At 67.7% G+C, this 891,984-nt stretch carries 880 protein-coding genes, 8 tRNA genes, 2 pseudogenes and 1 riboswitch (2 of these 891 only partly in view); of the genes and pseudogenes, 511 read left to right on the forward strand and 379 right to left on the reverse strand.

Translation table 11 applies throughout. The features are described from left to right. The 11 genes from HMH01_RS00560 to HMH01_RS00610 all read right to left on the reverse strand — a co-directional run. Positions 1 to 104: the start of a hypothetical protein gene (locus HMH01_RS00560; protein ID WP_171321451.1), read on the reverse strand. The gene continues 634 nt to the left of window position 1, outside the view; only the first 104 of its 738 coding nucleotides appear in the window; the start codon lies at positions 102 to 104; its stop codon lies off the left edge, out of view. Positions 105 to 214: 110 nt separating this feature from the next. After that, positions 215 to 994: a succinate dehydrogenase iron-sulfur subunit gene (locus HMH01_RS00565; RefSeq protein ID WP_171321453.1), complete on the reverse strand. Its 780-nt coding sequence runs from the start codon at positions 992 to 994 to the stop codon at positions 215 to 217. Between the two features lie 46 nt (positions 995 to 1,040). Further along, a complete protein-coding gene (locus tag HMH01_RS00570; RefSeq protein WP_171321455.1) occupies positions 1,041 to 1,442 on the reverse strand; it encodes a hypothetical protein in 402 nt (133 codons plus the stop codon). Positions 1,443 to 1,467: 25 nt separating this feature from the next. Further along, positions 1,468 to 1,734: a hypothetical protein gene (locus HMH01_RS00575; RefSeq protein ID WP_171321457.1), complete on the reverse strand. Its 267-nt coding sequence runs from the start codon at positions 1,732 to 1,734 to the stop codon at positions 1,468 to 1,470. Positions 1,735 to 1,787: 53 nt separating this feature from the next. Further along, positions 1,788 to 3,596 carry a succinate dehydrogenase flavoprotein subunit gene (sdhA, locus tag HMH01_RS00580; protein ID WP_171321458.1) on the reverse strand — a complete coding sequence of 603 codons (1,809 nt, stop codon included), beginning with the start codon at positions 3,594 to 3,596 and terminating at the stop codon, positions 1,788 to 1,790. A gap of 12 nt (positions 3,597 to 3,608) precedes the next feature. Continuing rightward, on the reverse strand, positions 3,609 to 3,989 hold the full coding sequence (sdhD, locus tag HMH01_RS00585; protein WP_171321460.1) for a succinate dehydrogenase, hydrophobic membrane anchor protein: 381 nt from the start codon (positions 3,987 to 3,989) through the stop codon (positions 3,609 to 3,611). Positions 3,990 to 4,000: 11 nt separating this feature from the next. After that, entirely contained in the window at positions 4,001 to 4,390 is a 390-nt protein-coding gene (gene sdhC / locus HMH01_RS00590; protein WP_171321462.1) for a succinate dehydrogenase, cytochrome b556 subunit, read from the reverse strand. A 194-nt stretch (positions 4,391 to 4,584) separates the two neighbouring features. Next, positions 4,585 to 5,625, reverse strand: a complete 1,041-nt coding sequence (locus HMH01_RS00595) for a MaoC family dehydratase (RefSeq protein ID WP_171321464.1) — start codon at positions 5,623 to 5,625, stop codon at positions 4,585 to 4,587. A gap of 2 nt (positions 5,626 to 5,627) precedes the next feature. After that, complete coding sequence (locus HMH01_RS00600) at positions 5,628 to 5,831, reverse strand: DUF1737 domain-containing protein (protein WP_171321466.1); 204 nt, start codon at positions 5,829 to 5,831, stop codon at positions 5,628 to 5,630. Between the two features lie 4 nt (positions 5,832 to 5,835). After that, complete coding sequence (locus tag HMH01_RS00605) at positions 5,836 to 6,396, reverse strand: NnrU family protein (RefSeq protein WP_171321468.1); 561 nt, start codon at positions 6,394 to 6,396, stop codon at positions 5,836 to 5,838. A 24-nt stretch (positions 6,397 to 6,420) separates the two neighbouring features. After that, the gene (locus HMH01_RS00610; RefSeq protein ID WP_216366787.1) at positions 6,421 to 7,308 is read right to left on the reverse strand and encodes an HpcH/HpaI aldolase/citrate lyase family protein; all 888 of its coding nucleotides are present in this window, start codon (positions 7,306 to 7,308) and stop codon (positions 6,421 to 6,423) included. 227 nt (positions 7,309 to 7,535) lie between these two features. On the opposite strand from HMH01_RS00610, the gene HMH01_RS00615 reads away from it, so the two are divergent. The 9 genes from HMH01_RS00615 (at position 7,536) to lpdA (ending at position 18,389) form a co-directional block, all read left to right on the forward strand. Beyond that, positions 7,536 to 7,844: a hypothetical protein gene (locus HMH01_RS00615; RefSeq protein WP_171321472.1), complete on the forward strand. Its 309-nt coding sequence runs from the start codon at positions 7,536 to 7,538 to the stop codon at positions 7,842 to 7,844. Between the two features lie 148 nt (positions 7,845 to 7,992). Next, positions 7,993 to 8,955 carry a malate dehydrogenase gene (gene mdh / locus HMH01_RS00620; RefSeq protein ID WP_171321474.1) on the forward strand — a complete coding sequence of 321 codons (963 nt, stop codon included), beginning with the start codon at positions 7,993 to 7,995 and terminating at the stop codon, positions 8,953 to 8,955. Between the two features lie 232 nt (positions 8,956 to 9,187). Beyond that, positions 9,188 to 10,381: an ADP-forming succinate--CoA ligase subunit beta gene (sucC, locus tag HMH01_RS00625; RefSeq protein WP_171321476.1), complete on the forward strand. Its 1,194-nt coding sequence runs from the start codon at positions 9,188 to 9,190 to the stop codon at positions 10,379 to 10,381. Positions 10,382 to 10,445: 64 nt separating this feature from the next. Beyond that, positions 10,446 to 11,330 carry a succinate--CoA ligase subunit alpha gene (sucD, locus tag HMH01_RS00630; protein ID WP_171321478.1) on the forward strand — a complete coding sequence of 295 codons (885 nt, stop codon included), beginning with the start codon at positions 10,446 to 10,448 and terminating at the stop codon, positions 11,328 to 11,330. 131 nt (positions 11,331 to 11,461) lie between these two features. Then, complete coding sequence (locus tag HMH01_RS00635; RefSeq protein ID WP_171321480.1) at positions 11,462 to 12,160, forward strand: hypothetical protein; 699 nt, start codon at positions 11,462 to 11,464, stop codon at positions 12,158 to 12,160. Next, on the forward strand, positions 12,160 to 15,111 hold the full coding sequence (locus HMH01_RS00640) for a 2-oxoglutarate dehydrogenase E1 component (protein ID WP_171321482.1): 2,952 nt from the start codon (positions 12,160 to 12,162) through the stop codon (positions 15,109 to 15,111). The genes HMH01_RS00635 and HMH01_RS00640 overlap by 1 nt, the downstream gene beginning before the upstream one ends. Positions 15,112 to 15,118: 7 nt before the next feature. Next, the gene (gene odhB, locus HMH01_RS00645) at positions 15,119 to 16,624 is read left to right on the forward strand and encodes a 2-oxoglutarate dehydrogenase complex dihydrolipoyllysine-residue succinyltransferase (RefSeq protein WP_171321484.1); all 1,506 of its coding nucleotides are present in this window, start codon (positions 15,119 to 15,121) and stop codon (positions 16,622 to 16,624) included. Between the two features lie 4 nt (positions 16,625 to 16,628). After that, on the forward strand, positions 16,629 to 16,901 hold the full coding sequence (locus HMH01_RS00650) for a hypothetical protein (RefSeq protein WP_171321486.1): 273 nt from the start codon (positions 16,629 to 16,631) through the stop codon (positions 16,899 to 16,901). Between the two features lie 99 nt (positions 16,902 to 17,000). After that, positions 17,001 to 18,389: a dihydrolipoyl dehydrogenase gene (gene lpdA, locus HMH01_RS00655; protein WP_171321488.1), complete on the forward strand. Its 1,389-nt coding sequence runs from the start codon at positions 17,001 to 17,003 to the stop codon at positions 18,387 to 18,389. 97 nt (positions 18,390 to 18,486) lie between these two features. Here the strand turns inward: lpdA and HMH01_RS00660 are convergent, their stop codons facing one another. Continuing rightward, positions 18,487 to 19,149, reverse strand: a complete 663-nt coding sequence (locus HMH01_RS00660; protein WP_246237249.1) for a GntR family transcriptional regulator — start codon at positions 19,147 to 19,149, stop codon at positions 18,487 to 18,489. A gap of 92 nt (positions 19,150 to 19,241) precedes the next feature. Between HMH01_RS00660 and HMH01_RS00665 the strand changes: the two genes are divergently transcribed. Then, positions 19,242 to 19,736 carry an SH3 domain-containing protein gene (locus tag HMH01_RS00665; RefSeq protein ID WP_171321492.1) on the forward strand — a complete coding sequence of 165 codons (495 nt, stop codon included), beginning with the start codon at positions 19,242 to 19,244 and terminating at the stop codon, positions 19,734 to 19,736. Positions 19,737 to 19,742: 6 nt separating this feature from the next. Here the strand turns inward: HMH01_RS00665 and HMH01_RS00670 are convergent, their stop codons facing one another. Together HMH01_RS00670 and HMH01_RS00675 are read right to left on the reverse strand one after the other, a co-directional pair. Continuing rightward, positions 19,743 to 20,447, reverse strand: coding sequence for a M48 family metallopeptidase (locus HMH01_RS00670; RefSeq protein WP_343035112.1), 705 nt, complete (start codon positions 20,445 to 20,447; stop codon positions 19,743 to 19,745). Further along, complete coding sequence (locus tag HMH01_RS00675; RefSeq protein WP_171321494.1) at positions 20,444 to 21,736, reverse strand: polyhydroxyalkanoate depolymerase; 1,293 nt, start codon at positions 21,734 to 21,736, stop codon at positions 20,444 to 20,446. Before HMH01_RS00675 ends, HMH01_RS00670 begins: the two co-directional genes overlap by 4 nt. 176 nt (positions 21,737 to 21,912) lie before the next feature. On the opposite strand from HMH01_RS00675, the gene HMH01_RS00680 reads away from it, so the two are divergent. Next, a complete protein-coding gene (locus HMH01_RS00680; RefSeq protein WP_171321496.1) occupies positions 21,913 to 22,248 on the forward strand; it encodes a TIGR02300 family protein in 336 nt (111 codons plus the stop codon). 91 nt (positions 22,249 to 22,339) lie between these two features. Further along, a tRNA-Ala gene (locus HMH01_RS00685) sits at positions 22,340 to 22,415 on the forward strand. A gap of 212 nt (positions 22,416 to 22,627) precedes the next feature. Here the strand turns inward: HMH01_RS00685 and HMH01_RS00690 are convergent. Beyond that, positions 22,628 to 23,542 carry an ROK family protein gene (locus tag HMH01_RS00690; RefSeq protein WP_171321498.1) on the reverse strand — a complete coding sequence of 305 codons (915 nt, stop codon included), beginning with the start codon at positions 23,540 to 23,542 and terminating at the stop codon, positions 22,628 to 22,630. 260 nt (positions 23,543 to 23,802) lie between these two features. On the opposite strand from HMH01_RS00690, the gene HMH01_RS00695 reads away from it, so the two are divergent. Continuing rightward, a complete protein-coding gene (locus HMH01_RS00695) occupies positions 23,803 to 24,501 on the forward strand; it encodes a glycosyl transferase (RefSeq protein ID WP_171321500.1) in 699 nt (232 codons plus the stop codon). Between the two features lie 53 nt (positions 24,502 to 24,554). Beyond that, entirely contained in the window at positions 24,555 to 25,508 is a 954-nt protein-coding gene (locus tag HMH01_RS00700; protein WP_171321502.1) for a polysaccharide pyruvyl transferase family protein, read from the forward strand. Between the two features lie 59 nt (positions 25,509 to 25,567). Here HMH01_RS00700 and pnp read toward each other — a convergent pair whose 3' ends face one another. Beyond that, the gene (pnp, locus tag HMH01_RS00705) at positions 25,568 to 27,694 is read right to left on the reverse strand and encodes a polyribonucleotide nucleotidyltransferase (protein WP_171321504.1); all 2,127 of its coding nucleotides are present in this window, start codon (positions 27,692 to 27,694) and stop codon (positions 25,568 to 25,570) included. Between the two features lie 194 nt (positions 27,695 to 27,888). Continuing rightward, positions 27,889 to 28,158, reverse strand: a complete 270-nt coding sequence (gene rpsO, locus HMH01_RS00710) for a 30S ribosomal protein S15 (RefSeq protein ID WP_171321506.1) — start codon at positions 28,156 to 28,158, stop codon at positions 27,889 to 27,891. Between the two features lie 237 nt (positions 28,159 to 28,395). Here rpsO and HMH01_RS00715 point away from each other — a divergent pair, with 237 nt between their 5' ends. Then, positions 28,396 to 29,382, forward strand: a complete 987-nt coding sequence (locus HMH01_RS00715) for a serine hydrolase domain-containing protein (protein WP_171321508.1) — start codon at positions 28,396 to 28,398, stop codon at positions 29,380 to 29,382. A 3-nt stretch (positions 29,383 to 29,385) separates the two neighbouring features. Beyond that, positions 29,386 to 29,856 carry a GNAT family N-acetyltransferase gene (locus tag HMH01_RS00720; protein WP_171321510.1) on the forward strand — a complete coding sequence of 157 codons (471 nt, stop codon included), beginning with the start codon at positions 29,386 to 29,388 and terminating at the stop codon, positions 29,854 to 29,856. A gap of 6 nt (positions 29,857 to 29,862) precedes the next feature. Here the strand turns inward: HMH01_RS00720 and HMH01_RS00725 are convergent, their stop codons facing one another. The 4 genes from HMH01_RS00725 to fnrL all read right to left on the reverse strand — a co-directional run bounded on the left by HMH01_RS00725 (position 29,863) and on the right by fnrL (position 33,184). After that, entirely contained in the window at positions 29,863 to 30,525 is a 663-nt protein-coding gene (locus tag HMH01_RS00725; RefSeq protein WP_171321512.1) for a hypothetical protein, read from the reverse strand. 194 nt (positions 30,526 to 30,719) lie between these two features. Beyond that, the gene (locus HMH01_RS00730) at positions 30,720 to 30,884 is read right to left on the reverse strand and encodes a hypothetical protein (RefSeq protein ID WP_171321514.1); all 165 of its coding nucleotides are present in this window, start codon (positions 30,882 to 30,884) and stop codon (positions 30,720 to 30,722) included. A gap of 152 nt (positions 30,885 to 31,036) precedes the next feature. Further along, positions 31,037 to 32,356, reverse strand: coding sequence for an aspartate aminotransferase family protein (locus tag HMH01_RS00735; protein WP_171321516.1), 1,320 nt, complete (start codon positions 32,354 to 32,356; stop codon positions 31,037 to 31,039). Between the two features lie 78 nt (positions 32,357 to 32,434). Beyond that, entirely contained in the window at positions 32,435 to 33,184 is a 750-nt protein-coding gene (gene fnrL, locus HMH01_RS00740; RefSeq protein WP_171325118.1) for a transcriptional regulator FnrL, read from the reverse strand. Positions 33,185 to 33,246: 62 nt separating this feature from the next. On the opposite strand from fnrL, the gene hemN reads away from it, so the two are divergent. From hemN to HMH01_RS00785, 9 genes are all read left to right on the forward strand, one after another. Next, complete coding sequence (gene hemN, locus HMH01_RS00745) at positions 33,247 to 34,605, forward strand: oxygen-independent coproporphyrinogen III oxidase (protein WP_171321518.1); 1,359 nt, start codon at positions 33,247 to 33,249, stop codon at positions 34,603 to 34,605. A 57-nt stretch (positions 34,606 to 34,662) separates the two neighbouring features. Next, entirely contained in the window at positions 34,663 to 35,856 is a 1,194-nt protein-coding gene (locus HMH01_RS00750) for a glycine C-acetyltransferase (protein WP_171321520.1), read from the forward strand. A gap of 32 nt (positions 35,857 to 35,888) precedes the next feature. After that, positions 35,889 to 36,911 carry an L-threonine 3-dehydrogenase gene (gene tdh / locus HMH01_RS00755; protein WP_216366788.1) on the forward strand — a complete coding sequence of 341 codons (1,023 nt, stop codon included), beginning with the start codon at positions 35,889 to 35,891 and terminating at the stop codon, positions 36,909 to 36,911. A 156-nt stretch (positions 36,912 to 37,067) separates the two neighbouring features. Then, positions 37,068 to 38,672, forward strand: coding sequence for a cytochrome-c oxidase, cbb3-type subunit I (ccoN, locus tag HMH01_RS00760; protein ID WP_171321523.1), 1,605 nt, complete (start codon positions 37,068 to 37,070; stop codon positions 38,670 to 38,672). 10 nt (positions 38,673 to 38,682) lie between these two features. Then, positions 38,683 to 39,411, forward strand: a complete 729-nt coding sequence (gene ccoO / locus HMH01_RS00765; protein ID WP_171321526.1) for a cytochrome-c oxidase, cbb3-type subunit II — start codon at positions 38,683 to 38,685, stop codon at positions 39,409 to 39,411. 10 nt (positions 39,412 to 39,421) lie between these two features. After that, the gene (locus HMH01_RS00770) at positions 39,422 to 39,625 is read left to right on the forward strand and encodes a cbb3-type cytochrome c oxidase subunit 3 (RefSeq protein WP_171321527.1); all 204 of its coding nucleotides are present in this window, start codon (positions 39,422 to 39,424) and stop codon (positions 39,623 to 39,625) included. Continuing rightward, positions 39,625 to 40,488 carry a cytochrome-c oxidase, cbb3-type subunit III gene (ccoP, locus tag HMH01_RS00775; RefSeq protein WP_171321529.1) on the forward strand — a complete coding sequence of 288 codons (864 nt, stop codon included), beginning with the start codon at positions 39,625 to 39,627 and terminating at the stop codon, positions 40,486 to 40,488. Before HMH01_RS00770 ends, ccoP begins: the two co-directional genes overlap by 1 nt. 277 nt (positions 40,489 to 40,765) lie before the next feature. After that, positions 40,766 to 41,293, forward strand: a complete 528-nt coding sequence (locus HMH01_RS00780) for a 2'-5' RNA ligase family protein (protein ID WP_171321531.1) — start codon at positions 40,766 to 40,768, stop codon at positions 41,291 to 41,293. Positions 41,294 to 41,474: 181 nt separating this feature from the next. After that, on the forward strand, positions 41,475 to 42,227 hold the full coding sequence (locus tag HMH01_RS00785; RefSeq protein ID WP_171321533.1) for an SDR family NAD(P)-dependent oxidoreductase: 753 nt from the start codon (positions 41,475 to 41,477) through the stop codon (positions 42,225 to 42,227). Here the strand turns inward: HMH01_RS00785 and HMH01_RS17905 are convergent. After that, the gene (locus HMH01_RS17905) at positions 42,215 to 42,343 is read right to left on the reverse strand and encodes a hypothetical protein (protein ID WP_281365932.1); all 129 of its coding nucleotides are present in this window, start codon (positions 42,341 to 42,343) and stop codon (positions 42,215 to 42,217) included. The genes HMH01_RS00785 and HMH01_RS17905 overlap by 13 nt on opposite strands. Positions 42,344 to 42,466: 123 nt before the next feature. Here HMH01_RS17905 and HMH01_RS00790 point away from each other — a divergent pair, with 123 nt between their 5' ends. The 5 genes from HMH01_RS00790 (at position 42,467) to ccoS (ending at position 47,625) form a co-directional block, all read left to right on the forward strand. Then, the gene (locus HMH01_RS00790; RefSeq protein ID WP_281365958.1) at positions 42,467 to 43,324 is read left to right on the forward strand and encodes a LysR family transcriptional regulator; all 858 of its coding nucleotides are present in this window, start codon (positions 42,467 to 42,469) and stop codon (positions 43,322 to 43,324) included. Between the two features lie 75 nt (positions 43,325 to 43,399). Then, positions 43,400 to 44,836 carry a cytochrome c oxidase accessory protein CcoG gene (ccoG, locus tag HMH01_RS00795; RefSeq protein ID WP_171321535.1) on the forward strand — a complete coding sequence of 479 codons (1,437 nt, stop codon included), beginning with the start codon at positions 43,400 to 43,402 and terminating at the stop codon, positions 44,834 to 44,836. Next, positions 44,829 to 45,305, forward strand: a complete 477-nt coding sequence (locus HMH01_RS00800; protein ID WP_171321538.1) for a FixH family protein — start codon at positions 44,829 to 44,831, stop codon at positions 45,303 to 45,305. Before ccoG ends, HMH01_RS00800 begins: the two co-directional genes overlap by 8 nt. Beyond that, positions 45,302 to 47,479, forward strand: coding sequence for a heavy metal translocating P-type ATPase (locus HMH01_RS00805; RefSeq protein ID WP_171321540.1), 2,178 nt, complete (start codon positions 45,302 to 45,304; stop codon positions 47,477 to 47,479). Before HMH01_RS00800 ends, HMH01_RS00805 begins: the two co-directional genes overlap by 4 nt. Beyond that, positions 47,479 to 47,625: a cbb3-type cytochrome oxidase assembly protein CcoS gene (ccoS, locus tag HMH01_RS00810; protein ID WP_171321542.1), complete on the forward strand. Its 147-nt coding sequence runs from the start codon at positions 47,479 to 47,481 to the stop codon at positions 47,623 to 47,625. Before HMH01_RS00805 ends, ccoS begins: the two co-directional genes overlap by 1 nt. Before the next feature lie 4 nt (positions 47,626 to 47,629). On the opposite strand, the gene HMH01_RS00815 is transcribed toward ccoS, so the two are convergent. The 7 genes from HMH01_RS00815 to HMH01_RS00845 form a co-directional block, all read right to left on the reverse strand. Next, a complete protein-coding gene (locus HMH01_RS00815; RefSeq protein WP_171321544.1) occupies positions 47,630 to 48,295 on the reverse strand; it encodes a pseudouridine synthase in 666 nt (221 codons plus the stop codon). Positions 48,296 to 48,334: 39 nt separating this feature from the next. Continuing rightward, positions 48,335 to 49,024: a 6-phosphogluconolactonase gene (gene pgl, locus HMH01_RS00820; RefSeq protein ID WP_171321546.1), complete on the reverse strand. Its 690-nt coding sequence runs from the start codon at positions 49,022 to 49,024 to the stop codon at positions 48,335 to 48,337. 7 nt (positions 49,025 to 49,031) lie between these two features. Further along, positions 49,032 to 50,123 (reverse strand): ABC transporter ATP-binding protein, encoded by a 1,092-nt coding sequence (locus HMH01_RS00825; protein ID WP_171321547.1) that lies wholly within the window; start codon positions 50,121 to 50,123, stop codon positions 49,032 to 49,034. A gap of 16 nt (positions 50,124 to 50,139) precedes the next feature. After that, positions 50,140 to 51,792 (reverse strand): alpha-amylase family glycosyl hydrolase, encoded by a 1,653-nt coding sequence (locus HMH01_RS00830; RefSeq protein ID WP_171321549.1) that lies wholly within the window; start codon positions 51,790 to 51,792, stop codon positions 50,140 to 50,142. A gap of 13 nt (positions 51,793 to 51,805) precedes the next feature. After that, complete coding sequence (locus tag HMH01_RS00835; RefSeq protein ID WP_171321552.1) at positions 51,806 to 52,960, reverse strand: carbohydrate ABC transporter permease; 1,155 nt, start codon at positions 52,958 to 52,960, stop codon at positions 51,806 to 51,808. Positions 52,961 to 52,972: 12 nt separating this feature from the next. Next, on the reverse strand, positions 52,973 to 53,980 hold the full coding sequence (locus HMH01_RS00840) for a carbohydrate ABC transporter permease (RefSeq protein WP_171321554.1): 1,008 nt from the start codon (positions 53,978 to 53,980) through the stop codon (positions 52,973 to 52,975). 86 nt (positions 53,981 to 54,066) lie between these two features. Further along, on the reverse strand, positions 54,067 to 55,428 hold the full coding sequence (locus tag HMH01_RS00845) for an ABC transporter substrate-binding protein (protein ID WP_171321556.1): 1,362 nt from the start codon (positions 55,426 to 55,428) through the stop codon (positions 54,067 to 54,069). 220 nt (positions 55,429 to 55,648) lie between these two features. On the opposite strand from HMH01_RS00845, the gene HMH01_RS00850 reads away from it, so the two are divergent. Together HMH01_RS00850 and HMH01_RS00855 are read left to right on the forward strand one after the other, a co-directional pair. Continuing rightward, positions 55,649 to 56,671, forward strand: coding sequence for a substrate-binding domain-containing protein (locus HMH01_RS00850; RefSeq protein ID WP_171321558.1), 1,023 nt, complete (start codon positions 55,649 to 55,651; stop codon positions 56,669 to 56,671). Positions 56,672 to 56,744: 73 nt separating this feature from the next. Continuing rightward, positions 56,745 to 58,079, forward strand: coding sequence for a GH1 family beta-glucosidase (locus HMH01_RS00855; protein WP_171321560.1), 1,335 nt, complete (start codon positions 56,745 to 56,747; stop codon positions 58,077 to 58,079). Positions 58,080 to 58,081: 2 nt separating this feature from the next. Here HMH01_RS00855 and HMH01_RS00860 read toward each other — a convergent pair whose 3' ends face one another. The 8 genes from HMH01_RS00860 to cysQ form a co-directional block, all read right to left on the reverse strand. After that, positions 58,082 to 59,770, reverse strand: coding sequence for a DUF5927 domain-containing protein (locus HMH01_RS00860; protein ID WP_171321562.1), 1,689 nt, complete (start codon positions 59,768 to 59,770; stop codon positions 58,082 to 58,084). Continuing rightward, a complete protein-coding gene (locus HMH01_RS00865; RefSeq protein WP_171321564.1) occupies positions 59,767 to 60,786 on the reverse strand; it encodes a glycosyltransferase family 2 protein in 1,020 nt (339 codons plus the stop codon). The genes HMH01_RS00860 and HMH01_RS00865 overlap by 4 nt, the downstream gene beginning before the upstream one ends. Then, on the reverse strand, positions 60,764 to 62,029 hold the full coding sequence (locus HMH01_RS00870) for a glycosyltransferase family 4 protein (RefSeq protein ID WP_171321566.1): 1,266 nt from the start codon (positions 62,027 to 62,029) through the stop codon (positions 60,764 to 60,766). Before HMH01_RS00870 ends, HMH01_RS00865 begins: the two co-directional genes overlap by 23 nt. A gap of 7 nt (positions 62,030 to 62,036) precedes the next feature. Further along, complete coding sequence (gene galE / locus HMH01_RS00875; protein ID WP_171321568.1) at positions 62,037 to 63,020, reverse strand: UDP-glucose 4-epimerase GalE; 984 nt, start codon at positions 63,018 to 63,020, stop codon at positions 62,037 to 62,039. Between the two features lie 27 nt (positions 63,021 to 63,047). Then, positions 63,048 to 63,941, reverse strand: coding sequence for a UTP--glucose-1-phosphate uridylyltransferase GalU (gene galU / locus HMH01_RS00880; RefSeq protein ID WP_171321570.1), 894 nt, complete (start codon positions 63,939 to 63,941; stop codon positions 63,048 to 63,050). A 177-nt stretch (positions 63,942 to 64,118) separates the two neighbouring features. After that, positions 64,119 to 65,357 (reverse strand): glycosyltransferase, encoded by a 1,239-nt coding sequence (locus HMH01_RS00885; protein WP_171321572.1) that lies wholly within the window; start codon positions 65,355 to 65,357, stop codon positions 64,119 to 64,121. Then, entirely contained in the window at positions 65,354 to 66,151 is a 798-nt protein-coding gene (kdsB, locus tag HMH01_RS00890; RefSeq protein WP_171321574.1) for a 3-deoxy-manno-octulosonate cytidylyltransferase, read from the reverse strand. The genes HMH01_RS00885 and kdsB overlap by 4 nt, the downstream gene beginning before the upstream one ends. Next, positions 66,148 to 66,948, reverse strand: coding sequence for a 3'(2'),5'-bisphosphate nucleotidase CysQ (gene cysQ, locus HMH01_RS00895; protein ID WP_171321576.1), 801 nt, complete (start codon positions 66,946 to 66,948; stop codon positions 66,148 to 66,150). Before cysQ ends, kdsB begins: the two co-directional genes overlap by 4 nt. Positions 66,949 to 67,109: 161 nt before the next feature. Here cysQ and HMH01_RS00900 point away from each other — a divergent pair, with 161 nt between their 5' ends. Beyond that, the gene (locus HMH01_RS00900) at positions 67,110 to 67,889 is read left to right on the forward strand and encodes an ABC transporter permease (protein ID WP_171321578.1); all 780 of its coding nucleotides are present in this window, start codon (positions 67,110 to 67,112) and stop codon (positions 67,887 to 67,889) included. 3 nt (positions 67,890 to 67,892) lie between these two features. Here HMH01_RS00900 and HMH01_RS00905 read toward each other — a convergent pair whose 3' ends face one another. From HMH01_RS00905 to HMH01_RS00915, 3 genes are read right to left on the reverse strand one after another with little or no spacing between them, the layout of a single operon-like run. Continuing rightward, positions 67,893 to 69,845 carry a S8/S53 family peptidase gene (locus tag HMH01_RS00905; protein WP_171321580.1) on the reverse strand — a complete coding sequence of 651 codons (1,953 nt, stop codon included), beginning with the start codon at positions 69,843 to 69,845 and terminating at the stop codon, positions 67,893 to 67,895. A gap of 16 nt (positions 69,846 to 69,861) precedes the next feature. Next, entirely contained in the window at positions 69,862 to 71,037 is a 1,176-nt protein-coding gene (locus HMH01_RS00910; protein ID WP_171321582.1) for a phosphatase PAP2 family protein, read from the reverse strand. Positions 71,038 to 71,056: 19 nt separating this feature from the next. Further along, positions 71,057 to 72,820, reverse strand: a complete 1,764-nt coding sequence (locus tag HMH01_RS00915) for a tetratricopeptide repeat protein (RefSeq protein ID WP_171321584.1) — start codon at positions 72,818 to 72,820, stop codon at positions 71,057 to 71,059. 195 nt (positions 72,821 to 73,015) lie between these two features. Between HMH01_RS00915 and HMH01_RS00920 the strand changes: the two genes are divergently transcribed. From HMH01_RS00920 to HMH01_RS00935, 4 genes are all read left to right on the forward strand, one after another. Next, complete coding sequence (locus HMH01_RS00920) at positions 73,016 to 73,993, forward strand: helix-turn-helix transcriptional regulator (protein ID WP_171321586.1); 978 nt, start codon at positions 73,016 to 73,018, stop codon at positions 73,991 to 73,993. Between the two features lie 148 nt (positions 73,994 to 74,141). Then, positions 74,142 to 75,275, forward strand: coding sequence for a metallophosphoesterase family protein (locus tag HMH01_RS00925; protein ID WP_171321588.1), 1,134 nt, complete (start codon positions 74,142 to 74,144; stop codon positions 75,273 to 75,275). Further along, positions 75,272 to 77,890 (forward strand): AAA family ATPase, encoded by a 2,619-nt coding sequence (locus HMH01_RS00930; RefSeq protein WP_171321590.1) that lies wholly within the window; start codon positions 75,272 to 75,274, stop codon positions 77,888 to 77,890. Before HMH01_RS00925 ends, HMH01_RS00930 begins: the two co-directional genes overlap by 4 nt. Beyond that, positions 77,887 to 78,567, forward strand: coding sequence for a HEPN domain-containing protein (locus HMH01_RS00935; RefSeq protein ID WP_216366738.1), 681 nt, complete (start codon positions 77,887 to 77,889; stop codon positions 78,565 to 78,567). Before HMH01_RS00930 ends, HMH01_RS00935 begins: the two co-directional genes overlap by 4 nt. Here HMH01_RS00935 and HMH01_RS00940 read toward each other — a convergent pair. Then, a complete protein-coding gene (locus tag HMH01_RS00940; protein WP_171321592.1) occupies positions 78,546 to 79,265 on the reverse strand; it encodes a hypothetical protein in 720 nt (239 codons plus the stop codon). The two genes, HMH01_RS00935 and HMH01_RS00940, sit on opposite strands and share 22 nt — an antisense overlap. Continuing rightward, complete coding sequence (locus HMH01_RS00945; protein ID WP_171321594.1) at positions 79,262 to 81,700, reverse strand: Lon protease family protein; 2,439 nt, start codon at positions 81,698 to 81,700, stop codon at positions 79,262 to 79,264. Before HMH01_RS00945 ends, HMH01_RS00940 begins: the two co-directional genes overlap by 4 nt. Positions 81,701 to 81,830: 130 nt before the next feature. On the opposite strand from HMH01_RS00945, the gene HMH01_RS00950 reads away from it, so the two are divergent. Then, complete coding sequence (locus HMH01_RS00950; RefSeq protein ID WP_171321596.1) at positions 81,831 to 83,060, forward strand: APC family permease; 1,230 nt, start codon at positions 81,831 to 81,833, stop codon at positions 83,058 to 83,060. A gap of 19 nt (positions 83,061 to 83,079) precedes the next feature. Here the strand turns inward: HMH01_RS00950 and HMH01_RS00955 are convergent. The 3 genes from HMH01_RS00955 to HMH01_RS00965 all read right to left on the reverse strand — a co-directional run bounded on the left by HMH01_RS00955 (position 83,080) and on the right by HMH01_RS00965 (position 85,290). Continuing rightward, positions 83,080 to 83,155: transfer RNA gene (locus HMH01_RS00955), tRNA-Lys, on the reverse strand. A gap of 82 nt (positions 83,156 to 83,237) precedes the next feature. Beyond that, positions 83,238 to 84,524, reverse strand: coding sequence for a surface lipoprotein assembly modifier (locus HMH01_RS00960; RefSeq protein WP_171321598.1), 1,287 nt, complete (start codon positions 84,522 to 84,524; stop codon positions 83,238 to 83,240). 118 nt (positions 84,525 to 84,642) lie between these two features. After that, positions 84,643 to 85,290, reverse strand: a complete 648-nt coding sequence (locus HMH01_RS00965) for a hypothetical protein (protein WP_171321601.1) — start codon at positions 85,288 to 85,290, stop codon at positions 84,643 to 84,645. Positions 85,291 to 85,583: 293 nt separating this feature from the next. Here HMH01_RS00965 and dapF point away from each other — a divergent pair, with 293 nt between their 5' ends. The 16 genes from dapF to HMH01_RS01045 all read left to right on the forward strand — a co-directional run bounded on the left by dapF (position 85,584) and on the right by HMH01_RS01045 (position 105,056). After that, the gene (gene dapF, locus HMH01_RS00970) at positions 85,584 to 86,372 is read left to right on the forward strand and encodes a diaminopimelate epimerase (RefSeq protein ID WP_246237251.1); all 789 of its coding nucleotides are present in this window, start codon (positions 85,584 to 85,586) and stop codon (positions 86,370 to 86,372) included. Continuing rightward, positions 86,369 to 87,640 (forward strand): tRNA (N(6)-L-threonylcarbamoyladenosine(37)-C(2))-methylthiotransferase MtaB, encoded by a 1,272-nt coding sequence (gene mtaB / locus HMH01_RS00975; RefSeq protein ID WP_171321605.1) that lies wholly within the window; start codon positions 86,369 to 86,371, stop codon positions 87,638 to 87,640. The genes dapF and mtaB overlap by 4 nt, the downstream gene beginning before the upstream one ends. Before the next feature lie 63 nt (positions 87,641 to 87,703). Further along, complete coding sequence (locus HMH01_RS00980) at positions 87,704 to 88,330, forward strand: FMN-binding negative transcriptional regulator (RefSeq protein WP_171321607.1); 627 nt, start codon at positions 87,704 to 87,706, stop codon at positions 88,328 to 88,330. Between the two features lie 60 nt (positions 88,331 to 88,390). After that, positions 88,391 to 88,681, forward strand: coding sequence for a hypothetical protein (locus HMH01_RS00985; protein WP_171321609.1), 291 nt, complete (start codon positions 88,391 to 88,393; stop codon positions 88,679 to 88,681). 31 nt (positions 88,682 to 88,712) lie between these two features. Continuing rightward, entirely contained in the window at positions 88,713 to 89,321 is a 609-nt protein-coding gene (locus HMH01_RS00990; RefSeq protein ID WP_171321611.1) for a glutathione S-transferase, read from the forward strand. A gap of 58 nt (positions 89,322 to 89,379) precedes the next feature. Next, complete coding sequence (locus HMH01_RS00995; protein ID WP_171321613.1) at positions 89,380 to 89,619, forward strand: hypothetical protein; 240 nt, start codon at positions 89,380 to 89,382, stop codon at positions 89,617 to 89,619. A 150-nt stretch (positions 89,620 to 89,769) separates the two neighbouring features. Further along, the gene (gene fdhF / locus HMH01_RS01000; protein ID WP_171321615.1) at positions 89,770 to 92,562 is read left to right on the forward strand and encodes a formate dehydrogenase subunit alpha; all 2,793 of its coding nucleotides are present in this window, start codon (positions 89,770 to 89,772) and stop codon (positions 92,560 to 92,562) included. Between the two features lie 38 nt (positions 92,563 to 92,600). Next, positions 92,601 to 93,497: an HNH endonuclease gene (locus HMH01_RS01005; protein ID WP_171321617.1), complete on the forward strand. Its 897-nt coding sequence runs from the start codon at positions 92,601 to 92,603 to the stop codon at positions 93,495 to 93,497. Between the two features lie 153 nt (positions 93,498 to 93,650). Further along, positions 93,651 to 95,225, forward strand: a complete 1,575-nt coding sequence (locus tag HMH01_RS01010) for a Re/Si-specific NAD(P)(+) transhydrogenase subunit alpha (RefSeq protein ID WP_171321619.1) — start codon at positions 93,651 to 93,653, stop codon at positions 95,223 to 95,225. 17 nt (positions 95,226 to 95,242) lie between these two features. Continuing rightward, positions 95,243 to 96,688, forward strand: coding sequence for an NAD(P)(+) transhydrogenase (Re/Si-specific) subunit beta (locus tag HMH01_RS01015; protein ID WP_171321621.1), 1,446 nt, complete (start codon positions 95,243 to 95,245; stop codon positions 96,686 to 96,688). A 122-nt stretch (positions 96,689 to 96,810) separates the two neighbouring features. After that, a complete protein-coding gene (gene metK, locus HMH01_RS01020) occupies positions 96,811 to 97,995 on the forward strand; it encodes a methionine adenosyltransferase (RefSeq protein ID WP_171321623.1) in 1,185 nt (394 codons plus the stop codon). A gap of 198 nt (positions 97,996 to 98,193) precedes the next feature. Then, entirely contained in the window at positions 98,194 to 99,651 is a 1,458-nt protein-coding gene (zwf, locus tag HMH01_RS01025; RefSeq protein ID WP_171321625.1) for a glucose-6-phosphate dehydrogenase, read from the forward strand. A 53-nt stretch (positions 99,652 to 99,704) separates the two neighbouring features. Beyond that, complete coding sequence (gene edd / locus HMH01_RS01030; protein ID WP_171321627.1) at positions 99,705 to 101,516, forward strand: phosphogluconate dehydratase; 1,812 nt, start codon at positions 99,705 to 99,707, stop codon at positions 101,514 to 101,516. 16 nt (positions 101,517 to 101,532) lie between these two features. After that, complete coding sequence (gene eda, locus HMH01_RS01035; protein WP_171321629.1) at positions 101,533 to 102,189, forward strand: bifunctional 4-hydroxy-2-oxoglutarate aldolase/2-dehydro-3-deoxy-phosphogluconate aldolase; 657 nt, start codon at positions 101,533 to 101,535, stop codon at positions 102,187 to 102,189. Next, entirely contained in the window at positions 102,186 to 103,751 is a 1,566-nt protein-coding gene (gene pgi / locus HMH01_RS01040) for a glucose-6-phosphate isomerase (RefSeq protein ID WP_171321631.1), read from the forward strand. The genes eda and pgi overlap by 4 nt, the downstream gene beginning before the upstream one ends. A gap of 93 nt (positions 103,752 to 103,844) precedes the next feature. Continuing rightward, positions 103,845 to 105,056: a pyridoxal phosphate-dependent aminotransferase gene (locus HMH01_RS01045; protein ID WP_171321633.1), complete on the forward strand. Its 1,212-nt coding sequence runs from the start codon at positions 103,845 to 103,847 to the stop codon at positions 105,054 to 105,056. Here HMH01_RS01045 and HMH01_RS01050 read toward each other — a convergent pair. From HMH01_RS01050 to HMH01_RS01060, 3 genes are all read right to left on the reverse strand, one after another. Further along, on the reverse strand, positions 105,053 to 107,713 hold the full coding sequence (locus HMH01_RS01050; protein WP_171321635.1) for a glycosyltransferase: 2,661 nt from the start codon (positions 107,711 to 107,713) through the stop codon (positions 105,053 to 105,055). The genes HMH01_RS01045 and HMH01_RS01050 overlap by 4 nt on opposite strands. After that, positions 107,710 to 109,140: a DUF6212 domain-containing protein gene (locus HMH01_RS01055; RefSeq protein WP_171321637.1), complete on the reverse strand. Its 1,431-nt coding sequence runs from the start codon at positions 109,138 to 109,140 to the stop codon at positions 107,710 to 107,712. Before HMH01_RS01055 ends, HMH01_RS01050 begins: the two co-directional genes overlap by 4 nt. 113 nt (positions 109,141 to 109,253) lie before the next feature. Next, the gene (locus tag HMH01_RS01060; RefSeq protein ID WP_171321639.1) at positions 109,254 to 110,276 is read right to left on the reverse strand and encodes an AbrB family transcriptional regulator; all 1,023 of its coding nucleotides are present in this window, start codon (positions 110,274 to 110,276) and stop codon (positions 109,254 to 109,256) included. 142 nt (positions 110,277 to 110,418) lie between these two features. Between HMH01_RS01060 and HMH01_RS01065 the strand changes: the two genes are divergently transcribed. After that, complete coding sequence (locus tag HMH01_RS01065) at positions 110,419 to 111,255, forward strand: 3-oxoadipate:acetyl-CoA acetyltransferase (protein ID WP_171321641.1); 837 nt, start codon at positions 110,419 to 110,421, stop codon at positions 111,253 to 111,255. A 13-nt stretch (positions 111,256 to 111,268) separates the two neighbouring features. Here HMH01_RS01065 and HMH01_RS01070 read toward each other — a convergent pair whose 3' ends face one another. The 5 genes from HMH01_RS01070 to HMH01_RS01090 form a co-directional block, all read right to left on the reverse strand. Beyond that, positions 111,269 to 112,102 (reverse strand): sulfotransferase domain-containing protein, encoded by an 834-nt coding sequence (locus HMH01_RS01070; RefSeq protein WP_171321643.1) that lies wholly within the window; start codon positions 112,100 to 112,102, stop codon positions 111,269 to 111,271. A gap of 82 nt (positions 112,103 to 112,184) precedes the next feature. Next, positions 112,185 to 116,381 carry a rhamnosyltransferase WsaF family glycosyltransferase gene (locus tag HMH01_RS01075; RefSeq protein WP_171321645.1) on the reverse strand — a complete coding sequence of 1,399 codons (4,197 nt, stop codon included), beginning with the start codon at positions 116,379 to 116,381 and terminating at the stop codon, positions 112,185 to 112,187. Positions 116,382 to 116,593: 212 nt separating this feature from the next. After that, complete coding sequence (locus tag HMH01_RS01080; RefSeq protein ID WP_171321647.1) at positions 116,594 to 117,367, reverse strand: 3'(2'),5'-bisphosphate nucleotidase CysQ; 774 nt, start codon at positions 117,365 to 117,367, stop codon at positions 116,594 to 116,596. After that, positions 117,360 to 118,709, reverse strand: coding sequence for a TldD/PmbA family protein (locus HMH01_RS01085; protein WP_171321649.1), 1,350 nt, complete (start codon positions 118,707 to 118,709; stop codon positions 117,360 to 117,362). The genes HMH01_RS01080 and HMH01_RS01085 overlap by 8 nt, the downstream gene beginning before the upstream one ends. Then, complete coding sequence (locus HMH01_RS01090; RefSeq protein WP_171321650.1) at positions 118,706 to 119,122, reverse strand: MAPEG family protein; 417 nt, start codon at positions 119,120 to 119,122, stop codon at positions 118,706 to 118,708. Before HMH01_RS01090 ends, HMH01_RS01085 begins: the two co-directional genes overlap by 4 nt. A 155-nt stretch (positions 119,123 to 119,277) precedes the next feature. Between HMH01_RS01090 and HMH01_RS01095 the strand changes: the two genes are divergently transcribed. Together HMH01_RS01095 and HMH01_RS01100 are read left to right on the forward strand one after the other, a co-directional pair. Next, the gene (locus tag HMH01_RS01095) at positions 119,278 to 119,682 is read left to right on the forward strand and encodes an acyl-CoA thioesterase (protein WP_171321651.1); all 405 of its coding nucleotides are present in this window, start codon (positions 119,278 to 119,280) and stop codon (positions 119,680 to 119,682) included. Beyond that, complete coding sequence (locus HMH01_RS01100; protein ID WP_171321653.1) at positions 119,679 to 120,311, forward strand: SH3 domain-containing protein; 633 nt, start codon at positions 119,679 to 119,681, stop codon at positions 120,309 to 120,311. Before HMH01_RS01095 ends, HMH01_RS01100 begins: the two co-directional genes overlap by 4 nt. Positions 120,312 to 120,316: 5 nt before the next feature. Here the strand turns inward: HMH01_RS01100 and HMH01_RS01105 are convergent, their stop codons facing one another. Next, positions 120,317 to 120,910 carry an alpha-ketoglutarate-dependent dioxygenase AlkB gene (locus tag HMH01_RS01105; RefSeq protein WP_171325124.1) on the reverse strand — a complete coding sequence of 198 codons (594 nt, stop codon included), beginning with the start codon at positions 120,908 to 120,910 and terminating at the stop codon, positions 120,317 to 120,319. 230 nt (positions 120,911 to 121,140) lie between these two features. On the opposite strand from HMH01_RS01105, the gene dnaK reads away from it, so the two are divergent. Next, the gene (dnaK, locus tag HMH01_RS01110; RefSeq protein WP_171321655.1) at positions 121,141 to 123,057 is read left to right on the forward strand and encodes a molecular chaperone DnaK; all 1,917 of its coding nucleotides are present in this window, start codon (positions 121,141 to 121,143) and stop codon (positions 123,055 to 123,057) included. Between the two features lie 70 nt (positions 123,058 to 123,127). After that, positions 123,128 to 124,276: a molecular chaperone DnaJ gene (gene dnaJ / locus HMH01_RS01115; protein WP_171321657.1), complete on the forward strand. Its 1,149-nt coding sequence runs from the start codon at positions 123,128 to 123,130 to the stop codon at positions 124,274 to 124,276. 29 nt (positions 124,277 to 124,305) lie between these two features. Here the strand turns inward: dnaJ and HMH01_RS01120 are convergent, their stop codons facing one another. Then, the gene (locus HMH01_RS01120) at positions 124,306 to 124,860 is read right to left on the reverse strand and encodes an ActR/PrrA/RegA family redox response regulator transcription factor (RefSeq protein ID WP_171321659.1); all 555 of its coding nucleotides are present in this window, start codon (positions 124,858 to 124,860) and stop codon (positions 124,306 to 124,308) included. A gap of 57 nt (positions 124,861 to 124,917) precedes the next feature. Beyond that, on the reverse strand, positions 124,918 to 125,232 hold the full coding sequence (locus HMH01_RS01125) for an HNH endonuclease family protein (protein WP_171321661.1): 315 nt from the start codon (positions 125,230 to 125,232) through the stop codon (positions 124,918 to 124,920). Between the two features lie 21 nt (positions 125,233 to 125,253). On the opposite strand from HMH01_RS01125, the gene HMH01_RS01130 reads away from it, so the two are divergent. From HMH01_RS01130 to HMH01_RS01140, 3 genes are all read left to right on the forward strand, one after another. Beyond that, positions 125,254 to 126,483, forward strand: a complete 1,230-nt coding sequence (locus HMH01_RS01130) for a TIGR03862 family flavoprotein (protein WP_171321663.1) — start codon at positions 125,254 to 125,256, stop codon at positions 126,481 to 126,483. Between the two features lie 30 nt (positions 126,484 to 126,513). Then, positions 126,514 to 128,769 carry an NADP-dependent malic enzyme gene (locus tag HMH01_RS01135; protein WP_171321665.1) on the forward strand — a complete coding sequence of 752 codons (2,256 nt, stop codon included), beginning with the start codon at positions 126,514 to 126,516 and terminating at the stop codon, positions 128,767 to 128,769. A gap of 69 nt (positions 128,770 to 128,838) precedes the next feature. Then, complete coding sequence (locus HMH01_RS01140; protein WP_171321667.1) at positions 128,839 to 129,024, forward strand: hypothetical protein; 186 nt, start codon at positions 128,839 to 128,841, stop codon at positions 129,022 to 129,024. Positions 129,025 to 129,053: 29 nt separating this feature from the next. On the opposite strand, the gene rimK is transcribed toward HMH01_RS01140, so the two are convergent. Both rimK and HMH01_RS01150 read right to left on the reverse strand, forming a co-directional pair. After that, positions 129,054 to 129,959 carry a 30S ribosomal protein S6--L-glutamate ligase gene (gene rimK / locus HMH01_RS01145; RefSeq protein WP_171321669.1) on the reverse strand — a complete coding sequence of 302 codons (906 nt, stop codon included), beginning with the start codon at positions 129,957 to 129,959 and terminating at the stop codon, positions 129,054 to 129,056. Further along, the gene (locus tag HMH01_RS01150) at positions 129,956 to 130,369 is read right to left on the reverse strand and encodes an ATP-dependent zinc protease family protein (protein WP_171321671.1); all 414 of its coding nucleotides are present in this window, start codon (positions 130,367 to 130,369) and stop codon (positions 129,956 to 129,958) included. Before HMH01_RS01150 ends, rimK begins: the two co-directional genes overlap by 4 nt. A 241-nt stretch (positions 130,370 to 130,610) precedes the next feature. On the opposite strand from HMH01_RS01150, the gene rimP reads away from it, so the two are divergent. The 13 genes from rimP (at position 130,611) to HMH01_RS01215 (ending at position 144,328) form a co-directional block, all read left to right on the forward strand. Next, positions 130,611 to 131,186, forward strand: coding sequence for a ribosome maturation factor RimP (gene rimP, locus HMH01_RS01155; protein WP_171321673.1), 576 nt, complete (start codon positions 130,611 to 130,613; stop codon positions 131,184 to 131,186). After that, the gene (gene nusA, locus HMH01_RS01160; RefSeq protein ID WP_171321675.1) at positions 131,183 to 132,814 is read left to right on the forward strand and encodes a transcription termination factor NusA; all 1,632 of its coding nucleotides are present in this window, start codon (positions 131,183 to 131,185) and stop codon (positions 132,812 to 132,814) included. The genes rimP and nusA overlap by 4 nt, the downstream gene beginning before the upstream one ends. A gap of 7 nt (positions 132,815 to 132,821) precedes the next feature. Continuing rightward, positions 132,822 to 133,469: an RNA-binding protein gene (locus tag HMH01_RS01165; protein WP_171321677.1), complete on the forward strand. Its 648-nt coding sequence runs from the start codon at positions 132,822 to 132,824 to the stop codon at positions 133,467 to 133,469. 8 nt (positions 133,470 to 133,477) lie between these two features. Further along, positions 133,478 to 135,994 carry a translation initiation factor IF-2 gene (infB, locus tag HMH01_RS01170; RefSeq protein WP_171321679.1) on the forward strand — a complete coding sequence of 839 codons (2,517 nt, stop codon included), beginning with the start codon at positions 133,478 to 133,480 and terminating at the stop codon, positions 135,992 to 135,994. Positions 135,995 to 136,120: 126 nt separating this feature from the next. Next, positions 136,121 to 136,678, forward strand: a complete 558-nt coding sequence (gene hslV / locus HMH01_RS01175; RefSeq protein WP_171321681.1) for an ATP-dependent protease subunit HslV — start codon at positions 136,121 to 136,123, stop codon at positions 136,676 to 136,678. After that, positions 136,671 to 137,195: a GNAT family N-acetyltransferase gene (locus HMH01_RS01180; protein ID WP_171321683.1), complete on the forward strand. Its 525-nt coding sequence runs from the start codon at positions 136,671 to 136,673 to the stop codon at positions 137,193 to 137,195. The genes hslV and HMH01_RS01180 overlap by 8 nt, the downstream gene beginning before the upstream one ends. Then, positions 137,192 to 138,502, forward strand: coding sequence for an ATP-dependent protease ATPase subunit HslU (gene hslU, locus HMH01_RS01185; protein WP_171321685.1), 1,311 nt, complete (start codon positions 137,192 to 137,194; stop codon positions 138,500 to 138,502). Before HMH01_RS01180 ends, hslU begins: the two co-directional genes overlap by 4 nt. Before the next feature lie 114 nt (positions 138,503 to 138,616). Then, positions 138,617 to 140,086, forward strand: coding sequence for a DUF2125 domain-containing protein (locus HMH01_RS01190; RefSeq protein WP_171321687.1), 1,470 nt, complete (start codon positions 138,617 to 138,619; stop codon positions 140,084 to 140,086). A gap of 135 nt (positions 140,087 to 140,221) precedes the next feature. Continuing rightward, positions 140,222 to 140,515, forward strand: a complete 294-nt coding sequence (locus HMH01_RS01195) for a ribbon-helix-helix domain-containing protein (protein ID WP_171321689.1) — start codon at positions 140,222 to 140,224, stop codon at positions 140,513 to 140,515. Between the two features lie 93 nt (positions 140,516 to 140,608). Then, positions 140,609 to 141,004 (forward strand): VOC family protein, encoded by a 396-nt coding sequence (locus HMH01_RS01200; RefSeq protein WP_171321691.1) that lies wholly within the window; start codon positions 140,609 to 140,611, stop codon positions 141,002 to 141,004. A gap of 53 nt (positions 141,005 to 141,057) precedes the next feature. Beyond that, entirely contained in the window at positions 141,058 to 141,582 is a 525-nt protein-coding gene (locus HMH01_RS01205) for a Twin-arginine translocation pathway signal (protein WP_171321693.1), read from the forward strand. A gap of 21 nt (positions 141,583 to 141,603) precedes the next feature. Next, positions 141,604 to 143,175 (forward strand): GMC family oxidoreductase, encoded by a 1,572-nt coding sequence (locus HMH01_RS01210; protein WP_171321695.1) that lies wholly within the window; start codon positions 141,604 to 141,606, stop codon positions 143,173 to 143,175. Positions 143,176 to 143,395: 220 nt separating this feature from the next. Continuing rightward, on the forward strand, positions 143,396 to 144,328 hold the full coding sequence (locus HMH01_RS01215; protein WP_171321697.1) for a LysR family transcriptional regulator: 933 nt from the start codon (positions 143,396 to 143,398) through the stop codon (positions 144,326 to 144,328). Here HMH01_RS01215 and HMH01_RS01220 read toward each other — a convergent pair. The 6 genes from HMH01_RS01220 to HMH01_RS01245 form a co-directional block, all read right to left on the reverse strand. Next, positions 144,320 to 145,651, reverse strand: coding sequence for a lyase family protein (locus HMH01_RS01220; protein ID WP_171321699.1), 1,332 nt, complete (start codon positions 145,649 to 145,651; stop codon positions 144,320 to 144,322). The genes HMH01_RS01215 and HMH01_RS01220 overlap by 9 nt on opposite strands. Positions 145,652 to 145,662: 11 nt before the next feature. Beyond that, positions 145,663 to 147,483 (reverse strand): ABC transporter ATP-binding protein, encoded by a 1,821-nt coding sequence (locus tag HMH01_RS01225; RefSeq protein WP_171321701.1) that lies wholly within the window; start codon positions 147,481 to 147,483, stop codon positions 145,663 to 145,665. Beyond that, the gene (locus HMH01_RS01230; protein ID WP_171325126.1) at positions 147,483 to 148,358 is read right to left on the reverse strand and encodes an ABC transporter permease; all 876 of its coding nucleotides are present in this window, start codon (positions 148,356 to 148,358) and stop codon (positions 147,483 to 147,485) included. Before HMH01_RS01230 ends, HMH01_RS01225 begins: the two co-directional genes overlap by 1 nt. A 29-nt stretch (positions 148,359 to 148,387) precedes the next feature. Next, entirely contained in the window at positions 148,388 to 149,311 is a 924-nt protein-coding gene (locus tag HMH01_RS01235) for an ABC transporter permease (RefSeq protein ID WP_171321703.1), read from the reverse strand. A gap of 82 nt (positions 149,312 to 149,393) precedes the next feature. Beyond that, the gene (locus tag HMH01_RS01240) at positions 149,394 to 150,926 is read right to left on the reverse strand and encodes an ABC transporter substrate-binding protein (protein ID WP_171321705.1); all 1,533 of its coding nucleotides are present in this window, start codon (positions 150,924 to 150,926) and stop codon (positions 149,394 to 149,396) included. A 216-nt stretch (positions 150,927 to 151,142) separates the two neighbouring features. Further along, positions 151,143 to 152,486 (reverse strand): amidase family protein, encoded by a 1,344-nt coding sequence (locus tag HMH01_RS01245; RefSeq protein WP_171321707.1) that lies wholly within the window; start codon positions 152,484 to 152,486, stop codon positions 151,143 to 151,145. 380 nt (positions 152,487 to 152,866) lie between these two features. On the opposite strand from HMH01_RS01245, the gene HMH01_RS01250 reads away from it, so the two are divergent. From HMH01_RS01250 to HMH01_RS01260, 3 genes are read left to right on the forward strand one after another with little or no spacing between them, the layout of a single operon-like run. Further along, positions 152,867 to 153,769: a tripartite tricarboxylate transporter substrate-binding protein gene (locus tag HMH01_RS01250; RefSeq protein ID WP_171321709.1), complete on the forward strand. Its 903-nt coding sequence runs from the start codon at positions 152,867 to 152,869 to the stop codon at positions 153,767 to 153,769. Positions 153,770 to 153,827: 58 nt separating this feature from the next. Then, positions 153,828 to 154,271 carry a tripartite tricarboxylate transporter TctB family protein gene (locus HMH01_RS01255; RefSeq protein WP_171321711.1) on the forward strand — a complete coding sequence of 148 codons (444 nt, stop codon included), beginning with the start codon at positions 153,828 to 153,830 and terminating at the stop codon, positions 154,269 to 154,271. A 40-nt stretch (positions 154,272 to 154,311) separates the two neighbouring features. Further along, positions 154,312 to 155,781, forward strand: a complete 1,470-nt coding sequence (locus HMH01_RS01260; RefSeq protein ID WP_171321713.1) for a tripartite tricarboxylate transporter permease — start codon at positions 154,312 to 154,314, stop codon at positions 155,779 to 155,781. Here HMH01_RS01260 and HMH01_RS01265 read toward each other — a convergent pair. Further along, positions 155,761 to 156,636: a polysaccharide deacetylase family protein gene (locus HMH01_RS01265; RefSeq protein WP_171321715.1), complete on the reverse strand. Its 876-nt coding sequence runs from the start codon at positions 156,634 to 156,636 to the stop codon at positions 155,761 to 155,763. The genes HMH01_RS01260 and HMH01_RS01265 overlap by 21 nt on opposite strands. Positions 156,637 to 156,911: 275 nt before the next feature. Here HMH01_RS01265 and HMH01_RS01270 point away from each other — a divergent pair, with 275 nt between their 5' ends. From HMH01_RS01270 to HMH01_RS01285, 4 genes are read left to right on the forward strand one after another with little or no spacing between them, the layout of a single operon-like run. After that, positions 156,912 to 157,910 (forward strand): TRAP transporter substrate-binding protein, encoded by a 999-nt coding sequence (locus HMH01_RS01270; protein ID WP_171321717.1) that lies wholly within the window; start codon positions 156,912 to 156,914, stop codon positions 157,908 to 157,910. Positions 157,911 to 157,924: 14 nt separating this feature from the next. Continuing rightward, positions 157,925 to 158,440, forward strand: coding sequence for a TRAP transporter small permease (locus HMH01_RS01275; protein ID WP_171321719.1), 516 nt, complete (start codon positions 157,925 to 157,927; stop codon positions 158,438 to 158,440). Beyond that, on the forward strand, positions 158,437 to 159,717 hold the full coding sequence (locus HMH01_RS01280) for a TRAP transporter large permease (protein WP_171321721.1): 1,281 nt from the start codon (positions 158,437 to 158,439) through the stop codon (positions 159,715 to 159,717). The genes HMH01_RS01275 and HMH01_RS01280 overlap by 4 nt, the downstream gene beginning before the upstream one ends. 10 nt (positions 159,718 to 159,727) lie before the next feature. After that, positions 159,728 to 160,642, forward strand: coding sequence for a LysR family transcriptional regulator (locus HMH01_RS01285; protein WP_171321723.1), 915 nt, complete (start codon positions 159,728 to 159,730; stop codon positions 160,640 to 160,642). Between the two features lie 213 nt (positions 160,643 to 160,855). On the opposite strand, the gene HMH01_RS01290 is transcribed toward HMH01_RS01285, so the two are convergent. Both HMH01_RS01290 and HMH01_RS01295 read right to left on the reverse strand, forming a co-directional pair. Then, positions 160,856 to 160,932 (reverse strand) — tRNA-Arg (locus HMH01_RS01290). A 53-nt stretch (positions 160,933 to 160,985) separates the two neighbouring features. Next, complete coding sequence (locus HMH01_RS01295) at positions 160,986 to 161,636, reverse strand: sugar transferase (protein ID WP_171321725.1); 651 nt, start codon at positions 161,634 to 161,636, stop codon at positions 160,986 to 160,988. A gap of 195 nt (positions 161,637 to 161,831) precedes the next feature. On the opposite strand from HMH01_RS01295, the gene HMH01_RS01300 reads away from it, so the two are divergent. Then, complete coding sequence (locus HMH01_RS01300; RefSeq protein WP_171321727.1) at positions 161,832 to 163,745, forward strand: polysaccharide biosynthesis tyrosine autokinase; 1,914 nt, start codon at positions 161,832 to 161,834, stop codon at positions 163,743 to 163,745. Further along, positions 163,732 to 165,027, forward strand: a complete 1,296-nt coding sequence (locus HMH01_RS01305; protein ID WP_171321729.1) for a hypothetical protein — start codon at positions 163,732 to 163,734, stop codon at positions 165,025 to 165,027. Before HMH01_RS01300 ends, HMH01_RS01305 begins: the two co-directional genes overlap by 14 nt. Here HMH01_RS01305 and HMH01_RS01310 read toward each other — a convergent pair. Together HMH01_RS01310 and HMH01_RS01315 are read right to left on the reverse strand one after the other, a co-directional pair. After that, positions 164,984 to 166,153 (reverse strand): glycosyltransferase, encoded by a 1,170-nt coding sequence (locus HMH01_RS01310; protein ID WP_171321731.1) that lies wholly within the window; start codon positions 166,151 to 166,153, stop codon positions 164,984 to 164,986. The two genes, HMH01_RS01305 and HMH01_RS01310, sit on opposite strands and share 44 nt — an antisense overlap. Next, positions 166,153 to 167,262 carry a glycosyltransferase gene (locus tag HMH01_RS01315; RefSeq protein WP_171321733.1) on the reverse strand — a complete coding sequence of 370 codons (1,110 nt, stop codon included), beginning with the start codon at positions 167,260 to 167,262 and terminating at the stop codon, positions 166,153 to 166,155. Before HMH01_RS01315 ends, HMH01_RS01310 begins: the two co-directional genes overlap by 1 nt. An 88-nt stretch (positions 167,263 to 167,350) precedes the next feature. Here HMH01_RS01315 and HMH01_RS01320 point away from each other — a divergent pair, with 88 nt between their 5' ends. Beyond that, entirely contained in the window at positions 167,351 to 168,295 is a 945-nt protein-coding gene (locus HMH01_RS01320) for a glycosyltransferase (protein ID WP_171321735.1), read from the forward strand. Here HMH01_RS01320 and HMH01_RS01325 read toward each other — a convergent pair. After that, the gene (locus HMH01_RS01325; protein ID WP_171321737.1) at positions 168,268 to 169,497 is read right to left on the reverse strand and encodes an O-antigen ligase family protein; all 1,230 of its coding nucleotides are present in this window, start codon (positions 169,495 to 169,497) and stop codon (positions 168,268 to 168,270) included. The two genes, HMH01_RS01320 and HMH01_RS01325, sit on opposite strands and share 28 nt — an antisense overlap. 62 nt (positions 169,498 to 169,559) lie before the next feature. On the opposite strand from HMH01_RS01325, the gene HMH01_RS01330 reads away from it, so the two are divergent. Then, entirely contained in the window at positions 169,560 to 170,537 is a 978-nt protein-coding gene (locus HMH01_RS01330; RefSeq protein WP_171321739.1) for a sulfotransferase family protein, read from the forward strand. On the opposite strand, the gene HMH01_RS01335 is transcribed toward HMH01_RS01330, so the two are convergent. The 7 genes from HMH01_RS01335 to HMH01_RS01365 form a co-directional block, all read right to left on the reverse strand. Next, on the reverse strand, positions 170,420 to 171,640 hold the full coding sequence (locus tag HMH01_RS01335; protein WP_171321740.1) for a sialate O-acetylesterase: 1,221 nt from the start codon (positions 171,638 to 171,640) through the stop codon (positions 170,420 to 170,422). The genes HMH01_RS01330 and HMH01_RS01335 overlap by 118 nt on opposite strands. Further along, positions 171,637 to 171,903: a spike base protein, RCAP_Rcc01079 family gene (locus HMH01_RS01340; RefSeq protein WP_171321742.1), complete on the reverse strand. Its 267-nt coding sequence runs from the start codon at positions 171,901 to 171,903 to the stop codon at positions 171,637 to 171,639. The genes HMH01_RS01335 and HMH01_RS01340 overlap by 4 nt, the downstream gene beginning before the upstream one ends. Before the next feature lie 145 nt (positions 171,904 to 172,048). Further along, the gene (locus HMH01_RS01345) at positions 172,049 to 172,759 is read right to left on the reverse strand and encodes a Crp/Fnr family transcriptional regulator (RefSeq protein WP_171321744.1); all 711 of its coding nucleotides are present in this window, start codon (positions 172,757 to 172,759) and stop codon (positions 172,049 to 172,051) included. 97 nt (positions 172,760 to 172,856) lie between these two features. Beyond that, on the reverse strand, positions 172,857 to 173,798 hold the full coding sequence (locus HMH01_RS01350; protein ID WP_171321746.1) for a YihY/virulence factor BrkB family protein: 942 nt from the start codon (positions 173,796 to 173,798) through the stop codon (positions 172,857 to 172,859). Positions 173,799 to 173,841: 43 nt separating this feature from the next. After that, positions 173,842 to 178,479: a translocation/assembly module TamB domain-containing protein gene (locus HMH01_RS01355; protein ID WP_171321748.1), complete on the reverse strand. Its 4,638-nt coding sequence runs from the start codon at positions 178,477 to 178,479 to the stop codon at positions 173,842 to 173,844. Then, entirely contained in the window at positions 178,479 to 180,380 is a 1,902-nt protein-coding gene (locus HMH01_RS01360; RefSeq protein ID WP_171321750.1) for an autotransporter assembly complex protein TamA, read from the reverse strand. Before HMH01_RS01360 ends, HMH01_RS01355 begins: the two co-directional genes overlap by 1 nt. 119 nt (positions 180,381 to 180,499) lie before the next feature. After that, complete coding sequence (locus HMH01_RS01365) at positions 180,500 to 182,206, reverse strand: bifunctional sulfate adenylyltransferase/adenylylsulfate kinase (RefSeq protein ID WP_171321752.1); 1,707 nt, start codon at positions 182,204 to 182,206, stop codon at positions 180,500 to 180,502. A gap of 215 nt (positions 182,207 to 182,421) precedes the next feature. Here HMH01_RS01365 and HMH01_RS01370 point away from each other — a divergent pair, with 215 nt between their 5' ends. Continuing rightward, the gene (locus HMH01_RS01370; RefSeq protein ID WP_171321755.1) at positions 182,422 to 184,293 is read left to right on the forward strand and encodes a polysaccharide biosynthesis protein; all 1,872 of its coding nucleotides are present in this window, start codon (positions 182,422 to 182,424) and stop codon (positions 184,291 to 184,293) included. A gap of 126 nt (positions 184,294 to 184,419) precedes the next feature. Here HMH01_RS01370 and HMH01_RS01375 read toward each other — a convergent pair whose 3' ends face one another. Further along, on the reverse strand, positions 184,420 to 185,433 hold the full coding sequence (locus HMH01_RS01375; RefSeq protein ID WP_171321757.1) for a porin: 1,014 nt from the start codon (positions 185,431 to 185,433) through the stop codon (positions 184,420 to 184,422). A gap of 271 nt (positions 185,434 to 185,704) precedes the next feature. Here HMH01_RS01375 and HMH01_RS01380 point away from each other — a divergent pair, with 271 nt between their 5' ends. From HMH01_RS01380 to mutS, 6 genes are all read left to right on the forward strand, one after another. Continuing rightward, the gene (locus HMH01_RS01380) at positions 185,705 to 186,199 is read left to right on the forward strand and encodes a DUF3576 domain-containing protein (protein ID WP_171321759.1); all 495 of its coding nucleotides are present in this window, start codon (positions 185,705 to 185,707) and stop codon (positions 186,197 to 186,199) included. A gap of 82 nt (positions 186,200 to 186,281) precedes the next feature. Further along, the gene (leuS, locus tag HMH01_RS01385) at positions 186,282 to 188,858 is read left to right on the forward strand and encodes a leucine--tRNA ligase (protein ID WP_171321761.1); all 2,577 of its coding nucleotides are present in this window, start codon (positions 186,282 to 186,284) and stop codon (positions 188,856 to 188,858) included. Then, positions 188,845 to 189,345 carry an LPS assembly lipoprotein LptE gene (gene lptE, locus HMH01_RS01390; protein WP_171321763.1) on the forward strand — a complete coding sequence of 167 codons (501 nt, stop codon included), beginning with the start codon at positions 188,845 to 188,847 and terminating at the stop codon, positions 189,343 to 189,345. The genes leuS and lptE overlap by 14 nt, the downstream gene beginning before the upstream one ends. After that, positions 189,342 to 190,364: a DNA polymerase III subunit delta gene (holA, locus tag HMH01_RS01395; protein WP_171321765.1), complete on the forward strand. Its 1,023-nt coding sequence runs from the start codon at positions 189,342 to 189,344 to the stop codon at positions 190,362 to 190,364. The genes lptE and holA overlap by 4 nt, the downstream gene beginning before the upstream one ends. 14 nt (positions 190,365 to 190,378) lie before the next feature. Then, on the forward strand, positions 190,379 to 190,981 hold the full coding sequence (locus HMH01_RS01400; RefSeq protein WP_171321767.1) for a glutathione S-transferase family protein: 603 nt from the start codon (positions 190,379 to 190,381) through the stop codon (positions 190,979 to 190,981). A 94-nt stretch (positions 190,982 to 191,075) separates the two neighbouring features. Beyond that, positions 191,076 to 193,700 carry a DNA mismatch repair protein MutS gene (mutS, locus tag HMH01_RS01405; protein WP_171325128.1) on the forward strand — a complete coding sequence of 875 codons (2,625 nt, stop codon included), beginning with the start codon at positions 191,076 to 191,078 and terminating at the stop codon, positions 193,698 to 193,700. An 18-nt stretch (positions 193,701 to 193,718) separates the two neighbouring features. On the opposite strand, the gene grpE is transcribed toward mutS, so the two are convergent. Both grpE and hrcA read right to left on the reverse strand, forming a co-directional pair. Then, complete coding sequence (gene grpE / locus HMH01_RS01410) at positions 193,719 to 194,288, reverse strand: nucleotide exchange factor GrpE (protein ID WP_171321769.1); 570 nt, start codon at positions 194,286 to 194,288, stop codon at positions 193,719 to 193,721. A 24-nt stretch (positions 194,289 to 194,312) separates the two neighbouring features. After that, positions 194,313 to 195,386 (reverse strand): heat-inducible transcriptional repressor HrcA, encoded by a 1,074-nt coding sequence (gene hrcA / locus HMH01_RS01415; protein WP_171321771.1) that lies wholly within the window; start codon positions 195,384 to 195,386, stop codon positions 194,313 to 194,315. A 148-nt stretch (positions 195,387 to 195,534) separates the two neighbouring features. Between hrcA and rph the strand changes: the two genes are divergently transcribed. Genes rph through hemW form a run of 3 tightly spaced genes read left to right on the forward strand, consistent with a single transcriptional unit; the run spans position 195,535 to position 198,014 of the window. Further along, positions 195,535 to 196,248 (forward strand): ribonuclease PH, encoded by a 714-nt coding sequence (gene rph, locus HMH01_RS01420; protein ID WP_171321773.1) that lies wholly within the window; start codon positions 195,535 to 195,537, stop codon positions 196,246 to 196,248. 1 nt (position 196,249) lies between these two features. Beyond that, complete coding sequence (locus HMH01_RS01425) at positions 196,250 to 196,861, forward strand: non-canonical purine NTP pyrophosphatase (RefSeq protein ID WP_171321775.1); 612 nt, start codon at positions 196,250 to 196,252, stop codon at positions 196,859 to 196,861. Then, entirely contained in the window at positions 196,851 to 198,014 is a 1,164-nt protein-coding gene (gene hemW, locus HMH01_RS01430; RefSeq protein WP_216366741.1) for a radical SAM family heme chaperone HemW, read from the forward strand. Before HMH01_RS01425 ends, hemW begins: the two co-directional genes overlap by 11 nt. Positions 198,015 to 198,017: 3 nt before the next feature. Here hemW and HMH01_RS01435 read toward each other — a convergent pair whose 3' ends face one another. The 7 genes from HMH01_RS01435 to hemJ all read right to left on the reverse strand — a co-directional run bounded on the left by HMH01_RS01435 (position 198,018) and on the right by hemJ (position 205,457). Continuing rightward, the gene (locus HMH01_RS01435; protein WP_171321777.1) at positions 198,018 to 198,905 is read right to left on the reverse strand and encodes a ParB/RepB/Spo0J family partition protein; all 888 of its coding nucleotides are present in this window, start codon (positions 198,903 to 198,905) and stop codon (positions 198,018 to 198,020) included. After that, positions 198,902 to 199,714 carry a ParA family protein gene (locus HMH01_RS01440; RefSeq protein ID WP_171321779.1) on the reverse strand — a complete coding sequence of 271 codons (813 nt, stop codon included), beginning with the start codon at positions 199,712 to 199,714 and terminating at the stop codon, positions 198,902 to 198,904. The genes HMH01_RS01435 and HMH01_RS01440 overlap by 4 nt, the downstream gene beginning before the upstream one ends. Further along, positions 199,707 to 200,342: a 16S rRNA (guanine(527)-N(7))-methyltransferase RsmG gene (gene rsmG / locus HMH01_RS01445; protein ID WP_246237252.1), complete on the reverse strand. Its 636-nt coding sequence runs from the start codon at positions 200,340 to 200,342 to the stop codon at positions 199,707 to 199,709. Before rsmG ends, HMH01_RS01440 begins: the two co-directional genes overlap by 8 nt. After that, positions 200,339 to 202,207, reverse strand: a complete 1,869-nt coding sequence (gene mnmG, locus HMH01_RS01450) for a tRNA uridine-5-carboxymethylaminomethyl(34) synthesis enzyme MnmG (protein WP_171321781.1) — start codon at positions 202,205 to 202,207, stop codon at positions 200,339 to 200,341. Before mnmG ends, rsmG begins: the two co-directional genes overlap by 4 nt. A gap of 12 nt (positions 202,208 to 202,219) precedes the next feature. Continuing rightward, entirely contained in the window at positions 202,220 to 203,524 is a 1,305-nt protein-coding gene (mnmE, locus tag HMH01_RS01455) for a tRNA uridine-5-carboxymethylaminomethyl(34) synthesis GTPase MnmE (protein ID WP_171321783.1), read from the reverse strand. A gap of 73 nt (positions 203,525 to 203,597) precedes the next feature. Then, complete coding sequence (gene rho / locus HMH01_RS01460) at positions 203,598 to 204,869, reverse strand: transcription termination factor Rho (RefSeq protein WP_171321785.1); 1,272 nt, start codon at positions 204,867 to 204,869, stop codon at positions 203,598 to 203,600. Positions 204,870 to 205,010: 141 nt separating this feature from the next. Further along, the gene (hemJ, locus tag HMH01_RS01465) at positions 205,011 to 205,457 is read right to left on the reverse strand and encodes a protoporphyrinogen oxidase HemJ (RefSeq protein WP_171321787.1); all 447 of its coding nucleotides are present in this window, start codon (positions 205,455 to 205,457) and stop codon (positions 205,011 to 205,013) included. A gap of 445 nt (positions 205,458 to 205,902) precedes the next feature. On the opposite strand from hemJ, the gene HMH01_RS01470 reads away from it, so the two are divergent. Genes HMH01_RS01470 through dnaQ form a run of 5 tightly spaced genes read left to right on the forward strand, consistent with a single transcriptional unit; the run spans position 205,903 to position 209,443 of the window. Next, positions 205,903 to 206,727 carry a pyruvate, water dikinase regulatory protein gene (locus HMH01_RS01470; RefSeq protein ID WP_171321789.1) on the forward strand — a complete coding sequence of 275 codons (825 nt, stop codon included), beginning with the start codon at positions 205,903 to 205,905 and terminating at the stop codon, positions 206,725 to 206,727. Then, positions 206,724 to 207,326 carry a Maf family protein gene (locus tag HMH01_RS01475; protein WP_171321791.1) on the forward strand — a complete coding sequence of 201 codons (603 nt, stop codon included), beginning with the start codon at positions 206,724 to 206,726 and terminating at the stop codon, positions 207,324 to 207,326. Before HMH01_RS01470 ends, HMH01_RS01475 begins: the two co-directional genes overlap by 4 nt. Continuing rightward, a complete protein-coding gene (locus HMH01_RS01480; protein WP_171321793.1) occupies positions 207,323 to 208,162 on the forward strand; it encodes a shikimate dehydrogenase in 840 nt (279 codons plus the stop codon). Before HMH01_RS01475 ends, HMH01_RS01480 begins: the two co-directional genes overlap by 4 nt. Continuing rightward, entirely contained in the window at positions 208,159 to 208,764 is a 606-nt protein-coding gene (coaE, locus tag HMH01_RS01485) for a dephospho-CoA kinase (RefSeq protein ID WP_171321795.1), read from the forward strand. The genes HMH01_RS01480 and coaE overlap by 4 nt, the downstream gene beginning before the upstream one ends. After that, a complete protein-coding gene (gene dnaQ / locus HMH01_RS01490) occupies positions 208,757 to 209,443 on the forward strand; it encodes a DNA polymerase III subunit epsilon (protein ID WP_171321797.1) in 687 nt (228 codons plus the stop codon). The genes coaE and dnaQ overlap by 8 nt, the downstream gene beginning before the upstream one ends. A gap of 19 nt (positions 209,444 to 209,462) precedes the next feature. On the opposite strand, the gene secB is transcribed toward dnaQ, so the two are convergent. Beyond that, positions 209,463 to 209,972 (reverse strand): protein-export chaperone SecB, encoded by a 510-nt coding sequence (gene secB, locus HMH01_RS01495; protein WP_171321799.1) that lies wholly within the window; start codon positions 209,970 to 209,972, stop codon positions 209,463 to 209,465. A gap of 40 nt (positions 209,973 to 210,012) precedes the next feature. Beyond that, entirely contained in the window at positions 210,013 to 210,507 is a 495-nt protein-coding gene (locus HMH01_RS01500; protein ID WP_171321801.1) for an FxsA family protein, read from the reverse strand. A 124-nt stretch (positions 210,508 to 210,631) separates the two neighbouring features. Between HMH01_RS01500 and HMH01_RS01505 the strand changes: the two genes are divergently transcribed. The 5 genes from HMH01_RS01505 to lpxK all read left to right on the forward strand — a co-directional run bounded on the left by HMH01_RS01505 (position 210,632) and on the right by lpxK (position 214,594). Beyond that, entirely contained in the window at positions 210,632 to 211,297 is a 666-nt protein-coding gene (locus HMH01_RS01505) for a Tim44/TimA family putative adaptor protein (RefSeq protein ID WP_171321803.1), read from the forward strand. Between the two features lie 54 nt (positions 211,298 to 211,351). Continuing rightward, complete coding sequence (locus tag HMH01_RS01510; protein ID WP_171321805.1) at positions 211,352 to 211,963, forward strand: Smr/MutS family protein; 612 nt, start codon at positions 211,352 to 211,354, stop codon at positions 211,961 to 211,963. Positions 211,964 to 212,044: 81 nt separating this feature from the next. After that, complete coding sequence (locus HMH01_RS01515) at positions 212,045 to 212,287, forward strand: DUF4170 domain-containing protein (RefSeq protein WP_171321807.1); 243 nt, start codon at positions 212,045 to 212,047, stop codon at positions 212,285 to 212,287. A gap of 16 nt (positions 212,288 to 212,303) precedes the next feature. Beyond that, positions 212,304 to 213,593, forward strand: coding sequence for a 3-deoxy-D-manno-octulosonic acid transferase (locus HMH01_RS01520; RefSeq protein WP_171321809.1), 1,290 nt, complete (start codon positions 212,304 to 212,306; stop codon positions 213,591 to 213,593). Beyond that, entirely contained in the window at positions 213,593 to 214,594 is a 1,002-nt protein-coding gene (lpxK, locus tag HMH01_RS01525) for a tetraacyldisaccharide 4'-kinase (RefSeq protein WP_171321811.1), read from the forward strand. Before HMH01_RS01520 ends, lpxK begins: the two co-directional genes overlap by 1 nt. Positions 214,595 to 214,616: 22 nt before the next feature. Here the strand turns inward: lpxK and HMH01_RS01530 are convergent, their stop codons facing one another. Together HMH01_RS01530 and HMH01_RS01535 are read right to left on the reverse strand one after the other, a co-directional pair. Beyond that, positions 214,617 to 215,246 (reverse strand): DsbA family protein, encoded by a 630-nt coding sequence (locus HMH01_RS01530; protein ID WP_171321813.1) that lies wholly within the window; start codon positions 215,244 to 215,246, stop codon positions 214,617 to 214,619. Further along, the gene (locus HMH01_RS01535) at positions 215,243 to 215,809 is read right to left on the reverse strand and encodes a DUF721 domain-containing protein (RefSeq protein ID WP_246237254.1); all 567 of its coding nucleotides are present in this window, start codon (positions 215,807 to 215,809) and stop codon (positions 215,243 to 215,245) included. The genes HMH01_RS01530 and HMH01_RS01535 overlap by 4 nt, the downstream gene beginning before the upstream one ends. A gap of 68 nt (positions 215,810 to 215,877) precedes the next feature. Here HMH01_RS01535 and mutY point away from each other — a divergent pair, with 68 nt between their 5' ends. The 3 genes from mutY (at position 215,878) to HMH01_RS01550 (ending at position 218,653) form a co-directional block, all read left to right on the forward strand. Further along, positions 215,878 to 216,948 (forward strand): A/G-specific adenine glycosylase, encoded by a 1,071-nt coding sequence (gene mutY, locus HMH01_RS01540; protein WP_246237255.1) that lies wholly within the window; start codon positions 215,878 to 215,880, stop codon positions 216,946 to 216,948. Continuing rightward, a complete protein-coding gene (locus HMH01_RS01545; protein ID WP_171321815.1) occupies positions 216,941 to 217,858 on the forward strand; it encodes a hypothetical protein in 918 nt (305 codons plus the stop codon). Before mutY ends, HMH01_RS01545 begins: the two co-directional genes overlap by 8 nt. A gap of 78 nt (positions 217,859 to 217,936) precedes the next feature. Then, entirely contained in the window at positions 217,937 to 218,653 is a 717-nt protein-coding gene (locus tag HMH01_RS01550) for an aspartate/glutamate racemase family protein (RefSeq protein WP_171321817.1), read from the forward strand. On the opposite strand, the gene HMH01_RS01555 is transcribed toward HMH01_RS01550, so the two are convergent. The 5 genes from HMH01_RS01555 to ubiE all read right to left on the reverse strand — a co-directional run bounded on the left by HMH01_RS01555 (position 218,640) and on the right by ubiE (position 223,150). Next, positions 218,640 to 218,984, reverse strand: coding sequence for a cupin domain-containing protein (locus HMH01_RS01555; protein WP_171321819.1), 345 nt, complete (start codon positions 218,982 to 218,984; stop codon positions 218,640 to 218,642). The two genes, HMH01_RS01550 and HMH01_RS01555, sit on opposite strands and share 14 nt — an antisense overlap. Before the next feature lie 83 nt (positions 218,985 to 219,067). After that, the gene (locus tag HMH01_RS01560; protein WP_171321821.1) at positions 219,068 to 220,168 is read right to left on the reverse strand and encodes a site-specific DNA-methyltransferase; all 1,101 of its coding nucleotides are present in this window, start codon (positions 220,166 to 220,168) and stop codon (positions 219,068 to 219,070) included. A gap of 93 nt (positions 220,169 to 220,261) precedes the next feature. Continuing rightward, positions 220,262 to 220,873: a ribonuclease HII gene (locus HMH01_RS01565; protein ID WP_343035119.1), complete on the reverse strand. Its 612-nt coding sequence runs from the start codon at positions 220,871 to 220,873 to the stop codon at positions 220,262 to 220,264. After that, on the reverse strand, positions 220,870 to 222,396 hold the full coding sequence (gene ubiB, locus HMH01_RS01570) for a 2-polyprenylphenol 6-hydroxylase (protein ID WP_171321825.1): 1,527 nt from the start codon (positions 222,394 to 222,396) through the stop codon (positions 220,870 to 220,872). The genes HMH01_RS01565 and ubiB overlap by 4 nt, the downstream gene beginning before the upstream one ends. A 1-nt stretch (position 222,397) precedes the next feature. After that, entirely contained in the window at positions 222,398 to 223,150 is a 753-nt protein-coding gene (ubiE, locus tag HMH01_RS01575; protein ID WP_171321827.1) for a bifunctional demethylmenaquinone methyltransferase/2-methoxy-6-polyprenyl-1,4-benzoquinol methylase UbiE, read from the reverse strand. Between the two features lie 331 nt (positions 223,151 to 223,481). Between ubiE and mutM the strand changes: the two genes are divergently transcribed. The 14 genes from mutM to gyrB all read left to right on the forward strand — a co-directional run bounded on the left by mutM (position 223,482) and on the right by gyrB (position 238,499). Further along, a complete protein-coding gene (mutM, locus tag HMH01_RS01580; RefSeq protein WP_171321829.1) occupies positions 223,482 to 224,345 on the forward strand; it encodes a bifunctional DNA-formamidopyrimidine glycosylase/DNA-(apurinic or apyrimidinic site) lyase in 864 nt (287 codons plus the stop codon). A gap of 60 nt (positions 224,346 to 224,405) precedes the next feature. Next, the gene (locus tag HMH01_RS01585) at positions 224,406 to 225,182 is read left to right on the forward strand and encodes an enoyl-CoA hydratase (protein ID WP_171321831.1); all 777 of its coding nucleotides are present in this window, start codon (positions 224,406 to 224,408) and stop codon (positions 225,180 to 225,182) included. Positions 225,183 to 225,267: 85 nt separating this feature from the next. Next, positions 225,268 to 225,534, forward strand: a complete 267-nt coding sequence (gene rpsT, locus HMH01_RS01590) for a 30S ribosomal protein S20 (protein WP_171321833.1) — start codon at positions 225,268 to 225,270, stop codon at positions 225,532 to 225,534. Positions 225,535 to 225,895: 361 nt separating this feature from the next. Then, the gene (locus HMH01_RS01595) at positions 225,896 to 226,345 is read left to right on the forward strand and encodes a rhodanese-like domain-containing protein (protein WP_171321835.1); all 450 of its coding nucleotides are present in this window, start codon (positions 225,896 to 225,898) and stop codon (positions 226,343 to 226,345) included. A gap of 89 nt (positions 226,346 to 226,434) precedes the next feature. Beyond that, positions 226,435 to 227,826 (forward strand): chromosomal replication initiator protein DnaA, encoded by a 1,392-nt coding sequence (gene dnaA, locus HMH01_RS01600; RefSeq protein ID WP_216366742.1) that lies wholly within the window; start codon positions 226,435 to 226,437, stop codon positions 227,824 to 227,826. A 206-nt stretch (positions 227,827 to 228,032) separates the two neighbouring features. After that, positions 228,033 to 228,488, forward strand: a complete 456-nt coding sequence (locus HMH01_RS01605; protein ID WP_171321838.1) for a TadE/TadG family type IV pilus assembly protein — start codon at positions 228,033 to 228,035, stop codon at positions 228,486 to 228,488. Positions 228,489 to 228,574: 86 nt separating this feature from the next. Continuing rightward, a complete protein-coding gene (locus HMH01_RS01610) occupies positions 228,575 to 230,224 on the forward strand; it encodes a TadE/TadG family type IV pilus assembly protein (RefSeq protein WP_171321839.1) in 1,650 nt (549 codons plus the stop codon). A 320-nt stretch (positions 230,225 to 230,544) separates the two neighbouring features. Then, positions 230,545 to 230,982: a TadE/TadG family type IV pilus assembly protein gene (locus HMH01_RS01615; protein ID WP_171321840.1), complete on the forward strand. Its 438-nt coding sequence runs from the start codon at positions 230,545 to 230,547 to the stop codon at positions 230,980 to 230,982. A 1-nt stretch (position 230,983) separates the two neighbouring features. Continuing rightward, on the forward strand, positions 230,984 to 232,519 hold the full coding sequence (locus tag HMH01_RS01620; protein WP_171321841.1) for a Tad domain-containing protein: 1,536 nt from the start codon (positions 230,984 to 230,986) through the stop codon (positions 232,517 to 232,519). Positions 232,520 to 232,644: 125 nt separating this feature from the next. After that, positions 232,645 to 233,763, forward strand: a complete 1,119-nt coding sequence (gene dnaN, locus HMH01_RS01625) for a DNA polymerase III subunit beta (protein WP_171321842.1) — start codon at positions 232,645 to 232,647, stop codon at positions 233,761 to 233,763. A 17-nt stretch (positions 233,764 to 233,780) separates the two neighbouring features. Then, on the forward strand, positions 233,781 to 234,893 hold the full coding sequence (gene recF, locus HMH01_RS01630; RefSeq protein WP_171321844.1) for a DNA replication/repair protein RecF: 1,113 nt from the start codon (positions 233,781 to 233,783) through the stop codon (positions 234,891 to 234,893). Then, on the forward strand, positions 234,890 to 235,330 hold the full coding sequence (locus HMH01_RS01635) for a VOC family protein (RefSeq protein ID WP_171321846.1): 441 nt from the start codon (positions 234,890 to 234,892) through the stop codon (positions 235,328 to 235,330). Before recF ends, HMH01_RS01635 begins: the two co-directional genes overlap by 4 nt. Next, positions 235,327 to 235,947, forward strand: coding sequence for a LysE family translocator (locus HMH01_RS01640; RefSeq protein WP_171321848.1), 621 nt, complete (start codon positions 235,327 to 235,329; stop codon positions 235,945 to 235,947). The genes HMH01_RS01635 and HMH01_RS01640 overlap by 4 nt, the downstream gene beginning before the upstream one ends. A gap of 125 nt (positions 235,948 to 236,072) precedes the next feature. After that, the gene (gyrB, locus tag HMH01_RS01645; protein ID WP_171321850.1) at positions 236,073 to 238,499 is read left to right on the forward strand and encodes a DNA topoisomerase (ATP-hydrolyzing) subunit B; all 2,427 of its coding nucleotides are present in this window, start codon (positions 236,073 to 236,075) and stop codon (positions 238,497 to 238,499) included. A 14-nt stretch (positions 238,500 to 238,513) separates the two neighbouring features. Here the strand turns inward: gyrB and HMH01_RS01650 are convergent, their stop codons facing one another. The 10 genes from HMH01_RS01650 to HMH01_RS01695 all read right to left on the reverse strand — a co-directional run bounded on the left by HMH01_RS01650 (position 238,514) and on the right by HMH01_RS01695 (position 246,412). Continuing rightward, on the reverse strand, positions 238,514 to 238,702 hold the full coding sequence (locus HMH01_RS01650; RefSeq protein WP_171321853.1) for a hypothetical protein: 189 nt from the start codon (positions 238,700 to 238,702) through the stop codon (positions 238,514 to 238,516). A 117-nt stretch (positions 238,703 to 238,819) separates the two neighbouring features. Next, the gene (locus HMH01_RS01655; RefSeq protein WP_171321854.1) at positions 238,820 to 239,680 is read right to left on the reverse strand and encodes a DMT family transporter; all 861 of its coding nucleotides are present in this window, start codon (positions 239,678 to 239,680) and stop codon (positions 238,820 to 238,822) included. A gap of 64 nt (positions 239,681 to 239,744) precedes the next feature. Next, entirely contained in the window at positions 239,745 to 240,035 is a 291-nt protein-coding gene (locus HMH01_RS01660) for an HU family DNA-binding protein (RefSeq protein ID WP_171321856.1), read from the reverse strand. A 149-nt stretch (positions 240,036 to 240,184) separates the two neighbouring features. Next, positions 240,185 to 241,675, reverse strand: a complete 1,491-nt coding sequence (locus tag HMH01_RS01665; RefSeq protein WP_171321858.1) for an AMP nucleosidase — start codon at positions 241,673 to 241,675, stop codon at positions 240,185 to 240,187. Then, entirely contained in the window at positions 241,672 to 243,486 is a 1,815-nt protein-coding gene (gene ade, locus HMH01_RS01670; RefSeq protein WP_171321859.1) for an adenine deaminase, read from the reverse strand. Before ade ends, HMH01_RS01665 begins: the two co-directional genes overlap by 4 nt. Positions 243,487 to 243,582: 96 nt before the next feature. After that, positions 243,583 to 244,059, reverse strand: a complete 477-nt coding sequence (locus HMH01_RS01675) for a hypothetical protein (protein ID WP_171321860.1) — start codon at positions 244,057 to 244,059, stop codon at positions 243,583 to 243,585. A 10-nt stretch (positions 244,060 to 244,069) separates the two neighbouring features. Continuing rightward, positions 244,070 to 244,237 carry a hemin uptake protein HemP gene (gene hemP, locus HMH01_RS01680; protein ID WP_171321861.1) on the reverse strand — a complete coding sequence of 56 codons (168 nt, stop codon included), beginning with the start codon at positions 244,235 to 244,237 and terminating at the stop codon, positions 244,070 to 244,072. Continuing rightward, the gene (locus tag HMH01_RS01685; RefSeq protein ID WP_171321862.1) at positions 244,234 to 244,410 is read right to left on the reverse strand and encodes a hypothetical protein; all 177 of its coding nucleotides are present in this window, start codon (positions 244,408 to 244,410) and stop codon (positions 244,234 to 244,236) included. The genes hemP and HMH01_RS01685 overlap by 4 nt, the downstream gene beginning before the upstream one ends. 196 nt (positions 244,411 to 244,606) lie before the next feature. Beyond that, positions 244,607 to 245,782 (reverse strand): dual-specificity RNA methyltransferase RlmN, encoded by a 1,176-nt coding sequence (gene rlmN, locus HMH01_RS01690; RefSeq protein ID WP_171321863.1) that lies wholly within the window; start codon positions 245,780 to 245,782, stop codon positions 244,607 to 244,609. A 90-nt stretch (positions 245,783 to 245,872) separates the two neighbouring features. Then, positions 245,873 to 246,412, reverse strand: coding sequence for an invasion associated locus B family protein (locus tag HMH01_RS01695; protein WP_171321864.1), 540 nt, complete (start codon positions 246,410 to 246,412; stop codon positions 245,873 to 245,875). Between the two features lie 201 nt (positions 246,413 to 246,613). On the opposite strand from HMH01_RS01695, the gene HMH01_RS01700 reads away from it, so the two are divergent. Beyond that, positions 246,614 to 247,189 carry a sigma-70 family RNA polymerase sigma factor gene (locus HMH01_RS01700; RefSeq protein ID WP_171321865.1) on the forward strand — a complete coding sequence of 192 codons (576 nt, stop codon included), beginning with the start codon at positions 246,614 to 246,616 and terminating at the stop codon, positions 247,187 to 247,189. A 15-nt stretch (positions 247,190 to 247,204) separates the two neighbouring features. Beyond that, a complete protein-coding gene (locus HMH01_RS01705; protein WP_171321866.1) occupies positions 247,205 to 248,200 on the forward strand; it encodes an asparaginase in 996 nt (331 codons plus the stop codon). Between the two features lie 19 nt (positions 248,201 to 248,219). On the opposite strand, the gene HMH01_RS01710 is transcribed toward HMH01_RS01705, so the two are convergent. After that, the gene (locus HMH01_RS01710; RefSeq protein ID WP_171321867.1) at positions 248,220 to 250,487 is read right to left on the reverse strand and encodes a mechanosensitive ion channel domain-containing protein; all 2,268 of its coding nucleotides are present in this window, start codon (positions 250,485 to 250,487) and stop codon (positions 248,220 to 248,222) included. Positions 250,488 to 250,779: 292 nt separating this feature from the next. On the opposite strand from HMH01_RS01710, the gene leuC reads away from it, so the two are divergent. From leuC to HMH01_RS01750, 8 genes are all read left to right on the forward strand, one after another. Continuing rightward, complete coding sequence (gene leuC, locus HMH01_RS01715; RefSeq protein ID WP_171321869.1) at positions 250,780 to 252,186, forward strand: 3-isopropylmalate dehydratase large subunit; 1,407 nt, start codon at positions 250,780 to 250,782, stop codon at positions 252,184 to 252,186. After that, positions 252,186 to 252,791, forward strand: coding sequence for a 3-isopropylmalate dehydratase small subunit (gene leuD / locus HMH01_RS01720; protein ID WP_171321871.1), 606 nt, complete (start codon positions 252,186 to 252,188; stop codon positions 252,789 to 252,791). Before leuC ends, leuD begins: the two co-directional genes overlap by 1 nt. Positions 252,792 to 252,825: 34 nt before the next feature. Beyond that, a complete protein-coding gene (locus HMH01_RS01725) occupies positions 252,826 to 253,623 on the forward strand; it encodes a hypothetical protein (RefSeq protein ID WP_171321873.1) in 798 nt (265 codons plus the stop codon). Continuing rightward, positions 253,524 to 254,720, forward strand: coding sequence for an endonuclease/exonuclease/phosphatase family protein (locus HMH01_RS01730; RefSeq protein WP_343035120.1), 1,197 nt, complete (start codon positions 253,524 to 253,526; stop codon positions 254,718 to 254,720). Before HMH01_RS01725 ends, HMH01_RS01730 begins: the two co-directional genes overlap by 100 nt. A 58-nt stretch (positions 254,721 to 254,778) precedes the next feature. Beyond that, positions 254,779 to 255,882: a 3-isopropylmalate dehydrogenase gene (gene leuB, locus HMH01_RS01735; protein ID WP_171321876.1), complete on the forward strand. Its 1,104-nt coding sequence runs from the start codon at positions 254,779 to 254,781 to the stop codon at positions 255,880 to 255,882. Between the two features lie 15 nt (positions 255,883 to 255,897). Further along, positions 255,898 to 256,857 (forward strand): DMT family transporter, encoded by a 960-nt coding sequence (locus tag HMH01_RS01740; RefSeq protein WP_171321878.1) that lies wholly within the window; start codon positions 255,898 to 255,900, stop codon positions 256,855 to 256,857. Positions 256,858 to 256,915: 58 nt separating this feature from the next. After that, positions 256,916 to 256,992 (forward strand) — tRNA-Pro (locus HMH01_RS01745). Positions 256,993 to 257,077: 85 nt separating this feature from the next. Continuing rightward, positions 257,078 to 257,551, forward strand: coding sequence for a CAP domain-containing protein (locus HMH01_RS01750; protein ID WP_171321880.1), 474 nt, complete (start codon positions 257,078 to 257,080; stop codon positions 257,549 to 257,551). Here the strand turns inward: HMH01_RS01750 and HMH01_RS01755 are convergent. From HMH01_RS01755 to xylF, 6 genes are all read right to left on the reverse strand, one after another. Beyond that, positions 257,548 to 257,931, reverse strand: a complete 384-nt coding sequence (locus HMH01_RS01755; RefSeq protein ID WP_171321882.1) for a carboxymuconolactone decarboxylase family protein — start codon at positions 257,929 to 257,931, stop codon at positions 257,548 to 257,550. The two genes, HMH01_RS01750 and HMH01_RS01755, sit on opposite strands and share 4 nt — an antisense overlap. Before the next feature lie 139 nt (positions 257,932 to 258,070). Further along, entirely contained in the window at positions 258,071 to 259,375 is a 1,305-nt protein-coding gene (gene xylA / locus HMH01_RS01760) for a xylose isomerase (protein WP_171321884.1), read from the reverse strand. Then, positions 259,372 to 260,811 carry a xylulokinase gene (gene xylB, locus HMH01_RS01765; RefSeq protein ID WP_171321886.1) on the reverse strand — a complete coding sequence of 480 codons (1,440 nt, stop codon included), beginning with the start codon at positions 260,809 to 260,811 and terminating at the stop codon, positions 259,372 to 259,374. The genes xylA and xylB overlap by 4 nt, the downstream gene beginning before the upstream one ends. 1 nt (position 260,812) lies before the next feature. Beyond that, entirely contained in the window at positions 260,813 to 261,568 is a 756-nt protein-coding gene (locus HMH01_RS01770; protein ID WP_171321888.1) for an ATP-binding cassette domain-containing protein, read from the reverse strand. Further along, positions 261,568 to 262,866, reverse strand: coding sequence for a sugar ABC transporter permease (locus tag HMH01_RS01775; RefSeq protein ID WP_171321889.1), 1,299 nt, complete (start codon positions 262,864 to 262,866; stop codon positions 261,568 to 261,570). The genes HMH01_RS01770 and HMH01_RS01775 overlap by 1 nt, the downstream gene beginning before the upstream one ends. A gap of 96 nt (positions 262,867 to 262,962) precedes the next feature. Further along, positions 262,963 to 263,985 carry a D-xylose ABC transporter substrate-binding protein gene (gene xylF / locus HMH01_RS01780; protein WP_171321891.1) on the reverse strand — a complete coding sequence of 341 codons (1,023 nt, stop codon included), beginning with the start codon at positions 263,983 to 263,985 and terminating at the stop codon, positions 262,963 to 262,965. Between the two features lie 196 nt (positions 263,986 to 264,181). On the opposite strand from xylF, the gene HMH01_RS01785 reads away from it, so the two are divergent. After that, on the forward strand, positions 264,182 to 265,459 hold the full coding sequence (locus HMH01_RS01785; RefSeq protein WP_246237256.1) for an ROK family transcriptional regulator: 1,278 nt from the start codon (positions 264,182 to 264,184) through the stop codon (positions 265,457 to 265,459). Further along, positions 265,459 to 266,979: a CRTAC1 family protein gene (locus tag HMH01_RS01790; RefSeq protein ID WP_425483570.1), complete on the forward strand. Its 1,521-nt coding sequence runs from the start codon at positions 265,459 to 265,461 to the stop codon at positions 266,977 to 266,979. Before HMH01_RS01785 ends, HMH01_RS01790 begins: the two co-directional genes overlap by 1 nt. On the opposite strand, the gene HMH01_RS01795 is transcribed toward HMH01_RS01790, so the two are convergent. The 6 genes from HMH01_RS01795 to HMH01_RS01820 form a co-directional block, all read right to left on the reverse strand. After that, on the reverse strand, positions 266,976 to 268,295 hold the full coding sequence (locus HMH01_RS01795) for a cytochrome-c peroxidase (protein ID WP_171321894.1): 1,320 nt from the start codon (positions 268,293 to 268,295) through the stop codon (positions 266,976 to 266,978). The two genes, HMH01_RS01790 and HMH01_RS01795, sit on opposite strands and share 4 nt — an antisense overlap. Before the next feature lie 48 nt (positions 268,296 to 268,343). Beyond that, positions 268,344 to 268,904, reverse strand: coding sequence for a hemerythrin domain-containing protein (locus tag HMH01_RS01800; RefSeq protein WP_171321896.1), 561 nt, complete (start codon positions 268,902 to 268,904; stop codon positions 268,344 to 268,346). A gap of 17 nt (positions 268,905 to 268,921) precedes the next feature. Continuing rightward, on the reverse strand, positions 268,922 to 269,686 hold the full coding sequence (locus HMH01_RS01805; RefSeq protein ID WP_171321898.1) for an ABC transporter permease: 765 nt from the start codon (positions 269,684 to 269,686) through the stop codon (positions 268,922 to 268,924). Further along, positions 269,683 to 270,474, reverse strand: a complete 792-nt coding sequence (locus tag HMH01_RS01810; protein WP_171325144.1) for an ABC transporter ATP-binding protein — start codon at positions 270,472 to 270,474, stop codon at positions 269,683 to 269,685. Before HMH01_RS01810 ends, HMH01_RS01805 begins: the two co-directional genes overlap by 4 nt. Before the next feature lie 51 nt (positions 270,475 to 270,525). After that, the gene (locus HMH01_RS01815; protein WP_171321900.1) at positions 270,526 to 271,533 is read right to left on the reverse strand and encodes an ABC transporter substrate-binding protein; all 1,008 of its coding nucleotides are present in this window, start codon (positions 271,531 to 271,533) and stop codon (positions 270,526 to 270,528) included. Between the two features lie 128 nt (positions 271,534 to 271,661). Continuing rightward, entirely contained in the window at positions 271,662 to 272,012 is a 351-nt protein-coding gene (locus HMH01_RS01820) for a hypothetical protein (RefSeq protein ID WP_171321902.1), read from the reverse strand. Between the two features lie 130 nt (positions 272,013 to 272,142). On the opposite strand from HMH01_RS01820, the gene HMH01_RS01825 reads away from it, so the two are divergent. Then, positions 272,143 to 273,165, forward strand: coding sequence for an aspartate-semialdehyde dehydrogenase (locus HMH01_RS01825; protein WP_171321904.1), 1,023 nt, complete (start codon positions 272,143 to 272,145; stop codon positions 273,163 to 273,165). 75 nt (positions 273,166 to 273,240) lie between these two features. Here the strand turns inward: HMH01_RS01825 and HMH01_RS01830 are convergent, their stop codons facing one another. From HMH01_RS01830 to HMH01_RS01840, 3 genes are read right to left on the reverse strand one after another with little or no spacing between them, the layout of a single operon-like run. Then, complete coding sequence (locus HMH01_RS01830) at positions 273,241 to 273,552, reverse strand: P-II family nitrogen regulator (RefSeq protein WP_171321906.1); 312 nt, start codon at positions 273,550 to 273,552, stop codon at positions 273,241 to 273,243. Positions 273,553 to 273,567: 15 nt separating this feature from the next. Further along, positions 273,568 to 274,542 carry a sodium-dependent bicarbonate transport family permease gene (locus tag HMH01_RS01835; RefSeq protein WP_171321908.1) on the reverse strand — a complete coding sequence of 325 codons (975 nt, stop codon included), beginning with the start codon at positions 274,540 to 274,542 and terminating at the stop codon, positions 273,568 to 273,570. 42 nt (positions 274,543 to 274,584) lie between these two features. Further along, positions 274,585 to 275,238, reverse strand: a complete 654-nt coding sequence (locus HMH01_RS01840) for a carbonic anhydrase (RefSeq protein ID WP_171321910.1) — start codon at positions 275,236 to 275,238, stop codon at positions 274,585 to 274,587. Positions 275,239 to 275,363: 125 nt separating this feature from the next. On the opposite strand from HMH01_RS01840, the gene HMH01_RS01845 reads away from it, so the two are divergent. The 3 genes from HMH01_RS01845 (at position 275,364) to HMH01_RS01855 (ending at position 278,034) form a co-directional block, all read left to right on the forward strand. Then, on the forward strand, positions 275,364 to 275,732 hold the full coding sequence (locus HMH01_RS01845; RefSeq protein WP_171321912.1) for a hypothetical protein: 369 nt from the start codon (positions 275,364 to 275,366) through the stop codon (positions 275,730 to 275,732). An 83-nt stretch (positions 275,733 to 275,815) separates the two neighbouring features. Next, positions 275,816 to 277,204 (forward strand): leucyl aminopeptidase family protein, encoded by a 1,389-nt coding sequence (locus HMH01_RS01850; RefSeq protein WP_171321914.1) that lies wholly within the window; start codon positions 275,816 to 275,818, stop codon positions 277,202 to 277,204. After that, positions 277,201 to 278,034 (forward strand): C40 family peptidase, encoded by an 834-nt coding sequence (locus HMH01_RS01855; protein ID WP_171321916.1) that lies wholly within the window; start codon positions 277,201 to 277,203, stop codon positions 278,032 to 278,034. The genes HMH01_RS01850 and HMH01_RS01855 overlap by 4 nt, the downstream gene beginning before the upstream one ends. On the opposite strand, the gene HMH01_RS01860 is transcribed toward HMH01_RS01855, so the two are convergent. After that, positions 278,031 to 278,381 (reverse strand): DUF2794 domain-containing protein, encoded by a 351-nt coding sequence (locus tag HMH01_RS01860; RefSeq protein ID WP_171321918.1) that lies wholly within the window; start codon positions 278,379 to 278,381, stop codon positions 278,031 to 278,033. The two genes, HMH01_RS01855 and HMH01_RS01860, sit on opposite strands and share 4 nt — an antisense overlap. Before the next feature lie 279 nt (positions 278,382 to 278,660). On the opposite strand from HMH01_RS01860, the gene HMH01_RS01865 reads away from it, so the two are divergent. Further along, the gene (locus HMH01_RS01865) at positions 278,661 to 280,244 is read left to right on the forward strand and encodes a gamma-glutamyltransferase family protein (RefSeq protein ID WP_171321920.1); all 1,584 of its coding nucleotides are present in this window, start codon (positions 278,661 to 278,663) and stop codon (positions 280,242 to 280,244) included. On the opposite strand, the gene HMH01_RS01870 is transcribed toward HMH01_RS01865, so the two are convergent. The 3 genes from HMH01_RS01870 to hspQ form a co-directional block, all read right to left on the reverse strand. Continuing rightward, the gene (locus HMH01_RS01870) at positions 280,238 to 282,004 is read right to left on the reverse strand and encodes an ABC transporter ATP-binding protein (protein ID WP_171321922.1); all 1,767 of its coding nucleotides are present in this window, start codon (positions 282,002 to 282,004) and stop codon (positions 280,238 to 280,240) included. The two genes, HMH01_RS01865 and HMH01_RS01870, sit on opposite strands and share 7 nt — an antisense overlap. Then, positions 282,001 to 282,720 (reverse strand): fused DSP-PTPase phosphatase/NAD kinase-like protein, encoded by a 720-nt coding sequence (locus HMH01_RS01875; RefSeq protein ID WP_171321924.1) that lies wholly within the window; start codon positions 282,718 to 282,720, stop codon positions 282,001 to 282,003. Before HMH01_RS01875 ends, HMH01_RS01870 begins: the two co-directional genes overlap by 4 nt. A 73-nt stretch (positions 282,721 to 282,793) precedes the next feature. Beyond that, positions 282,794 to 283,120 carry a heat shock protein HspQ gene (hspQ, locus tag HMH01_RS01880; RefSeq protein WP_171325146.1) on the reverse strand — a complete coding sequence of 109 codons (327 nt, stop codon included), beginning with the start codon at positions 283,118 to 283,120 and terminating at the stop codon, positions 282,794 to 282,796. 224 nt (positions 283,121 to 283,344) lie between these two features. Here hspQ and HMH01_RS01885 point away from each other — a divergent pair, with 224 nt between their 5' ends. The 3 genes from HMH01_RS01885 to HMH01_RS01895 all read left to right on the forward strand — a co-directional run bounded on the left by HMH01_RS01885 (position 283,345) and on the right by HMH01_RS01895 (position 285,962). Then, positions 283,345 to 283,941, forward strand: a complete 597-nt coding sequence (locus HMH01_RS01885) for a transglycosylase SLT domain-containing protein (protein WP_425483571.1) — start codon at positions 283,345 to 283,347, stop codon at positions 283,939 to 283,941. Between the two features lie 76 nt (positions 283,942 to 284,017). Continuing rightward, positions 284,018 to 284,929, forward strand: coding sequence for a LysR family transcriptional regulator (locus HMH01_RS01890; protein ID WP_171321926.1), 912 nt, complete (start codon positions 284,018 to 284,020; stop codon positions 284,927 to 284,929). Between the two features lie 115 nt (positions 284,930 to 285,044). Continuing rightward, a complete protein-coding gene (locus HMH01_RS01895) occupies positions 285,045 to 285,962 on the forward strand; it encodes a LysR family transcriptional regulator (RefSeq protein WP_171321928.1) in 918 nt (305 codons plus the stop codon). Positions 285,963 to 286,112: 150 nt separating this feature from the next. On the opposite strand, the gene HMH01_RS01900 is transcribed toward HMH01_RS01895, so the two are convergent. From HMH01_RS01900 to HMH01_RS01910, 3 genes are read right to left on the reverse strand one after another with little or no spacing between them, the layout of a single operon-like run. Then, a complete protein-coding gene (locus HMH01_RS01900; RefSeq protein ID WP_171321930.1) occupies positions 286,113 to 287,045 on the reverse strand; it encodes an OmpA family protein in 933 nt (310 codons plus the stop codon). Further along, positions 287,042 to 287,617 carry a peroxidase-related enzyme gene (locus tag HMH01_RS01905; RefSeq protein WP_171321932.1) on the reverse strand — a complete coding sequence of 192 codons (576 nt, stop codon included), beginning with the start codon at positions 287,615 to 287,617 and terminating at the stop codon, positions 287,042 to 287,044. Before HMH01_RS01905 ends, HMH01_RS01900 begins: the two co-directional genes overlap by 4 nt. 11 nt (positions 287,618 to 287,628) lie before the next feature. Further along, positions 287,629 to 288,354, reverse strand: coding sequence for a GNAT family N-acetyltransferase (locus HMH01_RS01910; protein ID WP_171321934.1), 726 nt, complete (start codon positions 288,352 to 288,354; stop codon positions 287,629 to 287,631). A 377-nt stretch (positions 288,355 to 288,731) separates the two neighbouring features. Here HMH01_RS01910 and gap point away from each other — a divergent pair, with 377 nt between their 5' ends. From gap to HMH01_RS01960, 10 genes are all read left to right on the forward strand, one after another. Continuing rightward, complete coding sequence (gap, locus tag HMH01_RS01915) at positions 288,732 to 289,733, forward strand: type I glyceraldehyde-3-phosphate dehydrogenase (RefSeq protein WP_171321936.1); 1,002 nt, start codon at positions 288,732 to 288,734, stop codon at positions 289,731 to 289,733. A gap of 181 nt (positions 289,734 to 289,914) precedes the next feature. Further along, complete coding sequence (locus tag HMH01_RS01920) at positions 289,915 to 290,190, forward strand: hypothetical protein (RefSeq protein WP_171321938.1); 276 nt, start codon at positions 289,915 to 289,917, stop codon at positions 290,188 to 290,190. Next, the gene (locus HMH01_RS01925) at positions 290,187 to 290,546 is read left to right on the forward strand and encodes a response regulator (protein WP_171321940.1); all 360 of its coding nucleotides are present in this window, start codon (positions 290,187 to 290,189) and stop codon (positions 290,544 to 290,546) included. The genes HMH01_RS01920 and HMH01_RS01925 overlap by 4 nt, the downstream gene beginning before the upstream one ends. A gap of 9 nt (positions 290,547 to 290,555) precedes the next feature. Then, positions 290,556 to 292,592, forward strand: a complete 2,037-nt coding sequence (locus tag HMH01_RS01930; protein ID WP_171321942.1) for a chemotaxis protein CheA — start codon at positions 290,556 to 290,558, stop codon at positions 292,590 to 292,592. Beyond that, positions 292,589 to 293,089 (forward strand): chemotaxis protein CheW, encoded by a 501-nt coding sequence (locus HMH01_RS01935; RefSeq protein ID WP_216366743.1) that lies wholly within the window; start codon positions 292,589 to 292,591, stop codon positions 293,087 to 293,089. Before HMH01_RS01930 ends, HMH01_RS01935 begins: the two co-directional genes overlap by 4 nt. A 48-nt stretch (positions 293,090 to 293,137) precedes the next feature. Beyond that, the gene (locus tag HMH01_RS01940; RefSeq protein ID WP_171321944.1) at positions 293,138 to 293,938 is read left to right on the forward strand and encodes a CheR family methyltransferase; all 801 of its coding nucleotides are present in this window, start codon (positions 293,138 to 293,140) and stop codon (positions 293,936 to 293,938) included. Next, positions 293,935 to 294,531 (forward strand): chemoreceptor glutamine deamidase CheD, encoded by a 597-nt coding sequence (locus HMH01_RS01945; protein ID WP_171321946.1) that lies wholly within the window; start codon positions 293,935 to 293,937, stop codon positions 294,529 to 294,531. Before HMH01_RS01940 ends, HMH01_RS01945 begins: the two co-directional genes overlap by 4 nt. Continuing rightward, positions 294,528 to 295,610 (forward strand): protein-glutamate methylesterase/protein-glutamine glutaminase, encoded by a 1,083-nt coding sequence (locus HMH01_RS01950; RefSeq protein WP_171321948.1) that lies wholly within the window; start codon positions 294,528 to 294,530, stop codon positions 295,608 to 295,610. Before HMH01_RS01945 ends, HMH01_RS01950 begins: the two co-directional genes overlap by 4 nt. Before the next feature lie 19 nt (positions 295,611 to 295,629). Continuing rightward, positions 295,630 to 296,010 (forward strand): response regulator, encoded by a 381-nt coding sequence (locus HMH01_RS01955; protein ID WP_171321950.1) that lies wholly within the window; start codon positions 295,630 to 295,632, stop codon positions 296,008 to 296,010. A 266-nt stretch (positions 296,011 to 296,276) separates the two neighbouring features. Beyond that, positions 296,277 to 297,752, forward strand: coding sequence for an NAD-dependent succinate-semialdehyde dehydrogenase (locus HMH01_RS01960; protein ID WP_171321952.1), 1,476 nt, complete (start codon positions 296,277 to 296,279; stop codon positions 297,750 to 297,752). A gap of 111 nt (positions 297,753 to 297,863) precedes the next feature. On the opposite strand, the gene HMH01_RS01965 is transcribed toward HMH01_RS01960, so the two are convergent. From HMH01_RS01965 to cysG, 6 genes are read right to left on the reverse strand one after another with little or no spacing between them, the layout of a single operon-like run. Beyond that, a complete protein-coding gene (locus HMH01_RS01965; protein WP_171321954.1) occupies positions 297,864 to 298,670 on the reverse strand; it encodes a ferredoxin--NADP reductase in 807 nt (268 codons plus the stop codon). Positions 298,671 to 298,697: 27 nt separating this feature from the next. Further along, positions 298,698 to 299,129, reverse strand: coding sequence for a DUF934 domain-containing protein (locus HMH01_RS01970; RefSeq protein ID WP_171321956.1), 432 nt, complete (start codon positions 299,127 to 299,129; stop codon positions 298,698 to 298,700). Further along, positions 299,126 to 299,875: a phosphoadenylyl-sulfate reductase gene (locus HMH01_RS01975; RefSeq protein ID WP_171321958.1), complete on the reverse strand. Its 750-nt coding sequence runs from the start codon at positions 299,873 to 299,875 to the stop codon at positions 299,126 to 299,128. The genes HMH01_RS01970 and HMH01_RS01975 overlap by 4 nt, the downstream gene beginning before the upstream one ends. After that, positions 299,865 to 301,526 carry a nitrite/sulfite reductase gene (locus tag HMH01_RS01980; protein ID WP_171321959.1) on the reverse strand — a complete coding sequence of 554 codons (1,662 nt, stop codon included), beginning with the start codon at positions 301,524 to 301,526 and terminating at the stop codon, positions 299,865 to 299,867. The genes HMH01_RS01975 and HMH01_RS01980 overlap by 11 nt, the downstream gene beginning before the upstream one ends. 27 nt (positions 301,527 to 301,553) lie before the next feature. Then, a complete protein-coding gene (locus tag HMH01_RS01985) occupies positions 301,554 to 301,856 on the reverse strand; it encodes a DUF2849 domain-containing protein (protein ID WP_171321961.1) in 303 nt (100 codons plus the stop codon). Further along, the gene (cysG, locus tag HMH01_RS01990) at positions 301,856 to 303,250 is read right to left on the reverse strand and encodes a siroheme synthase CysG (RefSeq protein WP_171321963.1); all 1,395 of its coding nucleotides are present in this window, start codon (positions 303,248 to 303,250) and stop codon (positions 301,856 to 301,858) included. The genes HMH01_RS01985 and cysG overlap by 1 nt, the downstream gene beginning before the upstream one ends. A gap of 138 nt (positions 303,251 to 303,388) precedes the next feature. Between cysG and HMH01_RS01995 the strand changes: the two genes are divergently transcribed. The 7 genes from HMH01_RS01995 to HMH01_RS02025 are packed head-to-tail and all read left to right on the forward strand — an operon-like array spanning position 303,389 to position 308,312. Then, positions 303,389 to 303,865, forward strand: coding sequence for an Lrp/AsnC family transcriptional regulator (locus HMH01_RS01995; RefSeq protein WP_171321965.1), 477 nt, complete (start codon positions 303,389 to 303,391; stop codon positions 303,863 to 303,865). A gap of 48 nt (positions 303,866 to 303,913) precedes the next feature. Further along, complete coding sequence (locus HMH01_RS02000) at positions 303,914 to 304,501, forward strand: hypothetical protein (RefSeq protein WP_171321967.1); 588 nt, start codon at positions 303,914 to 303,916, stop codon at positions 304,499 to 304,501. Then, positions 304,498 to 305,163 (forward strand): ABC transporter ATP-binding protein, encoded by a 666-nt coding sequence (locus HMH01_RS02005; RefSeq protein ID WP_171321969.1) that lies wholly within the window; start codon positions 304,498 to 304,500, stop codon positions 305,161 to 305,163. Before HMH01_RS02000 ends, HMH01_RS02005 begins: the two co-directional genes overlap by 4 nt. Next, positions 305,163 to 306,338, forward strand: coding sequence for an ABC transporter permease (locus tag HMH01_RS02010; protein WP_171321971.1), 1,176 nt, complete (start codon positions 305,163 to 305,165; stop codon positions 306,336 to 306,338). The genes HMH01_RS02005 and HMH01_RS02010 overlap by 1 nt, the downstream gene beginning before the upstream one ends. Before the next feature lie 9 nt (positions 306,339 to 306,347). Beyond that, entirely contained in the window at positions 306,348 to 307,106 is a 759-nt protein-coding gene (locus tag HMH01_RS02015) for a DUF4198 domain-containing protein (protein ID WP_171321973.1), read from the forward strand. A 1-nt stretch (position 307,107) separates the two neighbouring features. Further along, positions 307,108 to 307,437, forward strand: coding sequence for a hypothetical protein (locus tag HMH01_RS02020; RefSeq protein ID WP_171321975.1), 330 nt, complete (start codon positions 307,108 to 307,110; stop codon positions 307,435 to 307,437). Beyond that, entirely contained in the window at positions 307,434 to 308,312 is an 879-nt protein-coding gene (locus HMH01_RS02025) for a metal ABC transporter substrate-binding protein (protein ID WP_171321977.1), read from the forward strand. The genes HMH01_RS02020 and HMH01_RS02025 overlap by 4 nt, the downstream gene beginning before the upstream one ends. Positions 308,313 to 308,327: 15 nt before the next feature. Here the strand turns inward: HMH01_RS02025 and HMH01_RS02030 are convergent, their stop codons facing one another. Continuing rightward, positions 308,328 to 309,122 carry a DUF4198 domain-containing protein gene (locus tag HMH01_RS02030; protein WP_171321979.1) on the reverse strand — a complete coding sequence of 265 codons (795 nt, stop codon included), beginning with the start codon at positions 309,120 to 309,122 and terminating at the stop codon, positions 308,328 to 308,330. Between the two features lie 143 nt (positions 309,123 to 309,265). Between HMH01_RS02030 and HMH01_RS02035 the strand changes: the two genes are divergently transcribed. Next, positions 309,266 to 310,027, forward strand: a complete 762-nt coding sequence (locus HMH01_RS02035) for an SDR family oxidoreductase (RefSeq protein ID WP_171321981.1) — start codon at positions 309,266 to 309,268, stop codon at positions 310,025 to 310,027. 9 nt (positions 310,028 to 310,036) lie between these two features. On the opposite strand, the gene HMH01_RS02040 is transcribed toward HMH01_RS02035, so the two are convergent. Then, complete coding sequence (locus HMH01_RS02040; protein WP_171321983.1) at positions 310,037 to 310,654, reverse strand: SCO family protein; 618 nt, start codon at positions 310,652 to 310,654, stop codon at positions 310,037 to 310,039. A 93-nt stretch (positions 310,655 to 310,747) separates the two neighbouring features. Between HMH01_RS02040 and regB the strand changes: the two genes are divergently transcribed. The 8 genes from regB to trxA all read left to right on the forward strand — a co-directional run bounded on the left by regB (position 310,748) and on the right by trxA (position 322,614). Then, a complete protein-coding gene (gene regB / locus HMH01_RS02045; RefSeq protein WP_171321985.1) occupies positions 310,748 to 312,166 on the forward strand; it encodes a sensor histidine kinase RegB in 1,419 nt (472 codons plus the stop codon). Between the two features lie 84 nt (positions 312,167 to 312,250). Next, complete coding sequence (locus HMH01_RS02050) at positions 312,251 to 313,666, forward strand: PAS domain-containing protein (RefSeq protein WP_171321987.1); 1,416 nt, start codon at positions 312,251 to 312,253, stop codon at positions 313,664 to 313,666. Between the two features lie 75 nt (positions 313,667 to 313,741). Continuing rightward, positions 313,742 to 314,224, forward strand: coding sequence for a tRNA (adenosine(37)-N6)-threonylcarbamoyltransferase complex ATPase subunit type 1 TsaE (tsaE, locus tag HMH01_RS02055; protein ID WP_171321989.1), 483 nt, complete (start codon positions 313,742 to 313,744; stop codon positions 314,222 to 314,224). Beyond that, complete coding sequence (locus HMH01_RS02060) at positions 314,221 to 315,237, forward strand: aminoglycoside phosphotransferase family protein (RefSeq protein ID WP_171321991.1); 1,017 nt, start codon at positions 314,221 to 314,223, stop codon at positions 315,235 to 315,237. Before tsaE ends, HMH01_RS02060 begins: the two co-directional genes overlap by 4 nt. After that, positions 315,234 to 315,935, forward strand: a complete 702-nt coding sequence (locus HMH01_RS02065) for a nucleotidyltransferase family protein (protein ID WP_171321993.1) — start codon at positions 315,234 to 315,236, stop codon at positions 315,933 to 315,935. Before HMH01_RS02060 ends, HMH01_RS02065 begins: the two co-directional genes overlap by 4 nt. Continuing rightward, positions 315,928 to 318,882 carry a double-strand break repair protein AddB gene (gene addB, locus HMH01_RS02070; RefSeq protein ID WP_171321995.1) on the forward strand — a complete coding sequence of 985 codons (2,955 nt, stop codon included), beginning with the start codon at positions 315,928 to 315,930 and terminating at the stop codon, positions 318,880 to 318,882. Before HMH01_RS02065 ends, addB begins: the two co-directional genes overlap by 8 nt. Next, on the forward strand, positions 318,879 to 322,226 hold the full coding sequence (gene addA / locus HMH01_RS02075; RefSeq protein WP_171321997.1) for a double-strand break repair helicase AddA: 3,348 nt from the start codon (positions 318,879 to 318,881) through the stop codon (positions 322,224 to 322,226). The genes addB and addA overlap by 4 nt, the downstream gene beginning before the upstream one ends. A gap of 67 nt (positions 322,227 to 322,293) precedes the next feature. Continuing rightward, on the forward strand, positions 322,294 to 322,614 hold the full coding sequence (gene trxA, locus HMH01_RS02080; protein ID WP_171321999.1) for a thioredoxin: 321 nt from the start codon (positions 322,294 to 322,296) through the stop codon (positions 322,612 to 322,614). A 70-nt stretch (positions 322,615 to 322,684) separates the two neighbouring features. Here the strand turns inward: trxA and HMH01_RS02085 are convergent, their stop codons facing one another. Genes HMH01_RS02085 through HMH01_RS02095 form a run of 3 tightly spaced genes read right to left on the reverse strand, consistent with a single transcriptional unit; the run spans position 322,685 to position 325,872 of the window. Continuing rightward, on the reverse strand, positions 322,685 to 323,953 hold the full coding sequence (locus HMH01_RS02085; RefSeq protein WP_171322001.1) for a glutamate ligase domain-containing protein: 1,269 nt from the start codon (positions 323,951 to 323,953) through the stop codon (positions 322,685 to 322,687). Continuing rightward, entirely contained in the window at positions 323,950 to 324,897 is a 948-nt protein-coding gene (accD, locus tag HMH01_RS02090; RefSeq protein WP_171322003.1) for an acetyl-CoA carboxylase, carboxyltransferase subunit beta, read from the reverse strand. The genes HMH01_RS02085 and accD overlap by 4 nt, the downstream gene beginning before the upstream one ends. Before the next feature lie 45 nt (positions 324,898 to 324,942). Next, the gene (locus HMH01_RS02095; protein WP_171322004.1) at positions 324,943 to 325,872 is read right to left on the reverse strand and encodes a CPBP family intramembrane glutamic endopeptidase; all 930 of its coding nucleotides are present in this window, start codon (positions 325,870 to 325,872) and stop codon (positions 324,943 to 324,945) included. A 128-nt stretch (positions 325,873 to 326,000) separates the two neighbouring features. Here HMH01_RS02095 and ilvD point away from each other — a divergent pair, with 128 nt between their 5' ends. From ilvD to HMH01_RS02110, 3 genes are read left to right on the forward strand one after another with little or no spacing between them, the layout of a single operon-like run. Beyond that, positions 326,001 to 327,734, forward strand: a complete 1,734-nt coding sequence (ilvD, locus tag HMH01_RS02100) for a dihydroxy-acid dehydratase (protein WP_171322006.1) — start codon at positions 326,001 to 326,003, stop codon at positions 327,732 to 327,734. Next, positions 327,715 to 328,365 (forward strand): hypothetical protein, encoded by a 651-nt coding sequence (locus tag HMH01_RS02105; protein ID WP_171322008.1) that lies wholly within the window; start codon positions 327,715 to 327,717, stop codon positions 328,363 to 328,365. The genes ilvD and HMH01_RS02105 overlap by 20 nt, the downstream gene beginning before the upstream one ends. Beyond that, positions 328,355 to 330,373, forward strand: coding sequence for an FAD-dependent oxidoreductase (locus HMH01_RS02110; protein ID WP_171322010.1), 2,019 nt, complete (start codon positions 328,355 to 328,357; stop codon positions 330,371 to 330,373). The genes HMH01_RS02105 and HMH01_RS02110 overlap by 11 nt, the downstream gene beginning before the upstream one ends. Before the next feature lie 9 nt (positions 330,374 to 330,382). On the opposite strand, the gene HMH01_RS02115 is transcribed toward HMH01_RS02110, so the two are convergent. After that, positions 330,383 to 331,042: a thermonuclease family protein gene (locus HMH01_RS02115; protein ID WP_171322012.1), complete on the reverse strand. Its 660-nt coding sequence runs from the start codon at positions 331,040 to 331,042 to the stop codon at positions 330,383 to 330,385. 8 nt (positions 331,043 to 331,050) lie between these two features. Beyond that, positions 331,051 to 332,061, reverse strand: coding sequence for a prolyl aminopeptidase (pip, locus tag HMH01_RS02120; protein WP_171322013.1), 1,011 nt, complete (start codon positions 332,059 to 332,061; stop codon positions 331,051 to 331,053). Positions 332,062 to 332,109: 48 nt separating this feature from the next. Here pip and ubiG point away from each other — a divergent pair, with 48 nt between their 5' ends. After that, positions 332,110 to 332,871: a bifunctional 2-polyprenyl-6-hydroxyphenol methylase/3-demethylubiquinol 3-O-methyltransferase UbiG gene (ubiG, locus tag HMH01_RS02125; protein WP_171322015.1), complete on the forward strand. Its 762-nt coding sequence runs from the start codon at positions 332,110 to 332,112 to the stop codon at positions 332,869 to 332,871. On the opposite strand, the gene HMH01_RS02130 is transcribed toward ubiG, so the two are convergent. From HMH01_RS02130 to HMH01_RS02145, 4 genes are read right to left on the reverse strand one after another with little or no spacing between them, the layout of a single operon-like run. Beyond that, complete coding sequence (locus HMH01_RS02130) at positions 332,857 to 333,306, reverse strand: MarR family winged helix-turn-helix transcriptional regulator (protein WP_171322017.1); 450 nt, start codon at positions 333,304 to 333,306, stop codon at positions 332,857 to 332,859. The two genes, ubiG and HMH01_RS02130, sit on opposite strands and share 15 nt — an antisense overlap. Next, positions 333,303 to 334,136 carry a carbon-nitrogen hydrolase family protein gene (locus tag HMH01_RS02135; protein WP_171322018.1) on the reverse strand — a complete coding sequence of 278 codons (834 nt, stop codon included), beginning with the start codon at positions 334,134 to 334,136 and terminating at the stop codon, positions 333,303 to 333,305. Before HMH01_RS02135 ends, HMH01_RS02130 begins: the two co-directional genes overlap by 4 nt. 7 nt (positions 334,137 to 334,143) lie before the next feature. Then, positions 334,144 to 334,401 carry a glutaredoxin 3 gene (grxC, locus tag HMH01_RS02140; protein WP_171322020.1) on the reverse strand — a complete coding sequence of 86 codons (258 nt, stop codon included), beginning with the start codon at positions 334,399 to 334,401 and terminating at the stop codon, positions 334,144 to 334,146. Positions 334,402 to 334,436: 35 nt separating this feature from the next. Continuing rightward, the gene (locus tag HMH01_RS02145) at positions 334,437 to 335,177 is read right to left on the reverse strand and encodes a ComF family protein (RefSeq protein WP_171322022.1); all 741 of its coding nucleotides are present in this window, start codon (positions 335,175 to 335,177) and stop codon (positions 334,437 to 334,439) included. 55 nt (positions 335,178 to 335,232) lie between these two features. Here HMH01_RS02145 and HMH01_RS02150 point away from each other — a divergent pair, with 55 nt between their 5' ends. Further along, a complete protein-coding gene (locus HMH01_RS02150; protein WP_171322024.1) occupies positions 335,233 to 336,126 on the forward strand; it encodes a methyltransferase domain-containing protein in 894 nt (297 codons plus the stop codon). A 71-nt stretch (positions 336,127 to 336,197) separates the two neighbouring features. Further along, the gene (gene hemH / locus HMH01_RS02155) at positions 336,198 to 337,277 is read left to right on the forward strand and encodes a ferrochelatase (RefSeq protein ID WP_171322026.1); all 1,080 of its coding nucleotides are present in this window, start codon (positions 336,198 to 336,200) and stop codon (positions 337,275 to 337,277) included. Between the two features lie 18 nt (positions 337,278 to 337,295). On the opposite strand, the gene HMH01_RS02160 is transcribed toward hemH, so the two are convergent. The 4 genes from HMH01_RS02160 to HMH01_RS02175 form a co-directional block, all read right to left on the reverse strand. Next, positions 337,296 to 337,472, reverse strand: coding sequence for a hypothetical protein (locus HMH01_RS02160; protein ID WP_171322028.1), 177 nt, complete (start codon positions 337,470 to 337,472; stop codon positions 337,296 to 337,298). A gap of 125 nt (positions 337,473 to 337,597) precedes the next feature. Further along, a complete protein-coding gene (locus HMH01_RS02165) occupies positions 337,598 to 337,996 on the reverse strand; it encodes a (deoxy)nucleoside triphosphate pyrophosphohydrolase (protein WP_171322029.1) in 399 nt (132 codons plus the stop codon). Next, positions 337,993 to 339,246 carry a bifunctional glutamate N-acetyltransferase/amino-acid acetyltransferase ArgJ gene (argJ, locus tag HMH01_RS02170; RefSeq protein ID WP_171322031.1) on the reverse strand — a complete coding sequence of 418 codons (1,254 nt, stop codon included), beginning with the start codon at positions 339,244 to 339,246 and terminating at the stop codon, positions 337,993 to 337,995. The genes HMH01_RS02165 and argJ overlap by 4 nt, the downstream gene beginning before the upstream one ends. Positions 339,247 to 339,251: 5 nt before the next feature. Continuing rightward, positions 339,252 to 340,148, reverse strand: a complete 897-nt coding sequence (locus tag HMH01_RS02175; protein ID WP_171322033.1) for a peptidylprolyl isomerase — start codon at positions 340,146 to 340,148, stop codon at positions 339,252 to 339,254. Positions 340,149 to 340,377: 229 nt separating this feature from the next. Between HMH01_RS02175 and secA the strand changes: the two genes are divergently transcribed. Together secA and HMH01_RS02185 are read left to right on the forward strand one after the other, a co-directional pair. After that, a complete protein-coding gene (gene secA / locus HMH01_RS02180) occupies positions 340,378 to 343,095 on the forward strand; it encodes a preprotein translocase subunit SecA (protein ID WP_171322035.1) in 2,718 nt (905 codons plus the stop codon). A gap of 371 nt (positions 343,096 to 343,466) precedes the next feature. Next, entirely contained in the window at positions 343,467 to 345,590 is a 2,124-nt protein-coding gene (locus HMH01_RS02185) for a hypothetical protein (protein WP_171322037.1), read from the forward strand. A 17-nt stretch (positions 345,591 to 345,607) separates the two neighbouring features. Here HMH01_RS02185 and radC read toward each other — a convergent pair whose 3' ends face one another. After that, positions 345,608 to 346,351: a RadC family protein gene (gene radC / locus HMH01_RS02190; protein WP_171322038.1), complete on the reverse strand. Its 744-nt coding sequence runs from the start codon at positions 346,349 to 346,351 to the stop codon at positions 345,608 to 345,610. A gap of 101 nt (positions 346,352 to 346,452) precedes the next feature. Here radC and HMH01_RS02195 point away from each other — a divergent pair, with 101 nt between their 5' ends. After that, on the forward strand, positions 346,453 to 347,232 hold the full coding sequence (locus HMH01_RS02195; protein WP_171322040.1) for a hypothetical protein: 780 nt from the start codon (positions 346,453 to 346,455) through the stop codon (positions 347,230 to 347,232). Here HMH01_RS02195 and map read toward each other — a convergent pair. Together map and sfsA are read right to left on the reverse strand one after the other, a co-directional pair. Then, the gene (gene map, locus HMH01_RS02200) at positions 347,198 to 348,031 is read right to left on the reverse strand and encodes a type I methionyl aminopeptidase (protein ID WP_246237257.1); all 834 of its coding nucleotides are present in this window, start codon (positions 348,029 to 348,031) and stop codon (positions 347,198 to 347,200) included. The genes HMH01_RS02195 and map overlap by 35 nt on opposite strands. A 76-nt stretch (positions 348,032 to 348,107) precedes the next feature. Beyond that, the gene (gene sfsA, locus HMH01_RS02205; RefSeq protein ID WP_171322043.1) at positions 348,108 to 348,818 is read right to left on the reverse strand and encodes a DNA/RNA nuclease SfsA; all 711 of its coding nucleotides are present in this window, start codon (positions 348,816 to 348,818) and stop codon (positions 348,108 to 348,110) included. Positions 348,819 to 348,871: 53 nt separating this feature from the next. Here sfsA and HMH01_RS02210 point away from each other — a divergent pair, with 53 nt between their 5' ends. Next, positions 348,872 to 349,591: a competence/damage-inducible protein A gene (locus HMH01_RS02210; protein ID WP_171322045.1), complete on the forward strand. Its 720-nt coding sequence runs from the start codon at positions 348,872 to 348,874 to the stop codon at positions 349,589 to 349,591. 49 nt (positions 349,592 to 349,640) lie between these two features. Further along, positions 349,641 to 349,727, forward strand: a tRNA-Leu gene (locus tag HMH01_RS02215). A gap of 55 nt (positions 349,728 to 349,782) precedes the next feature. Here HMH01_RS02215 and HMH01_RS02220 read toward each other — a convergent pair. From HMH01_RS02220 to HMH01_RS02235, 4 genes are read right to left on the reverse strand one after another with little or no spacing between them, the layout of a single operon-like run. Next, the gene (locus tag HMH01_RS02220; RefSeq protein ID WP_425483572.1) at positions 349,783 to 350,841 is read right to left on the reverse strand and encodes a YeeE/YedE family protein; all 1,059 of its coding nucleotides are present in this window, start codon (positions 350,839 to 350,841) and stop codon (positions 349,783 to 349,785) included. 30 nt (positions 350,842 to 350,871) lie between these two features. Beyond that, positions 350,872 to 351,228, reverse strand: coding sequence for an ArsR/SmtB family transcription factor (locus HMH01_RS02225; protein WP_171322048.1), 357 nt, complete (start codon positions 351,226 to 351,228; stop codon positions 350,872 to 350,874). A gap of 2 nt (positions 351,229 to 351,230) precedes the next feature. Then, positions 351,231 to 351,737: a GlcG/HbpS family heme-binding protein gene (locus HMH01_RS02230; RefSeq protein WP_171322050.1), complete on the reverse strand. Its 507-nt coding sequence runs from the start codon at positions 351,735 to 351,737 to the stop codon at positions 351,231 to 351,233. Continuing rightward, the gene (locus tag HMH01_RS02235) at positions 351,737 to 352,120 is read right to left on the reverse strand and encodes a hypothetical protein (RefSeq protein WP_343035122.1); all 384 of its coding nucleotides are present in this window, start codon (positions 352,118 to 352,120) and stop codon (positions 351,737 to 351,739) included. Before HMH01_RS02235 ends, HMH01_RS02230 begins: the two co-directional genes overlap by 1 nt. A 77-nt stretch (positions 352,121 to 352,197) precedes the next feature. Here HMH01_RS02235 and HMH01_RS02240 point away from each other — a divergent pair, with 77 nt between their 5' ends. The 11 genes from HMH01_RS02240 (at position 352,198) to HMH01_RS02290 (ending at position 361,987) form a co-directional block, all read left to right on the forward strand. After that, the gene (locus HMH01_RS02240) at positions 352,198 to 352,938 is read left to right on the forward strand and encodes a cytochrome c biogenesis CcdA family protein (protein WP_171322052.1); all 741 of its coding nucleotides are present in this window, start codon (positions 352,198 to 352,200) and stop codon (positions 352,936 to 352,938) included. 20 nt (positions 352,939 to 352,958) lie between these two features. Continuing rightward, positions 352,959 to 353,528: a thioredoxin family protein gene (locus HMH01_RS02245; RefSeq protein ID WP_171322054.1), complete on the forward strand. Its 570-nt coding sequence runs from the start codon at positions 352,959 to 352,961 to the stop codon at positions 353,526 to 353,528. Positions 353,529 to 353,639: 111 nt separating this feature from the next. Beyond that, a complete protein-coding gene (soxX, locus tag HMH01_RS02250; protein WP_171322056.1) occupies positions 353,640 to 354,107 on the forward strand; it encodes a sulfur oxidation c-type cytochrome SoxX in 468 nt (155 codons plus the stop codon). A gap of 25 nt (positions 354,108 to 354,132) precedes the next feature. Then, a complete protein-coding gene (gene soxY, locus HMH01_RS02255) occupies positions 354,133 to 354,555 on the forward strand; it encodes a thiosulfate oxidation carrier protein SoxY (RefSeq protein ID WP_171322058.1) in 423 nt (140 codons plus the stop codon). A gap of 25 nt (positions 354,556 to 354,580) precedes the next feature. Beyond that, entirely contained in the window at positions 354,581 to 354,910 is a 330-nt protein-coding gene (gene soxZ, locus HMH01_RS02260; RefSeq protein WP_171322059.1) for a thiosulfate oxidation carrier complex protein SoxZ, read from the forward strand. A gap of 43 nt (positions 354,911 to 354,953) precedes the next feature. Further along, positions 354,954 to 355,811: a sulfur oxidation c-type cytochrome SoxA gene (gene soxA / locus HMH01_RS02265; protein WP_425483573.1), complete on the forward strand. Its 858-nt coding sequence runs from the start codon at positions 354,954 to 354,956 to the stop codon at positions 355,809 to 355,811. Between the two features lie 89 nt (positions 355,812 to 355,900). Further along, a complete protein-coding gene (gene soxB, locus HMH01_RS02270) occupies positions 355,901 to 357,595 on the forward strand; it encodes a thiosulfohydrolase SoxB (RefSeq protein ID WP_171322061.1) in 1,695 nt (564 codons plus the stop codon). Positions 357,596 to 357,638: 43 nt separating this feature from the next. Then, positions 357,639 to 358,907, forward strand: coding sequence for a sulfite dehydrogenase (soxC, locus tag HMH01_RS02275; protein WP_171322063.1), 1,269 nt, complete (start codon positions 357,639 to 357,641; stop codon positions 358,905 to 358,907). Next, complete coding sequence (locus HMH01_RS02280) at positions 358,891 to 359,931, forward strand: c-type cytochrome (protein WP_171322065.1); 1,041 nt, start codon at positions 358,891 to 358,893, stop codon at positions 359,929 to 359,931. The genes soxC and HMH01_RS02280 overlap by 17 nt, the downstream gene beginning before the upstream one ends. Before the next feature lie 4 nt (positions 359,932 to 359,935). Then, positions 359,936 to 360,640: a c-type cytochrome gene (locus tag HMH01_RS02285; protein ID WP_171322067.1), complete on the forward strand. Its 705-nt coding sequence runs from the start codon at positions 359,936 to 359,938 to the stop codon at positions 360,638 to 360,640. An 84-nt stretch (positions 360,641 to 360,724) separates the two neighbouring features. Further along, positions 360,725 to 361,987, forward strand: a complete 1,263-nt coding sequence (locus HMH01_RS02290; RefSeq protein WP_171322069.1) for an NAD(P)/FAD-dependent oxidoreductase — start codon at positions 360,725 to 360,727, stop codon at positions 361,985 to 361,987. Between the two features lie 311 nt (positions 361,988 to 362,298). Here the strand turns inward: HMH01_RS02290 and HMH01_RS02295 are convergent, their stop codons facing one another. From HMH01_RS02295 to HMH01_RS02315, 5 genes are all read right to left on the reverse strand, one after another. Then, on the reverse strand, positions 362,299 to 363,255 hold the full coding sequence (locus HMH01_RS02295) for a hypothetical protein (RefSeq protein WP_171322071.1): 957 nt from the start codon (positions 363,253 to 363,255) through the stop codon (positions 362,299 to 362,301). A gap of 416 nt (positions 363,256 to 363,671) precedes the next feature. Continuing rightward, a tRNA-Thr gene (locus HMH01_RS02300) sits at positions 363,672 to 363,747 on the reverse strand. 70 nt (positions 363,748 to 363,817) lie between these two features. After that, positions 363,818 to 365,437: a heme biosynthesis protein HemY gene (locus HMH01_RS02305; RefSeq protein ID WP_171322073.1), complete on the reverse strand. Its 1,620-nt coding sequence runs from the start codon at positions 365,435 to 365,437 to the stop codon at positions 363,818 to 363,820. A gap of 19 nt (positions 365,438 to 365,456) precedes the next feature. Further along, positions 365,457 to 366,935 carry a COG4223 family protein gene (locus HMH01_RS02310; RefSeq protein WP_171322075.1) on the reverse strand — a complete coding sequence of 493 codons (1,479 nt, stop codon included), beginning with the start codon at positions 366,933 to 366,935 and terminating at the stop codon, positions 365,457 to 365,459. 137 nt (positions 366,936 to 367,072) lie between these two features. Then, positions 367,073 to 367,792 carry a uroporphyrinogen-III synthase gene (locus HMH01_RS02315; RefSeq protein ID WP_171322077.1) on the reverse strand — a complete coding sequence of 240 codons (720 nt, stop codon included), beginning with the start codon at positions 367,790 to 367,792 and terminating at the stop codon, positions 367,073 to 367,075. 48 nt (positions 367,793 to 367,840) lie between these two features. Between HMH01_RS02315 and tsaD the strand changes: the two genes are divergently transcribed. From tsaD to HMH01_RS02335, 4 genes are read left to right on the forward strand one after another with little or no spacing between them, the layout of a single operon-like run. Further along, positions 367,841 to 368,929 (forward strand): tRNA (adenosine(37)-N6)-threonylcarbamoyltransferase complex transferase subunit TsaD, encoded by a 1,089-nt coding sequence (gene tsaD, locus HMH01_RS02320; RefSeq protein ID WP_171322079.1) that lies wholly within the window; start codon positions 367,841 to 367,843, stop codon positions 368,927 to 368,929. Then, on the forward strand, positions 368,926 to 369,897 hold the full coding sequence (locus tag HMH01_RS02325) for an NAD(P)H-dependent glycerol-3-phosphate dehydrogenase (protein WP_171322080.1): 972 nt from the start codon (positions 368,926 to 368,928) through the stop codon (positions 369,895 to 369,897). The genes tsaD and HMH01_RS02325 overlap by 4 nt, the downstream gene beginning before the upstream one ends. Positions 369,898 to 369,899: 2 nt before the next feature. Further along, positions 369,900 to 370,169: a YciI family protein gene (locus tag HMH01_RS02330; RefSeq protein ID WP_171322081.1), complete on the forward strand. Its 270-nt coding sequence runs from the start codon at positions 369,900 to 369,902 to the stop codon at positions 370,167 to 370,169. Positions 370,170 to 370,177: 8 nt separating this feature from the next. Next, positions 370,178 to 370,600, forward strand: a complete 423-nt coding sequence (locus tag HMH01_RS02335; RefSeq protein ID WP_171322083.1) for an EVE domain-containing protein — start codon at positions 370,178 to 370,180, stop codon at positions 370,598 to 370,600. A 48-nt stretch (positions 370,601 to 370,648) separates the two neighbouring features. Here HMH01_RS02335 and ahcY read toward each other — a convergent pair whose 3' ends face one another. Then, positions 370,649 to 372,043, reverse strand: a complete 1,395-nt coding sequence (gene ahcY / locus HMH01_RS02340) for an adenosylhomocysteinase (RefSeq protein ID WP_171322085.1) — start codon at positions 372,041 to 372,043, stop codon at positions 370,649 to 370,651. A gap of 149 nt (positions 372,044 to 372,192) precedes the next feature. On the opposite strand from ahcY, the gene HMH01_RS02345 reads away from it, so the two are divergent. The 4 genes from HMH01_RS02345 to HMH01_RS02360 all read left to right on the forward strand — a co-directional run bounded on the left by HMH01_RS02345 (position 372,193) and on the right by HMH01_RS02360 (position 376,109). Continuing rightward, positions 372,193 to 372,804, forward strand: coding sequence for an HD domain-containing protein (locus tag HMH01_RS02345; RefSeq protein ID WP_171322087.1), 612 nt, complete (start codon positions 372,193 to 372,195; stop codon positions 372,802 to 372,804). Between the two features lie 63 nt (positions 372,805 to 372,867). Then, entirely contained in the window at positions 372,868 to 374,325 is a 1,458-nt protein-coding gene (locus tag HMH01_RS02350) for an aldehyde dehydrogenase family protein (protein ID WP_171322089.1), read from the forward strand. A 57-nt stretch (positions 374,326 to 374,382) separates the two neighbouring features. Beyond that, the gene (locus tag HMH01_RS02355; protein ID WP_171322091.1) at positions 374,383 to 375,123 is read left to right on the forward strand and encodes a glucose 1-dehydrogenase; all 741 of its coding nucleotides are present in this window, start codon (positions 374,383 to 374,385) and stop codon (positions 375,121 to 375,123) included. Next, entirely contained in the window at positions 375,123 to 376,109 is a 987-nt protein-coding gene (locus HMH01_RS02360) for a P1 family peptidase (RefSeq protein WP_171322093.1), read from the forward strand. Before HMH01_RS02355 ends, HMH01_RS02360 begins: the two co-directional genes overlap by 1 nt. Positions 376,110 to 376,136: 27 nt before the next feature. Here the strand turns inward: HMH01_RS02360 and HMH01_RS02365 are convergent, their stop codons facing one another. Continuing rightward, entirely contained in the window at positions 376,137 to 377,129 is a 993-nt protein-coding gene (locus tag HMH01_RS02365; RefSeq protein ID WP_171322095.1) for a flagellar motor switch protein FliM, read from the reverse strand. 185 nt (positions 377,130 to 377,314) lie between these two features. Between HMH01_RS02365 and HMH01_RS02370 the strand changes: the two genes are divergently transcribed. The 11 genes from HMH01_RS02370 to HMH01_RS02420 all read left to right on the forward strand — a co-directional run bounded on the left by HMH01_RS02370 (position 377,315) and on the right by HMH01_RS02420 (position 389,394). Further along, complete coding sequence (locus HMH01_RS02370; protein WP_171322097.1) at positions 377,315 to 378,169, forward strand: flagellar motor protein MotB; 855 nt, start codon at positions 377,315 to 377,317, stop codon at positions 378,167 to 378,169. Positions 378,170 to 378,271: 102 nt separating this feature from the next. Continuing rightward, the gene (locus HMH01_RS02375; RefSeq protein ID WP_171322099.1) at positions 378,272 to 379,570 is read left to right on the forward strand and encodes a flagellar hook protein FlgE; all 1,299 of its coding nucleotides are present in this window, start codon (positions 378,272 to 378,274) and stop codon (positions 379,568 to 379,570) included. Between the two features lie 28 nt (positions 379,571 to 379,598). Continuing rightward, positions 379,599 to 381,065: a flagellar hook-associated protein FlgK gene (flgK, locus tag HMH01_RS02380; protein ID WP_171322101.1), complete on the forward strand. Its 1,467-nt coding sequence runs from the start codon at positions 379,599 to 379,601 to the stop codon at positions 381,063 to 381,065. Between the two features lie 3 nt (positions 381,066 to 381,068). Continuing rightward, positions 381,069 to 382,079, forward strand: coding sequence for a flagellin N-terminal helical domain-containing protein (locus tag HMH01_RS02385; protein WP_171322103.1), 1,011 nt, complete (start codon positions 381,069 to 381,071; stop codon positions 382,077 to 382,079). Next, the gene (locus tag HMH01_RS02390) at positions 382,076 to 383,185 is read left to right on the forward strand and encodes a flagellar basal body P-ring protein FlgI (RefSeq protein WP_171322105.1); all 1,110 of its coding nucleotides are present in this window, start codon (positions 382,076 to 382,078) and stop codon (positions 383,183 to 383,185) included. Before HMH01_RS02385 ends, HMH01_RS02390 begins: the two co-directional genes overlap by 4 nt. Before the next feature lie 549 nt (positions 383,186 to 383,734). After that, complete coding sequence (locus tag HMH01_RS02395) at positions 383,735 to 384,895, forward strand: MFS transporter (RefSeq protein WP_171322107.1); 1,161 nt, start codon at positions 383,735 to 383,737, stop codon at positions 384,893 to 384,895. 3 nt (positions 384,896 to 384,898) lie between these two features. Further along, the gene (locus HMH01_RS02400) at positions 384,899 to 385,513 is read left to right on the forward strand and encodes an HAD family hydrolase (RefSeq protein ID WP_171322109.1); all 615 of its coding nucleotides are present in this window, start codon (positions 384,899 to 384,901) and stop codon (positions 385,511 to 385,513) included. Between the two features lie 102 nt (positions 385,514 to 385,615). Next, positions 385,616 to 386,242 carry a queuosine precursor transporter gene (locus HMH01_RS02405; protein WP_171322111.1) on the forward strand — a complete coding sequence of 209 codons (627 nt, stop codon included), beginning with the start codon at positions 385,616 to 385,618 and terminating at the stop codon, positions 386,240 to 386,242. 334 nt (positions 386,243 to 386,576) lie between these two features. Further along, the gene (hslO, locus tag HMH01_RS02410) at positions 386,577 to 387,560 is read left to right on the forward strand and encodes an Hsp33 family molecular chaperone HslO (RefSeq protein ID WP_171322113.1); all 984 of its coding nucleotides are present in this window, start codon (positions 386,577 to 386,579) and stop codon (positions 387,558 to 387,560) included. A gap of 44 nt (positions 387,561 to 387,604) precedes the next feature. Next, complete coding sequence (locus tag HMH01_RS02415) at positions 387,605 to 388,222, forward strand: CoA pyrophosphatase (protein WP_171322115.1); 618 nt, start codon at positions 387,605 to 387,607, stop codon at positions 388,220 to 388,222. Then, positions 388,219 to 389,394: a CCA tRNA nucleotidyltransferase gene (locus HMH01_RS02420; protein ID WP_171322117.1), complete on the forward strand. Its 1,176-nt coding sequence runs from the start codon at positions 388,219 to 388,221 to the stop codon at positions 389,392 to 389,394. The genes HMH01_RS02415 and HMH01_RS02420 overlap by 4 nt, the downstream gene beginning before the upstream one ends. On the opposite strand, the gene HMH01_RS02425 is transcribed toward HMH01_RS02420, so the two are convergent. Together HMH01_RS02425 and hemF are read right to left on the reverse strand one after the other, a co-directional pair. After that, the gene (locus tag HMH01_RS02425) at positions 389,395 to 389,559 is read right to left on the reverse strand and encodes a hypothetical protein (RefSeq protein WP_171322119.1); all 165 of its coding nucleotides are present in this window, start codon (positions 389,557 to 389,559) and stop codon (positions 389,395 to 389,397) included. It lies immediately after the preceding gene. Between the two features lie 96 nt (positions 389,560 to 389,655). Beyond that, positions 389,656 to 390,552: an oxygen-dependent coproporphyrinogen oxidase gene (gene hemF / locus HMH01_RS02430; protein ID WP_171322121.1), complete on the reverse strand. Its 897-nt coding sequence runs from the start codon at positions 390,550 to 390,552 to the stop codon at positions 389,656 to 389,658. A 233-nt stretch (positions 390,553 to 390,785) separates the two neighbouring features. Here hemF and HMH01_RS02435 point away from each other — a divergent pair, with 233 nt between their 5' ends. From HMH01_RS02435 to HMH01_RS02445, 3 genes are read left to right on the forward strand one after another with little or no spacing between them, the layout of a single operon-like run. After that, positions 390,786 to 392,624, forward strand: coding sequence for an ABC transporter ATP-binding protein (locus tag HMH01_RS02435; protein ID WP_171322123.1), 1,839 nt, complete (start codon positions 390,786 to 390,788; stop codon positions 392,622 to 392,624). Further along, positions 392,621 to 394,468 carry an ABC transporter ATP-binding protein gene (locus HMH01_RS02440; RefSeq protein ID WP_171322125.1) on the forward strand — a complete coding sequence of 616 codons (1,848 nt, stop codon included), beginning with the start codon at positions 392,621 to 392,623 and terminating at the stop codon, positions 394,466 to 394,468. Before HMH01_RS02435 ends, HMH01_RS02440 begins: the two co-directional genes overlap by 4 nt. Positions 394,469 to 394,470: 2 nt before the next feature. Then, entirely contained in the window at positions 394,471 to 395,199 is a 729-nt protein-coding gene (locus HMH01_RS02445) for a TlyA family RNA methyltransferase (protein WP_171322127.1), read from the forward strand. 74 nt (positions 395,200 to 395,273) lie between these two features. On the opposite strand, the gene HMH01_RS02450 is transcribed toward HMH01_RS02445, so the two are convergent. Beyond that, positions 395,274 to 395,774, reverse strand: a complete 501-nt coding sequence (locus tag HMH01_RS02450) for a VOC family protein (RefSeq protein WP_171322129.1) — start codon at positions 395,772 to 395,774, stop codon at positions 395,274 to 395,276. 119 nt (positions 395,775 to 395,893) lie between these two features. Here HMH01_RS02450 and HMH01_RS02455 point away from each other — a divergent pair, with 119 nt between their 5' ends. Further along, on the forward strand, positions 395,894 to 397,099 hold the full coding sequence (locus HMH01_RS02455; RefSeq protein WP_171322131.1) for a class I SAM-dependent RNA methyltransferase: 1,206 nt from the start codon (positions 395,894 to 395,896) through the stop codon (positions 397,097 to 397,099). On the opposite strand, the gene HMH01_RS02460 is transcribed toward HMH01_RS02455, so the two are convergent. Both HMH01_RS02460 and aroC read right to left on the reverse strand, forming a co-directional pair. Further along, entirely contained in the window at positions 397,077 to 397,760 is a 684-nt protein-coding gene (locus HMH01_RS02460) for a haloacid dehalogenase type II (protein ID WP_171322133.1), read from the reverse strand. The genes HMH01_RS02455 and HMH01_RS02460 overlap by 23 nt on opposite strands. A 6-nt stretch (positions 397,761 to 397,766) precedes the next feature. Continuing rightward, a complete protein-coding gene (gene aroC, locus HMH01_RS02465; RefSeq protein WP_171322135.1) occupies positions 397,767 to 398,879 on the reverse strand; it encodes a chorismate synthase in 1,113 nt (370 codons plus the stop codon). A 149-nt stretch (positions 398,880 to 399,028) separates the two neighbouring features. On the opposite strand from aroC, the gene HMH01_RS02470 reads away from it, so the two are divergent. The 5 genes from HMH01_RS02470 (at position 399,029) to HMH01_RS02490 (ending at position 404,960) form a co-directional block, all read left to right on the forward strand. Next, entirely contained in the window at positions 399,029 to 400,213 is a 1,185-nt protein-coding gene (locus HMH01_RS02470) for an MFS transporter (protein WP_171322137.1), read from the forward strand. Positions 400,214 to 400,243: 30 nt separating this feature from the next. Beyond that, positions 400,244 to 400,349, forward strand: a riboswitch (TPP riboswitch). 41 nt (positions 400,350 to 400,390) lie between these two features. Further along, a complete protein-coding gene (thiB, locus tag HMH01_RS02475; RefSeq protein WP_171322139.1) occupies positions 400,391 to 401,380 on the forward strand; it encodes a thiamine ABC transporter substrate binding subunit in 990 nt (329 codons plus the stop codon). Further along, positions 401,356 to 402,936, forward strand: coding sequence for a thiamine/thiamine pyrophosphate ABC transporter permease ThiP (locus tag HMH01_RS02480; RefSeq protein ID WP_171322140.1), 1,581 nt, complete (start codon positions 401,356 to 401,358; stop codon positions 402,934 to 402,936). Before thiB ends, HMH01_RS02480 begins: the two co-directional genes overlap by 25 nt. Then, positions 402,920 to 403,621 (forward strand): thiamine ABC transporter ATP-binding protein, encoded by a 702-nt coding sequence (locus HMH01_RS02485; RefSeq protein ID WP_171322142.1) that lies wholly within the window; start codon positions 402,920 to 402,922, stop codon positions 403,619 to 403,621. Before HMH01_RS02480 ends, HMH01_RS02485 begins: the two co-directional genes overlap by 17 nt. Positions 403,622 to 403,685: 64 nt before the next feature. After that, the gene (locus HMH01_RS02490; RefSeq protein ID WP_171322144.1) at positions 403,686 to 404,960 is read left to right on the forward strand and encodes a SulP family inorganic anion transporter; all 1,275 of its coding nucleotides are present in this window, start codon (positions 403,686 to 403,688) and stop codon (positions 404,958 to 404,960) included. A 50-nt stretch (positions 404,961 to 405,010) separates the two neighbouring features. Here HMH01_RS02490 and HMH01_RS02495 read toward each other — a convergent pair whose 3' ends face one another. The 3 genes from HMH01_RS02495 to petA are packed head-to-tail and all read right to left on the reverse strand — an operon-like array spanning position 405,011 to position 407,727. Continuing rightward, on the reverse strand, positions 405,011 to 405,811 hold the full coding sequence (locus HMH01_RS02495; RefSeq protein ID WP_171322146.1) for a cytochrome c1: 801 nt from the start codon (positions 405,809 to 405,811) through the stop codon (positions 405,011 to 405,013). Between the two features lie 23 nt (positions 405,812 to 405,834). After that, a complete protein-coding gene (locus HMH01_RS02500; protein WP_171322148.1) occupies positions 405,835 to 407,151 on the reverse strand; it encodes a cytochrome b in 1,317 nt (438 codons plus the stop codon). 15 nt (positions 407,152 to 407,166) lie between these two features. Next, positions 407,167 to 407,727 (reverse strand): ubiquinol-cytochrome c reductase iron-sulfur subunit, encoded by a 561-nt coding sequence (gene petA / locus HMH01_RS02505; RefSeq protein WP_171322150.1) that lies wholly within the window; start codon positions 407,725 to 407,727, stop codon positions 407,167 to 407,169. A gap of 175 nt (positions 407,728 to 407,902) precedes the next feature. On the opposite strand from petA, the gene HMH01_RS02510 reads away from it, so the two are divergent. Beyond that, positions 407,903 to 408,364: a TrmH family RNA methyltransferase gene (locus tag HMH01_RS02510; protein WP_216366745.1), complete on the forward strand. Its 462-nt coding sequence runs from the start codon at positions 407,903 to 407,905 to the stop codon at positions 408,362 to 408,364. Positions 408,365 to 408,380: 16 nt separating this feature from the next. On the opposite strand, the gene dxs is transcribed toward HMH01_RS02510, so the two are convergent. From dxs to irrA, 5 genes are all read right to left on the reverse strand, one after another. Continuing rightward, the gene (gene dxs / locus HMH01_RS02515) at positions 408,381 to 410,309 is read right to left on the reverse strand and encodes a 1-deoxy-D-xylulose-5-phosphate synthase (protein ID WP_171322152.1); all 1,929 of its coding nucleotides are present in this window, start codon (positions 410,307 to 410,309) and stop codon (positions 408,381 to 408,383) included. A 62-nt stretch (positions 410,310 to 410,371) separates the two neighbouring features. After that, positions 410,372 to 411,262, reverse strand: a complete 891-nt coding sequence (locus HMH01_RS02520) for a polyprenyl synthetase family protein (RefSeq protein WP_171322154.1) — start codon at positions 411,260 to 411,262, stop codon at positions 410,372 to 410,374. 4 nt (positions 411,263 to 411,266) lie between these two features. Beyond that, positions 411,267 to 411,509 carry an exodeoxyribonuclease VII small subunit gene (locus tag HMH01_RS02525; protein WP_171322156.1) on the reverse strand — a complete coding sequence of 81 codons (243 nt, stop codon included), beginning with the start codon at positions 411,507 to 411,509 and terminating at the stop codon, positions 411,267 to 411,269. Further along, entirely contained in the window at positions 411,506 to 412,438 is a 933-nt protein-coding gene (locus HMH01_RS02530; protein WP_171322158.1) for a histone deacetylase family protein, read from the reverse strand. Before HMH01_RS02530 ends, HMH01_RS02525 begins: the two co-directional genes overlap by 4 nt. 100 nt (positions 412,439 to 412,538) lie before the next feature. After that, complete coding sequence (irrA, locus tag HMH01_RS02535; RefSeq protein ID WP_171322160.1) at positions 412,539 to 412,970, reverse strand: iron response transcriptional regulator IrrA; 432 nt, start codon at positions 412,968 to 412,970, stop codon at positions 412,539 to 412,541. A gap of 159 nt (positions 412,971 to 413,129) precedes the next feature. On the opposite strand from irrA, the gene fabA reads away from it, so the two are divergent. From fabA to HMH01_RS02565, 6 genes are read left to right on the forward strand one after another with little or no spacing between them, the layout of a single operon-like run. Then, complete coding sequence (gene fabA / locus HMH01_RS02540) at positions 413,130 to 413,636, forward strand: 3-hydroxyacyl-[acyl-carrier-protein] dehydratase FabA (protein WP_171322162.1); 507 nt, start codon at positions 413,130 to 413,132, stop codon at positions 413,634 to 413,636. A 59-nt stretch (positions 413,637 to 413,695) separates the two neighbouring features. Beyond that, the gene (fabB, locus tag HMH01_RS02545; RefSeq protein WP_171322164.1) at positions 413,696 to 414,922 is read left to right on the forward strand and encodes a beta-ketoacyl-ACP synthase I; all 1,227 of its coding nucleotides are present in this window, start codon (positions 413,696 to 413,698) and stop codon (positions 414,920 to 414,922) included. 5 nt (positions 414,923 to 414,927) lie between these two features. Next, positions 414,928 to 415,716: an enoyl-ACP reductase FabI gene (locus tag HMH01_RS02550; protein WP_171322165.1), complete on the forward strand. Its 789-nt coding sequence runs from the start codon at positions 414,928 to 414,930 to the stop codon at positions 415,714 to 415,716. Between the two features lie 35 nt (positions 415,717 to 415,751). Beyond that, on the forward strand, positions 415,752 to 416,441 hold the full coding sequence (locus HMH01_RS02555; RefSeq protein ID WP_171322167.1) for a haloacid dehalogenase type II: 690 nt from the start codon (positions 415,752 to 415,754) through the stop codon (positions 416,439 to 416,441). Next, a complete protein-coding gene (locus HMH01_RS02560) occupies positions 416,441 to 417,268 on the forward strand; it encodes an alpha/beta fold hydrolase (protein WP_171322169.1) in 828 nt (275 codons plus the stop codon). The genes HMH01_RS02555 and HMH01_RS02560 overlap by 1 nt, the downstream gene beginning before the upstream one ends. After that, on the forward strand, positions 417,265 to 418,239 hold the full coding sequence (locus HMH01_RS02565) for a threonine ammonia-lyase (RefSeq protein WP_171322170.1): 975 nt from the start codon (positions 417,265 to 417,267) through the stop codon (positions 418,237 to 418,239). The genes HMH01_RS02560 and HMH01_RS02565 overlap by 4 nt, the downstream gene beginning before the upstream one ends. Positions 418,240 to 418,315: 76 nt before the next feature. Here HMH01_RS02565 and HMH01_RS02570 read toward each other — a convergent pair whose 3' ends face one another. Then, positions 418,316 to 418,579: a hypothetical protein gene (locus tag HMH01_RS02570; RefSeq protein ID WP_171322173.1), complete on the reverse strand. Its 264-nt coding sequence runs from the start codon at positions 418,577 to 418,579 to the stop codon at positions 418,316 to 418,318. Between the two features lie 389 nt (positions 418,580 to 418,968). Beyond that, entirely contained in the window at positions 418,969 to 420,609 is a 1,641-nt protein-coding gene (locus HMH01_RS02575) for an acyl-CoA synthetase (protein WP_171322174.1), read from the reverse strand. Between the two features lie 177 nt (positions 420,610 to 420,786). On the opposite strand from HMH01_RS02575, the gene HMH01_RS02580 reads away from it, so the two are divergent. From HMH01_RS02580 to HMH01_RS02605, 6 genes are all read left to right on the forward strand, one after another. Beyond that, the gene (locus HMH01_RS02580) at positions 420,787 to 421,425 is read left to right on the forward strand and encodes a DUF3047 domain-containing protein (RefSeq protein ID WP_171322176.1); all 639 of its coding nucleotides are present in this window, start codon (positions 420,787 to 420,789) and stop codon (positions 421,423 to 421,425) included. A gap of 76 nt (positions 421,426 to 421,501) precedes the next feature. After that, on the forward strand, positions 421,502 to 422,290 hold the full coding sequence (locus HMH01_RS02585) for a transporter substrate-binding domain-containing protein (RefSeq protein ID WP_171322177.1): 789 nt from the start codon (positions 421,502 to 421,504) through the stop codon (positions 422,288 to 422,290). A gap of 10 nt (positions 422,291 to 422,300) precedes the next feature. Continuing rightward, a complete protein-coding gene (locus tag HMH01_RS02590) occupies positions 422,301 to 423,098 on the forward strand; it encodes an ABC transporter permease subunit (protein ID WP_171322179.1) in 798 nt (265 codons plus the stop codon). 127 nt (positions 423,099 to 423,225) lie between these two features. After that, positions 423,226 to 424,077 carry a 3-mercaptopyruvate sulfurtransferase gene (gene sseA / locus HMH01_RS02595; RefSeq protein WP_171322181.1) on the forward strand — a complete coding sequence of 284 codons (852 nt, stop codon included), beginning with the start codon at positions 423,226 to 423,228 and terminating at the stop codon, positions 424,075 to 424,077. Further along, the gene (locus HMH01_RS02600; protein ID WP_171322183.1) at positions 424,074 to 424,658 is read left to right on the forward strand and encodes a GNAT family N-acetyltransferase; all 585 of its coding nucleotides are present in this window, start codon (positions 424,074 to 424,076) and stop codon (positions 424,656 to 424,658) included. Before sseA ends, HMH01_RS02600 begins: the two co-directional genes overlap by 4 nt. Next, positions 424,651 to 425,835 carry an amino acid aminotransferase gene (locus HMH01_RS02605; RefSeq protein ID WP_171322185.1) on the forward strand — a complete coding sequence of 395 codons (1,185 nt, stop codon included), beginning with the start codon at positions 424,651 to 424,653 and terminating at the stop codon, positions 425,833 to 425,835. Before HMH01_RS02600 ends, HMH01_RS02605 begins: the two co-directional genes overlap by 8 nt. Before the next feature lie 42 nt (positions 425,836 to 425,877). On the opposite strand, the gene HMH01_RS02610 is transcribed toward HMH01_RS02605, so the two are convergent. The 4 genes from HMH01_RS02610 to HMH01_RS02625 all read right to left on the reverse strand — a co-directional run bounded on the left by HMH01_RS02610 (position 425,878) and on the right by HMH01_RS02625 (position 430,644). Beyond that, complete coding sequence (locus tag HMH01_RS02610; RefSeq protein WP_171322187.1) at positions 425,878 to 428,550, reverse strand: ATP-binding protein; 2,673 nt, start codon at positions 428,548 to 428,550, stop codon at positions 425,878 to 425,880. An 18-nt stretch (positions 428,551 to 428,568) separates the two neighbouring features. After that, entirely contained in the window at positions 428,569 to 428,823 is a 255-nt protein-coding gene (locus HMH01_RS02615; protein ID WP_171322189.1) for a hypothetical protein, read from the reverse strand. Continuing rightward, a complete protein-coding gene (locus tag HMH01_RS02620) occupies positions 428,820 to 429,194 on the reverse strand; it encodes a response regulator transcription factor (protein ID WP_171322191.1) in 375 nt (124 codons plus the stop codon). The genes HMH01_RS02615 and HMH01_RS02620 overlap by 4 nt, the downstream gene beginning before the upstream one ends. Before the next feature lie 112 nt (positions 429,195 to 429,306). After that, positions 429,307 to 430,644, reverse strand: coding sequence for a helix-turn-helix domain-containing protein (locus HMH01_RS02625; RefSeq protein ID WP_171322193.1), 1,338 nt, complete (start codon positions 430,642 to 430,644; stop codon positions 429,307 to 429,309). A gap of 208 nt (positions 430,645 to 430,852) precedes the next feature. On the opposite strand from HMH01_RS02625, the gene HMH01_RS02630 reads away from it, so the two are divergent. The 7 genes from HMH01_RS02630 to HMH01_RS02660 all read left to right on the forward strand — a co-directional run bounded on the left by HMH01_RS02630 (position 430,853) and on the right by HMH01_RS02660 (position 438,426). Next, positions 430,853 to 432,196, forward strand: a complete 1,344-nt coding sequence (locus HMH01_RS02630; RefSeq protein WP_171322195.1) for a substrate-binding protein — start codon at positions 430,853 to 430,855, stop codon at positions 432,194 to 432,196. Positions 432,197 to 432,283: 87 nt separating this feature from the next. Further along, positions 432,284 to 433,309, forward strand: coding sequence for a branched-chain amino acid ABC transporter permease (locus HMH01_RS02635; protein ID WP_171322197.1), 1,026 nt, complete (start codon positions 432,284 to 432,286; stop codon positions 433,307 to 433,309). Positions 433,310 to 433,315: 6 nt separating this feature from the next. Beyond that, complete coding sequence (locus HMH01_RS02640) at positions 433,316 to 434,488, forward strand: branched-chain amino acid ABC transporter permease (RefSeq protein ID WP_171322199.1); 1,173 nt, start codon at positions 433,316 to 433,318, stop codon at positions 434,486 to 434,488. Positions 434,489 to 434,500: 12 nt separating this feature from the next. Next, the gene (locus HMH01_RS02645; RefSeq protein WP_171322201.1) at positions 434,501 to 435,259 is read left to right on the forward strand and encodes an ABC transporter ATP-binding protein; all 759 of its coding nucleotides are present in this window, start codon (positions 434,501 to 434,503) and stop codon (positions 435,257 to 435,259) included. After that, the gene (locus tag HMH01_RS02650; RefSeq protein WP_171322203.1) at positions 435,256 to 436,020 is read left to right on the forward strand and encodes an ABC transporter ATP-binding protein; all 765 of its coding nucleotides are present in this window, start codon (positions 435,256 to 435,258) and stop codon (positions 436,018 to 436,020) included. Before HMH01_RS02645 ends, HMH01_RS02650 begins: the two co-directional genes overlap by 4 nt. A gap of 62 nt (positions 436,021 to 436,082) precedes the next feature. After that, on the forward strand, positions 436,083 to 438,032 hold the full coding sequence (acs, locus tag HMH01_RS02655) for an acetate--CoA ligase (RefSeq protein ID WP_171322205.1): 1,950 nt from the start codon (positions 436,083 to 436,085) through the stop codon (positions 438,030 to 438,032). 109 nt (positions 438,033 to 438,141) lie between these two features. Then, positions 438,142 to 438,426, forward strand: coding sequence for an I78 family peptidase inhibitor (locus HMH01_RS02660; protein WP_246237258.1), 285 nt, complete (start codon positions 438,142 to 438,144; stop codon positions 438,424 to 438,426). A gap of 2 nt (positions 438,427 to 438,428) precedes the next feature. Here the strand turns inward: HMH01_RS02660 and HMH01_RS02665 are convergent, their stop codons facing one another. From HMH01_RS02665 to HMH01_RS02675, 3 genes and pseudogenes are all read right to left on the reverse strand, one after another. Next, positions 438,429 to 439,556 carry a flagellar motor switch protein FliG gene (locus HMH01_RS02665; protein WP_171322207.1) on the reverse strand — a complete coding sequence of 376 codons (1,128 nt, stop codon included), beginning with the start codon at positions 439,554 to 439,556 and terminating at the stop codon, positions 438,429 to 438,431. After that, a pseudogene (locus HMH01_RS02670) lies at positions 439,553 to 439,999 on the reverse strand (flagellar type III secretion system pore protein FliP); the annotation flags it as partial. The gene HMH01_RS02665 and the pseudogene HMH01_RS02670, both read right to left, overlap by 4 nt. A 406-nt stretch (positions 440,000 to 440,405) precedes the next feature. After that, positions 440,406 to 440,777 carry a thiol-disulfide oxidoreductase DCC family protein gene (locus HMH01_RS02675; protein ID WP_171322211.1) on the reverse strand — a complete coding sequence of 124 codons (372 nt, stop codon included), beginning with the start codon at positions 440,775 to 440,777 and terminating at the stop codon, positions 440,406 to 440,408. Between the two features lie 93 nt (positions 440,778 to 440,870). Here HMH01_RS02675 and HMH01_RS02680 point away from each other — a divergent pair, with 93 nt between their 5' ends. Further along, the gene (locus HMH01_RS02680; protein ID WP_216366746.1) at positions 440,871 to 442,121 is read left to right on the forward strand and encodes an FAD-binding domain-containing protein; all 1,251 of its coding nucleotides are present in this window, start codon (positions 440,871 to 440,873) and stop codon (positions 442,119 to 442,121) included. Here HMH01_RS02680 and bchO read toward each other — a convergent pair. From bchO to crtA, 4 genes are read right to left on the reverse strand one after another with little or no spacing between them, the layout of a single operon-like run. Next, positions 442,065 to 442,955: an alpha/beta fold hydrolase BchO gene (gene bchO / locus HMH01_RS02685; RefSeq protein ID WP_171322213.1), complete on the reverse strand. Its 891-nt coding sequence runs from the start codon at positions 442,953 to 442,955 to the stop codon at positions 442,065 to 442,067. The two genes, HMH01_RS02680 and bchO, sit on opposite strands and share 57 nt — an antisense overlap. A 4-nt stretch (positions 442,956 to 442,959) precedes the next feature. Then, positions 442,960 to 444,678 carry a magnesium chelatase subunit D gene (locus HMH01_RS02690; protein WP_171322215.1) on the reverse strand — a complete coding sequence of 573 codons (1,719 nt, stop codon included), beginning with the start codon at positions 444,676 to 444,678 and terminating at the stop codon, positions 442,960 to 442,962. Next, positions 444,675 to 445,694 carry a magnesium chelatase ATPase subunit I gene (gene bchI, locus HMH01_RS02695; protein WP_171322218.1) on the reverse strand — a complete coding sequence of 340 codons (1,020 nt, stop codon included), beginning with the start codon at positions 445,692 to 445,694 and terminating at the stop codon, positions 444,675 to 444,677. Before bchI ends, HMH01_RS02690 begins: the two co-directional genes overlap by 4 nt. A gap of 16 nt (positions 445,695 to 445,710) precedes the next feature. Continuing rightward, on the reverse strand, positions 445,711 to 446,412 hold the full coding sequence (gene crtA / locus HMH01_RS02700; RefSeq protein WP_246237259.1) for a spheroidene monooxygenase: 702 nt from the start codon (positions 446,410 to 446,412) through the stop codon (positions 445,711 to 445,713). Between the two features lie 143 nt (positions 446,413 to 446,555). Here crtA and HMH01_RS02705 point away from each other — a divergent pair, with 143 nt between their 5' ends. The 3 genes from HMH01_RS02705 (at position 446,556) to tspO (ending at position 449,663) form a co-directional block, all read left to right on the forward strand. After that, positions 446,556 to 448,100, forward strand: a complete 1,545-nt coding sequence (locus HMH01_RS02705; protein ID WP_171322222.1) for a phytoene desaturase — start codon at positions 446,556 to 446,558, stop codon at positions 448,098 to 448,100. Continuing rightward, entirely contained in the window at positions 448,097 to 449,125 is a 1,029-nt protein-coding gene (gene crtB, locus HMH01_RS02710; protein ID WP_171322224.1) for a 15-cis-phytoene synthase, read from the forward strand. Before HMH01_RS02705 ends, crtB begins: the two co-directional genes overlap by 4 nt. A 67-nt stretch (positions 449,126 to 449,192) precedes the next feature. Further along, positions 449,193 to 449,663 (forward strand): tryptophan-rich sensory protein TspO, encoded by a 471-nt coding sequence (gene tspO / locus HMH01_RS02715; protein ID WP_343035123.1) that lies wholly within the window; start codon positions 449,193 to 449,195, stop codon positions 449,661 to 449,663. Here tspO and crtC read toward each other — a convergent pair. Together crtC and crtD are read right to left on the reverse strand one after the other, a co-directional pair. After that, positions 449,660 to 450,496, reverse strand: coding sequence for a carotenoid 1,2-hydratase (crtC, locus tag HMH01_RS02720; RefSeq protein WP_171325164.1), 837 nt, complete (start codon positions 450,494 to 450,496; stop codon positions 449,660 to 449,662). The two genes, tspO and crtC, sit on opposite strands and share 4 nt — an antisense overlap. Next, positions 450,481 to 452,064, reverse strand: coding sequence for a 1-hydroxycarotenoid 3,4-desaturase CrtD (crtD, locus tag HMH01_RS02725; RefSeq protein WP_171322226.1), 1,584 nt, complete (start codon positions 452,062 to 452,064; stop codon positions 450,481 to 450,483). Before crtD ends, crtC begins: the two co-directional genes overlap by 16 nt. 136 nt (positions 452,065 to 452,200) lie before the next feature. On the opposite strand from crtD, the gene HMH01_RS02730 reads away from it, so the two are divergent. The 11 genes from HMH01_RS02730 (at position 452,201) to pufM (ending at position 462,165) form a co-directional block, all read left to right on the forward strand. Then, positions 452,201 to 453,064, forward strand: coding sequence for a polyprenyl synthetase family protein (locus tag HMH01_RS02730; protein ID WP_171322228.1), 864 nt, complete (start codon positions 452,201 to 452,203; stop codon positions 453,062 to 453,064). After that, a complete protein-coding gene (locus tag HMH01_RS02735) occupies positions 453,051 to 454,220 on the forward strand; it encodes a methyltransferase (protein ID WP_343035124.1) in 1,170 nt (389 codons plus the stop codon). Before HMH01_RS02730 ends, HMH01_RS02735 begins: the two co-directional genes overlap by 14 nt. A 129-nt stretch (positions 454,221 to 454,349) precedes the next feature. Then, entirely contained in the window at positions 454,350 to 455,291 is a 942-nt protein-coding gene (gene bchC, locus HMH01_RS02740; protein WP_171322230.1) for a chlorophyll synthesis pathway protein BchC, read from the forward strand. Then, positions 455,288 to 456,313, forward strand: coding sequence for a chlorophyllide a reductase iron protein subunit X (locus HMH01_RS02745; RefSeq protein WP_171322232.1), 1,026 nt, complete (start codon positions 455,288 to 455,290; stop codon positions 456,311 to 456,313). Before bchC ends, HMH01_RS02745 begins: the two co-directional genes overlap by 4 nt. Before the next feature lie 153 nt (positions 456,314 to 456,466). Continuing rightward, positions 456,467 to 458,035, forward strand: a complete 1,569-nt coding sequence (bchY, locus tag HMH01_RS02750) for a chlorophyllide a reductase subunit Y (protein ID WP_171322233.1) — start codon at positions 456,467 to 456,469, stop codon at positions 458,033 to 458,035. 37 nt (positions 458,036 to 458,072) lie between these two features. Then, positions 458,073 to 459,548 (forward strand): chlorophyllide a reductase subunit Z, encoded by a 1,476-nt coding sequence (bchZ, locus tag HMH01_RS02755; RefSeq protein ID WP_171322235.1) that lies wholly within the window; start codon positions 458,073 to 458,075, stop codon positions 459,546 to 459,548. Positions 459,549 to 459,550: 2 nt separating this feature from the next. Beyond that, positions 459,551 to 459,763, forward strand: a complete 213-nt coding sequence (gene pufQ, locus HMH01_RS02760) for a cytochrome PufQ (protein ID WP_171322237.1) — start codon at positions 459,551 to 459,553, stop codon at positions 459,761 to 459,763. A gap of 124 nt (positions 459,764 to 459,887) precedes the next feature. After that, positions 459,888 to 460,037, forward strand: a complete 150-nt coding sequence (gene pufB, locus HMH01_RS02765; RefSeq protein ID WP_171322239.1) for a light-harvesting antenna LH1, beta subunit — start codon at positions 459,888 to 459,890, stop codon at positions 460,035 to 460,037. Between the two features lie 10 nt (positions 460,038 to 460,047). Further along, on the forward strand, positions 460,048 to 460,212 hold the full coding sequence (gene pufA / locus HMH01_RS02770) for a light-harvesting antenna LH1, alpha subunit (RefSeq protein ID WP_171322241.1): 165 nt from the start codon (positions 460,048 to 460,050) through the stop codon (positions 460,210 to 460,212). A 149-nt stretch (positions 460,213 to 460,361) separates the two neighbouring features. Further along, entirely contained in the window at positions 460,362 to 461,189 is an 828-nt protein-coding gene (gene pufL / locus HMH01_RS02775; RefSeq protein ID WP_171322243.1) for a photosynthetic reaction center subunit L, read from the forward strand. 13 nt (positions 461,190 to 461,202) lie between these two features. Continuing rightward, complete coding sequence (gene pufM / locus HMH01_RS02780; RefSeq protein ID WP_171322245.1) at positions 461,203 to 462,165, forward strand: photosynthetic reaction center subunit M; 963 nt, start codon at positions 461,203 to 461,205, stop codon at positions 462,163 to 462,165. A 180-nt stretch (positions 462,166 to 462,345) separates the two neighbouring features. On the opposite strand, the gene hemE is transcribed toward pufM, so the two are convergent. Continuing rightward, a complete protein-coding gene (gene hemE / locus HMH01_RS02785; protein ID WP_171322247.1) occupies positions 462,346 to 463,380 on the reverse strand; it encodes a uroporphyrinogen decarboxylase in 1,035 nt (344 codons plus the stop codon). Between the two features lie 105 nt (positions 463,381 to 463,485). Between hemE and hemC the strand changes: the two genes are divergently transcribed. Both hemC and HMH01_RS02795 read left to right on the forward strand, forming a co-directional pair. Then, positions 463,486 to 464,433, forward strand: a complete 948-nt coding sequence (gene hemC, locus HMH01_RS02790; RefSeq protein WP_171322249.1) for a hydroxymethylbilane synthase — start codon at positions 463,486 to 463,488, stop codon at positions 464,431 to 464,433. Positions 464,434 to 464,504: 71 nt separating this feature from the next. Continuing rightward, on the forward strand, positions 464,505 to 464,819 hold the full coding sequence (locus HMH01_RS02795) for a 7(1) septoil knot domain-containing protein (RefSeq protein WP_171322251.1): 315 nt from the start codon (positions 464,505 to 464,507) through the stop codon (positions 464,817 to 464,819). Between the two features lie 3 nt (positions 464,820 to 464,822). Here HMH01_RS02795 and idi read toward each other — a convergent pair whose 3' ends face one another. The 6 genes from idi to HMH01_RS02825 all read right to left on the reverse strand — a co-directional run bounded on the left by idi (position 464,823) and on the right by HMH01_RS02825 (position 471,089). Further along, complete coding sequence (gene idi, locus HMH01_RS02800) at positions 464,823 to 465,341, reverse strand: isopentenyl-diphosphate Delta-isomerase (RefSeq protein ID WP_171322253.1); 519 nt, start codon at positions 465,339 to 465,341, stop codon at positions 464,823 to 464,825. Continuing rightward, on the reverse strand, positions 465,338 to 466,516 hold the full coding sequence (locus HMH01_RS02805; RefSeq protein WP_171322255.1) for a geranylgeranyl diphosphate reductase: 1,179 nt from the start codon (positions 466,514 to 466,516) through the stop codon (positions 465,338 to 465,340). Before HMH01_RS02805 ends, idi begins: the two co-directional genes overlap by 4 nt. Before the next feature lie 2 nt (positions 466,517 to 466,518). Beyond that, entirely contained in the window at positions 466,519 to 467,823 is a 1,305-nt protein-coding gene (locus HMH01_RS02810; RefSeq protein WP_171322257.1) for a BCD family MFS transporter, read from the reverse strand. After that, positions 467,820 to 468,719: a chlorophyll synthase ChlG gene (gene chlG, locus HMH01_RS02815; protein ID WP_171322259.1), complete on the reverse strand. Its 900-nt coding sequence runs from the start codon at positions 468,717 to 468,719 to the stop codon at positions 467,820 to 467,822. The genes HMH01_RS02810 and chlG overlap by 4 nt, the downstream gene beginning before the upstream one ends. Positions 468,720 to 468,776: 57 nt before the next feature. Further along, the gene (gene ppsR / locus HMH01_RS02820; RefSeq protein WP_171322261.1) at positions 468,777 to 470,144 is read right to left on the reverse strand and encodes a transcriptional regulator PpsR; all 1,368 of its coding nucleotides are present in this window, start codon (positions 470,142 to 470,144) and stop codon (positions 468,777 to 468,779) included. A 99-nt stretch (positions 470,145 to 470,243) separates the two neighbouring features. After that, complete coding sequence (locus HMH01_RS02825; protein ID WP_171322263.1) at positions 470,244 to 471,089, reverse strand: cobalamin B12-binding domain-containing protein; 846 nt, start codon at positions 471,087 to 471,089, stop codon at positions 470,244 to 470,246. 238 nt (positions 471,090 to 471,327) lie between these two features. On the opposite strand from HMH01_RS02825, the gene bchF reads away from it, so the two are divergent. The 16 genes from bchF (at position 471,328) to HMH01_RS02905 (ending at position 488,988) form a co-directional block, all read left to right on the forward strand. Continuing rightward, a complete protein-coding gene (gene bchF, locus HMH01_RS02830) occupies positions 471,328 to 471,798 on the forward strand; it encodes a 2-vinyl bacteriochlorophyllide hydratase (protein WP_171322265.1) in 471 nt (156 codons plus the stop codon). Beyond that, positions 471,795 to 473,087 (forward strand): ferredoxin:protochlorophyllide reductase (ATP-dependent) subunit N, encoded by a 1,293-nt coding sequence (locus HMH01_RS02835; RefSeq protein WP_171322267.1) that lies wholly within the window; start codon positions 471,795 to 471,797, stop codon positions 473,085 to 473,087. Before bchF ends, HMH01_RS02835 begins: the two co-directional genes overlap by 4 nt. Next, positions 473,084 to 474,646, forward strand: a complete 1,563-nt coding sequence (gene bchB / locus HMH01_RS02840; RefSeq protein ID WP_171322269.1) for a ferredoxin:protochlorophyllide reductase (ATP-dependent) subunit B — start codon at positions 473,084 to 473,086, stop codon at positions 474,644 to 474,646. Before HMH01_RS02835 ends, bchB begins: the two co-directional genes overlap by 4 nt. Then, entirely contained in the window at positions 474,636 to 478,277 is a 3,642-nt protein-coding gene (locus HMH01_RS02845) for a magnesium chelatase subunit H (RefSeq protein ID WP_171322271.1), read from the forward strand. Before bchB ends, HMH01_RS02845 begins: the two co-directional genes overlap by 11 nt. Positions 478,278 to 478,382: 105 nt before the next feature. Next, positions 478,383 to 479,279: a ferredoxin:protochlorophyllide reductase (ATP-dependent) iron-sulfur ATP-binding protein gene (bchL, locus tag HMH01_RS02850; protein ID WP_171322273.1), complete on the forward strand. Its 897-nt coding sequence runs from the start codon at positions 478,383 to 478,385 to the stop codon at positions 479,277 to 479,279. After that, positions 479,279 to 479,974 (forward strand): magnesium protoporphyrin IX methyltransferase, encoded by a 696-nt coding sequence (bchM, locus tag HMH01_RS02855; protein ID WP_171322274.1) that lies wholly within the window; start codon positions 479,279 to 479,281, stop codon positions 479,972 to 479,974. The genes bchL and bchM overlap by 1 nt, the downstream gene beginning before the upstream one ends. Further along, on the forward strand, positions 479,971 to 481,407 hold the full coding sequence (locus HMH01_RS02860) for a PucC family protein (protein ID WP_171322277.1): 1,437 nt from the start codon (positions 479,971 to 479,973) through the stop codon (positions 481,405 to 481,407). Before bchM ends, HMH01_RS02860 begins: the two co-directional genes overlap by 4 nt. A 21-nt stretch (positions 481,408 to 481,428) precedes the next feature. After that, on the forward strand, positions 481,429 to 482,166 hold the full coding sequence (gene puhA / locus HMH01_RS02865) for a photosynthetic reaction center subunit H (protein WP_171322279.1): 738 nt from the start codon (positions 481,429 to 481,431) through the stop codon (positions 482,164 to 482,166). A 36-nt stretch (positions 482,167 to 482,202) separates the two neighbouring features. Continuing rightward, positions 482,203 to 482,856: a photosynthetic complex putative assembly protein PuhB gene (gene puhB / locus HMH01_RS02870; RefSeq protein WP_171322281.1), complete on the forward strand. Its 654-nt coding sequence runs from the start codon at positions 482,203 to 482,205 to the stop codon at positions 482,854 to 482,856. A gap of 12 nt (positions 482,857 to 482,868) precedes the next feature. Continuing rightward, complete coding sequence (puhC, locus tag HMH01_RS02875) at positions 482,869 to 483,336, forward strand: photosynthetic complex assembly protein PuhC (RefSeq protein ID WP_171322283.1); 468 nt, start codon at positions 482,869 to 482,871, stop codon at positions 483,334 to 483,336. 33 nt (positions 483,337 to 483,369) lie between these two features. Further along, the gene (locus HMH01_RS02880) at positions 483,370 to 483,666 is read left to right on the forward strand and encodes a hypothetical protein (protein ID WP_171322285.1); all 297 of its coding nucleotides are present in this window, start codon (positions 483,370 to 483,372) and stop codon (positions 483,664 to 483,666) included. Continuing rightward, positions 483,663 to 484,727, forward strand: a complete 1,065-nt coding sequence (acsF, locus tag HMH01_RS02885) for a magnesium-protoporphyrin IX monomethyl ester (oxidative) cyclase (RefSeq protein ID WP_171322287.1) — start codon at positions 483,663 to 483,665, stop codon at positions 484,725 to 484,727. Before HMH01_RS02880 ends, acsF begins: the two co-directional genes overlap by 4 nt. Before the next feature lie 103 nt (positions 484,728 to 484,830). After that, positions 484,831 to 485,646, forward strand: coding sequence for a putative photosynthetic complex assembly protein PuhE (gene puhE, locus HMH01_RS02890; protein WP_171322289.1), 816 nt, complete (start codon positions 484,831 to 484,833; stop codon positions 485,644 to 485,646). A gap of 4 nt (positions 485,647 to 485,650) precedes the next feature. Next, a complete protein-coding gene (gene hemA, locus HMH01_RS02895; protein ID WP_171322291.1) occupies positions 485,651 to 486,865 on the forward strand; it encodes a 5-aminolevulinate synthase in 1,215 nt (404 codons plus the stop codon). 100 nt (positions 486,866 to 486,965) lie between these two features. After that, positions 486,966 to 487,406 carry a c-type cytochrome gene (locus HMH01_RS02900; protein WP_171322292.1) on the forward strand — a complete coding sequence of 147 codons (441 nt, stop codon included), beginning with the start codon at positions 486,966 to 486,968 and terminating at the stop codon, positions 487,404 to 487,406. A gap of 187 nt (positions 487,407 to 487,593) precedes the next feature. Next, positions 487,594 to 488,988 (forward strand): MATE family efflux transporter, encoded by a 1,395-nt coding sequence (locus HMH01_RS02905; RefSeq protein ID WP_171322294.1) that lies wholly within the window; start codon positions 487,594 to 487,596, stop codon positions 488,986 to 488,988. On the opposite strand, the gene ptsN is transcribed toward HMH01_RS02905, so the two are convergent. The 8 genes from ptsN to HMH01_RS02945 all read right to left on the reverse strand — a co-directional run bounded on the left by ptsN (position 488,985) and on the right by HMH01_RS02945 (position 493,935). Continuing rightward, positions 488,985 to 489,449: a PTS IIA-like nitrogen regulatory protein PtsN gene (gene ptsN / locus HMH01_RS02910; RefSeq protein ID WP_171322296.1), complete on the reverse strand. Its 465-nt coding sequence runs from the start codon at positions 489,447 to 489,449 to the stop codon at positions 488,985 to 488,987. The two genes, HMH01_RS02905 and ptsN, sit on opposite strands and share 4 nt — an antisense overlap. A 30-nt stretch (positions 489,450 to 489,479) precedes the next feature. Next, the gene (hpf, locus tag HMH01_RS02915) at positions 489,480 to 490,067 is read right to left on the reverse strand and encodes a ribosome hibernation-promoting factor, HPF/YfiA family (protein ID WP_171322298.1); all 588 of its coding nucleotides are present in this window, start codon (positions 490,065 to 490,067) and stop codon (positions 489,480 to 489,482) included. A 221-nt stretch (positions 490,068 to 490,288) separates the two neighbouring features. Then, a complete protein-coding gene (lptB, locus tag HMH01_RS02920; RefSeq protein ID WP_343035127.1) occupies positions 490,289 to 491,041 on the reverse strand; it encodes an LPS export ABC transporter ATP-binding protein in 753 nt (250 codons plus the stop codon). 2 nt (positions 491,042 to 491,043) lie between these two features. After that, the gene (gene lptA / locus HMH01_RS02925; RefSeq protein WP_246237260.1) at positions 491,044 to 491,550 is read right to left on the reverse strand and encodes a lipopolysaccharide transport periplasmic protein LptA; all 507 of its coding nucleotides are present in this window, start codon (positions 491,548 to 491,550) and stop codon (positions 491,044 to 491,046) included. Beyond that, complete coding sequence (locus HMH01_RS02930) at positions 491,547 to 492,197, reverse strand: hypothetical protein (RefSeq protein WP_171322302.1); 651 nt, start codon at positions 492,195 to 492,197, stop codon at positions 491,547 to 491,549. The genes lptA and HMH01_RS02930 overlap by 4 nt, the downstream gene beginning before the upstream one ends. Then, positions 492,190 to 493,137: a KpsF/GutQ family sugar-phosphate isomerase gene (locus HMH01_RS02935; protein WP_246237261.1), complete on the reverse strand. Its 948-nt coding sequence runs from the start codon at positions 493,135 to 493,137 to the stop codon at positions 492,190 to 492,192. Before HMH01_RS02935 ends, HMH01_RS02930 begins: the two co-directional genes overlap by 8 nt. A gap of 39 nt (positions 493,138 to 493,176) precedes the next feature. Beyond that, positions 493,177 to 493,788: a ribonuclease D gene (locus HMH01_RS02940; RefSeq protein ID WP_171322306.1), complete on the reverse strand. Its 612-nt coding sequence runs from the start codon at positions 493,786 to 493,788 to the stop codon at positions 493,177 to 493,179. Positions 493,789 to 493,848: 60 nt separating this feature from the next. Further along, positions 493,849 to 493,935: transfer RNA gene (locus tag HMH01_RS02945), tRNA-Leu, on the reverse strand. A 239-nt stretch (positions 493,936 to 494,174) separates the two neighbouring features. On the opposite strand from HMH01_RS02945, the gene HMH01_RS02950 reads away from it, so the two are divergent. Continuing rightward, positions 494,175 to 495,164 carry a complex I NDUFA9 subunit family protein gene (locus HMH01_RS02950; RefSeq protein WP_171322308.1) on the forward strand — a complete coding sequence of 330 codons (990 nt, stop codon included), beginning with the start codon at positions 494,175 to 494,177 and terminating at the stop codon, positions 495,162 to 495,164. 3 nt (positions 495,165 to 495,167) lie between these two features. Here HMH01_RS02950 and HMH01_RS02955 read toward each other — a convergent pair whose 3' ends face one another. Beyond that, the gene (locus HMH01_RS02955) at positions 495,168 to 495,971 is read right to left on the reverse strand and encodes an undecaprenyl-diphosphate phosphatase (RefSeq protein WP_171322310.1); all 804 of its coding nucleotides are present in this window, start codon (positions 495,969 to 495,971) and stop codon (positions 495,168 to 495,170) included. A 239-nt stretch (positions 495,972 to 496,210) separates the two neighbouring features. Between HMH01_RS02955 and HMH01_RS02960 the strand changes: the two genes are divergently transcribed. The 7 genes from HMH01_RS02960 to queG all read left to right on the forward strand — a co-directional run bounded on the left by HMH01_RS02960 (position 496,211) and on the right by queG (position 506,436). Then, positions 496,211 to 497,656, forward strand: coding sequence for an NAD(P)-dependent oxidoreductase (locus HMH01_RS02960; RefSeq protein WP_171322312.1), 1,446 nt, complete (start codon positions 496,211 to 496,213; stop codon positions 497,654 to 497,656). A 129-nt stretch (positions 497,657 to 497,785) separates the two neighbouring features. After that, complete coding sequence (locus HMH01_RS02965; protein WP_171322314.1) at positions 497,786 to 498,226, forward strand: GFA family protein; 441 nt, start codon at positions 497,786 to 497,788, stop codon at positions 498,224 to 498,226. A 52-nt stretch (positions 498,227 to 498,278) separates the two neighbouring features. Continuing rightward, on the forward strand, positions 498,279 to 502,814 hold the full coding sequence (gene gltB, locus HMH01_RS02970; RefSeq protein WP_171322316.1) for a glutamate synthase large subunit: 4,536 nt from the start codon (positions 498,279 to 498,281) through the stop codon (positions 502,812 to 502,814). A 189-nt stretch (positions 502,815 to 503,003) separates the two neighbouring features. Continuing rightward, complete coding sequence (locus HMH01_RS02975) at positions 503,004 to 503,774, forward strand: class I SAM-dependent methyltransferase (RefSeq protein ID WP_171322317.1); 771 nt, start codon at positions 503,004 to 503,006, stop codon at positions 503,772 to 503,774. Positions 503,775 to 504,007: 233 nt separating this feature from the next. Further along, on the forward strand, positions 504,008 to 504,655 hold the full coding sequence (gene mtgA, locus HMH01_RS02980) for a monofunctional biosynthetic peptidoglycan transglycosylase (protein ID WP_246237262.1): 648 nt from the start codon (positions 504,008 to 504,010) through the stop codon (positions 504,653 to 504,655). 70 nt (positions 504,656 to 504,725) lie between these two features. Next, positions 504,726 to 505,391, forward strand: coding sequence for an FtsZ-binding protein FzlA (fzlA, locus tag HMH01_RS02985; protein WP_171322321.1), 666 nt, complete (start codon positions 504,726 to 504,728; stop codon positions 505,389 to 505,391). A gap of 1 nt (position 505,392) precedes the next feature. Next, on the forward strand, positions 505,393 to 506,436 hold the full coding sequence (queG, locus tag HMH01_RS02990) for a tRNA epoxyqueuosine(34) reductase QueG (protein WP_171322323.1): 1,044 nt from the start codon (positions 505,393 to 505,395) through the stop codon (positions 506,434 to 506,436). Here the strand turns inward: queG and HMH01_RS02995 are convergent. Continuing rightward, positions 506,433 to 507,161, reverse strand: coding sequence for a hypothetical protein (locus HMH01_RS02995; RefSeq protein WP_171322325.1), 729 nt, complete (start codon positions 507,159 to 507,161; stop codon positions 506,433 to 506,435). The two genes, queG and HMH01_RS02995, sit on opposite strands and share 4 nt — an antisense overlap. 63 nt (positions 507,162 to 507,224) lie before the next feature. On the opposite strand from HMH01_RS02995, the gene HMH01_RS03000 reads away from it, so the two are divergent. Genes HMH01_RS03000 through HMH01_RS03010 form a run of 3 tightly spaced genes read left to right on the forward strand, consistent with a single transcriptional unit; the run spans position 507,225 to position 510,946 of the window. Next, positions 507,225 to 508,103 carry an SDR family oxidoreductase gene (locus tag HMH01_RS03000; protein ID WP_171322327.1) on the forward strand — a complete coding sequence of 293 codons (879 nt, stop codon included), beginning with the start codon at positions 507,225 to 507,227 and terminating at the stop codon, positions 508,101 to 508,103. Between the two features lie 57 nt (positions 508,104 to 508,160). Then, the gene (locus HMH01_RS03005; RefSeq protein WP_171322329.1) at positions 508,161 to 510,251 is read left to right on the forward strand and encodes a YjbH domain-containing protein; all 2,091 of its coding nucleotides are present in this window, start codon (positions 508,161 to 508,163) and stop codon (positions 510,249 to 510,251) included. Continuing rightward, entirely contained in the window at positions 510,242 to 510,946 is a 705-nt protein-coding gene (locus HMH01_RS03010; protein WP_171322331.1) for a YjbF family lipoprotein, read from the forward strand. The genes HMH01_RS03005 and HMH01_RS03010 overlap by 10 nt, the downstream gene beginning before the upstream one ends. Before the next feature lie 62 nt (positions 510,947 to 511,008). On the opposite strand, the gene HMH01_RS03015 is transcribed toward HMH01_RS03010, so the two are convergent. From HMH01_RS03015 to HMH01_RS03030, 4 genes are all read right to left on the reverse strand, one after another. Beyond that, a complete protein-coding gene (locus HMH01_RS03015) occupies positions 511,009 to 511,266 on the reverse strand; it encodes a hypothetical protein (protein WP_171322333.1) in 258 nt (85 codons plus the stop codon). Positions 511,267 to 511,382: 116 nt separating this feature from the next. Beyond that, the gene (locus tag HMH01_RS03020; RefSeq protein WP_246237263.1) at positions 511,383 to 511,640 is read right to left on the reverse strand and encodes a hypothetical protein; all 258 of its coding nucleotides are present in this window, start codon (positions 511,638 to 511,640) and stop codon (positions 511,383 to 511,385) included. Positions 511,641 to 511,784: 144 nt separating this feature from the next. Further along, on the reverse strand, positions 511,785 to 511,976 hold the full coding sequence (locus HMH01_RS03025; RefSeq protein ID WP_171322335.1) for a hypothetical protein: 192 nt from the start codon (positions 511,974 to 511,976) through the stop codon (positions 511,785 to 511,787). 162 nt (positions 511,977 to 512,138) lie between these two features. Further along, positions 512,139 to 512,771, reverse strand: a complete 633-nt coding sequence (locus tag HMH01_RS03030) for a L,D-transpeptidase (RefSeq protein WP_246237264.1) — start codon at positions 512,769 to 512,771, stop codon at positions 512,139 to 512,141. A gap of 256 nt (positions 512,772 to 513,027) precedes the next feature. Here HMH01_RS03030 and dalA point away from each other — a divergent pair, with 256 nt between their 5' ends. Next, positions 513,028 to 513,579, forward strand: coding sequence for a divisome-associated lipoprotein DalA (dalA, locus tag HMH01_RS03035; protein ID WP_171322337.1), 552 nt, complete (start codon positions 513,028 to 513,030; stop codon positions 513,577 to 513,579). A gap of 6 nt (positions 513,580 to 513,585) precedes the next feature. On the opposite strand, the gene HMH01_RS03040 is transcribed toward dalA, so the two are convergent. Beyond that, positions 513,586 to 514,092: a L,D-transpeptidase family protein gene (locus HMH01_RS03040; protein ID WP_171322339.1), complete on the reverse strand. Its 507-nt coding sequence runs from the start codon at positions 514,090 to 514,092 to the stop codon at positions 513,586 to 513,588. Positions 514,093 to 514,296: 204 nt separating this feature from the next. Here HMH01_RS03040 and HMH01_RS03045 point away from each other — a divergent pair, with 204 nt between their 5' ends. From HMH01_RS03045 to trmB, 9 genes are all read left to right on the forward strand, one after another. Further along, positions 514,297 to 515,073, forward strand: coding sequence for a DUF2189 domain-containing protein (locus HMH01_RS03045; protein WP_216366747.1), 777 nt, complete (start codon positions 514,297 to 514,299; stop codon positions 515,071 to 515,073). Between the two features lie 125 nt (positions 515,074 to 515,198). Continuing rightward, on the forward strand, positions 515,199 to 517,220 hold the full coding sequence (locus HMH01_RS03050; RefSeq protein ID WP_171322343.1) for a M3 family metallopeptidase: 2,022 nt from the start codon (positions 515,199 to 515,201) through the stop codon (positions 517,218 to 517,220). Positions 517,221 to 517,432: 212 nt separating this feature from the next. Beyond that, entirely contained in the window at positions 517,433 to 517,846 is a 414-nt protein-coding gene (locus tag HMH01_RS03055) for a Ros/MucR family transcriptional regulator (protein ID WP_171322345.1), read from the forward strand. Positions 517,847 to 517,949: 103 nt separating this feature from the next. Next, positions 517,950 to 519,275: a tRNA (N6-isopentenyl adenosine(37)-C2)-methylthiotransferase MiaB gene (gene miaB / locus HMH01_RS03060; protein ID WP_171322347.1), complete on the forward strand. Its 1,326-nt coding sequence runs from the start codon at positions 517,950 to 517,952 to the stop codon at positions 519,273 to 519,275. A 118-nt stretch (positions 519,276 to 519,393) separates the two neighbouring features. Next, positions 519,394 to 520,410, forward strand: coding sequence for a PhoH family protein (locus HMH01_RS03065; protein ID WP_246237265.1), 1,017 nt, complete (start codon positions 519,394 to 519,396; stop codon positions 520,408 to 520,410). Then, entirely contained in the window at positions 520,403 to 520,921 is a 519-nt protein-coding gene (ybeY, locus tag HMH01_RS03070; protein WP_171322351.1) for an rRNA maturation RNase YbeY, read from the forward strand. Before HMH01_RS03065 ends, ybeY begins: the two co-directional genes overlap by 8 nt. Before the next feature lie 54 nt (positions 520,922 to 520,975). Beyond that, positions 520,976 to 521,905, forward strand: a complete 930-nt coding sequence (locus HMH01_RS03075) for a hemolysin family protein (RefSeq protein WP_171322353.1) — start codon at positions 520,976 to 520,978, stop codon at positions 521,903 to 521,905. A gap of 3 nt (positions 521,906 to 521,908) precedes the next feature. Beyond that, positions 521,909 to 523,429, forward strand: coding sequence for an apolipoprotein N-acyltransferase (lnt, locus tag HMH01_RS03080; protein ID WP_343035128.1), 1,521 nt, complete (start codon positions 521,909 to 521,911; stop codon positions 523,427 to 523,429). Between the two features lie 703 nt (positions 523,430 to 524,132). Next, entirely contained in the window at positions 524,133 to 524,879 is a 747-nt protein-coding gene (gene trmB / locus HMH01_RS03085; RefSeq protein ID WP_171322355.1) for a tRNA (guanosine(46)-N7)-methyltransferase TrmB, read from the forward strand. A 12-nt stretch (positions 524,880 to 524,891) separates the two neighbouring features. Here trmB and HMH01_RS03090 read toward each other — a convergent pair whose 3' ends face one another. Next, complete coding sequence (locus HMH01_RS03090; RefSeq protein ID WP_171322357.1) at positions 524,892 to 527,411, reverse strand: methyl-accepting chemotaxis protein; 2,520 nt, start codon at positions 527,409 to 527,411, stop codon at positions 524,892 to 524,894. Positions 527,412 to 527,579: 168 nt separating this feature from the next. Here HMH01_RS03090 and cmk point away from each other — a divergent pair, with 168 nt between their 5' ends. From cmk to HMH01_RS03150, 12 genes are all read left to right on the forward strand, one after another. Next, positions 527,580 to 528,221 (forward strand): (d)CMP kinase, encoded by a 642-nt coding sequence (gene cmk / locus HMH01_RS03095; protein WP_171322392.1) that lies wholly within the window; start codon positions 527,580 to 527,582, stop codon positions 528,219 to 528,221. A gap of 109 nt (positions 528,222 to 528,330) precedes the next feature. Then, on the forward strand, positions 528,331 to 530,019 hold the full coding sequence (gene rpsA / locus HMH01_RS03100; RefSeq protein ID WP_171322394.1) for a 30S ribosomal protein S1: 1,689 nt from the start codon (positions 528,331 to 528,333) through the stop codon (positions 530,017 to 530,019). A gap of 4 nt (positions 530,020 to 530,023) precedes the next feature. After that, entirely contained in the window at positions 530,024 to 530,947 is a 924-nt protein-coding gene (sppA, locus tag HMH01_RS03105; protein ID WP_171322396.1) for a signal peptide peptidase SppA, read from the forward strand. Between the two features lie 85 nt (positions 530,948 to 531,032). Continuing rightward, positions 531,033 to 531,317, forward strand: coding sequence for an integration host factor subunit beta (ihfB, locus tag HMH01_RS03110; protein ID WP_171322398.1), 285 nt, complete (start codon positions 531,033 to 531,035; stop codon positions 531,315 to 531,317). A gap of 26 nt (positions 531,318 to 531,343) precedes the next feature. Beyond that, positions 531,344 to 531,700, forward strand: coding sequence for a lipopolysaccharide assembly protein LapA domain-containing protein (locus HMH01_RS03115; RefSeq protein ID WP_343035129.1), 357 nt, complete (start codon positions 531,344 to 531,346; stop codon positions 531,698 to 531,700). Then, positions 531,693 to 532,367 (forward strand): phosphoribosylanthranilate isomerase, encoded by a 675-nt coding sequence (locus tag HMH01_RS03120; RefSeq protein WP_171322400.1) that lies wholly within the window; start codon positions 531,693 to 531,695, stop codon positions 532,365 to 532,367. The genes HMH01_RS03115 and HMH01_RS03120 overlap by 8 nt, the downstream gene beginning before the upstream one ends. 173 nt (positions 532,368 to 532,540) lie before the next feature. After that, positions 532,541 to 533,761 carry a tryptophan synthase subunit beta gene (trpB, locus tag HMH01_RS03125; RefSeq protein WP_171322402.1) on the forward strand — a complete coding sequence of 407 codons (1,221 nt, stop codon included), beginning with the start codon at positions 532,541 to 532,543 and terminating at the stop codon, positions 533,759 to 533,761. Positions 533,762 to 533,865: 104 nt separating this feature from the next. Then, on the forward strand, positions 533,866 to 534,207 hold the full coding sequence (locus HMH01_RS03130) for a hypothetical protein (protein WP_171322403.1): 342 nt from the start codon (positions 533,866 to 533,868) through the stop codon (positions 534,205 to 534,207). A gap of 268 nt (positions 534,208 to 534,475) precedes the next feature. Next, on the forward strand, positions 534,476 to 534,916 hold the full coding sequence (locus HMH01_RS03135) for a PepSY domain-containing protein (RefSeq protein ID WP_171322405.1): 441 nt from the start codon (positions 534,476 to 534,478) through the stop codon (positions 534,914 to 534,916). A gap of 77 nt (positions 534,917 to 534,993) precedes the next feature. After that, on the forward strand, positions 534,994 to 535,449 hold the full coding sequence (locus tag HMH01_RS03140) for a PepSY domain-containing protein (protein ID WP_171322407.1): 456 nt from the start codon (positions 534,994 to 534,996) through the stop codon (positions 535,447 to 535,449). 14 nt (positions 535,450 to 535,463) lie between these two features. Beyond that, a complete protein-coding gene (locus tag HMH01_RS03145; RefSeq protein WP_171322409.1) occupies positions 535,464 to 535,988 on the forward strand; it encodes a helix-turn-helix transcriptional regulator in 525 nt (174 codons plus the stop codon). 127 nt (positions 535,989 to 536,115) lie between these two features. After that, on the forward strand, positions 536,116 to 536,673 hold the full coding sequence (locus HMH01_RS03150; protein WP_171322411.1) for a fasciclin domain-containing protein: 558 nt from the start codon (positions 536,116 to 536,118) through the stop codon (positions 536,671 to 536,673). A gap of 42 nt (positions 536,674 to 536,715) precedes the next feature. Here HMH01_RS03150 and pth read toward each other — a convergent pair whose 3' ends face one another. Beyond that, entirely contained in the window at positions 536,716 to 537,387 is a 672-nt protein-coding gene (gene pth / locus HMH01_RS03155; protein WP_171322413.1) for an aminoacyl-tRNA hydrolase, read from the reverse strand. An 81-nt stretch (positions 537,388 to 537,468) separates the two neighbouring features. After that, positions 537,469 to 538,089 carry a 50S ribosomal protein L25/general stress protein Ctc gene (locus tag HMH01_RS03160; protein ID WP_171322415.1) on the reverse strand — a complete coding sequence of 207 codons (621 nt, stop codon included), beginning with the start codon at positions 538,087 to 538,089 and terminating at the stop codon, positions 537,469 to 537,471. A gap of 186 nt (positions 538,090 to 538,275) precedes the next feature. Here HMH01_RS03160 and HMH01_RS03165 point away from each other — a divergent pair, with 186 nt between their 5' ends. Beyond that, positions 538,276 to 539,472, forward strand: a complete 1,197-nt coding sequence (locus HMH01_RS03165; protein ID WP_171322417.1) for an alpha-hydroxy acid oxidase — start codon at positions 538,276 to 538,278, stop codon at positions 539,470 to 539,472. A gap of 16 nt (positions 539,473 to 539,488) precedes the next feature. Here HMH01_RS03165 and trpA read toward each other — a convergent pair whose 3' ends face one another. From trpA to HMH01_RS03180, 3 genes are all read right to left on the reverse strand, one after another. Then, positions 539,489 to 540,280: a tryptophan synthase subunit alpha gene (gene trpA / locus HMH01_RS03170; protein ID WP_171322420.1), complete on the reverse strand. Its 792-nt coding sequence runs from the start codon at positions 540,278 to 540,280 to the stop codon at positions 539,489 to 539,491. An 87-nt stretch (positions 540,281 to 540,367) separates the two neighbouring features. Next, positions 540,368 to 540,598, reverse strand: a complete 231-nt coding sequence (locus HMH01_RS03175; RefSeq protein WP_171322421.1) for a hypothetical protein — start codon at positions 540,596 to 540,598, stop codon at positions 540,368 to 540,370. A 20-nt stretch (positions 540,599 to 540,618) separates the two neighbouring features. Further along, entirely contained in the window at positions 540,619 to 541,392 is a 774-nt protein-coding gene (locus HMH01_RS03180; protein ID WP_171322423.1) for a BON domain-containing protein, read from the reverse strand. A 164-nt stretch (positions 541,393 to 541,556) separates the two neighbouring features. Here HMH01_RS03180 and modA point away from each other — a divergent pair, with 164 nt between their 5' ends. The 5 genes from modA (at position 541,557) to HMH01_RS03205 (ending at position 545,586) form a co-directional block, all read left to right on the forward strand. Continuing rightward, on the forward strand, positions 541,557 to 542,315 hold the full coding sequence (modA, locus tag HMH01_RS03185; RefSeq protein WP_171322425.1) for a molybdate ABC transporter substrate-binding protein: 759 nt from the start codon (positions 541,557 to 541,559) through the stop codon (positions 542,313 to 542,315). A gap of 9 nt (positions 542,316 to 542,324) precedes the next feature. Further along, entirely contained in the window at positions 542,325 to 543,020 is a 696-nt protein-coding gene (gene modB / locus HMH01_RS03190; protein ID WP_171322426.1) for a molybdate ABC transporter permease subunit, read from the forward strand. Beyond that, positions 543,017 to 544,120 carry a molybdenum ABC transporter ATP-binding protein gene (modC, locus tag HMH01_RS03195; RefSeq protein ID WP_171322428.1) on the forward strand — a complete coding sequence of 368 codons (1,104 nt, stop codon included), beginning with the start codon at positions 543,017 to 543,019 and terminating at the stop codon, positions 544,118 to 544,120. Before modB ends, modC begins: the two co-directional genes overlap by 4 nt. Before the next feature lie 82 nt (positions 544,121 to 544,202). Further along, positions 544,203 to 544,781: a hypothetical protein gene (locus tag HMH01_RS03200; protein ID WP_171322430.1), complete on the forward strand. Its 579-nt coding sequence runs from the start codon at positions 544,203 to 544,205 to the stop codon at positions 544,779 to 544,781. Positions 544,782 to 544,803: 22 nt separating this feature from the next. Next, on the forward strand, positions 544,804 to 545,586 hold the full coding sequence (locus HMH01_RS03205) for a ZIP family metal transporter (protein WP_171322432.1): 783 nt from the start codon (positions 544,804 to 544,806) through the stop codon (positions 545,584 to 545,586). Positions 545,587 to 545,807: 221 nt separating this feature from the next. Here the strand turns inward: HMH01_RS03205 and HMH01_RS03210 are convergent, their stop codons facing one another. After that, on the reverse strand, positions 545,808 to 548,114 hold the full coding sequence (locus tag HMH01_RS03210) for a YbcC family protein (protein ID WP_171322434.1): 2,307 nt from the start codon (positions 548,112 to 548,114) through the stop codon (positions 545,808 to 545,810). 9 nt (positions 548,115 to 548,123) lie between these two features. Next, positions 548,124 to 549,614, reverse strand: a complete 1,491-nt coding sequence (locus tag HMH01_RS03215; protein WP_171322436.1) for a proton-conducting transporter transmembrane domain-containing protein — start codon at positions 549,612 to 549,614, stop codon at positions 548,124 to 548,126. A 94-nt stretch (positions 549,615 to 549,708) separates the two neighbouring features. Here HMH01_RS03215 and HMH01_RS03220 point away from each other — a divergent pair, with 94 nt between their 5' ends. Beyond that, a complete protein-coding gene (locus HMH01_RS03220; RefSeq protein ID WP_171325178.1) occupies positions 549,709 to 550,608 on the forward strand; it encodes a LysR family transcriptional regulator in 900 nt (299 codons plus the stop codon). Here the strand turns inward: HMH01_RS03220 and arsB are convergent. Then, a complete protein-coding gene (gene arsB, locus HMH01_RS03225; RefSeq protein ID WP_171322438.1) occupies positions 550,598 to 551,620 on the reverse strand; it encodes an ACR3 family arsenite efflux transporter in 1,023 nt (340 codons plus the stop codon). The two genes, HMH01_RS03220 and arsB, sit on opposite strands and share 11 nt — an antisense overlap. A 147-nt stretch (positions 551,621 to 551,767) precedes the next feature. Further along, positions 551,768 to 553,396, reverse strand: coding sequence for an alpha-amylase family glycosyl hydrolase (locus HMH01_RS03230; RefSeq protein ID WP_171325180.1), 1,629 nt, complete (start codon positions 553,394 to 553,396; stop codon positions 551,768 to 551,770). Between the two features lie 221 nt (positions 553,397 to 553,617). On the opposite strand from HMH01_RS03230, the gene HMH01_RS03235 reads away from it, so the two are divergent. The 3 genes from HMH01_RS03235 to HMH01_RS03245 all read left to right on the forward strand — a co-directional run bounded on the left by HMH01_RS03235 (position 553,618) and on the right by HMH01_RS03245 (position 555,722). Further along, positions 553,618 to 554,013, forward strand: coding sequence for a 6-pyruvoyl trahydropterin synthase family protein (locus HMH01_RS03235; RefSeq protein WP_171322440.1), 396 nt, complete (start codon positions 553,618 to 553,620; stop codon positions 554,011 to 554,013). Beyond that, positions 554,014 to 554,775, forward strand: coding sequence for a class I SAM-dependent methyltransferase (locus HMH01_RS03240; protein WP_171322442.1), 762 nt, complete (start codon positions 554,014 to 554,016; stop codon positions 554,773 to 554,775). A gap of 86 nt (positions 554,776 to 554,861) precedes the next feature. Then, positions 554,862 to 555,722, forward strand: a complete 861-nt coding sequence (locus HMH01_RS03245; RefSeq protein WP_171322444.1) for a RibD family protein — start codon at positions 554,862 to 554,864, stop codon at positions 555,720 to 555,722. On the opposite strand, the gene HMH01_RS03250 is transcribed toward HMH01_RS03245, so the two are convergent. The 3 genes from HMH01_RS03250 to HMH01_RS03260 all read right to left on the reverse strand — a co-directional run bounded on the left by HMH01_RS03250 (position 555,672) and on the right by HMH01_RS03260 (position 559,567). Next, entirely contained in the window at positions 555,672 to 557,222 is a 1,551-nt protein-coding gene (locus HMH01_RS03250; RefSeq protein ID WP_171322446.1) for an OpgD/OpgG family glucan biosynthesis protein, read from the reverse strand. The two genes, HMH01_RS03245 and HMH01_RS03250, sit on opposite strands and share 51 nt — an antisense overlap. Next, positions 557,219 to 558,931, reverse strand: coding sequence for a glucans biosynthesis glucosyltransferase MdoH (gene mdoH, locus HMH01_RS03255; protein WP_246237336.1), 1,713 nt, complete (start codon positions 558,929 to 558,931; stop codon positions 557,219 to 557,221). The genes HMH01_RS03250 and mdoH overlap by 4 nt, the downstream gene beginning before the upstream one ends. 93 nt (positions 558,932 to 559,024) lie before the next feature. Next, entirely contained in the window at positions 559,025 to 559,567 is a 543-nt protein-coding gene (locus HMH01_RS03260; RefSeq protein ID WP_171322450.1) for a cytochrome b, read from the reverse strand. A 116-nt stretch (positions 559,568 to 559,683) separates the two neighbouring features. Between HMH01_RS03260 and HMH01_RS03265 the strand changes: the two genes are divergently transcribed. Genes HMH01_RS03265 through HMH01_RS03275 form a run of 3 tightly spaced genes read left to right on the forward strand, consistent with a single transcriptional unit; the run spans position 559,684 to position 562,870 of the window. Beyond that, a complete protein-coding gene (locus tag HMH01_RS03265; RefSeq protein WP_216366748.1) occupies positions 559,684 to 560,421 on the forward strand; it encodes a CDP-alcohol phosphatidyltransferase family protein in 738 nt (245 codons plus the stop codon). After that, positions 560,418 to 562,031: an alkaline phosphatase family protein gene (locus HMH01_RS03270; RefSeq protein ID WP_171322452.1), complete on the forward strand. Its 1,614-nt coding sequence runs from the start codon at positions 560,418 to 560,420 to the stop codon at positions 562,029 to 562,031. Before HMH01_RS03265 ends, HMH01_RS03270 begins: the two co-directional genes overlap by 4 nt. Beyond that, positions 562,028 to 562,870, forward strand: a complete 843-nt coding sequence (locus HMH01_RS03275; RefSeq protein ID WP_171322454.1) for a lysylphosphatidylglycerol synthase transmembrane domain-containing protein — start codon at positions 562,028 to 562,030, stop codon at positions 562,868 to 562,870. The genes HMH01_RS03270 and HMH01_RS03275 overlap by 4 nt, the downstream gene beginning before the upstream one ends. Here the strand turns inward: HMH01_RS03275 and HMH01_RS03280 are convergent. The 6 genes from HMH01_RS03280 to HMH01_RS17910 form a co-directional block, all read right to left on the reverse strand. Further along, positions 562,867 to 563,907: a glycosyltransferase family 4 protein gene (locus HMH01_RS03280; protein ID WP_171322456.1), complete on the reverse strand. Its 1,041-nt coding sequence runs from the start codon at positions 563,905 to 563,907 to the stop codon at positions 562,867 to 562,869. The genes HMH01_RS03275 and HMH01_RS03280 overlap by 4 nt on opposite strands. Before the next feature lies 1 nt (position 563,908). Further along, positions 563,909 to 564,661: an FkbM family methyltransferase gene (locus HMH01_RS03285; RefSeq protein ID WP_246237266.1), complete on the reverse strand. Its 753-nt coding sequence runs from the start codon at positions 564,659 to 564,661 to the stop codon at positions 563,909 to 563,911. Further along, complete coding sequence (locus HMH01_RS03290; RefSeq protein WP_171322458.1) at positions 564,658 to 565,629, reverse strand: zinc-dependent alcohol dehydrogenase; 972 nt, start codon at positions 565,627 to 565,629, stop codon at positions 564,658 to 564,660. Before HMH01_RS03290 ends, HMH01_RS03285 begins: the two co-directional genes overlap by 4 nt. A gap of 5 nt (positions 565,630 to 565,634) precedes the next feature. Further along, positions 565,635 to 566,735, reverse strand: a complete 1,101-nt coding sequence (ribA, locus tag HMH01_RS03295) for a GTP cyclohydrolase II (protein ID WP_246237267.1) — start codon at positions 566,733 to 566,735, stop codon at positions 565,635 to 565,637. 119 nt (positions 566,736 to 566,854) lie between these two features. Beyond that, positions 566,855 to 567,220: a diacylglycerol kinase gene (locus tag HMH01_RS03300; protein ID WP_171322462.1), complete on the reverse strand. Its 366-nt coding sequence runs from the start codon at positions 567,218 to 567,220 to the stop codon at positions 566,855 to 566,857. Positions 567,221 to 567,286: 66 nt separating this feature from the next. Beyond that, positions 567,287 to 567,739 (reverse strand): MarR family winged helix-turn-helix transcriptional regulator, encoded by a 453-nt coding sequence (locus HMH01_RS17910; protein WP_171322464.1) that lies wholly within the window; start codon positions 567,737 to 567,739, stop codon positions 567,287 to 567,289. Positions 567,740 to 567,895: 156 nt separating this feature from the next. On the opposite strand from HMH01_RS17910, the gene HMH01_RS03310 reads away from it, so the two are divergent. Then, entirely contained in the window at positions 567,896 to 568,324 is a 429-nt protein-coding gene (locus tag HMH01_RS03310) for an organic hydroperoxide resistance protein (protein WP_171322466.1), read from the forward strand. A gap of 11 nt (positions 568,325 to 568,335) precedes the next feature. Continuing rightward, positions 568,336 to 569,292 carry an MBL fold metallo-hydrolase gene (locus HMH01_RS03315; RefSeq protein ID WP_171322468.1) on the forward strand — a complete coding sequence of 319 codons (957 nt, stop codon included), beginning with the start codon at positions 568,336 to 568,338 and terminating at the stop codon, positions 569,290 to 569,292. 38 nt (positions 569,293 to 569,330) lie between these two features. On the opposite strand, the gene HMH01_RS03320 is transcribed toward HMH01_RS03315, so the two are convergent. The 4 genes from HMH01_RS03320 to HMH01_RS03335 all read right to left on the reverse strand — a co-directional run bounded on the left by HMH01_RS03320 (position 569,331) and on the right by HMH01_RS03335 (position 573,017). Then, the gene (locus tag HMH01_RS03320) at positions 569,331 to 570,104 is read right to left on the reverse strand and encodes an SDR family NAD(P)-dependent oxidoreductase (protein WP_171322470.1); all 774 of its coding nucleotides are present in this window, start codon (positions 570,102 to 570,104) and stop codon (positions 569,331 to 569,333) included. A gap of 31 nt (positions 570,105 to 570,135) precedes the next feature. After that, a complete protein-coding gene (locus HMH01_RS03325) occupies positions 570,136 to 571,470 on the reverse strand; it encodes a TRAP transporter large permease (protein ID WP_171322472.1) in 1,335 nt (444 codons plus the stop codon). Further along, positions 571,463 to 571,948 carry a TRAP transporter small permease gene (locus tag HMH01_RS03330; protein ID WP_171322474.1) on the reverse strand — a complete coding sequence of 162 codons (486 nt, stop codon included), beginning with the start codon at positions 571,946 to 571,948 and terminating at the stop codon, positions 571,463 to 571,465. Before HMH01_RS03330 ends, HMH01_RS03325 begins: the two co-directional genes overlap by 8 nt. A gap of 64 nt (positions 571,949 to 572,012) precedes the next feature. After that, positions 572,013 to 573,017 carry a DctP family TRAP transporter solute-binding subunit gene (locus HMH01_RS03335; RefSeq protein ID WP_171322476.1) on the reverse strand — a complete coding sequence of 335 codons (1,005 nt, stop codon included), beginning with the start codon at positions 573,015 to 573,017 and terminating at the stop codon, positions 572,013 to 572,015. A 193-nt stretch (positions 573,018 to 573,210) separates the two neighbouring features. Here HMH01_RS03335 and HMH01_RS03340 point away from each other — a divergent pair, with 193 nt between their 5' ends. Genes HMH01_RS03340 through HMH01_RS03355 form a run of 4 tightly spaced genes read left to right on the forward strand, consistent with a single transcriptional unit; the run spans position 573,211 to position 577,656 of the window. Beyond that, positions 573,211 to 574,035: an IclR family transcriptional regulator domain-containing protein gene (locus HMH01_RS03340; RefSeq protein WP_171322478.1), complete on the forward strand. Its 825-nt coding sequence runs from the start codon at positions 573,211 to 573,213 to the stop codon at positions 574,033 to 574,035. Beyond that, positions 574,032 to 575,201, forward strand: coding sequence for an acetyl-CoA acetyltransferase (locus HMH01_RS03345; protein ID WP_171322480.1), 1,170 nt, complete (start codon positions 574,032 to 574,034; stop codon positions 575,199 to 575,201). The genes HMH01_RS03340 and HMH01_RS03345 overlap by 4 nt, the downstream gene beginning before the upstream one ends. Further along, positions 575,198 to 576,802: an acyl-CoA synthetase gene (locus HMH01_RS03350; protein WP_171322482.1), complete on the forward strand. Its 1,605-nt coding sequence runs from the start codon at positions 575,198 to 575,200 to the stop codon at positions 576,800 to 576,802. Before HMH01_RS03345 ends, HMH01_RS03350 begins: the two co-directional genes overlap by 4 nt. Continuing rightward, positions 576,799 to 577,656 (forward strand): PPC domain-containing DNA-binding protein, encoded by an 858-nt coding sequence (locus HMH01_RS03355; RefSeq protein WP_216366749.1) that lies wholly within the window; start codon positions 576,799 to 576,801, stop codon positions 577,654 to 577,656. Before HMH01_RS03350 ends, HMH01_RS03355 begins: the two co-directional genes overlap by 4 nt. Positions 577,657 to 577,669: 13 nt before the next feature. On the opposite strand, the gene HMH01_RS03360 is transcribed toward HMH01_RS03355, so the two are convergent. Together HMH01_RS03360 and HMH01_RS03365 are read right to left on the reverse strand one after the other, a co-directional pair. After that, the gene (locus tag HMH01_RS03360; protein ID WP_171322484.1) at positions 577,670 to 578,014 is read right to left on the reverse strand and encodes a hypothetical protein; all 345 of its coding nucleotides are present in this window, start codon (positions 578,012 to 578,014) and stop codon (positions 577,670 to 577,672) included. After that, positions 578,011 to 578,598 (reverse strand): sigma-70 family RNA polymerase sigma factor, encoded by a 588-nt coding sequence (locus HMH01_RS03365; protein WP_171322486.1) that lies wholly within the window; start codon positions 578,596 to 578,598, stop codon positions 578,011 to 578,013. The genes HMH01_RS03360 and HMH01_RS03365 overlap by 4 nt, the downstream gene beginning before the upstream one ends. Positions 578,599 to 578,710: 112 nt before the next feature. Between HMH01_RS03365 and HMH01_RS03370 the strand changes: the two genes are divergently transcribed. Then, positions 578,711 to 578,926, forward strand: coding sequence for a hypothetical protein (locus tag HMH01_RS03370; RefSeq protein ID WP_171322488.1), 216 nt, complete (start codon positions 578,711 to 578,713; stop codon positions 578,924 to 578,926). 100 nt (positions 578,927 to 579,026) lie between these two features. Here the strand turns inward: HMH01_RS03370 and HMH01_RS03375 are convergent, their stop codons facing one another. From HMH01_RS03375 to HMH01_RS03415, 9 genes are all read right to left on the reverse strand, one after another. Continuing rightward, positions 579,027 to 580,691 (reverse strand): Tad domain-containing protein, encoded by a 1,665-nt coding sequence (locus HMH01_RS03375; RefSeq protein ID WP_171322490.1) that lies wholly within the window; start codon positions 580,689 to 580,691, stop codon positions 579,027 to 579,029. Between the two features lie 2 nt (positions 580,692 to 580,693). Further along, positions 580,694 to 581,083, reverse strand: coding sequence for a TadE family protein (locus tag HMH01_RS03380; protein WP_171322492.1), 390 nt, complete (start codon positions 581,081 to 581,083; stop codon positions 580,694 to 580,696). Between the two features lie 264 nt (positions 581,084 to 581,347). Beyond that, positions 581,348 to 582,619 carry an organoarsenical effux MFS transporter ArsJ gene (gene arsJ, locus HMH01_RS03385; protein ID WP_343035130.1) on the reverse strand — a complete coding sequence of 424 codons (1,272 nt, stop codon included), beginning with the start codon at positions 582,617 to 582,619 and terminating at the stop codon, positions 581,348 to 581,350. After that, positions 582,616 to 583,614: an ArsJ-associated glyceraldehyde-3-phosphate dehydrogenase gene (locus tag HMH01_RS03390; protein WP_171322494.1), complete on the reverse strand. Its 999-nt coding sequence runs from the start codon at positions 583,612 to 583,614 to the stop codon at positions 582,616 to 582,618. The genes arsJ and HMH01_RS03390 overlap by 4 nt, the downstream gene beginning before the upstream one ends. Then, positions 583,611 to 584,456, reverse strand: coding sequence for an arsenate reductase/protein-tyrosine-phosphatase family protein (locus HMH01_RS03395; RefSeq protein ID WP_171322496.1), 846 nt, complete (start codon positions 584,454 to 584,456; stop codon positions 583,611 to 583,613). The genes HMH01_RS03390 and HMH01_RS03395 overlap by 4 nt, the downstream gene beginning before the upstream one ends. Before the next feature lie 82 nt (positions 584,457 to 584,538). Next, the gene (locus tag HMH01_RS03400; protein WP_171322498.1) at positions 584,539 to 586,314 is read right to left on the reverse strand and encodes an SLC13 family permease; all 1,776 of its coding nucleotides are present in this window, start codon (positions 586,312 to 586,314) and stop codon (positions 584,539 to 584,541) included. Between the two features lie 175 nt (positions 586,315 to 586,489). After that, complete coding sequence (locus tag HMH01_RS03405) at positions 586,490 to 588,367, reverse strand: heavy metal translocating P-type ATPase (RefSeq protein WP_171322500.1); 1,878 nt, start codon at positions 588,365 to 588,367, stop codon at positions 586,490 to 586,492. Positions 588,368 to 588,526: 159 nt separating this feature from the next. Beyond that, a complete protein-coding gene (gene gghA / locus HMH01_RS03410; protein ID WP_171322501.1) occupies positions 588,527 to 590,905 on the reverse strand; it encodes a glucosylglycerol hydrolase in 2,379 nt (792 codons plus the stop codon). Between the two features lie 95 nt (positions 590,906 to 591,000). Continuing rightward, positions 591,001 to 591,897, reverse strand: a complete 897-nt coding sequence (locus HMH01_RS03415) for a UTP--glucose-1-phosphate uridylyltransferase (RefSeq protein WP_171322503.1) — start codon at positions 591,895 to 591,897, stop codon at positions 591,001 to 591,003. A gap of 562 nt (positions 591,898 to 592,459) precedes the next feature. Here HMH01_RS03415 and HMH01_RS03420 point away from each other — a divergent pair. The 3 genes from HMH01_RS03420 to ggpS are packed head-to-tail and all read left to right on the forward strand — an operon-like array spanning position 592,460 to position 595,883. Beyond that, on the forward strand, positions 592,460 to 593,602 hold the full coding sequence (locus HMH01_RS03420) for an NAD(P)H-dependent glycerol-3-phosphate dehydrogenase (protein WP_171322504.1): 1,143 nt from the start codon (positions 592,460 to 592,462) through the stop codon (positions 593,600 to 593,602). Then, positions 593,599 to 594,381 carry an HAD family hydrolase gene (locus HMH01_RS03425; protein ID WP_171322506.1) on the forward strand — a complete coding sequence of 261 codons (783 nt, stop codon included), beginning with the start codon at positions 593,599 to 593,601 and terminating at the stop codon, positions 594,379 to 594,381. Before HMH01_RS03420 ends, HMH01_RS03425 begins: the two co-directional genes overlap by 4 nt. A gap of 5 nt (positions 594,382 to 594,386) precedes the next feature. Then, on the forward strand, positions 594,387 to 595,883 hold the full coding sequence (ggpS, locus tag HMH01_RS03430; protein ID WP_171322508.1) for a glucosylglycerol-phosphate synthase: 1,497 nt from the start codon (positions 594,387 to 594,389) through the stop codon (positions 595,881 to 595,883). Between the two features lie 6 nt (positions 595,884 to 595,889). Here the strand turns inward: ggpS and HMH01_RS03435 are convergent, their stop codons facing one another. The 4 genes from HMH01_RS03435 to HMH01_RS03450 are packed head-to-tail and all read right to left on the reverse strand — an operon-like array spanning position 595,890 to position 600,082. Beyond that, positions 595,890 to 596,381: an ureidoglycolate lyase gene (locus HMH01_RS03435; RefSeq protein ID WP_171322510.1), complete on the reverse strand. Its 492-nt coding sequence runs from the start codon at positions 596,379 to 596,381 to the stop codon at positions 595,890 to 595,892. Continuing rightward, positions 596,378 to 597,202 (reverse strand): bifunctional allantoicase/(S)-ureidoglycine aminohydrolase, encoded by an 825-nt coding sequence (locus tag HMH01_RS03440; protein WP_171322512.1) that lies wholly within the window; start codon positions 597,200 to 597,202, stop codon positions 596,378 to 596,380. The genes HMH01_RS03435 and HMH01_RS03440 overlap by 4 nt, the downstream gene beginning before the upstream one ends. Continuing rightward, entirely contained in the window at positions 597,199 to 598,614 is a 1,416-nt protein-coding gene (puuE, locus tag HMH01_RS03445) for an allantoinase PuuE (protein WP_171322514.1), read from the reverse strand. The genes HMH01_RS03440 and puuE overlap by 4 nt, the downstream gene beginning before the upstream one ends. Positions 598,615 to 598,663: 49 nt before the next feature. Continuing rightward, positions 598,664 to 600,082, reverse strand: coding sequence for a uracil-xanthine permease family protein (locus HMH01_RS03450; RefSeq protein ID WP_171322516.1), 1,419 nt, complete (start codon positions 600,080 to 600,082; stop codon positions 598,664 to 598,666). Positions 600,083 to 600,267: 185 nt separating this feature from the next. On the opposite strand from HMH01_RS03450, the gene uraH reads away from it, so the two are divergent. Then, positions 600,268 to 600,621 carry a hydroxyisourate hydrolase gene (gene uraH, locus HMH01_RS03455; protein WP_171322518.1) on the forward strand — a complete coding sequence of 118 codons (354 nt, stop codon included), beginning with the start codon at positions 600,268 to 600,270 and terminating at the stop codon, positions 600,619 to 600,621. Here uraH and HMH01_RS03460 read toward each other — a convergent pair. Next, positions 600,606 to 601,538 carry a LysR family transcriptional regulator gene (locus HMH01_RS03460; protein ID WP_171322520.1) on the reverse strand — a complete coding sequence of 311 codons (933 nt, stop codon included), beginning with the start codon at positions 601,536 to 601,538 and terminating at the stop codon, positions 600,606 to 600,608. The two genes, uraH and HMH01_RS03460, sit on opposite strands and share 16 nt — an antisense overlap. Positions 601,539 to 601,638: 100 nt before the next feature. Between HMH01_RS03460 and HMH01_RS03465 the strand changes: the two genes are divergently transcribed. Further along, positions 601,639 to 602,874 (forward strand): urate hydroxylase PuuD, encoded by a 1,236-nt coding sequence (locus HMH01_RS03465; RefSeq protein WP_171322522.1) that lies wholly within the window; start codon positions 601,639 to 601,641, stop codon positions 602,872 to 602,874. Positions 602,875 to 602,937: 63 nt separating this feature from the next. Here HMH01_RS03465 and HMH01_RS03470 read toward each other — a convergent pair whose 3' ends face one another. The 8 genes from HMH01_RS03470 to aptA all read right to left on the reverse strand — a co-directional run bounded on the left by HMH01_RS03470 (position 602,938) and on the right by aptA (position 611,328). Beyond that, complete coding sequence (locus HMH01_RS03470) at positions 602,938 to 603,936, reverse strand: ABC transporter substrate-binding protein (protein ID WP_171322524.1); 999 nt, start codon at positions 603,934 to 603,936, stop codon at positions 602,938 to 602,940. Positions 603,937 to 603,956: 20 nt separating this feature from the next. Next, positions 603,957 to 604,754, reverse strand: a complete 798-nt coding sequence (locus HMH01_RS03475) for an ABC transporter permease (protein ID WP_246237338.1) — start codon at positions 604,752 to 604,754, stop codon at positions 603,957 to 603,959. A gap of 128 nt (positions 604,755 to 604,882) precedes the next feature. Then, positions 604,883 to 605,797 carry an ABC transporter permease gene (locus HMH01_RS03480; protein WP_171322525.1) on the reverse strand — a complete coding sequence of 305 codons (915 nt, stop codon included), beginning with the start codon at positions 605,795 to 605,797 and terminating at the stop codon, positions 604,883 to 604,885. A gap of 21 nt (positions 605,798 to 605,818) precedes the next feature. After that, positions 605,819 to 606,616 carry an ABC transporter ATP-binding protein gene (locus HMH01_RS03485; RefSeq protein WP_171322527.1) on the reverse strand — a complete coding sequence of 266 codons (798 nt, stop codon included), beginning with the start codon at positions 606,614 to 606,616 and terminating at the stop codon, positions 605,819 to 605,821. A 189-nt stretch (positions 606,617 to 606,805) separates the two neighbouring features. Next, positions 606,806 to 608,257, reverse strand: coding sequence for a dihydropyrimidinase (gene hydA / locus HMH01_RS03490; protein WP_171322530.1), 1,452 nt, complete (start codon positions 608,255 to 608,257; stop codon positions 606,806 to 606,808). Between the two features lie 76 nt (positions 608,258 to 608,333). Next, complete coding sequence (locus HMH01_RS03495; protein WP_171322532.1) at positions 608,334 to 608,618, reverse strand: GIY-YIG nuclease family protein; 285 nt, start codon at positions 608,616 to 608,618, stop codon at positions 608,334 to 608,336. 117 nt (positions 608,619 to 608,735) lie between these two features. Further along, positions 608,736 to 609,986 (reverse strand): Zn-dependent hydrolase, encoded by a 1,251-nt coding sequence (locus HMH01_RS03500; protein WP_171322534.1) that lies wholly within the window; start codon positions 609,984 to 609,986, stop codon positions 608,736 to 608,738. Between the two features lie 13 nt (positions 609,987 to 609,999). Beyond that, a complete protein-coding gene (gene aptA, locus HMH01_RS03505) occupies positions 610,000 to 611,328 on the reverse strand; it encodes an omega-aminotransferase AptA (RefSeq protein WP_484496820.1) in 1,329 nt (442 codons plus the stop codon). Between the two features lie 147 nt (positions 611,329 to 611,475). Between aptA and HMH01_RS03510 the strand changes: the two genes are divergently transcribed. Further along, the gene (locus tag HMH01_RS03510; protein WP_171322536.1) at positions 611,476 to 612,102 is read left to right on the forward strand and encodes a TetR family transcriptional regulator C-terminal domain-containing protein; all 627 of its coding nucleotides are present in this window, start codon (positions 611,476 to 611,478) and stop codon (positions 612,100 to 612,102) included. A 4-nt stretch (positions 612,103 to 612,106) separates the two neighbouring features. Here the strand turns inward: HMH01_RS03510 and HMH01_RS03515 are convergent, their stop codons facing one another. The 7 genes from HMH01_RS03515 to HMH01_RS03545 form a co-directional block, all read right to left on the reverse strand. Next, the gene (locus HMH01_RS03515) at positions 612,107 to 612,502 is read right to left on the reverse strand and encodes a VOC family protein (RefSeq protein WP_171322538.1); all 396 of its coding nucleotides are present in this window, start codon (positions 612,500 to 612,502) and stop codon (positions 612,107 to 612,109) included. A 20-nt stretch (positions 612,503 to 612,522) separates the two neighbouring features. After that, the gene (preA, locus tag HMH01_RS03520) at positions 612,523 to 613,824 is read right to left on the reverse strand and encodes an NAD-dependent dihydropyrimidine dehydrogenase subunit PreA (RefSeq protein WP_171322540.1); all 1,302 of its coding nucleotides are present in this window, start codon (positions 613,822 to 613,824) and stop codon (positions 612,523 to 612,525) included. Positions 613,825 to 613,841: 17 nt separating this feature from the next. Next, positions 613,842 to 614,702 (reverse strand): class I SAM-dependent methyltransferase, encoded by an 861-nt coding sequence (locus HMH01_RS03525; RefSeq protein ID WP_171322542.1) that lies wholly within the window; start codon positions 614,700 to 614,702, stop codon positions 613,842 to 613,844. Positions 614,703 to 614,705: 3 nt separating this feature from the next. After that, positions 614,706 to 616,043, reverse strand: a complete 1,338-nt coding sequence (locus tag HMH01_RS03530; protein WP_171322544.1) for an NAD(P)-dependent oxidoreductase — start codon at positions 616,041 to 616,043, stop codon at positions 614,706 to 614,708. A gap of 107 nt (positions 616,044 to 616,150) precedes the next feature. Beyond that, positions 616,151 to 617,254, reverse strand: a complete 1,104-nt coding sequence (locus tag HMH01_RS03535; RefSeq protein ID WP_171322546.1) for a hypothetical protein — start codon at positions 617,252 to 617,254, stop codon at positions 616,151 to 616,153. Positions 617,255 to 617,329: 75 nt separating this feature from the next. Continuing rightward, positions 617,330 to 617,779, reverse strand: coding sequence for an NfeD family protein (locus HMH01_RS03540; RefSeq protein WP_171322548.1), 450 nt, complete (start codon positions 617,777 to 617,779; stop codon positions 617,330 to 617,332). 4 nt (positions 617,780 to 617,783) lie between these two features. After that, positions 617,784 to 618,701, reverse strand: coding sequence for an SPFH domain-containing protein (locus HMH01_RS03545; RefSeq protein WP_171322550.1), 918 nt, complete (start codon positions 618,699 to 618,701; stop codon positions 617,784 to 617,786). Positions 618,702 to 618,882: 181 nt separating this feature from the next. Here HMH01_RS03545 and HMH01_RS03550 point away from each other — a divergent pair, with 181 nt between their 5' ends. Continuing rightward, a complete protein-coding gene (locus tag HMH01_RS03550) occupies positions 618,883 to 620,043 on the forward strand; it encodes a biopolymer transporter ExbB (protein WP_171322552.1) in 1,161 nt (386 codons plus the stop codon). A 4-nt stretch (positions 620,044 to 620,047) separates the two neighbouring features. Further along, the gene (locus tag HMH01_RS03555) at positions 620,048 to 621,649 is read left to right on the forward strand and encodes a peptidoglycan -binding protein (RefSeq protein WP_171322553.1); all 1,602 of its coding nucleotides are present in this window, start codon (positions 620,048 to 620,050) and stop codon (positions 621,647 to 621,649) included. Here the strand turns inward: HMH01_RS03555 and HMH01_RS03560 are convergent. The 3 genes from HMH01_RS03560 to gloB all read right to left on the reverse strand — a co-directional run bounded on the left by HMH01_RS03560 (position 621,636) and on the right by gloB (position 625,612). Beyond that, entirely contained in the window at positions 621,636 to 622,106 is a 471-nt protein-coding gene (locus tag HMH01_RS03560) for a hypothetical protein (RefSeq protein WP_171322555.1), read from the reverse strand. The genes HMH01_RS03555 and HMH01_RS03560 overlap by 14 nt on opposite strands. 150 nt (positions 622,107 to 622,256) lie before the next feature. Further along, on the reverse strand, positions 622,257 to 624,581 hold the full coding sequence (clpA, locus tag HMH01_RS03565) for an ATP-dependent Clp protease ATP-binding subunit ClpA (RefSeq protein WP_171322557.1): 2,325 nt from the start codon (positions 624,579 to 624,581) through the stop codon (positions 622,257 to 622,259). 263 nt (positions 624,582 to 624,844) lie between these two features. Next, positions 624,845 to 625,612, reverse strand: coding sequence for a hydroxyacylglutathione hydrolase (gene gloB / locus HMH01_RS03570; protein ID WP_171322559.1), 768 nt, complete (start codon positions 625,610 to 625,612; stop codon positions 624,845 to 624,847). Positions 625,613 to 625,635: 23 nt separating this feature from the next. Here gloB and HMH01_RS03575 point away from each other — a divergent pair, with 23 nt between their 5' ends. The 6 genes from HMH01_RS03575 to atpC all read left to right on the forward strand — a co-directional run bounded on the left by HMH01_RS03575 (position 625,636) and on the right by atpC (position 631,596). Continuing rightward, positions 625,636 to 626,412, forward strand: a complete 777-nt coding sequence (locus tag HMH01_RS03575; RefSeq protein WP_171322561.1) for a class I SAM-dependent methyltransferase — start codon at positions 625,636 to 625,638, stop codon at positions 626,410 to 626,412. Between the two features lie 246 nt (positions 626,413 to 626,658). After that, positions 626,659 to 627,219: a F0F1 ATP synthase subunit delta gene (locus HMH01_RS03580; RefSeq protein ID WP_171325194.1), complete on the forward strand. Its 561-nt coding sequence runs from the start codon at positions 626,659 to 626,661 to the stop codon at positions 627,217 to 627,219. Further along, positions 627,220 to 628,752 carry a F0F1 ATP synthase subunit alpha gene (atpA, locus tag HMH01_RS03585; protein ID WP_171322563.1) on the forward strand — a complete coding sequence of 511 codons (1,533 nt, stop codon included), beginning with the start codon at positions 627,220 to 627,222 and terminating at the stop codon, positions 628,750 to 628,752. Positions 628,753 to 628,786: 34 nt separating this feature from the next. Beyond that, positions 628,787 to 629,659: a F0F1 ATP synthase subunit gamma gene (locus HMH01_RS03590; RefSeq protein ID WP_171322565.1), complete on the forward strand. Its 873-nt coding sequence runs from the start codon at positions 628,787 to 628,789 to the stop codon at positions 629,657 to 629,659. 18 nt (positions 629,660 to 629,677) lie between these two features. Then, positions 629,678 to 631,102 carry a F0F1 ATP synthase subunit beta gene (gene atpD, locus HMH01_RS03595; RefSeq protein WP_171322567.1) on the forward strand — a complete coding sequence of 475 codons (1,425 nt, stop codon included), beginning with the start codon at positions 629,678 to 629,680 and terminating at the stop codon, positions 631,100 to 631,102. Positions 631,103 to 631,212: 110 nt separating this feature from the next. Beyond that, on the forward strand, positions 631,213 to 631,596 hold the full coding sequence (atpC, locus tag HMH01_RS03600) for an ATP synthase F1 subunit epsilon (RefSeq protein WP_171322569.1): 384 nt from the start codon (positions 631,213 to 631,215) through the stop codon (positions 631,594 to 631,596). A 123-nt stretch (positions 631,597 to 631,719) separates the two neighbouring features. On the opposite strand, the gene HMH01_RS03605 is transcribed toward atpC, so the two are convergent. Beyond that, positions 631,720 to 632,733 (reverse strand): ribose-phosphate pyrophosphokinase, encoded by a 1,014-nt coding sequence (locus HMH01_RS03605; RefSeq protein ID WP_171322571.1) that lies wholly within the window; start codon positions 632,731 to 632,733, stop codon positions 631,720 to 631,722. Between the two features lie 110 nt (positions 632,734 to 632,843). Here HMH01_RS03605 and HMH01_RS03610 point away from each other — a divergent pair, with 110 nt between their 5' ends. Next, positions 632,844 to 633,440: a 2-hydroxychromene-2-carboxylate isomerase gene (locus HMH01_RS03610; RefSeq protein ID WP_171322573.1), complete on the forward strand. Its 597-nt coding sequence runs from the start codon at positions 632,844 to 632,846 to the stop codon at positions 633,438 to 633,440. On the opposite strand, the gene HMH01_RS03615 is transcribed toward HMH01_RS03610, so the two are convergent. The 5 genes from HMH01_RS03615 to HMH01_RS03635 form a co-directional block, all read right to left on the reverse strand. Beyond that, complete coding sequence (locus HMH01_RS03615) at positions 633,437 to 634,495, reverse strand: threonine aldolase family protein (RefSeq protein WP_171322575.1); 1,059 nt, start codon at positions 634,493 to 634,495, stop codon at positions 633,437 to 633,439. The genes HMH01_RS03610 and HMH01_RS03615 overlap by 4 nt on opposite strands. Next, on the reverse strand, positions 634,495 to 634,968 hold the full coding sequence (locus tag HMH01_RS03620; protein ID WP_171322577.1) for a YcgN family cysteine cluster protein: 474 nt from the start codon (positions 634,966 to 634,968) through the stop codon (positions 634,495 to 634,497). Before HMH01_RS03620 ends, HMH01_RS03615 begins: the two co-directional genes overlap by 1 nt. After that, positions 634,965 to 635,909 (reverse strand): bifunctional riboflavin kinase/FAD synthetase, encoded by a 945-nt coding sequence (locus HMH01_RS03625; RefSeq protein ID WP_171322579.1) that lies wholly within the window; start codon positions 635,907 to 635,909, stop codon positions 634,965 to 634,967. Before HMH01_RS03625 ends, HMH01_RS03620 begins: the two co-directional genes overlap by 4 nt. A 36-nt stretch (positions 635,910 to 635,945) precedes the next feature. Continuing rightward, positions 635,946 to 636,401, reverse strand: a complete 456-nt coding sequence (locus tag HMH01_RS03630; protein ID WP_171322581.1) for a MaoC family dehydratase — start codon at positions 636,399 to 636,401, stop codon at positions 635,946 to 635,948. Between the two features lie 122 nt (positions 636,402 to 636,523). Beyond that, positions 636,524 to 637,399 (reverse strand): TIGR01459 family HAD-type hydrolase, encoded by an 876-nt coding sequence (locus HMH01_RS03635; RefSeq protein ID WP_171322583.1) that lies wholly within the window; start codon positions 637,397 to 637,399, stop codon positions 636,524 to 636,526. Positions 637,400 to 637,619: 220 nt separating this feature from the next. Between HMH01_RS03635 and groES the strand changes: the two genes are divergently transcribed. The 4 genes from groES to HMH01_RS03655 all read left to right on the forward strand — a co-directional run bounded on the left by groES (position 637,620) and on the right by HMH01_RS03655 (position 641,909). After that, positions 637,620 to 637,907, forward strand: coding sequence for a co-chaperone GroES (gene groES, locus HMH01_RS03640; protein WP_171322585.1), 288 nt, complete (start codon positions 637,620 to 637,622; stop codon positions 637,905 to 637,907). Between the two features lie 51 nt (positions 637,908 to 637,958). Further along, entirely contained in the window at positions 637,959 to 639,599 is a 1,641-nt protein-coding gene (groL, locus tag HMH01_RS03645) for a chaperonin GroEL (RefSeq protein ID WP_171322587.1), read from the forward strand. A gap of 139 nt (positions 639,600 to 639,738) precedes the next feature. After that, positions 639,739 to 640,650 carry a GGDEF domain-containing protein gene (locus tag HMH01_RS03650; protein ID WP_171322589.1) on the forward strand — a complete coding sequence of 304 codons (912 nt, stop codon included), beginning with the start codon at positions 639,739 to 639,741 and terminating at the stop codon, positions 640,648 to 640,650. Positions 640,651 to 640,781: 131 nt separating this feature from the next. After that, positions 640,782 to 641,909, forward strand: coding sequence for a DUF8173 domain-containing protein (locus HMH01_RS03655; RefSeq protein WP_171322591.1), 1,128 nt, complete (start codon positions 640,782 to 640,784; stop codon positions 641,907 to 641,909). Positions 641,910 to 641,932: 23 nt separating this feature from the next. Here HMH01_RS03655 and HMH01_RS03660 read toward each other — a convergent pair whose 3' ends face one another. Then, positions 641,933 to 642,274: a hypothetical protein gene (locus HMH01_RS03660; RefSeq protein ID WP_171322593.1), complete on the reverse strand. Its 342-nt coding sequence runs from the start codon at positions 642,272 to 642,274 to the stop codon at positions 641,933 to 641,935. A gap of 69 nt (positions 642,275 to 642,343) precedes the next feature. After that, the gene (locus HMH01_RS03665) at positions 642,344 to 642,799 is read right to left on the reverse strand and encodes an NUDIX domain-containing protein (RefSeq protein WP_171322595.1); all 456 of its coding nucleotides are present in this window, start codon (positions 642,797 to 642,799) and stop codon (positions 642,344 to 642,346) included. A gap of 79 nt (positions 642,800 to 642,878) precedes the next feature. Between HMH01_RS03665 and HMH01_RS03670 the strand changes: the two genes are divergently transcribed. Both HMH01_RS03670 and HMH01_RS03675 read left to right on the forward strand, forming a co-directional pair. Beyond that, positions 642,879 to 643,721, forward strand: coding sequence for a DMT family transporter (locus tag HMH01_RS03670; RefSeq protein ID WP_171322597.1), 843 nt, complete (start codon positions 642,879 to 642,881; stop codon positions 643,719 to 643,721). Between the two features lie 85 nt (positions 643,722 to 643,806). Continuing rightward, on the forward strand, positions 643,807 to 644,115 hold the full coding sequence (locus tag HMH01_RS03675) for a YegP family protein (RefSeq protein ID WP_171322599.1): 309 nt from the start codon (positions 643,807 to 643,809) through the stop codon (positions 644,113 to 644,115). Positions 644,116 to 644,156: 41 nt separating this feature from the next. On the opposite strand, the gene HMH01_RS03680 is transcribed toward HMH01_RS03675, so the two are convergent. The 3 genes from HMH01_RS03680 to HMH01_RS03690 are packed head-to-tail and all read right to left on the reverse strand — an operon-like array spanning position 644,157 to position 645,959. Beyond that, positions 644,157 to 645,230: a 5-(carboxyamino)imidazole ribonucleotide synthase gene (locus HMH01_RS03680; RefSeq protein WP_171322601.1), complete on the reverse strand. Its 1,074-nt coding sequence runs from the start codon at positions 645,228 to 645,230 to the stop codon at positions 644,157 to 644,159. Continuing rightward, a complete protein-coding gene (gene purE / locus HMH01_RS03685; RefSeq protein ID WP_171322603.1) occupies positions 645,223 to 645,711 on the reverse strand; it encodes a 5-(carboxyamino)imidazole ribonucleotide mutase in 489 nt (162 codons plus the stop codon). The genes HMH01_RS03680 and purE overlap by 8 nt, the downstream gene beginning before the upstream one ends. Positions 645,712 to 645,740: 29 nt before the next feature. Next, on the reverse strand, positions 645,741 to 645,959 hold the full coding sequence (locus HMH01_RS03690; RefSeq protein WP_171322605.1) for a YdcH family protein: 219 nt from the start codon (positions 645,957 to 645,959) through the stop codon (positions 645,741 to 645,743). A 123-nt stretch (positions 645,960 to 646,082) separates the two neighbouring features. On the opposite strand from HMH01_RS03690, the gene HMH01_RS03695 reads away from it, so the two are divergent. The 7 genes from HMH01_RS03695 to HMH01_RS03725 all read left to right on the forward strand — a co-directional run bounded on the left by HMH01_RS03695 (position 646,083) and on the right by HMH01_RS03725 (position 652,161). Continuing rightward, positions 646,083 to 646,496, forward strand: coding sequence for an Hsp20 family protein (locus HMH01_RS03695; RefSeq protein ID WP_171322607.1), 414 nt, complete (start codon positions 646,083 to 646,085; stop codon positions 646,494 to 646,496). Positions 646,497 to 646,501: 5 nt separating this feature from the next. After that, positions 646,502 to 646,729 carry a DUF1150 family protein gene (locus tag HMH01_RS03700; protein WP_171322609.1) on the forward strand — a complete coding sequence of 76 codons (228 nt, stop codon included), beginning with the start codon at positions 646,502 to 646,504 and terminating at the stop codon, positions 646,727 to 646,729. An 81-nt stretch (positions 646,730 to 646,810) separates the two neighbouring features. Then, a complete protein-coding gene (locus tag HMH01_RS03705) occupies positions 646,811 to 648,082 on the forward strand; it encodes a 3-phosphoshikimate 1-carboxyvinyltransferase (protein ID WP_216366751.1) in 1,272 nt (423 codons plus the stop codon). A gap of 156 nt (positions 648,083 to 648,238) precedes the next feature. Further along, positions 648,239 to 649,630, forward strand: a complete 1,392-nt coding sequence (locus HMH01_RS03710) for a circularly permuted type 2 ATP-grasp protein (protein WP_171325198.1) — start codon at positions 648,239 to 648,241, stop codon at positions 649,628 to 649,630. A gap of 4 nt (positions 649,631 to 649,634) precedes the next feature. Beyond that, positions 649,635 to 650,585: an alpha-E domain-containing protein gene (locus HMH01_RS03715; RefSeq protein ID WP_171322611.1), complete on the forward strand. Its 951-nt coding sequence runs from the start codon at positions 649,635 to 649,637 to the stop codon at positions 650,583 to 650,585. 1 nt (position 650,586) lies between these two features. Further along, positions 650,587 to 651,396 (forward strand): transglutaminase family protein, encoded by an 810-nt coding sequence (locus tag HMH01_RS03720; RefSeq protein ID WP_171322613.1) that lies wholly within the window; start codon positions 650,587 to 650,589, stop codon positions 651,394 to 651,396. Between the two features lie 24 nt (positions 651,397 to 651,420). After that, positions 651,421 to 652,161, forward strand: a complete 741-nt coding sequence (locus HMH01_RS03725) for a proteasome-type protease (RefSeq protein ID WP_171322615.1) — start codon at positions 651,421 to 651,423, stop codon at positions 652,159 to 652,161. A 7-nt stretch (positions 652,162 to 652,168) separates the two neighbouring features. Here the strand turns inward: HMH01_RS03725 and HMH01_RS03730 are convergent, their stop codons facing one another. The 4 genes from HMH01_RS03730 to smpB are packed head-to-tail and all read right to left on the reverse strand — an operon-like array spanning position 652,169 to position 655,646. After that, complete coding sequence (locus HMH01_RS03730; RefSeq protein ID WP_171322617.1) at positions 652,169 to 653,020, reverse strand: HTD2 family dehydratase; 852 nt, start codon at positions 653,018 to 653,020, stop codon at positions 652,169 to 652,171. Continuing rightward, positions 653,017 to 654,141: a CaiB/BaiF CoA transferase family protein gene (locus HMH01_RS03735; RefSeq protein ID WP_171322619.1), complete on the reverse strand. Its 1,125-nt coding sequence runs from the start codon at positions 654,139 to 654,141 to the stop codon at positions 653,017 to 653,019. Before HMH01_RS03735 ends, HMH01_RS03730 begins: the two co-directional genes overlap by 4 nt. After that, complete coding sequence (gene gntR, locus HMH01_RS03740) at positions 654,138 to 655,169, reverse strand: HTH-type transcriptional regulator GntR (RefSeq protein WP_171322621.1); 1,032 nt, start codon at positions 655,167 to 655,169, stop codon at positions 654,138 to 654,140. The genes HMH01_RS03735 and gntR overlap by 4 nt, the downstream gene beginning before the upstream one ends. A gap of 3 nt (positions 655,170 to 655,172) precedes the next feature. Further along, positions 655,173 to 655,646: an SsrA-binding protein SmpB gene (gene smpB, locus HMH01_RS03745; RefSeq protein ID WP_171322623.1), complete on the reverse strand. Its 474-nt coding sequence runs from the start codon at positions 655,644 to 655,646 to the stop codon at positions 655,173 to 655,175. A 147-nt stretch (positions 655,647 to 655,793) separates the two neighbouring features. On the opposite strand from smpB, the gene sbmA reads away from it, so the two are divergent. Continuing rightward, positions 655,794 to 657,074 (forward strand): peptide antibiotic transporter SbmA, encoded by a 1,281-nt coding sequence (gene sbmA, locus HMH01_RS03750; RefSeq protein ID WP_171322625.1) that lies wholly within the window; start codon positions 655,794 to 655,796, stop codon positions 657,072 to 657,074. Positions 657,075 to 657,093: 19 nt separating this feature from the next. Here the strand turns inward: sbmA and dapA are convergent, their stop codons facing one another. After that, entirely contained in the window at positions 657,094 to 657,966 is an 873-nt protein-coding gene (gene dapA, locus HMH01_RS03755) for a 4-hydroxy-tetrahydrodipicolinate synthase (RefSeq protein WP_171322627.1), read from the reverse strand. Positions 657,967 to 658,188: 222 nt separating this feature from the next. Between dapA and HMH01_RS03760 the strand changes: the two genes are divergently transcribed. Continuing rightward, the gene (locus HMH01_RS03760) at positions 658,189 to 660,129 is read left to right on the forward strand and encodes a lytic transglycosylase domain-containing protein (protein WP_171322629.1); all 1,941 of its coding nucleotides are present in this window, start codon (positions 658,189 to 658,191) and stop codon (positions 660,127 to 660,129) included. On the opposite strand, the gene HMH01_RS03765 is transcribed toward HMH01_RS03760, so the two are convergent. Both HMH01_RS03765 and mnmC2 read right to left on the reverse strand, forming a co-directional pair. Continuing rightward, positions 660,126 to 661,016: a DMT family transporter gene (locus HMH01_RS03765; protein ID WP_171322631.1), complete on the reverse strand. Its 891-nt coding sequence runs from the start codon at positions 661,014 to 661,016 to the stop codon at positions 660,126 to 660,128. The two genes, HMH01_RS03760 and HMH01_RS03765, sit on opposite strands and share 4 nt — an antisense overlap. Further along, positions 661,013 to 661,687, reverse strand: coding sequence for a tRNA (5-methylaminomethyl-2-thiouridine)(34)-methyltransferase MnmC2 (gene mnmC2, locus HMH01_RS03770; RefSeq protein ID WP_171322633.1), 675 nt, complete (start codon positions 661,685 to 661,687; stop codon positions 661,013 to 661,015). Before mnmC2 ends, HMH01_RS03765 begins: the two co-directional genes overlap by 4 nt. 54 nt (positions 661,688 to 661,741) lie before the next feature. Between mnmC2 and HMH01_RS03775 the strand changes: the two genes are divergently transcribed. Further along, complete coding sequence (locus HMH01_RS03775; protein WP_246237268.1) at positions 661,742 to 662,893, forward strand: NAD(P)/FAD-dependent oxidoreductase; 1,152 nt, start codon at positions 661,742 to 661,744, stop codon at positions 662,891 to 662,893. On the opposite strand, the gene HMH01_RS03780 is transcribed toward HMH01_RS03775, so the two are convergent. Further along, on the reverse strand, positions 662,883 to 663,443 hold the full coding sequence (locus HMH01_RS03780; RefSeq protein ID WP_171322637.1) for an NADPH-dependent FMN reductase: 561 nt from the start codon (positions 663,441 to 663,443) through the stop codon (positions 662,883 to 662,885). The two genes, HMH01_RS03775 and HMH01_RS03780, sit on opposite strands and share 11 nt — an antisense overlap. Positions 663,444 to 663,650: 207 nt before the next feature. Here HMH01_RS03780 and smc point away from each other — a divergent pair, with 207 nt between their 5' ends. Together smc and ggt are read left to right on the forward strand one after the other, a co-directional pair. Then, entirely contained in the window at positions 663,651 to 667,112 is a 3,462-nt protein-coding gene (smc, locus tag HMH01_RS03785) for a chromosome segregation protein SMC (protein WP_171322639.1), read from the forward strand. Between the two features lie 79 nt (positions 667,113 to 667,191). Beyond that, entirely contained in the window at positions 667,192 to 668,931 is a 1,740-nt protein-coding gene (gene ggt, locus HMH01_RS03790; protein WP_171322641.1) for a gamma-glutamyltransferase, read from the forward strand. A 3-nt stretch (positions 668,932 to 668,934) separates the two neighbouring features. On the opposite strand, the gene HMH01_RS03795 is transcribed toward ggt, so the two are convergent. Then, positions 668,935 to 669,279 carry an ArsR/SmtB family transcription factor gene (locus HMH01_RS03795; protein WP_171322643.1) on the reverse strand — a complete coding sequence of 115 codons (345 nt, stop codon included), beginning with the start codon at positions 669,277 to 669,279 and terminating at the stop codon, positions 668,935 to 668,937. 259 nt (positions 669,280 to 669,538) lie between these two features. On the opposite strand from HMH01_RS03795, the gene HMH01_RS03800 reads away from it, so the two are divergent. The 5 genes from HMH01_RS03800 (at position 669,539) to HMH01_RS03820 (ending at position 672,026) form a co-directional block, all read left to right on the forward strand. Continuing rightward, complete coding sequence (locus HMH01_RS03800) at positions 669,539 to 669,859, forward strand: AtpZ/AtpI family protein (RefSeq protein WP_171322645.1); 321 nt, start codon at positions 669,539 to 669,541, stop codon at positions 669,857 to 669,859. Positions 669,860 to 669,862: 3 nt separating this feature from the next. After that, the gene (locus tag HMH01_RS03805) at positions 669,863 to 670,618 is read left to right on the forward strand and encodes a F0F1 ATP synthase subunit A (RefSeq protein WP_171322647.1); all 756 of its coding nucleotides are present in this window, start codon (positions 669,863 to 669,865) and stop codon (positions 670,616 to 670,618) included. A gap of 36 nt (positions 670,619 to 670,654) precedes the next feature. Then, positions 670,655 to 670,891 carry a F0F1 ATP synthase subunit C gene (locus tag HMH01_RS03810; protein WP_112322316.1) on the forward strand — a complete coding sequence of 79 codons (237 nt, stop codon included), beginning with the start codon at positions 670,655 to 670,657 and terminating at the stop codon, positions 670,889 to 670,891. A 93-nt stretch (positions 670,892 to 670,984) separates the two neighbouring features. Beyond that, positions 670,985 to 671,497 carry a F0F1 ATP synthase subunit B' gene (locus HMH01_RS03815; protein WP_171322649.1) on the forward strand — a complete coding sequence of 171 codons (513 nt, stop codon included), beginning with the start codon at positions 670,985 to 670,987 and terminating at the stop codon, positions 671,495 to 671,497. A gap of 4 nt (positions 671,498 to 671,501) precedes the next feature. Continuing rightward, complete coding sequence (locus HMH01_RS03820; protein WP_246237269.1) at positions 671,502 to 672,026, forward strand: F0F1 ATP synthase subunit B family protein; 525 nt, start codon at positions 671,502 to 671,504, stop codon at positions 672,024 to 672,026. Positions 672,027 to 672,080: 54 nt separating this feature from the next. Here HMH01_RS03820 and HMH01_RS03825 read toward each other — a convergent pair whose 3' ends face one another. From HMH01_RS03825 to HMH01_RS03835, 3 genes are all read right to left on the reverse strand, one after another. Next, a complete protein-coding gene (locus tag HMH01_RS03825; protein WP_171322651.1) occupies positions 672,081 to 672,848 on the reverse strand; it encodes an FCD domain-containing protein in 768 nt (255 codons plus the stop codon). Between the two features lie 118 nt (positions 672,849 to 672,966). Beyond that, positions 672,967 to 673,605, reverse strand: coding sequence for a YiaD family glycine zipper/OmpA-like lipoprotein (locus tag HMH01_RS03830; RefSeq protein WP_171322653.1), 639 nt, complete (start codon positions 673,603 to 673,605; stop codon positions 672,967 to 672,969). 146 nt (positions 673,606 to 673,751) lie between these two features. Further along, positions 673,752 to 674,588 carry a methylated-DNA--[protein]-cysteine S-methyltransferase gene (locus HMH01_RS03835; protein ID WP_171322655.1) on the reverse strand — a complete coding sequence of 279 codons (837 nt, stop codon included), beginning with the start codon at positions 674,586 to 674,588 and terminating at the stop codon, positions 673,752 to 673,754. Positions 674,589 to 674,841: 253 nt separating this feature from the next. Between HMH01_RS03835 and HMH01_RS03840 the strand changes: the two genes are divergently transcribed. The 4 genes from HMH01_RS03840 to HMH01_RS03855 all read left to right on the forward strand — a co-directional run bounded on the left by HMH01_RS03840 (position 674,842) and on the right by HMH01_RS03855 (position 678,186). Beyond that, positions 674,842 to 676,047, forward strand: a complete 1,206-nt coding sequence (locus HMH01_RS03840; protein WP_246237270.1) for a type III PLP-dependent enzyme — start codon at positions 674,842 to 674,844, stop codon at positions 676,045 to 676,047. Between the two features lie 107 nt (positions 676,048 to 676,154). Continuing rightward, entirely contained in the window at positions 676,155 to 676,799 is a 645-nt protein-coding gene (gene nth, locus HMH01_RS03845; protein WP_171322657.1) for an endonuclease III, read from the forward strand. Further along, positions 676,796 to 677,791: an adenosine kinase gene (locus HMH01_RS03850; protein ID WP_171322659.1), complete on the forward strand. Its 996-nt coding sequence runs from the start codon at positions 676,796 to 676,798 to the stop codon at positions 677,789 to 677,791. Before nth ends, HMH01_RS03850 begins: the two co-directional genes overlap by 4 nt. Positions 677,792 to 677,808: 17 nt before the next feature. Beyond that, positions 677,809 to 678,186, forward strand: coding sequence for an HIT domain-containing protein (locus HMH01_RS03855; RefSeq protein ID WP_171322661.1), 378 nt, complete (start codon positions 677,809 to 677,811; stop codon positions 678,184 to 678,186). A 6-nt stretch (positions 678,187 to 678,192) separates the two neighbouring features. On the opposite strand, the gene HMH01_RS03860 is transcribed toward HMH01_RS03855, so the two are convergent. Next, positions 678,193 to 679,128 (reverse strand): ABC transporter ATP-binding protein, encoded by a 936-nt coding sequence (locus HMH01_RS03860; RefSeq protein ID WP_171322663.1) that lies wholly within the window; start codon positions 679,126 to 679,128, stop codon positions 678,193 to 678,195. A 123-nt stretch (positions 679,129 to 679,251) separates the two neighbouring features. Between HMH01_RS03860 and HMH01_RS03865 the strand changes: the two genes are divergently transcribed. From HMH01_RS03865 to HMH01_RS03875, 3 genes are read left to right on the forward strand one after another with little or no spacing between them, the layout of a single operon-like run. Then, positions 679,252 to 679,428, forward strand: a complete 177-nt coding sequence (locus HMH01_RS03865; RefSeq protein ID WP_171322665.1) for a zinc-finger domain-containing protein — start codon at positions 679,252 to 679,254, stop codon at positions 679,426 to 679,428. Then, complete coding sequence (polA, locus tag HMH01_RS03870) at positions 679,425 to 682,244, forward strand: DNA polymerase I (protein WP_171322667.1); 2,820 nt, start codon at positions 679,425 to 679,427, stop codon at positions 682,242 to 682,244. Before HMH01_RS03865 ends, polA begins: the two co-directional genes overlap by 4 nt. Continuing rightward, on the forward strand, positions 682,241 to 682,381 hold the full coding sequence (locus HMH01_RS03875) for a hypothetical protein (protein ID WP_171322669.1): 141 nt from the start codon (positions 682,241 to 682,243) through the stop codon (positions 682,379 to 682,381). Before polA ends, HMH01_RS03875 begins: the two co-directional genes overlap by 4 nt. Before the next feature lie 12 nt (positions 682,382 to 682,393). Here the strand turns inward: HMH01_RS03875 and HMH01_RS03880 are convergent, their stop codons facing one another. The 3 genes from HMH01_RS03880 to HMH01_RS03890 form a co-directional block, all read right to left on the reverse strand. After that, the gene (locus tag HMH01_RS03880; RefSeq protein WP_171322671.1) at positions 682,394 to 682,741 is read right to left on the reverse strand and encodes a hypothetical protein; all 348 of its coding nucleotides are present in this window, start codon (positions 682,739 to 682,741) and stop codon (positions 682,394 to 682,396) included. Positions 682,742 to 682,862: 121 nt separating this feature from the next. Then, on the reverse strand, positions 682,863 to 683,522 hold the full coding sequence (locus HMH01_RS03885; protein ID WP_171322673.1) for a TetR/AcrR family transcriptional regulator: 660 nt from the start codon (positions 683,520 to 683,522) through the stop codon (positions 682,863 to 682,865). Between the two features lie 56 nt (positions 683,523 to 683,578). Beyond that, positions 683,579 to 683,764 carry a DUF1674 domain-containing protein gene (locus HMH01_RS03890; protein ID WP_171322675.1) on the reverse strand — a complete coding sequence of 62 codons (186 nt, stop codon included), beginning with the start codon at positions 683,762 to 683,764 and terminating at the stop codon, positions 683,579 to 683,581. Positions 683,765 to 683,835: 71 nt separating this feature from the next. Here HMH01_RS03890 and htpX point away from each other — a divergent pair, with 71 nt between their 5' ends. From htpX to HMH01_RS03945, 11 genes are all read left to right on the forward strand, one after another. Then, on the forward strand, positions 683,836 to 684,747 hold the full coding sequence (gene htpX / locus HMH01_RS03895; protein WP_171322677.1) for a zinc metalloprotease HtpX: 912 nt from the start codon (positions 683,836 to 683,838) through the stop codon (positions 684,745 to 684,747). Next, complete coding sequence (locus HMH01_RS03900) at positions 684,744 to 686,036, forward strand: transcription antitermination factor NusB (protein ID WP_171322679.1); 1,293 nt, start codon at positions 684,744 to 684,746, stop codon at positions 686,034 to 686,036. The genes htpX and HMH01_RS03900 overlap by 4 nt, the downstream gene beginning before the upstream one ends. Before the next feature lie 67 nt (positions 686,037 to 686,103). Next, entirely contained in the window at positions 686,104 to 687,882 is a 1,779-nt protein-coding gene (locus tag HMH01_RS03905; RefSeq protein WP_171322680.1) for a heparinase II/III family protein, read from the forward strand. Between the two features lie 30 nt (positions 687,883 to 687,912). Then, positions 687,913 to 689,511 (forward strand): bifunctional phosphoribosylaminoimidazolecarboxamide formyltransferase/IMP cyclohydrolase, encoded by a 1,599-nt coding sequence (gene purH / locus HMH01_RS03910; protein ID WP_171322682.1) that lies wholly within the window; start codon positions 687,913 to 687,915, stop codon positions 689,509 to 689,511. A 4-nt stretch (positions 689,512 to 689,515) separates the two neighbouring features. Beyond that, positions 689,516 to 690,001: a signal peptidase II gene (gene lspA, locus HMH01_RS03915; protein ID WP_171322684.1), complete on the forward strand. Its 486-nt coding sequence runs from the start codon at positions 689,516 to 689,518 to the stop codon at positions 689,999 to 690,001. Positions 690,002 to 690,066: 65 nt separating this feature from the next. Next, the gene (locus tag HMH01_RS03920; protein ID WP_171322686.1) at positions 690,067 to 690,594 is read left to right on the forward strand and encodes a DUF3035 domain-containing protein; all 528 of its coding nucleotides are present in this window, start codon (positions 690,067 to 690,069) and stop codon (positions 690,592 to 690,594) included. A 73-nt stretch (positions 690,595 to 690,667) separates the two neighbouring features. Then, complete coding sequence (locus HMH01_RS03925; RefSeq protein WP_171322687.1) at positions 690,668 to 691,996, forward strand: M16 family metallopeptidase; 1,329 nt, start codon at positions 690,668 to 690,670, stop codon at positions 691,994 to 691,996. 5 nt (positions 691,997 to 692,001) lie between these two features. Then, entirely contained in the window at positions 692,002 to 693,315 is a 1,314-nt protein-coding gene (locus HMH01_RS03930) for a M16 family metallopeptidase (RefSeq protein WP_171322689.1), read from the forward strand. Between the two features lie 52 nt (positions 693,316 to 693,367). Continuing rightward, positions 693,368 to 695,239, forward strand: coding sequence for a DNA mismatch repair endonuclease MutL (gene mutL / locus HMH01_RS03935; protein ID WP_171322692.1), 1,872 nt, complete (start codon positions 693,368 to 693,370; stop codon positions 695,237 to 695,239). Continuing rightward, complete coding sequence (locus HMH01_RS03940) at positions 695,239 to 696,393, forward strand: DNA recombination protein RmuC (RefSeq protein WP_171322694.1); 1,155 nt, start codon at positions 695,239 to 695,241, stop codon at positions 696,391 to 696,393. The genes mutL and HMH01_RS03940 overlap by 1 nt, the downstream gene beginning before the upstream one ends. A gap of 85 nt (positions 696,394 to 696,478) precedes the next feature. Further along, positions 696,479 to 697,810, forward strand: a complete 1,332-nt coding sequence (locus HMH01_RS03945) for a DUF3422 family protein (protein ID WP_171322696.1) — start codon at positions 696,479 to 696,481, stop codon at positions 697,808 to 697,810. 7 nt (positions 697,811 to 697,817) lie between these two features. On the opposite strand, the gene HMH01_RS03950 is transcribed toward HMH01_RS03945, so the two are convergent. From HMH01_RS03950 to fsa, 4 genes are all read right to left on the reverse strand, one after another. Beyond that, complete coding sequence (locus HMH01_RS03950; protein ID WP_171322698.1) at positions 697,818 to 698,513, reverse strand: CDP-alcohol phosphatidyltransferase family protein; 696 nt, start codon at positions 698,511 to 698,513, stop codon at positions 697,818 to 697,820. A gap of 85 nt (positions 698,514 to 698,598) precedes the next feature. Next, positions 698,599 to 699,495, reverse strand: coding sequence for a tyrosine recombinase XerC (locus tag HMH01_RS03955; RefSeq protein WP_171325204.1), 897 nt, complete (start codon positions 699,493 to 699,495; stop codon positions 698,599 to 698,601). Between the two features lie 44 nt (positions 699,496 to 699,539). Beyond that, complete coding sequence (locus HMH01_RS03960) at positions 699,540 to 700,259, reverse strand: DUF484 family protein (RefSeq protein ID WP_171322700.1); 720 nt, start codon at positions 700,257 to 700,259, stop codon at positions 699,540 to 699,542. 16 nt (positions 700,260 to 700,275) lie between these two features. Further along, positions 700,276 to 700,929: a fructose-6-phosphate aldolase gene (gene fsa / locus HMH01_RS03965; RefSeq protein WP_171322702.1), complete on the reverse strand. Its 654-nt coding sequence runs from the start codon at positions 700,927 to 700,929 to the stop codon at positions 700,276 to 700,278. Positions 700,930 to 701,025: 96 nt separating this feature from the next. Between fsa and HMH01_RS03970 the strand changes: the two genes are divergently transcribed. Then, positions 701,026 to 703,218 (forward strand): primosomal protein N', encoded by a 2,193-nt coding sequence (locus HMH01_RS03970; protein WP_171322704.1) that lies wholly within the window; start codon positions 701,026 to 701,028, stop codon positions 703,216 to 703,218. 5 nt (positions 703,219 to 703,223) lie between these two features. On the opposite strand, the gene thpR is transcribed toward HMH01_RS03970, so the two are convergent. Beyond that, a complete protein-coding gene (thpR, locus tag HMH01_RS03975) occupies positions 703,224 to 703,766 on the reverse strand; it encodes an RNA 2',3'-cyclic phosphodiesterase (RefSeq protein WP_171322706.1) in 543 nt (180 codons plus the stop codon). 125 nt (positions 703,767 to 703,891) lie between these two features. Here thpR and hisC point away from each other — a divergent pair, with 125 nt between their 5' ends. Together hisC and HMH01_RS03985 are read left to right on the forward strand one after the other, a co-directional pair. After that, complete coding sequence (gene hisC / locus HMH01_RS03980; RefSeq protein WP_171322708.1) at positions 703,892 to 704,983, forward strand: histidinol-phosphate transaminase; 1,092 nt, start codon at positions 703,892 to 703,894, stop codon at positions 704,981 to 704,983. After that, a complete protein-coding gene (locus tag HMH01_RS03985) occupies positions 704,980 to 705,936 on the forward strand; it encodes a prephenate/arogenate dehydrogenase family protein (RefSeq protein WP_171322710.1) in 957 nt (318 codons plus the stop codon). Before hisC ends, HMH01_RS03985 begins: the two co-directional genes overlap by 4 nt. A gap of 2 nt (positions 705,937 to 705,938) precedes the next feature. Here HMH01_RS03985 and HMH01_RS03990 read toward each other — a convergent pair whose 3' ends face one another. Further along, positions 705,939 to 706,955 (reverse strand): DUF2125 domain-containing protein, encoded by a 1,017-nt coding sequence (locus tag HMH01_RS03990; protein ID WP_171322712.1) that lies wholly within the window; start codon positions 706,953 to 706,955, stop codon positions 705,939 to 705,941. A gap of 77 nt (positions 706,956 to 707,032) precedes the next feature. On the opposite strand from HMH01_RS03990, the gene HMH01_RS03995 reads away from it, so the two are divergent. After that, positions 707,033 to 707,611 (forward strand): gamma-glutamylcyclotransferase, encoded by a 579-nt coding sequence (locus HMH01_RS03995; RefSeq protein WP_246237271.1) that lies wholly within the window; start codon positions 707,033 to 707,035, stop codon positions 707,609 to 707,611. Between the two features lie 11 nt (positions 707,612 to 707,622). On the opposite strand, the gene pcaB is transcribed toward HMH01_RS03995, so the two are convergent. Together pcaB and pcaD are read right to left on the reverse strand one after the other, a co-directional pair. Continuing rightward, positions 707,623 to 708,951: a 3-carboxy-cis,cis-muconate cycloisomerase gene (pcaB, locus tag HMH01_RS04000; RefSeq protein WP_171322714.1), complete on the reverse strand. Its 1,329-nt coding sequence runs from the start codon at positions 708,949 to 708,951 to the stop codon at positions 707,623 to 707,625. A gap of 3 nt (positions 708,952 to 708,954) precedes the next feature. Continuing rightward, positions 708,955 to 709,749 carry a 3-oxoadipate enol-lactonase gene (gene pcaD / locus HMH01_RS04005; RefSeq protein ID WP_171322715.1) on the reverse strand — a complete coding sequence of 265 codons (795 nt, stop codon included), beginning with the start codon at positions 709,747 to 709,749 and terminating at the stop codon, positions 708,955 to 708,957. A 44-nt stretch (positions 709,750 to 709,793) separates the two neighbouring features. On the opposite strand from pcaD, the gene HMH01_RS04010 reads away from it, so the two are divergent. Then, a complete protein-coding gene (locus HMH01_RS04010) occupies positions 709,794 to 710,723 on the forward strand; it encodes a DMT family transporter (RefSeq protein WP_171322717.1) in 930 nt (309 codons plus the stop codon). Positions 710,724 to 710,728: 5 nt separating this feature from the next. Here the strand turns inward: HMH01_RS04010 and bktB are convergent, their stop codons facing one another. Beyond that, positions 710,729 to 711,910: a beta-ketothiolase BktB gene (gene bktB, locus HMH01_RS04015; RefSeq protein ID WP_171322719.1), complete on the reverse strand. Its 1,182-nt coding sequence runs from the start codon at positions 711,908 to 711,910 to the stop codon at positions 710,729 to 710,731. A 160-nt stretch (positions 711,911 to 712,070) separates the two neighbouring features. Here bktB and HMH01_RS04020 point away from each other — a divergent pair, with 160 nt between their 5' ends. Further along, positions 712,071 to 712,472 carry a response regulator gene (locus tag HMH01_RS04020; RefSeq protein ID WP_171322721.1) on the forward strand — a complete coding sequence of 134 codons (402 nt, stop codon included), beginning with the start codon at positions 712,071 to 712,073 and terminating at the stop codon, positions 712,470 to 712,472. Between the two features lie 6 nt (positions 712,473 to 712,478). On the opposite strand, the gene HMH01_RS04025 is transcribed toward HMH01_RS04020, so the two are convergent. Then, entirely contained in the window at positions 712,479 to 713,471 is a 993-nt protein-coding gene (locus HMH01_RS04025; protein ID WP_171322723.1) for a glutathione S-transferase family protein, read from the reverse strand. A 201-nt stretch (positions 713,472 to 713,672) separates the two neighbouring features. On the opposite strand from HMH01_RS04025, the gene dgcN reads away from it, so the two are divergent. From dgcN to HMH01_RS04040, 3 genes are read left to right on the forward strand one after another with little or no spacing between them, the layout of a single operon-like run. After that, positions 713,673 to 714,674, forward strand: coding sequence for an N-acetyltransferase DgcN (gene dgcN / locus HMH01_RS04030; protein ID WP_171322725.1), 1,002 nt, complete (start codon positions 713,673 to 713,675; stop codon positions 714,672 to 714,674). Beyond that, complete coding sequence (gene dgcA, locus HMH01_RS04035) at positions 714,664 to 715,632, forward strand: N-acetyl-D-Glu racemase DgcA (RefSeq protein ID WP_171322727.1); 969 nt, start codon at positions 714,664 to 714,666, stop codon at positions 715,630 to 715,632. The genes dgcN and dgcA overlap by 11 nt, the downstream gene beginning before the upstream one ends. A gap of 18 nt (positions 715,633 to 715,650) precedes the next feature. After that, complete coding sequence (locus tag HMH01_RS04040) at positions 715,651 to 716,508, forward strand: D-amino-acid transaminase (RefSeq protein WP_171322729.1); 858 nt, start codon at positions 715,651 to 715,653, stop codon at positions 716,506 to 716,508. A gap of 39 nt (positions 716,509 to 716,547) precedes the next feature. On the opposite strand, the gene HMH01_RS04045 is transcribed toward HMH01_RS04040, so the two are convergent. Both HMH01_RS04045 and HMH01_RS04050 read right to left on the reverse strand, forming a co-directional pair. Beyond that, complete coding sequence (locus HMH01_RS04045; protein WP_171322731.1) at positions 716,548 to 716,856, reverse strand: DUF1244 domain-containing protein; 309 nt, start codon at positions 716,854 to 716,856, stop codon at positions 716,548 to 716,550. A 27-nt stretch (positions 716,857 to 716,883) separates the two neighbouring features. Beyond that, positions 716,884 to 717,696 (reverse strand): N-formylglutamate amidohydrolase, encoded by an 813-nt coding sequence (locus HMH01_RS04050; RefSeq protein ID WP_171322733.1) that lies wholly within the window; start codon positions 717,694 to 717,696, stop codon positions 716,884 to 716,886. A 166-nt stretch (positions 717,697 to 717,862) separates the two neighbouring features. Here HMH01_RS04050 and pyk point away from each other — a divergent pair, with 166 nt between their 5' ends. The 3 genes from pyk to rplT all read left to right on the forward strand — a co-directional run bounded on the left by pyk (position 717,863) and on the right by rplT (position 720,022). Then, positions 717,863 to 719,311: a pyruvate kinase gene (gene pyk / locus HMH01_RS04055; RefSeq protein WP_171322735.1), complete on the forward strand. Its 1,449-nt coding sequence runs from the start codon at positions 717,863 to 717,865 to the stop codon at positions 719,309 to 719,311. A gap of 137 nt (positions 719,312 to 719,448) precedes the next feature. Then, on the forward strand, positions 719,449 to 719,649 hold the full coding sequence (gene rpmI, locus HMH01_RS04060; protein ID WP_171322737.1) for a 50S ribosomal protein L35: 201 nt from the start codon (positions 719,449 to 719,451) through the stop codon (positions 719,647 to 719,649). A gap of 13 nt (positions 719,650 to 719,662) precedes the next feature. Continuing rightward, complete coding sequence (gene rplT / locus HMH01_RS04065; RefSeq protein ID WP_171322739.1) at positions 719,663 to 720,022, forward strand: 50S ribosomal protein L20; 360 nt, start codon at positions 719,663 to 719,665, stop codon at positions 720,020 to 720,022. A 66-nt stretch (positions 720,023 to 720,088) separates the two neighbouring features. Here the strand turns inward: rplT and HMH01_RS04070 are convergent, their stop codons facing one another. Beyond that, the gene (locus tag HMH01_RS04070) at positions 720,089 to 720,736 is read right to left on the reverse strand and encodes a calcium-binding protein (protein WP_171322741.1); all 648 of its coding nucleotides are present in this window, start codon (positions 720,734 to 720,736) and stop codon (positions 720,089 to 720,091) included. A 141-nt stretch (positions 720,737 to 720,877) separates the two neighbouring features. Between HMH01_RS04070 and pheS the strand changes: the two genes are divergently transcribed. After that, entirely contained in the window at positions 720,878 to 721,948 is a 1,071-nt protein-coding gene (pheS, locus tag HMH01_RS04075; protein WP_171322744.1) for a phenylalanine--tRNA ligase subunit alpha, read from the forward strand. A gap of 22 nt (positions 721,949 to 721,970) precedes the next feature. On the opposite strand, the gene HMH01_RS04080 is transcribed toward pheS, so the two are convergent. Next, positions 721,971 to 722,159 (reverse strand): hypothetical protein, encoded by a 189-nt coding sequence (locus tag HMH01_RS04080; RefSeq protein WP_171322746.1) that lies wholly within the window; start codon positions 722,157 to 722,159, stop codon positions 721,971 to 721,973. A gap of 187 nt (positions 722,160 to 722,346) precedes the next feature. On the opposite strand from HMH01_RS04080, the gene pheT reads away from it, so the two are divergent. The 4 genes from pheT (at position 722,347) to mscL (ending at position 726,197) form a co-directional block, all read left to right on the forward strand. After that, the gene (gene pheT, locus HMH01_RS04085) at positions 722,347 to 724,755 is read left to right on the forward strand and encodes a phenylalanine--tRNA ligase subunit beta (RefSeq protein ID WP_171322748.1); all 2,409 of its coding nucleotides are present in this window, start codon (positions 722,347 to 722,349) and stop codon (positions 724,753 to 724,755) included. 66 nt (positions 724,756 to 724,821) lie between these two features. After that, on the forward strand, positions 724,822 to 725,277 hold the full coding sequence (locus HMH01_RS04090; RefSeq protein WP_171322750.1) for a YtoQ family protein: 456 nt from the start codon (positions 724,822 to 724,824) through the stop codon (positions 725,275 to 725,277). A 128-nt stretch (positions 725,278 to 725,405) separates the two neighbouring features. Continuing rightward, positions 725,406 to 725,678, forward strand: a complete 273-nt coding sequence (locus HMH01_RS04095) for an usg protein (RefSeq protein WP_171322751.1) — start codon at positions 725,406 to 725,408, stop codon at positions 725,676 to 725,678. A gap of 84 nt (positions 725,679 to 725,762) precedes the next feature. Next, the gene (gene mscL, locus HMH01_RS04100) at positions 725,763 to 726,197 is read left to right on the forward strand and encodes a large conductance mechanosensitive channel protein MscL (RefSeq protein ID WP_171322753.1); all 435 of its coding nucleotides are present in this window, start codon (positions 725,763 to 725,765) and stop codon (positions 726,195 to 726,197) included. 38 nt (positions 726,198 to 726,235) lie between these two features. On the opposite strand, the gene ald is transcribed toward mscL, so the two are convergent. The 3 genes from ald to HMH01_RS04115 form a co-directional block, all read right to left on the reverse strand. Further along, positions 726,236 to 727,354 carry an alanine dehydrogenase gene (ald, locus tag HMH01_RS04105; RefSeq protein WP_171322755.1) on the reverse strand — a complete coding sequence of 373 codons (1,119 nt, stop codon included), beginning with the start codon at positions 727,352 to 727,354 and terminating at the stop codon, positions 726,236 to 726,238. A 131-nt stretch (positions 727,355 to 727,485) separates the two neighbouring features. Continuing rightward, on the reverse strand, positions 727,486 to 727,818 hold the full coding sequence (locus HMH01_RS04110) for an AzlD domain-containing protein (RefSeq protein ID WP_171322758.1): 333 nt from the start codon (positions 727,816 to 727,818) through the stop codon (positions 727,486 to 727,488). Further along, the gene (locus HMH01_RS04115) at positions 727,815 to 728,519 is read right to left on the reverse strand and encodes an AzlC family ABC transporter permease (protein WP_171322760.1); all 705 of its coding nucleotides are present in this window, start codon (positions 728,517 to 728,519) and stop codon (positions 727,815 to 727,817) included. The genes HMH01_RS04110 and HMH01_RS04115 overlap by 4 nt, the downstream gene beginning before the upstream one ends. Before the next feature lie 93 nt (positions 728,520 to 728,612). Between HMH01_RS04115 and HMH01_RS04120 the strand changes: the two genes are divergently transcribed. The 5 genes from HMH01_RS04120 to HMH01_RS04140 are packed head-to-tail and all read left to right on the forward strand — an operon-like array spanning position 728,613 to position 733,061. Next, a complete protein-coding gene (locus tag HMH01_RS04120) occupies positions 728,613 to 729,482 on the forward strand; it encodes a formate dehydrogenase accessory sulfurtransferase FdhD (RefSeq protein WP_171322762.1) in 870 nt (289 codons plus the stop codon). After that, a complete protein-coding gene (gene mobA, locus HMH01_RS04125; RefSeq protein ID WP_171322764.1) occupies positions 729,475 to 730,107 on the forward strand; it encodes a molybdenum cofactor guanylyltransferase MobA in 633 nt (210 codons plus the stop codon). The genes HMH01_RS04120 and mobA overlap by 8 nt, the downstream gene beginning before the upstream one ends. A gap of 13 nt (positions 730,108 to 730,120) precedes the next feature. Continuing rightward, positions 730,121 to 730,627, forward strand: a complete 507-nt coding sequence (gene mobB / locus HMH01_RS04130) for a molybdopterin-guanine dinucleotide biosynthesis protein B (protein WP_171322766.1) — start codon at positions 730,121 to 730,123, stop codon at positions 730,625 to 730,627. Beyond that, positions 730,624 to 731,892 (forward strand): molybdopterin-binding protein, encoded by a 1,269-nt coding sequence (locus tag HMH01_RS04135; RefSeq protein ID WP_171321224.1) that lies wholly within the window; start codon positions 730,624 to 730,626, stop codon positions 731,890 to 731,892. The genes mobB and HMH01_RS04135 overlap by 4 nt, the downstream gene beginning before the upstream one ends. Beyond that, a complete protein-coding gene (locus tag HMH01_RS04140; RefSeq protein ID WP_171322768.1) occupies positions 731,889 to 733,061 on the forward strand; it encodes an MFS transporter in 1,173 nt (390 codons plus the stop codon). The genes HMH01_RS04135 and HMH01_RS04140 overlap by 4 nt, the downstream gene beginning before the upstream one ends. Positions 733,062 to 733,067: 6 nt before the next feature. Here HMH01_RS04140 and HMH01_RS04145 read toward each other — a convergent pair whose 3' ends face one another. Both HMH01_RS04145 and greA read right to left on the reverse strand, forming a co-directional pair. Continuing rightward, entirely contained in the window at positions 733,068 to 734,018 is a 951-nt protein-coding gene (locus HMH01_RS04145) for a hypothetical protein (RefSeq protein WP_171322770.1), read from the reverse strand. A gap of 14 nt (positions 734,019 to 734,032) precedes the next feature. Then, the gene (greA, locus tag HMH01_RS04150) at positions 734,033 to 734,503 is read right to left on the reverse strand and encodes a transcription elongation factor GreA (RefSeq protein WP_171322772.1); all 471 of its coding nucleotides are present in this window, start codon (positions 734,501 to 734,503) and stop codon (positions 734,033 to 734,035) included. 226 nt (positions 734,504 to 734,729) lie between these two features. Here greA and HMH01_RS04155 point away from each other — a divergent pair, with 226 nt between their 5' ends. From HMH01_RS04155 to HMH01_RS04165, 3 genes are all read left to right on the forward strand, one after another. Further along, entirely contained in the window at positions 734,730 to 736,382 is a 1,653-nt protein-coding gene (locus tag HMH01_RS04155) for an electron transfer flavoprotein-ubiquinone oxidoreductase (RefSeq protein WP_171322773.1), read from the forward strand. A 90-nt stretch (positions 736,383 to 736,472) separates the two neighbouring features. Next, a complete protein-coding gene (locus HMH01_RS04160) occupies positions 736,473 to 738,173 on the forward strand; it encodes a tetratricopeptide repeat protein (RefSeq protein WP_171322774.1) in 1,701 nt (566 codons plus the stop codon). Between the two features lie 13 nt (positions 738,174 to 738,186). Beyond that, positions 738,187 to 739,032, forward strand: coding sequence for a 4-(cytidine 5'-diphospho)-2-C-methyl-D-erythritol kinase (locus HMH01_RS04165; protein ID WP_171322775.1), 846 nt, complete (start codon positions 738,187 to 738,189; stop codon positions 739,030 to 739,032). 27 nt (positions 739,033 to 739,059) lie between these two features. Here HMH01_RS04165 and HMH01_RS04170 read toward each other — a convergent pair whose 3' ends face one another. Further along, positions 739,060 to 739,998, reverse strand: coding sequence for a polyprenyl synthetase family protein (locus tag HMH01_RS04170; RefSeq protein ID WP_171325208.1), 939 nt, complete (start codon positions 739,996 to 739,998; stop codon positions 739,060 to 739,062). A gap of 106 nt (positions 739,999 to 740,104) precedes the next feature. On the opposite strand from HMH01_RS04170, the gene HMH01_RS04175 reads away from it, so the two are divergent. The 3 genes from HMH01_RS04175 to HMH01_RS04185 all read left to right on the forward strand — a co-directional run bounded on the left by HMH01_RS04175 (position 740,105) and on the right by HMH01_RS04185 (position 741,364). Further along, a complete protein-coding gene (locus HMH01_RS04175) occupies positions 740,105 to 740,320 on the forward strand; it encodes a putative signal transducing protein (protein WP_171322776.1) in 216 nt (71 codons plus the stop codon). Continuing rightward, positions 740,317 to 741,081 (forward strand): tRNA1(Val) (adenine(37)-N6)-methyltransferase, encoded by a 765-nt coding sequence (locus HMH01_RS04180; protein ID WP_171322777.1) that lies wholly within the window; start codon positions 740,317 to 740,319, stop codon positions 741,079 to 741,081. Before HMH01_RS04175 ends, HMH01_RS04180 begins: the two co-directional genes overlap by 4 nt. A gap of 109 nt (positions 741,082 to 741,190) precedes the next feature. After that, the gene (locus tag HMH01_RS04185) at positions 741,191 to 741,364 is read left to right on the forward strand and encodes a YdcH family protein (RefSeq protein WP_171322778.1); all 174 of its coding nucleotides are present in this window, start codon (positions 741,191 to 741,193) and stop codon (positions 741,362 to 741,364) included. 3 nt (positions 741,365 to 741,367) lie between these two features. Here the strand turns inward: HMH01_RS04185 and HMH01_RS04190 are convergent, their stop codons facing one another. The 5 genes from HMH01_RS04190 to HMH01_RS04210 form a co-directional block, all read right to left on the reverse strand. Continuing rightward, positions 741,368 to 742,126, reverse strand: a complete 759-nt coding sequence (locus HMH01_RS04190; protein ID WP_171322779.1) for a glutamine amidotransferase-related protein — start codon at positions 742,124 to 742,126, stop codon at positions 741,368 to 741,370. 130 nt (positions 742,127 to 742,256) lie between these two features. Beyond that, positions 742,257 to 742,982, reverse strand: coding sequence for an acetoacetyl-CoA reductase (phbB, locus tag HMH01_RS04195; protein ID WP_171322780.1), 726 nt, complete (start codon positions 742,980 to 742,982; stop codon positions 742,257 to 742,259). Between the two features lie 63 nt (positions 742,983 to 743,045). Continuing rightward, positions 743,046 to 744,221 (reverse strand): acetyl-CoA C-acetyltransferase, encoded by a 1,176-nt coding sequence (locus HMH01_RS04200; RefSeq protein WP_171322781.1) that lies wholly within the window; start codon positions 744,219 to 744,221, stop codon positions 743,046 to 743,048. Positions 744,222 to 744,346: 125 nt separating this feature from the next. Continuing rightward, on the reverse strand, positions 744,347 to 745,549 hold the full coding sequence (locus tag HMH01_RS04205; protein ID WP_171322782.1) for an alpha/beta fold hydrolase: 1,203 nt from the start codon (positions 745,547 to 745,549) through the stop codon (positions 744,347 to 744,349). Beyond that, entirely contained in the window at positions 745,546 to 745,698 is a 153-nt protein-coding gene (locus HMH01_RS04210; RefSeq protein WP_171322783.1) for a hypothetical protein, read from the reverse strand. Before HMH01_RS04210 ends, HMH01_RS04205 begins: the two co-directional genes overlap by 4 nt. A gap of 107 nt (positions 745,699 to 745,805) precedes the next feature. On the opposite strand from HMH01_RS04210, the gene phaR reads away from it, so the two are divergent. Continuing rightward, on the forward strand, positions 745,806 to 746,408 hold the full coding sequence (phaR, locus tag HMH01_RS04215; protein WP_171322784.1) for a polyhydroxyalkanoate synthesis repressor PhaR: 603 nt from the start codon (positions 745,806 to 745,808) through the stop codon (positions 746,406 to 746,408). Position 746,409: 1 nt separating this feature from the next. On the opposite strand, the gene HMH01_RS04220 is transcribed toward phaR, so the two are convergent. Beyond that, positions 746,410 to 747,192 carry an EAL domain-containing protein gene (locus HMH01_RS04220; protein ID WP_171322785.1) on the reverse strand — a complete coding sequence of 261 codons (783 nt, stop codon included), beginning with the start codon at positions 747,190 to 747,192 and terminating at the stop codon, positions 746,410 to 746,412. A gap of 156 nt (positions 747,193 to 747,348) precedes the next feature. Between HMH01_RS04220 and HMH01_RS04225 the strand changes: the two genes are divergently transcribed. Further along, on the forward strand, positions 747,349 to 747,909 hold the full coding sequence (locus tag HMH01_RS04225) for a DNA-3-methyladenine glycosylase I (protein ID WP_171322786.1): 561 nt from the start codon (positions 747,349 to 747,351) through the stop codon (positions 747,907 to 747,909). Between the two features lie 9 nt (positions 747,910 to 747,918). Here HMH01_RS04225 and HMH01_RS04230 read toward each other — a convergent pair whose 3' ends face one another. Next, entirely contained in the window at positions 747,919 to 748,494 is a 576-nt protein-coding gene (locus tag HMH01_RS04230) for a TlpA family protein disulfide reductase (protein WP_171322787.1), read from the reverse strand. Between the two features lie 34 nt (positions 748,495 to 748,528). Here HMH01_RS04230 and argH point away from each other — a divergent pair, with 34 nt between their 5' ends. The 5 genes from argH (at position 748,529) to HMH01_RS04250 (ending at position 754,284) form a co-directional block, all read left to right on the forward strand. Further along, positions 748,529 to 749,920, forward strand: a complete 1,392-nt coding sequence (gene argH / locus HMH01_RS04235) for an argininosuccinate lyase (protein WP_171322788.1) — start codon at positions 748,529 to 748,531, stop codon at positions 749,918 to 749,920. Continuing rightward, a complete protein-coding gene (locus HMH01_RS17915; RefSeq protein WP_343035137.1) occupies positions 749,917 to 750,009 on the forward strand; it encodes a lipoprotein in 93 nt (30 codons plus the stop codon). The genes argH and HMH01_RS17915 overlap by 4 nt, the downstream gene beginning before the upstream one ends. A gap of 64 nt (positions 750,010 to 750,073) precedes the next feature. Next, complete coding sequence (locus tag HMH01_RS04240) at positions 750,074 to 750,391, forward strand: DUF2834 domain-containing protein (RefSeq protein WP_171322789.1); 318 nt, start codon at positions 750,074 to 750,076, stop codon at positions 750,389 to 750,391. Beyond that, positions 750,391 to 751,659, forward strand: a complete 1,269-nt coding sequence (gene lysA / locus HMH01_RS04245) for a diaminopimelate decarboxylase (RefSeq protein WP_171322791.1) — start codon at positions 750,391 to 750,393, stop codon at positions 751,657 to 751,659. Before HMH01_RS04240 ends, lysA begins: the two co-directional genes overlap by 1 nt. Before the next feature lie 51 nt (positions 751,660 to 751,710). Further along, positions 751,711 to 754,284 carry a TIGR02302 family protein gene (locus HMH01_RS04250; protein WP_171322793.1) on the forward strand — a complete coding sequence of 858 codons (2,574 nt, stop codon included), beginning with the start codon at positions 751,711 to 751,713 and terminating at the stop codon, positions 754,282 to 754,284. Positions 754,285 to 754,343: 59 nt separating this feature from the next. Here the strand turns inward: HMH01_RS04250 and HMH01_RS04255 are convergent, their stop codons facing one another. After that, positions 754,344 to 755,159 (reverse strand): zinc-ribbon domain-containing protein, encoded by an 816-nt coding sequence (locus HMH01_RS04255; protein WP_171322795.1) that lies wholly within the window; start codon positions 755,157 to 755,159, stop codon positions 754,344 to 754,346. 130 nt (positions 755,160 to 755,289) lie between these two features. Here HMH01_RS04255 and HMH01_RS04260 point away from each other — a divergent pair, with 130 nt between their 5' ends. The 3 genes from HMH01_RS04260 to HMH01_RS04270 are packed head-to-tail and all read left to right on the forward strand — an operon-like array spanning position 755,290 to position 757,591. Continuing rightward, positions 755,290 to 755,967 (forward strand): cell division ATP-binding protein FtsE, encoded by a 678-nt coding sequence (locus tag HMH01_RS04260; RefSeq protein WP_343035138.1) that lies wholly within the window; start codon positions 755,290 to 755,292, stop codon positions 755,965 to 755,967. Between the two features lie 11 nt (positions 755,968 to 755,978). Next, on the forward strand, positions 755,979 to 756,851 hold the full coding sequence (locus tag HMH01_RS04265; RefSeq protein ID WP_171322798.1) for a cell division protein FtsX: 873 nt from the start codon (positions 755,979 to 755,981) through the stop codon (positions 756,849 to 756,851). Between the two features lie 8 nt (positions 756,852 to 756,859). Then, complete coding sequence (locus HMH01_RS04270) at positions 756,860 to 757,591, forward strand: lysophospholipid acyltransferase family protein (RefSeq protein ID WP_171322801.1); 732 nt, start codon at positions 756,860 to 756,862, stop codon at positions 757,589 to 757,591. Positions 757,592 to 757,594: 3 nt separating this feature from the next. On the opposite strand, the gene HMH01_RS04275 is transcribed toward HMH01_RS04270, so the two are convergent. From HMH01_RS04275 to HMH01_RS04290, 4 genes are all read right to left on the reverse strand, one after another. Further along, a complete protein-coding gene (locus tag HMH01_RS04275; RefSeq protein ID WP_171325210.1) occupies positions 757,595 to 758,557 on the reverse strand; it encodes an acetyl-CoA carboxylase carboxyltransferase subunit alpha in 963 nt (320 codons plus the stop codon). Positions 758,558 to 758,661: 104 nt separating this feature from the next. After that, complete coding sequence (locus tag HMH01_RS04280; RefSeq protein WP_171322803.1) at positions 758,662 to 759,621, reverse strand: HpcH/HpaI aldolase/citrate lyase family protein; 960 nt, start codon at positions 759,619 to 759,621, stop codon at positions 758,662 to 758,664. Positions 759,622 to 759,721: 100 nt separating this feature from the next. After that, positions 759,722 to 760,957, reverse strand: coding sequence for a multidrug effflux MFS transporter (locus HMH01_RS04285; protein WP_216366754.1), 1,236 nt, complete (start codon positions 760,955 to 760,957; stop codon positions 759,722 to 759,724). Between the two features lie 127 nt (positions 760,958 to 761,084). After that, positions 761,085 to 762,260 (reverse strand): MalY/PatB family protein, encoded by a 1,176-nt coding sequence (locus tag HMH01_RS04290; protein WP_171322804.1) that lies wholly within the window; start codon positions 762,258 to 762,260, stop codon positions 761,085 to 761,087. A gap of 149 nt (positions 762,261 to 762,409) precedes the next feature. Here HMH01_RS04290 and def (HMH01_RS04295) point away from each other — a divergent pair, with 149 nt between their 5' ends. From def (HMH01_RS04295) to HMH01_RS04310, 4 genes are read left to right on the forward strand one after another with little or no spacing between them, the layout of a single operon-like run. Beyond that, positions 762,410 to 762,928 carry a peptide deformylase gene (gene def, locus HMH01_RS04295; RefSeq protein ID WP_171322806.1) on the forward strand — a complete coding sequence of 173 codons (519 nt, stop codon included), beginning with the start codon at positions 762,410 to 762,412 and terminating at the stop codon, positions 762,926 to 762,928. 27 nt (positions 762,929 to 762,955) lie between these two features. Further along, positions 762,956 to 763,468 (forward strand): peptide deformylase, encoded by a 513-nt coding sequence (gene def / locus HMH01_RS04300; protein ID WP_171322808.1) that lies wholly within the window; start codon positions 762,956 to 762,958, stop codon positions 763,466 to 763,468. Then, on the forward strand, positions 763,468 to 764,370 hold the full coding sequence (fmt, locus tag HMH01_RS04305) for a methionyl-tRNA formyltransferase (RefSeq protein ID WP_171322810.1): 903 nt from the start codon (positions 763,468 to 763,470) through the stop codon (positions 764,368 to 764,370). Before def (HMH01_RS04300) ends, fmt begins: the two co-directional genes overlap by 1 nt. A gap of 59 nt (positions 764,371 to 764,429) precedes the next feature. Further along, positions 764,430 to 764,672 carry a GlsB/YeaQ/YmgE family stress response membrane protein gene (locus HMH01_RS04310; RefSeq protein ID WP_171322811.1) on the forward strand — a complete coding sequence of 81 codons (243 nt, stop codon included), beginning with the start codon at positions 764,430 to 764,432 and terminating at the stop codon, positions 764,670 to 764,672. Positions 764,673 to 764,728: 56 nt separating this feature from the next. Here HMH01_RS04310 and HMH01_RS04315 read toward each other — a convergent pair whose 3' ends face one another. The 4 genes from HMH01_RS04315 to HMH01_RS04330 form a co-directional block, all read right to left on the reverse strand. Then, positions 764,729 to 765,739: a cytochrome d ubiquinol oxidase subunit II gene (locus HMH01_RS04315; protein WP_171322813.1), complete on the reverse strand. Its 1,011-nt coding sequence runs from the start codon at positions 765,737 to 765,739 to the stop codon at positions 764,729 to 764,731. Positions 765,740 to 765,744: 5 nt separating this feature from the next. After that, complete coding sequence (locus HMH01_RS04320; protein WP_171322814.1) at positions 765,745 to 767,106, reverse strand: cytochrome ubiquinol oxidase subunit I; 1,362 nt, start codon at positions 767,104 to 767,106, stop codon at positions 765,745 to 765,747. 111 nt (positions 767,107 to 767,217) lie between these two features. Next, entirely contained in the window at positions 767,218 to 768,156 is a 939-nt protein-coding gene (locus tag HMH01_RS04325; protein WP_171322817.1) for a pirin family protein, read from the reverse strand. 98 nt (positions 768,157 to 768,254) lie between these two features. Next, complete coding sequence (locus tag HMH01_RS04330; protein ID WP_216366755.1) at positions 768,255 to 769,508, reverse strand: Coenzyme F420 hydrogenase/dehydrogenase, beta subunit C-terminal domain; 1,254 nt, start codon at positions 769,506 to 769,508, stop codon at positions 768,255 to 768,257. A gap of 95 nt (positions 769,509 to 769,603) precedes the next feature. Between HMH01_RS04330 and HMH01_RS04335 the strand changes: the two genes are divergently transcribed. The 8 genes from HMH01_RS04335 to moaE all read left to right on the forward strand — a co-directional run bounded on the left by HMH01_RS04335 (position 769,604) and on the right by moaE (position 775,100). Further along, positions 769,604 to 770,395 (forward strand): S49 family peptidase, encoded by a 792-nt coding sequence (locus HMH01_RS04335; RefSeq protein ID WP_171325216.1) that lies wholly within the window; start codon positions 769,604 to 769,606, stop codon positions 770,393 to 770,395. A gap of 1 nt (position 770,396) precedes the next feature. After that, positions 770,397 to 770,579 carry a hypothetical protein gene (locus tag HMH01_RS04340; RefSeq protein ID WP_171322818.1) on the forward strand — a complete coding sequence of 61 codons (183 nt, stop codon included), beginning with the start codon at positions 770,397 to 770,399 and terminating at the stop codon, positions 770,577 to 770,579. Between the two features lie 60 nt (positions 770,580 to 770,639). After that, a complete protein-coding gene (locus HMH01_RS04345) occupies positions 770,640 to 771,422 on the forward strand; it encodes an SDR family oxidoreductase (protein ID WP_171322820.1) in 783 nt (260 codons plus the stop codon). Then, a complete protein-coding gene (locus HMH01_RS04350) occupies positions 771,409 to 771,753 on the forward strand; it encodes a hypothetical protein (RefSeq protein ID WP_171322822.1) in 345 nt (114 codons plus the stop codon). The genes HMH01_RS04345 and HMH01_RS04350 overlap by 14 nt, the downstream gene beginning before the upstream one ends. Then, complete coding sequence (uvrC, locus tag HMH01_RS04355; protein WP_171322824.1) at positions 771,750 to 773,648, forward strand: excinuclease ABC subunit UvrC; 1,899 nt, start codon at positions 771,750 to 771,752, stop codon at positions 773,646 to 773,648. The genes HMH01_RS04350 and uvrC overlap by 4 nt, the downstream gene beginning before the upstream one ends. A gap of 79 nt (positions 773,649 to 773,727) precedes the next feature. Beyond that, complete coding sequence (gene pgsA / locus HMH01_RS04360) at positions 773,728 to 774,396, forward strand: CDP-diacylglycerol--glycerol-3-phosphate 3-phosphatidyltransferase (RefSeq protein WP_171322826.1); 669 nt, start codon at positions 773,728 to 773,730, stop codon at positions 774,394 to 774,396. 2 nt (positions 774,397 to 774,398) lie between these two features. Then, entirely contained in the window at positions 774,399 to 774,644 is a 246-nt protein-coding gene (moaD, locus tag HMH01_RS04365) for a molybdopterin converting factor subunit 1 (protein ID WP_171325218.1), read from the forward strand. Between the two features lie 3 nt (positions 774,645 to 774,647). Continuing rightward, positions 774,648 to 775,100, forward strand: coding sequence for a molybdopterin synthase catalytic subunit MoaE (gene moaE, locus HMH01_RS04370; protein ID WP_171322828.1), 453 nt, complete (start codon positions 774,648 to 774,650; stop codon positions 775,098 to 775,100). A gap of 3 nt (positions 775,101 to 775,103) precedes the next feature. Here moaE and HMH01_RS04375 read toward each other — a convergent pair whose 3' ends face one another. The 3 genes from HMH01_RS04375 to ubiA are packed head-to-tail and all read right to left on the reverse strand — an operon-like array spanning position 775,104 to position 778,745. Further along, complete coding sequence (locus tag HMH01_RS04375; protein ID WP_171322830.1) at positions 775,104 to 775,439, reverse strand: hypothetical protein; 336 nt, start codon at positions 775,437 to 775,439, stop codon at positions 775,104 to 775,106. Between the two features lie 2 nt (positions 775,440 to 775,441). Then, a complete protein-coding gene (locus HMH01_RS17985; protein ID WP_171322832.1) occupies positions 775,442 to 777,694 on the reverse strand; it encodes an OmpA family protein in 2,253 nt (750 codons plus the stop codon). Between the two features lie 58 nt (positions 777,695 to 777,752). After that, on the reverse strand, positions 777,753 to 778,745 hold the full coding sequence (ubiA, locus tag HMH01_RS04385; RefSeq protein WP_171322834.1) for a 4-hydroxybenzoate octaprenyltransferase: 993 nt from the start codon (positions 778,743 to 778,745) through the stop codon (positions 777,753 to 777,755). Positions 778,746 to 778,758: 13 nt separating this feature from the next. On the opposite strand from ubiA, the gene HMH01_RS04390 reads away from it, so the two are divergent. The 3 genes from HMH01_RS04390 to HMH01_RS04400 all read left to right on the forward strand — a co-directional run bounded on the left by HMH01_RS04390 (position 778,759) and on the right by HMH01_RS04400 (position 781,643). Continuing rightward, on the forward strand, positions 778,759 to 779,496 hold the full coding sequence (locus HMH01_RS04390; RefSeq protein ID WP_171322836.1) for a 16S rRNA (uracil(1498)-N(3))-methyltransferase: 738 nt from the start codon (positions 778,759 to 778,761) through the stop codon (positions 779,494 to 779,496). A 181-nt stretch (positions 779,497 to 779,677) separates the two neighbouring features. Beyond that, positions 779,678 to 780,193 (forward strand): hypothetical protein, encoded by a 516-nt coding sequence (locus HMH01_RS04395; protein ID WP_171322838.1) that lies wholly within the window; start codon positions 779,678 to 779,680, stop codon positions 780,191 to 780,193. A 79-nt stretch (positions 780,194 to 780,272) separates the two neighbouring features. Continuing rightward, positions 780,273 to 781,643, forward strand: a complete 1,371-nt coding sequence (locus HMH01_RS04400) for a glutamate--cysteine ligase (RefSeq protein WP_171322840.1) — start codon at positions 780,273 to 780,275, stop codon at positions 781,641 to 781,643. 3 nt (positions 781,644 to 781,646) lie between these two features. Here HMH01_RS04400 and HMH01_RS04405 read toward each other — a convergent pair whose 3' ends face one another. From HMH01_RS04405 to HMH01_RS04420, 4 genes are all read right to left on the reverse strand, one after another. Then, on the reverse strand, positions 781,647 to 782,060 hold the full coding sequence (locus HMH01_RS04405; protein ID WP_171322842.1) for a DUF805 domain-containing protein: 414 nt from the start codon (positions 782,058 to 782,060) through the stop codon (positions 781,647 to 781,649). Between the two features lie 90 nt (positions 782,061 to 782,150). Next, on the reverse strand, positions 782,151 to 782,744 hold the full coding sequence (plsY, locus tag HMH01_RS04410; RefSeq protein ID WP_171322844.1) for a glycerol-3-phosphate 1-O-acyltransferase PlsY: 594 nt from the start codon (positions 782,742 to 782,744) through the stop codon (positions 782,151 to 782,153). Further along, positions 782,741 to 784,006 carry a dihydroorotase gene (gene pyrC, locus HMH01_RS04415; protein ID WP_171322846.1) on the reverse strand — a complete coding sequence of 422 codons (1,266 nt, stop codon included), beginning with the start codon at positions 784,004 to 784,006 and terminating at the stop codon, positions 782,741 to 782,743. The genes plsY and pyrC overlap by 4 nt, the downstream gene beginning before the upstream one ends. Beyond that, positions 784,003 to 784,944, reverse strand: a complete 942-nt coding sequence (locus tag HMH01_RS04420) for an aspartate carbamoyltransferase catalytic subunit (RefSeq protein ID WP_171322848.1) — start codon at positions 784,942 to 784,944, stop codon at positions 784,003 to 784,005. Before HMH01_RS04420 ends, pyrC begins: the two co-directional genes overlap by 4 nt. 107 nt (positions 784,945 to 785,051) lie before the next feature. Here HMH01_RS04420 and HMH01_RS04425 point away from each other — a divergent pair, with 107 nt between their 5' ends. From HMH01_RS04425 to moaB, 3 genes are read left to right on the forward strand one after another with little or no spacing between them, the layout of a single operon-like run. Next, the gene (locus tag HMH01_RS04425) at positions 785,052 to 785,843 is read left to right on the forward strand and encodes a uracil-DNA glycosylase (RefSeq protein WP_246237272.1); all 792 of its coding nucleotides are present in this window, start codon (positions 785,052 to 785,054) and stop codon (positions 785,841 to 785,843) included. Beyond that, positions 785,840 to 786,436 carry a metallophosphoesterase family protein gene (locus HMH01_RS04430; protein ID WP_171322850.1) on the forward strand — a complete coding sequence of 199 codons (597 nt, stop codon included), beginning with the start codon at positions 785,840 to 785,842 and terminating at the stop codon, positions 786,434 to 786,436. Before HMH01_RS04425 ends, HMH01_RS04430 begins: the two co-directional genes overlap by 4 nt. A 4-nt stretch (positions 786,437 to 786,440) precedes the next feature. Further along, on the forward strand, positions 786,441 to 786,983 hold the full coding sequence (gene moaB, locus HMH01_RS04435) for a molybdenum cofactor biosynthesis protein B (protein ID WP_171322852.1): 543 nt from the start codon (positions 786,441 to 786,443) through the stop codon (positions 786,981 to 786,983). Positions 786,984 to 786,997: 14 nt separating this feature from the next. Here moaB and HMH01_RS04440 read toward each other — a convergent pair whose 3' ends face one another. Then, positions 786,998 to 787,813, reverse strand: coding sequence for a protein-disulfide reductase DsbD domain-containing protein (locus HMH01_RS04440; protein ID WP_171322853.1), 816 nt, complete (start codon positions 787,811 to 787,813; stop codon positions 786,998 to 787,000). Between the two features lie 93 nt (positions 787,814 to 787,906). On the opposite strand from HMH01_RS04440, the gene HMH01_RS04445 reads away from it, so the two are divergent. Continuing rightward, the gene (locus tag HMH01_RS04445; RefSeq protein ID WP_171322855.1) at positions 787,907 to 788,500 is read left to right on the forward strand and encodes a YqgE/AlgH family protein; all 594 of its coding nucleotides are present in this window, start codon (positions 787,907 to 787,909) and stop codon (positions 788,498 to 788,500) included. Here HMH01_RS04445 and HMH01_RS04450 read toward each other — a convergent pair. Next, positions 788,497 to 789,477, reverse strand: a complete 981-nt coding sequence (locus HMH01_RS04450; RefSeq protein WP_171322858.1) for an L-threonylcarbamoyladenylate synthase — start codon at positions 789,475 to 789,477, stop codon at positions 788,497 to 788,499. The two genes, HMH01_RS04445 and HMH01_RS04450, sit on opposite strands and share 4 nt — an antisense overlap. 104 nt (positions 789,478 to 789,581) lie before the next feature. On the opposite strand from HMH01_RS04450, the gene HMH01_RS04455 reads away from it, so the two are divergent. From HMH01_RS04455 to HMH01_RS04475, 5 genes are all read left to right on the forward strand, one after another. After that, the gene (locus HMH01_RS04455; protein WP_171322860.1) at positions 789,582 to 791,300 is read left to right on the forward strand and encodes an acyl-CoA dehydrogenase; all 1,719 of its coding nucleotides are present in this window, start codon (positions 789,582 to 789,584) and stop codon (positions 791,298 to 791,300) included. A gap of 2 nt (positions 791,301 to 791,302) precedes the next feature. Beyond that, the gene (locus HMH01_RS04460; protein ID WP_171322862.1) at positions 791,303 to 792,343 is read left to right on the forward strand and encodes an MBL fold metallo-hydrolase; all 1,041 of its coding nucleotides are present in this window, start codon (positions 791,303 to 791,305) and stop codon (positions 792,341 to 792,343) included. Positions 792,344 to 792,463: 120 nt separating this feature from the next. Then, positions 792,464 to 792,598 carry an aa3-type cytochrome c oxidase subunit IV gene (locus tag HMH01_RS04465; protein WP_171322864.1) on the forward strand — a complete coding sequence of 45 codons (135 nt, stop codon included), beginning with the start codon at positions 792,464 to 792,466 and terminating at the stop codon, positions 792,596 to 792,598. Positions 792,599 to 792,609: 11 nt separating this feature from the next. Then, the gene (locus HMH01_RS04470; protein ID WP_171322866.1) at positions 792,610 to 792,972 is read left to right on the forward strand and encodes a hypothetical protein; all 363 of its coding nucleotides are present in this window, start codon (positions 792,610 to 792,612) and stop codon (positions 792,970 to 792,972) included. Between the two features lie 27 nt (positions 792,973 to 792,999). After that, positions 793,000 to 793,590 (forward strand): hypothetical protein, encoded by a 591-nt coding sequence (locus tag HMH01_RS04475; protein WP_171322868.1) that lies wholly within the window; start codon positions 793,000 to 793,002, stop codon positions 793,588 to 793,590. Positions 793,591 to 793,692: 102 nt separating this feature from the next. On the opposite strand, the gene rpsU is transcribed toward HMH01_RS04475, so the two are convergent. Continuing rightward, the gene (gene rpsU, locus HMH01_RS04480; RefSeq protein ID WP_161860351.1) at positions 793,693 to 793,899 is read right to left on the reverse strand and encodes a 30S ribosomal protein S21; all 207 of its coding nucleotides are present in this window, start codon (positions 793,897 to 793,899) and stop codon (positions 793,693 to 793,695) included. 116 nt (positions 793,900 to 794,015) lie between these two features. Between rpsU and HMH01_RS04485 the strand changes: the two genes are divergently transcribed. The 3 genes from HMH01_RS04485 to HMH01_RS04495 all read left to right on the forward strand — a co-directional run bounded on the left by HMH01_RS04485 (position 794,016) and on the right by HMH01_RS04495 (position 796,657). After that, positions 794,016 to 794,726 (forward strand): COQ9 family protein, encoded by a 711-nt coding sequence (locus HMH01_RS04485; RefSeq protein WP_171322870.1) that lies wholly within the window; start codon positions 794,016 to 794,018, stop codon positions 794,724 to 794,726. Positions 794,727 to 794,792: 66 nt separating this feature from the next. Next, entirely contained in the window at positions 794,793 to 795,665 is an 873-nt protein-coding gene (locus HMH01_RS04490) for a branched-chain amino acid aminotransferase (RefSeq protein ID WP_171322872.1), read from the forward strand. Continuing rightward, complete coding sequence (locus tag HMH01_RS04495) at positions 795,662 to 796,657, forward strand: NAD(P)H-quinone oxidoreductase (RefSeq protein ID WP_171322874.1); 996 nt, start codon at positions 795,662 to 795,664, stop codon at positions 796,655 to 796,657. The genes HMH01_RS04490 and HMH01_RS04495 overlap by 4 nt, the downstream gene beginning before the upstream one ends. A 7-nt stretch (positions 796,658 to 796,664) precedes the next feature. Here the strand turns inward: HMH01_RS04495 and HMH01_RS04500 are convergent, their stop codons facing one another. Further along, positions 796,665 to 797,300 carry a ribonuclease T2 family protein gene (locus tag HMH01_RS04500; RefSeq protein WP_171322876.1) on the reverse strand — a complete coding sequence of 212 codons (636 nt, stop codon included), beginning with the start codon at positions 797,298 to 797,300 and terminating at the stop codon, positions 796,665 to 796,667. A 136-nt stretch (positions 797,301 to 797,436) separates the two neighbouring features. Between HMH01_RS04500 and HMH01_RS04505 the strand changes: the two genes are divergently transcribed. Next, on the forward strand, positions 797,437 to 798,177 hold the full coding sequence (locus HMH01_RS04505; protein ID WP_171322878.1) for a DUF1013 domain-containing protein: 741 nt from the start codon (positions 797,437 to 797,439) through the stop codon (positions 798,175 to 798,177). Positions 798,178 to 798,240: 63 nt separating this feature from the next. On the opposite strand, the gene HMH01_RS04510 is transcribed toward HMH01_RS04505, so the two are convergent. From HMH01_RS04510 to HMH01_RS04525, 4 genes are all read right to left on the reverse strand, one after another. Beyond that, entirely contained in the window at positions 798,241 to 799,059 is an 819-nt protein-coding gene (locus HMH01_RS04510) for an SDR family oxidoreductase (protein ID WP_171322879.1), read from the reverse strand. A gap of 16 nt (positions 799,060 to 799,075) precedes the next feature. Then, positions 799,076 to 800,002: a class I SAM-dependent methyltransferase gene (locus HMH01_RS04515; RefSeq protein ID WP_171322881.1), complete on the reverse strand. Its 927-nt coding sequence runs from the start codon at positions 800,000 to 800,002 to the stop codon at positions 799,076 to 799,078. 97 nt (positions 800,003 to 800,099) lie between these two features. After that, positions 800,100 to 800,429 carry an ATP-dependent Clp protease adapter ClpS gene (clpS, locus tag HMH01_RS04520; protein WP_171322883.1) on the reverse strand — a complete coding sequence of 110 codons (330 nt, stop codon included), beginning with the start codon at positions 800,427 to 800,429 and terminating at the stop codon, positions 800,100 to 800,102. 133 nt (positions 800,430 to 800,562) lie between these two features. Beyond that, positions 800,563 to 801,006 carry a phasin family protein gene (locus HMH01_RS04525; RefSeq protein WP_171322885.1) on the reverse strand — a complete coding sequence of 148 codons (444 nt, stop codon included), beginning with the start codon at positions 801,004 to 801,006 and terminating at the stop codon, positions 800,563 to 800,565. Positions 801,007 to 801,306: 300 nt separating this feature from the next. Here HMH01_RS04525 and HMH01_RS04530 point away from each other — a divergent pair, with 300 nt between their 5' ends. After that, positions 801,307 to 802,719: a D-alanyl-D-alanine carboxypeptidase family protein gene (locus tag HMH01_RS04530; protein ID WP_246237273.1), complete on the forward strand. Its 1,413-nt coding sequence runs from the start codon at positions 801,307 to 801,309 to the stop codon at positions 802,717 to 802,719. A gap of 17 nt (positions 802,720 to 802,736) precedes the next feature. On the opposite strand, the gene HMH01_RS04535 is transcribed toward HMH01_RS04530, so the two are convergent. The 10 genes from HMH01_RS04535 to ffh all read right to left on the reverse strand — a co-directional run bounded on the left by HMH01_RS04535 (position 802,737) and on the right by ffh (position 809,895). Continuing rightward, positions 802,737 to 803,546, reverse strand: coding sequence for a division plane positioning ATPase MipZ (locus tag HMH01_RS04535; RefSeq protein WP_171322888.1), 810 nt, complete (start codon positions 803,544 to 803,546; stop codon positions 802,737 to 802,739). Positions 803,547 to 803,646: 100 nt separating this feature from the next. Further along, on the reverse strand, positions 803,647 to 803,868 hold the full coding sequence (gene rpmE, locus HMH01_RS04540; RefSeq protein ID WP_171322889.1) for a 50S ribosomal protein L31: 222 nt from the start codon (positions 803,866 to 803,868) through the stop codon (positions 803,647 to 803,649). A 138-nt stretch (positions 803,869 to 804,006) separates the two neighbouring features. Further along, positions 804,007 to 804,975, reverse strand: coding sequence for a hypothetical protein (locus HMH01_RS04545; protein ID WP_171322891.1), 969 nt, complete (start codon positions 804,973 to 804,975; stop codon positions 804,007 to 804,009). Positions 804,976 to 805,086: 111 nt separating this feature from the next. Then, positions 805,087 to 805,473, reverse strand: a complete 387-nt coding sequence (gene rplS, locus HMH01_RS04550) for a 50S ribosomal protein L19 (RefSeq protein ID WP_171322893.1) — start codon at positions 805,471 to 805,473, stop codon at positions 805,087 to 805,089. A 4-nt stretch (positions 805,474 to 805,477) separates the two neighbouring features. After that, positions 805,478 to 806,341 carry a tRNA (guanosine(37)-N1)-methyltransferase TrmD gene (gene trmD / locus HMH01_RS04555; protein WP_171322895.1) on the reverse strand — a complete coding sequence of 288 codons (864 nt, stop codon included), beginning with the start codon at positions 806,339 to 806,341 and terminating at the stop codon, positions 805,478 to 805,480. Continuing rightward, the gene (locus HMH01_RS04560) at positions 806,338 to 807,072 is read right to left on the reverse strand and encodes a hypothetical protein (RefSeq protein WP_171322897.1); all 735 of its coding nucleotides are present in this window, start codon (positions 807,070 to 807,072) and stop codon (positions 806,338 to 806,340) included. The genes trmD and HMH01_RS04560 overlap by 4 nt, the downstream gene beginning before the upstream one ends. Then, positions 807,069 to 807,596 carry a ribosome maturation factor RimM gene (gene rimM, locus HMH01_RS04565; RefSeq protein WP_171322899.1) on the reverse strand — a complete coding sequence of 176 codons (528 nt, stop codon included), beginning with the start codon at positions 807,594 to 807,596 and terminating at the stop codon, positions 807,069 to 807,071. The genes HMH01_RS04560 and rimM overlap by 4 nt, the downstream gene beginning before the upstream one ends. Before the next feature lie 65 nt (positions 807,597 to 807,661). Further along, the gene (rpsP, locus tag HMH01_RS04570) at positions 807,662 to 808,048 is read right to left on the reverse strand and encodes a 30S ribosomal protein S16 (protein ID WP_171322901.1); all 387 of its coding nucleotides are present in this window, start codon (positions 808,046 to 808,048) and stop codon (positions 807,662 to 807,664) included. Positions 808,049 to 808,087: 39 nt separating this feature from the next. Then, on the reverse strand, positions 808,088 to 808,405 hold the full coding sequence (locus HMH01_RS04575) for a chorismate mutase (protein WP_171322903.1): 318 nt from the start codon (positions 808,403 to 808,405) through the stop codon (positions 808,088 to 808,090). Next, the gene (ffh, locus tag HMH01_RS04580) at positions 808,402 to 809,895 is read right to left on the reverse strand and encodes a signal recognition particle protein (protein WP_171322905.1); all 1,494 of its coding nucleotides are present in this window, start codon (positions 809,893 to 809,895) and stop codon (positions 808,402 to 808,404) included. Before ffh ends, HMH01_RS04575 begins: the two co-directional genes overlap by 4 nt. Positions 809,896 to 810,187: 292 nt before the next feature. Between ffh and trhO the strand changes: the two genes are divergently transcribed. Further along, positions 810,188 to 811,090, forward strand: coding sequence for an oxygen-dependent tRNA uridine(34) hydroxylase TrhO (gene trhO / locus HMH01_RS04585; RefSeq protein ID WP_246237274.1), 903 nt, complete (start codon positions 810,188 to 810,190; stop codon positions 811,088 to 811,090). Positions 811,091 to 811,176: 86 nt separating this feature from the next. Beyond that, positions 811,177 to 811,428, forward strand: coding sequence for a hypothetical protein (locus tag HMH01_RS04590; RefSeq protein ID WP_171322909.1), 252 nt, complete (start codon positions 811,177 to 811,179; stop codon positions 811,426 to 811,428). Here HMH01_RS04590 and HMH01_RS04595 read toward each other — a convergent pair. Continuing rightward, a complete protein-coding gene (locus HMH01_RS04595) occupies positions 811,425 to 812,669 on the reverse strand; it encodes an MFS transporter (RefSeq protein ID WP_171322911.1) in 1,245 nt (414 codons plus the stop codon). The genes HMH01_RS04590 and HMH01_RS04595 overlap by 4 nt on opposite strands. A gap of 122 nt (positions 812,670 to 812,791) precedes the next feature. Between HMH01_RS04595 and zapE the strand changes: the two genes are divergently transcribed. Then, the gene (zapE, locus tag HMH01_RS04600; protein ID WP_171322913.1) at positions 812,792 to 813,889 is read left to right on the forward strand and encodes a cell division protein ZapE; all 1,098 of its coding nucleotides are present in this window, start codon (positions 812,792 to 812,794) and stop codon (positions 813,887 to 813,889) included. A gap of 83 nt (positions 813,890 to 813,972) precedes the next feature. Here the strand turns inward: zapE and HMH01_RS04605 are convergent, their stop codons facing one another. From HMH01_RS04605 to tldD, 7 genes are all read right to left on the reverse strand, one after another. Continuing rightward, positions 813,973 to 815,241, reverse strand: a complete 1,269-nt coding sequence (locus HMH01_RS04605; protein ID WP_171322915.1) for a lytic murein transglycosylase — start codon at positions 815,239 to 815,241, stop codon at positions 813,973 to 813,975. 109 nt (positions 815,242 to 815,350) lie between these two features. Further along, positions 815,351 to 817,618 carry a ribonuclease R gene (gene rnr, locus HMH01_RS04610; protein ID WP_171322917.1) on the reverse strand — a complete coding sequence of 756 codons (2,268 nt, stop codon included), beginning with the start codon at positions 817,616 to 817,618 and terminating at the stop codon, positions 815,351 to 815,353. Positions 817,619 to 817,682: 64 nt separating this feature from the next. Continuing rightward, on the reverse strand, positions 817,683 to 820,325 hold the full coding sequence (gene topA, locus HMH01_RS04615) for a type I DNA topoisomerase (protein WP_171322919.1): 2,643 nt from the start codon (positions 820,323 to 820,325) through the stop codon (positions 817,683 to 817,685). An 83-nt stretch (positions 820,326 to 820,408) separates the two neighbouring features. After that, positions 820,409 to 821,857, reverse strand: coding sequence for a hypothetical protein (locus tag HMH01_RS04620; protein ID WP_171322921.1), 1,449 nt, complete (start codon positions 821,855 to 821,857; stop codon positions 820,409 to 820,411). Between the two features lie 42 nt (positions 821,858 to 821,899). Then, positions 821,900 to 823,039 carry a DNA-processing protein DprA gene (gene dprA, locus HMH01_RS04625; RefSeq protein ID WP_171322923.1) on the reverse strand — a complete coding sequence of 380 codons (1,140 nt, stop codon included), beginning with the start codon at positions 823,037 to 823,039 and terminating at the stop codon, positions 821,900 to 821,902. A 35-nt stretch (positions 823,040 to 823,074) separates the two neighbouring features. Then, positions 823,075 to 823,590, reverse strand: coding sequence for a hypothetical protein (locus HMH01_RS04630; RefSeq protein ID WP_171322925.1), 516 nt, complete (start codon positions 823,588 to 823,590; stop codon positions 823,075 to 823,077). A 4-nt stretch (positions 823,591 to 823,594) separates the two neighbouring features. Further along, positions 823,595 to 825,013: a metalloprotease TldD gene (tldD, locus tag HMH01_RS04635; protein ID WP_171322928.1), complete on the reverse strand. Its 1,419-nt coding sequence runs from the start codon at positions 825,011 to 825,013 to the stop codon at positions 823,595 to 823,597. A 244-nt stretch (positions 825,014 to 825,257) separates the two neighbouring features. On the opposite strand from tldD, the gene coxB reads away from it, so the two are divergent. From coxB to HMH01_RS04680, 9 genes are all read left to right on the forward strand, one after another. Continuing rightward, a complete protein-coding gene (gene coxB, locus HMH01_RS04640; RefSeq protein WP_171322930.1) occupies positions 825,258 to 826,157 on the forward strand; it encodes a cytochrome c oxidase subunit II in 900 nt (299 codons plus the stop codon). Between the two features lie 20 nt (positions 826,158 to 826,177). Beyond that, complete coding sequence (gene cyoE / locus HMH01_RS04645; RefSeq protein ID WP_171322932.1) at positions 826,178 to 827,137, forward strand: heme o synthase; 960 nt, start codon at positions 826,178 to 826,180, stop codon at positions 827,135 to 827,137. A 2-nt stretch (positions 827,138 to 827,139) separates the two neighbouring features. Further along, positions 827,140 to 827,343 (forward strand): hypothetical protein, encoded by a 204-nt coding sequence (locus tag HMH01_RS04650; RefSeq protein ID WP_171322934.1) that lies wholly within the window; start codon positions 827,140 to 827,142, stop codon positions 827,341 to 827,343. Further along, complete coding sequence (locus HMH01_RS04655; protein WP_171322936.1) at positions 827,343 to 827,915, forward strand: cytochrome c oxidase assembly protein; 573 nt, start codon at positions 827,343 to 827,345, stop codon at positions 827,913 to 827,915. Before HMH01_RS04650 ends, HMH01_RS04655 begins: the two co-directional genes overlap by 1 nt. Before the next feature lie 32 nt (positions 827,916 to 827,947). Continuing rightward, complete coding sequence (locus tag HMH01_RS04660; protein ID WP_171322938.1) at positions 827,948 to 828,739, forward strand: cytochrome c oxidase subunit 3; 792 nt, start codon at positions 827,948 to 827,950, stop codon at positions 828,737 to 828,739. 86 nt (positions 828,740 to 828,825) lie between these two features. Beyond that, the gene (locus tag HMH01_RS04665) at positions 828,826 to 829,488 is read left to right on the forward strand and encodes an SURF1 family protein (protein ID WP_171322940.1); all 663 of its coding nucleotides are present in this window, start codon (positions 828,826 to 828,828) and stop codon (positions 829,486 to 829,488) included. Between the two features lie 10 nt (positions 829,489 to 829,498). After that, positions 829,499 to 830,887, forward strand: coding sequence for a threonine synthase (gene thrC, locus HMH01_RS04670; RefSeq protein WP_171322942.1), 1,389 nt, complete (start codon positions 829,499 to 829,501; stop codon positions 830,885 to 830,887). Beyond that, positions 830,884 to 832,146 carry a M16 family metallopeptidase gene (locus HMH01_RS04675; RefSeq protein ID WP_171322944.1) on the forward strand — a complete coding sequence of 421 codons (1,263 nt, stop codon included), beginning with the start codon at positions 830,884 to 830,886 and terminating at the stop codon, positions 832,144 to 832,146. The genes thrC and HMH01_RS04675 overlap by 4 nt, the downstream gene beginning before the upstream one ends. A 15-nt stretch (positions 832,147 to 832,161) precedes the next feature. Then, positions 832,162 to 832,821 (forward strand): GNAT family N-acetyltransferase, encoded by a 660-nt coding sequence (locus HMH01_RS04680; RefSeq protein WP_171322946.1) that lies wholly within the window; start codon positions 832,162 to 832,164, stop codon positions 832,819 to 832,821. On the opposite strand, the gene HMH01_RS04685 is transcribed toward HMH01_RS04680, so the two are convergent. Beyond that, positions 832,745 to 833,944: an MFS transporter gene (locus tag HMH01_RS04685; protein WP_171322948.1), complete on the reverse strand. Its 1,200-nt coding sequence runs from the start codon at positions 833,942 to 833,944 to the stop codon at positions 832,745 to 832,747. The two genes, HMH01_RS04680 and HMH01_RS04685, sit on opposite strands and share 77 nt — an antisense overlap. A gap of 103 nt (positions 833,945 to 834,047) precedes the next feature. On the opposite strand from HMH01_RS04685, the gene HMH01_RS04690 reads away from it, so the two are divergent. Together HMH01_RS04690 and HMH01_RS04695 are read left to right on the forward strand one after the other, a co-directional pair. Then, the gene (locus HMH01_RS04690; RefSeq protein WP_171322950.1) at positions 834,048 to 834,860 is read left to right on the forward strand and encodes an MBL fold metallo-hydrolase; all 813 of its coding nucleotides are present in this window, start codon (positions 834,048 to 834,050) and stop codon (positions 834,858 to 834,860) included. Between the two features lie 15 nt (positions 834,861 to 834,875). Then, positions 834,876 to 836,291, forward strand: a complete 1,416-nt coding sequence (locus tag HMH01_RS04695) for an FAD-binding oxidoreductase (RefSeq protein WP_171322952.1) — start codon at positions 834,876 to 834,878, stop codon at positions 836,289 to 836,291. A 145-nt stretch (positions 836,292 to 836,436) separates the two neighbouring features. On the opposite strand, the gene HMH01_RS04700 is transcribed toward HMH01_RS04695, so the two are convergent. The 3 genes from HMH01_RS04700 to HMH01_RS04710 all read right to left on the reverse strand — a co-directional run bounded on the left by HMH01_RS04700 (position 836,437) and on the right by HMH01_RS04710 (position 838,769). Then, positions 836,437 to 836,976 (reverse strand): adenine phosphoribosyltransferase, encoded by a 540-nt coding sequence (locus HMH01_RS04700; RefSeq protein WP_171322953.1) that lies wholly within the window; start codon positions 836,974 to 836,976, stop codon positions 836,437 to 836,439. Between the two features lie 60 nt (positions 836,977 to 837,036). After that, positions 837,037 to 837,909 (reverse strand): S-methyl-5'-thioadenosine phosphorylase, encoded by an 873-nt coding sequence (locus HMH01_RS04705; protein ID WP_171322955.1) that lies wholly within the window; start codon positions 837,907 to 837,909, stop codon positions 837,037 to 837,039. 248 nt (positions 837,910 to 838,157) lie between these two features. Continuing rightward, entirely contained in the window at positions 838,158 to 838,769 is a 612-nt protein-coding gene (locus HMH01_RS04710) for a flavin reductase family protein (RefSeq protein ID WP_171322957.1), read from the reverse strand. 168 nt (positions 838,770 to 838,937) lie between these two features. Here HMH01_RS04710 and HMH01_RS04715 point away from each other — a divergent pair, with 168 nt between their 5' ends. Beyond that, the gene (locus HMH01_RS04715) at positions 838,938 to 839,432 is read left to right on the forward strand and encodes a GNAT family N-acetyltransferase (protein WP_171322959.1); all 495 of its coding nucleotides are present in this window, start codon (positions 838,938 to 838,940) and stop codon (positions 839,430 to 839,432) included. Positions 839,433 to 839,500: 68 nt separating this feature from the next. On the opposite strand, the gene ptsP is transcribed toward HMH01_RS04715, so the two are convergent. From ptsP to HMH01_RS04730, 3 genes are all read right to left on the reverse strand, one after another. Continuing rightward, the gene (ptsP, locus tag HMH01_RS04720) at positions 839,501 to 841,762 is read right to left on the reverse strand and encodes a phosphoenolpyruvate--protein phosphotransferase (protein ID WP_171322961.1); all 2,262 of its coding nucleotides are present in this window, start codon (positions 841,760 to 841,762) and stop codon (positions 839,501 to 839,503) included. 11 nt (positions 841,763 to 841,773) lie between these two features. Continuing rightward, positions 841,774 to 843,003 (reverse strand): aspartate kinase, encoded by a 1,230-nt coding sequence (locus HMH01_RS04725; protein WP_171322963.1) that lies wholly within the window; start codon positions 843,001 to 843,003, stop codon positions 841,774 to 841,776. Positions 843,004 to 843,097: 94 nt separating this feature from the next. Continuing rightward, positions 843,098 to 843,517, reverse strand: coding sequence for a DUF1178 family protein (locus HMH01_RS04730; protein ID WP_171322965.1), 420 nt, complete (start codon positions 843,515 to 843,517; stop codon positions 843,098 to 843,100). 124 nt (positions 843,518 to 843,641) lie between these two features. On the opposite strand from HMH01_RS04730, the gene HMH01_RS17990 reads away from it, so the two are divergent. From HMH01_RS17990 to phoB, 7 genes are all read left to right on the forward strand, one after another. Next, complete coding sequence (locus tag HMH01_RS17990; RefSeq protein WP_171322967.1) at positions 843,642 to 844,964, forward strand: ATP-binding protein; 1,323 nt, start codon at positions 843,642 to 843,644, stop codon at positions 844,962 to 844,964. A 107-nt stretch (positions 844,965 to 845,071) separates the two neighbouring features. Then, entirely contained in the window at positions 845,072 to 846,109 is a 1,038-nt protein-coding gene (locus HMH01_RS04740) for a substrate-binding domain-containing protein (RefSeq protein WP_171322969.1), read from the forward strand. Positions 846,110 to 846,178: 69 nt separating this feature from the next. Beyond that, the gene (pstC, locus tag HMH01_RS04745; protein WP_171322971.1) at positions 846,179 to 847,555 is read left to right on the forward strand and encodes a phosphate ABC transporter permease subunit PstC; all 1,377 of its coding nucleotides are present in this window, start codon (positions 846,179 to 846,181) and stop codon (positions 847,553 to 847,555) included. Positions 847,556 to 847,565: 10 nt separating this feature from the next. Then, complete coding sequence (pstA, locus tag HMH01_RS04750; RefSeq protein ID WP_171322973.1) at positions 847,566 to 848,849, forward strand: phosphate ABC transporter permease PstA; 1,284 nt, start codon at positions 847,566 to 847,568, stop codon at positions 848,847 to 848,849. Between the two features lie 36 nt (positions 848,850 to 848,885). Beyond that, positions 848,886 to 849,668 carry a phosphate ABC transporter ATP-binding protein PstB gene (gene pstB / locus HMH01_RS04755; RefSeq protein ID WP_425483598.1) on the forward strand — a complete coding sequence of 261 codons (783 nt, stop codon included), beginning with the start codon at positions 848,886 to 848,888 and terminating at the stop codon, positions 849,666 to 849,668. 11 nt (positions 849,669 to 849,679) lie between these two features. Continuing rightward, a complete protein-coding gene (gene phoU / locus HMH01_RS04760) occupies positions 849,680 to 850,396 on the forward strand; it encodes a phosphate signaling complex protein PhoU (protein WP_171322977.1) in 717 nt (238 codons plus the stop codon). Between the two features lie 14 nt (positions 850,397 to 850,410). Then, complete coding sequence (gene phoB / locus HMH01_RS04765) at positions 850,411 to 851,109, forward strand: phosphate regulon transcriptional regulator PhoB (protein WP_171322979.1); 699 nt, start codon at positions 850,411 to 850,413, stop codon at positions 851,107 to 851,109. Positions 851,110 to 851,114: 5 nt separating this feature from the next. Here the strand turns inward: phoB and HMH01_RS04770 are convergent, their stop codons facing one another. Then, positions 851,115 to 852,545, reverse strand: a complete 1,431-nt coding sequence (locus HMH01_RS04770; RefSeq protein ID WP_171322981.1) for a protein adenylyltransferase SelO — start codon at positions 852,543 to 852,545, stop codon at positions 851,115 to 851,117. 39 nt (positions 852,546 to 852,584) lie between these two features. After that, complete coding sequence (locus HMH01_RS04775) at positions 852,585 to 853,196, reverse strand: GcrA family cell cycle regulator (protein WP_171322983.1); 612 nt, start codon at positions 853,194 to 853,196, stop codon at positions 852,585 to 852,587. 155 nt (positions 853,197 to 853,351) lie between these two features. Here HMH01_RS04775 and HMH01_RS04780 point away from each other — a divergent pair, with 155 nt between their 5' ends. Continuing rightward, positions 853,352 to 854,164: an ABC transporter permease gene (locus tag HMH01_RS04780; RefSeq protein WP_246237275.1), complete on the forward strand. Its 813-nt coding sequence runs from the start codon at positions 853,352 to 853,354 to the stop codon at positions 854,162 to 854,164. 4 nt (positions 854,165 to 854,168) lie between these two features. Here HMH01_RS04780 and HMH01_RS04785 read toward each other — a convergent pair whose 3' ends face one another. After that, positions 854,169 to 854,648 (reverse strand): hypothetical protein, encoded by a 480-nt coding sequence (locus HMH01_RS04785; RefSeq protein ID WP_171322985.1) that lies wholly within the window; start codon positions 854,646 to 854,648, stop codon positions 854,169 to 854,171. Between the two features lie 231 nt (positions 854,649 to 854,879). Between HMH01_RS04785 and HMH01_RS04790 the strand changes: the two genes are divergently transcribed. The 4 genes from HMH01_RS04790 (at position 854,880) to HMH01_RS04805 (ending at position 858,626) form a co-directional block, all read left to right on the forward strand. Then, positions 854,880 to 856,058, forward strand: coding sequence for an acetylornithine transaminase (locus HMH01_RS04790; RefSeq protein ID WP_171322987.1), 1,179 nt, complete (start codon positions 854,880 to 854,882; stop codon positions 856,056 to 856,058). Beyond that, a complete protein-coding gene (gene argF, locus HMH01_RS04795) occupies positions 856,055 to 856,981 on the forward strand; it encodes an ornithine carbamoyltransferase (protein WP_171322989.1) in 927 nt (308 codons plus the stop codon). Before HMH01_RS04790 ends, argF begins: the two co-directional genes overlap by 4 nt. Positions 856,982 to 857,098: 117 nt before the next feature. Next, positions 857,099 to 858,151 carry a GGDEF domain-containing protein gene (locus HMH01_RS04800; RefSeq protein ID WP_171322991.1) on the forward strand — a complete coding sequence of 351 codons (1,053 nt, stop codon included), beginning with the start codon at positions 857,099 to 857,101 and terminating at the stop codon, positions 858,149 to 858,151. Between the two features lie 61 nt (positions 858,152 to 858,212). After that, positions 858,213 to 858,626 (forward strand): DUF2177 family protein, encoded by a 414-nt coding sequence (locus HMH01_RS04805; RefSeq protein WP_171322993.1) that lies wholly within the window; start codon positions 858,213 to 858,215, stop codon positions 858,624 to 858,626. Between the two features lie 346 nt (positions 858,627 to 858,972). Here the strand turns inward: HMH01_RS04805 and HMH01_RS04810 are convergent, their stop codons facing one another. Together HMH01_RS04810 and metG are read right to left on the reverse strand one after the other, a co-directional pair. Beyond that, entirely contained in the window at positions 858,973 to 859,515 is a 543-nt protein-coding gene (locus tag HMH01_RS04810; RefSeq protein WP_171322995.1) for a tetratricopeptide repeat protein, read from the reverse strand. Between the two features lie 43 nt (positions 859,516 to 859,558). Then, on the reverse strand, positions 859,559 to 861,274 hold the full coding sequence (gene metG / locus HMH01_RS04815; RefSeq protein ID WP_171322997.1) for a methionine--tRNA ligase: 1,716 nt from the start codon (positions 861,272 to 861,274) through the stop codon (positions 859,559 to 859,561). 407 nt (positions 861,275 to 861,681) lie between these two features. On the opposite strand from metG, the gene tuf (HMH01_RS04820) reads away from it, so the two are divergent. From tuf (HMH01_RS04820) to rplR, 36 genes and pseudogenes are all read left to right on the forward strand, one after another. Beyond that, complete coding sequence (tuf, locus tag HMH01_RS04820; protein WP_171322999.1) at positions 861,682 to 862,857, forward strand: elongation factor Tu; 1,176 nt, start codon at positions 861,682 to 861,684, stop codon at positions 862,855 to 862,857. Between the two features lie 187 nt (positions 862,858 to 863,044). After that, positions 863,045 to 864,208, forward strand: a complete 1,164-nt coding sequence (locus HMH01_RS04825; RefSeq protein ID WP_171323001.1) for a hypothetical protein — start codon at positions 863,045 to 863,047, stop codon at positions 864,206 to 864,208. 104 nt (positions 864,209 to 864,312) lie between these two features. After that, the gene (locus HMH01_RS04830) at positions 864,313 to 864,717 is read left to right on the forward strand and encodes a c-type cytochrome (RefSeq protein ID WP_171323003.1); all 405 of its coding nucleotides are present in this window, start codon (positions 864,313 to 864,315) and stop codon (positions 864,715 to 864,717) included. A 411-nt stretch (positions 864,718 to 865,128) separates the two neighbouring features. Beyond that, a complete protein-coding gene (locus HMH01_RS04835; protein ID WP_171323005.1) occupies positions 865,129 to 866,049 on the forward strand; it encodes a hypothetical protein in 921 nt (306 codons plus the stop codon). A 423-nt stretch (positions 866,050 to 866,472) separates the two neighbouring features. After that, positions 866,473 to 866,548: transfer RNA gene (locus HMH01_RS04840), tRNA-Trp, on the forward strand. A 158-nt stretch (positions 866,549 to 866,706) separates the two neighbouring features. Next, complete coding sequence (locus HMH01_RS04845) at positions 866,707 to 867,135, forward strand: lytic transglycosylase domain-containing protein (RefSeq protein ID WP_171323007.1); 429 nt, start codon at positions 866,707 to 866,709, stop codon at positions 867,133 to 867,135. 71 nt (positions 867,136 to 867,206) lie between these two features. Further along, positions 867,207 to 867,404, forward strand: a complete 198-nt coding sequence (gene secE, locus HMH01_RS04850; protein WP_171323009.1) for a preprotein translocase subunit SecE — start codon at positions 867,207 to 867,209, stop codon at positions 867,402 to 867,404. Positions 867,405 to 867,591: 187 nt separating this feature from the next. Then, positions 867,592 to 868,125, forward strand: coding sequence for a transcription termination/antitermination protein NusG (gene nusG / locus HMH01_RS04855; RefSeq protein WP_171323011.1), 534 nt, complete (start codon positions 867,592 to 867,594; stop codon positions 868,123 to 868,125). A 104-nt stretch (positions 868,126 to 868,229) separates the two neighbouring features. Then, complete coding sequence (gene rplK / locus HMH01_RS04860; RefSeq protein ID WP_171323013.1) at positions 868,230 to 868,658, forward strand: 50S ribosomal protein L11; 429 nt, start codon at positions 868,230 to 868,232, stop codon at positions 868,656 to 868,658. A 4-nt stretch (positions 868,659 to 868,662) separates the two neighbouring features. Beyond that, complete coding sequence (rplA, locus tag HMH01_RS04865; protein ID WP_171323015.1) at positions 868,663 to 869,361, forward strand: 50S ribosomal protein L1; 699 nt, start codon at positions 868,663 to 868,665, stop codon at positions 869,359 to 869,361. A gap of 274 nt (positions 869,362 to 869,635) precedes the next feature. Further along, complete coding sequence (gene rplJ, locus HMH01_RS04870; protein WP_171323017.1) at positions 869,636 to 870,148, forward strand: 50S ribosomal protein L10; 513 nt, start codon at positions 869,636 to 869,638, stop codon at positions 870,146 to 870,148. 79 nt (positions 870,149 to 870,227) lie between these two features. After that, on the forward strand, positions 870,228 to 870,605 hold the full coding sequence (gene rplL, locus HMH01_RS04875) for a 50S ribosomal protein L7/L12 (protein WP_171323019.1): 378 nt from the start codon (positions 870,228 to 870,230) through the stop codon (positions 870,603 to 870,605). A 241-nt stretch (positions 870,606 to 870,846) separates the two neighbouring features. Beyond that, a complete protein-coding gene (gene rpoB, locus HMH01_RS04880) occupies positions 870,847 to 874,977 on the forward strand; it encodes a DNA-directed RNA polymerase subunit beta (RefSeq protein WP_171325224.1) in 4,131 nt (1,376 codons plus the stop codon). Positions 874,978 to 875,026: 49 nt separating this feature from the next. Continuing rightward, a pseudogene (rpoC, locus tag HMH01_RS04885) lies at positions 875,027 to 879,190 on the forward strand (DNA-directed RNA polymerase subunit beta'); the annotation flags it as partial. 388 nt (positions 879,191 to 879,578) lie between these two features. Beyond that, positions 879,579 to 879,950, forward strand: a complete 372-nt coding sequence (rpsL, locus tag HMH01_RS04890; protein ID WP_171323023.1) for a 30S ribosomal protein S12 — start codon at positions 879,579 to 879,581, stop codon at positions 879,948 to 879,950. A 12-nt stretch (positions 879,951 to 879,962) separates the two neighbouring features. After that, complete coding sequence (gene rpsG, locus HMH01_RS04895) at positions 879,963 to 880,433, forward strand: 30S ribosomal protein S7 (RefSeq protein WP_171323025.1); 471 nt, start codon at positions 879,963 to 879,965, stop codon at positions 880,431 to 880,433. Positions 880,434 to 880,462: 29 nt separating this feature from the next. Then, entirely contained in the window at positions 880,463 to 882,586 is a 2,124-nt protein-coding gene (gene fusA / locus HMH01_RS04900; protein ID WP_171323027.1) for an elongation factor G, read from the forward strand. Positions 882,587 to 882,630: 44 nt separating this feature from the next. Beyond that, the gene (gene tuf / locus HMH01_RS04905) at positions 882,631 to 883,806 is read left to right on the forward strand and encodes an elongation factor Tu (protein ID WP_171322999.1); all 1,176 of its coding nucleotides are present in this window, start codon (positions 882,631 to 882,633) and stop codon (positions 883,804 to 883,806) included. Positions 883,807 to 883,871: 65 nt separating this feature from the next. Further along, positions 883,872 to 884,180: a 30S ribosomal protein S10 gene (rpsJ, locus tag HMH01_RS04910; RefSeq protein ID WP_171323029.1), complete on the forward strand. Its 309-nt coding sequence runs from the start codon at positions 883,872 to 883,874 to the stop codon at positions 884,178 to 884,180. A 15-nt stretch (positions 884,181 to 884,195) separates the two neighbouring features. Continuing rightward, a complete protein-coding gene (gene rplC / locus HMH01_RS04915; protein WP_171323031.1) occupies positions 884,196 to 885,017 on the forward strand; it encodes a 50S ribosomal protein L3 in 822 nt (273 codons plus the stop codon). Then, entirely contained in the window at positions 885,014 to 885,634 is a 621-nt protein-coding gene (rplD, locus tag HMH01_RS04920; RefSeq protein ID WP_171323033.1) for a 50S ribosomal protein L4, read from the forward strand. The genes rplC and rplD overlap by 4 nt, the downstream gene beginning before the upstream one ends. Then, entirely contained in the window at positions 885,631 to 885,927 is a 297-nt protein-coding gene (locus HMH01_RS04925) for a 50S ribosomal protein L23 (protein WP_171323034.1), read from the forward strand. Before rplD ends, HMH01_RS04925 begins: the two co-directional genes overlap by 4 nt. A 24-nt stretch (positions 885,928 to 885,951) precedes the next feature. Then, positions 885,952 to 886,791: a 50S ribosomal protein L2 gene (gene rplB, locus HMH01_RS04930; RefSeq protein ID WP_171323036.1), complete on the forward strand. Its 840-nt coding sequence runs from the start codon at positions 885,952 to 885,954 to the stop codon at positions 886,789 to 886,791. Positions 886,792 to 886,794: 3 nt separating this feature from the next. Further along, entirely contained in the window at positions 886,795 to 887,073 is a 279-nt protein-coding gene (gene rpsS / locus HMH01_RS04935) for a 30S ribosomal protein S19 (RefSeq protein ID WP_171323038.1), read from the forward strand. A gap of 3 nt (positions 887,074 to 887,076) precedes the next feature. Next, entirely contained in the window at positions 887,077 to 887,457 is a 381-nt protein-coding gene (gene rplV / locus HMH01_RS04940) for a 50S ribosomal protein L22 (protein ID WP_171323040.1), read from the forward strand. Then, positions 887,457 to 888,155, forward strand: coding sequence for a 30S ribosomal protein S3 (rpsC, locus tag HMH01_RS04945; RefSeq protein ID WP_171323042.1), 699 nt, complete (start codon positions 887,457 to 887,459; stop codon positions 888,153 to 888,155). Before rplV ends, rpsC begins: the two co-directional genes overlap by 1 nt. A gap of 12 nt (positions 888,156 to 888,167) precedes the next feature. Further along, positions 888,168 to 888,581: a 50S ribosomal protein L16 gene (gene rplP, locus HMH01_RS04950; protein WP_171323044.1), complete on the forward strand. Its 414-nt coding sequence runs from the start codon at positions 888,168 to 888,170 to the stop codon at positions 888,579 to 888,581. Positions 888,582 to 888,833: 252 nt separating this feature from the next. Then, positions 888,834 to 889,040: a 50S ribosomal protein L29 gene (gene rpmC / locus HMH01_RS04955; RefSeq protein ID WP_171323046.1), complete on the forward strand. Its 207-nt coding sequence runs from the start codon at positions 888,834 to 888,836 to the stop codon at positions 889,038 to 889,040. 3 nt (positions 889,041 to 889,043) lie between these two features. Further along, the gene (gene rpsQ, locus HMH01_RS04960; protein ID WP_171323048.1) at positions 889,044 to 889,274 is read left to right on the forward strand and encodes a 30S ribosomal protein S17; all 231 of its coding nucleotides are present in this window, start codon (positions 889,044 to 889,046) and stop codon (positions 889,272 to 889,274) included. 60 nt (positions 889,275 to 889,334) lie between these two features. Beyond that, complete coding sequence (rplN, locus tag HMH01_RS04965) at positions 889,335 to 889,703, forward strand: 50S ribosomal protein L14 (RefSeq protein WP_171323050.1); 369 nt, start codon at positions 889,335 to 889,337, stop codon at positions 889,701 to 889,703. After that, entirely contained in the window at positions 889,703 to 890,017 is a 315-nt protein-coding gene (rplX, locus tag HMH01_RS04970) for a 50S ribosomal protein L24 (protein ID WP_171323052.1), read from the forward strand. Before rplN ends, rplX begins: the two co-directional genes overlap by 1 nt. Then, entirely contained in the window at positions 890,010 to 890,570 is a 561-nt protein-coding gene (rplE, locus tag HMH01_RS04975; RefSeq protein ID WP_171323054.1) for a 50S ribosomal protein L5, read from the forward strand. Before rplX ends, rplE begins: the two co-directional genes overlap by 8 nt. 19 nt (positions 890,571 to 890,589) lie before the next feature. Beyond that, positions 890,590 to 890,895: a 30S ribosomal protein S14 gene (rpsN, locus tag HMH01_RS04980; protein ID WP_171323056.1), complete on the forward strand. Its 306-nt coding sequence runs from the start codon at positions 890,590 to 890,592 to the stop codon at positions 890,893 to 890,895. A 12-nt stretch (positions 890,896 to 890,907) separates the two neighbouring features. After that, positions 890,908 to 891,306 carry a 30S ribosomal protein S8 gene (gene rpsH, locus HMH01_RS04985; protein ID WP_171323058.1) on the forward strand — a complete coding sequence of 133 codons (399 nt, stop codon included), beginning with the start codon at positions 890,908 to 890,910 and terminating at the stop codon, positions 891,304 to 891,306. Positions 891,307 to 891,316: 10 nt separating this feature from the next. Beyond that, the gene (gene rplF, locus HMH01_RS04990) at positions 891,317 to 891,850 is read left to right on the forward strand and encodes a 50S ribosomal protein L6 (RefSeq protein WP_171323060.1); all 534 of its coding nucleotides are present in this window, start codon (positions 891,317 to 891,319) and stop codon (positions 891,848 to 891,850) included. A 12-nt stretch (positions 891,851 to 891,862) separates the two neighbouring features. Then, positions 891,863 to 891,984, forward strand: the 5' end (the start) of a protein-coding gene (rplR, locus tag HMH01_RS04995; protein WP_171323062.1) for a 50S ribosomal protein L18. Its footprint extends 238 nt past the window's final position; the window shows 122 of its 360 coding nt (coding positions 1–122); it begins with the start codon at positions 891,863 to 891,865; its stop codon lies off the right edge, out of view.

Genomic DNA, 891,984 nt, shown 5'->3' on the forward strand with positions numbered 1-891,984 from the left:
TCGTCGCGCGGCGCGGTCTTCGCGTGGCTGACCAGGAAGGCGCGGATGAAGGTGGATCCGGTCTTCTCGACATCGAGATAGCAGAAGCCGGGAAAATCCAGCATGCGATCGATCCCCTGATCCCCGGGATCAGACTTGCGCGCCGCGGATCACGCGGTCAACCGGAAGCAGAAGCGGCCCGCCCGGAAGCCGGGCCGCCCCGCCGGATTGCGCGTCAGAGCCGCCGCTCGACCATCATCTTCTTGATCTCGGCGATGGCCTTGGCCGGGTTCAGCCCCTTCGGACAGGTCCGGGTGCAGTTCATGATCGTGTGGCAACGATACAGCTTGAACGGATCCTCGAGCTGGTCCAGCCGCTCGCCCGTCGCCTCGTCGCGGCTGTCGATGATCCAGCGATAGGCATGCAGCAGCGCGGCCGGGCCAAGATAGCGGTCGCCGTTCCACCAGTAGCTGGGGCAGGCGGTGGAACAGGACGCGCACATGACGCATTCGTAAAGCCCGTCCAGCTTCTTGCGGTCCTCGATCGACTGGCGCCACTCGGCCGCGGGACGGTTGGTCTTGGTCTCCAGCCACGGCATGATGCTGGCGTGCTGGGCGTAGAAATGCGTCAGGTCCGGGACAAGGTCCTTGATGACGGGCATGTGCGGCAAGGGATAGATCTTCACCTCGCCCTTGATCTCGTCCATGCCGTAGATGCAGGCCAGCGTGTTGATCCCGTCGATGTTCATGGCGCAGGACCCGCAGATCCCCTCGCGGCAGGACCGCCGGAAGGTCAGGGTCGGGTCGATCTCGTTCTTGATCTTGATCAGCGCGTCCAGGACCATCGGCCCGCAGCTGTCCATGTCGACGAAATAGGTATCGACGCGCGGGTTGTCGCCCTGATCCGGATCGTAGCGGTAGATCTTGAAGGTCCGCAGGTTGGTCGCGCCCTCGGGCTTCGGCCAGGTCTTGCCCACGGTGATGCGGGAGTTCTTCGGAAGGGTCAGTTCTACCATTTTGCCTTCGTGCCTTCGGTTGGTGCGTGGTCGCGTGCGTGCGGGCTCAGCCCTGCGCCACGAACTCGCGGAGCGTGCCGCCGTTTCGGATGAATTCGAGCGCCTGCGCCCGCGCCGTATCGGTCAGGCTGCGCCAGATCGTCAGTTCCTCGCCGGTGAAGGTGACGGGCGCCATGTCGCCGGTGCTGCCCGCAGGCCGGGTCGCGGTCATGCAGGCGTCGAATGCCTCCGAGCGTTCCACGTCGCGCATGAAGTCGTTGACCACTGTCACCTCGACGAAGGTGCCATCCGGCCCCCGCCGCAACTCCCGCCCCGGCGCCAGCGCGGCGCTCGTGCGCTCGTAGCAGACCTGCTCCTGCCGCGAACTGAAGCTCTGCGTTGCCTCGGGCGCGGCACAGGCCGCCAGCAGCGCGGCGGTGGCCAGGGAGGAAAGGGCGATGACCTTCATGGCGCGTCTCCTTCTCATCGGGCCGTCACAGGGCCATGAACTGCGTCAGCGTCCCGCCGCTGCGGATATACGCCGCCGCCTGCGCCTGCGCCTCGGGCGTCATGGTCCCCCAGAGAAACCGCTCTTCCGAGGAGAGGCCAGCGGGCATGGCAACCTCACTCGATGAGGCGGCCCCGGTGATGGACCCGGACGTCGAACCAGCCGGGGCGTCGTCGACCACGGTCGTGGTCGTGCTGCATGCCGCTACGGCAAGCAGCAGCACGACGCCGGTCAGTCTGCATGTTCCAGTCATTGGCACTCCTGTCCTGCCTGCGGCTGCCACGCCACCCATCAACTGCACTCCGTTCAATACACCCGTGCCTTCGGCGCGATGCGCTTCAGGTCGATGCCGCCTTCGTTGTGGCTGGTCAGCGGGTCGGTGTGCACGTTGCGGTAGCTCAGCTTCACCTTCGTCTCGCCATCCATGTGCGCCAGCGTATGCACGCGCCACTTCTCGTCGTCGCGATCGGGGAAATCCTCGTGCGCGTGGGCGCCTCGGCTTTCCTTGCGGGCCTCTGCCGATACCACCGTGGTCAGGGCGTTCGGCATCAGGTTCGCAAGCTCCAGCGTTTCCATCAGGTCGGTGTTCCAGATCAGCGAGCGGTCGTGGACCTTCAGGTCGTCCATGCCCTCGGCAACCTTGCTCATCTTCTCGGCGCCTTCCTTCAGCGTCTTCGAGGTGCGGAACACCGCCGCGTCGTTCTGCATCGTCTTCTGCATCTCGAGACGCAGCTCCGCGGTGCCGGTGCTGCCGGCCGCGTGGCGCAGCCGGTCGAAGCGGGCCATCGCCATCTCGACCGACTTCTCGTTCAGCGGCCGGTTCGGGCTGTTGCGGTCGATGACCTGGCCGGCGCGGATCGCGGCCGCGCGGCCGAACACCACAAGGTCGATCAGCGAGTTGGACCCAAGCCGGTTCGCGCCGTGCACGCTGGCGCAGCCCGCCTCGCCCACGGCCATCAGGCCGGGCTGGATCCGGTCATGGTCTGTGGCGGTCGGGTTCAGCACCTCGCCCCAGTAGTTGGTAGGGATGCCGCCCATGTTGTAATGCACGGTCGGCAGCACAGGGATCGGCTCTTTCGTGACATCGACGCCGGCAAAGATCTTGGCCGATTCCGAAATCCCAGGAAGCCGCTCGGCGAGCGCCTCTTTCGGCAGGTGGTCGAGATGCAGGTGGATATGGTCCTTGCCTGCGCCGACACCGCGGCCCTCGCGGATCTCGATGGTCATGCAGCGGCTGACGACGTCGCGCGAGGCCAGATCCTTGTAGGTCGGCGCATAGCGCTCCATGAAGCGCTCCCCTTCCGAGTTCGTCAGGTAGCCGCCCTCGCCGCGCGCGCCCTCGGTGATCAGGCAGCCGGCGCCATAGATGCCGGTCGGGTGGAACTGCACGAACTCCATGTCCTGAAGCGGCAGGTTCTGGCGTGCGACCATGCCGCCACCGTCGCCGGTGCAGGTATGCGCCGAGGTGGCCGAGAAATAGGCGCGGCCGTAGCCGCCCGTGGCCAGCACCACCATCTTGGCGTTGAAGCGGTGGATCGTGCCGTCATCCAGCTTCCACGCCACCACGCCCTGGCATTCGCCGTCATCGGTCATGATCAGGTCGATGGCGAAATACTCGATGAAGAACTCTGCGTTGTTCTTCAGCGACTGGCCGTAAAGCGTGTGCAGGATCGCGTGGCCGGTCCGGTCGGCCGCGGCGCAGGTGCGCTGCACGGGCGGGCCTTCGCCGAATTCGGTGGTGTGCCCGCCGAAGGGCCGCTGATAGATCTTGCCCTCTTCGGTGCGGGAAAACGGCACGCCGTAATGTTCCAGCTCGTAGACCGCCTTGGGCGCCTCGCGCGCTAGGTATTCCATCGCGTCGGCATCGCCCAGCCAGTCAGACCCCTTGACGGTGTCGTACATGTGCCACTGCCAGCTGTCCGGGCCCATGTTGCCAAGGCTGGCGGCGATCCCGCCCTGGGCCGCCACGGTGTGGCTGCGGGTCGGGAACACCTTGGTGATGCAGGCGGTCTTGAGCCCCTGCTCCGCCATGCCGAGCGTGGCCCGCAGGCCCGAGCCGCCCGCGCCGACCACCACGACGTCGTAGACGTGATCGATGAATTCGTAAGCTGCCATGACAGTCTCCGGTTAGCCGGCGAAGGCGATCTTGGCGACGGCGAACACGCCGCTCAGGCCAAGCGCCCAGCAGATCAGGGTGTTGGCGACCAGCGCCGCGGTGCGGGCGGCCTTGCCGTGGATGTAATCCTCGATCACCACCTGCAAGCCCTGCATGTGGTGATACAGCGTCACCCCGATGAACAGGATGGCGACGATCGCGTTGAACGGGTTCTGGTAGACCGCGCGCACCTCGTCGAAGCCGCCGCCCAGCGCACCCGCGAAGGGGAACACGAACAGCAGCGTCAGCGGCACCAGCGCGATCGAGGTCATGCGCTGGCTCCACCAGTGGCCGACGCCTTCCTTCGCGGCGCCAAGTCCGGATACGCGGGCACGGTCGGTTCTGTAATCCATCTCCGCTCTCCTCAGCTGAAGGCCGCGATCAGCGTCAGCACGGTCAGCACGCCCGACCCGCCAAGCACGATCATGCCGGACTTGCGCACCTCCTCCAGGCCGAAACCACGGCCGGTGTCCCACCACAGGTGCCGGATGCCGGTGCAGAAGTGATACCACAACGCCCAGAGCGAGACGATCATCACCAGCCCGCCCAGCCACGACGTGATCAGCCCGTCCACGAAGGCGAAATACGCGGCGTCGGTCGCCGCGGCGAGAAACCACCAGACCACCAGGATCGTCGCAAGGCTCAGGCCGATACCGGTGATCCGGTGCAGGATCGACAGCGTGCCGGTGTAGGACTGGTCGAAGACGGTCAGGTGCGGGGATAGCGGGCGGTTGCCGCGGTTCACGTCGGCCATTGGCGGTCCCTTTCTTGTCTCTCTGCCCCCGGGCGAACCGGGGGGTGCGGGGCGCAAAATAGTCCAATTCGAAGGGAAGCACACCCCCAACACGCGCCCCGACTGCGACAGGAAAGCCTTTTTTCAGCCCTTTTCCGCCTTCTGTGATCACAAGAATAATTCCAGTGATCACAAATTTCGCGCCCGCCCGTGAATCAGCCCCGCATCGGGATCAGCGCCCAGAAGTCGAAATCCAGAAGCACCGTGTCGCGGTATTTTCCCACCTCGTCCCGCAACTCCCCGGGGGTCTGCGGCCCCCGTGTCGCGACCAGTCGCAGGCGCAGGGCGCCCACCCCCGGACGGTCCGTCAGGGCACGGTCCAGCACCTCGGACCAGGCATGCACCGTATCGCCCGCAAAGCAGGGATTGGCATGGGCGCCGGCATTGATCGCGGCGATCAACTGCGCATTCGCAAGCCCGTTGAAGCTGAGCGCGCGCGCAAGGCTGATGACATGCCCGCCATAGATCAGCCGCCGCCCGTCGGGCCGCGCGCCGCTGTCGAAATGCACCCGCGCCGTGTTCTGCCACAGCCGGGTGGCCATCATGTGCTCGGCGTCCTCGACGGTCACGCCGTCCACATGGTCGATGATCTCGCCCGGGGCGTAATCCTCCCAAAGATGCCCGGACCCGGCGAGCGCAGGATCGTAGCGCTCGAAATCCAGCCCCTCCGGCACGACCAGCGCCTCGGGCGCGACCGCCACGGCCAGTTCCGGCAGCACCGCCTCGGGCGCCGGCGCCTCCGGGTCGCGCTTGCGGACCATGACCCAGCGCGCATAGGACAGCACCGCCTCGCCGCGCTGGTTGCGCCCCGTCGTGCGCACCCAGACGATGCCCGATTTCCCGTTCGAGGTCTGCTTGAGCCCGATCACCTCCGACTCCGACACCAGCGTATCGCCCGGATAGACGGGGCGCAGGAACCGCCCCTCGGCATAGCCCAGATTGGCGATCGCGTTCAGCGAGATGTCCGGCACCGTCTTGCCGAACACGACGTGAAACGCGGCCAGATCCTCCAGCGGGCTTTGCGGCAGGCCGCAGGCGCGCGCAAATTCGTCCGACGATGTCAGCGCGAAGCGGCTGGGATAAAGCGCGTGATAAAGCGCGCGGTCGCCGGTCGTCACCGTGCGCGGCGTCGCGTGGCGAAAGACCTGCCCGATCCGGTAGTCCTCGAAGAAGTGGCCGGGGCTGGTCTTGGCCATCCTCACAGCTCGCCCAGCCGCCGCTCCGGGTCATAGGGGCCGTCGACCTCCTTCGTCACCGCCTGCGCGCAGCGCATCCTTCCGGTGGAATGGTCAAAGGCGTATTGCGGGTCGCCATGCAGCACCCAGCCCTTGGCAAGCGCGGCCGTCACCTTGTGGCAGAAGGCCGATGTATCCTCTTCGGTCAGCAGTCGATAGGCGATCATGGTCTCATCCCGGAAACGGCCAGGGGCCCAGCAGCGAATGGATGCCGCCAAGAACGGCAAAGACGACAACCGAGATCAGCACCAGCCGCACATCCCCCTTCACCGGCCCCGGCGCGGGCGGCGTCCAGGCCGGGTTGCCCCGGTTGATCGCGACCATCGCCACCGGCGCCCACAGGCCCAGCCCGCCGAACAGGATGATCGAGGCCAGATCCCCGTTCACCAGCAGATGCGCCACCGCCCAGGCCAGGAACCCGGTCAGCATCGGGTGCCGCAGCCAGCTGCGCATCCGCCCCTTGGACGACGCCATGCCGAAGAAGATCACCGCCAGCAGCATCAGCAGGTTGTTCACATGAAGCATGGCGGCCGGTGGCGTCCATACCGCCACGAAGTCGGCGCCCCGGTAGCCCAGCACCATCAGCACGACCGACAGCAGAAGCAGCGTCGCGAAGATCGCCTTGGACTTGTCGCCCATCCGCGCCGAGAGCGCCGCGCGCTGCGCGGGCGCAAGCCGCTTGAACAGATGCGCGCCCCACCACAAGGCCACGCCGATTACCAGAAGCGTCATCACCGCCCTCCGCCCGTGTTTCGCTCAGGACATTCGCGCAATCGCGTCGGCCTTGGCAAGCGTGCGCCGCGCCGTCTCGACATGCAGGTTCTCGACGATGCGCCCGTCCAGCACCGCAACGCCCAACCCCTTCGCCTGCGCCTCCTCGAAGGCCGCCACCTGCGCGCGCGCCAGCGCCAGTTCCTCCTCGGACGGGGCGAAGATGCGGTTGGCGATCTCAAGCTGCACGGGATGGATCAGCGTCTTGCCGTCGAAACCCATGTCGCGGCCCTGCGCGCATTCGGCCTCCAGCCCCGCCTCGTCGCGAAACGCGTTGTAGACCCCGTCAAGGCACACCAGCCCCGCTGCCCGCGCCGCCAGCAGGCATTGCGACAGCGCATGCAGCAGCGGCAGCCGGTCGGGCCGGTGCCGCGTGCCCAGGTCCTTGGCCAGGTCGTTCGTGCCCAGCACGAACCCCTCCATCCGCGGCGCCCCGGCAATGGCGGCTGCGTTCAGCACGCCCTCGGGCGTTTCCATCATCGCCCAGACCCGCGACGGGTGCCCCTCGGGAAGCCCTGCGGCCACCGTCTCGATCAGTTCCGGCCGGGACACCTTGGGCAGCAGGATGCCATGCGGCCGCGCGGCGATCGCGGCTTCCAGATCCGCACGCCCCCATTCGGTGTCGAGCGCGTTGATCCGCACCAGCAGGCGGCGCTTGCCAAAGCCGCCCTCGCGCACCGCCGCCGTCACCAGATCGCGCGCAGTCCCCTTGGCGTCCGGCGCGACCGCATCCTCCAGGTCCAGGATCAGCGCGTCCGCGGGCAGGCTGCGCGCCTTTTCCAACGCGCGGGGATTCGATCCCGGCATGTAGAGAACGGAACGGTATGGATGCATGCGGCCAGCCCCCGGGGTTCGTGTTGCACCGCAGCGCATACCGCGCCGGACGGGGTGGCGCAAGGGCAGGGCGGAATATTGCATCAACCGAAACCCCTTCCATGCAACTTTATTACCGGTGTTGCGCAAGCACCCTGCCCGGCGCGCGCTGCGTTAACCGAATTTTCGCCAACGCCCGAGATGATTTCCCTGCGCGGTCCCGCACCGCGTGCCGAGACCGCGCTCTGCCGGGATCGGCGGCAAGCGCGCCAGCGAAAGGGACTTCCATGAAACTCAAGTTCATCGCCGCCTGCCTCACCCTCGCCTGCACAGCCCCGCTTCCCGCCTTCGCGCAAGGCAGGCCCTGCGGCGACCGCGACGCCATCGTGGACCACCTGCGCGACCGCTTCGGCGAGGAACGGGTCAGCGCCGGGCTCAGCGCCAGCAACGGCATTCTCGAGGTCTTCGTCTCGGCCACGACGGGAAGCTGGACCATCCTGGTGACCACCCCGGCCGGCCAGACCTGCCTGGTCGCCGCCGGCGAGGCGTGGGAGAATGCCCCCCTGCCCGCCGGGATCACCGGTCAGCCGGCCTGACCGGCCCCTGGAATCGCACGACAATGCGGGCCGGCCCGGGACTCCATCCCGGCCGGCCCTTTCGCAGGCGCAAAGCAGAACTCTTGCGGCCCCTTCGTTTTGGCTTTACCCCAAGCCCCCGACAGTAACGTCAAGGGGAGAGACATCCATGGCACGAGCGAAGATCGCACTGATCGGGGCGGGCCAGATCGGGGGAACGCTGGCGCATCTCGCCGCGTTGAAGGAACTGGGCGACGTCGTCCTGTTCGACATCGCCGAGGGCATCCCGCAGGGCAAGGCGCTCGACATCGCCGAAAGCGGCCCGGTGGACAAGTTCGACGCCACGCTGAAAGGCACCAACGACTATGCCGACATCGCGGGTGCGGATGTCTGCATCGTCACCGCCGGCGTCGCGCGCAAGCCCGGGATGAGCCGCGACGACCTGCTCGGCATCAACCTCAAGGTGATGAAATCCGTGGGCGAGGGCATTGCCCAGCACGCGCCCGACGCCTTTGTCATCTGCATCACCAACCCGCTCGACGCGATGGTCTGGGCGCTCCGCGAGTTTTCGGGCCTGCCCGTCGAAAAGGTCTGCGGCATGGCCGGCGTGCTGGACAGCGCGCGCTTCCGCCACTTCCTCGCCGAGGAGTTCGAAGTGTCGGTAAAGGATGTGACCGCCTTCGTCCTGGGCGGCCACGGCGACACCATGGTGCCGCTGACCCGCTACTCCACCGTCGCCGGCGTCCCGCTGCCCGACCTGGTGAAGATGGGCTGGACCAGCCAGGAAAAGCTCGACGCGATCGTGCAGCGCACCCGTGACGGCGGCGCCGAGATCGTGGGCCTGCTCAAGACCGGCTCGGCCTTCTACGCCCCGGCCGCCTCGGCGATCGAGATGGCGGAAGCCTATCTCAAGGACCAGAAGCGGGTGCTGCCCTGCGCCGCGAACCTGACCGGCCAGTACGGCGTCAAGGACATGTATGTCGGCGTGCCGACCGTGATCGGCGCCGGCGGCATCGAGCGGGTGGTCGAGATCGAACTCAACAAGGACGAGAAGGCCATGTTCGACAAGTCCGTCGACGCTGTTAAGGGCCTTGTCGAGGCCTGCAAGGGAATCGATCCGACCCTCGCCTGACGGGTTCGGCGCTTGTTCGCCGACCACACGCCAATATGTGATCACATAATTTTTTAGTGTGATCACAAAACGCAGGAACCGCCCGGATTCCCCGTGAATCCGGGCGATTTCCTTTGCACAGTCCATTTTCAGCGCCTATGGGGGTCAAAAAGGAACGCCCGGGGCGCTCTGTCCGGCCACACCGGCCGCGCAAGGGCCCGTCCCGGGACAGGACGAAAGGGACCGGCGAGACATGAACATCCACGAGTACCAGGCCAAGCAGCTGCTGCGCGACTACGGCGCGCCGGTATCGGATGGCCGCGTCGTCACGCGCGCCGAGGAAGCCAAGACCATGGCCAGCGAACTCGACGGCCCGCTCTGGGTGGTCAAGGCGCAGATCCATGCCGGCGGCCGCGGCAAGGGCCACTTCAAGGAAGCCTCCGCCGGCGAAAAGGGCGGCGTGCGGCTGACGAAGTCGGTCGAGGAAGCGGCCGAGCAGACCCAGAAGATGCTGGGCCGCACCCTTGTCACCCACCAGACCGGCCCGGCCGGCAAGCAGGTCAACCGCATCTACATCGAGGACGGATCGGGCATCGACACCGAACTGTACCTCGCGCTGCTGGTGGACCGCAAAACCTCGCGCATCTCCTTCGTCTGCTCGACCGAGGGCGGCATGGACATCGAGGAGGTGGCCGCCAACACCCCCGAAAAGATCCTCAGCTTCTCCGTCGACCCCGCTTCCGGCATCTCGGCATTTCACGGCCGCCGCGTCGCCTTTGCCCTGGGGCTCCAGGGCCAGCAGGTCAAGCAGTGCGTGCAGCTGGTGAACACCCTCTACCGCATGTTCGTCGAGCGCGACATGGAGATGCTGGAAATCAACCCCCTGATCGTCACCGACAAGGGCGACCTGAAGTGCCTCGACGCCAAGATGGGCTTCGATTCGAACGCGCTCTACCGCCAGCCGCAGATCCTGTCGCTGCGCGACGAGACCGAAGAGGATCCCAAGGAACTGGCCGCGTCGAAGTTCGATCTGAACTACATCGCCCTCGACGGCGAGATCGGCTGCATGGTGAACGGCGCGGGCCTTGCGATGGCCACCATGGACATCATCAAGCTCTACGGCGCGGAACCCGCCAACTTCCTTGACGTGGGCGGCGGCGCGACCCGCGAAAAGGTCACCGAGGCGTTCAAGATCATCACCAGCGATCCCAACGTGAAGGGCATCCTCGTCAACATCTTCGGCGGCATCATGCGCTGCGACGTCATCGCCGAGGGCGTGATCGCCGCGGTCCGCGAAGTCGGCCTCAAGGTGCCGCTGGTGGTCCGCCTCGAGGGCACCAATGTCGAGAAGGGCAAGGAGATCATCGGCGCATCCGGCCTCGACGTGATCGCGGCCGACGACCTCGCCGACGCCGCTGCCAAGATCGTGAAGGCCGTGAAGGGCTGATCCCCGCCCAAGCGCCCGGGCGGGTCTTGCACCCGCCGACCGACAACACCAGATGGAGGCCCCGATGGCCGTACTCGTCAACGAAAACACCAAGGTGATCTGCCAGGGCCTGACCGGCGCCCAGGGCACCTTCCACTCCGAGCAGGCGATCGCCTACGGCACGAAGATGGTCGGCGGCGTGACCCCCGGAAAGGGCGGCTCGACCCATATCGGCCTGCCCGTCTTCGACACCGTGGCCCAGGCGCGCGAGGCGACCGGCGCCAACGCGACCGCGATCTACGTCCCGCCCCCCTTCGCCGCCGACGCCATCCTCGAGGCGATCGACGCCGAGATGGACCTGATCGTCTGCATCACCGAAGGCATCCCCGTGCTCGACATGATGAAGGTGAAGCGCACGCTCCAGGGCTCACGCTCGATCCTGATCGGGCCGAACTGCCCCGGCATCATCACGCCCGACGCGTGCAAGATCGGCATCATGCCCGGCCATATCCACAAGCGCGGCTCGGTCGGCGTCGTGTCCCGCTCGGGCACGCTGACCTACGAGGCCGTGAAGCAGACCACCGACGCGGGCCTCGGCCAGTCCACCTGCATCGGCATCGGCGGCGACCCGATCAAGGGCATGGAGCATATCGACGCGCTCGAACTGCTGCTGGGCGACCCCGAGACCGAGTCGATCATCATGATCGGCGAGATCGGCGGCTCGGCCGAGGAAGACGCCGCGCAGTTCATCAAGGACGAACGCAAGGCCGGCCGCTCCAAGCCCATCGCCGGCTTCATCGCGGGCCGCACGGCGCCTCCGGGCCGCCGCATGGGCCATGCCGGCGCCATCGTCGCCGGTGGCAAGGGCGGTGCCGATGACAAGATCGAAGCCATGAAATCCGCCGGCATCGTGGTCGCCGACAGCCCCGCCGGGCTGGGCGCGGCGATGCTCAAGGCCCTTGGCCGCTAGACGGACGAAAGGACGCGGGCTGACGTCATGAGGATGGCCTGCCATGAACCCGGCGCATCGCGCCCGGCCCCCGAACGGTCCGCCCCCTGTCACGGGGGGCGACCCTGATGGTCCTTGTAAGCCACGACCGCATGTTCGTTTTCATCAAGACGGGAAAGACCGCCTCCACCTCGGTCGAGATGTATCTCGAACGCTGGTGCCGGCCGCCGGGGGCCCGCATCACGGAACGCACGCGCCAGCACCGCAGCCGTCACGGCATCGTCGGCGCCCGGATGACCGGGAAGCCCTCGCGCCTCGGTCGCTGGCTGCATCCCTGGCGCAACCACATGAGCGCGACCGAGATCCGCGACCGGCTGGGCCGCGACCGCTGGGGCGCCTATGCAAAGATCACCTCGATCCGGAACCCCTTCGACAAGGCGCTGTCGCAATACCTGTGGCACACCCGCCTGCCAGAGCCCCGCGACCTGCACGAGGCGGCAGCCTTCCGCCCTGCCTTCACGGCGCATCTGCGCGCTTATCCGGGGCTGACGGATCACCACACGCTGCATGTCGACGGCGCCTACGCGCCGGACCTGACCATCCGATACGAGCATCTCGCGCAGGATCTGTCCGATGTCTGCGCCCGGCTCCACCTCCAGTGGGAGCCGGACCGACTTGCCGTGACCAAGCGCACCCGCGACGGGCGGTTGCCGCTGGACGCCTTCTACGACGACGAGGCCGCGGCGATCGTGCGCGACCGCTACGCCTGGATCTTCGACCGTTTCGGCTATGCCGCCGACCCAGCGACGCCGCTTCCGGCGCCGCATCATGACATCACAGGAGCCGCGTGATGACAGACCAGTCCCCGAACGACGCCTTCCATTCCTCGTCCTTCCTGCAGGGCCACAACGCGGCCTTCATGGAACAGCTATACGCCCGCTACGCCGATGACCCGCAGGCCGTCGACGAAAGCTGGCGGCGCTTCTTCGCCGGTCTCGCCGATGCCGAACTCGACGTGAAGCGAGAGGCGCAGGGCCCCTCCTGGGCGCGCCGCGACTGGCCGCCGGTGCCCTCGGACGAACTGACCGCCGCGCTGGACGGCCAGTGGGCCGAACCGCAGAAGCAGGGCGAGAAGATCGCCGCCAAGGCCGCCGAGAAGGGCGTCACCCTCAGCGCCGACCAGATCCGCAAGGCGGTCACCGACAGCCTGCGCGCGCTCATGCTGATCCGCGCCTACCGCATCCGCGGCCACTTGGCCGCCGATCTCGACCCGCTGAAGCTGACGGACCCCACCGACCATCCCGAGCTGGACCCGAAATCCTACGGCTTCACCGATGCCGACATGGACCGGCCCATCTTCATCGACATGGTGCTGGGGCTGGAAACCGCGTCCCTGCGCGAGATCCTGGCGATCCTCAAGCGCACCTATTGCGGCACCTTCGCGCTGCAATACATGCACATCTCGGACCCCGAGCAGGCAGCCTGGCTGAAGGAACGCATCGAGGGTTACGGCAAGGAGATCGCCTTCACCCGCGAGGGCCGGAAGGCGATCCTGAACAAGCTGGTGGAGGCCGAGGGCTTCGAGAAGTTCCTCCACGTCAAGTACACCGGCACCAAGCGCTTCGGCCTCGATGGCGGCGAGGCGCTGATCCCCGCGATGGAACAGATCATCAAGCGCGGCGGCAGCCTGGGCGTGACCGAAATCGTCATCGGCATGCCGCACCGCGGCCGCCTCTCGGTGCTCGCCAACGTGATGGGCAAGCCCTATCGCGCCATCTTCAACGAATTCCAGGGCGGCAGCTTCAAGCCGGACGAGGTCGAGGGCTCCGGCGACGTGAAGTACCACCTGGGCGCCAGTTCGGACCGCGAGTTCGACGGCAACAAGGTGCACCTGTCGCTGACCGCCAACCCCTCCCATCTCGAGGCGGTGAACCCCGTGGTGCTGGGCAAGGCCCGCGCCAAGCAGGAACAGCTGCACGACACCGACCGCCGCGCCGTGCTGCCCGTGCTTCTGCATGGCGACGCGGCCTTCGCGGGCCAGGGCGTGGTGGCGGAATGCTTCGGCCTGTCTGGGCTGAAGGGCCACCGCACCGGGGGCACCATCCATATCGTGGTGAACAACCAGATCGGCTTCACCACCGCGCCGATGTACTCGCGTTCATCGCCCTATCCCACCGACATCGCCCTGATGGTCGAGGCGCCGATCTTCCACGTCAACGGCGACGACCCAGAGGCCGTGGTCCATGCCGCCAAGGTGGCGACCGAGTTCCGCCAGAAGTTCGGCCGCGACGTCGTCATCGACATCTTCTGCTATCGCCGCTTCGGCCATAACGAGGGTGACGAGCCGATGTTCACCCAGCCCCTGATGTACAAGGCGATCAAGGGCCACAAGACCACGCTCCAGCTTTATACCGAGCGGCTGGTGCGCGACGGGCTGATCCCCGAGGGCGAGATCGAGGACATGAAGGCCGCCTTCCAGGCCCGGCTGAACGAGGAGTTCGAGATCGGCAAGGACTTCCGCCCGAACAAGGCGGACTGGCTGGACGGCCGCTGGTCGCACCTGAACAAGCAGGGCGAGAAATACCAGCGCGGCAAGACCGCCGTGCCGATGGAGACGCTCAAGGAAGTCGGCACCGCCCTGACCCGCCTGCCCGACGGCTACAAGCCGCACAAGACGGTCGAGCGCATCCTCGAGGCCAAGCGCCAGATGATCGAGACCGGAGAGGGCATCGACTGGGCCACCGCCGAGGCGCTGGCATTCGGCACGCTGCTGACCGAGGGCTACCCGGTCCGCCTGTCGGGCCAGGATTCGACGCGCGGCACCTTCTCGCAGCGCCATTCCGGCATCATCGACCAGGAAACCGAGGAACGCTACCTGCCGCTCAACCACATCAAGCCGGGCCAGGCCACCTACGAGGTGGTCGACTCGATGCTGTCGGAATACGCGGTGCTGGGCTTCGAGTACGGCTATTCCCTGGCCGAGCCCAACGCGCTGACCCTGTGGGAGGCGCAGTTCGGCGACTTCGCCAACGGCGCCCAGATCATGATCGACCAGTTCATCTCCTCGGGAGAGAAGAAGTGGCTGCGCATGTCGGGCCTGGTGATGCTGCTGCCCCACGGCTACGAAGGCCAGGGCCCCGAGCATTCGTCGGCCCGGCTGGAGCGCTATCTCCAGGCCTGCGCCGAGGACAACTGGATCGTCGCGAACTGCACGACGCCGGCCAACTACTTCCACATCCTGCGCCGCCAGCTGCACCGCAGCTACCGCAAGCCGCTGGTCCTGATGACGCCGAAATCGCTGCTGCGCCACAAGCTGGCGGTGTCCAGGCTCGACGAGATGTCGAACGGCTCCAGCTTCCACCGCGTGCTGTGGGATGACGCGCAATACGGCAATTCCGGCCTCCAGCTGAAGGATGACGAACAGATCCGCCGCGTCGTGATCTGCTCGGGCAAGGTCTATTACGACCTGCTGGAAGCCCGCGACGCGCAGGGGCTGGACGATGTCTACCTGCTGCGGCTTGAACAGTTCTACCCCTTCCCGGCGCAGAGCCTGGTGAAGGAGCTGAAGCGCTTCAAGGCGGCGGAAATCGTGTGGTGCCAGGAAGAGCCCAAGAACCAGGGCGCCTGGACCTTCGTGGAGCCGAACCTCGAATGGGTTCTCACCCGGATCAAGGCGAAGTGGAAGCGCCCGGCCTATGCGGGCCGCTCCGCCGCCGCCTCTCCGGCGACCGGCCTCGCGAAAAGCCACAAGGCACAACAGGACGCGTTGGTGAACGACGCGCTGACCGGACAGAAGGACTGAGAACGACATGGCCGAGATTCGCGTGCCCACCCTGGGCGAAAGCGTCACCGAAGCGACGGTGGCGACCTGGTTCAAGAAGCCCGGCGACGCCGTCGCGGTGGACGAGATGCTGTGCGAGCTGGAAACCGACAAGGTGACCGTCGAGGTGCCCTCCTCGGTCGCCGGCGTGCTGGACGAGATCGTGGCCAAGGAAGGGGAAACCGTCAGCGTGGACGCCCTTCTCGCCACCGTGCGCGAGGGCGCCGAGGCCGCGGCACCCAAGCCCGAGGCGAAGCCCGCCGCCGGGGAAGCGCCCGCAAAGGGGGGTGAAACCGTCGATGTCATGGTTCCCGCGCTGGGCGAAAGCGTCAGCGAGGCGACCGTTTCCACCTGGTTCAAGAAGCCCGGCGATACCGTGGCCGCCGACGAGATGCTGTGCGAACTGGAAACCGACAAGGTCTCGGTCGAGGTGCCCTCGCCCGCCGCGGGCGTCCTGTCGGAAATCCTCGCGGATGCCGGCGCGACGGTGCAGGCCGGCGGCAAGCTGGCCGTGATCGCCTCGGGCGAAGGCGCAGCCGCCGCCCCCGCGCCGAAAGCCGCCCCGGCCGAGGCGCCCGCCGCCGGCACGAGTGCGTCGCGCGACATCGAACACGCCCCCTCCGCCCGCAAGCTGATGGAAGAGAAGGGCCTCAAGCCGGGCCAGGTCGAGGGCACCGGAAAGGACGGACGGATCATGAAGGAAGACGTGCTGCGCGGCCCGGCCGCCAAACCCGCCGCAGCCCCCGCGCCCGAACCGGCGTCGGTCCCGCGCGCCCCGGTCCCGGCCGAGGACGCCTCGCGCGAGGAACGCGTCAAGATGACCCGCCTGCGCCAGACCATCGCCCGGCGCCTGAAGGACAGCCAGAACACCGCCGCCATGCTGACCACCTACAACGAGGTGGACATGTCCGGCGTCATGGGCCTGCGCAGCGAGTACAAGGACCTGTTCGAGAAGAAGCACGGCGTCAAGCTGGGCTTCATGTCCTTCTTCGTGAAGGCCTGCTGCCACGCGCTCTTCGAGGTGCCGGAAGTCAACGCCGAGATCGACGGCACCGACATCGTCTACAAGAACTACGTCCACATGGGCGTGGCCGTGGGCACGCCCTCGGGCCTGGTGGTGCCGGTGCTGCGCGACGCGCACCAGATGGGGTTTGCCGCGATCGAGAAGAAGATCGCCGAACTGGGCGTGCGCGCCCGCGACGGCAAGCTGTCGATGGCGGAAATGCAGGGCGGCAGCTTCACCATCTCGAATGGCGGCGTCTACGGCTCGCTGATGTCCTCGCCGATCCTGAACCCCCCGCAGTCGGGTATCCTCGGCATGCACAAGATCCAGGATCGTCCCGTGGCGGAAAAGGGCCAGGTCGTCATCCGCCCGATGATGTATCTCGCGCTCAGCTACGATCACCGCATCGTGGACGGCAAGGGCGCCGTGACCTTCCTCGTGCGCGTGAAGGAGGCGCTCGAGGATCCGCGCCGCCTGCTGATGGATCTGTGATCCGATGGCGGACGACCGGCTTTCCCGCATCCGGGAGGACGAGGCGAAACTGGCGGAACATACCCGCAAGAGCCTTGTCTTCTGGGCCGTCCGCTGGGCCATCGCAGGCACCGGCGCCGTGGCGATCGTCGTGTTCACCGGCGATCACCACTGGCTGCTGCCGGCTGCGGCGGCCATCGCCGGCGTGTCGCTGGGCGTGATCCTTGTCGGCGCCTCGGGCAACCGCAAGCGGCTGGCCCGTGCCCGCGCCGAAGCCGAGGGCCGCGCGCACGACTGACCCCGCCCACCGAATATCCAATCCGAGAAACCCTTGGCTTTTCCACGGGCCGCCCATGGCATAGGCTGGCCCGAACCGTCAGAACCGGAGGTAACACCCATGGCCAGCTATGATGTCATCGTGATCGGCGGGGGCCCCGGCGGCTATGTCTGCGCGATCCGATGCGCGCAACTCGGGCTCAAGACCGCCTGCATCGAGGGGCGCGGCAGCCTGGGCGGCACCTGCCTGAACGTGGGCTGCATCCCCTCGAAGGCGATGCTGCACGCCTCTGAACTATACCACGAGGCGCACACCCATTTCGAGGAAATGGGCATCAAGGGCGCCAAGCCCACCGTCGATCTGCCGCAGATGCTGACCTACAAGCAGTCCACCGTGGACAACAACACCAAGGGCATCGAGTTCCTGTTCAAGAAGAACAAGGTCGACTGGCTCAAGGGCTGGGGCAAGCTTGCCGGCAAGGGCCGGGTCGAGGTGGACGGCGAGGTGCACGAGGCGAGGCACATCGTGATCGCCACCGGCTCCGAGGCGGCCACGCTGCCGGGCGTCGAGGTGGACGAGAAGCGGATCGTCACCTCCACCGGCGCGCTGGAGCTGAAATCCGTGCCGAAGCGGCTGGCGGTGATCGGCGCCGGCGTGATCGGGCTGGAACTGGGCTCGGTCTATGCCCGGCTCGGGTCGGAGGTGACGGTGATCGAGTATCTCGACGTCATCACCCCGGGCATGGACGGCGAAGTGCAGAAGACCTTCCAGCGGATGCTGAAGAAGCAGGGCCTGAACTTCGTGATGGGCGCGGCCGTGCAGGGCGTGAAGACGGCCAAGGACAGCCTGACCGTCACCTACAAGGCCCGCAAGACCGACACGGAGTCCACGCTCGAGGCCGATGTCGTGCTGGTCGCCACCGGCCGCCGCCCCTTCACGAAAGGACTGGGTCTGGAAGAGGTGGGCGTCGAGATGACGGAACGCGGCCAGATCCGCACCGACGGGCATCTCGCCACCAGCGTTCAGGGCATCTGGGCGCTGGGCGACGTGGTCGCGGGCCCGATGCTCGCCCACAAGGCCGAGGACGAGGGCATGGCCGTGGCAGAGCGCATCGCCGGACAGGCGGGCCATGTGAACTACGAGGTGATCCCCAGCGTGATCTACACCGCCCCCGAGGTCGCCGCCGTCGGCAAGACCGAGGAACAGCTCAAGGAAGAGGGCCGCGCCTACAAGGTGGGCAAGTTCCCCTTCATGGGCAACGCGCGCGCCAAGTCGCATTTCCAGGCCGACGGCTTCGTCAAGATCCTGGCCGACAAGGACACCGACCGGGTGCTGGGCGCCCATATCATCGGCCCGATGGCAGGCGACCTGATCCACGAGATCTGCGTGGGCATGGAATTCGGCGCCGCCGCCGAGGACATCGCCCGCACCTGCCACGCGCATCCCACCTTTTCGGAAGCGGTGCGCGAGGCGGCGCTGGCCTGTGGCGACGGGGCGATCCACGCCTGAGGCCCGGTCCCGTGGCAGGCCTCGGATGCCTCCGGCGGGGATATTTGAAGAAAGTGGAAGACTGGGGCCCGCGGCATGTCCGTGGGCCTTTTTCGTTTCAGCTGAGCAGCATCCTGAGCCCTGAGGTCACGTCGGCCCGGACCGCCAGCCGCAGCCCCGGCTCGTCGCCGGCGCGCAGCGCGCCCAGGATCTTGCGGTGGCTTTCGGTCACCGCGCGGCGCCGGTCGGCCGAGTAGAGCGCCCGCATCGAGGGGCCGAGTTGCAGCCACACCGTCTCGACCAGGGCCAGCATCGCGGGGGCCTGCGCCCGCAGATACAGGTTGCGGTGGAACTCCTGGTTCAGCCGCACATAGGCGACCGCGTCACCGCTGCCCAGCACGCCATCGATCTGGTCGTTGATATCCGCCATCCGGTCGATCAGCGCGCCATGCGCGCGCGGCAGGGCGCGGGCCGACAGCTCCGGTTCCAGAAGCGCGCGCAGGGCGGCGAGTTCCTCGATCCGGTCGTTGCCCAGCACCGGCGTCGTGATCCGCCCCGAGCTTGAGAGTTTCAGCGCCCCTTCCGCGGCAAGCCGGCGCACCGCCTCGCGCGCGGGCGTCATCGACACGCCGAAATCGGCCGCGATGCCCCGGATCGTCATGGCCTGGCCGGGCAGCAGGATGCCATGCAGGATGCGGGTGCGCAGCCGGCGGTAGACCTGCTCGTGGGCAGGGGTGCGGCTGTCGCCGCGCTCCACCTCTCCGCCATCGGGGGCGGGCATATTTCGGACCGAATTCGCGGGCATGATGCGTGTCAAGAATCACCGAGGCATTTGAGCGTATCGAGTATCATGTTGGCTTTCCGGGGTGCATTATGTCTCAATTCTACTCCGATCTCCTGTCATGGGCGACCGTGGGCCTTGCCGCCGGCGCGATTTCCCTCGACGGCCTCAGCCTGTCGCCGGCCGGGCGCGGCGACGCGCCGATCCTGGTGGCCGCCGCTGGCGACACCACCACCCGCGCCATCCTGCGCGAGGCCGCCGCCCGCGCCGCAGCCCCGACGGCCCCCGCGCCCATCCCCCGGGCCCGGCTCGAACGGGTCACATTCACCGTCCTCGACGGCCCGGACCTGGGCAGCCTGACCAGCGGACTCGACCGTCCCCGCCCCGCCGAGGGGCGTGTGACCGGCGCATCGGTCAACCTGCGCAGCGGACCCGGCACCGGCTTTCCCGTGATCGGCCGCGCCGCGGGCGGCGACACGCTGCGCATGCGCGGGGCCCGCGACGGCGACTGGATCGGCGTCCTGCTGCCCGAAACCGGGGAAGATGCCTGGATCCATGCGGGCCTGTTCCAGCCGCAGGCCGAATGAACCGCCTCAGAACCGCCAGGCATGCAGGCTGGCGCCATTGGCGCGCAGCCAGTCGCGCGGGCGCTCATAGCCGGGAAACAGGCCCTCCACCACCCGCCAGTAGGCCGGCGAATGGTTCATCTCGGCCAGGTGGGCCACCTCGTGGGCGACGACGTAGTCCATCACCTCTGCCGGGGCCAGGATCAGCCGCCAGGACAGCATGATCGCGCCCTCGGCCGTGCAGGAGCCCCAGCGCGAGCGGGGATCGCGCAGCGTCAGCCCCCTGTGCGGGCGACCCAGCCGCGCGCTGTGGTGGTCGAGCCGTGCGACCATCCGCGCCCGCGCCTCCTCGCGCAGCCAGACCAGCGTGCGGCGCGCGAACACCGCGCCTTCGCCGGGCACCTCCAGCGCGTCGCCCACCCGCCGGGCGCTGCGCCCGCGCCCCCGGAGCAATGTCAGCTCTTCACCCGCGACCGGAAGCAGGGTGCCGGGGGCGACATTCGGCTGCACGGGACGCTCGGCGCGGCGTTCCTCGATCCACCACAGGTGCTGGTCCAGGAAGCGCCGGATATCCGCGGCCGGCGTGCGCTGCGGCACGGTCAGGGTAAAGCCGCCGGTGGCATGGGACATGCGCAGCGTAAGCCGCCGCGCCCGGGCAGAGCGGCGGATCTCCACCTCGCGCAGCAGATCGGCCGGGGCCGCAGGGGACAGCGCCTGCGCCCCGTCGCTCACGCGGTCCCGACGCTGGCCAGCACCGGGCGCCGGCGTTCGCCGCCCGCGGCATGGGCCCGGATGAAATCGCGCACCCGCGGCTGGATCTCTCCGCGCCAGCGCGAGCCGTTGAAGACGCCGTAATGCCCGACCCGCGCCTGGACGTAATGCGCCCGCATCGCATCGGGCAGGCCGGTCACCAGGCGGTGCGCCGCCTCGGTCTGGCCAAGGCCGGTGATGTCGTCCTTTTCCCCCTCGATGGTGAGAAGCGCGATATCGCGGATCGCGGCCGGCTCCACAGCCAGGTCGCGGTGCCGGTAGCGCCCGGTGGCCAGCAGCCGCTTCTGGAACACCCGCTCGATGGTCTGAAGGTAGAATTCCGCCGTCAGGTCCATCACCGCCATGTACTCGTCGTAAAAGCGCCGATGGCTGGCGGTGCTTTCCCCGTCTCCGCGCACCAGGTTCGTGAAATGCTGCACATGGGCGTCCGTGTGCCGGTCGAGGTTCATCGCCATGAAGCCCGACAGTTGCAGGAAACCCGGATAGACCCGCCGCAGGAAGCCCTTGTTGGGCCAGGGCACGGTCAGGACGACATTTCGCTCGAACCAGCTGAGCGGGTTCTGCATCGCCAGCTCGTTCGGCTTCTTGGGGTTGCAGGCGGTGTCGATGGGCGAACCCATCAGCGTCACCGAAGAGGGCCGCGCCGGATCCTCGTCCATCGCCATCAGGCTGGCCGCCACCAGCATCGGCACGCCGGGCTGGCAGACCGCCATCACCGCGGGCCGCGCGCCGTCGCCCTCGGCCGCCAGGAACTGGCAGAACTCGATCAGGTATTCGGTATAATCCTCCAGGTCGAAATGCCCCTCGGTCACCGGCACCTCGCGCGCGTCGATCCAGTCGGTGACATAGACGTCATGCTCGGGCAGCATCGCCTTGACCGTGCCGCGCAGCAGCGTCGCGTAATGCCCCGACATGGGTGCTATGACCAGCACCTTGGGATCGCGGCGCGCTTCGACCGCCTCGCCCTCGCGGACGAAACGGATCAGGTCGCAGAAGGGCAGCTGCAGGACCACTTCCTGCCGGACCGGCACCGTCTCGCCGCCCACCACCGTCTCGTCCAGGCCCCAGTCCGGCTTGCCGTAGCGCCGCGTGGCCGAGATGAACATCTCGCACATCGCGGCCGAGGTCCGCGCCCCGTAGGTTTCGGCGAAGGGGTTGAACGGGCTCAACAACATCTCGCGGCTCATGCGGGCCGCACTTCGCATCGGAGAAATCGCCGCGTGCGTCATTTCATACGCATGATACAGCATGTCTGCTCGTCCCGGTTGTTATTTTCTTTCGCGGAACCTAGTCCCGTTCCCGCACTGCATCAAGGCAATTCGCAAATGCAACGGGGATTGCCCGCGGCTGTGTGGATAAGGCTTTGACAAGCGGATTTCCTTGTGGCACGGGACGATTTTCCGAAAGCCCAAGGCAGGAGAGCCCGATGCCCAAGGACGAGTGGGGCGTAAAACGCCTGTGCCCACAGTGCGACACCAGGTTCTACGACCTGCAGCGCGATCCGATGACCTGTCCCAGCTGTGGCGCGGTCTTCGATCTCGAAAGCCTGATGTCGCGCAAATCCTCCAGCGCCCGCGCCGAGCGCCGGGAAGAAAGCCGCGCCGCCGCCGCGACCGAGACCGACGACGCCGTCGTGCTGGATGACGAGGAAGAGGGCGCGGATGTCGACATCGACGACGAACTGCTCGAAGCCGATGACGACGACGACAATGTCGATCTCGATGACCTGGCCGACGTTCCGGACAACGACGACGAAGCCTGATGCGAAAGCGCGCGGGCAGTTCATTTTTCCTCTTGAACTGCCCAAGGCCCGCCCATAGAAGGGCGGTGCTTCGCGGCCGGGCCGCGACTCTGGGGCCATAGCTCAGTTGGGAGAGCGCTTGCATGGCATGCAAGAGGTCAGGGGTTCGACTCCCCTTGGCTCCACCAGACCCCTCCTTTCGACAGGCGAGGACTTGACGGGCCCCGCGCGCGGGCGCGGGTTCGGCCTATGCTGTCGCCGTGATCGGACCCCGTCCGGCACCCTGGCGTGACGGCCGGCACTCCCGCATCCTTGCGGTGGCGCGGCTTCCGGTTGCGGGCAAGGTGCCAGACGCTTGCCATACGCGTGCCATACACTTTCCAGACGCCGTTTTCGGCCCTCAGCGCGGCGGCGTCAGCCAGGCGGCCCCCCGCACGCCGGAACTGTCGCCATGCATGTTGGGCACCAGCCGCGTGTTGAACTTGTCGCCAAAGACATGCGGCCGGATCAGCGGCGGCACCGTCTCGTAGAAGCGATCGACATTGGACAACCCGCCGCCCAGCACGATCACGTCGGGGTCGAGCACGTTGATGATCACAGCCAGCGACCGGCCCAGCCGGTCCTCGAACCGCTGCAGCGTCTCCTCGGCCGCCGAATCGCCCTGCCTGGCCAGTGCGATCACCTCAGGCGCCGATGGCCCGTCCTTGGGGTCGATCCCCAGCCTGCGCGCATGGTCCGCGGCCAGGCTCGGCCCGGACAGCCAGGCCTCGGTGTGACCGGGACGGCCGCAGGAACACAGGGGGCCCGGGCGCTCGTCGTCGCATGGATCGGGCAACGGAATATGGCCCCACTCGCCGCCGATGGCGTTGATCCCCTCGATCAGCCGGCCCTCGACCGCGATGCCGCCGCCGACCCCGGTGCCGAGGATCGCGCCGAACACCACTTTCGCCCCCGCCCCCGCGCCGTCCACCGCCTCGGACAGCGCAAAGCAGTTGGCGTCGTTCGCAACCGCCACGGGACGGTCCAGCGCCGCCCGCAGATCGCCCCTCAGGTCGCGTCCGTGAAGCCAGACCGAATTGCCCATCGAGACATGCCCCGTGTCGCGATCGACAGATCCGGGAACGCCTATTCCCACGGTCTCGGCACGCTGGCCCGCCTCTGTCTCCAGCCGCTGCATCAACTCCCGGATCGCCGAGATCCCGCCCTCGTAATCGAACCGCGGCGTCGGCACCCGCCCCTGGGCCAGCGTCCGCCCGGCCTCATCCAGCGCGATACCGGCAATCTTGGTGCCGCCGTAATCGAAGCCTATGCGCATGAATGTCCCTCTGCCGTTTGCCGTCGTGGACGCGGCATATATAAGAACCCGATCTCTCCGACCGATAAAGAGTTGCCCGTGCCCCGCAACCGCCCCCTGACGAGAACGATGGTCAGCCTTGGTACCCGGCTCATCAATGGCTCACGTCTGGCACATGCGCAAGACTGGTGGCCCGGACTGGCGATCTCCGAGGACCGGACGCACCTTGTCTATCGCGCAGGTCCGTCTGCGACCTGCTGCCGGCGGATGTCCTGGGGCAGGTGATCGAAAGTGCCGTGACGATCATAGGCTCGGGTCCGTCGCTACGCGACCAGCGGATCGAGGCCCTCGGGCCGGAACCTGCGGTCTGCCTTAACGGCGCAATAAGCCTGCGCGACAGGCTGGCCGGCCCCGTCATGCTGGCGGTGGAGGATGAGCGCTTCGTGTGGGCGCACCTCGACATGATGCGTGACTGCCTGAACCAAGACGATATTTGCCTGTTCTCCACCTCGGTGCTGCGCGCCCTGTGCGAGCAGGACATCAGCTGGCTGTCGCAGCGACGGGTCGTGCATGTGGACAACCTGCGGAAACCCTACCGGCAGCCCCGGCGGAGCATTGCGGATATCGCCAAGAACGCCTTCATCCTGAGCGATGGACAGGCAGCGCTGTCACGCTCACCCGGCATGGGCGTCGTCCCGGCGGGAAGCGTTGCGGTGACCGCACTCCAATTCGCCATGGCGTCCGCCCGGAGGATCGGGGTGGCCGGCGTCGATCTGCGCAACGCGGATGCGCCGCGCTTCTACGAAAAGCCGGGCGCCACCGCCTGGTCGGGGATCGCCGACGCCGCCGACCGCGTTACCGCGCATTTCGCGCTGGCGGCTACTGTGGTAGAAATCGAATGCTATTCCCCCGTCTCCGCGCTGATCGACGCCGGAATTCCTTACGTCGCGCGACTGGAAAGGGGGGCGCCGCCGTGCTGAACGCTGTTCTTCTGAACGATACAACGCCGGACAATCACCACGGCTGCCTGCGGGTGATCGAAGTGATCCGGCGAAAGTCCGAGCGCAGCGGGATCCGCCTGATCGCAACCGCAAAGGTCCGCGAGGACTGGACCCGCTCCGCTCCCTTCCTCGAGGCGATGCGTCAGGCGGATCTTGTCTTGATCAACGGCGAGGGCACGCTTCATCACGGCACGCCGCATGGCGAAAGGCTGCTGTCGGTCGTCCAGCATCCGGCGCGTGGCGGAAAACCCGTGCATCTTCTGAACGCCATGTACCAGGAGAACCCCGACGCCTGGGGTGCCAACCTTGCCCTGATGAGCAGCGTCACCGCACGGGACAGCCGGAGTGCCGCGGCACTCTCGCGCCTGCTTGGCCGCCAGATCGACTGGATGCCCGACCTTACACTCTGCGACGGAAGCCTCGCGACTGACGCGCCCCGCGAAGGCATTATTCTTGGCGACAGCGTGCTCAAGCCGGTGTCCCGCGCATTGGCGGAAATGAGCCTCGAAGCCGAGGGGCGCAGGCTTGTCCCGATCCTGAAAAGCCTGAAGGCGCAGAAAGGACGGACCGCCCCTGGCCGGCTGTTGCGCCGGCTGCACGTGGCCGTGCACGCAAGGGCCTATCACCGGCGCTACCCGTCGCTTCAGATTCCACAAACGCCGGAAGCCTATGCCGCGGCTCTATCAGCCGCGCGGCTTCATGTAACCGGAAGGTTCCACGGCGTATGCTTCTCGCTTCTGACGGAAACGCCCTTCCTCGCGATAGGCTCGAACTCCTGGAAGATGGAGGCGCTGGTGAGCGATCTCGGGCTTGACCGCACACGCATCATGAGTTTGGACGCCACGCGTGCGGCTCTGGTATCAGACCGGGGTTTCGATTTCACCGAAAACGAGCGGAGCGCGATCCGCAGCCAACTCGCCGCTGCCAGCAGCAACGCCGACATACTGTTCAACGCAATCGCCGCGTCAGCGCAAGGCAGAGTCTGAACGCAGAACGCCGCGGGAGGGCCCGCGGCGTCCATGTTTTCAAAAGGGTCAGGAAAGGCTCACGCCTCTTCCTTGATCTCCTCGCCGGTCTCCTGGTTGACGTGCTTCATCGACAGGCGGACCTTGCCGCGGTCGTCGAAGCCCATCAGCTTGACCTTCACGTCCTGGCCTTCCTGGACGATGTCCTTGGGATGGGCCACGCGCTCGTTCGACATCTGGCTGACATGCACCAGCCCGTCGCGCTTGCCGAAGAAGTTCACGAAGGCGCCGAAATCCATGATCTTGACCACCTTGCCGGTGTAGATCTGGCCCACTTCCGGCTCTGCCACGATCGCGTAGATCAGGTCATGCGCCTTCTTGATGGCCTCGGCATTGGCAGAGGCGATCTTGATCACGCCGTCGTCGTTGATGTCGACCTTGGCGCCCGAGAGTTCGACGATCTCGCGGATGACCTTGCCGCCCGAACCGATCACTTCGCGGATCTTGTCGGTGGGGATGGTCATCGTCTCGATGCGCGGGGCATGGGCCGAGAATTCGGTCCGGCCTTCGGTCAGCGCGTTGGCCATCTCGCTCAGGATGTGCATGCGCCCGTCCTTTGCCTGGGCCAGCGCCTGCTCCATGATCGCGGGGGTGATGCCCGCCACCTTGATGTCCATCTGCAACGAGGTGATGCCCTTGTCGGTGCCCGCAACCTTGAAGTCCATGTCGCCGAGGTGATCCTCGTCGCCCAGGATGTCGGTCAGCACGGCGAACTTGCCGTCCTGCTCAAGGATCAGGCCCATCGCGACGCCGGCGACCGGCGCCTTCAGCGGCACGCCCGCATCCATCATCGACAGCGACGATCCGCAGACCGTGGCCATGGACGAGGAACCGTTCGACTCGGTGATCTCGGACACCAGGCGGATGGTGTAGGGGAAGTCCGTCGCCGCCGGCAGCACCGCCTGAAGCGCGCGCCACGCCAGCTTGCCATGGCCGATCTCGCGGCGGCCGGGGCCGGCCATGCGGCCCGCCTCGCCCACCGAGTAGGGCGGGAAGTTGTAGTGCAGCAGGAAGTTCGAGCGGCTCTCGCCGTGCAGCGCGTCGATGATCTGCTCGTCATCGCCGGTGCCCAGCGTGGTCACGACCAGCGCCTGCGTCTCGCCGCGGGTGAACAGCGCCGAGCCGTGGGTGCGGGGCAGCAGGCCCACCTCGGACACGATCGGGCGCACCGTGGTCAGGTCGCGGCCGTCGATCCGCTTGCCGGTGGCGATGATGTCGCCGCGCACCACGGCGCTTTCCAGCTTCTTGATCGCCGAACCAAGGTTCTTGTCGGCCAGTTCTTCCTCGGACAGGCCGTCCTTGATGGTCTGCCGGGCGGCCGAAATGGCGGCCTGGCGCTGCTGCTTGTCGGTGATGGCAAAGGCGGCACGCATCGCGTCCTCGCCCAGCGCCTTCACGCGGGCGTACAGTGCCGAGTAGTCGGGCGCCTGGTAGTCGAAGGGCTCCTTCGCCGCCTCGCCGGCCAGGTCCAGGATCAGGTCGATCACCGGCTGCATCTGGTCATGGCCGAACTTCACGGCGCCCAGCATCTCGGCCTCGGACAGCTCGTAGGCTTCCGATTCGACCATCATCACCGCCTCGCGGGTGCCCGCGACGATCAGGTCGAGCCGCTGCTCGGTGTTGGAGCGCAGCTTGTCCATGTCATCGACGGCCGGGTTCAGCACATAGTCGCCATCGACGAAACCGACGCGCGCAGCGCCGATCGGGCCAAGGAACGGCGCACCCGAAATGGTCAGCGCCGCCGAGGCCGCGATCATCGCGACGATGTCGGGGTCATTTTCCAGGTCGTGGCTCAGCACGGTGCAGATCACCTGCACCTCGTTCTTGAAGCCGTCGACGAAAAGCGGGCGGATCGGACGGTCGATCAGGCGGGAGGTCAGCGTCTCCTTCTCGGTCGGCCGCGCCTCGCGCTTGAAGAAGCCGCCGGGGATCTTGCCGGCCGCGTAGTATTTTTCCTGGTAGTGGACGGTCAGGGGGAAGAAATCCAACCCTTCCTTCGGCGCCTTTTCATAGACCACCGTGGCCAGCACCGAGGTTTCGCCATAGGTCGCCACAACGGCGCCATCGGCCTGGCGGGCGATCTTGCCCGTTTCGAGCGTGAGCGTGTCATGGCCCCACTCGATGGATTTCCGTACGATATTGAACATGAAGTATCCTCTCGGCGGACCCCGCCCCTTGGCGGGCCGCCCGTGTCCCCCGGTTTCATCTCATCCTTGGCATCCGGCCCGGGGACGGGGGCCGGCAGCCTGACGAACATGTGCCGCGTTCCATTGGGTGCGCGGCACCGCACCCCTGATGCAGAAGCGGCGCGCCCCCTGTGGAACGCGCCGCGCTGCAGCTCTTACCGGCGGATGCCGAGCTTGCCGATGAGGTCCTGGTAGCGGGCCTCATCCTTGCGCTTCACATAATCCAGAAGCTTGCGGCGCTGGGCGACCAGCTTCAGCAGACCGCGGCGCGAATGGTTGTCCTTCGCGTGGGTCTTGAAGTGCTCGGTCAGCGTGGTGATACGGCTGGTCAGGATCGCGATCTGCACGTCCGCCGAACCGGTATCCCCGTCCTTGTTTCCGTATTCCTTGATGAGCTGGCTTTTCAGCTCGGGCGTGATCGACATCGGGTTGCTCCTTCTGTCCGGGCGTTTCTGGTGCCGACGTCGGGCGGCCTCAGCCGGGATGTCGTCCAGCCGGGTCTATTCCAACGCCGCGCAGCGCAGAGCCAGAAGGGTCCACGCCACGCGGCGCTTATGCATCAAAACCGCGCCGAAGGGAAGCCCGGATCGGCGGCCCCTCGTCGCGCCCATGTGAGCGGTCCGGGGATGATCGCCGCCGGGCGCCGGGCTATAACGCAGGACATGGAACGACGCATTTTCATCGCCGGGTCCGCCGCGGCCCTTGCCCTTGCCCATCCGCTGCGCGCCGCGGGCCCGGGCCCCGCGCTGGACGCGGCCGCCGGCTTCGACGAGCTGCGCGCCATCGTCATGCTGAAGAACGGCATCGAGACGGCGGCGCGGGGCTACAACGGCTTCACGCCCGACCGCGCCACCAACATCAAGTCCGCCTCGAAGTCGATCATCTCCGGCCTTGTCGGCATGGCGATCGACCGCGGCCTGCTGGAGGGGCCGGACCAGCCCATCGCGCCGCTGTTGCGCGACCAGCTGCCACGCGATCCCGACCCGCGGATCGAGCGCGTCACCATCGGGCACCTGCTGTCCATGCAGGCGGGGCTGGAACGCACCTCGGGCCGGAATTACGGCCGCTGGGTGTCCAGCGGCAACTGGGTGCGCGCAGCCCTTTCGGTGCCCTTCGTGGACGAGCCTGGCGGCGGAATGCTCTATTCCACCGGCTCCAGCCATATCCTTGCGGCGATCCTGACGCGGGTGGGTGGGCGCAGCCTGCTGGCGCTGGCGCGCGACTGGCTGGCCCCTCTGGACGGGTTCGAGATCACCGGCTGGGACCGCGACCCGCAGGGCATCTACATGGGCGGCAACCAGATGGCGATGAGCACCCGCTCGCTGGCCGCCTGGGGCGCGCTCTATGAACGCGGCGGGGTCACGGCGGATGGCACGCGGCTTCTGTCGCAGGCCTGGATCGACGCCACATGGACCCGGCGCACACGCTCGGTCTTTCACCGCGACGGCTACGGCTACGGCTGGTTCTCGCGCCAGATGGGCGGGGCGGAAACGTGGTACGGCTGGGGCTATGGCGGGCAGATGCTCTATGTCACGCCGGCGCGCGGCACGGTCATTGCGATCACGTCCGACCCGGACCGCCCATCGGCGCGCACGGGCTACCGCGACGCGCTTCACGGCCTGGCCGAGCAGCTTCTGACCGAGGCCTGAGCCATGTCCGCCGCGATCCGCCCCTTCCGGCCCGAGGATGCGGCCGCGCTGGCGGCGCTGTTCCACCGCGCGGTGACGCAAGGCGCGGCCGCCTTCTACGACGACGCGCAGCGCGCCGCCTGGTCGCCCGCACCGCCCGACGCCGAAAGCTTCGCCGCACGGCTTGCGCCGCAGACGGTGTTCGTCGCCGCGGAAGAGGGCGCGGCCCTTGGCTTCATGTCGCTGACCGGCGCGGGACATCTCGACATGGCCTTCGTCGCGCCCGAACGGATGGGAACCGGGTTGGCCGGCCAGCTTTACGACCATGTCGAACGGGCGGCGCTGAAGGCGGGGCATGCCCGCCTGACCACCGATGCCAGCCACCCGGCGCGACGCTTCTTCGCGCGGCGGGGCTGGCGCGTCCTGCGCCGGCAGGCCCCGGTGCGCAACGGCGTCGCGCTGACCAACTTCGCGATGGAAAAGCGGCTGAGCTGAGCCCGGTCAGGCGCCAAGCGCCCAGATCAGGATTGGCACCGGCGAGACGGCGACAGCCACCGCGGCCAGAAAGCCGGGGATATTGAACAGCCGGCTCATGCCGGCGGCCAGCGCGATCCCGCCGCCACCGCCCAGGATGGCGTTGCCCGGCATGTTGAGCGCCAGCGCCAGCGCAAGATAGCGCCGCCGCAGCAGCATCGCCCCCCAGCCCTGTGGCGCGGACCGCAGCAGCAGCTCGAGCCGCGCCGCGCTGTCGAGCGGATCGAGCCGCAGAAGATGCGTCTCCAGCCGGGCCAGCCCCAGACGCCGGGCCAGCCGCGCAAGCACCTGCGCGGGGATCAGCCGGCCGCACAGGAACGACAGGCTCAGCCCCGCCACCGTGGCAAGATAGACGAAGGGCGCCGCCATCGCGCCGAACATCGTCAGTAGCCCGAGCCCGATCTCCACGCCCGGCACGAAGGGCAGGGCCAGCAGCACCGCGTAAAGCGCGCAGGCAAGCGCGATCCCCAGTGCCAGCCGGTCCGATGCGGCGGGCGCAAGATCGGCCACCAGCCGCGCCAGGACCGGCCCGAGGATCATGTTCAGCGCAAGGACGCACCCCACGAGCGCGACCAGCCCAAGTGCTACGGCGCGCCACGAGGACGCGCCCTGGGAAATATGCCGGATCATGCCACCCACCTGCGATCGGACCCGCAGCCTACTCCGCTTCCGCGCCGCGCGATAGTGCACCCGCGGCAGGGTTCCGCCCCCCGCATGCGAAAACGGGCCCGCATCCGCAGGCCCGTCAGGGAATTCCGGTCGATCTGGTGTCTCAGGCGCCGTAGACGGCGTTTCGGCTCAGGCGCCGTAGACGGCGTTTCGTCTCAGGCGCCGTAGACGGCGCGGTGCGCGATGGCGCGGACATCGCCCTGATAGATGTCGAGGTCGAGCTTCACGTCCAGCGGCAGGCGCGACAGCGCGGCGACGGTGTGCTCATAGGCGGCGCGCTTGCGGATCGCGGTGACGATGCGGTTCAGAAAGGCTTTCATGTCGGTGCCCTTTCGGTTCGGTCGTGTCCGGGCCCATCCCGTTCACGCCCCCGATATGGCCCTGACGCAGCAGGGCGACAACGCCCCCGACACGAAAGCCGCCTTGCGTCCTGCGCATGGCTATCACCGTACCGCCATGCGCCGGCGACGGGTCACAGGCAGGCGGCCAGCGCCGTCTCCAGCTTGTCGACCACTTCCGTCACCTGCTCGTCGCGCATGATGAAGGGCGGCGCCAGCAGGATGTGATCGCCATGCCGCCCGTCGATCGTGCCCGACATCGGATAGCAGACCAGCCCCGCCTCGAAGGCGGCCTTCTTCAGCCGCGCGGCCAGCTTGTCCTTCGGATCGAAGGGATGCTTCGTCTCGCGGTCGGCGACCAGCTCGATGCCGCGGAACAGGCCCCGGCCGCGGATATCGCCCACATGCGGATGCTGGCCCAGCCGCGCGCGCAGCTCTCCGTCCAGCCGCTCGCCCAGCTCGCGCACCCGCGGGATCAGCCCCCGCCCGAGGATCGCGTTCACCACCGCAAGCCCCGCCGCGGTCGCGACCGGGTGGCCGATATAGGTGTGGCCGTGCTGGAAGAAGCCGGTCCCACCGGCGATCGCGTCATAAATCTGCCCCGAGCACAGCATCGCGCCGATCGGCTGGTAGCCCGCGCCCAGCCCTTTGGCGATGCACAGGATATCGGGGCGCACGCCGTCATGCTCGCAGGCGAAAAGATGCCCGGTGCGGCCCATGCCGCACATCACCTCGTCCAGGATCAGCAGCACGCCGTAGCGGTCGCAGATCTCGCGGATGCGGCGGAAATAGCCCTCCACCGCCGGAACCGCCCCGGCGGTCGCCCCCACCACCGGCTCGGCCATGAAGGCCATCACCCGTTCGGGGCCGACGCGCAGGATCTCGTCCTCCAGCTCCTGGGCGGCGCGCTGGCCATAGGCCTCCACGCTCTCGCCGTCCTCGCGGCCGCGGTATTCGTAGCAGGGCGCGATATGGCTCACGTCGATCAGCAGCGGCCCGAACTGCGCCCGGCGCCATTCGTTCCCGCCGGCCGCCAGCGCGCCCAGCGTGTTGCCGTGATAGCTTTGCCGCCGCGCGATCAGGTGGTGCCGTTCCGGCTGGCCGATCTCGACGAAGTACTGCCGCGCCAGCTTGATCGCGGCTTCCGTCGCCTCGGACCCGCCAGAGACGAAATACACCCGCTCGATCCCCTCGGGCGCGTGGTCTATCAGCAGGTCCGCCAGCGCCTCGGCCGGTTCCGAGGTGAAGAAGCCGGTATGCGCAAAGGCCAGCTTGTCCAGCTGCGCCTTGATCGCCTCGGTTATCTCGGGATCGCCATGGCCAAGACAGGACACCGCCGCGCCGCCCGAACCGTCGAAATAGCGCTTGCCTTTGCTGTCGATCAGGTAGCAGCCCTCGCCGCCGACGGCTGTGGGGGGCTGGACGTGGCAATGGCGGGGAAAGACATGGGACATGGCGGCGCTCCTTTCGGCTGGGATCGACGCTAGCGCCGCCGAAAGCAGGGATAAACCCCGGATCGCGGGCGGCCGGGCTCAGGCGATGTGATCGCCATCGGAATCGTCGCCGGCCTCGTCCATCAGGCGCGAGAAGTCGGGAACGGTGATCTGGCGCTTGGTGCCCAGCTCGATCACGCCGTCCTTGCGCAGCGCCGTGATCTGCCGGCTGACCGTCTCGATCGTCAGGCCCAGGTAGTCGGCCATCGCCTCGCGGGTGATCATCAGATCGAAGCTCAGCCGTCCCGGAACGACCCCGGGGCGCAGGCTGATCTCGCGCCGGGCCAGGATCACCAGCAGGCTCGCGATCTTTTCCCGCGCCGTCTTGCGGCCCAGAAGCACCATCCATTCGCGCGCGGCATCCAGCTCGTCCAGCGTCATCTCGAGCAGCCGGCGCGAGATCGAGGGCGTGGTCTCCAGCAGCTTCTCGAAGGGCTTGCGCTCGAATCGGCAGACCGTCAGCTCGGTCGCGGCGGTCACGTCGAAAGCCGCCTGCGACCGCCCCGGCCGGCCCAGGAAATCCGAAGGCAGCAGCAGACCCACCATCTGCCGGCGCCCATCCTCCATGGTGCGGCTGATCGAGGCGACGCCGTTCACCACCGACGCGACGTGGGGCATGGGATCCCCGGCCCAGACCACGGGCTCACCCGGGGCATAGGTCTTGTAGGATTTCATGCCCTCCAGCACCTCGAGTTCGTCCGACTCGCAGTGCGCGCAGACAGCTCTGTGGCGGATAGGACAATTTTCGCAGGCCTGCGGGTCGCCAGCCGGCCTGCCACTAATTGGCATGCGCAATTTCATCTTGATCCAGATCAACGATTTTGAGTTCCCCTGCAAATTAGCGTACAGGAATGGATCGTATTGAACAACTTGAACCCACCGGACTATTTGGCGCCAACGTCCCGCGCTACACCAGCTATCCGACCGCGCCGCATTTCAGCGACGCCTTCGGCGCGGCAGAGGCGGGGCGCTGGCTGGCCGAGCTTCCGGGGCGTGAACCGCTTTCGCTCTATCTTCATATCCCCTTCTGCGAAAGGCTGTGCTGGTTCTGCGCCTGCCGCACCCAGGGCGTCCGCAATCCCGAGCCGGTGGCCCGCTACCTCGAGGTGCTCAAGGCCGAGATCGGATTGCTTGCCGCGGCCCTGGGCGAACGGCGGAAAGTCGCCCGCATCCACTGGGGCGGCGGCACCCCCACCATCCTGAGCCCGACCCAGATCATCGACCTGACCGGCACCCTGCGCCGCAACTTCGACATCGCGCCCGACGCCGAATTCTCGGTCGAGATCGACCCCACGGCGGTGGACGAGGCCAAGATCGACGCGCTCGCGCTGGGCGGCATGACCCGCGCCAGCATCGGCATCCAGGATTTCGACCCCGCGATCCAGCGGGCGATCGGCCGCGCGCAAAGCTTCGACCTGACAGCGCGGGTGGTGCGCCAGCTGCGCGCCGCCGGCATCGTCTCGCTCAACACCGACATCGTCTATGGCCTGCCGGGGCAGACGCTGGACGGGATCCGCGCCTCGACCGAGGCCGTGCTGTCACTCGACCCGGACCGGGTGGCGCTGTTCGGCTACGCCCATGTCCCCTGGATCGCCAAGCGCCAGCGCATGATCGACGCCGACACCCTGCCCGGCCCGCAGGCACGGCTGGCGCTGGTCGAACAGACCGAGACGCAGTTCGTCCGCGCAGGCTATCAGGCGCTGGGGATCGACCATTTCGCGCGGCCCGGCGACAGCATGGCGCTGGCCGCCCGGCAGGGCCGGCTGCGGCGCAACTTCCAGGGCTACACCGACGACAACTGCGAAGCGCTGATCGGCCTCGGCGCATCCTCGATCTGGAAACTGCCCGGCGGCTACCTGCAGAACGCGCCCGCCACCGCCCATTATGCCGGGCGCGTGCAGGCGGGCCATCTGGCGGTGACCAAGGGCTATGCCTTGTCGCTGGAGGATCGGGTCCGCGCCGCCTTCATCGAGCGGTTCCTCTGCGACATGTCGGTGGAGCTGGGCGCGCTGGAGAAGGAATTCGGCAGCTTCGTCGAACTGATCCGCCCCGACATCAACCGCGCGCTCGACCGCTTCGGCCACTGGCTGTACTGGCACCGCGGCCAGCTCAGGCTGTCGCCCGACGGCAAGCCGCTGGCCCGGCTGATCGCGTCCGAGTTCGACGCCTTCCTGCGCGGCGGCACCGCGCGCCACTCGCAGGCGATCTGATCACAGGACTTGAACACCGCCGGGCGCGGGCGCAGGCTTGCGGCAGGAGGAAACCCCATGCCGCGCCATCCCTTTCTCGACGACCTGGCCAGCCGCCTTCAGGGGCTTCAGGCGGACGGGCTCTACCGACGGGAACGGGTGATCGCCTCGCCGCAGGGGGCCACGGTGCGGCTGGCGGACGGGCACGAGATGATCAATCTCTGCGCCAACAACTATCTCGGCCTGTCGGACCATCCCGCCCTGGTCAGGGCCGGCAAGGAAGCGCTGGGCCGCTACGGCTACGGCATGTCGTCGGTCCGCTTCATCTGCGGCACCCAGACCGATCACGCGGTGCTGGAATCCCGGCTTTCCGCCTTTCTCGAAACCGAGGACACGATCCTCTATTCCTCGTGCTTCGATGCCAATACCGGCCTGTTCGAGACCCTGCTCGACGAGAACGACGCCATCATCTCGGACGCGCTGAACCATGCCTCGATCATCGACGGGATCCGCCTGTGCAAGGCGCGGCGCCTGCGCTATGCCCATGCCGACATGGCCGAGCTAGAGGCGCGGCTGATCGAGGCGGCGGACGCCCGCATCCGCCTGATCGCCACCGACGGGGTGTTCTCGATGGACGGGGCGCTGGCGAAGCTGCCCGAGATCTGCGACCTGGCCGAACGCCACGACGCGCTGGTGATGGTGGACGACAGCCACGCCGTGGGCTTCATCGGCCCCGGCGGGCGCGGCACGCCCGCGCATTTCGGGGTGGCCGACCGGGTCCACATCCTGACCGGCACGCTGGGCAAGGCGCTGGGCGGCGCCTCGGGCGGCTATACCTCGGGCCCGAAAGAGGTGATCGCCTGGCTCAGGCAACGCTCCCGCCCCTACCTGTTTTCCAACGCGCTCGCCCCGGTCATCACCGCCGCCTCGCTGCGCGCGCTCGACCTGATCGCGCAGGGCGACGGGCTGCGCGCCCGGCTCGAGGAAAACACCCGCCATTTCCGCGCCCGCATGAACACGCTCGGCTTCGAGCTGCTGCCGGGCAGCCATCCGATCATCCCCGTCATGCTGCGCGACCCCAAGCTCGCGCAGGCCATGGCCGCGGAACTGGGCGCGCGGGGCGTGTTCGTGGCGGCGTTTTCCTTTCCGGTCGTGCCGCGCGGGCAGGACCGGATCCGCACCCAGATGTCCGCCGCCCATGACCGCGCCACGCTCGACCGGGCGATCGACGCCTTCGGGGCGGCGGGGCGCAAGCTGGGCGTCGTTTCCTGAAGCCGAAAGGGCCAGACAGAATGCAGAACGAGATGCGCGCACTGGTGAAATCCCGCCCCGAGCCGGGCCTGTGGATGGAGCATGTGCCCGTGCCCGAACCCGGCCCGAACGAGGTGCTCATCAAGGTCAGGAAAACCGCCATCTGCGGGACCGACGTGCATATCTGGAACTGGGACGAATGGTCGGCCAAGACGGTCCCGGTGGGCCTTGTCACGGGGCATGAATTCGTGGGCGAGATCGCGGACCTGGGCAGCGCCGCCACCCGCTATCCGCGCGGCCTGCGCGTCACCGGAGAGGGGCATATCGTCTGCGGCACCTGCCGCAACTGCCGCGCAGGAAGGGGCCATCTGTGCCGCAACACCAAAGGCGTGGGCGTGCAGCGCGCGGGCGCCTTCGCGGAATACCTGGTGCTGCCGGAATCGAACGTGGTGCCGGTGCCCGAAGACATCCCCGACGAGGTGGCTGCGATCTTCGATCCCTTCGGCAACGCGGTGCACACGGCGCTCAGCTTCGACCTGGTGGGCGAGGATGTGCTCGTGACCGGCGCCGGGCCCATCGGGATCATGGGCGCGCTGGTGGCCAGACGCGCCGGCGCGCGCAAGGTGGTCATCACCGACCTGAACGACCGCCGCCTGACGCTCGCGCGGGAAATGGGGATCGAGCACACGCTCAACCCCGCGCGCGACAGCCTGCGCGACCTGATGCCCCGCATCGGCATGACCGAGGGCTTCGACGTGGGCCTGGAAATGTCGGGCGCCGCCCCCGCCTTCCGCGACATGGTGGCCGCCATGAACAACGGCGGCAAGATCGCGCTTCTGGGCATCGCGCCCACCGCCTTCGAGATCGACTGGAACCAGGTCATCTTCAAGATGCTGACCATAAAGGGCATCTATGGCCGCGAGATGTACGAGACCTGGTACAAGATGATCGGGCTGGTGCAATCCGGGCTGGACCTGACCCCGCTCATCACCCACCGCCTGCCCGCCGCCGGCTTCGAGGCGGGCTTTTCCGCCATGCGCGACGGCTCTGCCTGCAAGGTGGTGATGGACTGGTGACGCGGCAGGGCTTCCGCAGCGTCATCGCGCCCGGTTTCCCGAAAGGGTTGATCTGAATCAAGGCCGCTCACCGCCCCGTGAGGAAATGTTGCACGGCACAATGACCGGCCGTGCGGGCGATGCCTGCCGCATGGCCAAAGACAAGAGGGGCAAGAGATGACCGACACGCTGAAGCTGGTCGCGCTTGCGGTGATCACGGTTTTCGCCGCGATCGCCGCGAATTTCGCGCGCGACCTGGCCTATCAGGTGCATGCCATCCTGATCATGCTGATCGCGGCGGGCCTGTTCCTGTGGATCCTGCGCAGAGTGGGAGAGCCGCAGCGCGCGGTTGCCGCCGAACCATCGGGGTATGTTGACGACGTGATCCGCTGGGGCGTGATCGCCACCGCCTTCTGGGGCGTGGTGGGCTTCCTGGCCGGCACCTACATCGCCTTCCAGCTGGCGTTTCCGGCGCTGAACCTCGGGGTTGAATACACCGCCTTCGGCCGGCTGCGGCCGCTGCACACCTCGGCGGTGATCTTCGCCTTCGGGGGCAACGCGCTGATCGCGACATCCTTCTACGTCGTCCAGCGCACCTCGGCCGCGCGGCTCTTCGCGCCCGGCCTCGCCCGCTTCGTGTTCTGGGGCTACCAGATCTTCATCGTGCTGGCCGCCACCGGCTACCTGCTGGGCGCCACCCAGTCCAAGGAATACGCCGAGCCGGAATGGTATGTGGACATCTGGCTGACGCTGGTCTGGGTCGCCTATCTCGCCGTCTTCATGGGCACGATCCTGAGGCGCAAGGAACCGCACATCTACGTCGCCAACTGGTTCTTCCTGAGCTTCATCGTCACCGTGGCGATGCTGCACATCGTCAACAACCTGTCGATCCCGGTGTCGATCTGGGGATCGAAGTCGGTGCAGGTCTTCTCGGGCGTGCAGGACGCGCTGACGCAATGGTGGTACGGCCACAACGCGGTGGGCTTCTTCCTGACCGCGGGCTTCCTGGGCATGATGTACTACTTCGTGCCCAAGCAGGCCGACCGCCCGGTCTATTCCTACAAGCTCAGCATCATCCACTTCTGGTCGCTGATCTTCCTCTACATCTGGGCCGGCCCGCACCACCTGCACTACACCGCCCTGCCCGACTGGGCGCAGACGCTGGGCATGGTGTTCTCGATCATGCTCTGGATGCCCAGCTGGGGCGGCATGATCAACGGCCTGATGACGCTTTCCGGCGCCTGGGACAAGCTGCGCACCGACCCGGTGCTGCGGATGATGGTGGTCAGCGTGGGCTTCTACGGCATGGCCACCTTCGAGGGGCCGATGATGTCGATCAAGGCCGTCAACTCGCTGTCGCACTACACCGACTGGACCATCGGCCACGTCCATTCCGGCGCGCTGGGCTGGAACGGCATGATCACCTTCGGCGCGCTCTACTTCCTGGTGCCGAAGCTGTGGAACCGCGAACGGCTCTACTCGCTTCCGGCGGTCAGCTGGCACTTCTGGCTCGCCACCATCGGCATCGTTCTCTACGCGGCGTCCATGTGGGTGACCGGGATCATGGAAGGGCTGATGTGGCGCGAGGTGGATTCGCAGGGCTTCCTCGTGAACTCCTTCGCGGACACGGTCAGCGCGAAATTCCCGATGTATGTGGTCCGCGGCCTGGGCGGGGTGCTCTATCTCGCCGGTGCGATGATCATGGTCTGGAACCTCTGGATGACGGCGCGTGGCGCGGGGCAGGAAGCCCCGAGCCGCACCGCTGCCGTCGCCGCGGAATAAGGAGGGGACGATGGGCGTTCTCGACAATCACAAGGTCATCGAGAAGAACGCGACGCTTCTGCTCGCGCTCAGCTTCGCGGTGGTGACCGTCGGCGGCATCGTTGAAATCGTGCCGCTGTTCTACCTGGAAAACACCATCGAGGAGGTGGAGGGCGTGCGCCCCTACACCCCCCTCGAACTGGCGGGCCGCGACATCTATGTCCGCGAGGGCTGCTATGTCTGCCACTCCCAGATGATCCGCCCGATGCGCGACGAGGTGGAACGCTACGGCCATTACAGCCTGGCGGCGGAATCGATGTACGACCATCCGTTCCAGTGGGGCTCGAAACGCACCGGCCCCGACCTGGCGCGGGTCGGCGGGCGCTATTCCGACGCCTGGCATGTGGACCACTTCGAGAACCCGCAGGCGCTGGTGCCCGAAAGCGTGATGCCCTCCTACGCGCATCTGGGCGCCACCCGGATCGAGGCGCGCTTCATGCCCGACCTGCTGGAAACCCACCGCATGGTCGGCGTGCCCTACAGCGACGAGATGATCGAGAACGCGGTCGCCGACTTCCGCGCCCAGGCCAACCCGGACGCGGATACCGACGGGCTGCTGGAGCGTTATGGCGAGACGGTCAACGTGCGCGACTTCGACGGCAATCCCGCGCTCACCGAACTCGACGCGATGATCGCCTATCTTCAGGTGCTGGGCACGATGGTGGACTTCTCCACCTTCGAGCCGGCGGCAAGCCGGTAAGGAGGGGGCGATGGATCTCTACACCCTTCTTCGCCAGTTCGCCGACAGCTGGGCGCTGCTGGCGCTGACCCTGTTCTTCATCGGCGTGGTGATCTTCGCCTTCCGTCCCGGCAGCGCCCGGATGCATCGCGACATCGCCAATATCCCGCTGCGCAACGACACGCTTCCCGCGACCGGCCGCAAGGCGGCGCGGACCAAGGCGGAGGACAACTGATGGTCCGCAAACTGGACAAGACCGACGAGATGCCCACCACCGGCCACGAATGGGACGGCATCCGCGAATACGACACGCCGATGCCGCGCTGGTGGGTGCTGACCTTCTACGGCACGATCGTCTTCTCGGTGATCTACATGATCCTGTTCCCGGCGATCCCGCTCATCAACGGGGCGACGCCGGGGGTGCTGGGCTATTCCACCCGCGCCGCGGTGCAGGAGGATATCGAGACGTTCCGCCAGGCGAATGCCGACCTCGACACCCGCCTGGTCGAGACGGAGCTGACCGAGATCTCGGCCGATGCGGACCTGAACCGCTACGCGGTGGCGGGTGGGGCCGCGGTGTTCCGCACCTACTGCGCGCAGTGCCACGGCGCGGGCGCGGGCGGGGGCGTGGGCTATCCCAACCTGGTCGACGACGCCTGGCTCTGGGGCGGCGACATCGAGGCGATCCACCAGACCATCGCGCACGGCATCCGCGCCGAGAGCGATCCCGACACCCGCTTCAGCCAGATGCCCGCCTTCGGCGACGACTACCTGAGCGACGAGGAAATCGCCCAGGTGGTCGAGCATGTGCTGGCCATCTCGGGGCAGGACCATGACGCAGACCTGGCGACACCCGGCGCCACGGTCTTCGCCGACAACTGCGCCGCCTGCCACGGCGATCAGGGCGAGGGGATGCGCGATCTGGGCGCGCCGAACCTGACCGACGCGATCTGGCTCTATGGCGGCGACCGCGACACGCTGATCCAGACGGTGACGTATTCCCGCGCCGGCATGATGCCGCCCTGGACCGGCCGCCTGACCGAGGCGCAGATCCGGCAGGTCTCGGTCTATGTCCACCAGCTGGGTGGCGGCGAATGACACGGAATCCCCCTGCCGGGGGATAGGCGGGCGAGGGCGGCTTTCCTGTTCACCAAACCGCGGCCCTTGCCCGCCGCCTCGATCTGCAAGGGGCCGTCCCGCCGGGGCGGCCCTTACCAGTTGTGTTCAAGCGTCATGCACGTCACCGAGTGCGCCATTGCCCTCATGGTGCCAATGCCCTCGCAGACTCCCGCGGGGGCGGTTCCATGGTCTGGAAGTCACCTGTTCGGACGAAGCGGTCATTGACCCATGACGCCGATCTTTCCACCATGTCGTGGTGATCTACGTCCTGGCATATCCACAGTTCGAGCCGAGTGTCGCCGAACGCATTCATCGGTTCCGGATCGCGAACGAGCCGGCCAGGGCCATGCTCGTCCCCCCACACGTCACTCTCGTGTTCGGGCTGGCAAATATCGGCCAGAAGGAGTTCCTGGCGCACTGCGAGGCGGCAGCCAGCCTGTCATCGCAGTTTGACGTATCTTTCGTTTCGGGTGAGGTAACTTACGACTTCTTCGAAAAGGCACACAAATTATTACTTGTCAGCTCGGCTGGAAGTTCCCAGCTCGCCGCATTGCATCAACGGCTCTACGAAGGCGCTCAAGAAGCGGAACTGAAAGCCGATATCCCTTACCGTCCACACATGACGGTCGCGACGAACCCTGATCGAACGGTCATCGAGCGCTTGGACGTTTGTGCCCTCGGGGGTTTTCCACTCTCCGGAACAATCGGGGCTCTGGAGGTTGTGGAGCTTGAGAACGGGAGACTACGCCACCTAGAAACTGTCCCCTTCGCGAAGTTGAGTTAGCCATCAAGGCGGACGACAGTCCCGTCGATGCGCGCCGTCGCGTTGGGCGCGATCATCAACATATCCAGCAGGGACAGTCCCGCCGGGGCGGCCCTTCGGCTTTCCGCCGCTTCGGGGTGGCGCATCGCGCCCGCGCCGGGGATACTGGCCTGGACGACAGGCATAGGACGGAGGGACGCAGATGGCCGAGAAACGGATCGCACTGGTGACCGGGGGCGCGCGCGGGATCGGCCGCGCCTGCGCCGAGGCGCTGGCCGCCGATGGCTGCCGCGTGGTGCTGGCCGACATCGACGCCGACGCCGCCGCGGCGACGGCCGGGGAACTCGGTAACGGGGCGCTGGGGCTGGGATGCGACATCGGCCAGCCCGACCAGGTCGCGGCCCTTTTCGACCGGGTGGAGGCCGATGCCGGCCCCGTCTCCGTCCTCGTCAACAACGCCGGCATCGCAATGCCCGCGCCCTTTCTGGAAACCCCCGTCGAGGATTTCCGGAAAGTCATCGACGTGAACCTGACGGGCAGTTTCGTCGCCACCCAGCGCGCCGCCCGCGCCATGGTCGCCCACGGCATCAAGGGCGCCGTGGTCAACATGTCCTCGGTCAACGCGCAGCTGGCGATCCCGACGATCGCGTCCTACTGCGCGTCCAAGGGGGGCGTCATGCAGCTGACCAGGGCGGCTGCGCTCGCGCTCGCGCCGCACGGCATCAGGGTGAACGCCGTCGGCCCCGGCTCGATCGACACGGCGATGCTGGCCGGGGTCAACGCCAACCCCGACGCGATGAAGATGGTGCTCTCGCGCACGCCGCTGGGCCGCATCGGCACCCCGCGGGAAATCGGCGACGTGGTGGCCTTTCTCGCCAGCGAGAAGGCCAGCTACATCACCGGCGAGACCATCTACATCGACGGCGGGCGGCTTGGCCTGAATTACACGATGTGACGCAGGCGCCAGCGCAGCCAGCCCCGGCGGCGGGCCGGAGCCTCGGGCGCGGCGGGGACCTTGGGCAGATCGGTGCGGGTCGCGATGTTCATCACATCCGAAAATATCGCTAACATGGCAGGGCCTCCGGAAAAGCTGTTCTGCCGCATCCATAGCGCCGCACCGGCCTGCGCCGCGAGTCAGGAATTTTTCAGACCTGAAAGAGGGGCTTTCACATCAACTGGACCGACCTTCCCCCGCTGAGCGCGCTTCGCGCCCTCGCCGCCCTCGCCGAAGAGGGCAGCATGACCGGCGCCGGGCGCGCGCTGAACGTGACCCATGCGGCCATCGGCCAGCAGATCCGCGCGCTCGAGGATCGGCTCGGCCTCGCGCTGATCGCCCGGACCGGGCGCAGCGTCGAACTGACGCCCGATGGCCGGATGCTGGCCGAGACGCTGCGCGCCGCCTTCGGCTCCATCGCCGAGGCGGTGGAGGCCGTGTCGGGCCAGGGCGCGGCCCGCCCGCTCCAGATCACCACCACGCCGATGTTCGCCGGCCAGTGGCTGGTGCCGCGCCTGGGCGATTTCAGCGAGCTGTATCCCGATATCGGCCTGATGGTGAATCCCAGCCCGGAACTGGTCCGGCCGGAACCCGGCGGCATCGACATCGCCATTCGCTTCGGCAGCGGCGGCTGGCCGGGGGTGGAATCGGAACTGCTGCTGCCCTCTAGCTATGTCATCGTCGCCGCCCGCCGGCTGGTGGGCGACACCCCGCCGCGCACCGCCGCCGAGATGCTGTCCTTCCCCTGGCTCCAGCAGCTTGGCACCAGCGAGGTGGCGGACTGGCTGTTGCGGCAGGGGCTGATCGCCTCGCGGATGCGCCGGATCACCGAAATGCCGGGCAACCTCGTGCTCGACGGGGTGCGCCGCGGCCACGGCATCGCCGCCTCCACCCGCGCCTTCGTCGAGGCCGAGATCGCCGCCGGCGAACTGGTGCTGCTGGCCGAGGACGACAGCCCCGGGCAGGGCTACCACATCGTCACCCGGGCGGGCGTCCTGCGCCCCGCGGCGCGCGCCTTCGTCGCATGGCTTCGTGAGCAGGTGCAGCAAGGCGATTGATCTGGGTCAAGGCCCCGAAATCCCCACCCGGCGATGAAGGGGCGTGAACAGGACCCAAGCAAGGGAGGCTCGCCCATGAGCGCGCCCGCCAGCCCGCCGAAACTCTACGAAGCGCAGGAACCCGTCTTTCCGCGCCGCGTCGCGGGCTATTACCGCACGCTGAAGTGGTGGATCATGGCGATCACCCTCGGCATCTACTACATCACCCCCTGGATCCGCTGGGACCGCGGCCCGAACCTGCCCGACCAGGCGGTGCTGGTGGACATGGCCGGGCGGCGCTTCTTCTTCTTCTGGATCGAGATCTGGCCCCACGAATTCTACTTCGTCGCGGGCCTTCTGATCATGGCGGGGCTCGGCCTGTTTCTCTTCACCTCGGCGCTGGGGCGGGTCTGGTGCGGCTATTCCTGCCCGCAGACCGTCTGGACCGACCTGTTCATCCTGGTCGAGCGCTGGATCGAGGGCGACCGCAACGCCCGGGTCAAGCTGTGGAACGCGCCCTGGTCCCCGCGCAAGGCACGCCTGCGCCTGACCAAATGGACCGTCTGGCTGCTGATCGCCGTCGCCACCGGGGGCGCCTGGGTGTTCTACTTCGCCGACGCGCCGACGCTGCTGCGCCAGCTCTTCACCCTTGACGCGCCCGTCGTCGCCTATGCCTCCGTCGCGCTGCTGACCGCCACCACCTTCGTCTTCGGCGGCTTCCTGCGCGAACAGGTCTGTATCTACATGTGCCCCTGGCCCCGCATCCAGGCCGCCATGATGGACGAGGATACCCTGACCGTCGCCTATCGCGACTGGCGCGGGGAACCGCGCGGCAAGCACCGCAAGGCCGAGGGCGCCGAGTCGCTTGGCGACTGCATCGACTGCATGGCCTGCGTGAACGTCTGCCCCATGGGCATCGACATCCGCGACGGCCAGCAGCTTGAATGCATCACCTGCGCGCTGTGCATCGACGCCTGCGACGACGTGATGGCCAGGATCGGCAAGCCGCGCGGCCTGATCGACTACATCGCCCTGTCCGACGAACCCCGCGAACGCGAGGGGCAGGCCCCGCGCCCCGCCTGGCGCCATGTCCTGCGCCCGCGCGTGATGCTTTACACCGCGCTCTGGGCGCTGGTGGGGCTGGGCCTGCTGGTGGCGCTGTTCATCCGCGCCGACATGACCATCTCGGTAGCCCCCGTGCGCAACCCGGTCTTCGTCACCCTGTCCGACGGGTCGATCCGCAACGCCTACGAGGTGCGGCTGCGCAACCAGGGCGGCGCCGACCGTGAGTTCCTGCTCTCGATCACCGCCGAGGATCCGCTGCGCCTGTCGCTCGAGGGGACCGAGACGCTCTCCGTTACCGTGCCCGCCGACCAGACGCTGAACCAGCGGGTCTACCTGACCGCCGACCGCGACAGCGAGGCGGCCGAGGAAAACTCCACCCAGGTCCGCTTCTGGATCGAGGATGTGGCCAGCGGCACCCGCGCCTACGCCGACAGCGTGTTCCAGGGAAGGAATGACGACGATGACTGACACCACGGGACCGCGCCCGCTGACCGGGCGCAAGGTGCTGGCGATCACCCTGACGGCTTTCGGCGTGATCCTTGCCGCGAACCTCTCGCTGCTCTGGGCCGCGCTGGGCAGCTTTCCCGGCCTCGAAGTGGCCAACAGCTACGTCGCAAGCCAAAGCTTCGATGCCGACCGCCGCGCGCAGGCCGCGCTGGGCTGGACCGCGCAACTCGACCACCGGGGCGACATGATCCGGCTCGAACTCGCCGGCCCGGACGGGACGCCGGTCACGCCGGTTGCCCTGACCGGCAAGCTGGGCCGCGCCACCTTTGCCGGCCAGGACCAGGCCCTCGCCTTCGCCCGCGAGGGTGCCGCCTTCGAGGCGCCCGCCCGGCTTGCGCCCGGCGCCTGGCTCGTCTGGATCGAGGCCGAGGCCGAGGACGGCACCGCCTTCCGCCAGCGGCTCGAACTCTTCGTGAGGGACCCGAGATGAGCGTCGCCGCCTGCCCCGCCTGCGTGTCCCTTCCCGACGACGCGGCCACCCCCGCGCAGGTCGCGGCAAGCCTGACGCGCAGCCTCGACTACTCGGTGCCATCGGTCCATTGCGCGGCCTGCATCGGCACCGTGGAACGCGGCCTTGCCCGCCTGCCCGGCGTCGTCGCGGCGCGGGTCAACCTGACGCTGAAGCGCGTGACCGTGCGTGTCCGCGACGTCGGGGGCATCGAACAGGCGGTCCAGGACCGGCTGGCAGCCCTCGGCCATCCCGGCGACCTGCTGGATGCCGACACGCTGGGCCGCGCCGCGGGCGACCCGGTGGGCCGCGCGCTCATGCTGCGGCTGGGCGTTTCCGGCTTCGCCGCGATGAACGTCATGCTGCTGTCGGTCTCGGTCTGGTCCGGGGCCGAGGGGGCGACCCGCGATTTCCTGCACTGGATCTCGGCCGCGATCGCGCTGCCGACCGTGCTCTACGCGGGCCAGCCCTTCTTCGCCAATGCCTGGGCCGCGATAAGACGCGGGCGCATGGTGATGGACACGCCGATTTCGGTGGCGATGATCCTGGCCCTGTCCATCTCGCTCTACGAGACCGCACATGGCGGGCGGCACGCCTATTTCGACGCCGCGCTCTCGCTGACCTTCTTCCTGCTGCTGGGCCGGGTGCTCGACCATCGCAGCCGCGCCGCGGCGAAATCGGCGGCGGTGGAACTGGCGGCGCTGGAAGTGCCCAAGGCCGAGCTTCTGACGAACGGCACCCCGCGCACCGTCTCGCTTTCGGAACTGAAGGCCGGCGACACCATCCTCGTGCGCCCCGGCATGCGGGTGCCGGTGGACGGCACCGTCGCGCGCGGCGCGACCGAGCTTGACCGCAGCCTGCTGACCGGGGAAACCGCGCCGGCCAAGGCGGCCCCCGGCGATCCGGTCCATGCCGGCGAGACGAACCTGACCGGGCGGCTGGAAGTGACCGTGACCGCCATCGGCGCCGACACGCGGCTGCGCCAGATCGCCGAACTGGTCCGCGCGGCCGAGGCGACGAAGAACCGCTATGTCTCGCTCGCGGACCGCGCGGCGCGCTTCTATTCGCCGGTGGTGCATATCCTCGCCTTCGCCGCCGGCAGCGCCTGGTATGCCACGACGGGCGACCTGCGCCTTGCGGTCAACATCGCGACCGCCACGCTGATCATCACCTGCCCCTGCGCGCTTGGCCTGGCCGTGCCCTCGGTCATGGTCACGGCCTCGGGCGCGCTGTTCCGGCGCGGCGTCCTGCTCAAGGATGGAACCGCGCTCGAACGGCTGGCGCGGGTGGATACCGTCATCCTCGACAAGACCGGCACCCTGACCGCCGGGCGGCCGGCGCTTGACAGCGAGACCGACCCGCAGGCGCTGTCGGTGGCGGCGGCGCTGGGCGCTTCCAGCGCGCATCCGCTGGCACAGGCGCTGGCGGCCGCGGCACGGGCGCAGGGCATCGCCCCCGCCGAGGTGTGTGATATAGTGGAAACCCCCGGCGCAGGAGTCGAGGGACGATGGGGCGGCGCGGTTGTGCGGCTTGGCCGCGCCGCCTGGGTGGGCGCGGGCGAAAGCCCCGACACGACCTCGTGGCTGCGGATCGGCGACGACCTGCTCGTGCCCTTCCGCTTCACCGACCACCCCCGCGCGGGCGTGGGCGCCATGCTCGACGGGCTGCGCGGGCAGGTGCGCGACATCCGGCTTCTGTCCGGCGATGCCCCCGGCCCGGTCGAACGCCTGGCCGACCGGTTCGGCATCGAGACGGCCGAGGCCCGGCTCGGCCCCGACGAAAAGCACGACCGCGTGGCGCGGTTGCAGCAGGACGGCCACCATGTGCTGATGCTGGGCGACGGCATGAACGACACCGCCGCCCTTGCCGCGGCCGAGGTGTCGATCTCTCCGGCCAGCGGCATGGACGTGGCGCGCAACGCCGCCGACATCGTGCTTCTGAATCCCGACCTGTCGGTGGTGCCGGGCATCCTGCGCACCGCGCGCCGCGCCCGCGCGCGCATCATCGAGAATTTCGCGCTGGCGGCGCTTTACAACGCGATCGCCATTCCCATCGCCGTGGCGGGCTACGCCACGCCCCTTGCGGCGGCGCTCGCGATGTCGGCAAGCTCGATCTGCGTGTCGCTCAACGCGCTGCGCGTCCGCGGAGGCATCTGATGACCATTCTTCTTCTGCTCATCCCGATCTCGCTGTTCCTGGGCGGCCTTGGGCTGCTGGCCTTCTGGCTGGCGCTTCGGGGCGGGCAATTCGATGACCCCGAAGGCAACGCCGCCCGCATCCTCGAGGATCGCGACCCCGACTGACGCCTCAGAACGGCACCGGGGCGGTGTAGCTGACCCAGGCGCCGCCCTCGGGATGGCGCAGCGTCAGGCTTTCGGCGTGAAGCTGCAACCGATCCGCCGCCGCCAGCGCATCGCCCGTCGCATAGAAGCGGTCGCCCAATATCGGATGGCCGATCTCGCGCAGATGCACCCGGATCTGGTGCGAGCGGCCCGTCAGGGGACTGACCGCCAGCCTGCTTGCGGCCCCCTCGACCGCCAGCAGCGCCCAGTCGGTGACCGACGGCTTTCCGCGCGCGTGGCAGACCATCTGCAAGGGCCGGTTGGGCCAGTCGCAGATCAGCGGCAGATCCACCCGCCCCCGATCCCCCGCGGGCCTGCCCCAGACCCGCGCGACATAGCGCTTTTCCAGGCTGCGCTTCTCGAACTGCCAGGCGATGTGGCGCTGCGCCAGCCGCGTCCGGGCAAAGACCATGACGCCCGAGGTGTCCATGTCCAGACGGTGCAAGAGCAGCGCATCGGGAAAGGCGGCGCGCACCCGCGCCTCCAGGCAATCCTCCAGCCCCGGATCCTTGCCCGGCACCGACAACAGCCCCGACGGCTTGTCCACCACCAGGATCTGCGCATCCGCATGCAGCACCGACAGCCCCGCGGGCGGGGCATAGGGCTGGCCGGAGGGAAGGCGCGCGATCATGCCCCGCGCTCTAGCCCCCGCGCGCCGCCCGCCGCAAGCTCAATCGGCGTAATGCACCGTCACCGGGGTCGGCGCGCTCAGGATCGCGCGCACCGGCGCATCCTCCACGGGACCGTCCTGAAGCGCCCGTTCAAGCGCCGCCTTCTTGCCCGCCCCCGCGATCAGCAGGTGCAGGCTTCCCGCCGCCCGCAGCACCGGCGCACTCAAGGTCAGCCGCGGCTCGGGCGCGCCCGGCGCGCGCATCGGCACCAGCACCGGGGCCAGCGGCGCCAGCGCCTCGGCCAGCCGGTCGGCGCCCGGAAAGATCGAGGCGGTGTGCATGTCCTCGCCCATCCCCAGCACGCAGACATCGATGGGCAGCACCGCCTGCACCGCGGCGCTCAGGTCCGGGATCACGTCCTCGGGCGTCTCGCCGGGCGCGTAGAACGGCACCAGCACCGCCTCGGCCGCGCGCCCCCTCAGCAGCGTCTGCCGCAGAAGCCGCGTGTTCGACCGGTCCGAGCTTTCGGGCACGAACCGCTCGTCGGTCAGCATCACCCGCACCCGGGCCCAGTCGATATCCGCCTGCGACAGCGCCTCCAGGAACGGCCCCGGCGTGGTGCCGCCCGGAACCGCCAGCGTCGCGCGCCCATGGGCCTCCAGCGCGTCGGACAATTCGCGCGCCACCATCTCGGCCAGGTCCGCGGCCAGCGACTGCCTGGATGCGTAGTGCAGGATCGCGGGGATCATGCGCGCCTCACCGGTACAGGAACGACTGCGCGTTCCGGTCGAACAGATGCAGCTTTTCCGGCGCCGCGGTCAGGCTGACCCGGTCGCCACGCCGGAAGCTGCGGATGCCCTGCAACTTGGCGATCACAGCCTCGTCCTTGCCCTGCGCGTCGAAATACAGGTTGGTCGTCTCGCCCAGCGCCTCGATCACGTTGACGCTGCCCTGGTAGACCGCCGCGTCGCCATCCGTCTCGACCAGGTCCTCGGGCCGCACGCCCACCTTGACCTGCTGGCCCTGATCCTCGGCCCGGCTGGGGATCGGCACCTGGATCGTGCCGCCCTCGGTCATCTGCACCGTGGTCGTCTCGCCGGTCGCCGTGACCACCCCGTCGAGGATGTTCATGGCCGGAGAGCCGATGAACCGCGCGACGAAGATGTTGGCGGGCCGCTCGTACAGATCGAGCGGCCCGCCGACCTGCTCGATCCCGCCGCCATGCAGCACCACGATGCGCGTGGCCAGCGTCATCGCCTCCACCTGGTCGTGGGTGACATAGACCATCGTCGATTCCGGCATCGACTCCTTGAGCTGCGCGATCTCGATCCGGGTCGCCACCCGCAGCGCCGCATCCAGGTTGGACAAGGGCTCGTCGAACAGGAACACCTTGGGGTCGCGCACGATCGACCGCCCGATCGCCACGCGCTGGCGCTGCCCGCCCGACAGCGCCTTGGGCAGGCGGTCGAGATAGGGCTCCAGTTGCAGGATGCGGGCGGCGTTGGCGATGGCGGCGTCGATCTCGGCCTTGGACTTCTTGGCGATCTTCAGGCCAAAGGCCATGTTGTCGCGCACCGTCATGTGCGGGTAAAGCGCATAGGTCTGGAACACCATCGCGATGCCGCGCTGGGCGGGGGGCGTGTCGTTCACCCGCATGCCGTCGATCTTCAGCTCGCCCGAGGTGATCGTCTCAAGCCCCGCGATCATCCGCAAGAGCGTGGACTTGCCGCAACCCGAAGGCCCGACAAAGACGATCAGCTCGCCCTGCTCGATCGACAGGTTGATGTTGCGCAGGACCTCGACCTCGCCATAGGCCTTGCCGACATCGGTCAACTCCAGAGATGCCATTCTTCCCCTCCCGTTCTTATCCTTCGGCCAGATACGCGTGCCAGCCCGGCAGCGTGACCGTTTCGTTGTCGACTTTCGGCATGTAACCCAGCCCCTCGATCCAGGCCCAGGCCCCCTCGGGCAGGCGGAACTGCCGCGCCGCCCGCCCCATGTTGAAGGCGCACAGCATCGGCGCCCGCCCGTCCGCGCGGCGGATGAAGACCAGCAGATCCTCGGACGCCTCGACCACCTCCATCGTGCCCTTGGCCAGCACGGGGCGCATCCGGCGGAACGCCACCAGGTCGCGGTAGAAGTTCAGCATGCTGCCCGGCCGGCGATCCTGCTCGGCCACCGCCAGGGACAGATGCTCCATCGCCATCGGCAGCCAGGGCTTCTGGTCCGAGAACCCCCCATGCGGCCCGTCCGCCGACCAGGGGATCGGCGTGCGGCAACCGTCGCGGCCCTTGAACTTGGGCCAGAACTCCTTGCCATAGGGATCCTGCAATTCCTCGAAGGGAACATAGGCCTCGGTCAGGCCCAGCTCCTCGCCCTGGTAGATGCAGACCGATCCGCGCAGGCACATCAGCAGCGTCGCGTAAAGCCGCTGGCCCGCCTCGTCCAGGTTCCAGCGGCTGGCGTGGCGCACCACGTCATGGTTCGACAGCGCGTAGCAGGCCCAGCCATCGGGGGCCATTTCCTCGAAATCCTTCAGCACCTGCGCCGAGCGGGTGCCGCTCATCCGCTCCGGCCCCAGGAAATCGAAGGCGTAGCACATGTGGACCCGGTTATCGCCCCGGGTGTAGTCCGACACGATCTTCAGCCCGATCTGCGCGTCGCCCACCTCGCCCACGCAGGCGATGTCGGGATATTCGTTCATCAGCGCGCGGAACCGTTCCAGGAAGACCAGGTTCTCGGGCTGGTTCTTGTCGTACAGGTGTTCCTGAAAATTGTAGGGGTTCACGTCCGGCGCGATCGAGGCGTTGCGCCGGCTTTCCTCCAGCGCCGGGTTGTCCCGAAGCTGGCGGTCGTGGACATAGAAGTTGATCGTGTCCAGCCGGAACCCGTCCACCCCCCGCTCCAGCCAGAAGCGGGCGACATCCAGCAGCGCATCCTGCACCGCAGGCTCGTGGAAGTTCAGGTCGGGCTGCTTGGACAGGAAGTTGTGCAGGTAGTACTGCCGCCGCTCGCCGTCCCACTGCCAGGCGGACCCGCCGAACACCGACAGCCAGTTGTTGGGCGGCGTGCCGTCGGGCCTGGGGTCGGCCCAGACATACCAGTTGGCGCGCGGGTTGTCCCGGCTCGACCGGCTTTCCTTGAACCAGGCATGTTCCGAAGAGGTGTGGCTCAGCACCAGGTCGATCATCACCCGCAGGCCCAGCTCGTGCGCGCGCGCCACCAGCGCGTCGAAATCGCCCAGCGTGCCGAACATCGGATCGACGTCGCGGTAGTTCGACACGTCATAGCCGAAATCCAGCATCGGAGAGGTGAAGAACGGCGAGATCCAGACCGCATCCACCCCCAGGCTCGCGATATGCGACAGGCGGTGGATGATGCCGGACAGGTCGCCGATGCCGTCGCCGTTGCTGTCCTGGTAAGAGCGCGGATAGATCTGATAGATCACCGCGCCCCGCCACCAGTCCGGGTCGGGCTTCACGTTGTTCTGGGGCCCGACGGGCAGGACCAGATTCATGCGGCAGTCTCCATTACTTGACGGAACCGGCCAGCAGGCCGCGCACCAGGTATTTCTGCATCGCGAAGAACACGACCAGCGGCACCGCGATCGACACGAAGGCCGATGTCGCAAGGATCTCCCAGTTGCCGCCCCGAGTGCCCAGCAGCTCGACGATCTGGCGGGTCATCACCGTCGTCTCGCCGCTCGCGTCGATCAGGAACACCAGCGCCACCAGCAGGTCGTTCCAGGTCCACAGGAACTGGAAGATCGCGAACGAGGCCAGCGCCGGGAAGGACAGCGGCAGGATGATCTTCACGAAGATCTGGAAATCGGTCGCCCCGTCCACCCGCGCATTCTCGATGATGTCGCGCGGCAGGCCGACCATGTAGTTTCTAAGCAGGTATATCGCCAGCGGCAGGCCGAAGCCGGTATGCGCCAGCCACACGCCCAGGTAGCCCTTGCCGATGCCGATGCCGTTGTGGAACTTCAGCAGCGGGATCAGCGCCAGCTGCAAGGGCACCACCAGCAGCGCCACCACCGCCGCGATCAAGAGCGCCCGGCCCGGAAACTCCATCCAGGCCAGCGCATAGGCGGCGAACGCCGCGACCAGGATCGGGATGATCGTGGCCGGGATCGTCACCGTCATCGTGTTGAAGAACGCCTTGGCCATGCCTTCCGCGTTGTCGGGATCCAGCAGCACGTTCCGGTAGTTCTGCAAGGTGAACTCGGGCGGCGTGGTGGCCACCGCGAAGACCCGCGCGCCCCGTCCCTCGTCGAACTGCGCATCGCTCTCAAGCCGGTAGTCGCCATTCGCCTCCACCGTCAGCACGTCGCCGTTGCGCAGCGCGCCCGTCTCGCCGGCGGCGAACTCGTCCGTGGCCCGCGGGGTGGAACCGAAGCTCACGATCTCGGCCGCGCTCTCGCCCGACACCTCGAACAGGTTGCCCTCGATCACCCACAGGTCGCCCTCCTGCACCGCGGCCTCGCCGCCGGCGGTGCGCAGGGCGATGTTCTGCTCGGACGGGAACAGCGCCTTCCACCACCCGCTCGACGCGATCTGGTCGGCGGTCCGGAAGGACGACACGAACAGCCCCAGCGTGGGGAACAGCCACAGCAGCACCAGCCCCACCACGGAAATGTGGACCGCCCAGGTGAGGCCCGATTTCTTTCCGACGATATTGTCCATCGTCCCCTCCCCTCAGCGCATTTCCTTGCGCGCGTTATAGACGTTCCAGACCAGGATCGGCGTCACCAGCAGCATGATGACCATGGCGGCGGCCGACCCGACGCCCCAGTCGTTCGCACGGAAAAGCTTGTCGTACATGTAGTTGGCCAGCACCTGCGTCTCCCACTGGCCGTTGGTCATGGCGAAGACGATGTCGAAGATCTTCAGCACCACGATGGTGATGGTCGTCCACACCACCACGATGGTGCCCATGATCTGCGGCACCTTGATCTTGAAGAAGATCTGGAACGGGTTGGCGCCGTCGATGATCGCCGCCTCGATCGTCTCCTCGGGGATGCCGCGCAGGGCGGCGGACAGGATGACCATGGCGAAACCGGTCTGGATCCAGACCAGCACCGCCATCAGGAAGAAGTTGTTCCAGAACGGGATCGTCAGCCAGGATTGCGGCTGCTCGCCCCCCACCCACAGGTAGAGCGCGTTCAGGACACCGATCTGCTCCTGCCCCAGCGGGCGCTGGTCATAGACCAGCTTCCAGATCACCGCGGCGCCGACGAAGGAAATCGCCATCGGCATGAAGATGATCGACTTCGCCAGGTTCCCCCAGGAAATCCGGTCCGTCAGCTGCGCCGCCAGAAGCCCGAACGCCGTCGAGAAGGCGGGCACCACGATCAGCCACAGCATGTTGTTGCGCAGGGCTTCCCAGAACTTCGGCTCGTCCATCATCTGGCTGTAGTTGTCCAGCCCGACAAAGGCGTAGCCGCCGCCCGGCACCCGCTCGGTCAGGGACAGGCGCAGCGTCTCCCAGACCGGATAGGCCAGGTACAGGCCCAGCGCCGCCAGCGCCGGAAACAGGAACAGCCAGGGGCGGATCATGTTCGCCCGGTTGATGTTGCGGCTGATGTTCGGCCCCTTCGCCGGGAACAGCACCCTGTCCAGGAACTGGTTGGCGAAATAGAAATAGCCGACGCATCCGCCGACACCCACGATGATCGTGATGACACCCTGAAGCGCTGGATGCATGGTCCCCTCCCAAGGTCAGCCCTGTTTTTCCGGGAAGAACCCGGCGCGCGGGCCGGGTTCCTCCCAGGCGTGGCGTCTTGCGCGCCTTACTTCAGCGAATCCCAGGAGGCCTGGATCTCGTCGGCCACCTGCTGGGCGGGCTTGCCGCCGGTATAGTCCACCATGCCGGTCCAGAAGCTGCCGGCGCCCACGCCGCCCGGCATCAGGTCCGACCCGTCGAAACGGAAGGTGGTCGCGCTGGTCAGGATCTCGCCCTGGCCGCGCTGCGCGTCGTTGGCGTAGTTCACCGGGTCCGCGCCCAGGTGCGGCGTGAGGAACCCGTCCTTCGACATCATGTACTCATGCGCGAAGGGGGTCTTGAGGAACTCGATGAACTCGTCAGAGGCCGTGCTGTCGTTGGTGATCGAGAACAGCGTCCCCGCGCCCAGCACGGGCGTGCCCAGGTCCTTTTCCGCATAGGCCGGGAAGTAGAAGAAATCCGCGTCCTGACCCAGCACCGTCCCTTCCGGGAAATAGGCCGGGATGAAGCTGGCCTGACGATGCATCATGCACTGCGGCGGCACGCTGAACAGGCCCTTGGGGCTGTCGCGGAAATCGGTCGCGGCCAGCGCGCCGGGCTCGCCCGCGATGTAGTCCGGGTTCAGCGCGAAGGCGCCGAATTCCTCGATCGCGGCCACCACGGCCGGGTCGTTGAACGGCATCTCGTTCGACACCCACTGGTCATAGACCTCGGGCGGCTGGGTGCGCAGCATCAGGTCCTCGACCCAGTCGGTCGCGGGCCAGCCGGTCGCCCCTCCGGAACCCAGGCCGATGCAGAACGGCGTCTCGCCATCCGCGACCATCTGGTCCATCAGCGCCTTCAGCTCTTCCATGGTCTGCGGCACTTCATAGCCGTAGATCTCGAAATTCTCGGGAACGTACCAGACCAGCGACTTGACGTTCACGTTGAAGAAAAAGCCGTAATACTCGTTCTCGCCTTCCGCGTTGGCATAGGTGCCCAGGTCCACCCAGGACTGCCCGGCGGCGAAGTTCTCGCGCACCCAGTCTTCGGTGCCCTCGGGCAGCGGCGTCAGGAACCCGCGCTGCGCCATGGTGCGCGCCAGGCCCGGCTGCGGGAACACCGTGATGTCCGGGGCGGAACCCGCCTCGGCGTCGATCACGATCTGCTGCTCGAGGCTGTCCGAGCCGACATAATTCGCCTGCGCCCCGGTGGCGGCGTTGAAATAGGCCACCAGTTCCGAGAACGACTCGGCCTCGCCCGCCAGCCATGGCCCGAAGATGGTCAGCTCCTCGCCCGCCAGGTCGGTCGCGTCGGCAAAGGCGTTGTAGCTGTCCCAGTCGAACGTGCCCTCGCCCGGCGCGACCGGCAGGTCTACATGGCCGTCGGCATGGGCGACGCCCGTGGTTAGCGCTATCATGGCAGCGCAGGTCAAAAGTCCGGATTTCATTCCAATCCCTCCCGTTATCGTTGCGGACGCACGCCCGTTGCCCTTGCGGCACTCGGATTCGGCGTCTCAAACCGCTTTGGACACTCGCAAAATGTCTGGCGCCCCATTAGGTGTCAACCCGTTTCACCGGGACGCCCGCCATGATGTCCCATGGCCAAACTTGATTTCCCGTTTCCCCTCTGTCTACATTCAAACCGCTTTGGGGAGGGACACAAGAACAATGAACCTGAAACAGCTGTCCGACATGCTCGGGCTGTCGCCGACGACTGTCAGCCGCGCCCTGAATGGCTACCCGGAGGTGAACGCCCGCACCCGCGCCCGCGTGATCGAAGCGGCCCGCCATCATGGCTACGTTCCCAACAGCATGGCCAAGCGGCTGGCCACCGGGCGCGCCATGGCGATCGGCCATGTGGTGCCGCTGTCCGATCACGACATGATCAACCCCATCTTCGCCGACTTCATCGCCGGCGCCGGCCGCGCCTATTCCGAGGCCGGCTACAACATGATCCTGTCCGTCGTTCCCGCCGAAGAGGAAGAAGCCTCCTACCGGGCGCTTTCCGCCGCGCACAGCGTGGACGGCATCATCGTCCACGGCCCCAAGCGCAACGACTACCGCATCCCGCTCCTGAACGAACTGGGCATCCGCTTCATGGTGCATGGCCGCTGCGACAGCACCCATCCCCATGCCTGGCTCGACATGAACAACCGCGCCGCCTTCCTGCGCGCGACCGAGTACCTGATCGGGCTGGGGCACCGGCGCATCGCCCTTCTGAACGGGATCGAGACGCTGTTCTTCGCCATCCGCCGCCGCGCCGGATACGAGGATGCGCTGCGCGCAGCCGGCATCGCGCCCGACCCCGCGCTGGTCTTCAACTCCGACATGACCGAACCCTATGGCTACCGGACCGCGCGCGCGCTGCTGGCCGGGCCGAACCCGCCCACCGCGTTTCTGTCCTCCAGCCTCATCACCGCGCTTGGCATCAGCCGCGCCATCGCCGATGCGGGGCTCAGGCTGGGCGCGGACGTGTCCGTCATCACCCATGACGACGCGCTCCTGTTCCTGCCCAACCAGGGAGAGCGGCCGATGTTCACCTCGACCAAGTCCTCGATCCGCGACGCGGGCTACCGGATGGGGCAGTTGCTCATCGACATCATCGAGGGCCGGGCCGATCCCCACGTCACCGAACTGTGGGAGGCAGAGCTCGTGATCGGCAGTTCGACCGGCCCCGCCCCCTCCGGCTGAGCGGTCGGGTGCCATACAATGTGCCATACGCGTGCCATACGCTTTCCAGACGCATAGCATACGGAGAAAATCCATGGATTTCAAACGCCTGGACTTCCCTGACGGCTTCACCTTCGGCGCCGCCACCTCCAGCTACCAGATCGAGGGACACGCCTTCGGCGGGGCCGGTCCGACCCATTGGGACAGCTTCGCCGCCACCCCCGGAAACGTCGTCCGCGGCGAACATGGCGCACGGGCCTGCGACCATTACCACCGCTGGCCCGAGGATCTCGACCTGATGCGGGAAGCCGGCTTCGACGCCTACCGCTTCTCGACATCCTGGGCCCGGGTCATGCCCGGGGGGCGCGGCGCGCCCAACCCCGAAGGGCTTGATTTCTATGACAGACTGGTGGACGGCATGCTTGAGAGGGGGCTCAAGCCCTATGCCACGCTCTACCATTGGGAACTGCCGCAGCCCCTGGCCGACCTGGGCGGCTGGCGCAACCGCGACATCGCCTCGTGGTTCGCGGATTTCACCACCGTCATCATGTCGCGCATCGGCGACCGGGTCCACGCGACCGCCCCCATCAACGAGCCGTGGTGCGTCGCCTGGCTCAGCCATTTCCTCGGCGCCCAGGCCCCCGGCATGCGCGACATCCGCGCCGCCGCCCGCGCCATGCACCACGTCCTCCTGGCCCACGGCAAATCCACCCAGGCCATGCGCGCCCTCGGCCTGAAGAACCTGGGCGCGGTGATGAACCTCGAGTATTCGGCCCCCGCCGACAGCACCCCCGAAGCGGCCGCAAGTGCCCGACTTTACGACGGAATCTACAACCGCTGGTTCCTGTCCGCGGTGTGCCGCAAGGAATATCCGGCGGATGTCCTGGAGGGGCTGGCCCCCCACATGCCCGAGAACTGGCAGGACGATCTGGACCTGATCGGCGCCCCGATCGACTGGCTCGGGATCAACTACTACACCCGCAAGCTGATCGGCCCCGACGACAGCGGCCTCTGGCCTCACCTGACCGATGTCGAGGGCCCGTTACCCAAGACCGCGATGGGCTGGGAGATCTACCCCGAGGGGCTTTACCACTTCCTCACATGGGTCCACCGGGAGTTCGGCGACGGCCTGCCGATCTTCGTCACCGAGAACGGCATGGCCTCCTACGACCGGCTCGAGGCCGGCAAGGTGAACGACCAGCCCCGGATCGACTATCTGAACGCGCATCTTGACGCCGTCCGCCGCGCCATCGCCGAAGGCGTGCCGGTCGCGGGCTATTTCGTCTGGTCGCTGCTCGACAATTACGAATGGGCACTCGGCTACGACAAGCGGTTCGGGCTGGTCCATGTCGATTTCGACACGCTGGAACGTACGCCGAAGGCGTCTTTCCTTGCGTTGAAACAGGCACTTGAGCGGCGCGAAGCCTGACCTCAGGCCTTGCGGCGCAGCACCCGGGTCATGGCGTCGTAGCGGCGCACCTCATGCGCCAGGACCCGCGTATCCACGATGTTGCGCGGCAGGCTGTCGAGGAACTCGGCAAAGCCCACGGGCAGGATCGGCCCGGAAAACACCGCCAGCCGCGACAGCCCGTCCGGCAGTTTCCGCGCCGCCCGTTCCATCGCGGCAACGCCGTCGCGCAGCACCTCGTCCAGCCCGAGCCGGATCACCTGCGCCCGCGTGTCCGGTCCGGTCATCCGCGCGACGACCCCTGCTTCCTGCGCCGCACGCTCGGTCAGGGCGGGTTCGCCCGCGGCGGGATCGGCCTGCCAGAGCCGGCAGAGATCGAGCAGCCACGCCTCGGACAGGCGAAGGACATGCGCATTGGGATCCCGCAGAAGAAAATCGTCGATCACCCTTTGCTGCCTGAAATCATGGACGAAAAGCTGGTCGCTTCCACGCTCTGTCCAGATCAGCCTGGACAGGAAATGCACCGGCTTGTGGTCGCGGATCGGGACCGAAGCCGACAGGTTCCCGGTGAAGATCGGCGCGCCACCGGCGAATTCCACCCGCTCGGGATGATAGAGTTCGCCATGCGCGATGGCGCCGGGCAGCTGGTTCACCTCGGCCGGCAGGTTCGGGAACAGCTTCTGAAGCCCGTCGATCACCAGGTAGGGCCGCGCGGTCTGAAGCCGCTCCTCGAGCTTCTGGCCGGGATGGCAGCCATGGTTGACCAGCCCCGGCCGCGCCATCCGGTACCGCTCGGTCGCGCGCCGCAGCACGGCATGGGGCCGCTCTCCGGGCTTGCGGGCCGCGGCCGCGAGATGCTCGGCCACATCGCCCCCGAGAAAGACGTCATACAGCGTATCGGCCCCGCGCCAGATCTTGCGCGCGAAGAAGCCGTCGGCCCGCAACAGCATGTCCAGATGGTCGTCATAGAACACGAACGGCTTGCCCTGCGGGTCGAACCGCACAAGCGTCAGCGGCGCGTTGCAGATGCGACGGCCATGCTTTGCCGCCAGCGTCTGGAAGAAGGATTCGTCGGGGATCCAGCAGGTGCGGAAATATCGCCGATAGGCGGGCAGCCGCGGGTCGGCAAGGATCGCGTCAAGCGTGGCGCGGCTGAGGCACCACCATTGCGAGCCGATGCGGGGCGACAGCCCCTCGGGCATCCGGCGCTTCACGCCAAGGCGGCGCTGAAGCTTGACGCTCCAGTCGAAAAGCCGCCGGAAGCGCCGCCAGGGCAGCGGGTGATACAGGCTGAATCGCTCCTCGGCCAGGCCATCGACGACCCAGCGGTCCCGCAACACGTCGACCGATTCGATGAAATCCGTGTCCGGATGCGCCGCCAGGTGCGCCCGCAGCGCGGCGATCGGCTTGATCGGCAGGCAGGAACCAGAGAGCTGGCAGACATGGGTCACGCCCGGCCAGCGACGGAACATCAGCTCAAGCGAGGCGATGCAGGCATCCACCAGGCTGAAGGTTCCCCATTCGCAGCGCCGGCGCGGCGTCAGCGCGATGTCGGGGCTGTCGCCCATGATCTTCATCATGCGCTCGACCCCCGGTTCCTTCAGCCGGCTGTCGATATGCACCACCACCTTGCAGCCGTTGTCGGCCATGAAACGGGCCAGCTGGGCCGTGCGGCGCAGCTGGTCGTGGGCGAGGATGACGACGCCGATCATGCCCAGCTCCCCGACGACAGAAGGCCCAGATCCTCAAGCTGCCGCCAGTCGCGGTAGCGGGTGGAGGCGGGGGTCCACATGCTGAGCCCCTGGGTCAGCTTGTCCTCGTAGACGCGGTATTCCCGGCTGGCGGCGTAGTGCTGGCCGCGGGCGATCTCTTCCCGGGCCTTGGCGCCGAAGAGATCGAGGAACTTGGCGTGCAGCAGCACCCCGCAGGCACGTTCGCCGCCACGGTCGTCATAGACCTGGTTCAGGCCGCGCGGCAGCAGGTTGTGGGTAGAGCTGCGATAGACCATGCCGAACCGCCAGTTCACCAGCGGCACCTTGTTCAGCGCCGGCCCCAGTTCCGGCCGGTCGGCGAAGAAGACGCGCTGGCGCGGGCCGCCCTGGATCCACAGGTCGCGGTACTTGCCGTTGCGGTCGACGGAGTAGTTGGCGGCATCGAACCAGGACAGGATCTCGAACGGATCCTGCCCTTCCTGGTAGCGCGTTTCGGCGATGGGGCGGTCGGCATACATGTCCAGAAGCATCGTGCCGAAGCTGCGCCGGTGGCAGCCGTCCAGCCATTCGGTCAGCGCCTGCAGCGGTCGTGTGTGCATGTGCGGATAGACGAAGAACTCGTCGGCATCGACCGTGAGGCACCAGTGCCCGCGCCCGTGCCGGTTCAGAAGCCCGTTCATCCAGTCCATGCCATAGCGCGCGCGCTTGTAGCTGGCAGAGGTACGCCAGACCGACACGTCGGCCTGCCCGGCCAGGTAGTCCCCCGTGCCGTCGGACGAGCCGTTGTCCACGAACAGGAAATGCTGGACGCCGAGTTTGCGGTAATAGTCGAGGAAATGCGGCAGGCGGATCCGCTCGTTTCGCAGGGTGCAGAACAGAAGCGTGTCGCGGGGCCGGATGCGGCCTGTGCGGTCGCGCACGGGGGCGAGATCGCGAAGGCTGTTCAGACCAAGTAGAAAAAGTGCCACACGCTCGGCACAGAGACGGAGCCGATTAACTCGCCGGACCACACCCATCTAACTTCCCCACACTCGGGTCACCACTTACGCACAACACCTCACAAACAATACTGAAGTGTTGATCCCAAAAAGGAATTTTCAGACTGGAGATGGAATTTGGCTGAATTAGGGCAGAAAAGTCACTGATCGCCGCAAGCCACGCGGGGGCGTCCAGGGGATCAAGATAGGTTGCGGCATCGCCCACGATCTCGCGGTAGACGGGCAGGTCGGCGCAGATCGCGGGCACGCCCATCTGCAGCGCCTCGGCCAGCGGATATCCGAACCCCTCGGCAAAGGACGGGAACAGCAGCGCGCGGGCCCCACCCAGAAGCCGGTTCATGTCGGGATCTGGCAGGTAGCCATGCTCGAACACCGTCCGGCCCATGAAGGGGGCGCGGTCCAGCATGTCGAGGATGTTCTCGTTTTCCCAGCCGCGGCGGCCCACGATATGCAGATGAGGGATATCCGCTTCCGGCATCGTGTCGTGCATCCGCCGCCAGATGTTGAGCAGAAGAAGGTGATTCTTGCGCGGCTCGATGGTGCCGAGCACGACGAAATGCGGATGCGCGGCGGGCGCGGTCGGGGTCGGGTCTGCCGGATCGACGCCCAGAAGGGCGGTCACGGTCGCAGGCGACATGCCCCATCGGTCGAACCAGCGCCCGGCGCGGGTGGCGGTGTCAGCGGAGTTGAAGATCACGATATCCGCGTTCGCGGCCACGCCACGCAGCAGACGCTCGAACTTCGCGGGCGTGCCGGGCCGGGAGAATTCAGGGTAGTCGAGCGGGATCACGTCATGGACCATCACGGCGATCCGGCCCGCCCCGGCGGCGCGCAGGCGGATCAGGTGATCCGGCTCAAGATGGGTGTGGCCGACATTGATATAGGCGAACCCCTTCGAGAGGTGGCGCGCCAGAAGCCCCGGCAGTCGCTGCGTCGTGGCCCAGCCCAGCGCAAGGCGCCGGGCAGCCGATTCGGCCCGGCGGCGCGCGGGGTTCTGCCGGCGGGCAAGATGACCCAGCAGGTCGGGCGCGGGCAGGTGCGTGGGATCGGCGGCAAGCTCCAGCAGGCGGGCCATCCCGATCCGGTCCAGAAGCGCCGCGCCACGCAGCACGCGGGTGAGGAAGAAGACCCGCCCGTCCAGTCCCATAAGGTGGCGGATATAGGCGCGTTCCACCCGGTCCACACCGCTGTCGCCGCCGGCCCCGATCCGGGACAGGCTGCGCGTGACGTCCAGCACGATGTCCTGCGGGCCGGTCCTCATGCGCGTATCAGGCCGTGTAGCCGGGCATCTGGTGCCACCCCCAGGCATCGGCGATCATCTGCGGCAGGGTAGAGCGGCGGGGGGTCCAGCCCAGCACCTGTTCGGCGCGGCGGCTGCCCGAGACCAGCGCCGTGCAGTCGCCGGGACGGCGGGCGCCTTCCACCGCCGGGACGGTGGTCTCGGTCACGGCGGATACGGCGTCGATCACCTCGCGCACCGAAAAGCCGCGCCCGGTGCCAAGGTTGAACACCTCGGACCCGCCGCCCGCGATCAGGTATTCCAGCCCCTTCAGATGCGCGTCCACCAGGTCGAGGACATGGACATAGTCGCGGATGCAGGTGCCGTCGGGGGTGGCGTAGTCGGTGCCATAGATGGTCAGCGCGTCGCGCCTTCCGCGCACGGCATCCAGCGCCAGCGGGATCAGGTGCGTCTCGGGGCGGTGGAACTCGCCCACCTGGCGGTCGGGATCGGCGCCGGCGACGTTGAAGTAGCGAAAGGTGACATGGGTCAGCCTGCCATCGCGGCCATAGTCGCGCAGCATGTCCTCGACCGCGCGTTTCGATCCGCCATAGGCGTTGATCGGCTGCTGCACGCAGGTCTCGTCCAGCATCACGCCGTCCTGTTCGCCATAGGTGGCGCAGGTCGAGGAAAAGACGAAATGCGGCGTGCCGGCGGCGGTCGCGGCATCGAGCAGGGTCATCGAGCCCACGACGTTGTTGCGCCAGTAGAGCGCGGGCGCGCGCATCGACTGGCCCACATCGGAAAGCGCCGCGAAATGCATCACCGCCTGCGGCTTGTGGCGCGCGAACACTTCGTCGAGGCGCGGCCGGTCGAGCAGGTCACCCTGCTCGAAGGGACCGAATTTCACCGCGTCGGACCAGCCGGTGGACAGGTTGTCATAGGTGACGGGCACATGCCCCGCCTCTGCCAGGCGCTTGCAGGCATGGCTGCCGATATAGCCGGCGCCACCGGTGACCAGAACCGTGCTCATCCATGCTCTCCTGCGGCGGTGTCAGGCTTATTCGGCGGCCTGCTTGCGGGCCACGACCCCGGAAAGATAGGCGTGGAACTCGTCCCTCAGCGCGGGGTGCTGAAGACCGAAAGAGACCGTAGCCTGAAGGAAGCCGGACTGCGACCCGCAGTCGTAGCGTTCGCCCGAGAAGCGGAAGCCGGTGACGTTGCCGTTCGCCTCGACCTCCTGGGCGATGGCGTCGGTCAACTGGATCTCTCCGCCAGAGCCGCGGCCCATGCGGTTGAGGTTGCGCAGCACCTGCGGCGTCAGGATATAGCGCCCGATCACCGCCAGGTTCGACGGCGCCGTACCGGGCGCGGGCTTTTCCACCATGCCGCGCACGCGCAGGACGCGCCCGGAATCGCCCTCGACATCCAGCACGCCATAGCTCGATGCCTTTTCGGGCGGCACTTCCATCGCGGCGACCATGTTGCCGCCGATGTCGTCATAGGCGTCCGCCATCTGCTTGAGGCAGGGCACGCTGGACTGGATCACGTCGTCGGGCAGCAGCACGGCGAAGGGCTCGTTCCCGATCAGCCGCCGCGCGCACCAGACGGCGTGGCCAAGGCCCAGCGCCTCGTGCTGGCGGACATAGGCGATGGCGCCGCTGTCCATGTTCGTGGGCGCAAGACGCTCCAGCAGGTCGGTCTTGTTCTTGTCGCGCAGCGCCTTTTCCAGTTCAGGCGCACGGTCGAAGTAATCCTCGAGCGCGGATTTCCCGCGCGAGGTGACGAAGATGAACTCCTCGATCCCGGCGGCGCGCGCCTCGTCGATCGCGTACTGGATCAGGGGACGATCCACGAGGGTCAGGATTTCCTTGGGGATAGATTTCGTCGCCGGCAGAAACCGGGTGCCAAGCCCCGCGACCGGAAACACTGCCTTCCTGACCTTGCGGGCCATAGCCATTCTCCATTCAACTCGGACCCTTCTGGGTCCGTTTTCGGCAATGCTGCTGGTGCAGCACACTGCAGAAGACCGCGCACAGAAAATACGTTGGATTTCAAAACACTTTGTTGACGGGCATCAACCGCCGAGCCGTGCTTTAACATACCGCAACGCGGAACGCGCGCTTAATTGTTACGCTTCGAGTGGCGTTTCAATAGCCAAGGGACCGCGAAGCGACTGGATCCGGCAGATCTCCGCCGTATTGCGCGCTGCAACCGTGCCGAACGGACGGGGGCGGTCGCGCTCGGCCTTGCCCAGAAGTCCGAAGCGATGCTCGAAATAGCCGTCCCGGGTGAAGCATACCCGAAGCGGGCGCGGTGAAACTTCCGGCAGCAGCAGCGTCACCTCGTGCCCCGCAGCCGCGGCGGCCCTTGCGGCGGCCCTTGCCGCAGCGTGATCGCGAAGCCCGGCCCGGATCGCCAGCCGCGCGCCGCCATCGCGCCGTTGCAGGGGCGCGAACCCGGGCGCCTCGGCACATGCCGGAAGCCCGGTGCGGGGCGCGCGCGACGCCCCTTCGGCAAGGCCCGCCTCCAGCCCGGCCATGAGCCGCGCGACATCGCGACCCGACAGCGCGCCCAGCGAGAAGTGATGCAGCAGGCGGCGGTGCTGCTCGGTGCGGAACCCGGCAAGCCGCGCGGCGATATCGGGCTTCGGGGCGTGAAGCTTCAGGAAATGCGCCATGCTCGCGCCGATCTCGTACAGGGAGCGGGGCACCCGGTGGCGCGTCCGCAGGCGGCTTTCGGCAAAGCCGTGCAGCACTTCTGCATCCGGGACGATGGCGGTGGACCAGCCGGCCCGGGACAGGCGCAGGTTCACGTCCGTTTCGTCGAGAAAGAAGCGGTACGCCGCGTCGAAGCCGCCGATGCCCACAAGGGCCGCCCGGCGAAAGGCGCTGTTGGTGCCCACCGTCTTGACGAAGCGATCGGGCGCGGGCGCGAAGACCTGCGTCTGCGCCACGTCCAGCGGGTGATCCCGGCCCAGCCGGTCGAAGCCCACGCCGCGCCACTGGAAGCTGACGCCGTTGCGGCCCCGGACGAACCCGCCGGCCGCGCCCACGGAAGGATCGGCGAAGGGCGCGCAGAGCCGTTCGAGCCACGAGAATTCCGGCACCGCATCGTCATCGCAGAAGGCCACGATCTCGCCGCCTGCCGCGGCGATCCCCAGGTTGCGGGCGGTGGAGATGTTGGCCTCGGGGAAATGGATCCAGCGCGTGCCCCCGGGCGCCTCGGGGCGATCCGGGGGCGCAAGGTCGCTGACGACGATCACCTCGAAGTTGGGGTGACGCTGGAAGGGAAGGCTTTTCAGGACCAGCGCGAGTTCCGCGCGCCGGCTGTGGTTCACGATGACAAGGCTTGTGGCCGGCAGGCTCACGCCACGCCCTGCGCCTTCAGTATGGTTTCGATCCGGGCGACATCGACGGGGTTGTTCAACTCCCAGAAGGCGCGGCCGCGGGCCTCCACCTCGACGCAGGTGACGGGGATGCCGCGTTCCATGAAGCGCAGCTGCTCCAGCCCCTCCCATTTTTCAAGCCGGCCCTCGGGCCAGCCGGCATAGGCCCTGAGCGCGGCCGGGCGGTAGGCGTAGACGCCCACATGGTGAAATACGGGGATCTCTTCGCCCTCGGCGAAACGGCGGCCGGTATAGGGGATCACTTCCTTCGAGAAATAAAGCGCGCGGCCGGCCGTGTCGAATACGGCGGTGGTGCCGCCAACGCGGCCCACGGCGCGATCCTCCTGGAACGAGTTCAGCGCCGCCGCATCCAGCCGCAGCACCGGTGTCGCCACCTCGGCGCCCCCTGCCATCGCGGCGATCAGCGCCTCGACGAACCAGGGCGGGGTCAGCGGCGCGTCGCCCTGAAGATTGACGACCACGTCGGTATCCTGAAGCCCCAGCGCCTGCGCTGCCGCCGCACAGCGTTCGGTGCCGTTCCGGCAGCTTTCGGGGGTCATCACCACCTCGGCGCCGAAGCCCGCGGCGTGATCCGCGATGCGCCCATCGTCGGTGGCGACGACGACCCGTGCCACGCCCGAGGCGGCGCAGGCGGCATCCCAGCTGCGCCGCACGAGGCTGCGCTTCTGGCCGGTGGCGCCGGTCAGTTCCACGAGCGGCTTGCCGGGATAACGGGTAGAGGCGTAGCGGGCGGGAATGACGACGACGACGTTCATGCGGGATCCATCAGGGTGACGCCCGGGGCGTAGGCGATGAAGAAAGGGTTCTCGTATCCGGGCTTGCCATAGCGCAACGGGGCATGATCGTCGAAGCGCACCACGCGCCCGCCGGCCCCGGCCAGCACGGCATGCCCGGCGGCCGTGTCCCATTCCATCGTGCGCCCCAGCCGGGGATAGAGATCCGCCTCGCCCGCGGCGACCAGGCAGAACTTGAGCGACGACCCGGCAGAGGTGAAGTCCGCTACCGCGTAGCGCGCGATATAGGCGTCTGTCGCGGCATCCCGGTGCGACTTGGAGGCGACGACGATCAGCGCGGCATTGTCGGGCTTGCGCACGGCAAGCGGCCGCAGGGCACCGGGTGTGGCGGGATCGAAGGGGCCGTCCTCCTCGACCGCGCGGCCATCGGCATCGGTGTAGAACAGCCGCCCCCGGGCGGGTGCATAGACCACGCCGCGCACCGGCACGCCGTTCTCGACCAGCGCGATGTTCACCGTGAAGTCGCCGCGGCGCTGGACGAATTCCTTGGTGCCGTCCAGCGGATCCACGATCAGGAACCGCGCCGCATCGAGGCTGTGGCTGTCGGCCTGCTCTTCGGTCACGACGGGGATATCGGGAAAGGCCGCCCGCAAGCCCGCGAAGATCAGCGCGTCGGCGGCCTCGTCGGCGGCGGTCACGGGGCTGTCGTCGGATTTCGCGCGCACTTCGAAATCCTCGGCGCCGTAGATCTCCATGATACGGTCCCCGGCCTCGAGCGCGAGGCGGCGCAGCGTTGCGGTGAGCGTGGCAGGATCCATGCGGCGTTCATCCCTTTGCGATAGTCCTGCGGCAGCATTAGCGGCATTCGTGAAGGATTTGCAGGCCAAATCGCGCTGCGCTAGGGTGAAGCGCCTGTAAGGAAGGACCTTGGCCCGTGCAGAGCCCCCCGCAAAGCCAGCGATCGCTGCTTGTCGAAGCCATGAACTTCGTGGCCCTTCTCTACCACACGGTGGTGCGCGAGGTGCGGGAGGAAAGCGGCAACGCCACGCTCGGGCTGCTGACCGCGATCGGGCGGGTGCTGATCCTGGTGGCGCTGTTCTACGCCATGTTCGAGCTGCTCGGCCTGCGCGGCGCGATGATTCGAGGCGACGTGATCCTGTTCCTGGTCGGCGGGGTGCTGCTGTTCCTGATGCACAACCAGGCCATCGGGGCGGTGATCAAGGCAGGCTCGGCCACGTCGCCGATCATGCAGCACGCGCCGGTCACGCCGACCTTGATGATCCTGTCCTCGGCGCTGGCCACGCTCTACCTGCACATCCTTGCCACCGTGATCATCCTCGCGGCGCTGATCCTGTTCCGCGGCGATCTGGAGATCCATTCCCCGCGGGGGATCCTGCTGCCGTTCTTCCTGGCCTGGGCCAGCGGTGTCGTGATCGGGCTGCTGTTCCTGGCGATGAAGCCCTTCGCGCCGAAGCTGATGCAGATGCTCTCGACCATCTACCGGCGCGCCAACATGATCACGAGCGGCAAGTTCTTCGTGGCCAACATGCTGCCGAACGCGATCCTGCCCTTCTTCGACTGGAACCCGCTGTTCCACACCATCGACCAGATGCGCGGCGCGCTGTTCGTCAACTATTTCCCGCACAAGACATCGATCGAGTATCCGGTCTATTTCGTGCTCGTCGGACTGCTGGTGGGCATGATGGCCGAATTCTGGCTGCGCCGGACCGTCAGCCGGTCTACCGGCGCAGCCAGGTAACGCTCAGAGCGGCCAGTAGCGGCGCCGGTCCTGTGGAGCGGGCTGGATCCGCCCGGCGCCTCCGCGGTGCGCGTCGGGGCGGGCCGCGCGACCTGCGAAATCGGCCTGCTCGCAAGCTGCGGCCCAGGCGGCGACCCAGGCGCGATCCGGCTGCTCGCCCTTGGCGAAGGCGTCGGCGACGGCGCGGGTGATCTGCGGCACCGCGACGGACGAGCCAGAGACCGGCATCCGCGATCCGCTGAGCACCCCGGCCGATATCACGCCCGGATGGACACGGCTGGCATCCGACACGGTCAGCGCGTCGGGACCGGGCCGGTCGTCGGTGTTCGTCGCGCCCCCGGCCGAATAGCGCGCGACATGCCCGCTGCGATCGACGAAGCCGCCCACCACGATCGTGCGCCGCCCCGTGGCGATGGCGCTTTGCAGCCCCTGCGCGATGACGGGACAGTGCGCCTTGCCATGCCGGGGATCGACGAAGCGCGATTGCCGCGCGTCGTTGTCATGGCCCGGCACCTCGTCGTCGCGCAGGATCCAGGCGTCCACATGGCTGCCTGCGGGCAGGCCGGTGTCGCGCAGGGTGACGGTCCAGACCCCGGCAGGGGCGCGCGGACCGGGCCGGCCGGGATTGTCGGTCGGGGCGACGGCGATGGTGAAGCAACCCCGGCGCGTCGGCCCGCCCACATAGCGGTATGAAATGCGCGCGACCGGGCCGTCGGGTCCGGGCAGCGTGACCGCCTGCCCGGCGATTGCGGGCAGGAACGGGCCGGGCGCCCCGCCGGGCGTGGTCAGCGCCACCTCCAGCCGGTTTCCCGGCGCCTCTCTCGGGGTCCAGATCTCGATGAAGCTGTCGCTGTGATCCGAGGGCTGGATCTTCCACGACAGGGTTTCGGTCCGTCCGGGCCCGGTGAAATGCGTGTCGGTCCCGATCCGCGCATGGCCTTGCGACAGATGCGCATTGCCCGCCGGCAGCAGGATGGCGGTGCAGGTGCCGCGGCGGTTGCGGCGTTCGAGAAAGGCGTCCATCCGCCGCTCGAGAAAGCCGGTCCCGTCGAGCGGACCGCCGGTGCCGCCATAGCTGAGATTGATCACCAGGGGCAGCCGCCCGCAGCCGAGCGCCGCCGCGATCCGGTCGGCGCGATCCTCGATGTAGTCCAGCGCCGAGATGACGTGCGGCGCAAGGCTTGCGCCCGACGTGTCGCCGGTGACGACATGGGGCAGCTGCACGAAGATGAGCGGGCGGTCGGTGCGGTCATCCTCGGGCGGATAGCCGCCCGCCAGCGCCGCCACATGGGCCCCATGCGTCGAGGCGCGGCCAAGGATGTGCCCGCGCGGGCGCGCGAAATCGGCAAGCCCGGCAGCGCGGTAGGCGGCCAGTTCGTCCGGGTAGGGGCCGTTCCGGCTGGCATCAGCGAGAAGCGTCTCGATCTCGGCCGCGGTGAACTCGCGCCCGTGGGAAACGTGGCTGGGCCCGTCGTGCCGGAAACGGCCATCCTGCACCCAGGCGTACCGGACGCGGGTGGTGCCGCCGGCAGCCTGGAACGCACGGTTGAGAAAGGGAAGGCCGCCGTCGATCACCGCGGTGACGACCACGCCGGGCGCGGGCGGCAGATCGGGCAGCACGACGGGAGCGGGCGCCGCCTGTCTGCCCAGCGCATCATTTGGCAACGGCGGGCCGAACGCTTCGAGGTGGAGTGCGTCGGCATCCGGCTCCGCCTGCCCAAGGCGCGCGATCCCGGCCCCATCCGTCAGGCGGGTGACCACCTGGCGCGGCGGCGATGCCGCCTCCTCCTGTGTTTCTTCCGCCTCGTCGGCGGAAAGCGCCACGGCGCGGACGGCGGCGCGCAGGCGCGCCGACTTTGCGCCCATCTCGTCGCCAAAGGCCCAGTCCGCCAGGGCGGTGGCAGTGCGGGAGGCGGGCCCAAGTCTCCAGTCGGCGGGGGTCACGGGATCGGCCATGGCTACCTCTCCCGGTTCAGACCGCTTGCCATTCGGCGATGGCCCGGTCCCACAGCCAGCCGAGTATGGGCGAGCGCCCTTCCGCGCCCGGCGCCTGCGGGCCAAGGTCGGCGGTCGCGGCCACGGCGGTCTGCTGGCCGGTCGCGACGTCGAACATCTGTTCCGGCTGGAAATCGCCCTCGAAGTCCTGCCCGTCGAAGGACCAGGCATCATAGGCCTGCCCAGTGGCCCGGGCCGTGAAATAGGCCCCCAGCGTCATGCCCAGCGACGCGCCCGCCGCGCTGTCCACCGGGAAATGCACCCCCGCGACGGTCCGGTTTATGGCGATGCGCGCCGCCTGCCGGAAGGCCTGCGCCCGCCAGCCCGGATCGGCATAGGTCGGATTGCCCGAGGCGGCCCAGATCCGGTCCAGTACCGTGGCCGCGACATGCGCCTCGGTCGCATGGCCCGAGGGCAGCGTGCCGTGCAGCGGCGTCGGGATGATCGGCTGGACCTGCGGCGAGTATTCCACCGGGCGCTTGCACGCCAGCGCGTGCTTGAGCCGCATCTCGACGAAATGCGCAAGGTTCAGCGCCGCCAGCACCAGCTCATAGGTGTATTTCGTGCGCGACGGGTCGAGAAAGCCGATGGACCCGAAGAACGCCGTGGGAAGGTCGATCTGCGCCTCGATCTCGATCCAGCGGTCCTGCCGCAGGTCGGCATAGGTTTCGAGATAGACGAGCTGTTCGAGGAACTGATCCGGCGTCGGGCGGCGCATCCGCATCAGCGGCAGATAGCTGGCCGTGGGCGCCGCGCCGGGCTGGGCGGTGGTGTCCAGATGCCAGACATCGGCCTGCCCCCCATCCATCGAGAAACCGATCCGCGAGACCAGCTCGAAGCTGCACAGGCTCTCGCGCACGGCCGCGCTCCAGCGGTCGAGATTGCCGGGGTCGTTCTCGGGCAGTGGCGCGGGCGGGGTTCCGGGCGGGGTCCAGGGCCCGACGATGCCGTCGCGGTTGGTGATGAGCGCGGGGGCGACAAAAGGCGCCACCGGCAGGCCGGGGCCGCCGCCATATGCACTGTAGGCGGAATAGGCGCTGTAGGCCGAATAGGCCGAATACGCGCTGTACGCCGAATAGGCGCTGTAGGCGGACTGCGGTTTCAGGTTCGTCATCGAATGCCCCTCGTTCTGCATGCACTCTTCAAGCTTCATTCTTCACGACACGCCACGGTCATTCGGGCATGCCGGCCTCGCGCAGGATCTCGGCGATGCGCCGGCCCATGACGTATTTCGCCGCCGGGTTCTGACGCGTCCATTTGGACACCGTGAGCCCCGGCTCCAGCGCCATCATCCGGCCCAGCGTCGCGCGCGCGGCTTCGTGGTCGCCGGTCTGCCACTGGGCGATCGCCAGCGTGCGCAGGGTCGAGGTGTGGGTGGAATTGGCCTTGAGCGACCGCTCGGCATAGGGCAGCGCCTCGGCCGGGCGGCCGGCGGCGATATAGGCGGCGGCGGTCAGGCAATCGAAGTAGTATTGCTGCGGATCGAAGGGCGATTTCGCCTGCGCCATCTCGGACAGGCGCACCGCCTCGTCGCCCTCGTCGCGGAAGGCGTGCATCACGCCCTTCAGCAGGTTCGCGAGCGCATTGTTGGGGTTGAAGCCCAGCGCCATCCGGTAGCGGGTGTCGGCCCCCTCGAAATCCTTGGAAAGGTTGGTCTGCACCAGCCCGTCGATGGTCAGCGCATGCTCGCAATCGGGGTTCAGGTCCAAGGCCCGCGCGGTCCGGTCCGAGGCGATGCGCTGCTCGCGCGCGGGATCGTCGGTCCAGCCCTGCTGCACCTTCAGCACATGCCAGTTGCCCATCCAGGCCAGCGGCACCGAATGGCGGGGGTTCCGCTCCATCGTGGCGGTCAGCATCTGTTCGGCATGGTTGAAGTCGCTCTGCGAGAGCCGGTACATCGCGTTCACCGCCGCCAGCATCAGCGTATAGCTTTCCAGCGTGCGCACCGGCAGGTTCCTGGCGCGTTGCAGTTCGCGGCTCAGGATCGCCTTGCCCACCGCCTCGGCGATGCGGGCGAACATCTCCTGCTCGCCGATCAGGATGTTGGCGGCGCGGTCGCGAAAGCGGTCGGACCACATCACCTGCCGGCTGCGCAGCTCTGTCAGTTCGAGCGTCACCTCCAGGATCCCCGCATCCTCGGTCACGCGCCCGGTCAGCACATGGCTTGCGCCCAGAAGCCTGCCGATCTCTTCCAGCGGGCGGTCGAGCCGGGCGAAGGGCGCGGTGGACAGGCGCGAGATGACGTTCAGATGCGGCGACTGGCCAAAGGCGCGGATCATCTCCTCGGCCATGACCTGGCCCAGCGCGCCGGTGGCGCCGGCAAGCGGGATCACGGCGATGGTGGGCAAAAGCGTCTCGGTCGCGCCGCGCACGCGCGGACGCGCGACCCCCTGACCCGGCGGCGACAGGCGGTAGGCGCGCACCGGCTCGCGCACATGCTTGAGGAAGCACTCGCCCAGATCCTCGATATCGGCGTGGATGCCGTGCACGATCTCGTCGCGGACCAGCGCCGAGACGACGACATCGCCCGGGTCGCCCAGCGCGGCCAGGCGGGCGGCCACGTTGACATCGTGGCCATAGACATCGTGGCGGTCCACCATCAGGTCGCCGGTCTGCAACCCGATGCGCAGGTGCATCTGCCGCTGGGGGGGCAGGTCGCGGTTAAGTTGCGCGGTCTTGTCGAGCAGCGCAAAGGCCACCGCCAGTGCAGGCTCCACCCCCTCCAGGTCGAGCAGCATCCCGTCGCCAAGGCTTTTCACCATGCGCCCGGCGCCGGTCGCGGCCAGCGCGGCCTCGGCATGGGCGACGACCTCGCGCCAGCGGGTGATCGTCCCGATCTGGTCGGCCTCGATCAGGCGGACGGATTCCACCAGGTCGACGACCATCACGGATCGGCGCAGGCTGAGAAACCAACCCTGGGATGGGGCCTCGATCATCGGAACAAATCCGCAAAACACATATCGGAATACATCTGGTATGCACGGGACTACACCGAGAGGCGTTGATTCACAAAGAAGTTTCCGCCGGGTCAGCCCCCGAAGGCTGGCAGGCCGGCATCGGTGATGCGGGGTTTTCTCGTGCCCCGCGGGATGCCAATGTCCGGGGGATACCCCGCAACCCCGGATCGCCCGATGTCCTTTGCCAAAGCCCTAGACCTGCTGCGCCTGGCCGACATGGCGATGGGGCGGCATTCCGGCGTGACGCTGGAGGAAATCGCAGAGGCGTTCCGCGTCAGCCACCGCACCGCGCAACGCATGGCCGGCGCGCTGGCCGAGGCGTTCCCCCACGCGGTGGAGCGGCGGGAGGACGCGGACCGACGCCTGCGCATCCGCCTGCGGGACGTGCCGCTGGCCCGGCTGCGCCTGTCGGGCGATGCGGAACTGGAGGCGCTGGAGCTTGCCATCGCGCGGCTCAGGGACGAGGGGGACCGGCGGCAGGCCGACCGGCTGGAAGGGCTGCGCGACCGGCTTCTTGCCGCCCTGCCCCCCGCCGAGGCGCGGCGGGCCGAAGCCGACGCCGAGGCGCTGCTCGAGTCCCATGGCGTCGCCGCCCGGCCAGGCCCGGTGCCGAAGGACGATCCCATCCTGGCCGAGGCGGTGGCGCAGGCGCTGCGCGGCCCCTACCGGATGCGGTTTTCCTACAACGGCACCCTGCGCGAGGTGGAACCCTACGGCGTGCTGCTGGGCGCGCGGCGCTACCTGGTGGCGAAGCAACCCAACCAGGGCGAGGGGTTGCGGCATTTCCGCTTTGACCGGATCGTGGGTCCGGAAGTGACCGACATCTGGTTCGGCCGCGATCCCGGCTTCGACCTTGCAGCCCATTCGGCGCGCGCCTTCGGGTCGTTCCAGGACGAGTCGCAACATGCCGAGGTGGTCTGGCACTTCACCCCCGCGGCGGCGGCGCGGGCGGCGGACTGGCGCTTCCATCCGCGGCAGCAGACGCGCCCCCTGCCCGACGGGGGCCTCGAGGTGCGCTTTCACGCCTCGGGCTGGCTGGAGATGGCCTGGCATCTCTACCAGTGGGGCGACCAGGTCGAGGTGGTGGCGCCGGAAGCGTTACGCGCGCTGGTCCACCCGTACCGGCGCGACGATTTCGACGCACTTCCCTGAGCATGTTCTCTTTTCGTTTTCATCGTCAAGGGGCGACCGCCGGCAGGCATGACGGCAAACGACAGGTTCTGTCACCCCGCCATGCCAGATCGGGATCACTCCCCGGCCCCGGCCGATTCCCGCCCTGTCATACTGCGGAGCATTCGACATGACTGAATTTCGCTTCATCCACAGCTCGGACCTTCATCTGGGCAAGCGGTTCTCGAACATTCCCGACGAGACCTTCCGCGGCCGCCTGCAGGAGGCCCGCCATGGCGTACTGTCGCGGCTGCACCGCGCCGCCCATGACCACCGCGCCCGGCACGTCCTGCTGGCCGGCGACATCTTCGACACCGAAACCCCGTCGGATGCCGTCTGGCGCCAGGCGCTGGGCGTGATGGGGACCGATCCCGACATCCACTGGTGGCTGCTGCCGGGCAACCATGACAGCCTTGCGGCCGAGGCGCTGTGGGACCGGGTGCTGGACCACGCGCCGCCCAACGTGCATCCGCTGCTGGAGCCGCGGGCGATCTCGCTCGCGCCGGGCGTCACGCTGCTGCCCGCGCCCACGACACGACGTTATCCGGGGCGCAACCTGACCGACTGGTTCGAGGGCCACGACACCGACCCGCGCGACATCCGCATCGGGCTGGCGCATGGCGGGACGGTCGATTTCTCGGAGGATGGCGACCAGCCGGCGATCGCCCCCGACCTGGCGCTGACCGCGCGGCTGGACTACCTGGCGCTGGGCGACTGGCACGGGCGGGTCAATCCGGGTCCCCGCGCCTGGTATTCCGGCACGCCCGAGCGCGACGGCTTCAAGCATGACGGAAGGGGCGGTTGCCTTGCCGTCACGCTGGCGGGCGGTGGGGCTGCCCCGCGGGTCAGCCCGGTCGAGACCGGCGTCTTCCACTGGTCGGACGAGGTGCTGCCGCTGCTGCCCGGCCAGGACGCCGCCGCGGCCCTGTACGAGATGCTGCCCGCCGGGGCGGCGACCCGGCGCGACAGCCTGGTCCGGGTCCGCGCCGAAGGGCGGGCGACCCTTCAGCAGCATGCCGCGCTGGATGCGGCGGCGCGGCAGGTGGCGCCGGAATTCGGGCATTTCGTGCTGAACACGGACCGGCTTGCCACCGAGGTGGAGGCCGAGGACCTGGACGAGATCGACCGCGGCGGCGCGCTGCGTCTTGCCGCCGAAAGCCTGCGCAACGGCGCAAGGGATCCCGACAGCGACGCGGCCAGCCGGGCCGTCGCGGCGGCGGCGCTGAACCGGCTCTATGCCTATCTGAAGGAGGGCGGCAAATGAGACTCGTCTCGATCCGGCTGGAAAATGTCCGCCGCTTTCACGCGCCGGTCCAGATCACCGGCATCGGTCCGGGGCTGAACGTGCTGAGCGCGCCGAACGAACACGGCAAGTCCACCGTGTTCGACGCGTTGCAGGCGGTGTTCTTCGTGCCCCATCGATCTCAGGCGAAGGAGGCCAAGGCGCTGCGGCCCCATGCGGGGGGCGCGCCCGCGGTCGGCGTCGAGATCGACACCGCAGAGGGCCGCTTCCGCATCGAGAAGCGCTGGCTGTCCGGCGCCTTTGCCAAGGTATGGCAGGGCGAGCGGCTGATCGCCCAGGCCGACGAGGCCGAGGCGTGGATCGCCCGCGCCGTCGGCCCGGATGCGGGCGGCGGGCCGGTGGGGCTTTTGTGGGTGCGGCAGGGGGCGACCGGGCTCGACCAGGGCTCCACCGCCGAGCGGCAGCAATCCCGCAGCGCGCGGCGCGACCTGCTTTCGTCGGTCACGGGCGAGGTGGAGGCGATGACCGGGGGGCGCCGGATGGAAATGGCGCGGACCCGCTGCCAGGAGGATCTTGACCGCTACCTGACCGCGATGGGGCGGCCCAGGACGGGCGGTCCGCTAAAGGCGGCGATGGACCTGGTCGAGGCGCTGGAGGCTGAGAAGGCCGCGCAGGCGGAGAAGGCACAGGATCTGAAACAGGATCTGGACCGTCGCCGCGCGGTGATCCGCGAGCTTTCCGGTCTGGACGACCCGGCAGAGGCCGCCCAGCGCGAGGAACGGCTGGCGGCGGCGCGCGCGGGTTTCGACAAGGCCACGCGCCACGCCGAGGCCCGCGACCGCGCGCGCGACGCGGCCGATCATGCGCGGCTGAAGGTCAGCGGCACGCAGGCGCGACTGGCCACGATGGACGGGCAACTGGCCGAACTGGCCGAGGCCGAAGGCGCCCACGGGGAGGCGGAGGCCCTGCGCGAGACGACGGCAGCGGCGCGGGACACGGCCGAGGCATCGTTGCGCAAGGCGGCGGCAGAGGCGGAAGCGGCACGCGAGACCGCCTCGGCGGCCGAGTCGCTGCTGCGCCGCGCGCTTCGCGCGGAAAGCGCCGCTGCCGACCGCGATCGGCGTGAACGCCTTTCCGAACAGATCGCCCGGGCCGAGACGCTGCGAAGCCGGATCGAGACCTGCCGCGCCGAGGCCGGGATCGGTCCCGACGCCGAGACGCTTGCGCGGCTGGAAGGTCTGGCCGCCGACGTCGCGACCCAGACCGCGCTGCTTCAGGCAGGCGCGCCGGGCGTGACCATCGACTACCTGGCCGGAGCCGAGGGCGCGATCACGCTGGACGGCGCGCCAGTGCCCGGCGCCCGGCGCGTGGCGCTGCCCGAGGGCGGCACGCTGGTCCTTCGCGGCCTTGGACAGCTGACCATCCATCCCGGGCAGGGCAGCGGCGCGGCCGAGGCGGCGCGCGCGGCGGAAGCCCGTCTTCGGGAAGCTCTGGAACGGTTGGGCCTGCCGGACCTGCCTGCGGCCCGCGCGGCCGCGCGCAAGCGGGCCGAGGCCGGGGAAGCCCTGCGCGCCGCCGAAGGGCAGCTTGCGCTTCTCGCCCCCTCGGGGATCGACGCCTTGCGGACGGCGCTTGCCGCCCTGCCGGAGCCCGAGGCCGCAGACCCGGAGTTGCCCGACGCGACCGAGGCCCAGAACCGGGCAGAGGCTGCGGCGACCGCACAGCGGCAGGCGCTGGCCGCGCTGGAAACCGCCCGCGGCAAGGCGGAAGGGGCGCGCACCGGCGCCGAGCGGGCCATTGCCGCGGCGGAAGCGGCCGGCGCAAGGCTGGACCGCGCCCGCGCAGCCCTGGCGACGACCGACGACCCACGGGCCGCGCGCGCCGCGCTGGCCGCGACGCTCGAGGCAGAGCAGGTGGCGCTTTCCGGGGCAGAGGCGAAGCTGGAGGCCCTCGAGGCGGATGCCCCCGATCTTGCGGCGGCGGAAGCCGCGCTGAAACGCGCGGAAGAAGTGATCGCGCGGATCGCCTCGGACCGGGCGCGCCTGACGGAAGAGCGGGTCCGGCTCGACGCGCTGATCGACCACCTGTCCGGCCAGGCCGTGGAAGAGGAACTGGCCGACACGACCAGCCGGCTGGAGGCGGCCGCGGCGGAACTGGCGCGCATCCGCTTCGAGGTGGAGGTGCTTCAGACCCTTGCGGCGGCGCTCGACGCGGCCCGCGCCACCGCGCGCGACCGCTATTTCGAGCCGGTGATGCGCGAGCTGTCGCCGTTGCTGCGCCTGTTCTGGCCCGAGGCGACGATCCGGTTGGACGAAGAGGCGGTGCTGCCCACGGCGCTTGTGCGCGCGGGCGCTGAAGAGGAGTTCGACACCCTGTCCGGCGGCACGCAGGAACAGATCGCGCTTCTGGTGCGGCTGGCCTTCGCGCGGCTGCTGGCGGCGGATGGGCGACACGCGCCGGTGATCCTGGACGATGCGCTGGTCTATACCGACGACGACCGGATCGAACGGATGTTCGACGCCCTGCACCGGCAGGCGGCCGACTTGCAGATACTCGTGTTCTCGTGCCGGCAGCGCGCCTTCCGGGAGTTGGGCGGCACCATGATCGCGCTGTCGCGGGTGGAAGACGCGGCATGAGCGGGTCGGCGCCGGATCACGCGACGCTGAAGGCGCGGCAGCGGGCGCTGCGCGCGGACTTTCCCGAGACGATGGGGCTGCGGGTGCATCGCGCGCTCAGCTGGATGGGCCGGGCCGAGGCGCTGGCCGGGCAGGATGCGGATACCGCCTTCATCCTCTACTGGATCGCCTTCAACGCCGCCTATGCGGATGCGGCGGATTTCGAGCCGGGCACGGCCGGACTGACCGAACGCGGGCGGATGGAGGGCTATTTCGCGCGCCTTGTCCGGCTGGACGCAGACAAGCGGATCTACGACGCGATCTGGTCCCGGTATTCCGGGCCGGTGCGGGTACTTCTGGACAATCGCTTCGTGTTCGAGCCGTTCTGGCGCCACCAGAACGACCCCGAAGGCGCGCCCGGATGGCAGGAGCGGTTCGAGGCGGCACGGCGCACCGTCGGAACGGCGCTTGCGCGGCATGAAACCACGAAGGTGCTGACCATCCTGTTCGACCGGCTGTACGTCCTGCGCAACCAGCTGGTGCATGGCGGGGCGACCTGGAACAGCGGGGTCAACCGCCAGCAGGTGCGCGATGGCGCGGCGATCCTGGGCTTCCTGGTGCCGGTCTTCATCGACCTGATGATGGACAATCCGGCCGAGGACTGGGGCCACCCCTTCTACCCGGTGGTCCCCGGCTGAGCGGCGCGCAGCAGCCGGGTGCAGCGCGCGGCCAGCAGCGCCACCCGAACGGGGCCGGAAAGTGCGCCGCGATCCGCGACCAGCACCGCCCCCGTCCCCAGTCGGGCGATCTGCGCACCAAGGGCTGCCTCGGTCTCGGCCTGCTCGACCCGCGCGCCGGGCGGCAGCGCGGTCAGGTCGGATCCGCGCAGGGCCAGCACCCGCACGGGCCGCCCCGCCGCAAGGATCCGGGCCGCCTCCGCGGTCAGGCCCGCAAGCCCGGGATCCGAGCCGTCGCGGACCAGCAGGACCACCTGTGCCGGGCGGCTGCGGGATGCCTCGCCGCTGAGGATCAGCAGGTCGTCGGGGCCGCCCTGGGCCGTGGCCAGCGCGGCAAGCCGCCCACGCTCCTGCGCGAAGGACCAGTCGAGCCCGCGCTGCCCGGCCATCTGTTCGATCAGGCGGCGAAAGCGCGCGGCGTCGGCGCGAAAGGCGGCGCGCATCCGCTCCGCCGTCACCTCCGGCACCGGCTGTCCGCCGGGGCCAAGGGCGCGCGCGCCGCTGCGGGCCGCGAAGGCGAGGATGCCCTCTTCCTCGATCAGCAGACCGCGCAGCATCGCCCGCGCCTCGGCCGCCAGCCCCAGCGCCAGGTCGAGGCTGGCGCGGGCATCATCGAAGCGCGTGGCGCCAAGGGTGATGCGCCGTGGCTGGCCGCTCATCGCCGGTCCTCGCCGCCGGGCCGTCTGCGCAGGTCGCGCGCGCGCAACTCGGCGAAGCGGCGCAGCTTCGCCTCGACCGCGGCGTTCAGGCTGCCGGGGGGAAACGCCCCGTCCGCGCCCCGGTCCCCCGCCGGGCGCCCGGTCAGCAGTTGCAGCCCCTCGTCGATGCTGGCGAAGGGGATCACGCGGAACCGCCCCTCGCGCACGGCGTCCACGACACGGGACCGCAGCACCAGATGCGCGACGTTGGAGGCGGGGATCAACACCCCCTGCCGCCCGGTCAGGCCCCGCCCGGCACAGACGTCGAAAAACCCCTCGATCTTTTCGTTGACCCCGCCGATGGCCTGCACGTCGCCGAACTGGTTCACGGACCCGGTCACGGCCAGGGACTGGTCGATCGGCGCCTCGGCCAGGGCCGAAAGAAGCGCCATCAGCTCGGCCGCGGACGCGCTGTCGCCGTCGATGCCGCCATAGCTCTGCTCGAACACGATGCTGGCCCAGAGCGACATGGGCAGGTCGGGCGCGTAAGTCCCGGCCAGGTAGCCCGACAGGATCAACACCCCCTTGGAATGGATCGGCCCGCCGAGTTCCGTCTCTCGTTCGATGTCCACCAGCTTGCCGCTGCCGGCGCGCACCCGGACGCTGACGCGCGACGGGCGGCCGAAGCGGGTGGTGCCGATCTCGGCGACCGAGAGCGCGTTGATCTGGCCGACACGGGCGCCGTCGGTGTCGATCAGAACGGCGCCGCGGGCGATGCTTTCCTGCGTCAGGTCGCGGATGCGCCCCGCGCGCCGGTCGGCGGCGGCGATGGCGGCCTCGACATCCTCGGGGCGCACGCTGTCCGCACCGGCCGCGGCAGCCCAGTAATCCGCCTCGTGGATCGTGTCGGACATCTGGCCAAGATCCAGCGCGAAGCGTTCGGCGTCCTCGGCCGCGCGCATCGCCTCGGTCAGAAGCCGCGCCACACCGCCAGCGGTGATCGGCCTGAGTCCCGCACGCTGCGCCATGGTGCCGGCTAGCCGCGCGTAAAGCGCCGTGCTTTCGGCCGAACGCGGCATCCGATCCTCGAAATCGGCTTCCAGCTTGAACAGCCGCGGGAACTCGGGATCGAGCGCGACCAGCATGTAATAGAGCAGGCGGTCGCCCACCAGCACGACCCGGGCCTTCAGCGGGATCGGATCCGGCGTCAGCGACACCGTGGAGATCAGGCTCAGCCTTTCCCCGGCGGAATAGATCTGCACCTCGCCGGTGCTCAGGCAGCGCTTCAGAGCGTCCCAGGCAAAGGGCTCGGTCAGCACCTCGCGCGCGTCGAGCAGCAGGTAGCCGCCATTCGCGCGGTGCAGGGCGCCGGGGCGGATCATGGTGAAATTGGTGACCAGCGCCCCCTGCTGGGCGGCGTATTCGATCCGCCCGATCAGGTTCGACAGTGTCGGCAGCGACTCTTCGATCACCGGCGCACCGCCGCTGTCCGCCGGGTTCGTGACCAGCACGTTGACGGTGAACGGCTCGAATTGCGGGCGCATGTAGTGGCGGGTGGCGGAAACCGGGAAGGGCCCGGCCTGGGCGCCCTCGGGGCGCATGAGGAACACCTCGGCATTCGCGACCAGCTGCTTGCGCAGGTCGTCCAGGAACCCTGTGGCGTTGGGCTCGTCCGGGACGCGCGAGCGTGCCTCGGCGATGGCGTTGTCGACGGCGGCCTCGACCATGGCGGCGTTCAGTTCCTCGACCTTGCGGCGCTGCGCCTTCAGTCGGCGCGGCATCTGCTTGAGGATAGCACCCAGCGCCTCCTCGATCCCGGCGACGGCGGCGTCGATGCGGTCGCGCTCTTCGCGGGGCAGGGCGTCGTATTGCGCGGGGGTCAGGATCTCTCCGTCGCGGCGCGCGGCGACGCCGAAGCCCATCGGCGTCCGCAGGATGGCGATGTCCTTCTCGCGCGCCTTTTCCGAAAGCGCCTCCATCTCGTCATCGGACTCGGCGGAAAACCTGTCCTCGATGCTGCGGCGGCGGGCCTGGTAGTCCTCGGACTCGAACACCGCCGGCAGGTCGTTGGCGAGATCGTCGATCAGGTTCTCGACCGCAAGGCGCAGCAACTCCGCATTGCCCGGTGCCAGGTCAATCGCGATGGGGCGCTGCGGGTCGGTGAAGTTGTTGACATAGATCCAGTCGCGCGGCACCGGGCGCGCCGCGGCCGCCCCGGACAGAACCGCGCGGGCGGCGCTGTGGCGGCCCGTTCCCTGCCGGCCCAGCACGAACAGGTTGAAATCGGCATGCTCCATCCCGGCCGCCATTCGCACCGCCTCGAGCGCGCGGTCCTGGCCGGGCCAGGCGTCCAGCGGTTCCAGATCGGCCGTGGTCGCGAAACCGAGCGTGCGGGGATCGACCGCGCCGTCCATCCGTTCCGCCCCGAGCGGCTTGCCCGTCGTGAAATCCGCCATGGCACGGCCCTTTCCTGTTCCCCGGACAACAGGAACCCGGCAAAAGCCCGCGCACATTGACCCGTGTCAAGGCGACGGCATCGCAACGGCTGCACGCAGAAGCGTCGGGCGCGGCGCAGGGAACAGGGCCATGACCAGAAACGCCGAAGAGCCCGGGCTGCGACGCGCGATCGGCCTGCCGCTTCTCGTGCTCTACGGGCTGGGTGTTACGATCGGCGCGGGCATCTACGTCCTGGTCGGCACCACCGCGGCCCGGGCCGGGATCCACGCGCCCGCAGCCTTTCTGCTGGCGGCGGTGGTCATGGGTTTCAGCGCCGGCAGCTTCGCGGAATTCTCGGGCCGCATCCCCCAGGCGGCGGGCGAGGCCGTCTTCGTCGATGCCGGCTTCCGGCGCAACTGGCTCACGCTCTGGACGGGGCTGTTCGTGGTGATGTCGGCCATCGTCGCCTCGGCCGCGATCGCGCTGGGGGCGGCGGGTTACATGGAGCTTCTGGTGCCGCTGCCGCACGGGGTTCTGGTTGCGGGGATCATCCTTGCGATGACGGCAATCGCCGCGCGCGGCGTCCGGGAATCGCTGGGCTTCGCCGCCGTGATGACGCTGATAGAGGTGGCGGGCCTTGCGGTCGTGGTCGGCGCCGGGCTCTGGCAGGATCCCGGCATGCTGGCGCGCCTGCCATCGGCGCTGCCGCCGCTGGGCGACGGGGCCGCGATGACGGGCGTGATATCGGCCAGCCTGATCGCGTTCTTCGCGTTTCTCGGTTTCGACGACACCATCAACATGGTCGAGGAGGTGCACGACCCGCGCCGGGTGGTCCCGCTGGCGCTGTTCATCTCGCTGGCCGCCGTCACGGTGATCTATGTGCTCGTGACCTTTGTCGCGGTCCAGTCGCTGCCGCCGGAGGAACTGGGCGCATCCGCCGCGCCGATCGCGCTGCTCTACGAGCGGCTGACGGGGGTCTCTCCCGTCGTGGTGACGCTGATCGGGATTGTCGCCACGATGAACGGCATCGTGATCCAGATCATCATGGCCGCGCGGGTGCTTTACGGCCTGGCCCGAAAGGGTCGGCTGCCGGCGGCGCTGGGGCGGGTACACCCGGCAAGCCGCACGCCGGTGATCGCGACGCTGGCGGTCGGCGGCCTTGTGCTGGCGCTTGCGCTGACCCTTCCGCTGGAGGCGCTGGCGGAATGGTCCTCGGTGGTGATCCTGGCGGTGTTCCTGCTGGTGAACCTGGCACTCGTGCGCATCAAGCGCCGCGGCGACCCGGCACCCGATGGGATCGTGACGGTGCCGCTGATCGTCCCCAGCCTGGGCGCGCTGTTCTGCGCTGCCCTGCTGGCGGGCGCGGTGGTGACGTTCTAGCGCTTTGGCGGAAAGGTGATGGTGAGCCCGACAGGATTCGAACCTGTGACCCACTGATTAAAAGTCAGTTGCTCTACCAACTGAGCTACGGGCCCACTCGAGGGGGGTCGATAGACGCCGCGGGTTCGGAGGTCAAGAGGGCAAAGCACGGGGAACGGGCGAAAACCCCCGCTTTCGTCAGAAGCGTCGCGTCAGCGAAAGGTTGCACTCCTCGACGTCGATGTTGTCGTAGAAGACGACGTTGGATCCGGTGCGTGCGAAGTTGCAGGAAAGCCGCGGGGTAAAGCCCCGGATGACGACTGAATTGTTGCCGACGATCAGCCCCAGGCCGACGGTCCGGTCGATGCGTTTCTCGGTGTCGAAGGCAAAGAACGGCGCGTCGAACCATTCCTGTTCGTAGTAGACATTGCCGAGCACCGTCCAGCCTGATGGCCAGCTGCGCTCCATCCCGATGCTGGGGCGGATCGCGTCATAGCTGAAGCGCGGATCCCGGGCGTTGGTCCGGTTCACGGCAAGCCCGGCGCGCAGCGCAAGCCGCGGGGTGATGATGCGGCGCAGATCCCCGGTCAGCGTGACGCTGGTGTTGTCATAGATGCTGGCACGCCCCGGGTCGTCATACCATTGCCGCGCGACCCGCGCGCCCAGCCGGTAAAGCGTGCGCTCGCCGAAGAATTCGCGATCCACCGACAGGCCGACCAGGGTGAAGTCCCGGATCTCGTCATCGTAGAAGGTCGTCAGGCCGTCCGCCCGAAGGGTCAGCCGGCCCCGATCCAGCGGGCGGATCCAGGCCGCCGCCGCGCCAAGCTGCCACCGGTCGAGCCCGTCGACGGTGGCGCGTGTCGCGGCAAGCGATCCGGACAGGGTCAGCGCGCCCGCACCCAGATCGAAGCGGCGGAAGGCGCCCGCCTGCAATGTGGCGCTGAAGCCCTCTTCGGCGGTGGTGTCGATGGTGCCGACAAGCCCGCCGAATATCGGCGCCTCGGTGTTCAGCGTGGCGCGGTTCAGGTTGCTGCTGGGCTGTAGGTTCATCCCGAAGGTCAGCCCCCAGGGGCGCTGCGCCACCAGGCGCGACCGCGCCGAAAGCAGGGTCCGCCGCTCGTCCGCGCCGCGGGCCTCGGGCAGAAGTTCGTCGATCTGGAACAGCGCCGCTTCCACCTGGCCGTCGCGCGCCAGCGCCTGCGCCAGGTACCAGCGTGCCAGCCGCGCCTCGGGGTTCAGGCGAAGCGCCCGGCGAAACGCTGCAATCGCGTCGGGCAGGCGATTGTCGGCAAGGGCGGCGCGCCCCTCGACATAGGCCAGATCGGCGGGGGAAAGGTCCGATGTCCGCGCCAGTTCCAGCGCCTCGGCGGGGCGGCCGCCGGACAGGAGTGCGTTCAGGTCGGCGCCGGTCTGCGCCGGGGCAGGGCATGCAATCGACACAAGAACAAGAAGCGCAGCAAGGATGCTTTGCCTGAATTCGGGCATGCGGAATTCCTGAAGGACGGGATGGTCGGCTTTCATCGCGTGAACACGCGAGGATGCAAACAGCCAGATCATGAATCGCGGCGCGTGCGGTGTCCACACGCGCCGCAACGTCGTTGGATCAGGGCTGCTGGTCAGCCAGGAAGATGCCGTCGATCTGGTCCACGACAGGACCCTCCGTCACGGTACCGGTGAGAACACCGAGTGTCTGTGTGCCGGCAAATGCACCCTCGAGATCACCGGCGACGCTGAAAGTCTCGACGTCGCCATTGTCGTCGAGCGTCAGGTCACCGCCGAAATCGGCCGTGTAGCGGCTGTCGGTGATGGCCCCGTTGGACAGATCAAGCTGCCCCCCGAGGGCGGCTCCTTCGGGCGGCGTTTCCGAGTCGAACGCGCTCAGGTTGGTCATCGAACCGGTGATGATGTCACCCGTGAAATCCGCAGCGAGCGAGATGTCGCCGAACACAAGGGTGTTGTCCTCGGCTGTTCCGCTCTCGACCGCGAAGCCGACAGACCCGGCATAGGTCGCATCCGCATTGGGCCGCTCCTCGGTACCGTTCTGGTTGAGGTCATCCCACGCGGCGACGAAATCCTGCGCCTCCTGCGGCAGTCCGGCGAGTTCTTCGGCGGTCGGAAGCTCCTGTTCGAAGATCCCCTGCGAGATTTCGCCGCCGCCACCACCACCGCCGCCGCTGCCGCCGTCACTGCTGCTGCACGCGGCAAGAGCAAAAAGGGACACTGTGAGAAGCACAGTCGAATTGACTTTCATGTACTCTTTTCCTTTTCAAGCCTGGGTCGTCCTAGGTGATCGGACGGTTACGATCAAATGTGGCCAGACTGTGAATAGATAGACAAAATGTTTAACATATAAAAATCTATATATTTCTATTTTTGGACTGTATTTTTTTTATCTCTACTTGTTCTTGAAGTCCCGACCAGAGCAGCGGGATATGGGCCAATGCCCTTGCCTTGCAGGCGCTCTGGCGAGTCGCCCGGCAATCGCCTATATCCGCGCGGATGGAGCAGAGCCTTTCCCAGACGCCTCCCCTGCGCTTTCTCAAGATGCACGGGCTGGGCAACGATTTCGTGATCATCGACGCGCGCGGCGCGGCCGATCCGGTCACGCCTGCGCTGGCGCGCGCGCTGGGCGACCGGCACATGGGCGTGGGCTTCGACCAGCTGGCGGTGATCCACGACGATGCCGACGCGGATGCGCGGCTGACGTTCTGGAACGCGGACGGCTCGACCTCGGGCGCCTGTGGCAACGCCACCCGCTGCATCGCGCGGCTTCTGATGGACGAGACGGGCGCCACGCGCCTGCGGTTGCGCACAGAGTTCGACGTGCTGATCGCCGAGGATGCGGGCGACCGTCTGACCCGCGTGAACATGGGCCAGCCGGCGCTGGACTGGGACCGGATCCCGCTGGCGCGCGACGTGGACACGGTGTCCCTGCCGCTGCCCGGCAATCCCGGCGCGGTCAGCATGGGTAACCCCCATTGCGTGTTCGTGGTGGACGACGCCGAGGGCGCCGACATCGCCTCGCAGGGCGCGCGCTTCGAGCACGATCCCCTTTATCCGCAACGCACCAATGTCGAGATGGTGCAGGTGCTGGCCCCCGACCGGCTGCGGCTGCGGATCTGGGAACGCGGCGTGGGGATCACGCTGGCCTCGGGTTCCTGCGCCTGCGCGGCGCTGGTCGCCTGCCACCGCAAGGAGCTGATCGGCCGCCGCGCCGAGATCGTCGTGGATGGCGGAACGCTGCATGGCGAGTGGCGCGAGGATGGCGTCTGGCTGACCGGACCGACCGCGCTGGTCTTCGAGGGCGTGCTGTCACCGGAGATGCTGCGATGAACCCGCCCGTCTTCGAGACCTTCGGCTGCCGGCTGAACGCCTACGAGACCGAGGCGATGCGTGAACTTGCGCAAGGCGCCGGGCTCGACAACGCGGTGATCGTGAACACCTGCGCGGTCACGGCGGAAGCCGTGCGCCAGTCGCGCCAGCGCATCCGCAAGCTGCGCCGCGAGAACCCTGCCGCGCGGATCATCGTCACCGGCTGCGCCGCCCAGACCGAGCCCGAGACCTATGCCGCGATGGCCGAGGTGGACCTGGTCGTCGGCAACCTGGAAAAGATGCGGGCCGAAACCTGGGCAGGGCTTGCCAAGGGCCCCGACTTCATCGGCGAGACCGAGAAGGTACGCGTCAACGACATCATGTCCGCGACAGAGACGGCCGGCCACCTGATCGACGGCTTCGGCAGCCGCGCAAGGGCCTATGTGCAGGTCCAGAACGGCTGCGACCACCGCTGCACCTTCTGCATCATTCCCTTCGGGCGGGGCAATTCCCGCAGCGTCCCGGCGGGCGTCGTGGTCGAGCAGATCGCGCGGCTGGTCGATGCCGGCTACAACGAGGTGGTGCTGACCGGCGTGGACCTGACCAGCTGGGGCGCCGACCTGCCGGCGCACCCACGCCTGGGCGACCTGGTGCAGCGCATCCTGAAGCTGGTGCCGGGCCTGCCGCGGCTGCGCATCAGCTCGATCGACTCGATCGAGGCGGACCCGGCGCTGATCGAGGCGATCGCGTCCGAGCCGCGGCTGATGCCGCATCTGCACCTGAGCCTTCAGGCGGGCGACAACATGATCCTCAAGCGCATGAAGCGCCGCCACCTGCGCGATGACGCCATCCGCTTCTGCGAGGAGACGCGGGCCGCGCGCCCCGACATCGTGTTCGGCGCCGATATCATCGCGGGCTTTCCGACCGAGACAGAGGCGATGTTCGAGAACTCGCTAAGGCTGGTCGAGGAATGCGGCCTGACCTGGCTGCATGTCTTCCCCTACTCGCCGCGCAAGGGCACCCCCGCCGCGCGCATGCCGCAGGTGGACAAGGCCGCGATCAAGGACCGTGCGGCGCGCCTTCGGGCGCTGGGGGATGCGCGGGTGGCCGAGCATCTGGCGGCACAGGTCGGCAGCACCCAGCCCGTGCTGATCGAAAAGGACCGCATGGGCCGCACCCCCGGATTTGCCGAGGTGGACGTCACGGGCGGCACCCCCATCGAGGGCGGCATCCTGCCCGTGCGCATCACGTCGGCAGCGGCCGGGCGCCTGGTGGCCGAAGCCGCCTGAGCGGCAGGCCTTGCCGCCTCGGGCGCAACGTGGAAACTGGCCCCGACTGGTCAGGAGAGCCCGATGCACCCCAACCCCGCCTTCCGCAGGACAGCCGGCGCACGCAACATCGCCTTTGTCCGCGCCCGGAGCTTCGGCATCCTGACGCTTGCGGGGCCGGACGGGCCGCTGGCCGCGCATATCCCATTCGTGCTGAACCCGGAGGGCACCGCGCTCGAGGCGCATCTGGTGCGGTCAAACCCGATCTGGGCGGCGATTGCAGAGCCGGTTCCTGCGCTGATGATCGTCTCTGGGCCGGATGGCTACGTCTCGCCCGACTGGTACGGGATGGAGAACCAGGTGCCGACCTGGAACTACGTCGCCGTCCACCTGCGCGGCACGCTGCACCGGCAGGACGTCGAGGCGCTGGCGCCGCATGCGGCAGAGCTGTCGGCGCAGTTCGAGGGGCGGCTTCTGCCCAAGAAGCCCTGGACCGAGGACAAGATGGACCCAGAGGCGCTGGCGCGGATGCGGCGGATGATCGTGCCGTTGCGGATGGAGATTGCGGCCATCGACGGCACCTGGAAGCTGAACCAGAACAAGCCCGAGGCGGCGCGGCTGGCCGCGGCCGACGCCATCGCGGGCAGCGGGATCGGGTCGGAGCTGGAAACGCTGGCAGCCCTGATGCGCGATCCGCCCGCGACGGAGTGAATTGCGCAGGGCCGCGCCTGGCCCTAGATTGAAGCCCGACACCCCTTGCGGAGGAAGCCCATGCCTGCCCCGATCGCCCCCATCGCCATGACCGCCCTGCGTCTCGGCGCGGTCGCTGCCGCAGCCTGGTATGTGCGCAGCCGCACGCAAGCAAAGCCCAAGCATGTCTGGCGCGAGCAGGCGCTGGACGATCTGCCGGAGGGGGTCGACCTGACCTCCGACAAGTCCGAGGCAGAGCGCAACGCCCATGCGGCGGCGCGGGTCAGGCGGGTGATCCGGCTGGGCGACGGGCCGGGGCTCGAGATCGACATCGCCACGCTTGGCCGCATCCGGCTGCGCCGGGTGGACTGAGCGCGGCCCCTTCACCGAAGCAGGAAGAAGAATGAAGCTTTACTATTCCCCGACCTCGCCCTTCGTGCGCAAGGTCAGCGTCGTGCTGCGCGAGACCGGGCTGATCGACAAGGTGACGCTGGTGCCCGGATCCGGGCTGCCCGCGGCCCCGGGCAACGCGCCCATCGCGCTGAACCCGCTGGGCAAGATCCCCACGCTGGAGCGGGAGGATGGCCCGGCGCTGTACGACAGCCGGGTGATCTGCCGCTATCTCGACCACATCTCGGGCGGCAAGCTATACCCCCAGCCCCCGCGCCTGTGGGAGACGCTGACCCTGGAAGCGACCGCCGATGGCATGATGGAGGCGGCGGTCCTGATGATCTACGAGACCCGCGCCCGTGCACAGGGCACGCAGGATCCCACCTGGGTGGAGGCGCAGTGGTCCAAGGTGGCCCGCGCGCTCGACACGCTGGAGGGGCGCTGGATCGCCTATCTGGAAGGGCCCCTCGACATGGGTCAGATCGCGGTTGGCTGTGCGCTGGGGTATCTCGACTTCCGGCAGGACGCGCGCAACTGGCGCGGCGGGCACCCTGCCCTGGCCGAGTGGTACGCCGGCTTTGCCGAGCGCGACAGCATGAAGGCGACGGTTCCCGTGGGCTGATCCCTTGTCGCGCGCCCGTCCGGTGCCATGTTCCACCGGCATTGCAGGGAGGCGCGCGATGAACCGGCATTTCGATCCGACCAAGGCCGCCGCGGTGGAAACCGTGGCGGAGTATCTGAAATCCGCGCGCGCCGCCATCGACGCCGAACTGGGCGAGGGCTATGCCGCGGCCAATCCCGAACTGGTGGCGGCCTTCCTTCAGGCCAGCGCGATCGAGGCGGCGGTGAATGCCGGCCGCATCGCCAGCCGCGAGACGAACGAGACGTTGCTCAAGCTGAAACCGCGCCTCTTCGGCTGAGTGCCGCGCGCCCCGGTCGCGGGCGCAGGTTTCCCATCCGCCACCAGGGTCCGCGGAAATTCCGCGTGAGGCCGCTCTTTCGCGGATTTTCACAACGTCCGGCCCGTGGTGTAGTCTGTCCCGAAAAGACGACTGCCCGAGGGAGTGACCATGTCCGCCGATCCGATCGCCTTCCTGCTGGATGGCAGCCTGGTGCTTGCCCGCCCGGACGAGACGATCTGGGACGTGGCCCGCCGCGAGGGGACCGAGATCCCCCATCTCTGCCACAGCGGCGCGAAGGGCTACCGCCCGGACGGCAACTGCCGGGCCTGCATGGTCTCGATCGAGGGGGAGCGGACGCTCGCCGCCTCCTGCATCCGCAGGCCCGCGCAGGGCATGGTCGTGACCACGCAGGGCGCGAGGGAGACGCAGGCCCGCCGCATGGTGATGGAACTGCTGCTGGCCGATCAGCCGGCACGGGAGGTGTCGCACGACGCCGGCGCCCGCTTCTGGGACATGGCCGAGGCGACAGGCGTGACCCGGAGCCGCTTTCCGGCCCGCGCCCCGGCGCATGTGCCGCTGCTCGACGACAGCCATGTCGCGATGCGGGTGAACCTCGATGCCTGCATCCATTGCAACCTGTGTGTCCGCGCCTGCCGCGAAGTGCAGGTGAACGACGTGATCGGCATGGCGGGGCGCGGCCACGAGGCGGCGATCGTCTTCGACATGGGCGACCCGATGGGCGAAAGTTCCTGCGTCGCCTGCGGCGAATGCGTGCAGGCCTGCCCCACCGGCGCACTGATGCCCGCGACGGCGCTGGACGACGCGCAGCAGGGTGACCGGCGGGAGGTCGACCGCGAGGTGCGCTCTGTCTGTCCCTATTGCGGCGTCGGCTGCCAGCTGACCTACAAGATAAAGGACGACCGCATCGCCTGGGTCGAGGGCGCGCCAGGGCCGGCGAACGAGAACCGGCTCTGCGTGAAGGGGCGTTTCGGCTTCGACTATGTCGCCCACCCGCACCGTCTGACAAAGCCGCTGATCCGGCGCGAGGACGCCCCGGAAAAGGGGCTCAACGTCGATCCCGCGAACCCCTGGACCCATTTCCGCGAGGCCGAATGGGACGAGGCGCTGGAGGTGGCGGCCCGCGGGCTGGCGGACCTGCGCAGCTATTACGGCGGCCGGGCCGTGGCGGGCTTCGGTTCGGCCAAGTGCTCGAACGAGGAAGCCTACCTGTTCCAGAAACTGATCCGGCAGGGCTTCGGCCACAACAACGTGGACCATTGCACGCGGCTCTGCCACGCCTCTTCGGTGGCGGCGCTGATGGAGAATGTCGGCTCGGGCGCGGTGACCGCCAGCTTCAACGAGATCGAGAACGCGGACGTCGCCATCATGATCGGCGCGAACCCGGTCGAGAACCACCCGGTCGCCGCGACCTATTTCAAGCAGTTCGCGAAACGCGGCGGCAGGCTGATCGTGATGGACCCGCGCGGGCAGGCGCTCAAGCGCCACGCGGACCACATGCTCCAGTTCCGCCCCGGCACCGATGTGGCGCTGCTGAATGCGATCATGCACGTCATCGTCGAGGAAAAGCTCTACGACCGGCAATACGTCCAGGGCTTCACCGAAGGCTTCTTCGAGTTCCGCGACCATATCCGCGCCTTTCCCCCTGAACGGATGGCGGCGCTTTGCGGGATCGACGCGGACACGATCCGGCAGGTGGCGCGGGATTTCGCGCGGGCACGCGCCGGTATGATCTTCTGGGGCATGGGGGTCAGCCAGCATATCCACGGCACCGACAACGCCCGCTGCCTGATCAGCCTTGCGCTGCTGTGCGGGCATGTCGGGCGGCCCGGGACCGGGCTGCACCCGCTGAGGGGGCAGAACAACGTGCAGGGCGCATCCGATGCGGGGCTGATCCCGCAGGTGATGCCCGACTACCAGTCGGTCGAGGATCCGGCCGTGCGCGACCTGTTCCGCCACATCTGGCAGGGCACCCGGATCGACCCCAAACCGGGGCTGACCGTGGTCGAGATCATGGACGCCATCTACCGCGGAGAGATCCGCGGCATGTATGTCATGGGCGAGAACCCGGCGATGTCGGACCCGGACGTGGACCACGCCCGCACCGCGCTGTCGCGGCTGGATCACCTGGTGGTGCAGGACATCTTCCTGACCGAGACGGCGATGTTCGCCGACGTGATCCTGCCCGCCTCGGCCTGGCCGGAAAAGACCGGCACCGTGACCAACACCAACCGGCAGGTGCAGATGGGCCGAAAGGCCATCGACGCGCCGGGCGAGGCGCGGGAGGATTGGCGGATCATCGTGGGCCTTGCCCAGCGGCTGGGGCTCGACTGGGATTATGACGGGCCGCGCAGCGTCTTCGACGAGATGAAGATGTCGATGCGCAGCCTGCACCACATCACCTGGAACCGGCTCGAGTCCGAGAATGCCGTGACCTATCCCTGCCTGTCGATGGAGGATCCGGGTCAGTCGGTCGTCTTCGGCGACGGCTTTCCCCGCCGCGCGGGAAGGGCGAAGTTCACGCCGGCGCGCGTGACCCCACCGGCCGAGACGCCGGACGAGCGGTTTCCGATGATCCTGATCACCGGCCGGGTGCTGGAGCACTGGCACACCGGATCGATGACGCGGCGCGCCAGCGTCCTGGACAGCATGGAGCCGGAGGCCTTCGTGCAGGTCCATCCCCGCACGCTGCGGCGGCTGGGCGTGGCGCCGGGCGGCATGCTCAAGCTGACCACGCGGCGGGGCAGCGTGACGGTCGCTGCGCGCGCCGACCGGGCCGTGGCCGAGGATACGGTGTTCCTGCCCTTCGCCTTCGTCGAAAGCGCCGCCAACGTGCTGACCAACCCGCAGCTCGACCCGTTCGGCAAGATCCCGGAATTCAAGTACGCCGCCGTCAGGGTCGAGGCGGCAGAGGCGGGACAGGCGGGCATGGCCGCCGAATAGGCTTGCCAGGTCGTGTCGGCGCCGGCTTTTCTGGGCGCATGGCGAAGGCTGTCTTCATCCAGAACCCGCATTCCATCTACAAGGATGCGCCGGGCGTTCACTACCACTTCCCGCGCCGCTACCTGCGGATGGTGCAGGAAACCGTGGGCGACTGGGTGATCTTCTACGAGGGGCGCCAGGGCATTCCGGGCTATCACTCGGTGCAAAGGGTCACAAAGGTCGTGCGGGACCCCGAGGATGCCGGCCATTTCTACGCGCTTCTCGACCGCGGCAGCCAGTGGCAGTTCGAGCGCCCCGTGGGCCGCGCCGATCCGCGTGGCATCGCCTGGGAGAAATCCCTGCGCGGCACGGATGGCCGTCCGACATCCGGCGGCGCCAATGTCTCTGCGGTCAGGCGGCTGTCGGATGCCGAGTTCGCCGCCATCGTGAACGAAGGGCTGCGCCCGATCGAGGGTGCCGAGGCGATCCCGCGTCTTGACGCGTTGGCCGAGGATGCTGCCCATTTCGATCCCGCGCCCCTGATGGAGGGGCGGGCCGACATCCTGACCAGCCGCAAGTTCCGCGATGCCTCGTTCCAGCGCATGGTCAAGGCGGCCTATGGCGCGCGCTGCGCCATATCGGGGCTGTCCCTGCGCAATGGCGGCGGGCGGCCCGAGGTGCAGGCGGCGCATATCCGCCCCGTTAAGGACGGCGGCCCGGATATCGTCGCGAACGGCATCGCGTTGTCGGGAACCCTGCACTGGATGTTCGACCGGGGCCTGATATCGGTGGCGGAGGACTGGCGGATCCTGGTCTCGCACAACAAGGTGCCAGCCGACACCGCGAACCGGCTTTTCCTGCCTGAACAGACGCTGCAACTGCCAGCGAACCGCCGCGACTGGCCGCACCAGGACTATCTGCGCTGGCACCGCGAAGAGGTTTTCGGCCACGCATGAGGCGGAAAACCCCGGCTTTTGCCGCGAAATGCGCAGCAATATTGCGCATCCCCCTCGACAACAGTTTCCGTTAGGACACATAACGTCACGCATCGCTGCGGCCCCTCGGTCCGCGGCCCAATGCCATTATTTCGCGGGAGGATCGAAAGCCCCATGAAGATCGGAGCCCCAAGGGAGCGTATTGATGGCGAGGCGCGGGTCGCGCTGACGCCGGCAAGCGCGTTGCAGCTTCAGAAACTCGGCTACGAGGTCTGCGTGGAAGCCGGCGCCGGCGAAGCGGCACGGTTCTCGGACGACGCCTATCGCGAGGCCGGCGTCGAGGTGGTGGACGGGCCGGAGGCGTTCTACGCCGCCGCCGACATCGTGCTGCGGGTGCGCGCACCCGAGGGCACGGACCTCGATCTGCTGCGCAAGGGGCAGATCCTGATTTCCTTCATCTGGCCGGGCCAGAACGAGGCGCTGCTGAACGCGCTGAAGGACAAGGGCGTGACCGCGCTTGCCGTGGACATGGTGCCGCGCATCAGCCGGGCGCAGAAGATGGACGCGCTGTCCTCGATGGCGAACATCGCCGGCTACCGCGCCGTGATCGAGGCGGGCAACAATTTCGGGCGCTTCTTCACCGGCCAGATCACCGCCGCGGGCAAGGTGCCGCCGGCCAAGGTGCTGGTGGTGGGCGCGGGCGTGGCGGGTCTGGCCGCGATCGGCACATCGACCTCGCTGGGCGCGATCACCTACGCCTTCGACGTGCGCCCCGAGGTGGCAGAGCAGATCGAATCGATGGGCGCGGAGTTCGTCTATCTCGACTTCGAGGATACGCAGGACAGCTCGTCCACGGGTGGCTACGCGGCCCCCTCGTCGCCCGAGTTCCGGGAAAAGCAGCTCGAGAAGTTCCGCGAACTGGCCCCCGAGGTGGACATCGTCATCACCACCGCCCTGATCCCGGGCCGGCCGGCGCCGAAGCTGTGGACCGAGGACATGGTCCAGGCGATGAAGCCCGGCTCGGTCATCGTGGACCTTGCGGCCGAGCGTGGCGGCAACTGCGACCTGACCGTGCCGAACGAGAAGGTGGTCAGCGACAATGGCGTGACCATCGTCGGCTACACCGACTTCCCCAGCCGCATGGCGACCCAGTCCTCGACGCTGTACGCGACGAACCTGCGGCACATGATGGACGATCTGACGCCGGAAAAGAACGGCACCCCGGTCGTGAACATGGACGACGACGTGATCCGTTCGGCGACCGTGGTCAACGCGGGCGAGATCACCTTCCCGCCGCCGCCGCCCAAGGTGTCCGCCATCGCCGCGGCCCCGAAGAAGGAAAAGGCGAAGGAGCTGACGCCCGAGGAGAAGCGCGCGCAGGAGCTTGCCGCCTTCAAGGAGCAGACGAAGTTCCAGGCCGGGCTGCTGGGCGGTGCGACGGTGCTTCTGCTGCTGGTCGGTGCGGTGGCGCCCGCCAGCTTCATGGCGCATTTCATCGTCTTCGTGCTGGCCTGTTTCGTGGGCTTCCAGGTGATCTGGAACGTCTCCCACTCGCTGCACACGCCGCTGATGGCGGTCACAAACGCAATTTCGGGAATCGTCATCCTGGGCGCGCTGCTCCAGATCGGATCGAACAGCGGCGCGATCGTCGTGATCCTTGCGGCGGTGTCCGTCCTCATCTCCACGATCAACATCGTGGGTGGCTTCCTCGTGACGCGTCGCATGCTTGCGATGTTCCAGAAATCCTGAGCCGGAGGGGATAGAACATGTCTGTCGGACTCGTCTCGGCTGCCTATATCTCGGCCGCTGTCCTCTTCATCCTGTCGCTGGGTGGCCTGTCGGGCCAGGAAAGCGCCAAGCGCGCCGTGTGGTACGGCATCGTCGGCATGGCGCTGGCGGTGGTGGCCACCGTCTTCGGCCCCGGCATCGGCAACTGGTTCCTGCTGATCGTCTGCATGGCCGCGGGCTCGGTGATCGGCTACTACGTCGCCAACCGCGTGCAGATGACCGAAATGCCCCAGCTTGTGGCGGCGCTGCACAGCTTCGTGGGTCTGGCCGCCGTGTTCATCGGCTTCAACGCCGAGATGGAGATGAACGCCGTCGCGGCGCTTCAGGCGGCGGGCGACACGCAGGCGCTGGCCGCGCTCGAGGGCTTTGCCCAGAAGGTCGCCGGCAAGGACCAGGCCGAAATCACCGTGCTGATGATCGAGGTGTTCCTCGGCGTCTTCATCGGCGCCGTGACCTTCACCGGCTCGGTGATCGCCTTCGGCAAGCTGGCCGGCAAGGTGACATCGTCCGCGAAGAAGCTACCGGGCGGCCACATGCTGAACGCGGGCGCCGCGGCGCTCAGCCTGATCCTGCTGATCGTCTACATGCAGACCGGCGCCGGCTGGACGCTGCTGCTGATGTCGGTGCTGGCGCTGTTCATCGGCTATCACCTGATCATGGGGATCGGCGGCGCGGACATGCCCGTCGTGGTGTCGATGCTGAACAGCTATTCGGGCTGGGCCGCGGCGGCGATCGGCTTCAGCCTGGAAAACGACCTGCTGATCGTGACCGGTGCGCTGGTCGGCTCCTCGGGTGCGATCCTCAGCTACATCATGTGCAAGGCGATGAACCGCAGCTTCATCAGCGTCATCCTGGGCGGCTTCGGCGGCCCGTCGGGCGCGCAGCAGGAGATCGAGGGCGAGCAGATCGCCATCGATGCCGACGGCGTCGCCTCGGCGCTGGAGGATGCGGACAGCGTCATCATCGTGCCGGGCTACGGCATGGCGGTGGCGCAGGCGCAGGGCTCGATCAGCGAGCTGACGCGGCGGCTGCGCGGCAAGGGCAAGGAAGTGCGCTTTGCCATCCACCCCGTCGCCGGTCGCCTGCCGGGCCACATGAACGTGCTCTTGGCCGAGGCCAAGGTGCCCTACGACATCGTTCTCGAGATGGACGAGATCAACGAGGACTTCCCGACCACGGACGTGGTGATCGTCGTCGGCTCGAACGACATCGTGAACCCCGCCGCGCAGGAGGATCCGAACTCGCCCATCGCCGGGATGCCGGTGCTGGAAGTATGGAAGGCCAAGCAGGTCTTCGTGTCCAAGCGCGGCCAGGGCACCGGCTATTCCGGCATCGAGAACCCGCTGTTCTACAAGGAGAACACGCGCATGTTCTACGGCGATGCCAAGGCGAGCGTGGACGCCCTGCTGCAGAAACTCTCGTGATCGCAGCGGCACCCCCGGCCGGGCCGGGGGTGCGACATTCCGGACAGCCGCGCTTGCAGTCAGGACAGGCCGCCTATATCCCGATTTCCACATCCTGAGAGAAGCCCGGAAGGCACGAAGGAATGACTGAGCGCAAGAACTACCTGTTCACCTCGGAATCCGTTTCCGAAGGTCACCCCGACAAGGTCTGCGACCAGATCTCGGACGCGGTGGTGGACATGCTGCTGGCCCGCGAGCCCGAGGCCCGCGTCGCCGTCGAGACGGCGGCCACGACCAACAAGGTCGTGCTTCTGGGCGAGATCAAGGTCTCGGAAGAGAACGCCGCCACCCCCGAAGAGATCAGCGCCACCGCGCGCGAGGTGATCCGGCGGATCGGCTACCAGCAGAAGGGCTTTCACTTCAGGACCTGCTCGATCGACTGCTATGTCCACGAGCAGAGCCAGGACATCGCGCGCGGCGTGAACGCGTCCGACAACAAGGACGAGGGCGCGGGCGACCAGGGCATCATGTTCGGCTTCGCCACCGACGAGACGCCGGAACTGATGCCGGCGCCGATCCTCTATTCCCACAAGATCCTCAAGCGGCTGGCCGAGGCGCGGCACTCCGGCGCCGAGCCCACGCTCGGGCCGGATGCGAAATCGCAGCTGACGATCGAGTACCGCGACGGGCGGCCGGCGCGGGCGCACACCATCGTGCTGTCCTCGCAGCATCTGAACCCGGACATGACCTCCGAGGATGTGCGCGCCGTCGTGGAGCCGCATATCCACAAGGCGCTGCCAGAGGGCTGGATCGACGCCGATACGGTCTGGCACGTCAACCCCACCGGCCGCTTCGTGATCGGCGGGCCCGACGGGGATGCCGGCCTGACCGGGCGCAAGATCATCGTGGACACCTATGGCGGTGCCGCGCCCCATGGCGGCGGCGCTTTCTCGGGCAAGGATCCGACCAAGGTGGACCGCTCGGCGGCCTATGCCGCGCGATACCTTGCGAAGAACGTGGTCGCCGCGGGGCTGGCGCGGAAATGCTCTATCCAGATCGCCTATGCGATCGGCGTGGCAGAGCCGCTTTCGGTCTATGTCGATGGCTACGGAACCGAGACGGTGGACCCGGCCCGTATCGAATCGGCAATCCGCGAGGTGATGTCGCTCACCCCGCGCGGCATCCGCACCCATCTGGGTCTGAACAAGCCGATCTACCAGCGGACCGCCGCCTATGGACATTTCGGCCGGGACCCCGATGACGACGGCGGTTTCTCGTGGGAGCGCACCGACCTGGTGGATGCCCTGCTGAGCGCCACCGGCAACTGATCGGGCGATCCCGACCGGCACCCTTGCCACACTTCCGCCCGGCCGTGCCCGGGCGGGAGTTGACAGCCCCAGCCCAATCTGTAGTTTCGCGCTCGCATCACCAAGGCGTGGCCCTGCCCGGTGATGCCGGGTCATGCTGACCCGAAGAGTTGCGGATGGCGTGTCATTGACGCGCCCAGACGGAAGGGGCCCATATCCATGGTTGCCAGAACGATACCGGTCGACGCCTTCGACCTCGTGATCTTTGGCGGTACCGGCGATCTTGCCCGGCGCAAGATCCTGCCCAGTCTGTTTCGCCGCATGCGCGCGGGCCAGATGCCGGCGACGGCCCGCGTCATCGCCTGTGCCCGGGGCAAGATGACCCGCAAGGCGTTCCAGCAGATGATCCGCGAGGCGCTGCTGGAGTTCATCCCCCGCCCCGAAGACCGCCCCGACGACCTGCTGGCGCAGTTCCTCGAGGTGCTGGATTTCGTCGCCCTCGACGCCACCGGAGAGGCGGGCTGGGCCGAGTTGGGCGAAAAGCTGCGGCCCGACACGGTGCGCGCCTTCTATCTTTCGGTGGGGCCTGCGCTGTTCGGCCCGATTGCCCACCGCCTGCACGAGACCGGGCTCGCCACCGCTGACAGCCGGATCGTCGTCGAAAAGCCGCTGGGCCACGACCTGCCGTCCGCGCGGGAACTGAACCGGCAACTGTCCGAAAGCTTCTCCGAGCACCAGATCTACCGGATCGACCATTATCTCGGGAAGGAGACGGTGCAGAACCTGATGGCGCTGCGCTTCGCCAATGCGCTGTTCGAGCCGCTGTGGAACGCCCAGCACATCGACCATGTCCAGATCACCGTCTCGGAAAAGATCGGGGTCGAAGGGCGCGGCGGCTATTACGACAAGTCGGGTGCGATGCGCGACATGGTGCAGAACCACATCATGCAGCTTCTGTGCCTGACCGCGATGGAACCCCCCGCCCGGTTCGAGCCGGACGCCGTGCGCGACGAGAAGCTGAAGGTGATCCGCGCGCTCGACCCGGTGCCCATCGGGGACACGGTGCGTGGCCAGTACCGCGCCAATGGCACCACCGGCAGCTATCTCGACCATGTCGAGAACCCCGACAGCCGCACCGAAAGCTATGTCGCGCTGAAAGTGCAGATCTCGAACTGGCGCTGGGCGGGAACGCCCTTCTACCTGCGCACCGGCAAGAAGCTGCGCGCGCGGCTGTCGGAAATCGCGGTGATGTTCAAGGAAGTGCCGCACTCGATCTTTCCCGAGGTGTCGCAGAGGCGCGGCAACGCCCTGATCATCCGGCTTCAGCCCGACGAGGGGATCACCCTGCGCATGACGATCAAGGATCCCGGCCCGGGCGGAATGCGCCTGCGCGAGGTGCCGCTGGACATGACCTTTGCCGATGCGCTGGGCGACATGGCCGAGGAGGTGCCCGACGCCTATGAGCGGCTGGTGATGGACGTGATCCGCGGCAACCAGACGCTCTTCATGCGCGGCGACGAGGTGGAGGCCGCCTGGGCCTGGACCGATGCGATCATCGCCAGCTGGGAAGATGACCGCGCCCGGCCCGAACCGTATGATACCGGCGGCTCGGGTCCGGAAGAGGCGCTGGCGCTGATGCATCGCGACGGCCGCCGCTGGCGCGAGATCGAAGGCTGACCACCGGGCGGGCCGGCCCCGCCGGTCCCCCGTCCCCTCAAGGAGGACAGAGAATGAGCAGCAGGCTGAACGACACGGTGGCCCGCGTCACCCGCCGGATCGAGGAACGCTCGAAGCCCGCGCGCAGCGCCTATCTGGACCGCATGGCCCGCGCCCGCGACGAGGGCCCGCGCCGCGCGCATCTGAGTTGCGGCAACCAGGCCCATGCCTATGCCGCGATGGGCGACGACAAGGACGCGCTGGCCACGGGCAGCGCCGGCAACATCGGCATCGTCACCGCCTATAACGACATGCTCTCGGCGCACCAGCCGTTCGAAACCTACCCGGCGCTGATCAAGCGCGCCGCGCGCGAGGTGGGCGGCACCGCACAGGTGGCGGGCGGGGTGCCCGCGATGTGCGACGGGGTCACCCAGGGCCAGGTCGGGATGGAGCTGAGCCTGTTCTCGCGCGACGTGATCGCGATGGCGGCGGGGGTGGCGCTGTCGCACAACACCTTCGACGCCGCCGTCTACCTGGGCGTCTGCGACAAGATCGTGCCGGGGCTGGTGATCGCGGCAGCCACCTTCGGGCATATCCCTTCGGTGTTCCTGCCCGCGGGGCCGATGACCAGCGGCCTGCCCAACGACCAGAAGGCCAAGGTCCGCCAGCAATATGCCGCCGGCGAAGTGGGGCGCGACGCGCTGATGAAGGCCGAGATGGAAAGCTATCACGGCCCCGGCACCTGCACCTTCTACGGCACCGCGAACACCAACCAGATGCTGATGGAGTTCATGGGCCTGCACCTGCCCGGCGCCAGCTTCGTCAATCCGGGCACGCCGCTGCGCGAGGCGCTGACGCTCGAGGGGGCGAAGCGCGCGCTGGCGATCAGCGACCTGGGCAACGAATACACCCCCGTCTCGGACATCCTGGACGAGCGCGCCTGGGTGAACGGCATCGTCGGCCTGATGGCGACGGGCGGGTCCACCAACCTGCTGATCCACCTGATCGCGATGGCGCGCGCCGCCGGCGTGGTGCTCGACTGGGAGGACTTCGCCCAGCTGTCGGACGCGACGCCGCTTATGGCGCGGGTCTATCCCAACGGGCTTGCCGACGTGAACCATTTCCACGCCGCCGGCGGCTTGCAGTACATGATCGGCGAGCTGCTGGACGCGGGCCTGCTGCATCCCGACACCCGCACCGTCGTGGGCGAGGGGCTGGCGCGCTACACCCAGGAGCCGAAGCTGATCGACGGCACCCTGCGCTGGGAGGATGGCGCGAAGCGGTCGCTGAATGACAAGATCCTGCGCCCGGCCACGGACCCGTTCCAGCCCACCGGGGGCATGAAGCGGCTGGCCGGGAACCTTGGCACCGGGGTGATGAAGGTCTCTGCCGTGGCACCCGAGCGCCATGTGATCGAGGCGCCCGCGCGGGTGTTCCACGACCAGGAAGAGGTCAAGGTCGCCTTCCGCGCGGGGCAGCTGACGACCGACACCGTCGTCGTGGTGCGCTACCAGGGCCCCCGGGCCAACGGCATGCCCGAGCTGCATTCGCTGACCCCGATCCTTGCGGTGCTTCAGGACCGCGGGCTGAAGGTGGCGCTGGTGACAGACGGGCGCATGTCGGGCGCTTCCGGAAAGGTGCCCTCGGCCATCCATGTCAGCCCCGAGGCGCTGGACGGCGGGCCCTTGGCGAAGCTGCGCGACGGCGACGTCGTGCGGGTCGATGCGGTTGCCGGCACGCTTCAGGTGCTGGACCCCACCGTGCTCGACCGCGAGATCACCCACCCCGATCTGACGGCCAACCGCCACGGCCTGGGGCGCGAGATGTTCCAGCTCTTCCGCGACGCCGCAAGCCCCGCCGAAACCGGCGCCTGCGCCCTGCTCTGAGGAAAGGAAGCCCCCCATGCCCATCACTCCGCACGAGGCCAGCCGCGCGACGCGCGAGATCGCGGCGCTTGCACCCATCATCCCGGTGATCGTGGTAAAGGATGCGTCCCATGCCCGCCCGATGGCCGAGGCGCTGGTCGCGGGCGGTCTGCCCGCGCTCGAGGTGACGCTGCGCACGCCGGCCGCGCTCGATGCCATCCGGGCCATGGCGGATGTGCCGGGCGGCGTGGTCGGCGCCGGCACGCTGGTCACCGCGCAGGACGTGCGCAACGCGGTCGCCGCTGGCGCGAAGTTCGGCGTCTCGCCCGGCGTCACGGACGAGCTGCTCGCCGCCTGCGAGGAAGAGGGGCTGCCGCTGCTGGCCGGGGCAGCGACCGCGACGGAAGCGATGCGGATGCTGGCGCGCGGCTACGACTTCCTGAAGTTCTTCCCGGCCGAAGCCTCGGGCGGGGCGCCCGCGCTCAAGGCGATCGGCGCGCCGCTGCCGCAGATCGCCTTCTGTCCGACGGGGGGCGTCACGCCGGCCAACGCGGGGGAATACCTTGCCCTGTCGAACGTGCTCTGCGCCGGCGGCTCCTGGGTCGCGCCGCAGCAGATGGTCGACGAAGGCCGCTGGGACGAGATCGAGCTGCTGGCGCGAGAGGCGTCGAAACTGGAAAGGGTGCGCAAATGACCCTGTTCGACGACCTGCGCGCCCATCGCGCCGCCACCGCCGACCGGCATATCCTGGATCTGTTTCGCGCCGATCCCGACCGCTTCGCGCGGTTCTCGGCGCGGCTGGACGACATGGTGCTGGATTTCTCCAAGACCTCCATCGACGAAGCCGCGCTGGACCTGCTCCTGCGGCTGGCGCGGGAACGCGGGGTCGAGGCCCGGCGCGACGCGATGTTCGCGGGCGAGAGGATCAACCAGACCGAGGGGCGCGCGGTCCTGCACACCGCGCTGCGCAACCGCTCGGACCGGGCGGTGACGGTGGACGGGCAGGACGTGACGCCGGGCATTCGCGCCACGCTCGAACGGATGGCGGCCTTTGCGACCGGGATCCGCAGCGGGGCGATCACCGCGCCGTCGGGGGCGCGTTTCACCGATGTGGTGAATATCGGCATCGGCGGCTCGGATCTTGGCCCGGTCATGGCCGCACTGGCGCTGGCGCCCTGGCATGACGGGCCGCGCACGCATTTCGTCTCGAACGTGGACGGGGCGCATGTGCATGACGTGCTGAAGGGGCTCGACCCGCGCACCACGCTGGTGATCGTCGCCTCCAAGACCTTTACCACGATCGAGACGATGACCAATGCCCGCACCGCGCGGCACTGGGTGGAAGCCGCTGTCGGCGCGGCGGCCGGCGGCCATTTCGCGGCGCTGTCCTCGGCACTCGACAGGACGGCAGAGTTCGGGATCGAGCCGGACCGCGTGTTCGGCTTCGAGGACTGGGTCGGCGGGCGCTATTCCATGTGGGGGCCGATCGGGCTGAGCGTGATGATCGCCGTCGGCCCCGAGGTGTTCGGCCGCTTCCTTGATGGCGGCTTCGAGATGGACGAGCATTTCCGCACCGCGCCGCTGGCGGAAAACCTGCCGGTCCTGCTGGGCCTGGTGGGGATCTGGCACAACAACGCCTGTGGCTACCCGACCCGCGCGGTGCTGCCCTATGACCAGCGCCTGCTGCGCCTGCCCGCCTATCTTCAGCAGCTTGACATGGAGAGCAACGGCAAGCGCGTGGCGCTGGACGGCAGCCCGCTGACCGAGGCGTCGGGCCCGGTGGTCTGGGGCGAGCCGGGCACCAACGGGCAGCACGCCTTCTACCAGCTGATCCACCAGGGCACCGCGGTGATCCCCTGCGAGTTCCTGGTCGCCGCCGAGGGGCACGAGCCGGACCTGCGCCACCAGCACGACCTGCTTGTCGCCAACTGCCTTGCCCAGTCCGAGGCGCTGCTGGTCGGCCGCCCGACCGCCGACAACCCGCACCGGGTGTTCCCGGGCAACCGTCCGTCGACCACGCTGATGTACCGCCAGCTGACGCCCGAGACCTTTGGCCGGATCGTCGCGCTCTACGAGCATCGCGTCTTCGTCGAGGGGGCGATCTGGGGCATCAACTCCTTCGACCAGTGGGGGGTGGAACTGGGCAAGGAACTTGCCACGCAGATGCTGCCGCTGATCGAGGGCAAGGGCGATGCGGCGGGCAAGGACGGCTCTACCGCGGGGCTGCTGGGAACCCTGTCGGACCTTCGGGGCTGAGGCCACCGAACCGGGTTCCGTTTCGCCCCGGACAGGGATATCCACGGACCGGAGAACGGGGGCAGCGCCCCCAGAAACGGAGTGACCGGCCCCATGACCCTGACCCTGTCCCCGCGCATGTCGCGCATCCAGGCATCCCCCACCATCGTCGCCATGGCCCGCGCCAACGCGGCCAAGGCGGCGGGGCGGCCGGTGATCTCGCTGACCACGGGCGAGCCCGATTTCGACACCCCCGCCCATATCCAGGAGGCCGCCATCGCCGCCATGCGCGCGGGGCAGACGCGCTACACCGCCGTAGATGGCACGGTCGAGCTGAAGCGCGCGGTGATCGACAAGTTCAGGCGCGAGAACGGGATCGAGTACCGGCTGGACGAGGTGATCGTCTCGACCGGGGCGAAGCAGGTCATCTTCAACGCCATCCTGGCCCTGATCGACGACGGCGACGAGGTGATCGTACCGACGCCCGCCTGGGTCAGCTATCCCGACATCGTCAAACTGGCCGGCGGCACACCGGTCGAGGTGCCGACCACCGCCGAGACCGGCTTCAAGCCCACCGCCGAGGCGCTTGCGGCGGCGATCACGCCGCGGACCCGCGCGATCATGCTGAACTCGCCGTGCAACCCCACGGGTGCGGTGCTGTCGGCCGAGGATTACCGCGCCATCGCCGAACTGGTGCGCGGGCGTCCGGACATCCTGGTGATCTGCGACGACATCTACGAGCACATCACCTTCGGCACGACCGAGTTCGCGACGCTGGCGGGTGTCTGCCCGGACCTGAAGGAACAGGTGCTGACGGTGAACGGCGTCTCGAAGTCCTACGCCATGACCGGCTGGCGCCTGGGTTATGGCGGCGGTCCCGCCCCCCTGATCGCGGCGATGAAGGTGTTGCAGTCGCAATCCACCACCAACGCCTCGTCGATCAGCCAGGCGGCCGCGGTGGCCGCGCTGAATGGCGGGCTGCAATGCGTCGAGGAACAGCGCCAGGCCTTTGCCCGCCGGCGCGACATGCTGCTTTCGCGGCTGGCGGCGATGCCGGGCTTGCAGGTGCTGCCGCCCGAGGGCGCGTTCTACCTGTTCATCGGCGTGGCCGAGTGGCTGGGCGCGACCCTGCCCGACGGGACCGTGGTGGCGACCGAGGCGGATTTCGTGGACCAGTTGCTGGAGCGCGAGAACCTGGCCGTGGTGGGTGGCGAGGGCTTCGGCTGCTCGCCCTATATCCGGCTCAGCTTCGCCGCCTCGGACGCGGATCTTTCGGCGGCGATGGACCGGCTGGAGCGTTTCGTCGGCAGCCTGACCCGAGCCTAGGCCGCGCGGCGGCGGGCGAGGATCGGCTCCAGCGCCGCCATCAGCGCCGCAGCATTCGCATCCCACTGGCGGTCCGTCACCGGGCCGCCCACGCTCAGCCGGTGGCGCAGGTCGGGTTCTGCCAGAAGGCGGGCCAGCACCGACTCCATGCCCTCCACCACGTCGCCCTCACGGATCAGGAAGCCGTTCACCCCATCCGCGATGCCCTCGGACACGGCACCGACATCGGTGGCGACGGGGATCACCCCGGCGCGCTGCGCCTCCATGATGGTCAGCGGCAGCCCCTCGTCGCGCGACGGCATCAGCAGCACGTCAAGCCGGGCGAAAGCCTGGGTCAGGTCCGCGATATCATAGGCGGCGGGATAGCGGCGGACGTGATCCGGCACGGCGATGTCTCCGCCGCCAAGGATCGCACCTCCGGTGATCGAGAACTCGACCGGCCAGTCCTTCAGCCGGTTGGCAAGGGCAACGAAGCGGTCGGCCCCCTTCTGGCCATCCAGCCGGCCAAGAAAGCCCACGCGCAGCGGCGCCCGCGGATCGCGGCTGGCGCGGGCGTTGCGGACCGCCCGCACCTCGGCTTCGGTCATCGGGAAGCCGGGACCGTTCGGGATCGCCAGCAGCTTCGCGCGCGGAATGCCCTGCCCATGCAGCCAGTCGGCCAGCCGGTTGGAACAGGTCAGGACCAGGTCGAGCCCCCCCTCGTAGGCGGTGGCAAGATACGGGGTGCCATAGGTCCGGCCATAGCCGCCGGTTTCCGTCAGATGTTCGTAGCTGACGGTCACGATCCCCTTGCCACGCAACGCCGACAGTCCATGGAACAGCGCCGCCGTCCCGGTGGCGACCACCGCATCCATCCCGGTCAGAGGGGCAAGCACCGCCGACAGCAGATCGGGGTCGAGCGGCGTCGCCAGGTTGGTGCCAAGATATTGCCGCCCCTTCCAGGATCGCAGCAGCGGATCGCTCAGCATGTGGATCGTCTCGAACGGTGCGGTCAGCCAGTCGGTGCCGACCATCGACCCGTCGCCATGGACGAACAGATGGCAGCGCGCCCCCTGCGCCCCAAGCGCAGAGGCCAGCGCCACCACGCATTTCTCGACCCCGCCGAACTGGAAGATCGGCATGACGAAGCCGATGTCGCGGCCATGCCCCTGCGCGTTGCGCGGCAGGGGAACGCCGCCCAGCGTGTGGTTGCGCAGCACCCAGTCGATGTCGCGGGGCGACGATACGGCCGGATCGGTGCGCCACGGCGCCAGCTGTGCCAGGTAGGCCCGATCCTCCTGGGGGTGGTCGCGGATCGTCGTTGCAAGGTCGCGCAGGCCATCGAGCGGCGCAGCGCCCTCGCGGCTGGCCGGAGCCCGGTCGAGGGCGATCGTCAGGCGGGCGACCCGCATCTCCGACAGCGCGTCCGCCGCCTGCCGCACGGCGCGCGGCGCTTTCCTCGCCTTGGGGAAGGCAAGCGCGTCCAGCCCCTCCGCCCCGATCATCAGCAGGTCCGCATCCTCCAGCGCCTCGCGCTCGGCCTCGCGGGCGACGCGAAACTCGGCCTCGGCCAGCGCGCGGGTGCGCGGCGTCGCTGCGGTGCCCGCCAGTGCCGTGTCGGGCGTCTGCGCCGGGGGAAGCATGTCGATCTGCCATTGTTCCCCGGGGTGGCGGATCAGCCGGGCGGCGGCAAGATCCGCGGCCCCCAGCGCCCGGTGCAGGTGCCACACGGCCGAGCGCGCGAGCCTTCGATCCGCCAGCATGGCCAGAAGACCGGGCCGTGCAAGGATCCAGGCCATCGGCCGCCAGTTCTGCGTGGGCCGCGCCCGGGCCGCCCGCAATTCGCGGATCGCGTCATCCAGGCCCTGCGTGACCGGGGCCTCGGGATCGGTGAAGGCCAGCAGCCGTCCCGGCGCATCCGTCTCGATCAGCCGGTAGCGGGGCGTGTGCCCTGCCGCGCGTTGCGCCACGGCATCGCCATCGTAAAGCCAGCGGTGCCGCGCGCGGATGTCGGCCCGCAGGACCGTATCCTGGTCGTGCGACCCGCTCAGCATCGACTCGGGCCGCTTGCGATACCGGAAGAATGCCTGCCGCACCGGCGCGCCGCGGAACCCCGCACGGGCGGCGGACAGGAAGAATTCCCAGTCCTCGTACCCCTTGCGCATACTCTCGTCGAAACGGATACCCGCGTCGAACACGCGGCGACGGATCAGGCTGCCGGCCTCCGAGAAATTGGATTCCGCCAGCAGCGCGACCGAGAAGTCGCCCCCGTTATGGGCATGTTCGGCCAGCCCGATCATGTCGAAATTCGGGTAGAACCAGTCCGCGTCGGGCCGGGTGCCCAGAAGGTGCTCGAACAGCGCCGCCGCATGCGGATCGAGCCGGTTGTCCGCATCCAGCAGAAACACCGCCTCGAGGCCCGGATAGCGGTCGAGCGCCAGGTCGATCCCGGTGTTTCGCGCCCCCGACAGACCGCGATTGACCTGGGTGACGCGGTGAAACCGCCCCGGATGGGTCAGCGCCCAGCCCTCGAGCGTGGCGCGGGTCTCTGCCAGCGGGCAGCCGTCATCGACCGCGATGACCACCGTGCCGTCCAACGCCAGTGCGCTGGCGATGGATTCGCTGGCAAGCGCCGCGTGACCATGCACCGGGATGACGATGGCGATGCGCGGCGTCATTCGCTGCGCCTGCGTCCCGTGACGCGGAACCCGTGGAACAGCGCCTCGGCATTGCGGTTGAAGGGCATGTTCGGCATCGCCGTCGCCAGCAGCAGATCGACAGGACCGGACAGGGGCTGCGCGGGATCGAACCAGACCTCGCCCCATTCTGCGGGCAACAGATGCACCCATTGGCCCAGATATGGCAGCGCCTGCTCGACGCTCTGCACCAGACCTGCGGGCGCGGCGCCGATGGCAAAGGCCACCTCCATCGTATCGTGGCGTGACAGCTGGACGATGCCGCTGAGCTGGGTCAGCGCCTCGACGTCCAGGCCGGGCACCCGCGCGACGACGGGCCGGTGGGCCGACGGATGGACGAGAATCGCGTCCCTGGCATCCCAGCGCTCCACCGGCGTCCTGTCGGGATAGCGGCGGATCGCCCGGCGCACGCGCCCCGTGGCATAGGGCAGCTGCAAAGGCAGGTCGAGATCGAGCGGGCGGACCAGCCGCGTGACCCCGTCCGCGGGCATCGCATGGCGCGGGTCATGAAGCGCCGGGGCAGGCATCCGGGGCAGGGTTCGCCAGACACGCAGCGCAAGCGGGCGCGTCAGCGCCGCCCCGGCGCTGCGGACGCAGACATCCTCCACCGGGCTTTCGGGCGCCAGCGACAACGGCAGGGATACATCCTTTGGCCCGTCCGGATGGAAGGAGAGTTGCAGCACCGCATCCTCTGGCTCGCCGCCGCCAGCATGGGGCAGCGTCAGGCGAAACCAGCCCGAAAGCCCTTCGGCTACGGGGATGCTGGCCGTCATGCCTTCGAAGGGGGGGCCTGCGGGGCGCAGCAGGTCCAGCCGCACCGTCCCCGCCGGCGCGGCCTGAGCGATGTGCACATCAACGGAAATGAAGCCGCGGCTTGGCGCCGGCAGCGGCTGGAGCACCGGATCAGGGCCCAGCGCCAGCACCTCGGCTGTCGCGGGCCAGGACCGGACCAGCATGTGCTTCGGCGCCAGCTGATCCCAGACCCAGGCCTCCAGCTCGGCGTGATCGGTCTGCATCTGCATGTGGGCGCGGCGCAACTCGGCCAGCGCGGCACGCTCGGATGCGGCGTCGCGCAGGGCGTTCTGCATCCGCGCCAGCACCAGCCCGAGCGCGATGCGCGCCACCGCATCGGCACCCGGCGCGGGGCCAAGATCATGGACCGGTATTCCGGCAGCCGAAACCAGATCCGACAGGGGATGATCCTCGGCCAGGGCCCGGGCATCGGCGGTCGTCAGAAGAAGACCCATGACGCTCATGTCGGCCAGCGCCAGCCGCCCGCTCGACATGGTCAGTTCCGAGCGCCACGCGCCAAGGTCCATGACCTGCACCCCTGCGGCGGTGAATGCGGGGCACGCCGCGCTGACGACGAGAACGGGCTCGCTCGGTTGCGTCCTGTTGCGGTCTTTCATCCTGCCCGAGCCCTGCCTTCCCCGAGAAACTGCCGCCAAACCTGCGCCGGCCGCACGAGGATTTTCTTAACAGGTCCGGTTTCCCCGGGCCAGCAGGGGGTTGCGCTGTCGGGCTAGCCCTTGCCCAGCCATCGGTTCGCGATGGGGGCCAGCGTGATCACAAGGATCACCCGCATCAGGTGGTGCATGATGACGAAGGCCAGGTCGGCACCGGCAATGATCGCGATGATCGCCATTTCGCTCTGCCCGCCGGGGGCAAAGGCGAGGAAGGCGTTCAGCGGGTCGGTGATGCCGGCCAGCGCCACGGCCTCGGCGAAACCGAAGGCGATCAGCGCCAGCAGCAGGCAGTAGCCGACCCCCGCGGTCACATCCACCCGCAACTCGCGCGTGGTGATGCCGACGTATTTCGTGCCCACCGCAAGCCCGATGAAGAACTGCGCGGCCAGGATCGCCTCGGCCGGCGGGCGGTGGGTGATCAACCCTGCAAGCGACAGGGCGCCGGTCGCGATCATCGGCCCGATGATCGAGGCGCCGAAAAGCTTGACCTTGACCCCGCCCCACCAGCCGCCCAGCGCCGCGGCCACCATCAGCGCCAGTTCGTGCGGCGGCACCGCCTCGGCATCGGTTCCGGGCGGGACGCTCAGGTCCAGCTGCCACACGGTCGTCATCAGGATCGGGATGAGCGACACGATGACCAGCACGCGGGTCGCGTGGATCAGCGACATCGTGCGGACATTGCCGCCCGCCTCCTCTCCGAAGACGAGCATGTCCTGAAGCCCCCCCGGCATGGCCGAATAGAAGGCGGTGGGATGGTCGTAGCCGCACACCTTGCGGAAGAACGGGTAGCCGACCGCGCCGATGATCAGCACGAAGATCGGCACCAGCATCACCGACATCGCCATTTCCGGCAGGCGTCCGACGGTTTCCGGCGTGACGGCGGTGCCGATGGTCACGCCGAGAATGGTGCGCATCAGCGGCTGGACCCGGCCCATGCCGCCCAGCCTGGCGCCGCCAAGCGCCGCGATCAGGCATGCCGCCATCGGCCCCAGAAGGAACGGCAGCGGCAGCGAAAGCCACACGAACGCGACAACGCCCAGGGCGGATACGGCAAGGGTCAGCAGGCGCGCGCGGGACATGATCGCTCGTGTGTGGTGGTTGCAATTTATTGTATACTACTGGATGCAATTCAGGGCAAAGGTCAACCACAGGTCTTGCATTGCTGCCATGAACAGGCAGACTTGCTGCCACCCGAACATGTTCCCGACGGAGCCACGCGCAATGACCACCCCCTGTATCATATGTGTCGCGATCACCGGCTCTGTTCCGCGCAAGGAAAACAACCCGAACGTCCCGATCACCGTTGCCGAGCAGATCGAAAGCACACACGCCGCCTTCGAGGCAGGCGCGAGCATCGCCCATTGCCATGTCCGCAACGACGATGGCAGCCCCACCTCGGACCCGGATCGCTTCGCACGGCTGAAAGAGGGGATCGAGACGCATTGCCCGGGCATGATCGTCCAGCTTTCCACCGGCGGGCGCTCCGGCGCCGGGCATGCCCGCGGGGGGATGCTGCCGCTTGGCCCGGACATGGCCTCGCTGTCGGTGGGGTCCAACAACTTCCCCACCCGCGTCTACGAGAACCCGCCCGACCTGGTGGACTGGCTGGCCGCGGAGATGCTGAAATACGACATCAAGCCCGAGATCGAGGCATTCGACCTGAGCCACATCTTCCAGGCGGTCAAGATGCAGCATGACGGGCGCCTGCGCCGGCCGCTCTATATCCAGTTCGTGATGGGTGTGAAGAACGCAATGCCCGCCGACCGCGAGGTCTTCGACTTCTACATCCAGACCGTCAAGCGCCTCGCCCCTGACGCGCAGTGGTGCGGTGCCGGGATCGGGGCAAGGCAGATCGAGGTCAACGAATGGTCGATCGCGGCCGGCGGCCACACGCGCACGGGACTCGAGGATAACATCCGCCTGGACCGCGACACGCTCGCGCCGTCGAACGCGGCGCTGGTCCGGCGCGCGGTGGAGCTGTGCGAGAAATACGAGCGCCCCGTCGCCACCTGGCAACAGGCGCGGGAAATCCTGAAGCTGCGACCGGTGGCGGGGTGAACCGGAAGCCCGATCAGGCGGAATAGATCTCCTTAAGTATCTGCAATTCTGTCGGGGTCAGGCTTTTCTCCAGAAAATCCTGCTCAGGCTTTGGAAGTGGCAGCCTTCTAAGCTTGTTCTTGATTGGCGCTATTTCTTCATCAGAAATATCTGATCGGTTCAGCGCAAGACAATACTCGACCGTATCATATGAAGCCCCGATATTGGATCGGTACTCGATATAATTGTCCTCAACAGACTTGTTGAAAACGCTTTCGATAAAATCCGCAAATATGCTTTTCTTAGCGAACCGATCCATATCGTATTTCAGGATTTGAACGTTGTCGCTTCCGAAGATGCTTCCCCAAGTGTCAGCATGTATGAAGCGGGTTGCGAAGGACAGGTTGCGCGCCTGAAACACATATTCACGGAAACTGCGCTTCTCCCGACCGGCCATGACCCCGTGGACGAAATTCGAGACATGATAGTCCAGCGGCGATCTGTGATAGAAGACCACCCTCGGATTGTAGTCGTGGAAAACCCGCCACAGATCCCGAAGTGCGGCGGCATTCAGGGAAAGCAGCGACAGGTCCTCGCTTGAGACAAGTGTCTGCACATCTCGTGCGATATTCTTCTCGATGATCGTCCGGTAATGTTCGACAATCTCAGCACGGGTCTTCCCGGCTTCCTTCATCCAGTCGTTCCGGTAGAACATCCAGGCAAGTTCCTGATGCGCGGGAAAGCCGCACAGCGTCTCCGGGTAGTCGATCCCCAGTCCGGCAAGATCTTTGCGGCTCTTTGCAAAGATCTCCTGAAGCGCGGAACTGCCTGTCTTTCGCAGACCGATGTGAATGACGAGTTTGTTCACTGTGACACCTGACCTACCCGGATCCGCTCAGATAATTGCAAGCATCTGTCATATCACGCGTGCGTCGGTCCACAAGAAGCCGCTACGCGCTTCCCATCCGCGCCTGCGCCGCGCAATACGCTCTTGCGGCTGTGGTATCGTCCGCCTCGGCGATGACCGGCGCCCCGGTGTAGAGCGGGCGCGCCACCGGCAGTTCCTCGGCCTGGCCGGCCTGCATCGCCCAGGACACCGCGTTGACGGCCACGTCGACCTCCCATTCCAGGGTCCGGGGACGCATGTAGTCGATGCCATGCGCACGGCGGCTTTCCGTCTCGTCGGGGTCCTTGAACAGCGACAGAAGTGCCTCCGCGACCGATGCCGGCGACTGGTAGGCAAGCTTGGCGGCACCGTCGGGATAGTCGAACAGGTTGTTGTAACGGAAGATGTCGACCGGGACGCAACCGGCAGCCATCATCTCCATCGGGATGCGCGACGGGTTCGTAAGGCTGACGCAGAGCCCTGCCGTGCAGCGGTTGTAGATCCGGTTCAACTCGTGCAGGTCAAGCACGATACCGTGGTTCTTCGCCTCGAAGGGCAGGTCGATCTTGCGGTTGGACCCGTAGAGTTCGATCCGGATGTCGGGGCGCCGCTGCTTCACGAGGCCCAGCGCCTCGATCGCGAGCCGCGTCATCCGCCGCGGCTTTTCAGGCTGATAGAGAAAGGCGATGGCCGGCTCTCGGGCGATCGTCCCGAGCGGGTGGTAGATGGCGTCATCCACGCCCAGCCCGGTGGAAATCGCACCCGCCCCATAGGTCGTCCGCAGGAAATGGTTCAGCCAGTTGCCGATGGTGACATGCGTATGGCCCATCGTGTAGCTGTTCTCGGCCTCTACATAGGTGTCGCCGACAGGATTGAACGCCGCCTCGAAATCCTGGACCAGGTAGAAACTGCGGTGCACGCGGTCGTAGAAATGGTCGCGAACGTATTTCGACGAATAATGCACGGTCGCCATCGCGGCATCGGCCGACGCCCCGGCGTCCCAGTGCGCGCTGAGCGGGATGTTGGCGTCTCCGATGATCTCTTCCGCGACTTCCAGACCGTCGCCCGGAGCGTCGAAATAGATGTGGCACTTGAAGCCGACGCTCTGCAGGCCCTTGGCGACGTTGTAGATCGTCCGGTGGCCGCCCGATCCGCGGATCGGCGCGGGGCAGAAGATGGCCATGCGGTCCGTGCCGACGCGGGTCAGGGTCGATGGCGCGGGAAAAAGCGTGCCCCGCGGAAAGGCGAGGCGCTTCTCGATCGGAAGGACCGCGACCTCCGACTGGACCTGTGACTGGTTGAGATAGGCGCTCGGCCAGCGAAGTGCGCCCAGACCCCGGGCGACAAGCTCGTGGACGCCGGCGGCCGGCGCCTGCTTCAGCTTTTCCAGGTCGACGACCTGGGTGGCCATGTCCTGCACATGGCCCGCGCCGAAGGTCTCGTTATGCTCGAGCTGCATGAAGGCCTCGGCAACGGCGCGCGGCGGATGCGCGATAAGCCCGGCGATCATCTCGTTCGCCATGTCCCGCAGGTCGGCCGATGTCAGGCCGTGCCGCCGCACATGATCCGCGACGATCGCGTTGCCCGCGCGCATGCCTTCCTGGATGCGCGCGACCGCCCCGGCGACCACCCGTTCCTCGCCATCGACGATCAGGGTATCGGGCGTGCCGTCGCGATAGCCGATGACCGAGCCGCCCGGCGCGTTGAACAGGAACTCCACCGGCGCGTAATCCCGCAGGCCGCTGTCCACCTGCTGGTTGCGGTCGAACAGGTACCCGGCCTTGGTGGCGTTGGCCGGCTGCGGGTTGATGAACCGGTCCAGCCCCAGATAGACGCCGTGCACCCGCGCGCCCGACAGGTAGCACAGGTTGTCCTGGATGGTCCCGCGCCAGCCGATATCGACGATCGTGTACCGGGCCTGCGCGTCGCCGCGGAAGCCGGACGCATCGAGGTAGCGGACAAGCTCGCGGCGCTGGGTGGAAAAGGCTTCGGCGATATGCGCGCGAACGCCCGGTTTGGCGAGAAGCGCCGCCAGTTCCGCGCTGTCCCAGGGCGCCTCGATCTCCTCTTCGGGGTCGAGGCCGACCTCGGCCGCTGCCTCGGCCATGAGCGTCGCATCGAGGTTGAGCGAGCGCGCGAACGCGCCCAGCGACTGGCGGCTGTATTGCCCCCACATGCGCAGCAACTCGTCCGCGCCGATACCGCGCAGGGACGCGGCAAAGGTCGCCCGACGGCTGACATGCAGCTGCGACGCCTCCGGATAGGATCCGATGTCGTAGACGTCGGAAGCGGCCAGATCCTCGTAGAGGGTCCGGAAGAACACGCCTTCGCGGGTGAAGAAGAAGACCTTGTCGGCCCGGTTGCGCAGTGCCTCTTCCATGGCGAACAGCGCATAGGCCGTCGCCACCGGGGCAAAGGTCATCCCGAAATCGAACAGCTCGTCCGTCTCTTCGCGCGTGTTCGCCGCGTCGGCCAGCGCCGCGCGGATGCGCGCGACATGATCGCCGGGATCTCCCTCCAGCAGACCGCGGAAGGCGCGGTCGTACCACTCGCGCGCGCGCTCCTCGGGGGTATTGCGATAATGGAACGCATCGATCCCGATGGTCGTCGGCACCTCGTAATCCGCCCGCTGGTTGTCGCCCACATGCAGCCAGCGAAGACCGTTGCCCACCGCGTGCTCGCGCACCACCGAAAACAGGCCGCCGCCGCGCTTGGTCTGCATGTGGTCGCAGGACACGAACAGCGCAGACAGCGCCGCGCGCGCGTCCCGCGCCTCGAGCAGCCGCTCGAGAAACGCCTTGCCGAAATAGAAATCCGATATGGCGATCAGCTTGCGCCCCGCGGCCCGGTCGAGGAAGACGGCCAGCGTCTCGTCCAGCCGCGTGCTGTGGATCTCGGCGCGCAGCTCTGCCTCGACCAGCGCGGAAACGATGGCGTCGCGCGCCGCGGGGTCGGCCAGCCCGATGGTTCCCAGCCAATGGGCAAAGGCATCCTCGGCGCGATACTCGTATTCGGCGTTGGCGACTGCCGCTTCGGCCGCGCGCCGCAGCGCCAGAAGCGCCCCAGGGCCCATATGGTCCGCCGAAAGCCCATGTGCCGCGCCCAGAAGCCAGAGCGCGCGCGCGGTCCTGAGCTTGATCTCGTCCGGATGGCAGTTCCGGCGCAGGATCGTGTCCCATATGTCCAGCGATATGACATCGGCCGCCTGCCCCCGCTCGGCCAGGAAGTCCGCCGACACATGATCGAGCGTCGATCCCTGCAGCGGATGCACGTCGCCCGCGCCGATCGGGCGCAGGACACCGCCCCGGTTTCCGGGGGCGTCGAAATAGTTCGGCAGCGCCAGCAGCGCGGATTTCCAGTCGAAGGCCGGGTTCTTCGCCCGCAGGTTCGGCAGTTCCGCCCGCTCGAACGCCGGGGCGCGACCCTCGCGCGCCCCGTGCGCGACGAAATGAAGGAAGGGTTCCATCCCCGATTTCGCGATGTCCTCGTTCTGCTTGAGATAGCGGACCGGGTCGAAGGCGGGCGACGGAGGCTTGCGCAGGGCGGCGCCGGTCACGACCCAGTGCAGCAACGGGTCGGCGTCAAGCTCGGCCACCTCCGGATGATGGGCCAGGTACCAGGCGGGAGAGAAGAACGGGTTGGGCTGGCGCCCCAGCCGCCATCCGGTGCGCACATAATCGTCATACGCGGTTTCACCGGGGGCGACATTGGCGCGGTAGCGTTCGCGATACCATGCTTCGTCGACATAGGCCTTGGGTGTCACGAAATGGGGCAGCGCGTGGGACAGGTCGAAACGCGGCGCCTCTGCCGCGCGCTTGCCGATATCGGTGATCGGAAAGCCGGGGGTTCGTCCTTCGGGCAACCCGTGTTGAAGGTAATGCAGGAACGGCTCCAGACCCGCCTCGGCGATGTCGGCATAGGTCCTGAGATAGCCCACCGCATCGAAGATCGGCGACACCGCGTATCCGGCGGGCCGCCCGCTTTCGAACCAGTGCGTGAGCGGATCCGACCCTGTTCCGGCCGCGTCGGGATGCCGTTCCAGATACCATTCCGGAGAGAAGAACGGGTTCGGGTAGAAGCCACGCGTCCAACCTTCCTTCAGGTAGTGCTGGAACGGACCCTCGCCTTCCCTGAGATGCTCACCGTACCGGGAGACATACCAATCCTTCCAGAAATACTCCCTGACCTGCTTGCGGCTCGAGTTCTCCTTGCCGGAATTCCGGCTGCCCCTGGACCCGATATTCTGAATGATCTTCAGCAAAGCCCCACTCCGAAATTCACGCAAAAAACACGGCCGGAAATCGGCCCGGGTGTACTTGAACTATCGCGACAACTGTAGAATGCGCCACGCCCCTCGACCGGGCTGCACGCCTCGGCTTCCGCATAGCGGTAGCTACCAATGAACGCGTTTTCCTTCAACCGGACAGAGGCGCGATCCGCAGACATGTCCCGCATCTCCCGCCCCTCTTCCTTTCAGGCCGCGCGCCGGGCCATCAGCAGCGGATGCAGGCCGGGCGCGGCCGCGATGCATCCGGGGTGCTGGCGGCGGATGGAATTGAAAGGCGGCATCGCACCGCCGGCATCGGTGACGATGGCGCCGGCCTCGCGCGCGATCAGGGTACCGGCGGCGATGTCCCACTCCCATGCGTCGCGCAGCGTCACCATCGCATCGAACCGGCCCTCGGCGACCAGACACAGCCTGTAGGCCAGCGAGGGGCGGTAGGCACGCGCCGCTTCCGGCACGCCCCCCGGCCAGTTGCCGGGATCGAAGGTGACGCGGTTCGCAAGCACCTGCGCCCCGTCCAGCATCGTCGCCCGGGAGGCGGTGATCGGCGCCCCGTTCACCCGCGCACCCTGCCCGGCCGCAGCGGCATAGGTCAGGCCCAGCGCCGGCATGTGCACCACGGCCGCCGTCACCTCGCCGTCGCGGACCACGGCCAGCGCATGGGCAAAGGCCTCCTGCCCGTCGATGAAGGCGCGCGTGCCGTCGATCGGGTCGATCACGAACAATGTCCCCGCCGACATCCGGGCGGGATCGTCGGGGGTTTCCTCGGACATCCAGCCATAGCCCGGCCGCGCTGTCCGCAGCCGCGCCTCGAGCATGGCGTTCACTTCCAGATCGGCCTCTGTCACCGGGCCCTGCCCGTCCGGCTTGTGCCAGACCTGCGGCGCGGCGCGAAAATGGCGCAGGGCGATGTCGCCCGCGGCGCGGGCGGCCTCCTCCAGAAGCGGCAGGTCGTCAGCCACCTGCAACCGTCAGCCCCTCGACCAGCAGGCTGGGCACGACGCGGCTCAGATGCGGGCGCGCATCGTCGGCCATCCGCAGGGTCATCAGCATGTCCCGCAGGTTGCCCGCGATGGTACACTCGTTCACCGGCTCGGCGATCTGGCCGCCACGCACCCAGAAGCCCGATGCCCCGCGCGAATAATCCCCGGTGTTCGGGTTGATCGAACTCCCCATCAGCGACGTGACGAGCAGCCCCTCGCCCATGTCTGCCAGCAGCTGCGCCCTGGACACCTGCGGCCCGGTCAGGCGGATGTTGCCCACCGAGGGCAAGGGCGGCGCACCGGTCCCGCGACTGGCGTTCGCGGTGCTTTCCAGCCCCAGCTTGCGCGCGGACGCCAGATCCAGCACCCAGCGCCGCAGCACGCCGTCGGTCACGATGTCGGCGTCGCGGGTCGCCAGCCCCTCGGCATCGAAGGGGCGCGAGCCGCCGACGCGGGGGCGATGCGGTTCTTCCAGGACCGACATGCCCGCCGGCAGCACCGCCTCTCCCATGGCGTGTTTCAGCCAGCTTGTTCCGCGCGCGATCGCCTGCCCGTTCACCGCCGACAGCAGGTGCCCGATCAGGCCAGAGGCGATGCGTTCGTCGAACAGCACCGGATAGGCCCCGGTGCGCGGCTTTGTGGCACCCGCACGCGCCAGCGTCCGCTCGGCGGCAAGGCGCCCGATCTCCTCGGGGGTGGGCATGTCCGAAAGATGCGTGCGCCCCTCGAAGGCGTAGTCCCGCTCCATCGCCAGGCCCTCGCCGGTGATCGCGACGCAGGCGACGTTGTGGCCGGTGCGGGCGTAGCCGCCGGAAAAGCCGTTCGTCGCCATCAGGTGGATATCGGTGCGGCTGTAGTCGGCACCCGCGGTCGAGACCTGGGTGATCCCCTTCATCGCCAGCGCCGCCGCCTCGGCCGCCCGCGCGGCCTCGGCCAGCGCGGCGGCATCGGGGGCGGTTGCGGGGTCCACCAGGTCGAGCGCGGCAAGATCCCACCGGGTCGCCAGCTGCGACGGATCGGCCAGGCCGGCGGTGGGATCCTCGGGCGCCTCGCGCGCCATGGCCACGGCGCGCTCCGCCATCATCCGGATCGCGTCCGGCCGCATGTCCGAGATGGACACGCAGGCCTGCTTCTGCCCGATCAGAACCCGAAGCCCCAGGTCGGTGCCCTCGGCCCGCTCGGCCTGTTCCAGCGCGCCGTTCCGGATTTCCATCGAGATGCCGTCGGCGCGCACAGCGACCACGTCGGCCGCCTCGGCCCCGGCCTTCTTCGCCGCCTCCAGCGCCCGGGCGGCCAGTGTCTCGAGCTGCGGCGCGCTCATGCCGCCACCATCAGGAACACCGCGTGGGCCGCAAGACCCAGCATCGCCAGGGCCTGCACCAGCAGGGTCAGGCCCGCGCCGGCCATCCGCTGCCAGCCCGGCGCGTCCTCGGCCAGGAAATGCATGCCGTGCAGCACGCGGGCGACGATGAGGGTGACGCCGAACAGCGCAAGCACCCAGGCCGGCGTGCCGATCAGCGCCATGACCAGGAACAGCACCAGCGCCAGCGGCACGTTCTCGGTGAAATTCGACTGCCCCCGCATGGCCCGGATCATCCAGGGATGTCCGCCATCGCCGACCATGATCTTCAGCTTCCCCCGAAGCATGCCGATGCGTGCGCTGAGCCACAGGTTCACGGCGGCGGCCGCTGCGGCGGTCAGCGCCACGACAAGGATTGCGGGTGTCGGTTCCATGGGGTGTCTGCCTTCGATCTATGCGGAGAGTCTATGCCGCGCGGGACACGCGGCACAACCATGGCCAAGAGATAAGGCCGCCCCGGCAGACTGCAACGCTTGAGATTGCGCACGGGCTTGCCTAGCCTGCGGAAAAACAAGGCAGAGGATGCAGGATGCCCGCAATCCAGCCCCGCGGAGAGCTGACGCTTCAGACCATCGCCATGCCGGCGGACACGAATGCCAATGGCGACATCTTCGGCGGCTGGCTCATGGCCCAGATGGATCTCGGCTCGTCGGTGCTGGCGCGGTCGCGCGCGCGGGGCCGGGTCGCCACGGTGGCGGTCGAGGCGATGACCTTCCACCAGCCGGTCCATGTCGGCGACACGGTGTCGATCTTTGCCGAACTCAAGCGCGAGGGAACCACATCCATGCAGATCGGCGTGGAAGTGTGGGTCACCCGCCAGCCCAGCGCCGAGCGGCTGAAGATGACCGAGGCGACCTTTGTCTTCGTCGCCGTGGACGAACAGGGCCGCAAGCGCCCCCTGCCCCAGATCCGACAGACAGGAGTGATGGCATGATCAGACTTCTCATCCAGGCGGCTGCCCTTTGCCTGGCCCTGCCGGCAGCGGCGCAGACCGTGCCCTGGCTGCACGACGTGTCCGGCGTTGCGGCGGACGATGTCCTGCACGTCCGCGAAAACCCCCGCGCGACCGCCGGGCTGGTCGGCAGCCTGCCCCCCGACGCGACCGGCGTCGAGGTGGTCGCCCTCAGCGAAAGCGGCGACTGGGCGCAGGTCAACATCGGCGAGGCATCCGGCTGGGTGTCCATGAGCTACCTTGCGGCGCAGCCGGGCGCGAACGCGGACGGCACCTATTTCGACAGGCCGTTGCGCTGTGTCGGAACCGAACCGTTCTGGACCCTGAACGTGACCGGCGGGGACGGGCCGGTGGATCTGACCCAGCTTTCGGGCGCATCCCTGACGCTGTCGCCCGAACTCCGGCTTCGCTTGGCCAACATGGCCGGCGCGGCGCAACTCCTCGAGGCGGCCACCCCCGAGGGCGGCCGGACAACCGCGACGCTTCGGCGCCAGCAGTGCAGCGACGGCATGTCGGACCGCGCCTATGGCCTGTCGCTCGACATGCTGATCCGCGGGCCGGGCGGCGACGCGGCCTTCGTCTCGGGGTGCTGCACGCTGGCGGCACGCTGAGCCGCTCAGGTCACGACCCGCAGCGTCAGGTTGATCCGCCCGCCGCCCTTCAGCAGGGATGAGCGGCCGAAGCGGATGCGGTCCACCCCGTGAAACACCCGCCGGGCCGCGCCGCTCATCACCAGCACGTCACCCGACTCCAGGTCGAAGCTGGTCGTGGGCGCACCCCGCTCCAGCCCGCCGACGCGGAACAGCGCCGGATCGCCCAGCGACAGCGACACCACCGGCTGGCTCATGTCCGCCTCGTCCCGGTCCTGGTGCAGACCCATGGCCGCCTTCTCTGCATAGTAGTTCACAAGGCAGCATTCCGGGGCGCGCGCCCCGGGTGCGGCCTGGTCCCATATGGCAAGGACGGCGGGCGGAATCGGCGGCCAGGCAACGCCCGAGGGATGCCGCTCGACATAGCGATAGCCCTTGCGGTCCGAATACCAGCCGAACCGCCCGAGCGAGGTCATGCGCACGCGCATCGGTTTTCCCCAGGGCGTCAGCGGCGCGAACAGGGGGGCCAGCGCGACCGCCTCGCGCAGGTCCGAGACCAGCGCCGCCTGCGCATCGGGCGCAAGCAAACCCTTGTAAAGAAACAGCCCCTCTGGCTGCATCGCGATCCGGTTCAACCCCACCGATCCCCCTGCAAAAGCACGCCGGCGACCCTCACGCCGCCGTGAAATTTCTGCGATCCGGTCCCCGGCCCCATGGTTGCAGGCCCCCGAACCCAACCCTATATACCCCCCGAACCGGGTGCCGGCCATGTGCCCCGCCCGGAGATCCATGGGATGGGAACGGGGGCCGCGCCGCGGACCCGGCCCGCAATCGCCGGAAGAGGAAAGTCATGTCGAAAGTCATCGGTATCGACCTTGGAACCACGAACTCCTGCGTCGCCATCATGGATGGCAGCCAGGCCAAGGTGATCGAGAACTCCGAAGGGGCGCGCACCACCCCCTCGATCGTCGCCTTCACCGAGGAAGAGCGTCTTGTCGGCCAGGCCGCGAAGCGCCAGGCGGTGACCAACCCGACCAACACGCTTTTCGCCATCAAGCGCCTGATCGGGCGCCGCACCAGCGATCCGGTCGTGGCCAAGGACCGGAACATGGTCCCCTATTCCATCGTGGACGGCCCGAACGGCGACGCCTGGGTCGAGGTGAAGGGCGAGAAGTATTCCCCCAGCCAGATTTCCGCCTTCATCCTGCAGAAGATGAAGGAAACCGCCGAAAGCTATCTCGGCGAAAAGGTGGACAAGGCGGTCATCACCGTTCCCGCCTATTTCAACGACGCCCAGCGCCAGGCGACCAAGGACGCCGGCAAGATCGCCGGGCTCGAGGTGCTGCGCATCATCAACGAGCCGACCGCTGCCGCGCTGGCCTATGGTCTCGACAAGAAAGAGACCAAGACGATCGCGGTCTATGACCTTGGCGGCGGCACCTTCGACATCACGATCCTGGAAATCGACGACGGCCTGTTCGAGGTGAAGTCCACGAACGGCGACACCTTCCTCGGCGGCGAGGATTTCGACATGCGCATCGTCGAGTATCTTGCCGAGCAGTTCAAGAAAGAGCACGGCGTCGACCTGACCAAGGACAAGATGGCGCTCCAGCGGCTGAAGGAAGCCGCCGAAAAGGCCAAGATCGAGCTGTCGTCCACCAGCCAGACCGAGATCAACCAGCCGTTCATCTCGATGGACCCGGAAACCCGGCAGCCGCTGCACCTGGTGCTCAAGCTGACCCGCGCCAAGCTGGAAAGCCTGGTGTCCGACCTGATCGCCCGTTCGATGAAGCCGTGCAAGGACGCGCTCAAGGATGCGGGCCTGTCCACCTCGGACATCGACGAGGTGGTGCTGGTCGGCGGCATGACCCGCATGCCCAAGGTCTTCGAGGAAGTGACCAAGTTCTTCGGGAAAGAGCCGCACAAGGGCGTGAACCCCGACGAGGTGGTCGCGCTTGGCGCCGCCATCCAGGCCGGCGTGCTGCAAGGTGACGTCAAGGACGTGGTCCTGCTGGACGTGACGCCCCTGAGCCTGGGCATCGAGACGCTGGGCGGCGTGTTCACCCGGCTGATCGACCGCAACACCACGATCCCGACCAAGAAATCCCAGGTCTTCTCGACCGCCGAGGACAACCAGAACGCGGTGACGATCCGCGTGTTCCAGGGCGAGCGCGAGATGGCGGCGGACAACAAGCTCCTGGGCCAGTTCAACCTGGAACAGATCCCGCCCGCACCGCGCGGCGTGCCGCAGATCGAGGTGACCTTCGACATCGACGCGAACGGCATCGTGTCCGTCAGCGCCAAGGACAAGGGCACCAACAAGGAACAGAAGATCACGATCCAGGCGTCGGGCGGCCTGTCGGACGAGGACATCGACAAGATGGTCCGCGAAGCCGAGGAGAACGCCGAGGCCGACAAGGCCCGCCGCGAACTGGTCGAGGCGAAGAACCAGGCCGAAAGCCTGATCCACAACACCGAGAAGTCGGTGGCCGAGCATGGCGACAAGGTGGACCCGACCACGGTCGAGGCGATCGAGATGGCCGTGCGGAACCTCAAGGAAGCGGTCGAGGCCGACGACGCCGAGAAGATCAAGGCGCGCAGCCAGGACGTGATGGAAGCGTCGATGAAGCTGGGCGAGGCGATCTACAAGGCGCAGCAGGCCGAGGCCGAGAAGGCCGATGCCGACGAGCCGCGCCCGGTCGACGAGACCGACGACGTGGTCGACGCCGACTTCGAGGATCTGGACGACGACCAGAAGCGGGCCTGACAGGGCAGCCGGAACCTCCGGCCCGTCCGAAAGGGCGGGCCGGATTTCCTTATGACGCAGGGGCTTGCGGATGGCGAAGGCAGATTATTACGACATTCTCGGCGTAAGCCGGAGCGCCAGCGCCGAAGAGCTGAAGAAGGCCTATCGCCAGAAGGCGAAGGAACTTCATCCGGATCGCAACAAGGACAACCCGACCGCGGAAGAGCAGTTCAAGGCCGTGAACGAGGCCTATGACGTTCTGAAGGACGCCGAGAAGAAGGCGGCCTATGACCGCTTCGGGCATGCCGCCTTCGAGGGGGGCAATGGCGCGAGCGCGGGGCGCGGCGGGTTCCATGGCGGGGCGGATTTCGCCTCGGCCTTTTCGGACGTGTTCGACGACCTGTTCGGCGGCTTTGCCGCGGGCGGGCGCGGACCGGGCGGCGGCCAGCGTGCGCGGCGCGGGTCGGACTTGCGCTACAACCTGCGCGTGACGCTTCAGGACGCCTATCGCGGCAAGCAGACCGCGATCCGCGTGCCCAGTTCGGTCAGCTGCGACGGCTGTCACGGAACGGGGGCCGCGACCGGCACCGAACCCTCGACCTGCCCGACCTGTTCGGGCATGGGCAAGGTCCGCGCGCAGCAGGGCTTCTTCACGGTGGAACGCACCTGCCCGACCTGTTCGGGCCGGGGGCAGATCATCAAGGATCCCTGCAAGGTCTGCGGCGGCGCGGGCCGGGTCGAGAAGGAGCGCTCGCTTTCCGTGAACATCCCCGCCGGGGTCGAAACCGGCACCCGCATCCGCCTGGCCGGCGAGGGCGAGGCCGGGATGCGCGGCGGTCCTCCGGGCGATCTCTACATCTTCATCGAGGTGGCCCCGCACCAGATCTTCGAACGGGACGGCGCAAATCTCTATTGCCGGATCCCGGTGAGCCTGGCCACCGCCGCGCTGGGCGGCGAGATCGAGGCCCCGACCATCGACGGCGGCCGCTCGCGCGTGAAGGTGCCGGCGGGCGTCCAGTCGGGCAAGCAACTGCGCCTGCGGGCCAAGGGCATGCCGATGCTGCGCGGCGCCGGCTTCGGCGATCTCTATATCGAGCTTGCGGTCGAAACCCCGGTCAACCTGACCGCGCGCCAGAAGGAGCTTCTGCGCGAGTTCGAGGAAGCCGGCAGCAACAACAGCCCCGAAAGCCAGGACTTCTTTTCCAGGGTCAAGGGCTTCTGGGACGGGATGAAGGGCTGAGGGCGGGGATCACCCCGCCCTTTCCCTTTTCAGCGCGGCGAACGCTTGGCCAGGATGCGTTGCAGCGTCCGGCGGTGCATGTTCAGCCGCCGCGCGGTTTCCGACACGTTGCGGTCGCACAACTCGAACACGCGCTGGATATGCTCCCACCGCACGCGATCCGCGGACATCGGGTTCTCGGGCGGCGGCGGCTTGTCGTCGGTCCGCGACAGAAGCGCGTTGGTGATGTCGTTGGCATCCGCGGGCTTCGACATGTAGTCCGTTGCGCCGATCTTGACCGCGGCGACCGCCGTGGCGATGGCCCCATAGCCGGTCAGCACCACGATCCGGCTGTCGGGGCGCTTCTCGCGCAGGGCCTCGACCACGTCGAGCCCGTTGCCATCCTCGAGCCGCAGGTCGATCACGGCATAGGCGGGGGGCTTCGTCGCCGCGACCGCCTTGCCCTCGGCCACGGTCAGCACGGCCGTCGGCTCGAAGCCGCGCTTTTCCATCGCCCGCGCCAGCCGGCGCAGGAAGGGCTCGTCATCATCGACAAGCAGCAGCGAGCGGTCCTCTCCCAGATCGTCGATCGCGTCTTCGGCCATTGCCTGTTTCCCCTCATGTTTGTGGATAAGTAGACCGCGCCTCACCCCGGGTAAAGTCTAACCGCGCTTGCGCCTTGGTCCGGCGGTCGGGACATGGAACGCCGGGTCCTTGCCCGCCAGCCAGTCGACCAGTTTCGCCAGCCGCGGATGCGCACGCAGCGCCTCGGGCGTGTTGTAGCTGCGGGCGAGTTCCGTCTCGGTCAGGGCGGCGTGGATCTCGTTGTGGCAGATCTGGTGCAAGAGCACCGTCGGCCCGCCCTTCCCACCCCGCAACTTCGGCACAAGGTGATGCCGGCTCTGCCGCGCATGGGGCGGCACCGGGCGCTGGCAAAGCGCACAGATGGGATCACTGGCGGGCTGGTCTTCGATCATGGGGCTGATATTAGCCGGATCATGGAAAATGCCACGGATATCGACGTTCTCGTGATCGGCGGCGGCCCGGCGGGCCTCGCGGCGGCCGAGGCGGCGGCGCGGGCGGGCGCGCGGGTGCTGGTGGCCGAGCAGAAGCCGAGCCTGGGCCGCAAGTTCCTGATGGCGGGAAAGTCGGGGCTGAACCTGACCAAACACGAGCCGGCCGCGGCGTTCCGGGCGCGGATCATGCGCAGCGGCCCCACGCTCGAGTCGGCGCTGGCGTCCTTCGGCCCGGCCGAGGCGATGGCCTGGGCCGAGGGGCTGGGGCAGCGCGTCTTCACCGGATCGTCCGGCCGGGTGTTTCCCGTCGCGATGAAGGCGTCGCCGCTGCTGCGGGCATGGCTGGCCCGGCTGTCGGACCTGGGCGTCAGCCTCCGCACCCGCTGGCGGTGGCTGGGGTTCGGCCCCGATGGCACGCAGCTTTTCACCACGCCGCAGGGGGACGTGACGCTGCGCCCGGGTGCCACCGTCCTTGCTTTGGGTGGGGCAAGCTGGGCGCGGCTCGGCTCGGACGGGGCCTGGGCGCAAAAGATCAAGGGGATCGCCCCCCTGGCCCCCTTCGCGCCGTCGAACATGGGGTTCGAGGTGGCTTGGTCCCCGCACATGCCGCGCTGGTTCGGCGCGCCGGTCAAGCCCGTGCGCCTGTCCGTGGGCGACGCGTGGGTGACCGGGGAATTCGTGATCTCGGAAAAGGGGATCGAGGGCAGCGCCGTCTACGCCCTGTCGGCCGCGCTGCGGGACGCCATGCGCCCCGACGGCGTGGTGCTGACCGTCGATCTTGCCCCCGACCTGTCCGAGCATCGGCTTGCCGAACGGCTGGCGGCGCGCCCCCCGAAGGAAAGCCTTGCGAACCGCCTGCGCAAGGGCTGCGGCATCGAGGGCGTGAAGGCCGCCCTGCTGCGCGAGGCAGGCCCCCTCCCCACTGACCCCACAAAACTCGCCGCCCGGATCAAGGCGCTGCCCCTGCACCTGGCGGCGCCACGCCCGATGGACGAGGCGATCTCGACCGCCGGCGGGCTGATGCTTTCCGCGCTGGACGACAGCCTCATGCTGCGGGACATGCCGGGCCTTTTCTGCGCCGGAGAGATGCTGGACTGGGACGCGCCCACCGGCGGCTACCTGATCACCACGTGCCTTGCCACCGGCTTCCGGGCCGGATCGGCCGCCGCCCGCCACGCCGCCAAGGTTGATGCCGCCGAATCGAAGCTGTAACGATTTCGCCGCGGTGGGGAGGCCGCCAACATGAGCAATACCAAGATCACGCGCGAGGACGCACTCGCCTTTCACCTCGAACCGATGCCGGGGAAACTGGGGATCGCTGCGACAGTGCCGATGGCCACGCAGAGGGACCTTAGCCTTGCCTACAGCCCGGGCGTGGCGGTGCCGGTCGAGGAAATCGCGAAGAACCCGGCGCTTGCCTTCGACTACACCACCAAGGGCAACATGGTGGCCGTGATCTCGAACGGGACGGCGATCCTGGGTCTGGGCAATCTCGGCGCGCTGGCCTCCAAGCCGGTGATGGAGGGCAAGGCGGTGCTGTTCAAGCGCTTCGCCGACATCAACGCCATCGACATCGAACTCGATACCGAGGATCCGGACGAATTCATCCGCGCGGTCCGGCTGATGGGCCCCAGCTTCGGCGGCATCAACCTCGAGGATATCAAGGCCCCCGAATGTTTCATCATCGAGCAGACGCTCAAGGAACAGATGGACATTCCCGTCTTTCACGACGACCAGCACGGCACCGCGGTGATCTGCGCCGCGGGCCTGATCAACGCGCTGGAAATGACCGGCAAGCGGATCGAGGACGTGAAGATCGTGCTGAACGGCGCGGGCGCCGCCGGGATCGCCTGTCTCGAACTGCTGAAGTCGATGGGCGCGCGGCATGAGAACTGCATCATGTGCGACACCAAGGGCGTGATCTGGCAGGGCCGCACCGAAGGCATGAACCAGTGGAAGTCGGCCCACGCGGTCAAGACCGACCTGCGCACGCTGGAAGAGGCGATGCAGGACGCGGACGTGTTCCTGGGCGTATCGGCCAAGGGGGCGGTCACGGCGAAGATGGTGGCGTCGATGGCGCCGAACCCGGTGATCTTCGCGATGGCGAACCCGGACCCGGAAATCACCCCCGAAGAGGCGCGCGCCGTGCGCGACGACGTGATCATCGCGACCGGGCGCTCGGACTATCCCAACCAGGTGAACAACGTCCTGGGTTTCCCCTATCTCTTCCGTGGCGCGCTTGACGTTCATGCCCGCGCGATCAACGACGAGATGAAGATCGCCTGCGCCGAGGCGCTTGCCCGGCTTGCGCGCGAGGATGTGCCGGACGAGGTGGCGATGGCCTATGGCCGCAAGCTGACCTTTGGCCCGGACTACATCATTCCCACCCCCTTCGATCCGCGGCTGATCCATGTCGTCCCGCCCGCGGTCGCAAAGGCCGGGATGGCCACCGGCGTCGCGCGGCGCCCGATCATCGACATGGACGCCTATGTGCAGGACCTGAAGGAGCGGCTGGACCCGACTGCCGCCATCCTGCAGGCGCTTTACGCCCGCGCCCGTCGCGAGCAGGCGCGCATCGTGTTCGCCGAGGGCGACGACGAGCGCGTGGTGCGCGCCGCGGTCGCCTTCCGCCGGGCGGGGCTGGGCGAGTCGGTGGTCGTCGGCCGCCCCGAGCAGGTGCAGGGCTTTCTCAACGCCGCCGGCATGCCCGAGGCGATGCAGGAAATCGAGGTGGTCAACGCCGCCACGATCCCGAACCTTCAGGACTACACCGACACGCTCTACGAGCGGCTTCAGCGCAGGGGCTTCGACGAGCGGGACTGCCACCGGCTGGCGGCCCGCGATCGGCATGTCTTTTCCGCGCTGATGCTGCGGCACGGACAGGCCGACGGCATGGTGACAGGCGCCACGCGCAAATCGGCGCATGTGCTCTCGCTCATCAACCATGTCTTCGATGCCGGGCCGGGCGATGGCGCGGTGGGGATCAGCGCGGTGCTGTTCGGCGGCCGGCTTGTCCTGATGGCGGACACGCTGGTGCATGAATGGCCCGAGGCGGGCGACCTGGCCGACATCGCGGAACGGGCGGCCATGGTGGCGCGCAGCCTGGGGCTGGAGCCGCGGGTCGCCTTCACCAGCTTCTCGAATTTCGGCTACCCGGTGTCCGAGCGCGCCGGCAAGATGGCCGAGGCGAACCGCATCCTGGAAGCCCGCGGCGTCGATTTCGAGCATGACGGCGAGATGACGGTGGACGTGGCGCTGAACAGCGACGTGATGGCGCAATACCCCTTCTGCCGGCTGTCGGGCCCGGCCAACATCCTCGTCGTGCCGGCGCGGCACTCGGCATCGATCTCGATCAAGCTGATGCAGGAACTGGGCGGCGCCACGGTGATCGGCCCGATCCTGTCGGGGATCGACCAGCCGGTAAAGCTGTGCTCGGTCACCTCGACGGTGAACGACATCCTGAACATGGCGGTGCTGGCCGCCGCACGGGTCGGATAAGCGCGGGAATCATGCTATGGTCCGGTCCCGGCGATCCTGCCGGGACAGTGACAGACAGGAGGACTTGCGATGAACCCGATCGAAACGCGGAAGATCCGCAAATCCGAAGATGGCGCGCACATCGCCCCGATGTTCCGCCATGTGAGCGGCGCGCCCGGAAAAGAGGATCGCGCCCGGCTGTACCGTCGGCTCAAGCGCCAGACGCATGCCATACGCTTTTCAGACATGAAGCTGCGCACCCCGCGGGTGCGCTGAGCGACCCGGGGCCGGCCACGCGCCGGCCCCTATCCCTTGCCCTTTGTCCGGGTGCGGTTCGGCTTCGCCTCCTTCTCCAGATGGGCGACGATCAGGCTGGCCACATCGATTCCGGTAGCCTTTTCAAGCCCCTCGATCCCCGGCGAGGAATTGACCTCCATCACGGCGGGCCCCTCGGCTGCGCGCAGCATGTCCACGCCGCAGACGTTCAGGCCCATCGCCTTGGCCGCCTTGATCGCGGTGGCGCGTTCCTTCGGCGTGATCCGCACCAGTTCCGCACTACCCCCCTGGTGCAGGTTGGACCGGAAATCCCCCTCGGCCCCGCGCCGCTTCATCGAGGCGACGACACGATCCCCGATGACAAGGCAGCGGATATCCTCGCCATTCGCCTCCTTGACGAAGCTCTGCACGATGAACTGCGCGTTCAGGGCCGAAAAGGCCTGGATGATGCTCTCGGCCGCCTTGCGCGTCTCGCCCAGCACGACGCCCTTGCCCTGCGTGCCCTCGAGCAGCTTGATGATCGCGGGCGCGCCGCCCATCAGTTCCAGCAGGTAGCCCGGGTCCGAGGAGCGGTGCGCGAACACCGTCGCGGGCATGCCGACCTGCTTGCGCGACAGAAGCTGCATCGAGCGCAGCTTGTCCCGCGAACGCGAGATGGCGACGCTTTCGTTCAGTGCATAGACGCCCATCATCTCGAACTGGCGCAGCACGGCGGTCCCGAAGAATGTGGCCGAGGCGCCGATCCGCGGGATCACCGCGTCGAAGCCCTCCAGCCGCTCGCCCTCGTAATGCAGTGCCGGGCGGGCCGAGGCGATGTCGATGTAACAGCGCATGTGATTGATGACGCGGATCTCGTGGCCGCGCGCTTCGGCCGCCTCGATCAGGCGTCGATGGGAATAAAGGCCGGAGTTCCGGCACATGAGCGCGATCTTCATCGCTTGATCTTCCTTCCCAGCATCCAGGAGCGCGAGGGATCGATCAGCACCCGCCCCGACAGCGCCGCGCGGCCCACCAGCATGCCGTATTTCATTCGTGTCCGGTCCGTCAGCGTCACTTCAGCCGGCCAGCCGAGCGGCCCCAGAACCAGGTCGAGACGGATCACCGGCCGATCCTCTGCCTTTCCGTTCGAGCTGCGCACGGTGCGGGTCGCCAGCACCGGAAAGCGATGCTCCGGCTCGTCCTTGCGGTCGGACAGGCGGAACACTGCCGTGCCATCCTCGACCCTCAGGCCGTGGGCGTGCAACGCCGAGGTCTGCGCCCCGGTGTCGATCTTGGCGCGAAACGTGGCGTCAAGCGCCGGCAGCCGCACGAGTTCGCGCCAGCCGATCAGCAACCTTTCGGTCATGGCGGTCCCTTTCCAGCGCCTGATTCCGTCCCGCTTCATATACCACCGCCGAGCCTGCGTAAGGGGGCACCCGACGGCAACCGGAATGGCGCCGGAGTTCCCGCTTGCAAATGGGCGCGCATGCGCCTATATCGCCCAGCAATAGCGGCGTGTCTGGCACGGTACAGGCACCCACCGGAGAAATTCGCGACGGGCCGCTGGCCCGTTTTTTTGTTTCTGGCCCGATGGGGCCGAGGACCGCATGACAGACCTGATCGCCAAGTCCACGATGGACCGCCGCCTTGCCTCGATCGTCTCGCCCACGATCGAGTCCATGGGCTACGAGCTGGTGCGCCTGCGCTTCATGGGCGGGCGGCGGCCGATCCTGCAGATCATGGCGGATACCCCCGAAAACACCATCGAAGTGGACGACTGCGCAAAGATCAGCCGCGCCGTGTCGGCATTGCTGGACGTGGAGGACCCGATCGAGGGAGAATACAGCCTCGAGGTGTCTTCGCCGGGAATCGACCGCCCACTGACCCGGTTGAAGGATTTCGAGACCTATGCGGGGCACGACGTCAAGCTGACCACGGCAGAGCTCATCTCGGGCCGCAAGAACTTCCGGGGTATCCTGCGCGGCGTGGAAGAAAACGAAGTGCTGGTCGATATCGAGGAGGGTACCATCGGCCTGCCCTTCGACTGGCTGACCGACGCCAAGCTGGTGCTGACGGATGCGCTGATCGCGGAAAGCCTGAAGGCCAAGAAGGATGCCGGCTTCGACCCCGCGCAGTTCGACGAGATAGACGAGACAGAAGACAGCGAAGAGGACGAGAAATGAGCGTGACATCCGCCAACCGGCTGGAGCTTCTCCAGATCGCCGACGCCGTCGCCCGCGAAAAGCTTATCGACCCGTCCCTCGTCATCGAGGCGATGGAGGAGAGCCTCGCCAAGGCGGCCCGCTCGCGCTACGGGGCCGAATACGACATCCGGGCCAAGATCCACCCCAAGACCGGCGATCTGACCATGACCCGTGTCCGCACCGTCGTCGAGGAAGTGGAGAACACCTTCACCGAGATGTCGGTCGAGGATGCCAGGGCGTATCTGGACGACCCGCAGCCGGGCGACGAGATCGTGGACCAGCTGCCGCCGCTGGAGATGGGGCGCATCGCCGCCCAGTCCGCCAAGCAGGTCATCATGCAGAAGGTCCGCGAGGCCGAGCGCGACCGCCAGTACGAAGAGTTCAAGGACCGCGTCGGCACGATCATCAACGGCCTGGTCAAGCGGGTGGAATACGGCAACGTCATCGTCGATGTGGGCCGGGGCGAGGCGATCCTGCGCCGCGACCAGCTGATCAACCGCGAAAGCTATCGCCCCGGCGACCGGATCCGCGCCTATGTGCGCGATGTCCGTCGCGAGGTACGCGGCCCGCAGATCTTCCTTTCCCGCACCGCGCCCGAATTCATGGCCGAGCTGTTCAAGATGGAAGTGCCCGAGATCTACGACGGCATCATCGAGATCAAGGCCGTGGCCCGCGACCCCGGTTCGCGCGCGAAGATCGGCGTCATCTCGTATGACAGCTCGATCGACCCGGTGGGTGCCTGCGTCGGCATGCGCGGCAGCCGCGTGCAGGCGGTGGTGAACGAGCTTCAGGGCGAGAAGATCGACATCATTCCGTGGAACGAGGACGCGCCGACCTTCCTGGTGAACGCGCTCCAGCCGGCCGAGGTGTCGAAGGTCGTCTTCGACGAGGATGCAGAGCGGATCGAGGTCGTCGTTCCCGAGGATCAGCTGTCGCTGGCCATCGGCCGCCGCGGCCAGAACGTGCGCCTCGCCAGCCAGCTGACCGGCTTCGACATCGACATCATGACCGACGCCGAGGAGAGCGAGCGCCGCCAGCGCGAGTTCGCCGAGCGCAGCACCCTGTTCATGGAAACGATGAACGTGGACGAGATGGTCGCCCAGCTTCTGGTCTCCGAAGGGTTCGAGTCGCTGGAAGAAGTCGCCTATGTCGATATCGACGAACTCATGACCATCGAGGGCTTCGACGAGGCGACGGCCGAGGAACTTCAGGCCCGCGCCCGCGAAAGCCTGGAAGAGATCAACCAGAAGGCCATCGAACGCGCCAAATCGCTGGGCGTCCAGCAGGACCTGTTTGACTACGAGGGCCTGACCCCCCAGATGATAGAGAAACTTGCGGAGGATGGTATCCTGACGCTCGAGGAGTTCGCGCGCTGCGCCGACTGGGAGCTGGCGGGCGGATACACCACCGTCGACGGCAAGCGCGTCAAGGACGAGGGCCTGCTGGAACAGTTCGACGTGAGCCTTGAAGAGGCACAGCAGCTTGTCATGGGCGCACGGCTTCAGCTTGGCTGGGTCTCGGAGGAGCAGCTCGGTTCGGACGACGAGGACGAAGGCGAGGAAGAGGTCACCGACGAGGAGACCGCGGACGACGAGGATCGGACCTGAGGCGGAGGTGAGCCGGGGAGGCCGGAAAATCGAGCGTGACGCGCCCGAGCGGCGCTGCATCGCGACCGGCGAGACCGGACCCAAGGCCGGGCTTGTCCGCTTCGTGGTGGGGCCGGACGACAGCGTCGTTCCGGACCTTGCCGAAAAGCTGCCGGGCCGGGGGATCTGGGTGTCGGCCGACAGGGCGGCGCTTGAGAAGGCGGCAAGGAAGGGCCTGTTCTCGCGCGCGGCACGCCGCGCCGTGACGGCGGCGCCGGACCTTGCCGACCGGGTCGAGGCGTTGCTGGCCGCACGGGTGGTCGAGCTTCTGTCCCTGGCCCGAAAGGCCGGGCTGGCGCTGTCGGGGCTGGAAAAGGTCCGGGAGGCGCTGGTTTCCGGAGAGGCCTGCTGCCTGCTTCAGGCCTCGGACGGTTCTGCCCGCGAAAAGGCGCGTCTGCGCCCGCCGGCAGGGGAAAACACCTATTTTGCCGAATTGAGCGCGGCGGAAATGGGTTTGGCATTCGGGCGCGATCGTGTGATACATGCCGCGCTGATTTCCGGTGGACTCGCGGAGCGGGTCCGGTATGAGTCGGCCCGCCTTGCCGGGCTGAGACGAGATCAGGGCCAGCAGGACGCCGGCCAGGACGTTCCGGGGACGGCCCCGGTGGAAAGGTAATACGACGCATGAGCGATACGAAAGACACGACCGACAAGGGCAAGACCCTGGGGCTGCGGGGCGGCGGAACCGAGACATCTCATGTCCGGCAGAGCTTCTCGCACGGCCGGACGAAGTCGGTAACGGTTGAGCGGAAGCGCAAGCGTGTCGTGGTCCCCAAGAAGCCCGGCGCAGCCGGGTCTGCCGGCGGTGCCGCGGGTGGCCGGAACCTGTCGGACAGCGAGCTTGAGCGGCGCATGAAGGCGGTCCAGGCCGCCAAGGCCGTCGAGGCCGAGCGGTCCGAGCGGATGCGCGCCGAGGAAAAGGCGCACGAAGAGGAAATGGCGCGCCTGCGCGCCGAGAAGGAAGCCGCCGAGCGCGAGGAGCGCGAGCGCGAGATCGCCCGCCAGCGCAAGGAAGCCGAGGAAGCCGAGCGCGCGCAGGCGGAACAGGCCGAGAAGGCCCGATCCGCAGAGCGCCCGAAGGCCGCGGCAAAGGCCAAGACCGAGGCGATCGACCCCGCCACCGCGCAGGCCGCCGCAGCGCGGCTGGAGGCTGGCAAGACGATCACGCCCGCAGGCGCGAAGACGAAGGCGCCCGAGCGCACCGACGACGATCGCCGTGGCAAGGCCGGCAAGGCCGGCGACGACCGCCGCCGTTCGGGCAAGCTGACCATCAGCCAGGCCACCGGCGAGGATGGCCGGCAGCGGTCGGTCGCCGCGATGCGCCGCCGCCAGGAGCGCGAGAAGCGCAAGATGATGGGCTCGAACGAGCCGCGCGAAAAGGTCGTGCGCGAGGTCAGGGTGCCCGAGGCGATCATCGTCTCGGAACTGGCGAACCGCATGGCCGAACGTGTGGCCGCCGTGGTCAAGGCGCTGATGCAGATGGGCATCATGGCGACCCAGAACCAGACCATCGACGCCGACACCGCCGAGTTGATCGTCGAGGAATTCGGCCACAAGTCGGTCCGCGTGTCCGATGCCGACGTGGAGGACGTGATCGAGACCGCCAAGGATTCCGCCGAGGACATGAAGCCGCGCGCGCCGATCATCACGATCATGGGCCATGTGGACCACGGCAAGACGTCGCTTCTGGACGCGATCCGCAAGACCAACGTCGTCTCGGGAGAGGCGGGCGGGATCACCCAGCATATCGGCGCCTATCAGATCACCACCGACAGCGGCGCAAAGCTGACCTTCCTGGATACGCCGGGCCATGCGGCGTTTACCTCGATGCGCGCGCGCGGCGCACAGGTGACGGATATCGTCATCCTGGTGGTCGCGGCCGACGACAGCGTGATGCCGCAGACCATCGAGGCGATCAACCACGCCAAGGCGGCGGGCGTCCCGATGATCGTGGCGATCAACAAGATCGACAAGCCCGGCGCCGATTCGAACCGCGTGCGGACGGCGCTGCTGCAGCACGAGGTCGTGGTCGAAGCGATGGGCGGCGACGTGCTCGACGTGGAAGTCTCTGCGCTGACCGGCAAGGGGCTCGACACGCTGCTCGAGAACATCGCGCTTCAGGCCGAAGTCCTGGAGCTGAAGGCGAACCCGGACCGGCCCGCCGAAGGCGCCGTGATCGAGGCGCAGCTCGACGTGGGCCGCGGCCCCGTCGCGACGGTGCTGGTGCAGAAGGGCACGCTGAAGCGCGGCGACATCTTCGTCGTGGGCGAGCAGTGGGGCAAGGTGCGGGCGCTGATCAACGACCAGGGCGCGCGCGTGGACGAGGCCGGACCGTCGGTCCCGGTCGAGGTGCTGGGCCTGAACGGTACGCCCGAAGCGGGCGACGTGCTGAACGTGGTCCCCGACGAGGGCCGCGCCCGCGAGATCGCCGACTACCGTGCCCAGCTTGCCAAGGACAAGCGCGCGGCGGCCGGCGCCGCCACCACGCTCGACCAGCTTCTGGCCAAGAAGAAGGCCGACGAGAATGTGGTCGAGCTGCCGATCCTGGTGAAGGCCGACGTGCAGGGTTCTGCCGAGGCGATCGTCCAGGCGATGGAAAAGGTCGGCAACGACGAGGTGCGCGTGCGCGTGCTGCATTCGGGCGTCGGCGCCATCACCGAAAGCGACGTGACCCTGGCCGAGGCGTCCAAGGCGCCGATCATCGGCTTCAACGTGCGCGCCAATGCGCCGGCACGCGAATCCGCGAACCAGAAGGGCGTGGAGATCCGCTACTACTCGATCATCTACGACCTGGTGGATGACGTGAAGGCGGCTGCCTCGGGCCTGCTGTCGAACGAGATCCGCGAGAAGTTCATCGGCTATGCCGAGATCCGGCAGGTCTTCAAGGTGTCCGGCGTCGGCAAGGTCGCCGGCTGCGTGGTCACCGAGGGCGTCGCCCGCCGCTCGGCCGGCGTGCGCCTGCTGCGCGACAACGTGGTGATCCATCAGGGCAAGCTGAAAACGCTCAAGCGCTTCAAGGACGAGGTCAAGGAAGTTCAGGGCGGCCAGGAATGCGGCATGGCCTTCGAGAACTACGAGGACATCCGCGAGGGCGACGTGATCGAGATCTTCGAGACCGAGGAAATCGTGCGCACGCTCTGATTTCGGACAGATCCGAGACCCCGGAAGCCGGCGCCGCAAGCGCCGGCTTTCCTGCATCCGGGGGCCTGGGGTCTGGCACAGCCCGGACCGGCTGCATATATCGGGGCGGAACCGAAAGGATATGGCATGAGCGAGACGAAGTTCCCCGGCTGGCACGGCACCACGATCGTCGCCGTGCGCAAGGGCGGCAAGGTCGCGGTGGCGGGTGACGGGCAGGTCAGCCTGGGCCAGACCGTGATCAAGGGCTCTGCGCGCAAGGTGCGGCGCATCTCTCCGGGCGGGCGCGACGTCGTCTGCGGTTTCGCCGGATCCACCGCCGACGCCTTCACCCTGCTGGAACGGCTGGAGAAGAAGCTCGAGGCAAGTCCCGGCCAGTTGCAGCGCGCGGCGGTGGAGCTTGCCAAGGACTGGCGCACCGACAAGTTCCTGCGCAACCTGGAAGCCATGCTGATCGTGACCGACGGTAGCGACCTGTTCGTGATCACCGGCGCGGGCGACGTGCTGGAACCCGAGCATGACGTGACCGCCATCGGATCCGGCGGCAATTACGCGCTGGCGGCCGCCCGTGCGCTGGAGGACAGCGAACACGACGCCGAGGAAATCGCCCGCCGCGCCCTGCGCATCGCCGCCGAGATCTGCGTCTACACCAACGGCAACATGACCGTGGAAGTCATCGGTGCCTGACATCCGTTTCCGGCCGGTCACGGCCACGGACCTGCCGCTGCTTGCGGAGTGGATGGCCGCGCCGCACTGGCGCGAATGGTGGGGCGAGCCCGAAACGGAACTGGGCTACATCCGTGACATGATCGAGGGGCGCGATACCACCCGGCCCTTCCTGTTCGATATCGACGGCGTGCCCACGGGCTATATCCAGGTGTGGCGACCCGCGGACAACCGCATAGAGCCGTGGCTGTCGGACGCGCCCTGGATCGCCTGGCTGCCCGACGACGCCGTCGGCGTGGACCTGTCCATCGGCCCCGCGGAAAGCCTTTCCCGCGGCATAGGCAGCGCAGTGCTGCGCGCCTTCGTCGCCCGACTGCGCGCGGAAGGGCACCGTTTCATCGTGATCGACCCCGACCCGACCAACACCCGCGCCCTGCGCGCCTACGAGAAGGCAGGGTTTCGCCCGATCCCCGAATACCTGGGACGCACGGGCGACTGCCTTCTGATGCAGCATCACCCGGAGGACATGACCCCATGACCGACCTGACCCCCCGCGAGATCGTATCCGAGCTGGACCGTTTCATCATCGGCCAGGCCGAAGCCAAGCGCGCCGTGGCCGTGGCGCTGCGCAACCGCTGGCGGCGGCGGCAACTGGGCCCGGAACTGCGCGACGAGGTGTACCCGAAGAACATCCTGATGATCGGCCCCACCGGCGTCGGCAAGACCGAGATCAGCCGGCGGCTGGCGAAGCTTGCGCGCGCACCCTTTCTCAAGGTCGAGGCGACCAAGTTCACGGAAGTCGGCTATGTCGGCCGCGACGTGGAACAGATCGTCCGCGACCTGGCTGACAGCGCGGTCGCCATGGTGCGCGAGCACATGCGCGAAGAGATGAAGACCCGCGCCCACGCCGCCGCCGAGGAACGCGTGATCGAGGCGCTGGCCGGCAAGGATGCGCGCGAGCAGACCCGCGACATGTTCCGCAAGAAGCTGCGCGAGGGGCTGCTGGACGACAAGGAGATCGAGGTAGAGCTGGCCGAGACAGGCGGCAATCCCTTCCCGATGATGGAAATCCCGGGCCAGCCCGGCGGCGGCATGGGGATGATGAACCTGTCCGAGATCTTCGGGAAAGCGTTCGGCGGGCGCACCACGCGGCGGCGGATGCGCGTTGCCGACAGCTACGAAGTGCTGATCGCCGAGGAAGCCGACAAGCTGGTGGACCAGGAGGCAGTGACCAAGGAGGCGCTTCGCGCGGTCGAGGAGGACGGGATCGTGTTCCTCGACGAGATCGACAAGGTATGTGCCCGCTCGGACGCGCGCGGCGCCGATGTCAGCCGCGAGGGGGTGCAGCGCGACCTGCTGCCGCTGATCGAGGGCACGACCGTGTCCACCAAGTACGGCCCGGTCAAGACCGACCATATCCTCTTCATCGCTTCGGGTGCCTTCCACATCGCCAAGCCGTCCGACCTGCTGCCGGAACTCCAGGGCCGGCTGCCGATCCGGGTGGAGCTTCGGGCGCTGACGGAAGAGGATTTCGTCCGCATCCTGACAGAGACGGACAACGCCCTGACCCGCCAGTACACCGCGCTGATGGCCACCGAGGAGGTGGCGGTCGAGTTCACCGAAGATGGCATCGCCGCGCTTGCCCGGATCGCCGCCGAGGTCAATACCAGCGTCGAGAATATCGGCGCGCGGCGGCTTTATACCGTGCTCGAACGCGTCTTCGAAGAGCTCAGCTTCACCGCGCCCGACCGCTCTGGCGACACGGTCGTGGTGGATGGTCCCTTCGTGGACCGGCATCTGGGCGCGCTGGCGAAATCCGTCGATCTGAGTCGGTACGTGCTGTAGGGTTCAGCCACAGCCCTTCGCGGTCGCGATGGGACATTATCCTGCCATGATGCTTTCACGTTTCGTGAATAGGCTCGTGCCGGTGATTATGGTGTATCTTTGAAAGCAAGAACGATGACGAAACTCCTTGGAACTACCGCCCTGTGTCTCGCCTTGCCGGGCCTTGTCCTCGCCCAGAGCGCGGCCGAGATCCAGAGCGCCGTCGAAGCCGGTATCGAAAGGCTGAACGCCGAGGGCGCGAATATCAGCGTCGGCGGGACCACGGTCGAGGGAGAAGCCGTTCTCCTTTCCGATGTGGTGATGTCGCCTGATGACGGCAGCCTTGTCCTGAGCGCGGATTTCCTTCGCTTTGCCCCGTCGTCGGACCAGCCCGGCCATGTGGTGGTGACGGTGCCGCCCACGGTGGAGATCACGGCTACGCCGAACGACGGCACCCCGCCGATGGATATGACCTTTGCCTCCGAAGGGCTGGCGCTGACGACCAACACCCTGCTCGGCCCCGTGGAGGAGGCAAGCGCCCGGCTCGAGGCGGACAGCATCACCCTGACCGGTGGCGATCCGTCCCATCCGGTGCTGAAGGCGATGAACTTCGCGCCCACCGGCATATCGGGCAGCCTGACATTCAACGAGACCAGCCGCGATGCGACCGGCGCGCTGTCGATAGAGACGATGGACCTGTCCTACCTGATCGGCAATCCCGAGTATGGCTCGACGGTCGAGACTTCCGTCCAGAGCGCGGCGCAGTCCATCGCCTTTGCCGGGACGGCACTTCCCGGGTCCGAGGCCGATTTCCAGACGTTCCTGCAGAATGGCGGGGCGATGTCGCTGATCGTCGAGGGTGGGGCATCGACCACGCGCTTCGCATCGAACGATCCGGAAATGCCGGTCACGATCGAGGGGTCGGGCGATGGCGGCGTGCTGGAGATGTCGCTCGTTGACGGGGCCTTCAGCTACCTGGCGAATTTCGAGAACGTGGTCTACGCGGTGACGCCCGACCCGATGATGGGGCTTCCGCCGGTCGATCTGAGCATGGCGGGTGGCGAGACGTCGCTTTCCATGCCGCTCGCGCCGTCCGAAGAGGCGCAGGAAGCCGCCATAGGCCTGTCGCTGCGCGAGCTTGAAATCGGCGAGAGCCTGTGGGCCATGATCGACCCCGGAACGACCATCCCACGGGATCCCGCGACGCTGGAACTGGCGCTCAGCGCCGCCGTGCGGCTGACCGAGCCACTTTCCTCCGCCGCCGAGGGCGGGAACCCGATGGAACTTGGCGAGATCGTGAACGCCAGCATCGACAGGCTGTTCCTGTCGCTGGGCGGCGCCACGCTCGAGGCGGGCGGGGCTGTCGTCATGGACAACACCGGGCCAGCCCCGGTTCCGAACGGCAGCATCGACGTGGCCGTTTCGGGGGCGCAGGGGCTGGCGGAAAGCCTGTCGGCGCTGGGTCTGGTCGATCCGATGCAGGTCGGGATGATGATGGGCATGCTGATGGCCATGGGCCAGCCGGGGGCAGAGCCGGACACCTACACCTCGACCATCGAATTCCGCGATGGCGGGGTCTTTGCTAACGGCCAGCCGCTTCAGTAACGGTTGCGCGAGACGTGGCATCAAAGGCCGGGGGCACTGCTTCCGGCCTTTCGTGTTTCTTTACACCGCGTGCAATTGGCTCATTATCGATCCGATGACCGCGAGCCAACCGCGGCCTTCGGGAGGAGAAAGATCATGTGCCATGTCTTCGCCGGACAGGCCCCACACCGATATGCGACCACGACACGACGTCTGCGGCTCAACGGCCAGAGCACGAGCATACGGCTGGAGAACTCGTTCTGGACGATCCTTGACCAGATTGCCGCCAGCGAGGGAACATCGACCCCCGCCTTCGTGTCGAAGCTGCATGCCGAGGTGCTGGAGCTTCGGGGGGAACCCACGAATTTCACATCGCTGCTGCGCTGCGCCTGCCTTGTCTTCCTGGAGCGTCAGATTCCCGAGGCAGAGAAGCTGATCGCCGCCGAATGAATCCACCCGGGTAGTAATCCCATACTACCCGCCTCTGTTCCGCACGGGTCTAATTGGTCAACTGATCAGACCGCAGCGGTAACGGAGGACAAGGTGGCAAAAACCATTCACAGCATGATCCGCGTGCTCGACGAGGCACGCTCTCTCGCATTCTACAGGCAGGCATTCGGGTTGGAGATCGCCGACAGGCTCGATTTCCCCGAGTTCACGCTTGTTTACCTGACCACCCCCGAAAGCCCGTTCGAGCTTGAGCTGACGATCAACAAGGGCCGCACCGAGCCCTATGATCTGGGCGACGGCTATGGGCACCTTGCCGTTTCCGTCGATGACCTGGACGCCGAACATGCCCGGCTGACCGAGGCTGGGCTTTCACCGCGCAAGATAGTCGAATTCGCCCCCGAGGGCGAACTGGTCGGGCGCTTCTTCTTCATCGCCGATCCCGACGGCTACCAGATCGAAGTCCTGCAGCGGGCGGGACGGTTCAAGTAACCGCGCGCCCCTGCCAACAAACAAGAAACAAGATCAACATGGAGGAAATCCCGATGAACCAAGCAGAAGCCAGGCAGGGGCTTACCCGCCGCCAGCTTCTGTCGCGCAGCGTCGCGGCAGGAGCTACCTTCGTCGTCGGATCCGGCTGGGTTGCCGGGTCCAGCGGCGCATGGGCCATGGAAGTCACCGCGCTCAAGCCCGAGACGATGGCGACCCTGATCCAGATGGCGCGCGACATCTATCCGCACGACCATGTCGCGGACGAGTACTATGCCGTGGCCGTGAAGGGCTATGACACCGCCGACGCAGCACCGGGCGTCGAGGCGGGCATCGCCGCGCTGGACGCCGCCGCCCAGGGCAAGGGCTTTGCCAGCTATCTCGATGCCGGCTGGGAACGGGACCGCGTCGACATCCTGCGCGGAATGGAAGCCAGTCCCTTCTTCCAGCAGATCCGCGGCGGTCTGGTGACAGGGCTCTACAACCAGAAGGCGGTCTGGCCGCTGTTCGGCTACGAGGGCGAAAGCTACTCGCTGGGCGGCTACATCGACCGCGGCTTCGACGACATCAACTGGCTCTGAGCCATAGGGAGGGAAATAGCTATGGCTGCACCATTTGATCTGAACGACGACAGCGTCGTCGTCATCATCGGAACCGGCGCCGGCGGCGGTGTGCTGGCGAACGAACTCGCCCAGAAGGGCGTCAGCGTCGTCGCGCTGGAGGCTGGCGGGCGCTACCTGCCCGAGGACTACGTCAACGACGAGTGGGAAAGCTTCGGCCAGCTGGCCTGGACCGACCCGCGCACGACCTCGGGCGACTGGCGCGTGGCAAAGGACTTCTCGGGTCTGCCGGCCTGGATCGTCAAGGCGGTCGGCGGCACCACGACGCACTGGGCCGGCGCGTCGATCCGCTTCCAGGAACATGAGTGGAAGGCCAGGACCAACTATGGCGACGTGCAGGGCGCAAGCCTTCTGGACTGGCCGATCGACGCCGCCGAGATGGACCCGTGGTACGACCTGGCCGAGAAGAAGCTGGGTGTGACCCGCACCAACGGCCATGCCGGTCTGCCGGGCAACAACAACTACAAGGTGTTCGAGAAGGGCGCCCTGGCGCTGGGCTACAAGGAAGTTCACACCGGCCGGATGGCGATCAACTCCGACTGGAACGACGACCGCTCTCCGTGCCAGCAGACCGGGTTCTGCTTTCAGGGCTGCAAATGGGGCGCCAAGTGGTCGGCCGCCTACACCGACATCCCCAGGGGCGAGGCGACCGGAAACCTGGAAGTGCGCGAGCGCGCCCATGTGGCCCGGATCCTGCACGACGACGCGGGCAGGGTGACGGGCGTCGAGTATTTCGACCGCGACGGCAATCTCCAGTTCCAGCGCGCACGCATCGTCTGCGTGGCCGGCAACTCCTTCGAAAGCCCGCGCCTGCTGCTGAATTCGGCGTCGTCGATGTTCCCCGACGGGCTGGCGAATTCCTCTGGCCAGGTCGGTCGCAACTACATGCGGCACCTGACCGGGTCGGTCTACGGCGTCTTCGACAAGCCGGTGCGCATGTGGCGCGGCACGACGATGGCCGGGATCGTGCAGGACGAGTCGCGCCACGATCCGTCGCGCGGCTTCGTCGGCGGATACGAGCTGGAGACGCTGGCGCTTGGCCTGCCCTTCATGGCCGCCTTCCTCGATCCGGGATCGTGGGGCCGCGAGTTCACCACCGCGCTCGACAGCTACGAGCGGATGGCCGGCATGTGGATCGTGGGCGAGGACATGCCGCAGGAGACGAACCGCGTCACCCTGAACCACGGCGTCAAGGACCAGTTCGGCCTGCCGGTGGCGAACGTGCATTACGACGATCACCCCAACGACGTCGCGATGCGAAAGCATGCCTACGCGCGGGGTCAGGCGATCTATGACGCGGTGGGTGCGACCCGCACGATGCCGACCCCGCCCTACCCGTCGACGCACAACCTGGGCACCAACCGGATGTCCGAGAACCCGCGCGACGGCGTCGTGAACCGCTGGGGCCAGACCCATGACATCGCGAACCTGTTCGTCTCGGACGGCTCGCAGTTCACGACCGGTGCAGCAGAGAACCCGACGCTGACAATCGTGGCGCTGGCGATCCGCCAGGCGGATCACATCGCCCGCGAGATGTCGGCCGGGAACCTCTGATCTGTTCCTCCCCCAACCGGTCGGAACAGGGACGGCGCCTTCGGGCGCCGTCCTTCCATTTCGGGGGTGCGCGGAAACCACCCGGGCCGGCCAGGTCCGATCGACCCGATGATGCGCGCAGACTGGTTTCCCGAACGGTCAACCGATAGTCTTTCGCAGGACCGGGGTTTCGAGAGCGACCGGCCCCGGCCCCATCGAGACACCCACGGATGACCCGCCCATGAACCTGCGCGCGCTGCAACTCTTCCGCGAGATCGTGCACTCGGGCGCGCTGAACGAGGCGGCGCGGCGGATGAACACCTCGACCTCGGCCGCCAGTCGCCTGATCGTCAACCTCGAGGAGGAGCTGGGCCTGCGGCTCTTTTCGCGCACGCATCGGCGGCTGGAACTGACGGATGACGGCGAGCTGTTCTTCCGCGCCATCATGCACACACTGGACGGGCTGGACGAGATCCCCGTGCTTGCCGCCGATATCGGCAGGCGCACGCGGGAATGGCTGTCGATCGTCACGGCAGCGCCGCTGGCCAACGGGCTGGTGAGCCCTGCGCTTGCCCGGCTTGCGGACGAGGGATGCGAGTTCCAGTGCAGCGTGAGCGTGGAGACCCGCTTCGACATAGAAAGCAAGGTCGCGGCGCGCAGCTACAATCTGGGCCTTATCTCCCTGCCGGTGGAGAATGCGAGCATTGCGCTCGACACGGTGCCGATCCTGAAGGCGCGCACCGGCGTGATGCTGCCGCGCGGCCATCGCCTTGCCGGGAAGGACAGCATTTCGCTGGCCGATCTTGCCAGCGAGCCGCTGATCGGCCTGCGTCCCGGCCAGCGCTGGCGCGACCGGGCAGACGACCTGCTGGGCGATGCAGGTCTGCGCCCGAAATACTGGATCGAGACGAACGCAACCCCCATCGTGCTGAGCATGGTGCGCAACGGGCTGGGGATGTCGGTGATCGACCGGGTCTGCGCCGGCATCCTGCCAGAGAACGACCCGGCCGTGTTCCGCCCGCTGGAGGAGGCGCACTGGATCACATATGTCAGCCTGCACCCCAAGGGGATGCGGCTACAGCTGTCCGAGCGGTTTCTCGACGCGCTCGCCGCCTCGGTCGAGGATCGCTGCGCCGCCGATCCCGCGCTCGCCCGCGACCTCGTGCTACTCTGAGCCGCGCAGCCGGTCCGCCAGCGCGCGCCCCAGCTCGGCCCCCTGCCGTGCGATGCGGGCGCTTTCCCCAAGATAGGTAACCGGGTCGAGCGCGTCGCGCGCCTCGTCGAGGGTGAGCCGCCCCTTCAGTTGTGGAAGCGCCACGACACGCTGCGCGATGGTCTCGCGGCTGATATCGGGCTCGGCCACGATGTCGTGCAGGGTGTCGTGGGCGGCCAGATGGCCCAGCTCGGGCGCGATCTTCATCATCAGCCGCTCCGAGGCGGCGTGCGCCTTCGAGGCGACCAGGTTGGCCGCCATCCGCTCGGGGCTGGGTGCGATGTTGGCGCAAAGATGCTCGAACCGGCGGGAAAGCGTCCAGGCCAGCGGGCAGGCCCGGTCGAGGGTGCGCGCGACAAGGTGGTTGGCCGCCGCATCGCCCTCGTTCACCGACAGCGCCCCCTCCATCGCAGGCGCCGCCGCCGCGCGAAGGTCGGCCGCCATGGCGATGACATGCACGACCAGCTTGGGGTTCACCTTGTGCGGCATGGTCGAGGATCCGACCACACCCGCATCGAGTGTTTCGGCCACCTCTTCGATTTCCTCGCCCATCAGGACGTAAAGCTCGCCCGCGATCCGTTCCAGCGTAGTGGCCCAGAGCGCCAGCTGCACGACGTAGTCGGCGAAGATGTCGTTGACGGCCCGGCCGGGGACAAGCAGTTCGCGCATGCCCAGCCGCGCGGCCATCAGCCGATTGATCTCCTCCCCGCGCCCCTCGAAGGCGTGCATCGCCCCGACGGCGCCACCGAAGGGCAGCACGAAGACCCGCCGCTCCATCCCGAGCAGGCGATCGACGGCGCGGTCCAGTTCCTCGATCCAGCCGGCCACCTTGAAGCCGAAGCTGATCGGCAGCGCGTGGCGCCGGTTTGTCCGTCCGATCATCGGCGTTTCGGCATGGCTGTCGGCCAGGTCGGAAAGGCGGGCCACCGCGCCAGCTACATGGGCGCAGATTTCCCGGTGCGCGCGCCGCATCAGCAGAAGGCGCCCGGCCTGCATCACGTTCTGCGTGGTGGCGCCCCAGTGGAACCATGCCCCCGCAGGCCCCGCACGATCCGCGACGACCCGCGTCAGCGCATGGATCGGGGCGCGGGTGCGCGCGGCCTCGTGCTCCAGCGCGGCAAGACCCAGCGTGTCCACATCGGCCACGGCGGCGATTCCTTCCGCCGCCCAGGCGGGGATCATGCCCAGCTCGGCCTGCACCTCTGCCAGCGCGATTTCCACGTCGAGCCAGGATTGCCACAGCATCCGGGGCGAAAACAGCGTCTCCGGCGTGATGTCGTTCATCCGATCGCCCCTCATGCCGACACCATGCCCGGCGCGGGCCGCGTCTCGAAACGCGGCGCCGCATCCAGCAGCGCGCGTGTATAGGGGGCCTCCGGCTGGGTCAGGACCCGCGCGGCCGGCCCCTCCTCGACCAGGCGGCCCTGAAGTAGAACCGCGACCCGGTTGGCAAGCTGGTGCACCACCGCCATGTCATGGGTGATGATCAGCGTGGTCAGCCCGAAATCGGCCTGCAGATCCACCAGAAGGTTCAGGATCTGCGCCTGCACCGACACGTCCAGCGCCGATGTCGGCTCGTCGCAGATCAGCACCTCGGGGTTGTTGATCATGGCCCGGGCGATCGCCACGCGCTGGCGCTGGCCACCCGACAGGTGCAGCGGATAGCTGTGCAGAAGCCGCGCGGGCATCCGGACCAGGTCCATCATCTCTCGCGCGCGCCTGAGCGCCTCGGAAGCATCCTCGCCGCGCAGGCGCAGGGGTCGCGCGATGATCTCGGCCACGGTACGACGCGGATTGAGCGAGGAATAGGGATCCTGAAAGATCGGCTGCACCAGGCGCGCCCGCGCGGTGTCGCTCAGCCCTTCGATCGGTTGGCCCTGCAACCGCACCTCGCCCGCGGTGGCAGGGATCAGGCCCAGCAGGATGCGTGCGAGCGTCGATTTGCCCGACCCGCTTTCCCCCACCAGGGCGAGGGTCTCGCCGCGCCGAACGGTCAGTGACACGTCATCGACCGCGCGGATTTCCTTCTTCGTTCCGAAAATCCCGGATCTGAGCTGGTAGAGCTTGGTCACGCCCCGCGCCTCTATCATCAGATCGGCATGGCTGGTGTCGGCGGCCGCAGGCAGGGGTTCTGCGGGCGCAGCGGCCAGCTTTCCCGGCCCAGGCAGGACGCAGCGCGCCCAGTGATCGCCATCGGCCTGCACGGGCGGTCGCGCCTGCGTGCAGTCCGGGCGCACCTCGGCGCAGCGGGGGGCAAAGACGCAGGCGGTTGGCGGGGCCATCTGCGAGGCGACGGTTCCCGGGATCGCCGCCAGCCGCTGGCGCGGGCCGTCGATGGTCGGAATCGCCCGCAGGAGCGCCGCGCTGTAGGGGTGGCGGGCGTTTCGCAGCACGTCCGAGGCGCGCCCGGCCTCGAGGATCTCGCCGCCATACATCACCGCCACGCGGTCGGTGGCGTGCGACACCACCGCCAGGTCATGCGAGATCAGGATCATCGCCATGCCCGTTTCGCGCCGAAGATCGGCGAGCAGATCCATGATCTGCGCCTGCACCGTGACATCCAGCGCCGTTGTCGGCTCGTCCGCGATCAGCAGATCCGGCTCCAGCATCAGCGCCATCGCGATCATCACGCGCTGGCGCTGGCCGCCCGACATCTGGTGCGGATACTGGCCCATGCGTGCTGCGGGATCCGGGATGCCCACCCGGTCAAGCAGCCGGATGGCCCGGTCGCGCGCGGCCTGCGCGTCCATCCGGCCCAGCCGGATCGCCGCCTCGGTCATCTGCCGGCCGATCGTGTAGACCGGGTTGAGCGAGGTCATCGGCTCCTGGAAGATCATGCCGATGCGGTTGCCCTGGATGGTGTCGGCGAACTGCCGGTCGGACATGGACATCAGGTCGCGCCCGTCCATGCGCATCGCATCGGCCTCCACCCGGGCCCCGCGTGGCAGAAGGCGCATCAGCGCAAGCGCGGTCATCGACTTGCCGGACCCGCTTTCGCCCACGATGCCCAGCGCCTCGCCCCGGTCGAGCGTGAAGGAAAGCCCGTGCACCGCGTGCAGCCAGCCCGTGGGGACCGGAAGACGGACGCTCAGTTTCTCGATCTCGATCAACGGCATCAGCCCCTCTCCTCCGGCGATGTGATGTCGCGCAGGCCGTCGCCCATCAGGTTCGCGCCGATGACGAGCACGAACAGCAGGATGCCGGGCAGCACGACCAGCCAGGGGCGATAGAAGATCGCCTCCTTGCCCTCGGCGATCATCAGACCCCAGCTGGGTGTCGGCGCCTGGATGCCGACCCCGAGAAAGCTGAGCGAGGCTTCCGCCAGGATCGCGATGCCAAGCTCGAAGGTGAAGATGACGATGATCTTGGAACTCAGGTTCGGAAGGATCTCGTGCCAGATGATCTGACGCGCGGTCGCCCCCGAGGCCCGCGAGGCGGCGATGAAGTCGAGGCTGCGGATATGCTGCGTCGCCGAGCGCGTGACGACCAGGTAATAGGTCCAGTGCAGCGCACCGATGATGCAGACCACGACGATGACCGACGGGCCGATGAAGAACACAAGCGCCATCGCCAGCAGCAGGCCCGGAAGCGCAAGCTGCGCGGTCAGGACGAAGCTGACGGCGTGGTCCACCCAGCCGCCGAAATAGCCGGCCAGCACGCCCAGTGTGACCCCGATGATCAACCCGATGGTCGCCGCGCCAAGCCCGATGGTGATCGAGACCCGGGTGCCATAGATCAGGCGGCTGAGATAATCGCGCCCGACCTGGTCGGTGCCAAGCGGATAGGTCCAGTTCCCGCCCTCGACCCAGACCGGCGGCAGCAGACGCGCCGACAGCGACTGCTGGTAGGGGTCATGCGGCGCAAGGAGGGGCGCGAATATCGCAACCAGCACAAGCAGCAGCAGGATGCCCGCGCCGATCTGGAAGCCGCGATGCCTGAGCGCCCGTGCGCGGGCAAGCTGGCCGGGGCTGGGCGGCAGCGGCTCTTCCATCGAGGCGGTTATTTCGGGTGACGAGGTGCTCACGGTTTTCCGATCCTTATTCTCGGGTCGAGGGCCGCGTTCAGCAGGTCGGCCAGCAGGTTCATGCCGACGAAAACCAGGGCGAAGAGAAAGATCAGCATCTGCACGGTGGGAATGTCCGCCCCGAGGATGGACTGGAGCGCCAGGCGTCCGAGCCCGTTTATCGCGAATATGCTTTCGGTGATGACAGAGCCGCCGACCTTCTGGCCAAGCTGGACCGCCAGCACCGATACCACCGGCAGAAGCGCGTTGCGCAGCGCGTGGCGCATGAGAAGCGCGCCGCCGTTGTAGCCCTTGGATCGCGCGGTACGGATGTAGTCCGAGCCCATCACCTCGATCAGGCCGGTGCGCATGAGCCGCATCACCGGCGGCACCGACGATGCGCCAAGCACGAAGGCCGGCAGCACGAAATGGCGCCATGTCGTGTCGCCAGAGACGGGAAAGATCGGAAGCATCACCGCGAAGAGGATGATCAGGATCAGGCCCAGCCAGAAGTTCGGCACCGCCTGGGCCGACACCGCCAGCCACAGCGCGAAGCGGTCGATCCAGGTGTTCCGGTTGAGCGCGGCAAGCGCCCCCAGCGGAATGGCGATGAAGATGGTGACGAACAGCGCCGAGAAGGCCAGCGTCAGGGTCGTGCCGACGCGTTCCGCCACGAGTTCCGCCACCGGCTTGTTCCAGTAATAGCTGACGCCGAAATCGCCGCGCAGCACACCTGTCAGCCATTCGACGTAACGGACCCAGAGCGGCCGGTCCAGGCCGTAGCGGATGCGGATCTGCTCCACCACCTCCGGGTCGGCCTCTTCGCCGGCGATGGCATAGGCCGGGTCGGTCGCGATGTTGAGCAGCAGGAAGGCGGCAAGCGAAACGGTGAAGGCCACCGCCAGCGCCAGCGCAGCCCGTTGCAGGGCATAGTTCAGCATGGGTCAGCCTTCCGTCATCGAGAAGAGGCGCGAACCGGGTCGAAGACGGGGCGGATGGCCGCCCCGTCCGGATCCGGGGACATCACTTCCAGCGGGCGTTCTGCAGACGCGGGACGCCGTCATTGTCGAGCGGGAAATCCAGCTCGGTCCGCACCAGGTAATCGGCCGAGTAGCTGACCAGCGGCACCCAGTAGGCCTGTTCGGCGATGCGGGTGATGGCCTGCTTGTAAAGCTCGAACCGGGCATCCTGGTCGGCGGTCTGCTCGGCCGCGAGCACCCATTCCACCACCTCTTCGTCGCCCGAGAGATGCCGGTCGCTCGTGTCCGAGAAATGCACCCGCGCGATCAGGGCGGTATCGGCCACCCCGCTTGAGCCCCAGGTGCCGATATAGGCGGGGATCTCGCGGTTGGCCCGCGCCTGGTTCAGCGTCTCGAGCTGGACATAGCGCAGGTTGATGTCGATGCCCACGGCCTCCAGGTCGGCCATCACCGCCTCGGAGACGGGGCGCTCGCGATAGGCCCAGAGATCCAGTTCGAAACCGTCGGGATAGCCTGCCTCGGCCAGCAGGGCGCGCGCCCGCTCCGGGTCGTACTCGTAGCGCGGCACGTCCTGCACGCAGCCGAACTGGACCGGGTGGCAGGCGCTGTAGATCGGCTCGGACGCACCGCCGCCCATCAGGAACTCGGCGATCTCGGGCTTGTTCACCGCATGGTTCATCGCCTGGCGGACCCGCAGGTCGGTCAGTGGCCCGTCGGGCTGCGCAAGGCCGGCCGCGTCGAGCACGATGAAGGACACCCGCAGGTCGGGCCCGGCCAGATGCTCGATGTCGGGATGCGCGTCAAGACTGCGCGCCACGTCGAGGGGCACGTTGAACATCCAGTCGATGCCGCCCGACATCAGCTCGGCCTGCTGGGTGCCCATGTCCGGCAGGTTCCGCACGACGATGTTGCCGATATCCGGCGCATCGCCGTAATAGTCGTCGAAACGTTCGAGCACGACTTCCACGCCCGGCTGGAAGCTTGCGACCCGGTAGGGCCCGGCGCCGACGAGTTGCGTCGCCATGGCGTTGCGGTCCACCTCGGTGCCCTGGTGGTAGGCGCCATCCTTGCGCAGCATCACGCGCTGCGCCATGTCGCGGATGATCAGCGGGTTGATCGCGCGCAGATGGAAGCGCACGCTATGGTCGCCGGTGACCTCGGCCCGCTCCAGCCAGCGGCTGATCAGCGCCTGGGCATGGGACTCGGAGTTCTCGTCGATCACCCAGTTGTAGGTGTAGGCGACATCGGCCGCGGTCAGCGGCGTGCCGTCATGGAAGCGCACGTCGTCGCGCAGCTGCACGTCGATCGTCATGTCGTCCACGAATTCGTAGGACGTCGCCACGCCCGGTTCGATCGCCTGCGTCTCCGGGTTCATGGTGAACAGGGTCGCGTCGGTCATCTGGGCGAGGATTATGTATTCCCGCCGCGTGGTGTAGAGATAGTCGAGATTGAGGATCTCGCCCGCAAGGGCGGCCCGCAGGGTGTCGTCCTGGGGTCCGGCCGCAGCGGGCGCCGCATAGGCCAGGCCCGCCGCCAGCATGATCGGACCGAGGGACCGGCAGAATGTGTTTCGCATGATCGTCCTCCCATTTTTTTCTCAGGGGATGCTACACGCGACCGTCCACGTCAAATATCGCAATTAATCGTATATCTGTTGTCCAAATCGGGACGGACAGGCGCCACTCTGCCAGAGCGGCGTCCGTCGGCTTCGTTCCTTCTGCTGATTGCGCGCGCGCCGCCCCCTGTTTCCGGAGGGCGGCGCGCATCGGGAAGTCGGGGCGGCTGACCTGCGCTACGCGTCGGGCGCGAGGCTCTTTTCGAGCCATGCAGCCTTTTGCCCAAGCGCGTGGTCCTGGCCCTGGAAGCCGGCGAGTTGCAGGCCGAACGGCATGCCGTCCACCTTCATCAGCGGAAGGTTGAAGGCCGGGAACCCGATGAACGACCAGTAGAGCAGGAATGTCCGCGCGCCCGTGTATTCAAACCCCTCCGGAGCAGGCCCCGAGGCGGACGGCAGGATGACCGCATCATAGTTGCGCGACAATTCCATCACGCGGTTCCGAAGGTCTTCACGCTCGGCCCGCATGGCGCGGTACTCGTCGAGGCTGACCTCTTTCCCCAGCGCGACCAGTTCGTGGATCCTCGGGCCCATGGCCTCTGGCGCCACATCCACATAGCTGCGATAGGGCCAGCGCATGTCGAAGGCCACCATCCGGATCGAAATCTCGACGATGCGGTCAAGACGGCGCACGAGTTCCGCGAGGTAGGGGTCGCCGTCAGGCTCGCAGACGGCAATTCCCAGTCCACGCAGATCGCCGAGCAGTGTGTCGAAGGCCTGAGCGCTTTGCCGATCCAGGTCGCTGAAGGCCGTGGTCCGGGCAACCGCAAGACGAACGGGCTTGACCGGCATAAGGGTGCAAGCGGCGTCACCGCCAAGACCGTTGGTATCCTGGCCAGGGGCGATTTCGCCGACCCATCGCGACAGGGCCCAGACGCTTTGCACCGACTGCCCGATCACGCCGAGATGGTCGTGGGATCTCGAAAGCGGGTGGACACCGTCGGTGCTGAGGGCGCCGAGCGTCGGCTTGAAACCGACCACGCCGTTGAAGGAGGACGGCCGGATGATGGAGCCCTGCGTCTGGGTTCCGAATGCCGCGACGAACATCCCCGCCGCGGTGCCGGCGGCAGACCCGGAAGAAGAGCCGCCCGGCGTGTGACCCGTATTGTGCGGATTGACCGTGGGACCGGACCGTCCGATCGCGAACTCGGTCGTCACCGTCTTTCCGAGGATGACACCGCCACCCTCGCGGACTGCGCGGACACAGGCGGCATCGGACCGGCTCTGATGGCCGCTGAACATGTCGTTGTTCATCTGGGTGGGCATGTCGATGGTGTCGATGATGTCCTTCACCCCGACCGGCATGCCATCGATCGGAGAGAGGGCCTTGCCAGAGGCGTATCGGGCGGTCGACAGATCGGCGGCCTTTCTTGCGCCCTCGACGTCGAGATGCGCGAAAGCCTTCACGGTCGCCTCTGATCGCTGGATATTCTCGAGGCACTGCTCGAGCAGGTTGCGTGGTGTATCGGTGCCCTCGAGGAACGCCTGACGCATGGTCGCGAAATCCGGCAGCGCCGCCACATGTGATGATGCAGACATCATTCCTCCAGCAAAATTGGTCAAACCCGCACAAACGTTGTGCATGCATCTCTGAGTTGTTGATGAATTATTGTCAACACTTGACAATCATACAATCAGGAATCCACAGTGATTCCGTGAACACCGGGTTCACATGCCTGTAAAATCGGCAGCTTACGCCAGCATTGCTGGTGTTGACGGCAGCGCTGTAACGGTACGGCTGTCGACAGTTCTGTTATGGCCAACAAGGGAGCCGCATGATGAAGATCCAGCACAGGGGAAGAAGAGAGTTTCTCCGCAACTCAATGGCCGCAGGTGTGGCGGCGACCGGGCTGACGTCGCTGAGCACGCGGGCTTTTGCCAACACCTTCCCCAGCCGGCAGATGACTGCCGTCATTCCCTTCGCACCCGGCGGCGGCACGGACCGGTCGGTTCGTCTGGTAACCCCGACATGGGGTCGTCTGCTCGGGGCGAGCGAGGATTTCCTTCTCGATCACAAGCCGGGTGCGGGTAGCCTGATCGCCCAGAACCTCATGGCGAACGCCCCGCATGACGCCCATACAGTGGTGTTCACGCCGGCCCCCCACACCGCCTGGCTGGCCGAGCTGGAGCAGGCGTCCTTCAGCGTCGACCAGGTGGCCTGGGTCGGCTCCTATTTCGTCGATCCCAACGTGCTGCTGGTGCCCAAGGATTCGCCCTACGACACGATCGAGCAGTTCCTCGATGCCGCCGCAAGCTCGGACCGGCCGTTCACCGCATCGGTGTCGAGCCCGCTTTCGGCGGCGCACGCCGCGACCGTCGCACTGCGCGAGCGTGCCGGCGTGCCGCTCGAAGTCGTGCCCTTCGATGGCGGCGGGCCGGCCCGGAACGCGGTGGCCGGCGGCCATGTCGATTGCTGCATGGCGCCCTACTGGTCGGCCACGAACGTGCTCGAACTGACCAAGGCGCTTGCCATCTTCTGGCCCGAGGATCCGACCCAGGGGCTTTGGGATGCGCCGCCGGCAAACGAGGTGCTTCCGTTCGACATGCCCTACCTGTCCGAGCCCTATTGCGCCCAGATCTCGGCACAGAGCGCCGCGGATCACCCCGACCGGCACGCCCGTCTCGTGGAAACGCTCGAGGCCACCCTCAGCGATCCGGAATTCCTGGCGGGGGCCGATGCGCAGAACCTGACGCCGTTCGTGCAATTCATGGACCCGGGTGAATGCAACCAGTTCATCACCGAGTACCTGGCGCTTCTGGCCGAGTTCCGCGCCTCGATGGAACGCGACCTCGAGAACATGTGACAGCCGGCTGCGGGGCCTTCGGGCCCCGCATTCGTCCCAAGGGAGTGGAGTGATCCTGATGCAGGCAAGACTGGGCGAAATGATCGTGCCGCTTCTGGTGCTGATCGGCTGTGTTCTCTTCTGGTGGCACATCCAGGAAGCACGTTCGGTCGCGCAGCGGGTTCCCAACCTGGTTCTCGTCTTTACCCTGGCCTTGACGTTGCTCGTTGGCGTCAGGATCTTCGTTCTCGGCAAGGGGGGTAAGGACGGCGCCGCCATCGACCTGAAGGATGGTACCCTTCACAAGCGGGTCGCGTTCCTCGGGTTGTGCCTGGTCTACTACCTTACATTCCAGCCCCTCGGCTTCACCTTGTCCAACCTGCTGTTCCTGCTGCTGGCCTACCGCCTTGCAGGGCTCGGCTGGCGCCAGACCGGCTTTGCCGCGCTGGTCTCGACCATCGTGTTCCACGGGTTGGCGCTTCTCATGGATTTCAACGTGCCCAAGGGCGTGTTCGGGATCTGATCGGAATATTCGGGGCACCAAGATGTATGACGTTTCGGCAATGATCGAAGGTCTGGCGGCGCTGTTTGCCGCGCAGACCCTGCTTTTCCTGATGCTGGGCTTCGCCCTAGGTTTCATCGTCGGAGCGATACCGGGCTTCAACGATGCGAACGTCATGGCGATCCTGCTGCCGTTCACGCTGCTTCTGGAACCGACCGTGGCCATCGTTTCCATGGCGGCGATCTATGCCGGCGCCCAGGCCGCCGGGTCCATCCCGGCCATCCTGATGAACATTCCCGGGACGCCCGGAAACGCCGCATCGACCCTGGAGGGCTACCCGATGTCGAGGGCCGGTCGCTCGGGCTATGCGCTCGGCCTCTCGTTCGGCGCCTCCACGGTCGGCGCGCTTGTCGGCGCGCTTCTCGCCCTTCTGCTTGCGCCCATCCTCGGGATGTTCGCGCTGAGCTTCGGGCCGGCCGAGATGTTCATGATCGCCGTCCTCGGCCTGACGGTGGTAAGCACGCTCTCGTCGGAAAGCTTCGACAAGGGCCTGATGATCGCGGGCTTCGGCATCCTCGTCTCCTTCATCGGCGCGGATTCCATGTCCGGCTTTCCGCGCGCCACCTACGGCATCGCGGAACTCTATGACGGAATGCCGATCATCCCGGTCCTGCTGGGTCTCTTCGGCCTGTCCGAGCTCATTCTCCTGATCGGCAGGGCCCAGATCTCCGACCAGACCGAAAACCAGTCCCGCGGGATGTCCGAGATCTTCGAGGGACTCCGCGACTCGATGCGGCAGAAGCTCAACCTGATCCGCTCCAGCGGCCTCGGATATTTGGTGGGCGTCGTTCCTGGGGCCGGGGCCACGATCGGATCCTTCCTGGCCTATGGGCAGGCCAAGCAATGGTCCCGGACGCCCGAGCTGTTCGGAAAGGGCAGCCCCGAGGGGCTGGTTGCGACCGACTCGGCCAACAATGCGACGGCCGCCGGGGCGATAGTCCCGATGCTGACACTGGGCCTGCCGGGCAGCGCATCGACCCTGGTGATGCTTGCGGCCCTCGTGCTGCATGGCGTGCGTCCCGGCCCCGAGTTCTTCACGACCTTCCAGGTCGATGCCTACACGATCCTTTTCTCGTTGTTCCTGTCGGGGTTGCTGATCGGGACGCTGGGCGTGTTCCTTGCGCGCTATGCGCAGCGGGTCGTGTTCATACCCAACGCGATCCTGATCCCCACGGTCGCGGTGCTGATCTTCATCGGGGCCTTTGCCTGGCGCTTCATGGCCTTCGACATCCTCTTGATGGTCATTTTCGGCATCATCGGCGTTGCGCTGAAGACCTACCGCTACCCCGCGCCGGCCTTCATGCTGGCGATCATCCTCGGACCGCTGCTCGAGAGCAATTTCCTGCGGGCGACACGGATCGGCGGCGTCGAGTCGCTACTCGCAAGCCCGATCTCCAAAGTGATCTTCGCGATGATCGTGATCTCGGTCCTCGCTCCGACACTGATCCGGCTACTCGGCAAGAAGCGGTAAAGCGGCCCGGCAGTGATCCGCGATTTCCGACCGGGTCGTGATCCAGAGGGCATCGTCTGAGGCGCAGGCGCGGGCGATATCGTCGATGGCCCAGGCGGCGGCGGGGCGGCCATAGCAGTGTCCGTGGGCGAATATGTCGAGGATGATGGTTTCCGCCGGCTGGCGCTTGATCGCGTCCAGCGCCTCGGTCACCAGCGTGACGAACTGGCCGGGCGTCCGGCCGAAACGCATCGCATGCGGCAGGTCGTTGAACTCGACCGACATGGGGATCGCCAGGATCTCGGCATCGCCGAAACGCTGGATATAGGGCAGGTCATCGTCGATCACGTCACCATGCCAGAGATAGCCGGCCCGTGCGAAGTTGCGCTGGTTCCCGGCTGCAGAGGTGACGCGCGGACTGATCCAGCCCTTCGGCGTCTTGCCGGTCGCCGCCTCGATCAGCTCCGTCGTGCGCTGGATCGAGTGCTGTGCCTGGTCGGGCGAGAGCGTCGGGAACACGAGGTTCTGCCCAAGGCCATGGGCCACGATATCGTGCCCGGACTCTGCACTGGCCCTGACCGCGTCCGGAAACCGCCCGGCCACAAGCCCGGAGGTAAGCAGGCTGGCCGCGATCCCGTGACGCTCCATTATCCGGGTCAAGCGACGGATACCGGCGGTGGCGTTGTAGTGGCCGTAGCTGTCGGCATTCGGATCGAAGCATCCGTTGGCCAGCACGTTGCCCATCGGCCCGACGCCAGAAGTGGCGCCCGGCATCCACATTTCCCATGCCAGGTTGAAGACGACGGCGATACGCCTGCCGCCCGGCCACACCAGATCCCCGTAGAGCGGGACTCTCTCGACCTGTGTCTCGGGCATGTCGGTTCCTCTCTGGACTGCATTCCGGCCCGGGACCGGATGTCTTCGGTTGGGATCTGCCTTGGGGTCGTCAGTATCGCGTCGCGAAGCCTGAGGGAATTTCAATAACTTCAAAGCCACCTGCACCGGGTTCACGCTAAAAATGCAGCGCGTTCATTTGGTGCTGCGAGTTATGCACTAACTGCAGTTATGCTTCCCGCGCTAGGGTCATCCCGTATCAGCGCCCCCAGCCGGCCGGACCGGAGACGGGGCGATCAACAAAGGGAGGATATCACATGACAATCAGACGCGCGCAGGGCCTGGTCGGGGCGCTCACCGCCGCCACACTGCTTGCCGGCACCGCCGGCGCCGCAGAGTTCGAGTTCCGGCTTGCCTGGCTGACCGCCGACAGCCCGACCGACCCCTATGCCCTGACGGCCCACGCCTTCAAGGAAGAGATCGAGTCGGCACTTCCCGGCCGGGTCGAGGTCACGCTGTTCCCCAACCGCCAGCTTGGCGACGACAAGGAAATCCTTGAGGGGCTTCAGTTCGGCACCATCGACCTTGGCATCATCACCAATGCCGTGGTCGCGAACATCGAGCCGACCTACCAGCTTCTCGACCTGCCCTTCCTGTTCGGGAACGCCGACCAGGCGCATGACGTGCTCGACGGCCCGATCGGCGCGCAACTGGCCACGAACCTGCGCGACGACGGCATCGTGTCGCTGGGCGCGGCGGAAGGTGGCTTTCGCAACATGATCAACAACACGCGGCCCGTGCGCACACCCGAGGATGTCACTGGCGTCAAGTACCGGACCATGCAGAACCCCGTCTTCATCGAGATGTTCTCCTCGCTCGGCGGCAGCCCGATCCCGATGGCCTGGGGCGAGGTGTTCACCGCCATGCAGCAGGGCACCGTGGACGGGCTGGAGATCCCCACCTCGGTCGTGGAGGCGAACAATTTCGACGAGGTCACGAAGTATCTCAGCTTCACCCGCCACACCTATTCCGCCATCCACCTGCTGATGGCCGAACGCAGCTTCACCAACCTGCCCGAGGACGTGCAGCAGGCGGTGCTCGATGCGGGCGAGGCCGCCATCGCGCGCCAGCGCGAGGCGATCGCGGCGGTCGAGCAGGATGTCGTCGATGCCCTGACCGGGGCCGGCATGGAGGTCAACGAGATCGAGGACGTCACCGCCTTCCGCGCCCGTGTCGCCCCGGTCTACGAACAGTTCGAATCCTCGATCGGCAGCGACCTGATGAACGCCGCGCTCGACGCCGTCTCGACGAACTGAGCGGCAGGCGCGTGATGCTCCTTTCGAGGATCGCGGCCCTGATCGAGGCCACAAGCCGCATCGTCTCGCGGCTTGTGGCCGCCATCTGCGTGGCGCTGGTCTATGTCATGCTCGGGTTTCTGGCGGCCCAGGTGCTGATGCGGTACTTCCTGGGCGCCCCGCCCAGCTGGACCGAGGAACTCGCCATCATCCTCTTCGCCTGGCTCGTCCTGCTTTACGCGTCGGTGGGCCTGCGCGAAGGATTTCACGTCGCGATCCAGTCCATCCCCGCCGGCTGGACCATGCTGAACCGGCTGGCCGACCGGCTGGTTGCGTTGCTGGCGATGGTGTTCGGGGTCGTGTCCCTTACGGCGGGCATCGCCTATGTCGACCGCACGTCGGGGCAGAAGACAGCCGCCCTCCAGATACCGATCGAGGCGCTTTATCTCGCCGTTCCCGTCTGCGGCGCGCTGTTCATCCTCCATGCCCTCGCGCTGCTGATAGCGCCACCGCGCCCGCAGGAAACCCTGGAAGTGACCCTGGTACCATGAACATCACCATGCTCGTCCTGACGCTGGGCCTGCCGCTTCTGCTGCTTCTGCGCGTGCCGCTGGCGCTTGCCATCGGGCTTGCAACCATCGCGGCGCTGTGGACGGCCGATATCGACATGATGATCTTTGCCCAACGCATGGTGTCGGGCACGCAATCCTTCAGCCTGTTGGCGATCCCGTTCTTCATCCTGGCGGGCGACCTGATGACCGCGGGCGGGATCTCCCGCCGTCTCGTGGGCTTTGCCGATGTGCTGGTGCGGCATCGCACCGGCGGGCTTGGAATGGTCGCCGTTCTGGCAGCCGCCTTCTTCGCCGCGCTTTCGGGCTCGGCTCCGGCCACGACCGCGGCCATCGGCACCATCATGATCCCCGAAATGGAACGGCGCGGCTATTCCCGCGCCTTCGCTACCGCCCTTGCCGTCGCTGGCGGCATCATCGGTCCCATGCTGCCGCCCTCCATCCCCATGGTGGTCTGGGGGGTCATGTCGGAAACATCGATCAGCCAGCTCTTTCTCGCGGGCATCGTCCCCGGCCTGCTGCTGGCACTGGGCCTGATGGGGATCTGCTGGCTTCATGCGCGCCGCAACGGCATCGCGCCGCAACCGAAGGCCAGCCGCGCCGAGGTCTGGCAAGCCTTCAACGCAGCCAAATGGGCGCTTTGCGGCCCGATCGTCGTGCTGGGCGGCATATATGGCGGCATCGTCACGCCGACCGAAGCCGCGATCGTCGCCACGATCTTCGCCCTCGTGCTGGGCTTCGGGGTCTATCGCGAACTGACCCTGTCCAATATCGGCCCGGTCACGCGCACCGCGCTCAAGACCATGACCATCGTCATGTTCATCATCGCGCTCGCCAACGGCTTCGGCTGGATCATCGCCTTCGAGCGGATCCCCGGCCAGCTGACCGAGGCCATGTCGGGGCTTGCCGATACGCCGATCCTGTACCTGCTGATGATCAACCTCGTGCTGCTCGCCATCGGCTGCGTGATGGACAACCTGGCTGCCATGATCATCCTGGCGTCGTTCCTGGTGCCGATCGGCCAGCAACTGGGCATGGACCCGGTCCATTTCGGGGCGATGGTCGCGATCAACTTCACCATCGGCATGGCGACCCCGCCCTTCGGCTACACGATCTTCGTGGGGGCGGCGATCAGCGGGCTGCGCATCGGCCAGATCGCGCGGCCCCTGATGCCGATGCTGGGCGTGATGATCGGCGTGCTGCTGCTCGTGGCCTTTGTCCCGCAGGTCACGCTGACTGTCGTGGGCTGGCTGCGATGAGCGCCGCGCCATGGTGAACCTGCGAAACTTCGACCTGAACCTGCTGGTGATCTTTCGCGCGATCATGAGCCGCGGCTCCATCGCCGGGGCCGCCGAAGAGGTGGGGCTGTCGCCCTCGGCGGTCAGTCACGCGCTTGCGCGCCTGCGGGTCATGCTGAACGACGAGCTGTTCTTCCGCACGGCCGACGGCGTCTGCCCGACCGACCGCGCGCGCGAGCTGAACGCCGACATCGAAAGCGGCCTGGGCTTCATATCGACCGCCATCTCGCGCCAGCACCAGTTCGTCCCCGCCGAGGCCGAACGGGTCTTCACCATGCAGGTTGCGGATTACGTCTCGGGTTTCCTGCTGCCGCGCCTTGCACAACGTCTTCAGTCCGAGGCGCCGCGCGTCTCCATCGACATCCTGCCCTTCTCGGTCTCGTCCGAAAGCGTCTGGGACCGGGTGGACATGCAGGTTCGGCTGACCCCTGGGCGGCTGAAGCCCGAGGTCGTGCGCAGCCGGCGCCTGCTTGCGGACGAGATCGTGGTCCTGATGCGCCCCGGGCATCCCTGCGCCAACGAGCCGATGACCGCCGAACTTTACGCGGCACTGTCGCATGTGAAGCTGTCGCAGTCCGCAACCGGGACCACGGTGATCGACGACGTCCTCGCCGCGCGCGGCCTGAAGCGGCACATGGCGATGACGGTGGCGAACTGGTTCGAGATCCCGGACATCGTCGCGAACAGCGACCTCATCGCGATCGCCCCGCGGCGGCTGCTGTCGCTCGATGCGCGCGTCGCCGGACTGACCGCAGCCCCCCTGCCGCTCGAGGAAGTCGTCTTCTCCTTCGACCTGTGCTGGGATCTGCGGACCGAACGCGAGCCCGGCCAGAAATGGCTGCGCAAGGTCGTATCGGAAATCTTCCAGGAGGCCGGCGAGCCGTGACCTGCACCGCCCGGTCGCGAATTGCCACGGCCATTCTTGTCGTGAGAAGGCCCACGCGAACGCAAGGTGCGTGAACGCGAAGCCGCCGGGCCAGCCGCCCACCCGTGCCGTTCAGGGAACGAGGGGGCGACGCCCGGCAATTCGACATGTGGGGCATCATCGGTCACGGAAGATCCGGGATCGGCGGCGATATCGCTGGCCCAGGCGGGTGAGTGGCGACCCCGACAGGATTCGAACCTGTAACCTGTCCCTTAGGAGGGGACTGCTCTATCCAATTGAGCCACGGGGTCGGCGCGTCCCGTGGATACCGCGTGCGGACGTACTTGAAAAGCCTCGACCTCGTTCAACCTCCGCCGCCCAGAACGGCACGACCGGTGCGGACAAGGATCGCAAGGTCGGTGCGAAAACTGATGCGGCGCGCATAATCGGCGTCATGGGCTATCCGCTGGGTCAGCGTCAGCGCGTTGCGGCCTGCGACCTGCCAGGCGCCGGTGATCCCGGGCAACAGGGCCAGATACGCCTCGGCGTCGCGACCGTAGCGCGCCAGTTCGGCCCCTGTCACCGGACGCGGGCCGACCAGCGACATCTCGCCCCGCAGCACGTTCAGAAGCTGGGGCAACTCGTCGATGCTGGTCACGCGGAACAGGTGTCCCAACGGCGTCACGCGCGGGTCGTGGCGCAGCTTTCGGGTGGACTGCCATTCCGCCCGCGCCGCCGGGTCCGCAGCCAGGTGACGCGCGAGAATCGCATCGCCATCGACCCGCATGGTCCGCAGCTTCCAGCAGCGAAAGGCGCGGCCGCCGCGGCCGATCCGGACATGCCCGTAGAACGGAGCGCCCCCGCCCGCCGCGATGCAGGCCGCGGCAAGCGCGACCAGCGGCAATGCGAGCGGCAGAAGCGCCAGCGCAATGCAAAGATCGAGCAGACGCTTCAGACGCGTGGCGTAAAGCGGCGCCGGGGCGAGGGCGAGAACGGGATCCCAGGAAAGGGACATGGCACGACTCCGATCACTGGCACCAGAAAAAACGGTGCGGATCGGGAAAGGTTCGACTCAAATTCTAAACGAGTTGTAAGTTAGCGAAATTTTTAGAAACAAACCCGCAAGTAATACTTCCTTTACCATCGGGTGAGACGTTCGGATCGCCGCCATCGGAGCGCCCCCAATGCCTTGCCGAGTTCATCCTTTTCCATGCCCCGGCCGCCCGTCACGAAGCGCACGGCCATGACGCGGCTTGCCTCCTTCCCGGCGATCGACCAGACCGCGCTCCCCCCGCAAGAGCCGCGGCTCGGCGATCTCCTGCGCGGGTGGTGGCGCATCCTTGGCTGCGCGCTGCTGGGCGCGGGGCTGGGGCTGGCCTATCTGGCATGGCTCGCGACACCGCTCTACCGGGCGCAGGCGACGTTGCTGCTCGAGCCGCAGGAACCGCAGATGATCGACCTGGGCCAGGTGCTGCCCGCGCTGGGCCGCGACCCGCAGGCGCTGAACACCCAGCTCGAGGTGCTGCGCGCGCGGCTGCTGCTGGCCGGCGTCGTGGATGCGCTGGCCCTGACGACGGACCCGGAGTTCAACCGCGCCATCGGACCGGAGCCGCTGTTGTTCAGATTGCAGCGGATGGCGGCGGACAAGGGGATCGTCCCTGCACCCGAACCCGCGACCCCCGGCCCTGACGCCCAGCGCGAGGCGACCATAACCCGGCTCGCCGACCGGCTGGAACTGGCGGTCCAGCCTGAAAGCCTGGTGTTCACCCTGGCGATCCGGACCCGGGACGCCGCGAAAAGCGCGCGGATCGTCAACCTGCTGGCGGAAAGCTACATCGCCGAACAGGTCCGCACGAAACTGTCGGCGACCGACCAGGCGACCGGCTGGCTTGCGGCCCGCGTCACGGAACTGAAATCCCAGCTCGAGGCGGCCGAGTCGCTCGCACAATCCGCCCGATCCGCAAGCGGCATCCTCGGGCCCGAGCAGATCGCCGAGATGGAGCGGCGGCTGACCGCGCTGCGGGCCCGGCTTTCGAACGCCACGCTGCCGCCCGGCCAGCGCGAGGCGATCGCGACCGAAGCCGCCGATCTGGCAGAGCGCATCCGCGCAGCGACCGACGGGATGGCGGCCCTGGCACAGCTCGACCGCGAGGCCGATGCGACCGGGCTTCTGTACGAGAGTTTCCTCACCCGCCTGAAAGAGACCGCGATCCAGACCGGCGCCCATCAGCCCGATGCCCGGATCCTGTCGCCGGCCGTCGCCCCGCCCAGCCCGCACAGCCCGCGCCCGGCGCTGATCCTGCTTCTGGGCCTGATCCTTGGCGCCGGCGCCGGCGCGATCTGGGTGCTCGCCCGCGAGGAATGGAGCGCGCGCCTGCGCACCGCCGAAGAAGCCGAGCGGGTGACCGGGCTTCCGGTGCTTGCCAGCCTTCCCGAACTTGGAGAGCGCCATCGCGACCCCCTTCACCACGCGATCCAGCGCCCCGATGCGCCGCTGGCCGCCGCCGTCCGGTCGCTGCGCGGATCGATCCTGCTGTCAAATCTCGACCGGCCCCCGCGGGTGATCCTCGTCACCTCCTCGGTCGCCGGCGAGGGCAAGACCACCCATGCGCTGCTTCTGGCACAGATGCTGGCCGCCTGGGGCAAGTCGGTGCTGCTGATCGAGGCGGACACCCGCCGCGCCGGGATACTCGGCCGGCTGGGCCTGCCGCGGCAGCGCGGGCTTCTGTCGGTGCTGGCCGGGCTCTGCCCCCTCGATGAGGCGCTTGTCGCTCCCGCGGGACTGTCCTTCAGCATCCTTCCCGGCGAGGCCACGTCGGCCAATGCCGCGGACATCCTCGCCACCGGGCGATTCCGCGACTTCCTCAAGAAGATGCGCGATACCTATGACCACGTCGTCATCGACACCCCGCCAGTGCTCGATACGGCGGATGCGCGGGTGCTGGCGCCCGCCGCGGACGCGGTCATCTACGCCGCCCGCTGGAACCGCACCACCCGCGCCCAGCTGCGCCGGGGGCTGGCGCAGTTCCGCAACTACGGCCTGCCCGTCACCGGCATCGCCCTGACCCGCATCGCGCCCCGCCATGCCCGCGCCCTGCACGGCGGCTATCATGCGCGGCCCTAGTCGCGCCGGCTGGGCGCTGCCAGCGGCCCTGCTGGGCGCACAGGCTTTCGCGGCCCTGGGCGGGGCGCTGGCGACGCTGGTTCTTGCGGGGATGATGACACCGGACGCCTTTGGCCGCGGCAACGCCCTTGTCGGCATCGCGATGCTGGGATCGCTCGCGCTCAGCGGCAATCTCGAGGCGGGGGCGTTCCGCTTTCTCTGTACCGGCACCGACGCGGACCGCGCGCGGTTCCTGCGCGCCAGCGACCTGCTGATCCTTGCAGGCGCAATCCTGGCGATCCCGCTCTGCCTGGTCATCGCCCTGCCATCCGGGGCAAGCATGGCAGAGGTGGCGCTGCTTCTGGCACTGTTTCCCGCCCTTGCCCTGTTCCGCGCACGCGCGCGGCAGGGGGCCGCGCTGGGCACGCCGGGCCGGGCGGCGCTGCCGCGGCTTGTGGCGCGCCCGGCGGCCTTTCTCGTCCTCGCGGCGGGCGTCTGGATCACCGGCGCGCAACCGCTCGCCTGGGCCCTGCCCACCGCGCTTCTGACGGCGACACTGGCGGGGCTTTCAATTCAGCATCGGCTGCTGCGGACCCGGTTTCACCCCCTGAAGCGACATGGCGGCAAGCCTGGCTGGAACATCGACTGGCTTCGCACCGGCATCGCCTTCCTGCCTTCGCTCCTGCTGACCGAATATCATCGTGCACTCGTCCTGGTGGTGGCCGGGATGACGCTGTCGGCGGCCATGCTCGGCCATCTGGCCCTCGCCCTTTCGCTGGCTGCCCTGCCCGGGCTTGCGCTCATTGCCATGGAAATGGCGACCACCCAGCGCCTGACCCAGGCCGCGCTGTCAGGCGATACCGCGCGCAGCGCCGCCATTCTGGCCCGTATCGCCCGGGCTCGCTGCCTTGTGCTTCTGGCGGTGCTGGTGCCCTTCGTTGCCCTTCTCGAACCAGCCTGCGCGCGGCTTTTCCCCGGCTATCCCGGGCTTGCGGCGACGGCCTGGCCGCTGCTGGCCATGCCGGTGGGCCGCGCGCTCCTGGGTAACCCGCTCCATGTCCTGGCGCTCAAGGGCGAGAATGGCGCGGCCTTCATCGTCTGCGGGGCCGGGGTCGGCCTGACGGTTCCGGCGATCCTTGCAGGCGCCATGCTTGCCGGCGCGCCGGGGGCGGCGCTGGGGGCGGCGCTGGCCCAGACCGCGACCGGCATCGCGCTCTGGGCGTTGTGCCGACGGCGCTGCGGTATCGACCTCTCGGTGCTCAGCCTGCGCCGCGCCGAGTCCGCAACCCTGCCCGTGACCTGACGGCCGGGCGCGGATCCGATAGCGCGACCGAGGCCCGAACCTCGGCATCCTGCAACGCGAAATCCGACACGGGGCGCGCCAGCAACCCGGCCGAGATCGCAGCCAGCGACGGCCCCGCCTCCAGCAGGGCGGCGGCGATCGCTACGGGATCGGGCGCATCGAAGACGATCCCCGCGCCCTCTGCCACGATCCGCTGCCCGGTGGCGGTGTCCGCCAGGGCAAGGCAGGGGCAGCCGAAGAACCCGGCCTCGTAGATCCGGTTGGGCCACAGCCAGTCCGAGTTTCCGCCCCGCTGCCACATGTCCTGCGCCCAGACGCAGTCTAGCGCGGCATAGGCCTCCGCCAGTCCATGGGGATAGGCGTAGCCCCCCTCGAAGGTGACGTTGGGCCGGCCGGCCAGCACCGTGTCGAAATCCGGCAGCTGGTGGCGATGCACGATCCCTCGCATCACGATCCGCACACGCGGTCCCATCAGATCGGCCAGCGCCGTCAGAAGCCGCAGGCTTTCGGGGCACCTCAGCGTGCCGACCCAGCCCAGGCGCAGCGGATCCGCCACGGATGCGCGCGGCTCGGGCCGGGCCGGCGGTCCCGCCGGCCAGTGGATCCGGTTCTCGACCAGCATCGCCCGGCCGCGATAGCCCTGCATCGGTTCGAAGTACCCGGACAGGAAGCGCGGTGCACTGACCAGAAGGCGCATGCAGCGCGCAAGCACCCGCCGCTCCGCCCAGCGCGCAAGCCGGCCCTTCGCACCCCGCGCCAGCATAAGCCCGTGGATGTCGAGACATTGGTAGACCAGCGGAACGGCCCGCCCGGCCATGACCCGCGCCACCAGCGCCAGAAGGGCCATGTCCAGGTTCCGCGCGACGATGACCTCGGCCCGGCGCATTGTCCCGCGCGCCGCCCAGAGCCGCGGGAACGCGCCCAGCAGCGCCAGAACCCTGCCCATCCCGACCCCGTGGCCGACAGGTCCAAGCGTGGTTTCCGACCACTCCGGCACAGCCGGGCAACCGCCCTCCGGCTTGCGGAAGCCGATCACCTCGACCTCCATGCCGGCCCCCCGCAGCGCGCGTATCCAGCGGATCTCGGCCGGCTCGCCCAGGTCATGGGCCAGAAGCACGACCCGCATCAGCGCGCGCGCACAGGTGTCCAGCGGTGCAGCGCCCGGCCGCGCATGGCATGAAGGACACCCAGCGTGGTGCCCAGCATCTGCACCCCGATCCCCCACGGGGCCGAGAAGGGGAACACGCCGGCAGCGCCCAGCACCGCCGCAACCCCGAGTACCCCCGCCGCCATCGCGCCCCAGCCGGCCACCACCGCAAGCCCCAGCGCCGCAGCCAGCGCCAGGACCAGCCACAGCCCGGCGAACCAGCGCACCAGCTTGTGCGAGACGTACTTGAACCGATCCAGCCGTGACAGCCGCCCGATCCGCGGCCAGATGCTGCGATGCGCATGCCAGGCCCCGCAGCCGATACGGAAGGCGCGGGCAAAGCCGCGGCGATCCGGCGGCGCCAATTCGCGCACATGGACATCCTCGGCCATGACGACGCGGCGGCCCGCCAGCAGCGCCTCCATCGAGGGGCGGAAATCATCCGCCTCCGCCAGCGCGAAGCGCGGATAAAGCGCCCTGCGAATCGCCCACAACGCCCCGTCACAGCCCATGGTCGACCCCGTGGCCGTCTCCAGCAGGCGGATGCGATCCTCCAGCCCGCGATAGAACCGCCCGATCCGCGAGTTGCCGGCGCCGTCCTGCACCAGCCGCGCGGCCGCGGCGCCGATGCCGGGATCGTCAAGGTAGCGGCGCAGCGCCAGCAGGTCGCCCGGACAGAACCGGATGTTGGCATCCATCAGGAACAGAAGATCGGCCTCCTCGCCATCAATCATCGCCCGCAGCGCCGCCGCCTTTCCGACCGGCTGCCGCGCGTGGCGCACCGCGATGCCCCCGCCCGCGGTATCCAGAAGTCGGCCGGTATGGTCCGTGCTTGCGTCATTCCAGATCGTGATCCGAAGCTCGGGCCAGGCCCGCCTCAGCGACCGCAACCTGCGCAGAAGCTCCGGCAGTTCCGCCGCCTCGTTGCGCGCGGCGATCAGCAGCGCGCAGCGCGGCGTGTCGGGCCGCAGACGCGCCGCCGGCGGATCGTGGCGCGGCAGGCAGGCAAGCAGCAGGGGATACAGGACAAAGGGATAGACCAGCAGCAGCGTCGAGCCCGCAAGCAGCAGGCCGAGAAGGATTTCCATGGCGCGTTCACTCCCATTCGGTCGGTAAGCACGCGTTAACGCTGCGATGAAACGCTTAAGGAAGGATTAGCCACAGACGGGGATGGACATGGCAATGACGACAGGCACCTCGGTGATGCTTGCGATAGCGACGTGCCGCCGCCCCGAGGGACTTGCGCGCTTGCTGGCGGCGGTGGCTGGGTTCGACGTTCCCCCTGGTGTCGCCTTCGCCGTCCATGTGGTCGACAACAGCCCCGAGGGATCGGCCCTGACCTTTCTGCGCCAGCGCGCCGTCACCTACCCCTTTCCGCTGACCTGCGGCCACGAACCCCGGCGCGGCCTCAGCCGGGCACGCAACGCGGCGCTGCGCAGGGCGCTTGCCGCGGACGCAAACCTGATGGGCTTCATAGATGATGACGAGATGCCAGAGCAGAACTGGCTCTCCGCGCATCTGGCCACCCTGTCCCGCAGCGGCGCGGATGCAAGCCTCGGCCCCGTCACGCCCCGCTTCGACCGCACCCCGCCTCGATGGATCGCGCGCGGCGGCTTCCTTGCCATGGCGGGCCATCCCGACGGCGCCCCGCTGCGCTTCGGCGCGACGTCGAACATCCTGTTCCGCACCGCACCTGTCCGCACCGCAGACCTGTCCTTCGATCCGGCGCTCGACCTGACCGGGGGCGAGGATACGGCATTCTTCGATGCCTACCTCCGAACCGGCGCGCGCATCGTGTTCTGCGCCGCCGCCGGCGTGGAAGAGGACATCCCCCCCTCCCGCGCCAGCCTGCCTTGGCTCTGGCGACGCTGGCGGCGCAGCGGGCAGACAAACGCCCGGCTGATGCTCGGCCGGCATCCCGTCGCGGGCCGGCCGGCCTGCCTGCTGGGCGGGGCGCTTCGCCTTGCCGCCGGAAGCGCCCTGCTTCTTGCGCTGCTCCCGCTTGGCGTCACCGGCCATCCCGGCTGGGCCCGCGGGCTGAAGATCGCGGCGCGCGGCGCTGGCTTCGTCGATATCGCGGCAGGCCGCAGCATTCACGAATACGCGACGCTGGTGCGCTGAACGGGCCGGGCAGCCGCCAGCAAGGCCGCGATCAGCACCATCGTGATCTCGTGCGGGCGATGCAGCGAAGAGCCCAGCGCCGACAGCACGAGCAGCGTCAGAAGCAGCACAAGCGCCCAGACCCGCACCGGGCCGGGATCCAGCCGCCAAAGACCCGACAGCGTGCGCCACAGCAGGATGCCCATGGCCGCCAACCCGGCCGGGCCAAGACCGACCAGGATCTCCAGCGCGAAATTGTGGAAGACGGCGACGGTTTCGCCGTAAAGCCGGGTCAGGATCCAGGTCTCCTGCGCGAAACGGGGCGCGGACCAGTACGCCATGTAGCCATGCCCCAGCAGCGGCCGGTCAGAGATCCGGTCCAGCGCCACCTCCCACAGAAGGGTGCGGCCAGTCATCGTGGCGTTCTTGCCAAGCGCCTGCAGAAGCGTCGCGACCGGATCGGCGCCCAACTGCCAGACCAGCGTCAACCCTCCCAGCGCCGCGGCGCCCGCCGTCACAAGCGCCATCGCCCGCAGGGTGCCGCCGCGGCCCGCGACCAGCCACCACAACATCAGCCCGCCCATCGCCGCGGCCATCACCAGCGATGTGGCCGACCGCGACGCAGCGATCATCGCGACCGCCAGCATGACACAGGCCATCGCGACCACGCGCCCGCGCCAGTCCCGCGCGGTCAGCACAACGAGAAGCCCCGCCAGCAGCACCAGAAGCGCCCGCTGGCCAAGCGCATTCTTCTGGGCATAGATCCCCAGAAAGCCGCCGCCCGGCGCATGCGAAAGTCCAAGCCAGCCACCAAGATTCAGCGTCGATGCGACAAGCGTCGCGGACAGCGCCAGCAGCAGGGCGCGCGCCAGCCCCTCCAGCCCCAGCCTGTGCCCGATCCAGGCCCCGGCAACACAGGTGAAGCACAATTGCAACGCCGCTGTCAGCGTCACCCCCGGCGCCTCGGACCATAGCGTTGAGCACAGGCAGACCAGCGGGAACGGCACCAGCGCCGGGCATCGCCGCACAAGCCCCGCCAGGGCCCCCGGATCGATACAGAAACGCAGGCAGAATGCGCCGTAGACCAACGCCGTCAGGGCGCTACCCGTCGGAAACCGCGCCAGCGCCTCGGCCGTCCAGGCCAGCAGCAGCACCGCAAGGGCCATGTCCAGCCACTGGGGCGCAAGCGGTACGGGGTGGGCAGGGGACAGGGCCTGGGTCATGCCCCGCACCCTGCCCATCCACGATAAACAAGCCGTTAACCCTGCTGTGCCAGCCTCGCGCCATGAACCGACGCCCGCCCCCCGCACATGCCATCGCCATCGGCGCGCAGAAATGCGCCTCGAGCTGGCTTCACGACATGCTCGCGGCCCATCCCGGCATTGCCCGCGCAGGCCGGAAAGAGCTGGATTTCTTCAGCTACCACCACGACCGGGGCCACGCATGGTACCGCGCACAATTCCCCCGGACCGGCCTCCGGTTCGAGAATTCGCCATCCTACCTGCACGACCCGCGCGCGCCCGGGCGCGCCCACGCCTTCGATCCCGACGCGCGGATCCTCGTCACCCTGCGGGATCCCGTCGCGCGCGCCTGGTCCCACCACCTGCACGAGATCGCCACCGGCCACATCGCGCCCCAGCCCTTCGAGACCGCGCTCCGCGACAATCCCGACTATCTGGAACAGGGGTTCTACGCCCGCCATCTCGCCCCCTGGGTCGCGCGCTTCGGGGCAGGGCGTGTCCTTGTGGTTCTGACCGAGGATATCGCCGCCGATCCCGAAGCCCAGCGCCGCCGGATGCTCGACTTCCTCGGCCTCGATCCCGGCCCGCCGCCAGCCCGCCTGGCCGAGCGGCGGAACGTCTCCAGCCTGCCCCGAAGCGCGGCCCTCCGGCACGCCCTGCGCCACTGCGGCGCGGCCATGCGCGGCCTGGGGCTGGACGGGGCGCTCGCACGCCTCAAGCGCACGCCACCCCTATCGACACTGCGGCACTGGAACGAGCCGCACCTTGCCACCCGGATCCCCCCCCTGGCAGAGGAAACCCGCCACGCGCTCGGGCTGCATTTCGCGGACGACATGCGCGCCCTGGCGGATCTTCTCGGGACCGACACGCTGCCCTGGGACAGCTGGCGCCGCATCGCTGACCCTCAGACATGCCCCTCGGCCATGAACCGTGCCGCCGCCAGCCGCCCGGCGATGCGATTGCCCTCTGCCACCGGATGGGTGCCGTCCGCCGACATCCAGCCGGCGGGCCGCGCAACGTAATGCACATGCGGGATCGCGGTCGCATGGCCGCTGTCCTGGTCCAGCCGCGCCTGCGTCTGCAGGAACAGCGCCTGGTCGGGCGCCGCATCGTCTGGCATCGGCCCAAGGATCATCGCGGGCAACTCCGGCTCGGCCAGGTCCGCGCGCAGCCGCGCCAGCATCGCCGCAAAGGCGGGCGGATAGCTCTGGTCCATGGTGGCCGAGCGGTCGCTCTCGCCCTGCGCCCACAGGAGTCCGCGCACCCGGCTGTCGGGGTTCAGCGCCAGCGCCGCCTGCGTGCGCGCCACCATCCCGGCATAAAGCGTGCCACCCACGGCCCCCGTGCCATCGGGGTTCCATCCAGCCTCCGACCCGACAAGCTGGCTGCCGCCCCTGGCGCAGGCCACGATCAGCACCGTCCGCCCCGGCGGCGTGCGCTTCTCGATCGCCAGCGCAAAGGCATGGGCCGGGCTCACCCCCTGCGAGGCGACGGTCATCTGAAGCGGCGCCGCACAGGCGGCGACCTGCCCCGCCACGGTGCCGAAGGTGGTGTTGGTGAAACCCGGCACATACAGGCAGCGTGGCACCCAGTAGTCGCGCGCCGGATCGACCGGCCCCGACTGCGCCTCGGCCGCCATCAGCGACTGGCCTGCGGCGATGTAGATGTCCGAGGGCTGGGCCAGCAGCGCCCCCATCGGCACCGCCTGCACATCCTCGATGCGGCCATCGAATTCGGCATTTCCGCTCAGCCGAAGCCCACCATGTCCGACGCTCTGGAACCGCGCGACATGCTGGGCCGTGATCCGGTTGGCGAAAGGGTTGTTCACGAAGGGATCGGTCAGCTGCACGCCCACCGCACCCGCGCTTGAGCCGCTTACGGTAAAGGCGACCCAGACGGGGCCCACCGGCAGGGCCGCGCCGACACTTGCATATCGCTTGACCGTGCCAGGCACCTTGGCAAAGGCACCATCCCCATGGCTCCACTCCGCATCCAGCGTCCAGGCCTGCGCCTGGTCCAGCCGCGCGACCGGCTGTGGCAGCACGCCATCGGGCACCGGGCGACCGGCCCGCGGGCGGCCCAGAACCGGTGCCGCCATCGGCGAAAGCGCGGGGCCGAGCCTCATGAAACCACCACGGCATGGATCCCGGTGGCCGTGGTCCCGGTCGCCAGCACCCGCGTCGCGCCGCAGACGATCCAGCCGTGATCCGGCACGACCACCACGCGCGAGGGCCCCTTCACGGTGACGAAGGCGACCGCGCCGCCACCCTCGACATAGATCGAGGCGGCGACATCCCCCAGGTCCGTGGCATCGTCGGGCGTGACCGGCACATAATCGATGCCCGGCCCGGACAGGGACGAGGCACGGCGGCTGAACGGATTGGTCATGGCGAACGGACTCCTTCGCTGACCCCTGTGCGCGCGGCACCGGGGCGATTGTCGGCTTTTGTCTCTCGGGAAATCGCGGGCACCAGACCCGCACAGGCGGCGAGTTATGCCAGCACAGGGTTAAGATCGCCTTAACGGAAGGGGGTCAATCGTCGCCCAGGGCCTGACAATAGGCCTCGATCGCGTCCACCGACGGGGCGTAAAGCGCCCGGCCCCGGCGCTCGATCAGCTTCTTGCGCTTCATCCGCCCGATCTCCCGCGCCACCGCCTCGCGGTTGGTGAACACGAACGAGGCCAGCGCCGCCTGGGTCGGCGGGTTCTGCAACAGCGCGCTGCCATCCTCGGCCTCGGCGTTGCGGAACAGCCGCAGCACCTCCAGCCGGATGCGGTCATCGGCGCGCAGCGCGGTAAACTCGCTGACCCGCCGGGTCAGGTCGCGCAGCTTCTCGACCAGCCGCCGCATCAGCGCCATCGACATGTCGGGATGCGCCTGCAAAAGGCCCCGAAACGCCGTGTCCGGGACCGTCGCAACCCGGCATGGACCCAGCGCCATCACGCTGGCCGACCGAGGCGCGCCATCGATGCAGGAAAACTCGCCGAAACACTCCCCTTCAGAGATCTCGGAGAACGAGACCTCCCGCCCCTTGGCCGAGAAATTCGCGACGCGGGCAGAACCCTGAAGCAGGAACAGGACCTCGCCGGCGGGATCTTCCGCATCCAGGATCACCTGCCCCGGGTTGAACGAACGCTCGGACCACCGGGCACGCAGGGCAGCCTTCGCGCTGTCCCCGATCTGCCCGAGCATCGTGTGCTCCGGGTACTGGACCTCCAGATTGGCGTTGTACCGCAGCGCCATGCTCTCCCGCCCCACTCGTGCGCAGGCGGTCGCTCAATACTGCCCCTGACGCAAAAATACCTTTACCGCTACGGACTTGGAAAGCAAGACGCATGGCTCAGTCGGCAAAGGCGTCGGGCGGCTCCCTTCGGGTGATCGGCAGGCTCTCGGGGTCCAGCGCAGGCTGCCGCGCACGGATCCGGGCTATCGCGTGCTCCTCCAGCTCCTCGTTCAGTTCTGCCCCCAGCAGCACGACGAAGGCGCTGACATAGAACCACATCAGCAGCGCGATCACCGCCCCCAGCGAACCGTAGACCTGGTTGTAGTTCGCGAAATTCCCCAGGTAGAACGAGAACGCCATCGACACCGCGACCCACAACACCGTGGCGAACAGGCTGCCCAGCGTAAGCATCGGCAGCCGCCGCCCCTTGCGCGCCGGGCCGAAACGGTAGAGCGCGCCGATCCCGAAGGCCACCGTCGCCACCGCCGCGGCCCAGCGCAGCAGGTCGATGATCATTCCCGCATAAGGGCCAAGCGGCACATAGGCCAGAACCGCGGGCAGCACCACGACCGCGGCCACCGCGACCAGCGTGACGCAGATCAGCAGGATCGTCAGCGAATAGGCGACGATCAGGTTGCCCAGGATGTTTCGGCTGGCATCCGAGCGGTGGATCGCGTTCAGCCCCATCACCATGGCGCCCACGCCCGCGCGTGCGCTCCATGTGGCCAGCACGATGCTCAGCGCCGACGCCGCCCCCAACGCCTGCCGCGGCGCCAGCACGACGCTGCTCACCTGCTGGTGGATCAGCGCATACACCTGCTCGGGGACCACCGGGGCGACCAGTTCCAGGCTCTGCTGCACGGCGATCGGGTCCGACACCACCCCGAAAAGCGAGATCACCGCCGCGATCCCCGGGAACAGCGCCAGCATGGCGAAGAATGCGACGCCCGCGGAAAGCAGCGCCAGCTGCTTCTGCCCGGTCCCCGCGATGACCCGCCGAAGCACGTTCCACCAGTCCGCCAGCCCGAACCTTTCGCGCTTGTAGACCAGCGTCCGCATCCTGATGATCCTGTTGAGCACTCCGCCCCCGCTTTCGCGCGCCTCAGTAATCCCTCTCGAAGAAAATGCCGATCGTGCTTTCCCCGCGCGAGTCGACGCTCGTGCGCGCCCGGACCGAGTCGGTGATGTCCAGGTTGATCGTCGCCTTCGTCTCTCCGCCGCTGTCGGCTTCCAGGTCGAGATAGATGTTCTCGGTGACATAGGTGCCGGCGCGCACGCCGACCTCCCCGTCATCGCCGCTGGTCACGTCAAGGTTGGCCAGCCCGATCGCGGACCTGAGGCCACCCAGCGCCCCCTCGCCACCGCCGCCGACCCCCGCCAGCGACGCCGCCGCCGCGGCAAGCTGCGCGATCTGCAAGGGCGACAGCTCGGCCACGTTGCGGTCGAAGATCAGCAGCGCCAGCACCTCGTCCTGCGGCAGCACGGGCGAGGAAGAGAACGTCACCGCCGGATCGGTCGCCGGCCCCTCGACGGTCAGGAACACCACCGTCCCGTCCCGCGCGGCGGTCTCCGCCACCAGCCGGATGCGCGGGTTCAGGTCGCCGATCAGCGTGACGCTGCCCTCGTCGAACTCGATCCTCTGGCCCAAGATGTTCAGCCGCCCGCGGATCAGGTTGATCTGGCCCACCGGCACCACGTCCGAGGCGGTCCCCGTGACCCGCACCTGCCCGCCCATCTCGGCATCGAGCCCCCGGCCCCTGATGAAGATCTGGTTCGGCGCGTTCACCAGCACGTCCAGCACCAGCGGCAGCCCGCCGCCCTGGCTTTCCTCGAGCGGCCGGTTGAGCCCCGCCCGATCCAGCGTCAGCTGCACGTCGCGCGGCGGGTTCAGGTGGCTGATGTCCAGCAGCACCCCGGCATTGATCCCGAAACTGCTGGGGATCACCACCTCGGTCCGGCCCACGTCCAGCCGCCCCGCCAGGCGCCCGGCACCCAGGATCGGCCCTTCCAGCGTCAGGTCGCCCGACAGCCGCGTGGTCACGATCCGCCCGTCGGAATAGATCACGTCGCGCAGCGCGATATCCAGATCCGCCGGGAACCCGCTGCCCGCGGCGATCCCCACGGCGCCGCCTATGCTCAGCGTGCCGCGTTCCGCGAAATTCGCCCGCGCCTCGGTGATCGTCACCCGCTCGCCCGCAAGCCCCAGGTTCAGCGCCACGTTCTCCAGCCGCAGGTTGGCATGTGGATAGAGGATCGTGCCCCCCGTCATCCGCGCCGATCCAGACAGCGCCGGCGCGGTCAACGCCCCCCGCGCCGCCGCGTCCAGGCTCAGATCGCCCGCCACCTGCACGCCGCTGCGCGCCAGCGCGATATTGGCCAGCGCCAGCGGCAGACGGCCCTGCGCCGTGATCTCCAGCCCCGAGCCCTGCAACGGCACCCGCCCCGAGGCCTGGAACTGCAACCCCTGCGGCCCCTGCGCCTGCAACGCATCCAGGTCCAGCACCCCGCGCCGATAGCCGCCTTCCAGCGTGACGCCCGCCGCCGGCAACCCGTTCTGCCGCGTCAGAAGCGTCGAAAGCTGCTCTCCCGCCAGGCTGAACCGCGCCTCCGGGTCCAGCACGCTGCCCGACGCCTCGACCCGGCCCGTGACCCGCCCCTGAAGCCCCAGATTGCCGGCCGCCCGGTCGAACGCCGCGACCGCCAGCCGCTCCAGCGTGGCCGTTGCGGCAAAGCCCTGCGCATCCGGGTCCAGCGGGATCCGCCCCTCGAAGCCCAGCAAAAGCGCATCCGCCGCCTCGATCCGCCCGGTCAGGTTCACCGCCTGCGCCGCGATCTCGCCCTGCGTGCCGACCGACAGCGCCGGCAGGCCCAGCGCCTCGGTCTGCGCCGCCCGCAGCCCGGCCAGGTCCAGCCGGAACGACCCCTCCGGCGCCTCTGCCGTGCCGCCGACCCGGGCCGAACCCGAAACCGTGCCGCCCAGCCCCAGCCCGGGGGCGAAATCATTGGCGATGGACAGCGGCAACGCCTCCATCTCGAACAGCAGGTCCAGCGCCTCCGCGACCGTCCCGCGCGCGACCAGCCGCCCGTCGCCGATCCGCAGGCTGAGCGGCGTCAGCCGCGTCGCCCCGCCCGCGATTTCCAGCCGCGCGGGCGCCGTCAGCGTCGCCAACGTCGCGCCCGTATCCAGGTCCAGCCGCGCCAGATCCACCCGAAGGCCGGGCTGCAGGTTCTCGACCTGCGCCCCCAGCGTCGCCGTCGCGCCATTGTCGAATGCCGCGTCGGCCCGCACCCGCATCCGCGCGTCCTCGACGCTGGACACGAGCCGCGCCTCGCTGATCCCGAACCCACCAAAGCGCGCCGCCCGCAGATCGACCTCGCCCGAGGCAAGCGGGATGCCGAACAGGTCGCGCACCGCCAGGTCCAGGTCCGCGCCCGATACCGTGCTGCCCGCCACCGCCAGGTCGCGGATCGCCCCGGTGATCGCCGCGCTCTGGGTGCCGGCGCTCCGCGACAGCACCAGCCGCGTCCGCACCGCGCCGGACGCCTCCTGAAGCGCCAGCGCCGCCACGTCCGAGATGTCGGGCGACGCCACGTCCAGCGTCCCCGACAGAAGCCCATCCGCGCCCCGCGCGACGCTTCCCGTCACCCGCGTGGGCCCCGCGTCAAAGCGGAAACCCTGCAACCGCTGGAAACCGTCGCCCAGCTCGAACCCGCCATCCAGACCGATCCGCGTCTCGTCCAGACGCCCGCCGCCGCCGATCCGGCCGCGCAGGTCCACGGCGCCCGTGCCCTCGCCGCGCAGGGTCAGGTTCAGCCCGCTGACCGCCCGGCCCTGCAACTCGCCCGCATCCATCGCCAGCCGCAGATCGACGCCCAGCGCCTCCACACCGCCCTCGGCCTGTGCCGTCAGGCGCACCGCGCCGCTGCCGGCATCGGTCACGAGCCCGATGTCGCTGACCGACGCGCTCAGGCGGAAATCGGTGCCCTCGGCCGCATAGATGCCGTCGGCGGCCAGCTCCAGCTGATCGTTCGACAGCCTGAACCCCTCGGCCTCGATGCCCTGCGCATCGCGCCGCAGACGCCCCGCCAGCACCGTCTCGCCCTCCAGCAGCGGATCGACCTGCGCCAGGCCAAGCCGCAGACCCTGCGCGCTGCCGTCCAGCGTCAGGTCGAACGACCCGGCCAGCGGATCGACCAGCCCCGCCGCGGAAGTCGACACCGACCCCGCAAGATCGCGCCCCGCAAGCGCACCGAATACCGACAGGTCCGCAATCTCGACCGCCGCGCCGCCCGACAGGCGCGTGCCGTCAAGCGCCCCTCCGAAACCGATCTGCACGCCATTGCCGGAAAGCTGCGCCTCCTCGATCGCCACCGCCCGGCCCGCGGCCCAGTCGAGCACGATCAGCAGCTCGACCCCGTTGCCCAGCGCGATTTCAAGCTTCGGGTCGCGCGCGCTGAAGTCCCGCGCCGCGCCCTCGACCCGCGCCGTGACGCGCCGCGCCTCGGGATCGTCCAGGTTCTCGGCCAGCCCGCCCATGGCGATGGTGGTCTCGCCCACCGTGACCTCGCCGGTGCTCAAGCCTTCCAGCGCCAGAACACCGTCCCAGGCCGACCCCTCGCCATAGGTCAGATCCAGTCGCCCGCTCTGGATCGTGGTCTGTCCACCGCCGCCGGGCAGGGCCAGCGGCGTTCCATCCTCGCGGCCCAGCGCCATCCGCAGATCCAGCGCCTGCGGAAACCCGTCTGGCGCCGTGCGCAGCGTGCCCGCCAGGTCAAGCCCGCCTGCATCCACCTCCAGCCGATCCAGCGCGATCCCGCCCTCGGCCAGCTGGCGCCCCTCGACCGCGATGGTGCTTTCCTCGGCAAAGAAGGGATGCAGCTCCAGCGGCACCAGCGGCTGAAGCCGCCCGGCGATGTCGGCCACGAAATCCAGCCCCTCCGGCCCCTCGGTCAGGCGCAGCTGCCCGTCCAGCAGATCCTCGTCCCCGGCGCGGAAATCCATCGTGGCGGTCAGATCGGCCACCGGCCCGCTGGCGGTGATGCTGCCCTCGACCGCCGGCCGCCCCTCGACATTCAGCAGGTTCGCGATCAACCCGTCCTCGGGCTCGCTCAGTTGCAGGTCCAGCGCCACCTCCTGCGAGTCGGCATCGAACGCCGCGCTCAGCAGGAACGACCCGCCCGGCGCGTCGAGGCGGTTCAGCTCCAGCCGGCTGTCCAGGTTGCCGCCCGCCAGCGCCAGGTTGCCGGTCGCGCCGATTTCCGCCGCGACCCCGATCACCGGCTCGCCCAGGAAGACGCGCCCGATCTCCAGGTTGGCCAGGTTGATCGCCACCGGCAGGTCCGGCACGCTGAAACCGCCGCCGCTAGCCTCCGGCTGCGGCAGGCCCGGCTCGGGCAACGGGCGGCGCGGGATGCGGATGCTCTCGGCTGCCAGCCGCTGCACCTCCACGCGGCCGCGCAGCAGCGCGCTCCGGCTCCAGTTGATCGTCGCGTTGTCGATCTGAAGCCAGATCCCCTCGCGGTCCGAAATCGTTATCCGCCGCACGCTCGCCTGTGACGACAGCGCCCCCTGCACCCCCGACAGCCGGATCTTGCGGCTCTCGGTGGAAAGCTGGTTCTGCAACAGGTTTATGATGAAGCCGTTATCGTCCTCGCCCTCGGCGATCTCGTCCTGGGCAAGCCCCAGGAACGGCCACAGCACAAGCGGCAGAAGCAGGATCAGGAACCGGAAATGCCGCATCAGAACGCCTGCCCTATGCCGATGTAGAAGGCGATGTCGGGATCGCCGCTGCGCGGATCCAGGGGCGTCGCCAGGTCGAAACGCAGCGGCCCGAGGCCGGTGTAGTAGCGCACCCCAAGCCCCGCGCCGAACCGCGCGTCGCCGAATTCGCCGGGAAACACCTCGTCGCTGACCAGCCCCGCATCGACGAAGGCGGTCACGCCGAAGGACTCGCCGATGCGCTGGCGCAACTCGACCGAGCCCTCGACCAGCGACCGCCCGCCCACCGTGCCCAGCGCCGTCTCCAGCCCGATGGACCGGAAGGCATAGCCGCGGATCGACCCGCCGCCGCCCGCGAAGAAGGACAGGTCCGGCGGAATATCGGTCAGCGCCCCATCGAGCAGCGCGCCATACTTGCCGCGCAAGGCCACCACCGTCCGCCCCTCGGCGAAGGACAGATAGGTCCGCCCCTCCAGCTCCGCCCGCAGCCCGGTCGAAGAGAACTCCGTCTCCACGAAAGGCCGCAGCTCCCCGGTCAGGTAATAGCCCTCGGTCGCGTCGAACTCGTTGTTCCGCTTGTCCAGCGTCGCCCCCACCGGCAGGCTGATCAGCAGGAACTCCCGCGTGCCAAGATCGTCCTCCACCTCCGACAGGCCGACGGCCAGCGCGACACTTCCCTCCAGGTCCGGGTTGAACCGCCGCGACAGGCCCAGGCTCGTGCGCACCGCCCGCTCGCGATAGGTGTCGAACACCTCCTGCACGATCTCGCCATTGGCGATCAGCGTGTTTTCCTGGTCCAGAAAGCCCGGCTTCTCGAAACTCAGCCCGATCCTGTAGTCGTAATCCTCCGGATCGTCCTCGGCCCCGATGCCCGAGATGCTGGCATCGAAGCGCAACCGCTCGGCGCTGCCCAGAAGATTGCGGTGCAGCCAGAACCCTTCCAGCCCCAGCCCCTCGATCGACGAAAACGTCGCCCCCACCCCGAACCGCCGGGGCGGGCGGCGCAGCGTCTCGATATCCAATGGCAGCGTGCCGTCGGCCAGCACCTGCTCGCCCTCGACCACCCGGACCGCCCGGAACACGCGCAGGTCGTTCAGCCGCTCGGCCGCCGCCGCGATCCGCTCCGGATCGTAGCGCGCGCCCTCGGGAATGTCGGCCATGTAGCGCACGAAATCGGCGTTCACCCCGCCGGTTCCGGTCACCGTCACCGGGCCGAACCGCGCCTCCGGGCCGGGATCCATCCGGATCGTGACATCCAGCCGCCCGGTCCCGTGATCGGCGATCACCTCGCGTTCCGCGACCCGCGCCTTGGGCCGCCCGACCCGGCGCCATTCCTTGACCTCCTGGTCGCCGGCGGCATTCACGATCCCCGCCCGCGCCGGCAGGCCGGGCCGGAACATCTCCTGCGGCTGATCTGCCCCGGTATCGGGAAGCGCACCGGCCGCCGGGGCCGGGTTCACGAACCCCGTGCGGCCAAAGACGAAGGGCGGCCCCGGATCCACGCTGACCACCACCTGTGCCGGCGCGGGCAGATCCGCCGCCAGCGACAGGTCCGCCGCCTCGCGCCCGTTCACGCTGATCGAGATGGCCCCCGCGTAATACCCCTCGGCGTAAAGCGCGGCCAGCAGGGCCCGGTAGTCCGCCTGCGCGGTCGAAATCAGCCCCGCGGCGCCGGACGCGGGATCCTCGCGCCCGGTCCACAGCGCCGAGGCCCCCTGCACCCGGTCGCGCAGATCGTCGTCGGCCATCTCGAAGCGCACCGTATAGGCCAGCGGATCGACGATCGCGACGCCATCCTCCGCCGCCTCGTCCTCACCGCCGAAATTGATCCCGAGGAAACGGAACGCCTGCGCCGGCTCCGCCGCCACCAGCATCGCCCCGAGCAGCACCACACCGCTCACGCTCAGGGTCAATCGTCTCATGGTCGCACTCCCGCCGGATCACACAAGCCTGCATGAGTCTAGGGCATGAGCCGGAAAGTGAAACCGCAAACCTTGCGGAAGGCCCCACCCCGCGGGCGGCGGGATGGGGCGTCGGGGCATCAGGCCCCGATCAGGCCCAGGCTTTCCAGCTTCAGCAGCACCTGGTGGGCGCAGTTGTCCACGTCCGCCTTTTCGGTGTCGATCACCAGCTCGGCGTTGGTCGGGGCCTCGTAGGGGTCGGAAATGCCGGTGAACTCCTTGATCTTGCCCGCCCGCGCCAGGGCATAAAGCCCCTTGCGGTCGCGCGCCTCGCAGGCCTCGAGCGACGTTGCGACATGCACCTCGACAAAGGTGCCATAGGCTTCGATCATCTCGCGCACCGCCCGCCGCGTGGCGGTATAGGGCGCGATCGGCGCGCACAGCGCGATGCCGCCATTCTTGGTGATCTCGGACGCGACATAGCCGATCCGGCGGATGTTGATGTCGCGATGCTCCTTGGAAAAGCCCAGCTCCGAGGACAGGTGCTTGCGCACCACGTCGCCATCCAGCAGCGTCACGGGACGGCCGCCCAGTTCCATCAGCTTGACCATCAGCGCATTCGCGATGGTGGACTTGCCCGACCCCGACAGCCCGGTGAAGAACACCGTGAAACCCTGCTTCGACCGCGCGGGCCGGGTTCGGCGCAGCTCTTCCACCACCTCGGGGAAAGAGAACCAGTCGGGGATCTCCAGCCCCTCGGACAGCCGCCGCCGCAGTTCCGTGCCCGAGATGTTCAGCACGGTCATCCCCGGCTCCACCTCGTCGGCGGGCTCGTACTGCGCCCGCTCCTGCACATAGACCATCTGCTTGAAATCGACCATTTCCAGGCCGATCTCGCCCTCGTGCTCGCGGAACAGCTCCTGCGCCTCGTAGGGGCCGTAGAAATCCTCGCCCGCGCTGTTCTTGCCCGGCCCGGCATGGTCGCGGCCCACGATCATGTGGGTGCAGCCATGGTTGCGCCGGATGATGCCGTGCCACACCGCCTCGCGCGGGCCGGCCATGCGCATCGCCAGGTTCAGCAGGCTCAGCGACGTGGTGGACGAGGGATACTTGTCCAGCACCGCCTCGTAGCAGCGCACGCGGGTGAAATGATCGATGTCGCCCGGCTTGGTCATGCCCACGACCGGATGGATCAGCAGGTTCGCCTGCGCTTCCTTCGCAGCGCGGAAGGTCAGTTCCTGGTGGGCGCGGTGCAGCGGGTTGCGGGTCTGGAACGCCACCACGCGCCGCCAGCCCATCTTGCGGAAATAGGCGCGCAGCTCGTTGGGCGTGTTGCGCAGGCCGCGGTAGTCGTAATGCACCGGCGCCTGGATGCCCGTCACCGGCCCGCCCAGATAGACCGGCCCCGCCTGGTTGTGCAGGTAGTTCACCGCCGGATGCGCCAGGTCATCGGCGCCGAACACCTTTTCCGCCTCGCGCGACTTGTCCGGCGACCACTTGTCCGACACCGACAGGATCGCCAGGATCACGCCCTCCTGGTCGCGCAGCGCGATGTCCTGCCCCGGCTCGACCTTCGCCGCAAAGACCTCCGACACGTCCAGCGTGATCGGCATGGGCCACAGCGTGCCGTCCGCCAGCCGCATGTTCTCGACGACGCTGTCGTAATCCGCCTGGCCGAGGAAACCCTTCAGCGGGAAGAACCCGCCATTCATCAGCAGCTCCAGATCGCAGATCTGCCGCGGCGTCAGATCCCAGGACAACAGGTCGCCGGCTTCCTTCTTCAGCTTCTCGGCGCTGTCGTAGGACACGAAAAGCTCGGGGATCGGCATGGTACTGGCGGGGGTCATCTCATTTCCTTGCGTGAAATCGGCCTTGTCCGCTGGCGCTTTAGCAGCGCCCCCGGTGCAGGTCAAAACCGCAAGTTGCGAAACCGGCGGCACAGGCGAAAAGAAGAAGAGTTTCACCACTTCCGCCTCCGATCCGGGCAGGTTTTCCGTTACTTCCCCGCCATAATACGGGACAATTTCCGTGCCAGCGGTGGGCGAACCGGAACGAGGACCAGATGGAACAGCTCCACGACACCATGACCCGCACGCAGAAGGCGATCTTCCTTCTGTCGCTGGACGGTCTGGCGATGCTCGTGGCGCTGCTCGTGGCCCTCCAGCTCCGGCTTGGGGAAGTCTGGCCGGATCGCTATTTCGAACAGGGCTTCGGCCTCTTCGTGCTGGTGCCGGTGATCGGCATGCTGGTCAGCTGGATCATGGGCGTGCCGCGCATCGTGCTGCGCAGCTTCGAGCAGCGCGCGCTTCTGCGCCTGGTGCAGTTCGCCTTCGTCATGTCGCTGGTGACCGCCGCGCTGAACACCGGGCTGGGTTTCGGCCTGCCGCGTTCGGTGCCCGGCATCTGGGCCGGGGTGTTCCTGCTGTTCGCGGTGTTCTCCCGGCTGGTGCTCCTGTCGCTGATCGACCGCCTGCGTGCGCGGGCCAGCACCGCCAAGCCCGTGCTCGTCTATGGTGCGGGCAGCGCCGGCCAGCAGCTCGTTGCCGCCCTGCGCTCGTCGCGCGAACTGGTGCCGGTGGGCTTTCTCGACGACAACCCCGCGCTCCGCCGGGTCGAGGTGGCGGGCCTGCGCGTGCACCTGCCCGCCGACCTGCCCCGTCTGCGCGCCGCGCTGGGCATCGAGCAGGTGATCCTCGCCATGCCGTCGCTTTCCGCGACCGAGCGGCGGCGCAAGCTGCGCGCCCTTGCCGAGACGGGGATCGAGGTGCAGGCGCTTCCCCCCATCATCGAACTGCTCGACGGCCGCTCGCTGCGGGACCAGATCCGCCCCGTCTCGCCCGACGAATTGCTGGGCCGCGAGGCGGTGGACCTCGCCAGTCCCGAAGTCACCGCCGCATACGCGGGCAGGACCATCCTCGTTTCCGGCGCCGGCGGCTCCATCGGCTCGGAACTCGCGCGCCAGATCCTCGCCGCCCGCCCGGCGCGGCTGATCCTCTACGAACTGGGCGAATTCGCGCTCTACAACATCGAACTGGAACTCCGCGCCCTGGGCCCCGCCCTGCCGGAAATCGTGCCCGTCCTCGGCTCCGTCACCGACCCCCGCCGCGTGGCCGACACCATCCGCCGCTACGGCGTGGACATCATCCTCCACGCCGCCGCCTACAAGCACGTCCCCCTGGTCGAGGCGAACCCGCTCGAAGGCGCGCGCAACAACATCCTGGGCACCCGCACCCTGGCCGAGGCCGCAGCCGCCGCCGGGGTGGAACGCTTCATCCTCGTCTCCACCGACAAGGCGGTGCGCCCGACCAGCGTCATGGGCGCGACCAAGCGCATGGCCGAACTGGTGATCCAGGATCTCCAGACCCGCCACCCCGGCACCCGCTTCGCCATGGTCCGCTTCGGCAACGTGCTCGGCTCCTCCGGCTCGGTGATCCCGCTCTTCCGCAGCCAGATCGCCTCGGGCGGCCCGGTCACGCTGACCCACCCCGAGGTGACGCGCTTCTTCATGACCATCCCCGAGGCGGCGCAGCTCGTCCTCCTCGCCGGCTCCTACGCCGAGGGCGGCGACGTCTTCGTGCTCGACATGGGCCGTCCGGTCCGCATCGCCGACCTTGCCCGCAGCCTGATCGAGCTGTCGGGCCTGACGGTCCGCGACGCGGCCAACCCCGATGGCGACATCGAGATCCGCGTCACCGGCCTGCGTCCCGGCGAAAAGCTCTACGAGGAACTGCTGATCGACGAGACGACGATCCCCACGCCGCACCCCCGTATCCTGCGCGCCAGCGAAAGGCGGCTGGAGGCGGAACCGATGCGGCAACTCCTGACCCGGATCGAAAGCGCCATCGCCGAGGACGATGCGGCCGCGCTTCAGAATGCGCTGGCCGACGCGGTGGACGGCTTCGCCACCGGGCCCGCCCCGCGCAAGCGCGCCTGACAGGCCACCCCCCGAAACGGAAAAGACCGCGGCGCGTTCCCGCGCCACGGCCGTTCCAGGCGATCCGCCCAAAAGAAAAGAGCGGGCCGAAGCCCGCTCTTCCCTGAAGTCAACCGATCCGTCGGATCAGAACGACAGGCCCAGGCCGAAGCCGGCGCGCAGCACGTCGTCAGGCGCGTTGTCGTCGCTGACATTCGAGACCGCCGCAACCAGCTCGGCACCGCCGGTCAGGTCGTAGGTCATGTAGCCCTGGATCACTTCTTCGTTGGAACCGTCGGTGTTGTCAGTCATCTGGTAGGCAACGCCCACACCGATCGCGCCCTGCGAGTAGGTCGCGCCGATGCCATAGACGTCTTCAGCCAGAATACCAGCATCGGCCGGACGGTCGATGTTCTGGTACGACAGGTTCACGCCGAAGGCACCAAAGCCCAGAGCGGTCGACAGACCGATCGCGGTGTGGTCCCCGGTGCCGAGGCCGCCAGCGTCAGCGGTTTCAACGGTCGACAGGCCCAGACCGGCCGAAACCGAGGTGCCGCCGAAGTCGCCACGGTAGGACAGACCCAGTTCGTACACGTCGCTGGTGATCAGCGCGTTCGACACGCCGCCAGCCGAGTCGCCGGTCACGGCATAGGCGCCCGCACGCTGATCTTCCAGACCGATCGACGCGGACACGCCGAAGGCGCCGAACGAGTAGTCGTAGCGCAGGATTTCCGGCGCCAGACCGTCGAGCGGGTTGCCACCGCTGGCCTGGTCGGCTTCGTCCGACAGACCGCCGGCGGGCAGTTCGATGTGCACGCGGTCATAGGCGCCGTCAACGTCGCCCATCGACAGGGTGCCGAACGAACCGGACAAGAAGACCGAGTTCGAGGTCTCGAGGGCCGAGCCACCATCGGTTTCGTCCAGGTCGATGGTCGCGCCGAAGGTCAGGCCGTTGTCGGTCTGGCCGGACAGCGTGAAGGTCACGTCCAGGTCGTTGTGGAAGATCGCGACGCCGTCGGCACCGCCGCCAGCAATGCCGTCGTCGACATAGGTGACGCCCATCTCGGCCGAGCCGGACAGCGCAACGCCAGCGTGGCCGTCGGCATAGGCAACACCAGCCAGGCTGACGATCGCCGAGGTCGCGAAGAGAACGTTTTTCATCGTTTTCCCTCTGTGTTTACTAGGTTCAAGGTGCACCACTATCCAGGCCCACCCGGAAGAGCACGATTGGTAATTGATCCGAAAGCCCCGAACGGTCAAGAACGCCCCAAACCGCCGGGGGCAAACCGCCGAACGTGATGCAAGCATGTCACATATGGTTCAGGCACCGGCGGGCCGCGCCAGGACGGCTCAAAGGGAAAAACCTTGTCCCTGCCCAAGCCAGCCGATAAACGACGAATGGCGTTTTCCAGTACTTCCGGGGAGTGGCGTGATGCATCAGCGACTGAGAACGGCCGGCTTCGCGATCCTGTGCGCGGCGCTTGCCGGCTGCGGCGGCGGTGACGATGCCGCGCGCGACATGAATATCGAACGCCAGCGCGAGAACCTGCCGACCGCCGGCATGGCCGAGCGCGAGTCGTTCCTCAGCCTGTTCACCCCGGTGGACGAAAGCCGCGAGATCAACGTCAACCGCAACCTCTGGCGGGCCTCGCTCGACGTGCTGTCGATGTTCCCGCTCGAGGCGGCCGATCCCTTCTCGGGCGTCATCTCCACCGGCTGGGGCCGCGTCAACGGCGCCTCCGCACCCTACCGCGCGACGGTCTATGTGACGGGCCCCGCGCTCGACGCCCGCTCGCTGCGCGTGGCAGTCTTCCGCCAGTCGGGCGGCAGCGCCGTCGCGGTCAGCGACCAGGTCGCCGCCCAGATCGAGGACGCCATCCTCACCCGCGCCCGCCAGTTCACCGTGGCGGCGCAGGGCCCGCGCTGAACCCGGCGCAGGCCCTCCACGACAGTTTCCGCGCCACGGGCCCGGCCCGGCTGCGCGCCCGCATGACGGAACCCAAGAACAGATGAGCCGATACAACGCCCGGACGGTCGAACCCAAATGGCAGAAACGCTGGGAAGAGGCGGACATCTTCGCCGCCCGGCGCGATCCGGAAAAGCCGAAATACTATGTGCTGGAAATGTTCCCCTATCCCTCGGGGCGCATCCATATCGGCCATGTGCGCAACTACACGATGGGCGACGTGGTCGCGCGCTACAAGTCCGCCAACGGCTTTTCCGTGCTGCACCCGATGGGCTGGGACGCCTTCGGCATGCCGGCCGAGAATGCCGCCATGGCGCAGAATACCCATCCCGGCACCTGGACCTACAAGAACATCGCGGACATGCGCGGCCAGATGAAGCCGCTCGGCTTTTCCATCGACTGGAGCCGCGAGTTCGCCACCTGCGACCCGGAATACTACGGCCAGCAGCAGGCGCTGTTCCTCGACATGCTGGAAGCGGGCCTCGTCACCCGGAAAAGCGCCGTGGTGAACTGGGATCCGGTGGACATGACCGTGCTCGCCAACGAGCAGGTGGAAAACGGGCGCGGCTGGCGCTCGGGCGCGCTGGTGGAACGGCGTGAACTGACGCAGTGGTTCTTCCGCATCTCCGACTATTCCGAGGAACTTCTGGCGGCCATCGACACGCTGACCGGCTGGCCCGAAAAGGTGCGGCTGATGCAGTCGAACTGGATCGGCAAGAGCCGCGGCCTGCAATTCGCCTTCACCCTCAAGGACGCGCCGCAGGGTTTCGACCGGCTGGAAGTCTACACCACCCGGCCCGACACGCTGATGGGCGCAAGCTTCGCCGCCATTTCGCCCGACCACCCGCTGGCCAGGGCGCTGGAAGGCGACCCCGCGATCCGCGCCTTCAACGAGGAATGCCGCCGCGTCGGCACCTCCGAAGAGGCGCTGGAAACGGCGGAAAAGCGCGGCATGGACACCGGGCTGAAGGTGGTCCACCCGCTCGACCCGAACTGGGAACTGCCGGTCTGGATCGCCAACTTCATCCTGATGGACTACGGCACCGGCGCCATCTTCGGCTGCCCGGCCCATGACCAGCGCGACCTCGATTTCGCGCGGAAATACGGCCTGCCGGTGACCGACGTGTTCCGCGCCCGCGGCTCCGACGCCTCCGTGGCCGACGAGGCATTCGTGCCGCAGAAGTCGGAACCGGTGGTCTATCTCCGCCCCATCGCCGGCGAGGAGGAAATGACCGGCGAACGCGCGGTCGAGGCCGCCATCGCCCATTGCGAGGCGATTGGCATCGGCCAGGGCGTGACCAAGTTCCGCCTCCGCGACTGGGGCATCTCGCGCCAGCGCTACTGGGGCTGCCCGATTCCGGTCGTCCATTGCGATAGCTGCGGGGTCGTGCCCGAGAAGAAGGAAAACCTCCCCGTGCGCCTGCCCGAGGACGTGAGCTTCGACCGCCCCGGCAATCCGCTCGACCGCCACCCCAGCTGGCGCGACGTGCCATGCCCCGCCTGCGGCAGGCCCGCCCGGCGCGAGACGGACACGATGGACACCTTCGTGGACAGCTCGTGGTACTACGCCCGCTTCACCGCGCCCCGCGCGACGACGCCCACCGACCCGGCCGAGGTCGAATACTGGATGAACGTGGACCAGTATATCGGCGGCGTGGAACACGCGATCCTGCACCTGCTCTACTCGCGCTTCTTCGCCCGCGCGATGCAGAAGACCGGCCACCTACCGCCCAAGGCGGCCGAACCCTTCACCGCGCTCTTCACGCAAGGAATGGTCACGCACGAGACGTATTCCACCCCCGGCCCGCACGGCTCGCGCATCTGGCACGCGCCGTCCGACGTGATCCGCACCGAGAAGGGCGCCACGCTGAAGGACGGCACCCTGGTCGAGATCGGGCCGGTGACCAAGATGTCCAAGTCCAAGAAGAACGTCGTGGACCCCATGGACATCATCGAACAGTACGGCGCCGACACCGCGCGCTGGTTCGTCATGTCCGACAGCCCGCCCGAACGCGACGTCGAATGGACCGCCGCCGGCGCCGACGCCGCCTGGAAACACCTTCAGCGCGTCTGGCGGCTGGCCGATGAAATCGGCCAAAGCGCCGACGATCCCTCCACTCCGGAGGGTGAGGAGGCGCTCGCCCTCCGCCGCCTGACCCACCGCACCATCCGCGACGTGACCGACGGCATCGAGACATTTGCCTTCAACAAGTCGGTGGCCAGGCTCTACGAACTGACCAACGCCATCGCCAAGGCCGACGCCGCCCTGCCCGGCATGGCCGCCGCCCGGCGCGAGGCGATGCTGGCCCTGACCCGCATGATGATGCCCATGACCCCCCACCTGGCCGAGGAAGTCTGGGAACGCCTGGGCCAGCCCGGCCTCGTCTCGCAATCCGCCTGGCCGCAGGCCGACCCCGCCCTGCTGGTCGAGGACAGCGTCACCCTGCCGATCCAGATCAACGGCAAGCGCCGGGCCGAGATCACCATCCCCGCCGACGCCGACCCGAAATCGGTCGAGGCGACGGTGCTGTCGGATCCCAAGGTGCAATCCTACCTTCAGGGCAAGACGCCGCGAAAGCTGATCGTCGTGCCCGGACGTATCGTCAATGTGGTGGTCTGAGCGCCGCCGCCTGATCCTTGCGGCCGCGGCCCTGCCGGTCCTGGCGGGCTGCGGCTTCACCCCCCTCTACGGCGAAGGCACGGACGCCCGCGACCTGATGGGGCGCATCGCCGTGGACCCCATCGGCACCGACGCCTTCGGCTTCGCGCTGCGCCAGGCGCTGATCGACCGGCTTGGCCCCCCTTCCGCCGCCCCCTACCGGCTGAGCGTCGACACCAGCTTCGAGGAGGACGAGCGCGCCATCCGCTCCGACCGCTCTGTCACCCGCTTCAACCTGACCGCCACCGCGCGCTTCGCCGTCACCGACAGCCGCACCGGCACCCGGGCGACCGAGGGCATCGAACGCGCCGCCGCCGCCTATTCCGCCACCGCATCGCCTTTTGCCACCCGCGCCGCCGAGGAAGACGCCCGCGCCCGCATCGCGGCCAGCCTTGCCACCCAGATCGCGCGAAGGCTGCTTGCCACCGCCGGAACCTGGGCGGAATGAAACTTCCCCCCCGCGACCTGCTCGCCTTCATCCGCAAGCCGGACGCCAGCCGCGCCGGCATCCTGATCTTCGGCCAGGACCCCATGCGCATCGCGCTGCGCCGCCAGGATCTTGCCGCCAACCTGGGCGGCCCCCAGGCCGAGTCGGACATGCGCCTCACCCGCCTTTCGCCCTCGGACCTGCGCGGCGAACCCTCGCGCCTGTCGGATGCGCTGAAGGAACAGGGCTTCTTCCCCGGCCAGCGGGTCGTCACCCTCGAGGATGCGACCGACGCGCTGGCGAAACCCGTCACCGCCGCCCTGGAGGACTGGCGCCCCGGCGATGCCTTCCTGATCGTGACCGCCGGCAACCTCACCCCGCGCTCGGCGCTCCGCAAGCTGTTCGAGAACGCGCCCAACGCCTATGCCGCCGCCGTCTACGCCGACCCGCCCGGCCGGGACGAGATCGAGGCGACGCTCAACGCCGCCGGCCTCAAGGGCGTCTCGGGCGACGCCATGCGCGACCTGACCGCACTCGCCCAGGCGCTCGATCCGGGCGATTTCCGCCAGACCGTCGAACGCCTCGCGCTCTACAAGCACGGCGACCCCGAACCGCTGTCGCCCGCCGACATCGCCGCCATCGCCCCCGCCGTGACCGAGGCGGCCGTCGATGACGTCATTGCCGCCGCGGCCGACGGCGAACTGCCGCTGCTCTGCGCCACGCTGCCCCGGCTGGCCGCGCAGGGCGTGAACCCCACGACGCTGTGCATCGCGCTGCAACGCCATTTCCGCCAGCTTCACGCCGCCGCCAGCCACCCCGCGGGGGCCGAACAGGCGCTTGCCCGCGCCCGGCCGCCGGTTTTCGGACCGCGCCGGGACCGGATGCTGCGGCAGGCCCGCCACTGGGGCCCGGCCAAGCTGGAACAGATCCTGCACGAGATCATGGACACCGATCTCTCGCTCCGCTCCTCCCGCCCGGTGCCCGGACAGGCGCTGGTGGAACGGCTGATGATGCGCATTGCCATGATCCATTCCCGCTGAAAGGACACGCGCCCATGTTGAAGCTGATCGGCCACCCCCGTTCCCGCGCGCTGCGCGTCCTCTGGGCGCTCGAGGAAATGGGCCTGCCCTATGACTACGACCCCGCCCGCCCCGGCGCGCCCGAGGTGGTGGCGCTCAACGGCACCGGCAAGATCCCCGTCCTGCTCACCGACGAAGGCCCGATCAGCGATTCGCTGGCGATCCTGACCTTCCTCGCCGACCGCCACGGGCAGCTGACCCATCCCGCCGGCAGCTATGCCCGCGCCCGGCAGGACAGCATCGCGAACTACATCGTCACGGAACTCGACGCCGCGCTCTGGCTTTACGCCAAGCACAGCTTCGCCCTGCCCGAGGATTGGCGCGTGCCGGACGTGAAGCCCACCGCGCAGAAGGAATTCGCCCGCGCGATGGACCACATCGTCGCCTTCAAGGGCGACGCCCCCTTCGTCGCGGGCGAGATCTTCACCATCGCCGACATCCTGCTCAGCCAGTGCGCGGGCTGGGGCCTTGCCATCCGCATGCAGCTGCCCGGCGGCGATTTCGGCGACTACCTGAAATCCCTGCGCGAGCGTCCCGCGATGCGCAAGGCCATGCAGATCGTCGCGGACAACGCCTGAAACCGGCCTTTTCCCCCGTTGGCCCCCCCGGTAATGTGCCCCGGCACAAGGCAGGGGGCAGACGGGCGTGACGCAGGCAGCCGAAGCGACGCCGATGATGGCGCAATATCTGGAGATCAAGCAGCGCTATCCCGACGCGCTCCTGTTCTACCGGATGGGCGACTTCTACGAGCTGTTCTTTCAGGATGCCGAGGCAGCGGCCGCCGCCCTCGACATAGCACTCACCAAGCGCGGCAAGCATCTCGGGCAGGATATCGCCATGTGCGGCGTGCCCCACCATTCGGCCGAGGGCTATCTGCTGACCCTGATCCGCAAGGGGTTCCGCGTCGCGATCTGCGAACAGCTCGAAAGCCCGGCCGAGGCGAAGAAGCGCGGCTCGAAATCGGTGGTGAAGCGCGATGTCGTGCGCCTCGTGACCCCCGGCACCCTGACCGAGGACAGCCTGCTTCAGGCCCGCGCGCACAACTACCTTGCCGCCTGGTGCACCGTCCGGGACGAGGCGGCGCTGGCCTGGGCCGACGTGTCCACCGGCGACGTGACCGTGACGCCCGCCAGCGCCGTGACGCTGGCGCCGCTTCTGGCCCGTGTCGCCCCCAGCGAACTGCTTGTGGCCGACACGGCGGAACCGGACCTGCGCGAGACGGGCACCCAGATGGGCGTGACCCTGACCGCGCGCCCCGCGTCCGCCTTCGACAGCGCCGCCAGCGCCGAACGCATTGCCAGCCTCTACCGGGTGGACAGCCCCGACGCCTTCGGCAGCTTCACCCGCGCCCAGCTGGGCGCGCTGGGCGCGCTGATCGACTACCTGGACCTGACCCAGCGCGGAAAGCTGCCGCTGTTGCGCCCGCCGGTGCTGGAACGCGCCGGCGGCATCATGCAGATCGACGCCGCGACGCGGGCCAACCTGGAACTGACCCGCTCGCTGTCGGGCAAGCGCGAGGGGGCGCTCCTGTCCGCGATCGACCGCACCGTGACCGGACCCGGCGCGCGGCTGCTCGAGGCGCGGCTCACCAGCCCCTCGACCGACCTTGCCCAGATCGGCGCGCGGCTGGATGCCGTGACCGCCTTCGTCGAGGATCCGGGTCTGGCGTCGGACCTGCGCGAGATGCTGCGCAAGACGCCCGACATGGAACGCGCGCTCAGCCGGATCGGGCTGGGCCGGGGCGGGCCCCGCGATCTTGCCGCGCTGCGCACCGGCCTCGCCCGGGCCGAGGATATCGCGGCCCGGATGCCCGACACTTGCCATACAGTTGCCATACGCGAAGCATACGCCGATCTGACGGGTCACGAGGCGCTTCTGGCCCATCTCGAGGCGGCCCTCGTGGCGGAACCCCCGCTGCTGGCCCGCGACGGCGGAATGATCGCCCCCGGCTATGATCCCGAGCTGGACGACACCCGCAGACTCAGGGACGAAGGGCGCGGCGTGATCGCCGGGTTGCAGGCCGAGTATGCCCGCCGCGCCGATGTCAACTCCTTGAAGATAAAGCACAATAATGTGCTGGGCTATTTCATCGAAACGCCCGCGACCCATGCCGCGAAGATGATGGCCCCGCCCTTGTCCGAGGTGTTCATCCACCGCCAGACCACCGCGAACCAGGTCCGCTTCACCACGCTGGAGCTTTCGGAACTCGAAACCCGCATCCTGAACGCGGGCGGCCACGCACTGGAACTGGAAAAGCGCATCTTCGACCGCCTCTGCGCCGAAGTTCTTGATAACGCACCACGAATCGCCACCACCGCCCGGGCCCTCGCGGCGCTGGACCTGTTCACGTCGCTTTCCGACCTCGCCATCCAGGAAAACTGGACCCGCCCCCGCATCGACGATACCCGCGCCTTCCACATCACCGGCGGCCGCCACCCCGTCGTGGAACAGGCGCTCCGCCGCAGCGGCGCCGCCTTCGTCGCCAACGACTGCGACCTGACCGCCGACGGCACCGATGCCCGGCCGGTCTGGCTGCTGACCGGCCCCAACATGGCGGGGAAATCGACCTTCCTGCGCCAGAATGCCCTGATCGCACTTCTCGCGCAGGCCGGCTGCTACGTCCCGGCCGACGAGGCGCATATCGGCATCGTGGACCAGCTGTTCAGCCGCGTCGGCGCGGCGGACGACCTGGCGCGGGGGCGGTCCACCTTCATGGTCGAGATGGTCGAGACCGCGGCGATCCTGAACCAGGCCGGGCGCAACGCGCTGGTGATCCTGGACGAGATCGGTCGCGGCACGGCGACCTATGACGGGCTGTCCATCGCCTGGGCGACGCTGGAGCATCTGCATGATGTGAACCGCTGCCGGACGCTTTTTGCCACGCATTACCATGAGCTTACCGCGCTTGCGGAGAAGCTGGCGGGGCTGCGCAACGCGACCGTCGCCGTGCGCGAATGGGAGGGCGAGGTGGTCTTTCTGCACGAGGTGCGGGAAGGCGCGGCCGACCGGTCCTACGGGGTGCAGGTGGCACGGCTGGCGGGCCTGCCCGATGCGGTCATCGCCCGCGCCCGCACCGTGCTGGAGGCGCTGGAGGAAGGCGACCGCGGCCAGGGCGGCAAGGCGAAGGCGCTGGTGGACGACCTGCCGCTGTTCAGCGCCGCACCCGCGCCGATGCCGGTCAGGGAGAAGCCGTCGCCGGCGCTGGAGCGGCTGCGGGCGGTCTTGCCCGACGAGCTGACCCCGCGGGAGGCGCTGGAACTGATCTACGAGTTGAAGGCGATGGACGGGGGCGGCTGAGCGCCCCCGGGGACCGGTTCAGCCGCCGGAGGAGACACCGACCTGCGCGGGACGCAGAAGCCGCTCGCCGATGGTGAAACCGGGCACCATGACCTGGATGATCGCGCCGGCGGGCTGACCCGGCACGGGGGCCTCGAACATGGCCTGGTGCAGCTTGGGGTCGAACCGGTCGCCGACCTGCGGCTCGATCTTTTCGATCTTGTGCTTGTGGAACGCGCCCAGCAGGTCGCGCTGGGTCAGCTCGATCCCCTCGACCAGGCCGGCGGCCTGTTCGCGCAACGTCTCGTCGATGGCATCGAGCGCACGGTTCAGGTTGTCGTGCACCGACAGAAGATCGCGGGCGAGACGCACACCGCCATAGAGTTCCGCATCGCGGCGGTCGCGATCGGCGCGCTTGCGCAGGTTCTCGGTCTCGGCCAGCGCACGCAGGAGCCGGTCCTTCAGCTCGTCACGCTCGCTTGCGAGGGCAGCGATCTCGGCCTGGAGGTCGTCATCCTCGGGGGCGGCGTCCGACTCGGCCTGATCTTCGGCGAGTTGCGACGAAATATCTTCGGGATCGTCCAGCGCGATGTCTTTGTCCTTGGCCATTTCCGGTCTTCCAGTTTGTTTCGTTCAGCCGTTGCGACGCGATATGAGCCGCCCGACAAGCTGCGCCGTGTAGTCCACGATCGGCACGATGCGCCCGTAATTCTGCCGGGTCGGACCGATCACGCCGACGGCGCCAACGATTCTGCGTTCCGCGTTCATATAGGGAGAGACGACCAAAGATGAACCCGAAAGCGAGAAAAGCTTGTTTTCGGACCCGATGAAGACACGCACCCCGTCGCCCTGCTCGGTCAGGTCGAGAAGCTGCGCCAGGTCGCGCTTGCGCTCGAGATCGTCGAAAAGGCGGCGAATGCGATCGATCTGGGCAGGATCGCCGCTTTCGCCCAGCAGGTTGGACCGCCCGCGCACGATCAGGCGGGCCTCGTCCATCTCTGTCTCTTCGGTCCAGACGGCGGTGCCGGTTTCGATCAGCGCGGCGGCCAGCGCGTCAAGTTCGCGCCGGTGCGCCTCGATCTGTTTTTCCACCACGCCACGGATATCGGACAGCGTACGCCCCTCGAGGACGGCGTTCAGGAAATTGGCCGCCTCGCGCATGGCCGACGGTGTCAGCCCCATGGGCGGCGTGAAGAGGCGGTTCTCGACATTTCCATCGGCGAAGACGAGCACCACCAGCACCCGCTCGGCCGACAGCGAGACGAATTCCACATGGCGGATCGGCGCTTCGGACTTCGGCGCCAGCACCAGGCTTGCGCCATGGGTCAGGCCCGAAAGCAGCGAGCCGGCACGGTCGAGCATGGCGCCGAGATCGGGTTCGTTCCCGTCGAGATAGCGCTCTATCTCGGTCCGCTCGTCCATCGAGATCTCGCCCACCTGGAGGAAGCCGTCGAGAAACAGGCGCAGGCCACGCTGGGTGGGCACGCGCCCGGCGGAGACATGGGGGCTGTCCAGCAGGCCCAGATGTTCGAGATCCTGCATGGTGTTGCGGATCGTGGCGGGCGACAGCGTTTCGCCAAGACTGCGCGACAGGGTGCGAGAGCCTACCGGCTCTCCGGTATCGAGATAACTCTCCACGAGGGTCTTGAAGATATCGCGGCTGCGCGCATCGAGCACGAAGCCGTTTTCGTTCCCCTGTCCTTTCATGGCCGGTCTGTACCCCGTGTAACCCTTGCAATGATGTATGAGCCGGGACCCCCGCGGTCAATCGGCGCCGGGAACGCGGACCCCGCGCCGGGTGGACGCAAGCGGGGAAAGCCGCTATGCGATCCGGCGAATGACAAGGAGAGATCACATGCGCCCATCGGGCAGGAACCCGGCCGACCTGCGACCGGTCACGATCGAGACGGGGATCATCAAGCATGCGGCGGGGTCGTGCATGATCCGCTGCGGCGACACGCATGTGCTCTGCACTGCCTCGATCGAGCCGCGGGTGCCGCCATTCCTGAAGGGCTCCGGGCTGGGCTGGGTGACGGCGGAATACGGCATGCTGCCCGCAGCGACCAACACCCGCAACCGGCGCGAGGCGCAGGCGGGCAAGCAGTCGGGCCGCACCCAGGAGATCCAGCGCCTGATCGGCCGCGCGCTGCGTGCCTGTGTCGACCGGGTGGCGTTGGGCGAACGGCAGATCACCGTCGATTGCGACGTGATCCAGGCCGATGGCGGCACGCGCTGCGCCTCGATCACCGGGGGCTGGGTGGCGCTGCGGCTGGCGGTCGATGCGCTGCTGAAGACCGGGGATATCCGTACCGATCCGCTGGTCGATCACGTTGCGGCGGTAAGCTGCGGCATCTATGGCGGTGTGCCGGTGCTGGACCTGGACTATGCCGAGGACAGCGAAGCCGGGACGGATGCGAATTTCGTGATGACAGGCCGCGGCGGGCTGGTGGAAGTGCAGGGCTCTGCAGAGGGGGCGCCGTTCAGCCGGGACGAGCTGAACACGCTGATCGACCTTGCCGAGGGTGGTATCCGGGAGCTGGTCGCAGCGCAGAAGGGCTGCCTTGCCTGAGATGCTGACGCTCGGTTCGGATACGCTGGTACTGGCGTCGCACAACGCGGGCAAGCTGCGCGAGATCGCCGATCTGCTGGCACCCTTCGGACTGACCGTGCGTTCGGCTGCGTCCTTCGGGCTGGAGGAACCGGCCGAGACCGAGGACAGTTTCGAGGGCAACGCGCGGATCAAGGCGCATGTGGCGGCGAAGGGAATCGGCCTGCCCGCGTTGAGCGACGACAGCGGGCTGGAGGTCGAGGCGCTGGATGGTGCGCCGGGCGTCTATACCGCCGACTGGGCGGAAACGCCCACGGGCCGCGACTTCGACATGGCGATGGAGAAGCTGTGGCAGCGCGTGCAGGAGACGGGCGCGGCGGACCCGCTTCGGGCGCGGTTTGTCTGTGTGCTGTGCCTGGCCTGGCCCGACGGCAGCGACAGGATCTACCGTGGCGCGGTCGAGGGGGTGCTGGTCTGGCCCAAACGCGGCGCGCGCGGCTTCGGCTTCGATCCGATGTTCCAGCCGGTGGGCGAGACCGAGACCTTTGGCGAGATGGACCCGAGCCGAAAGCACGAGATGAGCCACCGGGCGGTGGCCTTCGGCAAGCTGGTGGCGGATATCCTTGGGCGCTGAGCCGGTAGCGATCGAGGGTGGCTTCGGGGTCTATGTGCACTGGCCCTTCTGCGCCGCCAAGTGCCCCTATTGCGACTTCAATTCCCATGTGCGGCAGGGCGTGGACCAGCGCCGCTGGGCGGATGCGCTGTGCCGCGAGATCAGGCATCACGCAGACCTGCTGCCGGGGCGACGGGTGGACAGCGTTTTCTTCGGGGGCGGCACGCCCAGCCTGATGGAGCCGGCGACCGTGGCGGCGGTGATCGACCAGATCGCCGCAGGCTGGGATCTGGCGCCCGAGGCGGAGATCACGCTGGAGGCGAACCCGACATCGGTCGAGGCGGAGCGGTTCCGAGGCTATGCTTCGGCGGGTGTGAACCGGGTCTCGATGGGGATCCAGGCACTGCACGACGCGGATCTGCGCCGGCTGGGACGGCTGCACAGCGTGGCAGAGGCGCGGGCGGCGTTCGATATCGCGCGCGCAAGCTTCGCTCGGGTGAGCTTCGATCTGATCTATGCGCGGCAGGACCAGACGCTGTCGTCATGGGAGGCGGAACTGACCACGGCGCTGGGAATGGCGGTGGACCACCTGTCGCTCTACCAGCTGACGATCGAGGCTGGGACGGCGTTTGGCGCGCTCCACGCGCGTGGGCGGCTGCGTGGCCTGCCGGCGGACGACCTGGCGGCGGACATGTATGCGCTGACACAGGAAATCTGTGCCGCCGGGGGCATGCCTGGCTACGAGATATCCAACCATGCGCGGCCAGGGGCGGAGAGCCGGCACAACCTGGTCTACTGGCGCTATGGCGAGTATGCGGGTGTCGGACCCGGCGCGCATGGGCGGATCATGCTGGACGGTACGCGGCACGCCACAGAGACGCTGAGGATGCCGGAGCGCTGGCTGGAAGCGGTGGAGACGACCGGGACGGGCATGTCGCTGCGCGAGGCCATTCCCGCCGCCGAACAGGCCGAGGAATACCTGATGATGGCCCTGCGGCTGGCGGAGGGGGTCGATCTGGATCGGTATCGGCGTCTGGGCGGGCCGGACATCGACAGGAGCGCGGTCGAGGATCTGACGGCACTGGGGCTGCTGCGCGCGGACGAAGTGCGGCTGCGCGCAACGGACAGCGGTCGCCCGGTCCTGAATGCCCTTCTGCGGCGGTTGCTCGCCTAGGCTTCAGCTGCCTGACAGGATCTGCAAGAGCCGGTCGAGATCATCGAGGCTGCGGTAGCCTATGCGCAATGTGCCGCCATCCCCGGCGGAGGCGTGCTCGATACGGACGGGCATCTTGAGGTGGGCGGACAGATCGCCCTCGATCGCGCGGGTGTCCGCGTCTTTCTCTGGCTTAAGTGATTGTTTTTTATTGTTTTTACTTTCCGAAGTCTTCTTGGTGAGCGCTTCTGTCTGACGCACCGACAACTGCTGGGAAATGACGATCTGCGCCAGTGCTGCGGGATCCTCTGCTGTTATCAGGGCACGCGCATGCCCTGCGGACAGCCGCCCCGCCCGAAGATGCGCGAGCACGGACTCGGGCAGGCCAAGCAGGCGCAGCATGTTCGCGATATGGCTGCGGCTCTTGCCCAGCGCTTCGGCCAGCGCCTCCTGGGTATGGCCGAAACTTTCCATGAGCTGGCGATAGCCCTGCGCCTCTTCGACGGCGTTGAGGTCGACACGCTGGATATTCTCGACGATGGCGACCTCGAGCACTTCCTCGTCGGAGAAGTCTCGGATGACGGCGGGCACCTCGTGGATGCGGGCGCGCTGGGCGGCGCGCCAGCGACGCTCGCCTGCAACGATCTGAAAAAGGTTCGGATCGCCCGGATCACGACGCAGGATCAGGGGCTGGATGATGCCGCTACGCGCGATGGAGCGCGCAAGCTCGTCAAGCTCGGCATCGCCGAAGCTTCTGCGGGGCTGGTCGGGGTTGGCGCGGATCCGTTCGATGGGGATCATCTGCTGGCCCGTGCTGCCGCGAGGTGAAGCTGCTTCCTCGAGCGGCCCGGTGTCGGCAAGAAGCGCCGACAGGCCGCGGCCAAGACCTTTGCGTTCCGTCTTTCGTGTCATGCGCGATCACCCTTTGCCGAACCGCCACGCCCGAGACGTTGGCGCAGTTCGCGCGCCAGCTCTATATAGGCGAGGCTTCCGCTGCTGCGCGGATCATAAATCAATACGGGAACACCATGCGATGGCGCCTCGCTGAGGCGCACATTGCGGGGAATCACGGTCCTGAAGACCAGGTCTCCCAGCGTCTCGCGCACATCATTCTCGACATCTGCGGTCAAGTTGTTGCGTTGGTCATACATGGTCAACACAATTCCTTGGGTCACAAGGCGTGGATTGGAACTGGCCCTGACCTCTCCGACGCTGCGTAGAAGCTGGCTTATCCCCTCGAGCGCGAAGAACTCGCATTGCAGAGGGACAAGAACCCCATCGGCGGCGACAAGCCCATTTACCGTAAGCAGGTTGAGCGAGGGGGGGCAGTCCAGCAGGACAATATCGAAGCCGCGTATCGCATCATCGTGAAGCGCCGCCTGCAGGCGCCCGATCCGATCCCTTTCGCCTGCCAGTTCTATGTCGACCGAGCTGAGATCCGACGTCGCCGGCACGATGGACAACCGGTCGAACCGGGTCGGGCGAATGGCAGACGGCAGATCATCCTGGCGCATCAGAAGGTCGTAGCTGGACACATCCCTCTGCGAGCGGTCGATCCCAAGCCCGGTGGAGGCGTTGCCCTGCGGGTCCATGTCTATCAACAGAACCCGCTCGCCCAGGGCAGCCAGGGCGGCACCAAGATTGATGGTCGTGGTTGTCTTGCCAACGCCCCCCTTCTGGTTCGCGATAGCCAGAATCCGGGGTGAGCGGGTGTCAGACACGCCTGAAATCTCCGATCCGCAGAATAACGCCGGACGGGTCGGACCGGCTTTGAATGACCTCTGGTTCTACATGCCAGAGGGCGCGGGCCTCAGTCAATTCATCCTGGTAGCGACGGCCTTTCAAGAGCAGGGCCGTGCCGTTCTGCGCGCGGTGGCGTTCGGTCCAGGCGAGAAGCGTTCCGAGTGGTGCGAGGGCGCGGGCGCTCACTACGTCGGCTTTCACAGGAGCAGCATTCTCGATTCGCTCGGTCACGACGCGGTAGGCGAGGCCCAGCTCACGCGCAACGGTCTGAAGGAAAACGCTCTTGCGAAGATCGGACTCCATCAGTGTAAGATCAAGGTCGCGGGCTTGTTCAGCCGCGAGAATCGCGATGACGACGCCGGGAAGGCCGCCTCCGGAACCCATGTCGAGCCAGATCCGGGCGTGCGGCGGGCGCAACGGCCAGAGCTGTGTCGAATCCAGGATGTGCCGATCCCAGATCTCTGCTGTTGTTCCCTTGCCGATCAGGTTGATCCGCTTCGTCCATTTCAGCAAAAGATCGACGTAAGCCTTTAGCCTTTCGGTTGTTTCACGTGAAACATCCATCTCGGCCAGGATCCGCTGCAGCGCATCTGCATCGCCCATCATGCGCTTTGCCGGCGCTGGATTCGTTGGATTTCTGCAAGGACCAGCGTAAGCGCCGTGGGTGTCATCCCCTCGATCCGTCCCGCCTGGGCAAGCGTCTCGGGGCGAATGCGCGCAAGCTTCTGTTGCAGTTCCGTGGACAAACCATGGACGGACGCATAGTCGAGACTGTCAGGGATCCCCCGCGCCTCTTCTTGCCGCAGAAGCGCAACATCCTGCTCTTGCCGTTTGACGTAGTGCATGTACCGCGCGTCGGTCGTTATCTGTTCGCGAATTTCGGGGTCTACGGCGGCGAGACTGGGCCAGATCGCAGCCAGCTGGTCCCACTCAACCGTCGCCTGCGACAGCAGCGCAAGGGCCGATCGCCGTTGCCCATCCTGGTTGACGGCCAGCCCATGCCGCGCCGCCTCTGTAGGTGTAAGCGAAAGCCCTTCGGCAAGCGACCGGGCCTGGGAAAGGGACTCCATCTTGCGCTCGAACCTGTCACGCCGCGCTGCCGAGGCTATGCCCAGTTCGATTGCCTTTGGGGTAAGTCGCTGATCCGCATTGTCAGCCCGGAGAAGAAGCCGGTATTCGGCACGCGACGTGAACATCCGATAGGGTTCAGTCACACCGCGCGTCACCAGATCATCCACCAGCACACCGATATAAGCATCGGCACGATCGAAGACGACAGGCGCCTTTCCCAGAGCATTCAGACCGGCGTTCAGACCTGCGACAAGCCCTTGGGCGGCAGCCTCTTCGTACCCCGTGGTGCCGTTGATCTGGCCAGCAAGGAACAGTCCGGGATGATCCGCCAACTCAAGCGTGTGTTTCAGCGCCCGAGGATCGACGTAGTCATATTCGATGGCATAGCCCGGCTGCACGATGCGCGCATTCTCGAGGCCAGGAATGCTGTGGACATAGGCTTCCTGCACATCGGCCGGCAACGAGGTCGAGATCCCGTTGGGATAGATCACCGCACCGGACAACGTTTCAGGCTCCAGAAAGACCTGGTGCGACTCCTTGTCGGAAAAGCGCATGACCTTGTCTTCGATGGACGGGCAGTAGCGCGGCCCAACACCGGCGATATGGCCCCCATACATGGCCGACCGGCCGATATTCTGGCGGATCAGGTCATGGGTTCGCGGTGTCGTATAGGTTATTCCACAGGAAATCTGCGGTTGTGCGGCACGGGTGGAGAGAAAGGAGAAAAGCGACGGGTCGTCATCCGCCGGCTGCATCTCGAGGCTCGACCAGTCGATGGATTTACCATCCAGCCGCGGTGGTGTTCCCGTCTTGAGTCGCCCAAGCGGCAGACCATAGGCGTCAATCCGGTCAGCAAGCGCAATCGCGGGCTTGTCGCCCATCCGGCCACCTGGCCGGGACACATCCCCTATATGGATGACACCGCGCAGAAATGTCCCTGTCGTCAGGATCACGGCATGTGCGGCAATCTGTGATCCATCCGCCAGGATTACACCTGCAATCCGGCCGTGTCGCTCGATAAGATCGCTGACCTCGGCTTCGATGACGGCAAGATCGGGTCGCTCCCGAAAGCATTCCTGCATCCCGAGACGATACAATTCGCGGTCTGCCTGTGTGCGCGGGCCGCGCACCGCCGGCCCCTTGCGGCGGTTCAAGAGGCGGAACTGGATACCGGCAAAATCCGCTACCCGGCCCATCACACCGTCCATGGCATCAATTTCACGCACGAGATGGCCCTTGCCAAGGCCACCGATCGCAGGGTTGCACGACATTTCCCCAATACGATCGAAACGGTGTGTCACCAGCGCGGTCCGCGCGCCCGTGCGATATGCGGCATGTGCAGCCTCTGATCCGGCATGACCGCCACCAATCACGATGACATCGAACGCTTCATGTTTCACGTGAAACACTCCTTATTTCCCGAGGCAGAAGCTGGTGAAAATCTCGTCCAGCAGCGACTCGACATCGATACGACCGACCAGAGCATCAAGATAACGCACGCCAAGGCGTACGTCCTCTGCCGCAAGTTCACTTGCTTCCTGCCCCTGCGACAGATGGGCAAGCGCCGTACACAGATGCCCGCGCGCCGTCTCCATCGCCACCTTGTGGCGCAACCGGATCGCATCGCTAGCCCCGGATACCCGCCCTTGCAGCGCTACGCTGATTGCCTGCGTTAGCAGATCCAGCCCCTGCCCGGTCTTTCCCGACAGAACGGGATGAATGAAGGGACCATTTGCCAGATCCCCCTTCGCGTGGAATGCAAGATCCTGGCCCTGATGGAGGTCACGAAACTCCGTCGGCAGTTCCGGCCCATCGACCAGAAATACGCGAAGATCAGCCTGCGCCGCGCGCTTTCGCGCACGCTCGATCCCAAGCGTCTCGACCGGATCATCCGAATCCCGGATGCCAGCCGTATCGAGCAGCGTCACCGGAAGCCCGGATATGTCCATTCGGACCTCGATGACGTCGCGGGTCGTCCCCGCAATCTCTGACGTTATGGCTGCCTCTCGCCCGGCCAGCGCGTTGAGCAGCGTGGACTTTCCGACATTGGGGCGTCCGACGATGGCAACCTCGAAGCCCTCTCGCATCCGCTCGGCTGCCTGCGCCCCCTTGAGCTGCCGGTCGAGATCATCGACCACACCGTGAAGGTGTCCTTGCACTTCTGTCAGAAGATCGCCCGGCAGTTCCTCGTCTGCAAAATCGATCGTCGCCTCTAGAAGGGCCAGCGCCCTCAGCAACGCACCGCGCCAGCCTGCGCAGCGGTCCCCCAGCGAACCTTGCATGACCCGAAGCGCCTGCCGGCGTTGAAAGGCCGTTTCAGCGTCCAGCAGATCTGCCAGGCCTTCGACCTGCGTAAGATCGAGACGCCCGTTTTCCAACGCCCGCCGGGTGAATTCGCCTGGATCAGCCAGTCTCAATCCCGGCTGGCGGGCAAGGACATCCAGCAGCGCATCCTGGACGGCGATGCTTCCATGAACTTGAAATTCAACGATCTTTTCGCCGGTAAAGCTGCGCTCCGAACCGAAGACCAGCACCAGCGCTTCGTCAAGCACCTCGTCACGGTCGCAATCGCGCAGCAGGCGCAGGCCCGCGCGTCGCTCATCGGGCAAGGTTCCGCAAATCCGCGCCGCAGCCACATGCGCCTGCGGGCCGGAAACCCTTATCACCGCTACACCAGCGCGGCCGCGGACCGTCGAAAGTGCAAAGATCGTATCCATCATACTCTCCGTACCGAATAGAAAATGCCCGGGAAAGACCCGGGCATCGCACTCGGCATCAGGTATCGGATCCCTAGCTGTTCATCGAATCGAAGAATTCAGCGTTGGATTTCGTCTGCTTGAGTTTTGTCAGCAGGAACTCGATCGCATCCGTCGTGCCCATCGGATTGAGAATCCGCCGCAGGACAAACATCTTCGTCAGTTCGGACTTCTCGACCAGAAGATCTTCCTTGCGGGTGCCGGATTTCAGGATGTCTATCGCCGGGAAGACGCGCTTGTCCGCGATCTTGCGATCGAGCACGATCTCCGAGTTGCCGGTTCCCTTGAATTCCTCGAAAATCACCTCGTCCATGCGGCTGCCGGTGTCGATCAGCGCTGTCGCGATGATGGTCAGCGAACCGCCTTCCTCGATGTTCCGTGCAGCCCCGAAGAACCGCTTCGGACGCTGCAGCGCATTGGCATCGACGCCCCCGGTCAATACCTTGCCAGAGCTTGGGACCACGGTATTGAAGGCGCGGCCCAGGCGGGTGATCGAGTCGAGAAGGATCACGACGTCACGCTTGTGTTCGACCAGGCGCTTGGCCTTCTCGATCACCATTTCAGCCACGGCCACGTGCCGCGTTGCCGGCTCGTCAAAGGTAGAGGACACCACCTCCCCCTTCACGGAACGCTGCATGTCCGTGACTTCTTCCGGCCGCTCGTCGACCAGAAGGACGATCAGGAAGCACTCCGGATGGTTCTTTTCGATGGATGCGGCGATGTTCTGCAAGAGAACTGTCTTCCCCGTGCGAGGTGGCGCAACGATCAGCGAACGCTGACCTTTCCCGATGGGTGCCACCAGATCGATGATACGGGCGGAGCGATCCTTGATCGTCGGATCCTCTACCTCCATTTTCAGCCGCTCGTCGGGGTAAAGCGGCGTCAGGTTGTCGAAATGAACCTTGTGACGCGCCTTTTCAGGATCCTCGAAATTGATCCGCGACACCTTTACCAGGCCGAAATAACGCTCGTTGTCCTTCGGCGCCCGGATCACCCCGTCGACGGTGTCACCGGTGCGAAGGGCGTATTTCCGGATCTGGTTCGGACTGACATAGATATCGTCAGGGCCCGGCAAGTAGTTCGCCTCGGGCGAGCGCAGGAAACCGAAACCGTCCTGCAGCACTTCCAGCACGCCGTCGCCAGAGATTTCGACGCCTTCCTCAGCCAGTTCCTTGAGGATGGCGAACATCATGTCGCCCTTGCGCATGCTGGAGGCGTTCTCGATCTCCAGCTCCTCGGCCATTTCGAGAAGGTCAGCCGGGCTTTTCGCCTTCAGATCGGCGAGGGAAAGTCGTTCGAAATCCATCAGGCTCTTTCAACGTAACGATCGGGGAAGTCTGGATGCCGTGCCGGATGGGCAGCGCTCATATGTTCACGGGGAATCCACCGGGCGAATGCCGGATCGAATGCAGATTAGGGGACGCGCCGGCCCAATGTCAATCCGTCGCTAGAACGGCTTCACCACGACCATGATCACGATGACGATCATCAGCAAGGTCGGAACCTCGTTCATGATGCGATATCGGCGCCCCGAGAGTGTCGCCCCGCCTTCGGCAAAAAGCCGTCGATGTCTGGCACACCACATGTGGAACACCGTCATCGCGATCACGGCCGTAAGCTTCACATGGAACCAGCCTTCGGACATGACCGTACCAAGGCCGAGCGACAGGATGAGCAATACCCCAAGAACCCAGGATGCGATCATCGAGGGGTTCATGATCAGCCGAAGTAGCTTTTGCTCCATCATGACGAAAGTCTCGGCCATCTCGGATCCCGGGGCCGCTCGTTCTGCATGATGGACGAACAGCCGCGGCAGATAGAATAGCCCGGCCATCCAGGCAATCACCGCCATGATGTGGAACGCCTTGAGCCAGGGATAGAGCGATACCAGCATTCCGACGACCTTTTCCCTGCTTCTGCTTGGCCCCTCCATATCTCAAAAGAAATATGAAAAGAAGATTGTAAGGGTTGTTGTCCCTGTGGATGCTGTGGATCCCCGTCATTCACGAAACGATCCACATTTCCCGTACTCTGGATAACTCTGTGGAAAACCGACCGCAATCCTTGGCAGCGATCCCGAAAATCTGAAAATTATATAGCAATGACAAATGTTTATATAAATAACAACCGGTGCGTTACATGTGGATGTCCATCGCACATGACAGGTTGCCTGCGCGCGTTTCCCATAATTCACACATGATGGCGCATTCTCCTCCACAACCGGGAACTTCGCCTGTGCACCGCGAACGGAATGTGGATGCATCGGAAAACCGCGATCAGCGGTGGAAAAGATGCGGGTTGTCCGGTGCTTGCCAACAGTGTCTGTGGATAATCGTTCCATGATCACCGCACCAAGGATCCTTCGGGTACTTCTGCTGTCCGATTCCACCGGCGAGACTGTCGGCTCGGCAGCCCGTGCCGCCATCAGCCAGTTTTCGGATGTCGAGGCGCAGTTCACGGTCCTGCCCTTCCTGCGCAGCGTCGACGATATCGAGGCGATCCCCCACGCCACGTTCGAGGCGACCGACATCATCGTCTTTACCCTTGTCGATCCACGGGTCGTCGCGCGGGCAAACCATCGTGCAGAACGTTTCGGGATACCGGTGATCTCGCTTCTCGATCCCCTTCTCTCGGGGATCGCCGGTGTCCTTCGGCAAGAGCCGGCGCGTCTGCCGGGTCAGCAGTATCTGATGAACAGCCGGTATCTGGACCGGGTCGCGGCCATCGACTTCGCCATTGCCCATGATGATGGCCTGTCCGAAAGGCACCTTCTTGCAGCAGACGTCATCCTGGTCGGAGTAAGCCGCACGTCGAAGACGCCGACCTGTATCTATCTCGGCTATCAGGGGATCCGTGCCGCCAATGTTCCCCTGGTCCCGGGACAGGCGCCGCCGCCGGGGCTTCTGGCGGCGATCGAGGCGGGTATCCCCGTCATCGGTCTTACCGCAAGTGCCGCACGCATCGGGCAGGTTCGCGAAAGCAGGCTCAGCGCTCTTGGCAATCCCGGGATTCCCGCCTACTCGGATCCGTCCCGCATCGAGGACGAACTGGTCTTTGCCCGGCTCTTCTTCGACCGTTACAAGCTACCTGTGATCGACGTCACCCGACGTTCCATCGAAGAGACGGCCGCCTCGATCCGCCATATCCTGACAGGACACACATGACCGAATCCCGCCTCGTCCTTGCCTCCAGATCCGCTGCGCGCGCCGCCTTGCTGCGCGCCAACCATGTCGATTTCGAAGTCGTTCCCGCCCGTGTGGACGAAGCGGCGGTGAAGGAAGCGATGCTGGCCGATGGCGCCCCGGGTCGCGATATTGCCGATGCGCTGGCAGAACTGAAGGCACAGCGCGTCGCGTCGCGACATCCGCATCGGCTGGTACTCGGATCCGATCAGGTGCTTGTCAGCAATGGCAGGCTGTTCGACAAGCCGGCCACGCTTGAAGAGGCGCGTGAGCAGCTTCTTGCGTTGCGCGGCACCACTCACGAGCTTCTGTCCGCAGCCGTTGTCTTCGAGGACGGTCACCCGGTCTGGCGGCATGTCGGGCGCGCGCAGATGATCATGCGCCCGTTCAGCGACGACTTTCTCGAACGCTACATCTTGCGTCATGGGGATGGCCTACTTGCCACAGTTGGCTGTTATCGACTGGAAGAGGATGGCGCCTCGCTTTTCTCGCGCGTGCAGGGTGACTATTTCTCGGTCCTGGGTTTGCCGCTTCTGGAAGTGCTGCATTTCCTGAGAACGAGGGGGATCTTGACGGAATGACCGACATTCCACCGCCGCCACTTGCCGGAGTGGTGGGCTGGCCGATCGGCCATTCGCGTTCACCCGTGCTGCATGGCCACTGGCTGTCGCGTTACCGGATAAAGGGGTATTACATCCCCATCGGTCTGAGGCCGCAGGATTTCGAGGACGGGATCCGTTCCCTGCCACGCCTGGGGTTCCGGGGTGTGAACCTGACCATTCCGTTCAAGGAAACCATCCTGTCGATGGCGGATTCCATCTCGGATCGCGCAGCGCTGATCGGTGCGGCGAACACCCTGGTGTTCCGCGAGGACGGCTCGATCTATGCCGACAACACCGACGGGATCGGATTCCTCGAAAGCGTGCGGTCGAGCGCCCCCTACTGGTCCCCGAAATCCGGTCCGGCACTCGTGATCGGCGCGGGCGGCGCCGCGCGGGCGATCGTCTCGGCGCTACTGACCGCCGGCGTGCCCGAGGTCCGTCTGGCCAACCGCACCCGCACCAAGGCCGAGATGCTGAAGGAACATTTCGGCGCACGGGTTACACAGATCGACTGGGAGCGGGCGTCCGAGGCTGCCGCCGGTGCTGCAATCATCGTGAACACGACAGCGCTGGGCATGGTCGGAAAGCCGCCGCTCAACTTCGGGTTCGAGCACGCGGCACCGAATGCGGTCGTGGTCGATATCGTCTACACCCCGCTCGAGACGGAATTCCTCAAGCGCGCGGCAGAATGCGGGCTTCATGTCGTGGATGGCGTCGGGATGCTTCTGCATCAGGCCGTGCCCGGGTTCGAGAGCTGGTTCGGCGTGCGGCCCGAGGTGGACGAGGAGTTGCGCAACGCCGTCCTTTCGGCATGACCCCGCGACGGCCATTTCGGCTGGGCCTGACCGGCTCCATCGCAATGGGGAAATCGACGACTGCCGCAATGTTCCGGGATGCCGGCGTCCCGGTCTGGGACGCGGACGCGGCGGTGCACAAGCTTTATGCGCAGGGTGGCGCGGCCGTTGCACCGGTCGCGGGGCTGGTGCCCTCGGCACTTCGGGACGGCGGCATCGACCGTGCCGCACTCTCGCGGGCGATCCGCGACGATGCCCGACTACTTCCGAAGATCGAGGCGATCGTCCATCCGCTGGTGCGCGCGGAGCGCGAAGCCTTCGTCGCGTCGACCGAGAGCGCCCTGGTCGTTTTCGACATCCCGCTTCTGTTCGAAACCGGCGGTGATGCCGATTGTGATGCGATCGTCGTCGTGACCGCACCGGCGGACGTCCAGCGCGCCCGCGCCCTGTCACGCCCCGGTGCCGATCCCGCCCGGTTCGAGGGTCTGCTTGCCCGCCAGCTGCCGGATGCGGAAAAACGCGCGCGTGCCGACTACATCATCGACACGTCGCGCGGGCTTGAGGATGCCCGCGCCCAGGTCCAGTCTGTGCTGGAAAGCGTGAAGGAGCGGATCAATGCGTGAAATCGTGCTCGATACGGAAACCACCGGCCTCGACCCCCATGACGGGCATCGTATCGTCGAAATCGGGGCGGTGGAGTTGCGCAACCACATGCCCACGGGGCGCACCTATCACCAATACATCAACCCCCAGCGCGACATGCCCGCCGAGGCGCTGGCAGTCCACGGGATCACGGAGGAATTCCTGGCCGACAAGCCCGTGTTCAGCGACATCGCGCAGGCTTTTCTGGATTTCGTGGACGATGCCAGGCTGGTGATCCACAACGCCGCCTTCGACATGAAGTTCCTGAACGCCGAGTTGAAATGGACCAACAAGCCGGTCCTGCCCTGGGAACGGGCGATCGACACGCTTGATATCGCACGCAAGAGATTTCCGGGCGCGCAGAACTCGCTGGATGCGCTGTGCCGCCGGTTCAATGTGGACAACTCGGCGCGCGAGAAGCATGGCGCCCTGCTGGACAGCGAGATCCTGGCCGAGGTCTATCTGGAGCTTATCGGCGGCCGACAGCCGGATTTCGCGCTGAGCGTGGTGTCGACGACGCAGGTGCTCACGGGAAGCGCCGGCGATTACACGCCGCCCGCCCGCCCGCGCCCCCTGGGTGCGCGGCTTACCGAGGCCGAGGCCGAGGCGCATCGGGCGTTCGTCGCCGGGCTGAAGGATGGGGGGTTGTGGCCGGCGTGACCGGCCACGACAAAGACACTCAGGCCTGTGCGCTACCGTTGCCGCCCTGCGCCTGCTGGGCTGCCTGCCGGCGGGCAAGATCCTGCTGGTAAAGGGCAAGGAAATCGATGTTGTCCAGGTTGAGCGGCGGGAAGCCGCCGTCGCGGGTCACATCGCCGATCACCCGCCGGACATAGGGAAAGGTCATGCGCGGGCATTCGATCAGCAGATAGGGATGCAGCTGAGCGTCTGGGATGTTCTCGACCTTGAACTGGCCGGCGTAGTCCAGTTCCAGCAGGAACACGACGACATCGCCGGCCTTGCTTTCCACCTTTACCTTGGTGATCACCTCGTACAGGTTCTCGCCCCGCTTGTTGGCGTCGAGCGCCACCTGCACCTGCATCTGCGGGGTGCCCTCGATCCGCGCCCCCTTCATCAGGGCGACGTTCTCGAAGGACAGGTCACGCACATATTGCGCAACGACCTGCATCCGCGGGCGCTGCGGCTGCGTCGTCCCCGCTTCCGGGGTGGCGGTATCGTTCTCGGCCATCGTCATTCCTCACAGATCAGCTTGGCTCGGGTCTAACCCCTCAATGCGGCTTCGTCCAGCCGGAGGACCCCTTGGAGCGGTCATCCCCATCGTCGTCGAGGGGGCGGTACTCGCCTTCGATGATGTCGGCGCGCGTCTCGTACCGGGTGGTGCCGTGCGAATGGTGCGCGCCCGCAACGTGGATCCGGCTTGCCAGCCGGGCCGCGCCCCAGCGGATCAGCGCGGCGCGCAGCTGCGGGACCAGCAGGGCAAAGCCGCAGCCGTCGGTGAAGAAGCCCGGGGTCAGCAGCAGAAGCCCCGCCACCAGGATCAGCACGCCATTGGCCAGTGGCCCGGTCGGGTCGCCGCCCCGGTCCATGCTGGCCTGTAGCTGGGCGAGCGTCGCCAGGCCCTGGCCGCGTACCAGAAAGGTGCCCGCCGCCGCGGTCGCGATCACGATGGCCAGCGTCGGCCAGAGGCCGATGAAGCCGCCGACCTGGATGAACAGGGCGATCTCTATGATCGGCACGAGGACGAAAAGGACAAAAAGCCACATCAGCAGGCATGCTCCGTCAAGGACATCCATCTACCCTGCCAATGGACTTGGCAGCGTACAGACCCTACATATGAAGCCTGATGGCACGATGCCAGCGGACAGCAATGACCGAGAAGGAACGCACATGGGCTCGCAACTGATCCAGATACTGGTTTTGGCCGGGGTTGCGCTGTTCCTTGTCCTGCGCCTGCGCGATGTTCTGGGCACCCGGGACGGGTTCGAAGGCCCGGTCGGCCCCAAGAAGCAGCCTCCGGTCGAAAGTTCGTCGCGCAGCTTCGAGGTGATCGATGGCGGCACCAAGGACCGGGATATCGCCGATCATGTCGATCCCGAAAGCCCTGTGGCCGAAGCGCTGCTGAAGATGAAGCGCGCCGAGCCGGGCTTTTCCGTGTCGGAATTCGCCCATGGCGCGCGGCAGGCTTATGAAATGATCGTGATGGCCTACGAGAACGGCGAGCTGGACACGCTGCAGCAGTTCCTCGCGCCCGAGGTCTATGACGGCTTTTCCGCTGCGGTCTTCGCGCGTGCCGACAAGGGCTACACGGTGGATGCGAATTTCGTCGGTGTACGCGAGGTGAAGATCGTGGATGCGTCCTTCGACGAGGAAACCCGCGAGGGCGACATCACCCTGCGCTTCGTGGGCGAGCTGACGTCGGTCGTGCGCAATCCCGACGGCGAGATCGTCGAGGGCAACCCGCAGGAGATCAAGCGCCAGAAGGATGTCTGGACCTTCAGCCGCGTGATGGGCAGCGAGAACCCCAACTGGCTTCTGGTCGCCACTGGCGGCTGAACGCCCGGCCGGGCGGTGGCGATGTTCGCCGCCCGCCAAGCGACAGGTCCGCAGATGCGCCGCAAGCCCCGCAAGCTGACATCGGAAGAGCGTCGCCTCTGGAGCCAGATCGCCCAGACGGCAACGCCGCTGCGCGAGGCGAAGCCTTTGGAACCCCCCGCGCAGGCACCGGACGATCATCCCCTTTCCCCATCCGGGACTGAGACGACTTCCTCCTTTCCCTTCGGTCTGCCCCGAAGACGCGCCCGTCCCGAGCCCGCGGTGCGGCTCGACCTGGCGCCGGACCCGATGAAGGCGCCGGACATGCTGGGCCCGCCCAGGATGGATGCACGCGCCTATGGGCGGATGACGCGCGGCAAGCTTGCCCCCGAGGCGCGGATCGACCTGCATGGAATGACCATGGACCGCGCGCATGACGCGCTGCGGTCCTTCATCCTGTCCAGCCACGCGCGGGGTCTGCGTCTTGTTCTGGTCATTACCGGAAAGGGCCGCGACCGACCCGATGAGGACTGGGCGAACCCGGCGCGCCGTGGCGTGCTGCGCAATGCCGTGCCGCAATGGCTGCAACTGGCGCCACTGTCGATGCTGGTCCTTCAGATCGCGCCCGCCCATATCCGCCATGGCGGTGGCGGCGCCTATTACGTCTATCTGCGCAAACAGGGCTGAGGCTTCCGCCGCTTGACCCGCCGGGTTCAATGGCTAGGGTGCGGCCAGGTCGATCCGCGGCCTGTCAAACGGAGCACACGCATGACGCAGCGCCTGCATCTGGTCTTTGGTGGGGAGCTTGTCGATCCCTCCGGTACCGAGTTCCGCGACGTGGATGCGATCGATATCGTGGGCATCTTTCCCGACTACGCATCCGCCTACGACGCCTGGAAGGCGAAGGCGCAGGCGACCGTGGACAATGCCCATACGCGCTATTTCATCGCGCATATCCACAGGCTCATGGACGAGGGCAGCGCTGGCTCCGGCACCCGGAAACTGGGCTGAGCGCGGCCAACCGGGCATGGGACAATCGCTGGCCCTGGCGCTGTATCTGGGACTGTCCGACCTGGCCGAGGGCCCGGTCCGACGACGCCTGCGACGGCGGCAGGATGCCGGGAAGGAAGACCCGGCGCGGTCCGGGGAACGCTTCGGTCACGCATCGCTGCCCAGGCCCGATGGTCGGCTTGTATGGTTTCACGCGGCATCCGTGGGCGAGTCGCTGTCGCTTCTGGGACTGATCGACACGCTGCTGGCGGAACACCTGGATCTGCATGTCCTGATGACGACGGGCACGGTGACATCGGCCGGGTTGATGGGCCAGCGGCTTCCCGGGCGCGCCTTTCACCAGTTCGCCCCGGTGGATACTGGCCCCGCGATACGCCGCTTCCTTGCCCATTGGCGGCCCGACCTAGCAATCTGGACCGAAAGCGAGCTGTGGCCGCGGATGATCGTCAGCACCCATGCAACGGGATGCCCGCTGCTGTTGATAAATGCGCGCATCTCTCCGGCATCGGCGCGGCGCCTGCGATTGCTGCGCGGCTTCACCCGGTCGCTGCTGGGCCGGTTCGAGCGTGTCCTCGCGCAGGATGATGCCGTAGCCGAGCGTTTTCACCGGCTGGGCGCGGACCCGGCGCGGCTCGAGACGACGGGCAGCCTGAAAGATACTGCGGAACCGCTGCCGCACGACCCGATGGCGCTGAGCGATCTGATGAAGCGGCTTGCGGGGCGCAGTTGCTGGCTGGCCGCGTCCACCCACGAGGGCGAGGAAGAGCTTGTCGCCATCGCCCACCGCGAGGCGCGGCGTTCGGTGCACGGGCTGGTGCTGATACTCGCCCCGCGTCACCCCGAGCGTGGGCCCGAGATTGCGCGCAAGCTGCGCGCCGCGGGCTGGCGGGTATCTCTGCGCTCGGCCGGTGAACTGATCGACCGCAATACGGAGATCTATGTCGCCGATACGCTGGGCGAAATGGGGCTGTGGTATCGGGCTGCTTCGGTCAGCTTCATCGGCGGCTCGCTGGTTCCCATCGGTGGCCACAACCCGTTCGAGCCGGCGCTTCTGGGATCGGCCATTCTTTACGGCCCGCATGTCGCGAATTTCGAGACCGCCTACGAGCGTTTCCGCCGCGCCGCCGCCGCTGTGAAGGTGGCAAAGGCCGAAGATCTGGGCCAGCGGCTGGTCGAGACCCTGCCGCCCGATCGCGCTGCGGCGCTGGCGACAGCCGCGTGGACCGTCTCTTCCGAAGGGGCGGATGTGACGCGGCGGGTGCTCGATGTGATCAAGGCCTATCTGCCGGCACGGGCCCAGCGCTGATGCAGGCGCCGGTTTTCTGGTCGAACCCGCCTGACGCACCCGGGCTTGCCGCGCGCCTGCTGGCGCCGGCTGCGGCACTCTGGCGCTGGCAGGCTGCCCGGCGCATCGCCCGCCCGCCCCGGCATCGCCCGCAGGTCCCGGTGATCTGTGTCGGCAACCTGACCGTTGGCGGCACGGGCAAGACCCCCGTGGTTTCCGCGTTGCTGCAACGCCTTGGAGAGAAGGGCATCGCCGCCCATGCGCTGTCGCGCGGCTACGGGGGAACAGAGCAGGGCCCGCTCAGGGTGGATCCGCGCCTGCATGGCGCGGCCGGGGTCGGGGACGAGCCGCTGCTTCTGTCGGGTTTCGGGCCGGCCTGGATATCCCGCGACCGCGCCGCTGGCGCCAGGGCTGCCGAGGCAGCGGGTGCGGCGGCGGTGGTTCTGGATGACGGCTTCCAGAACCCGGACCTGCCGAAGGATCTGGCGATCCTGGTTGTCGATGCGGTGGCAGGGTTCGGCAATGGCCGTGTCGTCCCGGCCGGTCCGTTGCGCGAACCGGTCGAGCGGGGCATCGCCCGCGCCGATCTGGTGATCGCGCTGGGACCCGAGAAGGCCCGCGAACGGTTGCTTTCGGACTGGCCCGCGCTGGGGCGGCTGCCGGTGCTGGGCGGGACGCTGGCGCCGCTGCCGACCGGGATGCCGTGGCAGGGCCTGCGCTGTCTTGCCTTCGCCGGGATCGGGCGGCCGGGCAAGTTCTTTGCGACGCTTGAGGCGCTGGGCGCAGATATCGTCGCGACGCGTGCCTTTCCGGATCACGCCAGCTATCCGCGCGCGATCCTGCAAAGACTGGCGGCCGAGGCCGATCGTCTGGGCGCCCAGCTTGTGACCACCGAGAAGGACGCGGTGCGCCTGCCCGAGGATTTCCGACATCGCGTCCTGACGCTACCCGTTCGCCTGTCGCTCGGGGATTGGGGCCCGCTCGATGACGCGCTGGACCGGGTGCTGGCGCCGCGCAAGTGATCCCACACGGCGCCGCTGCGGATCAGCTGCCGATCGCCTCGTCCAGCTTGGCCGCGAATTCGGCGTAGGGCATGTTCGCCTCTTTCCGGCCGTTGATGAAGAAGGTCGGCGTGCCTTCGACGCCGTCGGCTTCCATGTTCTTCTGGAACTCGGCGACCAGCGCTTCGGCCCAGGCCTGATCCTGGGTGCACTCGGTCATCTGCTCGTCCGTCAGACCGGCCTGCCGGCCGATGGCAAAGATCGCGGCGATGGCGTCGTTCGGGTTCTCGTGCCGGGACCATTCCGCCTGCTTGCGGTACAGCTGGTCGGTGATCCCAAAATAACGCTCTGCCCCGCCGCAGCGGGCGACCATCGCGGCCCAGAGCCCGTAGCGGTCGAAATAGACGTCGCGCACGACGAAGCGGACCTTGCCCGTCTCGATGTAGTTGGTCTTGATCTGGCCGAATACGTCGGTGTGGAACCGCGCGCAATGCGGGCAGGTCAGCGAGGCGTATTCCACGACCGTCACCGGCGCGTCGGGGCTGCCCAGAACGAGTTCCTCGACGGCACGAGCCTCTGCCTCCTGCGCGGCCAGCGGGCCTGCGGCAAGGATGGCGGTCCCGGCAAGGCCGGTGGCGATCGCGCTGCGGCGGGTCAGTCTCAGGTCGGTCATCGTGTATCTCCTTGTTCTCTCTCCGCCCGCGAACGGGTCAGGACATGGGTTCCCAGCGTCTCGAGCGCTTGCCGCAGTCCGTCACTCTGGACCTGGGCGACACTTTCGGATGCGGTCCGGCGAATGGCGGGGTCGGGCGCAGGCTCGGGTTCGGTGTCGGCGGCGCCGACGAAGGCTTTCTGCGCTTCGGCGAAGCCTGCGGCGTCCTCGTGCTGGAGGCGGACGCGCGAGATGGCGTTGTAGCCGTAGCAGGCGTTCACGCGCTCGCGGATCGTGTCGATCTGCATTTGCAGTTCCGGCGCTCGCGCACCGACACAGGCCAGCACCAGCGTCGCGCCGAACCCCTCACGCGCGTAGCTGACCTTTACCGGGCGGGCGATGGCGGCAAGGTCCGGGCCGCAGATTTCCGCCCAGCGGGTCAGAAGCCGCGTCTCGACAAAGCCCCGTTTGGCGCCGACGCCCCGCAGGCGGGAGGACAGAAGCGCGCCAGCCTGCGTGAACCGCATCATGCGCCGCGTCTCTTTCTTGCCACCCTCGTTGCGCATGGACCCTCGCCGCTGCATGGTTACGCGCCACATTAACGCTTGGGCAAGACACTGCCAGCCCTTGAAGGAAACCGGAAGACTAACAGTTGCGTGACCTCGATCCTGCCCCGGAAACCGCCGGCATGCTGCTGGAATGGTATGACCGCAATGCCCGCGACCTACCCTGGCGCGTGCCGCCGCACCGGTCCCGCGCGGGCTTTCGTGCGGATCCCTACCATGTCTGGCTGTCAGAGGTGATGCTTCAGCAGACCACCGTCGCGGCAGTCGGTCCCTATTTTCACAAGTTCACGACCCTCTGGCCAAGCGTCAGTCACCTTGCCGCTGCCGAAGATGCCGATGTGATGGCGGCCTGGGCAGGACTTGGCTACTACGCGCGGGCGCGCAACCTGCTGAAATGCGCGCGTCAGGTGGCGGGTGAATTGGACGGCTGTTTCCCCGATACCGAGGCGGGCCTTGCGACACTTCCCGGGATCGGTCCCTACACCGCCGCCGCCATTGCCGCGATCGCCTTTGACCGGCCCGCCGTGGTCGTGGACGGAAATGTCGAGCGGGTGATGGCCCGGCTTTTCGACATCCGCACGCCGCTGCCGGCGGCGAAGCCCGAGATAAAGGCCGCCGCCGCGGCCCTGACCCCAGCGGAGCGGCCGGGCGATCATGCGCAGGCGGTGATGGACCTGGGTGCCACGATCTGCACCCCGCGCAATCCGGCCTGCGGGATCTGTCCGCTGATGGCGGGATGCCTGGCCCGGCGCAACGGCAGTGCCGCGGACCTGCCGGCGAAGACGCCCAAGGCTGCAAAGCCTGTGCGCCGCGGCGTCGCCTATCTGGCGCGTCGTGCCGATGGCGCGATCCTGCTGGAGCGGCGGCCGGACAAGGGTCTGCTTGGCGGCATGCTCGGGCTGCCGGGTCCCGACTGGGGGGAAACGGTGCCCGCACATCGGCCGCCGGTGGACGCCGAATGGCGGATCTCGCCTTTGGTGGTGCGGCACACCTTCACGCATTTCCACCTGGAACTGGAGGTGCGTGTCACCGAACTGCCCGAAGGCGCGCAAGCCCGGTCGGGGCGGTTCCATCCGGGTGCGGAGTTGCGCGCAGGCGACCTGCCGACGGTGTTCCGCAAGGCATTGAAGGCGGGGCTTGCCGGGCTGGATGACTGAAAGGCGGGTTTTCGACACCGTGCTGATCGTCGACTGGTCGGCCCGTTCGTCGGCAAGTCCCAAGCGTGGGGCAGCCGATGCCATCTGGTGGGCCGTCGCGAGGGGCGGCGCGGTCGAGAAGCCCGTCTACGTCCGGACACGGGCCGAGGCGGTGGAGCAGCTTGGCGGATTTCTGGCGGCAGAGGCGGACGCCGGGAGACGGGTGCTGGCCGGTTTCGATTTCGCCTTTGGCTATCCCGCAGGGCTGGCGGCCCTTCTGACCGGCCGGGATCATGCGCTTGCTCTTTGGGAATGGCTTGCGCGTGAAGTCCGGGATGGGCCAGACAACGCCAACAACCGCTACGCCGTAGCCGAGGCTATGAACGCCGCCTTCGACGGGCTGGGCCCGTTCTGGGGGCGGCCGCAGGGCTGGAATCATCCAGGCATTCCGGTCCGGGCCAGCGCCCGGCACGGCGCGCATCCGCCCGAGCGGCGGATCACCGAAGGCCGGGTTCCGGGGGCGAAATCCGTCTGGCAGCTTGCCTATGCGGGGGCGGTCGGCTCTCAGGTGTTGCTGGGCCTTCCGGCACTGGAAAGACTTCGCAACGATCCGCGACTTGCCGGGCGCATCGGTGTCTGGCCCTTCGACAATGGCTTCGACCTGCCCGAGGCCGGGATCGTGCTGGCAGAGATATATCCGTCTTTGCTTCAGCGCGAGGTGCGGGCGCGGATGGCGCCGGGGCAGGTTCTGGATGCCGCGCAGGTCGCCACGCTGTCGCTGGCCCTGCATCGCTTCGATATCGCGGAAGGGCTTTCGCCCCTTTTCAGCCCCCCGCCCGGGTTGTCCGATGCCGAGTTTCGTGCCGTGACACGGGAGGAAGGCTGGATCCTTGGCGCCGGGGCGGCAGATGTCCTTTCTTCCGCGCTCTGACATCGCACTGTGACCGGTCAGGGCTTGAACCCGGGCGGGACTTGTCCCCATGTGCCAGCCAAGCGAAAGGAGGGTCCAATGGTCACCATCGGCATTCTCGGCGGGATGTCCGCAGCCTCGACCGCGCTGTATTACGCGCGGTTGAACCAGCGGGCGCAGGACGTGATGGGCGGGTTGCATTCGGCTGAACTGCTGGTCCGCAGCCTGGATTTCGCAAAGGTAGAGGTGTTGCAAGCGGAGGGCGACTGGGAGGCGGCGGGCGCGCTGCTGAACCGCGAGGCGCTGGCGCTGGAGGCGGGCGGCGCGGGGCTTCTGATCCTGGCCACCAACACCATGCACAAGGTGGCGGACCGGATGACGCGCGATCTGCGGATCCCTTTCCTGCACATCGGGGACGCGACCGCTGCCGCGATCATCGAGTCAGGGCTGAAACGCCCGGGATTGATCGCGACGGCCTACACGATGGAACAGGCGTTCTACACCGACCGGCTGCGGGCGGCCGGGCTCGATCCGATCATACCCGGTCCCGAGGATCGCGCGACCGTGCACCGGATCATCTATGACGAACTTTGCCGGGGGGTTGTGCGCGAGGAAAGCCGCGGCCTCTTCGAGGGGGTGGCCCGGGGACTGGCCGATGCGGGGGCGGACAGTCTTATCCTGGGCTGCACCGAGGTGGGCATGCTGCTGGAAGCGGGCAACGTGCCGGTGCCTGTGTTCGACACGGTGCAGATCCACTGCGACCGCGCCTTCGACCTGTCGCGGCAGCTGGCCGAAGAGGCGCCTACAGTCGGATGACGTATTCCTTGCGGGTCGTCTCCAGCACCTCCCAGATGCCCTTGAAGCCTGGGCGCAGGATGAAGCTGTCGCCGGGCCCGACCTGGTGCCGGGTGCCGTCGCCGGCGGTGATGATCGAGCGGCCCTTCAGGATGCGGCAATATTCCCATTCGTCGTAGGAGATGCGCCATGCGCCCGGGGTGCATTCCCAGATGCCGGCGTAAAGACCGTCGCGTTCCTCCAGGTTCCAGGTCGTGAAGCGCGGATCGCCCGAGATCACCCGGTCGGGTGGCGGGGCATCGTGTTCGGGTGTCACGGCCCCGGGATCGACGGTCAGGAACAGCGTGCTCATGGGGACATCCTCCATAAAAAAACGGGCGCCAGCGAACCGCCAGCGCCCGAGGTGATGCCATCAGGCACCGGCGGGAAAACCCCTCAGTTGTTCATCTCGGCCCGAATCTGCTGGCGCAGGACATCGATCGGGATGGGTTGCCCGTCGCGCAGGAAGGACCAGTAGGTCCAGCCATTGCAGGAGGGCAGCCCCTCGAGCTCGGCGCCGACCTGGTGAATCGATCCGCGGGTCGATGCGGAAACCAGCGATCCGTCGGCGCGCACCTTGGCGGTGTGGCGGCCGTTCATCGAAACCAGCACGTCGCCCGGCGCAAGCATTCCGCGTTCGACCAGCTGGCCGAAGGGCACGCGCGGCTCTGCGCGCTTGGATTCCGTTACGGCATGCGCTTCGGCGCCCGCCGGCTGGACCTTGGCGATCCGTGCCGCGGCCACTTTCCGGTAGCTGTCCTCGCGCTCGATCCCGATCCAGTGTCGGCCCAGCCGCTTTGCAACCGCGCCAGAGGTGCCAGTACCGAAGAACGGGTCGAGGATCACGTCACCCGGCTTGGTCGAGGCGACCAGAACCCGGTGCAGCAGTGCCTCGGGCTTCTGTGTCGGATGCGCCTTGTCGCCGTTCGCATCCTTCAGCCGCTCTCCGCCGTTGCAGATCGGCAGCAGCCAGTCCGAGCGCATCTGCACGCCATCGTTCAGGCTTTTCAGCGCCTCGTAGTTGAAGGTGTATTTCGACGCGTCGGACTTGCCCGCCCAGATCAGTGTCTCGTGTGCGTTGGTCAGGCGCTTGCCGCGGAAATTCGGCATCGGGTTCGTCTTGCGCCACACCACGTCGTTGAGGATCCAGAAACCGGCATCCTGGAGCGCTGCGCCCACGCGGAAGATGTTGTGATAGGAGCCGATCACCCAGATCGCGCCATCGGGCTTGAGCACCCGGCGCGCCTCGGTCAGCCAGGCGCGCGTGAAGGCATCATAGGCGGCAAAGGACGAAAACTGGTCCCAGGCGTCGTCCACCGCATCCACGCGGGAATTGTCGGGGCGGTGCAGTTCACCTTTCAGTTGAAGATTGTAGGGCGGGTCCGCAAAAACGAGATCCACCGAATTGTCCGGCAGGCCGCGCATCGCCTCGATGCAATCGCCCGCAATGATCTGATCGAGCGGCAGGGCCGCCCGCGCCTTGGTTTTCTGGGTCATTATCGTTGTGTCCGTTGTTCGCCTGCCTGCGATGGACATGAAGATGATTCAAAACCGATTCGGCGTCAATTTGTAATCGAATCAATGGCTTATTTAATTTTCTTGGCACAATATCTTGTGCACTGGTTTGAAGGACCGTCTATGATGTGGGGTGATCCCATAGGTCTTGAGCGCCTCGGCATGCACCCTTACCCCATAGCCGGCATTGCGTTCCCATCCATAGGCCGGGAAGTCCTGGGCCAGTTGCGCCATCAGCCTGTCGCGTGCCACCTTGGCCACGATCGACGCCGCCGCGATGGAAGCAGAGCGCGCGTCGCCCCCGATCACGGCCCGTGCCGGACAGGACAGGCCGGGCGCGATGCGGTTGCCGTCGATCAGCGCAAAGGCCGGGGTGCGCGGCAGGGCCGCGACGGCACGGCTCATCGCGAGATATGTCGCCTGAAGGATGTTGAGGCGGTCGATCTCCTCGACGCTTGCCTCGCCGATGCCGACAAGGGCGCAGGCGGCGATTTCTTCGGCCAGCGCCTCGCGTCGGCGGGCGGTCAGTTTCTTCGAGTCGTTCAGCCCGTCCGGCAATCGAGCGGGGTCGAGGATCACGGCCGCGGCCATCACCGGGCCGGCCCATGGGCCGCGCCCCACCTCGTCGATGCCGCAGACCGGGGCCGCGCCGCAGGCCTTTTCCAGCGACAGGTCCGGCCCGCTCACAGCAACGAGGCGAGCGTGGCCAGGCCCCCTGCCAGACCGGCACCCGTGAGAAGCCAGACCCACCATGGAAGTGACGGCTCTGGCGGCGTGTGCTTGCGGTTGTTGGCGTCGCGCAGGGCAGCTTCGGCCATGCCGGGCAGAAGCGGGCCGAACCGCGCCAGGATGCGCGCGGTGTGGGACAGGTCGCGCAGGACGGCGTGCGGCCCGAGATTGTCGCGGATGTAATCCTCGACCACGGGTTTCGCGGCTTCCCACATGTTCATTGCCGGGTTCAGCGATCGGGCGACGCCCTCGACCACGACCATGGTGCGTTGGAGAAGGATCAGCTCGGTCCGCGTCTCCATCCCGAAGCGTTCGGTCACGTCAAAGAGATGCGCCAGAAGCCGCGCCATCGAGATGCGGCGCGCATCCTGCCCGAAGATCGGCTCGCCCACGGAACGCAGAGCCTGCGCAAAGGCTTCTACGTCGCGGTCGGCCGGAACGTACCCCGCCTCGAAATGGACTTCTGCCACGCGGCGGTAATCCTTGCGCAGGAAACCGATCAGGATCTCGGCATAGACGCGGCGGGTATAGGCGTCTATCCGGCCCATGATGCCGAAATCCAGCGCCACGATATCGCCATTGGGGGCAAGCTTCAGGTTGCCCTGGTGCATGTCGCCGTGAAAGAAGCCGTCGCGCAGCGCCACCTTCAGGAAAACCTGGATCACCCTCAGGGACAGCTCGTCCAGATCCGCACCCTGGGCGGCCAGCGCCGGTACGTCGCCGAACTTGGTTCCCTCGGCCCAGGACAGTGTCATCACCCGGCGCTGGGACAACTCCCAGATCACTTCGGGCACGGTGAAGCCCTGGTCCTTTTCGGTGTTGGCGCGGAACTCGTCGGCGGCCGATGCCTCCATCCGCAGGTCAAGCTCGCCCAGAACGACGCTCTGGAAATGGTCGATAACGTCCACCGGCCGCAGCCTGCGCGCCTTGGGGGCGAGCGTCTGGATCACACGGGCGGCCAGGTAGAAGGCATCCACGTCGCGCAGGAAGGCGCGTTCGATCCCCGGGCGCAGCACCTTGACCGCCACGTCGCGGCCCGTGGCGCGCACCGTGGCCCGGTGCACCTGCGCCAGCGAGGCGGCGGCGATGGGGTCGGAAAAGTCCGAGAATATCTCGTCCACCGGGCGGCCCAGCTCGCGCTCTACGGTTTCGCGGGCGATCCGGGTGGAAAACGCAGGCAGGTCGTCCTGCAGCTTCTTCAGCTCGTCCGCGAGCGCGTCGCCCACCACGTCGGGACGGGTGGACATGATCTGGCCGAACTTGATGTAGGCCGGTCCCAGCGCGGTAAGCGCCCGGCTGATCGGCGGCAGCGTCGGGTCGCCCTTGTGGCCAAGCCATGAAAACGGCAGGCCCAGCACCCGCGCGGCAATGCGCAGCGGGCGCGGCGCGTCCATCGCCTCGAGTGCAAGGCGCATCGCACCGGTCCGTTCGAAGGTGGCGCCCGTGCGGATCAGCCGCCAGAGATTGTGCGGTCCGCGCATGTCAGATCTTCCAGCCGGAATGCAGCGCGGCGATGCCCATGGACAGGTTGCGATACTTCACGTTGGCAAAGCCCGCCCTGCGGATCATCTCGGCAAAGGGTTCCTGCGCCGGGAAGCGGCGGATCGACTCGACCAGGTACTGGTAGCTTTCCCGGTCCCCCGCGATCGCCGCGCCCATCGGCGGGATCACGTTGAACGAGTAGCGGTCGTAGAGCCATTGCATGCCGGGATTGGGCAGCTGGCTGAATTCCAGCACCATCAGCCGCCCGCCGGGCCGCAGGACGCGGAAGGCTTCCGACAGGGCATCCTCGATCCGGGTCACGTTCCGGATACCGAAGCTGATGGTATATACGTCGAAGCGGTTGTCCTCGAAGGGCAGCGCCATCGCGTCGCCCACCACCCAGTCCAGCCGGTCGGCCAGTTCGCTGGCGTCGGCGCGCTTGCGGCCCTCGACCAGCATCGACTCGGTCATGTCCAGCACCGTCGCCCGGGCCTGCCCCTTCGCCCGCCGCAGGTAGCGGAAGGCGATGTCGCCGGTGCCGCCGGCCACGTCCAGCAGGTGTGTGTCCGGCCGCGGGGCGAGCCAGTCCATCATCGCATCCTTCCAGACGCGGTGGATGCCCAGGCTCATGGCGTCGTTCATGACGTCGTATTTCGACGCCACCGAACTGAACACGCCATGCACGCGCCCTGCCTTTTCCGACTCGGGGATGGTCTGGAATCCGAAATGCGTCGTCTTGTCGTCAGCCGCCATGCCTGCCCGTCCTGTTGGTCCCGGCGGATAATAGGGGCGCCGACGCAAGTTACAATTCATCCTCGGTGTCGCGGCTGTCTAGAAAAATTGACACATGCCCGAGGGCGAGCTACCTTCCACCCCGAGAGACAGTCGCCGAGTAACGCATCCCTGGCGCATGGACGCCGGAAAGGAAAGATCATGGTTCTTGGCATCACGCTTACCGCGGCGACGATTGCGGTTATCGGTTTGTATGTGGTAGGCGCCACGATGATCGTGGAAAAATACGAAGGCATGGTGCGCAAGAACCGCAAGTAGGTCCTGCCCGCCATCCTTTGGCGGATGGTGAGAGATGCCCGAACTGCCCGAGGTGGAAACCGTTCGCCGCGGGCTTGAACCGGTCATGACGGGCCATCGCATCGTCCGCGTCGAAACAAGGCGCCCGGATCTGCGATGGCCCTTCCCCCCCCGAATGGCAGAACGCCTGACCGGCGCCAGCGTGATCACGCTGCGCCGCCGGTCGAAATACATCCTTGCCGACCTGGACACCCGCGAGACGCTGATCATCCACCTGGGCATGTCCGGGCGCATGCTGATTTCAGATGGCGGTCCGGCGCGCGCCCTGGGCGAGTATGTCCATGAGCGCGAGACGCCCGGAAAGCACGATCATGTCGTGCTGGAGATGTCTGGCGGTGCGCGCATCACCTTCAACGACGCAAGACGATTCGGCGCGATGGATCTGTGTCCCACGGCAGCCGTCGACGGGCACAAGCTGCTGGCGGCGCTGGGGCCGGAACCGCTGGGCAACGAATTCTCTGCCGGGCATCTGGTGGCCCGCCTGGCGGGGCGGCGCACGCCGATCAAGGCCGCGCTTCTGGACCAGACGATCGTGGCCGGTCTTGGCAACATCTATGTCTGCGAGGCCCTCTGGCGCACCGGCATCCACCCGAAGCGGCTGGCCGGCAAGCTGTCGCGCGCCCGGATCGAGGCGCTGGTACCAGCCATCCGCGACGTGCTGGTCGAGGCGATCGAGGCCGGGGGCTCGTCCCTGCGCGACTACCGCCAGACCGACGGCGAGCTTGGCTATTTCCAGCACAGCTTCGCCGCCTATGGCCGCGAAGGTGAGCCCTGCCGTCGCGACGGCTGCACCGGGACCATCCGCCGCATCGTCCAGTCGGGGCGTTCCTCCTTCTACTGCGGCGGCTGCCAGCGATAGGCTTGCGCTGCGGGACTTGCATGGTAACTCTGGCCGCCAAACCAGCGAGGAGGCCCCGTCATGGGCTATGAGACGATCATCGTCGAGACGGACGAGCATGTGGGCACGGTGCGGCTCAACCGTCCCGAGGCGCTCAACGCGCTGAATTCCCAACTGCTCGAGGAGCTGGCGAAGGCACTTGCTGCCTTCGATCGCAACGACAAGATCAGGGTCATCGTGCTGACCGGATCGGAAAAGGCCTTTGCCGCCGGGGCGGATGTGAAGGAGATGGCCGAGAAGAACTTCGTCGACATGTTCTCCGAGGACTTCTTCACCGCCCAGACAGAGTCGATGCTTCGCGTCCGCAAGCCGATCATCGCGGCCGTATCCGGCTACGCGCTGGGCGGTGGATGCGAGCTGGCCATGATGTGCGACTTCATCATTTGCTCGGACACGGCGAAATTCGGCCAGCCCGAAATCAACCTCGGCGTTATCGCGGGGATCGGCGGCACCCAGCGCCTGACCCGTCTGGTCGGCAAGTCCAAGTCGATGGAGATGCACCTGACCGGCCGCATGATGGACGCCGAGGAGGCAGAGCGCGCGGGTCTCGTGAGTCGCATCGTCCCGGCCAAGGACCTGATGTCCGAAGTCATGAAGACCGCCGAGAAGATCTCGGAAAAATCGCCGCTGGCCGTCATGGCGGTGAAGGAGGCGGTCAACCGTTCCTACGAGACCACCCTGCGCGAGGGTATCCTGTTCGAGCGGCGGCTGTTCAACGCGCTTTTCGCGACCGAGGACCAGACCGAGGGCATGGCCGCCTTCGTTGAAAAGCGCACACCGCAGTTCCGCGGCAAATAAGGGGGACTGCAGGCGTTGACTCGGGTCGCGACTGGGTCTATGCACGCGCTTCAAACGGAAACCCAGACGATTTTGGAACGTACACATGGCCAACTCGCCAGGCTCTAAGAAACGCGCACGCCAGGCGCTCCGCCGGACCGATGTCAACAAGGCGCGCCGTTCGCGGGTCCGGACCTTCATCCGCCGCGTCGAGGAAGCCATCACCGGCGGCGATGCGCAGCAGGCTCGCGAAGCCCTGCAGCAGGCGCAGCCCGAGATCATGCGCTCTGTGACCAAGGGCATCCTGCACAAGAACACCGCGTCGCGTAAGATTTCGCGGCTGGCTGCACGGGTCAAGGCGCTCAACGCCTGATTCATCAGCCGGACAAAGGAATGACGCGTCCGTCAAGCGGGCGCGTTGTTTTTTTGTGCGCTGTTGTAATGTTACCGTAACGTCATGTTCAGCTTTTGGTCCCGTTGCCCGAATCCGCGGCCGGGACTAGCGTTTCCCCCGGCGGCCGCTCTTGATCGCCAGCACCTAAAAATTTGAAAATATTACACAACAATACAGCCATAAATTGGCTGTATTGTTGTGCGTATTTATTTGAATAACTCCTCAAACCACTCCGAATCCGCAGCGTGACATGAAATGAGCGTCAAGCTCTACTTCATGTTGAAAGCCTGTTTGAGCGCGGACTACATTCCCACCGTCAGATCAGAGGGGCAGAGATTCCATGACCGTCCAGGCCAGCCTGAGCATCGATGAGTGTGATCCCGAGGAAACCTGGAACGCCCTGAAAGACGACCCCCGGGCGCAGCTGGTCGACGTTCGCACCCGCCCCGAATGGAGCTTTGTGGGCATCGCCGACCTGACGGCGCTTGGCCGGGAAACGATCTTGTCGGAGTGGCGGATGTATCCCGACATGCGGGTGAATGCCCGTTTCGCGGACGATCTGTTCGCCGCCTTCGATGCGCAGATCCCCTCGCAGATCTTCTTCATCTGCCGCTCGGGCGCCCGGTCGCTCGATGCTGCCCGGGCCGTTGCCGAGGTGGCGGCCCAGCGCGGCCTGCACCTGCGGTGCGTGAACGTGGCCGAGGGATTCGAGGGTGATCTCGATCCCCACCGCCACCGCGGCAGCATGAACGGCTGGAAGGCCCGCGGCCTCGCCTGGATCCAGAGCTAGACGAATAATGGGGCGGTCCGGCCCCCATAGCCGGGCACATGCGGGCAGCGTCCTTGCCCGGTCGACACCTGAACAAGAAGAACGGAACGATGACAGATCAGATTTGGGAAAACGTCCGCAGCGGGTTGAACGATTCGCTTGGCGATTCGGCTTTTTCGACCTGGATCGAGCCACTCGAGTTCAGGGGGCTGGAAAACGGGGTCGTCTATCTTGCCGCCCCAACCAGCTTCATAGGGAACTGGGTGTCCCAGCATTATGGCGACCGGATCCGCAACCTGATGAGCACGGCCGGGGTCAAGGTCGCCCGGCTTGATTTCGCGGTGGCGCCCAAGTCTGCCGGCCGCAAGCCGGTGCCGGCGAATGCGCAGCCCGTCGAGACGGCAGAGCCGCGCACGCCGCGCGCGACGCCGGCCGCGCGCACGCCCGATGGTGGTACCGATCTGCCGGGATCGCCTCTGGATGCGCGCTACACCTTCGACAGCTTCGTGGTCGGCAAGCCGAACGAGCTGGCGCATGCCGCGTCGCGCCGGGTGGCCGAAGGGGGGCCGGTCACGTTCAATCCCCTCTTCCTTTATGGCGGGGTCGGGCTGGGCAAGACCCACCTGATGCACGCCATCGCCTGGGAGTTGCAGGCGACCGATCCGTCGCGGCGGGTGCTCTATCTTTCCGCGGAACAGTTCATGTACCGCTTCGTGCAGGCGCTGCGCTACAAGGACACGCTCGGCTTCAAGGAGCTGTTCCGCTCGGTCGATGTGCTGATGGTCGATGACGTGCAGTTCATCGCCGGCAAGGAAAGCACGCAGGAAGAATTCTTCCATACCTTCAATGCGTTGGTCGATCAGAACAAGCAGATCGTGATTTCCGCCGACCGCGCCCCGGGGGAGATTTCCGGGCTTGAGGACCGGATCAAGTCGCGCCTGCAATGCGGCCTGGTGGTGGACCTGCACCCCACCGATTACGAGTTGCGCCTGGGCATCCTTCAGACCAAGGCCGAGGCGCAGTCGCAACTGCACAACGGCATCGAGATCGAGACGCGGGTGCTGGAGTTTCTCGCGCACCGGATCAGTTCCAACGTCCGGGTGCTTGAGGGCGCGCTGACCCGGCTCTACGCCTTCGCCTCGCTGGTGGGGCGCAAGATCGATCTGGACATGACGCAGGAATGTCTCGCCGATGTGCTGCGCGCCTCGGAACGCAAGGTCACGGTGGACGAGATCATCCGCAAGGTGGCCGACCACTACAACGTGCGCATGGCCGACCTGCTGGGTCCGCGCCGGTCGCGCGCGGTGTCGCGGCCGCGCCAGGTGGCCATGTTCCTGTCGAAGACGCTGACCACCAAATCCCTGCCCGAGATTGGCCGTCGCTTCGGCGGGCGCGACCATACCACGGTGATTCACGCAGTGCGGAAGATCGAGGAATTGCGCGCCGTCGACAGCCAGATCGCCGAGGAGGTGGAACTGTTGCGCCGCATGCTGGAGGCCTGACAACTTACGGTAGAGTGATTTTGATCATATTGCCGCCATAAAGCTATTGTTATACATTTCATGGATTGGATGCTGGTCAATTAACACAAGAGCAGGATCGGTATCCGCGGTCGCCCGTGTTTGAGGTTGGGGCGGGAGTTTAAGTGGTAGTGCCGAACACATCTCCGTGGGGGAAGATGGGCTTGGTGGTTTTGGGAACTGCTCAGATGAGTCTTCGATCTATGAACGCGCTGCACCGCCGGGCTTCCGGATTCCTGAGACGTGACGAGAACGGCGGAACCAACACGATCGAATTCGTGCTGTGGCTGCCGATCTTCATCTTTGTCGTGTGCCTTGTCGTGGACGTGTGCTTCCTCTTCCTGTCGCAGGCAATCATGTTCGACGTTGCGTCCGATACGGCGCGCCGCGCCGCGCTGGGGTTGTTCAACGGGATCGATGAGGCTGCAAGGAACGCCGCCGCAGAGGACTTCGCCGCCGATGCTGCGACATTCCTGGGTGTGCGTCCGGCAGTCGATGCAAGCGTCGACACGAACCCGGTTTCCATCGTCATAACGCATGATCCGAGTGCGATCGACCTGACCGGCGTGTTCGGCTTCATCTCGGGCACCGAGATGACGGCGTCGGTCACACAGCTTCGTGAGGGCCTCGCCGCGGCCGAGTGATCGGAGGCGGGGTTCGTGAATTTCCGGGCGGCTTTCGTTTCCGAAGTCGCCGCGTTTTCGTAGATGGTAGCGGAGTGGAGGCGGATATGAGCCCTCTCGGTTTGAAATACAGTGGCTTTCGCAGGAACGAAGACGGCTCGGCCACGGCTTGGTCGATCTTCTGGCTGGTGGTCTTCCTGGTGCTCGGGGGGCTGGTGATCGACGTGTCGAACGCCTACCGCTACAAGTCGGCCCTGCGGGCAACGGCGGATGCCTCGGCGCTGGCCGCGATCATCAGCTATACCGAAGAGACGAAGTTCAACGAGGCCTTCGACTTCCCGGACCCTGCGCCTGCCAGCCCGACAGAGCGGGGCCAGCGTGGCGGCCACCTGCTGGCCAACATCAACATGGATCCCACCGCCAACGTGAACGCCGTCGTTCCCGAAAGCGAGGTGGCGATGGGCTACTGGGATGGGACGACGTTCACGCCCGAGTCGGACTTTGTCACCGGCCAGATAGTGAACGCAGCGCGGGTGACGGCCTTGCGGACTGCTGCCAATTCGAACCCGCTTCAACTGCTTCTGGGTGACAAGCTCGCCCAGCTTGGCGCATGGGACGTCGGGGCGTCTGCGGTGGCAAGCGTGTATGTGCCGCTCGATTGTGCCACGAAAGAAGGCATCATGGTCGGGGGTTTTCTGAATTTCGCGTCCAACAACCTGTTCCAGGGCGATGTCTGCCTGCACGGTGAAGAAGGTATCGACTTCAACACGAACAGCGCATGGCGGGCGAACTCGGACGGGGAGTATCCGCTTGTCAGCTATGGCGTGCCTGGATCGCTTTGCAAGGGTCTTGGCAACTGCGAGGTGAACCCGCCCTATGACAACGTGATCCCGTTTCAGGACGCCACAAACCCCCTGACCCTCGAGATGATCGCCGGAGCACAGAGCTACCTGCCTGATATCGGGCAGATCTACAGCTACTACCAAGAAGTAATCAATAATCCAGCGAACTTCACGACGGCCGGAACAGAACAGAACCGCTATATCCCGGATGCACTGGTCGCGAACCCTGACAGGGATCCGGCGACAGAGGATGCGCAGCTGGTCTCGCCGCCGAGTCTGACCGATTTCGTGTTTCCGAACGGCACCACGACAAGTGTCGTGAACGGTGTTCTGCGCATCACGATTTCGGCCGCAGACTTCGAGGACGTGGTCGAAGGAACGATCGGGAAAGGGGCGAATGCAATCACCCTTACCGGCCCGGCGTTTCCCGCCGGCTCTGTGATCGATATCGACGGTGGCAGCGCGGGGACCTGCGGCAACAACAACGGCAGGCTGGCAGTGACCGGTTCCCGCCCCCTGGATGGCGTCATTCTGAACACCGCCTGCAAGGTGTCATTCAACGGGACCAACAGCTTCGCCGGGTCTGCTCTTTTCACTTCTGCGATCGGAAGCCAGGTGGTGAACGGTAACGCCGGCGCGACGGTGGGTGGCGGAACCTGTGCCGATCCGTCGGGTGGATCGGTGATCGTCGCATTCGGCGACGTGCATTTTGCATCCGGGTTCACCGCGAACAACTCGCGCGTTGTCACCATGTCCGATATCCACATCGCTGCCCAGTCCGATGGGATGCGCGGCGGACAGGTGCTTGCAGCCGGTGACGGTCACTTCTCGTCTCAGGCCGCGTGGCAGGGCTGCCCCAACGGGATATCGGGCGACGATCTGGAACTGGACTACTACTACCGTCTCGTTCTCTGATATAACCGCGCCAGAAAAGTGCAGGGCCGCCACAGGGCGGCCCTTATCTTTTGTGACTACGCATCAACATCTCCTTTTTCTTGAATACTTGCCAGAATGCCGTATCTTCAGGCCTCTGTGAGGGGATGGACCCGGGCCTGTTGCAACCTGTCCCGGTACAGATACGGGCGGGTTACCTGCGTGCGCCCGCGCTGCGTCCTGCGGCAATCCTCACATGGTAGAGTACCTCGTTCCCACGCCAGTTGTGCGTTTACCAGGAACCGGCACGAATCGGGCCTTCGGGCAGGGTCGTCAGGCCGGCGGATGTGAGGACTGATCGGATGAAACCGACTTTCTTGGATATCTACCGGCTTCAGCGGCGGCAGGTCCGCCGTTTCCTGCGCATGGACGAAGACGGCGGGACCAACACGATAGAGTTCGTGCTCTGGCTGCCTATCTTCATTCTCATTCTCGCGCTGGTCGTCGATGTGTGCTTCCTGTTCCTTGCGCAGGCGGTGACCTTCGACGTTGCCTCGGATACCGCGCGGCGACGAGCGGTCAACTTCTTCACGACCGATGCAGCCGCAAGCAACTTCCTTGCCACCGAAGCGACCTTCAACAACACCGCGCCGGTGGTTGCCACCGTGACGACCAGCGGGGTCGAGGTGACGGCCCGTGTGGAATTCGCGCCGGGCGACCTGGATCTTATCGGTGTTCTGGGGTTCATCAGCTCGGACCGCATGTCGGTCCAGGTGCTCCAGCTGAAAGAGGGGATCTGACATGACCACCCTGACCCGCTTCCGCCGCGACGAGAGTGGCGCCGCCACCGCCTGGTCGATCTTCTGGACGGTCATCTTCCTGCTGCTCGCGGGTCTGGTGATCGACGTGGCCAACGCCTACCGCTACCGCGCCGCGCTGCAGGCGACGGCGGACGCTTCGGCCCTTGGCACGCTCATGGCCTACAAGGACGTCGAGAAGTTCAGCGCCTACATGGGCACCGGCCATGTCGATACCAACGATCCCGAGGCGCGCGGCAAGACCGCCGGGTTCACGATGGCCAACACCAACATGGACCCGGTTAAGAACAAGACCAATGTCGCGACCAGATCCAACATCGAGATCGGCCGCTGGGAAAGCGGCACCTTTACCCCCAGCCTGACCAACCCCAACGCCGCCCGCGTGACGGCCCTGCGCAGCGATGACAACGGCAACGGGCTCGACATGCTGCTGCTGAACGCCTTCACCGCACTTGGCTACTGGAACGTCGGGGCGGTCGCCATCGCCGAAGCCTACAAGGCCGGGTGCCCCGCGCGCGAGGGGATCATGGCCGGTGGCACCCTGAACATGTCGTCCAACAACGAGTTCAGGGGCGACCTGTGCCTTCATGGCGAGATCTTCGTGGACCTGCAGAACAACAACTTCTTCTACGACGAGACCGGGGTTTCCTACGGCCAGCAGGGCCAGATCTGCTCGGGTTTCTCGACCTGTGGCGAGGATGTGGCCTTGCGCGTTGCGCCAACGCTGGAGAACCGGATCACGCAGGAAGTCGACGTGATGCCGGACGTCGCGCGACTCTACAGCGATATCTACAACACCATCCTGAACCCGGATTCGGCGCTGACCGACCCCCGCCTCAAGGAGTTCATCCCCTCCGCGCTTATCGCCACGCGTGATGCGGACGGGTTTGCAGAGACGCTGCATCACACCAGCGGGGCCGGTCTCGTGGAGCAGCACACGATAACCGCGTCCGCCTTCAACGACTTGATCGAGGATGCCGCCGCCCCCGTCTACACCAACGGGGAGCTGGTCGGTCCCGATCTGCTGTCGGCCTACAAGAACGACGTCCTGATCGTGAACAGCTGCACCGGGAACAACAAGACCCTGAAGATCGACAAACCGATCGTGATCAGCGACGTGGTGATCCTGACCGAGTGCGACGTCAGCTTCGATTCGGAAATGGTCATGAGCAACACGACGCTTTTCACCACCAGTGGCGAAAAGGGTTCCGGTCGTGCCGCGGTCAGCGGAAGTGCCGCAGTCCGCATCGGTACGGGCACCTGCGAGGATCCGGATGGCGCCTCGCAGATCTTTGCCGCCGGTGACATCAAGTTCGCCGGTCAGTCGATCGTGGAACACTCGCAGCTGCTCAGCTTGAACGACGTGGAGTACGCCGCCCAACCCGACGCATCCGAGGGCACGTTGATCTGGGCGGGGCGCGATGTGAAGATCACCTCGCTGGGTCTGTGGAACGGCTGCATCGACCGCCCCGGAGAGCCGCGCGCCTTCATCCCGGACAAGTACCGCCTCGTCTACTGACGCGGGCCGCACAACCACCCGGCAGGGCCGCCACAGGGCGGCCCTTTCTGCTTGGAAACGCTTGATCGCGCCCCGGATTTCGCTACCTTCGGCGTCCCGGACGGGCAAGGAAAAGGACGAGAACGATGAAGGTCAGCATCGAGCGGTCGGCGCTTCTCAAGGCGATGAGCCGGGCCCAGTCCGTGGTGGAGCGCCGCAATACCATCCCGATCCTGGCCAACGTCCTGATCGAGGCCGAGGGGGACACCCTGGCCTTCCGGGCAACCGACCTGGACATCGAGGTGGTGGACCGTGCGCCAGCCATGGTGATCCGCGCAGGCGCCACGACCGTCGGCGCCCATACATTGCACGAGATCGTTCGCAAGCTGCCCGAGGGCGCCATGGTAGAGCTTGAGGCCGACAGCGCCGCCGGCCGGCTTTCGGTGCGCGCCGGGCGGTCGAGCTTTTCGCTTGCCACTCTCCCGCGCGAGGATTTCCCCGTGATGGCTTCGGCCGAATACGAGTGCAATTTCGCCTGCGCTGCCCCGATCCTGCGGCGGCTGTTCGACAAGGCGAAGTTCGCCATCTCGACCGAAGAGACGCGCTATTACCTCAATGGCGTCTACATGCATTCCGCTGACGGCCCCGACGGCCGCGTGCTGCGCTGCGTGGCGACTGACGGCCATCGCCTGGCCCGGATCGACGCCGACCTGCCGCAGGGGGCCGACAACCTGCCCGGCGTGATCGTTCCGCGAAAGACGGTGGGCGAACTGCGCAAGCTGCTGGACGACGACGATCTGCAGATCGCGGTGTCGGTGTCTGAGACGAAGGTCCGCTTCGCGACGCCCGAGGTGACGTTGACCTCGAAGGTGATCGACGGATCCTTCCCCGACTACAGCCGGGTGATCCCCGTCCACAACTCGAAGCGGCTGGAAGTGGACGCGACCGAGTTCTCGCGCGCGGTGGATCGCGTGGCGACCGTGTCTTCCGAACGCTCGCGCGCGGTGAAGTTGACGCTGGAAGACGATCGTCTGATCCTGTCGGTGAACGCCCCCGACAGCGGCGCGGCCGAGGAAGAGCTGGCCGTCGCCTATGCCGACGAGCCGCTGGAGATCGGTTTCAACGCCAAGTACCTGCAGGAGATCGCCGACCAGGTGGATCGCGAGAACGCGGTTTTCCTGTTCAACTCTCCGGGCGATCCGACCCTGATGCGCGAGGGCAATGACGAGACCGCGGTCTATGTCGTGATGCCCATGCGCGTCTGACCGCCCGGTCAGGCCCCGTGCGCCGTCTGGCTGTCACGCGGCTGCAGCTGTCGCATTTCCGGTCCCACCGCGCCGCGCTGATCGAGGGCGATGGCCGTCCCCTGGCCATTGTCGGCCCGAACGGGGCCGGCAAGACCAACATCCTGGAAGCGCTGTCGCTGCTTTCCCCGGGCAAGGGATTGCGCCGCGCCTCTACCGAGGAGCTGGCGCGCAGCCCCGAGGATCTGGGCTGGAAGATCCGCGCCGTGCTGACCGCACCTGACAGGTCGCACGAGATCGACACCTGGGCGGAGCCCGGCAACGCCAGCCGCACGGTTGAGATCGACGGCAAGTCTGCGCCGCAGACGGCGCTTGGCCGGATCGCCCGGGTCCTTTGGCTGGTGCCGGCGATGGACCGGCTGTGGCTTGAGGGCGCGTCCGAGCGGCGGCGCTTTCTGGACCGGATCACGCTGAGCCTGGAGCCGTATCACGCGGATGCCGCCGTCGCCTATGAGAAGGCGATGCGCGAGCGCAACCGTCTGCTGAAAGACAATGTGCGTGATCCCGCCTGGTATGCCGGGCTCGAGGCGCAGATGGCCCGGCACGGTGCTGCGCTCTGGGCGAACCGGGAAATGGCGCTCGACCGTCTGCGGGCGGCGCAGGACGGGGCCGAGACGGCCTTTCCCCGTGCCGAGCTGAGCCTGACCCTGCCCGAGGACGGCCCCGAAGGCCCGGACGAGGCGGAACTTCGCGACGCGCTCGCTGCATCGCGTCCGCGCGATCTCGCGGCCGGGCGCAGCCTGATCGGTCCGCATCGCGCCGACCTGACCGCCCTATATGCCGCCAAGGGAATGGAGGCGCGGCTTTGCTCTACCGGCGAGCAGAAGGCGCTGCTCGTCTCGCTGATCCTGGCCAATGCCCGCGCCCTGGCCGAGGATTTCGGCGCCGCGCCGATCCTGCTGCTGGACGAGGTGGCGGCCCATCTTGACGCCGGTCGCCGGGCTGCCCTTTATGACGAGATCTGCGCCATGGGGGCGCAGGCCTGGATGACCGGAACCGACGCCAACCTGTTCGACGCGCTTGGCGACCGCGCCCGGCATCTGCGCGTGACCGAGGAGGGCGGCCTCTCCCGGATCGAGGAACTGCGATGAGCCATACCCCGCAGCGTGTGTCGCTGATAACGCTTGGCGTGCGCGATCTCGCCCGCGCGCGGTCTTTCTACGCCGCGCTGGGCTGGCGAGGGTCCCCCCACGGCACGGCCGAGGTCGCGTTCTACCAGATGCAGGGATCCGTTCTGGCGCTGTTCGGGCTTGGCGACCTGGCGCAGGATCAGGGCCGCCCTGTGAAGGCGCTGGGGACTGGCGCCGCTGCGCTGGCGCAGAATTTCGAAACCGAGCGCGAAGTTGACGCGGCACATGCGCTTGCCCTGTCGGCCGGCGCGACATCCCTCAAGGCCCCGGCCAAAACCCCGTGGGGTGGGTACTCGGGTTACTACGCCGACCCGGATGGCCATGTCTGGGAACTGGCCTGCAATCCCTTCTGGCCACTAGGCGCGGACGGCAGCCTGACGCTACCGGACACGCCATGACCCTGGGCCTGTCCGACCTCGCGCTCTATGCAGGGGCGCTTTTCGTGCTGTTCCTGACCCCCGGCCCGGTCTGGGTCGCCATCGTCGCACGCTCGCTATCGGCGGGTTTCGCGGGTGCCTGGCCACTGGCCATGGGCGTCGTCGTGGGCGATGTGCTCTGGCCGCTGCTGGCGATCCTTGGCGTCAGCTGGGTGCTTTCGGTCTATGGCGGATTTCTGGAAGCGTTGCGCTATGCTGCCGCGGTCATCTTTCTGCTGATGGGCGCGGGCCTGATCCGTCACCGCCACCGCCTGCTGGGCGAGAACTCCGCCCTGACCGCCCCCGGCGCCTGGGCCGGCTTTACTGCGGGGCTGCTGGCGATCCTGGGCAATCCCAAGGCGATCCTGTTCTACATGGGCGTGCTGCCCGGCTTCTTCGATCTTAGCCGCGTGACGACCGCCGACATCGTTGCGATCTGTGCGATTTCGGCGTTGGTTCCCTTCATCGGCAACCTTGCGCTGGGCCTGTCTCTTGACCGGGTTCGGGCGATCATCGCCTCGCCCGAGGCGCGGGCGCGGATCAATTTCTGGGCCGGTGTCGTGCTGATCCTGGTGGGCTTTGCGATCGTCCTGATCTAGGCGCGGGCGCTTTCACGCAACCCGTTGATATTGCTTGGAACTATCCCGGCAAAAACCGGCCGGTGCGCGTGACATTCCCGTGCGGACCCACTAGAATTGCGCCAAACGAAAAAGGGGCACGCAACATGTCGGAAACCGGGCAGGGTTCGGCCGAAAACGATAGCGACTACGGCGCCGGATCGATCAAGGTCCTCAAGGGGCTGGAGGCGGTGCGCAAGCGTCCCGGTATGTATATCGGGGATACCGATGACGGGTCGGGCCTGCACCACATGGTCTATGAGGTGGTGGACAACGGCATCGACGAGGCGCTCGCCGGTCATGCCGATACCGTGACCGTGACGATCCATGCCGACGAGTCCGTTTCCGTCACCGACAACGGTCGCGGCATCCCCACGGACATCCACCAGGAAGAGGGCGTCTCCGCGGCCGAGGTCATCATGACCCAGCTGCATGCCGGCGGGAAGTTCGACAGCAACTCCTACAAGGTATCCGGCGGCCTGCATGGCGTGGGCGTATCGGTTGTGAACGCCCTGTCGGAATGGCTGGAGCTTCGCATCTGGCGCGGGGGCAAGGAGCACTACGCCCGCTTCGAGGGGGGCTTCACTGTCGAATCCCTGCGCGTCGTGGGCGATGCCGAGGGCCGACGCGGCACTCAGGTCCGCTTTCTTGCCTCGACCGGGACCTTCTCGAACCGCGAATACGTCTTCAAGACGCTTGAGCACCGGTTGCGGGAACTGGCGTTCCTCAATTCCGGGGTTCGCATCACGCTGCGGGACGAGCGCCCGGCCGAGGCGTTGCAGGTCGAGATGATCTACGAAGGCGGGGTGCGCGAATTCGTGCGCTACCTGGACCGTTCCAAGCATCCGCTGATCCCGACGCCGATCTTCGTCGAAGGCACCCGCGACGATATCGGGGTCGAGGTGGCGATGTGGTGGAACGACAGCTACCACGAGACGGTGCTGCCCTTTACCAACAACATCCCGCAACGCGATGGCGGCACGCATCTCGCGGGATTCCGTGGGGCCCTGACCCGGACGATCAACAACTACGTCGCAACATCCGGGATTGCGCGGAAGGAAAAGGTCACGCTGACCGGTGACGACGCCCGCGAGGGGCTGACCTGTGTCCTGTCGGTCAAGGTGCCCGATCCGAAATTCAGCTCCCAGACCAAGGACAAGCTGGTCTCGTCCGAGGTGCGCCCGGCGGTCGAGAGCCTGATGAACGAGAAACTGGCCGAGTGGTTCGAAGAAAACCCGAACGAGGCCCGGACCATCGTGTCCAAGATCGTGGAAGCGGCCCTCGCGCGGGAAGCGGCGCGCAAGGCGCGCGAGATGACGCGCAAGTCGGCGATGTCGGTTGCCTCGCTGCCCGGCAAGCTGGCCGACTGCCAGGAAAAGGATCCGTCCAAGTCCGAGCTGTTCCTGGTCGAGGGCGACAGCGCCGGCGGCTCGGCCAAGCAGGGCCGGTCGCGCCAGAACCAGGCAGTGCTGCCGCTGCGTGGCAAGATCCTGAACGTGGAGCGCGCCCGCTTCGACAGGATGCTGGCCAGCCAGGAAATCGGCACGCTCATCACCGCGCTTGGGACGGGCATCGGCCGGGACGAGTTCGACATCCGGAAGCTGCGATACCACAAGATCATCATCATGACCGATGCCGATGTGGATGGTGCCCATATCCGCACGCTCTTGCTGACCTTCTTCTTCCGGCAGATGCCCGAACTGATCGAGGGGGGGTATCTCTACATCGCGCAGCCGCCACTCTACAAGGTCGCCCGCGGGCGGTCCGAGGTCTATCTGAAGGACCATGCCGCACTCGAGGATTACCTGATCCAGCAGGGCTTGGCGGACGCCGCCCTGCGCCTGGGCGACGGCAGCGTGATCGGGGGGGCGGATCTGGCCCGGGTCGTGACCGAGGCGCGCCAGACGCGGACCATCCTGAACGCCTTTCCCACTCATTACCCGCGCCCGATCCTGGAACAGGCAACCATCGCCGGGGCGCTGAAGCCCGGCGCGCTTGATGCCGATCTGCAGGTTGTAGCCGATGCGGTCGCGACGCGACTCGACCTGATCGCGAAGGAATACGAACGTGGCTGGCAGGGGCGGCCAACCCAGGACCACGGCCTGCGCCTGTTCCGCGTGCTGCGCGGGGTCGAGGAAGTGCGTGTCCTCGACGGGCCCGTCCTGCGATCGGGCGAGTCGCGAAAGCTTGGCAGCCTGACCGGCGCCCTCCAGGAGGTATACGCGAAGCCGGCCGTGCTGCTGCGCAAGGATCGCGAACTGGCAATCTATGGTCCGCTCGACCTGCTCGATGCCGTGATGACGGAAGGCGAGCGCGGGCTGACATTGCAGCGCTACAAGGGTCTGGGAGAGATGAACCCTGACCAGCTGTGGGAAACCACCCTGGATCCTGAGGCGCGGACGCTGTTGCAGGTCCGCATCGACGAAGTGACCGAGGCCGACGAGGTCTTTACCCGGCTGATGGGCGACGAGGTGGAACCTCGTCGCGCCTTCATCCAGGCGAACGCCCTGAGCGTGGAGAATCTGGATTTCTGATGGTCGTGCGGGCCCTACCGGCCCGTCGCCACGATCCGGGCAAGCCTGCGGCGCGCGAGCATGACGAGCGCGCTGCAGGGCCACGCCAACATGGCGAACATGGTGATTTCGGTCTGTGACAGGCCGCTTCCGGCAAGAACGATCGTAATGGCGACGATCAGTGCGATGGCGATCAGGTAGAATTCTCCGAGCTTGCGCAGCATTTGAACCTCCGTCGATGTGCCACCGCCGCACGCCCATCGTGCAGCCACATCGATGAAGGTAAGCCTATGCCTGCCACATTAAAGCCATATTTAAATCACAATCGCGCCATGATCGGCTCAGGCGCGGGCCCGTTGCACCATATAGATGCCGGCCATGATGACCACGACGCCGATCACGTCGCGCAGGGACAGTCCCTCGCCCAGAATGAGCGCGGCGATGGCAACCCCGAAGAACGGATTGAGGAAGTGGAAGCTTGCCGCCCGTGTCGCGCCGATCTGACCCACCAGCACGAACCACACCAGCGTCGCCGCCAGGCCCGGGACCAGCGTGGTGTAGGTGAATGCGATCCCCAGCGACCAGGTCCAGTTCACGACCCAATCCTCAAGCAGAAGCGACACCGGCAGGAGTGCGGCACTGCCCACCAGCATCTGCAAGCCCACCACCATCAGCAGGTTGCCCCGCGCCGACGCCCCCGAGACGAGCAGGGTGGCAGCCGTCAGGGATAGAAGCCCGATGATGCACAACAGGACCCCCAGCGGATCCGCCCCCCCGCTGATGCGCGCCGACATGATCAGCAGAACGCCTGACAGGCCCGCCGCCAATCCGGCGACCCCAAGCAATGGCAGACGCTGGCCGCCGAAGATCAGCTGCGCCGCAGCCACCGACAGGGGCAGCGCACTCGCGATGATCGAGGCGAGCCCGGCCTCGATCCACTGCACGGCGACGAAGTTCAGCCCAAGGTACAGCGCGTTCTGGAACAGCCCGAACAGCACCACCGCCCGCCATCCGGCCCGGTCCAGCGAGATCTTCTGACCAAGCGCCGTTGCGATCAGGATGGCAAGCCCGCCAGACACCGCGAAGCGGGCGGTCAGGATCAGGAAGGGGGGCGCGTCGGCCACCGCCACCCGCGCCGAGGTGAAGGCGCTCGACCACATGAAGACGAAGGCAAGCCCCAGAAGCGCGGTGCGAAGCGTCATTTGTCTTTCCAAAAGAAACAGGCCGCCAAGGGCGGCCCGTTGCAGGATCGGCAGTCCGGTGGGATCAGCCGTTGATCACGTCCTTGAGCGCCTTTGCGATCGTCACCTTCGCGACCCGGTCCGCCGGCTTCTGCATCTGCTCGCCGGTGGCGGGGTTGCGCACCATGCGGGCGGGACGCTCGCGGCAGGCGAACTTGCCAAGACCGGGCAGCGTTACCGCGCCGCCAGCCGCCATTTCAGCCGAGACCACCTCGGACAGGGCGTCCAGCATGCGGTTCACCGACGCCTTGTCGCTGTCGGTCTTTTCGGCCAGCGCAGCGACAAGCTGGGTCTTGGTCATGGGTTTCTGGGCCATCTTCGTGCTCCCGGTTGATGTCTGTCTTTTGCGTTCACGAGCGTGTGTCCGCTGACTTAAGCCAATACGAATCCAAAAAACAATGCCGGAAATTCCCGGCTACCCCTTTTTTTGTTGGGTTTGAGGGTTATCCACAGGTGGATGTGGCGTCACAGGAACGCCGTCTCCTCGAAGCTGCGCAACTTGCGCGAGTGCAACCGCTCGAGCGGCATGTCCCGCAGCTTCTCCATTGCGCGAAGCCCGATCAGAAGATGCTGCGCAACCTGTCGCTTGTAGAAACTGGTCGCCATGCCAGGCAATTTCAGCTCGCCGTGCAGCGGCTTGTCGCTGACACACAGAAGCGTTCCGTACGGAACCCTGAAACGGAAGCCGTTCGCCGCGATCGTCGCGGATTCCATGTCGAGCGCGATGGCGCGCGACTGGCTGAGCCGCTGAACCGGCCCTGACTGGTCGCGCAGTTCCCAGTTGCGGTTGTCGATCGTGGCCACGGTCCCGGTGCGCATGATCTTCTTCAGATCGAATCCATCCAGCTGGGTCACTTCGGCCACCGCCTGCTGTAGCGCGATCTGCACTTCGGCCAGCGCCGGAATTGGCACCCAGGTCGGCAGGTCGTCATCCAGAACGTGATCCTCGCGCACATAGGCATGGGCGAGGACATAATCGCCCAGGCTCTGCGAATTTCTCAGTCCGGCGCAATGGCCCAGCATCAGCCAGACATGCGGCCGCAGCACGGCGATGTGGTCGGTGATCGTCTTGGCGTTGGATGGCCCCACGCCGATATTGACCATCGTGATGCCCTGCCCCTTTTCCCGCACAAGGTGATAGGTCGGCATCTGTGGCAGCTTCGCCGGGGGCGTGCCGCGCTTGCCGTCCCGCGTGGTGATCACGTTGCCCGGTTCTACCAGCGCGACGTAGCCGCTGTCCGGGTCAGCCAGTTGCGCCTGGGCATAGGCGACGAACTCTTCCATGTAGAACTGGTAGTTCGTGAACAGGACATGGTTCTGGAAATGCTCGGCCTCGGTCGCGGTGTAATGGGCCAGCCGGGCCAGCGAGTAGTCGATACGCTGCGCGCTGAAGGGCGCCAGCGCCCTTGTCCCGTCGGCACCGATCAGCACATCGCCATTCACGATCCGGTCGTCCGTCGTTTCCAGCGAAGGGACGTCGAACAGGTCGCGCAGCGGGCGGTCCAGGTGTTCCTCGATGGAGCCTTCGACATGGGTGCCGTTCGCCATGGCGAAATGCAGCGGGATCGGCGTGGTCGATGGGCCGACGGTCACCGGCACGCCGTGATTGGCGACCAGAAGGCCGATCTGTTGCAGCAGATAGCCGCGGAACAGGTCGGGACGGGTGATCGTGGTCGCATAGCGCCCCGGCTCGGCCACATGGCCGAAGGACAGCCGGCTGTCCACCCGCGCATAGCTGGAGGTGACCAGCGTTATCTCGGGGTAAAAGGCGCGGTAGCGTCCGGCGGGTGCTTCTCCTGCCATGACGGCGGTGAAGCGATCGCGCAGGAATCGGGTGCCCGCGTCATATAGCGCGACAAGCGCATCCACGGCCTGCTCGGCATCGCTGCAGACCCGGTCGGCGGGCAGGTCGGGCGTGAGAACGGGAAGTTCGGAAGCTGTACGAAAGGATTTCAAGGCGAATTGCCCTCGGTGATGAAAAGATCCGTGCGCGCGAAGCGCGTCACGTCTATGAGGCCGAGATCCGATATCCGCAAGGCGGGGATCACCACCAGCGCCAGCAGCGAATGCTGCATGAAGGCGTTGTTCAGGGTGCATCCGCAATCCGCCATCGCGGCGACCATCGCAGCCGCGTCGCGCGCCACATCTTCGGCGGGGGCGTCGGACATGAGGCCCGCGATCGGCAGGCGCACGAGCGCGACTTCGCGCCCGTCGCGGAAGACGGCCACGCCGCCGCCCACCTCGGCCAGCCGGTTCGCGGCCAGTGCCATGTCGGATTTTGAAGTACCCACCACGATCATGTGGTGGCTGTCATGCGCCACCGTAGAGGCAACGGCGCAATCCACCCCGTAGCCGAAGCCCGAGACGAAGCCGTTGGTCACGCCCCCCGTGGCGCGGTGGCGCTCGACCAGCGCGATCTGGCAGATATCGGCCTGCCGGTCCATGGCGACGATGCCGCCCTCGACGGAAAGCTCCGCCTCGAGCGCGCGGGTCGGGGCCTGATTCTCGACCACCCCGATCACCCGGGCGCGGACATGGTTCGCCCCATCCGGCGCTGCGATGTCGAAGTCGGACGCCGTGAGTGCCCGCGCCACCCGGACGGTCTGCCTGGCATGCGTCGGCCATGCGAAATCTGGCTGCGGTGAAAGCAGCTGGCCGCCCTCGGCCACGATCTGTCCGCGTGCGATCACCGCCTCGATCGGCAGGGTCCGCAGGTCCGAGGACAGGATGATGTCCGCCCGCCGTCCCGGCGTGATCGAGCCAAGCTCGCGCTCCAGCCCGAAATGGGTCGCGGTGTTGATCGTGGCCATCTGGATCGCCACCAGCGGGTCGAGCCCGCAATCGATCGCGTGGCGCACCACGCGGTTCATGTGACCATCATGGACCAGCGTGCCGGAATGGCAGTCGTCGGTGCAGAGGATGAAGTTGCGCGGATCGAGCCCCTTCTCCGTGATTGCCGTGACCTGCGCCTTCACGTCGTACCACGCGGAACCCAGCCGCAACATGGCCCGCATGCCAAGGCGAACGCGCGCGATGGCGTCCGCTTCACAGGTTCCCTCGTGATCGTCGGCGGGGCCGCCCGCGGCATAGGCCGGCAGCCCGGACAGGTCGGGGTTCGCGTAGTGGCCGCCCACCGTCTTGCCCGCCGCCTGCGTCGCGGCGATCTCGGCCAGCATCTTCGGATCGGCGTTGATCACGCCGGGGAAGTTCATCATCTCGCCCAGGCCGATGATGCCTGGCCAGTGCATCGCCTCGGCCACGTCGTCGGGCGTGATCTCCTGCCCGGTGGTTTCCAGCCCCGGGGCCGATGGCGCGCAGGAGGGCATCTGCACGAAGACGTTGACCGGCTGCGCCAGCGCCTCGTCATGCATCAGCCGCACGCCTTCCAGCCCCATGACATTCGCCACTTCGTGCGGATCGACGAACATGGTCGTGGTGCCGTGGGGGATCACCGCGCGGGCGAACTGGGTGACGGTCAGCATGCCCGACTCGACGTGCATGTGCCCGTCGCACAGGCCCGGAAGGATGTAGCGCCCGCGCGCCTCGATCACCTGCGTCTCTGGCCCGATCATGCGCGAGGCGTCCGGCACGCAGCAGGCGATGCGGCCGCCCGCGATGGCGATGTCGGTATCCGGGATCAGCTCGCGCGAGTGCACGTTCACCCAGGTGCCCTTGCGGATCACCATGTCGGCGGGTGCGTCGCCTCGGGCGACGGCGATCAGGCGGGGGGCGCACTCGGCCCAGCTGGGGATCTGGTTCTGCTGCATGGGCAAGTCGTGCCACCGGCCTTGCAGCCGATCAAGCGCGAAAAGCCGGCTGGACGCAGGTGCCTGCCGAACCTGGGCGCCAGCCGGGCCCTTGCCTCAGTGCAGAACCTGTGCGGAAACGTGGCCAGGCGCGGGTTGCGGGGTTCCCATGCCGAGCCGCTTGAGCGCCAGTCCGAACACCTGCGCCGGCTCTGCCACGAAGAGCGCCATGTCGGCCCGCACGAGGGTGGAGGCGATCATCGCTGCCTCTTCCCTGTCCCCGTCGGCGGCGGTGGCGATCAGTGTCGCGAAGAACGCCTCGTCGGCGCCAAGGCACTTGCAGGCCACGTCGTGCCGCATCAGGGGACGCCGGCCGTGACGGACAAGGATCTCGAACAGCTGCTCGAGCGCCTGAAGCGCGGTGCGCCCGGCCTTCGGGCCCAGCGTGCTTGCGAAGCTGTTCCACACTTCTGCCTGGGCTTCCGGTCCGTCGAACCAGAGCCGCAGGGCGTAGACGGCGCCGGTCTCTACCGCGTCGAGTTGCGAGACCTGCCCCACCGGGGCACCGCCGCGTATTCGGGATCGATCGGTCACGCCGCGGCCCTCACTTGGTCAGGATAAGCTTGCCGGCGCGGGTGATGCGCAGGGTGTAGACCTGATCGCGCAGGACGATCCGCGCCTGCGTGCCGCCGTCGGTCAGATGCTCGGCCCTGTGGATGGGCGGTGCGCTGCTGCGCGCCTCCTCCTCCAGCCTGGTCGGGAGCGCGGTCATCGCCGTGGTTCCGTGCTTCGGTCGGCCCGGTCGAGCAGCCATTCCAGCCCCTCGGCCGGCGCAAATCGAAGATCCGAGAGTATCTCCCAGAACTGCTGCATGCCGGTCTCTGCGCGGTAATCGTCCCTGTGCCGAAGGATCTGCTTTCCCTGTCGCATCTGTCTGTCGGACATCCTGTTGCTCCATCCGGTTGCGGCCCCGGGCTTTCCCGCGCGGTGTCGCGAGAGATGGCTGGGAGGATGCCTTATTTCTGAGTGAATCACTCGGAAAAGTCAATCCGAGTGTTTTTATCGGAAATATGTGCCGCGCCCACGGTCGTCCGACGCCCCCGCGGGCCCGGCCGTGATGCCGCTTGCAAGGAAAATGGGCTCAGGCCGCGCCGGTCTCTGCCGCGATCTGCGCGCGGGACTTGCGGGCACGTTCGGTGGCGGACTTCAGCTGGCCGCAGGCTGCCATGATGTCCTCTCCCCTTGGCGTACGGATCGGGCTGGCATAACCGGCACGGTTCACGATCTCGGCAAAGGCCTCGATCCGGTCCCAGTCCGACCGCTCGTAGGGCGCGCCGGGCCACGGGTTGAAGGGGATCAGGTTGATCTTGGCCGGGATACCCGCGATCAGCTTCACCAGCCGCTTCGCGTCGGCATCGCTGTCGTTCACGCCCTTCAGCATGACGTATTCAAAGGTGATGCGTTCGGCATTCGAAAGCCGCGGATAGGCGCGGCAGGCGTCGATCAGCGCCTCGATGTTCCATTTCCTGTTGATCGGCACCAGCCCGTCGCGCACCTCGTCGGTGGTGGCGTGGAAGCTGATGGCCAGCATGCAGCCGATCTCGTCCCCGGCGCGCGCGATCTCCGGCACGACGCCCGAGGTCGAGAGCGTGATGCGGCGGCGCGACAGCGAGATGCCTTCGCCATCCATGGCGATCTTCATGGCGTCGCGGACATTCTCGAAATTGTAGAGCGGTTCGCCCATCCCCATCAGCACGATGTTGGAAATGCGGCGGCGCTCCAGCGCGTCCTTGTGGCCCCAGTCGTCCAGGTCGTCGCGGGCGACCAGGATCTGGCCCACGATTTCGCCGGCGGTCAGGTTGCGCACCAGCTTCTGGGTGCCGGTGTGGCAGAAGGAACAGGTCAGCGTGCAGCCCACCTGCGAGGAGATGCACAGCGTGCCGCGATCCTCCTCGGGGATGTATACCGTCTCGATCTCGTGGCCGCCGGCGATGCGCAGCAGGTATTTGCGGGTGCCGTCCTCGGAAATCTGCCGTGTCACGATCTCGGGGCGGCGGATCTCGAAGGCGTCCGCCAGCAACGCGCGATAACCCTTCGACAGGTTGGTCATCGCGTCGAAGTCACGCACGCCCTTCTGGTAGAGCCAGGCCCATAGCTGGCCCGTGCGCATGTTCGCCTGGCTTTCCGGCGTTCCCGCATCGACCAGCGCGGCACGCAGCGCCCCGCGGGTGAGCCCGATCAGGTTCGGACGCGCGCCTTCCGCATCCCGGCGCGGGATGGTCAGAAGATCCTGTGTGATCGGGGCGCTGGCAGTCATCTCAAGGCTCCTCAACCGGCGAAAGCCGGGGAAATAGCACAGTTCAGACCGCCATATAAGCCCCAAGGGGCTGCGATGGAAGGCGCGCGCCTACTGGCAGAGACGCTCTGCCTCTTCCAGCGCGGCGGTGAAGCCCAGCAGCGAGAACTCGTCGATGGTGGTCGTGCCCCGGCTCGAAACGGCGGTGATCGTCGCACTTGCACCTGCACGCATCGCGTCCACCAAGGCGCGGTCGCGCTCGGGCGACGAGGGCCATGCCCATTCCTGCGCCGCATCGGTGCCCGGCGCCAGCGCGTAGTTGGTGCCGCCGATGTTCACCTGGATATCCCGGCCGGGCTGGAACGGGTAACCGCCGGTAAAGCTGACTTCCTTGTCCACGCCCTGGGCCGGACGGATCGTCACGAACAGCAGGATGTCGCCACGCTGCACCGACACGACCTGACCGTCGCGGCGCGCCTCTGACCGGATCGGCGGCGAGACGATGTAGCACTCGCGCGGATCGCTGGGGTTGAAGACGCTCCAGTCCCGGAATGCCGCGACCGAGGCATTGCTCTGGGCCTGCGCGACGCTTGCCGCGCCGGACCCGATCACCAGCGCCAGTACGGCTGCGGTCGTCAGGGTTCGGATCATTTGCCGATGCCTCCTACTCGATAATTGGGACGCCACGCAGCCGATGCGCAGCTTTTTGCCTGTGACGGGAATTTACTCAAAGCGGACGCATCGTTTCCAGCCCCTAACGCGTATTTTACCCGCGTCGGCGGAAGTTTTCGGTTTATCTGCCCGCCACGGCATTGCTGACTGCGGGGGGACATCAGTGTAGACATGCAAGCCATGGGCGATCTGTCGAATCAGAATGACACGCAGCTCCTCGCTGCGGTCGCGCGGGGAGACAAGTCCGCCTTTGCCGAACTGTTCGGCCGGTATGCCGTGCGGGTCAAGGCATTCATCATGCGGGCCGGTACCTCGCAGGAGGATGCGGACGAGATCGCGCAGGAGGTTCTGGTCACGGTCTGGCGCAAGGCGCACCAGTTCGATCCGGCAAAGGCCGCCGCCTCGACCTGGATCTTCGCGATTGCCCGGAACCGCCGCATCGACCTGATCCGCAGACGTACCCGCCCAGAGCCCGACCCCGAGGACCCGCTTTTCCAGCCCGACCCGGAACCGACCGGCGCCGAGGTCCTGACCGCGCAGCAGGTGGCTACCCGGGTGCGCGCCGGAATGGAGCGGTTGACGTCCGACCAGCGCGAGGTGCTGAAAGCCGCCTTCTACGACGGGCTCAGCCACGGCGAAATCGCCGCGCTGTTCGATCTGCCGCTCGGAACGGTGAAGTCACGGATAAGGCTTGCCTTTCGCCACCTGAGGGCGGAACTTGGCGAAGACATGGCGGATGCCTTTCTCGACGACTGAAAAAGACCGGAGCAGATGACCGAACCTGTTGTGCTGGCCGAATTGTGGCGTGGCGATTTTCTCGAAGGCGTCCATCGTGGCCATGCGGTGATCGTCGATGAAACCGGCGGCATCGTTGCCGCCTGGGGCGATCCGAAGGCGCTGATCTATCCCCGCTCCTCTTCCAAGATGCTTCAGGCGCTTCCGCTTGTGGAAAGCGGCGCGGCGGACCGGGCCGGCCTTGGATCCGAAGAACTGGCGCTTGCCTGCGCGTCTCACAAGGGGGCGCATGTGCATACGGAACGGGTCGCGCGCTGGCTTGGGTCCCTGGGCCTGTCGGAGGCCGATCTGCGCTGCGGCCCCCAGGTGCCCGACGATGCAGAGGCGCGGCACGCGTTGCGCGATGCCGGACGGGTACCCTGCCAGATCCACAACAACTGCTCGGGAAAGCATGCCGGTTTCCTGACGCTCGCGCGCGAACTGGGCGGGGGTACCGAGTATATCGACGCAGACCACCCGGTGCAGCGCGCCGCCCGCGCCGCGACCGAGGAGATGGCCGGCGAAGAAAGCCCCGGCTTCGGGATCGATGGCTGTTCCGCGCCGAATTTCGTGCTCAGCCTGCACGGCTTCGGCCGGGCGATGGCGCGCATGGCCGCGACCGACACCCTGGCGCCGCGCCGCGCGGATGCCGCAAGGCGGCTGGTCGCGGCAATGGCCGCGCACCCGGTGCTGATCGGCGGCACGGGAAGCGCCAGCACGGAAATCACCGCCGCGGCCGAGGGACGCGCGGTCATCAAGACCGGCGCCGAGGGCGTGTTCGGTGCGATCCTGCCCGAGGCGCGGCTGGGCATCGCGCTGAAGGTCGAGGATGGCGCGACCCGCGCATCCGACGCAGCCATAGCCGCGCTGCTGGTGCGGCTGGGCATCCTGCCGCGCGAACACCCCGCCATCGCCAGCAGGATCGAGGCGATCCAGCACAACCGCCGTGGCGTGGCGGCGGCAAGGATCGTCGCCGCCGAAGCCCTGTTCTGAAAGCGATCCCGCGCCGGTCCTACTCTGTCGAGGAAGGCTTGTGCTTGATCTGCTCTGCCGTGCCCGGCTCGCTCGGCTCCTGCCGGATATGCAGAGCGGGGGCACGACCGGTCCGGTCCTCGCCGAAATAGATGGTCTGGTGCGGGAACGGGATCTCGATGCTGCGCTCGTCGAAGATGCGCTTGATGATCAGGTTGTAGGCGCGGCCCACACCCCACTGCTTGCCCGGAAGTGTCTTGATCCGCGCCCGCAGCACGATGGCGCTGTCGCCGAAGCTGTTGAGCCCGAACCATTCCAGGTCGCCCAGCAGGTACTGGGACTGTTCCGGATCGGCGCGCAATTCCTCGAATGCGTCCATCATCGCGGCCTTGGCCATCTCGATGTCCTCGCGGTAGGCGACGCCGATGTCGGCCACGAAGTAGCTGAAGTCGCGCATGAAGTTCGACACCAGGTCCACAGACGAGAAGGGGATGATGTGGAACGTGCCCGACACGTCGCGCAGGCTGACCGAGCGGACCGTCAGCTTCTCGACCGTCCCGGTGATGCCACCGACGGTCACGACATCGCCCACGTTCATCGCGTTCTCGAACTGGATGAAGATGCCGGTGATGATGTCCTGCACCATCTTCTGTGCACCGAAACCGATGGCCAGGCCCAGGACCCCGGCGGACGCAAGAAGCGGCGCGATGTCGAGCCCGAGCTCGCTGAGCGTGAACATCAGCGTGAGCACAAGGATTGCGATGGTCGCGGCGTTGCGCAGCAAGGCGAGCAGCGTCGTCTCGCGCGAACTGGGCGGGCGCCCGTAATAGGGGTTGAGCCGGAACTCCACCCAGGACGCCAGCGCCAGCCAGACGAGAAAGGCCACGAATACGATAAGGAATACCGAGACAAGGGCGCTTACAAGGCCGCTTCCCGCGTCGCTGGAAAGCCAGCGGTCGAAGTCCCAGAGCCCCGCGAAGTTGAGCGACATGGCGATCACCAGCGCGATCACGATGAGTCGGATCACCAGCAGGAACTGCGGCACCAGCCCGTTGACCCGCTTTTCAAGCAGCGGCAGCCGTGCCGACAGGTATCCCGGCAGCCGAACGCCATGCGCGGCGGTCCGGCGCAGGAAGTCCACCGCCATCATCCCGATGACCACTGTCGCGACGATCAGGGATGTCGCCTTCAGCATCGGCAGCAGCACGTCACCGGGCCGCGCCAGCACGATGGCCAGCAGGACCAGCAGATAGACCAGCACCGGCCAGTGCCAGAGATCCGCCATTTGCGCCAGGATCGGTTGCCGTTGGCCGCTCTCCGGGGTATCGCCGTCGGCGTCCTTGTGAAGCCACTGCGCGACCGGGCGGCGGGCCCGCACGACCCGGAAGGTCGTGTAAAGGACCACCGCCGCCGAGATCGCCATGTTGAGCGAGGCACCCGCGAAATAGCCCGCGGAGGAATTGACGATCGGCACCGCCAGCAGAAGGCCGTAGCCCAGGATCGTGGTGCTCTTGCTCAGCCAGCGCCAAAGCGACTGGGCCCCGGCGTCCGGGATCGAGATCAGCCGCAGGGACGAATAGCGCGGCGCAAGAAGCGCGCGGCCGATCACCTTGGCCATCTCGACGGTAAGAAATGCGTTCAGATACAGGCTTTGCCGGATCTGGATGACGCCGAACTCGTTGTAGAACAGCAGCGTCAACAGGTAGCCCGCGCCATAGGCCAGCAGCACGACCACCACCTCGGTCAGGGTCGAGAGCAAGTTCAGACCCGCCGTGGGCAACCAGCCACGCGTTTCCGCGGGCCGGGCCAGCCGCCGCGACATGCGCCACGAGATGACCCGGAAAGCGAGAAACGCCGCATAGGTGACCGCGATCACGAAGGCCAGGTCCACCAGCGCGTCGGTGACAACACCCGGATCGACCGCATCCCCCAATGCCGACAGCGTGCGCGGCAGGTTCTGCAGCCGGTCGAGCAGAAGCGCGATCTGGTCCGCCACGCCCTGCGCCACCCCGGTGGTGAATTCCGCGATCTGCCGGCCGACGCTGGTCGGTCTCTCCGGCTCCGACGGTGGGGCGGCTTCGGCCTCGCCTGCGGCCGCACCTGTTGCGGCGGCACCGGCCTCGAGCTGTGAGATCAGCGCCTCGCGTGCCGCGTCGTCCCGCAGCAGCTGGATCAACGCTTCGGTGGATGGGGTGCCGGGGGCAGACTGCTCGGCGGCGGCGTCCTCGGCGGGCGCGGAAGGCACGAATTGCGCCTGGGCCGCCACGCCCCAGAACATCAGGCAGAGGATCGCGAGAATGCGCAGCATGATCGAAATTCCTTCGTTCTTTCTTGTCGCCACCAAGCGAAATCCCGCGAATGGCTACTAAGCGCGGCCTCGAATGTCAAAAAACGCGCTCGCGTCCCCGCTTGCTCCTCGTCGCGCACGGGATTATGTAGCGCAAGATGCAAAGGTATTTCGACATGGCCGATCGTGCCCGCCTGCCCTGGCGCTTTCATGCGCTGGGCCTGACTGTCTTCGCGCACCTTTGACGGTTTCGCCGGACGCGCCGCGTCCAGGCCTGCCGACTGCAACCGCAAACGCACCCGTGAGAGAACCCATGTCCGCACCCAAGACGCTCTATGACAAGATCTGGGACGCCCATCTGGTCAGCGAAGAACCCGATGGCACCGGCCTTCTGTATATCGACCGACACCTGGTCCATGAAGTGACCAGCCCGCAGGCCTTCGAAGGGCTGCGCATGACGGGCCGCAAGGTCCGCCATCCCGAAAAGACCATCGCCGTGCCTGACCACAACGTGCCCACCGATCCGACCCGGATCCAGGGCATCAAGGACGAGGACAGCCGCATCCAGGTCGAGGCCCTGCGCAAGAACGCCAGGGATTTCGGCGTCGAGATGTATGACGTGGACGACATCCGCCAGGGCATCGTGCACATCATCGGCCCGGAACAGGGCTGGACCCTGCCCGGCATGACCATCGTCTGCGGCGACAGCCACACCGCCACCCACGGCGCGTTCGGCGCGCTGGCGCATGGCATCGGCACGTCCGAGGTCGAGCATGTGCTCGCCACCCAGACGCTGATCCAGAAGAAGTCCAAGAACATGAAGGTCGAGGTCCGCGGCTCCCTCCCGCCGGGCGTGACCGCCAAGGACATCACGCTGTCGATCATCGGCAGGACCGGGACCGCCGGCGGCAACGGCCACGTCATCGAATACATGGGCGAGGCGATCCGCGCCTTGTCCATCGAAGGCCGCATGACCGTCTGCAACATGGCGATCGAGGGCGGTGCCCGTGCCGGCCTGATCGCGCCGGACCAGAAGACCTTCGACTACGTCAAGGGCCGGCCCCATGCGCCGAAAGGCGGTCAGTGGGAACTGGCGCTGGAATACTGGAAGACGCTCTTTACCGACGAGGGTGCGCATTTCGACAAGGAAGTGATCATGGAAGCATCCGAGATCGCGCCCGTCGTGACCTGGGGCACATCGCCCGAGGATGTGCTGCCGATCACAGGCATCGTGCCGCACCCCGAGGATTTCAAGGGCGGCAAGGTGGAAGCGGCGCGCCGGTCGCTGGAATACATGGGGCTGACCCCCGGCCAGCGCCTGCAGGACGTGACCATCGACACCGTCTTCATCGGGTCCTGCACCAACGGCCGCATCGAGGACCTGCGCGAAGTCGCGCGGATCATGGAGGGCAAGAAGGTCAAGGACGGGCTGCGCGCGATGATCGTGCCGGGGTCGGGCCTTGTCCGCGCCCAGGCCGAGCAGGAAGGCATCGCCCAGAAGCTGATCGAGGCGGGCTTCGAATGGCGGATGGCCGGCTGCTCGATGTGCCTTGGCATGAACCCGGACCAGCTGGCGCCGGGTGAGCGCTGCGCTTCCACCTCCAACCGCAACTTCGAGGGGCGTCAGGGCTACAAGGGCCGCACCCACCTGATGAGCCCGGCCATGGCCGCCGCTGCCGCGATCACCGGCCGGCTGACCGACGTGAGGGAGATCGCCTGATGGAAAAGTTCACCAAGATCGAAGGTGTCGCCGCGCCCCTGCCGCTGGTCAACATCGACACCGACATGATCATCCCCAAGCAGTTCCTGAAGACGATCAAGCGCACCGGCCTGGGCGTGAACCTGTTCGACGAGATGCGCTATGACCGCGAAGGCAACGAGATCGCCGATTTCGTGCTGAACAAGCCGGCCTATCGCAACGCGAAGATCCTGGTCGCGGGCGACAATTTCGGCTGCGGTTCTTCGCGTGAACATGCGCCCTGGGCGTTGTTGGATTTCGGCATCCGGGTGGTTATTTCCACATCTTTCGCCGACATCTTCTTCAACAACTGTTTCAAGAACGGTATCCTTCCGATCGTTCTGCCGCAGGAAGACGTCGACAAGCTGATGGACGACGCCCAGCGCGGTGCGAATGCGGTGCTGACGGTCGATCTGGAAAGCCAGACGATCACCGGGCCGGATGGCGGGTCGATCTCGTTCGAGGTGGATCCGTTCAAGAAGGAATGCCTGCTGAACGGCCTCGACGATATCGGGCTGACGCTGAAACATGAAGGCGAGATTGGCGAATTCGAGCGGCGCTACGCAGCAGCAATGCCCTGGGCCTGAGGCCCGGGCGCTTGGGGGCGGGTAGATGCCAGGCATGTTCTGGCGTCTGCTTGGCGGGTTCGGAAGGGCGGCCGTCGTCATCATCATCCTGGTGATGCCGGCCTTCCTCCTGCCGAATGTCAGCGTCGCAAGTCTCGAGGTGAGCCTTGTCGTGGCCGTAATCGCGGCGGCCCTCACGGTGTTCGAGTACGCCTCGACCCATCCCAGCCTGATCGATTTCCGCTTCGCGCCCCCCTACAACCGAGTACGGTTCCTGTGCTTTGCGGCACAGGTCATCTTGCTTTCCTTCCTGTGCCGGGCCAGCGCCGGGCTCGACAGTTTCGGCCCGGATGTCCTTGCGTTTGCGGACTGGGCCATCGCGATGACCGACTGGCCCCTCAGCCCGGTGCGCATCGTGATCGAGGCGGCGGCGACGATCCCCGATCGCGCCCAGGCGCTTCTGACCGTGCGCGCGGCGGCGGTAAGCTTTCTTTCGTCTTTCGTGCTTCTGATGGGTTTCGCCGCGATCCTCTGGATCGCGCGTTGGCCCGTGGCAAGACGCGACTTCAACCTTTGGATCAACCTGCCCACCTTCACCCCCGGCTATGCCGAAGACACCGAACGGCGCCTGTTCCGCGACGGCTGGTTCAACCTGCTGAGCGGGCTGGCCTTTCTGTATCTTGCACCGATCCTGGTCTTTCGGTTCGGGGGTGGGGCGGCGAACGGCGTCCTGGCGGAATACCAGGGTCTGCTGTGGGCTGCGACCGCCTGGGGTCTGATCGCAAGCTCGCTTGCCATTCGCGGGCTCGCGGTGCTCAAGGTCGCCTGGCTCGTGCGGCGCGCGCGGCGCTAGGGGCGGCACTGCTTCTTGCGGCCCCTGCGGCACAGCTTGCGGCTGAAACCCTGCGGATCGCCACCTACAACGCGTCCCTGACCCGCGCTGGCCCCGGTGTCCTGCTGAAGGATCTGGGCCGGGACGATCCGCAGATCGATGCCGTTGCAGCCGTGATCGCCTATGTCCGCCCCGACATCCTGCTGCTGACATCCATGGACTATGATGCCGGGGGCGAGGCGCTGGCAGTGCTTGCCGACCGGCTGGCGCTGGCGGGCGTATCCTATCCGCACCTGTTCTCCGATGCGGTCAACGCTGGCTGGCCGTCGGGTCTGGACCTGGACGGCGACGGACGTGTCTTCGGCCCCGGGGATGGCTGGGGTTTTGGCCACTTCCCGGGCAGGGCCGGGATGGCCCTTCTTTCAGTGCACCCCGTCGCCGACCTGCACGACTTCCGACTGCTGCCCTGGCAGGATCTGCCGAACGCGCGCCTGCCGCGTCTCGCCGATGGCAGTCCGTTCCCCTCGGCCGAGGCGCAGGCGGCGATGCGCCTTTCGACCACCGCCCATTGGGATATCGCGCTGGCCACCCCCGGGGGACAGCTTCGCCTGCTTGCATCCCATGTCTCTCCGCCGGTCTTCGACGGGCCCGAGCGCGCGAACCTGTTGCGCAATGCCGACGAGATCCGCTTCTGGCACCTTTATCTCGATGGGACGGCCTTTCCAGACGCGGCGGGGACCGCGCGCAGCCTTGAGCCGGGTCCGCTGGTGGTACTGGGCGATCTGAACGCCGACCCCGCGGATGGTGACGGGGATCGGAGCGTCGTCGCGGCACTTCTTGCCCATCCCCGGCTTCAGGATCCGCGCCCCCGCAGCATAGGTGGCGCGTCCGCCGCCGATCCGTCCCATCGCGGCGACCCTTCGACCGACACCGCGGCGTGGTCGCGGCCCGGCGCCCTGCGCGTCGATTATGTCCTTCCCTCCGCCGATCTGCGGGTCACGGCATCGGGTGTATTCTGGCCCGAACCGGGGGCCCCCCTGGCCGACATCGCGGCCCGAGCTTCCGCCCATCGCCTGGTCTGGGTGGATATCGAATGGCCCCCCGTGCCGCTTCCTTGACCGCGCAGGGCAAACTCGCTAGCGAGGCGGCAAAGCAATCCAGAAAGGAAGCCCGGACATGTCGAAACCCTCCCTCCTCATCCTGCCCGGCGACGGCATCGGCCCCGAGGTGATGGCCGAGGTCCGCAAGATCATCGACTGGTTCGGTGCGAAGGGCGGCATCGAGTTCGACGTGTCCGAGGATCTGGTCGGCGGCTGCGCCTATGACAAGCACGGCACACCCCTGACCGACGCCACCATGGCCAGGGCGCAGGAAGTGGACGCGGTGCTGCTGGGCGCCGTGGGCGGACCCAAGTACGACAACCTTGATTTCTCGGTGAAGCCCGAGCGTGGCCTTCTGCGCCTGCGCAAGGAGATGGATCTTTACGCCAACCTGCGCCCCGCGCAGTGCTTCGACGCGCTGGCCGACTTTTCCTCGCTGAAGAAGGACGTGGTCGCGGGCCTCGACATCATGATCATCCGCGAGCTGACGAGCGGCGTCTATTTCGGCGAGCCGCGCGGCATCTTCAAGGAAGGCAACGAGCGTGTGGGCATCAACACCCAGCGCTACACCGAATCCGAGATCGCGCGCGTCGCCCGCTCGGCCTTCGAGCTTGCGCGCAAGCGGTCCAACAAGGTCTGCTCGATGGAGAAGGCCAACGTCATGGAATCGGGCGTGCTGTGGCGCGAGGTGGTCCAGGAGGTGCGCGACGCCGAATACCCGGACGTAGAGCTGTCGCATATGTATGCCGATGCCGGCGCCATGCAGCTGACGCGCTGGCCCAAGCAGTTCGACGTTATCGTGACCGACAACCTGTTCGGCGACCTGCTGTCCGACCTTGCGGCGATGCTGACGGGTTCCCTGGGCATGCTGCCCTCGGCCTCGCTTGGCGCGCCGATGGCCAATGGCCGGCCCAAGGCGCTTTACGAGCCGGTCCATGGCTCGGCCCCGGACATCGCCGGCCAGGGCAAGGCGAACCCGATCGCCTGCGTCCTCAGCTTCGCCATGGCCCTGCGCTACTCCTTCAATGAAGGTGCGGCCGCCGACAAGCTCGAGGCCGCTGTCCAGAAGGTGCTTGCCGACGGTGTCCGCACCGCAGACCTGCTGGGCGCAGAGGGCCGCAGCCCGGTCAGCACCTCCGAGATGGGCGATGCGATCGTCGCCGCGCTCGACGCGATGTGACCATGAGGTGACGTGATGCAGACGGGCGCGCGCGGCGGCGGGCTTCTGGCGCTGGGCGCGTTCGGCATCTATGCCACCCATGACGTGCTGGTGAAGGCGCTGGGCGCCACCTATTCGCCGGTTCAGATCATCTTCTTCTCCGTGGTGTTCGGCTTCCCGCTGGTCACCATGGTGCTGCTCCGGGACCGCACCGACGGCACGCTTCGGCCGCGCCATCCGTGGTGGACGGTGATCCGCACTACATCCGCCGTCATAACCGGGCTCTGCGCCTTCTATGCCTTCTCGGTTCTGCCGCTCGCCCAGACCTACGCCATCCTCTTTGCCACGCCGCTGGTGATCACGCTGCTGGCCGTGCCATTGCTCGGCGAAACGGTGCGCCTGCGCCGCGGGCTTGCCTGCGTCGTCGGTTTCGGGGGTGTGCTGGTCGTGCTGCAGCCCGGGGCCGAACCGCTGGAACTTGGGCATCTGGCGGCCCTGGGGGCGGCGCTCGGCAGCGCGATCTCGGCCATAGCGATGCGCAAGGTGGGCGCGGCCGAGCGGGGCATCGTCATGATCCTCTATCCCATGGCCGCGAATTTCTTGGTCATGGGTGCGCTCATGCCCTTCGTCTACAAACCGATGCCGGGCATCGACCTCGCGATGAGTTTCGGCATCGCTGCCCTGGGCGCAATCGCCACGGTGCTCATCATCCAGGCCTATCGCCATGCCGAAGCCGGGATCGTCGCGCCCATGCAGTATTCCCAGATCCTCTGGGCGTCGGCCTATGGTCTGATCTTCTTCGACGAGACGCCGGGCCCGGCCGTCATCCTTGGCGCTGCCATCATCATCGCCAGCGGCATCTACATCCTCTGGCGCGAAGGCCGGCCCGAGACGCGAAGCCGCCAGAAACCGGTGCTGGGCGCGCTGCATCTGCGGCAGGACACCGGCATTCTTCCGCGCATCGGCCTGTTGCTGGGCCGGGGCCGACGCGACTGACGGGCCGCAATCGACCCCTTGCAAATCACCGGGGGGCGGTATATCGGCTTTCCACGGTCGGAGTGTAGCTCAGCCTGGTAGAGCACTGTCTTCGGGAGGCAGGGGCCGGAGGTTCGAATCCTCTCACTCCGACCAGTTCCCTGGAAATCGAAATTGCGGATCGGCCTTTGACCCGCGCCGGCTCATTCTGCATTCTGGGGCCGAAACAGCGGATTCAGCCATGATCGACAGACGCAGGATGATGATCGCCGGCACGGCGCTGCTTGCCTTCGGGCCGGGGCCCGCCGGTGCAGGGGTTCCGGCGGGCATCCTCGATCATGGCAATCGCGCCCGGGCGGCGGCGGGGCTTGCGCCGCTGCGCGCCTCGGACCGGTTGAACCGCGCCGCCCAGTCCCATGCAGAGGCCATGGCGCGCGCCGGACGTCTTTCGCATACCCTGGGTAGCTCCAGCCCCGTCAGCCGGGCGCGCGGCGTCGGTTACGCCTATCGCAGCCTGGCCGAGAACATCGCCTATCGGACAAGTCCGGGACGCGCCGATGCCAACGCGCTGGCGCAGGTCTTCGTGGAACAGTGGATGGCCTCGCCACCCCATCGCCGGAACCTGCTGAACCCGGCCCTGACAGAGGCCGGGATCGGCGTGGCTGCGGCAGGCGGTCTGGTCTACGCGGTGCAGATGCTCGCGACCCCGCGCTAGGCCTTTTCGGCGTCCATCTCGTCCAGCACCTTGCGGGCGACGCGGAAGCACTCGACTCCCTGCGGCACGCCGCAATAGATCGCCACGACATGGATGATCGCGCGGACCTCGTCCTTCGTCACGCCGTTGCGAAAGGCGCCCCGGAGGTGAACCTCCCATTCGTGCATCTTGCCGAGCGCCCCGATCATGGCCAGGTTCATCATCGAGCGGGTCCTTGCGTCGATCGTGTCGTCGCCCCAGCCGAAGCCCCAGCACCAGGCGGTCATCGCCTCCTGGAACGGGCGGTTGAATTCATCCGCCGCGTCCAGGTTCTTCTGGACATACTCCGCCCCGAGCGTGGCCTTGCGCCGCTCGAGCCCCTTTTCGAACAGATCGTCCATCGCGCGTCTCCTCCCGCTTCGCTGACTGGCGGCAGATGAATCGCGCCGCGCCCCCGCGTCAAGCGCGGAGGCCCACGTCTTCCACTTTCTTCAAATATCCCCGCCGGAGGCATCCGCCGCCCTAGGGCGGCGGAACGCGTCACACGAAGCGCGAGACCAGGTTTTCCAGCCGCTCCTGCTGACCGGAGCGCGGCTGCGGGTCCAGCCCTTCCTCGAGGACGCGGCGGCTGATGCTCTCGAGCGTCCCGTTCGCCAGCATCTCCTGCGCCGCGGCGGTATCCCACCCGGCATAGCGGGCCTGCCGCCGCGCCTCCAGCGTGCCGTCTTCCAGCATCGCCGCCGCCGCCTTCAGTCCGCGCGCGCAGATGTCCATGGCGCCGGCATGGGCGGCCATCAGGTCTTTCGGATCCAGGCTCTGGCGGCGCAGCTTGGCGTCGAAATTGGTCCCGCCCGTTGTGAAGCCCCCGGCCTTCAGGATCTCGTAATAGGCCAGCGCCACCTCGGGCACATTGTTGGGGAACTGGTCGGTATCCCAGCCTGACTGGTAGTCGTTCCGGTTCATGTCGATCGACCCGAAGATCCCCAGCGCGGCGGCCAGCGCGATCTCGTGCTCGAAACTGTGCCCGGCAAGGATCGCGTGGCCCTGCTCGATGTTGACCTTGACCTCGTCCTCCAGCCCGAAATCCTTCAGGAAGCCATGGACCGTCGCGACGTCGTAATCGTACTGGTGCTTGGTCGGTTCCTGCGGCTTCGGCTCGATCAGGATGGTGCCCTTGAACCCGGTGCGATGCTTGTAGTCCACGACCATCTGCAGGAAGCGGCCCGCCTGCTGGCGCTCGCGTTTCAGGTCGGTGTTGAGCAGCGTCTCGTAGCCCTCGCGCCCGCCCCAGAGCACATAGTTCTCGCCGCCCAGCCTGCGGGTCGCGTCCATGCAGGTCTTCACCGTTGCCGCGGCATAGGCGAACACGTCCGGGTCGGGGTTGGTCGCCGCGCCCGCCATGAACCGGCGGTTCGAGAACAGGTTCGCGGTACCCCATAGAAGGCGCGGGCCGCCCGCAGCCATCTTCTCGCCGATGTAGTCGACGATCTCCTCGAGGTTGCGCGTGCTTTCGGCAAGGCTCCCTCCCTCGGGGCGGATATCGGCGTCATGAAAGCAGAAGAAGGGCTGACGCAGGATGGCGAACAGATCGAAGGCCGCGTCGGCCTTGGCCCTTGCCGCGGCCATCGTGTCGCCGAACCAGGGGCGCTCGAAGGTCTGGCCGCCGAACGGGTCGCCGCCTGGCCAGGCGAAGCTGTGCCACCAGGCGACGGCAAAGCGCAGATGATCCTCCATTCGCTTGCCCATCACCACCTCGTCTGGATTGTAATGGCGATAGCAAAGCTCCGCGTTGCTGTCGGGGCCTTCGAAATTGAGCGGGGCGATGCCCTCGAAATAGCTTGTCATGACAGGCCTTTCAGCGATCTGTAGGTTTCCGTGTAGCGGGCATGCGCATCGGCAAAGGCCGCGCGCAGCCCATCTTCGGGGACGATGCGGCGGGCGATCGGGGGCGTGGTGGCAAGTTCCGCGCCTGCCCCCGTCGCCGCCATCATCCCCAGACGCGCGGCACCGAAGGCTGCGCCGTAATCTCCGGCCGCCGGCAACTCGACGGTGACATCCAGCGCCGTCGCGATGGCGGATAGCCAGTAGTCCGACCTGCTGCCACCGCCGACCGCGATCAGCCGTTCGATGCGCGTGCCGGTCGCCGCGAGCGCCTGTCTGCAATCCGTCAGGGCGTGGGTCACTCCTTCCAGCACCGCGCGCGTCAGGGCGGCCGTGTCGGCAGCGTGCTCCAGCCCGACAAAGGCACCGCGGATGGCGGCATCGTTGTGCGGAGTCCGCTCTCCGCCCAGATAGGGCAGGAACAGCGTGCGTCCGGGTGCGCGAAGCGGTCCCAGCCCGCCGGTCAGGCTGGCTGCGTCAGAACCAACCACCCGCGCATACCATTCCAGCGCATCAGTTGCCGACAGGATCACCCCCATCTGATGCCAGGTTCCCGGCAGCGCATGGCAGAAGCTGTGCACCGCCGTCTCGGGCGCCGGGCGATAGGCGTCGTCCGCGGCGAAAAGCACGCCAGAGGTGCCCAGCGACACGAAGGCGGTTCCGGGCTTGACCACCCCCACGCCCACGGCCGAGGCCGCGTTGTCCCCGCCGCCACCCGCGACGATGACCGAGGCGGTCATGCCCCACCGCTCGCCGAGTGCCGCGCGCAGCTTGCCCGAAGGGGTCGAGCCCTCGACAAGGCGGGGCATCTGAGCGCGATCTAGTCCCGAGGCCGCCAGCAGCCCGTCCGACCAGTCCCGCGCGCCGGTATCCAGCCACGAGGTTCCTGCCGCGTCCGACATCTCCGATACGGCCTCGCCGGTCAGCCACAGCCGCAGGTAGTCCTTGGGCAACAGCACCAGCGCCGTGCGCTCGAACAGGTCCTGCTCGTTGCGGCGCACCCATTCCAGCTTGGGTGCGGTGAAGCCCGGAAAGACGATGTTGCCGCTGATCCGCCGCCAGTCGGGGGCGGCGTCCATCTCGGCCGCCTCGACATGGGCGCGGGTGTCGTTCCAGAGGATGCAGGGGCGCAGCACCTCGCCGCTGGCATCGACCAGCACGGCCCCGTGCATCTGTCCCGAAAGCCCGATCCCGCGGACCTTCGACAGGGGTTGCGCCGCCGCCAGCTCGTCCAGCGCGCGGGCGGTCGCGGCAATCCAGTCCGCGGGCGATTGTTCCGACCAGCCGGGATGCGGCCGACTGACCGAGAGCGGGGCCTGCGCCTCGCCCCGGACGGTCTGGGCGTCGTCCATCAGCAGGACCTTGACGCCCGAGGTGCCCAGATCGATGCCAAGGTACATGTCAGGCCGCCTTTTCCGGCGCCTTGCCCAGAATGATCATGCCCAGCAGATCGTCTTCGGTGACATCGGCGATGTTGACGGTGCCGACAAGCTGGCCGTTCTTCATCACGCTGGCCCGGTCGCAGAGGTTCATCACCTGGTGGACATCGTGGTCGATCAGGAAGATCCCGAGGCCCTGGCGCTTCAGTTCCTGGATCAGTTCTGCGACCATCTGCGTTTCCTGCACGCCAAGCGCCGCGGTGGGCTCGTCCATGATCAGGACGCGCGCATTGAAATAGACCGCGCGCGCGATCGCCACGGACTGCCGCTGGCCGCCCGAAAGTGCCGAGACGGGCGACGAATAGCGGCGGAAATTGGGGTTCAGCCGACCCATGATCTTGCGGGTCTCCGCCTCCATCCGGGCATCGTCCACCAGGCCGAGCGGAGAAACCAGTTCCCGCCCCAGGAACAGGTTGGAGGCGGCATCGAGATTGTCCGCCAGCGCGAGGGTCTGGTAGATCGTCTCGATGTTGTGGTTCCGCGCGTCGCGGGGGTTGTTGATCACGACCTTTTCGCCGTTGACCCTGATTTCCCCGCTGTCGGCCTTGTACGCGCCCGACAGGCACTTGATCAGGGTCGATTTCCCGGCGCCGTTGTGACCCAGAAGGCCAACCACCTCGCCGGGGTAGAGATCGACGGTGACATCGTCCACCGCCTTGATGCCGCCGAAAGACAGCGACATGTTGCGCATTTCCACGAGGGGCGTGCCACGGTTCATCACTTGGCTCCCAGACGCTTGCGGTAGATGATGTCGATGAGAACGGCGGCGACCAGCACGCTGCCGACGACGATGTTCTGGAACGGCGCGTCAACGCCGACCATGGCCATGCCGGACTGTAGCGACTGCATGATCAGCGCACCGAGGATGGCGCCATAGATCGTGCCCATCCCGCCAGACAGCGCGGTGCCGCCGATGACCGCCGCGGCGATCACGCGCAACTCGTCCAGCGTGCCGATGTCGTTCGAGTGAAAGGTCAGGCGCGCCGAGGCGACCACCGCCGAGATGGCGCAGAGTGCGCCCATGATGGCGAATACCTTGACGGTCAGCAGCCTTGTGTTGATGCCCGAAAGGGCCGCTGCGTCCGGGTTGCCGCCGGTGGCGAAGATGTAGCGCCCAAGCCGCGTGCGGGTGGCGACGACCGTCATCACGATGGCCACGATCACCAGCAGAACGACCGAATAGGGTACGCCGTAGCCGGTGGTGTAGCCCTCGGGCATCACCTCTCCATTCGCGGCGAACATGCGCTCCAGGCGGGCCTGGGGGATCTCGTAGGCGTTCAGCACCGCGACGAAGCCCAGGATTGCGGCCGAGATGAGAAGTGCCAGCACGGCCTCGGCCCAGAGCGGCTTCACCGGGAAGTCGTGCGCGATCTTGTTGCGCCGCGCGGCCCAGAGCCCCCAGAGCGCGCCCGCGGTGGCGATCAGTCCGAGGATCCAGCTTGCGGTCACGCCCAGCGTGCCCTCTATCCCGCCCAGTTCCAGGAAATTGCTGTCCAGCGGGCCGATCGTCTGACCGTTGGTCAGGTACCAGGCCACGTTGCGCCAGACCAGCAGACCGCCCAGGGTCACGATGAAGGCCGGTATGCCCAGGTAGCCGACCAGCCAGCCGTGAAAGACCCCGATCAGCGCTCCCGCAGCGACGCCCACAAGGATGGTCAGCGGTGCCGTCAGGGGATGGTCCAGCCCCAGGCCCAGCCATTGCGGTGTGATGACCGTCTGCGTCATCGCCATGACCGCCGAACAGGTTGCCAGCAACGAGCCGACGGACAGATCGATGTGCCGGGTAACGATGATGAAGACCATGCCTGTCGCCATGATCGCGACGGAAACGGTCTGGATCGTCAGGTTGAATATGTTGCGCGGGGTCAGGAACCGGCCGTCCGTCAGCAGGTGGAAGCCGATGCAAAGCAGGATGAACGCGCCGATCATGCCCATCAGGCGCATGTCTATTTCAAGCGCCTCGACGAAAGTGCGGCGTTTGGCGCGCGCCGGGTTGGCGGCGGACGTGTCGGTCATGGCCTCTGTCTCCGGGGTGCAGGTGCGCCCCGCCGCGCAGCTGCGGCGGGGCCTGTGTCGCTGCGGGCGCCCGGTCTCGGGCTGCCCGCGCGATCCTCAGTTGCAGGGGGCGGGGCCGCCCGTCACGCCCTGGCAAAGGGCTTCCTGCGTGATCCACCCGGCATCCACGACGACCGAGAGATTGTCCGCTGTGATCGGCACCGGGGCCAGGAACAGCGAGGTCATGGTGGTCCCGCCGGGCGAAGTCCACTCCGCCGCTCCCTCGATGTCGGCCATGGCGGTGCCGCCCGCCAGAGCAAGGGCGATCTCGCCCGCGGCGCGGCCCAGTTCGCGTGCGTCCTTCCACACCGAAACGGTCTGCGTGCCCTGCGCGATGCGGTTCAGCGCGGCATGGTCGCCGTCCTGACCCGACACCGGAACCACCAGGCCCTGTGCCTGAAGCGCCGCAACCGCGCCACCGGCGGTGCCGTCGTTCGAGGCGACGACCGCGTCCACGTCGTTGTTGTTGGCGGTCAGGATCTGTTCCATGTTGCGCTGCGCGTTGGCGGGCAGCCACTGGTCGGTATAGGCTTCGCCGACGATGGTGATGCGCCCGGCGTCGATCGCCTCCTGCAACACCTCCTGCTGACCGCCGCGCAGGAAGTCTGCGTTCGGGTCGGTGGGCGAGCCCTTGATCATGACGTAGTTGCCTTCGGGCGCCGCTTCGAGCACGGCGCGGGCCTGCATGCGGCCGACCTCGACGTTGTCGAAGGTCAGGTAGAAGGCGCGCGGATCCTCGATCAGGCGGTCATAGGCGATCACCGGGATGCCTTCGTCCGCCGCGGCCTGGACCGCCGGGATGATGGCCTGGGTGTCCTGGGCCAGAACGATCAGCGCGTCCACGCCCTGCGCCATGAGGCTTTCGATGTCGGACAGCTGCTTGGCCGAGGACGACTGCGCGTCGGCCGAGACGTATTCGGCACCGGCTGCCTCGAGCGCGGCGACGATGGCCGCCTCGTCGGTCTTCCAGCGCTCTTCCTGGAAGTTGGACCAGCTCACACCGACGGTGATGTCCTGCGCGAAGGCGGACGGAGCGAAGGAAGCGGAGGCAAGGGCCGCCGCCATGAAAAGCTTACGCATATGTTCCTCCCATAAGGCGACACCCGGAATCTCGGGTGCGTGCGGTTTTCCCGCAACGATCGCGAGAATGCCCAAAATAATTCAGTTGTCAAAATTAATTTGACGCGGATCGCAAAATATCTGCTGATACCGCGAGCAGCCCGCAGGAGATGGGCTGATGATGGGCGGAAACGGCTGCTGCACGGAAGGCTTAAATTTGGCTGTCGAAAAAATTGAACCCGAGCGGCAGCTTGCGGACATGCTGGATGCGCAGCCCACGGATGGTTGTGGTCCGATCCGCAAGGGGCCCGGTGCGCCGCCGCTCAAGCAGCAGATCTTCGAGTGCATCCGCTCGGCCGGACGGATCGCGCGGGTCGATGTGGCAAAGGAACTGGGCGTCAGCGCCGGATCCGTCACCACCCTGTCTTCGGAACTGATTCGCGATGGCTTCCTGATCGAGGCCGAGGGACCGCCACGCGACACCGGCCGTGGCCGCCCCCCTGTGGCGCTTGGTGTGCGTCCCGAAGCAGGCCACGTCGTCGGCATCAAGCTGAGCGACGAGATGCACACCGCCGTGGTGGTCGATTTCGCTGGCCGCCCCGTTGCCGAGGCCAGCCTGCCCGCGGCGGTTACCGGCCGAAGCCTGGCGACCACGCTTGACGAGGCCGAGACCATCTTCCGGATGGCGCTGGACCAGGCGAACCTGCCCGAGGGCGCGGTGCAGGCGGCAGGCGTCGGGCTGCCCGGGCTGGTCGATCATGTAGAGGGCATGCTGCTCTGGTCGCCGATCTTCCGCGACCGGCGAGTGCCGCTCAGGTCCATGCTGGCCGACCGCCTGGGCCTGCGGGTACAGATCGACAACGATGTGAACCTGCTGACGCTGGCCGAGCTATGGTACGGCTCCGGCCGTGCGCTGTCGAATTTTGCCGTGGTCACGATCGAGCAGGGCGTCGGCATGGGGCTGGTGCTGGGTGACAAGCTCTATCGCGGCGCGCATGGCTATGGCACCGAGTTGGGCCATACCAAGGTGCAACTCGACGGGGCGCTGTGCCGATGCGGCCAGCGCGGCTGCCTCGAGGCCTATGTCTCGGATTACGCGCTGGTGCGCGAGGCGACCGCGGCGCTGGGGCTTTGGGGGCGCGCCCCCGGTTCAACGCGGGTGCTGCTGGAGGCGCTGTTCGACGAGGCCAAGGCCGGCAACGAGGCGGCGCGCAGCATCTTCCGCCGGGCCGGCCGGTTCCTGTCGGTGGGACTTGCCAATGTCGTGACGCTGTTCGATCCGCCGCTGGTGATCCTGTCCGGGGCACGGATGCGCTACGACTATCTTTATGCCTCGGAGATGCTGGAAGAGGCGCGGCGCCTGACGCTGGACCAGGGTCGCCCGGCAGCCAGGGTCGAGATCCACGCCTGGGGCGACTGGGTCTGGGCGCGGGGCGCCGCCACCCTTGCGCTGGCGGACCTGACCGACGTGCTGATCTCCGGGGAGGCCGCATGATGCGTGCGGCGCTTTTCCTGCTGTTGTGGCCTGCCGTCCTTCAGGCCGGGCCGCGTTTCCAGGATGTGTCGGCGGATCTTCCGGTTGCCCATGTCTATGACGGCGGGTGGGAGCATTTCGTCGGCGGCGGCGTCGCCGTGTTCGACTGCAACGGCGATGCCTTGCCCGAATTCCTGGCCGCGGGCGGCGAGAACCCGGCGCGGTTGTTCGTGAACCGGGGCGGGATGGCGTTTGTCCTTGGAAACGGTATCCCGCAGCTTGATGGAGTGACCGGGGCCTATCCGCTGGACATCGACTCCGACGGGCTGCTCGACCTGGCGGTGCTTCGCGTGGGGCCGAACCTGCTGCTGAAGGGCATGGGCGACTGCCGCTTCGAGGATCGCACCACTGAGTGGGGCTTCGATCCGGGCGACCGCTGGTCGACCGCCTTCTCCGCGACCTGGGAGCCGGGGCAGGACTGGCCGACGCTCGCCGTTGGAAACTACGTCGACCGCAGCGATCCTGCGGGGCCGTTCGAGGCCTGCGACGCAAACACCCTGCACCGGCCGGACGGGACGGGATACGCCACCCCCATCCTGCTGGAGCCCGGGTTCTGTGCGCTGTCGATCCTGTTTTCGGACCGGATGCTGACGGGCCGCGCGGATCTGCGTGTGTCGAATGACCGCCACTACTATGTCCGTGGCGGGTCCGAGCAGATGTGGCGGATGGAGCCGCTTGCCCTGATGGGCCCCGAGGAGGGTTGGCAGCCCATCTCCATCTGGGGCATGGGGATCGCCAGCCGCGACCTGAACGGCGACCGCCTGCCGGAAGTGGTACTGACATCCATGGGCGACCAGCTGATGCTGATCGCCCAGCCCGACGGCAGCTATCGCGGCGCGCCCTATGACATTGGCACCTATGCCCAACGCCCGCATGTTGGCGATGATGGGCGGCCCGCGACGGGCTGGCATGCCGAGTTCGCCGATGTGGACAATGACGGGCGCGACGACCTGTTCATTGCCAAGGGCAATGTGGACCAGATGCCGACCAACGCGATGCGGGACCCGAACAACCTGCTGATGCAAGGGCCGGATGGCCGTTTCACCGAGGCGTCGGTCGAGGCGGGCGTCGCCACGGTCGAGCGTGCGCGCGGCGCGTCGCTGGCGGATTTCGACGGCGACGGGCGGCTCGACCTGGTCGTCGTCAACCGCCGGGCGCCGCTTGAGCTGTACCGGAACGTCACCTCCGACACCGGCAACTGGCTGGCGCTGGAGCCGCGGCAGGCCGGGCCGAACGGCTTTGCGGTCGGCGCCTTCCTCGAGGTCGAGACGCCCGGTGGCGTCACGCACCTGCGCGAGATCACGGTGGGCGGCGGCCATGTCGGCGGGCAGGCCGGGCCGCAGCATTTCGGGCTTGGGCCAGACACTGCGGCAAAGGTCCGGGTGCGCTGGCCCGATGGCGGCGTGTCGGACTGGGTGGGGGTTGAGGCGAACCGCCGCCTCTCGCTGTGGCGCGACGGTGCCGGGCTGGACCTGCGCTAGCGGGTGACAGGCAGGCCGCTCGGCACCGCATCGGGGATGCCAAGAACGCCCGTCTCGGCATTCGGATCCGTCAGCGTGTCGAGAAAGGCCAGGATCGCTGCAAGTTCCGCATCCGACAGCGGCTCTTGCGTGCGGGTGCCGGCGGCGTCCGTAATGGCCTGCATCTCCTCGGGGGAATTCAGGATCGCGAGGTCCTCGACCCCTGCAAGGTCCGGCAGCAGGGCGTTTTCCGGATTGTAGCGCGACAGCGCCGCGGCACCCTCGGCGTGATCCCTTACAAAGGCGCCAAGCTGGCTGTGGCCCCCGGCATGCCCGTATGGCGCGGTCAGCGCGATATTGCGCAGGCTGGGCGTGCGGAAGGCGAAGGCATCCTCGGGGCGGCCGGTCACTTCCATGCGGCCCATGTCCCGATGGTCGCTTTCGAAGCGCGCCACCTTGCCCGGCCCGATCTGTGGCGCAGCCATCGCGTGAAAGCGGTGGTCGGTCAGGAAGGGGCCGGAATGGCAGGTACCGCAACCCGCATCGCCGTAGAACAGAGCCATGCCCTCCCGCGCCAGCGGCGGAAGGTCACCCTCGCCGCGCAGATAGGCGTCGAAGGGGCTGGCGTCCGAGCGCCATTCCAGTTCCATGAAGGCGGCGATCGCGTTCGAGATATCGGTAAAGCCGAGGGGGCGACCGGCGGCGATGTCGGGATAGACGGCGGCGAAGCGCGCCTCGTAGTCCGGGATCGCCCGCACCCGGGCCGAGATCAGGTCCCAGGCACCACCCTCGCCAGTCAGGCGGCCCTGGCGCACGGCCTGCGCGATCTCGTTCTCGCTGTAATGGCCCGCCATCTCGTCGGGGCTGAGGACCGGGAACATGGTCTGCGCGGAAAGGATGCCGTCGAAGCCGACGGTCATGTCGTCCTCCAGCGGGGTGCGGATGCCGGACTTGCGGGCCGGGTCCGCCTCGATCCGCCCGTCATGGAACAGGACGGTGAATTCGTGGGCGCCCAGGTTGAACAGCGCCGGCGCATTCCGGGGGATGCGTTCCTCTGGCAGGTTGTCGGGGTCGGCGACGCGATCGGGCCCCAGCCCCTTGCCGCCATCCCCGATGCCCAGCGACAGCCCGTCCGAGGTGCCGAACCGCGGATGATGGCAGGTGGCGCAGGAAACCTCGCGGTTGCCGGACAGGATCGGGTCGTAGAAGAGCAGCTGGCCCAGCTCCGCCTCGCGGCGGTCCACGGGACGGAACATGTCGTCGGTCACCGGGCCGGGAGGACCGGCAAGCGCGGGTAAGGCCAGAACGAGCAGGGCAACGAGCAAAGCGTATCTCATGGCGAGAGAATACTCTCGCCGTGCAACCGCGCAACGCCTCTTGCGGGCCTAGTCGCGGATGGCGTGTTCAAGGATCACCGGGACGACGATTTCCTCCTCGTCGGCCAGGTGGCGGTCGAGAAAGCCCGCGAAGGCATCGACGGATCGGTGGAAGACGCCCGCCTCGTTCCGGGCCGGCTTGCCGGCGGCAAGCGCCTGTAGCAGCGCGTTCGTGTGCCCGGTCAGGTCCGCCAGCAGTCCATCCATCGCGTGATGGTCCGCGTCCAGCAGCTCGAACGCCTCTTTCAGGCGCTTTTCGCGGTCACAGAGCATCGGGAAGTAATGCGCGTCCTCGATGTTGTGGTGGCCGTGCAGCTCGTTGATGAAGAACCCGGCCAGCCGATAGATGTTCTGCCCGAACTGGCGCGCATCTGCGTTGCGGTCCAGGTAGAGCTTCGTCTCCTGCTGCATGCGCTCCTGCACGTTGCGGAACATCAGGTGGCGGTCCAGCCAGAAGCTGGTCAGCCCGTTGAAGTTGGGATGGCCGGTCCACATCTCGCGCGGGTACTTGTCGGCAAGATAGCGAAGATGTTCGGGCAGGCCCGCCCGGCTGCGCAGGTCGAAGTCCATCGGGGATCGTCCAGGGTTCAGGTTTCCGCGCGCTCCGCCCATCCGGCGAAAATACGCTCGAGCATGACCACGATGTAGTAGAGAACGATGCCGAGAAAAGCCAGCGCGATCAGGACAGCGAACATCAGCGGATAGTCGGCGCTGATCTTGCCCGAGTCGAACAGGTGGCCCAGCCCGCGACCGTGCGGTTCGACGATCTCCATCAGGTTGGTGCCGATGAAAGCCAGCGTCACCGCCACCTTGAGCGCGCCGAAGAATTCCGGCAGCGTCTTGGGCAGGGCGATCTTCCAGAAGATCTGCATTCGCGTGGCCCCGAGTGCCCGCAGGATGTCGCGGTATTCCGGTTCCAGCGTGGAAAGCCCGATCGAGATCGACACCGCGATCGGAAAGAACGAGATCATGAAGGCGATGAGCACCGTGTTCAGGTCGTGCTGGCCGATGAAGATCAACGCGATCACCGGCACCACGGTTGCCTTGGGAACCGCGTTGAAGCCGACCAGCAGCGGGTAGAGCGCGTCCCGCATGGTGCGGGAAAAGCCCATCACCACGCCGAGTGCCACACCCACCACCACCGCCAGCAGCAGGCCCACCACCGTGCGCCAGAGCGTGTCCCAGCCATATTCGAGGAACAGCCAGCGGAATTTCCAGAAGGCAGGGCCAAGGTCCGAGGGCGACGCCATCTTGTAGTTTGGCCACTGGTTGACCCAGACCAGCCATTCCCACAGCAGCACGAAGACCAGCATCGCCGTCAACGGCACGAGGATCTTGCGCAGGTTTGTCATGCTGCCACCCGCCCCTGGGCGATCTTGATCTGGTCGCGCAGGATGTGAAGGTTCTCGGCCGACTCGGCGGTATAGAGATCGTCAAGCGTGCGGTCCGGGCCGAGCGGTACCTCCATCACGTATTGCGTGGTCGCGGGGCGGCCCGACAGCACGACCACCTGGTCGCCCAGGAACAGCGACTCGCGCAGGTCATGCGTTATCAGCACGCAGGTGAAGCTTTCCGCCTTTCGCAGGTCGTGCATGGTCTGCCACAGATCCTCGCGCGTGAAATTGTCCAGCGCGCCGAAGGGCTCGTCCAGGATCAGCACCTCGGGCTTGTGCACGATCGATCGGCAGAGCGAGGCGCGCTGGCGCATGCCGCCCGACAGTTCCGAGGGGCGCTTGTTCTCGAACCCCTCCAACCCGACCAGCCGCAGGAGCGACATGGCCCGCTCGCGCTGTTCGGTCCGCGACATGCTGGTGCCGACGATTTCCAGCGGAAGAAGCACGTTGTCGATGATCGTGCGCCATTCCAGGAGTACCGGGTTCTGGAACGCCATCCCCACCGTCTTGCGCGGGCCGCTCACTTTCTGCCCGTGCAGGCGCACCTCGCCCTGGTCGGGGGTCATCAGGCCGGCGATCAGGCGGGTGAGGGTGGACTTGCCACAACCCGAGGGGCCGACCACGGCGGTGAATGTGCCCGCCTGCGCCCGTATGTTCAGGTCGTTCAGAACGGGAAGCGGACCCGACGCCGTCTTGTAGGCGTGGGTGACGTGCGAAATCTCGATCAGTGGGTTGGGGTCTGGCATGGTCATGCAAGCTGACCCCGGCACGGACGGGCCGCGCCGGGGATCACAAGGTCACTGAAGCATCAGGCTGCCATCATCGGGCAGGAAGGCATCGGTGAAGTAAAGCGACGCGTCGGGCGCATTCTGGAACTCGTAGGTCTCGGCGATCTGTTCCAGTGCACGGGCCATCCGGTCCGGATCGACCTTGCCCATGCCGTTTTCCTTTACCCAGTCGGTCAGCACGGTGTCGCGGATCGCAAGTTCCAGCCGGCGCTGTTCCAGCGCCACGTCTGCGGCGGGGTTGCGTTCCGCCACCATCTGCGCGCCGGCGGCGGGGTCGGCGATCACGTCCTTCCAGCCCTGGGCGACCGCGCGCAGGAAGCCGGTCACCACTTCCGGGTTGGCTTCGGCGAATTCGGTGTTCGCGATGATGACGTTGCCGTAAAGCTCCAGGCCGTGGTCGGCCATCAGGATCACGGCGATATCCTCTTCGGGCACGCCCAGCCGCACCAGGTTGAGGAAGGACGAGAACGAGAAGCCGGTGATCGCGTCGACCTGGCCCTCGGCCAGCATCGGCTCGCGCGTCGGGAAGCCGACCGGCTCTACCGTGATCTGCGACATGTCCAGATCGTTGGCCGAGGCGAAGGCCGGGAACTGCGCCCAGGCCCCGTCGGGCGGCGGTGCGCCCAGCACCTTGCCTTCAAGATCCTTGGGCTCGGTCACGCCCCGGCTGACGCGGCCGACGACGGAAAAGGCGGGCTTGTCATAGACCATCATCACCCCGGTCACCGGTGCGCCGGGGTTCTGGTCGAGAAAGCGGACAAGGCTGTTGATGTCGGCAAAGCCCACCGGGAAGGCGCCTGTCGCCACCTTGGGGATCGCGTCGAGCGAGCCGGAACCGGCCGAGACTTCGACCTCGAGCCCCTCGGCGGCGAAATGGCCGTTGTCGATGGCCGCGAAATACGCGGCGCTGGGCCCTTCGAACACCCAGTCGAGCGCGAAGGGCACCTTGGTCTGCGCCGACGCGACGCCAGCCGCAAGGGCGGCGCCAAGCGTGGCGATGGCGATTGATCTGAACATGAAAGACCCCCTGTTGAACTGGTCCGGGCAAACGTCAGAGCATTGGATGCGGGCCTGCCGCACGGTCAAGGGCAAACGCCCAGCCCGACGGCAAACCGACCCGCCTGCCCGTTAATTGTGCAGTATTGTCAGGACCCGGGCAGCCTGTAAACGAATTCCGCACTCTGGCCGTGAAGGTTGTCGTTGGCGCGCAGGATGACTTCGGTCGTGCCCTCGGGAATGACCACGTCGAACAGGCTGCGGGTAAAGGGCTGTTCCGCGACATGCGGGTGCAGCAGATCCCTCGCCCCGAGCATGGTGCCGTCCGGAAGGTGGACCGTCCAGCCGTCGACGTAATGCTCCCAGCCGGTGTCCGCGTGCTCGACCGTCACATCGAAGCGCCAGCCGAAGCGGCCCTCGCGAGCCTCGACAGCAAGGATCTGCGGCACGTCGGCAAACGCCACCGCGGGAAACATCAGGACAGGGACCAGCCACCTCATCATCATTCCTGTTACCGCGACTGGCGCCCGGCCGCGCATAACCATCGCGTGAGCGGAAAATCCGCAATCCGCTTTCCTTTCGGGGGCCAAGACGGTAAGACACGCCCGCATTTTCCGAAAGGAGTCTCTTGTGGGCTATCGAGTTGTCGTTGTCGGCGCCACGGGTAACGTGGGCCGCGAAATGCTGAACATCCTGGCCGAGCGCCAGTTCCCGGTGGACGAGCTTGCCGCTCTGGCGAGCCGCCGTTCGCTGGGCACCGAGTGCAGCTTCGGCGACAAGACCGTCAAGACCCAGGACCTTGACACCTTCGACTTCACCGGCTGGGACATGGCGCTTTTCGCGATCGGCTCGGACGCGACGAAGATCTATGCGCCAAAGGCCGCCAAGGCCGGCTGCGTGGTGATCGACAACTCGTCGCTCTATCGCTACGACGCCGATGTTCCGCTGATCGTGCCGGAAGTGAACCCCGACGCGATCGAGGGCTATTCCAAGCGCAACATCATCGCCAATCCCAACTGCTCGACCGCGCAGATGGTGGTGGCGCTGAAGCCGCTGCACGATCGCGCGAAGATCAAGCGCGTGGTCGTCTCGACCTACCAGTCGGTTTCGGGGGCGGGCAAGGAAGCCATGGACGAGCTGTGGAACCAGACCAAGGGCATGTATGTCCCCGGTCAGGAGGTCGAGCCGTCCAAGTTCACCAAGCAGATCGCCTTCAACGTCATTCCCCATATCGACAAGTTCATGGAGGACGGGTCGACCAAGGAAGAGTGGAAGATGGTCGCCGAGACCAAGAAGATCGTGGATCCCGCAATCAAGCTTACCGCGACCTGCGTCCGCGTTCCCGTCTTTGTGGGCCACTCCGAGGCGCTGAACATCGAGTTCGAGGATTTCCTCGACGAAGAGGAAGCCCGCGAGATCCTGCGCGAAAGCCCGGGCATCATGGTCGTAGACAAGCGCGAGGATGGCGGCTACGTCACCCCGGTCGAATGCGTGGGCGATTTTGCGACCTATATCAGCCGCATCCGGCAGGATCCCACCATTGAGAACGGCCTGAACCTGTGGTGCGTCAGCGACAACCTGCGCAAGGGCGCCGCGCTGAACGCCGTGCAGATCGCAGAGCTGTTGGGCCGGCGCGTCCTGAAGAAGGGCTGAGCGCAGCCATATCGAAAAAACGGGCCGTCGCCTCCTGCATGGGCGGCGGCCCGTTTCGTCTTGCTGCGCGCGTTGTCAGAAACGCTCGGCCCTGAGCACCTGGCAGTCGGTGATCGACACCACGCCGACATGACGCTCGACCACGGCGAAGGCCGCGTCGAGTAGGGTGTCCACCCGCTCGGGCCGCACGATGCAGACCACGGCAACCATGCCGCCCGCCCGGCTGACCTGCCCTTCGCGGGACCAACGGCCGGACCTGCCGGAGCCGCCCAGCACCGGCAGCACGGTGAAGCCGGTGACCCCCGCCTTCGCCAGCGCCCGGGTCAGGCGTTCCTCCATCGGGGCTTCGATGATGATCTCCACCCGCTTCGCGGCATGGGTCTGCATGCCTCTCTCTCCTTGTCAGGCCACCAGCCCGCCGGCGGCAATGTAGATCGGTATCCCCACCGTCAGGTTGAAGGGAAAGGTCACGCCAAGCGACAGCGTCAGATAGATCGACGGGTTCGCCTCGGGCAGCGCCACGCGCATCGCGGCGGGCACGGCGATATACGAGGACGACGCCGCCAGCGTGACCAGCAGGGCCGCGCCGCCCGCCGACAGGCCCAGCAGCGCCGCGCAGCCAAGCGCCAGCGTGCCACCGATCAGCGGCATTGCAAGCCCGAACAGGATCACCGGCGGGCGCAGTTCGTTGCTGGCGTTGCGGAAACCGCGACCCGCGACCAATCCCATGTCCAGCAGGAACAGGCAGAGCACCCCCTTGAACGGCGCCACGATGAAGCTGGAGATTTCCTCAAGCCCGGCCGGGCCGGTGATCCAGCCGATCGCGAAGGAGCCGACCAGCAGCACGATGGAGCCGTTCAGCAGGATCTCGCGCAGAAGCCCGTCCTCGTTGGGGTGCGTCTCCTTGCGCCCGCGGCTGACCAGCCACAACGCCGACAGGATCGCCGGCGCCTCCATCGCGGCGGCCACGGCGACCATGTAGCCCTCGTACAGGATCCCGGCGCTGCCCAGCGCCGATGTCGCCGCCACGAAGGTGACGACCGAGATCGACCCGTAATGCGCCGCCACCGCGGCGGCATCGACCACCGACAGGCCCGAGACGGTTCGCAGGATGCCGAAGGCGATCAGCGGGATGGCGAAGGACAGTGCCACGCCCGCCAGAAGCGTCGCCACGAGATCTGCTCCGACGCCGCTTTCGGCGACGCTGACACCGCCCTTGAAGCCGATGGCGAACAGCAGGTAGAGCGACAGCGCCTTCGCCGCCGCCTCGGGCACGGTCAGGTCCGAGCGCGCGAGCGCCGCCGCGAAGCCGAGCGCGAAGCTGAGCACCATGGGCGACAGGACGTTGGCGGCGGCGAGTGAGAGCAGGCTATCCATGTCCGTTCCCGAGGTTGACCGGCATCGTTCCGGCGCGATCCATCAGACGTGAAGGAATTTGTCCAGATACGCGTCGTAATGTTCCAGCGCGCCGGTGCCGATATCGTTCCAGAGCCCGTGAAGCGCAAGATCCCCGCTATCCACCCCGTCGCTGACATAGGGAAAGGTCAGCACGTTGCGCAGGCTGACCAGCACCGCCGCCTTTTCCAACGCCTGAAGCCGCGCCGGCTTGTCGTTCATGCCGGCCACCGCCGCGTGCTCTCCTCGCAGAAGATCCAGCCAGCGGCCGACGAAGCTGGTAGGCTCCTCGAGTTCCGCGGCTTCGCCCCGGCACATGCCGTCGCAGGCGTCCACGCCGCCGCAATTGGAATGACCGAGCACAAGAAGATGCGAGACCCGCAGCACCCGCACCGCGTATTCGATCGCGGCGGAAGTGCCGTGCAGGTCGCCGTCAGGGTTGTAGGGCGGGATCAGGCTGGCGATGTTGCGGTGGATGAAGAACTCGCCCATGTCCGCCCCGAAGATCGAGGTGACATGGACCCGGCTGTCGCAGCACGACACGACCATCGCCCTGGGCCGCTGGCCTTCGTCGGCAAGCCGCTTGTACCAGCTGTGGTTTTCCTCGAAATCCGTGGCCTTCCATCCCTTGTAGCGCTGGACAAGGAATTTCGGCAGGGGGCGCGCCGGAAGGGGCATGGCAGGCTATCCTATCGTTTGTGGCCCGAGACTATCGCCTGCCGCCAGACGTGACCAGCCGAAGCTAACCCATTCTTCAATCTTGCGGCCTAGTTGTGGGGTGGGGAAACAAAAGGGGTACGGGCATGGCACAGGTCGTGCGCATCCGAAGGCGTGAGGCCGTGGTTCTGGATCACGGGGTTCTCGCGGCGCTGCGGGCCGATCATGGCCCTCACGGCGGGGCAGAGATCGTCCATGACGCCTGTTTCGGCATTGTCGAGGCGTTGACCCGCTTCGAGATCGCCACCGCCTGCGGGCTGAGGGACGAGGCGAAGGCGCTTGCCGGACGGGTGGCGGGGCTTGCCGGCGGTGTCGGGCTGAGCGGGTTGGCGGCGGCAGCCCGCGCTGCCGAGGACGGGCAGGCGTCGGTCGATACGGTGACGCGCATCGCCACGGCCCAGCGCATGATCAGGGTGGCCGAAGCGGCGCTTTCGGAGGTGCTCGACAGGTCCTGACGGGCCTGCGGGAACCGCTTGGCATTTCCGGTGGCGGGATTAGGCTGTGGCGCGAGCCGAACCAGCCCGAAGGAGTCCCCCCGATGTCCGAACGTTTCGCCGCCCCCGCGCAGGATACCATTCCGCTGCGCGTCCTCTCGCCCGGCGAGGTCGAGGGCTGGCGCGCGACCCTGTCCGGCTTTGAACTTGCCCAGATCGACGCGCATGGATTTTCCGGCAAGCTGGGCGAGGTGCGCATCCTGTTCGATGCCAAGGGTCGCGTCGCTTCCGGTGTGGTCGGCTTCGGCACCCCGAAGGATCGCGCCCGCCAGCAGTACCCGCTGGGCGGCGTTGCCGCCAGACTGCCCGCCGGCACCTATGCGCTGTCGGAAGGGATCGCCGGTGCGGATCTTGAGAATGCGGCGCTTGCCTGGCTGCTGTCGGCCTATCGTTTCACCCGCTACAAGGACGCAAGCGCGCAGGGCGCCCGGCTGGTCGCGCCCGAGGGTCTGGATGCCGCGCGGCTCGAGGCAGAGGCCGCCGCCGTCGCGCTGACCTCCGATCTTGTCAATACTCCTGCGAACGAGATGGGACCGGAGGCGCTGGAATACGCCGCGCTGGACCTGGCCGAGCGTTTCGCCGCGCCGGTTTCGGTGATCCGTGGCGCCGATCTTCTGGCGCGCGACCTGCCGATGATCCACACCGTCGGCCGCGCCGCAGCGCAAGAGCCGCGGCTGATCGATTTCAGCTGGGGCGATCCCTCGCACCCCAGGGTGACGCTGGTGGGCAAGGGGGTCTGCTTCGACACCGGCGGCCTGAACCTGAAACCGGGTTCGTCCATGGGCCTGATGAAAAAGGACATGGGCGGTGCCGCGACAGTGCTGGGGCTGGCGCAGCTGATCATGGGCCTGAAGCTGCCGGTGCGGCTGCGCGTCCTGATCCCCGCTGTGGAGAATTCCGTTTCGGGCCCTTCCTTTCGCCCCGGCGACGTGCTGCGCGCCCGCAACGGTCTGACGGTCGAGATCAACAACACCGATGCCGAGGGCCGGCTGATCCTGGCCGATGCGCTGGCGCTCGCCTGCGAGGAAAAGCCCGAGATCCTCGTCTCGATGGCCACGCTGACGGGCGCAGCCCGCGTCGCGCTGGGCCCCGATGTGCCGCCCTTCTTCACCGATGACGAGGCGGTCGCCACGGATCTTGCCGGCGCCTCTGTCCGCCGCTGGGATCCGCTATGGCGACTGCCTTTCTGGAACCCCTACGAGGAGATGATCGAGCCAGACATCGCCGATCTGGACAACGCGCCGAAGGGCGGCTTCGCGGGGGCGATCACGGCGGCCCTGTTCCTGCGCCGCTTCACCGAAGGCGCGGGCGCCTATGTCCATGTCGACTGCTACGCCTGGACGCCGACGGCCAAGCCCGGCCGACCGAAGGGCGGCGCCAGCCAGGGCGCGCGGGCCCTGTTCGACATGCTGTCCCGTCGCTACGCGGCATGAGCGACCCGCGTCTCACACCGGCCCGGGCGGACCTTGCGGCGGCGCATCTTCGCGGCGTGATCGACGCGCCGCGCTACGCCGAGGGGCGGCCGATGCGGGTGTGCGTGCCGGTGCTGGGAATGACGGCCGACCCGGCGGGACAAGGCGCCTTTGTGACCGAACTGGTCTTCGGCGAGGAAGTGACCGTCTATGACGAGGATCGCGAGACGGGCCTCGCCTGGGCGCAGGTCGTGGCCGACGGCTATGTCGGCTATGTCCGGGCCGAAGGGCTTGAACCGGCCGCCGCTGCCACGCATCTGATCGCCACCCGCAGCGCGCAACTTTATACCGCCCCGCGGCTGAAGCTGCCGCCCGTGCTGACCCTGCCCCACTTGGCGCGGGTGACGGTGGTCCGAACCACGGAGGGATATGCGCAACTCGATGGCGGGTTGTGGTGTCCGCTGCCCTGTCTGACTGGGGCCGCCACGACAGGTCCCGATTTTGTCGCCATCGCCGAACGGTTCCTTGGCGCGCCCTATCTCTGGGGCGGGCGCAGCATCTTCGGGCTGGACTGTTCGGCGCTGGTGCAACTTTCGCTGTCCGCAGCCGGGACTGCCGCGCCGCGCGACTCCGACCAGCAGGAGGCGGCGCTCGGCAATCCGGTCACAGGCCAGTGGCGGCGTGGGGACCTGGTGTTCTGGAGGGGCCATGTCGGGATCATGCTTGACGAAGGCCGGCTGATCCATGCCAATGCGCACCACATGGCTGTCGTGATCGAACCCGTCGCCGACACGATCGCCCGTGTCGCGGGCACCCCGACGGGACAGGTGACTTCGGTCCGGCGACTCTAGTCGCCGACGGCGCGGATCAGCTTCTTCTCAAGTACCCGCAATACGGTGCGCAGGTCGTTGCCGCGCTTCAGCACGCGGCCGTCCATGCCGATCACCGAATACTGCCCCTGCCGCTGGGCGAGCGCGGGGCGCTTCTCGATCCGGTAAAGCGGGTGTTCCGTGGCGCGGCGGAAGACCGAGAACACGGCCACCTCGCGCAGCATCGAGATGCCGTAGTCACGCCATTCCCCTATCGCCACCATCCGCCCGTAGAGCGGCATGATGATCGACAGCTCGTTGCGGTGAAAGCTCACCTGGTCCGGTGTTGTCTGGATCGGGGTGACCGTCGCTAGGGGGGGCTGTACCATACGCAAAACTGTCGGTCATACGACAGGCTTTGGCAAGCCGCATCGCGGCTTCACAAATCCTAATCTGACCACAATTAGAGCAACGCTTTGCCCTGATGGCACGGCATCCAAAGGTTGTGGCTCTTGTGTGAGCTTCGCTCTGGTGCTGCCAGATCCCAGCCCCCACACGGTCTGGCGGCACCAGAGGCAAAAACCCCAACGGTTTCCTCGAATTGCATGACGCGAGCGGTTCTGGTGCTATACCGGCCATAATGTTGTCCCTTGCAACCGAGCCGATCGATGCGTGACTTCCATGCCCCTGAGCGTTCCCTTGTTCTTGCCGTGAACGGCATGGCGGCCACGTCGCACCCGCTTGCCTCGCAGGTGGCGATTGAGCTGCTGCGACAGGGTGGAAACGCCGTCGATGCCGCCATCGGTGCCGCCGTTCTTCTGGGGATATGCGAGCCGCACATGACCGGGCTGGGCGGCGATTGCTTCGTGCTGCTGAAGCGCCCCGGCAGTGACGAGGTGATCGGGCTGAACGGATCCGGCCCCGCGCCGCGTGGCTTCGATGCAGAGCGGCTGCGCGCGGCTGGCCATACCGCGATCCCGCTGCACAGCGCCGATGCGGTGACGGTACCGGGCGCGGTCGATGCCTTCGTGCGGATGGCGCGCGATCACGGGCGGCTGGGGCTTGATGCGGTACTGGCGCCCGCGATTCGATATGCCGAGGAAGGGGTGCCGGTCGCACCGCGGGTGGCCTTCGACTGGGCGGCGGAACAGGGCGCGCTGCAGGGCGCCGCGCGGGATCTGTTCCTGAGCGATGGCCAAGCGCCGCGCCAGGGCCAGATCTTTCGGGCGCCGCGGCAGGCGGCGCTCTTGCGGCGCATCGCGAAGGAAGGGCGCGCGGGATTCTATGAGGGGCCGGCGGCCGAGGACATGGTCGCCGCCCTCCGGGCTGCTGGCGGCAGTCACACGCTCGAGGATTTCGCGGCGGCCGAGACGGAGTATGTCACCCCCATCCGCGGCCCTTATCGCGGAACCGAACTGATCGAACTGCCACCCAACGGCCAGGGGGCCACGGCGCTTCTGATGGCGCGGATTCTGGAGCGGTTCGAGATAGCGACGCTCGACCCGACGGGTGCCGCAAGGATCCATCTTGAGGCCGAGGCCGCGAAGCTTGCCTATGATGCGCGCGACCGCTTCATCGGGGATCCGGCGCTGTCCATGCGGTATCTCGACCATATGCTGAGCGATGACACCGCCGAGGGGCTTGCGGCGCTGATCGATCCCGGGCGGGCGATGCAAGGCCCTGCCGCACTGACCGAGTCGGTGCATCGCGACACGGTCTACCTGACGGTCGTGGACCGCGACCGGATGGCGGTGTCGCTGATCTATTCGCTGTTCCACGCCTTCGGGTCTGGTATCGCCGCGCCCGGGGCCGGGATCCTGTTCCAGAACCGTGGCGCCGGCTTTACCCTTGCGGCGGGCCATCCGAACGAGGCGGGTCCGGGCAAGCGGCCGATGCACACGATCATCCCCGCCATGCTCGCACGCGAGGGGCGCGTTCTCATGCCGTTCGGTGTGATGGGCGGCCAGTACCAGGCGGCGGGGCATGTGCGGTTCCTGTCGAACATGCTGGATTTCGGAATGGACCCGCAGCAGGCGATCAACCATCCGCGCAGCTTCCCGCAGGACGGTGCCTTGCGGCTGGAGCGGGGGTATCCGGCAGCACTTCACGCCGAACTGGCGGCACTTGGCCATCGGATCGAGGTGCCGGATGGACCGATGGGCGGCGCGCAGGCCATCGCGATCGACGATGAACTCGGCATCCTTGTCGGCGCATCCGATCCGCGCAAGGACGGCTGCGCGCTGGGTTACTGAGCGGCGGCTTCCGTGTCGCGGAACTGGAGCGCGTAGAGCTGGGCATAAAGCCCGCCGCGCGACAGCAACTCTTCGTGGCGGCCCTCATCCACCAGCTGGCCGCGGTCCATCACGAGGATGCGGTCCGCATCGCGGATCGTGGCCAGCCGGTGTGCGATCACCAGCGTGGTGCGGCCGTGTGCCAGCCGGTCGAGCGCCGTCTGGATCACCTGTTCGGACCGCGCGTCCAGCGCCGATGTCGGCTCGTCCAGCAGCAGAACGGGCGCGTCCCGCAGCATCGCGCGGGCGATGGCCACGCGCTGGCGTTGCCCGCCCGAAAGGTTGGACCCGCGCGGCCCCGCCGGGCTTTCCAGCCCCTTCGCAAGGTCGCGGGCGAAGTCCGTGACCATGGCGCGCTCGGCCGCGGCCTCGACTTCGCTGTCGGTCGCGTCGAGGCGGCCGAGAAGGATGTTCTGGCGGATCGTCTCGTCGAAAAGCGCCGCGTCCTGGCTGACCTGCGCGAAATGGGACCGCAGGGCGGCGACGTCGAAATCCTGGACACTGGTTCCACCGATGGTCACCCGTCCCGATTGCGGTTCGATCAGGCGGGTCAGCAGGTTGAACACCGTGCTCTTGCCCGCGCCGGAAGCCCCCACGAGCGCGGTCGTCTGACCGGCCCGCGCGGTGAAGCTCAGGCCGCGCAGGACGGGTTGCCCGTCATAGGCGAATTCCACGTTCTCGAAGACCAGATCCCCGTCGCGCGCCGGACGGACGGCAGGCGCGACCGGCCGGTTGATGATCGTCGGGCGCTCGTCGAACAGGGTGTAGAGCCGTTCAAGACTGGCCATGGCCGCCTGGATGAGGCCGCTGACGCCGGACAGCCTGCGCATCGGGTCGAGCAAGAGCGCCATGGCGGTGAAGAAGGACATGAATTCGCCGACGGTCTTGTCCCCGGCGATGATCTGCTGGCCGCCGAAATAGAGCACGCCCAGAAAGCCGATCGCTGCCAGAAGGTCGATCATGGCAGGCATCGCCGCCTGCCGCGCCTGGTTCGACCGTTCGGACTTGAAATAGCGGTCGACGGATTCGGTAAAGCGGGCGCGCTCGTGTTCCTCGAGCGTGTTCACCTTGATCGCGAGGATGCCGTGAAAGATCTCGTCCAGCCGGTTGGATATCCCGGCCGAGCGTTCGCGCGCGGCCCGTGCCGTGCGCCGGATGCCCTTTTGCAGGCGCAGCAGCGGAAGCGCGATCAGCGGCAGGCCCACGAAGACCAGGAGCGCCCAGCGCCAGTCGATCCAGAACACGACCGCCGCAAGGGAGATCATGCTGACCGTGTCGCGGCCGAGTGTGATGAGCACCCCGCTTGCCGCGCCCTGAAGGGCCTGCGCATCGCCGCGCACCCTTTCGATCAGGGCGCCGGGCGGGTTGCGCTGGAAGAACAGCGTATCGAGTTGCAGCAGGTGCGCGGTCAGATCCTTCTGGATCGAGGTGACGATCCGCAGGCCCGTCCGCACCACCAGGTAGCGATGCACGAAGCCGGAAACGGCGCGCAGCGTGAAGAGCACGAAGATTGATCCGGCGATCAGCCCGACCGCGGCCTGGTCCCCGCCCAGGAACACCCGGTCGAACATCGGCTGGATCATGTAGCTGAGCAGGCCCAGCATGCCCCCCTCGATCGTCATGAGAACGAGCGCGACAAGCAGAACGGCCTTGTGACGCGAGATGTATTCCTGCCACACCCGTCCGAGCAGGGCGCGCGGGGGTGTAGGGGCTGGTGTCATTCTCGCAGCAGGATCCTTGTGGCTATGCGTTCCGAGTGCCGGCATTCCTTGAATGCCGCTTCGATACGGTCAGGGGCATACTCTGTTCTGATCCACTCCACAAATCCGATCTGCCGCGCGGCATTGGCTGCTCTGTAGCATTCGAAGAAGGCGTCGAGCACGCCTGCCCGGCTGCGGCGAAAATGGAGGTAGCGCGGCGAAAGCTGGCGGGCGGCTGCCTCGGGCGTCGCGCCCTCGATTGCGAGCATCCAGATCCCGGCGGCAAAGCCGGCGCGATCCGCACCAGACTTGCAATGGATCATCACTGGGCGCTGAAGGGATTTCAGCATGTCGATGAAGTCGAGCAGGGTCTGCGGATCGGGCAGCTTGCGCGAGCTCATGGGAAAGTTTATCAGCCCGACGCCTTCGGCGGTGCAGGCTTCCCTCTCGTAGAAATAGGGGCCGCCCTTGCTCTCGCCACGCAGGTTCACGATCGTTTTCAGGCCCCGCCGTGCCATCCGGCGAACGGTCAGCGGTCCTGGCTGGCTGCCGCATGTCACGCCCTGTGCGATTTCCCGCCGGTTCGGGTTGATCGCCCGCAGGACCCCGTGATCGACGAACATCATGTCGATCCAGGCATGCCAGCGTGCCGAGGGATCATCTAGACGGTCGCACCAACCTTGACGCCACGCGGTCTTGAGTGACCGTCGCGGCGTAGTGCCCGCGATTTCAACCATCTGCAGTGTTCCCCCTAATAATCGTTATTCTCGTCAATCCCTGCACAAGGGGCAACGCCAACAGACTTCCGCTTCAATGAAGCGGGCCACCAAGATCATACTTGCCGTCATTCAGATGGCCGAAGAGTTCGCCGACTTCCGGATGGTCGACAGGTTCTCCGCTGTCGTCCCTGACAAGGTTCTGCTCTGAGACGTAGGCCGTGTAGTAGGACGTCTCGTTCTCGGCCAGGAGATGATAGAAGGGCTGGTTCTTTGCCGGCCGGTTTTCCGCCGGAATCGAGTTGTACCATTCCTCTGTATTGTTGAAGACCGGGTCGACATCGAAGATTACACCGCGAAACGGGTGAAACCGATGGCGGACGACCTGCCCGATAGCGAATTTGGCCTGGGTCTTCAGCATTCCGTCACCTGCACTCATCTCGGGCCCTTGGTAATGGCCAAAGCCGCGTGTGTCCATATCGACGCCATGAAGCAGAGCCGTCAGGTTCTGCCAGACACAACCCTGCCTTGCCGCTTTGCCGGTCGTCATGACGATTCCGGGAAGCCGGATGATCAGTACTTCAAGAATTTGGCAAAATCAGGCATACTGCCCGTCAAAAGTGCAAAAGCACGGATCGAGCAGACATGGCACATTCCTTCAGGCGGGCGCTGACCCGTTTCGCTGTAATTTCCCTTGTGGTCCTCACAGCCTGCTCCGGCGGCAGCGAAGGGCCGCCCAGCAACGCCGAAAATGCGTGCATGATCAAGCGCGAGCGGCCGTCGTGGTTCCGCGCCATGGCGGCCACGGAAAAGCGCTGGGGCGTTCCGGTGAACGTGCAGCTTGCGACCTTCTATCAGGAAAGCTCGTTCCGACCCAAGGCGCGGACGCCACGCCGGTACTTTCTGGGCTTCATCCCTGCGGGCCGCGTCTCGACGGCCTATGGATACGCGCAAGCGATCGACGGCACCTGGGAATGGTATCAGCGCGATACCGGAAAACGCCGGGCAAAGCGGGACCGCTTTGCGGATGCAAGCGACTTCATGGGCTGGTACATGGCCCGCACGACCCAGACGGCCGGCGTGCACCCGCACGATGCCTATAACCAGTACCTCGCCTATCACGAGGGGCACAGCGGGTTTCAGCGCGGCAGCTACAACCGCAAGCCCTGGCTGCAGAATACCGCCGCGCGGGTGCAGTCGCGGGCCAACACTTACGCCGCGCAGCTGGCCAGCTGTTCCTGAGATAAACGGCGAAGCTTCTTGAATTGTTGCGCCTGTCGCCAATATACCGGCGACAGTCGTTTATTGGAGTTCCTGCATGGACAGACTCAGCGAGATGGAGGCTTTTGTCGCCGTCGTGGATCAGGGGGGGTTCACCGACGCCGCGAAAAAGCTGGGAATGTCCAAGTCGGCGATCTCCAAGCATGTCTCATCGCTCGAGGCGCGGCTGGGTGCGCGGCTGCTCAATCGCACCACGCGGCGGGTCAACCCGACCGAGATCGGTCTTGCCTATTACGACCGTGCGACCACGGTCCTGACCGGCGCGCTTGAGGCGGACGAGATGGTCAATGCCATGCAGACCGCCCCGCGCGGGGCGCTGCGCGTGTCCGTCCCGGTCAGCTTCGGCATCAGCCAGGTGTCCGGCCTGGTGGGCGAATTCCTGAACGAGTACCCGGAAGTGTCGGTGAACATGGTGCTCGATGACCGTTTCGTGGAACTGGTCGCCGAGGGCTTCGATGTCGCCATCCGCATCGGCCGGCTGGAGGACAGCACGCTGCGCGCACGCAAGCTGGCCGAAAGCCGGGCGCTGATCGTGGCAAGCCCGGGCTACCTGGCAATGCATGGCACGCCCGAGACCATCGACGATCTGGCCGATCACACGCTGCTTCACTATTCCAACCTGTCCACAGGCAACTTCTGGCGCCTGCGGACGAAATCCGGCGAAGAGCGTCACGTCCGCGTGGGCGGGCGGCTGACCGCGAACAATGGCGAAAGCCTGCGGCGTGCTGCCGAAAGCGGGCTGGGAATCGGGCTGGTGCCGTCCTTCATCCTGGGCCGTGCGGTCGAAGAGGGGCGGCTGGTGGCGCTTCTGCCGGATGTCGAACAGGACATGCTGGGGATCTATGCCGTCTACCCGCCGGGTCGGTTCACCCAGCCAAAGGTCCGTGCCTTCATCGACTTCCTTGCGGACCGTCTGAAGGGCCGTGGCCCGGACGTCTGGCCCGAGTAACGCATCTGCCAGTCAGAATCGTTGCATCGCAGCAGAATTGTTGCAACGCACAAGTACCGGTCCGCCGGCGCAGACGGCCTGCGCCCTTCTCCGGACCGAAGCCACAGGTGGGCATATGGAACTTTCATCGCAGATGATCCTTTTTGCCCGGGTGGCAGAGCAGGGCAGCTTTTCCGCCGCCGCCCGCGACCTGAGCCTGACGCCCTCGGCGGTCAGCAAGCAGATCAGCGCGCTCGAGGACAGTCTGGGGATCCGGCTGTTGACCCGCACCCAGCAGGGCATCTGCCTGACCGAAGAGGGGCGCGTGTTCTACGACCGTTGCCATTCCGTCGCGGCAATGGTCGCAGAGACGCGCGACCTGTTCGAATCGATGTCCGACCATCCGCGGGGCGTGCTGCGGGTGCATTGCACGGTCGCCTTCGGCAAGGCGCAGATCCTGCCGATCCTGCCCGCCTATCTGGAAACCGTGCCGGAGGTGACCGTCGATCTGGAACTGACCGACCGGCAGGTGGATATCGTCAGCGAAGAGGTTGACGTCAGCATCCGGTTTTCCGAGCAGATCGACAATTCGACGCTAATCGCGCGAAAGCTGGCGCCGAACAGGCGGGTGATCTGTGCCGCGCCCTCGTACATAGAGCGTCGTGGCCTGCCGGAACGGCCATCCGACCTGGCGGGACACAATTGCCTGCGCCTGTCCACGGTCGAGAAATGGAACGACTGGCGCTTCGTCGAGGGCGGCGACCCGATCAGCGTCCAGGTGACGGGTAATTTCGAGGCGAACAGCGCCGATGCCGTCTATCACGCGGCGCTGGCAGGCATGGGGATCGCACGGCTTTCCACCTATCTGGTCGGCGACGACATCGCCGAGGGCCGGCTGTTGCGGCTTCTGCCCGACTATGTCCAGACCGGGTCGTCCATCTACGCGATATACCCCGAGCGGCGGAACCTTGCGCCCAAGCTGCGCAGTTTTCTCGATTATCTGACGGGCCATTTCGGCAAGGTGCCACCGTGGGAGCGGCGGGCCGGGCTTTGACCGCAGGGCAAAGCGGCTTTGCCGATTCCGGGGCTGTCGTCCATGGGCTGATCGGTTATTTATCAATCATCGCTTCGGCGATTGCCCGTTCCGGGCATTTCCTCCCTAGACTTGGGCCGCAGTTTTGCGGCCCATTTTTTTTGCCCGTTCCTACCGCGGGATTACCTCGACCCGCCGGTTCAGCGCGCGACCCTCGGGGGTCGTGTTGCTGGCGCGGGGGGCAAGAAAGCCCGCGCCTTCCGCGGACAGGCGTTCGGCGGGGATGCCGTGACTTTCGATCAGCGCACGGCGCACCGCCTCTGCCCTGATGCGGGAAACCTCGATGTTGGCGGCAAGCCCGCCTTCGTTGTCCGTGTGTCCCACGAGGATCACCGAAAGCGCCGGATCCGCGCGCAAGAGGGCCGCCAGCGGCTCGAGAGCCGCGATCGCCTCGGCTTCCAGGCGGCGGGCGCCTGGCGCGAAGGCGACCCTTTCCAGCACGGCCCGCCCCTCCTGTCGCAGCCTGGCCCCCAGGTCGTCCGTCGATGACGGGTTCGCAGCGCCCGTTAGGCCCGACGCTTCCGGTACGCGCAGGACTGGCAGCGCCTCGGCCGCTTCCGTCACCTCTATCGCCTGCACGAAACCGCCGCGTGGCGAGCGTGACAGGATCAGCCCGATATGCGCGCCATCCCGCCGGGCGGTCAGAGCCCGAAAATCGGTCAGATCGAACTCCATCGCGGGGGCCGGGAGCACGCGGTTTGCAAAGCGGAAATCGAAGCCGCCGCAGCCCTCGGACTCGCACTCGAAGACCGGGCGGTATCCGGCACTCTCCAGTTGCGGCCGAAGCCCCCGAAGGACGCTCAGGGGCTCGCCGCTCCCGGCGGGGATGCGCCAGGTCCGGATCAGGACCCGGCCCTCCAGCGTGATGCCGGGGGTGTCGTCTGCGCCGTGCCGCCCGGTCGGCAGGCGCACCGAACCCGGATCCTCGACAAGGCGCGCGGTCTCGACCGTACCCTCGGGCAGCGCCAGCGGCGTTTCCTGCGCCGTTGCCGGGGGCACGAACAGCAGGGCCGCCACGATACAGGCGATGGCTGCGCGGTTCATCTGCCGCGGGCGTGATATTCCGGGTTGGGCTGCATGCCCACCGCCGAGGCAAGCCGGTTCGACATGTTGAAGAATGCGGCGACTGCGGCGATGTCCCAGATGTCTCGGTCCGAGAAGCCGGCATCGCGCAGCTTCCGGCGATCCGCCTCCTCGATGCTGGCGCTGTCCGTGGTGATCCTGACCGCGAAATCCAGCATGGCGCGCTGGCGCGGGCTCAGGTCGGCCACGCGGTAGTTCATCACCAGTGCCTCGCCCAGTTCCGGGTTGCCCGACAACTCGCGTACCGCTGCGCCATGCGCGACCTGGCAATACCAGCAGCGGTTGGCCGAAGAGACCGCCACCGCGATCATCTCCCGCTCGAGCTTGGAAAGCCCGCTCTGCCCCAGCATCAGGTCGTTGTAGACGGCGGTGAAGGCGTTGAGCTTCTCCACGTCGAAGGCATGCGCCTTCAGGACGTTGGGGACTAGGCCCAGCTTCTCCTCGCAGATCCTGAAGTATTTCGCCGTCGCGTCCGGCAACGGATCGACCATCGGCAGGTCCAGCGCGGTCGGACTGTCGGTATCCATATGCATCGCCGTGTTCCTCACTCGGGTGCCTGACGGTAATGATAGTGGCCGACCGGGACCATGCCCAGCCCGACATAAAGCGCGTTCGCCCCCGTATTCGCATCCGTGACCGCCAGCGCAAGTCTGGTGCAACCGTTCTCTGCCGCCCATTCCGCCGCCGCAGCCAGCAGAAGCCGTGCCAGCCCCTGGCGGCGCAACTCGGGCCGCACCTCGATCGCGTGGATCATCGCGATGCCCCGGTCCGCCGCGACGAACGCAACCCCGCCGGGGGCGTCGGATGTCCGGGTAAGCAGATAGGCCTTGGGCACGGCCACCCGGTCCATCACCGCGAGCCGGCCGGGCCCGATGCCGCCCCCGGCCCAGATCTCCGCCATCACCGGCATCAGCAGATCGCCGATCACAGCACGAAAGCCGGGGCCACCTGTCGCCAGAAGTGTCGCGACGGGCGCCATGTAGAGCGTGACCGGATCGACGATCCGGTAGCCCCGCGCAGCCAGCGCGGTATCGAGCGCGCCGCCCTGTTCCCCGAGCATGAAAAGCGGCGTCTGACCCATCTTGCGCATCCGGGTTTCGGCGAAGGCCGGATCTGGATGCGCGGCAACCGCCGTCGCGGCCGATACCCGCTTGCCGCCGCCTGCCCCTTCGCGAAAGGTCCAGCCGCCCTCGGTGAACATCCGCAGTGGCGCCCATGTCGCATCCATGGCGGCCAGCAGATCCGGCAGGTCGGGCGTGTTCGCGGTCATGCGCTCTCCCTCTGGGTTGGGCTCGCGCTGACCGTGCACAAGGCCCCCGGGCTTTTCCAGTCCGTTTTCGGCCAGCCTTTGTCGCATGTCCGAAATTAGTATTTGACCTCGGCGGCTGCCTGGGTATGTTACCGCTAACACACCGGGGCAACCCGGCAGGAATGGGGTTCAGCCTTATTAGGGCCTTGGCTGATACCTCTCCTCTGCAAGGGGTGTTTGCGTGGCTCTCCCCACACGCATCCCTTGCAGATACCCTTTTCGCGGGTCTCGCGCCCCTTGCAGGACGCGCCGCAGCGTGTAGACAGTCGGGCGCACCTTCGACGGGTGCGCCCGATTGGGTTTCACGGGACCGGTTTCGCATCGAAAGGAAAGCCGTCATGACGATCAAAGTCGCAATCAACGGGTTTGGCCGCATTGGCCGCAACGTGCTTCGCGCACTCGTCGAGAGCGGGAGGACGGACATCGAGGTGGTTGCGATCAACGATCTGGGTCCGGTCGAGACCAACGCACACCTGCTGCGCTACGACAGCGTGCATGGCCGTTTCCCGGGCAAGGTCACCGTGACCGGCGACACCATCGACCTGGGCCGCGGCCCGATTCGCGTCACTGCCGAGCGTGACCCCAAGGCGCTGCCCTGGGGCGATGTGGACATCGCCTTCGAATGCACCGGCTTCTTCACCGACCGGGAAAAGGCTGCGATGCACCTGGAGAACGGCTCCAAGCGGGTGCTGATCTCGGCGCCCGGCGCGAATGCAGACAAGACCATCGTCTATGGTGTGAACCATGACAGCCTGAGCGCCGATGACGTGGTGGTGTCGAACGCGTCCTGCACCACCAACTGCCTGACCCCGGTCGCAAAGATCCTGCACGACAATTTCGGGATCGTGTCGGGATTCATGACGACGATCCATTCCTACACCGGCGACCAGCCGACGCTGGACACGATGCACAAGGATCTTTACCGTGCGCGCGCCGCGGCGCTGTCGATGATCCCGACCTCGACCGGCGCGGCCAAGGCCGTGGGCCTGGTGATGCCGGACCTCAAGGGCAAGCTCGACGGCTCGTCGATCCGCGTGCCGACGCCGAACGTGTCGGTGGTGGACCTCAAGGTCATTCTCGAAAAGCCTGCCACCGCAGAGGCGATCAACGCCGCGATGAAGGCTGCCTCCGAGGGGCCGCTTGCCGGCGTGCTGGGCTACGAGGAGGCACCGCTGGTGTCCGCCGACTACAATCACGACTCGCATTCCTCGATCTTTGCCGCGCCGCAGACCAAGGTTGTCGATGGTGGCATGGTTCGGGTGCTGACGTGGTATGACAACGAGTGGGGCTTCTCGAACCGCATGCTCGACACCGCCACCGTGATGGCGAAGTTCATCTGAGGCATCGCCCAAAGTTAAAACTCTAACGATCCGGCCCCACGGGGCCGGATTTTTTTCATCCTGTGTTCAGACTCTCCGGGCGATACCTGCCCGACGCCCGAACGGCATTCCGGCCCGGGCCGGCTGGGAGACTGACGATGACCGATACCGCCCCCCTCCATTCCAAGCCCGGACCCGCGTGATGAGCGCCGGTCTCCGGATCGACGTGCCCGAAAGCGCGGGGCTCGACGCGGCGCTCGCGCTTCAGTCGGCATTGGCGGGCGCTGCCGGCCCGGTCACCCTTGTGGCAGGCGGGGCGCGAAGCCTGTCCACGCCTTACGTCCTGACGATCTGTGCGGCACTTCGCGACGCCAACGGCCCCGCGATCGCGGTCGAGGGCGCGGGCCCCGGCTTCATGGATGCGTTCTCGGATCTTGGCCTTTTTGGCGACCTGATGAAGATGGAGTTCCCTGGATGAGCCGCGTACTTGCCGTGGACGACACCCGCGCCCTGCGCGCGATGCTTGCCGATTGTCTGACCCGCGCCGGACACGAGGTCATTCTCGCCGCCGACGGGATCGAGGCGCTGGACCAGCTGCGCCGCCACAAGCCCGATATCGTCATCACGGATCTGAACATGCCGCGGATGAACGGGCTCGACTTCATCGAGGCGGCCCGCCAGGAGCCGGAGGGGCAGAGCCTGCCGATGCTGTTGCTGACGACGGAAACCGCGCAGGCGCTGAAGGATCGCGCCCGCGCCGTGCGGGCGACGGGCTGGATCACCAAGCCCTTCGATCCCAAGCAGATCCTCTCCCTTGTCGATCAGCTCGCCTGAGGTACCCAGATGGACGAGGACGAGGATTTCGAGGCGCTGTTCTTCTCAGAAGCAAAGGAGTTGCTGGAAGCGCTGATCGAGCATCTGAACCTGCTGGCAGCGGATGCGGGCGATCCCGACACGGTCCACGCCGCGTTTCGCGCCGTGCATTCCGTGAAAGGCGGGGCCGCCGCCTTCGGGTTCGAGCAGCTGATCGGTTTTGCCCACCAGTTCGAAACGGTCATGGACCTGGTTCGTTCCGGCAGCCTTCCCCTCGATGCGGAGCTTTGTGCGCTTCTTCTGCGCTCGGGCGACATGATGCAGACGCTGGTCGAGATGGCCGAGGCAGGCGATACCGGCCCAGCCCCGGGGATGCAGCGGCTTCAGTCCGACCTGGCCGCACGGGCCGGCCTATCGGACGCCCCGAAGCCCGCGCCGGAGATCCCCGACGCCTGCGCCCTTCCCCCGCCCACCCTGCGGGAGGTGGAAATCCGCTTCACTCCCGATGCCGGTTTCTTCGAATCCGGCCACGATATGCTTCGCCTCGTGCGGGCGGCGCGCGAGCACGGGCTTGCCGAGGTGCATGCAACCGGAACGCTGCCCCCGATCGCCACCTTCGATCCGCGCCTGTGCCCGCTTGGCTGGGATCTCATGTTTCGAACGGACCGCCCGGACGATGCCCTGACGGCCTTTTTCGCGATCTACGAACACACCGCCCGGGTCGAGTTTGCCGGGCTTGCGGACGAGCCCGAGCAGGTTGCGCCGGAAGCCCCACCACCACTCGCGTCGGCCGAGGAGGCAGCCCCCTCATCCGGCCCCGCGGGTGCCGTCGGAACCGAGGCCGCGACGCCGGGCAGCCCGACGCGCGGCGATTCGGGCAAGTCGTTGCGGGTGGATATCGTGCGGATCGACCGGCTGGTGAACCTGGTGGGTGAAATGCTCATTACCCAGGCCGCGCTCGCACAGAACCTGTTCGAGGGTGGCGAAGGGCGCAGCCTGGCTGACATCGCCCATACCGTCGATGCCATGTCGCGGCAGCTGCGGGAATTGCAGGAAAGCGTCATGGCGATCCGCGCCCAGCCGGTGCGGTCGGTCTTCCGCCGGATGCCGCGGGTGGTTCGCGATCTTGCCGACAAGCTGGGAAAGAACGCGCGGCTCGACCTCGAGGGCGAGGCCACCGAGGTGGACGCAACGGTGATCGAGGAACTGGCAGAGCCCCTGACCCACATGATCCGGAACGCGATGGATCACGGGCTGGAGGCCGCGGAGGAGCGACTGGCGCTCGGCAAGTCCGGCACTGGCCGGATCCGGCTTGCCGCCGAGCACCGTGGCGAGCGTGTCATCATCACCGTCGAGGATGACGGGCGTGGGGTGAACCGCGAAAGGGTCCTGGCCAAGGCGCTGGAACGCGGCCTTGTCGGACCCGACGACCGCCTGAGCCCCGAGGAGATCGACATGCTGATATTCCACCCGGGGTTCTCCACTGCCGAGGAAATTTCTTCGGTTTCGGGGCGCGGCGTCGGCATGGATGTGGTGAAGAAGAAGATCCTGTCGCTTGGCGGGCGCTTCAGCATGGTCAGCACGCCGGGCCGGGGCACCCGCTTCGACATCACGTTGCCGCTGACGCTTGCCGTCATGGACGGCATGACCATCAGCGTCGGGGATCAGAAGTTCATCCTCCCGCTGTCCGAGGTGATCGAGGCGCTGCATGTCACCGCCGGCAGCGGCAAGCGGCTACCCGACGGATCCAGCCTGCTCGAGCGGCGCGGCGAATATCTTCGCCTCGTCAGCCTGCGCGACGCGCTGTCCATGCCGCCCTCGGACACCGACGGGCAGATGGCCATCGTCGTCGATACCGAAACGTCCGGGCCAGTCGCGCTGATCGTCGACGAGTTGATCGGCCAGCGTCAGATCGTGCTGAAGTCCCTCGAGGCGAATTTCCGCAAGGTCGAGGGCGTCTCGGGCGCAACCATTCTGGGTGATGGTCAGGTGGCGCTTATCCTGGACATCGCCCGACTTCTGCAACTTCAGGGGCCCGGCTCGGGTCCGCGGGAGGTATTCCATTGACCCAAGTACAAGAAACCCTGCCACATCTGCTTGGTCAGGGGCCGGAATCGCATGGTCCGAAGCTGCGCCAGTACGTGACCTTCCTCGTCGGTGACAGCATCTACGGCGTGGACATCAATCTCGTTCGCGAGATCAAGCAGTGGTCGCCCACGACGGTGCTGCCGAACCAGCCGCATTTCACCCGAGGCGTCCTGAACCTGCGCGGCACCATCGTGCCGGTCCATGACCTGCGCGCGCGCTTCGGCGGTGCCATGACCGCCCCGACCGAGACACATGTGGTCGTCATAGTCTGGATCGGGTCCAAGACGGTCGGCATCCTGGTTGACGCGGTGTCCGACATCCTGGGCGTCCCATCCGAGGAAATCCGGCCCGTGCCCATGGGGCAGTCCATGGGCGACATGTCCGCCATCGGGGGGCTTGTCAGCACCCAGGCCGGAATGGTCGCGCTGCTCGATCTGAACACGCTTTTTCCCGGGGGCGACGAGGATGCGTTCTGAGGCGTGCCGGTCATGAACCAGACCGCACCGGTTTCCCCTCCGTCGTTGATGACCGACCGCGATTTCGCGCGCATCGCCGAGCGCATCGCGCGGATGGCGGGGATCGTTCTGGAAGAGCACAAGCGACAGATGATCCATTCGCGCCTGTCGCGCCGGCTTCGTGCCCTGGGGATGGGCAGCTTCACCGCCTATCTCGACCATCTGGACGCAGGAAGGGATCCGGCCGAGCTGCAGGAATTCGTCAACAGCCTGACGACCAACCTGACCTCTCTCTATCGCGAGGCGCATCATTTCGCCCATCTCGAAAAACACGTTCTCGCCCCGCTCAGCCAGCAGACCGCGCCCCGGCTTCGGATCTGGTCGGCCGGTTGCTCGAGCGGGGAGGAGCCAGCCTCCATCGCGCTGACCGCACTGGAGGCGATGGGGAATGCGCCGGCCGATATCCGGATCCTTGCGACCGATCTCGACACGGGGATGCTTGCGCGTGCGGCGGCGGGCCAGTATCCGGCCGACCGCGCGGCGGATATCCCGCAGCGCTTTGCCCGCCACCTTGTCCGGTCGGAATGCCGCCGGTTCGTCTCCCTGCCTCCAGCGGCGCAGGGCATGATCGCCTATCGCTGCCTGAACCTGCTCGAGCCGTGGCCGATGACCGGGCGCTTCGACGCGGTCTTCTGCCGGAACGTCATGATCTATTTCAGCCAGCCGACCAAGGCAGCGCTGATCGACCGGTTCGCCGCGCTTCTGACCCCGGGCGGCTACCTCTATCTTGGCCATTCGGAGTCCATTCTCGGCCAGCACGGCGATCTCGAAGCCTGCGGCGAGACGGTCTACCGGCGGAGAACGCCATGATGCAGGCGATTGGCACCGGCGGGCAACCCGGCCATTTCGACTACCGGGTCGATGCACGGGTATTCCCCGTCCTTCCGGGCGCGCACCGGGTGATTGCCGAGCCAGGGGCGGCGGTCGGAACGCTGCTCGGTTCCTGCGTGTCCGCCTGCATCCGCAACCGCGAGACGGGGCGCGGCGGGCTCAACCATTTCCTGCTTCCCGGCAGCGATGGCAGCCATTCCGCCCGGTATGGGGCCTATGCGATGGAATTGCTGGTCAACGACATCCTCTCGGCGGGTGGCCTGCGCCGCGACCTCGAGGCCAAGGTTTTCGGCGGCGCAGAGGTCATCGGGACCACGACGCGGACCCGGAGCGTCGGCGCCTCCAATGCGCGGTTCGTGCGCGATTACCTGAAGGGCGAGGGCATCGCGATCCTTGCCGAGGACTTGGGCGGCAAGCTGGCCCGAAGAGTCTACTATTTCCCTGACAACGGGCAGGTCCGTGTCCAGTACCTTGCCCAGACCGAAACGCGGCAAGCCGCGCGCAGCGAGGAGGCCTATCGCAACCGTCTCTCCGCCACGCCGCAGACCGGAAGCGTGGAGCTTTTCCAATGATTTCTCCGAGCGGTCCGGTTCGTGTGCTGGTCGTCGACGACAGCGCCCTCATGCGGCGCATGATCCGCGCGGGACTCGAGGCCGGGGCAGACATAGAGGTGATAGCCGAGGCCGCAAACACGGCCGAGGCGCGGCAGATGATCCGCCAGCACGATCCCGATGTCGTGACCCTCGATGTCGAGATGCCGGGCATGAACGGCATCGAGTTCCTGAAGAAGATCATGGAATTGCGGCCCACGCCCGTGATCATGGTCTCGACCCTGACCGCTGCCGGCACCGAGGTCAGCCTCGCCGCGCTTCAGATCGGCGCGATCGATGCGATCCCGAAGCCCTCGGGCCGAGAGGAGGTGGCGAGGTTCGGGCGCGCGTTGCGCGAGAGTGTGCTGCTGGCACGAATGGCGTGGCCGCGCGGGCAGGGTGCGGCAACGAAGTCTGCCCCTGCGGATTCCAATCCGCCGCTGGCGGCGCTGCGGTCAAGACGCATCGCGCGGCCGGAACTGATTGCCATCGGCGCCTCGACCGGCGGTGTGGCGGCTCTGAGCGAGTTGCTTGCGATGCTGCCGCCGACGCTTCCTCCCGTCGTGGTGACGCAGCACATGCCGCCCATGTTCACGGAGCGGTTCGCGGGCCGGCTGGACGCATTGCTGCCGCATGCGGTGTCTCAGGCGGTTCCCGGAGAGGTGCTTGCCCCCGGGCAGATCCGGATCGCGCCCGGCGACATGCATCTGACGGTCGCGCGGGCAGGCGGGCGTCTTGTGACGCGGCTCGATGGGTCCGGCCCGATTTCGGGACACCGGCCATCGGTGGATGTGCTCTTCAATTCCGTGGCGACCGCCGTCGGGGGACGGGCGCTGGGCGTGATCCTGACCGGAATGGGCCGTGATGGCGCAGCGGGAATGCGGGCGCTGCACAATACGGGCGCGTGGTGCATCGGGCAGTCGCAGGAAAGTTGCGTCGTCTATGGCATGCCACGGGCCGCACGGGAGTTGCAGGCCGTCGACGAGGAGGCGGATCTTCCGGGGATTGCGCGGCGCATGAGTGAAATTCTTAACACGCGGTCCGCTATCAGGACCGCATGAGGCAGGAGGGACGGGTGCGATGCCAGCGGCAAAGTCACTGAAGATACTGGTCGTGGACGATCAGCAAAGCATGCGGGGCCTGGCCCGCCAGTGCCTCAAGAAACTGGGGGTGCTGGACGTGGCGCTCGCCGCCTCGGGCGATCAGGCGCTGGAGGTGATGGCACAGCAGAAATTCGATGCCGTGATCTCGGACCTGAACATGCCGGGGTTGAGCGGGGTGGAACTTGCGCAACGGATCAAGAGCCACCCTGTGCTGCGGTCGACGCCGGTGTTTCTGGCCACATCGGAGTCCTATCGCGACCGGGCCAGCGATCAGACGGTCGACCATTTCGTGGCCAAGCCCTTCAGCGTCGCCGACATGCGCGAGGCGATCGAGCAGCACCTGGGGGTCCTGACCTGATCGCCGAGGCATTCGTGGCCAGGCTGGGGGCCCGTGCTCCGGGTGCCCTTTGGCGCGACAAGTGACGCCAGCCGATGGAATCTTGTCCGGTATCGCCCCTGCATGCGCCGGCGCCCGCGCGGCCCCGGCGCATGGATGTCACCCGCGACCCGGCGGCGATGCCGGGGGTGCCGCTTGCCGCCGCGCCGCCTTGAACCCGGCGCGCGACTGTGATCCTGTATCGGCGTCTGCGGCACGACCGCAAAACCGCATCCAGGGGGGAACCCATGCTCGATCAGACCAATCTCGCCGATCTGCTGAAGGATCCGTCGCTGCTGGTGACCAAGGGGTATATCGGCGGCGAATGGGTCGATGCCGCCTCGGGCAAGACATTCGAGGTGACCAACCCGGCCCGTGGGGACGTGATCTGTGCCATCGCCGACATGGACGAGACCGATGCGCGCCGCGCCATCGACGCGGCCCATGCGGCGCAGAAGGACTGGGCGGCGCGCACCGGCAAGGAACGTGCCGCCGTTCTGCGCAAGTGGTACGAGCTGATGGTCGAGAATGCGGACGACCTTGCCGCGATCCTGACCGCCGAGATGGGCAAGCCGCTGGCCGAGGCCAAGGGCGAGATCATGTACGGCGCCAGCTTCATCGAATGGTTCTCGGAAGAGGCCAAGCGCGCCTATGGCGAGACGATCCCCGGCCACCAGCGCGACAAGCGTATCGTGGTGATCAAGCAGCCGGTGGGTGTCGTTGCCTCGATCACGCCCTGGAACTTTCCCAATGCGATGATCGCCCGCAAGGTGGGGCCCGCGCTTGCGGTCGGCTGCGCCTTCGTCGCCAAGCCCGCGGCCGAGACGCCGCTCTCGGCGCTGGCGATGGCCGTGCTGGCCGAGCGCGCTGGCGTGCCCGCGGGCATCCTGAACGTTGTCACCTCGAAGCGCAGCTCGGTCATCGGGCAGGAATTCTGCGCCAACCCCAAGGTGCGCAAGCTGACCTTTACCGGATCGACAGAGGTGGGCCGCATCCTGCTGCGCCAGGGCGCCGATCAGATCATGAAGATGTCGATGGAACTGGGCGGGAACGCGCCCTTCATCGTGTTCGACGACGCGGATCTGGACGCCGCCGTCGAGGGGGCGATGATCTCCAAGTATCGCAACAATGGCCAGACCTGTGTCTGCGCGAACCGCATCTATGTGCAGGCGGGTGTCTATGACGCCTTTGCCGAGAAGCTTTCGGCGGCGGTCGCGAAAATGAAGCTGGGCGACGGGTTCGAGGCGGGCGTCAGCACCGGCCCGCTGATAAACACGGCCGCGCTGGAAAAGGTGGAGGAGCATATCTCCGACGCCGTGTCCAAGGGCGCGAAGGTGGTCACGGGCGGCAAGCGCTCGGCGCTGGGCGGTACCTTTTTCGAGCCGACGGTCCTGACCGGTGTGACCAGCGACATGATGGTCACACATGACGAAACCTTTGGCCCGGTAGCGCCGCTCTTCCGCTTCGAGGACGAGGCCGACGTGATCGCCCAGGCCAACGACACGATCTATGGCCTTGCGTCCTATTTCTATGCCCGCGACCTGAGCCGCGTCTGGCGCGTGGCCGAGGCGCTGGAATACGGGATGGTCGGTGTCAACACGGGCCTGATCTCGACCGAGGTTGCGCCCTTCGGGGGCGTGAAGCAGTCGGGACTTGGCCGCGAGGGATCGAGCCACGGGATCGAGGACTATCTGGAGATGAAATACATCTGCATGTCGGTCTGAACCGGGCGGACGCCGTACCCCGTTGAGGGGGCAGATGCCTCCGGCGGGGATATTTGAAGAAAGTGGAAGGCGGGGTCATGCCGCGCCTTCCACTTCTCGTTTTGGCCTGGCCTAGCCGACGAAGGCCTTCTCCAGCACGAATTCGCCCGGGTTGGCGTTCGAGCCTTCGCGCAGGCCTGCAGTCTCGAGCAGCGCCTTCACGTCGGTGTTCAGGCCCATGGAGCCGCAGATCATCACGCGGTCCGTCTCTGGGTCCAAGGGCGGTGTGCCGAGGTGGTCGAACAGGCGCCCCGAGGCGATCCAGTCGGTGATCCGGCCCGTGTTTGGGCTGTCTTCCTGGGTGGTGGTGGGCAGGTATTTCACCTTGCCGGCGACAAGCTCTCCGATCAGCGGGTCGTCCGGAAGGGCCGCGACAATGCGGCGGCCGTATTCCAGTTCCGCGACCTGCCGGCAGGTATGCGTCAGGATCACCTCGTCGAACTTCTCATGCACCTCGGGGTCGCGCAGGAGCGAGGCGAAGGGCGCGATGCCGGTCCCAGTCGCGACCATGTAGAGCCGCCGGCCCGGCAGCAGCGCGTCCACGACAAGCGTGCCGACGGGTTTCGGGCGCAGGATCACCTGGTCGCCGGGCCGGATCCGCTGAAGCCGGGACGTGAGCGGCCCGTCGGGCACCTTGATCGAATAGAATTCCAGCGTCTCGTCCCAGGAGGGCGAGGCGATGGAATAGGCGCGCAGGATCGGTTTGCCGTTCTCGCCGGGCAGGCCGATCATCACGAACTCGCCCGAGCGGAACCGCAGCGAACGCGGGCGGGTCAGCCGGAACGAGAACAGCCGGTCGGTCCAGTGGATCACCTCGGTCACGTCCTGTGCATCGGGCAGGACGGGGGTGGCGGCGGCGGCCGGGGCGTGCTGGTTCATCGGGGTAATCCTGTCTTTAGGGGGTCTTCAGGCGGCGAAGAGACGGTTCTGGTAGCCCTCGACATGGCGGACGGCCAGCCACTGGGCCTCGGGATTGCGCAGAGCCTGCGCATCCGAAATCGCGATCTCGTCCACGCCGACCCGCAGGGCGGCGCGGAACTGGTCCACCAGAACATGGCCTTCGGCACGGATGCGGCCCCGATAGCCGAGCTGGCGCAGGCGCCGCGCAAGGCTGAAGCCGCGCCCATCCGCGCTGCTGGCGAAAGGAATGATGGCGAGGCTGATCTTGCCGAACCACGGCCTCAGCCGCTCCGGGTCCGCGTCCACCGGCAGGCGCACGCCAAGCGGCACGTCGATGGGCAGGTCCTGCCCCGTCCAGTAGGCATCGAGGTCGAGGATCACGCCGTGGCGTGGGAAGCTGTCGGCGACGAACCCGTCGCGGGTGACGATCTGGGTCATGGATGTCTCCTCTCTTTCCGTTCGGCCCGGCCGTCGGGGCCGAAATGGATGCCGCACTCTGTCTTGTCCCGGCCGCGCCAGCGCCCGGCGCGGGTGTCCTCTCCGGGGGCCACCCGCGTGGTGCAGGGGGCGCATCCGATCGAGGCGTAGCCACGCGCGACCAGCGGGTGGCGCGGAAGGGCATGGCGATCCATGTAGGCCGCGAGTTCCCGTGGCCCCCAGTCGGCCAGCGGGTTCACCTTGATCGCACCCCCGGCATCCTGCTCGAAGGGCCGAAGCCGTGCCCGCGTGCCGGACTGGTACCGCTTGCGCCCGTTCACATGCGCCTCGAACGGGGCAAGCGCGCGGGACAGCGGCGCCACCTTGCGCAGCCGGCAGCAAGCATCGGGGTCGGACAGGTGCAGTGCGTCCCAGGGGTCGCCGGCGGAAAGCGCGCCGGCATCCGGGGTGATGCGGTGCACGTCGGTAAGGCCAAGCGCCGCGCCGAGCCTGCGCTGGTAGTCCAGCGTCTCGGGGAACAGCATGAGCGTGTCGATCATCAGCACCGGCGCATGCGGATTGATCTGCGCCAGCATGTGCAGAAGCACGGCGGACTCCGCCCCGAAGGACGAGACGACCGCGATGCGCCCGGCATAGAGCCTGAGCGCCGCGTGCAGCACCTCGTCCGCGGGGGCGCCTTCGTAGCGCGTGTTCAGGGCCGCGACGGCAAGGTCCGGGGTGAAGCGGATGGAGGGTTCAAGCAGCATCGGCCCGCCGCTCCTGCGCGTAGAGCGCGTCTTTGAAGGGGGCCATGCCCAGCCGGCGATAGGCCTGGAGGAAGGTCTCCGACCGGTCCTCGCGCAGCCGCAGATAGGTCTCGATCAGACGGGTGATCGCCGGCACGATCTCGTCATAGGCGAAGCCGGGGCCGGTCCGTTCCCCAAGGGTCGCTGTCTCGGTTCCGTCGCCGCCCAGGGTGATCTGGTAGTTCTCCACACCCGCCCGGTCGAGACCGAGGACCCCGATATGGCCGACATGGTGATGCCCGCAGGCGTTGATGCAGCCCGAGATCTTGATCTTGAGCGGCCCGATATCGGCCTGCGCATCGAGATCGGCAAAGGTCGTGCCGATCTGCTGGGCGATCGGGATCGAGCGCGCGGTGGCCAGCGCGCAATAATCCATGCCGGGGCAGGCGATGATGTCAGACACAAGCCCGATATTGGCCGTGGCAAGCCCGGCCGCGCGCAGGGCGTCATAGACCGCCGGCAGGTCCGCGCGGTGGACATGGGGCAGGATCACGTTCTGCTCGTGGCTGATGCGCAGCTCGTCATGGGAATACCGCTCGGCGATATCCGCAAGCGCGCGCATCTGGTCCGAGGTGGCGTCGCCCGGCGTCCCGCCCACGGGTTTCATCGAGACGCTGACGATGGCATGGTCCGGATCCCGGTGCGCCATGACATTGGTGTCGATGAAGCTGCGCAGCCCCGCATCCGCACGGGAAAGATCCGGAACCGGTCGCCGGGCAAGTGCCGGCGGCGCGAAGGCGGCCTCGATGCTGGACAGAAGCGCCGGATCGACCGGGGGCAGTTCCGCGCGTGTGCGCTGGAATTCCGCCTCGATCAGGTCTCGGATTTCCTCGAGCCCGGTCTCGTGCACAAGGATCTTGATCCGCGCCTTGTACTTGTTGTCCCGCCGCCCGGACAGGTTGTAGACGCGCAGGATCGCTTCGAGATAGGGCAAGAGGTCGGCCTTGGGCAGGAAGTCCCGGACCACCTTGCCGATCATCGGCGTGCGGCCCAGGCCGCCGCCCACGATCACCTCGTAGCCGGGCGCGCCGGTCTCGTCGCGCAGCATCCGCAGCCCGATATCATGCGCCTTCGTCACCGCGCGGTCGTTGGGGCTGCCGGTGACCGCCACCTTGAACTTGCGCGGCAGGTAGGCGAATTCGGGATGGTCGGTGGACCATTGCCGGATCAGCTCGGCCGTGGGGCGCGGATCCTCGATCTCGTCGGCGGCCGCGCCCGCGAAATGGTCGGCGGTCACGTTCCGGATGCAGTTTCCGCTTGTCTGGATCGCGTGCAGGCCCACATCGGCCAGCGCGTCCAGTATGTCGGGCACGTCGCGCAGCTTCGGCCAGTTGAACTGGATGTTCTGTCGCGTGGTGAAATGGCCGTAGCCCTTGTCCCAGGTGTCGGCGATATGGGCCAGCTGGCGCATCTTGCGCGCGTTCAGCGTGCCGTAGGGGATCGCCACCCGCAGCATGTAGGCGTGCAGTTGCAGGTATAGCCCGTTCATCAGCCGCAGCGGCTTGAACTCGTCCTCGGTCAGGCTGCCATCCAGCCTGCGGGCCACCTGGTCGCGGAACTCGGCCACCCGGTTGCGGACGAAGGCGGCATCGAAATCGGTGTAGTCGTACATCTCGCTCTCCGGTCTTCGGGGCGCGTGTCAGGCGCGGGCCTGTCGGCCATGATGGGGGTAGTTGGAGGGGCCGCGGGTGCGGAAAACCTCGCGGAAATGGACCGGGGCGGGACGGCCGTTCACGATCCTGGCCTCGGCGAGGTAGACACCCACGACCTGCTGTGGAAACCCGCTCGCGCGGGACAGCAGCGCCTGCGCCTGTTCTTCCGTTCCGGCAACGGCGGCGTCGCCATGGTCGCGGGTCCAGTCGCCGCTTTCGGTGAAGTAGACGACATCGCCTTCCAGCAGGTCGTTGCCGGTCGCGATCTTCGGTATGAAGTCCCGGGCCATCAGAGCGCCTCCGCCTGGGGACGAAGCTGTCGCGCCGAAAGTTCCGCCGCGCGCGGGGACAGGCCCAGGAACAGCATCACCGGGCCATGCGGTGCGGCCTCGTCCAGCGCCTGAGGCAGGTCTATCAGCCGGGTCGCGATCACCCGTTGGTCGGGGCGCGAGGCGTTCTCCACCGCTGTCACCGGTGTATCCTCGGGGCAGCCGGCGATCATCAGGCGGCCGCGGATGAAGGTCGAGGCGCGGACCCCCATGTAGATCGCGGCGACCGTGCCGGGCCTTGCCAGTGCGCGCCAGTCGTGATCGGCAAAGCCTTTCACGTCATGCCCGGTCAGGATGCGCAGGCTGCCATTGCGCCCGCGCCGGGTCAGGCTGGTCTTGATCGACGCCGCCGCGGCCGAGGCGGATGTGACACCGGGCACCACCTCGAAGGGGATGCCGGCCGCGTCCAGCGCGTCCATTTCCTCGTCCAGCCGACCGAAGATGCCCGGATCGCCGGATTTCAGCCGGACCACCTTGGATCCGCGGCCATGTTCGACGATCAGCGCGTTGATGTCGTCCTGGCTCCAGGATCGGCCATAGGGGGTCTTTCCGACCTCGATCACCGTGGCTTCGCGGCGGGCCAGTTCCAGGATGGGCTGCGGGACCAGCCGGTCATGGATCACCACGTCCGCCTCGTGCAGCAGGCGGCGCGCCTTGAGCGTCATCAGTTCCGGATCGCCCGGCCCGGTGCCGACCAGCCAGACATGGCCCGTCTCGGGGCCGGCATCGAGTTCTTCGGCCAGAAGCGTCTCCAGCGCGTTGCGCACGGCCGCGTCACCGGATTTCACCGCCTCGGGGCCGCGCTCGAAATAGAAGCGCGACCAGAAGCGGCGGCGCGGCAGGCCATGGCGCAGCGCCTCGGCCTGCGGGCGAAAGGACTGGCCGATCCGGGCAAGGATCCCAAGCGAGGCGGGCAGCCGTTCCTCCAGATCGGCCTTGATCCGGCGTGCCAGCACCGGGGCAGCCCCCTCGGTGCCGATGGCGACGGTGACGGGGTCACGGTCCACGATGGCGGGGGTGATGAACTGGCTATCCTCGAGGTTGTCGACGATGTTGGTCAGCGCGCCCGCGCGCCGGCCGATGGCGACCGCGCGGGCGTCCAGCGCCGCATCCTCGTTCGCGCCGTAGACCAGCGCGGCGCAGACCGCATCGCCTTCTTCGAGGGGGCGCTCGATCAGCGTCAGGCGGCCGTCGGCGGCCCAGTCGCGGACCTGTTCCGCGGGTTCGGTGCCGAACACGCTGATCCGCGCCTCGGTCTTGAGCAGCAGCCGCAGCTTTGCCACGGCGCATTCCCCCGCACCCGAGACGATGACGCGCCGGCCGGACAGGTTCAGAAAGATCGGGAAGTGCCGCATGGGTGAAATCCTTTCTTCGATAAGCTCGAATCTAGTCGAAAGTTCCTGAATTTGGCGAGTATGCCTTGCAAATAAGGAATATGTCCCGGATACTGGGTGCCGCTTGAACACGCGTTCGCCTTTCGGGAGAAGTCTGGAATGTCCATCGCACTCGACCCGCTCGACCGGAAAATCCTCGACGTGCTGCAACGGGACTCTTCCCGTTCTCTCGACGACATCGCGCGCGAGGTGGGGGCGTCCAAGACCCCGGTCTGGAACCGGATTCGCAAGCTGAAGGATGCGGGCGTCATCCGCGGAGAGGTGGCGCTGCTCGACCCCGAGAAGATCGGGCTCGACGCCTGCTTCTTCGTGCTGATCCGGACATCCCAGCACGACAAGGACTGGCTGGAGCGCTTCCTTGGCGCGATCCGCCGCCGCCCCGAGGTTCTGGAGGCGCACCGCCTTGCCGGGGATATCGACTACATCCTCAAGGTCCGGGTGCCCAACCCCAAAGCCTATGACGATTTCTACCGCGCGCTCATCTCCGAGGTGAGCATCTTCAACGTCACCTCCACCCTATCGATGGAAGAGATGAAGAGTACCACCGCGCTGCCGCTGCCGGCCGACGCGGAGTGACGCGCAAGGCCATTGCCGCCCATGACGCTGCGCGCTAGGTCTGCGGGCATGATCGACTTCCGCAGGACAGAGCGCATCCTTGGACGTACGGCGCTCGCGGCGCTTGCGGTGCTTGCGGCTGTGGTGATCTGGACCGTGCGTCCGTGGTCCGGGGATCCGGTGGCCCTGCGGCCCGATACCGGGGCTGCGGCGCGCGACTTGTCCGAGCCCGAGATGGCGGAGGTCCTGATCGCCCTTCTGACCCGCGTCTACGCCGCCTTCGGGCAGGAGGAAGAGGGCGCGATCTATGACGGCCTTGTCGCCGCCGTCGCGCCCGGTCTGGTAACGGATCTCTATCTCCAGCGCCGCGCGGCGCAGGTGAACGAGCCGCCCGAAATGGCCGGCAGCGCCGAAATCCTGGACGTGACGCTGGACGAGATGACCCTGCTTGGACGCACCGCGGACGGCTACCGTCTCGATGCGACCTGGACGGTCATCGGCATCCTGGGCCACGAGGATCACCGGCATGAACGGGTGAACCGCTATTCCGCGACCATGACGCTGGGCCCTGCCGCGGGCGAGTGGCGGCTGACGGCCTTCGATCTGAACCAGGTGCGCCGGCAGGACGTGCCGCTTTTCCTGGACATGCTGCAATGATCCGCGCCGAGCATCTGCACTTCGCCCATCCCGGCGGCGGCTTCCGGCTGGAAATCCCGCATCTCAACGTCGAGGCCGGAGAGCGTGTCGCCGTGGTCGGCCCGTCCGGCACCGGCAAGACGACGCTCCTGAACCTCGTCGCCGGCATCCTTCTGCCCGGGCGGGGGCGGCTGGTGGTCCATGACACGGAACTGGCACGCCTGTCGGATGCACGGCGACGCGCGTTCCGTATCAACACCATCGGCTTCATCTTCCAGAATTTCGAACTGGTCGACTACCTGACCGCCGCCGAGAACATCCTCTACCCCTATCGCATCACGGACAGCCTGCAGCTGGATCGTGCCGTGCGCAGCCGGGCCGAGGAACTGGCCGCCGCGGTGGGCCTGTCGGACAAGCTGGGGCGCAAGCCCTCGGCGCTCAGCCAGGGCGAGAAGCAGCGCGTGGCGATCTGCCGGGCGCTGGTCACGCGGCCCGCGCTTCTGCTGGCGGACGAGGCGACGGGCAATCTCGACCCGGACAACAAGGAACTGATTCTCGACCTGCTGTTCGCTCAGGCCGCAGCCGAGGGGGCGACGCTTCTGGCGGTGACGCATGACCACGCGCTGCTGCCGCGCTTCGACCGGGTGGTCGATTTCGCCGCCTTCCGGACAAGGGCTGCCTGATGCGGGGGGCGTTCTTCCTTGCGCTGGCCTATCTGCGCCACAACGCGGGCCGCAGCCTGGTGCTGGTGCTGGCGCTTGCCCTGATCCTGTTCGTGCCGGTGGCCACGCGGCTGGTGCTGAACGCCGCCGAAGACCAGCTGACCGCCCGGGCCGAGGCGACGCCGCTGATGATCGGCGCGCGGGGGTCGGCGCTGGACCTGATGATGAACGGGCTCTATTTCAGTGCCGACCGGCCCGAGCCGGTGTCGATGGCCGCCGTGGACAGGGTTTGGGACAGTGGCCTTGCCGTCGCGATCCCGCTCTATGTCCGCTACAGCGCGGGCGGCGCCCCGGTGGTGGGCACGACGCTGGACTACTTCGACTTTCGCGGGCTGGAATTCGCCGAAGGTCGCGGCCTTGCGGTGCTGGGCGAGGCGGTTCTTGGCGCCCGGGCCGCGCAACGTCTGGGCCTGCGGACCGGCGATCCGCTGATTTCCGACCCCGAGAACCTGTTCGACCTTGCGGGCAGCTACCCGCTAGAGATGCTGGTCGTGGGCGTGCTTGCACCGACCGGCACCGCTGACGACGATGCGGTTTTCGTCGACATGAACACCGCCTGGGTGATCGAGGGCCTGGGCCATGGACATGACGACGTGATCGAGCAGGGCATGGCCGTCTCGGTTCAGGACGGCAACGTGCTGGCCAATGCCGCGCTCACGCAGTTCACGCGCATCACGGCCGACAACATAGACAGTTTCCACTTCCACGGCGCGCCGGAAACCTATCCCGTTTCGTCGGTGATCGCGGTGCCCTGGGATGACCGCGCCGGCACCATCCTGCGCGGCCGCTATCTCGGCCCCGAAGAGCAGACGCGCATCGTTGTCCCCGCGCAGGTGGTCGAGGGGTTGTTGCAGACCATCTTCCGCATCGGACGGGTGCTGGACGCGGTGTTCGTGATTGTCGGCGCCGCTGCGCTGATCGCGCTGGGCCTTGCGGTGTTCCTGTCGCTGCGCCTGCGGGCGGACGAGATGGCGACCGCCACGCGGCTAGGCTGTCACCGCCTTGCGATTGCCCGGATGCTGTCGGCGGAAATCATCCTGATCGTCGTCGCGGCACTGTCAGTTGCAACCATATCCGTGCTGGTTACGTTGCCTTACATGAATGACGTTGCCGTCTGGCTGGTCACCAATGCGTAAGGATTACTCATGACAAAACGCCTTCTCCTGCTGACTGCCGCCCTTCTGCCCGCGCCGGCGCTTGCCCATTTCGGCTTGATCCTGCCGCCTGCGTCCATGGTCGAGCAGGAGGATGGCCGTAGCATCGACGTGACCTTCGCCTTCCTGCACCCGTTCGAGCAGTACGGCATGGAACTGGCGCGACCCGAAAGCGTCGTGGTCCACAGCGGGGGCGAGACCACCGACATCACCGCCAGCCTTTCGCCGACCCAGGTCTTCGGCGAGGCGGCCTATACCGCCACGATCGAGTTGGGCCGCCCCGGCGCCTATGCCATCGCGATGAGCCCGCAGCCCTACTGGGAACCGGCCGAGGACTCCTACATCATCCACTACACCAAGACCTATGTCGCGGCCTTCGGCGATGACGAGGGCTGGGATGCGGAACTGGGTCTTCCGACAGAGATCATTCCGCTGAGCAAGCCCCTGGGCCTGTGGGAGGGCAACGTCTTCCAGGGGATCGTCCACCGCGACGGCCAGCCGGTGCCCTATGCCGAGGTCGAGATCGAGAAGTGGAACACCGACAACGTGCCTGCCCCGTCCGACCTGATGATCACCCAGACCATAAAGGCCGATGCGAACGGGGTCTTTACTTACGCGGTGCCGGATGACGGCTGGTGGGGCTTTGCCGCGCTCAGCGAGGCGGATTACACGCTGGCGCGGGATGGCGTGGAAAAGCCCGTCGAGCTGGGCGCCGTCATCTGGGTCAAGTTCGAGGAATGGGACGACTGACATGCGCCGCCTGCTGCTCTCGCTGCCGCTGATGCTTGCCCTCGCCCTGCCTGCGACCGCTCATCGGCTGGTCGTCTATGCCCATGTCGAGGGCGGGGAGATCGTGGTGGAGGCGAAGTTCTCCAACGGAAACCCCGCGAAGCTGGGCGAGATCCGGGTGATCGACGCCGCCGCGGCCGAGCTGGCGGTACTGCCGCTCGATGATGATGGCGAGACGCGTTTCGCCATACCGGCGGGGGCCGGGCAGGGCGTCACCGTCGAGGTGCGAACCGACGAGGGGCACGACGACTACTGGATCCTGTCGCCCGCCGACCTGGGAGTCCGTCAATGAAACGCATCGCGCTGACCATCGCCCTTCTTGCCCTGTCGGGGCCGGCGCAGGCCGACGGACCGCGTATCGCCGCGGTCAGCGGCCCGCTTGCCGACTGGGCGGCGACGCTTGCCGGGGATGCCGCCGAAGTGGTGTATCCGGTGCCCGAGGGCGTCGATCCGATGTTCTGGCGGCCCGCGATCGCTGACATCAGCACGATCCAGTCCGCCGACCTGATCCTTCTGAATGGCGCGGGCTTTGCGCAATGGACGGCGAAGGTGTCTCTGCCGCGCGCGCGCACCATCGTCACATCCGCCGCGTTCGAGGGCGCGCTGATCGAGATCCAGACCGGCGTCACCCATTCCCACGGCGCCGAGGGCGAGCATTCCCACACCGGGACCGCGCCGCAGACCTGGCTCGATTTCGGCCAGGCGAAGGCGCAGGTCGAGGCAACCGCGCAGGGCCTGAACCGCGTGCTGCCCGGTGAGGCCGACGCGATCGCCGCGAATGCGGCTGCGCTGATCGCGGAACTCGACGCGCTCGACCAGCGCGCGGCGTCGCTGGGCGCGCAGCTCGAGGGGCGGACCGTGTTCGCCGCCGTGCCGGGGCTCGAGTATTTCGACCGGGCCTATGGCATCGGGCTGGTGACGCTTGGCTGGGACGCTGGCAATGCCGCGACAGACGCGGAATGGGCCGCGCTGGATGCGCAATTGGCCACCGCGACGGCGCCGCTGTTTCTGTGGCAGGAAGCCCCATCCGACGCCGCGGCCGTCGCGCTGTCAGGGCGCGGCGTGCCTTTCGCGGTGATCGACCCGGGCACTGCAGCGACCCAGGGCTTCATCGCCCGGATGCAAGGCAATCTCGACAGTCTGGAGTCGGCGCTGGCCGGGCAGTGACCCGGCCCGACCGGCTTAGCCGCCGATTTCGTAGGTCAGCGCCGCCCACAGCGTCTGCCAGTGGGCACGGGTAACTTCACGGATGCGCGTGTCGGGTTCGGAGATGTGGACCGCGTTGACCATGAAGGCGCCGGGCTGACGGGGAACGCTCACTTCTCCGTTCGCGTCTGTGCGCAGCTTCAGCTCCTCCACCTCGGTACCGACCTTGTGGAAGACGAAAACCGGCGCGCCGGCTTCCGGCGCGCCGCGGAACAGCAGCCGGAAGCGCATGTCGCCATTGTCGGTGTAGGGATTGGTCAGCGCCACCAGCTCGTAGGACATGCCCACCGCCCTGTCCGATCCCGCGCCGGAGCCGACGCCGACCAGCGTCTTGACGAAGCGGAAATAGACCTCGCGGATATCCTCCTTGGGAAAACCCTTGGCGGCATGCTCTTCCAGCGTCGCCTCCAGACGCTTGCCTTCGAGAAAGATCTTGAACTTCGCCAGGGTAGGGTAGCTGAGCGTCGCAGCGCCCGACGCGTGATAGACCACGTTCAGCCCTTCGGCCAAAGGCGCCGCCTGGATCGCGGGCTTCATGCCCAGCGTGCCAGTCACGGCGGCACGGGTGTCGCCCGCAAAGATCCCGGACTGGCGGTAGCCCTGCTCGGAATAGCCGTACTCGATCCCGAAGAAGTTCTCGCCGTTGATGGCCCGGGCGCGGATCTGCCCGTCCGGCGCGATGGTGTAGTCCTCGGGCTCGAACCAGAACTCATGTGCCGCCACCGGCAGCGTGGGCAGCACAAGGGCAAGGGCGAGAATGGCAAGGCGCATGGGGGATCCTTCCTGCGGTCGTGTCTTCACATTCTTTCAGCTTGGTCCGCGTGCTGCAATCGCCGGTTGCCCGCGGCCATGTCGGGCATGTATCCCTGAGCCCGAAGCCGTCCACCACAACAGGCAAACGGGACCACAGGCGCATGGAACACATTACCGGCAAATCCGTCATCGTAACCGGCGCCAGCCGCGGAATCGGCGCCGCAACGGCCCGCGCCTTCGCGCGGGCGGGCGCGCGGGTGGTCCTGTCGGCCCGCAGCGCCGAGGCGATCGACACCATTGCCGGGGAAATCCGCAAGGCGGGCGGCGTGGCCGTCGCACAGTCGGCCGATGTCGCGAAATGGGACGACGTGGCCGCGCTCGTCGCGCGGGCTCGGTCCGAGTTCGGCGCACTGGACGTTCTGGTCAACAACGCCGGCGTGATCGAGCCGATCGGTCCGCTGGCGAAATCCGATCCCGCTGCCTGGGGCCATGCCGCGGACATCAACTTCAAGGGCACCTATCACGGGCTGCGCGCGGCGCTGCCCGTGATGCAGCGCCAGGGCGGGGGCGTGATCGTCAACCTTTCCTCGGGCGCGGCCACCAGCCCGCTGGAAGGCTGGAGCCATTATTGCGCCGCCAAGGCCGCCGCCGCGATGCTGACCCGCTGCGCCGACCGCGAAAGCCCGGCAAGCATCCGGGTCGTGGGCCTTTCGCCCGGCACCGTGGCGACCGAGATGCAGGTCCGGATCCGCGCCTCGGGCATCAATCCGGTCAGCCAGCTCGACCCTTCGGTGCACATTCCCGCCGAGTGGCCCGCCAAGGCGATCCTGTGGCTTTGTGGCCCCGACGCGGCCGAGTACGCCGGTACCGATGTCAGCCTGCGCGATCCCGAGATCCGCAAGCGTGTCGGGCTGGTGGGCTGACGCGCCAGCCTACAGCCGTTCGGCGAAGCACTGCACGCTGTCGGCCAGCTGCGCGGCCGGCAGGTCGCCGCGGAAGAAGCCCAGGAAGCCTTCCTCGGGGTGCATCAGGTAACTCAGGTTCGTGTGGTCGACGAGGTAGTTGTCCCCCTCGCCCGGCCCTGAAGCATAGACGCGATAGGCGGACTTTGCGGCCTCGACCTGTTCGCGCGTCCCGCTCAGGCCGACCATGCGCGGATGCAGGTAGTCGGTGAAGCTTGCCATGACCTCGGGCGTGTCGCGTTCGGGATCCACGGTGATGAATACCGGGTCGATCATCACGCCGCGCTGTTCCAGCAGGTCAACCGCCTCGGCGTTGCGGGTCAGGTCCAGCGGGCAGACATCAGGGCAGAAGGTGTAGCCGAAATAGACCAGCGTCAGGTCGTCGATCACCTCTGCCTCGGATACCTCGACGCCGTCCTCGCGCATCAGGGTGAACGGGCCGCCGATCAGGTCGCCGCCGCCGGCAACCTGCCCGCCGCCGCAGCCCGCGAACCGGTCGGCGCGGTCGCTCAGCAGGATGAAGCCGGCCGTTCCCCCCAGAAGGGCTGCGACGGCTCCGGCGGCGATCAGGGCATAGGTTCGGGTCATGGTGCAATCTCCTCGGCGCCGATATGGTCCTTCGGTGCCCGCGTCGCAAATGCCCATATCGTCGCGCCGCCCTGATGGAGTAGCTTTCCGCCCATGACGCTTACCCCCGCCTTTCTCGCGAACCCCAGGCCAAGGGCCAGCTCGGTCCGGCTGCGCACGCTGATCTACCTGCGATGGCTGGCGGTCCTGGGGCAGAGCGTGGCGGTCATCATCGCGTCCCAGTACCTGGACATCCGGCTGCGGCTGGATCTGATCGCGGTCCTGATCGGCGCATCGGCGGCGTTCAACATCGGGGCGACGCTGATCCACCCGGAAAACAAGCGCCTGACCCAGCGCGACGCGATGCTGACCATGCTGTTCGACCTGGGCCAGCTGGCGGCGCTGCTGTACCTGACGGGCGGGCTCAACAACCCCTTCGCCGCGCTGATACTTGCGCAGACGATCATCTCGGCAACGGTGCTGACGCTGAACGCGACGCTGTTCCTGGGGCTGGTCAGCCTTGGTGTGATCGGCGTGCTGTCGGTGTTCTACATGCCGCTTGTCCAGTCCGACGGACAGGCGCTGGAAACCCCGCGCCTGCTGATCACCGGCAGCTGGGCCGCGCTGTCGATCGCGGTGGTGTTCCTTGGCGTCTATGCGCGCCTCGTCTCGACCGAGACCTACAACATGTCCGAGGCGCTGACCGCCACGCAGCTCGCGCTCGAGCGGGAGCAGAAGCTCACGGCGCTGGGCGGCGTGGTGGCGGCGGCGGCGCACGAGCTTGGAACGCCGCTTGCCACGATCATGCTGGTATCGTCCGAGTTGGCCGACGAGCTGGAGGACCGGCCCGAGCTGCGCGAGGATATCGAGCTGATCCGCGAGCAGGCGAGGCGGTGTCGGTCGATCCTCTCCTCGATGGGCCGGACCGGAAAGGACGATCTTCTGCTGCGGCACGCGCCCGTAGCCGCCGTCGTCGAAGAGGCGGCAGAGCCGCACATGGCGCGCGGCAAGCGGGTGATCCTGCGTGTGCGCGGTGCCATCGGCGCCGAGGCCGCGCAGGACCAGCCAGAGATCCCGCGCCGGTCGGAGGTCATCCACGGCGTCCGCAACCTTGTCCAGAACGCGGTCGATTTCGCGACCAGCACGGTCTGGATCGACATCGACTGGACCGACGAGCGGCTGATGCTGTGGGTGGGCGATGACGGTCTGGGCTATCCGCAGGATCTGCTTGGCCGGATCGGCGATCCCTTTCTGCGCCGGCGCGGTGCCGGGCGAATGCTGGACGAGGCGCAGCGCCCCGACTATGCCGGCATGGGGCTGGGGCTTTTCATCGCCAAGACCCTGCTGGAGCGGACCGGCGCGAAGCTGACCTTTGCCAACGGAATCCCGGCATCGGGCGCACAGCCCGACCCCGAAGAACGCCGCGCCTCGGGCGCCATTGTCGAGGTGGTCTGGGAGCGCAAGGACATCGAGGTCCGGCGCGAGGACGTGCGCGGCGCCCTGGGCGAGAACCGCCCGGTCGCGACGGGTTGAGGGGAACGGCGGTTAACCGCTGATTAACCTGCTGCGGCGCATCCTTCCTGCGATCTTTTGGGACGTGGTAAGGACATGACTGCCATGACGAGCCTTGTCGGTCTGCTGTGGCGCCGGGCGCGCCCGCGCGATGGTGCAGCCTGCGTGCTGACCTTTCGCGGCGAGACGTTGCGTGGCGTCCGCGGCCGGCCACCCGAAGGGATCGAGCTGTCGGTGGGATGTCACTGGACCGCGCTGGCCACCCTGTTCGGGCCCGAGGTGAAGCCGCTTCTCGGTGCGCTGATGGAACGGGGCGAAGGGTTTCACGCCCACGTCCGGATGGCCGCCGGCGATCTGCTTGCGCTCGAGGGGCAGGTCTCGGGGCTATGCGCGCTTCTCAGCCTGCGGCACGCCACCCCCGGAGAAGGCGTGCTCCATGCCCGTCTGGAGGAACTTGCCTCTTTCGCGACGGTCAGGCTGCGTGCGGAGCGTTGCCCCGTCGCGATGATCGAACTCGACGCGGGCGGCAACGTGCGCTGGTCCAACGCCGCGGCGGCGCCGCTTCTGGGTGCTGCCTTCCCCGGCTCCGACGGGCAATTGCTGCTGCGCAATCCTGACGGTGCGGCGCTGGGCTGGCATGCGATCACCTCGGTGCCCCTGCCGGGTGGCGCGCGGTTGCTTTATCTCGAGAACATCCAGGCCCGCGTCGCCAGCGAACAGGCCCTGCAAGGGCTTCTGGCCACGCTGGCCGATACCTTCGCCCATCTGGGCGAGGGACTTGCCATCTTCGACCGGGAGCGGCGGCTGAGCCTGTTCAACCCCGCCCTTGCCGAGATTTTCGGGCTGGATGCCGCGGGGCTCGCCGCCCGGCCCAGCCTTCGCGAGTTTCTTGCCGCGCTGCGCGACCGGCGCATGATCCCCGAGCCAGCCAGTTTCACCGAGTGGCGCGACAAGCTGATCGCCGCCACCTCCAGCGTGACCGGCACCCCCCACACCGAGGACTGGAGCCTGCCGTCGGGTCATACCCTGCGCCTGACCGTTCGGCCGCATCCCGACGGCGCGGCGGCCTTCGTGTTCGAGGACATCTCGCGCGATGTCGCGCTCGAGCGGCGCTACCGCCGAGAGATGGAGCAGGGCCAGACAACGCTCGACAGGCTGTCCGAGGCGGTGGCGATCTTCGGCCCGTCGGGGCGGCTGGTGCTGGCCAATCCCGCCTTCTGCGACCTGACGGGTCACGGCGGGCTGGCCGACCTTGCCGGCAGTCCGATCGGGGCAGTTCTCGAACGCGCCGAGGCGCATCTGGGTCCGGCTCCCGCATGGGAGGAATGCCGCTCCTTCGCCCTCGATCCCGGTCGCCCGGATCGCTGGGACAGTGTCCTGCCCACCCGCACCGGCGGCTACCTGATGCGCGCCAGCGCCTTGCCAGACGGATCCACCCTGCTCTGCCTGTCGTCCGTTTCCGCCGCCGAGAGCGCCGCCAGCCCGGTCACTGCGCGCGCCACCCTGTCGCGCGCCTCCTGAGGGCGCGCGCCCGGGCTTGCAACGGCGCCTGTGCCCCGCCAGAAAGGGCGGGAGGGCAGGAAAGAGGCGCATCCATTGGGCAAGTCCCTGACACTGGGATCCGAGGCGGAAACCGCCGCGCTGGCCACCCGGCTGGCGCCCGTGCTGCGTCGTGGCGACACGGTGCTGCTGTCCGGGCCCGTCGGTGCCGGCAAGACCGCGTTCGCGCGCGCGACGATCCGGGCCATGCAGGCGGCAGCCGGCCAGACGCCCGAGGAGGTGCCCTCGCCCAGCTACACGCTGGTGCAGGAATATGCGGTCGGCGACGTTCCGGTCTGGCACGCCGATCTCTACCGGCTGTCCGATCCGGACGAGGTGATCGAACTGGGGCTCGAGCAGGCCTTCGCCGAGGCGGTGGTGCTTGTGGAATGGCCTGACCTTCTGGGCCCGGCAACCCCCGAGCGGCACCTTTCGCTGGCGTTCGCGCCGCTGGCCGAGGGGCCCGACCTGCGGCGCCTGACCGTCACCGCGCACGGCCCCGGATGGGAGGCGGCGCTGGACGCCCTGCGGGCAGCATGAGCATGCGCGACGAAGCCATCGCCGACTTCCTGGCCGCCGGTCCGTTCAAGGGGGCGAGCCGCGCGCCGCTGGCGGGCGACGCCTCGAACCGCCGCTACGAGCGGATCAGCCATCCCCGCCTGGGCCGCGCGGTGCTGATGGACGCGCCCCCGGAAAAGGGAGAGGATGTGCGCCCCTTTCTCGACGTGACCGCGCGGCTGCGCGCCCTGGGACTATCCGCACCCGAGGTGCTGGACGCAGACGAGACGCGGGGCTTTCTTCTGCTCGAGGATCTGGGCGACGCTCTTTTTGCCCGCGTGCTCGCCCGCGCCGAGGCGGAAGAGACCGAACTCTATGCCGCCGCCATCGACCTGCTGGTGGCCCTGCATGCAAGCCACGAGGCGGCGGATGGGCTGGCGCCCTATGACCTTGCCACCTGCCGGCGCGAAGCCGCGCTGCTGACGGACTGGTATCTTCCGGCCGCGACCGGCCACACGGTCACGCCGGGGTTGACCGAGGACTATCTGGGGCGGCTGACCCGGGCGCTGTCGGACCTGCCACCGGCCCCGACCGTCTGCGTGCTGCGCGACTACCATGCCGAGAACCTGATCTGGCTGCCCGACCGCAAGGGCCATGCGCGGATCGGCCTGCTCGACTACCAGGATGCGCTGGCGGGGCATCCGGCCTATGACATCGTCTCGCTGCTCGAGGATGCGCGCCGCGACACTTCCGCGGACCTGCGGGCCGCCATGCTCAGCGGCTACGCGGCCGCCACCGGCATGGACCAGGCGGTCCTGGCCCAGGCGTATGCGGTTCATGGCGCGCAGCGGAACCTGAAGATCATGGGCATCTTTGCCCGGCTCTGGCTGCGCGACGGAAAGCCCGCCTATCTGGCGCTCATGCCGCGTGTCTGGGCGCATCTGGAACGTGACCTGTCGCATCCGTCCCTTGCCGCGCTGCGCGACTGGGTGGGCGCCCATGTGCCACCGCCCGAATCCGACCTGATCGCCCGTCTGCGCGGGGCGCGGCCATGACCCCGGACACGGTGATGATATTCGCCGCGGGGCGCGGCACCCGGATGCGGACGCTGACGCAGGACCGGCCGAAGCCGATGATCCCGGTGGCGGGAAGGCCGTTGATCGAGCACGCGCTCGACATGGCGGTGGCGGCCGGGCTGCGCCGGGCGGTCGTCAACACCCATTACCTGCCCGCCCCGCTTGAGGCGCATCTGTCCCGCGAAACCCGGCTTTCCATAACGCTCTCGCCCGAGACGGAGTTGCTGGAAACCGGCGGCGGGCTGAAACGGGCGGCGCCGCTTCTGGGCCTGGGTCCGGTGTTCACGATGAACGCCGATGTGGTATGGCAGGGGCCGGACCCCTTCGGCGCGCTCGTCTCGGGCGGGGTGCCCGGGCCGGGCGGCGCGCGGCTGCTGCTGGTGCCCCGGGCCAACGCGGTGGGGCATCCCGGCGCGGGGGATTTCGCGCTGGACCAATCTGGCCGCCCGGTTCGGCGCGGTGACGCGCCGGAAGCGCCTTTCGTCTATACCGGGCTGCAACTGATCGATCCTGCCGCGGCGCTGGCGGTGCCGGAGCCGGTGTTCTCGCTGAACCGGCTGTGGGATGCGATGCTGGCGCAGGGACGCCTGCGGGCGACGGTCTGGACCGGGCGCTGGTGTGATGTGGGCCAGCCCGGCTCGATCCCGCTTGCCGAGGCGATGCTGGCCGATGGCTGAGCGGCTTTTCCCCGCCGCCGACGGCCCCCGCGTCTTCGGCCTGCCGCCCGGCGTCGATTTCGGGGCCGAGCTTCTGGCGGGCCTGGATGCCCGTATCGCGGATTGGTCGCCCGAGGCCGTCGCGCGGATCGAGGTGGTGGTGAACACCGCCCGCGCCCGCCGACGGCTTCTGGCGCTGGCCGAGGATCGCGGCGTCTGGTTCCCGCCCCGGATCCGCGTGCTGTCGGACATGGTGCGCGACGACCCCGCCCTGCCGCCGCTGCTGCCGCCCATCCGGCGCCGGCTTGAACTGGCCCGGTTGGTCCGCGCCCTGCTGGCCGAGGTGCCCGAGGCAGGGGCCCGCGCCTCTGCCTATGCGATGGCGGACGGGCTGGCCACGATCCTGGCCGAGATGCAGATCGAGGGCGTCTCGTTCCAGCGTCTCGCCACGCTCGATGCGCCGGAGGATGCCGGTCACTGGCAGCGCAGCCTGCGCTTCCTGACCCTGATCCGCCCGGTGCTGGAGGCACCCGAGGGCGATGCCGCCGATCCGGACCGGCGGCTGGCGCTGGCGATGGCGCGGCGTGCCGCGGCCTGGATCGACGCGCCGCCCGTGCATCCGGTGATCGTGGCGGGCTCTACCGGTTCGCGCGGCGCGACGGCGCGTTTCATGGCTGCGGTGGCGGCGCTGCCGCAGGGCGCCGTGGTGCTGCCGGGTCTGGATGCGGAATTGCCTGCCGAAGTCTGGGCGGAACTGGCCGAGGGCGACGCCGCTGCCGACCACCCGCAGGCCGGGCTTGCGCGGTTCTCCGCGGGCCTTGGCATCGCGCCAGGTGCGGTCGAGAACTGGAGCGGGGGCGCCCCACCAAGCACGGCGCGCAACGCTCTCGTCTCGCTGGCGATGCGGCCTGCGCCGGTCACCGACCAGTGGCTGCGCGACGGGCCTGCGCTGGTGCCGTCGCTTGACGCGGCGACCGAGGGCCTGACCCTGATGGAGGCGCGCGACCCGCGCGAAGAGGCCGGGGCGATCGCGCTTGCGCTGCGCCGCGTGCTGGCGCAGGGGCAGCGCGCGGCGCTTGTCACCCCGGACCGTACGCTGGCGCGGCAGGTGCGCGCCATGCTCGACCGTTGGGGGATCGAACCCGATGACAGCGCAGGCCGGCCGCTGGACCTTACCCCGCCCGGCGGGTTCCTGCGGCTGAGCGCGGCCCTGCTGTCCGGACCCGTGGACCCGGTCACGCTGATCGCCCTACTCAAGCACCCGCTGACTGCCAGCACCGAAGGCGCGCGCGGGCGGCACATGCACTGCACCGGCTTTCTAGAACGGCGGTTCCGGTCCGACGGGGGGCCGGTGGCGCATCCGGGTCGGATCGCGGAATGGGCCGGGCATGCGGGCGCACCCCCGGGCTTCGCCGACTGGGCGGCATGGCTGGCCGCCTGCCACCCCGCGCCGCTGAAGGGCGCCCAGCCGCTGGGCGCGTTCCTGACGGCGCATCTGGCGCTGGCCGAGAAACTGGCCGCGGGGCCGGGGCAGATGGGCAGCGGTACGCTCTGGGAGGAAAGGCCGGGACAGGCGGCGCGGCTGCTGGCCGACCAGCTGACCGCCCATGCCGAGGCGGCCGGCGAGATGCCCGTCGCCGAATACCGCGCGCTTCTGCGGTCCGCCATGGCGGGGGTGGACGTGCCCGAACCCGCCTATCTGCCGGATCCCCGCGTGGCGATCTGGGGAACGCTCGAGGCGCGGACGCAAAGCGCCGACCTGATCATCCTGGGTGGCCTGAACGAAGGCACCTGGCCGCGTCTGCCGCGCCCGGATCCGTGGCTGTCGCGGACCATGCGCGCCGCGGCGGGCATGCCCCAGCCGGAACGGCAGATCGGCCTTTCGGCGCATGACTTCCAGCAGGCGATAGGCGGCCCGCAGGTGATCCTGTCGCGCGCGATCCGTGATGGCGAGGCGCCGACCGTGCCCGCCCGCTGGCTGTTGCGGCTGACGAACCTGATGACCGGGCTCGGGCCCGAGGGGGCGGCGGCGTTGCAGGCAATGCGCAGGCGGGGCGATGACCTGCTTGCCGTCGCCAGGCGGCTGGACGACGGCGATCCGTCGATCCGCGCGCGCAGGCCGGCGCCCGTGGTGCCCGCTTCGATGTTCCCGGCGCAGCTTCCCGTCACCACGATCGAACGGCTGGTGCGCGATCCCTATGCCGTCTATGCGCGCCACATCCTGCGGCTGCGCAAGCTGGACCCGCTGGCGCGGGTGCCCGACCACATGGAACGCGGCATCCGCATCCATGCCGTGCTGGAGAAATTCGTCACCCGCACCGCGCAGGGCCTGCCCGCCGATGCCGAAGCGCTGTTCCGCCAGACCGTCGAGGAGGTGCTGGAGGCGACCGTGCCCTGGCCCGCCGCCCGCCGCATCTGGATCGCGCGGTTGCAGGCGCTGGCGGCCTGGTTCGTTCAGACCGAAGCCGACCGCCGCAGGATCGCCCTGCCCCACAGCATGGAGGCGCAGGGCAGCCTGACCCTCGACGGGGTGCCGTGTGACTTCACGCTGACCGCGCGGGCCGACCGGATCGACACGGATGGCGCGGGGGCCGTCGCCATCTATGACTACAAGGGCGGCCTGCCCGGCAAGGAAGAGGCGCGGCTGTTCCACAAGCAGCTGCCGCTTGAGGGGTGGATGGCGCTGAACGGCGGCTTTCCGGACGTGCAGGCCAGCCACGTCGCCGCGCTGACGCTGATCGGCACCTCCTCCGGGGGCAAGCTGCTGGAACTCGATTGCGATGCGGACAGCCTTGCGCAGACCTGGGACGGGTTGCGCCGCCTGATCGCCGCCTATCAGGCGGGCGGCCAGCCCTTCCGTGCGCGGGCGCGGATCAGGAAGCGCACCGACGCGGGCGATTACGACCAGCTTGCGCGGCTGGGCGAATGGCAGGACGGCGATCCGGTGGAACCGGAGGTGCTGGAATGACCCAGCCCCGCGATGCCGCCACCGAGGCGCAGGTCCGCGCCGCCCGTCCCGATGCGACCACCTGGGTTGCGGCCAATGCCGGGTCCGGCAAGACCCGCGTGCTGACCGACCGCGTGGCGCGGCTGCTGCTGCGCGGCACCGATCCCCAGCGCATCCTGTGCCTGACCTTCACCAAGGCCGCCGCCGGAGAGATGCAGAACCGCCTGTTCCGCCGGCTGGGCGAATGGGCGATGCTGGAGGATGGCGCGCTGCGCACGGAGCTTGGCAAGCTCGACGAGGGGGCGCAGGCGATATCCGCCGCGCATCTGGCGCGCGCCCGCACCCTGTTCGCCCGCGCGCTCGAAACGCCCGGCGGGCTGAAGATCCAGACCATCCATTCCTTCTGCGAGGCGCTCTTGCGCCGCTTCCCGCTGGAGGCGGGCGTCTCGCCGCAATTCGAGGTGCTGGAGGAACGGCAGGGCGCGCAGTTGCGCGCGGGCATCCTCGAACGGCTGGCCGACGATCCGGCCAGCGGTTTCGCCGACCTGGCCCCGCATGTGCTGGCCGCCGACGTAGAGCCGGACGGGCTGCTGACCGATATCCTGTCCTTGCGCGACCGCTTCGGCCTCGATCCCGATGGGGCCGAACTGGGCCGTGTCTTCGGGTTGGACCGGCCCGCGCCAGACCCGTTGGCGGTGCTGGACGCAGCGACGCTCGCCACGTTGATCTCCGTGCTCGACGAAAAGGGCGGCAAGGTGGAAAAGACCTGCTGCCTGGCACTGATTGCGCAGCGCGATGGGCTGCCGGGCGCCATCGAGCAGATGCAGGCGGCGTTCCTGACCGCGACCGGGGCGCCGCGCAAGCTGAAGGCCACGAAGGCCGTGGAGGCGGCCCTGCCGCAGACGGGCGATCTGCTTGCCGCCCTCGCCGAGGGGCTGCTTGCGCATCTCGATCACGGCAAGGCGGTGGCTGCCCATGCCAAGGCGCGGGCGCTGATCCGCTTCGGGCGGGTTTTCCTTGATGCCTACGAGGCCGCAAAGCTTGAGCTTGGCGTGCTGGAATTCGATGACCTGATCCGGGGCGCCGACGCGCTGCTGTCGCGGGCCGAGGCGGCGGAATGGGTCAAGTACAAGCTCGACGGCGGGATCGACCATGTGCTGGTGGACGAGGCGCAGGACACCAGCCCCGAGCAATGGCGGGTGATCGACGCGCTGGTGGCCGAGTTCTTCGCCGGGCTGTCGGCCAGGAACGAGGCGCGCACCCTGTTCGTCGTCGGCGACGAGAAGCAGTCGATCTATTCCTTCCAGGGGGCCGATCCCCGCGCCTTCGGCGCACAGGCGACGCGTTACCGCGGCCAGCTTGCGGACGTGGCGCAGGCGCTCGAGGAATGCGACCTGCTGCACAGTTTCCGCTCTGCCCCGCCGGTGCTGGCGCTGGTGGACAAGGTGTTCGAAAGCCGCAGCCAGGCCGAGGGTGGCGGCGGCACGCGGCACATCCCGTTCCACGGCGACATGCCGGGCCGGGTGGAACTCTGGCCCTTCGTGACCCGCGACGATGCCCCGGACGACGCCGAGTGGTGGCAGCCCATCGACCGGCCGCTGCCGTCCGATCCGCCGCAGGTGCTGGCGGCCCGGATCGCCGCGCGGCTGCGCGACATGCTGGACCGCGGCGCGATGCTGCCGCTGAAGGGCGGGGCCGCGCGCCCGGTCTCGGCCGGCGACGTGCTGATCCTGGTGCGCAGTCGTGGCACGCTGTTCCATGCGATCCTGAAGGCGCTGAAGGACGCCCGGATCCCCGTGGCGGGCGCCGATCGGCTGAAGGTGATGGCACATCTGGCGGTGCGGGACCTGTTGTCGCTGCTCAAGGCGGTGGCGACCGAGGGCGACGACCTGTCGCTGGCCGAGGCGCTGCGCTCGCCACTGATGGGCGTGTCCGAGGCCGGGCTCTACCGGCTTGCGAAGGACCGCCGCGGAACGCTGGCCGAGGCGCTGGAACAGGCGGGCGAGGATCATCCGCTTGCCGTCGCGGTCTGGCGGGATCTGCGCCGGCAGGCCGATTTCCTGCGCCCCTACGAGATGCTCGAGCGGGTCCTGATCCGTCACGGCGCCGCCGCCCGCATCCGTGCCCGGATGGGCGCCGAGGGAGAGGAGGCGGTGGCGGCCTTCCTTCAGCTGGCGCTGGATTACGAGCGGGTCGAGCCGCCCAGCCTGACCGGCTTCATCGACTGGCTGTCCTCGGCCGATCCCGAGATCAAGCGCCAGCTCGATCCGGCCTCGGGCGAGGTGCGGGTCATGACCATTCACGGCGCCAAGGGGCTCGAGGCGCCCATCGTCATCCTGCCCGACACCGCGCCGCCGCGTGGCAACCGGGGCCGGTCGATGCTGCGGCCGCTTGGGGCAAGGGCCGTGGCGCTGGCCGGCACCGCCGCCGACCGGCCGCGCGCGCTGGCGCAGGTCGAGGAACAGGCGGCGGCCCTTGCGCAGGAGGAACGCTGGCGTCTGCTTTACGTTGCCCTGACCCGCGCCGAAAGCTGGCTGATCGTGGCCGGTGCGGGCGACAAGGAGGGCGATCCGGAAACCAGCTGGTACGCCGCGATCCGCGATGCCATGGCGGCGCTGGGCCCGGTGGAAGCGGCGGACGGTGTGCAGGTACTGTCGAGCGACTGGCCCGAACTTCCGGCGCAGCGGCCGCGCGACGCGGCCCCGGCAGCGCGGCAGCCCTTGCCGGACTGGGTGCTGGAAAGGCCCGAAGCCCCGCCAGCCCCCGAACTGGCGCTTGCGCCATCGCGCGAGGGTGCGGCGGCCAAGGATGCCGCGGTGCGGGCTGCGTCCGAGGCGACGCAGGAGGCGGCGATGCTGCGCGGCACGCGGCTGCACCTGCTGCTGGAACACCTGCCGGGGCGGGATCCGGCCACGCGCGACGCCCTGGCACGGCGACTGCTCTGCGAGGGGGACGAGCCTGCGACCCCCGAAGAGGCGGCGGCGCTTCTGGCAGAGGCGGCGGCGCTGGTGGACGATCCCGCGCTGGCCTGGATCTTTGCGGATCACGGGCTGGGCGAGGTCGCGCTGGCAGGGCGGGTCGATGCGTTGGGCGGGCGTATCGTGCGCGGCCAGATCGACCGGCTGCTGCCTGGGGCAGAGGAGGTCTGGGCCATCGACTTCAAGTCCGACGCCTTCGTGCCCACGACTGCGGATGAAATCCCCGAGGCCTATGCCGTGCAGATGGCGCTTTACCGGGCGGCGCTGGGCCAGATCTATCCGGGCAGGCCCGTGCGCATCGCGCTGCTCTGGACCCGTGCGCGCCGCCTGATCGAGGTGCCTCTGGCCCGGATGGATGCGGCACTGGCAACGCTCGGGGGGCATTGACCCGCCTCTCCGCGCTACTTACGTTGTGGCCAACGCGAATGATCGCCGCAAGATATGGAGGCCAGCAATGGCAACAGTGAAAGTGACCGACGGCACCTTCGAGGCCGAGGTCGTGAATTCCGACATCCCCGTCGTGGTGGATTTCTGGGCCGAATGGTGCGGCCCCTGCAAGCAGATCGGCCCGGCGCTGGAAGAGCTGTCCGTGCTCTACGAGGGCAAGGTCAAGATCGCCAAGGTGAACGTGGACGAGAACCCCGGCGCGCCGAGCCAGCTGGGCGTGCGCGGCATTCCGGCGCTGTTCCTGTTCAAGGATGGCAAGGTCGTGTCGAACAAGGTCGGCGCCGCGCCCAAGGCGGCCCTGCAAAGCTGGATCGACGGCGCTGTCTGATCCGCGCCGTCAGTGCTGGAACACACGAACCCCGGCGGTCCTTCGCCGGGGTTTTTCGTTTATGGACGCCTCAGCCGTTCTCGCGCAGGACGCCGCCCGCAAGGTAGAGCGAGCCACAGATCAGGATGCGCGCATCCGGGGCGCTTGCGGTGATGGCGCGGATCGCGCTAGCCACGTCCTCGGCCCGTACGACCTCGGAAAATCCTGCGCGCGCGGCGGCCGCGGCCGTGGCGGCGGCGGGCAGGGTGGCGGTCTCGCCCGGGATGCTGACGGCATGCAGGCTTTGCGCCACGCCGGCCAGCGGCCGGAGATAGCCCTCGACATCCTTGGTGGAAAGCATGCCACAGATCAGGTGCAGCGGGCGCGGGGACAGCCGCGTCACCGCCTCGGCCAGGGCGATCCCGGCGGCCGGGTTGTGCCCGCCATCGAGCCACAGTTCCGCCCGCCCCGCCAGGTCCACCAGCGGCCCGCGCCGCAGATGCTGCAACCGCGCGGGCCAGACCGCATCGGTCAGCGCCCGCTCGGGATTGCCGCGGCCAAGCAGCTTCAGCGCGGTGATCGCCGTGCCCGCATTGACCACCTGGTGCGCCCCGATCAGCCGCGGCAGCGGCAGGTCGATCAGCCCGTCCCCGTCCTGATAAGCGGCGCGGCCATGTTCTTCCCAGATCTGCCAGTCGCGGTTGCCGACGCGCAGCGGCGTGCCCAGCCGGTCGGCGGTGGCAAGGATCACCTCCTCGGCCTCGGCCACCTGGGGGGCTATCGCCGCCGGCACGCCGGGGCGCAGGATGCCTGCCTTTTCGCCGGCGATGGCGGCGATGGTGTTGCCCAGGTATTGCTCGTGATCGCGCGAGACGGGCGTGATCACGCAGACATCCGGAGAAATGACGTTGGTCGCATCAAGCCGGCCGCCAAGGCCCACTTCGATCACGGCGAAATCCGCGGGAACGCGGGAATAGGCCAGAAAGGCCGCCGCGGTCGTGATCTCGAAATAGGTGATCGGCGCACCGCCATTCGCGGCCTCGCATTCGGCCAGCATCTCGGCCAGGAAATCCTCGCCGATGGTCTCGCTCGCGACGGTGATCCGCTCGTGAAACCGCGCCAGGTGCGGCGAGGTGTAGGCGTGGACCTTCAGCCCCTCCGCCTCCAGCCCGGCGCGGATCATGGCCTGGGTGGAACCCTTGCCGTTTGTCCCCGCGATCAGCACCGAGGGCGGCAGCTTGCGCTCCGGGTTGCCCAGCGCGGTGAGGATGCGTTCCATCCGGCCAAGGGACAGGTCGATCACCTTGGGATGCAGCGTCATCAGCCGCGACAGCAGGCTGTCGCTGGGCTCGAGCGTCACTTGGTCTTTTCCTTGTCCGCGGCCTTTGCCGGCTCCGGCTTCGGCGCAGGAAGTTCCGCCGCGGCAGGGGCGGGCAGGTCGCCATGCACCATCGGCGGCTGCTTCATCAGCATGTGCGTGATGCGGCCCAATTCGTAGCGCATGTCCTTGCGGCTTACCACGCGGTCGATCATGCCGTGCTCCAGCAGGTACTCGGACCGCTGGAACCCCTCGGGCAGGGTTTCGCGTATGGTCTGCTCGATCACCCGCGGCCCGGCAAAGCAGATCAGGGCGTTCGGTTCGGCGATCTGCACGTCGCCAAGCATCGCGTAGCTGGCGGTCACCCCGCCGGTGGTCGCGTTGGTCAGGACGACAACATAGGGCAGCCCCGCCTCCTTGAGCATCTGCACCGCCACTGTCGAGCGCGGCATCTGCATCAGCGACAGGATCCCCTCCTGCATGCGGGCGCCGCCGGCGGCCGAGAACAGGATGAGGGGGCATTTCAGCTTCACCGCGCGTTCGGCCGCGGCGATGATCGCGTTGCCGACATACATGCCCATCGAGCCGGACATGAAACGGAAGTCCTGCACCGCGATCACGGTCTTCATCCGACCCAGTTCGCCCTCGGCCACCAGCATGGCGTCATGGCCCTCGCTGTCCTTGCGGGCATCGCGCAGCCGGTCGGTGTATTTCTTCTTGTCGCGGAAATGCAGCGGATCGGCCAGCGGCTCGGGCACCGGGACGTCCACATAGATCCCGCCGTCGAACAGGTTCGCGAACCGCTGCCGCGGCGAGATGTACATGTGGTTGTTGCAGTTCGGGCAGACGTTCAGCGCGTCCGACAGTTCCCGGTGGAACAGCATCTGCCCGCACTCGTCGCATTTCGTCCACAGGTTCTCCGGCACCTCGCGGCGCGAGAAGAGAGAGTTTATCTTCGGGCGGACGTAGTTCGAGATCCAGTTCATGGCCGGCTGCCCCTTGCTGCTGGTCGGCGTCTGTTTACTGCCCTCTCACCGGGGTTGCAATCGCGCATCCCGGCGGCGGATCAGCAGCAGATAGACGCCGTAGGCCGCCAATATAAGCCCGATGTTCAGCAGGATCATCGGCCGCACCGTCGCGATGTCGCTCAGGTCGATCGGGTGCAGCCACAGGCTCAGCGCGCCGAAGGGCCCCGGCACCGCCACGATCAGCAGGCCGAGGCAGTTGTTGGCGAAGTGGATGCCCGTCGCCGCTGCGATCCCACCGGTGCGGGCGGTGACATGGCCCGCGATCACCCCGATCAGCATGGGGGCAAGCAGCACCAGCCAGCCATTCGCGCCAAAGGCGGCGGCGTTGGGCAGGTGCAGTGCGCCGAAGATCACCGCCGGCCCCCCGATCCAGATCAGCGGGCTGCGGAACCGCGCTGCAAGCTGGCTTTGCAGGTAGCCGCGGAACACGAGTTCCTCGGCGAAGACCTGGACAAAGGTCGCGACCAGCGCCGGGGCGAGCCAGAACAGCCAGACCCCGAGAGAGAGGTTGCGGTTGTAGTCCTGGAAGACATGCGAAATCCCGACCGCCCCGATCCCGAGGGCGAGAAAAAGCGCCGAGACGTGGAAGAACTCCCGCCAGGCGAAGCCGCCCTTGCGCGACAGGATCGGCCCGAGGCGGCTGCGATGCAGCAGCCGAAGCCCGAGCATGATCCCCAGGATGAAACCCGAGAAGGTCAGCAGGATCGCCACCAGCGACAGCGGGCTGCCCATGCCCGCTATCTGCGCAAGGGATTGGCCGAGGGGGGCGCCGGTCGCCAGGCTCGATGCCTGCGCGAAGATGTAGAAGATCGCCACCGTGGCGGCGGTCTGCCCCGCAACAACGAAAGCCCCCGTCAGCAGCCAGCGCCAGAGGGTGGCGCGGCCTGCCAGCGGGGCGGTCTGGTCGAGATAGGCTTGGATCGCGGGGCTCATGGCCCGACGCTTAGCAGCAAGCCCGTGGGACGGCACGAAAATTCGCCGTGAACCGGCCGCCGCTTGAGATTTGTTGCCGCCCCCCTTATGGCTGGCGCAGGTTCATTCTCGCAGGGGAGGCGCGGATCATGACCGCCAGCCGTTTCGACAAGTCCAGACTGCCCAGCCGCCATGTCACCGAGGGCCCCTCGCGCGCCCCGCAGCGGTCCTATTTCTACTCCATGGGGATCTCCGAGGAAGAGATCCATCAGCCCTGGGTGGGCGTGGCGACCTGCTGGAACGAGGCAGCCCCCTGCAACATCGCGCTGAACCGCCAGGCCCAGGCCGTCAAGATGGGCGTGAAGAAGGGCGGTGGCACGCCGCGCGAGTTCACCACCATCACCGTGACCGACGGCATCGCGATGGGGCACGAGGGGATGCGCTCGTCGCTGGCCTCGCGCGATGCGATCGCGGACACGGTCGAGCTGACCATGCGCGGGCACTGCTATGACGCGATCGTGGGCCTTGCGGGCTGCGACAAGTCGCTGCCGGGGATGATGATGGCGATGGTGCGGCTGAACGTGCCGTCGGTGTTCATCTATGGCGGCTCGATCCTGCCGGGCCGGCTGAACGGCAAGGATGTCGTGGTGCAGGACGTGTTCGAGGCGGTGGGCCAGTTCGCCGCCGGCAACATCACCGCGGCCGAGCTCGATATCCTCGAGCGTGTGGCCTGCCCCAGCGCCGGCGCCTGCGGCGGGCAGTACACCGCCAACACCATGGCCTGCGTGTCCGAGGCGATCGGTCTTGCGCTGATGAACTCGTCTGGCGCGCCCGCCCCCTACGAAAGCCGCGACCAGTATGGCGAGGCGTCGGGCGTGTCGGTGATGACGCTGATCGAGAAGAACATCCGCGCCCGCGACATCGTTACCCGCAAGAGCCTGGAAAACGCGGCGCGTGTCGTGGCCTGTACCGGCGGCTCGACCAATGCCGGCCTGCACCTGCCGGCCATCGCGCACGAGGCGGGGATCGACTTCGACCTGTTTGATGTCTGCGACATCTTCCGCGACACGCCCTATTTCGTGAACCTGCGCCCGGGCGGCGATTACGTCGCCAAGGATCTTTACGAGTCGGGCGGCGTGCCGGTCGTCCTGAAGGAGCTGCGCAAGGCAGGGCTGATCCACGAGGACTGCATCACCGCGTCGGGCCGGACCATGGGCGAGGAGCTGGACCTTATCACCCGCGAGGCTGACGGCCGCGTGATCTATCCGATCGAGACGCCGATCACCAAGACCGGCGGCGTGGTGGGCCTGAAGGGCAATCTTGCGCCCAACGGCGCCATCGTGAAGGTGGCGGGCATGGCGGCCGAGAACCAGGTCTTCACCGGTCCGGCGCGCGTCTTCGAATGCGAGGAAGACGCCTTCGAGGCGGTGCAGAACCGCGAGTACGAGGAAGGCGAGGTCATCGTGATCCGCAACGAGGGACCCGCCGGCGGCCCCGGCATGCGCGAGATGCTGGCCACCACCGCCGCCCTGTCCGGCCAGGGCATGGGCAAGAAGGTGGCGCTGATCACCGATGGCCGCTTCTCGGGCGCGACGCGGGGCTTCTGCGTCGGCCATGTCGGCCCCGAGGCTGCCCATTGCGGCCCCATCGCGCTGCTGAAGAACGGCGACATGATCACCATCGACGCGATCAAGGGCGAGCTGTCCGTGGCGCTGTCCGATGCGGAACTCGAGGCGCGCAAGGCCGACTGGAAAGGCCCGCGCGACACGATCTATGCTTCGGGGGCGCTGTGGAAATACGCCCAGCTCGTGGGCGAGACGCACCTGGGCGCTGTCACCCATCCGGGCGGCAAGGCCGACAAGCATGACTACTTCAAGCTGTAGGAAACTTACCGGGGCCGCGGTTTTCGCCGCGGCCCTGCTTTCGGGCTGCGCGGCCAGCGTTACGGGGCCCGACCGGGCCTCGCTGCGGGTCGAGGGCGCGCGCGTGACCGTGGTCGCGCCCGAGGGGCTCTGCATCGATCCCGAAAGCCCCGATGTGGCCCGCGCCGGGGGCTACCTGCTGATCGGCGAATGCAGCCTGTTCGACACCTCTGCCGAGGCGGGCCGCGCCCTGCCCGGCGTGATCACCGTCAGCATATCGTCCGGCGGGTTGCCCGGCGATCTGGACCAGCTTGAGGCGTTCCTGACCGGGCCCGGGCTTGCCGGGCTCAGCCGCACGGCGGATGCAGGCACGGTGCGGGTGCTGGACCGGCGGCGCACCGACAACGCGCTGTTCCTGAAGCTGGCCGACAGCAGCCCGGCGCGCGCAGGCGGGGCGGACGAGGATTACTGGCGGGTGTTCTTCCCGGCCGGACCGCGGCTGGTGACAGGCGCGCTGGTGCCGTTCTCGGATGCACGGATTTCCGATGGCACGGCGCTCAGCCTGCTCAGCGCGCTGGAGGTGAACACCGCCGCTGCGAACCCCAGACCGCCTGCCCCCGCCGCTGAACCGGCGGCGCCAGATGCCGGCTGACGGCGCCCACCCGCTTTACCCGCATCTCTTCACCCCGATCATGCTGGGGCCGCTGACCCTGCCCAACCGCGTGGTGATGGGGTCGATGCACACCAATCTGGAAGAAGGCGGCGACTGGGCGCGGCTGGCCGCCTTTTACGAGGAGCGCGCCCTTGGCGGTGTCGGGCTGATCGTGACGGGCGGGATCGCGCCCAACCCCGAGGGGGCGGTGTTTCCCGGTGCGGCGGGGCTTTTCACGCCGCACGACATCGCGCGCCATCGGCAGGTGACCGGCCGGGTGCACGACGCCGGCGGGCGCATCGCCATGCAGATCCTGCATGCGGGGCGCTATGCCTATGGCGCGGATTGCGTCGCGCCCTCGGCCATCCGCGCGCCGATCGCGCCGCACACGCCGCGGGCGCTGGATGCCGCGGGGATCGAGAAGCAGATCGCCGATTTCGCCACCACCGCCGCCCGGGCCCGCGAGGCGGGCTACGACGGGGTGGAGGTCATGGGCTCCGAGGGCTACCTGCTGAACCAGTTCCTTGCCCCCCGCACCAATCGCCGCGACGATGACTGGGGCGGCGACGCCCTGCGCCGGATGCGGTTCCCGCTGGCGGTGCTGGACCGGGTTCGGCGGGCGGTGGGTCCGGATTTCCTGGTCATCTTCCGCCTGTCGCTGGCGGATCTTGTCCCGGACGGATCGGACTGGGCGTCGGTCGTGGCACTGGCCCGGGCGGTGGGCGCGGGCGGCGCCGACGTGATCAATTCCGGCATCGGCTGGCACGAATCCCGCGTGCCGACCATCGCCACCTCCGTCCCGCGCCGCGCCTTTGCGGATCTCTCGGGGCGGCTAAGGGCCGAGACGGGGCTGAAGGTGATCGCCTCGAACCGCATCAACACGCCCGAGGTGGCCGAGGCGGTTCTGGCCGAGGGCTGCGCGGACCTCGTGTCGATGGCGCGGCCCTTCCTGGCCGACGCCGAGTTTGTCGCCAAGGCCAGGGACGGGCGCGCGGACGAGATCGCGCCTTGCATCGCCTGCAACCAGGCCTGCCTCGACCATACCTTCGCCTTGAGGCCCGCCTCCTGCCTGGTGAACCCCCGCGCCTGCCACGAGACAGAGCTGGTTTACACGCCGGCCGAACATCCCCTTTCGCTGGCGGTGGTGGGTGCCGGGCCCGCCGGGCTGTCGGCGGCGCTGACAGCGGCCGGGCGTGGCCATCGCGTGACCCTGTTCGAGGCGTCGGACCGGATCGGCGGGCAGCTTCAGCTTGCGCGCCTCGTGCCCGGCAAGGAAGAATTCGACGGGCTGATCGCCTGGTACGAGCGGCAGCTTGCGCTGTCCGGCGTGACGCTGCGCCTGGGCCACAGGGCCGATGCGGCGGCGCTGCATGGGTTCGACCGGGTGATCCTTGCCACCGGCGTGCGGCCGCGCGATCCGGGCATTCCGGTGGAGGATGGGGCGCAGGTCCTTCTCTACGCGCAGGCGCTGGCCGCCCCGGACCAGGTCGGCGCCCGTGTCGCCATCATCGGCGCGGGTGGGATCGGCTTCGACGTCGCGACACGCCTTGCCCATGCCGAGGGCACGCATCCGGCGCTGGACCTGCCGCGCTGGCGGGCGGAATGGGGCGTGGCCCCGCCTTGGCAGGCGGCGGCGGGCCTGATCCCCGCGGCGCCGCGGTCAGCGGCACGCCAGATCACCCTGATGAGCCGCAGCCCCGGCCGTCCCGGGCGAGGCCTTGGCCGGACCACCGGATGGATCCACCGTGCGGAACTTGCAGCCCGTGGCGTGCGGATGCTGGGCGGTGTCAGCTACGAGCGCATCACGCCCGAGGGTGTCTGGATCCGGCGCGATGAACGGTCGGAGCTGATCGCGGCCGATACCGTCGTCATCTGCGCAGGCCAGGAACCCGAGCGGGGTCTGGCGGATGCGGTGCAGGCCGATCTGATCGGTGGCGCGGACCGCGCGGAGGAGCTTGACGCCAAGCGCGCCATCGACCAGGCGGCGCGGCTGGCTGCCCGGCTCTGACCTGCGGCCTCAGTTGCGCGGGGCGCGCCAGCCTGCCGAAAGCGCCTCTGCCTCGTCGCAGAACCAGCGCTCTCCCCTGCCGGTGTCGATCCGGGTGCGGGAATAGTCCCGCGACCAGGGCGTGTGGTAGATGCGGTCGCCCCTGGAATTGATGTTGCCCTTGATCGGGCAATCGGTGTCGGGGGCCGCGGCATCAGCCACGGCCCATTTCTCGGCCCGGAACTCCCAGGGATAGACGAACTGACCGGACCACAGGCCCCGGCCTTCCTTCTCGGCCTCGATCTGGTCGGCGGCGTAGTCGTCGCCATAGCGGGTGAAGGCGAATCCGTAGCCGGCCCGCACCAGTTCCGCCGCGATGTCGCGGCCCTGCGCATGGCAGCGGGCAAGGATGCGCCCGTAATCGTCGCGCCCGTCGGCATCGCAGGTGACGGCCCCGTTGCCGACGATCTTTTCCAGCGCGGCCCGCGCCTCGGCCCCGCAGTTGAACGCGCGGCCCGTGCGCGACAGGCAGTCCTGCCCCATCTCGGGCGCGTCCATGTTCATCAGCCGGATCTTTTCGTCGCCCAGTTCCAGCGTGTCGCCGTCGATGATGCGTGGCTTGGCCGGCCCCATCGCAGAGAGCAGCAGGATCGCAACCACGGCCAGCGCCAGGCGACCCGGTCCCGGCATCCCAGCCCTCATCCGACTTCCACGCGCCGGCGGCGCAGCCGGGTTTCGTCGCGGATGCGGTCCATGATGCCGACCAGTTCCTGCGAGATGCCCGGCTCGGACAGCGCGTGACCCGCGTCGGGGATCATGGTCAGGCGCGAGCCGGGCCAGCTGTCATGCAGGCGCTGTGCAGTCACCGGCGGGCAGACCATGTCGTAGCGGCCCTGCACGATGTAGCCGGGAATGTGGCGGATGCGGTGCATGTCGCGGTGGATCTGGCCGTCGCTTTCCAGAAAGCCGCCATTGATGAAGTAATGGTTCTCCAGCCGCGCGAAGGCCCGCGCGTAGCTGGCCGAGGGCACGCCGCGCGCGCCGTTCGAGGACAGGACCGCCAGCGCGCTTTCCCACCCGGCCCAGGCGCGGGCAAAGCGGATCTGCTCGGACTCGTCGGGGCCGAACAGCCGTCTGTTATAGGCCGCGATCAGGTCGCCGCGTTCCTCCGCCGGGACCATGTGCGCGAAGGCGCGCCACTGGTCGGGCCAGAATGCGCCCGCCCCGCCGCCGTAGAACCAGTCAAGCTCGGACCGGGTCATGGTAAAGACGCCGCGCAGGACCAGCGCCTCGACCCGCTCGGGGTGGGCCTGGGCATAGATCAGCGCAAGCGTCGCCCCCCACGAGCCGCCGAACACCACCCATTTGTCGATGCCCAGCGCGGTGCGGATCCGCTCGATATCGGCGACCAGGTCCCAGGTGGTGTTGTTCTCGACGCTGGCATTGGGGCTGGACCGGCCGCAGCCGCGCTGGTCGAACAGCACCGCGCGGTAATGCGAGGGGTCGAAGAAGCGGCGCATCCCCGGCGAACAGCCGCCTCCCGGCCCGCCATGCAGAACGACGACCGGCTGCCCGTTGCGGATGCCGCATTCCTCGAGATAGATGCGATGGCCGCCCGGCATGTCCATGACCTGCGCGCGGTAGGGTTCCCGCGGCGGATACAGGTTGCGCCTTGGTGCCGCGTCTTCTGTGCTATGGGTTTCCGGCATGGTCCGACGTGCTAGAAAGAGTTGAACAAACAATCGCAGGTCGGGCCCATGAGTGCAACGCAAGAGACCACCGTCGACGACAGTGAAATCGCGAAGTTCGAGGCGATGGCCGCCGAATGGTGGGATCCTCACGGGAAGTTCAAGCCGCTTCACATGCTCAACCCGACGCGGCTCGACTACATCATCGACCAGATCTGCGCCGAGTTCGGGCGCGACCCCAAGGCGCGGGCGCCCTTTGCCGGGTTGCGGATTCTCGATATCGGCTGCGGCGGCGGACTTCTGTCCGAGCCGATGGCGCGGCTGGGCGCCGAGGTGGTGGGGGCGGACGCGGCCGCGCGCAACATCCCCGTCGCCCGCATCCACGCCGAGCAGTCGGGCCTGAACATCGACTACCGCCACACCACCGCCGAGGCGCTGGCCGAGGCGGGAGAGCGGTTCGATGTCGTCCTCAACATGGAGGTGGTCGAGCATGTGGCCGATCCGCTGGTCTATCTTGCCGCCTGCCAGCAGCTTCTGAAACCCGGCGGGCTGATGGTCTGCTCGACCCTCAACCGCAATCCGAAAAGCTACATGATGGCGATCATCGGGGCCGAGCATGTCATGCGCTGGCTGCCCAAGGGCACCCATGACTGGAAGAAGTTCATCACCCCGGACGAGCTGTTCGACCTGCTGCGCAAGGCCGGGCTCGACCCGGTGGACCGCAAGGGCTTCGTGTTCAACCCGGTTGCCTGGTCCTGGCGCATCTCGGATCGCGACCTGAGCGTGAACTACGTCACCGCCAGCATCAAGCCCGGCTCAGTCGGCGGCTGACAGCAGCGTCCGCAGCCTGCGCAGGAAGGGCAGGGCCGCGCGCACATTGGCCGGTCCCAGTTCCTGCATGGCCTTTTCCAGCAGGGGCGCCACGTTGGAAATCGCGTGATCGCGGGCGCGCAGCCCGGCCGGGCTGATCGCCACGAACTTGCGCCGCGCATCGTCCCAGTCCGGGCGGATATGGACGTAGCCTGCCCGCTCCATCTTGCCCAGCGTGTTGGTCATGGCGGCCTTGGTGACGTGAAAGACCCGCGCCAGCTGCGCCGGCGTGCGTTCTGCCTGGATACCGGCAAGATAGTTGAGCAGCGTGAAATGCGACAGCTCCATGCCGCGCGGCAAGGCCCGCGACAGGCGCGCGCGCATCAGCTGGTCCACCGTCGCTATCTCGGAAAACAGCCCGATGGCCAGCGGGTCGGTTTCCTTGCGGTCGTTCATTGCGCCCCGGGGCCCTCGTATTCGCGGTCGTGCCGCAGGCTGGGAACACGCTGCCGCGCCGCCGCGACCGCGTCGAGGTCCAGATCGACGCAGGCGAAACCCGCTTCGCGGCCCATATCCAGCAGGATCCTGCCCCAGGGATCGACCACCAGCGAATGGCCATGCGTCTGGCGCTGCCGGTCGCCCGGCCGGGCGGCATGGGTGCCGGTCTGGGCGGGCGCGATGACGAAGCAGCCGGTCTCGATCGCGCGGGCGCGCAGCAGCGGCTCCCAATGCGCCTCGCCGGTGGGGCGGGTAAAGGCCGAGGGGATCGAGATGATGCTGGCCCCCGCCTGCGCGAGCTGCCGGTAGAGCGCGGGAAAGCGCAGGTCGTAGCAGATCGTCATGCCCAGTCGCGCGTCGCCCAGCGGGGCCAGGGTGGCCCGGGTGCCGGGGCGGTAGCCGTCGGATTCGCGGTAGGATTCGCTGCCCAGGTCCACGTCGAACATGTGGATCTTGTCATAGCGCGCCGCGATCCGGCCCTCGGGGGTCAGCAGGATAGAGCGGTTGGCAAAGCGCGGCTCCTCGGTGCGCAGCGCGAGCGAGCCGATCAGGACATGGACGCCCAGTTCCGCCGCCAGTGCCGAAAGCGCGGCCAGCGTCGGGTCGTCGGCCTCCTGGCGCAGGACTTCCTCCTGCCGGGCGCGCGAAAGCGAGATGCAGTTCGTCACCTCCGGCGTCGCGATCAGCGTCGCGCCATCGGCCGCGGCCTGCCGGATCAGCCCTTCGGTCACGGAAAGGTTGGCGGCCGGATCGTCCGACGAGGTCAGCTGGATCAGGCCCGCGCGCATCCTGCGCTCAGCCGGCCAGAAGCGGGTCGAGCTTGCCGGCGCGATCCAGCGCCGCCATGTCGTCGAAGCCGCCAACATGGGTTTCGCCGACGAAGATCTGCGGCACGGTGCGGCGCCCATGCGCGCGCTGCATCATCGCGGCGCGCAGGTCGGGATCACGCGAGACATCGATTTCGGTGTAGCTGATGCCCTTCCGGGCCAGCAGGGATTTCGCCGCCGCGCAATAGCCGCAAAGCGGGGTGGTATAGATTTCGACGGGTTTCATCGACGGGCCGCTCGCCTCCGGTTGTGCAAGGGCATCTATATATGGGCAAAGCCCTCCCTTGCAACGCGGGCCACCACCAGCACGTCCACCCGGGCCGCGCCGGCCGCCCGTGCGGCGGCGGCGCAGGCCGCAAGGGTGGCGCCGGTGGTCATCACGTCGTCGATCAGCAGGACGCGGGCCCCGGGGATCAGGTCGGCCCGCGCGGGGTTCGGGGCCATGACGGCGGCCAGCCGCGCGAAACGCTCTTCCCGCGTGGCGCCCTTCAGCGGCAGCGTGGCGCGCTGGCGCAGCAGCAGGTCCGGCACGACCTGTCCGCGCGCGCCGAGTTCCGGGCGGCGCACCAGTTCCGCCGCCTGGTTGCAGCGCCTGCGCAGCAGCCTGGACCAGTGCAGCGGCACCGGGGCCACGACATCCGCCTCGGCCAGCAGGTCCGCCCCGGCCCGCGCCAGCCAGCGCGCCAGCACCGGTGCCAGGTCCAGCCGGTCGCGGTGTTTCAGGCGCAACAGGATTTCCCGCGCCGGTCCCTCGTACAGGACGGCAGCCCGGCCGTGATCCCAGCCGGGCGGGCGGGTGGTGCAATCCTCGCAGCGGGGGCGCTCTCCGGGTGCGGCGGTGGGCACGGGGGTGCCGCAACAGTCGCAGGCGGGTCCGGTGATGAAGCGCGTCGCCGCCCAGCAGTCCGGGCAGAGGCCATGCGCCGCGTCGGTCGGTTTCCGGCAGCCGGCGCATTCGGGCGGGAAGATCAGGTCCAGCAGTCGGGCGGCGGTGCCTGGCATGGGCTTTCCAATCGGGTTCCGGCTCTTTACATCCCCGGCCAGAGAGGAGCCCGAAATGCCCCCGACCGAGACGCCCCGCCTGACCGACAGAGCAGCACTTGCGCGCCAGCGCGACCGCGCGCGGCGTGAAGGCCCTGCCGATTTCCTTCAGCGTGCCGCGGCGGAGCAGGTCTCAGAAAGACTGGCCGAGGTTAACAGGCAGTTTCGCGATGTGGCCGTGATCGGGCCGATGGCGGAACTCTGGGCCGGGGTGCTTGCGGAAGCCGCCGGCATCGCCGCGCCGCGCTGCCTGCCGGATACCGAGGTGCTGGATCTTGCCCCCGCCAGTCTGGATCTCTGCATCCATGCGCTCTCGCTGCATTGGGCCGATGATCCGGTGGGCCAACTGGTGCAGATGCGCCGTGCGCTGCGTCCCGACGGGCTGATGATCGCGGCGCTGTTCGGCGGCCAGAGCCTGTCGGAGCTGCGCGCCGTCCTGGCCGAGTCGGAAGTGGAGACAAGCGGCGGGCTGAGCCCGCGCATAGCCCCGATGGCCGAGATCCGCGACCTGGGCGCGCTGCTGCAACGGGCGGGCTTTGCCTTGCCGGTCGCGGACAGTACCCGGCTGACCGTGACCTATGCCGATGCGCTGGCGCTGATGCGCGACCTGCGCGCGATGGGGGAAGGCAACGCGCTTGCCGCCCGGAACCGCCGCATGCCGCCGCGCAGCCTGTTCGCCCGCGCCGCGGCCCGCTATGCCGCAGCCTTTCCGGCCGACGATGACCCCTCCCGCATCCGGGCCACCGCAGAGATCGTGGTGCTTACCGGCTGGGCCCCTGACGACAGCCAGCAGAAGCCGCTGCGCCCCGGTTCGGCACGGGCGCGGCTGGCCGATGCGCTGGGCACGGTCGAGAAACCTGCCGGCGAGACGGCGCCTGCGACAGGGGGGCGCGGCAACCGGACCGATTGACGCCGCCGGGTGGCGTCTTATTTCGCGTCAAACCAATGGAAGGACGGGCAAGCATCATGTATGACGCTCAAATGTCGTCGGAAAAGAAAATCCTCGTTCATCCCGGAGAGGGCCGCCTGGCCCATGCCGGTTCGGATCACCCCGCAGTCGCGCGAGCAAAGATCGGCGTCATTCTTGCAAATCTGGGCACGCCGGACGCGACCGATTACTGGTCGATGCGGCGCTACCTGAACGAATTTCTCTCGGACCGCCGGGTGATCGACTATTCGCCGTGGCTGTGGCAACCGCTTCTTCAGGCGATCATCCTGACCAAGCGCCCCTTCTCCTCGGGCGAGGCCTATCGCGGGATCTGGAACACCGAGCAGGACGAAAGCCCGCTGCTGACGATCACCAAGAACCAGACCGCCAAGGTCGCGGCCGAGGTGCAGGCGCGGTTCGGCGAGGATGTGATCGTCGATTTCTGCATGCGATACGGCAACCCCTCGACGAAGTCGGTGATCGAGAAGATGAAGGACCAGGGCTGCGAGAAGATCGTCTTCTTCCCGCTCTATCCGCAGTATTCCGCGCCGACCACCGCGACCGCCTGCGACCAGGCCTTCCGGGTGCTGATGAAGATGAACTGGCAGCCCTCGATCCGGACGGTGCCGGCCTATTACGACCACCCCCTCTACATCGAGGCGCTGGCCCAGTCGGTGGAGCGGACCTATGCCGGGCTGGAACGGCGGCCGGATATCCTTGTCACGTCCTACCACGGGGTGCCCAAGCGCTACCTGATGGAGGGCGACCCCTATCACTGCCAGTGCCGCAAGACCTCGCGCCTGCTGGGCGAGCGGCTGGGCTGGGAAAAGGAGCAGATCCGCGTCACCTTCCAGTCGAAATTCGGTCCCGAGGAATGGCTTCAGCCCTATACCGTCGAGGAAGTCGCGCGGCTGGCCGAGGCGGGGATGAAGAACATCGCCATCATGGCGCCCGCCTTCTCGTCGGACTGCGTCGAGACGCTGGAAGAGATCAACGAGGAGATCAAGGAAAGCTTCGAGGAAGCCGGTGGCGAAAGCTTTACCTACATCCCCTGCCTGAACGACGACGATGCGCATGTCGCCATGATGATGGCGATCATCGAGCGCGAGACGGCGGGCTGGATCGGCCGCTGACGCGGCCGGTCTGCCAGTTCAGGCCGCCGAGGTCGCACCAGCCTGGAAGGCCACCACCTTGCGCGGCAAGGGCGATACCGGCATGCCGACATATTCCGCGTCACCCACCCGCACCACTTCCCGTCCGTCCGGCAGGCGTTTCACGAACTCGCCCTGAACCGAGATGTGGCTGGAAGTCACGATCGTCCTGTACATCGGCGCTCTCCCTTTGGGCGGATCTGCTCATCGATTGGGCAGATTGTTAACGCCTATGTGACGCAACGCACAAGCTGCGTTCGGCCGGTCCGCGACAATACCGCGCAGCTGTGGCCGCGCTGCCGCTACAGCCAGTCGCGCAGGATCGGGATCAGGGGAATGTCCGCCGGCGGCATCGGGTAGTCGCGCAGCGCGTTGGGGCGGACCCATTTCAGCACCTGCCCTTCCCTCGCCACCGGGGTGCCGTTCCACTTCCGGCAGGCGAAAAGCGGCATGAGCAGGTGGAAATCCTCGTAGCCATGCGAGGCGAAGGTCAGCGGCGCCAGGCAGCTTTGCCAGGTGTCGATGCCCAGTTCCTCGTGCAGTTCGCGGATCAGCGCCGACTCTGGCGTCTCTCCCGGCTCGACCTTGCCGCCGGGGAACTCCCAAAGCCCCCCCATAGGCTTGTGCTCCGGGCGCTGCGCCAGCAGCACCCGGCCGTCAGGGTCGATCAGCGCGACGGCAGAGACGAGGACCGTCTTCAAGAACGGTAATCCGCGTTGATCGAGATGTAGCCATGCGTCAGGTCGCAGGTCCAGACCGTGGCCTTGCCCTCGCCCAGGCCGAGACCCACCCGGATCACCAGCTCGGCCCGCTTCATGTAGGCCGCGCCATCCGCCTCGCGGTAGCCCGGCGCGACCCAGCCATCGGTCGCCACCAGGATATCGCCGAAATGGATCGTGATGCGGTCGCGGTCCGCGGGCTCGCCCGCCTTGCCGATCGCCATGACGATGCGGCCCCAGTTGGGATCCTCGCCGGCGATGGCGGTCTTGATCAGCGGCGAGTTGGCGATGGACATGCCGATCCGCTTGGCCGAGGCGTCGGAAACCGCGCCCTCGACCTGCACCTCGACGAATTTCGTGGCCCCCTCGCCGTCGCGCACCAGCTGCTGCGCCAGGTCCAGAAGCACCTCGTGCAGCGCCGCGCGGAAGGCCGTCGCATCCGCGCTGTCCGCCCGGTCGATCGCGGGCGCGCCCGCGCGGCCCGTCGCCGCCAGCAGCAGGCTGTCCGAGGTCGATGTGTCGCTGTCCACCGTGATCGCGTTGAAGGTCACGTCGGTCAGCTCGCGCAGCATCTGCTGCAACACGGGTTGCGCCACCGTCGCGTCGGTGAAGACATACGCCAGCATCGTGGCCATGTCCGGCGCGATCATGCCCGAGCCCTTGGCGATGCCGGCGATCTGCACGGTGGTGCCGCCGATCCCGACGCTGCGCGCGCAGCCCTTGGGGAAGGTGTCGGTCGTCATGATCGCCTGCGCGGCGTCCCCGATGCCATCCCCGGACAGATGCGCCACCAGCTCGTCCAGCTTCGCGGTAATGCGCTCGGCCGGCAGCGGCTCTCCGATCACGCCGGTCGAGGACAGGAAGACGTGCCGCTCGGGGATGCCCAGCGCGGCCGCAGCCGCGGTGGCGGTGCGCTGCGCCGCTTCCATCCCGTTGCGCCCGGTAAAGGCGTTGGCGTTGCCAGAGTTCACGACGATGGCATAGCCCGCCTCGCCCTGCGGCCCGGCGGCAAGGTTCTCTTCGCACCACAGGACCGGGGCCGAGCGGGTGGCCGATCGTGTGAACACCCCGGCGATGGTGCTGCCGGCCGCGATCTCGGCCAGCATCACGTCGCGCCGGCCCTTGTAGCGGACCCCCGCCTCGACGGCGGCGAAGCGCACGCCCGCGATCGCGGGCATCTGCGGAAAGCCGCCCGCGGGCGCGAGCGGCGAGACCGGCAGCGACTTGGCCATCTGGCTTACTCCGGCAGGATGCTGTCGTCGCGCACGACCGAGGGGTCGATGCCCTCGATCAGCAGTTCGGGCGATGCGGTTTCGCGCAGCGCCGCGATGCGGTCGGTGATGGCCTGCTGCTGGACCTGCTGCGCAAGCTGCGGGCGCACTTCCTCCAGCGTCGGGGGCGGCACCTCGCGGGTTTCGTTCAGGCGCACGACATGCCAGCCGAACTGGGTCTCGACCGGCTCGGAGATGGTCTCCGGCTCCAGCGCGGTGACCGCGGCCTCGAATTCGGGCACCATCATGCCGGTGCCGAACCAGCCCAGGCTGCCCCCGCGGCCCTGCGCCGACGGATCGGTGGAGCGTTCCTCGGCCAGCGTGGTGAAATCGGCGCCGCCCTCGATCTCGGCGATGATCGCGCGCGCCTCTTCCTCGGTCGCCACCAGGATGTGCGAGGCGTTGTATTCCGTGGTGGGCTGCGCGTCGCCATAGGCCGCGTCATAGGCGGCCTGAACATCGGCGTCCTCGACCTCCTGGGCCAGCAGCGCCTGCAGCACGGCCGATGCGTTCAGCGCACGACGCTCGTTCTCGAGCGACAGGCGCACCGCGTCGGGCACGTCCAGCCCGTCCAGTTCCTGCGCCAGCAGGTGCTGGTCGATCAGCTGGTCGATGATGCCCTGGAACAGGATGTCGTCGGGCAGCTGGCCCACCTGTGCGGGCAGGTCGCGGCGTACGACCAGCACATGACCCATGGTGAACTCGACATCGCCCACGCGCGCGACGACCGTGTCCGCGGTGACGGTGGGGGCGGCTTCGGTGGCGGCTTCCGGCGCCGCCGCGTCCTGCGCGGCAAGCGGTGCCGCCAGCCCGAGTGCCAGCGCGGTCATCAGGGCGGTGCGGGAGACAAGGGGTCTGCTCATGAACTCTCTCTTCTGTCTGAGCCGCATCTGGCGGCGCGGATGGGCCCCGGGCGGGCGGCGTTGACAGGCCAGTACGCGCCGCTTACATGGCTTTCGACCCCTATCGGGGCGCGCGTCCGACCGTTCCGTTCCATGTATCCCCTGGGCACTGGACGAGCAAGGCCGCTCGCCGCGCCCGCCACGGATGATCGGCCCGCCGCCGGGCCGCAGCAACGGAAACGGACAGTTCATGCTCGGTCTCGGGACGCTCCAGAAGAAGGTCTTCGGCACGCCGAACGATCGCAAGGTGAAATCCATCCGGGGGATTGTCCAGCGCATCAACGCGCTGGAGCCCGAGTTCCAGAAGCTGACCGACGAGCAGATCCGCGGCAAGACCGACGAATTCCGCGCCCGCCTCGCCAAGGGCGAGACGCTTGACGACCTGCTGCCCGAGGCCTTTGCCAATGCCCGCGAGGCGGCGTTCCGCACGCTGGGCCTGCGCCCCTACGACGTGCAGCTGATGGGCGGCATCTTTCTCCACCAGGGCAACATCTCGGAGATGAAGACCGGCGAGGGCAAGACGCTCATGGCGACCCTGCCCGTGTATCTGAACGCGCTGACCGGGCGCGGCGTGCATGTTGTCACCGTGAACGACTACCTTGCGCGGCGCGACGCGCAGTGGATGGGGCAGGTCTACCAGGCGCTGGGCATGACCACCGGCGTGGTGGTGCCGCAGATGGCGCCGGACGCGAAGATGGCGGCCTATCGCTGCGACGTGATGTACGGGACCAACAGCGAATTCGGTTTCGACTACCTGCGCGACAACATGAAGACGGACCTGAAGGACGTCTTCCAGCGCGACCACTATTTCGCGATCGTGGACGAGGTGGACTCGATCCTGATCGACGAGGCGCGCACGCCGCTGATCATCTCGGGCCCGACCGAGGACCGCACCGATCTTTATGTCAAGATCGACGCCATCATTCCCGAGCTTCAGCCCGAGCATTACGAGATCGACGAGAAGGCGCGCCAGGCGACGCTGACCGAAGAGGGCAACGAATTCGTCGAGCAGCGGCTCCGCGCGGCGGGTCTTCTGGACGACGACGCATCGCTTTATGATCCGGAAAGCGCCTCGCTCGTGCACCACGTCAACCAGGGCCTGCGGGCGCACAAGCTGTTCCAGCGCGAAAAAGACTACATCGTGCGTGGCCAGGACGTGATGCTCATCGACGAGTTCACCGGCCGCATGATGGAGGGCCGCCGCCTGAGCCAGGGCCTGCACCAGGCGCTGGAGGCCAAGGAAGGCGTGCCGATCCAGCCCGAGAACGTGACGATGGCAAGCGTCACCTACCAGAACTATTTCCGGCTTTACGAAAAGCTGGCGGGCATGACCGGCACCGCGCAGACCGAGGCCGAGGAATTCCTGACCATCTATGGCCTTGGCGTGGTCGAGATCCCGACCAACCGGCCCATCGCCCGCGAGGATCTTGACGACCGCGTCTATCGTACGCAGCGCGAGAAATACGCCGCCGTGGTCGAGCGTATCAAGCAGGCCCATGAAAAGGGTCAGCCGATGCTGGTCGGCACCATCTCGATCGAGAAATCCGAGATGATCTCCGCCATGCTCAAGCAGGAAGGCATCCCGCACCAGGTGCTCAACGCCCGCTTCCACGAACAGGAGGCAGAGATCATCGCCAAGGCGGGGCTGCCGGGCGCCGTGACCATCGCGACCAACATGGCCGGCCGCGGTACCGACATCCAGCTGGGCGGCAACATGGACGCCGAGATCCAGCGCCGCATCGCCGAGGCCGGCGAGGATGGCGATCCGGTTGCCATCCGCGCCGAGGTCGAGCAGCAGATCGCCGAGGCCAAGAAGAAGGCGATCGATGCGGGCGGCCTGTTCGTGCTGGCCACCGAACGCCACGAAAGCCGCCGGATCGACAACCAGCTGCGGGGCCGTTCCGGCCGGCAGGGCGATCCGGGCAAGACGCTTTTCTATGTCAGCCTCGAGGATGACCTGATGCGCATCTTCGGGTCCGACCGGCTCGACGGCATGCTGAAGCGGCTGGGCATGGAGGAAGGCGAGGCCATCATCCATCCCTGGATCAACAAGGCGCTGGAAAAGGCGCAGAAAAAGGTCGAGGCGCGCAACTTCGACATCCGCAAGAACCTGCTGAAGTTCGATGACGTGATGAACGATCAGCGCAAGACCATCTTCGAGCAGCGCCGCGAGATCATGGAGGATGACGACGTCTCCGAAACGATCAAGGACATGCGCGACCAGGTGATCGACGACCTTGTCCACGAGCATATCCCGCCCAAGGCCTACCCCGACCAGTGGAACATGGAAGGGCTCTATGCCGAGGTGATGCGCGTCCTGAACCTCGATCTGCCGATCATCGCCTGGGGCGAGGAAGAAGGCGTGGACGACGAGGTGGTGCGCGAGCGCCTGGTTGCCGAGGCCGACAAGGCCGCCGCCGACAGGGTCGAGCGCTACGGTGCCGACACGATGCGGCGGGTGGAAAAGCAGCTGCTGCTGCAAACGATCGACACCAACTGGCGCGAGCACCTGGTGACGCTGGAGCATCTGCGCCAGGTCGTCAGCTTCCGCGGTTATGCCCAGCGCGATCCGCTGAACGAATACAAGACCGAGGCCTTCACCCTGTTCGAGCATCTGCTCAACCGCCTTCGGGTCGAGGTGACGCGCCAGCTGTCGCATGTGAAGCTGCTGACCCCCGAAGAGCAGCAGGCGCTTCTGGCCCAGATCCAGGAAAACCAGCGCCGCGCCGCCGCGCAGGCCGCGGGCACGGCGACGACAGCCGGTTCGGCCGCGGCCACCGAGCCAGCAGCCGAGGGCGAGACCGCGACCGACGAGCTGCCCGCCGAATGGGCCACGACCGGCCGCAACGAACCCTGCCCCTGCGGCTCGGGCAAGAAGTTCAAGCACTGCCACGGCAGTCTGCTCTGATGCCGGTTGGCGGTCGGCGACCGCCACCGCTGCATCGCCCAGGCATGCTGGACGGGCGGAACCCGGGCCGCTCGGCTGACCGCCAGGCTGCGACGGCGCGAATCTCCGGCACGCGCCTGCATCTCGGCGCTTGCCGATATCGCCGGGATTTGCGTCAAACTGGCCGGATTATCCCGCGCAAGCGGTCGAATCCACTTATTCCCGCCGCAGTTCTGCGCTACATATAGATATGTGACGAGTACGCGGTTCCACGTCTGGTGGCCTGTTGTGCGAAAGGCGCACAACGTTAACACCTGTGGATAACCACCTTACCTGTAAAGCGTTTTTCGCTATTCTGGCGTGGCTGGAATGTGTGTGGGAAGGAGGCATGCGTGAAACTCGACGATCGTGCCATGACGATTCTCACGGCGCTGCTGCTCCTTGTCGGGGTCGGCGCTGTCATGCAGGGCGGTGGCGGCCTTCTGGGCGGCGGCGCCTATCAGGCCAATTCCGACAACTTCACCCTGCGGGCCGGCCGGGTCCAGACGCTTGACGTCCTGCTGAACGACCTCGGCACCGACCGGATCGACCCCGCCAACCTGCGCGTGGCGCAGCAGCCTTCCTGCGGATCCGCGATCGTGATCGACGGCGCGATCCAGTATTCGGGCAGCGACGTCTGCTCGGGCAAGGCCAATTTCACCTATTGCGTGGCCGATGGCGAAGAGTGCCTGCCCACCATGGTCAACCTAACGCTGCTGCGGGTGGAAAACGACGCGGTCGCGACCGGGGGGGCGGGCGGCGCGCCGGTGTTCATCGACACCATCGCCCAGGCCGCCGCGCCACAGGATGCGGAACAGACGGCGCTGAAGCAGCCGATGCGTCTGACACTGCCCGCCAATGCCGAAGTCATCACGCCCTCGGCCGCGACCGAGGCCGTGCGCCGCATCGCGGGCGAGTCCTCGGGCACGGCGATCGAGGCCTCCGACGCCGCCGAAACCACCGTCATCGTTGCCAACACGGCCGCCCGTTCGGGGCGTGTCGCGTTCGAGACAGCGACGCTCGATGCCCCCGACATGGCGGCCGAAGGTGCGGGTGTGGTGATTGCCGCGCCGCGCACCGCCGAAAGCCCCCGCCCCTCTGCCGCTGCGCCGTCCGGCCTGGCCCTTGCCGCGCCGGGGCTGGCCCCGCAGGGCGGTGCCGGTTTCACCCCGCCGACGCCGGCCTCCCGCGCCGAGGAACCCGCCATCGCCACGGCGACCCCGCCCCTGTCGGCCCCTGAACCCGATACGACCGAGATCGCGCGCCTGCCGCAGCCGGAAGCCGCCGACGCCCCTGCGCCGGTCCTGTCCGATGCGATCGCCGCGCCCGGGAAACCGGCCCCGCAGGAGGAAGTCCTGGCAAGCGCCCCGGAAGCCCAGGTCGCCGAGCCCCAGGGCTTTGCCGCGCCGGCCGAACCGGCGGATGATGCGGGCGTGCTTGCAAGCCTGGCCCGGTCGAACACGGTCATCGGCGCCACGGTGTCGGCGGCCAAGGCGCTTTTTGCCCCCTCGACCCCGACCCCCCGCGAGACGGCCGTCGTGGATGGCCGGACCGCGCCGCGGCCGGACGGCATGGCCGCGGTCGCGACGCTCGGAACGCCGGGCGGATCGGCCGGTGCCCCCGTCGAAGCCCCGGCATTGCCGCAGGCAGGCGAGGCGCCGCGCCCGAGCAGCCTGCCGCAGAAGGTGGAATTCGCGGCGCTCGACAGCAGCGACGCCCCGTTCGAGCCGCGTATCCTGCGGCGCGAACAGGCAGCGCCGGCGCTTGACCTGCCACGCTACACCGCGGACCCGGCCGCCACGGCCGCCTGTGCCGTCGATCTGGCGCTTCAGGTGCAGATCGGGGCAGAGATCGTCGGTTCGGTATCCTCTCCCTGCCGTCCGGACAGCCCCTTCATCGTCGAGCATGAGGGCCTTGCCTTCACCGCGTTCACCGATGGCGACGGGGTCGCCAATTTCGTGGTTCCGGCGCTCGTGACCAACGCGACCGTGCGGGTCAGCTTTCCCGACGGTGCCGCAAGCGATGCCCGCGCCGTGGTCGAGGGGATGACCCGCATGACCCGTGTCGCGGTGGTCTGGGCCGATCCGGTGGATGTCGATCTGCACGCCAGCGAGTATGGCGCGGCCCGGGGCGCGGACGGCCATGTCTGGGCCGGAAACGCGCGGAACTACCGCCTGGCGCGGCGCAGCGGCGGCGGCTATCTGACCGCGCTCGGCCCGCTGGACGGCGACGGTATCCGCGCCGAGGTCTACACCCTGTTCGAGACGCTGCGCACCGAGGCCGGGGAAATCACCCTCGATCTGGTGCCTGTGGCCGACGCCTGCGCCGCCGAACCGGTCATCCGGGTCCAGCGCTCCGAAGGGGCAGAGATCGTGGCGACCACCGACATGTTCCTCGACGCCGTGACCTGCGGCACGCAGCAGCTTGCGGGGCCCGGCGCCGGCCTGTCCGCGATACGACTGGCGGGGCAGCGGTAGTTCCGGCCGCCCTGCCGCTAGAGCAGCCCCATCGCACGGAAGCTTGCGTGCCGCGCCTTGCCCACGACGATGTGGTCATGCAGCACGATGCCCAGCGCGTCGGCGGCATCGGCCACGCGCTGGGTCATCGTGATGTCGGCGGAACTCGGTTCCGGGTCGCCCGAGGGGTGATTGTGCACCAGGATCAGCGCCGAGGCGCCAAGTTCGAGCGCGCGCTTGACCACCTCCCGCGGATAGACCGGCACATGATCGACAGTGCCCTGGGCCTGCGCCTCGTCGGCGATCAGCACGTTCTTGCGGTCGAGGAACAGCACCCGGAACTGTTCCGTCTCGCGGTGGGCCATGGCGGTCTTGCAATAGGCCAGCAGCGCATCCCAGGACGACAGCACGTCGCGGCCAAGCACGCGCGCCTGCGCCAGCCGATGCGCCGCCGCCTCGACGATCTTCAGCTCCTGGATCACGGCCGCGCCGACGCCCTGCACCTCTGCCAGGCGGACGGCGGGGGCGGATATCGCATGGTTGAAATCCCCGAACCGCGCCAGCAGCGCCTTGGCCAGCGGTTTCACGTCGCGGCGCGGGATGGCCCGGAACAGCACCAGCTCCAGCAATTCGTAATCCGCCAGCGCCGCCGGGCCCCCGCGGTGGAACCGCTCGCGCAGCCGCGCGCGGTGCTGCGCGCCCTCTGCCTGTTCCGAGGCCGGGCCTGCCAGCGGCAGCAACGGTGCTTCGCCAAGATCGCGGGGGGGATGGGGCTTTCTCATGTGCGCAGTCTGCACATGGCCGCAGTTAACAGCCGATTAAGCCACTGGCATTCCAGCATCTGATCGGGGAAAACTCGGATCGAAGCAGCGACAGGGCAGGCATGGACTGGAGACCACCGCGACTGGTGCGCAACCTCGAGGACCGGATCACCGGTTTTCAGGTATTGGGAGAGCGCAGCTCCGGCACCAACTTCGTGACCCAGCTTCTGTCCCGCAACTTCGACGGCGTTCCCCGAAATCCCGCCTATGGCTGGAAGCACGGTTTCATCGACCGCCGGGTCGCCGCCACGGACGGGCTTCTGACCGTGCTGGTCTATCGCCACCCGCTGCGCTGGCTGCAATCGATCCACGCCCGCCCGCTGGATCTGAGCCGGTCCATGCACGGGCTCGGCTTCGCCGCCTTCATCCGCCACGAATGGCAGGGCGCCTTTCAGCGCGAGGATGGCACCGAAGAGCCCTCGACCGCCGACATGGAACCGAAGGCCCGGGTCAATTTCGCAAACGCCATGCGCCTGCGCGCGGCCAAGATCGGCTATTTCGAGGAAATGGCGGAAATGCCCGCCCGGATCGCCTATCTCCGCTACGAGGACGCCAACCGCGACCCGCGCCGCACGCTGAACGCGCTGGCCGAGGGGTTCGGCATCCCGCTCGGGCCCTACGCCCCGGTCGAGACGTTCAAGGGCATCACCCGCAGCCCCTATGTGCCCAAGCAGATGCCGCGCATCGCGCCGGGCGACCTTGCCTTCATCCGGCAGGAGCTGGACCTGGGCCTCGAACGGCGCATCGGCTACGACCTTGCCGACGTGCCGCGATTCGACGGCTTGCCCGGCTGGGATCCGCGCAGCCTCAGATCGCTTCTGCGGGCTGTGCGTCCCAGGTAGGGTGGAAACGGCCGGCGGGCGACAGGGTAAAGATTTCCACCCCGTCCTCGGTCACGCCCACCGAATGCTCGAACTGCGCCGAAAGCGACTTGTCCTTGGTCACCGCGGTCCAGTCGTCGGCCAGCACCTTGGTCTCGGGCCGGCCCAGGTTGATCATCGGCTCGATGGTGAAGAACATCCCCGGCTCAAGCCGCGGACCGGTCCCCGGGCGACCGTAATGCAGCACGTTGGGCGCGGCGTGGAAAACATGGCCCAGCCCGTGACCGCAGAAATCCCGCACCACCGAGGTGCGCTCTCCTTCCGCATAGCTCTGGATGGCGAAGCCGATATCGCCAAAGGTATTCCCCGGCTTCACCGCGGCGATCCCGCGCATCAGCGCCTCGTGGGTGATCTCGATCAGCCGCTCGGCCTTGCGGCTCAGCTTGCCCGCGACATACATCCGGCTCGTGTCGCCGTACCAGCCGTCCAGCACCACGGTCACGTCGATGTTCAGGATATCGCCGTCCTTGAGCCGCTTTTCCGACGGGATGCCGTGGCAGACGACGTGGTTGATCGAGATGCAGCTCGCGTGGCGATACCCCTTGTAGCCCACCGTCGCCGACACCGCGTCGCCATCCTTGACCATCTGGTGGATGATCGCGTCCAACTCCTGCGTCTCGACGCCCGGCACCACATGCGGGGCGATGCGGTCGAGGATATCCGCCGCAAGGCGACCCGCCTTGCGCATCCCCTCGAAATGCGCGGGTTCATAGATCCGGATGCCGTCCCGGTTCAGGCGGCCGGGGTTCACGATGTCCAAGGGCGCTCCATGCTGTTCGGGGCCATGAGGGCCGCCTATCGTCTGGCCTGCAATTTGGGAGAAACCGGCCCCGAGTTCAACCCGCCACCGCAACCGGCAGCGCCCGGTCCAGCCAGATGCCCTGCGTGGTGATCCGGGTCGCATGGCAGAGCATCTCGACGCCTGCCGCTCGCGCCCGGGCTGCCGCGGCCGCATAGAAGGGGTCGATGTCGCCTGCCAGCGCCAGCCGGTCGCAATCGGTGCGCTGCACGACGTACAGCATCACCGCCCGGTGGCCGGCTGCGACCATCGCCGCCAGGTCGTCCAGGTGCTTTGCCCCCCGCGCGGTCACGCTGTCGGGAAACTCGGCCAGCGTCCCGTCCCGGCGCAGATGGACGTTCTTCACCTCCAGGTAGCAGTCCGGCAGGCCCGGCGAACTCAGCAGGAAATCCACCCGGCTTCGTTCCCGGTAGCGGACCTCGGGGCGGAAGGCGGCATAGCCGGCGACCGCCGGGATGCGCCCGGCCGCCAGCGCCTCGGCCACCACGCGGTTCGGCACGCCGGTGTCGATCCCGGCCATGTGCCCGCCCGGCAGTTCCACCAGCTTCCAGGAATAGCGCAACTTGCGCGCCGGGTTCGTGGCCGGTTCCAGCCACACCGTCGCGCCGGGATCGGCCACGCCCAGCATCGCGCCGGGATTGGCGCAATGGGCCGTCGCCTCGCGCCCATCCTCCAGCGTGACGTCGGCCAGAAAGCGTTTATATCTGCGCAGCAGCCGGGCGCGGATCAGGGGGATGTCGAACTCCATGCCGATCGCGTAGCGTCATGGCGCGCAGGACACAAGAAACGGAGCGCATCGAAATGCCCAATCCCACCGCCGCCATGCTCGTCATCGGGGACGAGATCCTGTCGGGCCGTACCCGCGATTCGAACATGTACCACCTGGCCGGGCGGCTGACCGAAAAGGGGATCGACCTGAAGGAAGTGCGCGTCGTCTCGGACGACCGCGCCGCCATCGTGGCGGCAGTCAAGGCGCTGAGCGCGGCCCATGACCATGTCTTCACCTCGGGCGGGATCGGGCCGACCCATGACGACATCACCGCCGACTGCATCGCCGAGGCGTTCGGCGTCGGCATCGACGTGCGCGAGGATGCCCGCCGCATCCTTGCCAGCCACTACCCCGAGGGAGAGGCGGCGCTGACCCCCGCCCGCCTGCGCATGGCCCGGATCCCCGATGGCGCCGTGCTGATCGACAACCCGGTGTCAAAGGCGCCGGGTTTCGCCATCGGCAACGTGCATGTCATGGCGGGCGTGCCCAGCGTGTTCGAGGCGATGGTCGAAAGCGTGCTGCCGTTGCTGACCGGGGGGGCGCCGCTGATTTCGGAAAGCGTGCGCATCGACCGGGGCGAAAGCACCGTGGCGACCGAACTGGGCGACATCGCCGCCCGCTTCCCGCAGGTGTCCATCGGCTCCTACCCGTTTCAGCGCGACGGGCGCTACGGCACCAACATCGTTCTGCGCAGCGCCGACCGCGCGGCCCTCGATGCCGCCACCAACGACGTGCGGGCGCTGGTGGACTGACGCACCCGCGTTGTCACGCCCGCCCCGGGACGCTAGGAAGAGGCACCGGGCGGGCGTGATGGAACCGGTAGACATATCAGACTTAAAATCTGTGGGCCTTTTGGCCGTGTGGGTTCGAGTCCCACCGCCCGCACCAGCCGCCAGGCGCCTTGTGCGCCGATGATCGGGACGCTGTCGGTCCCGTCCGCCGCTCAGGCCGACAACTCGTTGCCGTGCGCGCCCCAGATCAGCTGCCGCAGCCCCAGCGCCGCGCCCGCGATGATCGCGGCAAACGTCACCGGCGCGCTGTAGGCCAGCAGCGAGAAGGCCGACAGCCCCTGCCCGATGCTGCACCCGACCGCCGTCACGCCGCCGGTGCCCATCAGGAACGCGCCGATCATCTGGCGGCGCAATTCGCGCGGATCCTCGCAGGCCTCCCAGCGGAACTGGCGCTTCATCAGCGACCCGAGAAACGCCCCCGTCGCGACCCCCACGACCGATCCGATGCCGAAATTCAGCGCCGCCCCCGAGGTGGTCATGGCGTAGATCAGCGTCTCGCCCAGGGGCCCGGAAAAGCTGTGGGTGGTCACGCGCACCGGCTCGAACCCGGTGCTGGAAATCCATTGCGTCCCGGCCCAGCCCGACACGATGGCAAGCCCGACCGCCACCGCCCAGGCCAGCTTGCGCCAATCCGCCCGGAACCGGGCCGAGGACAGCGCCAGCGCCAGCAGCAGCGCGCCTGCCACCACGCCGAACAGCGTCGGCGAAAGCCCCGTCGCCCGGCTTGCCAGATGGGCAAGGCCCGGAACCTCTGCGGCCAGTTCCTGCGGGAACAGCCAGACCCGCAGCATGCCCGTCGGGCCCGCGATCGCCATGTAGGCCGACACCGCCATCACCAGCAGGATCACGAAACTGCGCATGTCCCCGCCACCCGCGCGCGCCAGCGCGCCGTAGCCGCAATTGCCCGCCAGCGCCATTCCATAGCCGAACATCGCCCCGCCCACGATGCTGGCGATGGGGTTCCATGCCGGCATCAGGAAGATCGCCTCGCGCGGATCGAGCCGGCCCAGCCCCATCAGGGCGAAGCTGCCGATCATGGCCACGCCGATGGCAACCAGCCACATGCGCATCCGCCGGTCGTCGCTGCCGTAAAGCCAGTCCTCTATGGCGCCAAGGGTGCAGAACCGTCCCAGGCGGGCGGCAAGCCCCAGGACGACGCCGCCGGCCAGACCGATGAGCGCGGTCAGCTGACCGTCGGTGATCAGGTCCATCATTCCCTCCCGCCGGCCGCCCGGACCCTTCTAGCGGGGGTCCTTGTCGCGGCAGAACATGTCGTAGACGACCTCGATGATCCGCCTCGGCCGATCATCGGTCAAGCTGTAGTAGATCGCCTTTCCGTCGCGACGCGCCTTGACCAGGCCCTGAAGCCTGAGCCGCGCCAGCTGCTGCGAGACGGCCGCCTGCCGCGCGCCCAGGAACTGCTCCAGCTCGGTGACGGACTTCTCGCCGGTCAGCAGGTAGCACAGGATCAGCAGGCGGCTTTCCTGCCCCAGCGCCTTGAGGAATTCCGACGCGTCGGTCGCGGCAGAGACGATCTTCTCGATCTCGGCCTCGGACAGGTCGTCCGAAAGCACGGGAAGTGGCGCCAGCCCCTCCATCGTCAGAACGCGATCAGGTCGGCGATGGCCTCGATCCCGGCGCGGGCGCAGGCGTCGTCGGCCTCGGGGGTCGGCGCGCCGGAAATGCCGATCGCCGCGACGATCGACCCTTCGGCCGATTCGACCGGCACCCCGCCACCCAGCGGCAGCGCCTGGCTGATGTGGCGGATCCCGCCCGACACCGTCTCGGGCCGGGTGTTCTGGTCCAGCGTCACGGTATCGGTGCGGAAGCTGGCCGCCGTCCAGGCCTTGCGCATCGCCGTCTCGTGGACATGGGCGCCGGCAAAGCGATCCCTTAGAAAGATCTGCGGCACGCCCATCCGGTCCACCACGGCGACGCCGACCTGGAAACCCTCGGCGCGGCAATGCTCAAGTGCGGCCTGCGCCATCTCCAGCGCGACCTCGGGCTTCAGCATCTGGAAATCGACATAGGGGCTGTCGTCCTGTGCGAGTGCCGGGCCCCCTGCCGCCAGCATCAGCACCGCCGCAAGCATCGACGAACGGATCATCATCCTTCTCCCTCGTTGTTGTTGGGGGTCCGTGGCAGCTCGTCCACCAGCCGCGTCAGCAGACCCCAGAAGAAATCCTCGCCCGGATAGCCCTCGATCCGGCCGATCTCGGCGCCGTCATGCACCAGCACGAAGGTCGGCGTATAGACGATCCGCCCGATCTCGGGCAGGTCCGCGGGCATCGGGGCCGCGATCGACACCCGGCGCAGCGGCGCGCGCTCACCCTCCGCCGTCTTCGGATAGATCGGCCCGATCTCCTCGGTCCATTTCGCGCACCAATAGCAGCCCGGCGCGTCGAACATGACCAGCTCCTGCGCGCCCGCGAAAGCGGGGCCCAGGGCCAGGGCCGCCGCCAGGGCGGCGCGGGTCGTCAAGCGGCGCACGAACAATTCCTTTGACCTTTCACTTACGCAATATTTAATACGAATATGTTGTTCGATCAATCGAAGGATCAAGGTGCATGTTCGACATCTCCTATGCCGGGGCAGGATTCGCCGGCCTGCTGTCGTTCCTGTCGCCCTGCATCCTGCCCATCGTGCCGTTCTACCTCAGCTACATGGCGGGTGTCTCGATCAATCAGGCCAATGCCGACGGCACCCTGACGCCGGCCGTCCGCCGCAAGGCGATCCTCGGCGCGGTGTTCTTCGCCGCGGGCGTCATCACCATCTTCATGGGGCTCGGCGCCACCGCCAGCCTGTTCGGGCAGATGGTCCGCGAGTGGTTCACCGTGCTGAAATACGCCGCCGCCGCGATCATCTTCGCGATGGGGCTGCATTTCCTGGGCGTCATCCGCATCGGCATCCTCTATCGCCAGCTGCGCGCCGACAGCGCCGGATCGACCAGCTGGGGGCTTGTCGGCTCCTTCGTGATCGGCATGGCCTTCGCCTTCGGCTGGACACCCTGCGTGGGTCCGGTGCTGGCCGCGATCCTGTTCACCGCCGCGGCCGAGGAAAGCGCCCGGCAGGGGGCGATGCTGCTCTTCGTCTATGGCGCGGGCATGACGTTTCCCTTCATCCTGGCGGCGGCCTTCATCGGGCCCTTCATCCGGTTTTCCCAGCGCTTCCGCCGCCATCTCGGCTTGATCGAAAAGGGGATGGGGGTTTTCCTGATCCTGTTCGCGGTGCTGATCGCGACGGACAGCATCAACTACATCGCGCAATGGATGCTTTCCATCGCGCCCGACATCGGCGTCCTGCGTTAAGGACCAAGAGGGAGGAACTCATGCGAAAGATGCTTCTGGCGATCCCGCTTCTGCTGGCCTGGGCCGCGACCGCGCTTGCGGTCGAACTGGGCGATGACGGCCTGCACAAGACGCCCTGGATGCGCGACACCTTCAAGGATCTGCGCGAGGACCTGGCCGAGGCCAATGCCGAGGGCAAGCGCCTTGCGGTCATCATCGAACAGCGTGGCTGCATCTACTGCACCCGCATGCACGAGGAAGTGTTCCCCGTGCCCGAGATAGACGCCCTGCTGAACGAGAAGTTCTTCTTCGTCCAGATCAACATGTTCGGCGACATCGAGGTGACGGACTTCGACGGCGAGAGCCTGCCCGAGCGCGAGATCACCCGCAAATGGGGCGCGCTGTTCACGCCCACGCTGATGTTCTTCCCGGAATCGGTCGTGGACGGCGTGACCGCCCAGCAGGCCTCCGTCGCCACCATGCCGGGGGCCTTCGGCAAGGGCACGACCTACAACCTGCTCAACTGGGTGCTGGAGCATGGCTACGAGGGCGAGGAGAGCTTTCAGAAGTATCATGCCCGCAAACTTGCGGATTCCCCGGTCGGTGAATGAGGGCGCCGGCCGGCATATCATTAAATTCGTCGATGCGAATTTAATGATGGACAAATCTGCCGCACCGGCGGTACGCTCTCGCATACAAACAAGAGTCTGGGGAGGGATGGGATGAAGATCTGGCTCAGCGCCGCAATAGCCCTGGCAGGCGTCTCGGTGGCCGCCGCCGAGGTGATCGAGCCCACGGATGTAAGGTTCGAGAACGGGGCCATCATGGAATCGTTGACCGGCGTGCCCGGCGATCCGGCCGAGGGGCGCAAGGTGATGAACCGCGGCGCCGGCAACTGCATCGCCTGCCACGAGGTGTCCGCCCTGTCCGACCTGCCCTTCCATGGCGAGGTCGGCCCGCTGCTCGACGGTGTCGGCTCCCGCTGGACCGAGGCGGAACTGCGCGGGTTGGTGGCCAACCCCAAGATGATGTTCGAGGGAACGATCATGCCCGCCTTCTACAAGACCGAGGGGTTCATCCGTCCCGGCGAAGGCTATACTGCGAAGGCACCCGAGGGGCCGCTCAAGCCGATCCTCTCGGCGCAACAGATCGAAGACGTGGTCGCGTTCCTGATGACGCTGACCGACTGACACCGGAACCCGCAAGGAGACCCCAATGATCCTGACCAGACGTGCAATCATGCAGATCGGGGCGGGCGCGGCCGTGGCCGCCGGCCTGACCCCGTTCATGGCCTCGGCCAAGAAATATGACGATGCGCTCGCCGAATTCACCGGCGGCGCCGAGGTGATCGACGGCGAGATCGAGCTGACCACGCCCGAGATCGCCGAGAACGGCAACACCGTGCCCGTGTCGGTCGCGGCGCCCGGCGCGGCGATGATCGCCATCTTCGCCGACGGCAACCCCGAGGCCGAGGTCGCGGTGTTCACCTTCGGCCCGCTTGCCGGCTCGCAGGCCGCCTCGACCCGCATCCGGCTAGCGCAGACGCAGAACGTCATCGCGGTCGCGCAGATGGGCGATGGCAGCTTCCGCCGTGTCGCCCGCGAAGTGAAGGTCACCATCGGCGGCTGCGGCGGCTGATCCCAGGGACGTAAGGAGAAACATCATGGCAACCGGAGTTAAACCCCGCGTCCGCGCACCCAAGACCGCCACCCCAGGCGAGGTCGTGGTCCTCAAGACGCTGATCAGCCACCCGATGGAAAGCGGCCAGCGCCGCGATTCCGATGGCAACATCATCCCCCGCTCGATCATCAACCGCTTCACCTGCACCTATGGTGGCGAGACCGTGATCGAGATGGAACTGCACGGCGCGATCTCGACCAACCCCTACATCGAGTTCGAGGCGAAGGTGCCCGCCTCCGGCGAGTTCGTCTTCACCTGGTACGACGATGACGGCGACGTCTACGAAGAGCGCGCAGAGGTGACCGTCGCCTGACGGTCGCCACCACAACACAAGAACAATACCGGGAGGGACTGGCGTGAAACAGGGAACGAGGCTGCTGCTGGCCACTGCATCCATCGCGATCATGGCCACGGGCGCGGCGATGGCCGACGAGGATGCCGAGCTGGTGATCAACGGCGAGATCGAGATGATCGAGCGCACCACGCCGCCCGCCCATCTGGATGGCGCGCTGGGCGACACCATCATGTCGGGCTGGATCTTCCGCGAGGACGAGACCCAGGCCTTCCAGATGGACGACTTCGAGAACCCGGCGATGATCTACGTCGACAAGGCGATGGACATGTTCGAGACGGTGGACGGCGCCGCCGGCCAGGCCTGTTCTTCCTGCCACACGGACGTGGCCGAGTTCGAGGGGCTGCGCACCCAGCTGCCCCGCGTGAACGAGGCGACCGGCAAGCTCGAGACGATGGAGGATATCATCAACGGCTGCCGGACCGGGCGGATGCAGGCCGACGCCTGGAAATGGTCCAGCGAGGAAATGCAGTCCATGGTCTCGCTGATCGGTCTCCAATCCCGCGGCATGCCGATGGACGTGGCGATCGACGGCCCCGCCCAGAGCTTCTGGGAAGAGGGCAAGGAGATGTACTACACCCGCTACGGCCAGCTGGAACTGTCCTGCGCCAACTGCCACGAGGACAACTGGGGCAACATGATCCGGGCCGACCACCTGAGCCAGGGCATGACCAACGGTTTCCCGACCTATCGCCTCAGCGCGACGCGGCTGATCTCCCAGCACAACCGCTTCCGCGGCTGTATCCGCGACACGATGGCGGAAAGCTTTGCCGAAGGCTCGGACGAGTTCCGCGCCCTCGAGCTGTATGTCGCCTCGCGCGGCAACGGTCTGTCGGTGGAAACCCCGGCCGTCCGTCAGTAACGACAACCGGACCCCAGCCGGCCCCACCCTGCCCGGAGCGATCGCCGGGCAGGGCACGGGGAAGCTGTGTCCATCAGAAAGGTGCGACGATGATTTCGCGCAGGGATTTCCTTCAGGCCGGCATGGCCACCGCCGCACTTTATGGGGCGTCGGGCTACGGCAACTGGTCGCGGCTGGCGGCCCAGCAGGCCCTGACCCAGGACGAGCTTCTGCGGTTCGACACCACGGGCAACGTCTCGCTCATCCACATCACGGACATCCACGCCCATCTGCGCCCCGTGCATTTCCGCGAGCCCAGCATCAATCTCGGGGTGGGCGAGGCGCGCGGCCTGCCGCCCCACATCACCGGCGCCGACTACCGCCGCATGTACGGCCTGGATGACGGCAGCCCGCTTGCCTACGCGCTGACCCATGACGATTTCGCCGCGCTCGCCCGGACCTATGGCCGCATCGGCGGGCTCGACCGCGCCGCGACCGTGGTCAAGGCGATCCGCGCCGACCGCCCCGATGCGCTGCTTCTGGACGGCGGCGACACCTGGCAGGGCAGCTACACCGCGCTCAGGACCGATGGCCGCGACGTGATCCGCGCGATGAACCTGCTCGGCGTCGAGGCGATGACCAGCCACTGGGAATTCACCCTCGGCATCGACCGCGTGACCGAGATCGTCGAGAACGAGCTCGACTTCCCCTTCCTCGGGGCCAACATCTTCGACACCGAATGGGACGAACGCGCCTACGAGCCCTACCGCTTCTTCGAGCGGGGCGGCGTGAAGATCGCCGTCATCGGCCAGGCCTTTCCCTACTTGCCCATCGCCAACCCCAGCTGGATGTTCCCGGGCCTCTCCTTCGGCGTGCGCGAGGAAAACATCGCCGAACTGGTGCAGGAAGTGCGCGACCAGGGCGCGGGGCTGGTGGTGCTGCTCTCGCACAACGGCTTCGACGTGGACCGCAAGCTGGCCGGCAACGTGCCCGGCATCGACGTGATCCTGACGGGCCACACCCATGACGCGCTGCCCGAGCCGGTGATCGTCGGCAAGACGCTGCTGATCGCGTCGGGCTCCCACGGCAAGTTCCTGACCCGCCTCGATCTGGACGTGCAGGACGGCGCGGTGAAGGGCTTTGCCCACAAGCTGATCCCGCTCTTCTCCGACGTGATCGCGCCCGACCCCGAGATGGCCGCCCTGATCGCTGAAGAGCGCGCACCCTACGAGTCGGAACTGACGGAGGTGCTGGGCCAGACCGACTCGCTTCTCTACCGGCGCGGCAATTTCAACGGCACCTGGGACGACCTGATCTGCCAGGCCCTGCTCGAGGAACGCGAGGCCGACATCGCGCTTTCGCCCGGCTTCCGCTGGGGCGCATCCGTCCTGCCCGGCGCCGACATCACGCGCGAGGATCTCTTTTCCGTCACCTCCATGAGCTATCCCAGCGCCTACCGTTCCGAAATGACCGGAGAGATGCTGCACGCCATCCTCGAGGACGTGGCCGACAACCTGTTCAACCCCGACCCCTATTACCAGCAGGGCGGCGACATGGTCCGTGTGGGCGGCATGGGCTACCGCATCGACGTCACTCAGCCGATGGGCAGCCGCATCACCGAAATGACCCTGCTCAAGACCGGCGAAAAGCTGGATCCGGCGAAATCCTACGTCGTGTCCGGCTGGGCCAGCGTGAACGAGGAAACCGAGGGCCCGGCGATCTGGGACGTGGTGGAATCGCATATCCGCCGCCTCGGCACGGTGACACTCGAACCCAATACCAGCGTGGACGTCATCGGGGGCTGAGGCCGGCCCCCGGCGCGAGATTCATTTGAGAAAGGTGCAATCCATGTCGGAAAGATCTGGAAAGACCGGTTCGACGCGGCGGGAGTTTCTCTCGAAATCCCTCGTCGCGGGCGGGGCGGCGATGGTGGCCGGAAAGGCCGCGGCGGCGGGCGATCCCGCCATCACCCAGGTGCAGCCCTGGGCGCAGATGCTGGGCGAGGGGGTGGATGCCCGCCCCTACGGCACGCCCAGCCCGTTCGAGGCGCATGTCGTGCGCCGCAACGTGCCCTGGCTGACCGCCGATCCGGTCAGTTCGGTCAGCTTCACCCCCCTGCACGAGCTTGACGGGATCATCACCCCCAACGGCCTCTGCTTCGAGCGCCACCACGCCGGCATCGCCGAGGTGGATCCGGGCGAATACCGCCTGATGATCAACGGCCTGGTGGACCGCCCGCTGGTGTTCACCCTTCAGGACCTGCTGCGCTTCCCGCGCGAGAACCGCGTCTATTTCCTCGAATGCGCCGCCAACTCGGGCATGGAATGGCGCGGCTCGCAGCTGAACGGCTGCCAGTTCACCCACGGCATGATCCACAACGTCATGTACACGGGCATCCCCCTGCGGCTGTTGCTGGAAGAGGCGGGCGTGAAGACCTCCGCCGCCTGGATCATGCCCGAAGGCGCCGACGCCGCGGCCATGACCCGCTCCATCCCGCTGGAAAAGGCGATGGACGACTGCCTCGTGGCCTTCAGGATGAACGGCGAGGCGCTGCGCCCCGAACAGGGCTATCCCGTCCGCCTCGTCGTGCCCGGCTGGGAAGGCAACATGTGGGTCAAGTGGCTCCGCCGGATCGAGGTGGGCGACCAGCCCTGGCACCACCGCGAGGAAACCTCCGCCTATACCGACCTGATGCCCGACGGCCGCGCCCGGCGCTTCACCTGGGTGATGGATGCGAAATCCGTCATCACCAGCCCCAGCCCGCAGGCCCCGATCACCCACGGCCCCGGCCACACCGTCATCACCGGCGTCGCATGGTCCGGCCGCGGCGCCATCCTGCGGGTGGACGTGACGCTCGATGGTGGCATCACCTGGCACCAGGCGCGCATGTCCGGCCCGTCCTTCGACAAGTCGATGCACCGTTTCTATTACGAATTCGACTGGGATGGCCGCCCGCTTCTGCTGCAAAGCCGCGCCATGGACTCCACCGGCTATGTCCAGCCGACAAAGGAAAAGCTGCGCGAGTTGCGCGGCCTGTCTTCGATCTACCACAACAACGGCATCCAGACCTGGGCCGTGAACGAGCAGGGAGTGGCCGAGAATGTCGAGATTTCTTGAGCTGACGCTGGCCGCGACGCTTGCGGCAACCCCCGTGCTGGCCGACGGCTTCGGCCTCGGGCGTGACGCGACCCCGGACGAGGTGGCCGCCTGGGACATCGACGTGCGCCCCGACGGCCAGGGCCTGCCCGAGGGCCGCGGCACCGTGGCCGAAGGCGAGGAAATCTTCACCGCCCAATGCGCCGTCTGCCACGGCGATTTCGGCGAAGGCGTGGGCCGCTGGCCCAACATCGCCGGCGGCCAGGGCAGCCTTGCGGACGAGGATCCGGTCAAGACCGTGGGCTCCTACTGGCCCTATCTCTCGACCGTCTGGGATTATGTCCACCGCGCCATGCCCTTCGGCAACGCCCAGTCGCTGACCGATGACGAGGTCTATGCGCTGACCGCCTACATCCTCTATCTCAACGACGTGGTCCTCGAAGAGGATTTCGAGTTGAGCCACGAGAACTTCACCGAGATCCGGCTGGAGAACGAGGACGGCTTCTACATGGACGATCGGGACACGCTGGAAGTGCCCCAGCTGACCGGCGAGCCCTGCATGGAGGCCTGCAAGCCCTCGGTCGAGATCACCATGCGGGCCCGCGTGCTCGATGTGACCCCCGACACCGCGGACGACGACGCGGCAGCCGCACCCGCCGCCGAAACGGCCGCCGCCGAACCCGCGCCCGAAGCCCCGGCCGAGGAATCCGTTGCCGCCCTCGACCCCGAACTGGTCGCCGCCGGCGAACGCGCCTTCCGCCAGTGCTCGGCCTGCCACCAGATCGGCGAGGGGGCCACCAACCGCGTCGGCCCGCATCTGAACGACCTGTTCGGCCGCACCGCCGGGGAAATCGACGGCTTCAACTACTCTCGCCCCTTCCAAGAAGCCGGCGAAGCTGGTTTAGTGTGGAACGACGAGACGATAGCGGCGTTCCTCGCGGACCCGCGCAACTATGTGAAAGGCACGCGCATGTCCTTCCGGGGCCTGAAAAGCGAAGACGACGCAGCGGCGATCCTTGCCTACCTGAAGTCCTTCGACGAGTGACCGGATGAAGGCATACGGACTGCTCGCGATCATGGCCACGGTCTGGGGATCCCAGGCCGTGGCCGCCGACGTTCTGGGCGACGCCGCCAGGGGCGAGACGCTGTTCCGCCAATGCGCCACCTGCCACCAGATCGGCGAGGGGGCGGCCAACCGCGTCGGCCCGCATCTGAACGACCTCTACGGCCGCAAGGCCGGCAGCCTCGACGACTTCCGCTATTCCGACGGCATGGTCCGCGCCGGCACCAACGGCCTGGTCTGGGACGCCGAAAGCCTCGACGCCTTCATCGAGAAGCCCCGCGCGCTGGTCTCCGGCACCCGGATGAGCTATTCCGGCATGAGGGATCCGCAGGACCGCGCCGACCTGCTGGCCTGGCTGCGCGGCCATTCGGCCAGCCCCGCCGACATCCCCGAAGCCGAACCCACCGCCCGCGCCTCGGATCACGACCTCGACCCCGCGATCCTCGCCATCGCGGGCGACCCGGCCTACGGCGAATACCTTGCCGGGGAATGCACCACCTGCCACCAGCGCGACGGCAGCAACCAGGGCATCCCCTCGATCACCGGCTGGCCGGTCGAGGATTTCGTCGTCGCCATGCACGCCTACAAATCGAAGAAACGCATGAACCCCGTCATGCAGACTGTCGCCGGAAGTCTTGGCGACCAGGAAATTGCGTCCCTCGCAGCGTATTTTGCGAATCTGGACCAATAAGATCGGAATACCGCACAGTGTTCTGAAATCGTTCTTGTCTCCGTAGCGTTCTTACGGAAACCAGAGTTGCAACAGGAGGATTCAATGAAACTTACCAGACGCTTGTTCGTCGGCGCATCCGCTGCCAGCGCCGCCTCGCTGTCGGCCCCGATGGTGATGGGCCAGGCCCGGCCGCGCGTCGTGGTGGTCGGTGGCGGCTCCGGCGGGGCCACCGCCGCGCGCTACATCGCCAAGGACAGCCAGGGCGCGATCGACGTGACCCTCGTGGAACCCAGCCGCGAATACTACACCTGCTACTTCTCCAACCTCTATCTCGGCGGCTTCCGCGAGCTCGACTCGCTGGCCCATGGCTACGGCACGCTGGCGTCCGAATACGGCATCAACGTCGTGCACGACTGGGCCGTCGGCGTCGACCGCGAGGCGCGGACCGTCAGCCTCGCCGGTGGCGCGACCCTGCCCTATGACCGCCTCATCCTCAGCCCCGGCATCGACTTCGTGGATGGCGCCGTGCCCGGCTGGGATCTCTCGGCGCAGGACGTCATGCCCCATGCCTACAAGGCCGGCACCCAGACCGCCCTGCTGAAGGCCCAGGTCCAGGCGATGCCCGAAGGCGGCGTCTTCGCCATGGTCGCGCCCCCGAACCCCTACCGCTGCCCGCCCGGACCCTACGAGCGGGTCTCGATGGTCGCGCACATGCTGAAGGCCAACAACCCGACCGCAAAGATCCTGATCGTCGATCCCAAGGAAAGCTTCTCCAAGCAGGGCCTCTTCGAAGAGGGCTGGCAGAAGCACTACACCGGCATGATCGACCGCATCGGCCCCGATTTCGGCGCCACCAACGTCGAGGTGCGCCCCGACACCATGGAAGTGCTGATCGACGGCGTGGCGGAAAAGGTCGATGTCTGCAACGTGATCCCGGCGCAGAAGGCCGGGCGCATCTGCGAACTGGCGGGCATCACCGACGGCAACTGGGCCCCGGTCATCCCGCACACCATGCAGAGCCGCATCGACGAGAACATCCATGTGCTGGGCGACGCCTCGGCGCAGGGCGACATGCCGAAATCCGGCTTCTCGGCCAACAGCCAGGCCAAGGTCGCGGCGATGGCGGTGCGCGGCGCGCTGACCGGCTCGCAGGTCTTCCCGGCCCGCTTCTCCAACACCTGCTGGTCGCTGATCGCCACCGACGACGGCGTCAAGGTCGGCGCCAGCTACGAGGCCACCGACGAGAAGATCGCCTCGGTCGAGGGCTTCGTCAGCCAGACCGGCGAGGACGCGGCGCTGCGCAAGCAGACCTACGAGGAGTCCATCGGCTGGTACAACGGCATCGTCGCCGACATGTTCGGCTGACCGGATCCGGTTCTCCGGGACACGAAAGCCGCCCCTGCGAGGGGGCGGCTTTTTCTTTGGGAGGTGACGTTTGGGGAACAAGCGGGGATTGCGTCTTGATGGAGCTACGTGCTTGCGTTCCGGGTGTGGAGGGTTACCAGGGCTGCGGACCATTGCGGCCCTTAGCCGCCGGTCAGCCAGTCGGTCGGCAACCTCCAATGCGGTCGCTCAGGCGTGGCGAAGCAATGGACATTTGCAGCCCAAAGCGGACACGTAGTTTCAGATGCGTACGAGATTCGCGTGCTGCAAAATAAAGTTATTGAATTGTTTTCCTAATTTGGAAGGACCGTAACCTTCTTTACGATGGTTCGGACTCCTGCATGTGCATACGCGGCCTGTGCTAATTTTATGGCGCCAGCATCTTGCGAAAGGAACAAGTCACAGCCAGCAGCCTCTTCGATGTGTCGACAATCACGGAATTGCGCTCGTAGGCGTTTTCTTCGGTCTGACTGGCTGCCCTTCTTTACAGCGGGATCTCTACCAACACCCTGACAAAAAAGTAAAAATAATAGACCAGTCAGCGCGCCATGTTCCTGATAAGCACCGGTCGGCCAAGTTCCTTTTGGAAACATTTCGCTTAAGTACTGCGCTGCTTCATCCCCAGCTTCTGAGAAGATGAAATCTACAACTTTGTCGGGATCGAGTTTGTCAATCTTACCATACCTAATGTTCCATTCGTGCGCGGTTTGAGGTTGTTGTTCCATGCCTTCGCGTTTCAACTTTTTCAAATCTATGGATATCAAGGGCTCCAAAAGCTGCTGACGGGCGGATGCCGCCGTAAGAAGCCCAAGAGTTTCACGCTCGGCCTCCTCTGCCCAGAGGGCGATGTCTTCTTCTAGTTCTCGCATCAACTCTTCAGCTTCAAACTCGCCGAGCCAGCCCAAGACATACTGTAACAGCACCATTTGACCGTGGAGCAAGCCAAGGCATTTTGTCGCAAAGTCGATTTCTCCTAATATCAACTCTTCCGCCATGTTTGGTTTTGCTTCGCGGTGCTGCGCTAAGCGCCCCTTTGGCTGAAGGTGATACCCGTTCAAATCATTGAGAATGCGAACGTATTGCGCAGGCTCATAGAATGCACGGCATTCTTCAACGTGAACATCTGAATAGACAAATGCGGCCCCAAACTCTCGAAATCGTTCTAGCGCTCTTTCAAGCTCTTCTTTCTCAGGCTGCCCTTGTCGAAGAGAGCCGAGAATATTTTGGTCTAAATATATGGTGAGTTTCAATATTTCATCCAAAATACATCTCAAATGACATGATGCGAAATTTATATACAAAATCAGGATACAAGATAATGACGACCGGTAACATAAGCAAATCGCACAGTTTGCCTGTATTCAACCGTTGACGTGTGCCAGACTGTGCAAAGCCCGCTCCCTGCGCACTGCCGCCGGGTGAAGAAGGCTGGCGACCGGCAGTTTATTCCATATGCTTCGGATGCTTCGGATGCGTCGCTGCACGGTCACAGTCAGCTCCCAGCCCTTCACGACCGGACCACCGCATCAAGCTTAACCAATAAACGAGGTCCAGCTTTTGCCGCAAAGGGTCTGTCAAGAGCTTAGGATGCCTCTCGCCACTGTAACACTGACACGCCGACCAAATGGATGCCGGGCTAGTAGTTCCAATGTTAGTCTTAGAAGGCTGGTGCCGCTGAAGGGACTCGAACCCCCGACCCCATCATTACGAATGACGTGCTCTACCAGCTGAGCTACAGCGGCGCCGAGGCGGGTTCTAGCGGCAAGGGGCGGGGCCTGCAAGCGTCTTTCGCGGGCCCCGCCGCTGCCCTTTTCACAACTCGCCCAGGTTCTCCGAGGTGCGCACCGGTTCCCGCCGCGGTGTCGCCGTGTCGTTTTCCGCGTCGCTGTCCTGCGGCGCGGGCTTGGTCTCGGGCCTCGCCGGTTTCGCGGTCTCGGCCTTCTGCGCGGGGGGCGCGTCGGCGATCTCGGCGTCCTCGGCCTTGGGGGTCGGGCGCCGCGGCGCCTCCGCCTTCGGCTCGGGGGCAGGGGCAGGCTCGGGCTCGGGTTCGGGCCGCTGCAGCGCGCCCACGATCAGCGGCAGCATCGCGGTGCCGCTGCCGGCCTCCTCGGCGGCCGGGGGCAGTTTCCAGCTCAGCGTGTCGAAGGACTGGCACTGCTCGCACACCGGCGCCCAGCTGCCATGGGCGGTGTTGCAGGCTTCGCAGACCCAGGCCTCGCCGCGCGGGGCCTCCAGCGCCTTGGCCAGCCAGCCGCGCACCACGCTGTCGGGCGCGCCCTCGCCCCGCTCGATCGCGGCCATCAGCGCCAGGCTGCGCGTCGTGGGCTGCGTTTCCGCCAGGTCGCCCAGCGCGCGGCGCGCCCCCGGGAAATCCTCGGCCGCAAGCGCCAGTTCGGCCGCGACCATCCGTGCCTCGGGGTGGTCGGCGCGCAGCTTCAGGAACGGATCGAAGCGCTTGGCGCGTGCGGAAGGCGTCTCTCCGGGCTCGATCGCGGCAAAGGCGGCCGCCAGGTCGGGGTGCGGCGCGTCGGTCCAGGCCTTCTTCAGGATGCGCGCCGCCTGCCGCCCCTCGCCCGCCCTGGCGTGCAGCTCCGCCGCCAGCGCCGCGGCCGGGGTAAAGCCCGGCGACAGCTTGTTGGCGGCATAGGCCGCCTCGCGCGCCTTGGCCTCGTCGCCACGCGCAAGTGCCGCGCGGGCATCGGCCAGCGACAGCACCGCCTCGCGCCTGCGGCCGACATCCCTGGTCAGCGCCGCGGTCCGCACCTTGGCCGCCAGCGTCTTGCGCGCGCCGGCCCAATCCTCCTTCTGCGCCTGCAGCCGGAACAGCGTGTCGATCGTCCCGCCATGGCGCGGCTGCAACGCGAACGCCTTCTCGGCCAGCCTCAGCGCGGTGTCGGTGTCGCCCTCGTCCAGCTTCTGGCGCAACAGCCCCTGCACGCCCAGGAACCGCGTCCGGTCGTCGCCCAGCATCTCCTTGTAATAGGCCAGCGCCCGGTCCTTGTTGCCGCCCAGCTCCGCCGACTGCGCGTTCACCAGCCGCGTGAGTTCCGGCCGGTCCAGCAGCCGCTCCGCCTTTTGCGCGGTGATCTGCGCCTTGCGCGCGTCCCCCGTCGCCAGCGCGATCAGGCTCTCGCCCAGCGCGTCGAAGCCGCGCCTTTCCCGGTTGCGGTCGAAATACCTGGATATCGCCGTCTGGTCCCCGGTCAGGAACCGCAGCACCGCGACCAGCAGCCCGACGATCCGCAGGATCGCCCAGGCCAGCAGCATCACCACCACGAAGCCGATCAGGAAGCCCAGCGGCGAAAGCGCGATCTCCCGCCCGGCGAAGGCGATGCGCACCTCGCCCGGGGTTTCCAGGACCAGGCTCGCCCCCCAGGTCAGCGCGGCGGCCACCCCGATGAACACGAGGATCTTGATGATGGACCAGATCATGGCTGGCGTCCTTTCCCGATCAGTTCACGGCGCCGGCGGCGGACAATTCCGCCAGCCCGGCTTGTGCGGCCAGCCGCGCCTCGGCGCGGGCGATCCAGCCCTCCATCGCGGCAAGCGCCGGCTCTGGCAGGGCGCCCAACTCGTCCAGCGCCGCCGTCAGGTTGTCCCGGCGCAGCGCATCCTCGGCCCGGCTGAGGATCGCGTCGGCGTCAGATCCCTCCTGCGGCGTCAGCGACCGCGTCGCCACCTGCGCCTCGAGGAAGGCGCCGAAACGCCCGGCCAGCCCCGAGCCGCCCTCGGCCCGGATCACGGCCCGGATCGCCTGGTGCGCCGCATCGGCAAAAGCCGTGCGCAGCGTGCCCAGCGTCGCGACCCCGCCCTCGGCGCTGGCACGCAGCCCCTCGGGCACCGCCGCGCCGCTGTTTTCCTCGAACGAGGCCAGCGCCTCGGCATAGGGCTCGCCCGAGCCCAGCGCCGCCCGCATCGCGGTCAGCGCCGCCTCGCTCAATGCCGCCGAGCGCACCGTCGTCGCCGCTTCCTCGGCGGCGGCCACCTCGGCCTCGGCTTCGGACAGGCGGCGCGCGACCGCCGCCTCCACATCGTCGATCCGCTGGGAAATCGCGCCCTGCCGATCGGCCAGCGCGCCAAGCTCCGCGCGCAGCCCCTCGATCACCGCCAGGTCCGCCTCGCCCAGCGCGGCGGGCGCCGCGGCCCCCGTCTCGACAGAGGCCAGCTCCGCCGCCAGCCCCTCCAGCCGCCCCTCGACAGTCGCAAGCCGGCTTTCGATGCTGGCGCTGTCGGCGGCCGCGACCTGGTCGGCCAGCGCCGCCAGCCGCTCTTCAAGCCGCGCCTCCACCGCCGCCGCGGCGGCCTCGGCCTGCGCCGCCGCGGTGTCCGCGTCGATCCCGGCCGCGATCCCGTCGATCCGCGCGGAAAGCGCCGCCTCGACTTCCGCGATGCGCTGAACGCTCATCGCCTCGCCGGGCATCAGCCACGCCTTCACCGCCCCCAGCCCCGAGGGCAGGTGCGGCGCCACGCGCGGCCCGGCCCACAGCGCCAGCGCCCCGCCCACCAGCAGCAGGATAAGCCCGGTCAGCGCCTTCGACGCCAGCGAGCGGTGGCTTTCCTCGTCATGGTCATGCGCGTCCTGGTCCCGCGCGCCGCCGCCCGCGGGGGCCGGTTCCGCCGACGCAGGCGCGGCCCCGCTTGCGACCAGGGGCGACGCGGCAAGCGCCGCGTCCAGCGCCGCCCGACGCTCTTCGGCCGCGTCCGCGTCATCATCCCCGGCACGCCGGGGCGCATCGCCATCCGACGCGTCCCCGGCCACCGCATCCCCGCCGGTATCCGCGTCGTCCTTCGGCGTTTCGGGCAGGCCAGTCCCGGAAAGGCCAATCCCGGAAAGGCCAGTCTCCGGAAGGCCAGTCTCCGGAAGTCCGGTCGCTGCGTCCTTCTCCTCGGGATCGGTGGGCTTTTCGCTGTCTTGGGGTGATTTCGCCATGAACGCGCGGTTCCATTCCATGATGCCGGGGCCCCGGCGGGCTAGGTGACGCCAGAATCCTTACCGGCCATCTATACCCGCCAAAGTCTAGTGCTGGCTTTGCGATGTCTCAACCCAAAGGCGCTGATTGCGCGCATTCAGTCCCGTGCCTCGGCCAGCAACGCCAGCATCGCCGCGGCATCCGGCCGGGCGGCCACCGCGCAGGCGTGACCCGGAAACACCCGCGCCACCGCGTCGCTGATGCACAGAAGCCGGGTCGCCCGCGGAATGCCCGCCGCGCCCGCCGCCTCGGCCAGAAGCCGGGCACTGCGCGGCGAGAACAGCATCACCGTATCGAACAGCCCGTCGCGCAGCCCGTGCACCACCTCGTCGGCCAGCGGCACCGCGACCTGGTCGTAGATCACCGCCTCGGCCGCGTCATGGCCCGCGGCGCGCAACGCCCCGGCCAGGTCCGCCGCCGCATGGGCGCCGCGCAGGTGCAGGAACCGCCGCCCCGGATCGGCTGGCAGCGCCGACAGCCGCGCCGTCAGTTCCGCCGCCGACGCCCCCGCCATCGCGGCCCGGAACCCCGCCTCCAGCGCCGCCCCGGTCGTGGCAGGCCCGACGCAATGCGCGCGCAGGCCCCGGATGGCGCTCAGGCGCAGAAACCCCGCAACCCCGTTGGCCGACGAAAACACCAGGTCCGTCACCCCCGCCATGTCGGGCGGCGCATCGCGGAAACGGATCTCCATCAGGGGCACGGCGACGATCTCGAAGCGCCCCGGAAACTCCGCCTCGACCGTCTCGGCGAACGCCTCGGCCTGCCCCGCGGGGCGCGGGATCAGCAGCCGGGGCCGAGGGGCATGTTGCGCGCTCATCCGTCGGGTGTTACCCGGCGCATGGATCTTTCGCAACGGGAGCGAGGAATGCCCGGCCCCAACCCCACCCCCGGTCTCTGCCTCGGCATCGAGAGCAGCTGCGACGAGACCGCCGCCGCGGTCGTGGGCGCGGACCGGCGCATCCTGTCCTCGATCATCTTCGACCAGACACTGCTTCATGCCGATTTCGGTGGCGTGGTGCCGGAAATCGCCGCCCGCGCGCATGCGGAACGCGTGGACATCTGCGTGGCCCAGGCGCTGTCGCGGGCCGGCGTCACCCTCGACGACATCGACCTGATTTCCGTGACCGCCGGGCCGGGGCTGATCGGCGGCGTGCTGTCGGGCGTGATGTGCGCCCGCGCGATATCCGCCGCACGCGGCATCCCGCATCTCGGCGTGAACCACCTTGCGGGCCACGCGCTTACCCCGCGCCTGACCGACGGGATCGCCTTTCCCTACCTGATGCTGCTCGTCTCGGGCGGGCATTGCCAGTTCCTCGCCGTCGATGGACCCCGCGCCTTCCGCAGGCTTGGCGGCACCATCGACGATGCCCCCGGCGAGGCGTTCGACAAGACCGCCAAGCTGCTCGGCCTCGGCTATCCCGGCGGCCCGCTGGTCGAGAAAGAGGCAGCCCAGGGCGATCCCGCCCGCTTCGACTTCCCGCGCCCGCTGCTGGACCGCCCCGGCTGCGACATGAGCTTTTCGGGGCTCAAGACCGCGCTGCGCCGCGCCCGCGACCTGATCGTGGCGGAAAAGGGCGGGCTGACCCGTCAGGACCGCGCCGATCTCTGCGCCGGCTTCCAGGCCGCCGTGGCCGAGGTGCTGGCCGAAAAGACCGCCCGCGCGCTGGCCGAATTCGGCCGCCCCGGCGGCGTGCTCGCGGTGGCGGGCGGCGTTGCCGCCAACACCGCGATCCGCACCGCGCTGACCGGGGTCTGCGACCGCGCCGGCGCCCGCTTCCTCGCGCCGCCGCTCGCGCTGTGCACCGACAACGCCGCGATGATCGCCTGGGCCGGTCTGGAACAATGGGCCGACGGCGCGCGCCCCGACGCCGCCATGGTCGCCCGCCCGCGCTGGCCGCTCGATGCCGGGGCAGAGCCGCTGCTGGGGTCCGGCAAGAAGGGGGCCAAGGCATGAGGCCCGTCGCGGTGCTGGGCGCGGGCGCCTTCGGCACCGCGCTTGCCATCGTCTGGGCGCGCGCGGGGCTCGACGTGCGGCTGGTCGCACGGCCCGAAACCGCGCCGCTGTTGCAGGCCGCGCGCGAGAACCAGCGCGCGCTGCCTGCCATACGCTTTCCATACACTTTGCAGACGCTTTCCAGCCCCGAAAACCTGCCCTCCGACAGCATCCTCGTGCTCGCCGTTCCGGCCCAGGCGACGGGCGCCTATCTGGCGCAGCACGCCGCCACCCTGCCCCCCGGCGCACCGCTGGTGCTGGCCGCCAAGGGCATCGACCTGGACAGCGGCGCGCTGCTGACCGACGTGGCCGCAAGGCATTGGCCCGACAGCGAAATCGCCGTTCTCAGCGGCCCCGGCTTCGCCGCCGAACTGGCCGCCGGACTGCCCACCGCCCTGACGCTGGCCGCCCGCGATACGGGCCTGGCAGGGACCCTGCAAACCGCCCTCTCCACCCCCGAACTGCGCCTCTACCGCTCCACCGACCGCATCGGCGTCCAGCTCGGAGGCGCCCTGAAGAACGTCATAGCCATAGCCTGCGGCATCTGCATCGGCGCCGGCCTCGGCGACAGCGCGCGCGCCGCGCTGATGACCCGTGGCTACGCCGAAATGTTGAGGCTGGGCCTTGCTTTAGGCGGCGATGCGCGCAGTTTCCAGGGCCTGTCGGGCCTTGGCGATCTGGCGCTGACAGCCACCTCCGGCAAAAGCCGCAACTTCGCCGCGGGCCTTGCCATCGGCGCGGGGCACCAGCCGGAACGGGGCCGCACCATCGAGGGGTTGGCGACCGCCCGCGCCGTGGTGAGCATGGCCCGCAAGCTGGGGCTGGAACTGCCCGTGGCCGAGGCGACGGTCGCCGTTCTCGATGGCCGGCTTGGCATCGACGCGGCGATGGAAGGACTGCTGACCCGACCCCTGAAAGAGGAAACCTGAGCATGGAATTCGCCCTGATCTGCATCGACAAGCCCGACCACCAGGACCTGCGCGCCCGCACCCGCGAGGCGCACCTGGCCTATGTCCGCGAGACCGGCGTCGTCCGCATCGCCGGCCCCTTCCTGTCGGATGCGGGGGCGATGATCGGCTCGCTCGTCATCCTGTCGGTGCCGGACCGCGCCGCGGCCGAGGACTGGTCGGTCAACGACCCCTATGCCAAGGCGGGCCTTTTCTCCGATGTCACCGTCCACGCCTGGAAGCAGACCGTCTGAGGAACCCCATGCAGTACTGGCTTTTCAAATCCGAACCCAACACCTGGAGCTGGGACGACCAGGTCGCCAGGGGCGACGCCGGCGAGGAATGGGACGGTGTCCGCAACTACCAGGCGCGCAACAACATGCGGGCGATGCAGATCGGCGACCTGGGCTTCTTCTACCACTCGATGAGCGAGAAGGCCGTCGTCGGCGTGGTCGAGGTGGTCGCGCTGGCGCATCCCGACAGCACCACCGACGATGCGCGTTGGGAATGCGTGGACATCAAGGCGGTGGCACCCTTTCCGACGCCCGTCACGCTGGAAATGTGCAAGTCCGAGCCGGCGCTGGAAAACATGGTGCTGGTGAACAACTCGCGCCTGTCGGTCCAGCCGGTCACGGCCGAGGAATGGGCGCATGTCTGCCGGATGGGCGGCTATCAGGACCGCTGAACCAGCGGGCCCGCGCGCCCCATGATCGAGGGGCGCGCGGATCGCATCTCAGTAGCGGTACTGCTCGGGCTTGAACGGGCCTTCGGTGGTCACGCCGATGTACTCGGCCTGTTCGCTGCTCATCTTGGTCAGCTTGGCGCCGATCTTCTCCAGATGCAGGCGGGCCACCTTTTCATCCAGGTGCTTGGGCAGGACATAGACCTTGTTCTCGTACTGCTCGCCCTTGGCCCACAGCTCGATCTGCGCCAGCACCTGGTTGGTGAACGACGCGCTCATCACGAAGGACGGGTGGCCGGTCGCGTTGCCCAGGTTCAGCAGGCGGCCTTCGGACAGAAGGATGATGCGGTTGCCCGAGGGCATCTCGATCATGTCCACCTGGTCCTTGATGTTGGTCCACTTGTGGTTCTTGAGCGCCGCGACCTGGATCTCGTTGTCGAAATGGCCGATGTTGCCGACGATGGCCATGTCCTTCATCTCGCGCATGTGCTCGAGGCGGATCACGTCGCGATTGCCGGTGGCGGTGATGAAGATGTCTGCGGTAGAAACCGCTTCTTCCAGGGTCACCACCTCGTAGCCGTCCATCGCGGCCTGAAGCGCGCAGATCGGATCGACTTCCGTGACCTTCACGCGGGCACCCGCGCCGCGCAGCGAGGCGGCGGAACCCTTGCCCACGTCGCCATAGCCGCAGACCACGGCGGTCTTGCCGGCCATCATCACGTCGGTGGCGCGGCGGATGCCGTCGACCAGGCTTTCGCGGCAGCCGTACTTGTTGTCGAATTTCGACTTGGTGACGCTGTCGTTCACGTTGATCGCCGGGAAGGGCAGGCGCCCCTGCTCCATCAGCTGGTAGAGGCGGTGCACGCCGGTGGTGGTTTCCTCCGACACACCCTTGATCGCGTCGCGCTGTTTCGCGAACCAGCCGGGGCTTTTCGCCATGCGCTTGCGGATCTGGGCGAAGAGCGCGACCTCCTCGTCGGATTGCGGGACGGCGATCAGGTCATCCTCGCCTGCCTCGACCCGTGCGCCGAGCAGGATGTAGAGCGTGGCGTCGCCGCCATCGTCGAGGATCATGTTCGCCGTTCCCCCGGGGAAGTCGAAGATCCGGTCGGCATAGTCCCAGTATTCTTCCAGCGTCTCGCCCTTGATGGCGAAGACCGGCGTGCCGCCCGCTGCGATCGCGGCGGCGGCGTGGTCCTGGGTCGAGAAGATGTTGCACGAGGCCCAGCGCACGTCCGCGCCAAGGGCTGTCAGCGTCTCGATCAGCACGGCGGTCTGGATCGTCATGTGCAGCGAGCCCGCGATCCGCGCGCCCTTGAGTGGCTGGGCCGCGCCATACTCCTCGCGCAGGGCCATCAGGCCCGGCATCTCGGTTTCGGCGATGGTTATTTCCTTGCGGCCGTAATCGGCGAGCGCAATGTCCTTGACGATATAATCCTGGGCCATGTGTCGGCGTCCTGTCTGTAATCCGGGCGGTTCCCGGCCCATCTAGCACCGCTACCCCCGCCCGACAACGGCGGGCGCTTGCCGCAGGGCTTGCATGGCCCTGTCTGCGCTGACATATCGCGCATCTGACCCGCAGAACGGACCGATCCATGACCCCGACCCGCGCCTGGCAGAGGATGCTTTCCGGCCGACGGCTGGACCTGCTGAACCCCGCCCCCCTGGACATCGAGATCGAGGACATCGCCCACGGGCTGTCCTTCGTGGCGCGCTGGAACGGGCAGACGCGGGGCGAGTTTCCCTATTCGGTGGCCGAGCATTCGCTGCTGGTCGAGGAACTGATGGAACTGGTCGCGCCCAAGCTGTCGCTGCGCTGGCGGCTGGCGGCGCTGCTGCACGACGCGCCGGAATATGTGATCGGGGACATGATATCGCCGGTCAAGGCAGCGGTGGGACCGGACTACAAGGCGATGGATGCGCGGCTGGCGGCGGCCGTCCATCTGCGATTCGGCCTGCCGGCCGAGGTGCCCGCCAGCATCAAGGCAAGGATCAAGCGGGCCGACCGTGTCAGCGCCTGGCTGGAGGCGACGCAGATCGCGGGCTTTTCCGAGGCCGAGGCGAACCGCTTCTTCTCGCGCCTGCCGCCGGGCTTCGATCCCACCACCTACCGGCTGAACCCGCGCCCGCCGATGGAGGTGAAGCGCGATTTCCTGGCCCGGTTCCATGCGCTTTCCGCGGCGCTTGGCGGGACCGGCGCGCGATAGGGGCTGGTCAGCCGCAGCGCGCCTCTCCTAGTCTGGGACGGGCTTTCGGCTGATGGGGGCGGCATGACGGAAATTCGCGAGGGGGCGCTGGCGTTCGACGCGTCCCGCATGCTGATCGGGGGGGCGTGGTCCGCGGCGTCCGCCACGCTTGGGCTCGAGGATCCCTCGACCGGGCAGGAGATCGCCCGCATCGCGCGCGGGACGCCGGCGGATATCGATGCCGCGGTCCGGGCCGCGCGCACGGCCTTTGCGGGCGACTGGGGCGCGCTTTCCGCTGCCGGGCGGGGGCGGCTCCTGTCGCGGCTGGGCCAGCTGGTCGCGGCGCGGGCCGAGGATCTGGCCCGGCTCGAGTCACGCGATGTCGGCAAGCCCCTGGCACAGGCCCGCGCCGATGCGCTGGCGCTGGCGCGCTACATGGAGTTCTACGGCGGCGCGGCCGACAAGCTGCTGGGCGAGACGATCCCGTTCCAGCCCGGCTACACCGTCTTTACCCTGCGCGAGCCGCATGGCGTCACCGGGCATATCGTGCCCTGGAACTACCCCATGCAGATCATCGGCCGTTCGGTCGGCGCCGCGCTGGCCGCCGGGAACGCCTGCGTGCTGAAACCGGCGGAAGAGGCGTGCCTGACCGCGCTTGCCTTCGCGCAGCTTGCCTGCGAGGCGGGGTTTCCGCCGGGCGCGCTGAACGTCGTGCCGGGGCTGGGCAAAGAGGCGGGTGCCGCGCTGGCCGCGCATGGCGGCGTCGATCACATCTCCTTCACCGGGTCGGTCGGGGTGGGGGCACGCATCCAGGCGGCGGCCGCGGCCAATATAGTGCCGGTCACGCTGGAGCTGGGTGGGAAAAGTCCGCAGCTGGTCTTTGCCGACGCCGATCTGGACGCGGCGCTGCCGTTCCTGGTGCGGCCGGGCATCCAGAACGCGGGCCAGACCTGTTCCGCCGCCAGCCGCATCCTGATCGAGCGGCGCATCTTCGACGATGTGGCCGGGCGCATGGCCGAGGCCTATCGCGGGCTGCGGATCGGGCCGGCGCTGTCGGATCCGGATGTAGGCCCGCTGGTCTCGGCGCGGCAGAAGCGCATCGTCGAGGGGTTTCTCGCGGGCCTGCCTGAGGGGGCGGTGCTGGCACGCGCGCCGCTTCCCGCAGACCTGCCGCCGGGCGGGCATTACATCGCCCCCGCGCTGGTCGCGGGGGTGGATCCCGCCGACCGGATCGCGCAGGACGAGGTGTTCGGCCCGGTGCAGGTGTTGCTGCCTTTCGAGGACGAGACCGAGGCGCTTTCCATCGCGAACGGCACCGAATACGGGCTGGTCGCGGGCATCTGGACCCGCGACGGCGCGCGCCAGTTCCGGCTGGCACGGAAGCTGCGGGCGGGGCAGGTCTTCGTGAACAATTACGGGGCCGGCGGTGGGGTCGAACTGCCCTTCGGCGGGGTCGGGAAGTCGGGTCACGGGCGCGAAAAGGGCTTCGAGGCGCTTTACGGCTTCACCACGCTCAAGACCGTTGCGGTGAACCACGGCTGAGGCTTGCCAGCCGCCCCGCAGGCGGTCAGGCTGGGGCAAACCGCACAGGGGGATGCGATGCGACTGAAGGGCAAGACCGCCATTGTCACAGGCGGCGCCTCGGGCTTCGGGGCGGGGATCGTGCGTCGCTTCGTCGAGGAAGGCGCCGACGTGATGATCGCCGACATCAATGCTGCCGCCGCCGCGGACCTGGCCGAGGATCTGGGCGCGCGCCACCAGCAGGTCGACGTGGCGCGGTCCGAAAGCGTGGCCGCAATGGCCGTGGCCGCGCGCGACATGTGGGAGCGGGTGGACATCCTGGTCAACAATGCCGGGATCACCCATCTGCCGACGCCGCTGGAAGAGGTGACCGAGGCCGAGTTCGATCACGTCCTGGCGGTCAACGCGAAGTCGGTGTTCCTGACCGCGAAGCATTTCGTGCCGGCGATGAAGGCTGCGGGAACGGGCGCGATCCTGAACGTCGCCTCTACCGCCGGGCTGAGCCCGCGGCCGCGACTGAACTGGTACAACGCCTCCAAGGGCTGGATGATCACCGCGACCAAGGCGATGGCGGTGGAGCTTGCGCCCTTCGGGCTGCGGGTGAACGCGCTCGCCCCCGTGGCCGGGGAAACGCCGCTTCTGAAATCCTTCATGGGCGAGGACACGCCCGAGATGCGGGCGAAGTTCCTGGCCACGATCCCGCTGGGCCGCTTCTCGCAGCCCGAGGACATGGGGGCGGCGGCGGCATTCCTGTGCTCGGATGATGCCTCGATGATTACCGGCGTCGCGCTCGAGGTGGACGGGGGGCGCTGCATCTGATGCGGCCGGGTCCGCTGAACCTGATCACCGACGTGGCGGGACTGAGGGTCGGGAACGCCTCGGATGCGCGGGTCAAGACGGGGGTCACGGTGCTGACCGCCGACGCGCCCTTCACCGCCGGGGTGGATATCCGGGGCGGCGCGCCCGGCACCCGTGAGACGGACCTGCTGGCCCCCGACAAGACCGTTGCCGCGGTGGATGCGCTGGTGCTGTCCGGCGGCTCTGCCTACGGTTTGGATGCGGCGTCGGGCGTGATGGAGGGGCTTGCGGCGATGGGGCGCGGCTTTGCCGTCGGGCCCGCGCGGGTTCCGATCGTGCCGGCGGCGATCCTGTTCGACCTGCTGAACGGCGGCGACAAGGACTGGCCGGAAAACCCGTATCGCGCCCTGGGCCGCGCCGCGCTGGAGGCGGCCGGCACGAATTTCGCCCTTGGCACCCAGGGGGCGGGCACCGGCGCGCTGACCGCGCGGCTGAAGGGGGGGCTCGGCTCTGCCTCGGCGGTGCTGCCCTCGGGGGCGGTGGTGGGCGCGCTGGTTGCGGCCAATCCGGTGGGCTGTGCGAGCATGCCCGACAGTCGCCATTTCTGGGCCTGGCCCTGGGAGGAGGACGCCGAATTCGGCGGCCTCGGCGCGCCGTCGCATCGCCCGCGGTCGCTGGGCCTGCGGGACACCAAGCTGGCCCGCGACCGAAGCGCCACGACAATCGCGATCGTGGCGACCGATGCCACGCTGGACAAGGCGGGTTGCGCGCGGCTGGCCGTGGCGGCCCATGATGGGTTGGCCCGCGCGATAGCGCCCTCGCACACCCAGATGGACGGCGACCTGGTCTTCGCCCTGTCGACCGGGGCCCGCCCCATGCCAGACCCGACCGAAACGCTGCTGCTGGGCCATGCCGCGGCGATCACGCTGGCCCGGGCGGTGGCCCGCGCGATCCATGGCGCGACGCCCGCACCGGGCGATGTGCTGCCCGCCTGGTGCGAGCTTTGAGGGCAACGCGATGCCCTCGGCCCGCCGCTAACCCGTGTCGGCGCTGAACGCGTCCGTGCCGGTGCCAAGCTGAAGGATGCGGGCCAGCCCCTCCCGGACCGCCGGGGGGGGTGGCGCGGTAAGTTTCAGCACCCGGTCGTTGTCATAGCGACCCAGCCGGCCCGTCGCGATGGTCGCCTCGTATTCCGTGCCGAGCGCCTGCACCAGCCGCACCTGGTCCAGCGCCGAGCGCGGCAGCGGCAGGATCTGCCCGATCTCGAGCGCCTCCACCTCGGAAAGCGGCAGTTCCAGCCTGTGCAGCATGCCATGAAGCGGCACGATCGCCTCGGCCGCGCAGCGCCGCATCTGACCCAGCCACAGATCGTTGGGTGGAACGTGATCGGTCACCTCCTGGCGCATCACCGCGGCCCGAAGCACGTCGAGGATCGACAGTGGCATGATCAGGTCGAACTCGCCCGAGCGCGCCGCCTCGCCGATATCGAGGCTCACGCGGATCAGCATGACATCGGCCGAGGCCGGGGCGATCCGGACCGTGTTGATGTCCTGCTTGTGGCCGAGAATGCGGAACCCGGCCTCCAGCGGGACGCCGACGCTTTCCTCGACCGCGCGGGCAAAGGCGCGCAGCACGGCGTCGAACACGTCCATGCAGAGCTGCGCGTCGATGGCCGAGAAGCTGCGCGTGGTGGGCTGCGGCGCCATCGCAGCATTGCCGCCCATGCGCATGTCGACCACGTGATAGACCAGGTCCGAGCCAAGGTTGATCAGCGCCATGCGGTCGCTCGCCTCGGCCTCGACCACGCCCAGCATCGAGGGAACGGGGATCCGCTCCAGCACCTCGGCCAGCTTGGTGACCTCGCAATCGAGGATCAGCGCGCCCACGATCGTCTTCAGGATCGGGCGGAGATTATCCTCCAGCACGCGGCCGAAATTCTCTCCGACCAGTTCCAGGTCGGGCAGGGGAGAGCGTCCGACCCTTCGGCTTCCCAGCTTGCGGGCAAGCGCGCCCATGTCGCCGTCCATGCTTGTCCTCTTGTGCCGATTCCCGTTCAGCATCGGGCAGCGGTATTTCCGCGGGGTTAATCCGGCGTCGGGCCGAATGGTTCGAATTCTCTGCATTTTGCCTGACGCGGCGGGCGTCGCGGTAAGGATCCGGAAACCTCGCGCCGCGAGGCTCGGGCCAAGCTCTTGCAGGGAAGGGATGGCATATGGCCGAGGAAGGGGCGCGTCCGATCATCGTTCGGCGCAAGAAGGCGGCCGAGGCTTCGCATCATGGCGGCGCATGGAAGGTGGCCTATGCCGATTTCGTGACCGCTATGATGGCATTCTTCCTGCTGATGTGGCTTCTGAACGCCACGACCGAGGATCAGCGCAAGGGGCTTGCGGACTATTTCAACCCCTCGATCCCGGTGCATCGCACATCCGGCGGCGGCGACGGCCCCTTCGGCGGCTCTTCGGCGCTGTCAGAGGATGTGATGGCGCAAGCGGGCAAGGGGGCCACGCGCGACCGGCCCGCGGCAGAACGGCAGGCCAGCGGCCAGACGGGCGTCGAAGCCGACCCCACCAGTGAGAATAGGGTCGAGGATGCCGGCCTTGACGGCATTGCCGAGGCGCTGCTGGCCCGTGGCGGCGAAAGCGAGATCGCCGACCGTCTTCTTGAACATGTGCGCATGCGGCGCACCGACGAGGGGCTGGTGATCGAGCTTGCGGAATTGCCCGTCGCGCCGCTTTTCGAGGGGGACAGCGCGCTGCCTACCTCGCGCATGCTGGATCTCGTGCAGCTGATCGTGCCGGTGCTCGGGCTGGTCACCAACGCGGTGGCGCTCGATGCGCATCTGGAACAGGGACCGATCATCCGGCCCGAGCTTCCCGGCTGGGAGCTGACCGCCGCCCGCGCCATCGCCATGCGCGGGCTCTTGTCCGAGGCCGGGGTAGACCCGGTGCGCTTTGCCCGCGTCACCGGCGAGGCGGATCGCGCGCCGGCCCGCGCCGACCCGCGCGACATTCGCAATCGGCGGGTAGAGATCATCCTGCTGACCGACCGCGGGACCCCCGCGCCATGAGCCCGCCCCCGTTAGGCGCGCGTTAATCGCCCCCTGCGCAGAGTGGGCCTATCGGCGCAAGTGACCCGTTGGGTCGTGTACGCCTCCCGGAAAGGACATTGCATGAGCATCTCTTCCTCCCTGAACGCCGGCGTCAGCGGTCTCTCCGCGAATTCCAGCCGCCTTGCGACAATCTCGGACAACATCGCGAATTCGGGGACCTACGGATACAAGCGCGCCGATGTGGATTTCTCCTCGGTCGTGATCAGCCAACGCGCGGGCACCTATTCGGCGGGCGGGGTCCGGGTGGACACCTTCCGCGATGTCGAGGCGCAGGGGCCGCTCGTCTCCACCGACAATCCGACCGACCTTGCCGTGGGCGGGCGGGGCATGCTGCCCGTCACGCTTCTGACCGAGGTGGACGCGGCCGATGGCACCTATCCGTTCCTGCTGACCTCCACCGGGTCGTTCCGCCCCAATGCCGATGGGTATCTCGTGTCCGAAAGCGGCCTCGTGCTGATGGGCTGGCCAGCGGACGCCGATGGCAACATCCCGGTGCAGCCGCGTGACAGTGCCTCCGGCCTCGATCCGGTGATCGTGAACCGCAACCAGTTCTCGGCCTCGCCCACGACCGAGATGACGCTGGGCGTAAACCTGCCGGCCGAGGCGACGCAGGCCGGTGCGGCCGGCATCCCACTGGAAGTCTCGACCCAGTATTTCGACAATGTCGGTGCTTCGCAGACGCTGGTGACGACCTTTACCCCGGCCGTCCCTGCGGTCGGCCAGTCCAACAACTGGACGATCACCATGACAGACATGGCACAGGGCGGCGCGGTGGTGGGCACCTTCTCCGTCGCATTCGATGCGACCGCCGGAACCGGCGGCACGATCCTGTCGGTGACCCCCGCGCTGGGCAGCTTCGACCCCGCGACCGGAATCGCCTCCGTCACCACCGCAAGTGGGCCGCTTTCGATCGATCTTGGCATCCCCGGAACGGGGTCGGGGCTGACGCAGCTGTCGGCCGATTTCTCGCCTGCTGGCGTCACCCGCAACGGCGCGGCCGTCGGCACGCTGACCGGTGTGAACATCGACCCCGAAGGCATGGTCATCGCCACCTACGATTCGGGCTTCACGCGCGTCATCTACCAGGTGCCGATCGTGAACCTCGCCAATTTCAACGGACTCCGGGCCGAGGACAACCAGGCCTTTTCGGTCACCCGCGAAAGCGGCCCCTTCTACCTGTGGAACGCCGGCGAGGGGCCGACCGGGCAGATGATCGCCTATGCGCGCGAGGAATCGACCGCCGATATCGCGGCCGAACTGACGCACCTGATCGAGACGCAGCGCGCCTATTCCTCCAACGCCAAGATCATCCAGACCGTAGACGAGATGCTGCAAGAGACGACCAACCTGAAGCGCTAGGACGCGAGACCCGCCGGAGGCCTGTGCCATGAGCCTTTCCACCGCCCTGAACAACGCCCTGAGCGGGCTGAATGTCAGCACCCGCGAGGCGGAGCTGGTGGCGACCAACATCGCCAATGCACAGACCCCCGGCTACACCACCCGAACCGCCGAACTTTCGGCCGTCATCGTCGGGGACACCGGCGCCGGTGTCAGGGTGACGGGTGTTACGCTTGTCGAGAATGCGGCCGCCATCGCCGAACGGCGCAGGGCCGATGCCGCCCTCGCGCTTGGCAGCACCGAGGCCGGGGGGCTTGCCATGATCACCGATCTCATGGGCCTGCCCGGCAGCGGCACGGCGCTGGCCGACCGCGCCGCCGCATTCGAGACCGCGCTCATGGCCGCCGCGAACGATCCCGCCTCGGATCATCGCCTGGCCGAGGCGGTGGCGGACGGCGCACACTACGCCGAGGCGATCGCCGCCCTCTCGACCGAGACGCAGAGCGCGCGCCTTGCTGCCGACACCGAGATTGCGGGCCAGGTCGCGCTGGTGAACCAGAACCTCCAGTCGATCGAGATGCTCAACCGCGAGATCCAGATGCGCAGCTTCGCAGGGGGCGACGCCAGCGCTCTGGTCGACGCGCGCAAGGCGCTGATCGACGAGGTCTCGGCGATCCTGCCGATCCGCAGCGCGACCCGCCCACATGGCGCGGTCGCCCTGTTCACAGAGAATGGCGCGACGCTGATAGATGGCCAGGCGGCGACTCTGGGCTTCAGCCCCACGGCCACGATCACGCAGGACATGACGCTTGCCTCTGGTGCACTGTCCGGACTGACGCTGGACGGGCGCCCCTTTGGCATCGGCGCGAGCGATCGCAGCGGCGCGGGCGACGGCGGCTCGCTGGGTGCGCTGTTCGTGTTGCGCGATACGACCATGCCCGCGATCGCCGACCAGCTCGACAGACTGGCCGAAGATCTTGTCCAGAGGTTCCAGGCGGCCGGGCTCGACCCGTCGCGCGCGCCGGGGGACCCCGGGCTTTTCACGGATGGAGGCGCGTTCTACGATCCGGCAAACCGGTCCGGGCTTGCGGGCCGGATCGAGCTCAATGCGGCGGTTGTCCCCTCTGCGGGAGGAATGCCCAGCCGCCTGCGCGACGGTCTTGGCGCCACCGGACCCGGTGAGATCGGCGACGCGCGGCTACTTTCCGAGTTGTACAGTGCCGCGCGCGCCCCGCGTCTTGCCGATCCTGCGCTGGGCATTTCCGGCAGCCGCGGTCTGTCGGAAATGGCGGCCGGGCTGACCAGCCTCATGTCCTCCCGCCAGCAACGGGCCGAGCAGGCCATGGGCCATGCCGCCGCGCTTCATTCCACGCTGCGCGATGCGGAACTCTCGGTCTCGGGCGTGAACACCGACACCCAGATGCAGAAGCTGCTGCTGGTCGAGCAGAGTTACGCTGCCAACGCCTTTGTCCTGTCCACGATCGACGACATGATCCGCCGCCTGATGGAGATCTGAGCCATGCTGTCTGCGCCCCTTCCCGATCTGTTGTCGTCCCTGCGCCTGCAGGACCAGTCCGGTCGCCTGCGCGCCGCGCTGGATGCGGCCGGGCAGGAGCTGACCACCGGCATGCGCACCGATCTTGCCGCCCATACCGCGGGAGAGCTGTCCCCGGTCTTCGGCATCGACGCGGCGCTGAACCGGATCGAGGCGCGCCAGCGTGATCTGGGACTCGCCGGTGCGCGGGCCGGCGCGGCGCAATCCGCTCTTGGGGTGGTGCAGACCACTGCCGGGGACTACGGTATCGGCCTTCTGGGTGCCATCGACCGGGGTGACGCCGTGTCGGGGTCAGCCTATGTGGCGGAGGCGCGCGCAGCGCTCGAGACCGTGATCCAGGCGCTGAACGCGCAATTCGGCGGCCGGGCTCTCTTTTCCGGTGCCGCCCCCGACCGTGCGCCCCTCGCAGGAGCCGAGGCATTGATCGCGTCGCTTGCCCCTGCCCTTGCCACGGCCGGGACACCCGCTGCCGCGCAGGCCATGCTCGACGATTTCTTCGACAGCCCCGGTGGTGGGTTCGAGACGGCCATCTATGGGGGCGCCACGCAGGATGCGGCCGGCGTCGCGCTTTCCGACACGCGGGTCGAGCATTTTCTGCCACGGGCGGATGCGGAACCGTTGCGTGCCACGCTGAAGGCGCTGGCAGCGATCGCCACGGTCGATGTGACCGGCTTTGCCGCCGATCCCGATGCTCGCCAGGCCCATCTTTCGCAGGCGGCGGGGGCGCTGATCGCCGCGCGTGACGGCGTGACCGGGATGCGCGCAAGTCTGGGCACCTCGGAGCAGGCCATTGCCGAGGCAGCGGAACACGGCATTGCAGAGCGAGCGAGCCTGGGCCTTGCCCGAAACGCGCTTGCCGGGGTCGACCAGTTCGACGCGGCCGCGCGCTTCACCGCGCTGGAGGGCCAACTCGAGACGCTGCACCTTGTCACCAGCCGGTTGTCGCGCCTAAGCCTTGCGAGTTTCCTGAGATGATCCTGCGCTTGCTCGTGCTGCTCGCACCATTGTGTCTGTTGCCGGTCCTCGCGTCGGGAAGCGAGGCACGGATCAAGGACCTGGTAGAGTTCGACGGCGTGCGCGGCAACGACCTGGTCGGCTATGGCCTGGTGGTGGGCCTGAACGGCACCGGCGACGGGTTGCGCAACGCCCCATTTACCGAAGAAGCGCTGGTCAACCTGCTCGAGCGGCTGGGCGTGAACGTGAGTGGCGAACAACTCCGCGCACGCAACGTCGCGGCAGTGCTGGTGACCGGCGTGCTGCCGCCGTTTGCCCGCACCGGATCGCGGATCGACGTGACGATTTCCACGGTGGGCGACGCGTCGTCCCTGATGGGGGGCACGCTGGTGATGACCCCGCTCAGTGCCGCCGACGGGCAGATCTATGCGGTGGCCCAGGGTTCGGTCCTGTCCGGCGGGCTGGTGGCGCAGGGACAGGCCGCGACCCTGACCGAGGGGGTGCCCACCTCGGGCGTGATTCCCTCGGGGGCCCGGGTAGAGCGCGAGATCGACTTCGCGCTGAACGAGCTGCAGGAGATGCGGCTTGCCCTGCGCGACCCGGATTTCACCACCGCTGCCCGGATCGAGGAAGCGATCAACGCGGCGATGCCGGGTCGGCTTGCACAGATGATCGACAGCGGAACCGTGCGGCTGGACCTGAGCGTGGGCAAGGCGCCGGACGTGGCAGGGCTGATCGCGGCGATCGAGAACATCGAGGTGAGACCCGACCAGAAGGCGCGGGTGGTCGTCGACCAGCGCTCGGGCACCATCGTGCTGGGTGACGACGTGCGCATATCGCGTGTAGCGGTGACGCAGGGAAACCTGACGCTGCGGGTGCAGGAATACCCTATCGCGGTGCAGCCCAATCCCTTTTCGCCGCGCGGCGAGTCGATCGTTCTGCCCCGAACCGAGATTGAGCTTGGAGAACAGGGCGCTCCGGGTCTTGCGCTGGTCGAGGACAGCGTATCGCTTCCCGAGGTGATCGCCGGGCTGAACGCCCTGGGCGTATCCCCGCGCGAGATGATCGATATCCTCAAGGCGATAAAGGCTGCCGGCGCGCTGCATGCGGATTTCGTCGTGCAGTAGTGGCCTGGCCCGCCCATGGCTGCCAGCCCCGTGTCGGGGCGCGGGGATCGCCGGGCAGATCCGGAAGCGGTGCGCTCGGGTTTCGTGCGAGTGCCGGAACGCAGAAAGCCCGCGGCCGCGCAGGAAGCGGCGCCCTGGTCATGTGGGGTGAACTCCGCGACCACCGGGTTTGCCGGATGATAGCCCCGTGCCGCGCGGCTGCGCCCCCTGCGGCCCGAGGCTGCTGGCTGCGGCAGGAGGCGAGCGATGGCATGCTGCGTCGCGCCGCTTGGGGAATGCGTTGCTGTGACGATACCCCGGAGCAGGATTGTTCAGACTCGTCGGCCTTTGGTCGAATGAACCTGCCTTTCGGATTGCCCGGCGTCACCCCCTTCCGGGTCCTCCGGGTCCTCCGGGTCCTCCGGGTCCTCCGGGTCGTCAGTCCCAGGTTCTGCGGGTGCGGTCCTGACGCAAGGTCATTGTCCGGTGCCGGCCGGACCCATCATCCTCCTGCTTGTCTTTGTTTGGCGCTTTGCTAGGGAGAAACGTCCCTTTCCGGAAAGCCCCAGAATGCCGCGCCTGAACCCCCTTGCCGCCCTCAGGGTCGTCTTCGCGATGAACGCGCTGGGCATCGCGGTCTGGTTTCCGCGCATCCCGGACGTAAAGGCCGATCTGGGCGTCGACCTGCTGACGCTTTCGATCTGCTTCTTCATGCTGCCACTCGGAACCATGGCGGGTTTTTTCGTGGCGCCCCGCGTGCTTGCACGGCTGGGGGTGAAACGGGTCTGCAGCCTGGGCGGACCGGCCTTCATCCTGCTGTTCGTGCTGCCAGCGCTTGCCCCCTCGGCGCTGGCGCTTGGGCTTGCCCTGTTCGTGGTCGGACTGGTCGTGGCCCCGGTCGAGGTGGCGATGAACGCCAAGGCGGCCGAGATCGAGCGCGTGCGCGGCCGCCGCATCATGGCCGGTTGTCACGGCGCCTGGAGCGTCGGGTCCATGTCGGGGGCGCTGATCGGCGGTGGCGCGGCTGCGCTCGGGCTGAGCTTCCTGGCCCAGCAGATGCTTCTCGCGCCACTTTTCGCGCTGATCGCCTGGCGCGCGGCGCTGGCCCTGCCGGATGACCTGCCGGGGGATCCTGCCGCCGTCGCGGGTCGGCCCCGGTTGTCGCTGCCGCAAGGCGCGCTGCTGGCGGTCTGCGCCCTGCCGCTGGGCGCGCTGATGATCGAGGGCGCGATGATGGAATGGTCGGCGCTGTTCCTGCGCGGCGATGTGGGGTTGGGCCCCTTTGCCGCCGGTGCGGTCTTTTCCTGCTTTGCGCTGGCCATGGCCACGGGGCGCTTTCTGGGCGACGGGCTGGCCGAGCGTCTGGGCGCCGGCCGGGTGCTGGTCGGATCCGCCGCTCTGGGCACGCTGGGCATGTTCGGCTTTGCCATGGCCGGCGGGCTGGTCCCGGCGCTAGTCTGCGCGCTTGTTCTCGGGCTGGGCGTGGCCAACATCTACCCGCTGGCCATGTCGATGGCCGCGGAAGTGCCCGGCCGCGCGCCGGGGGACGCGATCGCGACCGTGGCCTTCATCGGCTTCACCAGCTTCCTGGTCGGCCCGCCGCTGATCGGCACCGTCGGCAGCCTGCTGGGCCTGCCGGTCGCGCTGGCGCTTCTGACGCCGCTCGCGCTTTATCCGTTGTTCATGGCGCGGGGGGTATTGCCCGTCCTCGCCCGGCCAAGACAGGCCTGAGCCATGGCCCGCCGCCCCGAAGCCATCGTCTTCGACATCGGCAACGTCCTGATCGAGTGGAACCCCGAGCGGGTGTTCGACGAGATCATGGGCAGCCGGGCCGCGCGCGAGGAATTGTTCGCCACCGTCGATCTGCACGGCATGAACGACCGCATCGACCGTGGCGCACCGTTCCGCGAGACGGTCCATGCCGAGGCGGCGAGGCATCCGAGGTTCCGCGCGCAGATCGAACAGTGGCATACGCGCTGGCTGGACATGGCCTCGCCCGCGATCGAGGGGTCGTGGCGGATCCTGCGCACGCTGCGCTCGCAGGGCGTGCCGGTCTTCGCGCTGTCGAATTTCGGTATCCAGACCTTTGCGCTGGCCGAGGGGGTCTATCCGATCCTGAACGAGTTCGACCGCCGCTACCTGTCGGGGCAGATGAAGGTGATCAAGCCCGATCCCCGCATCTACGAGATGGTCGAGCAGGACTGCGGCCTGTCGGGGGCGCAACTGTTCTTCACCGATGATCGCGCCGACAACATCGCCGCCGCCGATGCGCGCGGATGGCAGACCCACCGGTTCACGAACCCCGAGGCGCTGGCCGGGGCACTGCGCGCGCGGGGCTTCCCGCTCTGAGCCGAGGTTCTTGCCGCGGCGGCATCCTTCCGCTAAGGAACCGCGTCCGCCTTTCGGGGCGGAATGAAGTCTCCGCAACCTTCTAAAAAACGGAAAACGCACATGTCCCGTGGAATTCTAGCCGCCGTGGCCGCCATGGCCGCGGTGGTCGTCGCGTCCAACATCCTTGTCCAGCACCTGTTCGGCCAGTGGCTGACCTGGGGTGCGTTCACCTATCCGCTGGCCTTCCTGGTCACCGATCTGACGAACCGGCTTCACGGTCCGGCCGCCGCACGCCGCGTGGTGCTGGCCGGCTTCGCGACCGGGGTGGTCTGTTCGCTGATCGGCAGCCAGATCGAGGGCGAGTACGGCCCGCTGGTCAGCCAGCGCGTCGCCATCGCCTCGGGCACCGCCTTTCTGGTCGCCCAGTTGCTGGATGTCGGCATCTTCCAGGCACTGCGCAAGCAGGCATGGTGGAAGGCGCCGCTGGCAAGTTCCGTCCTGGGAGGCGCGGTCGATACGGCGCTGTTCTTCTCGATGGCCTTCGCCGCCAGCCTGTCGGCGCTGAACCCGGTCGAGGACGTGTCCTGGGCGGGCGAGGTTCTGCCGCTGCTGGGCATGGGCCCCGAGGCGCCGCTCTGGGTGTCGCTTGCGGTTGCCGATTACGGCGTCAAGCTGGGCATCGCGATCCTCGCTCTGATCCCTTTCCGCCTGCTGGTCCGGCGCCTGCGCCCGGTGGAAAATCTTTGACTTTCGCCCCTGCCGTGGCACCATCGACAGCAACGGCAACCAGCGAAAGGAGGTGATCCGATGTCTATGGGGATTTTCGGAACAAAGGTCGGGTTCGTGCAGGAGGTTGCGCGCTGACGGACAGCTCCGGCGGCGACGCGGCCCCCTGACAGGGGCCTTCCTGCCCGGCAATTCCGAAAAATCGCTGAAACGGGGCAGGCCGCGGCATCCGCGGCCTGTTCCATTTGCGGACCTGGATGCGCCCGACTTGGCATTCGTGCCCCGGATGCCTATGTGGTCCCACCCAAGGGCGCCATGGCCGCAGCGGCCGACGCCCGAAGTTCGGAGACATGCCATGACCATTGCAGGCCAGATTGCCTGGGACGATACCGTTCTGCCCTTCCAGCTCGACCGTGCGGACACCCGCGGTCGCGTCGCACGTCTGGACAAGACGCTGGAGCAGGTGCTGGATCAGCATGCCTATCCGGCACCGGTCGCGGCCCTTGTCGCCGAGGCGACGCTTCTGACCGCGCTGATCGGCCAGACGGTGAAGCTGCGGTGGAAACTGAGCCTTCAGATACGCGGCGACGGGCCCATCCGGCTGATCGCCACCGACTACTTCGCCCCCGCATCGGAGGGCGAGGTCGGGCGCCTGCGCGCCTATGCCAGCTATGATGCGGACCGGCTCGAGGGGCTTTCTGGCAATCCCTTTGCCGGGCTGGGCAAGGGCATGTTCGCCATCCTGATCGACCAGGGGCCGGGAACGGTCCCCTACCAGGGGATCACGCCGCTGGCGGGCGGCTCGCTCGCGTCCTGCGCCGAAACCTATTTCGCGCAGTCCGAACAGCTGCCGACACGCTTTGCCCTGGGCATGGCCGAAAGCTTCACGCCCGGCCATCCCGGCGCGTGGCGCTCGGGCGGGGTGATGATCCAGCACATGCCCAAGGCGTCGCCCTTCGCGCAGGGCGGGGCGACCGGCGAGGGCGGGCTTCTGACCGCCGACGACATCCTGACGGGTGACGAGGCCGAGGACTGGAACCGTGTGACCACGCTGCTCGAGACGGTGGAACTGACCGAGCTGGTGGGGCCTCATGTGACGCCCGACCAGCTGCTGGTGCGGCTCTTCCATGAAGAAACGCCGCGCGTGTTCGAGGCGCAGCCGGTGGCCTTCGGCTGTACCTGCTCGCAGGAAAAGGTGCAGCAGTCGCTGTCGATCTATTCCGCCAAGGACATCGCCCACATGACCACGGACCAGGGCACGGTGACTGCCGACTGCCAGTTCTGCGGCGCGCATTACGTGCTCGACCCCGAGACGCTGGGTTTCGAGGCGAAGCGCTGAGCGCGGGCTTGCGCCGGATGCGGCGCGGGCCCATCTTGCCAGCGATGACGCTGCATGACCTGACCCTTGACCGGCTTTCGCGCGCGCTGGATGCGCCACGACCGGGCGCGTCCTCGGATTACGACCTGAACCCCGAAATCCGCGCGCATCTGCCCGAGGGGCGCAGCCTGCGCCCCGCCGCGGTGCTGGTCCCGGTGGTCGAGCGTCCCGCGGGGCTTTCGGTGCTGCTGACCCGCCGCTCGGTGCGGCTGCGCCACCATCCCGGCCAGATCGCGTTTCCCGGCGGGCGGATGGACCCGGGCGATGCCAGCCGCTGGCATGCCGCCCTGCGCGAGGCCCGCGAAGAGATCGGCCTTGCCCCGGAACTGGTCGCGCCGCTGGGCCGGCTGGACCGGCACGAGACGGTGACCGCCTTCGATGTCGAGCCGCATGTCGGGCTTGTCCGCGGCGATTTCGTCGTAACCCCCTGCGAGGACGAGGTAGCCGAGGTCTTCGAGGTCCCGCTGGCCTTCGTGCTGAACCCCGCGCATTTCCAGACCCACAGCCGGATCTGGCAGGGGACGCCGCGGCAATACTGGGCGGTGCCGTACGGGCCCTACTACATTTGGGGCGCCACCGCCCGCATGCTGAAAGGCTTGTCCGAGCGGGTGCTCACGGCATGAGCGGTCCCCTTGCCGCCGAGGACTGGCTGCGCAACCCCGGCACCCAGGGCGTGCTGGCCATGCTGGAGGCGGGCGGCCACCAGGCCTATTTCGTGGGGGGCTGCGTGCGCAACGCGCTGCTGGGCTGGCCCGTGGCCGATATCGACATCGCGACCGATGCGGAACCGGCACGGGTGACGGAACTTGCGCGGGCCGCGGGCCTGCGCTGCGTGCCCACGGGGGCCGAACATGGGACGGTCACGGTGCTGAGCCATGGCCCGCACGAGGTCACCACCTTCCGCCGCGATCTGGAAACCGATGGCCGCCACGCCGTCGTGGCGTTTTCCGACAGCCTGGAGGAGGATGCGGCACGGCGGGATTTCACCATGAACGCGCTTTACGCCGACCGGCAGGGCGCGGTGCTCGACCCGATGGGCGGGGGGCTTGCCGATCTGCGGGCGCGGCGCCTGCGCTTCATCGGCGATCCCGCCGAACGGATCCGCGAGGACGGCCTGCGCGTTCTGCGTTTCTTCCGCTTCAGCGCGATCTATGCCGCGCCGGGCGCCCCGCTCGACCCCGAAGGGATGGCCGCGGTGACCGCCGCCCATGCCGCGCTGCGCCCCGTGAGCCGCGAACGGATCGGGGCAGAGATGCGCAAGCTGCTGGGGGCGGCAGATCCGGTGATCGCCCTGGAGGGCATGGCCGCAAGCGAGGTGCTGGAAGAGGCGCTGCCCGGCGCGAGGGCGGAACTGATCCGTCCGCTGGTCGAGGCCGAGCGAAAGGCGGGAAAAGCGCCGCGCTGGATCCGGCGTCTGGCGGCGCTGGGCAAGGGCGACTGGGCCGCTGCGCTGCGCCTGTCACGCGACGAGGCGCGGGCGCTCGCTGCGATCCGCGCCTGCCGTGCGGCCGATCTGCCCCCCCATGCGGCTGCGGCCGAACATGGGGGAGAGGCTGCGACCGACGCGGTTCTGATGACCGCGGCAGAAGGTGCGGAAACCCCCGCGAATTGGCAGTCCGACATCGCCCTTGGTGCGGCTGCGCAGTTCCCGCTGCGTGCCGCGGACCTCATGCCGCCGCTGGAGCCGGGGCCGCAACTGGGCGCGACCCTTGCGCGCTTGCGGCAGGCCTGGATCGACAGCCGCTTCACGCTTGACCGCGATGCGCTTCTGCAACATTGGCGTCAGGGGTGCTGATCAGCCCCGGCGGTTGTCCTGCCGCTCGGCCCAGATCTTGCGCAGGGGCACCACGACACGCACCGCACCTTCATAGATGAAGGGCAGGTAGAGCAGGCCAAAGGCAACAAGGTGAAAGAACACCAGCCACCGCCAGCCAAGGAAATCGATCAACTCGAAAAACATCGCGCGCTCCTGTCAACTTCGCGTGACACTTTAGTGCAATATCGCCCGAGGGCAATGGATTCGCCGTTCACTTCGTGGTGGGGTTGTGGCTGCCGCTCAGGGCCACTTCGCGATCGGTGGCAGGCTCATCAGCACGGCTTCGGGGTTGTGGCCGGTCTGCAGGCCGAACTGGGTGCCGCGGTCGTAAACCAGGTTGAACTCGGCGTAGCGGCCGCGCTTGACCAGTTGCCATTCGCGGTCGGCTTCGGTCCAGGGTTCCTTCAGGTGCTTTTCGGTCAGCGGCACGAAAGCGTCGATGAACGCGCGGCCCACGTCCCGGGTGAAGGCGAAATCCGCCTCCCAGTCGCCGGTGCAGTGATCGTCGTAGAAGATGCCGCCGACGCCGCGCGCCTCGTTCCAGTGGCGGATCATGAAATAGTCGTCCGCCCAGGCCTTGTAGCGCGGGTAATAGTCCGGGTCGTGGCGGTCGCAGGCGCCTTTCAGCACCTCGTGGAAGAAGGCGGTATCCTCGGCCACCTCGACCATCGGGTTCAGGTCCGAGCCGCCGCCGAACCACCAGGCGCCGGGGGTCCAGAACATGCGGGTGTTCATGTGCACCGCCGGCGTCTTGGGCGAGCGCATGTGCGCGACAAGGCTGATGCCGCTGGCCCAGAAGCGCGGATCCTCGATCAGGCCGGGGATCTCCTTGCGGGCGGAAAGGCTTCGGCTGGCCTGCGCCCCGAGCGTGCCGTAGACGGTCGAGATGTTGACGCCCACCTTCTCGAACACGCGGCCGCCGCGCATCACGGACATCACGCCGCCGCCGGCGTCTTCCTCGCCCTCGCCGGCGCGCCGGGTTTCCTTGCGCTCGAAACGGCCGGCAGGCAGGTCGGCGTAGGGGCCCCAGTCCTGTTCGTCCTCGAGCCGTTCGAAGGCGGCGCAGATCATGTCGCGCAATTCGGCGAACCAGGCGGAAGCCCGTGCCTTTCGTTCGTCGAAATCGTTCTGCGTCATTCCCTGCCTCCGGCCATTCGTCACCGGCTCACCAAACGCCGCCCGTCGGGCGGTGTCAACTCGATGCCGGCTGACAAGTCGGGGGGAATCGTGTAAGTCGCGCACCGAAGCTGATGGAGGGTGCTGAATGACGTTTGACCGGACCGCAGAACTGGTGTGACCACCGGTCCGGAGGGGCCGCGTGTCCCGCACCGTCATTCGAACTATCCTTTTCCGCGCGAGGAGCGCCCATCATGTTTCGCCGTTTCGAGAACCTTGTCGATCCCTTTGCCGAGCCGCCCGCGGGCACGCCGCCTGCGACCTTGTGGGCCTATCTGCGGACCCAGCTCGTCCCGTTCCGCCGCCACCTGATCTGGATGGCCGTGGTCGGCGCCGTCGTTGCGCTGATCGAGATGGGGCTGATCTTCTACTCGGGCCGCGTCGTGAACCTGATCACCGATGCCGAGCCCGCCGCCTTCTGGGCCGAGCACGGGCTGGAGCTGACCCTGGCCGCCCTGTTCATCCTGTTCCTGCGGCCGCTGATCATGGGGCTGAACCACCTGCTGCTGGAGCAGACGCTGGCCGGCAACATGCAGGAGCAGGTCCGCTGGCGGGCGCACCGGCATCTGCTGGGCCAGTCGGCGGGGTTCTTCCAGAACGATTTCGCCGGGCGGCTGACCAACCGGGTGATGCAGATGGGCCCGGCGGTCGAGGATTCCGTGCACATGTTCTTCGACGGGATCTGGTACGCGCTGACCTATGTCGCGGGCGCGCTGATCATCCTTTACGGCATGGACTGGCGCATCGCGCTGCCGCTGGGCCTGTGGCTGGTCGCCTATGTCGCCTACAGCCGCAACATCGCGCGGCGCGTCGGCGCTGCCTCCGAACGGTGGTCGGATGCCCGCAGCCTGGTCACCGGGCGGGTGGTGGACGCCTATACCAACATCGAGTCGGTCAAGCTGTTTGCCTCCAGCGGCCGCGAGGAGGCCTATGTCCTGTCGGCCATGCGCCGTCTGCGCCTGCGCTTCCAGCGCTTCCTGCGGCTGATGACCGAGATGACCTTCGTGCTGAACGTGATGAACGGCTTCCTCATCGTCGGTGTCACGGGGGCGGCGGTGCTGCTGTGGACGCGCGGCGCCGTCACCGTGGGCGAGGTAGCCGCGGCCGCCGCCCTGACCATCCGGCTGAACGGCATGTCGGGCTGGATCATGTGGGTGACCATCCGCCTGTTCGAACATGCCGGCGTCATCCGCGAGGGGCTGCGCTCGATCGCCCGGCCGCAGACGGTGGTGGATGTCCCCGGCGCACCGGCGCTGGCGCTGTCGCGCGGCACCATCGAGTTCCGCGACGTGCATCACCATTATGGCCGCGGCCATGGGGGGTTGTCGGGCGTCAACCTCCGGATCGCGCCGGGGCAGAAGGTGGGCCTTGTCGGGCGCTCCGGCGCGGGCAAGTCGAGCCTCGTGAACCTGCTGCTGCGGTTCCGTGACGCCGAGCAGGGGCAGATCCTGATCGACGGGCAGGATATCGCCCGCGTGACGCAGGAAAGCCTGCGCCGGCAGATCGGGATGGTCACGCAGGACAGCAGCCTGCTGCACCGCTCGGTGCGGGCGAATATCCTCTATGGCAATCCCGACGCGACCGAGGATCAGATGATCGCCGCCGCAAGGCGGGCCGAGGCGCATGACTTCATCCAGACGCTTCAGGATCGGCATGGCCGCACCGGCTATGACGCGCAGGTGGGCGAGCGGGGGGTGAAGCTGTCGGGCGGCCAGCGCCAGCGCATCGCCATCGCGCGGGTCATCCTGAAGGACGCGCCGATCCTGGTGCTGGACGAGGCGACCTCGGCGCTCGACTCGGAAGTCGAGGCGGCGATCCAGGACACGCTTTACGGCGTGATGGAGGGAAAGACCGTCATTGCCATCGCGCATCGGCTCTCTACCATTGCGCGCATGGACCGGATCGTCGTTCTGGACAATGGCCGCGTCGTAGAGGACGGCACCCATGACGCGCTGCTGGCGCGCCGCGGCATCTATGCCGGGCTCTGGGCCCGGCAGTCGGGCGGGTTCCTCGGCATGGATGCGGCCGAATGATGCGAAGCCCCTTCCGCCTGCTGACCCGCCTGATCGACCCCTTCGCCCCTGCCGAAGGCCCGCCGCCACGGCGCATCCTGCCCTTCACCCGCTGGGCCCTGCGCGGCGCGGGCCCCGCGCTGCTGCTGGCAGCCTGCGTCAGCGTGCTGGCCGGCACCTCGGAACTGGTGGCCGCGTGGTTCACCGGCTGGGCCATCGACACCGCGCTGGCGGCGGGGCCGGGGTCTTTTCCCGGTGCGCTCTGGGGGGTTCTGATCGGGGGCGTGGTGTTCTTCGCGCTGGTCCGCCCGGCGGTCTTCGCGATCGATGCCTCGATGTCATCGGTGCTGGTGCAGCCGCATCTCTTCCCGCTGGTCCTGAGCCGGATCAACCGGCATGCGCTGGGCCATTCCATGCGCTACTACGAAAACGACTTCGCCGGCCGCATCAGCCAGAAGGCGATGCAACTCTCGCGCGCGCTGACCGACGTGGTCAGCGAGTCGATCGACGTGGTCATCTACACCATGGCGATCTTTGCCGGCTCCATCGTGCTTCTGGGCGGGATCGACCCGCGCATCCTGCTGATCTTCGCGGTCTGGTTCGCGCTCTATGCCGGCTTCCTGCGGTTCTTCATCCCGATGGTGCGCAGTCGCGCCGCCGCCCGCGCCTCGGCCCGTGCCGTGGTGACGGGGCAGATCGTGGACACGTTGTCCAACATCGCCACGGTCAAGCTCTTCGCCCATGACGATGTCGAGGATCGCGCCGCGCTTGACGCGATGGAGCGGTTCCGCGCCCGCGGCGTCGATTTCGGCGTGATGTCCGCAAGCTTCCGTTTCGTGCTGATGACGCTGGGCGGGCTGCTGCCGCTCTCGACCATCACCGCGGCGCTGTATCTCTGGTCGGTCGGCATCGCCACTCCGGGGGACATCGCCATGACGGCGATGGTCTCGACCCGGCTTGCCCAGATCACCAACCGCGTCAGCATGGCCGGGGTCAGCATCTTCGCCAATATCGGCGAGATCGAGGACGGGATCGAGACGCTCGCCCAGCCGCACGAGATCACCGACCGCCCCGGCGCGGTGGCAAGTGTCGCGGGCCGCGGTGCCGTCGCCTTCGACCATGTGACCTTTGCCTATGGGGGCAAGGTCGCGGCGCTGAGGGATTTCAGCCTGAACATCGCGCCGGGCGAAAAGGTGGCGCTGGTGGGTGCATCGGGTGCTGGCAAGAGCACCGTCACCTCGCTGCTGCTGCGGCTCTACGACACCGAGAAGGGGCGGATCCTGCTCGACGGGGTGGACGTGCGCGACATGACCCAGCACGCGCTGCGCGACCGGATCTCGGTCGTCCGCCAGGAAACCACCATGTTCAACCGCTCGGCGCTGGACAACATCCGCTATGGCCGCCCCGAGGCCACCGACGAAGAGGTGTTCGAGGCCGCCCGCCGTGCCGAAGCGCATGACTTCATCCTTGCCCTGAGCGATCACAAGGGCCGCCAGGGCTATGCCGCCCGGCTGGGCGAGCGCGGGGTCAAGCTGTCGGGCGGCCAGCGCCAGCGCATCGCTCTGGCTCGCGCCATCCTCAAGGACGCGCCGGTGCTGGTGCTGGACGAGGCGACATCGGCGCTCGACAGCGAAGTGGAAGCCAGGATCCAGCACTCCCTCGATGCCGTGATGACGGGCAAGACCGTCATCGCCATCGCCCACCGGCTCAGCACGATCGCCGCGATGGACCGCATCGTGGTGATGGACGCAGGCCGGATCGTCGAACAGGGCACCCATGACGAGCTGCTCGCGCGCGGCGGGCTCTATGCCGGGTTCTGGAACCGCCAGTCGGGCGGCTTCCTGGGCCGCACCGCCGCCGAATAGCGATGGCGCAGCGTCTGGATCAGGCCATGGTGGCGCGGGGCCTCGCCGACAGCCGCGCCCGCGCGCAGGCGCTGATCGCGGCCGGCGCGGTCACGGTGGACGGGGCGGTCGTCACGAAACCCGCCGCCCGGATCGCGGAGCAGGCGATCGCCCTTGCCGCCGATCCGCTGCCCTGGGTGTCGCGGGCCGCGCTGAAGCTGGTCCATGCCCTCGACCATTTCGCCCTTTCGCCCGAAGGCGCCGTCTGCGCCGATATCGGCGCCTCCACGGGCGGCTTTACAGAGGTGCTGCTCGCGCGCGGGGCCGCGCGCGTGATTGCGGTCGATGTCGGGCATGGGCAGCTGCACCCGCGCCTTGCCGCAGATCCGCGCATCGAGAACCGCGAGGGGGTGAACGCCCGCGCCCTGGCGCCCGGCGACCTGCCGCCGCTCGATTGGGTGGTGAGCGATCTCTCCTTCATCTCAACCACCAAGGCGCTGGCCCCCGCGCTTGCGGCGGCCCGGTCCGGGGCCAGGCTTGTCACGCTGGTGAAGCCGCAATTCGAGCTTTCGCCCGGCGACATCGGCAAGGGCGGCATCGTGCGTGATCCCGCCCTTCACGCCCGCGCGGTCGAGACGGTGCTCGGCTGGGTGAAAGCGCGGGGCTGGCAGGTAACGGGCGTCACCGACAGCCCGATCGCCGGGGGCGACGGCAACCGCGAATTCCTGCTCGCCGCCCGAAAGCCGGGCTGACCGCCCGAATTCCACTTTCTTCAAATATCCCCGCCGGAGGCATCCGGCGCCGGCCACAGGCCCAGGGCCGCGGGTCAGGCCAGCGCCATCAGTCCCTCCATGTCGAGCGGCGCGTTCACCATCCTCAGATGACCGTTCGCACCGACGGGCCAGGCGTCGCGCGGCCTGTCCCAATACAGCTCGACACCGTTCTCGTCCGGATCGCGCAGGTAAAGCGCCTCGCTCACCCCGTGATCGGCGGCCCCGTCCAGGTCGATTCCGGCCGCGGCGACACGGCGCACCGCCTGCGCGAGGTCCCGGCGCGTGGGATAAAGAAAGGCCGTGTGGTACAGCCCGGTATGCCCGCGCGGCGGCGGCGTGCCGCCCAGGCTGTCCCAGGTATTCAGCCCGATATGGTGGTGGTAGCCGCCCGCCGACAGGAAAGCGGCGCCGGGGCCGTAGCGCTGCACCAGGTCAAGGCCCAGCACGTCGCGGTAGAAGGCGATCGCGCGGTCAAGGTCCGCGACGCGCAGATGGACATGGCCGATCCGCAGCCCCTCGGGGGCGGGCGGCAGGGCGGGGCGTTCGGGGGTCATGTGGCTCTCCTTTGTTTCTTCAGGGAATATAAGGAACAAGCCTGATCTGCATAAGAACTGAAATTCGACACAATCGGTTGCGTCTTTCGCCGCGCCCCGCGCGCGGATAAAAGGCGCCCATGGACGGGATCGCGATCGAACGGCTGGGACATGAGGGCGACGGCGTGGGCGGCGGGGGTTATCACCCCTTCACCCTGCCGGGAGAGACCATCCTGTCCGGCGATCCGCCCAAGATCCTGACCCCGTCGCCGGATCGCGTCGCGCCGGTCTGCCCCCATTTCGGCCGCTGCGGCGGCTGCGCGCTGCAACACGCCTCGGATGATTTCCTCGCCCGCTGGAAGCAGGCGGTGGTCGAACGCGCGCTGGCCGCACGCGGCCTGTCCGCGCCGTTCCGCCCCATCGCCGTGTCGCCGCCCAACAGCCGCCGGCGGGCGACATTCGCCGGGCGGCGCACGAAGAAGGGCGTGCAGATCGGCTTTCATGGCCGTGGCAGCGACCGGATCGAGGATGTGACCACCTGCGCCCTGGTGCGCCCCGGCATGCTGGCCCTGCGCCCGGTGCTGGAGGAGATCACCCGCCTTGGCGCCTCGCGCAAGGGCGGGTTGCGGCTGCTCGTGACCGAATGCGACGGCGGCTGGGATATCGACGTCTCGGGCGGCAAGCCGCTCGAGGGGCCGCTTGCCGCAAGTCTTGCAGCCCTTGCCGGGCGCGCCGATCTGGCCCGGCTGTCCTGGGAGGGCGAGGTCGTGGCCTTGATCCGCCCGCCCGCGCAGGTCATGGGCCGTGCGCGCGTCGTGCCGCCCCCCGGCGCGTTCCTTCAGGCCACGCCCCAAGGCGAGGCGGCACTGGTCGCCGCCGTGCGCGACGCGGTGGGCGATGCCGGGCGGATCGCCGATCTGTTCGCGGGCTGCGGCACCTTCGCGCTGCCGCTGGCCGAGCGGGCAGAGGTGCTGGCGGTCGAGGGCGATGGCGGAATGCTGGCGGCGCTGGAAAAGGGCTGGCGCGAGGCCGAAGGGCTGAAGGCGGTCCGGATCGAGACGCGCGACCTGTTCCGCCGTCCGCTGGAGCCGCTGGAGTTGCGCGGCTTCGATGCCGTGGTGATCGACCCGCCGCGCGCGGGATGCGAGGCGCAGGCGGCGCGGCTGGCGGCATCGCGCGTGCCGGTGATCGCCGCCGTGTCCTGCAACCCGGTCACATTTGCGCGCGACGCGCAGGCGCTGGTGGCGGCGGGCTACAGTCTTGACTGGGTGCAGGTGGTCGACCAGTTCCGCTGGTCGGGCCATGCGGAACTGGTGGCGCGGCTCAGCCGAACAGTTGCCGGCTGAGCGCCGGGAAGTCTGACGCCACCACATCCCAGTCCTGCGCGGGCCCGAGGTCGGACTGCCGATCCGGGCCGTATTCCATGGGGCGCGGCACGAAGGCAGTGGCAAGCCCGGCTGCCCGCGCTGCCTCCAGGTCGTCGTTGTGCGCGGCGACCATCATCACACTCTCGGGCGCCAGCCGCAGCGCCGCGCAGCTGGCAAGATAAACCCCCGGCCTGGGCTTGTAGTCGCGCGCGATCTCAGCCCCGAGGATGCAGTCCCACGGCAGCCCGGCATGGCGCGCGAGGCGCGTCATCAGCGCGATCGAGCCGTTCGAGCAGGGGGCGATGATGGCATGACCGCGCAGGTCGTGAAGTCCCGGCACCACGTCGGGCCACGGATCCAGCCGTTCCCACGCACGGTTCAGCCCGTCGCGGTCCGGCACCGCCAGCCCGAAGCGGCCCAGCACGAGGTTCAGGTTCTCGCGGTGCAGGTCGTCCAGCGCGACATAGTCGCGGTTGCCAGCCCGGATCCGCTCCATCGCCGGCTGGTATTCGCCCCGCCAGGCATCGGCCAGCGCCAGCGCGTCGGCACCCGGCAGCACGGCGGCTAGTTCCCGCGCGATGCAGGTGCGCCAGTCCACGCAGGTGCCGAAGACATCGAAGATCAGCGCCTCGGGCCGCATCAGGCGTCAGTCGCCGACGCCGATCACGCCCTGGTTCACGCCGACATGCCCGCGATGCAGCAGGATGTGGTCGAGCAGCACACAGGCCATCATCGCCTCGCCCACCGGCACAGCGCGGATGCCCACGCAGGGGTCGTGGCGGCCCTTGGTGACGATCTCGGCGGGCTCGCCTGCCTTGGTGATGGTCTTGCGCGGGTTCAGGATCGACGATGTCGGCTTGACCGCGAAGCGCAGAACCACGTCCTGCCCGGTGGAAATCCCGCCCAGGATACCGCCCGCGTGGTTCGAGCTGTATTGTGGCTGGCCGTCGTTGCCCATGTAGATCTCGTCGGCATTCTCGATGCCGGTCAGGCCAGCGGCGTTCATGCCCTCGCCGATCTCGACGCCCTTCACGGCGTTGATCGACATGGCGGCGGCGGCAAGGTCGGTGTCGAGCTTGGCATAGATCGGGGCGCCCAGCCCCGCGGGGACGCCCTGTGCCACCACCTCGATCACGGCACCGACGGAGTTCCCGGACTTGCGCAGCGCATCGAGGCTTTCGGCCCAGCGCGCGGCGGCGTCGGCGTCGGGGCACCAGAAGGGGTTCTGCTCGATCTGCTGGAAGTCGAAGAGGCTGCGGTCGATCCCGTCGCGGCCCATCCGGACCATGTAGCCGGCGATCTTCAGCCCCGGCACAAGCTGCGCCAGCGCCGCGCGGGCAAGCCCGCCGGCGGCAACCCGTGCGGCCGTCTCGCGCGCCGAGGAGCGGCCGCCGCCCCGGTAATCCCGGATGCCGTATTTCTGGAAATAGGTGATGTCCGCATGGCCCGGGCGGAACTTCTCCATGATCTCGGAATAGTCCTTGGACCGCTGGTCGGTGTTCCGGATCATCAGCTGCACCGGCGTGCCGGTGGTGACCCCTTCGAACACGCCGGACAGGATCTCGACCTCGTCGGCCTCGCGCCGCTGGGTCGTGTACTTGTTCTGCCCCGGCTTGCGCCGGTCCAGCCAGTGCTGGATCTGCGCCGCGGTGATCGGCACCCCCGGCGGCACCCCGTCCACCGTCGCGCCGAGCGCGGGCCCATGGCTTTCGCCCCAGGTGGTGACGCGGAAGATGTGGCCGAAGGTGTTGAAACTCATTGCATGGCTCCGGGCGGGTGGTTGCGCTTGGGTGTAGCGCAGAGGCCGACGTCAGGAAAGCCTTGGCTGTCCCGGACGGCGGGACTAGATCAGATCCAGGCGCCCATTCCGGCGCACAGGCATGGCCCGCGGGGCCGGAGACAATCGTTATGGCATTTCAGGATCACGCAACGCCCGGGCAGATCCCGGCCTTCGTTCTGCCGCTTCTGCTGGCCTGCGCGACGCTGACGGTGATGGCCGGGGCCACCATCGCCCCGTCGCTGCCCGGGCTTCTGGAGCATTTCCGCAGCGTCCCGGATGCCGCCACGCTGGTGCCGCTGATCCTTACGGTGCCGGGGCTGGCGATCGCGATATCCGCGCCGCTGTGCGGCGTGCTGGTGGACCGGATGGACCCGCGCAAGGTGCTGCTGGGGTCCATCCTGCTTTATGTCGGGGCCGGAAGTTCGGGCCTGTGGCTTGACGGGCTCATGCCGATCCTTGCCGGAAGGGTGCTGCTGGGGCTTGCGGTCGGTGGGGTGATGACCGCCTCGACCACGCTGATCGCCAACATCTTCACCGGGCCCGAGAGGGGCCGGGTGCTGGGCTACCAGGCCTCGGCCATGGGGTTCGGCGGCGTGATCTTCATCCTGGGCGGCGGGCTTCTGGCGGATGTCAGCTGGCGCGGGCCCTTCGCGATGTATCTTGTTCCGCTGGTGCTGCTGCCGCTGGTGTTCACCACGCTTCCAGCCCCCACGCAAGGAGGCGAAGGCGGCACCGGCGACGGCGGGCGCTTTCCGGTGGCTCTGGCGCTGCCGATCTATGCCAGCGCCTTCGCGGCGTTCCTGATCTTCTACATGATCCCGACGCAGTTGCCCTTCCTGATCGAGGATCTGGGCGCGGCCCGCGCCTCGACCGCCGGCTATGCCATCGCGGCGATCACGCTGGTATCCGCCACCGTATCGGCATTCTTCGGGCGCATCCGCGCGCGGCTGTCGCCGCTGGCGATCGGCGCGCTGGGCTTCGGCCTGCTGGCGCTGGGCTATGCGCTTCTGGCAGGGGCCGGCACGCTGGGCGTCGTGTTCCTGCTGGCGCCGCTGGTGGGCGCGGCGCTGGGCGTCGTGATGCCCAACCACATGACCTGGCTGATGGGGCGCGTCCCGCCGCAGATGCGCGGACGCGCCAGCGGGTTCATGACGATGTCTATCTTCCTGGCGCAGTTCCTGTCGGCCTTTGCGGGCGCCGCGCTGGTCGGCGCAGGGGGGCTGGGCGGCGCGTTTCTCGGCATGGGGGCCGTGTCGGGGCTGGTCGCGCTGGTCTATGTTGCGGCGATCGCCCTGTCCCGACGCGCCGCTTGACGCGGGCGGGGGCCGGGACATACACAGGCACGCACGACCTCGGGGTGCCCTGTCAGGGCTGAGATGCGGGTGAACCCGCGAACCCGTCGAACCTGAACCGGATCGTACCGGCGTAGGGAAGGTGAGACAGGGATGAAACCTCCACCTGCCTTTCGCCGCAGCAACTGGAGGATGCCGATGCTTCGCCTTTCCCTCTCGGCTGTGGCCCTGCTGACCGCAAGCGCGGCGGCGGCGCAACAGCCTGTCCTGACCGTCTATGCCTATGACAGCTTCACCTCGGAATGGGGGCCCGGCCCGCAGGTCGAGGCTGCGTTCGAGGCGGAATGCGGCTGCGACCTGCAACTGATCGGCGCGGGCGATGGCGCGGCGCTTCTGTCGCGGCTTCGGCTGGAAGGGCCGAACACCCAGGCCGACGTTGTGCTGGGGCTCGACACCACGCTGACCGCGATGGCGCGCGAGACGGGTCTTTTCGCGCCCCATGGCATCACGCCCGAGGGGCTGACCCTGCCCGTGGACTGGGACGACGCCGACTTCCTGCCCTTCGACTGGGGCTATTTCGCCTTTGTCCACGACACCACCACCCTGCCCAACCCGCCCGAAAGCCTGGCGGAACTGGCGGCGTCCGACATCAGCGTGGTGATCCAGGATCCGCGCAGCTCTACCCCGGGGCTGGGCCTGCTGATGTGGGTGAAGTCGGTCTATGGTGACGAGGCGCCCGCCTTCTGGGAGGCGCTGGCGCCGCAGATCGTGACCGTGACCGCCGGCTGGTCCGAGGCCTATGGCATGTTCCTCGAGGGCGAGGCGGACATGGTGCTGAGCTACACCACCTCGCCCGCCTATCACCTGATCGCCGAGGAGGACGACAGCAAGGCCGCCGCCGCCTTCGACGAGGGGCATTACATGCAGATCGAGGTGGCCGGGAAACTTGCTTCGACCGACCAGCCGGAGCTGGCCGACCGCTTTCTCGCCTTCATGCTGAGCCCCGCCTTCCAGGAGATCATTCCCACGACCAACTGGATGTACCCGGCGGCCCTGCCGGCGGGTGCGTTGCCCGAGGGGTTCGAGCGCATGATCACGCCCGCGACGGCGCTGCACCTGCCGTCCGAGGAGGTGCCCGCGCTGCGTGACGAGGCGCTGGCCGAATGGCTCGCCGCGCTGGCGCGCTGAGCGCCTCGACGCTGCTGACCGGGGGTCCGGTGCTGGCACTCGTGCTGGCGCTGGGCCTCGTGCCGGTGATCGTTCTCGCAGGTCTTGATGGGGCCGGCACCCAGGCGCTGGGGCCTGCCGACTGGGCGGCGATCCGCTTCACCCTGGTGCAGGCGACGCTGTCGGCGGCGATCAGCTGCGCGCTGGCGGTGCCCTTTGCCCGCGCACTGGCGCGGCGCAGCTTTCCGGGCCGAAGGGCGATCGTGGCGCTTCTGGGCGCGCCCTTCCTGCTGCCGGTGATCGTTGCGATCCTCGGCCTGCTTGCCGTCTGGGGGCGCGCCGGGGCCGCAAGCGACCTGAGCCGCGCATTCGGAGGCCCGGTCCTGTCGATCTATGGCCTGCCGGGCGTTCTGCTGGCGCATGTCTTCTTCAACGTGCCGCTGGTGACGCGGCTGCTGCTTCAGGGCTGGCAGGCGATCCCGGCCGAGCGGTTCCGGCTGGCGGCCCAGCTTGGCATGGGGCCGGGTGCCGTGTTCCGCCTGCTGGAGGTGCCGCTTCTGCGCGCCGTTCTGCCCGGCGCTTTCCTGCTGGTGTTCCTGCTGTGCATGACCAGCTTTGCCGTCGCGCTCGCGCTGGGGGGCGGGCCGCGCGCCACGACGATCGAGCTGGCGATCTATCAGGCGCTGCGCTTCGATTTCGACCTGGGCCGGGCGGCGCGGCTGGCGCTGGTGCAGTTCGCCCTGTGCGGTGCCGTCGCGGGGCTGGCCCTGTGGCTGGGCCGGCCCGGCGCCTTTGGCCGTGGCATGGGCCGCTTCCGCCGCCGCTGGGATGCCCCGGGGGGCGCGGTGCGGGTCTGGGACGGTACGGTGATCCTGCTGCTTCTCGGCTTCCTGTTGCCCCCGATGGGGTTCGTTCTGGGCCGTGGTGCTGCGGCGCTGGTTTCCGGTCCGCCGTCTGGCCTGTGGGAGGCGACGGGCACCAGCCTTGCCCTTGCGATCTGCTCTGCCATTGGGGCGACGCTTGCGGTGCTGGCGCTCGCCGGGCTGATCACCGCGCTGCCACGGGGTCGTGGCGCGGTGGTGGAGGGCATCGGCCTTCTGATGCTGGCGGCATCCCCCTTCGTGATCGGGACCGGGCTGTTCGTGCTGCTGCGCCCTGTCATCGATCCCTTTGCCTGGGCGCTGGTCATCACCGGCGTGATCAACGCGGCGATGAGCCTGCCTTTCGGCCTGCGCGCGCTGGTCCCCGCCATGGCCGCCGCCCGGGGAGAATATGGCCGGCTGGCGGACAACCTGGGGATCACCGGGCTTGCCCGGCTGCGGCTGGTGACACTGCCCCTGATCCGTGGGCCGCTCGGCTTTTCCGCCGGGCTGGCGGCGGCGTTGTCGATGGGGGATCTGGGTGTGATCACCCTGTTCGCGCCCCCCGGGGTCGAGACGCTGCCGCTTTACATGTACCGGCTGATGGGGGCCTATCGCATGGATGACGCGGCAGGGGCGGCGCTGTTGCTGCTGGTGCTCAGCCTGGCGGTATTCTGGGTCTTCGACCAGGGAGGGCGCGATGGATCTGCGGCTTGAGGGGCTGCGCCTGACATGGAGCGGCTTTTCGCTCGAGGCCGATCTTGCCGTGCCGGAAGGCGACTCCGTGGCCGTGATCGGGCCATCGGGTGCGGGGAAATCCACGCTGCTGGCGCTGATCGCGGGGTTCGAGGCGCCGGACACCGGCCGCATCCTGTTCGGGGGCGACGACCTGACCGCGACCGGCCCGGCCGCAAGGCCCGTGACGATGGTGTTCCAGGACAACAACCTGTTCCCGCATCTCAGCCTGTCTCGGAACGTGGGACTTGGCCTCGATCCGTCGCTCAGGCTTGACCGGGCGGGTTGGGCGCGGGTCGAGGCGGCATTGGCGGAGGTGGGGCTTGCGGGACTGGGGGATCGCAAGCCGGGGCAGCTTTCGGGCGGTCAGCAAAGCCGCGCGGCGCTGGCCCGCGCCTTGTTGCGCAACCGGCCCATCCTGCTGCTCGACGAACCCTTCGCGGCGCTTGGACCGGCGCTCAGGCGCGAGATGCTGGACCTGGTGGCCCGGATCCGGGCCGAGCGGGGCATGACGCTTCTGATGGTCACGCACGACCCGGAGGATGCGGCCCGGATCGCGGCGCACACGATCTTCCTTGCCCATGGACGTGCGGCGCCGCCCGCGCCGACGCGGGCCCTGCTGGCCGATCCGCCCCCTGCGCTGGCTGCATACCTGGGTTCCGATTAGCCTGCTTGCCGGCTTGCCCGTCGATCTGCGATGCTTTCCCCCGGCGCTGTCTTGGGGAGGGCGCATGCTCAGACCGAAGATCCTGACGACCCTGCGCGACTACAGCCTGCCGCTGTTCCTGTCGGACCTTGGCGCGGGCATCACGGTCGCCATGGTGGCGATTCCGCTCAGCATCGCCATCGCCATCGCCTCGGGGGCAGAGCCGGCGCAGGGGCTGGTCACTGCCATCGTGGGCGGTTTTCTCATCTCGCTTCTCGGCGGCAGCCGGGTCCAGATCGGGGGACCGACGGGCGCGTTCATCGTGGTGGTCGCGGCGGTCATCGCCGAACATGGCTATGCCGGGCTCGTGACCGCGACGCTGATGGCCGGGGCGATCCTGCTGCTAGCGGGGCTGTTCCGGCTGGGAAGCCTGGTGCGTTTCGTGCCCGAGGCGGTGATCAACGGCTTCACCATCGGTATCGCCGTCATCATCGCCGCGGCCCAGATCCGGGATCTGTTCGGGCTTTCGGTAGAGACAGTTCCCGCCGCATTCCTTGAAAAGCTGCCCGTGCTCTGGGCCGCGCGGGACAGTGTCGACCCCGTGGCGCTTGGCATCGGGCTGGCGGCGCTTGTCTCCATCGTGATCCTGCGCCGCGCGATGCCGCGCTTTCCCGGGCTTCTGCTGGCGGTCGCCGGTGTCTCGGCCATCGTCGCGCTGGCCGATCTGCCGGTGGCAACGATCGGGTCCAGCTTCGGTGCCCTGCCCGACCGGCTGCCGATGCCGGGGCTGCCCGATCTCTCGCCCGCCCGGCTGGTGGAGCTGTTGCCGTCGGCGCTGGTGATCGCCTTTCTGGCCGGGGTCGAATCGCTGCTGTCGGCGATGGTGGCGGACCGGATGATCGGTGGCGCGCATCGGCCCAATGCCGAGATGATGGCACAAGGCGCGGCCAATATCGGCTCTGCCCTGTTCGGGGGCCTGCCCGCGACCGGGGCCATTGCCCGGACGGCGACCAATGTGCGCGCAGGCGGCAAGACGCCGGTCGCAGGGCTGGTGCATGCGCTGGTCATCCTGGCGGTGATGATGCTGGCGGCGCCGCTTGCCGCCTATCTTGCGATGCCGGCGCTGGCCGCGGTGCTTGTGCTGACGGCCTGGAACATGAGCGAGCCGCACAAGTGGCGCGGCTACATGGCGGCCCGACCGGGCGATCGCGGGCTGCTTGTGGTCACGCTGCTGCTGACCGTTCTGGTCGACCTGACGGTCGCCATCGGCGTGGGCGTCGCCGCGGGCCTTGCACTGCGGCTCAGGCGTCGTGGTGTGCCGGAAGCGGACTGGAGCGAGCGGGACATCCGCGACAAATAGAAAAGGGCGGGATCGATGTCCCGCCCTTTCCCGGTTGCCGCGTGGCCGGATCACTCTGCCGGGGCGTTTTCCTTACGGTGCTTGACCGGGGCCCAGAGCTTCTTGTTGGACAGGTACAGAAGCACGGTCAGAAGGCCGAGGAACAGCACGGCCGTGATCCCGGCGGTCTTGCGCGCCTCGAGCTTCGGTTCCGCGGCCCACATCAGGAAGGCGGCGACGTCCTGCGCCTGCTGTTCCAGCGTTGCCTCGGTTCCGTCGGCATAGACCACGTCATCGCCCCAGAGCGGCTGGGACATGGCGAAGTAGCCGCCATAGGCCTCGTTCTCGTAGAGAATGACGCCCGCCTGCTCCTGCTCCTCGCCGGTGTAGCCTGCCAGGACCGATGCGATGTATTCCGCGCCACCCATGCCGTTGACCAGCTGGCTGATGCCGGTGCCCGCGGGGCCATGGAAGCCCGCGCGCGCCTTTGCCATCAGGCTGAGGTCGGGCGCGTTCGACAGGGCCGAGCCGGGGAAGTAGTCGGTCGGTATCGCCGGCCGCTCGTCACCGGGAAGCGCCTCGGGCCCGGTATCGGGCACGAAGAAGTTCTCGGCATAGGCGCGGACCTCGGCGTCGGTGTAGCCCAGATCCTCGAGCGCGCGGAACGGCACGTATTGCAGGCCGTGGCAGCCCGAGCAGATCTCGGTATAGACCTGAAGGCCGCGCTGCAGCTGGTCCTGGTCGTAGGAGCCGAACGGCCCCTCGAAGGAGAAGGCGTAGTCGGTGACGTGGCCCCCGGTCCCCGCCGCGAAGGCAGAGCCCGCGGCGAGGGTGACGGCGGTGGCCGCCGAAAGGATGAAGGTCTTCTTCATGGCTCTAGTCCTCTCTCGCCAGCTCATTCCGCCGGTTCCGGCTTGTAGTGGCGGTTGAAGTCCTGCTCGATCGTCTCGGGCTGCTCCAGCGGCTTCTCGATGACGCCCAGCACCGGCAGGATCACCAGGAAGTAGGCGAACCAGTAGGTCGAGGCGATCAGCGAGATCGTGGCATAGGGCTCTTCCGCCGGCATCGCGCCACACCACATCAGCAGCATGAAGTCGGCCACGAGGATCCAGAACCAGATCTTGAACTGCGGGCGGTAGCGCCCCGAACGCACGCTCGACGTGTCGAGCCACGGGGCCGCAGCCATCACCGCGATCGCGCCGAACATCGCCACCACGCCGAAGAACTTGGCGTCGATGATGCCGCCGGTGATGAAGCTGGTGAACTGGACCAGCCACACGTCGGCGGTGAAGGCGCGCAGGATCGCGTAGAAGGGCAGGAAGTACCATTCCGGCACGATATGCGCGGGGGTCGCCAGCGGGTTCGCCTCGATGTAGTTGTCCGGGTGGCCCAGGTAGTTCGGCATGAACGCCACGATCGCCGCGAAGACCGCCAGGATGAGGGCCAGCGCGAACAGGTCCTTGATCACGAAATACGGCCAGAAGGGCAGCGTGTCCTTCTTCGCCTCTTCCTTGGAACCGCGACGCACTTCCACGCCGGTCGGGTTGTTGTTGCCCGTCGAATGGAACGCCCAGACGTGCACGATCACCAGGCCCAGGATCAGGAAGGGCATCAGGTAGTGCAGCGAGAAGAAGCGGGTCAGCGTGTAGTTGTCCACGGCAGGTCCGCCCAGCAGCCAGGTCTGGAGCGCCGGGCCGACGCCCGGGATCGCGCCGAACAGGCCGGTGATCACGGTCGCACCCCAGAAGGACATCTGCCCCCAGGGCAGCACATAGCCCATGAAGGCGGTGCCCATCATCAGCAGGTAGATCAGCATGCCAATGATCCAGGTGATCTCGCGCGGGGCCTTGTACGAGCCGTAGTAGAGACCGCGGAAGATGTGCAGGTACACGGCTATGAAGAACAGCGATGCGCCGTTCATGTGAATGTAGCGCAGCGCCCAGCCGCCGTTCACGTCGCGCATGATGTGCTCGACCGAGGCGAAGGCCAGATCGACATCCGGCGTGTAGTGCATCACCAGGACGATGCCGGTGACGATCTGCAACACAAGGCAGAACACCAGCACGATGCCCCAGATCCACATCCAGTTGAGGTTCTTGGGCGTCGGGATGGTCAGCGTCGAATGCAGAAGGCCGAGGATCGGCAGGCGGGTTTCGACCCACTTCTCGGCGTTCGTCTTCGGCTCGTAATGATCGTGCGGAATACCACTCATCTCTCTCGCTCTCCCTTAGCCGAGACGGATGACCGTGTCGGAAATGAATTCCGCCTGCGGCACCGGAAGGTTCGTGGGTGCCGGGCCACGGCGGATGCGGCCCGAGGTGTCGTAATGCGACCCGTGGCAGGGGCAGAACCAGCCGCCGAAATCGCCGGCCTCGCCAAGCGGCACACAGCCGAGATGGGTGCAGACGCCGATCATCACGAGCCACTCGCCCGCCTCGTCCAGGCTGCGGTTCTCGTCCGCGGCAGAGGCTTCTGCGGGCAGGTTGGCGTTCGCTGCCAGCGGGTCGGGCAGGTCGCCCAGATTGACGTCGCGCGCGGCGGCGATCTCTTCTTCCGTGCGACGGCGGATGAACACGGGCTTGCCCTGCCACAGCGCGGTGATCTGCTGGCCCGGCGCTACCGCGCCGACATCGACCTGGATAGAGGCCATGGCCTGCACATCCGCGCTGGGGTTCATCTGGTTGATGAGCGGCCAGACGGCGGCGCCGACCGTGACCGCGCCGGCCGCCCCGGTGGCGACGTAAAGAAAGTCGCGGCGGGTACCGGTATCTTCTTCGACGTGGGACACGCGATATCTCCATTGGTGTCAATTCTTCGGCTTGCCGCCGGGCACCCAAGCACATAGATGCGCAAAGCCGGGGGCCTGGCAGGTCACCCGGCTACCTAATCCAACACCCCGCGCGGGTCCAGCGGACTTTGCGCCGCAGTTTCGGGCCGGTCGCGCGCCCGTGACCCGGAAGGACATGCAGAACCCCCCGCCCATCCGCCTTGCGGCCTATCAGCCGGACATCGCGCAGAACCTGGGCGCGATGATCCGGATTGCCGCCTGCTTCGGCCTGCCGCTCGACGTGATCGGGCCCTGCGGCTTTCCGTTCTCGCTGCGCGCGCTGCGCCGCACTGCCATGGATTACGCCCGGATCGCGGATGTGACGGACCATGACGACTGGGCAGCGTTTCGGTCCGCGCAAGAGACGCGCCGCCTGGTGCTGCTCAGCACGAGGGGCGCGGTGCCGCTGTGGGATTTCGCGTTCAGACCGGGCGACACCCTGCTGGTGGGACGCGAGAGCGCGGGCGTCCCGGCCGAGGTCCACGCAGCCGCGGATGCCGCGGTGGCGATTCCCATGCCGGGCGGCGGCCGGTCGCTGAACGTCGCGGTAAGCTGCGGCATCGCCGCGGCAGAGGCCTTGCGCCAGCTGCGCGGCTGAAGCCGATTCGCCCGCCTCAGGCCCGGCGCGCGCCGATCCGGGCGACGCCCATCACTTCCAGAACCTTCGCCTCGATATCGGGGGCGTTGAGCTTCGCGATGGCATACATCGATGCCGGGCTGTCATGGTCGATGAAGGTGTCGGGCAACACCATCGAGCGGAATTTCAGCCCGTGGTCGAAGATGCCTTCCTCGGCCAGAAGCTGGGCGACATGGCTGCCGAAGCCGCCGATGGCGCCTTCCTCGATGGTGATGAGCGCCTCGTGGTGGCGGGCAAGCTGAAGGATCAGCTCGCGGTCCAGCGGTTTGGCGAAACGCGCATCCGCGATGGTCGGGCGGATGCCACGCGCCTCCAGCGACTCGGCGGCGACGAAGATCTCCTGCAGGCGGGCGCCGAAGTTCAGCAGCGCAACGCCATTCCCCTCGCGCATCAGGCGGCCCTTGCCGATTTCCAGTGGTGTGCCGGTTTCCGGCATCTCGACACCGACCCCCTCGCCCCGCGGGAAGCGGAAGGCGGACGGCCGGTCGTCGATCGCGGCGGCGGTGGCGACCATGTGCACAAGTTCCGCCTCGTCCGCTGCGGCCATCACCACGAAATCGGGCAGGTTTGCCAGGTAGGCGGTGTCGAAGCTGCCCGCATGGGTCGGCCCGTCGGCGCCCACAAGCCCGGCGCGGTCGATCGCGAAGCGCACCGGCAGGCGTTGCAGCGCCACGTCATGCACGACCTGGTCATAACCGCGCTGGAGGAAGGTGGAATAGAGCGCGCAGAAGGGTTTTAGGCCGCCCGCCGCCATGCCCGCGCAGAAGGTGACCGCGTGCTGTTCCGCGATGCCCACGTCGAAGCAGCGGTTCGGGAAGCGTTCCGCGAACAGGTTGAGCCCGGTGCCGTCCGGCATCGCGGCCGTGACCGCGGTGATCAGCGGATCGCGTTCGGCCATCCTGATGAGGGACTGGGCGAAGACCTTGGTGTAGCTCGGCGCGTTCGACGGCGCCTTCTTCTGCTCGCCCGTGATGACGTCGAACTTGGCCGTCGCATGCCCCTTGTCCGAGGCGCGTTCGGCCGGGGCATAGCCCTTGCCCTTCTTGGTCAGCGCGTGGATCAGAACGGGGCCGTCGGCCCGCATCTTGACCGTGCGCAGAACCGACAGAAGCTGGCCCATGTCGTGCCCGTCGATGGGGCCGACATAGGAAAAGCCCAGCTCTTCGAACAGGGTGCCGCCCACGGTGACGGATTTCACCAGTTCCTTCGCCCGGCGCGCGCCTTCCTGGAAAGGCGGCGGCAGCAGGCTGATCGCGCCCTTGGCGGCGGACTTGAATTCCTGGAACGGCGCGCCCGCGTAGAGCCGCGAGAGATAGGTGGACATCGCGCCCGTGGGCGGGGCGATCGACATCTCGTTGTCGTTCAGGATGACGATGAGCCGCTTTTTCAGGTGGCCGGCATTGTTCATCGCCTCGTAGGCCATGCCGGCGGACATCGACCCGTCGCCGATCACGCAGATGACGTCGCCGATGCCGTAATCGGGCGATCCGCCCAGGTCGCGCGCCACGGCGAAGCCAAGCCCGGCCGAGATCGAGGTCGAGGAATGGGCCGCCCCGAACGGATCAAAGGGGCTTTCGGTGCGCTTGGTGAACCCCGACAGCCCACCTCCCTTGCGCAGGGTGCGGATGCGCTCGCGCCGGCCGGTCAGCACCTTGTGCGGGTAGCACTGGTGGCTCACGTCCCAGATCAGCTTGTCCTTGGGAGTGTTGAACACGGCGTGGATCGCGACGGTCAGCTCGACCACGCCCAGCCCGGCGCCCAGGTGGCCACCGGTCTCGGACACGGCAGAGATGGTTTCCGCTCGAAGTTCATGCGCCAGCTGCGACAGCTGCGCGTCGCTCAAGCCCCGCATGTCGGCGGGTGTCTGAACCTTGTCGAGGAGCGGAGTGTCAGGGCGGATTGTCATTCTCTCTCTCCGGGCATCGTGTCCTTCCCCGGCTTCGCGGGCGGTAACGCCCGGAAATGCCTTCAGTTATTCCGGCTGATCGCGAATTCCGCCGCAAGGCGAAGGTTCTCAGCCGCAGAGCCGTAGGGACTCAGAGTGTCACATGCAGTTGACACCAAGTCACGCGCTTTCTTGCGCGCCCCCTCCAGTCCCAGAAGCGAGACGAAGGTGGCCTTGCCGGCGGCCCCGTCCTTGTGGGTCGCCTTGCCCATGTCGGACGCTTCCGCCGTGACGTCCAGGATGTCGTCCTGGATCTGGAAGGCGAGGCCGAGTTCCGCGGCAAATTTGACCAGGTTCGAGACGTCCGACTTGCCGAGAATCGCCCCCGCCTCGCAGGACCAGCCGATCAGCGCGCCGGTCTTGAGCGCCTGCAGCTGCGCCACCTGCTCGAAGTCGAGCGGGGCTGCGGCGGTTTCGGCTGCAATGTCCAGCGCCTGTCCCGCCACCATGCCGCCCGCCCCCGCCGCCTGCGCGAGGCGCAGCATCAGCCGGGTGCGGATCAGCGGGTCGGGGGCCGTCTGTGGCGCGGCCAGTATCTCGAAGGCCAGCGATTGCAGCGCATCGCCGGCCAGGATCGCGGTTGCCTCGTCCCACAGCTTGTGCACGGTGGGTTGGCCGCGGCGCATGTCGTCATCGTCCATCGCGGGCAGATCGTCGTGGATCAGCGAATAGGCGTGGATGCACTCGACGGCCGCGGCAGCGCGGATTGCCTGCGGCTTTGGAACCCGGAACAGCCCGGCGCTTTCCAGCACCAGAAAGGCGCGCAGGCGCTTGCCACCCGACAGGGTGCCGTGGCGCATCGCGTCGGCAAGCGGTGTGCCGACCGGTGGCAGCAGCTTGTCCAGCGCCTCCTCGACCGCGGTGGCGGCCTGGCTCAGCGCCGCGTGGAACTGGAGATCGCGGGCCGTGGCCATCCGCTCAGTCCGGATCAACCGGGGTCAGCCCGGTCGCGGCGCCATCGGGGCCACGGGTGATCTGGGCGACCTTTTCCTCTGCGGCGGCCAGCTTTCTCTCGCAATGCGCCTTGAGCTTCGCGCCGCGTTCGTAAAGCAGGATCGACTGTTCCAGAGGGATGTTCCCGCCTTCCAGGTCAGAGACGACGGTTTCCAGTTCGGCCAGCGCCTGCTCGAAGCTCATCTTTTCGATCGGCGTGTCGTTCATTCCCCGCGCTCCATCAGTGTCTCGACATGGGTGGCGGCCGAAGCCGCCAGGGCGTGAAGATCATATCCGCCTTCCAATGTCGAGACGACCCGCCCGGCGGCATGGCGGTCGGCGACATCGCAGATGGCGTTGGTGACCCAGGCAAAATCCCGTTCCGTCAGCCGCAGGTTGGCAAGCGGATCGTCGCGGTGGGCGTCGAAGCCGGCGGATACGAGAATCATCTCGGGCGCCGCCGCTTCGAGTGCGGGCAGAACGAAAGTCTCCCAAGCCTGGCGGAAACCGGCGCCATCGGTGCCGGGCAGCAGCGGCACGTTCAGCACGTTGTCATGGGCGCCCCGTTCATGCGCGAGTCCGGTGCCGGGATAAAGCGGGCTCTGGTGCGACGAGGCGAAGAAGATCCGTGCGTCGTTCCAGACCAGGTCTTGCGTGCCGTTGCCGTGATGAACGTCGAAATCGACGATCGCCACCCGCGACAGTCCCCGTTCCAGCGCGTGCCGCGCGCCGATCACGACGGTGCCGAACAGGCAGAAGCCCATCGCCGTTTCGCGTTCGGCGTGGTGTCCCGGCGGGCGCGTGGCGCAGAAGGCGTTGCGCGCCTCGCCGTCGAGCACCGCATCCACGGCCCGCACGATGCCGCCGGCCGCCCTGAGCGCCGCCTGCAAGGAGCCGGGCGACAGATGCGTGTCCGCATCGAGCTGGGCAAAGCCGTGCGACGGCACGGCGGCGCGGATGCGGTCGAGATGGGATTGCGGATGTGCCAGCCGGATCTGCGCGTCGGTGGCAAGCGGCGCCTCTTCGCGCAGGAGCGCGTCGAAGGCCGGATCGGCAAGCGCCGTGCGCACCGCCTCGAGTCGCGCCACCTGCTCGGGATGCCCCGGCGGCGTCACATGGTGCAGGCAGTCGTCATGGGTCACAAGCAGCGTCGTCATCGAGGCACGGCCTTTCGGTCTGGGGCCGCCATACTGTTGCGAAGCGATGCGGCGTTCAAGCCGAAGCACGCACCGAAGACCCTGGCGCTGCCGACCGGGTTCAGGTCTTGCGGCGGAGCCGGATCACGACGTCCACCTTGCAGATCTCGGCCCCTTCGGGCGCGTCCGGCAGCGCCTCGATCCGGACGCTGTCGGCAGGGGCGTCGGTCAGGTGGCCGTCATCCTCCCAGAAGAAGTGGGGATGATCGTCGGTGCGGGTGTCGAAATAGGAGCGGCTGCCGTCAACCGTCACCTCGGTCATCAGCCCCGCCTGACAGAAGGCGCGCAGCGTGTTGTAAACGGTCGCCAGCGACACCCGGTCGCGGCCCCGTGCGGCGGCTTCGTGCAGGCCTTCGGCGGTGACATGCCGGTTGCGTCCGTCGCCGACAAGCAGCCGGGCGAGCGTCAGGCGCTGTCGCGTGGGCCGCAGCCCCGCGGTCTGCAGCCATTCCGACGCGCGGCGGCGTTCGATGTCGTCTTCGCGCAATGCCATGCGGTCCTTGCTCCTGTGCGCGGGCGGGTCCAGTCCCGGTCTGGCGCGCACGTTTCCAGAGTATGTGCGACCCGCCCCCGGTGCTGTCAAGCTTGCACCCCGCGCGACACGGGTGATAGAGCGTTTCAGAAAGTTACAGAACCACGGAGCACTGCCTTAATGACCGGACTGCCGACCAGCTTCGACTTCGACGGTCTCATGCGTTGCGCACGCGGAGAGATGTTTGGGCCCGGCAATCCGCAGCTTCCCGCGCCGCCCATGCTGATGATGGACCGCATCACCGACATTTCGGCGGATGGCGGAACACACGGCAAGGGCCATGTGGTGGCCGAATTCGACATCCGCCCGGACCTGTGGTTCTTCGAGTGTCATTTCATCGGCGACCCGGTGATGCCTGGCTGCCTGGGCCTCGATGCCCTGTGGCAGCTGACCGGCTTCAACCTGGGCTGGCGCGGCATGACCGGCAAGGGCCGGGCGCTGGGCGTCGGAGAGGTTAAGTTCACCGGCATGGTGACGCCGGAGACGAAGCTCGTCACATACGAGGTGGATTTCACCCGCGTCATCGACCGCAAGCTGAAGCTGGGCTTGGCCGACGGCGTGATGAAGGCCGATGGCGAAACGATCTACACCACCAAGGACATGAAGGTCGGCCTGTTCACCGAATGAGTCCGCGCCCGGTCCGCCGATGAACTTCCGGCGAGGAATTTGAAGAAGGGGAGCCGCACATGCGCCGCGTCGTCATAACCGGGATCGGGATCGTCTCCTCGATCGGCAACAACGCCGACGAGGTGAAGCTCTCGCTGAAGGAGGGCCGGTCGGGGATCGAATTCGCGCCCGACTATGCCGAACACGGCTTCCGCAGCCAGGTGCACGGCCGCCCGAAGATCGACATCGCGGAGCATGTCGACAAGCGCGACCTGCGCTTCATGGGTGACGGGGCCGCCTTCAACTTCATCGCCATGCAGCAGGCGGTCGCCGACAGCGGGCTCGAGCCGAACGAAGTCTCGAACGAGCGCACCGGCCTGGTGATGGGCTCGGGCGGGCCGTCCACAAGGAACTTCTTCCAGGCGCATCAGATCGTCATCGAGAAGGGCAGCCCAAAGCGGATGGGACCCTTCATGGTCACCCGCTGCATGTCCTCGACCAATTCGGCCTGTCTTGCCACGCCGTTCAGGATCAAGGGCGTGAACTACTCGATCACTTCGGCCTGCTCGACCTCGGCCCATTGCATCGGCAACGGAGTCGAGCAGATCCAGTTCGGCAAGCAGGACATCGTCTTTGCGGGCGGTGGCGAAGAACTGGACTGGACGCTGTCCTGCCTGTTCGACGCCATGGGCGCCATGTCCTCGAAATACAACGACACCCCCGAGACGGCCAGCCGCGCCTATGACGAGACGCGCGACGGCTTCGTGATCGCCGGCGGCGGCGGGGTCGTGGTGCTCGAGGAATACGAGCGCGCCAAGGCCCGCGGTGCGAAGATCTACGCCGAGGTGACAGGATACGGGGCCACATCGGACGGCTACGACATGGTTGCCCCCTCGGGCGAGGGCGGCGAGCGGGCGATGCGGCTTGCCATGTCCACGCTGGGCGAGCGCAAGGTCAGCTACATCAACTCGCACGGCACCTCGACCCCGGTCGGTGACATCTCTGAGGTGGAGGCGATCCGCCGCATCTTCGGAAAGGGGACGACCCCGCCGGTCAGCTCGACCAAGTCGCTGACCGGGCATTCCCTGGGCGCGACCGGCGTGCAGGAGGCGATTTATTCGCTGCTGATGTTGCAGGACGATTTCATCACAGCCAGCGCGAACATCACAAAGCTCGACCCGGCGCTGGAACCGGGCGAGGTCGTGACAGAGCGCATCGACAACGCCGGTCTCGATACGGTCCTGTCCAACAGCTTCGGCTTCGGTGGCACCAACGCGACGCTGGCGCTGTCCCGAGTACAGGACTGACCCGGATGCCTGAACTCATGAAGGGCAAGCGCGGACTGGTGATGGGCGTTGCCAACGAGAAGTCCATTGCCTGGGGCATTGCCAAGGCGCTGCATGCCGAGGGGGCGGAACTGGCCTTCACCTACCAGGGCGATGCCTTTGGCCAGCGGGTGCAGCCGCTGGCGGCAAGCCTGGGGGCGGAACTGGTGCTGCCCGCGGATGTGCAGGACGGAGCATCGCTCGATGCGGTGTTCTCGACGCTGGCCGAGAAATGGGGCCGGGTGGACTTCCTCGTCCATGCCATCGCGTTTTCCGACAAGACCGAGCTTTCCGGCCGCTTCGTCAACACGAGCCGGAAGAACTTCCTGAACTCGCTCGACATTTCCTGCTATTCGCTGGTGGACCTGACGCGCCGGGTGGCGCCGCTGATGAAGAATGGCGGGTCGGTCGTGACGCTGACATACCTGGGTGCGCAGCGGGTGACGCCCAACTACAACGTGATGGGCGTGGCCAAGGCGGCGCTGGAATGCGCGGTGCGCTACCTGGCGAACGACCTCGGCCCGGACGGTATCCGCGTGAACGCGATCAGCCCGGGCCCGATGCGCACGCTCGCGGGCGCGGCGATCGGTGGCGCGCGCAAGGTGTTCCGCAATTCCGAGATGAACGCGCCCCTGCGCGGCAATGCCACGCTCGAGGCGGTGGGCGGAACGGCTGTCTATCTTTTGTCGGATCACGGAGCCTGCACCACGGGCGAGGTGATCTTCGTCGATGGCGGTTTCCACGTCACCGGCATGCCGCAGGTCGAGAACCTGTAGGACTTGGGGTAGCTGCCCGGATCGGAGGAAAGCGCATGACCATCCGTGCCTGCGTGTTCGATGCCTATGGAACGCTGTTCGACGTGACCGCAGCCGCGAGGCGGGCCGCCGGAGAGCCGGGACAGGAGCGTCTGGCCGAAGCCTGGCCGCGGCTGGCCGAGATCTGGCGCGCGAAACAGCTTGGCTACACCTGGCTGCGGGCCGTGACCGGCGCGCATGCCGATTTCTGGCAGGTCACGGGCGAGGCACTTGATTTCGCCCTGGAAGCGGTTGGGCTGCACGGGGATGCAGTGCTGCGCGACCGGCTGATGATGCTCTACCGCACGCTCGACCCCTATCCCGAGGTGCCGGCCATGCTGGCCGCGTTGAAGCGGGCGGGCTTCGCGACCGCGATCCTGTCGAACGGGGCACCTGAAATGCTGGCGGCCGCGGTCGAGAGCGCCGGGATCGGCGACCGGCTGGACGATGTGCTGAGCGTGGAAAGCGTCGGTGTGTTCAAGCCGCATCGCTCTGTCTACGAGCTGGTCGGCGCCCGCTTCGGAACCACGCCGCGCGATGTGCTGTTCGTCTCCTCGAACGGGTGGGATGCGGCGGCGGGGGCGGGCTACGGCTTTCGCACCGCCTGGGTGAACCGCGCGGGCGACCCGATGGACCGGTTGCCCTGGCGACCCGAGACGGTGCTTCCCGACCTTTCCGGCATACCCGACCTGGCGGCCAGGCTCTGATGCAGCGCTTCACCACCTCGGACGGGCTGTCGCTTGCCTTTCAGGTGTCGGGCGAGGGCCTGCCGCTTCTGTGCCTGCCGGGGCTGACGCGCAACCACCACGATTTCGACGATCTGCGCGCAGTGCTGCCCGAGGGGCTGCGCATGATCGCGCTGACCAGCCGCGGACGGGAGCCTTCGGATTTCGCGCCGGACCCGATGAGCTATGACATCCCGACCGAGGCGCGGGACGCGTTGGAACTGCTGGACCATCTGGGCATCGCTCGGGCGGTGATCCTGGGTACCTCGCGCGGGGGGCTGATCGCCATGGTGATTGCGGCGCTGGCCCCGCAGCGGCTGTCGGGCGTGCTGCTGAACGACATCGGCCCCGAGATCGACGCGGACGGGCTTTCGCGGATCATGGACTATCTGGGCCGCCGGCCGGCCGCGCGCGACATGGACGCGCTGGCCGTGAAACTGGCCGAGACGATGGGCGCGGGCTTTCCCGATTTCGATGCTGCCATGTGGGACAGGCTTGCCCGCCGCTGGTACCGCGAGGATGCGGAAGGCATTGCGCTTCGCTACGACCCGCGCCTGCGCGACGCGGTTCTTGCCAAGGGGGCCGCGCCCGATCTGTGGCCGCTTTTCGATGCGCTGGCGGGCATCCCGCTGGCCGTGCTGCGGGGACAGCATTCCGACCTGCTGCGCGCGGACACGCTAAGGCAGATGCAGGCGCGCCGCCCCGATCTGATTGCCGCCACGGTGCCCGGCCGTGGGCATGTCCCCCTGCTGGACGAGGCGGAAAGCCTGGCCGTCCTTAACACCTTGGTCGAAAGGGTCCGCACATGAGCGACTTCACCATGATCCTCGAAGCCGACCGCCGGCTTGGCCCGGTGGTCCGGCGCACGCCGCTTCTGTCCTCGCCTTTCCTCGACGAGATCGCGGGCAAGCGCGTGCTGGTCAAGGCGGAGTGCCTTCAGCACACCGGATCCTTCAAGTTCCGCGGCGGCTATTCGGCCGTCAGCGCGCTGGACCCCGAGATCCGGTCGCGGGGCGTGCTGGCCTATTCCTCGGGCAACCACGCGCAGGGGGTCGCACGCGCGGCGCAGATGCACGGGGTGCCCGCGGTCATCATCATGCCCTCGGACGCGCCGGCGCTGAAGATCGCGAATACCCGCGCCATGGGGGCGGAGGTCGTGCTCTACGACCGCGCCGGCGAAAGCCGCGAGGAGATCGGCAACACGCTTGCGCGGGATCGCGGGCTGACGCTGATCAAGCCTTACGACGAGCCGCAAGTCATCGCCGGACAGGGCACCTGCGGGCTGGAAATCGCGGCCCAGGCCATCGAGGAAGGCGTGCGGGATGCCGATGTGCTGGTCTGCTGCGGTGGCGGCGGGCTCAGTTCCGGCATTGCACTGGCGCTGGAAGCCGATGCGCCGGGCCTGCGCGTGCGCACCTGCGAGCCCGAGGGCTTCGACGACACCGCGCGCAGCCTGGCGAGCGGCAGCCGGCAGTCCAACGCGGCCGCGACCGGGTCGATCTGCGACGCGATCCTGACGCCTTCGCCCGGAGAGATCACCTTTCCGATCCTCAAGCGGCTGGCCGGGCCGGGGCTGGCGGTCAGCGATGCGGAGTGCCGCCGCGCGATGGCGCTGGCCTTCCTGCGGCTGAAGATCGTGGTCGAGCCTGGCGGCGCGGCGGCGCTGGCCGCGGCGCTGTTCCGGCCCGATCAGATCCCGGGGGACACCGTGATCGCGGTGGCCACGGGGGGCAACGTGGATCCCGCCCTGTTCGCCGACGTGCTGGCGAACGATCTCTGAAACGTTTCAGGGCGGCAGCCTGTGATGGCCGCCGCCCCGTTCATCCCTTGCGGGACGGGTGTTCCGCTTGCGCGGATCAGTCTTCGTTGGCCTCGAAGAAAGCCTGCGCCGCGCGCGAGGTCTCGGTGCCGGCATTGGTGTCGACCGACAGGATCGCCTCGATCTGGCGCTGCTGCACGCTGGTCGCCTCGTCGCTGTTGATGACGGCGAAGATCTGCGCCTTCTGGGTCGCGGTCAGCGCGTCGGCATCGTAGGTGGCCAGCGGCGTCGAGAAGGTGTTCGCAAAGGCGGCACCAGCGGTCAGGGTCAGGGCGGCGGCAGTGATAAGAGCGCGTTTCATGTTGAAACTCCTTTGAGTGATTGTTTCGCGTTTTTTCCGTTTTTCGCCAGTTGCGGCGACACGGCTGATATCTACCCGGAGCCAGCTAACTTCAACTCACGAACCGGGACACGGCCAATCACACAGCCTTGAAACAGGTTGCCCCTTGACAGAACTGGGCAACGGATTGTTTCGCAGTAAACATTAAGTATCTGAAATCGTTGCGTCAACTTCGGCGCGCATGTCGCCGTTCCGTGATCCCCGGCGGTCCGGATCTCACGCGGCCGCGACTGCCGGGCCGGGTTTCCGAAACTTGGCGCTTTGATGACGGATCGTTTCCGAAACGGAAAACGGTGATTTTTGCGCCTCCGGGGGCCGCGGGGGCCGTGAAAGCCCCCGCGTTTCGGGCGTCAGCCCTGCGACTCGCCTGCCGCCATCGCCCTGGCGCGGTCGCGAAGCGGGCCTTTCTGGATCTTTCCGGTAGAGGTCCGGGGCACATCGCCGAAAACGACGTGGCGTGGGCACTTGTAATGTGCCAGCCGGTCGCGGACGAAGGCGATCAGCGTCTCGGCCGTCGCCTCGCGCCCCGGCTTCAACTCGACGAAGGCGCAGGGCGTCTCACCCCATTTCGGATCGGGCATCGCGACCACGGCGGCGGTCTGCACCGCCGGATGGGCGAAGAGGGCGTCCTCCACCTCGATCGAGGAGATATTCTCGCCGCCCGAGATGATGATGTCCTTCGCGCGGTCACGGATCTGGATGTAGCCGTCGGGCTGCACCACCGCCAGATCGCCGGAATGGAACCAGCCGCCGTTGAGGGCGGCATCGGTCGCGTCCGGATCCGCAAGGTAGCCCTTCATCACGATGTTGCCGCGAAACAGGATCTCGCCCATCGTCTCGCCGTCATGGGGGACTTCCTCCAGCGTGTCGGGGTCGGCCACGATCACCGCTTCCTCCATCAGGTAGGCGACACCCTGCCGCGCCTTCAGCCGCGCCTGTTCGGCGATGGGCAGGCGGTCCCATTCCTCGTGCCAGGCGCAGGCCACGGCGGGGCCGTAGACTTCGGTCAGGCCGTAGACATGGGTCACCTCGAAGCCCTGCTCGGCCATGGATTGCAGCACCGCGGCGGGTGGCGGGGCGGCCGCGGTCATCACCTTGCAGCGATGCGAGAACTCGCGCCGTTCCTCGTCGGTTGCGTTGATCATGAAGGACAGGACGATCGGCGCGCCGCAAAGATGGTCCGCACCATGCACGGCGATCCCCTCGTAGATGCTGGCGGCGCTCACCTGCCTTACGCAGACATTGGTGCCCGCGCGCGCCGCGATGGTCCAGGGAAAGCACCAGCCGTTGCAGTGGAACATCGGCAATGTCCACAGATAGGTCGGGTGCATCGGCATCGACCATTCGAGCGCGTTGTTCACCGCGTTCAGATAGGCGCCGCGGTGGTGATAGACGACGCCCTTGGGTCGCCCGGTCGTGCCTGATGTGTAGTTGATGGAAATGGCGTCCCATTCATCCGCCGGCCCCTCCCAGGCGAAATCGGGATCACCGCCGGCAAGGAAGGACTCGTAGTCCTGCGCGCCCAGCAACTCGCCCCCTCCGGCGGCGGGATCATCGATATCGATCACCATGGGCGCCGCCTTGCACAGCGACAGCGCCTCGCGGATCACCGCAGAGAAGGCGCGATCGGTGATCAGCAGCTTCGCCTCGGCATGGTCGAGGATATAGGCCACCGTTCCGGCATCGAGCCGCGTGTTGACGGCGTTCAGCACGCAGCCGGCCATCGGCACGCCGAAATGGCACTCGTACAACTCGGGCGTGTTCACCGCCATGACCGCCACGACGTCGCCCTTCTGGAGCCCCTCGCGGCGAAGTGCCGAGGCAAGCCGCCGGCAGCGCTGATAGGTTTCGGCCCAGCTGCGGCGCAGATCGCCATAGACGATGGCGGTGCGGTCCGGAAACACCTGCGCGCTGCGCCGCAGGAAGGAAAGCGGCGAAAGCGCGACATGGTTCGCCGCGCGGCGCGGCAGGGCATCGTGGGCACGGGGCATCTGGCAATTCCTCCCTTGGCGGTTGCCAGCCATGACAGGCGGAAACGGCGGCCCGCGCAAGCCCCGACTTCCAGGTCTAAGGCATCGTCGCCGAGTCACGCGATATTGAGACGCGGGGCGCGCCCCCGCCGCGGGTTTCGCCGTATCTTATACCCCGGAAACGACGGAGTCCGTGCCATGAAGCGACGTGCCTTTCTCACCATCGGTCTTGTCACCGCGGCCACACAGGCGACGGCGCTTCCCTTCGACCGGCAATGGTTCACCCAGGGCTTTCCATTCCGTCGGCAGACCCGCTTCGGATTGCAGGGAGAGCGGCTGACCGTCGAAAGCGATGCGGGCGTCGCGCTGGTGCTTCGCAAGCTGGATCCGTCGCTCTGGGGCGCGCGCAGTGCTTCGTGGCGCTGGGACGTTGCGCGCAGCGTTCCACCCACGGACCTTGCCCGGAAGGGTGGGGATGACCGAAACCTGGCGCTCTATTTCGCCTTCCTGCCCCGCGCCCGGGCAGAGGCGCTGATCGACGCGCCGCCGCGCCGGGTATTGACCGACGAGGCGGCGACGACGCTGGTCTATGTCTGGGGCGGGATGCGGGACCGTGGCACCTTCATCCAGAGCCCCTACCTGGGTGCGCGCGGCATGACGGTCGTGCTGCGCCCGGCGGCACCCGGCAGCCATTCGGAGGAGGTGGATCTGGCCGCGGATCACCAGCGCGCCTTTGGCACGGCGCCAGAGGCGTTGTTCGGCATCGCCGTCTCGGCAGATGCGGACGACACCGGCAGCGCCATCGCCGGCAACGTGTCCGACCTGCGACTGGGTTGAGCAAGGGGCCGCCCTTGCCAGCCGGAATGGGCCCCGGCATAGTCTGCCCGCCAATCCACACAGGGATGATTGCACCATGAAAGCCTTTGCCATTCTTGCCGCGGGCCTTGCCGCGCTCGCCAGTGTCGCGCCTGCGCAGGACCTGCCCGATCTTCAGGGACGCGAGGTCGTGATCGCGACCGAGGACGCCTATCCGCCGCTGCAATTCGTGGACCCCGCGACCGGGGCTGCGATCGGCTGGGAATACGATGCCATCGCCGCCCTGGCCGAGCGGCTCAACTTCGTGCCGGTCTATGAAAAGGTGTCCTGGGACGCGATGATCGCCGCCGTCTCGCAGGAACAGTTCGACATGGGCATGACGGGCATCACGATCCGCGAGGATCGGGCCGAGCAGGTGGATTTCTCGGATCCCTACATGCGGTCCGAGATGTTCATGCTGGTGCGCGCCGACGAGGACCGTTTCGCGGATGCCGCTTCCTTCGCCGCGGACGCGGATCTGCTGATCGGGGCGCAGGCCGGCACGACGCCCTTCTATGTCGCGGTCTACGAGGTGCTGGACGGCAACGAGTCGAACCCGCGCATCCGCCTGTTCGAGACGTTCGGCGCCAGCGTGCAGGCGCTGAGGGCCGGGGACGTGGACCTGGTGCTGACCGATGGCACCGCCGGGCAGGGCTATGTCCGGGCCAATCCGGACAGCTTCAAGCTGGTGGGTGATCCGCTGGGGTCCGAGGATTTCGGCTTCATCTATCCCAAGGGCTCGGACCTGGTGCCGGTCTTCAACGCCGGGATCGCCGCGCTTGAGGCCGACGGGACGCTGGATGCGCTGAACACCAAGTGGTTCCTCGACTACAGCTTCGGCCAGTGAGCGGCCGCGCGTGAGCGCGCCTTCGCGACAGGACCGGCCCGACTTCCCATGGTGGCTTGTCATCCTGGGGGCGGCCGGGCTGTGGCTGGGCTGGCGCGTTCATGCCGACGACCTGCATGCACAGATCTTCGCGACGCTCTGGCGCGGGGTGGGGGTCACGCTGTTCGTGACGGCCGTGGCCTTTTCCGCGGCCTGCGCGATGGGGCTGGTGCTGGCCGTGGCCAGCCTGTCGCGGCTGGCCCTGCTGCGGCAGGGGGCGCGGCTTTACATCGAGGTGGTGCGCGGCATCCCGATCCTGGTGCTGTTGCTCTATGTCGCCTTCGTCTTTGCCCCGGCGCTGGTTGCGGCGGCCAATGCGGTGCTGGAGCCGCTGGGCTTCGAGCCGCTGAGAACGCGCGACCTGAGTTTCCTGTGGCGGGCGATCATCGCGCTGGCGATCGGGTATTCGGCCTTCATCGCCGAGGTGTTCCGCGCCGGCATCCAGTCGGTGGACCGCGGCCAGATCGAGGCGGCCGAGGCGCTGGGCCTGAACCGCTGGCAGCGGTTCCGGCTGGTCGTTCTGCCGCAGGCGCTGCGCACCATCCTGCCCCCCTTGGGCAACGACTTCATCGCCATGGTCAAGGACAGCTCGCTCGTTTCCGTGCTGGGGGTGGCGGACGTGACCCAGCTGGGCAAGGTCTATGCCGCGGGTTCCTTCCGGTATTTCGAGACCTACAACATCGTCGCCTATATCTACCTGCTGATGACCATCGGGCTCAGCCTGGCGTTGCGGCGGATCGAGCGTCGGCTGCGGGCGCGTCACTCCTGAGCCGCGCGCGGGGCGGTCGCCGGATGCCTCCGGCGGGGATATTTGAGGAAAGTGGAAGGCGGGCGGCTTGCCTTGACGCCTTTGCGGCAGTATCCGGGGCAAGATTGTTGCGTGAAGGGAGGCGGCCTTGGCCCAGGACGATCCGCAGCTTCTTGTATCGACCGAATGGCTGGACCGCCATCTGGGCGCGCCGGACCTGAAGGTTCTGGATGCCAGCTGGTATCTGCCGGCCGAGGGGCGCGACCCGAAGGCGGAATATGACGCGGGCCATATCCCGAGTGCACGCTTCTTCGACATCGACGAGATCTCGGATGCGAAATCGGACCTGCCGCACATGGCGCCGCCGGTGGAGAAATTCGTCAGCCGCATGCGGGCCATGGGCATCGGCGACGGGCATCGCGTCGTCGTCTATGACGGTGCGGGGCTGTTCTCGGCCGCGCGGGTGTGGTGGCTGTTCCGCCTGTTCGGCAAGCGCGACTGCGCCGTGCTGGACGGTGGCCTGCCGAAATGGAAGGCCGAAGGCCGGGTGCTGGAGACCGAGCCTCCGCAGCTGCGCGATCGTCATTTCACCGCGCGGCGCGACGCGAGCCTGGTCAAGGACGTGACCCAGGTCGCCGCCGCCTCGAAGCTGGGGGACTGGCAGATCGTCGACGCCCGCTCGCCTGGGCGGTTCCGCGGAGCGGAGGCGGAGGTGCGCCCCGGCCTGCGCTCGGGCCATATCCCGGGGGCGAAGAACGTGCATTATCGCCAGTTGCTGAACGACGACGGCACCATGAAGTCCGAGGAAGGCCTGCGGCTGGCTTTCCTCGCGGCGGGCGTCGATCTGGCGCGGCCCGTGATCACCAGCTGCGGGTCGGGTGTCACGGCGGCGATCCTGAGCCTGGCGCTCGAACGGCTGGGCCATCCGCAGCACGCGCTTTACGACGGTTCCTGGAGCGAGTGGGGCATGTATGGCGACCTGAAGGTCGAGACGGGATGACGGAGCTGCCGGCCGGGTCGGAGGTGGAGGTCATCATCACCTGTCTGGAGATGACCACGCGCCCTGAGGGGCCGCGGCCCGACATGCCGATGGGCCCGCCCATGGCGCTGCTTTCGGCCGAGGCGCCGCCGGCATGGTACTTCCTGGATCTCTATCGCGCGGTGGGACAGGACTACGAGTGGACCGACCGCTTCGAGGACGATCCCGAGGATCTGCGCCGTTGGCTGGCCGACCCGCAGGTCACGCTCTGGACACTGATGCGGTCCGGCTGGCCGGCCGGCTTCTTCGTGCTCGACGGTCGGGCCGAGGGCGAAGTGGAACTGAGCTATTTCGGGCTGGTGCCCGAGGCCGTGGGGATGGGCCTGGGCCTGTGGCTGCTGCGGACGGCGGTGCATCTGGGCTGGGACCGGCCCGGCATCCGCCGGCTGATGGTGGAAACCTGCACGCTGGACCATCCGCGGGCGCTTGGCCTATATCAACGCGCCGGATTCGAACCCGTATCACAGGCGCGCAAGACCCGGATCCTGTCGCGACCGCGCCAAATGACGCCCCCAGGGAGGAGCACCGAGGACCATGCTTGAAAAGCTGACCCCGCAGCCGCCGGACAAGATCATCGAACTGATCGGCATGTACCGCGCCGATCCGCGCACCGAGAAGGTCGATCTTGGCGTCGGCGTCTACAAGGACGAGAAGGGCGCAACCCCGGTCATGCGGGCGGTCAAGGCGGCCGAGAAGCGGCTGCTGGAGAGCCAGACCTCGAAGTCCTATGTGGGCCTTCTGGGCGACCTCGATTTCAACGCCGCGATGCGCGGGCTGGTCCTGGGCGATGCGGTGCCGGCCGGGCGCGTGGCCGCCGCGCAGGCGCCAGGCGGCACCGGGGCGATCCGTCAGCTGCTGGAACTGGTGAAGCTGGCGAACCCGGGCGCCAAGGTGTGGTATTCCGATCCGACCTGGCCGAACCACCCCGCCATGGTGCGTCATGTCGGGCTTGCGTCCGCGACCTACCGCTATTTCGACAGCGCGACCTGCACCGTCGATTTCGCGGCGATGATGGCGGACCTGGACGGGCTTTCGGCCGGCGACGTGGTGATCCTGCATGGCTGCTGCCACAACCCGACGGGTGCGAACCTGGATGCGGCGCAGTGGGATCAGGTCACCGACCTGCTAAACGCGAAAGGCGCGATCCCGTTCATCGATTTCGCCTACCAGGGTTTTGGTGACGGGCTGGATGCGGATGCGGCGGCGGTGCGCCGGATGGTGACGCGGGTGCCGCAGATGCTGATCGCGGCCAGCTGCTCGAAGAATTTCGGGCTTTACCGTGACCGGGTCGGCATCGCCATGGCGGTGGCGCAGGACGCGGCGACGGCCGACCTGGCCAAGGGCGCGCTGTCCTCGCTCAATCGTCTGAACTTCTCTTTCCCGCCGGACCATGGCGCGAAGGTGGTCGAGATCATCCTGAACGATCCCGAGCTGCGCGCCGACTGGCAGGCGGAGCTTGAGGAGATGCGGACGCGGATGCTGGAACTGCGCGCAGGGCTGGCCGAGGCGCTGCGGCGCGAGACCAATTCCGACTCCTTCGATTTCGTGGCGCATCACCGCGGCATGTTCTCGCGCCTGGGCCTGAGCCAGGAGCAGGTGATGAAGCTGCGCGAGGAAAGCGGCATCTACATGGTCGGTGACAGCCGCGTGAACATCGCGGGCCTGCCCGCCGACAAGCTGGATGCGCTGGCCAAGGCGATCGTGCGGGTCGCCGGGTGACATGCCCTCCCGCGCGCATGCCGCAGGGTATGCGCGCGGGCCTCAGGCCGCGCTGCGGGCCGCCGGGCGCAGCAGGATGCGGAACCGTGCGCCGCGCGTTGATGGCATGATCCGCAGGTCGCCGCCCAGGTTGCGCATGATCTCGCGGCTGATGGGCAGGCCGAGGCCGGCGCTGCCGGCAAGGGTCACTTCGCCCAGTCGGGTGAATTTCTCGAACACGCGTTCCCAGTCGCCGGGCGCGATGCCGGGGCCGTCATCCTCGATGTCGAGCGCCACCTGATCGGGCGCCACGATCGCGCGGATGCGGATTTCGCCGCCCTCGCGGGCGCCGTATTTCACCGCGTTGGTCACCAGGTTGATGATGACCTGCGCGAGGCGGTCGAAATCGGCGCGCACCGGCGTCTCCATGCCGTCGGGCTCGACGACCAGGCGGGCGCCCGAGGCCGCGCGCAGGCCTTCGGTGCTGATCGCGGCGCTTTCGACGGCGGCGCCGAGCGCCACGTCCGTTACCTTGAGCCGGGCCTTGCCGCTTTCGAGGAAGCTTAGGTCGAGGATCTCGTCCAGCAGCCGGGTCAGGCGCTGGCTTTCCTCGTGGATGATGCCCACGAAACGCTGCACGTCGCCGCTGTCGAGGTCCGGTCGCTCGCGCAGGATCTCGGCGAAGGAACGGATCGAGGTCATGGGCGTGCGTAACTCGTGGCTGACCTGGCTGAGGAAGGCGTCCTTCTGCGCGCCGACCTCGGTCAGACGGGCATTGGCGCGGCGCAATTCGCCGGCTGTCTTTGCCAGTTCCTTCGACTGGCGTTCCAGCTGCTGGCTGTATTCCACGATCTGCGCCGTCTCGTCCGCCATGCGGATCAGCTCGTCCACCGATATCTGCCCGCCGCGCGTGATCTGGCTGACCATCGCATGGGCCGATGCGGCGCCGACGGAGCCGGCCAGTTCCCGCTCTATCCGGGCGATCAGCGCATCGTCGGCCTCGGGCAGGCCGGCCGGCTTCGATTGCGCCCGTGCCGCCTCGGCGAACAGGCGGTGGGCGGTTTCGGTGCCGAGGATCCGCTGGGCAAGGGTGAACAGATCCTCGGAGGTGGCCGAGCGCGGCAGGACCATGGCGCCCGTGCCGCCCTGCCGGTGTGCATCCACGAATTGCGCCCCCTGCACCCGCTCCAGAAGCCGGGGGCGCGTCAGAAGCGAAACGGTGACGAAGCCGATCACGTTCAGCGACAGGCTCCAGAAGGTGGCATGGACCAGGGGATCGCCGAAATCCTCGCCGAACAGGGCCTGCGGCCTGAGGCTTGCGATGCCGAACGGCCCTGAGGCGATGGCGGACGAGGACAGGAGGAACCCGCCCTCGAAGCTGGGCAGAAGAAGCGTATAGGCCCAGAGCGCGAAACCGAGGCCGATGCCGGTCATCGCCCCGGCCCGGTTCGCGCCCCGCCAGTAGATGCCGCCGATGAGGCTGGGCAGGATCTGGGCCACGCCGGCAAACGAGATCAGGCCGATGGATGCCAGGGCCGCCGATCCCCCGGTGATCAGGAAATAGAGATATCCAAGCGCGAGTATCGCGCCGATCGAGACCCGCCGCGCCATCAGCACGACAGAGCGGACATCGCCGCTGGTCTGGGTGCGGGACTTGTCCATTGCCAGCCAGACGGGCACCACGACATGGTTCGAGATCATGGTGGATAGCGCGATGGCCGAGACGATGACCATCGAGGTCGCGGCCGAGAAACCGCCAAGGAAGGACAGAAGTGCGATCCCCTCGGAACCCTGCGACAGGGGCAGCGTCAGCACATACAGGTCGGGGTTCGCCCCTTCCGGCATCAGCGCGCGCCCGGTCACCGCGATGGGCAGCACGAAGAGCGAGATCATCAGCAGATAGGCGGGAAAGGCCCATGCCGCCGTGGCAAGGTGGCGCTCGTCGGCGTTCTCGACCACCATGACCTGGAACATGCGTGGCAGGCAGATCACGGCGGTGGCCGAAAGAAAGATCAGCGTGACCCAGCGCGGGCCGAATACGCCCTCGTGCGGGCCGCTTTCGGGCAGCACGGCAAAGGTGGGGCCCGGCCCCGCGTTCAGTCCCCAGACCACGAACACGCCGACCGTCACGAGGGCGACCAGCTTGACCACCGCCTCGACCGCGATGGCCGAGACGACGCCGAAATGCTTTTCGTTGGCATCGATGGTCCGGGTTCCGAACAGGATCGCGAACAGGGCCAGTCCGGTGGCGAACCAGAAGCCGGTCACGGCGGGGCCCGCCGCCGTCTCGCCGCCGATCGCCGCGATGCTCAGGGTGAGGGACTGAAGCTGGAGCGCGATGTAGGGCGTCGTGGCGATCACGGCGAGCAGCGTCACGATGACGCCCAGCGACGCGCTCTTGCCGTAGCGCGACGAGATCAGGTCGGCGATCGACGTGATCCGCTGCGCCTTGCCGATCCGCACCAGCTTGCGCAGAAGGAACCACCAGCAGAACATCACGAGCGACGGGCCGACATAGATGGTGACGTATTCGAGCCCGTTGCGTGCCGCCGATCCGACCGCGCCATAGAATGTCCAGCCCGTGCAATAGACCGACAGGGACAGCGTGTAGACGATGGGAGAGCGCAGCCAGAAATGGCGGCCCCGCGCGGCGCGGCGTTCGGCCCAGAAGGCGATTAGGAACAGCGCGAGGCTGTAGAGCAGGCAGACCGTGACGAGGATGTCGAGCGTCAGCATGGGACGGTTCCTCGCGGGCTATTCCGGCTCGCCCGTCCCGTATAGGCGCCTGGCAAGATACAGCGTGCACAGGATCAGCCCGGCCCAGACGCTGAACACATAGAGATAGACCGCCGGGATCCCGAGGATGCGCGGAAATCCCGCTACGATGTTGAGCACGGGCGACACCAGAAGAAGCACGCCCAGGATGGGAAGGAACGCCGCCGCATCCTCGCGCTTGTGACGCTCTAGCGCCCGTTCGGCCAGATCGGCGTTTTCGCCGCGCCGGGTCATTGGCCCGCCAGCCGCTTCACGGTCGCCACGACCTCGGCGTTGGAGAAGGGCTTGGTCATGAACTCCGTCACGCCCAGCTCGGCTGCGGTGCGCCGGTCCTGGGCCTGCCCCTTGGCCGTCAGCATCAGGACCGGGGGACGCGGGGTCTGATCCGGGCCGAGCGCGCGCAGATCGCGCAGGATGTCGAAGCCTGATCTGTTGGGCAGCATCACGTCCAGGATCACGACGTCCGCCCTGCTGTCGGCCACACGTTCCATCGCCAATGCGCCATCGCTTTCGACCACCACCTCGAACCCTTCATGGGTCAGCAGGAAGCGAAGCGCGTCGGCGATGTTCGGTTCGTCCTCGACGATCAGGACCCTCTGGGCCAAGTCACATTCCTCCCCTCCGGCTTTGCCGGGCCGCGGATTTTTCCGCTGTTATCCAAATGTTTTACGAACTCGCCTGCGCGCTGTCACGGAAAACATCCCCCGGGTGCGCAACTCACCCGATCAGGGGCCGTTCCACTCTGGCGGTGCAGTCCTGCCGCGTGCAGATCCTGCAGGCGGTGCCTACTTCTCGCAGGGGCATCGGGGGCAGGTCGGGCAGGTCGCGCTCGCCCGCGATCAGCATGGAGGCGGCGATGTCCGCAGACTGGCCGAAGCGGGGCGGGGTACGGGGCGCTGCATGGGTGCAGGTCACGAAGGTTGCGCCATTATCGTGCCGGATACGTTCGAGGATCGGCTGGCCGGGGCGGGCAAAGCCCTGGAAAAGTGGCCACAACGGGCAGGCATTGCCGTGCCGTGGCAGCGCGAAGTCTGCCAGCGGGCGGCGCAGCAGCGGATAGCCGGATGCGCTGACGACGATCAGCCCGAAGTCGGGGGCGTCGATCTTCGGCCGGCGCAACACCGACAGGCGGCGGAACACGGCGGGGATATCCACGCCGAATGCCTGCGCCAGCGTCGTCGGATCGAAGCGGTGCGCGCTTGCGGCTTCGGCAAAACGGTGCAGCGGCATCGCCCGCGCATCCGCTGCATATGCCAGCAGATGCGCGCGGATCAGGTGCTGTCCGCTACCCCCCGGAACGTCCGTGGCCAGATGGGCGTCGATCGCCGACTCCATGGTGCCTGTAAAATCGGTGTCGGACCGGGCTGCCGCGTCCTCTGCCGCCTCGTCGAGCCAGTGGAAAACATAGGCGTTGCGCGCGAGATACTGGTCGCGCGTCTCTTCGGCGGTGGCGGCCAGGTCCGTGCGCGCCGCCGCCGCGCCCAGGTAGTCGGCCAGCGCCTGCGCCGCCTCTGACAGGCGCTCGCTTTCCGCGTGCATGCTTTCGAGAAAGCGGCGCCCCTGTGCCGGGTCGATATTGGCGACCTGCGTCATGATCCCGGCGGCCGAGCGGATCGCGGTGATATTCGAGAGCATCGCGTGCACGGTGTCCGACAGGAACGGGTCGTGGGTCAGGCGGTCGGACAGCGCCGCGATCACGCCGCGCTGGTCCCGGTCCCGGGTCTTGAGCGTCACCAGAAGCTGGGCCCAGTCCTCGAAGCGCCCGGCAAGCGCCTCGGCGGTCTGCGGGTCCGCCCCTGCCTCGGGGTGTTCGGCGGCTGCCGCCTTCAGGTCCGGTACCAGCCCCGGGGCGCGCCCCTCTGACAGGTCGGCGGGCCGGAGGCCCAGCGTTTCGGCGATGGCGTTCAGGGTCGCGCCGCCGATTCCGCGGCGATTGTGCTCGATCAGGTTCAGGTAGGATGGCGATATCCCCACGGCCTGCGCCAGCGCCACCTGGGTCATGCCGATGCGGATGCGAGCCTCGCGGATTCGACTTCCGGCAAGCGATGCGGCCATGGCGAGCGCCTTTCCAATCAAGTGCTTGCTGCGACGCAAGGTAAAGTAATTTACAATGTTGCAGTGCAGCTATGCAAAAATTTTACAAAAAAACTGTTCATGCGCAATGATTTATTGCGTGATTGACAGGTCCGGCGCGATACTGCGGCGTGCAGGAAAGCACCGGCCCGCCTGTGGTCGATAGAAGATATCCTTGGGAGGATCGCGAATGTCTGGAAACAAACTCAATCGCCGTGGGCTGCTGAAATCGGGCGCCGTGCTTGGTGCAGGGCTTGCGATGCCCACCATCTTCACCAGCTCTGCCCGCGCGTTCACGAACGAGCCGACGGGCTCGAACGTCGTGCTGGGCTTCAACGTGCCCCAGACGGGCGCCTATGCCGATGAGGGTGCCGACCAGCTGCGCGCCTACCAGCTGGCGGTCGAGCACCTCAATGGCGAAGGTGACGGTGGCATGCTGAATACCTTCACCTCGAAGGTGCTGGACGGGACCGGGATCCTTGGAAAGCGTGTCGATTATGTGACCGGCGACACGCAGACCAAGTCCGATGCGGCCCGCGCGAGCGCGCAGTCGATGATCCAGAAGGACGGCGCAGTCATGATCTCCGGCGGCTCGTCGTCGGGTGTGGCGATCGCCGTGCAGGGTCTTTGCCAGGAGGCCGGCGTCATCTTCATGGCCGGTCTGACCCACTCGAACGACACCACCGGCAAGGACCGCAAGCGCAACGGCTTCCGTCATTTCTTCAACACAGAGATGTCGGGCCGCTCGATGGCCCCGATCCTCGAGGCGAACTACGGCACCGACCGCAAGGCCTATCACCTGACTGCCGACTACACCTGGGGCTGGAGCCAGGAAGGGTCGATGAAGACCTACACCGAGGCGATGGGCTGGGAGACCGTGGCCGCCGTGCGGACCCCCCTGGGCGCGACCGACTACTCGCAGTATCTGACGCCGGTGCTGAATTCCGGCGCTGACGTGCTGATCCTGAACCATTACGGCCGCGACATGGTCAACTCGCTGACCCAGGCGGTGCAGTTCGGCATGCGGGGCCGCGAGGTGAACGGCAAGCCGCTCGAGATCGTGGTGCCGCTCTACTCGGAACTGATGGCGCAGGGTGCGGGCGAGAACGTGCGCGGCATCTTCGGTTCGGCCAACTGGGACTGGAAGCTGCAGGATGACGGCACCAAGGCCTTCGTGAAATCCTTCGGCGAGAAGTATGGCACCCCGCCGAGCCAGGCGGCCCATACAGGCTATGTGCAGGCGCTGCTTTACGCGGACGCCGTGCAGCGCGCCGGTTCGTTCAACCCCTGTGCCGTGGTCGAGGCGCTGGAGGGCTACGAGTTCGACGGCCTGGGCGACGGTCCGACGCTGTACCGGGCCGAGGATCACCAGTGCATCAAGCAGTGTCTGGTGGTGCGCGGCAAAGAAAACCCCACCGACCAGTACGACCTGCTGGAGATCGTCGAGATCGTCCCGGCCGAGCGTGCCGGCTACCCGGTGGACCACCCCGACTTCCAGGGTGGCGATCTCGGCGCCTGCAACCCCGGCGCCTGATCCGGATCGCGTGACCGGCCGGCCGTCCCGTCGGGGCGGCCGGTCCTGCCGTCCTGTCGGACGGCCCATCCAAGCGGGAAACACTCCATGGACGCCATTCTCCTTCAGATCGTGAACGGCCTCGACAAGGGCAGCGCTTATGCGATGATCGCACTGGGCCTGACGCTGATCTTCGGCACGCTCGGGGTCGTCAACTTCGCCCATGGGGCGCTCTTCATGGTCGGCGCCTTCTGCGCCGTGGTCATGGACCGGATCCTTCGGCTGTCCACCGTCAGCGTCGATCCGACCAGAACCGACTTCCTGGGCAACCCGCTCAAGGTCGAGACGCCCTACGTCCAGACATGGTTTGGCGATTTCGGCGCCACGCTGATCAATTATTCGGTGCCCCTGTCCATCCTGCTTGCGATCCCGGTGATGATCGTGGTCGGCCTTGCGATGGAGCGTGGCCTGATCAAGCATTTCTACAAGCGCCCGCACGCGGACCAGATCCTGGTGACATTCGGCCTTGCGATCGTGATGCAGGAGATCATCAAGGCGATCTTCGGCGCCAACCCGATCCCGCAGCCAGCACCCGATGCGCTGCGCGGGGCGCTCGATATCGGCCTGTGGCTGGGCTTCGAGGCGAACCAGGTCATCTATCCCATCTGGCGCTTCGTCTATTTCATCTTCGCGGTCGTGCTGATCGGCGGCGTGATCCTTCTGCTCAACTACACCACCTTCGGCATGGTGGTGCGCGCCGGCATGGCCGACCGCGAGACGGTCGGACTTCTTGGCATCGACATCGACAAGCGTTTCACGGCCATGTTCGGACTTGCGGCCATCGTGACCGGGCTTGCCGGCGTGATGTATGCGCCGATCGTCAGCCCGGACTATCACATGGGGATGGACTTCCTCGTGTTGTGCTTCGTGGTCGTCGTGGTCGGGGGCATGGGCTCGATCCCCGGCGCCGTCGCCGCGGGCTTCGTGCTGGGCATCCTGCAAAGCTTTTCGGCCATGAACGAAGTCAAGGCCATCATCCCCGGCATCGACCAGATCATCATCTACCTTGTCGCCGTCGTCATCCTGCTCACCCGGCCCCGTGGCCTGATGGGCCGCAAAGGCGTGATGGAGTAACCGGCCATGACCAGCACAAAGACCAACGACGCGCTGCTGTTTGTTGCAGTGGCCATCGCGGCCCTGGCCGCGCCCCTGATCCTTGCACCGTTCGGGGCAGGCTATCCCGACCTGATGCAGCGCTTCGCGATCTACGGGATCTTCGCGATCGGCTTCAACATCCTGTTCGGGCTTACCGGCTATCTGTCTTTCGGGCACGCTGCGTTCCTGGGTGTCGGTTCCTACTCGGCGGTCTGGATGTTCAAGCTACTCAGCATGAACATCGTTCCGGCCATCGTGCTCGGGGTGGTGATCTCGGGGCTCTTCGCCCTCTTGATCGGCTTCATCTCGCTGCGGCGGTCGGGGATCTACTTCTCGATCCTCACGCTGGCCTTCGCCCAGATGAGCTACAACCTTGCCTATTCGGTGCTGACCCCGATCACCAACGGCGAGACGGGATTGCAGATCCTGCTGTCCGACCCGCGTGTGCTGGACGGGCCGTCCAACGGATCGCTGCCGGTGACGATGCTGTTCGGGCTGGAAATGCGTGATGTGTTCTGGAATCCGACCGTCTTCGGCTATGAGCTGCAATTCAGCTACGGCTACTATGTCTGCGCGCTCATCATGCTTCTGTCGTTTTACATCTCGATGCGGATCTTCCGTTCGCCCTTCGGCATGATGCTGCGCGCGGTGAAGACCAACCAGAACCGGCTCAGCTACACCGGGATCAACACCCGGCCCTACACGCTGGCCGCCTTTGTGATTTCCGGCATGTACGCGGGTCTTGCGGGCGCGCTTCTGGCCTCGATGGATCCGCTGGCAGGGGCCGAGCGGATGCAGTGGACCGCCAGCGGCGAGGTGGTGCTGATGGTGATCCTGGGTGGTGCCGGAACCCTGCTCGGGCCGGTCCTGGGCGCGGGCTTCATCAAGTATTTCGAGAACATCCTGTCGAAGATCAACAGCAACACGCTGGACGGCTGGTTCGCCTTCATGCCGCAGGGCATGGGCGATGCGGCGGCATGGCTGGTCAGCCCCTTCGTCGGTTCGGGCTGGCACCTGACGCTGGGGGTTCTGTTCATGATGGTCGTCATCTTCCTGCCCGGCGGGCTGATGGAGGGGGCGCAGCGCATCATGAACCTGGTATCCGGAAAATCCCGCAAGCGGGCTGGCGAGGCGACCGCCTCGACCCCGGCGGAATAAGGAGCGGGGCGAATGGGTATCCTCGAGGTCCAGAACGTGAACAAACGCTTCGGCGGCCTGCAGGCGTTGAACAACGTGAACCTCAACGTTCAGAAGGGCACGGTCCACGCGATCATCGGCCCGAACGGTGCGGGCAAGTCCACCCTGCTGAACTGTTTCGTCGGGCGGCTGACGCCCGATACCGGGTCGGTGATGTTCGATGGGCAAAGCCTGCTGGGGCTGACACCGCACCAGATCAACCAGACCGGCGTGAGCCGTGTGTTCCAGACGCCCGAGATCTTTACCGACCTGAGCGTGCTCGAGAACGTGATGATCCCCGCCTTTGCCAAGCGTGACGGGTCGTTCCGGCTGAACCCCTTCGGCAAGGTGCAGTCCGAGGCCGAGATCCGCGACCATGCCGAGGAGACGCTGCGCGACATGGGACTTGCCGACAAGCGCAACATGCTGGCCAGCGAGATGTCGCGCGGTGACAAGCGACGGCTGGAAATGGCGATGTGCCTGGTCCAGGATCCGAAGCTGCTTCTGCTGGACGAACCGACCGCCGGCATGGCGCGAGCCGACACGAACAGGACCATCGACCTGCTCAAGCATATCGGCGAGACGCGCGGCATCACCAAGGTGGTCATCGAGCACGACATGCACGTCGTCTTTTCGTTGGCCGACACGATAACGGTTATGGCGCAAGGCGCCGTGATCGTCGAGGACAAGCCCGAAAACATCAAGGGTCACCCGAAGGTGCGGGAAGCCTATCTTGGGGAGGCGCAGGTATGACGCTGCTCGATACAGATTACGACAAGATCCGCACCGGGCATAAGGACCGCCAGGAGCCGGCCTATTTCCAGGTTCATGCGGTCGAGGCCTATTACGGTGAAAGCTACATCGTGCAGGGGGTCAGCTTCAACGTGCACGAGGGCGAGATCCTCGCGCTTCTGGGCCGCAATGGCGCGGGCAAGACCTCCACGCTGCGGGCCATCGCGCGGGTGGACAATCCCGCCCTGCGACATGGCGAGATCTGGCTCGACCATCAGCCGCTGCACAAGATGAAGGCGCATCAGGCATCGGCTTGCGGTGTGGCGCTGGTCCCCGAGGATCGGCGCATCATTCCGGGACTGACCGTGGAAGAGAACCTGCAACTTGCGCAGATCGCCCCGCCGGTGGGCTGGTCGATCCAGCGCATCTACGAGCTGTTCCCGCGCCTTGGCGAGCGGCGCAAGCAGGAGGGCGTGACCCTTTCCGGGGGCGAGCAGCAGATGCTGGCGATCGGCCGGGCGCTGGCGCGCGACGTGAAGCTGCTGCTGCTGGACGAGCCCTATGAGGGGCTGGCGCCGGTGATCGTGCAGGAGATCGAGCGCACCCTGAAAGAGATCAAGAGCCTTGGCATGACGACGGTCATCGTCGAACAGAACGCCATCGCGGCACTCAAACTGGCCGACCGGGCGGTGATCCTCGACATGGGGCAGGTGGTCTTCGACGGCGCCGCGCAGGAGGTTCTGGACAACACCAAGCTGCGTGAAGAGTATCTCGCCATCTGAGCTTGGCCCCGTGCTTCCGGCGCGGGGACGGATCGAAAAGACGAACCAGGGACGGAAACGCCATGGCTGACAAGACCTATCCCCCCTCCGCCGAGATGGCGGCGGCGGCGCATGTGAATGCCGAGACCTATGCCGAGATGTATCGCCGGTCGATCGCGGACCCGGAGGGGTTCTGGGCCGACGAGGGCAAGCGCATCGACTGGATCAAGCCCTTCACCAGGGTGAAGAACGTCTCCTTCGCTTATCCCGACGTGTCGATCCGCTGGTACGAGGATGGCACGCTGAACGTGGCGGCGAATTGCGTGGACCGGCATCTGGCGACGCGGGGCGACCAGACCGCGATCATCTGGGAACCCGACGACCCCAAGGATGCCGCCCGGCACATCAGCTATGCCGAGTTGCACGAGCATGTGTGCAGGTTCGCCAATGTGCTGAAGTCGATGGGCGTCGAAAAGGGTGACAGGGTGGTGATCTACCTGCCCATGATCCCCGAGGCAGCCTATGCCATGCTGGCCTGCGCGCGGCTCGGGGCGGTGCATTCGGTGGTTTTCGCCGGCTTTTCGCCCGACGCTCTGGCCAACCGCATCGACGATTGCAAGGCGAAGGTCGTCATCACCGCCGACGGCGCGCCGCGCGGCGGGCGGGTCACGAACCTGAAGGACAACGTCAACCAGGCGCTGGTGAACTCGAACACCGATCCGCTCTGCCTGGTGGTGCGGCGGACCGGGCAGCAGGTCGCCTGGGTGTCGGACCGCGATCGCTGGCTCCACGAGATGGAGGCCGAGGTTTCCGCCGACTGCCCGCCGGCCGAGGTGGGCGCCGAGGATCCGCTCTTCATCCTTTACACCTCCGGCTCGACCGGCAAGCCGAAGGGGGTGGTGCACTCTTCGGGCGGCTACCTGGTCTATGCCGCGATGACCCAGCAGATCACCTTCGACTACCATGATGGCGATATCTACTGGTGCACGGCGGATGTGGGCTGGGTCACGGGGCACAGCTACATCGTCTATGGCCCGCTCGCGAACGGCGCGACCACCCTGATGTTCGAGGGGGTGCCGACCTACCCGGATGCCAGCCGGTTCTGGCAGGTCTGCGAGAAGCACAAGGTCAACCAGTTCTACACCGCACCGACGGCGATCCGCGCGCTGATGGGGCAGGGCAACGCCTTTGTCGAGAAATGCGACCTGAGCTCGATCAAGGTTCTCGGCACCGTGGGCGAGCCGATCAACCCCGAGGCCTGGAACTGGTACAACGACGTCGTCGGCAATGGCCGCGTCCCCATCGTCGATACCTGGTGGCAGACAGAGACCGGCGGCCACCTGCTGACCCCGCTGCCCGGCGCGATCGCGACCAAGCCCGGCTCGGCCACGCTGCCCTTCTTCGGCATCGAGCCCGCTGTGCTGGAGGCCGAAAGCGGCAAGGAAATCGCCGAGACCGAGGCGACCGGCGTCCTGTGCATAAAGGACAGCTGGCCGGGCCAGATGCGCACCGTCTGGGGTGATCACGAGCGCTTCGTTTCGACCTATTTCGAGCAGTACAAGGGATACTACTTCTCGGGTGACGGTTGCCGACGCGATGCCGACGGCTACTACTGGATCACCGGGCGCGTGGACGACGTCATCAACGTGTCCGGCCACCGGATGGGTACCGCCGAGGTCGAGTCGGCGCTGGTCGCCCATGAAAAGGTCGCCGAGGCAGCCGTGGTGGGCTATCCGCACAAGATCAAGGGCCAGGGCATCTATGCCTATGTCACGCTGATGAACGGGGTGGCCCCCACTGACGATCTGCGCAAGGAACTCGAGGCATGGGTCCGGCGCGAGATCGGGCCGATCGCCAAGCCCGACCTGATCCAGTGGGCGCCCGGCCTGCCCAAGACCCGCTCGGGCAAGATCATGCGCCGCATCCTGCGCAAGATCGCCGAGAACGATTACGGAGCGCTGGGCGACACATCCACCCTTGCGGATCCCGGCGTGGTCGAGGACCTGGTCGAGAACCGGATGAACCGGGACTGAGAACGGCCTCTTGCGGCGGTCGGCACGTTCCGGCCGCTGGCGCCCCGTCCGGGTTGCGCTCGGGCGGGCAGCGTGCTTGATTTCCCTCGAGCAGCGAGAGGAAATTTCAATGCGTGGATTTGCAGCCTTGATCTGTGTGGGGGTGCTCGCGGCCTGTGGCGCTGGCGGTCCCGTCGGCATCGGTGGCTCGGTCGAGATGTCCGACACCTGCGATGCGCGAAGCCAGCGTGGGCTGGTGGGCGATGTGATCACGGATCGTGCCGCCATCGCCGTCGCCGCCCCGAAGGTTCGCTTCATCGGGCCGGGTGATTCCGTGACGATGGACAACCAGCCCGACCGACTGAACATAGAGCTTGATGCGCAGGGTGTGGTCACGCGGGTCTACTGCGGCTGATCTCAGTCTTCGGGCCCATCCTCGGCGATCATCTGCGTCTGGCCCTGGCGCGTCATTTCGCGGATCAGACGCACCACTTCCTGCTGGGCGCTTTCCCCTTCGCGGGGCGTCACCTCGGGCATCGCGGACAGTTCTTCCGCCAGCCGCTCTGCCAGCCGGCGCGACAGGTTCTGCAGGATGAACTCCGCCGAGGGGTTGTTCTGTGCCTGCCCCCATTTGAGCGCGGTGAGCAGGGTCTGCTCCTCGATTTCCTTGGCGATGACCGGGATCGAGCGCGGATCGACGCGGTTGCGGATATCCGCGAAGGTGAACATCGTGCGCAGCACTTCCTTGTGTAGTGCCGGCCGCTCTCCTTCGATGAAGTCGAGGAACTTTTCCCGCCCCTCCGAGGACATGTTGTTCATCATTCCGGCGATGATGTCTGCCGGCTTGCGCGAACGCTGGGTGCGCTGCAGGGCGGACAGGAAATCGCTGGCGATCACCCGCTCTACCATTTCGGCGACCAGCGGGTCCGGGGTCGGCACCGGGGACAGGCGCAGCACGGTCAGCTGGGCGAACTCCCGGTCCAGCCGCTCGAGCACCGCCGCTGCCTTGTCGGGGCGCAGTTCCGACAGGATCACGGCGGCTGTCTGCGGATGCTCGGCACCGACGAAACTGGCCAGAGCCGCGGTCGAGACGTCGTTCAGCTGCTTCCAGGCGCGGCGAGTGTCGCCCCCTTCGACATCCAGCATGATCTTCTCGATGGTGTTGTCGTCGAGCACCTCGGACAGAAGCCTTCGGGCGGTGTGACTGCCGCCCGAGACCTCTTCCTCGGTGCCGATGGACAGCAGGAACTCGGCGATGACGCTGTCGAGCATTTCCTTCGGAATATGCTCCAGCCGGCTGATGGCGATGGCGGTGCGGGTCAGCGCTGCCTCGCTCATGTTCTTCAGGAACTCCGAGGCCACCTCGGGACCGATCGCGGCCAGGATGATCGCCGCCTTCCGGATCGGGGTAAGGTCGCGGTACTTCTGGCTTGCGGAATCGCGCATCGCCTCCCAGGGCTGCGGCAGGCCTTCGCCGGTCTGCGGCACCATCAGCCGCGTGCCGGTCGGATCCGGCTGAGCCATGTCGCGGCCTGAGTTGCTCATGGCGCATAGCTCCGTACCATCGCGCCGGCCAGCAGCGACCAGCCGTCGGCAAGCACGAAGAAGGCCAGCTTGAACGGCAGCGACACGACGGCCGGTGGCACCATCATCATGCCCATCGACATCAGGATCGCGGCGATCACAAGGTCGATGACGAGAAAGGGCAGGAAGACCAGGAAGCCGACCTCGAAGCCGCGCTGGATCTCTGACAGAAGAAAGCCCGGCACCAGAAGCGACAGGTCTGGCGAGACGCCTGCCTCGGGCAGCGCGCGGCCCGAGGACTGCGCCAGCAGGCGCAGGGTTTCGGGATCGGTCCGCCCTTCCATGAAGGTGCGGAACGGGGCGATCCCCTGCCGGAACGCGGTTTCCGCGTCGATCGTGCCGTCAAGCGCCGGGCGCACTGCCGTGGTCCAGGCCTCGGTGAATACCGGCTCCATGACGAACCAGCCTGAAAGCAGCCCAGATCATAGCTGCGGGCGCCGGCAGCGTGACGGGTGCGGACATAGTCCAGCGCCTGCTCCGGACTGTCGAACCACTTGCCCTCCCCCTCCATGTTGACGGTCCAGGGCCAGGGCAGGTGCCGCCCGTCCAGGGTGCGCCCCGTCTCGGTCAGGGCGATCGCGCGCAGCACAGCGAACGGCACGCCGATTGCCTGTGAGGCATGAAGCGCCGCCTCTTCGCAGATGGCCGCGATCCGAGCGTCCGCAAACGAGGCGCGGGGAACCAGCGCCATCAGCAGGACAAGCAGGCAGGACAACAGGCGGGGCAAGCGGGGATTCTCCTCCGGGGCGGGCCGTGTACAGGCCTAGCCTCCAACCGCTTGCGAAAGCGTAAAGAAGAGGTGGTCTTCCGTCAGGCGCCGCGCCGCCAGAGCGGGCGCACCCGAAGAAACGCGCGGTAGCCCAGTTCCAGCAGATCCACCAACGGGCGGCGGTCCAGGATCACCGCGATCCGGCGCAGCCTGGGGCTGGCCCGCCAGACTGCCAGGAACGCCCGTGCGCCGCTGGTCACCGATCCGTCCGTGCGCCGCACATGGAAGCGGGCAAGGGCCTCTTCCCGGGCGATGCCGGGCAGTACCGCATCCGGGGCCGTCACATCGGTGAACAGGGTCGACTCCAGTCCCCTCATCTGGCGATAGACCGCAATTTCACGGCGGCAGATCGGGCAGCCGCCATCGAAATAGATCTCTTCCGCTGCTTGCGGATCGTTGGGTCTGTTGCTCATGAACCCGCAAATAGCCCTGCGTCCGCAGCGCGCAAGGCGTTGCGCCCGCGGCACCGCGTCCTATCTGGCGGCGCGACCCAAGGGAGAGCCGCCATGTCCGACGCCTTCGATTTCCTGCCCATCACCCGCGCCCATGCCCTGGCGCGGCTCGAGGCGTTCCGCCCCCGCATGGGGCGCGCCTATGCCGATGGGCGCAATCACGACCTGGGCCCGCGCGACCGGTCCAACATCTCGTGCCTGTCGCCCTATGTCCGCCGGCGTCTGGTGACGGAGGAAGAGGTGGTCGCTGCCGCGTTGGGCGCGCACAGCCCCTCGGCGGCCGAAAAATTCGTGCAGGAGGTCGTCTGGCGCGCCTATTTCAAGGGCTGGCTGGAACAGCGGCCATCGGTCTGGACAGGCTACCGCACGGGCCTTGCGCAGGATCTGGCGCAGGCGAGGGGCAATGCCGGTCTGCGCCGCGCCCTGGCGCAAGCCGAGGAGGGCGGCACCGGCATCGGCTGTTTCGATGCATGGAGCGCGGAGTTGCGCGCGACGGGCTATCTGCACAACCACGCGCGGATGTGGTTCGCCTCGATCTGGATCTTCACCCTGAAGCTGCCCTGGCGGCTGGGGGCGGATTTCTTCCTGAGGCATCTGCTGGACGGCGATCCGGCGTCGAACACGCTGTCCTGGCGCTGGGTGGCAGGGCTGCACACGCCGGGCAAGAACTATGTCGCGCGGTCCTCGAACATCGCGAAACATACCGAGGGGCGCTTTGGCGGGATCCACGGCCTTGCGCAGGATCCGCCGCCGCTGTCGGGCGACGACAACCCGCCGCGCGGGGCGCTGAGGGATTTCGCCACACCCAAGCCGGGTGCGGTGCGGGTGCGCCTCCTCACCGAAGAGGACGGCCATGTCGAAAGCCTGCCGCCACTCGCGACGGCGGCCACCGCCACGCTGCGGCTGACCGACCGGCGCAGCCCGCGCGACGTGGCCCGGATGGTTGCCGATGCCGATGCCGCGGGACTTGCAGATGCCGCCATGCGGGCCGGAGGCGCGGCCGCGGCGTTCGAGATGCCCGGACCCGATCAGGTCATCGCCTTCGCGAAGCATCACGGCGCGACCGAGATCGTGACCGCCTACCTGCCGGTGGGCTGGGTGCGGGACTGGTTCGACCAGGCGCGCCCGGCCTTCGAGGCTGCGAACCTGCGGCTGGTCGAACAGCGGCGCGACTGGGACGCCGCCTTCTGGCCGCATGCGACCGCCGGTTTCTTCAAGGTGAAGGAAAGGATCCCCGCGGTGCTGCGCTCACTCGGACGCGGCCCCGGCGACCTCCCCCTCTTCGCGGCCGCCGAGAAACGATAGGATAATTGCGGCGAACAGTTCCGGCGCCTCCTCGTGCATCAGGTGGCCCAGGTCGGGATACCGGATCAGGCGGGCTGCCGGCATGCGCCTTGCCTGCGCGATGGTGGTCTCGGGCGGCACTGCCCGGTCGCGCAGCCCGATGCCAAAGAGCGTCTGCGTCGCGATCGAGGGCAATGCCGCGATCAAGGGCGCTAGGTCCCAGCGCGCCATCATGCGCAGCGTGCCCTCGACATGGCGGCTGTCCGAGATGAGCCGCTGGTAAAGCGCAAGTCCGCGCGCGTCGATCCGGCTGCCAGTTCCCTCGATCAGGCTGCGCACCGCGCCGGGGCGGGATGCGGTTCGGGCAAAGACTGGGGCGGTCAGCGGGTTCAGCACCAGGAGTTTCGCCAGCGGCGGGAACAGCAGGCCCGCCAGCCCCTGGAACGGCATCAGCGCCGCGTTCAGGCCAAGGATCCGGGGCACCTTCAGCCCATCGGCGGCCAGCCGCAACGCGATGGCAGCCCCTGCCGAATGACCCACGATCAGATCTGGGGCGAAATCCTCCTGGCGCAGCAGCTGGGCGACATCCTCGGCCATCTGCGGCAGACCGCTGCGCCCGGATGGCGACAGCTTGCTGAAGCCGTGGCCGGGCAGGTCGGGCGCAAGGATCTCTGCATGGGGCAGCAGCAGTGGGATCAGGTCGCGCCAGCTGTGGCTCGAGGCGCCGGCGCCATGGAGCAGCAGCAGACGCGGCCCCGACCCGCCGCGCTGCACATGCCAGCGCAGGCCCGGCGCCGGGACCATCCGGCTGAGCTGGCGGTTCGGCCAGTCGCCCCCGTCTTTCGCCCAGTCCATCCGCTCAGGCCGCCCCTGGAACGGGTGTCAGCGCCGCGCGCAACGTCGCGTCGAGCGTGCGCGCGTCCGCCCGTGGCATCGGCAGGTACAACGCCCCCATCGCTGCCGCGAGCGCCTTCGCCGCGTCCTGCGGGCGGGGCGAGGTATCGAGCAGCAGCGCCGGCGTGCCGGCCGCGCGCAACATCCGCGCCGCCGCCAGCGCGTCGTTGCGCGCCGTCTCGCGGCCGGGCGTGCCATCGCGGGCGATGTTCGCGCGCCCGTCGGTCAGCAGCGCCACATGCGGCATCTGCCCGCGCCGCCGCAGTCGGTCGGCCAGCAACGCCGCTGCCTCGATCCCTGCGGCAAGGGGCGTGCCGCCGCCGCCGGGCAGCGCCGAAAGCCGACGCTTGGCCTGCACCAGGCTGCGGGTCGGCGGAAGAAGCAGCTCGGCCGTCTCGCCGCGAAAGGCGATCAGCGCCACCTGCTCGCGGCGGACATAGGCCTCGGCCAGCATCAGTTCGATCGCGCCCTTGGTTTCTGCCAGCCGCGTCATCGCCGCGGAGCCCGATGCGTCGACGGCGAAGATCACCACCTTCTCGCGTTTCTCGTTGAACTGGCGGATGCGGAAGTCGTCGGGCGTGACGATCACCCGACCCGGAGCAGTGCCGGCCATGCCCCGCCGCAGCGGCTGCCACGGCGCGGCCGCGCGAAGCGTCGCGACCAGGTCAAGCCGCCCGCCGCTTCGCGGGTCGCCGCGCCTGGTGCCGGCGGGCCTGCCGCGCGTCTTGCTGCGCTGGTCATCACCGGCGCCGGCGCCCTGTGCGTTCGACCCCCGGCTGAGTGCGCCGGCGGCGGCGAGGCGGCTCAGCAGGTCCGGGGGGATCGCCGCCTTGACAGCCTCGAGCAGCAGTTCCTCGGGAATCTCGAGCGGTTGCGAGCGGCCTTCGCTTTCGTCCTGATCCTGCTGGCTGGGCTCGGGCGGCGGGGGCGTCTCTGCCGGGGGCTCTTCCGTTTCGGCCTCGGGCAGGCGCCGGGCGCGCGGGGCGAGCACGAGTGCCGCCGCCAGTTCCGCCTCGGCCACGCCGGCCTCGGCCTTGCCGCGCAGCGCCGCCGCGGCGCGGGCGCAGCGCAGGGCCAGAAGCGGGGCGCGCAGCGATCCGATCCCGAATGCAGCGGCGGCGCCGGTCAGCGCCTCGGACAGATCGTCGGGCACCTGCACGCGGGCCAGCGCGTCCCTGGCAAGGGCACATTCCGCAGCGTCGAAGCCTGAAAGCGGCACAGCCCGGTCGCGCAGGGGGCTAGGGGCCAGCGCCACGGCGAATGCCAGCCGGTCGGCAATGGCTGGCGGAACCTGATCCTCCTCGCCCTCATCGAGTGCGACAAGCGCGAAGCGCGCGCCGGCGTCCATCGCCTGGCCGAGACGCGCGGCCAGGCCGACGGTCATCCGCTCGGCCATCGGAACCACAAGCGTGCCACGGCCCATGTCGGCCAGCAAGCCGGCCGCATGGACGGGCCGTCCCGCCGCCAGCGTCGCGGCAAGGTCGAGCCCGCCGAAGATGCGGTCCTCTCCCGCATCCACGGGGAGTCGGCGGGACGCATGCCCGGAAAGCGCCAGCGCCGCGGCGATCCACGCCTCTCGCGCCAGACAGGCGCGGGCGCGCAGCAGGATGCCGCCCAGCCCGGGATCCACCGCCAGCAACGCCGCGGCCCAGTCGGCGGGCGGGATGGCGGGGGTGTCGGTCACGCGGGCAGAACCTCGTCGATGATGCGCTGGACGCGGGTGGTGGACCCGGCCTCGTCCAGCGGATCGCGCCGCAGACGGTGACGCAGGGCAGAGGGCGCGACGCTGCGCAGATGCGCGCCGGTCACTGCATCGGCGCCGTCAAAGGCAGCCAGCGCACGGGCGGCGCGCATCAGGGTCAACTCTCCACGCAGGCCATCAGCGCCAAGGGCGATGCACAGTTCGGCCGTCTTTTCCAGGATGGCATCCGAGACCGCGACCGCGCCCAGCCGTTCGCGCGCGGCCATGATCTTCTTGCGATGCCGCGTATCGGCCGTTCGCCATTTCTTCAGGAACGGCGCGGGGTCACGCTCATAGGCGTCGCGGCGGCGGATGACCTCTACCCGTTCCCTGATGTCGCGGGGCGAGGCGACCTCGACCGAAAGGCCGAAACGATCCAGAAGCTGCGGCCGCAACTCGCCTTCCTCCGGGTTGCCGGAACCGACGATCACGAATTTCGCCGGGTGGCGCAGGGAAAGCCCCTCGCGCTCGACCACGTTCTCGCCGCTGGCGGCCACGTCCAGCAGCAGGTCGACAAGATGATCCTCCAGCAGGTTCACCTCGTCGATATACAGATAGCCGCGATGGGCGCGCGCCAAGAGACCCGGCTCGAACGCCTTTTCGCCGCGGGTCAGGGCGCGTTCCAGGTCGAGCGCGCCCACGACCCGGTCCTCGGTCGCGCCAAGCGGCAGGTCCACCACCGGCGCGGGCCGCGTCTGCGCGGTCTTCTTCGGATGCGCGCCGCAATGGGGGCAGGCCGGATCGGGGGCGGCAAAGGCGCAGTTGTAGGGGCAGCCCGCCACCGCTTCGATCGGGGGCAGCAGTGCTGCAAGCGAGCGGACGGCGGTGGACTTGCCGGTGCCGCGGTCGCCGAAGACCAGGACTCCGCCGATGGACGGGTCGATCGCGGTCAGGGTCAGCGCCTGCTTCATCTCGTCCTGTCCGACAATGGCGGAGAAGGGGAAAGGCTGGATGGTCATGTTCGGGATCGTCTTTCTATTCCGCCGCCTGCAGCGCCGAAAGGCGTTCGAGCGGGTCACGCCCGCCCCAGCTGCCCTCGGACTTGAGTATGGAGAACCTTGCATAAAGCTCTTCGGCAAACCAGTTGCCGGCGCGCACCGCGGCAATGGCGCGCGCATGCGGCCCGTCCGCGCGGGCGAACGCCGCCATGGCACGCGTGTCGGGCCAGATCGAAAAGGTCATCTGGTGCAGCCATGGCACCTCGCCGACGCCCTGCTTGAAGATGACGTTGGCATCGCCGCCTATCGCGCGCTGGATGTCGGGCACCCGGCGCCAGAACTTCAGCAGCACCGGCAGGCGCACCGTGGCGCGGGTCAGGGCCACCACCGCCGTATCGCCAACCGGTCCGCGTGGCTGGAACGGCATCTGGCGCGACCAGGCCCCCCAGGCAGAGCGCGGGGTCAGGTGGATGGTCCAGACCTCGTCGGCGCGGGCGCGATAGCGGCGAAACACCGGCGCGTCGCGCGTCTGCCGTTCGGCCGTGGCCAGGTCCGGCCAGGTGGTCAGGATCACCACGGCGCCGGTATCCGGCTTCGGCGTGAATCCCTCTCCGGTTCCCGCGCCCATAAGCTTGAAGAACCCGATTCCCTCGGTCCGCGCAAGCGGCCGCCGTGCCAGCGCCATCTGGGCAAAGGCCCAGAGCCGGTGACGCAACGGGCGAAACCGGAAAAAGCACATCGTGACAACCTGACCTGACAGATTCGGTGCCGATGTTGCGGGTGAGTTCCTCGTCATGTGGCTAGTGTTGCACTGAAATTAAGGCCTGGGAAGGGGTGGCGAGGGAGATTGTCAATTTAAGTGGACACTGCTACCGTGACTTCATGCAAAAGCGCCTCGATCCCGAGAGTCTCGTCCTTGCCACCGACCCGCGCCCGCTGGCGCTGGTGATCGGGGCAGGTTTTGGTGGCCTTGCCGCCGCGATCCGGCTGGGGGCGCGCGGCTACCGCGTCCAGGTGCTGGACCGGTTGGACATGCCGGGGGGCCGCGCCTCGGCACGGCACCAGGGCGGGTTCCGGTTCGACCTGGGCCCGACCATCGTCACGGTCCCTCAGGTCTTCGAGGATTTGTGGCGCATCGCCGGGCGCCGGATGGCGGACGATATCGAGCTGAAGCCGCTCGATCCCTTCTACACGATCCATTTCCCTGACGGAGAGACCTTCACCGCGCGGCAGGACACCGAGGCCATGCGCGCCGAGGTGGGGCGCCTCTCTCCGAACGATGTCGCGGGCTACGAAAGGTTCCTGGCCGACGCCGAAAAGCGCTACTGGTTCGGGTTCGAGAACCTGGGCCGCCGGCCGATGCACAAGCTGGCCGATCTGATAAAGGTGCTGCCGACCTTCGGGATGCTTCGCGCAGACAGATCCACCTATGGGCATGCCGCCGCGCGGGTGCAGGACGAACGGCTGCGCATGGCGCTCAGCTTCCATCCGCTCTTCATCGGGGGCGATCCGTTCCACGTCACGTCAATGTATGTGCTGGTCGCCCACCTGGAAAAGGCGTTCGGCGTGCATTACGCGATGGGCGGCGCGGGCGCGCTGGCCGAGGCGATGGCGGGACTGGTGCGGCATCTGGGCGGCGAGCTGCGCCTGGGCGTCACCGTGGACGAGATCCTGACCCGCGACGGGCGGGTGCGCGGCGTGCGGCTGGGCGATGGCGAGGAAATCCTTGCCGACACCGTCGTCAGCAACGCCGATGCGGGCCACACCTATACTCATCTGCTGCGCAGGATGCCCAAGCGGCGCTGGTCGCCGGCGCGGCTCACGCGCACGCGCTGGTCCAACGGGCTGTTCGTCTGGTATTTCGGCACCAAGGGCACGCGCGAGCTCTGGCCCGATGTCGGGCACCACACGATCCTGAACGGCCCGCGTTACCGGGGCCTGGTCAAGGACATCTTCATCGAGGGCAAGCTTGCGGACGACATGAGCGTCTATCTGCACCGCCCGACCGTCACCGACCCGAGTGCCGCGCCGAAGGGCGGCGATGCCTTCTACGCGCTGGTGCCGGTCCCGCATCTGGGCTTCGACAACCCGGTGGACTGGGCCGCCATGGCCGAGCCCTACCGACTGCGGCTTCAGGACATGCTGGAACAGAGCGTGCTGCCGGGTCTGGGCGCGCATGTTGCCGAAAGCCATGTGATGACGCCCGAGGATTTCCGCACGCGCTACCTTTCGCCCCATGGCGCCGGCTTCTCGATCGAGCCGCGGATCCTGCAAAGCGCCTGGTTCCGTCCGCACAACGTCTCGGAAGAGGTGCGGGGGCTTTATCTGGTGGGTGCGGGCTCGCATCCCGGCGCGGGCCTGCCGGGCGTCATTTCCTCGGCCGAGGTGCTGGACAAGCTGGTCCCCGATCCGGTGCCGGTCGCATGATCGCCCCCGCCGACATGGAAGCGTGCCGCGTCGCGATCCGTCACGGATCGAAGTCCTTCCATGCCGCATCGCGCCTGCTGCCGGCCCGGGTGGCAGAGCCGGCGCTTGCGCTTTACGCCTTCTGCCGGCTGGCGGACGACGCGGTGGACCTGGTCGACGAGAAGTCCGCCGCCGTCCTGCGGCTGAAGCGCCGGCTGGACCTGGCCTATGCCGGGACGCCGGCCGACACCGCCGCCGACCGCGCCTTTTCCCAGATGGTCGCCGCGACCGAGATGCCCCGTGCCCTGCCCGAGGCGCTGATCGAGGGGTTTGCCTGGGACGCGATGGGCCGCCGCTATGACACCCTGTCCGAGGTGCGGGCCTACTCCGCGCGCGTCGCCTCGACCGTGGGGGCGATGATGACGGTGCTGATGGGGGTGCGCGACGCCGATGCGCTGGCGCGGGCCTGCGACCTGGGTGTCGCGATGCAACTGACCAACATCGCGCGCGATGTGGGCGAGGATGCGCGCGAGGGACGGCTCTACCTGCCGATGGACTGGATGCGCGAGGCGGGGCTCGATCCCGACGGGTTTCTGGCCGATCCGCGCCCCAGCCGCCCGCTGGCACTGGTCGTCCACCGGCTTCTGGCCGAGGCGCAGCGGCTCTATTACCGGGCCGAGGCGGGAATCGCCGCGTTGCCTGCGGGCTGCCGCCCGGCGATCTTTGCCGCGCGGCACATCTATGCCGCCATCGGGGCCGAGGTGCGCCGAAACGATTACGACAGCGTCACCTGCCGCGCCCATACCGGCAAGGCCCGCAAGCTGGCGCTGGTGGCGAAGTCCTACGCCTCCACGGGGGTGACGCTGACCATGCCGCGCTCGGCTGTCCTGCATGCGCCGCCCCTGCCCGAGACCGCGTTTCTCGTGACCGCGGCCCACCGGCCCGCCCAGCGGCGCGGTGTCTTCGACATAGGAGAGCGGCTGACCGGGCTTGCCGACATCCTGCTGGAACTCGAACGGGTCGAACGGGCCCGCAAGCGCGCCTGACGCGTTGACTTCCCCCTGCCGAAAGGCAGATGTGGGACAGTGGCAGTGGTTGCCAGGGGGATTGCGCGTGGATTGGCTGACCTTGGGGGGGTATGTCCTGGCGGCGATGGCTGCCGGATCGACCGGTGCGATGTTCAAGCCGGGTGAATGGTACAAGCGGCTGACCAAACCATCCTGGACCCCGCCCGACTGGCTTTTTCCCGTTGCCTGGACAGTGCTCTACGCCGCAATGGTCGCGGCGGCGTACCGGATGGCGAAGTCCGGCGACCCGCTGGCGCAGCCTGCGCTTGCCTTCTGGGCGGCGCAGATCGCCTTGAACGCGGTCTGGTCGCCCGTCTTCTTCGGCGCCCGCCGTGTCGGCGCCGCCCTGGTCGTCCTGTCGGGGCTCTGGCTGGCGGTGGCCGCGACGGTGGTGCTGTCCTTCCGGGTGGACCTGCTGTCGGGGTTCCTGTTGCTGCCCTACCTGGTATGGGCCAGCTATGCAGGGGCGTTGAATGCGTGGATCTGGCGCAACAACCCCGGCGCGAAGGATCTCTAGACCGGGAAGCGCGCCCTGCGCGGAACCCGCACCGCAAGCATCGGCTTCAGGAACGGGCTCGCAAAACGGTCCAGGTCAAGCGCCTCGTGGACGCCCGTCACGTCTTCGCCATTGATGCGGCTGCGCACGACCGAGCGGGTGTAGAAGGGCGCGTCCAGCATGGGGGCCACCTGCCGCGGCTGGTAGCCCGGATCGGCCCGCATCTCGCGCCGAACGGTCCACCGGCTGCGCGCCATCCGGGTCAGCGGCGGTGCCTCGATCGGGGTCACGCTGCCGTCCCTGCCGAAATGCAGCGCCACCTGAAGCGTGCCGCCATCGCGGCGTTTCGCGTCGTAGAATGCGACGGTGCCGTCGCTGACCGGCATCCGCGCCCAGGTCCAGTAGCTGAAATCCGCCTCCAGCGCGCGGGTACCGAAATTCGCGTCGAAGTAGCCGTGCCCCTCCCAGCGCCAGCCGGGCCGCTCGATATCCACCGAAATCGAGGCGCCGGGGGCGAAGGGCCGCCACAGATGCGCGCCCTGCGCGTCAAGCCGCACCTCGGCCGGGGTGATCGCATCGGGCGTCAGGCGCACCTGGCCGCGGATCCGGTTCATGTGGGGCGTCGACATCTCGTCGATATCGACGACCAGCACGCCGTCTTCCCAGTGGATCCGGCTCGGCCCGACCTGGAACATGTCCGCCGTCTGCCGCACCGCGCTGGCCCCGCGCTCGGTCATGGTCCAGCGCCCGCCGGGGCCGTAAAGCGCCACGTTGATGCAGGAGTGATCGAGCGGGTTCTTCCGGCCGGCCCAGGCATACCAGGGCGAAAAGACCGAGCCTATGAAGCCGATGATCGAGATGCCGCGGAGGCCGTCGTCGGAGAGCCCGTCGACATACCACCACGCGTAGCCGTCCGGCGCGACGGTGATGTCGAAACGCGGTCGCAGAGTATCGCCGCGGCCGCCTGCCGACCCGAAAGCGCCGCCATCGGCACCCCCGGCCCCGGATGTACCGCGCCCCCCGCCAGGTAAAGCCCGGGCAGCATCGTGCGCGCCTTCGGCCTGCGGAAGGTCGCCATCATCCCGTGCGGCGCCGCCCCGTAGATCGCCCCGGCCGTTCCCGGGAACAACTGGGCGAAATCCCATGGCGTCGTCAGCGCGTTCTCTGCCCGAGGCGGGGAGATCGCGATCCCGGCCTCGTTCAGCCGGTGAAAGACCCTCGTCTGGCATTGTTGCATCTCCTGCTCGGTGGGGGTGACGACATCGCCTTCGGCGGGGGCGTTCATGATGATCTGGAAGCGTTCGGGCCCGGCGGGCGCGCCGCCGTTGCCGCGGTCCTGCGCACAGATATAAAGCGTGGGATCCTGCGGCAGGCGGCGCAGGCGGAAGAGATCGGCGAACTCGCGGCGGTAGTCGTCGCTGAAGAGCACGTTGTGATGCGCAAGTGGCGTATCGCCCGCCTCGGCGGCAAAGGTCCAGACCCAGGCCGAGAGCGAGCGCCGGTTGCGGGGACGCGGCGTTCCCGCGCGGCGGGCGGCCGAGCCCAGCAACCCCGCGTCCAGGGCAACGGGATCGCCATTGAACAGCACGGCGCCCGTGGGAAGCCTTGTGCCGTCGGCCAGCATCACCGCTGCGGCGCGGCCGTCCTGCACCTCGATCCGTTGTGCGTCCGATCCGTAGCGGAAGCCGACGCCGCGATCGCGGCACAGGGTTTCCAGGCTGCGCGCCAGCGCGTGCATGCCCCCCTCGACCGCCCAGACGCCCTGCGCCTCGGACTCCCAGACCAGCGCGAGGATCGCCGGGCTGAGATAGGGCGAGCCACCAACATAGGTGGCGTAGCGCCCGAATAGCTGCCGCAAGCGCGGATCGCCGAACGCCCCCGCCAGAAGTCCCGCATAGCTGCGTGTCGGCGCCATGTCCGACAGGATCCCCGGCAGGTGCTTCATGCTTGCCGCGCCCACCGACAGCGGGGTCGGGTCGGGATGCGTCATCACCGGGTCGCGAAAGGCCTCGAAAAGGCGCGCCGCCCGGTCGGAGAAGGCGTCGAATTCCCGCGCTGCCCCCGCACCGGCGAAATCCGCGATCGCGTCGCGCGAGCGGGCGCGCTCGGCAAACAGGTCCAGCGCCGGGCTTCCCCGCCAGTGATGCCGCGCCAGCACCTCGAGCCGGGTCAGCGCCACATGCGCCTCGAGCGATTCGCCCACGGCGTCGAAAAGCGCCTCGAAAACCCATTTCATGGTAAAGACCGTCGGTCCGGCGTCGACCGGGCCGGCCATCGTGTCGATGGTGCGCATCTTGCCACCCGGCCCTGCCGCCCGCTCCACAACCGTTACGGGCAGCCCTGCGTGGGACAACTCAAGCGCGGCGACCAGCCCGCCGATCCCGGCGCCGATCACGACGATGTTGTCCCGGTGGCTGTGCACACGGCGCTCCTGTTGCAGGAATTGACAGACCGGCACAAACTGTCCAGACTGAGTTACACTATGCTGTCATAACAAGTGGACAGTTTCAACGCCACTTCTGACGCCTTGGCAGAGTTGGCCCCAGACGGAGACGCGCATGCCGGACCGCATAGAAACCGCCCTCATGGCTGCGCTGACCCATGCGTCGGGTCCATCGGCGCCGCCGCTTCTGGCTGGGGCGCTACAGCACGCCGTCTTTCCGGGAGGCGCACGCGTCCGCCCTCAGCTGTGTCTTGCGGTGGCAGCCGCCTGCGGCGACGACCGGCCCACGCTCAGCGATGCCGCCGCCGCCTCGATCGAACTGATCCACTGCGCAAGCCTTGTCCATGACGACATGCCCTGCTTCGACGATGCCGACTTGCGGCGCGGCAAGCCCACGGTGCATGCCGCCTATTCCGAGCCGCTGGCGCTGCTGGCCGGTGATGCCCTGATCGTGCTGGCCTTCGAGATACTGGCCCGCGCCGCCATCAGAACCCCCGCGCGTCTGCCGGGGATGGTGGTAGCTCTTGCCTCGCATACCGGAATGCCGGGCGGCATCTGTGCCGGGCAGGGCTGGGAAAGCGAGGCGTCGGTGGATCTGTCGCTCTATCACCGGGCCAAGACCGGGTCGCTGTTCGTGGCCGCGACCACGATGGGTGCGCAGGCCGCCGGGGCCGAACCCGAGCCCTGGGTTGAACTGGGCGCCCGCATCGGCGAGGCATTCCAGGTTGCCGACGATCTGCGCGACGCGCTGCTGACCCAGGATGAGCTGGGCAAGCCCGCAGGCCAGGACGTGGCGCATCACCGCCCGAACGCGGTATCGGAACTGGGCGTGAAGGGCGCCGTGCAGAAGCTGCACGATATTCTTGGCGGGGCTATCGCCTCGATTCCCTCCTGCCCCGGCGAGGCGCGATTGTGCGAGATCGTCTCGGCCCAGGCCAAGCGCCTGACGCCTGTCGAATTCGCCCGTGCGCTGGCCTGAGGTGACGCTGCCGGCCGATCCGCCGATGCGGCAGCCGGGGGTTCTGTCGCGGCTGGCCGACCGGCTGCGGCGCTGGCGGGACGGGCTGATCGCCGACCCCGGCTTCCAGGCCCGCGCAACCGCCTTTCCGCTGACCCGTGGCATCGCCAACCGGCAGGGCGCCGCGCTGTACGACCTGGTGGCGGGGTTCGTCTATTCGCAGGTTCTGCTTGCCTGTGTGGAGCTGGACCTGTTCCGCCGTCTTCGCGCAGGCCCTCTCGACGCCCAGACGCTGGCGCGCGGAACGCCACTCGATGCCGAGCGTATGGCCCGGCTGGCGCAGGCCGCTGCCGCGCTGGACCTGATGCGGGTGCGGCCGGGCGGGCGATATGGTCTCGGCCCGCTGGGCGCGGCGCTTCTCGGCGCCCCCGGGGTCGAGGAAATGGTCCGCCACCATCCGATGTTCTACCGCGATCTCGCCGACCCGCTGGCGCTTTTCACCGCGCCCCGGGACAGCACCGAGATCGCCCGCTTCTGGTCCTATGTCGGAGAGCGTGGCGTCGGCCATGAGGATGCCGCCGCCTATTCGCGGCTCATGGCTGCAAGCCAGGCGATGGTCGCGGCCGAGACGCTGGCCGTGCATCCGATGCGCGATGTGTCGGTCCTGATGGACGTGGGCGGCGGCGAGGGGGCGTTTCTTTCGGCCGCGCTTCGGGCGACGCCGGGTCTGCGCGGCATTGTCTTCGACCTGCCGCCAGTGGTCGCGCGTGCACGCGCAGCCATGGATCTGGCCGGATTGTCCGACCGCACACGGGTAGCCGGCGGCAGTTTCCTCGAAGACCCGTTGCCGGATGGCGCGGATGCCGTCTCGCTCGTGCGGGTGCTTTACGACCACGACACGCCAAGCGTGCGCCGAATCCTCGCGGCCTGTCTCGCTGCGCTTCCGCCGGGTGGGCGCCTGATTCTCTCGGAGCCGATGTCGGGTGGCGATCATCCGACCAGGGCGGGAGACGCGTATTTCGGGCTTTACACCGCGGCCATGACCAGCGGGCAGCCCCGATCGGCCGAGACGCATATTGCCTTGCTGCGCGAGGCCGGGTTCAGCGAGGCGAGGCTGCTGTCCGCGCGCCAGCCGTTCATCACGCGCGTGATCGTCGCCCGTCGCCCTGCACGCTGACAATGACACCTTGTGTAAATTGCACGGAACGTAATCATTGTTTGACAAAGCAAAGTGTCAGGCTAAACTGACAACAAGCGATGCTGGCTGTGCCACGCGGCCGCAGTGTTCCGGAAAAGGAGGGAGGCGATGGATACCCAAGCCGTTTTGATGCGCGCCCCGCGATCCCTCTCTCTGGAATCGCTGCGGCTTCGCCAGCCCAAGGTCGACGAGGTCGTGGTGGAAGTCCTGCATTCGGGCATCTCCACCGGAACCGAAAAGCTATTCTGGACCGGGCGCATGCCCGACTTTCCCGGCATGGGCTATCCGCTGGTCCCCGGCTACGAGTCGGTCGGAGAGGTGGTCGAGGCCGGGGCGCTTGCCGCGCTCAGACCCGGAACCCGTGTCTTCGTTCCCGGCGCGGATTGCTACGAAGGCGCACGCGGCCTTTTCGGCGGCGCGTCCGCCAGCATCATCACGGCGGCCGACCGGCTGGTGCCCGTCGATCCGGCCCTGGGCGAAGCGAGCGCACTGATCGCACTCGCGGCAACCGCACGCCATGCCATCGCGGGTATGACCACCGCGCTGCCCGAGCTGATCGTCGGCCACGGCGTGATGGGGCGCCTGCTGGCGCGGCTGACGATTGCCGCAGGCGGGCGTGCCCCGACGGTGTGGGAACTCGATCCTGCCCGGCGGCTGGGCGAATTCGCCTATCCGGTCCTGCATCCGGACGATGACTGCCGGATGGACTACGCCACGATCTATGACGCTTCCGGTGACGCGGGCGGGCTGAACGGCCTGATCCGTCGACTGGCCAAGGGGGGCGAGATCGTCCTCGCCGGATTCTACGCCGAACCGCTGAGCTTTGCTTTCCCGCCCGCCTTCATGAAGGAGGCGCGGTTGCGCATCGCCGCGGAATGGAATCGCCAGGACATGCTGGCCACGAAGATGCTGATCGAGGAGGGGCACCTCAGTCTCGACGGGCTGGTGACGCATCGCGCCGCCGCCGGGGACGCCGCCCAGGCCTATGTCACCGCCTTCGAGGATCCGGCCTGTCTGAAGATGATCCTGAACTGGAAGGCTTCCGCATGACCGCCCTCGACGACCGTATCCCCGTGTTGACCGACGACGCGATCGCTACCAACGACCAGCGCCTGCGCGACGAAGCCAGCGCGCCGCTTCCCGAGATCCCCCAGGCGGAACCCACCAAGAAGACGCAGATCATCGCGATCTACGGCAAGGGTGGCATCGGCAAGAGCTTCACGCTGGCCAATCTCAGCCACATGATGGCAGAGCGCGGCAAGCGCGTGCTGCTGATCGGCTGCGATCCGAAATCCGACACCACGTCGCTTCTGTTCGGCGGCAAGGCCTGCCCGACCATCATCGAGACCTCGACGAAGAAGAACCTTGCGGGTGAGCCGGTCAAGATCGGCGATGTCTGCTTCAAGTCTGGCGGCGTCTTCGCGATGGAGCTGGGCGGCCCCGAAGTGGGGCGCGGCTGCGGCGGGCGCGGCATCATCCACGGCTTCGAGCTGCTGGAAAAGCTGGGCTTCCACGACTGGGATTTCGACTACGTCCTGCTTGACTTCCTGGGCGACGTTGTCTGCGGCGGCTTCGGCCTGCCGATCGCGCGCGACATGGCGCAGAAGGTGATCGTGGTCGCGTCCAACGACCTGCAATCGCTTTACGTCGCCAACAACGTCTGCTCGGCCGTGCAGTATTTCCGCAAGCTGGGCGGCAATGTCGGCGTCGCCGGCATGGTCATCAACAAGGATGACGGCACCGGAGAGGCGGCCGCCTTTGCAAAGTCGGTCAACATCCCCGTGCTGGCCGCGATCCCTGCCGATGACGACCTGCGCCGGAAATCCGCGAATTACCAGATCGTCGGCACCGATGCCGGACCTTGGGGCGCGCTGTTCGGCGAACTGGCCGACAGCGTCGCGGAAGCGCCGCCCACCCATCCCTCGCCGCTCGATCAGGACGGACTCCTGGCGCTGTTCTCGGCCTCGCAGACCGGTGCCGACGTGGTGCTGGAGCCTGCGACGGATGCTGACATGCGCGGCAAGTACGCGGCTCCGCGCGAAAGCCTGGAGGTCGTTTACGACGATGTTTGACCTCGACGCCCTGACCGCCGCCGATCGCCTCTTCGCAGCGCTGCCCGACCAGGCGCAGCCCGCGACAGACACGCGAACCGCAATGCCCCAGACACGGGAAGATCCCCGGCGCTGTCCGCATCTGCGGCTGGTGGCAGGGTCCGAGGTGGCGTCATGACGGACGAGATCCGCTACGACGCCGCGAACGAAGCGCCGGTCCTGACCGGCAGCACGACCGCCCCGGCCGATCCGCAGCCGGGAACCGCCGATGGCCTTGGCTGCCACGCGGGTGCGGACGAGATGCGGAAGGCTGCAGAGATGTCAGGCAAGTCCGACATCCTGGAGCAATACGCGAAGGACTACCCGACGGGGCCGCACGACAAGCCGCAAAGCATGTGTCCTGCATTTGGTTCCCTTCGGGTAGGGCTGAGGACGCGGCGGGTGGCGACTGTTCTCTCTGGTTCAGCCTGCTGCGTCTTCGGCCTGACATTCGTGTCCCACTTCTACGGGGCGCGCAGGTCGGTGGGATATGTCCCCTTCAACTCGGAATCCCTGGTGACCGGCAAGCTGTTCGAGGATATCCGCGACGCCGTGCACGAGATGGCCGATCCCGAGCATTTCGATGCGATCATCGTGACGAACCTGTGCGTGCCGACTGCCAGCGGCGTTCCGCTGCGCCTGCTTCCCAAACAGATCAACGGCGTGCGCATCGTGGGCATCGACGTGCCGGGTTTCGGCATCCCGACCCATGCCGAAGCCAAGGACGTGCTGGCCGGCGCCATGCTCGCCTATGCCCGCGCCGAGGTGAAGGCCGGCCCGGTACCCGCCCCGCGCGGTGCGCGTTCCGACCGTCCGACCATCACGCTTCTGGGCGAGATGTTCCCCGCCGATCCCATGAGCATCGGTCGCATGCTGGAGCCGCTAGGCCTTGCAGCGGGGCAGACCGTGCCGGTGCGCGACTGGCGCGAACTTTACGCGGCGCTCGACTGCTCGGCCGTGGCCGCGATCCATCCTTTCTATACCGCCGCCGTGCGCGAGTTCGAGGCGGCGGGCCGCCCGATCCTCGGCTCTGCCCCCGTGGGGGTGGACGGAACCGAGGCCTGGCTCAAGGCGGTGGGCGACATTCATGGCGTGGCAGCCTCCCGTGTGGATGCGGCGCTCAACACCCTGCTGCCCGAGATCCGGTCGGCACTCCTGGGTGCGCCGATCGACGGAACCATCACGCTTTCCGGCTACGAGGGGTCCGAGTTGCTGGTTGCCCGCCTGCTGATCGAAAGCGGTGCGCGGGTTCCTTACGTCGGTACCGCCTGCGCGAAGTCGCCCTGGTCGGCCGATGATGCAGCCTGGCTGCGCGCCCGCGGCGTGACCGTTAAGTTCCGCGCCTCGCTCGAGGATGACTGCGCCGCGATGGAGGGGCTGCGCCCCGACCTTGCCATCGGGACCACCCCCGTCGTGCAGAAGGCCAAGGAGCTGGGGATCCCCGGGCTCTACTTCACCAACCTGATCTCTGCCCGCCCGCTGATGGGCGCCGCCGGCGCCGGGTCGCTTGCGACCGTGGTGAACGCGGCCATGGCCAACAAGGGCCGCATGGACCGCATGCGGGAATTCTTCGAAGGCGTCGGCCATGCCGACACCGCCGGCGTCTGGGAAGGCGCGCCGAACCTGCAACCGGATTTCCGGGCTCGCCAGCAGAAGAAGCTGGAAAAGCAGGCCCGCGCCGCCAAGGCCGAGGAGATGATCTGATGGCCCGCACCCAACCATGTTTCGCGGGGGGCCGGTCATGCTGATCCAGGATCACGACCGCGCGGGCGGCTATTGGGGCGCAGTCTATGCCTTCACCGCGGTGAAGGGGCTCCAGGTCGTCATCGACGGGCCCGTGGGCTGCGAGAACCTGCCGGTCACCTCCGTCCTGCACTACACCGACGGCCTGCCGCCGCATGAATTGCCCATCGTCGTCACCGGCCTGGGCGAGGAAGAGCTGGGCCGCGCCGGAACCGAAGGCGCGATGAAGCGCGCCTGGGGCACCCTCGACCCGGCGCTTCCCGCGGTGGTCGTCACCGGCTCCATCGCCGAGATGATCGGCGGCGGCGTCACCCCGCAGGGAACCAACATCCAGCGCTTCCTGCCGCGTACCATCGACGAGGATCAGTGGCAGGCCGCCGACCGGGCGATGACCTGGCTCTTCACCGAGTTCGGGATGACCAAGGGCCGGATGCCGCGCATCCCCGTCCGTCCCGAGGGGGCGAAGCCGCGGGTCAACATCCTGGGCCCGATGTACGGCACCTTCAACATGCCGTCCGACCTGGCCGAGATCCGGCGCCTGGTCGAAGGGATCGGCGCCGAGATCAACATGGTCATGCCGCTTGGCTCCCATCTGGCCGACATGGCGAAGCTGGTCGATGCCGACGTGAACGTGGTCATGTACCGCGAATTCGGTCGCGGCCTGGCCGAGGTGCTGGGCAAGCCCTATCTCCAGGCGCCCGTGGGCATCGAGTCGACCACGGCCTTCCTTCGCAAGCTGGGCGACCTGCTCGACCTTGATCCCGAGCCGTTCATCCAGACCGAGAAGCATTCCACGATCAAGCCGGTCTGGGATCTGTGGCGCTCGGTCACGCAGGATTTCTTTGCGACGGCCAGCTTCGCGATCGTCGCCAACGAGACCTATGCAAGGGGCATCCGGAATTACCTGGAAAACGATCTGGGCCTGCCCTGCGCCTTTGCCGTCGCCCGCGTCGCCGGTCGCAAGACCGACAATGACGCGGTGCGCGACCTGATGCACGAGACGCGGCCGCTGATCGTGCTCGGGTCGATCAACGAAAAGATCTACATGGCCGAGATGGGCGCTGGCTTCGGGCCGCGACCGGCCTTCATCGCGGCGTCCTTCCCCGGCGCTGCGATCCGCCGGCACACCGGGACGCCCTTCATGGGCTATGCCGGGGCGACCTGGCTGCTTCAGGAAATCTGCAACGGGCTGTTCGACGCGCTGTTCCACATCCTGCCCCTGGGCAGCGAGATGGATGCCGGCGCCGCCACCCCCACGACGCTGCGCCGCGACCTGCCATGGGACGCCGAGGCGCAGCGGCTTCTCGACGAGATCGTCGCCCGCCATCCGATCCTGACCCGGATCTCGGCGGCGAAAAACCTGCGCGATGCGGCCGAGAAGGCCGCGCTCGATGCAGGGGCGGACCGGGTCGCCGCCGAACAGGTGGCCGCACTCGCACCCGCCAAACGGGTTCCCGACAGGAAGGAGAACTGACAATGCATGCCAGATCCCAACATCTCGCCCATGCGAGACCGCGATCGCAGGGCTTCGAGTACGCGCTCTACTTCGCGCTGGTCTTCGCCATTTCGCTGATCCCCGCCGCAGCCCGCATGGTGCTGCCCCGGCGCGGTCAGCCCCGTCGCTTCTTCGTTACCGATGCCTGGTCTCGTGCCGGCGAGGTGACGCCGAAGATCTTCTCGGCCCTGTAACAGGGGCCGGGAACCGTCATCCGAAGGGTGGAGACACCTGCCGGATAGCCCAGTCCCGCATGGGGCAGGGCACCCTGGCCGCGAGGGTTCCGCGGCTCGGTCTGACCATCCAGGAGGATAGTTTATGGCTGACAATACTGGCCTGTCGTTTACGGGCCTGACCGATGACCAGGCGCAGGAACTGCACAGTGTCTACATGAGCGGTCTGACGCTTTTCAGCGTCGTCGCGATTGTTGCTCACCTTGCGGTCTTCATCTGGCGGCCCTGGTTCTAAGGAGATGGACATGAGCAAGTTCTACAAGATCTGGCTGGTGTTCGATCCCCGCCGCGTTTTCGTGGCGCAAGGGGTCTTCCTCTTCCTGCTGGCAGCGATGATTCACCTCGTCCTGCTGAGCACGGATCGCTACAACTGGTTCGAAGTCGCCGACGCCAAGTACGCGGCGGAATGATCCGCCCCGACTGAAGCCTCTGGCGGCTCTCTTCCAGTTGAAGTGGGCTCAGAAATTGCCGCGGGCGGGGAACCTCCCGGCCGCGGCAGACATGAACCAATGACGGCATGGGCCCCCTAGGCACCGGCCGCCCAAGCGGAGACAGAAGTATGGCTTTGCTCAGCTTCGAAAGAAAATATCGCGTCCGCGGGGGGACGCTCGTCGGCGGTAACCTGTTCGACTTCTGGGTCGGCCCCTTCTATGTCGGCTTCTTCGGCGTAACGGGGTTCTTCTTTGCCGCCCTCGGCACGATCCTGATCTTCTACGGCGCGGCCCTCGGGCCCACCTGGAACCCCTGGCTCATCTCGATCTACCCGCCCAAGGTCGAGGACGGCCTTGCCTTCATGCCTCTGATGGAGGGCGGCCTCTGGCAGATCATCACCATCTGCGCGATCGGCGCCTTCGTGTGCTGGGCACTCAGGGAAGTCGAGATCTGCAACAAGCTCGGCATGGGCTATCATGTGCCCTTCGCCTTCGGCGTCGCCATCCTTGCCTTCGTGACGCTGAACGTCATCCGGCCGATCCTGATGGGCGGCTGGGGTTATGCCTTCCCCTACGGCATCTGGACCCATCTCGACTGGGTTTCGAACGTGGGATACGCCTATGGCAACTTCCACTACAATCCGGCGCACATGCTGGCGGTGTCGCTGTTCTTCACGACGACCCTGGCGCTTGCGCTGCACGGCTCGCTGATCCTGTCGGCCACGAACCCCACCGAAAGGGAAGTCCGGTCCCCCGACCATGAGGACACCTATTTCCGGGATTTCATCGGCTATTCGATCGGCCCGCTCGGCATCCACCGCTTGGGCCTTCTGCTCGCGCTGAATGCCGGTCTGTGGTCGGCCATCTGCATCGTCATCTCTGGCCCGCTCTGGGAAGATCAGTGGATCTACTGGTGGGACTGGTACCTGAACCTGCCCTTCTGGGCGGACCTGTAAGGAGGGTGTGAAAATGGCGCTCGAATATCAAAACATCTTCACGCAGGTCCAGGTACAGGGTCCACCCGAATTGGGCATGGGCGTGGAGAAGGGGTGGAATACCGACCGCGTCGGAACGCCCGCCTTCTCCAAGCTGGCCGGCTGGTTCGGCAACGCCCAGCTTGGCCCGGTGCATCTTGGCTTCTTCGGGGTCATCGCCCTGGTGGCGGGCGCGCTCTGGTTCTTCATCGTGGGCCTGAACTTCTGGATCCAGGTGGACTTCAACCCGGCGCGCTTCCTCAAGGAGCTGTTCTACCTCTCGCTCGATCCGCCCACCGAGAACTACGGCCTTGGCATGGCCCCGCTGAACGAAGGCGGATGGTGGCTCATCTCCTCCTTCTTCCTTCTCGTGTCGGTCCTGGCCTGGTGGGTGCGCAGCTACTCGCGGGCACGCGCTCTGGGCATGGGCTACCATGTCTGCTGGGCCTTCGCCTCGGCGATCTGGCTGTTCCTCGTCCTCGGCCTGATCCGGCCGCTGATGATGGGAAGCTGGGCAGAGGCGGTTCCTTACGGGATCTTCCCGCATCTCGACTGGACCAACAACTTCTCGCTGACCTACGGGAACCTGTTCTACAACCCGTTCCACGCGCTTTCGATCGTCTTCCTCTACGGCTCGACCCTGCTCTTCGCGATGCACGGCGCCACCATCCTCGCGGTGACGCGGGTCGGCGGCGACCGCGAGATCGAGCAGATCGTCGACCGCGGCACGGCGTCGGAACGTGCGGGCCTGTTCTGGCGCTGGACCATGGGCTTCAACGCCACGATGGAAGGCATCCATCGCTGGGCCTGGTGGTTCGCGGTGCTGACCACCCTGACGGGCGGTATCGGCATCCTGCTCACCGGGACGGTCGTGGACAACTGGTACGACTGGGCGGTGGAACGTGGCTACGGCCCGGTCTATGGCCCCGAGATCGAGATCCCCGGCACAGGCGGATAAGCTTTCGCGGCGCGCGGGGGGCGACCCCGGCGCGCCGCAGCAAGACCCCTCCCCCGTGTCACCAAATATGCGCGGGATACCTGGCCGCATCGGCAACGATGCGGCCTTTTTGCATTCTCAATACGCGAAATCAGGGTCGGGATACGGGAATGGCGGGGCGCGCTGCGCCCCGTCCGGCTGTCAGCCGCGCAGGGCTTTCAGCATCACGTCCACATTGGCCGGGTCCGCCTCGGGCGTGATCCCGTGGCCAAGGTTGAAGATATGCGGCCCATCGGCAAAGGCCTCGACGGTTTCCCGCACGGACCGCACAAGCGCATCGCCCCCGGTGACCAGCAGCATCGGATCGAGGTTGCCCTGGACGCAGGTCAGCGGCTGGAGGTTCTCGGCCGCCCACCGGGGATCGACATTGGTGTCGATCGCACAGGCCGCAACACCGGTCGCCTTGACGAAGGGGATCACCTTTTCACCCGCCTGTCGCGGGAAGCCGATCACTGGCACGCCGGGCGCCACCGAATGGATGCGGTCGATGATCCGCCGGGCCGGTTCCGTGGCGTATTTCTCGAAAAGCCCGCCGGGCAGGGCGCCGGCCCAGCTGTCGAACAGCTTCACCGCCTCGGCCCCGGCCTCGATCTGGGCGATCAGGTATTCCGCCGTCGCCTCTGTCAGCAGGTCCATCAGCCGGTCGAAACCCTCGGGGTCGGCATACATCATCCGCCGCGCGGGGCCCTGTTCCTTGGTGCCCCGACCGGCGATCATGTAGGTGGCGACGGTCCATGGCGCGCCGGCAAAGCCGATGAGCGTCGTCTCTTGCGGCAGTGCGCGCGAAAGGATGCGCACCGTTTCATAGACCGGGGCAAGCGTCTCGTGGATGTCCTCGATCGGCTTCAGCCGGTCCAGCTCGGCCCCCGAGGTGATGGTGGACAGCCGCGGCCCCTCGCCATCGACGAACCACAGGTCGGCGCCGAGCGCCTGCGGCAGAAGCAGGATGTCGGCGAACAGGATCGCGGCATCGAAGCCGTAGCGCCGGATCGGCTGGAGCGTCACCTCGGCTGCCAGCTCGGGCGTGTAGCACAGATCGAGAAAGCTGCCCGCCTGCGTCCGCGTCGCGCGGTATTCGGGCAGGTAACGCCCCGCCTGTCGCATCATCCACACGGGCGGCACGGGCAGCGTTTCGCCCGCAAGCGCACGCATGATCGACTTTTCGTTTCGCTGCATCAGACCCTCTCTCGATGTCACGCGAACCTTACAGGTCACTGTGCCCGAGGGAAAGACCGGATATCCCGATTGCGCCTTCCAGAGCAGCGGGTTAGGGTCATTGTCATGCAAGGATTACACCCCTCTGAAAAGCACCCCCTGCGCATCGGAACCCGCGGCTCGCCGCTGGCGCTGGCGCAGGCACGCGAGACCCGTGCGCGGCTGATGGCGGCGCATGACCTGCCCGAGGCCGCGTTCGAGATCGTGGTCATCAAGACCACCGGCGATCGTGTGCTCGACCGCCCCCTGGGCGAGATCGGCGGCAAGGGGCTGTTCACCCGGGAAATCGAGGATGCGATGCTGGATGGAAGCATCGATATCGCCGTCCATTCCATGAAGGACATGCCGGTGGACCAGCCGGACGGGCTGGTGCTGGACTGCTACCTTCCGCGGGAGGATGTGCGCGATGCGTTCGTCTCGCTCGCCTGGGGCGGGATCGACGCGCTTCCGCAAGGCGCGGTCGTCGGCACATCCAGCCTGCGGCGCCGGGCGCAGCTGAAGCACCGCCGTCCGGATCTTCAGGTGGTCGAATTCCGGGGCAACGTGCAGACCCGGTTGCGCAAGCTTGGCGATGGGGTGGCGGTCGCGACCTTCCTTGCCATGGCGGGGCTGACCCGGCTTGGCATGCTTCGGGACGTGCCTCACAACCCGATCGCCACGGACGACATGCTGCCAGCGGTCGCCCAGGGCGCAATCGGGATCGAGCGCCGCGCCGATGACGCGGCGGTGGCGGCGCTGTTGTCGCCCATTCACGATACCGACACCGGCCATCGCATGGCGGCTGAGCGGGCGTTTCTCCGGGGCCTCGACGGGTCGTGCCAGACCCCGATCGGCGGGCTGGCGGAGTTCGATGGCAAGGGCGGCATCCGCCTGCGGGGAGAGATCATCCGCCCCGACGGATCGGAAAGCCTGACGCACGAAATCAGCGGCCCGATCGCGGATGCGGCCGCCATGGGCGCCGCCGCGGCCGAGGCCCTGCGCAGCCGTGCAAGCGCGGATTTCTTCGCCTCCTGACCTGATTCGTGGTATCGTTACGGTTGTAGTAACGATCACGCGGGGCTGTTTGCCCCGATCAGGAGTGCGCCATGACGCGTGTCTTCGCCGTACCCAATCCCAACTATGCCAACATCACGGTCGAAGTCATCCAGTCGCGCGCGCTGGCGGACCTGCTGGTCTATCGCAACGACAAGGCGGTGTCCGAGGCGCATGACGAGTCGATCTGGACCTTTGTCGAACAGCGCCAGAACGCGCATATCGCCGTGTATTTCACCCATGAGGGGCGGGGCATGGCGCATCTGCGCATCGCCTATGTTCCGAACGCGACGCTTGCCGGCTGGATGAAGCATCATCGCCTGCGTGGCAGGCTGAACCGGCGCCACCCGGAGCTGGCGCTGGGCTGACCCTCAGGCCAGCGCGCCGAAGATCTGGTCGGCGTGGCGGTCCAGGTAGATGCGCAACCAGGGCGTGAACAGTTCGGGCGTGGCTGCGATCCGCTCGCGCAGCGCATCCAGCGTGATCCAGGCGGTATCCATCACCTCCGACGGGTCGGGGTCGAGCGGGGGCCTGCCCTCGACCACGAAGATGCTGACCACCTCGTGCTCGGTCAGGCCGTTGCCGACGTCGGCGCGGTATTCGACCGTGTCGCGGGGCAGGGGTGTCAGCCCCTCGATCCCCAGTTCCTCGCGCAGGCGGCGCAGCGCGCAGGCGGCCATGTCCTCGCCCCAGGCGGGATGCGTGCAGCAGGCATTCGCCCAGAGTCCGGGCGTGTGGTACTTGCCCAGCGCGCGGCGCTGGATCAGCGTCTGCTCGCCATCCATGACAAAGACCGATATCGCCGGGTGGCGCAGCCCGCGGCGGTGCACCTCCAGCTTGTCGACGGGTTCGAGCTTTCCCTCGATCCAGGCGGGGATCAGGTCCGTCATGAGGCGGGGATCAGCCGCGTCAGGTGGCCGATATTCTTCGCCATGATCCGCAGATGCGCCATCGGGCGGGCGCGGACGAGTTTCTTGTTCATGTAGGCCTCGAATGTCAGGCGCTGCACGTCGATGTCGCGGCACAAGGTCACGAAACGCTCGCGCCGATCGTCCGACCTGTACCATGTGTCCTGCATGACGCGCAGCACCCGAAACACCATCTTGTGTTCCTTCATGAAGAAGCGTCGCGCGAGTTTCAGATCCGCCGCCCGGCCCGAGGCAAGGCAGGCGCTGGCCGCCATCGCGGCGAAGCGTCCGCCGATCATGGCGTAATAGATCCCCTCGCCCGAGGAGGGGGCGACGACACCGGCAGCATCTCCCGCCAGCACCACGTCGCGCCCGTTGTCCCAGCGCTTGAGCGGCTGAAGCGGGATCGGTGCGCCCTCGCGACGGATCGTCTCGCACTCCGTCAGGCCCGACGACTCGCGCAGGGCTGCGGTCGCCTGTTTCAGATCGACGCCCTTGACGCCGGATCCCATGCCCACGCTGGCCTGTGCCCCATGCGGAAAGACCCAGCCGTAGAAATCGGGCGAGATGCGCCCGTCATAGATCACGTCGCACCGCATCGGATCATAGCCCACGGTCCCGCCCTCGGGGGCCGCGATGATCTCGTGATAGGCGATCACATAGGGGATCGTATCGCCGCCCGGCACCTCGGCGCGGGCCACGTCTGACCGGGCACCGTCGGCGCCGATGATCAGCTTCGTTGCGATCGGTTCCGCCGCCTCGGACCCGCGCGGGCGGTACCATAGCCTTGTGCCGTGTTCGTCGCGGCTGATCCGCATGAAGGTGCCGGTCAGCCTTGTCGCGCCCGCATCGGCCGCACGCTGGCGCAGGAACTCGTCGAAATGCTCGCGATCCACCATGCCCACATAGCCGTTCTCGATCGGGATATCGACCTGCTGCCCGGTCGGAGAGATCATTCGCGCGGTACTGATACGCGCCACGATCTGTTCGTCGGGAATGTCGAAATCCTTGATCAGCCGTGGCGGCACCGCACCGCCACAGGGCTTGATCCGCCCGGCCCGGTCCAGAAGGGCCACGCGGTGCCCCGAACGGGCAAGATCCTCGGCCGCGGTGGCGCCGGCCGGACCGCCGCCCACCACGATCACATCGAAATCCATGCTCATTCTCCCGGCATCAGGGCCGCATCTGCGCTTGGCGCGTCGCGGACGGTTATCTTGAGGGCTAGCAGGGCGGATATCAGGAATACCCCGCCCTCGAGGATGAACACCGTGCCATAGGCGGCGGCGTCGTTGCCGATCAGCGCCCGGGCGATATCGACGGCGACGGTGCCGAGAAACGCGCCGATGCCGAAGGCGATGGCTTGCGCTGCGCCGAAGACGCCCATGCGCAGCCCCTCCTGCGGGCGGCTTCCCTCCGAGGCGATGCCCATCATCGCAGCGATGGCGGCGACCGCGAAGGCGCCGTTCGCAAGGCCGAGGATGAAGATGTTCGCCCCCAACGGCCAGCCGGAACCGACCTGTCCGCCGAAGCCCAGCGCGATCAGCGCGACGCCCGAGGCGATGCAGCCGCCGACGATCCAGCCCCGCGTCGGCACTGGAAGGATGCGCCGCGCCCAGGTGGCGGAGGCAAGGACCAGGATCATGCCAAGAAGGGCGCCCTGATGCAGCTTGGAACCCAGGGCCGTGCTTTCCCCCGGCGTCATCCCGAAGACATGGCCGGCAAAGGGTTCCAGGATCAGATCCTGCGCATTGTAGGCGAACATGGCCGCGAAGACGAAGATCGCGAAGCGGCGGGCGCGGCTGTCGGCCCAGATTTCGGCCAGCGCCTCGGAAAAGCTGCCGCCACGCGCCTGTTGGGCTGCTGGCGGGGCACCGCGCTCGATCCCGACGATGCCCAGAAGCGCGAGGGTGACGGCGACCGCGCAGACGATGCCGGTGATGGCAAGCAACCGCTCCGGGCTGTACGGGTCGAGCTTCAGCCCCACAGTCGCCCCGGTCAGGGCCAGTCCCGCGATCATCATGATCCACACCGCGGACCCGGCGGCGGCCTTGCGCTCGGGGGCTACCCGCGCGGCCAGAAGCGCCAGCAGGTTCGTGCCGGCGGCGCCGATGCCCACGCCGATCGCCAGGAAGGCAGGCACGGCCGCGGCGATGCCCAGTGCCGCATGCGACGCCATCAGCCAGACCGACAGCGTGGCCCCCATCCCGCCCATCGCCAGAACCACGACGCCGCCCACGATCCACGGCGTACGGCGGCGCCCCAGGTCGGCGCCATGGCCGAAATGCGGGCGCAGGAACTGCGTGGCGTAGTAGATCGCGAACAGGAGTCCCGCCAGCGTCGCGGGAAAGGCAAGCTCGACCACCATCACCCGGTTGAGCGTGGTGGTCGTCAGCACCAGGACCGCCCCAAGCGCCATCTGCACAAGGCCGAGACGCAGGATCTGGAACCAGCTCAGGTAGTTCATGCCATGCCCCCCAGCGCAAAGGCCGCGACCAGCATGCCCAGGACATAGAGCATCACGCCGGTTGCGTTGTACCAGGGCGCCAGCCCCTTCGGATCGCGCAGCAGACGCGCCATCGCCGCGCCCTGCGCCAGCAGCAGCGCGGTCACGATCGCCGCGTGTATCGGGCGGTCCCAGGCGAACAGCAGGCCGATCACCATGACCTGTGGCACCGCCATCACCCAGCAGGCGACACGCGCGGCGCGTTCGGGGCCCAGCGTGACGGGCAGCGATCGCAGGCCGGTGCGGGCGTCACCCTCCAGCGCCTTGAAATCGTTGAGCGTCATGATCCCATGCGCCCCAAGCGCGTAAAGCGCCGCTATCGCCACCACCTCCCAGCGGGGGGCGCCTGCGGCCATGACGGCGGCGCCGGTGAACCAGGGCAGCCCTTCGTAGCAGAGCCCGACGACGCCTGGCCCCCACCAGCCCGACCGCTTCAGCCGCACCGGTTCGGCGGAATAGGCCCAGGCGCAGGCAACGGCGACCAGTGTCGCGCCGAAACCCCAGGGGCCCAGCGGTATGGCGATGAACAGGGCGAGCAGGCTCATGGAAAGCGCGATCCACAGGCCCCAGCGGCCGGGCATGCGGCCCGAGGGGATCGGGCGGTCGGGCTCGTTGATGGCGTCCACATGGCGGTCGCACCAGTCGTTGGCGGCCTGGCTCATGCCGCAGACAACGGGACCCGCCAGCACCACGCCCAGGGCGACAATCCCCCAGCGGTCCGCAAGCGGCTGCCCCGAGGCGACGACCCCGCACATGTAGGCCCACATCGGCGGGAACCACGTCACCGGCTTGAGCAGTTCGAGAACCACCCGCGGATGCGGTCTTGCGCCGAGTCGTATTTCTGAACTGACACTCATGTGTCAATTAAACACGACACTTGCCGTCTTGGGAAGTGCGGCGTTGCGCGCCCGGCCCTAATCTTCCTGATCGATCAGCCCGAAGCGGCGCAGCTTGACGTAAAGGCTCTGTCGCGACAGGCCGAGCATCTCGGCGGCGGCGGCGCGGTTGTTGTTGGTCAGCCGGATCGCCGTCTCGATGCACAGTTTCTCGACCACGTCGGTGGTGGAGCGGACGAGTTCCTTGAGCGGGGTCGAGCCGACCAGTTCGATCACATGCTCCACCGCTTCTGTCGAGACGGCGGATCCCGCGTGGCGCGAGGCCTCGAGCCGCGTCACGTCGCGGATCAGAAAGGCGAATCCGGGGGGCTGCTGGTCGGGCAGATAGGTGGTCGAGATCTCGACCGGCACCTGCGCGCCGAATTCGGTGCGGATCGTCGTGCCATAGACCGAAAGCCGCCCCGTGCGTTCCGCATTGGCGGTCATCACGTCCAGGTCGACGCTGGGCCGCCCCAGGAAATTCCCGAGGCTCACGCCCCGCAGACGTTCGGGCACCGCGACATTGGCCAGCGACTGAAAGGCGGCGTTGCTGCGCAGGATCGCGCCTTCCTTGTCGGTGAAGACGATGGCATCGCCCGAGCGCTGGTAGAAATCGACCATGGCGCCCGCAAAGGGCTGGGGCGTGTCCGAGGCGGATTCGCTTGCACGCAGGCGGCACAGGATCAGCGTGTCCGATACCGACCGGAACAGAAGCCCGTCCAGCCAGATCTGCCGGCCATCCGCCTTCAGCGTGACCGAGGTGGATTTCTGCCCGCCCTTGCTGCGCACCGCATCCAGCAACTGCTCCAGCGCGGGTTGCGAGGCGGCGGTGATCTTGTTGCTCAGGCTCCGGTTCACCAGGTCCGGCGGCTCGCGGTCCAGAAGCCTTCCGGCGGCGCTGTTGGCATCCACGATCCGGCCGCTGTCGGCCGACAGGATCACAAGCGCGTCGGTCCCGGTCTCGAACAGGACACGGTAGCGGCTTTCCACCTGGCGGATCCGCTCGTAATCCTGCTCGATGGTCAGCTGCGCCTGGACCAGCTGCTGTTGCAGCAGTGCCAGATCGCGCTTGTCCCGTCCCAGAAGCAGGTAGCCGCCATCATTGGCGCGTTGGGCGGCATAGCTGACCGCAAGATTGCTGTCGGCCAGGAAGCTGTGGTTCACCTGCCGCCAGCGCACCGGCTTGTCGGTCGTCGCCGCGTCGATCAGGGCGTGGAACTTCGGAATGCTTTCAGGGGTGAGAGACGCCTCGAACAAGGTGCCCCGCAGGTCCCTCATTTCGCCCGCGGCGAACGCTTCGGCGCCAAGATGGACATGCGTGATATGCAGGTCCGCGCTGAGGACTACCACGAAGTCGCTGGAGGCCGCGACCATCGCGAGGATCGCCTCCGCGTCAACGGCCAGCATCCCTTCGGACGAAGGTTGGTGGAATCCCGACTTGTTCACAACATGTTCCATTCTGGCGCGCAGCGGATGTGTAAACCCTGATGAACCTTGTCCATATATCTAGACAGGCACAAGTGCAAAGCGCTCTAGCAATATCGGCAGCGGGGCGCTTTGCCGCCCCAGCACGATGTCGGCACCAAGGCGCTGCGCCATCTGTTCCGGGTCGTCATGGCCCAGCCAGCCGCCCACGACCACGCTGGCATGGTCCTGCATCCGGCGGCACAGCTTTATGGCATGGATCAGCGCCGGAATGCGCGCCCAGGTGCAGGCGCTGAAGCCGACAAGATCGAATCTCTGCGCATGAAGCGCCGCGGCCAGTGATGCCTCGTCCCCGCTCAGATCGAGTCGCACCAGCCATCCGGCGCGGCGCATCTCCTGTGCGGTCAGCATCAGACCGAGCGTATGATCCTCGCCCGGGGCGCGGGCCATCAGGATTCTCGGAAGAGCCGGGCCGCTCGCGACTCGCGCAGGCGGCGGTGACATCATCTCGCGCGCGATCCGGGTCAGGTTGCCCATGGCATGGGTGACCTGCGCAAAGCTGAGCGTGTCTTCCTCCCAGGCGCGGCCCAGCACTTCCGCCGCCCCGGCGATATATCCATTCAGCAAACGCTGCTCGGTCACACCGTGATCCATCAGAAGTTCCGCATAGCGCCGCGCGCCATCGGACGTGTCGCGCAAGGTTTCTGCCGCGAAATGCTGCGATATGAGCGATGAGACTTGCGGCGACGACGTGTCCGAGACCCGCGCCAGCGCCTGGCCGGCCAGAAGCTCAGGAAGAGAAAAGGTGGCAGCGTCAGTTCTCGATCGTTTCGCTATGATTTCTAGCAACGACATTTCGCCGGACCCCTTGGTTCGGGCGGACGGGCAGCGCATCATGTTTGGCGCACGGTCCATCGGCGTCTGCAAAAGATCATGTGCGCCGCATCATGTCAAGCAGATATGACATGCCTGATCGGTCGACCGTCTGGACAGGCCGGCGCGGCCCGGTTTTCCGGGGAAACCCTTGGAATCGGCCGGACTGTCAATCTGCACATATGTAAGTTTAAGTTGACAATGTACCTGCCTGGCTTACCCTGATCCAGGCACGGTCCCGAATAAAGCGTCACTTGGCGCGGGGGCTGTGGCTTAAAAGGATGCGTCAACAATGCTTTACACTGCGGAACAGCGCCAGCGACGGGATGCCACGCCCTGGACCCTTGTCCAGGGGATTCTCGCGCCGGTCCAGTTCCTTGTCTTTCTCGCCAGCCTCGGCCTCGTGCTGCGCTATCTCGCGACCGGTGCGGGCTACGAGCTGGCCACCGCCTCGATCCTGCTCAAGACCGCGCTGCTCTACACGATCATGGTCACCGGCGCGATCTGGGAAAAGGTCGTCTTCGGCCGGTATCTCTTCGCGCCCGCCTTCTTCTGGGAGGATGTGGTTTCCATGGCGGTGATCGCGCTTCACACCGCCTATCTCTGGGCGCTTCTCTCCGGTGCCGTCCCGGCCGCGCAGATGGCGCTCGCGCTGGCCGCCTATGCCGTCTACGTCCTGAACGCGACACAGTTCCTGCTGAAACTGCGGGCCGCCCGGCTTGAACAGGCGGCCGACCCCGGCCGGCAGGGGGTGGCGGCATGACGCTCGCGACCGCACAAAGCATCGGCTGCGGCGACGCCCCCGTCCTGAAGGAGCGGGGCCAGCGCGAGGTATTCTGCGGCCTGACCGGGATCGTCTGGCTCCACCGCAAGATGCAGGACGCCTTCTTTCTGGTGGTTGGCAGCCGCACCTGCGCGCATCTGCTGCAATCCGCCGCCGGCGTCATGATCTTTGCAGAGCCCCGCTTCGGCACCGCCATCATGGAGGAAAAGGACCTCGCCGGTCTTGCCGACGCGAACGAGGAACTCGACCGCGAGGTGGCGCGCCTCCTGGCCCGTCGGCCCGACATTCGCCAGCTCTTCCTCGTCGGCTCCTGCCCGTCCGAGGTGATCAAGCTGGATCTTTCCCGTGCCGCCGAACGGCTCAGCGCGAAACACGCGCCGGCCGTCCAGGTCGTCAACTTCTCCGGCTCCGGGATCGAGACGACCTTCACCCAGGGCGAGGATGCCTGCCTCGCCGCGCTTGCGCCCACCATGCCCGCAACGGACGAAGAGCAGCTTCTGATCGTCGGCGCGCTGCCGGACGTGGTCGAGGATCAGTTCAACCGCCTGTTTGCCCAGATGGGCCTGCGCAATGTCCGCAGTTTCCCCGCCCGCCGCGCCGCCGACATGCCGGCGGTGGGGCCGAACACCCGCTTTCTTCTGGCGCAGCCCTTCTTGGGCGACACGGCCGAGGCGCTGGCCCGGCGCGGCGCGACACATCTGCCGGCGCCCTTCCCCTTCGGCGCCGAGGGCACCGCGCTCTGGCTCGAGGCCGGGGCCCGGGCGATGGGCGCCGACCCCGCCACGATCGAGGCCGCCATCGCCGCGCCGCAGGCCCGCGCCCGCGCGGCGCTGGCCCGGGTGGCCGCCGACCTTCGCGGGCGCTCGATCTTCTTCTTCCCCGACAGCCAGCTGGAAATTCCGCTCGCCCGCTTCCTGGCCCGCGAATGCGGCATGGTCCCGCTCGAGGTGGGCACCCCCTTCCTTCATCGCGGCGTCGTCGGCCCGGATCTCGACCTGCTGCCCGCAGGCCCCACCCTGTCCGAGGGGCAGGACGTCGACCTGCAACTCGACCGCGCCCGCAAGGCCCGGGCGGATCTGACCGTCTGCGGCCTCGGCCTCGCCAATCCGCTCGAGGCGCAGGGCCTGACCACCAAATGGGCGATCGAGCTGGTCTTCTCGCCCATCCACGGCTTCGAGCAGGCCGCCGACCTGGCCGAGCTTTTCGCCCGGCCCCTGCGCCGCCGCGGCCTGATCGAGGCAATGCACCCGGCGAGGGCCCTGTCATGAAGCTGTCGGTCTGGACATACGAAGGCCCGCCGCATGTCGGCGCGATGCGCGTCGCCACCGCCATGAAGGGGCTGCACTACGTTCTGCACGCGCCCCAGGGCGACACCTATGCCGACCTTCTGTTCACCATGATCGAGCGGCGCAACCACCGTCCGCCGGTGACCTATACCACCTTCCAGGCGCGCGATCTGGGCTCGGACACCGCCGACCTGTTCCGCACCACCTGCCTAGATGCCTATGAGCGCTTTCGCCCCGAGGCGCTGATCGTCGGGGCCTCCTGCACGGCCGAGCTGATCCAGGACGATCCTGGCGGCCTGGCCGAGGGGATGGGTCTGCCGATCCCGGTGATCCCGCTGGAACTGCCCAGCTACCAGCGCAAGGAAAGCTGGGGCGCGGCAGAGACCTTCTACAGCATCGTCCGCGGGCTGGCCCAGCCACGCGCCCGGACCGAGTCCGTCAGCTGCAACATCCTCGGTGCGACCGCGCTTGGCTTCCGCCACCGCGACGACGTGGCCGAGGTGGCGAAGCTGCTGACCGGCCTTGGCATCGCGGTGAACGTGGCTGCCCCGCTCGGCGCCAGCCCGTCCGACATCGCCCGCCTGGGCGCCGCGCATTTCAACGTGATGCTCTACCCCGAAACCGGGGAAACCGCCTGCCGCTGGCTGGAGCGGGAGTTCGACCAGCCCTACACCCGCACCATCCCCATCGGCGTCGGGGCCACCCGCGATTTCGTGGCCGAGGTGGTCCGCCTCGCCGGGCTGCCCGAAGGGACGCAAGCCGATGAAAGCGGCCTGCGGCTGCCCTGGTGGTCGGCCTCGGTCGATTCGACCTACCTGACCGGCAAGCGCGTCTTTGTCTTCGGCGACGCGACCCATGCGCTGGCCGCCGCCCGCGTCGCCCGCGACGAGATGGGCTTCGAGGTGGTCGGCCTTGGCTGCTACAACCGCGAGTTCGCCCGCGATGTCCGCGCCGCTGCAAAGGATTACGGGCTCGAGCCGCTGATCTCTGACGACTACCTGGAAGTAGAGGCCGCCATCGCCGAGGCACAGCCGGAGCTGATCCTGGGCACCCAGATGGAGCGTCACATCGGCAAGCGGCTCGGCATCCCCTGCGCGGTGATCTCGGCCCCCGTCCATGTGCAGGACTTCCCTGCCCGCTACGGGCCCCAGATGGGTCATGAGGGCGCGAATGTCCTCTTCGACACCTGGGTGCACCCGCTGGTCATGGGGCTGGAGGAGCATCTTCTCCACATGTTCCGCGACGATTTCGAGTTCCACGACGCAGCCGGCCCCTCGCATCTCGGTGGCCATGCGGTCGCGGCGCCCCCGGCGCCGGCGGGCGAGGAGGGGTCGATCCCCGACGAGCCCGCGGCCCCGTCACCCGCAGTCGAGCCCGGCGCCACCATCTGGGCGCTCGAGGCCGAACGAGAGCTGCGCAAGATCCCCTTCTTCGTACGAGGCAAGGCCCGCCGCAACACCGAGGCTTATGCCGAGGCGCGCGGCATCCGGGCGATCACCCTCGATACGCTTTACGAGGCCAAGGCGCATTATGCTCGATAACGGATCCCATTTCCGCGCCCAACGCCCGCTCAACGTGGTCATCGTGACCCTCGACAGCCATCTCGCGGGCCCGGCCGAGCGGGCAGAGGCACAGCTTGCGCGCAGCATTCCGGGCCTGTCGCTCAGCGTGCACGCCGCCGCCGAATGGGCCGAGAACCCGGCCGCGCTCGATGCCGCCCTGGAGGCGATAGCGACCGGCGACATCATCCTCGTGACGCTGATCTTCCTGGACGAACATATCCAGGCGATCCTTCCGGCCCTGACCGCCCGCCGCGATCATTGCGACGCCATGATCGGCTGCATCTCGGGCGCGGACATCGTTCGCCTGACCCGCCTCGGCGGCCTCGACATGAGTCAGCCCGCCTCGGGTGCCATGGCGCTGCTGAAGAAGCTGCGTGGCAGCCGCAAGCCATCGGGCGAGTCGGGCGCCAAGCAGATGAAGATGCTGCGCCGTCTGCCGCGCATCCTGCGCTTCATCCCCGGCAAGGCGCAGGACCTGCGCGGTTATTTCCTGACCATGCAGTACTGGCTGGGTGGCTCCGACGAGAACATCGTCGCGATGGTCGGCTATCTTGTCAGCCGCTACGCCACGGGGAAATCCGCCGATGCCGCGCGCGGGCTGAAGGTCGCCGCGCCGGTCGAGTATCCCGACACCGGGGTCTATCACCCGCGCATGGACGGGCGTATCGGTACCGATCCCGCCCGCCTGCCGAAGCCGGCGGTCGAGCCCAGCGCCACCGTCGGGCTTCTGCTGCTGCGCTCCTATGTGCTGGCCGGCGATACCGCGCATTACGACGCTGTCATCGAGGGACTCGAGGCGCGCGGCCTTGCCGTCATTCCCGCCTTTGCAGCCGGTCTGGACGGCCGCCCCGCGATGGACGACTACTTTGCCGCGCCCACCGGGGCAAAGGTGGATGCGCTTCTGTCGCTCACCGGGTTCAGCCTGGTTGGCGGCCCTGCGTATAACGACAGCACCGCCGCCGAAGCGGCGCTCGCGCGGCTCGACGTGCCCTATGTCGCGGCCCACGCCCTCGAGTTCCAGACGCTCGGCCAGTGGCAGGCCAGTGCCGGCGGACTCGGCCCGGTCGAGACGACGATGCTGGTCGCGCTGCCGGAAATCGACGGCGCCACCAATCCGCAGGTCTTCGGCGGCCGGCTTGGCCTGGATGGCTGCGAGGGGTGCGACCGCCGCTGCCGCCCGGGTGCCGAGGCGCGCGCCATGTCGCCCTGCCATGAACGTATCGGCGCCCTGTCGGCGCGCGTCGCGAAACTCGCCGCGCTGCGCCGTTCGCGGCCCGCCGCCCGCAAGGTGGCCGTGGTGCTCTACGGCTTTCCGCCCAATGCGGGCGCGGTCGGCACCGCCGCCTATCTCTCGGTATTCGAAAGCCTCTACAACACGCTGCACGCCATGGCGGCAGAGGGATACGACCTTGAGCCGCCCGCCAGCGTGGACGCGCTGCGCGAGACCGTGCTCAAGGGCAATGCCGCCACCCACGGACAGGAGGCGAATGTCCTCCACCGCATCCCCGCAGACGACCTGGTGGCGCGCGAGCCCCACCTGCGGGAGATCGAGGCCCAGTGGGGCCCCGCCCCGGGCCGCGCCCAGTCCGACGGCAGCGGCGTCTTCGTCCTTGGCGCGCGCTTCGGCAAGGTCATGGTCGGCATCCAGCCCGCCTTCGGCTACGAGGGCGACCCGATGCGCCTTCTGTTCGAGCGCGGCTTCGCCCCGACCCATGCGTTTTCCGCCTTCTACCGCTACCTGCGCGAGGATTTCGGCGCCGATGTCGTGCTGCATTTCGGCATGCACGGCGCGCTGGAATTCATGCCCGGAAAGCAGGTCGGCCTGGGCTCGGCCTGCTGGCCCGACCGCCTGATCGGCGATCTGCCCAACGTCTATCTCTATGCCGCCAACAACCCCTCCGAGGCCTCGCTCGCCAAGCGGCGTTCCGGCGCCATCGTGGTCAGCCACCTGACCCCGCCGCTGGGCCAGGCCGGGCTCTACAAGGGACTCGTGGAACTCAAGGCCAGTCTCGATCACTGGCGCCGTGCGGCCCCCGACGCGCCCGAGCGCGGCGATCTGGCCGACATCATCCGCGCCCAGGCGCAGGCGCTCGACCTGGTCGGTCCCGACCGCGACTGGATCAATGCCGAGCTTGAGATCGGGCAGCTCTGGACCCGCATCCTCGACACCGAACAGGCGCTGATCCCGCAGGGGCTGCACGTCGTGGGGGGCGTGCCCGATCCGCGCGAACTGGCCGGCATGCTGGCCGCCATGGCCGCGACCGAAGGCGCCGATCCCGCGGTGATCGAACGCGCCGCGACGCTTCTGCCCATCGACCACGAAACCCCCGCGCTGCTGCGCGCCCTTTCGGGCCGCTACATCCGCCCGGTGCCGGGCGGCGATCTTCTGCGCTCGCCCGAGATCCTGCCGACGGGCCGGAACCTCCACGCCTTCGACCCGTTCCGCATGCCGACCGCCTTTGCCGTGCAGGACGGCCGCAAGCAGGCCGAGCGGCTGCTCGCAGCCCATGCGGCCACCGGCGGGATACCGCGCAGCGTGGCGATGGTCCTGTGGGGGTCGGACAACATCAAGTCGGATGGCGGGCCGATCGCCCAGGCGCTGGCGCTGATGGGCGCGGTGCCCCGCTTCGACAGCTACGGCCGGCTCTGCGGCGCGGTCCTTATCCCTCTGGCCGAGCTGGGCCGGCCGCGGATCGATGTGGTGATGACACTTTCGGGGATCTTCCGCGACCTGCTGCCCCTGCAGACCCGCCTCCTGGCCGAGGCTGCCTGGCGCGCCGCCACCGCGGACGAGCCGCTGAGCCAGAACTTCGTGCGTGCCCACAGCCTGCAATATGCCGAGAAGATGGGCGTCGATCTGGAAGTCGCGGCGCTTCGCGTCTTCTCCAATGCCGAGGGCGCCTATGGGGCCAACGTCAACCAGCTGATCGACAGCGGGGCCTGGACCAGCGAAGAGGAACTCGCCGACGCCTACGAGACCCGCAAGGGCTTCGCCTATGGCCGCGACGGCAAGCCCAAGGCGCAGGGCGCGCTGCTCAAGGCGGCGCTGGCGGATGTGGACCTGGCCTACCAGAACCTTGAAAGCGTCGAGCTGGGGGTTACCACTGTCGATCATTATTTCGATACGCTGGGCGGGGTTGGCCGGGCAGTGAAGCGTGCCCGCGGGGCGGCGCCCGCGGTCTATATCGGCGACCAGACCCGGGGCGACGGCAAGGTGCGGACGCTGTCCGAACAGGTCGCGCTGGAAACCCGGACCCGCGCGCTGAACCCGAAATTCTACGAAAGCCTGCTCAAGCACGGCCACGAAGGCGTGCGCCAGATCGAGGCGCATGTGACCAACACCATGGGCTGGTCCGCCACCACCGGACAGGTCGAGCCCTGGGTCTACCAGCGCATCACCGAAACCTTCGTGCTGGACGAGACGATGCGCCGGCGCCTTTCCGAACTGAACCCGGCCGCCTCGACCCGCATGGCGAACCGCCTTCTGGAGGCGCATGAGCGCGCCTACTGGTCGCCCGACGACGCCACGCTGGACGCGCTGCGCCGCGGTGCAGAGGAACTCGAGGACCGGCTCGAAGGCATAAACCTGCCGGAGGTGGCCGCCGAATGAACGATCACAGCGACATCCGCGCCGCGGCACACCCGCAGGCAAATGGAAACGCCCCGGACACGATCCGGGGCAGCGCGGCCGCAGGCTGCAGCGAAGGAGTGACAGATGGCACCGCTTGACAAGGCCCCGCGGCTGCGCGGCGAGGATGGCGATGGTTCGGTGCAGGTGCACCAGGACATGTCGATCAAGATCGACGGGGCCAAGGTGTTCGCGGTCTACGGCAAGGGGGGGATCGGCAAGTCCACCACCTCCTCGAACCTCAGCGTTGCCTTTTCCAAGCTCGGGCACCGGGTGCTCCAGATCGGTTGTGATCCCAAGCACGATTCGACCTTCACCCTGACCAAGAAGCTGATGCCGACGGTGATCGACGTGCTGAAGGACGTCGATTTCCACGCCGAGGAACTGCGCCCCGAGGATTTCGTCTACGAGGGCTACAACGGCGTCAAATGCGTGGAAGCCGGCGGCCCCCCGGCGGGTACCGGCTGCGGCGGCTATGTCGTCGGCCAGACCGTGAAACTCCTGAAGCAGCACCACATGCTGGAAGACACCGACGTGGTGATCTTCGACGTCCTCGGCGACGTGGTGTGCGGCGGCTTCGCGGCGCCCCTTCAGCATGCCGACCGGGCGCTGATCGTGACCGCAAACGACTTCGACTCGATCTACGCCATGAACCGCATCATCGCCGCGGTGCAGGCCAAGTCGAAGAACTACAACGTGCGCCTTGCCGGCTGCGTCGCCAACCGTTCGAAGGACACCGACGAGGTGGACCGCTACTGCGACACGGTGGGCTTCCGCCGGCTGGCCCATCTGCCCGATCTCGACTCGATCCGCCGCTCGCGGCTGAAGAAATGCACCCTGTTCGAGATGGGCGACGACGAGGAAACCGTCGCCGTGCAGAAGGAATACATCCGGCTTGCCGAAATCCTCTGGGCCGGGATCGACCCGTCGGCGCCGGCGCCGTTGGAAGACCGTCACATCTTCGAATTGCTGGGGTTCGACTGATGCCCGAGACCTACGACGCCACCCGCGGCCGGCTGGAGGCCTATTTCGACGGCACCGCCAACGAGGCGTGGAAACGGCTGATGTCCGACGCGCCCGTGAGCCGCATCCGCCAGACGGTGCGCGCGGGCCGCGACCGGATGCGCGCGGCGCTTCTGGCGCAGCTGCCCGCCGACCTGCACGGCGCGCGCGTCCTTGATGCCGGCTGCGGCGCGGGGCAGCTTTCCGTCGAACTGGCCGCCCGCGGTGCCGAGGTGGTCGGCGCCGACATATCGCCGCGGCTGCTGGAACTTGCCGACAGCCGCACGCCCGAGGGGCTGCGCGGGCGCATCACCTATCGCGCCGGCGACATGCTCGACCCGGGCCTGGGGCGGTTCCACTACGTCGTCGCCATGGACAGCCTGATCCACTACGCCGTGGACGACATCGCCGCGGCGCTGGCGCGGCTGGCCCCGCGGGTGGATCACGGCTTCGCCTTCACCGTCGCCCCCCGCACCCCCGCGCTCAGCGCGATGCACCTGGCGGGCAAGCTGTTTCCCCGTTCGGACCGCTCGCCCGCGATCCAGCCCGTCGGCACCCCGGCGCTTGCAAAGGCCGTGGCCGCCCGGGCCCCGCTGTCCGACTGGATGCTCGCACCGGGCGTCCGGGTCTCCTCGGGCTTCTATATCTCCCAGGCGATGGAGCTTCGACCGGCATGAGCAAGGAACGCCATCCCCTCACCCGTTTCACCCTGGAAATGCTGCCCTTCGCGGATGCGGCCAGCGATGGCCTGCCGCTGCGCCGGCTTCTGCGGCTTTCGCTTTTCCAGGTGTCGGTCGGGATGGCGACCGTGCTGCTTCTGGGCACGCTCAACCGCGTGATGATCGTCGAACTTTCGGTCCCCGCGATGCTGGTTGCGCTGATGATCGCGCTGCCCGTCCTGTCGGCGCCCTTCCGCGCGCTGCTCGGCTTTCGATCCGACACCCACCGCTCGGCCATCGGCTGGAGGCGGGTGCCCTATCTCTGGTTCGGCTCGCTCTACCAGTTCGGCGGCCTTGCGATCATGCCGTTTGCGCTGATCCTGCTGTCGGGTGACCAGACCCACGGCCCCGCCTGGGCCGGAGAGGTGATCGCCGCCGTGGCCTTCCTGATGACCGGCCTCGGTCTGCACATGACCCAGACCGCGGGGCTGGCGCTCGCCTCCGACCAGGCCACCGACGAGACGCGGCCGCGGGTGGTGGCGCTGCTCTACGTCATGTTCCTTGCCGGCATGGCGGTTTCCGCCCTGCTGTTCGGCCTGCTGCTGGCGGACTTCTCGAAGCTGCGGCTGATCCAGGTGGTGCAGGGCGCGGCCGTGGTCACGCTTGCGCTGAACCTGGTGGCCCTGTGGAAGCAGGAAAAGATGTCCCCCATGAGCCGGGCCGAGCGCGAGCGGCCGCGCCCGCCCTTCCGTGCCGCCTGGGCCGACCTGATGGCGGGCGGGCAGGCCGGACGGCTTCTCCTGGTGGTCGCACTCGGCACCTGTGCCTTTTCCATGCAGGACGTGCTGCTCGAGCCCTATGGCGGCGAGGTGCTGGGCCTCAGCGTCGCCGCGACAACGGTGCTGACCGCGCTATGGGCACTGGGCGCGCTGGCGGGCTTTGCCCTTGCGGGGCGCTGGCTGTCCACCGGGCGCGACCCGGCCCGGCTGGCCGCCGCCGGCTGCATGGCCGGCGTGGTCGCCTTCTCGGCGGTGGTGTTCTCCGCGCCCATGGCCGCCCCGGCGCTTTACTTCACCGGCGCCTTCGGCATCGGCTTCGGCGCCGGGCTGTTCGGGGTCGCGACACTGATCTACGCCATGGCCATGCCGAAATTCGGCACCGCCGGCGCCGGCCTTGCGCTGGGCGCCTGGGGCGCCGCGCAGGCAACCGCCGCGGGCGTCGGCATCGCGCTTGGCGGCACGCTGCGCGACGGCTTCGCGACGCTTGCCCAGACCGGCAGCCTGGGCCCCGCGTTCAGCGCGCCGCACACCGGCTACACCTTTGTCTACCACCTCGAGATCGGGCTTCTGTTCCTGACCCTCGTCGCCATAGGGCCGCTCGTCCGCACCGGACGCGTGCCCACCCCAGATCCGCGCGGAGCCAAGCTCGGGCTCGCGGAATTCCCGTCCTGACCGCAAAGGAGGACCCAAGACATGAGCGAACCTATCTTCGGCAACTTCGACCTGGCGCTGATTGCGCTGTATCTTTTCTGGGCGTTCTTCGCGGCGCTCATCATCTATCTCCAGCGCGAGAACATGCGCGAGGGCTACCCCCTGGAGATGGAGGATGGCAGCCTCGCCCCGAACCAGGGCCCGTTCCCGGTTCCCGACAGGAAGAAGACCTTTCACCTGCCGCATGGCCGGGGTGACGTGACCGTGCCGGACGACCGGGTGGAAACCCGCGAACTGGCGCTCCACCAGCCGATCCCCGTTTCGGGCTACCCGTTCGAGCCGACGGGCGATCCGATGGCCGATGGCGTGGGTCCCGCCTCCTGGGCGGCGCGGCAGGACTGGCCCGAGCTTGACGGCCACGGCCATGTCAAGATCGTGCCGATGCGGATGGCCGAGGCCTATCACCATGCCGCCGGGCGCGACCCGCGCGGAATGGACGTGCTCGACCGCCACGGCAAGGTGGTGGGCAAGGTCACCGACATGTGGGTCGACAAGCCCGAATTGCTGGTCCGTTACCTGGAAATGGAACTGCCCGATGGCGGCCACCGCCTGATCCCGATCAACTCGGCACGGATCATGCGCAAGGGCGTCAGCGTCCGGAACCTGACCGAACCGTTCTTCGCACGGGTTCCGACCACCAAGTCCGACAGCCAGATCACCCTCCTCGAAGAGGAAAAGATCATGGCCTTCTACGCCGGCGGCCAGCTTTACGCGGGCTGACCCCGGCCAACCGCGCCACGGAAGGAGAGAGAGCCGATGGCACATGACGACTTCGCAACAGAGCCCCATCGCGGGCTGGACCGCCACCTGCCGGAGGGAGAGACCATTCTCTGGCAGGGGCAGCCCCGGGCCTGGGACCTGGCCTGCGCGGCGATGTCGCTGCGCTGGGTCATTGGCTACTTCCTTCTGCTTGCGGCGTGGCGCGGCATTGCGCTGGGCGGAACCGAAGGGCTCGAGGCGGGGCTTCGCGCCGTCTCGTGGTATCTGGTGGCAGGGGCGCTGACCTGCGGGATCATCCTGTTGGGCGCCTGGGTCTTTGCCCGCACCACGGTCTATACCATCACCTCCAGCCGGGTGGTGATGCGGATCGGGGCGGCGCTGACCGTATCGCTGAACCTGCCCTACAAGTGGATCGCCCGCGCGGATCTTGCGCTGGCGAAGAACGGCAGCGGGTCCATCCACCTCGACCTGAAGGGAGAGACGCGCTTTTCCTATCTCGTGCTCTGGCCGCATGTGCGGCCCTGGCAGATGCGCCGGCCCCAGCCCACGCTGCGGGCCATTCCCGACGCGCGCAAGGTTGCGGCCATCCTGGGCGCCGCAGCCGAGGCACGGGTCGGCGAGATCACTTCGGACCTCGGAACCGACGACGCGGCGATGCCCGCGCCCGCCGGTGCCGTGGCCGCCGAATAGACGGAGGCAGCAATGCAGACCCGGACCGACATCCCGATGCGCGTCTCCGACCACGAACAGATGATCCCCAAGGTGCTGCTGCGCGCCATGGCGGGGCTTGTCGTCATCACGCTGGCGCTGGTCAGCTTCGCGGTCCTGACCGACCGCCCGCCCGAGGCGCAGACGCATACCGCGCCCGTGGCGAAATCCCTTCTGATCCAGATCAAGGAAGGGCCGGAGAGTTCCGTGATCGTGACAGACATGAACGGGAACCTTCTCTCCGACAGCAGCCGGCCCGCGGCCGGCTTCCTCTCGGTGGTCCATAGCGCCCTCGCCTTCGAGCGAAAGCGCCATGGCGTCACCGGGGAACCGCCGGTTCACCTCGTCCGCTTTGCCGATGGCCGTCTGGGCCTGAGGGACGATGCGACCGGCTGGAAGATCCATCTGACCGGCTTCGGTCAGGACAACCACCGCGTCTTCGCGGCCATACTGGCCGAGTAGCTCGCGGAACAACGAACAGGACAGGAGAGAGACATGGGACTGTTCAAGCGACTTCAGGAGGAGGCACCCTGCACGGTAGAGGTGTCGCACACCTTCGACAGCCTCCACGCGCATGTGCGTTTCGACAACGGCGCGGTGATCCATCCGGGCGACGAGGTGCTGGTGCATGGCGCGCCCGTCATGGCGCCCTATGGCAGCATCATCACCGAAAACCGGACCGCCACCATCACCCGCGCAACGCCGCTGGAGCGGCTCTGGACCCGCATGACCGGAGATTTCGAGTTCATGGAACTGTGCGAGTTCTCCTTCTCCGAAGAGGTGACGCTATGAACGCCCATACCGAATTCACGTCGCAGACGACGCAGGCGATGGCCGAGGAGACGACGCTTCTCAACCCGCGCTTCTACACCACCGATTTCGAGGAGATGGACGCGATCGACGTCACCCCGGTCCGCGGCGAGTGGGATGCGCTCCTGGCGCAGATGCGTTCGGATCCGAACAAGGCCCACTTCAAGAAGAACGCCGAGTGGGACCAGATCGACTGGGAGGGGATGGAGCCTGAGCTCAAGAAGGAGCTCATCGACTTCCTCGTCTCCTCGCTCACGGCCGAGTTCTCGGGCTGCGTGCTCTACAAGGAAATGAAGCGCCGCGGCTCGAACAAGGACATCTGCGAGTTGTTCACCTACATGAGCCGGGACGAGGCGCGGCATGCGGGCTTCATCAACGACGCGCTCAAGGAGGCGGGGATCGGCGTGAACCTGGGCTTCCTGACAAAGTCCAAGAAATACACCTATTTCCGGCCCAAGTTCATCTACTACGCCACCTATCTGTCCGAAAAGATCGGCTACGCCCGCTACATCACCATCTTCCGCCACCTGGAAAAGCACCCCGACCGGCGCTTTCACCCGATCTTCAAGTGGTTCGAGCAGTGGTGCAACGACGAGTTCAGCCATGGCGAGGCCTTCGCGCTCCTGATGAAGACCGACCCGAAGCTGACCTCCGGCATGAACGCCTACTGGATCCGGTTCTTCCTGGTTGCGGTCTATGCCACCATGTCGGTGCGCGACCACGCCCGCCCCGCCTTCCACAAGGCGCTGGGGGTGGATATCGACCAGTACGACCACGAGGTGTTCCGCAAGACCAACGAGATCGCGCGCCAGATCTTCCCGATAGAGATCGACATCGACCACCCGCGCTGGGCGCGCGGGCTGACCTCGATGCAGCGGATCTTCAAGGCGATGGAAAGGGCGCACGCGCAGGGCGGACTTGCCGGCCGGCTGCGCAAGGCGGCGCTTTCGGCGCGGGCGGCCGCGGTGTTCCTCAACCTCTACACCATCCCGGTGAAGAAGAACGTCGTGCCCGAATCCTCGCGCCTGGTGCCGGCCTACTGATGCGCACCCTGAGCCCATATCGCGCTACGCGCCCCGGCCATCGCGCCGGGGCCCCGGCTCGTGGGCCGGGGCGCGCCGCACCCCGCCAGCCGGGGGCCGCACGATGATCTGGGCCGCCGTCGCCTATGCCGTGTTCCTCTGGTGGTTCGCCACCGGGGCGATCCTGTTCATCGTCAGCCGCGCCGAACGCGAGGGCCGCGACGGCTATGTGAACGCGGTGGTGATGGCGGTGCCCGTGCTCATGCTGGGCTGCATCGGCGTCGCGGTCTCGCTGTCGGAGACCGGCGTCCATGGCGCCTATCTCGGCTTCACCTCGGCGCTGCTGATCTGGGGCTGGTTCGAGATGGCCTTCCTTGCCGGCGTCATCACCGGCCCGAACCTGCACCCGACACCCCTGAACACCGCCGGGTGGGAGCGGTTCATCCGCGCCTGGGGCGCGATCGCCTATTCGGAAATGGCGCTCATCATGGCGGCCATCCTGATCGGCGTGCTGTCGGCCGGGGCCGAGAACCAGATCGCGCTCTGGACCTATCTGGTGCTGTTCTGCGCCCGCATCTTCGCCAAGCTGAACCTGTATTTCGGGGTTCCCAACATCAATGACGAGTTTCTGCCCGGCCCTGTGCGGCACCTGACCACCCATTTCCGCCGGGCGCCGATGAACGCCTTCTTCCCCGTCTCGGTGACCGCGCTCACCTTCGCGCTGGCCTGCTGGATCGAGCGCGCGCACACGATGCCCGCGGGTTCCGGCGCCGAGACCGCCTTCGTTCTTCTCGCGGCACTGACCGCGCTCGCCTTGCTGGAGCACTGGTTCATGGTGCTGCGGCTTCCCGATGCGGCTTTGTGGCGCTGGCTGTTGCCCTCGCCCAAGGACGACAAATATGCAAAAAGGTCCGAACCGGCCCAAGCAGAAGGTCCCTGAGACGATGAATTTCGACGCCCTGTTCAATGCCCAGCTCGACGCCCTCCGCAAGGAAGGCAACTACCGTGTCTTCGCCGACCTGGAACGCTATCGCGGCCAGTTCCCCAAGGCGCGGAACCATGCGGGCGGGGCGGAACGGGACGTGACGGTCTGGTGCTCGAACGACTACCTGTGCATGGGCCAGCACCCCAAGGTACTCGAGGCGATGCACGAGGCGCTGGACAAGTCGGGCGCAGGCGCCGGGGGCACGCGCAACATCTCGGGCACCAACCACCACCATGTCCTGCTGGAACAGGAACTGGCCGACCTGCACGGAAAAGAGGCGGCGCTGCTGTTCACCTCGGGCTACGTCTCGAACTGGGCGACGCTGTCCACCCTGGGGTCGCGGCTGCCCAACGCCGTCATCCTGTCGGACGCGCTCAACCACGCCTCGATGATCGAGGGCATCCGCCACGCGCGCTGCGGCAAGAAGATCTGGAAGCATAACGACGTCGAGGATCTGCGCCGCCAGCTGGCCGACTGCCCGGCGGACGCGACCAAGATCATCGCCTTCGAATCGGTCTACTCGATGGATGGCGACATCGCCCCCATCAAGGAGATCTGCGACGTCGCCGACGAATTCGGCGCCATGACCTATATCGACGAGGTGCACGCGGTCGGCATGTACGGCCCGCGCGGCGGCGGTGTTGCCGAACGCGAGGGGCTGATGGACCGCATCACCCTGATCGAGGGCACGCTGGGCAAGGCCTTTGGCGTGATGGGCGGCTACATCACCGGCTCGACCGCGCTGATCGACTTCATCCGCTCCTTCGCCAGCGGGTTCATCTTCTCGACCGCGCTGCCGCCGGCGGTGGCCGCAGGCGCCCGCGCCTCGATCCGGCATCTGAAGGTGTCCGAGATGGAGCGTGCCCGCCAGCGCCAGCAGGTCGCCAAGCTGCGCGCGCGGCTGGACGAGATCGGCATCCCGCACCTGCCCAACCCCAGCCACATCGTCCCGGTGATGGTCAAGGATCCGGTGAAGTGCAAGATGATCTCGGACGTGCTGCTCGACCGCTATGGCATCTATGTCCAGCCGATCAACTACCCGACCGTGCCCAAGGGGACCGAGCGGCTGCGCTTTACCCCCGGCCCGGGCCACACCGACGCCGATCTCGACCGGCTGATCAAGGCGCTGCACGACCTGTGGTCGCAATGCGCCCTGTCGCGGGCGGTGGCCTGATCCTGCGCGTGAGCGTCGTTTCCCTTGCGTAGCAATATTTTATTTTGACTGCGCCAACCGCCGCATTATGTCCCGCATGGGACAAGTCTGGGAGGCTTATATGAAATATTCCCTCACGATCGCCGCTGCCGCCGTTCTGGCTGCCGGCACCGCCTTTGCCGGCGAACACGCGTCGGGCGACGCCGCCGCGGGTGAATCCGTCTTCAACCAGTGCTCGACCTGCCACCAGATCGCCGATGGCGACAACGTGCTGGCCGGCCGCGGGCGCAACGGCCCGAACCTGTACGGCCTTTTCGGCCGCCAGGCAGGCACCGCCGACTTCAACGGCTATGGCGACAGCCTGGTCGCGCTGGGGGAAGCGGGCCTCGAGTGGAACCAAGAGGACTTCGTCGCCTATGTGCAGGACCCGCGCAGCTTCCTTCAGGAAAAGCTGGATGATCGCGGCGCCCGCACGCGCATGAGCTACCGCCTGCGCGGCGAGGACGACGCTCGGAACGTCTGGGCCTATATCGTCAGCCTCGGCCCGGCACCGGCGAACTGAACCCGATACGGCCCGGTCCGGAACCGGCCCGGAAAGGCCCGCCCGAAATGGCGGGCCTTTTCCGTTTCCCGCGCCGTTCCATCACCGTCGGTGATGGACGGCGCCCGGGGATTTCATCGCCCTGACGCCACGCGTCGATTGATCGGGCATCGTCCCGCGCCTATAGCGTTTGGCGAAAGGCATTTTCATGGCGCAGGCATTCGTATCAGACCCCGGCATTTCGCCGCCGGGCCGGCAGGGCTGGCCCGAGCACATGCGCGCGACGATCCGGCTGGGCCTGCCGCTGATCGGCACCCAGCTGGCGCAGCAGGGCCTGACGATCACCGACACCATCATGCTGGGCTGGCTGGGCGCCGAACCGCTGGCCGCGGGCGTGCTGGCCACCACCCTGTTCTTCATCGGCTTCATCCTCTGCACCGGCTTCGCCCATGCGGTGATGCCGCTTGCCGCCAACGCCGAGGGGGACAACGATACCCGCGGCGTGCGCCGCTCGGTCCGCATGGGGCTCTGGGTGGTGATGCTTGTCGTCACGTTGACCATGCCCGTCCTGTGGCACACCGAGGCGCTTCTGCTTGCCCTCGGGCAGGAGCCGGCGCTTGCCGCGTTGGCGCAGGACTACATGCGCATCGGGCAATGGGCGCTTTACCCGTCCTTGGGCGTCATGGTGCTGCGGTCCTATCTCTCGGCGCTGGAACGCACCGGCATCGTGCTCTGGGCCACGCTGGGCGGGGTGGTGCTGAACGCGGTGCTGAACTGGACCCTGATCTTCGGCAACCTGGGGGCACCCGCACTGGGCATCCGCGGCGCCGCCATCGCCACGCTGGGCACCTACTGCCTGATCCTTGCGATCATGCTGGTCTATTGCACCCGGGTCCGCGCGCTCAGAAAATACGAGTTGTTCGTCCGCTTCTTCCGCCCCGACTGGGCCGCCTTCCGCGAGGTGATGCGCCTCGGCGCCCCGATCAGCGCCTCGCTCATCGCCGAGGTGGGGCTCTTCGGGGCCTCCTCGATCATGATGGGCTGGATCGGGACCGTGCCGCTGGCCGCCCACGGCATCGCGATCCAGGTCATCTCGGCGCTGTTCATGGTGCCGCTGGGGCTGATGATGGCCGGCACCGTCCGCGTCGGTCGCGCCCATGGCGCCCGCGACGCGGTGGCGCTGGACCTTGCCGCGAAAGCCGTGCTGCTTCTGGCGGTGGGCTTTGCCATCCTTTCGGCGCTGGTGCTCTGGCTGCTGCCGGAAACGCTGATCGGCCTGTTCATCGACCGAGAGAACCCCGCCGCGGCCGAGATCCTGCAGGTGGGCGTCGTCCTTCTGGCGGTGGCCGCCGTGTTCCAGATCGTCGATACGCTCCAGGTCGTGTCCGCGGGGCTTCTGCGCGGGCTCAAGGACACGCGCCGGCCCATGGTGATCGCCGTGTTCAGCTACTGGGGCGTGGGCCTGCCTGTGGCCTATGTGCTGGGCTTCCCGCTGGGCCTGGGCGGCGTCGGCATCTGGGCCGGGCTTGCGGCCGGGCTTGCCTGCGCCGCGGTGCTGCTGACGCGCCGCTTCATGCGGCGCAACGCGCTGGGCCTGGTCTAGGCCGCCTTTGACGTCTCTTCGGCGGTCAGGATCGCAAAGATCGCCTGCGCGTCATGGGTCGAGCGGATCTTGGCGCAGGTATCGTCCGAGCGAAGCAGCCGCGACACCCGCGCCAGCGCCTTCAGATGCTCGGCCCCCGCATCCTCGGGGGCGAGCAGCACGAATACCAGGTCGACGGGCTTGCGGTCGATCGAGCCGAAATCGACCGGCGTCTCAAGCCGCAGGAACATGCCCTTGACCCGCGCCAGCCCAGGCACCCGCGCATGGGGAATGGCGATGCCCCGGCCCACGCCCGTGGGACCGAGGCTTTCGCGTTCAAGCAGGGCAGACAGTGTCGCCTGTTCATCCAGCCGGAACCGGACGACCGCACCCTGGGCAATCTCCTGGAACAAACGCTTCTTGCTCTGCACGCGAAGCGGAGAGATGACCGCCTCGGGCAGCAGAATATCGGTTATTTCCATGGGGCGCCGCCCCTCCTGCTCGTTTCCGCGTCAGGTGGCTCCGAAGTTCCTCGGATCGACCCAACCGATGTTTCCGTCCTCGCGCTGGTAGACCACGTTGATGCCGCCATGGGCATCGTTGCGGAACACCAGCAGCGGTGCGCCAGCCAGCTCCATCTGCATGACCGCTTCGCCGACGGAAAGGGACTGAACCTTCGTCTCCATCTCGGCAACGATCATGGGCTGAAGCGACTCCGGTTCGGTGTAACCCTCGTCATCCTCCGAACCGCGGTCGAGGATATACGCCGCCGCGCCGAAGGCTTCAATAGGCTCCGCCCGCTTCACATGGTGGTCCTTCAGCCGCCGCTTGTAGCGCCGCAGCTGCTTTTCCATACGCTCCAGCGCCCCTTCGAAACTGTCGTAGATATCGGTCGCCCGCCCCTTGGCCTGAACCGTCAGGCCGGTGGACAGATGCACCGAGGCGTCGCAGAGGAACTCGTGCCGGTCCTTCGAGAAGGTGACGGTCGCCTCGACGGCGCGGCTTGCATATTTGCCGACGCCCTCGGTCAGGCGATCGTTGACGTGTTCGGTCAACGCATCGCCGACATCGATTTGCTTGCCATGGACCTGGATTTGCATTTTCGCTCCCTATTCCAGCCGATCGATCCGCGTTTTCCTCTATCCCGGTCCGAGTTTAGCCCCGGTTACCGGATCCTCAGCCGACACAGGTCAATTCCGGCGCGGAAAATGGCCCGCTGTCCGGCCGCAAGGCGCGGTTGTCGAAGGGGAAGCTATGGTGCGCAGATCGACCATACATCAAAGTTAGGCAGGGATCGGGCGCCGCGCAACGGTTTTGCGCTTCAGATCCGGAAGCCTTCGCCCAGATAGACCCGGCGCACATTGTCGTCCTGCACCACCTGTTGTGGGCTGCCGCTCATCAGTACCGTGCCGTCATGCAAGATGTAGGCGCGGTCCACGATCTCCAGCGTCTCGCGAACGTTATGATCCGTTATGAGTACCCCGATGCCGCGGGTCTTGAGCTGCCGCACAAGGCTGCGGATCTCGCCCACGGCGATCGGATCGACCCCGGCAAAGGGCTCGTCGAGCAGCACGAAGCTTGGCTGGCTGGCCAGGCAGCGCGCGATCTCCACCCGCCGCCGCTCGCCGCCGGACAGCGACACCGCAGGCGCCCGCCGCAGATGGGTGATCGAGAATTCCGCCAGCAGATCCTCGAGCATCCTGTCGCGCTTGGTCCGGTCATGCTCGTGCAGTTCGAGGATCGCGCGGATGTTGCCCTCGACCGACAGCCCGCGAAAGATCGACGCCTCCTGCGGCAGGTAGCCGATGCCCTTGCGCGCGCGCTGGTACATCGGCAGAAGCGTCACGTCCTCGCCATCCAGCAGCACCGTCCCCGCCTCGGGCGTGACCAGGCCGGCGATGGAATAGAAGCAGGTCGTCTTGCCGGCGCCGTTGGGGCCCAGCAGCGCCACCACTTCGCCGCGGAGCACCTTCAGCGTCACGTCGCGCAACACCGGGCGCTTCCTGTAGCTCTTGCCAAGGTTGAACACCTCGAGCCCGCGCCCGCCCTCCTTCAGCGTCAGGCCCTGTTCCACGCTCACGGCTCCCGGCGCGGGTTCAGCACCGTCTGCACCCGGCCCTCCATCCGTGCGGTCCCGGTGGTCAGGTCGATGCGCAGCGCCTGCCCCGCCAGCACGTTCTCGCCCTGGGTCAGCAGCACGTCGCCCGACATGGCGACCTCGCCTGAGCTCACGTCATAGCGCGCCTCCTGCGCCTCGGCCGCCTCGGCGCCATTGGTCAGCAGCACGTTGCCGCGCGCCTCCATGCGCGCCACCTCGCCGCCCTGCGCGCCGCCCTCGGCATAGAAGACGGCGATCCGGTCGGCCTGCATCCGCAGCGTGCCCTGCGCCACCTCGACCGTGCCCTCGAAGATGGCGCTGCCGTCCGACTGGTCCAGCGTCAGGCTGTCGGCCGCGATCTCGACCGGCAGGCTGGAATCGTGCACGAAGCCGCCGAAGGGCAGGGTGGCCTGCGCCAGCGCGGCACCCGGCAGCGCCAGCACCGTCAGAAACACAGCGGTCGCGATACGGCCCATCAGCGTCATTCGCCCTCTCCCATCTCTCCGGGTGTGTAGCGGAGTGTCACGCCCCCGGTAAAGCGCATCAACGCGTCCCCTCGGGCCGCATCCGGGTCCGAGGGCTCGATCACCATGCCGCCCGCCTCGATCCGGCCCGCGGGTCCGGTCACTTCCACGGGGCCGTCGGCGGTCAGCCGCGCCGCCGCGACATCGACCCGCGCGACCGGCGCGCTGGCGTCGTACCCCTCCGAGGTGGTAACCCGCAGGCCATCGTCGAATCGGATCATCCCCGCGCCCATGTCGATGTCGGCCGATGCCGCCTCCAGCGTCACCACCCGCCCGTCCACATAGATCACGCGGCCGGTCAGCGCGCTGACCCGGGCCCGCGTGATCGACAGGTCCTCGGGCGCCACCTGCGCCGCCCGGAAGTCGTACTGGTCACCGCCCAGGCTGACGCCCGACAGCCGCGGGCCGGTCACGATCAGCCCGCTGCGCATGGCCTCCATGTCGGACTCGGTGAAACGCAGCCCGGGCCCCAGATCATCCTGTTGCCGCCAGAAGATCACCGCGCCCAGAAGCGCCAGCGCCACCAGCGGCAGCACGATCTTCAGCCAGCCCACCACCCGCGTGCGCCGCGACGGACGTGCGCGCCGGTCGGGCCCGCCCTCAGCCAAGGCCCGCCCGCAGGCAATCGTGGATATGGATGATGCCGACCGGCTGGTGGCCGTCCTTGGCCACCACGAACAGCGCCGAGATCTTGTCGCGGTTCATCCGCGCCAGCGCCTCGGTGGCCAGCTCGTCCGGCGCGATGGTCTTTGGCCGCGCGGTCATCACCTCGCCGGCGGTGCACTGCATCAGCCGGTGCATGTTGCGCCGCAGGTCACCATCGGTGATCACGCCCACCAGCGTGCCCGCCGAATCGACGACGCCGGTCAGCCCGAAGCCACGCGCGCTGATCGACAGCAGCGCATCCGACATCGGCGCGTCGGGCGCGACCAGCGGCAGCTCTGCCACGCCATGCATCAGGTCCGACACCGTGGACAGAAGCGCGCCCAGCTTGCCGCCGGGGTGGAACTCGCGGAAATTCTGCGGCGTGAAGGCCCGCTGCTCCATCAGCGCCACCGCCAGCGCGTCGCCCAGCGCCAGCGTCATCGTGGTCGATGTGGTCGGCGCCAGCCCGTTCGGGCAGGCCTCTGGCGCGCGGGGCAGGACGATGCCGTGATCGGCCTTTCGGATCAGCGTGCTTTCCGGGTTCGAGGCAATCCCGATCAGCGGGATACCGCGCGCGCGGGTAAAGGCGATCAGGTCCGCAAGCTCGGGCGTCTCGCCCGAATTGGACAGCAGCAGGACCACGTCGTCGCGCGCGATCATGCCCAGGTCGCCATGGCTTGCCTCGGCCGGGTGCACGAACAGCGCCGGCGTGCCGGTCGAGGCCATGGTCGCCGCGATCTTGCGCGCGACATGACCCGACTTGCCCATCCCGCTGACGATCACCCGCCCGGTCGCGCCAAGGATCACCTCGACCGCCCGCGCGAAGGACGCGTCGAGCGATGCTGCCAGCAGCGCCAGCGCGTCCGATTCGGTCCGCAACACGCGGCGGCCGCGTTCGATCATGGCGTCAGGCGTGTGGGCATCCGGGGACATGGGCCAAGCCTAATGCGAGAATATGTCGATTTCCGGCCAGCCGGACAGGTCCAGCGCCGCCCGGTGCGGCAGGAAGTCGAAACAGGCCTGCGCCAGTTCCATCCGCCCCTCGCGGGCCAGCATCTCGTCCAGCTTTTCCTTCAGGCGGTGCAGGTGCAGAACGTCCGACGCGGCATAGTCCAGCTGCGCCCGGGTCAGCGTCTCCGCACCCCAGTCGGAACTTTGCTGCTGCTTCGAGATGTCCACGTCCAGCAACTCCTGCAAGAGCTGCTTCAGCCCGTGGCGATCGGTGAAGGTGCGCACCAGCTTCGAGGCGATCTTGGTGCAATAGACCGGCTGCGCCAGCACGCCGAATCGGTGCTGAAGCACGGCGATGTCGAAGCGCCCGAAATGGAACAGCTTCAGCACCTCCGGATCGGCCAGCAGCCGCTCCAGGTTTGGCGCCCGCTCCTGGCCCTGCGCGATCTGCACCATGTGCGCGTCGCAGTCGCCTGCCGAAAGCTGCACCACGCACAGCCGGTCGCGGTGGGGATTCAGGCCCATCGTCTCGGTGTCGATGGCGACCACCGGCCCCAGGTCGAGCCCGTCCGGCAGATCATTCGCGTGAAGATGGTTGGCCATGCTCGTCCCCGACCTCTGTCCCCGTCTGGCGTCAGCCACGCTGCGGGGCGTCGGGGGTTATGGTGCCCAGGAGAAGACTCGAACTTCCACTTCCGTTAGGAAACTGGCACCTGAAGCCAGCGCGTCTACCAATTCCGCCACCTGGGCAGGTGCCGTCTGTGAGGCGGGTTACTATCTCTGGCCGCAGGGCGTGTCAACGGGCTGTCACAGCTTTTATGCGGCAATTTCCGCCCATCCCGCGACGGGCCGCCACGGCGATTTGACCACCCCCCTCGGGCAGGGCATCGTAACAATGCAACACCGCCCGCGTTTCGGCGCGTGGCCCCGTTGAGCCCCCCGTCGCCACCCGCTAAGGAACCGGCGCAAGGTTGTAGAGAGAGCGTACCATGATCCCCCAGAGTCCCATCGTGACGATCTTCGGCGGTTCCGGCTTCGTTGGACGCTACATCGCACGACGGATGGCCCGGGCGGGATGGCGGGTGCGCGTCGCCGTGCGCCGCCCGAACGAGGCGCTGTTCGTCCGCACCTATGGCGTCGTGGGCCAGGTCGAGCCGGTTCTCGCCAACATCCGCGACGACGCCTCCGTCGCCGCCGCCATCGCGGGGGCGGACGCGGTCGTCTACAGCGTCGGCATCCTCGCCCCCAGCGGCAAGCAGACCTTCGAGGCGGTCCAGGCCGAAGGCGCTGGCCGCGTCGCGCGGCTTGCCGCCGAGGCGGGCGTCACGCGCTTCGTCCACATCTCCGCCATCGGCGCCGACGCGAACAGCCCCAGCCGCTATGCCCGCACCAAGGCCGAGGGAGAGGCGAACGTCCTTGCCCACCAGCCCGACGCGGTGATCCTGCGCCCCTCGATCGTGTTCGGCACCGAGGACCAGTTCTTCAACCGCTTCGCCGCCATGGCCCGGATCAGCCCGGTCATCCCGGTGATCGGCCCCGACACCCGCTTTCAGCCGGTGTTCGTGGACGACATCGCCGCCGCCGCCGAAAAGGCGCTGGTCGAGGGCGTGGCCCCCGGCGTCTATGAGCTGGGCGGCCCCGAGATCGCGACGTTCCGCGGCCTGATGGACCGCATGCTCGGCGTGATCCGCCGCCGCCGGCTGGTGCTGGCGGTTCCCTTCGGCATCGCGAAATTCCAGGGCCGCGTCTTCGACATCCTGTCCAGGGCCAGCGGCGGGCTGATCCCGGCCCCGGTCACCTATGACCAGGTGCTCCTGCTGGAACGTGACAACGTCGTGTCGCCCGATGCGCGCGGCTTCGGCGATCTGGGCCTTTCGCCCACCGCGATGAACTCGGAACTCGCCGATTACCTGACACCCTACCGGCCTTATGGCCAGTATGCGCGGATCACCGACTCGGCCAAGGATCTGCGCGGCTGAGCCTCAGCCGTAGGCGACCGCCAGCAGCACCACGCCCAGCGCCACGCGGTAGACGACGTAGGGCGTGTAGCTGACGCTTTTCAGAAGCCGCATCATCAGGGCCAGCGCGGCCAGCCCCGCGACGAAGGACAGCCCCGCCGCCAGCGCCACCTCGCGCCCCAGCGCCAGGTCGCCGCTGCGCGCCAGTTCGCCCAGGAGCAGCACGCCGGTCATGGCGATGGTCGGCACCGACATCAGCATCGCGATCCGCGCCGCCGCCCCCCGCTCGTATCCGCAGGCCAACCCGCCGCTGATCGCCGCCCCCGACCGCGAGGTGCCGGGGATCAGCGCCAGCGCCTGCCACAGCCCCATGCGCAGCGCGTCCTTCATGGTCCATTCGCGCGCGCTCTTGCCGCTGCCGCCGCGCCGGTCCAGCCACCACAGAAGGATGCCGAAGACGATCATCGCCCAGCCGATCACCGCGACCGAGCGCAGCATCTCGACCAGCCCGGTCAGGTGCAGCACGATGCCGGCCAGCCCGACGGGGATCGTCGCAACGATCAGGCACAGCGCCAGATGCGCCTCGTAGGTGGCCAGCCGCCCGCGCAGGATCTGACCCAGCCCCGTCAGCGCCTGGCCCATCTCGGCGCGGAAATACAGCACCACCGCCGCCAGCGTGCCCAGATGCACCGCGATGTCCAGTTTCAGCTCGTCCGCGCTGCCGCCCATGTAGTCGTGCACCAGCACCAGATGCGCCGAGGATGACACCGGCAGGAACTCGGTCAGTCCCTGGATAAGCGCGAGCATCGCGATCAGCGAATAGGGCATGGGGGAAGGCACCTGTCGAAAAGCCTGCCGCCCCGTGCTATCAGAGCGGCGTCACAGCGGCAATCGCGGAGGATAGGTCCGCAAAGTTACCTAATTTGCCGCATCCGCGAAGAGACCCGACCAGTCTCACGGCGAAAATATTGATAATAGGTCAGTCATACTGACTTTATCGCTCAGGCAAGCTGATGTATGAGGCATCTTCTCGGAAGCTGGTCCAGTGGGACGCAGGGAGGAAAGTCATGGCTCAACAGCGGATGCTTCGGTTCATCGATGTCGCGCGGGACATGCCGGACAAACGTCCGGCCGATGCGCGCCGTGCCGACTTTCACGAGATCTATGCCGAATACGCCGACGCCAAGGCGAAGGAGCAGGCCAGCCGCTGCTCGCAATGCGGCGTGCCCTATTGCCAGACCCATTGCCCGCTGCACAACAACATCCCCGACTGGCTGCGCCTGACCGCCGAGGGCCGCCTTCAGGAGGCCTATGAAATCAGCCAGGCCACCAACACCTTTCCTGAGATCTGCGGCCGCATCTGCCCCCAGGACCGCCTGTGCGAGGGCAACTGCGTGATCGAGCAGTCGGGCCATGGCACCGTAACCATCGGCGCGGTCGAGAAATACATCACCGACACCGCATGGGAAGAAGGCTGGGTCCAGCCGATCCGCCCCGCGCAGGAACGCCCGGAAAGCGTCGGCATCATCGGCGCCGGCCCCGGCGGTCTTGCCGCCGCCGACATGCTGCGCCGGCGCGGATTCCAGGTCACCGTCTATGACCGCTACGACCGCGCAGGCGGGCTGATGACCTATGGCATCCCCGGCTTCAAGCTGGAAAAGGACGTGGTCATGCGCCGCAACGCGCAGCTTGAGGAGGGCGGGATCGAACTGGTCCTGAACTGCAATGTCGGCGAGGACATCTCTTTCGAGGAGATCCGCGAGAAGCATGACGCCGTGCTGATCGCGACCGGCGTCTACAAGTCGCGCGAGCTGGGCGGGCCGGGCGCGGGCCTCAAGGGCATCGTGCGCGCGCTCGATTTCCTGACCGCCTCCAACCGCCGCGGCTTTGGCGACACCGTGCCCGAATTCGAGAGCGGCGAGCTGAACGCCGAAGGCAAGCGCGTCGTCGTGATCGGCGGCGGCGACACCGCCATGGACTGCGTGCGCACCGCCATCCGCGAGGGCGCGACCAGCGTCAAATGCCTGTATCGCCGCGACCGCGCGAACATGCCGGGCAGCCAGCGCGAGGTCGAGAACGCCGAGGAAGAGGGCGTCGAATTCGTCTGGCTGACCGCCCCCAAGGGATTCACCGGGTCCGATCACGTCACCGGCGTGCGCGTGTCGAAGATGCGCCTGGGCGCCCCCGACGCGACCGGGCGCCAGTCCCCCGAGGAGATCGAGGGCGCGGACTACACCGAGGACGCCGACCTGGTGATCAAGGCGCTGGGCTTCGAGCCCGAGGACCTGCCGAAGCTGTGGGGCCAGCCGGGCCTGGAGGTGACGCGCTGGGGCACGATCAAGGCCGATTTCGCCAGCAAGCAGACGTCCATTCCGGGCGTGTTCGCGGTGGGCGACATCGTGCGCGGCGCATCGCTGGTGGTCTGGGCCATCCGCGACGGCCGCGACGCCGCCGAGGCGATCGCCGCGCATATCGATGCGCAGAAGAAGGGCGCCAGCGTGGCGGCGGAGTGAGGCCGCCGCGGCGCGGTATGTTCGGCGTCGGGAACCCGTCTGGAAAGCGTATTGCGACAGAAACGCTCGGCCGGGTGAACGCAGGATTAACGGGTCAGGACGCCTGACCGGAACTGGAGGGCGCGAGCCATGAGCGAGAAGAGCGGGGGATGCCTGTGCGGCGCCGTGCGCTTCACCGCGCGCGACGTGCCCGCCCGGTTCGGGGTCTGCCATTGCCCGATGTGCCGGCGCTGGACCGGCTCTGCCCTGCTGGCGGTGACGCTGCCCGAGCGGAATGTGCGCTGGACCGGCGCCGAGCACATGGCCGAGCGGCAGACCACGTCCTTCGGGCGCCGGGGCTGGTGCCGCGAATGCGGTAGCGGGCTGTGGTTCAAGGTGACCGCCGACAGCCCCTACAAGGGCGAGATCGACCTGCCCATCGGCCTGTTCGACGACCCCGACGGCTTTAACATGGCCAGCGAGATCTACATCGACCACAAGCCCGACAGCTATGATTTTGCCGGCGCGGGCCGGAAGCAGCTGACGCGGGCCGAGTGCGTCGCGATTTTCCCCCGTCTCGACGGGGAATGATACCGTGTCAAACGACCAGCCATCGCCCCAGCCGGGCGAGAAGGAGCGCGCAATGACCAATTTCGACGAAAGCTGGGCCGCCCGCCACGAGGAAGCGCGGAAGACGCTCGCGGAGACCGGGCTCTACCGCGAGGACGACGAACATTCGTCCTGCGGCGTGGGGCTCGTGGTGACGCTGGACGGCAAGCCGCGCCGCCAGGTGGTCGAGGCCGGGATCACCGCGCTGAAGGCGGTCTGGCACCGCGGCGCCGTGGATGCCGACGGCAAGACCGGCGACGGCGCCGGCATCCTGGTGCAGATCCCCCGCGCGTTCTTCCTGGACCAGGTCCGCCGCACCGGCCACGAGCCCGGCGACGAGCTGCTGGCCGTGGGCCAGGTGTTCCTGCCGCGCACCGATTTCGCCGCGCAGGAGACCTGCCGCACCATCGTGGAAACCGAAGTCCTGCGCATGGGCTACACCATCTACGGCTGGCGCCACGTCCCCGTGAAGGTCGAGGTGCTGGGCGAGAAGGCCAACGCCACCCGCCCCGAGATCGAGCAGATCCTGATCGCCAATTCCAAGGGCCTGTCGGAAGAGGCGTTCGAGCGCGAGCTTTACGTCATCCGCCGCCGCATCGAGAAGGCCGCCGCCGCGGCCCAGGTGCCCCAGCTTTACATCTGTTCGCTGTCCTGCCGTTCGATCATCTACAAGGGCATGATGCTGGCCGAGCAGGTCGCCGTGTTCTACCCCGACCTGATGGACGAGCGGTTCGAAAGCGCCTACGCCATCTATCACCAGCGCTATTCCACCAACACCTTTCCGCAGTGGTGGCTGGCCCAGCCGTTCCGCATGCTTGCCCATAACGGCGAGATCAACACCATCCGCGGCAACACCAACTGGATGAAGAGCCACGAGATCCGCATGGCCTCGGACGCGTTCGGCGAGTACCAGGAGGACATCAAGCCGATCATCGCGTCGGGTTCGTCGGATTCGGCCGCGCTGGACGCGGTGTTCGAGGTGATGGTCCGCGCCGGGCGTTCCGCGCCGATGGCCAAGACCATGCTGATCCCCGAGGCCTGGTCCAAGACCGCGACCGCCATGCCGGACGCCTGGGTGGACATGTACAACTATTCCAACGCCGTGATGGAGCCCTGGGACGGGCCCGCGGCGCTGGCCATGACCGACGGCCGCTGGGTCTGCGGCGGGCTGGACCGCAACGGCCTGCGCCCGATGCGCTATGTCGTCACCGGCGACGGGCTGCTGATCGCCGGTTCCGAGGCGGGGATGGTGCCGGTCGAGGAGTCGAGCGTCCGCGAGAAGGGCGCGCTTGGCCCGGGCCAGATGATCGCCGTCGACATGGCGGAGGGCAAACTCTACCACGACACCGAGATCAAGGACCGGCTGGCCGCCAGCCAGCCCTTCGGCGAGTGGATCGCCAAGGTCGTGAACCTGAACCAGACGCTGTCGACCGTGGCCGAGAAGCCGCTTTTCACCGGCAACGAGCTGCGCAAGCGCCAGATCGCCGCCGGCTACTCCATCGAGGAGCTGGAGCAGGTGCTGGCGCCGATGGCAGAGGACGGCAAGGAAATGATCGCCTCGATGGGCGACGACACGCCGCCGGCGGTGCTGTCGCGGATCTACCGCCCGCTGAGCCACTATTTCCGCCAGAACTTCAGCCAGGTGACCAACCCGCCGATCGACAGCCTGCGGGAAAGCCGGGTGATGAGCCTGAAGACCCGTTTCGGCAACCTCAAGAACGTGCTGGACGAAAGCTCCAGCCAGACCGAAATCCTGGTGCTGGAAAGCCCCTTCATCGCCAACCAGGAATTCGCGGAGCTGATCCGCGTGTTCGGCGACCAGGTGGCGGTGATCGACTGCACCTTCCCCGCCGGTGCCGGGCCCGACGCCCTGCGCGAGGGGCTGGAGCGGATCCGCGCCGAGGCCGAGGATGCCGTGCGGTCCGGGGCCGCCCACCTGGTGCTGACCGACGAGCACCAGGGCCCCGACAAGGTGGCGATGCCGATGATCCTTGCGGCCAGCGCGGTGCATTCGTCGCTGACGCGCAAGGGGCTGCGCACCTTCTGTTCGGTGAATGTCCGGTCCGCCGAGTGCATCGACCCGCATTACTTCGCGGTGCTGATCGGCTGCGGTGCGACCACCGTGAACGCCTATCTCGCGCAGGACAGCATCGCGGACCGCGTCGCCCGCGGGCTGATCGACGCCACCCTCGAGGAAGCGATGCAACGCTACCGCGAGGCGATCGACGCGGGGCTGCTGAAGATCATGTCCAAGATGGGCATTTCGGTGATCTCGTCCTATCGCGGCGGCCTCAACTTCGAGGCGGTGGGCCTGTCGCGCGCGATGGTGGCGGAATACTTCCCCGGCATGCACAGCCGCATTTCCGGCGTGGGCCTGCACGGCGTCCAGATGAAGCTGGAGGAAGTGCACGCCCGCGGCTGGCGCGGCGGCAACGACGTGCTGCCGATCGGCGGCTTCTACAAGGCGCGCCGCTCGGGCGAGAAGCACGCCTGGGAAGCGCAGTCCATGCACATGCTGCAATCGGCCTGCGACCGCGCGTCGTATGACCTGTGGAAGCAGTATTCCGCCGCGATGCGGGCGAGCCCGCCGATCCACCTGCGCGACCTCCTGGACTTCAAGCCGGGGCTGAAGCCGATCCCGGTCGAGGAAGTCGAGTCGATCACCGCGATCCGCAAGCGGTTCGTGACGCCCGGCATGTCCTTGGGCGCGCTGTCGCCCGAGGCGCACAAGACGCTGAACGTCGCGATGAACCGGATCGGCGCCAAGTCCGACTCGGGCGAGGGCGGCGAGGATCCGGCGCATTTCCACCCCGAACCCAACGGCGACAACCCGTCGGCCAAGATCAAGCAGGTCGCATCGGGCCGGTTCGGCGTGACCGCCGAATACCTCAACCAGTGCGAGGAGCTGGAAATCAAGGTGGCCCAGGGCGCCAAGCCCGGCGAGGGCGGCCAGCTTCCCGGCATCAAGGTGACGGAACTGATCGCGCGGCTGCGGCATTCGACGCCGGGCGTGACGCTGATCAGCCCGCCGCCGCACCACGACATCTATTCGATCGAGGACCTGGCGCAGCTGATCTACGACCTCAAGCAGATCAACCCGCGCGCCAAGGTCTGCGTCAAGCTGGTCAGCCAGTCCGGCGTCGGCACCATCGCCGCCGGCGTGGCCAAGGCCAAGGCCGACGTGATCCTGATCTCGGGCCACAATGGCGGCACCGGGGCCAGCCCGGCGACCTCGATCAAGTATGCCGGCCTGCCGTGGGAAATGGGCATCACCGAGGCGCACCAGGTGCTTGCGCTGAACAACCTGCGCGACCGGGTGACGCTGCGCACCGATGGCGGCCTGCGCACGGGCCGCGACATCGTGATCGCCGCCATGATGGGCGCCGAGGAATACGGCATCGGCACCGCGGCCCTGATCGCGATGGGCTGCATCATGGTCCGCCAGTGCCAGTCGAACACCTGCCCGGTGGGCGTCTGCACCCAGAAGGAAGAGCTGCGCGCCAAGTTCACCGGCACCGCGGACAAGGTGGTGAACCTGATCACCTTCTATGCGCAGGAGGTGCGCGAGGTGCTGGCCTCGATCGGGGCCCGCTCGCTGGACGAGGTGATCGGCCGCGCCGACCTGCTGACCCAGGTCAGCCGCGGGGCCGCGCATCTGGACGACCTGGACCTGAACCCGCTGCTCATCTCCATCGATGCGGAACAGGAAGTGGTCTATGACCGCAACAAGCCGCGCCAGGACGTGCCCGACACGCTGGACGCCCAGATCGTCGAGGACGCGCAGCCCTTCTTCAAGGATGGCGAGAAGATGCAGCTGTCCTACTCGGTGCAGAACACCCACCGCACCGTGGGCACGCGCGTGTCGAGCCACATCGTCAAGCGCTTCGGGATGCGCAACGCGCTTCAGCCCGATCACCTGACGATCAAGCTGTCGGGCTCGGCCGGCCAGTCGCTGGGCGCCTTTGGCGCGCCGGGTCTGAAGATCGAGGTCCATGGCGACGCCAACGACTATGTCGGCAAGGGCCTGTCGGGCGCGACCGTGGTGGTCCGTCCGGCCCTGGCAAGCCCGCTGAAGGCAGAGGACAACACCATCATCGGCAACACCGTCCTTTACGGTGCGACCGACGGCTACCTGTTCGCCAACGGCCGCGCGGGCGAACGCTTCTGCGTCCGCAACTCCGGCGCGCAGGTGGTGATCGAGGGCTGCGGCTCCAACGGGTGCGAGTACATGACCGGCGGTGTCGCGGTGATCCTGGGGTCGATCGGCGACAATTTCGGCGCCGGCATGACGGGGGGCATGGCCTTCCTCTACGATCCCGAGGGCGAGGCGATGCCGCGGCTGAACGACGACACGATCCTTGCCCAGCCGGTGCGCGCCGCCCATTGGGAAGGCGTGCTGCGCGGGCTGATCGAGCGGCACCTGGCCGAGACCGGAAGCCAGCGCGCGACCGAGATCCTGCGCCACTGGGACCAGGCGCTGCCCGCCTTCGTCCAGATCTGCCCGAAGGAGATGGTCAACCGGCTGGAGCATCCGCTGTCGGACGAGGCCAGGGCGATCCCCGCCGAATAAGGCGCGGCCGTCACGGGTTCGTCACGGGGCTTTCGGGGCCGGGCGGGGGAAACCCTGCCCGGCCCGTTTCGTCCGGCGGGGGGCAGACGCCTTGCCCACGGGTGCCGGCGGCAGTTTTCGACGCATCGGTTTACCGTTTCTTCAGCCCTTGCGCCCGAAATGGACCCGTCACCAGCACAGGGCCAGGACATGCGCGACCCCTACATCTTCAGCCGGATGCACCGCATTCCCGGCTATCTCGATCCCGGCGACGCGCTGATCCTGCGCGCCCTTCTCGGCCATCAGAACGCCAGCGGCTACCGCGGCGGGGCGGCGGAAATCGGCATCTACTACGGCCGCTCCTTCTTCCTGATCGAGCGCCAGCTGCGCACCGACGAACGCGCGCTCGCCATCGACCTGTTCGATGCGGGCGACCAGAAGTCCGGGCGCAAGCGACTGGAATCCTTTACGGAAAGGGCGCGCGACATGGGCTGTGTGCTGTCCGAGGGCCAGGTGATCCGCGCCGACAGCCGGACGCTTGCGCCCGAGGACATCATCGCCCGGATCGGCCGCGTGCGGATGTTCTCGATCGACGGCGGGCACGGGCTTGCCCATGTCCGCGCCGACGCGGATCTTGCCGCCGCCACCCTGTCGCCCGAGGGGGTGATCGTCTTCGACGATTTCTGCAACCCCGAATGGCCCGAGGTGACGGCCGCCATCCTCGATTTCCTGCGCGCCAACTGGGACCGGCTGCGCCCCTTCGCCGTCAGCCAGAAGAAACTCTATATCGCACATACCGGCATCGGCGCCGAGTATGGCGCCGCGCTCGACCGTGCCGAAGGCCTGCGCCGGCTGCCCCGCGCGCCGGTGAACCTGTTCGGCCATACCGCGCTGCGCGTGAGCCACCGGCTCTGGCAGCGCATCGGCTACGAAATCCTCTGCCGCATGGGATTGGGACGGATGAGCGCGATGCTCTATTGACGAAGGCTTCCCTGGTGCGCGCGCGCCGGGTGCTGGTGGGGCGCCTTTCGGCGACGCCGTGGCCCGGCTGCGCGGCCTGACCGTCACACAAAGCGCCAGCGTCGTCGCGCCGGAGCGCGATGAAACCGTTGCGCCCGGGCTGGCGTGATGCCACATGGGGCCTGTTCCGAAGCCCGAAAGCCCCGCCCGATGCCCCAGACCACCGCCTTGCCGGCATGAAGCCCCTGCGCCTGATGCGCCGGCTGCTTCGACGGTCGGCGAAGCCGGTGGCGATCGGGCTTGCGGCCGTTGTGGCGCTTGTCCTGATCCTGCGTTTCGTGCCCCCGGTAACCAATCTCTACCAGCTTTCGGAAAGCTGGCGGCTGGGCGGGATCGAGCGGGACTGGGTCGCGCTGCGCAGCCTGCCGTCGCATGTGCCGCTCAGCGCGGCGGCGGCGGAGGATGCGAATTTCTGCGTGCACTGGGGCTTTGACCTGGACGCGATCCGCACCGCGGTGGCCGGCGGCGCGCGGCGGGGTGCCTCGACCGTCAGCCAGCAGACGGCGAAGAACGTGTTTCTCTGGCAGGACCGGTCCTGGGTCCGCAAGGGGCTGGAGGTGGGTTTCACCGTCCTGATCGAGGCGCTCTGGTCCAAGCGCCGGATCATGGAGGTCTATCTGAACGTGGCCGAATTCGACGAGGGCGTGTTCGGGATCGAGGCCGCCGCCCGGCATTACTACGGCGTTGCGGCCGCCGATCTGAGCCGGGCGCAGGCCGCGCGGCTGATGGCGGTGCTGCCCGACCCAAAGCGCCGCAGCCCCGCCGCCTCGGGCCGGTCGCGCCAGATCGCGCAGGGGGCCGACACGCTGGCGGTGGACGGGCGCGGCTTCTGCCTGCTCTGAGGCTGGCACAATAGCGCCGGCGGCCGCGCACCCCGTTGCAAGAGCCGCGCGCGCAAGGCATTAGAGTGCGATGCGACGCCTTTATCATCAGCCCCTGTCCCCGTTCTGCCGCAAGATCCGCCTGGTTCTTGCCGAGAAGAAGATCGAGGTCGAACTGGTCGAGGAAAAGCCCTGGGAGCGGCGGCTCGACTTCCTGCGGCTGAACCCCAGCGGCAAGGTGCCGGTGCTGCGGATCGACGGGCTGGTGCTGGCCGAAAGCGGGGCGATCTTCGAATATCTCGAGGAGGTCTACCAGACGGCGCAACTGCTGCCCGACACCCCCGCCGAACGCGCCGAGGCGCGCAGGCTGGCGGCGTGGTTCGACGACAAGTTCCACCACGAGGTGACGGTCAACCTGCTTTACGAGCGGGTGAACAAGCGGCTGGCCCGGTCGGGCTATCCCGAAAGCGCCCGGATCAAGGAGGGCGCGAGGAACATCAAGTACCACCTCGACTACATCGGCTGGCTGATGGAGGGGCGGCGCTGGCTTGCGGGCGACCAGCTGTCGATCGCGGATTTCGCGGCGGCAGCCCAGCTGTCCTGTCTCGATTACATCGGCGACGTGGACTGGTCGCGCAGCCCGGCGCTGAAGGAGTGGTACGCCAAGGTGAAGTCGCGCCCGGCCTTCCGGTCCTTGCTGGCCGACCTGATCCCCGGCTTCACGCCGCCGCAGCACTACGCCGACCTGGATTTCTGAGATGAGCCCGGATCCCGCCCGGCTGCGCGACGCCCTGAAGGCGCGGGCAGAGGCGGAGGGCTTCGCCGCCTGCGGCATCTGCCGGCCCGACGCGATCCCGCAGGCGCCCGAACGCCTGCGCGCCTTTCTTGCGGCGGGGCATCATGGCCAGATGGGCTGGATGGCCGAGCGGGCGCACTGGCGCGGCGATCCCGCGGCGCTGTGGCCCGCGGCGCGGTCGGTCATCATGCTGGCCGAGCCCTATACGCCGCCCGGCGATCCGCTGGCGCTGCTCGACCATCCCGAGCGCGGCAATGTGTCGGTCTATGCGCGGGGGCGGGACTATCACGACCTGGTCAAGAAGCGGCTCAAGCGGCTGGGGCGCTGGCTGGTCGAGGAAAGCGGCGCCGAGATCAAGGTCTTCGTGGACACCGCCCCGGTGATGGAAAAGCCGCTGGCGCAGGCGGCGGGGATCGGCTGGCAGGGCAAGCACACGAACCTTCTGTCGCGCCGGCTGGGCAACTGGTTCTTCCTTGGCGCGATCTTCACCACGCTGGAGCTGCCCGTCGATCCGCCCGAGGTGGACCATTGCGGCAGCTGCACCGCCTGCCTGGATGTCTGCCCGACCAAGGCATTCCCGGCGCCCTTCCGGCTGGATGCGCGGCGCTGCATCTCGTACCTCACGATCGAGCATGACGGCCCGGTGGACGAGGAGCTGCGCGCCGGCATCGGCAACCGGATCTATGGCTGCGACGACTGCCTTGCGGTCTGCCCCTGGAACAAGTTCGCGGTTCAGGCGCGCGAGGCCGGCTACTGGGCGCGGGCGGAATTGCAGGCGCCCCGGCTCGACACGCTGGCGGGGCTGTCGGATGCGGATTTCAGGACCGTGTTCAGCGGCTCTCCGATCAAGCGGATCGGGCGCAACCGCTTCATCCGCAACGTGCTATACGCCATCGGCAATTCCGGCCGGCCGGACCTGGCGCAGGCGGCGCGTCCGCATCTGGGCGACCCGGATGCGACGGTGCGCGATGCCGCCGAATGGGCGCTGGCAAGGCTTGGCGCCTAAAGCGCCATGTCCTGCAACGCGGTCTGCGCGGCCAGCGCCTCGGGCGTGCCGGGGGCCTGGCGGATGACGGCGAAGAAGTGATCCGCCGCCTCGTGCAGGGTGCCGCCCGCCTGGGCGAGAAGCCCGCGCTCCAGAAGAATGGCGGGGCTGTCGGGCAGTTCCGCCAGGTCGGATGCCGCCCCTTCCAGATCGCCGGTCAGCCGCCGGGCCTGCGCGCGCAGCAGAAGGGCCGCGGCATCGCCGCCATGGTCGTGCCCGGCATGGTCGTGGTCGAGCGCCGCATCGAGCAGGGGCAGCGCGGCCTGCGGAGCGCCGAGGGCCAGTTCCATCTCGGCCAGTTTCAGCGCCAGCGCGCCGTCCTCGGGCGTCAGCCGGTGCGCGGCCGACAGGGTGTCGCGCGCGAGCGCGTCCGCGCCCAGCCGCCACCAGAGCGCGCCGGCCTCGGCCAGGACGCCGGCGCGGGCTGCCGCCGCCATCCCGGCATTGGGATCCTGGCCAAGCGCGGTCAGGGCGCGGGCCGCCGCCTCGTTCGCGCCAAGCGCCTGAAGGGCCGCCGCCTCGCACAGCCGGGCCGGGGTGCCGCCGCCCGCGATGCGCCAGGCGGCGGCCTGTTCGCGCGCGGCCGCCGGATCCGCCGAAAGCGCCGCGGCGCAGCTTGCCTCGCTGTCGATCTGTGCCATGGCGGGAGTGGCGAGAAACAATAGCAGCAGCGGCAGGCGTCGCATTCCGGACCCATCCTTGTTAGACACATCGGCAGGAACACTAGGCGGGATGCGGGGCGCTGACAAATGACGAAACGACGACTTCTGTGCCTGGGCTTCGGCTATACCGCGCAGGTGCTGGCGCGCGCCCTGCCGCGGGACGCGTGGGACGTGACCGGCACGACGCGCGACCCCGCGGGGCTGGACCGGATCGCCGCCCAAGGCGTGGAGCCGCTGCTCTGGCCGGGCAGCGACCCGGGCCCCGCGCTTTCGCAGGCGACGCATGTGCTGTCATCCGTGCCGCCACGGGAGGCGGGCGATCCTGCCCATGACCTGCTGAGCGCGCATCCGGGCCAGATGCCGCGGCTGGAATGGGTGGGACTTCTGTCCACCACCGGGGTCTATGGCGATCACGGCGGCGACTGGGTGGACGAGGAAACGCCGCTGGTGCCCGCGACCCATCGCGGCGGCCTGCGGGCGGTGCAGAACGACGCCTGGCTGCGGCTGTGGTCGGAACACGGGCTGCCGGTCCACATCTTCCGGCTGGCGGGGATCTACGGGCCGGGGCGGTCGGCGCTGGACCGGCTGCGCGACGGGACGGCGCAGCGCATCGTCAAGCCGGGGCAGGTGTTCAGCCGCATCCATGTCGAGGACATCGTGCAGGTGCTGCTGGCCTCGATCGCGCGGCCGCATCCGGGGCGGGCCTATAACGTGGCCGATGATGAACCGGGGCCGCCGCAGGACGTGATCGAGCATGCGGCGAAGCTGCTGGGCCTGCCGGTGCCGCCCGACATTCCCTTCGACCAGGCGGATCTGTCGCCCATGGCGCGCAGCTTCTATGCCGACAACAAGCGGGTGCGGAACGACCGCATCAAGGCGGAGCTTGGCGTGCGGCTTGCCTATCCCACCTATCGCGATGGCCTTGCGGCCATACTGGCAGCGGAAAGGCAGAGCGGCGGCAACTAGGTCTTGTGTTGCGGGTAACGGTCGTGGAAAACGATTCCAATGCGGGCAGGGGTGACGATGGTGAACAGGTTTCGCGACAGTGTGGCGGTGGCGGCGCTGGCAGCCGCGGCGGCGGTGCCCGCCTCGGCCCAGACCTACAACCTTTACGGGGCGCCCGGCCTGATCGACATGCCGACGGCCGAAAGCCTGCCGGACGCGCAGGTCGGCCTGAGCCTGGGGTTCCTTGGCGAGACGCAGCGCACCGGCGTCGGCTTCCAGATCACGCCGGGGGTGCATGGCACGCTGCGGGTGGGCACGATCCAGGACGACCCGTCGGGCACCGAGCTGTCCTTCGAGGGGTTCGACCTGCAGTTCCGCCTGATCGAGGAAAACGGGATGCTGCCCGCCATCGCGCTGGGCCTGCGGGACTTCCTGGGCGACGGGCCCTACGGGGCGGAGTACCTGGTCGCGACCAAGACCGTCGCGCCCGGGCTGAAGCTGAGCGGCGGGATCGGCTGGGGCCGGCTGGGCAGCTCTGACGGGTTCGACAACCCGATCGGCGGCAATGTCCGGGGCGGGCCGACCACGCCCAGCGGCCAGCCGCAATGGGACAGCTATTTCACCGGCGAGGCGGCTTTCTTCGGCGGGCTTGAGTGGGCGACGCCGGTGGACGGGCTGACGCTGAAGGCGGAATATTCCTCGGACGCCTACGCGCCCGAGGTGGCCGGCGGGTTCGAGCGGGACTCGTCGTTCAACTTCGGCCTGACCTATGCGCCGAACGAGAACGTGCAGCTTTCGGGCTACTATCTTTATGGCTCGACGCTGGGGGTGCAGCTCAGCCTGACCGGCAACCCGTTCGATCCGCAGGCGCCGCAGGATCTGGGCACCGCGCCCGCCCCGGTGCGCGCCCGTCCCGACGATGCGCCGCGCGGCACGGCCTGGGCCCGGAGCACCGAGAACCGCGACCGGATCATAGCCGCCGCCGCCAAGGTGCTGGAGGCGGACGGCATCCTGATCGACCAGGCGCGCATCGCGGGCGACGAGATCGAGATCCATATCGAGAACACGCTGATCCAGCGCGAGCCAAAGGCCATCGGCCGCACCGCGCGGGTGCTGGCGCTGGTGGCGCCGCCCTCGGTCGAGACGTTCCGCATCACGCCCGTGGTGGGCGATCTGCCGGTCAACACCGTCGTGATCCGCCGCAGCGACCTGGAGGCGCAGGTCGATCAGCCCGATGCCGGGATGCTGAGCTGGCAGACCACGGAACTGGAAAACGCCCGCGCCAGCATCCTGGGCGATGACGTGTTCCTCGCCCCCGAGGGGCCGCGGTTCTCGTGGTCGTTCAACCCATCGCTTCCCGTGAACCTGCTCGATACCGATGACGGGTTGCAGCTGGACCTGCTGTTGTCTGCGCAGGCAAGCTACCGGCTGGCGCCCGGCCTGTCGGTCACCGGCGAGGTCAGCCGCTTCCTGGTCGGGACCGATCAGAAGACGGTGTCCACGTCGACCAGCACGCTGCCGCGGGTGCGCTCGGACAGCGATCTCTACTGGTCTGGGCGTGATTTCGACCTGAACCGTCTGACGCTCGACTGGGTGGCGAAGCCGCACGAGGCGATCTATACGCGGCTTAGCGCCGGCCTGCTGGAGCGGATGTTCGCGGGCGTCAGCGGCGAGGTGCTCTATGCGCCCGCCAACAGCGATTTCGCCTATGGCGCGGAACTGAACTACGCCCGCCAGCGCGATTTCGAGGGGGCGTTCGACCTGATCGACTACGACGTGGTGACGGGCCACGGGTCGGTCTACTGGGACACCGGGTTCCGCGGGATCGAGGCGCAGCTCGATGTCGGGCGCTACCTGGCGGGCGATTACGGCGCGACCGTGTCGCTGGCGCGGCGCTTCGCCAATGGCTGGGACGTGCGCGGCTATGCGACCCTGACCGAGGTCGGTTTCGACGAATATGGCGATGGCAGCTTCACCAAGGGCTTCGAGGTGACGATCCCGCTGGGCTGGACGCTGCCCTTCGAGACGAAGTCCGAATCGCGGGTGGAACTGTTGCAGGTCGACGGTGACGGGGGCGCGCGGCTCGATATCCGCGGGCGGCTCTACGACCGGATCCGCGATCTCGACCGTCGCTCGCTCGAGGATGGGTGGAGCGCGTTTTGGCAATAAGGCCCGCCCTTCTGGCCGCCCTTCTGGCGGTCGCGCTGGCAGGTTGCAGCAGCGGTGGGCGCAGTCCCGTGCTGGGCGCGGTGATGGACCGGTTCCTGCCCTCGGACGAGGAAGAGACGGCCGCGGCCGGTTCGGCCCCCGCGCCGCAGCTGACGCGCGAGGCGATCCGCGCCGCCGGCACACCGATGGTGCGCGGCCGGCTGGTCGACGAGAATGCCCGCTCGGTCCTGTCGGCGGTGGCGCAGAACGGCAGCTACACCACCTATATCTCGCGCTTCGGGCAGACGCTGACGATCCGGGGCGGCTCGCTCATCACGGCCAGCCGCGGGCTGGGTTATGACCTCTTGTCGGTGGCGACCAGCCCCGCCGACCCGGCGGTGCGCCCGCGCCCGGTGGCGCAGTGGCCGGCCAGCATCACCCGCACCTACCGCTTCCCCGCCGAGGGGCCGGACGGCGACGCGCGCACCGTGACCTGCCGGTTCGTGCCGGGCGAGCCGCGCGAGATCGAGATCGTGGAGATCACCTATTCCGGCACCCAGGTCGAAGAGATCTGCGAGGGCGACGGGCTGTCCTTCACCAACTACCACTTCGCGGAAAGCGAGACCGGCTTCATCCGCCGTTCGCTGCAATGGCTGGGCCCCGATCAGGGCTTGATCGACCTGGAGATCCTGGCCGCCGCGGCGGTGCCGGGCTGACCGGGCTGACCGGACAGGCCGGGATCCGGCCTGTCCGAACTTCGCACCGAGCCAGGCAGGGGTCAGTTCACGATGGGGTCGGTGAGCGGGGCGGTCTGCGGGTTGCCGCCATTCCCGCTGTCGCTCGAGGCGATGGCGATGCCGACCACCACGACGGCCAGCAGCGGGACGATCCAGCCGGCGTTCGAGCCGCCCATCGGCTCTTCCACGACAACGGGCTCTTCCGGGGCGACGAAGACTTCGACGTTGCCGGCGAAGGCAGGGGCAGCGGCGAACAGCACGGCTGCGGTAAGGGCAAGGTTCTTCATATCGATCTCCATCAGGGTGCTACCGCGCAAAGCGTTAAGCATTTTGCGCCACCGATCACCAGGAAATGCGTCCGCATGAAAAAAAGGGCAGGCACTGTTGTGCCTGCCCTTCACCCAAGGTGGGTCGTTTACAGCGGCTGCTCAACAGGGGTGGGGCTGCCGCCGCTGTCGCTCGATGCGATGGCGATGCCGACGACGACGAGGGCCAGCAGCGGGACGACCCAGCCGGCGTTCGAGCCGCCCATCGGCTCTTCCACGACGACGGGCTCTTCCGGGGCGACGAAGACTTCGACGTTGCCGGCGAAGGCAGGAGCAGCGGCGAACAGCACGGCTGCGGTAAGGGCAAGGTTCTTCATTTTGCGTTCTCCATGGATCAGGCGAAACATGACAGCGTCCCGCACGGTTCTTGTGCGATGCCACCAAGAGGCAGCCTTAGCCAATTCGACCCGACAATCACGAGAAAAAGCATTCGGAACAAAAAAAGGCAGGCGCTGTTGCGCCTGCCCTACGATTTCCCGAAGGAAATTTGCTTATTCGGAAACGGCGATCGCGACGCCGGCCACGACGACGGCCAGCAGCGGAACGACCCAGCCGGCGTTCGAGCCGCCCATCGGCTCTTCGACGACGACGGGCTCTTCGGGGGCGACGAACACTTCAACGTTGCCAGCAAAAGCGGGCGCAGCGGCGAAAAGGACCGCGGCGGTCAGGGCGAGTTTCTTCATTTTGGTCTCCTATGGCCAAATTCTAAGCGTGCCCTTGGGGCGGGCGATGCGCGTCAACCGGTACAGCGTCTTGTCTTTTCATTCAACGCACTGCCCGGTGGTGTGATCCAAATCGGCCCGATTGTGCTTTTGCTGCAATAGCGAGCCGGTCCGGACGGGTCCTCAGATGATCAGCACCTGCGTGCCGACCTGCGCCATGCCGAAAAGTTCGGCGATGTGTTCGTTGTACAGGCCGATGCAGCCATTCGACGACTTGCGCCCGATCTTGCGCGTGTCGTTGGTGCCGTGGATCCGGTAGTACTGCCAGCCGAGGTACAGCGCGTGCGTCCCGAGCGGGTTTTCCGGGCCGGGGCCGACATAGGCCGGCAGGCTCGGGTTGCGCTTGAGCATGTTCGGCGTGGGCCGCCAGTCGGGGCCCTCGCGCTTCTGCACGACGCTGGTCTTGCCGGTGCGGGTCAGATCCTCGCTCAGCGGGACCGACACAGGGTAGATCTTGTAGGTGCGCTCGTCCTCGGACCAGTAGTGCAGGGCGCGCGCGTTGATATCCACAAGGATCGCGCCGTTGTCGAGCGTCACGAAATGATCCGACCATTCGCGCGACAGGAAGCCCGAGACGCGGCGCTGCAACCCGGCCTCGCGGATGCCCATGAGCTGAGAGTTGTCGAGTGTCAGGCCGGCGACGGGTTCGTTCGCGGCCTGGCTGACGGTCGCGTAATCGTCCATCAGCGCAGAGGCCTCGCGCGAGCAACCCGCGACGGCCAGACCGGTGCCCGCCCCGAGCACCATGCGGGTCATCTCCCGCCGGGTGAGAAGAGGCTGTGATTTGGTCATGCTTCACCTTCCCGTCTTTTAACGGACTGCAAGGAACTTACCGGATAATCGCGAAGCGGTCCGAAAAGTCCACCTTTCCCGCACGCCCCCCCGGTCACTGCATCGTGATGGCAAGGCTCCGCCGAAGCGGAGCGCAGACCGGGCCGGCGGGTAAACAGCGTTTGAACCGGCGGGAAGATGCCGCTAATCAGGTCAGGCATTGCGAAAGGCAGGGAAAGACATGGTTTCACGCGGCATCCGGGCGTTTCTGGTTCTTCTCGCGGTGGCGGCCTGTACCCCGCCCGAACCCGAGTCGGTGAACGGCATCCGGATCATCCAGGACAGCGAGGTGAACGGGATCCTCACCGCGCATGTGGACGGGGTGAACGCGTTTCGCGGAAGCCGCGGCCTGACCCCGGTGCGCCTGTCCTCGCAGCTGACCGCCGCCGCGGCGACCCATGCCCGCGACATGAGCGTGCAGCGGCGCGCCTGGCATTTCGGATCCGACGGCACCTCGCCACGCGACCGCGCGCTGCGCGCCGGCTTCCAGGGCGAAGTGCTGGGAGAGAACATTTCCGAATCCTTCGACGATGACGTGTCGGTGCTGCAATCCTGGCTGAACGACCCCTTCACCCGCCGGGTGATGGAGGCGCCGGAGGCCGACAGCGTCGGCTTTTCCTTCTACCAGGAGCCCAACGGCAAGCTGTGGTGGGTGCAACTGCTGGGCGATTCGTCCAGCCGGCCCGCGGTCGGGGCCGGGCTTGGCGGCGCGATGTCCGTTCCGGGATCGTGACGCGGTCTAGGCCAGGATCGTGACCGGCGTGCCCATCGGCACCCTGGCATAGATTTCCTCGACTTCCGGGTTGCGCACGGCGATGCAGCCCGCCGTCCAGTCCCGCTGCAGCCGGCCGCGAAAGCCGTTCGGCTCTCCGTGGATGAAGATGTCGCCGCCCGGATCGACGTTCAGCGCGCGGGCGATCTCCATGTCCTGCTGGTTGGGGTAGTTGATCCCCAGGCTCAGGTAATAGGCGCTGCGCGGGTTCTTGCGGTCGATGAAGTACTCGCCTTCCGGCGTGCGCCCGTCGCCCGACAGGTTCTTGTGCCCCTGCGGCGCAAAGCCCAGGTCGATCGCGAATTCGCGGATCTGCTTGCCGCTCTGCATCAGGTAGAGCCGCCGCTCTTCCTTCAGCACATAGACATGGTCCGCGCGCGACAGCGTGGAATAATCCCTGCCCGCGCAGGCGCTCAGGCCGAGGGCGCCCAGCCCCAGCACGAGAGAGCGCCGCGTTGCCGATGGTCCTGTCATCGAAACTCTACCTCAGATGGATTGCCTGCCTTGTGCCGCCTCTGACGGGCGCTGTCCGCACAGGGTATCGCAAGCCCGGCGTCTCGGGCAAGCGGGCATGGACTTGATCCAGATCAAGGGCTTGTGCGCCCACTGGCGCAACATCGCCGCAAAACGGGCCAGGAAAAGGGGTGGCCAGCCCCGGCTCAGCCATGGGAGGGAATGATGGAACACACGGCAGACGCGCGCGACGGGATCGAGATCCGGACCATCGGCCTGCCCGATGTCACGGCCGCCCTGGCGCAGGGATGGTCCGATTTTCGGCGCGCGCCGGCCTTCGGCCTGTTTTTCGGGGCCGTGTTCTCGGCCGTCGGCGTGGTGATCTGCCTGCAACTCGTGGTCTGGGGCACCAGCTACTGGGCGCTGCCCATCATGGCGGGCTTTCCGCTGATCGGCCCCTTCGCCGCCGTCGGGCTTTACGATGTCAGCCGCAGGCTGGAGCAGGGCGCGTCCCTCGACTGGGGCGAGGTGCTGGGCGTGATCGCGCGCGAACGCGGGCGGCAGATCCCGTCGATGGCCTTCGTGACGCTGTTCTTCTTCCTTGCCTGGGTCTATTTCGCGCATCTGATCTTTGCCCTCAGCTTCGGGCTGGCGGCCCCCGTGACCGGCGGCCCCGTGGAGATGCTGACCAGCCCGCCGGGGCTGGTGATGCTGGCGGTGGGAACCGTGGTGGGGGGCGGTCTGGCGCTGCTTCTGTTCGCGATCACCGTGGTGTCGGTTCCGATGCTGCTTGACCGCGAGGTGGACGTGATCACCGCGATGATCACCAGCGTGCGCACGGTGGTCGAGAACCGGGGCCCGATGCTGGCCTGGGCCGCCGCGGTGGCCGGGCTGAGCGCGCTGGCGATGATCCCGCTGTTCCTGGGCATGATGGTGATCTTTCCGGTGCTGGGCCATGCGTCCTGGCATCTCTATCGGCGGGTGATCGGCCCGGCCGCCTGAGCGCCGCGCATCCGGCCGGCGCCGGATGCCTCCGGCGGGGATATTTGGGGAAAGTGGAAGGCGCGGGCACTGGACTGTGCGCCGCGGCGCGCCTAGCTGTCCGGAGGACAGACAGGAGCGCCGCCATGACCAACCCCCTGACCCGGACCTGGACCACGCCTTTCGGGCTGCCGCCCTTCGCCGAGATCGCCGACGATCATTTCGCGCCCGCCTTCGAGCAGGGTTTTGCCGAGGCGCGCGCCGCCTACGAGGCGATCGCCACCAACCCGGCGGCGCCCGATTTCGACAACACCATCGCGGCGATGGAGCGGGCCGACGCGCTTCTGGACCGGGTGGGGGCGGTATTCTTCAACCTGTCCTCGACGGATGGGAACGAGGCGCGCCGCGCGCTGCAACGCGACCTGTCGCCGAAATTCGCGGCGTTCCATTCCGACATCATGCTCGACCCGCGCCTGTTCGCGCGCGTCGAGGATCTGTGGCAGCGGCGCGACAGCCTGGGGCTGGACGAGGAACAGGCGCGGGTGCTGCTGCTGACCCGGCGCGGCTTTGTCAGGGCGGGCGCGCAGCTGGGCGCCGAGGACCAGGCGCGGCTGCGCGCGGTCATGCAGCGGCTGGCCAGCCTTGGCACGCAGTTCGCCCAGAACGTCCAGAAGGACGAGGAGGACTGGGTGATGGAACTGGCCGAGGCGGAGCTGGAGGGGCTTCCGGGCTTCCTGCGGTCGGCCGCGCGGGCGGCGGCGGCCGAGCGCGGGCGCGCGGGGCATGTCATCACCCTGTCGCGCAGCCTGATCGTGCCGTTCCTGCAATTCTCGCCCCGCCGCGACCTGCGCGAGCGCGCCTTCCGAGCCTGGGCCGCGCGCGGCGAGATGCGGCCGGAGACCGCGACCCTGCCGATCGTGGCCGAGATGCTGGCCCTGCGCGAGGAGCGCGCGCGGCTGCTGGGTTATCCCGATTTCGCGCATTTCAAGCTGGAAACCGAGATGGCGAAGGCGCCCGCGGCGGTGCGCGACCTGCTGACCGCCGTGTGGGAGCCGGCCCGCGCGCAGGCGTTGCGCGACGCCGCGCGGCTTTCGGAGATGCTGTCGGCCGACGGGATCAACGACGCGCTCGCGCCCTGGGACTGGCGCTACTACGCGACCATCCGCCAGCGCGAGGAGCACGCCATCGACGAGGCGGAGGTGAAGCCTTATTTCCAGCTCGACAACATGATCGCGGCGGCCTTCGACTGCGCCACGCGGCTGTTCGGGCTGAGCTTCGTGCCCCTCGACGTGCCCCTGCATCACCCGGACGCCCGCGCCTGGGAGGTTCGCAAGGGCGCGCGCCACATGGGTGTGTTCATCGGGGATTATTTCGCCCGCGGCCCCAAGCGCTCGGGCGCGTGGTGTTCGCGCTTCCGCGACCAGTCTAAGCTGGATGGCGAGGTGCGGCCCGTCGTGATCAACGTGTGCAACTTCGCCAAGCCGCCCGCGGGGGAGCCGGCGCTGCTGACCTTCGACGATGCGCGCACGCTGTTTCACGAGTTCGGCCACGCCCTGCACGGGCTTCTGTCGGACGTGACCCACGGATCCGTCTCGGGCACGTCCGTCGCGCGCGATTTCGTGGAACTGCCCTCGCAGCTTTACGAGCACTGGCTGGCAACCCCCGAGGTCCTGTCCGCCCACGCCCGCCATGCGGAGACGGGCGCGCCGATCCCCGAGGATCTGCGCGACCGCCTGATCGCGGCCGAGAATTTCGACCAGGGCTTCGCGACCGTCGAATACGTCGCCTCGGCGCTGGTGGACCTGGAGTTCCACACCGGCCGCGCGCCGGCCGATCCGGCCGCGCGCCAGGCAGAGATCCTTGCGGGCCTCGGCATGCCGGGGGCGATCACGATGCGCCACGCCACGCCGCATTTCCAGCATGTCTTTGCCGGGGACGGCTATTCCTCGGGGTATTATTCCTACATGTGGTCCGAGGTGATGGACGCGGACGCCTTCGCCGCCTTCGAGGAGGCCGGCGACATCTTTGACGCGGCGACGGCGACGGCGCTGGAAACGCATATCTATTCGGCCGGTGGATCGCGTGATGCCGAGGCGCTTTATACCGCCTTCCGGGGCCGCCTGCCCGGGGTGGAGGCGCTTCTGCGGCAGCGGGGCCTGGCAGCCTGACGGAATAGTGAGGGGTCGTGTATTGGCGAATACTTGCCGGCTGGGGGGAAAATTTCCTGATGTTTTGATTATTCCGGCATTTCCGGCAATTTCTCCTTGTGCCCGATTTTGTCGGGCAATATATGGCGCGCATTGAATTCATGGGCGACGTGGCCATATTTCTGGCCTGTAGTGCCTGTGCGATTCATCCGGGAGAAAAAGGAAAGACTGGCATGGCCGAACAAGACACCATCGACAAGGCGGAACTACTGGCGCTCAGCGCGGAAGTGGTTTCCTCCTATGTCGGCAACAACACCGTGGCGCCCGAACAGGTGACCGAAATGCTCAAGTCGGTGTATCAGACGATGAGCACGCTGGGCGGTCCCGTCGAGGAAGAGCCCGAGCAGCTGGTGCCCGCGGTTCCGATCAAGAAGTCGGTGACCGACGACTACATCATCTGTCTCGAGGACGGGAAGAAGCTGAAGATGCTGAAGCGCCACCTGATGGCGGCCTACGGCATGACGCCCGAAGAATACCGCGAGAAATGGGGCCTGAAGGCCGACTATCCGATGGTCGCGCCGAACTATGCCGCCAAGCGGCAGGAACTGGCCAAGAAGATCGGTCTGGGGCGCAAGCCCCGGAAGTGACCGGTGCCCCCGGCGATTGCAGGCCGGGGGATCGCGCGATATGTAGCGGCGGCGCGTCGGGGACGGACCCGCGCGCCGCCGATCGCTTTTGAAGGGGCCCGCCATGACCGCGCCGAAGAAGCTGTTCATCAAGACCTATGGCTGCCAGATGAACGTCTATGACAGCGAGCGGATGGCCGGGGCGCTGGCCGCCTCGGGCTACGAGACGGCCGAGCGGCCCGAGGATGCCGACCTGATCCTGCTCAACACCTGCCACATCCGCGAGAAGGCCGCGGAAAAGGTCTATTCGGAACTGGGCCGCCTGAAGCCGCTGAAAGCCGCGAAGCCGGACCTGAAGATCGGCGTCGCCGGCTGCGTCGCCCAGGCCGAGGGCGAGGAGATCATGCGCCGCCAGCCCGCCGTGGACCTGGTCGTGGGCCCGCAGGCCTATCACCGCCTGCCGCAGATGGAGGCGACGTTGCGCGAGGGCGGGCGCGCCATCGACACCGACTTCCCCGAGGAAGACAAGTTCGACCACCTGCCGGCCGCCCGCGGGCCGAAGGCGCGGCGCGCGCCCACCGCTTTCCTGACCGTGCAGGAGGGGTGCGACAAGTTCTGCGCCTTCTGCGTGGTCCCCTACACCCGTGGCGCCGAGGTCTCGCGCCCCGCCAGCCGCATCCTGTCCGAGGCGCGCGACCTGGTCGAGCGCGGCGTGGTCGAGATCACGCTGCTGGGCCAGAACGTGAACGCCTATCACGGGCAGGGGCAGGGCGGACCATGGAGCCTTGCGCGGCTGATCCGCGAGCTGGCCGGGATCGACGGGCTGAAGCGCATCCGCTTCACCACCTCGCACCCCAACGACATGGGCGACGACCTGATCGCGGCCCATGCCGAGGTGGACAAGCTGATGCCCTACCTGCACCTGCCGGTGCAGTCGGGCTCGGACCGGGTGCTGAAGGCGATGAACCGCAAGCACACCGCGGCGCAGTATCTCGACATTCTCGCCCGGATCCGCGCGGCCCGTCCCGACATCGCGCTGTCGGGCGATTTCATCGTGGGCTTCCCCGGAGAGACGGAAGAGGATTTCCGGGCCACGCTCGATCTGTGCGAGAAGGTGCGCTATGCGCAGGCCTATTCCTTCAAGTATTCCGCCCGCCCCGGCACCCGGGCGGCAGGCCGCGACGACATCCCCGAAGAGGTGAAATCCGAACGCCTCGCCCGGCTTCAGGCGGTTCTTGCCCGCCACCAGGCCGAGTTCCAGCAGGCGATGGTCGGGCGCACCCTGCCCGTGCTGCTGGAAAAGCCGGGCCGGATGCCGGGCCAGATGGTCGGCCGGTCGCCATACCTGCAGGCCGTGCACATGAAGGCGGGGCAGGACCAGGCCGGGCAGATCGTGCAGGCGCGCATCGTTTCGGCCGAACCGAATTCGCTGGCCGCGGAACTGGCCTGAGCGCCCGCTTGCGTGACGCTTCCGTGAAATCCGACGCCCGCCCGGGTGTTTCCCCTTGCCAGCCGCGTCGGCCCTGGGGCAGCATGGGGCAAAGCTGACGCCCATGGATGGAGAGACCTTGGCGACCCAGGCCCTGACGGATACTTCCGGCCCGCAGACGCTCACCGAGCGCCCCCTCAGCTTCCCGGACAACCGGCTCCTGATCGCCTTGTGCGGCGAGTTCGACCGAAACCTCGCGCAACTGGAACAGGCGCTCGGCATCATCATCACCCGCCGCGGCAACCAGCTTGTCCTGCATGGCGAGGGGGATGCCACCGACGCGGCCGAGCGGGTGCTGCGCGGCCTTTACCAGCGGCTCGAACAGGGGCGCACGGTGGAACCGGGCGACGTGACCGCCGCGATCCGCATGGGCGGCCGCAGCGGCGAGGGGACGACCCCCGCCGACCAGCTGGAGATGTTCCAGGGCGACCAGGTCGAGATCCGCACCCGCAAGAAGATCGTGGAACCGCGCACCGCCGCGCAGAAGGACTATGTGCGCAACCTGTTCACCCACGAGCTTGTGTTCGGCATCGGCCCGGCGGGCACCGGCAAGACCTATCTGGCGGTGGCCGCGGCCGTGTCGATGTTCCTCGACGGCCATGTGGACCGGATCATCCTGTCGCGCCCCGCGGTCGAGGCGGGCGAGCGGCTGGGCTTCCTGCCCGGCGACATGAAGGAAAAGGTCGATCCCTACATGCAGCCGCTTTACGACGCGCTGAACGATTTCCTGCCCTCGAAGCAGGTCCAGAAGCTGATCGAGGAAAAGCAGATCGAGATCGCGCCCCTCGCCTTCATGCGCGGCCGGACGCTGGCCAACGCCTTCGTCGTGCTGGACGAGGCGCAGAACGCGACCACCATGCAGATGAAGATGTTCCTGACCCGCCTGGGCGAGGGGTCGCGCATGGCGATCACCGGCGACCGCACCCAGATCGACCTGCCGCGCGGCGTGCCCTCGGGCCTGCTTGAGGCGGAGCGCGTGCTCGACGGCGTCAAGGGCATCGCGATCTCGCGGTTCAAGGCGGTGGACGTCGTGCGCCACCCGCTGGTCGCCCGCATCATCGAGGCCTATGAGGCGGCAAGCCCCACCGATGCCTGATCCCGCCACGGCGCCGGTCGTCGATCTGGAGATCGAGGATCCGCGCTGGAACGACACCGATCTTGCAACGCTGGCGCCGCGCGCCGTGGCCCTTGCGCTCGACGCCGCCGGCATCCGGACCCGCGCGGTCGAGGTGGTGATCCTCGCCTGCGACGATGCCGAGATCGCCACGCTCAACAGCCGGTTCCGCGGCAAGTCCCAGGCCACCAACGTGCTGTCCTGGCCCGCGCTCGATCTCTTTCCCGACACGCCCGGCGGCGCGCCGTCGCGCGTGATCCCGCCCGATCCCTTCGGCGCCACCGGCCTGGGCGACATCGCCATCGCCTTCGAGACCGTGACCCGCGAGGCGCATGAGGGCGGCATTCCTCTGGATCATCACATCCTTCATCTTATTTTACATGCCTGTCTGCATCTTCTCGGCTATGATCACGTCGATGACGCGGATGCGGATGTCATGGAATCCCTCGAGGTGGCGGCCCTTGCCTCGGCGGGAATTGCGTCACCATATTAGGGCCATGTGAAACAAGGGGGCGCGCGGTGCAAGCCGCCGCCCGGAACAGGAGCCATGGGCGACAATAGCGACGGGTCTTCTACTGCGGCGCAGGGCGCGCAGCAGTACTCGGACCAGAATGACGAGCGGGACCAACCTTCCTCCGGTCCCTTCGGGTTCTTCAACAGACTGTTCGGCATCGAACCGGAAAGCCAGGAACCGGAACCGGAAAGGCGGCCAAGCACCGCCCCGGCCCCCGACGGCCACCAGGCGATGATGAGCAATCTCCGCGAGATGCGGAACACGCGGGTCGAAGACGTGGCCGTGCCGCGCGCCGACGTGGTCGCCGTGTCCGACACCGCCACCCTCGACGAGGTGGTGGAGGTGTTCCGGCAAAGCACCTATTCCCGCCTGCCGGTATTCACCGACACGCTCGACAGCCCGATCGGCTTCGTCCACCTCAAGGACATCGCGCTGGCCTATGGCTTCAACGGCCACGGGGCCGAGTTCGATATCCGCGCGCTTCTGCGCCCGCTTCTCTATGTGGCGCCGTCCATGCCCATCGGCACGCTTCTCCAGAAGATGAAGACAGAGCGCATCCACATGGCGCTGGTGATCGACGAATATGGCGGCGTGGACGGGCTTCTGACCATCGAGGACCTGATGGAGCAGATCGTGGGCGAGATCGCCGACGAGCACGACACCGAGGAAGCCGCCCTCTGGATCGAGGAAGCCCCCGGCGTCTATCTCTGCTCGGCCCGCGCGCTGGTCCACGAGTTCGAGACCATCGCCGGCGTCGACCTGCTGACCGACGATCTGGACGAGGAGATCGACACCCTGGGCGGGCTGGTCATCATGCTGGCCGGCCGGCTGCCCCTGCGCGGAGAGATCATCCCGGATCCCGCTGGCCATGAATTCGAGATCGTCGATGCGGATCCGCGCATGGTCAAGCGCGTCCGCGTGCGGCTGCGCCCCGACACCGCGCTCGACCGAGCCGCCGAATAACCCGTGATCGCGGCCGCGTCGCAGGACTGGCTTCGCGCCCGGCCGCGCCTGCAACGCCGGGCCATGGCGCTTGGTGCCGGGGCCGCGATGGGGCTGGGCCACGCCCCCTATGACCTGCCCTTCGCCGCGCTGCTCGCGCTGCCGCTCCTGTTCCACCTGTGGCAGACCGCCCCCGGCTGGCGCGGGGCCGCGATGACCGGCTGGCTTGCCGGCACCGGCTATTTCGGGCTGACGCTGTCCTGGATCGTCGAGCCGTTCCTGATCGACGTTGCGCGCCACGGCTTCATGGCGCCCTTTGCGCTGGTGTTCATGGCCACGGGCCTTGCGCTGTTCTGGGCGCTGGGCTTCGGCGTTGCGCGCCGCGCGGTGCCGCACGGGCGCTGGGCCGCCGCCCTCGGGCTGGCCACGGCCCTCGCCCTGTCCGAGGCGCTGCGCGCCTTCGTGCTGACCGGCTTTCCCTGGGCGCTGCCCGGCTATGCCTGGACCGGAACCCCCGTCGCGCAGGCCGCAGCCCTGGTCGGCCCGCACGGGCTGACCGCGCTGGTGTTGCTGCTATGCCTGCTGCCCGCGCTGCTTCGGCCCGCCCCCGTGCTGCTGGGCCTGGGCGGGCTTGCCGCGCTGTGGGGGGCGGGGGCGATCCGGCTGGCGCAGGCGCCCGCCATCGCCCCGGATGCGCCGGCGATCCGCCTCGTGCAGCCCAACGCCTCCCAGCAGCTGAAATGGCGGGGCGACATGGTGCAGGTCTTCTACGAGCGCCAGATCGCCTTTACCCAGGCCCCGGCCGAGGCGCCGCTGGCCGCCGTGATCTGGTCTGAAACCGCCGTGCCCTTCCTGCTCGACGACCGGCCCGACCTGCAGGCGGACATCGCCGCCGCCGCCGGTCCCGGCACGGCCGCCATCCTCGGCATCCGCCGGCTCGAGGGGGCGGAGAACTGGTACAACACCCTCGCCGTGCTGGACGCGGCCGGCGGCACGCTTGCCAGCTATGACAAGCACCACCTCGTGCCCTTCGGCGAGTACATGCCGCTGCGCGACCGGCTCCGCGCGCTGGGCCTGTCCTTCCTGGCCGACGGGCTTGTCGGCAGCTTTTCCACTGGCCCCGGCCCGCGCCTGCTGAGCGTGCCGGGCCTGCCGCCCTTCCAGCCGCTGATCTGCTACGAGGCGATCTTCCCGCACCAGATCCTGCGCGGCCCCGACCGCCCCGACTGGCTGCTTCAGATCACCAACGACGCCTGGTTTGGCAGCTGGAGCGGGCCCTACCAGCACCTCGCCCAGGCCCGGATGCGCGCGATCGAGCAGGGCCTGCCGCTGGCGCGCGCCGCCAATACCGGCGTCTCGGCGATGATCGACGGGCATGGGCGGATCACCCGGGCGCTGCCGCTGAACGTGGCGGGCTTCATCGACGCGGCCCTGCCGCCGCCCCTGCCGCCCACGCCCTATGCCCGGCTGGGCGATGCCCCGGTGCTGGCGGCGCTGCTGGCGCTTCTTCTCACCGCGGCCCTGACCGCCCGTCGCCGCGGCTGAGCCGCCCCCGTGCCACATGCGGCGGTGGCGCCCTTGCAGGGGCGGGCCGCGCGCTGTCCCGCGGCCTGGCCTCCCGGGCATGGGGTCCGGGCCGCGGACCCTGGGTTGGGGCAAGGCTTCGGTCCGATCGGGAAGGGGGGCGAATGCCGCCCCGCCGCTTCCGTTGGGCGACAGGGGGGCGCCGCTCACGGCCCGTTGTCGCCGGGTCCGCCATCCCGGCCGACCGCCGACAGACATGCCCCGGACCCCGGGGTCCGTGATGCCTGCGGGGCCAGCCCCGCCCGTCGACCGGGGGGTGCATGCATGCGCACCCTGCGCCGCCCGTCCGCGCGGGCGGCAGTGGGGCGCACCGGGTGCGGCGCCACGGCGTGGGCCGCGCCGATCGACTGTCCCCGGCGCCGCCCGCCGATCGCTGCGGCAGGCGGCCAGCCCCTTCCGGAACGCACCGCCCCCGCCGCCCGTGGCCGCGATGGGGCGGCGGGCTTCCTTCCACACCATCCACCCTATGCAAATCCCCACAGACAACGGGGCGCGCCGCATGCGCGCCCTGTCCCGCGCGGTGCGGCTCTCCCCGATCCGGGCAGCCTGCAATGGCCACCGCGCCGCAGGTCCGCAACCCCACCGGCCAGGCCGCACGATCCGCGACCCGCGTGTCCCGCGGCGGCCATTGCAGGCTGTCCGTGCCCCTGCTAGACGCGCGGCCATGAGCACCAGCGACGATCAGACCGGACCGGATGTCCCCCAGCGCGAGGATGGCGCGCCCTGGCGCAACTTCTACGGCCGCCGCCGTGGCAAGCCGTTGCGCAAGGGGCAGGTGGAACACCTGGAACATACGCTGCCGCGCCTGGCCGTGCCGAATGTCGGCTGGGACGAGAACCCCGCGCGTGCGCCGCTCGATCTGCCCGCGCTGTTCGGACGCCGCGCGCCGCTGGTGCTGGAAATCGGCTTCGGCGGCGGCGAGCATCTGCTGGCGCTGGCCGCCCGCCACCCGGAGACGGATTTCATCGGCTGCGAGCCCTTCGTGAACGGCGTCGCGATGCTGGTGCCCCGCATCGACGAGGCCGGGCTCACCAATGTCCGCCTGCATGCCGGCGATGCGCGCGACATGCTCGACGTGCTGCCCGCGGGCTGTCTTGCCGGGTGCTACCTGCTCTATCCCGATCCCTGGCCCAAGAAGCGGCATCATCGCCGCCGCTTCGTCCAGCCCGAAACGCTGGGTCCGCTTTCGCGCGCGCTGGCGCCGGGGGCCGAGTTCCGGGTCGCGACCGACATTCCCGACTATGTCCGCCACACGCTCGAACAGGTGCAGGCAGCCCCCGAATTCGAATGGCTGGCCGAGGGGCCGCAGGACTGGCGCGCGCCATGGGACGGCTGGCACCGCACCCGCTACGAGACCAAGGCCCTGCGCGAGGGCCGCGTGCCCCACTACCTGCGCTTTCGCCGCCGCTGAGGGCGCGCCCGCTCAGAAGCTGGACCAATCCTCGCTGTCCGCGACAGAAAAGGTGCCCCCCTCGCGGCCCGAGGCCGCCGCCTTGCGCGGTGCGCGCGCCGGGCTGCGCGGTGCGTCGGCCCCCGCCACGCGGGCGGGGATCGCCGCGGGCGGGGGGGAAGGCGGCTCGTCCGCGTGTTCGAAATAGTCCCGGACCGCGGTATCCTTCCCGACCGGCGCCAGGCCCAGCCCGTCCAGCCGGAACCGACCCACCACGTTGGCAAGCAGCCCCGCCTGTTCGTTCAGCGCGGCGGAACTCGCCCGGCTGCGGTCGGCCAGTTGCACGTTCTCCTGCGTGCCGGTGTCCATCTGCGCCACCGCGGCCGAGATCTCGGCGATCCCGGTCGCCTGTTCGCGGGTCGCGCGCGTGATCTCGCCCACGCTTTCCGAGGCGGCGGCGATGGCCTGGGTGATTTCGTCAAGGACGCCGCCGGCGCGGTTCACCCCGGCCACCCCTTCCCGCACCTGGCCCGCGCTCAGCGCGACGATGGCCGAGATGTCCTTGGCCGCCTCGGACGTCCTGCGCGCCAGTTCGCGCACCTCCTCGGCCACCACCGAAAAGCCGCGCCCCGCCTCGCCCGCGCGGGCGGCCTCGACCGCGGCGTTCAGCGCCAGCAGGTTGGTCTGCGACGCGATGGTGCCGATCACGGCGATGGTTTCGGCGATGCGGCGCGAGCCATCCTCGATCGCGTCCATCGATGCGACGGCCGCGGTCACCACCTCCTGCCCGCCCTGCGCCCGCGCCCGCGCCTGTTCGGCCAGTTCGGCGGCGCGCGCGGCGTTGGCGGCGTTCGCCTTCACGTTGGCCGACATCTCTTCCATCGTGGCCGAGGTCTGCTCCAGCGAGGCGGCCTGCGATTCGGTTCGTTCCGCCAGCGAACTCGCGCCGTCCGACACCGCCTCGGCGGCGCCGCCCAGCTGGTCCACCGCGCCGCGCAGCTGGAGGATCACTTCGCGCAGCGTGGTTACGGTCGCGTTCACGTCGCCCTGCAATTCCGCGATGACGCCCGAACGGGTGCCGGTCATCGTCCGCGTCAGATCCCCGTCCGACAGCGCGCGCAGCACGGTCTGCAGGTCCGCGATGGCGCTGCCGACCGATTCCATCAGCCGGTTCACGTCGCCGGCCAGGTCCGCCAGCACCGGATCGTCGAATCGCCGTTCGACCCGGCCCGCGAAATCGCCCGCCACCGCGCCGCGCACAACCTCGCCCAGGCCGGCGCGCAACTCCTCCATCATCGCGCGGCGCGCGGCTTCCTGCGCCGCGCGGTCGCGGGCGGCCTGCCCTTCGGCGGCGCGCGCGGCAAGTCCCGTCCTGCGGAACGCCTCCACGCTGCCGGCCATGGAGCCCAGCTCGTCGTGCCGTTCGGCGCCCGGGATCGGTGCGTCGTAATCCCCCGCCGCCATCGTCGTCATCCGCGCCTGCAAGGCCGTCACCGGCCGGCTGAGCGAACGGCCCAGCAGCAGGCTTGCCAGCACCGCGAGCGCCAGAACCGCCAGGCTCGAGCCCAGCATCAGGTCGCGCATCCGCCCGATCGGGGCCAGGATCGCGGCCAGGTCCGCCTCGGCGACCGTCACCCATTCGAGGCCGAAGAAGGGCACCGCCGCGGCCCCCACCAGCGCCGGCGTGCCCGCCAGGCCCGGCCGCTCGGTCACGACCGGACCCTCGACGGTGCCGATCTCGGTTGCCGACAGATCCAGCGCGGGCGACAGCAGATCCCCGGCGCCGGCATGGCCGCCGCCCGTCCGCAGAAGCCCGTCGCGCCCCATGACATAGGCAAGCCCCGCGGTGCTGAGCGCCAGGTGCGGGATCTCGAATTCCAGCACCATCACCCCCGAGGGGCGCAACTCGCCGCTCAGGGGATCGACGCTGTCCACGCGCATCGCGGCGAATGCCTCCGGCGTGCCGCCATTGGCCGCGTAGGGGGTGAAATCCACCGCCACCGCCGTGCCGGGGCCGGCCGCCATGGCCGCGTGATACACCTGCGCAAGCGGGTCGGGAGTGCCCGGCGGCGGCAGGCTCACCGCGAAATCGTCGGCCTTTGCCACGGTATATACCACCCGTCCGGTGGCATCGATCATCAGCACGTCGGCATAGCCGCCCTTTTCGCGAAAGCGCTGGAGGATGGGGTGATCGGCGGCGTGCCGGCGCCCGTAATCGCCCGACTCCCTTGGCGAGAGCAGCGCGGTGCGCCCCTCCCGCGGGACCGACAGAAAGGCCTCGCGCAGCGTGGCCACGTCCTGCTGGCTCATGGCGTAGGAAAACCCGTCGATCATCCGCGTCCGCCCGGCCTGGAGCGCAAGGTAATCCAGGTCCGCGGCCACCCCCTTCTCGAAGGCGCGGATCCGTTCGCCGGCGACCCGCGTCTCCACCTCGATCAGGCGGACGACCTGCCCCCGCAGCGCGTCGCCCGCGTTCACCAGCCCCAGCACGGTGACCGCGGCCGAGGCCAGCGCCACCAGCGCCATGACGGTCAGGCCGATGCGCAGCTTCATGGATCTGAGGGCAGGCAGGCGAAGCGATCGGGTCATCATGTCCTCGGGGCTTACGGTGCGTCCCCCCCGCTCCTAGCGCCATGGTCTTAACCGGCGATTACCGGGATCGCGGCTTGCACTGGGGCCTCCATCGGGTATCAAGATCCCGGTCTGGCAGGGGAGAGGCGGATGCGCTTCACGGTGGCGATCGACGGGCCCGCGGCGGCGGGCAAGGGCACCATCGGCCGCGCGGTGGCGCGGGAATACGGCTTTGCCCATCTCGACACCGGGCTTCTCTACCGCGCCGTGGGACTTGCCGCGCTCGAGGCGTCGGACGGGGTGATCGACCCGGTGCTGGCCGAGAGGATCGCGACGGAACTGACCGAGGACGACCTTGCCCGCCCCGACCTGCGCGGCTCGCGCGCCGCGCGCGCCGCCTCCAAGGTGGCGGCGCTGCCGCGGGTGCGCGCGGCGCTTCTCGATTTCCAGCGCCGCTTCGCCCGGCGCGAGGGGGGCGCGGTGCTCGACGGGCGCGACATCGGCACGGTGATCTGCCCCGAGGCCGAGGTGAAGCTGTTCGTGACCGCCAGCGAGGAGACCCGCGCCGCGCGCCGCCATGCCGAGCTTTCGGCCGCGGACCCCGCGCTGACGGTCGGGCAGGTGCTGGCCGATCTGCGCAGCCGCGACGCCCGCGACAGCCAGCGCGCCGATGCGCCGCTCAGGCGGGCGGACGATGCGGTCTTGCTCGACACCACCGAATTGTCTATAGACGCAGCCGTCGCCGAGGCCACGGCGCTGATAAGAGCAAGAATCGAGCAGGGTCGGGACTAAGCCACCGGCCCTTTGCTTTTATGAATACCGTGGCCCCATGACCCATGGATGAAAGACCGGCGGAACCAACCGCCTGGCCAGAAAACCCCGCAAAGGAAACCAAACCTGCATGTCTGCTAAAAACTCGCTTGATGAATTCGAAGCCCTCCTGAACGAGACCTTCGAACTCAAGACCCCCGACGAGGGTTCCGTCGTCAAGGGCACTGTCCTCGCCATCGAGGCCGGGCAGGCCATCATCGACATCGGCTACAAGATGGAAGGCCGGGTCGACCTCAAGGAATTCGCCAAGCCCGGCCAGGACCCCGAGATCACCGTCGGTGATGTCGTCGAGGTGTATCTGGAGCGCGTCGAGAACGCCGCCGGCGAAGCCGTCATCAGCCGCGAGAAGGCCCGCCGCGAAGAGGCGTGGGACCGCCTCGAAAAGGCCGCCGAGAACGAAGAGCGCGTCAAGGGCGCCATCTTCGGCCGCGTCAAGGGTGGCTTCACCGTGGATCTGGGCGGCGCCGTGGCGTTCCTGCCCGGCTCCCAGGTCGATGTGCGCCCGGTGCGTGACGCCTCGGCGCTGATGCATGTCGAGCAGCCCTTCCAGATCCTCAAGATGGATCGCCGCCGCGGCAACATCGTCGTGTCGCGCCGCGCGATCCTGGAAGAAAGCCGCGCCGAGCAGCGCGCCGAGATCGTGGCCAAGCTTCAGGAAGGCGACGTCGTCGACGGCGTGGTGAAGAACATCACCGAATACGGCGCCTTCGTGGACCTGGGCGGCGTCGATGGCCTGCTGCACGTCACCGACATGGCGTGGCGCCGGGTCAACCACCCCTCCGAGATCCTGTCGATCGGCGAGACCGTGAAGGTCCAGGTCGTCAAGATCAACAAGGACACCCAGCGCATCAGCCTCGGCATGAAGCAGCTGCAATCCGACCCCTGGGACAACGTCGAGGGCCGCTACCCGCTGAACAGCGTGCACACCGGCCGCGTCACCAACATCACCGACTACGGCGCGTTCGTCGAGCTGGAGCCGGGTGTCGAGGGGCTGGTGCACGTCTCCGAGATGAGCTGGACCAAGAAGAACGTCCATCCGGGCAAGATCGTCTCCACCTCGCAGGAAGTGGAAGTGATGGTGCTCGAGATCGACACCGCCAAGCGCCGCGTGAGCCTCGGCCTGAAGCAGACCCAGGGCAACCCGTGGGAAAACTTCGCCCGGACCCATCCGAACGGCACCCAGGTCGAGGGCGAGATCAAGAACATCACCGAATTCGGTCTGTTCGTCGGTCTCGAGGGCGACATCGACGGCATGGTTCACCTGTCCGACCTGGACTGGAGCCGTTCCGGCGAGGAAGCGATCCAGGACTACCACAAGGGCGACGTCGTCAAGGCCGTCGTCACCGAGGTGGACGTGGAGCGCGAGCGCATCTCCCTGTCGATCAAGGCGGTCGAGGGCGACCCCTTCGCCGATGCCGTCGCCGGCGTGAAGCGGGGCCAGGTCGTCACCGTGACCGTCACCAAGATCGAGGATGGCGGGATCGAGGTCGAGTACGACGGCATGAAGTCCTTCATCCGCCGCTCGGATCTCAGCCGCGACCGCGCCGAACAGCGCCCCGAGCGTTTCTCGGTCGGTGACAAGGTGGATGCCCGCGTGACCAACATCGACGCCAAGACCCGCCGTCTGGGCCTGTCGATCAAGGCGCGCGAGATCGCCGAAGAGAAGGAAGCCGTGGAACAGTACGGCTCGTCCGACTCGGGCGCCTCGCTGGGCGACATCCTTGGCGCCGCCCTGAAGAACCAGGGCGAAGACAAGTAAGAACGTGGACGCGATCACACGCGACTTCTACGAGGAGCGGCGCCGCAAGTGGCGCCGCTCCGCCTTCTGGCGGGGGGTGCTGGCCACCGTCCTGCTGATCGCGGGCAGCCTTGCCCTTGCGGGCTGGTTCCTGCGCGACGCCCATCCGGTCGGGCCGCACATCGCCCGGGTGGAAATCTGGGACGTCATCTATTCCGACCCCTGGCGCGACGAGATGCTGGTCGAGATCGCCGAGGATGACGACGCCCGCGCCCTGATCCTGAACATCGACAGCCCCGGCGGCACCGTCGTCGGCTCCGAGGCGCTGTACCTTGCCATCCGCCAGGTGGCCGAGGCCAAGCCGGTCGTCGTCACGATGGACGGGGCCGCCGCCTCCGGCGCCTACATGGCGGCCATCGCGGGGGACCACCTGATCGCGCGCGGCAACACCATCACCGGCTCGATCGGGGTCATCTTCGAATACGTCAACTTCGCCGAACTCATGGACCGCGTCGGCGTCGGGGTAGAGACGATCCGCTCTTCCGACCTCAAGGCCGACGCCTCGCCCCTGCGCGAACTCAGCCCCGAGGGCCGCGCCGCCGAACAGGCGCTGGTGGACGAGACGCAGGCGTGGTTCCGCGGCCTTGTCGCCGAGGCGCGCGGCCTCGAGGGCGCGGCGCTGGACGCGGTGACCGACGGCCGCACCTTCACCGGCCGCATGGCGGTCGAGAACGGCCTGATCGACGCCATCGGCGGCGAGGCCGAGGCGCTCGACTGGCTCGAATCGGTCGAGGAGGGCCTCTCCGAGCTGCCGGTAGAGACCTGGGCCCTGCCGGAAGAAGAGGAAACCCTGCTGCCGCGCTTCCTCGGCGCGGTGCTGGGCCTCGACACCCGCCTTCCCGACCTGTCCATGCCGAACGGGCCGCGGCTTATGGCGATCCTCAAATAAGGACTGCATTTTTCCCGGCCATGCGTTAAATCTGGGGCAGGAACGGGCTGGCCCCCGCCGGAGGGCCTGAAAGGAAACGGGATCCATGATCAAATCCGAACTGATCCAGAAGATCGCCGAGGAAAACCCCCATCTCTATCACCGCGATGTCGAACGCATCGTCGGCACGATCTTCGACCGCATCATCGAGGCCATGGCCGACGGCAACCGGGTCGAGCTGCGCGGCTTCGGCGCCTTCTCGGTCAAGAAGCGCGACGCCCGCATCGGCCGCAACCCGCGCACCGGCGAGTCCGTCCCGGTCGAAGAGAAATACGTCCCCTTCTTCAAGACCGGAAAGCTCTTGCGCGACCGGCTGAACGGCCAGGACTGACCCCGACAGAAGAAAGGGACGCACCCGTGCTGCGCACGATCAAACTCGTCTTTCTCGCCATTCTCATGCTTGCCATCGTCACGCTGGCGCTTGCCAATCGCGGGCCGGTGACGCTGAACCTGCTGCCCGAGGGCGTGGGCGCGATCCTGCCGCTCTCGATCGAGCTGCCGATGTTTCTCGTGATCCTCGCCTCGATCCTGACCGGGCTTCTGATCGGCTACATCCTCGAATGGCTGCGCGAGCACAAGCACCGCCGCCTTGCCGCCGAAAAGCAGCGCGAGGCGCAGCGCCTCTCGCGCGAGGTCGAGACGCTCAAGAAAAAGCACCTCTCGCCTGAAGACGAGGTGCTGGCGATCCTGGACAAGTCCACCCGCAATGCCTGACGGTCCGGGCCCGGTCCGGGTCAAGATCTGCGGACTGACGCGGGCCGGGGACCTGGCCGCAGCGGCGCGGCTGGGCGCGGCCTATGCCGGGTTCGTCTTCTTCCCGCCCTCGCCCCGCAACCTGTCGATGGACGCGGCGGCCGCCCTTGCAGCCGGCGCCCCCCCGGGCATCGCCAAGGTGGGGCTCGTGGTCGATCCCGACGACGCGCTGATCGACGCGCTGGCGGACCGGGTCGCGCTCGACATGCTGCAACTCCACGGCCACGAGACGCCCGAACGGGTCGCCGCCATCCGCGCCCGCAGCGGCCTGCCGGTGATGAAGGCGATCGGCGTGGCCGACGCGGCCGACCTGAAGGCCATCGACCTCTATTCCCGCGTCGCCGACCAGCTTCTGATCGACGCGAAACCGCCAAGGGACGCGGCCCTTCCCGGCGGCAACGCCCTGTCCTTCGACTGGCGCCTGATCCAGAACCGCCGCTGGTCCCTCCCGTGGATGCTCGCGGGCGGCCTGACCCCCGACAACGTGGCAGACGCCATCCGCCTGACCGGCGCCCGCCAGGTCGACGTCTCCTCCGGCGTGGAACGCGCCCGCGGGGTGAAGGACGAGTCCCTGATCGCAAGCTTCATCGCCGCAGCAACGGGGACCGCGGCGCCTGTTTTCAGGTGAGGGGGGGGCATTTGCGGGCGCGCCTGACTTGACGTTCTGCGCCTGATCGTCGGGCAAGGTGCCATACACTCTCCATACACCTGCCATACGCTTTCCAGACGCGGCTTTTTCCCGTCTCGACCCGGGCCCCCATCCCCGCTATGTGTTTCTCCGAATTCCGACAGGAGGGTCCGATGGCGTCCGAAATGCTCAACTCCTACCGCACAGGCCCCGACGAGCGCGGGCGCTTCGGGATCTTCGGCGGGCGCTTCGTGTCCGAGACGCTGATGCCCCTGATCCTCGACCTGGAGGCCGAGTACACCCGGGCCAGGACCGACCCGGACTTCTGGGCCGAGATGGATTTCCTGTGGAAACACTATGTCGGCCGCCCCTCGCCGCTCTACCATGCCGAGCGCCTGACAGAGCGGCTGGGCGGGGCCAGGATCTACTTCAAGCGTGACGAGCTGAACCACACCGGCGCGCACAAGATCAACAACGTGCTGGGCCAGATCCTGCTCGCCCGCCGCATGGGCAAGACCCGGATCATCGCGGAAACCGGGGCCGGCCAGCACGGCGTGGCGACCGCCACCGTCTGCGCCAAGTTCGGCCTGAAATGCGTTGTTTTCATGGGCGCGACCGATGTCGAGCGGCAGAAGCCCAACGTCTTCCGCATGAAGCTTCTGGGGGCCGAGGTGGTGCCCGTCACCTCTGGCCGGGCCACGCTGAAGGACGCCATGAACGAGGCGTTGCGCGACTGGGTGACCAATGTGCGCGACACCTTCTACTGCATCGGCACGGTCGCTGGCCCGCATCCCTATCCGGCGATGGTGCGCGATTTCCAGTCGATCATCGGCAAGGAAACGAAGGAGCAGATGCAGGAGGCCGAGGGCCGTCTGCCCGACAGCCTGGTCGCCTGCATCGGCGGCGGCTCGAACGCGATGGGGCTGTTCCACCCCTTCCTCGACGACACCTCGGTGCGCATCATCGGGGTCGAGGCCGGGGGCCACGGCGTCGACGACCGGATGGAGCATGCGGCCAGCCTGACCGGCGGGCGCCCCGGCGTGCTGCACGGCAACCGCACCTACCTGCTGCAGGACGAGGACGGCCAGATCATCGAGGGGCATTCCATCTCGGCCGGCCTGGACTATCCCGGCATCGGCCCGGAACATGCCTGGCTGCACGATATGGGCCGGGTGGAATACGTCTCGGTCACCGACGAAGAGGCGCTTTCCGCGTTCCGGCTGAGCTGCGAGACGGAGGGAATCATCCCCGCGCTCGAACCCAGCCACGCCCTGGCGCATGTCGCCAAGATTGCGCCGGAGCTGCCGAAGGACCATATCATGGTGATGAACATGTGCGGCCGCGGCGACAAGGACATCTTCACGGTGGCCGAGGCGCTGGGCGTCTCGATGTAAGGCTGGCCTTACGATTCCTCTGGACGCGGGGCCCCGAAAGGCGCATGAGGCGCGCTTGAACGGCCGGTGCGGCTATGCCCCGGCCCGAAACGAGGGATAGAAGAATGTCTGACTTCCAGATCGGCGATATCGTCGTTCTCGCCGCTGGCTCCATGCGTATGGCCGTCGAGGGTGTGGATGACGAGGTGGTGCACACCGTCTGGTGCCACGAGGGCACCATCGGGCGCGACAGCTTTCCGGCCGCGCTGCTGCGCAAGTGGGAAGTGCGCGAGGAAAGCTCCCATGGCGACCGCGGCGGCGACCGGCCCCGCAAGCCCTATGGCGGGGATCGCGGCGGCGACCACCGCGGCGGCGACCGGGGGGGCGATCGCGGTGGCGACAAGCCCCGCGGCAAGCCCGGCTGGGACGGCAAGCCGCGCGAGAAGAAGTTCTTCCGCAAGGATTGAACCCGAACAAAGGCGCCCCCGGGCGCCTTTTTCATGCCTGCCCGCGCAGGCCCGCGCGCCTGCGCCCATGGCGATCCGGACCCCCAAATTTCGCGTCTGCCCGCCATAAACCCCGGTTTATGCGCACTGGCCTAATGTTGGATTGCCCCGGATTAAACCTGAGGTGACTGGCCGGGCGGTGAATTCCGGCTTTCTCTGGAACCAGTCGGACAGGATCCGGCTTGCATTGAACCCGGGCCAGTCCGGAAAACGCAGAAAGGCAACAGCCATGAAGAACATCGCCAAGATCGGAACATTTGCATTCCTTATGGGCGCCACGTCGCTGAGCGCGCAGACCGTGTCGCTGGAAAGCGTCATCGGCATCCTGAACGACCAGGGCTTCACCAGCGTCGAGATCGACCGCGTCAATGGCGAGGTGCGGATCGAGGCCAAGGGCGCCGGGCTCGAGCGCAAGATCGTCTACGGCGCCGACGGCACGATCCTGTCCGACGTCACCGAGAACGACGATGACGATGATGACGATGACGACGATCTGGACGATGACGGTCTGGATGACGACGACGATGATGATGACGATGATGATGACGACGATCGCGACGACGACGACGATGATGATGACCGCGACGATGACGATGATCGCGACGACGACGATGACGACAGCGACGACGACGACGACGACGACGATGATGATGATGGGGATGACGACTGATCCGACCCACATTAAGGTCTGAGCCGCGATGCCAGGCGCCCGCGCCTGGCATTAGCGTGGACAGCCGGGAGCGCAAGATGCACCGAATGCAGCCACCACGAAAGACCCCGCGCCGCGTGCTGGTCGCGGCGGCTGCGGGCATGTTCGTGCTTCTGGTGGCGGGCACCACACCGGCGGCGGCGCAGGACAGGGTGCTGCCGCAGGTCATCAGCCAGCTCGACGAGCAGGGTTTCGAGGTGATCCGCGTCCAGCGCACCTGGCTTGGCCGGGTCCGTGTCGTGTCCCGCTCGGGGGAATACGAGCGCGAGATCGTCTACGTCCCATCGACCGGCGAGGTGTTGCGCGACTACTGGCGGCCGCTACGGCGGCAGGGGGGCGATGGCGCGGACAGGTTCGACGGCGGGCGCGGCGATGACCGCGACGACCGGGATGATGACCGGGACGACGATAACGACGATAATGACGACGACGACGACGACAGCGACGACGACGACAGCGACGACGGTGACGACGACGACGACGACGACGATTGAGCAGGCGGTTGCGGATGCGGGTTTCGGGAGGGCTGAAGACGTTGCCGCGCTGGCTGTTGTGGGTGCTGGTGCCGATGCAGGCGCTGTGCTCGGGGTTCTTCATCTGGGATATCGCCGTCGGCGTCTTCGGCCTGCGCAGCCAGCCGATCAGCTGGCAGTACCGCGAGCTGATCGAGATCGGCGCGGCAATCGGGCTTGTCAGCGGTTTCGGCATCGGCCTTGCGGCGCTGGTGCTGACCCTGCGCCGGAACGAGGCGATGGAAGGGCAGATCCGCGCCGCCTCGGCCGCCTTTGCCGAACTGCTTGACGAGCGTTTCACCGGATGGGGCCTGACCCCGGCCGAGCGCGACGTCGCGTGGTTCACCCTGAAGGGCTGCACCATTGCCGAGATCGCGGCCCTGCGCTCCACCTCGGAAGGAACTGTCAAGGCGCAGAGCAACGCGATCTATCGCAAGGCGGGTGTCGCGGGCCGGGCACAGCTTGTGAGCCTGTTCATCGAGGATCTGATGGAGGCGCGCCCCGGCCCGGATGCCGGCTGAGGGCGATCACGTTCCCTCACCATCGCGTGACGCGGCGGGCTTCGGGGAAACCCCGCGCGCCATCCTGACGTGGCTTTTCCTGACCGCGCAACGGGCGCGGCTGGAAAGACCCGAAGGAGAAGACGACATGACCCTGAAGCACAAGATCGCTGTGGCAGCCCTTGCGGCGCTGGTCGCGGGTGCGGCGCAGGCCCAGATGATGCGGAACCCGGATGTGGGCGGCGCGCCGATGTTCGCGGATCGCAACATCGTCGAGAACGCGGTCAACTCGGCCGATCACACCACGCTGGTGGCCGCGGTTCAGGCGGCCGAACTGGTGGATACGCTGGCCAATGGGGGCCCCTTCACCGTGTTCGCGCCGGTGAACGCGGCCTTTGCGGCGCTGCCCGATGGCACCGTCGAGACCCTGCTCGAGCCCGAGAACCGCGGCCAGCTGACCAAGGTGCTGACCGCCCATGTCGTCGAAGGCACGCTGACGCGCGCCAGCATCGACGAGGCGCTGGCCGCGGGCGGCGGCCGCACCGAGCTGGTGACCGTCTCGGGCGACGCGCTGGCGGTCGAGAAGCGCGGCAACACCTATTACGTCATCGACGAGAACGCGAACGGCGCGCGGGTGACCATCGCCGACGTGATGCAGTCGAACGGTGTGATCCACGTCGTGGACAAGGTGCTTCTGCCCCGCTGAGGGCAATCGCGTGGGGGGCGGCGTTGCCGGTCCCCGCGCCCGCTAGCGGCGGAAGTGGTCCGCCAGCCGTTGCAGCGGGTTGCGGGTGTCGGGCTTCGGCGCCTCTGCCGGTGCCGGGGGCGCTGCCTGGGGCTTCGGCGCGGGCCTGGCCGCAGGCCGGGCGGCCACGGCGGTCTGGAAGCGGCTGGCGTCGCCCGCCACCAGGTGCGGCACGGCGCGGCCGATCCCGTCCAGCAGGTCCGTCAGCCAGTCCTCGTCGGCCTTGGCAAAGGGGCTGAGAACGTAGTGGCTGACCAGCGCCTTGTCGCCGGGATGGCCGATCCCCAGCCGCACGCGCAGGTAATCCGCCCCGATATGCTGGTGAAGCGAGCGCAGGCCGTTGTGGCCGGCGTGCCCGCCGCCGGTCTTGACCCGCATCTTGCCGGGCGCAAGGTCCAGCTCGTCATGGAACACGATCACGTCGGCCGGCGTCAGCTTGTAGAAGCGCATCGCCTCGCCCACGGATTGGCCGGACAGGTTCATGTAGGTTTCGGGCTTCAGGAGCAGCACCTTCTCGGTGCCGATGGTGCCCTCGGCGACCTGGCCCTGGAACTTGGCGCGCCACGGGCCGAAGCCCTGGGCGCCGGCGATGGCGTCCACCGCCATGAAGCCGATATTGTGCCGGGTGCGGTCGTACTTGGCGCCGGGATTGCCGAGGCCGGCCAGGATCTTCATCGCGTGCCCCTCTCGAAATGAAAAGCGCGCCGCCCTTTCGGACGGCGCGCCGGATCTAGCACGGATGTGCCGCGAGGGCTATCAGGCCTCTTCTTCTTCCGCGGTTTCCTCTTCGGCTTCGGCCGAACGCAGGCCCGACGGGGCCGCGATGTTGGCGATCACGAAGTCACGATCGGTGATCATCGGGCGCGTGCCTTCCGGCAGCGCGATCTTGGAGATGGTCAGGACGTCGCCGATGGCCATGCCCGACAGGTCGGCGGTCACATGATCGGGAATGTCGCTGGCGGTCACCTTCAGCTCGACTTCCGGGCGCACCACGGTCAGAACGCCGCCGCGGCGCAGGCCGGGGCAGTTGTCCTGGCCGATGAATTCAACCGGGATGTAAAGGTTGATGCGGCTCTTCGGGCTCAGGCGCAGGAAGTCGATATGGGTCGGCAGATCCTTGACCACATCGCGCTGGACCGAGCGGCAGATGACGCGCTGTTGCTTGCCGTCAACGTTCAGCGTGATCAGCGTCGACAGGAACTTGCCCGCCTTGAGCAGCTTGATCAGCTCGTTGAACTTGACGTTGATGGTGACGGGCTCTTCCCCGCCGCCATAGATGACACCGGGCACAAGGCCCTCACGACGTGCCGAGCGGGCGGCCCCCTTGCCTGTCCCCGCGCGCGTCGTGGCGTTGAGAACCGGGCTCTCTTTAGCCATGACTTATCTCCTGTTTTCCATATTCGCGGGGTCCTCCAAGGGTGGGCCACCCGCGACAGGCGTGTCCCTTACGCGAAAGCGCCCGGCTTGGAAAGCGGAATCGGGCCGGGGCCGCGGTGCCGCATTGCGCGCGGGCGGCGCGCGCCGTAATCACGGGCGCGGAGAATGCAAAGCCGGGGTCACGCCATGCCTGTCATCACCACGATCGAGGATCTGCGCCAAATGGCCGAGCGGCGCGTGCCGCGGGTCTTCTACGACTACGCGGACAGCGGGTCGTGGACCGAGCAGACCTACAGGGCGAACTCGTCGATCTTTCACCAGATCCGCCTGCGCCAGCTGGTCGCCGTGAACATGCAGGGGCGGTCCACCCGCACCACCATGGTGGGCCATGACGTGGCCATGCCGGTGGCCCTTGCGCCCACCGGCTTCACCGGCATGCAGCACGCCGATGGCGAGATCCTGGCCGCCCAGGCGGCCGAAGCGTTCGGCGTGCCCTTCACCCTGTCCACCATGTCGATCTGCTCGATCGAGGATGTGGCGATGGCGACGACCAGGCCGTTCTGGTTCCAGCTTTACGTCATGCGCGACCGCGAGTTCGCGGCCAGCCTGATCGACCGGGCCAAGGCGGCGGGCTGTTCCGCGCTGGTGCTGACGCTGGATCTTCAGCTTCTGGGGCAGCGGCACAAGGATCTGAAGAACGGGCTGGGCGTGCCGCCGCGGCTGTCGGTGGCCAACATGGTCAACATCGCGATGAAGCCGCGCTGGTGCATGGGGATGCTCGGAACCCACCGGCGGACATTCCGCAACATCGTGGGCCACGCGAAGGGCGTGGACAACCTCAAGACCCTGTCGGAGTGGACGGCCGCGCAGTTCGACCAGGCGCTGACCTGGGACGACATCGACTGGATCCGCGACCGCTGGGGCGGCACCTTCATCATCAAGGGGATCATGGACCCCGAGGATGCCCGCCGCGCCGCCGACAAGGGCGCGGACGCGATCATCGTCTCGAACCATGGCGGCCGGCAGCTCGACGGTGCGCTGACCCCGCTCGAGGTGCTGCCGCAGATCGTCGATGCGGTGGGCGACCGGACCGAGGTGCATCTGGACAGCGGCATCCGTTCGGGCCAGGACGTGCTGAAGGCGGTGGCGATGGGCGCGAAGGGCACCTATATCGGCCGCGCCTTCCTGTACGGGCTGGGCGCCATGGGCAAGGCGGGCGTGACCAAGGCGCTGGAGATCATCCACAAGGAACTGGACACCACGCTTGGACTGGTCGGGCGCACCGATATCCACGACCTGAACATGGACAACCTGATCTTTCCCCACCAGGTGCCCGAACCCTTCGGCCCGGCCAAGTGGAAAAAGCGCGCCAGGGCGAAGTGACCCCGGCGCGCCCGGCTCAGGCGGTGTGCGCGCCCTCGGCCAGGCCGCGGACGAAGTCGAGCACTTCGGCCACGCTCTTGCCGGCGGCCAGTTCCGCCACGATGGCCGAGCCCACCACCGCGCCGTCGGCCACGCCGGCGATCTCGCGCGCGGACTGGGCGGTGCGGATGCCGAAGCCCACGCAGACCGGCAGGTCGGTCGAGCGCTTGATCCGCGCCACTTCCGGGGCCACGTCGGCGGCGCTGGCGGCGGCGGCGCCGGTGATCCCGGTGATCGAGACGTAGTAGAGAAAGCCAGAGCTGTTCTCGAGCACCTTCGGAAGCCGCCGGTCGTCGGTTGTCGGCGTGGCGAGGCGGATGAAGTCGAGCCCGGCGTCGCGCGCGGGCAGGCACAGCTCGTCATCCTCCTCGGGCGGCAGGTCCACCACGATCAGGCCGTCGATGCCGGCGGATTTCGCCTCCCGCAGGAAGGTCTCCACCCCCATCGAGTAGATCGGGTTGTAATAGCCCATCAGCACGATCGGCGTGGTGTCGTCGCCCTGCCGGAAGGCGCGGGCCAGATCCAGCGTGCGGCGCAGCGTCATGCCCGCATCCAGCGCGCGGGACGCGGCCAGCTGGATCGCCGGGCCGTCCGCCATCGGATCGGTGAAGGGCAGGCCAAGTTCGATCACGTCCACACCGGCGGCGGGCATGCCGCGCACCAGTTCCAGAGAGGTGTCGTAATCCGGATCGCCGGCCATCACATAGGCCACGAAGGCGCGCTTCCCCTCGGCCTGAAGCCGCTTGAACGTGTTCTCGATCCGCGTCATCGGCGCCCCCGGTCCTGCTGGAATTCCTGAGGCCCTGTCTTTGCCGAGCTTGGCCCGGAAATCAATGGGGCGCGGACGAATCCCCGTCTAGCGGTCCGCGTCGGGGTCGTCGTCCTGCCGTCGCAGCATGTCGTGCACCAGCGCCGCACGGCCCGTCAAAGGGCGTCGCAGGTCGCCCATAACGTCATCGGCGCCGGCCAGGTAGGCTGCGACCTCCTCCAGTTCCGCGACGGTCGCGCCGCTGGCCAGGATCTCTGCGACCAGATGCGCGTCCAGCGGGCCGAGGATGTGCGTCACGTCGCGGGCGCCGGGTTTCATGGGCTTTCCACCTTGCGGGGTCACGGGACCACCGCGATCTCGTTCTCGACCTGGTCGACGCCCAGCACGGCCCAGGCATCGCGTTCCGCAAGCTGGCTGAGGGCGCGGCTGCGCAGGGCCCCGGTCAGTCGCACCACGCGTCCGCGCACGCCGACGCGGATCTGGCCCGCGTCCAGATAGGGGTCGGTTTCCAGCACCACGCGCACCGCTTCCTCCAGCCGGATCGGCGCGTCCTCTTCGGGCGGGTCGGCCTCGAGCCCGTTCACCACGTCGCGCACGCCCGGAACCCACCAGCACATCGCGCCGGCAAGGCGCTTGCCGACAAGGCCGCCGACCGTGCCGTTCAGGATGACCACGCCGCGGCGCACCTCGATGTCGATGCGGTGGCGTGCGGTCAGCGGGTCGCCCGCCACGACGGCGAATTCGGGGGCGTTCGCCATCCGCTCGACCGCCATCTCGCGGATGAGATGGCCGGAAAAGGCGGGGGCCGCCCGGAAGAAGCGTCGCAGATGCGAACGGATCTGGCCGTCGCCCATGCGCACTGCCGGGGTGACGCGCAGCCGGTCCACGATGGCGCCGACCTGTGGCTGGGCGGCGAGGATCGACAGCGCGCGGCGCTTGGCGGCGATGTCCGTCACCTCGGCGGAAATGGTCAGCGTGCCGTCGGGATCAAGGCGCAGGATCTCGGGGTGGAAGCGCGGACCGAGACGCGGCTCTGCCCGAAGCGCGCCGCGCAGACTGTCCAGAACGTGTTCGGACCCTGGCCCGGACTCGGTGGCCCGCATCTCTCCCATCGGCGTGTTCCCGTCGCAGCTACATGCAGGACACTAGGGCCATCCGTTACCCCGCCATTGACGGGGATCAATCGCCCGCGGCGATATATCCCGGCGAAAATATCGCTTGATCGGGGTCGGGATCCGTGCCGAACTCTCCGGGTGAACATATCGAAAGAGACGCCATGCATGCCCGTCTTGCCGCCCTTGCCCTTTGCGCGACCACGGCCATGCCCGCCGCGGCCGGGGATGTCACCGTCTTCGCCGCCGCCAGCCTGCGCACCGCGCTGGACGGGATAGCGGCCGGGTGGAAGGCGGAGACGGGCCACGCGGTCACCCTGTCCTACGCGGGCAGTTCCGCCCTTGCCCGCCAGATCGAGCAGGGGGCGCCGGCCGATATCTTCATCTCGTCCAGCGTCGACTGGATGGATCTGCTGGAGACGGAGGCGTTGCTGGCCCCCGGCACGCGGCGTGACCTGCTCGGCAACACGCTCGTGCTGGTGGCGCATGGGCCGGACGCCGCCCCGGTCGGGATCGGCCCTGCGCTGGACCTGCCCGCCCTGCTGGGGCCGGAGGGCCGGCTTGCCATGGCGCTGGTCGATGCGGTGCCCGCCGGGGTCTATGGCAGGCAGGCGCTGGAAAGCCTGGGCCTGTGGGAACGGGTGGCGCCGCAGGTGGCGCAGTCGGACAATGTGCGCACGGCGCTGGCGCTGGTCGCATCGGGCGAGGCGCCGCTTGGCATCGTCTATGGCTCGGACGCGGTGGCGGAGCCGGGGGTCAGCGTGATCGGCACCTTCCCTGAAGACAGCCACGCCCCGATCGTCTATCCCGTTGCGCAGACGGCGGACAGCGACAGCGCCGCGGCGGCGGAGTTCCTGGCCCATCTGGGCAGCCCCGCGGCTGCGGCGAGTTTCGCCCGTCAGGGGTTCATCGTCCTGGAGTGACGCACGCTGATGGGGTTCCTGGGACCGGAGGAATGGCAGGCGGTCGCGCTGTCGCTGAAAGTGTCGCTCTGGGCGACGCTGGCCAGCCTGCCGCTGGGCATCCTCGTGGCCCATGCGCTGGCGCGCTGGCGCTTTCCGGGCCGGCAGGTGCTGAACGGGCTGGTGCACCTGCCGCTGATCCTGCCCCCGGTGGTCACGGGCTACCTGCTGCTGATCGCCTTCGGGCGGCGCGGGCCGTTCGGCGCCTTTCTGGAAGAGACGTTCGGCATCGTGCTTGCCTTCCGCTGGACCGGGGCGGCGCTGGCGGCGGCGATCATGGCGTTCCCGCTGATGGTGCGCGCGATCCGGCTGTCGATCGAGGCGGTGGATCCGAAGCTTGAACAGGCCGCCGCGACGCTGGGTGCGTCGCGGCCCTGGGTGTTCCTGACGGTGACGCTGCCGCTGATCCTGCCGGGGATCCTGGCCGGGGCGATACTGGCCTTCGCCAAGGCGATGGGCGAGTTCGGCGCGACGATCACCTTCGTGTCGAACATCCCCGGACAGACCCAGACCGTTCCATCCGCGATCTACGCCTTTCTCCAGGTGCCCGGCGGAGAGGGCGCGGCGATGCGGCTGGTGATGGTGTCGATCGCGCTGGCGCTGGGGGCGCTCTTGCTGTCGGAGTGGATCTCTACCCGCGTCGCGCGCAGGATCGCCGGGCGATGAGCCTGTCGATAGCCATCCGCCATGCCTTTGCGGGCTTCAGCCTGGATGTCTCCTTCCAGGCGCCGCCGGGCGTGACGGCGCTGTTCGGCCGCTCGGGCGCGGGCAAGACGACGGTGGTGAACGCGGTGGCGGGGCTGTTCCGCCCCGATGCCGGGCGCGTCGCCGTGAACGGATGGGAGATGTTCGACACCGCCGCCGGGCGCTGGCTGCCGCCGCACCGGCGCCACCTGGGCTATGTCTTTCAGGAGGGGCGGCTCTTCCCGCATCTGACGGTGCGGCAGAACCTGACCTATGGCCGCTGGTTCGCGGGCGGGCCCCGGGACGCGGCCGAGGTGGCGCGCATCGTTGCCATGCTGGGCATCGACAGGCTGCTGGACCGTCGCCCCGCGGCGCTGTCGGGCGGCGAGAAGCAGCGCGTCGCGATCGGCCGGGCGCTTCTGTCCCATCCGCGTCTTCTGCTGATGGACGAGCCGCTTGCGGCGCTGGACGAGGCGCGCAAGGCGGAAATCCTGCCCTACCTGGAGCGGCTTCGGGACCAGACCGATATCCCCATCCTTTATGTCAGCCATTCGGTAACAGAGGTCGCGCGGCTGGCCACCACCGTGATCGCGCTGGAGTCAGGGCGCGTGGTCAAGCAGGGCCCCGCGGCCGAGGTGCTGGCCGACCCGCAGGCGGTGCCGGCGCTGGGCGTGCGCGAGGCGGGCTCGGTGCTGGCCGGGCGCGTGCTGCGCCACGACCCCGACGGGCTGAGCGAGATCGCCGTCTCGGCCGGGCGCTTCTTCCTGCCGCAGGTCGCGGCAGAGCCGGGCGCACAGGTCCGCATCCGCATCGAGGCGCAGGACGTGATCCTGTCGCGCGGCCGGCCCGAGGGCCTGTCGGCGCTGAACATCCTGCCCGCCACCGTCAGCGAGGTGCGCCGCGGCACCGGCCCCGGCGTGATGGTGCAGCTGCGTGCAGGCGACGACCTGATCCTTGCCCGCATCACCCGCCGCTCGGCCGACCTGCTGGGCATCGCGCCCGGCATGACCTGCTTCTGCATCGTCAAGTCCGTGGCCATCGCACGGCGCAACGTGGGCCTGATCCGCGGCGATGCGGTCTGACCGGCCCGCTTGATCCAGCGCAAGGACCGTCCCTTTCCCCGGATTATGGTCCCCCTGAGAGGAAATCACGGAGGGGCATGCCATGAAGCTTCAGCAGGGGCGAAAGCCCGAGCACTACATCGCCGCGCCCGAGGCGGTGGGCGTGTTCGACAGCTACGAGAAATTCCAGGCCGCGATGTACGACCTCCTGATCGCGGGCTTCAGCCGGTACGACATCAGCGTGCTGGCCCGGCAGGAGGTGCTGGAGGAGAAGTTCGGCAACGCCTACTGGCGCGCGCCCGATCTGATGGACGACCCCGACGCGCCGCGCGCGGCCTTCATGTCGGAGGAGGCCGAGGGAGAGCTGGAGGGCGCCATCGTCGGCGGGTTCCTGTTTCTCGGCTCCTACATCGCGATGGCGGCGCTGCTCACGCCGGCCAGCACGCTTGCGGCGTCCGTCGCCGCGGTGGCGATCGGCGGCAGCCCGGCCGCGGTGATCGGCGCGCTGCTGGCGCGCCGGGTGCACGGGCAGCACAAGGACTACTACGCCAACCAGATCGCGCATGGCGGCATCCTGATGTGGGTGCGGGTCCGCGACGACCGGCACCGCGACATGGCGGTCCGGATCCTTCAGGGGCATTCGGGCCGGGACGTGCATGTCCATGACTGGAGCGAGGCGTGATGTCTTTCGGCCATGACGGTTGATGCCGGCTGATCCGGTCCTGCTGGGATTCCTGGCCGCGCTGGCCGCGGGCGCCATGACCGCCGTCGGCGCGCTGCCGGTCCTGACGGGGCGCGGCGTCTCGGCGCGGGGGGCGGATGCCATGCTGGGATTTGCCGCGGGGGTGATGCTGGCCGCGTCCTTCTTCTCGCTGATCCTGCCGGGGCTGGGCCATGCCGCGGACCAGGCGCCGGGCAACAGGTACTGGCCCGCGACCGTCGCGGCGCTGGGCGTTCTTCTCGGCATCGTGCTGTTGCTGGCGCTGGATCGTGTCCTGCCGCACGAGCATTTCCAGAAGGGCCGCGAGGGTCCGGTGGCGCAATCGCTGCAACGGGTCTGGCTGTTCGTGCTGGCGATCACCATCCACAACATCCCCGAGGGGGCGGCAGTGGGCGTTGGCTTTGCCAGCGGCGACATCGCGAAGGGGATGACGCTTGCCGCCGGCATCGGGCTTCAGAATGCACCCGAGGGGATGGCGGTGGCGCTGGCGCTTTCGGGGCTGCATTTCCCGCCGCGGCTGGCCTTTGGCATCGCCGCCGCGACCGGCGCGGTGGAACCCGTCGCGGGGCTTCTGGGGGCCTGGGCGGTCAGCCTTGCCGCGCCGCTTCTGCCCTGGGGCATGATGGTGGCGGCAGGCGCGATGATCGGCGTGATCGTGCAGGAGATCATCCCGGAAACCCAGCGCCGCGGTCACGCGCGACAGGCCATGACGGGCCTTGGCGTCGGCCTGTCGGCGATGATGTTTCTCGACATCGCCTTCGGGTGATGGATGCCGGATTGACCTGGCTCAATGCGGGTTGGCCGCGGTGTGTCATCAAGTGCGGGCGGGCCTGTCCGGCCCGCTTGATCCCGGTGCAGGGGCGCATATGCGCTCCTGTCGTGGCAGGCCCGCTGGCGGCGGCGGACTGGCCCTGCCGGTCACGGCGCGCCGGGGGGCGTCACGAGTAGCGGGTCCGGGGATGCTCTCCCGCCCCGGACCCAGTTCACTCAGGCCGCCAACTGCGCGGGGGCGGTCCCGTTCGCGGTGATGCGCTGCGTCATGCGCCCCTCGGCATCCATCGCGAAGAGCGCGATCCAGCCGTTGCCCACCAGCCTTTGCAGGTCCGGGTGCCGCGCGACGATGGCGGCGATGGCGTCGGCGGGGGCCTCGGCCATGACGGTCAGGCGCAGCGGTTCGTGCACCAGGCGGCTGCCGTCATGCAGCGACTGGATCGGCAGGCCCGGCCTGATATCGCCCTCGGCCCCCTCGCGCACGGCGATGCCGCCCACCACGTCATGCAGCGTCTTGTCGCCCGCTCCGAAGATGCGGTTGTCCACCGCCGAGCCGTAGTATTGCAGCGCGATCCAGCTTGCCACGACCACGGGCGCGGTCAGGATCGTCTCGAGCGTGGCGAAGCCCCGGTCCTGGTGCCAGTCGTAGTCGTGCAGGAAGGCCCGGCCGTCGAGCCGCGCGCCCGCGGTCCGCGACCGTGGCGCGGCGATGAAGGCGGCGCAGCCCGCAAGGCCCCATTCCGGCCGCGTCTCTGCCCAATGAAGCGCCCGCTCGAAGGCGTCGGTGGCATTGCCGCCCCGTTCCGTGCGGCAAAGCGCGCCCGCCGCGTCGAGCCAGGTGCGGATCTCCGACAGCGTCGCCGCGTCCAGCCCCTCGTGGCCCAGCAGGGTGACGCGGTCGGTGGTGGTGTCGTGCAGCGCGGGCGCGAAACGCGTGTCCCCGGGGATCGCGATGCCGCGGGCGGCCAGCCCGTCCCGCGTCCGGGGGTCGTTCAGAAGCCCGCAGAGCACCTGCGCGTTCACGTCCCCCGGCTGACCGCCGCAGGCGCCGCAATCCAGCCCCCGCGCATGGGGGTTGTTGGTGCTGGTCGCGCCGTGGCCTGCGATCAGCACCACGGGCGCGAACCGTTCCGTCAGCGACATCGCCCGCAGGATGCCGGCGGCCAGATCCGCCCGCGCCTCGGGGGCGATATGGGCCAGTTCCGGCGCCGGCTTCGCGGTTGGCTGGGCGGGCCGCGCCAGCGCATCGCGCAGCATCCGCCCGGCATGGGCCAGGCCCAGCGTCTCGACGAAGCCGAAGCAGGACACGCCGCCCGAGCGGAAGCCCTTCAGGATGCCGCCGAAATGGCGTGTATCCCGCGCCCGCGGCCGGGCGGCGGCGTCGGCGTCCACATCCAGCGCCGGGGCAAGCAGCACCGGGCATTGCGCGGTGGGAACGGGATCGCCGGCGGCAAAGCGCGCCAGCGGCAGGCCGAAGAAGCCCGCGACGCCCAACGTCTCGATCCCGCTGGCCTGCGCCTCCAGCGCCCGCCGGAACGGCTCGGACCGGACGTCGATGCAGAAGGCGGCCTGCAACCGGGGCCTTGTGTCGGGCGTCTTGCCGGGGGCTTCCTGAAGCCGCGCGACAAGGTTCCGGCGATAGGCGGCCTCGGCCGCGGCCTGAAGGGTCGCGTCGATGGCGAAGGCGTTGGCGTCAGGGGTCTTGATCGCCTGCACGGCCTGCGCCCATGCGTCGGTGAAGCCGGGCCGGTCCGCGAAGATCCGGTGCAGCGCCAGGTCCTGCGCCAGCCGGATCGCCAGCAGGCCGGTCAGCGCGTCGTCGGTCTTACCCTTCTGCGCGGCCTTCCAGGACAGGTGCCGGGCAAAGCCCGCCCAGCCGGGCAGGCCCATCAGCAGCCGGTGGAAGTACAGCTCCCGCGCCGCGGCGGGCAGGCCCAGCAGGCCGGGGGCCGCGAGGATGATGCCCTCGCCGGTGTCGGGCAGCGCCGCCAGCGCCGGCCGGAAGCCCTTGAGCCCGGCCAGTTCGGGCGTGGCATCCGAAAGCGCGCTTTGCCGCCAGTGGGCAAAGGCGGGCAGGTCCCGCTGCGGGTCGGGCCACTGGGCCTGGCCGGCGTCGAAGCGCTCGGCCGCCCAGACCGACAGCCGCGCGGTCAGGAAGCCCGTCCAGTCGCGGCCGTCGAGCGCACCGGCGGTGTCGGTCACCGTCGCGATGGGGGTTGCCTGCGGCGCAGGCTCCCGCGCTGCCGCAAGCAGTGCCTCGGGGGTTTTCGCGGCCCCGGTCTCCGCCAGCGCCTGCACCAGGTCGGCGGCGGTGATCTCGCCCGCGTCGATCCGGGCCAGGATGTCTGCCCGCGGGCGGGTCAGCCGCGCGCCGGCCACCGCCGCCATGCGGGCGGCGGCATCGGGCAGGGCGTGGTCGCTCAGGCCCAGGAACGGGTTCACCGCGACAAAGGCGTCGAGCGTCCAGAGCGGGGCGATCCGGTTGCAGGCGGCGTGGGCGTCGTCGAGGATGGCGTCGGTCATGGCGGTTCCTCAGGCTTTGGGCGCGGGCAGCGCGCGGGTCAGAAGCGTGTCGAGATAGAGTCCACGGGCCAGGTGCAGCCGCAGCGCGGCCCAGCCGGCGCCGGTTCGGCCCGGCGCAAGGGTCTGCACCAGCCCCGCCGCCGCGAAGGCCGCGGTGCCAAGGGCCAGCGCCGTCAGCGCGGCGGGCGACAGCGCGGGCGGCTGCGGCAGGCCGGCGAAGAACGACCCGGCCGCGGCATGGACGGCAAAGTAGCCCGCCGTCACCAGCGCGGCCGTTCCCAGCCCGCGCGGTGCCAGCCTGGGCGCGGCAAGCGCCGGGGCCAGCAGCGGCAGCAGTCCCGCGCCCAGCACCGCCCCCAGCGCCAGAACCTGCGGGTCGCTGGCCGGGTTCAGCCCGAAGGCGGCCCCGATCGCGGCCACCAGCGCCGTGGACAGCGCGAGTGCCGCAAGGGCTGTGGGCAGGGTCGCCCGCGGCGCGCCCGGACGGATGGCGCGGATCGTCTCGACCGCGCTGCCGGCCCGCAGGAAGGCATGCGCCTTGTAGATCGAGTGGGCGACGATGTGCAGCAGCGCCAGCGCCCACAGGCCCAGTCCGCATTGCATCAGCATGAAGCCCATCTGCGCGATGGTGGACCAGGCCAGCGCCTGCTTGGCCGAGCATTGCGTAAGTGCGACCAGCCCCGCGACGATGGCGCTGGCGGCACCCGTGACGGCCAGCAGCGTCATCGCGGCGGGGGCGGCCGACAGGATGTCCGACAGCCGGATCAGCATGGCGCCACCCGCGTTGACCAGCCCCGCATGCAGCAACGCCGAGACCGGCGTCGGCGCGTCGATCACCCGCGTGAGCCAGCCATGCACCGGCAGCAGCGCCGATTTCAGGATCGCCGCCAGCGCCAGCAGCAGGGGGGCCGCGGTGGGGACATCCGCGCCCTGCCGGATCGCATCGGAGATGGTGGCGACATGGGCGGTGCCGAAATGGGCGGTCAGCAGCGCCACCGCCACGACCAGCGCCGCGTCGCTCAGCCGCGCCAGGATGAACTTGTGCCGCGCGGCAAGCCGGGCCGCGGGGCGTTCCCTGCGGAAGGTGAGCAGCCCGTGCAGCGCAAGGCTCATGCCGATCCAGGCCAGCGCCATGAGCACCAGGTTCCCGGCGATCACCAGCGTGGTGACCATGGCGAGCGTCAGCGCCAGCCGGGCGAGGAAGACGTGCCGCCTCGGGTCTCCGTCAAGGTAGCGGATCGAGAAGGGCAGGATCACCGCGCCGAGCCCCGTCACCAGCGCCAGCAGTGCCGCGCTGACCGGGTCCAGCCGGAAAAGGTAGCCGTCAGCGGCCCCGGTGGCGGCGACGAGCGCAAGCGAGGTCAGCGCCGCCGCGACCGCGGTCAGCGCCGCGGCGCGCAACCCGCGCAGCGCCGCCGGTCCGCGCACGGCGAGGCTTGCAAGGGCGCCGGCCAGCAGCGCCAGCGGGGCAAGAAGCGGGATCAGGGTCAACGTGGGCATCACGGTCCTCCGGAAAATTCCGGCTGGGGGTAGCATGGCGATTTTGATAGTTTAAATTCATTGTTTGTCTCAAATCGTTCGTCATGGGTGAATGATGGCTGCGCTCAACTACAACCATCTGCGCTATTTCTGGGCTGTCGCGCATGAGGGGCACCTGACCCGTGCCGCCGAACGGCTGGCGGTGTCGCAATCGGCGCTGTCGGTGCAGATCCGCAAGCTGGAGGACCAGCTGGGCCACCCGCTGTTCGAACGGCGGGGCAAGGCGTTGCACCTGACCGAGGCGGGGCGCATCGCGCTGGATCACGCCGACCGGATCTTTGCCACCGGCACCGAGCTTCAGGCGACGCTTTCGGCGCGCGAGCGGGCGCGGCAGGTGTTGCGGGTCGGCGCGCTGGCGACGCTGTCGCGCAACTTCCAGATCGGCTTTCTCGCGCCCCTGATCGGCCGGCCGGAGGTCGAGGTGGTGCTGCGCTCGGGCAGCCTGTCGGACCTGCTGGCCGGGCTGGAGGCGCACCGGCTGGACGTGGTGCTGCTGAACCAGGCGCCGCCCCGGGACGCCGCCACGCCCTGGATCGCGACCGCGCTGGCCGCGCAGCCGGTCAGCCTGATCGGCACGCCCGCGCGGATCGCGGGGCGCCGCGACATCGGCGCGCTGTTGGGGGCCGAGCCGGTGCTGCTGCCCACCATCGAGGGCACGATCCGCGCCGGGTTCGACGCGCTGATGGCGCGGCTGGGGATCGCGCCCCGGATCGCGGCAGAGGTGGACGACATGGCGATGATGCGGCTGCTGGCGCGGGCCGATGCCGGGCTGGCGGTGGTGCCGCCCATCGTGGTCCGCGACGAGCTTGCGCAGGGGCTGCTGGTCGAGGCGGCGCCGCTGCCGGGCATCATCGAAAGCTTCTTTGCCGTCACGCTGGAGCGGCGCTTTCCCAATCCCCTGCTGGGGGAGTTGTTGCAGCCCCATGCCGCGCCGGACGAGGCGGTCACGCGGTAGGAAAGCGGTCCCGCGTGCGGTTGGCGAAGGCGACCAGCGACAGCATCACCGGCACCTCGACCAGCACGCCCACGACGGTGACAAGCGCCGCGCCGGACCCCAGTCCGAAAAGCCCGATCGCCACCGCGACCGCCAGTTCGAAGAAGTTCGACGTGCCGATCAGCGCGCAGGGCGCGGCCACCTTGTGCGGCACGCGCCACGCCCAGGCCGCGCCGTAGGCCAGCGCGAAGATGCCGTAGGACTGGATCAGGATGGGCACGGCAAGCAGCGCGATCAGCAGCGGCCCGGCCAGGATCACCGGCCCCTGGAAGCCGAACAGCAGCAGCACGGTGGCCAGCAGCCCCAGCATCGAAAGTGGCTTGATGCGGCGCGAGAAGGCGTCGACCGCCGCAACGCCGCCGCGCGCGATCAGCACCCGCCGCGTCAGCCCCCCGGCCAGCAGCGGGATCACGACATAAAGGGCGACCGACAGAAGCAGCGTCTGCCACGGCACCGCGATGTCGGTGACGCCCAGCAGGAAGGCGACGATGGGGGCAAAGGCAAAGACCATGATGACGTCGTTCAGCGACACCTGGACCAGCGTGTAGGTGGCGTCTCCACGGGTCAGCTGGGACCAGACGAAGACCATCGCCGTGCAGGGCGCTGCGCCCAGCAGGATCAGCCCGGCGATGTATTCCGGCGCATCCTCGGCCGGGATCAGCCCCGCGAAGACATGCCTGAAGAACAGCACGCCAAGCGCCGCCATGGTGAAGGGCTTGATGAGCCAGTTGACGACCACCGTGATGACCAGCCCCTTGGGCCGTTCCGCTACGCCGCGCAGGCTGGAGAAATCGACCGCGACCATCATCGGATAGACCATCGCCCAGATCAGGACGGCGACGATCAGGTTGACCGAGGCGATCTCGGCCCGGGCCAGCGCCGCGAACAGGCCCGGCAGCAATGTGCCGAGTGTCACGCCGACAACGATGCACAGGCCGACCCACAGGCTGAGATAGCGTTCGAACAGGCTCATGGTTGCGTGGCGGCTCCCTTGTTTTGCCGGCCAAGCGTTAGATCGGGCCGCGCCCGCCTGCAAGCGCGCAGGCGCCGGCTTGCGCCCGGACCGGGGGCGCTGGGCAGCCTGACGCTCCGGCGATCTCCTTGCGCTGCCGGCCGTGGCTCAGGGTAGCGGCCGCAGGACGGGCGGTTCCGGATCCGGGGCCAGCCAGGCGTGGCCATTCGGCCCCAGCGTCAGCCGGTCCTCTGCCAGCGTCGCGCCCGCGCAGGGGCCGTGCAGTCGCGCCGCGCCGTCGAGGGTCAGGCGCACCGTCCGGGGCGAGAGGTTGAACAGGCAGGTCAGCGCCCCTGTCTCGTGCCAGCGGCGGAAGCCCAGCACCGGCTCGGGCAGGTCGAGGAACTCTGTCCGGCCCCGCCCCAGCGCCGGCGTCGCGCGGCGAAAGGCCAGAAGCGCGCGGTAGGCGTGCAGGGTCGAATCCGGCGCTGCCTCCATGAGGTCCACGGCGCGGGCGGCCTGGGCCGGCTTGACCGGCAGCCAGGGCGTTTCGGTGCTGAAGCCTGCATTGGGCGCCGCCGCTTCCCAGACCATCGGCGTGCGGCAGCCATCGCGGCCCTTGTAGTCGGGCCAGAAGCGCAGGCCGGGGGGATCGACGATCTCGTGATAGGCCAGCTCTGTTTCGGTCTGGCCCAGTTCTTCCCCCTGGTAGAGGCAGACCGCCCCCTCGAAGCTGAGCAGCATCGCGGCGGTCAGCCGCGCAAGGCTGTCGCGGTCGTGCCCGTGCTCTGCCCAGCGAGAGACGTGGCGGATCACGTCATGGTTGGAAAACGCCCAGCAGGGCCAGCCGTCGGGGGCCTCGGCGAAAAAGCCCTCGATGATGTCGCGGAAATGGGCGGCGCTGAAATCCGGGCCCAGCATCTCGAAGGAATAGGCCATGTTGAGCTTGTCGTTGCCCGAGGTGTAGGCGCCCATGATCCGGGCGGCGCCCTTGCCTTCGCCCACCTCGCCCACGGTCATGCGGCCGGCATACGCGTCGGTCATCGCGCGCACGCGGCGCAGGAAGCCCACCGTCTCGGGGCGGGTCTTGTCGTAGACGTGGCGCTGCGCCTCGTAGGGGTTCGCCCAGGACGCATGCGGCTTGTCGGGATCGGCGGGGTTGTCGCGCAGTTCGGTGTCGTGGAACGGGTAGTTGATGCTGTCCAGCCGGAAGCCGTCCACGCCGCGATCCAGCCAGAAGCGCATCGCGTCGAGGATCGCGTCCTGCACATCCGGGTTGTGGAAGTTCATCTGCGGCTGCGACGACAGGAAGCTGTGCATGTAGTACTGGCGCCGCCGCGGCTCCCATGTCCAGGCGGGGCCGCCGAAGACCGACAGCCAGTTGTTGGGCGGCGTGCCGTCGGGCCGCGCCTCGGCCCAGACATACCAGTCGGCCTTTGGCCCCGTCCGCGACAGCCGGCTTTCGGCGAACCACGGGTGCTGGTCCGAGGTGTGGCTCGGCACCTGGTCGATGATGACCTTCAGCCCCAGCGCATGGGCGCGCGCCAGCAGCGCGTCGAAATCCGCCAGCGTGCCGAACAGCGGGTCCACGCCGCGATGGTCCGAGATGTCGTAGCCCATGTCGGCCATGGGCGATGTGAAGAAGGGCGACAGCCAGATCACGTCCACCCCCAGCGAGGCAACATGGTCGAGCCGCCGGGCGACGCCCCTCAGATCGCCGATGCCGTTGCCGCCATCGTCCTGGAACGAGCGCGGGTAGATCTGGTAGATCACCGCGCTGCGCCACCAGTCCTGCATCTCCGGTGCCATCTTCTGCCCGCCTTTTCCCTTGCCTGTCGCGGCGCACGCTACACCAGCCGTGAAGGGGCCTCAAACCGTTTTGGATCGACAACTGCGGCGGCTTCGCGGGCTTTGTGGGGCCATGGCAGGCGGATCCGCGCCGGGATCGGGTCGGCCTGACTTGAAGCTGCGTCCGGCAGGGATACCTCTGCCCGGACACAAGGCTGGAAGGATTGCCCATGTTTGCCGTTGAAGTCCGCGACCACATCATGATCGCCCACTCGCTGCCCTCGCCCGTGTTCGGGCCCGCACAGGGGATGCATGGGGCCACCTTCGTGGTGGACGCGGCGTTCTTCACCGAGGATCTGGACGAGAATTCGCTGGTGGTGGACATCGGCCTGGCGACCGAGGCGCTGACCGCGGCACTTGGCCCGCTGCGCTACAGGAACCTTGACGAAGTCGAGGCGTTCAAGGGCCGCATCACCACCACCGAGTTCCTGTGCCACCACATCTGGACCGTGGTGCGCGACGCGGTGAAGGCGGGCAAGCTGAACGATGGCGGCCGGGTCAGGCGGCTGCGCATCAGCCTGGAGGAAAGCCACGTCGCCCGCGGCTGGTACGAGGCGGATATCTGAATGGGGTTTTCCCCTGACTGGCTTTCCCTGCGCGAACCGGCGGACCACGCTGCCCGCGACGCCGCCCTGCTGAACGCGGCGGCCGGGGCGGCGGGGCGCGCGCCGGTGGTTCTCGATCTGGGTTGCGGGACAGGCTCGACGATCCGCGCCTTCGGCACGCGGCTGCCCGAAACCACGCGCTGGCGGCTGGTCGACCTGGACCCGACGCTTCTGGAACATGCCGCGCGGCAGGCTCCGCAGGCGCAGACCTTCAGGTTGAACCTGTCGGACCTGGATGCGCTGCCGCTGGAGGGGGTGACGCTTGTCACCGCCTCGGCGCTGCTGGACCTGATGCCGCGCGACTGGGTGGCGCGGCTGGCCGACAGGCTGGCGGGGGCGGGCTGCGCCTTTTACGCGGCGCTGAACTATGATGGGATGATGCGCTGGACCCCCGCGCATCCCGACGATGCGGGCATCACCGACGCCTTCAACCGCCACCAGCGCGGCGACAAGGGGATCGGCCCGGCGCTGGGCCCCGATGCCGGTCCGGTCGCAGCCGAGCTGTTCCGCGCCCGGGGGTTCGAGGTGCGGCTGGCCGACAGCCCATGGGTGCTGGGGCCGTCCGAGGCGCGGCTGCATGCGGAACTGGCGCAGGGGATCGCACGGGCCGCCGAAGAGACGGGGCTTGCCGCCGACGCATGGGCCGCGGCCCGGGCCACCCCCGACTGGGCGGGGAGTGCCGTGATCGGCCACTGCGACCTGCTGGCGATTCCCGGCGCATGACGCTCGCGGCTTCGTGACAGGGTGATGACAAGCGACCCGGCTGCGCTAACTCTCCTCTCGAAAGGCGTTCCCGGAAGGAGACCCTGATGCTGGCGATCGACGCGACCCCGCGCCTGTGGGCACATCTGCTGGACCTGCGCGCCGGCCAGGCCGTGGCGGACAGACCGGAATGGACCGCCGCCGAACGCGCCGCGCTTGAACTTTACGCCCCCATCGCCCGCCGCGATACCGCCCCGCTGGTGCTGGGCCAGATCGGGCAGTCGCTGGACGGGCGCGTGGCGACCGTGACCGGCGATGCGCGGGACGTGTCCGGGCCCGACGGGCTGGTGCACCTGCACCGTATCCGGGCGCTGGTGGATGCCGTGGTCATCGGCATCGGCACCGCGCTGCACGACACGCCGCAACTGACCGTGCGGCTGGTCCCCGGCGACAGCCCGGCGCGCGTGGTGATCGACCCGTCGGGGCGGCTGCCGGACGATGCGCCGATGCTGGCCCCGAACGGCGCGCGGCGCATCGTCGTGCAGGCCGTCGACCGCCCGCGCCCCGCAGGCGTCGAGGTGGTCCGGCTTGCCCGGACCGGCGAGCGCCTGCAGCCTGCGGCGATCCTTTCGGCGCTGCGCGAGCGGGGGCTGCACAGCATCCTGGTCGAGGGCGGCAGCACCACGCTTGCGCATTTCCTGGAGGCGGGCTGCCTCGACCGGCTGCATGTCGCGGTGGCGCCGCTCATCATCGGGGCGGGGCCCGCGGGGCTGACCACCAGCCCGGTGGAGCGTCTGTCGCGCGCGTGCCGCCCGGTGACGCGGGTTTACGGGTTGGGCAGCGACGTGCTTTTCGATTGCCAGATGCCCGAGGCCGAGACGCAAGGCGCCCGGCCCCGGGGGGGCGCGCGGGCAGGCCTAGACGCCGCCGTCGCGAGCCATGGTCCAGCGATGCAGCCAGACAGGTGAGGCAGGCGCGCCATCCGCGCCGCCGATCACCAAGCGCAGTTCGGCCACCGTCTGCCCCTCTGCCGGCGTGAACAGGAAGCTTGCGCGGTAAAGCCCCGGCTCGCCCGGCGCATAGAAGCTCTGACCGGTGATCTGGCCCTCGCCCGACAGGCTTTCGATTTTGAGCGACATGGCCGCGGGATCGGGCTGCACGCCGTCGGCGCGGTAATCCACCACGAACAGCCGCGCGCCGGGGGTCAGCGGATCGCGTCCGCTGCGGCTGGCCGCCACGGCCAGCGGGAAGCCGTGGCCGGGCTCGGCCGCACCGCTCCAGACCAGGCGATAGGCGAAGCGGTATTCGCCGCCCGCCATCAGAGGCTCGGCAGGCCGCCAGAAGGCGACGATGTTATCGTGGTACTCGTCCGCCGTCGGGATCTCGACCAGCGTCACGGCGCCCGGCCCCCAGTCGCCCACCGGTTCCACCCAGGCCGAGGGGCGGCGGTGATAGGCGGCCTCGGGGTCAACGTAATCCTCGTAGTCGCGCAGGGTCTGCAACAACCCGAAGCGCCGCGGCCCGGTGTCCGAGAAGGCCGAGATCTGGAGTTGCGCCGGGTTGGAGAGCGGCCGCACGACCGTCTCGCCGGCGCCGTTCTCGATCCAGAGCACGTCGCTGTCATGCACCGCCGGGCGGAAATCATCCGCGACCGAGCGGCGCAGCGGCCCGAAGAAATACATCGAGGTCAGCGGCGCTATGCCCGCCTCGGCGATGTTGCGGCGCGGGAAGAGCGTCAGCTCGCAATCCATCACCGTGGGCGCGCCCGGGCGGATCGCGAAGATCAGCGCGCCCGTGGCCGACGGGCTTTCGATCAGCGCGCCGATGCGCACGGCGCCCTGTTCGGTCGGGTCCACCTCCAGCCGGGTGAAGACCGGGAATTCCTCGGGCGTGGATCCGCCGGTGCCGAGCGCAAGGCCGCGGGCCGACAGGCCATAGACCGTATCCGCGGGCAGGGCGCGGAAATAGCTTGCGCCCTGCATCACGAGGAACTCGTCCCAGATGTCCGGCCGGTTGAGCGGGCCGCGCAGGCGGATGCCCGAAAAACCCATCTCCTCCATGCCGGGTGCCGGCTGCGGCGGTTCCGGGAAGTAGCGCGGCTCGAAGGTGAAGAGCGAGGGGTCGAAGTCGAGCGGCGTGTCCTGTCCGGGAACGACCACCTCGACGCGGTCGCGGAAGTAGAAGCCGGGCGGCAGCAGGTCCATGCGGACGCCGCCGCCAATCTCCAGCTCGCCCGCGCCGCCGGGGCGGGGGCGGATGCCGCGGAAACTGTCATAGGTCAGGCTGTCGAAGGGCGGCACCAGCGCGATCGTGGTGTCGCGATGCGGCGCTTGCGACAGGCGGCGCGCACGCTCGATCAGCGCCTCGGGCGAGACGTTGGCCATTGCCCGCAGCCTCGGCATGGCCGCGGCGACGGCGGCGATCCCGCCAAGCAGGACCGCACGGCGCGAGGGTCTGAGGATGGTCATGCCCGGCCCTCCGCAGCCACGAGATGGGCAATCCGCGCCCGCGGCGCAGGCCGCTTCGGCGCATCCATGAAGCGCAGGATCAGGGGGGCCGCCACCAGCGGCAGCGCGACCGGCGCCAGCAGCAGGGCCGCCGCCTCCGGCGCATCCGAGAACCAGGCGGCCAGGGCGATCAGGGCAAGGCCGGACAGGCTTTCCCAGCCACCGCGCGGCAGGCTTATCAAGGGGCGGCGCTGCGGGCCCTTCCAGCCGCAGTCGCGGCCCAGCAGCACCTCGGCCACGGCGCGGCTCTGGTTCAGCATCACGATGGGGGCGATCAGGCTCGACAGGGCCAGTTCGGTCAGGCCGGCGCGCACGACCAGCCAGCGGGCACGGCCGCGCCGCCGCGTGACCCACTCGCCGATGCCGGCCAGCTTCGGCACCATCAGAAGGGCCAGCGCCCCGGCCAGCGGCCAGCCGGCATTGCCCCCAAGTTCCACGCCGCCCAGCGCCAGGATCAGCACCATCGCCAGCCAGATCGGCGCCGACAGGTAGGACTGGATCCCGCCCATCAGGTGCAGGCGGCTGATCGGGTGCAGGCCGCGCGCGCCCAGCAGGCGTACATGCTGCAGGTTGCCCTGGCACCAGCGGCGGTCGCGGCGGTGGAACTCGCCCAGCGTCTCGGGCGCTTCCTCGGCACTGCCGAGGGTCGAGGGCTCCACCTCCACCCCCCAGCCTGACCGGCGCAGCCAGGCGGCTTCGATGAAGTCGTGGCTGAGGATCGGGCCGCCGAAGGGCGCCGGGCCCGACAGCGGCGCAAGCCCAGCCGATGCCGCGAAGGCGCGCACGCGGATCAGCGCGTTGTGGCCCCAGAAGTTCCCCTCGGTGCCGGTCCAGCCGGCAAGGCCGCGGGTGAAGCCCGGGCCGCACAGGCGCGAGGACAGGCGCTGCAGCGCGGCGAAACGGCTTTCGCCCGAGACGAGCCGCATGCCGGTCTGGATCAGGCCCAGATGCGGGTTCTGCTCCATCCGCCACTGAAGGGCGCGGATGCGGTCGGCGGTCATCTGGCTGTCGGCGTCCATGACCAGCATCGTCTCGTAGACCGAGCCCTGCCGTGTCACCCAATCCGCGACGTTGCCGGGCTTGCGGCCGACATTCTCGGTCCGGCGGCGGTAGTGGATGCCGTGCTGGGCGGCGAGGGGGGCGAGGATCTGCTCCTCTGCCGCGGCGGCCTCGGGGGTGCGGGTGTCGGACAGGATCCAGATGTCCGTGCTGCCGCCAAGGCCCGACCGGTCAAGGTCGCGCCGCAGCGCCGAAACGCGGCGGGCGATTGCCAGCGGCGCCTCTCCGCAGACGAGCCACAGCACGGCGATGCGGCCCGCAGGTTGGAACGAGGCGGGGACGGGGGCGGCGCGGCGCCGCTGGCCAAGGCCCAGCAGCGCCATGGCGGCACCGGCGGCGATGTAGGCGGCGTTCAGGCCGAACAGGGCGACGAGCAGCGCCACCACCGGCGCGGGCCCATCGATCGCGGCCAGGAACGCGGCGGTCAGGGGCAGGGCAAAGGCCGCGGTCAGGGCGGCAAGCCGCAGCCGGGCGCGACGGACCGGGCGGTCCGCTTCGGGCACGCCGGGTCCGGTCAGGACCCGCTCACCGGGGCTGCGCGGCGGCATCTCCAGAGCCGCGGGCACAGGCCAGCCGGTTCTTTCGATTTCTGTCACTTCGGACAGGGTCATTGCGCGCAAGATGGGTCTCCCTCGGTTGAGTGCGGCGCTTGCAAATAGTGAGTGCCGTGAAACCCACAAGCCCCCCCGCGCCGACTGCGCGGGTTACCGCGCAAATGGCGGCCAAATGCGCGAAAACACGCCATCCTTGCGCAAGATTGCGTGATGAAGTGCCGCTCCGACATGGATGGCGACCAGTCCGATGACCACCAGCCGGGCCGTCGCATGCGCCGCCTTTGCCGTCTCGGCGAGTGAGTCGGACCGGGGAACGAGCGGGGGGATCCCCAGCGCGTCCAGTGCCTCGATCGGGAAGCCCCCGGCGCGGACGCGGACATAGCCGCTGAACGCCATGAACAGCACCGCCGCGTAAAGCGCCCAGTGCGTCAGCCCGGCGATGCGCGCCTGCAGTGGCGGCACGCTTTCGGGCAGGGGCGGGGCAGGGTGCGTCAGACGCCAGCCCAGGCGCGCCAGCATCAGCAGAAGGATCAGCACGCCCACGTTCTTGTGAAAGATGAACAGCGCATCCTGGGTCGGACGCGCAAGCCCCTCGGTCAGCATGTATCCGCCAACCGGCAGCGTCGCGATCACCAGGACCGCAACCGCCCAATGCAACACGCGGGCCGTTCTCGTATATTTCTGCACGACCATGGCGCACCTCCTACCCTATCGGAAATTAGGTCCCGGCGCGCCTGTGTCCATGCTGCCCATGGCTTGAAGCGCGCCGGCCGGCGCTAGATTGACCGCATGAAGGATCGGGAACTGCAATGAGCGACGCGCAGCTGGAAAAATCATTCGCGAGCCCGGCGCCCACCCCGCTGGTGCAGGGCGGCGCCGTGGTCCTGGCCTCGGTGGTGCTTGCGGGCGGTGTCGCGTCGCTGCTGGGCGGCGCCATCTGGGTCGCCGCGGCCGTCGCGGCCGTCGGGGGGGCAATCGCGCTGGCAGGGCTTGCCCGGCATTATCCGCACCGGCGGCTTGGTCTTTGCAATGTCGTGACGCTTGCGCGCGGCGGGCTGGTCGCGGGGCTTGCCGGGCTGCTGGCGGCGCCGCAGGTGCTTGAGGGGTTCGTGGCGTGGGCGGCGCTTGGCGTGGCGCTGCTGGCCCTTGCCATGGACGGGCTCGATGGCTGGGCCGCCCGGCGGGCTGGCCTGTCCTCTGATTTCGGGGCGCGGCTCGACATGGAGGTGGATGTGGCGCTGGGCCTGATCCTGGCGCTTCTTGCCTGGCTGTCGGGCAAGGCGGGGTTCTGGGTTCTGGGTCTGGGGCTGATGCGCCATGTCTTCGTGGCGGCCGGCTGGGTCTTGCCTGCGCTTCAGGGGGCGCTGTTCCCGTCGTTCCGGCGCAAGCTGGTGTGCGTGATCCAGATCGCCGCGCTGATCGCGCTGATGGCGCCGGTGGTGCAGCCGCCCCTGGCCGGCTGGATCGCGGGAGTGGCGCTGGCCATCCTGGGCGCCTCGTTCCTGCGTGACGCGGTCTGGCTTCTGGCACGGGGCCGCCGGGCATGAGCCGGATCGCGGCACTCGCTGCGGCGGCGCTTCTGCTGCACCTGGTGCTGATCCAGCCCAACCATCCCGATGCGATGGCCTGGAATGCGCTGTTCCTGTTCCCGCTGGAACTGCCGGTGATGCTGCTGGCGCTGATCGCGCTGCCCGCGGGGGCGCGGCTGACGCAGGGGCTGCGGCTGCTGCTGGTCGCCGTACTCATGGTGATCGCGCTGGCGAAGCTGGCCGACTACGGCACCTTCATCGCCTTCAACCGGGGTTTCAACGCGGTGGTGGACTACAACCTGATCCACGCAGCCTGGGTGCTGGGCAGTGGCAGCATCGGGACGCCGTTGGCCGCGCTGGCCGTGGCCGGTGCGCTGCTGGCGCTGGCGCTGGTGGCCTGGGCGCTCTGGTGGGCAACCGGACGCTGGGCGCGGTTGCGCCCTCCGCCTGCGCTGGCGCTGGTAGCGGGCCTTGCGCTGGTGCCTGCCACCGGGCTTGCGGTGGGCGAGATCGGGCAGGCCATGCGGGCGTGGTCGATGCCGTTCCAGGCCCCCGGTGCCGCCTTTACCGCGCGCGTCGGGATCGAGCGGGTCGCGCTGTGGCGCGAGACGCTGTCCGATCTGCGGGACTTCCGTCGCGCCGCGACCGAGGATCCCTATGTCGGGCGCCAGGGGCTGCTGTCGGCGCTGGACGGGCGCGACGTGCAGCTGATCTATGTCGAGAGCTACGGCCGCTCCAGCTTCGAGAACCCGCTCTACCGCCCGACCCACGCGGGCACGCTGCGCGCGGCCGAGCCGCAACTTGCGGCGGCGGGGCTTGGGATGCGCTCGGGCTGGCTGACCGCGCCGATGGTGGGCGGGCAGAGCTGGCTTGCCCATGGCAGCGTCGCCTCGGGGCTCTGGACCGACAACCAGGGCCGCTACCGCGCGATGATCGCAAGCCCGCGCCGGACGCTGTTTCATTTCGCGGCGCAGGCCGGCTACCGCACGGCGGCCGTGATGCCCGCGATCACCATGGCCTGGCCCGAGGCCGGGTTCTTCGGCTTCGACGCGATCCATGCGGCGGCGGACCTGGGCTACCGGGGCTTGCCCTTCAACTGGGTGACGATGCCCGACCAGTTCACCCTGTCGGCATTCGACCGGCTGGAGCGGGAGGTGGCGGACCGTCCGCCGCTGTTCGCGCAGATCGCGCTGATCTCGTCCCACGCGCCCTGGGTGCCGGTCCCCGACCTGGTCCCCTGGGATGCGGTGGGCGATGGCACCGTGTTCAACGCGATGGCGCAGGCGGGCGACCCGCCCGACGTGGTCTGGCGCGACCATGACCGGGTGCGCGAACAGTACCGGCTGGCGATCGACTACACGCTTCGGACGGTGACGGACTATGCCGCACGCGTGGCCAACGACGCGCCGCTGATGATCGTGCTGGGCGATCACCAGGCCGCGCGCTTCGTCTCGGGGACGCAGGATTTCGACGTGCCGATCCATGTGATCGGGCCGCCCGAACTGGTCGAGCGTTTCGCCGCCTGGGGCTTTGCCGAGGGGCTGATCCCCGACCCGTCAACGCCCGCGCTGCGGATGGACGCGTTCCGCGACCGTTTCCTCGAGACCTTTACCGACGGCGAGTCATGAGGTTCTGGCGGCTGGCGGTCCCGCCGCTTCTGCTGCTGGCGCTCTGGCAGGTGGTGGACGGGCCGGCCGCGCTGGCCGCGCTGCGCGGCGTGGACCCGCTGCTGTGGCTGGCCGCGCTGGCGCTGCTGAATGTCCAGATCCTTGCCTCGGCCCTGCGCTGGCGGCTGACCGCCGGCTTTCTTGGACAGAGCCTCGGGCGCGGGCAGGCGGTGGCGGAGTACTACCTTGCCACGCTGGGCAACATGGTGCTGCCGGGTGGCGTGCTGGGGGATGCCGGGCGTGCGGTGCGGGCGCAGTCGGGCGTGGGGCTGGCGGTGGCCGCACAGGCGGTGATGATCGAGCGGCTGGCCGGGCAGGTGGCGCTGTTCGCGCTGCTGTTGCCGGCGCTGGCGCTGCTGCCGGGGATCGCTGCGGGGCCGGTGCTGGCGCTGGGCGTGCTGCTGGGGGCGGGGGCCGTGCTGGTGGTGGCGGGACCGGGCTGGGCGCGGCGGTTCGGGGCGCAGATGCGGCGTGCCTGGCTGTCGCCCGGCGCGCTGCCGCGCCAGCTGGCGCTGAGCGCCGTCATTCTTGCCGCAAATATCGGCGCCTTCGCGCTGTGCTCGGCCGCTGTCGGCGCGCCGCTGGGCGCGCTTGCGCTGGTGCTGGTGCCGCTGGCGCTGCTGGCCATGCTGATCCCGCTGTCGGTCGGCGGCTGGGGCCTGCGCGAGGGGGCGGCGGGGCTGCTGTGGCCCCTTGCGGGCGCGACTTCCGAGGCCGGGATCGCCGCCAGCATCGCCTTTGGCCTGGCCGCGCTGGCCTCCGGTCTGCCGGGGCTGCTGGTGCCGCTTCTGCGCCGTTAGCGCGCGGCGGCCAGCCGGTCGGCCACCAGTCGGGCTGTGTCTGCCCAACTCGGCAGCGCCTCGGCCGCGGCGCGGGCGGCGGTGGCGCATTCGTGGCGCAGCGCGTCGTCCACCAGTATCCGGCGCAGGGCCCTCGCAAAGGCGGCCGCGTCGTCCACATCCACCAGGATGCCCGCCCCCGCCGGCACGGTATCTGGCACGGCCCCGCCACGGCAGCTGACGATCGGCAGGCTATGGCCCAGCGCCTCGCCAAAGACCATGCCGTAGCCTTCGTAGCGGGTGGCGAGCGCAAACAGGCTGGCGCTGCGATAGTGCTCTGCCAGCGTCTCGTCGGGTACCTCGCCCAGGATGCGCACGCGGTCGTCCAGACCCAGATCGGCCCGCAACCGGGGCAGGGCCGCGACCACCGCCGCCTCGTGCGGGCGGCCGATGATGGCGGCCTGCCAGTCCAGATCCGCGATGCGGGCAAGCGCGTCCAGCAGCACGTCATGCCCCTTGCGCGCGCAGAGAATGCCCACGGACAGGATCAGCGGCGGCGTGGCCCGTGGCGTGTGACTCGGGGCGGGCAGGGAAAAGCCCGGCAGGGCGATGGTGACCCGGTCGGCCGCCGTGCCGTATTCCGCGCGCAGGACGGCCGCAGTATGCGGGCTTGGCACCAGGACCTGGCGCGCCAGCGCAAGGTTCGCCTTCTCCCGTGCCGCCATCCGGGCAGCCAGGTCAGCGGGCAGCCCCGCCTCCAGCGCCAGCGGGTGGTGGACAAGGGCCGTCATCGGGGCTTTCACCCCGGCCAGGGCCTCGGTCTGGAACGCGCCATAGGCAAGACCGTCCACGATCACGGGCGTTGCATGATCGAGCGCCGCCAGCCGGTCGATGGCGGCCTGCATGGTGCCCGCGTCGGGATGCGGCCAGCCGTCGCCCAGTTCCAGCAGGTGCACGGAATGGCCAAGCGCCTCGAGCGCGCGGATCAGGTGCAGGTCGTAGAGGGTTCCGCCGGTCCGCGTGGTGATGCGGCCGGGCACGGCGAAGGCGAGCTTCATGTCAGGCTTCCGGCGTGTCGAGCCGGGCATAGAGATCGCCGTGCTTCTCATCCGGGCTGCGCGCGGCAAGCCAGGCATCCGCCTGTGCGGCATCGCGCCATTCGGGCCAGAGAAAGCGCCCCTCCTCGCCGCGCACCACGTTGTAGCGGTAGTGGCCAAGCGCGCTCAGCCGTTCGATCACGTCGCGCGCCATCCTGGGCAGGCCGGGCAGGTATTCGACGGCGACCTGCGGCACGGGCTCGCCAAGGCCCTGAAGTACTTCCAGCTCGAACCCCTCGACGTCGATCTTGATGAAGGCGGGCATGCCGTGCGTCGCGATCAGCGCGTCGAGCGTGGTCACCTGCACCTGCTGGACCGCATCCCAGCGCACATGCTCGAAACCCGGTGCGGCGAGGGCCGCGTCGGCAAAGCCCGCCTTGACCGACGAGACCGTGGGATGCAGCCGGGACACGGCCATCTGCGCCACGGTTTCCTGCGGGCCGGCGGCCATTTCCAGCAGCACCACGTCGCGCGGCAGGGTGCGGCGCAGGAAGGTGGAAAAGGGCGCCTGCGGCTCCAGCGCCACGACACGCGCGCCCGCCCGGCGCAGGGCGCGGGTACGGTTGCCGACATGGGCGCCGATGTCGAAAACCAGGTCGCCGGGCTTCAGGATCCCGGCGTAGAACCGGGTCAGCGCCCGCTGGCGCAGCGGGTTGCCGTAATAGATCGCCAGCGACCGGGCCAGCCCGATGGCGGAACGCAGCGTCTCGTTCATGTAGCGGACCCCGGGTAGCGGATACGATGGCAGAGCGTCGCCGGATCGTCGAGGATGCGGGCATATTCCTGCACAAGGTCGTCAAACGCCGTCTCGCCCGAGATCAGCACATCAAGCGCGGGGTCCCCCAGCAGCGACAGCGCCTTTTCCATGCGCCGGCGATAGTCCCAGCGGGGCGCGCGGGCCGGCGGGATGCGCCCGACCTGGCTGCCGACGATCCGAAGCCGCTTGCTGTGAAAGGCGCCACCAAGGGGAACCGGGGTCGTGCCGCTGCCGTGCCAGCTTGCCTCGACCACCGTGGCCTCGAGCCCGGCAAGCGCGATCGAGGTGGCAAGCCCGGACGCGCTGGCGCTGGTGTGGATCACGGCATCGCAGCCCGTTGGGGCTGCATCCGGCGTGGAGTATGCGCAACCCAGGCTTTCGGCGATCTTCGCACGGTCCCGGTTCACGTCGACCAGCGTCACCTCGGTTCCGGGGATACGGGCGGCAAGCCAGCCCGCCAGCGCGCCGACGACGCCGGTACCGATCACGGTGACACGGTCGCCCGGGCCGATGCCGCTGTCCCACAGGATCGTCAGCGCGGTTTCCATGTTCGCGGCCAGGATCGCCCGCGCGGGGGGCACGGTTTCGGGCACGGGCACGGCCGCCTGCTCGGGAATGGCGAAGCGCGCCTGATGGGGATGCAGGACGAACACGGCCTGGCCCGCATGGGCGCCGGACAGCGCGCGGCCCACGGCGCAGTAGCCGTATTTCACCGGATGCGGGAAATCGCCCTCCTGGAAGGGCGCGCGCATCCGGGCCTGTTCTTCGGAGGGCACGCGCCCCTCGAAGACCAGCCGTTCGGTTCCGCGGCTGATCCCGGTATAGAGCGTTTCGACCTCGATCAGGTCACTGCCGGTGGCAAGTCCGGTCTGGCGGATCTCGACCTGGCGCGGGCCGGTGATCCAGAGGGCGGGGGCGCTGTGCATCGCGCTTACAGCATGTGCCCGGACTTGAGCGCCTTGGTCGCCAGGTAGGCGGCATTGTGCGCGGTCTGCCCGACCTTCAGCGGCACACGCTCCACCACCTCGATCCCGTGATCGCCCAGCATCCGCACCTTGGAGGGGTTGTTGGTCAGCAGGCGCACGCCGCTGAAGCCCATCTCGCGGAGAAGTGACGCCCCGATGCGGAAATCGCGCTCGTCATCCTCGAAGCCCAGGCGGTGGTTCGCCTCGACCGTGTCGAAGCCCTGATCCTGAAGCGCATAGGCCCGCATCTTGTTGGCAAGCCCGATGCCCCGCCCTTCCTGGTTGAGGTAGATCAGCACGCCCGCACCCTCGGCGCCCATGCGGTCCAGGGCTGCGGCAAGCTGCGGCCCGCAATCGCATTTCAGGCTGCCCAGCACGTCACCGGTGAAGCAGGCCGAATGCAGCCGCGCCAGCACCGGGCGGTCCCGGGGTGGCGTGCCGATCTCAATGGCGTAGTGCTCGATGCTGCCGTCCCCGGGGCGGAACACATGGACGCGCCCGGCCTCGCTTGCGGTCATCGGCAGGCGGGCGGTGGCCACCGGCGAGAAGGGCAGCGCGCGCGCGAGTTCCGGCGCCAGCAGCGCGATATCCGCCCGGCTAAGCCCGAGAGAGCCCGCGATTGCCGCGCCTTCGGGCAGAGTGACCATGACCACGGCGGGCAGAAGCTGCGCGGATTTCGCCAGCGCGATCCCCACACGGTGCAGGTCCGAGGCGCCATCCCTCAGGCAGTGCAGCGGACCCTGGGCCGGAGAGGAAAGATCGCCCGACGGGTCGCAGACAGCGTGGAACCAGCCGAGCGTCGCGTTGGCAGGCGCCAGAACGCGCGCCAGATCGCCGTCATAGGCCCGCGCCTTCAGGCTTTCGGCGCGGTGGGCGGTGATCGCGAGTTCCAGCGCCCCGCCGATCTGGCGCATCGCCTCCAGCCGCTCGGCGGTCAGCATCTCGGCCGCGACGACCAGTGCCGCGCGTTCGCCTCGGCACAGCACGACCGGCAGACCCATGCGCAGGTCGGCGCGCAGGCGGTTCAGCGTTTCGGCGGCGTTGGGGGCAAGGGCGTTGCGGCTCATCAGCATGGGCGAATTCCTGTTGCAATGACCACGGCACCTAGTCCCGTGACGCCGTTTGGCCAGTCATCCTGCAGGCAGATATGGGGCTCCTGTCGAAAAAGTGTCATCGGTTGGCGGGATCACGCCAACAGCAGGGCGAGCCATGCCGTCGCCAGCGCGACGAAGGTCACGAAAACCATCGCGCTGGCCGCATCCTTTGCCTTTGCGGCAAGCGGGTGGTGGTCCGGGCTGGCCTTGTCCGTGACCGCCTCGATCGCGGTGTTGCCCAGTTCTGCCGCCAGCAGCAGGAAGCCCAGCACAAGCACGAGGGCCAGTGCCGCGCCGTCCATCAGCGCCAGCGCCGCAAGGTCCGATGCCGCCACCAGGGCCGTCCACTGACGGAACGAGGGCTCGCTTTTCCAGGTCTCGCGGAGACCGGCAATCGAGTAGTGCAGCTTGCGCTGCACCAGGCGGGGCAGATCCTCGTCGGCGTCGGTCGGTTTCATGTCCACTTGTCCTGCGCGTGATGGGCCCGAGTGGCAGATGGGGTCGCCCCCGAGGCGCGGCAAGGCTCAGGAAGGCGTTCGCGGCGGCGTCGTCTCGGACAGCTTGAGGCCCAGCCGGCCCAGCGTGTCGATCAGCGTCTGCAGGGCCTGCGGGTCCATGTCGAGGCAGGTCGAGATGCAGTCGGGGATGGCGGCGGCCCGTTCCGCGATGCGCTTGCCCTCTTGCGTCAGGCCCACCACGACCCGGCGCTCGTCCTCGGGCATGCGGCGGCGAGAGACGAGGCCCATCGCCTCGAGCCGCTTGAGCAAGGGGGACAGCGTGTTGGTGTCCAGCATCAGTTCGGCCCCCAGCGCGCCGACGCTGCGCCCATCCTCGCGGATCAGCGCCAGCAGCACGAGGTATTGCGGATAGGTCAGGCCGAGAGGCTCGAGGATCGGCTTGTAGAACCGCGTGAAGGCGTGGCTTGCAGCATAGAGACGGAAGCACAGCAGCGTCTGGGGATCGGGTCGCTCGGACATGGGACTGCCTTTGTCGCTTTGACCAGAGGGTAGGTCGCGCGCGACAGGAGCGCAAGCGATTGACCCGGGCATCGGGCGGCACATATCCCATCGTGCGCGATATAAACGCAAACGATGGAATCGCGTGCATATCAACTGCGAAACAAGGAGAAGCCCATGAGCGTCAACATCCTCTACCGCACCGAAGCCACTGCCACCGGTGGCCGCGACGGCAAGTCGGCCACCACCGACGGCGCGGTGGACGTCCGGCTTGCCACCCCGAAGGAGCTGGGCGGCGCCGGGGGCGAAGGGGTGAACCCCGAGCAGCTTTTCGCGACCGGATATGCCGCCTGCTTCCTGGGCGCGCTGAAGTTCGTGGCCTCGCAGGAAAAGATCGCCGTGCCCGAGGCGGCCAACGTCACCGCGAAAGTGGGCATCGGCCCGCGGGTCGATGGCACGGGCTTCGGGCTGGACGTGGCGCTGACCGTCGAGTTGCCCGGGATCGAGGCGGAAAAGGCGGACGATCTGATCGCCCGCGCGCATGTGGTCTGCCCCTACTCGCACGCCACGCAGAACAACATCGCCGTCACGCTGACCCGCGCCTGAGGATCCATCCCATGCTGACACGACGTTCCTTCGGGCTTTCCGCCCTCGCCGCCGGTGCCTCCGGCATCGCGCTGCCGGCCCTGGGCCTTGCGCCGCAGGCCGGCGTGCAGGTGCCCGGCATCTATCGCCGCCGCATCGGCGATTTCGAGATCACGGCGATCAATGACGGGTACACCGCGCTTACCGCCGACCTGTTCTCGGGCGTTCCGGCCGGGCAGATCGAGGCCGCGCTGGCCGCGGAAGGGCAGGGCACGACGATGCCCACCGCCGTCAACACTTTCGTGGTCAACACCCCCACCGCCACCTGGCTGGTCGATGCGGGCGCCGGCGTCTCGGCCGCCTTCGGGCCGAACCTGGGCCGCACCGTCGAACTTCTGGCGGCGGCGGGCATTTCGCCCGAGCAGATCGACGGCGTGATCCTGACCCATGCCCATATCGACCATGTCGAGGGGCTGGTGGATGCAAGCGGCAATGCCGTGTTCGCCAACGCCGAGATTGTCCTGCGCGAGGTGGAGCGGGCCTTCTGGTTCGATGACGGCATGCTCTCGCAGGCGCCCGAAGCGGCGCGCGGCCTGTTCGAAAGCGCGCGCCGGTCGCTGACGCCCTATGCGGATCGCACCCGGCTTGTCACAGGTGGCGAGGTTGCGCCGGGGCTGGAGCTGATCCACGCGCCCGGCCATACGCCCGGCCATTCGGTGCTGCATGTGTCCAGCGGCGACGACCAGCTGATGATCCTGGCGGACAGTTTCCATAACGCCGCCATCCACACCGCCTATCCCGATGCGGGATTCGGCTTCGACACCGATGCGGCGCTGGCCGCGCAGTCGCGGCGGGCGCAGTTCGACCGGGTCGCGGCCGATGGCCTGCTGGTGGCGGCGACGCATGTGTCCTTTCCCGGCTTCGGCCGGATCGTGGCCGAGGGTGATCGCTACCGATATCTGCCCGCCGAGTGGAGCTTTCCGCTCTGACGGCGGTCGGGGCGGCTCTGGCGGCCGCCCCGTTCCCCTTATCCGTTCCTGTTGGGGGAAAGCGCCCGCAGTGCGGGCAGCCCCACGCCGGTCGCGTCGAACCCGCCATCCGAGGCGATGGTCTGGCCGGTGACATAGCTCGCCCTGTCCGAGCAGAGGAAAACGATCACCTCGGCGATTTCCGCCTCCTGCCCGTAGCGGTTGAGCGGGATGGCGTCGTGATAGGCTGCGCGGATCTGCGGCGTGTGCACCGCCAGTGCCAGCTTGGTATCCACCGGCCCCGGCGCGACGCAATTCGCCCGCACGCCGTGGTCCCCCAGTTCCGCCGCCTGCTGGCGGGTCAGGTGGATCACCGCCGCCTTGGATGTGCCATAGGCGACCCGCAGCGTGCTGGCCCGCAGGCCCGAGATCGAGGCCACGTTCACGATCGCCCCGCGCACGGTCTTCAGATGCGGGATCGCCGCCTGCGACATCAGGAACACCCCGTCGAGATTGGTCGCCATCACCTGCCGCCAGGTGGCGAAGTCGGTTTCTTCCAGAGGGCGGAAATCGGCGACGCCCGCATTGTTCACCAGCGCGTCGATGCGTCCGAATTCGCCCGCGACCTGCCGGGTCATCGCGGCTACCTGATCGGGGTCGGACACGTCGCAGGCGACGGGCAGCGCGCCTTCGAGGCCCTCGGCCGACTGGTGCAGCGCCTCGGCGTCGCGGTCGATCATGGCGACGCGGCGGCCTTCCTTCAGGAACAGTTGCGTGGTGGCAAGCCCGATGCCGCGGGCGGCGCCGGTCACGAGTGCGGTCTTTTCGGTCATCTGGTCCGGTCCCCTGTTCGGCCGCGGGCGGTCAGTTCAGCCACGCGACCAGGAATTGCGACATCGAGGGCACGGCGGCGATCACCGCCAGCCCCACGAGGCTTGCGATCAGGAAGGGCAGCGCGCCCCACGCCACCCGCTCGATCGGGAGCCTGGTGACATTCGCCGCGACATAAAGATTGATGCCCACCGGCGGCGTGATCAGGCCGATGGCCAGGTTCACCATCACCAGGACGCCGAACCAGACCGGATCCCAGCCCAGTTCCCGCACCACCGGCATGAAGATCGGCAACGAGATGAACATGACCGTCACCGCATCCATGAACATGCCCGCCAGCAGCAGGATCAGCATGATCACGAGCAGGATCACCCATTCATTGTCCGACAGGCCGAGCAGGGCGCCCGAATAGCTGCCGACCAGATCCTCGACCGTGACGACCCAGCCGAACAGGCTGGCATAGGCGACCACCAGCATCACCACCGCAGAGGATGCCGCGGCATCGCCCAGCGCGTCATAGAGCCCGCGAAGCGTCAGCGTGCCGTATGCCAGCGCGCCGACGGCCAGCGCGTAGACGGTGGCGACCAGCGCCGCCTCGGTGGGGGTGAAGATCCCCGAATAGATGCCGCCCAGGATCACCACCGGCGTCATCAGCCCCCAGAAGCTTTCGCGGAAGGCCTTGCCCAGGCGGCGACCATAGGGCAGCCCGGGATCCGGCGCGGGGCAGAGCGCGGCAAGGCCGGGGCTGCCCGCTGGCCTGGCGCCGCGCGTGGCAAGGGGCAGGACGGCCAGCATGGCAAGTCCCATGAACAGACCCGGCACGATGGCCGCGATGAAAAGGCGCGAGATCGACGCCTCGGCGATCACACCGTAGATCACCAGCCCGATCGAGGGGGGGATGACGATGGACAGCGCCGCCCCGGCGCATACGAGACCGGCGGCATAGGCGCGGCTGTAGCCGTCCTCTTCCATTCCCTTGATGATCATCGGGCCGATGGCCGCGACGGATGCCGGTCCGGAGCCGCTGACCGCGCCCCAGAACAGGCAGACCACCGTGCCGACCACCCCCATGCCGCCCGGCAGGGTTCCGATCAGCACCCGGAAGAAGCGGATCATACGCTCGGCGATGCCCAGCGTGCCCATCAGGGTCCCGGCAAGGATGAAGAAGGGGATCGCCAGAAGCGAGAACTTGGTGACGCCGGCGGCGATCAGGTCCCCCGCCAGTTCCAGCCCGAAGCCGATCCGCCACATGGCATAGACCGCCGACAGCCCCAGCGCGAAGGCAACCGGCACCCGGAGCGCCATCAGCAGGAAGAACAGGACGATCATCTGCGTCCCGGCAGAGATGTCGGAAAGCGCCTCAAACATCGGGGATCTCGTCCTTCGCGCGGCCTTTCAGCACCTCGAGCGCGTGCTGGATGTAGCGGACGATGATGAGCGCGAAGCCGAAGGGCAACGCCGCCTGATAGTACCAGGCCGGCAGCCCCAGCGCATAGGAGCGCATGCCGTTGCCATAGAGATTGGTCAGCGCCTGCCAGGAGAACCAGGCCGACAGCGCGAGCAGCCCCACCGTCAGCAGCACCGACATGAGGAAGAGCGGCTTCCACAGCGCCCTGGGCAAGGCGTCATGGACCAGCGTCACGGCCAGATGCTCGCCCCGCCGCGCGGCGATGGCGCCGCCAAAAACGGTCAGCAGAAGGAAGCCGTTGGTGAGCAACTCCTCGGTGGCGGCCAGCGACAGGTTGGTGCCGTAGCGGACGACCACGTTGGCAAAGCCCAGCGCCGTCATGCCGAGAAAGATCACCGCGCAGATGATCTTTTCCGCGTCGCGCAGAAGAAATCCCATGTCGAGGCACCCCGGAGAGTTCAGCGCCGGGCCGGCCAGGACGGCCGGCCCGGTTGTGTCCGGCTCAGTTGGCCGCCGAGATGGCGTCCTGGAAGGCGGTGACGAGTTCTTCGCCGACCTTGGCCGCCCAGGTGTCAAAAGCGGGTTTGGTCGCGGCACGGAAGGCTTCCAGCTCTTCCGCCGTGGGCTCGTAGACCTCCATCCCCTTCTCGCGCAGGAACTCGATGCCCGAGGCCGTGCTCTCGCGGGTGATCTGGCGCTGATAGGCCATCGCTTCCTGCGCAGCGTCGCGGATGTGGGCCTGCGTGTCGGCGTCGTAGCTGTCCCACTTCGCCCTGGAGATGCCGAGGAACACCGGATCGTAGGAGTAGTGCCACGCGGTCAGGTACTTCTGCACCTCGTAGACCTGCTGCGGGATGATCACGGCGCCGATCGGGTTCTCCTGCCCGTCAACGACTCCCTGCTGGAGCGCGGTCATCGTCTCGCCCCACTGCATCTGCTGGGGGTTCGCGCCGAGCGCGTTCATCACGTCGATATACATCGGCCCGGCGACCCGCATGTTCAGGCCCTGCATGTCCTCGGGCGTGCGGATCGGGCGGATGTTGTTGGTCACCTCGCGGAAGCCGTTCTCGCCCCAGGCCAGCACGACGATGCCCTTTTCCAGCAGGATGTCGGCCAGCATCTGGCCCGGCGCGCCCTGGGTGGTGGCATCCACCTGCTCGTAGCTGGAGTAGAGATAGGGCAGCGAGAAGACCGCCATCTCGGGCACCAGTGGCGTCACGTTGATGGCCGAGGTCACGACCAGGTCGAGCGCGCCACGTCCGACCATCTCGGCCTGGCGCATCTGGTCGCCGCCCGACAGCTGGGCGTTGGGGAAGACGCGGACATCGATCTCGCCGCCGGTCTTTTCGGCCAGGAGTTCGCCGAATTTCTCGGCGCCCTTGTGCCAGGTGGTGGCGTCGCCGGTGTTGTGGGACAGGCGCAGCGTCTCGGCCGAGGCCGCGCCAACCATCATCGCCCCCGCCAGAAGCGTGGCCAGCGCGCTGCGGCCGAACTTGGCAATACTCATTCTTTCCTCCTCGGTGATGGGCCCGGTGTCGGGCCATATCCGTCTGGCCGCTTCTTCGGGCGGCGTGCGTTCACATGATGGACCGATGAAAATTCCAATGACAACAGGAAAATTGCAAAATACCCTTGTGATCTGTGAATAAGGCGTAACTTCCTGCGTATCGCGAGAAACTGACAGAATACGGGTTCATATAGTGGAACAGGTTGTGGAGAGGCGGCTGAGCGGCGCGCAGAGCGTGGACCGGGCGCTGGCACTGCTCAGCCTGATCGGCCGTCATTCCCGGGAAGGGGTTTCGCTGTCTGAACTTGTCGTGCAGTCCGGGCTGAACAAGGCCACCGTCCGCCGTCTGCTGCTGGCGCTGATACGCGCCGGGCAGGTCGAGCAGGATGGCGACAGCCGCCTCTACCACCTGGGCGAGGAGGCCTATGTGCTGGGGCTGATGGCGGCGGGGCGGCATGGCCTGCTCAAGACGGCCATGCCCAGCCTGATGCGGCTGGCGCGATCCACCGGCGACGCGGCCTTCGTGTCGGTGCGGCGTGGCGCCTTTGCCGTGTGCCTGCACCGCGAGGATGGGCCGCACCCGATCCGGACCTATGCGCTGATGCCGGGCTACCAGCATCCGCTGGGCGTGGGGGCGGGGTCGCTTGCCATGCTGGCCGCGCTGCCCGACGACGAGGTGGAGGCGGTGCTCGACACGAACGCGGCGCTGCTGTCGGAAAGCTATCCCAGGCTGTCGGCGGAGGTGCTGCGCCGCCATGTGGCAGAGACCCGCACAACGGGCATCGCCCTGAACCCCGGCCTCATCTTCGAAGATTCCTGGGGGCTGGGCATTGCCCTTCGCGGCCCTGACGGCGGCCTTGCCGGGGCGCTGTCGCTGGCCGCGGTCGAAAGCCGGATGCGAGAGTCGCGGCGTGCCGAACTCGTCCCGCGGCTCAGGCAGGAAGCGTCAGAGATAGAAAACAGGCTCGCGCAGTCCTACGCTGCGCGTCCGGGCCATCTGGAGAGGAAAGAGAGATGACCAAGGCGCAGATCGTCGGCTGGGGGCATACCGCCTTCGGCAAGTCCGAGCATCCCGACACCGAGGCGCTGATGGCCGAGGCCGTCGCCGCGGCGCTGGATCATGCGGGCATCACGCCCGAAGACGTGGACGGGTTGTTCGTGGGTGTCTTCAACAACGGCTTCTCGAAGCAGGATTTCCAGGGCGCGCTGGTCGCCATGGGGGACGCGCGTTTCGCCCATGTGCCCGCCACCCGCTACGAGAATGCCTGCGCCACCGGCTCTGCGGCCCTGCACGGCGCGCTCGATTTCATCGATGCGGGCCGGGGCCGGATCGCACTGGTCGTCGGCGCCGAGAAGATGACCGCCACCCCCAACCCGGAGGTGGGCGACATCCTTCTGGGCGCGAGCTACCGCAAGGAGGAGGCGGACGCGGAAGGCGGCTTTGCCGGATTGTTCGGGCGGATCGCCGACAGCTATTTCCAGCGCTACGGCGACCGGTCGGAAGAACTGGCGATGATCGCCGCGAAGAACCACGCGAACGGCATGGGCAATCCTTACGCCCATCTGCGCAAGGATTTCGGGGTCGAGTTCTGCAACACCGTCTCGGAAAAGAACCCGCGCGTCGCGGGCCCGCTGCGGCGCACCGACTGCTCGCTCGTGTCGGACGGCGCGGCCGTGCTGGTGCTGGCCGATGCAGAGACGGCGGCCGGCATGGCGCGCGGCATCGGCTTTCGCGCCCGCGCGCAGGCCAACGACATCATGGCGATGTCGCGCCGTGACGTGCTGGAGTTCCGCGGCGCGCGCATGGCGTGGGACAAGGCGCTGGCCGAGGGTGGCGTCGCCATCGACGATCTTTCGCTGGTCGAGACGCATGACTGCTTCACCATCGCCGAGATGCTGGAATACGAGGCGATGGGGCTGGCGGCGCCAGGGCAGGGCCACCGGGTGATCCGCGAGGGCATCACGCGCAAGGATGGACGGCTGCCGGTCAACCCCTCGGGCGGGCTGAAGTCCAAGGGGCATCCGATCGGGGCGACGGGCGTGTCCATGCATGTCATGGCCGCGATGCAGCTGATGGGCGAGGCGGGCGACATGCAGATCCCCGGCGCGCGGCTGGCCGGGGTCTTCAATATGGGCGGCGCGGCGGTCGCCAACTACGTTTCGATCCTGGAGCGGGTGAAATGACCATCGACCTGTCGCAGGGCGTCACCCCGGTTTCCACCCGGGTGATGAACCTGTCGCATTTCCTGACCGAAAGCGCGCGGCGGCTTGGCGAGGATGTCGGCTTCGTCTGGGGCGAACGGACCTGGTCCTGGGCCGAGATGGAGGCCCGGGCCGCCGCTTTTGCCCATGCGCTGACCCACGAGTTCGGCGTCAGAAAGGGCGACCGCATCCTCGTGCAATCGGCCAACTGCAACCAGATGTTCGAGGCGATGTTCGCCTGCTGGCGGGTGGGCGCCGTCTGGGTACCCGCGAATTTCCGCCAGTCGCCCGAGGAAGTGGCCTGGCTTGCGGGTTCGGCGCAGGCGCGCGGGCTGATCTGCGGCGCGCGCTTCGCCGGGCACGCCGCCGCCTGCGCGGGGCAGGTGGAGTTCACCATCGCGCTGGGCGAGGCCGGTTTCGCCGAGGACTACGAGGCCATTGTCGCCCGCAACATCGGCATGCGCCCCGCGCCGGTGGTCGTGCAGCGTGACGATCCGGCGTGGTTCTTCTTCACCTCCGGGACCACCGGCCGGCCCAAGGCTGCGATCCTGACCCACGGGCAGATGGCCTTTGTCGTCACCAACCACCTGTGCGACCTGATGCCGGGGACCGGGCCCGGGGATGCATCCATCGTGGTGGCGCCGCTGTCGCACGGGGCGGGGATCCACCAGCTGGCTCAGGTGGCCCACGGGGTGAAGACGATCCTTCCCGCGGGCGAGAAGTTCGACCCCGAAGAGGTCTGGCGCCTTGTCGAGCACTGGCGCGTCACCAACGCCTTCACCGTGCCGACCATCGTGAAGCTGCTGGTCGAGCATCCGGCCATCGACCGCTTCGACCATTCCAGCCTGCGCTATGTCATCTATGCCGGGGCGCCGATGTACCGGGCCGACCAGGTCCGGGCGCTGGAAAAGCTGGGGCCGGTTCTGGTGCAGTATTTCGGGCTGGGCGAGGTGACGGGCAACATCACCGTGCTGCCGCCCGCGCATCATCACCCGGAGGATGGCGCCATGCGCATCGGCACCTGCGGCTTCGCCCGCACGGGAATGCAGGTGCAGATCCAGAACGACCGCGGCGAGGAGGTGGCCATCGGCGAGACGGGCGAGATCGCGGTGATCGGGCCGGCGGTGTTCGCGGGCTATTTCGACAACCCGGATGCCAACGCCAAGAGCTTTCGCAACGGCTGGTTCCTGACTGGCGACCTGGGCCACATGGATGCCGAGGGCTTCGTCTATCTGACCGGGCGGGCGTCGGACATGTACATATCCGGCGGGTCGAACATCTACCCGCGCGAGATCGAGGAAAAGCTGCTTCTGCACCCCGACATCTCGGAGGTGGCGGTGCTGGGCGTGCCCGATCCGGTCTGGGGGGAGGTCGGGCTGGCCGTGTGCGTCGCGCGTCCGGGCGCGTCGCCCGAGCCGGAGGCGGTGCTTGCCTGGCTCGAGGGGCGTATCGCGCGCTACAAGGTTCCGCGCAGCCTGGTGTTCTGGGACGAGATGCCGAAATCGGCCTATGGCAAGATCACCAAGAAGATGATCCGCGAGGAGTTGCTTGCACGGGGCGAACTGCCGGGCGTGGCCGCGTGAGGGACGCGCCGGGCCTGCAAGCGATCCGCCATCCCGGTCCGGCCAGCGCCGAGCGGGCGTCGGTGGTGGCCTGCCGGGCACACCCCGTGACGGTAACGCTGAGGGCGGGGCAGAGCTTTGGCGATGCCCTGGCCGACGGGTTCGCCGCCCTTGGCTTTTCGGCGGGGTATCTGCGGCTTGAGGCCGTGCCGATGCGGCGGCTTTGCTTCGTGCAGCCTGCGCCTGCGCCGGGCGATGGCCACGCCGCATGGTACAGCGCCACCGTGACGTTGGGCGCGGGGGCCGTGATCCGTACGGGCGGTGTGCATCTGGGCCTGCGCGACGGGCAGCCTTTCACCCATTGCCACGGGATCTGGGCCGGTCCGGACGGTGTCGGAAGGATGGGGCACCTTCTGCCGCAGGACAGCATTGTCGGGGCCGATTGCGCGGTCGCGGGCTGGGGCATTTCCGGCGCACGGCTCGAGGTGGCCGAGGATCCCGAGACGCGCTTTGCCCTGTTCCGGCCGCGCGCTGACGGCGATCCCCGGTCCGGCGGCGGACGCGCCTTGCTCTGTAGCCTGCGGCCGAACCAGGATCTGGGCCAGGCCACCGCGGCGCTGGCCGCGCGCCACGACATGGGCTCGGCCAGGATCGAAGGGATCGGCAGCCTCGTCGGGACGCAATTCGCGGATGGCCCGATGCTCGAGAGCTATGCGACCGAAATGCTGGTGACCGAGGGCCGCGTCACGGGGGCGGGGGCCCGGATATCCGCCGCCTCGGTCGGCTTCGATGGCCGCTTTGCCCAAGGCAGGCTTGCGGCAGGGCGCAATGCCGTCTGCGTCACGGTCGAGCTGCTGCTGATTGGCGACCGATAGCCGCGTCGGAATATCAGAACAGAAGCCGGATGAACTCGAGGATAAGCGCGCCCTTCACCGCAAGCACAAGCGCGGCACCGCCCGCCAGGGCGATCGGCACCCAGAGCGGCACCTTCCTGCGCGGCGCCGGCGCCGGGAAGAGCCGGCTTTCCACCCGGGAAAAGACATTCGGGGCGCGCACGGGCGTGAAGCCGCTGTTCATGGGCGCCAGCATGCGGATCCACTCGTGATAGCTTTCGCGAAGGGCTGGTTCCCGCTCGATCCGCCGCTCGAGGGCGCGGGCCGCGCGTCGCGAACTCAGGCCGAGCACATACTCGGCCATGTCGGCATCGTCTTCGAAATCCGCCAGGCCCATCATTCGGGCGCCTCGCCCTGTCTGCGGCGCATGCAGCTGCGCAAGTTGATCAACGAGCGTCGCAACCAGGTCTTGACCGTGTTGATCGGCATCTTCAGCCGATCGGCCAGTTCCTGGTAACTTGCCCCCTCCAGATACACGGCCTGCACGGCCCCGGCCCGCGCGGCATCCAGTTCCCCAAGGCAGGCGCTGAAAGCCTGCCACATCTGTCGTCCCGAGACGTGCTCTTCGGCCCCGACCTGATCCGCAGGTGGATCGATTTCGGGATCCGCCAACGGCAGAGCGCGCTTATGGGCCCTGAGCCTGTCGATGGCAAGGTTTCTTGCGATGACGACCAGCCAGGCAGCGGCGCCGACCTGGCCCTTTTCGAAGAGATGCGCCTTGTTCCAGACCCGGATATACACGTCCTGAAGCGCGTCCTCGGCCTCGCTCCGGTCGCGCAGCATCTTGATCAGGACCCCGAAGGCGAGATCGGATGTCGCCTCGTAGAAGTGGCGGAATGCGGCCTTGTCCCCGTCACGGATCGCGACGAGCCACCGGTCCAGGTCTGTCGCCGCGCGGTGTTCACTTTCATCCTTCTGCCACATTCCGCAACTATGAGATGCAGATCTCGAATTGCAAACATGGTCAGGTTTTATTTGCGACCTGGGGGTTAGTATGGGTGGCGCTTCATTTTTCGGAACGGTCAAGGGACGGGTCATGCTGACCGCATTTTTCGGGCTGCATGCCCCGCTTGTCGGGCTTGCATTCCTTGCCGCAGTGACCGGTGTCGGCCCGATGCTGCCGGTGCTGCTGACGGCGTTCGTCTCGACGTTGCTGGGTGTCGGCATCACGCTGTTCGTGCTGCACGGCATTCTGCAGCGTGAGTTCCCGTCTGGCGGACGCAGCGGCGCTGCCGCGTTGCGCAAGGCGTGATCGTTGAGTTTGGAATGTGCCCCGTCCACTGGACGGGGCACATCGCCAGCCAGCGCGGCTGAGGGGGAACTTGCCGTCTCCTCTGGCTGGTTTCGCTTGTTCATTTTACCAGTCGTCCCGTGCCGCAGGTCACTTCGAGCAGTTCCAGTTCGGCAACTGCGACGTTCAGATCTACAAGCCCGCCGTAGATCTCGTCCACCAGCGTGCCGGCCGGGCCAAGTCCCGCGAAGACGTCGTCCACGGCGCTTGAAAGCTGGCCGAGCAGGGCGTTCAACGTGCCGGTGACCCCCGTGACCAGGCACAGAAGCCCGTTGCAGCCGTTCTCTGACGCGATCGTCTGAGACACCGCATCGAGCAGACCGGAGGTCGCCTCTCGCAGGGATCGGGTGATGCTGTCATCGTTCAGGAAGCCCTGGGGCCGGATTTCCTGTGCCTCTTCCGCCTGGTATTGCGCATGGGTGAAGGCACGACGTTCGGTGGTGCGGTCGAAGATCAGGCTCAGCCCCTCGGCCAGTTCGCCGGGGTCGGCGATCTGCGGCAGCAGGTTCAGCACATCCACCTCGAGGTAGAAGTCCAGAAGCGATGCGTTCACCGGATCGAAGACCGCCACCTCGTCCCCTGGCACCTTCGAGCAGGCGTTGCCCGCATCGGTCAGCGTCGCGCTGGCTGCGGCAACATCGATCGAGGTCCTCAGCGTGAAGACCCCCGCCACATCGATCACGTCGAGATCGAGCTGGATCTGCGCCGTGCGCGCGACCGCGTTCGGATCGCCCGGTGTGGCGCCGAGCACGATCTGGCGCGGATCGCCCACCGTCAGGGCGGCGTCGACGACCCCCACGCCGCCAAGATCGAGACCGACGCCGACATCTGCCACGCGGGTCGTCAGCAGCTCGGCGGTGGCAAAGGCAAGGTCGGCCACGCTCAACTCGATCGGCGGCAGCGGTGATGCGGCGCGCAGCGCCCGCAATCCCGGGGCGAGATAGATGATGTCCGCCAGCACCATGGTCTCTCCGGTGTCGGGAACCGGGGTGCCGGTGACGGCGCCGAGGACATCGGCGACGGGAAGCTGCGTGTCGAGGATATCGCCATAGGTGACGGCGCTGCCGCTGGGCTTCAGCAATTCGACCTGCGTCGCAAAGCCACCGAGAAATTCCTCGGCCGTGAGCCGTACATCGACCGCGGCGCCCTGGCAGAGCGCGTCGAGTTCGGTGCCGATCAGCGGCCGCAGAACCCCATCCAGCAACGTCGCACTCAGCAGGCAGTTCGACAGGGCAAAGGATACCAGCGGCGGGGCAAGCTGGCCTACGGCCGTGCGCTGCACCCCTTTCAGCCCCGGCGGCATGAAAAGGTCGATGATGAAGAAATCCACTTCCGAGCGGACGCGCACCTCGAAGGCATCGACACCGACCAGGCTGAGCTGGTCGTCGGCCGCGGTGAAGCCGGTGGCGTGGGAATAGGTTCCCAGCACGATGTCGGCGTCGCGCAGCGGCAGGGTGTCGTAGCCATCGTTCGCCTCGACCGTGGTGCGGACCGCGTCGCGCAATTCCTCGGCCGTGGTCGCCGCCCGGAGTCCGGACAACACGCCCAGATCCGCCTGGCCCTGAACATAACGTTCCTGGGCGTTAAGCTTTGTCAGGTCGATGCCAAGGCCGACCGAGAAGAGGATCAGAGGCATGAGCAGCATCACGAAGGCATTCAGCGCCCCCGACTCGTCGTCGGCAAAATCCGACAGCCGCTTCTTCCGGGGCCAGTACAGGGCCAGCATGGCTACACCTGCAGGATCGATCTGCGGGTGACCGACTGAAGCTCAAGCCCGATCAGGCGGCCCATGCGGCTGAGGAAATCATCCTCGAAGTCATAATCGACCGACACCTCGATGAGGGAACTGACGGGATCGATGCTGCAGTTCACATCCGCGATGCGACCAGGCTCGAGCCGGGAAAAGTTGTCGGCGAGCACGTCCAGCCGCTCTGCCAGCAGACCCTGGCAGAAGTCCGGATAGACGTCGGGCTGGTCGAAGAACACCAGCGAGGCGCGCGCAAGCTCGAAGCTGAGTTGCTGAACCTCGGATATCGTGGCGATGAACATGCTGGCGGTGAAGACCAGCAGCAGGAAGCCCATCAACATCGGAAAGATGATAACGAACTCGACGGTCACGGCCCCATCTTCCGCCGTGGCGAAGCGTCGGATGGAGCGGCTGGACCCGCGGGCCCGATATTTGGCCGCGACAGTAACGGTGCGGGCAAAACGCCCAACGCTCTTCGAATGTAACATAATCCACCCATTATGTGCGTCGGAGAAGTCGGTCATGTGTTGCGACGACCCGCGCAGCTGTGTTGTTTCACTCGGGTGGTGATTTTTTCTTTGCGGCTATTGCCGGTTCCGGGGGCGGGCGATCGTCCGGCTGTGTTGGCGCGCCCTTCAGGCGGGCTGCGGGGAAGGGCCCTGCGCACGAAGACGTGCGGCCGCGACGGTGGACAGCCCGAGCATCACGGCCGCGGTGCCCAGCACAAGCGCCAGCCCGCCCAGCTGATAGGTCACGCCGGACAGAAGCGTGCCGGTCAACCGGCCCGCGGCATTCGCCATGTAGTAGAACCCCACATCCATCGTGACCCGCTCGGCCCGCGTGAAGGCGAGGATCAGATAGGAGTGCAGCGCGGAGTTCACGGCGAAGATCGCCCCGAACACCAGCAGCCCCGCGACCAGCGTCGCGGTCAGCCAGGGGGCCGGGCCAGGCGCAAGCCAGACCGCCAGCGCAAGGGTTGCGGGCACCAGCGAAAGGCCGGCCGACCAGCGGCGCGCGGCGTCGATCAACGCGGCCTCGGGGCGGGACGCGGCCCGCAGGATGCGGGGCGCCGCGGCCTGCACCGCCCCATAGAGGATGATCCAGACCGCCATGAAACCGCCGATCACGAAGAAGGCGGTGCGCCGGCTGTCCTCGCTGCCATCGGAAAGGACGGCGTAGAAATAGATCGGGATGCCCACGACGAACCAGACATCGCGGGCGCCGAACAGGAAGACGCGCGCGGCCGAGAGCCAGTTCACGTTGGGAGAGCGGGAAAAGACTTCGGTGAATTTCGCGCCCTTGCGCCCGCGCGGCAGGCCCGCGGGCATCGCGATCAGCACGCCGAGCAGGATCGCCGCCAGGACCGCTGCCATGCCCAGCACCGCGCCCACGAAGCCGACCGTCGCCAGCATCGCCGCGCCCAGAAGGAAGCCAAGCCCTTTCACGGCGTTCTTCGATCCCGTGAGGATCGCGACCCAGAGGAACAGCCCGCCATCGCCCTCGGGCGCCAGGAGCTTCACCGCCGATTTCGAGGACATCTTGGCCAGATCCTTGGCCACGCCGCTGGCCCCCTGCACCGCCATGACATAGGCGACCGAAAGGCCCACCGCCCAGCCCGGATCGAGTTGCGCCAGCGCGATCAGCGCCGCGACCTGAAGTCCGAGACCCGCATAAAGAGTCGTGGTCAGCCCGAAGCGCGCTGCGATCCATCCAGCCGAAAGATTGGTGACGATCCCCGCCACCTCGTAGAGCAGGAACAGATAGGCCAGCTGCACCGGGCTGAAGCCGAGCGTGTGGAAATGCAGCAGGACCAGCATCCTGAGCGCGCCGTCGGTCAGCATGAAGGCCCAGTAGACGGCCGTCACCGCGACATAGGCGGACAGGCCTTCAGGCCGGTGCTTGTTCACAGCGAGGCACCGACCATCAGCGCCACGTCCACCAGCCGGTGCGCATAGCCCATCTCGTTGTCATACCAGGCGTAGATCTTCACCTGCGTGCCGTTCACGACCATGGTCGAGGGCGCGTCGACGATCGCGGAGCGGGTGTCGTTGGTGTAGTCGGCCGACACGAGCGGCCGCTCCTCGTAGCCCAGGATCCCCGCAAGCGGACCGTCCGCCGCCGCCCGGAGCATGGCGTTCACCTCTTCGGCCGTGGTGGGGCGCTCGACCTCGAACACGCAATCGGTGATCGAGGCGTTCAGAAGCGGCACGCGCACCGCATGTCCGTTCAGCCTGCCCTTGAGTTCCGGGTAGATCAGCGTGATCGCGGTGGCGGATCCCGTGGTCGTCGGGATCAGCGAATTCAGGGCGGACCGCGCCCTGCGCAGATCCTTGGCGGGGCGGTCCACGATGGTCTGGGTGTTGGTCACGTCGTGGATCGTCGTGATCGATCCGTGGCGGATGCCGATGCCCTCGTGGACGACCTTGACCACCGGCGCAAGGCAGTTCGTCGTGCAGGAGGCCGCCGTCACGATCCGGTGGCGGGCCGCGTCATAGGTGTCGTGGTTGACCCCGTAGACAAGGTTGGCCGCGTCCCCGTCCCTGACGGGGGCCGAGACCACGACCTTGCGGACCCCTGCCGCGAAATAGGGGGCGAGCTTCGCCTCGGACTTGAACACCCCAGTGCAGTCGATCACCACGTCCACGCCTTCCAGCGGTAGTGCGGACAGATCCCGCGTGCCGATGAAGGGTAGGCGGGTTCCGTCGATCGTCACGCTTTCCGCGTCATGCGCGAACCGCGCCGGCCAGCGGCCGTGCACGGTGTCGAATTCCAGCAGATGCGCATGCAGCGCCGGATCGCCCACCGCGTCGTTGATCCATGCGATCCGCGCGCCACGCTCCAGCAGGGGCCGCAGCGCCAGCTTGCCGATGCGGCCCAGCCCGTTGAGTGCGTAGACGGTCATGCCGAAACCCCGGTCCCGGTGCGGCCGATCTCGTCCACCGCGCGTTGCAGCGAAATGCTGTCGAGCGTGTTCAGCGGCAGGGCGGCAAAGGCCAGGATCCGGTTGCGCAGCGCCGAATAGGCCTGGTGGAAGGCAAGGTTCTTCTCGGCATCGGTCCCGGTCGCCTTGACCGGGTCGGGGACGCCCCAATGCCCGCTGACTGGCTGGCCGGGCCATGCGGGGCAATCCTCGTTCGCGGCCTGGTTGCAGACCGTGAAGACGAAGTCGAACTTCGGCGCATCCTCGAACTGATATTCCCCGACATTCTTGGCCCGCAGGGCCGAGATGTCGTGGCCGTGCTTCTCGAGCACCTTGAGCGCGAAGGGGTTCAGTTCGGATCGTGGCCGGGTGCCGGCCGAAAAGGCCTCGAACCGGTCGCCGGCTTCCTTGCGCAGGATCGCCTCGGCAAAGATCGAACGGGCGGAATTCCCGGTGCAGATGAAGAGCACCCTGTATTTCTGATCCGGCATGGCAGTTGCTCCGGCGGTCATGAGGATTGTGGCGGGGGCGCAGAGGTCGGGTCTGCCGCGGCAGCAGTCGAGCAGCAGGTAGTCGAAGGTGCGTCGCACCTCTGTCATGGCGATCGCGTATCTCAGCGACGTGCCGTGACGTTCCTGGCTGACCAGCCCTGCCTGCATGAGCGCCGACAGATAGGCCGACAGGGTGGATGGCTTCAGGTCCAGCGCCTCGGCAAGCTCACCTGCCGCGACCCGATCGGGATAGCGGCGCATGAGCAGGCGAAAGAGTGCCAGCCGCTGGGGATGGCCGAGAATCGCAAGCCGGGAGGGGACATCTGTTTCCATATTTCACGAATATACGAAATATGAAAAAGTTCAATCGGATTTCCTGCTTCATCCGATGCCGGGCGGGATGCGGGCGGTCGCGTCAGAAGGGGAAGAAAAGCGGGATCACCAGCACCGCGACGACGGCGAAGATCAGGTTCAGCGGCAGGCCCACCTTCAGGAAGTCCGTGAACTTGTAGCCGCCGGCGCTGTAGACGAAGGTATTGGTCTGATAGCCGATGGGCGTCGCGAAGCTGGCCGATGCGGCGAACATCACCGCCATGATGAAGGGGCGCGGGTCGAAACCCAGTTCGACCGCCAGCGCGATGGCGATGGGGCCGACCAGAACGGCGACGGCGTTGTTCGATACCATCTCGGTCAGGGTGCTCGTGATCACATAGACCGCCGCCAGCACGACCAGCGGACCCGCCCCGCCCACGGCATGCACCAGCCCCTCGACGATGATCCGCGCCGCGCCGGTTTCGTCCAGGCCCATGGACAGGCCCAGCATGCCGAAGATCATGAACAGTATCCGCCAGTCGATGGAGTCGAACGCTTCTTCCGGATCGACGCAGCGGGTCATCATCACGATCACCGCCCCGATCAGCGCAAGCCCCGCGATCGGCATGGCATCGACCGCCGCCAGAACCATCACGCCCAGGATCGTTGCTATGGCGATGGGTGCCTTGGTCCGGCGCGTGGCGCGTTCGGACGGGGTGGACAGGTTGATGATGCCGCCATCCTCCATCAGCCGCTGCAAGCCCTCGGGCGGCCCTTCGAGCAGCAGCGTATCCGCGAAGTGCAGGCGCAGTTCTGGCAGATTGCGCGAGATGTTCTGCCCCTCGCGATGCACCGCCATCAGGTAGACGCCGTATTTCCGGCGCAGCTTCAGATCCTTGATCGGCCGGTTGATCAGGTGCGAATTCGGCCCGATGCTGGCCTCCATCGTGACCGTCTGGTCCGCCGTGACGGGCTCCAGCCCGTGATCGTCCATGTCGCGGAACGCCACCTGCCCGTTTTCCTTCAGGCCCAGGATCTCGCCGGTCCCGGTCTTGAGCACAAGCCGGTCCCCTGCCTCCAGCGTCATGTCCTGCATCGTGCGCCGCATCGACACCTCGCCGCGGACCACGTCCAGGATGCGCGTCTCGAGCGTGTTGAAGGGTAGCTCTTTCAGCGTCTTGCCGATGTACTTGGACTCGTGCGGGATCAGCAGCCGCGCGAGGAACTTGCGCTTGCTCTCCTGGCCCAGGATGCTTGAGAGAGAGGCGCGGTCCGGCAGCAGGTAGCGCCCCGCGAAGATCATGTAGAGCGTCCCCACACCCGCCAGGATCAGCCCCGGCAGCGTCATCTCGAACATCGTGATCGGCGCTTGTCCGGCATCGCGCGCGACGCCGCTCATCAGGATGTTGGTCGAGGTGCCGACCAGCGTCAGCATGCCGCCGAAGATTGCCGCGAAGCTGAGCGGGATCAGCAGCCGCGACGGCGCGACCCCCACCGATGCGGCGACCGAGATCATGATCGGCGCCAGAAGGATCACGACAGGCGTGTTGTTCATGAAGGCCGAGGCCACCATCGTTCCCGTCATCATCAGCAGCATCGCCCGCAGGAAGGATCCGCGCGCCTGCCGTTTCAGCACTTCCCCCAGGATGCCCAGCACCCCGGTGCGTTCCAGCGCGGCAGAGATGATGAACATCATCGCGATGGTGATCGGCGCGGAAGAGCCGAAGACGGTCAGGAAATCGCCCGTCTCGATGATCCCCGTTGCCAGAAGCGCGGCCGAAGCGCCCATCGCCGTGACCTCGGGCGGATAGATCTCCCGGAAGAAGCTCAGGAAAACCATGCCCAGAAGGACGAGGACGAAGATCTGGTCAAGGCTCATCAATCGGTCTTTCGCTGTGGCGGCGGGCCTTCCACACTAGGGGAAAGAATATCCGCCTTTGCAATCGGGAACCGCGCGCGGATCTGGCCCCCGGGCAGGCGCTGCCCGGATTGCGGGCAGTCGTGGATGCGGCATGATTGCGGTGAAGTCCACGGGCCGGCCCGGTATGGCGCAGTCATGCCGGCTGGCCCTTGGGGCCGGGGAAGGGGGCTGTCTCGGGGGGCGTGATCCTCAGGGCGCGCAGGGCGTTCAGGATTACCGCCACGTCGATGACCTCTTGCAGCACTGCGCCCTGGACCGGGGTCAGGTGGCCGAACGCCGCGGCAATCATGCCCAGAACCGAAAGGCCGATCCCGGCGACGACGCTTTCCAGCGCGATGCGGCGCGCGCGACGGGCGATCACGATGCCCGAGCGCAGGCGGTCGATCCGATCCACCAGCAGCACCACGTCGGCGGCCTCGGCCGATGCGGCGGCGCCGCGCGCACCCATCGCCACGCCGACATCGGCGGCGGCCAGCGCCGGCGCGTCGTTGACCCCGTCGCCCACCATCATCACCGGGCCGTTCTTGCGCTCGGACAGGACCAGCAGCACCTTCTGATCCGGGGCAAGACCGGCCCGCAGACCATCGAGGCCCAGGCCCTCGGCCACGCGTTCCGCCACCTCCGAACGGTCGCCCGTCGCCAGCATGATGCGGCCGATGCCCTCGCCGCGCAGGCTGGAGATCATTGCGCCCGCCTCCTCGCGCAGGGGATCCGCCATGACCAGGTGCCCGGCCAGGTGCCCGTCAACGGCGACCGCTACCAGCACGGAACCGGCGGCCAGCGCCGGGTCTGACCCGGCGGGCAGTCCGACCCGGCGACCCACGAAATCCTCGCCGCCGACGATGACGCGCCGGCCCTCGACGCTTCCGACGACCCCCTCGCCGGGGATTTCCGCAACCTCCGACGGGACCGGCAGCGAAAGGCCACGCGCCCTGGCGGCGGTGACGATCGCCTGCGCCACCGGATGCTTCGATGCCTGGTCGAGCGCCGCGGCAAGGCGCAGGATGTCTTCCTCGCGCCAGCCGTCGCGACTGTCGATGGCCACGATCCGTGGCCGTCCGTCGGTCAGTGTCCCGGTCTTGTCCAGGATCAGCGTCGCGATCCGCGCCATCTTCTCCAGCGGGCCGGCCCCCTTTATCAGCACCCCGAAATGCGCGGCCCTGGACAGGCCCGCGACCAGCGCCACCGGCACGGCAAGGATCAGGGGGCAGGGCGTGGCGACGACCAGCACCGCCACCGCACGGATCGGATCGCCGCTGAACCACCATGCGGACAGCGCGATCACAACGGTTACGGCCAGAAAGCCCAGGGACCAGCGGTCGGCCAGCCGGGACATCGGCGCCTTGGACCGCTGCGCGGTTTCGACCAGCCGCACGATCCCGGCATATGTGCTGTCCCGTGCGATGCGCGTCGCGGTCAGATCAAAGGCCTCGCCGGCATTGGTGGACCCGCTCATCGCATCCGCCCCGCGCTGAAGCCGCTGGGGCAGGGGTTCCCCTGTAAGGGCGGACGTGTCCAGGAACGCGACCCCGGAAGCGATGGAGCCGTCCACCGGCAGCACGTCGCCCTGCCGGATCAGAAGCCTGTCGCCGGGCGCTATCCGGTCGAGCGGAACATCCTCAAGCCCGCCATTCCGGTGGCGGGTCGCGGTCCGTGGCACGCGCGAAAGCAGGTCGTGCATCTCGCGTCTGGCCCGGCCCTCGGCAAATCCCTCGAGAAAGGTGCCGCCCGAATACATCAGCGCGACCACCGCCGCGGCCAGCGTTTCGCCAAAGGCCAGTGCCGCGCTCATCGACAGGGCCGCCACGATGTCGAGCCCGACCTCTCCGCGGCGCAGGCTGCCGATGATTTCCGCCAGAAGCGCGACCAGGACGGGAACCACGCCGGCAAACCAGGCGATCCCGGCCGCCGCGGATCTGCCGCTTGCGTAAAGTGCCAGCCCCGACAGAAGCCCGGCGAGTGCGGCCAGAAGAAGGAACGTCTTCAGGCGGTCGGTCGCTGCATGTTCCATTCGCCCGGCATCCCTTGCCCGGGGCCGTTGTCCGGCCCGGCTGCCGGAGACGCCCTCATGACTCCAGTGCCAGAGAGCGGCACGATCGCGCAAGCCCGGCTGCGGCGCGTGCATGGCGCGGGTGGGCCTGACCTGTCCGCCGGCGGTCCCCGGCCGCCGTCACCGTCCGGGGCTGCGGGTATAAACCAGCCCCATGCTGTCGCGCAGGACGATCGGCCCGCCGACATACTCCTCGCCGATGGGCGGCGCGCGCAGCGCGACTTCCCAGCCGAAGCCCTGAAGGCCCTCGATGGGCAGGGTCAGGGGGTCGAACTCCCCGGTCTCGCCACCTTCCATGTGGGTTATGGTAAAGACCTGCCGTCCGTCCGGCCCGTGCCGAAGCGAGGTGAACACCGTCCGCCCGGCCACCGGTTGAAGATAGTCGAACCGGTCCCGGGGACCGAAATTGCTGCGCAGCCACGGGTTCTCGCGCCGGAAATTGCGCAGCTTCAGCATGAAGGCGGTCTGGCGCGGCTCCAGCGTGGAGATCGAATGCGCGACGTTGCAGTAGTCGTGCATGTCGTCCATCCAGGCCCGCGCCACCTGCTTCAGGGTCGGCACGTCGAGATGCGCCGGCCCCGCAAGCCGCGGCTCCACCTCGTTGAGAAGTTTCGCGATCTGCTCCAGGTCGTATTCGGTGACCTCGACCAGCGCCGGCAGGAATTCGAAGAAACGCGCCAGTTCCTCGCGGGTCTCGAAGCCCAGTTCCTTCAGGCGTCGGAAATTGGCGGGTATGGAATAGCTGTAGGCGTCCACCTGCCATTTCAGGCTGATCGCCTCCTCGGCCACCACCTTCACGCCGTAACGGTCGTCCTGGTTGCGGATGAAGCCCCATCTGGCCCGTGCGGTGGCGTTGAGGAAATCCATCGGCACGCCCGGAAAGGCGGCATAGGTCAGCATCGACACGGCCGGATTGTCATAGGCCTTGTCGAGGATCTCCATCCGCGTCTCGCCCAGGCGGGTGTTGATGTTGAGCTTTGGGTTGACCTGTGTGCCGCGCCGCAGCGTGTCGTGGTTCGCGGTGCCCGAGATCCAGTTCGCCCCGCATTCCAGCATCTCGCGGATTCGCCAGTATTTCGACAGCCAGAAGCCATAGATGAAGGGCGTGTTATGGGCGAATGTCAGCGGCCCCCACTGAAACACGTCGGGGTCCGTCGCGGCCTGGTTGTCGATCACGGCGCGATAGGTCGAGGACAGCTCCCAGTCTTCCTGCGGCCAGGGGCGGCCATCCTCGAAGATGAACCAGGGCCGGAAGCGGGTCCCGGCCACCTCCTGCACGATGTCGGCCATGGCCTGAAGATAGTCGTCGTCATGGCACAGGGTCTGGGTGGCTGGATCCCACCACTTGAAATCCTGTGCCCCGTCCACCCGCACGCCGTCGGCCCCGAAATCGATCTTGCGGCGCTGCATCTCGAGCAGGATCGCCCGCACGGAGGGGTTCCGGTAGTCGAGGTTCTGGCCGTACATGTTCGGCCCGGCGAAATAATGCGCGTTGAGCGCCCGCAGCCCCTGGTTGTCGGAATGGCCGAAGACCACGTCGAGGATCAGCATCTTCGGCTTGCCGGGGAAATTGTGCAGCGTCGCGGCCAGGTCCACCAGCTCGTCCGGGCGCCCCGTTTCCAGCAGGCAGGGATTGACCGTGCCCATGCCCGCGATCACCACGTCATACCCCCAGTTGGTGGTATTGGGCCGGGTCAGCGATACTGTCAGACCGCCATCCCCGTCGGTTTCCTCCCAGAAATCGGGGCCGGTCTCGTAGACGGTCGTCGGCTCGACGGGAAGCAGCTGCACGGCATCGTAGCCCAGGTAAAGCGTATCGCCCTGTTCCAGCGGCAACCCCTGTTCGATCCGGTCGGCGAGGCGCTGGAAATGCCGGGTCAGGCTGGCCAGCGTGCCGCCCGCGGTGGCGGTGGGCACATGGATCTGGAGGATGTTCACCGGGGGGCCGAACTTGTGCGGGGTGCTGCCCCCCAACGCGGCGTAGTAGTCACCGTCGGTGCGCGCAGCCTGCATCGCGTCCAGGTCGTACAGCTCGGCCGGGGCAAAGGCGCCGAAGGGCAGCGACATGGCCAGCGGGTCGAGGATGCGGTGCCAGTCGCCCTCGGCATCGCGCCAGGTCAGGGCGTAGAAGTCGCCCGTGCGGTCCCGCGTGCCGGCAATGGCGCCGCCGAGGACGACGAAGCTGAAGGCCTCGCAGCGGGCGACGGGGACGAGATGCCGCTCGAAGCGGATGTCCTGGTGCGACCGTGTCAGGTCGAGCGGCTCCAGGGGCGCCAGAAGTTCGAGGAAAACGTCGCCCTCGGGCACGCGGTTGTCGAGAAGCTCGGGACACCAGAACCCGAAGCAGGCCGCATCCCCGTCCGGCCGCGCGCCCAGTCGGCGCGCGATGGCCTGCTCTGCCTCGAACCGGCTGCGGGCGGTCGTCAGCCGATCTCGGCACCAGTCGACCAGCGCCTCGGTTGCGGTGTCGTCGCGGGAGATCCGGTCTGCCAGCGCCACGCGTTTCTCCTTCTGCCACCATCCCGGGCAGCGGTCTGCCCGTTCACCGACCGAGGGTAGCGCTATCGGCAAGCCGGGTTCAACCGGCGGTGGCGTCAGGCCGCGACAGTGGCGGGTGCGGTGCCGAGAAACTCGGCCAGCACCTCGGCGTATTCCTCGTCCTGCGAGGCCAGGTGCAGGGTTGCCGCCAGCATTCCGGCCTTGGACCCGCAATCGAAGCGGCGGCCGCTGAAATGGAACCCGGCAAGGCCCAGCCGCTCGATCCCGCGGGCGATGGCGTCGGTCAGCTGGATCTCTCCTCCGGCGCCGGGTGCCTGGGTCGCGAGGGCTTCGAATATGGCTGCGTCTAGGATGTAGCGCCCCACCACCGCGGTGTTCGAAGGCGCCTTCTCCGGCGCCGGCTTCTCGACCATCCCCCGCGCCTGCGAGATACGGCCCGACCTGGCGGTGACATCGAGCACGCCATAGGCGCCGGTCCGGTCCTGCGGCACGTCCATGACCGCGACCATGTGGCCGGCGCGGGCCTCGCCATAGGCCTCGATCATCTCGGACAGGCACCCCTTCGGCCCCAGGATCAGGTCGTCGGGCAGGATCACCGCCACGGGGCCATCCAGCACATGGTCCCGCGCGCAGTTGACGGCGTGGCCGAGGCCCAGCGGTTCATCCTGCATGACGAAGAGAACCTCTGCCTCGTCATCGTCCAGCGCCGCCGCTTCGAGTTCGGCCGCGATCCGCGCCTTGCCGCGGGCGCGCAGCGTGGCGGCAAGGTCCGCATCCGCCCGCACATGGCGTTCGATCGCGCCCTTGCTGGGATGGCTGACGAAGATCATCCGCTCTACCCCTGCGTCCCGCGCCTCGTCGATCGCGTACTGGATCAGGGGCGTGTCGATCACGGGCAGCAGTTCCTTTGGCGTTGCCTTGGTCGCGGGCAGAAACCGCGTCCCAAGACCGGCGACCGGAAAGATGGCGGTTCTGACTGCGGCGGCTGACATGGGAACTCCTCTTGGTGATTATTGTAGCGAATATCGAAACGCAATTGTTGCGGTGCACCCGAAAGGCGCTCCGGGAAACGTAAGCATTGGGCGCCGTCTGTCAACTTTTCCAGGGATGTGGATATCCCTCTGGCCCGGTTGAGAGGCGAAATGAATGCCGCTGAGGTTGGGTTGACCGCGGCATCGAAGCAGAGGAATCCCAGATAAAACTACATAATTTCAGTTATGAAGCATATTACTTCGCACGAAGCGCGGCCTGTGCAGAATTTCAAAGGCTGTGGATATGATATCGAAAACAACGACTTTCGGCCCAATCTGTACATTTGCGCATCAATCTTGCCCCTTATGCCCATGCAGAGTGCATTCCGCGCCTGCGTTGTCGTATTGTTGCTGGATATGGGAGAGTAGCATTGAATTTTGCGGCAGATTGCGTATATCGGGGCTCGGGCGACGTTCCTTGACGGGCCTTGACGGGCTGGCCATCGCCCCCGCGCCCCGTGCGCCAAGGATACTGGCTGAACCCGAAACGCGGACACGGAAAGAACAGCAAGGGACCGTCTTCATGCGGATTGACAACAGGGGCGTCACGCCGGTGCCCGCAAGGGCCGAGCCCTATCGCACCATCACCGTGATCGGCGCCGGGTCCTGGGGCACGGCGCTGGCAGCGGTCGCGCGCCGCGCCGGACGCGAGGTGCGGCTGTGGGGGCGCGACCCCGATGTGATCGATGCGGTCGCCCGGCAGCGCATGAACCCGCGCCACCTGCCCGATATCGCCTTGCCCGAAGGGATCGTTGCGATCTCCGATCTTGCGACGGCGCTCGACGGGACAGAGGCAGTGCTGCTGGTCACCCCGTCCCGGACCGTTCGCGAGATCTGCGCGCAGCTGGCCCCGCACCTGCCGCAGGGGGTGCCCGTCGCGCTCTGTGCCAAGGGGATCGAGGCGGAAACCGGCCTTCTGCTGGGCGAAGTGGCGGGCAGCCTGCTGCCCGGGCACCCTGTCGGCGCGCTTTCCGGCCCTACATTCGCGGCCGAGACGGCGCGCGGCTACCCGACCGCCGTCACCGTGGCGTTCCCCTTCTCCTATGCCGACCGGCTGTCCCCGGTTCAAAGCCCCGCGGCGCGGCTGGCGATTTCGCTCAGTTCCGAGGCGTTCCGGCCCTACGTCTCGGACGATCCGGTGGGAGTCGAGATCGGCGGCGCGGTCAAGAACGTGATTGCCATTGCCTGCGGCATGATGACCGGGGCGGGCTTCGCCGAGAATACCCGCGCTGCCCTGATCGCCCGTGGCATGGACGAGATGAAGACGCTGGCCGCCGCGCTGGGCGGGCGGCGCGAGACGGTCACGGGCCTGTCCGGGGCAGGCGACCTGACGTTGACCTGTTCGTCCCGGACTTCGCGCAACATGTCGCTGGGCGTGCAGCTTGGACAGGGCATTCCGCGCGACCGCTGCTTCGATGGCAGGGATGTCGTGGTCGAGGGCGAGATCAACGCCCGCTCGGTGAACGACCTGGCCGCCCGCGTGGGCGTGGACATGCCGATCTGCGAGGCGGTGTTCCGCGTCCTGACCCAGGGTGCCGATATCGGAGAGACTTTCGCCCGGCTCTGGGCCCGCCCGATCGAGGGAGAGCCCAACATGCTCGACCTGGTTCTGGACCATCCGGCCGACCCGGCCAGCATCCGCGGCTTCGGAGGACATGCAGAATGAACGAGATGAGCGAATTGCAATCCGACCTTTCCACGCGCGACTTCGTGCTGGCGACCGACCTGGACGGCACCTTTCTCGGCGGTTCGGACATCGACCGCCGCAGGCTTTACGACTGGATCGAGGCGCATCGCGCGACCATCGGCCTTGTCTTCGTGACCGGCCGCGATCCGGATTTCATCGTGGAGCTGTGCGAGACGCAGGGCGTGCCCTGGCCCGAATATGTGATCGGCGATGTCGGCACGACCATCGCCCGTGTCCGCCGCGAAGCGCGACGGCTGGACCCCATCGCAGCGCTGGAGGCGGATATCGCCCGGCGCTGGGGCGACAGCGGGGCGCGGGTTCGCGAAGCGCTTGACGCGCATCCAGGGCTGACGCTTCAGCCGACCGCGTTTCGCTACCGGGTCAGCTACGATCTTGACCCAGATGCCTTTGACGGCAGCGCGGCCGACAAGGTGGCGGCGCTGGGGCTGGATCACCTGATCTCGGACAACCGATACTTCGACGTGTTGCCGAAGGGCGTCAGCAAGGGGCCGTCGCTGCGCCGGCTGGTCGCCCATCTGGGGCTGGACGAGGGGCGGGTGCTGGCCGCGGGCGACACGCTGAACGATCATTCGATGCTGGCCTCGGGCCTCAGGGCCGTCGCCGTGGGCGGGTCCGAGCCCGCGCTGCTGGAACGGCTGGAAGAGGCGGACCACATCCACCGGGCCGAAGCCATTGGTGCTGCCGGCATCCTCGAGGCCGTGGCCGCCTTCGGCCTTCACCCAACACCGAAAGGATGAATGCCATGCCTTCCGATCTGGTCATCGTCTATCACCGCCAGCCCTATGAGGAAGTGGAGGTGGACGGCAAAATCGAGTACCGCGAGAACAAGAGCCCGAACGGCATCGTGCCGACGCTGAAAAGCTTTTTCGGCCGGGTGGACAAGGGTGCCTGGGTCGCCTGGAAGTTGGCCGAGGATACTTCGAACCCGGATTTCGACCGGGTGGTGGAGATCGAGGACAGCTACGGCGAATACACCGTCTCGCGGCTGCCGCTGACTGAGGAGCAGGTCAGGAGCTTCTACCACGTCACCTCGAAAGAGGCGTTCTGGCCGATCCTTCACAGCTTCAAGGACAAGTACAATTACGACCCCGTGGACTGGCCCACCTTCCGCGAGGTGAACTGGGCCTTCGCCGAGGCGGCCGCGGCCGAGGCGGCGCAGGGTGCCGCGGTCTGGGTGCATGACTACAACCTGTGGCTGGTGCCGGGCTATCTGCGCAAGATGCGGCCCGACCTGAAGATCAGCTTCTTCCACCACACGCCCTTCCCGGCGGCGGACATCTTCAACGTGCTGCCCTGGCGGCACGAGATCGTCGAAAGCCTGCTGGCCTGCGACGTGGTGGGCTTTCACATCCCGCGCTATGCCAACAATTTCGTGTCGGTCGCACGCAGCCTGTTCGACGTGGAGGTGACCCGGCGCGAGCGCGTGACCGACGATTTCGTCAGCCCGGGCACCGCGCTGAGCGAGCGCACGACACCGACGGAACTGGCCTATGACGGGCGCAAGGTCGCGGTGAGCGCGTCGCCCGTCGGCGTCGATGTCGATTTCATCCTGGCCCGTGCCGGGACCGAGGCCACGGCGCAGAAGGCCGATGCCGTGCGCACCGAGAAGGGCGACGCGCAGCTGATCCTGTCCGTCTCGCGCACCGACTACACCAAGGGCGGGGTCGAGCAGCTTCTGACCTATGAGCGGCTGCTCCAGCGGCGCCCCGAGTTGCGCGGCAAGGTGCGGCTGATGCATGTGTCGGTCAGCGCGAACCGCAACATGGCCGCCTATGGCGAGGTCCAGTCCGAGATCGAGCAGATCGCCGGGCGGATCAACGGCACCTTCGGTTCGTTCGAATGGCAGCCGGTGGCGCTGATCTCCAGCGCGATCCCGTTCGAGGATCTGATCGGCTACTATCAGGCGGCGGACGTGGCCTGGATCACCCCGCTGGCCGACGGCATGAACCTGGTGGCCAAGGAATTCGTCGCCGCGCGGACCGATGGCGACGGGGTGCTGGTGCTGTCGGAATTCGCCGGCGCGGCGGTCGAGATGTCGGCCTCGGTGCTGGTCAACCCGTTCTCGAACCGCGCCATGGACCGCGCTATCGACACGGCCCTGTCGATGGGGCGCAAGGAACGGCAGGAGCGCATGGCGCTTCTGCGCGACGTGGTGAAGCGCTACGACATCGGCCATTGGGGGGCCGAGCAGATGGCGCTTCTGGGCATCCCCGGCCCGGTTCCCGCCGCGGCGGAGTGAGGCGCTTCAGCCCTCGATCACGGTGAAGGGCCGGTCGAACCAGTGTTCTTCCAGGTTGGGGCCAGGTCCGATCCGGTCGATCACGGCGAACAGCCCCGGCGCATGAAGCGGCGTCAGCACGCCATGCCAGGTGCCACGCAGGAAGTTCACCGCCTGTCCCGGATCGGTCACGAACGCGCGGGGCCTGCCGGGCCTGCCGCCCGCGTCCGGGGCAACGATCACGAGGAACGGTTGCAGGCTCATGGGCACGAAGCATTGCGCGCCGTCGGGGTGCCGTTCCACCATGTCGAGCATGTAGGGCAGGGCGCGGGGCGTCGCATCGAAGATGCTGACCCCGGCACGCCCGTCGGCGCCGAACTCCAGCCGCGCGCGATCGTGGAAGCGACCGCAAAGCCCCTGGTTGATGATCCTGTCGGGGTGGCCTGACGCCTCGAGCACGTCGCCGAAAGGGGCGAAGGCGGCGGCGGTCAGGGGTTCGGTCCGGATCTCGTGGCTCATGCGCGCAACCGCAGCTTGGGGTGGCGGTTCACGTCCTTGTAGAGCAGGTAACGGAACGGCCCCGGCCCGGCTGCGACGCAGGCCTGCGGGCAGAAGGCGCGCAGCCACATGAAATCGCCGGCCTCCACCTCGACCCAGTCGCCGTTCAGGCGATAGACCGCCTTGCCCTGCAGCACATAAAGTCCGTGCTCCATCACATGCGTTTCGGCAAAGGGGATGTTCCCGCCCGGCGCCAGGGTCACGATGTTCACATGCATGTCGTGGCGCAGGTCCGAGGGATCGACGAAGCGCGTCGTGGCCCAGGCGCCGTCGGTGTCGGGCATGGGGATCGGCGCGACCTTCGTCTCGTCCGCGAAAAAGGGCTCGGGCTTCTCGATGCCGGGGGCAGGCTCCCACGCCTTGCGCACCCAGTGAAAGGTGGCGGGCGCGTCGCCGTGGTTCCACACCTCGTAGCCCGTTCCGGCCGGGACATAGGCATAGCCGCCCGGACCCAGGGCCCGCGTCTCGCCGCCAAGGGTCACGGTCAGGGTGCCGCCCACGACGAAGATGACCGCCTGCGCCCCGGGGTCCACCTCCGGATTGCTGCTGCCGCCGCCCGGGGCCACCTCCATGATCGTCTGGGAAAACGTCTCGGCAAAGCCCGACAGGGGGCGCGCGATGATCCAGCCGCGGGTCTTTTCCCAGCCGGGGAAGCAGCTGGTGACGATGTCGCGCAGCACGCCCTTGGGGATCACCGCATAGGCGGTGGTAAGGATGGCGCGGTCGGTCATAACGTCGGTCTGCGGCGGCAGGCCCGCGACGGGCAGGGCATAGGTCGTCATGGCAGCATGTCCTTCAGGCGAAGAAGTGCGATCCGTTCCACCTGTCGGCAGGCCTCGGTGAATTCGGCGTCCCGGTCGTTGGCGATCCGCCGCTCGAATGCGGCAAGGATCGAGGGCTTGTCGTGGTCCTTCACCGCGATGATGAAGGGAAAGCCGAAGCGCGCGGTATAGGCCTCGTTCAACTCGGTGAAGCGCGCGCGCTCCTCGTCGGTCAGCGCATCCAGGCCAGCGGAGGCCTGCTCGGCCGTCGACTCCTTCGTCAACCGCTTCGCCGCCGCCAGTTTCCCGGCCAGATCCGGATGCGCCTTCAGCACCTGAAGCCGCCGGTCATCGGGGGCAGAGCGGAACACCCGGGCAAGCGCGTTGTGCAACCCGACGGCGGTATCATGCGCGGCGCCCAGTTCCAGCCCGTGCGCGCCTTCGGCGATCCAGGGCGAATGTTCGAACACGCCGCCGAACTGCGCGACGAAGGCTTCGGCATCCATTTCCGACGGGCGGGTCAGCGCGCCGGGCGGATGGACCCTCGCCCAGTGCTCGGCGATGTCGATGCGGCGGGCGAACCATACGCCGTCATGCCGGCGGGCATAGTCGAGGAAACGCTTCAGCGCCTGGATGCGTCCGGGCCGGCCGATCAGGCGGCAATGCAGCCCGATCGACAGCATCTTGGCCTGTCCGTGCTGTCCTTCGTCGTAAAGCGCGTCGAAGCTGTCTTTGAGGTACTCGTAGAACTGCGCGCCCGCGTTGAACCCCTGCGGTGTTGCGAAGCGCATGTCGTTCGCATCGAGCGTGTAGGGCACGATCAGCTGGTCCCGCTCGCCATGCCTGTGCCAGTAGGGCAGGTCGTCCGCGTAGCTGTCGGCAACATAGGCGAAGCCGCCTTCCTCGGCGGCCAGATCGACGGTGTTCACCGAACAGCGCCCCGTGTACCAGCCGCGCGGCCGCTCGCCCACCACCTCGGCATGAAGGCGGATCGCCTCGTGCATGTGGGCGCGCTCGTCCTCCGGCGAGTAGTCCTTGTAGTCGATCCATTTCAGCCCGTGGCTGGCGATCTCCCAGCCGGCATCCTTCATCGCGGCCACCTGCTCGGGCGAGCGGGCGAGTGCTGTCGCAACGCCGTAGACGGTGACAGGTATGTTCATGCGGGTGAACAGGCGGTGAAGCCGCCAGAAGCCTGCCCGCGCGCCGTATTCATAGATCGATTCCATGTTCCAGTGGCGCTGGCCCGGCCAGGGGGCCGCCCCCACGATCTCGGACAGGAACGCCTCGGAGGCCGCGTCGCCGTGCAGGACGCAGTTCTCGCCGCCTTCCTCGTAGTTGACGACGATCTGGACCGCGATGCGCGCGCCCCCGGGCCATTTCGGGTCCGGAGGCGTCGCGCCGTGGCCGATCATGTCGCGGGGGTATCTGTCCATCTCTTGCTCCGGTCGCTGTGGCCCGGCGCGGGGCCGGGCCAGGTTTCTCTCAATGTCCGTGCCGCTGGCTGGCGGCGCCCTGGCCCGCAAGCCCGCCGGCGATGTCCTCGGTCGCCTCGGCGCGCAACTCGTGGGGCAGGATCAGGTTCAGCACGATCGCGATGCCCGCGGCCGGCAGCAGGCCGGAGGTCAGCAGCACCTTGATATTGCCCTCCAGGTGCTGCAAGGCCGCCGGTTCCAGTTGCAGCCCCAGCCCGACCGACAGCGCGATGGCGAAGATGACCATGTTGCGGCGGTTCCAGTTCACGTCCGCCAGCATCGACACGCCGGCCGCGCAGACCATCCCGAACATGACGATCACGCCGCCGCCCAGCACCTGGATCGGCACCGTGGAGATCAGCGCCCCGACCTTGGGCATCAGCCCCGCCACGATCAGGAAGATCGCGCCGAAGGTGACGACATGGCGGCTCATCACGCCGGTCATGGCGATCAGGCCGACATTCTGGCTGAAGGATGTATTGGGCAGGGCGCCGAACATGCCCGCTGCGGCCGAGCCCAGGCCGTCTGCGAAGGTGGCGCCGGAGATTTCCTTCTCCGTCGCCTCGCGCCCGGCGCCGCCCTTGGTGATGCCCGACACGTCACCCACCGTCTCGACCGCCGAGACGAAGGCCATGAGGCAGAAGCCAACAACCGCTGCCAGGCTGAACTCGAAGCCGAAATGGAACGGGTCGGGCAGCGCGAAGGTTGCGGCGCGGCCGACATTGTCGAAGCTGACCATGCCCATGGCAAAGGCCACGGCATAGCCTGCCAGAAGCCCGATCAGGACCGCCGCGACCGACGCCATGCCGCGGGCGAAGAACTTGAAGCCCAGCGTCACCACGATCACCACCAGCGCGACGCTCCAGTTCTGCAGGCTGCCATATTCCGGCGTTCCGATCGCGGGAACGCCCCCTGCCGCATACTGGATGCCGGTGCGCACCAGCGCCAGCCCGATCATCAGCACCACGAGCCCGGTGACCAGCGGCGGCAGGGCAAAGCGGATCCGGCCGATGAAGAAGCCCAGACAGGCATGGAACAGCCCGCCAACCATCACGCCCCCCATCAGGATCGGCATGGCCTCGACGCCCTTGCCGGCGACGATCGGGATCATGATCGGGATGAAGGCGAAGCTGGTGCCCTGCACGATGGGCAGGCGCGCGCCCACCGGGCCGAAGCCGATGCACTGAAAAAGCGTGGCGATGCCCGCGAAGAACATCGACATCTGGATCATGTAGACCAGTTCCGGAAAATCCGGCGAGCCCGAGCCGAAACCGAAGCCGGCCGCCCCGGCGACGATGATCGCGGGCGTCACGTTAGAGACGAACATCGCCAGCACATGCTGGATGCCGAGCGGGATCGCCTTTGCGAGCGGTGGCAGATAATTCGGATCGCGCATCTGCGCGGGCGTTCCGATCGAGCTGTCGGTCATCGTTCTCTCCCTGGATGGACCCGGTCTTGGTGCCGGTAGGCTCTTGCAGTTTGATGCAATTCTCTCATACATCAGAAGAATGACCTGCATTATGCGCAAAATATTGAAGGTTTTTCGCCTGTACCCGTGATTTCCCGATGCGCCGGGTGCAGGCATTGTGACAGCGAAGCAGAAGGAAGAGGGAAATGGCCGGATACCTGACGACCCATGTTCTGGACACGGCGCTGGGCTGCCCGGCGGCCGGACTGACGATCGAGCTTTACCGGATCGAGGGAGAGGCGCGCCACGCGATCGCCCGCGCGGTCACAAATGCGGACGGGCGCACGGACCAGCCGATCCTGGGGCAGGCGGATTTCGCGACCGGCACCTACGAGCTGGTGTTCCATGCCGGCGCATATCTCGACCGGACCGGGGCACCCGGCGGCAAGCCCCGGTTCCTCGACGTGGTGCCGATCCGCTTCGGCATGGCCGAGGACGACCACTACCATGTGCCGCTGCTGCTTTCGCCCTTCGGCTTCAGCACCTATCGCGGCAGCTGAGCGGCGGCTTCCGCGCGGCGCACATCCTCGGACAGGCGCTCGGCCATGAAGGCGATGAAAAGCCGGGATTTCGGATCCTGGTAGCGGCGGTGCGTGTAGAGCACGGCCAGCCGCGCGGGCTGGGGCGGCGTGGCGGCGGCAACCGGGACCAGCCGGCCGCTTGCCAGATGTTCCGCGATCTCGAAGACCGGCTTCAGCACGATCCCCTCGCCCGCCAGCGCCCAGCCGGTCAGCACCTCGCCATCATCAGACGCGAAGGGGCCATCCACCGCCATCCGGCGCGGGCCGTCGGTGGTTTCCAGCGTCCACTGGAATTCCGGCGCCCCGGGAAAGCGCAGCAGCAGGCAGTCGTGCCGTTCTGCCACCAGCGCATCGCCATCGGCTGGCATGCCCCGCCGGGCGACATAGGTGGGGCTTGCGGCCAGCACCCTGCGGCAATCGGCGATAACGCGCATCTTCAGGGTCGAGTCCTCGGGCTGGCCCAGCACGAAGGCCAGGTCCAGCGCCTCGGCGGTCACGTCCACCTTGCGGTCCGACAGGCGCATGCGGACGTTGATTTCCGGGTACTGGGCGCGAAAGGCCGGCACCTGCGGCGCGATGAACCGCCTTCCCACGCTGAACGGCGCCGAGACGTATAGCGATCCGCGCGGGTTCTGGGTGACGTCCGTCACCGCCGACTCCGCGTCCTCGATCGCCTCGAGGATGCGCTTGGCGCCCTCGTAGAACAGCCGGCCCTGTTCCGTCGCTGTCAGGCTGCGCGTGGTGCGCTGGAACAGCCGCACGCCCAGATGCGCCTCGAGCGCGCCGACCCGGGCCGAAGCCACCGCCGCCGATACCCGCTGGTCGCGCGCCGCCGCCGACATCGAGCCCAGCTCGTAGACGCGGGCGAACATGCGGACATTGTCGACATAGGCCATGGACGATTGTCTATCGTAATTTGAAGCTCATTCCGATTATCTGCAAATACACGAAAGCCACCCATGCGGCTAGTCTGGCCGCAGCATCAAGGGGAGCGTCATGCTGGAACTAGCCATCATCGAAGCCTGGGCCGAATTCGCCGTGCGCTGGCTGCACGTCATCACGGGCATCGCCTGGATCGGGTCGTCCTTCTATTTCATCGCCCTCGACCTGGGCCTGCGAAAGGCGGCCGACATGCCCAAGGGCGTGCATGGCGAGGAGTGGCAGGTCCATGGTGGCGGCTTCTACCATATCGAGAAGTACCTGGTGGCCCCCGACCGGCTGCCCGAGCACCTGATCTGGTTCAAATGGGAAAGCTACGCGACCTGGCTGTCGGGCTTCGCGACGCTGGTGCTGGTCTACTACCTTGGAGCGGAACTCTACCTGATCGACCCCAACGTGCTCGACATCACGGCGATGCAGGGGGTCGCGATTTCCGTCGCGTCGATCGCCTTCGGCTGGATCGTGTACGATTTCCTCTGCAAGAGCCGTATAGGCGAGGACAGCACCCTGCTGATGATCCTGCTCTTCGGTGTCCTCGTGTTCATGGCCTGGGGCTACACGCAGGTCTTTTCGGGCCGGGCGGCGCTGCTGCATCTGGGGGCGTTCACGGCGACGATCATGTCGGCCAACGTCTTCATGATCATCATTCCCAACCAGAAGATCGTGGTCGCGGACCTCAAGGCCGGGCGCACGCCGGACCCGAAATACGGCAAGATCGCCAAGCAGCGCAGCACGCACAACAACTACCTGACGCTGCCCGTCATCTTCCTGATGCTGTCGAACCACTACCCGCTTGCCTTCGCCACGGAATACAACTGGGCGATCGCGAGCCTCGTGTTCCTGATGGGCGTCACCATCCGGCACTATTTCAACACCCGCCATGCCGGAAAGGGCGACCCGCACTGGACCTGGGCGGTGACGACGGTGATCTTCATCCTGATCATGTGGCTGTCGACCGCGCCGATGCGCGGCACGGACTGGGATGAAACGGTGAAGCTTACCCCGACGCAGGAGCGCTTCGCCGCTGCCGCCGATTTCGCCGAGGTGGAAAGCATCGTGGTCGGGCGCTGTTCCATGTGCCACGCGGCCGAACCCGGCTGGGATGGCATCCACTGGCCGCCCAAGGGCGTCCGGCTTGATACCGCCGGGCATATCGCGGCCCAGGCCGAGGCGATCTATCTTCAATCCGGGGTCAGCCATGCGATGCCGCCCGGCAACCTGTCCTACATGGAACCCGAGGAACGCGCCGCCATCGTGCGCTGGTTCCGCGGCGTGACCGAAGGCAGGGGCTGAGCGCGTCGCCCACGAAAAAAGGCCCCGCTGATGCGGGGCCTTTCTCGTGCCGAACGGTCAGGCTTACTGAAGCGCCTGGTCGGAGATCATGTGGGTCCAAGCGCCCTCGGGCTCCGTCGTGATCGCCGGGTTCTCCTCGGAGACGGCCGACAGCAGCGTCGCCACCGTCTGCTCGTAGTCGGCCGGGTCCAGCGCCCCGTTCGAACCGGCGGTCAGCTTGGCCACCTCGGACATCATGTAGGTCTGGTGCGCCAGCGTCTGCGCCCCGGTGGTGTCGTTGTCCACCACGATCTGCGCGGCTTCCTCGGGGTTCTCCGCGGCGTATTTCCAGCCCTTCATCGAGGCACGGACAAAGCGCACCATCTTGTCGGCAAAGGCCGGATCCTCGAGGCTGTCCTCGAGAACGTAGAGCCCGTCCTCCAGCATCCCGATGCCCTGTTCGAGATAGTTGAAGTTCACCAGATCATCGGCGGTGTAGCCCGCATCCAGCACCTGGCCGTACTCGTTGTAGGTCATGGTCGAGATGCAGTCCGCCTGGCCCTGCAGCAGCGGATCGACGTTGAAGGCCTGCTTGAGCACCGTCACGCCGTTGTCGTCCGCGCCGTCGGTTTCCAGCCCCAGCTTCGCCATCCAGGCGTAGAAGGGATACTCGTTGCCGAAGAACCAGACGCCCAGCGTGCGGCCGGCGAAATCCTCGGGCGTCTCGACGCCGGTCTCCTTCAGGCAGGTCAGCTGCAGGCCGCCGGTCTTGAAGGGCTGGGCGATGTTCACCAGCGGCACGCCCCTCTCGCGCGCGGCAAGGCCCGCGGCCATCCAGGTGGTGATGACATCGGCGCCACCCCCGGCGATCACCTGCTCGGGCGCGATGTCCGGGCCGCCCGGCTTGATCGTCACCTCGAGGTTTTCCTCCTCGTAGAAGCCCTTGTCCTTGGCGACGTAGTAGCCCGCAAACTGGGCCTGCGTGACCCATTTCAGTTGCAGCGTCACGGCGTCCTGCGCCCATGCCGCCCCGCCCGCAAACACCATCGCGCCGGCCAGCGTCGATGCGATAAGTCGTTTCATCTGTCTCTCCATGTTGAACTTCACCCCCGCCTTTGCGACGGGTGCCAGAAGGTGGCCGCTCTCTCGAGGAGCGTTATCACCCCGTAGAACGCGGAGCCCGCAAGGGCTGCCACGACGATCTCGGCCCACACCATGTCGAGGTTCAGGCGCCCCACCTCGGTGGAGATCCGGAACCCCATCCCCCTGATGGGCGAGCCGAAGAATTCCGCCACGATAGCGCCGATCAGCGCCAAGGTGGTGCAGATTTTGAGCCCGTTGAATATGAAGGGCGCTGCGGCCGGAAGGCGCAGCTTGGTCATCGACTGGCCATAGCTGGCGGCATAGGTGCGCATGAGGTCGCGCTGCATGGCGCCGGCCGCCGCCAGTCCCTGCACGGTGTTCACCAGCATCGGGAAGAAGCACATGACCGCCACGACCGCCGCCTTGGACTGCCAGTCGAAGCCGAACCACATCACCAGGATGGGGGCGATGCCGATGATCGGCATGGCGGCAAGGAAGTTGCCCACCTGCAAGAGCCCGCGCTGCAGGAACGGCACCCGGTCAGAGAACAGCGCCAGCAGGAAGCCCGCGCCGCAGCCGATGATGTAGCCCGACAGCGCCCCCTTGAGGAAGGTCTGGGAAAAGTCCTCCCACAGGGTCGCGTGGCTGGCCACCATCCGAACGGCTATCGCGCTGACCGGGGGCAGGATGACGCTCGGCACGCCGAAGCCGCGGGTGCCCACTTCCCACAGCAAGAGGATCGCGGCGCCCAGCACCAGCGGCGGCAGCACGCCCGCGCGGCGACCCGACGAGACGAGCGACACCACCAGCGCCATCATGGCGATGCAGGCCAGGACCGCCACACCGAAGGCCGCGCTGCCGGGCAGGTCCTGGCCCAGCATCAGAAGCGACAGGACGCTCAGCAGCACCGCGCCGATCGCGGTGGGCACGGGGCCGGAATAGCCGGTCATCGCGCGAACCCCATGCGTTTCAGCGCGAACGCCTGGATCAGCCCGACCGCGCCCACAAGGATCGCGGCCAGGATCGCCGCGCCGAACAGTGCCGACCAGATCTGCACGGTCTGCCCGTAGTAGCTGCCGGCCAGCAGCCGCGCGCCCAGCCCTGCGACGGCCCCGGTCGGCAACTCGCCCACGATCGCGCCCACCAGCGACGCTGCAATGCCGATCTTGAGCGACGGAAACAGGAAGGGCGCCGCCGCCGGCAGCCGCAGCTTCCAGAAGGTCTGCGCCGCGCTGGCGTTATAGGTCTTGAGCAGGTCCATCTGCATCGCGTCCGGGCTGCGCAGCCCCTTCACCATGCCCACCACGACCGGGAAGAAGCTGAGATAGGCAGAGATGATCGCCTTGGGCACCAGCCCGGTGATGCCCACCGAGTTCATCACCACGATGATCATGGGCGCGAGTGCCAGGATCGGGATCGTCTGCGAGGCGATCACCCATGGCATGATCGAGGCGTCGATCACCCGCACATGCACGATGGCGACCGCCAGCAGCACGCCAAGCGCCGTGCCGAACAGGAAGCCCGCCACGGTTCCGGTCAGCGTGACGCCCGCATGATAGACAAGGCTGCGGTTCGAGGTGACGGCCTCGCCCGCGGTGGTCGCCCAAAGCTCTGCCACGACCTGCTGCGGTCCGGGAAGGCGGGGCTTTTCCTGCACATAGGTGCCGGGGATCAGGTGCGGGTTGGTGAACACCAGCGCGACGGCGCTTGCGCGGCGCAGCCCGCCTTCGGGGATCGACACCTCGACCCCGGCGCGGCTGGCCATGTTGGCCTCCCACTTGATGTTCATGAAGGGGACGGCGGCCAGCCAGATGGCCATGATGCCGCCGACGACGATCAGGACCGATTGCATCGTGCGCATCAGCGTTGCCCCCCGATCCGCTCAGACATCGTCGCCATGCCCCGCGCGCAGACCCTCGCGGACCCGGTGCGCGATCTCTATGAATTCGGGCGTGTCGCGGATATCGAGCGGGCGCTCGCGCGGCAGGGTGCTTTCGATCACGTCGGTGATCCGGCCCGGGCGGGGGCTCATCACCACGATCCTGGTGGAAAGATACACAGCCTCGGGGATCGAATGGGTGACGAAGCCGATGGTCTTGCCGGTCCGGCCCCACAACTCCAGAAGCTGCTCGTTCAGGTGGTCGCGCACGATCTCGTCCAGCGCGCCGAAGGGCTCGTCCATCAGCAGGATATCGGCATCGAAGGCCAGCGCCCGTGCGATCGAGGCGCGCTGCTGCATGCCCCCCGACAGCTGCCAGGGGAATTTCTTCTCGAAACCCGACAGCTCGACCATTTCCAGGGTGCGGCGCACGCGCTCGGCCTGCTCGGCCTTGGAATAGCCCATGATCTCGAGCGGCAGGCGGATATTGCCGCCTATGGTACGCCATGGGTAAAGCCCCGCCGCCTGGAAGACATAGCCATAGGCGCGGGACCGGCGCGCCTGTTCCGGGCTTACGCCGTTCACGGTGATCGTTCCGGCGGTGGGCTTTTCCAGGTCCGCCATCACCCGCAGGAAGGTGGTCTTGCCGCAGCCCGACGGCCCGATGAAGGACACGAACTCGCCCTTGCCGATGGTCAGGGTCACGTCCTTGAGCGCATGGACCGGGCCATCCGATGTCTGGAAGGTCAGGCTCAGGTTGCGCGCCTCGATGACGCTTGCGCTTGGGGACTGCTCGTTCATTCCCGCCTCATGCTGGGGGTGGACGTCCGCGCGTGCCTGCGAACGCATCATCGACCTGTCTTCTGCCTGCCCACTTTGCTGGCGCCGGCTGGCTTCTGCCCTTTCTTGCCGCAAGACCGCGCGCCGGGCAACTGGCGCCCGGGCACTGATTGTCCCGGCGCGCCAGCTTCAGCTTCTCCCATGCGCGCCTCAGACCCCGCTCGCGGGGATGCCGCTGCGCTCGACCTTGCGCGGCGCGGTCAGCTCCTTCCAGGTGGACAGCGCCTTGTTCACCGCGCCGCTCGGCTCGCGGGCGACGAACTGGCCGTGGCCCTCTTCGGTGCGCACCTCGCCGTCGTGGATCGCGACCTTGCCCCGGGTCAGGGTGAAGCGCGGCAGGCCGGTCACTTCCTTGCCCTCGAAGACGTTGTAGTCGATCGCCGATTGCTGGGTCGCGGCCGTGATCGTCTTCGACTTCTTCGGATCCCAGACAACGATATCGGCATCGGCCCCGACCAGGATCGCGCCCTTTCTCGGATACATGTTCAGGATCTTGGCGCTGTTGGTCGAGGTCGCGGCGACGAACTCGTTCATCGTCAGGCGACCGGTGTTGACGCCGTGCGTCCAGAGCATCGGCATCCGATCCTCGAGCCCGCCGGTGCCGTTGGGGATCCTGGTGAAATCGCCCAGGCCGTAGCGCTTCTGTTCCGTGGTAAAGGCGCAGTGATCGGTGGCCACGACCGACAGGGAGCCCGAGGCGAGCCCGGCCCACAGGCTGTCCTGGTGCTTGCGGTCCCGGAACGGGGGCGACATCACCCGGCGCGCGGCGTGGTCCCAGTCGGGGTGGCGGTATTCGCTGTCATCGAGCGTCAGGTGCTGGATCAGCGGCTCGCCCCAGACGCGGCGGCCAAGGCTGCGCGCCCGGCGGATCGCCTCGTGCGCATCCTCGGAGGAGACGTGCACGACGTAAAGCGGCACGCCCGCCATGTCGGCGATCATGATGGCGCGGTTGGTGGCCTCGCCCTCGACTTCAGCCGGGCGCGAATAGGCATGCGCCTCGGGGCCGTTGTTGCCTTCGGCCAGAAGCTTCGCCTGCAACTCGGCGACCACGTCGCCATTCTCGGCATGGACCAGCGGGATCGCCCCGATCTCGGCGCAGCGGCGGAAGGCGGCGAACATCTCGTCGTCGTTCACCATAAGCGCGCCCTTGTAGGCCATGAAATGCTTGAAGGTGTTGATGCCGCGCGCGACAACCCTGGGCATCTCGTCGAAGACCTGTTCGCCCCACCAGGTGACCGCCATGTGGAAGGAATAGTCGCAATTGGCGCGGGTGGACTTGTTGTCCCACATCTTCAGCGCGTCGAGCAGCCCCTGCCCGGGCGAGGGCAGGGCGAAATCCACAACCATGGTGGTACCCCCCGCCAGCGCCGCGCGGGTGCCGGATTCAAAGTCGTCCGAGGAATAGGTGCCCATGAAGGGCATCTCCAGGTGGGTGTGCGGATCGATGCCGCCCGGCATGACGTAGCAGCCGGTCGCGTCGAGCGTCTCGTCGCCCTTCAGGTCGGGCCCGATCGCGGTGATGCGGCCCCCCTCGACCAGGACATCGGCCTTGTAGGTCAGATCGGCCGTCACGATAGTGCCGTTCTTGATGACTGTGGTCATCTGCGCCTCCTCGCTGGTTTTCTTGTTGTCCACGCGTCCCGGGCCTGACCCGGGACCTCGCGTCGCGTAGCGGTATTCAGGGGATCAGGCCCGAGATGTCGCGCCAGTCGGGATTGAGCCCAAGTATCAGCTGGTCCTTCCAGAGCCTGCGCCAGCGCTTGATGCTGCGCTCTCGCGCCAGCGCCGCCTCGCGCGTCTCGTGGATCTCGAACCAGACCAGCGTGCCGATCCCGTACCTGGCCGTATGACCGGGCACCACGCGGGCCCGATGCTGCTCCACCCTCCGGCGAAGGTCCGAGGTCGCGCCGGTATAAAGTGCGCCGCCGGGCCGTGACGCGAGGATGTAGACGAAATGGGGCATGTTCCCAATGGACGGGAAATGCGTGAATGCGCGGTGAATGCGGCACCGGCCCGGCCGCGCCCCCGGGCTCGGGGTCCCGGGTCAGGCCCGGGACGCGGGGCACGGCGGTGCGGCGGATCACCCCACAACCTCTGCCGTTTCCAGCACCGCGTGCATCAGAACGTCGGTGCCGGCGGTGGCCCAGTCCTTGCTGATCTCCTCGGCCTCGTTGTGGCTGAGCCCGTCAACGCAGGGGCACATCACCATCGTCGTGGGGTAGAGCCGGTTCACCCAGCAGGCGTCGTGGCCGGCGCCCGAGATGATGTCCATGTGGCTGTAGCCCAGCCGATCGGCGGCGTTGCGCACGCGTTCGACCAGCACCGGGTCAAAGGCGGGCGGGTCGAAGAAGCCCACCACCTCGGAGGTGAACTTCACCCCGATATCGGCGCAGATGCCCGGCGCGCGGACGGCGAGTTCCGCGACCATCGCCTCCAGCACATCGAGCTTGTGGCTGCGGAAATCGACGGTGAAGACCACCTTCTCGGGGATGATGTTGCGGCTGTTGGGATGGACGTCGATGTGCCCGATGGCGCCGACGGCGTTGGGCTGGTGCTTCATCGCGATCTCGTGCACCAGTTCGGTGACCCTGGCCAGGCCCCGGCCCGCGTTGCGCCGCATGTACATGGGTGTCGATCCGGTGTGCTGGCCCTTGCCGGTGACCGTGCACTGGATCCAGCGCAGGCCCTGGCCGTGGGTGACGACGCCGATCTGCTTTCCCTCGGCCTCCAGGATGGGGCCCTGTTCGATGTGCAGCTCGAAAAAGGCGTGCATCTTGCGCGCGCCGACCTTTTCCGGGCCCTTCCAGCCGATCCGCTCCAGCTCGTCGCCGAAGCGGAGGCCCCTTGCATCGCGCCGGTCATAGGCCCAGTCGCGGTCGAGCACGCCCGCGAACACGCCCGAGGCCAGCATGGCGGGGGCAAAGCGCGTGCCTTCCTCGTTGGTCCAGTTGGTCACCACGACCGGGTGCTTCGTCTTTATCCCCAGGTCGTTCATCGTGCGCACGATCTCTAGCCCGCCAAGCACGCCGAGCACCCCGTCATACTTGCCGCCCGTGGGCTGGGTGTCGAGATGGCTGCCGACATAGACCGGCAGCGCGTCCGGGTCGGTGCCGGGGCGCATGGCGAACATGGTGCCCATCTCGTCCACGCCCATGGAGAGGCCGGCTTCCTCGCACCAGCGCTGGAACAGGTGCCGGCCCTCGCTGTCCTCGTCGGTCAGGGTCTGGCGGTTGTTGCCGCCCGCCACGCCCGGCCCGATCTGCGCCATTTCCATCAGGCTGTCCCACAGCCGGTCGCCGTTGATCTTCAGGTTCTCTCCGGGGGCGGGCATGGCGCGGGTCCTTTCAGTCCAGGGTCTTGAGAACGTCGCCCAGCGTGCCGATCAGCTGGTCGATATGGTCCTTTTCGATGATGAGCGGCGGGCTCAACGCGATGATGTCGCCCGTGGTGCGGATCAGGATGCCCTTCTCGTAGGCCTTGAGGAAGGCCGAGAAGGCACGCTTCGTCGGCTCGCCCGCGATGGGCTCCAGCTCGACGGCGCCGATCAGCCCCATGTTGCGGATATCGATGACATGCGGCAGCCCGCGCAGCGAGTGCAGCGCATCCTCCCAGTAGCCGGCCAGTTCCGCCCCGCGGGTGAGCAGCCCCTCTTCGGCATAGGTGTCTAGCGTGCCGAGCCCCGCCGCGCAGGCGATCGGGTTGCCGGAATAGGTATAGCCGTGGAACAGCTCGATCAGATGCTCGGGCCCGGTCATGAAGGCGTCGTGGATCTGGGCCGTGGTCAGCACGGCGCCCATCGGGATCACGCCGTTGGTCAGGCCCTTGGCGCAGGTGATCATGTCGGGCATCACGTCGAAATACCCGGCGGCAAAGGGCGCGCCGAGGCGGCCGAAGCCGGTGATCACCTCGTCGAAGATCAGCAGGATGCCGTGCTTCTTCGTGATCGCCCGCAGCCGCTGCAGGTAGTCCTTTGGGGGCAGCAGCACGCCGGTGGAACCCGCCATGGGTTCCACGATCACCGCGGCGATGGTCTCGGGTCCGTGCAGCGCGCAGATCCGCTCCAGCTCGTCGGCCAGTTCGGCGCCGTGCTCGGGCTGCCCGCGGGTGAATGCGTTGCGCTTCAGGTCGTGCGTGTGGGGCAGGTGGTCGACGCCGGTCAGCAGGCTGCCGAACACCTTGCGGTTGTTCACGATGCCGCCGACCGAGATGCCGCCGAAGTTGACCCCGTGATAGCCCCGCTCGCGCCCGATCAGCCGGGTGCGCTGCCCCTCGCCGCGGGCGCGGTGATAGGCGATGGCGATCTTGAGCGCGGTTTCCACCGATTCAGACCCGGAATTGGTGAAGAAGGCATGCTCGAAGGGCTCGGGCGCAAGGTCCACAAGCCGGTTCGCCAGTTCGAACACCTTGGGGTGGCCCATCTGGAACGCGGGGGCGTAGTCCAGTTCCGCCGCCTGTTCCTGGATCGCCTGCACGATCTTCGGGCGCTTGTGGCCCGCATTGCAGCACCACAGCCCCGCGGTGCCGTCGAGGATCTGGCGACCGTCGGCGGTGGTGTAGTGCATCCCCTCGGCCGCGACCAGCATGCGCGGCGCCTTCTTGAACTGGCGGTTCGCGGTGAATGGCATCCAGAACGCCCGGAGGTCGTTCGGCGCGACGGTGCTGCGCGTGGACAAGATCTTTCTCCCCCGAAGGGCGCGGGCGGCGTTGCGCGGACGCCCGGCCTGTGTAAATGTTGTTTTACCAACCGGTCAAAAACCACGCTAGTCAATGCCGTGGGGCAGTCAAGAGTGAAGCCGGGAAACTGCCCATGGAGGGGGCATTTGGCACGGGCAGCGACCACGAAACAGCCAACGCGCATACAGAAGGAAAAGCGCCGCGCGATTCTGGCGGCGGCGCTGGACGTGTTTTCGGCCCATGGCTTTCGCGGCGCGACACTGGACCAGATCGCGGATGCGGCAGGGCTGTCGAAGCCGAACCTGCTTTACTATTTCGACAGCAAGGAGGCGATCCACCAGGCGCTGCTGACGCGGCTTCTGGACACCTGGCTCGACCCGCTGCGCCAGATCGACCCACAGGGCGACCCGCTGAGGGAGTTGACCGGATACATCCGTCGCAAGCTGAAGATGAGCCGGGACTATCCCCGCGAAAGCAGGCTTTTCGCCAACGAGATCCTGCAGGGCGCCCCGCGCATGCAATCCGAGATCGAAGGGGCGCTGAAGGCGCTGGTGGACGAGAAGACAGAGGTAATCCGCGTCTGGATCGCGGCCGGACGGATCGCGCCGGTGGACCCCTATCACCTGATCTTCTCGATCTGGGCGACGACCCAGCATTACGCCGATTTCGAGGTGCAGGTACAGGGGATCCTCGGCGCGGCGCCGGACGGGCATGTCGGCGATGCGGCGACTTTCCTGACCAGGCTCTATACCGACGGGCTGCGTCCGCGCTGAGCGTTCAGATCAGATGCGGCGGCACTTCCGCTTCGTCGAAGTCGATGTGCAGGTGGTTGCCGTCTGGATCCCAGACATTCACCTGCACGACCGGAAAGCCCGGTACCCGTGAAATCCGCATCCGCTCGCCCCGGTTGGTCAGCTTTTCGACAAAGGCGGCGAAGCCGCGGCCGCGAAAGGCGCCATGTTCCAGCCGCAGGCCGCCGGGCGGGGCTGCGGGCGCCTCCTCGGCCACTTCCACCAGGTGGACCAGCGCCCGCTCGCCCGCATAAAGCCAGGCGCCCGCGAAGGGGAAATCCGGGCGCGGCCCGGGCTCCATACCCAGCACCGCGCCGTACCAGTCGATCATTTCCTGCAAACGGACGGTTCGCAGGTTCAGATGGTCCAGATCGACGATCATCCTGCGCCCCCCTCCACTGCCTACTCCGCAGCCTTGGCCGCCGGGTTGTTCGGATGCGTCGTCCAGTTGGCATAGTCGGCCTGCACCACCTTGCCGGTGCGCGGGTCCACCTCTCCGGGTTGCATCGGCACCATGGTGATGCAGTCCTCGACCGGGCAGACATTGACGCACAGGTTGCAGGCGACGCATTCGCCGTCGATCACCTCGAACACGCGGCCGGGATTCATCGCGATGGCCTGGTGGCTGGTATCCTCGCAGGCGGCATAGCAGCGGCCGCACTTGATGCACAGGTCCTGGTCGATCTTCGCCTTGGCGACGTAGTTCAGGTTCAGGTACTGCCAGTCGGTCACGTTCGGTACGGCGCGACCGCGGAAGGCGCCGATATCGGCGTGGCCCTTCTCGTCCATCCACTGCTCGAGCCCGGCGATCATCTCCTGCACGATGCGGAAACCATAGGTCATGGCGGCGGTGCAGACCTGCACGGTGCCCGCGCCCAGGCTGATGAACTCGGCCGCGTCGCGCCAAGTGGTGACGCCGCCGATGCCGCTGATCGGCAGGCCCGCGGTCTGCGCGTCGCGGGCGATTTCGGCCACCATGTTCAGCGCGATGGGCTTCACCGCCGGGCCGCAATAGCCGCCATGGCTGCCCTTGCCATCGATCGACGGCTCGGGGCTGAAGCTGTCCAGGTTCACCGACGTGATCGAGCTGATCGTGTTGATCAGGCTGACAGCGTCGGCGCCCCCGGCATGGGCGGCGCGCGCGGGGTAGCGGATGTCGGTGATGTTGGGCGTCAGCTTCACGATCACCGGCATCCGCGTGTTCGCCTTGCACCAGCGGGTGACCATCTCGATGTATTCGGGCACCTGGCCCACCGCCGAGCCCATGCCGCGTTCGGACATGCCGTGCGGACAGCCGAAATTCAGCTCGATCCCGTCGGCCCCGGTATCCTCGACCTTCTTGAGGATGAACTTCCAGGCGTCCTCCTCGCAGGGGACCATGAGGCTCACGACCATTGCGCGGTCGGGGAAGTCGCGCTTGACCTGCTTGATCTCGCGCAGGTTCACCTCCAGCGGGCGGTCGGTGATGAGCTCGATATTGTTCAGGCCCAGCAGCCGCCGGTCCGCGCCCCAGATCGCGCCATAGCGCGGCCCATTGACGTTGACGATATGCGGGTCGAGCCCGAGCGTCTTCCATACCACGCCGCCCCAGCCGGCCTCGAATGCGCGGCGGACGTTGTATTCCTTGTCCGTGGGCGGGGCCGAGGCCAGCCAGAAGGGGTTGGGGCTCTTGATGCCCACGAAATCGGTCCGAAGATCAGCCATGTGTGGAACTCCTTGGATCAGGGGCGGGCAAAGACCATCTGGACCGGCAGCACGCGCCCGGCATCCAGGTTTGCACGGTGGTTGGCGATCTTGCGCCGGGCATCGGGGCCCATCAGCAGATGCGGGCCAAGCGGCTGGAAGCCGGGTTCCGCCCGGGCGATCGGCGCCGCGGACAGCGTCTCGGTATAGTAATCCAGTTCCGAGATCGGCGCGAAACCGGCATCCACCGCAAGATCGCGATACGCCTCGGGCGTGGCAAGGTGGGACGTCTCCGCCGTCGCCGCCCAGGGCACGGGGTAGGCAAGCGGCTCTGCCAGCGGGCCCAGCATGATGTCGCACAGCGCCAGCTTTCCGCCCGGTCGCAGGATCCGGAACGCTTCTGAGAACATGCGCTCCTTGTCCTCGATGTTCATGCCCACATGCATCAGCACCGCGCAATCGGCAGAGCACTCGGCCAGCGGCAGGCGAAGCGCGCTGCCGACAAGAAAGCCAGTCAACTGGCCAAGGCCTGTGCGACGGCTGAGTTCGGTGGCCAGTTCCACGAAATCGGTTGTCAGGTCTATGCCGGTAACGCGGGCACCGTGACCGCGCGCGGCCGCCCGGGCCACGCCACCGATCCCGCAACCGATATCGACAAGGTGCTGGCCCGGCTCGGGGCGCAGCGCCGAAAGCACGCGCCGCGTGGCATTGATCCCGCCGGTGTGCATATGCTCCAGCGGAACCAGGTCGTCCGGCCCCATCGCGTCGGGGTCGATGCCGGCGGCGCGCAGCGCGTCGAAGACCCGGGCGATCAGGCCTTCGCTGCCATAGTGGCCCATCACCGCCGCCTCTGCGCGCGAGGCCGATTGGTCGAAGATGGAATGCCGTGTCGTGGTCATGGCCTAGCCCATCAATGCGGCGTGGATATCCTCCGCCGCGTCGCGTCCCTCGGCGACGGCGGTGACAGTCAGATCGTCGCCGCCGCTGGCGCAGTCGCCCGCGGCCCACACGCCCGGAAGCGAGGTTCGGCCGGCCCCCTCGACCCGAAGCTTGCCACCCTCGATCGCGAGCGTGTCGGGCGCGCCCTCGAGCGTCTGGCCGATCGCCAGCAGAAGCTGGTCCGCGTGCAGCGTGAAACGTTCTCCGGTGGGGCGGACGCCTTTGCCGGTCCGTTCGGTATATGCGAACACGATCCGGCGCCGGTCCTTCTTGCGGCCCTTGATCTCTATCGGCTGGGCGTTGAACACCAGCCGGACGCCCCTGGACGCGGCGAGATCCTGTTCGTAGCGGCTGGCGGGCATGGCGTCGCGGTCGCGGCGGTAGACGATGGTCACTTCGTCGGCGCCCAGAAGCTTCGACTGCACCGCCGCGTCCACGGCGGTCATGCCGCCGCCGATCACGACGACCCGGCGACCAACCGAAAGTTTAGACAGATCGTCGGTCTGTCGCAGCTCGGCAATGAAATCGACGGCGTTGCGCACCCAGTCGCGGTCGGCACCCTTCAGCCCCAGCGCGTTCACCCCGGCAAGGCCCATGGCAAGCAGGACAGCGTCATGATCCTCGGCCAGCGTTTCGAGGGTGATCTCTCCGCCCAGGGCCGCGCCATGCTGGATCGAGATGCCGCCGATCTTCAGCAGCCATTCGAGTTCCGCCTGCGCGAACCCGTCGACCGTCTTGTAGGCGGCGATGCCGTATTCGTTCAGGCCACCGCCCTTCGGTTTCGCCTCGTAGATGGTGACCGCGTGACCGTGCATCGACAGGCGGTGCGCGGCGGCAAGGCCCGCGGGCCCCGCGCCCACCACGGCGATCGACTTGCCGGTTTCCGCCGCGCGGGCGAAGGGATGCACACCCTTGGCCATCAGGCTGTCGGTGGCGTGGCGCTGAAGCTGACCGATCAGGACCGGCTTGCCCTCGGCCGCCTCGCGGACACAGGCCTCCTCGCACAGGGTTTCGGTCGGGCAGACGCGCGCGCACATGCCACCCAGGATGTTCTGCGACAGGATGGTGCGGGCCGCGGCATCCGGCTGACCGGTCGCGATCTGGCGGATGAAAAGCGGGATGTCGATGCCGGTCGGGCAGGCCGTGACGCAGGGCGCGTCATGGCAGAAATAGCAGCGGTCCGCCGCGACCAGCGCCTCGTGCGCGTCGAGCGGGGGGTGCAGATCGGCGAAATTCGCCTCGAGCGCGGCGGGGTCCAGCCGGCCTGCGACGATCCCGTCCGTTCTTATGTCTGCGGACATGCGGGTCACTCCTGTTGGCTTCTTGTCGAGGCTCACACAGGTCCGTTTTTTTATCAACTGGTAAATAATTAAGGACAGGGCGAAACCCGCGCCACCCTTGGGGTTGCCTAACCTTCGGGCAGAGAGAGGTGCCGCTCGACGATCTCGAACCACGCGCCGCTTTCGGCGATGGCCTTGAGCCCCGCGCCAAGGCGGTCGATCGCAGCCAGGCCGGCGCGGTCGCTGACCAGGGCAAGGGCGCGCATCTGCTCGATTCGCGACAGACGCTCCAGCGCGACGAAGGAAACCTCGGGCCGCATGCCGCGGATGAGGCTTCGTGCCACGGTGGCGTCGAAAGAGGCGATGTCCGCCTCGCCCGCCAGCACCGCGTCCAGGCAGTCGGCAGGGCCGGGGCGACGGATCAGGGTGATCTGCGGGGCCAGCAGCCCCATCTCGGCCAGATCGCGCAGCGGGTGCCCCTCTGGCCGGCAGAGACGCGCGCCGACCAGGTCCGCTGGCGCCTGCGACCCCGCATAGGCGTTGCCGGCCAGCGCGTAGAACTCGGTCACCTGTTCATAAAGGCTGGCAGACCCCGCGAAGCTGCGGCAGAGCGGCGTCTGGCCGGCCTGTGGTTCGGTGCAGTCGGGCATCAGCCAGGGAAAGCTGAAGGCAAACCCCCCGCGTGGCAGCAGGATGTCGAGATGCGCGGGCATGTCGTTGACGAAATAGATCTCAACCGGCGGGCCCTCGGTCGCGGCAAAGGCCGCAAGCACGATCTCGGGGATCATGCCGCCCGACGGGTGGCCCGGGTCCACGAAGGGCAGGAACGGCGCCCCGGTCAGGATGTCGATGCGGGTCACATCGGGCGCTGCGGTGGGGGGCGGTTCCGGCGCGGCAGCGGGTTCGGGGGAAGGCGGCGGATCGGCCGGTGCGGGCCCAGCCGCCATGGTGTCCGCGGCCGGATCTGCCCTGCCCGCCACGCAGGGGATGGAAAGAACGAGCCCCGGCGCGATGACATTGGGGTCCGGGCCGACAATCGTCCGGTTCGCTGCGTATATCTCGCCCGAACGGTCACGGTCGCCTAGGTGAATTTCGGCGATCATGCGCAGCGTCTCGCCCCGCTGGACGACATGGGTGGGACAGGCCGTGCCTTCAGCCTTGGACACAGCGGGCAGATGCACGAGCGCGAACAGCGCCAGTGTCGCGATCCGCACAGCCCGTCCCAGATCCATGCCCGAAGCCTCCTGCGCCACAAGGCGTTGAGTCTGCGGTCCAAGGTTCTGACAAAGAGTAAACGCCGGGCCGGTTCAGGCGCGTTCTACGTTAAGGGTCATGCCCTGGGCGCCTGTGACGCGCACGTCGGTGCCCATCGTCGCCTCGCCCGACAGGATCGCGCGCCAGCGTACGCCATCGATCTCCACGACGGCCTCGCCATGTTCGACCGAGACCAGCGTGCCGCGTCGCCCGACCATCTGGCTTGCGCGGTCGTTCAGAACCGTCGCCGTGTCGCCGCCGTCGCCGAAGCGCCGCGTATAGGCGCGCCCGGCAAAGGTGAGCGCGACGGCGAGTGCGGCATAGACCGCGATCTGCACCGTCCCGGGCATGCCTGGAAGAAAGGCAAGCAGCACGGCCATCAGCACGGCAGCCAGCCCCGGCCATATCAGGAAAAACGACATCGTCGCCATTTCCAGCGCGCCCAGCGTGATCCCGAAGGCGACCCACCACCAGGGCGAAAGCCCTTCCAGCCAGCCGAACATGGCCTCAGCTTCCCTTGGCGCCGCTGGCGAGGGAGCGGATCCCCTCGATCGAGCCGATCAGGCTCGCCGCCTCCAGCGGCACCATGATCGTCTTGGAATTGGGCGATGCCGCCAGGTCGCGCAGCGCCTCGGTGTATTTCTGGGCCACGAAGTAGTTCACGGCCTGGATGTCACCGGCGGCGATCGCCTCGGACACCATGCGGGTCGCCTGCGCCTCGGCCTGGGCCAGGCGCTCGCGCGCCTCGGCGTCCAGAAAGGCTGCCTCGCGGCGGCCCTCCGCCTCGCGGATCTGGCTTTCGCGAAAGCCCTCCGCCTTCAGGATGGCGGACTGCTTCTGGCCCTCGGCGGTCAGGATCTCGGCGCGGCGGTCACGCTCTGCCTTCATCTGGCGGGCCATCGCTTCGGTTATGTCCTTGGGCGGGGCAAGATCCTTGATCTCGACCCGTGTCACCTTGACCCCCCAGGGGTTCGAAGCCAGGTCGATGACGGTCAGAAGCTTCGCGTTGATCACGTCGCGGTTCGACAGGCTTTCGTCCAGATCCATCGCCCCGATCACCGAGCGGATATTGGTCTGGCTGAGATAGGACAGCGCCTGTTCGAGGTTGCGCACCTCGTAGGCGGCGCGCGCGGCATCGACCACCTGGTAGAAGGCCACGGCGTCGGCCACGACCATCGCGTTGTCGCGGGTGATGACCTCCTGCGCCTCTATGTCGAGGACCGTCTCCATCATGTTGATCCGCGCGCCCACCCGGTCCATCAGCGGGATCAGGAAGCGCAGCCCGGGCTTGAGCGTGCGGGTGTAGCGGCCGAAGCGTTCGACGGTCCATTCCTCGCCCTGGGGCACGGATTTGACCATCAGGAAGATCAGGACCGCCGCAAAGACGAGAATGGCGATCGCAGGTGCGCCGAAGGCTTCGAGCATCAGTTCCTCCTGACCAACTCCTCCCACAAGATATGGGGGAATCATGGCGGCCACGCAACAAGACACATCTAAAGCGCGCGTTTTTTGCACCGCGGCCATTGACAGTTGGACACTCCGCCAGTCCCGCTTACACTCCGCCCGAAACCGCAATAAAGGCAGATAGGCAGCAGCCCCCATGCTTATGGACCGCGAACAGGAACCGTCATTCTCGCAGCCGTTCCGGCAGATCGTGGTGATGATCCTGATCCTTGTGCTGGTCGCGATCGGCGGGTTCTTCGCCTATCCGTCGATCTCGCCGATCTTCCTGGCCTCGCCCTATCTGAACGGGCTGATCATGGCGGTGTTCGTGGTGGGGGTTCTGGCCTGCTTCTGGCAGGTTCTGGCGCTGATCTCGGCGGTCAGCTGGATCGAGGGCTTTGCGCTGGACCGCCCAGGGCATGAGTTCACCGCCTCGCCCCGGCTTCTGGCGTCGCTGTCGGCGATGCTGCGGGACAGCAAGGCGCGGCAGTCGCTGAACGCGTCGTCCACGCGCTCGATCCTCGACTCGGTCGCGACCCGCCTGGACGAGGCGCGCGACATCACGCGCTACATCATCAACCTGCTGATCTTTCTCGGTCTTCTGGGGACGTTCTATGGACTTGCCACGACCGTCCCGGCGGTGGTGGATACCATCCGCTCGCTCGCGCCGCAGGAAGGGCAGGACAGTCTGGACGTTTTCGACAACCTGATGAGCGGGCTCGAACAGCAGTTGGGCGGCATGGGCACGGCTTTTGCGTCGTCGCTGCTGGGTCTGGCCGGCTCGCTGGTCGTGGGGCTGCTGGAGCTGTTCGCGGGCCACGGTCAGAACCGCTTCTACTCGGAACTCGAGGAATGGCTGTCCTCGATCACCAAGGTCTCTCTCTTCACCGGCGAGGATGGCGGCACGATGTCCCGGGGGGGCGAGATCCCCGCCAGCCAGATCGCCAAGCTGAACGAACTGGCCATCCGCGGCGAGGCCAGCCGGATCGAGACCGACGCCAAGATCACCCGCCTGACCGATGCCGTCATGGCGCTGGCGCAGCAGCTGAACGACCGCCCCGCGCAGGGCGGGGGGGTCGGCGGCGACGCGGCCGTGTTCGAGCGCATTGCCGCCGGGCAGGATCGGATCGCCCAGTTGCTGGAACATCGCGAGGACGAGGGCGGCGCGCTGGACCCCGACAGCCGCATGCGCCTGCGCAACATCGACGTGCAGCTGCTGCGGATCCTGGAAGAGATGGCCGCCGGCCGCCAGGACAGCGTGGCCGAGTTGCGGCAGGAACTGGCGGCGCTGAACGAGACCATCCGGCGGGCGACCGGGGCCTGATGCCATGGCCCTGACCCGACGCAGCGGCGCGCGCTTCACCACCAACATCTGGCCCGGCTTCGTGGATGCGATGACGGCGCTGCTGCTGGTGCTGATGTTCGTGCTGTCGATCTTCATGATCGTGCAGTCGGTGCTGCGGGGGCAGGTAACCGAGAAGGACCGCGAACTCGAGGAACTGTCCACCCAGATCGGCCAGCTCGCGACCGCGTTGGGTCTGGAACAGCAGCGCACCGACCAGCTCGAGGGACAGGTCAGCGCGCTGAACTCGGACCTGGCCGATGCCGAGGCTGCGGCGACGCAGCAGGCGGCCCTGATCGCGACCCTGACCACCCAGCGCGACGATCAGGCCGCACGCATCGCGAGTTTCGAGGAACAGGTGGCAAGCCTTCTGGCCGAGAACCGCGACCTGTCCGGCTCGCTGTCAGAGACGCGCACCGCGCTTGCGGATCTGGAGGCTGAGAACAGCCGCCAGATATCCGCCAACGAGGCGCTGAACCTTGCGCTCGCGCAGGCCCGGGACGAGATCGACAGCGCGACCGAGGAGGCCCGACTTGCCGCTGCCCGGCGAGAGGCGCTCGAGGCGCTGGTCGCCGATCTGCGGGCCGAGAACGCGGAGGCGGCCGAAGCACTGTCCGACGCCGAGGCCGCGCGCCTGGTCGAGGCGCAGGCCGCCGAGGCGCTGCGCGCCCGACTGCGCGAAAGCGATGCCGAACTGACCGCGATGACCCTGTCGCTTGAACAGGAGCGCCGCCGCGCCGAGGAGACGTTGACGCTTCTGGCCGCGGCCCGGGCCTCTGCCGATGCGCTTGCGCAGGAGCGGGACCGTGCCCTGACGCAGGCGGAGGAACGCGCGGCCCTCCTGGCGCTTGCGCGCGAGGAACTCGCGGACGAGCGTGCGGTCTCAAGCGAAAGCCAGCGTCGGGTCGAGCTTCTGAACCAGCAGACCGCGGCTCTGGGCAGCCAGTTGCAGGAGTTGCAGGGGCTTCTGGACGCGGCGCAGGCGGCGGAAGAGGCGGCGCAGGTGCGGATCGAGACACTGGGCGCGAACCTGAACACCGCGCTGGCGCGTGTCGCGGCCGAACAGCGGCGGCGGGCAGAGCTTGAGGAAGCCGAGCGTCGCCGGCTGGAGGAAGAGGCCCGCAACCTGCAGAACTACCGCTCGGAGTTCTTCGGCCGCGTGCGCGAGATCCTGGGCGACCGTCCGGGCATCGAGATCGTGGGCGATCGTTTCGTTTTTTCTTCCGAAGTGCTGTTCGACCGTGGGTCTGCCGAACTCGGCCCGGCGGGTGAGGAACAGCTGGCGCAGGTTGCCGCCGTGATCCGGGAGATCCGCGACGAGATCCCGCCTGAGATCGACTGGATCCTGCGGGTCGACGGGCATACCGACAACATCCCCATTACCAGCGGCGGTGCCTTTGCCGACAACTGGGAACTGAGCCAGGCGCGGGCCCTTTCGGTGGTGCGCTACCTGATCGCGGAAGAGGATATTCCCGCCCAGCGCCTGTCGGCCAACGGGTTCGGCGAGTTCCAGCCGGTGGACCCCGCCGACACCGACGAGGCGCGGGCGCGCAATCGCCGGATCGAGTTGAAGTTCACCGAGCGGTAGTCGGGCGGGCCCGGTCGCCCATCTGCACCAGGCGGCTGCCCGTATCCTCGCCCTCTGCCGGGCTGCCCGCACCGGCAAGCATCGCCTCGATCCGGGAAAGCGACTTCTGCAGCACCGCGTCGCGGCTTTCTGCGATGGCGCGCAATTCGGCAAGCATCCGACCCTCCCGCTCGGCCTGTGTTTCCAGGATCGCGGCCTGCGCACGCGCGATGACGGCAAGATCGCCCCGAAGCGCCGCGATCCGCGCGGCAAGGGCAGGGTCGGGAAAAGCCTGCGGCGCCGCCGGCGGGGCGACGGCGGGGCCGGGCTTCTCGGCAACGGGTGGCGCGGCCGCCTGTCGCTGGCGCTGGCGAGGGCGGCGCGCGGATGCCGCGTCCAGCAGCAGCCAGACCAGATAGCCAAGCCCCGCACCGCCAAAGGCCAGCGCCAGGATCACGGTGACAGAAAAACCGCTCATGCTGCATCCCCTTCCGAACGGGAGCGTTCGCAGGTCAGTCTGCGGTGGCGACGTTACCCGGGGGTTAACAGGGGCATGAATGGCGCGCCGCAAAGCGGAACCGCCGCCCGGTTTCCCGGGCGGCGGTTCCTGTTTCCTGACCTGCGCGTGCTACTCGGCGGTCAGCAGCGGCGGCTTGCGCGAGGGAAGCTGCGGCTTGCCCGGCTCCTGGATCTGGAGATCGATCTTGTCGTCCTTGGCCGACACCCGGACCAGCCCGCCCTTGGACAGGCGGCCGAACAGCAGTTCCTCGGCCAGCGGCTTCTTGATGTTCTCCTGGATCACACGCGCCAGCGGCCGCGCGCCCATCTTCTCGTCATAGCCACGTTCGCCCAGCCATTCGGCGGCCGCCGGTGTCAGTTCGATCGCGACGTTCCGGTCCATCAGCTGCGCTTCGAGTTGAAGGACGAACTTCTCGACGACCTGCATGATCACCTCTTTCGGCAGCGGACCGAAGCTGATGATCGCATCGAGGCGGTTGCGGAATTCCGGCGTGAACTGCCGCTCGATCACGGCCATGTCCTCACCCTCGCGGCCCGAACGGCCGAAGCCCATGGCGTTCTTGGCCAGCTCGGCCGCGCCCGCGTTCGAGGTCATGATCAGCACCACGTTGCGGAAATCCGTGGTCCGGCCGTTGTGGTCGGTCAGCTTGCCGTGGTCCATCACCTGCAGAAGGATGTTGTAGACATCGGGATGCGCCTTCTCGATCTCGTCCAGCAGCAGGACGCAATGCGGGTTCTGGTCGACCGTGTCGGTCAGCAGGCCGCCCTGGTCGAAGCCGACATATCCCGGCGGGGCGCCGATCAGGCGGCTGACCGAATGCTTCTCCATGTATTCCGACATGTCGAAGCGCACGAAATGGATGCCCATGACGGCGGCAAGCTGCTTGGCCACCTCGGTCTTGCCGACCCCGGTGGGGCCTGCGAACAGGTAGTTGCCGATCGGCTTTTCCGGCTCGCGCAACCCGGCGCGCGCCAGCTTGATCGCCGAGGACAGCGCCTCGATCGCGGCGTCCTGGCCGAAGACCACCCGCTTGAGGTTCTTTTCCAGATCCTTCAGCACTGCCGCATCGTCCTTGGACACGCTCTTGGCCGGGATGCGCGCGATCTTGGCGACGACCGCCTCGATGTCCTTGGCGCCGATGGTGCGCCGCCGCTTGCTTTCAGGCAGCAGCATCTGCGCCGCCCCTGCCTCGTCGATCACGTCGATCGCCTTGTCGGGCAGCTTGCGGTCGTGAATGTAGCGGGCCGACAGGTCCACCGCCGACTTGATGGCGTCGTTGGTGTAGCGAATGTCGTGATGCTCTTCGAAATAGGGCTTCAGGCCGCGCAGGATCTTGATCGCGTCATCCACCGACGGCTCGTTCACGTCGATCTTCTGGAAGCGACGGCTGAGCGCGCGGTCCTTCTCGAAGTGCTGGCGGAACTCCTTGTAGGTGGTCGATCCCATGCAGCGCAGCTTGCCCCCCTGGAGAGCGGGCTTCAGCAGGTTTGAGGCATCCATCGCCCCCCCCGAGGTGGCCCCGGCGCCGATCACGGTGTGGATCTCGTCGATGAAGAGAACCGCGTCCGGATGCTCCTCCAGTTCCTTCATGACGGCCTTGAGCCGCTCCTCGAAGTCGCCTCGGTAGCGGGTGCCCGCCAGAAGCGCGCCCATGTCGAGCGAAAAGATGGTGGTCTTGGCCAGCACCTTCGGCACTTCGCCATGCACGATCTTGTGCGCCAGCCCCTCGGCGATCGCGGTCTTGCCCACGCCGGGATCGCCCACCAGGAGCGGGTTGTTCTTGCGCCGGCGGCACAGCACCTGGATGCAACGCTCGACTTCCTGGTCGCGGCCGATCAGCGGGTCCACGTCGCCCTTGCGCGATTTGGTGTTCAGATCGACGCAGTATTTCTGCAGCGCCGTCTCTTCCTGCTTTTCCTGCGGTCCGGGCTGTTCCGATTGCGCCTGCCCCTCGTCCGCGCCGGTGACCGGGCGGCTTTCGCCATAGCTCGGGTCCTTGGCGACGCCGTGGCTGATGAAGTTGACCGCGTCGTAGCGGGTCATGTCCTGCTCCTGCAGGAAATAGGCGGCGTGGCTTTCGCGCTCGGCAAAGATCGCGACCAGCACGTTTGCGCCCGTCACTTCCTGGCGGCCGGAACTCTGGACGTGGATCGCTGCGCGCTGGATCACCCGCTGGAAGCCGGTGGTCGGCGCCGCCTCGGAGCCGTCGATGTCCGAGACAAGGCTGTCCAGTTCCTCGTCCAGGAACTTCGTCAGCGTCTGGCGCAGCTCGTCCAGGTTGACGCTGCATGCCTTCATGACCCGCGCGGCGTCCGGCTCGTCGATCAGCGCGAGCAGCAGATGCTCGAGGGTCGCAAGCTCGTGCCGTCGCTCGTTGGCCAGGCCAAGAGCGTTATGGATCGCGGTCTCCAGTGTGGTCGAGAATGATGGCATGTCCGCTTCCTTGTCTCCGCGCGTCCGGAGGATGCCGGACCCGCCTGCAGGCCATTGGGCCTGTCCCCATAATTTCGGCTTTCCGGGGGCCGCTTCAAGGAGATTTTCCGTTGCGGTCTTCATTATCCGGTGACGGTGTCGCCTCCTGCGCATCAACCGTCCACTGCGTGCCGTTCCGAAAGGCAAACGCGCAGCCTTCCGGTTCCGAGTCACATATGACACCGGGGCGACTTAACAAGTCCCTCTAAAGGGTGCGGCGGCCCTCAGAAGCGGTCCTTGCGGGCGCGGATCTCGGCAAAGACCTCGTCGTCGGGGGCGCCGGCCATCCCGACAGCGGCCTTCAGCGCAGGATCGTTCGCGCGCAGGAAGGGATTTGTCGCCAGTTCCTCGGCCAGGCGCGAGGGAACCGTCGGCTGGCCCGTCTCGCGCGCCGCCGCGACAGCCTGCGCCCTGGACCTGAGCGCGGCATTCTCCCCGTCGATGCTGAGGGCGAAGCGCGCATTCGACGCCGTGTATTCATGGCCCGAGCAGACCAGCGTCTCGGGCGGCAGGGCGGCAAGCTTGGACAGGCTTTCCCACATCATCGCGGCCGGGCCTTCGAACAGCCGGCCGCATCCCAGCGCCATCAGGCTGTCGGCGGTGAACACGGCTTGTGCCTGCGGAAAGTGAAAGGCGATATGCCCGATCGTGTGGCCCGACACGTCGATGACCGAACCGCTCAGGCCGCCGACGGTCACGCGGTCGCCCTCGGTCACCGCAAGGTCGAGCGCGGGCAGGCGGTGCGCGTCGGCCCTGGCTCCGACGACCTTCGCGCCGGTGGCGCGGCGCAATTCCTCGACACCCTCGATATGGTCGTGGTGGTGATGGGTGATCAGAATCCACCCGGCCTTCCAGCCGCGCGTCGCGAGTTCACGCAGGATCGGCGCCGCCTCGGGCACGTCCACGACCGCCGTCTCTCCGGTGTCCGGATCGTGAAGCAGATAGGCGTAGTTGTCAGTCAGGCAGGCTATGGTAACAATCTCTGGGGGCATGTGGCGCTCCGGAAGGTGGTTTCTTGCATCTGGACGTGGTCGATCTTAGGGCATTCTACTACCGGACCAAGCTTGGCCGTATCGCCCAGCGGGCACTTCAGCAATCCCTGCGCAAACTCTGGCCCGACACCGCGCACATGACCGTGGCGGGGTTCGGCTTCGCGGTCCCGTTCCTGCGCCCCTTCACGTCAGACGCCCGACGTGTGATATCGCTGATGCCCGCGCAGCAGGGGGTGATGGCGTGGCCGCAGGGGCTGCCCAACCATTCCGTCCTGGTCGAGGAAACCGCCTGGCCGGTGGCGACAGGGACCGTGGACCGGCTGATCGTGGCGCACGGGCTTGAAACCTGTGACCGCGCGAACGCCCTGCTTGAGGAAATCCACCGCGTGCTTGCCCCCGGCGGCCATGTCGTGTTCATCGTGCCCAACCGCTCGGGCATGTGGGCGCGGCGCGATGCGACGCCGTTCGGCTTCGGCCGGCCCTACAGCTTCGGGCAGGTGGAGACGCTCCTGCGCGCACATGCCTTCCTGCCCGAGCGGCACGCCGCAGCACTTTATACCCCCCCTTCCCACAAGCGGTTCTGGCTGCGCACGGACCAGGTCTGGGAGGGGCTGGGCCGCAGGCTGGATGCGCAGGTGCTGGCGGGCGCGCTTCTGGTCGAAGCGTCCAAGCAGGTCTACGCGACGCCCCGGCGCGGCAAGTCCATCATGGTGCCGGGACCGCTCGACGTTCTGGAGGGGCTGACATACCCCGCGCCCAAGCCCGCCTCGGGCCGGGCGGCGCTGTCGGAGCCGCGATAGGGAAGAATCGTACCCCCCGCTTTTGCGCAGCACGGTGCGCAAAGCGTCGCAGCCCTTCACAAATCCTTGCGTGCGGCCTTTTTTCGTTGGGCTCCGGACTTTGCTGCACCGCCCCCTGTTCCCTTGCCACATCGGGAACGCTCTGCTATCACCGCGCCGATTTCGCCGGGGTTCCAGCAACCCTGCACGCAGCCGGACGGGACTCGATCGGTCCCGAGCCGGCTCCATGATTTAGACGGGGTGGTCGTGTCTGACACAGCTTCTTTCACTTCGGGCATATCAGGGCGTTACGCGACCGCCCTGTTTGAACTGGCCAGGGAGGCCGGCAGCATCGATGCCGTCGAGGCGGATCTGAACGCACTCGAGGCTGCGCTTGCCGAAAGCGACGACCTGCGGGCGCTGATCTCCTCGCCGATCTACAGCCGGGAACAGCAGGCGCAGGCCATGCGCGCCGTCGCTGCGAAGATGGGTCTTGGCGATCTGGTCGCCAACACCGTGTCGCTGATGGCCGCCAAGCGCCGCCTTTTCGCGCTGCCGCAGACCATTGCCGGCGTGAAGGGGCTCATCGCGCAAGAGCGCGGGGAAGTCACCGCCGAGGTGAAGGCCGCCAAGGCCCTGACCGAGGCGCAGGCGGCCGCGCTTGCCGAGGCCCTGCGCGAGGCGGTGGGCAAGGATGTCGTGATCAAGACGACCGTCGATGAAAGCCTCATCGGCGGTCTTGTCGTCAAATTGGGCTCGCGCATGATCGACACGTCGATCCGGGCGAAGCTGTCGAAACTGCAAAACGCGATGAAAGAGGTCGGATAAATGGCGATCCAAGCTGCAGAGATTTCTGCGATCCTCAAGGAGCAGATCAAGAATTTCGGCCAGGAAGCAGAGGTCGCCGAAGTTGGCCGCGTGCTGAGCGTGGGCGACGGTATCGCCCGCGTCTTCGGCCTGGACAACATCCAGGCCGGCGAGATGGTCGAGTTCCCCGGCGGCATCCGCGGGATGGCGCTGAACCTGGAAGTCGACAACGTCGGCATCGTGATCTTCGGCTCGGACCGCGAGATCGGCGAAGGCGATGTCGTCAAGCGCACGAACTCCATCGTGGACGTGCCCGTCGGCAAGGGGCTGCTGGGCCGTGTCGTGGACGCGCTGGGCAACCCGATCGACGGCAAGGGCCCGATCGAGGCGACCGAGCGCCGCGTCGCTGACGTGAAGGCGCCCGGCATCATCCCCCGCAAGTCGGTGCACGAGCCGATGGCGACCGGCCTGAAGGCGATCGACGCGCTTATCCCGATCGGCCGTGGCCAGCGCGAACTGATCATCGGCGACCGTCAGACCGGCAAGTCGGCCGTTGCTCTCGACGCCGTGCTGAACCAGAAATCGGTGAACGCGTCCGACGACGAAAGCAAGAAGCTCTACTGCGTCTACGTCGCGATTGGCCAGAAGCGCTCGACCGTGGCGCAGCTGGTCAAGAAGCTCGAGGAAACCGGTGCGATGGAATACTCCATCGTCGTGGCCGCCACCGCATCCGAGCCGGCGCCGATGCAGTACCTCGCGCCCTATTCCGCGACCGCGATGGCCGAGTATTTCCGCGACAACGGCATGCACGCGCTGGCGATTTATGACGACCTGTCCAAGCAGGCCGTGGCCTACCGCCAGATGTCGCTGCTGCTGCGCCGTCCGCCGGGCCGCGAAGCCTATCCGGGCGACGTGTTCTACCTTCACTCGCGCCTGCTGGAGCGGTCGGCCAAGCTGAACGAGGACAACGGCTCGGGCTCGCTGACCGCGCTTCCGATCATCGAGACGCAGGCGGGCGACGTGTCCGCCTACATCCCGACCAACGTGATCTCGATCACCGACGGCCAGATCTTCCTGGAAACCGAACTGTTCTACCAGGGCATCCGCCCCGCCGTGAACACCGGTCTGTCGGTTTCGCGCGTGGGCTCCTCGGCGCAGACCAAGGCGATGAAGTCGGTTGCCGGCTCGATCAAGCTGGAACTGGCGCAGTACCGCGAGATGGCGGCCTTCGCGCAGTTCGGCTCGGACCTCGACGCCGCGACCCAGCGCCTGCTGAACCGCGGTGCGCGCCTGACCGAGCTGCTGAAGCAGCCGCAATACGCGCCGCTGACCAACGCCGAGCAGGTCATCGTGATCTATGCGGGGACCAAGGGCTATCTCGACAAGATGCCGGTTAACGCCGTCAGCCGCTTCGAGAAGGGCCTGCTCAACCACCTGCGCACGAACTGCAAGGATCTTCTGGACGACATCACCAACAACGACCGCAAGGTTTCGGGTGATCTCGAAGAGGCGATCAAGGCGGCGCTCGACGCTTTTGCGAAAGATTTCGCCTGATCCGCAAGCCTCTTAGGGAAGGAGAGTCTGGCCGATGCCAAGTCTCAAGGACCTGAAAATCCGGATCGGAAGCGTGAAGTCCACGCGAAAGATCACCAAGGCGATGCAGATGGTCGCCGCGGCAAAGCTGCGCCGGGCGGAGGAATCCGCCCAGGCCGCACGGCCCTATGCCGAGCGGATGAACGCGGTGCTGTCGAACCTGGCGCGAGGGGCGAAGAGCAGCCCCTCCGCACCGAAGCTTCTGGCCGGGACCGGTCAGGACAAGACCTATCTGCTGGTCGTCGCCACCGCCGAGCGCGGCCTGTGCGGCGGCTTCAACTCCTCGATCGTCAAGCTGGCCCGGCAGGAGGCGCGTGCGCTTCTGGCCCAGGGCAAGACGGTCAAGATCCTGACCGTCGGCAAGAAGGGCCGCGAGCAGCTGCGCCGCGACATGGCGCAGCATCTGGTCGGCCATGTCGATCTGTCCGATGTCAAGCAGGTCGGCTACGCGAACGCGCACGCGATCGCGACCGATGTCCTCCAGCGTTTCAACGCGGGCGACTTCGACGTCTGCAAGATCTATTTCAACACCTTCAAGTCGGTCATCGCCCAGATCCCGACCGCGGTGCAGCTGATCCCCGCCACCTTCGACGAGACCGAAGGCACGGGTGGCACCGTCTATGATTACGAGCCGGACGAAGAGGCGATCCTTGCGGATCTGCTGCCGCGTTCGGTCGCGACGCAGATCTTCACCGCGCTGCTCGAGAACGCCGCCTCCGAACAGGGCGCGCGGATGAGCGCGATGGACAACGCGACGCGGAACGCGGGCGACATGATCGACCGCCTGACCATCCAGTACAACCGCTCGCGCCAGGCGGCGATCACCACCGAGCTTATCGAGATCATCGCGGGCGCCGAGGCGCTCTAACGGGACGGAGAACCAATAATGGCAAACGCTGTAGGCAAAATCACCCAGGTGATCGGCGCGGTCGTGGACGTCCAGTTCGACGACCAGCTGCCCGAGATCCTGAACGCTCTGGAAACCGAAAACAACGGCGTCCGCCTCGTGCTCGAGGTTGCCCAGCACCTGGGCGAGAACACCGTCCGCGCCATCGCGATGGATGCGACCGAAGGCCTGGTGCGCGGCTCGAAAGTGACCGATACCGGCGGCCCGATCATGGTCCCCGTCGGTGATGGCACGCTGGGCCGCATCATGAACGTGGTCGGCGAGCCGGTGGACGAGAAGGGCCCGGTCGAGGCGACCGAGCGGCGCCCGATCCACGCATCGGCCCCCGAGTTCGCGGAACAGTCCACCGAGTCCGAAATCCTCGTGACCGGCATCAAGGTCATCGACCTGCTGGCCCCCTACTCGAAGGGCGGCAAGATCGGTCTCTTCGGTGGCGCCGGCGTGGGCAAGACGGTTCTCATCCAGGAACTGATCAACAACATCGCCAAGGTGCACTCGGGCTACTCCGTGTTCGCCGGCGTGGGCGAGCGGACCCGCGAGGGCAACGACCTTTACCACGAGTTCATCGAGTCGGGCGTCATCAACGCCGACGACCTGACGAAGTCGAAAGTGGCGCTGGTCTACGGCCAGATGAACGAGCCGCCGGGGGCCCGCGCCCGCGTCGCGCTGACCGGCCTGACGATGGCCGAGCAGTTCCGCGACCAGTCCGGGACCGACGTGCTGTTCTTCGTCGACAACATCTTCCGCTTTACCCAGGCGGGTTCCGAGGTTTCGGCGCTTCTGGGTCGTATTCCTTCGGCGGTGGGCTACCAGCCGACGCTGGCGACCGACATGGGCGCCCTGCAGGAGCGGATCACCTCGACCAAGTCGGGCTCGATCACCTCGGTGCAGGCGATCTATGTGCCTGCGGACGACCTGACCGACCCGGCGCCGGCGACCTCGTTCGCGCACCTCGACGCCACGACCGTGCTTTCGCGCGCGATCTCGGAACTCGGCATCTACCCGGCCGTGGACCCGCTCGACTCGACCTCGCGCATCCTCGACCCGCAGGTGGTGGGCGAAGAGCATTACCAGGTCGCCCGTGACGTGCAGGGGATCCTGCAGCGCTACAAGTCGCTCCAGGACATCATCGCCATCCTCGGGATGGACGAACTGTCCGAGGACGACAAGCTGACCGTTGCCCGCGCGCGCAAGATCCAGCGCTTCCTGTCGCAGCCCTTCGACGTGGCGCAGGTCTTCACCGGCTCGCCGGGCGTCCAGGTGCCGATCGAGGAAACCATCCGCTCGTTCAAGGCGGTGGTGAACGGCGAATACGATCACCTGCCTGAAGCGGCCTTCTACATGGTTGGCGGCATCGACGACGTGGTGGCCAAGGCCGAGCGTCTGGCGGCTGACGCGGCCTGATCCGACTAGCGCGGCTGTCCCCGCCGGGGGCAGCCGCTCGCAGCCCTGGGGCTGCATACCGATCCCGGAATTCCCCGCGCCCCGATGGGCCGGTTCAGGAGGAGCAGAACATGCGTCTCGACATCGTGACCCCCGAGCGTCAGCTGATCTCGGCCGAGGTCTCCAGCGTTCGCATTCCGGGCGTTGATGGCGACATGACCGTGATGGGCGCCCATGCCCCGACCGTGACCACCCTGCGTCCGGGAATCGTCAGCGTGTCCGGTGGCGATGCTGCCGGCGAGTTCGTCGTGACCGGCGGTTTCGCGGAAATCTCGTCCGACGGCGCGTCGATCCTCGCAGAGCGCGCGGTTCCGAAGTCCGAAGCCACGCGCGAAATGCTCGAGTCGATGCTGGCCGACGCCAAGGCGGCCGCCGACATCGCCGAGGAAAGCGCCAAGGCCGCGGCGCGGATGCGCGTGAATGACGTGACCGAGCTGATGAAGGTCATCGGCTGACGACCCCGGAACGGCGTTCTGTCGGCAAGGCGGCTTTCGAGCCGCCTTTTTCTTTTGCAGGGCCGCAAAAGGAAAAGGCGCATTCGTGGATGCGCCCTTTCGCAACACTTCCTGCTGTTCCGTTCAGGCTGCCGGATAGGCCACCTCGTAGATCGGTGCAAGCGTGTCGTCGTTGAACAGCGACGACACCGAAGTGCCGTTCGCGATGTTCTGGATCGCCTGCGCGAAGATCGGCGCGGTCGGAATGATGCGGATGTTGGGCGCGTTGCGCACCGCTGTTGTCGGCTGGATCGAGTCGGTGATCACCAGCGATTTCATCACCGAGGCGGCCACCCGCTCGACCGCCGGGCCGCTCATCACGCCGTGGCTGATATAGGCGTGCACCTCGCGCGCGCCGGTCGATTTCAGCAGGTCCGCCGCCTTGCAAAGCGTGCCGGCCGTGTCGCAGATGTCGTCCACGATGATGCAGATGCGGTCCTTGACGTCGCCGATGACCGTCATCGAGGCGATCTCTCCCGGTGCCGCGCGCCGCTTGTCCACGATGGCAAGGTCGGCGCCGATCCGTTCGGCCAGGTCACGCGCGCGGGCCACGCCGCCCACATCCGGCGACACGATGGTGATGTCGGACAGGTTGTCGAAATGGTGCTTGATATCCAGCGCGAAGACCGGCGCGGCATAGAGGTTGTCCACGGGGATGTCGAAGAAACCCTGGATCTGGGCCGCGTGCAGGTCCATGGTCAGCACGCGCTCGACCCCGGCTTCGGTGATCAGGTTCGCGACCAGCTTGGCGGAAATGGGCGTCCGCGCCTTGGTGCGGCGGTCCTGCCGGGCGTAGCCGAAATAGGGGATCACCGCGGTGATGCGGTTGGCCGAAGACCGGCGCAGCGCGTCGGCCATGATCAGCAGTTCCATCAGGTTGTCGTTCGCCGGGTTCGACGTGGACTGGATGATGAACATGTCCTCGCCGCGCACATTCTCGAACACCTCGACGAAGATCTCGGCATCGTTGAACCGCTCCACCCGCGCGTCGCAGAGGCGGACCCGCTCGCCGCGGTGAAAGCTCATGCGTCGGGCGATGGCTTCGGCCAGCGGGCGGTTCGCGTTGCCGGAAATGATCTTGGGATGTGCGCTGTTCATGACGGACTCGTGAGGAAGGGCCAGTTGGCGCCCGCCTTAGCATCCTGACCCGGCCTTGCAAAGTGCGCAGGGCAGGGCAAGATGGCTGCAAAAGCGCAAAGGAGGGCCGAATGGCGCGCATCGACTATTATTTCACCGTCCTGTCCCCGTTCACCTACCTTGCCGGGTTGCGGCTTGAGGAAATCGCCGCGCGGCATGGGGTGGATATCGAGTACAAGCCTTTCAATATCGCCGAACTGGGCAAGCACACCGGATTCGTGCCCTTGCCCCAACGCCCGAAGGCCAAGCAGGAATACCGGTTGCAGGAACTCGGGCGTATCGCAGCGCATGTCGGGCTGCCGATCAACCTGCACCCGGCGCATTGGCCGACGAACCCGGTGCCCGCCTCGACCGCGATCATCTCGGCCCAGATGGCCGGGGGGGGCGATGTGGGCAAGCTTGCCTATTCGCTGCTGCGGGCCGAATGGGCCGAGGAAAAGGACATCGCGCAGGATCACGTCATCCGCGAATGCCTGTCGGAGGCCGGTTTCGACCCCGGCCTTGCCGACCGCGACATGCTGAGCGCGGTCGAGATCTACGAGAAGAACACCCAGGACGCGCTGAACGGCAACGTCTTCGGCTCACCGAGCTATGTGGTCGATCACCAGGTCTTCTGGGGCCAGGACCGTCTGGACTACCTCGACCGGCACCTAGAGCGGAACGGCTAGGCCGCGTCGCGCACCACACCCACGAAGGCGTCGATCTCCGCCTCGGTGGTGCTCCAGCCGCAGACCAGCCGGCAGGCGAGCATCTCGTCCGCCGGCCCCTCGGGGGCGGGGTCGCCGGGCCAGAAGTAGTAATGCGCGCCGGCTGCGTGCAACGCGTCATGGATGCGCCGGGGCAGGGCCACGAACAGCATGTTGGCATCCACCGGGTGCAGGAAATCCGCCTCGGGCAGGTCGCGCAGGCCATCGGCCAGCCGCCGGGCCCGCGCATTGGCGTCCCGCGCCATGGTCAGCCAGAGGTCGTCCGCCAGATAGGCCTGCATCTGCGCCGAAAGGTATCGGTGCTTGGAAAAGAGATGCGCACCGCGCTTGCGCCGTCGCTCGAATTCCCAGGCCTTCGAGGGATCGAACAGCACGACCGCCTCCACGCCCATCAGCCCGTTCTTGGTGCCGCCGAAGCTGACCGCGTCCACGCCGGCCTTCAAGGTCATCTCGGCCGGGCTGCAACCCAGGCTCACCAGGGCATTGGCGAAGCGCGCACCGTCAAGGTGAACGGGGATGCCGCCGGATTTCGCTATGGCGCAAAGCGCGCGCAGCTCGTCCAGCGAATAGACGGCGCCGCGCTCTGTCACCTGCGTCAGCGACAGCGCACCGCGCCCGACATGGTGGACGAAATCGGTCGGCGTCGACTCGATCTTCGCGGCCAGCGCGGCGGCGTCGATCTTGCCGTCGAGGCCGGGCAGCAGGGACAGCTTCGCGCCACCGGTGTAGAACTCCGGCGCGCCGCATTCGTCTTCCTCGATATGCGCGACCTCGTGGCAATAGACCGTCGCCCAGGGCGGGCAGAGGCAGGCGAGCGCAAGGACATTGGCGGCCGTCCCGGTCGCGACGAGGAAGATTTCCGCCTCGGGCGCCTCGAAGATCTCGCGCATGCGGGCGCGGACATCCGCCATGATCGGATCGCTGCCATAGGACGACATGTAGCCTGTGCTCGCACGGGTCACGGCGTCCAGCACGCTGGGATGCGCGGGGCCCGCGTTGTCGGATGTAAACCACATCACTGCAATCCTTCCACGATGTAATCGTCCAGGTCGTCCTCGGCCACGCTGTCCTCGGAGACCATGTGCCCGGCAAGCGAGATGCCCGCCTCGTGCACGCTTTCCGCCCGGCCCGAGATCAGCGGGTGCCAGTCCGCCAGCGGCTGCCCCTCGGCCATCAGCCGATAGGCGCAGGTCGACGGCATCCAGTAGAGGATGCGCTCCAGGCTTTCGGGCGTGATCACCACGCAGTCCGGCACGAATTTCCGGCGCTGTGCGTAATTCGTGCAGCGGCAGGTGGTGCGGTCGAGAAGCTTGCAGGCGACATTGGTGTATTCCACCTCGCCCGTGTCCTCGTATTCCAGCTTGCGCAGGCAGCATTTGCCACAGCCGTCGCACAGTGCCTCCCACTCGCGGGAAGTCAGCTCATGAATCGTGAAGCGTTCCCAGAATTGCGGCCGCACGCCGCTTCGGTCGATGGGATCGGCGGTCACAGCCCGGCCCTGTCCAGGGCGGCCCGCGCCTCAGTCACGTCCTGGTGCATCTGGCGCACCAGCGCGTCCACATCGTCGAATTTCAGCTCTGGCCGCAGGAACTCGACAAGCGCGACAGACAGCTCGGCCCCGTAGAGATCACCCTCGAAATCCAGCAGATGGGTTTCGAGGTTGGGCGCATTCACGCCAAAGGTCGGCCGCTCGCCCAGGCTGGACGCGCCGCGATAGTGACCTTTGTGGGGGCCGTCCAGCACTTCGACGGTCACGGCATAGACGCCGAAGCGCGGCAGATGAAGCCCATCGAGGCCCATGTTCGCCGTCGGAAACCCCAGATCGCGCCCGCGCTGGTCGCCCTTGACCACGCGGCCCTCGATCCGGTGCCAATGGCCCAGCATCCGCGCCGCTTCCTCGGGACTTCCATCGGTCAGCGCCTTGCGGATCGCGGTGGAAGAAAAGTCCTGGGTCGCGTTGCCGACCAGCGGGGCGATCGTCACCTCGAAGCGGTGACTGCGGCCAAGCGCCTGCAGAAGATAGGCGTCACCCCGTCGCCCGCGGCCGAAATGGAAATCGGCGCCCACCACGACATGCCGGACGCCCAGTCCCGCGACAAGGATCTCGGCCACGAAATGATCCGCCGTCATCGCCGCCATCCGGCCGTCGAAAGGCAGTTCGTAGAGTTGCTGCACGCCCAGCTTTTCCAGCCTGTGGGCGCGTGCCTCGGCGTTCATCAGCCGAAAGGGCGGTGCGTCGGGGGCAAAATGGTTGCGCGGATGCGGCTCGAAGGTGACCACACCCAGCGGGGCGTTCAACGCGCCGGCCGCCGCCCGCGCAAGCCCTATCACCGACTGGTGGCCCAGATGCACGCCGTCGAAATTGCCGATCGCCACGCAGGCGCCGCGATCCGACGGTTCGAGGTTCAGGTAGTGCGCGTGGCGTCGCATGGGCCCTTGCAGCGGGGCTTCGTGCGGCCCCGTCTATCAGTCGAACTTGCGGCTTGGCGCCAGAACCAGCGCCTCCCCTTTGAGCACCAACGTATCGCCCACAGCACAAAGACAATCAAGCGTCACCCTGCGCCGGGGATAATCGATTTCCCGAACCGAAACGGTCGCCGTCACCCGGTCCCCCGGACGAACGGGGGCAAGGAATTTCAGGCTCTGGCCCAGATAGACCGTTCCGTGGCCGGGCAACTGCTCTCCGATCACCGCCGACAGCAGCGAGGCCGTCAGCATTCCGTGGGCCACGCGCCCCTGGAACACCGTCTCCTGCGCGTACTCCTCGTCCAGGTGCACCGGGTTACGGTCGCAAGACAGATCGGCGAACAGCTCGATTTCCCGGTCGCCGAAAGTCCTGGAGATCGAGCGTGTCATCCCGATCTCCAGATCCTCGATGCAGATCGTTCCTGTCGGCAGGTTGTGCAGATGCAGGTCGAGCATCGTTTCTCCCCAGACTTGGCATGCGGCACTGTCCGCGCCGGTCCCTGATAGCCGAGTCGCCCTGCGCGCGCAACATGATTGCGCAATTAAATTTCGAAAGAGTGCTTCATGCGGTCATTTCGTTACCGCAGAAATCCGATGGTTGCCGTGGGCGAAAGCTTCTCCCGCTCCAGGAAGCGCTTCAGCTTCTCGGGGTCCGGCTGGCCATCCTTAATGCCGGTTTCTTCCGCGGCCAGCCCGCCCGCCACGAATAGCGTGTCGAATCCCTCGCCCATCCCGCCAAGGATGTCGGTGTGGATTCCGTCACCCACGCACAGGATCGACTCCTCGCGCAGCCGCGCGCCGCGGATCGTCTCGGCTCGGGTGCGGGCAAGGTTATAGATCGGGGCATGGGGCTTGCCGAAGTAGTAGGACTTGCCACCAAGCTCTGTGTAGAGCGCCGCCAGCGCGCCGGCGCAGTAGATCCGCTGGTGCCCCAGGTCCACCACGATATCGGGATTGGCGCACAGCAGTTTCAGTCCGCGCGCCTTGGCCCGCATCAGGGTCAGGCGGTAATCCTCGGGCGTCTCTGAGCGATCGTCGAACAGGCCCGTGCAGATCACGCCCTCGGCCTCTTCCAGGGGAACCCGGGTCACGTCGATGGGGCCGCCGTTCTCGTCCTCGAAAAAGACGAGGTCGCGTTCCGGGCCGATATGGAACACCCGCCGCCCGAACTGGCCGGCCGCCATCGCCGCCTGGGCCGCATCGCCCGAGCTGGCGATATCGTCATAGCATTCCTCGGGAGCGCCCAGCTGGCCAAGCTGCGCGCGCACCGCGGGGCGGGGGCGCGGGGAGTTCGTCACCAGGATCACCGTCCCGCCCCCCTGGCGAAACCGGATCAGCGCCCGGGCGGCATCGGGAAAGACATCCCGCCCGTTGTGCAAGCACCCCCAGAGATCGCAGAACAGCACGTCGTATCGGTCGGAGATCGCGTCGAGCGCGGGAATTGTCTGGTTCATCGGGCCTTGATCCTCGGGGCGGCAACCCGTCCTGCGTATCCGCCCGCCACCTTGCGTGCAAATCCTTCCGCGGGCGGGGGTCCCGGATGTTCTTTCGGCGGGCCGGTATTGACACGGGGTGAGCCCCTGCATAAATCCGCATCGTTAGCACTCAAGGGTGGCGAGTGCTAACGGAAGACCGGCCACCCTAAAGTTTGGAACGCCTAGAGGAGCGATATCCATGAACTTCACCCCTCTGCATGACCGCGTGCTGGTCCGCCGCATCGAAGGCGAAGAAAAGACCGCCGGCGGTCTGATCATCCCCGACACCGCCAAGGAAAAGCCCGCCGAGGGCGAGGTGATCGCCGTTGGCGCCGGTGCGCGTGACGAGGACGGTGAGCGCATCGCCATGGACGTGAAAGTCGGCGACCGCATCCTGTTCGGCAAATGGTCCGGCACCGAGATCAAGCTCGACGGCAAGGAACTGCTCATCATGAAGGAAAGCGACATCCTCGGCGTTCTCGCCTGAGCGACGCGCGCATTCCTTCACGCAAACTGACCCCTAGACGGAGTAATCCCAATGGCTGCGAAGGACGTTAAGTTCAAGACGGACGCCCGCGACCGCATGCTGCGCGGCGTCGAGACGCTTGCGAACGCGGTTCGCGTGACCCTCGGCCCGAAAGGCCGCAACGTCGTGCTCGACAAGAGCTTCGGCGCGCCCCGCATCACCAAGGACGGTGTGTCGGTCGCCAAGGAAATCGAGCTTGAGGACAAGTTCGAGAACATGGGCGCCCAGATGGTGCGCGAAGTGGCTTCCCGCACCAACGACACCGCGGGTGACGGCACCACCACCGCGACCGTGCTGGCCCATGCCATCATCAAGGAAGGCATGAAGTCGGTTGCCGCCGGCATGAACCCGATGGACCTGAAGCGCGGCATCGATCTGGCCGTGGACAAGGCCGTCGAGGCGATCAAGGCAGCGTCGCGCCCCGTTACGGGCACCGACGAGGTTGCGCAGGTCGGCACCATCTCTGCGAATGGCGAAGCCGAGATCGGCCGCCAGATCGCCGATGCGATGCAGAAGGTGGGCAACGAGGGCGTCATCACCGTCGAGGAGAACAAGGGCCTCGACACCGAGACCGACGTGGTCGAGGGGATGCAGTTCGACCGCGGCTACCTGTCGCCCTACTTCATCACCAATGCCGACAAGATGACCACCGAGCTGGACGACGCCGTCATCCTGCTGCACGAGAAGAAGCTCTCGTCGCTGCAGCCGATGGTCCCGCTGCTCGAGTCCGTGATCCAGTCGGGCAAGCCGCTGCTGATCATCGCCGAGGACGTGGATGGCGAAGCCCTCGCGACCCTGGTCGTGAACAAGCTGCGCGGTGGCCTGAAGATCGCCGCCGTCAAGGCGCCGGGCTTCGGTGATCGCCGCAAGGCCATGCTGCAGGACATCGCGATCCTGACCGGCGGCCAGGTGATCTCGGAAGACCTGGGCATGAAGCTTGAGAACGTCACGCTCGACATGCTGGGCAAGGCCAAGCGCGTCTCGATCACCAAGGACGAGACCACCATCGTGGACGGTGCCGGCGAGAAGCCCGAGATCGAAGCCCGCGTGGCCCAGATCCGCGCGCAGATCGAAGAGACCACCTCGGACTACGACCGCGAGAAGCTGCAGGAGCGTCTGGCCAAGCTGGCGGGCGGCGTTGCCGTCATCCGCGTCGGCGGCGCGACCGAAGTCGAGGTGAAGGAGCGCAAGGACCGCGTCGACGACGCGCTGAACGCAACCCGCGCCGCGGTGCAGGAAGGCATCGTCGTGGGCGGTGGCGTGGCCCTGGTGCAGGCGGCCAAGAAGCTCGAGGGCCTGACCGGCGCCAACTCCGACCAGACCGCCGGCATCCTGATCGTACGGCGCGCGCTTGAAGCGCCGCTGCGCCAGATCGCCGACAACGCCGGTGTGGACGGTGCGGTTGTCGCGGGCAAGATCCGCGAGTCGGACGACCTGACCTTCGGCTTCAACGCCCAGACCGAGGAATATGGCGACATGTTCAAGTTCGGCGTGATCGACCCGGCCAAGGTCGTGCGCACCGCGCTGGAAGACGCCGCATCCGTTGCCGGCCTGCTGATCACCACCGAGGCGATGGTGGCCGACAAGCCCGAGCCGAAGGGTGCCTCCGGCGGCGGCATGCCCGACATGGGCGGCATGGGCGGCATGATGTAATCGGCCCACAGGCTTCGATTTCCGGAAAGGCCGCCTTCGGGCGGCCTTTTCTTTGTGCGCCTTGGCGGGCGCATGTGTTAACGACTTCTTTACCCGCGGCGTGACAGCATCCCCTGCACTTCGAGAAAGCAGGTACACGATGGACGCCTATCGTTTCATGTCACGGCTCTTCCCGCGATCCTTCACCGCAAAGATCTTCTTCATCGCCTTCATCGGAACCCATGTTCCGCTGCTGGCCATGGTCGCCCTGATCCTTGGACGCGGGGACTCGCTGGTTCCGAACATGGACATCGTGTTGCCGCTGCTGCTGGCGACCCTTGGCGGAACGGTCGGTACGCTGCTTGGCCTTCTGGCCATGCTGCGGCCGCTTTTCCGGATCGAGACATCGCTCCGCGCGCTCGAGGAGCAGGGAGAGATCCGTCCGCTGCCGACCGAGTATCGCGACGTGGTGGGCAAGCTGATGGTACGGGTCAACCGGCTGGCCCTGCGGATCGACGAAAGGCTCGGAGAGGCGGCGCGCCGCGCCGATACCGACGCACTGACAGGGCTTCTGAACCGCTCGGGCCTGCGCCGGCACATGCCGGAACTCGCGCGCGGCGCGGTTCTTTTCATCGATATCGACCATTTCAAGCAGGTGAACGACAGCTATGGCCACGATGTGGGCGACCGCCTGCTCGTCGAATTCGCCATCACGGCCCGCAAGGCCATGCGCAAGAACGATCTGCTGGCCCGCATGGGCGGCGAGGAATTCGTGGCCTTCCTTCCCGGCGCGGACGCCGAAACCTCGGTCGCCGTTGCCGAAAGGCTGCGCATGTCGGTGGCCGACACCCTGCGGGCCGAGGATCGCAAGGTCACCGTTTCGGTCGGCATCGCGGTTGCCGCCGATGCCGCCCAGTCCGTGGCAAGCCTGGTCACCGCCGCCGATCACGCCGCCTACACGGCAAAGCAGCAGGGCCGCAACCGGGTCTGCCTCAACCACGGTGCCGTTGGCGCGATGCAACCTGCCCGCCCTGTACAGGACATGCATCAGCCGCTCGCCATCTCGGCCTGAGGGGGTTGACCGAAATCAAGGATCGCCTGCACCCAACCCCTATCCTGCGCCCTGTCAGACCGTGACAGGAGGCGCAGGTGGTTCTCCGCCAGGCTATCCCAACCGTTTCGAAACTGATCTGCTGCTTCTGTATGCTGATCGCGGCTTCGGTCGCCACGGCCGATGAAGCCGACCGGCCCATGGGCGGGCGCTTCGCGATCGGCGGCGATGTCTATGCCGCAGGGGCCCGTGTCACCCTGACGGCGGGCGACCCGATCGGGGACGCCTTTCTTGCCGCAGAGAACATCCGCCTGGCAGCACCGATCACCGGAACCGCCTATCTTGCAGGCCGCCGGATCAGCGTGGCGGACCGGGTGGCGGGGCATCTTCATGCGCTGGGCTTCGATATCGGCGTTTCAGGCGAGGTCGATGGCGATGCGATGCTTGCGGGCTACCAGATCGATCTTGCCGCGCCCGTCGGCGGCGATCTGCGGGCCGCCGGCTCCACGCTCGATATCGGCGCCGCCGTTGCAGGCTATGCCCTGCTGACGGGGGAGTTCGTCAGCCTCGATGCTGCGATCGGCGGGGATGCGGTCATCGCCGCCCGCGAGGTCGCCTTCGGGCCACGCGCGCGGATCGATGGCAGGCTCGATCTCTATGTGCCGGACCCCGACAGTTTCTCGGTTCCCGGCGCGGTCATCCCCGCAGAGCGCGTTACCCTGCACCGGATCGACGCGTTCGAGCGCGGCGACCACGGCGACTGGCGCAGGCCCGTCCCGTCCACGCCGCAGATTGTCGCCGGGCTGCTGATGGCGGTGCTCGTCACGGGCCTGATCGCCGCGCTGGTCATCGCCGCCGCCCCCGAGCGCGTCGCCGAATGGCGCGGACTCGCGCTTGCGCACCCCTTCCGCGCGCTGCTGTCGGGCTTCCTTGTTACCTCGGCCTTGTCGGGAAGCGTGATCGTGCTGGCCTTCACGCTGCTGGGGATCCTGCTGGTTCCCTTCGTCTTTGTGCTCACCTGGGCCGTTCTCTACGCCGGTCATGTTCTCGGCGCCTATCTGCTGGGGGCGGGCATATGGCAGGCCGCGGGCCGCGAGATGCCACAGGGGTTCCCTGGCAAGTTGGGCATTGCCGCGATGGGCGCGCTTCTGCTGGCGCTTTCCTGGGCGGTGCCGGTGCTGGGCTGGCTCTTCGTGATGGCGATCACGCTGATCGGTGTCGGAACACTCGCGGCCTTTGCCCTGCCGCGGGATACGCTGCTGCACCGCCCGGGTCCGTAAGACCCCGCACGGGCGACAGGGCGTCAGAAAGACAGGCTCAACCCCAAGACCAGCCCCCTCAGGATCCCCGCCGCACCGCCGCGTTCCGCTGGCGCATCGTCGTCCGGGCCAGGATCAAGGTGCCTGTCCCAAAGGCCGGGCGCCGCGATATCGACGGGTGATATCCCGAACTCCAGCCCCAGCGGCAGCATGACGCCCTGCGTCGGTCGGTGGGTGCCGCGCGCCGCAGGGAAATCGAACAGAACCCCGCCCGCGCCGACAAGCACTTGCGCCGCGGGATCCGACAACCGTAGCACCGGATCGCCCCCCTCCTGCGCAAGGGCGGTACCCGCGCAGAGCGCCAGTGCCAGACCGTGCAATCGCATCTCAAGACCCCGCCGACAAACGCCCCTCCGGAGATGTTCGCCGCTTTCGATGAAGCCAGGCTTAACGCGTCAGCCTACGATCGGCTCCATGGGGTCGTAATGGGCCGGCCCCTCGGGGCCGAAGGCTACGGTGGCCAGGCTGTCCGGCTTGAAGCGCAGCGCCGCCATTTCGGCCGGTGAAAAGAAGCGGCGACGGGTCACCACGTTCTCGGGATCGCGCCAGGCCGGGTCGATCCGCCCCGAGACGATCCGGGCGCGAAAGAACAGGTCCACCTGGTGAAAGCCCGACCGGGGGTCGTGAAACTCGTTGACCAGTGCAAGGCCGCCCACCGCGATGCCGAGGCCGGTTTCCTCGCGCACCTCGCGTGCAAGGTTCTCGGGCAGGCTGGTCCCCGGCTCTACACCTCCGCCCGGCGCGCACCAGAGATCGCTCTGCTCGCCCGGATAGGCGTTCACCAGAAGTAGCCGCCCTTCCTCGAGGATGAGGGCGCGGACGGCCAGGCGGGGGGACTTGAAACGGATCATTCGCCCGATCTTGCATGGCCACCCGTCGCCTGCAAGCGCGGCCCTTGCGCCCGTCGGGCGATGGGCGCATCACTCACGCATGCGCCTCGTGATCCTGACCGTCGTGGCCCTTGTGGCCTTTGCCTCCAACTCGGTCCTGAACCGGGGCGCGCTGGCCGGGCAGGGGATGGATCCCGCGCTGTTCACCGGCATCCGGCTGATCTCGGGCGCGGCCACGCTTGCGCTGCTGGCCGGTTCACGGGCCGGTCCGCGCGCCGTCCTTCAGGCGGGAAGCTGGCGCTCTGCCGGGGCGCTGGCGCTCTATGCCGTGGCCTTTTCCTTCGCTTATGTGTCGCTCGACGTTGCGACGGGCGCGCTGCTTCTGTTCGGCGTCGTGCAGATGACAATGTTCGGCGGCGCGGTCCTGCGTGGCCAGCGCCCCGGCTGGCTGGGGTGGACCGGCTCTGGGCTGGGGCTGGTGGGGCTCTGTATCCTGTTCCTGCCGCAGGCGCAGCGCCCCGATCCGCTGGGGGCGGCGCTGATGGTCGTGGCGGCCATGTCCTGGGGCGTCTATTCGCTGCGCGGCAACGCAAATGGCGCACCGCTTCTGACCACCGCGGGGAACTTCCTGCGGACGGTTCCCGTCGGCCTGATCCTGCTTGCGCCGCTTGCCCTGGGCGAGGGGGTGCCCCCTGCCGGGCTTGCGCTGGCGCTTGCCTCGGGGGCCATCGCCTCGGGGCTTGGCTATGCGATCTGGTACGCGGCCCTGCCGCTGCTCGATGCCGGGGTCGCCGCCGTATCGCAACTCGCCGTGCCGCTGATCGTGCTGGCGGGCGGGCTTCTGTTCCTTGGCGAAGCGCCGCCCCCCGCCTTTGGTCCCGCCTGTGTCCTGACGCTGGGCGGTGTGGCGCTGGCCATCCTGGGCCGAAGGCGTCAAGCCTGAGGCTTGCGTCGCAAGAAAAGTTTCCGCAAACTCCCCCTGTCCGGCAGTCAAACGGCCGGTGCCAACAGGGAAGGGCAGGGACGTCATGAGCGAAAACGACAAGTTCGAAGTCTATCAGGACAAGAAGGGCGAGTATCGCTGGCGCCGCCTCGCCACCAATGGAAAGATCGTCGGATCCTCGTCCGAGGGCTACAAGAAGAAGTCGGATTGCGAGGCGAACATGAACCGTGGCCATGTGCCGACCGACAAGTGGGAATTCTATACCGACAAGGCCGGGCATTACCGCTGGCGTCGGTTCGCGCAGAACGGCCAGCAGGTGGGCCGGTCGTCCGAGGGCTATACCAAGAAAGCCGACGCCGAGGCCAATGCAGCCCGGCAGGGCTACAAGGCCTGATCGGAACAGGCGCGCCACAGCCGGCGCGCCAGCTTTCCGTTTCAGCGGCGCGGAGAGATCCGGTTCACATGGCCCATCTTTCGGCCCGGCCGCGCTTCGGCCTTGCCGTAAAGATGCAGGCCGCCTGCGCGCCCCGCCTCCAGCCAGTCATGGGCATCGGCGCCGATCAGGTTCGTCATCACCGCATCCGAATGACGCTGCCCGTCGCCCAGCGGCCAGCCCGCGACGGCGCGGACATGCTGCTCGAACTGGTCGATCGCGCAGGCATCCTGCGTCCAGTGCCCGGAATTGTGGACGCGAGGCGCAAATTCGTTGACCAGAAGCCCCTCGGCGGTGACGAACAGTTCCACCCCGATCACGCCGACATAATCGAGCGCGTTCAGGATCCGCCCCGCCAGCAATACGGCGTCGGTGGCCAATCCATGGGGGATGCTGGCGGGCACGGTGGTCGTGTGCAGGATGCCGTCGCGATGGACGTTCTCGCCCGGATCGAAACAGGCGATCTGCCCGGACACTCCGCGCGCGCCGATCACCGAGATCTCGCGCTCGAAGCGGACGAAACCCTCCAGCACGCAGGGCTCCTCGTTCAGTTCCGCCCAGGCGGCGGCCGCGTCCCCGGGGCTGCGCAGCCGGACCTGCCCCTTGCCGTCATAGCCGAAGCGCCGGGTCTTGAGGATCGACGGGGTGCCTATCCGTGCCACCGCCCCGGCCAGTTCGGCGGCCGTCTCGACGGGGGCGAAGGGGGCGACGCGCAGGCCGATCCCCTCGAGGAAGGTCTTTTCCGACAGCCGGTCCTGGCTGGTGGCCAGCGCGCGCCGGTCAGGACGGATCGGGACATGCGCCTCGACCGCGTCGAGCGCGTCCGTGGGAATGTTCTCGAATTCGTAGGTGACGACATCCACCACGCCTGCGAACCGCTCGAGTGCGGCAATATCGTCGTAGCCGGCGCATTCGTGACCCGCACAGACCTGCGCCGCGGGGGCGTTCGGGTCGGGGTCGAACACCACCACCTTCAGCCCAAGCCGCGCCGCGGCCAGCGCCAGCATGCGGCCCAGCTGGCCGCCACCGAGAATGCCGATGGTGCTGCCGGGCGGCAGGGGGGCTGGGTCAGTCACGCTTCGGCTCCTCGGCCACCGCATCGCTCTGCGCTGCGCGCCAGGCGTCCAGTCGCCCGGCCAGCGCGTTGTCGGTGGTGGCCAGCATCGCCACCGCGAAAAGCGCCGCATTGGCCGCGCCCGCCGGTCCGATGGCCAGCGTGCCGACCGGAATGCCCTTGGGCATCTGCACGATGGACAGAAGCGAATCGAGCCCCGACAGCGCCTTCGACTGCACCGGCACGCCCAGCACCGGCACCCGCGTCTTGGCGGCCAGCATGCCCGGCAGATGCGCAGCCCCCCCCGCGCCCGCGATGATCGCGCGCAAGCCCCGCGGCGCCGCCGTCTCGGCATAGTCGAACAGCCGGTCCGGCGTCCGGTGGGCCGAAACGATCCGCGTCTCGTAGGCGACGCCCAGCGCGTCGAGGATCTTGGCGGCCTCTTCCATCGTGGGCCAGTCGGACTGGCTGCCCATGACAATGCCGATCAGCGGTTTGCTCATGCGTGGATTTTCCTCGGGTCAGGCGCCGGTCAGGCGATGATGTCGGGGGTAAGCTCGTCCTCGATCCGGGCGATCTGATCCTTCAGCGCCAGCTTGCGCTTCTTCAACCGGGACAGGGCCAGCATGTCGATGCTGGTCCGCTCTCCCATGGCGCGGATCGCCTCGTCGAGATCGCGGTGCTCGAGCTTCAGCACCTCCAGCCGGGCGTGCAACACCTCGACCCGTTCCATCATCTTGGCATCAGTCATGGTGGCTTTCCGGGGTTGCGCGACCCTTGTCTTATGCCCGCGCGGGCCCCATGTTTTCAAGTGCCAAGGCTGCCTGACGCAGGGGCCGCGGCACGCATGTCGCTTGATCGAAGGGCACGAGGAATGACCAAGGCAAATTTCGCCGCCCATCCCTATCTTCTGGGCTTCGAGCAGCTCGAACGACTGATGGAGCGGACCGCCAAGAGCGGGAACGAGGGCTATCCGCCCTACAATATCGAAAGCCGGGGCGAAGGCGCCTACCGCATCACGCTGGCCGTGGCGGGCTTTCGGGAACAGGATCTTTCGATTACGCTTGAGAACGCTCAACTCGTGATCCGCGGCCGGCAGGAAGATGACACCGAGGGGCGCGTCTTCCTTCACCGGGGCATCGCCGCCCGCCAGTTCCAGCGCAGCTTCGTGCTGGCCGACGGCGTCGAGGTGTCGGGCGCGCTTCTGGAGAACGGGCTACTCCATATCGATCTGCAACGTCAGCAGCCCGAAACCGTGGTGCAGACCATCAGGATCAGAAAGGGATGAAGGAAATGGGAAATCATCCGTTCTTCAAGCCGGGCGAAGAAAGCCAGATCGTCTATGTCCGCAAGGTGGAACGCGACGCGCTGCCGCCCGAGATCAAGGACCAGACCAGGGGCATGGACGAGATCTACACCATCTCGGACACCGAAGGGCACATGCTGGCGTTGATCGACGACCGCCAGAAGGCCTTTGTCGTGGCGCGGATGCACGAGAAGCATCCGGTCAGCGTGCACTGAGCGACCGTTCGGGCGCAGATTGGCCCTTGGCCCGCAAGCCAATTGCTGCGAGATAAGGCCCCGCTATCGGAAGGGGCAGCCATGACGGATCTGAGCGATATCCTGGCGCGCGGCGCCGTGACCATCACCCCTGTTGACGGGCCGATCCGCGGCAATGCCGCGCCGCCGGGATCGAAGTCGATCACCAACCGCGCCCTTCTGCTCGCTGCCCTGGCCGAGGGCACGAGCCACATCACCGGGGCGCTGAAAAGCCTCGACACCACGCTGATGGCGCGTGCGCTGCGCCAGATGGGCGTGGACGTGACCGAGCCGGACGCCACCACCTTCGTGGTCAAGTCGCTGGGCCGCCTCACCGCGCCGTCCGAGCCGCTGATGCTTGGCAATGCCGGCACCGCGATGCGCTTCCTGACCGCCGCCGTGACATTGTGCGAGGGGAAGGTGGTCGTCGATGGCGATGCACACATGCGCAAGCGCCCCATCGGCCCGCTGGTCGCGGCGCTTCGCAGCGTGGGGATCACGGCGACCGATACCGACGGCTGCCCGCCCGTGACCGTCACCGGTGCCGGCCGCTTCGGCGCCGGCCGGGTTGAGATCGATGGCGGCCTGTCCAGCCAGTATGTCTCGGCCTTGCTGATGGCCGCCGCCTGCGCCGATGGCCCGGTGGAAGTGGCGCTGACCGGGCCCGAAATCGGCGCCCGCGGCTATGTGGACCTGACCCTGGCCGCGATGCGTCGCTTCGGGGCCGATGTCGAACAGACCGGGGCGCAGGCCTGGCGCGTGGCGCCCACCGGCTACCGCGCGGCGGAATTTGCGGTGGAACCGGATGCCTCGGCCGCGACCTATCTCTGGGCCGCGGCCGCGCTGACCGGGGGGGCGATCGACCTCGGCACCCCGGCCTCTGCCTTTACCCAGCCCGACGCCGCCGCCGCCGCGGTGATCGCCAGTTTCCCGCATCTGCCCGCCGAGATCGAGGGCAGCCAGATGCAGGACGCGATCCCCACCATCGCCGTGCTCGCCGCGTTCAACGAAAATCCGGTGCGCTTCACCGGCATCGCCAACCTGCGCGTGAAGGAATGCGACCGCATCCGCGCGCTGGCCACGGAACTGAACCGCATCCGTCCGGGCCTGGCCGAGGAACAGGGCGACGACCTGCTGGTTCATTCCGACCCGACGCTGGCCGGCCAGCGCCTGCCCGCCCGGATCGAGACCTATTCCGACCACCGCATCGCCATGAGTTTCGCGCTGGCCGGGCTCAGGATCGAGGGCATCACCATCCTCGACCCCGCCTGCACCGGAAAGACCTGGCCTGAATACTGGCAGGTGCTGGACGGCCTTGGCGTCCGCCTGAGCTGAACCGCTGCCCTGAATTCTTGCGGAAATGCCCGTTTTGTGGGCAGTCCTGCGTGACTTGGGATGTCGCCCCGTCCAGTCCTTGCACTTCTCTTCGGCATTTGGAAACGTCCGATGCAAAGGCTGGGGTGATGCGTGGACGACAGATTCTTCAACGAGATGTTCGAGAACGGGGCGCCGCGCGCGCCCTATGCCGCGCTTGCCAAATGGCTCGAGGCGCAGACCCCCGAGGAAATCGCCCGCAAGCGGCTGGAGGCAGAGACCATCTTCCGCCGCATCGGCATCACCTTTGCCGTCTATGGCGACGAAAGCGCGTCCGAGCGGCTGATCCCCTTCGACATGGTGCCCCGCATCTTCAACGCGCGCGAATGGGCGCGGCTTGAGCGCGGGGTGAAGCAGCGGGCGCGGGCGCTGAACGCGTTCCTGTGGGACGTCTACCACCGGCGCGAGATCCTGCGCGCGGGCCGCATCCCCGCCGACCTGGTGCTGCGCAACGACGCCTACGAGCCCGCGGTCGCCGGCATATCGCCCGCGCGCAACGTCTATTCCCACGTCGTCGGCGTGGACCTGGTGCGCACCGGCCCTGACGAGTTCTTCGTCCTCGAAGACAACTGCCGCACGCCTTCGGGTGTCAGCTACATGCTGGAAAACCGCGAGATCATGATGCGGCTGTTCCCCGAACTGTTCCGCCAGAACCGCATCGCGCCGGTGGACGACTATCCGGGCGCGCTTCGCCGCACGCTGGCCTCTGTCGCGCCCCCCGGTTGCGACGGCGAGCCGGTGATCGCCGTTCTGACCCCCGGCAGCTTCAACTCGGCCTATTACGAACACTCCTTCCTTGCAGACCAGATGGGCGCGGAACTGGTCGAGGGGCAGGACCTGTTCGTCGAGGGCAACTCCGTCTTCATGCGCACGACCGCGGGGCCGCGGCGGGTCGACGTGATCTACCGCCGGATCGACGATGCCTTCCTCGATCCTCTGTGCTTTCGCCCCGACAGCCTGCTGGGAGTGCCGGGGCTGATGAACGTCTATCGTTCGGGTGGCGTGCAGATCTGTTCGGCCCCCGGCGCGGGTGTGGCAGATGACAAGGCCATCTACACCTATGTCCCCGACATGATCCGCTTCTACCTGGGAGAGGAGCCGATCCTGCACAACGTGCCGACATGGCGCTGCGCAGAACCCGACGCGCTGGCCTATGTGCTTGACCACCTCGGCGAACTGGTGGTCAAGGAGGTGCATGGCTCTGGCGGTTACGGGATGCTGGTCGGCCCCGCCGCGACCCGCGACGAGATCGAGGCCTATGCCTGCCGCATCAGGAACAATCCCGGCGAATTCATCGCCCAGCCGACGCTGGCGCTGTCCACGACGCCAACCTTCGTGGATAGCGGCCTTGCGCCGCGGCATGTGGACCTGCGCCCCTACTGCCTTGTGGGTGAAACGGTGCACCTGACCCCCGGCGGCCTGACCCGCGTGGCCCTGCGCGAGGGGTCGCTGGTGGTGAACTCGTCGCAGGGCGGCGGGGTCAAGGACACCTGGGTGATGGCGGAGTGACGCGATGTTGAGCCGGACCGCCGAGAACCTTTACTGGACCGCCCGCCACATGGAGCGGGCCGACACAACTGCCCGCCTGCTGGAAATGGGCTACCGGATGCAGCTGATCCCGAGCGCGGAGGGCGGACATGCCAGCGAGTGGGGCTCGATCCTGGCGGCGTCTGGCGGCAGCGCCGATTTCGCCGCCCGCTACGGGGAACCGGCCGAACGCAACGTGGTCAGCTTCCTCGTCTTCGACCCGGCGAACCCGTCCTCGATCCGCAGCAGCCTGACCGCCGCCCGCAACAACGCCCGTGCGGTGCGCACAGCCCTGACCACCGAGGTGTGGGAGGCGCTGAACCAGGCCTATCTCCAGTTCGGAGAGCTTGAGCGCACGCCAAGATCCGAGCTGAGCCTTCCGCAGATCTGCGACTGGACCAAGCGCGCCGCCGGGCTGGTGCGGGGCGCTTTCGTGAACACCCAGCTCGAGAACGAGGGCTTCCGCTTCTTCAACCTGGGCTACGCTGTCGAGCGGGCCGACAACACGGCGCGGCTTCTGGACGTGAAGTACTACGTCCTTCTGCCCACGATCGACATGGTGGGCGGCGGCGTGGACAACTACCAGTGGACGACGCTGCTGCGCGCGCTTTCGGCGCATCGGGCCTATCACTGGGCTTATGGCGGCGACTACGCGCCGCGCACCATCGCGCATTTCCTGATCCTGAACCGCAGCTGCCCGCGTTCGCTGGTTCATTGCGTGAACGCGACCGAGTCGCATCTGACGGCGCTGGCGCAGCTCCATGGCCAGCGCTCGGCTGCCACCAGCGCCGCCGCTGCGCTGCTGGAAGAGCTGGCCGAGGCGCAGATCTCCGACATCATCGAGGAAGGGCTGCACGATTTCCTGTCCCGCTTCATCGCGTCTAACGCGGCGCTCAGCGGGGCGATCGCCGACAGCTACCTGTTCGGAAAGGTGTGACATGCGGATCAGCGTTCGGCACGAGACGACCTACCGCTTCGATCCGCCCCGCGCGCGGGTGATCCAGAGCCATCGGCTGACGCCCTCGGCCCATGCCGGCCAGAAGCCGCTGTCCTGGGAGGTCCGCGTCGATGGCGCGCTCTTCGGCTCGGGCTTCACCGACGGGGCGGGGGATCTGGTGAGGACCATGACGCTTGACGGTCCGGTGTCGGAAATGCTGATCGAAGTCACCGGAGAGGTCGACACCACCGACACCGTGGGCGTACTGCGCGGGCACCGCGAGATCGTCTCGCCGCGGGTGTATCTGCGCCGCACGCGGATGACCGCGCCCGGCGTGGCGCTGACGGCGCTCTCGGACCGGCTTGGCGCGCCCGCGACGGCGCTGCAACATGCGCATGACATGGCGGGCCTTGTGGCCGAAAGCGTCATCTATACCCCGGGGGCCACCGACCAGGGGATGACCGCCTCCGAGGTGCTGGAACTGGGCCACGGCGTCTGCCAGGACCATGCGCAGGTGCTGATCGCCCTCGCACGGATGCGCGAAACGCCCGCGCGCTATGTACATGGCTACCTGTTCGCCGATGCCGACGGAAGCGCGCACGAGGCCAGCCACGCCTGGGCCGAGCTTTGGGTCGAGGATCTGGGCTGGGTCGGCTTCGATCCCGCCAACCGCTGTTGCCCGGACGACCGCTACATCCGCGTGGGCTCGGGGCTTGACGCGCTTGACGCCGCGCCGATCCGTGGCATCTCGCTTGGCGGCGGCACCGAAACGATGGATATTGCCGTCAGCGTCGCGGCGTCCCAGCAGTAAGGGGCCGCGGGATCGAGGGACCGGATGACCTATTGCGTGGGCCTTCTGCTGGACGAAGGCATGGTATTTCTGAGCGACACGAGAACCAATGCCGGGGTGGACAACATCTCCACCTATCGCAAGCTCTATACCTTCGAGGAACCGGGCGAGCGGGTCATCGTGATCCAGACGGCCGGCTCGCTGTCGGTCACGCAGACCGTGCTGGCAAAGCTGCGCGAGGCGATCGAGGATCCCGATGCGACGCCCGACACCTCCATCCTCCAGGCGCCGACCATGCTGCGCGTGGCCGAGATCGTGGGCGAGATGCTGTCGCGGGTCACCGCCGAGATCGGCGCCAGGGTGAATCGCGTGGCCCAGGCCGCCACCGCCTCGATGATCGTGGGCGGCCAGCGGCGCGGTGGCGCGCAACGGCTGTTCCTGATCTACCCGGAGGGCAATTTCATCGAGGCGACGGAAGACACGCCCTATCTCCAGATCGGCGAGCACAAATACGGCAAGCCGATCCTCGACCGGGTGGTGCGGCCCGACACCTCGCTGGCCGATGCGCGCAAGGCGGTGCTGCTTTCGATGGATTCGACCCTGCGCTCGAACCTGTCGGTGGGCATGCCGCTCGATCTGGCGATCACCCGCGCGGATGCCTGCCGTATCGAGGAGTTGACCCGGGTCGAGGCGAACGATCCCGACTTCCTTGCCATGTCGGAGGCATGGTCGAACGCCCTGCGCGAAAGCTTCAAGTCGGTGCCGGTCGCGGGCCAGTCGCGCTGAGCGCGGATCAGCCCGTCACCGCCTCGGCCCGCATCGCCTGCCCGCCATCGGGCCGTTCTGCCCAGATCATCAGCCCATCGGCCGTTTCCGCCCCGTGGATATGGAAGGGGGCATCGTGGAACAGCGGCGCCGTCGCCCGGAACGAAAAGGCGGTGACGCCACGCGGGCCGGCCATCTCGCTCGCCAATCCCATCAGCAGCGTGGCGATCAGCGGACCATGCACGATGCAGCCCGGATAGCCCTCGACATCGCGGCAATAGTCCAGGTCGTAATGGATCCGGTGCCCGTTGAAGGTGAGCGCCGAGTAGCGGAACAACAGCGGCATGGACGGCGTGATCGTGCGGCTGACCTGCGGCGCGATCCCGGGCAGCGGCGGCGCCTTTGGCGCGGGCGCGCCGGGCGCGGGCGCCTCGCGGTAGACGATGTCGTGCTCCTCCTCGAAGGCGGGGGTGCCGTCGCCGCTGACCTGGTGACGGACCGTCACGAAGCACAACTGCCCCGACCCGCCCTGCTTGACCGCGACGCTTTCGATGGTCGAGCGCCGCTCGGCCACCTCTCCCAGACGAAGCGGGCGCTGGAAGCGGAAACGCCCGCCGGCCCACATCCGGCGCGGCAGCGGCACGGGGGGCAGGAAGCCGCCCTTTTCCGGGTGGCCATCCTCGCCCAGCGCGGCGGTCGGCGCCTCGGTCGGGAAATAGATCCAGTGCCACAGCGGCGGCAGCGCGCCGCCCGTCTCAAGTGTCACGGGCAGGTCGAGCGTCGCCTGCATCAGCCGCGCGGGCCGTGCGGTGATCAGGTCGCGCGTCGTTTCGCTGCGGCCGATCCAGGATTTCAGATGCGCCTCGTCCAGCGTGCTCATGCCGCGAACTCCTTGCGGATGGCCGCCCCCTGCGCGTCGATCGCCGGGGCGGGGCCGGGGCGGGTGCCCTCGACGCCGCGCACGGCGCGTGCGGGGCCTGACACCACCGCGCCGCCCGAGGTGGTCAGATCGCGCCGCCGCAGCGCCGGGTGGCGCGTCACGTCCTCGGGGGTGTTGACCGCGCCATAGGCGATCGAGGCCGCCGCCAGCCGGGCGCGCAACTCCTCGGCCTTGATCTGTCCGATGCGCGCCGACAGCGCCGCCTCCAGCGCGTCGCGGTTTTCGACCCGCGCGGCGTTGCCCTTGAAGCGGGGATCGCTGGCCAGTTCGGGCAAGTCCAGCGCCTCCTGGGTCAGGCGCAGCCATTCCCGTTCGTTCTGGATCGAGATCAGCGTCAGCGCCCCGTCGGATGACTGGTAGGCGCCGTAGGGCGCGATGGAGGGGTGCCGCAGCCCCTGCCGGGTCGGTGCGCCGGACCCGTATTCGGTATGGATCAGCGGCACCGCCATCCAGTTCGCCGCCACGTCGAACAGCGTCACCTCGATCGTGCGGCCCTTGCCCGTGCGCCCGCGCGCGATCAGCGCCTCAAGCACCTGGGCATGGGCCGTCATCCCGGCGCCGATATCGCAGATCGAGACGCCCACGCGCCCCATTTCCTGCGGCCCGCCGGTGATCGCCGAAAGCCCGCTTTCCGCCTGCACCAGCAGGTCATAGGCCTTCAGCCCGTCCACCCCCGGCCCGCTGCCATAGCCCGAGATCGAGACGCAGGTCAGCCCCGGATTGCGCGCCTGAAGCGCCTCGGGCGACAGGCCGGCCCGGTCGGCGGCACCGGGGGCGAGGTTCTGCACGAACACGTCCGCGCGGTCGAGCATCCGGTTCAGAAGTGCCAGATCGCCCTCCTGCTTGATGTCGAGCGCGATCGATTCCTTGCCCTGGTTCAGCCAGACGAAATAGGACGAGTCGCCCTTTGCCGCCCGGTCGTAGCCGCGGGCGAAATCGCCCTCTGCCCGTTCGATCTTGATGACCCGCGCCCCGGCCGCGGCCAGTTCGGCCGTGCAGTAGGGGGCCGCCACCGCCTGTTCCAGGGCAATCACCAGTATCCCGTCGAGTGCGCCGCTCATGTTGGTCTTCTCCTCGTGCTGTCACGCTGGATCAGCGTGAATCCCAGATCGCGGACCATCGGTCCCGGATCCTCGTCCGCCAGGCGGGCCAGGATCATTGTCATCGCCTGCCGCCCGATCTCTCGCCGCGGGGTGCGGACCGAGGTGATCGACGGATGTGCCACCGCCATCGCCGCGATGTCGTTGAACCCGCAGATCCCGAAGGCCTGCGGCACCTCGATGCCGCGGCGCTGGCACTCGAACAGCACGCCCAGCGCCAGGTCGTCGTTGTTGCACAGCACCGCATCCGCCTGCGGGTCGCGCGACAGAAGCTCGGTGAACTGCGCCGCCCCCAGCGGCACCGAAGACGGCTGCTCGGCGAACAGCACGCGTGCCGCGTTGAACAGCCCGTCCGCCTCAAGCCCTGCGCGAAAGCCCGACAGCCTGCGGGTGGACCGCGCATCGCGCCGCGCGCCAAGAAAGCCGATCCGCCTGTAGCCGGCATCGACCAGGTGGCGGGCGGCGGCGCGGGCGGCCTCGGAATGGGAAAAGCCCACCATCATGTCGAAGGGCGCGGGCCCCATCTCGGTGATCTGCACGATCGGGCAGGGCGCCGCGCGCAACAGCTTTGCCGTTGTGGCGCTCTGGTCGATGCCGGTCACGATCAGCGCCGCGGGCCGCTGGTGCAGGAACAGCCGTACAAGGCGCTCCTCCTCGGCCTGGGAATAGCGGGTGTTGGCGATCTGGACCCGGAAATCAGATGTCTCGGCCACTTCGTAGACGCCGCGCATCGTGTCGAGAAACACCGAGTTTGTGACCGAAGGCACCAGCACCCCGATGATGTCCGAGCGTTGCGACGCCAGCGCCTGTGCCGCCGGGTCCGGGGTATAGCCCAGGTTGCGGATCGCGGCGTTGACCCGCGCCCGCGCATCCGTCGAAACCCGTTCCGGCGTGCGCAGCGCGCGGCTGACCGTGATCGCGCTGACCCCGGCGGCGCGCGCCACGTCCATGATCGTGGGATTGCCCGTCGTGCGGCGCTTGCGGGCCATGTCCTACCCGTGGTCGCGCAGCAGGCGCTGCTTCTGCCGGTTCCAGTCGCGCTGCTTTTCCGTCTCGCGCTTGTCGGCCAGCTTCTTGCCCTTGGCGACGCCGATCTTCACCTTGGCGATCCCGCGCGCGTTGAAATAGAGCGCGAGCGGCACCAGCGTCATGCCTTCGCGCGCGGTTCCCTGCCAGAGCTTCGCGATCTCGCGCCTGGAGGCCAGCAGCTTCCGGCGGCGGCGTTCCTCGTGGCCGAAGGTCTTGGCCTTGTCATAGGACTCGATGTGGGCGTTCACCAGCCACAGCTCGCCATCCTTCACCTCGGCATAGCTTTCGGTGATCTGCGCATGGCCCTGGCGCAGGGATTTGACCTCGGATCCTTCCAGCACGATGCCGCATTCGAGATCGCTCTCGATCGCGTAATTGTAGCGCGCCTTTCGGTTTTCCGCGACCGTGCGCACGTTGCTGGGAGGTTTTTTCGCCATAGGCCCGGACATAAGTGAGCGCCGTGCCACTGTCCAGTGGCCGCCCTCCGCGCGCGATTGTGAGAGCGCGGGGCACCGGCGCCCTTGGCAACGGGCCGGGCTTCGCGCTTAGATCGGCGGCGCATCCATCGAAGGGAGCAGGCGGACGTGTTCGAATCCTTCTTTCCGCGGCCCGGGCGGTTCTTCGGTTCCGCACTCGGCTGGGCTATCCTGTGCGTGGTCCTGTGGTTTGCCAGCGCCAGCGGCTGGGGCGAGGCGCTGTCGCTGGGCGGACTTGCGGGCTATGGCTATCCCGGCACGCTGGTGGATGGCGGCAACGAGTCCGCCGCCGCCGCCCATGCCGCCGCCACGGACGCGGCGCAGACCTTCTGGTTGTGGCAGTACATGATCGCGGCCTATGTCGCCTTCGTCGCCTTCTGGATGATCGCCGTGCCCCACCGATGGGGCCGTTGGTCGGTGGCCGGTTCGGCGCTGATCATCTTCGTGACCTGGTTCCAGGTGCAGCTCGACGTGATGATCAACGAATGGTTCGGCGAGTTCTACGACCTGATCCAGGTGGCTCTGGCCGGCGACAGCGAGCTTTCCGCGGCCGACTACTACGGAACGCTGTTCACTTTCCTCAAGATCGCCATGGTGTTCATCTTCGTGGCGGTGCTGAACAACTTCTTCGTCAGCCATTATGTGTTCCGATGGCGCACCGCGATGAACGACCGCTACATGGCGATGTGGCCGCGCATCCGCACGATCGAAGGCGCCTCCCAGCGGGTGCAGGAGGACACGATGCGCTTCGCCCGCATCATGGAGACGCTCGGCACCCGCTTCATCGACAGCATCATGACGCTGATCGCCTTTACCCCGATCCTGTGGGGGCTGTCGTCCTTCGTGGGCGAGTTGCCCATCATCGGCGCGGTGCCGCAGGCGCTGGTCTTCACCGCCTTCATCTGGGCGGCCACCGGCACCACGATCCTGGCACTGGCCGGCATCCGGCTGCCGGGCCTGGAGTTCCGCAACCAGCGGGTCGAGGCCGCCTACCGCAAGGAGCTGGTCCTGGGCGAGGATGCGCCCGACCGCGCGGCGCCCCCGACCGTGCAGGAGCTTTATGCCAACGTCCGGAAGAACTACTTCCGGCTCTACCTCAACTATCTCTATTTCGACATCGCCCGCTTCGGCTATCTCCAGGCGGGGGTCATGGTGCCCTATATCGCGCTTGGCCCCACGGTGATCGCGGCCGGCTTCACCCTTGGCGTCATGCAGCAGATCATCCGTGCCTTCAGCCGGGTCGAGGACAGCTTCCAGTTCCTCGTGCACAACTGGTCCACGATCGTCGAGCTGATGTCGATCTACAAGCGGCTCAAGGCCTTCGAGCAGACCATCGCCGGGCAGGAGCTGACAGGGATCGAACTGGAACCCGAGACGCGGCCCGCCTGAGGCAGGCCGCGCGTCAGGGTCAGATCAGGCCGGCATGGCGCATGGCGGCCTGCATCTGCGCCTCGGTCTCGGGCGCGATCGGCACCAGCGGCGAGCGCAGTTCGTTCGCGCACTTGCCCAGCAGGCTGAGCGCATACTTGGCCGGGCAGGGGTTCGGTTCGGCAAAGGCGGCGCGGTGCAGCGGCATCAGGCGGTCCTGGTAGTCCAGCGCGCGGCGGTAGTCGCCCGCCAGCATCGCCTCCTGGAACTCGGCCGACAGGCGCGGCGCGATGTTGGCGATGACCGAGATGCAGCCAACCCCGCCATGCGCGTTGAACCCCAGCGCCGAGGCATCCTCGCCCGAAAGCTGGATGAAATCCTTGCCGCAGGTGATCCGCGTGTCCGACACGCGGGTGATGTCGCCGGTCGCGTCCTTGACGCCCACGATGCGCGGCAGCTTCGCCAGCTCGCCCATGGTCTGGGGCGTCATGTCGATCACCGACCGGCCGGGGATGTTGTATATGATGATCGGCAGGCTGCACGCATCGTGCAGCGTGGTGTAATGGAGCTTCAGCCCGCGCTGGTTCGGCTTGTTGTAATAGGGCGTCACCACCAGCGCCGCGTCCGCGCCGACGCGTTCCGCATGCTGGATGAAGCGGATCGACTCGGCGGTGTTGTTGGACCCGGCACCGGCGATCACCGGGATCCGGCCGCGGGCCTGGTTCACGATGATCTCGATGCAGCCCTCGTGCTCCTCATGGGTCAGGGTAGGGCTTTCGGCGGTGGTGCCGACCGCGACGATGCCGTGGCTGCCTTCCTCCACATGCCAGTCCACCAGCTCTTTCAGCGCCTTCACATCCACTTCGCCGTTACGGAAAGGGGTAATGAGGGCGGGGATCGATCCCTTGAACATCTTGGCTGGTCTCCTGAGATCCCGCATCGCGCGGGGGGCGGTAAGTGATCCGTTTCGGCCGGGCGCAGGGCGACCCGCGAAACCGCGCAGACACTAGCGACGAATTGAACGGGCGGCAAGACGCCGGCGGGTTGACCGGGGCAGACCGGGGCCGCGAATCCTGCTAGGCTCGTCGCCAAACAAAAAGACCATCTCCAGATCGGTCCGAGACGAGAGCAGGCCATGTCAGATCCACGTTCCGCGCTCCGGCGCGGCTTTCTTGCCATATGCATACCCCTTCTGGCCGCGGCGCCGGTCGCGGCGTTCCAGCCCGAGCGGCTGTCAGCGGCGCTCGACGCTGCCAGTTCCGGCGACTTCTCACGCGCTGGCGGGCTTGCCGCGCAGGCTGGCGACCCGATCGCGCCCGAGATCGTCGAATGGCACCGCCTGCGGGCGGGTGGTGCGCCCTGGGGCGACTATGTGCGCTTTCTCTCAAGCAGAGCCTACTGGCCGGGGATGGACCTTGTCCGCCGCCGTGCCGAAGAGTCGATGCCGGTCGATCTGTCGCCGGACCAGGTGCGCGCCTTTTTCGCGCAGGGCGCAGCCCAGACCGGGCGCGGCGCGCTTCTGCATGCGGCGGCCACCGGCGGGGCCGGGGCGGCCGAGATCCGGGCCCGCGCCTGGCGCGAACTGGACATGAGCGCCGCCGACCGCGCGCTCTACATGAACACGGTGGCGGCCGAACTTGCACCGCACCACGCCGCCCGGCTGGAGCGGCTGCTCTGGGACGGCAAGACCGCGCTGGCCGAGGAAATGCTGCCGCTGGTCGGCGGCGCGCAGGCCGCGCTGGCGCGGGCCCGCATCGCGCTTCAGGCCCAGGCGCCGGGGGTGGACGGGGCCATCGCCGCCGTGCCCGCGTCGCTTGCCGGCGATCCCGGACTTGCCCATGACCGGATGCGGTGGCGCATCGAAAAGGGGCGCTGGGCCGATGCCGAGGCGCTGATGCGCGAGCGCTCCGTCTCGGCCGCGTCGCTGGGCCGGCCCGAGGCCTGGGCCTTCAGCCGCCGGACCCTGGCGCGCCGTGCCATGCGCGAGGGGCGGGCGACGGATGCCTACATCCTTGCCGCGCAGCATTTCCTGTCGGGCGGCTCGAACTATGCCGACCTGGAATTCGTGGCGGGCTTCGTGGCCCTCACGCGGCTAAGCGATCCGGCCCGCGCGGCGCAGCACTTCCAGCGGCTTCAGGCGGCGGTCGAAACCCCGATCTCGCTGGGGCGCGCGGGCTACTGGCTGGGCCGCGCACACGAGGCTGCGGGCAGCCCGGATGCCGCGCGGGCGGCCTATGCGGTCGGCGCGCAGCACCAGACGACGTTCTACGGCCAATTGGCGGCAGAGCGGCTGGGCCTTCAGCCGGATCGCTCGATCACCGCGCGGGGCACGCTGCCCGACTGGCGCTCGCGGTCCTTTGCCGGATCCAGCGTGGTGCGCGCCGCGGTGCTGCTGAACGCCGCCGGCGACACCAACACGGCGCTGCGCTTCATCCTGCACGCACAGGAGTCGCTATCCGAGGCGGACAGCGCGGCACTGGCGCGCTTCTCTCTGGATATCGGTCAGACCACCGGCGCGCTGCGGATCGCAAAGCGCATCGTGCGGGGGGGCGATGTCTACCCCGATGCCTATTACCCGGTGATCGAGTTGCCGCGCACGTCCGTCGCGCCCGAATTCGCGCTGGCCGTGGCCCGGCAGGAAAGCGAACTGAACCCGCTGGCCGTGTCGCCCGTGGGCGCGCGCGGGTTGATGCAGCTGATGCCGCGCACCGCGCAGAAGGTGGCGGGGGACCTGGGGCTGGAATACAGCCTTGGCCGGCTGACCGCGGATCCGGGCTACAATGCGCGCCTCGGGACGCAATACCTGGCCGAGATGCTGGGCCGCTACAACGGCTCGTACCTGCTGGCGGCGGCGGCCTACAATGCCGGGCCGGGGCGGGTGGACCAGTGGTTGGCCGAGCTGGGTGACCCGCGCCTGCCCGGGGCCGACCCGATCGACTGGATCGAGCGGATCCCCTTTTCCGAGACCCAGAACTACGTCATGCGCGTGCTCGAAAGCATGCATGTCTATCGCGCGCGCCTGACCGGCGAGGCGCGGCAGATCGGCCTGTCGCAGATGCTCGCCCCGCGGGGCTAGACGCGCCTTGCGCTGCGGCGGGCGACCACATGCGCCCGCCACAGCGTGAAAAGCCCCGCGCCCAGGATGATCGCGGCACCCAGGGCGACGGGCCATTCCAGCACCTCGCCGAAGACGGTGATGCCGATCGCCGCCCCGAAGGCCAGCTGGAAATAGGCAAAGGGCTGCACGATGCTGGCCTCGGCCAGGTCATAGGCCTTGATCATGGTGAAGTGCCCCAGTGCCCCGGTCACGCAGAGCGTGGCCATCCAGGCCCAGTCGGCGGCGGTGCGCATCGGTTCCCAGAAGAACGGACCGACAAGGCTGATCGCGACGGCGCCCGCCACGCCGGTCCAGAAAAAGCTGGTCTCGGCGCTGTCGCTGCGGGCGGCATGGCGCGTGAGCAGCGCGTAAAGCGCGAACATCGCCGCCGCCAGCAGCGGCACCAGCGCCTCGGGCGCGAAGACGCGGAAGCCCGGGCGCAGGATGATGAGGACGCCCACGAAGCCCACTCCGATGGCGACCCAGCGCCGCCAGCCGACCCTTTCGCCGAGCACCGGGCCGGACAGGGCCGCCACGATCAGCGGATGCGCGATGAAGACGGCGTGGCTTTCCACCAGCCCCAGCAGGGTGAAGCCCACGACCATCACGCAGATCTCGGCCGCGAGCAGCACGCCGCGCCCGATCTGGAGCAGCGGCTGGCGCGTGCGCGCGACGCGCGCGACGCCGCCGGGCAGGGCCGCGGAGCGGGCGATGACGAAGGCCGCGAAGAACCAGTAGCGGATCATCACCACGGTCAAGACGTTGTATTCGCTTGCAAGATGGCGCGAGATGCCGTCCTGGGCCGCGAAGATGAAGGTGGTGAACAGCATAAGCCCGATCGCTGCCCGGGGGTTCTGTGCGGTCATGCGAGCCTGCCGCGGCTCATGTGGCGTTTCCCGCCGAAGCCCTGCTCGCGGGTGACGGCGAAGCCTGCGTCGGCCAGCGCGCGGCGGACATGGCCGGCGGCCGTGTAGGTGGCGAAGGTGCCGCCCGGCGCGGTGTGGCGGGCGACTTCCGCCAGCAGTGCGGGCTCCCACATCTCGGGGTTGCGGGCGGGGGCGAAGCCGTCGAGGAACCAGGCGTCGGCCCGCCCGTCCCAGCCGGGCAGGGTGCGGCGGGCATCACCCAGTACAAGGTGAAAATCCAATGGTCCCAGGGGGATGTGGGTTTCCCCCCGTTCCCGCGCAGCCACGAGGGGGGCAGCGCGTACCGCAAGGTCGGGCCAGTTCGACAGCGCGCGGGCCATGTCGGGGGCGGCCATGGGGTAGGCCTCGAAGCTGGTGTAGCGGATCGGGCCAGGTATGCCGGCGGCGAGAAGCGCCTGGAGTGTCACGAGAAGGTTGAGGCCGGTGCCGAAACCGAGCTCGGCGATGTGGAAGCCGGGGCGGGCGCGGGCGGGCAGGTCGTTGCCGCGAAGGAAGACGTATCTCGTCTCTTCGGCGCCGTCGCGATGCGAGAAATAGGTGTCAAGAAAGCGTATGGCAAACGGCAGCTTTCCGTCTGGCCATTCGAGGCTTGGCGGCTGGCCCTCATCCATGCTTTACCCCCGGCGCATCCCCTGCGGGATGCGGCATACGGAAGGCGCGGGACGTTGACAATCGCAAACCCATCCGGCCGCGCTGCGCGCGGGCCAGAGCGGGGCTTCGCCCCGGACCTGCTGGTGGTCGGCGCGGGCATCTTCGGCCTGTCGGTGGCCTGGGCGGCGCTGAAGCGCGGCCTGTCCGTCGCGGTGCTGGAGGCGGAGACGCCAGGCGCCGGGGCGTCCGGCGGGATCGTGGGCGCGCTCAGCCCGCATGTGCCGGAGCAGTGGAACCCGAAGAAGCAGTTCCAGCTGGACGCGCTTCTGTCGGCCGGGACACATTGGGCCGAGGTGGCGGCGATCTCGGGCGTGGATCCGGGCTATGCGCGGACGGGGCGGCTGATGCCGCTGAGCGATGCGGAGGCCCGCGAACGGGCCGCGGACCGGGCGCGCGGGGCGGCGGTGCATTGGGGGGGCGCCGCCGAGTGGCGGTTGCGCGACGATGCGGACCCGGGCTGGCTGGCGGGTGCCGCCTGCGGTGCGGTGCACGAGACGCTGTCGGCGCGGATCTTTCCGCGCGCCGCCGTGCGGGCGCTGGCGGCGGCGGTCGAGGCGCGGGGTGGCCGGATCCGGTCGGGGTGTGCGGTCCGGGCGGTCGCGGGCGGTCGGGTCGAGACGGACATGGGGCCCGTGATCGCGGGGCGCATCGTGATCGCCGCCGGGGTGCCGGGGTTCGGCCTGATGGCGCCGGCGCTGGGCCAGGTCGCGGGGCAGGGCGTCAAGGGCCAGGCGGCGCTGCTAAGGGCGGATGTGCCGCCGGATGCGCCGATGCTTTATCACGACGGGCTTTACGTCGTGCCGCACGGGAACGGGCTGGTGGCGGTCGGCTCCACATCCGAGAACCGCTGGGACGAGGCACGGGCCACGGACGGGTTGCTCGACGATGTGCTCGTGCGGGCGAGGGCGCTGTGCCCCGCGCTGGAGGGCGCCGAGGTGGTCGAGCGCTGGGCGGGCCTGCGCCCCAAGGCGCGGCGGCGCGATCCGATGCTGGGCGAGATCCCCGGCCTGGCCGGGGTCTATTCCGCGAACGGCGCCTTCAAGATCGGCTTCGGCATCGCCCATCATGCAGGTGCGCTGGTGGCGCGGATGGTGACGGGCGAGGCGGTGGACCTGCCCGAAAGCTTCACCGTCGCCCATCACCTGAGCCGTGGGCTCAGGGCCTGAGGCGCAGGAGGTCGATCTCGGCCTTGAGGGCGGCCATCAGCTTTTCGACGTTGGCCAGCGCCAGCTTGTTCGTCAGCCTTCCCTGGTCGTCGAAGGCGTTGCGGCTGTCGGGCAGCACCACTTCCGGCCCTTGCAGGATGCGCGGGTTGAAGGGGGTGAGCATGTGGCGCAGCGCGAATTGCGAGCGCATGCCGCCGCCGAAGCCGTCGGCCGCCGAAAGGATCGCCAGCGGCTTTCCGGTCAGCGGCGCCTTTTTCGTGCGGCTCAGCCAGTCGAGCGCGTTCTTCAGCACGCCGGGCGGGTTGCGGTTGTATTCCGGGGTGCAGATCACCAGCGCGTCCGCCGCGACGATCCGGTCGGCCAGCGCGTGGGCCTCCGGGGCGACGCCTTGGGCGATTTCCAGATCCTCGTCGAAGAGCGGCATGCGGATGTCGCCCTGGGTGAAATCGCAGGGGCCGAACGCGCGGATCGCCTCGTGCAGGAGTTTGGTGTTGGTCGACTCGCGGCGAAGCGCGCCTGAAATCCCGACCAGTCGGTAGCTGTCTGCCATGCTCTCCTCGTGGTTCTTTTGCCTGCCTGACATATGGAGGGCGGGGCCCGGCTGTCGAGTCCGGCGGGTATCTTGTGGATAACCGGGGTCGTCCCACCATATGCAGGGGCATTTGCCTTGACTCCGGGGCTGTGACTGCGGGAACGTGGGTGGAAGAGCCGGAATCGGCCATTCCCGACGGATCCCAGGGGCAGGGCTTTTCGCGCGATGCAGTTCACCAGATTGCGGTTGCTTGGTTTCAAGAGCTTCGTGGATCCCACGGAGCTTGTGATCGCGCCCGGGCTGACCGGCGTGGTCGGACCCAACGGCTGCGGCAAGTCGAACCTGCTGGAGGCGCTGCGCTGGGTGATGGGCGAGAACCGCCCCTCGGCCATGCGTGGCGGCGGGATGGAGGACGTGATCTTTGCCGGCGCCGCGACCCGGCCCGCGCGCAACTATGCCGAGGTCACGCTGCACCTGGACAATTCGCAGCGGCTGGCGCCGGCGGGGTTCAACGATGCCGACAACCTGGAGATCGTGCGCCGGATCACCCGTGACGCCGGATCCGCCTACAAGGCCAACGGCAAGGAGGCGCGGGCGCGCGACATCCAGATGCTGTTCGCCGATGCCTCGACGGGTGCGCACAGCCCGGCGCTGGTGCGGCAGGGGCAGATTTCCGAGCTGATCAACGCCAAGCCCAAGGCCCGGCGGCGCATCCTGGAGGAGGCGGCCGGGATTTCCGGGCTGTACCAGCGCCGCCACGAGGCGGAGCTGAAGCTGCGGGCGACCGAAAGCAACCTAGAGCGGGTGGACGACGTGCTGGAGGCGCTGCGCAACCAGCTGGCGCAACTTGAGCGGCAGGCCCGGCAGGCGGCGCGCTACCGCGAGATCGGCACGGCGCTGCGGCAGGCGGAGGGGCTGCTTCTGTTCCTGCGCTGGCAGGAGGCCGAGGCCGAGCGGCTGAGTGCGAGTGCTGCGCTGACCGAGGCGGTGAAGATCGCGGCCGCGGCCCAGGGGGAGGCGGCACGGGCGGCGCGTGCGCGGGAGGCGGCGGCCGAGGCGATGCCGCCGCTGCGCGAGGAAGAGGCGGTGTCGGGCGCGATATTGCAGCGCCAGCTGATCGCCCGCGACGCGCTGGACGAGCGGGAGGCGCGGGCGCGCGAGGAAGTGCGCAGCCTGACCGCCCGGATCGAGCAGCTGACCCGCGATGCCGAGCGCGAGCGCGGGCTGAACCGCGACGCGGGCGAGCGGATCGCCGAGCTGGACTGGGAGGGCAAGGCCATCGCCACCGCCTCCGAAGGGCAGGAAGCGCGGCTGGAAGAGGCGCGGGATGCGGCGCGCGAGGCGGGCGAGCGGCTGAAATCCGAGGAAGCGGCGCTGGACCGGATGACCGAGGACACGGCGCGGCTGTCGGCGCGGCACCAGTCGGCAGAGCGGCGGCTGGCGGATGCGCGCGCGCAGGCCGGGCGGGCGGCGCGCGAGTTGGCCGAGGCGGTGGCCGCCGAGGAGCGGCTGGCCGAGGAGCAGGCCGAGGCGGCGGCGCGGCGCGCGGCGGCGGATGACGCGCTGGAGGATGCGCGCGAGGAAGCCGAGCGGACCGAAGGCGCGCTGGGCGAGGCGGAGGCCGCGCGCGCCGAGGCGCAGGCGGCAGAGGCGGCGGCGCGGGGTCTGCGGGCCGAGGCGGAGGGCGAGGCCTCGGCGCTGGGGGCGGAGCTGGCGGCGCTGCGGCGGCTGATCGAGCGGGAAAGCGGCGAGGGGCCGCAGATCCTGGACCGGGTGCGGGCGGCGCCGGGCTACGAGGCGGCGCTGGGGGCGGCGCTGGGCGACGATCTGAAGGCGCCGGAGCTGGACGGCGACGCGGCGGGCTCGGGTTGGCGGGCGCTCGATGCGGGCATGGTCGCGGCAGGCCTGCCGGAGGGGGCGGCGGCGCTGTCGGCTCATGTTTCCGCGCCCGGGGTGCTGGCGCGGCGGCTGGCGCATGTGGGGCTGGTGGAGCGCGCGGACGGGGCGCGGTTGCAGGCGCGGCTGGCGCCCGGGCAGCGGCTGGTCAGCCGCGAGGGCGATCTGTGGCGCTGGGACGGCTTCGTGTCGGCCGCCGAGGATACGCCGAGTGCCGCGGCGCTGCGGCTTCAGCAGCTGAACCGGCTGGCGGCGCTGGAGGAGGCGGCGGCCGAGGCGGGGGCGCGGCAGGACGCGGCGCGGGCAGAACATGACGCGGCGCGGGGTGCGCTGGAACTGGCCCAGGCGGCGGAGGCGGCGGCCCGGCGGGCGCGCAAGGCGGCGGAGGATGCGGCATCCGCCGCGCTGCGCGAGGCGGGGCGCGCGGAAAGCGCCGAGACGACGCTGACGGGCCGGCTGGAGACGGTGCGCATGGGCAAGGTCCGGCGCGAGGAGGAGCTGGCGGCGGCCGAGGACGAGATCGCCACGGCCGACGCGGCGATGGCGGAGCTGGGCGACCTGGAAGAGGCGCGGGCGGCGCTGGATGCGGCGCGGGCGGCGGTGGAGGCGGCGCGCGGCGAGATGATGGCGCGGCGCGCGAGGATGGACGACCTGAAGCGCGAGGCCGACCAGCGCACCCGCCGGGCGCAGGAGATCGCCAAGGAGATCAGCGGCTGGAAGCACCGTCTGGCCACCGCCGAGGCGCGGATTGCCGAGCTGGAAGAGCGCATCGCCGACGGGCGCGACCGGCTGGAGGAAGCGGCGGCGGTGCCGGATGCGATCCTCGAGGAACGCGCGCGGCTGGTGGAACTGGTGCTCCAGGCCGAGGAGCGCTGCCGCAAGGCCGCCGATGCGCTGGCCGAGGGGGAGACGGCGCTGCGCGCGGCCGAGGCCGCAGAGCGCGCGGCCGAGCGCGCGGCGTCCGAGGCGCGGGAGGTGCGGGCGCGGGCCGAGGGACTGGCCGAGGCTGCGGCGGAACGCGCGGAGGCCGCGGCCGACCGCATCATGGAGGAACGCGAGCAGACGCCCGAGGCTCTTCTGGACGCGCTGGGCACCGATGCGGCGGACATGCCCGAGGCCGAGGCGACCGAGATCGAGGTGCAGCGCCTGCGCCGCCAGCGCGAGGCGCTGGGCGCGGTCAACCTGCGTGCAGAGGAAGACGCGCGCGAGGTGCAGACCGAGTTCGACACCCTTGCGGCCGAAAAGGCGGACCTGGAAGAGGCGGTCGGCAAGCTGCGCCACGGCATCGCCAACCTGAACCGCGAGGGGCGGCAGCGTCTGCTGGCGGCATTCGACGAGGTGAACGCGAATTTCGCGACCCTGTTCCGCACGCTGTTCGGCGGCGGCGACGCGAACCTGGTGCTGGTCGAAAGCGACGATCCGCTGGAGGCGGGGCTGGAGATCATGTGCCAGCCGCCGGGCAAGAAGCTGTCCACCCTGTCGCTGCTGTCGGGGGGCGAGCAGACGCTGACCGCGCTGTCGCTGATCTTTGCCGTGTTCCTTGCGAACCCCGCCCCGATCTGCGTGCTGGACGAGGTGGACGCGCCGCTTGACGATGCGAACGTCACCCGCTTCTGCGACCTGCTGGACGAGATGATCAAGCGCACCGAGACGCGGTTCCTGATCATCACGCACCACGCGGTCACCATGAGCCGGATGGACCGCCTTTTCGGCGTGACCATGGTCGAGCAGGGGGTGAGCCAGCTCGTGTCGGTCGACCTGGCAAGGGCCGAGGCGCTGGTCGAGGCCTGAGCCGCGCGCCATGCATTGCGCGGGTGCATCGTGCCGCCGGCGCTGCTAGTCTTTTCGCCGGGATCGGAAGGAGATTGGCATGAAACGGTTTTCCACCCTCGCCGTTGCGGCGGCATGGCTCGGCGCGGCGGGCGGGGCGCTTGCGCAGGCGGTGCCCGCCCAGCCCGAGCAGACCTTTTCGGTGGTCGCGAACGACAGCATTGCCGCGCGGGACTACCTGGTTGCGGCAGCGCATCCGCTGGCCGTCGAGGTCGGGCGCGATGTGCTGGCGGCCGGAGGATCGGCTGCGGATGCAGCCATCGCCGTGCAGTTCATGCTGAACCTGGTGGAGCCGCAAAGCTCGGGCATCGGCGGCGGGGCGTTTGCGCTTTACTGGGACGCGTCCGAGGGCAGGCTGACCAGTTTCGACGGGCGGGAAAAGGCGCCGATGGCGGCTGGCCCGGATTACTTCCTGAAGGAAGACGGCACGCCGATGGGCTTCTGGGAGGCGGTGATCGGCGGCCGGTCGGTCGGTGTTCCGGGCACGCTGAAGCTGCTGGAAACCCTGCACGCGAAGCACGGCCGCACGCCCTGGGCCGATCTGGTGGAGCCTGCCATCCGGCAGGCCGAGCAAGGCTTTCAGATCTCGCTGCGCATGGCGTCCTCGATCGCCGACGCGCAGGAGCGGGGTCTTGCCGATTTCGCGGAAGCGCGCGGCTATTTCTTCACCGAAACCGGCGCGCCGAAGCCTGCGGGCACGGTGCTGAAGAACCCGGCATTCGCGCGCACCCTGCGGCTGATCGCGGCGCATGGTTCGGCGCCCTTCTACGAGGGGGCGATTGCAGGCGACATCGTGGCCGCCGTGCGCGGCGCGGCCAATCCGGGGATGCTGACGCTGGAGGACATGGCCGCCTACGAGGTGGTGGAGCGGGCGCCGGTCTGCGTGGAATACCGCGCACATGACGTCTGCGGCATGGGGCCGCCCAGTTCGGGCGGGCTGACCGTGGGGCAGATCCTGGGGATGCTCGAGAATTTCGAGATGGGCGACGCGCCGACCGTGGGCGGCTATCACCTGTTCATCGAGGCGTCGCGCCTGGCTTACGCGGATCGCGGGCTTTACATGGCGGACAGCGATTTCGTGCGGATGCCGACCGAGGGGCTGATCGATCCGCTTTACCTGGACAGCCGGGCGGCGCTGATCGAGACCGACCAGGCGATGGAGACGGCGGCGCCCGGCACGCCGCCCTTCAGGGAGGGGATGCTGCTTGCCCCCGACACCCAGGCCGAGCGGCCCGGCACCACCCATTTCGTGATCGTGGACCGTCATGGCGACATGGTGTCGATGACCACCACCATCGAGACCGGCTTCGGCAGCCGGGTGATGACCGGCGGGTTCCTTCTGAACAACGAGCTGACGGATTTCTCCTTCGTGCCGATGGTCGATGGCAAGCCGGTGGCGAACCGGGTGGAGCCGGGCAAGCGGCCGCGCTCGTCCATGGCGCCGACGGTGGTGCTGCGGGACGGGGCGCCGGTGATGCTGACCGGATCGCCCGGGGGCGCGCGGATCATTCCCTATGTCGCGCTGTCCCTGATCGGCGTGATCGACTGGGGGCTCGATCCGCAGGCCGCCATAGACATGGGGCATGTGACGAACCTGAACGGCCCCACGGATCTTGAGGAAGGGACGGGCGCTGCCGAGATGGCGGCGGAGCTGGAGGCGATGGGGCACGAGGTGCGGATATCGAACCTGAACTCGGGGCTGCATGTCGTCACCATCGGCCCCGAGGGGATGCTGGGCGCGGCCGACGGGCGGCGCGAGGGCAGCGTCGCGGGGGAGTGAGGCTCAGTCCTGCTCCTGCTCCTCCTCCAGGGGGAGGAGCAGCGCCTCGATCGCGTCGAGGTCGTCGGGGTCGAAACTGCCGAAGGCCTCCATCCAGACGGCGGCGGGGCGCAGGGCGTCGATCTCCAGCCGGCACCACTTGACCCGGCCCTCGCGGTGCTGGCTGATCAACCCCGCGCGGGTCAGGATGGCGAGGTGCTTGGACACAGCCGCAAGGCTCATCTCGAACGGCCCGGCCAGGTCGCCAACCGTGCAGTCGCCGGCCAGAAGGCGGTTCACGATCGCCCGCCTTGTGGGATCGGCGAGGGCGGCGAAACTGGCGTCGAGGCGGGCATCGGCATCGCTCATGCGGAACGCTTGCCCGGGTCCGGATGAATCGTCAACCGTTCGGTTGAATGAGGCGCGGGGTGCGACGAGGCCGTGAGGGGCTGTGAAATTCGTCCTGCGCCCGCCGGTCGCACCCTGGCAAATCCGTTCAATATCAGTTGCTTGCCGGATTGTTGCGTCGCAACGGCGTTGCTTGACTTGCGCGTTCGCCCCCCCTAGTGTCCGCGCCAAGTTCGCCGGGGTGGCATGTGCTGCCCCGGTCGGCGAAAAGGCTTGGACAATGGCCGACAAACCACACCGGGACCAGCTTCGAAAGCTGGAGGAACGGATCGCCGCAGCGAAGCTTGCACGCGAACCGAAGCCATCCCGACAGAACAAGTACGAGGCCAGTTCGCTGGCCTGGCGCATGGTTCTGGAACTGGTTGTCGGCATGGCGCTGGGCTGCCTCATCGGCTACGGCCTAGACGTGCTGTTCGGCACGCTGCCGCTGTTCCTGATGATCTTCGCCGTGCTGGGATTTGCCGCCGGGATCCGCACGATGATGCGCTCGGCGGAAGAAGTGAAGCGGGGGCGCAAACGCCCCGGGGAAGAAACGGAGTAGGCGATGGCAGAACCGGCGGAAGGCGGCAGCGGCTTCAACATCCACCCGATGGACCAGTTCGTGGTCAAGCCGCTGTTTGGCGATGGGCCGGTGGCCTGGTACACGCTGACCAACGTGACGCTGTGGATGGCGATCACCGTGGCCGCGGTGGCGCTGCTGCTGGTCTATGCCGCGCGCGGTCGCGCGCTGGTGCCGACGCGCGGGCAGAGCATGGCCGAGCTGACCTATGGCTTCACCCGCAAGATGGTCGAGGACGTGGCCGGCAAGGAGGGGCTGAAGTATTTCCCCTACATCCTGACCCTGTTCATGTTCATCCTGTTCGCCAACCTGCTGGCGCTGCTGCCGATGTCGTTCTCGACGACGTCGCATATCGCGGTGACGGCGGTGCTGGCGCTGGCGGTGTTCTTCACCGTGACGGCGATCGGCTTCATCAAGCACGGCACGCACTTCCTCGGCCTGTTCTGGGTGTCGAGCGCGCCGCTGCCGTTGCGTCCGGTGCTGGCGGTGATCGAGGTGATCTCGTATTTCGTGCGGCCTGTCAGCCATTCGATCCGACTTGCGGGCAACCTGATGGCCGGTCACGCCGTTCTGAAGGTGTTCGCGGGCTTTGCCGGTGCGCTGGGCGTCGGCGCGGTGCTGCCGGTGGCGGCCATCGCGGCGATCTATGGTCTGGAACTGCTGGTGGCCTGCATCCAGGCCTATGTGTTCACGATCCTGACCTGCGTCTACCTGAACGACGCCCTGCATCCGTCTCACTAACCAATCCACGTCATTCCATCAGAAGGAGCATCCAAAATGGAAGGCAATATCGCTGAAATGGGTCAGTTCATCGGCGCGGGCCTGGCCTGCATCGGCATGGGCGGCGCGGGCATCGGTGTGGGCCACGTGGCCGGCAACTTCCTGTCCGGCGCGCTGCGCAACCCGGCCGCCGCCGGCGAGCAGACCGCGACGCTGTTCATCGGCATCGCCTTTGCCGAAGCGCTCGGCATCTTCTCGTTCCTGGTCGCCCTGCTGCTGATGTTCGCCGTCTGATCGACGGCGATCTCGGGGCGGGTGCCTGGGGTGCCCGTCCTCCATCGGTAGCCGCGGGCCACCCGGCCCGCGGGGCAACTGCGGAGAGAGAACATGGCTGAGCCAACCGAAGCGGCGGGCATGCCGCAGCTCGATTTCTCGACCTTCCCCAACCAGATCTTCTGGCTGGTGGTCACGCTTGCGGCGATCTACTTCATCGTCTCGCGCGTGGCCATGCCACGGATCGGCGGGGTGATCGAGGATCGTGCGAGCGTTCTTCAGAACGACCTCGACCAGGCCGCGGCGCTGAGCCAGAAGGCGAAGGAGGCCGAGGCCGCCTATCACCAGGCGCTGGCCGATGCCCGTGCCGAGGCGCAGCGCATCGCCGGGGAAACCCGTGCGGCGATCCAGAAGGAACTGGACGCGGCCATCGCCAAGGCCGACGCCGAGATCGCGGCCCGTGCGGCCGAGTCCGAGAAGCGCATCGCCGAAATCCGCGAGTCGGCCACCCGCAGCGTCGAGGAAGTCGCCGGCGAGACCGGGGCCGCCATCGTCGCGGCGCTGATGCCGGATCTGGCCGATGATGCGGCGGTGAAGTCCGCTGTCGCCAACGCGATGAAAGGCTGAGCCGATGAACCTGTTCCTGCCCATGGCCACCGGCCCGTTCTTCTCGCTCGACAATACCGACTTCGTGGTGCTGCTGGGCTTCCTGATCTTCGTCGGCGTGCTGCTGTATTTCGGCGTGCCGAAGCTGATCACATCCAAGCTGGACGCGCGCGCCGAAGAGATCCGCAACGAACTGGACGAGGCGCGCACCATGCGCGAGGACGCCCAGTCCCTGCTGGCGGAGTTCGAGAAGCGCAAGGAAGAAGTATCGGACCAGGCGGCCTCGATCGTGGCCGCCGCGAAGTCCGAGGGCGAGTCGGCGCTGGCCGCCGCAAAGGCCGACCTGGAAGCGACCATGGCGCGCCGTCTGAACGCCGCGACCGAGCAGATCGCCTCGGCCGAGCAGGCTGCTGTGCGCGAGGTGCGTGACCGCGCCGTGGCGGTTGCCGTCAAGGCCGCGGCCGAGGTCATCGCCCAGAAGATGAACGCGACCCAGGCGGACGCGCTGATCGACAAGGCCATCGCCGAGGTGAAGGGCAAGCTGCACTGACGCCTGCCTGACAGACCGCGAAACAGGCCCGCACCGAAAGGTTGCGGGCCTTTTCTATTTGGCCTGTTCCTGCGCGAAGCGCAGCTGGGCGGTATCCTCGTTCCGGGCAATGCGGATCTGCTCGCGCGTGGCGCTTTCGACGAAATCCATATGCGCCTCGACCGCGGCCCTTGCCGCCGCCGGATCGCGCCCGGTGACGGCGTCGTGGATCGCCCGGTGCTGCTGAAGAAGCTCGCTGCGGGTGGTGCGCATCGCGAACATCGTCTGGCGGTTGTAGAACACGCCTTCGCGCAGCATCTCGAACATAGAGCGCATCATGTGCAGCATGACCACGTTGTGCGACGCCTCGACGATGGCCATGTGGAAATCCGCGTCCAGCGCCGCCTCTTCGCGGGCGGCACGGCGGGCATGGGCCGCTTCCATGCGCTGGAAGATCGCGGTGATGATCGACAGGTCGGTGTCGCTGGCTTCACGGGCGGCACGGGCCGCCGCCAGCCCCTCGAGATCGCGTCGGAAGGCGATGTAGTCGAAAAGCGCCTCGGAATGGGTGGAGAAGAGCCGCACAAGGGGCGGTGCGAAGGCCGAGCCGAGGACATCCGCCACATAGGCGCCCGCACCGGGGCGGGTGACGATCAGGCCGGCCTGTTCCAGTTCCGCCAGCGCCTCGCGCAAAGACGGGCGGGAGACGGAGAGCTGCGCCGCCAGGTCCCTTTCGGCGGGCAGGCGCGCGCCGGGGCGCAGCACGCCGCGCAGGATGAGGCTTTCGATCTGCCGTCGGATCGCGCTGGCGATGCGCTCCGGTTCAATCTTGTGGAAGGTCATTCGGGGTCCCTCGATTGGTCAGATCATATGACCGCATCGCGGGAAAGAACAAGAAGCCCCTTCGGATACAGGAACGCCGCCCCGAAGGGCGGCGTCTGGTCTTGCGTCGTGCCAGCCGTCAGCGGGTCGGCGTGATGACGATTTCGACCCGGCGGTTGGCCTGCCGCCCCTCGGCGGTGGCGTTCGTCGCGATGGGCTGGTTTTCGCCCATGCCGAAGGCGCGAATGCGCGAGGACGACACGCCGCCCTGCACCAGGATGCTGCGCACGGCCGCCGCGCGACGCTCGGACAGGTCCTGGTTGTAGGATGCCGAGCCGGTGTCGTCGGTGTGGCCGATGACCTGCACGGTGCTGTTCGGGTACTGTTGCAGGTTCTGCGCGATGGCGAACAGGTCGTCGCGCAGGCTGTCGCGCACGACCGTGCTGTCCACGGCGAAGGTGATCGCCTCGGGCAGGCTGACGATCAGCTGGCTGCCGGTGTTGACGATCCGGGCGCCGGAGCCCGCCAGTTCCTGTTGCAGCGCGCGCTCCTGCCGTTCGAGCAGGACGCCCACGCCGCCGCCCAGGGCGGCGCCGATGCCGGCGCCGATGACGGTGGCTTCGGTGTCGCCCCCGACGATCTGGCCGGCGATGGCGCCAAGGCCAGCGCCGATCAGGGCCGAGTTGCCGGTGTTGTTCGCGGTGCCGTCCGGATCGGTACAGGCAGAGAGCGCCAGGCCCGATGCGGCGATGAGGGTGATCGATTTAGCCGAAAGCATGTTTCGTCCTCGTGTTCCAAATGCGCGAAGCGGTGCCTCGCCGTTACTTGATCCCAACGGGTTTCTAAGCCCAGCGCAATTGAAATGGGCAGTCTTTCACGCGCAATTGTCACTTTGGGCGGTTTCTTACCGATCCTTTCAGGACTTCAACCGGCATCCGCGCGCGCCGATTCGCGGGCAAGCATGGCCCGCTTTACCCCCAGCCCCCAATGATACCCCCCCAGCCCGCCGGATTTGCGCAGGGCGCGGTGGCAGGGAATGAGATAGGCAATGGGGTTGCGGCCCACGGCGGTGCCCACGGCGCGCATCGCGGTCGGGTGGCCGATGGCGCGGGCGATCTCGGAATAGGGGGCGACGGCGCCTTCGGGGATCCGCAGGAGCGCCTCCCAGACCTTGATCTGGAAGGGGGCGCCGATCAGGTGGAGTTGTGCCTCGCCGCGCATCGCGAAGACGGGCTCGGCCAGTCTTGCGATCGCTTCGGCGTCCTCGATGTAGCGCGCTTCGGGCCAGCGGGCGCGCAGGTCGGCCATCGCGGCCGCCCGCCCGGTTTCCGCCGCGAAGGCGATGCCGCAGATGCCGCGCGGCGTCGCCATGACCAGGGCGGGGCCGAAGGGGCTGGCGACCCAGCCCCAGCGGATGTCCAGCCCGGCGCCGCGGCGGGCATATTCGCCGGGGGTCATCGCCTCCCAGCGCAGGAACAGGTCGTGCAGGCGTCCGGTGCCGGAAAGGCCCGCGTCATGCGCCGCGTCGAGAAGGGTTGCCCGCGTCTCGAGCAGGCGTCTTGCGTGATCGAGCGCCAGGTATTGCTGATAACGCTTGGGGCTGACCCCGACCCACTGGCTGAACAGGCGCTGGAAATGGGCGGGGCTCAGGCCCACCCGCTCGGCCAGCGATTCGAGCGAGATCTGCGCGGGTGCGGCGGCGTCGATCTCCGTGATGGCGCGGGCGATCAGGGTGTAGTGATACGGGTCATGCAGGGTCATGGCGGGCTCCTTCGGGCCAAATCTAGGCGCGGGGCGTGTCTGTCGGCCACCCGGATGTTGCGCAAAAAGCTACAGCGTTTTTGTTTTGGCTGGCATGTGAGAAATGCATTTGTAGTAGCGGCCCATCTGCCCCATGTGTGCGGACAGACGCAAATTGCACGCGCCTCTGGCCCATGCTGGTTTACGCAGCGACATCCGCGTCCTTGTAACGTCCGTCCGGGCCTGAAAATCCGGGATATTATGGGGAAGCCCTATGATTGCTGCCGAACCGGCGACCATGGTCGCAGGCGCCGCTGTCGTAACCGACCGCCGCGCGTTTACCGAATCCCGCATCTCCGAGAAGCTGTCCGCGTATCTGGACACGCATGATTTCGACGGTCCGACGATGGTCCTGGACGTCGATCGTGCGCTGGACAACTACCGCGCGCTGGCTGCCGGGCTTGCGCCCGCGCATATCCACTACGCCGTCAAGGCGAACCCCGAGCCGCAGCTGATCCGGCGCCTCGTGGCCGCCGGCTGCCGGTTCGATGCCGCCTCGCGCGGCGAGATCGCGCTCTGCCTCGATGCGGGTGCGGGGGCCGACGACATCTCGTTCGGCAACACCGTGAAGAAGCCGTCGGACATCGTCTGGGCGCGGGCGCGCGGCATCGACCTGTTCGCCGCCGACGCGACCGAGGAGCTGGACAAGCTGGCGCTGCATGCGCCCGGCGCGCGGGTCTATATCCGCCTGCTGGTCGAGCATTCCGAGGCCGACTGGCCGCTCAGCCGCAAGTTCGGCGCGCCCGCGACCGAGATCCTGGGCCTGATGCGTTATGCCCGTGCGCATGGGCTGAACCCGGTGGGGATCAGCTTCCATGTCGGCTCGCAGACCCGCCGCGCGGGCATGTGGAAGCCGGTGCTGTCGGAAGCCGCGTCCGTCTGGGCAGAGGCGAGGGCCGAGGGCTTCGACATGACCGTGCTGAACATCGGTGGCGGTTTCCCGGCCTTCTACGGCGAGGAAGTCGAGGCGCCCGTCGCCTATGGACACGGCGTGATGGACCTGGTGCGCGAATATTTCGGCGAGGTCGAGTACGTCATGGCCGAGCCGGGCCGCGGCCTGGTGGCCGATGCCGGCGTCATCTCGGCCGAAGTGCTGCTGGTGTCGCGCAAGCGGCCCAGCGACATCGCGCGCTGGGTGTATCTGGACATCGGCAAGTTCTCGGGCCTGGCCGAAACCATGGACGAGGCGATCCGCTACCAGTTCGACACCACCGCGGATGGCGGCGAGATGGGCCCCTGCGTGCTGGCCGGCCCCTCGTGCGACAGCGCGGACGTGTTGTACGAAAAGCGTCCGGTGATGCTGCCCGTGGCGCTGCGCGCGGGCGACCGGGTACGGATCCTGTGCACGGGTGCCTACACGACCACCTATTCCTCGGTCGGGTTCAACGGGTTCGAGCCGCTGCACGTCGTCTGCATCTGACCTTTCGACGTCCTTCGGGAAGCATGCGCGAAGCCCCGCCCTGCAAGGTGGGGCTTCGTCTTTTCAGGCGCTTGCGCGGTGTGCCGCCCTGTGCCAAGGGAAACGGCATGGCCGCTCAGCTTCGCTACGCGACGATCCGCGAGATATTCACCCGCTTTCACGCCTCCGAGCCCGAGCCGAAGGGCGAGCTGGAGCATGTGAACGCGTTTACCCTGCTGGTGGCGGTGGCGCTGTCGGCGCAGGCAACCGATGTGGGTGTGAACAAGGCGACGCGCAGGCTGTTCCAGATCGCCGACACGCCGGAAAAGATGCTGGCGCTGGGCGAGGAAGGGCTGATCGAGCATATCAAGACGATCGGGCTATACCGCAACAAGGCGAAGAACGTCATCAAGCTGTGCGCGAAGCTGATCGAGGAATATGGCGGCCAGGTGCCGTCGTCGCGCGCGGCGCTGCAGGCGCTGCCGGGGGTGGGGCGCAAGACCGCCAACGTGGTGCTGAACATGTGGTTCCACTACCCCGCGCAGGCGGTCGACACCCATATCTTCCGCGTGGGCAACCGCACCGGCATCGCGCCCGGCCGCGACGTGATCGCGGTCGAGCGCGCGATCGAGGACAACATCCCGGTCGAATTCCAGCAGCACGCCCATCATTGGCTGATCCTGCACGGGCGCTATGTCTGCAAGGCGCGCAAGCCCGCCTGCGGGGCCTGTATCATCAACGACCTCTGCCCGTTCGAGGACAAGACTGCATGACCAAACGCTTTCAGGTTGTCGGCATCGGCAACGCCATCGTCGATGTGCTGACCCATGCCGATGACAGCTTTCTCGACCATATGGGCATCCGCAAGGGCATCATGCAGCTGGTCGAACGCCAGCGCGCGGAATCGCTTTATGGCGCGATGAAGGACCGGGTGCAGGTCGCTGGCGGTTCGGTCGCGAACACGCTGGCGGGGCTGGGCAACCTGGGCCTTGCAACCGGCTTCATCGGGCGGGTGCGCGACGATGCGCTGGGCCGCTTCTATGCGTCCGAGCTGGAAGAGGGCGGCACGCGCTTCCTGAACCCGCCGGTTGCGGATCAGAACGACCTGCCAACGTCACGCTCGATGATCTTCGTGACGCCGGATGGCGAGCGGTCGATGAACACCTATCTGGGCATCTCGTCCGAGGTGAGCGGCGCGGACGTGCCCGAGGACGCTGTGGCCGACAGCGAGATCCTGTTTCTCGAGGGATATCTCTACGACAAGGACAAGGGAAAGGCCGCCTTCCAGACCGCCGCGCGCGCCTGCCGCAAGGGTGGCGGCAAGGCGGGGATCGCGCTGTCCGACCCCTTCTGCGTGGACCGGCACCGCGCGGATTTCCGGACGCTGGTGCGCGGAGAGCTGGATTTCGTGATCGGCAACCAGTCCGAATGGCTGTCGCTCTACCAGGCGAACACGCTGGAAGAGGCGCTGATCCATGCCGCCGCGGATTGCCCGCTGGTGGTGTGCACCCGCTCGGGCGAAAGCGTGGTGCTGGTGCGCGAGGGCGAGCGGGTGGAAGTCCCGGTCGAGATGGTCACGCCGGTGGACGCGACCGGCGCGGGCGACCAGTTCGCCGCAGGTTTTCTTTATGGCTATGCCACGGGTCGCGGGCTGGAAACCTGCGGCCGGATGGGATGCGTCGCGGCGGCCGAGGTGATAAGCCACCTGGGCGCACGCCCGGTGGCGGATCTGAAACAGCTGTTCCGGGCCGAGGGCCTGATCTGAGCCAGACGGGGGTTCCCATGTACGACTATGACGACCAGAACATTTTCGCGAAGATCCTTCGCGGCGAGATCCCGAACCGCACCGTGCTCGAGACCGAGCACAGCCTTGCCTTCGAGGATATCGCGCCCCAGGCGCCGGTGCATGTGCTGGTGATCCCGAAGGGCGCCTATGTGAACTACGACCACTTCGCGGCCCATGCGAGCGATGCCGAGATCGCCGATTTCACCCGGGCCGTGGGCGAAGTGTGCCGCCAGACCGGCGCCGCGGTCGCGGATGGCGGCATGGGCTACCGGCTGATTTCCAACTCGGGCGAGGCGGGCATCCAGGACGTGCCGCATTTCCACCTGCACGTCCTTGGCGGCAAGGTGCTGGGCAAGATCCTGCCCAACGTCTGAGCGGGCTCAGGCGGCGTTGCTGGTCAGGCTGACGAACACGTCCTCCAGGTCCGCCTCTTCGATGGCGACGTCGCGGATGCGGATGCCTGCGGCGCGGACCGCATCGAGCACGGCCTCGGCCGGGGTCACGCTGCGCCGGTAGTTGAAGGCCAGTGCGCCATCCGCGCGGATGTCGACCCTGACCCCCTCGGGCATGGCGGGGGGCGTGGCGACGGGGTCCTCGGGGGTGATGACCATGGTCTTGCCGTCGAGCCGCGCCAGCAGGTTGCGGGTGTCGTCGCAGGCGACCACCTCGCCGTGGTTGATGATGCCGATGCGGTCGCACATCTCCTGCGCTTCTTCCAGGTAATGCGTGGTCAGGATGATCGTGGTGCCCTGAGCGTTCAGTTCTCGGACGTAGCGCCAGAGCATCTGTCGCAACTCGATATCCACCCCGGCGGTCGGCTCGTCGAGGACCAGGACCGCGGGGCGGTGCATCAGCGCCTTTGCGATCAGCAGGCGGCGGCGCATGCCGCCCGACAGCGTGCGGGCATAGGCCTCGGCCTTGTCCGACAGGCCCACGGCGGCCAGGATCTCGTCGGTGCGGCGCTCGGATTTCGGCACGCCGTAAAGCCCGGCCTGCACCTCGAGGGCGGCGCGGGGCGTGAAGAAGGGGTCGATGTTCAGCTCCTGCGGGACGACCCCGATCGAGGCGCGCGACTGGCGCGGGTTCACGTCCTGGTCGAAGCCCCAGATCCGCACCGTGCCCGAGGTCTTGTTCACCAGGCCGGCCATGATGTTGATGGTGGTGGACTTGCCCGCGCCGTTGGGGCCGAGCAGCCCGAAGATGGACCCCTCGGGAATGTCGAGGTCGATGCCCTTCAGCGCCTCTTTGGGGGCGCTGCGGCCGGATCCGCGATAGACCTTGCGCAGGTTTCTCAGTTCGACGGCATTGGCGGGCATCGGCGTGTCCTCTCTCGTCCTGGCGGCCCGCGACCCTTGCCGCCGGTGGCCGGATCGCTATCATGCGCGCCCGATGCCGGCAACCGCGCGGCCCCAAGCCCTGACAACCCTGAGAGGACTGCCATGACCCCCGACGCGCCCGAGGTCGAGATCGTCACCAAATCCACCGTCGCCTGCGACGGCGGCACGCTGGGCCATCCCCGCGTGTGGCTGACCGTCGACCCTGACAAGGGCTATGTCGAGTGCGGCTACTGCGACAAGCGCTATGTCCTGAAGGGCGGACCGGCGGACAGGTCGTGAGCGGATTCGGCAAGGGCTGTCACCTGCACCTGATCGACGGGTCGGCCTTCATCTTTCGCGCCTTCCACGCGCTGCCGCCGCTGACGCGGAAATCGGACGGCCTGCCCATCGGGGCGGTGTCCGGCTTCTGCAACATGATCTTCAAGATGGTCGAGGACAATCGCGGCCCCGACGCGCCCACCCATGTCGCGGTGATCTTCGACAAGGGCAGCCACACCTTCCGCAACGACCTGTACGACAAGTACAAGGCGAACCGCGACGAGATGCCAGAGGATCTGCGCCCGCAGATCCCGCTGACCCGCGAGGCGACGCGCGCCTTCAACATCGCCTGCATCGAGCTTGAGGGCTTCGAGGCGGACGACATCATCGCCACCTATGCCCGCGAGGCCCGCGAACGCGGCGGGCGGGTCACCATCATCTCGTCGGACAAGGACCTGATGCAGCTGGTGGGCGGCGGGGTCGAGATGTTCGACGCGATGAAGAACACGCGCCTCGGCCCCGAGGAGGTGGAAGCCAAGTTCGGGGTGCCGCCGGATCGGGTGATCGACGTGCAGGCGCTGGCCGGCGACAGCGTGGACAACATCCCCGGCGCGCCCGGCATCGGCATCAAGACCGCCGCGCAGCTGATCAACGAATATGGCGACCTCGACACGCTTCTGGCGCGCGCCGAGGAGATCAGGCAGCCCAAGCGGCGGCAGACCCTGATCGAGTTCGCCGACCAGATCCGGCTGTCGCGGCAGCTGGTCACGCTGGATGACAGCGTCGAGGGGCTGGAGCCGCTGGACGATCTGGACGTGCGCGAGCCGGATGCCGAGGCGCTGATGGCGTTCCTGTCGCAGATGGAGTTCCGCACCCTGACCCGGCGCATCGCCGAGAAGATGGGCGTCGAGGCGCCCGAGATGCCCGAGCCGGGCAGTGCCGCCGCGGCGGCCGCAGCAGGCGACGCGCCCGAGCCCGCGGCGCTGAAGGCAGGCTTCGATGCGCAGGGCTATCAGACCGTGTCGGACCGCGCGGCACTTGACGCCTGGATCACGCTGATCCGCGAGCGGGGCCATGTTGCGGTGGATACCGAGACCACCTCGCTCGACGAGATGCGGGCCGAACTTGTCGGCATCTCGCTGGCGGTGGAGCCGGGCAGCGCCTGCTACATCCCGCTTGGCCATGTCACCGGCGAGGGGGACCTGCTGGGCGCGGCCGAGCGCGCGCCGGGCCAGATGGCGATGGACGAGGCGCTTTCGATGCTGAAGCCGGTGCTGGAGGATGACGCCATCCTCAAGATCGGCCAGAACATGAAATACGACATGAAGATCCTGGCCCGCGTCGGGATCGATGTCGCGCCCATCGCCGACACCATGCTGATGAGCTACGCGCTGCATGCCGGGCTGCACGGGCACGGGATGGACACGCTGGCGGAACGCTACCTGAACCACACGCCCATCCCGATCAAGTCGATACTGGGTTCGGGCAAGGCGCAGGTGACATTCGACCGGGTGCCGATCGCAGAGGCGACGGCCTATGCGGCGGAGGATGCCGACATCACGCTGAGGCTGTGGATGCTGTTCGCGCCGAAGCTGGGCGCCGAGCATGTGGCGACCGTCTACGAGACGCTGGAGCGCCCGCTTGTCCCCGTGCTTGCCCGGATGGAGATGGCGGGCGTCAAGGTGGACCGCGACCATCTGAGCCGGATGTCGAACGCCTTTGCCCAGAAGATGGCCCAGCTCGAGGACGAGATCCAGTCGCTTGCCGGGCGCAAGTTCAACGTAGGATCCCCCAAGCAGCTGGGCGAGATCCTGTTCGACGAGATGAGCCTGGCCGGCGGCAAGAAGGGCAAGACCGGCGCCTATGGCACCGGGGCCGACGTGCTGGAGGAACTGGCCGCGCAGGGCCACGACCTGCCCGCGCGGGTGCTGGACTGGCGCCAGATCTCGAAGCTGAAATCGACCTACACGGATGCGCTTCAGGGCCATATCCACCCGGAAACGGGGCGGGTGCACACGTCCTACGTCATTTCGGGCGCGACGACCGGGCGGCTGGCCTCGACCGATCCGAACCTCCAGAACATCCCGGTGCGGACGGAAGAAGGGCGGCGCATCCGCGAGGCCTTTGTCGCGGAAAAGGGCAACGTGCTGGTCAGCCTCGACTACAGCCAGATCGAGTTGCGCATCCTTGCCCATATCGCCGGGATCGACAGCCTGAAGCAGGCCTTCCAGGACGGGCTCGACATTCACGCGATGACCGCATCGGAAATGTTCGGCGTGCCGATCGAGGGCATGGACCCGATGGTCCGGCGCCAGGCGAAGGCGATCAATTTCGGGGTGATCTACGGGATTTCCGCCTTTGGCCTTGCCAACAACCTGCGCATCCCGCGCGATCAGGCCAGGGACTTCATCGACCGCTATTTCGAGCGTTTCCCCGGGATCCGGGAATACATGGACGAGACCGTGGCCTTCGCGAAGGACACCGGCCATGTGCTGACGCTGTTCGGGCGGCGCATCCATACGCCCGAGATCGGCGCCAAGGGGCCGCGCGCGGGCTTTGCCCAACGGGCCGCGATCAACGCGCCCATCCAGGGCACCGCCGCCGACATCATCCGCCGCGCCATGATCCGCGTTCCGCGCGCTATCGAGGGTCTGCCCGCCCGCATGCTGCTTCAGGTCCATGACGAACTGCTGTTCGAGGTCGAGGAAGGCGCCGCCGAAGAGACGATCGCCAGGGTGCGCGCCGTGATGGAAGCGGCGGCCGAGCCCGCGGTCAGGCTGGACGTGCCCTTGACGGTCGATGCCGGCCGGGGCCCCAACTGGGCGGCGGCGCATTGATCCGCGCGGGTCTGATCGCGGCGGCGCTCGCGCTGGCCGGCTGCGCGCCCCAACCGCCAGCGGCGGGCGGCGCCGGTGTGGGCGTATCCGTCAGCGGCACGGCAGAGATCGGCGTGACCACGGTGATCCGGCGTTGACCGGGGCGCGCCTCAGGCCTTGACCCGGTAGACCTCAAGCAGCGTCCTGAGAGTGACCGGGCGATCGTCGGATGGCTGCCGCGGGGGCAGGGTCCTGCGCGCGGCGACATACCATGCATGCAGTGCCCGGAAGCTGCCGGCAAAGCCGTGCTGCTTAAGCTCTTCGTAGATCGTGGCGCAGAGTTGGTACTCCCGTTCGTCGATCCGCGTGGTCTGCGCGCGCCGTTCACAGGCCAGATACACCGTCTTCAGCGCTGCCACGTCGGGGGGTCTTTCCAGCCGGATCAGGTGGTCGGCTGTTGCGGGACCGGCCAGGGTGATGGCGGCTAGAACTACGGCACTCGTTACTGTGGGATACATGGTCGGGACTCACTGGAAAGACCGCAATTGCGTGCAGCTTGCGCCCCGTTTCCGGGTCCGACAAAGAGAATTGTCACGTTTTCGCGATAATATCTTGATGTTGGAATGTGAGCGCCTTCGTTCAGCGCAGAAGCGCCCTGCCTTCGGTCAGCACCGGCTCGGGGCATCCCATCGCGCGCAGGCTGCGCAGCGTGGTCTGGTCTGCGACTTCCGTCCGGCTGACCACATCGAGCCGGGCACCTGACTGCATCAGGTCCGCCGCGCCGTGGATCGCGCTCCACATGAAGCGGATGTCGTCCATGTCCGGCTGGCCGGGAAGTCCGCCGCGGCGGTGGATGTCGAGGCAGTTCTCGCGCACGCAATCGAGGATGGTGTAGCGCATCGCGTCGGGGTTGCCCATCTTGTCCTCGCGGCAGAGGCAGCCGATCCGGCCGAACATCATCCGCCAGAGCGTCGGGTTCGCCTCGGCGAAATCGACGAAGGCGCGGCCCATGCGGAAGGCGCGGGCGACCGCCTCGACGGCCGAGGGCGCGGTGCCGGCCTCGGGGCGGATCGCCACGAAAAGCGCCCGCATCTCGTCGAAGCCCTGCTGGACCACGGCCTTGAGCAGCTGGTCGCGATCGTCGAAATGCCGGTAGACGGCCCCGGACGACACGCCCAGGTCGCGGGCCGCGGCGCGCAGGCTCATCGTGGCGATCTCGCCCGCATCGGCGGCACGGCGGGCATAGGCCAGCAGCGCGTCGCGCAGGTCACCACGTTTGAGGGGCAAGGTCTGGTTCATGGCGTGCATGTAAGCACTGATTACCGTGGGGTCAAACCCCGAGGGCGTCGCGCGGATCAGAAATCCGAGGCGATGCCCTTCTTTTCCCAGTCGCCGAAGCGGATCGGCTCGGGTCCGTCGCGCCCGCCCAGTTCGGGGGCCAGGTCGAGCGGCTTGGCCGCCTTGCGCCGCGCCTCGGCCTCGGCCAGGGCACGGGCGGCGGCATCGCGCAGGCGGGCGGCTTTCTGGTTCTCGTCCGTCACTGTCTTCTCCTTCGCGGCCTGCCCGCCTATATGGAGGTCAGTTCAAGATCCGGCAAGGGAAAGGGCGGCGCATGAACATGATGCGCACGGCAATGCTTCTCGCGGCGATGACCGCGCTGTTCCTGGGCGTGGGCTACCTGATCGGTGGCACCGGCGGCATGGTGCTGGCGCTTGCCTTCGCGCTGGCGACCAACGCCTTTGCCTACTGGAACTCGGACAAGCTGGCGCTGTCGATGCACAACGCCCAGCCCGTGACGCGGATGTCGCATCCGCAGCTGCACGACATGGTGGCGCGGCTGGCGCGTCAGGCGGACCTGCCGATGCCCCGGCTGTACCTGATCGACCAGCGCCAGCCCAACGCGTTCGCGACCGGGCGCAATCCCGAAAACGGCGCCGTCGCGGTGACGACCGGGCTTCTGCACAGCCTGTCCGCCGAGGAGGTGGAGGGCGTGGTGGCGCATGAACTGGCGCATATCAGGAACCGCGACACGCTGATCATGACGATCGCCGCGACCATCGCGGGCGCGATCTCGATGCTGGCCAACCTGGGCTTCTTCTTCGGCGGCAACCGCGAGCGGGGCAGCTTCGGCGTGGTCGGGCTGCTGATAGCGGTGTTCCTGGCGCCGATGGCGGCGGCGCTGATCCAGATGACCGTCAGCCGGACCCGCGAATACGCCGCCGACCGCGGCGGGGCCGAGATTTCGGGCAACCCGATGGGTCTGGCCAGCGCGCTGCTGCGCATATCGGAACAGGCGAAGCACGTCACCATGGGTAGCGCCGAGACGCATCCGAACTCGGCTCACATGTTTATCGTGAACCCCCTGACGGGCATGCGGCTGGACAAGCTGTTTTCGACCCATCCGCCGGTCGAGCGGCGGATCGCTGCACTCAAGGCGATGGCCTCTGACGGGGAATACCGCCAGCCCGCCGGCCGCCGCACCGCAACCCGGCGCAGCCCGATCCCCGTGGTGAGGCGCAAGTGAGCGCCGCCCCGGGACTTGCCGCGCGCCGAGCGGCGGCGCAGCTTCTGGCAGGCGTGCTGGATCGGCGCCAGACGCTGGCCGAGCTGTCGGCATCGGCGGACGGTCCCCTTGCGGCGCCGAAGCCCGAAGAGCGGGCCCGCGCCTCGGTGATTGCGCTGGGCGTGCTGAGGCAGCTGGAACGGCTGGACGCGGTGCTGTCCCCGATGCTGCGCAAGCCGCCGCCCCCGCCGGTGCACCATGCGCTGCGCATCGCCGCGTGGGAGGTGCTGGTCGATGGCGTGGCGGATTATGCCGCGGTCGATGGCGCGGTGCGGCTGGTGCAGGGCCTGCACAAGCACCGGCACCTGACGGGGTTGACCAACGCGGTGGCCCGCAGGCTTGCCCGCGAGGGGGCCGAGGCATGGGCCGCGTTGCCACCGCCGTCGCGGCCCGTGGGCTGGCTCGGCCCCCGCATCGTCAAGGCCTGGGGCCGGGAAGCCGCCGCCGCGATCGCAGAGGCACATCTGGGCCAGCCCCCGCTCGACCTGACGCCGCGGACGCCGGCCGAGGCGGCAGCCCTTGCCGAGACGCTGGGGGCGGAGCTTCTGCCCACTGGCAGCCTGCGCCTGCGCATGCCCGGTCAGGTCAGCGCACTGCCCGGCTACGCCGAGGGCGCGTGGTGGGTGCAGGACGCCGCCGCCGCGCTGCCGGTGCGGCTGCTCGGGGATGTGCGGGGGCTGCGGATTGTCGATCTTTGCGCCGCGCCGGGCGGCAAGACGATGCAGCTGGCGGCAGCCGGGGCCGAGGTGGAGGCCGTCGATCTGTCCGCGCCGCGGATGGAGCGGGTGCGCGAGAACCTCGGCCGGACGAGGCTGCCCGCGCAGGTGGTGGTCGCGGATGCGCTCGACTGGGCGCCAGATGCGCCGGTCGATGTGGTGGTGCTCGATGCGCCCTGCTCGGCCACCGGCACGCTGCGGCGCCACCCCGACCTGCCACATGCGCGTCCCGACCCGGACATCCGACCGCTGCTCGAGTTGCAGGCGCGGCTGATCGACCGGGCGCTTGGCTGGCTCAAGCCCGGCGGGCGGCTTCTGTACTGCACCTGTTCGCTGCTGCCCGAAGAGGGCGAGCGCCAGATCGAGCATGCGCGCGACCGCCATCCCGGCCTGCGCGTGGCCGGCGCAGTGCCGCCCGAGGGGCTGGAGCCGGGCTGGATCACCGATGCCGGCCACCTGCGGCTGCGGCCCGACTACTGGTCCGGGCGGGGCGGGATGGACGGTTTTTTTGCCACGGTCCTGTCGCGGGACTGACCGGCGCGGATGACAGGGTGCGGGCCCCTTTGTAAGCTGCGCCCCAGCCATGAAACCGGAGCGCCGCTTGTCCCAGCCCCTGTCCGTCCTGCTTGACGCCGCCGCAAGGCTGGCCGCGCGCCGTGCCGAGGCGCGGATCCGCGCGCGGCTCAAGCGGCTGTCGGAAGGGGTGCGCTTCGACGGGCTGGTGCATCTGCCCGCCGCCCGCGACTTCGGCGACTTCAACGCCGCCCGCGCGGTGCTGAAGGGGGAACTTGCCATCGGCGGCTACCGCGCGGCCCTGCGCGACCTGACGCCCTGGGACGTGGCCCTGCCATCGCCACGGCTGAGCTGGGCGTTGCACGGCTTTGCCTGGCTCGACGATTTCGAGGCGCTGGGCGGCAAGCAGGCCCGCGCCCGCGCGCAGGGCTGGACGCTGGGCTGGATCGACCGTTTCGCCGACGGCGCCGGGCCGGGCTGGGCGCCGCATGTGGTGGCCGGGCGGCTGCGCCGGCTGCTGACGCAACTCGATTTCCTGGCCAAGGGGCTGGCCGAGGATCGTCGGGAGCGGATCGAAGGCCTGCTGCCGCTTCACGTCGCCTATCTTGCCGAGACCTGGGAAGAAGAGGCTGACGACGCGCCCCGGCTTGCCGCGCTGTGCGGGCTGTTGACCGGGGCGGTCTGCCTTGCCGGGCAGGGGGCGCATGTTTCCCGCGCGCTCGAGTCGGTGGCCGGGTTCTGCGACGAACGCATCACCGCGCAGGGCGGTCTGGCCTGCCGCAACCCCGAGGCGTTGCTGTCGGTGTTCCGCGATCTTCTGGCGATCCGTGCGGTGCTGGCCGATACCGGCCGCAGACCGCTTCCGCAACTCGAGGACGCGCTCCAGCGGATTGCGCCGACGCTGCGCGCGCTTCGCCATGGCGATGGCCGCCTGGCGCGGTTCCACGGCGCCTCGGGCGGCGGGGATGGCGTGCTCGACCGTGCGCTGGCCGAGGCGCGCATCCGCACCCGGCCGACGGACGCCCCGGCGATGGGGTTCGTGCGGCTGCATGGCGGGCGCGTCACGGTGATCGCCGATTGCGCCCGCCCGCCTGAACGCTCGGACACGGGCCATGCCAGCACGCTTGGCTTCGAGATGTCCTCGGGCCGGCGGCCGGTCATCGTCAACACGGGGCCGGCGGTCGGCCACATGCCCGACTGGGCACGCGCGGCGCGCACGACCGCCGCGCACAACACGCTTGCTCTCGACAAGACGTCGTCCTCGCGGCTGGGGCCGGCGCGCGTTGCCGGGCGGCCGGGGTTCGACGCGCTTCAGACGCGGCCCTCGCTGGTGTCGCTGGCGCGGGCCGAGGACGCCAGCGGCATGTGGATCCAGGTCCGCCATGACGGCTACCTGGAGGATTACGGCCTGGTGCACGAGCGGCGCCTGTTCGTGGGATCCCTCGGGCATCAGGTGCATGGCGAGGATGTGCTGCTGTCGCCGGACGAGAAGTCGCGCCGCCGCTTCGCCAGCCGGATCCGCGGCGCCTCGAAGCTTGGCGTGGGGCTGGCGATCCATTTCCACCTGCACCCGGAGGTCGAGGCAGAGCTGATCCGGCAGACCGACAGCGTCCGCCTGCGGCTGAAAAGCGGCGAGGTCTGGCTGTTCCGTCACGAGGGCGGGCTGATGGACCTGGAGGCGAGCGTCTACCTGGACCCGGCGCTTGCCGCGCCGCTGCCCGCGCGCCAGATCGTGGTGCGCAGCCGCGCCACGACCCATTCGGCGCAGATCAGCTGGTCGTTGTTGCGCGAGAACGTCGCGCCGCGCGCACCGCGCGATGTTGCCGGGGATCTTGGCATTGACACCGGGTCGGAGGGGAGTCACTAGGGCGCGCATCGTCGAGAGCAGGAGTTGCCCATGCCGACCGCCGCCGACCGCGTCACCCCCAAGCGCGCCCTGATCTCGGTTTCCGACAAGACAGGCCTGATCGAACTGGGCCAGGCGCTGGCCGGTCACGGGATCGAACTGGTCTCGACCGGGGGCACCGCGAAGGCGCTGCGCGAGGCGGGCCTGGCGGTCCGCGATGTGGCCGAGCTGACGGGTTTTCCCGAGATGATGGACGGGCGGGTCAAGACGTTGCACCCGATGGTCCATGGCGGCCTGCTGGCGCTGCGCGACGACGCGGCCCATGTCGCGGCGATGAAGGACCACGGCATCCTGCCGATCGATATCCTGGTCGTGAACCTGTACCCGTTCGAGGCGACGGTCGCGCGCGGTGCCGCGGCCGACGAGGTGATCGAGAACATCGACATCGGCGGCCCGGCGATGATCCGCGCGGCGGCCAAGAACCACGCCCATGTCGCGGTGGTGACGGAAGCCGGCGATTATGGCCTTCTGCTCGAGACGCTGGCCGCGAACGGTGGCGCCACGACGCAGGACCTGCGCACGCGGCTTGCCGCCCGCGCCTATGCCCGCACCGCGGCCTATGACGCCGCCGTATCGGCCTGGATGGCCGATCACGCGGGCGAGGATGTGCCCCACCGCCGCGCCATCGCGGGCGAGCTGGCCCAGAGCCTGCGCTACGGCGAGAACCCGCACCAGAAGGCCGCCTTCTACATCGGCGGGCATGCCCGGTCCGGCGTCGCCACCGCGCGGCAGCTTCAGGGCAAGGAACTGTCCTACAACAACATCAACGACACCGACGCCGCCTTCGAACTGGTTGCCGAATTCGCCCCCGACGAGGGTCCGGCGGTTGCCATCATCAAGCACGCCAATCCCTGTGGCGTGGCCCGCGGCGCGTCGCTGGCCGAGGCGTATCGCGCCGCCTTCGACTGCGACCGGACCTCGGCCTTCGGCGGGATCGTTGCCCTGAACCAGCCGCTCGACGCGGAAACCGCGGCCGAGATCGTGAAGATCTTCACCGAGGTGGTGATCGCCCCCAAGGTGACGGCAGAGGCGGCGAAGGTCTTTGCTGCAAAGCCCAACCTGCGCCTGCTGGAAACCGGCGGCCTGCCCGATCCTGCGGCGGCCGGGCTGGTGTGGCGGCAGGTCGCCGGCGGCTACCTGGTGCAGGACCGCGACAACGGGCGGGTGCAGGCCTCGGGGCTGAAGGTGGTGACGGAGCGCGCCCCCACGGCGTCGGAACTGGCCGACATGATGTTCGCCTGGCGCGTCGCCAAGCATGTGAAGTCCAACGCCATCGTCTATGCCCGCGACGGGGCGACGGTGGGCATCGGTGCAGGCCAGATGAGCCGGGTGGACAGCGCCCGCATCGCTGCGCGCAAGGCCGCCGACATGGCCGAGGCGCTGGGCCTGCCGGGCCGCCCGACCGAGGGATCGGCGCTGGCCTCGGATGCGTTCTTCCCCTTTGCCGACGGGCTTCAGGCGGCGATCGACGCAGGCGCGACGGCCGTGATCCAGCCGGGCGGATCGATGCGTGACCAGGAGGTGATCGACGCCGCCAACGCCGCCGGGCTGGCCATGGTCTTTACCGGCATGCGGCATTTCCGGCACTGAACCGATGCGCGGCCTTTCCCTTCTCGGCGTGACCGCGCTTCTGGTCCTGGCCCTCGACCGGCTGACGAAGCTGTGGGTGGTCGAGTGGATGGATCTCAAGACCCGGTTCGCCATCGAGGTGCTGCCGCCGTTCCTGCAATTCCGCATGGCCTGGAACCGCGGCATCAATTTCGGGCTGATGGGCAGCGATGCCGAGGCGATGCGCTGGGGGCTGGCGGCCCTGGCCGTCGCGGTCTCGGTCGGGCTTGCCTGGTGGGCGCGCCGCGCCGGCGGGCTCTATGTGCCCCTTGCAGGCGGCCTGATCGTGGGCGGCGCGCTGGGAAATGCCTGGGACCGCGTCACCTATGGGGCAGTCGCGGATTTCCTGAACATGAGCTGCTGCGGCATCGACAACCCCTTCTCGTTCAACGTGGCCGACGCCGCGATCTTCGTGGGCGCCGTGGCGCTGATCTTCATGCCGGACCCGGGCAAGCGCGCAGACAGGACGTGACGCGGGCGCTGTCCTGCTGTAACACGCCTTGGTGTGACAGGAGTTCTGGTGTGACGGAGGAGCACATGGCGCCTCAATTCTATCGCGTGGCGGCCCTGATCGCGGTGGCCGTGCTTGCGGGCTGCGGCGGTGGCGCGGGCGATGACCGGACGCTGATCGACAGGATTGCCTCCAGCAGCAATGTCGCACCGAACGAGTTCGCGGTGCTCCCGCAAAAGCCGCTTGTGCTTCCGGATGACCTGACGGCCCTGCCGGAACCGGTGCCGGGCGCGACCAGCCGCGCGGATCTGACACCGAACGCCGACGCCTTGCGCGCGCTGAGCGGGCAGGACGGGCGCGCAGCGCCGATCGGATCGGACAACGCGCTGCTTGCGACGGTCGGTGCCGGGCAGGCGCGGCCCGACATCCGCGCCGTACTGGCGGCCGAGGATGCGGCCTATCGCGAGGACAATCGCGGCCTGCCGCTCGACCGGTTGCTGGGCCGGGTGACCGAACGAGACATCTACGAGGACGAATTGCTGGACCCCGAGGCCGAGTTGCGCCGCCTGCGGGCGCAGGGCGTCTGGGTGCCCCAGCTTCCGGCCGAGCAATAAGCCCCGTTCACGGAGTTTTCGGTTGCGCCTGCGGCCCCGTCGTCTAGGTGCGGGACCAGGAGGAACCGAAGCCATGCGTCTTTTCCGTGCTGTCCTGATCCTGTGCCTTGCGCCGCTGGCGGTGCTCGCCTCGACCCGCGACGACGTGACGAGCTTCACGCTCGACAACGGGCTCGAGGTGGTGGTCATCGAGGATCACCGCGCCGCCGTGGTCACGCACATGCTCTGGTATCGCGTTGGCTCTGCCGACGAGCCGCCGGGCAAGTCCGGCATCGCGCATTTCCTCGAACATCTGATGTTCAAGGGCACCGAGAACATGGACTCGGGCGAGTTCAGCCGCGTGGTCGCCGAGAATGGCGGCAGCGGGAACGCCTTCACCTCGTGGGATTACACCGGCTATTTCCAGCGCGTCGCCGCCGACCGGCTGGGCCTGATGATGCAGATGGAGGCCGACCGGATGCGTGGCCTGCGCCTGACCCCCGAAGAGGTGGAAACCGAGCGCGGCGTGATCCTCGAGGAGCGCAACCTGCGGGTGGAGAACGATCCGCTGGGCATCTACAGCGAACAGTCGCGGGCGGCGTTCTACCTGAACCACCCTTACGGGCGGCCGATCATCGGCTGGCGCCACGAGATCGAGGCGCTCACCCGCGAGGATGCGCTGGCGTTCTACCGCACCTATTACGCGCCCAACAACGCCGTGCTGATCGTGGCGGGCGACGTGCAGCCCGACGCGGTTCGGGCGCTGGCCGAGGAGCATTACGGCCCGATCGAGCCCACCCCGGACCTGCCGCCGCGCATCCGTCCGGCCGAGCCGCCGCAACTGGCCGAGCGGCGCATCGTCTATCGCGACGCGCGGGTCAGCCAGCCTTCGGTGTCGCGCAGCTACCTTGCGCCGGTGCGCGAGGCGGGCGACCAGGAACGCGCCGCGGCGCTGGCGGTGCTGGCCGATCTTCTGGGCGGGGGGATCACCTCGCACCTGTCGCGGGTGCTGGAACTGGAGGAGCGGGTCGCCATCCGCACCGGCGCGTCCTATTCCGCGACCGCGCTGGATCCGCAGGGCTTCACCCTGTTCGCGGTGCCGGCCGAGGGGGTCAGCCTGGACGAACTGGAAATGCGGATCGACGCGGCGATAGCCCGTTTTCTGGAAGAGGGGCCCGACCCGGAGGATCTTGAAAGGGTCAAGGCCGGCATCCGCGCAAGCGAGATCTACAGCCTCGACAGCCTGCAGGGGCGGGCCTCGACCTATGGCGCGGCCCTGGCGAGCGGCCTGACCGTGGCGGATGTGCAGGCGTGGCTTCCGCTGCTGGCCGAGGTCGAGGCGGAGGACGTGATGGAAGCCGCACGCGACGTTTTCGACCGCCGCCGTTCGGTGACGGGCCATGTCATGGGGGCCGAAGGATGACGACGATGCTGCGATCCCTTTTCGCGATGGTGCTGGTGGTGCTGGCGGCGGTCCCGCTCAGGGCCGCGACCGATATCGTCGAGGTGGTCTCGCCCGGTGGCATCACCGCCTGGCTGGTCGAAGAGCCCAGCATACCGATGCTGGCCATCGAGGCGCGGTTCGAGGGGGGCGCCGCGCTGGACCCGGATGACCGGCTGGGCGTGGCCCGTCTGATGGCGGGGCTGCTGGACGAGGGGGCGGGCGATCTGGACAACCTGGGATTTGCCGCGGCGACCCAGGCGGCGGCGACGAGTTTCGGGTTCAGCGCGGGGCGGTCCGCGATCTCGGTCTCGGCCACGATGCTGACCGAGAACCGGGCGGAAAGCGTGGATCTTCTGGCGCTGGCGCTGACGCAGCCGGCCTTCGATCCGGTGGCGATCGAGCGGGTGCGCGCGCAGGCGCTGTCCGGGCTGCGTGCCGATGCGACGGACCCGAACGCCATCGCCGGACGGGCGATGGACGCGGCGCTTTACGGCGATCACCCCTTCGCGCGCCCGACGGATGGAACCCTGGAGACCGTGGCCGCCATCACGCGCGACGATCTGCTGGCCGCTCATGGCCGCAGCCTTGCGCGGGACCGGCTGACCGTCGGCGTCGTCGGCGACATCACGCCCGAGGAACTTGGCCCGCTGCTCGACCGCATCTTCGGTGGGCTGCCCGCGACCGGACCCGAGTTGCCGCCGCCGGCCAAGGTCAGCGGTGCGGGGGGCGTCCATGTCGTCCCCTTCGACACGCCACAGGCGGTGATCCGCGTGGCGCAGCCCGGTATCGCCGATGGCGACCCGGATCTGTTTCCGGCGCTGATCGCGGCCGAGGTGCTGGGCGGTGGCGGGTTCCGCTCGCGCCTGACGCAGGAATTGCGGGAAGAGCGGGGCCTGACCTATGGCGTGTTCGCCGGGCTGCGCACGGATGCCGATGCGCCCGCCATCGTGGGCGGGCTTGCGACGGCCAACGCGACGGCGGGGCAGGCGCTGGATCTGCTGCGGGCCGAATGGGCACGCATGGCCGAGACCGGCATAACGGCGCAGGAACTCGAGGAGACCAAGCGCTACCTGACGGGCGCCTATCCGCTGCGCTTTGACGGCAATGGGCGGATCGCGTCGATCCTGGTGGGCATGCAGGTGTCGGGCTGGCCGATCGACTACCCCCAGACCCGCAATGACCGGGTAGAGGCGGTGACGCTGGAGCAGGTGAACCGGGTGGCGGCAAGGCTGTTCGCCCCGGAGGCCCTGACCGTGGTGGTCGTGGGCCAGCCCGAGGGCGTCACACCGACCCAGTAAAGCTTGCCGCGGAACTGGCAGAATCGCAGCGGCTCGTGCTACCCCTTGTGGCATGAACGCAGGCGGCCCCAAGATAAGCATTTTCTCTGATCCGCCGTCCCCGCGACGGCGGATCCGTCAGCTGGACGACGCCGCGGCCAACCGCATCGCCGCGGGCGAGGTGGTCGAGCGCCCGGCATCGGCCATAAAGGAGCTGGTGGAAAACGCGCTCGACGCCGGGGCCGGCCGCATCGAGATCGCCTATGCCGATGGCGGGCGCACGCTGATGCAGGTCAGCGATGACGGGCACGGCATCCCGGCGGACGAGCTGGAGCTGGCGCTGTCGCGGCACGCCACGTCCAAGATCGACGGCAGCGACCTGCTGGATATCCGCAGTTTCGGCTTTCGCGGCGAGGCGCTGCCCTCGCTCGGTGCGGTCGGGCGGCTGACCATTGCAAGCCGCGCGGCGGGGGCGGCAGAGGCGGCGGAGATCACCGTGACCTGTGGCCGGATGGACCCTGTGCGCCCCGCCGCGCTGCGCGCCGGCACGGTGGTTACCCTGCGCGATCTGTTCCGCGCGACGCCCGCGCGGCTGAAGTTCCTGCGCACCGACCGGGCCGAGGCGCAGGCCATCGGCGAGACCGTGCGCCGGCTGGCGCTGGCGGCCCCCGGCGTGGGCTTTGCCCTGATCGACCGCAGCGACGACGCCCCGCGCGAGATGTTTCGCGCCGATCCGGTGCAGGCCGAGGGCGAGGAGGCCCTGCGCCAGCGCGCGCGGCAGGTCATGGGACGCGATTTCGTCGAGAACGCCATCGCCATCGACGCAGAGCGCGAGGGCATCCGCCTGACCGGGCTCGCGGCGCTTCCCACCTATTCGCGGGGCGCCGCCGTGGCGCAGCATTTCTTCGTCAATGCGCGGCCGGTCCGCGACAAGCAGCTGCTGGGGGCGCTGCGGGCGGCTTATGCCGATTTCCTGAGCCGCGACCGTCATCCGGCGGCGGTGCTGTTCCTGTCCTGCGATCCGCAGGCGGTGGACGTGAACGTCCACCCCGCCAAGGCCGAGGTGCGGTTTCGCGATCCCGGCGTGGTGCGCGGGCTGATCGTCTCGGGCCTGCGGCACGCGCTGGCGGGCGCCGGGCACCGTGCCTCGACGACCGTCTCGGATGCTGCGCTGGGGGCGTTCCGGGGGGCGGGCGTTGCAGCGCCCATCTACCAGATGGACCGTGCCGCGCGCCCCGCGCTGGACCTGTCCCGTGCCTGGCAGGCGCCCGATCCCGCGCCGCAGGGCTTTGCTGAATCCGCGGCCTGGACATCGGCCCGGGTCGAGACGCCGGCGCCCGATGCCCAGGCAGAGGATGCCACGACCCTGCCGCTCGGCGCCGCGCGGGCGCAGTTGCACGAGACCTATATCCTGTCGCAGACCGCGACGGGCGTCGTGCTTGTCGATGCCCATGCCGCCCATGAGCGGCTGGTCTATGAAGGGCTCAAGGCGCGGCTGCGGGAGAATGCCGTGCCCCGGCAGGCGCTGCTGATCCCGGAAATCGTGGAGCTTGCCGCCGACGACTGTGCCCGCCTGCTGGCGGTCGCGGACGAACTGGCCGGGGCGGGGCTGGTGATCGAGGCGTTCGGACCCGGTGCGATCTGCGTGCGCGAGACGCCGGCGATCCTGGGCACGGTGGCGGCCGAGCCCCTGCTGCGCGACGTGGCGGACGAGCTGGCCGATCTGGGGGCCACCACGACGCTGGGTGCGCGGATGGATGCGGTGCTGTCGCGGATGGCCTGTCACGGCTCGGTCCGGTCGGGGCGCCGGATGAGCGCCGAAGAGATGAACGCGCTTCTTCGCGAGATGGAGGCGACGCCCCATTCCGGCCAGTGCAATCATGGCCGTCCGACCTGGGTCGCGCTGTCGCTGGCCGATCTCGAACGCCTGTTCGGGCGCCGCTGATGCCGCCGCTCGACTGGTCCGACCCGCTGACGCTGCTTGCCGCCACCACCGCCGTCGCCCTGCCGATCCTTTGTCTTTCCCTGCTGGTTGTCCTTGCGATCCGCGCCTCGGCCCGCGCTGCGCGCGCGACCGAGCCGCTGGCGCAGCATCTCGTGCAGCTCGACCAGGCCCTGCGCAGCCTGTCGGACGCGCAGCAGCGGCTGGCCGGCGGCCTGTCCAGCGTGGCCGAGGCGCAGGCCAAGGCGCAGCTGTCGATGGTGCACACGATGGAGCAGCGCCTTGAAGAGGTGCAGCGCCAGATGGCCGACAGCCTGCATGGCGCCACGGTGCGCACAACACGCTCGCTGACCGAATTGCAGGAGCGGCTGGCCACGATCGACAAGGCGCAGAGCAATATCGAGAAGCTGTCGGGCGACGTGCTGGGGCTTCAGGATATCCTGTCGAACAAGCAGACCCGTGGCGCCTTTGGCGAGATCCAGTTGCAGGACATCGTGTCCAAGGCGCTGCCGCCGGACGCGTATCGCTTCCAGGCGACGCTGTCGAACGGCAAGCGGGCGGACTGCGTGATCGACCTGCCGATGCCGCCCGGCCCCATCGTGATCGACAGCAAGTTCCCGCTCGAACCCTATGAGGCCCTGGTCAGGGTCGGGGCCGGGCCGGCGGCGCAGGGCCCCGCGCGCGAGTTCCGGCAGGCGGTCCGCGCCCATATCCGCGCGATCGCCGAGAAATACATCATCGAGGGCGAGACGGCCGAAGGCGCGCTGATGTTCCTGCCCTCGGAAGCGGTCTATGCCGAGTTGCACGCGCGCTTTCCCGAAGTGGTGCGCGAGGGCTTTGCCGCCCGGGTCTGGATCGTGTCGCCCACCACCTGCATGGCGACGCTGAACACGCTGCGCGCCGTGCTGAAGGATGCCCGCATGCGCGAACAGGCGGGCCATATCCGGCGCGAGCTGGGCCTGCTGTTCAAGGATGTGGAACGTCTGGGCGCGCGGGTCGAGAATCTCGACCGGCATTTCGGGCAGGCGGCGCGCGATCTGGCCGAGATCCGGATTTCCGCCGAAAAGGCCGGCACCCGCGCCCGCCGGCTTGAGGATTTCGAGTTCGACACCCCCGAGGTCGATGTGCCCGAGCCGGCGCTTCGGCTGGGCGAATGATCCGTTGCCGCGGCGACCATGCCACAGATGACGCCCCCCGCGACCCGTGCTAGGTGTGGTGCAGTGCAAAAGGAACTGCGAGACGATGGCGACAAAACCGCTCGACGACTACCCTGACCGCTACAGCCTGTCGAACGAGTTGCATGCCCGCCCGTTCCCGGAACTGTCGGCGCCCTGCCGCGCCGCCTATATCGCGATCAAGCAGCCGCAGAACGCCGCCGAGCGCGACCGCACCCAGGATCTTGAGCATCTGAAGATGCTTCTGGACCGCTACGGCGCGCCACACCCGGCACCGGGCGCGAACCACTATTCCTCGAAGCTCGGGCGCGGGTTCCTGAAGTGGGAACAGCACACCGAGTTCGTGACCTACACGATCTTTGCCGAAGGCGTGGCCGACGTGCCCTTCGATGGCAGCGTCTATACCATGTTCTCGGACGACTGGCTGGCGGCGGCGCCGGGCAAGGTTCTGACCTCGTGCCTGGTTCGGGTCGAACGGGTGGCCGACCAGACCGCTGCCGGCGCGCGCGTCGACGAAGCCTTTTCCAAGTGGTTCGTTCCCGAAAGCCTGGCGGTGTCCAGCGTGATCGACGGCGCGGCCGTCATCGGCAGCGATTTCCGCATCGACGAGAACGGCCATGTGCGGCTTGCGGTGCTTGCGACCGACGGCACAGGGCAGCGGCGGCTGGGAAGGATCGTCCAGCGCCTGCTCGAGATCGAGACCTACAAGTCGATGGCCATGCTGGCGCTGCCGCAGGCGCGGATGGTTGCCGGCCGGGTGGCGACGCTGGACCGCGAGCTTGCCGCGATCGTCGGCCAGATGGCCGCATCCAGCGGCGAGGACCAGGCGACGCTGGACCGGCTGCTGAAGATCTCGGCCGAGGTGGAACTCCTCTCTTCGTCGACCGCGTTCCGGTTCGGTGCGGCAGGCGCCTACGAGGCGATCGTGACCCAGCGGATCGAGGTCCTGCGCGAGATGCGCCTGCGGTCGCGCCAGACATTCGCCGAGTTCATGACGCGCCGCTTCGATCCGGCCATGCGCACCTGCCGCTCTGCCCAGGCGCGGCTGACGGAACTTTCGCAGCGGGCCGAGCGTGCGTCCAACCTGCTGCGCACGCGGGTGGACGTGGCCGCCGGTGCCCAGAATGTCGAGGTGCTGCGCCGCATGGACGAACGGGCGGCCCTGCAGCTTCGGCTGCAGGAAACGGTCGAGGGGCTGTCCGTGGTGGCGATCAGCTACTATGCCGTGAACCTGGCCGCGAACCTGCTGAAGCCGCTGGGCGATGAAATGGGCCTGTCCGAGGGCTGGCTCTATGCCGGGCTGACCGTGCCGGTGGTGGCGCTTGTCTGGCTCATGGTGCGCCGGGTGCGCCAGCGGATCGCCCGGCGCGAGGCTGCTGCGGCCCGCGACGGACACTGACCGTGCTTCAGGCCGCGCGGTCCTGGACCAGCTGCTGGGCGATACCCGCCAGCGACAGGTAGAACGTACTGACGAGCAGAAGCGCCGTCGCGGTGGCGGGTGCATCGAAGGACAGCCACGCCTCCCATGTGGCGGCGGCGGCCCAGAGCATCACCATGGGCAGGTTCAGCGCCCGCCAGCGCCGGGTGCGCACGGGGTGGATGAACTTCAGCGGGAAGAACTGCGCCAGCGCGATCGCCATCATCAGCAGCATCGCGCCCCAGGACCCGATGTCGACCGCGAACAGCACGAGGATCACCATGTTCCAGCAGGCCGGAAAGCCGGAAAACGACTTGTCCTCGGTCTTCATCCGCGTGTCGGCGAAATAGACGGCACCCGTGACACAGATCATGAGCCCCGCGGCAAGGCTCCATCCCGGCCCGATCAGTTCCGCCTCGACCATCGCGTAGGCGGGGATGATCACATAGGTCAGGTAGTCCACGATCAGGTCCAGCAGCACCCCGTCCCATTGCGGGGCGTTGCGCGCGACATCGACCCGCCGCGCGAGCGGTCCGTCGATGCCGTCCACCAGAAAGGCGAAGAGCAGCCACAGGAACATCATCGGCCAGTCGCCGCGCCCAGCCGCGAGCATCGCCATCAGGGCGAGTGCTGCGCCGGTCGCGGTGAGGATGTGGATCGAGAAGGCCTTCACGAACGGGGTCATGCAGTTTGTTACCGTTTTATGATGCACGGGTGAAGGGGGGGCGCGGCACCGGCGCTAGCGGGACCGCAGCCGCGGCGCAGGGGCCTCAGCCGCGGCGCTGGCGCGGATGGGCCGCTTCGTAGATCCGCATCAGGCTTTGTTCGTTGACGGCCGTGTAGGCCTGCGTCGTGGACAGCGAGGCATGGCCGAGCAGTTCCTGTATCGCGCGCAGATCGGCACCATGTTCCAGCAGATGCGTGGCGAAGGAATGGCGCAGCGCGTGCGGGGTCGCCGTTTCGGGCAGGCCCATGGACTGGCGCAGAAGCTGCATCGCCTTTCGCACCTGCCGCTGGTCGAGCGGCTTGCCCCTCAGCCCGCGAAAGATCGGCGTGTCGCGCTGCATCGGGTAGGGGCAGAGCGCGACGTATTGCGCAACGGCGCTGCGGGCCACGGGCAGGACGGGGACGATCCGTTCCTTGTCGCCCTTGCCCCTTATGCGCAGGCTTTCGCCAAGCGGCAGGGCGGCCCCGGTCAGGCCAAGCGCCTCTGAGATGCGCAGCCCGCAGCCATAGAGCAGGGTCAGCACCGCCGTATCGCGGGCGGCGATCCAGGGCTCTTCGGGCAGGCTGCCGGCCAGGTCCAGCAGGTCCGCCGCCGCCGCCTCGGCCACCGGGCGGGGCAGTCGCGGCTTCTGCCGCGGGCTGCGGGTCGCGGTGACGGCGGCGGCGGTGATGCCCTCGGCCTGGTCAAGCCAGCGATAAAAGGTCCGGACCGCGCTGAGCGCCCGCGCCATCGACCGTGCCGACAGGCCGCGCCCGCGTTCATGGGCCATCCAGGCCCGCATGTCGCGGGTGCCGACCCTGGCCAGCGCGGCCTGGCCCGCGGGGCCGCCCCAATGCTGCGAGAGAAAAGCCAGAAACCCCGCCACGTCGCGGCGATAGGCTTCCACCGTCTTCGGGCTTGCGTTGCGGGCGCCGGAAAGCTGCGCCAGCCAGCGGTCCATCAGCGCCAGCGCGCCATCCGATCCGGTGACCGGCCCGCCCCCGCTCACGCCAGCCAGCGGCGGAGTACCCGCTCGAAAGCCCCCGCGAAGAAGGACAGCAGGTCCGTTCCCTGGTCCGGCGTGAAGCGCTGCGGGTCCTCTGCCCCCAGCGCCAGAAGCGCCGCGCCCTTGCCCTGGCCGAGATCCAGCTTCAGCAGCGCCTCGGACTGCACCAGCGCCTCGTTCTGGCCGTAAAGATCGTCGGCCTGCGCGGTCGCGCGGCGCAGCGTCACCCGACGTGCCGGGCGGCCGTCGCCATCGGAGAGATACTCCTCGACCCCGCCGCGCGGCAGGGCGATCACGAGCCCCGACAGCGGCCCCTTCGGTCCCAGATGCGCGCCCGGGATGGCGCTGCCCGATTCGAGCCCCAGCCGGATCGCGTCGATCGACAGGATATGCGCCACCTCTTCCCCGAGTGCCGCGAGAAAGCCGCGGAAGGAGTTGGGTTCGAGAAGCGCCAGGACCGCCCGGTGGATCTGGTTGGTCCCGGCAAGGTTCTCGTAGGCCGCGGCGATGACCGTGCGGTTGGTGGCCTCCAGCCGGTTCAGGCGCTCTTCCAGCCGTTCGACCAGCTTGGCGCGCAGATCGACGATGTTGCGCCCCTCGGAATAGCCGCCATCCGCCTCCAGCAGGGCGGACATGAGTTCCCTGTCGCCAAGGATCATGTCCGGATTCTGCAGGATCTGGCTGCGGATCGCCGAAACCGGCTTCTGCACCTCGTTCATGCGCGCGGCCCCCGGCTCAGAGAATGGTCTGCCCGGTCTTGGCCCAGTCGGCAAGGAAGCCCTCGAGCCCCTTGTCGGTCAGCGGATGGGCGGCCATCTTCTTGATCACCTCGGGCGGGGCGGTGATGACGTCGGCGCCGATCCGGGCGCTTTCCGCGATGTGGTTGACGGTCCGGATCGAGGCAGCAAGGATCTGCGTCCCGAAACCGTAATTGTCATAGATCGTGCGGATGTCCGAAATCAGCTCCATGCCGTCCAGGTTGATGTCGTCCAGCCGCCCGATGAAGGGGCTGACGAAGGTGGCGCCGGCCTTGGCCGCCAGGATCGCCTGGTTCGCGGAGAAGCAGAGCGTGACGTTGACCATGCGGCCCTCGCCGCTCAGCACCTTGCAGGCCTTCAGCCCGTCCCAGGTCAGCGGCACCTTGATGGCGATGTTGTCGGCGATCTGCGCGAGCTTGCGTCCCTCGGCGATCATGCCCTCGGCGTCGAGTGCCACCGTCTCTGCGCTGACCGGGCCATCCACGGCCTCGCAGATCTCCTTGGTGACTTCCCAGATGTCGCGGCCGGATTTCATGATGATGGACGGGTTGGTCGTGACCCCGTCCAGAAGGCCGGTGGCGGCCAGTTCCCGGATCGCGTCGATGTCCGCGGTATCTGCGAAGAATTTCATCTCCACCCCTTTCAACTTGCTGTGTGTCGGGCCTCTGGGCGCGCACCATAGACGAAGCGTCCGGCAAGCGGAACACCCGATCACCCGTGGCGGGCAATGGCGATGAGCGACCTTCCGGCTGGCGCCCTGGCCGCCGTCCTGACGGCAGAGCCGCTCGATCGCCTGCTTGACTACCGGGTGCCCGAGGGCGGTGTCGCCATGGGGGATTTCGTGGTGGTCCCGCTGGGCCCGCGGCGTGTTGCAGGCGTGGTCTGGGGGCCGGGGCAGGGCGGCTTCGATCCCTCGAAGATCCGCACCATCGCCGCCGTGCTGGACGTGCCGCCGATGCGGGCGGAACTGCGCGAGTTCCTGACGCGTGCCGCCGACTACACCCTCACGCCGCTTTCCGCGATGCTGCGGCTGGCGACACGGGTGCCCGATCTTGGCGCCCCCCCCGGGTCGCGGGTGCTTCTTCAACGGGGTGGCGGGACGCCCGACAGGCTGACGCCCGCGCGGGCCCGCGTGCTCGACGTGCTGGACGAACATGGGGGTGCCGGGTTCCCGCCGGGCGAGCTGGCGGCGCTTGCCGGCGTGTCGTCCTCGGTTCTCAAGGGGCTGGAGTCGCAGGGCGTACTGGTCCGCATCGCGGCGCCGCGCGACATGCCCTATCCGCGGCTCGACCCGCGCCACGGGGGGCATGCGCTTTCGGACGGGCAGGCGCAGGTGGCGGCGGAACTGCGGGCGCGGGTGGACGCGCTTGCCTATTCCACAACGCTGCTCAAGGGCGTCACCGGGTCCGGCAAGACCGAGGTCTATCTCGAGGCGGTGGCCCAGGCGCTGGCACGCGGGCGGCAGGCGCTGGTGCTGCTGCCCGAGATCGCGCTGACCGGCGCCTTTCTCGATAGGGTCGAGGCACGGTTCGGCGCCCGGCCCGCGGAATGGCATTCCGGCGTGACCGGGGCAGAGCGGCGCCGGCTCTGGCACGCGGTCGCGAAGGGCGAGGCGCAGTTGGTCGTCGGGGCGCGTTCGGCGCTGTTCCTGCCGTTCCGGGACCTGGGACTGATCGTCGTCGATGAGGAACACGACAGTTCCTACAAGCAGGAGGAGGGCGCGCTTTATCACGCGCGGGACATGGCGGTGTTGCGCGCCTCGCTGTCGGGGGCCGCGGTGGTGCTGGCCTCGGCCACGCCCTCGCTCGAGACCTGGGTGAACGCGCGGGCCGGAAAATACGGGCGGCTCGACCTGGCCGAGCGTTTCGGCACGGCGCTGCTGCCCGAGATGCGCGCGATCGACATGCGAGCCGACGGCCCGGCGCAGGGCGCATGGCTGTCGCCGCCGCTGGTCGAGGAAATCCGCACCCGGATCGCCGCCGGGGAGCAGTCGCTTCTGTTCCTGAACCGGCGCGGCTATGCGCCGCTGACGCTGTGCCGGGCCTGCGGGCACCAGCTTGGGTGCCATCAGTGCGACGCGCGGCTGGTCGAGCATAGGTTCCTGAAGCGGCTGGTCTGCCACCAGTGCGGAGAGAGCGAGCCGATCCCGACCGCCTGTCCGAAATGCGCGGTCGAGGGGCGGCTTGCAGCCCTGGGCCCCGGTGTTGAGCGGGTGGCCGAAGAGGCGGCGGCGCTGTTCCCGGACGCCCGCATCGCGGTCCTGTCCTCGGATCAGACCGAAAGCGCCCGCAGCCTGAAGGCGCGGATCGAGCAGATCGCGTCCGGTGGGGCCGATATCGTGGTCGGCACGCAGATCGTGGCCAAGGGCCACAATTTCCCGCTGCTGACGCTGGTGGGTGTGGTGGACGCCGATCTGGGGCTGATGGGCGGCGATCTGCGCGGGGCAGAGCGGACCTTCCAGCTGATCCGGCAGGTTGCGGGCCGTGCCGGGCGGGCGGAAAAGCCGGGGCTTGCGCTGGTGCAGACCTATCAGCCGCAGCATGCGGTGATCGGCGCGATCCTTCAGGGCGACGAGGATGCCTTCTGGCAGGCCGAGGCGGCCGCGCGCGAAGATGCGGGCGCGCCGCCCTTCGGCCGGATGGCCGGCATCATCCTGACCGGCCCGGACGAGGCGCGGGTCTTCGAAGTGGGCCGCCGCCTTGCGCAGTCGGCAGGCGCTCTGCGCAAGCTCGGGGCCGAGGTCTACGGCCCGGTCGCAGCGCCCATCGCGCGCATCCGCGGCCGCTTTCGCGCAAGGATGCTGGTCAAGGGGCCCAAGGGCGTGCTGCTGCAACCCGCGCTCAGCGCCTGGCGCGCCGGGGTCGAGGTGCCCGCGAATGTGCGCGTGGTGATCGACATCGACCCGCAGAGCTTTTTCTGAACGCCTCAGCCCAGGTCGTAGCGCATGAGTTCGGTATGGATCGCGCCCGCCTTGCCCAGATCCGAGCGGTAGAGCGCGAAGGACGCAGCCTCGAACGCGGGCAGGGCCGCGTCGCCATGCGCCTCGAGGAAGCGGCCGAGCTTCACCGCCTCTTCGGCGGCAAGACGGCGGTTGAAGCGCGCCAGCGTCACATGCGGACGAAAGCGCCGGCGTTCGAGATCCACGCCCGCCGCGCGCAGGCGGGTTGCTACCTGCGCCTGCAACGCCATCAGCGCCGGGGCCCGCTCGGCCATGATCGCCAGCACATGGGGCTCGCGCCCGCCCAGCGTGTCGAGTCCCTTCAGGTGCAGCGCGATGGCCGGGTGGCGCATGGTATCGAGCGAATGGGCGATGTCCTCGGCCACGTCGCCCGGCTGCTCGCCGGCGAAGGCCAGCGTCAGGTGCATCGCATCCGCCGCCATCGCCCGGCCAACCGGCAGGGCGGTGGCAAGGTTTTCCAACGCCTCCGTCACCCCGTCGGGCAACCCGATCGCCACGAACAGCCGCATGATCCCCTCTCCAGCCTTTGCGTGAGCATGCCGCCCCGCAGGACCGTCTGCCACCCCCTTTGCCATCTGGCAAAAGCCGGCCCGGCGCGCTAGGAAGGCGTCCGACCCAAGCCGCGAGCCAGACCATGACCCAGACCCGCCCCATGCCGCAGCCAGGCATTCTCGACATCGCCCCCTACAAGGCGGGCGAGGGGCATGTGGCGGGGGCCAACGCGATCACCAAGCTCAGTTCGAACGAGAACCCGCACGGACCCAGCCCCGCCGCGATGGAAGCGGTGCGCGCGGCGGCCGAGACGCTGGCGGTCTATCCCTCCTCGGATCATGCCGCGCTGCGGACGGCGATCGGCGAGGTCTGGAACCTTGATCCCGCGCGCATCGTCTGTGGCGCCGGGTCGGACGAGATCATCTCGCTTCTGTGCCAGTCCTATGCCGGGCCGGGCGACGAGGTGCTTTACACCGAGCATGGCTTCGCGATGTATCCGATTTCGGCCATGGCCGCGGGGGCGACACCGGTGCAGGTGCGCGAGCGGCATCGCACCGCGGATGTGGATGCGCTGCTCGAGGCGGTGACGGAACGCACCGCGATGGTGTTCATCGCCAACCCCAACAACCCGACCGGCACCATGCTGCCGCCCGAGGAACTGGCGCGCCTTGCGGCCGGCCTGCCCGGGCGCGTGATGCTGGTGCTGGACGGCGCCTATGCCGAATATGTGCCGGGCTATGACGCGGGCGCGGCGCTGGTCGACGCGCACGAGAACGTGGTGATGACGCGCACCTTCTCGAAGATCTACGGCCTTGGCGGGCTGCGGATCGGCTGGGGCTACGCGCCCGCCCATGTGATCGAGGTGCTGAACAGGGTGCGCGGTCCGTTCAACGTGTCGGCCGCGGGTCTTGCGGCAGCCGAAGCGGCGGTGCGCGACACCGCCTATACCGAGCGTTGCCGGGCGGCCAATGCCGAGTGGCGTGGCTTCATGCAGCGGGAGCTGAACGCGCTGGGCCTGCCCACGGACGAAAGCCACGCGAATTTCGTGCTGCCCCGCTTTCCCGGCCCGGAAATGGCGGCTGCCGCCGACCAGCGGCTGCGCGCGCATGGCATCATCGTGCGCCCGGTGGGCGGCTATGGCCTGCCGGATTTCCTGCGCATCACCATCGGCGACGAGGTGGCCTGCCGCCGCGTGATCGCCATTCTCGACGAATTCCTGAAGGAGCGGGCATGACCGCCGCCGACGCCGTCAACGCCTATCGGCATGTCGCCCTGGTCGGGCTTGGCCTGATCGCGTCCTCGATCGCCCATGCCGCCCGGCGTGCGGGGTTCGACGGGCGCATCACCGGCACCGCCCGCAGCGCCGCGACGCGGCAGGCGGCGCTGGACCTGGGCATCTGCGACGCGGTGTTTCCAACGGCGGCCGAGGCCGTCGACGGGGCGGATCTGGTGATCCTGTGCGTGCCGGTGGGCGCGATGGCGCAGGTTGCGACGGAAATCGCCCCGGTGCTGGCGCCGGGCGCAACGCTGACCGATGTGGGTTCGGTCAAGGCACGGGTGATCGAGGATGTCGCCCCGCACCTGCCCGAGGGTGTCCATTTCATCCCCGGCCACCCGATCGCCGGGACAGAGCAGTCGGGGCCGGGCGCGGGCTTTGCGGAGTTGTTCGACAACCGCTGGTGCCTGTTCACGCCACTGCCCGATACCGATGCGGACGCGCTGGCGCGGCTGATCGCCTTCTGGCAGGCGCTGGGCGCGAAAACGGATGTGATGGAGCCCGAGCATCACGACCTGGTCCTTGCGGTCACGAGCCACGCGCCGCACCTGATCGCCTATACCATGGTGGGGGTCGCCGACGACATGGCGCGGGTGACCGAGAACGAGGTCATCAACTACTCGGCTGCGGGTTTCCGCGACTTCACCCGCATCGCCGCTTCGGACCCGACGATGTGGCGCGACGTGTTCCTGACCAACAAGGCCGCCACCCTGGAAATCCTGGGCCGGTTCACCGAGGAACTGTTCGCGCTGCAACGCGCGATCCGCACCGGCGACGGGCAGCTTCTGCACGACTATTTCACGCGCACCCGGGCTATCCGGCGCGGGATCATCGATGCCGGGCAGGACACGGCGGCCCCGGATTTCGGGCGTGTTCCCAAGGGGGCCGCGGTGGACGGTCCGAAACGCTGAGCTCAGAACGTCGCCGCGTTCAGCCGCGGAGCATCGCCCAGGGGGATCGGCCCCAGCCGCATCCGGCCATCCTCGAATGTAAGCGTCACGTCCAGCCGGCTGGTGTCGCCCGTCATGCGCGCGATGAAGCCAAGCCCCTGTTCCAGCGTTCCGCCCATGTCGGCCGAGACCCAGCCCCCCGCCACGGCCAGGTCGATCATCTCGGTCCAGTTCCGCGCGATCACGTTCAGCCGGCCGTCGGCATAGCCCTGCGCGTCGGCATCGAGCCGCCCGGTCACCGCCAGTTCCATCTCGCCCCAGCGGGCGCTGACATTTCCCACGTTCAGGGTGGTCAGCTGCGGCGGGCCGTTCTCGACCGCGTGGCGGTCCCAGGGGGCGTCGAAAACCGGCGTCAGGCGGATTTCGGCCGTGGCGATCGCGGCAGGCAGCAGACCCGCCGGGTCGAGCCGGTCGCGGACAGGCTCGGGCAGGCGCAGGGTGTCGGCGGTCAGGGTCACGTCATAGCCGTAATCGGGGGCCGCCCCCTCGGGCGCGCGGCGCACGGCAAGCTGGCCCCGCGACAACGAGGCGGCCCAGCCCAGCGTGCTGACCATGTTCACCCCGTCGAGCGCGATGATGCTCTGTTCCAGCGCCAGTGCGGTCGAGGGGCGGAAGCGGATGCTGCCCTCCATCTGGCGGCTGTTGACGGTGATGCGCTGAAGCGGGCTGGCCAAAGTCTGCGTCTCGGGCCAGACCGCGATGATGTGGTTGGGCTGGTAGCTGAGCGCGAAGATCTGGAAGGATGGCGCGCTCCAGGACCAGCCGGAGCCGGGGTCGGCCAGTTGCAGATCGGTGAAGAAGCTGTCGAAGCGGTTGGGATAGCCCGTGACGGTCAGATCGCCCACATCCGCCACCCAGCCCTCGGCGCGGCGCTGGTCGAGCCAGCCCTCGATCGCCTGCCGCTTGCCGGACGCGCCGACCCACCAGTAGCCGCTCCAGCCGAGGGCGGCGACGATCACGAGGAAGAACAGGCTGCGCATCATTGGGGTGGGGCTTCCGGCTGTTTTCTCATCGGGCTATACCAAGCCCCGGCACCGGACAACAGGAAGGGGGCCATATGCCACAGGATGCCGCCGGATCGGGAATGACCGTCGCGCTGGACGCCTCGGCGGGGTTCTGGGTGTTCGCCTACGGCTCTCTGATGTGGAACCCGGGCTTCGCGTCGGCCGAATCCTCGCTGGCCCGGCTCGAGGGGTATCGGCGCGGGTTCTGCATGTCCTCGATCGTCTATCGCGGCACGCCCGAGGCGCCGGGGCTGGTGCTGGCGCTGGACGCGCGCGAAAGCGCGTCCTGTACGGGCGTCGCCTATCGCGTGGCGCCCGAGTCGGGGCCCGCCGCACTGCGCTACCTGCGGGACAGGGAGCTTGTTTCCTCTGCCTACCGCGAGGCGGTGGAGCCGGTTGCGCTGACAGACGGACGGCAGGTACAGGCGCTGTGCTATGTCATGGACTGCGCGCACGAGCAGTACCGCGGCAACCTGTGCCTTGAGGAGCAGGCAGAGATCATCGCCCGCGCCGCCGGTCCCGCGGGCACCAACCGCGAATATCTTGCGAACACGGTCCAGAGCCTGATCCGGCTCGGTCTGCACGACCCAGAGTTGTTCGAACTGCACGAGATGGTGCGCCGCCTGCCCTGAGGGCGTTTGGCTCAGGCGCGGGCGGCCCGCACGAAGCGGTCGGCAAAGGCGGGGGCCTCGCCGGCCTGTGCCAGCGGGTCGAACGCATGGGCCCAGTCCACCGGCGCGTCGGTCATGTCGCAAAGCACGGCGCGCAGCGGGCGATTGTCCCGCAGTGCCGTCGCACAGGCCGCCATGACCAGCGCGGCAGCGTCCGTCCGGGGCATGTGGGCGGACAACGCGAAGGTGCAGCTTTCCGCGAACATCACCCCCTGATGCCCGTCGAAGGCCCGGCGCATCGCCGCCACGTCCGCCTGCATCGTTGCGGCCAGATCCGCGCCGACGCTCAGCGCGCGCCCCGCCGCACACAGCATCTGCGGCAGGGTCAGCCATTCCAGCCCCCAGGCGGCGCCGTCGCGTTCCTGCGCGTGCAGCATGGCCGAGTGCATCGCCCCCACCGCATGGGCATTGGCCGTGGCAAGCTGGACCAGTGTTTCCGCCCCGACCGGGTTGCGCTTGTGCGGCATGGTGGACGAGCCGCCGCCCGCCCCGGCGCTGACCTCGGCCAGGTCGGTCGCGCCCAGTTCCAGCAGGTCCGCCCCCATCTTGCCAAGGCTGCCCGTGACAAGGGCCGCCCAGCCGGCAAGTTCCGTGATGCCGTCGCGCGTCGAATGCCAGGGAATTTCCGGCGCGCCCAGGTCGAGCGCCCGGGCCAGCCCCTCGGCGACGGCCTGTCCCTGGCCCTGCATCGCCGACAGCGTGCCCGACGCCCCGCCGAGCGAGACGACCAGCAGGCGCGGACGCAGTTCCGCCAGCCGTGCGCGGTGCCGGATGAGCGGCATGCCCCAGGCGGCGATCTTGGCGCCCAAGGTGGTCGGCGTCGCGTTCTGGTGGCGTGTGCGGGCGGCCATGGGCGTGTTGCGGTGTTCCTCGGCGCGGTCGGCCAGGTGCGCGATCAGCGTTACCAGTCGCGCGTCCATGATCTCGAGCACGCGGCGCAGGCGCAGGACCAGCGCGGTGTCCATGATGTCCTGCGTGGTGGTCCCCCAATGGACCCAGGCGCCAACGGACGGATCGGGCAGCGCCTTTCGGAACGCCTCCACCAGCGCGCCGACGGGGACGCCTGCACGCGCCGTGCCAGCGGACAGCGCGGCGGGGTCGATCGCCACCTCGAGCGCGCCGCGCTGGATCGCCTTGGCGGCGTCTTGCGGGATCAGCCCCAGATCGCCCTGCACGCGCGCAAGCGCGCCCTCGACCATCAGCATGGCGCGGATCTCTGCGCTGTCGCCGAACAGGCGGCCGAGTTCGGGGTCGGCGTAAAGGCCGGACCAGAGCGGGCTGTCGAAGGGCGAGACGGCCATCGCTCAGACGGGCGGCAGGGTGTCGAGGAAAGCCGCGATGTGGCGGGCAAGGATCGCGGGCTGTTCGACGCAGGGCAGGTGGCCTGCGCCCGGTATGACCTCGAACCGGCAGCCGGGGATGAGCCTTGCGGTCTCGCGTACCAGGTCGGGCGGGGTGGACCCGTCTTCGGCGCCCACGACCGCAAGCGCGGGCAGGCGCAGCCGCGCGGTGCTTTCCATCAGGTCGGTGTGTGCGATGGCCGCGGAGCAGCCCATGTAGCCCGCGGCGGGCGTCCGGGTCAGCATGTGGCGCCATCCGGCCAGCTCGGCCGTGTTCTCGCGCCGGAACCGGGCCGAGAACCAGCGTTCGAGGATGGACCCCTCGATCGCCACGATGCCCCCGGTGCGGACGGCGGCGATCCGGTCTTCCCACATCGCCTCGGTCCCGATCTTGGCGGCAGTGTCGCAAAGAACGATGGCCCGCACCAGGTCTGGCCGTTCCGCCGCCAGCCCTTGGGCGATCATTCCACCTATGGAAAGCCCCACGAACACCGCGTCGCGCACGTCGAGCGCATCCAGAAGGGCCGCGGCATCATCCACCAGTTCGCCCATGCCATAGGGGGGCGGGGGGCAGTCGCTCAGCCCGTGCCCGCGCTTGTCGTATCGGATCAGCCGCAGGCCCGCGGGCAGCAGCGGCAGCAGCGCGTCCCAAACCCGCAGATCGGTTCCGAGCGAGTTCGCGAACACGACCGGCAGCCCGTCCGGGTCGCCGCTTTCGTGGATGTGGGTCAGGATGCCGTTGGTCTCGATCAGCCGCATGGCGCCTTATTGACGCGAAAGGCGGCAGCGGTCAAACAATCCCGATGCCGCCAACCGACGCCACTTCCGCGCAACGATCCCCCGCCTCGGTCCTGCCGGGGCCAGAGGCGGCGAAGGGGCATCTGGCGATGCTCGCCTTCTCGGCGATGGTCGCGGGGTCCTTCTCGCTGGGGTCGATGGCGGCGCCCGAGATCGACCCGCTGGCGCTGACCGCCGTGCGATTCCTGCTGGCCGCCCTGGTCATCGGCGGCATCGTGGCCGCCCGCGGTATCGCACGGCGGGCGCATTTCCGGGCCGGGTGGCGCTATCTCGTGCTGGGCGGCCTCTTTGCGACCTATTTCGTCCTGATGTTCGAGGGGCTGAAGACCGCGCCGCCGATCGCGACGTCGGCCATCTTCACCCTGACGCCGATCCTGTCGGCCGGCTTCGGCTGGCTGGTCCTGCGGCAGGTCACGACCCGGCGCATGGCCCTGGCGCTGGCGATCGCGGGGCTGGGCGCTGTCTGGGTGATCTTTGACGCGGACCTGGCCGCACTGGCCCGGCTGGACCTGGGCCGTGGCGAGGTGATCTACTTCCTCGGCTGCATCGCCCATGCGCTCTATGCGCCGATGGTGCCTCGGCTCGGCCGGGGAGAGCCGGTGCTGGTCCTGACGTTCGGCATGCTGATCGGCGGCACGCTGTGCCTTGGGGTCGTGGGCGGCCCGGCGGTGCTTGCCACCGACTGGCTGGCGCTGCCGGCGATCGTGTGGATCACGCTGTTCTACATCTCGTTCATCGCCGGCGCGGCCACCTTCCTGCTGATCCAGTATGCCGCCTTCCGCCTGCCCAGCGCCAAGGTGATGGCCTATACCTACCTGACCCCCAGCTTCGTCATCCTCTGGGAAGGGGCGCTCGGCAATGGCTGGCCGCCGCTGGGCGTGCTTGCCGGGGTGGCGGCGGTCATTGGCGGCCTGTTCCTGCTGCTGAAGGACTGAACTCTTCAGCCCATCCGTTCGAGTGCCAGGGCGATGCCCTGCCCGCCGCCGATGCACATGGTTACAAGCGCGCGGCGCCCGCCGGTCCGGTCCAGTTCGGCCAGCGCCTTGACCGTCAGGATCGCGCCGGTCGCACCGACCGGGTGACCCAGCGCGATGGCGCCCCCGTTGGGGTTCACCCGTGCCGGATCGAGGCCCAGCGTGTTCGACACCGCCAGCGCCTGGGCCGCAAACGCCTCGTTCGACTCGATCACGTCGAAATCGCCCATGCCCAGGCCGGTCCGCTCCAGCAGGCGCTGGACCGCGGGGATCGGCCCCAGTCCCATCACGTCGGGCCTGACGCCTGCAATTGCATAGCCCACCAGCCGCGCGACGGGTTTCAGCCCGGCGCGTTCGGCGGCTTCGGCGCGGGCAAGGACCAGCGCGGCCGCACCGTCATTGATGCCGGACGCGTTCCCGGCGGTCACCGTGCCGTCCTTCTGGAAGGCCGGGCGCAGGCCCGCCAGCGCCTCGGCGGTGGTGGATTTGGGGTGCTCGTCGCGGTCGAAGACATGCGTGCCCTTGCGGGTCTGGATCTCGAACGGGGCGATCTGGTCCGTAAAGCGGCCCGTGTCCTGCGCCCGCGCCGCGCGGGCCTGGCTTTCCAGCGCAAAGGCGTCCTGCGCCTCGCGGGTGATGCCGTGCTCGCGGGCGACGTTCTCGGCCGTCACGCCCATGTGGCCGGTGCCGAAGGGGCAGTTCAGCGCCCCGACCATCATGTCGAGCGCGGCGCTGTCGCCCATCTTGGTGCCCCAGCGCGCCCCGGTCAGCGCGAAGGGCGCCCGCGACATGCCTTCCGCGCCGCCCGCCAGCGCGAAATCCGCATCCCCCATCGCCAGCGATTGCGCGGCCGACACGATGGCCTGTGCGCCCGACCCGCAGAGCCGGTTCACGTTCATGGCAGGCGCGCTGTCGGGGATGCCCGCCTCGATCGCCGCCGCGCGCGAGAGATACATGTCGCGCGGATGGGTGTTGATGACATGGCCGAAGACAACGCTGCCGATCTGTTCCGGTGCGACGCCTGCTCGCCCCATCGCGGCGCGGGCGACATGGGCTGCAAGGGCGATGGGCGACGTGCCCGAAAGGCTTCCGCCAAAGGTGCCGATGGCGGTTCGGGCGCCGCCGAGAATGACGATTTCGGACTCCATGGACCTGTCCTTTCCTTCCGTGCCTGCGGGCCAGAGTGACCCGAGGCACGGCGCGGGGCAAGCGTCCGCGATGGTCGATTAACCCGATGTTAAGGAATTCGGCCGCATTTGAGACAAATGGCGGTCGGTCTCGGGCCGCGCCATTCTAGGGGTGAAAACAGTGCGCGTTCTCGTCGTCCATGAAAATGGGGATCTTTGCGGTATCTGGGCGCGTTTCCTCAAGCGCAGCGGTTTCAGCGTCAAGGTCGCGACATCGCCAGCAGACGCGGAGTATCAGCTTGCATCCGCGGATTTCGACGTGCTCGTGGTGGAACCCGAGCTGGAGGGGCATGGCGGGTTGTCCGTCGCCGACATGGCGACCTTTCGCAACCCCGAGATCCGGATCCTTGCCGTGACCGCATCGAGCTTCTTTTCGGAAGGCACGATCTTCGATCTCATCCCGAATGCCCGCGGTGTGCTGAGGACGCCTGTGCGGCTGGAAGACCTGGGCGCCTATATCGATCATTTCAGTTCCTGGCCGCAGCGCGAGGCGCCTGCGCGCCCGACGCGGCGCAAGGCCTGAAGGGGCTCAGGCCGCGGCCAGCCGGTCCCGCCGGTGCGGCGCCATCCAGTCCTGACGCGGCGCCATGGGCACGATCCGGAACCTGTTGATGCTTTCGTGGCTGTAATGATAGTGCCGCCGGATATGGTCGAAATCGACCGTCTTCGCGATCCCCGGCCATTGGTAGAGTTCCCGCGCATAGGCCCACAGGTTCGGGAAATCGACGATCCGGTTGCGGCTGCACTTGAAATGGCCGTGATAGACCGCGTCGAAGCGGAAGAGCGTCGGCGCGAGTCGCCAATCGGCCTCGGTGATGCGCCCGCCCACAAGGTAGCGGTGGTCGGAGAGGCGGCTTTCCAGCCAGTCGAGCGTGTCGAAGAGTTCCGCCACCGCCGTGTCGTAGGCCGACTGCGACCGGGCGAAGCCGCAGCGATAGACCCCGTTGTTGAGCGTGTCGTAGATGCGCGTGTTGACCGCGTCGATCTCGGGTCCGAGCGCCTTCGGGCAATAGTTCTCGCGGTTGCCGGTAATTCCGTCGAACGCGCTGTTGAACATGCGGATGATGTCGGCGCTTTCGTTCGAGACGATGGTCCCGGTCTTGCGATCCCAGAGTACGGGCACCGTGACGCGCGCGGTTATGCCGGGATCCGCACGGGTGTAGATGTCCTTCAGGGCCTTGCTGCCGAAAAGGCTGTCGCCGGTCGCGCCGGGGAAGTCGGTGGCGAAGCTCCAGCCCTCGTCCAGCATGTCGGGGTGAACAACGTCCACGGAGACATGCTCTTCCAGCCCCTTCAATGCGCGGAAGATCAGGGTGCGGTGTGCCCAGGGACAGGCCAGGCTGACATACAGGTGGTAGCGCCCGCTTTCGGCGCGAAACCCGCCGGTCCCGCTGGGCCCGGGGGCACCGTCTGCGGTTACCCAGTTGCGGAAGGTGACGGGCTGGCGCTGGAAGGAACCATCCTTGCCCAGCGTGGATCCCGTGGTGTCGGTCACCCATTTGCCGTCGATCAGGCTGCCCATCATTCGTTCCTTCCGTTCGGTGGTCGGTCCTCCTTCATATAGGTCGACCACGGAAACTGCAAAAACCCATCCATTGGGGGTAAACCGTTGCGAATATGGAAACGATTTTGCGGAAAATCGGCCTGTTTGGCTTGGACAATCCGGGCGCTTTCCTGTTTGCTCCGGCCGTTCATCAAGGTTCGGGTTTTCAGGAGGCATCCCATGATCGATGTGCCATATCTGCTGTTTCTGGGCGACGCGCCGGATCCGCTGGCCGCAAAGGTGGCGCAGGGGATCCGCGACTGGCGCCCAGCCTATGCGAAGGGGCAGCTTCGGATGCCGGGCTGCAAGGCGGACATGCGGTTGCCCGACATGACGCCGGCCGAGGCCGCCGCCGCGGGCGTCAGGACCATGGTCATCGGCGTCGCCAACCGGGGTGGCAAGATCTCGCGCGAGTGGCTCGAGGTTCTGAAGGAGGCGCTGGAGGCCGGGCTCGACCTGGCGTCCGGATTGCACAACCTGCTGCGGGACGAGCCGGAACTGGTGGCACTGGCCGCGAAGCTGGGCCGGCGGCTGCATGACGTGCGCGTGCCGAGCGTGCCCTATCCGATCGCCAATGGCGAAAGGCGCAGCGGCAAGCGCTGCCTTGCCATCGGCACCGACTGCTCGGTCGGCAAGATGTACACCGCGCTGGCCATGGAACAGGCGATGCGCAAGCGCGGCATGAAGGCCAGTTTCCGCGCCACCGGCCAGACCGGCATCCTGATCACCGGCGAGGGTGTCCCGCTGGACGCGGTGATCGCGGATTTCATGGCCGGGTCGGTCGAGTGGCTGACGCCCGACAACGACCCCGACCACTGGGACCTGATCGAAGGGCAGGGCAGCCTGTTCCACCCGTCCTATTCCGGGGTGACGCTGGCGCTGATCCATGGCGGCCAGCCCGACGCGCTGGTGCTGTGCCACGAACCCACGCGGACCCACATGCGCGGGCTGCCGGGCTACAGCCTGCCCAGCCTGGAGGAACTGCGCGACCTGGGCCTGCAGATGGCGCGCATCGTGAACCCCGATGTGCGGGTGGTGGGCATCTCGGTGAACACGTCCGGCATGAGCCGGGACGAGGCGCAGCGCTACCTGGCCGAGGTGGAGCAGCGGATGGGTCTTCCGGCCGTCGACCCCTTCGCGGACGGGGCCGAGCGGCTGGCGGAGGCGCTCGATGCCCTTTGAGGTCGGCATCGATCGGCTGCGCCTGCGCGAGGTGTTCACCATCTCGCGTGGCTCGCGCACCCATGCCGAGGTGCTGCGCGTGCGGGTGACCCGCGACGGCGTGACCGGGCAGGGCGAGTGCGTGCCCTACGCCCGCTACGGCGAAAGCCTGGACAGCGTGCGCGCCCAGATCGACGGGCTGGCGGACGGGATCGACCGGCAGGCGCTGCAAGCGGCGCTGCCCGCGGGCGCTGCCCGGAACGCCGTCGATTGCGCGCTCTGGGACTGGGAGGCCAAGACGAGTGGCCGCCCGGTCTGGGAACTGGCGGGCCTGCCTGCACCCGAGCCTGTCGTGACCGCCTATACCCTGTCGCTGGGCGCCCCCGAGGCGATGCGCGATCAGGCCGCCCGCAACGCAGAGCGCCCGCTGCTGAAGGTGAAGCTGGGCGGCGGTGCCGAGGATGCCGCCCGCATCCGCGCCGTGCGCGAGGGCGCGCCCAGGGCACGGATCGTCGTCGATGCCAACGAGGGCTGGAGCGTGGACGAATACAACGCGCTTGCCCCCGAGTTCCTTGTGCTGGGCGTCACCATGGTCGAACAGCCCTTTCCGGCCGGCGCCGATGAGGCGCTGCGCGACATGGCGCGGCCCCTGCCGGTCTGCGCCGACGAAAGCTGCCACGACCGCGCCTCGCTGCCGGGGCTTGCGGGCAAGTACGACATGGTGAACATCAAGCTCGACAAGACCGGCGGTCTGACCGAGGCGTTGGCCTTGCGCGACGCGGCGGTGGCGGCCGGGTTCGAGGTGATGGTCGGCTGCATGCTCGGATCGTCGCTGGCGATGGCGCCGGCGGTGCTGGTCGCGCAGGGGGCGGCGGTGGTGGATCTTGACGGGCCGCTCCTGCTGGCAGAGGACCGGGATCCGCCGCTCGCGTTCCGCGATGGCAGGATCTGCCCGCCGGAGCGGGCGCTGTGGGGCTGAATGGGAAGGAATGAGGGCATGAGCCGCATCGTTTACGTCAATGGGGAATACCTGCCGGAGGAAGAGGCGAAGATCTCGGTCTTCGACCGGGGCTTCCTGATGGCAGACGGGGTCTACGAGGTGACGTCCGTGCTGGAAGGCAGGCTGGTCGATTTCGCCGGCCACATGGCGCGGCTGAAGCGGTCGCTCGCCGAACTCGACATGGCCATGCCGGTGACGGATGCGGAACTGGAAGCGATCCACCGCCGGATGGTGGCCGACAACGGTATCGAGGAGGGGCTGGTCTACATGCAGATCACCCGTGGCGCGGCGGACCGGGATTTCGCCTATCCCGAGGGCGCGACGCCCAGCCTGGTGCTGTTCACCCAGAAAAAGGCGCTGATCGACAGCGCCGCCGCGAAGGCGGGGCTGCGGGTCGCGACCCTGCCCGACCTGCGCTGGAAGCGGCGCGACATCAAGACCGTGCAGCTTCTGGCCCCGTCGATGGCGAAGATGGCCGCGAAGGCGCAGGGCAAGGACGATGCCTGGATGGTGGACGAGGACGGCTTCGTGACCGAGGGCAGCTCGAACAACGCCTATATCGTGACGAAGGCCGGCACGATCGTGACCCGGCACCTGTCGAACGACATCCTGCACGGGATCACCCGCAAGGCTGTCCTCAGCTTCGCGCGCGAGGCGCAGATGAAGGTCGAGGAACGTCCCTTCACCGTGGCCGAGGCGCAGGACGCCGCCGAGGCGTTCATCACCTCCGCCTCGTCCTTCGTGACGCCGGTGGTGGAGATAGACGGCACGGCGCTGGGCGATGGCGCGCCGGGGCCGGTCGCCCGGCGGCTGCGCGAGATCTATGTAGCGGAAAGCCGCAAGGCCGCTGTCTGAAGCGGCTGGCGGCCCCGGCACCCTGGGGCCGCCTCGCGATCACTCCTTGCCGACATTCTCGCGGAAGGCGGCCTCGAATTCGGCCTTCTTGGCGTCGCTTGCCTCGGTCTGGTGCTGCGCGACCCATTCGGCATAGGGCATGCCGTAGTAGGCCTCGCGCCCCTCTTCCTTGGTCATCGGGATGCCGCGCTCGTTCGCGGCCTCCTGGTACCAGCGGCTCAGGCAGTTGCGGCAGAATCCCGCCATGTTCATCAGGTCGATGTTCTGCACGTCCGTGCGCCTTGCCAGATGCTCGCGCAGGCGACGGAAGGCGGCAGCCTCGAGTTCGATCCGTGTCTGGTCGTCCATGTCACTCTCCCCTTCAGGCATTGAGATTCAGGTAGGAACCGCGGCGCCCGCTGTCACCCCGCTTGCGGCGATCAGGTCGCGCAGGATCGGCGCGAGCCGCATCGCCCAGGCGGCCTGGTCGGCGGGTTCCGCGATCAGGTCGTTGCGGATCTCGATCAGGACATGCGGCAGACCGCGGCGGGTGCCGTGGACATTCATGCAATCCCCGCGCAGCGCCCCGGTATAGGGCTCGTTGTCGCCTACCACCAGGTCCGGCTCGGCCCGCAGCCGGGCGATCAGCGGTTCGGCCAGCCGTCCGTCGCGGTCCCAGAGTACGCCCACATGCCATGGCCTGGGCGGCTTGCCGCGCAGTTGCGGCGTGAAGGAATGGATCGAGATGATGTGCGGCACCGTCCCCCGCGCCAGCATCGCGTCTATCGTCCGTGTGATGGCGTCGTGGTAAGGGTCGTAGGCCAGCGCCCGCCGCCGGGCGACTTCCGCCTCATCTGCGTGCCGGTTGGCCGGGATGATCGAGCCGTCATACAGCTTCATCACCAGGGTCGGGTCGTCCGCGCCCCGGTTGGGGTCGATCACCAGCCGGGAAAAGCGGCTCAGCACCGCGGGGGCGTCCAGTTCGAGTGCAAGGCGCCGCGCGACGCCGGCGGCCCCGACGTCATGGGCGATGTGGCGGCCCATATCCGCATCGCTCAGCCCCAGCGTGCCGCCGGGGATCCAGTCGGGGACATGGTTCGTCGCATGGTCGCACAGCACCAGCGCGGGCCCGGGCGCATCGGGGGTCAGCCGTTCGAAGGCGGGATCGATCTCGTCTGTCACGGGTGGCTTCGGATCTGTCGTCTGCATGGACGATCCCTAGCGTGCCGCCTCGCAGGGGGAAAGAGGCCTACGCGCGACACGCCGCCCGCGAACGGTTCGAAAAAGACCGATTATTTTCTCTTTTTTTCCAGACAAAGCCCCGGTTGGCCGTTATACACTCGCGCCGAGGCCCCGGAACGATACAGGAACCACCATGCTACGACGCAATCGCAACGTGAAGATCGTCGCCACGTTGGGTCCGGCATCCAGCAGCTACGAGATCATCAGAGAGCTGTTCCTTGCAGGGGCGGACGTCTTTCGTCTGAACATGTCCCATGGCACCCACGAGGACATCCGCCGGCGGCATGAGATGATCCGCGATCTGGAGGTCGAGATGGACCGCCCGATCTCGATCCTTGCCGACCTCCAGGGCCCGAAGCTGCGCTGCGGCGTGTTCGCGAACGGCTCGGAAATGCTGGAGGAAGGCGCGCCCTTCCGCTTTGACCTGGAAAAGGCCGAGGGGGACGCGACCCGCGTGAGCCTGCCGCATCCCGAGATCTTCCAGGCGTTGGAGATCGGCTCCACCCTGCTGGTCAACGACGGCAAGATCCGCCTGCGGGTCCGTGACCTGAGCGAGAGCCATGCCGATTGCGTGGTCGAGGTCGGGGGCGAGATTTCGAACCGCAAGGGGGTGAACGTGCCCGATGTGGTGCTGCCGCTGGCGGCGCTGTCGGAAAAGGACCGCAAGGATCTGGAATTCGTCTGCGCGCTGGGCGTGGACTGGCTTGCGCTGTCCTTCGTGCAGCGCGGCAAGGATGTCGAGGAGGCCCGCGAACTGGCGCGCGGGCGGGCCGCGATCCTGTCCAAGATCGAGAAACCGGCCGCCGTGAAGGCCTTCGACGAGATCCTCGAGGCATCCGACGGGATCATGGTCGCGCGCGGCGATCTGGGCGTGGAACTGCCGGTGCAGGCGCTGCCGCCGATCCAGAAGCGGCTGGTGCGCAAGTGCCGCCGCGTGGGCAAGCCGGTGATCGTCGCGACCCAGATGATGGAGAGCATGATCTCGAGCCCGGTGCCGACCCGCGCCGAGGTGTCGGACGTGGCGCAGGCCATCTACGAGGGTGCCGACGCGGTGATGCTGTCGGCCGAGTCGGCCGCCGGCGAATACCCGGTCGAGGCGGTGGAGACGATGAACAACGTCGCCGAATCGGTCGAGAGCGACGAGACCTATCGCCAGATCATCGAAGCCTCGCGCACGCCGTCCAAGCAGTCGGTGGGCGAGGCGATCACCGCCGCCGCCCGCGAAGTGGCCGAGACGACGGATGTGAAGGCGATCTGCTGCTTCACCCATTCGGGCACCACCGCCAGCCTGATGAGCCGCGAAAAGCCCCGCGTGCCGATCCTGGCCCTGACCCCGAAACCCGCGACGGCGCGGCGGCTGAACCTGACCTGGGGCCTGCACTGCGTGGTCACGCCCGAGGTGGAGCGCTTCAAGATGGCCGTGGTCAGTGCCGCACGCGCAGCCAAGGCGCATGGATTCGGTACTGACAAGGACTTTATCGTGGTAACTGCGGGCGTGCCGTTCAACACGCCGGGATCCACCAACATCCTGCGCGTCGCCCCGGTGGACGAAAAGAAGATCGTGGACGGCGGGCCGGAATAGGGCCTGTCCGCCTTGTGCCCCCGGCGCCACTTGCCAAGACCCGCGCATCTGCCTATACGGTGCGCTCTGTCGATGCGGCCGGCCAATCTGGGCTGCCGAGTCCGCATTTCCGAGCAACCCCTGACCAGGAGTTTGAAATGCCCAAGATGAAGACAAAGTCGAGCGCCAAGAAGCGCTTCAAGATGACGGCCTCCGGGCTCGTCAAGGCCGGCCAGGCGGGCAAGCGCCACGGCATGATCAAGCGGACGACCAAGTTCATCCGGACGGCGCGTGGCACCACCACGCTGAGCGAGCCGGATGCGAAGATCGTCAAGTCCTACATGCCGTACAACCGCTGAGGAGGGCTGAAGCATGTCTCGAGTGAAAGGTGGAACGACCACCCACGCCCGCCACCGCAAGGTAATCAAGGCTGCCAAGGGCTACTACGGCGCGCGCAGCACCAACTTCCGGACCGCGACGCAGGCTGTCGACAAGGCACTGCAGTACGCGACCCGCGACCGCAAGGTGAAGAAGCGGAACTTCCGCGCCCTGTGGATCCAGCGGATCAACGCCGGCGTTCGTGCCTATGACGAAAGCCTGAACTACTCGCAGTTCATGGGCGGTCTGGCCAAGGCCGGGATCGAGGTGGACCGCAAGGTGCTGGCCGATCTGGCCGTGCACGAACCGGCGGCGTTCAACGCCATCGTGGATCAGGCGAAGGCCGCTCTCTGAGCGCAGTTTTCGTGGCGAATGCAAGGCCCCGGTTTCCGGGGCCTTTTTCGTTTCCGGCCCGCTGTCTCAGAAGATGAACATGTCGGCCGTGAAATCCGCTGCCGTGATCTGGCGGTCCAGGTCGATGACCACCAGGTGATCGACGCTGTCGCCGGCCGGGACATGGACCGCCACCCGGCCCGGCTTTCGGTCGGTGAAGTCCAGTGCGGCGAAGCTGGTGCCGTAATTGGCAAGATCGATCAGGTCCTTGCCCGGCTCGAACCGGCGGATCGTGTCGCGAAAGCCGTCATCGTCGAAGACGAAGATATCCGGCCGCGTGGTGCCGACGATGATCTCGCGCGAGTCGTCCACCTGGTCGAGCAACATCTGGGGGGTCGTTTCCGGCAGCCCCTCGCGGAAGATGAAGTCGCTTTCCTCGAGGGGCCGGTGCGGCAGGGGATCTGCGCCCGGCGCGGATGGGGCAAGGCTGATGCGCAGCTTCTCCTCGCCCTGGTAGGTGATCACATATTCGGTCGGGCTGAGGGAACGGATCGACAACTCTTCCCAGACCGCATCCCAGGACGAAAGGTCGATCCGGTCCATCCCGTCCTGAAGGCCGACCACACTGTCAGCGCGCCCGTCATGGGACAGCACGAACGTGTCCGCCCCCTCGCTGCCCAGTAGCGTGTCGCGCCGCCCGCTGTCGTGCAACACGCCGTCCGCCTGAAGTATCATCGGGTCTCTCCCGCCGCTGCCATGTCGACTGCCTAGGCCTGCGTGGTTAAGCCGGGGTTAAGCCGCCATCGCCCTTGCAATCCAGACGGTCCCTCGCTACGCCCTTCGCCGGTGCAACCAGCCCAAGGCGGAGAGTGGATCATGGAAGATCTCGCAGCGCTCAAGGACAAGTATGTCGGCCAGATCGCCGGCGCGGCGGACGAGGCCGCGCTCGAGGCGGTGCGGCTTGCCGCCCTTGGAAAGAAGGGCGAGATCAGCCTGATGATGCGCAGCCTGGGTGGCATGAGCCCGGAAGAGCGGCAGAGCTTCGGGCCCGCGCTGAACGCGCTCAAGACCGAACTGTCGGACGCCATTGCCGCGCGGCGCGACGCCCTGGCAGAGGCGGCGCTGGAAAAGCGGCTGGCGCGGGAATGGGTGGACGTGACCCAGCCGCCCCGTCCGCAGCCCGAGGGCACGATCCATCCGATCAGCCAGGTCATGGAAGAGGTCATCGCGATCTTTGCCGATCTTGGCTACGCGGTCGCCGAGGGCCCGCAGATCGAGACGGACTGGTACAATTTCGACGCGCTGAACATCCCGGCGGAGCATCCTTCGCGCACCGAGATGGACACCTTCTACATGCACCGCGACCCGGGCGACAATCGCCCGCCGCATGTGCTGCGCACCCATACCTCGCCGGTGCAGATCCGGTACATGGAACAGCATGGCGTGCCCTGCCGGATCATTGCGCCGGGCCGCGTCTATCGCGCCGACTATGACCAGACGCACACGCCGATGTTCCACCAGTACGAGGGGCTGTGCATCGACCGGGACGTGTCGATGGCCAACCTGAAATGGACGCTCGAGGAGTTCTGCCGCGCCTTCTTCGAGGTTGACGGGGTCGAACTGCGGTTCCGCGCCTCGCATTTCCCCTTTACCGAGCCGTCGGCCGAGGTGGATATCCGCTGTTCGTGGGAAGGCGGTCAACTCAAGATCGGCGAGGGCGACGACTGGCTTGAAATCCTTGGCTCGGGCATGGTCCATCCCAAGGTGCTGGCCGCTGCCGGTGTCGATCCGGACAAGTGGCAGGGGTTCGCCTTCGGCATGGGGATCGACCGGATCGCGATGCTGAAATACGGAATCCCGGATCTGCGTGCCTTCTTCGACAGCGACCTGCGCTGGCTGCGGCACTACGGCTTCCGCACGCTGGACGTTCCGCGGCTTTACGCCTGACGCCCGCGCCTTGCGGCGGCGGTCAGCGGCCGGCGTCTGCCACGGCCTGCGCCGCGCGGTCGCTGATCCAGCTGGCGTTGGTGCTCATGCCATCCTCGAGCACGTTGATGATGAGGATTATGTTGATCGCCACGATGGAGGCGGTCAGCACCACCCAGTCCACGGTCGTGGCGCCGTCCTGATCGAAAACAAACCTGCGCAGCGCTTTCATGTCGAGCCTCCATCAACTCGGGCTCGTGTATCGCCTGGAGTCATGGCGCGAATAGGGCGGAAATGCGGATCCGTGGCGCGAAATCGTTAAGATGCTAGGTTAACGGCGGGGGGCCAAGCCCTCTTTCCCTTGGCCGGGCTATCCTTTAGAACCCGCTCCGACCCGTTTCCCGCGCAAAGGCAGGCCCATGAAATTCACGCTTTCCTGGCTCAAGGAACATCTGGACACCGAGGCCACGGTCGAGGAGATCGCGGAAGCCCTGACCGATCTCGGACTCGAGGTCGAGGGCGTGTCCGATCCCGCCGAGGTACTGGGCGCCTTTACCGTGGGCGAGGTGCTGGAGGCAGAGAAGCATCCGGATGCCGATCGCCTTCGTGTGTGCCGCGTGCTGACCGCGAAAGGAGAGCAGCAGATCATCTGCGGCGCCCCGAATGCGCGCGCCGGCATAAAGGTCGTGGTCGCACAGCCCGGCGACTACATTCCGGGCATCGACGTCACGATCCAGGTGGGCAAGATCCGCGGCATCGAAAGCCACGGCATGATGCTGTCCGAGCGCGAGATGCAGCTGTCGGATGCCCATGAGGGCATCGTGGAACTGGGCGCCGATGCCGTCGTTGGGCAGCGCTACATCGACTATGCCGGCAAGAACGATCCGATGATCCATGTCGCGATCACCCCGAACCGGCCCGATGCGCTGGGTGTCCGCGGCATCGCGCGCGACCTTGCGGCGCGGGGTCTCGGCACGCTCAAGCCGCAGGTGACGGAACCGGTGCCGGGAAGCTACGTCTCGCCCGTCCGGGTGACGCTGGACGACAGCGTGTCGGAAAAGGCCTGCTCGCTGTTCCTGGGCCGCATGATCCGTGGCGTGAAGAACGGACCGTCGCCCGCATGGTTGCAGGACCGGCTGCGCGCGATCGGGCTTCGGCCGATCTCGGCGCTGGTGGATGTGACCAATTTCCTTACCTATGACCAGAACCGCCCGTTGCACGTCTTCGACGCGGACAAGGTCAGCGGCGATCTGGTGGTGCGGCGTGCCGAGGCGGGCGAAACGCTGCTGGCGCTGGACGAGAAGACCTATACCTTCGAGGGCACCGAGACCGTCATCGCCGACGACAACGGCGTCGAGTCGATCGGCGGGATCATGGGCGGCCACGCGTCCGGCTGCACGACGGACACGGTGAACGTCTTCCTCGAGGCGGCCTATTTCGATCCCGTCCTGACGGCCGAGACCGGCCGCAAGCTCAAGATCAATTCCGACGCGCGCTACCGCTTCGAGCGGGGCATCGACCCGACCTTCACCCCCGAAGGCATCGAGATTGCCACCCGCATGATCCTGGATCTGTGCGGCGGCGAGGCGTCCGAAGTGGTGACCGCGGGGGCGGTTCCCGATGTTGCGCGGTTCTACCGCCTGAACAGCTCGCGCGTGTCCAGCCTTGTCGGCATGGACATTCCCGAGGACGACCAGATCCGCATCCTGACCGCGCTGGGCTTCGGCGTCGCGAAAGAGGCGGGCGGCGTCGAGGTCTGGGTGCCCAGCTGGCGCCCCGACGTGCAAGGCGAGGCCGACCTGGTCGAGGAGATCGCGCGAATCACGTCGCTGACCCGGCTCGAGGGCAGGCCGATGGCGCGGGCGGCAGGCGTGCAGCGCCCGATCCTGACGCTGCGCCAGCTGCGCGAAAGCACCACGCGGCGGCGGATCGCGTCGCTTGGCTACAACGAGTGCGTCACCTATTCCTTCATCGACGAACGCAGCGCCGCTCTGTTCGGCGGGGGCACCGATGCGGTCAAGCTGGGCAACCCGATCTCGTCCGAGATGAGCCACCTGCGGCCCGACCTGCTGCCGGGGCTGCTACAGGCCGCCGCCCGCAACCAGGCGCGCGGTTTCGGTGACCTGATGCTGTTCGAGGTCGGCCCCGCATGGACCGGCGGCGAGCCCGAGGACCAGCTTTTCCTGGCCAGCGGCCTGCGTGTCGGCCACACCGCGCCACGCAACGCTTTTGGCAGTCGCCGCCCGGTCGATGTGTTCGACGCCAAGGCCGATGCCGAGGCGGTGCTGGCCGAACTGGGCGCCCCCGCGAAGCTGATGGTGCTGCGAAACGCGCCCGGCTGGTTCCATCCCGGTCGCTCGGGCGTGCTGAGCCTTGGCCCCAAGACGCCGCTGGCGGTGTTCGGTGAACTGCATCCGCGGGTGCTGGACGCGCTGGACGTGAAGGGGCCGGCGGTCGCCTTCACGCTGTTCCCGATGGCGCTGCCGCAGCCGAAGAAGTCCGGACCGACCCGGCCGGCGCTGGAAATCTCCGATTTCCAGGCGGTCGAGCGCGATTTCGCCTTTGTCGTTGACGCCGAGGTCGCCGCGGAGGCGATCCTCAAGGCGGCACAGGGCGCGGACAAGGCGCTGGTGGACAGCGTCAGCGTCTTCGACGTCTTTGCCGGCGAGCGGGCCGAGGCGCAGATGGGTGCGGGCAAGAAATCCGTCGCCATCGCCGTGCGGCTGCAACCGAGAACAGGCACGCTGACCGACAAGGAAATCGAGGCTGCGGCGGGCAGGATCGTCGCCGCCGTGACCAAGGCGACGGGGGGCACCCTGCGCGGCTGACCGGCCGCGCGGCTTGTCCCGCAGACGTGCCGGGCCACATCAGGACTGAACGGAGGAGGACGCGAAATGCAACTGAAGGTCTATCTGTCCGGAGAGATCCACACCGACTGGCGCGAGGAAATCGCCCATGGCGTGCGCGATGCGGGACTCGATGTCAGCCTGTCCGGTCCGGTGACGGATCATGCCGCGTCCGACGATTGCGGCGTGGCCATTCTGGGCGCCGAGGACAACAAGTTTTGGCATGACCGCAAGGGCGCGCTTCTGAACTCTATCCGGACCCGCAAGGGGATCGAGGATGCCGACGTGGTCGTCGTGCGTTTCGGCGACGAGTACAAGCAGTGGAATGCGGCCTTTGATGCGGGCTATGCGGCCGCGCTTGGCAAGTCGCTGATCATCCTGCACGGGCCGCACCACGCCCATGCGCTGAAGGAAGTGGACGCCGCGGCACAGGCCGTGGCCGAGACGCCGGCGCAGGTCGTCGATCTGTTGCGCTACGTCCTGACCGGGGCGCTGCCGGCCTGAAGACCTTGGCAGCACTCTTCGCAGGGTGCTGCCAATTCTTTGAAAAAATTAGGTTAATCCAGAAATCGCTTGCGTTGCGCGGGAGTGCTGCGTCACCATTATCCCATTGCGGGAAATGGAGGCTTGCAATGCGAACGGGCAGCATAACGGAGAACATGCTTCTGGGGCACGGGCTTACGACGGCGGAAATCCTTTACTGGATGCCGGATCACCAGCAGGTGCTCCAGAGCTTCACTTGGCAGGAGTATGACAAGGCGCCGGAGTTTCCGCGCCTGCACCGCTTCATCGACTTCTGGCGCGAGGAACTGGAGGGGCCGCTTCATTCAGTGCGGTATTCGCACCAGCATCTTGTCCGGCCGGGCGAGTGGCGCAAGGTGGACGGTGTCATACTGCTGAACTGACGTCCCCCTAGGCAGAGGGGCGCGCCCCGACTACTCTTTCGACCCTGTGGGACCATCCCTGGGCACAAAGAGACGGGCAAAAGCATGTTGAATGAATTCAAGGCGTTCATCGCGCGTGGCAACGTGATGGACATGGCGGTCGGCATCATCGTCGGGGCCGCCTTCACCGCGATCGTCAGCTCGGTCGTGGCCGACCTGATCCAGCCGCTCATCGGTCTGATCCTGGGCGGGATCGATTTCACCAACTACTTCATCGCGCTCGACGGGGGCGATTACAGCACCCTTGCCGCGGCGCAGGAGGCTGGGGCCGCCACCTTCAACTACGGCAATTTCATCACGGCGATGATCAATTTCCTGATCATCGCCTTTGTCGTGTTCCTGCTGGTCAAGGCGGTGAACCGGATCCGCGATGCGGCGGCAAAGCCGAAGGAAGCCGCGCCGGAAAGCCCGAAGGGCCCCAGCCAGGAGGAATTGCTGGCCGAGATCCGCGACCTGCTCAAGGCGCAGCGCCAGGGCTGAGGGCTGCGGGCGCGGCGATGGCGCCGCGCCCGCGCCCGTCAGGCGGCAATCGCCTTTTCGGGCGTCACCGTCTCTATGCCCAGCGCCATGCCCGCGGCGGCAAGCGTCAGGCGGCCGCGATGCACGTTCAGGCCGTTCAGCAGATGCGGGTCTTCCTGGCAGGCGCGGCGCCAGCCCTTGTTCGCGATGGCCAGCATGAAGGGCATCGTCGCGTTGCCCAGCGCGATGGTCGAGGTACGCGCCACCGCGCCCGGCATGTTGGCGACGCAGTAATGCATGATCCCGTCCACGTCGTATATCGGGTCGTCATGGGTCGTGGGGCGCGATGTCTCGAAGCAGCCGCCCTGGTCGATCGCCACATCGACCAGCACCGCGCCGGGCTTCATCGTGGACAGATCCGCACGGCTGACCAGCTTGGGCGCTGCGGCCCCGGGGATCAGCACCGCGCCGATCACCATGTCCGATGCGGCGACCAGTTCCTGGACATTGGCCTTCGACGCGTAGCGGGTCCGGAACACATGGCCAAAGGTTTCCTCGAGGTGGCGCAAGCGTGGCAGCGAAAGGTCGAGGACCGTGACCTCTGCCCCCATTCCGGCAGCGATGCGCGCGGCATGGGTGCCGACGACCCCGCCGCCGATCACGGCCACCTGCGCCGGACCCACGCCCGGCACGCCGCCCATCAGGACACCGCGCCCGCCATTTGCCTTCTGTAGCGTCCAGGCGCCCACCTGCGGGGCAAGACGCCCGGCCACCTCGGACATGGGGGCAAGCAGGGGCAGCCCGCCTGCGCGGTCGGTTACCGTCTCGTAGGCGATGGCCGTCACGCCTGCGTCCAGCAGATCCCGGGTCTGGTCGGGGTCGGGTGCAAGGTGCAGATAGGTGAAAAGAACCTGCCCTTCGCGCAGGCGCTTGCGTTCCGCGGGCTGGGGTTCCTTGACCTTGACGATCAGTTCCGCTGTCTCGAAGACCTCATCCGCGGTGTCCGCGATCCGCGCACCTGCCGCGCGGTAGGCGTCGTCGTCAAAGCCCGCGCCGGTTCCGGCCCCGCGCTCGATCAACACCTCGTGGCCGGCATGGACAGCCTCCTGTGCCGCCATTGGCGTCAGGCCGACGCGATATTCCTGGTTCTTGATCTCTTTCGGGCAACCGATGCGCATGTTCTCCTCCGTATTCCTGGCGCGGCGCGGTGCGCGCCGGCCGTCAGTAACATGGTAGTCCTTCGCGGGTCTTGCGAACCCTGTCCCCGGACCCCTGGAAATCCGCGCGCTGCCCGGGGTGCGCCCATGCGTCAGAACAGGACGAAGATGCCCAGGTAGAGCGCGGCCATCCCACCTGCGATCGCGCCCAGAACGGAGCGCGTCCCGATCCCGATCGCTGCCGCGGCTGCCGCGGCCAGGATGCGCGCGGGGTCAAGTTCGCCCCCCGTGGCGGCCGGCCAGGCGACCATGGGGGCCACCAGCGCCGGCAGCACGGCGACGGGCGTGAAGCGCAAGAGTCGCAGCACCAGCGGCGGCAGCCTGCGGTCGCCGATCAGGCCGAGGAACGAGAAACGGATCAGGTAGGTGCCGATCCCCAGAAGGATGATGACGGCCCAGACCTTGGCGTCGGAAATCGCGGTCATCGGCGGCGCTCCATCCAGATTTCCACCGCCGCGCCGGTCGCCATGGCCGCCACAGCCGCGACCAGGACGCCGGTGCTGTAGGGCATCCAGGCGAGTGCCAGCGCCGTCACGACCGATACCAGCGCCGCCGCCAGATGGGCGAGGCTTTTCAACTGCGGTGCGATCAGCGCGATGAAGGTGATCGGCACCGCGAAATCGAGCGCGTATTCCGGCGGGATCGCCGTGCCGACCTCTGCGCCGATCCAGGTGAACAAGTACCAAAGCGGGCAGATCAGCACGATGGTCCCGAAGAAATACGCCATCTTCTGCGGCCGGCCTAGGGGCGGGTCCTCCTCGTAGCGCTTGATCGCGATGCCGTAGCTCTGGTCGACCAGCAGATAGGCCGCAAAGGCCCGCTGCCAGAGCGGGGCCGCCCCAAGATGCGGCACCAGCGCCGCGGAATACATCGCCATGCGCATGTTCACCGCCAGCGCGCTGGCAAGGATGATCAGGGTCGGCGCCTGGTCGGCCAGCAACTGCACCGCCACGAATTGCGAGGCGCCGGCGATCACGAAAAAGCTCATCGACATGGTCTGAAGCAGGTCGAGCCCCGCCTCGGTCGCGACCACGCCGAACAGCATCGCGAAGGGAATGATCACCGTCACGAAGGGAAGGCTGCCGAAAAAGCCGGAAACGAAGGCGGATCTGGTCTGGTCTGTCATGGCAGGCTGGCGGTACCCCCGGCGCGGGGGGAAGTAAAACCAAATCTGGTGATCTTGCCTTTCAATCCCCGTGGTGCTTACGTCCGCTCCACGATGACACGCCTGCCGATCCTGCCCGACCCTGAAAATCCCCGCCTGACCCGCCCGGTCGAGGCGCTGGACCAGCACGGCCAGCGGCAGCAGATCCGCGTCGTGGAAGAGCGGCCGCTCACGATCTATCTCAACAGCCAGGAGATCGTGACCGCCATGACCATCGGGGATTACCCCGAGTACCTGGCGGTCGGCTACCTCGCGAACCAGGGCATGCTGCTTCCGGCGGACAGGATCACCGGCGTCGATTTCGACGAGGAAGTGGAAACCGTCGTCGTGCGCACCGAACGCGCCACCGACTACGAGGACAAGCTCAAGCGCAAGACCCGCACCTCGGGCTGCGCCGTGGGCACGGTCTTTGGCGACATGATGGAGGGGCTCGACGGGCTGGAACTGCCGGCGACGCCGGTGCGGACCTCGGATCTCTATGCGCTGGCGCACCGGATCAACACGATGCCCAGCCTTTATCTCGAGGCGGGGGCGATCCACGGCACGGTGCTGTGCCAGGGTGACCAGGCGCTTGTCTACATGGAAGATGTCGGGCGCCACAACGCGGTGGACAAGATCGCCGGCTGGATGCGGCTGAACGGTGTCGAGGGTGGGGACAAGCTGCTCTACACCACGGGACGGCTGACCTCCGAGATGGTCATAAAGACGGCGCTGATGGGGATACCGGCGCTTGCCTCCCGCTCGGGCTTCACCGCCTGGGGGGTAGAGATCGCGCGGCAGGTGGGCCTGACGCTGGTCGGCCGGATGCGCGGGCAGCGCTTCCTGTGCCTGTCGGGAGAGGAGCGGCTGGTGCGCGACGCCGACCCGGGCCGCGCGCCCGAAGAGCCGCGCGGCAGCCGTAGGAAAGGGGCCGAGGATGCGTGAGGTGCCCGGGCTGACGGTCGGCGTGGTGCTGGCTGGCGGTCTTGCGACCCGCATGGGCGGGGGCGACAAGTGCCTGCTGAACCTTGCCGGCCGCCCGATGCTGAGCCATGTGATCGACCGGCTCGCCCCGCAGGTGGATGCGGTCGTGCTGAATGCGAACGGCGATGCGACCCGCTTTGCCCGCTTCGGCTTGACCGTGGTCGCCGATGGTGTCAGCGGCTTTCCCGGCCCGCTTGCCGGCGTGCTGGCGGGGATGGACGCCGCCGCCGAACTGGGGGCCGAGGCGATCGTCACCGTCGCGGGCGACACGCCGTTCTTTCCGCAGGACCTAACCGCGCGTCTTCGCGCGGCGGCGGCCGAGGCGGCGGTGCCGATCGCGCTGGCGGCGACCCCCGATCCGCGGCGTGGCGTGTCGCGTCATCCGACCTTTGGCCTGTGGCCCGTGGACCTGCGTCACGACCTGCGCCGCGCGCTGGGCGAGGGGGTGCGCAAGGTGGTGCTCTGGACCGACGATCACGGCTGCGCCAGCGCGGTGTTCGACACCGATGCCGGCGATCCCTTCTTCAACGTCAACACGCCTCAGGATCTGGAGGCTGCCCGCAGCTGGCTGGACCGGGCCGGATGAGCCGGGGCGCAGGATGAGGATTTACGGCGTCACCGGCTGGAAGAACATGGGCAAGACCACGCTGGTGGAACGGCTGGTGGCCCATCTGACGGGCGACATGGGTCTGCGCGTGTCCACCGTGAAGCACGCGCATCACATGGTCGATATCGACCAGCCCGGCCGCGACAGCCACCGCCACCGCGAGGCGGGCGCCTCGGAAGTGGTGCTGTCCTCGGCCCGGCGCATCGCCTTCATGCACGAGTTGCGCGACGCGCCCGAATGGCCGTTGCAGGATATCCTGGCGCGGATGCGGCCCTGCGACCTGGTGCTGGTCGAGGGGTACAAGGCGGAAGCCCATCGCAAGATCGAGATCTTTCGCCCCGAGGCGGCCCGCAGCCGAACGCCACTTGCCGCCAGCAACCCCACGATCCGCGCCATTGCAGGGGACCCGGGGGCGACCGGTCTGCCCGGCTTCGCGCCCGATGCGATCGCCGAGATTGCGGCTTTCATCCTGCGCGATGCAGAGGAACCGGTCCGGTGAGCGACGCGCCCGAACTTCGCAACGACTGCTTCGCCCTGCCGCCCGGCGTGCACTGGACCCCCGTGGAGACGGCGCTGTCGGCCCTGCGCGCAGGGCTTGCCCCCGTGGTGGGCGCCGAGGTGGTGCCGCTTGGCGAAGCCGTGGGCAGGATCCTTGCCGCGCCGGTGATCGCGCTGCGGGCGAACCCGCCCTATGCCAATGCCGCGGTCGACGGCTACGGTTTTGCCTTCGACGGCCTGCCCGCGGAAGCCGAAGCAGTCACCCTGCCGCTGGTCGAGGGGCGTGCCGCAGCCGGCGCGCCCTGGCCGCATGCGGTGCCCAGGGGACACGCCATCCGGATCCTGACCGGTGCCATGCTGCCCGACGGGGTCGATACCATCGTCCTGCAGGAGGATGTGACGGCAGAGCATGGCAGCGTCCGGTTTCGCGCAGGCCTCAAGCCCCGTGCGAACACCCGCCGCGCCGGCGAGGATGTCGCCGCGGGCGCGCTGGCCCTGCCCGAAGGGCACCGGATGCGGCCGCAGGATCTGGCGCTGGCGGCGGCGCTTGGGGTGGACCGGCTTTCCGTCCATCGCCGGCTGCGGGTCGCCGTGCTCTCGACCGGGGACGAGCTGGCAACGCCGGGCGAAGGCACGCCCGAGCCGCACCAGATGTATGATGCGAACCGGCCGATGCTGATTGCCCTGATCCGCCAGTGGGGCATGGAGCCTGTCGACCTGGGCCGCGCGCCGGACAAGGCGAGTGCGGTGCGTGCCCGGCTGGAGCAGGGGATCGCGCGGGCCGATGCCGTGCTGACCACCGGCGGCGCGTCGGCCGGGGACGAGGATCACGTCTCGGCGGTTCTGCGGGCGGCGGGCGTGCTGGAGACGTGGCGCATCGCGGTCAAGCCGGGTCGCCCGCTGGCGCTGGCCAACTGGAACGGCACGCCCGTCTTCGGGCTGCCCGGCAATCCCGTCGCGGCGTTCGTCTGCGCGCTGATCTTCGCGCGACCGGCCCTGTCGGTGCTGTCCGGCGCCGGCTGGAAACAGCCGCTGGCCGTGACGCTTCCGGCGGCCTTTTCCAAGCGCAAGAAGCGTGGCCGGCGCGAGTATCTGCGCGCCCGCCCGACGCCCGACGGCGCGGTGGAGGTGTTCGCCTCGGAAGGGTCCGGCCGCATCTCGGGCCTTTCCTGGGCCGAAGGGCTGGTCGAGCTGCCGGACGAGGCGGCGGAAATCGTGCCGGGCACCCCGGTGCGCTACCTGCCCTTCGCCGGGTTCGGCCTGTGAACCCCGAGGCGCGGCGCGCGCAGATCCACACCGCTGCCTTCTACGCCGCGATGTTCGGCGCGATCGGCGTGCACCTGCCGTTCTGGCCGGTCTGGCTGGAGGATTGGGGGCTGAGCACCGGCGAGGTCGGGTTCTACCTGTCGCTCGGCGTGGCGTCGCGTGTGGTGGCGGGGCTTGGCTTTCCCGTGCTCGCCGACCGGCTGGGCCAGCGGCGGCTGACCATGGTCGGGCTGTGCCTGATCTCGGCCGTGCTGTTCCTGCTGCATCTGGGGATTGGCGGAAAGCCCGCGCTGCTGGCGGCCACCGTCGCCACCGGGGCGCTTCTGTCGGGGATCATGCCGCTGGGCGAGGCGCTGGGCGCGGGCGCCGCGCGGCATCACGGGTTTTCCTACGCGCTGCCCCGGGCGGTCGGGTCGGTGGCGTTCCTCGTGACCAATATCGCCGTCGGCTGGCTGATCGAGCGTCATGGCGCGAATGCCGGGCTGTGGTGGCTGGTCGCCTGCCTGCTTCTGGCTGCGGCGCTGGGACGCGGGCATCCCGGCGGCGGGACGCTGGGCGACGCGCGGCCACCGGGCTTTCGCGAGATCGGCGCGCTTCTGATCGAGCCGACCTTTGCCCTGTTCACGCTTGCCAGCGCGCTCGTCCTGTCGAGCCACGCGGTCTATTACGTCTATGGTTCGGTCCATTGGCGCAGCCTCGGCCTTGACGAGGCGACCATCGGCGCGCTCTGGGCGTTTTCGGTGGCGGTCGAGGTGCTGGTGATGACGATCCTCGGCCCGCGGCTCATGACGCGGCTCGGACCCATCCACGCGCTTGCGATCGCCGCGGTCGGCGGCATGATCCGCTGGGGCGCGATGATGTTCGATCCTGGGGTGGGATGGCTCTGGGCCTTGCAGATGCTGCACTCGGCCAGCTTCGTCGCGGGCCATCTGGGGGCCATCGCCTTCATCGCGGCGGCGGTGCCCGAACGTTTCGGCGGCTCGGCCCAGGGCGCGTTCATGGGGCTGGGCGGCGGGGTTCTGACGGCGCTTGCGATGGGCCTGTCGGCGCTGGTCTATCCCGCCCTTGGCGGGCTGACCTATGGCATTGCCCTGGCGATGTCGGCGGCGGGGCTGTGGTTCACGCTGCGCCTTGGCGCGAGATGGGGCGGGCGGGTGCTGGCGGTCTGAGGCCTCTCACGCCTTCGGGGCGCTGTCCCGGATGCCGCCGGCCTGCACCAGAAGCACGAAGGCCCGCCCGGAGCGGGTATCCACGAAGCGCAGCAGCGATCCGTCGTCCGCCTCGGGCGCTATGCGCTGCAACAGATGGTCGAAGCGGCGCTGGAAATAGAGTGCGGTGTCGCGAAAGATCGGATCGGCGCGCATCCTGCCCTTGACCGTTTCCAGCGCCTTGGTGTCGGTGATGCCGTTCAGCGGCATCAGCGCCGCCCGAGCCGCGCCCCCCTTGGCGAACTGACGCCAGTCATCGGCGCTGGCCGGGGCGGGGAACAGGTCGTCCATGTAGAGCCCCTCCTGCGCCATCATGTTCAGGCAATCCTCGGAGGCCTGCAGGAGGCGCGCCAGTTCCTGGTCCGACAGGGCACGCCGCAGCACCGCGAAACCGTCTGTGTCATTCGCGTCACGCGGGAAATTGAGCGCCCGGATCATGTCCGGCAGGGCGACCGGACCGCCGGCATCGGCGCCCCCTTCCAGGGCAAGGCTGCCCTGCGCGGGGATCTCGGGTTCCAAGGGACTTGCGGGGGCCGGCGCGACCGCGGGGGCCGGTTCCGGCCGGGCCGGGGCCGGGGCCGGTTCGGGGCGGCGCAGCGCAGCCTCGGCGGCGGCCAGTCGCTTCTCCTGCGCCTCGACCGTGCGTTCCGCCTTGCGCAGGCGCGTTTCCAGCGCCTCGATCCGCGCTTCGCGGGCAGATACTTCCTCGGCCAGCCGGCTAAGTCCGAAAAGACCGGCCACCGGCACGCCGATCGCTGCGGCGAAACCCAGGATTGCCAGCGCCAGCGCGCCGCCCTCGGGCGCGAGCGTGCCGACGTAGCCCGCCGCATAGGCCAGCACGACGCCGGTCCATACCAGCGCCGTTACCCCCGCGGCGCGGCGCAGGCTTGTCCGCTGGATATCCCTGGCCCCGCTCAACGCACCTGCACCTCTCAGACGTAAGTGACGTCCAGTATCTCGTAGTCGCGCGTTCCGCCCGGGGTCCGCACCTCGACGCTGTCGCCCTTTTCCTTGCCGATAAGCGCACGGGCGAGCGGCGACTTTATGTTCAGCTTGCCGTTCTCGATATCGGCTTCGGCCTCTCCGACAATCTGGTAGGTCTTTTCCTCGTCGGTGTCCTCGTCCACGATCTTGACCGTGGCGCCGAACTTGATCGGGCCCGACATGCGGCTGGTGTCGATCACCTCGGCACGGCCGAGAATGCCCTCGAGTTCGGCGATGCGGCCCTCGATATGGCTCTGCTGCTCGCGCGCGGCATGGTATTCCGCGTTCTCCGACAGGTCGCCGTGCTCACGCGCCTCGGCGATCGCCTTGATGACGCTGGGCCGGGCCACGGATTTCAGCTGCTTCAGTTCGGCGTCGAGTTTCGCGAAACCCTGCTTCGTGAGCGGTATCTTCTCCACCGGAATTCTCCTGTGCCTGTCGGTTCGTGTAAGGCCGCGCATGTATCGGAAAGGCCGCCTCGAAGGGCGGCCACTTGTCCTGACGATAGGAGCGGGGAATTTCGAGTTCAAGCGCCAAGGGCGGGAAGCCGCGCGATGGATGCGCCCGCGCGTCGGTCCGTCGGTCGCATTGACCCTGCATGGGCGTGGCGGTAGCTGTTTGGCCCAACAGCACGGAGGAAGCCCAATGAGCGAAGTCCAGCGCGAAAGCATGGAATACGATGTCGTCATCGTCGGCGCAGGTCCGGCGGGACTGTCGGCCGCGATCCGGCTCAAGCAGCTGGACGCAGACCTGTCGGTCGTCGTGCTGGAAAAGGGGTCCGAGGTGGGCGCGCATATCCTGTCGGGCGCGGTGCTGGATCCGTCGGGCCTGAATGCGCTGATGCCCGACTGGAAAGAGCGGGGCGCACCGCTGAACGTGCCGGTGACAGAGGATCATTTCCTGATGCTCGGTGCCGCGGGCAGTCTGCGCATCCCGAACTGGCCGATGCCGCCGCTGATGTCGAACCATGGCAACTACATCGTCTCGATGGGCAATGTGTGCCGCTGGATGGCCGAACAGGCCGAGGCGATGGGGGTCGAAATCTTCCCCGGCATGTCCTGCTCGGAACTGGTCCTTGGCGAGGACGGGCGTGTCACCGGGGTCGTTGCCGGCGAGTTCGGCATCGAGAAGGACGGCACGAAGGGCGACGGCTACGAGCCGGGGATGGAGCTTCTGGGCAAGTATGTCTTCCTTGCCGAAGGCGTGCGCGGGTCGCTGTCCAAGCAGGCGATCGCGCGCTTCGGCCTCGACAAGGACTGCGAGCCGCAGAAATACGGCCTCGGCATGAAGGAGATCTGGGAGATCGACCCCGCCCTGCACAAGCCGGGCAAGGTCGTGCACACGATGGGCTGGCCGCTTGGTGGCAATGCCGGGGGCGGCGCGTTCCTCTATCACGCCGAGAACAACCAGATCTTCCTCGGCTTCGTGGTGCACCTGAACTACGAGAACCCCTATCTCGCGCCCTACAACGAATTCCAGCGCTTCAAGCATCATCCGGAAATCGCCCCGCTTCTGAAGGGGGCGAAGCGCGTGGCCTATGGCGCGCGGGCGATTTCCGAAGGGGGCTGGCAGTCGATCCCGCAGGTGGCCTTCCCCGGCGGGGCGTTGCTGGGCTGTTCCGCGGGGCTGGTGAACGTGCCGCGGATCAAGGGCAACCATAACGCGATGCATTCGGGCATCGCCGCGGCCGAGGCGGCCCATGCCGCGATCGGTGCGGGCCGGGCGGGCGACACGCTGAGCGAATATGACGCCGCGCTGAAATCCGGTCCCGTGGCGCGCGACCTGAAGCCCGTGCGCAACGTGAAGCCCCTGTGGTCGAAGAAGGGCATGCTCCGCTCGCTGGTCTATGGCGGGATCGACATGTGGCTGGCGCAGCTGACCGGCTGGAACCCCTGGGGTACGCAAGGCCATGGCAAGACCGACGCCGCCGCCACCGGAGAGGCGGAAAAGTTCAGCCCCATCGACTACCCGAAGCCCGATGGCCGGATCAGCTTCGACCGGCTGACCAATGTCAGCTTCTCGGGCACCAACCACGCCGAAAACCAGCCCTCGCATCTGCGGCTGGCCGATCCCGAGATTCCGGTCGCGGTCAACCTGCCGAAATATGCCGAGCCCGCGCAGCGCTACTGCCCGGCCGGTGTCTACGAGGTGGTGGAAAAGCCCGGCGAGCCGCCGCGCTTTCAGGTCAACGCGCAGAATTGCGTGCACTGCAAGACCTGCGACATCAAGGATCCCAGTCAGAACATCACCTGGGTCACCCCTCAGGGCGGTGACGGACCCAACTACCCCAACATGTGACCGGGATCGGTTTGCCTTCGCGCCACGCCCGCCCTAAGATTCGATCTGAAAAAGCGGGAGGACAGGATGCGGCTTCGGCACACTCGGGGAATGGCGGCTGCGGCCGTGGCGCTGATGCTGGGCAGCACTTCCCCCGCGGCCCTTGGGCAGGGCATCGCGGGGCCCTATCTGGCCGCCAACCAGGCCGACAGCCGGGACGATTTCGACGCGGCAGCCATCTATTACGACCGGACGCTCGAGGCATTGCCGGAAAATCCGGTGCTGCTGAACAACGCGCTGATCGCCAACATCGCTGCCGGCCGGATGGACCGGGCGCTGGAACTGGCCGGCCCGCTGCAGGAGGTGGAGCCCGACAGCCAGCTTGCCGCGCTGGTGCAGCTGGCCGAGGCGCTGGCCGCCGAGGACTATTCAACCTCGCTTGCGATCACCCGGGACGAGCGGTTCGGGCTGAACCCGCTTTTCGGCAGTCTGGTGCAGGGCTGGGCGCTGGTGGGGCAGGGCGATTTCAACGGCGGGGCCGAGGTGTTCCGTTCGATGGCCGGCAACGAGACGATGGAAGCCTATGGCCAGATGGCCGAGGCGCTGGCGCTGGCCTTTGCCGGGGATTTCGCGTCCGCCGCGACGATCCTGGACGGCGACGAAAGGGGGCCGCTGCACCTGGACCGGTTGTCCATCGTGACGCATGTCGTGGCGCTTGCCCAGTCCGACCGGCGCGGCGATGCGCTTGCGCTGGTGAACGACCTGATCGCGGGCGGAATGGACGATGCGCAGATCGAGGGGCTGCGCGACCGACTGGAGTCGGGCGAGGATCTGCCCTACGACCAGATCGGATCGGCCGCAGACGGGGCGGCTGGCGTGTTCGGGATCATGGCTGGCGCGCTTGGCCGTGAGCAGGCAGTCCGGCAGGCGCTGGTGTATTCGCGGCTTGCCCTGCGCATCCGGCCGGACTTCGACGAGATGCGGGCGCTGACGGGCGATCTGCTGAGCGGTGCCGGCGAGTACGACCTTGCCGTCGATGCCTACAGCCGGATCCAGCCTGCATCGCCATGGTTCGTGACCGCCGAGATCGGCCGGGCCGAGGCGCTGGCGCGGGCCGAGCGGACCGACGAGGCGACCGAAGTTCTGTCCGCGCTGGCGCGGGGCAATCCCGGCAACCAGATGGTGCAGACCGCGCTTGGCGACATGCTGCGCGTGAACGAGCAGTTCGCCCGCGCCGCCGATGCCTACACCGCGGCAATCGACCTGATCGAGGTCGAGAACCCGGCGCAATGGCGGCTGTTCTATGTGCGGGGCATCGCCTATGAGCGGACCGACCGCTGGCCCGAGGCCGAGGCCGATTTCCGACGGGCGCTGGAATTGAACCCCGAGCAGCCGCAGGTGCTGAACTATCTGGGCTATTCCCTGGTCGAATTGCGCCGCAATCTCGAGGAGGCCGAGGCGATGATCCGCCGCGCGGTGGAGCAGCGTCCCCAGGACGGCTACATAACCGACTCGCTGGGCTGGGTGCTCTACCGCCTTGGCCGCTACGAGGAGGCGGTGGCGCCGATGGAACGGGCGGTGGAACTGCTGCCCGTCGATCCGATCATCAATGACCATCTGGGCGATGTCCTGTGGATGGTGGACCGCAAGCGCGAGGCCGAGTTCCAGTGGCGTCGCGCCCTGTCCTTCGAACCCGAGCCCGAGGACGCGGAACGGATCCGCAGGAAGCTCGATCGCGGACTAGATGCCGTGCTGGCCGAGGAAGAGGCGAGCCTGGGCGGCGGCATGGCGCCGACAGCGCAGGGCAACTGAGGCAGTCGAGCCCATGCGCGATGTCACCCTGCTGGCGCAGGCCAAGGTCAATCTTTGCCTGCATGTCACGGGGAGGCGGCCCGACGGCTACCACATGCTGGACAGTCTGGTCGTGTTTCCCGGGATCGGCGACCGGCTTTCGATCGAGCCGTCGTCGCGCCTGTCGCTGACCATTGGCGGGCCGTTCGGGCTGGACCTGTCGGCCGATGCCGACAACCTGGTGCTGCGGGCCGCGGCGCTGATGCCGGGGGCTGCGGCGGCGATCCTGCTGGAAAAGAACCTGCCCGTGGCAAGCGGGATCGGCGGCGGGTCAGCGGATGCCGCGGCGGCGCTGCTGGGCCTGCACCGGGCGCTCGACCTGCCGCTGCCCGACGCGGGGGCGGTGCTGGCGCTGGGGGCCGACGTGCCGGTCTGCCTGGCCGCGCAGCCCACGCGGATGCGGGGAATTGGCGAGGTGCTTGAGCCGGTGCCCGCCCTTCCCCCGTTCTGGATGGTGCTGGCCAATCCGGGGATTGCCTGCCCCACACCGCTGGTCTTCCGTCGCCTAGAGAAGGTGCACAATCCGGGGTTGGGCACGCTTCCCGATAGCTTTCCGGATACCGCCGCGCTGTTCGACTGGCTGGCTGGCACGCGCAATGACCTCGAGGCGCCGGCGGTGGCGCTGGTGCCGCAGATTGGCGTGGCGCTGAAGGCACTGGCCGGGCAGGCGGGGTGCCGGCTTGCCCGCATGTCCGGATCGGGCGCGACCGTTTTCGGCCTGTTCGAGACGATGGCGCCGGCGCTTGCCGCGGCGGCGGCGCTGCGGTCGGCCCATCCCGGCTGGTGGGTCGCGGCGGCGCCCGTCAAGGACGAGGGCTAGGGCACGGGCGGCTGGAACGCTGCCCGTTCAGGCCACGCGCGAGACGACGAAATCCGCCAGATCCGACAGGGCATCGCCCAGATCCGACGCGGGCATCGCGGCGATGGCATCGCGCGCACGCGCCGCCTCGGCCAGGGCCGCGGCGCGGGTTGCCTCCAGCGCGCCATGGCGCTGCATAAGCGCCTGCGCATGTTCCAGATCGCCGTCGCGCTGGTCCCCCTTCTCGATGACGCGGGTCCAGAAGGCGCGCTCCTCCGCGTCTGCCTGTGCCACTGCCAGGATCACGGGAAGCGACATTTTCCGCTCGCGGAAATCGTCGCCGGTGTTCTTGCCCAGCGTGGCACTCACCCCGCCGTAATCCAGCAGGTCGTCCACGATCTGGAAGGCGATCCCGAGCGCGTCGCCATATTCGCGCAGGGCCGTGACCTGGTCCTCCGGTGCGGCGGCGATGATCCCGCCCACCTCGGTCGCGGCGGCGAACAGGGCGGCGGTCTTGCCGCGGATCACCTTCATGTAGATGTCCTGCCCGGTGGCAAGGCTGCGCGCGGCGGTCAGTTGCAGCACCTCGCCCTCGGCGATCACGGCCGAGGCGTTGGCAAGGATGTCCAGCACCCGCAGGCTGCCGGTCTCGACCATCAGCTGGAACGAGCGCGCGAACAGGTAGTCGCCCACCAGAACCGAGGACTGGTTGTCCCACAGAAGGTTCGCGGTCGGCCGGCCCCGACGCTGGGTGCTTTCGTCCACCACGTCGTCATGCAGCAGTGTGGCCGTGTGGATGAACTCGACCGTGGCGGCCAGCTTGACGTGATCGGCGCCCTCGTAGCCGCACATCCGTGCCGCCGCCAGTGTCAGAAGCGGGCGCAACCGCTTGCCCCCGGCCTCGACCAGATGGGCGGTCACCTCCGGGATGCGGGGGGCATGTTCGGATGCCATCCGCTTGGCGATCAGGGCGTTGACCGCCGCCATGTCCTCGGCCAGAGCTGCCTGCAACCGCTCGAACGCACCCGGTGTCGTCACTGAAAACCCTTCCTTCCCGCTCGACGCGCCCGCGGCGGACGGCTAAGCCAGACCCATGAAAGAGATCCTGCGCACCACGGACCCGACCATCATCGCCTTTGCCACGGCGCTGCTTCGAGGCGAGGGTATAGAGTGCTTCGTGATGGACGTCCACATGAGCGTCCTCGAGGGATCCATCGGCATCTTTCCGCGGCGGCTGATGGTGGCGCAGCGGGACGCGTTTCGCGCCCGGGCGGTACTGCGCGACAACGACCTAGACGTGATCGGATGACCGGCTTCGGCCCGGAGGATCTGACCGAGGATGCGTTTCTCGGCGGGCGCGTGCGCCTGCTTCAGCCGCGCAAGGGATATCGCGCGGCAACCGATCCGGTCCTTCTGGCCGCAGCGGTCCCCGCGTCACCTGGCCAGTCGGTGCTGGAACTGGGCTGCGGGGTGGGGGCGGCGCTTCTGTGCCTTGGCGCGCGCGTGCCCGATCTTGCCCTGACCGGGCTGGAACTGCAGGCCCCCTATGCGGATCTTGCGCGGCGCAATGCCGCGCTCAACGGGATCGCGGCCCGCATCCTCGAGGGCGACATCCTCGATCCGCCGGCGGAACTGCGCGGCCAGGGTTTCGACCAGGTGCTGATGAACCCGCCCTTCTACGATGCCGCCGCCGCGACACCCGCCGGGGACATCGGCCGCGACACCGCCCACCGCGAGGGCGAGGCGGGGCTTGCCGCCTTCGTCGATCTGGGGCTGCGCCGGCTGAAGCCGGGTGGGTGGCTGACGATCATCCACCGGGCCGACCGGCTTGCGGACATCCTGTTCGCGCTGGGGCACCGGGCCGGGGCCGTGGCCATCCTGCCCTTGGTGCCGCGGGTGGGGCGCGACGCCAGGCGGGTCGTCCTTCGGGCGCGCAAGGGCGCGCGCGCGCCGCTGCGGCTGGCCTTTCCGCTGGTCCTGCATGAAGGGCCCGTGCATCTGGCGGATGTGCCCGACTTCACTGCCCCCGCGACCGCGGTGCTGCGCGATGGCGCCCCGTTGGACTTCTGAGCGGCAACGCTTGCCGCTCACGGCTGCTCACGCAGGTAGCAGGTGACAGCGGGGGCCGATTCGTGCTGCACTGAAAGGTGGGGTGAGAAAACAGCAGAAGGAGGACTGAATGAGCCTGAGCGCACATCTGAACGAACTGCGGAAGAAACATCAGGCCCTAGCCAGAAAGATCGAGGAAGAGCAGCGCAGGCCAGCGGCCAACGACCTTCAGATCACCGATCTCAAACGCCAGAAGCTCCATCTCAAGGAAGAGATCGAGCGCATCACCCACCAGGTCCAGTAGACCCTAGACAGAACCCGCGCTGGCCGGGCGCCGCGCCCCGGCCGCGCGGAAATACGACACGATCGCCTTTGCCCATTCGGCATCCCCGGAAACGCCGGTATCCAGGCTTTCCGTGGCGCGGGACAGTATCTCGGGCGGCAGCTTGTCCTTCATACGCAGGTCCATCACCTCGCGCAGGGCATCCGCCGTGTACTCCGGGTGCGGCTGCACCGAAATGGCGTACGGCGCCTCAGGATCGCCATAGGCCAAGGCGGCGTAGGGGCAGAAGTCGGAAGCAGCCAGAACCGTCGCGTGTTCGGGGATTTCCACCACCTGGTCCTGGTGAATGGCGATCGCATTCCAGTCATAGGCCAGCCCCTCGGGCATCCAGGACGGGGTTACGGCCGGCTTGTAGCTGTGCACGCCCAGCCCCCAGCCCCGATCCGACTTGACCGCACGCCCGCCCAGCGCCTCGGCCAGGATCTGATGGCCGAAACAGACCCCGACCACAGGCACCCTTCCCTCGATGGCGGCGCGCAGGAACGCCTTGAGCGGTTCGATCCACGGGTGATCCTCGTAGACGCCGTGCCGCGAGCCGGTTACCAGCCAGCCATCGGCCCTTGCCGGATCGCCCAGCGGTTCGCCATCCACGACATCGACGGTAAAGAATTCCAGTCCGGGATCGACCGCGCCCAGAAGACGCCGGAAGAACGCATCGTATTCGCCGTGGCGCGAGACCATGGCGGGGGGGAGTTTTCCGGTGAGGAGAATGCCGATCTTCATGGGGCGCCTCGTTGTACTGTCGCGCAAGATATGGTCGAGACTTCGGTCCCCCGCAACGGGTCGCGGGCGAACCCACGCATGAAAAAGGGCCGGAACGGTACCGGCCCTTTCGCCTTCGCCTCGGTCGGTGTCAGACGAAGAACTGGCCGCCATTGGCCGAGATGGTCGAGCCGGTGATGAAACCCGCATCGTCCGCGGCAAGGAACACCACGCAGCGCGCGATCTCCTCGGGCTCGCCCAGGCGGCCCACCGGGATCTGCGGGATGATCCGCTCGTTCAGCACCTTCTCGTCGATGGCGCGCACCATCTCGGTGCCGATATAGCCCGGGCAGATCGCGTTCACGGTGATGCCGGCGCGCGCGCCTTCCTGCGCCAGCGCCTTGGTGAAGCCCAGATCCCCCGCCTTGGCCGATGAATAGTTGGCCTGGCCGGCCTGGCCCTTCTGGCCGTTGATCGACGAGATGTTGATGACGCGCCCGAACTTGCGGTCGCGCATGCCCGACCAGATCGGGTGGGTCATGTTGAACAGGCCCGTCAGGTTGGTGTCGATCACCTCTTTCCACTGCTCGGGCGTCATCTTGTGGAACATGGCGTCGCGGGTGATGCCGGCATTGTTCACCAACACCTCGACCGGGCCCAGATCCGCCTCGACCTGCGCGATGCCGGCCTTGCAGGCCTCGTAATCCGCGACCGACCACTTGTAGGTCTTGATGCCCGTCTCGGCGGTGAACTTCGTCGCCGCCTCGTCATTGCCGGCATAATTCGCGGCCACGGTGTAGCCCGCGTTCTTAAGCGCGATCGAAATGGCGGCGCCGATCCCGCGCGAGCCGCCGGTCACAAGTGCAACACGTCCCATGTTCATCCCTTTCCCTGGAAATCCGTGCCGGCGGGCTGGCCCCGCCGGCCTTGTGGTTGAATGTCAGTCACGCTCGACGCAGAGCGCGACGCCCATCCCGCCGCCGATGCAAAGCGTGGCGATGCCCTTCTTCGCGTCGCGGCGCTGCATCTCGAAGAGAAGCGTGTTCAGCACCCGGGCGCCGGACGCGCCGATCGGATGGCCGATGGCGATGGCGCCGCCGTTCACGTTCACCTTCTCGGGATCCCAGCCCATGTCCTTGTTCACGGCACAGGCCTGCGCGGCGAAGGCCTCGTTCGCCTCGATCAGGTCGAGATCCTCGACCTTCCACCCGGCCTTGGCCAGGGCCTTGCGGCTGGCATGGATCGGGCCCACGCCCATGATCGACGGGTCCAGCCCCGCGGTCGCGTAGGACGCGATCCGTGCAAGCGGCTTGATCCCGCGCTTTTCGGCCTCGGCCTCGGTCATCAGCAGCACCGCCGCCGCCCCGTCGTTCAGCCCCGAGGCGTTGCCCGCGGTCACGCTGCCATCCCTGGAGAAGGCCGGGCGCAGCTTGGCCATCGCGTCGATGCTGGCGCCGTGGCGGATATACTCGTCGTTTTCCACCACGATGTCGCCCTTGCGGGTCTTGACGGTGAAGGGGACGATCTCGTCCGTGAAGCGGCCTTCCTTCTGCGCGGCTTCTGCCTTGTTCTGGGAGGCGACGGCAAAGGCGTCCTGCTCGTCCCGGCTGATCTGCCACTGCTGGGCCACGTTCTCGGCGGTGTTGCCCATGTGGTAGTCGTTGAAGGCGTCCCAGAGCCCGTCCTTGATCATCGAATCGACGAACTTCATGTCGCCCATCTTCTGGCCGGCGCGCAGATGCGCGACATGGGGCGACAGGCTCATGTTCTCCTGGCCGCCGGCGACCACGATGTCGGCGTCGCCCAGCAGGATGTGCTGCGCGCCGAGTGCCACCGCCCGCAGGCCCGATCCGCAGACCTGGTTGATGCTCCAGGCGGCGCTTTCCTTGGGCAGGCCCGCGAGGATATGCGCCTGGCGCGCGGGGTTCTGGCCCTGGCCGGCGGTCAGCACCTGCCCGAGGATCGTCTCCGAGACGGCCTCTGCCTCCAGTCCGGCGCGTTCCAGCACGGCGCGGATGGCAGAGGCGCCCAGTTCGTGCGCCGGCGTGTTGGCAAATGCGCCGTTGAAGCTGCCGACAGCGGTACGCGCGGCCGAGGCGATGACGATGTTGGTCATGTCGTTTCCCCCAATTCCCTTGAGTTAGAGACGTTTCTACTGGAATTCCGCGGCGCTTCTAGCATGTTGCACTGCAACATTCCACCGCTTCGGTCGTGATCCCCTGCATCATCCACGCAGGCAGCTTAGGCATTCGCCCGCAGGAATTCCACCACCGGTCGCCAGACCCGTGCCGGAGCGGCGGCCCCGGTTATCATCCCCACATGCCCGAGCGCCGGCGACAGAACGGTCGCTTCGGGAAAGGCGCGGGACAGCGCGGCCGACACGCCCGGTGGCGCGATGCCGTCGCGCAGCCCGCTGACGATCAGTGCCGGCGGCTGTTGGTCGGTGCTGATGCGCTCGGGCCAGCGCCCGGTCCCGGTCGCGTTGTCCAGGTGCCAGTCGATCAGCAGGGTTTCCGCGGCCGGGCCCGCCATCGGGATCCCGTCGGCAAGCCAGTCCTCCAGCGCCACGAACAGGCGTGCCCGGTCGCTGTCGGGATCGAGCGCCGCGAATGCCTGGAACTTGCGGGTGGCCTGGATCGGATCCACCAGCGCGAAGAGATGCTGGAACAGTGTCACCGGCACAAGCCCGAAGGCCTCCACAAGGCTGCGCAGCGTCCTGCGCCAGAAATCGTCGCCCGCCTGTCGCACTGCGGCCCGTATTCCCTGTGTGAAGCCCCGAGCGGCATCGAAGTCCCAGGGCGCGCCGATCGTCACAAGCGCAGAAACCTCGGCCCCTTCGATCACATGGCCGGCCGAAATCGTGCCACCCATGCAATAGCCGAGCAGCGCGGGCGTTCGGCCGGTCAGCCTGCGCGCGGCTTCCAGCGCCGGGGCGAGTCGGCGATGGCGGTAGCAGTCGATGTCGAACCCCGCCTCCGCCGCCCCCGGCGCGCCCCAGTCGAGCAGCAGCGGCCGCAGCCCCGCTGCGCGCAACGCCCCGAGAAACGAACGTTCGGGCAATAGATCCAGCACATAGGGCCGGTTGATGAGCGAAGGCACGACGACCACCACCGGCCCCGAAGCGCCTGCCCCGTGATCGACAAGCCGGGTCGCCCCGTCGGCCCACAGGACGGGGCGCGGGATTTCACCGCGGCGATAGGGATGGCGCTGCCACGCCTCGATGCCGCGCAGCATCCGCGCCATGCGCCGCGCGGCTTCGGCCGTCACGTCCAGTGGTTCCGGTGCGGGGCCGGCATAGCGCGGAAGGGTGGGATGCCAGGGGAAATCGGGCTCTGCCGCGTTCGGGGCGGCCAGGATCGCCTGAAGATAACCGCTGGCCGCCGCGCCAAGATGCACCGCAATCGGCGATGGCTGGCCGATCCTGTGCGGGGCGATGTCTTTCACCGTTTCCGGCCCCCGGCGGGCGGCGCCCCTTCGCGCGCGGTCATGCTGAGATGGCGTTCCCAAAGATCCAGATAGCGCGCCGCGTCGGTGGGCTGGGGCGCGTCCGGCGCAGTATTCCTGAGCGTTGCTTCGGGGTCTTTCTCGTCCATCGGCGCGGGACTTAGCACGGGCCGGGCACTTCGCGTATGCAAAAATCAAGTTGCAGCGCCAAAACGCCGGGTGCTATGCCTTTTCCATGCGGTCAGGGGAGAGAAGCATGGCACGGACCCAAAACGATGCCGGAGAACCGATCGTCATCAAGAAATACGCGAACCGGCGGCTCTACAACACCGAGAAATCCGCCTACGTCACCCTCGAAGACCTTGCGCTGATGGTGCGCGAGGGGACCGATTTCGTCGTGCGCGACGCGAAATCGGGCGAGGATATCACCCGCGCGGTGCTGACCCAGATCATCTTCGAGGAAGAGGCGAAGGGGCAGACCATGCTGCCCGCGAATTTCCTGCGCCAGCTGATCCGGCTTTACGGGGACACGCTGCAAGGCGTGGTTCCCGGCTATCTCGAAGCCTCGATGGAAACATTCCTGCGAAACCAGGAAAAACTGCGCGAGCATGTGGCGCAGGCCTTTGGCACCAACCCTGCGATGGCCAATTTCGAGGCGCTGACCCGCACCAACATGGAAATCTACGAGAACGCGATGCGCATGTTCAGCCCGTTTGGACAGCATGCGCAGCGCCCATCGCAAAAGCCCACGACACAGCCCGAGCCAGCGCCCGCCCGAAAGGACGTCGAACTGGACGAACTGAAGGACCAGCTTCGCGCGATGCAGGAACAACTGTCGCGCCTGGTAAAGGACACCTGAGCTAGGCCCGGCCGACGCTCATGTTCAGCGTTGCGGTGGCGATGTTTTCGGTGGCCCGTCCATAGTGATGACCCTGGAGGCAATCGACGCCGAGGGCGACCGCCATGGCAGCATCCTCCTGGGTCTCGACATGCTCGAGCACGGTCAGCATCTCGAAATGCCGCGCGATGGCGACCATCGCCTGCACCATCACCTGCGAGTCGCTGCTTTCCGAAAGCGCCGCGCCGTAGGTGCCGTCGATCTTGAGCATGTCGAAGCGATGATTGCGCAGGATCTGAAAGCCAGTGGCCCCGGCGCCGAAATCGTCAAGCGCCCGCGTCGGGCCAAGCACGCGCAGCCTTGCGATGAAATCCCCGAAGCACGGATGCGCCAGCAGGGCCGCGTGTTCGGTCATCTCGACGATCAGGCGGTAGCCGATATCTCCACTGCGGTCACAGGCCTCGGTCAGCAGGTCAAGCCAGCAGGCGTCGTCCAGCGTGGTCTGCCCGACATTGACCGATAGCCGTATCGACGGCCGGGCCGAAAGCGTTGCAATGGCGGCGGACAGCGCAAGCCTGTCGAGAGCGGCTGCCAGAGGGCTGCCGGCAACGGCCGGCAGGAAGCGGGTGGGCAGCAGCAGTCGGCCGCCGCGCGTGCGCAACCGCAGCAACACCTCGTGAAAGATAACGCGGCAGGGATCGCGCGCGTCGACCACGGGTTGGAAGAACGGCACGATCCGCCCTTCGGCCAGCGCCCGTTCGACCAGCGCGCACAGCGAGTCGACGTCGGCGTCGCCGGTTGCCAATTCCCTTTTGTCGCTGCGGCTGGTTGTCATGGCGTCGTCATGCCTTGTTCGTGGTCTGTTCATAGGCCACATTCGGACTGCCGGGTTTCGCAAAGGTAAAATGTTTCGCGAATGTTCTGAAAATCTTCGACGGCAGACAAATCAGGAGAAAGCCCGATGCAGGCGCCATGCCCATGGTGCGGGACAGACCCGCTTTACGTTCGCTATCACGACGAGGAATGGGGCGTGCCGGAACTTGAGTCGCGCGCGCTTTGGGAAAAGCTGATGCTGGACGGTTTCCAGGCGGGGCTGTCATGGATCACCATCCTGCGCAAGCGCGATGCGTTTCGCGCGGCGTTCGACGGGTTCGACCCCGTCCGTGTCGCGCGTTACGGCCCCGAGGACGAGGCGCGTCTTCTTTCCGATAGCGGTATCGTGCGACATAAGGGCAAGATCCGTGCAACCATTCGGGCGGCTCAGCTTTACTGTGAAATCGAAGCGCGCGAAGGCTTTGCCACGAGGCTTTGGGACTACGTCGACGGGCAACCCCAAGTCAACCGATGGCGGACCATGTCAGAGGTTCCGGCAAAGACCGACCTGTCGGAACGGATTTCCAAGGATCTGCGCGCGCAGGGATTCGCTTTTTGCGGGCCCACGATCGTCTATGCCTTCATGCAGGCGGTCGGCATGGTCAACGATCACCTCGTGACCTGCCCGCGCCATGCCGCGCTGGCCTGAGCCCCGAGTTCAGCGGGCGATCAGGCGGTCGAGAATCGCGCGCGTGCTGGCGGACGTCCAGTCGGCGCCACCCGCAAGGCGTGCGACCTCGTTCCCCTCGCGGTCGAGTATGATCGAGACCGGCAACCCCAGCACCCCCATGGCCCGTGCCGCGGCGCTGGCCGGATCGACATAGGTGGTCAGGCTCTCGACCCCGACCTCGGCGTTGAAGCGCGCGATCCCCTCCAGCGAGTTGCGCCCGGTGGCAATCGCGATCACCTCGAAATCCGGGCCCGCCATCGCCTTGTTCAACGCGTCGAGCGCAGGCTTCTCTTGCCGGCAGGGGGCGCACCATGTCGCCCAGAAGTTCACGATCCGCACCTTGCCGTCGCTGTCCGACAGCGCCCGCGTCTCACCGGCGGCGGTCTGAAAGGTGATCCCGTCGGTGTCGCGGGCGTCCCCGGTAAAGACCAGCTTGCGCATGTCCCCCTCGCGCAGCGCCTCGAGTTCGGCCTTCAGCGCAGGGTCCAGCCCAGCCGCGGCCAACGGGTTTGCGGTCAGCACCAGGGATGCGTATAGAAGCGCGGTCAGGATGGGGCGGGTCATGGGCCGGTCTCGGAACCTTCACAAGGTCAAATACATGTCAGACTCGACCAGCAACCGGATGTGGGGCGGGCGGTTCGCCGAGGGGCCCGACGCGATCATGGAAGCGATCAACGCCTCGATCGGGTTCGACCAACGCCTCGCTGCGCAGGATATCACCGGCAGCCGCGCCCACGCGGCCATGCTCGCAGCCTGTGGTATCATCAGCGATAGCGATGCGCAGGCGATCCGGGAAGGTCTGCTCACGGTCTTGTCAGAGATCGAGGCCGGGCGTTTCAGCTTTTCCACGGCGCTCGAGGACATCCACATGAATGTCGAGGCGCGGCTGAAGGAGCTTATCGGCGAACCCGCCGGACGCCTTCACACCGCGCGATCGCGCAACGACCAGGTGGCGACCGACTTCCGCCTGTGGGTGCGCGACCAGTGCGACGCGGCGATCACGGGGCTCGAGGCGCTGCAGCGCGCGCTTGTCGCGCAGGCCGAGGCCGGGGCCGACTGGGTGATGCCGGGCTTCACGCATCTTCAGACCGCGCAGCCGGTGACCTGGGGCCACCACATGATGGCCTATGTCGAGATGTTCGGCCGTGATGCCGCGCGGATGCGCGACGCCCGCGCACGCATGAACGAAAGCCCGCTGGGGGCTGCGGCGCTGGCCGGCACCTCCTTTCCCATCGACCGCGAGATGACGGCGCAGGCGCTGGGCTTCGACCGCCCGATGGCGAACTCGCTCGATGCGGTGTCGGATCGCGACTTCGCCCTGGAGTTCCTGTCCTCGGCCACGATCTGCGCGATGCATCTGAGCCGGCTGGCCGAAGAGCTGGTGATCTGGTCCTCGGCGCAGTTCCGCTTCGTGGCCTTGTCCGACCGCTTCTCTACCGGCTCGTCCATCATGCCGCAGAAGAAGAACCCGGACGCGGCCGAGCTGATCCGCGCAAAGGTGGGCCGGATCCTTGGCGCGCAGGTGGGGCTGACCATGGTGATGAAAGGCCTGCCGCTTGCCTATTCCAAGGACATGCAGGAGGACAAGGAACAGGTCTTCGACGCGGCCGACAGCCTGATGCTGGCGCTGGCGGCGATGACCGGCATGGTGTCCGACATGACCGCGAACCGCACCGCGCTCGAGGCGGCGGCGGGGTCCGGCTTTTCGACCGCGACCGACCTGGCCGACTGGCTGGTGCGGGCGCTGGGCCTGCCCTTCCGCGAGGCGCATCACGTCACCGGGGCGCTGGTCCGCATGGCAGAAACGCAGGGCTGCGACCTGCACGAGCTGGAACTGGGTCAGATGCAGTCGGTCCATTCCGGCATCACGGCAGATGTCTATGACGTCCTTGGCGTGCACAATTCCGTCGCCAGCCGCATCTCTTACGGGGGCACAGCGCCTGTCCGCGTGCGCGAACAGGTCGCGCGCTGGAAGGGGCTCCTCGGGTGAGGGCGGTCCTGATCCTGGCCCTGTTCGCCCTGTCGGCCTGCGGGATCAAGGGCGACCCGTTGCCGGTCAGCCGCGCTGCGCAGCCCTGAGCCCTGCTTGACCCTTGTCCGGGCGCGGGCTAGCTGGCGCTCACGCCAGACCGGAGGAAACGCCATGACCGCCACGCGCGTACTGTACCTGATACTGACCATCGTCGGCGCGACCCTGCCGATGTACTATTTCGTGTCGTGGTTCATGGAAAACGGCTGGTCGCTCGCCGCCATGGTCGATGCCTGGCATGTGAACGACGCAACTTCCGGGCTGGTGTGGGATCTGACCATCGCGGCCCTTGCGCTGACCGTCTTCATCATCGCCGAGGCCGTGGTGCGCCGCGACTGGCTGAGCCTGATCGCGATACCGGCCACGTTCTGCATCGGCGTTTCCTGCGGCTTGCCGCTTTATCTTTTCCTGCGATCGAGGCCGCGCGACTGATGGATCACTTCCTTTACCGATCCGGGATCCTCCACGCCGAGGATGTGCCGGTCCCCGAAATCGCGGCCGCCGTCGGCACGCCGTTCTACGTCTATTCGACCGCGACCCTGACCCGGCATTACCGCGTCTTCCAGGAGGCGCTGGCCGGGCTCGATCACCTGATCTGCTATGCGATGAAGGCCAATTCCAACCAGGCGGTGCTGGTCACGCTGGCGCGGCTGGGCGCCGGCATGGACGTCGTGTCGGGGGGCGAATACCTGCGCGCCCGCGCCGCCGGCGTGCCGGGCGAGCGGATCGTCTTTTCCGGCGTCGGCAAGACCGCAGCCGAGATGCGCATGGCGCTGGAAGGCGGCATCCGCCAGTTCAACGTCGAAAGCGAGCCCGAATTGCGCATGCTTTCCGCCGTGGCCGAAAGGCTGGGAAAGCGCGCCCCGATCACCCTGCGGGTGAACCCCGACGTCGACGCGAAGACGCACGCCAAGATCGCGACCGGCAAGTCCGAGAACAAGTTCGGCATCCCGATCGGCAAGGCCCGCGCCGTGTATGCCGAGGCGGCCGCCCTGCCAGGGATCGAGGTGGTTGGTATCGACGTCCATATCGGCTCGCAGCTGACGGATCTGGACCCCTATCGCCACGCCTTTCTCAAGGTGGCCGAACTGACGCGCGCGCTCCGCGCGGACGGGCATGATATCCGGCGGCTCGACCTCGGCGGTGGGCTTGGGATCCCCTACATGTCCACCAACGCGGCCCCGCCGCTGCCCAGCGATTATGGCCAGATCGTCCACGAAACAGTGGGCGACCTGGGTGCCGAGATCGAGATCGAGCCGGGCCGCCTGATCGTGGGCAACGCGGGGATCCTCGTTTCCGAAGTGCTCTACATCAAGCATGGCGAGGGGCGGGATTTCGTGATTCTCGACGCGGCCATGAACGACCTGATCCGCCCCGCCATGTACGAGGCGCATCACGATATCGTGCCCGTGGCCGAGGCCGAGCCGGGGTCGGCGCCCCAGCCCTTCGACGTGGTGGGGCCGGTCTGCGAGACCGGTGACACCTTTGCACGGCAACGGCTTCTGCCGCCGCTTTCGCAGGGGGATCTGGTGGCCTTCCGGTCGGCCGGCGCCTATGGCGCGGTCATGGCCTCGGAATACAATACGCGTCCACTGGTGCCCGAGGTGCTGGTCAACGGCAATCAATTCGCCGTGGTGCGCGCGCGGCCAAGCTTTGACGAAATCATTTCCCGCGATACCATCCCCCCATGGTTGGAGTGAACGGGATATCGAGAGGGGCCGCGCCTGTCTCTGCCCGATCAGGAGACAGCGATGCCCATCGGGACCGAAGCGCCGCGTAATTCAGGCCATGGCGAGGCGCGGCTCCGTCAGCAGATCCGGCGGACGCGACTGGCGATGATGGCCGAGGCGATGACCCGGGCCTACTGGCCGGTCACGACGCTGGGCATGGCCGGGATAGCCTTCTGGGCCTTTGGCGGTCTCGCGTCGCTCGGCCCCGATCTTTCGCTGGTCGCTGTCGGGGTGTTCGGTCTTGGCCTCGTCTTGCTGATCGCGCTGGGCACCCGTCGCCTGGAATGGCCAAGCGAAGCGGATGCCGTCGCGCGGCTGGACGCAGCCCTGCCGGGACGCCCGATATCCTCTCTTTCGGATACCATTGCGGTGGGCCGCGACGATCCCGGCGCTCAGGCGCTCTGGCAACGCCACCTCGAGAGGATGGCCGAACGCGCGGCCGCCGCGCGCGCCAGCCGTCCCGACCTGCGCCTGTCCGGGCGCGATCCCTATGCGCTGCGCCTCGTGGCGCTGGTCGCCGTCGTGGCCGCCGCACTCTTCGCGCGTGGGCCCGCGCCGGTCGAGCTGGCGCTGCCCGGCGGCGGCACAGCCTCCGCTCCGGTTGCCGCAGGCCCGAGTTTCGAGGCCTGGGCGAACCCGCCCGCCTACACAGGGCGCCCCACGCTCTACCTTGCCGCCGACACGCCACCACGCCTGGATCTGCCGCAGGGAACCGAGGTGACAGTGCGTGTCTACGGCGCAGAAGGTGGCCATGCCCTGACGGAGACGGTGTCAGGGGCCGCGGCTGGGCTTCAGGCGATTGCCGAGGGCATCAGCTCTGCCACATTCCCCATCGCATCGAGCGGGCGTATCGCCCTTCTCGAGAACGGATCCGAGATCGCCGGCTGGGACGTGACGCTGATCCCCGACCAGCCGCCCCGCATCGCCCCAGAGGGCGACATGGCGCGCGCCGCCTCCGGCGCGATGGAACTCGGCTTCACCGCAAGCGACGATTACGGCGTCGCCTCGGCGCAGGCGCGGATCACGCTGGACCTGGACGAGGTCGATCGCCGTCATGGCCTGGTCGTCGCGCCCGAAGAGCGTGAGGAAATCGTGCTCGATCTGCCCATGCCCTTCTCCGGGGGCAGCGAGGAAGTGGCCGAGACCCTGGTCGAGGATCTGTCCAGGCACCCGTGGGTCGGCCTGCCGGTACGGGTCGAGTTGCTGGCGCTGGACGATGCGGGGCAGGAAGGCGTGGCCGCGCCCGCGCCGGGTACCCTGCCGGGCCGTCGCTTCTTCGACCCGCTGGCGCGCGCCATCCTCGAACAACGCCGCGACCTGCTCTGGAGCGTCGAGAACGCGGACCGCGTGGACATGATGCTGCGGGTCATCACCCATGCGCCGGACGACGTGTTCACCAACCCCACCGCCTACATGATGGCGCGCATGGCGCTTCGCCGGCTGGGCTATGCCACCGAGGACGGGTTGGACGCGGCCGAGCGGGACGATATCGCCGAACTTCTGTGGCAGACGGCGCTTGTGGTCGAGGACGGGTCCCTTTCCGATGCAAGGGAACGCCTGCGCCGGGCCCAGGACAGGCTGTCGGATGCACTTCGGAACGGCGCGACCGAGGAAGAGATCGCCGAGTTGATGCAGGAACTGCGCGAGGCGATGCAGGACTACATGCAGCAGCTCGCGCAGGAAGCGATGCGCAACCAGGACCAGATGGCCCAGCAGCCGCAGCCGGATCCTTCGATGACGCTGAGCCAGGACCAGCTTCAGCAGATGCTGGACGAGATCCAGCGCCTTGCCGAAAGCGGTCAGCAGGAACAGGCGCAGGCCTTGCTTGAGCAGTTGCAGCAGCTGCTTGAAAACCTGCAGATGCAGATGGCGCAGGGCGGGCAGAACGGCCAGCAGCAGGGCCAGCAGATGATGCAGGAGTTGCAGGACACGCTGCGCCAGCAGCAGGATCTGGCCGATGACAGCTTCCAGGAGTTGCAGCGCCAGTTCAACCAGAACCGCCAGCCCGGACAGCAGGGCCAGCAACAGGGCCAGCCCGGCCAGCCCGGTCAACAGCAAGGGCTAGGGCAGGGTCAGGGGCAGACCCCCGGCATGTCCGCCGAACAGCTGGCTCAGCGGCAGGAAGCGCTGCGGCAGATGCTGGACCAGTTGCGCGGCCAGCTTCCATCCCCCGGGACCGAAGGCGGTGCCGAGGCCCGCGATCAGCTGGACGATGCCGAGCGCCAGATGGGCGGCGCGCGCGACAGCCTGGAGCAGGGCGATCTGGACGGTGCGCTTGACCGGCAGGCCGACGCGATGGAGGCGTTGCGCGAGGGTATCCGCGGCCTTGGCGAGGAAATGCAGCAACAGGCGCAACAGAACCAGGGCGATGCCGGCGATCAGCCGGGCGAAGGCATGGCACGCGACGACCGCGATCCGCTGGGCCGTCCGTCGGGGGCGCGGGGCAACATCCGCTCGGACGAGAACCTTCTTCCAGGGCAGGACATGATGCGCCGCGCGCAAGAGCTGTTCGACGAGATCCGCCGGCGGTCAGGCGAACAGAGCCGCCCCGACGAGGAACTCGACTACCTGCGCCGGCTGCTCGACCGCTTCTGACGAAGACATGAAAAAGCCCGCCGCGCGGCGGGCTCATTTGGCGGCTACCGATCCGAAGACTATTGCGTCGCGGCCGTATCGGTCGTTTCGGTCTGTCCGATCAGCGGCGCGCCGTATTGCACGAAGAGCCGCTCCACCTCGAGTCGCGCGCCGGCGATCACCGCGTTGACCCGCTCGAAGACCGGGCCCGCCGGCGGATAGGCGCTGACGATCATGTTCTGCGACAGGACCAGGGCCGCGGCCAGCACCGCCAGCACCAGTCCGGTCCGGAAACCGCGACCCAGCGCGCCGCGGCGGGGCCGGTTGGACTTCTCCTCCTGCTCATAGGCCCTGAGTGCTTCTGCCAGCCCGTCCCGACGTCCTGACGGCGCGCCGGACGCGGAGTTCTCGTCCAGATCCCACTTGCGCGGCGCATCGCGCGGATCGGGGGCCGCAAGATCCACCCCCGCGGCCTCGGCCGCGACGTTCAGGTTGCGCTTCTGCGACCTGGCCTTGTCGTCGCTTTCGAAATCGCCTCCCTCGGCCGCGATCTGCGCCCGCAGGGCGGCGAGGATGGCTTCATCATCCAGGTCGTCGTCCGGCTCACCCCTGGTCGGCGTGCCGGTATCCGCCGCGTCCCGCACCGCGATCTCGTCCCGCACAGCCGCCGCCAGGGCGCTGCGTTCTTCCTCGGGCAGCCGTTCGGACGGGCGTGCGGGGCGCGGTGCCTCCGGCTCTGTGGCCGCAGGCTCCAGCCGCATGGGCGCATCGGCGCGCACGGGGTATTGCACCCACAGTTCGTCACAGCTCGAGCACTGGACTTCCCTTCCCTCTTCGGGAAAGAGGTTCTCGTCCACCTCGTACTGGGCCCCGCAACTCGGACATACCAGACGCATACCGCTTTTCCCTGTTCTCTCGCCGTCCCGTTGCCGCGATCATTAACGACCTTGCATCACGTTGCAACCCGGCGGTAACACGGTGCCCGCAGGGGGAATGCGATCCCTCGGGGAAAGGCAGGCAGCGCCGGTGATCTCTTTCGAGAAGGCAAGTTTCGCCTATGGCGACCGCCCGGTCCTGACCGGGGTGACACAGACGCTTGAGCCGGGGGGCTTCTACTTCCTGACCGGGCCGTCGGGATCCGGCAAGACCACCTTTCTCAAGCTCTGCACCCTGGCCGAGATTCCGCAATCCGGCAGCGCCCGCTACTTCGGCGAAGAGGCCGGGACGCTCGATCGCGAGGGGATCGCGCGGATGCGGCAGCGGATGGGTGTGGTTCATCAGGATTGCCAGTTTCTCGATCACCTGCCGCTGCGCCGGAACATCGCCCTGCCACTGGAACTGGCGGGACGCCGCAAGCCAGAACACGAAGGCGATATCGATGATCTCATGGCCTGGGTCGGGCTGAGCGACCGGGCAGAGGCCCTGCCGCCGGAACTGTCGGGCGGCGAACGCCAGCGCGCCGCACTGGCACGGGCGGTGATCCTGTCGCCCGATATCCTGATCGCGGACGAGCCCACGGGCAACATCGACAAGGACATGGGCCGCCGTATCCTTGCTCTCCTGATCGAGCTGAACCGCCTTGGCCGCACCGTTCTGATCGCGACCCACGACCTTGAGCTGATCCGCGCGGCCAAGGCCGAGATATCCGCCCGCGTGCTGCGCATCGCGGGCGGATGCATCACCCAGGCGGGGGCCGAACTGTGAAGATCCTGTCCTTGCTTTCCCTGCTGCGCGGCGACCGCAGCGCCGACGATACCGTTCCGCCCAGTGGCGTGACGGGGCACCTGACGATCCTCGCGGCTGCCGCGATGGCGCTGCTGACGGTCTTTGCCCTGTCCGGTGCAATGAGTGCGGGGCGCATCGCCCAGAACTGGGCCGGGGCGATGGGGGCGCAGGCCACGCTGGAATTGCCCGGAACACCCGACGAGCGGGCCGAACAGGCCGAACGGGCCCGGCTGATCCTGGGTCAGACGCCGGGTGTCAGCACCGTGCGCAGCCTGACCCCGGACGAGATCCGCGACCTGCTGTCGCCCTGGATCGGCGATCCGTCGTTGCTGGCGGACGAGGACCTGCCGCTTCTTCTCGCGATAGAAGAGGGGCCGGATCTTGACCGGCAGGCGCTTGCGCTCAGGCTGGAGGGAGAGTTGCCGCAAGCCATTCTTCATCGGCACGACGACTGGGCCGCGCGTATCGCCATGGCCGCGGAGCGGCTGCGCTGGCTGGCTCTGGGCTTCGCCGCGCTGGCACTCGGGGTCACGGCGGTCGTGGTCACGCTGGCCGCGCGCGCATCGCTCGCCATGCATGGCCGGATGATCGAGACGCTGCGCCTGCTGGGCGCGCGCGACAGCTACATCGCCCGCGCCTTCGTACGGCGTTTCACGCTGCGCGCCCTGGCTGGGGCGGCTCTTGGCACGGTGCTGGCGGTGCTGCTGATCTTTGCCCTTGGCAGCGGTGTGGCCCCGCTGGATGTCCTGCGCCCGCAGGGCGCGGGCTGGCTGGCCGTTGCGCTGGTGCCGCTCTTCGCGGCGCTGCTCGCATTCTTCGCCACGCGGCGCGCGGCTTTCCGCGTGCTCCTGCGCATCCGATAGGGGGGGTGATGCAACTCCTGCGCTCGCTGGTCTTCGACCTGTGCTTCTATTCGCTGATGCTGGTCATGGGCATCCTCTATGCGCCGCTGGCGATGCTGCGGCGCGACGGGGCGAATATCGCGATCCGGCATTTCTGCATCGTGACGCTCTGGCTGCTTGAACGCATCTGCGGCCTGCGCTGCGAGGTGCGGGGCACGGTCCCGCAGGGCGACGTGATCATCGCCTCCAAGCACCAGTCGTTCCTGGACATCCTGATCCATTGCCGCCACCTGCCGCGCCCGCGCTTCATCATGAAGAAGGAACTGAAATGGGCGCCGATCCTGGGGCTCTATGCCATGCGCATGGGATCGACCCCGGTGCATCGCGGCCGCAAGGGAGAGACGGTGCAGAAGATGCTCGCCTCCGAGGCGCGGACGAATGGCAACGGGCAGCCCGGACAGCTGGTGATCTATCCGCAGGGGACCCGCGTCCATCCATCGGCGCGCGTGCCCTACAAGGTGGGGGCGGGGGTGCTCTACCAGCGTTTCCGCAAGCCCTGCATCCCGGCCGCCACGAATGTCGGGATCTTCTGGGGCCGCAACAGCATGCTGCGCAAGCCCGGTCTGGCGGTGGTCGAATACCTGCCCGAGATCCCGGCCGGCCTGAGCCTTCAGGATTTCATGGGCAGGATGGAGCGGGAGGTGGAAACCGCCTCGGACGCGCTGATGGCCGAGGCGGGTTTCACGCGCGAAGCCGACTGAGCCTCAGGCGACCAGCGCCTTCGAGCCCATGCTCAGGTATTTCTGCCGCCGCGCGGCGCGCAGCTTGTCGCGCGGCACGCCGTCCACTTCCTTCAGCATCGCCTTCAGCGCCACGCGCACGGCCGACAGGGTCTCGTCACGGTTGCGCTGGGCGCCGCCCAGCGGTTCGCGGATGATGCGGTCCACGACGCCAAGCTGTTCCAGATCCTGCGCGGTCAGCCGCAGCGCTTCGGCCGCCTCGCGCATCTTCTCGGAATCCTTCCACAGGATCGACGCGCATCCCTCGGGAGAGATCACTGAATAGATCGAATGCTCCAGCATCGCCAGCCGGTCGGCGGTGGCAAAGGCCACGGCACCGCCGGACCCCCCCTCGCCGATGATGACAGACAGGAGCGGCACGCCCAGCGACAGGCATTTCTCGGTCGAGCGGGCGATCGCCTCGGCCTGGCCCCGCTCTTCCGCGCCCTTTCCGGGGTACGCACCGGGCGTGTCCACCAGCGTGATGACCGGCAGCCCGAAGCGGTCCGCCATGTCCATCAGCCGGATCGCCTTGCGGTAACCTTCGGGGCGGGCCATGCCGAAATTGCGGTCGATGCGGCTTTTCGTGTCGGACCCCTTCTCGTGCCCGATCACCACCACGGGCCGATCCTCGAACCGGGCGAGCCCGCCCATGATCGAATGGTCGTCCGCGAAGTTCCGGTCGCCGGCAAGCGGCGTGTATTCGGTGAAGAGCGTCTCGATATAGTCGAGGCAGTGCGGCCGGTCCGGATGGCGGGCGACAAGGCATTTGTGCCACGGGCTGAGCGCCTTGTAGAGGTCGGACAGCATCGCCGCTGCCTTCTGGTCCAGCGCCTTCGCCTCGGCCTCGACGTCCATGCCGGTGTTCTTGCGGGCGAGGGCGCGCAGTTCCTCGGCCTTGCCCTCGATCTCCGCCAGCCCCTTCTCGAATTCGAGATAACTGTGCATCCGCTCGCCTCTCAGGGTCCCCATATGGTCCCGCCGATATAGGGCGAGGGCGTGGGGGGATGCAAATTCTTTCGCCCCCCGCACGCCCGCTGGTGCAGTGCCGCTCAGTCGCGGATCATGTCGGCCTGGCGGACGATCACCTGTGCCTGCCGGATCGAGGCAAGATCGACCAGCCGGCCCTTGTAGACCGCGGCCCCCTGGCCCCTGGCCTCGGCTTCGGCCATCGCGGCAAGGATACCGCGTGCATCGGCGACCTGCTCGGTCGAGGGGGTGAAGATCTCGTTCGCGAGCGCCACCTGGCTCGGGTGGATCGCCCATTTTCCGACCATGCCCAGCGTCGCGGCGCGGTATGCCTGCGCGCGAAAGCCCTCGGGGTCCGAGAAGTCGCCGAAGGGGCCGTCAACCGGCAGCACGCCATGGGTGCGGCAGGCTGCGACGATGGCCGCCGTGACCCCGTGCCAGGGATCCGCCCAGTGCTTCTCGCCGTTGGGCGCCAGCATGTAGTAGTTTTCCTGCGTGCCCCCGATGCCGGTCACCGTCATGCCCATGGATGCGGCGAAGTCAGCCGCACCCAGCGCCATCGCCTGCAGCCGGGGCGTTGCGGCGGCGATCTGCTCGACATGGGCGAAACCGGCGGCGGTCTCGATGATGACCTCGAAGCCCAGCTTCTTCTTGCGCGCCACCGCCGCTTCGGCCGCCGTCACGAGCGCGTCCACGGCATAGAGATCCTCGGCGCAGCCCACCTTGGGGATCATGATCAGATCGAGCCGCTCGCCGCCCTTTTCGATCAGGTCGATCACGTCGCGATACCACCACGGCGTATCCAGGCCGTTGATCCGCACCGAAACCGTCTTGCGGCCCCAGTCCACGGACCCAAGCGCCTCGACCGCGTTCGCGCGGCCACGCTCCTTGTCGGCGGGGGCGACGCTGTCCTCCAGGTCGATGTTCACCACATCCGCATGCGAGGCTGCCATCTTGGCAAAGATCTCGGGCCGGGTGGCCGGACCGAACAGCTGGCAGCGGTTGGGGCGGGCCACCGGGGCGGGCTGGACCTTGAAGCTCATGTCACTCCCTTCGTGTAACGATATTGCGTTCCAAGCGCCGCAGGGGGTCGCTTTATTGCGCCGCAATGTCAAGGCCGGATCCTGCCGCGGCTGCGAAGGCTCAGGTCGCGGCCATCTCCCGCGAAACCCGCATGACGTAGATGGTCGTCGCGATCGACATCAGCGCCGAGAGCAGCATCACGCCCAGCAGCGGATAGACCCCGCGCTCGGGCGTCAGCAGCGCCCCGGTGCCCGCCGACAGCGCAGACCCGCCGCCGATCATGATGGCTGCCCCCAGCCCCGAGGCGGACCCCGCCAGATGCGGGCGCACCGACACCATGCCGGCATTGGCGCTGGGCAGGGTCAGCCCGTTGCCCGTGCCGACGAAAAGGATGCAACCGAACAGCGTCATCGGATGCGTGAAACCCGACAGGAACAGCGACAGCGACAGGGCCAGGCCGAATGCGCTGATGATGCAGCCGGTCAGCATCATCCGGTTCACGCCCATGCGTTCCGAGTAGCGGCCCGACAGGAAGTTGCCGAACATGTAGCCCAGCGCGATGAAGCCGAAATAGAGACCCAGCTCGCCCGGGTTCATGCCCAGCACGACGCTTGCGACGAACGGACCGCCGCCGAGAAAGGCGAAGAAAGAGCCGGAGGCGAAGGTCGCGACCAGCGTGTAGCCCCAGAAGCGGCGCGAGCGGAACAATTCGGGGTAGCTGCGGAACTGCGCCCCGAAACTGGCCGAGCGGTGCATGTTCGTCTCGCCCATGTCGAGCCAGACGATGATGCCGACGATCACGCCGAACAGGCCCATAAAGGCAAAGCTCGCCCGCCAGCCGAAGGCCTCGTCCAGCACGCCTCCGACCATCGGGCCCATCATCGGCACCAGAGCCATGCCCATGGTGACATAGCCGATCATCGACGCCGCCTTGTCCGCCGGCACCATGTCGCGCACGATGGCGCGGCTCAGCACGATCCCGGCGGCCACCGCCGCCTGCACCATGCGGAACGCGAGAAAGGTGATGATGTCGGTGGACAGCAGGCAGCCGATGGTGGCGACAAGAAAGATGCCGATGCAGACCAGCATCACGGGCCGGCGCCCGTAGCGGTCCGACAGCGGACCCAGCAGGACCTGCACCGCCGCGGTCATCGCGAGGTAGGCCGACACAGCAAGCTGCACCAGCCCGTAATCCGCTTCGAAATAGGCCGCCATCGACGGCAGCGAGGGCAGGAAGATGTTGAGGCTCAGCGCGCCCAGCCCCGCGATCAGGACAAGCGTAAGGATCCCCGGTGCGCTGCGCCGGTCCATCCACACCGAGGCCAGGCGCGGCTGGGTGTCGTTCGTGTCGACCATTTTCAATATGCCTTAAGTCGGCCCCCCGCCGACGGAGAAGCCGTGACAATGCCCAAGGTTCTTGCCCGATCCCGGCCTTGGGCGCAATCGCCGGGGCCACCCTGTCGTGGCGCCTGTCACGCTCCGCCTATTGCAGGTCGGCGAAGGCATGTTCCAGCCGCTCGATGGCGTCGGCGACCACGGCGCGGCGGGTGGCGATGTTGAAACGCAGGAATCCCTCGCCACCGGTGCCGAAGGTCGTGCCGTGATTGGCGGCTATCTTCGCGGTCTTCTCAACCCGCTCGTGGATTTCCGCCTCGGTCATCCCGGTGCCGCGAAAATCGACCCAGGACAGGTAGGTGGCCTGAAGCGCCATGCTGCGGATACCCGGAAGTCGGTTCATCGCCGCGTCGAACATCCGGCGGTTCTCGTCGAGATAGGCGATCAGCGCGTCCAGCCATTCGGCGCCATGGGCGTAGGCCGCCGTCGTCATCATGGCGCCGATGCGACTGGGCTGCGAGGAGACCGCCTTCAGCACCTTCTGCATGCGTGCCCGCAGCGCCGGATCGCCGATGATCACCTGCCCGGTCTGCGCGCCTGCGATGTTGAACGTCTTCGACGGCGCGGTCAGCGTCACCAGGCGGTCTGCATGGTCAGGGGCCGCCAACGCCGTGACACGATGCGTGTGGCCCGGAAAGACCAGATCCTGGTGCACTTCGTCAGAGACCAGCAGCAGGTCGTGCGCGGCACAGAATTCGGCCAGCGCGCGCAATTCCTCCATGCTCCAGACGCGCCCGCCGGGATTGTGGGGCGAGCAGAGCAGCACGATCTTCTCGCTTCCTTCCAGCTGCGCGGCCAGCGCCCCGAGGTCCATTTCGTAGCGCCCGTCGCGCTCGACCAGGGGGCTTTCCACGATGCGGCGGTCATTCGCGGCCACGATGCGGTGGAAGGCATGATAGACCGGCGTGAACAGGATCACGCCGTCGCCCTTCTCGCTGAAGGCCTGAAGCGTGCAGGCAACCGCCGATACCAGGCCCGGTGTCGTCATGATCCAGTCCGGCTCGATCCGCCATCCGTGGCGGGTCTGCATCCAGTTGGCGATGGAACCCAGATATGCGCGGGGATCGCCGAAATAGCCATGCACCCCGTGATCGGCCAGGTTGCGCAACGTCTGGTTGACGGCGGGGGGCGCCTCGAAGTCCATGTCCGCCACCCACATCGCAAGCCCGCTGTCGCGCGGCACGCCGTACAGCGCCTCCATCCCGTCCCATTTCACGCAGTTGGTCTGGCGCCGGTCGATCGGCTTGTCGAAATCGAAGGTCATGTGCTGGCAGGTCCCGGATCGGAAGGAAGACTGGGGGCGCGGGCGCGCCGACGCCGGTCAAGCTAGCGTCTCTGCCGGAGGGCGCAAGCCCGCATCTGATCAGCGGCGGGCAGTTGCGAAATCCCCGGCCTTCTCCTATGTCACGTCGCATGAGTCTGCGCCCCATCCTGATCCATCCCGATCCCCGCCTGCGCAAGGTGTGCACGTCCATGCGCGGCGTGACGGCCGAGACGCGCAAACTGGCCGACGACATGCTTGCCACGATGTACGACGCGCCGGGCATCGGCCTGGCCGCGCCGCAGATCGGCGTGCTCGAGCGCATCTTCGTCATGGACTGCAACCGCGATGCGCCGGGCGACAGCCCGACCGTCTGCATCAATCCGCAGATCACCTGGACCTCGGACGAGACGGTCACCAGCGAGGAAGGGTGCCTGTCGATCCCCGACTACTACGCCGAGGTAGATCGCGCCGCGAAGATCCGCCTTTCGTTTCTCGATCTCGACGGGAAGCCGCAGGAGCAGGAGTTCGACGGCCAGTGGGCGATCTGCGCCCAGCACGAGCTGGACCATCTCGACGGCAAGTTGTTCATCGACTATCTCGGCGCCGTGCGGCGGCAGATGGTCACGCAGAAGATGAAGAAGCTCAAGCGCGAGCGCGCCCGCGGCTGATCGCCCGCCCGCGCGGGAGGTGCGTGAATGCCCCGTCCTTTCCTGATGTATCCCGACAGGCGCCTGATGGGCGTGGCGGCCCCGGTGATGTCCGTCGATGATACCCTGCGCGCACTCTGGGACGAGATGCTCGAGGCGATGTACGCGATGCCGGGCGTGGGGCTGGCGGCACCGCAGATCGGCGTTGCGTTGCGCGCCATCGTGGTCGATGCGTCCGATGGGGCCAGGACCCCGCTGCGCATGGCCAATCCCGAAATCGTGCACGCCTCGGGGCAGATGCGCACGCATCTCGAGGGCAGCCCGAACATTCCCGGTCTCTGGGCCGAGGTGGACCGTCCGCGCGCCGTGACTGTCGCCTATCTCGACGAGGGAGGGCAGCGGGCCGAACGCGATCTCGTCGGTCTTTGGGCCACGTCCGTCCAGCATCAGATCGACCATCTGGAAGGGCGGCTGTTCATCGACCGTCTGAAGCCCGTCAAACGGCGGATGCTTGTCGAGAAGCACCTCAAGGCCATGAAGAAGCGGGAAAGGATGCGCTGATGCGGCTTGCCTTCATGGGAACGCCAGAATTCTCGGTCCTGGCGCTGGATGCGTTGATTGCGGCCGGTCACGACATCGCGGCGGTCTACACCCAGCCCGCGCGCCCTGCCGGCCGTGGCAAGAAGCCCCGTCCATCCCCCGTGGCAGAGCGGGCAGCCAAATCGGGGCTGGAGGTGCGCACGCCCCGGACCTTGCGCGACGCGCAGGCACAGGCGGAATTCGCGGCGCTCGATCTCGATGCGGCGGTGGTGGTGGCCTATGGGCTGATCCTGCCGCAGCCGGTGCTCGATGCACCGCGGCTGGGCTGCATCAACATCCACGCCTCGCTTCTGCCGCGCTGGCGCGGGGCGGCGCCGATCCACCGCGCGGTCATGGCGGGGGATGCGGAAACCGGCATCGCCATCATGCAGATGGAAGCGGGGCTCGACACAGGGCCTGTCCTGCGGATGGAAGCGACGCCGATCGGCCCGGAAGAGACGACCGGCGCCTTGCATGACCGGTTGGCGCGGATGGGCGCGCGGCTGATCGTCGAGACGCTTGCCGATCTGCCACTCGCGCCCGTGCCCCAGCCCGAGGAGGGCGTGACCTATGCCACCAAGATCGACAAGGCCGAGGCCCGCATCGACTGGACCAGGCCGGCCGAAGAAGTCGCGCGCCTGATCCGCGGTCTGTCGCCCTTTCCGGGGGCGTGGTGCATGACGGGCGAAGAGCGGCTGAAGCTGCTTGGCGCGCGCCCGGTCGCCGGTCTGGGTGCCCCCGGCGAGGTGCTGTCCGGCTTTACCGTCGCCTGCGGCAGCGGCGCGGTGGAGATCACCCGCGCCCAGCGCGCCGGGAAGGGGGCGCAGGACGCAGAGACATTTCTGCGCGGCTTTCCGCTGGAGCAAGGCACGCGACTCGGCTGAAGGGGCTTTCGCCGCGTCCCGGCTGCGGTATGCTTCGTTCAGGCAAGCGGGGAACCACCATGGCGATCATCTGGCTCATCATCATCGGCGCGGCCGCGGGCTTCATCGCGACGCGGATCATGGACATGGAGTTGGGTCTGCCGCAGACCATCGCCGTCGGCGTGATCGGGGCGATCATCGGGGGGGCCTTGCTGCGCCTTGTTCTGGCCGCTCTTGGCTGGGGCGCGGGGCTTGTCGGCGCCATAATCGGCGCACTGCTGCTTCTGTGGGGCTACAAGGTCTTTCTCGAGGGCAGACGCTGAGCCCGGTGTCCGGCGGGTGCTGAAGGCGGGAAAGCGGCCCCGCCTTCAAGCGGTTTCTATTCGTAGCGCAGGGCCGTCGCCTTGCCGCCGAACACGCGGTAGGCAAATATCGTGTAGCCCAGGATCACGGGCAGCGTGATCAGCGCGCCGACAAGGATGATCATCAGCGCATCGCGGGACGACGCCGCCTCCCAGATCGTGATCTGGCTCGGCACGACATATGGGAAGAAGCTGTAGGCCAGCCCGACGAAGCCCAGCACGAAGATCGCCGAGGTGATCGCGAAGGGCGCCCAGGCCAGCCTGTCGCCGCCCATCGGCATCTCGCGCACGAGGTAGACCAGCAGCACGAACAGACCCGCGGTGACCAGCGGGATCGGTGCCAGAAGCAGCATCTCGGGCAGGCGGAACCACTTGTCGAAGATTTCCGGGCTTGCCAGCGGCGATGCGACCGAGATCGACACCATCCCCAGCGCCAGCGGCCAGATCAGCCGCCGTGCCCATGTCGCGGCCTGCTGCTGCAAGCCCCCTTCGGTCTTGGCGATCAGCCAGGCCGACCCGATGAAGGCGTAGCCGGCCGCCAGGCAGACCGCCGTCAGCATCCCGAACAGGATGCCCGACAGGCTTTGGTCCAGCCCGATCACATAGACGCCCAGCATGTAGCCCTGCGTCAGCGCCGCCAGAAGCGACCCCGCGAAGAAGGCCAGGTCCCAGGCGCGCTTGCGTTCCACGGGGGCCTTGGCGCGGAACTCGAAGGCAACGCCGCGCAGGATCAGGCCCATCAGCATCAGCGTGGTGGGCAGGTAAAGCGCGGTCAGGATCTCGCCATGGGCGACCGGAAAGGCCACCAGCAGCAGACCCACCGCCAGCACCAGCCAGGTCTCGTTCGCATCCCAGAAGGGCCCGATCGAGCCGATCATCACATCGCGTTCGTCGGGCAACGCGTCGATCGACAGGATGCCGACGCCAAGGTCGAATCCGTCGAGCACGACATAGATCAGGATCGAGACGCCCATGAGCGCCGCGAAGGCAAGCGGCAGCCAGTCGTCGAGGGGCAGAGTGTCCAGCATGGCCGCTACTCCGCCGGGACCGGCATCGCGCCGGCCGGCTTGAGGCTGACATCGGCGCCCGCGCTCGCCTTGCGCGCCAGGTGCACGATCGCGCCAAGATAGGCGACGATCAGGACACCATAGATGGCAAGGTAAAGCGCAAGGCTCAGGCCAAGGATCGGTGCCGGGTGATCGGCCGCGGCGGTGGCGGTGTCCAGGACGCCGGTCACCAGCCAGGGCTGGCGGCCGATTTCTGTGACATACCATCCCGCAAGCGTCGCGATCCAGCCGGAGAAGGTCATCGCGGCAAGCGCGCGCGCGCCCCAGAGACCCGGATTGCCGGTGCGGTACATGCGGTAACCCACCGCCCAGGAGGTGACGAGCATCAGCATGCCGATGCCGACCATCACCCGGAACGAGAAGAAGACCGGTGCCACGGGCGGGTGAAGCGCCGTTCCGTCCTCTGCCACGAAGTCGTTGAGCCCCGGCACGACGCCGTCGGCCTCGTGCTTCAGGATCAGCGAGGCGCCGTTCGGCACGCCGATCTCGAACCGGTTCTCGCGCGTCTCTTCGTCCGGCAGCGCGAACAGGACAAGCGGCACGTTCGGCCCGGTTTCCCAGTTCGCCTCCATCGCGGCGACCTTGGCCGGTTGATGCTCAAGCGTGTTCAGGCCGTGCAGGTCGCCGATGACGATCTGCGCCGGGATCAGTGCGGCGGCGGTGTAGACACCCATGCGCATCGCCCGCAGCAATCCCTTGGATCGGTCGCCCCAGAGCCAGCGCAGCGCCGAGACGCCGGCGATCAGGAAACTGACGGTCAGGAAACTCGCGACCATCATGTGCGCCAGCCGGTAGGGCAAGGAGGGGTTGAAGATGATCGCCCACCAGTCGGTGGCATGGACGACGCCGTCACGAAGCTCGTAGCCCTGCGGTGTGTGCATCCAGCTGTTCAGGACAAGGATCCAGAAGGCCGAGAGCGTCGTGCCGAAGGCCACGAGAAAGGTGGCCGCGGTATGCACGCGGTTCGATACGCGATCGAAGCCGAATAGCATGATCCCCAGGAAAAGCGCCTCGAGGAAGAAGGCGGTCATCACCTCGTAGGCCAGCAGGGGGCCAGCGATGTTGCCTACCCTTTCCATGAAGCCCGGCCAGTTCGTGCCGAACTGGAAGGACATGGTGATGCCCGAGACAACCCCCAGACCGAAGCTGAGCGCGAAGACCTTCACCCAGAAACGGTAGACCTGCATCCACGCCATATCGCCCGACCGGTTGAAGCGCAGCTTGACGTACAGCAGGAACCAGCCCAGCGCGATCGTGATCGTCGGGAACAGGATATGAAACGAGATATTGGCCGCGAACTGGATGCGGGCCAGAAGCAGGGCGTCCATCTGGACCTCCTCGGGCAAGAACCGTGTGAGCCTTGTCCGAGGATGTAATATGAGAGCCTGCAACACCAACGATTTTCGGCTGTGGCAGGACGTAGCAGGCCTGGGGCCGGTTCAGCGCTCGGGCAGGGGGATGAATTCGGCATCGTCGCCCGGAGGCAGGTGGAACCGGCCGTTCTGCCAGTCGCCCCGACGCCAGGCGGCTTTGGCTTCCTCGATCCGTTCGCGCGAGGATGCCACGAAGTTCCACCAGATGTAGCGCGGCCCGTTGAAGGTCTCGCCACCCAGCAGCAATACGCGCGCGCCCCGCGGCCCGGCATGCAGGGACACCTGGTCGCCCGGGCGAAAGATCATCATGCGCCCCGCCTCGAAGGTCTGGCCGGCGACTTTGACCTCGCCCTCGGTCACATAGACGCCGCGATCCTCGTGTCCGTCGGGCAGCGGGATGCCCGCGCCCGGTTCGAGTGTCGCGTCTGCATAGAACATCTCGGAAAAGGTCTTCACTGGCGCTTCTGCGCCCCAGGCGTTGCCCATGATCAGGCGGACGGACTTCCCCTCTCCCTCCAGCAGCGGAAGACTGTCCTTCGGATGATGGTGAAAGGCCGCATCGGTGTCCTCATGCGCGTCGGGCAGCGCGACCCAGGTCTGGATGCCGAACAGCTGCTGCGGGGCGCGGCGGCGTTCTTCCGCGGTCCGTTCCGAATGGGTGATCCCGCGGCCTGCGACCATCCAGTTGACCGCGCCAGGCTCGATCTCAAGCGAGGTGCCCAGGCTGTCGCGGTGCTGGATCGCGCCCTGGTAGAGATAGGTCACGGTGCCCAGCCCGATATGCGGATGCGGCCGCACGTCTATGCCCTGGTCGGTCAGCAGTTCCGCCGGGCCCATCTGGTCGAAGAAGATGAACGGCCCGACCATCTGCCGCCTCGGTGCGGGCAGGGCGCGGCGCACCTCGAAGCCGCCGATGTCGCGGGCGCGCGGCACGATCACGGTTTCGATCGAGTCCACCTCGTCGCCGGTCGGGCAGTGCGGGTCGAGCGCGGGGTTCCAACTCATGTCAGCCTCCTGTTTCGGGGTGCAAGGAGGATATCAATTTCCTCTTTGTGGATAAATCGCCATGAAGCTATAAGAATGTTTCTCATAAGGAAACCGCGCTAGTGCTTGGGTTCTTCCCCCTCTCCCGGCTTCAGGCCGTAGCGTGCCACCAATGCCCAGACATGCGCAGGGATCATCCACTTCATGCGCGCAGGTGCGGCGCGGCGCAGATGCAGGACGGATTCGGCTGCCTTCATCTCCAGGCGGGTCCGCGCGAATTCCAGCCCGCGCGGCCCGGTCCTTGGCTGAAGCCAGGCGACGATGGGCCGGACCCAACCCGGCATGCGCCGCAACGGCAGGCCGCCGGCAGCGCGCGCCGTGTTGGCGATGAAGCCCTTCACCGCGCCCTCGCGCCGTCCGGCGCTGGTCAGTGGCGACAGGGCGATGCGGTCGCCCATGCCTTTCAGAAGCGCCGCGCCCCGTTCGTTGCGCACGATCAGCCACTGCTCGCCGGTTCCGGCCATGTAGCCCACGGTGATGTCGGCAAGGCTGTTGGTGTAGTCCACGCAGGTGCGGCAGGTCAGCGGAAAGAAATCGCCGGGCAGGTTGGCCAGCGGCAGTTTCAGGAAAGGAATCTCGCGCCGCGTGCCGTCGGTGAAACGCAGTTCGACCCGATAATCGGCACGGAACTCAAGGTAGGTGATCGTCTCGGGCCGGTCGGAAAGAAGCGACAGGAAGTCGTGGAATTTCTCGGTCTCGGTATTGTCCGAGCAGGGCGTGCCGATCACGGTGATCGCATCGAAACCCAGCTCTGCCTCGAGCACCCGCAGGGCGTGGACCTGGCAGGGAATGCCGATCACCGCGATGCGCCGGTGCCCCGCCGCCCGCGCAGGGGCAAGGGCCGAGAGAAGGGGCGCGAACCCCATGCGCATGCCGCGCACCTCTGCCATGGCGGCGGGGTCGGTCACGATCGCGGGCACCGGACGCCACCGGTCCTCGGGGTCGGGGGCGCAGCAGATCACCGCGTCCACGGCGCCGGTTTCCAGCAGATGCGCGGCGAGTGCGGTCGTGATCCCGGTCCATTGCGCACCCGGGGCGGCCGGGACAAGGCGTGCCCGGTGCATCGCCCGCAGCGGCCCGAAGAAGCGCTGGTCCGGGTCGTCGGGGTCGCGTGCGGCCCCGTGCACCTGTGCTTCCAGCGCCGGATAGTCGGGCCGGATGAACTGGCAGGCGCGCGCGCAATCGCCGGGGGTGTCGGTGCGGCTGATGCCGCAATCGGTGCACATCCGGCGCGGGACGGCAGGCGGCGCCGCCACCCGCAGAAGCGGAGGCGCCGTGTTCGTCAGCGAGTCGTGACGCAAGGTGTCATCCATGGTTGACAGTCAGCCGCATGCTGGCCCGGAAATCAACCGGCGATGCGGCGTCGGCGCGCTTGCGTGGCAGCCGGGGTGGCCCTACATCGCGTGTCATGCACATTCGAAACCCCTTGTCGAACCGGCCCCGCGTTTCCGTTCTCCGGCTGGAGGGCGTGATCGGCGCCGGCCTGCGCCGCGGCACCAGCCTCAGCGATGCAGGGCTCGCCCCGATGATCGCCCGGGCTTTTGCGGGCAAGCCGGTGGCCGTGGCGCTGCAGATCAACTCTCCCGGGGGATCGCCGGTGCAGTCGGCGCTGATCGCCGCGCGAATCCGGCGTCTGGCAGACGAGAAGAAGATCCCCGTTCTTGCGTTCTGCGAGGATGTGGCCGCCTCGGGCGGGTACTGGCTGGCGACGGCCGCGGACGAGATCCATGCCGACGCCAATTCGATCCTGGGCTCCATCGGTGTCGTATCGGCAGGGTTTGGTTTTCACGAACTGATCGCGCGCTACGGGATCGAGCGGCGGGTACACACGGCGGGTGAGGACAAGAGCCTTCTCGACCCGTTCCGCCCCGAGCGCGAGCGCGATGTCGCCCGGCTCAAGGAAATCCAGAAAGTCATACATGACAACTTCATCGCGCAGGTGACCGACCGCAGGCCACGGCTGAAGCAGGGGGCGGACCTGTTCACCGGCGATGTGTTCACCGGCGCCCAGGCGGTGGAACTGGGCCTGGCGGATGCCATCGGACACCTAGAGCCTGTGATGAAGGCGCGCTACGGCGACAAGGTGCGGTACTCCGTTCAGCGGCCGCGGCGCGGGTTGCTGTCGCGCTTCGGCATCGGGGCGTCCGAACTCATCGCCGCCGCCGAGGAGCGTACCCTCTGGGCGCGCTACGGGCTGTGACATGATCAAGATCGTCACCATATTCCTGATTGCCATGATGATCCTGGCCATATTCGGCAGGCTTCGCATGCCGCGCCTGCCGGGGGCGCGGAAGCTGACGAAGCTGCCCAGGGTGCGCAAGTGCAAGGCCTGTGGCGCGCCCATTCCCGGCAAGGGCCCCTGCGTGTGTGAAAAGCAGGACTGAACCGGCTTTCAGAACCACATGCCGGCCCTATATGTGCGCCCTGACCCGAGGGAGACAGCGATGACCGAACCCGCACTCGTGACCGGCGCCGCCCGGCGCATCGGCCGCGCCATGACGCTGGAACTTGCCCGCCGCGGGCATGACGTTGCGGTGCATTACGCCTCGAGCCGCGACGAGGCGGAGCAGACGGCGGCCGAGGCGCGCGCGCTGGGGGTACGGGCGGTGACGGTGCAGGGCGATCTTCTGGATCATGACGCCGTATCGACGCTGGTCCCCCGCGCAGCCGAGGCGTTGGGCCGGCCGCTTGGGGTGCTGATCAACAACGCCTCGATCTTCGAGCATGACGACATCACGACCGCCACCGCCGAAAGCTGGGACAGGCATGTCGGATCGAACCTCAAGGCGCCGGTTTTCCTGACCCAGGCCTTCGCCGCGCAATGCCCGAAGGGCAGGGTGGACGCCGCCGGAGAGCCGATCGCCTCCGGGCTGGTGGTGAACATGATCGACCAGCGCGTGCGCAAGCTGACGCCGGAATTCATGACCTACACGCTGGCAAAGATGGGGCTGTGGGCGTTCACCCGGACCGCGGCCCAGGCGCTGGCACCGGATATCCGTGTGAACGGCATCGGTCCGGGGCCCACGATGCAGGGCGCGCGGCAAAGCCCGGGCCATTTTGCCGATCAGCGCGCCGCCACGCCGCTTGGCCGCGGCTCGGATCCGCAGGAGATCTGCCGGGCCCTGGGATTCATCCTGGATGCGCACGGATTGACCGGCCAGCTCCTGTGCCTCGACGGTGGCCAGCACCTCGCCTGGCAGACTCCGGACGTGCTTGGCGTTGAATGAATCAGGTTCAGGCGCAGAAAGCCCTGCCATTCGGAAACGCAAGCCCAAAGCGACTTTGTCCACCGCGACCGTTCCGGCAAAAATAACGTCACGATTTTTTAATGTTTTCATTAATTTGCCCGAACAAAATATTTTTTATAATGAAAACAGCGGCTTGAAAAAGTGCCTAAAAATTAAGCAAGGTGAATCCGGGCCTTGTTTGCTTGGCTCGGTGAAACTCCGCCAAGGTTTTTGCCCAGACTTATCCACAGGAATCGTGGAAAGGTTTTCGCTTGATATCGAGCCGCTTTGGCGGCAGCCAGACGCAGAATCACGGACCCGTGAAGCATGAGCCCAGAAGACAACGTAACAGAAGGTTTCGATGAAGAAGGCCGCGCCGAAAAGCAGCGCGGGCATCGGCTTATCGCGGGCTATGTGAAGCGGCTCGGCAACGGGCCGGGCGTGTACCGGATGCTCGACGCGCAAGGGGCTGTCCTCTACGTCGGCAAGGCGCGCAACCTGAAGAAACGGGTGGCGAACTACGCCAAGCCCGCAGGCCATTCGGCGCGGATCGGCCGGATGATCGCCGCGACCGCCTCGATGATGTTCCTGTCGACCGAGACGGAAACCGAGGCGCTGCTTCTCGAGCAGAACCTGATCAAGCAGCTCAAGCCCCGCTACAATGTCCTTCTGCGCGACGACAAGAGCTTCCCGAACATCCTGATCCCGGATGACCATGCCTATCCGGCGATCCGGAAGCATCGCGGCATGAAGCGGGACCGGGGCAGCTATTTCGGTCCCTTCGCCAGCGCGGGCGCAGTCAACCGGACACTGAACCAGCTGCAAAAGGCGTTCCTGCTGCGCAACTGCACGGATGCGATGTTCGAAAGCCGGACGCGCCCCTGCCTTCAGTACCAGATCAAGCGCTGCTCGGCGCCTTGCGTCGGCTACATCACGGCCGAGGACTATGCCCGCGACCTCGACGATGCGAAGCGCTTCCTTCAGGGCCGTACCACCAAGGTGCAGGCGGAACTGGCCGCGCAGATGCAGCAGGCCTCCGAGGCGATGGAGTTCGAGCGCGCGGCCGCCCTGCGCGACCGGATCCGGGCGCTGACCCATGTGCAGTCCGGCCAGAGCATCAACCCCCAGGGCGTGACCGAGGCCGATGTCATCGCGCTCCACCAGGAGGGGGGGCAGGCCTGCGTCGAGGTGTTCTTCATCCGCGCCAACCAGAACTGGGGCAACCGGGCCTACTTTCCGCGCCTGTCCGCCGGGACCGAGCCGGGCGAGGTGCTGGAAGCGTTCCTCGCCCAGTTCTACGACAACAAGACGCCGCCGGTGCAGATCCTGCTCAGCCATCCGGTGGACAACGAGGATCTGATCACCGAGGCGCTGAGTGCGCGGCTGGGCCGAAAGGTGGCGCTGCATGTGCCGCAGCGTGGTGAGAAGGCGCAGCTCGTGGAAAGTGCGCTGCGCAACGCGCGCGAGGCGCTGGGCCGCCGCATGGCCGAAAGCGCCAGCCAGCAGCGTCTGCTCGAGGGGCTGGCCAATGCCTTTGACCTGGACGGCCCGCCGCAGCGGATCGAGGTCTATGACAACTCCCACATCCAGGGCACCGATGCCGTTGGCGGCATGATCGTCGCGGGGCCCGAGGGTTTCCTCAAGTCGCAGTACCGCAAGTTCAACATCCGCTCAAAGGATCTGACCCCGGGCGACGATTTCGGCATGATGCGCGAGGTGCTGGAGCGCCGTTTCGCGCGGCTGCTGAAAGAGGATCCCGAGCGGCAGGGCGACGCCTGGCCGGACCTGTTGCTGATCGACGGCGGTGCCGGGCAGGTGTCGGCCGTGGCCGAGGTCATGCGCGAGATGGGCGTTTCCGACATTGCCATGGTCGGCGTGGCCAAGGGGCTCGACCGCGATGCCGGCAAGGAAGAGTTCCACCGTCCCGGCCAACGCCCGTTCGCGCTGCCGCATCGCGACCCGGTGCTGTATTTCATCCAGCGCCTGCGCGACGAGGCGCATCGCTGGGCCATCGGGGCACACCGGGCGAAGCGCGCGAAATCCGTCAGCCGCACGCCACTCGATGACATTCCCGGCGTGGGGGCCACCCGCAAGCGTGCGCTCTTGGCCCATTTCGGATCGGCCAAGGCGGTGTCGCGCGCGGGGCTTGCCGATCTGAAGGCTGTCGAGGGCATATCGGATTCGATGGCCGAGACGATCTACGCCCATTTCCATGAGGCTGGATGAAAAGGCACTGCGCGCCCCTGCCTCTTGAACCGGCAGCGCAGTCCCGCGATAAGAGGCCGACCGGCCCCCGGAGAATGACATGCGCTGGACCATTCCGAACATCCTGACCGTCGGCCGGCTGGTCGCAGCCCCGGCCTTTGCGCTGGTGTTCGTCCTGGTGCCCCGGCCGCTGGCGGATCTGGTCGCGCTGCTTCTGTTCATCGGGGCCGCCCTGACAGACTATCTCGACGGCTGGCTGGCCCGCCGCTGGGGGCAGGTGTCGAATTTCGGGCGCATGCTGGACCCGATCGCCGACAAGGCGATGGTGGTGATCGCGCTCGCCGTGGTGATGGGGCTGAGCGGCATGAACACGCTCGTGCTGATCCCCGCGACCGTGATCCTGTTCCGGGAGGTCTTCGTCTCGGGGCTGCGGGAGTTCCTCGGCGCGCAGGCGGGGCTGCTCAAGGTGACGCGGCTGGCGAAGTGGAAGACCACCGTGCAGATGTTCGCGCTGCCCGCGCTTCTCGTCACGCTGATGCTTCAGGCACAGATCGAAGCGATATATTACGCGATGGAGCCGGCCCGTTTCGAGGCCATCCTCGCCGGGCAGGGGACCGACCCCCTTGGGCTGCGCCTGTTGTCGTTCCTATATGATGTGATGCATGTCGCGGGCCTGGTGCTGCTGTGGCTGGCCGCGCTTCTGACGGCGGTGACGGGCCTCGATTATTTCGTGAAATCCCTGCCCTATCTGAGGGAGGCCAAGGAATGACGCTGGACGTTCTCTATTTCGCCTGGGTCCGCGAACGGATCGGTATGCCGCGCGAACGTGTCGAGACCGATGCCGCGACCGTTGCCGATCTGATCGACGAGCTGCGCGGGCGCGAAGAACGATACGCCGTGGCCTTTTCAGACATGGGCGCCATACGCGTGGCGCTGGACCAGGATCTGGCGGAACTGGATGCGCCGCTCGCGGGTGTCCGCGAGGTGGCGTTCTTTCCGCCGATGACGGGCGGCTGAGCCGTGGCGGTACGGGTCCAGGACGCAGATTTCGACCTGGCGGCCGAGCTGCGCGCATTGCGCGACGGACGCCGGGACATCGGCGCGATCGTCACCTTCACCGGGCTGGTGCGCGACATGGCCCACGGTGCCCCCATCGATGCGATGACGCTGGAGCATTACCCCGGCATGACCGAGCGCGCACTGGAGCAGATCGAGGCCGAGGCCCGGACGCGCTGGGAACTTCAGGCTAGCCTGATCGTACACCGCTACGGCCCGCTTGCCCCGGGCGATCAGATCGTACTGGTCGCGACCGCCTCGCCGCACCGGCACGACGCCTTTGCGGCGGCTCAGTTCCTGATGGATTACCTCAAGTCCCGCGCCCCCTTCTGGAAGAAGGAAGGCACGCCCGATGGCGGGCGCTGGGTGGATGCACGGGATTCGGACGAGGAAGCGCTGGCGCGCTGGAAGGCCTGACGCTCAGCCGGCCTGTCCGGCCTTCAGGCTTTCCAGTTCCGCCTCAAGCTCGCGGACGCTGGCGCGCGCGTCGCGCAGCCCGTCCATAGTGGCGCTCAGTTCCGCCTGGGCCTGGGCCAGCTTGCCGCCCAGCTCGCGCTCGATTTCCGACTGCCTCGCGATGGCCTCGTCGCGCTGCGCCTCGCAGCTGCGGGCATACTCGGCCCATTCGCTGTCTGCCTTCGGCTCTGGCGGCGGCGGCGGGTTCAGAAGCTCGTAGACCCAGCGCAGCGTCCAGCCAAGGATCAGTGCGAAAAGCAGCGCCGCTGCGGCGATGAGTGTGAGCTGCGTGCGGTCCATGCTCAGTTTCCTTCGCCTGCCGAGACGCTTTCCGGTCGTGGCATCGGTCGGGGCGGCGCGTCGGGATCCGGCTCCGCAGCGGGCGGTGCATCGGGTTCGCCGCCGGCCTCTTCCGTGGCGTCTGCCGGTGCATCCTCTGATCCCGCGGGTGCGTTTTCCGCAGCGTCCCCGACGGTCGGGGCCGGTTCCTGCGCCGGCTCGTCGGATGCCGCGACGCTTGCCGCCGCATCGTTTCCAGCCGCATCCTGCGCCTCGGGCAGTACCGTCGCGGGATCGGTTCCGGCGGGCACCACGATCACCGTGGGGCTTTCGCCCCGCGACGTCTCGATCCCGGTATCCTCCTGGGTCTCGTCCTCGGCCTGCAGGATTTCGCCTGCTTCGGTATCGGCTTCCACCTCGTCCTCGCCGGGAACGAGCGAAAAGGCGATCCTCCGGTTCATGGCGCGGCCCTCTTCGGTGCCATTGTCGGCGATCGGCTCGCTCTCGCCATACCCGCGGGCGTAGAGGAACACGGTGTCAACGCCGCGTTCAAGCAGCGCCGCGAGCACGGCGTCGGCCCGCGCCTGGCTGAGTGCCATGTTGCCGCTCTCGCTGCCCTGGCTGTCGGTATGGCCGCCGATCTCGAACCGCGCCCCGGGACATTCCTGAAGGATCGTGGCCAGCCGATCGACGATCGGCAGGCTCGTCTCGTCGATCGAGGTCTCTCCCGGCGGGAAGCTGATCTGCGCCGCCTCCAGGACGAGCGTCAGGCGCTCCGCGCAGAGAACGGCGGGCACGGCCAGCACCTGGTCCACGAGCAACTGCTCGTCGGTCCAGACATCCAGCGCCACGGCAGTGTCCGGAAGCCGCTCGGCCAGCACGTCGCGCAGCCTGTCCTGCACCTCGTCGCTGGGTGTCGTCCCGGTCAGCTTCACTTCGGTCGCCGTGATCTCGAGCTGGCCGGTCTGCAAAAGCCCCAGCCCCTCGAGCCCGCCGACGACGCGGGCCGACCAGCCGCCCGGCAGATCGTCGCGGATCACCGTTTCGTTGATCACCGTGTCGAAGCCGAACTTCGCTTCGGCAAGGGTCTCCGCAGTCTGGCCCAGCTGTTCGTCCGGCACGTCGCCGCGCAACCGGACGGCGCCGTCCTCGGTGCGCACCGCGATGAAATGCGGCGGTGCGACTTCCTCGACCACCTCCGGCTCGGGCGGGGGGGGCAGGGCGGCAGACAGCGAGAATACCTTGGGCAGGGTGGCGCGCAGTTCATCGACCGCGCGATCGAACGCTATCGGCTCCATGCCCGCAGGGCCGGTCAGGGCGATGTCCTGATCCACGATGTCGAGCGTGCCCTCGCCCAATGCGCCCAGGGCAGAGATCCCCGCGGCAACGGCCAGGCCCCATTCGGGGCTCGGGGCCCCCAGGCCCAGCGCGCAATCGGGTTCCGAGCCCAGCACGGACGCGGCAGCAAGGATGCGATCGCGCCCGGCCTCCGTCTCGGCGGTGCAGCCGCTGACCTGGAGACCGGTGTCCGATGCGAGTGTCGCGCGGAACACGAAGGGGGCGATGACCGCGCGGGGCACGGAAAGGTCGGTTTCCAGCGTCACCGTCTCGGGGCGTTCCGCGGCCAGCGCCTCCAGCACGGCCTGACGCTCCTCCAGCGACTCGACGCTGCCCGAAAGGCTGACCCGGCCGGGGCTGACGGTGATCCGCGCCTGTTCCAGCCGTTCGAGCGCCAGAAGCGCGAAGGCAAGGCTTTCGTCCCAGCCCGCAGCGGGGCGACCGGGGCCGGGCTCAAGCATGTCGGTGACGCTGTATGCGGCAAGCCGCGCCGCCAGCCCGTCGTCGCCCGTGGCTGCCTCTGGCGCCTCGCCGAACAGGGTCACGAGCGGGCCGTTGCGCAGTATCTCGATCCGGTGCGTACCGGCCGGTGCCGCTTCGGCCGCTTCGGCTGCCGCGGGGCGTGGCATGGGCGAAGCGATCTGGCTTGCCGCCGCGACCGTCGTCGTGTCGGCAATCCGGATACCGGCAGCGGCCCCGCCGATGCGCGCCAGCGTCTCGATCTGGGCCTGCGGGCTCGGGGCCTCGCCGCTCAGGACAAGGATGGCACCGTCGGGTCGAAGCGTGAGCCAGTCGTCCTCGGGTGCCAGGACCGCCTCGACCCGCGCGACGGCCTGCTGTTCCAGCAGGCCCACTGCGACGCTCGCCGACACGAGTGCGCCACCGGTGCCTGCGGCAAGCGCAGCCGCGGCGAAGATCAGGGCTTTTCTGGTGGGCACCGCGTGACTCCCGGGCGGTTGGATACCGACGGCACCCTATTGAGTCGATACCGGCGGATCAAGCCGACATCCCCCCCAGCAGCGCGGCAAGCAGGAAACCCGCCACCGGGATCAGGCCGGCCTCCCGGTTGGCGCGGAACAGCCGCAGGCAGGTCGGGTTGTCGTCGATGTCCAGATGCCGGATCTGCCACGCCAGATGCCACCCGAAGGCCCATGCCGCGCCGATGCCCGCGATCAGCGCAACGCCGCCCGCCTTTGCCAGAAGCGCCTGCGCTGCGGCCCAGGCCATCAGCAGGACGGCGACGACCAGGAACCAGAACAGCCATCGCGCTGTAGCGCCCCCGAACAGCCGTGCGGTGGACTTCACGCCGATCAGCGCGTCATCCTCCTTGTCCTGGTGCGCGTAGATCGTGTCGTAGAACAGGGTCCAGGCGATCCCGGCCAGGTACAACGCCACCGGCGCCGCCGACAGCGACCCGGTATGCGCCGCCCACCCAACCAGCGCGCCCCAGTTGAAGGCAAGGCCGAGGAACACCTGCGGCCACCAGGTGAAGCGCTTGGCGAAGGGATAGATCGCGACGAAGCCCAGCGACGCGCAGGCGAGGAGAATCGCGAATCCGTTGAAGGTGAGAAGGATCCCGAAGGCGATGAGGGCTTGCGCGCACATCCAGACGAAGGCGCCGCGCGGGCTGACCTGCCCCGATGGCAATGGCCTCGAGCGGGTCCGTGCCACGGCGGCGTCGATCTCTCGGTCGGCCAGGTCGTTCCAGGTGCAGCCCGCGCCCCGCATGAGGAACGCGCCCAGCGCGCACGCAAGTGCGATCCAGGCGTCCCCCCAACCCGCCGAGGCGGGGTCGGCCGCGATCGCAAGCGACAACCCCCACCAGCAGGGAAGCAGCAGCAGCCAGGTGCCGATGGGACGGTCGGCGCGGGACAGTCGAAGATAGGGCCGTGTGGCCCGCGGTGCATGGCGGTCCACCCAGTTGCGGTCGGTCGCATCCGCGACCCTTCCGTCGGGCCCGCCGTTCTGTATATGGTCCAGGTCGATCATGGGACCGGAGTATATGACAGAGAATTCCCCGAAGATCAGGCTCTTTCTCGACGCGGCGCTGTCGGTCGGGCAGATGGTGGAACTGACGCCGGCGCAGACGCATTACCTTGGTGGCGTGATGCGCCGGGCGGCGGGACACGAGGTTGCGGTGTTCAACGGGCGCGATGGCGAGTGGCGCGCGGTGATCGAGGTGATGGAGAAGAAGCGCGCGCGGCTCCGCATCCTCGAGCAGACGGCGCCGCAGTTGGGCCCGCCCGACCTGTGGCTGATGTTCGCGCCCATCAAGAAGGCACGCACCGATTTCATCGTGGAGAAGGCGACCGAACTGGGCTGTGCGCGCATCCAGCCCGTGCTGACCCGCTTCACCAATGCCGAAAGGGTCCGCGTTGACCGGCTTCAGGCCCATGCGGTCGAGGCGGCGGAGCAATGCGGCGGCACCTTCGTCCCCGAGGTCGCCGAGCCGGTCCGGCTGGACCGCCTGCTGGGCGACTGGCCGGCCGACCGGCGGCTCATGTTCTGCGACGAGGCCCGCACAGCACTGCCGGTGGCCGAGGCGCTGGCAGGTGCCGGGGGCGGCCCCTGGGCCATTCTGGTCGGCCCCGAAGGCGGTTTCGCTTCGGACGAAGCCGCGCGGCTGCGCGCCATTCCCGGGGTCGTGCCCGTCACGCTGGGGCCGCGCATCCTGCGCGCCGACACCGCTGCCGCCGCGGCCATCACCGCCTGGCAGATGCAGCTTGGGGACTGGACGTGAGCCCCGGACGACAGTCTGGCCCAACGACGCCCATGCTGGCCGGGGGCTGTCGGCATTCCGCGATCCGGGCGTCCCGACGCATCGCTGCTGCGCGGTGCCTGCGCCCATGTGAGCGCAATGCCAGCGGTGCCGACGCGGCGCCGGCCCCAGGGGCAGGAAGGGCCGTTACGGCGACGGTCCGATGATCCGTCCCAAGGCCATCGCCACCCTTTCCCGTTGGTCAGAGCCTGCGATCTATGCGGGCGCAGGCGCGGTGGGGGCGTTGCTTCTGGTGCGCGGCGTCCAGCTTGGCGGCTGGCTGGTCATGGGGTTCGGCGCGGGCATCGTTGCCCTGTCGGCCCTGGCGGGGCTTGCCTGGTACCGGCGCACGCGGTTCCAGGGCGGGGGAACCGGTGCCGGGCTGGTCGAGATAGACGAACGTCGGGTCGGCTATCTTGGCCCGGAGGGCGGCGGCTTCGTCGATCTCGACGCCCTGTCGCGACTGGATCTGCTGACCCCGGGCGATCCGGGCGATGCGGTCTGGGTGCTGACCCATGACGACGGGCTTCCCCTGCGGATCCCGCTGGGCGCGCGCGGCGCGGGGCGGCTGGTCGACGTCTTTTCCGCGCTGCCGGGGATCCGGATGGACGCGGCGCTGGCAGCGCTTGAGGCGCGGCGCGCCCAGCGCGTCGCGGTCTGGCGGCGGTCACTGCCCTGAGGCTCTCGACCGCACCGCTTGCGGGATTATCTCGGAGCGTCTAAGCCCATGCGGGCGTATTGAAGAGGAAGCTGCGCCCATGTCGATACCCCAGTCCGGCGGTGGCCCGATCGAGGATTTCTCCCAGCTTGCGAGCTATCTCGAGTCGGGCTGCAAACCTGTGGAATCGTGGCGTATCGGCACCGAGCACGAGAAATTCGGCTATTGCTACAAGGAGCGGCTGCCGCTGCCCTATGACGGTGCCTGCTCGATCCGGGCGATGCTGGAGGGGCTGCGCGAACGCTTCGGCTGGGAGCCGGTGCTCGAGGGTGGCAACATCATCGGGCTGGTGAAGAACGGCGCGAATGTCAGCCTGGAACCGGGTGGCCAACTGGAACTGTCCGGTGCGCCGCTGGAAACGATCCACGAGACCTGCGACGAGGTGAACCAGCACCTGCGCGAGGTGAAGGAGATCGCCGACCGCATCGGCGCCGGCTTCATCGGACTGGGCGCCGCCCCGGTCTGGACCCATGAACAGATGCCGATGATGCCCAAGGGGCGCTACCGGCTGATGACCGATTACATGCAGCGCGTGGGCACCCACGGGCTTCAGATGATGTACCGGACCTGCACCGTGCAGGTGAACCTCGACTTTTCGTCCGAGGCGGACATGGTGCGGAAATTCCGGGTGGCGTTGGCGCTGCAACCGGTGGCGACTGCGCTTTTCGCCAACTCGCCCTTCTTCGAGGGCAAGCCCAACGGCTGGAAAAGCTGGCGCGCGCGGATCTGGCGGGACCTGGACCCCGCGCGGACCGGGATGCTGCCCTTCGTGTTCGAGGATGGCATGGGCTTCCAGCGTTACGTCGATTACGCGCTCGATGTGCCGATGTACTTCGTCTATCGCGACGGGAAATACATCAACGCGCTGGGCCAGTCGTTCCGCGATTTCCTGAAGGGCGAGTTGCCCGCCCTGCCGGGCGAGAAGCCGACGCTCAGCGACTGGGCCGACCACCTCACCACGATCTTCCCCGAGGCGCGGATCAAGAAATTCATGGAAATGCGCGGCGCCGATGGCGGCCCGTGGCGCAGGCTCTGCGCGCTGCCGGCCTTCTGGGTCGGGCTGCTCTACGACCGCTCGGCGCTCGATGGTGCGTGGGATATCGTGAAGGACTGGACGGCGGAGGAGCGCGACACGCTGCGCCTGGATGCGGCGAAGCTGGGGCTCGAGGCTGAGATCCGCGGCCGGTCGATGCGCGAGCTTGCGCGCGAGGTGCTGGCGGTGTCGCAGGCCGGGCTGGTGGCGCGGGCGCGCAAGGGCGCGGGCGGGCTCATCGCGGACGAGACGCATTTCCTGAATGCCCTGCACGAGACGGTGGAGTCCGGCCAGACCCCCGCGGACGAGATGCTGGCGAAGTATCACGGCGCCTGGGCGGGCGATCTGGACCGCGTCTACGCCGAATACAGCTACTGAGAATTACTCGAACGCGGCGAGGTCCGGCGCGCTCAGCGGGTCGGGCCCGTAGCGATTGGCGCCGATCTGGCCGGGCAGGCACAGGATCAGCACAAGCATCGCCAGGCAGAACAGGAACGCCCCCGCCATCGCCGCCTGACCCAGAAAGTAGAAGGGCAGGCACAGCAGCGGTGCAAGCAGGTATAGCGCCGAGCGCCCGGTATCATGCAGCCGCCGCGAGGCGGCCGAAAGCGTGGGCATGAGGAAGGCGACGCTGACCCCGGTCGAGATCATCTTGGTCTGAAGCGCCAGTTCCAGCGGAACGGTCGCGATCCCGACCAGGACGGTGAACAGGAAAAACCACCAGAATTCCGACCGCCGCGCGCGGCCGCGAAATTCCATGAACCGCTCCAGACAGGCCATGATGGCCCCGCCCATTCCCATTTTCCGCCGCTCCGCCGAAGGCGTACGCTCGCCGTTGGTCACCGCTTACCACTCCCCTCGGCCCGGCCGGCCCACGGGACGGCATCAGGTCTGGCGGCCGCGTCCGATCCGGGGCTCCGTCCCGGCCCGCAGCCGCCCGATGTTGTCGCGATGCCTCCAGAAGATCAACACGGCCATCACCGCCGTGGCCAGGGTTTCGACCAGAGGGCTGCCCGCGAACCACACATAGAGCGGCGCAAGCGCTGCGGCCACAAGCGCCGAGAGTGACGAGATCCGCCCGATCGCGGCCGTCGCGAGCCAGGTCAGGCAGGCACCGATCCCCGCAAGGGGCGCCATGGCCAGCAGGATGCCCAGATAGGTCGCGACCCCCTTGCCGCCGCGAAAGCGCAGCCACACCGGATAGAGATGCCCCGCAAACGCGCCAAGCCCCGCCACCGCCGCCGCCCCGGACCCTGCCAGCCATAGCGCGATCAGCACCGCAGCCGCCCCCTTGCCGCTGTCGAGAACAAGGGTGGCCAGCGCCGCCCGCTTGTTGCCGGTGCGCAGCACGTTGGTCGCACCGATATTGCCCGATCCGATCTGGCGCAGGTCGCCCAGCCCCAGCGCGCGGGTGATCACGATGCCGAAGGGGATCGAGCCCAGCAGGTAGCCGCCCAGCAGCGCCAGCGCCCAACTCATCGCGCAAAGACCTCTTTTCCGCCGACCAGCGTGCGCAGCACCCGGCCCTGCATCCGCCGCCCGTCATAGGGGGTGTTCTTCGACTTCGAGCGGAGGGTGGAGCGGTCCAGCACGAAGGGCGCGTCGGGATCGAACAGCACCAGGTCCGCCGGCGCCCCTTCGGACAGCCGCCCGCAGGGCAGGCCCAGCAGCCGCGCCGGGTTCAGCGACAGGGCACGGAACAGGCGCGGCAGGTCGATATGCCCCGCGTGGTAAAGCTGCAACGCGGCGGGCAGCAGCGTCTCAAGCCCCACGGCGCCGGAAGCCGCCTCCTCGAAGGGCAGGCGCTTGCTTTCCTCGTCCTGTGGCGTGTGCATGGAACAGACGATATCGATGAGGCCGGATGCCAGCGCCTCGACCGTGGCCATCCGGTCATCTTCGGACCGCAGCGGCGGCTTCACCTTGAAGAAGGTGCGGTAGTCGTCCACGTCGAAGGTGTTCAGCGTCAGGTGATGGACCGAAGTGCCCGCCGTCAGCCGCAATCCGCTGGCCTTGGCCCGCTCCAGCACCGCGAGCCCGGCGGCGCAGGTAACCTGGTCGGCGTGGTAGCGCACGCCGGTCATCTCGATCAGGGCGATGTCCCGCTCGAGCTGCATCCGTTCCGCAACCGGGCTGACCGACGGCAGGCCCAGCTTGGCCGCGAAGGGCCCGGATGTCATGCAGGCGCCGGCAGACAGCCCCGGCTCCTGCACATGGCCGACGATCAGCGCGTCCAGCCCTGCGGCGTACTGCATCGCGCGGATCAGCACCCTGGGATCGCGCACCGGTCGGTCGGCATCGGTGAAGGCGACCGCGCCGGCATCGCGCAGGAAGCCGATCTCGGTCATCTCCCGGCCCTCGAAGCCCTTGGTCAGCGCGGCCATCGGCAGCACGTTGACCGGCGCCGCCTCGGCCGCGCGGCGCATGGCGAAGGTCAGCGCCTCGGGCGTGTCCATCACCGGCCTCGTGTCGGGGCGGGTCACGATGGTGGTCACGCCGCCTGCCGCCGCCGCGGCCCCGGCGGTGCGGTAGCTTTCCTTGTGGCGCTCGCCCGGCTCGCCCACCTTGACGCCGATATCGACGATGCCGGGGGCAAGGCACTTGCCGCCGCAGTCGATCACCTCGCCCTTCGGGACAATGTCGCCCAGGGCCGCGATCACGCCGCCCTCGACCAGGATCGAGCCGTCTGCGACGGTCCCCGCCTCGGGGTCGACCAGCCGGGCGTTGGTCAGGGTCAGCGTCATGCCATCCCCCTTTCCGCGCGCAGGTTGCGCGCCAGCAGGTCCATCGCGGCCATGCGCACGGCGACCCCCATTTCCACCTGCTCGCGGATCACGCTGACATTGATGTCGTCCGCCAGCAGACCGTCGATCTCTACCCCGCGGTTCATCGGGCCGGGATGCATCACGATGGCGTCGGGCCTGGCGTAGGACAGCTTCTCGGCATCGAGCCCGAAGCGGTGGTAATACTCCCGCTCCGACGGGATGAAGCCGCCATCCATGCGTTCCTTCTGCAACCGAAGCATCATCACCACGTCCGCATCGCGCAGCCCCTCGCGCATGTCGTCGGTGGTCTCGGCCACCATGTGGTCGACGCCTGACGGCATCAGGGTGCGCGGGCCCACCAGCCGGACCCGGTTCTCCATCAGCCCGAGCAGGATCATGTTCGAGCGCGCGACACGGCTGTGCGCGATGTCGCCGCAGATGGCGACCGTCAGGCGGTGCAGCCGGCCCTTGCGCCGGCGGATCGTCAGGGCATCCAGCAGCGCCTGCGTCGGATGCTCGTGCCGCCCGTCGCCCGCGTTCAGCACCGCGCAGTTCACCTTCGACGCCAGCAGGTTCACCGCGCCCGAATGGGGGTGGCGCACCACGATCAGGTCGGGGTGCATCGCGTTCAACGTCAGTGCCGTGTCGATCAGCGTCTCGCCCTTCGAGATGGAACTGGCCTGCATCGCCATGTTCATCACGTCCGCGCCCAGCCGCTTGCCCGCGATCTCGAAACTGGCCTGGGTCCGGGTGGAGTTCTCGAAGAACATGTTGATCTGGGTCAGCCCTGCCAGCACCCGTTCGGGCGCGCGGCCTGCGCGGTTCGCCTCGGCATAGGTCTCGGCAAGATCGAGCAGCGTGGTGATCTCGGTGGGCCTCAGCCCCTCGATCCCAAGAAGATGGCGGTGCGGAAACAACGGGATGCCCTCTCGAAGCGTCGCGCCGTTATGTCAAATGCGCGGCGGGCGCACAATCCCCGCGGGCGGGGCTGGCTGGCACGGGCCGCGGCGCCTAGATTGGGGGCATGAACGACTCGATGACGGATGCCTTCGACCCATACCCGGACCCGCGCGACGCGCTGGCGGCCCTCGCCTGGCAACTCGAGGCCGGGGTGGACGAATGCATCGAGGAGACGCCGGTCGATCGCTACGCGGCGAAGCCGCAGGCGCCGGTCGCGACAGCCGCGCCCACCGCACGGCCTGTCGCATCGGAAACGGCCCCGTCCGAGGCTGCGGCTGCCATCGCGGCGCGTTGCGGGACGCTCGACGAATTGCGCCTGGCGATGGACGCCTTCGAAGGATGCGCCCTGAAGAAGGGGGCGCGGAACCTCGTGTTCGCCGACGGGCTTCCGGGCGCGCGGGTGATGATCGTGGGCGAGGCCCCCGGCCGCGAGGAGGACATGCAGGGCAAGCCCTTCGTCGGGCAGTCGGGCCAGCTTCTGGACCGGATGTTCGCCTGTATCGGGCTGTCGCGGCAGGCGACCGATCCGGGCGCCGCGCTCTACATCACGAACACCTTGCCCTGGCGCCCGCCGGGCAATCGCGATCCCTCGACCGACGAACTGGCGATGATGCTGCCCTTCCTTCATCGCCATGTGGCGCTGGCCGCGCCCGAGGTGATCGTGGTGATGGGCAACACGGCGGCGAAATCGCTGCTTCAGACGAAAGAGGGTATCACCCGTCTGCGCGGCAACTGGGGCAGCGCGCTCGGCCATCCGGTGCTGCCGATGTTCCATCCCGCGGCGCTGCTGCGCGACCCGCTCAAGAAGCGCGCGGCCTGGGCCGATCTTCTGGCGCTGAAGGCGCGGCTCGGATGACCCGGATCCTGGCCTTTTCCGACCTTCACCTGTCGCGTGGCCGCGCCGAGGCGCTGGTTGCCGCAAGCGCCGACGCGGATCTGGTGATCGGTGCCGGGGATTTCTGTAACCAGCGCGAGGGGCTGGTCGGCGCGATGTCGATGCTGAAGGACATGACCCGCCCCTTCGTGATGGTGCCCGGCAATGCCGAAAGCGCCGGGGAACTGCGCGAGGCGGCGCATCAGGGAATGACGGTCCTGCATGGCGAAGGCGTCGAGATCGCCGGCCTTGCCATATTCGGCCTGGGCTACGGCATTCCCGAGACGCCGTTCGGCGCCTGGTCCTGCGACATGGGCGAGACAGACGCCGCGGCGCTGCTGGAACGCTGTGCGCGCGCCGATATCCTGGTGACCCACTCGCCGCCGAAGGGCGCGGTGGACGTCACCTCGCAGGGCCGCTCGGTCGGCTCAACCGCGATCCGCGACGCGATCCTGCGGCTGCGACCGCGGCTTGCGGTCTGCGGCCATATCCACGACAGCTGGGGCCGCTCCGCCACGATCGGCGCCACGCAAGTCCGCAATCTTGGCCCCACGCCAAACTGGTTCGAGGTCTGATCCCATGTCCCGCATCGACGAAACCCGCGAGTTCATCCCGGTCCGCATCGCCGTTCTCACGGTCTCGGACACCCGCACCCTGACGGAGGACCGCTCCGGCCAGACGCTGGTGGACCGTATCGCCGAGGCGGGGCACCTGCTGGCCGATCGCAGGATCGTGCAGGATGAACGCGCGCTGATCGCGGATACGCTGCGGGAATGGATCGCGGACCCCGCCGTGGACGTGGTCATATCGACCGGCGGCACCGGCCTCACGGGGCGCGACGTGACCGTCGAGGCGCATCGGGACGTCTATGAAAAAGAGATCGATGCCTTCTCGACCGTGTTCACCCATGTCTCGATGGCCAAGATCGGCACCTCGGCGGTGCAGAGCAGGGCGTGCGGCGGCGTTGCTGGCGGCACTTATCTCTTCGCGCTGCCGGGCAGCCCCGGCGGCTGCCGCGACGCCTGGGACGAGATCCTGAAATGGCAGCTCGACTACCGCCACCGCCCCTGCAACTTCGTCGAGATCATGCCCCGGCTGGAAGAACACAAGCGCCGCAAGTGAGTGGGGGGCCTGCGTCAGGGGGCCGTGGGGCAGCCGGCAAGTTCGACCGCGCGGCCGGGTCCGAACAGGGTCATCCGCAGCGCCCCGCGATCCAGCGCGAAAGGCCCCTCGCCGAAATAGGCAAGCCCTGCCGCCACCTCCAGCGTGTCTGCCGCGCCGGATACCTGTTCGGGGTCGATCCACACATCTTCCGACCCGCTTTCGATCACCACCATCTCGGGTGTCCAGCTGCGGCCGGGCCAGTCCATCGCTGCCGTCAGCGCGAAATCGTCCCCGGCAGGGTGGATCGTGCAGCGATGCCCGGTGATGCCCGCCTCGGCCGCGCCCAGCGCCGTGGTGCCCAGCGCCGCGCGGATCGCACCCGCGCCCTGCTGCTCGCCCGGCTGGATGTCCAGCGCCTCGACCGTTTCGGCGGGGATGCAGACGTCGGAGCAGACGCCGTAGAACATCGACAGGTTCAGTTCGAGCTGCGCGTCGGGCCGCTCGGGCGTGATCTCGATCGGCAGGATCACCTCGTTGCTGTAGCCGATGCTGGTCGCGCCGAAGCTTTCGAAGATCTCGGGCCGTGGCCAGTGCACGACGGCCCGGGCGACATTGTCGGACCTGCTCCAGTCGAATACCGGCGGGATGCCGTTACCCTGCGGGGCGCGCCAATACGTCTTCCAGCCGGGCGCAAGCACGATGCGCAGCCCGGCCATGCGGTTCCCGTTCTCCAGTTCCCAGCCGGGCATGAGGTCCACCGCCGACACGTCCTGCTGGGCCCGCGCCGGATGGCCAGGGACTGCAAGTGCCACGAGGGCCACGGAAAGACTCAGGAATCGCGCCACCATGGCACATGCTTAGGCCTCGCGCGCAGCGGGGGGAAGTCACAAGCCGGAGAGTTGCCGCTTGTGTCATCGCCGGGCGAGGGGCATGTTTCGGCCATGATCAAGCCCGGCGAAGATACCCCCTCGGCCGATGCCGAGTTCCTTGAAGGCAAGCTTCTCGTCGCCATGCCGGGCATGGGCGATCCGCGATTCGACCGCTCGGTGATCTTCATGTGCGCCCATTCCTCCGAGGGCGCGATGGGGCTGATGATCAACAAGCGCGCCGAGGAGCTGACCTTCCGCGAACTGCTGGACCAGCTCGACATTCCCGTCGCGCATCCGGTGCAGACGCCAACGGTCTATTTCGGTGGCCCGGTCGAACATGGCCGCGGCTTCGTGCTGCACAGTGCCGATTACAGCACGACCGGCTCTACCATGAGCGTGCGCAACAGCTTCGGCGTGACCGCGACGCTCAGCATCCTGCGCGATATCGCCGAGGGGCGCGGCCCGCGTGCGGCACTTCTGACCCTGGGTTATGCCGGCTGGGCGCCCGGCCAGCTTGAGCAGGAGATCCAGGCGAATGGCTGGCTGACCTGTGACGCGGACGAGGCGATCGTCTTCGATACCGCGCCGGAAAAGCGCTGGGCCGCGGCGCTGAGCCGGATCGGGATCGACCCGCGCCTGCTGTCTGCGGAAGGCGGCCGCGCCTAGCTGTCCCTTGGTGCCGCCGCGCGGCGCAGCCGGTCGTTGATGGCGCGGCCCAGCCCGTGATCGGGCACGGGGTCGACCAGCACGCGGCTCACGCCCATTTCCCGCGCCAGCGCGTCGATGGCGTGAAGATGGGCGAACAGCTTCGCCGCCGCCTCACGCAGGTCGCGCCGTTCGGACAGGCTGAGCCCCCGGCGCCCCGCAAGCGGCCCGAAGGCCAGCCATAGCGCGCCTGCATCGGCCACATCCGCGTTCAGGACAAGATCCACACCGGGAGCATAGTGCGATTTCAGCTGTCCGGGTGCCGTGATGTCCCCGGAGATGTCTGTCGCGACCGCCTCGCCCAGGGCGTCCTCCAGTGCCTCGAGCGGCAGGCCGCCGGGGCGCAGCAGCAAGGGCGCGTCCCCGGTCAGGCCGAGTATGGTCGATTCGACGCCCACGCCCGTCGGCCCTCCGTCCAGCACCGCCGCGATGCGACCCGACAGCCCGTCCAGCACATGATCGGCCGTGGTCGGGCTGATCCGGCCAGAGGGGTTGGCGGACGGTGCCGCGACCGGACCGCCGAATTCCCTCAGCAGCGCCTGCGCCAGCGGATGCTCGGGCACGCGGATGGCCACGCTGGGCAGCCCCGCCGTCACCAGGTCGGCCACGCGCGCCCCCTCGGCCAGCGGCAGGACCAGTGTCAGCGGGCCGGGCCAGAACGCATCGGCCAGTGCAAGCGCGCGGGCGTCGAAGCGGGCGATCTTTCGCGCCGCTTCCAGATCCGGGACATGCACGATCAGCGGATTGAAGCGTGGCCGGCCCTTGGCCTCGAACACGCTGGCGACCGCGCGCGGATTGGTCGCGTCCGCGCCCAGCCCGTAGACCGTCTCTGTCGGAAAGGCGACAAGCTCGCCCGCGCGCAGCAATCCGGCCGCCGCGCGGATCCCGCGCGGGGTTGCGGAAAGCCTGATCGTGTTCTGCGTTTCGCTGGTCGACATGACGCGGGGTTGGCGCTTGTCCGGCGGTTGGCCGGGAATTAGGGTTCCCCGCAGCGATATGGGAACGCAGGCCGCGCCTCAAGCGGCAATCGGGAGGACGGTCGATGACCTATCACGCGCCAGTGGCCGACATGCGCTTCTATCTGGACCGGGTGCTGGGGGCGGACCGGCTGGCCGCGACGGCACTTTTCGCCGAGGCGACCGCAGACACCGCCGAGGCCATCCTGGCCGAAGCGTCGCGGCTGGCGCAGGACGTGCTGGCGCCGCTGAACCGGGCCGGCGACCTCCATCCGGCACGGCTGGAAAATGGCGTGGTGCGCACCTCGCCGGGCTTTGCCAGCGGCTACCGCGCGATCGCCGAAGGGGGCTGGGTGGGCATGTCCGGCGCGCCCGACTGGGGCGGCATGGGCCTGCCGATGACCCTGGCCACCTGCGTGAACGAGATGATGGCCAGCGCCTGCCTGTCGCTGTCGCTGAACCCGCTGATGACCCAGGGCCAGATCGAGGCGCTGGAGCATCACGCCGCGGACGATATCCGCGACCTGTATCTGCCGAAGCTGAACTCCGGCGAGTGGACCGGCACGATGAACCTGACCGAGCCGCAGGCCGGTTCGGATGTGGGCGCCCTTCGCACCAAGGCGGAACCGAACGTCGACGGCACCTACGCGATCACCGGGCAGAAGATCTACATCTCCTGGGGCGATCACGACATGGCCGGGAATGTCTGCCACCTGGTGCTGGCGCGGCTGCCCGATGGTGCCCCGGGCACGAGGGGGATCAGCCTGTTCCTGGTGCCGAAATTCATCCCCGATGCGCAGGGGCGGCCCGGGGTGGCCAACAGCCTTCGCCCGATCAGCCTGGAGCACAAGATGGGCCTGCATGGCTCGCCCACGGCGGTGATGGAATACGACCGCGCCACCGGCTGGCTGGTCGGCCCGCCGCAGGGCGGCATGGCGGCGATGTTCACCATGATGAACAACGCCCGCCTCGGCGTTGGCGTCCAGGGGCTGAGCCAGGCCGAGGCGGCGTTCCAGAAGGCGCTCGCCTATGCGCGGGACCGGCGCCAGGGCCGCTCGCCGCTGGCCGAGGGGACCGGCACCATCCTCGATCATGCGGATGTGCGGCGGATGCTGATGACGATGAAGGCGTTGACCGTGATGGTGCGGGCGATCTGCCTCGACTGCGCCTTTTCGCTCGACATGGCGCGGGCGGCGGAAACCGGGCAGGAGGCCTGGGCCGCACGCGGCGCGGTGCTGACCCCGATCGCCAAGGCCTTCGGCACCGATACCGGCTGCCGCGTGGCCGAGCTTGGCGTGCAGGTGCATGGAGGCATGGGCTATGTCGAGGAGACGGGCGCCGCGCAGTTCTACCGCGACGTCCGCGTGACCGCGATCTACGAGGGGACGAACGGTATCCAGGCGATGGACCTGGTGGCACGCAAGCTGGCCGATGGCGGTGCCGCGCAGCGCGCCCTGCTGGACGAGGTTGGCGCCACCGTCAGAGCCGCCAGTGCCGCGCATCCCGACCTGGCCGATACGCTGGACGCGGCGCGCCAGGCCCTGGAGGAGACGGTCACTGCCTTTGTCGCCGCGCCTGACCTGAACGAGCGGTTCGCCGGGGCGACCCCCTATCTGCGCGCCTTCGGGCTGACCCTTGGCGGGCACTACCTGCTGAAGGCGGCGCTCGCGGGGGATGCGGACCGGCTGGCGCTGGCGCGTTTCGGGATCCGCCACCTTCTGCCCGAAGTGCCTGCGCTTTGCGCCTCGGCCCGGGCAGGGGCGGAGGATCTCTATGCGCTCTCGCCCGAGGCGTTGGCGTCCTGATCATGGATGGCGGCTCCCAGGCGCTGGAATTTCCCCATGCCGACGCGCCCGCAGAGGGCGCGGGGCTGGAGATCGCGCCGGGCATTCTGTGGTTCCGCCTGCCACTGCCGAACCGGCTGAACCACGTCAACATCTATGCGCTCGATGATGGCGACGGGTGGAGCGTGGTGGACACCGGCTATCACTCCCGCCGGAGCGTCGCCCTCTGGGAGGCGATCCTTGCCGGACCGCTGGCGGGACGGCCCCTGCGGCGGGTGATCCTGACCCATCACCATCCCGACCATATCGGCATGGCGGGCTGGCTTGCCCGGCACCGGGACGCGCAGATATGGGCGACCCGGACGGCGTGGCTGATGGCGCGGATGATGACGCTCGACATTCAGGATACGACCCCGCAGGAGGTGCTGGCCTTCTACCTTCGCGCGGGGATGGATCCCGTTCTGCTGGAAAAGCGAAAGCGCGACCGGCCGTGGAACTTCGCCGATGTCGTGCATCCGATCCCGACCGGATATGTTCGCCTGTCCGAGGGGGACAAGGTCACGACGGGCGGCCGGGACTGGCGCGTGGTGATCGGCCATGGGCACGCGCCGGGGCACGCGACCCTCTGGTCCGAAGATGGCGCGCTGGTGCTGGCCGGCGACCAGGTGCTGCCGGGGATATCCTCCAATCTCGGCGTCTGGCCGACCGAGCCCGAGGCCGACCCGGTCGGCGACTGGCTGGAAAGCTGCGCGCGGCTGGCGACGCTCGCCACGCCGGATCAACTGGTGCTGCCGGGACACAAACTGCCCTTTCGCGGCCTGCCGATCCGGCTGGAGCAGTTGATCGCCAACCATCACGGCGCGCTGGCGAGGCTGCTTGACCACCTTGCGACGCCTCGGACCGCGCATGACTGCTTTGCGCCGCTCTACAAGCGCAGCATCGGCGAAGGGGAATACGGTCTCGCCCTTGCCGAGGCGATCGGCCATCTCAACCACCTGTACCGGGGCGGACAGGTGCGCCGGGACGTGTCGGAAAGCGGCGCCTGGCTTTGGCAACGGGTGTGAAACCGGCTTCGGTATCCTTCTGCATACTTTTTGCGGGGCCGCTTCGCATTCGACGTGACTTTCTGCTAATCTCTCTGTAAGGCGACCGCAAAAGGGTCGGAGAGACTGGAGACTCGGGACATGAGCGAACACGATCACGGCAAGATGGACATCACCGAACAGGAGCGTACCTTCGAGGGGTTCATCAAGTTCTGGATATGGCTTTTCGGAATAAGCGCGGGCATCCTCGTCTTCCTCGCCATCTTCAATTCCTGATCCCCGTGCGCTTGGCTGTGCGGCTTGGCGCAGCCATCGTCGCCTGCGGGCTGGCGGTGACGCCGGTTTCCGCGGCTGATCCCGCGATGGTCGAACGCTTCGCGGCGCTTGCCGATGCATTTTCGGCAAGACTTCCACGCTCGCCGCTGGAGGGGCTCGCGCCGGCATCGCGTCGGGACCGCGCCGATTGCATCCTTACGAATTTCGAAACGGCGCATGGCGCATCGGGACTGAGCGCTCTGATGTCCATGATGAGCGTGCTCGCCTCAGGTGCGCAGTTCGACGACCAGACGATCGTTGATTTCAACGCCCGATTCGGGCCCGATTACGACCGTATCGAAATGGAGTGCACGCGCGCCCAGCGCGGTTCCTGACCAGACCCACGCGGAGTTCCCCCACCAATGCGCGCCGTCCGCCTTGCCCTGTCCCTGTGCTTCATCGCCCTGACTGCCGCCTGTGCCGTAGAGACGGGCGCGCCCCCGGACGAGATCGCGCGCGCCCGGCACGTCTCGGGCGAGGCGCCCTATATCGCCGTGGTGTCGATGGTCGACAACACCGACGGGCGCGCCGCGCATTCCGCACTGGTGATCAACGCATCCGAGCGGGTGATCTACGACCCCGCGGGAACCTTTGATCATCCCGACATGCCCGAGCGGGGCGATATCCACTACGGCGCGGACGACCGGATGATCAGCTATTACGAGCGTTACCACGCCCGCTTTTCCCATCATGTCCATGTCCAGAAGATCCCCGTCAGTCCCGCGGTGGCCGAAATGGCGCTGCGCCGCGCACAGGCGCAAGGGCCGTCGCCCAAGATGTTCTGCACCGTGCACACCACCGAAGTGCTGCGCGACGTGCCGGGCTTCGAAGGGTTGAGGGTCAGTTTCTTTCCCGAGGTGCTGCGCGAACAGATCGCGGCCTTTCCGGGGGTGGAGAATCGCTACCGCTACGAACAGGACATCGGGCAGAACGTGCCAACCGGCGAAAGCTGAACTCGATCCGGCGATCCGCCAGAAATGACAAAGCCCCGCGGCTTTCGCCCGGGGCCCGTCTGCCACGGACCCCGAAGGGCCCGCAGGTCACGCCATGTCGTCTTAGAGAAGACCTTCGCGCTGCGCCTTCTTGCGCGCGAGTTTGCGTGCGCGGCGGACCGCTTCGGCTTTCTCGCGGGCTTTCTTGACGGAGGGCTTCTCGAAATGCTGCCGAAGCTTCATCTCGCGGAACACACCCTCGCGCTGCAATTTCTTCTTCAGGGCACGAAGCGCCTGATCGACATTGTTGTCGCGAACCTGGACCTGCACTGGCTTTCACCACCTTTCTGATGTGAATGTTTCGAAATCTCGCAGGAGGCCGCTATATATCAACCTCATGCCGGACTGTCCACACCCGGACGGACCGGAGCAAGAGAGAGAGACTGATGACCGAAACACAGGAAACCGGGATCGATCCGGTCGAGGACACGAAGGCGCGCGTGCTCGCCGCGGCGCTTCCGAACGTGGTGTTCGACGGCTGGACGGACCGCGCCATAGCGGATGCGGTACGCGACTGCGGCGTGGATCCCGGCCTTGCGCGGCTGGCCTTTCCGCGCGGCGGCATAGACCTTGCGCTGGCCTTTCACTGGGCGAACGATGCGGCGCTTGCCCGGCGCATGGCCGAGGCGGACCTGGGCGCGCTGCGCTATTCCGAGCGGGTCGCCCGCGCGATCGAGATGCGGCTGGAACTGGTCGCGCCCCACCGCGAGGCGGTGCGGCGCGCGGCCGCCCTGTTCGCCCTGCCCATCCATGCCGCGGATGGCGCGCGGGCGATCTGGCACACGGCCGACACGATCTGGACTGCGTTGGGCGACACGTCGGAAGACGTGAACTGGTATACCAAGCGTGCCACCCTGTCGGGGGTCTATTCGGCGACGGTTCTCTACTGGCTGGGCGATGACAGCCCCGACATGGAGGCGACGCGCGCCTTCATCGACCGGCGCATCGGGGATGTCATGCAGATCGAAAAGGTGAAGGCCCGCTTCCGCGAGCACCCGATCGGCAAGGCGGTCATGGCCGGCCCGGGCCGGATCCTGAGCCATGTGCGCGCGCCGGGGCAGGGCGCCGACGACCTGCCGGGGCGCTGGCGGCGCTGAACCGTCGCCTTGTGCAGGCGTCGGGCTCTGGCTAACGTGGCCGCCGATCATTGAGAGGCGGCTGCGATGGCAATTGGCAAGACGATACACACCTGGTTCGACGGACACTGGCAGGAGGGGAACACCCCCGTCATGGGCGCCGCCGATCACGGCACCTGGCAGGGTACGCTGGTCTTCGACGGCGCCCGCGCCTTCGAGGGCGTGATGCCCGATCTGGACCTGCATTGCGCCCGCATCGTCCGCTCTGCCCGGGCGATGGGGATGGACCCGGTAATGCAGGGCCCCGAGATCGCTGCCCTGATAGCCGAGGGCGTGCAGCGCTTCGCGCCCGGCGCGGCCCTTTATCTGCGCCCGATGATGTGGTCCACCGAAGCCTCGCCCGCGCTGATCGACGCAGAGCCCGGCTCCACCCGCATGGCCATCTGCATCGAGGATCTGCCGCTTCCCGATTTCGCCGGCCTGTCGCTGACAGTGTCGCCCTTCCGCCGCCCGCGGCAGGACACCGCCCTCACCGAGGCCAAGGCCGCCTGTCTTTATCCCAACAACGCGCGGATCGTGCGCGACGCCCGCGCGCGCGGCTTTCACAATGCGCTGTCGCTGGATCTGGACGGGCATGTCGCGGAAACCGCCTCGACCAACGTGTTCATGGTCCGCGATGGCGTCGTCCTCACGCCGGTGCCGAACGGAACCTTCCTTGCGGGCATCACGCGGGCGCGTGTCATCGGCCTGCTGCGCGACGCGGGGCTGGTCGTGGAAGAGACATCCCTGACGGTCGGGGATTTCCACGCCGCCGAGGAGATCTTCCTGACCGGCAACGCCAGCAAGGTCATGCCGGTGACCCGTTTCGAGGATCGCGACCTGCCCATCGGGCCCGTCGCGCGCAAGGCGCGGGCGCTCTACTGGGACTTCGCCCACTCTTCCCGGATCGCCGCGGAATGAGCCTGCCCTCGGACATGCTGGCGATAGAGATCGCGGCCCCCGGCGGCCCCGAGGTGCTGACCCCGGTACGCCGCCCGGTCCCGCGCCCCGGCGCGGGCGAAATCCTGATCCGCCTGACGGCCGCCGGGGTGAACCGGCCCGACGCGCTGCAACGGGCCGGGAACTATGCCCCGCCGCCCGATGCCTCGGACCTGCCGGGGCTGGAATGTGCGGGCCATGTCGCCGCTGTCGGTCCCGGCGCCAGCCGCTGGAAGGAGGGCGACGCCGTCTGCGCCCTGCTGCCCGGCGGGGGCTATGCAGAATATGCGGTCACGCCCGCGGCGCACGCGCTGCCGGTGCCGGCCGGACTTTCGCTGTTGCAGGCGGCGGCCCTGCCCGAGACGTTCTTCACCGTCTGGAGCAACGTCTTCATGCGCGCCGGCCTGAAGGCCGGAGAGCGGTTTCTCGTTCATGGCGGGTCGTCAGGCATCGGGACGACGGCCATCCAGCTGGCCCGGCTCTTCGGTGCGCGGGTCTTCGCCACTGCCGGCACGCCGGACAAATGCATTGCCTGCGAGGACCTGGGCGCCGAGCGCGCGGTCAACTACCGCAAGGAAGATTATGTCGCCGTCCTGCGCGAGGCGACGGGCGGACAGGGGATCGATGTATCGCTCAACATGGTTGGCGGCGACTACATCGCGCGTGACCTGCGGCTTCTGGCCGAGGACGGTCGGCTGGTGATGATCGCCTTCCTGCAGGGGGCGAAAATGGAATTGAACCTTGCCTCTGCCATGATGCGGCGGCTGACGATCACAGGCTCTACCCTGCGCCCGCAATCGGTCGCCGCAAAGGCCGCCATCGCGGCAGAGCTTGAGGAAAAGGTCTGGCCGCTGATCGCCGCGGGCCGTCTTGGCCCGGTGATGGACGAGACGTTCCCCCTGTCTGAGGCGGCCCGTGCCCATGCCCGGATGGAAAGCTCGGCCCATATCGGCAAGATCGTCCTGGCGGTCTGAGGCCGGCTCAGCGGATCGGCGGCACCGCGACGCGGGGCGCGCTGCAATCACGCCTGACATCGGCCGCACAGTCGCGGGGGCCCAGATCCCGGGTCAGGCAGATCCGCACCTCGCGCAGCAGGCCGTCGCGGCAGGTGACGGTCACGCCATCGGGCGACAGCTGCGGGTTCGCCTCCAGAAACGCCTCCTCCACCACTTCGGGCGGGGCCGTGATCCTTCGGGGCAGTCGCTCGAACACCTCGGGCAGCGCCACAGCCTCGTATGCGGTGCGCGAGGCGTCGAAATAGGCTCGTGCGTCCAGCCCCGTGCAGCGCCCATGTTTCTGCCACTGGTACCAGGCCAACCCGCCCGATCCCATGATGTCCGCCATCGCGCCCGTCTCGGCCCGCGAGGGATTGCGCGCAGCGCTGCGGCAGAACTCGGGCCAGCCCCGCTCATGCTGCGGCCAGAGCCCGTGCAGGGTGAATCCGTGCCCCCGGCCCGGGTCGCATTGCGCGGCGTCGCGGCCGTCACCTTCTGCCGCGCACCAGGCGGGCGACCAGCTGAGCGCCAGCACATAGTAGGCGAAATCGCCGGCCCGGTCCTGCGCCGTGGTGCCCGTGGCCCCGAACAGCAGAGCCAGCGCAATAAAGGTCGCGCGCATCAAGCCCTCTTTTCCTTTGGCGGTCCGGGGTATATATACACCGGCAGCTTTCCCCGAAAACTGCTGATCTGGCCCACGGGCCCCGCGGTTTCCACCCGGGGAGGACTTGTGCGCAATTGACGATGGAGGTGCTGTGATGGCCCTGCCCCTGATGCAGAAAGCGACCGCTGTCTGGCTGGTCGACAACACGACCCTGAGCTTCCGCCAGATCGCCGAATTCTGCGGCCTGCACGAACTGGAAGTGAACGGCATTGCGGACGGCGAGGTGGCGGTGGGCATCAAGGGTTTCGACCCGATCGCCAACAACCAGCTCACCGCCGAGGAAATTGCCCGCTGCGAGAAAGACCCGAAGGCCAATCTCCGCCTGATGCATAACCCGGCCGCCGATGGCGAAAGCAAGCGCCGAGGCCCGCGCTACACGCCGCTGTCCAAGCGGCAGGACCGTCCCGCCGCGATCGCCTGGCTGGTAAAGTTCCACCCCGAGCTGGCCGACAGCCAGATCGGCAAGCTGGTCGGCACGACGAAGCCCACCATCCAGTCGATCCGCGACAGGACCCACTGGAACATCGCCAACATCCAGCCGATCGACCCGGTCGCCCTGGGCCTGTGCCGCCAGAGCGAGCTGGACGCCGCCGTCGCCAAGGCCGCGAAGAAGGCCGCTGCCACAGGGCAGGGGATGAGCGACGAGGCGCGGATGAAGCTGGTCTCGACCGAGCAGTCGCTTCAGATGGAAGACGAGCCGCGACTGCCCTCGAACATCGCGGGCCTCGAGACGTTTACCCTTGGCGGCAACGACAAGGATGACGACAATCTCGATCCGGACAGCCTGTTCAACCTGCCCAAGGGCGGACGCCACGACGACGAGGACGACGACTGAGCGTTCCCGCAGCTTACCTGTGAAAAAGGGCGCCCGATCGGGCGCCCTTTTTCATGTGTCGCTTCAGTGCGCTGGCGTGTCCATCGGGTCGAGCATCGTTCGCCCGCCATCCACGGCCAGGATCTGACCGGTCACGAAGCTTGCATTGTCGGAAGCTAGGAACAGCGCCGCCTCGGCGGCCTCTTCCGCCTCGCCGATGCGCCCCAGCGGCGTCACGGCGGCCAGATCCTCTTGCAGCCCCTCGCGGTCCTTGAGCGCATTGCGAAGCGAGGTGGACATGACGGAGCCGAGCGCGATCGCGTTCACCCTTATGCCATGCCCCGCGAAAGCCACCGCAAGCGACCGGGTCAGCTGGTCCACCGCCGCCGAGGCGACGGAATAGGCCATCAACTCCGGCAGCGTGCGCCGCGCGGCGATCGAGGTGACGTTCACGATCGCCCCGATCCCGCTGCGCCGCCCCTCGGTGTCGCCATTGTCGCCCGCCAGCTGGATCATGCGCCGGGCGACCGCCTGGCTCAGCCGCAGCGTGGACAGCACGTTCTGGTGGAACAGCTGCTCCAACGTCTTGTCGTCGGGGTCGAGCGGGTCCGAGGTGGCGACCTGCCGGCTGGCGTTGACCAGCACGTCGATCCGGTCATAGGCATCCACGGTCGAGGCGATCAGGTTCGTGACCGACAGCTTCTCGCGGATGTCGCAGACATGATAGCTGGCCGAAAGCCCGGCTTTCTGAAGCGTCTCTGCCTCTTCCTCCAGCTTCGCCTCGTCGGTACCGGCCATCATGACGCTGGCGCCCAGATTGGCGAAGCGGCGCGCTATGGCCAGTCCGACGCCCTGTCCGGCGCCGGTGACGATCACCGATTTTCCATCAAGTGCGTATGGCACGATGCTCTCCCTTGGCTCAGGCTTTGCGGCCGCGCTGGCCACGCGGCTGGCTCGCGCTCAGGATCTTGAAGCGTCCGTCGACATGCAGCTGGTCGCGGTTGTGGAAATGCGCGTCGATGGTGGCCTCGTAGGGCAGTTGACGGTTGGCCACCATAAGGAAGCGGCCGCGGGGAGTCAGCAGCCTGGCGGCAGCGGCGATGAAGGCGCGACCAAGATCCGGGTCCGCGTTCCGCGAGACGTGGAAGGGCGGGTTCGACACGACCAGGTCGTAGGGGCCGCCCTCCCACCGCGCGACATCCGCCCAGCGGAACCGCGCGCGCGGGTCGGTGACGTTGCGCTTCGCTGCCTCGAGCGCCGCGTGCTCGGCCTCGACCAGGTCGCAGCTTTCCAGCCCTGGCGCGGTTGCCAGCAGTGCGGACGACAGCGCCCCCCAGCCTGCACCCAGATCGCAGGCGGCGCCCTTGGCCTTTTCGGGCAGGAAGCGCGTCAGAAGTGCGGTGGCAGGATCGATGCCCTCGGCGCTGAACATGCCGGGGGCTGTCCAGAAGCCGTCTTCGTTCCGTGCAGGCTCGGCCGCCACGGTCCAATTCGCAAGCTCTGCCGGAAGCACGGGCGGGCGCTGTGCCCAGGCGATCTTGCCATGAGCCTTGGAGGCGACCCCCTCTACCGTCAGGACGGCGCGCAGCGCCTTGAGCACCGGCTCGATGCCGTCGGTCTTCTGCCCGTCGACCAGCAGCCAGCCACCTTCGGGCAGCAGGCGAAGCGCCTCGGCGATTCGCGCCATGGCCTGCATGCGGTTCCGCGGCAGGCATGCCACGACCATCGCGGGCGTCTCGCTGCCTGCCACGATCGCCACCTTTCCGCCGGCGGCGGCGATGGCATCATGATCGGGGCGAAACCCGGTGACATGCAGCACGGGCGCGGGCAGGGGGCTGTCCGCCATGTATTCGGCGGCGCCAAGGATGACACTGCCCGTTCCGCCCGCGGGGGCGATTGCGCCCTGCTCGAACGGGAGATGGATGCGTTGGGAGAGGATGGGGTTACTCTTTTTCCATGGTGCACTGAAGCGGGTGCTGGTTGCGCCTGGCGTAATCCATCACCTGAGTCACCTTGGTCTCTGCGATCTCGAACGAGAACACGCCCACCACGGCAACGCCCTTCTTGTGCACGGTCAGCATGATGTCCACCGCCTGCGCATGGTTGATGCCGAAGAATCGCTCCAGCACATGCACGACGAATTCCATCGGCGTGTAGTCGTCGTTCAGCAGCAGCACCTTGTAGAGCGGCGGGCGCTGGGTCTTGGATCGGGTCTTGGTCGCAATGCCGACATCGCCCGACCCGCCGTCTTCGGGGCCGCCTGGTCCTGTCATCTCGGGATCGCGCATACCTGTCACGTCGGTGGCCACACTCTTTGACTCGGTGGCCGACAATATATGAAGGCGCTTCAAATAGAAAAGGGGGCAGATGCCCCCTTTCCGTTCGTCCGGTCCGCCCGAGGGAGGATCAGGCGCCGAACGACTTCATCGCGTCGGCCGCAGCGGTGAAACGCTGGTTGATCGGCGCGGTGATGTCCTTGGCGGCGGCGGCGTAGATCTCGTTCATCTTGGTCGCCTGGGCCACGAAGCCCTCGAAGGCAGCCTGCGCAAAGGCGGTCTGCTTTTCCATCAGCTCGGTCATGTTCTTGGCCGAGGCCAGATCCTGGGCAGCGGCAACGCTGTCCTCGAAGGATTTCTTGGAGTAGGCGCTCATCTCGGCGCCGATGCCTTCGGCGGTCTTGGCGGCGATTTCGGCCGACTTGACGACGGCGTCCACGTTCTCCTGGGTAAAGGCGCTCATGTCCTCGAAGCCCTTGGTGAATTTTTCCATGTTCTCGGTCATCGCCTTCTGTGCGTCAGCGGCGATTTCCTCGACTTTCGCGGTCGCCGCTTTGGTGGTGGCTTTGGTCATAGGATATCTCCTGACAGCGTGGGTTTCGGTTTATTCTGCACTGCAACATAGTGTTTATGCTGCACTGCGTCAAGATCCCTGCCGCACTGCGGCAATGCCCGTGAAAGTGCTTCAAGAACGCCCGCTCAGCTGTTGATAACAAGAGGGTTTTCGCAACGTCCGACTCGTGCTACGGTGAAACCAATAACAAGGAGACCGAAAAATCGGCTCCAGAGGCAGGTTCCGTCGGCGGAGAAACCGATGTCAGTACAGGCAGGACGCGGGCTGCTGCTCGTGGCATTTCTATTTCTCGGAAGCGCGATGGCTTTCGCCGCGCCCTATGCGGCGCTGGTGATGGATGCACGGGACGGGCGGGTGATCCACTCGGAAAACGCCGACACCCGGCTGCACCCCGCGTCGCTTACCAAGATGATGACCCTTTACCTGGTGTTCGACGCGGTCCAGCGGGGACAACTCTCGCTGGATCAGAAGATCACCATTTCGGCAAACGCGGCCGCAGAGCCGCCCTCGAAGCTGGGGCTCAGACGGGGCCAGCAGATCGAGCTGCAATACCTTATCCGTGCCGCCGCGGTCAAATCGGCCAACGATGCCGCCACCGCGCTTGGCGAGGCGGTCTCCGGCTCGGAAGAAGCCTTTGCGCGCAAGATGACCGCGACCGCCCGCGCGATGGGGATGAAGAACACCACCTTCAAGAACGCGCATGGCCTGACTGCGGCGGGACACCTCTCCACCGCGCGCGACATGGCACTTCTTGGTCGGCAGCTGTTCTATGATTTCCCGCAGTACTACAACCTGTTCAGCCGCCGCTCGACCAGCGCCAAGATCGCGACCGTCTACAACACCAACCGGCGCTTTCTGGACGCCTATCAGGGCGCCGACGGGATCAAGACCGGCTACACCCGTGCTGCCGGTTTCAACCTCGTGGCCTCGGCCCAGCGTGGCGGCAAGCGAGTGATCGTCTCGCTTTTCGGCGGCAACAGCACCGCCAGCCGCAATGCCAAGGTGGCCGAGCTGATGGATCTTGGCCTGCGCCAGGCGCCAACGCAGGTCGCCGTCGTGCGGCCCGCCCGCGTGAATGTCGCGTCGGGTGGCGCGACCGTGATCGCCCGGGCCGACACGACGCTAAAGACCGCGCCCCGCCCCGTGGTGCGCGCGCGTGAGGATCAGCAGCCTGTCGCCGTTGCCGCCGTCGACACGCTGGCCGTGCAGATCGCGACCGAGGTCAGCCGCGCGCTCACCGACGAGGAGTTGCCGCAGATCGCCGCCAGTTCGAAGGAACTGGCCGATGCGCCGCCCACACCCGATGCGCAGCCGCTGCTGCCCAACGCGATCAGGCCATTGCTGCGCCCCGACAGCATCGACATCGCGCGCCGTTCGCCCGATGAAAAGCCCGAAGCGCCCGAGGTGGAGGTCGCCTCGATCGCGCCGCCCCCGCCCGCCCCCGAGGTCCGCAGCGTCCGGCAGGGCAATGCCGGCACCTATATCGTGCAGCTGGGCGGCAAGCATAACCGCACGAACGCCGAGCGGCTTCTGCTGACGACCGCGCTTCAGGAGATGGAGGCGCTCGAAGGAAGCAAGCGTGACCTGCTGCCCACCGGAGAGCCCGGCTGGTATCGCGCGCGCTTCGTGGGCCTGAGCGCCGAGGCGGCAGAAACCGCATGCGCGCGCCTTGCCGCGCGTCAGACCCCCTGCGAGGTGGTGGCCGGCGGCTGAGCCGCCCGCCTCCGGCGTCAGAAGGCCAGCTTGACCCCCGGCAGGTTCAGCGCGCGGATCAGTTCACGCAGCTCCTGTCGGGCGGCGATGTTCGATATGGTCAGCCGCCCGCCGCCAGCATCGCCCAGGTCGAGCAGGGTCAGCCCTTGCAAAAACAGTTCGCGGAACACCACGCGCTCGGTGAAACCGGGGACGATGCGAAACCCGATGCGGCGCGACAGCTCGGTCAGCGCATCGCCCACCCGGCGCTTGTTGTGCATGTCGGTGGTCCCGACACGGTTGCGCAGCACCGTCCAGTCGAGCGGCGGCAGCCCCGCCGAGGCGCGCAGCTGACGCGCCGACCACACCATTTCGGAATAGATGGACGGACCGGCGACCTTGCCCGTTGCCGGGTCCAGCCGCGCCAGCAGATCCAGGTCCACCAGGCTGTCGTTCATCGGCGTGATCAGCGTGTCGGCCGCTGAATGGGCCATCTGGGCATAGCGCGTATGCGCGCCGGGGCAGTCGATCACGACAAAACTGCAACTGGCGTCCAGCGTGCGCAGCGCATCGGCAAAGGCCTCTTCCTCTTCGGCCTGTGCGTCGCGCAGGCTGTCCCTGTCGCTCAGGCGCAGCGCATAGGCGTGGGGCAGCGGCAGGTCGAGCCCCTCGCGCTCTACCGTTGCGCGGCGGTTGCGGACATAGGCCATCAGGCTTTGCTGGCGCAGGTCGAGGTCGATCACCCCGACCGCCTCTCCCGACCGCATGAGCGCGGTGCAGACATGCATTGCCGTGGTGGACTTGCCCGACCCGCCCTTTTCGTTGCCGAGCACGATGATATGCGCCATGTCCCGTCCCTGAGCTTTTGCGGCCCCAAGAAAAAAGCGCCGCCCCCGGGGGACGGCGCCTTCGTATCTAGACCGGATCGATCGCGCTTTGAAGCGTCGATCAGAAGCCCAGGCCCTCGTATTTCTTCTTGAACTTCGATACGCGGCCGCCGGTGTCCATCAGGCGGCTCGAACCGCCGGTCCAGGCCGGGTGCGACGACGGGTCGATGTCCAGCGAGAGCGTGTCGCCTTCCTTGCCGTAGGTCGAGCGCATCTGCACCACGGTGCCGTCGGTCATCTTCACTTCGATGAAGTGGTAGTCGGGATGGATGTCTTTTCTCATCGCATTGGGTCCTGGTTCGGGTGACTGATTCACCCTGCGGCCGCCTCGTTTGCGCCGGTAGGATGTCGCCACCCCGTTGCGGGGTCGCGGACGTCTATCAACTTTGCCCCTGTGCCGCAAGAGCCGGTGCATGACGCATCACTCGGTGCGGCGCGGGTCGTAGACGCGGTGCACGTCCGCACCCGGGTTGCGGGTCTGGCGCAGGTTTCGCACCTGTTCGCGCTCCGCCTCGTAGTCGATATCGGGTACGGACATGGCCCGCCGCTCGGCCGCCAGCCGGTTGCGCACGCCCTCGTAGGCGATGGCCATGCCGCCATAGGAAATGCAGGGCGCATAGATGCTCCACAAGGCCACCGCCCCCGCCAGAACGAGCGAAGGTTCCCCCTCGAATCCCAGCGCAAGACCGGGGGCCATCAGGATCCACAGGGCGCCGGGCAGCGCCACCGCAAGCATGTAGAGCAGGAACTGGTGCACCCCGTAGCGCCCCATCCCGTAGATCAGGTCGTGCTCGGGCGCGTAGTGCACGGCGGTCGCCGCCAGCGCCGCCATCGGCACGCCGAATATCGCGACGCAGAGCGCCCCGATCGAGGCCATCATCACGTTGATCACGATGCCCGGAACCACCAGCCGGTCCGCCTCGACCGCGATCTGCTCCATCTGCGGCATCAGTTCCGCCATCGCCCCGCTGTCGAATGTGACGAGCGCGGCGATGAAGGGGCGGATCACGTTCTCGGCCCCGGGCACGGCCGCCGGGATCACCACGGTGAAGGCGACGTAATACACGATTGCCCCGAGCACGATCGACATGATCAGCTGCACCAGCAGGTGCGTCATGAGCATCCTGCCCGTCGCCCGCAGCAGCCCGCCCGCCGTGGGCGCGGTCGTGGCGCGGATCGTCATCAGCCCCGCGCGAATCCCGTTGAGGATCAGGAAGGATGTTCCCATCGTGGAAAGGATCAGGACGATCATGCCGATCACCCAGATGTTCGATGTCGCCAGGAACAGCCCCACGACGACCAGCACGAAGATCAGAAGGATCGGCAGATACCGCGCGAAGACGATCGGCGATATCAGCAGGGCGCGCAGGATGAAGGCGGGTATCGACATGGGGGAACTGTACCCGCATTCATGGCAAAAAGAAGATGCGACTGCGGAAGCCCCACACGAAAAAGGCGGCCACGAAGGGCCGCCTTTCGCGAATTCCGGGAAGTGTAGCCCTTACGCCTCGGCGCTGGTGTTCTTCTCGCGGTAGTTCGACTTCTCGGCGATGCGGGCCGACTTGCCACGGCGCGCACGCAGGTAATAAAGCTTGGCGCGGCGGACCTTGCCGCGGCGCACGACGGTGATGCTGTCGATGTTCGGCGAATGCAGGGGGAACACACGCTCCACGCCCTCGCCGAAGGAAATCTTGCGCACGGTGAACGAGGCACCGATGCCGCTGCCGCCCTTGCGCGAAATGCAGACGCCCTCATAGGCCTGCACGCGGCTGCGGGTGCCTTCCGTGACCTTGTAGCCGACGCGGATGGTGTCGCCGGCGGCGAAATCCGGGATGTCCCGGGCCAGCGCGGCGATCTGCTCTTTCTCGAGCTGTTCGATGATGTTCATCGGTTCATTCCTTCTGCTCGCCTTTTGCGGCGATGGTGTGCGCGTCCGAGAGCTCTTCACCTTCCACCGGGTCCCTGCCTTGCGCTGCAAGCCAGGCCCGCCAGAGATCGGGACGACGTTCCTTGGTCAGGCGTTCGGCCTGGGCCTGCCGCCACGCGGCAATCTGGCCATGATGCCCCGAGAGGAGGATCTGCGGGATGTCATGGCCTTCCCATTCCGTCGGCCTGGTATACTGCGGGTGCTCGAGAAGCCCGTGCGAGAAACTCTCCTCCGCCACCGACTCCGCATTTCCGAGCACGCGGGGTATAAGGCGAACGGTCGCATCTATCAAGGCCTGAGCGGCGATCTCTCCGCCGGACAGCACGAAATCCCCAACCGAGACTTCCAGCACGCCGCGCGCGTCCAGCACCCGCTGGTCCACGCCCTCGAACCGCCCGCAGAGCAGCGTCACGCCATCGGCCTGCGCCAGGCGCTGCGCCATGGCCTGGCTGAAGGGTACGCCGCGCGGGGAAAGATATATCACCGGCCAGTCGCCACCCGCGCCATCTGCTGCCGCATCGAGTGCCGCCGCCACCACGTCGGGCCGCAGCACCATGCCGGCGCCGCCGCCCGCGGGCGTGTCGTCCACGTTGCGGTGGCGGCCCACGCCGAAGTCGCGCAGGTCGATCGTCTCGAGCCACCATATCCCCTGGTCAAGCGCACGGCCCGTCAGCGACAGGCCCAGAACGCCGGGAAACGCGTCGGGAAACAGCGTGATGACCCTGGCGCCCCAGGCCCGCGACAGGCGCTGCGGTTCGGCCATCAGGTCGCGCGGCGTGGCGCTTGCCCGGATCGACAGCCGGCCATGGGATCTGGGCGCATCGCTCATGCCGCCGCCACCCGGCTTGCGACCAGCGCCTCGGCCTCTGCATGCGACAGCCCGACATTCGCTTGTGGGCCGGGGCGCAAGGCCGCGCGTTCGGGGTCGGGCAGCCCGATCAGGTCCAGCACCGCCTCGACCGGGCCCAGGCGCCGGGGGCCATGTATCTCCAGCGGTGCGGTCAGGACCGGCACCGGCGCGATCCGCGCCGATATGCGCGCGACCAGCGCATCCATGTCCGGTATCCCGGCCGTGCGTCCGGCGAACTGCTCGAAGGGAATGGCCAGCCCGTCATGCTTGACCTGGTGCCGCCAGGCGCTGTTGATCCAGGCATCCCGCTTACGGGTCGTGTAGACGAAGGTCACGTCGGCATCGGCGCCCCACACCGCGCGCACCGCCCGCAGCGTCTCGACGGCAAGTTCCGGTGCGACGGCGAAGGACCAGGCGCCCTTTCGGCCGGGCATCAGCCCCGACAGCCGCTCGGCCGAGATGACGACGGTGCGCCCCTCGGGCCCCGGAAGAGACCGAAGCCCGCGCACGAGTTGCCAGCGAAACAGCAGGCGCGTCAGGGCCGAAGGGCGCCGCGCGACCAGCGCCGCGGTCTGCGCCGCACGATTGATGTCGGTGCGCCGGACATAAAGGATACGGCTTGAAAGCGCCTTGCGGTTCTTTTGCAGGCAGCGCTGAAGGCTGCTTGTGCCCGTCTTGTGAAACCCGGCATGAACGACGACGCGTGTCATGCCTGTTCCTCTGGAAAGATGCCGGCCGGCGGGTCCGCGATCAGCCGGCCCGAGGCCAGATCGACCGTCGGCACCGTCGCCCGGGTAAAGGGCAGCAGGACGCCACCCTTCAGCCCGGGGCCCGTCACTTCCAGCAGGTCGCCCGCGCCGTGGTTGTGGATCGCCTGGACCACGCCCAGCACGCGCCCGCCGGTGTCCACCACCGCAAGGCCGATCAGGTCGGCATGGTAGAACTCGTCATCAGGCAGCGCCGGCAGCTTTTCGCGCGGGGCGAAAAGCTGCACGCCACGCAGCGCCTCGGCCTGCTCGCGCGTGGCAACGCCGCCCAGCCGCACGGCGAAACCGCCGGCGACCGCGCGGGTGATCTTCAGCGTGAGGCTGCGCCCGTCGCGGGTCACGAGCGGCGAATAGGCAGCGATCGCCTCGGGCTCGGCGCAAAAGGATTTCACGCGCGCCTCGCCGCGCACGCCGAAGGCGCCGGTTATCGCGCCCACGCAGATCAGGCCCTCGGGATCGTCGTCCATGGCCCATGCTCCTGCCGGTGCGGCGGCCCCCGGTCAGGCGACAAGGGGCCACGCGCAAGAACGCATCACTCGGCGCTGGCTTCCGCGGCCGGTGCGGCGGCAGCTTCGGCGGCCTTGGCAGCCTTCTCGGCCTTTTCCTTGGCACGTTCCTGGGCCTTCTTGCCCGGCGCACCCTTCTTGAGGTTGGCGCGCTCCTTCTTGGCCAGGACGCCCGCGGTTTCCAGCATGCGGCTCACGCGGTCGGTGGTCTGGGCGCCCTGGGCCAGCCAGTACTGGACGCGCTCGACGTTCATCACGATCCGGCTCTCGTCGGTCTTGGGCAGCAGCGGGCTGTAGGTGCCCAGCTTCTCGATGAAGCGGCCGTCGCGGGGCATCCGCGTATCGGCGGCGACGATGCGGTAGAAGGGGCGCTTCTTGGAACCACCGCGGGCCAGTCGGATCTTGATTGCCATTTTTCGTGTCTCCTTTTGAATGGCGATGGAAGGGGCGCGTCAGGCGTCCCCTTCAAGGAACTGCTCGTGATGCCGGATGACTTCCGAGATCACGAAATTCAGGAATTTCTTGGCGAAGGCGGGATCCAGATCCGCCTCCTCGGCCAGCCTTTCCAGCCGGGCGATCTGCTGCGCCTCGCGCGCGGGGTCCGACGGCGGCAGCGTGTGCGCCGCCTTCAGCCGGCCCACGGCCTGCGTGTGCTTGAAGCGCTCGGCCAGCGTGTAGACGAGGATCGCATCCAGCCGGTCGATGCTTTCGCGGTGTTCCCGCAGCACTTCGGCCGCACGGTCCGTCGCGTCGAGATTTGCGTCGTTCATTTCTTCTTGCCCAGTCCGGAAAGCCCGCCGGGCAACTGCATCCCGCTGCCACCCAGCCCCGACAGGCCCGGGGGCAACGCGCCGCCCGGGGCCGCGCCGCCACCGGCGCCCGGCATCCCGGCAGGCATTCCGCCGCCGCGACCCAGAAGCGCGCCGAGCCCGCCGCGCATCAGGCCCTTTTTGCCCATCTTGCCCATCTTCTTCATCATGTCGGCCATCTGCCGGTGCATCTTCAGCAGCCGGTTCAGATCCGACACGTCCTGCCCCGCGCCCGCGGCGATGCGCTTCTTGCGGCTGGCCTGCAGCAGGTCGGGGTTGGCGCGTTCCTTCCTGGTCATCGAGTTGATCAACGCGATCTGCCGCCGGATCACGCTGTCGTCGAAGCCGGCCTCCTCGACCTGGCGGGCCATCTTGCCCATGCCGGGCATCATGCCCATCAGGCCCTGCATGCCCCCCATCTTCAGCATCTGCTCAAGCTGCATCCGCAGGTCGTTCATGTTGAACTGACCCTTCTGGAAGCGCTTCATCATGCGCTCGGCCTGCTCGGCCTCGATGGTTTCCTGCGCCTTCTCGACCAGGGCGACGATATCGCCCATGCCCAGGATGCGGCCGGCGACCCGCTGCGCGTCGAATTCCTCGATCGCGTCCATCTTCTCGCCGAGGCCCACGAACTTGATCGGCTTGCCGGTCACGGCGCGCATCGACAGCGCCGCACCGCCGCGCCCGTCGCCGTCCATCCGGGTCAGGATCACGCCGCTGATGCCCACGCGGCCGTCGAACTGCTCGGCCACGTTCACGGCGTCCTGACCGGTCAGGCCGTCCACGACCAGCAGCGTCTCGTGCGGGCCGGTCGCGTCGCGCACGGCGGCGACCTCGGCCATCAGTTCGTCATCGACGTGCAGCCGGCCGGCGGTGTCCAGCATGTAGACGTCGTATCCGCCCAGGGCTGCCTGCTGCTTCGCGCGCTTCGCGATCGCAACCGCATCCTGCCCCGCCACGATCGGCAGCGTGTCCACGCCGACCTGGCGGCCAAGCACGGCAAGCTGCTCCATCGCGGCCGGGCGCCGCGTGTCGAGCGAGGCCATGAGCACCCGCTTGCCTTCCTTCTCGGAAAGCCGCTTGGCCAGCTTCGCGGTGGTCGTCGTCTTGCCCGAACCCTGAAGGCCGACCATCAGCACCGGCGCAGGCGGCGTGTCCACCTTGAGCCGGCCGATCCCCTCGCCGTCGCCGCCAAGGACGCGCACCAGTTCGTCATGGACGATCTTCACGACCTGCTGGCCGGGCGTGATCGACTTGGTGACCGCCTGGCCGGTCGCCTTTTCCTGCACCGCCTTGGCAAAGTCGCGCGCCACCGGCAGCGAGACGTCCGCCTCAAGCAGCGCCACCCGCACCTCGCGCAGGGCGGTCGCGACATCGGCCTCGGTCAGCGCGCCCTGGCGGGTCAGCCGCTCCAGCGCGCCGGACAGGCGTTCGGAAAGGGTCTCAAACATTGCTTGCCTCCGTCAGGGGGTGGGCGGCGCAGCGCGGACGACCCGCCAGCGGCGCGCAGCGCCCCGGCCCGGTTCCGTTCTGTTCCATCGTCTCACGCATCCGCGCATCCCCATTCGCCAAACCAGTATTGCACCCGCGGGCGCAACGCGCTGGCGGGTGGCGATCCTGACATAAGCACAGGACCGGAAGGTTTCACGCTTCCGGAATTCCAGTGGGCGATAGCCCCCCTTCGCCTGCGAGTCAAGCGCGGCGGCCCTTCAAAGCCGCCGCCCGCGCTGCTAGATGCACCCCATGACCCTGACCGTAGCCGCCCTTTACCAGTTCACCCCCTTCGAGAATCCCGCCGCCCTGCTGGGCCCGTTGCTCGATGTCTGCCGCAATTCGGGCGTCAGGGGATCGCTGCTGCTGGCGCGCGAGGGGATCAACGGGACCATCGCGGGCACCGCACAGGGGATCGAGACGGTTCTCGACCACATCCGCGCACTTCCCGGCTGCGCCGAGCCGGAGCTGAAATTCTCCACCGCCGAACGGATGCCGTTCCTGCGGATGAAGGTGCGGCTCAAGCGCGAGATCGTCACCATGGGGGTGGACGGTGTCGACCCGCGCGCGGCCGTCGGTCGCTATGTCACGCCCGCGGACTGGAACGCCCTGATCACGGCCCCGGACGTGGCGGTGATCGACACCCGCAACGCCTACGAGGTGGCGCTCGGCAGCTTCGAGGGGGCGATCGATCCCGGCACGGACAGCTTCCGCGACTTCCCCGAATGGTGGGCGCGCAACCACAACGCGCTTCAGGGCAAGCGCATCGCCATGTTCTGCACCGGCGGCATTCGCTGCGAAAAGGCGACCAGCTTCCTGGTCGGGCAGGGGGTGGGGGAAGTCTATCACCTGAAGGGCGGGATCCTGAAATACCTCGAAACCGTGCCCGAGGGCGAAAGCACCTGGCAGGGCGAATGCTTCGTCTTCGACGACCGCGTGTCGGTCGGCCACGGGCTTGTGCCGGGTGCCAACAGCCTGTGCCATGCCTGCCGGATGCCGCTTGCCCCGAAGGATCTGGCCCGCCCCGAATACGAGGCCGGCGTGAGTTGCCACCAGTGCCATACGACCCGCACCGAAGCCGACCGCGAACGCTACCGCGAGCGTCAGCGCCAGATCGCGCTGGCCGCTTCGCGGGGCGAGAGCCACCTGGGCTGAGCGGGCGGCCGCCTGACGCTGCGGCATGCGTTGCAGCCGCAGAGCGCGGGGCGCAGAATTGCCCCCGGCATCAAAGGAGTTCCACGATGATCCGCGCAACCGCCCTTATCGCCCTGTGCCTTGTCGTCCCGGCCTGCGCCGCGCCGCTGCCCGATGGCCGCAGCCAGCTTGCCGCAAGCCTTGGCCTTACCGCCGAGCAGGAGGCTGGTCTCACGGTCACGCAGATCGCGCTCATCAAGCACGCGATGGACAGCAGCCAGTTCAGCGCCGACGAGAAGAACCGACGGATCGAGGCGATCCTGGCCGGGGCCTCGCCGATCCTCGAGTTCGGCTTCTAGGCGGCGGCCGCCAGCGGTGCCCGCCGCTCGCGCACCGGCAGGTGCACGATGGCCGAGAAGGCACCGACCGCGACGCCGATCCACCAGACCTGATCGTAGCTGCCGTACAGATCGTAAAGCTTGCCGCCCAGCCACACGCCCAGGAACGAGCCCAGCTGGTGCGAGAAGAACACGATGCCGTAAAGCGTGCCCATGTAGCGCAGCCCGTAGATATGCGCGATCAGGCCCGAGGTCAGCGGCACCGTCGCGAGCCACAGCGAGCCCATCACCACCGAGAACAGGATCACCGTTGCGGGCGTCATCGGCGTCAGGATGAAGGCCGCCGCAACGATGGTGCGCCCGGTGTAGATCCCGGCCAGCAGGTACTTGCGCGACCAGCGCTTGCCGGCCCAGCCCGCCAGCAGGGTGCCTGCGATGTTGGCCACGCCGATGATGGCGATGGACCAGGCGCCCAGCGCCGATGTTGTGGTGATCCCCAGCCCCGCCAGCATCCCCGAAGGGTCGATCGGGCCGCAGACCTCGGTCACGAAGGCGGGGAAATGGGCGGTCACGAAAGCCAGCTGGTAGCCGCAGGAAAAGAAGCCGAGAAAGATCAGCGTGTAGGACGGGTCGCGGAAGGCGCGCATCAGCACGGTGCCCATGCTGTCCTCGAGCTGCGCGCGCGAGGCGCCCGCGCCCGGTTTCATCATCGGCAGCATCAGAAGCGCCAGCAGGATGGTCCCGGCAAAGACCATGAACACCCAGGACCAGTTCATGTGACCCAGCAGGAACTCCGCGACGGGCGGCCCCACGACCTGCCCCGCCGATCCCGCTGCGGTGGCGATGCCCAGCGTCATCGAGCGGTTCTCGTCCGAGGCCGCGCGCCCCACGACCGCAAGGATCACGCCAAAGCCCGTGCCCGCGATGCCGAAGCCCACCAGGATCGACCATAGCTGATGCGCCTCGGGCGTGATCGCGTAGCTCGACAGCACCAGGCCAAGCGCATAGGTCAGCGCACCGATGAATATGGCACGGCGGTCCCCGAAGCGTTCGGCCAGCGCGCCGAAGATCGGCTGCCCGATGCCCCAGGCCAGGTTCTGGATCGCGATGGCCAGCGAGAATTCCGACCGCAGCCAGCCGAATTCCTCGGCGATCGGGATCTGGAACACGCCATAGGACGCACGGATCGCGAAGCCGGTCATCAGCACGACGCAGCCGGCGATCAGGACCGGCGTGATCAGGGGGGCCTTGGCAGGGGTCATCGGGGATCTCCTTCGTCCCCCGGTCTTTACTTCCCGGAACGGCGGGGTAACAACGAATTTTCCTGAAACAGTGCATTCCGCCCGGTCATGGCCGGGCGACCCGGAAAGGAGCAGGGCGGGCGATGACGGAAGGGCTGTTGCCGGTCTATCGCGCGCGGCTGGCGGAAGGGGCGCTGAAGGAAGACACCGCCCAGCGGCTGGCGGTGGAAAAGCTTCAGATCCTGCACAACCGGCTGAAGGACTACCGCCCCGAGGCGCCGCGCAAGGTGCGGCTCGGCCTGTTCGGCTGGGGCCGCGAACGGATGGAGAACCGCGAGGTGCCGGGGCTCTATCTCTATGGCGGGGTCGGGCGCGGCAAGTCCATGCTGATGGACATGTTCTTCGAGCAGAGCACCGTCAGCCCGCGCAGGCGCGTGCATTTCCACGCCTTCATGCAGGAGGTGCACGAAGGCATCTTCGCCGCCCGCAAGCGCGGCGTCGAGGATCCGATCCGCCCGGTGGCCGAGGATATCGCCGACGGCGCGACGCTTCTGTGCTTCGACGAGATGCAGATCACCGACATCACCGACGCGATGATCGTGGGCCGGCTTTTCGAGCGGCTGTTCGCCCGCGGGGTGGTGGTGGTCGCGACCTCGAACCGGCACCCGGACGATCTCTACAAGGATGGGCTGAACCGGCACCTGTTCCTGCCCTTCATCGCGCTGATCAAGGACCGGCTGGAGGTGCACCAACTCGATGGTGGCACCGACCACCGGCAGGCGCGGATGGCCGGGCGCAGGGTCTATCACGCGCCGCTCGGCCCCGATGCCACCGCCGCGCTGAATGCGGCATGGGAGGATCTGGCGGGCGGGGAAGGCGCGCCCCTCACCCTGAAGCGAAAGGGGCGCGACGTGGTGATCCCGCGCTTCCTGAACGGCGTGGCACGGGCGTCCTTCGCCGATCTCTGCGCGGCCCCGCTCGGGCCCGGCGACTACCTGGCGCTGGCCGATGCCGCGCGGGTGCTGATCCTGGACGACATTCCCCGGCTCAGCCGCGCGCGCAACAACGAGGCCAAGCGCTTCGTCACCCTGGTCGACGCGCTGTACGAGGCGCGGGTGCGGCTGGTCTGCTCGGCCGCGGCGGAACCCGAGGCGCTTTATCCCGAGGGGGAGGGCGCCTTCGAATTCGGCCGCACGGCATCCCGGCTGGAGGAGATGCGTTCGGCCGACTGGTGGGGCTGAGCACCTTTTCCGGCGCCGCGCGGGTCGCGGCGCCGCATGCCTCCGGCGGGGATATTTGAAGAAAGTGGAAGGAGGGGGCGCGCTCAGCCGCCCCGCAGCCGCTGCAGGAGCGCCGAGGAGGCATAGCCGTCGGGCACCACCCCGATGCTGCGCTGGAAGTCGCGGATCGCGGCCATGGTGTTCGGCCCGATCAGCCCGTCCGCCCCGCCGGTGGAAAAGCCCCGCGCGGTCAGCCGCTGCTGCAACTCGACCTTTTCGCTGCGCGAGAGGGGGCGGTCGTTGCGCGGCCAGGGGGCCACGAAATCGGCGCCGCCGGCGATCCGGTGCGCAAGGTGGCCCACGCCCATCGCGTAGGACGTGGCGTTGTTGTAGCGCTTGATGACGCGGAAATTGTCGAAGACCATGAAGACCGGGCCGCGCGCGCCCGCGGGGGCGATCAGCGCCGCCTCGCCGTAATTCGGCACCGCGCGCCCGTCGGTCCCGCGCACGCCAAGCTCGGTCCAGCGCGAGACGGGGCGGCGCAGGTCCTGGTCGATATTGCCGAAGTTGAAGCCCTGCGGCAGGCGCACCTCGACCCCCCAGGGCTGGCCGCGCCGCCAGCCGAAGCGCGCGAGATAGGCCGCGGTGGAGGCCAGCGCGTCCGTCGGATCCTCGGACCAGATGTCCCGGCGTCCGTCGCGGTTGAAGTCCTGCGCATAGGCGAGATACGAGGTCGGGATGAACTGGGTATGGCCCATCGCGCCCGCCCAGGAGCCCCGCATCCCCTGTGGCGACACGTCGCCCGCCTGCAGTATGCGCAGGGCGGCGATCAGCTGTTCCTCGGCGAAGGCGCGGCGGCGCCCGTCATGGGCCAGGGTCGCCAGCGCCTCGATGGTGTTGGTGGTGCCGCGGAACGAGCCGTAATTCGTCTCCATCCCCCAGACGGCGAGGACGACCGATCCCTCGACGCCGTAGGTCTGCTCGATCGCGGCCAGCGTTCGGGCAAGGCGCTGGGCATGGCTGCGCCCGTTGGTGATCCGCGCGTCCGAGACGGCAGTGTCGAGATATTCCCAGATCGGCTTGGTGAATTCCGCCTGGCGCCGGTCGAGGCGGATCACCTCCGCGTCGGGGGCCACGCCGCGGAAGGCGGCGTCGAACACGTCGGCGCGGATGCCGGCGGCCAGCGCGCGCGGGCGGAAGCCGTCGCGCCAGCGGACGAAATCGGACGGCGCCTGCGCCATCTGCGGCCCGGCCTCGGCTCGTGTCATGGGGCGCACCTCGATCGCGTGGACGGGCAGGGCTATTGCGGCGCTCAGCCCGAGGGCGAGCCAAAGCCGCGACAGCCATCCCGACTTGCGGAAACCATGGGTCATTTCAGATCCTGCGCTGCTCGTTTTTCCCGACATGATACAGAACATGCCCCATCGCTCAAAGCCCGATGGACGGCTGTCGCCACGGAAACCGGCGGCGTTTCGCCGGATCTCAGTCGCGGGTGCGCCCGCCGCGCCGGATCTTGCGCGCGATCTTGGCGCGCTTCGCCTTGTCGCGGGCCAGCTTGCGCTTCGGCGTCCCGCGCGACGGGCGGCGGCTTTCGCCCTGCGGCAGGGCCTTGCCCTCGATCTCCAGCACCTCGAAGAGCAGCCCGCCAGTGACCGCCTCGGCCTCGGCAAGGCGCACGGTCACCCGCTGGCCCAGCGCGATCTCGCGCCCGCTGCGGTCGCCCATCAGGGTCTGCGCGTCGCGGTCATAGTGGAAATACTCGCCGCCCAGGCTGCCGATCGGCACCAGCCCGTCGGCGCCCGTCTCGTCGAGCGTGACGAACACGCCGAAACGCGCCACGCCCGAGATGCGGCCGGCGAACTCGCCGCCCACGCGGTCGGCCAGGTAGGCGGCAAGGTAGCGGTCCGTCGTCTCGCGCTCGGCCTGCATCGAGCGTCGTTCGGTGCCGCTGATCCATTCGGCGGTGGCCTCTAGGATCTCGATTTCCTGCGGGCTCAGCCCATCCTCGCCCCAGCCATGCGCCGAGACCAGCGCCCGGTGCACCACCAGGTCGGCATAGCGCCGGATCGGCGAGGTGAAATGCGCATAGGCCCTGAGCGCCAGGCCGAAATGCCCGAAATTCTGCGGCGCGTAATAGGCCTGCTGCATGGAGCGCAGCACCGACATGTTGATCAGTTCCGCCACCTCGCGCCCGGCCGCGGCATCGAGCAGCTTGTTGAGCGACCGCGTGGTCAGCACCTGGCCCTTCGCAAGCGTCAGGCCCGAGGCCTCGGCCACGTCGCGCAGGCTGTCCAGCTTTTCGGCGTCGGGTTCCTCGTGCACGCGGTACAGCAGCGGCGTGCGCTTCTTCTCGAGCGTCTCGGCGGCGCAGACATTCGCGAGGATCATGAATTCCTCGATCAGCTTGTGCGCCTCCAGCCGGTCGCGGAAGGCGACCGACAGCACCGTTCCTTCGGGGTCGAGCACGATCTTGCGCTCGGGCAGGTCCAGGTGCAGCGGCGCGCGCCTTTCCCGCGCCTCGGCCGCCGCCTGGTAGGCCGCCCAGAGCGGCTTCAGCACCGGCTCGACCAGGGGCTCGGTCGCTTCGTCCGGCGTGCCGTCCACCGCGCGCTGCACCTGCTCGTAGGTCAGCGCCGCGGGCGAGCGCATCAGACCGCGCACGAAGCGGTGGCCGATCCTGCGCCCGTCGGCATCGAGCCGCATCTCGACCGCGATGCAGGCCCGGTCCACGCCTTCGTGCAGCGAGCACAGGTCGCCCGACAGCGTCTCGGGCAGCATCGGCACCACCCGGTCGGGAAAATAGGTCGAGTTGCCGCGGTTGCGCGCCTCGCGGTCGAGCGCGCTGCCGGGGCGGACGTAATGGGCGACATCGGCGATGGCGACCCAGACCAGGTGGCCGCCCTCGTTTTCCGGGTCGGGCAGGGCGCAGACCGCGTCGTCATGGTCGCGCGCATCGGCCGGGTCGATGGTGATGAGCGGCAGGTGCCGCAGGTCGGTGCGGCTGCCCGGCCCGACCGGGCGCGCGGCCTGGGCCTCGGCTTCGGTCAGGGTTTCCTCCGGGAATTCGTCGGGGATGCCGTGGGCATGGATGGCGATCAGGCTGACGGCGCGCGGGGCGGTCGGGTCGCCCAGCCGGCGCACCACGCGGGCGCGCGGCATGCCCAGCCGGTCGCGGGGGCCGGATTGCTCGGCCTCGACCAGTTCGCCGTCGCGCGCGCCGTGACGCTCGCCCCTGGGGACGATCCATTCATGGCCCTGCTTGCGCTCGATCGACAGGATGCGCCCGCCCTCTTCCGTCTCGCGGAAGATGCCGATGACCTTGCGCGGGCCCTGGCCGATGCGGCGGATCAGCCGCCCGGTATAGGCGGCGCCCTCGTCCTCCTGCGGGGAAAGGCGGGCAAGGATGCGGTCGCCCTCGCCCAATGCCGGTTCGTGGCTGCGAAGCCGCAACAGGATGCGCGGCGGATCGCCCGGCTCTTCCCATTGCGCGGGCTCGGCCCACAGATCGCCGGCGCGGTCCGGCCCCGTGACCCGCAGCACCGATACGGGCGGCAGTCCCTCGGGATGCTGGATGTGGTTGCCCGCCTTGCGGATCTCGCCCTCGGCCTCCAGCTCGCGCAGGATGCGCTTCAGCTCGATCCGGTCCGCGCCCTTGATGCCGAAGGCGCGGGCCACGTCGCGCTTCGACGTCTCGCCGGGGTGCTCCCGGATCCATTCGAGGATCTGGTTCTTGTCGGGCAGGGTGCTCATGGCGATGGCCTAGCATGGCCCGGCGCCCCCGGAAAGGGCGCCGTGGGGACAGGCCGGGCCGCCGTCACTCCGCGCCCGATACCTTCTTCGCGGTTGCCTTGCGCGGGGCTGCTTTCTTCGCGGTCTTTTTCGCCGTGGATTTCGCCGGGGCAGCCTTCCTGGTCGTGGTCGCCTTCGTTGTGCGCCTGGTCTTCGCGGCCGGTTTCTTCGCCGCGATCAGTTCCAGCGCCATCTCGAGCGTCACGTCCTCGGGCTCGGTTCCCTTGGGCAGCGTGGCGTTCACCTTGTCCCATTTGACGTATGGCCCGTAGCGCCCTTCCATCACCGCGATGGTCCCGCCATCCGGGTGGGTTCCCAACTCCTTCAGCGGCTTGGCGGCACTACCCCGCCCGCGTCCGCCGGCGGCCTTCTGTGCCAGCAACTCGACCGCGCGGTTCATGCCGATGGTGTAGACCTCCTCGGCATCCTTGATGTTGGCATAGACCTTGCGTGGCTTTTCCTTGGGGTCGTCGGCCGGGATCTCGTGCATCACATAGGGGCCGAAGCGGCCGATATTCGCCTCGACGATGCCGCCCTCGGGATGCTCGCCGATGAAGCGCGGCAGCGACAGAAGCTGAAGCGCGCGCGCCAGATCCACGGTGGACAGGTCCGCGCCCTTGGGGATCGAGGCGCGCTTGGGCTTCGGCTCTTCCTCGGTCGCCTCGCCAAGCTGCACATAGGGGCCGAAGCGACCCGTGCGCAGGGTGACTGGCGTGCCGTTGTCGTCATGGCCCAGCAGCTTGCCGTCGGGGCCGGCAAGGTCGCCGCCCTCGACCTCGCCCGACATGGGGCGGGTGTAGCGGCATTCGGGGTAGTTCGAGCAGCCGATGAACGCGCCGCCCGAACGCGCGGTCTTCAGGCTGAGCCGGCCCTTGCCGCAGGCCTTGCACTGGCGCGGGTCGGACCCGTCCTCGGTCGCGGGAAAGATGTGCGGGGCCAGAACCTCGTTGATCTTCTCCAGCACGTCGGTGATGCGCAGCTCCTGCGTCTCGGCGATCGCGGCCGAGAAGTCGGTCCAGAAGCGGCTCAGCACCTTCTGCCAGTCCGCATCGCCCGAGGTGATCCGGTCCAGATCCTCCTCCAGATCGGCGGTGAAGTCGTAGCCCACATACTTGCGGAAGTAGTTTTCCAGAAAGGCCGTCACCAGCCGGCCCTTGTCTTCGGGGACCAGGCGGTTCTGTTCCTTGCGGACGTAGTCGCGCTCCTGGATCACCGAAACGATCGAGGCATAGGTCGAGGGCCGGCCGATGCCGAGTTCCTCCATGCGCTTGACCAGCGTCGCCTCGGTGTAGCGCGGCGGCGGCTGGGTGAAGTGCTGTTCGGGCGTCACGTCGCGCGTCCGGGCCGGCTCGCCCTGGGTGATCTGGGGCAGGCGCTTGTCGTCGTCGTCCGCCACATCGTCGCGCCCTTCTTCATAGACCTTGAGGAAGCCGTCGAACAGCACGACCTGGCCGGTCGCGCGCAGCATCACCTGCCCGTCGGCGCTTCCAACGTCCACGGTGGTGCGCTCCAGCCGTGCGGCGGCCATCTGGCTGGCGATGGTGCGCTTCCAGATCAGGTCGTAGAGCTTGCGCTGATCCGGCTCCAGCTTGGCCAGCTTCTCGGGGCCCCGCGTCATGTCGGTCGGGCGGATGCACTCATGCGCTTCCTGCGCGTTCTTGGCCTTGTTCTTGTACATGCGTGGGCTCGAGGGCAGGTATTCCGCGCCGAAACGGTCCTTGATCGCATCGCGCGCCGCCATCACCGCCTCGGGCGCCATGTCGATGCCGTCGGTCCGCATGTAGGTGATGTGGCCCGCTTCATAGAGCCTTTGCGCCGCCGACATGGTCTGCCGCGCGCCCATGCCGAACTTGCGGCTGGCTTCCTGTTGCAGGGTCGAGGTCATGAAGGGCGCCGACGGGTTGCGGGCGCCGGGCTTCGCCTCGACGCTCTGCACCACCAGGTCGCGCGCCCGGATCGCGGCGACCGCCAGATCCGCCGCCTCGGCTGTCGCGATGTCGAACTTGTCGAGCTTGCGGCCGCCCAGCACGGTCAGCCGCCCCTCGTAGTCCTGCCCGCGCGGAGTCGAGAGCAGCGCCTTCACCGACCAGTATTCCCGGGCGCGGAAGGCCTCGATCTCCATCTCGCGCTCGACGATCAGGCGCAGGGCAACCGACTGCACGCGGCCGGCGGACTTGGCACCCGGCAGCTTGCGCCACAGAACCGGCGACAGGTTGAACCCCACCAGGTAATCCAGCGCCCGACGCGCGAGATAGGCCTCCACCAGTTCCATGTCGATCTGGCGCGGCTTCTGCATCGCTTCGGTCACGGCGGTCCGGGTGATCGCATTGAAGACGACCCGCTGCACGTTGGTGGATTTCTTCACCGCGCGCCGCTTTGTCAGCGCCTCCAGCAGGTGCCAGGAAATCGCCTCACCCTCGCGGTCGGGGTCGGTGGCAAGGATCAGCGTGTCGTCGTCCGCCATGGCGTCCGCGATTGCGCGGATATGGGCCTGGGACTTCGGATCCACCTCCCATTTCATGTCGAATCCATGTTCGGGATCGACGGAACCGTCCCTGGCGGGCAGGTCGCGGACATGGCCGTAGGAGGCGAGGACCTTGAAATCCTTGCCAAGATAGGCGTTGATCGTCTTCGCCTTTGCTGGGCTCTCGACTACGACGACGGCCATGAAAACTCCCGTTCGGAAATCCGCTGTTGCAACAAGGCGCGGAACATGTGGCCCGTTCGGGGCCGTGTCAAGCTGAGCCGGGATCAGTCGGCCCGCCGCACCACATAGCCCGATATCAGAAGTCGCGCTGCCGCAAGCCGCGGATCGGGGGGCAGGACGGGCACCGTTTCCGTCCCGCGCTGGGCGAGAAACGCCACCACGTCATCCACGGTTCCGTTCTCGTGCCAGCCCATGCCGATGACGGGACAGGACGCGGAAATCAGGGCCGGATCGTAATCGAGATAGTTCAGCGGCTCGCGGACCACGCGCCCGAAATAGACGCGCTGCGCGACCCGGTCCAGCTGGTCCGGGATGAAGACATAGACCGGTTCGCCGTCGCATTCCGGGATCGTTGCCTCGCGCAGGACCCATTCGACCATCTGCCCGTTGCGCGTGCCGTTGTCGGCGCTCCTGAGCCCGATGACCGCGACGATGGCCGTGACCGCCAGCCCTGCGACCAGCGGCCGCGCGCTGAAGCCGAGGTGCGGCGTCAGCATCCGGTCCGGAACGTGGAAAGCGATCGCCAACAGCACCGGCGGAACCAGCACCGTCAGGTTGCGCGACGATATGACCGGCGTATGGAAAGAGATCACGGCCGCCGCCACCAGCACCATCGCCCCGGGCAGGAACAGCCACAGGATGATGCGCGGGGGCTTCGGCGCGGCCCGCCCCTGCCGTGCCATCCGGCGGCGCAGGACAAGCGCGGTCAACAGGACCAGCATCGCCACCGCCTGCCAGCCCACGAAGTTCAGCAGCGGATCGAGTCCGTTGCGGATCCAGCCCTTGCCACCCGTGGATGCCAGCACGTCGGAGGCGACAAAGACCCAGCCGCAGAACAGTGCGAACAGCACCGCCGCGAGCCCCAGCCGCAGCGCGATGGCCCAGCGCGCCATGCCCATGCGCCAGCCGTGCAGCGCGCTGGCCGCCAGCAGCGACAGGCCGATCGCCGCGCCGAAGAAATGCAGCGACCACAGCAGGATGCAGCTAAGGATCAGCGTCGCATGCCGTGGCCGCTGACCGCCAAGTTCCAGCAGATAGGCGGCATGGGCCAGCCAGCCGAAGCCCAGCAGCAGCGCATAGGAGCGCAGGTCGAGGCCAAGCATCAGGGTGTAGAAGTTCACCACCAGCATGACCGTCAGCAGCGCCAGCCTGGCCGGGTCGAACACCTGGCGCAGCAACCAGAAGCCGTAGATCGCGGCCAGCAGCGCGGGCAGGTTCACCAGCCGCAGGTCGTAGCCGTAGGGGCCCATGTCGAACAGGCCCGCCATGCCCCGGATCAGCAGCGCATAGGTCGGCGGGTGCACGTCCGATTTCAGCAGTGCCCAGTCCAGATCCTGCCCAATGGCGGCGAAGCCCAGCGTGTAGACCTCGTCATACCAGTAGGACCGGTCGGCGCCGAAGACGATCACGACCAGCAGAAGCACGATCGCCAGCGCCTGGCAGATCGCCAGCCACAGCGGGAATGCCTGCTTCTGATCCTGCCCTGCCTGCATCGCCAGATGGATACCATCGGGCCCGTGCGCAGGCCAGCCGCTTCATTCCGCGTCCAGCCGCGAGACGAGGCCGCCGGCATGGCGCGTCAGGGCACCCGTCAGTTCCAGTTCCGCCAGCGCCGCGAGGATCTCTGCCGGCGGGGCGGCGATCTGGCGGATGAGCGCATCCTCGCTGATCGGCGCGGGGCCAAGCAGGTTCAGCAGTGCGGGCGCGATGCCGCCGGGAAGCGTACCCTTCGGACCCCTTGCGCGGTCTTCGGGCGCTGCGGCAGGGGCTTCCGTGCCAGCGGCCCCCAGCGCCTCGGCCACGTCGCGGGCGGACCGCACCAGCGTCGCCCCGTCGCGCAGCAGCATCAGGCATCCGGCGGCGCGGGCATCGAACGGGTGACCGGGCACCGCCATCACCTCGCGCCCCTGGTCGAGCGCGGTGCGCGCGGTGATCAGGCTGCCCGACTTGGCCGCCCCCTCGATCACGACAATGCCCGGGCACAGCCCCGATACGATGCGGTTGCGGCGCGGGAAATGCCGCGCCTGCGGCGAAAGCCCGGGCGGCATCTCGGTGACCAGCGCGCCGGACTCGGTGATGCGCGCGGCGAGTGCTGCGTTCTCGGATGGGTAGATGATGTCGATGCCGCCGGCCAGGACCGCGATCGTCCCGGAATCGACGCTTGCCTCGTGCACCGCGGTGTCGATGCCGCGCGCAAGCCCCGAGACGGTCACCAGCCCCAGCGCGCCAAGCCCGCGCGCCAGGTGGGCGGCCATGCGCATTCCCAGTGCCGAGGCGTTGCGCGCGCCCACCATGCCGACACGCATGCGCGTCGGTTCGGCAAGCCTGCCGCGCACCCACAGGAAGGGGGGCGGATCGGCGATTCGCGCCAGCAGGTCCGGGTAGTCCCGAGCCCCCAGCGGCACCGGGCGCGCGGCCGCCGCCCGACCCTGCGAGAGTTCTGCCGCCGCGATGTCGCGCGAGCAGGGGGCGTAGCCGCGCACCCCCGCATCCGCCGCGACACGGGGCAGCGCGTCAAGCGCCGCCGTGGCGGTGCCATGCTCTGCCAGGAGCCTGCGAAAGGTGGTGGCGCCCACGCGCGGGGACCGCGCAAGCCGCACCCAGTCGAGAAGCCCGCCCTCGTCGTCGGGGGGCGCGGGCAGCGGTGGTGTATCGGTGTCCGGAATATCCCTCATGGCCCCAGCCTTGGCAGGGGAGGGTTAAGGATCCCTCACTCGAAGACGCTGTCCACCCGCCGCCGCGGATCGAAGGCGTCGGGCCGCAAGAGCCGCAGCATCAGCCAGAAGAACAGCCCGAAGGGCAGGGCCACCGCCGCCCCGACAAGCCCCGCGCGAAGGCTGGCGCCCGGCACGCCGGCCCAGAGCCCGGCCACCGCGGCGGCGGCCCATGTGGCGGCAAAGCCAAGCACCAGCGCCACCAGCGACACCGCCGCCCAGCCGAGCCGCCCACCCCGCGCCATCGAGCGCGTGACCGGGATCGCGGCCAGCAGATAGGCCCAGGCGATGGCGGGCGACAGGATCATCGCTCCCAGCAGGTTCGCCACCTGGCGGGCCATGCCCGGCCGCGCCATGCCCTCCGTGTCGATCGAAACCGCGATCAGGATCGAGCGCAGGAAGAAACATGCCGCCGGAAGGGCCACCAGCGCCGTCAGCGCGGCGCCGGCGATCACCCTTAGCGGCAGGTTGCGCGCGGCCTCGGGGTCCGTCTTCCAGGCAGGCCAGGCCAAGACGTCAGGCGGCCGAACCGCCGACGGTCAGCCCCCCGATCAGGATCGTCGGCAGGCCGACCCCCACCGGAACCCATTGCCCGTTCTTGCCGCAATTCCCCATCCCCGGATCGAGCGTCATGTCGTTGCCGATCGCCCGGATATGCTGAAGCGAGGTGGCGCCGTCGCCGATCAGGGTCGCGCCCTTGATCGGCGCGCCGATCTTGCCGTTCCTGACCCGGTAGGCCTCGGTGCAGCTGAAGACGTACTTGCCGTTGGTGATGTCCACCTGCCCGCCGCCGAAGCCAACGGCATAGATGCCGTCCTTCAGGTCGGCCAGGATCGCGCCCGGCTCGGCATCGCCGCCCAGCATGTAGGTGTTGGTCATCCGCGGCATCGGGACATGCGCAAAGGACTGCCGGCGCCCGTTGCCGGTGGGGGCTACCCCCATCAGCCGGGCGTTCTGGCGGTCCTGCATGTAGTCCGTGAGGATGCCATCCTCGATCAGCACGTTCCTCGCGCTGGGCGTGCCTTCGTCGTCGAAGGTCAGCGAGCCGCGCCGATCCGGGATGGTCCCGTCATCCAGCACCGTCACGCCGTGGGCCGCGACACGCTGGCCCAGAAGCCCCGCGAAGGCCGAGGATTTCTTGCGGTTGAAATCGCCCTCGAGCCCGTGGCCAACCGCCTCGTGCAGCAGGATGCCGGGCCAGCCCGGGCCCAGCACAACGTCCATCACTCCCGCGGGGGCAGGCTCTGCCGAAAGGTTCACCCGGGCAATGCGCAGCGCCTCGCGCACCAGCCCCTGCCAGTGCGACGGCTCGATCAGCGGATCGAGCCCGTGGCGCCCGCCGCCGCCCGCGGACCCGCTCTCGCGGCGGCCATCCTTTTCCACCGTGACCGAGACGTTGATCCGGGTCATGGGGCGGAAATCCGACAGCCGCGCGCCGTCGGGGCGCAGGATCTCCACCTCCTGGACCGAAGCGGCAAGACTTGCCGACACCTGGACCACGAGGGGATCGAGCCCGCGGGCGAACGCGTCGAGCGCGCGCAGCGTCTCGACCTTGACCGGGAAGGGGATGGTGCTGACCGGGTCCACCTCGTCGTAAAGCCTGCGGTTGGTTCCCTGCGGCGCATCCGCAAGGCTGCCGCCGCCATCGCCGACCGCAAGCCGCGCGGTTTCCGCCGCGCGCTTCAGCGCCGCCTCGCTCAACTCGGTCGAATGCCCGTAGCCGGCGGTCTCTCCCTTCACGGCGCGCAGGCCGAATCCCTCGGCCGCGTCGTAGCTTGCGGTCTTGAGCCGGCCATCGTCGAACAGCAGGCTTTCCGAGCGCCGGCGCTCGAGGAACAGCTCGCCGTCATCGGCGCCGGCGGTGGCCTCGCGCAGGATGCCAAGGGCGGTCGTTTCGTCGAGATCGGTGTCGAAGGGGCTGAATCTTGCGGTCATCTGGGTGCTCTGCCTCTCGATTGGATACTCATAAGGTGGCGGAGCGCGGGGGATATGCAAGTGCGGACGCGCGCCTGCCTGCGGCGACATGGCGCTGCCGCGGCGCCCCCCCGATCTTGTCCTCTGGCGCGGCTTGTGCAAATTTCAAGCGCAAGAGAGAAACGGCGGGGGTCGGCTGCGCGCAAGCGGGGCAGGGCGCCTGCCACGCCGTAGATGCGGCAGGGACAACCAGGATACCGGAAGCATGAAATATCTGTCGAAGCTTGCCAGCCTCTGTGCATTCGCGGGTGTCGCGCTCAGCGCGCCCATGACCTGGGCTCAGGAAAACATCGAGGGGCTCGAATCCATCGGCAAGCCCGTTCCGGGCGGCATCGGGTTCCAGCCTGCCGCGACCGAGCTGGCGCGTGACATCCACTGGCTCGACAGCTTCCTCTTCGTGATCATCACCGTGATCGTGCTGTTCGTGACCGCGCTGCTGGCCGTCGTGGTCGTGCGCTACAACCGCAAGTCGAACCCGACCCCGGCCCGTTTCACGCACAACTCGGCGATCGAGGTGACCTGGACCCTGGTCCCCATCCTGATCCTGATCGTGATCGGCTCCTTCTCGCTGCCGATCCTGTTCAAGCAGCTCGAGGTGCCCGAGGCCGATGTCACCATCAAGACGACCGGCTTCCAGTGGGCCTGGAGCTACGAATACCCCGACAACGACATCCGCTTCGACAGCTACATGCTTGGCCTGGGCAAGGCAGAGATGGACGACGAGGTCCGCGCCGAGCTGGCCGAGTTCGGCTACTCCGAGGACGAGTGGAAGCTGGCGACCGACACCGCGATGGTGGTGCCCGTGAACCGCGTCGTTCGCCTTCAGGTGACCGCGTCGGACGTGATCCACTCGTGGAAGATCCCGGCCTTCGGCGTGCACATGGACGGCATTCCGGGCCGCCTGAACGAGACATGGTTCATGGCCGAGCAGGTCGGCACCTATTTCGGCCAGTGCTCGGAGCTGTGCGGCATCAACCACTCCTACATGCCGATCACCGTCAAGGTGGTGACCGACGAGCAGTATGCCGAGTGGGTGCAGTCCCAGGGCGGCGAGATGGTCGGCTTCCTCGAGGAGTACGCCGACATCGAACTCGCGTCCAACTGAACCCCTGAACCGGCAGACCCATGACCGACGCGAGCTGGAGCGAAACCACCACACCCCCGCGCGAGGCGCAGTTCGGCGATTACGTCGAACTGCTCAAGCCGCGCGTGATGCGGCTGGTGATCTTCACCGCGGCGGTCGGCCTGATCGCGGCGCCCGTCGCGGTGCACCCTGTGATCGCGGTCGCGACCATCCTGTGCATCGCGGTCGGTGCGGGCGCGTCGGGCGCGCTGAACATGTGGTGGGATGCGGATATCGACGCGGTCATGGGGCGCACGGCGAAGCGGCCCATCCCTTCGGGCCGCGTGACCGCGGACGAGGCGCTGGCCATCGGGCTTGCGCTGTCGGTCCTGTCGGTGATGTTCCTGTTCCTGTTCGGCAATGCGGTGGCGGCCGGGCTGCTGGCCTTCACCATCTTCTTCTATGCCGTGATCTATTCGATGTGGCTGAAGCGTGCGACGCCGCAGAACATCGTGATCGGCGGCGCCGCGGGCGCCTTCCCGCCGATGATCGGCTGGGCGGTCGCGACGGGCGGCGTCGGCATCGAAAGCGTGCTGATGTTCGCGCTGATCTTCCTGTGGACCCCGCCCCATTTCTGGGCGCTGGCGCTGTTCCGCAACGATGACTACACCAACGCCGCCGTCCCGATGCTGCCCGTCGTGGCCGGCACCCGTGTCACCCGCAACCAGATCCTGCTCTACACGCTGATCCTGGTGCCAGCCGCCCTTGCGCCGGCCTTTACCCAGGTGGGTGGGCCGCTCTATTTCGCGGTGGCCGCCGTGCTGAACGCGCAGTTCCTGTGGGGCGCGTGGCGCATCTGGCGGCGCGACGATGCGGCGGCGGCCGCCGATCGGTTCGCGGTCGAGAAGAAGTTCTTCGGTTTCTCGATCCTCTACCTGTTCCTGCATTTCGTCCTTCTTCTGGCCGAGGCCGTGCTGCGGGGCGTGGGCCTGACCCTTGAAACCTGGCCGGTGGTGCTGTGACGATGACCCGGAAATCCGCGATCACCCCCGACACCCACGAGATCTATGCCCGCCGCAAGGGCCGCAACCTTGCGCTCGGCCTTTGCCTTGCGGCGGTGGTGGGGATGATCTTCGCCGTGACCATCGTGAAGCTGAAAAGCGGGATCGAGCTGCGCGGCTTCGACCACACCTTCGAGACCGTCCCCGGAACCCTGGAGACGAACTGATGGACCGTCAGACGAAAACCGTCGCCACGCTGGTCGGTGTCGTCGCCTTCATGGGGGCGATGTCCTTCGCCGCGGTGCCGCTTTACGACTGGTTCTGCCGCGTGACCGGCTATGGCGGGGCGACCAACACCGCCTCGGCCGATTCCGATCGCGTGCTGGACCAGACCATCCGCATCCGGTTCGACGCCTCGCTCGACCGTGACATGCCGTGGGAGTTCCGTCCCGCGCAGCGCGAGGTGGAGGTCCGCATCGGCGAAACCGGCCTTGCCTTCTACGAGGCCTACAACCCGACCGACCGGCCCATCGCCGGCACCGCCAGCTACAACGTCACCCCCTATTCGGCAGGGCGCTATTTCAGCAAGATCCAGTGCTTCTGCTTCGAGATGCAGGTGCTGCAACCCGGCGAGCGGGTGCAGATGCCCGTGACCTACTATGTCGACCCGGAGATCGTGAACGACCGCGAGGCGAAATTCGTCCACACGATCACCCTGTCCTATACCTTCTACGAGACCGAACTTCCCGAAGAGGAAATCTCGCAGCTCGGCACCGAGCCGCGGGAAACAGTGAACTGACCCCGACGAGAGAGACGAGGGACGCATAAGCCATGGCGCACGAAAAGAACCACGACTACCACATCCTGCCACCCAGCATCTGGCCATTCGTCGGTGCGGTGGGGGCCTTCGTCATGCTGCTGGGCGGCGTGTTCTGGATGCGGGACCATTCCAACCCCTGGCTGTTCCTGATCGGCCTCGCGGTGGTGCTCTACACCATGTACGCATGGTGGTCCGACGTGGTGTCCGAAAGCCTTGCCGGCGACCACACCCCGGTGGTGCGCATCGGCCTGCGCATGGGCATGATCATGTTCATCATCTCCGAGGTGATGTTCTTCGCCGCCTGGTTCTGGTCGTTCTTCAAGCACGCGCTCTACCCGATGGCGGCGATCGACAACACCTGGCCGCCGCCCGGAATCGAGACGTTCGATCCCTGGCATCTGCCGCTGATCAACACGCTGATCCTGCTGTGCTCGGGCTGTGCCGCGACCTGGGCCCACCACGCCATCGCCCATGACAACGACCGCAAGGGGCTGGTCTGGGGCCTGAGCCTCGCCATCGCGCTGGGTGCGATCTTCACCGCCTTCCAGGCCTACGAGTACACCCACGCCGCCTTTGGCTTCGCGGGCAACATCTACGGCGCGAACTTCTTCATGGCGACGGGCTTCCATGGCTTCCATGTCATCATCGGCACGATCTTCCTGGCCGTGTGCCTCGGGCGGGCAATGAAGGGCCATTTCACCCCCGAGAAGCATCTCGGCTTCGAGGCCGCCGCCTGGTACTGGCACTTCGTGGACGTGGTCTGGCTGTTCCTGTTCTTCTCGATCTACATCTGGGGCGCGTAACCCGCCCCCACTGCCCCGCGCGGGCAGCACGAGAACCGGGCCGCGCGCGTCATGTGCGCGGCCTTCGCATTTTCCGGGAGGCGCAGATGAAACGCATGATCCTGCCCCTGGTCTTCGGCCTCGGGGGCGCAGCCATCCTGGTCACGCTGGCCGTCTGGCAGTTCCAGCGGCTGGAATGGAAGGAAGGGTTGATCGCGGCGATCGAGGCGCGGATCGGCGACGCGCCGGTGCCGCTGCCGGAAAGTCCCGATCCCGCGCGGGATCTCTACCTTCCCGTCACCGTCGAGGGGACCACGGGCGCGGCGGAGTTGCACGTCCTCACGTCCGTCCGGCCCGAGGGGCCCGGCTACCGCGTCATCGCCGCGCTGGAGACGGCGGAGGGAAGGCGCGTGCTGCTCGACCGCGGCTTCGTGCCCGAGGCGGCGAAGGACGATCCGCGCCCGCCCGCGACCCTTGCGGTGACAGGCAACCTTGCGTGGCCGAACGAGACCGACAGCTTCACCCCCGACCCCAACCTGGAACGCAACATCTGGTTCGCCCGCGACGTGCCCGCCATGGCCGCGGCGCTGGGGACAGAGCCGGTGCTGATCGTCCAGCGCAGCGGCCAGGGCTGGCCCCGGCCGCAGCCCGTAAGCGTCGATCTGCCCAACAATCATTTCCAGTATGCCGTCACCTGGTCGCTTCTGGCGGTGGCATGGCTGGCGATGACCGGCTATCTGCTGTATCGCATACGCCGCAATACCGTCTGAGGGGCAGAACATGCGCTACATCTCCACGCGCGGGCAGGCGCCCGTGCTCGGCTTCGAAGAAGCGATGCTGTCGGGCCTTGCGCGCGACGGCGGGCTCTACGTTCCCGAAACCTGGCCCACGCTTGGCCGGGAGGAGATCGCCGCCTTCGCGGGCCTGCCCTACGAGGAGGTGGCGTTCCGCGTGATGCGCCCCTTCGTCGGCGACGCCTTCACCGACACCGAGTTCCGCGGGATCATCGACCGCGCCTATGCGGGCTTTGGCCATGCTGCGCGTTGCCCGCTGGTGCAGCTCGATGCGAACCACTTCCTGCTGGAGCTGTTCCACGGCCCGACGCTGGCGTTCAAGGACGTGGCGATGCAGCTGATCGGGCAGATGTTCCAGGTGTCGCTGGGCCGCTCGGGGCGGCGCGTGACCATCGTGGGCGCCACCTCGGGCGATACCGGGTCGGCCGCGATCGAGGCGTTCCGCGGGCTCGAGGCGGTGGACGTGTTCATCATGTATCCGCATGGCCGCGTGTCGGACGTCCAGCGCCGGCAGATGACCACGGTGCCGGACGCCAACGTCCACGCGCTGGCCATCGACGGCGATTTCGACGATTGCCAGGCGCGGCTGAAGGACATGTTCAACCACCACGCGTTCCGCGACGAGATGGGGCTTGCCGGCGTCAACTCGATCAACTGGGCGCGGGTGCTGGCGCAGGTCGTCTATTTCTTCACCTCGGCCGTGGCGCTTGGCGCGCCGCACCGCCCTGTCCGCTTCACCGTGCCCACCGGCAATTTCGGCGACATCTTCGCGGGCTACGTCGCCCGGCGCATGGGTCTGCCGGTGGAGCGGCTTGCAATCGCGACCAACCAGAACGATATCCTGCACCGGACGCTGCAAAGCGGCGCGCATGTGAAGGAAGGGGTCGTCCCCTCGATCTCGCCCTCGATGGATATCCAGGTCAGCTCGAATTTCGAGCGTCTGCTGTTCGACCTGTATGATCGGGACGCGCAGGAGATCGCCCGGCTGATGGCGGCCCTGGGCCAGGCGGGCGGCTTCGAGCTGAGCCCGGCGGCGCTCGCGCAGTTGCGCGAGGGCTTCGCCTCGGGCCGCGCCTCGGAGGAGGAGACGGCAGATGCCATCCGCGCGACGCTGAGCCGTTCGGCAGAGCTTCTGTGCCCGCATTCGGCGGTCGGCGTGAAGGTGGCGGAAGAACAGCCCGCCAGCGCCGCGCCGATGATCACGCTCGCGACCGCGCATCCGGCCAAGTTCCCGGACGCGGTAGAGGCCGCGACGGGGATCCGCCCCGCGTTGCCTCAGCGCATGGCCGATCTGTTCGATCGGCCCGAGCGGCTGACGCGCCTGCCGAACGATCTTGCGGCGATCGAGAACTTCGTGTCAGGGAACCGCAGATGACCGTAAGAACCCACCGCCTGCCCAACGGCTTGAGGATCGTCACCGAGACGATGCCCGGCCTCCAGAGCGCCGCCATCGGCATCTGGGTCAATGCCGGCTGCCGCCACGAGACCGAGGCCGAGAACGGGATCGCCCATTTCCTTGAGCACATGGCCTTCAAGGGCACCGCGCGCCGCAGCGCGCTTCAGATCGCCGAGGCGATCGAGGATGTGGGCGGCTACATCAACGCCTATACCAGCCGCGAGACGACGGCCTATTACGCCCGCGTGCTGGGGGCCGATGTGCCGCTTGCGCTGGACGTGATATCCGACATCGTGCTGAACCCGGCCTTCGATCAGAAGGAGATCGAGACAGAGCGCGGCGTGATCCTGCAGGAAATCGGCCAGGCGCTGGATACGCCCGACGACATCATCTTCGACTGGTTGCAGGAGGTGTCCTTTCCCGGCCAGTCCATGGGCCGGCCCATCCTAGGCCCGCCCGAGCTTGTGTCGCGTTTCACGCGCGAGGATCTGACCCGGTTCGTGGCCAACCATTACGGCCCGGGCCAGCTGATCCTGGCCGCCGCCGGGCAGGTGGATCACGACGCCATCGTGGCCCAGGCCGAGCAGATATTCGGCGACATCCCAGCGCGCCCGGGCCAGGTGGTGGAACTTGCCCGCTATTCGGGTGGCGAGCGGCGCAAGGTGAAGAAGCTTGAACAGGCGCATTTCGCCCTGTCGCTGGAAAGCCCCTCCTATCGCGCGGACGAGATCTACAGCGCGCAGCTGCACGCCGCCATCCTGGGCGGCGGCATGTCCTCGCGCCTGTTCCAGGAGGCGCGGGAGAAGCGCGGGCTTTGCTATACCATCTTCGCGCAGACCGCCGCCTATGCCGACAGCGGCGCGCTGATGATCTATGCCGGCACCGCCGGCAGCAGCATCCGCGACCTGAGCCATGTGGTGACGGACGAGCTGAAGCGCCTGCCCGACAGCCTGACCGATGCCGAGCTGGAGCGCGCGCGCGCCCAGATGAAGGCGGGGCTTCTGATGGGGCTCGAAGGGCCGTCGGGCCGCTGCGAGCGGCTGGCGCGGATGCTGGCGATCTGGGACCGGGTGCCCGACGTGTCCGAGGCGGTGGAACGGATCGACGCCGTGACCCGCGACGACGTGGCCAGCTTCGGCGCGCGGCTGTGCGAGACGGCCGCCCCGGCGCTGGCGCTTTACGGTCCCGTGTCCAGGGCGCCGGATCACGAGTCGATCCGCGCCCGGCTGGCCGCCTGACGGGGGCCGCGAAGCGTGTTCCTGCGCCGCCGTCCCCGGGTCCTGATCAACACCGAAAGGCTGGTGTTGCGCCTGCCCGAGATGGCCGACCACGCGCCCTGGGTCACCCTGCGGCGGCAGTCCGAGGCGTTCCTGCTGCCCTGGGAGCCCGAGCGATCGGGCGACCAGACATCGCCGCGCGCCTTTCGCAACCGCGTCCACTGGGCCGCCCGCGCCTTCGAGCAGGAGCGCGCGCTGGCCCTGCTCCTGACCCGCCGGCAGGACGGCGCGCTGCTGGGGGGCATCACCCTCGACAACATCCGCAAGGGACCGGCGCAGTCGGGCACGGTCGGCTACTGGATCGGCCAGCCCCATGCCCGGCAGGGCTACATGCGCGAGGCGCTGGAGGCAGTGGTCCACCACGCGTTCCGCGAGATGGGGCTGAGCCGGATCGAGGCGGCGACCCTGCCCGAGAACGCGCCCTCGCGGGCGCTGCTGGAAAAATCCGGCTTCAAGTACGAGGGCGTCGCGCAAAGCTACCTGCAGATCGCCGGGCGCTGGCGGACCCATGTGCTTTACGCCAACATCCGTTCGGACCGGCGTGGCCGGGTGGATGGCACTACTGGCGCTGGACTTCCCGCAGGCGAAGGGCGGCGCGTGCCCCCAGAAGAGATTGCGCGGCAAAGATCCAGATGACCGCGACCGTGCCGAACAGCCCGGCCACCGCGCCGTAAAGCCCGCCCAGAAGCAGCAGCACGCCGATCACCGTGTTCGACACCGCGGTAAAGCCCGCGCGGCTGCCCGCATCCGCCATGTCCGTCAGATGGGTGGAGCGGCCCAGCCGCACGCCCTGATGGGCGATCATCAACAGGAACAGAAGCGCCGCCGAAACCGCCCCCGGCGCGTCCCGCCCGGCCAGCGCGACGCCTGCAAGCGTCAGCGCCGCCAGCAGCCCCGCCAGCGCCAGCACCTTGCGCGACGAGCGGTCGGACAGCCAGCCCCAGACCCAGGCGCTGACAAGGGCCGCCAGGGCCGAGGCGGCCACCATCCAGCCCAGCCGATCAAGCGAGGCCGCCGACAGCGTCACCACGAAGGGCGGCGCAAGGGCTGTCGCTATCAAGAGCCCCCGCGTCAGGATGAAGGCACGCAATTGCGGCTCTGTCTTCAGCAGGCCCAGGTTCTCGCGCATGGCGGCCAGCGGCTCGGTATCCTCTGCCTGCGCCTTGGCGGGTTCGTCCAGCCGGGTGAAATTCGCCGCCGCCAGCAGCCAGAGCCCCGCCGCCAGCGCCACCGCGCCCGCGATCAGGGGCAGGCTGGGGCCGGGACCGAAGGCAAGGATCGCGGCAAAGCCCAGGATGCCCACGGCCGAAAGCGACCCCGCCAGCCCGGTCGTCTGCCCGCGCTCGGATTTCGGCACCGTCTTGCCCAGAACATGCTTGTAGCTGGCCGAACATACGCTGCGCGCCAGCGCCAGCACCGCAAGGCAGGCAAGGATGGCGCCACCCGCCACCGGCCCCTGAAGCAGCAGCACCGCCAGCGCGATGCCCCCTGCCGCCAGCCCCTGCACCGCGCTGCCCATCGCCCAGACATGGCGCGCGGCCTCTGTCGCCCGGATCCGGCCCGAGATGAACAGCTGCGGCAGCAGCGCGCCCGCCTCGCGGATCGGGACCAGCAGGCCGATCATCGCGGCCGGTGCCCCCAGCGCGGTCATCAGCCAGGCCAGCACCAGCTTGGGGTCGATCAGCCCGTCGGCCAGCTTGGTCAGGCCCAGGCTTGTCGCGTGGATGCGGCGGTTATGGCGTGTCGTCCTGTCTGTCATCGCGACCACAGTGTCGCGGATCGATGCGACGTCAAGCCCGCAAGGCTGGACCGGAACCGGATCGCACTAGGTGATGAAGGGTCCATCCCGCCGGAGATCCGCCATGTTCAAGCGCCTTTTCCTCACCCTGTCCCTGATCCCGGGCCTTGCCGCCGCGCAGGATCTGCAAAGCCATTGCATCGCGCTGGTCGAGAACGAATTTTCCGACATCCGCTTCGCCAGCTTCGGCGCCGATCTCAGTCGCGAGCAGGTGCGGATCAGCTATGTCGATCACTCGATGTTCCTGATCGAGACGCCCGAGGGCATCGGCATCGCCACCGATTTCAACGGCTTCGTCGGCGTGGACGTGGTTCCCGACGTGGTGACCATGAACAACGCCCATTCCACGCACTGGACCCCGACCCCGGACCCCCGGATCCCGCACGTCCTGCGCGGCTGGGGCGACGAGAACGGCCCGGCCGCGCATCGGCTGACCCTGGAAGACGAGATCCTGATCCGCAACGTGACCACCGACATCCGCTCGGGCTTTTCCGGAGTGGTGCCCGACGGCAACTCCATCTTCATCTTCGAGGTGGCGGGGCTCTGCATCGGCCATCTGGGCCACCTGCACCACGAGCCGTCCGAGGCGCAGTATGCCGCGATCGGCCGGCTCGACGTGGTGATGGCCGCGGTGGATGGCGGCATGACCGTCGATATCGGCACCATGTCGCGCATCGTCAGCCGGTTGCGGTCGTCGGTGGTGCTGCCGATGCACTGGTTCGGGCGGTCCACGCTGGAGCGGTTCCTGGCCGAGATGTCCGACGAATTCGAGATCGAGCTGGTCGAGGGGAATTCCACCACCCTCTCCTTGCGCGACCTGCCGCGCAGCCCTACGATCCGGGTGCTGACGCCAGCCTATTTCGAGGCGCGGAACTAGGGACACGACCACATCATGACGCTTGCCGCCGCAACGCCCGACCTGATCCGGGCGCTGTCCGAAACATTGCCAGAGGGCCGCGTGACCCCGGTGCCCGACGCCTATCTGACAGAGCCGCGGGGCCGCTATACCGGAACCTCCCAGGCGCTGGTGCGCCCGGTGAACACCGCCGAGGTGGCAGAGGTCGTCCGCTACGCCGCCCGGCACCGCATCGGCATCGTTCCCTATGGCGGCGGCACCGGGCTGGTCGCGGGGCAGGTGGGGCTGGGGGCGCCGACGCTTCTGGTCTCGCTCGAACGCATGGACAAGGTGCGGCTGGTCGATCCCGATGACAACGTGATGATCGCCGAGGCGGGCGTTATCCTGAAGGACGCGCAGGACGCGGCGCAGGCGGCGGACCGGCTGTTCCCGCTGTCGCTTGCCTCGGAGGGGTCGGCGCGGATCGGCGGGCTTCTGGCCACCAATGCCGGCGGCGTGCAGGTGCTGCGCTATGGCAATGCGCGGGAACTCTGCCTCGGGATCGAGGCGGTGCTGCCCGACGGGTCGGTGTTCGACGGCCTGAAGCGGCTGCGCAAGGACAATACCGGCTACGACCTGCGCAACCTGCTGATCGGCTCGGAAGGAACGCTGGGGATCATCACCGCCGCCAGCCTGCGGCTGTTCCCCCGACCCGTCGAGACGGCGACGGCGCTGGTCGCCACCGAAGACCCCGACGCCGCGCTGAGGCTTCTGGCGCTGATGCGCGCGCGGCTGGGCGAGACGCTGAGCGCCTTCGAGCTGATGCACCGGCAGGGGCTGGATTTCCTGGCCGAGACGATGCCCGAGACGCGCCAGCCCTTTGCCGAGCCGCCCGAATGGTCGGTGCTGATCGAGGCGGGCGCAGGCCAGGGCGCGATGGTCGCGGCCCGGCTTCAGGACGCGCTGGCCGAGGCGCTGGAGGACGCGCTGATCCAGGATGCGCTGATCGCGCAGACCGGGCAGCAGGCGGCCAGCTTCTGGGACATCCGCGAACGTATCCCCGAGGCGAACCGCCTGATCGGGGCCATCGCCTCGCATGACATTTCGGTGCCGGTCTCGCTGGTGCCCGAGTTCATCCGCCGGGGCGATGCGGCGCTGCACGCGATGGACCCGAGCCTCAGGATCAACTGCTTCGGCCATCTGGGCGACGGCAACCTGCACTACAACCTGTTCCCGCCCAAGGGTGGCGACCGTGCCGCATTTGACAACAGCCGCAAGGCGCTGACCGAATGCGTGCACGATCTTGCGCACGCGTTGGGCGGGTCGGTCAGCGCGGAACACGGGATCGGCCGGCTGAAGACCGCGGACCTGGTGCGCTACGGTGATCCGGCGAAGCTGGCCGCGATGCGGGCGATCAAGGCGGCGCTGGATCCCCTTGGGATCATGAACCCCGGCGCCGTTCTCGATGCCTGAGGCGGAAAAGTGAAACGCCCCCCGGTGGAAGGCGGGGGGCGTTGAGGGGCAGGACGCCCCGGAGGATGCAAGCAACATCCGGCGTTGCTCCGGACATGCTCTTGCTAGCGTTAATCGGTTAACGAATGGTTATCGTCACGCGGGCTCAGTGCCCCTCGAAGGCGCAGAGCGCGTGAACGTCCAGCCCCAGCGCTTCGAGCCGCTTGCGCCCGCCGAGTTCGGGCAGTTCGATGATGAAGGCGGTGGACGCGACCTCGCCGCCAAGCTGCTCGATCAGGCGCACCCCGGCCTCGGCGGTGCCGCCCGTGGCCAGCAGGTCGTCAACCAGCAGCACCCGGTCGCCGGGCTGGATCGCGTCGTCATGTACCTCCATCACCGCCTCGCCGTATTCCAGGGCATAGGCCTGCTCGATGGTGCGGGCCGGCAGCTTGCCCTTCTTGCGGATCGGCACGAAACCCACCGACAGCTGGTGCGCCACCGCGCCGCCCAGGATGAAGCCCCGCGCCTCGAGCCCGGCCACCTTGTCGATGCGGATGCCGGCATAGGGGTGAAGCAGCTGGTCGATCGCCATGCGGAAGCCGCGCGCGTCCTGGAACAGGGTGGTCACGTCGCGGAACATGATCCCCGGCTGGGGGAAGTCGGGAATGGTGCGGATGAAGGATTTCACGTCGCGGGGGGTCGGCATGGCTTGGCTCCGTTCAGGACGGCCGGACCCTAGCGCCCCGGCCGGGGGGCGTCCAGCGGGTCAGCGCAGCACCCGCCCCGCCACCGCGTCGAGCCGCGCGAGAAGGCCCGCGTCGCGCCGGTCGGGCGCGGTGATGAGCGCGGTTTCCAGCGCCCGGTCGCAGCCCTCGGGGCAGGGGTCGGGGCGCTGGCCAAGCCTTGCGGGCAGGCCGCGCAGCATGCGCCGGGCGGCGTCGGCATTGGCGCCGAGAACGCGCAGGATGTCGGTCACCTGCACGGCGGCGTGTCCGGGGTGCCAGCAGTCGTAATCGGTGACCATGGCGACCGGCGCGTAGCACAGCTCTGCCTCGCGGGCGAGTTTCGCCTCGGGCATGTTGGTCATGCCGATCACGTCGCAGCCCCAGACCTCGCGGTAGAGGCGGCTTTCGGCCAGCGTCGAGAATTGCGGCCCCTCCATCGCGAGATAGGTGCCGCCGCGATGGACCCGGACGCCCGCCGCCTCGGCCGCCGTGGCGCAGGCCGCGGAAAGCCGGGCGCAGGTCGGGTGCGCGAGCGAGACATGGGCCACGCAGCCGGTGCCGAAGAAGCTGGAGGCGCGGCCCGTGGTGCGGTCGATGAACTGGTCCACGAACACGAAATCGCCCGGCGCCATGTCCTCGCGGAACGAGCCGCAGGCCGAGACGGCGATCACGTCGGTCACGCCCAGGCGTTTCAGCGCGTCGATGTTGGCGCGGTAGTTGACGGTCGCGGGGCTGTGGACATGCCCGCGGCCGTGGCGGGGCAGGAAGACCAGGCGCAGCCCGTCGAGCCGGCCGGTGAGCAGCTGGTCCGACGGTTCGCCCCAGGGGGTTTCAACGGTGAGCCATTCCGCCCCTTCCAGCCCGGAAAGGTCATAGACCCCGCTGCCGCCGATGACCCCGATCACCTGTTCCATGCACCGCTCCGTGGTTCGTGCGGGGGCGATGCTAGGGCCGCCGGTGCGGGCGGTAAACCGGGTTCGCGACAGGCAGATAAGGTTAACGTGCTGTTAACCAATGTGGCGAACGCCGCGGTGAAAACCGGTGTTGCCCGCGTTTTCCGCCCGGAACGGTGCGCCGGGTGTGAGACTGGCGCCTTGCGAAGGGGGCGTTGCGATGCGCCGCAGATTACCCTGCCCCCGTGAAGGAAGGGTAAATCCGCGCCTCAGCTCTGGCCCGGACGGTTCAGCGAGAAGACCTCGGTCACGGTGGCGTAGTCGCGGTAGCCGAGGCGCGCGAGCGGGTTGAAGCGCAGCACGTCGAAGATGCCGTCGCGGAGCATCGCCTCGTCGATATGGATGCCCACCACCTCGCCGATGACCATGACGTTGGCCTTGCCCGGCAGCTCGACGATCTTCCACAGCCGGCATTCCAGCGCGCCGGGAACGCCCCGGACGCGGGGGGGTGCCACAAGCTGGCTTGGCTCCTTTTCCAGCCCCGCCAAATCGAACTCGTCCACATCCGCGGGGTAGCTGCCCGAGGTCGCGTTCATTGCGTCCTTCATGGCCAGGCCCACGATATTGCACACGAATTCGCCGGTTGCGCGGATATTGGCGACGCTGTCCTTGGCGAAGGGCTGGTCGGGCTTGGTGCCGGTATTCGAGAACATCACCATCGGCGGGTCGTCCGACAGCGCGTTGAAGAAGCTGTAGGGCGCGAGGTTCACGCGGCCCCCGGCGTCCTGGCTGGAGATCCAGCCGATCGGGCGGGGCGTGACCATCGCCTTGAAGGGGTTGTGCGGCAGCCCGTGGGGGTCGATGCCGGGGCGATAGAACATGCCTGCGCCTTTCGCTATTGGTTCTTTCCCCCTAGCTAGTGTCGTGCTAACGCGAAGTCGAGACAGGGACGGGAAACGACATGGCCGGTTGCAGGCGACGCGGGTGAACGAAAGGGGGCGCAAGGCAGGCCCCCGGCTCGACCCTTTCCGCCGCAACGAAGGCCGCCCATGTTCCGCATCACCCCCGAGACACCCGACGACAGCTACGAAGTTGAAATGCTTTACGATCTGGCCTTCGCGCCGGGGCGGACGGCGCTGTCGTCGTATCGGCTGAGGGACGGGGTCGCGCCGGTCGCGGGGCTGTCCTGCGTGGCGCGGGACGAATATGACGCGCTGGTGGGGGCGATCCGCTACTGGCCGGTGCGGGTCGGCGAGGCGGGGGTGCCTGCGCTGCTCTTGGGGCCCGTGGCCGTCCACCCGACCCGGCAGGGCGAGGGGCTGGGCGCGCTGCTGATCGGCTACAGCCTTGATCGTGCAACGGAAACCGGCTGGGAGCGGGTGCTGCTGGTGGGCGATTACCCCTATTACCGCCGCTTCGGTTTCGAGAAGGTGGAGGTGGAGTTTCCACCGCCCACCAACCCCGACCGGGTGCTGGGACGGGAGCTGGCGCCGGGTGCGCTGGCCGGTCTGCGGGGCCGAGTGCGGCGCTGGACGGAGGCCTGAAACGGCGTCTGGAAAACGTCTGGAAAGTGTATGGCAAGTGTATGGCACCCGTCGGGTGCCGGGCAGGCTCAGAAGCCGGGGGCGCCGGTGTCCTTGAGCCAGCCTGACAGCGCCTCGCGCACCGACATGACGCCCGAGCCGCGCGCCTCGTCGATGACGGCGCGGGCCTGGCCCAGGTCCACGGCGCGGATCAGGCGCTTCACCGGGCCGATGGAGGAGGGGCGCATCGAGAGGTTGCGCAGCCCCATCGCGGCGAAGGCCAGCGCCTCGACCGGGCGGCCGGCATCCTCGCCGCAGAAGCTGACGGGGGTGCCGTTCGCCTCGCAGCGGCGGACGATCTGTTCGAGGAAGCTGAGGAAGCTGACGTTGAGCGTGTCGTAGCGGCGGCGGACCATCTCGTTCTCGCGGTCGGCGGCGAAGAAGAACATCTTGAGGTCGTTGCCGCCGATCGAGATGAAGTCGGTCAGCTTGAAGAAGTGATCGGGCGCGAAGGCGAGGCTGGGGGTTTCCAGCATGGCGCCGATCTTCACCTCCGACGGGGTGCGGCGGCCGAGGCGCTTTTCGCGCTCCACCTCGGCCAGCACGATCTCGCGCGCGGCGCGGAATTCGTCGAACTGGGCGACGAAGGGGAACATGATCCTGAGCGGGCGGCTTTCGGTCGCGCGCAGGATCGCCTGCACCTGCATCCGCATGACGCCGGGCCGGTCGAGGCCGACGCGGATCGCGCGCCAGCCAAGCGCGGGGTTCGGTTCCTCCGGGCGCTTCATGTAGGGCAGCACCTTGTCCGAGCCGATGTCGAGGGTGCGGAAGGTCACGGGCAGGTCGCCGGCCGCGTCGATGATCCGGCGGTAGAGCGCCACAAGCTCGCCCCGGCGCGGGACGGTGCGGCGCACGAGAAAGGCGAGTTCCGTGCGGTAGAGGCCCACGCCCTCGGCGCCGGAGGGCTTGAGGCTGGGCAGGTCGGCCATGAGGCCGGCGTTCATGCACAGGCTGATGCGGGTGCCGTCGCGGGTTTCCGCGGGCATGTCGCGCAGGCCGGCATAGGCTTCCTGGGCGGCGGCCAGCATCTCGACCTTGGCGCGGAAGGCTTCGGCCACGTTTTCCTCGGGGCGGAGATGGACCACGCCCTGGTCGCCATCGACGAGGATGCGGTCGCCGTTCATCGCCTCGCGGGTGATGCGCTCTGCCTGGATCACCAGCGGGATGGCCAGCGCGCGGGCGACGATGGCGGCATGGGAGCCGACGGAGCCTTCTTCCAGCACCACGCCCTTCAGGCGGCGGCCATAGTCGAGCAATTCGCCCGGGCCGATGTTGCGCGCGACAAGGATCGCGTCGGGCGGCATGTCGTCCTGCGAGATGCCGTCGCGCCCGGCCAGAAGCCGCAGCAGGCGGTTCGACAGGTCGTCCAGATCGTGCAGCCGTTCGCGCAGGTAGGGGTCGGCCACGCGGGCCATGCGGGTGCGGGTCTCTGACTGTTCGCGCTCGACCGCGACCTCGGCGGCGAGGCCGGCGTCGATGCTGGCCTCCATCCGGCGGACCCAGCCCTTGTCATGGGCGAACATGCGCCAGGCGTTCAGCACCTCGCGGTGTTCGCCGTCGGACATGAGGTTGTCGGCGGCCAGCATCTCGTCCACCTCGGAGCGGAGGCGTTCGAGGGCGTCGGACAGGCGGGCGTGTTCGGCGGTGGGGTCGTCGGCGACCGGGTTCGCGATGACCACCTGCGGATCGTGCAGCAGCACGGTCCCCTCGGCCACGCCTTCCTGGCCGATCAGGCCGCGGGTGTGGAAGGGGCCGCGATGGGGCGCGGGCGGGTCGGTGGGCGAGGTGCCGGTAAAGGCGCCAAGCTCGGCCATCTCGGCGATGACCATGGCCACCACCTCGAGGCCGTGGACCTCGTCCTCGGTGTAGACGCGGGGGTTCTGGTTCTGGATGACAAGCACGCCCAGCACCTCGCCCAGGCGCTGGATCGGCACGCCGAGGAAGGAGGCGAAGATCTCTTCGCCGGTCTCGGGGAAATACTGGAAGCCGCGGGTCTGGGGGGCGTTGTCGGTGTTGACCGGTTCCGCGGTGTCGGCGATGCGGCCGACAAGGCCCTCGCGCACGCGCATCCGGGTCTGGTGCACGGCGACGGGGTTCAGGCCGGTGGTGGCGCAAAGCTCCAGCGTGTCGTCGGGCAGGCGCAGGTAGATCGAGCACACCTCGGCCGCGAGGGAGGAGGAGACGAGCTGCGTGATGCGGTCGAGCCGTTCCTGCCCCGCGCCCGCCTCGGCCAGGGTGTCGCGCAGGCGCTTGAGCAGGACGCGGCTTTCGACCGCCTGGGAATAGGGCATCAACTCTCCCGTCAGGTCGCTTTTTCCAGTTCGAACGCATCATGCAGCGCCTGGACGGCAAGCTCCAGATATTTGCGGTCGATCAGGACGGAGACCTTGATCTCGGACGTGGTGATGACCTTGATGTTCACGCCCTCGTCGGCCAGCGCGCGGAACATCTTCTGCGCGACGCCGGCATGGCTGCGCATGCCGATGCCGACGATGGAGACCTTGGCCACGCCGGTATCGACCACCAGTTCCTGGTATTCGAAGGCGCCGCTGTCGCGGGCCGCCTCCAGCGCGGTCTGGGCGCGCAGCACGTCGTCCACCGGGCAGGAGAAGGTCATGTCGGTGCGACCCTCTTCGGAGATGTTCTGCACGATCATGTCGACGTTCACGCCGGCCTCGGCCAGCGGGCCGAAGATGGCGGCGGCGATGCCCGGACGGTCGGCGACCGAGACCAGGGTGAGCTTTGCCTCGTCGCGCTGGAAGGCGACACCGGACACCACTTTGCTTTCCATGATTTCCTCCTCATCGCAGACCAGCGTGCCGGGCTTGTCCTCGAAGCTCGACAGGACCTGCAGCCTGACCTTGTAGCGCATCGCAAGCTCGACCGAGCGGGTCTGGAGCACCTTGGCGCCCAGCGAGGCCAGTTCGAGCATTTCCTCGTAGGCGATCTTGTCGAGCTTGCGCGCCTTCGACTCGATCCGCGGGTCGGTGGTGTAGACCCCGTCCACGTCGGTGTAGATGTCGCAGCGTTCCGCGTTCAGCGCGGCGGCGAAGGCGACGGCGGTCGTGTCCGACCCGCCGCGGCCCAGCGTGGTGATTCGGTTCTCGGGGCTGAGGCCCTGGAAGCCGGCGATCACGGCGACCTTGACACCGTCGGCGAACCTGGCGTCGAGGGCCGCGGTCTCGATCGCCTCGATCCGGGCGGCGCCGTGGGCGGAGGTGGTGCGCACCGGCACCTGCCAGCCCTGCCAGGAGCGCGCGTCGATGCCCATGGCCTGAAGCCTGAGCGCCATCAGGCCCGCGGTCACGTTCTCGCCCGAGGACACGACGGCGTCGTATTCGCGCGCATCGTAGAGCGCGGAGGTCTGGCGGACCCAGCCGACCAGTTCGTTGGTCTTGCCGGACATGGCCGAGACCACGACGGCCACGTCATAGCCGCGTTCGACCTCGCGCTTGACGCGCTCTGCGGCGGCTTCGATCCGCGCAAGATCGGCGACGGAGGTGCCGCCGAATTTCATTACCAGCCGGGGCATGTCGCGCTCCGCAATGCAAAAACAGCGCCCGCTTCATACGCGGCGCGCAGGGGCGCTGCAAGCGGCGGCGATGTTCAAGCGGTCGGGGGGCGGATCAGTCCGAGCGGCGGCTGCGCCAGGGCAGTGGGGCCACGGGGATGCCGTCCTCGAGAAGGGCGCGGGCCTCCTCGGCGCGGGCCTCGCCGTAGATGGGGCGTTCGGGGGCGTCGCCGGCATGGATGGCGCGGGCCTCGCGGGCGAAGTCGCGGCCGACATCCTCGGCCTCGCGCTCGAGCTTTTCGCGCAGGGCGCGCAGGGCCTGTTCGGCGGGGCTGGCGGGGGCGCTGAGGGGGCGGGCGGCCGCATCCTCCGAGGTGGTGACGCGGGGGGCCATCAGCGCCTTGGTCACGCGCGGGCTGCCGCAGACGGCGCAGGCCAGCACGCCGGACTTTTCCAGCCGGTCGTAATCGCCGCTGGAGGAGAACCAGCTTTCGAACTCATGCCCCTCGGCGCAGGTGAGGTTGTAGCGTATCATGAGGTGCCGCTTCGGTTTGGGCTGCGTCACACATATATATCGGGCGGACAAAGGCAATCCTTCGTCAAACGGTCACATTCGAATGATAGCCGGATGTTTTGAAGCGGGCGCAAGGGAGGATCTGGTGTCGCGCGTGCAGATGCAGCTTGGCGGGTTCTTCCTGGCGGCCGTCGTGGTGGTGCTGGCGGCGCCCGCAATGGGGCTGAGCGCCTGGGGCCAGGTCTTCGTGCTGGCGGGTGCGGGGATGCTGGCGTTGCTGGCGGGCGGGCGGCGGCCCGCGGCCACGCCCGAGCCGCAGCCGGCGCTGCCGCCCGGCCTGAGCCCGGCGCTGCCGGTGGGCTTCGGGCGCACGCTGCTGAACCGGATGCCGGCGCCGCTTATAGTGATTTCCGCCGACCGGGTGCTGAGCTATGCCAACCCGGCGGCGCAGAGCCTGCTGCCCAAGGCGCGGCCGGGGGCGCATTTCTCGGCGATGATCCGCACCCCCGCCTTCGTCGATGCGGTGGAAAGCGCGCTGGGCGAGCGGCGCGACCAGGAATTCACCTTTTCCATGATGGGCAAGCCCGAGCGCCTGTTCGAGGCCAAGGCGCGGTTCCTGCCGGCGGGCGCGGTGGACGAGTTCGGCGATCTGGACCAGGTGATCGTGCAGATAGAGGACCGCACCCGCGACAAGGCGATGCTGGAGATGCGGTCCGACTTCGTCGCCAATGCAAGCCACGAGCTGCGCACGCCGCTGGCCTCGATCCTGGGCTACATCGAGACGTTGCAGGGCCATGCCAGGGACGACCCGGAGGCGCGGGAGATGTTCCTGGGCATCATGCGGGCGCAGGCGACGCGGATGCAGCGGCTGGTCGACGACCTGATGTCGCTGAGCCGGATCGAGATGGACGCGCATGTCCGTCCCGAGGAGCGGGTGGACCTGTTCGGGATCGCGGCGGACGCGGCGGCGGCGCTGTTCCCGCAGGCCAGCCAGAACGACGTGATCCTCCAGATCGAGCTGCCGCGCGGTCCGGGCAACCCGCAGGTGCTGGGCGACCGGGACCAGATCGCGCAGGTCATGGTCAACCTGGTGGACAACGCGATCAAGTATTCCGGCAGCGGGCAGAAGGTGCGGGTGTCAGAGGCCGAGCCCGACGCCCGCTATCCGGGCTGCCTGGGGATTTCGGTGATCGACGACGGCCCGGGGATCGCGCGCGAGCACATCCCGCGCCTGACCGAGCGATTCTACCGGGTGAACCCCGGAAAGAGCAAGAAACTGGGCGGCACCGGGCTGGGGCTGGCGATCACCAAGCATATCCTGCAACGACACGGCGGCGCGCTGGACGTGAAGTCGCGCCTGGGCGAGGGGAGTCGCTTCACAATCTGGATCCCGCGCGTGGCGGAAGACGTCACAAACCCGGAGATTCCCGTGGGGGTCGTTTCAGATCAAAGGGTTAGGGCGTCATAATACTGTCGTGAAACTGCAATAAAAGCCTCACGGGCAGAGCCTAGGTTGCGCCGCGACGGGGGATCACCCCCGTACAGTCGAAACCCCAGGTATTCCGGGAGACTACAGTGAAGCACACCAACACCCTGATCCTTGCCGCCTGCGGCGCCATCATCGCCGCCTCTGCCAACGCGCAGTCCCGCGAGCAGGTTCGCGTCGTCGGTTCCTCGACGGTGTTCCCCTACTCCCAGGCCGTTGCCGAAGAGTTCGCCAACCAGTCCGGCGCGCCCGCGCCGATCGTCGAGTCGACCGGCACCGGTGGCGGCATGCAGATCTTCTGCGGTGGCATCGGCGAGAGCCATGCGGACATCACCGGTGCGTCGCGCGCGATGACCTCCAGCGAATATGCCCTGTGTGTCGAGAACGGCGTGACCGACATCACCGAGGCGCTGATCGGCTATGACGGCCTGTCGATGGCCGTGTCGCGTTCCAGCGAGAACGACTGGAACCTGACCCTTTCGGAAGTGTACCTGGCCCTGGCGGCGCAGGTTCCCGTGAACGGCGAGTGGGCCGACAACCCCTACACCCGCTGGTCGGAAATCAACCCCGACCTGCCCGACGTGGAAATCCTGGCCTACGGCCCGCCGCCGACCTCGGGCACCCGCGACGCGTTCGTCGAACTGGCGATGCATGCCGGTTGTGAAGAGCTGGAGTTCGTGCAGAACGGCGGCTTCGATGGCGACTGGGTCGAGGAAAACTGCTCGCGCATGCGCACCGACGGCCCGTTCGTCGAGGCCGGCGAGAACGACAACCTGATCGTTCAGCGCCTGAACGCGGACGCGAACGCCGTCGGCATCTTCGGCTACTCGTTCCTCTACGAGAACCTCGACACGCTGAAGGCGGTCAACATCAACGGGGTCGAGCCGTCGGTCGATACGATCGGCGACTTCTCGTACCCGATCTCGCGCCCGCTGTACTTCTACATCAAGAACGCGCACCGCGGCGTGATCCCGAACATGCAGGAGTTCGTCGAGGAGTACATGTCGGAAGCGGCGCTTTCCCCGACCGGCTACCTGGCCGAGCGCGGTCTGGTGTCGCTGCCCGACGATCAGCGGACCGCCCTGCGCGAGGCCGTGCTGGCCGGTGCGACCATGGAAGCCAAGTAATACCGCCAAAGGCGTAACGATGGCGCCGCCCGTACCCGCGGGCGGCGCCTTTTGCGAACGGGAAACCACATGACGCTGATAGCCTTCGTTCTTCTTCTTGCCGCAGCGATCCTGGGCTATGTGCTGAACCTGCGCGCCGCCCAGTCGTTGCGCAGCGGCGGGGCGCGACTGCATTCGCTGAGCGGGTTTCACGGCATGTATTCGGGGCTGCTGGTTGCGGTCCCGTCCTTCGTTTTCCTGGTCGTCTTCCTGCTGTTCCAGGGGCCCGTGGTCGATCGGCTGGTGATGGCGGGCCTGCCGTCGGGCACGCTTGACGGCCTGGGCATCGGCGAGACGCAGCTGATCCTGTCGGAGATCAAGTCGATCGCCGGTGGCCGCATCTTCGGCGAGCCCGAGCCGTGGAAGCTGGACGCCGCCGAGCGGCTGGTCGCGATGAACCAGACGGCCCGCTACCTGATGGTGGCGATGGTCGCCGTGATCGCCATCGGCGCGATGCTGTTTGCGCGTCGCCGGGTGGACGCGGATTTCCGCGCCCGCCAGAGCGTCGAATCCATCGTCTACAAGATGATGATGGCCTGTGCCGTCGTGGCGATCTTCGTCACCGTCGGCATCGTCGTGTCGCTGGTGTTCGAGACCTACCGCTTCTTCCAGATGGTCCCGGTCGTGGATTTCCTGTTCGGCGTCAACTGGGAGCCGCAGATCCCGATCCGCGAGGATCAGATCGCGGCGGAGGGCGCTTTCGGCTGGTTGCCGGTGTTCCTGGGCACGCTGGTGATCACGGCGGTCGCGCTGATCGTGGCCGTGCCCATCGGCCTGATGTCGGCGATCTACCTGAACGAATTCGCCTCGCGCCGGGTGCGCGCGGTCGTGAAGCCGGTGCTGGAGATCCTGGCCGGCGTGCCGACCGTGGTCTACGGCTTCTTCGCGATCCTGGTCGTAGCGCCCGCGATCCGGTCCTTCGGGCAGTCGCTGGGACTGGACGTGTCGCCCAACACCGCGCTGGCGGCGGGCGGGGTCATGGGGATCATGCTGATCCCGTTCATCTCGTCCTTTGCCGATGACGCGCTGAGCGCGGTGCCGCGCAGCCTGCGCGACGGGGCGCTGGCGCTGGGGGCGACCCCGGCCGAGACGGTCCTGAACGTCATGTTCCCGGCGGCGATCCCCGGGATCGTGGGCGGCGTCCTGCTGGCCGTGAGCCGCGCCATCGGCGAGACGATGATCGTGGTGATGGCGGCGGGGCTGATCGCCAAGATGACCGTGAACCCGCTGGACAGCGTGACCACGGTGACCGTGCAGATCGTGACCCTGCTGATCGGCGACACCGCTTTCGACAACCCCAAGACACTGGCTGCATTCGCACTCGGAATGATGCTGTTCCTGGTGACACTGGGCATCAACATCCTGGCGCTGCGCATCGTGCGCAAGTACCGCGAAATCTACGACTGAGGGGCGCGGCATGACCGATATCTCCGCCGACCGGTTCGACTGGTCCAACGCCGCATCTGATGCGCGGCTGAAGAAACGGAAGAAGAAGCAGCTCTGGTTGCAGGTCATGGGGATCGGGTCGATCACCGTGGCGTTCCTGATGCTGTTCATCCTGGTCGCATCGCTGCTGAGCACCGGGGCCTCGGCCTTTCGGCAGACGCATGTGACGCTGGACGTGTACCTGGATCCGGAGCTGATCAGCCCGGAGAATGCCGCGCGCGGCAACTATCGCACCATCATCCAGAACACGCTGACCGCCCGGTTCCCCGACGTGACCGAGCCGCGGGACATCCGCGCGCTGGGGGACATCCTGAGCAACGGGGCCCAGTTCACCATCCGCGATACGGTCGAGGACAGCCCCGAGCTGATCGGGCAGACCATCAGCCTGAAGGTTCCGGTGTCGGATCCCTACGACCTGCTGGAGAAGGGGCTTATCGACCGGGACACGCCAGAGGCGAACCGCCGTCTGAATGACGCGCAGATCGCGTGGTTCGACCAGCTCAAGGCGGATGGCGCGGTGAGCCGGCCGTTCAACACGGCCCTGTTCGTGAACGCCGACTCGCGCTTTCCCGAGCTTGCGGGCCTGAAGGGCGCGCTGATCGGCTCGTTCTACGCGCTGATGGTCTGTTTTCTGCTGTCGTTCCCGGTGGGGATCGGGGCTGCGATCTATCTGGAGGAGTTCGCACCGAAGAACAGGTTCAGCGACCTGGTCGAGATCAACATCAACAACCTTGCGGCGGTTCCGTCGGTGGTGTTCGGCCTGCTGGCGCTGGCCGTGTTCCTCAACTGGTTCGGCCTGCCGCGATCCGCGCCTTTCGTGGGCGGCCTGACGCTGGCGCTGATGACGCTGCCCACGATCATCATCGCGACCCGCGCGGCGCTGAAGGCGGTGCCGCCGTCGATCCGCGAGGCGGCGCTGGGCGTCGGTGCCTCGAAGCAGCAGGTGGTCTTCGGGCATGTGCTGCCGCTGGCGATGCCCGGCATCCTGACCGGCACGATCATCGGGCTGGCGCAGGCGCTGGGCGAAACCGCACCGCTGCTGCTGATCGGGATGAATTCCTTCATCACCTCCGCCCCCGCCACACCCTTCGATTCCGCGACCGCGCTTCCGACCCAGATCTTCATCTGGGCCGACAGCCCGGAGCGGGGCTTTGTCAGCCGCACATCCGCAGCCATTCTCGTTCTGCTGGGCTTCCTGGTCGTCATGAACGCGTTGGCTATCTTCCTGCGAAATCGTTTTGAACGGCGTTGGTGAGTTGAGATAATGGAGAAACAAATGACGAGCATGCGCATGAGCGAGCACGGCCTCAACCACCGCGACGTGAAGATGAAGGCCGAGGACATCCATGTCTTCTATGGCGACAACGAGGCCATCAAGGGCGTCGATGTCGATATACTGGACAACACGGTGACCGCGTTCATCGGGCCGTCGGGCTGTGGCAAGTCCACCTTCCTGCGCTGCCTGAACCGGATGAACGACACCATCGACATCTGCCGGGTGACCGGGCGCATCACGCTCGATGGGCAGGACATCTATGACCGGCGGGTGGACCCGGTGCAGCTGCGCGCCAAGGTGGGGATGGTGTTCCAGAAGCCCAACCCGTTCCCGAAGTCGATCTATGACAACGTGGCTTATGGGCCGAAGATCCACGGGCTGGTGAGCAACAAGGCCGAGATGGACGAGCTGGTGGAGAAGTCGCTGCGCCGCGCGGCGCTGTGGAACGAGGTCAAGGACCGGCTGGACGCGCCCGGCACGGGGCTGTCGGGCGGCCAGCAGCAGCGGTTGTGCATCGCGCGGGCGGTGGCGACCGGGCCCGAGGTGCTGTTGATGGACGAGCCCTGCTCGGCGCTCGATCCGATCGCGACGGCGCAGGTCGAGGAGCTGATCGACGAGTTGCGGGAAAGCTTTTCGGTGGTGATCGTGACCCACTCGATGCAGCAGGCCGCGCGCGTCAGCCAGAAGACCGCCTTTTTCCACCTGGGCCATATCGTGGAATACGGCGACACGCCCAAGATCTTCACCAATCCCGAGGATCAGCGGACGCAGGACTACATCACCGGCCGGTTCGGCTGAGGGAGGCAGAGATGGCAAGCGAATATTCTTCCGGCAAGCACATCGTATCGGCCTTTGACCATGACCTGATGCTGATCCAGGCCCGCATCGCCGAGATGGGCGGGCTGGCCGAGGAACTTCTGGCCAATGCGCTGGACGCGGTCGAGAAGCGCGACGACGCGCTGGCGGAAAAGGTCATCCTTCGCGACAAGAAGCTGGACCAGCTGGAGATGGAGGTCGAGGAGGCCGCCACCCAGTTGATCGCGTTGCGCCAGCCGATGGCGCAGGACCTGCGGGTGCTGATCTCGGCCCTGAAGATCGCCACCACGCTGGAGCGGATCGGCGACCTGGCGAAGAACATCGCCAAGCGGACGCGCAGCTTCAAGAAGAACGGATCGGTCAAGGTGACCAGCTCGATCCTGCGGATGGGCCGGGCGACCCAGGCGCAGCTGTCGGAGGTGCTGAACGCCTACAGCGCGCGCGACACCCAGGCGGCGGTTGCGGTCTGGCAGAAGGACGTGGACATCGACGAGATGTACAACGCCCTGTTCCGCGAGGTCGTCACCTACATGATGGAAGACAGCCGGACGATCACCGCCGGCTCGCAGATGCTGTTCATCGCCAAGAACCTGGAACGGATCGGCGACCATACCACCCATATTTCCGAGATGATCCATTACATCGTCGAGGGTGAGCCCCTGGGCGACGAGCGTCCCAAGGGCGAGCCGCTCGGCCTTGATGACGATTGAGGAGTGACCGCGTCATGTGCGCAAAGGTGCTTGTTGTCGAGGATGAGGACGCGATCAGCCACCTGCTCAGCTACAACCTGGGCAAGGAGGGCTTCGACGTGGCCCTGGCGGCGGATGGCGACGACGCGCTGATCGCGGTGGACGAGGAAAAGCCGGACCTGATCCTGCTGGACTGGATGCTGCCCAACGTCTCGGGGGTGGAAATCTGCCGCCAGCTGCGGGCGCAGGTCTCGACCCGGGACATTCCGGTGATCATGCTGACCGCCCGCGGCGAGGAGGAGGACCGCATCCGCGGGCTGGAGCTGGGGGCGGACGACTATGTGACCAAGCCCTTCTCGATGTCGGAACTGGTGGCGCGGATGCGCGCGGTGCTGCGGCGGACGCGGCCCACCATCGCGGGCGACGTGGCGGTATTCGCCGACATCACGCTGGACCGGGAAACGCGGCGGGTGCGGCGGGCCGGGCGCGACGTGCATCTGGGGCCGACGGAGTTCCGCCTGCTGGACGTGCTGATGAGCCGTCCGGGGCGCGTGTTCAGCCGCGAGCAGCTGCTGGACCGGGTCTGGGGCACGGATGTCTATGTCGAGATCCGCACCGTGGACGTGCATGTGGGCCGGCTGCGCAAGGCGCTGAACCGCGGCAAGGAGCGGGATCCGATCCGTACCGTGCGCGCGAGCGGCTACGCGCTGGACGAGACCTACAGCGCGGGCTGAGCCCCTCAGGTCCCGCAGAAGGTGCGGGCGACTTCCTGCGCGGGAAGGGGTGCTGTGCGGTAGGCGCTGTCGGGGGCCGCGTCGAAGGGGCGTTCCAGCGCCACGGTCATGGCGTGGAAGGGGGCGAAATCGCCTTCGACGGCGGATGCGATGACCTGCTCCACCAGATGGTTGCGCGGGATGATCGCGGGGTTCACGCGGTTCATGGCGGCGGCGCGGCTTTCCGGCGTCGCGCCCTCGCGGGAAAGGCGGGCGGTCCAGTCGGCGTGCCAGCCGGCAAGGGCCGCGGGCAGGGGCGTCCCCTCGCCCAGCGCGCGGAAGGTGGCGGTGAAGTCTGCGCCTGCCTCGGCCATCGCGGTCAGGAGCCGGGCGATCAGCGCCTCGTCCTCGGGTTCCACGCGATCGCCCAGCCCGATCTTGGCGCGGAAGACGGCCAGCCATTCGGCGCGGAAGCGGTCGGTGAAGCCGTCCACAAGCGCCTGCGCGGCGGGGACGGCGGCTTCGCGGTCGTCGGGGTTCATCAGCGGCAGCAGGGCCGAGGCGAGTTGCGCCAGGTTCCATTGCGCGAGGTGCGGCTGGTTGGAATAGGCATAGCGCCCGCCGCGGTCGATCGAGCTGAACACCTTGTCGGGGTCGAACCCGTCCATGAAGGCGCAGGGGCCGTAGTCGATCGTCTCGCCCGAGACGGCCATGTTGTCGGTGTTCATCACCCCGTGGATGAAGCCCGTCCCCATCCACTGGGCGACCAGCCGCGCCTGACGGCCGATGATCGCGTCGAGCAGCGCGGCGTAGGGCCCGGGCGTCGCGGTCAGGTCGGGATAGTGGCGGGCGATGACCATGTCGGCCAGCAGCCGCAGGCCGTCGATGTCGTTGCGGGCGGCGAAATACTGAAAGGTGCCGACGCGGATATGGCTGGCGGCCACCCGGGTCAGCACCGCACCGGGGAGCGGCGTCTCGCGCAGGACCGTCTCGCCGGTGGTGACGGCGGCAAGCGCGCGGGTGGTGGGCACGCCCAGGGCCGCCATCGCCTCGGAGACGAGGTATTCGCGCAGCACCGGCCCAAGCCAGGCGCGCCCGTCGCCCATGCGCGAAAAGGGCGTGCGGCCCGCGCCCTTGAGCTGGATGTCGCGGCGCTGGCCGTCCGTAGCGGTCACCTCGCCCAGCAGGATCGCGCGGCCGTCGCCCAGCTGCGGCACCCAGCCGCCGAACTGGTGCCCGGCATAGGCCATGGCCAGCGGTTCGGCGCCGTCCGGCACGCGGTTGCCGGCAAGGACCGCCACGCCCTCGGGGCTTTCCAGCGCGGCAGGGTCGATGCCGAGATCGCGGGCGAGCGCCTGGTTCACGCGGATCAGGCCGGGCCGTGCCACGGGCGTCGGATCCAGCCGCGCGTGGAAGCGGTCGGGAAGGCGGGCGTAGCTGTTGTCGAAGGCGATCATCGGCTGGCGGGCTTTCGCTGGCGGCGGTCGCCGGGCCCCTTACCGGCTGGCGCGGCGGTCGCGGCGGCTGGACATCGGCTGAAGCGCGACCGAGACATGGGTCTCGCAATAGGGCTTGCCGGGCTGGGTCGGGTGGCCGCAGAACCAGAAATCCTCGGTCGCGGGGTCGCCGATCGGCCATTTGCAGGTACGCTCGGTCAGCTGCATCAGCGTCAGCTTGCGCGCGCGCTTTTCGAGCGCGGCGAGATTGGCGCGGGTTTCCTCGGAAATCTCGGACTGGCTGGGCTGCGGCGGCAGCGGCTGGCCGGCGACGGCGACGGGCTTCGCCGCGCGCGGGGCGGGATCCTTGGCGGCCACCGGCGCGGGCTTCGGCGCGGGATGGGGGGTGGCCTGTTCTTTCGCGGCGGCGGGTTCGCGCGCGGGTCCGGGATTGGCGGTGCGCGGCTTCGCGGCCTCGGCCGGGCGGGCCACGGGTTCCTCGGCGGGCTTCGGCGCCGGGGCGGGGGTGCGGTTCGACAGGCCGAGGCGGTGGACCTTGCCGATGACGGCGTTGCGGGTCACGCCGCCCAGTTCCTTGGCGATCTGGGAGGCGGACTTGCCTTCGGTCCACATCGCCTTGAGGATTTCCACGCGCTCATCGGTCCAGGACATCGCAAACTCCGCCATCATTCAGGGGCAAACACGCACGGCCCCGCCGAACGGCAGGGAGCGTGATGACCGGCCCTATTGTAAGCGCTGCTCAGGCCGTTACAAGCGGGCCCGGTAAAGTTTCGCAGATCCCGCCAGAAAGTCAGAGGAGGCCCCGCATGACGCATCCGACCGACGCCCGCCCGATGGGAGAACGCCGCTTCGGCCGGTTCAACCTGCTGGGGCTGTGGACGCTGATCCTGCGCGAGGTGCTGCGTTTCAGCAATGTCTGGCTGCAGACGCTGCTGGCCCCCGTGGCCACCGCTGCTCTGTTCATGGTCGTCTTCTCGCTGGCGCTGGCGGCGCGTTCGGGCGGGCAGGCGGATACCGAGTTCATCCATTTCCTGGCCCCCGGCATCCTGATGATGACGGTGATCCAGAACGCCTTTGCCAACACCTCGTCGTCGCTGCTGGTGAGCAAGATCCAGGGCAACATCGTGGACACGCTGATGCCGCCGCTGAGCCCGGTGGAACTGACCGTCGGCTACGCGGTGGGCGGCATCGCGCGGGGGCTGTTCGTGGCCCTTGGCGTGGCGGTGGCGATCTTCCCGGTGATCGGGCTCGGCATCGCGCATCCGCTCTGGGCGCTGGGTTTCGTGCTGGGTGGCAGCGCCTTCATGGCGCTGGTGGGGATCCTTGCCGCGATCGTGGCCGACAAGTTCGACCACATGTCGGCGATCACCAATTTCGTGGTGACGCCGCTCAGTTTCCTGTCGGGCACCTTCTATTCGATCAGCGTGCTGCCGGGCTGGATGCAGGCGATCAGCCACGCCAACCCGTTCTTCTACATGATCGACGGGATCCGCTACGGGGTGATCGGCGTCTCGGATACGGCGCCGGCCTTCGGCCTTGGGGTGCTGGTCGTGGTGGACCTGGCCCTCGGGTTCTGGGCCTGGTCCTGGTTCCGTTCGGGCTACCGGTTGAAGCCCTGAGGGCTCAGTTGCAGGTGACGGTGAGGTCGACCCGTTCCTCGTCGCCGCCCACGAAGGTCATGGTCATGCCATAGGCAAGGCCCGCGCCGGTGACGGTGGCGCCGCTGTCGGACAGGCTGATCTTGTTGCTGCCCGCAAGCAGGGTGAACGAGATGCTGCCCGAGGGATCGGCCTGCACGTCCACTATGGTGCCGTCGCCATTGCCGTCCTCGCCCGACGGGGCGCCGGGGTCGCTTTTGACGGTGACGGGGCCGCCGCTACCGAAGCCCTCGCAGACCACCTGGGTGCTGAAGGCGGCGCCCGAAAGCGCGCCGCTGGCGCTGCCGTTGTAGTCGGGGGGCGGCGGGGCGGCTTCGACCGGCGCCTCGGCCTGGCCCTCGGCCGGGGGTTCGGCCGTGGGGTCGGCGGCGGTCGGCTCCTGGGCTGCGAGTGGGGCGGCGATCAGCGCCGCAAGGGCGAGGGCACGGGGCAAGGGGCTGCGCATGGGTCCATCCTGCATCTTTGATCCGGCACAGACGCTAGCGGATTCGCGCGCGGCTGCCTATGCCGGGGCGAATTGACACATCTGGGGCTTTGCGCCATCAAGGATGCGCGCCCCGGCTCCGCGGAAGCGGCTCCGGGGCGCATTGCATTGACCTGTCCGGGGGGATTTCCCCGGATATTTTCCAGACCGTCCGGGATCGCCCCGGACCCCTCAGACAAAGGAGCAGTCGTCGTGATTTCGCCCGTCCTGCCGACCTATGCACGGGCACCGCTTTCCTTCGTGGAAGGCGAGGGCCCCTGGCTGATTTCCGAGACCGGTGAGCGCTATCTGGACATGGGGGCCGGCATCGCCGTCGTCGCCCTCGGCCATGCGAACCCCCGGCTCGTGGCCGCGCTGGAGGCCCAGGCACGACGACTGTGGCACACCTCGAACCTGTACCGCGTGCCCAACCAGGAGGCGCTGGCGGAGCTATTGGTCGAGAACACCTTTGCCGACACCGTCTTCTTCACCAACTCGGGCACCGAGTCGATGGAATGCGCCGTGAAGATGGCGCGCAAGTACTGGCACGCGAAGGGCGAGCCGCAGCGGCATCGGATGATCGCCTTCGAGGGCTCGTTCCACGGGCGGACCATCGCGATGATCTCGGCCGCGGGGTCGGAAAAGCTGACCAAGGGCTTCGGGCCGCTGCTGCCCGGCTTCGACCATGTGCCCTTTGGCGATCACGACGCGCTGCATGCCGCCATCACCGAGGAGACGGCCGCCATCATCGTCGAGCCGGTGCAGGGCGAGGGCGGCATCCGCCCGGTGCCGCGGCACTGCCTGCAAGGGCTGCGCAAGCTGTGCGACGAGAAGGGCATCCTGCTGATCATGGACGAGATCCAGTGCGGCATGGGCCGCACCGGCAAGCTGTTCGCGCATGAATGGGCGGGCGTCGCCCCCGACATCATGGCGGTGGCCAAGGGCATCGGCGGGGGCTTTCCGCTGGGCGCCTGCCTTGCCACCGAAAAGGCTGCGCTGGGCATGACCGCCGGCACCCACGGGACCACCTATGGCGGCAACCCGCTGGCCTGCGCCGTCGGCATCGAGGTGATGAACGTGATGCTGGAGGACGGCTTTCTCGACAATGTCAGCCGTACCGCGGGGCGCCTGCGGCAGGGGCTGGAGGGGCTGGTCGCGTCTCATCCCACCGTGTTCGAGAGCGTGCGCGGCGAGGGGCTGATGCTGGGGCTGAAATGCGTCCGCACCAACACCGACGTGGTGAACGCGGGCTATGGCCAGCATGTGCTGACCGTGCCCGGCGGCGACAACGTGGTGCGGATCCTGCCGCCGCTGAACCTGACCGAGGCAGAGGTGGACGAGGCGCTGCACCGGCTGGATGCCGCCGCGACCGCGCTGGAGGGGGCTGCATGAGACATTTCCTCGACATCCACACCACCGACCCGGCCGAGTTGCGCGCCATCATCGACGATGCGCGCGCGATGAAGACCGCGCGCACCGGGCGGCCCAAGGGCGCGCCGGACGACGCGCAGCCGCTGGCGGGGCGCATGGTCGCGCTGATCTTCGAGAAGCCCTCGACCCGGACGCGCGTGTCCTTCGACGTGGGCGTGCGCCAGATGGGCGGCGCCACGCTGGTGCTGACCGGCTCGGAGATGCAGCTGGGTCATGGCGAGACCATCGCCGACACGGCGCGGGTGCTGTCGCGCTATGTCGACATGATCATGATCCGCACCTTCGAGGAGGCGACGTTGCAGGAACTGGCCGAGCACGCGACGGTGCCGGTCATCAACGGGCTGACCAACGCAAGCCATCCCTGCCAGATCATGGCCGACATCCTGACCTTCGAGGAGCATCGCGGGCCGATCTCGGGGAAAAAGGTGGTGTGGTGCGGCGACGGCAACAATGTCTGCGCCAGCTTCCTGCATGCGGCCGGGCAGTTCGGCTTCGACATGACCTTTTCCGGGCCGCAGGTGCTGGATCCCGGCGCCGAGGCGGTGGCCTTCGCGCGGGAAAAGGGCGCGACCGTGCGGATCGAGCGGGACCCGGCCAGGGCGGTGGATGGCGCGGACCTGATCGTGACCGACACATGGATCTCGATGCACGACGCCCAGAGCGCGCGCGAGCGGCGGCACAACCTGCTGCGCCCCTACCAGGTGAACCGCGAGCTGATGGAGGCCAATGGCAACCGGGCGCTGTTCATGCATTGCCTGCCGGCGCATCGCGGCGAGGAGGCCACATCGGAGGTGATGGACGGGCCGAATTCGGTCATCTTCGACGAGGCCGAGAACCGCCTTCATGCCCAGAAGGCGATCATGCGCTGGTGCCTGGGCGGCTGAGGCCTTCGCGATTTCCGTCGACAGGGCCGCCGGTTTCAGCCGGCGGCTTTACCGCGTCTTAAACACCCCGCCGCTATGTCCGGAGGCAGGCGCAGGTCAACCAGGGGCGGGGAACGGATGCACTCGGAAACAAGGCCGCAGCTTATCGGCGATTCGCTTTATCCGCAGGTCGGGGGCGACCAGATCGCGGCGCGGGCCATCGGCTTTGCACAGACCCATGACACGGCGCTGACGCCCGCGGTCTATGAGGTGTGGTATGTCTACGCCGCGCGGTCCTGCGCCGCGGTGAACCAGGCGCTGGACCGGGCGATGAACACCGGGCAGGCGATCCGGACGGACTGGCTGACGACGCTTTACCATGACCATCTCTGCCCGACCGCCGCCGACGAATCGCTGAGCGCGATCGGTGCCGATCTTCAGCGCACGATCGGGCGGATGACCGATGCCATGGACGAGAACATCCGCGAGCATGGCGCCTTTTCCGGAACGCTCAGGACCGCGCGCAACAGCCTGATGCAGGGCACCTCGAAGCGCGAGGTGACGGACGTGATCCGCGAACTGCACCGGGCGAACCAGAGCCAGTTGCTGGCGACCCAGCGCTTGCAGCTTCAGCTGGAGAAAAGCCGCGCGCAGGTGGCCAAGCTGAGAAGCGAACTGATCGAGACGCGGCGGCTGTCGAACACCGACTACCTGACGGGGCTGCCGAACCGGCGGATGCTGGACGAGCATCTGGACGACGCGATCTTTCGTGCGCGCCAGCGGGGGCTTAGCCTGACGGTGTTGATGGCGGGCATCGACGGGCTGGACCAGGTGTCGCGGGATTGCGGATTGACCACGTCGGACCGGGTGATCCGCCTGTTCGCCGAGCAGCTTTCGCGCGAGATTCGGGGCACGCAGGTGGGCGCGCGCTTCGGCGGCGCGAAGTTCGGGATCGTACTGCCGGAAGCGGATCCGGCGGCGGGGCTGCTGCTGGCCGAACAGGTGCGAAGACGGTTCCGCTGCGCGGACTGGTCGGGAATGGACCACGGGCGGCCCCTGGCGCCGCTGTCGGTGGGCTTCGGCGGTGCCGCGCTGCGCGAGGGGGATACGCGGGCGACGCTGCTGGACCGGGCCGACCAGGCGCTGATCTCGGCGCAGGCGGCGGGCGCGGACCGCAGCCTTATCGCGTGAGTGCTGGCCGCGCCGCCTGCCCGTGCTAGCTGGTGGGGCCGGGGCAGGTAAGGAGCATGCGATGGCCTATGTCGGAACCTATCTGGTGGGGCTGCTGGTTTTCCTGGCGATCGACGCCGTGTGGCTGACCAACGTGATGCGGCCGCTGTTCGAACGGCATGTCGGCGCGATGCTGCGCCCCGATGTGAACTACGCCGCCGCGGCGGGGTTCTACCTGCTTTACATCGTGGGGGTTCTCTATTTCTGCAGCCTGCCGGGCCTGCGCGAGGGGGCGGTGGAATTGGCATTCCTGAACGGCGCGCTGCTGGGGTTCCTTGCCTTCGGCACCTACGAGTTCACCAACATGTCCACCCTGAAGGGCTGGAGCTGGAGCATTGTCGCGATCGACACCGGCTGGGGCATGACGCTGACCGGGGTTACGGCCGTCGCCGCGATGCTGGCTGGGCGCTGGCTGGGTCTGGGTGCTGCTGGCTGAGCGCCGTGCTTGATGGACCGGCGGGCAGACCGTTAGCGGCTTGAACAGGTCCTGCCCCGGCCGATGTCACGGCGGCCGGGGCGCGCAGGCTTGGAGCGGATGTCGTTTCGGAACGATGGCAGAAACGCGACGCGCTTCCATCACGAGCGAGGTGCGACCACGCAAGGACGATGCCGCAATGGGCGGGCCAGGCCTGCGACCCCTTCCATATCCGGTAACGGTGGATGGCTGGACGAGCTGTCGTTGGCGCGGTGATGCAGCGCGGGGCGCTAGCCGCATCCTGCAAGGCACTGGCGCCGTGTGTCAGGCGCTTGCCTGTAACGGGGATGGCTCGTTTGGTCTGACGCTACAGCCTGTCGCCGGGCTGGGGGATCAGCATGTTGCGTTCGGGCAGCCACGGGTTCAGCCGCAGGGCGTCGCGCAGCGCCTGCTGGCCCAGATCCATCCGGCCCTGCCGCATCAGGTTCAGCGCCCGGCCCGAAAGTGCCGCGAAGTGGAACGGGTCCGCTGCCAGCACCACGTCGAGATCCGCAAGCGAGCCGTCGTAATTCTCGCGCAGGAAGCGGATGAAGGCGCGCTGGTTGTAGCCCTCGACATAGTCGGGGCAGTAGGCGATCAGCTCGTCGAAGATTTCCTCGGCGGCGGCGAAGTCATAGGCCTCGCGCCGGCTCATGCCGCGGTCGAGCAGCGATTGCGCGAAGCTGTCGGGCGCCGTCGTCCAGACCTGCCAGAGCCGGTCGGAGAGTTGCCGCGCCTCGGCCTCGGACCCGGCGTTCAGGATGCCGGTCAGGAGTTCCGCCCGCAGGTCCGCGCGGTCGTCCACTGGCGGGCAGGCCGCGAGGGCGGGGCCGGCAAGGAACGGGACAAGGGCAAGGAGAAGCGGGCGCATGCGCAGGATGGTGCGCCGCGCCCGCGTCAAGTCAAGTCCGGCCTCAGCGCTGGCCCGCGAAGCGTTCCGCCCATTCGGCCCGCTGCTCGTCGGTGATCTTGCCGAACAGGATCTCGGGCGTGGTGAAGGCATGGCCGGGCGCCAGCGCGCTGAGGGTGTTGGCCATGTCCTCGGGCCAATCGAGCCTGTCGAGGCCAAGCGCGGCGCGCAGCCGCTCGGCCGCGGCCGGGATGAAAGGCTGGGAGAGCACCGCGTAGAGCCGCACCAGGTTCAGCGCGAAGCGGATGGTCGCGGCCGCGCCTTCCGGGTCGGTCTTGTAGAGTGCCCAGGGTGCGGCCGATTGCAGGTATTCGTTCCCCGCCACCCAGATCGCGCGCAACTCGGCCGCGGCCTTGCGCATCTCGATCCCGTCGAGCGCGGCCTGGTAGGCGGCGACGCGGGTGTCGAGTTCCGCGATCAGCGCGGACTCGCTCTCTCCGTAGTGGCCGCCTTCTGGCACCACCTCTCCGAAGCGGGAGCGGCAGAACTTGGTCACGCGGCTGACGAAGTTGCCCAGCACGTCGGCCAGGTCCTTGTTCACGCCGTTCTGGAAGCTTTCCCAGGTGAATTCGCTGTCGCCCGACTCGGGCACGTTCGACATCAGCCACCAGCGCCAGTAGTCGGCGGGCAGGATTTCCAGCGCCTGGTCCTGGAACACGCCGCGCCCCTTGGAGGTGGAGAACTGGCCGCCCTGGTAGTTCAGGTAGTTGAACGACTTGATGTAGTCGACCAGCTTCCACGGCTCGCCCGAGCCGAGGATCGTGGCCGGAAAGCTGAGGGTGTGGAAGGGGACATTGTCCTTGCCCATGAACTGGACGTAGCGCACGTCATGGGCACCCTTGTCGGTACGCCACCACCGTTCCCACGCGCCGTCGTCCAGGCCGTGCGCGTCGGCCCATTCGGCGGTGGCGCCGATATACTCGATGGGCGCGTCGAACCAGACGTAGAAGACCTTGCCCTCCATGCCTGGCCAGTCGGCGTCGCCCTTCCGTACCGGGATGCCCCAGTCGAGGTCGCGGGTGATCGAGCGGTCCTGCAGCCCGTCGCCGTCGCGCAGCCATTTCTTCGCGATCGAGGTGGTCAGGATCGGCCAGTCCGTCTTCTGGTCGATCCACTCCTCCAGTTGCCCCGCCATGGCGGACTGGCGCAGGTAGAGGTGCTTGGTCTCGCGCACTTCCAGATCGGTGGAGCCCGAGATGGCCGAGCGCGGGTCGATCAGGTCGGTGGAGTCGAGCTGCTTGGTGCAGTTCTCGCACTGGTCGCCGCGCGCGCCGTCATAGCCGCAATTGGGGCAGGTGCCTTCGACATAGCGGTCGGGCAGGAAGCGGCCGTCGGCGGGCGAGTAGATCATCTTCTCGGTCACCTCGCGGATCAGCCCGGCCTCGGCCAGCTTGCCCGCGAAATGCTGGGTCAACCTGCGGTTGCGCTCGGACGAAGAGCGGCCGAAATGGTCGAAGGCCAGGCCGAAGCCGTCGGCCATCGCCTTCTGCGCGGCCCACATCTCGGTGCAGTAATCGGCGACCGGCTTGCCGGCCTTGGCGGCCGCGATCTCGGCCGGGGTGCCATGCTCGTCGGTGGCGCAGATATGCATGACTTCGTGGCCGCGCAGGCGCAGGTAGCGGGCATAGACGTCCGAGGGCAGCTGCGACCCGACCAGGTTGCCCAGGTGCTTGATCCCGTTGATGTAGGGAAGCGCGGAGGTGATGAGTATGCGTGCCATGTCTGTTGCGTCCCTCGGCCTGTGGTCCCGCGCACCCTTACGCCAAGGGCCGGCAGGCGGCAAGAAGCAGCCCCTTCAGCCGCCATCCCGCCGCCGCATCAGCCCGAACGGGGCAGGCGGCAAGTTGGCGCCCGCCGGCCGCGACAGGGCGCCGAGCGGCGCGATCGGGCCAGAGCGGAGCCGCAGGAGGATCGCCGACGGGAACAGGGCGGAGAAGAAGATCCAAGGGCGTGGTCGACCGGCCGCCCGAGGCCGCGTCCGGACCGTGCCGGCCGGGTTCGCGGGCCCTGTCCCGGCATGCCTTTGGCGCCGGAATTACCTGTTGAGTTTTACGCCCCTTCCCGCTATGCGGCGCGCATCGAAACCGGCCCCCGCCACGGGCCGCGCATGGTGCAAGGAACAGGCGAATGGCAAAGGCAAAGTTTGAGCGTACGAAACCGCACTGCAACATCGGGACGATCGGGCACGTTGACCACGGCAAGACGTCTCTGACGGCGGCGATCACGAAGTATTTCGGCGAGTACAAGGCGTACGACCAGATCGACGCGGCGCCCGAGGAGAAGGCGCGCGGGATCACGATCTCGACGGCGCATGTGGAATACGAGACGCCGGCGCGGCACTACGCGCATGTCGACTGCCCTGGCCACGCGGACTACGTGAAGAACATGATCACGGGTGCGGCGCAGATGGACGGCGCGATCCTTGTGGTGAACGCGGCCGACGGCCCGATGCCGCAGACGCGCGAGCACATCCTTCTGGCGCGCCAGGTCGGCGTTCCGGCGCTGGTGGTGTTCCTGAACAAGGTCGACCAGGTGGACGACCCGGAACTGCTGGAACTGGTCGAGATGGAAGTGCGCGAGCTGTTGAGCTCGTACGACTTCCCCGGCGACGACATTCCGGTGATCTCGGGCTCGGCGCTGGCGGCGCTTGAGGACCGCGATCCCGAGATCGGCGAGAACCAGATCCGCGCGCTGATGCAGGCGGTCGACGAGTACATCCCGCAGCCCGAGCGTCCGATCGACCAGCCGTTCCTGATGCCGATCGAGGACGTGTTCTCGATCTCGGGCCGCGGCACGGTCGTGACGGGTCGTGTCGAGCGCGGCGTGATCAACGTGGGCGACGAGATCGAGATCGTGGGCATCCGCCCGACGAAGAAGACGACCTGCACGGGCGTCGAGATGTTCCGCAAGCTGCTGGACCGCGGCGAGGCGGGCGACAACATCGGCGCGCTGCTGCGCGGTGTGGACCGCGAGGGCGTGGAGCGTGGTCAGGTGCTGTGCAAGCCGGGTTCGGTGAAGCCGCACACGAAGTTCGAGGCGGAGGCCTACATCCTGACCAAGGAAGAGGGTGGCCGTCACACGCCGTTCTTCGCGAACTACCGTCCGCAGTTCTACTTCCGGACGACGGACGTGACCGGGACGGTTCAGCTTCCCGAGGGGACCGAGATGGTGATGCCCGGGGACAACCTGAAGTTCAACGTCGAGCTGATCGCGCCGATCGCGATGGAGGAGAAGCTGCGCTTCGCCATCCGCGAAGGCGGCCGCACGGTTGGAGCAGGGGTGGTCTCGAAGATCATCGAATGATCTTCGAGGCCGGCCCGTCCGCGGAAACCGCCAACGGTGGTGGCGTCGGCGTCGTCTCCAAGATCATCGAGTAAGGGCAACCCCGACCCTGGCCGCGCACACATCGCGCGGCCAGGATCGGCGCCACCCGACGGGGCCGCGCCATAGGCTCTTGCGGGGGCAGGAGCGGCTGGCGCAGGGTGCGGGAATGAACGCACGCACCGACTTTCCGTCCCGCCCCCTTGCCATCGCCGCCTGCCTGTCGCTGGCGCTTTCGATCGCTGGACATCTCTTGCCGCCGGTAGCCTATCCGGCGGCAAGTCTTTTGTGGGACTATGAATTCGGGCTGATCCGCCGCGGGCTTGTGGGCACGCTGCTCAACCCGTTCTTCGGCGAGACGGCGACGCTCGGCGAGCTGCACCTTGCCACGGCGGCGGTCACTCTTGTCGGGGCGTTTTCGCTGGCGGCCTTCGGGGCGCTGCGGCTCTGGGGCGAGCGGGGTGCGGCGCTTCTGCTGATCCTGCTGCTCAACAGTTTCGCCTTTCGCAGTTTCGTCGGCGCGACGGGCTATCTGGACGGCATCCTCGTCGCGTTGACGGTCGCGGCACTTCTGAGCCCGGCGGCCACGGGCGCGGGTCTTGCGCTTCGTGTAGGGGTCTGCGTCGTTGCGATGTTCGTGCATGAAAGCATGCTGCCCTATTTCGGGGTTCTGATCGCACTCGACCTGTGGCTGGCACGTCTTGACCGGCCGGTCCGGCAAAGGCTGATGGCGGCGGCCGCGCCGCTGCTGGCGGCGCTTGCGGCGCTTGTGGTGATCGAGATGGGAACCGCGCGGGCGCTGAGCGACGTCGCCGCGTTCCAGGCCCATCTGAACGGGAAGCACGGGCTTGGCGTGGACCTGCCGCATCTTCCCATCCTCGAGGGCGGCATCGCGGGACAACTGGCCGTGATGGCCGAGATGCGCGCGGGCGACGACCATGTGCAATGGCTTGCCTTCGACGGGTTGCCGCTGTGGCTGATGAGCCTGTGGCTGATCTGGCTCAACCTGCGGGTGCTGCCGGTCGAGGCGGGGGCGTTGACGCGGCTGGGCATCCTGGGGGCGATCCTTGCGCCGCTGTCGCTGAACCTGATCGCCTTTGACGTGGTGCGCTTCGGCAGCGTCTCGGTGATCGTCGGCTTCCTCGTGCTGGCGTTGCAGAGGCAGTATCTGCCGCAGGCGGCCGAGCGGATCGCGGCTGTGATGACCTGGCCGCATTTCCTGATCCTGCTGATCCTCAACCTGCATGTCACCACGATGCAGATCAACGGTGTCTATGGACATGAGGACGATCTGCCGTGGCTGTTCTTCGAACATCTGAAATGGGCTTTCTAAGCCCCGCGAGCACCGTCCCGGATTGACCGATCTCAATGCGGACCCCCGGCCGATCGGCAAGCATGCGCCTGTCGTAAGCCTGGGAAGGGGCGGTCATGGGGATCATGTTGCGTTTGGCGTGCCTGCTTTCGCTTGCACCGACGGTTCTGGCCGCGCAGGACATGACGATCGGACAGGCGGAGTTCATGAACAGTTGTGCCCAGTGCCACGGGGCCGATGGCAAGGGGAACGGCACGATCACCCCTTTCCTCACGGTGCCTCCGCCCGACCTGAGCCAGATCCAGAAAGGCAATGGCGGGGTTTTCCCGGTCGCGGCGGTCTACGGGATCATCGACGGAAGCGGTGCCGCCGGGGTGCATGGCACGACGGAGATGCCCGCCTGGGGCCGACGCTATGCCCACCAGGCGCCCGAGGCGCTGGGCTGGTACTACGGTTCGGCGGATGCGGAAGAATATGTCCGTGGGCGCATCCTTGCGCTTGTGGAACATATCGCCCTCCTACAGGAGTGATGTGGATAAAATAAATTCTATTTTGTAGTATTTATATTTTTTCATTTCGTGAATTGATGGTGTTTTGATTTCCAAACGAGTTCATTTGATCATGGTTTTTCTGCCCTGGCCGCCGGTCTGACGGTCATTGTGTGGGTGTCCGGAGGGGTGTGTTCCGGGCCTGTGTCGTGTGCTGGCGTCCGCGTTTCGGGGCGCAGGGATGGGCCGGATCGCTTCGGCCGGGGTTCCGGGGGGGCCATCGAGGGGGCCTTTGCGGGATCGTTCTTTCCAGACCGACGCATGTGCCGGGTGCGCCGCTCGTGGAGCTGGCGGTTCCCATGCACGGCCCTGACCGGGGTCGGCAGGCCGATCGCGGAGCGCGGCGACGCGCGATCCGCAAGGGATGCGTAACGATGGTTCGGAGTAACGATCATGCGGGGGGGGCAGACCGTCACCGGGCCGACGATCAGCTCGTTCTGGAACCTGGACGATACGACGGGCCTGTTGACGGTGTGGGGCGAGGATGGCGATGGCGCGCTGTTCTATTCGCTGGTCATCGATCCGGCGGCTGATACGGACGAGGGCGCCTATCAGTTCACGATGTACCAGGACATCCCCGTCGTCACGAACCCGCTCGACTTCTCGAGCGTCAAGGCGGGCGGCCCGCAGGAGACGCTGACCGTCGAGTCGATCAGGTTCGATGGCAAGTTCTTCACCGACCGCAACGACATCGCGGGGAGTGCGTCGGACGATCTGGGCACCAACAGCGACGACGTGAACCCGAACAATGCGGGCGGCATCGGTATCGGCAACGGCAATGTCGAACGCCTCAAGGCGCTGATGATCGACACGACCGGCAGCGCCAGCCAGGTAAGCGGTGTGTCGCTGGAAATCACCGGGGTCGGCGGCGGCATCAGGACCGTGGATCTGCTCTGGGAGGCCTATGTGGATACCAACGGCAACGACATCTTCGATGCCGAGGACCAGCCGGTCGCCAGCGGATCGGAAACGGCGGATCTTGGCGCAAGGGATCCACATGTGCTGGAAATCGAGCCTGGCGTGGATTTCGACTTCATCTTCGTCGCGATGGACCCGGACGATGTCGACGGCAACGACACGGCCCGGATCAACAACATCTCGACCATCCAGCAGATCGACCTGAACGACTTCGTGCTGAATTTCGAACTCGCCTCGGAAGACGGGGATGACGACTGGGCGCCGGGCGGGGATCCGACGCAGGAGGTCGCCTTTGCCGTGACGATCGAGGGCTCGGACAGCGCGTCGACCAATGTGGCCGCAACGGCCCCGGGTGCCGAGTCGCTGCTGCACGAGGATATCCTTGCCTTCGCCTGAGGGCGCGCTTCAGTCGGGTTGCCGGAAGTCCCACGCCTTCCGGCAGCCCGGATTGCGTCTGAGCCGCCGGCGAAACAGCCCAGATCCACGATCGCCCCGCGTCCGCGCAGCCAGTGCGCGGCGAGCCAGAAATAGAGCCGGCGTTCCTCGTCGCTCAGCATGGTGGGAACCTGCGCGGCGGGGCCAAGCCGCTCAAGGGGAACGGCGCGCCAGGGCGCGGCATCGAAGGGGGCCGTTGCCCGCGCCAGCGCACCGGGAAGCCGCATGGCGACAGCGGCAGCAAGGTGGCGCGGATGGAACGGTCCTGGCATGGGTCTTTGTCACGATTTTCCGAACGCTAGCAGCCGCATCGGAGCGCCACAACCGCGCGCGGTTTCACTTGCATCGCCTTCGCGCGCACAGTATCACCCGCCTACGGTCCGCAGGGGTGTAGCTCAGTTGGTAGAGCATCGGTCTCCAAAACCGAGGGTCGTAGGTTCGAGTCCTATCGCCCCTGCCAGGACCGCAGATCCCGCATCATGGCAATACCGACCGGCGCATGGCCGCCGAGATGCATCCGGGCGTCTTGTGCGCGACCGAGCGGTGTATAAGCTTCGGCCAGATTGCAGACCGGATGGCAGGTGGCGGATGATTTCCCGACGTGGTGCATTGCTGTTATTGGCGTTTCCCGTGGTGGCCTGCGGGCGAAGCGGGGCAGAGGTGCAGCGCGGTGCGCCCGAGTTCGATTCGGGGCAGCCGGCGCTCGACCGGCTGATCGCGCAGGCAGCCCGGCGCCACGAGGTTCCCGTCGACCTGGTGCACCGGGTCGTGCGGCGGGAAAGCGGCTACAACCCGGCGGCGCGGAACGGGCCCTATCTGGGACTGATGCAGATCCACCCGCAGACGGCGCGGACCATGGGCTATTCCGGGCCGGCCGAGGGGCTGCTCGATGCGGCGACGAACCTGGAATACGCCGTGAAGTATCTGCGTGGCGCCTGGCTCGTGTCCGATGGCAGCCACGATCAGGCCGTGCGCTGGTATTCGCGCGGCTATTACTACGAAGCAAAGCGCCGCGGGCTTCTGCGCGAGACGGGGCTTGCCGGCTGACGGGGGGGGCGTCTTGCCATCGCGGGCTGAACCGCATATGTGTGCGGCATCCCCGATAAGCGAGTGAAACGATGGCGAAGACCAATCCCCTGCAGTTCGTGCAACAGGTCCGCAGCGAGACGTCCAAGGTGGTCTGGCCGAACCGGCGCGAGACGCTTCTGACGACCGCGATGGTGTTCCTGCTGTCGGCGGTCGCCGCGACCTTCTTCTTCCTGGTGGACCAGATCATCCGCCTGGGGCTGGAAGCCTTCATCTCGCTGGCCTCCTGAGGCGATCGCCCCTTGCGCTTCGGGGGGGCGGGCGGTATGTGCCGGTGTTCCCGACAGACAGCGGGCGTGCGGCGATTCGTTTGCGCGCCCATCGTTGTTTGGGCGCGTTCGCGCCAGATCGGGTGCGAGACTTTGAAATTCGGCGCGGGCTGCGGCCCGGGCAGCGAAGACCGAGGAATGGGCTGACATGGCGGCACGCTGGTACGCGGTAAGCGTCCTTTCCAATTTCGAGAAGAAGGTGGCGGAGTCGATCCGCGAGGCGGTGGCGACCCAGGGTCTCCAGGACCAGATCCTTCAGGTTCTCGTGCCGACCGAAGAGGTGATCGAGGTGCGCCGCGGCAAGAAGGTGCAGACCGAGCGCAGGTTCATGCCCGGCTATGTGCTGGTGCAGATGCAGATGTCGGACCGCGCCTATCACCTGATCAACAGCACCAACCGCGTGACCGGTTTCCTCGGGCCGCAGGGCAAGCCGATGCCAATGCGCGACGCCGAGGTGAACGCGATCCTGAACCAGGTCGAGGAGGGGGCGGAACATCCGCGCGCCCTGATCTCTTTCGATGTGGGCGAGACGGTGAACGTGACCGACGGCCCGTTCGAGGGCTTCACCGGCATGGTGGAGGACGTGGACGAAGGCAATGCGCGCCTGAAGGTCACGGTGTCGATCTTTGGCCGGGCTACCCCGGTCGAGCTGGAATTCACCCAGGTCGCCAAGCAGGCCTGAGTGTTCGATCGTGGGAGGCGAGCCCGACGCGTCGGGCGGACCGGACCACGCCATGAAGCGCCCGGGCGGACGCGTCCACCGGGCAGGGAAGAGAGGAGGCCGACATGGCCAAGAAGGTAGCGGGCAAGCTGAAGCTGCAAGTGCCCGCCGGGAAAGCGAACCCCAGCCCGCCCGTGGGTCCTGCGCTGGGTCAGCGCGGCATCAACATCATGGAATTCTGCAAGGCGTTCAACGCCAAGACGCAGGAGATGGAAGTTGGCGCGCCCTGCCCGGTGATCATCACCTATTTCACCGACAAGTCCTTCCAGATGGAAATCAAGACGCCGCCGGCGTCCTATCTGCTGAAGAAGGCCGCGAAGTTGCAGTCCGGCTCCAAGACCCCCAGCCGCGAAGTGGTGGGCCATGTGACCGTGAAGCAGGTGCGCGAGATCGCCGAAGCCAAGATGAAGGATCTGAACGCCAACGACGTCGAGGGCGCGATGCAGATCATTCTCGGCTCCGCCCGGTCGATGGGTATCGAGGTGAAGGGGTAAGGTCATGGCGAAACTGAGCAAGCGCACCAAGGCCGCCCGCGCCGCCTTTGATGGCAAGGCCAACCTGAGCGTCGAGGATGCGGTCAAGCTGATCAAGTCGGCAGCCACGGCCAAGTTCGACGAGACGGTCGAGATCGCGATGAACCTGGGCGTCGATCCGCGTCATGCCGACCAGATGGTCCGTGGCGTCGTCACGCTGCCCAACGGCACCGGCAAGGACGTTCGCGTCGCCGTGTTCGCCCGTGGCGCCAAGGCTGACGAAGCCAAGGCCGCCGGTGCGGAGATCGTCGGCGCCGAGGATCTGATGGAAACCATCCAGTCGGGCAAGATCGAGTTCGATCGCTGCATCGCGACGCCGGACATGATGCCGATCGTCGGTCGCCTGGGCAAGATCCTGGGCCCGCGCAACCTGATGCCGAACCCCAAGGTCGGCACCGTGACCATGGACGTCAAGGCCGCGGTCGAGGCTGCCAAGGGCGGTGAGGTCCAGTTCAAGGCCGAGAAGGCCGGTGTCGTGCACGCAGGCGTCGGCAAGGCGTCCTTCGACGAGGGCAAGCTTGTCGAGAACGTGAAGGCCTTCGTCGCGGCGGTGAACCGCGCGAAGCCGTCGGGCGCCAAGGGCACCTATGTGAAGAAGATCGCGCTGAGCTCGACCATGGGCCCGGGCGTGACCGTGGACATCGCGCAGGCGGTGGCCGAGTAAGGAATACGGGCGGGAAACCGTCCGTGCGGCGGGCCTTGTGCCCGTCATCCCGAGGGGGCCCAGGCCCCTTCGAACGTCCGAGACGGTGGGTGCCCAACCCTTTCTGCAAGGGGGCGGCTTAATCTCCTGCCTGAGACGGGGAGCGAACAGGATCAATCGGGGTTGATGCCTCGGGCGGTTTTGGTCGGGACCCGTGAAACGGACCCGAAGTGGCTCGCACCTGGTGCGGGTCGAAATCGAGCCGGGGGGCAACCCCCATGAATGGAGCAATAAGGTGGATAGAGCCGCAAAAGAAGCAGTGGTCGAGGAACTCGGCCAGATCTTCTCGGACTCTGGCGTGGTTGTGGTCGCACACTACGCCGGCCTCACTGTTGCCGAGATGACGGACTTCCGGTCCCGCATGCGTGAAGCAGGCGGGGCGGTCCGCGTCGCCAAGAACCGGCTCGCCAAGATCGCCCTCGAAGGCACGCCCTGCGAAAGCATGGGCGCGCTGCTGAAGGGTCAGACGGTACTCGCCTATAGCGAAGATCCGGTCACGGCCGCGAAAGTGGTCGAGGCCTATGCCAAGGACAACGAGAAGCTCGTGATCCTTGGCGGCGCCATGGGTGAATCCGCGCTGGACCGCGAAGGGGTCAAAGCCGTCGCCGCCATGCCGTCGCGTGAAGAGCTTATCGCTCAGATCGTCGGCATGATCGGTGCACCGGCCTCGAACCTGGCTGCGGCGATTGGCGCACCGGCCTCCAACATCGCGTCGATCCTGACGACGATCGAGGAAAAGGCGGCATAAGTCTTACAGCAACAAGCGTGGCCGGATGGTGTGCCAAGCACATGCCGGTTTCCCACTCAAACGTGAACGGAACTGAAAAATGGCTGATATCAAGAAACTCGCCGAAGAGATCGTTGGTCTGACCCTGCTCGAAGCCTCCGAGCTGAAGAAGATCCTGAAAGATGAGTACGGCATCGAGCCCGCCGCCGGCGGCGCCGTGATGGTTGCCGGTCCGGCTGCTGCCGATGCCCCGGCCGCCGAAGAGAAGGATGAGTTCGACGTCATCCTCGTCGATGCCGGCGAAAAGAAGATCAACGTGATCAAGGAAGTCCGCGCGATCACCGGTCTGGGCCTGAAAGAGGCCAAGGACCTGGTGGAAGCCGGCGGCAAGGCCGTGAAGGAAGCTGCTTCCAAGGCCGAAGCCGAAGAGATCAAGAAGAAGCTCGAAGAGGCTGGCGCCAAGGTCGAGCTGAAGTAATCCGCAGCCCGTTGGGCAGCGGTTTGCGCTGACAAGACTGGCCGGTCCCGGGGGCTCCCGGGGCTGGCCCGTTTGCGTCTCTTCCAGCATCCGTGCGCGGGTGCTGCAAAAGGTGCAGACGATCCGGGTGCGAGAGCTGGGAACTCTCGCAAGGATGGGATCGGGAGGCTCCTTGGCAGGATCTGGCGTGGCGCGGCCCCGGCGCGGCGATCAGATCGAGCAAAAAAGGTACGTGACGCTCATGGTTCAGACCCATTCCGGCCACAAGAGAATCCGCAAGTTCTATGGCAAGATCCGCGAAGTTGCGGACATGCCCAATCTTATTGAAGTACAGAAATCCTCCTACGACCTGTTCCTCAATTCCGGGGACCAGTTCGAGCCGATGGATGGCGAGGGCATCAAGGGTGTCTTCCAGTCCGTCTTCCCGATCCGGGACTTCAACGACACAGCGGTGCTGGAGTTCGTGAAATACGAACTAGAGGCCCCTAAATATGACGTCGAGGAATGCCAGCAGCGCGACATGACCTATGCCGCGCCGCTGAAGGTGACACTGCGTCTTATCGTTTTCGAGGTGGACGAGGACACCGGCGCCAAGTCGGTCAAGGACATCAAGGAGCAGGACGTCTACATGGGCGACATGCCCCTGATGACGCCGCACGGCACCTTTGTCGTGAACGGCACGGAGCGGGTCATCGTTTCCCAGATGCACCGCTCGCCGGGGGTGTTCTTCGACCATGACAAGGGCAAGACCCATTCCTCGGGCAAGCTGCTGTTCACCAGCCGCATCATTCCCTATCGCGGGTCCTGGCTCGACTTCGAGTTCGACGCCAAGGACATCGTCTATGCCCGCATCGACCGTCGCCGCAAGCTGCCGGTGACGACGCTTCTCTATGCCCTCGGTCTGGACCAGGAGGGCATCATGAAGTCGTATTACGATGTGGTGCCCTTCCGGAAGCACAAGGATGGCTGGGCGACCAAGTTCTTCCCCGAGCGGATCCGCGGCACGAAGCCGAGCTACGACATCGTGAACGCCGATACCGGCGAGGTGATCGCCGCCGCCGGCAAGAAGGTGACCCCGCGTTCCGTCAAGGAAATCCTCGACAAGGGCGAAGTCCCCGAGATCCTCGTGCCGTTCAGCGCGCTGGTCGGGCGTTTCGTCGCCGAGGACATCATCGACGAGGAAACCGGCGAGATCTGGGTCGAGGCCGGTGACGAACTGACCTGGGAGACCGATCGCGACGGGGCCGTGACCGGTGGCACGCTGAAGCTGCTGCTGGACAAGGGCGTGACGGATGTCCCGGTGCTCGACATCGACAACATCAATGTCGGCGCCTACATCCGCAACACCATGGCGATGGACAAGAACATGAACCGCGACGGCGCGCTCATGGACATCTATCGCGTGATGCGCCCCGGCGAGCCGCCGACCGTCGAGGCGGCCAGCGTCCTGTTCGACCAGCTGTTCTTCGATGCCGAGCGCTACGACCTGTCGGCCGTGGGCCGGGTCAAGATGAACATGCGCCTCAATCTGGATGCGCCGGATACCATGCGCACCCTGCGCCGCGAGGACATCATCGCGGTCGTGAAGGCGCTGGTGGAACTGCGCGACGGCAAGGGCGAGATCGACGACATCGACCACCTCGGCAACCGCCGGGTGCGCTCGGTCGGCGAGCTGATGGAGAACCAGTACCGCGTGGGTCTCCTGCGGATGGAGCGCGCGATCAAGGAGCGCATGTCCTCGGTCGAGATCGACACGGTGATGCCGCAGGACCTGATCAACGCGAAGCCCGCGGCGGCCGCGGTGCGCGAGTTCTTCGGCTCGAGCCAGCTGTCGCAGTTCATGGACCAGACCAACCCGCTGTCGGAGGTCACCCACAAGCGTCGCCTTTCGGCGCTTGGCCCGGGCGGCCTGACGCGCGAGCGGGCGGGCTTCGAGGTGCGCGACGTGCACCCGACGCATTACGGCCGCATGTGCCCGATCGAGACGCCGGAAGGTCCGAACATCGGCCTGATCAACTCGCTGGCGTCGTTCGCCCGCGTGAACAAGTACGGCTTCATCGAAACCCCCTATCGCCGCGTCAAGGACAGCAAGGTGACCGACGAGGTCGTCTACATGTCCGCGACCGAGGAGATGCGGCACACGGTGGCGCAGGCCAACGCGCAGCTCGATGCCGATGGCAAGTTCCTGAACGAGCTGGTGTCGACCCGCAAGTCGGGCGAATACATGCTGAACCCGGTCGAGAACGTCGATCTGATCGACGTGTCGCCCAAGCAGCTCGTGTCGGTCGCCGCCTCGCTGATCCCGTTCCTCGAGAATGACGACGCGAACCGCGCGCTGATGGGCTCGAACATGCAGCGCCAGGCCGTGCCGCTTCTGCGCGCCGAGGCGCCCTATGTGGGCACCGGCATCGAAGAGATCGTCGCGCGCGATTCCGGCGCCGCGATCACCGCGAAGCGTGCGGGCATCGTCGACCAGGTGGACGCCATGCGCATCGTCGTGCGCGCCACCGGCGATCTGGAACCGGGTGATCCGGGCGTGGACATCTACCGTCTGCGCAAGTTCCAGCGTTCCAACCAGAACACCTGCATCAACCAGCGTCCGCTGGTGAAGGTGGGCGATACAGTGGCCAAGGGCGAGTTCATCGCCGATGGTCCGTCGACCGACCTGGGCGAGCTGGCACTCGGCAAGAACGTGCTCGTCGCGTTCATGCCCTGGAACGGCTACAACTACGAGGACTCGATCCTGATCTCCGAGCGCATCGTGAAGGACGACGTGTTCACGTCGATCCATATCGAGGAGTTCGAGGTCGCGGCCCGCGACACCAAGCTGGGCCCCGAAGAGATCACCCGCGACATCCCGAACGTCGGCGAGGAAGCGCTGCGCAACCTCGACGAGGCGGGCATCGTCTATATCGGTGCCGAAGTGGGGCCGGGCGACATCCTGGTGGGCAAGATCACGCCGAAGGGCGAAAGCCCGATGACGCCGGAGGAAAAGCTTCTCCGCGCCATCTTCGGCGAGAAGGCGTCCGACGTGCGCGACACCTCGCTGCGGCTGCCGCCGGGCGATTACGGCACGGTCGTGGAAGTGCGCGTCTTCAACCGCCACGGCGTCGACAAGGACGAGCGTGCGCTTCAGATCGAGCGCGAGGAAGTCGAACGCCTGGCCCGTGACCGGGACGACGAGCTGGCGATCCTGGAGCGTAACATCTACGCGCGCCTGAAGTCGCTGATCCTGGGCAAGAAGGCGGTCAAGGGTCCCAAGGGCGTTGCTGCCGGGTCCGAGATCACCGAGGAGCTGCTGTCGACCCTGAGCCGTGGCCAGTGGTGGCAGCTTGCCCTGGGCGAGGAGAAGGAAGCCGCCGAGGTCGAGGCGCTGCATTCGCAGTTCGAGATCCAGAAGAAGGCGCTCGACCGTCGCTTCGAGGACAAGGTGGACAAGGTGCGCCGTGGCGACGACCTGCCGCCGGGCGTGATGAAGATGGTCAAGGTCTTCATCGCGGTGAAGCGCAAGCTTCAGCCGGGCGACAAGATGGCCGGCCGTCACGGCAACAAGGGCGTCATCTCCAAGGTGGTTCCCGAGGAGGACATGCCCTTCCTCGAGGATGGCACCCCGGTCGATGTCGTGCTGAACCCGCTGGGCGTGCCCTCGCGCATGAACGTGGGCCAGATCCTGGAGACGCACATGGGCTGGGCCGCGCGCGGCCTGGGCGTCAAGATCGACCAGGCGTTGCAGGACTACCGGCGCTCGGGCGACCTGACCCCCGTGCGCGAGGCGATGCGCCTTGCCTATGGCGACGAAGTCTACGAGCAGGCCCTGTCCGAGATGGGCGAGGATCAGTTCGTCGAGGCGGCCGACAATGTCCGCGGCGGCGTTCCGATCGCGACGCCGGTGTTCGACGGCGCCAAGGAGCCGGACGTGAACGATGCGCTGCGTCGCGCGGGCTTCGACGAGAGCGGACAGTCGGTCGTCTATGACGGTCGCACCGGCGAGCGCTTTACCCGCCCGGTGACGGTCGGCGTGAAGTACATCCTGAAGCTGCACCACTTGGTGGACGACAAGATCCACGCGCGTTCGACCGGCCCGTACAGCCTGGTGACCCAGCAGCCGCTGGGCGGCAAGGCCCAGTTCGGCGGCCAGCGCTTCGGCGAGATGGAGGTCTGGGCGCTGGAAGCCTATGGCGCCGCCTACACGCTGCAGGAAATGCTGACCGTGAAGTCGGACGACGTGGCTGGCCGGACCAAGGTCTACGAGTCGATCGTCAAGGGCGAGGACAACTTCGAGGCCGGCGTGCCGGAATCGTTCAACGTTCTCGTGAAAGAGATCCGTTCGCTGGGTCTGAACGTCGAGCTGCTGGACGAGGAGACGGAGTGAGCGGGGTATTTCCCCCGCTCACCCATCCCAAGATTTTGAGGTACACACGATGAACCAAGAAGTGATGAACCCGTTCAATCCGGTCCAGCCGCTCAAGACCTTTGACGAGATCAAGATCTCGCTGGCGAGCCCGGAGCGGATCCTCAGCTGGTCCTTCGGCGAGATCAAGAAGCCGGAGACGATCAACTACCGTACCTTCAAGCCCGAGCGCGACGGCCTGTTCTGCGCCCGCATCTTCGGGCCGATCAAGGATTACGAGTGCCTTTGCGGCAAGTACAAGCGGATGAAGTATCGCGGGGTCACCTGCGAGAAGTGCGGCGTGGAAGTCACGCTGCAGAAGGTCCGTCGCGAGCGCATGGGCCATATCGAGCTGGCCGCCCCCGTGGCCCATATCTGGTTCCTGAAGTCGCTGCCCAGCCGCATCGGCCTGATGCTGGACATGACGCTGCGGGATCTGGAGCGCATCCTCTATTTCGAGAACTACGTCGTGATCGAACCCGGTCTGACGGACCTGTCCTATGGCCAGCTGCTGACCGAGGACGAGGTGCTCGATGCCGAGGACCAGTTTGGCGCTGACGCCTTCCGTGCCGGAATCGGCGCGGAGGCGATCCGCGAGATGCTGGCCAATATCGACCTCGACGCCGAGGCGCTGAAGCTGCGCGAGGAACTGGCCGAGGCGACGGGCGAACTGAAGCCCAAGAAGATCATCAAGCGGCTGAAGCTGGTCGAGAACTTCCGCGAGAGCGGCAACCGTCCCGAGTGGATGGTGCTGACCGTGATCCCCGTGATCCCGCCGGAACTGCGCCCGCTGGTGCCGCTGGATGGCGGCCGGTTCGCGACCTCGGACCTGAACGACCTGTATCGCCGGGTCATCAACCGCAACAACCGCCTCAAGCGGCTGATCGAACTGCGTGCGCCCGACATCATCATCCGCAACGAAAAGCGGATGCTGCAGGAATCGGTCGATGCGCTGTTCGACAACGGCCGTCGTGGCCGCGTCATCACCGGGGCCAACAAGCGCCCGCTGAAGTCGCTGTCGGACATGCTTAAGGGCAAGCAGGGCCGGTTCCGCCAGAACCTGCTGGGCAAGCGCGTGGACTTCTCTGGCCGTTCGGTGATCGTGACCGGTCCCGAGCTGAAGCTGCACCAGTGCGGCCTGCCCAAGAAGATGGCGCTGGAGCTGTTCAAGCCGTTCATCTACTCGCGGCTTGACGCGAAGGGCCTGTCCTCGACCGTGAAGCAGGCCAAGAAGCTGGTCGAAAAGGAACGCCCGGAGGTCTGGGACATCCTGGACGAGGTGATCCGCGAGCATCCCGTGCTGCTGAACCGCGCGCCGACGCTGCACCGCCTGGGCATCCAGGCCTTCGAGCCGGTGCTGATCGAAGGCAAGGCGATCCAGCTGCATCCGCTGGTGTGTTCGGCGTTCAACGCCGACTTCGACGGCGACCAGATGGCCGTGCACGTGCCGCTTTCGCTGGAAGCCCAGCTTGAAGCGCGCGTCCTGATGATGTCCACGAACAACGTGCTGTCGCCTGCGAACGGCAAGCCGATCATCGTGCCGTCGCAGGACATGGTCCTCGGGCTCTATTACGTCTCGCTGATGCGCAAGGGCCTGAAGGGAGAGGGGATGAAGTTCTCCTCGCTGGAGGAAGTCGAACACGCGCTGAATGCGGGCGTCGTGCATCTGCACACGCAGATCGAGGCGCGGATCGAGCAGATCGACGAAGAGGGCAACCCCTACTTCGAGCGTGTCGCAACGACCCCGGGCCGTCTGCGGCTGGGTGCCCTGCTGCCCAAGAACCACAAGGCGCCCTTCGCGATCGTGAACCGCCTGCTGCGCAAGAAGGAAGTGGGAGAGGTCATCGACACCGTCTACCGCTATTGCGGGCAGAAGGAGTCGGTCATCTTCTGCGACCAGATCATGACGCTGGGCTTCACCGAGGCGTTCAAGGCGGGCATCTCCTTCGGCAAGGATGACATGGTCATCCCCGAGCAGAAGTGGGAGATCGTCAACGCGACCCGCGACCAGGTGAAGGAGTTCGAACAGCAGTACATGGACGGCCTGATCACCCAGGGCGAAAAGTACAACAAGGTTGTCGATGCCTGGTCCCAGGCCTCGGACAAGGTCGCCGAGGCGATGATGGGCGAGATCTCGGCCGTCCGCGTGGACGACGCCGGGGCCGAGATGGAGCCGAACTCGGTCTACATGATGTCGCATTCCGGCGCGCGTGGTTCGCCCGCTCAGATGAAGCAGCTGGGCGGGATGCGCGGCCTGATGGCCAAGCCTTCGGGCGAGATCATCGAGACGCCGATCATCGCGAACTTCAAGGAAGGCCTGACCGTGCTCGAGTACTTCAACTCGACCCACGGCGCCCGGAAGGGTCTGGCCGACACCGCGCTGAAGACGGCGAACTCGGGCTACCTGACCCGCCGACTGGTGGACGTGGCGCAGGACTGCATCGTCAAGATCGACGATTGCGGCACCGAGCGTTCGATCACCGCGCAGGCGGCGATCAACGATGGCGAGGTCGTGGCGTCGCTGTCCGAGCGCATCCTGGGCCGCGTCGTGGCCGAGGACGTGCTGGACCCGGCAAGCGGCGACGTGCTGGCCAAGCGCGGCGAGTTGCTGGACGAGCGTGCCTCGGACGCGATCGACGCGGCCGGCGTGCAGACCGTGCAGATCCGCAGCCCGCTGACCTGCGAGGCCGAGGACGGCATCTGCGCCCAGTGCTACGGGCGCGACCTGGCGCGTGGTACAAAGGTGAACCCCGGCGAAGCCGTGGGCATCATCGCCGCGCAGTCCATCGGCGAGCCCGGCACGCAGCTGACGATGCGGACCTTCCACATCGGCGGCATCGCGCAGGGCGGTAGCCAGTCCTTCCAGGAAGCATCCCAGGAAGGCGTGGTGTCGTTCCGCAACGGCACGCTTCTGGTCAACCGCGACGGCGAGCAGATCGCCATGTCGCGGAACATGGAAGTCGTGATCAGCGACGAGAACGGCGTCGAGCGCGCGTCCTACAAGATGGGCTACGGGTCCAAGATCCACGTCAAGGACGGTGCCGAGGTCAAGCGCGGCGACAAGGTGTTCGAATGGGACCCCTACACCCTGCCGATCATCGCCGAGAAGGACGGTGTCGCGAAGTTCGTCGACCTCACCTCGGGCGTGTCCGTCCGGGACGAGACCGACGATGCGACCGGCATCAGCCAGAAGATCGTGTCGGACTGGCGCGCAGCCCCGCGCGGCAACGACCTGAAGCCCGAGATCATCGTCATGGACCCGGCCACGGGCGAGCCTGTTCGCCTGGCGAACGGCAACCCCGAGGTGCACGCCATGTCGGTGGACGCGATCCTCTCGGTCGAGGATGGCCAGGAGATCAAGGCCGGCGACGTGCTGGCGCGTATCCCGCGCGAGGGTGCCAAGACGAAGGACATCACCGGCGGTCTGCCGCGTGTGGCCGAACTCTTCGAGGCGCGCCGTCCCAAGGATCACGCGATCATCGCCGAGATCGATGGCCATGTGCATTTCGGCAAGGACTACAAGAACAAGCGCCGCATCACGATCGTTCCGGTCGAGGAAGGCGCAGAGCCGATCGAGTACATGGTGCCGAAGGGCAAGCACATCCCGGTGCAGGAAGGCGACTTCATCCAGAAGGGTGAGTACATCATGGATGGCAACCCTGCCCCCCATGACATCCTTCAGATCATGGGTGTGGAGGCGCTGGCCGACTACCTGATCGACGAGGTGCAGGACGTGTATCGTCTGCAGGGCGTGAAGATCAACGACAAGCATATCGAGGTGATCGTTCGCCAGATGCTGCAGAAGTGGGAGATCAGCGACAGCGGCGGCACCATCCTGCTCAAGGGCGAGCAGGTGGACAAGGTCGAGTTCGACGAGGAGAACGCCAAGGCGATCGCCGATGGCCGCGAGCCCGCGAAGGGCGCGCCGGTCCTGCTGGGGATCACCAAGGCATCGCTCCAGACCCGGTCCTTCATCTCGGCCGCCTCCTTCCAGGAGACGACGCGCGTGCTGACCGAGGCGGCGACGCAGGGCAAGCGCGACAAGCTTGTCGGCCTGAAGGAGAACGTGATCGTCGGCCGTCTGATCCCGGCCGGCACCGGGCGTGCGACGCACGAGATCAAGCGCGTGGCGACCAACCGCGACGCCAAGATCATCGAGCAGCGCCGCGCCGAGGCCGAAGCGGCGGCTGCGCTCGACATCGTCGAGCCGGTGGACACGCCCGCCGGGGAGTGATCCCCGGCGAAGGCCATCAAATCGGGCAGGGGCGCCGGTATGTCGGCGCCCTTTCCCTGTCCCGGATGCATGGCTTCCATGCGCCCCGGGGCACCGGTACTTATGCAGTTGACACCCGTCAGGTGCGGGCATAGGTTCCGCCAGCCTTCCGGGGGCATGAATCACCGGTTGGCGCGAAAACATAGCCTTCATTGGCGGTCATGACCCAGGGTTCTGTCCCTCGGTCCTCTGGAATTTCGCCGCGCCGGGCCCAGGTAGGGAACCCGACCGCGGCAATTTTGGCATTCCGCGCCACCGGGCACGGGCGGCCTGAGCGAATTGAAACGGTATCAGACGGGGTACGAACCGCATGCCAACGATCCAACAGCTGATCCGCAAGCCGCGGCAGCCCAAAGTGAAACGCTCCAAGTCCCTGCACCTGGAGAGCTGCCCGCAGAAGCGGGGCGTCTGCACGCGCGTCTATACCACGACGCCGAAGAAGCCCAACTCGGCCATGCGGAAGGTCGCCAAGGTGCGCCTGACCAACGGCTACGAGGTGATCAGCTACATTCCCGGTGAGTCCCACAACCTTCAGGAACACTCGGTGGTGCTGATCCGCGGCGGCCGCGTGAAGGACCTTCCGGGTGTCCGCTATCACATCCTGCGCGGTGTTCTCGACACCCAGGGCGTCAAGAACCGCAAGCAGCGCCGGTCGAAGTACGGCGCGAAGCGTCCGAAGTAAGGAGAGACCACGATGTCCAGACGTCACCGCGCAGAGAAACGCGAAGTTCTGCCCGACGCCAAGTATGGCGATCGTGTTCTGACCAAGTTCATGAACAACCTGATGTATGACGGCAAGAAATCCATTGCCGAAAGCATCGTGTACGGCGCCCTGACCCGTGTCGAGACCCGGCTCAAGAAAGAGCCGATCGAGGTTTTCCACGAGGCGCTGGACAACATCAAGCCGGCCGTCGAGGTCCGTTCCCGCCGTGTGGGTGGTGCGACCTACCAGGTCCCCGTCGAGGTGCGCCCCGAGCGCCGCGAGGCCCTGGCGATCCGCTGGCTGATCAATGCCAGCCGCGCGCGCAACGAGAACACCATGGAAGAGCGTCTGGCCGGCGAATTGATCGACGCCGCGCAGTCCCGTGGCTCGGCCGTGAAGAAGCGCGAAGACACGCACAAGATGGCAGACGCCAACAAGGCGTTCAGCCACTACCGCTGGTAACAGAAACACCGAGATTCGAGGCTTAAATCATGGCACGCGTTTACCCGCTCCAGCGCTACCGCAATTTCGGGATCATGGCGCATATCGACGCCGGCAAGACCACGACGACCGAGCGTATCCTTTTCTACACCGGCAAGTCGCACAAGCTGGGCGAGGTGCATGACGGCGCCGCGACCATGGACTGGATGGAGCAGGAGCAGGAGCGTGGCATCACGATCACCTCGGCTGCGACCACGACGTTCTGGCAGCGCCAGGACGATCCCGGCACCGAAGGCATGGATGACACGAAGTTCCGCTTCAACATCATCGACACCCCGGGCCACGTCGACTTCACCATCGAGGTGGAGCGTTCGCTCGCCGTGCTCGACGGTGCCGTTTGCGTTCTCGACGCCAACGCCGGTGTCGAGCCGCAGACCGAGACCGTGTGGCGTCAGGCCGACCGCTACAAGGTGCCGCGCATCGTGTTCGTCAACAAGATGGACAAGATCGGCGCCGACTTCTTCAACTGCGTGAAGATGATCAAGGATCGCACCGGCGCCACGCCGTGCCCGATCCAGCTGCCGATCGGCGCCGAGGACAAGCTCGAGGGCGTGATCGACCTGGTGACCATGGAAGAGTGGGTCTGGCAGGGCGAGGACCTTGGTGCGTCGTGGGTGCGCCGTCCGATCCGTGACGAGCTGAAGGACCTGGCCGACGAGTGGCATGCCACCATGGTCGAACTGGCCGTGGAAATGGACGATGCCGCCATGGAAGCGTATCTCGAGGGCACCGAGCCCGAGATCGACGAACTGCGCAAGCTGATCCGCAAGGGCACCCTGTCCATGTCGTTCGTTCCCGTGATCGCGGGCTCGGCGTTCAAGAACAAGGGCGTCCAACCCATGCTCAACGCCGTGATCGACTACCTGCCCAGCCCGCTGGACGTGCCCCCCTACATGGGCTTCCTGCCGGACGACGAGACCGAGACCCGGAACGTGGAGCGCCGCGCCGATGACGCGCAGCCCTTCGCCGGCCTCGCGTTCAAGATCATGAACGACCCGTTCGTCGGCTCGCTGACCTTCACCCGCATCTATTCGGGTCAGATCCGCAAGGGCGACCAGCTGCTCAACTCGACCAAGGGCAAGAACGAGCGCGTCGGCCGCATGATGATGATGCACTCGAACAACCGCGAAGAGATCGACGAGGCCTTTGCGGGCGACATCATCGCGCTGGCGGGTCTGAAGGATACCACCACGGGCGACACGCTCTGCGACAAGGCAAAGCCGGTGGTTCTGGAAACCATGACCTTCCCGATCCCCGTGATCGAGAAGGCGGTGGAGCCGAAGTCGAAGGCCGACCAGGAAAAGATGGCGATGGCGCTCCAGCGTCTGGCCGCCGAGGACCCGTCCTTCCAGGTGTCGACCGACGTCGAATCCGGTCAGACCATCATGAAGGGTATGGGCGAACTCCACCTCGACATCCTGATCGACCGCATGCGTCGCGAGTTCAAGGTCGAGTGCAACGTGGGTGCGCCGCAGGTGGCCTACCGCGAGACGATCTCGCACAAGATCGAGCACACCTACACCCACAAGAAGCAGTCGGGTGGGTCGGGCCAGTACGCCGAAGTCAAGCTGGTCATCGAGCCGACCGAAGCGGGCGAAGGCTACAGCTTCGAAAGCAAGATCGTGGGCGGTTCGGTGCCGAAGGAATACATCCCCGGCGTCGAAAAGGGCATCCAGTCGGTGATGGACTCCGGTCCGCTCGCAGGGTTCCCGGTGATCGACTTCAAGGTCGCGCTGATCGACGGCAAGTTCCACGACGTGGACTCCAGCGTTCTCGCCTTCGAGATCGCCGCCCGTGCGTGCATGCGCGAAGGCCTTCGCAAGGCCGGCGCCAAGCTGCTCGAGCCGATCATGAAGGTCGAGGTCGTGACGCCGGAGGAATATACCGGTGGCATCATCGGCGATCTGACCTCGCGGCGCGGCATGGTTCAGGGGCAGGACAGCCGCGGCAACGCGAACGTCATCAACGCCTTCGTGCCGCTCGCGAACATGTTCGGCTACATCGACAACCTGCGCTCCATGAGCCAGGGCCGCGCGGTGTTCACCATGCAGTTCGATCACTACGAGCCGGTTCCGCAGAACATCTCGGAAGAGATCCAGGCGAAATACGCGTAAGCGCGCGCCCGCGCTTGCGACCACAGGATTGACAGGAGGCCAAGATGGCAAAGGCAAAGTTTGAGCGTACGAAACCGCACTGCAACATCGGGACGATCGGGCACGTTGACCACGGCAAGACGTCTCTGACGGCGGCGATCACGAAGTATTTCGGCGAGTACAAGGCGTACGACCAGATCGACGCGGCGCCCGAGGAGAAGGCGCGCGGGATCACGATCTCGACGGCGCATGTGGAATACGAGACGCCGGCGCGGCACTACGCGCATGTCGACTGCCCTGGCCACGCGGACTACGTGAAGAACATGATCACGGGTGCGGCGCAGATGGACGGCGCGATCCTTGTGGTGAACGCGGCCGACGGCCCGATGCCGCAGACGCGCGAGCACATCCTTCTGGCGCGCCAGGTCGGCGTTCCGGCGCTGGTGGTGTTCCTGAACAAGGTCGACCAGGTGGACGACCCGGAACTGCTGGAACTGGTCGAGATGGAAGTGCGCGAGCTGTTGAGCTCGTACGACTTCCCCGGCGACGACATTCCGGTGATCTCGGGCTCGGCGCTGGCGGCGCTTGAGGACCGCGATCCCGAGATCGGCGAGAACCAGATCCGCGCGCTGATGCAGGCGGTCGACGAGTACATCCCGCAGCCCGAGCGTCCGATCGACCAGCCGTTCCTGATGCCGATCGAGGACGTGTTCTCGATCTCGGGCCGCGGCACGGTCGTGACGGGTCGTGTCGAGCGCGGCGTGATCAACGTGGGCGACGAGATCGAGATCGTGGGCATCCGCCCGACGAAGAAGACGACCTGCACGGGCGTCGAGATGTTCCGCAAGCTGCTGGACCGCGGCGAGGCGGGCGACAACATCGGCGCGCTGCTGCGCGGTGTGGACCGCGAGGGCGTGGAGCGTGGTCAGGTGCTGTGCAAGCCGGGTTCGGTGAAGCCGCACACGAAGTTCGAGGCGGAGGCCTACATCCTGACCAAGGAAGAGGGTGGCCGTCACACGCCGTTCTTCGCGAACTACCGTCCGCAGTTCTACTTCCGGACGACGGACGTGACCGGGACGGTTCAGCTTCCCGAGGGGACCGAGATGGTGATGCCCGGGGACAACCTGAAGTTCAACGTCGAGCTGATCGCGCCGATCGCGATGGAGGAGAAGCTGCGCTTCGCCATCCGCGAAGGCGGCCGCACGGTTGGCGCCGGCGTCGTCTCCAAGATCATCGAGTAAGGGCAACCCCGACCCTGGCCGCGCACACATCGCGCGGCCAGGATCGGCGCACGAAGGCGACCGACATGCAAAGCCAAAATATCAGAATCCGGCTCAAAGCCTTCGATTACCGTGTGCTGGACGCCAGCACCGCGGAAATCGTGAGCACGGCCAAGCGGACCGGTGCGCGCGTGCGCGGCCCGATCCCGCTTCCGAACAAGATCGAGAAATTCACCGTTCTTCGTGGTCCGCACATCGACAAGAAGTCGCGTGAACAATTCGAGATCCGGACGCACAAGCGTCTGCTGGATATTGTCGATCCGACCCCCCAGACCGTGGACGCGCTGATGAAGCTCGACCTCGCCGCTGGTGTGGATGTCGAGATCAAGCTCTAAGGGAGCGTGAAACACATGCGTTCTGGAGTTATCGCACGGAAGCTGGGCATGACCCGGCTGTTCATGGAGGATGGCCGGCAGGTTCCGGTTACCGTCCTTCACATGGACGGCTGCCAGGTCGTGGCGCAGCGCACCGGAGACAAGGACGGCTACACCGCCGTTCAGCTGGGTGTGGGCACGGCCCGCGCCAAGAACACCTCGAAGCCGATGCGCGGCCACTTCGCCGCCGCAAAGGTCGAGCCGAAGCGCAAGCTGGCCGAGTTCCGGGTTTCCCCCGAGAACCTGATCGGCGTGGGCGAGGAGATCACGGCCGACCACTACTTCGAGGGTCAGTTCGTCGACATCGCCGGCACGACCATCGGCAAGGGCTTTGCCGGTGCCATGAAGCGGCACAACTTCGGCGGTCTGCGCGCCTCGCACGGCGTGTCGATCAGCCACCGCTCGCATGGCTCGACCGGCCAGTGCCAGGACCCCGGCCGGGTGTTCAAGGGCAAGAAGATGGCCGGTCACATGGGCGCGGTGCGCGTCACCACGCAGAACCTGCAGGTCGTCCGGACCGACAGCGAGCGTGGTCTGATCATGGTCAAGGGTGCCGTGCCCGGTTCAAAGGGTGGCTGGGTCACGATCAAGGACGCGGTGAAGAAGCCGACGCCCGAGAACATCGTTCTGCCCGCCGCGCTGAAATCCGCAGCCGAAGAGGCCAAGCGTCTTGCCGAGGAAGCCGCCGCACAGGCCGCTGCCGAGGAGGAAGCCGCCGCCAAGGCCGCGGCCGAGGCCGAGCAGGCTGCGATCGAGGCCGCTGAGGGCGATGCGCCCGAGGGAGGCGAGGACAAATGAAGACCGATGTAATCACGCTCGATGCCGGCAAGGCCGGGACGATCGACCTTGCGGACGAGATCTTCGGGCTCGAGCCGCGGGCCGACGTGCTCCAGCGCGTCGTGCGCTGGCAGCTTGCCAAGCGCCAGGCGGGCACCCACAAGGTCAAGACCCGCTCGGAGACGAGCTACTCGACCAAGAAGATCTACCGCCAGAAGGGCACCGGTGGCGCACGCCACGGCGACCGGAATGCGCCGATCTTCCGCAAGGGCGGCATCTACAAGGGTCCGACCCCGCGCAGCCACGCCCACGACCTGCCCAAGAAGTTCCGGGCGCTGGGTCTGAAGCATGCGCTGAGCGCGAAGGCCGGTGCTGGCGCGCTGATCGTGCTAGAGTCGGCCGACATGTCGGAAGGCAAGACCAAGGATCTGGCCAAGGCGCTGAAGGCGCTTGGGCTGAAGCGCGCGCTCGTCATCGACGGGCCGGAGCTGAACGCGAATTTCGCTCTTGCCGCGCGCAACATCGACGGTCTCGATGTGCTGCCCAGCCAGGGTGCGAATGTCTATGACATCCTGCGCCGTGACACGCTGGTCATCACCAAGGCCGGCGTCGAAGCACTGGAGGCCCGGCTGAAATGACCGAGAAGGCAGCACTCTACGACGTGATCCGCAAGCCGATCATCACCGAGAAGGCCACCATGGCCTCTGAAAACGGTGCGGTCGTCTTCGAGGTGGCGATCGATGCGAACAAGCCGCTGATCAAGGAAGCGGTGGAGGCCCTGTTCGGGGTCAAGGTGAAGGCCGTGAACACGACCATCACCAAGGGCAAGACCAAGCGTTTCCGGGGTCGTCCGGGCACGCGGAAGGATGTGAAGAAGGCCTATGTGACGCTCGAAGAGGGTAACACCATCGACGTCACGACGGGTCTGTAAGCAAAGCAAACGGAAGACAGCAAGATGGCACTCAAGTCGTACAAGCCGACATCGCCTGGCCAGCGCGGGCTGGTTCTGATCGACCGTTCGGAGCTTTGGAAAGGCCGCCCTGTCAAGGCCCTCACCGAGGGTTTGAGCAAGAAGGCGGGCCGGAACAACACCGGACGGATCACCATGCGCCGCCGTGGCGGCGGCGCAAAGCGGCTCTACCGCATCGTCGATTTCAAGCGCCGCAAGTTCGACATGCCGGCGCTGGTCGAGCGGATCGAGTACGATCCGAACCGGACCGCGTTCATCGCGCTCATCCGCTACGATGATGGCGAGGCGGCCTACATCCTGGCGCCGCAGCGCCTGGCCGTTGGCGACAAGGTCGAGGCCGGCGCCAAGGTGGACGTCAAGCCGGGCAATGCGATGCCCTTCATCGGCATGCCGATCGGGACGATCGTCCACAACATCGAGCTGAAACCCGGCAAGGGTGGCCAGCTGGCGCGTGCCGCGGGCACATACGCGCAGTTCGTGGGCCGTGACGGCGGCTATGCGCAGATCCGCCTGTCCTCGGGCGAGCTGCGGATGGTCCGCCAGGAATGCATGGCGACCGTTGGTGCCGTGTCGAACCCCGACCACTCCAACCAGAATATCGGCAAGGCCGGCCGCAACCGTCACCTGGGCAAGCGTCCCAGCGTGCGCGGTGTCGTGATGAACCCGATCGATCACCCGCATGGTGGCGGCGAGGGCCGGACCTCGGGCGGCCGTCATCCGGTTACGCCCTGGGGCAAGCCGACCAAGGGTGCCAAGACGCGCACCAACAAGGCGACCGACAAGTTCATCATCCGGTCGCGCCACGCGCGGAAGAAGGGGCGCTAACTCATGGCACGTTCTGTTTGGAAGGGCCCGTTCGTCGATTCCTACGTCCTGAAGAAGGCCGAGAAGGCACGGGAATCGGGCCGTAACGAAGTCATCAAGATCTGGTCGCGTCGCTCGACGATCCTGCCCCAGTTCGTGGGCCTGACGTTCGGCGTCTACAACGGTCAGAAGCATATCCCGGTGTCCGTCACCGAGGACATGATCGGCCAGAAATTCGGCGAGTACTCGCCCACCCGCACCTATTACGGGCACGCGGCGGACAAGAAAGCGAAGCGGAAGTAAGCCATGGGCAAGGAAAAGAACCCCCGCCGCGTGGCGGACAACGAGGCGATGGCCGTCAGCCGGATGCTGCGGACGTCGCCCCAGAAGCTGAACCTGGTCGCGGCGATGATCCGGGGCAAGCCGGTTGCAAAGGCGCTGAACGATCTGACCTTCTCGAAGAAGCGCATCGCGGAGGATGTGAAGAAGACCCTTCAGTCCGCGATCGCCAACGCCGAGAACAACCACAACCTCGATGTGGACGAGTTGGTCGTCGCCGAGGCCTTTGTCGGCAAGAACCTGGTGATGAAGCGCGGCCGCCCGCGGGCGCGTGGTCGCTACGGCAAGATCCTGAAGCCGTTCAGCCAAGTCACGATCAAGGTGCGCCAAGTTGAGGAGCAAGCCTAATGGGACACAAGGTCAATCCGATCGGCCTGCGCCTTCAGGTCAACCGCACCTGGGATAGCCGCTGGTATGCCGACCAGAAGGAATACGGGCAGCTCCTGCACGAAGACCTGGCGATCCGTGCCTATATCCGCAAGAACGCAAGCCAGGCCGGCATCAGCCGTGTCGTGATCGAGCGTCCGCACAAGAAGTGCCGCGTGACCATTCACGCCGCGCGTCCGGGCGTCATCATCGGCAAGAAGGGCGCAGACATCGAGGCGCTGCGCAAGAAGCTTGCCGATTTCACGAAGTCGGAACTGCACCTCAACATCGTCGAGGTCCGCAAGCCCGAGATCGATGCGGCGCTGGTCGCCGAGAACATCGGTCAGCAGCTTGAGCGTCGCGTTTCCTTCCGTCGCGCCATGAAGCGTGCCGTGCAGAACGCCATGCGGATGGGCGCCCTGGGTATCCGGGTGAACGTCGCCGGCCGTCTGGGTGGTGCCGAGATCGCCCGTACCGAATGGTACCGCGAGGGCCGGGTGCCGCTGCACACGCTGCGCGCCGACATCGACTACGCCCATTACGAAGCCAAGACCGCCTATGGGATCATCGGCATCAAGGTCTGGATCTTCAAGGGCGAGATCATGGAGCACGACCCGCAGGCCCGCGACCGCCGTCAGTCGGAACTGCAGGAAGGCGGCGGTCGCCCCGCGCGCCGCTGAGGAGATTGAGAGATGCTTTCACCGAAGCGAACGAAATTCCGCAAGCAGCACAAGGGCCGCATTCATGGCGAGGCGAAGGGCGGGTTTGACCTGAACTTCGGCGCCTTCGGCCTGAAGGCGACCGAGCCCGAGCGGATCACCGCGCGGCAGATCGAGGCGGCCCGCCGCGCGATCACCCGCCACATGAAGCGCCAGGGCCGGGTCTGGATCCGGATCTTCCCGGACGTGCCCGTGTCGAAGAAGCCCACCGAAGTCCGCATGGGCAAGGGTAAGGGTTCGGTCGAATACTGGGCGGCCAAGGTCAAGCCGGGCCGCATCATGTTCGAACTGGACGGCGTCCCCGAGGACGTCGCGAAGGAAGCCCTGCGCCTTGCCGCGATGAAGCTGCCGATCAAGTGCCGCTTCGTCCAGCGCGAGGACTGGTAATACGGGGCGGCCGCAACGCCGCGCTGAGAGAGATCAGGAACCCCCGGCACCGACCGGGGGTTTCATTTTGAGGAAGGCGGCCTCCTTGTCGCGGGGATGCCCGGAAACCGTGGGTATCCGGAGCGCGGGGCAGAACGGGGCTTGCTTTATGGGGCTGGGCGGGTTAGGCAGCGCGCTCATTCATGAACTCCACCGGAATCATGGTGACCCGTCTTGGGGCCTGCCGGTGATGTCGAGAAGGAAAATTGGCTCATGGACGCCACCGAACTGCGTGGACAGACGCCCGATGAGCTGCGAAAGCAGCTTGAGTCGCTGAAGAAGGAGGCGTTCAACCTCCGTTTCCAGGCGGCCACCGGACAACTCGAGAACACCGCCCGCATGCGGGTCGTGCGCCGCAACGTGGCGCGCGTGAAGACCATTCTTAACGAAAAGGCGGCTGCCGCCGCCCAGGAGGCGTAAGACATGCCCAAGCGTATCCTTCAGGGCACCGTCACCTCCGACAAGAATGCCCAGACCGTGACCGTCAGCGTCGAGCGCCGGTTCACGCACCCGGTTCTGAAAAAGACGATCCGGAAGTCGAAGAAGTATCGTGCGCATGACGCAAACGATCAGTTCAAGGTGGGCGATGTCGTTCGAATTCGCGAATGCGCGCCGATCTCGAAGACCAAACGCTGGGAAGTGATCGCCGAATAAGGCGATCCTGCCAGTCAATCGAAACCGTGGGACGGGTTCCCACAGGTCGGGAGTAACCAAATGATCCAGATGCAGACCAATCTGGATGTCGCTGACAACTCCGGCGCACGCCGGGTGCAGTGCATCAAGGTCCTGGGTGGGTCCAAGCGCAAGTACGCTTCCGTCGGCGACATCATCGTGGTGTCGGTGAAGGAAGCCATTCCGCGCGGTCGCGTCAAGAAAGGCGACGTCCGCAAGGCCGTCGTCGTGCGCACCGCCAAGGAAGTCCGCCGCGAGGATGGCACCTCGATCCGCTTTGATCGTAACGCCGCCGTCATCCTGAACAACCAGGGCGAACCGGTCGGCACCCGTATCTTCGGGCCGGTCGTGCGCGAGCTGCGGGCGAAGAACTTCATGAAGATCATCTCGCTTGCTCCGGAGGTGCTGTAATGGCTGCAAAGCTCCGCAAAGGTGACAAGGTCATCGTGCTGACCGGCAAGGACAAGGGCCGTCAGGGCGAGATCACGCAGGTGATGCCGAAGGAAGGCAAGGCCGTTGTCGATGGCATCAACATCGCCATCCGCCACACCCGTCAGAGCCAGACCTCGCAGGGTGGGCGCATTCCCAAGGCAATGCCGATCCAGCTGTCGAACCTGGCGCTGGTCGATCCCAAGGAAGGCGGACCGACCCGTGTCGGCTTCCGCATGGAAGGCGACAAGAAAGTGCGCGTCGCCAAGAAATCGGGGACTGTGATCGATGCTTGATACCGCGACCTACACCCCCCGCCTGAAGTCGATCTATGCCGGGACCATCCGGCCCGCTCTTAAGGAAGAGTTCGGCTACAAGAACGACATGCAGATCCCCAAGCTCGAGAAGATCGTGCTGAACATGGGGATCGGCGAGGCCGTCTCCGACAGCAAGAAGATCAAGTCGGCGCATGACGATCTCATGAAGATCGCCGGCCAGAAGCCGGTCATCACCAAGGCGAAGAAGTCGATCGCCGGGTTCAAGCTGCGCGAGCAGATGCCCGTCGGTGTGAAGGTGACCCTGCGTGGCGACCGGATGTACGAATTCCTCGACCGCCTGGTGACCATCGCGATGCCCCGCATCCGCGACTTCCGCGGCGTTTCCGGCAAGAGCTTCGACAGCCGTGGCAACTACGCCATGGGCCTGAAGGAGCACATCGTGTTCCCCGAGATCAACTATGACCAGGTCGATGAGGTCTGGGGCATGGACATCGTTATCTGCACGTCCGCGAAGACCGACGCGGAAGCCAAGGCGCTGTTGAAGCATTTCAACATGCCCTTCTCGTCGTAAGCGCGGAGGAGATCGAACAATGGCGAAAGTCAGCATGATCGAGCGGCAGAAGAAGCGCGAGAAGCTGGTGGCCCGTTATGCCGCCAAGCGCGCCGCGCTGAAACAGATCGCTCTGAACGACGACCTGCCGATGGAAGAGCGTTTCAAGGCCCGCCTGAAACTGGCGAAGCTGCCGCGCAATTCCTCGGCGACCCGTCTGAACAACCGCTGCCAGGTGTCGGGCCGCCCCAAGGCCTATTACCGGAAGCTGAAGATGTCCCGTATCGCTCTGCGCGATCTGGCCTCCCGCGGAGAGATCCCGGGCATGGTCAAGTCGAGCTGGTAAGGAGGATTAGAGATGGCAATGAACGATCCTCTCGGCGATATGCTCACCCGCATCCGCAATGCGCAGATGCGGCACAAATCGACCGTGCGTACCCCGGCCTCCAAGGTCCGTGCCTGGGTGCTCGACGTGCTTCTGGCCGAGGGTTACATCCGCGGCTACGAGCCGGTGACCAGCGCTGCCGGTCATCCGGAGCTTGAAATCAGCCTGAAGTACTATGACGGCGAGCCGGTGATCCGCGAACTCAAGCGCGTATCCAAGCCGGGCCGCCGCGTGTATTCCGGTGTCCGCGAGATCCCGCAGGTCCGTCAGGGCCTGGGTGTGGCGATCGTCTCCACGCCCAAGGGTATCATGTCCGATGCACAGGCCCGCGCCGACAATGTCGGTGGCGAGGTTCTGTGCACCGTGTTCTGAGGAGGAGGCCATGTCTCGTATTGGGAAGAAACCGGTCGGGCTGCCCAGCGGCGTGACCGCCACGGTCTCCGGCCAGACCATCGAGGTGAAGGGGCCCAAGGGCGTCCGCAAGTTCACCGCGACGGACGATGTGGACATCAAGCTGGAGGAAGGCGCGGTCCGCGTCTCTCCGCGCGGCACGTCCAAGCGTGCCCGTCAGCAGTGGGGTACCTCGCGCACGCAGGTTCAGAACCTGGTTACCGGCGTGACCACCGGCTTCAAGAAAGAGCTGGAGATCAACGGTGTCGGTTATCGTGCAGCCGTACAGGGCAAGGTCCTGAAGCTGGCGCTTGGCTACAGCCACGACGTCGACTTCGAGATCCCCGCCGATGTGACCATTCAGGCGCCCAAGCCGACCGAAATAGTGATCGAGGGTATCGATCAGCAGATCGTGGGCCAGGTTGCCGCCAACATTCGTGCCTGGCGCGGGCCGGAGCCCTACAAGGGCAAGGGCATCAAGTACAAGGACGAGTTCATCTTCCGCAAGGAAGGCAAGAAGAAGTAAGGGCGCAAGGACATGGCAAACAGCAAACGTGATCTGTTCCGTACGCGCCGCATGCGCGTTCGCAGCAAGCTGCGGAAGACGTCCAATGGCCGTCCCCGCCTGAGCGTCCACCGCTCGTCCAAGAACATCTCGGT

The organism is Halovulum dunhuangense (assembly GCF_013093415.1).
GTDB lineage: Bacteria > Pseudomonadota > Alphaproteobacteria > Rhodobacterales > Rhodobacteraceae > Halovulum > Halovulum dunhuangense.

Coding starts and splice junctions, on each gene's coding strand:
- HMH01_RS02345 (WP_171322087.1), top strand. CDS start 372,193: ATGACCCCGACCCGCGCCTGGCAGAGGATGCTTTCCGGCCGACGGCTG.
- HMH01_RS04405 (WP_171322842.1), bottom strand. CDS start 782,060: ATGGGCGGGGCCATCATGGCCTGTCTGGAGCGGTTCATGGAATTTCGC.
- HMH01_RS01520 (WP_171321809.1), top strand. CDS start 212,304: ATGGGACAATCGCTGGCCCTGGCGCTGTATCTGGGACTGTCCGACCTG.
- HMH01_RS00650 (WP_171321486.1), top strand. CDS start 16,629: ATGGCGGACGACCGGCTTTCCCGCATCCGGGAGGACGAGGCGAAACTG.
- HMH01_RS03210 (WP_171322434.1), bottom strand. CDS start 548,114: ATGACCGACGCCATCCTCGACGACGCCCACGCCGCCTGCAACCGGATC.
- HMH01_RS01980 (WP_171321959.1), bottom strand. CDS start 301,526: ATGTACGACTACACCGATTTCGATGCCGCCTTCGTCCGCAACCGGGTG.
- HMH01_RS00865 (WP_171321564.1), bottom strand. CDS start 60,786: ATGGGTGTGGTCCGGCGAGTTAATCGGCTCCGTCTCTGTGCCGAGCGT.
- HMH01_RS02315 (WP_171322077.1), bottom strand. CDS start 367,792: ATGAGCGCGCAACATGCCCCTCGGCCCCGGCTGCTGATCCCGCGCCCC.
- HMH01_RS00565 (WP_171321453.1), bottom strand. CDS start 994: ATGGTAGAACTGACCCTTCCGAAGAACTCCCGCATCACCGTGGGCAAG.
- mnmE (WP_171321783.1), bottom strand. CDS start 203,524: ATGGATACGATCTTTGCACTTTCGACGGTCCGCGGCCGCGCTGGTGTA.
- HMH01_RS01260 (WP_171321713.1), top strand. CDS start 154,312: ATGATCGAAGGTCTGGCGGCGCTGTTTGCCGCGCAGACCCTGCTTTTC.
- soxC (WP_171322063.1), top strand. CDS start 357,639: ATGTCGGAAAGATCTGGAAAGACCGGTTCGACGCGGCGGGAGTTTCTC.
- HMH01_RS02495 (WP_171322146.1), bottom strand. CDS start 405,811: ATGAAGAAGACCTTCATCCTTTCGGCGGCCACCGCCGTCACCCTCGCC.
- HMH01_RS03275 (WP_171322454.1), top strand. CDS start 562,028: ATGAGGTTCTGGCGGCTGGCGGTCCCGCCGCTTCTGCTGCTGGCGCTC.
- pyk (WP_171322735.1), top strand. CDS start 717,863: ATGCTACGACGCAATCGCAACGTGAAGATCGTCGCCACGTTGGGTCCG.
- HMH01_RS02135 (WP_171322018.1), bottom strand. CDS start 334,136: ATGCGCGCGGGCCTGATCCAGCTGACCTCGTCGGACGATCCGGCCGCC.
- HMH01_RS01655 (WP_171321854.1), bottom strand. CDS start 239,680: ATGACGCTTCGCACCGCGCTTCTGGGGCTTGCCTTCGTCTTCATGTGG.
- HMH01_RS01085 (WP_171321649.1), bottom strand. CDS start 118,709: ATGAGCGCGCCGCAGCTCGAGACACTGGCCGCCCGGGCGCTGGAGGCG.
- HMH01_RS03160 (WP_171322415.1), bottom strand. CDS start 538,089: ATGGCTAAAGAGAGCCCGGTTCTCAACGCCACGACGCGCGCGGGGACA.
- HMH01_RS03710 (WP_171325198.1), top strand. CDS start 648,239: ATGTTCGAGAACGGGGCGCCGCGCGCGCCCTATGCCGCGCTTGCCAAA.
- HMH01_RS04340 (WP_171322818.1), top strand. CDS start 770,397: ATGATCAAGATCGTCACCATATTCCTGATTGCCATGATGATCCTGGCC.
- argJ (WP_171322031.1), bottom strand. CDS start 339,246: ATGGCCAAGTCGCTGCCGGTCTCGCCGCTCGCGCCCGCGGGCGGCTTT.
- HMH01_RS00675 (WP_171321494.1), bottom strand. CDS start 21,736: ATGCTGTATCATGCGTATGAAATGACGCACGCGGCGATTTCTCCGATG.
- HMH01_RS02680 (WP_216366746.1), top strand. CDS start 440,871: ATGTCCGACGCCTTCGATTTCCTGCCCATCACCCGCGCCCATGCCCTG.
- HMH01_RS04040 (WP_171322729.1), top strand. CDS start 715,651: ATGAGCCGCATCGTTTACGTCAATGGGGAATACCTGCCGGAGGAAGAG.
- rplT (WP_171322739.1), top strand. CDS start 719,663: ATGTCTCGAGTGAAAGGTGGAACGACCACCCACGCCCGCCACCGCAAG.
- ade (WP_171321859.1), bottom strand. CDS start 243,486: ATGCAGCAGAACCAGATCCCCAGCTGGGCCGAGTGCGCCCCCCGCCTG.
- modB (WP_171322426.1), top strand. CDS start 542,325: ATGGGGTTCCTGGGACCGGAGGAATGGCAGGCGGTCGCGCTGTCGCTG.
- HMH01_RS02485 (WP_171322142.1), top strand. CDS start 402,920: ATGGATCTGCGGCTTGAGGGGCTGCGCCTGACATGGAGCGGCTTTTCG.
- HMH01_RS02960 (WP_171322312.1), top strand. CDS start 496,211: ATGGCTCAACAGCGGATGCTTCGGTTCATCGATGTCGCGCGGGACATG.
- sucD (WP_171321478.1), top strand. CDS start 10,446: ATGGCCGTACTCGTCAACGAAAACACCAAGGTGATCTGCCAGGGCCTG.
- HMH01_RS00920 (WP_171321586.1), top strand. CDS start 73,016: ATGTCCTTTGCCAAAGCCCTAGACCTGCTGCGCCTGGCCGACATGGCG.
- cyoE (WP_171322932.1), top strand. CDS start 826,178: ATGACCGACGCGAGCTGGAGCGAAACCACCACACCCCCGCGCGAGGCG.
- HMH01_RS01950 (WP_171321948.1), top strand. CDS start 294,528: ATGATTTCTCCGAGCGGTCCGGTTCGTGTGCTGGTCGTCGACGACAGC.
- HMH01_RS01695 (WP_171321864.1), bottom strand. CDS start 246,412: ATGATCCGAACCCTGACGACCGCAGCCGTACTGGCGCTGGTGATCGGG.
- HMH01_RS04320 (WP_171322814.1), bottom strand. CDS start 767,106: ATGGACGCCCTGCTTCTGGCCCGCATCCAGTTCGCGGCCAATATCTCG.
- HMH01_RS02550 (WP_171322165.1), top strand. CDS start 414,928: ATGCCTGAACTCATGAAGGGCAAGCGCGGACTGGTGATGGGCGTTGCC.
- HMH01_RS01320 (WP_171321735.1), top strand. CDS start 167,351: ATGGCAATGACGACAGGCACCTCGGTGATGCTTGCGATAGCGACGTGC.
- HMH01_RS00770 (WP_171321527.1), top strand. CDS start 39,422: ATGGATCTCTACACCCTTCTTCGCCAGTTCGCCGACAGCTGGGCGCTG.
- HMH01_RS03835 (WP_171322655.1), bottom strand. CDS start 674,588: ATGACCCTGCATGACCCGTATCACTACACCCTGATCGCCCGCGCCATC.
- fnrL (WP_171325118.1), bottom strand. CDS start 33,184: ATGCCAATTAGTGGCAGGCCGGCTGGCGACCCGCAGGCCTGCGAAAAT.
- HMH01_RS00660 (WP_246237249.1), bottom strand. CDS start 19,149: ATGCCCGCCCCCGATGGCGGAGAGGTGGAGCGCGGCGACAGCCGCACC.
- HMH01_RS03795 (WP_171322643.1), bottom strand. CDS start 669,279: ATGAGCGATGCCGATGCCCGCCTCGACGCCAGTTTCGCCGCCCTCGCC.
- HMH01_RS02845 (WP_171322271.1), top strand. CDS start 474,636: ATGCTCGATAACGGATCCCATTTCCGCGCCCAACGCCCGCTCAACGTG.
- crtA (WP_246237259.1), bottom strand. CDS start 446,412: ATGTGCTTTTTCCGGTTTCGCCCGTTGCGTCACCGGCTCTGGGCCTTT.
- HMH01_RS04725 (WP_171322963.1), bottom strand. CDS start 843,003: ATGCCCCGGCTGGTAATGAAATTCGGCGGCACCTCCGTCGCCGATCTT.
- HMH01_RS04800 (WP_171322991.1), top strand. CDS start 857,099: ATGCACTCGGAAACAAGGCCGCAGCTTATCGGCGATTCGCTTTATCCG.
- HMH01_RS04830 (WP_171323003.1), top strand. CDS start 864,313: ATGTTGCGTTTGGCGTGCCTGCTTTCGCTTGCACCGACGGTTCTGGCC.
- pufM (WP_171322245.1), top strand. CDS start 461,203: ATGGCGCTCGAATATCAAAACATCTTCACGCAGGTCCAGGTACAGGGT.
- HMH01_RS01865 (WP_171321920.1), top strand. CDS start 278,661: ATGCGTGACTTCCATGCCCCTGAGCGTTCCCTTGTTCTTGCCGTGAAC.
- HMH01_RS00750 (WP_171321520.1), top strand. CDS start 34,663: ATGCCGCGCCATCCCTTTCTCGACGACCTGGCCAGCCGCCTTCAGGGG.
- HMH01_RS04560 (WP_171322897.1), bottom strand. CDS start 807,072: ATGACACGCGTCGTCGTTCATGCCGGGTTTCACAAGACGGGCACAAGC.
- rplB (WP_171323036.1), top strand. CDS start 885,952: ATGGCACTCAAGTCGTACAAGCCGACATCGCCTGGCCAGCGCGGGCTG.
- HMH01_RS03020 (WP_246237263.1), bottom strand. CDS start 511,640: ATGTTTCGCCTGATCCATGGAGAACGCAAAATGAAGAACCTTGCCCTT.
- HMH01_RS04225 (WP_171322786.1), top strand. CDS start 747,349: ATGCAGGCGCCATGCCCATGGTGCGGGACAGACCCGCTTTACGTTCGC.
- HMH01_RS03345 (WP_171322480.1), top strand. CDS start 574,032: ATGACCAAGGCGCAGATCGTCGGCTGGGGGCATACCGCCTTCGGCAAG.
- HMH01_RS01045 (WP_171321633.1), top strand. CDS start 103,845: ATGACCCTGACCCTGTCCCCGCGCATGTCGCGCATCCAGGCATCCCCC.
- metK (WP_171321623.1), top strand. CDS start 96,811: ATGACTGAGCGCAAGAACTACCTGTTCACCTCGGAATCCGTTTCCGAA.
- HMH01_RS02880 (WP_171322285.1), top strand. CDS start 483,370: ATGGGACTGTTCAAGCGACTTCAGGAGGAGGCACCCTGCACGGTAGAG.
- HMH01_RS01505 (WP_171321803.1), top strand. CDS start 210,632: ATGGGCTCGCAACTGATCCAGATACTGGTTTTGGCCGGGGTTGCGCTG.
- HMH01_RS03400 (WP_171322498.1), bottom strand. CDS start 586,314: ATGAGCCTTGACCAGATCTTCGTCCTCGTCCTTCTGGGCATGGTTTTC.
- HMH01_RS01365 (WP_171321752.1), bottom strand. CDS start 182,206: ATGACCCCCGCCAGTACCATGCCGATCCCCGAGCTTTTCGTGTCCTAC.
- ubiE (WP_171321827.1), bottom strand. CDS start 223,150: ATGGCGGCTGACGACAAGACGACGCATTTCGGATTCCAGACCATCCCC.
- HMH01_RS04165 (WP_171322775.1), top strand. CDS start 738,187: ATGCGCGATGTCACCCTGCTGGCGCAGGCCAAGGTCAATCTTTGCCTG.
- HMH01_RS03970 (WP_171322704.1), top strand. CDS start 701,026: ATGGCGATGAGCGACCTTCCGGCTGGCGCCCTGGCCGCCGTCCTGACG.
- pstC (WP_171322971.1), top strand. CDS start 846,179: ATGACGCTGATAGCCTTCGTTCTTCTTCTTGCCGCAGCGATCCTGGGC.
- HMH01_RS02115 (WP_171322012.1), bottom strand. CDS start 331,042: ATGCCGGGACCGGGTCGCCTGGCGCTGGCCGTGGTTGCGATCCTGCTG.
- groES (WP_171322585.1), top strand. CDS start 637,620: ATGAACTTCACCCCTCTGCATGACCGCGTGCTGGTCCGCCGCATCGAA.
- bchI (WP_171322218.1), bottom strand. CDS start 445,694: ATGACCATCCAGCCTTTCCCCTTCTCCGCCATTGTCGGACAGGACGAG.
- HMH01_RS01545 (WP_171321815.1), top strand. CDS start 216,941: ATGACTGAAAGGCGGGTTTTCGACACCGTGCTGATCGTCGACTGGTCG.
- HMH01_RS01705 (WP_171321866.1), top strand. CDS start 247,205: ATGACCGAACCTGTTGTGCTGGCCGAATTGTGGCGTGGCGATTTTCTC.
- HMH01_RS01140 (WP_171321667.1), top strand. CDS start 128,839: ATGAACCCGATCGAAACGCGGAAGATCCGCAAATCCGAAGATGGCGCG.
- HMH01_RS02530 (WP_171322158.1), bottom strand. CDS start 412,438: ATGACGACGCTGCTTGTGACCCATGACGACTGCCTGCACCATGTGACG.
- HMH01_RS01230 (WP_171325126.1), bottom strand. CDS start 148,358: ATGGAAGAGCCGCTGCCGCCCAGCCCCGGCCAGCTTGCCCGCGCACGG.
- HMH01_RS02605 (WP_171322185.1), top strand. CDS start 424,651: ATGCTTGAAAAGCTGACCCCGCAGCCGCCGGACAAGATCATCGAACTG.
- mobA (WP_171322764.1), top strand. CDS start 729,475: ATGCGTGAGGTGCCCGGGCTGACGGTCGGCGTGGTGCTGGCTGGCGGT.
- secE (WP_171323009.1), top strand. CDS start 867,207: ATGGCGAAGACCAATCCCCTGCAGTTCGTGCAACAGGTCCGCAGCGAG.
- pufQ (WP_171322237.1), top strand. CDS start 459,551: ATGCATGCCAGATCCCAACATCTCGCCCATGCGAGACCGCGATCGCAG.
- chlG (WP_171322259.1), bottom strand. CDS start 468,719: ATGAGTGTCAGTTCAGAAATACGACTCGGCGCAAGACCGCATCCGCGG.
- HMH01_RS03270 (WP_171322452.1), top strand. CDS start 560,418: ATGAGCCGGATCGCGGCACTCGCTGCGGCGGCGCTTCTGCTGCACCTG.
- HMH01_RS03765 (WP_171322631.1), bottom strand. CDS start 661,016: ATGACCGCACAGAACCCCCGGGCAGCGATCGGGCTTATGCTGTTCACC.
- HMH01_RS03025 (WP_171322335.1), bottom strand. CDS start 511,976: ATGAAGAAACTCGCCCTGACCGCCGCGGTCCTTTTCGCCGCTGCGCCC.
- HMH01_RS04190 (WP_171322779.1), bottom strand. CDS start 742,126: ATGAAGATCGGCATTCTCCTCACCGGAAAACTCCCCCCCGCCATGGTC.
- HMH01_RS04110 (WP_171322758.1), bottom strand. CDS start 727,818: ATGACCGCGATTTCCGACGCCAAGGTCTGGGCCGTCATCATCCTTCTG.
- lptE (WP_171321763.1), top strand. CDS start 188,845: ATGTGGTGGTCTGAGCGCCGCCGCCTGATCCTTGCGGCCGCGGCCCTG.
- HMH01_RS01500 (WP_171321801.1), bottom strand. CDS start 210,507: ATGTGGCTTTTTGTCCTTTTCGTCCTCGTGCCGATCATAGAGATCGCC.
- rpsQ (WP_171323048.1), top strand. CDS start 889,044: ATGCCCAAGCGTATCCTTCAGGGCACCGTCACCTCCGACAAGAATGCC.
- HMH01_RS03310 (WP_171322466.1), top strand. CDS start 567,896: ATGAGCGTCAACATCCTCTACCGCACCGAAGCCACTGCCACCGGTGGC.
- rimK (WP_171321669.1), bottom strand. CDS start 129,959: ATGAAGATCGCGCTCATGTGCCGGAACTCCGGCCTTTATTCCCATCGA.
- HMH01_RS03375 (WP_171322490.1), bottom strand. CDS start 580,691: ATGCTGGCCCTGTACTGGCCCCGGAAGAAGCGGCTGTCGGATTTTGCC.
- HMH01_RS02635 (WP_171322197.1), top strand. CDS start 432,284: ATGGACGCCATTCTCCTTCAGATCGTGAACGGCCTCGACAAGGGCAGC.
- HMH01_RS03605 (WP_171322571.1), bottom strand. CDS start 632,733: ATGAACAGCGCACATCCCAAGATCATTTCCGGCAACGCGAACCGCCCG.
- HMH01_RS01605 (WP_171321838.1), top strand. CDS start 228,033: ATGAGTCTTCGATCTATGAACGCGCTGCACCGCCGGGCTTCCGGATTC.
- mutL (WP_171322692.1), top strand. CDS start 693,368: ATGAACGCAGGCGGCCCCAAGATAAGCATTTTCTCTGATCCGCCGTCC.
- rlmN (WP_171321863.1), bottom strand. CDS start 245,782: ATGACTGCCAGCGCCCCGATCACACAGGATCTTCTGACCATCCCGCGC.
- HMH01_RS03735 (WP_171322619.1), bottom strand. CDS start 654,141: ATGAGCGGCGCACTCGACGGGATACTGGTGATTGCCCTGGAACAGGCG.
- trpB (WP_171322402.1), top strand. CDS start 532,541: ATGGCGTCCGAAATGCTCAACTCCTACCGCACAGGCCCCGACGAGCGC.
- HMH01_RS03135 (WP_171322405.1), top strand. CDS start 534,476: ATGAAGAACATCGCCAAGATCGGAACATTTGCATTCCTTATGGGCGCC.
- HMH01_RS01150 (WP_171321671.1), bottom strand. CDS start 130,369: ATGACCGAAAGGTTGCTGATCGGCTGGCGCGAACTCGTGCGGCTGCCG.
- HMH01_RS02060 (WP_171321991.1), top strand. CDS start 314,221: ATGAGCATGCGCGACGAAGCCATCGCCGACTTCCTGGCCGCCGGTCCG.
- gap (WP_171321936.1), top strand. CDS start 288,732: ATGACGATCAAAGTCGCAATCAACGGGTTTGGCCGCATTGGCCGCAAC.
- HMH01_RS03610 (WP_171322573.1), top strand. CDS start 632,844: ATGGCGCGCATCGACTATTATTTCACCGTCCTGTCCCCGTTCACCTAC.
- infB (WP_171321679.1), top strand. CDS start 133,478: ATGAGCGATACGAAAGACACGACCGACAAGGGCAAGACCCTGGGGCTG.
- HMH01_RS01995 (WP_171321965.1), top strand. CDS start 303,389: ATGTCCATCGCACTCGACCCGCTCGACCGGAAAATCCTCGACGTGCTG.
- thiB (WP_171322139.1), top strand. CDS start 400,391: ATGCTTCGCCTTTCCCTCTCGGCTGTGGCCCTGCTGACCGCAAGCGCG.
- HMH01_RS00805 (WP_171321540.1), top strand. CDS start 45,302: ATGAGCGTCGCCGCCTGCCCCGCCTGCGTGTCCCTTCCCGACGACGCG.
- ptsP (WP_171322961.1), bottom strand. CDS start 841,762: ATGCCCTATTCCCAGGCGGTCGAAAGCCGCGTCCTGCTCAAGCGCCTG.
- HMH01_RS04400 (WP_171322840.1), top strand. CDS start 780,273: ATGTCGATACCCCAGTCCGGCGGTGGCCCGATCGAGGATTTCTCCCAG.
- HMH01_RS03625 (WP_171322579.1), bottom strand. CDS start 635,909: ATGCGACGCCACGCGCACTACCTGAACCTCGAACCGTCGGATCGCGGC.
- dnaN (WP_171321842.1), top strand. CDS start 232,645: ATGAAGGTCAGCATCGAGCGGTCGGCGCTTCTCAAGGCGATGAGCCGG.
- idi (WP_171322253.1), bottom strand. CDS start 465,341: ATGACGGACCTGATCCCCGCCTGGATCGAGGGAAAGCTCGAACCCGTC.
- HMH01_RS00785 (WP_171321533.1), top strand. CDS start 41,475: ATGGCCGAGAAACGGATCGCACTGGTGACCGGGGGCGCGCGCGGGATC.
- HMH01_RS03840 (WP_246237270.1), top strand. CDS start 674,842: ATGATTGCTGCCGAACCGGCGACCATGGTCGCAGGCGCCGCTGTCGTA.
- HMH01_RS03050 (WP_171322343.1), top strand. CDS start 515,199: ATGACCAACCCCCTGACCCGGACCTGGACCACGCCTTTCGGGCTGCCG.
- HMH01_RS02665 (WP_171322207.1), bottom strand. CDS start 439,556: ATGAGCAACTCAGGCCGCGACATGGCTCAGCCGGATCCGACCGGCACG.
- HMH01_RS02230 (WP_171322050.1), bottom strand. CDS start 351,737: ATGATCCGTTCGTCGATGCTTGCGGCGGTGCTGATGCTGGCGGCAGGG.
- HMH01_RS03655 (WP_171322591.1), top strand. CDS start 640,782: ATGCTGATCGCGGCTTCGGTCGCCACGGCCGATGAAGCCGACCGGCCC.
- HMH01_RS02405 (WP_171322111.1), top strand. CDS start 385,616: ATGTCCCGTGGAATTCTAGCCGCCGTGGCCGCCATGGCCGCGGTGGTC.
- fabB (WP_171322164.1), top strand. CDS start 413,696: ATGCGCCGCGTCGTCATAACCGGGATCGGGATCGTCTCCTCGATCGGC.
- pufB (WP_171322239.1), top strand. CDS start 459,888: ATGGCTGACAATACTGGCCTGTCGTTTACGGGCCTGACCGATGACCAG.
- HMH01_RS03465 (WP_171322522.1), top strand. CDS start 601,639: ATGCTGGAACTAGCCATCATCGAAGCCTGGGCCGAATTCGCCGTGCGC.
- HMH01_RS03495 (WP_171322532.1), bottom strand. CDS start 608,618: ATGCCCCATTTCGTCTACATCCTCGCGTCACGGCCCGGCGGCGCACTT.
- galU (WP_171321570.1), bottom strand. CDS start 63,941: ATGGCCCGCAAGGTCAGGAAGGCAGTGTTTCCGGTCGCGGGGCTTGGC.
- hslV (WP_171321681.1), top strand. CDS start 136,121: ATGAGCGAGACGAAGTTCCCCGGCTGGCACGGCACCACGATCGTCGCC.
- HMH01_RS01700 (WP_171321865.1), top strand. CDS start 246,614: ATGGGCGATCTGTCGAATCAGAATGACACGCAGCTCCTCGCTGCGGTC.
- ihfB (WP_171322398.1), top strand. CDS start 531,033: ATGATCAAATCCGAACTGATCCAGAAGATCGCCGAGGAAAACCCCCAT.
- rpmC (WP_171323046.1), top strand. CDS start 888,834: ATGGACGCCACCGAACTGCGTGGACAGACGCCCGATGAGCTGCGAAAG.
- HMH01_RS03405 (WP_171322500.1), bottom strand. CDS start 588,367: ATGGAACATGCAGCGACCGACCGCCTGAAGACGTTCCTTCTTCTGGCC.
- HMH01_RS03815 (WP_171322649.1), top strand. CDS start 670,985: ATGGCTGAGCCAACCGAAGCGGCGGGCATGCCGCAGCTCGATTTCTCG.
- mdoH (WP_246237336.1), bottom strand. CDS start 558,931: ATGACCCTGTCCGAAGTGACAGAAATCGAAAGAACCGGCTGGCCTGTG.
- HMH01_RS00990 (WP_171321611.1), top strand. CDS start 88,713: ATGAAGCTTTACTATTCCCCGACCTCGCCCTTCGTGCGCAAGGTCAGC.
- trpA (WP_171322420.1), bottom strand. CDS start 540,280: ATGACGCGGATCGAGAACACGTTCAAGCGGCTTCAGGCCGAGGGGAAG.
- HMH01_RS02745 (WP_171322232.1), top strand. CDS start 455,288: ATGACCGCCCTCGACGACCGTATCCCCGTGTTGACCGACGACGCGATC.
- HMH01_RS00985 (WP_171321609.1), top strand. CDS start 88,391: ATGCCTGCCCCGATCGCCCCCATCGCCATGACCGCCCTGCGTCTCGGC.
- HMH01_RS03660 (WP_171322593.1), bottom strand. CDS start 642,274: ATGCGATTGCACGGTCTGGCACTGGCGCTCTGCGCGGGTACCGCCCTT.
- ptsN (WP_171322296.1), bottom strand. CDS start 489,449: ATGGAAATAACCGATATTCTGCTGCCCGAGGCGGTCATCTCTCCGCTT.
- HMH01_RS02035 (WP_171321981.1), top strand. CDS start 309,266: ATGGAACACATTACCGGCAAATCCGTCATCGTAACCGGCGCCAGCCGC.
- phoU (WP_171322977.1), top strand. CDS start 849,680: ATGGCAAGCGAATATTCTTCCGGCAAGCACATCGTATCGGCCTTTGAC.
- HMH01_RS02445 (WP_171322127.1), top strand. CDS start 394,471: ATGGCGCAGCGTCTGGATCAGGCCATGGTGGCGCGGGGCCTCGCCGAC.
- HMH01_RS03675 (WP_171322599.1), top strand. CDS start 643,807: ATGAGCGAAAACGACAAGTTCGAAGTCTATCAGGACAAGAAGGGCGAG.
- HMH01_RS04715 (WP_171322959.1), top strand. CDS start 838,938: ATGTTCCGCATCACCCCCGAGACACCCGACGACAGCTACGAAGTTGAA.
- HMH01_RS04775 (WP_171322983.1), bottom strand. CDS start 853,196: ATGTCCTGGACCGATGAGCGCGTGGAAATCCTCAAGGCGATGTGGACC.
- HMH01_RS01550 (WP_171321817.1), top strand. CDS start 217,937: ATGGTCACCATCGGCATTCTCGGCGGGATGTCCGCAGCCTCGACCGCG.
- HMH01_RS02145 (WP_171322022.1), bottom strand. CDS start 335,177: ATGCCAGGCACCGCCGCCCGACTGCTGGACCTGATCTTCCCGCCCGAA.
- HMH01_RS03470 (WP_171322524.1), bottom strand. CDS start 603,936: ATGAAACGACTTATCGCATCGACGCTGGCCGGCGCGATGGTGTTTGCG.
- pip (WP_171322013.1), bottom strand. CDS start 332,061: ATGCCGGAAACCCATAGCACAGAAGACGCGGCACCAAGGCGCAACCTG.
- HMH01_RS01100 (WP_171321653.1), top strand. CDS start 119,679: ATGATCAGACTTCTCATCCAGGCGGCTGCCCTTTGCCTGGCCCTGCCG.
- HMH01_RS04925 (WP_171323034.1), top strand. CDS start 885,631: ATGACCGAGAAGGCAGCACTCTACGACGTGATCCGCAAGCCGATCATC.
- HMH01_RS03140 (WP_171322407.1), top strand. CDS start 534,994: ATGCACCGAATGCAGCCACCACGAAAGACCCCGCGCCGCGTGCTGGTC.
- argH (WP_171322788.1), top strand. CDS start 748,529: ATGTCAGACTCGACCAGCAACCGGATGTGGGGCGGGCGGTTCGCCGAG.
- HMH01_RS04705 (WP_171322955.1), bottom strand. CDS start 837,909: ATGGAACAGGTGATCGGGGTCATCGGCGGCAGCGGGGTCTATGACCTT.
- rpsO (WP_171321506.1), bottom strand. CDS start 28,158: ATGTCGATCACGCCCGAGCTGAAAAGCCAGCTCATCAAGGAATACGGA.
- rpsP (WP_171322901.1), bottom strand. CDS start 808,048: ATGGCAATCAAGATCCGACTGGCCCGCGGTGGTTCCAAGAAGCGCCCC.
- pgsA (WP_171322826.1), top strand. CDS start 773,728: ATGCGCTGGACCATTCCGAACATCCTGACCGTCGGCCGGCTGGTCGCA.
- HMH01_RS01885 (WP_425483571.1), top strand. CDS start 283,345: ATGGCACATTCCTTCAGGCGGGCGCTGACCCGTTTCGCTGTAATTTCC.
- HMH01_RS02130 (WP_171322017.1), bottom strand. CDS start 333,306: ATGAACGACCGCAAGGAAACCGACCCGCTGGCCATCGGGCTGTTTTCC.
- cysQ (WP_171321576.1), bottom strand. CDS start 66,948: ATGGATCCTGCCACGCTCACCGCAACGCTGCGCCGCCTCGCGCTCGAG.
- HMH01_RS01285 (WP_171321723.1), top strand. CDS start 159,728: ATGGTGAACCTGCGAAACTTCGACCTGAACCTGCTGGTGATCTTTCGC.
- regB (WP_171321985.1), top strand. CDS start 310,748: ATGACGCTTACCCCCGCCTTTCTCGCGAACCCCAGGCCAAGGGCCAGC.
- HMH01_RS00720 (WP_171321510.1), top strand. CDS start 29,386: ATGTCCGCCGCGATCCGCCCCTTCCGGCCCGAGGATGCGGCCGCGCTG.
- HMH01_RS01810 (WP_171325144.1), bottom strand. CDS start 270,474: ATGCCAGACCCCAACCCACTGATCGAGATTTCGCACGTCACCCACGCC.
- ggt (WP_171322641.1), top strand. CDS start 667,192: ATGAAACGGTTTTCCACCCTCGCCGTTGCGGCGGCATGGCTCGGCGCG.
- HMH01_RS02005 (WP_171321969.1), top strand. CDS start 304,498: ATGATCCGCGCCGAGCATCTGCACTTCGCCCATCCCGGCGGCGGCTTC.
- HMH01_RS02580 (WP_171322176.1), top strand. CDS start 420,787: ATGAAGCGACGTGCCTTTCTCACCATCGGTCTTGTCACCGCGGCCACA.
- HMH01_RS02290 (WP_171322069.1), top strand. CDS start 360,725: ATGAAACTTACCAGACGCTTGTTCGTCGGCGCATCCGCTGCCAGCGCC.
- HMH01_RS00960 (WP_171321598.1), bottom strand. CDS start 84,524: ATGCCCGAATTCAGGCAAAGCATCCTTGCTGCGCTTCTTGTTCTTGTG.
- HMH01_RS04455 (WP_171322860.1), top strand. CDS start 789,582: ATGACCTATCACGCGCCAGTGGCCGACATGCGCTTCTATCTGGACCGG.
- HMH01_RS01830 (WP_171321906.1), bottom strand. CDS start 273,552: ATGCAGACCCATGCCGCGAAGCGGGTGGAGATCATCATCGAAGCCCCG.
- dnaA (WP_216366742.1), top strand. CDS start 226,435: ATGACAGATCAGATTTGGGAAAACGTCCGCAGCGGGTTGAACGATTCG.
- HMH01_RS00570 (WP_171321455.1), bottom strand. CDS start 1,442: ATGAAGGTCATCGCCCTTTCCTCCCTGGCCACCGCCGCGCTGCTGGCG.
- HMH01_RS02360 (WP_171322093.1), top strand. CDS start 375,123: ATGCGGCCGGGTCCGCTGAACCTGATCACCGACGTGGCGGGACTGAGG.
- HMH01_RS02950 (WP_171322308.1), top strand. CDS start 494,175: ATGATCCCCCAGAGTCCCATCGTGACGATCTTCGGCGGTTCCGGCTTC.
- HMH01_RS04200 (WP_171322781.1), bottom strand. CDS start 744,221: ATGACCAACATCGTCATCGCCTCGGCCGCGCGTACCGCTGTCGGCAGC.
- HMH01_RS04185 (WP_171322778.1), top strand. CDS start 741,191: ATGAGCCTGAGCGCACATCTGAACGAACTGCGGAAGAAACATCAGGCC.
- cmk (WP_171322392.1), top strand. CDS start 527,580: ATGCGCTTCACGGTGGCGATCGACGGGCCCGCGGCGGCGGGCAAGGGC.
- HMH01_RS02615 (WP_171322189.1), bottom strand. CDS start 428,823: ATGACCCGGCGCGGCGAAAACGCCGATCTGGCCGAACGGGCGCTAGAG.
- rplV (WP_171323040.1), top strand. CDS start 887,077: ATGGGCAAGGAAAAGAACCCCCGCCGCGTGGCGGACAACGAGGCGATG.
- rnr (WP_171322917.1), bottom strand. CDS start 817,618: ATGAGCACCCTGCCCGACAAGAACCAGATCCTCGAATGGATCCGGGAG.
- hemA (WP_171322291.1), top strand. CDS start 485,651: ATGAATTTCGACGCCCTGTTCAATGCCCAGCTCGACGCCCTCCGCAAG.
- HMH01_RS00730 (WP_171321514.1), bottom strand. CDS start 30,884: ATGAAAGCCTTTCTGAACCGCATCGTCACCGCGATCCGCAAGCGCGCC.
- lpdA (WP_171321488.1), top strand. CDS start 17,001: ATGGCCAGCTATGATGTCATCGTGATCGGCGGGGGCCCCGGCGGCTAT.
- htpX (WP_171322677.1), top strand. CDS start 683,836: ATGAACATGATGCGCACGGCAATGCTTCTCGCGGCGATGACCGCGCTG.
- HMH01_RS04120 (WP_171322762.1), top strand. CDS start 728,613: ATGACACGCCTGCCGATCCTGCCCGACCCTGAAAATCCCCGCCTGACC.
- HMH01_RS04170 (WP_171325208.1), bottom strand. CDS start 739,998: ATGGCGGCGGTCAACGCCCTGATCGCCAAGCGGATGGCATCCGAACAT.
- HMH01_RS01840 (WP_171321910.1), bottom strand. CDS start 275,238: ATGCCCCTTCCGGCGCGCCCCCTGCCGAAATTCCTTGTCCAGCGCTAC.
- HMH01_RS00605 (WP_171321468.1), bottom strand. CDS start 6,396: ATGACGCTTCTGGTAATCGGCGTGGCCTTGTGGTGGGGCGCGCATCTG.
- HMH01_RS03415 (WP_171322503.1), bottom strand. CDS start 591,897: ATGTCAGCCGCCGCAGTCAGAACCGCCATCTTTCCGGTCGCCGGTCTT.
- HMH01_RS04710 (WP_171322957.1), bottom strand. CDS start 838,769: ATGTTCTATCGCCCCGGCATCGACCCCCACGGGCTGCCGCACAACCCC.
- HMH01_RS04330 (WP_216366755.1), bottom strand. CDS start 769,508: ATGGATGACACCTTGCGTCACGACTCGCTGACGAACACGGCGCCTCCG.
- mutS (WP_171325128.1), top strand. CDS start 191,076: ATGATGGCGCAATATCTGGAGATCAAGCAGCGCTATCCCGACGCGCTC.
- mnmC2 (WP_171322633.1), bottom strand. CDS start 661,687: ATGGATGAGGGCCAGCCGCCAAGCCTCGAATGGCCAGACGGAAAGCTG.
- trmB (WP_171322355.1), top strand. CDS start 524,133: ATGAGCACCAGCGACGATCAGACCGGACCGGATGTCCCCCAGCGCGAG.
- flgK (WP_171322101.1), top strand. CDS start 379,599: ATGAGCCTTTCCACCGCCCTGAACAACGCCCTGAGCGGGCTGAATGTC.
- HMH01_RS03260 (WP_171322450.1), bottom strand. CDS start 559,567: ATGGTCGTGCAGAAATATACGAGAACGGCCCGCGTGTTGCATTGGGCG.
- HMH01_RS01195 (WP_171321689.1), top strand. CDS start 140,222: ATGTGCCATGTCTTCGCCGGACAGGCCCCACACCGATATGCGACCACG.
- rimM (WP_171322899.1), bottom strand. CDS start 807,596: ATGGACGACGATCCCGAGGGCCTGATCTGCGTGGGCGCGATAACCGGC.
- pstA (WP_171322973.1), top strand. CDS start 847,566: ATGACCGATATCTCCGCCGACCGGTTCGACTGGTCCAACGCCGCATCT.
- hrcA (WP_171321771.1), bottom strand. CDS start 195,386: ATGAAAGGACAGGGGAACGAAAACGGCTTCGTGCTCGATGCGCGCAGC.
- HMH01_RS01685 (WP_171321862.1), bottom strand. CDS start 244,410: ATGTCCGACAGACAGATGCGACAGGGAAAGCAGATCCTTCGGCACAGG.
- trhO (WP_246237274.1), top strand. CDS start 810,188: ATGACCCTGACCGTAGCCGCCCTTTACCAGTTCACCCCCTTCGAGAAT.
- leuB (WP_171321876.1), top strand. CDS start 254,779: ATGTCGAAACCCTCCCTCCTCATCCTGCCCGGCGACGGCATCGGCCCC.
- HMH01_RS03945 (WP_171322696.1), top strand. CDS start 696,479: ATGGCGACAAAACCGCTCGACGACTACCCTGACCGCTACAGCCTGTCG.
- fmt (WP_171322810.1), top strand. CDS start 763,468: ATGCGGCTTGCCTTCATGGGAACGCCAGAATTCTCGGTCCTGGCGCTG.
- nusA (WP_171321675.1), top strand. CDS start 131,183: ATGAGCGTGACATCCGCCAACCGGCTGGAGCTTCTCCAGATCGCCGAC.
- HMH01_RS00860 (WP_171321562.1), bottom strand. CDS start 59,770: ATGATCGGCGTCGTCATCCTCGCCCACGACCAGCTGCGCCGCACGGCC.
- HMH01_RS00995 (WP_171321613.1), top strand. CDS start 89,380: ATGAACCGGCATTTCGATCCGACCAAGGCCGCCGCGGTGGAAACCGTG.
- HMH01_RS03635 (WP_171322583.1), bottom strand. CDS start 637,399: ATGAACCAGACAATTCCCGCGCTCGACGCGATCTCCGACCGATACGAC.
- HMH01_RS02795 (WP_171322251.1), top strand. CDS start 464,505: ATGACGCGTGTCTTCGCCGTACCCAATCCCAACTATGCCAACATCACG.
- HMH01_RS00715 (WP_171321508.1), top strand. CDS start 28,396: ATGGAACGACGCATTTTCATCGCCGGGTCCGCCGCGGCCCTTGCCCTT.
- HMH01_RS00950 (WP_171321596.1), top strand. CDS start 81,831: ATGACCAGAAACGCCGAAGAGCCCGGGCTGCGACGCGCGATCGGCCTG.
- HMH01_RS01530 (WP_171321813.1), bottom strand. CDS start 215,246: ATGACCGACCTGAGACTGACCCGCCGCAGCGCGATCGCCACCGGCCTT.
- HMH01_RS03205 (WP_171322432.1), top strand. CDS start 544,804: ATGCCGGCTGATCCGGTCCTGCTGGGATTCCTGGCCGCGCTGGCCGCG.
- metG (WP_171322997.1), bottom strand. CDS start 861,274: ATGGCACGCATACTCATCACCTCCGCGCTTCCCTACATCAACGGGATC.
- coxB (WP_171322930.1), top strand. CDS start 825,258: ATGAAATATCTGTCGAAGCTTGCCAGCCTCTGTGCATTCGCGGGTGTC.
- smpB (WP_171322623.1), bottom strand. CDS start 655,646: ATGGCGAAAAAACCTCCCAGCAACGTGCGCACGGTCGCGGAAAACCGA.
- HMH01_RS00905 (WP_171321580.1), bottom strand. CDS start 69,845: ATGGCCGATCCCGTGACCCCCGCCGACTGGAGACTTGGGCCCGCCTCC.
- phaR (WP_171322784.1), top strand. CDS start 745,806: ATGGCACGGACCCAAAACGATGCCGGAGAACCGATCGTCATCAAGAAA.
- HMH01_RS03550 (WP_171322552.1), top strand. CDS start 618,883: ATGGACCGCGAACAGGAACCGTCATTCTCGCAGCCGTTCCGGCAGATC.
- HMH01_RS01190 (WP_171321687.1), top strand. CDS start 138,617: ATGACGAAACTCCTTGGAACTACCGCCCTGTGTCTCGCCTTGCCGGGC.
- HMH01_RS01535 (WP_246237254.1), bottom strand. CDS start 215,809: ATGCAGCGGCGAGGGTCCATGCGCAACGAGGGTGGCAAGAAAGAGACG.
- lptA (WP_246237260.1), bottom strand. CDS start 491,550: ATGACGCTGATGGGCCGTATCGCGACCGCTGTGTTTCTGACGGTGCTG.
- HMH01_RS03145 (WP_171322409.1), top strand. CDS start 535,464: ATGCGGGTTTCGGGAGGGCTGAAGACGTTGCCGCGCTGGCTGTTGTGG.
- HMH01_RS01650 (WP_171321853.1), bottom strand. CDS start 238,702: ATGCTGCGCAAGCTCGGAGAATTCTACCTGATCGCCATCGCACTGATC.
- HMH01_RS02335 (WP_171322083.1), top strand. CDS start 370,178: ATGCAGTACTGGCTTTTCAAATCCGAACCCAACACCTGGAGCTGGGAC.
- HMH01_RS01595 (WP_171321835.1), top strand. CDS start 225,896: ATGACCGTCCAGGCCAGCCTGAGCATCGATGAGTGTGATCCCGAGGAA.
- HMH01_RS00945 (WP_171321594.1), bottom strand. CDS start 81,700: ATGGCGGATTTCACGACGGGCAAGCCGCTCGGGGCGGAACGGATGGAC.
- pcaD (WP_171322715.1), bottom strand. CDS start 709,749: ATGCGGCTGATCGAGACCAACGGCATCCTGACCCACATCCACGAAAGC.
- HMH01_RS04325 (WP_171322817.1), bottom strand. CDS start 768,156: ATGAGTTGGAACCCCGCGCTCGACCCGCACTGCCCGACCGGCGACGAG.
- pufL (WP_171322243.1), top strand. CDS start 460,362: ATGGCTTTGCTCAGCTTCGAAAGAAAATATCGCGTCCGCGGGGGGACG.
- soxZ (WP_171322059.1), top strand. CDS start 354,581: ATGGCAACCGGAGTTAAACCCCGCGTCCGCGCACCCAAGACCGCCACC.
- HMH01_RS01355 (WP_171321748.1), bottom strand. CDS start 178,479: ATGCGGCATTTCCGGTTCCTGATCCTGCTTCTGCCGCTTGTGCTGTGG.
- HMH01_RS01380 (WP_171321759.1), top strand. CDS start 185,705: ATGCATCAGCGACTGAGAACGGCCGGCTTCGCGATCCTGTGCGCGGCG.
- HMH01_RS01905 (WP_171321932.1), bottom strand. CDS start 287,617: ATGCATATGGATACCGACAGTCCGACCGCGCTGGACCTGCCGATGGTC.
- HMH01_RS03435 (WP_171322510.1), bottom strand. CDS start 596,381: ATGAGCCACGAGATCCGGACCGAACCCCTGACCGCCGCCGCCTTCGCC.
- HMH01_RS03865 (WP_171322665.1), top strand. CDS start 679,252: ATGACCCCCGACGCGCCCGAGGTCGAGATCGTCACCAAATCCACCGTC.
- rimP (WP_171321673.1), top strand. CDS start 130,611: ATGACAGACCTGATCGCCAAGTCCACGATGGACCGCCGCCTTGCCTCG.
- HMH01_RS03825 (WP_171322651.1), bottom strand. CDS start 672,848: ATGACCTTCCACAAGATTGAACCGGAGCGCATCGCCAGCGCGATCCGA.
- HMH01_RS02995 (WP_171322325.1), bottom strand. CDS start 507,161: ATGCGACGCCTGCCGCTGCTGCTATTGTTTCTCGCCACTCCCGCCATG.
- HMH01_RS04700 (WP_171322953.1), bottom strand. CDS start 836,976: ATGCCGACCCCCCGCGACGTGAAATCCTTCATCCGCACCATTCCCGAC.
- arsB (WP_171322438.1), bottom strand. CDS start 551,620: ATGAGCCTGTTCGAACGCTATCTCAGCCTGTGGGTCGGCCTGTGCATC.
- ald (WP_171322755.1), bottom strand. CDS start 727,354: ATGCGCATCGGTTGCCCGAAAGAGATCAAGAACCAGGAATATCGCGTC.
- HMH01_RS03555 (WP_171322553.1), top strand. CDS start 620,048: ATGGCCCTGACCCGACGCAGCGGCGCGCGCTTCACCACCAACATCTGG.
- puhC (WP_171322283.1), top strand. CDS start 482,869: ATGCAGACCCGGACCGACATCCCGATGCGCGTCTCCGACCACGAACAG.
- HMH01_RS04335 (WP_171325216.1), top strand. CDS start 769,604: ATGCACATTCGAAACCCCTTGTCGAACCGGCCCCGCGTTTCCGTTCTC.
- pstB (WP_425483598.1), top strand. CDS start 848,886: ATGAGCGAGCACGGCCTCAACCACCGCGACGTGAAGATGAAGGCCGAG.
- HMH01_RS01855 (WP_171321916.1), top strand. CDS start 277,201: ATGAGCGACCCGCGTCTCACACCGGCCCGGGCGGACCTTGCGGCGGCG.
- HMH01_RS02965 (WP_171322314.1), top strand. CDS start 497,786: ATGAGCGAGAAGAGCGGGGGATGCCTGTGCGGCGCCGTGCGCTTCACC.
- HMH01_RS03810 (WP_112322316.1), top strand. CDS start 670,655: ATGGAAGGCAATATCGCTGAAATGGGTCAGTTCATCGGCGCGGGCCTG.
- atpA (WP_171322563.1), top strand. CDS start 627,220: ATGGCGATCCAAGCTGCAGAGATTTCTGCGATCCTCAAGGAGCAGATC.
- HMH01_RS01820 (WP_171321902.1), bottom strand. CDS start 272,012: ATGAGGTGGCTGGTCCCTGTCCTGATGTTTCCCGCGGTGGCGTTTGCC.
- HMH01_RS01560 (WP_171321821.1), bottom strand. CDS start 220,168: ATGACCCAGAAAACCAAGGCGCGGGCGGCCCTGCCGCTCGATCAGATC.
- pheS (WP_171322744.1), top strand. CDS start 720,878: ATGGAAGATCTCGCAGCGCTCAAGGACAAGTATGTCGGCCAGATCGCC.
- HMH01_RS02220 (WP_425483572.1), bottom strand. CDS start 350,841: ATGGACCTGATCACCGACGGTCAGCTGACCGCGCTCATCGGTCTGGCC.
- HMH01_RS04655 (WP_171322936.1), top strand. CDS start 827,343: ATGGACCGTCAGACGAAAACCGTCGCCACGCTGGTCGGTGTCGTCGCC.
- HMH01_RS01335 (WP_171321740.1), bottom strand. CDS start 171,640: ATGAGGCTCGGCCCCGCGCTTTCGCCGATGGCGGCACCGGTTCTGGGC.
- HMH01_RS01250 (WP_171321709.1), top strand. CDS start 152,867: ATGACTGCCGTCATTCCCTTCGCACCCGGCGGCGGCACGGACCGGTCG.
- rpmE (WP_171322889.1), bottom strand. CDS start 803,868: ATGAGAAAAGACATCCATCCCGACTACCACTTCATCGAAGTGAAGATG.
- mdh (WP_171321474.1), top strand. CDS start 7,993: ATGGCACGAGCGAAGATCGCACTGATCGGGGCGGGCCAGATCGGGGGA.
- HMH01_RS04835 (WP_171323005.1), top strand. CDS start 865,129: ATGCGGGGGGGGCAGACCGTCACCGGGCCGACGATCAGCTCGTTCTGG.
- HMH01_RS04315 (WP_171322813.1), bottom strand. CDS start 765,739: ATGCTGGACACTCTGCCCCTCGACGACTGGCTGCCGCTTGCCTTCGCG.
- soxY (WP_171322058.1), top strand. CDS start 354,133: ATGATCCTGACCAGACGTGCAATCATGCAGATCGGGGCGGGCGCGGCC.
- HMH01_RS04475 (WP_171322868.1), top strand. CDS start 793,000: ATGCGCGCCGTCCGCCTTGCCCTGTCCCTGTGCTTCATCGCCCTGACT.
- thpR (WP_171322706.1), bottom strand. CDS start 703,766: ATGCGGCTGTTCGTGGCGATCGGGTTGCCCGACGGGGTGACGGAGGCG.
- HMH01_RS01770 (WP_171321888.1), bottom strand. CDS start 261,568: ATGAACCGTGGCACGCCCCTCGTGGAAATGCGCAACATGTCGCTGTCT.
- HMH01_RS03955 (WP_171325204.1), bottom strand. CDS start 699,495: ATGGACCGCTGGCTGGCGCAGCTTTCCGGCGCCCGCAACGCAAGCCCG.
- HMH01_RS04515 (WP_171322881.1), bottom strand. CDS start 800,002: ATGGCGGACAGCCCCCTGCCCGCGCCCGTGCTGCATGTCACCGGGTTT.
- HMH01_RS01270 (WP_171321717.1), top strand. CDS start 156,912: ATGACAATCAGACGCGCGCAGGGCCTGGTCGGGGCGCTCACCGCCGCC.
- HMH01_RS01815 (WP_171321900.1), bottom strand. CDS start 271,533: ATGTTCAGATCAATCGCCATCGCCACGCTTGGCGCCGCCCTTGCGGCT.
- HMH01_RS03120 (WP_171322400.1), top strand. CDS start 531,693: ATGCCTGACGGTCCGGGCCCGGTCCGGGTCAAGATCTGCGGACTGACG.
- HMH01_RS04375 (WP_171322830.1), bottom strand. CDS start 775,439: ATGGACCGCACGCAGCTCACACTCATCGCCGCAGCGGCGCTGCTTTTC.
- HMH01_RS02560 (WP_171322169.1), top strand. CDS start 416,441: ATGCAGCGCTTCACCACCTCGGACGGGCTGTCGCTTGCCTTTCAGGTG.
- purE (WP_171322603.1), bottom strand. CDS start 645,711: ATGAGCAAACCGCTGATCGGCATTGTCATGGGCAGCCAGTCCGACTGG.
- HMH01_RS03780 (WP_171322637.1), bottom strand. CDS start 663,443: ATGGCAGACAGCTACCGACTGGTCGGGATTTCAGGCGCGCTTCGCCGC.
- phbB (WP_171322780.1), bottom strand. CDS start 742,982: ATGGGACGTGTTGCACTTGTGACCGGCGGCTCGCGCGGGATCGGCGCC.
- rpsC (WP_171323042.1), top strand. CDS start 887,457: ATGGGACACAAGGTCAATCCGATCGGCCTGCGCCTTCAGGTCAACCGC.
- HMH01_RS04425 (WP_246237272.1), top strand. CDS start 785,052: ATGAACGACTCGATGACGGATGCCTTCGACCCATACCCGGACCCGCGC.
- HMH01_RS02470 (WP_171322137.1), top strand. CDS start 399,029: ATGGCATTTCAGGATCACGCAACGCCCGGGCAGATCCCGGCCTTCGTT.
- HMH01_RS03820 (WP_246237269.1), top strand. CDS start 671,502: ATGAACCTGTTCCTGCCCATGGCCACCGGCCCGTTCTTCTCGCTCGAC.
- HMH01_RS00900 (WP_171321578.1), top strand. CDS start 67,110: ATGAACTTCGTGGCCCTTCTCTACCACACGGTGGTGCGCGAGGTGCGG.
- crtB (WP_171322224.1), top strand. CDS start 448,097: ATGATCGCCCCCGCCGACATGGAAGCGTGCCGCGTCGCGATCCGTCAC.
- HMH01_RS00665 (WP_171321492.1), top strand. CDS start 19,242: ATGTCTCAATTCTACTCCGATCTCCTGTCATGGGCGACCGTGGGCCTT.
- HMH01_RS01135 (WP_171321665.1), top strand. CDS start 126,514: ATGAGCAATACCAAGATCACGCGCGAGGACGCACTCGCCTTTCACCTC.
- HMH01_RS01240 (WP_171321705.1), bottom strand. CDS start 150,926: ATGCGAAACACATTCTGCCGGTCCCTCGGTCCGATCATGCTGGCGGCG.
- mscL (WP_171322753.1), top strand. CDS start 725,763: ATGTTGAATGAATTCAAGGCGTTCATCGCGCGTGGCAACGTGATGGAC.
- HMH01_RS03850 (WP_171322659.1), top strand. CDS start 676,796: ATGACCAAACGCTTTCAGGTTGTCGGCATCGGCAACGCCATCGTCGAT.
- nusG (WP_171323011.1), top strand. CDS start 867,592: ATGGCGGCACGCTGGTACGCGGTAAGCGTCCTTTCCAATTTCGAGAAG.
- HMH01_RS02375 (WP_171322099.1), top strand. CDS start 378,272: ATGAGCATCTCTTCCTCCCTGAACGCCGGCGTCAGCGGTCTCTCCGCG.
- HMH01_RS01750 (WP_171321880.1), top strand. CDS start 257,078: ATGATCGACAGACGCAGGATGATGATCGCCGGCACGGCGCTGCTTGCC.
- HMH01_RS04090 (WP_171322750.1), top strand. CDS start 724,822: ATGCAACTGAAGGTCTATCTGTCCGGAGAGATCCACACCGACTGGCGC.
- HMH01_RS03995 (WP_246237271.1), top strand. CDS start 707,033: ATGCCACAGGATGCCGCCGGATCGGGAATGACCGTCGCGCTGGACGCC.
- puuE (WP_171322514.1), bottom strand. CDS start 598,614: ATGGACAGATACCCCCGCGACATGATCGGCCACGGCGCGACGCCTCCG.
- HMH01_RS03045 (WP_216366747.1), top strand. CDS start 514,297: ATGGAACACACGGCAGACGCGCGCGACGGGATCGAGATCCGGACCATC.
- HMH01_RS03715 (WP_171322611.1), top strand. CDS start 649,635: ATGTTGAGCCGGACCGCCGAGAACCTTTACTGGACCGCCCGCCACATG.
- HMH01_RS02935 (WP_246237261.1), bottom strand. CDS start 493,137: ATGATCGAACGCGGCCGCCGCGTGTTGCGGACCGAATCGGACGCGCTG.
- HMH01_RS04590 (WP_171322909.1), top strand. CDS start 811,177: ATGATCCGCGCAACCGCCCTTATCGCCCTGTGCCTTGTCGTCCCGGCC.
- HMH01_RS04535 (WP_171322888.1), bottom strand. CDS start 803,546: ATGGCGCATATCATCGTGCTCGGCAACGAAAAGGGCGGGTCGGGCAAG.
- puhE (WP_171322289.1), top strand. CDS start 484,831: ATGATCTGGGCCGCCGTCGCCTATGCCGTGTTCCTCTGGTGGTTCGCC.
- HMH01_RS04095 (WP_171322751.1), top strand. CDS start 725,406: ATGCGAACGGGCAGCATAACGGAGAACATGCTTCTGGGGCACGGGCTT.
- dalA (WP_171322337.1), top strand. CDS start 513,028: ATGGTTTCACGCGGCATCCGGGCGTTTCTGGTTCTTCTCGCGGTGGCG.
- HMH01_RS01050 (WP_171321635.1), bottom strand. CDS start 107,713: ATGACGCCGCGCATCGCCATCGTCATCCCGGTGCATGGTCACGCGGCG.
- HMH01_RS03930 (WP_171322689.1), top strand. CDS start 692,002: ATGCTGCGATCCCTTTTCGCGATGGTGCTGGTGGTGCTGGCGGCGGTC.
- ubiB (WP_171321825.1), bottom strand. CDS start 222,396: ATGCGCGGACCGCACAATCTCTGGCGGCTGATCCGCACGGGCGCCACC.
- HMH01_RS03075 (WP_171322353.1), top strand. CDS start 520,976: ATGGGCGACAATAGCGACGGGTCTTCTACTGCGGCGCAGGGCGCGCAG.
- holA (WP_171321765.1), top strand. CDS start 189,342: ATGAAACTTCCCCCCCGCGACCTGCTCGCCTTCATCCGCAAGCCGGAC.
- leuS (WP_171321761.1), top strand. CDS start 186,282: ATGAGCCGATACAACGCCCGGACGGTCGAACCCAAATGGCAGAAACGC.
- HMH01_RS04675 (WP_171322944.1), top strand. CDS start 830,884: ATGACCGTAAGAACCCACCGCCTGCCCAACGGCTTGAGGATCGTCACC.
- HMH01_RS01120 (WP_171321659.1), bottom strand. CDS start 124,860: ATGGCCGAAGACGCGATCGACGATCTGGGAGAGGACCGCTCGCTGCTG.
- HMH01_RS04010 (WP_171322717.1), top strand. CDS start 709,794: ATGCCGCCAACCGACGCCACTTCCGCGCAACGATCCCCCGCCTCGGTC.
- rplC (WP_171323031.1), top strand. CDS start 884,196: ATGCGTTCTGGAGTTATCGCACGGAAGCTGGGCATGACCCGGCTGTTC.
- dgcA (WP_171322727.1), top strand. CDS start 714,664: ATGCCCTTTGAGGTCGGCATCGATCGGCTGCGCCTGCGCGAGGTGTTC.
- HMH01_RS01265 (WP_171321715.1), bottom strand. CDS start 156,636: ATGCCCGAGACACAGGTCGAGAGAGTCCCGCTCTACGGGGATCTGGTG.
- HMH01_RS04530 (WP_246237273.1), top strand. CDS start 801,307: ATGGCTTTCGCCGCGCCCTATGCGGCGCTGGTGATGGATGCACGGGAC.
- HMH01_RS03005 (WP_171322329.1), top strand. CDS start 508,161: ATGGTGAACAGGTTTCGCGACAGTGTGGCGGTGGCGGCGCTGGCAGCC.
- HMH01_RS00965 (WP_171321601.1), bottom strand. CDS start 85,290: ATGAAAGTCAATTCGACTGTGCTTCTCACAGTGTCCCTTTTTGCTCTT.
- thrC (WP_171322942.1), top strand. CDS start 829,499: ATGCGCTACATCTCCACGCGCGGGCAGGCGCCCGTGCTCGGCTTCGAA.
- HMH01_RS02050 (WP_171321987.1), top strand. CDS start 312,251: ATGACGAGCCTTGTCGGTCTGCTGTGGCGCCGGGCGCGCCCGCGCGAT.
- HMH01_RS02030 (WP_171321979.1), bottom strand. CDS start 309,122: ATGCGCCTTGCCATTCTCGCCCTTGCCCTTGTGCTGCCCACGCTGCCG.
- dnaQ (WP_171321797.1), top strand. CDS start 208,757: ATGCGTGAAATCGTGCTCGATACGGAAACCACCGGCCTCGACCCCCAT.
- HMH01_RS00940 (WP_171321592.1), bottom strand. CDS start 79,265: ATGAGCGGCCAGCCACGGCGCATCACCCTTGGCGCCACGCGCTTCGAT.
- HMH01_RS01325 (WP_171321737.1), bottom strand. CDS start 169,497: ATGACCCAGGCCCTGTCCCCTGCCCACCCCGTACCGCTTGCGCCCCAG.
- HMH01_RS02510 (WP_216366745.1), top strand. CDS start 407,903: ATGCAGAACCCCCCGCCCATCCGCCTTGCGGCCTATCAGCCGGACATC.
- HMH01_RS01215 (WP_171321697.1), top strand. CDS start 143,396: ATGAACCTGCGCGCGCTGCAACTCTTCCGCGAGATCGTGCACTCGGGC.
- rpsG (WP_171323025.1), top strand. CDS start 879,963: ATGTCCAGACGTCACCGCGCAGAGAAACGCGAAGTTCTGCCCGACGCC.
- HMH01_RS03300 (WP_171322462.1), bottom strand. CDS start 567,220: ATGAAACCGACCGACGCCGACGAGGATCTGCCCCGCCTGGTGCAGCGC.
- HMH01_RS03220 (WP_171325178.1), top strand. CDS start 549,709: ATGGCTGCGCTCAACTACAACCATCTGCGCTATTTCTGGGCTGTCGCG.
- HMH01_RS04390 (WP_171322836.1), top strand. CDS start 778,759: ATGACAGAGAATTCCCCGAAGATCAGGCTCTTTCTCGACGCGGCGCTG.
- HMH01_RS02310 (WP_171322075.1), bottom strand. CDS start 366,935: ATGGCGAAATCACCCCAAGACAGCGAAAAGCCCACCGATCCCGAGGAG.
- HMH01_RS03150 (WP_171322411.1), top strand. CDS start 536,116: ATGACCCTGAAGCACAAGATCGCTGTGGCAGCCCTTGCGGCGCTGGTC.
- HMH01_RS02450 (WP_171322129.1), bottom strand. CDS start 395,774: ATGACCCCCGAACGCCCCGCCCTGCCGCCCGCCCCCGAGGGGCTGCGG.
- HMH01_RS00915 (WP_171321584.1), bottom strand. CDS start 72,820: ATGATCGAGGCCCCATCCCAGGGTTGGTTTCTCAGCCTGCGCCGATCC.
- HMH01_RS01235 (WP_171321703.1), bottom strand. CDS start 149,311: ATGCTGAACTATGCCCTGCAACGGGCTGCGCTGGCGCTGGCGGTGGCC.
- HMH01_RS04250 (WP_171322793.1), top strand. CDS start 751,711: ATGCCCATCGGGACCGAAGCGCCGCGTAATTCAGGCCATGGCGAGGCG.
- HMH01_RS01275 (WP_171321719.1), top strand. CDS start 157,925: ATGCTCCTTTCGAGGATCGCGGCCCTGATCGAGGCCACAAGCCGCATC.
- HMH01_RS03590 (WP_171322565.1), top strand. CDS start 628,787: ATGCCAAGTCTCAAGGACCTGAAAATCCGGATCGGAAGCGTGAAGTCC.
- pyrC (WP_171322846.1), bottom strand. CDS start 784,006: ATGACGCTGACCCTGACCAACGCCCGGCTGGTCGACCCCGAGGCGGGG.
- HMH01_RS04440 (WP_171322853.1), bottom strand. CDS start 787,813: ATGGTGGCGCGATTCCTGAGTCTTTCCGTGGCCCTCGTGGCACTTGCA.
- HMH01_RS04525 (WP_171322885.1), bottom strand. CDS start 801,006: ATGACCAAAGCCACCACCAAAGCGGCGACCGCGAAAGTCGAGGAAATC.
- HMH01_RS03630 (WP_171322581.1), bottom strand. CDS start 636,401: ATGCTCGACCTGCATCTGCACAACCTGCCGACAGGAACGATCTGCATC.
- HMH01_RS02660 (WP_246237258.1), top strand. CDS start 438,142: ATGCGTGGATTTGCAGCCTTGATCTGTGTGGGGGTGCTCGCGGCCTGT.
- HMH01_RS01940 (WP_171321944.1), top strand. CDS start 293,138: ATGACCGACCGCGATTTCGCGCGCATCGCCGAGCGCATCGCGCGGATG.
- HMH01_RS04545 (WP_171322891.1), bottom strand. CDS start 804,975: ATGTCGATACCCGCCTTCATCCTGCGCGCCCTGCTGATATCGCCGATC.
- HMH01_RS01725 (WP_171321873.1), top strand. CDS start 252,826: ATGTTCTGGCGTCTGCTTGGCGGGTTCGGAAGGGCGGCCGTCGTCATC.
- rplE (WP_171323054.1), top strand. CDS start 890,010: ATGCTTGATACCGCGACCTACACCCCCCGCCTGAAGTCGATCTATGCC.
- tuf (WP_171322999.1), top strand. CDS start 882,631: ATGGCAAAGGCAAAGTTTGAGCGTACGAAACCGCACTGCAACATCGGG.
- HMH01_RS03480 (WP_171322525.1), bottom strand. CDS start 605,797: ATGCGCACGATGCAATCGGTCCTGATCGTCGTCGGCGGCATCATGGCC.
- HMH01_RS02390 (WP_171322105.1), top strand. CDS start 382,076: ATGATCCTGCGCTTGCTCGTGCTGCTCGCACCATTGTGTCTGTTGCCG.
- HMH01_RS04310 (WP_171322811.1), top strand. CDS start 764,430: ATGGCGATCATCTGGCTCATCATCATCGGCGCGGCCGCGGGCTTCATC.
- HMH01_RS03950 (WP_171322698.1), bottom strand. CDS start 698,513: ATGACCCCGTTCGTGAAGGCCTTCTCGATCCACATCCTCACCGCGACC.
- HMH01_RS01895 (WP_171321928.1), top strand. CDS start 285,045: ATGGAACTTTCATCGCAGATGATCCTTTTTGCCCGGGTGGCAGAGCAG.
- HMH01_RS01400 (WP_171321767.1), top strand. CDS start 190,379: ATGTTGAAGCTGATCGGCCACCCCCGTTCCCGCGCGCTGCGCGTCCTC.
- grpE (WP_171321769.1), bottom strand. CDS start 194,288: ATGGCCAAGGACAAAGACATCGCGCTGGACGATCCCGAAGATATTTCG.
- HMH01_RS03265 (WP_216366748.1), top strand. CDS start 559,684: ATGAGCGACGCGCAGCTGGAAAAATCATTCGCGAGCCCGGCGCCCACC.
- HMH01_RS03805 (WP_171322647.1), top strand. CDS start 669,863: ATGGCAGAACCGGCGGAAGGCGGCAGCGGCTTCAACATCCACCCGATG.
- HMH01_RS02395 (WP_171322107.1), top strand. CDS start 383,735: ATGCCGCGCCTGAACCCCCTTGCCGCCCTCAGGGTCGTCTTCGCGATG.
- HMH01_RS01350 (WP_171321746.1), bottom strand. CDS start 173,798: ATGCGGACGCTGGTCTACAAGCGCGAAAGGTTCGGGCTGGCGGACTGG.
- uvrC (WP_171322824.1), top strand. CDS start 771,750: ATGAGCCCAGAAGACAACGTAACAGAAGGTTTCGATGAAGAAGGCCGC.
- HMH01_RS02160 (WP_171322028.1), bottom strand. CDS start 337,472: ATGTACAGGACGATCGTGACTTCCAGCCACATCTCGGTTCAGGGCGAG.
- HMH01_RS02520 (WP_171322154.1), bottom strand. CDS start 411,262: ATGGCCACGGCCCGCGATCTCCAGTTCCACGCGGCGCTGAGCCAGGCC.
- HMH01_RS01435 (WP_171321777.1), bottom strand. CDS start 198,905: ATGACACGAAAGACGGAACGCAAAGGTCTTGGCCGCGGCCTGTCGGCG.
- HMH01_RS04240 (WP_171322789.1), top strand. CDS start 750,074: ATGACCGCCACGCGCGTACTGTACCTGATACTGACCATCGTCGGCGCG.
- ccoP (WP_171321529.1), top strand. CDS start 39,625: ATGGTCCGCAAACTGGACAAGACCGACGAGATGCCCACCACCGGCCAC.
- HMH01_RS02630 (WP_171322195.1), top strand. CDS start 430,853: ATGTCTGGAAACAAACTCAATCGCCGTGGGCTGCTGAAATCGGGCGCC.
- HMH01_RS02280 (WP_171322065.1), top strand. CDS start 358,891: ATGTCGAGATTTCTTGAGCTGACGCTGGCCGCGACGCTTGCGGCAACC.
- HMH01_RS02350 (WP_171322089.1), top strand. CDS start 372,868: ATGACGGAAATTCGCGAGGGGGCGCTGGCGTTCGACGCGTCCCGCATG.
- HMH01_RS04780 (WP_246237275.1), top strand. CDS start 853,352: ATGACGCATCCGACCGACGCCCGCCCGATGGGAGAACGCCGCTTCGGC.
- hslO (WP_171322113.1), top strand. CDS start 386,577: ATGACCATTGCAGGCCAGATTGCCTGGGACGATACCGTTCTGCCCTTC.
- HMH01_RS02460 (WP_171322133.1), bottom strand. CDS start 397,760: ATGCGGCCCGAGGCGCTGATCTTCGATGTCTTCGGCACCTGCGTGGAC.
- odhB (WP_171321484.1), top strand. CDS start 15,119: ATGGCCGAGATTCGCGTGCCCACCCTGGGCGAAAGCGTCACCGAAGCG.
- ahcY (WP_171322085.1), bottom strand. CDS start 372,043: ATGGCCCAGGATTATATCGTCAAGGACATTGCGCTCGCCGATTACGGC.
- HMH01_RS03330 (WP_171322474.1), bottom strand. CDS start 571,948: ATGGGATTTCTTCTGCGCGACGCGGAAAAGATCATCTGCGCGGTGATC.
- hemC (WP_171322249.1), top strand. CDS start 463,486: ATGCAAGGATTACACCCCTCTGAAAAGCACCCCCTGCGCATCGGAACC.
- modA (WP_171322425.1), top strand. CDS start 541,557: ATGCATGCCCGTCTTGCCGCCCTTGCCCTTTGCGCGACCACGGCCATG.
- HMH01_RS02585 (WP_171322177.1), top strand. CDS start 421,502: ATGAAAGCCTTTGCCATTCTTGCCGCGGGCCTTGCCGCGCTCGCCAGT.
- HMH01_RS01850 (WP_171321914.1), top strand. CDS start 275,816: ATGTCCGAACGTTTCGCCGCCCCCGCGCAGGATACCATTCCGCTGCGC.
- HMH01_RS04395 (WP_171322838.1), top strand. CDS start 779,678: ATGATCCGTCCCAAGGCCATCGCCACCCTTTCCCGTTGGTCAGAGCCT.
- HMH01_RS04255 (WP_171322795.1), bottom strand. CDS start 755,159: ATGCGTCTGGTATGTCCGAGTTGCGGGGCCCAGTACGAGGTGGACGAG.
- HMH01_RS03420 (WP_171322504.1), top strand. CDS start 592,460: ATGCGGATTGACAACAGGGGCGTCACGCCGGTGCCCGCAAGGGCCGAG.
- HMH01_RS01900 (WP_171321930.1), bottom strand. CDS start 287,045: ATGAACCGCGCAGCCATCGCCTGTATCGTGGCGGCCCTGCTGTTCGTG.
- rsmG (WP_246237252.1), bottom strand. CDS start 200,342: ATGATGGGCGATGCAGATGCGCTGCAGCGGATCCTGGCCGAGATGGAT.
- rpsL (WP_171323023.1), top strand. CDS start 879,579: ATGCCAACGATCCAACAGCTGATCCGCAAGCCGCGGCAGCCCAAAGTG.
- HMH01_RS00870 (WP_171321566.1), bottom strand. CDS start 62,029: ATGAGGACCGGCCCGCAGGACATCGTGCTGGACGTCACGCGCAGCCTG.
- HMH01_RS02210 (WP_171322045.1), top strand. CDS start 348,872: ATGCCCAATCCCACCGCCGCCATGCTCGTCATCGGGGACGAGATCCTG.
- HMH01_RS03240 (WP_171322442.1), top strand. CDS start 554,014: ATGGGGTTTTCCCCTGACTGGCTTTCCCTGCGCGAACCGGCGGACCAC.
- HMH01_RS04620 (WP_171322921.1), bottom strand. CDS start 821,857: ATGCAGGCAGGGCAGGATCAGAAGCAGGCATTCCCGCTGTGGCTGGCG.
- uraH (WP_171322518.1), top strand. CDS start 600,268: ATGGCCGGATACCTGACGACCCATGTTCTGGACACGGCGCTGGGCTGC.
- hisC (WP_171322708.1), top strand. CDS start 703,892: ATGACCCAGACCCGCCCCATGCCGCAGCCAGGCATTCTCGACATCGCC.
- soxB (WP_171322061.1), top strand. CDS start 355,901: ATGATTTCGCGCAGGGATTTCCTTCAGGCCGGCATGGCCACCGCCGCA.
- bchL (WP_171322273.1), top strand. CDS start 478,383: ATGGCACCGCTTGACAAGGCCCCGCGGCTGCGCGGCGAGGATGGCGAT.
- xylB (WP_171321886.1), bottom strand. CDS start 260,811: ATGTACCTTGGCATCGATCTGGGCACCTCGGGCGTCAAGGTCCTGCTG.
- HMH01_RS04115 (WP_171322760.1), bottom strand. CDS start 728,519: ATGACAGACCAGACCAGATCCGCCTTCGTTTCCGGCTTTTTCGGCAGC.
- HMH01_RS01130 (WP_171321663.1), top strand. CDS start 125,254: ATGGAAAATGCCACGGATATCGACGTTCTCGTGATCGGCGGCGGCCCG.
- HMH01_RS04270 (WP_171322801.1), top strand. CDS start 756,860: ATGCAACTCCTGCGCTCGCTGGTCTTCGACCTGTGCTTCTATTCGCTG.
- HMH01_RS04505 (WP_171322878.1), top strand. CDS start 797,437: ATGGCCCTGCCCCTGATGCAGAAAGCGACCGCTGTCTGGCTGGTCGAC.
- HMH01_RS01375 (WP_171321757.1), bottom strand. CDS start 185,433: ATGAAAAACGTTCTCTTCGCGACCTCGGCGATCGTCAGCCTGGCTGGT.
- trxA (WP_171321999.1), top strand. CDS start 322,294: ATGGCAACAGTGAAAGTGACCGACGGCACCTTCGAGGCCGAGGTCGTG.
- HMH01_RS03315 (WP_171322468.1), top strand. CDS start 568,336: ATGCTGACACGACGTTCCTTCGGGCTTTCCGCCCTCGCCGCCGGTGCC.
- HMH01_RS04660 (WP_171322938.1), top strand. CDS start 827,948: ATGGCGCACGAAAAGAACCACGACTACCACATCCTGCCACCCAGCATC.
- HMH01_RS04050 (WP_171322733.1), bottom strand. CDS start 717,696: ATGCAGACGACAGATCCGAAGCCACCCGTGACAGACGAGATCGATCCC.
- bchC (WP_171322230.1), top strand. CDS start 454,350: ATGGATACCCAAGCCGTTTTGATGCGCGCCCCGCGATCCCTCTCTCTG.
- HMH01_RS01345 (WP_171321744.1), bottom strand. CDS start 172,759: ATGGCGCTGCGGTACAACGCCAATCTGGAGGTCCAGTACCCGGAGCAC.
- HMH01_RS02065 (WP_171321993.1), top strand. CDS start 315,234: ATGACCCCGGACACGGTGATGATATTCGCCGCGGGGCGCGGCACCCGG.
- HMH01_RS01280 (WP_171321721.1), top strand. CDS start 158,437: ATGAACATCACCATGCTCGTCCTGACGCTGGGCCTGCCGCTTCTGCTG.
- HMH01_RS04025 (WP_171322723.1), bottom strand. CDS start 713,471: ATGGGCAGCCTGATCGACGGCAAATGGGTGACCGACACCACGGGATCC.
- HMH01_RS03860 (WP_171322663.1), bottom strand. CDS start 679,128: ATGCCCGCCAATGCCGTCGAACTGAGAAACCTGCGCAAGGTCTATCGC.
- clpA (WP_171322557.1), bottom strand. CDS start 624,581: ATGCCATCATTCTCGACCACACTGGAGACCGCGATCCATAACGCTCTT.
- HMH01_RS02415 (WP_171322115.1), top strand. CDS start 387,605: ATGACGCTGCATGACCTGACCCTTGACCGGCTTTCGCGCGCGCTGGAT.
- lspA (WP_171322684.1), top strand. CDS start 689,516: ATGCGCGGCCTTTCCCTTCTCGGCGTGACCGCGCTTCTGGTCCTGGCC.
- HMH01_RS03475 (WP_246237338.1), bottom strand. CDS start 604,754: ATGATGGCGCTGGTGGTGTCGCTCGTCTCGTCGGGTCGCCGCGCGGGC.
- acs (WP_171322205.1), top strand. CDS start 436,083: ATGGCTGACAAGACCTATCCCCCCTCCGCCGAGATGGCGGCGGCGGCG.
- HMH01_RS01860 (WP_171321918.1), bottom strand. CDS start 278,381: ATGGTACAGCCCCCCCTAGCGACGGTCACCCCGATCCAGACAACACCG.
- rpoB (WP_171325224.1), top strand. CDS start 870,847: ATGGTTCAGACCCATTCCGGCCACAAGAGAATCCGCAAGTTCTATGGC.
- HMH01_RS02500 (WP_171322148.1), bottom strand. CDS start 407,151: ATGAGTGGTATTCCGCACGATCATTACGAGCCGAAGACGAACGCCGAG.
- miaB (WP_171322347.1), top strand. CDS start 517,950: ATGACCGCGCCGAAGAAGCTGTTCATCAAGACCTATGGCTGCCAGATG.
- HMH01_RS04665 (WP_171322940.1), top strand. CDS start 828,826: ATGAAACGCATGATCCTGCCCCTGGTCTTCGGCCTCGGGGGCGCAGCC.
- HMH01_RS00935 (WP_216366738.1), top strand. CDS start 77,887: ATGAGCGGGTCGGCGCCGGATCACGCGACGCTGAAGGCGCGGCAGCGG.
- HMH01_RS03670 (WP_171322597.1), top strand. CDS start 642,879: ATGCGCCTCGTGATCCTGACCGTCGTGGCCCTTGTGGCCTTTGCCTCC.
- lpxK (WP_171321811.1), top strand. CDS start 213,593: ATGCAGGCGCCGGTTTTCTGGTCGAACCCGCCTGACGCACCCGGGCTT.
- HMH01_RS03040 (WP_171322339.1), bottom strand. CDS start 514,092: ATGACAGGACCATCGGCAACGCGGCGCTCTCTCGTGCTGGGGCTGGGC.
- rpsA (WP_171322394.1), top strand. CDS start 528,331: ATGTCTGCTAAAAACTCGCTTGATGAATTCGAAGCCCTCCTGAACGAG.
- HMH01_RS04045 (WP_171322731.1), bottom strand. CDS start 716,856: ATGGACGACCAGACACGGATCGAACTCGAGGCTGCCGCCTTCCGTCGC.
- rplF (WP_171323060.1), top strand. CDS start 891,317: ATGTCTCGTATTGGGAAGAAACCGGTCGGGCTGCCCAGCGGCGTGACC.
- topA (WP_171322919.1), bottom strand. CDS start 820,325: ATGGCCGTCGTCGTAGTCGAGAGCCCAGCAAAGGCGAAGACGATCAAC.
- HMH01_RS03515 (WP_171322538.1), bottom strand. CDS start 612,502: ATGATCGTCGATCTGGACCATCTGAACCTGCGAACCGTCCGTTTGCAG.
- HMH01_RS01925 (WP_171321940.1), top strand. CDS start 290,187: ATGAGCCGCGTACTTGCCGTGGACGACACCCGCGCCCTGCGCGCGATG.
- hpf (WP_171322298.1), bottom strand. CDS start 490,067: ATGCAAATCCAGGTCCATGGCAAGCAAATCGATGTCGGCGATGCGTTG.
- HMH01_RS01360 (WP_171321750.1), bottom strand. CDS start 180,380: ATGAGACGATTGACCCTGAGCGTGAGCGGTGTGGTGCTGCTCGGGGCG.
- bktB (WP_171322719.1), bottom strand. CDS start 711,910: ATGGAGTCCGAAATCGTCATTCTCGGCGGCGCCCGAACCGCCATCGGC.
- HMH01_RS01755 (WP_171321882.1), bottom strand. CDS start 257,931: ATGGACGATCTGTTCGAAAAGGGGCTCGAGCGGCGCAAGGCCACGCTC.
- HMH01_RS01945 (WP_171321946.1), top strand. CDS start 293,935: ATGATGCAGGCGATTGGCACCGGCGGGCAACCCGGCCATTTCGACTAC.
- HMH01_RS01005 (WP_171321617.1), top strand. CDS start 92,601: ATGGCGAAGGCTGTCTTCATCCAGAACCCGCATTCCATCTACAAGGAT.
- rplA (WP_171323015.1), top strand. CDS start 868,663: ATGGCGAAACTGAGCAAGCGCACCAAGGCCGCCCGCGCCGCCTTTGAT.
- gltB (WP_171322316.1), top strand. CDS start 498,279: ATGACCAATTTCGACGAAAGCTGGGCCGCCCGCCACGAGGAAGCGCGG.
- HMH01_RS02330 (WP_171322081.1), top strand. CDS start 369,900: ATGGAATTCGCCCTGATCTGCATCGACAAGCCCGACCACCAGGACCTG.
- rpmI (WP_171322737.1), top strand. CDS start 719,449: ATGCCCAAGATGAAGACAAAGTCGAGCGCCAAGAAGCGCTTCAAGATG.
- pth (WP_171322413.1), bottom strand. CDS start 537,387: ATGAAGATCCTGGCCGGCCTCGGCAATCCCGGCGCCAAGTACGACCGC.
- secB (WP_171321799.1), bottom strand. CDS start 209,972: ATGGCCGAGAACGATACCGCCACCCCGGAAGCGGGGACGACGCAGCCG.
- HMH01_RS01095 (WP_171321651.1), top strand. CDS start 119,278: ATGCCCGCAATCCAGCCCCGCGGAGAGCTGACGCTTCAGACCATCGCC.
- HMH01_RS02175 (WP_171322033.1), bottom strand. CDS start 340,148: ATGAGCAGACCCCTTGTCTCCCGCACCGCCCTGATGACCGCGCTGGCA.
- HMH01_RS03370 (WP_171322488.1), top strand. CDS start 578,711: ATGCTGACCGCATTTTTCGGGCTGCATGCCCCGCTTGTCGGGCTTGCA.
- HMH01_RS01660 (WP_171321856.1), bottom strand. CDS start 240,035: ATGGCCCAGAAACCCATGACCAAGACCCAGCTTGTCGCTGCGCTGGCC.
- HMH01_RS03335 (WP_171322476.1), bottom strand. CDS start 573,017: ATGAGTATTGCCAAGTTCGGCCGCAGCGCGCTGGCCACGCTTCTGGCG.
- HMH01_RS04230 (WP_171322787.1), bottom strand. CDS start 748,494: ATGACCCGCCCCATCCTGACCGCGCTTCTATACGCATCCCTGGTGCTG.
- HMH01_RS03090 (WP_171322357.1), bottom strand. CDS start 527,411: ATGAAGCTGCGCATCGGCCTGACCGTCATGGCGCTGGTGGCGCTGGCC.
- HMH01_RS03535 (WP_171322546.1), bottom strand. CDS start 617,254: ATGGATCTGGGACGGGCTGTGCGGATCGCGACACTGGCGCTGTTCGCG.
- bchB (WP_171322269.1), top strand. CDS start 473,084: ATGAAGCTGTCGGTCTGGACATACGAAGGCCCGCCGCATGTCGGCGCG.
- HMH01_RS02905 (WP_171322294.1), top strand. CDS start 487,594: ATGGCGCAGGCATTCGTATCAGACCCCGGCATTTCGCCGCCGGGCCGG.
- hemE (WP_171322247.1), bottom strand. CDS start 463,380: ATGCAGCGAAACGAAAAGTCGATCATGCGTGCGCTTGCGGGCGAAACG.
- HMH01_RS04490 (WP_171322872.1), top strand. CDS start 794,793: ATGGCAATTGGCAAGACGATACACACCTGGTTCGACGGACACTGGCAG.
- dxs (WP_171322152.1), bottom strand. CDS start 410,309: ATGACAATCCGCCCTGACACTCCGCTCCTCGACAAGGTTCAGACACCC.
- pnp (WP_171321504.1), bottom strand. CDS start 27,694: ATGTTCAATATCGTACGGAAATCCATCGAGTGGGGCCATGACACGCTC.
- HMH01_RS00930 (WP_171321590.1), top strand. CDS start 75,272: ATGAGACTCGTCTCGATCCGGCTGGAAAATGTCCGCCGCTTTCACGCG.
- HMH01_RS02325 (WP_171322080.1), top strand. CDS start 368,926: ATGAGGCCCGTCGCGGTGCTGGGCGCGGGCGCCTTCGGCACCGCGCTT.
- HMH01_RS04465 (WP_171322864.1), top strand. CDS start 792,464: ATGAGCGAACACGATCACGGCAAGATGGACATCACCGAACAGGAGCGT.
- HMH01_RS00835 (WP_171321552.1), bottom strand. CDS start 52,960: ATGGACAATATCGTCGGAAAGAAATCGGGCCTCACCTGGGCGGTCCAC.
- nth (WP_171322657.1), top strand. CDS start 676,155: ATGGCCGCTCAGCTTCGCTACGCGACGATCCGCGAGATATTCACCCGC.
- HMH01_RS01870 (WP_171321922.1), bottom strand. CDS start 282,004: ATGACACCAGCCCCTACACCCCCGCGCGCCCTGCTCGGACGGGTGTGG.
- HMH01_RS03720 (WP_171322613.1), top strand. CDS start 650,587: ATGCGGATCAGCGTTCGGCACGAGACGACCTACCGCTTCGATCCGCCC.
- HMH01_RS02955 (WP_171322310.1), bottom strand. CDS start 495,971: ATGCCCTATTCGCTGATCGCGATGCTCGCGCTTATCCAGGGACTGACC.
- HMH01_RS03880 (WP_171322671.1), bottom strand. CDS start 682,741: ATGTATCCCACAGTAACGAGTGCCGTAGTTCTAGCCGCCATCACCCTG.
- groL (WP_171322587.1), top strand. CDS start 637,959: ATGGCTGCGAAGGACGTTAAGTTCAAGACGGACGCCCGCGACCGCATG.
- galE (WP_171321568.1), bottom strand. CDS start 63,020: ATGAGCACGGTTCTGGTCACCGGTGGCGCCGGCTATATCGGCAGCCAT.
- def (WP_171322808.1), top strand. CDS start 762,956: ATGCCCCGTCCTTTCCTGATGTATCCCGACAGGCGCCTGATGGGCGTG.
- trmD (WP_171322895.1), bottom strand. CDS start 806,341: ATGAGCGATGCGCCCAGATCCCATGGCCGGCTGTCGATCCGGGCAAGC.
- HMH01_RS03390 (WP_171322494.1), bottom strand. CDS start 583,614: ATGACCGTCTACGCACTCAACGGGCTGGGCCGCATCGGCAAGCTGGCG.
- HMH01_RS04500 (WP_171322876.1), bottom strand. CDS start 797,300: ATGCGCGCGACCTTTATTGCGCTGGCTCTGCTGTTCGGGGCCACGGGC.
- HMH01_RS01920 (WP_171321938.1), top strand. CDS start 289,915: ATGAGCGCCGGTCTCCGGATCGACGTGCCCGAAAGCGCGGGGCTCGAC.
- HMH01_RS04650 (WP_171322934.1), top strand. CDS start 827,140: ATGACCCGGAAATCCGCGATCACCCCCGACACCCACGAGATCTATGCC.
- HMH01_RS02355 (WP_171322091.1), top strand. CDS start 374,383: ATGCGACTGAAGGGCAAGACCGCCATTGTCACAGGCGGCGCCTCGGGC.
- HMH01_RS03450 (WP_171322516.1), bottom strand. CDS start 600,082: ATGACCGACAGCTCGATCGGAACGCCCGCGCAGATGCGCGATCCGAAT.
- HMH01_RS00910 (WP_171321582.1), bottom strand. CDS start 71,037: ATGAAGCTTGAAGAGTGCATGCAGAACGAGGGGCATTCGATGACGAAC.
- hslU (WP_171321685.1), top strand. CDS start 137,192: ATGACCGACCTGACCCCCCGCGAGATCGTATCCGAGCTGGACCGTTTC.
- HMH01_RS03500 (WP_171322534.1), bottom strand. CDS start 609,986: ATGCCCGCCCCCGGAGAGAACCTGAAGATCAACGGCGACCGGCTGTGG.
- acsF (WP_171322287.1), top strand. CDS start 483,663: ATGAACGCCCATACCGAATTCACGTCGCAGACGACGCAGGCGATGGCC.
- hydA (WP_171322530.1), bottom strand. CDS start 608,257: ATGACCACAGTCATCAAGAACGGCACTATCGTGACGGCCGATCTGACC.
- HMH01_RS02365 (WP_171322095.1), bottom strand. CDS start 377,129: ATGGACGGCGACATGGGCGCGCTTGCCCGCAAGCTGGGAAGCCGAAGG.
- HMH01_RS03960 (WP_171322700.1), bottom strand. CDS start 700,259: ATGAACGAGGTGCAGAAGCCGGTTTCGGCGATCCGCAGCCAGATCCTG.
- HMH01_RS02000 (WP_171321967.1), top strand. CDS start 303,914: ATGATCGACTTCCGCAGGACAGAGCGCATCCTTGGACGTACGGCGCTC.
- HMH01_RS00595 (WP_171321464.1), bottom strand. CDS start 5,625: ATGGCCAAGACCAGCCCCGGCCACTTCTTCGAGGACTACCGGATCGGG.
- HMH01_RS00800 (WP_171321538.1), top strand. CDS start 44,829: ATGACTGACACCACGGGACCGCGCCCGCTGACCGGGCGCAAGGTGCTG.
- HMH01_RS02490 (WP_171322144.1), top strand. CDS start 403,686: ATGCTCAGACCGAAGATCCTGACGACCCTGCGCGACTACAGCCTGCCG.
- HMH01_RS04080 (WP_171322746.1), bottom strand. CDS start 722,159: ATGAAAGCGCTGCGCAGGTTTGTTTTCGATCAGGACGGCGCCACGACC.
- HMH01_RS04180 (WP_171322777.1), top strand. CDS start 740,317: ATGACCGGCTTCGGCCCGGAGGATCTGACCGAGGATGCGTTTCTCGGC.
- HMH01_RS01255 (WP_171321711.1), top strand. CDS start 153,828: ATGCAGGCAAGACTGGGCGAAATGATCGTGCCGCTTCTGGTGCTGATC.
- sucC (WP_171321476.1), top strand. CDS start 9,188: ATGAACATCCACGAGTACCAGGCCAAGCAGCTGCTGCGCGACTACGGC.
- HMH01_RS01475 (WP_171321791.1), top strand. CDS start 206,724: ATGACCGAATCCCGCCTCGTCCTTGCCTCCAGATCCGCTGCGCGCGCC.
- HMH01_RS01620 (WP_171321841.1), top strand. CDS start 230,984: ATGACCACCCTGACCCGCTTCCGCCGCGACGAGAGTGGCGCCGCCACC.
- HMH01_RS02675 (WP_171322211.1), bottom strand. CDS start 440,777: ATGAGCAACAGACCCAACGATCCGCAAGCAGCGGAAGAGATCTATTTC.
- HMH01_RS03990 (WP_171322712.1), bottom strand. CDS start 706,955: ATGCGCAGCCTGTTCTTCCTCGTGATCGTCGCCGCCCTCGGCTGGAGC.
- dprA (WP_171322923.1), bottom strand. CDS start 823,039: ATGAGGGATATTCCGGACACCGATACACCACCGCTGCCCGCGCCCCCC.
- dapF (WP_246237251.1), top strand. CDS start 85,584: ATGCACGGGCTGGGCAACGATTTCGTGATCATCGACGCGCGCGGCGCG.
- HMH01_RS02425 (WP_171322119.1), bottom strand. CDS start 389,559: ATGTTTTTCGAGTTGATCGATTTCCTTGGCTGGCGGTGGCTGGTGTTC.
- rplL (WP_171323019.1), top strand. CDS start 870,228: ATGGCTGATATCAAGAAACTCGCCGAAGAGATCGTTGGTCTGACCCTG.
- HMH01_RS04430 (WP_171322850.1), top strand. CDS start 785,840: ATGACCCGGATCCTGGCCTTTTCCGACCTTCACCTGTCGCGTGGCCGC.
- eda (WP_171321629.1), top strand. CDS start 101,533: ATGCCCATCACTCCGCACGAGGCCAGCCGCGCGACGCGCGAGATCGCG.
- fabA (WP_171322162.1), top strand. CDS start 413,130: ATGACCGGACTGCCGACCAGCTTCGACTTCGACGGTCTCATGCGTTGC.
- HMH01_RS04495 (WP_171322874.1), top strand. CDS start 795,662: ATGAGCCTGCCCTCGGACATGCTGGCGATAGAGATCGCGGCCCCCGGC.
- queG (WP_171322323.1), top strand. CDS start 505,393: ATGAGCCCGGATCCCGCCCGGCTGCGCGACGCCCTGAAGGCGCGGGCA.
- HMH01_RS02040 (WP_171321983.1), bottom strand. CDS start 310,654: ATGACCCGAACCTATGCCCTGATCGCCGCCGGAGCCGTCGCAGCCCTT.
- HMH01_RS03360 (WP_171322484.1), bottom strand. CDS start 578,014: ATGATGGGCCTGGCGGATTTCGAAGACGATGCCGACATGGCCGAGTAT.
- ppsR (WP_171322261.1), bottom strand. CDS start 470,144: ATGCTGGCCGTTGACGCGGAGGCGATCCTCGCGATGGTCGCGGCCTCC.
- HMH01_RS03885 (WP_171322673.1), bottom strand. CDS start 683,522: ATGAACCAGACCTTGCCCCTCAAACGTGGTGACCTGCGCGACGCGCTG.
- HMH01_RS01775 (WP_171321889.1), bottom strand. CDS start 262,866: ATGACCGACACGTCCGCCGCCAACCCGGCGCGCGCCAAACGCCGCACT.
- HMH01_RS02455 (WP_171322131.1), top strand. CDS start 395,894: ATGGACGGGATCGCGATCGAACGGCTGGGACATGAGGGCGACGGCGTG.
- ribA (WP_246237267.1), bottom strand. CDS start 566,735: ATGAGCCGCAACGCCCTTGCCCCCAACGCCGCCGAAACGCTGAACCGC.
- HMH01_RS02650 (WP_171322203.1), top strand. CDS start 435,256: ATGACGCTGCTCGATACAGATTACGACAAGATCCGCACCGGGCATAAG.
- dnaK (WP_171321655.1), top strand. CDS start 121,141: ATGTCGAAAGTCATCGGTATCGACCTTGGAACCACGAACTCCTGCGTC.
- phoB (WP_171322979.1), top strand. CDS start 850,411: ATGTGCGCAAAGGTGCTTGTTGTCGAGGATGAGGACGCGATCAGCCAC.
- dapA (WP_171322627.1), bottom strand. CDS start 657,966: ATGTTCAAGGGATCGATCCCCGCCCTCATTACCCCTTTCCGTAACGGC.
- HMH01_RS03485 (WP_171322527.1), bottom strand. CDS start 606,616: ATGAACGAGCAGTCCCCAAGCGCAAGCGTCATCGAGGCGCGCAACCTG.
- HMH01_RS02025 (WP_171321977.1), top strand. CDS start 307,434: ATGAAACGCATCGCGCTGACCATCGCCCTTCTTGCCCTGTCGGGGCCG.
- HMH01_RS01090 (WP_171321650.1), bottom strand. CDS start 119,122: ATGGAACCGACACCCGCAATCCTTGTCGTGGCGCTGACCGCCGCAGCG.
- HMH01_RS03030 (WP_246237264.1), bottom strand. CDS start 512,771: ATGACCCGCATGGTGCTCGGGGCGGGCACCGGTCTGGCCGTCGCGGGT.
- soxX (WP_171322056.1), top strand. CDS start 353,640: ATGAAGATCTGGCTCAGCGCCGCAATAGCCCTGGCAGGCGTCTCGGTG.
- bchY (WP_171322233.1), top strand. CDS start 456,467: ATGACGGACGAGATCCGCTACGACGCCGCGAACGAAGCGCCGGTCCTG.
- HMH01_RS04070 (WP_171322741.1), bottom strand. CDS start 720,736: ATGATACTTCAGGCGGACGGCGTGTTGCACGACAGCGGGCGGCGCGAC.
- rpsJ (WP_171323029.1), top strand. CDS start 883,872: ATGCAAAGCCAAAATATCAGAATCCGGCTCAAAGCCTTCGATTACCGT.
- HMH01_RS01010 (WP_171321619.1), top strand. CDS start 93,651: ATGAAGATCGGAGCCCCAAGGGAGCGTATTGATGGCGAGGCGCGGGTC.
- zapE (WP_171322913.1), top strand. CDS start 812,792: ATGACGGAAGGGCTGTTGCCGGTCTATCGCGCGCGGCTGGCGGAAGGG.
- HMH01_RS03920 (WP_171322686.1), top strand. CDS start 690,067: ATGGCGCCTCAATTCTATCGCGTGGCGGCCCTGATCGCGGTGGCCGTG.
- HMH01_RS03280 (WP_171322456.1), bottom strand. CDS start 563,907: ATGAAGCTCGCCTTCGCCGTGCCCGGCCGCATCACCACGCGGACCGGC.
- HMH01_RS00635 (WP_171321480.1), top strand. CDS start 11,462: ATGTTCGTTTTCATCAAGACGGGAAAGACCGCCTCCACCTCGGTCGAG.
- HMH01_RS03230 (WP_171325180.1), bottom strand. CDS start 553,396: ATGCAGGACTGGTGGCGCAGCGCGGTGATCTACCAGATCTACCCGCGC.
- clpS (WP_171322883.1), bottom strand. CDS start 800,429: ATGACAGGACCAGGCGGCCCCGAAGACGGCGGGTCGGGCGATGTCGGC.
- HMH01_RS04450 (WP_171322858.1), bottom strand. CDS start 789,477: ATGTCGACCAGCGAAACGCAGAACACGATCAGGCTTTCCGCAACCCCG.
- preA (WP_171322540.1), bottom strand. CDS start 613,824: ATGGCTGATCTTCGGACCGATTTCGTGGGCATCAAGAGCCCCAACCCC.
- xylA (WP_171321884.1), bottom strand. CDS start 259,375: ATGACAAGCTATTTCGAGGGCATCGCCCCGCTCAATTTCGAAGGCCCC.
- atpC (WP_171322569.1), top strand. CDS start 631,213: ATGCGTCTCGACATCGTGACCCCCGAGCGTCAGCTGATCTCGGCCGAG.
- HMH01_RS02420 (WP_171322117.1), top strand. CDS start 388,219: ATGAGCGGTCCCCTTGCCGCCGAGGACTGGCTGCGCAACCCCGGCACC.
- kdsB (WP_171321574.1), bottom strand. CDS start 66,151: ATGAACGTCGTCGTCGTCATTCCCGCCCGCTACGCCTCTACCCGTTAT.
- mutM (WP_171321829.1), top strand. CDS start 223,482: ATGCCCGAACTGCCCGAGGTGGAAACCGTTCGCCGCGGGCTTGAACCG.
- HMH01_RS00735 (WP_171321516.1), bottom strand. CDS start 32,356: ATGTCCCATGTCTTTCCCCGCCATTGCCACGTCCAGCCCCCCACAGCC.
- bchO (WP_171322213.1), bottom strand. CDS start 442,955: ATGGACTGGGCGAAAGACGGGGGCGACTGGCCGAACCGCCAGCTCAGC.
- HMH01_RS03855 (WP_171322661.1), top strand. CDS start 677,809: ATGTACGACTATGACGACCAGAACATTTTCGCGAAGATCCTTCGCGGC.
- HMH01_RS02900 (WP_171322292.1), top strand. CDS start 486,966: ATGAAATATTCCCTCACGATCGCCGCTGCCGCCGTTCTGGCTGCCGGC.
- HMH01_RS01480 (WP_171321793.1), top strand. CDS start 207,323: ATGACCGACATTCCACCGCCGCCACTTGCCGGAGTGGTGGGCTGGCCG.
- HMH01_RS01805 (WP_171321898.1), bottom strand. CDS start 269,686: ATGACAAACCTGCGCAAGATCCTCGTGCCGTTGACGGCGATGCTGGTC.
- HMH01_RS02110 (WP_171322010.1), top strand. CDS start 328,355: ATGCCGGCTGACGGCGCCCACCCGCTTTACCCGCATCTCTTCACCCCG.
- HMH01_RS01845 (WP_171321912.1), top strand. CDS start 275,364: ATGGCACAGGTCGTGCGCATCCGAAGGCGTGAGGCCGTGGTTCTGGAT.
- HMH01_RS03615 (WP_171322575.1), bottom strand. CDS start 634,495: ATGTGGTTTACATCCGACAACGCGGGCCCCGCGCATCCCAGCGTGCTG.
- HMH01_RS03525 (WP_171322542.1), bottom strand. CDS start 614,702: ATGACCACGACACGGCATTCCATCTTCGACCAATCGGCCTCGCGCGCA.
- HMH01_RS01835 (WP_171321908.1), bottom strand. CDS start 274,542: ATGGATAGCCTGCTCTCACTCGCCGCCGCCAACGTCCTGTCGCCCATG.
- HMH01_RS01585 (WP_171321831.1), top strand. CDS start 224,406: ATGGGCTATGAGACGATCATCGTCGAGACGGACGAGCATGTGGGCACG.
- HMH01_RS02645 (WP_171322201.1), top strand. CDS start 434,501: ATGGGTATCCTCGAGGTCCAGAACGTGAACAAACGCTTCGGCGGCCTG.
- HMH01_RS17910 (WP_171322464.1), bottom strand. CDS start 567,739: ATGTCCGAGCGACCCGATCCCCAGACGCTGCTGTGCTTCCGTCTCTAT.
- hemJ (WP_171321787.1), bottom strand. CDS start 205,457: ATGCTGGTATCGCTCTATCCCTGGCTCAAGGCGTTCCACATCATGGCG.
- HMH01_RS02305 (WP_171322073.1), bottom strand. CDS start 365,437: ATGATCTGGTCCATCATCAAGATCCTCGTGTTCATCGGGGTGGCCGCC.
- HMH01_RS04460 (WP_171322862.1), top strand. CDS start 791,303: ATGGATGGCGGCTCCCAGGCGCTGGAATTTCCCCATGCCGACGCGCCC.
- pcaB (WP_171322714.1), bottom strand. CDS start 708,951: ATGGCCGTCTCGCCCTTCGACAGCCCGCTCTGGTCCGGCCTTTACGCC.
- HMH01_RS01060 (WP_171321639.1), bottom strand. CDS start 110,276: ATGTCCCGCGCGCGCCTGCTGACCCTTGCCGTATCCGCCCTGGGCGTT.
- dgcN (WP_171322725.1), top strand. CDS start 713,673: ATGATCGATGTGCCATATCTGCTGTTTCTGGGCGACGCGCCGGATCCG.
- HMH01_RS02400 (WP_171322109.1), top strand. CDS start 384,899: ATGGCCCGCCGCCCCGAAGCCATCGTCTTCGACATCGGCAACGTCCTG.
- secA (WP_171322035.1), top strand. CDS start 340,378: ATGCTCGGTCTCGGGACGCTCCAGAAGAAGGTCTTCGGCACGCCGAAC.
- HMH01_RS01800 (WP_171321896.1), bottom strand. CDS start 268,904: ATGGACTTCGACCTGCGCAGCCGGGCGGGCCTGCCCGAACATCTTCGC.
- purH (WP_171322682.1), top strand. CDS start 687,913: ATGCCGACCGCCGCCGACCGCGTCACCCCCAAGCGCGCCCTGATCTCG.
- HMH01_RS04280 (WP_171322803.1), bottom strand. CDS start 759,621: ATGAGCTTCAAGGTCCAGCCCGCCCCGGTGGCCCGCCCCAACCGCTGC.
- rplK (WP_171323013.1), top strand. CDS start 868,230: ATGGCCAAGAAGGTAGCGGGCAAGCTGAAGCTGCAAGTGCCCGCCGGG.
- HMH01_RS00680 (WP_171321496.1), top strand. CDS start 21,913: ATGCCCAAGGACGAGTGGGGCGTAAAACGCCTGTGCCCACAGTGCGAC.
- HMH01_RS02625 (WP_171322193.1), bottom strand. CDS start 430,644: ATGGCCGCATCGCTTGCCGGAAGTCGAATCCGCGAGGCTCGCATCCGC.
- ybeY (WP_171322351.1), top strand. CDS start 520,403: ATGCCTGATCCCGCCACGGCGCCGGTCGTCGATCTGGAGATCGAGGAT.
- rplP (WP_171323044.1), top strand. CDS start 888,168: ATGCTTTCACCGAAGCGAACGAAATTCCGCAAGCAGCACAAGGGCCGC.
- ubiA (WP_171322834.1), bottom strand. CDS start 778,745: ATGATCGACCTGGACCATATACAGAACGGCGGGCCCGACGGAAGGGTC.
- HMH01_RS01425 (WP_171321775.1), top strand. CDS start 196,250: ATGCTGACGCTCGGTTCGGATACGCTGGTACTGGCGTCGCACAACGCG.
- HMH01_RS03130 (WP_171322403.1), top strand. CDS start 533,866: ATGTCTGACTTCCAGATCGGCGATATCGTCGTTCTCGCCGCTGGCTCC.
- rpsN (WP_171323056.1), top strand. CDS start 890,590: ATGGCGAAAGTCAGCATGATCGAGCGGCAGAAGAAGCGCGAGAAGCTG.
- HMH01_RS01305 (WP_171321729.1), top strand. CDS start 163,732: ATGCGCGGCCCTAGTCGCGCCGGCTGGGCGCTGCCAGCGGCCCTGCTG.
- aroC (WP_171322135.1), bottom strand. CDS start 398,879: ATGAGTTTCAACACCTTCGGCCACATCTTCCGCGTCACCACCTGGGGC.
- HMH01_RS04285 (WP_216366754.1), bottom strand. CDS start 760,957: ATGGTCGACACGAACGACACCCAGCCGCGCCTGGCCTCGGTGTGGATG.
- HMH01_RS01640 (WP_171321848.1), top strand. CDS start 235,327: ATGACCCTGGGCCTGTCCGACCTCGCGCTCTATGCAGGGGCGCTTTTC.
- HMH01_RS04730 (WP_171322965.1), bottom strand. CDS start 843,517: ATGATACGCTACAACCTCACCTGCGCCGAGGGGCATGAGTTCGAAAGC.
- HMH01_RS01795 (WP_171321894.1), bottom strand. CDS start 268,295: ATGAGATACGCTTTGCTCGTTGCCCTGCTCGTTCTGGCCTTACCCGCG.
- hspQ (WP_171325146.1), bottom strand. CDS start 283,120: ATGCTGAAGACCCAGGCCAAATTCGCTATCGGGCAGGTCGTCCGCCAT.
- HMH01_RS01955 (WP_171321950.1), top strand. CDS start 295,630: ATGCCAGCGGCAAAGTCACTGAAGATACTGGTCGTGGACGATCAGCAA.
- HMH01_RS00845 (WP_171321556.1), bottom strand. CDS start 55,428: ATGAAATCCGGACTTTTGACCTGCGCTGCCATGATAGCGCTAACCACG.
- HMH01_RS01225 (WP_171321701.1), bottom strand. CDS start 147,483: ATGCCGTTGATCGAGATCGAGAAACTGAGCGTCCGTCTTCCGGTCCCC.
- HMH01_RS03940 (WP_171322694.1), top strand. CDS start 695,239: ATGCCGCCGCTCGACTGGTCCGACCCGCTGACGCTGCTTGCCGCCACC.
- modC (WP_171322428.1), top strand. CDS start 543,017: ATGAGCCTGTCGATAGCCATCCGCCATGCCTTTGCGGGCTTCAGCCTG.
- HMH01_RS03320 (WP_171322470.1), bottom strand. CDS start 570,104: ATGACCGAAAAGACCGCACTCGTGACCGGCGCCGCCCGCGGCATCGGG.
- HMH01_RS01610 (WP_171321839.1), top strand. CDS start 228,575: ATGAGCCCTCTCGGTTTGAAATACAGTGGCTTTCGCAGGAACGAAGAC.
- fusA (WP_171323027.1), top strand. CDS start 880,463: ATGGCACGCGTTTACCCGCTCCAGCGCTACCGCAATTTCGGGATCATG.
- HMH01_RS04290 (WP_171322804.1), bottom strand. CDS start 762,260: ATGACCTTCGATTTCGACAAGCCGATCGACCGGCGCCAGACCAACTGC.
- bchZ (WP_171322235.1), top strand. CDS start 458,073: ATGCTGATCCAGGATCACGACCGCGCGGGCGGCTATTGGGGCGCAGTC.
- atpD (WP_171322567.1), top strand. CDS start 629,678: ATGGCAAACGCTGTAGGCAAAATCACCCAGGTGATCGGCGCGGTCGTG.
- HMH01_RS04595 (WP_171322911.1), bottom strand. CDS start 812,669: ATGACCCCTGCCAAGGCCCCCCTGATCACGCCGGTCCTGATCGCCGGC.
- HMH01_RS02435 (WP_171322123.1), top strand. CDS start 390,786: ATGTTTCGCCGTTTCGAGAACCTTGTCGATCCCTTTGCCGAGCCGCCC.
- HMH01_RS01370 (WP_171321755.1), top strand. CDS start 182,422: ATGGAACAGCTCCACGACACCATGACCCGCACGCAGAAGGCGATCTTC.
- HMH01_RS04575 (WP_171322903.1), bottom strand. CDS start 808,405: ATGAACGACGCAAATCTCGACGCGACGGACCGTGCGGCCGAAGTGCTG.
- HMH01_RS00825 (WP_171321547.1), bottom strand. CDS start 50,123: ATGGCATCTCTGGAGTTGACCGATGTCGGCAAGGCCTATGGCGAGGTC.
- HMH01_RS01015 (WP_171321621.1), top strand. CDS start 95,243: ATGTCTGTCGGACTCGTCTCGGCTGCCTATATCTCGGCCGCTGTCCTC.
- dnaJ (WP_171321657.1), top strand. CDS start 123,128: ATGGCGAAGGCAGATTATTACGACATTCTCGGCGTAAGCCGGAGCGCC.
- HMH01_RS01910 (WP_171321934.1), bottom strand. CDS start 288,354: ATGACCGCGAACACGCCCGACCTGCCGGATCTGCTGGCCGCCATGGAT.
- smc (WP_171322639.1), top strand. CDS start 663,651: ATGCAGTTCACCAGATTGCGGTTGCTTGGTTTCAAGAGCTTCGTGGAT.
- fdhF (WP_171321615.1), top strand. CDS start 89,770: ATGTCCGCCGATCCGATCGCCTTCCTGCTGGATGGCAGCCTGGTGCTT.
- HMH01_RS02640 (WP_171322199.1), top strand. CDS start 433,316: ATGACCAGCACAAAGACCAACGACGCGCTGCTGTTTGTTGCAGTGGCC.
- HMH01_RS01220 (WP_171321699.1), bottom strand. CDS start 145,651: ATGAACGACATCACGCCGGAGACGCTGTTTTCGCCCCGGATGCTGTGG.
- HMH01_RS04825 (WP_171323001.1), top strand. CDS start 863,045: ATGAACGCACGCACCGACTTTCCGTCCCGCCCCCTTGCCATCGCCGCC.
- HMH01_RS02610 (WP_171322187.1), bottom strand. CDS start 428,550: ATGCTGACGCTCGACATCCTCGTCACGGTCTGCCTGCTCTACAGCCTC.
- HMH01_RS01210 (WP_171321695.1), top strand. CDS start 141,604: ATGGCTGCACCATTTGATCTGAACGACGACAGCGTCGTCGTCATCATC.
- sdhA (WP_171321458.1), bottom strand. CDS start 3,596: ATGGCAGCTTACGAATTCATCGATCACGTCTACGACGTCGTGGTGGTC.
- HMH01_RS03540 (WP_171322548.1), bottom strand. CDS start 617,779: ATGTTCGGCTGGCTGGAAGGGCTTTCGCCCTGGTGGTGGGTCGCCTTC.
- HMH01_RS03175 (WP_171322421.1), bottom strand. CDS start 540,598: ATGAAACCCGGCGCCCGCGACGTGACGCACATCCTCGGCCCGCTGGAC.
- HMH01_RS01790 (WP_425483570.1), top strand. CDS start 265,459: ATGCGTGCGGCGCTTTTCCTGCTGTTGTGGCCTGCCGTCCTTCAGGCC.
- HMH01_RS04690 (WP_171322950.1), top strand. CDS start 834,048: ATGTTCAAGCGCCTTTTCCTCACCCTGTCCCTGATCCCGGGCCTTGCC.
- bchM (WP_171322274.1), top strand. CDS start 479,279: ATGCCCGAGACCTACGACGCCACCCGCGGCCGGCTGGAGGCCTATTTC.
- HMH01_RS02225 (WP_171322048.1), bottom strand. CDS start 351,228: ATGGAGGGGCTGGCGCCACTTCCCGTGCTTTCGGACGACCTGTCCGAG.
- HMH01_RS04275 (WP_171325210.1), bottom strand. CDS start 758,557: ATGCACAGTTATCTCGAATTCGAGAAGGGGCTGGCGGAGATCGAGGGC.
- HMH01_RS03015 (WP_171322333.1), bottom strand. CDS start 511,266: ATGGAGATCGATATGAAGAACCTTGCCCTTACCGCAGCCGTGCTGTTC.
- HMH01_RS01295 (WP_171321725.1), bottom strand. CDS start 161,636: ATGTCCCTTTCCTGGGATCCCGTTCTCGCCCTCGCCCCGGCGCCGCTT.
- HMH01_RS03690 (WP_171322605.1), bottom strand. CDS start 645,959: ATGACTGATGCCAAGATGATGGAACGGGTCGAGGTGTTGCACGCCCGG.
- HMH01_RS01875 (WP_171321924.1), bottom strand. CDS start 282,720: ATGGTTGAAATCGCGGGCACTACGCCGCGACGGTCACTCAAGACCGCG.
- pgl (WP_171321546.1), bottom strand. CDS start 49,024: ATGATCCCCGCGATCCTGCACTACGCATCCAGGCAGTCGCTGGCCGCG.
- HMH01_RS03165 (WP_171322417.1), top strand. CDS start 538,276: ATGCCTGTCATCACCACGATCGAGGATCTGCGCCAAATGGCCGAGCGG.
- cysG (WP_171321963.1), bottom strand. CDS start 303,250: ATGCGGCACTTCCCGATCTTTCTGAACCTGTCCGGCCGGCGCGTCATC.
- sfsA (WP_171322043.1), bottom strand. CDS start 348,818: ATGGAGTTCGACATCCCCCTGATCCGCGCCCGGCTGCTGCGCAGATAT.
- HMH01_RS03925 (WP_171322687.1), top strand. CDS start 690,668: ATGCGTCTTTTCCGTGCTGTCCTGATCCTGTGCCTTGCGCCGCTGGCG.
- sdhD (WP_171321460.1), bottom strand. CDS start 3,989: ATGGATTACAGAACCGACCGTGCCCGCGTATCCGGACTTGGCGCCGCG.
- rplD (WP_171323033.1), top strand. CDS start 885,014: ATGAAGACCGATGTAATCACGCTCGATGCCGGCAAGGCCGGGACGATC.
- HMH01_RS02805 (WP_171322255.1), bottom strand. CDS start 466,516: ATGGATTTCGATGTGATCGTGGTGGGCGGCGGTCCGGCCGGCGCCACC.
- mtgA (WP_246237262.1), top strand. CDS start 504,008: ATGCGCCGGCTGCTTCGACGGTCGGCGAAGCCGGTGGCGATCGGGCTT.
- HMH01_RS03425 (WP_171322506.1), top strand. CDS start 593,599: ATGAACGAGATGAGCGAATTGCAATCCGACCTTTCCACGCGCGACTTC.
- rho (WP_171321785.1), bottom strand. CDS start 204,869: ATGGATTTCGAACGACTTTCCCTCGCCGATCTGAAGGCGAAAAGCCCG.
- tuf (WP_171322999.1), top strand. CDS start 861,682: ATGGCAAAGGCAAAGTTTGAGCGTACGAAACCGCACTGCAACATCGGG.
- HMH01_RS02240 (WP_171322052.1), top strand. CDS start 352,198: ATGTTCGACATCTCCTATGCCGGGGCAGGATTCGCCGGCCTGCTGTCG.
- ccoO (WP_171321526.1), top strand. CDS start 38,683: ATGGGCGTTCTCGACAATCACAAGGTCATCGAGAAGAACGCGACGCTT.
- HMH01_RS02020 (WP_171321975.1), top strand. CDS start 307,108: ATGCGCCGCCTGCTGCTCTCGCTGCCGCTGATGCTTGCCCTCGCCCTG.
- hemP (WP_171321861.1), bottom strand. CDS start 244,237: ATGACCGCGCTCCCGACCAGGCTGGAGGAGGAGGCGCGCAGCAGCGCA.
- HMH01_RS01205 (WP_171321693.1), top strand. CDS start 141,058: ATGAACCAAGCAGAAGCCAGGCAGGGGCTTACCCGCCGCCAGCTTCTG.
- HMH01_RS00725 (WP_171321512.1), bottom strand. CDS start 30,525: ATGATCCGGCATATTTCCCAGGGCGCGTCCTCGTGGCGCGCCGTAGCA.
- rpsS (WP_171323038.1), top strand. CDS start 886,795: ATGGCACGTTCTGTTTGGAAGGGCCCGTTCGTCGATTCCTACGTCCTG.
- HMH01_RS03560 (WP_171322555.1), bottom strand. CDS start 622,106: ATGAGCGGTTTTTCTGTCACCGTGATCCTGGCGCTGGCCTTTGGCGGT.
- bchF (WP_171322265.1), top strand. CDS start 471,328: ATGCTTTACACTGCGGAACAGCGCCAGCGACGGGATGCCACGCCCTGG.
- HMH01_RS01710 (WP_171321867.1), bottom strand. CDS start 250,487: ATGCTGCGCATTCTCGCGATCCTCTGCCTGATGTTCTGGGGCGTGGCG.
- HMH01_RS03665 (WP_171322595.1), bottom strand. CDS start 642,799: ATGATCCGTTTCAAGTCCCCCCGCCTGGCCGTCCGCGCCCTCATCCTC.
- HMH01_RS03290 (WP_171322458.1), bottom strand. CDS start 565,629: ATGCACAGCGCCCCCGCCCTCTGGATCACCGGCCCGCGCCAGGTCGAG.
- ccoS (WP_171321542.1), top strand. CDS start 47,479: ATGACCATTCTTCTTCTGCTCATCCCGATCTCGCTGTTCCTGGGCGGC.
- HMH01_RS03365 (WP_171322486.1), bottom strand. CDS start 578,598: ATGTGGCAGAAGGATGAAAGTGAACACCGCGCGGCGACAGACCTGGAC.
- zwf (WP_171321625.1), top strand. CDS start 98,194: ATGGTTGCCAGAACGATACCGGTCGACGCCTTCGACCTCGTGATCTTT.
- HMH01_RS04770 (WP_171322981.1), bottom strand. CDS start 852,545: ATGATCGCCTTCGACAACAGCTACGCCCGCCTTCCCGACCGCTTCCAC.
- HMH01_RS03725 (WP_171322615.1), top strand. CDS start 651,421: ATGACCTATTGCGTGGGCCTTCTGCTGGACGAAGGCATGGTATTTCTG.
- HMH01_RS04605 (WP_171322915.1), bottom strand. CDS start 815,241: ATGACCCATGGTTTCCGCAAGTCGGGATGGCTGTCGCGGCTTTGGCTC.
- HMH01_RS02195 (WP_171322040.1), top strand. CDS start 346,453: ATGGACTGGAGACCACCGCGACTGGTGCGCAACCTCGAGGACCGGATC.
- tdh (WP_216366788.1), top strand. CDS start 35,889: ATGCGCGCACTGGTGAAATCCCGCCCCGAGCCGGGCCTGTGGATGGAG.
- ccoN (WP_171321523.1), top strand. CDS start 37,068: ATGACCGACACGCTGAAGCTGGTCGCGCTTGCGGTGATCACGGTTTTC.
- radC (WP_171322038.1), bottom strand. CDS start 346,351: ATGAGAAAGCCCCATCCCCCCCGCGATCTTGGCGAAGCACCGTTGCTG.
- HMH01_RS01635 (WP_171321846.1), top strand. CDS start 234,890: ATGAGCCATACCCCGCAGCGTGTGTCGCTGATAACGCTTGGCGTGCGC.
- HMH01_RS02570 (WP_171322173.1), bottom strand. CDS start 418,579: ATGAAACGCGCTCTTATCACTGCCGCCGCCCTGACCCTGACCGCTGGT.
- HMH01_RS02705 (WP_171322222.1), top strand. CDS start 446,556: ATGCAAAAGCGCCTCGATCCCGAGAGTCTCGTCCTTGCCACCGACCCG.
- rplN (WP_171323050.1), top strand. CDS start 889,335: ATGATCCAGATGCAGACCAATCTGGATGTCGCTGACAACTCCGGCGCA.
- grxC (WP_171322020.1), bottom strand. CDS start 334,401: ATGAAACCCGTCGAAATCTATACCACCCCGCTTTGCGGCTATTGCGCG.
- HMH01_RS02015 (WP_171321973.1), top strand. CDS start 306,348: ATGACAAAACGCCTTCTCCTGCTGACTGCCGCCCTTCTGCCCGCGCCG.
- HMH01_RS03180 (WP_171322423.1), bottom strand. CDS start 541,392: ATGGGAGAGATGCGGGCCACCGAGTCCGGGCCAGGGTCCGAACACGTT.
- hemH (WP_171322026.1), top strand. CDS start 336,198: ATGTCGTCGGAAAAGAAAATCCTCGTTCATCCCGGAGAGGGCCGCCTG.
- HMH01_RS03985 (WP_171322710.1), top strand. CDS start 704,980: ATGACCGCCGCCGACGCCGTCAACGCCTATCGGCATGTCGCCCTGGTC.
- HMH01_RS00610 (WP_216366787.1), bottom strand. CDS start 7,308: ATGCGCTGCGGTGCAACACGAACCCCGGGGGCTGGCCGCATGCATCCA.
- HMH01_RS03000 (WP_171322327.1), top strand. CDS start 507,225: ATGACGAAACGACGACTTCTGTGCCTGGGCTTCGGCTATACCGCGCAG.
- HMH01_RS02860 (WP_171322277.1), top strand. CDS start 479,971: ATGAGCAAGGAACGCCATCCCCTCACCCGTTTCACCCTGGAAATGCTG.
- HMH01_RS01330 (WP_171321739.1), top strand. CDS start 169,560: ATGAACCGACGCCCGCCCCCCGCACATGCCATCGCCATCGGCGCGCAG.
- HMH01_RS03800 (WP_171322645.1), top strand. CDS start 669,539: ATGGCCGACAAACCACACCGGGACCAGCTTCGAAAGCTGGAGGAACGG.
- HMH01_RS03250 (WP_171322446.1), bottom strand. CDS start 557,222: ATGACCATCCTCAGACCCTCGCGCCGTGCGGTCCTGCTTGGCGGGATC.
- ccoG (WP_171321535.1), top strand. CDS start 43,400: ATGAGCGCGCCCGCCAGCCCGCCGAAACTCTACGAAGCGCAGGAACCC.
- HMH01_RS03760 (WP_171322629.1), top strand. CDS start 658,189: ATGTCAGATCCACGTTCCGCGCTCCGGCGCGGCTTTCTTGCCATATGC.
- pufA (WP_171322241.1), top strand. CDS start 460,048: ATGAGCAAGTTCTACAAGATCTGGCTGGTGTTCGATCCCCGCCGCGTT.
- HMH01_RS03325 (WP_171322472.1), bottom strand. CDS start 571,470: ATGTTTGAGGCGCTTTCCGACATCTCTGCCGGGACGCAGATGATCGTC.
- HMH01_RS04695 (WP_171322952.1), top strand. CDS start 834,876: ATGACGCTTGCCGCCGCAACGCCCGACCTGATCCGGGCGCTGTCCGAA.
- edd (WP_171321627.1), top strand. CDS start 99,705: ATGAGCAGCAGGCTGAACGACACGGTGGCCCGCGTCACCCGCCGGATC.
- HMH01_RS02385 (WP_171322103.1), top strand. CDS start 381,069: ATGCTGTCTGCGCCCCTTCCCGATCTGTTGTCGTCCCTGCGCCTGCAG.
- HMH01_RS03830 (WP_171322653.1), bottom strand. CDS start 673,605: ATGCTTTCGGCTAAATCGATCACCCTCATCGCCGCATCGGGCCTGGCG.
- HMH01_RS01555 (WP_171321819.1), bottom strand. CDS start 218,984: ATGAGCACGCTGTTCCTGACCGTCGATCCCGGGGCCGTGACACCCGAA.
- HMH01_RS04805 (WP_171322993.1), top strand. CDS start 858,213: ATGGCCTATGTCGGAACCTATCTGGTGGGGCTGCTGGTTTTCCTGGCG.
- mtaB (WP_171321605.1), top strand. CDS start 86,369: ATGAACCCGCCCGTCTTCGAGACCTTCGGCTGCCGGCTGAACGCCTAC.
- HMH01_RS01890 (WP_171321926.1), top strand. CDS start 284,018: ATGGACAGACTCAGCGAGATGGAGGCTTTTGTCGCCGTCGTGGATCAG.
- coaE (WP_171321795.1), top strand. CDS start 208,159: ATGACCCCGCGACGGCCATTTCGGCTGGGCCTGACCGGCTCCATCGCA.
- ilvD (WP_171322006.1), top strand. CDS start 326,001: ATGACCGCCAGCCGTTTCGACAAGTCCAGACTGCCCAGCCGCCATGTC.
- HMH01_RS17905 (WP_281365932.1), bottom strand. CDS start 42,343: ATGTTAGCGATATTTTCGGATGTGATGAACATCGCGACCCGCACCGAT.
- HMH01_RS01930 (WP_171321942.1), top strand. CDS start 290,556: ATGGACGAGGACGAGGATTTCGAGGCGCTGTTCTTCTCAGAAGCAAAG.
- fsa (WP_171322702.1), bottom strand. CDS start 700,929: ATGAAATTCTTCGCAGATACCGCGGACATCGACGCGATCCGGGAACTG.
- HMH01_RS04345 (WP_171322820.1), top strand. CDS start 770,640: ATGACCGAACCCGCACTCGTGACCGGCGCCGCCCGGCGCATCGGCCGC.
- HMH01_RS02600 (WP_171322183.1), top strand. CDS start 424,074: ATGACGGAGCTGCCGGCCGGGTCGGAGGTGGAGGTCATCATCACCTGT.
- moaB (WP_171322852.1), top strand. CDS start 786,441: ATGTCCCGCATCGACGAAACCCGCGAGTTCATCCCGGTCCGCATCGCC.
- pgi (WP_171321631.1), top strand. CDS start 102,186: ATGACCCTGTTCGACGACCTGCGCGCCCATCGCGCCGCCACCGCCGAC.
- HMH01_RS02440 (WP_171322125.1), top strand. CDS start 392,621: ATGATGCGAAGCCCCTTCCGCCTGCTGACCCGCCTGATCGACCCCTTC.
- gyrB (WP_171321850.1), top strand. CDS start 236,073: ATGTCGGAAACCGGGCAGGGTTCGGCCGAAAACGATAGCGACTACGGC.
- HMH01_RS03695 (WP_171322607.1), top strand. CDS start 646,083: ATGACCAAGGCAAATTTCGCCGCCCATCCCTATCTTCTGGGCTTCGAG.
- HMH01_RS00690 (WP_171321498.1), bottom strand. CDS start 23,542: ATGCGCATAGGCTTCGATTACGGCGGCACCAAGATTGCCGGTATCGCG.
- HMH01_RS03730 (WP_171322617.1), bottom strand. CDS start 653,020: ATGAGCACGCTGGACGAGGCGCATCTGAAATCCTGGATCGGCCGCAGC.
- HMH01_RS01615 (WP_171321840.1), top strand. CDS start 230,545: ATGAAACCGACTTTCTTGGATATCTACCGGCTTCAGCGGCGGCAGGTC.
- HMH01_RS01300 (WP_171321727.1), top strand. CDS start 161,832: ATGCCCCGGCCGCCCGTCACGAAGCGCACGGCCATGACGCGGCTTGCC.
- HMH01_RS03705 (WP_216366751.1), top strand. CDS start 646,811: ATGACGGATCTGAGCGATATCCTGGCGCGCGGCGCCGTGACCATCACC.
- HMH01_RS01515 (WP_171321807.1), top strand. CDS start 212,045: ATGACGCAGCGCCTGCATCTGGTCTTTGGTGGGGAGCTTGTCGATCCC.
- rpsT (WP_171321833.1), top strand. CDS start 225,268: ATGGCCAACTCGCCAGGCTCTAAGAAACGCGCACGCCAGGCGCTCCGC.
- rph (WP_171321773.1), top strand. CDS start 195,535: ATGCGCCCATCGGGCAGGAACCCGGCCGACCTGCGACCGGTCACGATC.
- xylF (WP_171321891.1), bottom strand. CDS start 263,985: ATGCGTAAGCTTTTCATGGCGGCGGCCCTTGCCTCCGCTTCCTTCGCT.
- HMH01_RS02105 (WP_171322008.1), top strand. CDS start 327,715: ATGACTACTTCAAGCTGTAGGAAACTTACCGGGGCCGCGGTTTTCGCC.
- HMH01_RS02975 (WP_171322317.1), top strand. CDS start 503,004: ATGCGCGACCCCTACATCTTCAGCCGGATGCACCGCATTCCCGGCTAT.
- HMH01_RS01055 (WP_171321637.1), bottom strand. CDS start 109,140: ATGAAAGACCGCAACAGGACGCAACCGAGCGAGCCCGTTCTCGTCGTC.
- mobB (WP_171322766.1), top strand. CDS start 730,121: ATGAGGATTTACGGCGTCACCGGCTGGAAGAACATGGGCAAGACCACG.
- HMH01_RS02010 (WP_171321971.1), top strand. CDS start 305,163: ATGCGGGGGGCGTTCTTCCTTGCGCTGGCCTATCTGCGCCACAACGCG.
- HMH01_RS02525 (WP_171322156.1), bottom strand. CDS start 411,509: ATGAACGACACGCCGATCGAAAAGATGAGCTTCGAGCAGGCGCTGGCC.
- HMH01_RS01510 (WP_171321805.1), top strand. CDS start 211,352: ATGCGCCGCAAGCCCCGCAAGCTGACATCGGAAGAGCGTCGCCTCTGG.
- rplX (WP_171323052.1), top strand. CDS start 889,703: ATGGCTGCAAAGCTCCGCAAAGGTGACAAGGTCATCGTGCTGACCGGC.
- HMH01_RS01105 (WP_171325124.1), bottom strand. CDS start 120,910: ATGCAGCCAGAGGGGCTGTTTCTTTACAAGGGTTTGCTTGCGCCCGAT.
- HMH01_RS01975 (WP_171321958.1), bottom strand. CDS start 299,875: ATGCTGCTTGAACCCTCCATCCGCTTCACCCCGGACCTTGCCGTCGCG.
- HMH01_RS01960 (WP_171321952.1), top strand. CDS start 296,277: ATGCTCGATCAGACCAATCTCGCCGATCTGCTGAAGGATCCGTCGCTG.
- HMH01_RS04155 (WP_171322773.1), top strand. CDS start 734,730: ATGAGCGAAGTCCAGCGCGAAAGCATGGAATACGATGTCGTCATCGTC.
- HMH01_RS02565 (WP_171322170.1), top strand. CDS start 417,265: ATGAGCGACTTCACCATGATCCTCGAAGCCGACCGCCGGCTTGGCCCG.
- HMH01_RS01340 (WP_171321742.1), bottom strand. CDS start 171,903: ATGACCAATCCGTTCAGCCGCCGTGCCTCGTCCCTGTCCGGGCCGGGC.
- HMH01_RS01125 (WP_171321661.1), bottom strand. CDS start 125,232: ATGATCGAAGACCAGCCCGCCAGTGATCCCATCTGTGCGCTTTGCCAG.
- rpsH (WP_171323058.1), top strand. CDS start 890,908: ATGGCAATGAACGATCCTCTCGGCGATATGCTCACCCGCATCCGCAAT.
- HMH01_RS04785 (WP_171322985.1), bottom strand. CDS start 854,648: ATGCGCAGCCCCTTGCCCCGTGCCCTCGCCCTTGCGGCGCTGATCGCC.
- HMH01_RS02940 (WP_171322306.1), bottom strand. CDS start 493,788: ATGGCCAACCATCTTCACGCGAATGATCTGCCGGACGGGCTCGACCTG.
- puhB (WP_171322281.1), top strand. CDS start 482,203: ATGGCACATGACGACTTCGCAACAGAGCCCCATCGCGGGCTGGACCGC.
- ggpS (WP_171322508.1), top strand. CDS start 594,387: ATGCCTTCCGATCTGGTCATCGTCTATCACCGCCAGCCCTATGAGGAA.
- HMH01_RS04210 (WP_171322783.1), bottom strand. CDS start 745,698: ATGGACGAGAAAGACCCCGAAGCAACGCTCAGGAATACTGCGCCGGAC.
- ffh (WP_171322905.1), bottom strand. CDS start 809,895: ATGTTTGAGACCCTTTCCGAACGCCTGTCCGGCGCGCTGGAGCGGCTG.
- HMH01_RS02480 (WP_171322140.1), top strand. CDS start 401,356: ATGGCTCGCCGCGCTGGCGCGCTGAGCGCCTCGACGCTGCTGACCGGG.
- HMH01_RS00850 (WP_171321558.1), top strand. CDS start 55,649: ATGAACCTGAAACAGCTGTCCGACATGCTCGGGCTGTCGCCGACGACT.
- HMH01_RS03350 (WP_171322482.1), top strand. CDS start 575,198: ATGACCATCGACCTGTCGCAGGGCGTCACCCCGGTTTCCACCCGGGTG.
- HMH01_RS01315 (WP_171321733.1), bottom strand. CDS start 167,262: ATGGAAATCCTTCTCGGCCTGCTGCTTGCGGGCTCGACGCTGCTGCTG.
- HMH01_RS00615 (WP_171321472.1), top strand. CDS start 7,536: ATGAAACTCAAGTTCATCGCCGCCTGCCTCACCCTCGCCTGCACAGCC.
- HMH01_RS03235 (WP_171322440.1), top strand. CDS start 553,618: ATGTTTGCCGTTGAAGTCCGCGACCACATCATGATCGCCCACTCGCTG.
- hemF (WP_171322121.1), bottom strand. CDS start 390,552: ATGACGCAGAACGATTTCGACGAACGAAAGGCACGGGCTTCCGCCTGG.
- HMH01_RS03460 (WP_171322520.1), bottom strand. CDS start 601,538: ATGGCCTATGTCGACAATGTCCGCATGTTCGCCCGCGTCTACGAGCTG.
- lysA (WP_171322791.1), top strand. CDS start 750,391: ATGGATCACTTCCTTTACCGATCCGGGATCCTCCACGCCGAGGATGTG.
- HMH01_RS03650 (WP_171322589.1), top strand. CDS start 639,739: ATGGACGCCTATCGTTTCATGTCACGGCTCTTCCCGCGATCCTTCACC.
- HMH01_RS01965 (WP_171321954.1), bottom strand. CDS start 298,670: ATGAACCAGCACGCCCCGGCCGCCGCCGCCACCCCCGTCCTGCCCGAT.
- irrA (WP_171322160.1), bottom strand. CDS start 412,970: ATGGCATTGCGCGAAGACGACATCGAACGCCGCCGCGCGTCGGAATGG.
- HMH01_RS03700 (WP_171322609.1), top strand. CDS start 646,502: ATGGGAAATCATCCGTTCTTCAAGCCGGGCGAAGAAAGCCAGATCGTC.
- HMH01_RS03395 (WP_171322496.1), bottom strand. CDS start 584,456: ATGGAAACAGATGTCCCCTCCCGGCTTGCGATTCTCGGCCATCCCCAG.
- HMH01_RS02555 (WP_171322167.1), top strand. CDS start 415,752: ATGACCATCCGTGCCTGCGTGTTCGATGCCTATGGAACGCTGTTCGAC.
- HMH01_RS02150 (WP_171322024.1), top strand. CDS start 335,233: ATGCCCCCGACCGAGACGCCCCGCCTGACCGACAGAGCAGCACTTGCG.
- addB (WP_171321995.1), top strand. CDS start 315,928: ATGGCTGAGCGGCTTTTCCCCGCCGCCGACGGCCCCCGCGTCTTCGGC.
- HMH01_RS02575 (WP_171322174.1), bottom strand. CDS start 420,609: ATGCCCCGTGCCCACGATGCCCTGCCGCGCCGCGCGGCGAACCATGTC.
- HMH01_RS00830 (WP_171321549.1), bottom strand. CDS start 51,792: ATGAATCTGGTCCTGCCCGTCGGGCCCCAGAACAACGTGAAGCCCGAC.
- leuD (WP_171321871.1), top strand. CDS start 252,186: ATGGAAAAGTTCACCAAGATCGAAGGTGTCGCCGCGCCCCTGCCGCTG.
- HMH01_RS03215 (WP_171322436.1), bottom strand. CDS start 549,614: ATGCCCACGTTGACCCTGATCCCGCTTCTTGCCCCGCTGGCGCTGCTG.
- HMH01_RS03245 (WP_171322444.1), top strand. CDS start 554,862: ATGCTGGCGATCGACGCGACCCCGCGCCTGTGGGCACATCTGCTGGAC.
- HMH01_RS04175 (WP_171322776.1), top strand. CDS start 740,105: ATGAAAGAGATCCTGCGCACCACGGACCCGACCATCATCGCCTTTGCC.
- HMH01_RS02810 (WP_171322257.1), bottom strand. CDS start 467,823: ATGAACTACCTGAGCTGGTTCCAGATCCTGCGTCTCGGCCTTGTGCAG.
- HMH01_RS01470 (WP_171321789.1), top strand. CDS start 205,903: ATGATCACCGCACCAAGGATCCTTCGGGTACTTCTGCTGTCCGATTCC.
- HMH01_RS04810 (WP_171322995.1), bottom strand. CDS start 859,515: ATGCGCCCGCTTCTCCTTGCCCTTGTCCCGTTCCTTGCCGGCCCCGCC.
- HMH01_RS02835 (WP_171322267.1), top strand. CDS start 471,795: ATGACGCTCGCGACCGCACAAAGCATCGGCTGCGGCGACGCCCCCGTC.
- plsY (WP_171322844.1), bottom strand. CDS start 782,744: ATGAGTTGGGCGCTGGCGCTGCTGGGCGGCTACCTGCTGGGCTCGATC.
- leuC (WP_171321869.1), top strand. CDS start 250,780: ATGTCCGCACCCAAGACGCTCTATGACAAGATCTGGGACGCCCATCTG.
- HMH01_RS00840 (WP_171321554.1), bottom strand. CDS start 53,980: ATGCATCCAGCGCTTCAGGGTGTCATCACGATCATCGTGGGTGTCGGC.
- pheT (WP_171322748.1), top strand. CDS start 722,347: ATGAAATTCACGCTTTCCTGGCTCAAGGAACATCTGGACACCGAGGCC.
- tldD (WP_171322928.1), bottom strand. CDS start 825,013: ATGACCGCAAGATTCAGCCCCTTCGACACCGATCTCGACGAAACGACC.
- tsaD (WP_171322079.1), top strand. CDS start 367,841: ATGCCCGGCCCCAACCCCACCCCCGGTCTCTGCCTCGGCATCGAGAGC.
- HMH01_RS03530 (WP_171322544.1), bottom strand. CDS start 616,043: ATGTCCGCAGACATAAGAACGGACGGGATCGTCGCAGGCCGGCTGGAC.
- HMH01_RS00855 (WP_171321560.1), top strand. CDS start 56,745: ATGGATTTCAAACGCCTGGACTTCCCTGACGGCTTCACCTTCGGCGCC.
- HMH01_RS00925 (WP_171321588.1), top strand. CDS start 74,142: ATGACTGAATTTCGCTTCATCCACAGCTCGGACCTTCATCTGGGCAAG.
- HMH01_RS00600 (WP_171321466.1), bottom strand. CDS start 5,831: ATGATCGCCTATCGACTGCTGACCGAAGAGGATACATCGGCCTTCTGC.
- HMH01_RS03545 (WP_171322550.1), bottom strand. CDS start 618,701: ATGCTCGAAGCCTTCGGCGCACCTGCGATCGCCATTCTCGTCTTTGCG.
- rplS (WP_171322893.1), bottom strand. CDS start 805,473: ATGAACATCATCGAACAGCTCGAGAAAGAGCAGATCGCCGCGCTGGCC.
- HMH01_RS04160 (WP_171322774.1), top strand. CDS start 736,473: ATGGCGGCTGCGGCCGTGGCGCTGATGCTGGGCAGCACTTCCCCCGCG.
- HMH01_RS01065 (WP_171321641.1), top strand. CDS start 110,419: ATGACCACCCCCTGTATCATATGTGTCGCGATCACCGGCTCTGTTCCG.
- HMH01_RS00575 (WP_171321457.1), bottom strand. CDS start 1,734: ATGACTGGAACATGCAGACTGACCGGCGTCGTGCTGCTGCTTGCCGTA.
- HMH01_RS03440 (WP_171322512.1), bottom strand. CDS start 597,202: ATGACGACCTATGCCCTGCCCGTCGCGGGCCTGCCGCCGCAGACCGAC.
- HMH01_RS02285 (WP_171322067.1), top strand. CDS start 359,936: ATGAAGGCATACGGACTGCTCGCGATCATGGCCACGGTCTGGGGATCC.
- HMH01_RS03285 (WP_246237266.1), bottom strand. CDS start 564,661: ATGAACGAGACGCTGCGTTCCGCCATCGGGCTGGCCCGGTCGCTGGCG.
- addA (WP_171321997.1), top strand. CDS start 318,879: ATGACCCAGCCCCGCGATGCCGCCACCGAGGCGCAGGTCCGCGCCGCC.
- puhA (WP_171322279.1), top strand. CDS start 481,429: ATGAGCGAACCTATCTTCGGCAACTTCGACCTGGCGCTGATTGCGCTG.
- HMH01_RS01970 (WP_171321956.1), bottom strand. CDS start 299,129: ATGACCCAGATCGTCACCCGCGACGGGTTCGTCGCCGACAGCTTCCCA.
- HMH01_RS04485 (WP_171322870.1), top strand. CDS start 794,016: ATGACCGAAACACAGGAAACCGGGATCGATCCGGTCGAGGACACGAAG.
- sdhC (WP_171321462.1), bottom strand. CDS start 4,390: ATGGCCGACGTGAACCGCGGCAACCGCCCGCTATCCCCGCACCTGACC.
- argF (WP_171322989.1), top strand. CDS start 856,055: ATGAGACATTTCCTCGACATCCACACCACCGACCCGGCCGAGTTGCGC.
- gntR (WP_171322621.1), bottom strand. CDS start 655,169: ATGGCCCGCAAGCGCCGCACGACGGGCAATCCCACGATCATGGACGTG.
- HMH01_RS04445 (WP_171322855.1), top strand. CDS start 787,907: ATGATCAAGCCCGGCGAAGATACCCCCTCGGCCGATGCCGAGTTCCTT.
- HMH01_RS03200 (WP_171322430.1), top strand. CDS start 544,203: ATGAAGCTTCAGCAGGGGCGAAAGCCCGAGCACTACATCGCCGCGCCC.
- HMH01_RS01985 (WP_171321961.1), bottom strand. CDS start 301,856: ATGGCCCGGGACTTCATACCGAAGATCGCGACCGGCAACGACCTGCTG.
- HMH01_RS00640 (WP_171321482.1), top strand. CDS start 12,160: ATGACAGACCAGTCCCCGAACGACGCCTTCCATTCCTCGTCCTTCCTG.
- hemN (WP_171321518.1), top strand. CDS start 33,247: ATGGATCGTATTGAACAACTTGAACCCACCGGACTATTTGGCGCCAAC.
- def (WP_171322806.1), top strand. CDS start 762,410: ATGAGTCTGCGCCCCATCCTGATCCATCCCGATCCCCGCCTGCGCAAG.
- HMH01_RS00980 (WP_171321607.1), top strand. CDS start 87,704: ATGCACCCCAACCCCGCCTTCCGCAGGACAGCCGGCGCACGCAACATC.
- HMH01_RS02370 (WP_171322097.1), top strand. CDS start 377,315: ATGGCCGAGGAAGGGGCGCGTCCGATCATCGTTCGGCGCAAGAAGGCG.
- HMH01_RS00815 (WP_171321544.1), bottom strand. CDS start 48,295: ATGATCGCGCGCCTTCCCTCCGGCCAGCCCTATGCCCCGCCCGCGGGG.
- accD (WP_171322003.1), bottom strand. CDS start 324,897: ATGAACTGGATCTCGAACTACGTCCGCCCGAAGATAAACTCTCTCTTC.
- ubiG (WP_171322015.1), top strand. CDS start 332,110: ATGAGTGCAACGCAAGAGACCACCGTCGACGACAGTGAAATCGCGAAG.
- HMH01_RS02245 (WP_171322054.1), top strand. CDS start 352,959: ATGCGAAAGATGCTTCTGGCGATCCCGCTTCTGCTGGCCTGGGCCGCG.
- gloB (WP_171322559.1), bottom strand. CDS start 625,612: ATGCCCCCAGAGATTGTTACCATAGCCTGCCTGACTGACAACTACGCC.
- fzlA (WP_171322321.1), top strand. CDS start 504,726: ATGCGACGCCTTTATCATCAGCCCCTGTCCCCGTTCTGCCGCAAGATC.
- HMH01_RS04685 (WP_171322948.1), bottom strand. CDS start 833,944: ATGACAGACAGGACGACACGCCATAACCGCCGCATCCACGCGACAAGC.
- HMH01_RS01310 (WP_171321731.1), bottom strand. CDS start 166,153: ATGCGGGTCGTGCTTCTGGCCCATGACCTGGGCGAGCCGGCCGAGATC.
- HMH01_RS02730 (WP_171322228.1), top strand. CDS start 452,201: ATGCCGGACCGCATAGAAACCGCCCTCATGGCTGCGCTGACCCATGCG.
- HMH01_RS01740 (WP_171321878.1), top strand. CDS start 255,898: ATGCAGACGGGCGCGCGCGGCGGCGGGCTTCTGGCGCTGGGCGCGTTC.
- HMH01_RS02095 (WP_171322004.1), bottom strand. CDS start 325,872: ATGAGCCCCGCGATCCAAGCCTATCTCGACCAGACCGCCCCGCTGGCA.
- HMH01_RS03055 (WP_171322345.1), top strand. CDS start 517,433: ATGGCCGAACAAGACACCATCGACAAGGCGGAACTACTGGCGCTCAGC.